The sequence below is a fragment of the Devosia oryziradicis genome (assembly GCF_016698645.1).
In the GTDB taxonomy this organism is placed as follows: domain Bacteria; phylum Pseudomonadota; class Alphaproteobacteria; order Rhizobiales; family Devosiaceae; genus Devosia; species Devosia oryziradicis.
This window is the reverse complement of record NZ_CP068047.1, coordinates 1,193,206-2,101,726: the sequence shown is the minus strand read 5'-3', so window position 1 is coordinate 2,101,726 and position 908,521 is coordinate 1,193,206. Positions and strand designations below refer to the sequence as shown.

893 protein-coding genes, 4 tRNA genes, 3 other RNA genes, 3 pseudogenes and 1 riboswitch (2 of these 904 running past the window's edge) are annotated in these 908,521 nt (G+C 63.5%); of the genes and pseudogenes, 435 read left to right on the top strand and 468 right to left on the bottom strand.

What is annotated here, in order from left to right:
- Positions 1-292, top strand: the 3' end of a protein-coding gene (locus JI749_RS10490; protein WP_201653210.1) for a mannose-1-phosphate guanylyltransferase/mannose-6-phosphate isomerase. The gene continues 1,136 nt to the left of window position 1, outside the view; 292 of the gene's 1,428 nt are visible here — the last part of the coding sequence; its start codon lies beyond the left edge, outside the window; the stop codon is at positions 290-292.
- An 11-nt stretch (positions 293-303) separates the two neighbouring features.
- On the opposite strand, the gene JI749_RS10485 is transcribed toward JI749_RS10490, so the two are convergent.
- The 4 genes from JI749_RS10485 to JI749_RS10470 all read right to left on the bottom strand — a co-directional run bounded on the left by JI749_RS10485 (position 304) and on the right by JI749_RS10470 (position 3,372).
- Entirely contained in the window at positions 304-1,506 is a 1,203-nt protein-coding gene (locus JI749_RS10485; protein ID WP_201653207.1) for a DUF2336 domain-containing protein, read from the bottom strand.
- An 83-nt stretch (positions 1,507-1,589) separates the two neighbouring features.
- Positions 1,590-1,745 (bottom strand): hypothetical protein, encoded by a 156-nt coding sequence (locus tag JI749_RS10480; RefSeq protein ID WP_201653204.1) that lies wholly within the window; start codon positions 1,743-1,745, stop codon positions 1,590-1,592.
- Positions 1,746-1,900: 155 nt separating this feature from the next.
- The gene (locus JI749_RS10475) at positions 1,901-2,704 is read right to left on the bottom strand and encodes a transglycosylase SLT domain-containing protein (protein WP_201653201.1); all 804 of its coding nucleotides are present in this window, start codon (positions 2,702-2,704) and stop codon (positions 1,901-1,903) included.
- Between the two features lie 83 nt (positions 2,705-2,787).
- Positions 2,788-3,372: a nitroreductase family protein gene (locus JI749_RS10470; protein WP_201653198.1), complete on the bottom strand. Its 585-nt coding sequence runs from the start codon at positions 3,370-3,372 to the stop codon at positions 2,788-2,790.
- A gap of 187 nt (positions 3,373-3,559) precedes the next feature.
- On the opposite strand from JI749_RS10470, the gene JI749_RS10465 reads away from it, so the two are divergent.
- The gene (locus JI749_RS10465) at positions 3,560-4,543 is read left to right on the top strand and encodes a hypothetical protein (protein ID WP_201653195.1); all 984 of its coding nucleotides are present in this window, start codon (positions 3,560-3,562) and stop codon (positions 4,541-4,543) included.
- Here the strand turns inward: JI749_RS10465 and JI749_RS10460 are convergent.
- Complete coding sequence (locus JI749_RS10460) at positions 4,537-5,265, bottom strand: LCCL domain-containing protein (RefSeq protein ID WP_201653192.1); 729 nt, start codon at positions 5,263-5,265, stop codon at positions 4,537-4,539. The genes JI749_RS10465 and JI749_RS10460 overlap by 7 nt on opposite strands.
- Positions 5,266-5,462: 197 nt before the next feature.
- On the opposite strand from JI749_RS10460, the gene JI749_RS10455 reads away from it, so the two are divergent.
- Positions 5,463-7,265 carry a hypothetical protein gene (locus JI749_RS10455; protein WP_201653189.1) on the top strand — a complete coding sequence of 601 codons (1,803 nt, stop codon included), beginning with the start codon at positions 5,463-5,465 and terminating at the stop codon, positions 7,263-7,265.
- Between the two features lie 63 nt (positions 7,266-7,328).
- Here JI749_RS10455 and JI749_RS10450 read toward each other — a convergent pair whose 3' ends face one another.
- The 7 genes from JI749_RS10450 to JI749_RS10420 form a co-directional block, all read right to left on the bottom strand.
- Positions 7,329-8,720 (bottom strand): phosphohexomutase domain-containing protein, encoded by a 1,392-nt coding sequence (locus JI749_RS10450; protein ID WP_201653186.1) that lies wholly within the window; start codon positions 8,718-8,720, stop codon positions 7,329-7,331.
- 1 nt (position 8,721) lies between these two features.
- Positions 8,722-9,723 (bottom strand): NAD-dependent epimerase/dehydratase family protein, encoded by a 1,002-nt coding sequence (locus JI749_RS10445; protein ID WP_201653183.1) that lies wholly within the window; start codon positions 9,721-9,723, stop codon positions 8,722-8,724.
- Positions 9,724-9,754: 31 nt separating this feature from the next.
- A complete protein-coding gene (arfB, locus tag JI749_RS10440; protein WP_201653180.1) occupies positions 9,755-10,186 on the bottom strand; it encodes an alternative ribosome rescue aminoacyl-tRNA hydrolase ArfB in 432 nt (143 codons plus the stop codon).
- Between the two features lie 150 nt (positions 10,187-10,336).
- The gene (locus JI749_RS10435) at positions 10,337-10,567 is read right to left on the bottom strand and encodes a hypothetical protein (RefSeq protein ID WP_092181092.1); all 231 of its coding nucleotides are present in this window, start codon (positions 10,565-10,567) and stop codon (positions 10,337-10,339) included.
- A complete protein-coding gene (gene thrS, locus JI749_RS10430) occupies positions 10,567-12,549 on the bottom strand; it encodes a threonine--tRNA ligase (RefSeq protein WP_201653176.1) in 1,983 nt (660 codons plus the stop codon). The genes JI749_RS10435 and thrS overlap by 1 nt, the downstream gene beginning before the upstream one ends.
- A 228-nt stretch (positions 12,550-12,777) precedes the next feature.
- Positions 12,778-13,077 (bottom strand): membrane protein insertion efficiency factor YidD, encoded by a 300-nt coding sequence (gene yidD, locus JI749_RS10425; RefSeq protein WP_325166736.1) that lies wholly within the window; start codon positions 13,075-13,077, stop codon positions 12,778-12,780.
- 11 nt (positions 13,078-13,088) lie between these two features.
- Positions 13,089-13,541: an iron-sulfur cluster assembly scaffold protein gene (locus JI749_RS10420; protein ID WP_201653170.1), complete on the bottom strand. Its 453-nt coding sequence runs from the start codon at positions 13,539-13,541 to the stop codon at positions 13,089-13,091.
- 144 nt (positions 13,542-13,685) lie between these two features.
- On the opposite strand from JI749_RS10420, the gene folE reads away from it, so the two are divergent.
- From folE to hisI, 3 genes are read left to right on the top strand one after another with little or no spacing between them, the layout of a single operon-like run.
- Positions 13,686-14,309: a GTP cyclohydrolase I FolE gene (folE, locus tag JI749_RS10415; RefSeq protein WP_201653167.1), complete on the top strand. Its 624-nt coding sequence runs from the start codon at positions 13,686-13,688 to the stop codon at positions 14,307-14,309.
- Positions 14,310-14,358: 49 nt separating this feature from the next.
- Positions 14,359-15,192, top strand: coding sequence for an AraC family transcriptional regulator (locus JI749_RS10410; protein WP_201653164.1), 834 nt, complete (start codon positions 14,359-14,361; stop codon positions 15,190-15,192).
- Positions 15,193-15,232: 40 nt separating this feature from the next.
- Positions 15,233-15,682, top strand: coding sequence for a phosphoribosyl-AMP cyclohydrolase (gene hisI / locus JI749_RS10405; RefSeq protein ID WP_201653160.1), 450 nt, complete (start codon positions 15,233-15,235; stop codon positions 15,680-15,682).
- A 4-nt stretch (positions 15,683-15,686) separates the two neighbouring features.
- On the opposite strand, the gene JI749_RS10400 is transcribed toward hisI, so the two are convergent.
- Positions 15,687-16,421 (bottom strand): rhomboid family intramembrane serine protease, encoded by a 735-nt coding sequence (locus JI749_RS10400; protein WP_201653157.1) that lies wholly within the window; start codon positions 16,419-16,421, stop codon positions 15,687-15,689.
- A 181-nt stretch (positions 16,422-16,602) separates the two neighbouring features.
- On the opposite strand from JI749_RS10400, the gene JI749_RS10395 reads away from it, so the two are divergent.
- The 4 genes from JI749_RS10395 (at position 16,603) to JI749_RS10380 (ending at position 19,389) form a co-directional block, all read left to right on the top strand.
- The gene (locus tag JI749_RS10395; RefSeq protein WP_201653154.1) at positions 16,603-17,256 is read left to right on the top strand and encodes a PAS domain-containing protein; all 654 of its coding nucleotides are present in this window, start codon (positions 16,603-16,605) and stop codon (positions 17,254-17,256) included.
- Between the two features lie 128 nt (positions 17,257-17,384).
- Positions 17,385-18,017: a PilZ domain-containing protein gene (locus tag JI749_RS10390; RefSeq protein ID WP_201653151.1), complete on the top strand. Its 633-nt coding sequence runs from the start codon at positions 17,385-17,387 to the stop codon at positions 18,015-18,017.
- A gap of 72 nt (positions 18,018-18,089) precedes the next feature.
- Complete coding sequence (locus JI749_RS10385; RefSeq protein ID WP_201653148.1) at positions 18,090-18,614, top strand: hypothetical protein; 525 nt, start codon at positions 18,090-18,092, stop codon at positions 18,612-18,614.
- 142 nt (positions 18,615-18,756) lie between these two features.
- Positions 18,757-19,389 carry a transglutaminase-like cysteine peptidase gene (locus JI749_RS10380; RefSeq protein ID WP_233280730.1) on the top strand — a complete coding sequence of 211 codons (633 nt, stop codon included), beginning with the start codon at positions 18,757-18,759 and terminating at the stop codon, positions 19,387-19,389.
- Between the two features lie 265 nt (positions 19,390-19,654).
- On the opposite strand, the gene JI749_RS10375 is transcribed toward JI749_RS10380, so the two are convergent.
- Positions 19,655-19,975, bottom strand: coding sequence for a DUF6949 family protein (locus tag JI749_RS10375; RefSeq protein WP_201653145.1), 321 nt, complete (start codon positions 19,973-19,975; stop codon positions 19,655-19,657).
- A gap of 112 nt (positions 19,976-20,087) precedes the next feature.
- Here JI749_RS10375 and JI749_RS10370 point away from each other — a divergent pair, with 112 nt between their 5' ends.
- Positions 20,088-20,765 (top strand): hypothetical protein, encoded by a 678-nt coding sequence (locus tag JI749_RS10370; RefSeq protein ID WP_201653142.1) that lies wholly within the window; start codon positions 20,088-20,090, stop codon positions 20,763-20,765.
- 53 nt (positions 20,766-20,818) lie between these two features.
- Here JI749_RS10370 and JI749_RS10365 read toward each other — a convergent pair whose 3' ends face one another.
- From JI749_RS10365 to JI749_RS10355, 3 genes are all read right to left on the bottom strand, one after another.
- A complete protein-coding gene (locus tag JI749_RS10365) occupies positions 20,819-21,037 on the bottom strand; it encodes a DUF3126 family protein (RefSeq protein WP_201653139.1) in 219 nt (72 codons plus the stop codon).
- Between the two features lie 131 nt (positions 21,038-21,168).
- Entirely contained in the window at positions 21,169-22,023 is an 855-nt protein-coding gene (gene cysE, locus JI749_RS10360) for a serine O-acetyltransferase (RefSeq protein WP_201653136.1), read from the bottom strand.
- Positions 22,024-22,114: 91 nt separating this feature from the next.
- Complete coding sequence (locus JI749_RS10355) at positions 22,115-22,906, bottom strand: alpha/beta fold hydrolase (protein WP_407644909.1); 792 nt, start codon at positions 22,904-22,906, stop codon at positions 22,115-22,117.
- Between the two features lie 114 nt (positions 22,907-23,020).
- Between JI749_RS10355 and JI749_RS10350 the strand changes: the two genes are divergently transcribed.
- From JI749_RS10350 to JI749_RS10330, 5 genes are all read left to right on the top strand, one after another.
- Entirely contained in the window at positions 23,021-23,266 is a 246-nt protein-coding gene (locus JI749_RS10350) for a zinc-finger domain-containing protein (RefSeq protein ID WP_201653130.1), read from the top strand.
- Positions 23,267-23,275: 9 nt separating this feature from the next.
- Entirely contained in the window at positions 23,276-24,469 is a 1,194-nt protein-coding gene (locus JI749_RS10345; protein WP_201653127.1) for an FAD-dependent monooxygenase, read from the top strand.
- Between the two features lie 114 nt (positions 24,470-24,583).
- Positions 24,584-25,927: a TCR/Tet family MFS transporter gene (locus JI749_RS10340; protein WP_201653124.1), complete on the top strand. Its 1,344-nt coding sequence runs from the start codon at positions 24,584-24,586 to the stop codon at positions 25,925-25,927.
- Entirely contained in the window at positions 25,905-26,387 is a 483-nt protein-coding gene (locus JI749_RS10335; RefSeq protein WP_201653121.1) for a GNAT family N-acetyltransferase, read from the top strand. Before JI749_RS10340 ends, JI749_RS10335 begins: the two co-directional genes overlap by 23 nt.
- Positions 26,388-26,441: 54 nt before the next feature.
- A complete protein-coding gene (locus tag JI749_RS10330) occupies positions 26,442-26,690 on the top strand; it encodes a DUF6894 family protein (RefSeq protein WP_201653118.1) in 249 nt (82 codons plus the stop codon).
- Between the two features lie 10 nt (positions 26,691-26,700).
- On the opposite strand, the gene JI749_RS10325 is transcribed toward JI749_RS10330, so the two are convergent.
- Together JI749_RS10325 and gndA are read right to left on the bottom strand one after the other, a co-directional pair.
- Positions 26,701-29,391, bottom strand: coding sequence for an autotransporter outer membrane beta-barrel domain-containing protein (locus JI749_RS10325; protein ID WP_201653115.1), 2,691 nt, complete (start codon positions 29,389-29,391; stop codon positions 26,701-26,703).
- Between the two features lie 398 nt (positions 29,392-29,789).
- Positions 29,790-31,208 (bottom strand): NADP-dependent phosphogluconate dehydrogenase, encoded by a 1,419-nt coding sequence (gndA, locus tag JI749_RS10320; protein ID WP_201653112.1) that lies wholly within the window; start codon positions 31,206-31,208, stop codon positions 29,790-29,792.
- A gap of 202 nt (positions 31,209-31,410) precedes the next feature.
- Here gndA and JI749_RS10315 point away from each other — a divergent pair, with 202 nt between their 5' ends.
- Both JI749_RS10315 and JI749_RS10310 read left to right on the top strand, forming a co-directional pair.
- Positions 31,411-32,175 (top strand): glucose 1-dehydrogenase, encoded by a 765-nt coding sequence (locus tag JI749_RS10315; RefSeq protein WP_201653109.1) that lies wholly within the window; start codon positions 31,411-31,413, stop codon positions 32,173-32,175.
- Positions 32,176-32,177: 2 nt separating this feature from the next.
- Entirely contained in the window at positions 32,178-32,720 is a 543-nt protein-coding gene (locus JI749_RS10310) for a gluconokinase (RefSeq protein WP_201653106.1), read from the top strand.
- A gap of 33 nt (positions 32,721-32,753) precedes the next feature.
- Here the strand turns inward: JI749_RS10310 and JI749_RS10305 are convergent, their stop codons facing one another.
- From JI749_RS10305 to JI749_RS10295, 3 genes are read right to left on the bottom strand one after another with little or no spacing between them, the layout of a single operon-like run.
- Positions 32,754-33,527, bottom strand: coding sequence for a MerR family transcriptional regulator (locus JI749_RS10305; protein ID WP_201653103.1), 774 nt, complete (start codon positions 33,525-33,527; stop codon positions 32,754-32,756).
- Positions 33,528-33,562: 35 nt separating this feature from the next.
- The gene (locus tag JI749_RS10300) at positions 33,563-34,066 is read right to left on the bottom strand and encodes a CYTH domain-containing protein (protein WP_201653100.1); all 504 of its coding nucleotides are present in this window, start codon (positions 34,064-34,066) and stop codon (positions 33,563-33,565) included.
- A 2-nt stretch (positions 34,067-34,068) separates the two neighbouring features.
- A complete protein-coding gene (locus JI749_RS10295) occupies positions 34,069-34,596 on the bottom strand; it encodes a methylated-DNA--[protein]-cysteine S-methyltransferase (protein WP_233280728.1) in 528 nt (175 codons plus the stop codon).
- Positions 34,597-34,718: 122 nt separating this feature from the next.
- Between JI749_RS10295 and JI749_RS10290 the strand changes: the two genes are divergently transcribed.
- Positions 34,719-35,246, top strand: coding sequence for a dihydrofolate reductase family protein (locus JI749_RS10290; protein WP_201653094.1), 528 nt, complete (start codon positions 34,719-34,721; stop codon positions 35,244-35,246).
- Positions 35,247-35,299: 53 nt separating this feature from the next.
- On the opposite strand, the gene JI749_RS10285 is transcribed toward JI749_RS10290, so the two are convergent.
- Entirely contained in the window at positions 35,300-35,482 is a 183-nt protein-coding gene (locus JI749_RS10285; RefSeq protein WP_201653091.1) for a CsbD family protein, read from the bottom strand.
- A 139-nt stretch (positions 35,483-35,621) separates the two neighbouring features.
- Between JI749_RS10285 and JI749_RS10280 the strand changes: the two genes are divergently transcribed.
- Positions 35,622-36,293 (top strand): RluA family pseudouridine synthase, encoded by a 672-nt coding sequence (locus JI749_RS10280; protein ID WP_201653088.1) that lies wholly within the window; start codon positions 35,622-35,624, stop codon positions 36,291-36,293.
- On the opposite strand, the gene JI749_RS10275 is transcribed toward JI749_RS10280, so the two are convergent.
- From JI749_RS10275 to JI749_RS10265, 3 genes are all read right to left on the bottom strand, one after another.
- Positions 36,290-36,571 carry an ASCH domain-containing protein gene (locus JI749_RS10275; RefSeq protein WP_201653085.1) on the bottom strand — a complete coding sequence of 94 codons (282 nt, stop codon included), beginning with the start codon at positions 36,569-36,571 and terminating at the stop codon, positions 36,290-36,292. The two genes, JI749_RS10280 and JI749_RS10275, sit on opposite strands and share 4 nt — an antisense overlap.
- Positions 36,571-36,951: a RidA family protein gene (locus JI749_RS10270; RefSeq protein WP_201653082.1), complete on the bottom strand. Its 381-nt coding sequence runs from the start codon at positions 36,949-36,951 to the stop codon at positions 36,571-36,573. Before JI749_RS10270 ends, JI749_RS10275 begins: the two co-directional genes overlap by 1 nt.
- Before the next feature lie 12 nt (positions 36,952-36,963).
- Positions 36,964-37,049 (bottom strand) — tRNA-Leu (locus JI749_RS10265).
- Positions 37,050-38,211: 1,162 nt separating this feature from the next.
- Between JI749_RS10265 and JI749_RS10260 the strand changes: the two genes are divergently transcribed.
- The 3 genes from JI749_RS10260 to JI749_RS10250 all read left to right on the top strand — a co-directional run bounded on the left by JI749_RS10260 (position 38,212) and on the right by JI749_RS10250 (position 40,115).
- Positions 38,212-38,673, top strand: coding sequence for a hypothetical protein (locus JI749_RS10260; RefSeq protein WP_201653079.1), 462 nt, complete (start codon positions 38,212-38,214; stop codon positions 38,671-38,673).
- Between the two features lie 23 nt (positions 38,674-38,696).
- Positions 38,697-38,912 carry a hypothetical protein gene (locus JI749_RS10255; RefSeq protein WP_201653076.1) on the top strand — a complete coding sequence of 72 codons (216 nt, stop codon included), beginning with the start codon at positions 38,697-38,699 and terminating at the stop codon, positions 38,910-38,912.
- Positions 38,913-39,074: 162 nt separating this feature from the next.
- On the top strand, positions 39,075-40,115 hold the full coding sequence (locus tag JI749_RS10250; RefSeq protein WP_201653073.1) for a zinc-dependent alcohol dehydrogenase family protein: 1,041 nt from the start codon (positions 39,075-39,077) through the stop codon (positions 40,113-40,115).
- 3 nt (positions 40,116-40,118) lie between these two features.
- Here JI749_RS10250 and gpt read toward each other — a convergent pair whose 3' ends face one another.
- On the bottom strand, positions 40,119-40,616 hold the full coding sequence (gpt, locus tag JI749_RS10245; RefSeq protein ID WP_201653070.1) for a xanthine phosphoribosyltransferase: 498 nt from the start codon (positions 40,614-40,616) through the stop codon (positions 40,119-40,121).
- Positions 40,617-40,724: 108 nt separating this feature from the next.
- Entirely contained in the window at positions 40,725-41,498 is a 774-nt protein-coding gene (locus JI749_RS10240) for a competence/damage-inducible protein A (protein WP_201653066.1), read from the bottom strand.
- A 126-nt stretch (positions 41,499-41,624) separates the two neighbouring features.
- Here JI749_RS10240 and map point away from each other — a divergent pair, with 126 nt between their 5' ends.
- Positions 41,625-42,458, top strand: a complete 834-nt coding sequence (gene map / locus JI749_RS10235; protein WP_211200656.1) for a type I methionyl aminopeptidase — start codon at positions 41,625-41,627, stop codon at positions 42,456-42,458.
- Positions 42,458-43,189, top strand: a complete 732-nt coding sequence (gene radC, locus JI749_RS10230) for a RadC family protein (protein ID WP_407644876.1) — start codon at positions 42,458-42,460, stop codon at positions 43,187-43,189. Before map ends, radC begins: the two co-directional genes overlap by 1 nt.
- Here the strand turns inward: radC and JI749_RS10225 are convergent.
- From JI749_RS10225 to JI749_RS10195, 7 genes are all read right to left on the bottom strand, one after another.
- Entirely contained in the window at positions 43,181-44,419 is a 1,239-nt protein-coding gene (locus JI749_RS10225) for a GNAT family N-acetyltransferase (RefSeq protein WP_201653059.1), read from the bottom strand. The two genes, radC and JI749_RS10225, sit on opposite strands and share 9 nt — an antisense overlap.
- A gap of 285 nt (positions 44,420-44,704) precedes the next feature.
- Positions 44,705-46,510 carry a TniQ family protein gene (locus JI749_RS10220; protein ID WP_201653056.1) on the bottom strand — a complete coding sequence of 602 codons (1,806 nt, stop codon included), beginning with the start codon at positions 46,508-46,510 and terminating at the stop codon, positions 44,705-44,707.
- Between the two features lie 47 nt (positions 46,511-46,557).
- Complete coding sequence (locus tag JI749_RS10215) at positions 46,558-47,628, bottom strand: ATP-binding protein (protein ID WP_201653053.1); 1,071 nt, start codon at positions 47,626-47,628, stop codon at positions 46,558-46,560.
- Complete coding sequence (locus JI749_RS10210) at positions 47,625-50,003, bottom strand: hypothetical protein (RefSeq protein WP_201653050.1); 2,379 nt, start codon at positions 50,001-50,003, stop codon at positions 47,625-47,627. The genes JI749_RS10215 and JI749_RS10210 overlap by 4 nt, the downstream gene beginning before the upstream one ends.
- A 1-nt stretch (position 50,004) precedes the next feature.
- Positions 50,005-50,751 (bottom strand): hypothetical protein, encoded by a 747-nt coding sequence (locus JI749_RS10205; RefSeq protein ID WP_201653047.1) that lies wholly within the window; start codon positions 50,749-50,751, stop codon positions 50,005-50,007.
- A gap of 488 nt (positions 50,752-51,239) precedes the next feature.
- Positions 51,240-51,464 carry a hypothetical protein gene (locus JI749_RS10200; protein WP_201653044.1) on the bottom strand — a complete coding sequence of 75 codons (225 nt, stop codon included), beginning with the start codon at positions 51,462-51,464 and terminating at the stop codon, positions 51,240-51,242.
- The gene (locus JI749_RS10195) at positions 51,457-53,424 is read right to left on the bottom strand and encodes an AAA family ATPase (protein ID WP_201653041.1); all 1,968 of its coding nucleotides are present in this window, start codon (positions 53,422-53,424) and stop codon (positions 51,457-51,459) included. The genes JI749_RS10200 and JI749_RS10195 overlap by 8 nt, the downstream gene beginning before the upstream one ends.
- Before the next feature lie 369 nt (positions 53,425-53,793).
- On the opposite strand from JI749_RS10195, the gene JI749_RS10190 reads away from it, so the two are divergent.
- Both JI749_RS10190 and JI749_RS10185 read left to right on the top strand, forming a co-directional pair.
- Positions 53,794-54,759 carry a hypothetical protein gene (locus JI749_RS10190; RefSeq protein WP_201653037.1) on the top strand — a complete coding sequence of 322 codons (966 nt, stop codon included), beginning with the start codon at positions 53,794-53,796 and terminating at the stop codon, positions 54,757-54,759.
- A 15-nt stretch (positions 54,760-54,774) separates the two neighbouring features.
- Positions 54,775-55,125: a hypothetical protein gene (locus JI749_RS10185; RefSeq protein WP_201653034.1), complete on the top strand. Its 351-nt coding sequence runs from the start codon at positions 54,775-54,777 to the stop codon at positions 55,123-55,125.
- A 109-nt stretch (positions 55,126-55,234) separates the two neighbouring features.
- On the opposite strand, the gene JI749_RS10180 is transcribed toward JI749_RS10185, so the two are convergent.
- Both JI749_RS10180 and JI749_RS10175 read right to left on the bottom strand, forming a co-directional pair.
- A complete protein-coding gene (locus JI749_RS10180) occupies positions 55,235-55,624 on the bottom strand; it encodes a hypothetical protein (RefSeq protein WP_201653031.1) in 390 nt (129 codons plus the stop codon).
- A complete protein-coding gene (locus JI749_RS10175) occupies positions 55,614-57,749 on the bottom strand; it encodes a DUF262 domain-containing protein (RefSeq protein WP_201653028.1) in 2,136 nt (711 codons plus the stop codon). The genes JI749_RS10180 and JI749_RS10175 overlap by 11 nt, the downstream gene beginning before the upstream one ends.
- Positions 57,750-58,005: 256 nt before the next feature.
- Between JI749_RS10175 and JI749_RS17445 the strand changes: the two genes are divergently transcribed.
- Both JI749_RS17445 and JI749_RS10165 read left to right on the top strand, forming a co-directional pair.
- Positions 58,006-58,554: a thermonuclease family protein gene (locus JI749_RS17445; RefSeq protein ID WP_233280727.1), complete on the top strand. Its 549-nt coding sequence runs from the start codon at positions 58,006-58,008 to the stop codon at positions 58,552-58,554.
- A gap of 126 nt (positions 58,555-58,680) precedes the next feature.
- Positions 58,681-58,884 carry a CsbD family protein gene (locus tag JI749_RS10165; protein ID WP_201653025.1) on the top strand — a complete coding sequence of 68 codons (204 nt, stop codon included), beginning with the start codon at positions 58,681-58,683 and terminating at the stop codon, positions 58,882-58,884.
- Positions 58,885-58,917: 33 nt separating this feature from the next.
- Here JI749_RS10165 and JI749_RS10160 read toward each other — a convergent pair whose 3' ends face one another.
- From JI749_RS10160 to JI749_RS10150, 3 genes are all read right to left on the bottom strand, one after another.
- Positions 58,918-60,183: a Y-family DNA polymerase gene (locus JI749_RS10160; protein ID WP_201653021.1), complete on the bottom strand. Its 1,266-nt coding sequence runs from the start codon at positions 60,181-60,183 to the stop codon at positions 58,918-58,920.
- Positions 60,180-60,635, bottom strand: a complete 456-nt coding sequence (locus JI749_RS10155) for a LexA family protein (protein WP_201653018.1) — start codon at positions 60,633-60,635, stop codon at positions 60,180-60,182. The genes JI749_RS10160 and JI749_RS10155 overlap by 4 nt, the downstream gene beginning before the upstream one ends.
- A gap of 101 nt (positions 60,636-60,736) precedes the next feature.
- The gene (locus tag JI749_RS10150; RefSeq protein WP_201653015.1) at positions 60,737-62,335 is read right to left on the bottom strand and encodes a hypothetical protein; all 1,599 of its coding nucleotides are present in this window, start codon (positions 62,333-62,335) and stop codon (positions 60,737-60,739) included.
- Positions 62,336-62,545: 210 nt separating this feature from the next.
- Here JI749_RS10150 and JI749_RS10145 point away from each other — a divergent pair, with 210 nt between their 5' ends.
- Complete coding sequence (locus JI749_RS10145) at positions 62,546-63,355, top strand: AbiJ-NTD4 domain-containing protein (RefSeq protein ID WP_201653012.1); 810 nt, start codon at positions 62,546-62,548, stop codon at positions 63,353-63,355.
- A 33-nt stretch (positions 63,356-63,388) separates the two neighbouring features.
- Here the strand turns inward: JI749_RS10145 and JI749_RS10140 are convergent, their stop codons facing one another.
- From JI749_RS10140 to JI749_RS10130, 3 genes are read right to left on the bottom strand one after another with little or no spacing between them, the layout of a single operon-like run.
- Positions 63,389-65,200, bottom strand: coding sequence for a response regulator receiver domain (locus tag JI749_RS10140; protein WP_201653009.1), 1,812 nt, complete (start codon positions 65,198-65,200; stop codon positions 63,389-63,391).
- Positions 65,193-68,168, bottom strand: coding sequence for an ATP-binding protein (locus JI749_RS10135; RefSeq protein ID WP_201653006.1), 2,976 nt, complete (start codon positions 68,166-68,168; stop codon positions 65,193-65,195). The genes JI749_RS10140 and JI749_RS10135 overlap by 8 nt, the downstream gene beginning before the upstream one ends.
- Complete coding sequence (locus tag JI749_RS10130) at positions 68,165-69,283, bottom strand: DNA cytosine methyltransferase (RefSeq protein ID WP_233280726.1); 1,119 nt, start codon at positions 69,281-69,283, stop codon at positions 68,165-68,167. Before JI749_RS10130 ends, JI749_RS10135 begins: the two co-directional genes overlap by 4 nt.
- A 386-nt stretch (positions 69,284-69,669) precedes the next feature.
- Here JI749_RS10130 and JI749_RS10125 point away from each other — a divergent pair, with 386 nt between their 5' ends.
- Positions 69,670-70,917, top strand: coding sequence for a hypothetical protein (locus JI749_RS10125; RefSeq protein ID WP_201653003.1), 1,248 nt, complete (start codon positions 69,670-69,672; stop codon positions 70,915-70,917).
- A 199-nt stretch (positions 70,918-71,116) separates the two neighbouring features.
- On the opposite strand, the gene JI749_RS10120 is transcribed toward JI749_RS10125, so the two are convergent.
- Complete coding sequence (locus tag JI749_RS10120; protein WP_201653000.1) at positions 71,117-71,851, bottom strand: cytochrome c biogenesis CcdA family protein; 735 nt, start codon at positions 71,849-71,851, stop codon at positions 71,117-71,119.
- Positions 71,852-71,868: 17 nt separating this feature from the next.
- On the opposite strand from JI749_RS10120, the gene JI749_RS10115 reads away from it, so the two are divergent.
- The 7 genes from JI749_RS10115 (at position 71,869) to JI749_RS10085 (ending at position 77,422) form a co-directional block, all read left to right on the top strand.
- Complete coding sequence (locus JI749_RS10115) at positions 71,869-72,441, top strand: hypothetical protein (RefSeq protein WP_201652997.1); 573 nt, start codon at positions 71,869-71,871, stop codon at positions 72,439-72,441.
- Between the two features lie 122 nt (positions 72,442-72,563).
- Positions 72,564-73,244, top strand: a complete 681-nt coding sequence (rpe, locus tag JI749_RS10110; RefSeq protein ID WP_201652994.1) for a ribulose-phosphate 3-epimerase — start codon at positions 72,564-72,566, stop codon at positions 73,242-73,244.
- A 31-nt stretch (positions 73,245-73,275) separates the two neighbouring features.
- On the top strand, positions 73,276-74,604 hold the full coding sequence (purB, locus tag JI749_RS10105; RefSeq protein ID WP_201652991.1) for an adenylosuccinate lyase: 1,329 nt from the start codon (positions 73,276-73,278) through the stop codon (positions 74,602-74,604).
- Positions 74,601-75,014 (top strand): GNAT family N-acetyltransferase, encoded by a 414-nt coding sequence (locus JI749_RS10100; RefSeq protein ID WP_201652988.1) that lies wholly within the window; start codon positions 74,601-74,603, stop codon positions 75,012-75,014. Before purB ends, JI749_RS10100 begins: the two co-directional genes overlap by 4 nt.
- Entirely contained in the window at positions 75,011-75,562 is a 552-nt protein-coding gene (locus tag JI749_RS10095; RefSeq protein ID WP_201652985.1) for an RBBP9/YdeN family alpha/beta hydrolase, read from the top strand. Before JI749_RS10100 ends, JI749_RS10095 begins: the two co-directional genes overlap by 4 nt.
- Positions 75,559-76,020 carry a GNAT family N-acetyltransferase gene (locus JI749_RS10090; protein WP_201652982.1) on the top strand — a complete coding sequence of 154 codons (462 nt, stop codon included), beginning with the start codon at positions 75,559-75,561 and terminating at the stop codon, positions 76,018-76,020. Before JI749_RS10095 ends, JI749_RS10090 begins: the two co-directional genes overlap by 4 nt.
- 85 nt (positions 76,021-76,105) lie before the next feature.
- On the top strand, positions 76,106-77,422 hold the full coding sequence (locus JI749_RS10085) for an O-acetylhomoserine aminocarboxypropyltransferase/cysteine synthase family protein (RefSeq protein WP_201652979.1): 1,317 nt from the start codon (positions 76,106-76,108) through the stop codon (positions 77,420-77,422).
- A 33-nt stretch (positions 77,423-77,455) separates the two neighbouring features.
- On the opposite strand, the gene JI749_RS10080 is transcribed toward JI749_RS10085, so the two are convergent.
- Together JI749_RS10080 and JI749_RS10075 are read right to left on the bottom strand one after the other, a co-directional pair.
- Positions 77,456-78,313, bottom strand: coding sequence for an alpha/beta hydrolase (locus tag JI749_RS10080; RefSeq protein ID WP_201652976.1), 858 nt, complete (start codon positions 78,311-78,313; stop codon positions 77,456-77,458).
- A 6-nt stretch (positions 78,314-78,319) separates the two neighbouring features.
- The gene (locus JI749_RS10075) at positions 78,320-78,643 is read right to left on the bottom strand and encodes a DUF1476 domain-containing protein (protein ID WP_201652973.1); all 324 of its coding nucleotides are present in this window, start codon (positions 78,641-78,643) and stop codon (positions 78,320-78,322) included.
- 221 nt (positions 78,644-78,864) lie between these two features.
- On the opposite strand from JI749_RS10075, the gene purC reads away from it, so the two are divergent.
- Both purC and purS read left to right on the top strand, forming a co-directional pair.
- Positions 78,865-79,629, top strand: coding sequence for a phosphoribosylaminoimidazolesuccinocarboxamide synthase (gene purC, locus JI749_RS10070; protein WP_201652970.1), 765 nt, complete (start codon positions 78,865-78,867; stop codon positions 79,627-79,629).
- 20 nt (positions 79,630-79,649) lie between these two features.
- Positions 79,650-79,892, top strand: a complete 243-nt coding sequence (gene purS, locus JI749_RS10065; protein WP_201652967.1) for a phosphoribosylformylglycinamidine synthase subunit PurS — start codon at positions 79,650-79,652, stop codon at positions 79,890-79,892.
- Positions 79,893-80,091: 199 nt separating this feature from the next.
- On the opposite strand, the gene JI749_RS10060 is transcribed toward purS, so the two are convergent.
- Positions 80,092-81,873, bottom strand: a complete 1,782-nt coding sequence (locus JI749_RS10060) for a hypothetical protein (protein ID WP_201652964.1) — start codon at positions 81,871-81,873, stop codon at positions 80,092-80,094.
- A 195-nt stretch (positions 81,874-82,068) separates the two neighbouring features.
- On the opposite strand from JI749_RS10060, the gene JI749_RS10055 reads away from it, so the two are divergent.
- From JI749_RS10055 to JI749_RS10000, 12 genes are all read left to right on the top strand, one after another.
- The gene (locus JI749_RS10055; RefSeq protein WP_233280725.1) at positions 82,069-83,127 is read left to right on the top strand and encodes an acyltransferase family protein; all 1,059 of its coding nucleotides are present in this window, start codon (positions 82,069-82,071) and stop codon (positions 83,125-83,127) included.
- Between the two features lie 137 nt (positions 83,128-83,264).
- Positions 83,265-83,933 carry a phosphoribosylformylglycinamidine synthase subunit PurQ gene (purQ, locus tag JI749_RS10050; RefSeq protein WP_201652958.1) on the top strand — a complete coding sequence of 223 codons (669 nt, stop codon included), beginning with the start codon at positions 83,265-83,267 and terminating at the stop codon, positions 83,931-83,933.
- Positions 83,933-84,571 carry a Pr6Pr family membrane protein gene (locus JI749_RS10045; protein WP_201652955.1) on the top strand — a complete coding sequence of 213 codons (639 nt, stop codon included), beginning with the start codon at positions 83,933-83,935 and terminating at the stop codon, positions 84,569-84,571. The genes purQ and JI749_RS10045 overlap by 1 nt, the downstream gene beginning before the upstream one ends.
- Positions 84,568-86,802: a phosphoribosylformylglycinamidine synthase subunit PurL gene (gene purL / locus JI749_RS10040; RefSeq protein WP_201652952.1), complete on the top strand. Its 2,235-nt coding sequence runs from the start codon at positions 84,568-84,570 to the stop codon at positions 86,800-86,802. Before JI749_RS10045 ends, purL begins: the two co-directional genes overlap by 4 nt.
- A 78-nt stretch (positions 86,803-86,880) precedes the next feature.
- Complete coding sequence (locus JI749_RS10035) at positions 86,881-87,441, top strand: hypothetical protein (protein WP_201652949.1); 561 nt, start codon at positions 86,881-86,883, stop codon at positions 87,439-87,441.
- Between the two features lie 91 nt (positions 87,442-87,532).
- Positions 87,533-87,766 (top strand): BolA/IbaG family iron-sulfur metabolism protein, encoded by a 234-nt coding sequence (locus JI749_RS10030; protein WP_137152360.1) that lies wholly within the window; start codon positions 87,533-87,535, stop codon positions 87,764-87,766.
- A gap of 3 nt (positions 87,767-87,769) precedes the next feature.
- Positions 87,770-88,090 (top strand): DUF6665 family protein, encoded by a 321-nt coding sequence (locus JI749_RS10025; RefSeq protein ID WP_201652946.1) that lies wholly within the window; start codon positions 87,770-87,772, stop codon positions 88,088-88,090.
- Complete coding sequence (locus tag JI749_RS10020) at positions 88,087-88,722, top strand: HAD family hydrolase (protein WP_201652943.1); 636 nt, start codon at positions 88,087-88,089, stop codon at positions 88,720-88,722. Before JI749_RS10025 ends, JI749_RS10020 begins: the two co-directional genes overlap by 4 nt.
- 25 nt (positions 88,723-88,747) lie before the next feature.
- Positions 88,748-89,296 (top strand): hypothetical protein, encoded by a 549-nt coding sequence (locus JI749_RS10015; protein ID WP_201652940.1) that lies wholly within the window; start codon positions 88,748-88,750, stop codon positions 89,294-89,296.
- Between the two features lie 105 nt (positions 89,297-89,401).
- On the top strand, positions 89,402-89,737 hold the full coding sequence (grxD, locus tag JI749_RS10010; protein WP_201652937.1) for a Grx4 family monothiol glutaredoxin: 336 nt from the start codon (positions 89,402-89,404) through the stop codon (positions 89,735-89,737).
- Positions 89,738-89,887: 150 nt separating this feature from the next.
- Complete coding sequence (locus tag JI749_RS10005) at positions 89,888-91,105, top strand: MFS transporter (protein WP_325166735.1); 1,218 nt, start codon at positions 89,888-89,890, stop codon at positions 91,103-91,105.
- 67 nt (positions 91,106-91,172) lie between these two features.
- Positions 91,173-92,489 carry a multidrug effflux MFS transporter gene (locus tag JI749_RS10000; protein ID WP_325166734.1) on the top strand — a complete coding sequence of 439 codons (1,317 nt, stop codon included), beginning with the start codon at positions 91,173-91,175 and terminating at the stop codon, positions 92,487-92,489.
- 63 nt (positions 92,490-92,552) lie between these two features.
- Here JI749_RS10000 and JI749_RS09995 read toward each other — a convergent pair whose 3' ends face one another.
- The 5 genes from JI749_RS09995 to ttcA form a co-directional block, all read right to left on the bottom strand.
- Positions 92,553-93,173: an ATP-dependent Clp protease proteolytic subunit gene (locus JI749_RS09995; RefSeq protein WP_201652927.1), complete on the bottom strand. Its 621-nt coding sequence runs from the start codon at positions 93,171-93,173 to the stop codon at positions 92,553-92,555.
- 160 nt (positions 93,174-93,333) lie between these two features.
- Positions 93,334-93,672 carry an SRPBCC domain-containing protein gene (locus JI749_RS09990; RefSeq protein WP_201652924.1) on the bottom strand — a complete coding sequence of 113 codons (339 nt, stop codon included), beginning with the start codon at positions 93,670-93,672 and terminating at the stop codon, positions 93,334-93,336.
- Positions 93,669-93,983 carry an ArsR/SmtB family transcription factor gene (locus tag JI749_RS09985; protein ID WP_201652922.1) on the bottom strand — a complete coding sequence of 105 codons (315 nt, stop codon included), beginning with the start codon at positions 93,981-93,983 and terminating at the stop codon, positions 93,669-93,671. The genes JI749_RS09990 and JI749_RS09985 overlap by 4 nt, the downstream gene beginning before the upstream one ends.
- 83 nt (positions 93,984-94,066) lie before the next feature.
- On the bottom strand, positions 94,067-94,870 hold the full coding sequence (locus JI749_RS09980; RefSeq protein ID WP_201662735.1) for an inositol monophosphatase family protein: 804 nt from the start codon (positions 94,868-94,870) through the stop codon (positions 94,067-94,069).
- Positions 94,871-94,881: 11 nt separating this feature from the next.
- Positions 94,882-95,742 carry a tRNA 2-thiocytidine(32) synthetase TtcA gene (gene ttcA / locus JI749_RS09975; RefSeq protein ID WP_201652919.1) on the bottom strand — a complete coding sequence of 287 codons (861 nt, stop codon included), beginning with the start codon at positions 95,740-95,742 and terminating at the stop codon, positions 94,882-94,884.
- Positions 95,743-95,909: 167 nt separating this feature from the next.
- Between ttcA and JI749_RS09970 the strand changes: the two genes are divergently transcribed.
- Complete coding sequence (locus JI749_RS09970; RefSeq protein WP_201652916.1) at positions 95,910-97,301, top strand: peptide transporter; 1,392 nt, start codon at positions 95,910-95,912, stop codon at positions 97,299-97,301.
- A gap of 141 nt (positions 97,302-97,442) precedes the next feature.
- Here JI749_RS09970 and rpsD read toward each other — a convergent pair whose 3' ends face one another.
- The 6 genes from rpsD to JI749_RS09940 form a co-directional block, all read right to left on the bottom strand.
- A complete protein-coding gene (gene rpsD / locus JI749_RS09965; RefSeq protein WP_201652913.1) occupies positions 97,443-98,060 on the bottom strand; it encodes a 30S ribosomal protein S4 in 618 nt (205 codons plus the stop codon).
- Positions 98,061-98,260: 200 nt separating this feature from the next.
- Positions 98,261-98,563 (bottom strand): YciI family protein, encoded by a 303-nt coding sequence (locus JI749_RS09960; protein ID WP_201652910.1) that lies wholly within the window; start codon positions 98,561-98,563, stop codon positions 98,261-98,263.
- Between the two features lie 33 nt (positions 98,564-98,596).
- Positions 98,597-99,835, bottom strand: coding sequence for an MFS transporter (locus JI749_RS09955; RefSeq protein ID WP_201652907.1), 1,239 nt, complete (start codon positions 99,833-99,835; stop codon positions 98,597-98,599).
- A gap of 73 nt (positions 99,836-99,908) precedes the next feature.
- Complete coding sequence (locus JI749_RS09950) at positions 99,909-100,712, bottom strand: RNA methyltransferase (protein ID WP_201652904.1); 804 nt, start codon at positions 100,710-100,712, stop codon at positions 99,909-99,911.
- A gap of 57 nt (positions 100,713-100,769) precedes the next feature.
- Positions 100,770-101,366 carry a GNAT family N-acetyltransferase gene (locus JI749_RS09945; protein WP_201652900.1) on the bottom strand — a complete coding sequence of 199 codons (597 nt, stop codon included), beginning with the start codon at positions 101,364-101,366 and terminating at the stop codon, positions 100,770-100,772.
- 114 nt (positions 101,367-101,480) lie between these two features.
- Positions 101,481-102,056, bottom strand: coding sequence for a GNAT family N-acetyltransferase (locus JI749_RS09940; protein WP_201652897.1), 576 nt, complete (start codon positions 102,054-102,056; stop codon positions 101,481-101,483).
- A 92-nt stretch (positions 102,057-102,148) separates the two neighbouring features.
- Here JI749_RS09940 and JI749_RS09935 point away from each other — a divergent pair, with 92 nt between their 5' ends.
- Positions 102,149-102,592, top strand: a complete 444-nt coding sequence (locus JI749_RS09935; protein WP_456073817.1) for a GFA family protein — start codon at positions 102,149-102,151, stop codon at positions 102,590-102,592.
- Complete coding sequence (locus JI749_RS09930) at positions 102,589-102,924, top strand: TfoX/Sxy family protein (RefSeq protein ID WP_201652889.1); 336 nt, start codon at positions 102,589-102,591, stop codon at positions 102,922-102,924. The genes JI749_RS09935 and JI749_RS09930 overlap by 4 nt, the downstream gene beginning before the upstream one ends.
- Here JI749_RS09930 and fabF read toward each other — a convergent pair whose 3' ends face one another.
- Positions 102,925-104,211, bottom strand: coding sequence for a beta-ketoacyl-ACP synthase II (gene fabF, locus JI749_RS09925; protein ID WP_201652886.1), 1,287 nt, complete (start codon positions 104,209-104,211; stop codon positions 102,925-102,927).
- 60 nt (positions 104,212-104,271) lie between these two features.
- On the bottom strand, positions 104,272-104,688 hold the full coding sequence (locus JI749_RS09920) for a MarR family winged helix-turn-helix transcriptional regulator (RefSeq protein ID WP_201652883.1): 417 nt from the start codon (positions 104,686-104,688) through the stop codon (positions 104,272-104,274).
- Positions 104,689-104,830: 142 nt separating this feature from the next.
- On the opposite strand from JI749_RS09920, the gene JI749_RS09915 reads away from it, so the two are divergent.
- Positions 104,831-106,042, top strand: a complete 1,212-nt coding sequence (locus JI749_RS09915; protein ID WP_201652880.1) for an NADP-dependent isocitrate dehydrogenase — start codon at positions 104,831-104,833, stop codon at positions 106,040-106,042.
- 218 nt (positions 106,043-106,260) lie between these two features.
- Complete coding sequence (locus JI749_RS09910) at positions 106,261-106,950, top strand: head GIN domain-containing protein (protein ID WP_201652877.1); 690 nt, start codon at positions 106,261-106,263, stop codon at positions 106,948-106,950.
- A gap of 45 nt (positions 106,951-106,995) precedes the next feature.
- Here the strand turns inward: JI749_RS09910 and JI749_RS09905 are convergent, their stop codons facing one another.
- Entirely contained in the window at positions 106,996-108,702 is a 1,707-nt protein-coding gene (locus tag JI749_RS09905) for a vWA domain-containing protein (RefSeq protein ID WP_201652874.1), read from the bottom strand.
- Positions 108,703-108,898: 196 nt separating this feature from the next.
- Between JI749_RS09905 and JI749_RS09900 the strand changes: the two genes are divergently transcribed.
- Positions 108,899-111,211: a putative bifunctional diguanylate cyclase/phosphodiesterase gene (locus JI749_RS09900; protein WP_201652871.1), complete on the top strand. Its 2,313-nt coding sequence runs from the start codon at positions 108,899-108,901 to the stop codon at positions 111,209-111,211.
- Positions 111,212-111,256: 45 nt separating this feature from the next.
- Positions 111,257-111,916: a hypothetical protein gene (locus tag JI749_RS17440; protein WP_233280724.1), complete on the top strand. Its 660-nt coding sequence runs from the start codon at positions 111,257-111,259 to the stop codon at positions 111,914-111,916.
- Between the two features lie 147 nt (positions 111,917-112,063).
- Here the strand turns inward: JI749_RS17440 and JI749_RS17645 are convergent.
- A pseudogene (locus tag JI749_RS17645) lies at positions 112,064-112,339 on the bottom strand (hypothetical protein); the annotation flags it as partial.
- 301 nt (positions 112,340-112,640) lie between these two features.
- Between JI749_RS17645 and JI749_RS09890 the strand changes: the two are divergent.
- The 3 genes from JI749_RS09890 to JI749_RS09880 all read left to right on the top strand — a co-directional run bounded on the left by JI749_RS09890 (position 112,641) and on the right by JI749_RS09880 (position 115,619).
- Positions 112,641-113,621: a glycerophosphodiester phosphodiesterase family protein gene (locus JI749_RS09890; protein ID WP_201652865.1), complete on the top strand. Its 981-nt coding sequence runs from the start codon at positions 112,641-112,643 to the stop codon at positions 113,619-113,621.
- 91 nt (positions 113,622-113,712) lie between these two features.
- Entirely contained in the window at positions 113,713-114,645 is a 933-nt protein-coding gene (locus tag JI749_RS09885; RefSeq protein ID WP_201652862.1) for a DMT family transporter, read from the top strand.
- A gap of 89 nt (positions 114,646-114,734) precedes the next feature.
- Complete coding sequence (locus tag JI749_RS09880) at positions 114,735-115,619, top strand: DMT family transporter (protein WP_201652859.1); 885 nt, start codon at positions 114,735-114,737, stop codon at positions 115,617-115,619.
- Here the strand turns inward: JI749_RS09880 and JI749_RS09875 are convergent.
- From JI749_RS09875 to recA, 3 genes are all read right to left on the bottom strand, one after another.
- On the bottom strand, positions 115,616-116,428 hold the full coding sequence (locus JI749_RS09875; protein ID WP_201652856.1) for a class I SAM-dependent methyltransferase: 813 nt from the start codon (positions 116,426-116,428) through the stop codon (positions 115,616-115,618). The genes JI749_RS09880 and JI749_RS09875 overlap by 4 nt on opposite strands.
- A 1-nt stretch (position 116,429) precedes the next feature.
- Positions 116,430-119,075 carry an alanine--tRNA ligase gene (gene alaS / locus JI749_RS09870; RefSeq protein ID WP_201652853.1) on the bottom strand — a complete coding sequence of 882 codons (2,646 nt, stop codon included), beginning with the start codon at positions 119,073-119,075 and terminating at the stop codon, positions 116,430-116,432.
- Between the two features lie 173 nt (positions 119,076-119,248).
- Positions 119,249-120,322 carry a recombinase RecA gene (gene recA / locus JI749_RS09865; RefSeq protein ID WP_201652850.1) on the bottom strand — a complete coding sequence of 358 codons (1,074 nt, stop codon included), beginning with the start codon at positions 120,320-120,322 and terminating at the stop codon, positions 119,249-119,251.
- Between the two features lie 287 nt (positions 120,323-120,609).
- Between recA and araD1 the strand changes: the two genes are divergently transcribed.
- Genes araD1 through JI749_RS09835 form a run of 6 tightly spaced genes read left to right on the top strand, consistent with a single transcriptional unit; the run spans position 120,610 to position 124,030 of the window.
- Positions 120,610-121,605, top strand: coding sequence for an AraD1 family protein (gene araD1 / locus JI749_RS09860; protein WP_201652847.1), 996 nt, complete (start codon positions 120,610-120,612; stop codon positions 121,603-121,605).
- Positions 121,606-121,661: 56 nt separating this feature from the next.
- The gene (locus JI749_RS09855; RefSeq protein WP_201652844.1) at positions 121,662-122,681 is read left to right on the top strand and encodes an aldo/keto reductase; all 1,020 of its coding nucleotides are present in this window, start codon (positions 121,662-121,664) and stop codon (positions 122,679-122,681) included.
- A 60-nt stretch (positions 122,682-122,741) separates the two neighbouring features.
- Positions 122,742-123,092 carry an ArsR/SmtB family transcription factor gene (locus tag JI749_RS09850; RefSeq protein WP_201652841.1) on the top strand — a complete coding sequence of 117 codons (351 nt, stop codon included), beginning with the start codon at positions 122,742-122,744 and terminating at the stop codon, positions 123,090-123,092.
- Between the two features lie 10 nt (positions 123,093-123,102).
- Positions 123,103-123,594, top strand: coding sequence for an SRPBCC family protein (locus tag JI749_RS09845; RefSeq protein ID WP_201652838.1), 492 nt, complete (start codon positions 123,103-123,105; stop codon positions 123,592-123,594).
- Positions 123,595-123,597: 3 nt separating this feature from the next.
- Entirely contained in the window at positions 123,598-123,783 is a 186-nt protein-coding gene (locus JI749_RS09840; RefSeq protein WP_201652834.1) for a hypothetical protein, read from the top strand.
- Positions 123,784-123,808: 25 nt separating this feature from the next.
- On the top strand, positions 123,809-124,030 hold the full coding sequence (locus JI749_RS09835; RefSeq protein ID WP_201652831.1) for a hypothetical protein: 222 nt from the start codon (positions 123,809-123,811) through the stop codon (positions 124,028-124,030).
- Here the strand turns inward: JI749_RS09835 and JI749_RS09830 are convergent.
- The 8 genes from JI749_RS09830 to flgB all read right to left on the bottom strand — a co-directional run bounded on the left by JI749_RS09830 (position 124,002) and on the right by flgB (position 130,969).
- Positions 124,002-124,397 (bottom strand): DUF2237 family protein, encoded by a 396-nt coding sequence (locus tag JI749_RS09830; protein ID WP_201652828.1) that lies wholly within the window; start codon positions 124,395-124,397, stop codon positions 124,002-124,004. The two genes, JI749_RS09835 and JI749_RS09830, sit on opposite strands and share 29 nt — an antisense overlap.
- Complete coding sequence (cckA, locus tag JI749_RS09825; RefSeq protein ID WP_201652825.1) at positions 124,394-126,967, bottom strand: cell cycle histidine kinase CckA; 2,574 nt, start codon at positions 126,965-126,967, stop codon at positions 124,394-124,396. The genes JI749_RS09830 and cckA overlap by 4 nt, the downstream gene beginning before the upstream one ends.
- A 500-nt stretch (positions 126,968-127,467) precedes the next feature.
- On the bottom strand, positions 127,468-128,550 hold the full coding sequence (gene flhB, locus JI749_RS09820) for a flagellar biosynthesis protein FlhB (protein ID WP_201652822.1): 1,083 nt from the start codon (positions 128,548-128,550) through the stop codon (positions 127,468-127,470).
- Positions 128,551-128,697: 147 nt separating this feature from the next.
- Positions 128,698-129,465, bottom strand: a complete 768-nt coding sequence (gene fliR / locus JI749_RS09815; protein ID WP_233280722.1) for a flagellar biosynthetic protein FliR — start codon at positions 129,463-129,465, stop codon at positions 128,698-128,700.
- 2 nt (positions 129,466-129,467) lie between these two features.
- Positions 129,468-129,734: a flagellar biosynthesis protein FliQ gene (gene fliQ / locus JI749_RS09810; protein ID WP_201652819.1), complete on the bottom strand. Its 267-nt coding sequence runs from the start codon at positions 129,732-129,734 to the stop codon at positions 129,468-129,470.
- Positions 129,735-129,788: 54 nt separating this feature from the next.
- Positions 129,789-130,127: a flagellar hook-basal body complex protein FliE gene (gene fliE / locus JI749_RS09805; RefSeq protein WP_233280721.1), complete on the bottom strand. Its 339-nt coding sequence runs from the start codon at positions 130,125-130,127 to the stop codon at positions 129,789-129,791.
- A gap of 11 nt (positions 130,128-130,138) precedes the next feature.
- A complete protein-coding gene (flgC, locus tag JI749_RS09800; RefSeq protein WP_201652816.1) occupies positions 130,139-130,549 on the bottom strand; it encodes a flagellar basal body rod protein FlgC in 411 nt (136 codons plus the stop codon).
- 12 nt (positions 130,550-130,561) lie between these two features.
- Positions 130,562-130,969 carry a flagellar basal body rod protein FlgB gene (flgB, locus tag JI749_RS09795; RefSeq protein WP_201652812.1) on the bottom strand — a complete coding sequence of 136 codons (408 nt, stop codon included), beginning with the start codon at positions 130,967-130,969 and terminating at the stop codon, positions 130,562-130,564.
- Between the two features lie 180 nt (positions 130,970-131,149).
- Here flgB and JI749_RS09790 point away from each other — a divergent pair, with 180 nt between their 5' ends.
- Positions 131,150-131,836 carry a flagellar biosynthetic protein FliO gene (locus JI749_RS09790; RefSeq protein ID WP_201652809.1) on the top strand — a complete coding sequence of 229 codons (687 nt, stop codon included), beginning with the start codon at positions 131,150-131,152 and terminating at the stop codon, positions 131,834-131,836.
- On the top strand, positions 131,811-132,602 hold the full coding sequence (gene fliP, locus JI749_RS09785; RefSeq protein ID WP_407644908.1) for a flagellar type III secretion system pore protein FliP: 792 nt from the start codon (positions 131,811-131,813) through the stop codon (positions 132,600-132,602). Before JI749_RS09790 ends, fliP begins: the two co-directional genes overlap by 26 nt.
- Here the strand turns inward: fliP and JI749_RS09780 are convergent, their stop codons facing one another.
- From JI749_RS09780 to JI749_RS09760, 5 genes are all read right to left on the bottom strand, one after another.
- On the bottom strand, positions 132,603-135,950 hold the full coding sequence (locus JI749_RS09780) for a tetratricopeptide repeat protein (RefSeq protein ID WP_201652806.1): 3,348 nt from the start codon (positions 135,948-135,950) through the stop codon (positions 132,603-132,605).
- A 142-nt stretch (positions 135,951-136,092) separates the two neighbouring features.
- Positions 136,093-137,196, bottom strand: a complete 1,104-nt coding sequence (locus JI749_RS09775) for a MotE family protein (RefSeq protein WP_201652803.1) — start codon at positions 137,194-137,196, stop codon at positions 136,093-136,095.
- Positions 137,193-137,621, bottom strand: a complete 429-nt coding sequence (locus JI749_RS09770; protein WP_201652800.1) for a DUF6468 domain-containing protein — start codon at positions 137,619-137,621, stop codon at positions 137,193-137,195. Before JI749_RS09770 ends, JI749_RS09775 begins: the two co-directional genes overlap by 4 nt.
- Positions 137,621-138,802, bottom strand: a complete 1,182-nt coding sequence (fliM, locus tag JI749_RS09765; RefSeq protein WP_201652797.1) for a flagellar motor switch protein FliM — start codon at positions 138,800-138,802, stop codon at positions 137,621-137,623. Before fliM ends, JI749_RS09770 begins: the two co-directional genes overlap by 1 nt.
- Positions 138,802-139,320 carry a flagellar basal body-associated FliL family protein gene (locus JI749_RS09760; RefSeq protein WP_201652794.1) on the bottom strand — a complete coding sequence of 173 codons (519 nt, stop codon included), beginning with the start codon at positions 139,318-139,320 and terminating at the stop codon, positions 138,802-138,804. Before JI749_RS09760 ends, fliM begins: the two co-directional genes overlap by 1 nt.
- A 288-nt stretch (positions 139,321-139,608) precedes the next feature.
- Here JI749_RS09760 and flgF point away from each other — a divergent pair, with 288 nt between their 5' ends.
- Genes flgF through flgH form a run of 4 tightly spaced genes read left to right on the top strand, consistent with a single transcriptional unit; the run spans position 139,609 to position 142,864 of the window.
- Positions 139,609-140,346, top strand: coding sequence for a flagellar basal-body rod protein FlgF (flgF, locus tag JI749_RS09755; RefSeq protein ID WP_201662726.1), 738 nt, complete (start codon positions 139,609-139,611; stop codon positions 140,344-140,346).
- 15 nt (positions 140,347-140,361) lie between these two features.
- Positions 140,362-141,147, top strand: coding sequence for a flagellar basal-body rod protein FlgG (flgG, locus tag JI749_RS09750; protein ID WP_201652791.1), 786 nt, complete (start codon positions 140,362-140,364; stop codon positions 141,145-141,147).
- Positions 141,148-141,160: 13 nt separating this feature from the next.
- Positions 141,161-142,105, top strand: a complete 945-nt coding sequence (gene flgA / locus JI749_RS09745) for a flagellar basal body P-ring formation chaperone FlgA (protein WP_201652788.1) — start codon at positions 141,161-141,163, stop codon at positions 142,103-142,105.
- A gap of 21 nt (positions 142,106-142,126) precedes the next feature.
- Positions 142,127-142,864: a flagellar basal body L-ring protein FlgH gene (flgH, locus tag JI749_RS09740; RefSeq protein ID WP_201652785.1), complete on the top strand. Its 738-nt coding sequence runs from the start codon at positions 142,127-142,129 to the stop codon at positions 142,862-142,864.
- A 151-nt stretch (positions 142,865-143,015) separates the two neighbouring features.
- Here the strand turns inward: flgH and JI749_RS09735 are convergent, their stop codons facing one another.
- The gene (locus tag JI749_RS09735) at positions 143,016-143,381 is read right to left on the bottom strand and encodes a hypothetical protein (protein ID WP_201652782.1); all 366 of its coding nucleotides are present in this window, start codon (positions 143,379-143,381) and stop codon (positions 143,016-143,018) included.
- An 87-nt stretch (positions 143,382-143,468) separates the two neighbouring features.
- On the opposite strand from JI749_RS09735, the gene JI749_RS09730 reads away from it, so the two are divergent.
- From JI749_RS09730 to JI749_RS09710, 5 genes are all read left to right on the top strand, one after another.
- A complete protein-coding gene (locus tag JI749_RS09730; protein ID WP_201652779.1) occupies positions 143,469-144,959 on the top strand; it encodes a carboxypeptidase M32 in 1,491 nt (496 codons plus the stop codon).
- Between the two features lie 152 nt (positions 144,960-145,111).
- Positions 145,112-146,707 (top strand): ABC-F family ATP-binding cassette domain-containing protein, encoded by a 1,596-nt coding sequence (locus JI749_RS09725; protein WP_201652776.1) that lies wholly within the window; start codon positions 145,112-145,114, stop codon positions 146,705-146,707.
- Between the two features lie 98 nt (positions 146,708-146,805).
- Complete coding sequence (locus JI749_RS09720) at positions 146,806-147,240, top strand: curlin (protein ID WP_201652773.1); 435 nt, start codon at positions 146,806-146,808, stop codon at positions 147,238-147,240.
- Between the two features lie 82 nt (positions 147,241-147,322).
- Positions 147,323-147,706: a curli-like amyloid fiber formation chaperone CsgH gene (gene csgH / locus JI749_RS09715; protein WP_201652770.1), complete on the top strand. Its 384-nt coding sequence runs from the start codon at positions 147,323-147,325 to the stop codon at positions 147,704-147,706.
- A gap of 342 nt (positions 147,707-148,048) precedes the next feature.
- Positions 148,049-148,468 (top strand): curlin, encoded by a 420-nt coding sequence (locus tag JI749_RS09710; protein ID WP_201652767.1) that lies wholly within the window; start codon positions 148,049-148,051, stop codon positions 148,466-148,468.
- A 197-nt stretch (positions 148,469-148,665) separates the two neighbouring features.
- Here JI749_RS09710 and pbpC read toward each other — a convergent pair whose 3' ends face one another.
- The 4 genes from pbpC to JI749_RS09690 form a co-directional block, all read right to left on the bottom strand.
- Positions 148,666-150,780: a penicillin-binding protein 1C gene (gene pbpC, locus JI749_RS09705; RefSeq protein ID WP_201652764.1), complete on the bottom strand. Its 2,115-nt coding sequence runs from the start codon at positions 150,778-150,780 to the stop codon at positions 148,666-148,668.
- 163 nt (positions 150,781-150,943) lie between these two features.
- Entirely contained in the window at positions 150,944-156,436 is a 5,493-nt protein-coding gene (locus JI749_RS09700) for an alpha-2-macroglobulin family protein (RefSeq protein ID WP_201652761.1), read from the bottom strand.
- A gap of 156 nt (positions 156,437-156,592) precedes the next feature.
- Entirely contained in the window at positions 156,593-157,012 is a 420-nt protein-coding gene (gene dksA / locus JI749_RS09695; RefSeq protein WP_201652758.1) for an RNA polymerase-binding protein DksA, read from the bottom strand.
- A gap of 152 nt (positions 157,013-157,164) precedes the next feature.
- Positions 157,165-157,584: a flagellar assembly protein FliX gene (locus tag JI749_RS09690; protein WP_201652755.1), complete on the bottom strand. Its 420-nt coding sequence runs from the start codon at positions 157,582-157,584 to the stop codon at positions 157,165-157,167.
- Between the two features lie 299 nt (positions 157,585-157,883).
- Between JI749_RS09690 and JI749_RS09685 the strand changes: the two genes are divergently transcribed.
- From JI749_RS09685 to flaF, 8 genes are all read left to right on the top strand, one after another.
- On the top strand, positions 157,884-158,957 hold the full coding sequence (locus JI749_RS09685; protein ID WP_233280925.1) for a flagellar basal body P-ring protein FlgI: 1,074 nt from the start codon (positions 157,884-157,886) through the stop codon (positions 158,955-158,957).
- Complete coding sequence (locus JI749_RS09680; RefSeq protein WP_201652749.1) at positions 158,957-159,277, top strand: rod-binding protein; 321 nt, start codon at positions 158,957-158,959, stop codon at positions 159,275-159,277. The genes JI749_RS09685 and JI749_RS09680 overlap by 1 nt, the downstream gene beginning before the upstream one ends.
- Positions 159,274-159,741 (top strand): hypothetical protein, encoded by a 468-nt coding sequence (locus JI749_RS09675; RefSeq protein ID WP_201652746.1) that lies wholly within the window; start codon positions 159,274-159,276, stop codon positions 159,739-159,741. The genes JI749_RS09680 and JI749_RS09675 overlap by 4 nt, the downstream gene beginning before the upstream one ends.
- A gap of 103 nt (positions 159,742-159,844) precedes the next feature.
- Positions 159,845-160,189 (top strand): hypothetical protein, encoded by a 345-nt coding sequence (locus JI749_RS09670; protein ID WP_201652743.1) that lies wholly within the window; start codon positions 159,845-159,847, stop codon positions 160,187-160,189.
- Between the two features lie 211 nt (positions 160,190-160,400).
- Positions 160,401-162,182, top strand: coding sequence for a flagellin N-terminal helical domain-containing protein (locus JI749_RS09665; RefSeq protein ID WP_201652740.1), 1,782 nt, complete (start codon positions 160,401-160,403; stop codon positions 162,180-162,182).
- A 196-nt stretch (positions 162,183-162,378) separates the two neighbouring features.
- Positions 162,379-164,157 carry a flagellin N-terminal helical domain-containing protein gene (locus JI749_RS09660; RefSeq protein WP_201652737.1) on the top strand — a complete coding sequence of 593 codons (1,779 nt, stop codon included), beginning with the start codon at positions 162,379-162,381 and terminating at the stop codon, positions 164,155-164,157.
- A gap of 114 nt (positions 164,158-164,271) precedes the next feature.
- Complete coding sequence (gene flbT / locus JI749_RS09655; protein WP_201652734.1) at positions 164,272-164,697, top strand: flagellar biosynthesis repressor FlbT; 426 nt, start codon at positions 164,272-164,274, stop codon at positions 164,695-164,697.
- A complete protein-coding gene (flaF, locus tag JI749_RS09650; RefSeq protein ID WP_201652731.1) occupies positions 164,648-165,022 on the top strand; it encodes a flagellar biosynthesis regulator FlaF in 375 nt (124 codons plus the stop codon). Before flbT ends, flaF begins: the two co-directional genes overlap by 50 nt.
- 72 nt (positions 165,023-165,094) lie before the next feature.
- Here the strand turns inward: flaF and JI749_RS09645 are convergent, their stop codons facing one another.
- From JI749_RS09645 to JI749_RS09635, 3 genes are all read right to left on the bottom strand, one after another.
- Entirely contained in the window at positions 165,095-167,167 is a 2,073-nt protein-coding gene (locus tag JI749_RS09645) for a hypothetical protein (RefSeq protein WP_201652728.1), read from the bottom strand.
- Between the two features lie 13 nt (positions 167,168-167,180).
- Positions 167,181-169,019 (bottom strand): flagellar hook-associated protein FlgK, encoded by a 1,839-nt coding sequence (gene flgK / locus JI749_RS09640; RefSeq protein ID WP_201652725.1) that lies wholly within the window; start codon positions 169,017-169,019, stop codon positions 167,181-167,183.
- 68 nt (positions 169,020-169,087) lie between these two features.
- Positions 169,088-170,863, bottom strand: coding sequence for a flagellar hook protein FlgE (locus JI749_RS09635; RefSeq protein ID WP_201652722.1), 1,776 nt, complete (start codon positions 170,861-170,863; stop codon positions 169,088-169,090).
- A 228-nt stretch (positions 170,864-171,091) separates the two neighbouring features.
- Here JI749_RS09635 and JI749_RS09630 point away from each other — a divergent pair, with 228 nt between their 5' ends.
- Positions 171,092-171,958 (top strand): ATPase, encoded by an 867-nt coding sequence (locus JI749_RS09630; RefSeq protein ID WP_201652719.1) that lies wholly within the window; start codon positions 171,092-171,094, stop codon positions 171,956-171,958.
- 68 nt (positions 171,959-172,026) lie between these two features.
- The gene (locus JI749_RS09625) at positions 172,027-172,947 is read left to right on the top strand and encodes a homoserine O-succinyltransferase (protein ID WP_201652715.1); all 921 of its coding nucleotides are present in this window, start codon (positions 172,027-172,029) and stop codon (positions 172,945-172,947) included.
- Between the two features lie 11 nt (positions 172,948-172,958).
- Here JI749_RS09625 and JI749_RS09620 read toward each other — a convergent pair whose 3' ends face one another.
- Both JI749_RS09620 and JI749_RS09615 read right to left on the bottom strand, forming a co-directional pair.
- The gene (locus tag JI749_RS09620; RefSeq protein WP_201652712.1) at positions 172,959-174,071 is read right to left on the bottom strand and encodes a hypothetical protein; all 1,113 of its coding nucleotides are present in this window, start codon (positions 174,069-174,071) and stop codon (positions 172,959-172,961) included.
- Positions 174,068-176,014, bottom strand: coding sequence for a glycosyltransferase family 2 protein (locus JI749_RS09615; RefSeq protein ID WP_201652709.1), 1,947 nt, complete (start codon positions 176,012-176,014; stop codon positions 174,068-174,070). Before JI749_RS09615 ends, JI749_RS09620 begins: the two co-directional genes overlap by 4 nt.
- A 170-nt stretch (positions 176,015-176,184) precedes the next feature.
- Here JI749_RS09615 and JI749_RS09610 point away from each other — a divergent pair, with 170 nt between their 5' ends.
- Together JI749_RS09610 and JI749_RS09605 are read left to right on the top strand one after the other, a co-directional pair.
- On the top strand, positions 176,185-177,636 hold the full coding sequence (locus JI749_RS09610) for a YcjX family GTP-binding protein (RefSeq protein ID WP_201652706.1): 1,452 nt from the start codon (positions 176,185-176,187) through the stop codon (positions 177,634-177,636).
- A complete protein-coding gene (locus JI749_RS09605; RefSeq protein WP_201652703.1) occupies positions 177,633-178,643 on the top strand; it encodes a YcjF family protein in 1,011 nt (336 codons plus the stop codon). The genes JI749_RS09610 and JI749_RS09605 overlap by 4 nt, the downstream gene beginning before the upstream one ends.
- A 4-nt stretch (positions 178,644-178,647) precedes the next feature.
- Here the strand turns inward: JI749_RS09605 and JI749_RS09600 are convergent, their stop codons facing one another.
- Positions 178,648-179,076 (bottom strand): winged helix-turn-helix transcriptional regulator, encoded by a 429-nt coding sequence (locus JI749_RS09600; RefSeq protein ID WP_201652700.1) that lies wholly within the window; start codon positions 179,074-179,076, stop codon positions 178,648-178,650.
- A 95-nt stretch (positions 179,077-179,171) separates the two neighbouring features.
- Here JI749_RS09600 and JI749_RS09595 point away from each other — a divergent pair, with 95 nt between their 5' ends.
- Positions 179,172-179,747: an NADPH-dependent FMN reductase gene (locus tag JI749_RS09595; RefSeq protein WP_201652697.1), complete on the top strand. Its 576-nt coding sequence runs from the start codon at positions 179,172-179,174 to the stop codon at positions 179,745-179,747.
- 26 nt (positions 179,748-179,773) lie between these two features.
- On the opposite strand, the gene JI749_RS09590 is transcribed toward JI749_RS09595, so the two are convergent.
- From JI749_RS09590 to cysG, 6 genes are all read right to left on the bottom strand, one after another.
- Entirely contained in the window at positions 179,774-180,094 is a 321-nt protein-coding gene (locus JI749_RS09590; RefSeq protein ID WP_201652694.1) for a 2Fe-2S iron-sulfur cluster-binding protein, read from the bottom strand.
- 77 nt (positions 180,095-180,171) lie between these two features.
- Positions 180,172-181,197 carry an NAD(P)/FAD-dependent oxidoreductase gene (locus JI749_RS09585; RefSeq protein WP_201652691.1) on the bottom strand — a complete coding sequence of 342 codons (1,026 nt, stop codon included), beginning with the start codon at positions 181,195-181,197 and terminating at the stop codon, positions 180,172-180,174.
- A gap of 70 nt (positions 181,198-181,267) precedes the next feature.
- Positions 181,268-182,545 carry a phosphoadenylyl-sulfate reductase gene (locus JI749_RS09580; RefSeq protein WP_201652688.1) on the bottom strand — a complete coding sequence of 426 codons (1,278 nt, stop codon included), beginning with the start codon at positions 182,543-182,545 and terminating at the stop codon, positions 181,268-181,270.
- Entirely contained in the window at positions 182,532-184,190 is a 1,659-nt protein-coding gene (locus tag JI749_RS09575; protein ID WP_201652685.1) for a nitrite/sulfite reductase, read from the bottom strand. Before JI749_RS09575 ends, JI749_RS09580 begins: the two co-directional genes overlap by 14 nt.
- Positions 184,177-184,500 carry a DUF2849 domain-containing protein gene (locus JI749_RS09570; RefSeq protein ID WP_201652682.1) on the bottom strand — a complete coding sequence of 108 codons (324 nt, stop codon included), beginning with the start codon at positions 184,498-184,500 and terminating at the stop codon, positions 184,177-184,179. Before JI749_RS09570 ends, JI749_RS09575 begins: the two co-directional genes overlap by 14 nt.
- Before the next feature lie 6 nt (positions 184,501-184,506).
- A complete protein-coding gene (gene cysG / locus JI749_RS09565; RefSeq protein ID WP_201652679.1) occupies positions 184,507-185,898 on the bottom strand; it encodes a siroheme synthase CysG in 1,392 nt (463 codons plus the stop codon).
- A gap of 226 nt (positions 185,899-186,124) precedes the next feature.
- On the opposite strand from cysG, the gene JI749_RS09560 reads away from it, so the two are divergent.
- Complete coding sequence (locus JI749_RS09560; RefSeq protein ID WP_201652676.1) at positions 186,125-186,583, top strand: hypothetical protein; 459 nt, start codon at positions 186,125-186,127, stop codon at positions 186,581-186,583.
- 11 nt (positions 186,584-186,594) lie between these two features.
- Here the strand turns inward: JI749_RS09560 and JI749_RS09555 are convergent, their stop codons facing one another.
- From JI749_RS09555 to JI749_RS09545, 3 genes are all read right to left on the bottom strand, one after another.
- The gene (locus JI749_RS09555; protein ID WP_201652673.1) at positions 186,595-186,915 is read right to left on the bottom strand and encodes a 2Fe-2S iron-sulfur cluster-binding protein; all 321 of its coding nucleotides are present in this window, start codon (positions 186,913-186,915) and stop codon (positions 186,595-186,597) included.
- Positions 186,916-187,101: 186 nt separating this feature from the next.
- Positions 187,102-188,277: a class I SAM-dependent methyltransferase gene (locus JI749_RS09550; RefSeq protein WP_201652670.1), complete on the bottom strand. Its 1,176-nt coding sequence runs from the start codon at positions 188,275-188,277 to the stop codon at positions 187,102-187,104.
- On the bottom strand, positions 188,274-189,875 hold the full coding sequence (locus JI749_RS09545; protein WP_201652667.1) for a peptide chain release factor 3: 1,602 nt from the start codon (positions 189,873-189,875) through the stop codon (positions 188,274-188,276). Before JI749_RS09545 ends, JI749_RS09550 begins: the two co-directional genes overlap by 4 nt.
- Positions 189,876-190,055: 180 nt before the next feature.
- Here JI749_RS09545 and JI749_RS09540 point away from each other — a divergent pair, with 180 nt between their 5' ends.
- Positions 190,056-190,745 carry a helix-turn-helix domain-containing protein gene (locus JI749_RS09540; RefSeq protein ID WP_201652665.1) on the top strand — a complete coding sequence of 230 codons (690 nt, stop codon included), beginning with the start codon at positions 190,056-190,058 and terminating at the stop codon, positions 190,743-190,745.
- Here the strand turns inward: JI749_RS09540 and JI749_RS09535 are convergent.
- Positions 190,729-191,862: an epoxide hydrolase family protein gene (locus tag JI749_RS09535; protein WP_201652661.1), complete on the bottom strand. Its 1,134-nt coding sequence runs from the start codon at positions 191,860-191,862 to the stop codon at positions 190,729-190,731. The genes JI749_RS09540 and JI749_RS09535 overlap by 17 nt on opposite strands.
- Positions 191,863-192,033: 171 nt before the next feature.
- On the opposite strand from JI749_RS09535, the gene JI749_RS09530 reads away from it, so the two are divergent.
- Both JI749_RS09530 and JI749_RS09525 read left to right on the top strand, forming a co-directional pair.
- Entirely contained in the window at positions 192,034-192,432 is a 399-nt protein-coding gene (locus JI749_RS09530) for a YbaN family protein (RefSeq protein ID WP_201652658.1), read from the top strand.
- Positions 192,433-192,509: 77 nt separating this feature from the next.
- Positions 192,510-194,624 (top strand): histidine kinase dimerization/phosphoacceptor domain -containing protein, encoded by a 2,115-nt coding sequence (locus tag JI749_RS09525; RefSeq protein ID WP_201652655.1) that lies wholly within the window; start codon positions 192,510-192,512, stop codon positions 194,622-194,624.
- A 1-nt stretch (position 194,625) separates the two neighbouring features.
- On the opposite strand, the gene JI749_RS09520 is transcribed toward JI749_RS09525, so the two are convergent.
- Positions 194,626-195,018 carry an Hpt domain-containing protein gene (locus JI749_RS09520; protein ID WP_201652652.1) on the bottom strand — a complete coding sequence of 131 codons (393 nt, stop codon included), beginning with the start codon at positions 195,016-195,018 and terminating at the stop codon, positions 194,626-194,628.
- Between the two features lie 363 nt (positions 195,019-195,381).
- Between JI749_RS09520 and JI749_RS09515 the strand changes: the two genes are divergently transcribed.
- Positions 195,382-200,646 carry an apolipoprotein A-IV repeat region-like domain-containing protein gene (locus tag JI749_RS09515; protein ID WP_201652649.1) on the top strand — a complete coding sequence of 1,755 codons (5,265 nt, stop codon included), beginning with the start codon at positions 195,382-195,384 and terminating at the stop codon, positions 200,644-200,646.
- Positions 200,647-200,652: 6 nt separating this feature from the next.
- Here the strand turns inward: JI749_RS09515 and JI749_RS09510 are convergent, their stop codons facing one another.
- The 5 genes from JI749_RS09510 to JI749_RS09490 form a co-directional block, all read right to left on the bottom strand.
- On the bottom strand, positions 200,653-201,126 hold the full coding sequence (locus JI749_RS09510) for an NlpC/P60 family protein (RefSeq protein WP_201652646.1): 474 nt from the start codon (positions 201,124-201,126) through the stop codon (positions 200,653-200,655).
- A gap of 2 nt (positions 201,127-201,128) precedes the next feature.
- Complete coding sequence (locus JI749_RS09505; protein ID WP_201652643.1) at positions 201,129-202,331, bottom strand: MFS transporter; 1,203 nt, start codon at positions 202,329-202,331, stop codon at positions 201,129-201,131.
- Positions 202,332-202,423: 92 nt separating this feature from the next.
- On the bottom strand, positions 202,424-203,620 hold the full coding sequence (locus JI749_RS09500) for an MFS transporter (RefSeq protein WP_201652640.1): 1,197 nt from the start codon (positions 203,618-203,620) through the stop codon (positions 202,424-202,426).
- A 146-nt stretch (positions 203,621-203,766) separates the two neighbouring features.
- Positions 203,767-204,564: a UDP-2,3-diacylglucosamine diphosphatase gene (locus JI749_RS09495; RefSeq protein ID WP_201652637.1), complete on the bottom strand. Its 798-nt coding sequence runs from the start codon at positions 204,562-204,564 to the stop codon at positions 203,767-203,769.
- 94 nt (positions 204,565-204,658) lie between these two features.
- Positions 204,659-205,744 (bottom strand): glycoside hydrolase family 3 N-terminal domain-containing protein, encoded by a 1,086-nt coding sequence (locus JI749_RS09490; RefSeq protein WP_201652634.1) that lies wholly within the window; start codon positions 205,742-205,744, stop codon positions 204,659-204,661.
- A gap of 436 nt (positions 205,745-206,180) precedes the next feature.
- Here JI749_RS09490 and JI749_RS09485 point away from each other — a divergent pair, with 436 nt between their 5' ends.
- On the top strand, positions 206,181-208,025 hold the full coding sequence (locus tag JI749_RS09485; protein ID WP_201652631.1) for a hypothetical protein: 1,845 nt from the start codon (positions 206,181-206,183) through the stop codon (positions 208,023-208,025).
- 39 nt (positions 208,026-208,064) lie between these two features.
- Here the strand turns inward: JI749_RS09485 and acs are convergent, their stop codons facing one another.
- Positions 208,065-210,011 carry an acetate--CoA ligase gene (gene acs, locus JI749_RS09480; protein WP_201652628.1) on the bottom strand — a complete coding sequence of 649 codons (1,947 nt, stop codon included), beginning with the start codon at positions 210,009-210,011 and terminating at the stop codon, positions 208,065-208,067.
- Positions 210,012-210,165: 154 nt separating this feature from the next.
- Here acs and JI749_RS09475 point away from each other — a divergent pair, with 154 nt between their 5' ends.
- Positions 210,166-210,732, top strand: coding sequence for a hypothetical protein (locus tag JI749_RS09475; protein WP_201652604.1), 567 nt, complete (start codon positions 210,166-210,168; stop codon positions 210,730-210,732).
- A 9-nt stretch (positions 210,733-210,741) separates the two neighbouring features.
- Here the strand turns inward: JI749_RS09475 and JI749_RS09470 are convergent, their stop codons facing one another.
- The 5 genes from JI749_RS09470 to JI749_RS09450 form a co-directional block, all read right to left on the bottom strand.
- Positions 210,742-212,067: a lipopolysaccharide biosynthesis protein gene (locus tag JI749_RS09470; RefSeq protein WP_201652599.1), complete on the bottom strand. Its 1,326-nt coding sequence runs from the start codon at positions 212,065-212,067 to the stop codon at positions 210,742-210,744.
- The gene (locus tag JI749_RS09465; RefSeq protein ID WP_201652596.1) at positions 212,064-213,248 is read right to left on the bottom strand and encodes a lipid II:glycine glycyltransferase FemX; all 1,185 of its coding nucleotides are present in this window, start codon (positions 213,246-213,248) and stop codon (positions 212,064-212,066) included. Before JI749_RS09465 ends, JI749_RS09470 begins: the two co-directional genes overlap by 4 nt.
- A 111-nt stretch (positions 213,249-213,359) precedes the next feature.
- Positions 213,360-214,064: a YjbE family putative metal transport protein gene (locus JI749_RS09460; protein ID WP_201652593.1), complete on the bottom strand. Its 705-nt coding sequence runs from the start codon at positions 214,062-214,064 to the stop codon at positions 213,360-213,362.
- A gap of 162 nt (positions 214,065-214,226) precedes the next feature.
- Entirely contained in the window at positions 214,227-214,433 is a 207-nt protein-coding gene (locus JI749_RS09455; protein ID WP_201652590.1) for a hypothetical protein, read from the bottom strand.
- Positions 214,434-214,527: 94 nt separating this feature from the next.
- Positions 214,528-214,603 (bottom strand) — tRNA-Lys (locus JI749_RS09450).
- Positions 214,604-214,736: 133 nt separating this feature from the next.
- Between JI749_RS09450 and JI749_RS09445 the strand changes: the two genes are divergently transcribed.
- Both JI749_RS09445 and JI749_RS09440 read left to right on the top strand, forming a co-directional pair.
- A complete protein-coding gene (locus JI749_RS09445) occupies positions 214,737-215,588 on the top strand; it encodes a mechanosensitive ion channel family protein (protein WP_201652587.1) in 852 nt (283 codons plus the stop codon).
- 70 nt (positions 215,589-215,658) lie between these two features.
- A complete protein-coding gene (locus JI749_RS09440; protein ID WP_201652584.1) occupies positions 215,659-216,444 on the top strand; it encodes a mechanosensitive ion channel family protein in 786 nt (261 codons plus the stop codon).
- A gap of 3 nt (positions 216,445-216,447) precedes the next feature.
- Here JI749_RS09440 and JI749_RS09435 read toward each other — a convergent pair whose 3' ends face one another.
- Positions 216,448-216,657: a hypothetical protein gene (locus tag JI749_RS09435; RefSeq protein WP_201652581.1), complete on the bottom strand. Its 210-nt coding sequence runs from the start codon at positions 216,655-216,657 to the stop codon at positions 216,448-216,450.
- Between the two features lie 273 nt (positions 216,658-216,930).
- Between JI749_RS09435 and JI749_RS09430 the strand changes: the two genes are divergently transcribed.
- Positions 216,931-218,037 (top strand): pyridoxal phosphate-dependent aminotransferase, encoded by a 1,107-nt coding sequence (locus tag JI749_RS09430; RefSeq protein WP_233280720.1) that lies wholly within the window; start codon positions 216,931-216,933, stop codon positions 218,035-218,037.
- Positions 218,034-218,354, top strand: a complete 321-nt coding sequence (locus JI749_RS09425) for a putative quinol monooxygenase (protein ID WP_201652578.1) — start codon at positions 218,034-218,036, stop codon at positions 218,352-218,354. Before JI749_RS09430 ends, JI749_RS09425 begins: the two co-directional genes overlap by 4 nt.
- A 6-nt stretch (positions 218,355-218,360) precedes the next feature.
- Here the strand turns inward: JI749_RS09425 and JI749_RS09420 are convergent, their stop codons facing one another.
- From JI749_RS09420 to betI, 14 genes are all read right to left on the bottom strand, one after another.
- Complete coding sequence (locus JI749_RS09420) at positions 218,361-218,810, bottom strand: GNAT family N-acetyltransferase (protein WP_201652575.1); 450 nt, start codon at positions 218,808-218,810, stop codon at positions 218,361-218,363.
- A gap of 50 nt (positions 218,811-218,860) precedes the next feature.
- The gene (locus JI749_RS09415) at positions 218,861-220,420 is read right to left on the bottom strand and encodes a 2-isopropylmalate synthase (RefSeq protein ID WP_201652572.1); all 1,560 of its coding nucleotides are present in this window, start codon (positions 220,418-220,420) and stop codon (positions 218,861-218,863) included.
- A gap of 110 nt (positions 220,421-220,530) precedes the next feature.
- Positions 220,531-220,656, bottom strand: coding sequence for a hypothetical protein (locus JI749_RS17535; protein ID WP_267911642.1), 126 nt, complete (start codon positions 220,654-220,656; stop codon positions 220,531-220,533).
- A 97-nt stretch (positions 220,657-220,753) separates the two neighbouring features.
- Positions 220,754-221,182, bottom strand: a complete 429-nt coding sequence (locus tag JI749_RS09410) for a hypothetical protein (RefSeq protein ID WP_201652569.1) — start codon at positions 221,180-221,182, stop codon at positions 220,754-220,756.
- A gap of 64 nt (positions 221,183-221,246) precedes the next feature.
- Positions 221,247-222,134 carry a PhzF family phenazine biosynthesis protein gene (locus JI749_RS09405; protein WP_201652566.1) on the bottom strand — a complete coding sequence of 296 codons (888 nt, stop codon included), beginning with the start codon at positions 222,132-222,134 and terminating at the stop codon, positions 221,247-221,249.
- A gap of 8 nt (positions 222,135-222,142) precedes the next feature.
- Positions 222,143-222,637, bottom strand: a complete 495-nt coding sequence (locus tag JI749_RS09400; protein ID WP_201652563.1) for a heme-degrading domain-containing protein — start codon at positions 222,635-222,637, stop codon at positions 222,143-222,145.
- 2 nt (positions 222,638-222,639) lie between these two features.
- Positions 222,640-223,110, bottom strand: coding sequence for a GFA family protein (locus JI749_RS09395; protein WP_201652559.1), 471 nt, complete (start codon positions 223,108-223,110; stop codon positions 222,640-222,642).
- A 102-nt stretch (positions 223,111-223,212) separates the two neighbouring features.
- Positions 223,213-223,932, bottom strand: a complete 720-nt coding sequence (locus tag JI749_RS09390; protein ID WP_201652556.1) for a hypothetical protein — start codon at positions 223,930-223,932, stop codon at positions 223,213-223,215.
- Positions 223,933-223,979: 47 nt separating this feature from the next.
- A complete protein-coding gene (ilvC, locus tag JI749_RS09385) occupies positions 223,980-224,999 on the bottom strand; it encodes a ketol-acid reductoisomerase (RefSeq protein WP_201652553.1) in 1,020 nt (339 codons plus the stop codon).
- A gap of 24 nt (positions 225,000-225,023) precedes the next feature.
- Positions 225,024-225,671, bottom strand: coding sequence for a TetR/AcrR family transcriptional regulator (locus tag JI749_RS09380; protein ID WP_201652550.1), 648 nt, complete (start codon positions 225,669-225,671; stop codon positions 225,024-225,026).
- Positions 225,672-225,810: 139 nt separating this feature from the next.
- Positions 225,811-227,472: a choline dehydrogenase gene (gene betA / locus JI749_RS09375; protein ID WP_201652547.1), complete on the bottom strand. Its 1,662-nt coding sequence runs from the start codon at positions 227,470-227,472 to the stop codon at positions 225,811-225,813.
- Between the two features lie 9 nt (positions 227,473-227,481).
- The gene (gene betB / locus JI749_RS09370; RefSeq protein ID WP_201652543.1) at positions 227,482-228,942 is read right to left on the bottom strand and encodes a betaine-aldehyde dehydrogenase; all 1,461 of its coding nucleotides are present in this window, start codon (positions 228,940-228,942) and stop codon (positions 227,482-227,484) included.
- The gene (gene betC, locus JI749_RS09365) at positions 228,942-230,459 is read right to left on the bottom strand and encodes a choline-sulfatase (RefSeq protein WP_201652540.1); all 1,518 of its coding nucleotides are present in this window, start codon (positions 230,457-230,459) and stop codon (positions 228,942-228,944) included. Before betC ends, betB begins: the two co-directional genes overlap by 1 nt.
- A complete protein-coding gene (gene betI, locus JI749_RS09360; RefSeq protein WP_201652537.1) occupies positions 230,452-231,045 on the bottom strand; it encodes a transcriptional regulator BetI in 594 nt (197 codons plus the stop codon). The genes betC and betI overlap by 8 nt, the downstream gene beginning before the upstream one ends.
- 113 nt (positions 231,046-231,158) lie before the next feature.
- Here betI and choX point away from each other — a divergent pair, with 113 nt between their 5' ends.
- The 9 genes from choX to JI749_RS09315 all read left to right on the top strand — a co-directional run bounded on the left by choX (position 231,159) and on the right by JI749_RS09315 (position 241,090).
- On the top strand, positions 231,159-232,085 hold the full coding sequence (gene choX, locus JI749_RS09355) for a choline ABC transporter substrate-binding protein (RefSeq protein ID WP_201652534.1): 927 nt from the start codon (positions 231,159-231,161) through the stop codon (positions 232,083-232,085).
- A gap of 91 nt (positions 232,086-232,176) precedes the next feature.
- Positions 232,177-232,980, top strand: a complete 804-nt coding sequence (gene choW / locus JI749_RS09350) for a choline ABC transporter permease subunit (RefSeq protein WP_456073814.1) — start codon at positions 232,177-232,179, stop codon at positions 232,978-232,980.
- A 4-nt stretch (positions 232,981-232,984) separates the two neighbouring features.
- Entirely contained in the window at positions 232,985-234,034 is a 1,050-nt protein-coding gene (gene choV / locus JI749_RS09345) for a choline ABC transporter ATP-binding protein (protein WP_201652528.1), read from the top strand.
- Positions 234,035-234,140: 106 nt separating this feature from the next.
- Positions 234,141-234,611, top strand: coding sequence for a formate dehydrogenase subunit gamma (locus JI749_RS09340; protein WP_201652525.1), 471 nt, complete (start codon positions 234,141-234,143; stop codon positions 234,609-234,611).
- Positions 234,608-236,164, top strand: coding sequence for a formate dehydrogenase beta subunit (locus JI749_RS09335; RefSeq protein WP_201652522.1), 1,557 nt, complete (start codon positions 234,608-234,610; stop codon positions 236,162-236,164). The genes JI749_RS09340 and JI749_RS09335 overlap by 4 nt, the downstream gene beginning before the upstream one ends.
- Before the next feature lie 12 nt (positions 236,165-236,176).
- Positions 236,177-239,056 carry a formate dehydrogenase subunit alpha gene (fdhF, locus tag JI749_RS09330; protein ID WP_201652519.1) on the top strand — a complete coding sequence of 960 codons (2,880 nt, stop codon included), beginning with the start codon at positions 236,177-236,179 and terminating at the stop codon, positions 239,054-239,056.
- Complete coding sequence (gene fdhD / locus JI749_RS09325) at positions 239,053-239,886, top strand: formate dehydrogenase accessory sulfurtransferase FdhD (protein ID WP_201652517.1); 834 nt, start codon at positions 239,053-239,055, stop codon at positions 239,884-239,886. Before fdhF ends, fdhD begins: the two co-directional genes overlap by 4 nt.
- Entirely contained in the window at positions 239,876-240,133 is a 258-nt protein-coding gene (locus JI749_RS09320; RefSeq protein WP_201652514.1) for a formate dehydrogenase subunit delta, read from the top strand. The genes fdhD and JI749_RS09320 overlap by 11 nt, the downstream gene beginning before the upstream one ends.
- 48 nt (positions 240,134-240,181) lie before the next feature.
- On the top strand, positions 240,182-241,090 hold the full coding sequence (locus JI749_RS09315) for a LysR family transcriptional regulator (RefSeq protein WP_201652511.1): 909 nt from the start codon (positions 240,182-240,184) through the stop codon (positions 241,088-241,090).
- Between the two features lie 253 nt (positions 241,091-241,343).
- Here JI749_RS09315 and JI749_RS09310 read toward each other — a convergent pair whose 3' ends face one another.
- The 4 genes from JI749_RS09310 to JI749_RS09295 are packed head-to-tail and all read right to left on the bottom strand — an operon-like array spanning position 241,344 to position 246,514.
- On the bottom strand, positions 241,344-243,905 hold the full coding sequence (locus JI749_RS09310) for a GcvT family protein (RefSeq protein ID WP_201652509.1): 2,562 nt from the start codon (positions 243,903-243,905) through the stop codon (positions 241,344-241,346).
- A 23-nt stretch (positions 243,906-243,928) separates the two neighbouring features.
- Positions 243,929-244,786 (bottom strand): formyltetrahydrofolate deformylase, encoded by an 858-nt coding sequence (gene purU, locus JI749_RS09305; RefSeq protein WP_201652506.1) that lies wholly within the window; start codon positions 244,784-244,786, stop codon positions 243,929-243,931.
- Positions 244,787-244,816: 30 nt separating this feature from the next.
- Positions 244,817-245,746 (bottom strand): electron transfer flavoprotein subunit alpha/FixB family protein, encoded by a 930-nt coding sequence (locus JI749_RS09300; protein WP_201652503.1) that lies wholly within the window; start codon positions 245,744-245,746, stop codon positions 244,817-244,819.
- Between the two features lie 18 nt (positions 245,747-245,764).
- Positions 245,765-246,514: an electron transfer flavoprotein subunit beta/FixA family protein gene (locus JI749_RS09295; protein WP_201652500.1), complete on the bottom strand. Its 750-nt coding sequence runs from the start codon at positions 246,512-246,514 to the stop codon at positions 245,765-245,767.
- Positions 246,515-246,672: 158 nt separating this feature from the next.
- On the opposite strand from JI749_RS09295, the gene JI749_RS09290 reads away from it, so the two are divergent.
- The 9 genes from JI749_RS09290 (at position 246,673) to JI749_RS09250 (ending at position 257,577) form a co-directional block, all read left to right on the top strand.
- A complete protein-coding gene (locus JI749_RS09290) occupies positions 246,673-247,728 on the top strand; it encodes a GlxA family transcriptional regulator (RefSeq protein ID WP_201652497.1) in 1,056 nt (351 codons plus the stop codon).
- A 137-nt stretch (positions 247,729-247,865) separates the two neighbouring features.
- Positions 247,866-249,119, top strand: coding sequence for a sarcosine oxidase subunit beta family protein (locus JI749_RS09285; protein WP_201652494.1), 1,254 nt, complete (start codon positions 247,866-247,868; stop codon positions 249,117-249,119).
- A 12-nt stretch (positions 249,120-249,131) separates the two neighbouring features.
- Positions 249,132-249,431 carry a sarcosine oxidase subunit delta gene (locus JI749_RS09280; protein WP_201652491.1) on the top strand — a complete coding sequence of 100 codons (300 nt, stop codon included), beginning with the start codon at positions 249,132-249,134 and terminating at the stop codon, positions 249,429-249,431.
- A complete protein-coding gene (locus JI749_RS09275; protein WP_201652488.1) occupies positions 249,431-252,424 on the top strand; it encodes a sarcosine oxidase subunit alpha in 2,994 nt (997 codons plus the stop codon). Before JI749_RS09280 ends, JI749_RS09275 begins: the two co-directional genes overlap by 1 nt.
- Before the next feature lie 10 nt (positions 252,425-252,434).
- Positions 252,435-252,989 (top strand): sarcosine oxidase subunit gamma, encoded by a 555-nt coding sequence (locus tag JI749_RS09270; RefSeq protein WP_233280719.1) that lies wholly within the window; start codon positions 252,435-252,437, stop codon positions 252,987-252,989.
- 20 nt (positions 252,990-253,009) lie between these two features.
- Positions 253,010-254,278, top strand: a complete 1,269-nt coding sequence (gene glyA, locus JI749_RS09265) for a serine hydroxymethyltransferase (protein WP_201652482.1) — start codon at positions 253,010-253,012, stop codon at positions 254,276-254,278.
- Between the two features lie 72 nt (positions 254,279-254,350).
- Positions 254,351-255,736 (top strand): L-serine ammonia-lyase, encoded by a 1,386-nt coding sequence (locus JI749_RS09260; protein ID WP_201652479.1) that lies wholly within the window; start codon positions 254,351-254,353, stop codon positions 255,734-255,736.
- A gap of 33 nt (positions 255,737-255,769) precedes the next feature.
- Positions 255,770-256,954 (top strand): formaldehyde dehydrogenase, glutathione-independent, encoded by a 1,185-nt coding sequence (fdhA, locus tag JI749_RS09255; RefSeq protein WP_201652476.1) that lies wholly within the window; start codon positions 255,770-255,772, stop codon positions 256,952-256,954.
- A 116-nt stretch (positions 256,955-257,070) separates the two neighbouring features.
- Positions 257,071-257,577, top strand: a complete 507-nt coding sequence (locus JI749_RS09250) for a prolyl-tRNA synthetase associated domain-containing protein (protein ID WP_201652473.1) — start codon at positions 257,071-257,073, stop codon at positions 257,575-257,577.
- Between the two features lie 6 nt (positions 257,578-257,583).
- Here the strand turns inward: JI749_RS09250 and JI749_RS09245 are convergent, their stop codons facing one another.
- Positions 257,584-258,540 (bottom strand): GlxA family transcriptional regulator, encoded by a 957-nt coding sequence (locus JI749_RS09245; protein ID WP_233280718.1) that lies wholly within the window; start codon positions 258,538-258,540, stop codon positions 257,584-257,586.
- 110 nt (positions 258,541-258,650) lie between these two features.
- On the opposite strand from JI749_RS09245, the gene JI749_RS09240 reads away from it, so the two are divergent.
- The 7 genes from JI749_RS09240 (at position 258,651) to JI749_RS09210 (ending at position 267,387) form a co-directional block, all read left to right on the top strand.
- Positions 258,651-259,907 (top strand): aromatic ring-hydroxylating oxygenase subunit alpha, encoded by a 1,257-nt coding sequence (locus JI749_RS09240; RefSeq protein ID WP_201652470.1) that lies wholly within the window; start codon positions 258,651-258,653, stop codon positions 259,905-259,907.
- Between the two features lie 2 nt (positions 259,908-259,909).
- Entirely contained in the window at positions 259,910-261,022 is a 1,113-nt protein-coding gene (locus JI749_RS09235) for a hybrid-cluster NAD(P)-dependent oxidoreductase (RefSeq protein ID WP_201652467.1), read from the top strand.
- A gap of 13 nt (positions 261,023-261,035) precedes the next feature.
- A complete protein-coding gene (locus tag JI749_RS09230; protein WP_201652464.1) occupies positions 261,036-262,265 on the top strand; it encodes an MFS transporter in 1,230 nt (409 codons plus the stop codon).
- Between the two features lie 428 nt (positions 262,266-262,693).
- The gene (locus JI749_RS09225; protein WP_201652461.1) at positions 262,694-263,695 is read left to right on the top strand and encodes an ABC transporter substrate-binding protein; all 1,002 of its coding nucleotides are present in this window, start codon (positions 262,694-262,696) and stop codon (positions 263,693-263,695) included.
- Positions 263,696-263,781: 86 nt separating this feature from the next.
- A complete protein-coding gene (locus JI749_RS09220; RefSeq protein WP_201652458.1) occupies positions 263,782-264,669 on the top strand; it encodes an ABC transporter permease in 888 nt (295 codons plus the stop codon).
- Entirely contained in the window at positions 264,662-265,702 is a 1,041-nt protein-coding gene (locus JI749_RS09215; RefSeq protein ID WP_201652456.1) for a quaternary amine ABC transporter ATP-binding protein, read from the top strand. Before JI749_RS09220 ends, JI749_RS09215 begins: the two co-directional genes overlap by 8 nt.
- 20 nt (positions 265,703-265,722) lie before the next feature.
- Positions 265,723-267,387 carry an electron transfer flavoprotein-ubiquinone oxidoreductase gene (locus JI749_RS09210; protein ID WP_201652453.1) on the top strand — a complete coding sequence of 555 codons (1,665 nt, stop codon included), beginning with the start codon at positions 265,723-265,725 and terminating at the stop codon, positions 267,385-267,387.
- A gap of 46 nt (positions 267,388-267,433) precedes the next feature.
- On the opposite strand, the gene JI749_RS09205 is transcribed toward JI749_RS09210, so the two are convergent.
- Together JI749_RS09205 and JI749_RS09200 are read right to left on the bottom strand one after the other, a co-directional pair.
- Positions 267,434-268,330: an alpha/beta hydrolase family protein gene (locus JI749_RS09205; RefSeq protein ID WP_201652449.1), complete on the bottom strand. Its 897-nt coding sequence runs from the start codon at positions 268,328-268,330 to the stop codon at positions 267,434-267,436.
- A gap of 3 nt (positions 268,331-268,333) precedes the next feature.
- Positions 268,334-269,260 carry a hypothetical protein gene (locus JI749_RS09200; RefSeq protein WP_201652445.1) on the bottom strand — a complete coding sequence of 309 codons (927 nt, stop codon included), beginning with the start codon at positions 269,258-269,260 and terminating at the stop codon, positions 268,334-268,336.
- A 183-nt stretch (positions 269,261-269,443) separates the two neighbouring features.
- Here JI749_RS09200 and JI749_RS09195 point away from each other — a divergent pair, with 183 nt between their 5' ends.
- Together JI749_RS09195 and JI749_RS09190 are read left to right on the top strand one after the other, a co-directional pair.
- Positions 269,444-270,574, top strand: coding sequence for an NADH:flavin oxidoreductase/NADH oxidase (locus tag JI749_RS09195; protein ID WP_201652442.1), 1,131 nt, complete (start codon positions 269,444-269,446; stop codon positions 270,572-270,574).
- Between the two features lie 116 nt (positions 270,575-270,690).
- Complete coding sequence (locus JI749_RS09190) at positions 270,691-271,125, top strand: hypothetical protein (protein ID WP_201652439.1); 435 nt, start codon at positions 270,691-270,693, stop codon at positions 271,123-271,125.
- Here JI749_RS09190 and JI749_RS09185 read toward each other — a convergent pair whose 3' ends face one another.
- The 3 genes from JI749_RS09185 to JI749_RS09175 all read right to left on the bottom strand — a co-directional run bounded on the left by JI749_RS09185 (position 271,126) and on the right by JI749_RS09175 (position 275,072).
- On the bottom strand, positions 271,126-272,367 hold the full coding sequence (locus JI749_RS09185; RefSeq protein ID WP_201652436.1) for an FAD-dependent oxidoreductase: 1,242 nt from the start codon (positions 272,365-272,367) through the stop codon (positions 271,126-271,128). It abuts the gene before it with no gap.
- Between the two features lies 1 nt (position 272,368).
- Complete coding sequence (locus tag JI749_RS09180; RefSeq protein ID WP_201652433.1) at positions 272,369-274,303, bottom strand: potassium transporter Kup; 1,935 nt, start codon at positions 274,301-274,303, stop codon at positions 272,369-272,371.
- Between the two features lie 154 nt (positions 274,304-274,457).
- Positions 274,458-275,072 carry an NADPH-dependent FMN reductase gene (locus JI749_RS09175; RefSeq protein ID WP_201652431.1) on the bottom strand — a complete coding sequence of 205 codons (615 nt, stop codon included), beginning with the start codon at positions 275,070-275,072 and terminating at the stop codon, positions 274,458-274,460.
- Positions 275,073-275,440: 368 nt separating this feature from the next.
- Here JI749_RS09175 and JI749_RS09170 point away from each other — a divergent pair, with 368 nt between their 5' ends.
- Positions 275,441-275,767, top strand: a complete 327-nt coding sequence (locus tag JI749_RS09170; protein ID WP_201652429.1) for a hypothetical protein — start codon at positions 275,441-275,443, stop codon at positions 275,765-275,767.
- 41 nt (positions 275,768-275,808) lie between these two features.
- On the opposite strand, the gene JI749_RS09165 is transcribed toward JI749_RS09170, so the two are convergent.
- Positions 275,809-276,552, bottom strand: coding sequence for a pyridoxine 5'-phosphate synthase (locus JI749_RS09165; RefSeq protein WP_201652427.1), 744 nt, complete (start codon positions 276,550-276,552; stop codon positions 275,809-275,811).
- 216 nt (positions 276,553-276,768) lie between these two features.
- Here JI749_RS09165 and JI749_RS09160 point away from each other — a divergent pair, with 216 nt between their 5' ends.
- The gene (locus JI749_RS09160) at positions 276,769-277,110 is read left to right on the top strand and encodes a YbhB/YbcL family Raf kinase inhibitor-like protein (protein WP_201652425.1); all 342 of its coding nucleotides are present in this window, start codon (positions 276,769-276,771) and stop codon (positions 277,108-277,110) included.
- A 13-nt stretch (positions 277,111-277,123) separates the two neighbouring features.
- Here the strand turns inward: JI749_RS09160 and JI749_RS09155 are convergent, their stop codons facing one another.
- Genes JI749_RS09155 through JI749_RS09145 form a run of 3 tightly spaced genes read right to left on the bottom strand, consistent with a single transcriptional unit; the run spans position 277,124 to position 280,369 of the window.
- The gene (locus JI749_RS09155) at positions 277,124-278,011 is read right to left on the bottom strand and encodes a DMT family transporter (RefSeq protein ID WP_201652423.1); all 888 of its coding nucleotides are present in this window, start codon (positions 278,009-278,011) and stop codon (positions 277,124-277,126) included.
- Between the two features lie 11 nt (positions 278,012-278,022).
- On the bottom strand, positions 278,023-278,577 hold the full coding sequence (ilvN, locus tag JI749_RS09150; RefSeq protein ID WP_201652421.1) for an acetolactate synthase small subunit: 555 nt from the start codon (positions 278,575-278,577) through the stop codon (positions 278,023-278,025).
- 22 nt (positions 278,578-278,599) lie between these two features.
- Positions 278,600-280,369, bottom strand: coding sequence for an acetolactate synthase 3 large subunit (locus JI749_RS09145; RefSeq protein ID WP_201652407.1), 1,770 nt, complete (start codon positions 280,367-280,369; stop codon positions 278,600-278,602).
- Positions 280,370-280,686: 317 nt separating this feature from the next.
- Here JI749_RS09145 and JI749_RS09140 point away from each other — a divergent pair, with 317 nt between their 5' ends.
- Positions 280,687-281,142: an SRPBCC family protein gene (locus JI749_RS09140; protein WP_201652405.1), complete on the top strand. Its 456-nt coding sequence runs from the start codon at positions 280,687-280,689 to the stop codon at positions 281,140-281,142.
- 85 nt (positions 281,143-281,227) lie between these two features.
- Positions 281,228-282,658, top strand: a complete 1,431-nt coding sequence (locus JI749_RS09135) for an inorganic phosphate transporter (protein WP_201652403.1) — start codon at positions 281,228-281,230, stop codon at positions 282,656-282,658.
- Here the strand turns inward: JI749_RS09135 and JI749_RS09130 are convergent.
- The 4 genes from JI749_RS09130 to JI749_RS09115 all read right to left on the bottom strand — a co-directional run bounded on the left by JI749_RS09130 (position 282,655) and on the right by JI749_RS09115 (position 284,477).
- Positions 282,655-283,110 carry an NUDIX hydrolase gene (locus tag JI749_RS09130; RefSeq protein WP_201652401.1) on the bottom strand — a complete coding sequence of 152 codons (456 nt, stop codon included), beginning with the start codon at positions 283,108-283,110 and terminating at the stop codon, positions 282,655-282,657. The genes JI749_RS09135 and JI749_RS09130 overlap by 4 nt on opposite strands.
- Positions 283,111-283,244: 134 nt before the next feature.
- Positions 283,245-283,460, bottom strand: a complete 216-nt coding sequence (locus JI749_RS09125; protein ID WP_201652398.1) for a cold-shock protein — start codon at positions 283,458-283,460, stop codon at positions 283,245-283,247.
- Between the two features lie 294 nt (positions 283,461-283,754).
- Positions 283,755-284,027, bottom strand: a complete 273-nt coding sequence (locus tag JI749_RS09120; RefSeq protein WP_201652397.1) for a YMGG-like glycine zipper-containing protein — start codon at positions 284,025-284,027, stop codon at positions 283,755-283,757.
- A gap of 18 nt (positions 284,028-284,045) precedes the next feature.
- Positions 284,046-284,477 carry a DUF423 domain-containing protein gene (locus tag JI749_RS09115; protein ID WP_233280717.1) on the bottom strand — a complete coding sequence of 144 codons (432 nt, stop codon included), beginning with the start codon at positions 284,475-284,477 and terminating at the stop codon, positions 284,046-284,048.
- A gap of 67 nt (positions 284,478-284,544) precedes the next feature.
- On the opposite strand from JI749_RS09115, the gene JI749_RS09110 reads away from it, so the two are divergent.
- Positions 284,545-285,954 (top strand): MATE family efflux transporter, encoded by a 1,410-nt coding sequence (locus JI749_RS09110; RefSeq protein ID WP_201652396.1) that lies wholly within the window; start codon positions 284,545-284,547, stop codon positions 285,952-285,954.
- A 1-nt stretch (position 285,955) separates the two neighbouring features.
- Here JI749_RS09110 and miaA read toward each other — a convergent pair whose 3' ends face one another.
- Positions 285,956-286,843, bottom strand: coding sequence for a tRNA (adenosine(37)-N6)-dimethylallyltransferase MiaA (miaA, locus tag JI749_RS09105; protein WP_201652394.1), 888 nt, complete (start codon positions 286,841-286,843; stop codon positions 285,956-285,958).
- A 24-nt stretch (positions 286,844-286,867) separates the two neighbouring features.
- On the opposite strand from miaA, the gene serB reads away from it, so the two are divergent.
- Positions 286,868-287,740 carry a phosphoserine phosphatase SerB gene (serB, locus tag JI749_RS09100; RefSeq protein ID WP_201652392.1) on the top strand — a complete coding sequence of 291 codons (873 nt, stop codon included), beginning with the start codon at positions 286,868-286,870 and terminating at the stop codon, positions 287,738-287,740.
- Between the two features lie 45 nt (positions 287,741-287,785).
- Here the strand turns inward: serB and hflC are convergent, their stop codons facing one another.
- The 8 genes from hflC to JI749_RS09060 all read right to left on the bottom strand — a co-directional run bounded on the left by hflC (position 287,786) and on the right by JI749_RS09060 (position 293,871).
- Positions 287,786-288,871, bottom strand: a complete 1,086-nt coding sequence (hflC, locus tag JI749_RS09095) for a protease modulator HflC (RefSeq protein ID WP_201652390.1) — start codon at positions 288,869-288,871, stop codon at positions 287,786-287,788.
- Between the two features lie 3 nt (positions 288,872-288,874).
- A complete protein-coding gene (gene hflK / locus JI749_RS09090; protein WP_201652389.1) occupies positions 288,875-289,981 on the bottom strand; it encodes an FtsH protease activity modulator HflK in 1,107 nt (368 codons plus the stop codon).
- A gap of 60 nt (positions 289,982-290,041) precedes the next feature.
- Positions 290,042-290,566: a dihydrofolate reductase gene (locus JI749_RS09085; protein WP_201652388.1), complete on the bottom strand. Its 525-nt coding sequence runs from the start codon at positions 290,564-290,566 to the stop codon at positions 290,042-290,044.
- The gene (locus JI749_RS09080; RefSeq protein WP_201652387.1) at positions 290,563-291,042 is read right to left on the bottom strand and encodes a GNAT family N-acetyltransferase; all 480 of its coding nucleotides are present in this window, start codon (positions 291,040-291,042) and stop codon (positions 290,563-290,565) included. The genes JI749_RS09085 and JI749_RS09080 overlap by 4 nt, the downstream gene beginning before the upstream one ends.
- Positions 291,042-292,049, bottom strand: coding sequence for a DUF4424 domain-containing protein (locus JI749_RS09075; protein WP_201652385.1), 1,008 nt, complete (start codon positions 292,047-292,049; stop codon positions 291,042-291,044). The genes JI749_RS09080 and JI749_RS09075 overlap by 1 nt, the downstream gene beginning before the upstream one ends.
- Positions 292,050-292,165: 116 nt before the next feature.
- Positions 292,166-292,489, bottom strand: coding sequence for a MazG nucleotide pyrophosphohydrolase domain-containing protein (locus tag JI749_RS09070; RefSeq protein ID WP_233280716.1), 324 nt, complete (start codon positions 292,487-292,489; stop codon positions 292,166-292,168).
- Complete coding sequence (locus JI749_RS09065; RefSeq protein ID WP_201652382.1) at positions 292,486-293,280, bottom strand: thymidylate synthase; 795 nt, start codon at positions 293,278-293,280, stop codon at positions 292,486-292,488. Before JI749_RS09065 ends, JI749_RS09070 begins: the two co-directional genes overlap by 4 nt.
- Positions 293,281-293,289: 9 nt before the next feature.
- The gene (locus JI749_RS09060) at positions 293,290-293,871 is read right to left on the bottom strand and encodes a DUF1003 domain-containing protein (protein WP_201652379.1); all 582 of its coding nucleotides are present in this window, start codon (positions 293,869-293,871) and stop codon (positions 293,290-293,292) included.
- A 185-nt stretch (positions 293,872-294,056) separates the two neighbouring features.
- Between JI749_RS09060 and JI749_RS09055 the strand changes: the two genes are divergently transcribed.
- Together JI749_RS09055 and JI749_RS09050 are read left to right on the top strand one after the other, a co-directional pair.
- Positions 294,057-294,455 carry a RidA family protein gene (locus JI749_RS09055; RefSeq protein WP_201652376.1) on the top strand — a complete coding sequence of 133 codons (399 nt, stop codon included), beginning with the start codon at positions 294,057-294,059 and terminating at the stop codon, positions 294,453-294,455.
- Positions 294,452-294,691 (top strand): YdeI/OmpD-associated family protein, encoded by a 240-nt coding sequence (locus tag JI749_RS09050; protein WP_233280715.1) that lies wholly within the window; start codon positions 294,452-294,454, stop codon positions 294,689-294,691. Before JI749_RS09055 ends, JI749_RS09050 begins: the two co-directional genes overlap by 4 nt.
- 1 nt (position 294,692) lies before the next feature.
- Here JI749_RS09050 and JI749_RS09045 read toward each other — a convergent pair whose 3' ends face one another.
- Positions 294,693-295,244: a hypothetical protein gene (locus JI749_RS09045; RefSeq protein WP_201652372.1), complete on the bottom strand. Its 552-nt coding sequence runs from the start codon at positions 295,242-295,244 to the stop codon at positions 294,693-294,695.
- 70 nt (positions 295,245-295,314) lie between these two features.
- Between JI749_RS09045 and ssrA the strand changes: the two genes are divergently transcribed.
- The 3 genes from ssrA (at position 295,315) to JI749_RS09030 (ending at position 296,490) form a co-directional block, all read left to right on the top strand.
- Positions 295,315-295,670: a transfer-messenger RNA gene (ssrA, locus tag JI749_RS09040) on the top strand.
- A gap of 96 nt (positions 295,671-295,766) precedes the next feature.
- A complete protein-coding gene (locus tag JI749_RS09035; RefSeq protein WP_201652369.1) occupies positions 295,767-296,255 on the top strand; it encodes an SspB family protein in 489 nt (162 codons plus the stop codon).
- A gap of 10 nt (positions 296,256-296,265) precedes the next feature.
- On the top strand, positions 296,266-296,490 hold the full coding sequence (locus tag JI749_RS09030) for a ribbon-helix-helix domain-containing protein (RefSeq protein WP_201652368.1): 225 nt from the start codon (positions 296,266-296,268) through the stop codon (positions 296,488-296,490).
- Here JI749_RS09030 and JI749_RS09025 read toward each other — a convergent pair.
- Positions 296,487-300,116: an AsmA family protein gene (locus JI749_RS09025; protein WP_201652363.1), complete on the bottom strand. Its 3,630-nt coding sequence runs from the start codon at positions 300,114-300,116 to the stop codon at positions 296,487-296,489. The genes JI749_RS09030 and JI749_RS09025 overlap by 4 nt on opposite strands.
- Positions 300,117-300,401: 285 nt before the next feature.
- Between JI749_RS09025 and JI749_RS09020 the strand changes: the two genes are divergently transcribed.
- A complete protein-coding gene (locus tag JI749_RS09020; protein ID WP_201652360.1) occupies positions 300,402-302,747 on the top strand; it encodes an ATP-dependent helicase in 2,346 nt (781 codons plus the stop codon).
- Between the two features lie 6 nt (positions 302,748-302,753).
- The gene (locus JI749_RS09015; protein ID WP_201652357.1) at positions 302,754-303,170 is read left to right on the top strand and encodes a hypothetical protein; all 417 of its coding nucleotides are present in this window, start codon (positions 302,754-302,756) and stop codon (positions 303,168-303,170) included.
- A gap of 15 nt (positions 303,171-303,185) precedes the next feature.
- On the opposite strand, the gene JI749_RS09010 is transcribed toward JI749_RS09015, so the two are convergent.
- Together JI749_RS09010 and JI749_RS09005 are read right to left on the bottom strand one after the other, a co-directional pair.
- Positions 303,186-303,608, bottom strand: a complete 423-nt coding sequence (locus tag JI749_RS09010; protein ID WP_201652354.1) for a hypothetical protein — start codon at positions 303,606-303,608, stop codon at positions 303,186-303,188.
- A 43-nt stretch (positions 303,609-303,651) separates the two neighbouring features.
- On the bottom strand, positions 303,652-304,533 hold the full coding sequence (locus JI749_RS09005) for a class I SAM-dependent methyltransferase (protein ID WP_201652351.1): 882 nt from the start codon (positions 304,531-304,533) through the stop codon (positions 303,652-303,654).
- 81 nt (positions 304,534-304,614) lie between these two features.
- On the opposite strand from JI749_RS09005, the gene JI749_RS09000 reads away from it, so the two are divergent.
- Entirely contained in the window at positions 304,615-304,932 is a 318-nt protein-coding gene (locus JI749_RS09000) for a heavy metal-binding domain-containing protein (RefSeq protein WP_201652348.1), read from the top strand.
- Position 304,933: 1 nt separating this feature from the next.
- Here the strand turns inward: JI749_RS09000 and JI749_RS08995 are convergent, their stop codons facing one another.
- Positions 304,934-305,224: a putative quinol monooxygenase gene (locus tag JI749_RS08995; RefSeq protein ID WP_201652345.1), complete on the bottom strand. Its 291-nt coding sequence runs from the start codon at positions 305,222-305,224 to the stop codon at positions 304,934-304,936.
- Between the two features lie 109 nt (positions 305,225-305,333).
- On the opposite strand from JI749_RS08995, the gene JI749_RS08990 reads away from it, so the two are divergent.
- Positions 305,334-306,206, top strand: a complete 873-nt coding sequence (locus tag JI749_RS08990) for a 50S ribosomal protein L11 methyltransferase (protein WP_201652342.1) — start codon at positions 305,334-305,336, stop codon at positions 306,204-306,206.
- Positions 306,207-306,312: 106 nt separating this feature from the next.
- Here JI749_RS08990 and JI749_RS17530 read toward each other — a convergent pair whose 3' ends face one another.
- On the bottom strand, positions 306,313-306,444 hold the full coding sequence (locus JI749_RS17530; RefSeq protein WP_263574796.1) for a hypothetical protein: 132 nt from the start codon (positions 306,442-306,444) through the stop codon (positions 306,313-306,315).
- 122 nt (positions 306,445-306,566) lie between these two features.
- Positions 306,567-306,701 (bottom strand): hypothetical protein, encoded by a 135-nt coding sequence (locus tag JI749_RS17525; protein WP_267911641.1) that lies wholly within the window; start codon positions 306,699-306,701, stop codon positions 306,567-306,569.
- Between the two features lie 114 nt (positions 306,702-306,815).
- Between JI749_RS17525 and JI749_RS08985 the strand changes: the two genes are divergently transcribed.
- A complete protein-coding gene (locus JI749_RS08985; protein ID WP_201652339.1) occupies positions 306,816-308,639 on the top strand; it encodes an aminopeptidase P family protein in 1,824 nt (607 codons plus the stop codon).
- Positions 308,640-308,643: 4 nt separating this feature from the next.
- Here the strand turns inward: JI749_RS08985 and JI749_RS08980 are convergent, their stop codons facing one another.
- The 8 genes from JI749_RS08980 to ftsZ form a co-directional block, all read right to left on the bottom strand.
- Complete coding sequence (locus JI749_RS08980) at positions 308,644-309,108, bottom strand: DUF3828 domain-containing protein (protein ID WP_201652336.1); 465 nt, start codon at positions 309,106-309,108, stop codon at positions 308,644-308,646.
- A gap of 18 nt (positions 309,109-309,126) precedes the next feature.
- Positions 309,127-309,603, bottom strand: coding sequence for a hypothetical protein (locus tag JI749_RS08975; protein WP_201652333.1), 477 nt, complete (start codon positions 309,601-309,603; stop codon positions 309,127-309,129).
- 20 nt (positions 309,604-309,623) lie between these two features.
- Positions 309,624-310,910: a hypothetical protein gene (locus JI749_RS08970; RefSeq protein WP_201652330.1), complete on the bottom strand. Its 1,287-nt coding sequence runs from the start codon at positions 310,908-310,910 to the stop codon at positions 309,624-309,626.
- Between the two features lie 49 nt (positions 310,911-310,959).
- Positions 310,960-313,161: an NAD-dependent DNA ligase LigA gene (ligA, locus tag JI749_RS08965; RefSeq protein ID WP_211200666.1), complete on the bottom strand. Its 2,202-nt coding sequence runs from the start codon at positions 313,159-313,161 to the stop codon at positions 310,960-310,962.
- Between the two features lie 201 nt (positions 313,162-313,362).
- Complete coding sequence (gene recN, locus JI749_RS08960; RefSeq protein ID WP_201652324.1) at positions 313,363-315,033, bottom strand: DNA repair protein RecN; 1,671 nt, start codon at positions 315,031-315,033, stop codon at positions 313,363-313,365.
- Positions 315,034-315,245: 212 nt separating this feature from the next.
- A complete protein-coding gene (locus tag JI749_RS08955) occupies positions 315,246-316,082 on the bottom strand; it encodes an outer membrane protein assembly factor BamD (protein WP_201652321.1) in 837 nt (278 codons plus the stop codon).
- Between the two features lie 91 nt (positions 316,083-316,173).
- Positions 316,174-317,130 carry a UDP-3-O-acyl-N-acetylglucosamine deacetylase gene (gene lpxC, locus JI749_RS08950; protein WP_201652318.1) on the bottom strand — a complete coding sequence of 319 codons (957 nt, stop codon included), beginning with the start codon at positions 317,128-317,130 and terminating at the stop codon, positions 316,174-316,176.
- A 113-nt stretch (positions 317,131-317,243) separates the two neighbouring features.
- The gene (gene ftsZ / locus JI749_RS08945; protein WP_201652315.1) at positions 317,244-318,917 is read right to left on the bottom strand and encodes a cell division protein FtsZ; all 1,674 of its coding nucleotides are present in this window, start codon (positions 318,915-318,917) and stop codon (positions 317,244-317,246) included.
- 252 nt (positions 318,918-319,169) lie between these two features.
- Between ftsZ and JI749_RS08940 the strand changes: the two genes are divergently transcribed.
- Positions 319,170-319,643: a VOC family protein gene (locus JI749_RS08940; protein ID WP_201652312.1), complete on the top strand. Its 474-nt coding sequence runs from the start codon at positions 319,170-319,172 to the stop codon at positions 319,641-319,643.
- 12 nt (positions 319,644-319,655) lie between these two features.
- On the opposite strand, the gene JI749_RS08935 is transcribed toward JI749_RS08940, so the two are convergent.
- The 20 genes from JI749_RS08935 to katG all read right to left on the bottom strand — a co-directional run bounded on the left by JI749_RS08935 (position 319,656) and on the right by katG (position 342,441).
- Positions 319,656-320,132 (bottom strand): DUF4126 domain-containing protein, encoded by a 477-nt coding sequence (locus JI749_RS08935; protein WP_201652309.1) that lies wholly within the window; start codon positions 320,130-320,132, stop codon positions 319,656-319,658.
- A 56-nt stretch (positions 320,133-320,188) separates the two neighbouring features.
- The gene (gene ftsA, locus JI749_RS08930; RefSeq protein WP_233280714.1) at positions 320,189-321,487 is read right to left on the bottom strand and encodes a cell division protein FtsA; all 1,299 of its coding nucleotides are present in this window, start codon (positions 321,485-321,487) and stop codon (positions 320,189-320,191) included.
- 11 nt (positions 321,488-321,498) lie between these two features.
- The gene (locus JI749_RS08925) at positions 321,499-322,494 is read right to left on the bottom strand and encodes a cell division protein FtsQ/DivIB (RefSeq protein WP_201652303.1); all 996 of its coding nucleotides are present in this window, start codon (positions 322,492-322,494) and stop codon (positions 321,499-321,501) included.
- Positions 322,482-323,402: a D-alanine--D-alanine ligase gene (locus JI749_RS08920; RefSeq protein ID WP_201652300.1), complete on the bottom strand. Its 921-nt coding sequence runs from the start codon at positions 323,400-323,402 to the stop codon at positions 322,482-322,484. The genes JI749_RS08925 and JI749_RS08920 overlap by 13 nt, the downstream gene beginning before the upstream one ends.
- Positions 323,399-324,817 (bottom strand): UDP-N-acetylmuramate--L-alanine ligase, encoded by a 1,419-nt coding sequence (gene murC / locus JI749_RS08915; protein ID WP_201652297.1) that lies wholly within the window; start codon positions 324,815-324,817, stop codon positions 323,399-323,401. The genes JI749_RS08920 and murC overlap by 4 nt, the downstream gene beginning before the upstream one ends.
- Positions 324,814-325,914, bottom strand: coding sequence for an undecaprenyldiphospho-muramoylpentapeptide beta-N-acetylglucosaminyltransferase (gene murG / locus JI749_RS08910; RefSeq protein ID WP_233280713.1), 1,101 nt, complete (start codon positions 325,912-325,914; stop codon positions 324,814-324,816). The genes murC and murG overlap by 4 nt, the downstream gene beginning before the upstream one ends.
- Before the next feature lie 8 nt (positions 325,915-325,922).
- A complete protein-coding gene (locus JI749_RS08905; protein WP_201662715.1) occupies positions 325,923-327,092 on the bottom strand; it encodes an FtsW/RodA/SpoVE family cell cycle protein in 1,170 nt (389 codons plus the stop codon).
- A 190-nt stretch (positions 327,093-327,282) separates the two neighbouring features.
- Positions 327,283-328,368 (bottom strand): phospho-N-acetylmuramoyl-pentapeptide-transferase, encoded by a 1,086-nt coding sequence (mraY, locus tag JI749_RS08900; RefSeq protein WP_201652291.1) that lies wholly within the window; start codon positions 328,366-328,368, stop codon positions 327,283-327,285.
- A gap of 27 nt (positions 328,369-328,395) precedes the next feature.
- Entirely contained in the window at positions 328,396-329,787 is a 1,392-nt protein-coding gene (locus JI749_RS08895) for a UDP-N-acetylmuramoyl-tripeptide--D-alanyl-D-alanine ligase (RefSeq protein WP_201652288.1), read from the bottom strand.
- 86 nt (positions 329,788-329,873) lie between these two features.
- Positions 329,874-331,316 (bottom strand): UDP-N-acetylmuramoyl-L-alanyl-D-glutamate--2,6-diaminopimelate ligase, encoded by a 1,443-nt coding sequence (locus JI749_RS08890; RefSeq protein ID WP_233280712.1) that lies wholly within the window; start codon positions 331,314-331,316, stop codon positions 329,874-329,876.
- Between the two features lie 24 nt (positions 331,317-331,340).
- On the bottom strand, positions 331,341-333,050 hold the full coding sequence (locus JI749_RS08885; RefSeq protein WP_201652285.1) for a peptidoglycan D,D-transpeptidase FtsI family protein: 1,710 nt from the start codon (positions 333,048-333,050) through the stop codon (positions 331,341-331,343).
- On the bottom strand, positions 333,050-333,433 hold the full coding sequence (gene ftsL / locus JI749_RS08880) for a cell division protein FtsL (protein WP_201652282.1): 384 nt from the start codon (positions 333,431-333,433) through the stop codon (positions 333,050-333,052). Before ftsL ends, JI749_RS08885 begins: the two co-directional genes overlap by 1 nt.
- On the bottom strand, positions 333,430-334,431 hold the full coding sequence (gene rsmH / locus JI749_RS08875) for a 16S rRNA (cytosine(1402)-N(4))-methyltransferase RsmH (RefSeq protein ID WP_201652279.1): 1,002 nt from the start codon (positions 334,429-334,431) through the stop codon (positions 333,430-333,432). The genes ftsL and rsmH overlap by 4 nt, the downstream gene beginning before the upstream one ends.
- Positions 334,432-334,649: 218 nt before the next feature.
- An RNA gene (gene rnpB, locus JI749_RS08870) (RNase P RNA component class A) lies at positions 334,650-335,041 on the bottom strand.
- A gap of 35 nt (positions 335,042-335,076) precedes the next feature.
- Positions 335,077-335,829: a J domain-containing protein gene (locus JI749_RS08865; RefSeq protein ID WP_233280711.1), complete on the bottom strand. Its 753-nt coding sequence runs from the start codon at positions 335,827-335,829 to the stop codon at positions 335,077-335,079.
- A gap of 122 nt (positions 335,830-335,951) precedes the next feature.
- Entirely contained in the window at positions 335,952-336,764 is an 813-nt protein-coding gene (locus JI749_RS08860) for a hypothetical protein (protein WP_201652275.1), read from the bottom strand.
- 210 nt (positions 336,765-336,974) lie between these two features.
- Positions 336,975-337,874 carry a methylenetetrahydrofolate reductase [NAD(P)H] gene (metF, locus tag JI749_RS08855; RefSeq protein ID WP_201652272.1) on the bottom strand — a complete coding sequence of 300 codons (900 nt, stop codon included), beginning with the start codon at positions 337,872-337,874 and terminating at the stop codon, positions 336,975-336,977.
- A 12-nt stretch (positions 337,875-337,886) separates the two neighbouring features.
- Positions 337,887-338,837, bottom strand: coding sequence for an ArsR/SmtB family transcription factor (locus JI749_RS08850; protein ID WP_201652269.1), 951 nt, complete (start codon positions 338,835-338,837; stop codon positions 337,887-337,889).
- A 126-nt stretch (positions 338,838-338,963) separates the two neighbouring features.
- Positions 338,964-340,094 (bottom strand): DUF2336 domain-containing protein, encoded by a 1,131-nt coding sequence (locus tag JI749_RS08845; RefSeq protein WP_201652266.1) that lies wholly within the window; start codon positions 340,092-340,094, stop codon positions 338,964-338,966.
- A 178-nt stretch (positions 340,095-340,272) separates the two neighbouring features.
- Entirely contained in the window at positions 340,273-342,441 is a 2,169-nt protein-coding gene (gene katG / locus JI749_RS08840) for a catalase/peroxidase HPI (RefSeq protein ID WP_201652263.1), read from the bottom strand.
- 96 nt (positions 342,442-342,537) lie between these two features.
- Between katG and JI749_RS08835 the strand changes: the two genes are divergently transcribed.
- The 3 genes from JI749_RS08835 to JI749_RS08825 all read left to right on the top strand — a co-directional run bounded on the left by JI749_RS08835 (position 342,538) and on the right by JI749_RS08825 (position 346,681).
- Positions 342,538-343,431: a hydrogen peroxide-inducible genes activator gene (locus JI749_RS08835; RefSeq protein ID WP_201652260.1), complete on the top strand. Its 894-nt coding sequence runs from the start codon at positions 342,538-342,540 to the stop codon at positions 343,429-343,431.
- A 71-nt stretch (positions 343,432-343,502) separates the two neighbouring features.
- Entirely contained in the window at positions 343,503-345,170 is a 1,668-nt protein-coding gene (locus tag JI749_RS08830) for a tetratricopeptide repeat protein (protein WP_201652257.1), read from the top strand.
- Positions 345,167-346,681 carry a tetratricopeptide repeat protein gene (locus JI749_RS08825; protein WP_201652254.1) on the top strand — a complete coding sequence of 505 codons (1,515 nt, stop codon included), beginning with the start codon at positions 345,167-345,169 and terminating at the stop codon, positions 346,679-346,681. Before JI749_RS08830 ends, JI749_RS08825 begins: the two co-directional genes overlap by 4 nt.
- Before the next feature lies 1 nt (position 346,682).
- On the opposite strand, the gene rarD is transcribed toward JI749_RS08825, so the two are convergent.
- Positions 346,683-347,633, bottom strand: a complete 951-nt coding sequence (rarD, locus tag JI749_RS08820) for an EamA family transporter RarD (RefSeq protein ID WP_201652251.1) — start codon at positions 347,631-347,633, stop codon at positions 346,683-346,685.
- Between the two features lie 193 nt (positions 347,634-347,826).
- On the opposite strand from rarD, the gene JI749_RS08815 reads away from it, so the two are divergent.
- A complete protein-coding gene (locus tag JI749_RS08815; protein ID WP_201652249.1) occupies positions 347,827-348,273 on the top strand; it encodes a host attachment protein in 447 nt (148 codons plus the stop codon).
- A gap of 144 nt (positions 348,274-348,417) precedes the next feature.
- Here JI749_RS08815 and JI749_RS08810 read toward each other — a convergent pair whose 3' ends face one another.
- The 3 genes from JI749_RS08810 to JI749_RS08800 are packed head-to-tail and all read right to left on the bottom strand — an operon-like array spanning position 348,418 to position 349,958.
- A complete protein-coding gene (locus JI749_RS08810) occupies positions 348,418-349,269 on the bottom strand; it encodes an alpha/beta fold hydrolase (protein WP_201652246.1) in 852 nt (283 codons plus the stop codon).
- Positions 349,263-349,592 (bottom strand): hypothetical protein, encoded by a 330-nt coding sequence (locus JI749_RS08805; RefSeq protein ID WP_201652243.1) that lies wholly within the window; start codon positions 349,590-349,592, stop codon positions 349,263-349,265. Before JI749_RS08805 ends, JI749_RS08810 begins: the two co-directional genes overlap by 7 nt.
- A gap of 24 nt (positions 349,593-349,616) precedes the next feature.
- Positions 349,617-349,958, bottom strand: coding sequence for a hypothetical protein (locus JI749_RS08800; RefSeq protein ID WP_201652240.1), 342 nt, complete (start codon positions 349,956-349,958; stop codon positions 349,617-349,619).
- A 989-nt stretch (positions 349,959-350,947) separates the two neighbouring features.
- On the opposite strand from JI749_RS08800, the gene JI749_RS08795 reads away from it, so the two are divergent.
- The 5 genes from JI749_RS08795 to JI749_RS08775 are packed head-to-tail and all read left to right on the top strand — an operon-like array spanning position 350,948 to position 353,463.
- On the top strand, positions 350,948-351,253 hold the full coding sequence (locus JI749_RS08795) for an ArsR/SmtB family transcription factor (RefSeq protein ID WP_233280710.1): 306 nt from the start codon (positions 350,948-350,950) through the stop codon (positions 351,251-351,253).
- The gene (locus tag JI749_RS08790; RefSeq protein WP_201652234.1) at positions 351,250-352,176 is read left to right on the top strand and encodes a PhzF family phenazine biosynthesis protein; all 927 of its coding nucleotides are present in this window, start codon (positions 351,250-351,252) and stop codon (positions 352,174-352,176) included. Before JI749_RS08795 ends, JI749_RS08790 begins: the two co-directional genes overlap by 4 nt.
- A gap of 33 nt (positions 352,177-352,209) precedes the next feature.
- The gene (locus JI749_RS08785; protein WP_201652231.1) at positions 352,210-352,587 is read left to right on the top strand and encodes a cupin domain-containing protein; all 378 of its coding nucleotides are present in this window, start codon (positions 352,210-352,212) and stop codon (positions 352,585-352,587) included.
- A gap of 23 nt (positions 352,588-352,610) precedes the next feature.
- On the top strand, positions 352,611-353,084 hold the full coding sequence (locus JI749_RS08780; protein ID WP_201652228.1) for a hypothetical protein: 474 nt from the start codon (positions 352,611-352,613) through the stop codon (positions 353,082-353,084).
- A gap of 40 nt (positions 353,085-353,124) precedes the next feature.
- The gene (locus tag JI749_RS08775) at positions 353,125-353,463 is read left to right on the top strand and encodes a YciI family protein (RefSeq protein WP_201652225.1); all 339 of its coding nucleotides are present in this window, start codon (positions 353,125-353,127) and stop codon (positions 353,461-353,463) included.
- 129 nt (positions 353,464-353,592) lie between these two features.
- Here JI749_RS08775 and ettA read toward each other — a convergent pair whose 3' ends face one another.
- Positions 353,593-355,248 carry an energy-dependent translational throttle protein EttA gene (gene ettA / locus JI749_RS08770; RefSeq protein WP_201662353.1) on the bottom strand — a complete coding sequence of 552 codons (1,656 nt, stop codon included), beginning with the start codon at positions 355,246-355,248 and terminating at the stop codon, positions 353,593-353,595.
- A 178-nt stretch (positions 355,249-355,426) separates the two neighbouring features.
- On the opposite strand from ettA, the gene JI749_RS08765 reads away from it, so the two are divergent.
- The 3 genes from JI749_RS08765 (at position 355,427) to JI749_RS08755 (ending at position 359,127) form a co-directional block, all read left to right on the top strand.
- Positions 355,427-356,779, top strand: coding sequence for a M16 family metallopeptidase (locus tag JI749_RS08765; RefSeq protein WP_201662350.1), 1,353 nt, complete (start codon positions 355,427-355,429; stop codon positions 356,777-356,779).
- Entirely contained in the window at positions 356,779-358,101 is a 1,323-nt protein-coding gene (locus JI749_RS08760) for a M16 family metallopeptidase (RefSeq protein ID WP_233280910.1), read from the top strand. Before JI749_RS08765 ends, JI749_RS08760 begins: the two co-directional genes overlap by 1 nt.
- A 132-nt stretch (positions 358,102-358,233) precedes the next feature.
- Positions 358,234-359,127: a TolB family protein gene (locus JI749_RS08755; protein WP_325166770.1), complete on the top strand. Its 894-nt coding sequence runs from the start codon at positions 358,234-358,236 to the stop codon at positions 359,125-359,127.
- Here JI749_RS08755 and JI749_RS08750 read toward each other — a convergent pair.
- The 4 genes from JI749_RS08750 to JI749_RS08735 form a co-directional block, all read right to left on the bottom strand.
- Positions 359,124-360,731: a tetratricopeptide repeat-containing diguanylate cyclase gene (locus tag JI749_RS08750; protein WP_201662344.1), complete on the bottom strand. Its 1,608-nt coding sequence runs from the start codon at positions 360,729-360,731 to the stop codon at positions 359,124-359,126. The genes JI749_RS08755 and JI749_RS08750 overlap by 4 nt on opposite strands.
- Positions 360,732-360,796: 65 nt before the next feature.
- Complete coding sequence (locus tag JI749_RS08745; RefSeq protein WP_201662341.1) at positions 360,797-361,894, bottom strand: methyl-accepting chemotaxis protein; 1,098 nt, start codon at positions 361,892-361,894, stop codon at positions 360,797-360,799.
- Between the two features lie 125 nt (positions 361,895-362,019).
- Positions 362,020-362,694 (bottom strand): DUF2461 domain-containing protein, encoded by a 675-nt coding sequence (locus JI749_RS08740; protein ID WP_201662338.1) that lies wholly within the window; start codon positions 362,692-362,694, stop codon positions 362,020-362,022.
- 85 nt (positions 362,695-362,779) lie between these two features.
- On the bottom strand, positions 362,780-363,184 hold the full coding sequence (locus JI749_RS08735) for a nuclear transport factor 2 family protein (protein WP_201662335.1): 405 nt from the start codon (positions 363,182-363,184) through the stop codon (positions 362,780-362,782).
- 78 nt (positions 363,185-363,262) lie between these two features.
- Here JI749_RS08735 and JI749_RS08730 point away from each other — a divergent pair, with 78 nt between their 5' ends.
- A complete protein-coding gene (locus JI749_RS08730; protein WP_201662332.1) occupies positions 363,263-363,835 on the top strand; it encodes a TetR/AcrR family transcriptional regulator in 573 nt (190 codons plus the stop codon).
- On the opposite strand, the gene JI749_RS08725 is transcribed toward JI749_RS08730, so the two are convergent.
- Positions 363,832-364,965: a PQQ-dependent sugar dehydrogenase gene (locus JI749_RS08725; protein WP_201662329.1), complete on the bottom strand. Its 1,134-nt coding sequence runs from the start codon at positions 364,963-364,965 to the stop codon at positions 363,832-363,834. The two genes, JI749_RS08730 and JI749_RS08725, sit on opposite strands and share 4 nt — an antisense overlap.
- Before the next feature lie 279 nt (positions 364,966-365,244).
- Here JI749_RS08725 and greA point away from each other — a divergent pair, with 279 nt between their 5' ends.
- The 6 genes from greA (at position 365,245) to JI749_RS08695 (ending at position 371,454) form a co-directional block, all read left to right on the top strand.
- Positions 365,245-365,718, top strand: a complete 474-nt coding sequence (greA, locus tag JI749_RS08720; RefSeq protein WP_201662325.1) for a transcription elongation factor GreA — start codon at positions 365,245-365,247, stop codon at positions 365,716-365,718.
- A 154-nt stretch (positions 365,719-365,872) separates the two neighbouring features.
- On the top strand, positions 365,873-366,823 hold the full coding sequence (trxB, locus tag JI749_RS08715) for a thioredoxin-disulfide reductase (protein ID WP_201662322.1): 951 nt from the start codon (positions 365,873-365,875) through the stop codon (positions 366,821-366,823).
- 28 nt (positions 366,824-366,851) lie between these two features.
- Positions 366,852-367,745, top strand: coding sequence for a LysR family transcriptional regulator (locus JI749_RS08710; protein WP_201662319.1), 894 nt, complete (start codon positions 366,852-366,854; stop codon positions 367,743-367,745).
- A 118-nt stretch (positions 367,746-367,863) separates the two neighbouring features.
- On the top strand, positions 367,864-368,568 hold the full coding sequence (locus JI749_RS08705; RefSeq protein ID WP_201662316.1) for an HAD family hydrolase: 705 nt from the start codon (positions 367,864-367,866) through the stop codon (positions 368,566-368,568).
- Between the two features lie 66 nt (positions 368,569-368,634).
- On the top strand, positions 368,635-369,153 hold the full coding sequence (locus JI749_RS08700; protein ID WP_201662313.1) for a hypothetical protein: 519 nt from the start codon (positions 368,635-368,637) through the stop codon (positions 369,151-369,153).
- 1,197 nt (positions 369,154-370,350) lie between these two features.
- The gene (locus JI749_RS08695; protein WP_201662310.1) at positions 370,351-371,454 is read left to right on the top strand and encodes a hypothetical protein; all 1,104 of its coding nucleotides are present in this window, start codon (positions 370,351-370,353) and stop codon (positions 371,452-371,454) included.
- Positions 371,455-371,592: 138 nt separating this feature from the next.
- Here the strand turns inward: JI749_RS08695 and JI749_RS08690 are convergent, their stop codons facing one another.
- Positions 371,593-372,795, bottom strand: a complete 1,203-nt coding sequence (locus tag JI749_RS08690; protein WP_201662307.1) for a pyridoxal phosphate-dependent aminotransferase — start codon at positions 372,793-372,795, stop codon at positions 371,593-371,595.
- A 68-nt stretch (positions 372,796-372,863) separates the two neighbouring features.
- Positions 372,864-373,934 (bottom strand): LacI family DNA-binding transcriptional regulator, encoded by a 1,071-nt coding sequence (locus JI749_RS08685; protein ID WP_201662304.1) that lies wholly within the window; start codon positions 373,932-373,934, stop codon positions 372,864-372,866.
- Positions 373,935-374,096: 162 nt separating this feature from the next.
- Here JI749_RS08685 and JI749_RS08680 point away from each other — a divergent pair, with 162 nt between their 5' ends.
- Entirely contained in the window at positions 374,097-374,288 is a 192-nt protein-coding gene (locus JI749_RS08680; RefSeq protein WP_201662301.1) for a hypothetical protein, read from the top strand.
- A gap of 29 nt (positions 374,289-374,317) precedes the next feature.
- On the opposite strand, the gene JI749_RS08675 is transcribed toward JI749_RS08680, so the two are convergent.
- On the bottom strand, positions 374,318-374,731 hold the full coding sequence (locus JI749_RS08675) for a DUF4864 domain-containing protein (protein ID WP_201662298.1): 414 nt from the start codon (positions 374,729-374,731) through the stop codon (positions 374,318-374,320).
- Positions 374,732-374,860: 129 nt separating this feature from the next.
- Here JI749_RS08675 and JI749_RS08670 point away from each other — a divergent pair, with 129 nt between their 5' ends.
- From JI749_RS08670 to JI749_RS08660, 3 genes are all read left to right on the top strand, one after another.
- Positions 374,861-375,160 carry a hypothetical protein gene (locus JI749_RS08670; RefSeq protein ID WP_201662295.1) on the top strand — a complete coding sequence of 100 codons (300 nt, stop codon included), beginning with the start codon at positions 374,861-374,863 and terminating at the stop codon, positions 375,158-375,160.
- A gap of 136 nt (positions 375,161-375,296) precedes the next feature.
- Positions 375,297-375,725, top strand: a complete 429-nt coding sequence (locus JI749_RS08665; RefSeq protein WP_201662292.1) for a CBS domain-containing protein — start codon at positions 375,297-375,299, stop codon at positions 375,723-375,725.
- A gap of 16 nt (positions 375,726-375,741) precedes the next feature.
- The gene (locus JI749_RS08660; protein WP_201662289.1) at positions 375,742-376,377 is read left to right on the top strand and encodes a LysE family translocator; all 636 of its coding nucleotides are present in this window, start codon (positions 375,742-375,744) and stop codon (positions 376,375-376,377) included.
- Here the strand turns inward: JI749_RS08660 and JI749_RS08655 are convergent.
- The gene (locus tag JI749_RS08655; RefSeq protein ID WP_407644903.1) at positions 376,374-376,760 is read right to left on the bottom strand and encodes a GNAT family N-acetyltransferase; all 387 of its coding nucleotides are present in this window, start codon (positions 376,758-376,760) and stop codon (positions 376,374-376,376) included. The two genes, JI749_RS08660 and JI749_RS08655, sit on opposite strands and share 4 nt — an antisense overlap.
- Positions 376,761-376,881: 121 nt before the next feature.
- Here JI749_RS08655 and JI749_RS08650 point away from each other — a divergent pair, with 121 nt between their 5' ends.
- From JI749_RS08650 to JI749_RS08640, 3 genes are all read left to right on the top strand, one after another.
- Positions 376,882-377,538, top strand: coding sequence for a Spy/CpxP family protein refolding chaperone (locus JI749_RS08650; protein WP_201662286.1), 657 nt, complete (start codon positions 376,882-376,884; stop codon positions 377,536-377,538).
- Positions 377,539-377,683: 145 nt separating this feature from the next.
- Positions 377,684-378,916 (top strand): aminotransferase class V-fold PLP-dependent enzyme, encoded by a 1,233-nt coding sequence (locus JI749_RS08645; RefSeq protein WP_201662283.1) that lies wholly within the window; start codon positions 377,684-377,686, stop codon positions 378,914-378,916.
- A gap of 65 nt (positions 378,917-378,981) precedes the next feature.
- Positions 378,982-379,887: a DMT family transporter gene (locus JI749_RS08640; protein WP_201662280.1), complete on the top strand. Its 906-nt coding sequence runs from the start codon at positions 378,982-378,984 to the stop codon at positions 379,885-379,887.
- Positions 379,888-379,893: 6 nt separating this feature from the next.
- On the opposite strand, the gene JI749_RS08635 is transcribed toward JI749_RS08640, so the two are convergent.
- A complete protein-coding gene (locus JI749_RS08635; protein WP_201662277.1) occupies positions 379,894-380,274 on the bottom strand; it encodes a DUF2147 domain-containing protein in 381 nt (126 codons plus the stop codon).
- 321 nt (positions 380,275-380,595) lie between these two features.
- On the opposite strand from JI749_RS08635, the gene JI749_RS08630 reads away from it, so the two are divergent.
- The 12 genes from JI749_RS08630 (at position 380,596) to JI749_RS08575 (ending at position 389,921) form a co-directional block, all read left to right on the top strand.
- Positions 380,596-381,189, top strand: coding sequence for a thymidine kinase (locus JI749_RS08630; protein ID WP_201662274.1), 594 nt, complete (start codon positions 380,596-380,598; stop codon positions 381,187-381,189).
- A gap of 3 nt (positions 381,190-381,192) precedes the next feature.
- Positions 381,193-381,579, top strand: coding sequence for an acyl-CoA thioesterase (locus JI749_RS08625; protein WP_201662271.1), 387 nt, complete (start codon positions 381,193-381,195; stop codon positions 381,577-381,579).
- Between the two features lie 107 nt (positions 381,580-381,686).
- The gene (locus JI749_RS08620; protein ID WP_201662269.1) at positions 381,687-382,337 is read left to right on the top strand and encodes a peptidase inhibitor family I36 protein; all 651 of its coding nucleotides are present in this window, start codon (positions 381,687-381,689) and stop codon (positions 382,335-382,337) included.
- A 134-nt stretch (positions 382,338-382,471) separates the two neighbouring features.
- Entirely contained in the window at positions 382,472-383,125 is a 654-nt protein-coding gene (locus JI749_RS08615) for an SH3 domain-containing protein (RefSeq protein ID WP_201662267.1), read from the top strand.
- Between the two features lie 119 nt (positions 383,126-383,244).
- Positions 383,245-383,811, top strand: coding sequence for an SH3 domain-containing protein (locus JI749_RS08610; protein WP_201662265.1), 567 nt, complete (start codon positions 383,245-383,247; stop codon positions 383,809-383,811).
- A 228-nt stretch (positions 383,812-384,039) separates the two neighbouring features.
- Entirely contained in the window at positions 384,040-384,675 is a 636-nt protein-coding gene (locus JI749_RS08605) for an SH3 domain-containing protein (RefSeq protein ID WP_201662263.1), read from the top strand.
- 152 nt (positions 384,676-384,827) lie between these two features.
- Positions 384,828-385,232, top strand: a complete 405-nt coding sequence (locus tag JI749_RS08600; protein ID WP_201662261.1) for a heme-copper oxidase family protein — start codon at positions 384,828-384,830, stop codon at positions 385,230-385,232.
- A gap of 115 nt (positions 385,233-385,347) precedes the next feature.
- Entirely contained in the window at positions 385,348-386,646 is a 1,299-nt protein-coding gene (locus tag JI749_RS08595; protein WP_201662259.1) for a PQQ-dependent sugar dehydrogenase, read from the top strand.
- Positions 386,647-386,790: 144 nt separating this feature from the next.
- Complete coding sequence (locus tag JI749_RS08590) at positions 386,791-387,759, top strand: ABC transporter substrate-binding protein (RefSeq protein WP_201662256.1); 969 nt, start codon at positions 386,791-386,793, stop codon at positions 387,757-387,759.
- A gap of 74 nt (positions 387,760-387,833) precedes the next feature.
- Positions 387,834-388,547 (top strand): ABC transporter permease, encoded by a 714-nt coding sequence (locus tag JI749_RS08585; RefSeq protein WP_233280909.1) that lies wholly within the window; start codon positions 387,834-387,836, stop codon positions 388,545-388,547.
- A complete protein-coding gene (locus JI749_RS08580) occupies positions 388,526-389,257 on the top strand; it encodes an ABC transporter ATP-binding protein (RefSeq protein WP_201662253.1) in 732 nt (243 codons plus the stop codon). Before JI749_RS08585 ends, JI749_RS08580 begins: the two co-directional genes overlap by 22 nt.
- A complete protein-coding gene (locus JI749_RS08575) occupies positions 389,241-389,921 on the top strand; it encodes a spermidine synthase family protein (protein WP_201662250.1) in 681 nt (226 codons plus the stop codon). Before JI749_RS08580 ends, JI749_RS08575 begins: the two co-directional genes overlap by 17 nt.
- Positions 389,922-389,927: 6 nt before the next feature.
- Here the strand turns inward: JI749_RS08575 and JI749_RS08570 are convergent, their stop codons facing one another.
- The gene (locus tag JI749_RS08570) at positions 389,928-390,467 is read right to left on the bottom strand and encodes a GFA family protein (protein WP_201662247.1); all 540 of its coding nucleotides are present in this window, start codon (positions 390,465-390,467) and stop codon (positions 389,928-389,930) included.
- Position 390,468: 1 nt separating this feature from the next.
- On the bottom strand, positions 390,469-390,843 hold the full coding sequence (locus JI749_RS08565; RefSeq protein ID WP_233280908.1) for a DoxX family protein: 375 nt from the start codon (positions 390,841-390,843) through the stop codon (positions 390,469-390,471).
- A gap of 167 nt (positions 390,844-391,010) precedes the next feature.
- Between JI749_RS08565 and JI749_RS08560 the strand changes: the two genes are divergently transcribed.
- Positions 391,011-392,345 (top strand): RsmB/NOP family class I SAM-dependent RNA methyltransferase, encoded by a 1,335-nt coding sequence (locus JI749_RS08560; RefSeq protein ID WP_233280907.1) that lies wholly within the window; start codon positions 391,011-391,013, stop codon positions 392,343-392,345.
- On the opposite strand, the gene JI749_RS08555 is transcribed toward JI749_RS08560, so the two are convergent.
- Positions 392,335-394,371 (bottom strand): YgiQ family radical SAM protein, encoded by a 2,037-nt coding sequence (locus tag JI749_RS08555; protein ID WP_201662240.1) that lies wholly within the window; start codon positions 394,369-394,371, stop codon positions 392,335-392,337. The genes JI749_RS08560 and JI749_RS08555 overlap by 11 nt on opposite strands.
- 142 nt (positions 394,372-394,513) lie before the next feature.
- Here JI749_RS08555 and JI749_RS08550 point away from each other — a divergent pair, with 142 nt between their 5' ends.
- From JI749_RS08550 to JI749_RS08535, 4 genes are all read left to right on the top strand, one after another.
- Entirely contained in the window at positions 394,514-395,290 is a 777-nt protein-coding gene (locus tag JI749_RS08550) for a type IIL restriction-modification enzyme MmeI (RefSeq protein WP_201662237.1), read from the top strand.
- 31 nt (positions 395,291-395,321) lie between these two features.
- Entirely contained in the window at positions 395,322-396,797 is a 1,476-nt protein-coding gene (locus JI749_RS08545) for an SAM-dependent DNA methyltransferase (RefSeq protein WP_201662234.1), read from the top strand.
- Positions 396,787-397,707: a hypothetical protein gene (locus tag JI749_RS08540; RefSeq protein WP_201662231.1), complete on the top strand. Its 921-nt coding sequence runs from the start codon at positions 396,787-396,789 to the stop codon at positions 397,705-397,707. The genes JI749_RS08545 and JI749_RS08540 overlap by 11 nt, the downstream gene beginning before the upstream one ends.
- Positions 397,708-397,901: 194 nt before the next feature.
- A complete protein-coding gene (locus JI749_RS08535) occupies positions 397,902-398,315 on the top strand; it encodes a hypothetical protein (protein ID WP_201662228.1) in 414 nt (137 codons plus the stop codon).
- A 2-nt stretch (positions 398,316-398,317) separates the two neighbouring features.
- Here JI749_RS08535 and JI749_RS08530 read toward each other — a convergent pair whose 3' ends face one another.
- Positions 398,318-398,557, bottom strand: coding sequence for a DUF6894 family protein (locus tag JI749_RS08530; protein ID WP_201662223.1), 240 nt, complete (start codon positions 398,555-398,557; stop codon positions 398,318-398,320).
- Positions 398,557-399,306 (bottom strand): Crp/Fnr family transcriptional regulator, encoded by a 750-nt coding sequence (locus tag JI749_RS08525; RefSeq protein WP_201662220.1) that lies wholly within the window; start codon positions 399,304-399,306, stop codon positions 398,557-398,559. The genes JI749_RS08530 and JI749_RS08525 overlap by 1 nt, the downstream gene beginning before the upstream one ends.
- Positions 399,307-399,449: 143 nt before the next feature.
- Between JI749_RS08525 and JI749_RS08520 the strand changes: the two genes are divergently transcribed.
- From JI749_RS08520 to JI749_RS08480, 9 genes and pseudogenes are all read left to right on the top strand, one after another.
- Positions 399,450-399,677, top strand: a complete 228-nt coding sequence (locus JI749_RS08520) for a hypothetical protein (RefSeq protein ID WP_201662217.1) — start codon at positions 399,450-399,452, stop codon at positions 399,675-399,677.
- A gap of 142 nt (positions 399,678-399,819) precedes the next feature.
- A pseudogene (gene uvrB, locus JI749_RS08515) lies at positions 399,820-402,387 on the top strand (excinuclease ABC subunit UvrB); the annotation flags it as partial.
- 155 nt (positions 402,388-402,542) lie between these two features.
- On the top strand, positions 402,543-403,883 hold the full coding sequence (locus tag JI749_RS08510) for a DNA cytosine methyltransferase (protein WP_267911665.1): 1,341 nt from the start codon (positions 402,543-402,545) through the stop codon (positions 403,881-403,883).
- Positions 403,884-403,888: 5 nt separating this feature from the next.
- Positions 403,889-404,974, top strand: coding sequence for a PmeII family type II restriction endonuclease (locus tag JI749_RS08505; protein ID WP_233280922.1), 1,086 nt, complete (start codon positions 403,889-403,891; stop codon positions 404,972-404,974).
- Between the two features lie 1,737 nt (positions 404,975-406,711).
- Positions 406,712-407,074, top strand: a complete 363-nt coding sequence (locus JI749_RS08500; RefSeq protein ID WP_201662208.1) for a hypothetical protein — start codon at positions 406,712-406,714, stop codon at positions 407,072-407,074.
- Positions 407,075-407,151: 77 nt separating this feature from the next.
- Positions 407,152-407,349: a hypothetical protein gene (locus JI749_RS08495; RefSeq protein WP_201662205.1), complete on the top strand. Its 198-nt coding sequence runs from the start codon at positions 407,152-407,154 to the stop codon at positions 407,347-407,349.
- A 66-nt stretch (positions 407,350-407,415) separates the two neighbouring features.
- Positions 407,416-407,922, top strand: a complete 507-nt coding sequence (locus JI749_RS08490) for a pyridoxamine 5'-phosphate oxidase family protein (RefSeq protein ID WP_201662202.1) — start codon at positions 407,416-407,418, stop codon at positions 407,920-407,922.
- A 75-nt stretch (positions 407,923-407,997) separates the two neighbouring features.
- On the top strand, positions 407,998-408,267 hold the full coding sequence (locus tag JI749_RS08485) for a hypothetical protein (RefSeq protein WP_201662200.1): 270 nt from the start codon (positions 407,998-408,000) through the stop codon (positions 408,265-408,267).
- Between the two features lie 40 nt (positions 408,268-408,307).
- Positions 408,308-408,664, top strand: a complete 357-nt coding sequence (locus JI749_RS08480) for an SH3 domain-containing protein (RefSeq protein WP_201662198.1) — start codon at positions 408,308-408,310, stop codon at positions 408,662-408,664.
- 5 nt (positions 408,665-408,669) lie between these two features.
- On the opposite strand, the gene JI749_RS08475 is transcribed toward JI749_RS08480, so the two are convergent.
- Entirely contained in the window at positions 408,670-409,146 is a 477-nt protein-coding gene (locus tag JI749_RS08475) for an Lrp/AsnC family transcriptional regulator (protein ID WP_267911664.1), read from the bottom strand.
- 112 nt (positions 409,147-409,258) lie between these two features.
- Between JI749_RS08475 and JI749_RS08470 the strand changes: the two genes are divergently transcribed.
- The 7 genes from JI749_RS08470 to JI749_RS08440 all read left to right on the top strand — a co-directional run bounded on the left by JI749_RS08470 (position 409,259) and on the right by JI749_RS08440 (position 419,094).
- Positions 409,259-411,661, top strand: a complete 2,403-nt coding sequence (locus tag JI749_RS08470) for a transketolase (protein WP_233280906.1) — start codon at positions 409,259-409,261, stop codon at positions 411,659-411,661.
- Positions 411,662-411,853: 192 nt separating this feature from the next.
- Positions 411,854-413,458 (top strand): peptide ABC transporter substrate-binding protein, encoded by a 1,605-nt coding sequence (locus JI749_RS08465; RefSeq protein ID WP_201662194.1) that lies wholly within the window; start codon positions 411,854-411,856, stop codon positions 413,456-413,458.
- Positions 413,459-413,521: 63 nt separating this feature from the next.
- A complete protein-coding gene (locus JI749_RS08460; protein ID WP_201662192.1) occupies positions 413,522-415,279 on the top strand; it encodes an ABC transporter ATP-binding protein in 1,758 nt (585 codons plus the stop codon).
- A 10-nt stretch (positions 415,280-415,289) separates the two neighbouring features.
- Positions 415,290-416,219, top strand: a complete 930-nt coding sequence (locus tag JI749_RS08455; RefSeq protein WP_201662189.1) for an ABC transporter permease — start codon at positions 415,290-415,292, stop codon at positions 416,217-416,219.
- Positions 416,216-417,100 carry an ABC transporter permease gene (locus tag JI749_RS08450; RefSeq protein WP_201662186.1) on the top strand — a complete coding sequence of 295 codons (885 nt, stop codon included), beginning with the start codon at positions 416,216-416,218 and terminating at the stop codon, positions 417,098-417,100. Before JI749_RS08455 ends, JI749_RS08450 begins: the two co-directional genes overlap by 4 nt.
- A gap of 1 nt (position 417,101) precedes the next feature.
- Entirely contained in the window at positions 417,102-418,310 is a 1,209-nt protein-coding gene (locus tag JI749_RS08445; RefSeq protein WP_201662183.1) for an aminotransferase class V-fold PLP-dependent enzyme, read from the top strand.
- Between the two features lie 61 nt (positions 418,311-418,371).
- The gene (locus tag JI749_RS08440) at positions 418,372-419,094 is read left to right on the top strand and encodes a FadR/GntR family transcriptional regulator (RefSeq protein ID WP_201662180.1); all 723 of its coding nucleotides are present in this window, start codon (positions 418,372-418,374) and stop codon (positions 419,092-419,094) included.
- Positions 419,095-419,235: 141 nt separating this feature from the next.
- Here JI749_RS08440 and hemH read toward each other — a convergent pair whose 3' ends face one another.
- The 3 genes from hemH to JI749_RS08425 form a co-directional block, all read right to left on the bottom strand.
- Positions 419,236-420,261 carry a ferrochelatase gene (hemH, locus tag JI749_RS08435; RefSeq protein ID WP_201662178.1) on the bottom strand — a complete coding sequence of 342 codons (1,026 nt, stop codon included), beginning with the start codon at positions 420,259-420,261 and terminating at the stop codon, positions 419,236-419,238.
- An 83-nt stretch (positions 420,262-420,344) separates the two neighbouring features.
- Positions 420,345-422,021 (bottom strand): HoxN/HupN/NixA family nickel/cobalt transporter, encoded by a 1,677-nt coding sequence (locus tag JI749_RS08430; protein ID WP_201662176.1) that lies wholly within the window; start codon positions 422,019-422,021, stop codon positions 420,345-420,347.
- 8 nt (positions 422,022-422,029) lie between these two features.
- Entirely contained in the window at positions 422,030-422,929 is a 900-nt protein-coding gene (locus JI749_RS08425) for a LysR family transcriptional regulator (protein ID WP_201662174.1), read from the bottom strand.
- A 146-nt stretch (positions 422,930-423,075) separates the two neighbouring features.
- Here JI749_RS08425 and JI749_RS08420 point away from each other — a divergent pair, with 146 nt between their 5' ends.
- The 3 genes from JI749_RS08420 to JI749_RS08410 all read left to right on the top strand — a co-directional run bounded on the left by JI749_RS08420 (position 423,076) and on the right by JI749_RS08410 (position 424,925).
- Positions 423,076-423,498: a MarR family transcriptional regulator gene (locus JI749_RS08420; RefSeq protein ID WP_201662172.1), complete on the top strand. Its 423-nt coding sequence runs from the start codon at positions 423,076-423,078 to the stop codon at positions 423,496-423,498.
- Positions 423,499-423,595: 97 nt separating this feature from the next.
- Complete coding sequence (locus JI749_RS08415; protein ID WP_233280905.1) at positions 423,596-424,039, top strand: SH3 domain-containing protein; 444 nt, start codon at positions 423,596-423,598, stop codon at positions 424,037-424,039.
- 397 nt (positions 424,040-424,436) lie between these two features.
- Positions 424,437-424,925 carry a pyridoxamine 5'-phosphate oxidase family protein gene (locus JI749_RS08410; protein ID WP_201662691.1) on the top strand — a complete coding sequence of 163 codons (489 nt, stop codon included), beginning with the start codon at positions 424,437-424,439 and terminating at the stop codon, positions 424,923-424,925.
- Between the two features lie 35 nt (positions 424,926-424,960).
- On the opposite strand, the gene JI749_RS08405 is transcribed toward JI749_RS08410, so the two are convergent.
- Complete coding sequence (locus JI749_RS08405; RefSeq protein ID WP_201662170.1) at positions 424,961-425,887, bottom strand: DMT family transporter; 927 nt, start codon at positions 425,885-425,887, stop codon at positions 424,961-424,963.
- Between the two features lie 328 nt (positions 425,888-426,215).
- Here JI749_RS08405 and JI749_RS08400 point away from each other — a divergent pair, with 328 nt between their 5' ends.
- The 6 genes from JI749_RS08400 (at position 426,216) to JI749_RS08375 (ending at position 431,535) form a co-directional block, all read left to right on the top strand.
- The gene (locus JI749_RS08400) at positions 426,216-426,998 is read left to right on the top strand and encodes an SDR family oxidoreductase (RefSeq protein ID WP_201662168.1); all 783 of its coding nucleotides are present in this window, start codon (positions 426,216-426,218) and stop codon (positions 426,996-426,998) included.
- Complete coding sequence (gene uvrC, locus JI749_RS08395; protein ID WP_233280904.1) at positions 426,995-428,875, top strand: excinuclease ABC subunit UvrC; 1,881 nt, start codon at positions 426,995-426,997, stop codon at positions 428,873-428,875. Before JI749_RS08400 ends, uvrC begins: the two co-directional genes overlap by 4 nt.
- A gap of 242 nt (positions 428,876-429,117) precedes the next feature.
- Positions 429,118-430,191: a 3-deoxy-7-phosphoheptulonate synthase gene (locus tag JI749_RS08390; protein WP_201662164.1), complete on the top strand. Its 1,074-nt coding sequence runs from the start codon at positions 429,118-429,120 to the stop codon at positions 430,189-430,191.
- A gap of 81 nt (positions 430,192-430,272) precedes the next feature.
- The gene (pgsA, locus tag JI749_RS08385; protein ID WP_201662162.1) at positions 430,273-430,839 is read left to right on the top strand and encodes a CDP-diacylglycerol--glycerol-3-phosphate 3-phosphatidyltransferase; all 567 of its coding nucleotides are present in this window, start codon (positions 430,273-430,275) and stop codon (positions 430,837-430,839) included.
- Positions 430,836-431,087, top strand: coding sequence for a MoaD/ThiS family protein (locus JI749_RS08380; RefSeq protein ID WP_201662160.1), 252 nt, complete (start codon positions 430,836-430,838; stop codon positions 431,085-431,087). The genes pgsA and JI749_RS08380 overlap by 4 nt, the downstream gene beginning before the upstream one ends.
- A gap of 1 nt (position 431,088) precedes the next feature.
- Entirely contained in the window at positions 431,089-431,535 is a 447-nt protein-coding gene (locus JI749_RS08375) for a molybdenum cofactor biosynthesis protein MoaE (protein ID WP_201662158.1), read from the top strand.
- 53 nt (positions 431,536-431,588) lie between these two features.
- Here JI749_RS08375 and JI749_RS08370 read toward each other — a convergent pair whose 3' ends face one another.
- The gene (locus JI749_RS08370) at positions 431,589-432,479 is read right to left on the bottom strand and encodes a branched-chain amino acid aminotransferase (RefSeq protein ID WP_201662156.1); all 891 of its coding nucleotides are present in this window, start codon (positions 432,477-432,479) and stop codon (positions 431,589-431,591) included.
- A gap of 136 nt (positions 432,480-432,615) precedes the next feature.
- On the opposite strand from JI749_RS08370, the gene JI749_RS08365 reads away from it, so the two are divergent.
- Positions 432,616-433,134 (top strand): MarR family winged helix-turn-helix transcriptional regulator, encoded by a 519-nt coding sequence (locus JI749_RS08365; RefSeq protein ID WP_201662154.1) that lies wholly within the window; start codon positions 432,616-432,618, stop codon positions 433,132-433,134.
- Here JI749_RS08365 and JI749_RS17430 read toward each other — a convergent pair.
- Entirely contained in the window at positions 433,131-433,847 is a 717-nt protein-coding gene (locus JI749_RS17430; protein WP_233280903.1) for an Lrp/AsnC family transcriptional regulator, read from the bottom strand. The genes JI749_RS08365 and JI749_RS17430 overlap by 4 nt on opposite strands.
- Before the next feature lie 466 nt (positions 433,848-434,313).
- Between JI749_RS17430 and urtA the strand changes: the two genes are divergently transcribed.
- From urtA to urtE, 5 genes are all read left to right on the top strand, one after another.
- Positions 434,314-435,564, top strand: coding sequence for an urea ABC transporter substrate-binding protein (gene urtA / locus JI749_RS08355; protein ID WP_201662685.1), 1,251 nt, complete (start codon positions 434,314-434,316; stop codon positions 435,562-435,564).
- Between the two features lie 190 nt (positions 435,565-435,754).
- Positions 435,755-437,383: an urea ABC transporter permease subunit UrtB gene (urtB, locus tag JI749_RS08350; RefSeq protein ID WP_201662151.1), complete on the top strand. Its 1,629-nt coding sequence runs from the start codon at positions 435,755-435,757 to the stop codon at positions 437,381-437,383.
- A complete protein-coding gene (gene urtC, locus JI749_RS08345; protein WP_201662148.1) occupies positions 437,380-438,546 on the top strand; it encodes an urea ABC transporter permease subunit UrtC in 1,167 nt (388 codons plus the stop codon). The genes urtB and urtC overlap by 4 nt, the downstream gene beginning before the upstream one ends.
- A gap of 5 nt (positions 438,547-438,551) precedes the next feature.
- A complete protein-coding gene (gene urtD, locus JI749_RS08340; RefSeq protein WP_201662145.1) occupies positions 438,552-439,310 on the top strand; it encodes an urea ABC transporter ATP-binding protein UrtD in 759 nt (252 codons plus the stop codon).
- Positions 439,307-440,011: an urea ABC transporter ATP-binding subunit UrtE gene (urtE, locus tag JI749_RS08335; protein WP_201662142.1), complete on the top strand. Its 705-nt coding sequence runs from the start codon at positions 439,307-439,309 to the stop codon at positions 440,009-440,011. The genes urtD and urtE overlap by 4 nt, the downstream gene beginning before the upstream one ends.
- A 51-nt stretch (positions 440,012-440,062) precedes the next feature.
- On the opposite strand, the gene JI749_RS08330 is transcribed toward urtE, so the two are convergent.
- On the bottom strand, positions 440,063-440,404 hold the full coding sequence (locus tag JI749_RS08330) for a hypothetical protein (protein WP_201662139.1): 342 nt from the start codon (positions 440,402-440,404) through the stop codon (positions 440,063-440,065).
- 62 nt (positions 440,405-440,466) lie between these two features.
- On the opposite strand from JI749_RS08330, the gene JI749_RS08325 reads away from it, so the two are divergent.
- From JI749_RS08325 to ureC, 5 genes are read left to right on the top strand one after another with little or no spacing between them, the layout of a single operon-like run.
- Positions 440,467-441,327 carry an urease accessory protein UreD gene (locus tag JI749_RS08325; RefSeq protein ID WP_233280902.1) on the top strand — a complete coding sequence of 287 codons (861 nt, stop codon included), beginning with the start codon at positions 440,467-440,469 and terminating at the stop codon, positions 441,325-441,327.
- 9 nt (positions 441,328-441,336) lie between these two features.
- Positions 441,337-441,639 carry an urease subunit gamma gene (locus tag JI749_RS08320; protein WP_140777694.1) on the top strand — a complete coding sequence of 101 codons (303 nt, stop codon included), beginning with the start codon at positions 441,337-441,339 and terminating at the stop codon, positions 441,637-441,639.
- Between the two features lie 5 nt (positions 441,640-441,644).
- Positions 441,645-441,953 (top strand): urease subunit beta, encoded by a 309-nt coding sequence (locus tag JI749_RS08315; protein WP_201662134.1) that lies wholly within the window; start codon positions 441,645-441,647, stop codon positions 441,951-441,953.
- Between the two features lie 56 nt (positions 441,954-442,009).
- Positions 442,010-442,417, top strand: coding sequence for a hypothetical protein (locus JI749_RS08310; RefSeq protein ID WP_201662127.1), 408 nt, complete (start codon positions 442,010-442,012; stop codon positions 442,415-442,417).
- Positions 442,418-442,428: 11 nt separating this feature from the next.
- The gene (ureC, locus tag JI749_RS08305) at positions 442,429-444,138 is read left to right on the top strand and encodes an urease subunit alpha (RefSeq protein ID WP_201662126.1); all 1,710 of its coding nucleotides are present in this window, start codon (positions 442,429-442,431) and stop codon (positions 444,136-444,138) included.
- Here the strand turns inward: ureC and JI749_RS08300 are convergent, their stop codons facing one another.
- Entirely contained in the window at positions 444,139-444,522 is a 384-nt protein-coding gene (locus JI749_RS08300) for a hypothetical protein (RefSeq protein WP_201662125.1), read from the bottom strand.
- A gap of 3 nt (positions 444,523-444,525) precedes the next feature.
- Positions 444,526-445,053 carry a hypothetical protein gene (locus tag JI749_RS08295; RefSeq protein WP_201662124.1) on the bottom strand — a complete coding sequence of 176 codons (528 nt, stop codon included), beginning with the start codon at positions 445,051-445,053 and terminating at the stop codon, positions 444,526-444,528.
- Between the two features lie 141 nt (positions 445,054-445,194).
- Here JI749_RS08295 and JI749_RS08290 point away from each other — a divergent pair, with 141 nt between their 5' ends.
- The 7 genes from JI749_RS08290 (at position 445,195) to ureG (ending at position 449,347) form a co-directional block, all read left to right on the top strand.
- Positions 445,195-446,031 (top strand): SDR family NAD(P)-dependent oxidoreductase, encoded by an 837-nt coding sequence (locus JI749_RS08290; RefSeq protein WP_201662122.1) that lies wholly within the window; start codon positions 445,195-445,197, stop codon positions 446,029-446,031.
- Positions 446,032-446,093: 62 nt separating this feature from the next.
- On the top strand, positions 446,094-446,567 hold the full coding sequence (locus JI749_RS08285; RefSeq protein ID WP_201662119.1) for a DUF4126 family protein: 474 nt from the start codon (positions 446,094-446,096) through the stop codon (positions 446,565-446,567).
- Positions 446,568-446,637: 70 nt separating this feature from the next.
- Positions 446,638-447,021, top strand: coding sequence for an MliC family protein (locus JI749_RS08280; RefSeq protein ID WP_201662116.1), 384 nt, complete (start codon positions 446,638-446,640; stop codon positions 447,019-447,021).
- 139 nt (positions 447,022-447,160) lie between these two features.
- The gene (locus JI749_RS08275; protein WP_201662114.1) at positions 447,161-447,631 is read left to right on the top strand and encodes an urease accessory protein UreE; all 471 of its coding nucleotides are present in this window, start codon (positions 447,161-447,163) and stop codon (positions 447,629-447,631) included.
- Complete coding sequence (locus JI749_RS08270; protein WP_201662111.1) at positions 447,628-448,290, top strand: urease accessory protein UreF; 663 nt, start codon at positions 447,628-447,630, stop codon at positions 448,288-448,290. The genes JI749_RS08275 and JI749_RS08270 overlap by 4 nt, the downstream gene beginning before the upstream one ends.
- The gene (locus tag JI749_RS08265; RefSeq protein WP_201662106.1) at positions 448,287-448,718 is read left to right on the top strand and encodes a DUF3995 domain-containing protein; all 432 of its coding nucleotides are present in this window, start codon (positions 448,287-448,289) and stop codon (positions 448,716-448,718) included. Before JI749_RS08270 ends, JI749_RS08265 begins: the two co-directional genes overlap by 4 nt.
- Complete coding sequence (gene ureG / locus JI749_RS08260; RefSeq protein ID WP_201662103.1) at positions 448,715-449,347, top strand: urease accessory protein UreG; 633 nt, start codon at positions 448,715-448,717, stop codon at positions 449,345-449,347. Before JI749_RS08265 ends, ureG begins: the two co-directional genes overlap by 4 nt.
- Before the next feature lie 123 nt (positions 449,348-449,470).
- Here ureG and JI749_RS08255 read toward each other — a convergent pair whose 3' ends face one another.
- On the bottom strand, positions 449,471-449,896 hold the full coding sequence (locus tag JI749_RS08255; RefSeq protein ID WP_201662100.1) for a hypothetical protein: 426 nt from the start codon (positions 449,894-449,896) through the stop codon (positions 449,471-449,473).
- A gap of 313 nt (positions 449,897-450,209) precedes the next feature.
- Here JI749_RS08255 and JI749_RS08250 point away from each other — a divergent pair, with 313 nt between their 5' ends.
- Positions 450,210-450,572 (top strand): GNAT family N-acetyltransferase, encoded by a 363-nt coding sequence (locus tag JI749_RS08250; protein WP_201662097.1) that lies wholly within the window; start codon positions 450,210-450,212, stop codon positions 450,570-450,572.
- Here JI749_RS08250 and JI749_RS08245 read toward each other — a convergent pair.
- From JI749_RS08245 to JI749_RS08205, 9 genes are all read right to left on the bottom strand, one after another.
- Positions 450,569-451,297, bottom strand: coding sequence for a metallophosphoesterase (locus JI749_RS08245; RefSeq protein ID WP_201662094.1), 729 nt, complete (start codon positions 451,295-451,297; stop codon positions 450,569-450,571). The genes JI749_RS08250 and JI749_RS08245 overlap by 4 nt on opposite strands.
- Positions 451,294-453,291 (bottom strand): glycogen debranching protein GlgX, encoded by a 1,998-nt coding sequence (glgX, locus tag JI749_RS08240; RefSeq protein ID WP_233280900.1) that lies wholly within the window; start codon positions 453,289-453,291, stop codon positions 451,294-451,296. The genes JI749_RS08245 and glgX overlap by 4 nt, the downstream gene beginning before the upstream one ends.
- Positions 453,292-453,304: 13 nt before the next feature.
- Positions 453,305-454,939 (bottom strand): alpha-D-glucose phosphate-specific phosphoglucomutase, encoded by a 1,635-nt coding sequence (locus JI749_RS08235; RefSeq protein ID WP_201662092.1) that lies wholly within the window; start codon positions 454,937-454,939, stop codon positions 453,305-453,307.
- Complete coding sequence (gene glgA / locus JI749_RS08230) at positions 454,920-456,380, bottom strand: glycogen synthase GlgA (RefSeq protein WP_201662681.1); 1,461 nt, start codon at positions 456,378-456,380, stop codon at positions 454,920-454,922. Before glgA ends, JI749_RS08235 begins: the two co-directional genes overlap by 20 nt.
- Positions 456,380-457,651 (bottom strand): glucose-1-phosphate adenylyltransferase, encoded by a 1,272-nt coding sequence (glgC, locus tag JI749_RS08225; protein ID WP_201662090.1) that lies wholly within the window; start codon positions 457,649-457,651, stop codon positions 456,380-456,382. Before glgC ends, glgA begins: the two co-directional genes overlap by 1 nt.
- A 53-nt stretch (positions 457,652-457,704) precedes the next feature.
- Positions 457,705-459,906 (bottom strand): 1,4-alpha-glucan branching protein GlgB, encoded by a 2,202-nt coding sequence (gene glgB, locus JI749_RS08220; protein ID WP_201662088.1) that lies wholly within the window; start codon positions 459,904-459,906, stop codon positions 457,705-457,707.
- 99 nt (positions 459,907-460,005) lie between these two features.
- Positions 460,006-462,483 (bottom strand): glycogen/starch/alpha-glucan phosphorylase, encoded by a 2,478-nt coding sequence (locus JI749_RS08215; protein WP_201662086.1) that lies wholly within the window; start codon positions 462,481-462,483, stop codon positions 460,006-460,008.
- Between the two features lie 83 nt (positions 462,484-462,566).
- The gene (locus JI749_RS08210) at positions 462,567-464,429 is read right to left on the bottom strand and encodes a monovalent cation:proton antiporter-2 (CPA2) family protein (RefSeq protein ID WP_233280898.1); all 1,863 of its coding nucleotides are present in this window, start codon (positions 464,427-464,429) and stop codon (positions 462,567-462,569) included.
- An 81-nt stretch (positions 464,430-464,510) separates the two neighbouring features.
- Positions 464,511-465,767, bottom strand: coding sequence for an AI-2E family transporter (locus tag JI749_RS08205; protein ID WP_201662084.1), 1,257 nt, complete (start codon positions 465,765-465,767; stop codon positions 464,511-464,513).
- 150 nt (positions 465,768-465,917) lie between these two features.
- Between JI749_RS08205 and JI749_RS08200 the strand changes: the two genes are divergently transcribed.
- Entirely contained in the window at positions 465,918-466,859 is a 942-nt protein-coding gene (locus JI749_RS08200) for a nucleoside hydrolase (protein WP_201662082.1), read from the top strand.
- A 422-nt stretch (positions 466,860-467,281) separates the two neighbouring features.
- Positions 467,282-467,893: a LysE family translocator gene (locus tag JI749_RS08195; RefSeq protein ID WP_201662079.1), complete on the top strand. Its 612-nt coding sequence runs from the start codon at positions 467,282-467,284 to the stop codon at positions 467,891-467,893.
- Positions 467,894-467,933: 40 nt separating this feature from the next.
- Here the strand turns inward: JI749_RS08195 and JI749_RS08190 are convergent, their stop codons facing one another.
- Complete coding sequence (locus JI749_RS08190) at positions 467,934-468,287, bottom strand: YciI family protein (protein ID WP_201662076.1); 354 nt, start codon at positions 468,285-468,287, stop codon at positions 467,934-467,936.
- A gap of 421 nt (positions 468,288-468,708) precedes the next feature.
- Between JI749_RS08190 and nirB the strand changes: the two genes are divergently transcribed.
- Genes nirB through JI749_RS08170 form a run of 4 tightly spaced genes read left to right on the top strand, consistent with a single transcriptional unit; the run spans position 468,709 to position 474,151 of the window.
- Entirely contained in the window at positions 468,709-471,153 is a 2,445-nt protein-coding gene (nirB, locus tag JI749_RS08185) for a nitrite reductase large subunit NirB (RefSeq protein WP_201662073.1), read from the top strand.
- A gap of 11 nt (positions 471,154-471,164) precedes the next feature.
- Complete coding sequence (nirD, locus tag JI749_RS08180) at positions 471,165-471,497, top strand: nitrite reductase small subunit NirD (protein WP_201662070.1); 333 nt, start codon at positions 471,165-471,167, stop codon at positions 471,495-471,497.
- 40 nt (positions 471,498-471,537) lie between these two features.
- A complete protein-coding gene (locus JI749_RS08175; RefSeq protein ID WP_201662067.1) occupies positions 471,538-472,371 on the top strand; it encodes a formate/nitrite transporter family protein in 834 nt (277 codons plus the stop codon).
- A 55-nt stretch (positions 472,372-472,426) separates the two neighbouring features.
- Positions 472,427-474,151 carry a bifunctional protein-serine/threonine kinase/phosphatase gene (locus JI749_RS08170; protein ID WP_201662064.1) on the top strand — a complete coding sequence of 575 codons (1,725 nt, stop codon included), beginning with the start codon at positions 472,427-472,429 and terminating at the stop codon, positions 474,149-474,151.
- A gap of 21 nt (positions 474,152-474,172) precedes the next feature.
- On the opposite strand, the gene JI749_RS08165 is transcribed toward JI749_RS08170, so the two are convergent.
- A complete protein-coding gene (locus tag JI749_RS08165) occupies positions 474,173-475,669 on the bottom strand; it encodes a CoA-acylating methylmalonate-semialdehyde dehydrogenase (protein ID WP_201662061.1) in 1,497 nt (498 codons plus the stop codon).
- Between the two features lie 211 nt (positions 475,670-475,880).
- On the opposite strand from JI749_RS08165, the gene JI749_RS08160 reads away from it, so the two are divergent.
- Complete coding sequence (locus JI749_RS08160) at positions 475,881-476,756, top strand: LysR family transcriptional regulator (RefSeq protein ID WP_201662058.1); 876 nt, start codon at positions 475,881-475,883, stop codon at positions 476,754-476,756.
- A 13-nt stretch (positions 476,757-476,769) separates the two neighbouring features.
- On the opposite strand, the gene JI749_RS08155 is transcribed toward JI749_RS08160, so the two are convergent.
- On the bottom strand, positions 476,770-477,894 hold the full coding sequence (locus tag JI749_RS08155; RefSeq protein ID WP_201662055.1) for a Gfo/Idh/MocA family protein: 1,125 nt from the start codon (positions 477,892-477,894) through the stop codon (positions 476,770-476,772).
- A gap of 123 nt (positions 477,895-478,017) precedes the next feature.
- Between JI749_RS08155 and JI749_RS08150 the strand changes: the two genes are divergently transcribed.
- The 6 genes from JI749_RS08150 to iolB all read left to right on the top strand — a co-directional run bounded on the left by JI749_RS08150 (position 478,018) and on the right by iolB (position 485,055).
- Positions 478,018-478,860 (top strand): MurR/RpiR family transcriptional regulator, encoded by an 843-nt coding sequence (locus JI749_RS08150; RefSeq protein ID WP_407644902.1) that lies wholly within the window; start codon positions 478,018-478,020, stop codon positions 478,858-478,860.
- Positions 478,861-479,037: 177 nt separating this feature from the next.
- Positions 479,038-480,975, top strand: a complete 1,938-nt coding sequence (locus JI749_RS08145; protein WP_233280897.1) for a bifunctional 5-dehydro-2-deoxygluconokinase/5-dehydro-2-deoxyphosphogluconate aldolase — start codon at positions 479,038-479,040, stop codon at positions 480,973-480,975.
- 113 nt (positions 480,976-481,088) lie between these two features.
- Positions 481,089-482,936: a 3D-(3,5/4)-trihydroxycyclohexane-1,2-dione acylhydrolase (decyclizing) gene (iolD, locus tag JI749_RS08140; protein WP_201662052.1), complete on the top strand. Its 1,848-nt coding sequence runs from the start codon at positions 481,089-481,091 to the stop codon at positions 482,934-482,936.
- 162 nt (positions 482,937-483,098) lie between these two features.
- Entirely contained in the window at positions 483,099-484,016 is a 918-nt protein-coding gene (gene iolE, locus JI749_RS08135) for a myo-inosose-2 dehydratase (RefSeq protein ID WP_201662049.1), read from the top strand.
- Between the two features lie 45 nt (positions 484,017-484,061).
- Positions 484,062-484,310, top strand: coding sequence for a hypothetical protein (locus JI749_RS08130; protein WP_201662046.1), 249 nt, complete (start codon positions 484,062-484,064; stop codon positions 484,308-484,310).
- On the top strand, positions 484,255-485,055 hold the full coding sequence (gene iolB, locus JI749_RS08125; RefSeq protein WP_201662043.1) for a 5-deoxy-glucuronate isomerase: 801 nt from the start codon (positions 484,255-484,257) through the stop codon (positions 485,053-485,055). The genes JI749_RS08130 and iolB overlap by 56 nt, the downstream gene beginning before the upstream one ends.
- Positions 485,056-485,259: 204 nt before the next feature.
- Here the strand turns inward: iolB and iolG are convergent, their stop codons facing one another.
- The 7 genes from iolG to JI749_RS08090 all read right to left on the bottom strand — a co-directional run bounded on the left by iolG (position 485,260) and on the right by JI749_RS08090 (position 492,540).
- Positions 485,260-486,297: an inositol 2-dehydrogenase gene (iolG, locus tag JI749_RS08120; protein WP_201662040.1), complete on the bottom strand. Its 1,038-nt coding sequence runs from the start codon at positions 486,295-486,297 to the stop codon at positions 485,260-485,262.
- Positions 486,298-486,412: 115 nt separating this feature from the next.
- Entirely contained in the window at positions 486,413-487,159 is a 747-nt protein-coding gene (locus JI749_RS08115; protein WP_201662037.1) for a phosphotransferase enzyme family protein, read from the bottom strand.
- Between the two features lie 82 nt (positions 487,160-487,241).
- On the bottom strand, positions 487,242-488,066 hold the full coding sequence (locus tag JI749_RS08110) for a carbohydrate ABC transporter permease (protein ID WP_201662034.1): 825 nt from the start codon (positions 488,064-488,066) through the stop codon (positions 487,242-487,244).
- Entirely contained in the window at positions 488,063-488,989 is a 927-nt protein-coding gene (locus tag JI749_RS08105; RefSeq protein ID WP_201662032.1) for a carbohydrate ABC transporter permease, read from the bottom strand. Before JI749_RS08105 ends, JI749_RS08110 begins: the two co-directional genes overlap by 4 nt.
- Positions 488,990-489,016: 27 nt before the next feature.
- Positions 489,017-490,318 (bottom strand): ABC transporter substrate-binding protein, encoded by a 1,302-nt coding sequence (locus JI749_RS08100; RefSeq protein WP_201662030.1) that lies wholly within the window; start codon positions 490,316-490,318, stop codon positions 489,017-489,019.
- A 108-nt stretch (positions 490,319-490,426) separates the two neighbouring features.
- Positions 490,427-491,584: a serine hydrolase domain-containing protein gene (locus tag JI749_RS08095; protein WP_201662028.1), complete on the bottom strand. Its 1,158-nt coding sequence runs from the start codon at positions 491,582-491,584 to the stop codon at positions 490,427-490,429.
- Complete coding sequence (locus tag JI749_RS08090) at positions 491,581-492,540, bottom strand: glycoside hydrolase family protein (RefSeq protein ID WP_201662026.1); 960 nt, start codon at positions 492,538-492,540, stop codon at positions 491,581-491,583. The genes JI749_RS08095 and JI749_RS08090 overlap by 4 nt, the downstream gene beginning before the upstream one ends.
- Before the next feature lie 106 nt (positions 492,541-492,646).
- Here JI749_RS08090 and JI749_RS08085 point away from each other — a divergent pair, with 106 nt between their 5' ends.
- A complete protein-coding gene (locus JI749_RS08085; RefSeq protein ID WP_201662024.1) occupies positions 492,647-493,663 on the top strand; it encodes a LacI family DNA-binding transcriptional regulator in 1,017 nt (338 codons plus the stop codon).
- Between the two features lie 38 nt (positions 493,664-493,701).
- Here JI749_RS08085 and JI749_RS08080 read toward each other — a convergent pair.
- A tRNA-Ile gene (locus JI749_RS08080) sits at positions 493,702-493,777 on the bottom strand.
- A gap of 164 nt (positions 493,778-493,941) precedes the next feature.
- Between JI749_RS08080 and JI749_RS08075 the strand changes: the two genes are divergently transcribed.
- The 7 genes from JI749_RS08075 (at position 493,942) to phoB (ending at position 501,324) form a co-directional block, all read left to right on the top strand.
- The gene (locus JI749_RS08075) at positions 493,942-494,697 is read left to right on the top strand and encodes an IclR family transcriptional regulator domain-containing protein (protein WP_201662022.1); all 756 of its coding nucleotides are present in this window, start codon (positions 493,942-493,944) and stop codon (positions 494,695-494,697) included.
- Positions 494,698-494,968: 271 nt separating this feature from the next.
- Positions 494,969-495,988 carry a substrate-binding domain-containing protein gene (locus JI749_RS08070; protein WP_201662019.1) on the top strand — a complete coding sequence of 340 codons (1,020 nt, stop codon included), beginning with the start codon at positions 494,969-494,971 and terminating at the stop codon, positions 495,986-495,988.
- Between the two features lie 59 nt (positions 495,989-496,047).
- Positions 496,048-497,424, top strand: coding sequence for a phosphate ABC transporter permease subunit PstC (pstC, locus tag JI749_RS08065; RefSeq protein WP_201662016.1), 1,377 nt, complete (start codon positions 496,048-496,050; stop codon positions 497,422-497,424).
- Positions 497,424-498,788 (top strand): phosphate ABC transporter permease PstA, encoded by a 1,365-nt coding sequence (gene pstA / locus JI749_RS08060; RefSeq protein WP_201662014.1) that lies wholly within the window; start codon positions 497,424-497,426, stop codon positions 498,786-498,788. Before pstC ends, pstA begins: the two co-directional genes overlap by 1 nt.
- Before the next feature lie 84 nt (positions 498,789-498,872).
- A complete protein-coding gene (gene pstB, locus JI749_RS08055; RefSeq protein WP_233280896.1) occupies positions 498,873-499,655 on the top strand; it encodes a phosphate ABC transporter ATP-binding protein PstB in 783 nt (260 codons plus the stop codon).
- 20 nt (positions 499,656-499,675) lie between these two features.
- A complete protein-coding gene (gene phoU / locus JI749_RS08050; protein ID WP_201662012.1) occupies positions 499,676-500,386 on the top strand; it encodes a phosphate signaling complex protein PhoU in 711 nt (236 codons plus the stop codon).
- 221 nt (positions 500,387-500,607) lie between these two features.
- A complete protein-coding gene (gene phoB / locus JI749_RS08045) occupies positions 500,608-501,324 on the top strand; it encodes a phosphate regulon transcriptional regulator PhoB (protein ID WP_201662009.1) in 717 nt (238 codons plus the stop codon).
- A 2-nt stretch (positions 501,325-501,326) separates the two neighbouring features.
- On the opposite strand, the gene JI749_RS08040 is transcribed toward phoB, so the two are convergent.
- Positions 501,327-501,983 carry a PepSY domain-containing protein gene (locus tag JI749_RS08040; RefSeq protein ID WP_201662007.1) on the bottom strand — a complete coding sequence of 219 codons (657 nt, stop codon included), beginning with the start codon at positions 501,981-501,983 and terminating at the stop codon, positions 501,327-501,329.
- 127 nt (positions 501,984-502,110) lie between these two features.
- On the opposite strand from JI749_RS08040, the gene JI749_RS08035 reads away from it, so the two are divergent.
- Both JI749_RS08035 and JI749_RS08030 read left to right on the top strand, forming a co-directional pair.
- On the top strand, positions 502,111-502,374 hold the full coding sequence (locus JI749_RS08035; RefSeq protein ID WP_201662005.1) for a hypothetical protein: 264 nt from the start codon (positions 502,111-502,113) through the stop codon (positions 502,372-502,374).
- A gap of 102 nt (positions 502,375-502,476) precedes the next feature.
- On the top strand, positions 502,477-504,702 hold the full coding sequence (locus JI749_RS08030) for a putative bifunctional diguanylate cyclase/phosphodiesterase (protein ID WP_201662002.1): 2,226 nt from the start codon (positions 502,477-502,479) through the stop codon (positions 504,700-504,702).
- Here the strand turns inward: JI749_RS08030 and JI749_RS08025 are convergent.
- Positions 504,699-506,324 carry an MFS transporter gene (locus JI749_RS08025; RefSeq protein WP_201661999.1) on the bottom strand — a complete coding sequence of 542 codons (1,626 nt, stop codon included), beginning with the start codon at positions 506,322-506,324 and terminating at the stop codon, positions 504,699-504,701. The genes JI749_RS08030 and JI749_RS08025 overlap by 4 nt on opposite strands.
- Before the next feature lie 166 nt (positions 506,325-506,490).
- On the opposite strand from JI749_RS08025, the gene JI749_RS08020 reads away from it, so the two are divergent.
- Positions 506,491-507,063, top strand: a complete 573-nt coding sequence (locus JI749_RS08020; protein ID WP_201661996.1) for a dihydrofolate reductase family protein — start codon at positions 506,491-506,493, stop codon at positions 507,061-507,063.
- On the opposite strand, the gene JI749_RS08015 is transcribed toward JI749_RS08020, so the two are convergent.
- Together JI749_RS08015 and JI749_RS08010 are read right to left on the bottom strand one after the other, a co-directional pair.
- Entirely contained in the window at positions 507,060-508,397 is a 1,338-nt protein-coding gene (locus tag JI749_RS08015; protein ID WP_201661993.1) for an aminotransferase-like domain-containing protein, read from the bottom strand. The two genes, JI749_RS08020 and JI749_RS08015, sit on opposite strands and share 4 nt — an antisense overlap.
- 88 nt (positions 508,398-508,485) lie before the next feature.
- Positions 508,486-508,905 (bottom strand): rhodanese-like domain-containing protein, encoded by a 420-nt coding sequence (locus tag JI749_RS08010; RefSeq protein ID WP_201661991.1) that lies wholly within the window; start codon positions 508,903-508,905, stop codon positions 508,486-508,488.
- A 133-nt stretch (positions 508,906-509,038) separates the two neighbouring features.
- Between JI749_RS08010 and JI749_RS08005 the strand changes: the two genes are divergently transcribed.
- The gene (locus JI749_RS08005; RefSeq protein ID WP_201661989.1) at positions 509,039-510,238 is read left to right on the top strand and encodes an aminotransferase-like domain-containing protein; all 1,200 of its coding nucleotides are present in this window, start codon (positions 509,039-509,041) and stop codon (positions 510,236-510,238) included.
- A 129-nt stretch (positions 510,239-510,367) separates the two neighbouring features.
- Here the strand turns inward: JI749_RS08005 and JI749_RS08000 are convergent, their stop codons facing one another.
- Positions 510,368-511,807, bottom strand: a complete 1,440-nt coding sequence (locus JI749_RS08000) for an aldehyde dehydrogenase family protein (protein WP_201661987.1) — start codon at positions 511,805-511,807, stop codon at positions 510,368-510,370.
- 23 nt (positions 511,808-511,830) lie between these two features.
- Positions 511,831-512,982: a fumarylacetoacetate hydrolase family protein gene (locus JI749_RS07995; RefSeq protein ID WP_201661986.1), complete on the bottom strand. Its 1,152-nt coding sequence runs from the start codon at positions 512,980-512,982 to the stop codon at positions 511,831-511,833.
- A gap of 182 nt (positions 512,983-513,164) precedes the next feature.
- Here JI749_RS07995 and JI749_RS07990 point away from each other — a divergent pair, with 182 nt between their 5' ends.
- Positions 513,165-513,881, top strand: a complete 717-nt coding sequence (locus JI749_RS07990) for an SIMPL domain-containing protein (RefSeq protein ID WP_201661985.1) — start codon at positions 513,165-513,167, stop codon at positions 513,879-513,881.
- A 118-nt stretch (positions 513,882-513,999) separates the two neighbouring features.
- Here JI749_RS07990 and JI749_RS07985 read toward each other — a convergent pair whose 3' ends face one another.
- The gene (locus tag JI749_RS07985) at positions 514,000-514,830 is read right to left on the bottom strand and encodes a sulfite exporter TauE/SafE family protein (RefSeq protein ID WP_201661984.1); all 831 of its coding nucleotides are present in this window, start codon (positions 514,828-514,830) and stop codon (positions 514,000-514,002) included.
- On the bottom strand, positions 514,831-515,253 hold the full coding sequence (locus tag JI749_RS07980; RefSeq protein ID WP_201661981.1) for a secondary thiamine-phosphate synthase enzyme YjbQ: 423 nt from the start codon (positions 515,251-515,253) through the stop codon (positions 514,831-514,833).
- Between the two features lie 256 nt (positions 515,254-515,509).
- Here JI749_RS07980 and JI749_RS07975 point away from each other — a divergent pair, with 256 nt between their 5' ends.
- From JI749_RS07975 to JI749_RS07955, 5 genes are all read left to right on the top strand, one after another.
- On the top strand, positions 515,510-517,870 hold the full coding sequence (locus JI749_RS07975; RefSeq protein ID WP_201661979.1) for an OmpA family protein: 2,361 nt from the start codon (positions 515,510-515,512) through the stop codon (positions 517,868-517,870).
- A 132-nt stretch (positions 517,871-518,002) separates the two neighbouring features.
- Complete coding sequence (locus JI749_RS07970; protein WP_201661977.1) at positions 518,003-518,518, top strand: TIGR00645 family protein; 516 nt, start codon at positions 518,003-518,005, stop codon at positions 518,516-518,518.
- Positions 518,519-518,697: 179 nt separating this feature from the next.
- On the top strand, positions 518,698-519,078 hold the full coding sequence (locus tag JI749_RS07965; RefSeq protein WP_201661974.1) for a hypothetical protein: 381 nt from the start codon (positions 518,698-518,700) through the stop codon (positions 519,076-519,078).
- A gap of 177 nt (positions 519,079-519,255) precedes the next feature.
- Complete coding sequence (locus tag JI749_RS07960; RefSeq protein ID WP_201661970.1) at positions 519,256-519,942, top strand: tellurite resistance TerB family protein; 687 nt, start codon at positions 519,256-519,258, stop codon at positions 519,940-519,942.
- Positions 519,943-520,050: 108 nt separating this feature from the next.
- Entirely contained in the window at positions 520,051-521,091 is a 1,041-nt protein-coding gene (locus JI749_RS07955) for an LLM class flavin-dependent oxidoreductase (protein ID WP_201661967.1), read from the top strand.
- A 14-nt stretch (positions 521,092-521,105) separates the two neighbouring features.
- Here JI749_RS07955 and JI749_RS07950 read toward each other — a convergent pair whose 3' ends face one another.
- The 6 genes from JI749_RS07950 to dnaG all read right to left on the bottom strand — a co-directional run bounded on the left by JI749_RS07950 (position 521,106) and on the right by dnaG (position 526,734).
- On the bottom strand, positions 521,106-521,606 hold the full coding sequence (locus JI749_RS07950; protein ID WP_201661965.1) for a hypothetical protein: 501 nt from the start codon (positions 521,604-521,606) through the stop codon (positions 521,106-521,108).
- A gap of 7 nt (positions 521,607-521,613) precedes the next feature.
- Positions 521,614-521,835: a hypothetical protein gene (locus JI749_RS07945; protein WP_201661963.1), complete on the bottom strand. Its 222-nt coding sequence runs from the start codon at positions 521,833-521,835 to the stop codon at positions 521,614-521,616.
- Between the two features lie 88 nt (positions 521,836-521,923).
- Complete coding sequence (locus tag JI749_RS07940) at positions 521,924-522,214, bottom strand: HlyU family transcriptional regulator (RefSeq protein ID WP_201661961.1); 291 nt, start codon at positions 522,212-522,214, stop codon at positions 521,924-521,926.
- An 11-nt stretch (positions 522,215-522,225) separates the two neighbouring features.
- Positions 522,226-522,531, bottom strand: coding sequence for a DUF2442 domain-containing protein (locus JI749_RS07935; protein ID WP_201661959.1), 306 nt, complete (start codon positions 522,529-522,531; stop codon positions 522,226-522,228).
- A 10-nt stretch (positions 522,532-522,541) separates the two neighbouring features.
- Positions 522,542-524,611 (bottom strand): RNA polymerase sigma factor RpoD, encoded by a 2,070-nt coding sequence (gene rpoD / locus JI749_RS07930; RefSeq protein WP_201661957.1) that lies wholly within the window; start codon positions 524,609-524,611, stop codon positions 522,542-522,544.
- A 188-nt stretch (positions 524,612-524,799) separates the two neighbouring features.
- Positions 524,800-526,734: a DNA primase gene (dnaG, locus tag JI749_RS07925; RefSeq protein WP_201661955.1), complete on the bottom strand. Its 1,935-nt coding sequence runs from the start codon at positions 526,732-526,734 to the stop codon at positions 524,800-524,802.
- Between the two features lie 77 nt (positions 526,735-526,811).
- Here dnaG and JI749_RS07920 point away from each other — a divergent pair, with 77 nt between their 5' ends.
- A complete protein-coding gene (locus JI749_RS07920; protein ID WP_201661951.1) occupies positions 526,812-527,192 on the top strand; it encodes a hypothetical protein in 381 nt (126 codons plus the stop codon).
- A gap of 7 nt (positions 527,193-527,199) precedes the next feature.
- Here JI749_RS07920 and JI749_RS07915 read toward each other — a convergent pair whose 3' ends face one another.
- A complete protein-coding gene (locus JI749_RS07915) occupies positions 527,200-527,760 on the bottom strand; it encodes a DUF308 domain-containing protein (protein ID WP_201661948.1) in 561 nt (186 codons plus the stop codon).
- 170 nt (positions 527,761-527,930) lie between these two features.
- Here JI749_RS07915 and JI749_RS07910 point away from each other — a divergent pair, with 170 nt between their 5' ends.
- The gene (locus tag JI749_RS07910; RefSeq protein ID WP_201661945.1) at positions 527,931-529,124 is read left to right on the top strand and encodes an MFS transporter; all 1,194 of its coding nucleotides are present in this window, start codon (positions 527,931-527,933) and stop codon (positions 529,122-529,124) included.
- Positions 529,125-529,222: 98 nt separating this feature from the next.
- The gene (locus JI749_RS07905; RefSeq protein WP_201661942.1) at positions 529,223-530,371 is read left to right on the top strand and encodes a GGDEF domain-containing protein; all 1,149 of its coding nucleotides are present in this window, start codon (positions 529,223-529,225) and stop codon (positions 530,369-530,371) included.
- Here JI749_RS07905 and JI749_RS07900 read toward each other — a convergent pair.
- The gene (locus tag JI749_RS07900; RefSeq protein ID WP_201661939.1) at positions 530,368-530,820 is read right to left on the bottom strand and encodes a GatB/YqeY domain-containing protein; all 453 of its coding nucleotides are present in this window, start codon (positions 530,818-530,820) and stop codon (positions 530,368-530,370) included. The two genes, JI749_RS07905 and JI749_RS07900, sit on opposite strands and share 4 nt — an antisense overlap.
- A 135-nt stretch (positions 530,821-530,955) precedes the next feature.
- On the opposite strand from JI749_RS07900, the gene carA reads away from it, so the two are divergent.
- The gene (carA, locus tag JI749_RS07895) at positions 530,956-532,161 is read left to right on the top strand and encodes a glutamine-hydrolyzing carbamoyl-phosphate synthase small subunit (protein ID WP_201661936.1); all 1,206 of its coding nucleotides are present in this window, start codon (positions 530,956-530,958) and stop codon (positions 532,159-532,161) included.
- Here the strand turns inward: carA and JI749_RS07890 are convergent.
- Genes JI749_RS07890 through ypfJ form a run of 3 tightly spaced genes read right to left on the bottom strand, consistent with a single transcriptional unit; the run spans position 532,158 to position 534,480 of the window.
- The gene (locus tag JI749_RS07890) at positions 532,158-532,670 is read right to left on the bottom strand and encodes a cupin domain-containing protein (protein WP_201661919.1); all 513 of its coding nucleotides are present in this window, start codon (positions 532,668-532,670) and stop codon (positions 532,158-532,160) included. The two genes, carA and JI749_RS07890, sit on opposite strands and share 4 nt — an antisense overlap.
- Before the next feature lie 47 nt (positions 532,671-532,717).
- On the bottom strand, positions 532,718-533,527 hold the full coding sequence (locus tag JI749_RS07885; protein WP_201661916.1) for a neutral zinc metallopeptidase: 810 nt from the start codon (positions 533,525-533,527) through the stop codon (positions 532,718-532,720).
- 23 nt (positions 533,528-533,550) lie between these two features.
- Positions 533,551-534,480 carry a KPN_02809 family neutral zinc metallopeptidase gene (gene ypfJ, locus JI749_RS07880; RefSeq protein WP_201661913.1) on the bottom strand — a complete coding sequence of 310 codons (930 nt, stop codon included), beginning with the start codon at positions 534,478-534,480 and terminating at the stop codon, positions 533,551-533,553.
- A 288-nt stretch (positions 534,481-534,768) separates the two neighbouring features.
- Here ypfJ and JI749_RS07875 point away from each other — a divergent pair, with 288 nt between their 5' ends.
- Positions 534,769-536,745: a bifunctional 2',3'-cyclic-nucleotide 2'-phosphodiesterase/3'-nucleotidase gene (locus JI749_RS07875; RefSeq protein WP_201661910.1), complete on the top strand. Its 1,977-nt coding sequence runs from the start codon at positions 534,769-534,771 to the stop codon at positions 536,743-536,745.
- A gap of 43 nt (positions 536,746-536,788) precedes the next feature.
- Complete coding sequence (locus JI749_RS07870; protein WP_201661907.1) at positions 536,789-537,505, top strand: ribonuclease T2 family protein; 717 nt, start codon at positions 536,789-536,791, stop codon at positions 537,503-537,505.
- 7 nt (positions 537,506-537,512) lie between these two features.
- Here the strand turns inward: JI749_RS07870 and JI749_RS07865 are convergent, their stop codons facing one another.
- On the bottom strand, positions 537,513-537,962 hold the full coding sequence (locus JI749_RS07865; protein ID WP_201661904.1) for a MarR family winged helix-turn-helix transcriptional regulator: 450 nt from the start codon (positions 537,960-537,962) through the stop codon (positions 537,513-537,515).
- Positions 537,963-538,078: 116 nt separating this feature from the next.
- Between JI749_RS07865 and JI749_RS07860 the strand changes: the two genes are divergently transcribed.
- From JI749_RS07860 to JI749_RS07845, 4 genes are all read left to right on the top strand, one after another.
- Positions 538,079-538,510, top strand: coding sequence for an organic hydroperoxide resistance protein (locus tag JI749_RS07860; RefSeq protein ID WP_201661901.1), 432 nt, complete (start codon positions 538,079-538,081; stop codon positions 538,508-538,510).
- A 384-nt stretch (positions 538,511-538,894) separates the two neighbouring features.
- On the top strand, positions 538,895-539,638 hold the full coding sequence (locus JI749_RS07855) for an ABC transporter ATP-binding protein (protein WP_201661898.1): 744 nt from the start codon (positions 538,895-538,897) through the stop codon (positions 539,636-539,638).
- On the top strand, positions 539,635-541,170 hold the full coding sequence (locus JI749_RS07850; protein ID WP_201661895.1) for a permease: 1,536 nt from the start codon (positions 539,635-539,637) through the stop codon (positions 541,168-541,170). The genes JI749_RS07855 and JI749_RS07850 overlap by 4 nt, the downstream gene beginning before the upstream one ends.
- Before the next feature lie 64 nt (positions 541,171-541,234).
- Complete coding sequence (locus JI749_RS07845; protein ID WP_201661893.1) at positions 541,235-541,702, top strand: GNAT family N-acetyltransferase; 468 nt, start codon at positions 541,235-541,237, stop codon at positions 541,700-541,702.
- Positions 541,703-541,710: 8 nt separating this feature from the next.
- Here JI749_RS07845 and JI749_RS07840 read toward each other — a convergent pair whose 3' ends face one another.
- Positions 541,711-541,884, bottom strand: a complete 174-nt coding sequence (locus JI749_RS07840) for a DUF1328 family protein (protein WP_201661890.1) — start codon at positions 541,882-541,884, stop codon at positions 541,711-541,713.
- A 90-nt stretch (positions 541,885-541,974) separates the two neighbouring features.
- Between JI749_RS07840 and clpS the strand changes: the two genes are divergently transcribed.
- Positions 541,975-542,280: an ATP-dependent Clp protease adapter ClpS gene (gene clpS, locus JI749_RS07835; protein WP_201661887.1), complete on the top strand. Its 306-nt coding sequence runs from the start codon at positions 541,975-541,977 to the stop codon at positions 542,278-542,280.
- A 3-nt stretch (positions 542,281-542,283) separates the two neighbouring features.
- On the opposite strand, the gene JI749_RS07830 is transcribed toward clpS, so the two are convergent.
- From JI749_RS07830 to JI749_RS07820, 3 genes are all read right to left on the bottom strand, one after another.
- Positions 542,284-542,556, bottom strand: coding sequence for a DUF2277 domain-containing protein (locus JI749_RS07830; RefSeq protein ID WP_201661884.1), 273 nt, complete (start codon positions 542,554-542,556; stop codon positions 542,284-542,286).
- Between the two features lie 62 nt (positions 542,557-542,618).
- Positions 542,619-543,230: a glutathione S-transferase family protein gene (locus tag JI749_RS07825; RefSeq protein ID WP_201661881.1), complete on the bottom strand. Its 612-nt coding sequence runs from the start codon at positions 543,228-543,230 to the stop codon at positions 542,619-542,621.
- A complete protein-coding gene (locus JI749_RS07820; protein ID WP_201661878.1) occupies positions 543,230-543,625 on the bottom strand; it encodes a YciI family protein in 396 nt (131 codons plus the stop codon). The genes JI749_RS07825 and JI749_RS07820 overlap by 1 nt, the downstream gene beginning before the upstream one ends.
- A gap of 136 nt (positions 543,626-543,761) precedes the next feature.
- Here JI749_RS07820 and JI749_RS07815 point away from each other — a divergent pair, with 136 nt between their 5' ends.
- Together JI749_RS07815 and JI749_RS07810 are read left to right on the top strand one after the other, a co-directional pair.
- Positions 543,762-544,691 (top strand): aminotransferase class IV, encoded by a 930-nt coding sequence (locus tag JI749_RS07815; protein WP_201661875.1) that lies wholly within the window; start codon positions 543,762-543,764, stop codon positions 544,689-544,691.
- Complete coding sequence (locus JI749_RS07810) at positions 544,688-545,413, top strand: sulfotransferase-like domain-containing protein (protein WP_201661872.1); 726 nt, start codon at positions 544,688-544,690, stop codon at positions 545,411-545,413. Before JI749_RS07815 ends, JI749_RS07810 begins: the two co-directional genes overlap by 4 nt.
- A 3-nt stretch (positions 545,414-545,416) precedes the next feature.
- Here the strand turns inward: JI749_RS07810 and JI749_RS07805 are convergent, their stop codons facing one another.
- Both JI749_RS07805 and JI749_RS07800 read right to left on the bottom strand, forming a co-directional pair.
- Positions 545,417-546,550, bottom strand: a complete 1,134-nt coding sequence (locus tag JI749_RS07805) for a Gfo/Idh/MocA family protein (RefSeq protein ID WP_201661866.1) — start codon at positions 546,548-546,550, stop codon at positions 545,417-545,419.
- A gap of 9 nt (positions 546,551-546,559) precedes the next feature.
- Positions 546,560-547,609: a TIM barrel protein gene (locus tag JI749_RS07800; protein ID WP_201661863.1), complete on the bottom strand. Its 1,050-nt coding sequence runs from the start codon at positions 547,607-547,609 to the stop codon at positions 546,560-546,562.
- Between the two features lie 148 nt (positions 547,610-547,757).
- Here JI749_RS07800 and JI749_RS07795 point away from each other — a divergent pair, with 148 nt between their 5' ends.
- Both JI749_RS07795 and JI749_RS07790 read left to right on the top strand, forming a co-directional pair.
- The gene (locus JI749_RS07795; RefSeq protein ID WP_201661860.1) at positions 547,758-548,855 is read left to right on the top strand and encodes a THUMP domain-containing class I SAM-dependent RNA methyltransferase; all 1,098 of its coding nucleotides are present in this window, start codon (positions 547,758-547,760) and stop codon (positions 548,853-548,855) included.
- Positions 548,856-548,866: 11 nt separating this feature from the next.
- Complete coding sequence (locus tag JI749_RS07790) at positions 548,867-549,157, top strand: DUF1905 domain-containing protein (RefSeq protein WP_201661857.1); 291 nt, start codon at positions 548,867-548,869, stop codon at positions 549,155-549,157.
- Positions 549,158-549,163: 6 nt separating this feature from the next.
- Here the strand turns inward: JI749_RS07790 and JI749_RS07785 are convergent, their stop codons facing one another.
- The 5 genes from JI749_RS07785 to JI749_RS07765 form a co-directional block, all read right to left on the bottom strand.
- Positions 549,164-549,712: a DUF1697 domain-containing protein gene (locus JI749_RS07785; protein WP_201661855.1), complete on the bottom strand. Its 549-nt coding sequence runs from the start codon at positions 549,710-549,712 to the stop codon at positions 549,164-549,166.
- Between the two features lie 14 nt (positions 549,713-549,726).
- The gene (locus tag JI749_RS07780) at positions 549,727-550,380 is read right to left on the bottom strand and encodes a glutathione S-transferase family protein (protein WP_201661853.1); all 654 of its coding nucleotides are present in this window, start codon (positions 550,378-550,380) and stop codon (positions 549,727-549,729) included.
- An 87-nt stretch (positions 550,381-550,467) separates the two neighbouring features.
- Entirely contained in the window at positions 550,468-551,817 is a 1,350-nt protein-coding gene (locus tag JI749_RS07775; protein WP_201661851.1) for an HD-GYP domain-containing protein, read from the bottom strand.
- Positions 551,818-552,459: 642 nt separating this feature from the next.
- The gene (locus JI749_RS07770; RefSeq protein ID WP_201661849.1) at positions 552,460-552,747 is read right to left on the bottom strand and encodes a GIY-YIG nuclease family protein; all 288 of its coding nucleotides are present in this window, start codon (positions 552,745-552,747) and stop codon (positions 552,460-552,462) included.
- Positions 552,748-552,910: 163 nt separating this feature from the next.
- Entirely contained in the window at positions 552,911-553,147 is a 237-nt protein-coding gene (locus tag JI749_RS07765) for a GIY-YIG nuclease family protein (RefSeq protein WP_233280920.1), read from the bottom strand.
- Positions 553,148-553,829: 682 nt separating this feature from the next.
- Here JI749_RS07765 and JI749_RS07760 point away from each other — a divergent pair.
- The 3 genes from JI749_RS07760 (at position 553,830) to JI749_RS07750 (ending at position 558,905) form a co-directional block, all read left to right on the top strand.
- Positions 553,830-554,186 (top strand): hypothetical protein, encoded by a 357-nt coding sequence (locus JI749_RS07760; RefSeq protein ID WP_201661847.1) that lies wholly within the window; start codon positions 553,830-553,832, stop codon positions 554,184-554,186.
- Between the two features lie 264 nt (positions 554,187-554,450).
- Positions 554,451-557,762 (top strand): carbamoyl-phosphate synthase large subunit, encoded by a 3,312-nt coding sequence (gene carB, locus JI749_RS07755; RefSeq protein WP_201661845.1) that lies wholly within the window; start codon positions 554,451-554,453, stop codon positions 557,760-557,762.
- Between the two features lie 348 nt (positions 557,763-558,110).
- Complete coding sequence (locus JI749_RS07750; RefSeq protein ID WP_201661827.1) at positions 558,111-558,905, top strand: phytanoyl-CoA dioxygenase family protein; 795 nt, start codon at positions 558,111-558,113, stop codon at positions 558,903-558,905.
- Positions 558,906-558,953: 48 nt separating this feature from the next.
- On the opposite strand, the gene ltaE is transcribed toward JI749_RS07750, so the two are convergent.
- Together ltaE and JI749_RS07740 are read right to left on the bottom strand one after the other, a co-directional pair.
- The gene (ltaE, locus tag JI749_RS07745) at positions 558,954-559,991 is read right to left on the bottom strand and encodes a low-specificity L-threonine aldolase (protein ID WP_201661824.1); all 1,038 of its coding nucleotides are present in this window, start codon (positions 559,989-559,991) and stop codon (positions 558,954-558,956) included.
- A 60-nt stretch (positions 559,992-560,051) separates the two neighbouring features.
- A complete protein-coding gene (locus JI749_RS07740; RefSeq protein WP_201661821.1) occupies positions 560,052-561,026 on the bottom strand; it encodes a methyltransferase in 975 nt (324 codons plus the stop codon).
- A 519-nt stretch (positions 561,027-561,545) separates the two neighbouring features.
- On the opposite strand from JI749_RS07740, the gene JI749_RS07735 reads away from it, so the two are divergent.
- Positions 561,546-561,755 (top strand): cold-shock protein, encoded by a 210-nt coding sequence (locus JI749_RS07735; RefSeq protein ID WP_046105238.1) that lies wholly within the window; start codon positions 561,546-561,548, stop codon positions 561,753-561,755.
- Between the two features lie 168 nt (positions 561,756-561,923).
- Positions 561,924-562,424, top strand: a complete 501-nt coding sequence (locus JI749_RS07730) for a hypothetical protein (RefSeq protein ID WP_201661818.1) — start codon at positions 561,924-561,926, stop codon at positions 562,422-562,424.
- Here JI749_RS07730 and proC read toward each other — a convergent pair.
- The 4 genes from proC to JI749_RS07710 form a co-directional block, all read right to left on the bottom strand.
- On the bottom strand, positions 562,421-563,212 hold the full coding sequence (proC, locus tag JI749_RS07725; protein ID WP_201662665.1) for a pyrroline-5-carboxylate reductase: 792 nt from the start codon (positions 563,210-563,212) through the stop codon (positions 562,421-562,423). The genes JI749_RS07730 and proC overlap by 4 nt on opposite strands.
- Positions 563,213-563,241: 29 nt before the next feature.
- Complete coding sequence (locus JI749_RS07720) at positions 563,242-563,742, bottom strand: type III secretion system chaperone family protein (protein ID WP_201661815.1); 501 nt, start codon at positions 563,740-563,742, stop codon at positions 563,242-563,244.
- 216 nt (positions 563,743-563,958) lie between these two features.
- Positions 563,959-564,687, bottom strand: coding sequence for a metallophosphoesterase family protein (locus JI749_RS07715; RefSeq protein ID WP_201661812.1), 729 nt, complete (start codon positions 564,685-564,687; stop codon positions 563,959-563,961).
- Positions 564,688-564,689: 2 nt separating this feature from the next.
- Positions 564,690-564,944 carry an accessory factor UbiK family protein gene (locus JI749_RS07710; RefSeq protein WP_201661809.1) on the bottom strand — a complete coding sequence of 85 codons (255 nt, stop codon included), beginning with the start codon at positions 564,942-564,944 and terminating at the stop codon, positions 564,690-564,692.
- A 110-nt stretch (positions 564,945-565,054) separates the two neighbouring features.
- Here JI749_RS07710 and lgt point away from each other — a divergent pair, with 110 nt between their 5' ends.
- The 10 genes from lgt (at position 565,055) to JI749_RS07660 (ending at position 573,217) form a co-directional block, all read left to right on the top strand.
- Complete coding sequence (lgt, locus tag JI749_RS07705) at positions 565,055-565,885, top strand: prolipoprotein diacylglyceryl transferase (RefSeq protein ID WP_233280895.1); 831 nt, start codon at positions 565,055-565,057, stop codon at positions 565,883-565,885.
- Entirely contained in the window at positions 565,878-566,963 is a 1,086-nt protein-coding gene (locus JI749_RS07700; RefSeq protein WP_233280894.1) for a class I SAM-dependent methyltransferase, read from the top strand. The genes lgt and JI749_RS07700 overlap by 8 nt, the downstream gene beginning before the upstream one ends.
- Positions 566,960-567,730 carry a peptidoglycan editing factor PgeF gene (pgeF, locus tag JI749_RS07695; RefSeq protein WP_201661802.1) on the top strand — a complete coding sequence of 257 codons (771 nt, stop codon included), beginning with the start codon at positions 566,960-566,962 and terminating at the stop codon, positions 567,728-567,730. Before JI749_RS07700 ends, pgeF begins: the two co-directional genes overlap by 4 nt.
- Before the next feature lie 133 nt (positions 567,731-567,863).
- Positions 567,864-568,796, top strand: a complete 933-nt coding sequence (locus JI749_RS07690; RefSeq protein WP_201661799.1) for a ribose-phosphate pyrophosphokinase — start codon at positions 567,864-567,866, stop codon at positions 568,794-568,796.
- 301 nt (positions 568,797-569,097) lie between these two features.
- Entirely contained in the window at positions 569,098-569,457 is a 360-nt protein-coding gene (locus tag JI749_RS07685; protein WP_201661796.1) for a YciI family protein, read from the top strand.
- Between the two features lie 91 nt (positions 569,458-569,548).
- Positions 569,549-569,899: a YciI family protein gene (locus JI749_RS07680; RefSeq protein ID WP_201661793.1), complete on the top strand. Its 351-nt coding sequence runs from the start codon at positions 569,549-569,551 to the stop codon at positions 569,897-569,899.
- Complete coding sequence (locus JI749_RS07675) at positions 569,899-571,137, top strand: RNA polymerase sigma factor (RefSeq protein WP_201661790.1); 1,239 nt, start codon at positions 569,899-569,901, stop codon at positions 571,135-571,137. Before JI749_RS07680 ends, JI749_RS07675 begins: the two co-directional genes overlap by 1 nt.
- Before the next feature lie 166 nt (positions 571,138-571,303).
- Positions 571,304-571,930, top strand: coding sequence for a 50S ribosomal protein L25/general stress protein Ctc (locus tag JI749_RS07670; protein ID WP_201661787.1), 627 nt, complete (start codon positions 571,304-571,306; stop codon positions 571,928-571,930).
- Between the two features lie 71 nt (positions 571,931-572,001).
- Positions 572,002-572,700 (top strand): aminoacyl-tRNA hydrolase, encoded by a 699-nt coding sequence (gene pth / locus JI749_RS07665; protein ID WP_201661784.1) that lies wholly within the window; start codon positions 572,002-572,004, stop codon positions 572,698-572,700.
- Position 572,701: 1 nt separating this feature from the next.
- Complete coding sequence (locus JI749_RS07660) at positions 572,702-573,217, top strand: dihydrofolate reductase family protein (RefSeq protein ID WP_201661781.1); 516 nt, start codon at positions 572,702-572,704, stop codon at positions 573,215-573,217.
- Between the two features lie 7 nt (positions 573,218-573,224).
- On the opposite strand, the gene JI749_RS07655 is transcribed toward JI749_RS07660, so the two are convergent.
- Positions 573,225-573,815, bottom strand: coding sequence for a hypothetical protein (locus JI749_RS07655; protein ID WP_201661776.1), 591 nt, complete (start codon positions 573,813-573,815; stop codon positions 573,225-573,227).
- Positions 573,816-573,960: 145 nt separating this feature from the next.
- Between JI749_RS07655 and ychF the strand changes: the two genes are divergently transcribed.
- Complete coding sequence (gene ychF / locus JI749_RS07650; protein ID WP_201661773.1) at positions 573,961-575,058, top strand: redox-regulated ATPase YchF; 1,098 nt, start codon at positions 573,961-573,963, stop codon at positions 575,056-575,058.
- 181 nt (positions 575,059-575,239) lie between these two features.
- Here ychF and JI749_RS07645 read toward each other — a convergent pair whose 3' ends face one another.
- Both JI749_RS07645 and JI749_RS07640 read right to left on the bottom strand, forming a co-directional pair.
- A complete protein-coding gene (locus tag JI749_RS07645; protein WP_201661770.1) occupies positions 575,240-576,064 on the bottom strand; it encodes a phytanoyl-CoA dioxygenase family protein in 825 nt (274 codons plus the stop codon).
- 144 nt (positions 576,065-576,208) lie between these two features.
- Entirely contained in the window at positions 576,209-577,129 is a 921-nt protein-coding gene (locus tag JI749_RS07640) for a helix-turn-helix domain-containing protein (protein ID WP_201661767.1), read from the bottom strand.
- 158 nt (positions 577,130-577,287) lie between these two features.
- Between JI749_RS07640 and JI749_RS07635 the strand changes: the two genes are divergently transcribed.
- The 5 genes from JI749_RS07635 to melA (JI749_RS07615) all read left to right on the top strand — a co-directional run bounded on the left by JI749_RS07635 (position 577,288) and on the right by melA (JI749_RS07615) (position 584,706).
- Positions 577,288-579,372: an ABC transporter substrate-binding protein gene (locus JI749_RS07635; protein ID WP_201661764.1), complete on the top strand. Its 2,085-nt coding sequence runs from the start codon at positions 577,288-577,290 to the stop codon at positions 579,370-579,372.
- A 66-nt stretch (positions 579,373-579,438) separates the two neighbouring features.
- Complete coding sequence (locus JI749_RS07630; protein WP_201661760.1) at positions 579,439-580,452, top strand: ABC transporter permease; 1,014 nt, start codon at positions 579,439-579,441, stop codon at positions 580,450-580,452.
- A 62-nt stretch (positions 580,453-580,514) separates the two neighbouring features.
- Positions 580,515-581,645 (top strand): ABC transporter permease, encoded by a 1,131-nt coding sequence (locus JI749_RS07625; RefSeq protein ID WP_201662659.1) that lies wholly within the window; start codon positions 580,515-580,517, stop codon positions 581,643-581,645.
- Between the two features lie 10 nt (positions 581,646-581,655).
- Positions 581,656-583,326, top strand: a complete 1,671-nt coding sequence (locus JI749_RS07620; protein WP_201661757.1) for an ABC transporter ATP-binding protein — start codon at positions 581,656-581,658, stop codon at positions 583,324-583,326.
- Positions 583,327-583,338: 12 nt separating this feature from the next.
- The gene (gene melA / locus JI749_RS07615) at positions 583,339-584,706 is read left to right on the top strand and encodes an alpha-glucosidase/alpha-galactosidase (protein WP_201661754.1); all 1,368 of its coding nucleotides are present in this window, start codon (positions 583,339-583,341) and stop codon (positions 584,704-584,706) included.
- Positions 584,707-584,885: 179 nt separating this feature from the next.
- Here the strand turns inward: melA (JI749_RS07615) and JI749_RS07610 are convergent, their stop codons facing one another.
- Both JI749_RS07610 and melA (JI749_RS07605) read right to left on the bottom strand, forming a co-directional pair.
- Positions 584,886-585,479 carry a LysE family translocator gene (locus JI749_RS07610; RefSeq protein WP_201661751.1) on the bottom strand — a complete coding sequence of 198 codons (594 nt, stop codon included), beginning with the start codon at positions 585,477-585,479 and terminating at the stop codon, positions 584,886-584,888.
- Between the two features lie 84 nt (positions 585,480-585,563).
- Positions 585,564-587,024 (bottom strand): alpha-glucosidase/alpha-galactosidase, encoded by a 1,461-nt coding sequence (melA, locus tag JI749_RS07605; protein ID WP_201661748.1) that lies wholly within the window; start codon positions 587,022-587,024, stop codon positions 585,564-585,566.
- A gap of 136 nt (positions 587,025-587,160) precedes the next feature.
- Here melA (JI749_RS07605) and JI749_RS07600 point away from each other — a divergent pair, with 136 nt between their 5' ends.
- From JI749_RS07600 to JI749_RS07580, 5 genes are all read left to right on the top strand, one after another.
- On the top strand, positions 587,161-588,033 hold the full coding sequence (locus JI749_RS07600; protein WP_201661745.1) for an AraC family transcriptional regulator: 873 nt from the start codon (positions 587,161-587,163) through the stop codon (positions 588,031-588,033).
- Between the two features lie 230 nt (positions 588,034-588,263).
- Positions 588,264-588,743: a MaoC family dehydratase gene (locus JI749_RS07595; protein ID WP_201661741.1), complete on the top strand. Its 480-nt coding sequence runs from the start codon at positions 588,264-588,266 to the stop codon at positions 588,741-588,743.
- Complete coding sequence (locus JI749_RS07590) at positions 588,740-589,297, top strand: MaoC family dehydratase (RefSeq protein WP_201661738.1); 558 nt, start codon at positions 588,740-588,742, stop codon at positions 589,295-589,297. Before JI749_RS07595 ends, JI749_RS07590 begins: the two co-directional genes overlap by 4 nt.
- A 32-nt stretch (positions 589,298-589,329) precedes the next feature.
- A complete protein-coding gene (locus tag JI749_RS07585) occupies positions 589,330-589,674 on the top strand; it encodes a DUF2147 domain-containing protein (RefSeq protein ID WP_201661736.1) in 345 nt (114 codons plus the stop codon).
- A 297-nt stretch (positions 589,675-589,971) separates the two neighbouring features.
- Positions 589,972-590,991 carry a TerC family protein gene (locus JI749_RS07580; protein WP_201661734.1) on the top strand — a complete coding sequence of 340 codons (1,020 nt, stop codon included), beginning with the start codon at positions 589,972-589,974 and terminating at the stop codon, positions 590,989-590,991.
- A 547-nt stretch (positions 590,992-591,538) separates the two neighbouring features.
- Here JI749_RS07580 and JI749_RS07575 read toward each other — a convergent pair.
- Positions 591,539-592,156, bottom strand: coding sequence for a TetR/AcrR family transcriptional regulator (locus tag JI749_RS07575; RefSeq protein ID WP_201661732.1), 618 nt, complete (start codon positions 592,154-592,156; stop codon positions 591,539-591,541).
- Positions 592,157-592,286: 130 nt separating this feature from the next.
- Here JI749_RS07575 and JI749_RS07570 point away from each other — a divergent pair, with 130 nt between their 5' ends.
- The 3 genes from JI749_RS07570 to JI749_RS07560 all read left to right on the top strand — a co-directional run bounded on the left by JI749_RS07570 (position 592,287) and on the right by JI749_RS07560 (position 594,471).
- Positions 592,287-593,507, top strand: a complete 1,221-nt coding sequence (locus JI749_RS07570; protein WP_201661730.1) for an MFS transporter — start codon at positions 592,287-592,289, stop codon at positions 593,505-593,507.
- 100 nt (positions 593,508-593,607) lie between these two features.
- A complete protein-coding gene (locus JI749_RS07565; RefSeq protein ID WP_201661728.1) occupies positions 593,608-594,000 on the top strand; it encodes a VOC family protein in 393 nt (130 codons plus the stop codon).
- Positions 594,001-594,069: 69 nt separating this feature from the next.
- Positions 594,070-594,471, top strand: coding sequence for a GFA family protein (locus tag JI749_RS07560; protein ID WP_201661726.1), 402 nt, complete (start codon positions 594,070-594,072; stop codon positions 594,469-594,471).
- Positions 594,472-594,646: 175 nt separating this feature from the next.
- On the opposite strand, the gene JI749_RS07555 is transcribed toward JI749_RS07560, so the two are convergent.
- The 5 genes from JI749_RS07555 to petA all read right to left on the bottom strand — a co-directional run bounded on the left by JI749_RS07555 (position 594,647) and on the right by petA (position 598,219).
- Positions 594,647-595,180, bottom strand: a complete 534-nt coding sequence (locus JI749_RS07555; RefSeq protein ID WP_201661724.1) for an adenine phosphoribosyltransferase — start codon at positions 595,178-595,180, stop codon at positions 594,647-594,649.
- Positions 595,181-595,218: 38 nt separating this feature from the next.
- A complete protein-coding gene (locus tag JI749_RS07550; protein WP_201661722.1) occupies positions 595,219-595,413 on the bottom strand; it encodes a hypothetical protein in 195 nt (64 codons plus the stop codon).
- A 156-nt stretch (positions 595,414-595,569) separates the two neighbouring features.
- Positions 595,570-596,415 (bottom strand): cytochrome c1, encoded by an 846-nt coding sequence (locus JI749_RS07545; protein WP_201661718.1) that lies wholly within the window; start codon positions 596,413-596,415, stop codon positions 595,570-595,572.
- Positions 596,416-596,432: 17 nt separating this feature from the next.
- A complete protein-coding gene (locus tag JI749_RS07540) occupies positions 596,433-597,680 on the bottom strand; it encodes a cytochrome b (protein ID WP_201661715.1) in 1,248 nt (415 codons plus the stop codon).
- Positions 597,681-597,694: 14 nt separating this feature from the next.
- Positions 597,695-598,219, bottom strand: coding sequence for a ubiquinol-cytochrome c reductase iron-sulfur subunit (petA, locus tag JI749_RS07535; protein ID WP_233280893.1), 525 nt, complete (start codon positions 598,217-598,219; stop codon positions 597,695-597,697).
- 234 nt (positions 598,220-598,453) lie between these two features.
- Here petA and JI749_RS07530 point away from each other — a divergent pair, with 234 nt between their 5' ends.
- From JI749_RS07530 to JI749_RS07515, 4 genes are all read left to right on the top strand, one after another.
- The gene (locus tag JI749_RS07530) at positions 598,454-598,924 is read left to right on the top strand and encodes a tRNA (cytidine(34)-2'-O)-methyltransferase (protein ID WP_201661713.1); all 471 of its coding nucleotides are present in this window, start codon (positions 598,454-598,456) and stop codon (positions 598,922-598,924) included.
- A gap of 34 nt (positions 598,925-598,958) precedes the next feature.
- Positions 598,959-599,831 carry an oxygen-dependent coproporphyrinogen oxidase gene (hemF, locus tag JI749_RS07525; RefSeq protein ID WP_201661711.1) on the top strand — a complete coding sequence of 291 codons (873 nt, stop codon included), beginning with the start codon at positions 598,959-598,961 and terminating at the stop codon, positions 599,829-599,831.
- A gap of 1 nt (position 599,832) precedes the next feature.
- Positions 599,833-601,008, top strand: coding sequence for an AAA family ATPase (locus JI749_RS07520; RefSeq protein ID WP_201661710.1), 1,176 nt, complete (start codon positions 599,833-599,835; stop codon positions 601,006-601,008).
- A gap of 75 nt (positions 601,009-601,083) precedes the next feature.
- Complete coding sequence (locus tag JI749_RS07515; protein WP_201661709.1) at positions 601,084-601,281, top strand: DUF1059 domain-containing protein; 198 nt, start codon at positions 601,084-601,086, stop codon at positions 601,279-601,281.
- On the opposite strand, the gene JI749_RS07510 is transcribed toward JI749_RS07515, so the two are convergent.
- The 3 genes from JI749_RS07510 to JI749_RS07500 form a co-directional block, all read right to left on the bottom strand.
- Positions 601,278-602,453, bottom strand: coding sequence for a CCA tRNA nucleotidyltransferase (locus JI749_RS07510; RefSeq protein ID WP_201661708.1), 1,176 nt, complete (start codon positions 602,451-602,453; stop codon positions 601,278-601,280). The two genes, JI749_RS07515 and JI749_RS07510, sit on opposite strands and share 4 nt — an antisense overlap.
- The gene (locus tag JI749_RS07505; protein WP_201661707.1) at positions 602,450-603,076 is read right to left on the bottom strand and encodes a CoA pyrophosphatase; all 627 of its coding nucleotides are present in this window, start codon (positions 603,074-603,076) and stop codon (positions 602,450-602,452) included. Before JI749_RS07505 ends, JI749_RS07510 begins: the two co-directional genes overlap by 4 nt.
- Before the next feature lie 200 nt (positions 603,077-603,276).
- Positions 603,277-603,837, bottom strand: coding sequence for a GNAT family N-acetyltransferase (locus tag JI749_RS07500; protein ID WP_201661705.1), 561 nt, complete (start codon positions 603,835-603,837; stop codon positions 603,277-603,279).
- A gap of 348 nt (positions 603,838-604,185) precedes the next feature.
- Here JI749_RS07500 and JI749_RS07495 point away from each other — a divergent pair, with 348 nt between their 5' ends.
- Positions 604,186-605,145, top strand: coding sequence for a glutathione S-transferase family protein (locus JI749_RS07495; RefSeq protein WP_201661703.1), 960 nt, complete (start codon positions 604,186-604,188; stop codon positions 605,143-605,145).
- A 151-nt stretch (positions 605,146-605,296) separates the two neighbouring features.
- Here the strand turns inward: JI749_RS07495 and JI749_RS07490 are convergent, their stop codons facing one another.
- Positions 605,297-605,773 (bottom strand): NUDIX domain-containing protein, encoded by a 477-nt coding sequence (locus tag JI749_RS07490; protein WP_233280892.1) that lies wholly within the window; start codon positions 605,771-605,773, stop codon positions 605,297-605,299.
- Positions 605,774-605,883: 110 nt separating this feature from the next.
- On the opposite strand from JI749_RS07490, the gene JI749_RS07485 reads away from it, so the two are divergent.
- Complete coding sequence (locus JI749_RS07485; protein ID WP_201661701.1) at positions 605,884-606,777, top strand: metallophosphoesterase family protein; 894 nt, start codon at positions 605,884-605,886, stop codon at positions 606,775-606,777.
- Positions 606,778-606,813: 36 nt separating this feature from the next.
- On the opposite strand, the gene JI749_RS07480 is transcribed toward JI749_RS07485, so the two are convergent.
- Positions 606,814-607,938: a 5-methyltetrahydropteroyltriglutamate--homocysteine S-methyltransferase gene (locus JI749_RS07480; protein WP_201661698.1), complete on the bottom strand. Its 1,125-nt coding sequence runs from the start codon at positions 607,936-607,938 to the stop codon at positions 606,814-606,816.
- 93 nt (positions 607,939-608,031) lie between these two features.
- Positions 608,032-608,454 (bottom strand): YciI family protein, encoded by a 423-nt coding sequence (locus JI749_RS07475; protein WP_201661695.1) that lies wholly within the window; start codon positions 608,452-608,454, stop codon positions 608,032-608,034.
- A gap of 143 nt (positions 608,455-608,597) precedes the next feature.
- Between JI749_RS07475 and JI749_RS07470 the strand changes: the two genes are divergently transcribed.
- The 3 genes from JI749_RS07470 to JI749_RS07460 are packed head-to-tail and all read left to right on the top strand — an operon-like array spanning position 608,598 to position 611,550.
- Positions 608,598-609,929 (top strand): hypothetical protein, encoded by a 1,332-nt coding sequence (locus JI749_RS07470; protein WP_201661693.1) that lies wholly within the window; start codon positions 608,598-608,600, stop codon positions 609,927-609,929.
- Entirely contained in the window at positions 609,919-611,208 is a 1,290-nt protein-coding gene (gene murD, locus JI749_RS07465) for a UDP-N-acetylmuramoyl-L-alanine--D-glutamate ligase (RefSeq protein WP_201661690.1), read from the top strand. Before JI749_RS07470 ends, murD begins: the two co-directional genes overlap by 11 nt.
- Before the next feature lie 9 nt (positions 611,209-611,217).
- Positions 611,218-611,550, top strand: coding sequence for a DMT family transporter (locus JI749_RS07460; RefSeq protein WP_201661688.1), 333 nt, complete (start codon positions 611,218-611,220; stop codon positions 611,548-611,550).
- On the opposite strand, the gene JI749_RS07455 is transcribed toward JI749_RS07460, so the two are convergent.
- A complete protein-coding gene (locus tag JI749_RS07455; RefSeq protein WP_201661686.1) occupies positions 611,547-613,259 on the bottom strand; it encodes a tetratricopeptide repeat protein in 1,713 nt (570 codons plus the stop codon). The two genes, JI749_RS07460 and JI749_RS07455, sit on opposite strands and share 4 nt — an antisense overlap.
- 225 nt (positions 613,260-613,484) lie before the next feature.
- Between JI749_RS07455 and JI749_RS07450 the strand changes: the two genes are divergently transcribed.
- Positions 613,485-613,982, top strand: coding sequence for an ANTAR domain-containing protein (locus JI749_RS07450; protein WP_201661683.1), 498 nt, complete (start codon positions 613,485-613,487; stop codon positions 613,980-613,982).
- A 253-nt stretch (positions 613,983-614,235) separates the two neighbouring features.
- Here JI749_RS07450 and JI749_RS07445 read toward each other — a convergent pair whose 3' ends face one another.
- Positions 614,236-614,751, bottom strand: a complete 516-nt coding sequence (locus tag JI749_RS07445; protein WP_201661682.1) for an MgtC/SapB family protein — start codon at positions 614,749-614,751, stop codon at positions 614,236-614,238.
- A gap of 42 nt (positions 614,752-614,793) precedes the next feature.
- On the opposite strand from JI749_RS07445, the gene JI749_RS07440 reads away from it, so the two are divergent.
- The gene (locus JI749_RS07440) at positions 614,794-615,345 is read left to right on the top strand and encodes a GNAT family N-acetyltransferase (RefSeq protein WP_201661681.1); all 552 of its coding nucleotides are present in this window, start codon (positions 614,794-614,796) and stop codon (positions 615,343-615,345) included.
- Here the strand turns inward: JI749_RS07440 and JI749_RS07435 are convergent.
- Positions 615,309-616,094 (bottom strand): SDR family NAD(P)-dependent oxidoreductase, encoded by a 786-nt coding sequence (locus tag JI749_RS07435; RefSeq protein ID WP_201661679.1) that lies wholly within the window; start codon positions 616,092-616,094, stop codon positions 615,309-615,311. The two genes, JI749_RS07440 and JI749_RS07435, sit on opposite strands and share 37 nt — an antisense overlap.
- A 12-nt stretch (positions 616,095-616,106) precedes the next feature.
- The gene (locus JI749_RS07430) at positions 616,107-617,153 is read right to left on the bottom strand and encodes an NAD(P)-dependent alcohol dehydrogenase (RefSeq protein WP_201661678.1); all 1,047 of its coding nucleotides are present in this window, start codon (positions 617,151-617,153) and stop codon (positions 616,107-616,109) included.
- A gap of 182 nt (positions 617,154-617,335) precedes the next feature.
- Between JI749_RS07430 and JI749_RS07425 the strand changes: the two genes are divergently transcribed.
- The 3 genes from JI749_RS07425 to JI749_RS07415 all read left to right on the top strand — a co-directional run bounded on the left by JI749_RS07425 (position 617,336) and on the right by JI749_RS07415 (position 621,136).
- Positions 617,336-619,561, top strand: coding sequence for a putative bifunctional diguanylate cyclase/phosphodiesterase (locus JI749_RS07425; protein ID WP_201661676.1), 2,226 nt, complete (start codon positions 617,336-617,338; stop codon positions 619,559-619,561).
- A 97-nt stretch (positions 619,562-619,658) separates the two neighbouring features.
- On the top strand, positions 619,659-620,516 hold the full coding sequence (locus tag JI749_RS07420; RefSeq protein ID WP_201661674.1) for a CHASE4 domain-containing protein: 858 nt from the start codon (positions 619,659-619,661) through the stop codon (positions 620,514-620,516).
- Complete coding sequence (locus tag JI749_RS07415; protein WP_201661672.1) at positions 620,471-621,136, top strand: GGDEF domain-containing protein; 666 nt, start codon at positions 620,471-620,473, stop codon at positions 621,134-621,136. Before JI749_RS07420 ends, JI749_RS07415 begins: the two co-directional genes overlap by 46 nt.
- A gap of 2 nt (positions 621,137-621,138) precedes the next feature.
- On the opposite strand, the gene JI749_RS07410 is transcribed toward JI749_RS07415, so the two are convergent.
- The gene (locus JI749_RS07410; protein WP_201661669.1) at positions 621,139-622,137 is read right to left on the bottom strand and encodes a DNA topoisomerase IB; all 999 of its coding nucleotides are present in this window, start codon (positions 622,135-622,137) and stop codon (positions 621,139-621,141) included.
- A gap of 2 nt (positions 622,138-622,139) precedes the next feature.
- Positions 622,140-622,298, bottom strand: a complete 159-nt coding sequence (locus tag JI749_RS07405; protein WP_201661666.1) for a hypothetical protein — start codon at positions 622,296-622,298, stop codon at positions 622,140-622,142.
- Between the two features lie 131 nt (positions 622,299-622,429).
- On the opposite strand from JI749_RS07405, the gene ade reads away from it, so the two are divergent.
- Together ade and JI749_RS07395 are read left to right on the top strand one after the other, a co-directional pair.
- Complete coding sequence (gene ade, locus JI749_RS07400; protein WP_201661663.1) at positions 622,430-624,139, top strand: adenine deaminase; 1,710 nt, start codon at positions 622,430-622,432, stop codon at positions 624,137-624,139.
- A 4-nt stretch (positions 624,140-624,143) separates the two neighbouring features.
- Entirely contained in the window at positions 624,144-625,763 is a 1,620-nt protein-coding gene (locus JI749_RS07395; protein WP_201661660.1) for a CocE/NonD family hydrolase, read from the top strand.
- Between the two features lie 29 nt (positions 625,764-625,792).
- Here JI749_RS07395 and JI749_RS07390 read toward each other — a convergent pair whose 3' ends face one another.
- The 11 genes from JI749_RS07390 to uraH form a co-directional block, all read right to left on the bottom strand.
- On the bottom strand, positions 625,793-627,952 hold the full coding sequence (locus JI749_RS07390) for a malate synthase G (protein WP_201661657.1): 2,160 nt from the start codon (positions 627,950-627,952) through the stop codon (positions 625,793-625,795).
- 37 nt (positions 627,953-627,989) lie between these two features.
- On the bottom strand, positions 627,990-629,300 hold the full coding sequence (gene guaD, locus JI749_RS07385; RefSeq protein ID WP_201661654.1) for a guanine deaminase: 1,311 nt from the start codon (positions 629,298-629,300) through the stop codon (positions 627,990-627,992).
- Positions 629,297-630,523, bottom strand: coding sequence for a urate hydroxylase PuuD (locus tag JI749_RS07380; RefSeq protein ID WP_201661651.1), 1,227 nt, complete (start codon positions 630,521-630,523; stop codon positions 629,297-629,299). The genes guaD and JI749_RS07380 overlap by 4 nt, the downstream gene beginning before the upstream one ends.
- 106 nt (positions 630,524-630,629) lie before the next feature.
- On the bottom strand, positions 630,630-631,715 hold the full coding sequence (locus JI749_RS07375) for a BMP family ABC transporter substrate-binding protein (protein WP_201661648.1): 1,086 nt from the start codon (positions 631,713-631,715) through the stop codon (positions 630,630-630,632).
- A gap of 55 nt (positions 631,716-631,770) precedes the next feature.
- Positions 631,771-632,694, bottom strand: coding sequence for an ABC transporter permease (locus tag JI749_RS07370; RefSeq protein ID WP_201661645.1), 924 nt, complete (start codon positions 632,692-632,694; stop codon positions 631,771-631,773).
- Positions 632,694-633,776, bottom strand: coding sequence for an ABC transporter permease (locus JI749_RS07365; RefSeq protein ID WP_201661642.1), 1,083 nt, complete (start codon positions 633,774-633,776; stop codon positions 632,694-632,696). The genes JI749_RS07370 and JI749_RS07365 overlap by 1 nt, the downstream gene beginning before the upstream one ends.
- The gene (locus JI749_RS07360) at positions 633,760-635,292 is read right to left on the bottom strand and encodes an ABC transporter ATP-binding protein (protein WP_201661639.1); all 1,533 of its coding nucleotides are present in this window, start codon (positions 635,290-635,292) and stop codon (positions 633,760-633,762) included. The genes JI749_RS07365 and JI749_RS07360 overlap by 17 nt, the downstream gene beginning before the upstream one ends.
- 1 nt (position 635,293) lies before the next feature.
- Positions 635,294-636,154, bottom strand: a complete 861-nt coding sequence (gene xdhC / locus JI749_RS07355) for a xanthine dehydrogenase accessory protein XdhC (protein ID WP_201661636.1) — start codon at positions 636,152-636,154, stop codon at positions 635,294-635,296.
- Between the two features lie 142 nt (positions 636,155-636,296).
- On the bottom strand, positions 636,297-638,627 hold the full coding sequence (gene xdhB / locus JI749_RS07350) for a xanthine dehydrogenase molybdopterin binding subunit (protein WP_201661633.1): 2,331 nt from the start codon (positions 638,625-638,627) through the stop codon (positions 636,297-636,299).
- Positions 638,624-640,090 (bottom strand): xanthine dehydrogenase small subunit, encoded by a 1,467-nt coding sequence (gene xdhA / locus JI749_RS07345; protein WP_201661630.1) that lies wholly within the window; start codon positions 640,088-640,090, stop codon positions 638,624-638,626. Before xdhA ends, xdhB begins: the two co-directional genes overlap by 4 nt.
- A 2-nt stretch (positions 640,091-640,092) precedes the next feature.
- Positions 640,093-640,449 carry a hydroxyisourate hydrolase gene (gene uraH, locus JI749_RS07340; protein WP_201661627.1) on the bottom strand — a complete coding sequence of 119 codons (357 nt, stop codon included), beginning with the start codon at positions 640,447-640,449 and terminating at the stop codon, positions 640,093-640,095.
- A gap of 150 nt (positions 640,450-640,599) precedes the next feature.
- On the opposite strand from uraH, the gene puuE reads away from it, so the two are divergent.
- Positions 640,600-642,015: an allantoinase PuuE gene (gene puuE / locus JI749_RS07335; RefSeq protein WP_201661613.1), complete on the top strand. Its 1,416-nt coding sequence runs from the start codon at positions 640,600-640,602 to the stop codon at positions 642,013-642,015.
- 4 nt (positions 642,016-642,019) lie between these two features.
- On the opposite strand, the gene JI749_RS07330 is transcribed toward puuE, so the two are convergent.
- From JI749_RS07330 to JI749_RS07320, 3 genes are all read right to left on the bottom strand, one after another.
- A complete protein-coding gene (locus JI749_RS07330; protein ID WP_201661610.1) occupies positions 642,020-642,166 on the bottom strand; it encodes a hypothetical protein in 147 nt (48 codons plus the stop codon).
- Between the two features lie 123 nt (positions 642,167-642,289).
- Positions 642,290-642,781: an SRPBCC family protein gene (locus JI749_RS07325; RefSeq protein ID WP_201661607.1), complete on the bottom strand. Its 492-nt coding sequence runs from the start codon at positions 642,779-642,781 to the stop codon at positions 642,290-642,292.
- Between the two features lie 11 nt (positions 642,782-642,792).
- Complete coding sequence (locus JI749_RS07320; RefSeq protein WP_201661604.1) at positions 642,793-643,233, bottom strand: SRPBCC family protein; 441 nt, start codon at positions 643,231-643,233, stop codon at positions 642,793-642,795.
- A 103-nt stretch (positions 643,234-643,336) separates the two neighbouring features.
- Here JI749_RS07320 and JI749_RS07315 point away from each other — a divergent pair, with 103 nt between their 5' ends.
- The 7 genes from JI749_RS07315 (at position 643,337) to JI749_RS07285 (ending at position 649,109) form a co-directional block, all read left to right on the top strand.
- Positions 643,337-643,666: an ArsR/SmtB family transcription factor gene (locus tag JI749_RS07315; RefSeq protein ID WP_201661600.1), complete on the top strand. Its 330-nt coding sequence runs from the start codon at positions 643,337-643,339 to the stop codon at positions 643,664-643,666.
- A 50-nt stretch (positions 643,667-643,716) separates the two neighbouring features.
- Positions 643,717-644,400: a glutathione S-transferase family protein gene (locus JI749_RS07310; RefSeq protein WP_201661598.1), complete on the top strand. Its 684-nt coding sequence runs from the start codon at positions 643,717-643,719 to the stop codon at positions 644,398-644,400.
- 8 nt (positions 644,401-644,408) lie between these two features.
- Positions 644,409-645,230: a bifunctional allantoicase/(S)-ureidoglycine aminohydrolase gene (locus JI749_RS07305; RefSeq protein ID WP_201661593.1), complete on the top strand. Its 822-nt coding sequence runs from the start codon at positions 644,409-644,411 to the stop codon at positions 645,228-645,230.
- 2 nt (positions 645,231-645,232) lie between these two features.
- Complete coding sequence (locus JI749_RS07300) at positions 645,233-645,721, top strand: ureidoglycolate lyase (RefSeq protein ID WP_201661589.1); 489 nt, start codon at positions 645,233-645,235, stop codon at positions 645,719-645,721.
- Between the two features lie 70 nt (positions 645,722-645,791).
- The gene (locus JI749_RS07295) at positions 645,792-646,559 is read left to right on the top strand and encodes an META domain-containing protein (RefSeq protein WP_201661586.1); all 768 of its coding nucleotides are present in this window, start codon (positions 645,792-645,794) and stop codon (positions 646,557-646,559) included.
- A 341-nt stretch (positions 646,560-646,900) separates the two neighbouring features.
- Entirely contained in the window at positions 646,901-647,674 is a 774-nt protein-coding gene (otsB, locus tag JI749_RS07290) for a trehalose-phosphatase (RefSeq protein ID WP_201661583.1), read from the top strand.
- A gap of 22 nt (positions 647,675-647,696) precedes the next feature.
- Entirely contained in the window at positions 647,697-649,109 is a 1,413-nt protein-coding gene (locus JI749_RS07285; protein ID WP_201661567.1) for an alpha,alpha-trehalose-phosphate synthase (UDP-forming), read from the top strand.
- A 10-nt stretch (positions 649,110-649,119) separates the two neighbouring features.
- Here the strand turns inward: JI749_RS07285 and JI749_RS07280 are convergent, their stop codons facing one another.
- The 5 genes from JI749_RS07280 to JI749_RS07260 all read right to left on the bottom strand — a co-directional run bounded on the left by JI749_RS07280 (position 649,120) and on the right by JI749_RS07260 (position 654,093).
- Positions 649,120-650,007, bottom strand: a complete 888-nt coding sequence (locus JI749_RS07280; RefSeq protein WP_201661564.1) for a 2-dehydropantoate 2-reductase — start codon at positions 650,005-650,007, stop codon at positions 649,120-649,122.
- A 66-nt stretch (positions 650,008-650,073) separates the two neighbouring features.
- Positions 650,074-651,594: a DEAD/DEAH box helicase gene (locus tag JI749_RS07275; RefSeq protein ID WP_233280891.1), complete on the bottom strand. Its 1,521-nt coding sequence runs from the start codon at positions 651,592-651,594 to the stop codon at positions 650,074-650,076.
- Between the two features lie 379 nt (positions 651,595-651,973).
- Positions 651,974-652,762: a molybdopterin-dependent oxidoreductase gene (locus JI749_RS07270; RefSeq protein ID WP_201661562.1), complete on the bottom strand. Its 789-nt coding sequence runs from the start codon at positions 652,760-652,762 to the stop codon at positions 651,974-651,976.
- Positions 652,759-653,610, bottom strand: coding sequence for a cytochrome b/b6 domain-containing protein (locus JI749_RS07265; RefSeq protein WP_201661557.1), 852 nt, complete (start codon positions 653,608-653,610; stop codon positions 652,759-652,761). The genes JI749_RS07270 and JI749_RS07265 overlap by 4 nt, the downstream gene beginning before the upstream one ends.
- 84 nt (positions 653,611-653,694) lie before the next feature.
- Positions 653,695-654,093: a hypothetical protein gene (locus tag JI749_RS07260; RefSeq protein ID WP_201661554.1), complete on the bottom strand. Its 399-nt coding sequence runs from the start codon at positions 654,091-654,093 to the stop codon at positions 653,695-653,697.
- A 170-nt stretch (positions 654,094-654,263) separates the two neighbouring features.
- On the opposite strand from JI749_RS07260, the gene JI749_RS07255 reads away from it, so the two are divergent.
- Both JI749_RS07255 and JI749_RS07250 read left to right on the top strand, forming a co-directional pair.
- Positions 654,264-654,815: a sigma-70 family RNA polymerase sigma factor gene (locus JI749_RS07255; RefSeq protein WP_233280890.1), complete on the top strand. Its 552-nt coding sequence runs from the start codon at positions 654,264-654,266 to the stop codon at positions 654,813-654,815.
- Positions 654,812-655,450, top strand: a complete 639-nt coding sequence (locus tag JI749_RS07250; RefSeq protein WP_201661551.1) for an NrsF family protein — start codon at positions 654,812-654,814, stop codon at positions 655,448-655,450. The genes JI749_RS07255 and JI749_RS07250 overlap by 4 nt, the downstream gene beginning before the upstream one ends.
- A 33-nt stretch (positions 655,451-655,483) precedes the next feature.
- Here the strand turns inward: JI749_RS07250 and JI749_RS07245 are convergent, their stop codons facing one another.
- Both JI749_RS07245 and JI749_RS07240 read right to left on the bottom strand, forming a co-directional pair.
- Positions 655,484-656,131, bottom strand: a complete 648-nt coding sequence (locus JI749_RS07245; RefSeq protein WP_201661548.1) for a ThuA domain-containing protein — start codon at positions 656,129-656,131, stop codon at positions 655,484-655,486.
- A gap of 66 nt (positions 656,132-656,197) precedes the next feature.
- Positions 656,198-656,656: a GtrA family protein gene (locus JI749_RS07240; protein WP_201661544.1), complete on the bottom strand. Its 459-nt coding sequence runs from the start codon at positions 656,654-656,656 to the stop codon at positions 656,198-656,200.
- Between the two features lie 304 nt (positions 656,657-656,960).
- Here JI749_RS07240 and JI749_RS07235 point away from each other — a divergent pair, with 304 nt between their 5' ends.
- The gene (locus JI749_RS07235; RefSeq protein WP_201661541.1) at positions 656,961-658,562 is read left to right on the top strand and encodes a bifunctional metallophosphatase/5'-nucleotidase; all 1,602 of its coding nucleotides are present in this window, start codon (positions 656,961-656,963) and stop codon (positions 658,560-658,562) included.
- A 66-nt stretch (positions 658,563-658,628) separates the two neighbouring features.
- On the opposite strand, the gene JI749_RS07230 is transcribed toward JI749_RS07235, so the two are convergent.
- Positions 658,629-658,877: a GlsB/YeaQ/YmgE family stress response membrane protein gene (locus tag JI749_RS07230; RefSeq protein ID WP_201661538.1), complete on the bottom strand. Its 249-nt coding sequence runs from the start codon at positions 658,875-658,877 to the stop codon at positions 658,629-658,631.
- A 209-nt stretch (positions 658,878-659,086) separates the two neighbouring features.
- Between JI749_RS07230 and JI749_RS07225 the strand changes: the two genes are divergently transcribed.
- Positions 659,087-659,596, top strand: a complete 510-nt coding sequence (locus tag JI749_RS07225) for a hypothetical protein (RefSeq protein WP_201661535.1) — start codon at positions 659,087-659,089, stop codon at positions 659,594-659,596.
- A 139-nt stretch (positions 659,597-659,735) separates the two neighbouring features.
- Here JI749_RS07225 and JI749_RS07220 read toward each other — a convergent pair whose 3' ends face one another.
- From JI749_RS07220 to JI749_RS07195, 6 genes are all read right to left on the bottom strand, one after another.
- The gene (locus JI749_RS07220; protein WP_201661532.1) at positions 659,736-660,779 is read right to left on the bottom strand and encodes a Gfo/Idh/MocA family protein; all 1,044 of its coding nucleotides are present in this window, start codon (positions 660,777-660,779) and stop codon (positions 659,736-659,738) included.
- Between the two features lie 180 nt (positions 660,780-660,959).
- Positions 660,960-661,748 (bottom strand): ThuA domain-containing protein, encoded by a 789-nt coding sequence (locus JI749_RS07215; protein WP_201661530.1) that lies wholly within the window; start codon positions 661,746-661,748, stop codon positions 660,960-660,962.
- A gap of 195 nt (positions 661,749-661,943) precedes the next feature.
- A complete protein-coding gene (locus tag JI749_RS07210) occupies positions 661,944-662,951 on the bottom strand; it encodes an ABC transporter ATP-binding protein (protein WP_201661527.1) in 1,008 nt (335 codons plus the stop codon).
- A gap of 11 nt (positions 662,952-662,962) precedes the next feature.
- Complete coding sequence (locus JI749_RS07205) at positions 662,963-663,808, bottom strand: carbohydrate ABC transporter permease (protein ID WP_201661524.1); 846 nt, start codon at positions 663,806-663,808, stop codon at positions 662,963-662,965.
- Positions 663,808-664,788, bottom strand: a complete 981-nt coding sequence (locus JI749_RS07200) for a carbohydrate ABC transporter permease (RefSeq protein WP_201661521.1) — start codon at positions 664,786-664,788, stop codon at positions 663,808-663,810. The genes JI749_RS07205 and JI749_RS07200 overlap by 1 nt, the downstream gene beginning before the upstream one ends.
- Positions 664,789-664,876: 88 nt before the next feature.
- The gene (locus JI749_RS07195; protein WP_201661518.1) at positions 664,877-666,145 is read right to left on the bottom strand and encodes an ABC transporter substrate-binding protein; all 1,269 of its coding nucleotides are present in this window, start codon (positions 666,143-666,145) and stop codon (positions 664,877-664,879) included.
- A gap of 483 nt (positions 666,146-666,628) precedes the next feature.
- Between JI749_RS07195 and JI749_RS07190 the strand changes: the two genes are divergently transcribed.
- Positions 666,629-667,645: a substrate-binding domain-containing protein gene (locus JI749_RS07190; protein ID WP_201661515.1), complete on the top strand. Its 1,017-nt coding sequence runs from the start codon at positions 666,629-666,631 to the stop codon at positions 667,643-667,645.
- A gap of 14 nt (positions 667,646-667,659) precedes the next feature.
- Here JI749_RS07190 and JI749_RS07185 read toward each other — a convergent pair whose 3' ends face one another.
- From JI749_RS07185 to JI749_RS07170, 4 genes are all read right to left on the bottom strand, one after another.
- Positions 667,660-668,751: a DUF1513 domain-containing protein gene (locus JI749_RS07185; RefSeq protein WP_201661512.1), complete on the bottom strand. Its 1,092-nt coding sequence runs from the start codon at positions 668,749-668,751 to the stop codon at positions 667,660-667,662.
- Positions 668,752-668,753: 2 nt separating this feature from the next.
- A complete protein-coding gene (locus tag JI749_RS07180) occupies positions 668,754-669,821 on the bottom strand; it encodes an imelysin family protein (RefSeq protein WP_201661509.1) in 1,068 nt (355 codons plus the stop codon).
- On the bottom strand, positions 669,821-671,332 hold the full coding sequence (locus JI749_RS07175; RefSeq protein ID WP_201661506.1) for a di-heme oxidoreductase family protein: 1,512 nt from the start codon (positions 671,330-671,332) through the stop codon (positions 669,821-669,823). The genes JI749_RS07180 and JI749_RS07175 overlap by 1 nt, the downstream gene beginning before the upstream one ends.
- A 93-nt stretch (positions 671,333-671,425) precedes the next feature.
- Positions 671,426-672,688, bottom strand: a complete 1,263-nt coding sequence (locus JI749_RS07170) for an imelysin family protein (protein ID WP_201661503.1) — start codon at positions 672,686-672,688, stop codon at positions 671,426-671,428.
- Positions 672,689-673,101: 413 nt separating this feature from the next.
- Between JI749_RS07170 and JI749_RS07165 the strand changes: the two genes are divergently transcribed.
- From JI749_RS07165 to sseA, 5 genes are all read left to right on the top strand, one after another.
- Complete coding sequence (locus JI749_RS07165) at positions 673,102-674,208, top strand: ABC transporter substrate-binding protein (protein ID WP_201661501.1); 1,107 nt, start codon at positions 673,102-673,104, stop codon at positions 674,206-674,208.
- A gap of 217 nt (positions 674,209-674,425) precedes the next feature.
- On the top strand, positions 674,426-675,298 hold the full coding sequence (locus JI749_RS07160) for an ABC transporter permease (protein ID WP_201661499.1): 873 nt from the start codon (positions 674,426-674,428) through the stop codon (positions 675,296-675,298).
- Entirely contained in the window at positions 675,295-676,086 is a 792-nt protein-coding gene (locus tag JI749_RS07155) for an ABC transporter permease (RefSeq protein WP_201661497.1), read from the top strand. Before JI749_RS07160 ends, JI749_RS07155 begins: the two co-directional genes overlap by 4 nt.
- Positions 676,087-676,096: 10 nt before the next feature.
- Complete coding sequence (locus JI749_RS07150) at positions 676,097-677,155, top strand: ABC transporter ATP-binding protein (RefSeq protein WP_201661495.1); 1,059 nt, start codon at positions 676,097-676,099, stop codon at positions 677,153-677,155.
- Between the two features lie 106 nt (positions 677,156-677,261).
- Positions 677,262-678,095, top strand: coding sequence for a 3-mercaptopyruvate sulfurtransferase (sseA, locus tag JI749_RS07145; protein ID WP_201661493.1), 834 nt, complete (start codon positions 677,262-677,264; stop codon positions 678,093-678,095).
- Between the two features lie 24 nt (positions 678,096-678,119).
- Here sseA and JI749_RS07140 read toward each other — a convergent pair whose 3' ends face one another.
- The 5 genes from JI749_RS07140 to chvE all read right to left on the bottom strand — a co-directional run bounded on the left by JI749_RS07140 (position 678,120) and on the right by chvE (position 683,977).
- A complete protein-coding gene (locus JI749_RS07140) occupies positions 678,120-679,169 on the bottom strand; it encodes an MraY family glycosyltransferase (protein ID WP_201661491.1) in 1,050 nt (349 codons plus the stop codon).
- Between the two features lie 94 nt (positions 679,170-679,263).
- Positions 679,264-679,857, bottom strand: a complete 594-nt coding sequence (locus tag JI749_RS07135; protein WP_201661486.1) for a hypothetical protein — start codon at positions 679,855-679,857, stop codon at positions 679,264-679,266.
- Positions 679,858-679,981: 124 nt separating this feature from the next.
- A complete protein-coding gene (mmsB, locus tag JI749_RS07130) occupies positions 679,982-681,265 on the bottom strand; it encodes a multiple monosaccharide ABC transporter permease (protein ID WP_201661482.1) in 1,284 nt (427 codons plus the stop codon).
- Complete coding sequence (gene mmsA / locus JI749_RS07125; RefSeq protein ID WP_201661480.1) at positions 681,262-682,794, bottom strand: multiple monosaccharide ABC transporter ATP-binding protein; 1,533 nt, start codon at positions 682,792-682,794, stop codon at positions 681,262-681,264. Before mmsA ends, mmsB begins: the two co-directional genes overlap by 4 nt.
- A gap of 106 nt (positions 682,795-682,900) precedes the next feature.
- Positions 682,901-683,977, bottom strand: coding sequence for a multiple monosaccharide ABC transporter substrate-binding protein (chvE, locus tag JI749_RS07120; protein ID WP_325166765.1), 1,077 nt, complete (start codon positions 683,975-683,977; stop codon positions 682,901-682,903).
- A gap of 423 nt (positions 683,978-684,400) precedes the next feature.
- Here chvE and JI749_RS07115 point away from each other — a divergent pair, with 423 nt between their 5' ends.
- From JI749_RS07115 to JI749_RS07045, 15 genes are all read left to right on the top strand, one after another.
- Complete coding sequence (locus JI749_RS07115; RefSeq protein ID WP_201661463.1) at positions 684,401-685,177, top strand: FadR/GntR family transcriptional regulator; 777 nt, start codon at positions 684,401-684,403, stop codon at positions 685,175-685,177.
- A 73-nt stretch (positions 685,178-685,250) separates the two neighbouring features.
- On the top strand, positions 685,251-686,210 hold the full coding sequence (locus JI749_RS07110) for a sugar-binding transcriptional regulator (protein WP_201661461.1): 960 nt from the start codon (positions 685,251-685,253) through the stop codon (positions 686,208-686,210).
- Between the two features lie 156 nt (positions 686,211-686,366).
- Complete coding sequence (locus JI749_RS07105) at positions 686,367-687,677, top strand: ABC transporter substrate-binding protein (protein WP_201661459.1); 1,311 nt, start codon at positions 686,367-686,369, stop codon at positions 687,675-687,677.
- A 131-nt stretch (positions 687,678-687,808) separates the two neighbouring features.
- The gene (locus JI749_RS07100) at positions 687,809-688,681 is read left to right on the top strand and encodes a carbohydrate ABC transporter permease (protein ID WP_201661457.1); all 873 of its coding nucleotides are present in this window, start codon (positions 687,809-687,811) and stop codon (positions 688,679-688,681) included.
- A gap of 12 nt (positions 688,682-688,693) precedes the next feature.
- A complete protein-coding gene (locus JI749_RS07095) occupies positions 688,694-689,524 on the top strand; it encodes a carbohydrate ABC transporter permease (RefSeq protein ID WP_201661455.1) in 831 nt (276 codons plus the stop codon).
- Between the two features lie 17 nt (positions 689,525-689,541).
- Positions 689,542-690,546 carry an ABC transporter ATP-binding protein gene (locus tag JI749_RS07090; RefSeq protein ID WP_201661453.1) on the top strand — a complete coding sequence of 335 codons (1,005 nt, stop codon included), beginning with the start codon at positions 689,542-689,544 and terminating at the stop codon, positions 690,544-690,546.
- 135 nt (positions 690,547-690,681) lie between these two features.
- Positions 690,682-692,154 (top strand): mannitol dehydrogenase family protein, encoded by a 1,473-nt coding sequence (locus JI749_RS07085; protein ID WP_201661451.1) that lies wholly within the window; start codon positions 690,682-690,684, stop codon positions 692,152-692,154.
- 217 nt (positions 692,155-692,371) lie between these two features.
- Positions 692,372-693,940, top strand: a complete 1,569-nt coding sequence (locus JI749_RS07080; RefSeq protein WP_407644901.1) for an FGGY-family carbohydrate kinase — start codon at positions 692,372-692,374, stop codon at positions 693,938-693,940.
- 97 nt (positions 693,941-694,037) lie between these two features.
- Positions 694,038-697,376, top strand: a complete 3,339-nt coding sequence (locus tag JI749_RS07075) for a transglutaminase family protein (protein ID WP_201661447.1) — start codon at positions 694,038-694,040, stop codon at positions 697,374-697,376.
- A 3-nt stretch (positions 697,377-697,379) separates the two neighbouring features.
- A complete protein-coding gene (locus tag JI749_RS07070) occupies positions 697,380-699,788 on the top strand; it encodes a circularly permuted type 2 ATP-grasp protein (RefSeq protein WP_201661445.1) in 2,409 nt (802 codons plus the stop codon).
- 5 nt (positions 699,789-699,793) lie between these two features.
- Entirely contained in the window at positions 699,794-700,672 is an 879-nt protein-coding gene (locus JI749_RS07065) for a transglutaminase family protein (protein WP_201661443.1), read from the top strand.
- Between the two features lie 100 nt (positions 700,673-700,772).
- Entirely contained in the window at positions 700,773-700,937 is a 165-nt protein-coding gene (locus JI749_RS07060; protein ID WP_201661441.1) for a hypothetical protein, read from the top strand.
- 45 nt (positions 700,938-700,982) lie between these two features.
- Positions 700,983-701,141: a DUF3309 family protein gene (locus JI749_RS07055; RefSeq protein ID WP_201661439.1), complete on the top strand. Its 159-nt coding sequence runs from the start codon at positions 700,983-700,985 to the stop codon at positions 701,139-701,141.
- Between the two features lie 201 nt (positions 701,142-701,342).
- A complete protein-coding gene (locus JI749_RS07050; RefSeq protein WP_201661437.1) occupies positions 701,343-701,720 on the top strand; it encodes a DUF883 family protein in 378 nt (125 codons plus the stop codon).
- 2 nt (positions 701,721-701,722) lie between these two features.
- A complete protein-coding gene (locus JI749_RS07045; RefSeq protein WP_201661435.1) occupies positions 701,723-702,160 on the top strand; it encodes a hypothetical protein in 438 nt (145 codons plus the stop codon).
- A 3-nt stretch (positions 702,161-702,163) separates the two neighbouring features.
- Here the strand turns inward: JI749_RS07045 and JI749_RS07040 are convergent, their stop codons facing one another.
- From JI749_RS07040 to JI749_RS07025, 4 genes are all read right to left on the bottom strand, one after another.
- On the bottom strand, positions 702,164-703,687 hold the full coding sequence (locus JI749_RS07040) for a sensor histidine kinase (protein WP_201661432.1): 1,524 nt from the start codon (positions 703,685-703,687) through the stop codon (positions 702,164-702,166).
- A gap of 94 nt (positions 703,688-703,781) precedes the next feature.
- Positions 703,782-704,699, bottom strand: a complete 918-nt coding sequence (locus JI749_RS07035; protein WP_201661417.1) for a diacylglycerol/lipid kinase family protein — start codon at positions 704,697-704,699, stop codon at positions 703,782-703,784.
- 1 nt (position 704,700) lies between these two features.
- Positions 704,701-706,086 (bottom strand): sensor histidine kinase, encoded by a 1,386-nt coding sequence (locus tag JI749_RS07030; RefSeq protein WP_201661414.1) that lies wholly within the window; start codon positions 706,084-706,086, stop codon positions 704,701-704,703.
- A 124-nt stretch (positions 706,087-706,210) separates the two neighbouring features.
- Positions 706,211-706,903, bottom strand: coding sequence for a Crp/Fnr family transcriptional regulator (locus tag JI749_RS07025; protein ID WP_201661411.1), 693 nt, complete (start codon positions 706,901-706,903; stop codon positions 706,211-706,213).
- A 198-nt stretch (positions 706,904-707,101) separates the two neighbouring features.
- Here JI749_RS07025 and JI749_RS07020 point away from each other — a divergent pair, with 198 nt between their 5' ends.
- The gene (locus tag JI749_RS07020; RefSeq protein WP_201661408.1) at positions 707,102-707,470 is read left to right on the top strand and encodes a response regulator; all 369 of its coding nucleotides are present in this window, start codon (positions 707,102-707,104) and stop codon (positions 707,468-707,470) included.
- On the opposite strand, the gene JI749_RS07015 is transcribed toward JI749_RS07020, so the two are convergent.
- Complete coding sequence (locus JI749_RS07015; protein WP_201661405.1) at positions 707,467-708,048, bottom strand: RNA polymerase sigma factor; 582 nt, start codon at positions 708,046-708,048, stop codon at positions 707,467-707,469. The genes JI749_RS07020 and JI749_RS07015 overlap by 4 nt on opposite strands.
- A complete protein-coding gene (locus JI749_RS07010; RefSeq protein WP_201661401.1) occupies positions 708,026-708,244 on the bottom strand; it encodes a NepR family anti-sigma factor in 219 nt (72 codons plus the stop codon). The genes JI749_RS07015 and JI749_RS07010 overlap by 23 nt, the downstream gene beginning before the upstream one ends.
- A gap of 157 nt (positions 708,245-708,401) precedes the next feature.
- Between JI749_RS07010 and JI749_RS07005 the strand changes: the two genes are divergently transcribed.
- From JI749_RS07005 to JI749_RS06995, 3 genes are all read left to right on the top strand, one after another.
- On the top strand, positions 708,402-709,196 hold the full coding sequence (locus JI749_RS07005; protein WP_201661398.1) for a response regulator: 795 nt from the start codon (positions 708,402-708,404) through the stop codon (positions 709,194-709,196).
- A 117-nt stretch (positions 709,197-709,313) separates the two neighbouring features.
- Positions 709,314-709,478 carry a DUF1328 domain-containing protein gene (locus JI749_RS07000; protein ID WP_082555065.1) on the top strand — a complete coding sequence of 55 codons (165 nt, stop codon included), beginning with the start codon at positions 709,314-709,316 and terminating at the stop codon, positions 709,476-709,478.
- Positions 709,479-709,610: 132 nt separating this feature from the next.
- Positions 709,611-710,540: a sensor histidine kinase gene (locus JI749_RS06995; RefSeq protein ID WP_201661378.1), complete on the top strand. Its 930-nt coding sequence runs from the start codon at positions 709,611-709,613 to the stop codon at positions 710,538-710,540.
- On the opposite strand, the gene JI749_RS06990 is transcribed toward JI749_RS06995, so the two are convergent.
- Positions 710,525-711,325 carry a YdcF family protein gene (locus JI749_RS06990; RefSeq protein WP_201661375.1) on the bottom strand — a complete coding sequence of 267 codons (801 nt, stop codon included), beginning with the start codon at positions 711,323-711,325 and terminating at the stop codon, positions 710,525-710,527. The two genes, JI749_RS06995 and JI749_RS06990, sit on opposite strands and share 16 nt — an antisense overlap.
- Before the next feature lie 206 nt (positions 711,326-711,531).
- Here JI749_RS06990 and JI749_RS06985 point away from each other — a divergent pair, with 206 nt between their 5' ends.
- The 6 genes from JI749_RS06985 (at position 711,532) to JI749_RS06960 (ending at position 716,293) form a co-directional block, all read left to right on the top strand.
- Entirely contained in the window at positions 711,532-712,329 is a 798-nt protein-coding gene (locus JI749_RS06985) for an ABC transporter ATP-binding protein (protein WP_201661372.1), read from the top strand.
- Between the two features lie 65 nt (positions 712,330-712,394).
- Positions 712,395-713,147 carry a transporter substrate-binding domain-containing protein gene (locus JI749_RS06980; protein WP_201661369.1) on the top strand — a complete coding sequence of 251 codons (753 nt, stop codon included), beginning with the start codon at positions 712,395-712,397 and terminating at the stop codon, positions 713,145-713,147.
- Positions 713,148-713,298: 151 nt separating this feature from the next.
- Complete coding sequence (locus JI749_RS06975; RefSeq protein WP_201661366.1) at positions 713,299-714,111, top strand: ABC transporter permease; 813 nt, start codon at positions 713,299-713,301, stop codon at positions 714,109-714,111.
- Positions 714,111-714,845 (top strand): ABC transporter permease, encoded by a 735-nt coding sequence (locus tag JI749_RS06970; RefSeq protein WP_201661363.1) that lies wholly within the window; start codon positions 714,111-714,113, stop codon positions 714,843-714,845. The genes JI749_RS06975 and JI749_RS06970 overlap by 1 nt, the downstream gene beginning before the upstream one ends.
- An 8-nt stretch (positions 714,846-714,853) precedes the next feature.
- A complete protein-coding gene (locus JI749_RS06965; RefSeq protein WP_201661360.1) occupies positions 714,854-715,141 on the top strand; it encodes an MTH1187 family thiamine-binding protein in 288 nt (95 codons plus the stop codon).
- A gap of 9 nt (positions 715,142-715,150) precedes the next feature.
- The gene (locus JI749_RS06960) at positions 715,151-716,293 is read left to right on the top strand and encodes a succinylglutamate desuccinylase/aspartoacylase family protein (protein ID WP_201661357.1); all 1,143 of its coding nucleotides are present in this window, start codon (positions 715,151-715,153) and stop codon (positions 716,291-716,293) included.
- A 7-nt stretch (positions 716,294-716,300) separates the two neighbouring features.
- Here JI749_RS06960 and JI749_RS06955 read toward each other — a convergent pair whose 3' ends face one another.
- Positions 716,301-718,721 carry a putative bifunctional diguanylate cyclase/phosphodiesterase gene (locus tag JI749_RS06955; RefSeq protein WP_201661354.1) on the bottom strand — a complete coding sequence of 807 codons (2,421 nt, stop codon included), beginning with the start codon at positions 718,719-718,721 and terminating at the stop codon, positions 716,301-716,303.
- A gap of 183 nt (positions 718,722-718,904) precedes the next feature.
- Between JI749_RS06955 and JI749_RS06950 the strand changes: the two genes are divergently transcribed.
- Positions 718,905-720,251: an aminotransferase class I/II-fold pyridoxal phosphate-dependent enzyme gene (locus tag JI749_RS06950; RefSeq protein ID WP_201661351.1), complete on the top strand. Its 1,347-nt coding sequence runs from the start codon at positions 718,905-718,907 to the stop codon at positions 720,249-720,251.
- A 59-nt stretch (positions 720,252-720,310) separates the two neighbouring features.
- Here the strand turns inward: JI749_RS06950 and JI749_RS06945 are convergent, their stop codons facing one another.
- The 5 genes from JI749_RS06945 to JI749_RS06925 all read right to left on the bottom strand — a co-directional run bounded on the left by JI749_RS06945 (position 720,311) and on the right by JI749_RS06925 (position 725,008).
- Entirely contained in the window at positions 720,311-720,706 is a 396-nt protein-coding gene (locus JI749_RS06945; protein ID WP_201661348.1) for a response regulator, read from the bottom strand.
- Between the two features lie 15 nt (positions 720,707-720,721).
- The gene (locus JI749_RS06940) at positions 720,722-722,614 is read right to left on the bottom strand and encodes an ATP-binding protein (protein ID WP_201661345.1); all 1,893 of its coding nucleotides are present in this window, start codon (positions 722,612-722,614) and stop codon (positions 720,722-720,724) included.
- A gap of 96 nt (positions 722,615-722,710) precedes the next feature.
- The gene (uxuA, locus tag JI749_RS06935) at positions 722,711-723,922 is read right to left on the bottom strand and encodes a mannonate dehydratase (protein ID WP_201661342.1); all 1,212 of its coding nucleotides are present in this window, start codon (positions 723,920-723,922) and stop codon (positions 722,711-722,713) included.
- Between the two features lie 121 nt (positions 723,923-724,043).
- A complete protein-coding gene (locus JI749_RS06930; protein ID WP_201661339.1) occupies positions 724,044-724,394 on the bottom strand; it encodes a DUF4326 domain-containing protein in 351 nt (116 codons plus the stop codon).
- Positions 724,391-725,008 (bottom strand): trimeric intracellular cation channel family protein, encoded by a 618-nt coding sequence (locus JI749_RS06925; protein ID WP_201661336.1) that lies wholly within the window; start codon positions 725,006-725,008, stop codon positions 724,391-724,393. The genes JI749_RS06930 and JI749_RS06925 overlap by 4 nt, the downstream gene beginning before the upstream one ends.
- A 72-nt stretch (positions 725,009-725,080) precedes the next feature.
- Here JI749_RS06925 and JI749_RS06920 point away from each other — a divergent pair, with 72 nt between their 5' ends.
- Positions 725,081-725,710, top strand: a complete 630-nt coding sequence (locus JI749_RS06920; protein WP_201661333.1) for a hypothetical protein — start codon at positions 725,081-725,083, stop codon at positions 725,708-725,710.
- Here JI749_RS06920 and JI749_RS06915 read toward each other — a convergent pair.
- From JI749_RS06915 to mdh, 18 genes are all read right to left on the bottom strand, one after another.
- On the bottom strand, positions 725,707-726,042 hold the full coding sequence (locus JI749_RS06915) for a cupin domain-containing protein (RefSeq protein WP_201661330.1): 336 nt from the start codon (positions 726,040-726,042) through the stop codon (positions 725,707-725,709). The genes JI749_RS06920 and JI749_RS06915 overlap by 4 nt on opposite strands.
- Before the next feature lie 4 nt (positions 726,043-726,046).
- Entirely contained in the window at positions 726,047-726,811 is a 765-nt protein-coding gene (kduD, locus tag JI749_RS06910; RefSeq protein WP_201661327.1) for a 2-dehydro-3-deoxy-D-gluconate 5-dehydrogenase KduD, read from the bottom strand.
- On the bottom strand, positions 726,808-727,638 hold the full coding sequence (kduI, locus tag JI749_RS06905; protein WP_201661324.1) for a 5-dehydro-4-deoxy-D-glucuronate isomerase: 831 nt from the start codon (positions 727,636-727,638) through the stop codon (positions 726,808-726,810). The genes kduD and kduI overlap by 4 nt, the downstream gene beginning before the upstream one ends.
- A 3-nt stretch (positions 727,639-727,641) precedes the next feature.
- The gene (locus JI749_RS06900) at positions 727,642-728,385 is read right to left on the bottom strand and encodes a FadR/GntR family transcriptional regulator (protein WP_407644906.1); all 744 of its coding nucleotides are present in this window, start codon (positions 728,383-728,385) and stop codon (positions 727,642-727,644) included.
- A gap of 8 nt (positions 728,386-728,393) precedes the next feature.
- Complete coding sequence (locus JI749_RS06895; RefSeq protein WP_201661320.1) at positions 728,394-729,677, bottom strand: TRAP transporter large permease; 1,284 nt, start codon at positions 729,675-729,677, stop codon at positions 728,394-728,396.
- Positions 729,678-729,682: 5 nt separating this feature from the next.
- Positions 729,683-730,210, bottom strand: coding sequence for a TRAP transporter small permease (locus tag JI749_RS06890; protein ID WP_201661317.1), 528 nt, complete (start codon positions 730,208-730,210; stop codon positions 729,683-729,685).
- A 56-nt stretch (positions 730,211-730,266) separates the two neighbouring features.
- Positions 730,267-731,247 carry a TRAP transporter substrate-binding protein gene (locus JI749_RS06885; RefSeq protein ID WP_201661314.1) on the bottom strand — a complete coding sequence of 327 codons (981 nt, stop codon included), beginning with the start codon at positions 731,245-731,247 and terminating at the stop codon, positions 730,267-730,269.
- A 286-nt stretch (positions 731,248-731,533) separates the two neighbouring features.
- Complete coding sequence (gene lpdA / locus JI749_RS06880) at positions 731,534-732,943, bottom strand: dihydrolipoyl dehydrogenase (protein WP_201661311.1); 1,410 nt, start codon at positions 732,941-732,943, stop codon at positions 731,534-731,536.
- Between the two features lie 14 nt (positions 732,944-732,957).
- Positions 732,958-733,590 carry a LysE family transporter gene (locus JI749_RS06875; RefSeq protein WP_201661308.1) on the bottom strand — a complete coding sequence of 211 codons (633 nt, stop codon included), beginning with the start codon at positions 733,588-733,590 and terminating at the stop codon, positions 732,958-732,960.
- A gap of 141 nt (positions 733,591-733,731) precedes the next feature.
- Positions 733,732-734,217: a hypothetical protein gene (locus tag JI749_RS06870; RefSeq protein WP_201661304.1), complete on the bottom strand. Its 486-nt coding sequence runs from the start codon at positions 734,215-734,217 to the stop codon at positions 733,732-733,734.
- Between the two features lie 71 nt (positions 734,218-734,288).
- Positions 734,289-734,735, bottom strand: a complete 447-nt coding sequence (locus JI749_RS06865; protein WP_201661301.1) for a hypothetical protein — start codon at positions 734,733-734,735, stop codon at positions 734,289-734,291.
- A gap of 148 nt (positions 734,736-734,883) precedes the next feature.
- Positions 734,884-735,642 carry an SDR family oxidoreductase gene (locus tag JI749_RS06860; RefSeq protein ID WP_201661298.1) on the bottom strand — a complete coding sequence of 253 codons (759 nt, stop codon included), beginning with the start codon at positions 735,640-735,642 and terminating at the stop codon, positions 734,884-734,886.
- Positions 735,643-735,706: 64 nt separating this feature from the next.
- On the bottom strand, positions 735,707-737,017 hold the full coding sequence (gene odhB / locus JI749_RS06855) for a 2-oxoglutarate dehydrogenase complex dihydrolipoyllysine-residue succinyltransferase (RefSeq protein WP_201661295.1): 1,311 nt from the start codon (positions 737,015-737,017) through the stop codon (positions 735,707-735,709).
- A gap of 11 nt (positions 737,018-737,028) precedes the next feature.
- Positions 737,029-740,031, bottom strand: coding sequence for a 2-oxoglutarate dehydrogenase E1 component (locus JI749_RS06850; RefSeq protein ID WP_201661291.1), 3,003 nt, complete (start codon positions 740,029-740,031; stop codon positions 737,029-737,031).
- 302 nt (positions 740,032-740,333) lie between these two features.
- Positions 740,334-741,239, bottom strand: coding sequence for a succinate--CoA ligase subunit alpha (gene sucD, locus JI749_RS06845; protein WP_201661288.1), 906 nt, complete (start codon positions 741,237-741,239; stop codon positions 740,334-740,336).
- A 68-nt stretch (positions 741,240-741,307) separates the two neighbouring features.
- A complete protein-coding gene (locus JI749_RS06840; RefSeq protein WP_201661286.1) occupies positions 741,308-741,835 on the bottom strand; it encodes a hypothetical protein in 528 nt (175 codons plus the stop codon).
- 4 nt (positions 741,836-741,839) lie between these two features.
- Complete coding sequence (sucC, locus tag JI749_RS06835; RefSeq protein WP_201661283.1) at positions 741,840-743,033, bottom strand: ADP-forming succinate--CoA ligase subunit beta; 1,194 nt, start codon at positions 743,031-743,033, stop codon at positions 741,840-741,842.
- Between the two features lie 144 nt (positions 743,034-743,177).
- A complete protein-coding gene (mdh, locus tag JI749_RS06830; RefSeq protein WP_201661280.1) occupies positions 743,178-744,140 on the bottom strand; it encodes a malate dehydrogenase in 963 nt (320 codons plus the stop codon).
- 350 nt (positions 744,141-744,490) lie between these two features.
- Between mdh and JI749_RS06825 the strand changes: the two genes are divergently transcribed.
- Positions 744,491-744,730 carry a hypothetical protein gene (locus JI749_RS06825; RefSeq protein WP_201661277.1) on the top strand — a complete coding sequence of 80 codons (240 nt, stop codon included), beginning with the start codon at positions 744,491-744,493 and terminating at the stop codon, positions 744,728-744,730.
- Here JI749_RS06825 and zapE read toward each other — a convergent pair.
- From zapE to JI749_RS06810, 3 genes are all read right to left on the bottom strand, one after another.
- Positions 744,727-745,875, bottom strand: coding sequence for a cell division protein ZapE (zapE, locus tag JI749_RS06820; protein WP_201661275.1), 1,149 nt, complete (start codon positions 745,873-745,875; stop codon positions 744,727-744,729). The two genes, JI749_RS06825 and zapE, sit on opposite strands and share 4 nt — an antisense overlap.
- 264 nt (positions 745,876-746,139) lie before the next feature.
- The gene (locus JI749_RS06815; protein WP_201661273.1) at positions 746,140-746,766 is read right to left on the bottom strand and encodes an AprI/Inh family metalloprotease inhibitor; all 627 of its coding nucleotides are present in this window, start codon (positions 746,764-746,766) and stop codon (positions 746,140-746,142) included.
- A 122-nt stretch (positions 746,767-746,888) separates the two neighbouring features.
- Entirely contained in the window at positions 746,889-747,122 is a 234-nt protein-coding gene (locus JI749_RS06810) for a hypothetical protein (protein ID WP_201661271.1), read from the bottom strand.
- A gap of 187 nt (positions 747,123-747,309) precedes the next feature.
- Between JI749_RS06810 and JI749_RS06805 the strand changes: the two genes are divergently transcribed.
- Genes JI749_RS06805 through JI749_RS06790 form a run of 4 tightly spaced genes read left to right on the top strand, consistent with a single transcriptional unit; the run spans position 747,310 to position 753,065 of the window.
- The gene (locus JI749_RS06805; protein WP_201661269.1) at positions 747,310-748,416 is read left to right on the top strand and encodes a microcin C ABC transporter permease YejB; all 1,107 of its coding nucleotides are present in this window, start codon (positions 747,310-747,312) and stop codon (positions 748,414-748,416) included.
- Complete coding sequence (locus JI749_RS06800; RefSeq protein WP_201661267.1) at positions 748,413-749,555, top strand: ABC transporter permease; 1,143 nt, start codon at positions 748,413-748,415, stop codon at positions 749,553-749,555. The genes JI749_RS06805 and JI749_RS06800 overlap by 4 nt, the downstream gene beginning before the upstream one ends.
- Entirely contained in the window at positions 749,552-751,165 is a 1,614-nt protein-coding gene (locus tag JI749_RS06795) for an ABC transporter ATP-binding protein (RefSeq protein ID WP_201661265.1), read from the top strand. The genes JI749_RS06800 and JI749_RS06795 overlap by 4 nt, the downstream gene beginning before the upstream one ends.
- A gap of 49 nt (positions 751,166-751,214) precedes the next feature.
- Entirely contained in the window at positions 751,215-753,065 is a 1,851-nt protein-coding gene (locus JI749_RS06790) for an extracellular solute-binding protein (protein ID WP_201661262.1), read from the top strand.
- A 161-nt stretch (positions 753,066-753,226) separates the two neighbouring features.
- Here the strand turns inward: JI749_RS06790 and JI749_RS06785 are convergent, their stop codons facing one another.
- The 4 genes from JI749_RS06785 to JI749_RS06770 form a co-directional block, all read right to left on the bottom strand.
- Complete coding sequence (locus JI749_RS06785) at positions 753,227-757,588, bottom strand: translocation/assembly module TamB domain-containing protein (protein WP_201661259.1); 4,362 nt, start codon at positions 757,586-757,588, stop codon at positions 753,227-753,229.
- The gene (locus JI749_RS06780; RefSeq protein WP_201661245.1) at positions 757,588-759,432 is read right to left on the bottom strand and encodes an autotransporter assembly complex protein TamA; all 1,845 of its coding nucleotides are present in this window, start codon (positions 759,430-759,432) and stop codon (positions 757,588-757,590) included. Before JI749_RS06780 ends, JI749_RS06785 begins: the two co-directional genes overlap by 1 nt.
- 429 nt (positions 759,433-759,861) lie before the next feature.
- Positions 759,862-761,811: a MacB family efflux pump subunit gene (locus JI749_RS06775; protein WP_201661242.1), complete on the bottom strand. Its 1,950-nt coding sequence runs from the start codon at positions 761,809-761,811 to the stop codon at positions 759,862-759,864.
- 4 nt (positions 761,812-761,815) lie between these two features.
- Positions 761,816-763,021 (bottom strand): efflux RND transporter periplasmic adaptor subunit, encoded by a 1,206-nt coding sequence (locus tag JI749_RS06770; protein ID WP_201661239.1) that lies wholly within the window; start codon positions 763,019-763,021, stop codon positions 761,816-761,818.
- 181 nt (positions 763,022-763,202) lie between these two features.
- Between JI749_RS06770 and JI749_RS06765 the strand changes: the two genes are divergently transcribed.
- The 5 genes from JI749_RS06765 to JI749_RS06745 all read left to right on the top strand — a co-directional run bounded on the left by JI749_RS06765 (position 763,203) and on the right by JI749_RS06745 (position 768,594).
- Complete coding sequence (locus tag JI749_RS06765) at positions 763,203-763,979, top strand: SDR family NAD(P)-dependent oxidoreductase (protein WP_201661236.1); 777 nt, start codon at positions 763,203-763,205, stop codon at positions 763,977-763,979.
- A 54-nt stretch (positions 763,980-764,033) separates the two neighbouring features.
- Positions 764,034-766,241 carry a sensor histidine kinase gene (locus JI749_RS06760; protein ID WP_201661233.1) on the top strand — a complete coding sequence of 736 codons (2,208 nt, stop codon included), beginning with the start codon at positions 764,034-764,036 and terminating at the stop codon, positions 766,239-766,241.
- A complete protein-coding gene (locus JI749_RS06755; RefSeq protein ID WP_201661230.1) occupies positions 766,238-766,894 on the top strand; it encodes a LuxR C-terminal-related transcriptional regulator in 657 nt (218 codons plus the stop codon). The genes JI749_RS06760 and JI749_RS06755 overlap by 4 nt, the downstream gene beginning before the upstream one ends.
- A 126-nt stretch (positions 766,895-767,020) precedes the next feature.
- Positions 767,021-767,728, top strand: coding sequence for a hypothetical protein (locus JI749_RS06750; RefSeq protein WP_201661227.1), 708 nt, complete (start codon positions 767,021-767,023; stop codon positions 767,726-767,728).
- On the top strand, positions 767,725-768,594 hold the full coding sequence (locus tag JI749_RS06745; RefSeq protein ID WP_201661224.1) for a hypothetical protein: 870 nt from the start codon (positions 767,725-767,727) through the stop codon (positions 768,592-768,594). The genes JI749_RS06750 and JI749_RS06745 overlap by 4 nt, the downstream gene beginning before the upstream one ends.
- Here the strand turns inward: JI749_RS06745 and JI749_RS06740 are convergent.
- Positions 768,591-769,634 carry an Ldh family oxidoreductase gene (locus JI749_RS06740; protein ID WP_201661221.1) on the bottom strand — a complete coding sequence of 348 codons (1,044 nt, stop codon included), beginning with the start codon at positions 769,632-769,634 and terminating at the stop codon, positions 768,591-768,593. The two genes, JI749_RS06745 and JI749_RS06740, sit on opposite strands and share 4 nt — an antisense overlap.
- 205 nt (positions 769,635-769,839) lie before the next feature.
- Between JI749_RS06740 and JI749_RS06735 the strand changes: the two genes are divergently transcribed.
- The 3 genes from JI749_RS06735 to JI749_RS06725 all read left to right on the top strand — a co-directional run bounded on the left by JI749_RS06735 (position 769,840) and on the right by JI749_RS06725 (position 773,361).
- Positions 769,840-770,733 carry an aromatic ring-hydroxylating oxygenase subunit alpha gene (locus JI749_RS06735; protein ID WP_201661218.1) on the top strand — a complete coding sequence of 298 codons (894 nt, stop codon included), beginning with the start codon at positions 769,840-769,842 and terminating at the stop codon, positions 770,731-770,733.
- 95 nt (positions 770,734-770,828) lie between these two features.
- On the top strand, positions 770,829-772,535 hold the full coding sequence (locus JI749_RS06730) for a Rieske 2Fe-2S domain-containing protein (RefSeq protein ID WP_201661215.1): 1,707 nt from the start codon (positions 770,829-770,831) through the stop codon (positions 772,533-772,535).
- A gap of 178 nt (positions 772,536-772,713) precedes the next feature.
- Entirely contained in the window at positions 772,714-773,361 is a 648-nt protein-coding gene (locus JI749_RS06725; RefSeq protein WP_201661197.1) for a glutathione S-transferase family protein, read from the top strand.
- Positions 773,362-773,500: 139 nt separating this feature from the next.
- Here the strand turns inward: JI749_RS06725 and JI749_RS06720 are convergent, their stop codons facing one another.
- The 4 genes from JI749_RS06720 to epmA all read right to left on the bottom strand — a co-directional run bounded on the left by JI749_RS06720 (position 773,501) and on the right by epmA (position 777,648).
- Positions 773,501-774,625 carry a hypothetical protein gene (locus tag JI749_RS06720; RefSeq protein ID WP_201661194.1) on the bottom strand — a complete coding sequence of 375 codons (1,125 nt, stop codon included), beginning with the start codon at positions 774,623-774,625 and terminating at the stop codon, positions 773,501-773,503.
- 73 nt (positions 774,626-774,698) lie between these two features.
- Positions 774,699-775,427, bottom strand: coding sequence for a phosphotransferase family protein (locus tag JI749_RS06715; RefSeq protein ID WP_201661191.1), 729 nt, complete (start codon positions 775,425-775,427; stop codon positions 774,699-774,701).
- A complete protein-coding gene (locus tag JI749_RS06710; RefSeq protein WP_201661188.1) occupies positions 775,428-776,462 on the bottom strand; it encodes a lysine-2,3-aminomutase-like protein in 1,035 nt (344 codons plus the stop codon).
- 130 nt (positions 776,463-776,592) lie between these two features.
- Entirely contained in the window at positions 776,593-777,648 is a 1,056-nt protein-coding gene (epmA, locus tag JI749_RS06705) for an EF-P lysine aminoacylase EpmA (protein WP_201661185.1), read from the bottom strand.
- 128 nt (positions 777,649-777,776) lie between these two features.
- Here epmA and efp point away from each other — a divergent pair, with 128 nt between their 5' ends.
- Positions 777,777-778,346, top strand: coding sequence for an elongation factor P (gene efp, locus JI749_RS06700; protein WP_201661182.1), 570 nt, complete (start codon positions 777,777-777,779; stop codon positions 778,344-778,346).
- A 45-nt stretch (positions 778,347-778,391) separates the two neighbouring features.
- On the opposite strand, the gene JI749_RS06695 is transcribed toward efp, so the two are convergent.
- The gene (locus tag JI749_RS06695; RefSeq protein WP_201662637.1) at positions 778,392-778,616 is read right to left on the bottom strand and encodes a DUF2934 domain-containing protein; all 225 of its coding nucleotides are present in this window, start codon (positions 778,614-778,616) and stop codon (positions 778,392-778,394) included.
- A 49-nt stretch (positions 778,617-778,665) separates the two neighbouring features.
- Positions 778,666-779,157, bottom strand: a complete 492-nt coding sequence (locus tag JI749_RS06690) for a YciE/YciF ferroxidase family protein (RefSeq protein WP_201661179.1) — start codon at positions 779,155-779,157, stop codon at positions 778,666-778,668.
- Between the two features lie 137 nt (positions 779,158-779,294).
- Between JI749_RS06690 and JI749_RS06685 the strand changes: the two genes are divergently transcribed.
- Entirely contained in the window at positions 779,295-780,017 is a 723-nt protein-coding gene (locus tag JI749_RS06685; RefSeq protein ID WP_201661176.1) for a class I SAM-dependent methyltransferase, read from the top strand.
- Positions 780,018-780,037: 20 nt separating this feature from the next.
- Here the strand turns inward: JI749_RS06685 and JI749_RS06680 are convergent, their stop codons facing one another.
- The 23 genes from JI749_RS06680 to JI749_RS06570 all read right to left on the bottom strand — a co-directional run bounded on the left by JI749_RS06680 (position 780,038) and on the right by JI749_RS06570 (position 805,951).
- Positions 780,038-780,667 (bottom strand): ThuA domain-containing protein, encoded by a 630-nt coding sequence (locus tag JI749_RS06680; RefSeq protein ID WP_201661173.1) that lies wholly within the window; start codon positions 780,665-780,667, stop codon positions 780,038-780,040.
- The gene (locus JI749_RS06675) at positions 780,664-782,310 is read right to left on the bottom strand and encodes an acyltransferase (RefSeq protein WP_201662634.1); all 1,647 of its coding nucleotides are present in this window, start codon (positions 782,308-782,310) and stop codon (positions 780,664-780,666) included. The genes JI749_RS06680 and JI749_RS06675 overlap by 4 nt, the downstream gene beginning before the upstream one ends.
- A gap of 166 nt (positions 782,311-782,476) precedes the next feature.
- Positions 782,477-783,487: a hydroxyacid dehydrogenase gene (locus tag JI749_RS06670; RefSeq protein ID WP_201662631.1), complete on the bottom strand. Its 1,011-nt coding sequence runs from the start codon at positions 783,485-783,487 to the stop codon at positions 782,477-782,479.
- Complete coding sequence (locus tag JI749_RS06665; protein WP_201661170.1) at positions 783,484-785,337, bottom strand: DUF2264 domain-containing protein; 1,854 nt, start codon at positions 785,335-785,337, stop codon at positions 783,484-783,486. The genes JI749_RS06670 and JI749_RS06665 overlap by 4 nt, the downstream gene beginning before the upstream one ends.
- A 1-nt stretch (position 785,338) precedes the next feature.
- Positions 785,339-786,373, bottom strand: a complete 1,035-nt coding sequence (locus JI749_RS06660) for an ABC transporter ATP-binding protein (protein ID WP_201661166.1) — start codon at positions 786,371-786,373, stop codon at positions 785,339-785,341.
- On the bottom strand, positions 786,370-787,389 hold the full coding sequence (locus tag JI749_RS06655) for an ABC transporter ATP-binding protein (RefSeq protein WP_201661147.1): 1,020 nt from the start codon (positions 787,387-787,389) through the stop codon (positions 786,370-786,372). Before JI749_RS06655 ends, JI749_RS06660 begins: the two co-directional genes overlap by 4 nt.
- A 36-nt stretch (positions 787,390-787,425) precedes the next feature.
- Positions 787,426-788,568 carry an ABC transporter permease gene (locus tag JI749_RS06650; protein ID WP_211200661.1) on the bottom strand — a complete coding sequence of 381 codons (1,143 nt, stop codon included), beginning with the start codon at positions 788,566-788,568 and terminating at the stop codon, positions 787,426-787,428.
- Positions 788,568-789,557, bottom strand: coding sequence for an ABC transporter permease (locus JI749_RS06645; protein WP_201661144.1), 990 nt, complete (start codon positions 789,555-789,557; stop codon positions 788,568-788,570). The genes JI749_RS06650 and JI749_RS06645 overlap by 1 nt, the downstream gene beginning before the upstream one ends.
- An 80-nt stretch (positions 789,558-789,637) precedes the next feature.
- Complete coding sequence (locus JI749_RS06640) at positions 789,638-791,545, bottom strand: ABC transporter substrate-binding protein (RefSeq protein WP_201661140.1); 1,908 nt, start codon at positions 791,543-791,545, stop codon at positions 789,638-789,640.
- A gap of 109 nt (positions 791,546-791,654) precedes the next feature.
- Positions 791,655-793,478, bottom strand: a complete 1,824-nt coding sequence (locus tag JI749_RS06635) for a heparinase II/III domain-containing protein (protein ID WP_201661137.1) — start codon at positions 793,476-793,478, stop codon at positions 791,655-791,657.
- A gap of 303 nt (positions 793,479-793,781) precedes the next feature.
- The gene (locus JI749_RS06630) at positions 793,782-794,786 is read right to left on the bottom strand and encodes a LacI family DNA-binding transcriptional regulator (RefSeq protein ID WP_201661134.1); all 1,005 of its coding nucleotides are present in this window, start codon (positions 794,784-794,786) and stop codon (positions 793,782-793,784) included.
- A gap of 73 nt (positions 794,787-794,859) precedes the next feature.
- Entirely contained in the window at positions 794,860-795,828 is a 969-nt protein-coding gene (locus JI749_RS06625; RefSeq protein WP_201661131.1) for an acetylxylan esterase, read from the bottom strand.
- 114 nt (positions 795,829-795,942) lie between these two features.
- Complete coding sequence (locus tag JI749_RS06620; RefSeq protein WP_201661128.1) at positions 795,943-796,863, bottom strand: flagellar motor protein MotB; 921 nt, start codon at positions 796,861-796,863, stop codon at positions 795,943-795,945.
- A 20-nt stretch (positions 796,864-796,883) separates the two neighbouring features.
- The gene (gene motA / locus JI749_RS06615; protein WP_201661126.1) at positions 796,884-797,747 is read right to left on the bottom strand and encodes a flagellar motor stator protein MotA; all 864 of its coding nucleotides are present in this window, start codon (positions 797,745-797,747) and stop codon (positions 796,884-796,886) included.
- A gap of 184 nt (positions 797,748-797,931) precedes the next feature.
- Complete coding sequence (locus JI749_RS06610) at positions 797,932-798,978, bottom strand: 3-carboxy-cis,cis-muconate cycloisomerase (RefSeq protein WP_201661123.1); 1,047 nt, start codon at positions 798,976-798,978, stop codon at positions 797,932-797,934.
- Positions 798,979-798,987: 9 nt separating this feature from the next.
- Positions 798,988-800,190 (bottom strand): 3-oxoadipyl-CoA thiolase, encoded by a 1,203-nt coding sequence (pcaF, locus tag JI749_RS06605; protein WP_201661120.1) that lies wholly within the window; start codon positions 800,188-800,190, stop codon positions 798,988-798,990.
- A gap of 1 nt (position 800,191) precedes the next feature.
- Positions 800,192-800,860 carry a 3-oxoacid CoA-transferase subunit B gene (locus JI749_RS06600; RefSeq protein ID WP_201661118.1) on the bottom strand — a complete coding sequence of 223 codons (669 nt, stop codon included), beginning with the start codon at positions 800,858-800,860 and terminating at the stop codon, positions 800,192-800,194.
- Complete coding sequence (locus JI749_RS06595) at positions 800,860-801,579, bottom strand: 3-oxoacid CoA-transferase subunit A (protein ID WP_201661116.1); 720 nt, start codon at positions 801,577-801,579, stop codon at positions 800,860-800,862. Before JI749_RS06595 ends, JI749_RS06600 begins: the two co-directional genes overlap by 1 nt.
- Positions 801,580-801,704: 125 nt before the next feature.
- On the bottom strand, positions 801,705-802,316 hold the full coding sequence (gene pcaG / locus JI749_RS06590; RefSeq protein ID WP_201661114.1) for a protocatechuate 3,4-dioxygenase subunit alpha: 612 nt from the start codon (positions 802,314-802,316) through the stop codon (positions 801,705-801,707).
- The gene (gene pcaH / locus JI749_RS06585) at positions 802,316-803,062 is read right to left on the bottom strand and encodes a protocatechuate 3,4-dioxygenase subunit beta (RefSeq protein ID WP_201661113.1); all 747 of its coding nucleotides are present in this window, start codon (positions 803,060-803,062) and stop codon (positions 802,316-802,318) included. Before pcaH ends, pcaG begins: the two co-directional genes overlap by 1 nt.
- Positions 803,059-803,445 (bottom strand): 4-carboxymuconolactone decarboxylase, encoded by a 387-nt coding sequence (gene pcaC / locus JI749_RS06580; protein ID WP_201661111.1) that lies wholly within the window; start codon positions 803,443-803,445, stop codon positions 803,059-803,061. Before pcaC ends, pcaH begins: the two co-directional genes overlap by 4 nt.
- On the bottom strand, positions 803,438-804,232 hold the full coding sequence (gene pcaD / locus JI749_RS06575; RefSeq protein WP_201661109.1) for a 3-oxoadipate enol-lactonase: 795 nt from the start codon (positions 804,230-804,232) through the stop codon (positions 803,438-803,440). The genes pcaC and pcaD overlap by 8 nt, the downstream gene beginning before the upstream one ends.
- A gap of 171 nt (positions 804,233-804,403) precedes the next feature.
- Entirely contained in the window at positions 804,404-805,951 is a 1,548-nt protein-coding gene (locus JI749_RS06570) for an MDR family MFS transporter (protein ID WP_201661107.1), read from the bottom strand.
- A 159-nt stretch (positions 805,952-806,110) separates the two neighbouring features.
- Here JI749_RS06570 and JI749_RS06565 point away from each other — a divergent pair, with 159 nt between their 5' ends.
- A complete protein-coding gene (locus JI749_RS06565; protein WP_201661097.1) occupies positions 806,111-806,596 on the top strand; it encodes a MarR family winged helix-turn-helix transcriptional regulator in 486 nt (161 codons plus the stop codon).
- Positions 806,597-806,729: 133 nt separating this feature from the next.
- Here JI749_RS06565 and JI749_RS06560 read toward each other — a convergent pair whose 3' ends face one another.
- Positions 806,730-807,314: a TetR/AcrR family transcriptional regulator gene (locus tag JI749_RS06560; protein ID WP_201661094.1), complete on the bottom strand. Its 585-nt coding sequence runs from the start codon at positions 807,312-807,314 to the stop codon at positions 806,730-806,732.
- Between the two features lie 96 nt (positions 807,315-807,410).
- Between JI749_RS06560 and JI749_RS06555 the strand changes: the two genes are divergently transcribed.
- Entirely contained in the window at positions 807,411-808,604 is a 1,194-nt protein-coding gene (locus JI749_RS06555) for an FAD-dependent monooxygenase (RefSeq protein WP_201661091.1), read from the top strand.
- On the opposite strand, the gene JI749_RS06550 is transcribed toward JI749_RS06555, so the two are convergent.
- Positions 808,605-809,240, bottom strand: coding sequence for a TetR/AcrR family transcriptional regulator (locus JI749_RS06550; RefSeq protein ID WP_201661088.1), 636 nt, complete (start codon positions 809,238-809,240; stop codon positions 808,605-808,607).
- Positions 809,241-809,345: 105 nt separating this feature from the next.
- Between JI749_RS06550 and JI749_RS06545 the strand changes: the two genes are divergently transcribed.
- The 5 genes from JI749_RS06545 to JI749_RS06525 are packed head-to-tail and all read left to right on the top strand — an operon-like array spanning position 809,346 to position 813,547.
- Positions 809,346-809,798 (top strand): anthrone oxygenase family protein, encoded by a 453-nt coding sequence (locus JI749_RS06545; protein WP_201661085.1) that lies wholly within the window; start codon positions 809,346-809,348, stop codon positions 809,796-809,798.
- Between the two features lie 52 nt (positions 809,799-809,850).
- Positions 809,851-810,462 carry a LysE family translocator gene (locus JI749_RS06540; RefSeq protein ID WP_201661082.1) on the top strand — a complete coding sequence of 204 codons (612 nt, stop codon included), beginning with the start codon at positions 809,851-809,853 and terminating at the stop codon, positions 810,460-810,462.
- Between the two features lie 34 nt (positions 810,463-810,496).
- Positions 810,497-811,408: a DMT family transporter gene (locus JI749_RS06535; protein WP_201661079.1), complete on the top strand. Its 912-nt coding sequence runs from the start codon at positions 810,497-810,499 to the stop codon at positions 811,406-811,408.
- A gap of 5 nt (positions 811,409-811,413) precedes the next feature.
- Positions 811,414-812,646 carry an MFS transporter gene (locus JI749_RS06530; protein ID WP_201661075.1) on the top strand — a complete coding sequence of 411 codons (1,233 nt, stop codon included), beginning with the start codon at positions 811,414-811,416 and terminating at the stop codon, positions 812,644-812,646.
- On the top strand, positions 812,636-813,547 hold the full coding sequence (locus tag JI749_RS06525; protein WP_201661072.1) for an aminoglycoside phosphotransferase family protein: 912 nt from the start codon (positions 812,636-812,638) through the stop codon (positions 813,545-813,547). Before JI749_RS06530 ends, JI749_RS06525 begins: the two co-directional genes overlap by 11 nt.
- Positions 813,548-813,610: 63 nt before the next feature.
- On the opposite strand, the gene JI749_RS06520 is transcribed toward JI749_RS06525, so the two are convergent.
- A complete protein-coding gene (locus tag JI749_RS06520; RefSeq protein WP_201661069.1) occupies positions 813,611-814,186 on the bottom strand; it encodes a dihydrofolate reductase family protein in 576 nt (191 codons plus the stop codon).
- A gap of 347 nt (positions 814,187-814,533) precedes the next feature.
- Here JI749_RS06520 and JI749_RS06515 point away from each other — a divergent pair, with 347 nt between their 5' ends.
- The 3 genes and pseudogenes from JI749_RS06515 to JI749_RS06505 form a co-directional block, all read left to right on the top strand.
- The gene (locus JI749_RS06515; protein WP_201661066.1) at positions 814,534-814,920 is read left to right on the top strand and encodes a nuclear transport factor 2 family protein; all 387 of its coding nucleotides are present in this window, start codon (positions 814,534-814,536) and stop codon (positions 814,918-814,920) included.
- Between the two features lie 210 nt (positions 814,921-815,130).
- Positions 815,131-815,520, top strand: a complete 390-nt coding sequence (locus JI749_RS06510; protein ID WP_201661064.1) for a cupin domain-containing protein — start codon at positions 815,131-815,133, stop codon at positions 815,518-815,520.
- A 38-nt stretch (positions 815,521-815,558) separates the two neighbouring features.
- A pseudogene (locus JI749_RS06505) lies at positions 815,559-815,669 on the top strand (RNA polymerase sigma factor SigJ); the annotation flags it as partial.
- A 53-nt stretch (positions 815,670-815,722) separates the two neighbouring features.
- On the opposite strand, the gene JI749_RS06500 reads toward JI749_RS06505, so the two are convergent.
- From JI749_RS06500 to JI749_RS06490, 3 genes are all read right to left on the bottom strand, one after another.
- Positions 815,723-815,799 (bottom strand) — tRNA-Met (locus tag JI749_RS06500).
- Positions 815,800-815,881: 82 nt separating this feature from the next.
- Complete coding sequence (locus tag JI749_RS06495) at positions 815,882-817,333, bottom strand: UdgX family uracil-DNA binding protein (protein WP_201661061.1); 1,452 nt, start codon at positions 817,331-817,333, stop codon at positions 815,882-815,884.
- Positions 817,333-818,568: a putative DNA modification/repair radical SAM protein gene (locus tag JI749_RS06490; RefSeq protein ID WP_201661057.1), complete on the bottom strand. Its 1,236-nt coding sequence runs from the start codon at positions 818,566-818,568 to the stop codon at positions 817,333-817,335. The genes JI749_RS06495 and JI749_RS06490 overlap by 1 nt, the downstream gene beginning before the upstream one ends.
- A 225-nt stretch (positions 818,569-818,793) precedes the next feature.
- On the opposite strand from JI749_RS06490, the gene JI749_RS06485 reads away from it, so the two are divergent.
- Together JI749_RS06485 and JI749_RS06480 are read left to right on the top strand one after the other, a co-directional pair.
- On the top strand, positions 818,794-819,123 hold the full coding sequence (locus tag JI749_RS06485; protein WP_233280888.1) for a putative quinol monooxygenase: 330 nt from the start codon (positions 818,794-818,796) through the stop codon (positions 819,121-819,123).
- A 106-nt stretch (positions 819,124-819,229) separates the two neighbouring features.
- Positions 819,230-820,180: a ring-cleaving dioxygenase gene (locus JI749_RS06480; RefSeq protein ID WP_201661054.1), complete on the top strand. Its 951-nt coding sequence runs from the start codon at positions 819,230-819,232 to the stop codon at positions 820,178-820,180.
- 237 nt (positions 820,181-820,417) lie between these two features.
- On the opposite strand, the gene JI749_RS06475 is transcribed toward JI749_RS06480, so the two are convergent.
- Complete coding sequence (locus tag JI749_RS06475; protein WP_233280887.1) at positions 820,418-822,391, bottom strand: vWA domain-containing protein; 1,974 nt, start codon at positions 822,389-822,391, stop codon at positions 820,418-820,420.
- A gap of 203 nt (positions 822,392-822,594) precedes the next feature.
- Positions 822,595-823,107: an RNA polymerase sigma factor gene (locus JI749_RS06470; protein WP_201662622.1), complete on the bottom strand. Its 513-nt coding sequence runs from the start codon at positions 823,105-823,107 to the stop codon at positions 822,595-822,597.
- Between the two features lie 149 nt (positions 823,108-823,256).
- Between JI749_RS06470 and JI749_RS06465 the strand changes: the two genes are divergently transcribed.
- Positions 823,257-823,448 (top strand): hypothetical protein, encoded by a 192-nt coding sequence (locus JI749_RS06465; protein WP_201661048.1) that lies wholly within the window; start codon positions 823,257-823,259, stop codon positions 823,446-823,448.
- Here JI749_RS06465 and JI749_RS06460 read toward each other — a convergent pair whose 3' ends face one another.
- The 3 genes from JI749_RS06460 to mnmA are packed head-to-tail and all read right to left on the bottom strand — an operon-like array spanning position 823,449 to position 826,074.
- Complete coding sequence (locus JI749_RS06460) at positions 823,449-824,147, bottom strand: ATP-binding protein (RefSeq protein ID WP_201661045.1); 699 nt, start codon at positions 824,145-824,147, stop codon at positions 823,449-823,451. It lies immediately after the preceding gene.
- A complete protein-coding gene (locus JI749_RS06455) occupies positions 824,144-824,875 on the bottom strand; it encodes a response regulator (RefSeq protein ID WP_201661042.1) in 732 nt (243 codons plus the stop codon). Before JI749_RS06455 ends, JI749_RS06460 begins: the two co-directional genes overlap by 4 nt.
- A 44-nt stretch (positions 824,876-824,919) precedes the next feature.
- Positions 824,920-826,074, bottom strand: coding sequence for a tRNA 2-thiouridine(34) synthase MnmA (gene mnmA / locus JI749_RS06450; protein WP_201661040.1), 1,155 nt, complete (start codon positions 826,072-826,074; stop codon positions 824,920-824,922).
- Positions 826,075-826,357: 283 nt separating this feature from the next.
- Between mnmA and JI749_RS06445 the strand changes: the two genes are divergently transcribed.
- The 3 genes from JI749_RS06445 (at position 826,358) to sciP (ending at position 829,104) form a co-directional block, all read left to right on the top strand.
- On the top strand, positions 826,358-827,917 hold the full coding sequence (locus JI749_RS06445; protein ID WP_201661036.1) for a flagellar hook-length control protein FliK: 1,560 nt from the start codon (positions 826,358-826,360) through the stop codon (positions 827,915-827,917).
- A gap of 12 nt (positions 827,918-827,929) precedes the next feature.
- Positions 827,930-828,616 (top strand): flagellar hook assembly protein FlgD, encoded by a 687-nt coding sequence (locus JI749_RS06440; RefSeq protein WP_201661034.1) that lies wholly within the window; start codon positions 827,930-827,932, stop codon positions 828,614-828,616.
- 209 nt (positions 828,617-828,825) lie between these two features.
- Complete coding sequence (gene sciP / locus JI749_RS06435) at positions 828,826-829,104, top strand: CtrA inhibitor SciP (RefSeq protein WP_035102845.1); 279 nt, start codon at positions 828,826-828,828, stop codon at positions 829,102-829,104.
- Positions 829,105-829,189: 85 nt separating this feature from the next.
- Here sciP and JI749_RS06430 read toward each other — a convergent pair whose 3' ends face one another.
- Positions 829,190-829,648 carry a hypothetical protein gene (locus JI749_RS06430; RefSeq protein WP_201661031.1) on the bottom strand — a complete coding sequence of 153 codons (459 nt, stop codon included), beginning with the start codon at positions 829,646-829,648 and terminating at the stop codon, positions 829,190-829,192.
- A gap of 76 nt (positions 829,649-829,724) precedes the next feature.
- Here JI749_RS06430 and JI749_RS06425 point away from each other — a divergent pair, with 76 nt between their 5' ends.
- A complete protein-coding gene (locus JI749_RS06425) occupies positions 829,725-830,294 on the top strand; it encodes a DUF2306 domain-containing protein (protein ID WP_201661028.1) in 570 nt (189 codons plus the stop codon).
- On the opposite strand, the gene JI749_RS06420 is transcribed toward JI749_RS06425, so the two are convergent.
- The 5 genes from JI749_RS06420 to JI749_RS06400 form a co-directional block, all read right to left on the bottom strand.
- Entirely contained in the window at positions 830,295-830,804 is a 510-nt protein-coding gene (locus JI749_RS06420; RefSeq protein ID WP_201661025.1) for an SRPBCC domain-containing protein, read from the bottom strand.
- Complete coding sequence (locus JI749_RS06415) at positions 830,794-831,147, bottom strand: ArsR/SmtB family transcription factor (RefSeq protein ID WP_201660998.1); 354 nt, start codon at positions 831,145-831,147, stop codon at positions 830,794-830,796. Before JI749_RS06415 ends, JI749_RS06420 begins: the two co-directional genes overlap by 11 nt.
- A gap of 70 nt (positions 831,148-831,217) precedes the next feature.
- Complete coding sequence (locus JI749_RS06410) at positions 831,218-831,760, bottom strand: hypothetical protein (RefSeq protein ID WP_201660995.1); 543 nt, start codon at positions 831,758-831,760, stop codon at positions 831,218-831,220.
- A gap of 27 nt (positions 831,761-831,787) precedes the next feature.
- Positions 831,788-832,210: an NAD(+)--rifampin ADP-ribosyltransferase gene (gene arr, locus JI749_RS06405; RefSeq protein WP_201660992.1), complete on the bottom strand. Its 423-nt coding sequence runs from the start codon at positions 832,208-832,210 to the stop codon at positions 831,788-831,790.
- Between the two features lie 20 nt (positions 832,211-832,230).
- A complete protein-coding gene (locus JI749_RS06400) occupies positions 832,231-832,848 on the bottom strand; it encodes a glutathione S-transferase family protein (RefSeq protein WP_201660988.1) in 618 nt (205 codons plus the stop codon).
- 157 nt (positions 832,849-833,005) lie between these two features.
- Here JI749_RS06400 and fliF point away from each other — a divergent pair, with 157 nt between their 5' ends.
- Genes fliF through JI749_RS06360 form a run of 8 tightly spaced genes read left to right on the top strand, consistent with a single transcriptional unit; the run spans position 833,006 to position 841,500 of the window.
- Positions 833,006-834,634, top strand: coding sequence for a flagellar basal-body MS-ring/collar protein FliF (gene fliF, locus JI749_RS06395; RefSeq protein ID WP_325166764.1), 1,629 nt, complete (start codon positions 833,006-833,008; stop codon positions 834,632-834,634).
- Positions 834,635-834,639: 5 nt separating this feature from the next.
- On the top strand, positions 834,640-835,728 hold the full coding sequence (gene fliG, locus JI749_RS06390) for a flagellar motor switch protein FliG (RefSeq protein ID WP_201660982.1): 1,089 nt from the start codon (positions 834,640-834,642) through the stop codon (positions 835,726-835,728).
- Between the two features lie 3 nt (positions 835,729-835,731).
- A complete protein-coding gene (locus JI749_RS06385; protein WP_201660979.1) occupies positions 835,732-836,388 on the top strand; it encodes a FliH/SctL family protein in 657 nt (218 codons plus the stop codon).
- A gap of 59 nt (positions 836,389-836,447) precedes the next feature.
- Positions 836,448-836,738, top strand: coding sequence for a flagellar motor switch protein FliN (fliN, locus tag JI749_RS06380; protein ID WP_233280916.1), 291 nt, complete (start codon positions 836,448-836,450; stop codon positions 836,736-836,738).
- Positions 836,739-836,748: 10 nt separating this feature from the next.
- Entirely contained in the window at positions 836,749-838,116 is a 1,368-nt protein-coding gene (gene flbD, locus JI749_RS06375) for a sigma-54-dependent transcriptional regulator FlbD (protein ID WP_201660976.1), read from the top strand.
- 7 nt (positions 838,117-838,123) lie between these two features.
- The gene (gene flhA, locus JI749_RS06370) at positions 838,124-840,268 is read left to right on the top strand and encodes a flagellar biosynthesis protein FlhA (protein ID WP_201660973.1); all 2,145 of its coding nucleotides are present in this window, start codon (positions 838,124-838,126) and stop codon (positions 840,266-840,268) included.
- A gap of 2 nt (positions 840,269-840,270) precedes the next feature.
- Positions 840,271-841,206, top strand: a complete 936-nt coding sequence (locus JI749_RS06365) for an aminoglycoside phosphotransferase family protein (protein WP_201660970.1) — start codon at positions 840,271-840,273, stop codon at positions 841,204-841,206.
- A gap of 9 nt (positions 841,207-841,215) precedes the next feature.
- Positions 841,216-841,500: a putative quinol monooxygenase gene (locus tag JI749_RS06360; protein WP_201660967.1), complete on the top strand. Its 285-nt coding sequence runs from the start codon at positions 841,216-841,218 to the stop codon at positions 841,498-841,500.
- Positions 841,501-841,506: 6 nt separating this feature from the next.
- On the opposite strand, the gene JI749_RS06355 is transcribed toward JI749_RS06360, so the two are convergent.
- The 4 genes from JI749_RS06355 to JI749_RS06340 are packed head-to-tail and all read right to left on the bottom strand — an operon-like array spanning position 841,507 to position 843,351.
- Positions 841,507-841,776 carry a hypothetical protein gene (locus tag JI749_RS06355; protein WP_201660964.1) on the bottom strand — a complete coding sequence of 90 codons (270 nt, stop codon included), beginning with the start codon at positions 841,774-841,776 and terminating at the stop codon, positions 841,507-841,509.
- Positions 841,776-841,973 carry a DUF2934 domain-containing protein gene (locus tag JI749_RS06350; RefSeq protein ID WP_201660961.1) on the bottom strand — a complete coding sequence of 66 codons (198 nt, stop codon included), beginning with the start codon at positions 841,971-841,973 and terminating at the stop codon, positions 841,776-841,778. Before JI749_RS06350 ends, JI749_RS06355 begins: the two co-directional genes overlap by 1 nt.
- 60 nt (positions 841,974-842,033) lie before the next feature.
- Positions 842,034-842,735 (bottom strand): glutathione S-transferase N-terminal domain-containing protein, encoded by a 702-nt coding sequence (locus JI749_RS06345; RefSeq protein WP_201660958.1) that lies wholly within the window; start codon positions 842,733-842,735, stop codon positions 842,034-842,036.
- A gap of 4 nt (positions 842,736-842,739) precedes the next feature.
- Positions 842,740-843,351 carry a LysE family translocator gene (locus JI749_RS06340; protein ID WP_201660955.1) on the bottom strand — a complete coding sequence of 204 codons (612 nt, stop codon included), beginning with the start codon at positions 843,349-843,351 and terminating at the stop codon, positions 842,740-842,742.
- 134 nt (positions 843,352-843,485) lie between these two features.
- Between JI749_RS06340 and JI749_RS06335 the strand changes: the two genes are divergently transcribed.
- From JI749_RS06335 to JI749_RS06320, 4 genes are all read left to right on the top strand, one after another.
- The gene (locus tag JI749_RS06335) at positions 843,486-844,544 is read left to right on the top strand and encodes a zinc-binding metallopeptidase family protein (RefSeq protein WP_201660952.1); all 1,059 of its coding nucleotides are present in this window, start codon (positions 843,486-843,488) and stop codon (positions 844,542-844,544) included.
- Between the two features lie 42 nt (positions 844,545-844,586).
- Positions 844,587-845,042 carry a GNAT family N-acetyltransferase gene (locus tag JI749_RS06330; RefSeq protein ID WP_201660948.1) on the top strand — a complete coding sequence of 152 codons (456 nt, stop codon included), beginning with the start codon at positions 844,587-844,589 and terminating at the stop codon, positions 845,040-845,042.
- A gap of 361 nt (positions 845,043-845,403) precedes the next feature.
- Entirely contained in the window at positions 845,404-846,060 is a 657-nt protein-coding gene (locus JI749_RS06325; RefSeq protein ID WP_201660945.1) for a PRC-barrel domain-containing protein, read from the top strand.
- A gap of 69 nt (positions 846,061-846,129) precedes the next feature.
- A complete protein-coding gene (locus JI749_RS06320) occupies positions 846,130-847,047 on the top strand; it encodes a PRC-barrel domain-containing protein (RefSeq protein ID WP_201660941.1) in 918 nt (305 codons plus the stop codon).
- A 20-nt stretch (positions 847,048-847,067) separates the two neighbouring features.
- Here JI749_RS06320 and JI749_RS06315 read toward each other — a convergent pair whose 3' ends face one another.
- On the bottom strand, positions 847,068-847,640 hold the full coding sequence (locus JI749_RS06315) for a TetR/AcrR family transcriptional regulator (protein ID WP_201660938.1): 573 nt from the start codon (positions 847,638-847,640) through the stop codon (positions 847,068-847,070).
- A 115-nt stretch (positions 847,641-847,755) separates the two neighbouring features.
- On the opposite strand from JI749_RS06315, the gene JI749_RS06310 reads away from it, so the two are divergent.
- Positions 847,756-848,652 carry an SDR family oxidoreductase gene (locus JI749_RS06310; protein WP_201660935.1) on the top strand — a complete coding sequence of 299 codons (897 nt, stop codon included), beginning with the start codon at positions 847,756-847,758 and terminating at the stop codon, positions 848,650-848,652.
- Here the strand turns inward: JI749_RS06310 and JI749_RS06305 are convergent.
- Complete coding sequence (locus tag JI749_RS06305) at positions 848,637-849,101, bottom strand: GNAT family N-acetyltransferase (RefSeq protein WP_201660932.1); 465 nt, start codon at positions 849,099-849,101, stop codon at positions 848,637-848,639. The two genes, JI749_RS06310 and JI749_RS06305, sit on opposite strands and share 16 nt — an antisense overlap.
- Positions 849,102-849,287: 186 nt before the next feature.
- Here JI749_RS06305 and JI749_RS06300 point away from each other — a divergent pair, with 186 nt between their 5' ends.
- Entirely contained in the window at positions 849,288-849,599 is a 312-nt protein-coding gene (locus tag JI749_RS06300; protein WP_201660929.1) for a hypothetical protein, read from the top strand.
- An 86-nt stretch (positions 849,600-849,685) separates the two neighbouring features.
- Here the strand turns inward: JI749_RS06300 and JI749_RS06295 are convergent, their stop codons facing one another.
- The gene (locus JI749_RS06295) at positions 849,686-850,204 is read right to left on the bottom strand and encodes a GNAT family N-acetyltransferase (protein ID WP_201660926.1); all 519 of its coding nucleotides are present in this window, start codon (positions 850,202-850,204) and stop codon (positions 849,686-849,688) included.
- A complete protein-coding gene (locus JI749_RS06290; RefSeq protein ID WP_201660923.1) occupies positions 850,201-850,785 on the bottom strand; it encodes a TetR/AcrR family transcriptional regulator in 585 nt (194 codons plus the stop codon). Before JI749_RS06290 ends, JI749_RS06295 begins: the two co-directional genes overlap by 4 nt.
- Before the next feature lie 85 nt (positions 850,786-850,870).
- On the opposite strand from JI749_RS06290, the gene JI749_RS06285 reads away from it, so the two are divergent.
- From JI749_RS06285 to JI749_RS06275, 3 genes are all read left to right on the top strand, one after another.
- On the top strand, positions 850,871-851,296 hold the full coding sequence (locus JI749_RS06285; RefSeq protein ID WP_201660920.1) for an LIC_13387 family protein: 426 nt from the start codon (positions 850,871-850,873) through the stop codon (positions 851,294-851,296).
- A gap of 17 nt (positions 851,297-851,313) precedes the next feature.
- Positions 851,314-851,670 carry a cupin domain-containing protein gene (locus JI749_RS06280; RefSeq protein WP_201660917.1) on the top strand — a complete coding sequence of 119 codons (357 nt, stop codon included), beginning with the start codon at positions 851,314-851,316 and terminating at the stop codon, positions 851,668-851,670.
- A gap of 389 nt (positions 851,671-852,059) precedes the next feature.
- Positions 852,060-852,881: an alpha/beta hydrolase gene (locus tag JI749_RS06275; protein WP_201660914.1), complete on the top strand. Its 822-nt coding sequence runs from the start codon at positions 852,060-852,062 to the stop codon at positions 852,879-852,881.
- 152 nt (positions 852,882-853,033) lie between these two features.
- On the opposite strand, the gene fliJ is transcribed toward JI749_RS06275, so the two are convergent.
- Positions 853,034-853,447: a flagellar export protein FliJ gene (gene fliJ / locus JI749_RS06270; protein WP_201660911.1), complete on the bottom strand. Its 414-nt coding sequence runs from the start codon at positions 853,445-853,447 to the stop codon at positions 853,034-853,036.
- 53 nt (positions 853,448-853,500) lie between these two features.
- Positions 853,501-854,829 (bottom strand): flagellar protein export ATPase FliI, encoded by a 1,329-nt coding sequence (fliI, locus tag JI749_RS06265; RefSeq protein WP_201660909.1) that lies wholly within the window; start codon positions 854,827-854,829, stop codon positions 853,501-853,503.
- Positions 854,830-855,254: 425 nt separating this feature from the next.
- Between fliI and ctrA the strand changes: the two genes are divergently transcribed.
- Positions 855,255-855,962, top strand: a complete 708-nt coding sequence (gene ctrA, locus JI749_RS06260) for a response regulator transcription factor CtrA (protein ID WP_201660906.1) — start codon at positions 855,255-855,257, stop codon at positions 855,960-855,962.
- A gap of 85 nt (positions 855,963-856,047) precedes the next feature.
- Here ctrA and JI749_RS06255 read toward each other — a convergent pair whose 3' ends face one another.
- Positions 856,048-856,674 (bottom strand): hypothetical protein, encoded by a 627-nt coding sequence (locus tag JI749_RS06255; protein WP_201660903.1) that lies wholly within the window; start codon positions 856,672-856,674, stop codon positions 856,048-856,050.
- 172 nt (positions 856,675-856,846) lie between these two features.
- On the opposite strand from JI749_RS06255, the gene JI749_RS06250 reads away from it, so the two are divergent.
- Together JI749_RS06250 and JI749_RS06245 are read left to right on the top strand one after the other, a co-directional pair.
- Positions 856,847-857,710, top strand: a complete 864-nt coding sequence (locus tag JI749_RS06250) for an alpha/beta fold hydrolase (protein ID WP_201660900.1) — start codon at positions 856,847-856,849, stop codon at positions 857,708-857,710.
- A 63-nt stretch (positions 857,711-857,773) separates the two neighbouring features.
- Complete coding sequence (locus JI749_RS06245) at positions 857,774-859,057, top strand: RNA polymerase sigma factor (RefSeq protein WP_233280886.1); 1,284 nt, start codon at positions 857,774-857,776, stop codon at positions 859,055-859,057.
- Between the two features lie 3 nt (positions 859,058-859,060).
- On the opposite strand, the gene JI749_RS06240 is transcribed toward JI749_RS06245, so the two are convergent.
- The 3 genes from JI749_RS06240 to JI749_RS06230 all read right to left on the bottom strand — a co-directional run bounded on the left by JI749_RS06240 (position 859,061) and on the right by JI749_RS06230 (position 860,737).
- Entirely contained in the window at positions 859,061-859,432 is a 372-nt protein-coding gene (locus JI749_RS06240; RefSeq protein ID WP_201660897.1) for a response regulator, read from the bottom strand.
- Between the two features lie 92 nt (positions 859,433-859,524).
- Positions 859,525-860,214 (bottom strand): histidine phosphotransferase ChpT, encoded by a 690-nt coding sequence (gene chpT, locus JI749_RS06235; RefSeq protein ID WP_201660894.1) that lies wholly within the window; start codon positions 860,212-860,214, stop codon positions 859,525-859,527.
- 85 nt (positions 860,215-860,299) lie between these two features.
- A complete protein-coding gene (locus tag JI749_RS06230; RefSeq protein WP_201660891.1) occupies positions 860,300-860,737 on the bottom strand; it encodes a YHS domain-containing (seleno)protein in 438 nt (145 codons plus the stop codon).
- A 170-nt stretch (positions 860,738-860,907) separates the two neighbouring features.
- Between JI749_RS06230 and JI749_RS06225 the strand changes: the two genes are divergently transcribed.
- The gene (locus JI749_RS06225; RefSeq protein WP_201660888.1) at positions 860,908-861,477 is read left to right on the top strand and encodes a DUF1134 domain-containing protein; all 570 of its coding nucleotides are present in this window, start codon (positions 860,908-860,910) and stop codon (positions 861,475-861,477) included.
- A 251-nt stretch (positions 861,478-861,728) separates the two neighbouring features.
- Positions 861,729-862,904: a coiled-coil domain-containing protein gene (locus JI749_RS06220; RefSeq protein ID WP_201660885.1), complete on the top strand. Its 1,176-nt coding sequence runs from the start codon at positions 861,729-861,731 to the stop codon at positions 862,902-862,904.
- 150 nt (positions 862,905-863,054) lie between these two features.
- Here JI749_RS06220 and JI749_RS06215 read toward each other — a convergent pair whose 3' ends face one another.
- Positions 863,055-863,408, bottom strand: a complete 354-nt coding sequence (locus JI749_RS06215) for a DUF6476 family protein (protein WP_201660882.1) — start codon at positions 863,406-863,408, stop codon at positions 863,055-863,057.
- Between JI749_RS06215 and JI749_RS06210 the strand changes: the two genes are divergently transcribed.
- Positions 863,407-864,435, top strand: a complete 1,029-nt coding sequence (locus JI749_RS06210; RefSeq protein ID WP_201660879.1) for an RluA family pseudouridine synthase — start codon at positions 863,407-863,409, stop codon at positions 864,433-864,435. The two genes, JI749_RS06215 and JI749_RS06210, sit on opposite strands and share 2 nt — an antisense overlap.
- 243 nt (positions 864,436-864,678) lie before the next feature.
- Positions 864,679-865,548, top strand: coding sequence for an RNA polymerase sigma factor RpoH (rpoH, locus tag JI749_RS06205; protein WP_201660877.1), 870 nt, complete (start codon positions 864,679-864,681; stop codon positions 865,546-865,548).
- 85 nt (positions 865,549-865,633) lie between these two features.
- On the opposite strand, the gene JI749_RS06200 is transcribed toward rpoH, so the two are convergent.
- Positions 865,634-866,260 carry a thiamine diphosphokinase gene (locus tag JI749_RS06200; protein ID WP_201660874.1) on the bottom strand — a complete coding sequence of 209 codons (627 nt, stop codon included), beginning with the start codon at positions 866,258-866,260 and terminating at the stop codon, positions 865,634-865,636.
- 83 nt (positions 866,261-866,343) lie between these two features.
- Positions 866,344-866,442: riboswitch (TPP riboswitch) on the top strand.
- A gap of 68 nt (positions 866,443-866,510) precedes the next feature.
- On the opposite strand from JI749_RS06200, the gene thiB reads away from it, so the two are divergent.
- The 3 genes from thiB to JI749_RS06185 all read left to right on the top strand — a co-directional run bounded on the left by thiB (position 866,511) and on the right by JI749_RS06185 (position 869,938).
- Positions 866,511-867,518 (top strand): thiamine ABC transporter substrate binding subunit, encoded by a 1,008-nt coding sequence (gene thiB / locus JI749_RS06195; protein ID WP_201660872.1) that lies wholly within the window; start codon positions 866,511-866,513, stop codon positions 867,516-867,518.
- A gap of 202 nt (positions 867,519-867,720) precedes the next feature.
- The gene (locus JI749_RS06190; RefSeq protein ID WP_201660869.1) at positions 867,721-869,310 is read left to right on the top strand and encodes an ABC transporter permease family protein; all 1,590 of its coding nucleotides are present in this window, start codon (positions 867,721-867,723) and stop codon (positions 869,308-869,310) included.
- Positions 869,297-869,938 (top strand): ATP-binding cassette domain-containing protein, encoded by a 642-nt coding sequence (locus JI749_RS06185; protein WP_201660865.1) that lies wholly within the window; start codon positions 869,297-869,299, stop codon positions 869,936-869,938. The genes JI749_RS06190 and JI749_RS06185 overlap by 14 nt, the downstream gene beginning before the upstream one ends.
- 10 nt (positions 869,939-869,948) lie before the next feature.
- Here the strand turns inward: JI749_RS06185 and JI749_RS06180 are convergent, their stop codons facing one another.
- Both JI749_RS06180 and JI749_RS06175 read right to left on the bottom strand, forming a co-directional pair.
- Positions 869,949-871,937, bottom strand: coding sequence for a hypothetical protein (locus JI749_RS06180; RefSeq protein WP_201660862.1), 1,989 nt, complete (start codon positions 871,935-871,937; stop codon positions 869,949-869,951).
- A gap of 48 nt (positions 871,938-871,985) precedes the next feature.
- Positions 871,986-873,275 (bottom strand): adenylosuccinate synthase, encoded by a 1,290-nt coding sequence (locus JI749_RS06175; protein ID WP_201660859.1) that lies wholly within the window; start codon positions 873,273-873,275, stop codon positions 871,986-871,988.
- 161 nt (positions 873,276-873,436) lie between these two features.
- On the opposite strand from JI749_RS06175, the gene JI749_RS06170 reads away from it, so the two are divergent.
- Both JI749_RS06170 and JI749_RS06165 read left to right on the top strand, forming a co-directional pair.
- Positions 873,437-874,387, top strand: a complete 951-nt coding sequence (locus tag JI749_RS06170) for a DMT family transporter (RefSeq protein ID WP_201660856.1) — start codon at positions 873,437-873,439, stop codon at positions 874,385-874,387.
- Positions 874,388-874,462: 75 nt separating this feature from the next.
- On the top strand, positions 874,463-875,842 hold the full coding sequence (locus JI749_RS06165; protein WP_201660853.1) for an FAD-binding oxidoreductase: 1,380 nt from the start codon (positions 874,463-874,465) through the stop codon (positions 875,840-875,842).
- Positions 875,843-875,889: 47 nt separating this feature from the next.
- Here the strand turns inward: JI749_RS06165 and serA are convergent, their stop codons facing one another.
- The 23 genes from serA to ruvC all read right to left on the bottom strand — a co-directional run bounded on the left by serA (position 875,890) and on the right by ruvC (position 899,183).
- Complete coding sequence (gene serA / locus JI749_RS06160; RefSeq protein WP_201660849.1) at positions 875,890-877,473, bottom strand: phosphoglycerate dehydrogenase; 1,584 nt, start codon at positions 877,471-877,473, stop codon at positions 875,890-875,892.
- Positions 877,474-877,634: 161 nt separating this feature from the next.
- Positions 877,635-878,810, bottom strand: a complete 1,176-nt coding sequence (locus JI749_RS06155) for a phosphoserine transaminase (RefSeq protein WP_201662613.1) — start codon at positions 878,808-878,810, stop codon at positions 877,635-877,637.
- Between the two features lie 93 nt (positions 878,811-878,903).
- Positions 878,904-879,956, bottom strand: a complete 1,053-nt coding sequence (locus tag JI749_RS06150; RefSeq protein WP_201660846.1) for an ATP-dependent DNA ligase — start codon at positions 879,954-879,956, stop codon at positions 878,904-878,906.
- A 48-nt stretch (positions 879,957-880,004) separates the two neighbouring features.
- On the bottom strand, positions 880,005-880,988 hold the full coding sequence (denD, locus tag JI749_RS06145) for a D-erythronate dehydrogenase (protein WP_201660843.1): 984 nt from the start codon (positions 880,986-880,988) through the stop codon (positions 880,005-880,007).
- A gap of 132 nt (positions 880,989-881,120) precedes the next feature.
- Positions 881,121-881,852, bottom strand: coding sequence for an outer membrane protein (locus JI749_RS06140; RefSeq protein WP_201660840.1), 732 nt, complete (start codon positions 881,850-881,852; stop codon positions 881,121-881,123).
- A 152-nt stretch (positions 881,853-882,004) separates the two neighbouring features.
- Positions 882,005-883,348, bottom strand: coding sequence for a phosphoglucosamine mutase (gene glmM / locus JI749_RS06135; RefSeq protein ID WP_201660838.1), 1,344 nt, complete (start codon positions 883,346-883,348; stop codon positions 882,005-882,007).
- Between the two features lie 127 nt (positions 883,349-883,475).
- Entirely contained in the window at positions 883,476-885,404 is a 1,929-nt protein-coding gene (gene ftsH, locus JI749_RS06130) for an ATP-dependent zinc metalloprotease FtsH (RefSeq protein ID WP_201660835.1), read from the bottom strand.
- A 539-nt stretch (positions 885,405-885,943) separates the two neighbouring features.
- On the bottom strand, positions 885,944-887,218 hold the full coding sequence (gene tilS / locus JI749_RS06125; protein ID WP_201660832.1) for a tRNA lysidine(34) synthetase TilS: 1,275 nt from the start codon (positions 887,216-887,218) through the stop codon (positions 885,944-885,946).
- On the bottom strand, positions 887,203-888,264 hold the full coding sequence (locus tag JI749_RS06120; RefSeq protein WP_201660819.1) for a tetratricopeptide repeat protein: 1,062 nt from the start codon (positions 888,262-888,264) through the stop codon (positions 887,203-887,205). Before JI749_RS06120 ends, tilS begins: the two co-directional genes overlap by 16 nt.
- A 170-nt stretch (positions 888,265-888,434) precedes the next feature.
- Positions 888,435-888,884, bottom strand: coding sequence for a peptidoglycan-associated lipoprotein Pal (gene pal / locus JI749_RS06115; protein WP_233280915.1), 450 nt, complete (start codon positions 888,882-888,884; stop codon positions 888,435-888,437).
- 273 nt (positions 888,885-889,157) lie between these two features.
- Positions 889,158-890,408, bottom strand: coding sequence for a glycoside hydrolase family 27 protein (locus JI749_RS06110; RefSeq protein WP_201660813.1), 1,251 nt, complete (start codon positions 890,406-890,408; stop codon positions 889,158-889,160).
- Positions 890,409-890,499: 91 nt separating this feature from the next.
- Positions 890,500-891,810, bottom strand: a complete 1,311-nt coding sequence (gene tolB / locus JI749_RS06105) for a Tol-Pal system beta propeller repeat protein TolB (protein ID WP_201660810.1) — start codon at positions 891,808-891,810, stop codon at positions 890,500-890,502.
- A gap of 53 nt (positions 891,811-891,863) precedes the next feature.
- Positions 891,864-893,063: a hypothetical protein gene (locus JI749_RS06100; RefSeq protein ID WP_201660807.1), complete on the bottom strand. Its 1,200-nt coding sequence runs from the start codon at positions 893,061-893,063 to the stop codon at positions 891,864-891,866.
- A gap of 9 nt (positions 893,064-893,072) precedes the next feature.
- On the bottom strand, positions 893,073-893,519 hold the full coding sequence (locus JI749_RS06095; RefSeq protein WP_201660804.1) for an ExbD/TolR family protein: 447 nt from the start codon (positions 893,517-893,519) through the stop codon (positions 893,073-893,075).
- Between the two features lies 1 nt (position 893,520).
- Complete coding sequence (gene tolQ / locus JI749_RS06090) at positions 893,521-894,222, bottom strand: protein TolQ (RefSeq protein ID WP_407644905.1); 702 nt, start codon at positions 894,220-894,222, stop codon at positions 893,521-893,523.
- A 332-nt stretch (positions 894,223-894,554) separates the two neighbouring features.
- Positions 894,555-894,950: a YbgC/FadM family acyl-CoA thioesterase gene (locus tag JI749_RS06085; protein WP_201660798.1), complete on the bottom strand. Its 396-nt coding sequence runs from the start codon at positions 894,948-894,950 to the stop codon at positions 894,555-894,557.
- Positions 894,947-895,756 carry a metallophosphoesterase gene (locus tag JI749_RS06080; RefSeq protein ID WP_201660795.1) on the bottom strand — a complete coding sequence of 270 codons (810 nt, stop codon included), beginning with the start codon at positions 895,754-895,756 and terminating at the stop codon, positions 894,947-894,949. Before JI749_RS06080 ends, JI749_RS06085 begins: the two co-directional genes overlap by 4 nt.
- 37 nt (positions 895,757-895,793) lie before the next feature.
- Positions 895,794-896,303, bottom strand: a complete 510-nt coding sequence (locus tag JI749_RS06075; RefSeq protein WP_201660792.1) for an NUDIX hydrolase — start codon at positions 896,301-896,303, stop codon at positions 895,794-895,796.
- Positions 896,300-897,337 (bottom strand): Holliday junction branch migration DNA helicase RuvB, encoded by a 1,038-nt coding sequence (gene ruvB / locus JI749_RS06070; RefSeq protein WP_201660789.1) that lies wholly within the window; start codon positions 897,335-897,337, stop codon positions 896,300-896,302. The genes JI749_RS06075 and ruvB overlap by 4 nt, the downstream gene beginning before the upstream one ends.
- A 3-nt stretch (positions 897,338-897,340) precedes the next feature.
- Positions 897,341-897,559, bottom strand: coding sequence for an AbrB/MazE/SpoVT family DNA-binding domain-containing protein (locus tag JI749_RS17640; protein WP_201660786.1), 219 nt, complete (start codon positions 897,557-897,559; stop codon positions 897,341-897,343).
- A gap of 12 nt (positions 897,560-897,571) precedes the next feature.
- Positions 897,572-898,066 carry a hypothetical protein gene (locus tag JI749_RS06060; RefSeq protein ID WP_201660783.1) on the bottom strand — a complete coding sequence of 165 codons (495 nt, stop codon included), beginning with the start codon at positions 898,064-898,066 and terminating at the stop codon, positions 897,572-897,574.
- The gene (gene ruvA / locus JI749_RS06055; protein WP_201660780.1) at positions 898,063-898,680 is read right to left on the bottom strand and encodes a Holliday junction branch migration protein RuvA; all 618 of its coding nucleotides are present in this window, start codon (positions 898,678-898,680) and stop codon (positions 898,063-898,065) included. The genes JI749_RS06060 and ruvA overlap by 4 nt, the downstream gene beginning before the upstream one ends.
- Positions 898,677-899,183, bottom strand: coding sequence for a crossover junction endodeoxyribonuclease RuvC (gene ruvC, locus JI749_RS06050; RefSeq protein WP_201660775.1), 507 nt, complete (start codon positions 899,181-899,183; stop codon positions 898,677-898,679). Before ruvC ends, ruvA begins: the two co-directional genes overlap by 4 nt.
- 358 nt (positions 899,184-899,541) lie before the next feature.
- On the opposite strand from ruvC, the gene JI749_RS06045 reads away from it, so the two are divergent.
- The gene (locus tag JI749_RS06045; RefSeq protein WP_201660772.1) at positions 899,542-900,321 is read left to right on the top strand and encodes a GGDEF domain-containing protein; all 780 of its coding nucleotides are present in this window, start codon (positions 899,542-899,544) and stop codon (positions 900,319-900,321) included.
- A gap of 49 nt (positions 900,322-900,370) precedes the next feature.
- Here the strand turns inward: JI749_RS06045 and JI749_RS06040 are convergent, their stop codons facing one another.
- The 4 genes from JI749_RS06040 to ssrS all read right to left on the bottom strand — a co-directional run bounded on the left by JI749_RS06040 (position 900,371) and on the right by ssrS (position 902,778).
- On the bottom strand, positions 900,371-901,117 hold the full coding sequence (locus tag JI749_RS06040; protein ID WP_201660769.1) for a YebC/PmpR family DNA-binding transcriptional regulator: 747 nt from the start codon (positions 901,115-901,117) through the stop codon (positions 900,371-900,373).
- A 76-nt stretch (positions 901,118-901,193) separates the two neighbouring features.
- Positions 901,194-902,009: a TIGR00282 family metallophosphoesterase gene (locus tag JI749_RS06035; RefSeq protein WP_201660766.1), complete on the bottom strand. Its 816-nt coding sequence runs from the start codon at positions 902,007-902,009 to the stop codon at positions 901,194-901,196.
- The gene (locus JI749_RS06030) at positions 902,006-902,593 is read right to left on the bottom strand and encodes a 5-formyltetrahydrofolate cyclo-ligase (RefSeq protein WP_201660763.1); all 588 of its coding nucleotides are present in this window, start codon (positions 902,591-902,593) and stop codon (positions 902,006-902,008) included. Before JI749_RS06030 ends, JI749_RS06035 begins: the two co-directional genes overlap by 4 nt.
- 26 nt (positions 902,594-902,619) lie before the next feature.
- Positions 902,620-902,778, bottom strand: a non-coding RNA gene (ssrS, locus tag JI749_RS06025) — 6S RNA.
- 158 nt (positions 902,779-902,936) lie between these two features.
- Between ssrS and JI749_RS06020 the strand changes: the two genes are divergently transcribed.
- Complete coding sequence (locus tag JI749_RS06020) at positions 902,937-904,919, top strand: PhoX family protein (RefSeq protein ID WP_201660760.1); 1,983 nt, start codon at positions 902,937-902,939, stop codon at positions 904,917-904,919.
- A 49-nt stretch (positions 904,920-904,968) separates the two neighbouring features.
- Here the strand turns inward: JI749_RS06020 and JI749_RS17520 are convergent, their stop codons facing one another.
- Both JI749_RS17520 and JI749_RS06010 read right to left on the bottom strand, forming a co-directional pair.
- Positions 904,969-905,346, bottom strand: coding sequence for a cell division protein ZapA (locus JI749_RS17520; RefSeq protein WP_201660757.1), 378 nt, complete (start codon positions 905,344-905,346; stop codon positions 904,969-904,971).
- Positions 905,347-905,350: 4 nt separating this feature from the next.
- Positions 905,351-905,638: a DUF4164 family protein gene (locus tag JI749_RS06010; protein WP_201660754.1), complete on the bottom strand. Its 288-nt coding sequence runs from the start codon at positions 905,636-905,638 to the stop codon at positions 905,351-905,353.
- Positions 905,639-905,844: 206 nt separating this feature from the next.
- Here JI749_RS06010 and tkt point away from each other — a divergent pair, with 206 nt between their 5' ends.
- Both tkt and gap read left to right on the top strand, forming a co-directional pair.
- On the top strand, positions 905,845-907,818 hold the full coding sequence (gene tkt, locus JI749_RS06005) for a transketolase (protein ID WP_201660751.1): 1,974 nt from the start codon (positions 905,845-905,847) through the stop codon (positions 907,816-907,818).
- Positions 907,819-907,866: 48 nt separating this feature from the next.
- A protein-coding gene (gene gap / locus JI749_RS06000; RefSeq protein ID WP_201660747.1) for a type I glyceraldehyde-3-phosphate dehydrogenase crosses the window boundary here: on the top strand, positions 907,867-908,521 show its 5' portion. Its footprint extends 353 nt past the window's final position; 655 of the gene's 1,008 nt are visible here — the first part of the coding sequence; it begins with the start codon at positions 907,867-907,869; its stop codon lies beyond the right edge, outside the window.

Sequence of the window (908,521 nt, the reverse complement as noted above, 5' to 3'; positions counted from 1 at the left end):
CGAGCGCTTCCAGGTCAAGCGCCTGTTCGTCAAGCCTGGCAAGAAGCTCAGCCTGCAAAAGCACTATCATCGCGCCGAACATTGGGTCGTGGTACGCGGCACGGCAGAAGTGACCCTCGACGGCACCATCACCGTCCTCAACGAAAACGAGTCGATCTACCTGCCGCTGGGCTGCGTCCACCGTCTCGCCAATCCCGGAAAGATCGATCTCGAACTGATCGAAGTACAGACCGGCTCCTACCTCGGCGAAGACGACATTATCCGGATCGAGGACGAGTTCGGTCGGGCCTGACCCACGTCAGCCTATGCGGCCGGCAGCGCCAGCCGCATTTCGGCCTCCGGCAGGGCCATCGGCGCCGTGGCGTCTTCCGCGAACGCCGTCATGACACCCCGTGCTGCCTTGCGCGCGAGCAGAATGTTCTGCTCGCTGAGATAGGCGAAAGCTTCCTCGAGCTCTTCGGGGATCACCCCCTCGTGCTCGGCGATCAGTTCTTCGGTGAGGGCCGTCACCACATAGTGGCGGGCGGCAGCGTCGTCAGCCAGATCCGCCGAGCGGGCATGGAGGATCAGCCGGGCCAGCAGGTTGCGCACGCCCTCGCCCAGGCCGCATCGTGCCAGCAGGGCATTGAGTGCAGGCCGGCTGCCGTTTTCGAGCAGCGCAAACACCTTGGCGCGCGGAGTTTGTGCCAGTTCGGCCAGGCATTCGGCAAAGAACATCACATGGCCGGTGACCACGCCATGCAGCAGCACGCGGGTATTGACCCGATCGGTGACGATCAGGGCCGACACGTAGTCCGCAGCGCTGGTACGCACCGCTTCCCGCTCGCCGATCGCCGACAGCGCCGTATCGCAGCTGTCGCGCAGCACGCGGTTCAGCCGGTCCTCCGCCACCGCGCCCTTGACGATCCGTGCGCCACGCAGCGCCTCGGTGGCCTTTTGCACCAGCAGCAGCCGGGCCGCCGCAGGCAGGTCCTTGCGCGCCAGCAGTGCGCCGCGCATTTCGGCATTGTCGCCCTGCCCCGCGGCCAGGTCCACCAACAGGCCAGGCTCCAGCGCCACCTCGTGACGGCTCAGCAGCCGCAGCGTCACCGCGCCGTGGCCACGGGCAATAATCGCCGCCGCCAGCCTGGGGCTCAGGCTGGCGCGCTGGCTGACCGCGACCAACATGGCGACATCGAGATTCCTGACCAGCCCGATCAGGTCCGCATCGATCAGGACGGGGGAATATTGCAAGACGGCGCGCGCGATGATGGCGCTGTCATGCAGCAGGGCGAGCATGATCGGCCGCGGCGCCTCCTTGGCATGAAGAAGTCCATACGCCAGAGCGGCGCGGACCTTGACCGAAGGATCGTCGAGAAAACCAATGAGCGCGGCATAGAGCGCCGCTTGCTCGTCGGCAGGTCCGCAATGATTGAGATAGGCTAGCGCCGAAAGATGTGCCGCACTGCCCCGTTCCTCGCTGTCAGGCGATTGGGACAGCGACACGAACTCCTGATACGCAACCATTCCACTCTCCGCACAGCGCGGATTTCACCTTAAGGCGCAAGGCTTAAGGAACGGTTCACCATGTTGGAGAGGTGTCGCGCCGATTAGATGGCGGCGATGAGCCAGGAAAACAGCGAGGCTATGGTCGCCGAAGCGCCCAGAAAAAAAGCCCAGCCAGCAAGGGCGGCGCCAAGGACGATCCAGCCGCGCGGCAGTGGCAATGGACGCTGAGCATGCAGAACGGCAGTAGTCCGACGCATATCCGCCTCCTTGGCGTGTCACGGACCCCGTGCCCGTTACGTCAGCGATTACACCTTCACTTCGTTAAGCGTTTACTCAGGTAGAAAGCGCGCATTTTAATCAAACTGCGCCGGTTCCCCTTGCTCGTGTAAGGGGATTGTCAGGAGAAACGGCATTAGGGCGCGTAAAGTTGCGTGAAGAAGGCACCACTGCCCGCTTCGCTTCCTGACGCAGTTGCATCCTCAACCTCGTTTTTGAACAGGCCGGTAAATGACATGTTGTCCGGCGAGAACCGGGACGGCACGACCGGCAGTTCCGGCACGGCGGGCTGGTTGGCCATTTGCTGCACGGCAAATGGAGCGTTGGTGTCACCCGCCTCGTGCTTGGACACCAGCACGCGATAGACTTCGCGGATCGTCCTGGCCTGTCCGCCGGAATAAAAGATCGCCCGATTCGCCGCAGCCTGCTTGGGGAACAGATCGGCGGCGATCTGGTCGGGATCCTGGAGACCGGCGGTAAACATGCGCTCGGCCCCCTGGGCGCCGAGGAAGTGGGCGATGTAGAGCTCGCCAGCGCTGGGCATGCGGCCAAACCGCTGGCTCAGATAGTCGCCATTGCTCTTGGTGAAGGCCGCCGCCAGGTCCGCCGCGATCTGCGGGTCCTCGCGCAACTTGAGGATCTCGGCCTTTTTCGCCGCGTCGCGCACGAAATAATCGCCATCCGAGGACCGTTCGATATTGCTGGCGATGTCGCCATAGCCCAGGCGCGGCCCCTCTTCCTTCATCACCTGCAGCCAGGTGCTTTCAAGGAACTGGAACAGCCCCACCGCCGACGAGGTCTGCGCCTTGGCCTGGGGATTGAGACTGCTTTCCCGCATGGCCGTCTGCAGCAGGTAGTCGAAATCCACCCCATTCCGGTCACCGGCCGCCGTCAGCACATAGGCCAGGCTTTGGGGCACTGAAATTGGCTGGACGCCCATGGACGGATCGACTCGCAGATTGGCAGACGCGCCTAGAATGCCCGCCAAACGCTAACAGTCTGTTAACCAATGCAACCAAGACGTTAAGACGGCGCCACCCAGCGGGTCACGACATCGGCAAGCGCCGGCCGCGGCCTGTCTTCCATCGTGGCTGTCGGCGTGCCGATATGCACGAAACCCACGAACCGCTCGCCGGACCGCGCGCCGAGCATTGCGGCAGCCTCGGCATCGAAGGCATACCACCGCGTCACCCACGAGGCTGCATAGCCCAGCGCATGGGCCGCGTGGAGCAGGTTGAACGCGACATTGCCCGCTGACAGCAACTGCTCGAACTCGGGCACCTTCGGATGCTGCTGGGGCGCAGAAATCACCCCGATTGTCAGCGGCGCCGGCAGAAAGCGCTGCCGCTCGATGTCGAGGCTCGCTGCGTCCATCTGAGGATTGTTGCGGGCCGCAATCTGTGCCAGCCGCTCGCCCGCCTGTTGCCGGGCCTCACCCTCGATCAGCACTAGCCGCCACGGCGTGATCTTGCCATGGTCGGGAACGCGGGTGGCAATGGTCAATATCTGCTCGAGTTCGGTAGCATCCGGCCCAGGCTCCTTCAGGAACGCGATGCCGACCGAGCGGCGGGAAAGCAGATAGTCGCGCAGGGCGGCATTGGCAGACATGGGCAGGACTCCTTGGGCGCCGACCTCTAGCGCGAAGCGAGAGATGGCGCCAGAAGGGCGAACAAATCGAAGGGGTGGCCTAGATCGGTGTTTTCATCCCGCCAGCACTGTGACACAGCTTTTCCCTAATCGCGCCATACCAAGGCGCACTGATTCAGTCCGCGGGACATGGCGGCCGGGAGACCCGATGCGTTTGCGACCAATACTTGCCCTGCTGCTTGTGCTGGCCGTGGTGGTTCCCGCATTGTCTCCAGCAGCCACTTTTGTCATGGCGCAGGAGGCTGCGGCCGAAATGCCGCCCATGCCGCGCCCGCGCCCTGATCCCGATAGCCTGCCGCCGACGCCTGCCTCGCCCGCAGTGCCCTTGCCGGCCACCCCTGCAACGGATGCCATCACCGCCCTGACCGCAGCGCCGCAACCGGTAACGCTGAGTGCGCGCATTACCCAGGAGGGCGCGCCGATCCCCGACGGCCTGGTCTGGCGCATTTTCGATACGGTACCCGATGCAAGCGGCGAACTGGCTCTGGTGGCAAAATCCGAACTGGGCACGCCCACAGTCGAGTTGCCCCCCGGCGAATATGTCGTGCACGTCGCCTATGGCCGGGCGCAGACCAGCGAACCGCTATCTGTCGTGCCCGGCCCTAATGAAAAAGCCTTCATCCTGGAAGCCGGCGCCCTCCGCCTCAATTCGGCGGTGACGGGTGATATTCCCATTCCCGTCGGCCTGCTGAAGTTCGACATCTTCACTGCGGGCGAGGAAAACGACCGCGCCATGGTTGCCGAGGGCCTGGCGCCCAACGACATCGTTACGCTCAATGCCGGCACCTACCACATCGTGTCTTATTTCGGCTCGGTGAACGCAGTGGTGCGCGCCGACCTTCGCGTCGAGGCGGGTCAGTTGACCGATGCCACGCTCTACCACCACGCCAGCCAGGTCGGCTTCAAACTGGTGTCCGAAACGGGCGGCGAGGCCATCGCCGACGTCGAATGGACCGTAAAGACCGCCGATGGCGCCACGATCTTCTCGGAGCTCGGCGCCTTCCCATCCACCGTCCTGGCCGAGGGCGAATATCTCGTCCTCGCCAAGCAGGGTGAAAAGGTGTTCAGCCGGGAGTTCCAGGTCCAACCCGGCTCACCGCGCGAAATCGAAGTGCTGACGACTGTCTACTGACCTAGGTTGGAAAGTTTGCTGGATGTCTTGAGGTCCAGCGGCAGGATACGGAAGCTTCCGCCCCAGGCGGCGTAGGAGCCGGAGACGACCCCGTTCTGCTCGCTGCCATCGTACTGCTCCCGCCCGGGCAGGATCTCGACGCGGACCAGCCCCGTCTGACCGGGCTGCAGTATCCCGGCATGAACTGCAGCGGCGGCAAGCCTGGAATCGTCGGTATAGATCTCGTCGCCCCATACGGCGCCGCTTGCGTCTCCAGTGACATCAAAAGTCAGAATGGCCCCGTCCTGACCACGATAGCCGGACAGGTCGCCCGGGTCGGCCAGTACCACACCACCACTAACCTCCGCGACTCCCGTAAAGCGATAGGCGACGTCCCACTCGCCATAACTGCGGCTGACAACGCCGTTGCGGTCGGTCCCTTCGTAGGACGCCGGTCCTTCGAGCATCTCGACCGTAACCACGCCGCTCTCGCCCGGCGCAAGCAGCCCGGCATGGACAGCGGCAACCGAAAGCACGGAGTCGCTGGTGTAAACTCCATCGCCCCAGATGGTGCCCTCTGTGCTGCCAACAATGGCAAACTGCTGGGTCTTGCCCACCGCATTGGCATAATTGAAGAGGGTGCCGGGGTCAGGCTGCGGCCGCGATGGTGCGCCGACGGCCGGTGCACCCAGCTTGGCTGCGCTCGTCGCCGCCCCCTGGGCAAAGGCACCCTGCCCAAGCATCAAGACAATGGCTAGCGACGGCAGGCACCTGGCTAGGCTGGCAAACCACACAATATCTCGGCCCTCGGCTGGAATGATCGCTCGGCAATATTGCTTGCGCCGCCCCGGCTGACAAGCGTGATCGCTTGGCGCGTTTGCCTATTGAAGCATGGCTTGCGATGCCGCAGATTGCCGCCACGTCAAAGCGGGAGAACACGATGACGCCGTTCAAAACCACGACCCGGCAGCGCCTGGGCATTATCGCCACCGCCTGCCTCATGAGCGTCGCCCTGCCGGCAGCGCCAGCCTGGGCGCAGAAGGTCAAGAACAAGGGCGCGCCAGCGGCCGAAACCACCGCACTCACCTCCGAAGTCAACGTCGACATCCCCACCATCGAGGCCGTCGACTCCAATGTCGATGACGAAACGCTGCGCTCCATCTTCAGCGGCAACGTGGTCGACAATGCCGAGGCGCTGGCCGGCCTGACCGCGACCAGCATCACCATCCCCGAAATCACGATGGCTACCAAAACCACCGTCGACGGCGAGGTCACCGAGGCGACCGTGACCTTTAACGACCTGGTCTTGACCGACGTCACCGACGGCGTTGCCGCCACTGTCACCATGGCTGGAATGACCGCCGATGCCGGCGACAACGGCAGCGCCGACTTCGGCGCTCTCTCCGCCTCCAGCCTCAATATCGGCGGTGTGCTGGGCATGTACGGCCTGGTGGACAATGGCCAGACCGAATTGCAAACCATCTACACCGACTTCAACTTCGAGGGTGGCACCTTCGAGGCGCCCGAGGTGAGCTGCACCATGGGCGCGGTGACGGCCGCCCAGTTCAAGGCGCGACCGTTCAAATACTCCTTTGCCGAGATCATGGCCCTGGCTGAGCAACTGGAAGCGGCGGAGGACGAGCAGCCCTCTCCCGAAGTGCTGGGCAAGGCGCTGCGCATGTATGTGGATCTCTTTACCGCCTTTGAGTCCTCGCCGGCCAAATTCGGCGGCTTCGACTGCTCGGGCGTCGATGACGAGGGCAGCAACGTGACATTCTCGGTGGCCGGCATGTCGATGGAAGGCATGCGGCCCGGCATCTACCCCTCCATCTCGCTTGATGGCCTCGATATCGAAGTCGACGGCGACGGCTCGGTTCAGGTGGGCAACATGACCTTCAAGGAGATGGACCTTTCGGCACCGATCGCCGCCATCGAAGGCGCTCCCGAAGCGATCGACGAAGCCTGGCTTACTGAAAATGCCCGCGCCCTCATACCGGCCTTTGCCGGCTTCTCCTTCAGCGATGTGGCTGTGGACGTGCCCGATCCGGAGGCCGAAGGAGAGCGCATCAAGGCCAGCGTCGGCTCATTTGACCTGACGCTGGGCGACTATCTCAACGGCATCCCGACCGACATCCTCACCTCTGCCAGCAACATCCTCGTCGACCTGCCGGAGAACAGCGACGATCCGCAACTTCAGCAGCTGATTGCCTTGGGCGTCACCAACATCGATGCCGGCTTCACTATCGACGCCTCCTGGAATGAGGCCGACGAGACAATTTCCGTCGACGAAGTGTCGGTCACCGGCGCGAACCTGGCGACCATCAAGCTGGCAGGCACCATTGCCAATGCGACCAAGGAAATCTTCGGCCTCGATGAGGAGGTGGCGCTGATGGCCAGCATGGGCGTAGCCATCAGCCAGCTCAAGCTCGACGTGACCGATGATGGTCTCTCGGACATCATCCTCGCCAGCGTCGCGGCCGAACAGGGCTCCGATCCCGCCACGATGCGGCCGGTCTTTGCCGGCCTCGCCGAGGGCACAATGGTCGGCCTCCTGGCTGGCGCGGCAGAAGCCCAGAAGGTCGGTGCCGCACTCAATGCCTTCGTCAGCGGCAAGGCGAAGTACCTGACCATCGAAATGACGGCCAAGGAACCGCCGGGCCTGGGCATGATGGACTTCATGGCCGCCGAGCAGGACCCCACGGTCCTCATCGGCAAGGTCAACATCGACGCCACTGCGAAGTAACAACAAAGGGCCGCTCCCCAGCGGCCCTTTCTTCGTGCCGGCTTTGTCGGCTCGGCGCCGGTGCTAGCTGACCTCTTTCGCCGCGACGTTCATGCCCCAGGCCAGCAATTCCCGGGCAATCGCGGGCGTGCTGCCCTCGACATAGCAGCGCAATTCCGGCGCGTTGCCGGATGCCCGGAAATGCACCATGTCGCCGGACGCAGTGCGAAATTGCAGACCATCGATGTCCGACAGGCTGGCAATGCCATGCGGCGCAAACAGCCGCCGCGCGTAGTCTTCGTCCTCGCGGAGCCGGTCGAGGAAATCCGCGCTCCTTTCGCTCGGCACATTCTGTAGCCGATCAGCGAGGGCGTATTGCAGCGGCAGGGACGCAACAAGCTCGTCGACAGCCTTGCCCTGCTGCGCCGCCAGACCCAGCACGCAGAGAATCGGCAGCACCGCATCCCGCGTTGCCAGCGGTGGCAGCGCCTGCCCACCAACCCGCACGCCCTCGCCGACGAATGTGCCGCCATTGGCCTCGAAGCCGACAACCGCCCCGCTGGCCCCCGCCATTGCCTCAACCACATAGGGTGAGCCGACCCTGGTCCGCACCACGTTGCGGAAAAACCCGGTCCGTTCGATCGCCGAGTTCGAGGTGACCGGCGTTACCACGCTATCCGCGCCCAGGCTCTGCGCCGCTAGCAGGCCCAGCACGTCCCCACGAACGAAATCGCCATTCCGGTCCATCAGCAGCGGGCGATCGCCATCCCCGTCGGCCGACACGATCGCATCCAGCTTGTGCTGCGTGACCCAGCCCGCCATCGGCGCAAATATGGCATCGCCGAAGGCTTCTGTGTCCACGGCCACAAAGCCATCCCGCCGGTCAAGCCCGACGACATCGGCGCCAAAATGGACAAGGATGCGCACCAGCAGGTCGCGGGCGACCGTCGAGTGCTCGAACACGCCGATGCGCCATCCCGTCAAGGCACCCGCCGGCAACAGGTCGGCGAAGCGGGCAAAATAGCGCTCCGCGGCAGCCTCCGCCTCGTTGGCAACACTGCCCCTAAGGTCGGGCACCTCATCATCCCGTAAGGCGGCCACTACGCCGGCCTCGTCGGCCTTGCTGATCTCGCCGCTCGGCAAATAGAACTTGAGCCCATTGCGATCGGCCGGAATGTGGCTTCCCGTCACCATGATGGCAGCACACCCGGCAGCCATGGCATGCAGCGCCAGCGCCGGCGTCGGAATGGTGCCGCAGTCCACCGGTTCGAGCCCCGCCGCTGCAATCGCGGCCGCACAATCGCGGGCAATGGCCGGGCTGGAATCCCGAAAATCCTGGCCCAGAAACACCCGCCCGGATCCCGCACCGGCATGGCGCAGGAAGGCCGCCGTATACCGACGTGCGGCCTGGCCCTGCAGTTCCGCCGCCAGACCACGCAGGCCGCTGGTTCCAAACTTGAGACTGCTATCCGCCATTTCACGCATACCCATAGTAGGTCTTGAACCAGGAAAAGAAGCGACCAACGCCGTCCTCTACACTGGTCCCCGGAAGCTCGCCCACCAGGGCGCGCAGGAGAGCCGTATCGGACGCCGTTTCCACGACGTCACCGGGCTGCATCGGCAGGAGGTTGATCTGCGCCGGTCTCCCGGCAGCCCGCTCGATCGCCCCGATGAAATCCATCAGCTCTGTGGGCCGGCCGCCAGCAATGTTGACGCTGCGAAATGGCGCTACTGCGGAGAGATTGTCATTTTCCACCGGGCGCCCGCGCTCAGGCGGCAGTTCCATGAGCCGCCTAATCACAGTGACCAGGTCATCCACATAGGTGAAGTCGCGACGCATTGCGCCGTGCCCGTAAACGTCGATCGGCCGTCCCTCCACAATGGCGCGAGCAAACTTGATCGCTGCCATATCCGGCCGCCCCCAGGGCCCATAGACCGTGAAGAAGCGCAGGCAGGTCGAGGCGATCCCGAACAGATGCGCATAGGAATGCACCATCGCTTCGCCCGCCTTCTTGGTCGCGGCGTAGAGGGAGATGGGCGCGTCGGTCCGGTCAGCCTCGGCGAATGGCAGCTTGCTGTTGCCGCCATAGACCGAACTGGTCGAGGCAAAGATAAGGTGGCGCGGTGGGTGGCGACGCACGGCCTCAAGCAGGTTGGCCGTGCCGACCACGTTCGACTGCACATAGCTCTGCGGATGTTCGAGGCTGTAGCGCACGCCGGGCTGCGCGGCCAGGTGCACCACGATCTCGGCTTCGCTCGCCGCCACCGCCGCGTGCAAGCGTTCGGCATCCTCCAGCATGGCCCGAACTTCGACAAAGCCGGACTCTTTCGTCAGCAGCGCCAACCGGGCCTGCTTCAACGCCGGGTCATAGTATTCGGTGACCCCGTCGTAACCCGTCACCGCATGACCTTCGGCCAGGAGGCGGCGGGCCAGGTGAAATCCGATGAAGCCGGCCGTCCCGGTAACAAAAATCTTCACGTCCTGGGCCTCCTGCTGCCGCCGCCCCAGCCTATTGGGAATCTGCCGGGCTGCTCCGCAAGCGCTTTACCTCGGAGCGGATCGATTTGCCCTCCAGCCGCCGGCGCTTGGATGCCAGCGTCGGCCGCGTCGCCACCCGTGCCTTGGGCACATGCGAACCCTCGACCAGGAGCCCGACGAGCCGCTCGAGCGCATCGGCGCGGTTCATCGGCTGGTCGCGATGCGAATTGGCGGTGATGACGATGACGCCATCCTTGGTCAACCGCTTGCCCGCGAGCACAGCCACGCGGCGCTTCATTGCCTCTGGGATGCTCGGAGAATTGGCCAGGTCGAAGCGCAATTGCACCGCGCTCGAAACCTTGTTGACATTCTGCCCGCCCGGCCCGGACGCGCGCACGAAGGTCTCCTCGATCTCTGAGGGATCGATGGCTATGGAGCGGGTTATCTGGATTGGATCAGCCATCGCGAAGAAAGAATACCCCCTCCTAACCTCCCCCTGAAAAGGGGGAGGAACCGATCCAGTTTGAGGCACAACCTCAACCCACCAGCCAGATTCCTCCCCCTATCAGGGGGAGGTTAGGAGGGGGTATCCGCCAAGTCTCTTCTTCGCCACTTAGTTTCGATACCGACCCGCGAAGATGATCTCACCCTCGTGGATCGTCAGTCCCTTGATGGTTGCCCGGTACTTGCCGGGCAACCCCTCGGCTTCGACAACCCAGCCCTTCTTCAGCATGCCGGCGAAGACCTTTTCGCCGATATCCTTGAAGTCGCCGGGCCCCAACGCATTCTCTTCGCCGAGATGCGTTAGGGCCTTGATCTCGCGGTTGGATGGCCGCTGTGGCATCAGGCTGCCTTTGCCGCCTTGAGATCGGGCGCGGTCGCTTCGGCCATCAGTGCCACCAGGGCATCCATGAACGGCTCGACCTTCTGGCCTTCGCTGCCAAGGCGACGCACCGAAACGGTGCCCTCCTCGGCCTCGCGCTTGCCCACCACGAACATCAGCGGCACCTTGCCCACCGAGTGCTCGCGCACCTTGTAGTTGATCTTCTCGTTGCGCACATCGAGTTCGGCCCGGATGCCGGCGGCCTTAAGCTGGTTCACCAGCTTGGTCGCATAGTCATCCGCTTCCGACACGATGGTGGCGACCACGACCTGGGTCGGGGCCAGCCACATTGGCATCTTGCCGGCATAATTCTCGATCATCATGCCGATGAAGCGTTCGAGCGAACCCAGGATCGCCCGATGCAGCATCACCGCGTACTGGCGCGAACCGTCCTCGGCGACATAGGTCGCATCCAGACGTTCCGGCAGCACATAGTCGAGCTGCAGCGTGCCCACCTGCCAGGAGCGCCCAATGGCGTCCTTGAGGTGGAATTCGAGCTTGGGCGCATAGAAGGCGCCCTCGCCTTCGGCGATCTCGAAGTCGTAGCCCGTCGCGCGCAGGGCATCGCCCAGCGCCTTCTCGGCTGCGTCCCAACGCTCGATGGTGCCGCCGAACTTCTCCGGCCGCGTCGCGAGCTTGATGACGACATTGTCGAAGCCCATGTGGCCATAGACCGAATAGAGCAGATGCACGAAATGTTCGGTCTCGCTCTGGATCTGGTCTTCGCGGCAGAAGATGTGGGCATCGTCCTGCGTCATCTGCCGAACGCGCATCAGCCCGTGCAGGGCACCATGCGCCTCGTTGCGGTGGCAGCAGCCGAATTCCGCCATGCGCAGAGGCAGATCGCGGTAGCTTTTGATGCCCTGGTTGAAGATCTGGATATGCGCCGGGCAGTTCATCGGCTTGAGTGCCATCAGATCACCCTTGCCTGACAGCACCGGTCCGTCTTCCTCAGTACCCGGCACTTCGTCCGGCACCACGAACATGTTTTCGCGATATTTGCCCCAGTGGCCGGAGGCCTCCCAGAACTTGCTGCTCATCAGTTGAGGCGTCTTTACTTCGACGTAGCCTGAGCCATTCAGACGGCGGCGGATATAGGCCTCCATCTGGTTGTACAACACATAGCCCTTGGGGTGCCAGAACACCGACCCCTGCGCTTCCGGCTGGAAGTGATAGAGGTCCATCTCCTGGCCGATCTTGCGATGGTCGCGCTTCTCCGCCTCTTCCATCATGTGGAGGTAGGCGTCGAGCTCTTCCTTGCTCGCAAAGGCCGTGCCGTAGATGCGGCTCAGCACCGGGTTGTTGCTGTCGCCACGCCAATAGGCGCCGGCCACCTTGGTCAGCTTGAACGCCATGCCGACATCCTTGACCGTGCGCATATGCGGGCCACGGCAGAGGTCGATCCACTGGCCCTGCTTGTACATCTTGAGCGACTGGTCAGCCGGAATGGCGTCGACCAGTTCGACCTTGAAGTTCTCGCCGCGCGCGTTGAAGAAGGCCTTGGCCTGGTCGCGCGTCCACACTTCCTTGGTGAAGGCCGCGCCGCGGTCGATGATTTCGGCCATCTTCTTCTCGATGGCCGGGAAATCCTCTTCCGAGAACGGCTCGTCCCGCTTGAAGTCGTAATAGAAGCCGTTCTCGATGACCGGACCGATCGTCACTTGCGTACCGGGCCACAGCTCCTGCACCGCCTCGGCAAGCACGTGCGCAGCATCGTGCCGGATCAGCTCCAGCACATCCTTGGACCCGCTGTCGCGCGTCACGAACTCGATCTTGCCGTCTTCTTCCAGCGGGTCAGACAGGTCCGACAACACGCCGTTCCAGCGCATCGCGACCGTCTTCTTGGCCAGGCTCTTGGAGATGCCTTCGACCACGGTGGTCCCGGTGGTGCCACGCGCATAGTCGCGAGCTGCACCGTCGGGGAACGTCACCTTGATCGTCATTTTAGGTCTCCAGGGGCCACCATGGCCCGGTTGCGCATGGCACGCGGCCACTGCGAGGCGGCCTGTCTAGCATGGTTTGCCGTCAATTCCAGCCGCAGAGCCATCCAAAAAGCGCGATGTCATCCCGGCGAAGGCCGGATCCATATCCGTGGCAATCCGCAACCAACGGATAGCGGACAACGCCGCGCCTGGATTCCGGCCTTCGCCGGAATGACATCGCGTAAGGGGCTATCGCCACCGCCCATAAGTCCACGGCACATACCAGTGCGCGCCCTCAGGCAACGCCTCTGGCACCGGGTCATAGCCATGCGTTCCGCCCGGCCGGCAGCGCTGGAACCGTGCCAGCCCCATCCAGCCGCCCGGCCAGAACCCGAATTTCCAGATCGCGTCGCGCGTATATTCCGAGCATGTCGGGAGGTGCCGGCATGTCCGCCCGACAAAGGCCGACAGGGTATAGCGATAGATGGTTATGAGCAGGACCGCCGCAAATTTGAACGGCAGGTCAACCACCCGCCAGAACACCGCCATGAATCGATCCATCAGCGTTTTGCCGCAAGCGATTCAATCGACTCGGCTTTTTCGAGCGCCTCAGCCACCGCATCAAACACCAGCAGCGTCGACATGTGGCGGGCTCGATATTCCCGCACCGGTTCGAGGAAACGCAGGTCGCTCCATTTGCCTTCGGGCGGTCGTCCATTGTCCTTGAGCATCGAGTGCATCTGGTCGCGCAACTGACGGAACTCGCTGACCGGCGTGCCCACGATCTCCCGCGCCACCACCGCAGCCGATGTCTGCCCCAGCGCGCAGGCCGAAACCTCGTGCCCGTAATCGGTGATCACCCCGCCCCGCACGACAACGTCCACCTCGATCACCGAGCCGCAGACCCGGCTGACCTTCCGCGCACTGGCATCGGGATCGATGAGACGCCCCGGCTGGCAGGCATTTCCTGCAAGGTCCAGTATCTTGTCGGAATAGAGATCGCTAAGTTCCATGAAACGCACAATTCTGTTTCTTGTGACGGGCGCCACTGGCTCCTATATAGGAGGTCCCAAGCGGGCTGTCAGGGTTGTGTCGCAATCGACGGTCCCCAAACGTCATGGTCTCGTGAGAATGGCCAGGCGGAAGGAGCCAACTGGATGGACGCGTTCACCAAGCCGATCGGCGGCACCGCCACTACTGCCGTTGCCTCGTTCACCCGCCCGACACAGGAAGAGGCCGAGGCAGCCGTCCGCACCTTGCTCGCCTGGGCCGGCGACGACCCGACCCGCGAAGGCCTGCTGGAAACACCCGGTCGCGTCACCCGCGCCTTTGGTGAGTTTTTCGCTGGCTACACGCAGAATCCAAAGGCGATCCTGTCCAAGACGTTCAAGGAAGTCGGCGGCTACGACGACATCGTCCTGGTCAAGGACATCCCATTCAGTTCGCATTGCGAGCACCACATGGTGCCATTTGTCGGCAAGGCGCATATTGCCTACCTGCCGCATGATGGCGTGGTCGGCCTCTCCAAGCTGGCGCGGCTGGTAGATGTCTTCGCCCGCCGCCTACAGACGCAGGAAAACCTGACGGCGCAGATCATCGACGCCATCAACGAGAATCTCGGGCCGCGTGGCGCCGCCGTCATGCTCGAGGCCGAGCACATGTGCATGTCCATGCGCGGCGTCCGCGCCCATGGCGCCACCACCGTCACCCACCGTTTCACCGGCGTCTTTGCCGAGGACCGGGTGGAACAGGACCGCTTCTTCGCCATGATCAAGCGCTGAGGCAAGCGCGATCAAGCGTCTCCGGCGCTAGGCTGCCATCGAGGTCGCCATGCAATTCATTGAACGCGCCATCTGGTTCATCGAGACCCGCTTCGCCGACGACATTACCCTGGACGACATAGCCAACATTGGCGGCGTGTCCCGCTTCCATCTGTCGCGCAGCTTCGGCACCATGACAGGCCAGTCTGTCATGACCTATGTGCGGGGCCGCCGGCTGACCCTGGCCGCACAAAAGCTGCTCGATGGTGCGCCCGATATTCTCTCGGTCGCCCTCGATGTCGGCTACGCCTCGCACGAAGCCTTTACCCGCGCCTTCCGTGACCATTTTGGCCAGACCCCCGAGCAGATGCGCGCCCACGGCATCGCCGATCCCGATCTGTTGGTCGCGCCGTTGCGGATCGACGAGACACTGCTGGCCGCCCTGCCCGAACCCCGCATCGTGGATGCTGCGCCGTTGCGCGTTGCCGGTTTTAGCGAGCGCTATACCTTTGCCACCAACGAGGGCATTCCCGCCCTCTGGCAGCGCTTCAGCCCCTATGTCGGCCACATGCCCGGACAGGTCGGCTCCACCACCTATGGCGTGGTCGCCGATTTCGAGGACGATTGCAGCTTCGGCTACCTTGCCGGAGTGGAGGTCTTGCCTACCGCCGACCTGGACGAAGGCATGGCCTATATCGATATTCCGGCCCAGCGCTACGCGGTCTTTGCCCATGAGGGCCACATCTCGACCATGCGCCGCACGGCCTATTCGATCTGGGCGCACTACTTCCCCACCAGCACGCTCATCCCCACCGGCGGCCCCAGTTTCGAGCGCTATGGCGCCGAGCACGATGCCCAAACCGGTCATGGCCTCGTCGAGGTCTGGGTACCCGTCGCGCGCTGAACGTCTGGATCAAGCACCTCCGGGGCGCTACAACCCTGCCATGACCCAGCTCTTCACCGATCCCGCACCGCTCACCCATGCCGAACTTGAAGAAGGCACCGCCTTCGCCCCCCGCTTCGATGCGGCAGGGCTCGTGACCGTCGTCACCATCGAGGCCGGCACCAACGAAGTGCTGATGCTGGCGCATATGAATGCCCAGGCCCTGGCGCTCACGCTGGAAACCGGCATCGCCCACTACTGGTCCCGCTCGCGCGGCAAGCTGTGGAAGAAGGGCGAAACTTCGGGCGAGCTGCAGGAAGTGGTCGAACTGCGCACCGATTGCGACCAGGACGCGATCGTCCTGGTGGTCAATCAGACCGGCCGCGGCGCCGCCTGCCATACCGGCCGCAAAAGCTGCTTCTACCGCCGCGCGGTGCTGGTCGATGGCAAGGCCAGATTGGAAGATCGCGGGCTGCCGAAGCTGTTTGATCCGGACGAAGTCTACGGCTAGTTGGCTAGCTCTTCCGCTCGAACAGGCCGACGACGAGCAGTCCAGCGAAGAACCCACCCAGATGCGATTGCCAGGCGACCGACATTTGCGTGCCGGTCACCAACGGCAGCAGCGGCACCGCCGCGTTGAGCAGGACCCAGATCAACACGAAGAACCGGGCACGGCTGTCGCGCCAGAGGTCGGCGAAGCTGGCCAGCCGGCGGCCCAGCACCATCCGCTCGCCCGTCTCGGGATGCTGCGCCACCATCACTGGCTGGAAGATGAAGCGCACCGCCGCTCCCGTCAGCCCCGCAACACCGCCCGATGCCCCGATCAGGTACGATCCCGAATAGAGCGTCGTCGCCGCGAACAGCGCGGCGCCGGCGGCGGCCGAGATGAAGAAGATCGCCATCATCGGCCCGGCCCCATAGCGCCGCGACACCGGCGTCGCGAAGATGGCGAACCAGGCGCAGTTGACCAGCACATGCTCCCAGCCTGCATGCAGCAGGGCGTGGCTGAACGGCGTCCAGATGAGCGGCACCGCCAGCGACAGGTCGTCCAGTCCCGCAATGATACGCAGCGGCTGGAACGCGAACCAGAAGACCAGTTGCATCTGGCCGTCCTGGTTAAGCACCAGGGTTGACGCCAGGTGAATGGCCACCAGGACCCCGATAATGGCCGTCACGTCGCCGGGCAACAGAAAGATCGGCTCACGCGCCTGCTGCTGCGGATTTGGGGGTGTCGGATCTTGTTCACTCATCACTTTGCTCCGACTCGCTGGCGCCCCGCCCGTTACGCTCTTCTTTTCCACATCGGGCAACGGACGTTAACCTTAACTATTCTTTAAGGGCGCTTTTGCCCCACGCTTTTGCCAATGTCCGGCCTGCGGCGGTCGCGTTCCCGGGGGAGCGCCCGATCGGACGTGGCGGGTCAGAGAAATCATGCAGAAGACGAGCACCAGGCAGCTTTACGACTACTGGAATTCCATCCGTGGCGCGCGCAGCGCTCCCGACCGCAAGGATATCGACCCCACGCGCATCCGCGACGCCCTTGCCAATACCTTCATTCTCGAACTTGATGAGAGCGAAAAGTTCTCCTTTCGCCTCGCCGGCAGTCATCTCTGCACCAGCTATTGCCGCGAACTCAAGGGCCGTTCTTTCTCCGCGCTCTGGCACGAACGCGACCATGACGCGATGGAGACCCTGCTCCGCGCCGTCACCGAAGACCATGCTGTCGCACTGGTGACGTTCCAGGGCAGCACGGCCATGCACACCAAGGTTACCTTCGAAACCATCCTGATGCCGCTGCGCCACAACGGCTCGACCCATACCCGCCTGCTCGGCGCCATGACGGCCCTGGACGAGCCGTACTGGCTGGGCGTACAGCCCATCCTCGAGCAGCGCATTACCGGCCTCCGCCTGATCTGGCCCGATGACGTGGCAATGCAGGATTCGGTGCGCGAAGTCTCGGCCAGCGTGGTCAACGATGGAGGTTTTGGCGGGGCTGCAGCCCCTGTTGCCATGCCCGCCGTTGTCTACGGCCGCACCGCCCGCCGCTACGCACATCTGGCAGTCATCGACGGCGGTCGTCAGTAAGCAATTTGCCACCGCGTGCAGCGCAATTTGTGCAGTATCCCGCTGCGCAACGCCGCCGATCAGAACACCTTGCGTTAACCAAGACGCGCTAGCTTGCCGTGGAACCATCAGCGTCCACGGTCCGGCGAATGCTCAGCGACGATCTCAACTCACCGCAGTTCATCGCCCCGTCGCGCACGCGCGCCGAGCCGAACAAGTTCCAGCGCGTGAAAGTATCCGTGCTCGGCCGCTATATGCTGGCCGACCGTCGCGAATTCCCGTGCCAGATCCTCGAAATGTCCCCCGGCGACGCACTGGTCATTGCCCCGGTTGCCGGTGAGGCGGGCGAGAAAGTCATCGCCTATGTCGATCTCGTCGGCCGCATCGAGGGCACGGTCCAGGCCTCTGTCGAGGGCGGTTTCCTCATGGACATCTCCGCTTCGCCGCGCAAGCGCGACAAGATGGCCGCGCAACTGACCTGGCTGGCCAATAAGGACGTCCTCAACCTGCCCGAGGATCGCCGGCACGAACGCGTCGTGCCCGATATCCGGCACTCCACCGTCGTGCTCGACGATGGCCGCCGCTACAACTGCAAAATCATCGATATCTCGCTCTCCGGCGCCGCCGTGGAGCTCGATGTGCGTCCAGCCATGGGCACCCCGGTCACCCTGGGTCGCATGCGCGCGCGCGTCGTCCGCCATTTCCAGAACGGGGTCGCCGTCGAATTTGCCTCGGCCCAGGAAATGTTGACGGTCATCCAGCAAAATCTCCGCATGAACTGATTGCAGTCAGGGCAAGCCCGCCCCGCGCTCTTGTGAATTCTCCTGCGCTTTCGACGGCGTTATGATGGTTTCATGACAGCAATGCTCCGTGCTTCCAGCCTGGCCACCTTGGCCGCCACCCTGCTCTCCTTTGGCTCATCGCATGGCGCCTTCGCCGATGGCCGCGGCGATTGGGATGGCTACGCCTGGCAGCAGGTGCATGTTGCCGACTGCGTTCCCACGGGCGACGTGTTGCAATGCCCGGCCTATCACCAGAAGTGGGACTGGAAGCGCAATCAGTGGGTGGACATGTCCATCCAGCTTGACCTGGCCAGGGGCGAACTCAGCCTGACACAGACTTTGACCGACCTCGATCCGCGCGACGACGACTATGTTTGTGTCACGGCACTGGCCGTCGCCGAGGATGGCCACAACATCGTTGCGCACCACCAGAACTGGCATATGTCACCGGGAACCGAGGAAACAAAGTCCTTCGTCTATTCCTCGACGGCCCTGGACCAGGTAGCCGTCATCCATATCGGCTCCAAGCAATGCCGTCAGGGTGCGGGGCAGGACGATGCTCTCTATGCCCAGGTGCTCGCCGGAATCCACTCCTGAGCCGGCGACGCCAAGACCCTGGCGCGTATGGTAAATTTTGCCGGAATCAGATCGATAAAACACGCATAAAAACTGCGTGGTAGTTTTCGGATCGGCCTAAGCCGCCCGCCTTAGCGTGGTCTCCATCAGGGAGATCACACAAATGCATGCCAACAAGAAAGGACTGGGAGCCGCGCTCATGGCCGCCATCATGGCGCTTGCCGCGACCGTCAGTCCGACCCAGGCACTCGACACCACCAACGTCGCCTTCGTGCAGACGGCCGGTGGCACGACCAGCATCCCGGTGGGCCACGCCGAGTTCTGCAAGAGCCGCCCGGACGAATGCCGCGCCTATGCTCACCCCGTCGAATTCGTGTCGCTGAACGAGGGCCTGTGGCAGCAGCTGCTGTCGATCAATGCCGGCGTGAACCTGGCCGTGACCCCGGTTACCGACCAGGACCTCTATCAGGTCGCCGAATTCTGGACCTATCCAAACGGTTTCGGCGACTGCGAGGACTATGCCCTGGCCAAGCGCCGTGAACTGATCAATGCCGGCTGGCCCGCCTCGACGCTGCTGATGGCCGTGGTCAAGCAAGCCAATGGCGAAGGCCATGCCGTCCTGATGGTGCGGACCGATCGCGGCGACCTCGTCCTCGACAACCAGGTCGGCTCGGTCGATCTGTGGAGCCAGACCCCCTACAAGTTCATCAAGCGCCAGTCGCAGGCCAATGCCGGCCAGTGGGTCGACATGATCGATACGCGCGACGTCGTCACCGCCACCGCCGCCATCAACTAGCACCAGTGAGACACGACGGAGTAGTGAGACTGAGACGAGGCTGAGCCGAAAACGGCGGGCCTCGAGAACCGGAGCGGAGCGTACTTAAGTACGTGAGCACCGGAAGCGCAGAGGCCCGCGGTTTACAGGCCAGCATCGTCTCAGTATCGCTTCTCCGAGAGTTCCGGACCCCGCCCAAAGCCTATCCCTGATAGGGGTCTGATGAATGAGGCCAGCTTCGCAACCGAAGCTGGCCTCATTGTTTTGTAACCGCGGACAAAGTCGCTCAGAAACGGGTCACCACATAGATTCCCAGGAACAGCAGGCCTGTGATGAACGCCCAGCTGAAGGCGACGACCGCTGAAACCAGCGCTGACGTCGTCGAGAGCGCGCCGCCCTCATCCTGCCGCCAGCCCATCTGCAGCATGATGTAGGGGCCGCATATGAAACTCATGGCAAGATTGCCCAGCGAATTGACGAAGGTCTTGCCGTCATAACGCAGCATGGCCTGCTGCTTGGCGAGCCACTGGTAGAGATGGGTGCCGGCCCCGGCGACGCACAGGCCCGTGGCAATACAAAACGCCGCCGTCAGCAATTCCTTGGTCATCCAGATCCGTCCCCGCCGCCAACGCCCAGGCGTCAATGTTAACCCTTCATTAAGCATATTGCCGGCCCAATGCGCTGTCACGTCCCCATGGGTAAACTGGTTAATGCTGGAGATGAGTTCGCAATCGGCTCCGGCCACCCGCCAGGCCGGCCAGTCCTCGCTGGCCTATAACCTCGCCGGTATTGCCGTTCTGGTGTTGTTGCTTGCGGTGGGAGCCGCCTACCTGATCGACGAGTTGGGACGGACCAGCCGGGTCCCTGCCCCATCGCTGGACGATTCCGAGCCGATCACGCAGACCATTTCGGGGCGGGAGCTTTCCATTCCCACCCACTGGTTCCGCTATGGCGAGCAGATCCGCAATGGCTTCACCAACCAGATCGACCTGCGCATCCTCTATGCGCCCGAGGGTGTGGAAACGCCCCTGCCCATGGACATCACCCTGCTGCCACGCAGTCGCGCCCGTGCCAGTTCTCGGCTGCTCGACGGCGTCTATCTGCATCAGTTTGCCGATCAGACGTTGAGTGGCGTGCCTGGGCTCGTTGGCAAGCCGATGCTCTCAACCAATGGCTATGCGGGCGAAAGCGTCTGGTACGACGCGCTGTCGCCCGATCCGTTCGTCGCCAAATGTGTGGACCCGGTTTCCGTCGGCGGCCAGGCCCAATGCGTCCGCACGGTCTATCTGCCAAGCGGCATCGCAGCCATCTACACGTTCGATGCCGAGGCGCTGCAGTCCTGGCGCCAGTTCGACACCGAAATGGAACGCTGGCTGAGCCATATCGGCGCCTGGTGATCGCTCAACGCAGGCTCCAAACAATAACCCCCGCTTTCGCGGGGGCAATTCATTCAACCGACTTCGTCTAGGTCGATATCCAGGATCGACATGTTGAAGATGTAGGACTTGTCCCCGTCCTCATCATCCACATGGATAAGCCCGATCGATTCATCGCCGATGAACACCTCGACGGAATCGTTGAGCTTGGCGCGTGGCCGCACGTCGATGTTCCTGTTGTTGAACTTCACTTGCAGGAACTTCTGCAGCTTGATGATTTCAGGGTGGTTCACTGTCGGTGTCCTGCTGATTTGCGTTGAGGCGGCAATCTAGTCACCGTTGCAACGCTTACAACCCCTGAACGGTGGCATTTTAGCGGTGACAAGCCTTGCTCCGACCTTGCCGGATGGCACAATCCGCCGGATCACGAAGCGCTGGAAATGGCCTCGGCCGGCGCGGAATGGTCATACACCAGCACCATCTGATCCATTACCAGCGCAGGCTGTGCACATCCGGCCGCCCCGATGACTTTGGCCGGAACGCCGGCAACGGTAACCCTTGGTGGAACTTCCTTGAGCACGACCGAACCGGCGCCGATGCGCGAGCAGTCGCCGATAATGATATTGCCCAGGACCTTCGCCCCCGCTCCGATCAGCACGCCATTGCCGATCTTGGGATGGCGGTCCTGGTCAGACTTGCCGGTGCCGCCCAGCGTCACGTTCTGCAGCATCGAGACGTTGTCGCCCACCGTGGCCGTCTCGCCGATGACCAGGCCCGTGCCATGGTCGAGCATGATGCCCTTGCCCATGGGCACGGCGGGGTTGATGTCGACCTGGAAAACCTGGCTCGAACGGCTCTGCAGGTAGAGTGCGAAATCGCGGCGTCCTGCCTTGAACAGCGCATGGGCGAACCGATGCGTCTGGATCGCCTGGTAACCCTTGAAGAACAACAAGGGCTCGACGGCCCGGTGGCAGGCGGGATCGCGCTCCAGCGTAGCGGCAAGATCCACGCGCGCATATTCGCCGATCTCGGGCGCATCGACCAGGGTTTCGGCAAAGGCCTGGCGGATCAGGTCCGCCGAAACGTCGTCATGATCCAGGCGCGCGGCGAGGCGGTGCGCCAGTGCCTGTTCAAAAGTGTCGTGGTTGAGAATCGCCGAAATAGCCATGTTCGACAGCGAAGGCTCTGCAGCCACGATCTGCCGCGCGCCGGCGCGCACGGCTTCCCATACCGGGTCCATCGACTTGATCTCCGCCGATTTTCTGACGCTGGTAGGCATGGGGTCGGCTCCGTTCCATCGAGAAATACCGATATACGCCGTTCCGTGCTCCAACACAAAGCCCGGACGCATGATTTGGTTCACAATCGGCTCACTCAGGAAATGTCCTGCTCAGGAACTCCAGCGCCGCAGTTTTGAACGCCTTGTCGCCCGTAGCCCGCATATGGTCGCGCTTGGGAATGACAAAGGCTTCACCTTCTGGCAGCAGCTCGGCCAAAGGTCCCGGCGGACCGGCCATCTCGTCCGCTTCTCCCACGGCAACCAGTACCGGGACATTGATCCGCCGCACGTCGGCCCTGGCCATGGGCTGGCGCGAGGTTTCCATGCAGGCCGCCAGAGCTTGCCGATCGGCACCCGTGTGGTCGGCAAAAATCCGGAACTGCCGCGCAGTCGGATGAGTCAGCCCCGCCAGGTCGGGCGCCAGGAGGCCTGAAATGATGTCATTGCCATCACTCAGGCCATTGATCAGGTTCATCCCCATGCCGCCGAAGATGGCGCAGGCGACGCGCTGCTCGTACTCATAGGCCATGAAGGCGCTGATCCGCGCACCCATCGAATAGCCGAGCACGGCCGCCCGCTCGATTCCCAGATGATCGAGCAGCGCCACGGCATCCCGTGCCATGTCCTGGGGATAATACCGGTCTGGGTCATAAGGCTTGTCCGAGCGTCCATGCCCGCGGTTGTCGAGTGTGATCGCGCGGTACCCGGCCCCGACCAGGGTCTCGACCCAACCGGTGTCGATCCAGTTCACCTTTCCACTCGAGGCAAATCCGTGGATGCACAGGACCGGTTTGCCGTCCCCCGCCACGTCGAAAGCGAGGGTCAAACCGTCGGACTGGAATGTGGGCACAGCGAGATCCTGTTGCTTGCAGGCAAAGGCCAAGAAATCTGCAAGAAGAGCAGCAGCATTTCCTGCGGCATGCTGCCGGGGCATGAACCCTTTTCTTCACCCCGTGCTTGGCATATGGTCCGGCCAAATCAAACAGGTTTTCTCCTCATGGCACACGGCACCACGCCCCATTTCCACAACACCGAAGGGCTTCGCCAGATCGAAGTCGGGTCCAAGGAATTCCAGTGCGTCGGCGCCCTGCCGCCTTTCGACCACCCTCATATCTACCTCGACATGGGCAAGGACAACGAGATCGTTTGCCCTTATTGTTCAACGCATTACGTGTTTAACTCCAAGCTGGCAGCCGGCACCGCCAACCCGCTCTCCGCCATTTTCCACGCCGACGCCGCCTAAGCGCGGGCCATGCCCGGCAGCGGTCGCACCTACTATGTCGCCGGCGCGGGAATCACCGGTCTGACGCTGGCTCTGGCGCTTGCCAAGTTCGGCGCCACGGTGGTGGTGCTGGAACGCAACGAGGGCATCTCGGAATTTGGCGCGGGCCTGCAGATCAGCCCTAACGCACGAAAAATCCTCAACAATCTGGGCCTGGACGAGGCACTGTCTGCCTGTAGCCTGGAGCCCGCGGGCATCGACCTCTACCCATGGCGCCGCGCCAACCCGCTGGTGACGCTCGAATTGGGTGCCGTCATGCGGCAGCGCTTCGGCGCCCCCTACGCCGTGATGCACCGCGCCGACCTCGCGGACGCGCTCTATATGGCGTGCCGGCGCTTCGCCAATATCGACATCCTGTTCGGAGTCCGCGGCTGGGACGTCGTCTCCCATGCGCGCGGGGTCACCGTCTCCATCGATGAGGCCAGTGGACAGTCGCGCACGGTCCGCGGGCATGCCTTTATCGGCGCCGACGGCGTCCACTCCCGCACACGCACCGAAATTCTCGGCGGCCCGCCGGCACGACACCAGCACCGCGTCGCATGGCGCACCCTGCTGCCCTTCGATTCGGTAGCCAGCCAGATCGCCCTCGACCGCGTCTCGGTGCTCTTCGCTCCGAATTACCACCTGGTCTGCTATCCCTTGCCGCACCGACAGCAGGTCAATCTGGCTCTGTTTGCCAAGGTTCCCAAGGGCCAGACCGAGTTTGGCGGAACACCAGCCTTGCCCAATGCGCTCCGGCCGTATCCGCGGCTCGATGTGCTGCTGGCTGCCGCCGGCGATAGCTGGACCGCTTGGCCGCTTTCGACTGTCGAGACGAAGCAATGGCATGCCGGCAATATCGGCATCGCTGGCGACGCTGCCCATGCCATGGTGCCATTCCAGGCCCAAGGTGCCGCCATGGGCATCGAGGACGCGGCCGCTCTGGCTCCACTGCTGATCGCCGAAGCCAATGCCGAAACTGCCTTCGAGAAGTACGAACTGGCACGCCGCGCGCGCGTCACGCGCGTGGCTCGAACGTCCGCTGGCAATGGCCGCATCTTCCACTTGCCATGGCCCCTGAGCGCGGCGCGCAATACCGTGATTGGCCTGCAAGGGAGCCGAGGGCACTTGCGCCGCCTCGCCTGGCTCTACGGCCACGAAATCGCCGGTTCCGATGCGCATTAACGGCGCGGTGGTGGAACTTTGCCGCGCCCTTCGGCCTTGCTTTGGCAGCCCCGCCTGTGTCAACTGCGCGGCACGACAGAGGCCGGTCCGGAATCCAGAGGTTAGCGCCCAAGCATGCAAGCAGCGACCCGCTCACGCCTGACCCTCGCCTGCATCCTGGTGACGATCCTGCTCGATATGATCGGTGTCGGCATCATCGTGCCGGTCCTGCCCGAACTGCTCGAAGACCTGACCGGCGGTAGCGTCGCCAACGCCGCTGTGATCGGCGGCTATCTGGTGTTCACCTACGCCTTCATGCAGTTCGTGTTTTCGCCGGTGCTCGGCAATCTCTCCGATCGTTTCGGCCGCCGGCCAATCCTGCTGGCATCGCTGCTGGGCCTGACCTTCGACTACCTGATGATGTCGATCGCCCCGGTGGTCTGGTATCTGTTCATCGGCCGCATTATCGCCGGCTGCGCCGGAGCGGCGGTGGCAACCGCAACGGCCTACATGGCCGACATCACGCCGCCGCATAAGCGCACCCACCGGTTCGGCCTCATCGGCGCGGCCTTCGGCCTGGGCTTCATCATCGGCCCGGTGATCGGTGGCGAGCTTGGCGAGTTCGGGCCGCGCGTGCCCTTCTATGCCGCAGCCGGTCTTGCCTTCGCCAACTTCTTGTTCGGCCTGCTCGTGCTGCCGGAAAGCCTGCCCAAGGCGTCGCGCCGCAAGTTCGATATCCGCCGGGCCAATCCATTCGGCGCGGTCCTGGCGCTCAAGCAATATCCGGTCGTGCTCTGGCTGCTGGCCGTGCTCTTCGCCTTCTCGCTCGCGGCGCAGGCCTTGCCCACCGTGTTCAGCTACTTCACCGTCGAGGTGTTCCGCTTCACCTCGTCCAATATCGGCCGCGCCCTGGGCGCCTTCGGCATTGGCTTTGCCATTTGCCAGGCCTTCCTCGTGGGCCCTCTGGTCAAGCGGCTCGGGGAACCGCCAGTGGCTATCCTGGGGCTCCTTGCCGCTATCGCGGCCTTTGCGGGTGTCGCGTTCAGCGACGATGTTTTCTACCTCTACGTCTTCATCATGATCGGAGCGGTCAGCGGTCTTGCAGCGCCCGCCATCAATGGCGTGCTGTCGCGCCAGGTGCCCGACAATGCTCAGGGTGAACTGCAGGGTGCCGTGAACGCTGCGAACTCACTGGCCACCATTATCGGCCCTCTGGCAGCCACGCAGATTTTCTCCTACTTCACAAGCGCTGCCGACTCGCCCGGCTATTTCCCCGGTGCCCCGTTTCTGGCGGCGGCCATCTGCGTCATCGCCGCCTTGCTGCTGTTCTCCTTCGCAGCCTTTCGCTTCGAATTGGGCCACCGGCCATCGATCGCCAACCGACCCCAGGTGCCAGACATGCCGCCACCCGGGCAAATCCGCGTTCCTCCTATTGATGACGACGCCGAAGATTCCGATGCAAATCCGCCGCGCCACTGACGCCGACTGGCCCTATCTCTGGACGATCATCGAACCCATCATGCGCGAAGGCGAGACCTTCGCCCTTCCCCGTGACGGCGACCAAGAGGTGGCCCGCGCCTATTTCGCGTCGCCCGAAAAGGTCAACTTCATCGCCGAGGACCAAGGCGAAATACTCGGCGCGAGCTACATCCGCGCCAACCAGCAGGGCGGCGGCAGCCATATCGCCAATTGCGGCTACATGACCGCGCCGGCCGCAAGGGGGCGCGGCATTGCCAAGGCCCTTTGCGCCCATTCGATCGACTACTGCCGCGCAGATGGCTTCCAGGGCATTCAGTTCAATTTCGTCGTTTCCACCAACGAACCGGCGGTTCATCTCTGGCAAAGCTTCGGGTTTGAGATTCTCGCCCGCCTGCCCAAGGCCTTCGACCATCCCCGACTTGGGCTGGTCGACGCGCTTCTGATGTTCAAACCGCTCTGACCGTGGAACGAACGGCTCGCCTTCCCGTTCGCTCGACAGATAGCGGAGGCCATCATGCCAAGATTCTTTTTCAACCATCTTAGTCCGGACGGACAACGCGCCCTCGACATCGACGGGCTCCCATTGGACTCGCTGAACAGCGCGCTCGATGAGGCGACCTTCGCCGCGCAGGGCGCGGTAGCCCTTGCCGACGCTCCCACGCGGGGCGAAATCGAGATCGAAGACGAGGGGCGCGTCGTGGTGGCGCGCGTCCCTTACCGCGTCAGCGCCGAGGAAGAGCCGGGCCCGTCTGACGCCGGCTAGCGCTGGCGGGTCAGAACCGTACCGTCAGGGCGCCCTCTATGCTCTGATCAAACTGAGCCGGGCCAACCAGACCGTTATAGATAGCCCTGACGCGAAGCTGATCCGACAGGTCCGCCGAGATGGTGCCGTCCAGCACCAGCGCGCTGCCGCTGACCGATGGACCGGCGATTGCAAATCCAGTGCCGCCCGCAAAGCTGTTTTGCACCTGCGGAACGCCGCCCCACCCATGACGCCATCCCGCGGACGCGCTGACCGTGACCAGCGCTGTTTCCCCCGCGACGAACTTGGCTGCGGCGCGCATGCCAAGCGTGGTGAAAGCTGCGGCATTGGTGCTGGCCTGCGTGCTGAGGGCCGCCGAACCGCCCTTCTCGCTGAAGGCACCGTTCTGCGTTCCGACCAAGGCAGCATTGGCAAATGGCTCCAACGTACTGGTGCCCAGATCTACCATATAGGCGAGTTCGCCAAACGCTTGGGCAGTTGAGGCGCCATACTGCGCGGTAAGCGTCTGCGTGCCCCCCGAAATCACCGTGCGTGTCGTGCTGATGTCGTTCCAGGCATAGGCCATGCCGGTCCGGAATGCCACGTCGCCCCAGGCGGTGCCGCCGTATAGGCCGACCTGATAGGCCTTGCTCTCGGCGCTGGACGCCACTTGCGGGACTTCGGTACGCGTCGAGCCGTAGCCCAGCAGCAGCCCGAGGCGCCAGTCGCCCACCATGCTGTCGGCGCCAACCAGCACCCCGCCAGTGCGGGTCTGCATGTCGGCGGCGTTCCCATCACCAATCGTACGTCCCCAGCTGCCAATGGCCTCCGACCAGATCTGCGTCAGTTCTGGCTGCCATGTCAGCGCCTGGCCACTGGCCGCGTAGGCAAGGGCCGGTGCCGATCCAGCCACGTCCAGGCTCGACCGCAAATGCGCCCACACGGCCTCGCGGACGAGCCGGCTTTCGCGCAGGAGCGATGACTGCACCGAGCCGTGGATCTCGCCGGACAGGTTGTCCAGCATCGCCCTCGCCTCGTCGTCCGTCATCGCGGCCAGCAAGGCGGTCACCAGGGGATCGGTCATAGCCAGGCTTTCCAGTCCCTTGCCGGTAGCAATCTGGTTGCGCGTCCGCCCCGGCGCGGAAAGCGCCTGCTTGAGGACGAGCTGGAGGTACGCGTTGTTGGCGTCGTAACTGTCGAGCAGGCCGAGATAGGCAGTGCCGCCTTCCACCCTGCCATACCGGCCAGTGAGGCCCGCTCCAGTCTCAAGGATTGCAAACGTCTGGCCGACGACGTAGCCGGATTGCAACCGAACGCGCAGCGTCGCATCCCCTAGGTCGGCTGTTCCGCCCACTGTCAGCACGTCCGGCGTCGCGCCCAGGTCGATGTCCTGAACTGCCCCGGGCATGAACACGGCATCGCCACTCATCACGAGGCGATCGTCGCCGCCGCCATCTGCAAGCGACAGCGTACCTCCACCGAAATAGGCATCGAGGTCCAGCAGGCTGGTCGTTTCAGCGACACCGGCGATATGCGCCGCGCGCAGAACCCCGCCAGCATGGTTGTTGATCTCGTCGAAGCCCTGCCCGAATGTGCTGATACCGACAACATTCCAGGTGCCCGCATTGACCAGGAGGTCATCGAATGCGCTGAGATCGACCGTGCCGCTGAGACTGTTGTTGTTGATGATCTGGGTTGCACCGGCAAAGACGGTGTCCACCGCCCTGCCCCCAACACCGAGCGTACTGCGCACCTCCCCATCGATGGTCAGTTCCACGGCCGCGCCGCTGGCGGAATTGACCCAAACGGCGGTCTGCGCCTCTACCACGCCACGGGCCGCGATCAACGTGGCCCCCAGGCCGTCATTGCTGGTCAGAATGCCGATGTCATCGCCCGTGACCGAATTGACGTCGACAACCACGTCATTGGCATTGGCCTGGTTTGAAACCACCACGCCGATCGCCGGGCCATTCAGGCCCACGACCTTCCCGGTCGACGTGACACGTGTTGCTCCCAAGCCTGCATTGGAAACGGCAATGCCGACCAGATTCCCAGTCGCATTGGCAACGTCGAGCGCCAGGCCACCAAGATTGACTACATTATCGACGCCCACCTGAAGCCCGGCACCGGTGGTTCCGGCGACAGTACCGCCAACGGCGATGTCGGTGGTCCCCATGCCCAGATTGGATATGGCGATGCCTGTCCCGCCCGTGACCGACTGAGCATTTACCCTCACGCCATCGACATTGAGTGGCGAGGCGACGCCCAAGATACCGACGACACCGCCGGTAACTGGGCCAGCGGTAGTGATGTTCAGCGCCCCGGCCCCCGACTGGATGGCGGCAATGCCGATGGTGCCGGCGTTCACCGTGCCGGTCGTGATGCTGATGGCGCCCGTCGAGCCGATATCGGAATTGCCGGCAATGATGCCACCGCCCGGTCCGGTAATCGGCCCGGAGAGCGCGACCGTGACATTTCCAAGACCGGCATTGCCGACGACCACTGCCGCGCCGGCAGCATTGGTGCTGCTGATGGCACCGTTGCTCACCACCAGGACTTCACCGGCGCCGCCGCCCAGGTTGTTGACACCCAGGGAAATGTTGTCCGACACCAGTGCCGATGCGTTGGTGTCCACGTAGCTGAGTGACCCATTGCCCTCGATGGACATGGAAGGGGCACCATTCGCCGTGGTGTCCACAGCAAAGCCCGCGGTCGTGACCACTGCCGCGTCATCCGTGAGAATGAACTGCGGAAGCGTCGTCGGGCCGCTGCAAATAAAGCTCCCTCCGCCCGCCGGTGCGCAATCGGCCCTTGCCTGGCCAACGCCAACCAGCAGGGCCAGGCCGCCCGCAATCATCATGGTCCGCAGCCTGCGCCTGCCAGACGCGCCCCGATCGGCCGATGGTCTCATATGGAAGTACGCTCCCTGCACGGAAATACTTCCGCATCCGACGAGCCTTTCGGCTTCTTGCAGCGGACGATAGCGGCAAGCTTAACGAAATACTAGCGGCCACACTTCCGCGATCCGCTGAACGTGCAAAACCGCGCCACTGCATCCACGACACCACCAAAGCAAAGGGCCCCGCTTGCGCGAGGCCCTCTGTCAAATAGGTGCCAGGGCTATTTGCCGAGTGTGCTTGGCCAGGTGCCATGCAGGTCGCTGCCGCGGCCGACAATCTCGAAGCCGTGCGCGCCGAAGAAGTCGCGCTGGCCCTGCGTCAGGTTGGCCGTGCCTTGCGCCTGGCGATAACTATCGAAATAGCTTAGTGCGGCCGAAAGGCAGATCATCGGGAATTCACCCTGCGCGGCCGCCGCCACCACCTTGCGCAGTGATGGGTGGCTGTCCTTCATCAGGGCAACAAAGTCCGGAACGACCAGCAGGTTGGCGTTGCCGCCCTTGGCATAGGCTGCCGACATCTGGTCGAGGAAGCGCGAGCGAATGATGCAGCCGGCGCGCCAGATTTTCGCGATCGTGGCCAGGGGCAGGCTCCAGCCATTCTCTTCCGACGCCTTGGCGATCACCGCAAAGCCCTGGGCGTAGGAAACGATCTTGCCGGCGAGCAGCGCCTTTTCGAGGTCGGCCAGGGTCACATCGGTATTGCCACGATTGGGCTTGCCGTAGATGGCTTCGGCCGCGACGCGCTCTTCCTTGCGGGACGAGATCGAGCGGGCCGCCACCGCGCCTTCGATGGCTGTAGCGGGAACGCCCATCTGCTGGGCAGCGATGGCGGACCAAACGCCGGTGCCCTTCTGACCGGCCTTGTCGAGGATCAGTTCGACCAGCGGCTTGCCGGTCTGGCTATCGACCGCGGCGAGCACATGGCCGGTGATTTCGATGAGGTAGGAATTGAGTGGACCCTTGTTCCATTCCTTGAACACTTCCGCGCAAGCGGTTGGATTCATGCCCAGACCATCACGCATCACGCCATACACTTCGGCGATCATCTGCATGTCGCCATATTCGATGCCGTTGTGGATGGTCTTGACGAAATGGCCGGCGCCGCCTTCGCCAAGGTAGGCGCAGCAGCTCTCGCCATTGAATTTGGCGGCGATCGCGGTCAGCACGGCCTCGGCATTGTGCCACTGCTCCTTGGAGCCGCCCACCATGATGGAGGGACCATGGCGCGCGCCTTCTTCGCCGCCCGAAACGCCGACGCCGAGATAGCCGATGCCCTTGGGCTTGAGGTAGTCGAAGCGGCGCTGCGTGTCCGTAAATAGCGAATTGCCGCACTCGATGATGGCGTCGCCCTGCTCCAGGTGCGGCAGCAGCTGCTCGATCATGTCGTCCACCGGCTTGCCGGCCTTGACCATGATGATGATCGAGCGGGGACGCTTGATGGACTGGATGAAGTCGCTGAGGTCCGCCTTCGGGATGACCTTGCCGTCCAGCCCCTGCTCCTTGGCCGTAACGACGAACTCGTCGATCTTGGATGCGGTGCGATTGTGAACAGCGATGGTGTAGCCTTTTTCGGCGATGTTGAGGGCGAGGTTGCTTCCCATCACCGCCAGGCCGATCAGGCCGATATCCGCTGTCGACATACAAACGTCCTTCCGAGGATTTTCCGTCTTATCCATGCGCGCAATGCATGCCGCGCGGCGCGACATGACCACAAACAGGCGCTAGACGGAAGTCGTAATCGCGCAATAATTGGGCGAAATCCCATCCTTGTATGGTAGATTTTCTTGCCACCATGGCTGCGCCCACCTAGGGTCGCGCGCAATTCCCGGAGAACCCCTGCAAATGCCTTCGCCCTTCGATCTGTCCGGAAAACGCGCGCTTGTAACCGGATCCAGCCGAGGCCTTGGCTACGCCATGGCCAAGGCTTTGGCCGAGGCCGGGGCAAGCGTCATTCTCAATGCCCGCGACAGCGTAGCGTTGGGCGCCGCCGCGCAGGACCTTTCGGCTTCGGGCGCCACGGTCAGCGCCGTAGCATTCGACGTCACCAGCCGCGAAAGCATCAACGACGCCGTGACCTATATCGAGGACCAAATCGGCCCCATCGACATTCTGGTCAACAATGCCGGCATGCAGTTTCGCTCAAGCCTGGAGGCTTTCCCGCCCGAAAAATTCGACCAGGTCATATCAACCAACCTGACGTCGGTGTTCAATGTCAGCCAGCCTGTCGCGCGTCACATGATCGCCCGCGGCAGCGGCAAGATCATCAACATCTGTTCGCTTCTCTCGGGCATGTCGCGGCCATCGGTAGCGCCTTATGCCGCGACCAAGGCGGCAGTAGCCAATATCACCCGCGGTATGGCCGTGGACTGGGCCAGGCACGGCCTCAACGTCAACGGCATTGCGCCCGGCTATTTCGCCACCGAACTCAACGAAGCCCTGCTCAAGGACGAAAAGTTCAACGCCTGGATCGAAACCCGAACGCCCATGGGCCGCTGGGGCCAGCCCGAAGAGCTTGGCGGCGCCGTCGTGTTCCTCGCCTCCGAAGCGGCGCGTTTCGTCAACGGCCACATCCTCTATGTGGATGGTGCTTTCACGGCGACGGTATAGCCATGGCGCTCATTGCTTCCCGCATCATCATTATCATGGGCGTCAGCTCGTCGGGCAAGTCCACGGTTGGCCAGGCCATTGCCCGCCGCCTGCATGCGCCATTCCTTGACGGCGATGGCTATCACCCGGAAGCCAACGTGGAGAAAATGCGCGCCGGCATCCCGCTGACCGATGAAGATCGCTGGCCCTGGCTCGAACGTCTGGCGCAGGCCTTGCACGAAGCGGCCGAACCAAAGGGCGTCGCCGTGGGAGCGTGCTCAGCCCTCCGCCGCGTTTATCGCGACTACCTGACTGACAAGGCCGGGGAACCCATACTTTTTGTCCATCTCGCCGGCAGCCGGGAGGTAATCGCCGAGCGCATGGCCAAACGCAAGCATGAATACATGCCAACCAGCCTGCTCGACAGCCAGTTTGCCACACTCGAGCCGCCCGATCCCGCTACGGAAAATGTGCTGGTCGTGCCGGTCACCGACAGTGTGGACAGGATCACCCAGACGGTGACGAGGTCGCTCGAGCACCTCAAGGCCTTCAAGCGCTGGCAGTAACCTGGGAGCGGCGAAACCGCTCCCAGGCCTGGCTCAATCTGCCTGGCGCCTTGCCCATGCTCGCATGGCGGTTGTCAGGTAGTTGGCGAACCCCGGCTGGATTGCCTCGTAGCGTGCCTGGAAATCCGGGTGCTCGTAAATATCGGCAAGACCCGCATAAGCCTCGGGCGGGCATTCCCTTCCCCAGGATCGTCCGACCCAGGCGCGGTGCCGCTCGATCAGCGGATCAAGGCTCGCCGCTTGGGGCGGAATGCCGCGTCGCAGGCCCTCCGCCAATCCCTGTTCCACCGCCTCGAGTTCCTTCATAGCATCAGCCATCTCGTCGGGGCTCATCTCGGCCATGGCCTTGCGGCTCTGTTCGATCCACGCTTCCATGTCGCCACCATAGCGGTCGACCAACCATTTCTCGTATTCCGCCTGCTTTTCGGGCGATACGATGCCCGAATATAAATCCGCGTCCTTCATGGCGCGATCTCCTTTCAGTCTGGCGATCGTGCGGTCGATCGTCTTGACCATGCCGGCATATCGCTGTGCCTGCTCCTCAAGCCGCTCGCGCTGCTGCTGCAGCGTCTGCACCTTGTCGAAATCAGGCGCATCGAGGATGGCCCCGATTTCCGCGAGCGGAATATCGAGCTCTCGATGAATGAGGATCTGCTGCAGACGCAGCAACTCCTCCTCGCCGTAATAGCGATAGCGATTGTCGCCGGTGAACGCGGGCTTCAGCAGACCGATTTCGTCATAGTGGTGCAGCGCCCGCACCGAGATGCCCGCAAGCTGCGCCAGTTGATTGACGGTATAGGTCTTCATTCGTCCACGTCTCCGCAAGACACGTGGATAGTCCCTCACGCCACGTCAGGGTCAACAGCCTCCGGTGCCATTGCATCCGGAATGCCGTCGGCGCGCGACAAGCTGGCATTGTTGTAGCGGTCGTCGTGGCTGACTTCGGTCCCAACCCATTCAGGCAACACGACAGCCTGCCGCTCGTCGATCAATTCGACCTCGGCAAGGATCAGGCCGGCATGCCGACCCGAAAATACATCGACTTCCCAGATCAAACCGGCATGCGGCACGCGGTAGCGCCGCTTCTCGATGACATGCGGCTCGGCCATGCCGAGCAGTTCGCGGGCATCCACGATCGGGATCTCATACTCGTACTCTGCCCGCGATATCCCCTGCGTTGCGCCCTTCAGCGTCAGCACAGCCCGCTCATCATCCTTGGTCCGCACCCTGACAGTCGCCTTGGCGTTTGACGACAGGTAGCCCTGTCGCAGCAGCGCACTGCCTGTGGCCTCGGCCCGCCAACCGTCTGAAACGACGAGAAACTTGCGCTCGATCTCCCGGCCCATCGCTAGAAACCGAACGTCATCTGGCCGGCCGGTGTGCCCACCGACACGCCTTCGAGTTCCAGCATGCGCAGCTTCGATTCGGCTCCACCCGGCGCCGAGAACCCGCCGGGTTTGCCATCGCTGGCCAGTACGCGATGGCATGGGATGATCAGCGGAATGGGGTTGGCACCCATCGCCGCGCCCACTGCTCGCGACAGCGTCACGTCGCCCATTTCCCGCGCCAGCGCGCCATAGGTTGTCGTCTCGCCCCAGCCGACACCAAGCAGCAGCGCATAGGCCCGGCGGTTGAAATCGGAAATACCAGACAGATCGAGCGGGATGTCGGCGAAGTCGACGGCCTCGCCCGCCGCATAATCCTCGATCCGGTCGATCGCCGCGTCGACCCCTCGCGTCGGCTCGCCGGCCTGCGCGCCGCCGCGATTGAGCCGCTGCAGCAGCGCGGCATGTTCCATGCCCGGCAGTTGCACCCGCGCAATGCCGGCTTCGGTCCAGCCGATCCCGAATTCGCCCAGCGCTGTATCGAACACCATGGTTTCCATGCACCAACCTTAAGGCTCGATCCCACCATATGCCAGTCGCCGCGGCGGCACTGCTGACAGATGCTGTCATCAGGCGGGGCGACACCGGCATTTTCACTGCAAGGAGCGCATGCATGGCCAGGATCGTCGGATATATCGCCACCAGTCTTGATGGCTTCATCGCCACGCCGGATGAAAATCTCGATTGGCTGACCCAGCAACCCGATCTCAACCTGGGCGAGCACGATTATCGCACCTTCATCAAATCCATTCGCACCGTGGTCATGGGACGTTCGACCTATGAGTGGATCGCGCGCTATCCAGGCGCCTGGGAGTATGACGGCAAGCGCGTCATCGTCGTCACCTCGCGGCCGATCGACAATCCCAAGGGACTGCTGGAAACCCGGGCCGATATCGAAAGCCTGATTGTCGAACTGCGCGCGCTGGACGATGGCGATGTCTGGATGCTGGGCGGCGGCAAGTTGCAGATGGCCTTCATGGAGCGCGGGGCGCTGGACGAGATCGAGATCTACGTGATGTCCGAGATTATCGGCGGCGGTATTCCGCTCTTTCCTGCCACAGGGCTTCGCGCCTCCCCCAGGCTGGTGTCAGCCAAGATGCTCCATCCGGTCTGCGCCCGCCTGCACTACCGGTTTGACTGAACGCAAAAAGGGCCGCCCAAAAGGCGGCCCTTTTCGAAATCGAGCTGAACGTGTCAGTGCTTGAGCGCGTCGCGCGCATCGTCCTTGAGCTCGCCAACCTTCTGCTGCAGCTTGCCTTCAGCCTTGTCGAGCTTGCCTTCGGCCTGCAGGCGTTCATTGCCGGTCAGGCCACCAGCGGCATCCTTGAGCGCACCCTTGACCTGCTTGCCGGCGCCTTTGACTTCATCCTTGTGCATGAAAGCCTCCTCTATGTTAGGTACCAGACAACGGCCATCGTCGCCGGGTCGTTCCGTTAAATCACCGTCACGTGAGGCAAATTTGCCTTCGGCGCCTGGAGATTGGTCAAAGTGCGTCCCGTCTGCTAAACGGGCCGCCATGCCCGGACCCATGCCCACGCTGCTCGATTACCATCCCCCGCTTGACCCCTATCTCAACATCCTTCATGTCGACGATGACATGCTGGTGGTCGACAAGCAGAGCGGCCTGCTGAGCGTGCCGGGCAAGGATCCATCGCTCTGGGACTGCGTCGAATATCGCGCGCGCCAGACCTGGCCCACCGCCGGAATGTGCCACCGCCTCGACAAGGACACTTCAGGCGTTCTGGTGCTGGCGCTCAACAAGCGCGCGCATGGCCGCATCGGCAGCCAGTTCGAGCACCGCAAGACCACCAAGGCCTACATCGCCCGCGTCGCCGGGATCATCGCGGAAGACCAAGGCCTGGTCGACCTGCCCCTCGCCACCGACTGGGACAACAAGCCCCGGCAGCGCGTCGACTACGAGAACGGCCGCCCCGCCCAGACCGAATGGGCGGTGCTCGAGCGCGAAGCCGACGCCACCCGCGTTCGCCTTCATCCGCTCACCGGCCGTACCCATCAGTTGCGGGTCCACATGAAGGCCATCGGCCATGTGATTCTGGGCGACGCGTTTTATGCCGACGCCGAAACCTTCGCCGCAGCCGACCGGCTGCAGCTCCATGCCGCCGAGCTGGGCCTCTTCCACCCGACAACGGGCGCGTTCATGACCTTCGTGGCTCCCACGCCGTTCTAGTCCGGCGGAAAACTCACCTCGATCCGCTGGAACAAATGCCCCGGCTTCATCGTATCGAGCCACCTGCGGAAGTCCGCAACGTCGCTGAAGCCGGCGCGCCGCGCATCTGCCTCGGTCACCTCGGCCGGGTCCATGTCGTCGATAGCGCCGATCTGCATCACACCCAGCTTGGTCTTGAGCGTCCCGCCAGCCTTGACGCTGGGCCGGCTCCAGCGCCTGAACACCAGGTCCACCTTCCCCGCCTTGATCGCTTCGAGCAGTTCGAGCTTGAGCAGCATCAGTCGATCACCGCCGTTCCCGTCATTTCGATGAGCAGCCCTTTTGCCAGCAGTTCCTTGACTACCACCGTCGCGCGCACCGGATAGGGCTGCACCGTGAAGAACTCGCGATAAACCGCGTTCATGCCGGCCGCATCGGCGCTGTCGACCAGGAATATCTGTACCATCACCAGGTTTGCCAGCGTTCCGCCTGCCGCCCTGACGGCAATTTCCAGGTTCTGGATGCACCGCCGTGCCTGGGCCTGGATGCCGCCATCGACGATCTCGCCTGTTGTTGGATCTTCGGCAATCGCCACTAGCCAGACATGCTTGCCCGATCGCACGGCGTCGCTGATGGGCGCCGACGATGGCGCAATACCCGTTTCGATTTTCTCGATCATTGGTCCGGTTCCTGGTGCGGGCGGCGGGACTCGAACCCGCACGGGGCTACCCCCTCCGGATTTTAAGTCCGGTGTGTCTACCATTCCACCACGCCCGCGCCGGATCGCAGGTAGCATGGGGTGACGATGATGCCAACGGCATTGGGCCGTTCGTTCAATGGACTTACGGGTCGCGCGGCCGAGCGGCGCCCGGGATGGCCAACGATCGCGCGTGCTTACCGAACGTTGGCCTGGAGACCTCAGGACCCAACTTCGAAGGGAAATGGTGACGGCTCCCAGAGATGCTCGACCTTGTGCACCCGAACCGCATTCGCCTCCCACGCGTGCAGCAATGCGGCAATAGCCGGCGCGTCCACCGCCGACAGCAGCCCGCTGAGCGTCCTGAGGCCATCTTGTGCCTCAGTTCCATGACACCCAACCGAGTAGATTCCTCTTTTCCGTAGGTTACACCGACTACTGTGGAGTCCGTCACCGGCTCCAGGTCAAGGGAGACTTCTACGACCAGGTTTGCAAGCGCAGGGTTTACGGCCTTTCGCCGCCGCTTCTCTTCTAGGCCTGGTGGTAGCCGTTCCATGTCCGCTCCAGATGAAATCCAGTTGCAGACTCTCACAGCGGCGCCATCCGGGGATAAGTGAGCCCCCAGTCCCTTGACGACGGCGGCAGGCCTGCGGTTTCGGGAGCGCAAGGGCGCCCCGGGGAGCGCAAGAGCGCGCGACCGGAGGCGCGCGAGCGGCCCCGGGGGATCACGGCATGAAGCGGCTTTCGCCCCGGACGGCTTCATGCCGCCTGATTGATTATTGAAGAGACGAAAGCCGCTTCACACGACTGGGGTTTTGGGCAGGTTCGGGCCAGGTACGCTGTGTCGCAAGCGCAGCTGCCGGGTTTCCCCTGCCTGGACCAGGCGACCCCGATCCACCCATCTCCCCGCCCGATGCTTCGTCGGCACCGCGTGAACGGCGGGAATGGATGGAGGATACGGGAGGTTTTCGGGAAGGGGATAAGTTTTCTTCCGCTGCGCACGTCTGCGACCATTTACGACCCCATTTCCGCCATTCAGCTAAATCGTCAGATCGCCCGTAAGCGGACACTCTATTGAGAGGACCCACCCCCGTTCGTCGGGGGCTGGGATGTTCTGGCCCACGTGGAATGCCTGTCCCCTCAGGCGATCGCCAGTCCCACACCGGATGACCGGTAGTTGCAGTTGCGCCGGGTAGCAGACGTCCCTACATGTTGCCTGCGGCATTTCAGCAGGAGGCATGGATGACTGCTAATACGGATATTATTCAGGGTGTCGCCCTTCTCGTCGCGGTCGTTTGGGCTGCCCAATCTGCCAACATAGCGGCTTGGAAATACATCAACGACCTTCGAGACAATGCCATGATGGGCAAGATCGGCGGCGTTGAGATCACGGCCGCTCACGCTCGTTTTATCATAAAGAGTGATTGGAGCTCGGTCTTTACCGGCGCCTTGATAACAATGTTCTCTTTTGCCGTCTTGCTGCTTGGCGGAGGTCTCGTCGCCATCTGGCCCAGCATCTCACAGGGCCAGATCTGGAACCCTAGCAGCCTGCATGTGGCGGGACTCGGATGCTTCGCGCTGGGGGCAATTTACCTTATTCGATTTCTGGCCACCGTTCGGTTCCTCTTTACCGAGCCTAAAAACATTGAGGCTGCGATAGCGACTTGGGAAAAATCCCGGCCTAGGACCAGTCCCGGCCTGTAGGTGGCGTGAGCAGGGGTAGTGATATGCCGAACATTTCGGATGCGAAGTTCTTGGACAACGCTCGCTCGAAATCGAAGCTCATTCTGAACGTATTCGAACGCGGCGGCGCGCGCGACAAGGCCGAATTTAGACCGACGCTAGCGCCTATGATTGCTTCGCTGAAGGCCGAATTGCCGAAACGGCCGGACATAGCCGGCGACATTGAAGAGATCATTAGCGCTCTGGAAATCGAGCTTTAGGCGCCCAGCGCCCTAACAACGATTGTGGGGTAGCAGACGGCCCTTTCCGGTCAGGTGAACCATAGGTGTACGGCCGAGAAAATCCTGCCCGTCTGCTTCCCACCCCGAACCGGTCGCGCTTTCCCGCGCTATACAGCGTCACCCCCCGGAGAGACCGTCGCCATGAAAGCCGTGCTCTACGAAAAATTCCAGCAGCCGCCCAAGGTCGTCACCCTGCCCGATCCGACGCCTGAGGCCGATGGCGTGGTGATCAAGGTCGAGGCGACGGGGGTTTGCCGCAGTGACTGGCATGGCTGGATGGGGCATGACAGCGATATTGCCCTGCCCCATGTGCCCGGGCACGAACTGGCCGGCGTGGTGCAGGCGGTGGGCCGGGATGTGCGCAACTGGCGCGTGGGCGATCGGGTGACCGTGCCCTTCATCTGCGGCTGTGGTGCCTGCCCGGAATGCCATGCCGGGCAGCAGCAGGTATGCCTGCATCAGGAGCAACCCGGCTTTACCCATTGGGGCTCGTTTGCCGAATATGTCGGCATCCACCGGGCCGACCTGAACCTGGTGGCGCTGCCCGAAAGCATCGATTTCGCCACGGCGGCGAGCCTGGGCTGCCGCTTCGCCACGGCCTTCCGTGCCGTGGTGGACCAGGGCAAGGTATCGGCGGGCCAGTGGGTGGCGGTGCATGGTTGCGGCGGCGTGGGGCTTTCGGCGGTAATGATCGCCAGCGCCGTGGGGGCCAATGTCGTCGCCATCGACATCGACGACGCCAAGCTCGCGCTGGCGCGCGAGCTGGGGGCTGCGCATACGATCAATGGCGCCTCGGGCACGGATGTGCCGGAGGCGGTGATCGCGCTCAGCGGGGGCGGCGCGCATGTGTCGCTGGACGCCCTGGGGCATCCGACCACCTGCTTCAACTCGATCGTCAACCTGCGCCCACGCGGCAAGCATGTGCAGGTGGGGCTGATGCTGGGCGAGCACACGGCGCCACCGGTGCCCATGGCCCGGATCATCGGCAAGGAGCTCGAAATCCTGGGCTCACACGGCATGCAGGCGCATCGCTATGGCGCGATGCTGGACATGATCACGGCGGGCAGGCTGGCGCCGTCGCGCCTCGTGGGAAGCCGGATCAGCCTTGCCCAGGCGCCGGAGGCACTGATGGGCATGGACCGGTTCCAGTCGGTCGGCGCGACGGTGATCACGACGTTCTAGTGATCAGTCGGTGCCGCCGCTGATCGGGGCGACATAGGCTACGTCCAGGTCCCACGGGAAGAAGATCCAGGTGTCCTGGCTGACCTCGGTGATGAAGGTGTCCACCAGGTCGCGCCCCTTGGGCTTGGCATAGACCGTGGCAAAATGCGCGCCGGGCAGCATTTCGCGAACGACGCGGGCGGTGGAGCCGGTATCGACCAGGTCGTCGACGATCAGGATCTTGCTGCCGTTTTTGGCCAGGTCGAGCACGGGCTGGCTGATCTGCTTGAGCACCTGGATGCCGCCCTGGTTCTGGTGATCGTAGCTCTTGACCGCCACGGTCTCGACCGTGCGGATATTGAGTTCGCGCGCCACGATGGCCGCGGGGACGAGGCCGCCACGGGCGATGGCGACCACGGCGTCGAACGTGCCCATGCCGGCCAGCCGCCAGGCCAAGGCCCGGCTGTCGCGGTGGAACTGATCCCAGGTGACGGGAAAGGATTTCTGGTTCTGGTTGCTCAAGGTCGGCTCCTTCGCCGGCGCTGCCCCGCGCCGCGGTGAAATTCGGAAGGCCCGTGCTTAGCAAACCCGCGGGGCCCCGCCAATGTCTGCGTGCGATTATGCCCAGGGCTAGTAGGCTTCCTCGTCCGGCATTTCCAGATTGGCCTTGCGATGCGCCTCGCGCACCATCTCGCGCACCTTGCCGGCCGCCTCCGCCAGGCGATCGGCATCGGACGAGCGCAGCACCAGTTCGGTCATGATGCGGTCGTGCCCCATCTGCGGATAGGAGCCCATCTTGACGTCCGGATACTGCTCCTGCAGCGCGCCCAGCGGACCGCCGATGGTCCCCTCCCCCACGGCCGCCTTGATGGTCACCGACATGACCTTCTTGCCGGCCTTGAGCGTGGGCAGGATCGCCTCGAGCATGGCGCGCATGATGATGGGCACGCCGGCCATCACATGCACATTGCCGATGCGGAACCCGGGCGCGGCGCTGACGGAGTTGACGATCAGCGACGCCCCTTCGGGGATGCGCGCCATGCGCAGGCGAGCTTCGTTCACCTCGGTGCCCGTCTGCTTCCAGCGCGCTTCCAGCATGGCCCGGGCTTCCGGATTGATCGGCAGCGCCACCCCGAACGCCTTGGCAATGGCATCGGCGGTGATGTCGTCATGCGTCGGCCCGATGCCGCCGGTGGTGAAGACATAGGTGTAGCGGGCGCGCAAGGCATTGACGGCCTCGACGATGTCGTCGGTTTCGTCGCTCACCACCCGCACTTCCTTGAGCTCGATGCCAAGGTCGGTGCAGAATTCGGCCGTGGCGCCGATATTGACGTCCTTGGTGCGGCCCGAGAGGATTTCGTCGCCAATGACCAGGAGGCCGGCTGTAACAGTATCTGCAGACATGAAAGGATTCCGTGGCTTGCTGTCTGTCAGACATGCTCCTGCGCGATATCGCCGTCAAGCAAGGCTGGCGCCCTTCCAATCGGATGATCTAGGGACTAATTTAGCCCAATTGCCTCGGAGTCCTGCATGATCACCTTCGTCGATGCCCCCGCCAAAGCCCGCCGCACGCCCGGCGTCATCCCGCTTCATGGCAGCGAAGGCTTCGAGGGCATGCGCAAGGCAGGCGCGCTGACGGCGCAGGCGCTCGATATCCTGACCGAATTCGTCGAGCCCGGCGTGCCCACCGCCAAGATCGACCAGATCGCCTATGAATTCGCCCGCGACAATGGCGCCGTGCCGGCGACGATCTTCTACAAGGGCTACCGCCATTCGCTGTGCACCTCGATCAACCATGTGGTCTGCCACGGCATCCCCGACGAGCGGCCTTTGCGCGACGGCGACATCGTCAACATCGACCTCACTCTGGTGGTCGACGGCTGGCACGGCGATTCGAGCCGCATGTATCCGGTAGGTGAGATTTCGCGGAAGGCGGAGCGGCTGATCGAGATCACCTATGCCGGGCTCGAAGCCGGCATTGCTGCGGCAAAGCCCGGCAACACCACCGGCGATATCGGTGCGGCCATCCAGGCCGTCGCCGAAGCCGAGCGCATGAGCGTGGTGCGCGACTTCGTCGGCCATGGGCTGGGCAAGCTCTTCCACGACGAGCCCAACATCATGCATTTCGGCACGCCCGGTACGGGGGTACCGCTGAAACCCGGGATGATCTTCACCATCGAACCGATGATCAACCTGGGCCGGCCGCATGTGAAGATTCTTTCCGATGGCTGGACGGCGGTGACGCGCGACCGCACGCTCTCGGCCCAGTGCGAGCACTCCATCGGCATCACCGAGACCGGCTGCGAGATCTTCACTCTCTCACCCGGTGGCATCTTCAATCCCATGGCCGCGAAAGCTGCATGATGAGCGACCGGCCCGACGAACTCGCCGAGGCCGCCTTTCCGCTCCCGCGGCCTGAAGCCGACGACCATGCCGGCCACCGCCAGCGCGTGCGCGAGCGTTTCCTCAAGGTCGGCGGTGATGCGCTGGAAGATTATGAGCTGCTCGAGCTGGCCCTGCAGCTCGTCATTCCGCGCAAGGACACCAAGGGTCTCGCCAAGACCCTGCTGCGGGAATTCGGCTCCTTCTCGGCAGTCTTCAATGCCGGTGAGGCACGCCTCGGCAAGATCAAGGGCCTGGGCGAAACCAGCATTGCCCATATCAAGGTCATCCAGGCTGTCGCCGCGCGCTTCGGCCGCGACCGCATCGACAGCGAACAGCCGATCCTCTCATCGTGGTCGCAACTGATCGACTACTGCCGCAGCCAGATGGCGTTCCAGTCCATCGAGCAGTTCCGCATCCTGTTTCTCGACAAGAAGAACCGGCTGATTGCCGACGAGGTGCAGCAGACAGGCACGGTGGACCACACGCCTGTCTATCCACGCGAGGTGATCAAGCGTTCGCTGGAACTATCGGCCACGGCGCTGATCCTGGTGCACAACCACCCGTCGGGCGACCCTGCCCCCTCGTCCGCCGACGTGCGGATGACGCGGGAGATCAGCGACATAGCCAAGCCGCTGGGCATCACCCTGCACGACCACCTCATCATCGGCAAATCGGGCCACGCATCGCTGCGTGGCCTGAAGCTACTCTGATTTTTCGGCCGGCGCAGGGGTCGCAGAGCCGGTCACCCGATCAAACAGCTGCCGCACGCTGCGGATAGCCGACTTGAGCTGCGGATTGGCCTTGATGGCGGCGCGGGCTACCTGGAAGCGGCGATGGGCCTGGACGATCAGCGCGCCTTGGGGCGTCAAGCCAATATAGTGCTGTCGCAGCGGCGCTTGCACGTTGCACCAATGGCGCTTTTCGTCGGTGAAGCCGCTGCCCATGTCGAAGATGTGGATGCCTTGGTCGAACACGGTCTGCATCACCCGAAGCAGGCACTGCTTGCCGGGCGAACCGCCCTGAATGGCCGGATCGTCGCTCATCGAGGAGATGAGGCAAAACATGCGGTCGCCGTGGACGATGTTGTAGCGCACGGCGACGATATCGCCGTTGAGCCGCAGCACATGCAGCCGCACATCGACGCCTGAACCAGCTTTGGCCATGGAATGGTAGAACGCAATAAGCCGGTCATGCACGAAGGTATCGCGGATGCCCATGGCCTTGAAGCGGGCCGAGCGTTGCGTGAACATCGTGTCGATGGCTGCAACGGTATCGTCGCCGTTGCGGATTTCCGCGAAACCCACCTCGCCCATGGCGGCCAGCCGGTCGCCCTGTTGGCGATCGTGCTTGCGGCGGGACTTGCTGCGCTGCAGGCGGTCGCATTCTTCCCAGCTGGAATAGTGCGAGCGATAAAGCGTTTCGACCGCCAGGGTGGACCCAAGCTCGTCGAACAGGCCGGCATGTCCACCCACCTCGACCGGGATGGACCGCAGATAGACCACATCGGCGCCGGAGAGCTTGCCCGTCATGGCGGACCACAGCTGGCGCCGCCCTTCAGCGCTCATGGCGGCAAGCCGATCATAGTCGGCGATCGGTGCGTAGCAGCCGGCATTGGCGCCGGGAAACCAGGTGAAAACCGGCAGGCCGTGCACGCGCTTGCGATGCAGGGGCAACAGGGCAACCGGGTGGCCATCGATCCGGCCGACGACATAGCGCTGGTCCGCCTGCTTCACCTGGCGGTCGGCCACCCAGAGGCGAATGAAATCATAGCTCTGGCCGGGGGATTCGATGCTGGCGGAAGTCAGATCGCGCCAAACCTTCTCGACGTCGTCGATGCGGTCGGCGACTTCAACGCTGATTTGGCCGCGCACCGCGGCTGGCGCCATGGCGCTGCGACTACCCGGATCGAGAACGGCATCGGCGGTGTTGGATATCAGCATGGGCCCCACTCATGTCGGCACGCACTCTGCCCCGCCGGGGTAAACCAGTGCTGAACTTTGACGGTGCAAAGCCACCGGAGGCCGGAAACTTGGCAGACGGTTAAGCCGGACTTACCGCCGCTATAGGCGAGTGAATCCTTTTATCCATTTGCAGCGCAAGACTGTTATTTTTCAGCCACTTAGCTTTAATCCATATATCTAAGAGGCATCGACCAATCCCGATTGAAACTAACGCAAACAAAAATAGACCGCGCCTGGCGCGGTCTTTAGGTCGAGTGGTTTCGCTCAGGCAACCAGCCGTCGCACATCATCCCTGCGGTAAAGGATCGTTCGCACATCCGTAAGGGGCGACTTGAGGTTGATCGCGGGGATGAGCCCCATCTTTCTGAGCTGCTGCACGCTCGGGCTTCCTGACAGGGATCCTTTCACGTGGAACCTGCCTACGAACTCGTTTGCGAAACGCTCGACCTTCATCTTCTGGAAGAAGAGCGTTCTTCCCTTCCCTTCACTCGCCTGGAAGCGTTCTGGTGTCAGCAGTTCCTCTGCCATCAGTGCTCGAAGATCTGCCGGGTGCACTCCGAGCATCCGACACACCTCGGCCGCGCCAACGATCTCGTTGCCCCCCGACATCGCCTTCAACACGTCCATCGGATGCAAGCGGATGCTTTTGAACACGGGGAGCCCTGGAACAAGAGCGACACGCTTGATGGCTCCATCCTGCAATAGGGGCCAAATCTTCGAGAGCGGTAGACGGAAATCGCTCGCCAGGTCCGACATGGAGAGCATTCCAGGCGTCGCCGGATCGACCTTCTCGAACCGGTCGAGCAAGGCTTCGGTGGCACGGGTCACATCCGGCTCCGAATAGATCGGGGGATGACTTTTCAGACCAGCATCGCCGGCCGGCTGAAGGATACCTGCGTCCGCCAGGTTCTTCAGGTTGGATCGTTTCTTGTGGTTGTTGTCGAAACCAAGTCTGGTTGCCGTGGCTGCAGATGTGAGGAATGGCGCCTTCTGCGCTACGAACCTCTCCAACGGATCTGCATGCAGCAACATCTCCTGTCGGCGCTTGGCAGGCATCGCGACCATTTCTGGGTGAGAGGTCAAAATCGACATCAGCTGGTGCTGGTCGAGACCGAGGTGGTGGAGCGCGCTGCTGTAGTCGTGGAGCCATCGTTTCCCGCATTGGCGCCCGAGAACGGTATCCCCTTTCGCATATGGAAGGCACCGGAACAGAATCCCGGTGAGCGCATCGGCGATGGCGGGCACGCCCTGCTCGGACTGGCACTCGAACAGGACGTTGACGAGACTGGGGAACAGTTTATGCGCTCCCCGTTCAATCATGCGCAGATCAGCTCGGTGTTCAATCACCACCGCCTCCAGCTTCTCCACACCACCAGCGAAGACGTTGAACCCGACCGCACGCCTTTCCACGGACGTCAGCGCCCTCGAACCATTTTGCAGCCGCCACATGTCGGTGCCCAGCGCGTGGCACAGTCGCGTCGCCATCGACAGTGACAAGGGTTCCAGGAGGGATGGTGCAGGACTCGTGTCTACGCCGATCCGTGACAACACATAGAGCTGGAAGCCGTCCGGCACCGCCGGTTGGGTCTCCTCCCCAAGGCGTTCGATGAGATTGGCGGTCTCGTAGCCCGTGTCGATCAGCTGGATGCCCACACCATGAATATCGCGCGAGATGAGCTTCACTTTGTGCCGGGCGCAGCAATCGACCGCCCCAGCCACCCATTCTGCCCTGATGTAGACGGCCTGATCCAAGGGCATTCCCGGATTGGCTCGAATATCCTCGAGGGCACAGCATGGACAAATGCTGACCCTACGTCGGGGATTTGACCGAGTGTGCAGGATCTGACCATTCAGCTCTAAGTATAGCTTGCTCAGATTGCGAGGTGTCCATTTGATCAACTCGTTGGCGTCGCAGTTAGTCAGGGCAGCCAAGGCCCCCAGGGCTTCAGGAAGGCCATGCTGGATGCCTCGCAGATCGAGGTAGTAGTCCTTGCAGAAGGCCCGCGGACTGGGTGCGCCGAAAAAAGCAGTCAGCCGACCAAGGTAGCTCTGCGCAGTTTCACGCGGCATAACAGCGGGGCACTTCCTGAAGCTGCCCAGTGTGTGAGGTGCATGCATCAGGCCGCTTCCGGCTTCGCGATGGCCTCAGAGAAACTGCGTGGGGCGATCTTGCCGATGTCGATGCGATCCCAGCCGCTCGCCAGAAATGGATTGGCGCTACGTGCAGCCGAGGTCATGTCGCCATACACATAGGCAAAGTCTTCGCGGTCCAGCTTGCCCCGTGGACGTACCTTCGCAAGTGCGACCGCCTTCTGGATCCATTCCAACGCCGATCCTGCCTGATTGAACGAGGCGTGGACGAGACGCGGAACGATATGGTCGGCCTCTGTCAGTTTGGTCTCGACTTTGGCGACCTCGCAGTACTTATGGATGGCCCCTAGAAGCATGTCCCGATCCAGTCCAGGGTCCAGTTCTGGCAATCTCACGATCCTCATCCGGCGATGCGCTTCCCGCCGAACCTTCTGAGCATCTTCCTTCTTGTCAGTAATCATGAAGCTGTCGAGTACGTGCGGTAGGCCGCTCAACGCGATGGGTGTTGGAGAGGTGCTCAAGTTGAGCAACTCGATCGCCATCGTCCACACCAGATGCGACTGCACCGCCAGTCCCTTGGTATTGTGGCGTTGGGGGTTGATGATGCGGGAAATCTCGTCGACGGCCACCATGGTAAAGCCATGCCTGCCGATTGCGGAGATCGCCTTTCCTGGTGCGTCCTGGTCCTTGGGTTCGCGGACATCGACACCATCGGCGCGGCGCACGATCTCCTTGGCCAGCATCGAGAAGGTGCCGTGCGTTGGCGTGTCGACATAAAAAGGTGAGCTCTCCATGACCCCGCCATCCAGCAAGGCAATGGCAGGCAATGTCTGCATCGCGTATCTGAGGCCGAAGCTCTTTCCAGAGCCGGATTCGCCGACGATCAGCACGCCATCGATAGGGAGGCTGTTGTCCGCGCTCCAGAAGGCACCCTCATTGAACCGGGCTGCGATCTGCTGCTGGGCACGCGCAACTTGTGAGGTGATGAGATTGAGCTGGCGGGTCGGGACGATTTTGTCCCGCAACAACGTGCGCAGGTTTTCGTATTCCGGCTTCTTGAGCATCTCCGCGTAATCGGTCTTGTTCTTATCGGTCATGAGCCGCTCTTTCTGGTAGGCTGTGGCAGGAAGGCGAAAGCCTTGACCGCTCCGGTCTTGGATGGCGGAGTTGCCTTCGGTTCGTCATCGGTTTCACCGGGGTCAACGATGTCCTCTTCCGGCTCTTCGAGCAGGTCGCCATCCTTGTCGATATCAGCGTCGTCGAGACCTAAATCTGTTTCTGCACGCTGGTCGTCGCCTGCATCGACATAGGGGTCGTCGACCATCTCGATGTCGTCGTCATCGGGGTCGGTGCCTGAGGTTTGGAAGGCCGCTTCGCGGGTTGATGAGTCGAAGGCCAGGATCTGGCCCTGGTTCGTGGCGACCTCGTCCTCCTTGATGTGGAGCTTGGTCCTGTTGACGATCTGCATCACTTCTTCGGCGTTGTAGCTCATGTCCTTGACCTGGGATCGAAGACGGGCGTTCGTGCCCATGCGCTCGAGCTTGCGCAGTGCACTGTCAACGATATGTGCATTGGCCGCAGCCTGACTGCCGTACAGCTTGCTCAGACGGCGGCGTTCGTTGATCCAGTCGGTGAAGCCGACTCCTCGCACTCGTGCCGGCCCGGCCAGAGTGTGCCAGTCATCTTCAAAATAGACGCTGATGCGCCCAAGATTGGAGAGGTCCACCTTAGCCCTCAGCTTACGTGGCCTCCCCTTCTTGAGCCTTCCCATCTCTGAGAAATAGGTCTGCAGGCGACCAGATACGTAGTGGTTGCTTGCGAAGCAGACACCCTGCCCCGTAAGGGGGAGCAGAAATTCCAGGCCGAAGGCAAGCCGGACACTTTCTTCGGTATAGACGTCCGCCGCTCCCTGGCTGAGGAACCTTTCCTGGAAACGGTCGATAGGCGGTTGACCATCATTGCCGCGATGAGGGCTCAGATTGTAGACGTCGTTGATGTACAACCAGAGCGCCCTGCCTAGGGTTTCGACATCGGCCGATGCACGATCCAATGCGTCGTAGTCCCCCTTGGCGATGACATTCCCGAATGTGGTGCCGGTGAAATAGGACAGGAGTTGATCCTTCACCGTGCGATTGAAGCGCTCGAGAAGGCCGCGCAAATGAGCGCTGTCGCCAGGGCCGACATCCGCATCATCAACCAGGGACAATGCTGGAACCATGAAGTAGGGGTGCGTGAAGGCGCCGCCAATGTCAGTGAGCAGACCATCGAGGCCGATAGGTGGGATGGGGTCAGCTTCGCAACCAGCATCCATCGATTGCAGCGTCTTTTCCGTGACAGCCATCCGCAGGGCGCGTGTGGTCAGGTCTGAGGACTCCGACAGCCCGAGTGCCAGCCCGAGAATGGCGCGCGAGCAGGCATCGATGACCCAGGCCACCCAGAGGCGTCGGCGAACACCGAACTCTTCGATCTGGGAATCTCTGACGAAGATCCAGCCGCCCTGATCGGTAATCTTCGCGACCAGGTCCATCTTCCAGCAGTCCATTAGGACGAGTTCACCGGGATAGTTGTATTGTGGCCCCTCGGTGAAAATGGTTCGGCTCTCGATCGCCACCTTCTCGCCAAAGCGAGCAGCAATGGCCTGCCCATCATGCAGGGTTCCGATGAGGCGCTCGATCGCATCGACACTTGGTGTGGTTCTGCCTGCCAGCGAGGGGATGATCCTCATCTCCGCGCGGAGTTGGCGTCTGAGGAGGGCAAGGGTCGGGCGCTCGGGGCGAAGCAGCAACTTGCGAATCTGGAGGTCGATGAAGGCGGCCATATCTGGGGCCATCTTCCTGCCGCCTCGACGCATATCGTCGGTCCTGGGGCAGAGGTCGGTGATCTTGAAATCCTTACGGGCCAACTTCTGCCGGTCCTTCTTCAAGGTGGCGTCAGATCCCAATGATCTGAGGGGGAACTGACCCAGACGCGGCTTGCTGTGCCCTTGGACCGTCTTGGGATCCAATACGTAGAAGGGTCTGCAGGCTTCATGGATTCTCGCAGCGTTTTCGGCCAACCACACATCGGCGGTGACCGCCTTGTAGTTGCGATGGCGAGGTGTCTTCTTTTCCAACCCCGGAGACCGATACAGCACCACCTTGCCAGCCTTGTAATCGCGGTTGAACAGCGAGGCCTTGGTGAACGCGATCATGGTGCGACGCAGGTCTGTAGGCGACTTGCCCGCCAGAAGATGGACATGACCGCCCGGTCTCGCTGGCGTTCCGTCCACGTCGAAGTAATGCGGTTCGACCACAAGGTCCCCCGACAGCTTGAGGTTACGAACCTTGTTCCTGTACAAGGTTCGAGGGTACTCATAGCCGTCGAGGCACTCGAGCGCGTATCGGTCGGTATACGTTTCCGAGATTCGGAAATGGTGGGCCATCCAGAACAGCCGCGCAGTCGGCGGAATATCGTCTGGATCTTCTTCCGACATGTTAGTGCTTCCTGAAGCTGGCACGGCGATACGACTTGGGCTTCGTCTTCCTCAGCAGGATCACCGGTGGCTCCGGGTTGCTTAAATCCGGGACCGGACCAAGCCGATCGGTGTCGGGCATGATAGCACCCGAAAACTTGACCAATCCCTTCTCGTCGATGGTACCGAAGCCCAAGTAGATGAGCGTGCCATAATGGATGGCGCGCAGAACCGGGCGAAATGCAACGTCGCCGCCACCCAGCCTCGCGGTCAGATCCCCAATGCGGACCGGCTTCTCGAGTTCGGGGGCGATCTCGCGGAGAAGATCGTCCACGTATCCGCGACGGTCGCGGCGAGCATTGAGCACCTTTCGGGCATTCTGATTGCCCCACTCGGGCAACTGCCGACTGGTCACCAACTGGATGCGGTCGAGCTTGCTCTGGGGTACGAACGGAGCAAGCCGTTCGACGAACCCTCGAGTATCCCGCTTGCTGGCCGATGCTTCTGGCTTGACCACATAGCCCACCTTAGATCCGTCGCGCATGGTCGCGACGATGTCGACAGTATGGTCTCGCGTAACCCCGTCTTGGTCGACGTATGTTACCAAGAGGGCCTGGTGGCGAACGCTCACTACGTTATTGTCCGCCAGAAGGGAACGGACGAGCTTCTTCTCGATCGAGCTTTCCGTCAGGATGACGACATTGCTCACCGGCTCGACGATGGCGCCCGTCTGACTCCCGTTGGTGCCGAACGCAGGAGAGCGGACCACCTCGGTATTCCTGAGCGGAACGATGGCGAGTTCGCTTCGATCTGGCTGCTGGGGACGGATGAGGTGCGTGCAGGACCGCTGCTGCGGCGGCTCAGAGGCAGCTGTGTGCGAAACCGTATCGAGGACCTCCGAACCCGCTTTGTGCCTGCGGATCCCCGAGCTTCCTGTCCTCGATCAGTTCCGAGCCGATGCGATCTAACGTTTTCCTTGATAATCATGAGTGGTCTCCATCCGGTGGTGCCGGACACGACGACGGTCGTGCCGGCGGCCCGCAGGCCTAGTGGCCAAGGGCAGGTCTTGTGCGGATGCGGGATGGAGAGGGGTGGAGCTACGCCGTGCGGGAATACGCCCGTTCGGCGTGCATTGCTGCACCGCGGTCCAGCCGCGCGCCGAGGGGCGATATGTGTCGGAGGTTGCTCATGGTGCTTCCCATAGCTGCCGGATCCTTCCCCATCGAGAAGGCAATGCCGACGATTTGAATCGAATGGTCAGGCAACGCCATCGCGCGACGGCCTGGAAGGGATGGTCGGGAACGGCAGCACACCGTCCCCGAGCTTGGGCTGTTCGATCCCGACTTTCCTGGATGCCTCGACCTGCACCGTCTGGGCGATCGTGACCAGGGCGCGGTGCGCTGCCTCCTCGAAGCAGCGCTCGCCCATTTCGTCGTGGACACGGACCAGGCGGGTCATGATCCTGATGAGGAGCTCATCCATTACCGATCTCCTTCATCTGGCGGGCACCATGGACACGGTCGACCAGTTCGAGGAACCGGCCGGGCCCGATGTGGCGACGCACCTGCAGGTCATCGGCAACCGCCTCGATCAGATCGACGTGCCGCCTGGCCAGGGCCATGGCATCGGCGTAGAGGCGCTGCAGGTCCTCCTCGACCAGCGCGGTCATGCGGGCGTCGAACGACAGGATACTGTCGACGCCCGACTCGTCCGCTCGGTAGACGAGGCTGTCGCCCATTCCGAGCCCAAGATGCATCAGGGCAACCTGGCGCGTGGCAACAGCAAGATCGCTGTCCTTGGACCCGCCGGAACCCGTCCCCACCAGACCAAGGAGGACCTCTTCGGCCGCGCGGCCTCCCAGCCTTTGCATGACCAGCTTCTCGACATCCTGCTTGGTCGGCAGGCGGCCATCGTTGTCGATGTGTGCGAACCCACCGGTATCCCCGCTCTGCACGATGGAGATGCCGAGGATGCGGCCCATGCCATTGGCATGGGCGATCACGGCATGCCCTGCCTCATGGACCGCGATGCGGCGCAGCAGATCCGTTGACCGGGTTTCATCTGGCGCAACTGCGGCCATGAGATCGGCAAGCACCATCGGCCGCTGGGCTGCCCGTGCCCGTCGCCGGGCATTCTTGACGAGCTCGACCACATCGGCGCCCGTGGCGCCCATTGCCATCGCTGCGGCCTGGCTGAGATCCTCGCCCGGCAGATCGGCTCCAAGGTGCTGTCGGAAGATGCCGGCCAGTGCATCGGCATCAGGCCGGGGAATGTTGATGATCCGAGAAAGGCGACCACTCCTTGTCAGCGCACTATCAAGGCGTTCGGGGTGGTTGGTCGCTGCGATGACCATGACGTTCTCGGTGGCCCCCGAAATGGCGCCGTCCAGCGTCGTGAGCAGATGCGTGATCACCGGCAGCCACCAATCGGCGCCTCTCGAGGAGAGGGTGGCCCGGTTCGGAACGGCGTCGATTTCATCGAGGAACAGGATGGCTGGCGCCGCATCCCGGGCTTCCGCGAAAACGGAATCGATCTGCTTGATGATGCTGTCGAGATAACCGGGTGAGTTGGCGAACCACGCACTGACCGACGTGGAGATCAGCGGCACGCCTGCCGATCTGGCCAGGCTCTTCATCAACGTGGTCTTGCCCACGCCCGGAACGCCGGCCAGCACCACGTTGGCCGAGATGGCGGTGAACGGGATCTCCCCGCGCCGCCATGCTTCGAGGTCGGCCACAAGGTCCTCGCACCATTCCTTGGCCTTGCCATAGCCGTGCAAGTCCTCGAGCCGAGGCGCATCGATGATCGACTTGTCGTGATGGACCTTCTTGGCGGCTGCGGCACGCAGCCGGTCGACGCACGCCTTTGCCGACGAGCCGGAGCGGATCGCCGACGCGATCTCATCGAAGTCCAGCGCCGCAATGGTCTGATCTTCGAGCTTTCTGGGCAAGCGACCGGTGACGGCCCTGATGACGGCGGCCACCACCTTGGCGTTGGGCGGCGGCAGCACCAGGTGCATATCGGCCGCCGACACCATGGCAGGCGGCAAATAGTTCAGCTGATGTGAGACGCCGAGGCATCGGCCTCCGGAGGTCAGCGCCCGCGTGGCCTGTTCGATGGCAAGGTCGTCCTGCGGGGAGCGGTACTTTGGGGCAGCGGACTTGCTGTGATGGAAGTCCCAGTACTTGCCCGTGGACTTCAGGTATCGGTGGAGCGGTGCAACCCAGTCGGGGGAAGGTGCCTGCACGACCAGGCAGAATGCCCTGGTCTCCTGGATGCGGGCGATGCCTTCCATGCCGATGGCGTTCTCGATCAATGCCTGTGGCAGCAACTCGCTTGCGGTTCTCGGCCCGCCGATCTTGGCAGGCCTCTTGGCAGGCGTGGGCTCTTCGTCCTGGTCAAGTTCCAGGTCCGGGAATTCGTCTTCGTCGATGCTGTCCATGATGCTCTCTTTGCCGGCGACGAGACGCAGAAGTGCGCCCGGCAGGCCGGTCCTCAATGCCCACTGCGGGCGCGATGTCGGGAATGGTGCAGGCGCTCAGGAAGCGCGTTTGCCCGATATCGATATGAGGTGGAGAGATGCACGAGCGAGACCGGCCGCGGTCGGGCGGTGGGTGTTCCGGTTAGCGATGTGCAAGAGCTGCGACATGGCGGTTTCTCGTCGTGATGCTGAACAGATAGTGAACGTCAAAACTGCGGTCAAGCCAGAATCGACCCTCCTTCGAAAAATAAATGATACGCTGCATATCACTTTCTAGCTTGTGCCCATCTCGAAATATGATATCACTCATATCACGAAAGCGAGGGTTCGATGCAGACCGCAACTTGGAACGACATAGAGAGCGACCTGAAACTGGGGGTCTTCCTGATCACCGTTGCGGCTCAAAGCCTGGTGGGCGACCGGTCGCCGACATCGGGCAATCTGGGCAAGGCGGCGTTGGGCCATGCCTATGATCCGAAGCACTCTGCGGCCGAACAGGTCGACTACCTTGAGGATCTCCAAGCCTTCGACGTGAGCGGCACCCTCTTCTGGAAGGTGGCGCGCGCCTGCTTCGACTTCGTCCACGGGGAGACGCCATTGGACAAGCTCGATACTGGCGACTTCCAATCCGACACGCTCAACATGATGACCTATTTCCTGTCGGCGATTCCACGCGACTCCTACGCCACGTCGATGGGCGTGCACGCAGACCGGTTCCAGGAGCGCCGAGACCGTGGGGACGAGTCACCATTGCCGGGCCTGCAGCTGGCGGCCGCCGCCAAGGCGAACCTTGCCGACTATCTCCAGAGCTTTCCGGGAAACCGGGAGATGGACCTGGGGTTCGCTCCATTCGAAATCGCTGCGCTGGCCGGGATGAACATCTCATCCGTCCGCAACTTCGTCGGTCCCGGCGGGACCAAACCGATTCGGTCGATGCCATCCGAGCGCAAGTTCGGCGTCTATGGCGACCCGCTCGACACCCTGGAGTGGCTTGCCGGACGCCGCAACTTCAACGCTGGCACCCTCAGTGCCGATTGGCCCGCCTGGGCAGCGGATCGCGCCAAAACCATTGAGGACGTCGGCGCCCTGCTGGGGATCTATGCGTGGACCAACCGCATCACCACCGATGCCCTGGCGGATCGAACCGGCCTGCCGAACGAGACCGTCAGGGACTGGACCCGTGGGGAGATCGTCTCGACGGATGATGCCATTGCTCTGGCCGGCGCCGCCGGTATCGACCCCGACCTCTACTCCGACTTGGTCGCCCATCACGCCGGCGCTCTAACCCGTATCTGAACAGGAATTCCAGCCATGCCTTCGATCAACGACACCATCAATGCCAGCATGCTTCGGGATCCGCGCTGGACGCCGCACCCCGAGCGCGCAGCAGGCGGGACCAAGTACATCGCCACCTTCCTCAACCGGCGCGGCGACGCGATTGCCCTGGATCTGGGTTCTGGCGGCAAGAACGCCATCTGGATCGCGGCACACCTGGCACCAGGTGCATTGGCGCCGGCCATTGACCGTGAGCTCTACCCAGCCGACAAACCACGGAATTCGAACCTGAACGTCTCTCAGCTCAAAGGGAAGGCACTGATGCGCCTGTTCCCGACATCTCTGAGCGAGGCCCGCCAGCTTATGGACCACTTCGCCGAGCTCTAGTCATCCCTGGCCGGGGTGAAGGCTGGCGGCGGGGAAGACCGCATCTTTCTGTTTGTTGCACAGGTCAATGACCCCACTTGCCCGGCTGCCTTGGTAGCCGGGCTTTTTCTTATTCGGCGCGATCGGCATAGTTTCGGCCCGCCTGCGTTAGATCGAACACCAGTTGAGCTACCATCATGCGCGGCTGGATAAGTCCCTCATCCAAGAAGACCTTGATCACGGCCTTGTCCGGGCGCATTTGGCCATCGTCCAGATCGAATACGGCAGGGAATGTTTCCGAGGGAAGCGGAATTTTGGATGATCCAGCCATATGGAGATAGAGGGTGAGAGCCGCCCTATGTCGCTCGCTCTCTGAGCTCTCCGGCTGAACATTCATGCGCCACCAATCCACATTTAACGGCTCATCTCCTGCTTTGACCTGGGAGATCGGGAGGCTGTCACCAGCGTAGAGACCCTTTGCCAAACGCCTGGCGTCTGCCATCCGCATCTCAATCTTCATCCAGGCTCTCCAAAACGGGCACATCAGCCGCTTGCTGGCGCCAGTCATCTGCCAGTATCCAGCCACCCATCTGGTCGCGGAGATACCAGTCGTTCCAGCCGTTGCGGTTCGTTCGGGTGATCGTTTTCGAAGCGCCAGAGAACGTCGCGAACGGTCGATCTACCCCGTCCACCACCAAATGACCTTCCTCGATGGTCCCAGCGTAGTCCACACCCGCATAGGTGAACTTGCACTCCGTTCCGTCTGGAGGGAGTTTGACGCCGTCGCCGGCAAGATCGTTGAGCGCGGACTGGTCCACTCCCCTGGTCGGAGCAACCCATATCTTCTTGGCAATCCCGAAGAGATCCAGCCCTCGGGCTGAAATTGTCTCCTCGTTCCAATGATCGTACTCGATCAGGTCACGGTTCAGTGCAAGGCTCGAATGGGCGCGCACCGCCGGCATTTTCGTCGAGTAAGGTCCGTTTGATACGGAGGTATTAAGTGGCCCGGTGAGCAGGGTGAGGTTACCCAGGTTGTCGATCACGCCGTCCCGCTCGACCTTTCGAGCGACATGCTCTGGATCGGTATCATCATCAAGATGGTCGAAGCCGGGAATCGGCCAATTCGTCCGCCATTTCTGAGGCATGATGTGCTCAATCGAAAGCGCCGACTTGATCTCGATGTCTTCGTTGAGCGCCGTTCTTTTGGCGAGTTCGATGGCCTCGAATATGTAGCGTAGCCGTGGTTGCCGGGCGCCCTTGTACTGGTTGCGCCCCAGCCAGGAACGCTGCCATTCAACGTCGTCTGGCCAACGATCAAGATCGGACTGCCGGCTCGACAGATAGAGAACCAGCGCGTCGATCTTGTTGCCTTCAGCCGCACGAAGCCGGTCGATGATGCCAATGAAGAAGCGGTTGTAGTTCTTCGTGGGTGAGCCACAAATATCACGTCGCAATATGTAGCTCTCGAGCACAGCAAGCGCTCTGTCGATATCGGCACCCACGGTGTCCTCGGTCGCAAGATAGAGGACCAGGGGCATAGCTGTAGAGACGTCAAATGCATCGGCAAAGCGGCCAAAGTTGCCAATAGGATCCTTGGGGTCTTGGTCGAACAGCCGTTTCTCAATCGCCGCCGTGGCGGAGATAGACTCCAGCTCGGCGGTGACATGCGGGAAGGGGCGGGAATTGAGTATCCAACGCCGGTAACTGTCGAACAGGTTCTCCACCGAGACCAGATTGCCGATATGCATCGACAGATGATCGGTCAACATCCAGTCCAATCTCTGGCGAGACTGACGGCCACGCGATGCGGGCTGGCCCCAGAAGGCACGATCAAGCGGCAGCCAGTGCTTCTCGTATAGCTTGTCGACCAGCAATGAATGGTCAGCTTGGCCGAGACCCTTTGCGCGCTGGAATATGAAATTGCGCATCAGATCGCCCGGCGTCAGATCCACGCCGCGGCTGTTCAGGGTCTCAAAGATTGTCTGGGGATCGTCACCACCTTCCAGCTCGATGGACACGATTGCGAGCCCATCCTTCAACGCTTCAAAGAGGAGCTCGAGCCGGTGCTCATCGAAGCTGCCATTATCATCGACGTGGGCAGCGATCTTTTCCTTGAAATAGGCATGCGCCGCGACCGAGCGCCTTATGATTCCCTCTTCATCAACCGGCTTGGGTCCCAGTACATGGGGGTCAACATGTGGATCGATGATGCTGATGAAGGACCGTCGGTCGTTCAGTGATGGCCAGAGCTTGAAGCGCTCGACCTCTTGGTTCTCCATTACGCCGTCGTTGAGGAGATACTTCTGCAGCTCGGCCTCGTACCTTGATCCATTCGCCTTGGCGACATCACGTATCGCGGCAAGGAGGAGCTGGAATGTCGTGAGACGCTGCTGCCCGTCGATGATCTCGTATGCCTGGACCTGCTTGCCGAAAGTCTTGACTTGGGCAATGACGATGGCGCCCATGAAGTGAGGCGTCAGCGACGAGCGATCCTGCTCTAGCCGCTGGACTGATCGATCGATGTCCTCCCAGAGCAGTTCTAGCTGAGGCTGGGCCTTCCAAGCGTATTGCCGCTGGTAGAGAGGGATAAGGAACCTCTTCTTGCCATCGAATAGCTCGATGATGGAGCGAGTGTAAGGCTTCATTGTTCCCCCAGTGCCGAAGCAGCAGACTGATGTTCGCCGATAAGCTGCTGACGAGCAAGGAAGTATCCGTTGCTGAGTCCTCTTGCGCCTTTGATGCGATCTAGGCTCTGGCCATCCCATCCTGGCCAAATGCTGACTTCCATGCCTTGGTCTGCAGTTGCAACATCGGGCATGCGGCCCCGTTGGTCGTTCTTGCCCGGCCATCTCAGTGGTCGGGCCTTTTCCGTAGGTCGCCGTGATGGCATAGACTTGGGTCATGGCAGTTCACCGTTTCAATCCCAAACGACGTCCCAGCAGACACAGTTCTTCGGCGAGAGCGCAGCGAGACATCGTCACGCCGTTATTGGCCGCCGCAGCCGTAATCGCCGTGGGCGTCTTGGGCTGGGTGGCATCCGATCAGTTCCTGCATGGGACCGACAGCGCAGGTGCAATCGTCACGACCCAGAGAGCGGACGAGGGACGGCGCGTGAACATCGGCATGTGCGGTCAGGATCGCTACACCTGTGTGGTCGACGGCGACACGGTCTGGCTCGATGGCGTGAATCTGCGTCTGCAGAGCTATGACACCCCGGAACCATACGACGACATATGCGGGGGCGCCGCTGAGGTGGCGTTGGCGAAACGTGCCAGCTCCCGGTTGCTGCAACTGCTGAACGCAAACTCATTCGTGGTCCAAAGCTCGGGGAAGGATCGCTACGATCGCACATTGGCGACCATCTTGATCGGGGGCCGGGATGTCGGCGATATCCTCATCGAAGAAGGCCTGGCACGTCGCTGGCCCGATGGGGAGGAGTTCTGGTGCTGACTGCGATCAGCACCTTCCTTCCATGCCAATGGTGCGTGGCCTGAGCAGTTACTGGATCTGCACCCAAGTGGAACGTCGCCGATTCCTGGCCGTTGTGGTTTCACGATTAATGGAAGGAGATCCATCATGGACTGGAACCGCGTTGAAGGCAGCTGGAAGCAGATGACCGGCAAGGTGAAGGAGCAGTGGGGCAAGCTCACCGACGACGACATCACCGAGATCAATGGCAACCGCGAGCAGCTCGAGGGCAAGATCCAGGAGCGCTACGGCAAGGCCAAGGATGAAGTGAAGAAGGACGTCGACGACTGGTACGGTCGTCAGAACTGGTAAATGCGAAGGGCCCCATCGGGGCCCTTTCTGTTTTCACCGACACACCGGCAGTTCGTCCCACCGTGTCGTGTACCGCGGCGACCGCATCTCGAACTTGGTGGTGAACGGCGACCGGCTGGCAATGCCAACTGCCGCAGGCACCACGGTGGCCCGTCCCCAGCGCCGGTTGGCTTCATCCATGGCGGCCATGACCTTGGCGGCCCGGTCGTGGTCGAGACCATCGAACAGCGACCGCTGCGCCAATCCGGGCGGGACCAGGTCCTGGGTGACGATGCCGGCCTTGGAGTACCGGTAGCCGGATTTCCAGAGCCCCTCGACGGCGCGCCGGGCCGCCTTGATCAGCTGCATCGTGTCGTTGGTGGCCTCGGGGATATCGACGGTCATGCTGACATTGCGCTGCGGCTCGTCGTCGTTGAACGGGCTGGTGTGCATGAACACGGTGACGTAGTCCGTGGCCAGGCCATGACGCCGGAGCTTCTCGCCCAGTCGAGTGGCATAACCGGCAACCGCCTGCTCCATCTCGATGCGTGAGGTCACGCGCTGGCCGAACGATCGGGTCACGGCGCAGCCCTGGCGCTGCGGCGCCACCGACTCGAGGTCCATGCAGGACCTGCCATTGAGCTCGTGGACGATCTTCTCCCCCACCACTGTCATGATGCCACGCGCCTTCTTGGGCTCCATGTCGCGCAGCTGGCCGGCGAACTGGATGTCCAGGGCCAGGAGTTTGGCCTGGTTGGCACGCCCGATGCCCCAGACGTCGCCGATCGGGAAGTCGGCCATCACCCGAGCCTGCTCGTCTGGATCGGTCAGGTCCAGAACACCAGTGGCCAGGGTCTTTGCGGCCTTGTTGGCCAGCTTGGCGAGGGTCTTGGTGGGGCCGATGCCCACGCAGGTCGGGATGCCGGTCCACTGGCACGTGGTGGCCCGCAGCTCGCTCGCCCAGGCGGTCCTGTCCTTGCGCGGCACATGCTCGACGTCGAGGAAGGTCTCGTCGATCGAATAGACCTCGGTTTCGGGCGAGAACCGGTTGTAGACCACGTTCATGCGCCGGCTCATGTCGCCATAAAGAGCATAGTTGCTCGACAGGGCGACGACGCCCTCCTGCCGGCACAGGTCTTTGATCTGGAAGTAGGGCTGGCCCATCTTGATGCCAAGGGCCTTGGCTTCGCTGGTGCGCGCAACGGCGCAGCCGTCGTTGTTGCTCAGCACGATGACAGGTCGCTTCTCGAGCTTGGGATCGAACACGCGTTCGCAGGAGCAATAGAAGCTGTTGCCGTCGCTCAGGGCGAACGCGGTCATTTGCTCAGGTCGCGGATGGTCGCCGTGACCACGCCCCAGATCGACACGTCCGTCCCTTCGGTCACCGTGAAGGCCGGCAGCGTGGCATTCTCGTTATGGAGCACCATGCGGCTGCCCATGCGCTTCACCCGCTTCAGGGTTGGCGCATTGTCGATGATGGCCAGCACGATCGAGCGATGGCGCGGAACCAGGGAGCGATCGACGATCACCACATCGCCTGGGAAGATCTTGCAGTCGATCATGCAGTCGCCGGCCACGCGCCACAGGAAGGTCGCGGTCGAGTTCTGGATCAGGACCTGGTTGAGGTCGACAGACGTCTCGATGAAGTCGTCGGCCGGGGACGGGAAACCAGCATGCACCTGCTGCCCGACGAATCGGATCTGAAACTCGACCAGGGAGGTGATTGGCACCGGCATGCCGCCGGGCTCCATGGCAATTTGGTCGACCAGCATTCCGTCTCCTGAGTGCTCTCGCTGAAAGCATCCCGGATCGGACTGAACAAAACAAGAACGATGTTCGTATTCTTGAAAGAAATCCCTCTTACAGACCTGCCCTATCGGCCTTTTTTCAGTGCAGCCGCCATGCGCCGTCGCTCGGCGCGGTTGAAGCCCGAATAGGCCGGTTGCGGACGTTTTCCGGTCTTCGGGTACTCGTCGACATGGTATGTGCGGCCCGTCAGTGACTGCATTATGCCGACCTCGCCGCAACGGAATTCAATTTCGGCCCTCTCCTCGTCGGACCATTCGTCCTGTTCGGCATAGATGCAGTCCTCGGAAACGCCTCGACCCTGGCCTGGTGGTTCGCGACCGATGCCGATGATCTTGGTCAGGCCCGGATTTCGCATCAGCACGGCCTTGGCGTAGAGCTCCAGATATCCTGATCGTACGATCCGATACTGCTCATAACCCTCTCGAAACATGCCCTCCTCGAACTTTATGGTCATGAAGAAGTAGGCAGTTCCTACCGGGTGCTCCATTGGAGAAACGACCACGCGAAAGAAGATTTGTCGGTTCATTCCTCTGCGGCAGGCGTCTAGAAAGGCATTGCCGAGGTTCCTGCGAGCGACGCGAGGCTCCTGGGCCATCGCCCTGAACGCCTGTTCGCTTCGGCTCAAGGAATAGTCCTGACCAGGTGGGACCAACGACGTTCCGTCCAGCAGATGCCCTGTGAACTGCTCTATCAAGGCGTCCCAGACATACGAGACCTTATCGGCTTTCTTCTTGGCGAGATATCTGGGGTCGTTGATCAAGCCCGCGTAGTGGGATCCGTCCAGTCGCAGGGGTCCATGGAAGGCCCAAGTGCCTTTGCCGGGTGGAGAAAAATGATGTTGGCCCTCGCTGTCGGCTCTGACGGAGTAGTAGGCGAGGAGATCCTCTTCGCCATGGGCCAGTGCGAGGTTGCCCGATCGTATGAAGTCGGCCCGCCTGTCCAGGTATCCTGTCAGGTCGGTGATGGTGTCCAATTCGCCCAGAACCACGCCGAGGGTGGCCTCGTCGAGAACATGGACGAAGTCCCGATCCGGATCTATGTCGCCAATGGCGAACGGCACTGTCCCGATATTGCCTTCGGCCATGTCGGTGTGATCTTGCCCCTTCAGCGCGGGCATGATCACCAGGCTACCAGTTCCACCATTGAAGAAGGATCTGCAGGCCGCTGCAGCTCCATTGGCGACAACGATGCGATGGACCCGGCGCCGTTCCAAGGGCGGAAATGGCAGAGGCAGGGGGACGGTGCAGGCCTTGTCGACGAAGATCTTCGCCGGAAAACTATCTATCCACCGTTCGGCACCACGCAGTTGCTTGGATGCATCGTCGATCGCACTTCTGTACCAGCGGGGCCATGCGATCTCTATCGGCTTGTCCTGCCACTTGATGTTCTTCTCGCTGAATATCAGGACGTGCGGATCGCAGATCACAAGCAGGTCGCACAGTTCCTTGCCGTCGCCTTTGTCGGAGCCATTGATCCGCTGTTCGCGATACGGGTTGGGGTAGGACCAGAGGTTGAGGAAGGTGTTCTCGGCCAGCGCGGCAAGGTGCCGTTCGGTATCGGTCAGGCCATTGGACTTGATGATGGGCGCGCGCAGCTGCTCGAGATGCTCGGCTATACCGTTTGGTCGCTCAACGGCTTGATGCTGGTCTGCCCGTTGGTCCATGCTGTGCCCTGCTACCATGGTTGCAGCTTATCAGAATGTTTGAGGGTGGACTGGTGCAGAAAGTTGCGCCGCAGCTAATCTTCGAGATCTTGTTTTGGATCGCAAGTGATCTTTACCTCTGCCGACAGGACCGGGGTTTCGGGCAGGCACGGACTGGGCCATAATCCTCCAACTTGGCCATCTCGGCACCAACGTTGGACTTATCGCACCATGACGACGTCGGATTCGACCTTCTCCCATCGTTTCGGCTTTCGCGCGCCGGATGCCGAGATCACGGTCCGTGAAGATGCCCCGCCTGCAATTCGGGACGCGATCTTGATGCTGGGCTATTCGTTGGGCTTCAGCCCCAAAGGCATGCGAGATATCGTCTGCGCCGTCATGCTGCGCCGGCCGGACAGCAACAATTGGTCGGAAGAACCGGTGGAACGAGAGGTTCATGGCCTGGTCGACGACGCGCCATGGTTCCGCATCTACGACCTTGCCGAACGGCTGTATCAATCCCTTCAACAGCGAGACAGCTATGGCGACAAGCCGCGTCAGTATGAGGAGCAGTTGAACGCCGCGTTCTGCGAGCACGGTATCGGCTGGAAGATGGAGAAAGGCCAGATCCTTGTCCGGGGGTCCGAGGCGTTCGAGCTGGCCACTGCCACGGCACCGGACATGATGCGGGCCGCAGGTGCGCCGACCGCATCCAACGAGATGCATCAGGCCCTGATCGATATCTCCCGGCGCCCTGAGCCAGATGTCACCGGGGCCATCCAGCACGCCATGGCCGCTCTCGAATGCGTGGCGCGGGGGTACGAAGGAACGAGCGGGACCCTCGGCTCAATCATAAGCCGGCTGCCGCTGCCCAAGCCGATGGACGAAGCCGTCCGAAAGCTCTGGGGCTTCGCGTCCGAGCAAGGCCGCCATATCCTCGAAGGACGGGACCCTGCTTTCGAGGAGGCCGAGTTAGTCGTCACGACCGCCGCGGCGGTCAGCGTCTACCTGATCCGCGTCAAGGCGCGGACCGATAAGTGATTGCGGCGCTGGCAGGCATCCCGATGCGGTGCCTCAACCGGCCGGTGCTGAAAAATCCAAACCGATCCTGGTGAATTCGACCCCCAGCTTCTGGATCAGGTTCAATGCGTACTCGTAGCGCAACTGACCGATCAATCGAGCCTCGATCTCTTCTACCTGCATCTGCTTGCCTTTGCCGGACAGGTAGCTCAACCGAAGCTTGGCCGTCAGGTCGTCCTCGATCTCGAACTTGCCGTAGTCATCGGCCATGAAGAGCCGCCAGATCGGAGAGCCGAACTCGCCGCCCCGTGGATATACCGTATACGTGTTGATAACCCCGGCCTCCTTGAGGAAGATCAGCGTGTTCGAGTTCACTTCGGAAGCCGTGTAGCTTTCGACCTTGGTAAGCTTGACCGCCATGAACGGCTTCACCGATGCCGAACTGGAATCCCTGACCGCGATTGACGTCTTCTGCATCGGCACTAGGTCGCAAGACGGCGACAAGCACACCCACTTCTCTTGACCGATCTTCATGACATGTCCGGGATGCAGGTGCCAACCCGAGAGCTGTTTGGTGGATATGTGGGCGTTGTAGTGGGACCGCGCCTTGTCGCGCTCTGCTTTCGCGATCGACCCGAGGGCGTAGTTCTTCGAGAACCCTGCAAGCTTGGCGTTGGACTCGGTGGGGTCTGCTTCCAGCACCTTGAGGCCGAATGCGACCGCCTTCTTGCCAATCAGGTCGAGCAACCTCTCGGTATGACGCGCAGCATGGCTCTCCAGCAGGGTCTTCCGCCTATTCCTGTGCGCGTCGGGCGAGGTGTCCAACGGCGTGCCGCGCAGCTCCTGATAGTATTGCCAGTAGGCATGCTTGTCGCTGAGGGCATTATCCTCGGCCCCAGCGCCCTGCTTACTGATCTCGGCGCGAATGCGGGAGGACATGAGCCTCGACGGGGAAGGACGCCAATCCTCGATCGCGGCTTGCAGGCGGTCCAGCAGATCTGTGTTCTTCTTCTTAGCGAAGGCGATGAAGCCCCCATTGGTGCGGATCCAGGGCTTGCGCCGGTTCCCAGGAATGTTCCAGCGAAGATCCCTGGGCGAAGACTTGTAGGAGGCGACCTTCTTGTCGTGCTTCGACATCCCCCATTCCATGACCTTGAGACGCTCACCAACGTCCCAACCGGCTTCGTCCGCGATTTCTCGGAATTTGGCGAACTCGGCCCCGGACTTCATGTACTCGTTCATCTTGCCGCCATTGCGGACGAAGCCTTGGAGCGCAACGTAGGCCGTCGCGCTGAGAGCGTCCTGCAGTTTCTTGAAAACATTGGAGAAGCGCGGGTCGCCAGTGTCCTCCAAGGCTTCGATCAAGGCGAAACCGGCGTCCGCGCGAGCGTCGACGATGTTCAGCGGTGTCAGAAGCGACATCAAAATGGTGTTGAAGGGATCGACGAGATCGCCGATCGCGGTATGGACCATCACCAGATTGAAGTGGTTGTTGTTCAGCAGATCGGCGATGATCTGCGCTGCCCGGGCGCCATTGGTTTCGTTCTTCTCGAGCTGATAATCGAGCACCAGCAAGTCGGACTGGTGCAGGTAGCTGCCGATCCCCTCGTTGTGCTTGCCGTCGTGGATGTCCACCGTCAGTGCCGGAGAAATATTCCGGAACTGCTTTATCACCTTGAGGATATCGCCCTTGGGCGTCCAAAGCGTCTTGTCGGTGGAATCGTAGCCCACGTCGCCAAAGATCTGCTCCCAGGTCGGATACTGGTCGTCGATGATCAGCACCGACCTGATCGGGTCGATGAAGGCCTGCTTGACCAGATCTGAAAACGTCGGCTTGGGCTCCCCTGCCACTGCCAGCTCAGTCATTGATATTCGCCCCCCGGAACTTCATCGAGAAGTTCGCGCCGGACAAGATCTTCCTGTCGTCGTCCTGCACATAACTGATCGTGTGGCCGCCAGCGGCCAGATTGGCCTGGGACAGATAGAGCCCCACGCCTCGTCCACCCTCGATTTTCCTGGTGAAGAACAAGGAGAACAATCGCTTCAAGTCCATCTCCTCGACGCCAGGACCGTTGTCGGCCACGAAGACCTCGTCTCCACGGACGTCGAACACGATCTTCGGATCCTCCACTCGCGCATTGATCAGCCAGTAGATGCTGTTGTTCACGAGGTTCACGAAGACCGGGAGCAGGCGCGATGGCTGGTCGAAGACGCTAAAGCGTCTGAATGCTGGCGTGGCCACGAGTTCGATGCCGCTGGCCGCCATGGTGCGGCCGAAGAATTCCGACACGTATTGATGGATGTAGTCGCCGCCGATGTCCCGAGGCTGCGGCCGGCCGGCCATCCGCAATGGCCCTAGAAAATCGAGGATCTGCTTAAGGCCTGCATACCCGGTGGCGAGCTGGTCGAGGTCCTTGTCCTTGCCCAGCTTCTTCTTCAGCCGCTGGATGCCGTCGTCGATGACGGCATCGTGGGAATGGAGCTCGTGGTCGAGGAATTCGACCGTGATACCCAACTGGGCGAGACCGTTCAGGCGATCAACCGTGCTGCGGAGCTCGCTGTTCTCGTCGCCGCCCAAGATGGCGATCGCCTGAATGTCGATGCTGTCCTTGAGGTTTTCGAGCGCCAGAATGTAGTTCTGGAACAGCAGCTCGTTCTCAGCATCGATCTTGCTTTTGGCCTCCACGACCGCGCGGGAAGCGGCCGTCAACGACATCCTACCACTGGCGGTCTGCTCGACGAGTGGCATGGTCTCCTCGCGCAGGAGCTTGTTACGCTCGGTCACGAGGTCGCCGATGCGAACGCGTTCAGCGTCCTGCAGCACGCGGATCTCCTTGGACCAGCGCGTCACCCGCGAGGTGAGCTGCCCCTCGTTGCGCTGGATCTGCTTGAGCACGATATCTTCGGGCGACGGTGGATGAATCCGTTCCACCGCATCGGCGATGGTGGTCGAGAAATCCGCGACCATTTGGTTCAGGTCGGTCATCGACCGGCGATAGGACCGGTAGTCCTCCTCGAGGGTGCCGAGCGGAGATGGCGCACCGGGCAGGCGCAGATCGGCCACGCTGGCCTGGGCCGCCTCGAGCCGTTCCTGGGCGACCGGAATGTCGTCTGCGACCTCGATCCGCGTTGCCGCGATATCGGCACGCAGCCGTTCCCTTACGGTGGGAATGCTGGCGGTCCGGGCTTTCAGGTTCTTCCTGAATTGCGTGCGCTGCTTCTGTCGCAGCTTGGTCTGCGCCTCCTTGGCCTTGAACTCGGCGAAGTTGCGCTCGGCCTCGGCCAGTTCCGATTTCCGGTCATCGGCGTTGGTTCCGAAGTAGTCGTAGGCCGATGACTTGAGGATGTTGATGATCAGAATCTTGAGCGACTTGGCGGCCTTGTTAACGATGAAGCCTTCTCGGCCCGCCTTGTCCTTCAGATTGGGATTGTTCTCCCTGCTGATCGCGATGCGCCCGAATATCCTTCGGGCATTCCAATACTCCCGGCCGGCATGGTTGCTGCGGCGCTTCTCAATCTCGAAGAAGTCGTTGTCCTCGCGACCATAAGGCAGCACCCGCAGGCCGTTGCGATAGATCATTAGGCCGGCATGAGGGGCCGAATTGGTCTTGAGGAATTCGAACTCCATTGGCGAATGGGTGGAACTGGCCGCGACCTGCTCGAAGGTCGCGAAGTAGACGTCGACAGGTCCAAGAGCGGAACCCGGCCCCGTGGGGAGGGTGAACTCCTTGGGCGGCCTGATCTCGTATTCGCTGCCGACCTTGCGCCACTTGCCGAACGACTTGATCTGGCCACGGAACACGCCCTTCTCGTCGATGCGGCCATCGACGATGTGCTCCATGCGGTCCGTCAGAGACCGATTGAACTCCGCAGCCGAGCCGATTACTTTGCTCGATATACCGTTCGAGGAGACGAAGACGCCGTATTGAAAATCTGGATTGGCCGCGTTGACCTCGGGTCGAGCCGCATCGAAGAGCGGATCGACGAAGCTTCCCAATGTCGTCTCGAACCGGGCCTTGTCGTCCTTCGCCGTGGCCAGCTGACTATTGGCTGGCAGCAATGCCGTGAACTCGTCGCTGGCACCGGACACCACCATGACGGTCCCTTTCTCGCTGGCCCCGGACCACACGCCCCAGGGAGCCATGTGGTCGTCGGTCAGAACGAAGGATCGGCACGCAGACACGATGGATTGCGACGGAACGGTCTTGTCGGCGCTGCCCCGTTCGGCCGCCGCAGCGAGATCGTACCTGGCCCAGGCGTCGATCATCCGGGAGGATCGCTCGTCCTCCCTGCCCGCGCCCAGAACATTCTCCAGTAGAGCCTCGGCCATCAGCGGCAGGAAATCGGCGATCTCGGAACGATCTTCGAACTCGATGACCGGTATCTCTATGTCGGTCAGGATCAGGAACGGGTTCTCGAAGAGCCGCCAATCGATAAGGGCGGCGGCCATCCTTTGCTGGCGACGTTTGGTGACCAGCAGCATCAGGGGGCCCAGGTGCGCCGACGACAGGCGCCCGATGCCCTTCTGGCCTTGGCGCGTCCTCGGCTCCAATCCATCGCGGTCGTCGTCCGAACGAGCATCGCCGAAGAGCTTGGACTCCGTGCCGACGACAAGCCAACGATCAATCAGTTCGTCGACATTCATCCCATGGCCGTCGTCGGCGATGGTCACGACCAGCGGCGCCCCATCGAAGATCGTTAGCGACACCGATCGAGCATAGGCATCGTAGGCGTTCTTCCAGAGTTCGGAAATGGCAGTAGGCACGTCCGCGATCTGTTCGCGCCCGAGATGGTCAACGGTGCGCGCCCGTGTCTTGAAGCTGACTGTCCTCATGCGTCGGCCAGCTCTACGAACTTGACCGACGAGGCCGTGCTGGCGGCAGGCTTACCTCTAACGACATCCCGGTCGAGCAGCTGCTTGATGTGCTGGATCAGGCTCTGGCCGAACGCCACCGGCACGGCGTTTCCGATTTGCTTTCCTGCCGCCATCAGGCCGCCATCGAACACGTAGTCGTCGGGGAAGGTCTGGATCCGCGCGGCCTGCCGTGCGGTAATTCCATGGTTGAGCACGGGATGAACGAAGCGCCCCTTGGAGGGATTGATGCACGCGGTGGTCATGGTCGGCGCCGGCTTGCTCGGGTCGATGCGGCCATAGACGTCGCTGTGACCGTCGTGTTCGAGGTGGCAGTCGAGCACGCGCCCGGAATCCTTGCGGCTGCCTCCGTTCGGCGGCGTTCGGGCAAATGCAGCGACGAGTTCCGGCCCGTGGTTCATGTGCACCCCGTTGATGTCGTCCTCGGGCAAATCGGCGAAGGCGCTTTCGCAGGAAACCCAAGGCTTCAAGCCGGTTCCCTGGGTCAGCTCGACGGCGGAATGGGTCGGCTTGGGCGGCCATTCGAATTCATCTATCGCGATGTCTTCGCGGACGCCCAGGATGAAGACCCGCTGGCGCCGCTGGGGAATGCCGTAGTCCCGGGCGTCGAGCTTTTGAGGCGCGTAAACGGTGTATCCGCTGTCATGCGCCTGGCGATAGAACTCGTCGAGATAGCTCTTGTGGCGTGGCCACAACATGCCGGGGACGTTCTCCATGAGGAACGCCTTTGGCTTCAAACTGCGGACGAAATCGAAGTATTCGTGGATCAGGGCGTTGCGCGGATCGTCTACGCCAGCGCCATTGATCCTGTGTGTGGAGAAGCCTTGGCAGGGCGGACCGCCGAGCAGCAGGTCGCAGTCGGCATCGGGGAAGTGCTTCCTGGCCAAGCTGGTGGCGCTCAACGACGTAATGTCCTCGTTGTAGACGACCACGTTCCTGCTACGCGCCTCGGCTCCGATGTTTTTCCTGTAGGTCGTGGCAGCGTTCTTGTCGAACTCGACGGCGAAGACGATATCGCATCCCGCCTGCACTGCAGCGAGCGAAAAACCGCCGGCGCCGGCGAACAGGTCGGCCACTTTCAGTTTCGCACCGGTCAAAATAAGTCACCGCCCCAACATCGTGGATTAGATCGCCCACGACATGCTCCCAACACGGAAAGATCATAGCTTGCTGCGACGCAAAACTGAATAGGCCGGAGCCTTTCAATCTGCGGGCCCCTATGGCTACTGCAGCGGACGACTGTTCTTCGGCATGGCTTCTTTCCAGGAGGGGTCGATGAGTTCGGGGGCGCGTTCAATGGATACGAAGAAAATCATGAGGGGTAGACATAGGGTTCAGTCGCCTAGTCGCTTACAGAACTTCCGGTTCACCGTTGGCAAGAACGACCGAAAGACTGAAGGGTATTTTCCGGCGATTGCCGGGCAAGGCTCCTTCCTCCATTATCCCGTTTAGAGGGACGCCCATGGACAAATGCATCTACTGCGACGAAGCCAAGCCTTTCACCGACGAGCATGTGGTCTCCGCTGGGCTAGGCGGTGACGACAAAAGGTGGATGCTCACGGACTGCGTCTGCGGAGATTGTAACACCAAGATCTTCTCCAAGCTCGAGGCCAAGTTTCTCCGCTCCTCGCCGGTGGCTATTGCCCGCCTGTTCCACCAGGAGAAAACACGTGGCCGCGGCGGCAAGCCAGGAGTCCCCTCCGTGACTGCTGCGCAGAGCCTTCTGGACGATCCTGCAAGCGGCGTATTCCTGAATCAGGAACTCGGACCAGGGTTCGTGGCCGCGATCCTGCCGCAACTCATCTTGCAGAATGGAGGCACGCTGACAGCCCACCTGCCCGACGTCGCGACCGGCCGATCCTTCCTCTCAGACTTCAAGGCCGTTCTATGTAGAGATCTGGTTCTTGTTCGTAAGGTCAAGGCTGGCCTGGAAGCGGCATATGAGCTGACCGAACTGAAATGGGACGCGGTGACGGAGGAATACGTCGCGTCTGGGGTGCAAACATCTGCAAAGGCGCCGAAGACAACAGACGGCATCATGTGGGTCGAGCAATTGGTAATGCCGAAGACCGCCCACTCGGCGTCTAGGCTGACGCCGCGCGTTTACCGCCGGAGTCAGGGCCAGTTGGTCTGTGCTGTGATCGAACTGGATGATGCTCCTCGCGTTCTCTCGCTTCTGCGTCGCAACCCCGACGCCATTGTTGTGCCTGACGACGCCACCCCAATCACTGTTGAAGATACGGGTGTGCACTTGAAGATCCCGATGTCGATTAAAGTGCATGACCGGGTGCTGACCAAGATATGCATTAATCTCGCCGCCCACCTGTTCGGCGCAGATTTCGTGCGTCGTCCGGAGTTCAAGACAGCGAAACGTTACGCCCGCACTGGCGAAGGGAACATCTTGAAAATCGGCGCCGAGAAGCACCCCGCCAACCAGCTAGCGGGCGCAGCAGATTTCGGTGAGGTCCATGTTTTCTGCATTGCTCCAGCCAAAGCCGAAACCGAAGACAGTAAGCTGCTGTCAGTCATGGTCCAACTTTATGGTGGCCCGTTCGAAACCTTCGGTCTGGCCAGCCTGCCCGAGAACGTGCCTGAATTGCAGGAGCCGCTCTTCGTCATCGTAGCCTACAATGAGAACCGCATCGAAAAGTACACCTTGAGCGAGCTGCGTGCAGCTGCCGAGGCCGATGGTCTTGGGCCTATCGCATAAGTTTCATTGCAGTGCCGTCGCCATGTCTGGCTGGGATCAGAAGCAAACGGCGGCCGCTCAATAAGCAATGCCTATTTGGATAACAGGAATCAACCGGGGGCCGGAACGCCCATGAAGCCCAGTGTTTCTAGGCATTCTTAGAGCTCCGAGCCCCGGTTTTAAGGACTGTTGGATAAAAGGATTCACTCGCCTACAGCCGCTAGCCGAAGCTCGCCAGAACCGGGAACGTCTCGAGGAACCAATAGGACAGCCGGGTGAAATTGCCGGTGAGGAACAGCACGCCCGTCAATACCAGCAGCCCGCCCATGACGCGCTCGACGGTGTGGAGATGCTTTTTGAAGCCCTGGAAGAAGGCCAGGAAAGGCCCGATGGCAATACCGGCAAGAAAGAACGGCACACCCAGCCCGAGCGAATAGAGCCCCAGCAACCCCGCCCCTTCCCATGCCGTGTCGCGACTGGCTGCCACCGACAGCACCGCCGCGAGCACGGGCCCGATGCACGGCGTCCAGCCGATGGCAAAGGCCAATCCAAGCAGGAACCCTCCCAGCGGACCGCTGGCGGCGCCGGGACCCTGGTGGCGCAATTGCCTGTCCAGGATGCCGATGCGATAGATGCCCAGGAAATGCAGCCCCATGGCAATGATCAGAACCCCTGCAATGGGTGTCAGGATCGGCAAAGCCTGGCGAAAGGCCTGCCCGAACGCGGTGGCCGTGGCACCGAGCGTCACGAAGACGACGGCAAAGCCGAGGATGAAGAACAGCGAAGTGATCGCCACTCGCCGCTGCAGCGCCGCGGCCCCGACATCATCGGCGCGCAACTGCTCGAAACTCGCGCCGCTCATATAAGTCAGGTAAGGTGGGACCAGCGGCAATACGCACGGGCTGAGAAAGCTCAGCACGCCCGCGCCAAACACCAAGGGCAATGAGAATTCCACGAGGTTGACGCTCCCTGTTGCGGCTCGGTTCTACCGCGTCCGCGCAGCAAAGCAATGCGCCCGGTGTCGCATCTCACGGATGTGATGGTGAGATCGGCGGCATCATGTCGCCTCGCCGAACGGGCAACTGGCACCAGTCCATCTGCCGGGACGGATCGATCAAACTTTACCGATTGGATTACGACGGCGTCATCGCCTGGGGCCGCAGTGTGGGGCTGTTTCAGCCTTCGGGGGCCAAATTGAGAACTTTTGCTGCGTGCCTGCTTCTTTCCGCCATGGCCACACCGGCCATGGCCGCTTCCTATCCGACCATCGTTGGCGAATGGTACGCCGAGCAAACCGGACCGCAGGATTGCGGCGGACCTTTCGCCTTTCACATCGGGGCGATGCATTATGTCGAAGAAGCACTGGTATGCGATTTTGACGACGTGCGCCGTGACGGCTGGCAGGTGACCTGGAACGGTTCATGCAACGACGGCTCGACCAGTTCGCCAACCCAGGTGGTTGCACGCGAAGACAATGGAAGGCTCACCATGTGGTTCAACGGTAACCCGGGCTGGACCGCATTGCGGCGGTGTAGCGCGCGGTAGGAAGCCGCCCGCGCACGTATACCGATTGAGCGCGGCCACCGGTAGCTGGACGCGCGTGGTCCTTGCCCCTCGCGCGCAGCCGCCCTATAGCAGCCTCAGTGCTCGGCCTGAGGTGCCCATCGATGCCCATCCGTCCCATCCGCATCGCCCCATCCATCCTGTCGGCCGACTTCTCTCGGCTCGGCGACGAGGTGCGGGCGATCGATGCTGGCGGAGCCGACTATATTCACGTCGACGTCATGGATGGTCACTTCGTCCCCAATATCAGCTTCGGCGCCGTGGTGATGAAGGCCATCCGCGCAGTGACGACGAAGCCATTCGACGTGCACCTGATGATCTCGCCAGCCGACGCCTATCTGGCTGATTTCGCCGCCGGCGGCGCCGACATCATCACTATTCATGCCGAAGCCGGCCCGCACCTGCATCGCTCGCTGCAAGCGATCAGGGCCCTTGGCAAGAAGGCGGGGGTGGCGCTCAATCCGGCAACGCCGGTCTCGGCCATCCAGCATGTGATCGACGATGTCGACCTCGTGCTGGTGATGAGCGTCAATCCCGGCTTTGGTGGCCAGAGCTTCATACCGGAAGCCCTGAACAAACTACGCCAGGCCAAGGCCCTCATCGGCGCCCGGCCGATCGACCTCGAAGTCGATGGCGGGGTTACCGCCGCCAATGCGCGCGCCATCGCCGATGCCGGCGCCAATGTCCTGGTCGCCGGGTCTTCGATCTTCGCCGGCAATGATGCATCCACCTATGCAGGTCGCATTGCGGCCATTCGCGAAGCAGCGACCGGCCGCGTCGCCTGACTCAATTTCTGAACCTGAAAGCCCTAAGCCCATGATTCCGCGCTATTCCCGCCCTGAAATGGTCAGCATCTGGTCGGCCGAGACCCGCTTCGCCATCTGGTTCGAGATCGAGGCGCATGCCACCACCAAGCTGGCGGAACTGGGCATTGTCCCCACCGAATCGGCGCAGAAGATCTGGGACGTGATGAACGCCCGCAAGGCGGAGCTCGGCGACTATGGCTTCGACGTCGCCCGCATCGACGAGATCGAGCGCACCACCAAGCACGACGTCATCGCCTTCCTGACCCACCTCAGCGAGATCGTCGGCCCCGACGCCCGCTTCGTGCACCAGGGCATGACCAGTTCGGACATCCTCGACACCACGCTCTCGGTGCAGCTCGCCCGGGCCGCAGACCTGCTGATATCGGACGTCGACGCCCTGCTCGCCGCGCTCAAACGCCGTGCCTATGAGCACAAGGACACCATCACCATCGGTCGCAGCCACGGCATCCATGCCGAGCCCACCACATTCGGCGTGAAGCTGGCCGAGGCCTATGCCGAGTTCACGCGCAATCGCGCCCGCCTGGTCGCGGCCCGCGCCGAAATCGCCACGGCGGCAATTTCCGGCGCCATCGGCTCCTTCGCCAATATCGACCCGCAGGTTGAGGAATACGTCGCCGAAAAGCTCGGCCTTGCCATCGAGCCGGTGTCGACCCAGGTCATCCCGCGTGATCGCCACGCGATGTTCTTCGCCACGCTGGGCGTCGTTGCCAGCTCCATCGAACGCGTCGCCATCGAAATCCGTCACCTGCAGCGCACCGAAGTGCTGGAAGCCGAGGAGTTCTTCTCCCCCGGCCAGAAGGGCTCGTCGGCCATGCCGCACAAGCGCAACCCGGTGCTGACCGAAAACCTGACCGGTCTCGCCCGTCTCGTGCGCGGCATGGTCACCCCGGCGCTGGAAAACGTGGCGCTGTGGCATGAACGGGACATCTCGCACTCCTCGGTCGAGCGCATGATCGGCCCCGACGCCACGGTGACGCTCGACTTCGCGCTGGCCCGCCTCACCGGCGTGATCGACAAGCTCGTCGTTTATCCCGAGAACATGCGCAAGAACCTCGACCTGCTCGGCGGCCTGCACAATTCCCAGCGCGTGCTGCTGGCCCTGACCCAAGCGGGTTACTCCCGCGAAGACAGCTATGCCGCAGTGCAGCGCAATGCCATGAAGGTCTGGGAAATGCGTGGCGACCGGACGGGCCAATTCGCCCGAAACCTCAAGGACGACCCGCAAGTGACTCTCAGTGATGCGCAAATCGACGACATGTTCGATGACGCCTATCACCTCAAGCATGTCGATACGATCTTCCGGCGGGTGTTCGGATGACCATCACCTGCGCCCAGGAAACCGGCCTCACCGCCGAGGAATACATTGCCTGCGTCGGCCAGTCCGCGCTGGGTCCGACCCGTCCGCTCGGCAATACCGAGCGGGTGCAGGCCTATATCGACAATTCCAACCTGGTGATCACCGCGCGTGACCAGGGCGGCCGGCTGGTTGGCCTGTTCCGCGGCATGACCGACTGGAGCTGGATCTGCTACTGCGCCGATATGGCCGTGGTGGAGTCCAGCCAGGGCCAGGGGATCGGTGCCCGCCTGATGGACAAGGCGAGCGAAATCCTCGGACCGGGCTGCACCATCACCCTGCTCGCCCTGCCCGGTGCCGAAGGCTTCTACCAGAAGATCGGGCTGACCCAGACCAGCGCCGCCTTCTATCGGGACAGGACACATCGCACGTGAAGATTTCAGAATGTGATATCCTGATCTTGCCCGGCCTTGGCAATTCGGGCCCCGGCCATTGGCAGCTGCGCTGGGCCGAGCGCATGTCCAGTGCCGCCATCGTAGAGCAGGCTGACTGGGACGAGCCCGACCTGGATGACTGGGTGCAGACCATCGACCAGGCTTGCCGCCTGACCACACGGCCGGTCGTCCTCGTCGCCCACTCCCTGTCCTGCCTGGCGGTGGCCCATGCCGCCCCGCGTCTGCCGGAGAATGTGCGCGGCGCATTCCTGGTCTCGGTGCCCGATCTCGAACTGAGCCCGGAAGCGCCGGAGGAAGCCTTGGGCTTCCGGCCCATCCCGCGCGACCCGCTGCCCTTCCCCTCCATGCTCGTCGCCTCGACCAACGATGCGCTGTGCACCATCGATCGCGCGGTGGAGTTCGCCACCTGTTGGGGCTCGGACTTCCACCAGGCGGGTGAAGCCGGCCACATCAACGTCGCCTCGGGACACGGCCCCTGGCCGGAGGGCCTGCTGATGTTCACCCGGCTGATGCAGAGGCTCAAGTGAGCTACGAACTGGTGCCGGGTACGCCCGGCGTCGATGACTTCCTGCGGCTGCGTAAAGTCTCCGGCCTCAGCGAAAAGACGCGCGAGGCGGCCGAACGCGGCCTGCCCAATACCTGGTTCGCCGTCACGGTTCGTCATGCCGGCCGCGTCGTCGGCATGGGGCGCGTCATCGGCGATGGCGGCACGGCCTTCCAGATCACCGACATGGCGGTGGAGCCCCAACATCAGGGCAAGGGACTGGGCAAGCAGATCATGAGCGCGCTCGTCGACCACATCCGCGCCAACGCCCCGGCCAGCGCCTATGTGAGCCTCATCGCCGACGGCGACGCGCAGCATCTCTACGCGAAATACGGCTTCACCCCGGTCGCACCAGCCTCCATCGCCATGGCCTTCAAGCTAGGTGACACAAGCCATCGCTTGCCGCCAAAGGGGGAACGAGCGGAATCGCTTTCCGCGTAATCTCTATTAAATTGGTAGCAAAACCCTCGCCCACCGCGCCGAGGCGTCCTAGGCTTGCATTGCGAGTAGCACATGGAGGCCGCAAATGACCGTAAATTCCAAGCATCCCGAAACCCAGGGTCTGCACGCTGGCTGGCGCGCCGATCCCGCGACCGGCTCGGTGGCGGTTCCCATCTACCAGACCACCTCGTTCCAGTTCGAAAGCAGCGAGCACGCCGCGGACCTCTTTGCGCTCAAGCAGCTGGGCAACATCTATACCCGCCTGGGCAACCCGACGACCGACGTACTGGAACAGCGCGTCGCCGCGCTTGAAGGCGGGGTCGCGGCGCTGGCGGTGGCCTCCGGTCAGGCGGCCTCGGCCTATGCCGTGCAGAACCTTGCCGTCGTCGGCGACAATATCGTGGCTTCCACCGACCTCTATGGCGGCACCTATAACCTGTTCAAGAACACCTTCCGCGAGGCCGGTATCGAAGTCCGCTTCGTCGATCCGTCCGATCCGGAAAACTTCCGCCGGGCTACCGACGACAAGACCCGCGCCTACTATGCCGAGACCCTGCCAAATCCGAAGCTGGCGGTCCTTCCGATTGCCGAAGTGGCCGCCATCGGTCGCGAATTCGGCATTCCGCTGATCGTTGACAACACCGCCGCTCCTCTGACCGCCCGCCCCTTCGAGCATGGGGCCGCGGTAGTGGTCTATTCCTCCACCAAGTATCTGGGCGGCCACGGCACCTCGATCGGCGGCATCATCGTCGATGGCGGCAATTTCGACTGGGCCGCGCATCCGCAACGCCAGCCGCTGCTCAACACACCGGACCAGGCCTATCACGGAGCGGTCTGGGTCGAGGCGGCCAAGCCTCTCGGTCCTGTGGCCTATATCCTAAAGGCGCGCACGACCCTGTTGCGCACCCACGGCGCCGCGCTGTCGCCGTTCAACGCTTTCCTCACCATCCAGGGGCTCGAAACCCTGGCGCTTCGCGTCGATCGACATTTCGAGAACGCGGCCAAGGTGGCCGAATGGCTGAGCAAGCGTCCGGAAATTACATCGGTCACGCATCCCTCGCTGCAAACGGGGCAGCAGAGGATCAATGCCGACAAGTATCTCACCCGCGGCAAGGGCGCGCTGATCGGCTTCGAACTCGCCAACGGTCGGGAAGCCGGCGCGCGGTTCATTGACTCGCTCAAGCTGCTCTACCACGCGGCCAATATCGGTGACGCGCGGTCGTTGGCCATCCATCCCGCGACCACCACACATAGCCAGCTCGAACCAGCCGAGCAGCTTTCGGCCGGTGTGACTCCGGGCTATGTGCGGCTCTCGATCGGCATCGAGCATATCGACGACATCCTGGCGGACCTCGACCAGGCACTCAATGCCGCCGGCTCACAGGCGCAGGCAGCCGAGTAGAAGTATTAGGGCCGGCCTCGCCGCCGGCCCCTCTCATCCAACGAAGGCGGCGATCTCGGCCATGGCCTGCGCCGTCTCGGGCATGTCGCCACTCATCGGCCATACGTGCCACATGTCGGGGTAGATGCTGAGACGAACGGTGCCGCCGGCCGCAGTGACGCGGTCGGCCAGCCGTACCGCATCATCGCGCCAGAGCTCATCCGAACCCGCCAGCAGCAGCATGGGCGGCAATCCGCCGATGGGTTGAAACAACGGCGACAGGATGGGGCCATCAAGGGGCGCCACCTTCTCAACCACGCTCTGCCAATGCCGCAGCGAGACATGGGAAAGCGTCGGGTCCTTCTCGGCATTGGCCTCAAAACTGTCACCGGCCAGGGTGGCATCGATGGCGGGCGACAGGAACACGACACGATCCGGCAGCGCCTCCCCGCGCCTCGCCATGTCCTGCATAGCCGCCAGCGCCAGCGCCGCGCCGCTGGAATCGGCAAAGACCGTCAGGTGTCCTGCGCTGCGGGCCGCCGCCAAAACGGCAATGCCGTCGGCGCGCACATCTTCGGGGGCCGTCTCCGGCAGGCGCCGATAGTCCGGCACGAATACCGGGCGCGCCGTCGCCTTGGCGAGCATTGCCGCCAGGCCACGATGGGTGACGCTGGCGCCCGACACCAGCCCGCCTCCATGGAAGGCGACGACAAGTCGGTCTTTTTCAAGATCTGGCGGAGAAATCAGCCGCCCGGCTACGCCGCCATAGGCGGGCGTCGTCTCGGTGACATCGGCGGGTAACGGTTGGGTCGCAGCCCATCCCTCCCAGCCTGCCCGGTCGGCAGCTATGTCGGCGGCGGGGGGAAAGCGAAACAGGCCGGCCCGAATGCGCTGTGCTTCCGGGCTGGCCATGCGCGATCAGCCTTCGGCGGCGATCTGTTCGTTGGCGACCTGCACCAGCTGCGTCATCTTCTGGCGAATCACGTCATCGCCGATGCTGATGCCCTTGGCCTTGAGGTCGGCTGAGACCTTGCGGAACACGTCCTCGTCGCCGGCTTCCTCGAAATCGGCGGCAACAACTTCGGCAGCATACGCCTTGGCATCGTCGCCCGTCAGGCTCATCAGCTCGGCGGCCCAGATGCCCACCAGCTTGTTGCGGCGCGCCTCGGCCTTGAACTTCTTTTCCGCGTCGAAGGCGAACTTGGCTTCCTGGCCCTTCTGCCGATCCTCGAACTGGCTCATGCAACTCTCCCGCTTGGCTCTGTCATCCGCCTGTTCGGCGCTTGCCAATCGACATAGGCGGTTCAGCAGGCCAAATCAACGGCTTGCCTGACGCTGCGACCTTATGCGTGGCGCGGAGGGCGGCCATCGGAGGCGCAAGTGCAAAAGAGCTTGCCTTTTTGCTGCTTTCTGGCGCATGAAGCGGCCAAATTCACCCTCCTTTCAACGGTCCCGGATTCCCAATGAACCGTCGTCGCAAAATCTACGAGGGCAAGGCCAAGATCCTTTTTGAAGGTCCTGAGCCGGGCACGCTGGTTCAGTATTTCAAGGACGATACGACTGCCGGCGACGGCGCGCGCCACGAAATCATCGATGGCAAGGGCGTGCTGAACAACCGGATTTCCGAGTTCGTGTTCACCAAGCTCAATGGCCTGGGCATTCCGACTCACTTCATTCGCCGCATCAACATGCGCGAGCAGCTGATCAAGGAAGTCGAGATCATCCCGCTCGAGATCATCGTGCGCAACTATGCGGCCGGTTCGCTGGTCAAGCGTCTGGGTCTCGAACCCGGCACGCAGCTGCCCCGCTCGATCATCGAATTCTGCTACAAGGACGATGCGCTGCATGACCCCATGGTCAGCGAAGAGCACATCACCGCGTTCGGCTGGGCTACCCCCGCCGAACTCGACGACATCATGAGCCTCGCCATCCGCGTCAACGACTTCCTGACCGGCCTCTTCATGGGTGTCGGCATCCAGCTGGTCGACTTCAAGATCGAATGCGGTCGTCTCTATGAAGGCGATCTCATGCGCATCGTGCTGGCCGACGAGATCAGCCCCGACAGCTGCCGCCTCTGGGACATCAAGACCCGCAACAAGATGGACAAGGATCGCTTCCGCGAGAACCTTGGCGGGCTGATCGAAAACTATCGTGAAGTCGCCCAGCGCCTGGGCATCCTGGTCGAAACCGACAACGCGCTGACCACCGGTCCGCGCCTGGTTCAGTAAGCATAGTCTGGAGCGACACAATGAAGGCGCGCGTCACCGTCACCCTCAAGGCCGGCGTTCTCGATCCGCAGGGCCAGGCCATCGAAGGCTCGCTCAAAAGCCTGGGATTTGCAGGTGTTGCATCTGTGCGACAGGGTAAGGTCTTTGACCTGGTACTGGACGGAACTGACGAGGCTGCCGCACGTTCAGCCCTCAACAGCATGTGTGAGAAGTTGCTGGCCAACACCGTGATCGAAAACTACGCGGTCGAAATCTCAAATTAACGCCTTTAGGCGATAACCGAAGTCGCGCCGTGTCGTGGCTCAGGACCATTTTGCTATGCTCAAAACAATCTCGCTCTCGGTCATGTTCTTCGCCACCCTCGGCCTGCTTTTCGCGGCCTACGCTTCTGTTCCGGTCTGAGCCGGCGACCTGTGGGAGCCCTTGGCTGCCTCGTCGGCTGCGGGAGTTGATCCGGCAGCGCTACCTGCGAACGGAGTAGATGGTCAGCACGCTATCGGGCGCGCTGATCGGCTCCAGCCAATCAGGCAATTCACCGCGCTTGTTCAGGCGCACGAACGAGTCTTCCGCCGCATCGGGTAGCCCGCGCATGGACGCGAGCGGCGCGCAGGTCACGACCAGCGTTACGCCGCGCGTGTCCAGGATATCCTTTGCCTCCCCGATCGGATGATTGAGGAAGTGGTAGGTGTCCAGGATCTGCTGGTTGTTGCGGTGGTAGGGCGTCCCGACGACTTCGTGGTCGGTATAGAGCAGGATGAAGGCGCCAAGGTCGAGCGGCGTCATGATCCGCGCCCTGGGCATGGCGGCGAGTTCCGCATAGGCGCCCGGGGCCAGGCAATCCTTATGTGACAGCTCCGTCTCGGGCCCGGTTTCCACGGCGGCAGCAGCCTGCGCCATGGCAACCGGATATGCGACCATCGCCCAGATAAACCCGGCAAAGCCGACCCAGCTGCCCACCAGCGCCAATACGCTGGCCAAGCTCACACGCTGAAGGTAGCGATGGCGCGCCAGCACGACCCAGAATGCGCAGGCCGGGCCTGTCAGCGCCAGGGTGATGCGGATGCTGCGCAACTGCACAAAGGCAACGGCAACCAGGATCGCCAGTACCGCCAGGACGATCAGCCAGGCGGCTCGACGGGTCCCCTCGGTCCGCATGACGGCATGCAGCGCGGCAGCCAGCGACAGGAGGGCGGGTACGGTCGTCGACAAGACGTAGATCGGCTGCTCGGCAATCACCTGAAAGACCGGCTTGGCTTCGCCGATATCCTTGAGCCAGTACTCGACAAGCCAGGGGTCGACAATGGCATAGGGACCGGCGAGACAGCCCGGAAACAGCGCGGCAAGCAACGCCAGCAAGGCGCCGCCGACAACTGTTGCAGCAAGCAGCCGCGGGAGCCAGCTTTCACCGCGGAGGGGCAGCAGCGTCAAGCCGACCAGCCCTGCCCCGGCCCCGAGGGCCGCGGTCGCATACACAATGGAAATGGCGTCGCAGGCCGGCGAGAACCACAGCTGCGGCGGCAGTGCCGCGACGAGGTGGGCGACTGTACCCAACCCGAAGGCAAGCCCGAACCAACGCACGGCCGCATGGAGTGAGGGTGCCACGACATACATCATGCCGAAGACGACCATCCCGGCTACCACCACCGGCAGCGCCTCGGTGCCTATGGCCAGGGCCGTCGCCATTGCCAGCCCAGCCCACAGCGCCGCCCGCGGCCGGGTCAGCGCATCGATCGAGAACAGCACCACCAGCTGGGTGAGGATGATCTGCACCGAGTGATGGTCCACGCGGCCGAAATCGAACTCACCAAAGGTAATGACGGAACAGGCAAGGATGAGCATGCCGGGGAGCAGGCCCTCGCGCCCCACCAACCGCAGCGTCAACCTGCCGCTGAGCCAGATGAGCAGGCCCAGCAGGATCGTGGGCCAGACAAAGCCCGCAACGATCTCCGCCGAGGCGCCGGCAAAAGGCCGCGCCATCAGCACCAGAGCAGCTATGGGCAGGTCGACCAGGCGAGACCAGTGCATCTCGCCGCCCCAGGGTGTGTTCATGCGATACTGTGCGTGATCGAACCAGCCCTGGCCCGCCAGGAAGTCGCGCACCACGACCATGCGCATGGCGTCGTCATTGTCGCCAAACAGCACCTGGTCGAAACCGCTATAGGCCATCCGCAACAGCAGCAGAGCCGTGGTCAGCAGCAGCACCGCCGCCCACAGCCAGATGGCCGACCTCTCTTGCTTGCCCATGCTTGCCCCCCTGTCCGCGCCGTTTGTAGGCCAGCCCCGTTAAGGCCGGCTAAAGCAGCGACAAAATCCGGTTGACCGTTAGAGCCGTAGTAACCAAGGCGAATGCTTTCCGGGCGCGACTGACGGGAAGGTCACCATGCGGCAACCACCACCAACTAGATTGCGCTGCAAAGCGGAGTGCAGGACATGGTTGCGATGAACAGGCGCCTCGAATGGGTGGATATGGCCAAGGGGCTATCCATCTTCCTGGTGGTGATGATGTATGCGGCCTCCAGCGTCGGCGAGGATACCGGCGGCGTGGGCGTGCTGCATTGGGCAATCGCCTTCGCCACCCCCTTCCGCATGCCCGAATTCTTCCTGATCTCCGGGCTGTTCCTGTCGCAGGTGATCGACCGTCCCTGGCGGGCATTCGCCGACCGCCGCGTCGTGCACTACCTCTATTTCTACGTGTTGTGGGCGCTGATCCACATCATCTTCAAGGTCGGCCTGCTGGCCGCCGATCCGGGCGGCGCGGTCGAGCAGATCGGCCTGGCGGTGATCCAGCCCTATGGCGTGCTCTGGTTCATCTACATGCTGGCGGTCGTCGGCGCGGTCACCAAGCTGCTGCATGGCCTGAACGCTCCGCGATGGGCCGTGTTCGGGGTGGCCGCCGTGCTGCAGATGCTGTCCATCCATACGGGCAGCTACCTTATCGACCAGTTTGCCCACTACTTCGTCTTCTTCTATGCCGGTTACGTGCTGGCGCCGGCCCTGTTCCGGCTGGCCGATTGGGCGGCCGGACATGCCGCGCTGGCGCTGCTGGGCCTTGCCGTCTGGGCCATCCTGAACGCAGCCCTTGTCTTCTCGCCGGGCTTTGCCATGCATCCCATCCATCCCGTCATGGGCTATGCCGGCCTGCCGGGCGTACACTTGCTGCTGGCGCTGATCGGCACGGCGGCGCTCTGCGTCATTGCCGCCTTGCTCACGCGCCTGCCATTCATGAACTGGTTGCGCTGGATGGGCTCGAAATCCCTGGTGATCTATGTGGCCTTCGTCCTGCCCATGGGCATCTCGCGCACACTGCTCATCAAGCTGGGGGTGGACGAACCCACCGTACTGAGCCTGGCCATCATGGCCATTTCCATCGTTTCGCCGCTGATCCTCTATTGGCTCGTCCTGCGCACCGGATTGGGCGGCTTTCTGTTCGAACGGCCGGCATGGGCGCATTTGCCCGGCACGACCCGCCGCAGGCCGGTAACCGCTCCCGCCGAGTAAGCTTGGACGGCCATTCGGGCATAACCCTCAAATTGCTCCACCGGAGCAATTTGTCCCTCCGGGCGCGGTTCGAAGCTTGCCTTTTGCGCCAAGACTCATCACAAGGGCCTCGCACCCCCCATAGCGAGGACCAGTCGATGAAATCTGCAGTCATCGTCTTCCCCGGTCTCAATCGCGACCGCGACATGATCGCGGCGCTGACCAAGATTTCCGGCACCGCCCCAGCGACGGTCTGGCATCAGGATGCGGACCTGCCAGATGTCGACCTCGTGGTCATTCCCGGCGGCTTCTCCTATGGCGACTATCTGCGCTGCGGCGCCATCGCGGCGCGTTCGCCGATCATGGACAAGGTCCGGTCGCACGCCGAACGCGGCGGCAAGGTGCTCGGGGTGTGCAATGGCTTCCAGATCCTGATCGAATCCGGCCTCCTGCCCGGTGCGCTGATGCGCAACATGAGCCTCAAATTCGTCTGCCGCGAGGTCAAGCTCGAGGTCGTCAACGCGGCGACCGACTTCACCCGGGGCTACCGGCAGGGCCAGGTCTTCCGCTGCCCCGTGGCCCATCATGACGGCAACTATTTTGCCGACAGCGCGACGCTCGATCGCCTGGAAGGCGATGGACGCGTGGCGTTCCGCTATGCCGAGGGGACCAATCCCAACGGCTCGATCAACGATATCGCCGGCATCTTCAATGAGAAGAAGAACGTGCTCGGCCTGATGCCGCACCCGGAGAACCTGATCGAGGCGGCCCATGGCGGTGACGACGGCCGAGCACTGTTCTCCGGCCTTCTCGGCAACGCCGCCTGATGAACTACGGGCGTGCCAACGCTGCCATCGGTTTCGCCGTGGGCCTTGGCGCGCTGGTCCTGCAATTCGCGCTGACCGTCCCAGCGGCGATGGAAACACGCAGCCTGCCCCTGGCGCTGGTGTTTTTCTTTTCGTTCTTCACCATCCTCAGCAACCTGAGCCTGGTGCTGGTCTATCTGTCCGAACTCGCGCCGAACCTGCCGCTGGGCGTTTTCCGCTTGCCCAGGGTCCGCGGCATGATGGTCGCCGTGATGGCGCTGGTGCTGCTGTTCTACCACTTTCTGCTGGCCGGCAGCTGGGACCCACAGGGTCCGTACCTGGTTGCCGATCGCCTGCTGCACTACGCGACCCCGCTGATCTACGCCATCTGGTGGGCTCGCTTCGTCCAGCATGGCTCTCTCAAATTCACTGACCTGCCCGCCATGCTGTTGCCGACGCTGGTATACTTCCTCCTGATCCTGCTGCGCGGGCTGTTCGTCGCCGAATATCCCTACTTCATCCTCGAGGTCGAACGCCTGGGTTATCCGGCGGTCCTGCTCAACGCGCTTATCGTCGCCGCTGGCCTGGCCGTGCTTTCGGCCATCGTCATTGCCATCGATCACCTGCTTGCCCGCCCAACCCGGACAAATCTCGCATGACCCTCCCCAACGACATCCGCATCACGCCCGAACTGGTGGCCGACCACGGCCTCAAGCCCGACGAATACCAGAAGATCCTGGACCTGATCGGGCGCGAGCCGACCTATACCGAGCTCGGCATCTTCTCGGCCATGTGGAACGAGCACTGCTCGTACAAGTCGTCCAAGAAGTGGCTCAAGACGCTGCCGACCACGGGGCCGCGCGTCATCCAGGGTCCCGGTGAGAATGCCGGCGTCGTCGATATAGGCGACGGGCAAGCCATCGTCTTCAAGATGGAATCGCACAACCACCCCAGCTACATCGAACCCTACCAGGGCGCCGCGACCGGCGTTGGCGGCATTCTGCGCGACGTCTTCACCATGGGCGCCCGCCCCGTTGCCGCGATGAATGCGCTGCGCTTCGGCTCCCCCGACCACGACAAGACCCGCCACCTCGTTTCCGGCGTGGTTGCCGGCGTGGGCGGCTATGGCAATGCCTTCGGCGTGCCGACCGTTGGGGGCGAAGTCGAGTTCGACGAGCGCTACAACGGTAATATCCTCGTCAACGCCTTTGCCGCCGGCCTCGCCGATACCGACAAGATATTCTACTCCAAGGCCGAAGGCGTCGGCCTGCCAGTGGTCTATCTGGGCGCCAAGACCGGCCGCGATGGCGTTGGCGGCGCCACCATGGCTTCGGCCGAATTCGGCGACGACATCGAGGAAAAGCGCCCCACCGTCCAGGTTGGCGACCCCTTCACCGAAAAGCGCCTGCTCGAAGCCTGCCTCGAACTGATGGCCACTGGCGCGGTCATCGCCATCCAGGACATGGGTGCAGCCGGCCTTACCTGCTCGGCCGTCGAAATGGGCGCCAAGGGCGACCTGGGCATCGAACTCGATCTCGATAAGGTGCCGGTGCGCGAGGAGCGCATGACGCCCTACGAGATGATGCTGAGCGAAAGCCAGGAGCGCATGCTCATGGTGCTGCATCCGGAAAAAGAGGCCGTCGCCCGGGCGGTGTTCCAGAAGTGGGAACTCGATTTCGCCACTGTCGGCGTCACCACCGATGACCTGCGCTTCCGCGTGAAATGGCAAGGCGAGGAAGTCGCCAACCTGCCGATCAAGGAACTCGGCGACGAGGCGCCTGAATATGATCGTCCCTGGGTCGAACCCAAGGTGCCCGCACCGCTGGATGCCGGCGACGTGCCGCAGATGGACGTGGCCGATGCCCTGCTCAAGCTGGTCGGGGGCCACCAGGCGTCCTCGCGCCGCTGGGTTTACGAGCAGTATGACACCCTCATCCAGGGCAATTCCCTGCAGCGTCCGGGCGGCGATGCCGGGGTGATCCGCGTCGAAGGCCACGCCACCAAAGGCCTCGCCTTCTCCTCCGACGTCACCCCGCGCTACTGCGAAGCCGATCCCTTCGAAGGCGGCAAGCAGGCGGTGGCCGAATGCTGGCGCAACCTGACGGCGACCGGCGCCGAGCCGCTGGCTGCCACGGACAATCTCAACTTTGGCAACCCGGAGCGCCCCGAAATCATGGGCCAGCTGGTCCACGCGATCAATGGCATCGGCGAAGCCTGCAAGGCTTTGGACTTCCCCATCGTTTCCGGCAACGTGTCGCTCTACAACGAAACCAATGGTCGCGGCATTCTGCCGACCCCGACCATTGGCGGCGTTGGCCTGCTGCCCGACTGGAACCAGATGGCCCGTATCGGATTTGCCGCCGAAAACCAGGTCATCCTGCTGGTCGGCTCACCGGCCAGCCGCGGTACGCATCTGGGCCAATCAATCTATCTGCGCGACCTGTTCGGCCGCAAGGACGGCCCGGCTCCCCATGTCGACCTCGCCCATGAGCGCCGGACCGGCGACTTCGTCCGCAAGCTGATCCGCTCGGGCATCGCCACTGCCTGCCACGATCTCAGTGATGGCGGGCTCGGCGTGGGCCTCGCCGAGATGGCCGTAGCCTCGGGCATTGGTGCCACGATCACCGATCTCGTCGATCAGGATCCAATCCTGCAGTATTTCGGCGAAGACCAGGGTCGTTACCTCGTGACCGTCAACCTCGACCCGCAGGGCGAGGCCATGGCCGCCCTCTGGCGCGAGGCCGAAGCGGCTGGCGTCTTTGCCCCCTGGATCGGCACGACCGGCGGCGCCGACCTGGTGCTCGGCGCGGCCCGTCCGGTGCCGGTTTCGGCGCTCAAGGCCGCGCATGAAGGCTGGTTCCCCAGCTACATGGACGGCAAGGCTGCATAATCGATCCATCTGCCTTATGATCGCCGCTCTTTGGAGTGTTCTGGCTCCCAGGGGCGGCGTCATTTTGTGGAGATTGGTATGAGACTTAAACCGGCTGTCGGCGCCCTTCTGGCCCTCACCCTGTGCGGGCTACCCATGGCTGCAAGCGCGCAGCAGGCCGGTGTCAGTGGCTCACCCCTCCCTGACCAGCCCTATACGCTCTTCTATCCCGACGTGATGATAACGTCCGGCGAGCCAGGTGGCCCGCTGACCATCAACCACCCCAGTCTGCCGCTGCAATGCGTACTGACGGTGGTGCCGGTCGAGGACAGCGGCTGGTCCGCCGAAGGGGCCTTGGCGGCTCTCGATCCGGCTGCGGTGTCCGCCGGCTGGAGCGAAACCTTCCCCAACTTCACCCTCGGCGAGAGCCGCGTCACCAGCTATCAGAGCAATACGGCCCTCCAGTATGAGGGCACGAGCGAGGGCCCGCAGGGTGGCCCAATCACGCTGGTTCACACCGAGACGGTCGATTCCGGCAACGGCTACACGCTGGACTGCTTCTACGCCTCCGAAATGGCTGCTGAAGCCCGACCGGTCGTCGATACGATCATCGCCAACTTCTCCACCGAGCAGGACGCCCAGCCAGTCGTAACACCCTGATCGATCTCCGGCGATATTGAAGGCTCCCTACCCCCGTGCCATATCATGGGCATGGCCGGCCACGAGCCGGCGCTCAGCAAGGAGACGCCTCATGCCCATGGATGCCAGCGAAATCGAGCGCCGGATCAAGGCGGCGCTTCCCGATGCCGATATTGAGATTCGCGACCTCGCCGGAGACGGCGACCATTGGGCCGCGACGGTAAAATCCGAGCAGTTCCGCGGCAAAACCCGCGTGCAGCAGCATAAGCTGGTCTATGAATCGCTCCAGGGCGACATGGGCGGAGCCCTGCACGCGCTGGCCCTCCAGACCGTCGTCCCGGACTGATCGATGTCGCTGCGCGACTCGCTCGACCTCATCCGGACCGTCCGGCCCGATGCCGGCACGGCGGCTATCGAGCACGAAATCCTGGCCGAGCGTGCCAGTTCGCTGGGCGCAGCCGAACAGCGCGTCATCAAGGCCATCGCCGCCTTGAAAGGTGAAAATCCAGATCGCGCGCAACGGCTCGCTGAGGCGCGACAGGTCGTTTGGGAATACTTCGTGCAGCGCGAACTGGTCGGCTTCCGCAAGCACACAGACGTGATTCAGGAACTGAACATTCCCCGCGAAGTGCTTGCCGGACTTGGGGCAATGGCCAAACCGGCTCGATGACCCGCGCGGTGCTGTTCGACGTCGATGGCGTGCTGGTGCATGGCTATCACACCAACCCCGCCCGGGTTCGAGCCTGGGACGCGACGCTGCTCGCAGACACCGGCGTCGATCCCGAACGCTTTCGCCAGGAATTCATCTTCGACATTTTCATCAAGCGGGTCATCATCGGCCAGATGTCGCTCATCGATGCTCTGGAGCGGCGACTGCCAGGTCTGGGTTACCGGGGCTCACCGATGGCCTTCGCGCAATACTGGCTGCGCAAGGACAGTGTGCTCAACGAGCCGTTGCTTGACGTGGTTCGCCAACTCAGGGCCCATGGCGAGATCAGGCTCTATATTGCCACCAACCAGGAACACCTGCGGGCCAACTGGCTGTGGAGTCATATGGGGCTGTCGGAGCTATTCGAGGACATCTTCTACGCGGCTCGCATTGGCGTTCAGAAGCCGGATCCGAAGTTCTTCGACTTCATCGAACATCGCATTGGCCCGCAATCCGAGCCTCCGCTCTTTTTCGACGACTCGCCCAAGGTCGTGGCCGGCGCGCGCAATCATGGCTGGGAGGCCATCGAGTTCGATACGGTGGAGGATTGCACCAGTCATCCCTGGATTGCGCAGCGGCTGGCAGGCGACTAAAGCTCTGCGACACGGGAGATTTTGCATGAAACGGATGATTGCGACCGGCTTCGCCATGCTTGCGCTGACTGCTACACCGGCCCTGGCGCAGGAAGCGCAGTGCTTTCAGAACGACCAGTTCTTGGTCATCGCCCAGGAACGGCTGGATGATGTGGGAGCCAACTTCATCATCCGCCCTCCGGCCAAGGGAAAAATCGCTTGTGTCTACGAGGAGCGCGATGGCGACCGGCTGCTCGGTGAACCCGGCGATCCGCTGCATTACGAGGGTTTGGCGGGTCGCTACCTGGTCCTCACCCGCTCGACCGGACCGCAGGGTGACCTGGTCATCTACGACCTCGACTCCGACCTGTTCCAACCGCTTCTGGATGTGCGCGCCCAGGACGAGGTTGTGATCGCGGACGACAGCGTTACGTTCTGGCAGCAGCAGATTCTCGGCACACCCGAAAACTGCCCCGAATATGCGGAACACCAAGGCTATGGCCTGGGCTCCATGATCTACGAAGAGCGCGTGCTCGACCTGGCTTCGGTCACTGTGTCCACCACGGGCGAAACCCGCTGCGCGGCGACGCAGTAACAATCATCGGCGCCTGGCGATGCAAACCTCGACAGCGCGCTGTTCGTGTCCTATCTAGAGGCAACCGTCACCGGGCCTTGACCCCGGCTTTCAAGAGGTTTCGCTATGACCGACATCAACGCCTTCATCGACGACAAGGTGAAGAACAACGACGTGTTCCTCTTCATGAAGGGCTCGCCGGATTTTCCGCAGTGTGGCTTTTCCGGGCAGGTCGTGCAGATCCTGAACTATCTCGGCCTCGAATATGGCAGCGCCAACGTGCTCGAGAGCGCCGAATTGCGTGAGGGCATCAAGGCCTATACCAACTGGCCGACCATCCCGCAGCTGTACGTCAAGGGTGAGTTCATCGGCGGCGCCGACATCGTGCGCGAGATGTTCCAGGCTGGTGAACTTCAGTCCCACCTGCAGAACGCCGGCATCCCGGTCAAGCAAACCGCCTGATTTCTTGCATTTTGCTTGCTTGACGCCGGGCGCTTGCCCGGCGTTTGCGTTTGAGCGCCATCACTGAATTTGATGCTGCCATCAGACAATATTGCTTTGCGTGATTGCCTTGGGGGCGTAGATAGATCATCCACCGTCCGGATGCTCCCCATGACCTCGTCCACGCTTCGCCCCGCAGTTCCCCTGCTCGTGCTGATCATCGCCGGCTGCATCATTGCCGCGATCGGCAACGGCGTACGCACCAGCTTCGGGCTGTTCACCCTGCCCATGACCGCCGATCTGGGTCTGTCGCGGGAGCAGTGGGGCATGGCCATGGCCATCCAGAACCTGGCCTGGGGTATCGCCCAGCCCTTCGCCGGCGCCTTTGCCGATCGGGTCGGCACCGGTCGCACCATCGCTGCAGGCGCGGCGCTCTACGGACTGGGTATCCTCGGCATGGCCTTTTCGCCCAATGCCGGGCTGATCACCTTGACGGCCGGCATCGTCACCGGCGTTGGTATTGCCGTCTGTTCCTTCTCGGTGGTGATGGCTGCCTTCGGCCGCTCGGTGCCGATGGAGAAGCGCTCGCTGATCTTCGGCGTCGCCACCGCTGCGTCATCCTTCGGCCAGTTCGCCTTTGCGCCGATCAGCCAGGGTTTCATCAATGCCTTCGGCTGGCAGTCGGCCCTGATCTATCTGGCCATGGCGATCCTGCTGATCATCCCGCTCAGCTACGCCTTGCGCGGACGCACCGAAAACACCACCGGCCAGGCCGACCTGCCCTTCATGCAGGCACTGGCCAAGGCATGGGGCTATGGCTCCTATCGCCTGCTGGTCATCGGCTTCTTCGTTTGCGGCTTCCACCTGGCCTTCATCAACGTCCATATGCCGGCCTACCTGGTGCAGTGTGGCCTGTCGCCGGAAGTCGGCAGCTGGACCATTGCCGTGATCGGCCTGTTCAATATCGTCGGCTCGCTGCTGGCCGGCTATCTGGGCGGCAGGCTGCCCAAGCAGATGCTGCTGGCCACCATCTATTTCTCGCGCGCCGTGGCGATCGGCCTCTTCCTGCTGATCCCGGTCAGCGAGGTGACAGCCTATGCCTTCGCTGCGGCCATGGGCCTGCTCTGGCTCTCCACCGTGCCACTGACCGCCGGCCTTGTGAGCCTGTTCTTCGGCGCCCGCTACATGGGCATGCTCTATGGCGTCGCTTTCCTCAGCCACCAGATAGGCTCGTTCACCGGGGTCTGGCTGGGTGGCTTCGTGTTTGACCAGACCGGCTCCTACAGCATCGTCTGGTATCTGGGCATCGTGCTGGGCCTGGCTTCGGCGGCGCTCCATATTCCGATCAACGAACGCGGCGCCCCGAGCTTCGCGCTCAAGCCCGCCTGACCCCACGCATCGGCAGGAAGCATCGTTTTCTGCCGATCAATGCTTGCCAAAGGCGACGTCGGGGTTCATGGTCCGCGCCATACTCCGGCGCCTGTCTCCCCTGGCGCGACTATTCCGAGATCAATTTCCAATGTCCGATCATTTCACGCGGGTTCTCTCGCGCCCCGAATTCATTGCGCTGATGGCTGCCCTGATGGCGCTCAATGCCCTTGCCATCGACGTCATGCTCCCGGCCCTGCCCTATATGGGCGAGGCCCTTGCCGTCACCAGCGAGAATGAACGTCAGTATGTCGTGTCGGCCTACATGCTCGGCATGGGCATTGCCGTGCTGGCCTTCGGCCCGCTGACCGACCGCTTCGGCCGCCGTGGCCCGCTGCTGGTGGGAATGGGCATCTATATTCTGGCCGCCATCGCCGCCATTTTTGCGCCTACGTTCGGCGTGCTTCTCGTTCTGCGCTTTATCCAGGGCGCCGGCGCGGCCAGCGTGCGCGTCATCGCCACCGCCGTGGTCCGCGACCGCTATTCGGGCCGCGAAATGGCGGAGGTCATGTCGCTCACCTTCATGGTGTTCATGGCCATCCCGATCATCGCGCCCGGCATCGGCCAGGTCATCCTCATCTTCGGCGAGTGGCACTATATCTTCCTGTTCATGGGCCTGCTTGCCGCGGCGTTCTGGGCCTGGACCTTCGTTCGCCTGCCCGAGACGCTGCCGGTCGATCAGCGCCGTCCGTTGAGCATCAAGGCGGTTCTCGATGGCTTCCGCCTGGTCTTCACCAACCGTGTCGCCATCTCCTATGGCATGGCCGGCACCTTCCTGTTCGGGGCCCTGTTCGGCTTCATCAGCTCGAGCCAGCAAATCTATGTCGACATCTACGGCCTGGGCATCTGGTTCCCGGCCGCCTTTGCCGCCATGGCCGGGTTGATGGCCATCTCGTCCTTCACCAACTCCAAGATCGTGCGTCGGCTCGGCATGCGCCGGCTGTCGCATGGCGCCATGCTGAGCTTCACCATTGTCAGCGGCATCTGGCTCGCCTTCGCGCTCAGCGGCTTCCTACCGCTCTGGCTGTTCTTCCCGCTGCTGGCGATCATCATGTTCAGCTTCGGCTGGGCCGCCTCGAACATGAACTCGCTGTCCATGGAGCCGCTTGGCGCCGTAGCCGGCACGGCCGCCGCCGTGTTCGGCTTCATCCAGACGGTCGGCGGCGCGCTGATCGGCAGCTATACCGGCCAGCATTTCAACGGCACCACGGTGCCGGCGGCAACCGGCTATGTCGTCATGGGCGTGCTGGCTCTGATCTGCATCCTCATCGCCGAAAAGGGCCGCCTGTTCGGCGTGGGCGAAAAGTATGCCCATGCCGACGCAGTGCCCGTGGGCGAACACTAAGGCTATCAGACACAAGTTTGAGCCTTCTGGGTCATTCCCGCGTCGGCGGGAATGACCCAGAGTTTATGAGGGCTCCGGCCCTATCAGCTGGGCGCGGTCACTGAAGACGTTGTCGACCAGCCCCCATGCCTGGGCCTGCTCGGCCGTCATGTAGCGGTCGCGTTCGAGGGCCGTCTCGACCTCCTCATAGGTCCGGCCGCAATGCTTGACATAGATCTCGTTGATCCGACGCTTGAGCCGAAGGCTTTCTTCGGCATGGATCAGGATATCGGTCACCTTGCCCTGGTAGCCGCCGGACGGCTGATGCACCATGATCGAGGCATTGGGCAGGGCCACGCGCTGCCCGGCTTCGCCCGCGGCAAGAATGATCGTCGCCGCCGAGGCCGCCATGCCCAGGCACAGCGTACCGACCGGCGCCCTAATGAACTGCATCGTATCGTAGATGGCCAGCGCCGACGTGACCACGCCACCGGGCGAGTTGATGTAGAGATAGATCGGCTTGCTTGGATTTTCCGCTTCGAGAAACAGCAGCTGCGCGCTCACCAGCGAGGCCATGGTGTCCTCGAACTGGCCATTGACGAAGATGATCCGCTCCCGCAGCAGGCGGGAATAAATGTCAAAACTCCGTTCGCCGCGGCTGGTCTGCTCCACGACCATAGGGACGAGCTGCATCATGTCGCGCATAGGCGACCTCCTGGTTTGAGGGTGATTTGGGTTTTCGTGCCACGTCATCCCGGCGCAGGCCGGGATCCATGTGCGCATGTTGTCCCCGGGCACCGAAGGCTGGGTAACGTCACCGTATGGATACCGGCCTATGCCGGAATGACACCGCGAATGGTAGTGTTCAGGCCGCCATCATCGTGACACCCGCCACATTGCTGTTGGCCGCCACCGGCAGCGCCACCGGCGCGTGGGTTAGCTTGAACCAGGTGCCGCCGTCAGTCGTCGGGCTCAGTTCGAACGTAAGGAGGCTATCCTCCATGCCCACGATCGCCCCCTGCCCGGCTTCGCGCCAGCGATAGGTGAGGCTCTTGTTCTCCTCCGCCGTGACCACGGACAGGTCGAGATCCTTATCGGGTTTGAGCCAGCGCTCGAGATATTCGGGGATGGTCAGCGCCCGCCAGACCTTTTCGGGCGGCGCATCGAGCGCACATTCGAATACCACCGCATCCGTATCGGTCATTGATCCATCTCCTTGAGCAAGTCCTTGAGCCCGTCGATCCGGCTCGGCCAGAACGCCCGGTAGCGCGCGAGCCATTCATGCAGCGGCGCCATGCCTTGCGCCTCGACGCGATAATTGACGAAACGGCCTTCACGCCGCTCGCTGATGAGCCCCGCGCCGCGCAACACGGCAAGATGCTGACTCATCGCCGGCTGCGAAATGGCAAAGCCCTCGCGCAACTCGGTTGCCGTCATTTCCGATGACGCCAGCCGTTCGAGCACCGCGCGGCGGGTCGGGTCGGCAAGCACTTTGAAGATATCCACGTCGTTCATGGACAACACATAAGCACAGACTTATGAGTCGTGGCAAGGGGTGGTGGAACTGTCGCCGCCGTCACTGCGAGAAATAGTATCCTCTAGAACACGAACACTTCGCGCCGCAGCTCATCCCAGGCGTCACGGTTCATCGCGACCAGCAGGCCGCCATCGACATGGCTGGGCAGGTAGGGCTGGCCATCCAGCCGCGCGGCATAGGCGCCGGCTTCCTGGGCGATCAACACCCCGGCAAGGTGGTCCCACGGCATCAGCTTGTTGTAGCAGAGGAACTGGCCATGGCCGGAAACCAGCGTGCGGTATTCGTGGCCAGCGCAGCGGAAGTTCGAGAGCAACCGAACCTTGTCGGTATTCTGCAGCACGGTTGGGCGCGACTCGCGCGGCATGTAGGCGACCGACGCCATGCCCACCATCTCGGCCAGGGGGAGCGGCGCGGCGACATGCAGGCGAACCGCTTCGCCATTGGGCCGACGCAGCCAGGCGCCGCTGCCCTTCTCGGCCATCACCCAGTCATCGCCCATTGGGTCATAGATGATGCCTGCGACCGTCTGGCCGCCCGAGACAACTGCGGCCATGCAAGCGAAGAGCGGCAGGCCGGCGGCATAGTTGGCGGTGCCGTCGATGGGATCGACGACGATGGCAAGGTCGGCGTTTGCCAGCCGGGGCAGCAGTGCCGGATCGGCCGCCATCGATTCCTCGCCGACAAAGAGCGCCTGCGGCATCCACGCGGCAACCCGGGACTTGATGACGTTTTCAGTGGCAATATCCGCCTCTGTGACGAGGTCGATGGCCTCCGTCTTCGTCTGCACCATCGAGGCATCCAGCCGGCGGAACCGTGGCAGGGATTCCTGCCGCGACGCATCGCGGAGGATATTGGCCAGAGCCATCACGTCGAAATTCAAGGTGCAGTCCTCTTGTCGAACAAGCTGGCGAAATCGAACAGCCTGGTGTCCAGCATGTGGCTGGCGTTGACGTTGCCGAGCGCGCGGATCATGACATCCTTGCGACCGGGCATACGCTTTTCGATGTCATTGAGCATCGCCTTCATGGCGTTGCGCTCGAGCCCATCCTGGCTGCCGCACAGGTCGCAGGGGATGATGGGAAAGGCCATGGCATCGGAGAAGCGCTGCAGGTCGTCCTCGGCGCAATAGATCAGCGGGCGCAGCACTTCGAGGTCGCCCTCGTCGTTGAGCAGGCGCGGCGGCATGGCGGCCAGCCGCCCGCCATGGAACATGTTCATGAAGAAGGTTTCGAGACTGTCGTCGCGATGGTGGCCGAGCACCAGAGCCGTACAGCCCTCCTCCCGCGCGATGCGGTAAAGATTGCCACGCCGTAGCCGCGAACAGAGCGAGCAATAGGTCGCCCCCACCGGCAGCTTCTGGGTCACGATCGAATAGGTGTCGCGATACTCGATCCGATGCGGAATGCCGAGGCCGGCGAGGAATTCGGGCAGGATATGCTTAGGGAAGTTGGGCTGGCCCTGGTCGAGGTTGCAGGCCACCAGTTTTACGGGCAGCATGCCGCGCCATTTGAGGTCGAGCAGCAGCGCCAGGAGGCCATAGCTGTCCTTGCCGCCGCTGAGCGCCACCAGCCACTTCTCGCCCGGCCGCACCATCGAGAACTTGTCCAGTGCCTCGCGCGTATTGCGGATCAGCCGCTTGCGGAGCTTGTTGAACTCGCCGCTGCGCGGGGCATGCGCATAGATCGGGTGCCCGCCGGTTTCGGCTTCGTCGACCGGGGTCTCCATGACCGCACTCATGGCGAAACTCTCTTTGATGTCATGGCCTAGCTGATAGCGTCCCATCGCCGGAAGGGGAAGGAAAACCGGACGACTCCAACCTTACCGAAGATTAATTTCCGTTCCTTGCTTTACTCCAAAAGCGACAGTTAGATGACCGCAGTCCCTCGGCGCCCAGGAGTCGCGCGGTGTTTCGATCCTTCTTCCCTGTTCCCAAGATATTCTTCAGCTCCGCCGTCATCTGGATGCTGCTGACGACGCTGCTGTACCAATTCGCCGGCGACCCCGTTCGCTCGGTCATCAGTATCGACCGCTTCCTCGCGCCGGCCATCTGCGCGCCGGCTGCCGTTCCGGCCGATCAGGCGACCGTGGCCGACGATGCTGTGCCTGACCCAGTCGCAGGCGCCGCCGTGACCGATCCGAACGCCCCCGCCACCACCGAAAGCGCCGCACCGCCCGCCGCCGTCGCGACCACCAACTGCGTGGCCGAAGACGCCAGCTTCCTCAATGGCGGCCGCATCTGGGAATACTGGTACATCTTCCTGTGCACCGTGGCCTTCTGCGCCTTCTGGTATGTGTACAAGCGCAACGAATGGTACTGGTGGAGTGTGGTAGGAAGCGCGGTGCTGTTCCTTGCGACATACAGCCAGGTCCAGCTTCAGGCGTTCATCAACTTCTGGCAGGGCGGCTTCTTCGACGTGCTGCAGGGCGCCTTGAGCGAGCCGGGGTCGGTGACGCCGGAGGAATACTGGCCCTATGTCATCACCCTGATGGCCGTGCTGCTGCCCAACATCATCTTCCTGGTGATGCTGGCCTTCTTCAATTCCCACTATGTGTTTCGCTGGCGTAAGGCGATGACGTCCTACTACATGCAGTATTGGGACCGCGTGCGCACCGTGGAAGGCGCTGCCCAGCGTGTGCAGGAAGACACGATGCGGTTCGCGTCCATCGTGGAAGACCTGGGCACGAGTTTTCTCGACAGCCTGCTGACACTGGTGGTGTTCCTGCCCATCCTTTGGGGGCTTTCGACCCACATCACGCAGCTTTATGGCTTCGAGGGTGTGCCTGGCAACCTAGTCTGGGTCGCGCTCGTGGTGGCTGCCTTCGGTACGGGCCTGCTGTGGCTCGTCGGCATTCGCCTTCCTGGCCTCAATTTCGAGAACCAGAAGGTCGAAGCCGCGCTCCGCAAGGAGCTCGTGTATGGCGAGGACCATGCGGACCGGGCCGATCCGCCGACCTTCCGTGAGCTCTTTGCCAATGTGCAGAAGAACTACTTCCGGCTCTATTTCCACTACACCTACTTCAACCTGGCCCGCTACGCGTATCTCCAGGTGGCCGGCTACGTGCCTCTGTTGACGCTATCGCCTTCGGTGCTGGCAGGAACGATTACCCTGGGCATCTACCAACAGGTGCAGCAGGCTTTCGGCCAGGTGGCGAGCTCGTTCCAGTTTTTCGCCCGCGCCTGGACGACGATCGTCGAGCTGCAGTCGATCTACATGCGCCTGCGGAAGTTCGAGAGCTTCATCCCGAAGGATCAGGAGCCGATCAAGGAACAGCTCGGCGACGCGGCAACGACCTAGTCGACCGCACCCATCGCATTCAAGGGGCGCTTCGGCGGCCCTTCCTTTTGCAACCGCGATCCGCGTTTCGTTGCCACCGTAGGCAAAACAAAAGGGCCGCCCAATCGGGCGGCCCTTTCCAATTCTGCGATCCGACTGCGCTTAGCGCGAGTAGAATTCGACGACCAGGTTCGGCTCCATCTGGACCGGATACGGCACATCGCTGAGGCCCGGAACGCGGACGAAGGTGGCGACCATCTTGTTGTGGTCGACTTCGACATAGTCCGGCACGTCGCGCTCACCCAGCTGGGTGGCTTCGATCAGCACGGCGAGCTGCTTGGAGCGCTCGCGCACTTCGACCTTGTCGCCAACCTTGACCTGGTAGGACGGGATGTTGACGCGCTTGCCGTTGACCAGGATGTGGCCATGCGACACGAACTGGCGCGCAGCGAACACGGTGGCGACGAACTTGGCGCGGTAGACGATGGCGTCCAGGCGCGATTCGAGCAGGCCGATCAGGTTCTCGCCGGTATCACCCTTGACGCGGGCGGCTTCGGTGTAGAGGCGCTTGAACGCCTTTTCGGTCACCGAACCATAGTAGCCCTTGAGCTTCTGCTTGGCGCGCAGCTGCAGACCGTAGTCGCTGAGCTTGCCCTTGCGGCGCTGGCCATGCTGGCCGGGGCCATAGGCACGAGCGTTGAGCGGGGACTTCGGACGGCCCCAGATGTTTTCGCCCAGGCGGCGATCGATCTTGTACTTGACTGAATGACGCTTCGACATCGCGTATCCTTCTTTGGCGCATGGCCAAGTGGCCAGCGCGGGTTGAAATGGATCGCGCCCTCCTCTGCCGCCCTTGCGGGTGGCCGACAGATCCCAATTATGTGAGGAATCCCGGGTGCGCCTATGGACCAGAGGTCCCGATAGGTAGCGGCCTCATAAAGCCATAGCCGCGCACAGTCAAGCGTGGCGGCATCGGCGCGTCACAAACCGGGCGCGCGAATGCTGGCCATCCAGGGATGGAGCCGATATTGCATGAGCCCGGAACTGACCACCGGATCGCCGGCCGCAAAGCTTTCAGCTTCGGCAACGTTGCCAGTGGTCAATATGCCCACGCCATAGACGCCATCGAGCGTCGGCCCGGCCACCATCAGGCGGCCACTCGCGGCCGCAGCCTCGAGATAGGCGCGATGCTTGCCCATGATGGCCATTTCCTCAGGGGTGGCGTCCCGCAGGAAGGTCGGGCGGGGCGGTGTCAACAAATACAGGAAGTTGGTCGGCTGCATGGCAAGGTCCGGTAAGGTCGGCGGACTATGCGGTCAGGCCATCTTTTTGTCGAGTGTCCGCTGGTCGCGCAAACCGGGGAACAGCTGGCTCCAGATAATGGCCACCGCGATCGCCCCGATGCCACCCACGGCGACGGCTGCCACCGGACCGATGAAGTGGGCAACCGTGCCGGCACGGAACTCACCCAATTCATTGGACGCGCCGATAAACACGGAATTCACGGCATTGACGCGACCGCGCACCTCCTCGGGTGTCCACAGCTGCATGATCGTCTCGCGGATGGTGACGCTGACCATGTCGGAGGCGCCTACCAGTGCCAGCGCGGGGATGGAAATCCACACGGTGGTCGAGAGCCCGAAGATGAAGGTGAACAGCCCAAACAGGCCCACGAACAGAAACAGCAGCTTGCCGGCATGGTCGCGGATCGGGAAGCGGGTCAGGAACAACGCCATGGCGATGGCGCCGATACCCGGCGCGGCGCGCAGGAGACCCAGCTCCTGCGGGCCGGCATGCAGAATGTCCTTGGTATAGACCGGCAGCAGCGCCACCGCCCCGCCCATCAACACTGCAAACATGTCGAGCGAGATGGCACCCAGCACGACCTTGTTGGAGAAAATGTAGCGGAAACCGCCGAAGATCGTCTCGAGGCTCGTCGCCTGGTGCGACTCGCGCTGCGCCGGCTTGGGGATCAGCAGGACGCAGACCACCGATATCAGGAGCAGCGCAGCCCCGGTGCCGAACGCGACCGTCGGCGAGATGCCGTAGAGCAGGCCACCGGCCGCGGGCCCCATGATCGAGGCAAACTGCCAGGCCGAGGCATTGACGGTGATGGCGTTGCTGAGCGCTTCCGGAGGCACCAGGTTGGGCGCCAGCGACTGTGCCGCGGGACCCCAGAAGGCGCGGGCCGTGCCCAGCACGATCAGGATGCCGAAAATCGGCCAGACCTCATGCGCCTGCGCATTGACCAGGGCCAGAAAACCGAGTGCACAGAGCAGTTCAACCGACAGGCAGGCCGTCATGATCATGCGGCGGTTGAAGCGGTCGGCGGTCAGCCCGGTAACCAGGATGAGCAACAGTGCCGGCAGGAACAGGCAGAGCCCCACCAGGCCCAGCAGAAACACGTTGCCCGTCACGTCATAGATCTGCCAGGCAATCGAGACCGACATGATCTGCACCGCAAAGCTGACCAGCAGGGTGGTCAGCCAGAAGAAGCGAAAACCGATATAGCTGAAGGCAAGCCGGGACGGCTCGGTGGGGGCAGCGGTGCTCATGGCTTGGTGGTGCCATGGCGCCTGCCCGCAGTCAAAGCCGAATTAGCGGCAAACCGTTCGCGCCAGCCGATTCTCAGTCGCTTTTGGCAGCTGGCTTCTGCCGGTTGGGATTGGGCCGCTCGTGGCGGCGGTCGATCGAGGAGATCACGCCCCGCAGCGTGCGGATTTCCTGGCTGGTGAATTTGCCGCGCTCAAGCATCGTGCGCAGGTTGTTGATGACGGTCGGGCGCTTGTCGGGTGCGGTGAAGAAACCCGACGCATCCAGCGTGCTTTCGAGATGACCGAATAGGCCGACAAGTTCCTCGCGCGGCGCCACCTCCGCCATCACCCCGCTGAAGGGCAGCGCCGTGCCCGAGGCGCTGTGCCGGCGCCACTCATAGGCCATCAGCAGCACCGCCTGCGCGATGTTGAGCGAGGCAAAAGCCGGTTCGACAGGCAGGGTGACGATGGTGTCGGCGAGGGCCACCTCTTCATTGAGCAGCCCCCATTTTTCGCGTCCGAACAGCAGTCCCACACACCTGCCCCCGGCAACTTGCGCGGCCATGCGTTGGGCGGCTTCGTCCGGGCCGATGACTTCCTTCTGCATGTCGCGCGGCCGCGCCGTGGTAGCGAGGACCAGCGTCAGATCTGCAATGGCATCCTCAAGTGTTTCAAACACACGGACGCGCTCGATGACATGGTCGGCGCGCGACGCAGCAGCCACGGCCTTTTCGTTCGGCCAGCCATCGCGTGGACGAACCAGCCGAAGGTCCCAGAGCCCGAAATTGGCCATGGCACGGGCCGCCGTACCAATATTTTCGCCCAACTGCGGCTCGCACAGGATCACCGCTGGCGAAGGCTGGAGCTCGATTTTGATGGAAGTGTCAGTCCCGGCCATGGCGCCCAATCCTGTACGATCAGGCGCTCATAGCCGGTTTTGCGCCCAAAGGGCAAATCAGGCGACGCGATGCCGCGGTGGCAGGTCGCGCACCTTCGCTGACCGCTGCCATTCGCGATCGAGAATGGCGAAATGCAGTTCCTCGTCCCACTCGCCCTGGAACAGGGCATGCTCGCGGTAGTGTGCTTCGAGCCGCATGCCCAACTGCTGCATCAGCTTGATCGAGTGATGGTTGCGGCCGTCGCTGCGCACAAAAAGCCGGTGGATGCGGAAATGATCGAAGGCGAGGTCGAATATGGCGCCGACTGCCTCCCGGCAAAAGCCCTGGCCCGAATAGGCCGGGTTGATGCAGAAGCGCACCTCGCCCTGTCCCGCAGTGGCGTCCGACCAGTGCAGAGAGACATGGCCGATCAGCCGCCTGTCCCCCTTGCGCACCACGGCCAAAGTCAACGTATCGCCGGGACGCTGCAGGCTGACATGGCCGCGCATGATGTTGAGCGCGCCGGCCACTTCGGCCGTGTCGCGCGTGCGGCTGAAAACGTAACGCTGCATGGAGGGAAGCACATGATAAGCCGCCAGTGCGTCCAGATCGCTCCGTTCGAACGTCCGCAAAATGAGCCGATCGGTCTCGATAGGCAGTGACAGCGATGACATGAATTGCGCTCCCTCGACCGGAACTGGTCCAGCCGCACAACGTCACCACATTGCGGAAGTTCCTGAGGCTGCTTGAAATATCGTTCCCTTCAGCCAGCCGGGAGAGGACGCGTGCTAAGCCTGTTGGGCACGCATCGCCCGCCACTCCTGCCAGAGCAGCGCATAGATGAATTCCTCATCCCACTGGCTCTTGAACAAGGCATGCTCGCGGAAGTGCGCCTCCCGCCGCATGCCAAGCCGTTCCATCAGGCGCCAGGACGCCTCATTGCGCACGTCGCAGCGCGCGGCGACGCGGTGGATGTCCCCTGGGCCGAAGGCCAGATCCAGGATGGCATTGGCGGCTTCGGTGGCATAGCCACGACCATGATATTGCGGGTCGAAAATCCAGCCCACCTCGCCTTGCCTGGCATCCACGCTGCGCCAGATCAGCGAGACCTCGCCGATCAAGGCGCTATTCTCGGCCAGTTCGACGCCCAGGATGATCTTGTCGCCCTCCGCCTCCAGCGCCACCTGGCTGGTCCGCTGCTGCACCGCCAAGGCGCATTCCTCCCGGCTGAGGGGGACGTCGAACAGATAACGCGCGACGTCCTCCCGGCGGCGATAGGCATAGACCGCGTCGACATCCCCGCGCGTGAAGGGGCGAAGCACAAGCCGTTCGGTGCGTATCGGATAGTTGGGATAAAGCGTCATGCCGCCTCCGTGAGCGCCGCACTGTCGCCAGTGTGGCGCACAAAGGCAAGCTGGCCCTTGCCGGTGTCGACATCGCGTGCCAGCCTCGCCACATGAGCAGCCCGAAGCGCCCCACTATCGCGGTCACGGCGCGATGCGCCTGCGGGCGCATCGAGATGTCCGTTCGTGGGCCGGTCATGTCGATGCTGATGTGTTCGTGCCTGGACTGCCAGCAAGCGACCGGCTCCGGACATGCCAGTGTTGCGCTGGTACCTGCCGCAGCGCTGACCCTGACAGGCCAGACCAAATCCTTCGACAGGCCAAGCGATTCGGGAGCGACCTTCACGCGACACTTCTGCCCGGATTGCGGCACACCGCTCTTTGGCCGCTCGTCGCGTGCTCCTGACATGCGCATGATCCCGGTCGGCTTTTACGCCGGGCAAAACGAGTGGTTCGCACCCAATCAATTGATCTTTGCCCGCAGCCAGCAAGCCTGGGACCTTGTGGCCGATCACCTGCCCCGGCACCAGACCTATCGGCAAGGAAACGCGCCATGAGCCTCGCATCTGAAGAACTGTCCGACCGCATTCGCGGCCTTCTGGGCGCCCGCCCGGGTATTACCGAGCAGAAAATGTTCGGCGGCCGCTGCTTCATGCTCGATGGCAACATGCTCGTGGGCCCCATGAAGGATGGCAGCCTCCTGGTTCGCGTCGGCAAGGACGGTTACGAGCACGCCCTAGCCCTGCCCGGCGCCCGGCCGATGAGCATGGGCGCCCGGACCATGTCCGGCTTCGTAGAGGTCACCGGCGACGTACTTGAGGACGACGAAGTGCTGCTCGACTGGATCGAACTGGCGCGCAGCTTCGTCGAGACCTTGCCTGCCAAATAGCTAGGCCGGAGCCTTCCCGAAGACCAGGGCCGCATTGACGCCGCCAAAGCCGAAGGAATTGGACAGCACATAATCCACGGCCTTGGCCTTGGGCTGATTGGCCACGAGATCGAAGGCGGCGGCTTCCTCCATTGGATCGACGATGTTGATCGATGCCGGCAACAGGCCCTCGCGCAGCGCCATGACGGAAATGACCGCCTCCATCGCCCCGGCGGCACCCAGCATATGGCCGGTGGCCGACTTCGTCGACGAAATGGCGAGATCCTTGCCGCGACCGGGGAAGACAGCGCCGATACCGGCCAGTTCGGCCGCGTCGCCCACCGCGGTGGAGGTGGCGTGCGCATTGACGTAGCCGATCTGATTCTGATCGATACCGGCCATCTTGATAGCGTTGCGCATGGCGACCTGGGCCCCCGCTCCATCCGGCGACCCGGCCGTCAGGTGATAGGCATCCGCGGAGGTACCATAACCGGCCAGCACGGCCAGCGGCGTCGCGCCGCGCGCCCTGGCGTGGCTGAGCTTTTCGATGACCAGCACCGCAGCGCCTTCCGACAGCACGAAGCCGTCATGGCCCTTGTCGAACGGGCGGGAAGCCTTGTCGGGAGCGTCGTTGAATGTGGTAGCGAGGGCGCGTGAAGCGCCGAACCCACCCAGCGAAATCGGATCCACCGAGCCTTCGGCGCCGCCCACCACGGCCACTTCGGCCTCCCCCGTCAGGATCAGCCGCATGCCGTCGCCGATGGCCTGGGCCGAGGCCGCGCAGGCCGTGACCGGCGTACCGATAGGACCGCGGAATTCGTGCAGGATGGACAGCCAGCCGGCGGCCAGGTTGGCGAGGAACGATGGCACGGTGAACGGCGAAAGCCGGCGCGGCCCCTTGGTCTGGATGATCTCGACCGCCTTGGCCATGACGGGCGAACCGCCGACACCCGAGCCGATGATCGTGGCGGTCGCCGCCTGATCTTCCCAAGTGGTCGGATGCCAGTTGGCCTGCGCCAATGCCTCATGCGCGGCGCCGATGGCATACTGGATGAACAGGTCCATCTTCTTTATTTCTTTCCCGTCGATGAAGTCGGCAGGATCAAAGCCTTGCGGATCGGCTGGCTTGACCGGAACGAGCCCCGCGATCGTGGCGCCAAATCCCTCGGTATCGAAGCGATCGTTCTGCACGATGCCGCTCCTGCCCGATGTCAGGCGCTCCCACATGACCGGCACCCCTACGCCAAGCGGGCTGACAACGCCCATGCCAGTGACGACGATGGGATCGGCGGGGTCGGGTTTCAGCATTCTAGCGTCCTGTGTATATGCACGGTGTGAATTGCGCTCAATTGCGGCGAGGTCATGTCGCTAGAGGCCCGACAGGTGGCGCAGGGCGGCGATGACGGTCTGAAAATCCGGATCGGCAAGGGCATCACGCAATTCGGCCTGCGAGCGCCGCCATTCGGGCACGATGGCATCGAAGGTCTTGCGCCCCTCTTCGGTAAGGGTGCCAAGTCGGCCATTGCCCCGCCCAGCCGGCGCACTGGTCACCAGTCCCTTGCGCTCGAGCAGCGCCAGGTTGCGCGACAAGGTCGTGCGGTCCATGGCCAACGCATTGGCCGTTTCGGTGATCGAGCGACCGGGATGGGCTGACAAGGCCCCCAGAATGTTGAATTGCGCCGCCGTGACGCCGAAGCCGCGCAGCCTCTGGTCGGCGCGACGGGTCACCGCGCGCGCGGCCATGCGGGTATTCAGCACCAGGCACAGGTCGAAATCGTCCGTCATGCCCTTCACCTAGTCGTGCATATGCACGGTGTCAACCGGCATGCCCCCTTGCCCTTTGCCCGCTTTGCGCTGCCGCCCGCCGATGCTATAGCCACGCCGAAGGCCAGACGGCCATTTTGCGGAATTCAGGGAGATATTTTCGATGAGCAAGATCAAAGTTGCCAACCCGGTCGTCGATCTCGACGGCGACGAGATGACCCGGATCATCTGGCAGGCGATCAAGGACAAGCTCATCCACCCCTATCTCGACCTGCCGATCGAATATTACGACCTCAGCGTGCAGAACCGCGACGCCACCAACGACCAGGTGACCGTGGATTCGGCCAATGCCATCAAGAAGCACGGCGTCGGCATCAAGTGCGCGACCATCACACCTGACGAGCAGCGCGTCGAGGAATTCGGCCTCAAGAAGATGTGGAAGTCGCCAAACGGCACCATCCGCAACATTCTGGGCGGCGTGATCTTCCGCGAGCCCATCATCTGCAAGAACGTGCCGCGCCTGGTGCCGGGCTGGACCCAGCCGATCATCGTCGGCCGCCATGCCTTCGGCGATCAGTACCGCGCCACCGATTTCACCTTCCCGGGCAAGGGCACGCTGACCATCAAGTTCACCGGCGAAGACGGCCAGGTCATCGAGCACGAAGTGTTCCAGGCCCCCGGCGCCGGCGTCGCCATGGCCATGTACAACCTGGACGACTCGATCCGCGACTTCGCCTATTCGAGCTTCAACTACGGCCTCGCCCGCGGCGTGCCGGTATATCTCAGCACCAAGAACACCATCCTCAAGGCCTATGACGGACGCTTCAAGGACATCTTCCAGGAGATCTACGAGAAGGAGTTCAAGGAACAGTTCGAGGCCAAGAAGATCTGGTACGAACACCGCCTGATCGACGACATGGTGGCCTCCGCCCTCAAGTGGTCCGGCGGCTATGTCTGGGCGTGCAAGAACTATGATGGCGACGTGCAGTCCGACATCGTCGCCCAGGGCTTCGGCTCGCTCGGCCTGATGACCTCGGTGCTGGCGACGCCCGATGGCAAGATCGTGGAAGCCGAAGCCGCGCACGGCACGGTGACCCGCCACTACCGCCAGCACCAGCAGGGCAAGGAGACCTCCACCAACTCCACCGCCTCGATCTTCGCCTGGACCCGTGGGCTCGCCCACCGCGCCAAGCTCGACAACAACGAAGCCCTGGCCAAGTTTGCCCTGACCCTCGAAAAGGTCACTGTCGACACGATCGAGGAAGGCAAGATGACCAAGGACCTCAGCCTGCTCGTCGGTCCCGACCAGCCCTGGCTCTCGACCCTGGGGTTCCTCGACGCCATCGACCAGAACCTGCAGAAGGCCATGGCATAAGCCAGCCGTTACGCATCGAACCAATCAAGGCCGGGTCGCAGCGACCCGGCCTTTTCGTTTTCGCCATGGGCACATGGATGTGACTATCAACCCCTTCGATGGCGATTTTTGCTCCAGGCGCGGGGTTGAGCCCCGTCGCGGCCTGCCCACATGCAGGGTCCAAGGGAACAACGAGGGACCATCATGCGCAGCACTCTGCGGCCGCAACTGCGGGGCTGATGATCAGCACCGCTGCCCATGCCGACAGCAAGACCTACGAGCTCACCGGCTTCGACAAGATCGACATCTCCACCGGGCTGGACGCAGTGGTGAAGCAGGGCGACAGCTTTTCGGTGACGGCGACGTCCGGGAGCGCGCAGGCGCTGGACAACCTGCAGCTCGACGTCAAGGACGGTGTCCTGGTGGCGCGGTTCGATCAGAGTTTCCTGGATTTCATAATCAGCGGCGGCCTTGTCGGCATGCTGCTCAGCAGCGGCAACGCATTGACCATCGAGGTCACCATGCCGGCGATTGCGGCGATCGACGCCAGTTCCGGCGCCGATATACGGGCCCAGGGCCTCGCCAGCGACCACTTGAGCCTCAATGCCTCCAGTGGCGCGGATATCGAGATTGGCGACGCCAGACTCGGTGCCGTGGAGATCAATGCCTCGAGCGGCGCGGATATCGATATCGCGGGTACCGCGGAATCGGTCGCAGCGGAAGCCTCCAGCGGTGCGGGTATCGACGCCGAGAGCCTGGTTGCGGCCTCTGCCACCGCCGGTGCGTCGAGCGGTGCAAGCATCTCGGTTCATGCGACAGCCAGCCTCCGGGCCGAGGCGTCCAGCGGCGGGGATGTCGATGTCAGCGGCAATCCGCCAAAGCGCGATGTCGATGCGTCAAGCGGCGGCGACGTGAACTTCGACGACTGAACAAAAAGGGCGCCCGAGGGCGCCCTTTCCAATATGCCGGCCCGGCTACTTCTTCTTGCCCGTGGGAGCCGCGGCTTCCACCGTCAACTCGAACCGCTCGCCGCCCTTGATGGTCACGGGCGTCTCGGTGACGGCGTCGCCGATCGTGGTGGCTACGATATAGTCGCCCGCCGCCAACGTGGTCTGGAACTCGGGGCCATAGCCGTAGTCGAAGGACTTGCGGTTGCCCTCAAGGTTCTTCGACACGCTCAGGATTTCGACATAGTTGTCGCCCGGGGTGGTGATGGCAATAATGCCCGCATCCATGACGATGGGCACTTCAACCCGCTCACCGGTCTTGACGGAAAACGGCACCTCGCCCTTGGCACCACCCAGCGAATAGGTCGCGACATAGTCGCCTTCCGCCAGGTCGAAGCTGACGTCGCCGCCATAGGTGTAGGCCACCGACTTGCGCTCACCTTCGAGATTGGCCTTGGCCTCCACCACTTCGATGAAGATATCCGCCTCGACAGGCGTACCGGCCACATATTCGGAAACGACATGCGCCTTGCCGGCCCCGACGATGACGTCTTCGTCGATCGTGTCACCAGCCTTGCCCTGGTAGCTGCGCGTGACCTTGGCTTCGCCAATGGACACATCGACTTCGATCGCACCGGCCGGAACGACCAGGTTCACGTCACCATAGTCGGTGGTGACGTACTCACCGGCATGGCGAATTTCTACGGTGGCATTCTCGTCGATTTCCGCACCCTCCGCCGCCTTTGGATGAAGCTTGAGGACCGTCCCGTTCAACACGAAATGCGGCTTGGCAACTTCGCCCGCGACGATCGTCACCGGTTGCTCGGCAGTGGCATAGCTGTATTCGGCGGTCATAATGTAGTCGCCGGGCTCGAGGTTGCCCTTGAAGCGGGCGTAGTAGTTCGTGTCGATCCACTCGCCCTTGCTGCCATCGGGATTGACCTTATACCACTGCCAGACCAGGTCTATTGGTCCGCCGTCTTCGATGTCCGGTCCGCCTTCCGAAAGCGACGCTGTCGGCAGGAGATTGAATTCGGGCGCGGGCGCCGGCTCAGGCTGCGGCGCAGGCTCGGGTTCGGGCGCCGGCTCCGGCTCCGGCTCCGCCTGCACTACCTGCGCCACGGTGGTCGTCAGCGCAGTGACCAGGGCAGCCCCATCATTTGCCGGTAGGTACTTACCGCCCGTATTCTCGGCGAGGCAGGCGACCTGCTGCCCCTCCTCATCGGAAAGGCCGAAGCCCAGCACGTGCGTAGTGAAATCGATGCCCTGGCTTTCCAGGTCCGATGCCAGCGCGCAGGGATCGACCTCGCAGGTCTCCAACCCGTCCGTGATCAGGATCACCGTCGCCTTCTGCTCGGTAAAGCGCAGATCTTCGGCTGCAAGGCGCACGGCATCCGATATGGGCGTCATGCCCTTGGGATTGATCTTGTCGGCGGCCTCGGCAATGGCTTGGCCAGTGCCGGTTGCCGGCTCGACCAGCATTTCGATGTCGTCGCAATTGCCCTTCTCGCGATGGCCATAGGTCATGAAGCCGAGTTCGAGGTCGTCGGGCAGTGTCGACAGCACTTCATGCAGCGTCTCGCGGGCGATCGTGATGCGTGCCTTGCCATCGATCTGGGCCCACATGGAGCCCGATCCATCCAGCACGATGATCGCGCGCTCGGCGGATACGGCCGGTAGCGCGAGGCCGAGCGCCGCGACGGCCCCCAGCACGAAATTTCGAATAATTCGCATGGTAGCCCTCCAGCAACTGCAGCCTCGTTTATCGAGGACAGCACAGCATGGTGCAATTCAAATCATGCCCACAATGACGCCCAGATGAATACTTTGTTCAGGCACACGAGTGTTTCGTCGCCAGCAATGCCGTGCCGGGAACCTGGTCTTTACCCGCCTGGGTCAATGCTATCCTCCGACCTTCGAGGGACGCTTCGTGATTCACGGCTATCGCACTGGCCTGACGGCATTGCTCATCGCAATCATGGTGGGCGTCGCTGCCATTGGCGGCTTTGCCTCGCAGGACAGGCTGTTGCAAGACGCCCGCTTCGGCCTCTCCGGCCGCACCCCGACGGGCCAGACCGCGCTGGTCGAGATCGATAGCCGCAGCCTGGCCGAAATCGGCGTCTGGCCCTGGCCCCGCCGGCTATATGCCGAGGTACTGGATCGGCTGGTCGAGATGGATGTGGCCGATGTTGCATTCGACATCGATTTTTCCAGCGCCAGCAACCCCCAGGACGATGCCCTGTTCGCAGCTGCGCTGGAGCGCGCCGGTGGTTATGCCTGGCTGGGTGCCTTCGTCCAGCGCACCACCACCGATGTGCGGGCCTCCCTGCCGCTGCTGCAGTTTCTGGCCCATGCCGAACCGGCAGCGGTCAACGTGCTGCTCGACGACCAGGGCCTCGTCCGGCAGTTTGTCGCCGGGCTGGTGCATGACGGTGGCCTGATCCCCTCGCTCGCGTCAGCGCTTTCGGGCCGGTCGGTCACGGGCACGCCGACGGTCGAAATCGACTACGGCATCGATGCCAACGCCTTTGCGCGCTTCTCCTTTAGCGACGTTCTGAACGGCAGGGTGGATCCCGCCGCGTTGCGTGACCGGAACGTGATCATCGGCGCTACGGCGGTGGAGCTGCGCGACCTGTTCCAAACGCCGCGCTTTGGCGTGATGCCAGGTCCGGTCGTACAGGCCATGGCGACCGAAACGCTGGCCCAGGACCGCGGACTGAAGAACTTTGGGCTCGTCCCGTCGGCGATCGGCCTGGCCGTGCTGGCGCTGTTCCTGGTGATGCTGCGCCGCCATCTGTCGATCTGGCCTCTGGGCGCGATGTGCCTCGCCGCGATGTTCGTTTGGGAAGGCGCGGCGATCCTTGCCTATCTCCAGTTTGCCGTCGTCATGCAGACCGCCTTGTTCCTCCTGGGCGTCCCTGCCCTCTTTGTTCTGGAACTGGCCGCGGAGGTCGGAACCGAGGTGCGCCAACGCCAGCAGGCGCAATCGCGCCTGGCCTACCTTGCCACCCACGACACGACCACCGGTACCCTGTCGCGGACCGGACTGGTCGAGTCCTTGCCGACGCTGGGCCGCAACGGCACGGTCATTCTCGTCAAGCTCCGGCGCCTCGACACCGTCCGTGGCACCCTCGGCCGCGACGTATGCGACGCCCTGCTGGCGCATGTTGGCCGACAGTTGCAGAGCATCAGTTCAGGCCTTTTGGCCTATGTGGCCCAGGATACTTTCGCAATCGGCCACCCTGGCTCCTGGGACGCCGAAGCCGTCGCGGCATTGCAGGACGACATTCTGTCCCGCGTCACCAAGCTGCAGCAGATCGGGCCCCATGTGATCATGATCGAGCTGCGACTGGCAGCCGCAACAGGGGTCAACAACCAGGAAGACCTGCTCCGGCAGGCGGAAATCGCCCTGCTTGGCGGCGACCCTATAAACCGCTTCGAAGTGGGCCAGGTCGAAGCCATCGAGCAGCGCCGGCAACTGGATATCGACCTGCGCCAGGCCATCGGTCGCGGGGAACTGCACCTCGTCTATCAACCTCAGGTTGATCTCGTCACGAGGGAAATGGTCGGGGTCGAGGCCCTCATGCGCTGGACCCACCCGACGCATGGCCCGGTGCCACCGGCCATATTCATCCCACTTGCCGAGGAAACCGGCTATATCGCGGAGCTGGGACGCTGGGCACTGGCAGCGGCCTGCCGGGACTGTGCGGCCTGGCCTTCCTCTATCCTTGTCGGTGTGAATGTGTCGCCAGCGCAGTTGCGGCTGACAGACGTCTTGGGCGATGTGGCGGAAGCGCTGAAGTCGTCCGGCCTGCCGCCCGATCGCCTGGATCTCGAGCTCACCGAGGGCACGTTTGTCGAAACGCTGGCCGAAACGCAGGACTTGATGCAGGCGCTCAGACGCATGGGCGTGCAGGTGTCGCTGGACGACTTTGGTACCGGCTATTCGGCCCTGAGCTACCTGACCACCCTGCCGCTCGACAAGATCAAGATCGACCAGAGCTTCGTCAAGCAGATCGGCACCCCGGCGGACGACGCCCTGTTGCATGGCATCATCGACCTATGCCGTCGCCTGGGCAAGAAGACCTTGGCTGAAGGCATTGAAACGGACGAGCAGGCGCGCCAGCTCGCCCAATGGGGTTGCCAGACTGGCCAGGGTTACCTCTTCGGCAAGCCCGCCGATAGTATAGTGATCACGCGCATGCTGGCGGACGACCGGCAGCCGCTGGAGAGCCGCGCCTAAGGGGCAGTTTGGGGCAAGCCTGGCAACTTGTCAGGACCCCTTGCCATGTCCCCCAGGCTTGCCATTGCCCTCGTTGCCTTGGCTGTCGGTGCCATTGCCACCACTGCCCTGACCACCATTGCCATTGTTGCCTTGGCCGCCGTTGCCATTGCCACCACTGCCCTGGCCACCGTTCCCGTTGCCGTTGTTGAGGTGGCCGCCGCTGCCGTTTCCACCGTTGCCATGGCCGCCGTTCCCGTTCCCACCGTTGCCCTGGCCACCGTTCCCGTTGCCGTTGTTGCCCTGGCCTCCGTTACCGTTTCCGCCGTTGCCCTGGCCCCCGTTGCCACCATTGCCACCGTTGCCCTGGCCCCCGTTGCCGTTGCCACCGTTGCCCTGACCACCATTGCCGTTGTTGCCGTGACCGCCATTGCCATTGCCACCGTTGCCGTTGTTGCCCTGACCACCGTTGCCATTGCCGTTGTTGCCCTGACCACCGTTGCCATTGCCGTTGTTGCCATGGCCGCCATTACCGTTGTTGCCCTGACCGTGGTTGCCGTTGTTGCCTTGACCGCCATTGCCATTGCCGCCATTGCCGTTGTTGCCTTGACCGCCGTTGCCCTGGCCATGGTTGCCATTGTCACCCGCGCCGCCTTGGCTCAAATCCGCTGGACTGACGAGTTGCCCTTCCAGCGTGACCATTGGGGCGTGCTTTCCGCCGCCTGACACGTCGAGAGCAACACTGTCGCTCACCGTTGCGCTCTGGCCGGGCGTGATGTCGGTCGCGACGCCATGGACATAATCCTGGACCTGAACAAGGCCGCGGTCGACGTCGACGCTGGACTGGGTTTCGTCCGAATGGACAGTAAATCGCGTTCCCTTGACGATCGCCGCCAAGAACGGTGTCTGGACGGAAAAGTGCTGGATCTGCAGGCGCTCGGCTTCAACCGTTACAGTGCCATAGGCCTGCATGATTGTGGTCATGCGCTCGCCCTGCTGATCGAAGATGCGAATTTCCGTCGCCCCGCTCAGCTCGATGGCTTCGGCGCCGCGGGTGAACGTCACCCGGCTGCCCTCGACGGACCGAATGCGGCTGCTGTCGCTGACGATGTCGCCGCGCTGCAGCGGCTGCCAGGAACCATCGGCCATAACGAGGACTTCGCCACGCAGCCGGTCGACCATCCAGTCGTCCGCCATCGCCAAGCCGGATAGACCGGCCCAAGTCGAAAGCACCAGTGCCACTCGTAACATTCTCAGTCGGCTCATGGCCCCCTCCATTCTGGATCAGGCACCATAGTTCGGCCGCTGTCTTGGGACGGTTAATTAGCTCTGCCACCGCGGCTTAGTTCTCCGGCGGTGGCTAACACTTTACTATTATTATGCTGAACAATCCGACGAACACGGTCATAGGCCGGGGGTGTCCCGCCTCTTGCAGAAGGAGAATCGAACGATGTCATGGCGATGGCGGACCCTGCTCCTGCTGGGGGTGGTGGCAGCCGCAGTCTACATCTTCAACGCCAGCTGGCGGGTCGCACCCCCTGCCGATCCCCAGGTTGCCCTGATCGCGCATCGGGGTGTGCATCAGACATTCTCGCGCGAGGACCTCGAAAACGACACCTGCACCGCCGAACGGATCTACCCGCCCGAGCACGCCTTCATCGAGAATACCCTTTCATCCATGCGTGCCGCCTTCGACGCCGGCGCCGATATCGTCGAGCTGGATGTTCACCCAACCACCGACGGCCAGTTTGCCGTATTGCACGATTGGACAATCGATTGTCGTACCGAGGGCACCGGAGAGACCCGCAGCCACGACATGGCCTACCTTAAGACGCTCGACATCGGTTACGGCTACACCGCCGATGGCGGCGCCACCTACCCATTGCGCGGAACGGGCGTGGGCCAGATGCCCGAGCTCAAGGAGGTGCTGTCGGCCATGCCGGACCGGCAGTTTCTGGTGAATTTCAAGAGTCGCGAGCAACGCGAAGGCGATATGCTTGCGTCATTGGTGAGCGCGCACCCCGAATGGCGCCACGCGGTGTGGGGTGCCTATGGCGGTGACGAACCAACCTATCGCGCCGCGGAGCTCATCGAGGGTCTCGCCGTGTGGTCCCGTCGCGGCCTGGTGGATTGCCTGCTGCAATATGAAGCGCTGGGCTGGAGCGGTTACATGCCCGCGGCTTGCCGCGACACCAAGGTCATGGTCCCGCTCAACGTCGCTCCCTTCCTCTGGGGCTGGCCCAACCTGTTCCTGGAACGCCTGCGCCATGCCGGCTCGGAAGTGATCCTGCTTGGACCCACCAGCGCCGGCGACCCCGGCACGGCCGGTATCGATACGCTCGAGCAACTCGCCGAAGTCCCCGAAAGCTTCGACGGCTACCTGTGGACCAACCGCATAGAGATCATCGGCCCTGCCCTGGCCGCGCGATAGCGCCGCAGGCGAACAATTGGCATCGACGGCAGCGGAGCGGCACTCTAGGGTCGATTCATTGCCGCACCCCCCGTTTCTTGCTGGATTTGCCATGCCTGTCGGCGTGATTTACGCGATTGTCGCCTATTCGGTCTATTCGTGCGGCGATGCCGTCATCAAGGGCTTTGGCCAGGATCTCTCGGTCTTCGAGATCGGCTTCTTTGTCGCCTTGTTCGGCCTGATCCCCGCTGCATTCGCCAAACCCAAGGGCGAGCGCTGGCGCGACAGCTTCCAACTCGGCAAGCCACTGCTGGTCCACCTGCGATCCTTCACGGGCGTGAGCTCGGCCATGCTGGTGACGGTGTCCTTCACCACCATTCCCTTCGCCGAGACCTATTCGCTGGTCTTCCTGATGCCGCTGTTCATTACCGTGATGTCGGTCCTAATCCTGCGCGAGCGGGTCGATGCCATCCGCTGGGCCATGCTGGCACTGGGCTTTTTGGGCGTCATGCTCGTGGTGCGGCCGGGATTCCGTGAACTCGAATTCGGCCACCTGACGGCCCTGCTCTGCGCCGTGTTCGGCGCCTCGACCACCACCATCCTGCGCGTCATCGCGCCCACCGAGAAGCGAGTCAGCCTGATCGTTTTGCCCGCGCTTTACATCATCGTCATCAACGCCGTGCTGATGGCCCCCGGCTTCGTCATGCCGACGGCCCGGCAATTTGGCCTGCTTGCCGCCTCGGGAAGCATGGTGGGCATGGGCCACATCCTGCTTATTGCCGCGACGCGCAATGCGCCGGCCAGCCAGGTGGCGCCGATCCAGTACGTGCAGATCGTCTGGGCGATCGGCCTAGGCGCCTTCTTCTATTCCGAATATCCGGACCTGCTGGCCTATATCGGCCTTGGCGTGGTTGTCCTTTCCGGGCTGGTCAACGTGTTCATCGATGGTGCCCGCACCCGCATCGCCGGACGCTTCGCCGAATATCGCGCGCGCCGGCCCAGTTCGCCGACCGATATCACCGAGGTGCAGGGCCCGGAAATCTAGCGCGCCCGCGTCGGCACGGTCGACCGCCGCGCCCGGTTCTTGTATGGTAGCCTGGTTTTTCGAATCTCTTATACTTCCGGACATTTGCGATGCCTGTCGGCGTCATCCTCGCCTTTCTGGCCTATGCCAGCTTTTCTATCGCCGATGCCCTGATCAAGGCAACGGGACCGAGCATGTCGGTCTTCGAGATCGCCTTCTTCACCACGAGCCTGTCGATCATCCCGGCCATGCTGACCAAGCGCGGCGAACGCTGGCGAGACATCTACAAGCTGCGCCATCCCCGGCTGGTACACCTGCGCTGCGCCACGGCCATCTGCGGCACGGCCTGCGTCATGTTCGCCTTTACGCACATTCCCTTTGCCGACGTCTATGCCATCGGCTTCCTCACGCCCATCATCGTTACGCTGCTGGGTGTGCTTATCCTGCGCGAGCATGTCGCGCTGCACCGCTGGCTGCTGCTGATCATCAGCTTTTTGGGCGTGGTGCTGGTGATCCGCCCCGGCGTACGCGACCTGCAGCTTGGGCATCTCGCCATTTTCTGCAGCGTCTTCTTCGGCGGCATCACCACCATCATCCTGCGCCATGTTGCGCCCAAGGAACGACGTGTCAGCCTGGTCGGCCTGCAGGTGCTCTATTCGGCGCTGTTCAACGGTCTGCTGATGATCCCGACTTTCGTCCTGCCATCGCCCGAGCAGTTGGCGGTGTTTCTGGGCATCGGCCTGCTGGGCGGCACCGGTGGGCTGCTGCTGATCGCGGCGGCCCGGCGCACGCCGGCCAATCTGGTCGCCCCGGTACAATATAGCCAGCTGATATGGGCTATCGTCTTCGGTGCTTTGTTCTTCGGCGAATATCCGGATTATGTCGCGATTGTCGGCCTGATCATCGTACTGACGGCAGGCCTCGCCAATGTCCTTACCGAAAAGCTGAAGATCGTCTGGAAACCACGCATATTCTTCTGGCGCACCGGCCTCTAGCTATTGCGCCTGGCCGTATGGATCGCGGTCACCATGTTGCGCTCGATCCGACCACCAAAGGCGGTCGCAGCTATGTTCGCCAACCCGTCGAGCAGCCGCTCGCGCTCGTCATATGGCAGGGCCGTAACATTGGAGAAGCTGGCATAGAGCCGGCGTGCGCCCTCGACGTCCAGCGTCAGCGTCCAGGAGAGATATTGCGGCGCGTCTGGGATCAGGCCTGCTGCGAGGAAGTCGTCGCGTCTCGCTTCAGAATGCAGCGAGTGCGGCACGCGCGTATCGTCGCCGGCCGCCGGACTGCTGGCCCGTCCGGCAAACAGGTGCCGCGTCGCTTCGTGAAAGGCATCGTGCCGCTGCGGATCGCCGAACTCGTTCCAGATCAGAGCGACGGCGCCGCCTGGGCGTAGCGCCTGCTCCAGCCTGACGAGCGCCGGAATGGCGTCGAGCCAATGAAAGGCGGTGGCGCTGACAACCAGATCGACGCTGTGGGTCTCGAGCGCCACCATCTCGAACGGCTGCTGGATCACCGTCAGGCGGGGATTGGCGTGGTTCGTTGCCAGAAAGGCCGCGAGACGCGCATCTGGCTCGATGGCCAGCAGGTGGGCGGGCTCATGTGCCAGCAGGGGGCCTGTCGCCAGACCTGTACCGGCGCCGATTTCGAGCACCTCGATGCCCTGCTTGAGGCCTGCCTGCTGGCCTAGCACCGTCCAAGTTGCATCGGGATAGGCTGGTCGAGCGGCGTGATAGCCAGCCGGATCAGCGCCGAACGCCTGCCGCCCGAAGCCGAGCGGAAGGTCGCCGGCGCTGACCATGTTAGAGCGCGCCGCGGACGGCCGCGATCGCCTCGGCCGATTTGGAGCCGTCGGGACCACCGCCCTGCGCCATGTCCGGCCGGCCGCCGCCGCCCTGTCCACCCAAGGCCGCTGTCGCCAGCTTAATCAGGTTGCCGGCGGCATAGCGGGCCGTCAGGTCGTCGGTGACGCCGATGGCCACCGTGCCCTTGCCGTCATCGCCCTTGAGCACGACCGTGACCACGCCCGAGCCGATGCGCTTTTTCTCGCTGTCGACCAGCCCCTTGACGTCCTTGGCAGCGATGCCCTCGACGGTGCGGCCGACATAGGTCACGCCGTTGACGGTTTCATCGGCACTTGCTGCCGCACCTGCGCCGCTGCCGCCCAGGGCCAGCTTCTTGCGCGCGTCCGTGAGTTCGCGCTCGATCTTCTTGATGTTGTCCTGCAATGCGGTGATGCGATCGAGCACTTCATGGCTGCCGGACCGCAGCAGGCCGGCCGCCGCGTCGACGATGGCCACATGCGTGTTACCGCGATGGCGTGCCGCCTTCCCGGTCAGCGCTTCGATACGGCGCACGCCCGCACCGACCGCGCTCTCGGCGACGATGGAGACGAGGCCGATATCACCCGTACGACGCACATGGGTGCCACCGCAGAGTTCGACCGACCAGCCAAGGCCATTGCTCGTCGGTTCGCCCATGGCGACGACGCGGACTTCGTCGCCATATTTTTCGCCGAACAGTGCCCGCGCGCCGGATTCCTTGGCTTCTTCGACGCCCATCAGGCGCGTTTCGACCGGCGTGTTCTGCAGCACGATGGCGTTGGCGATGTCCTCGACCTCGGCCATTTCCTGCTCGGTCATGGGCTTGGTATGGACGAAGTCGAAGCGCAGGCGCTCGGACGACACCATCGATCCCTTCTGGGCGACGTGATCGCCAAGCACGAGGCGCAGGGCTTCATGCAGCAGGTGGGTGGCCGAATGATTGGCGCGGATGGACGAGCGGCGCTCGTGGTCCACCACCAGAGTCACCGCCTGGCCGACCTTGAGGCTGCCCTGGGTGACCTTCACCTTGTGGGCAAACACTCCGTGATGCTTCTGGGTGTCGGTGACACTGGCTGCCACAGCGTCACCCTTTAGCGTACCCGTATCGCCAACCTGGCCACCGCTCTCGCCATAGAAGGGTGTCTGGTTGAGAACGGCAAAGCCCTCCTCCCCTTCGGCCAGTGCGGCAACCTCGGCGCCATCCTTGAGCAGCGCCTTGATCTCCCCTTCGGCGGTTTCGGTTTCGTAGCCGAGGAATTCGGTGGGGCCGAGCTTGTCGGCGAGGCCATACCAGACGGTGTCGGTCGCAGCTTCGCCCGAGCCGGACCAGCTCTTGCGTGCCTCGGCCTTCTGCGCCGCCATAGCAGCGTCGAAGCCGGCCTGGTCAACGGTGATGCCGCGCGTGCGCAGCGCATCCTGCGTCAGGTCCAGCGGGAAGCCATAGGTGTCATAGAGCTTGAAGGCGCTGGCACCATCAAGGACGGTGCCTTCGCCCATATCGCGCGTTTCGTCAGCCAGCAGTTGCAGGCCACGGCCAAGCGTCTTGAGGAACCGGCCTTCCTCGAGCAGCACCGTCTCGGAGATCAGGGCCTCGCCGCGGCTGAGCTCGGGATAGGCCTGGCCCATCTCGCGTACCAGGGTCGGCACAAGCTTGTGGATCACCGGCTCATTTGCCCCCAGCAGGGTCGCATGGCGCATGGCGCGGCGCATGATGCGGCGCAGCACATAGCCTCGCCCCTCGTTGGAGGGCAGCACGCCTTCGGCGATCAGGAAGCTCATCGAGCGCAGGTGATCGGCGATCACCCGTAGGCTGCGGTTACCTTCGCCATTGATGTCGGCGCCGGTTGCCTGGGCGGCCGCACCGATCAGCGCCTTGAACAGGTCGATATCGTAATTGTCATGGACGCCCTGCATCACCGCGGCGATGCGCTCGAGGCCCATGCCGGTATCGATGGATGGACGCGGCAAGCCGGTGCGCGAACCGTCGCCCTGCTGCTCATACTGCATAAACACCAGGTTCCAGATCTCGATCCAGCGATCGCCGTCTTCCTCGGGGGAACCCGGGGGGCCGCCCCAGATGTGATCGCCATGGTCGTAGAAGATTTCCGAGCACGGGCCGCAGGGACCGGTATCCCCCATCTGCCAGAAATTGGACTTGGCGCCGAGCCGCACGATGCGGTCTTCGCCGATACCGGCAATCTTCTTCCACAGCTCCATGGCCTCGTCATCGTCCTGGTAGACGGTGACCATCAGTTTCTCCCTGGGCAGGCCCCAGTCCTTGGTCAGCAGGTTCCAGGCCAGCTCGATGGCATGGTCCTTGAAGTAGTCGCCGAATGAGAAATTGCCCAGCATCTCGAAAAAGGTGTGATGCCGGGCGGTAAAGCCCACATTGTCCAGGTCGTTGTGCTTGCCCCCGGCGCGCACGCATTTCTGCGCTGTGGTGGCGCGAGAATAGGGGCGCTTTTCGACACCGGTGAAGGTGTTCTTGAACTGCACCATGCCCGAATTGGTGAACATCAGCGTCGGATCGTTGCGCGGCACCAGCGGGCTCGATGCCACAGCGTGGTGACCATTGCGGGCAAAGTAGTCGACAAAGCTCGAACGGAGGTCGTTTACGCTGGTCATCTAGAGGCTTTCATTACGGAAATTGGCGCCGGGCGCCGTAGACGAGTTCGGCTGGCTTTCTATCGTGCCGCTTGCCGCAATGTCCAGCATTGCGGCGGCAAAGCGACCGTAGCCAAAGAAAAGAGGCACCGCTTGCGCAGTGCCCCTCAAATCCCTGCATGGGAAGAATGATCTCAGTCGTCGTCGCCGGTGTCGTCGTCGCCGCCGGCTACCAGCAGCACTTCGCCAAGCAGGCCCGAGCTTTCGCGCACACCCTGCTCGATCGTGCTGGCAATCGCCGGGTTGTCCTTGAGGAACTGCCGCGAATTCTCACGGCCCTGCCCCAGGCGCTGGCTATCCCACGAGAACCAGGCGCCGGACTTCTCGATGATGCCGGATTTGACACCCAGATCGAGCAGCTCGCCGGTCTTGGAAATGCCTTCGCCATACATGATGTCGAACTCGACCTGACGGAAGGGCGGGGCCAGCTTGTTCTTGACCACCTTCACACGGGTCTGGTTGCCCACGATCTCCTCGCGATCCTTGAGCGCGCCAATGCGGCGGATGTCGAGGCGCACCGAAGCATAGAACTTGAGCGCATTGCCGCCGGTGGTAGTTTCGGGCGAGCCATACATCACGCCGATCTTCATGCGGATCTGGTTGATGAAGATGACGAGGCACTTCGACTTGGAGATGGACGAGGTGAGCTTGCGCATGGCCTGGCTCATCAGCCGGGCCTGGAGACCCGGCAAGGCATCGCCCATTTCGCCTTCGAGTTCAGCCCGCGGCGTGAGCGCCGCAACCGAATCGACCACCAGCACGTCGATGGCGCCGGAACGGACCAGCGTATCGGTGATTTCGAGGGCCTGTTCGCCGGCATCGGGCTGCGAGATCAGCAGGTCATCCACATTGACGCCGAGCTTGCGGGCATAGACCGGATCGAGCGCATGCTCTGCGTCGACAAAGGCACAGATACCGCCAGCCTTCTGGGCCTCGGCGATGACATGCAGCGCCAGCGTGGTCTTGCCCGAGCTTTCCGGCCCGAAGATTTCGACGATACGGCCCTTGGGCAGGCCGCCAATGCCCAGCGCGATATCGAGGCCCAGCGAGCCGGTCGAGATCGATTCGACCTCGATGGCCGAAGCCTCGCCAAGGCGCATGATCGAACCCTTGCCGAAATTCCGCTCGATCTGTCCTAGCGCGGCAGCAAGAGCCTTGTCCTTATCCATCGAACCACCTTCAACTACACGAAGCGGGGCATTCGCCATTTGGTCTCTCCTTATTCCACGCTCCGGGAGGCTGCGCAACGCGCCGACACCTGATGTGGCCATGCATTGAATGTGCCTCATTTGTTCTCATCTTGTTCCGTTTCTGTCAAGACAAAATGAGAACATCGAGGCATGCCGGAGAATCGCGCATCGCTACGACAGAGTGTGTCAGTAGCCCCGCCGACGGGCAGGCGTTCAATAAGTATGATTTTTGACTTGCCTCGCTGACCCCTATTGCGCTTTATGCCTGCAAACGCGCCCAACGGGCCCAGCGCAGGAGCCGCGCCATGAACCTGATCCAGTTTTTCGACCACAATGGCGCACGCGCCGTCGGCGCCGTCGACAATGGGGTAACCCGTGTCGTCAACGGTGCCACCAGCGTCTACGAGCTGGCCATGGCCGCGCTTTCCCGCCAAGGTGGCCTGGGTGCCCTGGTTGCCGATCAGGGCCTGGGCGCCACTCTTGATCGTGAGGCCATCCTCGCCGAGGGCCGCATGCTGGCGCCGATCGATCATCCCGATCCGGCCCATCTCTACCTCACCGGCACCGGCCTCACCCATCTTGGCTCGGCGGCAACGCGCGACGCCATGCACACTGCCAATAGCGGCGCAGCCGAAACCGGTCTCACGGACACCATGAAGATGTTCCGCATGGGCCTTGAAGGCGGCAAGCCCGCCGATGGCCTCAAGGGCGTGCAGCCGGAATGGTTCTACAAGGGCAACGGCTACTCGGTCGTCAACCCGGGCCACCCCATCCCGTCCCCGGGCTTTGCGCTCGACGCCGGCGAAGAACCTGAGATCGCCGGCGTCTACCTGATCGACCAGAACGGCCAGCCGCGTCGGCTCGGTTTTGCCCTGGCCAACGAGTTCTCCGATCACGTGACCGAGCGCATCAACTACCTCTACCTTGCCCACTCCAAGCTGCGCGCCTGCGCCTTCGGCCCCGAACTGCGCATCGGCGACCTGCCGGCCCATATCGAGGGCAAATCGCGCATCTGGCGCGATGGCAAGGTACTCTGGGAAAAGCCGTTCCTGTCGGGTGAGGACAATATGAGCCACACCATCGCCAATCTCGAATATCACCACTTCAAGTATGACCTGTTCCGGCGGCCGGGCGATGTGCATGTCCACATGTTCGGCACGGCCACGCTGAGCTTCGCCGACGGCATCAAGACCCAGCCGAACGACATCTTCGAGATCGAAGAAGCCCAGTTCGGCGCCCCCCTGCGCAACCCTGTCCGCACCGAAACCGAGCATCCGGTGATCGTAGGCAACCTCTATTGATCTTGCCGCAAACCACCTAACATGTCAGTTATCCCTCCGCCGTTTGGAGGGATGACATGACTGCTCGCACATTCGAAAAGCGACGGGTTGGACGCACCGACCTGCAGGTGACCACGCTGGGCCTGGGGGGCGCCTCCCTTGCTGGTATCTTCTCCGCCGTTCCCGCCGAGCAGGCCCGCGCCACGGTATCCCATGCGCTGGACGTGGGGATAAACTACGTCGATACCGCCCCGCAATATGGCCTGGGCCGCTCCGAGCACCTGATGGGTGACGTCTTGCGCGAGCGCCGCGAGGACGTGGTGCTGTCGAGCAAGGTCGGACGCCTGCTCAAGCCTGTGAGCGCCGCCGAGCAGGACAAGGGCAACTGGGTCGATCCCCTGCCCTTCAACCAGCTCTACGACTATTCGTACGATGCCGTCATGCGCTCGTTCGAGGACAGCCAGCAGCGGCTCGGGCTCGAGAAGATCGACATTCTCTATGTCCACGACATCGGCGTCGCGACCCATGGCGTCGAGGGCAACAAGCCGCTCTGGGCACAGCTGGCGGGTGGCGGCTACAAGGCGCTGCGCGAACTGCGCGACGCCGGCGTGGTCAAGGCCATCGGCCTGGGTGTCAACGAGTGGGAAGTGCTCATGGACGCTTTCCAACTGGGGGATTGGGACGTTTTCCTCCTGGCTGGTCGCTATACCCTGCTGGAACAGACTTCGCTCGATCCTTTCATGACCACCTGCGTTCAGCGCGGTTCCTCCGTGGTGGTCGGCGGGCCATTCAATTCGGGCATTCTGGTCGGTGGCGACAAGTTCAACTATGCCAAGGCGCCGGACGACGTCGTCGCCAAGGTCCGGGCCATCGAAGCCGTGTGCCGGGAATTCGGCGTGCCCCTGCCCGCAGCGGCGCTGCAATTTCCGCTGACCCATCCTGCGGTCTGCAACGTCCTGCCGGGGCCGCGTTCGCCCCAGGAGCTCGACGGCATTCTCGGCTGGTGGGACGCCAAGGTGCCCGGCGAGCTTTGGACCACGCTGGCGGCCAAGGGTCTCTTGGCACCGGGCACGCCTATACCCGGCGGCACCGCTTGACGGTCGCACCGCAAAGGCGTTACATAACTCAACGGTTCTAGAACCCGAAAGTTATTTCCTATGCCGACCTCCGAACAGCTCGATGCCACCTTCCAGGCTCTTGCGGACCCGACGCGGCGCGCGATCCTGGCGCGCCTGGCGCGAGGAGAAGCCTCGGTCATGGAACTCGCCGAACCCTTCGAAATGAGCCAGCCGGCCATTTCCAAGCACCTCAAGGTGCTCGAAAATGCCGGGCTCATTTCGCGCGGCCGGGATGCGCAACGCCGCCCCTGCAAGCTGGAGGCAGCGCCGCTGGCGGAGGCAACTGGCTGGCTCATCGAATACCGGAAGTTCTGGGAAAAGCAGTTCGGCCAGCTCGACGCCCTGCTCGACGAGTTGAAAAGCCTCGAGGCCGCGGCTGGCAAGAATTGAGGAGATCGACATGGTCTTTGGCGACCCGCTGACCGTAACGACGCCCACCGATACGCAGATCGTCATTACGCGCCACTTCGATGCGCCGCGCCACCTGGTCTTTGCCTGCTACACCCAGCCGGCACTGATCCGGCGTTGGCTCAACGGCGCCGAGGGCTGGATCATGACCGTCTGCGAATTCGACGCCAGGGTGGGCGGCAGGTACCGCTATGAATGGAAGGCCCCGGACGGCTATGTCATGGGCATGGGCGGCGTGGTGACCGCGTTCGAGCCGGTCTCGCATGTGGCCAGCGCCGAACTGTTCGATGACGACTGGACCGGCGGCGAAACGGTTTCGAAGCTGGATTTCGACGAAACCAGCGGCCGGACCACGCTGGTCAACACCATTACCTACGCGTCGAAGGATGCCCGCGACGGGGCCCTCAAGACGCCGATGGCCGAGGGCATGGAGTTTGGCTACAAGAAGCTCGATACCGTGCTTGCCGAATTGAAGCAGGAGTAGGCCATGAGCGACCCGCGCATCTCGGCATTGGTCTGCGGCCTTGTCGCCGCCTGGCTGGGCTACATGATTTTCTCGACGCCCGAAGCGCCGAGCACATTCCTGCTGGTCACCCAATGGACGTTCTTCGTCGTCGCCCTTGCCGGACTTGGCGCGGCGCTGGCGCGTATTATGCGATCTAGAAAGGACTAGGTCTGGCCAAGACCACGGAGGCAGCATGGGCAATCCGATACCGACGATCATTGCCTGCCTGGTCTTCATCGCGATCATGGTCTTCCAGCTCTATCCCTCGGGCCGCGAGCTGAAACCGGCATTTGTCGTCGGCGTCTGCCTGACAATTCTGTTCGCCCTGTTGATCATCGCTGCGACCCTGTTCATCGCCCGGGTGAAGCGACAGACGCAGCGGCAGCTCAGTTCAGATCCAGAGCATAAGCCTTGAGCACCTCAAGGGGGACAAGTCCGAGTACGGCCTGGTTGGTAGAGCGCAGAAACACGCGTGGCGCCGCGCCGGCCTCGTGCGCCTGCAGCCACCGCATCGCGACCAGGCACCAGCGGTTGCCGGCGACCAGCCCCGGGAACGCGTATTGCGGCATCGGCGTCGACAGGTCGTTGCCGACCGATTTCGAGTAGGCAAGAAATGCGGCCGTCGCCTCTATGCAAACCAGGTGCACCGCCGCACTGTCAGGGCCGGCCGCGCAGTAGCCGGTGCGGAAGAAGCCGGTCAGCGGGTCGCTGGAGCAGGCCTGCAGCGGCTCGCCCAGAACGTTGAGCTCGGCGGGTCCCTCGAAGCGCCCCTGGACGTTCAATTGGCGTCGCTCTTGCCCACCTTCTGCAGCACTTCCTTGACCTTGGTGTTGATCTGGTCGAGCGAATAGGGCTTGGGCAGGAATTCGACGCTCTGGTCGTCCTCGATGTCACGGCGGACGCTTTCCTCGGCATAGCCCGACACGAAGATGACCTTGAGATTGGGCATGGTTTCGCGGACATGCCTGAGTAGCGTCGGTCCATCCATTTCCGGCATGGCGACGTCCGAAATCATCAGGTCGATCTTGAAGTCCTCGTCTTCGAGAACCTCGAGCGCCTCTTCGCCGCCATCGGCTTCGAACACCTCGTAGCCGGTGGCGCGCAGCGCCTTGGCCGAGAAAGCGCGAACGCTTTCCTCGTCATCGACCAGGAGGATGCGCTCATGACCGGTGAGGTCGCGCACCGGCGCCGCAGCGGCCGCTACCTTCGCCGCCTGCTCGGACGCGCTGGCGACATGGCGCGGCAGGAAAATCTTGAACGTCGTTCCCACGCCAACCGTCGAGACGGGATAGATATAGCCCTCGGTCTGCTTGACGATGCCATAGACCGTGGAAAGTCCCAGGCCCGTGCCCTTGCCAAGTTCCTTGGTAGTGAAGAAGGGCTCGAAAATCTTCTGCAGGATTTCCGGGCTCATACCGGTGCCGGTGTCTTCGACATCGATCAGGACATAGTCCGCCGGAGCCAGACCCTCGAAGTTCATGCGCTCCGCCTCGGAGCGCTCGACATTGGCGGTGCGGATGGTGATGGAGCCGCCATTGGGCATCGCGTCACGGGCATTGACGACCAGGTTGATGATGACCTGTTCGAGTTGCACCACGTCGGCGCGTACCGGCCAGATATTGCGGCCATGCTCGACGGCGAGCGTGTTCTTCTCGCCGATCATGCGCTTGAGCAGCACGGTCAGGTCGTCAACGATCAACGGCAGCTCGAGCACCTGCGGGCGCAAGGTCTGGCGGCGCGAGAAGGCGAGCAACTGGCGGGTGAGGCCGGCAGCACGATTGGCATTCTGCTTGATCTGCATCAGCTCGCCGAACGAAGGGTCGCCCGGCTTGTGCTTGAGCAGCAGCAAGTCAGAGAAGCCGATAATGGCAGTCAGCAGGTTGTTGAAATCATGCGCCACGCCGCCGGCGAGCTGGCCGACCGCCTGCATCTTCTGGCTCTGCGCGAACTGCGCCTCGAGCTTGCGCTGGTCGGTCATGTCGAGGGCATAGACATTGACCTGCTCGGGCGAGCCGGCGCTCATTTCCGACGACGACAGGTAGAGCCGCACCGCATGATCGCCCTCGACGCTGAGCAGGGCATCGACCGGCTCGATCTCGGACCGATGCGCAGCGGCATCGGCCAGGGCGCGCGCGAACTTCTCGCGGCTGCCCTCGCCGATAAGCTCGCTGAGCGGCTGCTGTTCGAGGCTCTTCTCCTCGCCCGACCAGCGAAAGATGCGCCCGAACGGGGCATTGGTACGGATGATCCGCCCTTCCCCATCGAGCGTGGCAATGGCGAACGGCGTGTCGTTGAAGAAGCGCGAGAACCGCACTTCGGCGGCGCGCAGCTCTTCTTCGGTGTCGGGCGCCTTGGACTTGTCGAGCACCAGGGTGCGCGTCTCGCCCAATTCGCCATCGGCCAGGCGCGCGGCCCGATGCATCAGGCGGACCGGGAAGCTGGTGCCGTTGCGGCGGACCAGGTCGATATCGATGATCTCGGTGCGAATTTCGCCGTCGCCACGGCCGCGCATCAAGAGCGTCGCGCCATCGCCGCGCACCAGGTCGGACAGCCGCAGGTGGCCGGAATTGAACTCGGCCAGGTCGTAGCCCAGCCAGTCGGTCAGGGTGGAGTTGAGGTACTGGATGCGGCCATGGGCGTCTGCCGAGAAGAAGCCGGCCGGCGAATGATCGAGATAGTCGATGGCGCGCTGCAGGTCGCGGAAGGCGCTCTCATTATTGTCGCGGTCGCGGGTGATGTCCTCGACCGACCAGATCACCATCGGCTTGCTGGTCTCGTCCGATTCCGGCAGCGGGCGCACGCCGACGCGGTACCAGAACGGCTTGGCGCTGTCGGCTAGCGAACCGCCGAGGCCACCGACGATGCGAATGTCCTCCACTGCCGCTCGCCCGTCCTTGGCGGCGCGCGACAGCCGATAGATGGCCTCGCTGGCATCTGATTGGCCGGCAAACAGCCGCGGTACGCCCACTGGCACGCCATTGGTCACGGCGCCCGAGAAGCTGCCGTAATGGGCGTTGACATAGGAAATCTTGCCATCGCGGTCCGACACCACCGCGCCGAACGGCAGGCTGTCGACCACTGCATTGGAGATGGTGCGCCGCTCCTCGCCGCTGGCGAAGCGGAAGAGCCCTGCCGCCAGGCCGAACAGGCAGAAGACGCCAACGACGGCGAGCACGCCGATGAAGGTCATGATCACATCGGCCGGAATGCGGTCGCTGAACAGCGCGAAGACGACGGCGATGGCGACCAGCAGCAGTCCGAGAACGACTACGCGCCACAGCCCTGCACTGCCCCGACCTGCCGCAACGAGCGGATCGGGGTAATTGTCATCGCCTATTGGCGTCGATGCCATGGGTCAGGATGCTCCGTAACCGGTGAGTCGGGCCGAATCAGGCACTCAGCAATGGTCTAGCAAATGCCCCCGTCATGCGGGAGCTTGATCACGCTTTTCAACACGGGATCGCGGGGTGGGCGTGGTGTTTTAGCCGGGCGTGCGCAAGCGCCGCCTGTGATGCGGTTGTTGGGTCGTCGGGTCAGCTCGTCGCGTGAGACGCCGTGGGCGCTCAGAGAGCTATGGTGGCGAGGCGCCTGCCTCGAAGGGGTAGATGAAGGAAGTGAGGCCATTGCCCCGCCACCACGCCAGGATTTTCGCGGGTCCGGGTCAGGCACGCTGTGTCGCAAGCGTAGCTGCCGAATTCCCCCCGCCCAATGAGAGCGACCTCCCATCCCTGGCTGTCTCCACGGTCATCACTCGTCATGACCGGCTCTGCCGTGAAGATGGGAGCAGTATGCGGGAGGATTTGGGAAGGGGGATAAGTATTGGGTCTGGTGCGTGTGACTCACCTCCACCCTTTACCCCGCCTTCCAGCCTGCCCCGCGCTTGAGGCGCATGACGAAGCCGATGACTTCGGCGACGGCCTTGAAATGCTCGTTGGGGATGGAGTCGTCCACCTCCACGCTGGCGAACAGCGCGCGGGCGAGCGGCGGGTTCTCGACGATCGGGACGTCGTGTTCCCTGGCAAGTTCGCGGATGCGGAAGGCCACGGCATCGGCACCCTTGGCCACGCATTTGGGCGCACTCATCCCCTTGTCGTATTTGAGCGCGACGGCAAAGTGGGTCGGGTTGGTGATGACGACGGTCGCGTCGGGCACAGCGGCCATCATGCGCTTGCGCGAACGCTCCTGGCGCAACTGGCGGAGCTTGCCCTTGATGTGAGGGTCGCCCTCCATCTGCTTGTATTCGTCGCGGGTTTCCTGAACCGTCATCATCAGCCGCTTCCACCATTTCTGGCGGACATAGAAATAGTCCACCGCGGCAATCAGCGTCACGATCATCAGCACCGCGGTGAAGATCTTGATGCCGATTTCCTGGAAGTCGGCCAGGATGATGATCGGGTCGGCCGTCATCATGGTGTCGAGCCGGTCACGCTCGGGCCAGACCGTCATCACCACGACGGCGCCGACAATGCCGATCTTGAGCAGGCCCTTGCCGAAATTCACCAGCGAGTCGGCCGAAAACAGCCGCTTGGCCCCGGCCAATGGCGAGATCTTGGAGAATTTCGGGGTGATCGGTTCGGTCGACAGCAGCGGGCGATGCTGGATGAGATTGGCGACGATGGCGCAGCTCGACAGCACAACCAATGGCACAAGCACGGTGCCGAGCAGCGCCAGCGCGAGGTTGTTGAAGAAGGCGCCAAAGCCCGCGCCGTCCAGGTCGAACCGGTCGGCATTCATCAGCAGGATCTTGAGGGACTCGGCCAGGTTGGTGGCCATGCCGGGCGCCATCATGGAAAAGACGGCGGCCGAGCCGAGCAGCATGAACCAGGTGACCACTTCCTGGCTCTTGGCGACATCACCCTTCTTGTGGGCGTCCTCGAGCTTCTTTTGGGAAGGGTCTTCTGTTTTGGCGTCGTTCTCCGGGGCCTCGTCAGACATCAGAATGCCCCACAATCCCCGTGATGACGGCCTGCGGGCAGCGATTTGCTCCGCTTCCGGTGCTCACGTGCAAAACGCACGCTGCGCGCCGGTTCTCGCAAACCGCCGCTCTCGCCTCGTCCTGACGGGGATATTGGGACATTCTTTCTAGCCCCTCCACATCGCCAGGTGAGCCTCGAAATGGCTCAGGTACCAGCCCATCATCATGGTGAGCAGCATGGCGAACAGCCCGAGCCCGATGAAGATGTTGGCCGGCATGAGCAGGAAATAGACCTGCAAGGCCGGCATCAGGCGAGCCAGGATGCCGGCGCCCAGATTAAAGACGAGGCCGAAGACGATGAATGGCGCGGACATCTGGATGCCGATGCTGAAGGCGCTGGCCACCGTGCGGATCGCCATCTGCGCCGCATCGTCGAACATCAGCGGCGCATCGAGCGGGAAGACCATGTAGCTGTCATAGGTGGCAGCGAGCGCCACGTGATGCAGGTCCGTCGCGAAGATCAGCACCATGCCCAGAAAGCTCAGGAAACTGCCGAACACGGCACCCTGAACGCCTACCTGGGTCGGATCGGCTGCCATGGCGCTGGAAAGGCCGGTCTGGAAGGCGATGATCGCGCCGGCGACCTGTGTCGCCATCACGGTAATGCGCACGATCGCCCCCAGCATGATGCCGATCGCCAGCTCATGGAAAATGAGGCCGAAGATGGCCATGACGTTCTCCGGCATGGCCGGAAACGAGGGCGAGAGCAGCGGATAGACCACCAGGGTGAAGGCCAGCGCGAAGCTCAGCCGCATGCGCATCGGAATCATGTCCTCGCCCAGGGCGGGCATGAGCATGAGGATCGCGCCGATCCTCGTGAACATGAGGAGGTAGAGGAAGGCCGTATTGGGCAGCCAGTCGAGCCCGATGGTCACCGTCAGCCGCCCACGATGATCATATCGACCACCCGGTTCATGTAGCCGCCCATGGTGGCGCCCAGGAACGGCAGCGTCAGCAGCATGGTGATGAAGATGGCGATGATCTTGGGCACGAAGACCAGGGTCTGTTCCTGGATCTGCGTCAGCGCCTGGAACAAAGCGATGATGACGCCGACCACCAGGCCCACCAGCATCATCGGCGCCGATACGATGATCAGCGTCCAGATGCCGTCACCGGCTATGTCGAGCACTTCTGCGCCAGTCATGGTCGTTCCTGCCGGGCGAATCGCCGCCCGCTGGTCATTCTACGCCCGCCGCGGCTAGATCGGCATCCGCATGATTTCCTCATAGGCCGAGATCACGCGATCGCGCACGGTGACCATGCTCTCGATCGCCATCTCGGTCTCGCTGAGGGCGGTGACCATGTCCACGATATTGGCCTTGCCGTTGACCATGTCGACGGCCATGGCGTCGCTGGCCTTGCCGGCATCGACTACGCCCTGCACCTGCTGGGCCAGGATTTCGGCAAAGTTGTTGCCCTTGCCCGGCGGATTGGCGAGGGCGGTGAGATCGGTATTCGGCTTGGCCGCCTGGTTGATCAGCCTGCTGGCATTGCTGTAGGCCGCGGTGGCAGCGTTGAACGGGGTATTGATGGCCATCTACTGGATTCCTAGCCGCGCAGGATGTCGAGCGTGCGCCCGAGCATCTGCCGCGTGACGGTGACGACGTTGAGGTTGGCTTCGTAGGTGCGCTGAGCCTCGCGCATGTCCATCGTCTCGATCAGCGGATTGACGTTGGGATACTGCACGTAGCCGCGCGCATCGGCGGCCGGATGGCCTGGCTCGTAGCGCGAGGTGAAGGCGCTCATGTCATAGGCCAAGTTCCCCACTTCGACGATCTTGCCGCCGACATCGGGGTCGAACGCCGACTCGAAGGTGGGAATGCGCCTGCGATAGGGCTCCTCCCCCGGCGCCTTGCCGGCGGAGTCCACGTTGGCGAGGTTTTCCGCGATGACGCGCATACGCGCCGTCTGCGCGTGCAGACCGGTGGCGGCGATCCGAAGCGACGAATTGAAGTCCATGCCGCGTTACTCCTAGGCCTGCCGGCCCATTGCCGTGCGAAGGATCTTGATCGATTTCTGATAGAGGCTGGTGGCCGCCTGATAGTCCATCATGTTGGTGGTCACCTTCATCATCTCGTCTTCCAGCGTCACGCCGTTGCCTTCCGGCGTGATCTCGAAATTGGCCATGCGCTGCGCATCGAAAACGCTCCCTTCGGCGCTCGACACCGAAAAGTGCATGGGTTGCGTCGCCGAGGTGGTGATGGTGGCCGACGAAAAACCGGCCCTGCGGTCGTCGAAGTCGTATTGTGCCAGGTCGCGCCCGCGATAGCCGGGCGTTTCGGCATTGGCGACGTTTTCGGCCAGCAGCCCTTGACGCGCCTGGTGCCAGCGCATCTTGTCGGTGAGCGCCGTAAAGACCGACATGTTCATCAGGCCCATTGGCCGAAATCCCCCGCGAGTCCCTGGCGACCCGATGGGCAAATCTTGCCGGTCTATGGTTAATCAAGCGTTAACCCGGGGTCGCTACGCCGATTGTGGCCTCGCATTCTGCACATTTGCCTTATGTGATAGGCAATATATGCCGCCCGGATTCGGGCGGGCCGCGAATTGGAGACCTTCATGCAGTTCATCACCAGCCTCTTCGGCGGCTCCGGCAGCACCCTGCTCACCGCACTCTTCGCGCTGGGCGCCGTTATCGTCGCCATCCTGCTGGTCCTGTGGCTGCTCAAGCTGGTGTTCAGCGCGTCCGGAAACGCGGTGCGCGGCCGCAACCGGCGCCTGGCGGTGGTGGACTCGCTCGCGCTTGACCCCAAGCGGCAATTGCTGATCATCCGGCGGGACGATGTCGAGCACCTGATCCTGGTGGGCGGAACGCAGGACATCGTGGTGGAAGCCGGTATCGCCATAGAGGAAGCCGCCGCGGCGCAGCCGCAGCGGCGTCCGATCCCCATGGTCGCGGGCCGCAAGCCGGCGCCGGCCAAGGCACAGCCAAGCGCCGTTGTCGCTCCGGCCCCGGCCGCGCCGGCCGCTGCGACGGCCGCACCGCGAGCAGCCGCAAGCGCCGCGCCGACCACCGCCATCGAACAGTTGCGTGAGCTCGGACTGCCCACCAACAAGCGCGCCCATCTGTCGCTGCGCCATACAGGACTGCTCCGCCCGGTCAGCGAAACGGAAATGCCGGTTTCCCCCGAAAACTCTCCAGCTCCCGTCGTGGCCGCGTCCGACTCAGCTAAAGAGGAAACGGCGCGGCGTGACGTAGAAGGCACCGACCTTGTCGAGGATACCAACGAGGCAAACCGGAACTGAGGCGCCCCCGCCGCTGCGGCGGGTCGCACCCTATGTCGGCCTGATTGCCTTTGCCCTGGTTGCCCTCCTCCCCGCCGTCGCGCTGGGCCAGGACATATCGATCGACTTCGGCGACGACACCACGCTGACCGAGCGTGCTGTCCAGCTCATCGGCCTGATCACCCTGCTGTCTCTGGCGCCCTCCATCCTGGTGATGGTGACCAGCTTCACACGTATCGTGGTGGTGCTCTCGCTGTTGCGCACCGCCATCGGCCTCCAGACCGCGCCGCCCAACTCGGTCATGGTGTCGCTGGCCTTGTTCCTGACCATCTTCGTGATGCAGCCGACGCTGCAACAGAGCTACGACCAAGGCATCGCGCCGCTGCTGGCGGGGGACATCGAGATTGCCGAGGCATTCGAACTGGGCAGCGCACCGCTGCACGAGTTCATGCGCGCCAATGTGCGGGAGCAGGATCTCGGACTGTTCTACGACCTGACGGATGCACCCATTCCCGAGGACCCGGAGGCAATCCCCCTGCAGCTGCTGATCCCGGCCTTCATGATATCGGAGCTGCGCCGCGCCTTCGAGATTGGCTTCCTGCTGTTTCTGCCCTTCGTGGTCATCGACATGGTCGTCGCCTCGGTGCTGATGAGCATGGGCATGATGATGCTGCCACCGGTGGTGATCTCGCTGCCGTTCAAGCTGATTTTCTTTGTGCTCGTCGACGGCTGGTACCTGGTCGCCGGCTCGCTTGTCCGCAGCTTTGTTGGTGGCGGCGGCGGATAGCTACTGCGCGCTGGCCATTCCCGCACTGGGCTCGGTCGCCGTGAGTGGCGCCAGGGCACCTTCGCCGGCATAGGTGTCGCGGTATGAGGTCAGGAAGGCGTTGATGCCACCGACATCGGCGACCTGGTTGGCCACGGCCTTGAATTCAAGGCTGGTGACGGCAACCTGCCCGGTCACCAGGTCGAAGATCGGCCATTCGGGCGTAACCACCATGGCGTCGCCGAACTTGGACCGCAGGCGCGAGAGGCCGAAGCTGTCGCCGGCCAGGGCAAAGCCGACAGCGGCCTTGATCAATCCCATGCGCGTCGGCTGGTCGAGCGGCGCTCCGCCGGGCTGGCCGGCATAAAGGGCTTCCAGCATCTCGCTGGCCTGCTCGTAACGCTTGGCCTTCCAGTGCGCGTCGATGCGCAGCAGCGTCACATCCTGTCCATCCATGTCACGTAACAGGTCAAGCGCCAGCTGGTCGCGGCCGCCGTCGATCATGGCGCGCGCCTCCAGTACACGCCGCTGGCGCAGCAGGGTCTCCGGCAGGTCGGGCAGACGGGTGGTATTGAGCACGCGCAACGCTTCCTGCGGCTTGCGGTCGGCAAGGTAGATGATGGCAAGGTCAGCCGCGATCTGCGTACGGGCCACCCCGGTCAGGCGGTTGTCGAGCTGATATTCGAGCAGTTCGGCAGCCTGCGGCAGCAGGTCCATCCGCACCAGGCGGCGCGCCAGGTTGCGGATCATCTCGTCACCACGCGATCCAGGCGGCGTGAGCTGGCGGAAATCGTAAAACAGGCTGAGCGCATCGATTGGCCCGAGCGAGTCGGCGGCGCCGTTCAAGAACAGTTCGCTGAACATCCGCTGCGCTTCATCGCGCATCGCGTTGACCGGGGGGCTCTCAGGGTAATTGGCGACCGCCTGCCGCACCGTCTCGAAACCGCTGCGGTAGTCCCCAGCGCGGAAGTAGAAGTCGGCCAGCATGGTCTGCATGTCCGCCTCGAGCGCATTGCCACGCCACAGCAAGGCTTCGGCCGACAGCGTGTGGGCAGCCTTGGCGAGGTCCAGCTTGCCCTGCTCGTCCAGCAGGCGCAGCGTACGGTAGATGGCCTCGGCGCGGGTCGGCCGGATATCGGCGGCGATCACCTGGCCATAGGTATCGAGGGCCTCCGAAATACGGTCGTGGCCTTCATCAATCCGGCCGGACAGCAGGTGATAGAGGCTCGATTCCTCCGGATCGAGGCTGGCAAAATCGATGTCGTCGAGGAAGCGCTCCGCCCGCGGCAGGTCGTTGGTTTCCACCGCCGAGCGCAAGGCCGCGAAGTAGAATTTGTTGCGGACCCAGACTGGATAGTTCTCGACGATGCCGGTGGCCTCGTTTGCGTCGGAGCTGGCGCCCTTGAAATCGTAGGCATCGGCCCGGGCAATGGTGCGCCACAACAGCGCATCGAGTTCCTGGCCGACCGAGGAGGCGTTGAGAATGCGCAGCGCGTCGGCAGGACGCGACGCCAGCGTCTCGGCTATGGCCTTGGTGATGCGCACCTTGCGGGTGAGGTCTTCCGCCTTCAGGTCGGCCTCAAGCACCTTGAGCACGCCGAGTGCCTCGTGGGCAAAGCGATTGGCGACATAATACTGCGCCAGGTCGAGGCGGGCCACGTCACGGTCCCGACCCTCGCCACCAGCCGCCTTGGCCAGAAGGTCCTCGATATGCGCAGCGAAGGCGCCATAGTCCTTCTCTTCCAGGCTCGCCAGGTCGACATAGCTGCCGCGCAGGCTTTCGGTAATACCGTTGCCCAGCGTACGCGGCGTATCGATGGCCGACACGGTCAGGCCACCCGAAGTCGACATGACGGCCAGGTCGTTCTCGATGGCCAGATCGAGTTCGGGCGTTTCGGGCTTGATGACCAGGCCATGCACACTGCGCAGCGCCGAGAAGTCGACATAGTCCAGCGTCCGGGTAACCCCGCGTGCCGGCGGATAGGCCGTGACCACCTTGAGCAGGTCCCCGACCATCGGATCCCGGAATTCGTGCACACGGGCGGGTCGGGCAACATCGGCCACAACCTCGAAGTTCCCCTCGATGTCGCGGCGACGGCTCAGTTCGATCGGCTCGGTCGGCGTGAGCATGATGTCGCCCAGCGAGAGCACCCAGGCCATGCCTTCCGACCCCAGGGTAGCCAACCGATCCTGGGAGAGATCGACGCGCACCACCTGAGTGTCGCCCGAGGCAACGATGGAAAACTCGCTGGCAAGCGCGTCGAGCTCGTTAGAGTGCTCGGGCGGCAGGATGCCCGACACGCTGTCGAACATCATCCACAGCGTATCGCCGCGGCGAAACACGGCGGCCGGCGTATCCTGCTCGAACGGAAACACGACCCGGACTGTCGAGCCGAGAACGCTGACAAACGGCGTGATGGCGCTGGCCGTATTCTGCGGGAACAGCTTGTCGACCTGCGGGTCGGCAGGATCTTCGTGTGCCGCAGCATGCTCGTCCGGCGCGACATCGTCCACCAAGCTGGCGGCGGTGAAGCTCGGCAAGCCAACACCGGCAATGTCGACATCGAGAATGAACTGACGCGGCGAATTCTCGTAAAATCTCGGAGTGACGCCCTCGGCCAGCGCAAGCGTGACCAGCGAGCCGTCAGGGGTGACCGAATTCTCGACCGTGGCGATCTCCGGCGGCAGATCGGCCGTGAGGTCCCGCAGGTCCACGCCGACCGGCCATTCGAACGCAATGTGGCTGGTGGTTCCCTCCTGGACATATTCGGCCGTGGTCGGAACAGTCCAGTCGAACTGGAGGCGCATAAAAGTGGGATTGCGCCCCACCCGCAATGTGGCTTTCGGATCGAGGTCGACTACATCGGCGGCCTTGCGCTCGCGCTCGGCGGCAATGGCGGCCAGTCGAGCGCGCTCGGCCAGCTCGTCGATAATGTCCTGCGGCAGCGCCGGCGGCATGCCCTGCCAGGTCTGAGGCATCAGGTCGATGAACAGCTTTTCGCCAGCTTCGATGCGGTTGAAGTTGAATGCGGAACGCAGGCCCAGGCGAAGGCCCTTCCCGTCCGGATCAACGCGCGCCACCGAGAGATAGTCGGCCATCGTGGTGCCGACATCGGGAAGGATGATCGACACCTGCTCATCGAATTCGAGCGACAGCACACCATTCTCGATGCGCATCTTGTATTGGGGCAGGTCGTCGCGACCTGGAAAGCTCAGGATCAGCCGGGCGTAACCATCTTCCTGGGTGGCGAAAAGCTGCCCCTGCTCAACGGCCTGGGCAGGCGCAACCAGGCTGATCGCCGCCAGCACGGCGCCAATCAGCGCGACGCGCCATGTGCGTCGCAAACCATTGATGATCGCGGTCTTCACCGGCTTCTGCCCGCCCGACACACTTGGAGCGTCTCATGGCGCAGCCTTCGGCTCCGGGGACATAAAACGCATAGGTTACACGATAGTCCCGTGCACCCTAGCGACCCGTGCTTAACGTCGCCTTACGTCAATCGGTAAAGCCTTATTGACCAACGATTTGGGGCAGAGCGGCCAAATCCTCAGGGGTCATTTCGGAGGCAGGACGATCGGCCAGGGCCGCCATCTGCACCGTCAGTTCCTGGGCACGGGTGGCGTTCATCTGGGCCAGAATGGGCGCCATCTTGCGTGGGCTCATGGTCTTGGCGACCCGCAGCAAGACATCCATTTCCAGGTTGTTGAAGATGTTGGCGGCGTCCTTGGGCTTCATGTTCTCATACATGGCCACGATGCCGGCAAACTGACCGGTCTCCATTTCCTCGCGCTGGTCGACCAGCGCGGAAATCTGGGCCTCCAGGGCCTCCAGCGTCGCCGTGCGCTCCTCGATGCGCTTCTCGGCGGCATCGACGATGGATTCGCGCATCGCCAGATCCTGCTCATATTGCTGCAACTCGGTGCGGCGGGCGGTCAGTCGCTCCAGCAACTGCTGTTCGGTGCCCGAAACGCCATCGGCGCTGACCAGCGGAACGATCTTGCCGTCGTCGCTGATTTCCATCGGCACCACATCGCCCGAGGGCAGGCAATCGGTCGTCATCTGCGCAGCAAAGCTGTCTTCGGGAACGACGACCGGCTCTTCCTCCGGAGCGGCCTCGCTTGCGGCGGCTGGTGCGCCGTGCCCACCGGCATCGGCAGTTCCTGAAGCCGGGTTCAGCACCACCTCGCCACCGTCGGTAATCGAGGCATTGGAGACCACGCAGTTGGTGCCGGGCGCGGCGGCATGTCCGGCATCGGCCTCCCCTTCGGTCGTCGCGGCCGCGTCGGCGGCCGGGGCGCCGTGATCACCGCCGGCATCGGCTGCCTCAGCGGCTGGCGCCCCGTGGCCGCCTGCTTCGGCGGGCTCGGCGCCAAGCGTCGGCGCGGGATCGGCGATGGTGGGACTGGTATCTTCGATGGTGGGCTCGCCAGCCGGGGTGACCGTAGAATCGGTCTCCGTGGTTCCAGCGGCAGAGCCAGAACCGGTGCCGGACGCCTGAACCGTCCCAATGCCGGTCAGCACATAGCCGCCATTGGTGACAAGACCGAGGGTCTTGAGCACCAGCAAGGCGGCGATGGCCAGAACAACGACCGGCAGGAGACGGATTTGGGTCACGCGGCGGCTCCACGAGTGCGGACGCGGGCCGATAGCTGCTCCAATGCGGACTGCACCTTGTTGGGCTGCTCGACCGGCTCGATGGCCTGGCTGTGGCGCGCCACGCTGGTGATCTTGGCGATCCGCTCCATCAAAACCGTGCCGGCATTGACGTGGTTGGCCAGCTCGATGCCGAAGCGTTCGGCCTCTTCAAGGCGCGAATTGAGCGACAGGTCGGCTTCGACGGCCGTCTGCTTGAGCTCCTTGATCGCCTGATTGGCAAGGTTGGTCGCCCCCACAAGGTCGGCCACCATCTGCCGCATCACGTCCTTGTCGGCATGCAGCCGCTTTAGGCGCTGGTTGAGCACGATGCAGTATCCGATTGTCAGCGCGAGCAGAACGGCGACAGCGCCTTCCACAAGTAGGCCCAGGGGCAAACCGAACATCATCGTCCTTCCATATTCTCGTCGATGGCCTCGAAGGCCGCCATGGTGACCTTGGGCGGGTTGAGCGGGCGGGAAACCCGCACGGATACGTGGTTGCCGATATGGCCCATGATCGCCTCGGTGAGCTCGACATCGCCGCAGCGCAGCCGTACCGGATCGGTCGGGGTTCGATCGAACATCACCGTATCGCCCGGCTTGATCGACAGCATGCGCGAAAGGGGAAGGTCCTGCTCGTGCAGCACGGCCTCGACCTCTACGTCGGCGGCGTAGATTTCGGTCGCAAGGTGGCCTTCCCAGATCGGATCGCGGCCAAACTTTTCGCCCATGAACATCTGCAGCAGCTGTTCGCGGATGGGCTCGATGGTCGCGTATGGCAGGAGAATTTCGATCTTGCCGCCACGGTCGTCCATCTCGATGCGCAGCTCGATCAGGATGGCGGCATTGCCCGGGCGGGAGATCGCTGCGAAGCGCGGGTTGGTCTCCATGCGCTCGAGCTTGAAATTGACCTGGGTCACCGGCTCGAATGCGCGATGGGTGTCGTCGAGGATCACCTCGATCATCCGGCGGGCCAATGCCATTTCGATGGTGGTATAGGGGCGGCCTTCCACGCGGATATTGCCGCCAACCCGGCGCCCGCCCAGCAGCACGTCGATCATCGAATAGATCAGGCTGGAGTCGACCGTCAGCAGCCCGTAATTCTCCCATTCCTCAGCCTTGATGACGGACAGAATGGCCGGCAGCGGGATGGAATTGAGGTAATCCCCGAAGCGCACCGAGGAAATCGAGTCCATGGTGACTTCGACATTGTCGGACGTGAAATTGCGCAGCGAGGTCGTCGCCAGCCGCACCAGGCGGTCAAAGACGATTTCGAGCATCGGCAGACGCTCGTAGCTGACCAGGGCCGAATTGATCAGCGCCTGGACGCCCGTCAGTTCGACATTGCTGCCGACGCTGGCATCGAAACCGAGCAGGCTGTCGATTTCGTCCTGGTTGAGGACGCGATCGGCACCGCCATCGCCGGCGGCGTCGGTGCCCTCGATCATCGCGGCCCATTCCGCGGCGGCCGCGGCGGCCTTTTCCTCGTCGGTCATGTCCTCGTCATTGACGACGTCATCGGCACCCACGACCCCGTCGAGGCCCCATTCATCGGCAAGCTTGTCCTGTTCGGTAGGGCCAGCCATCACTGCACCAGGATTTCCTTGAACAGGATGGACTCCACGCGCGTGGGATAGATCGCGACATTGACGCGACGCAGCAGCTCTTCCTTGAGACGATAGACCCCAGCTGAGCCCTCAAGGTCGGAGCGGCGCAGCTCGCGCATGTAGACCTGGAACGCATCGACCACCTTGGCCATGCTCGGCTGGATCGCCAGCATGGTCTCCTCATTGGCGACTTCCAGGGCGACGGTCAGCTTCATGAAAGCCTCCTTCTGCCCCTCTTCGCCATTGAGGTTCACGATCATCGGCGGAAGATTGAAGATGAAGGTATGGCCGGCTGCCGCCGTACCGCCATGTCCATCGGTAGCGGCACCGTCGGCCGCATGCTCCCCTTCCGCCGGCGCGGAGCCGGATGACAGGAAAAAGAACAGGCCAGCGCCGCCCAGCAGCACGACGATGGCAGCCGCACCGATGATGATGAAGAGCTTGGGTATCCCCTTCTTGGCCGGGGCGCCTTCTTCGACTTCTGCTTCCGCGGCCATGCCAACCTGCCAAATACGAGGCTTCCCGGACGATTCCGGCTGTTGGTCCAGCTAAGCGCCCGATGGTTAATGATTGGTTACAAAGCGCCTGAAGCGGCAAAATTTGCCGGGCAGCTTTTGCCGCGCAGGGAAAGGATAGCGCGGCAAGGTTAGCGGTCGCCTTTCGCTATCCATTTGATTTTATTAAATTTTGCGACCTGGCATGGTTTCTGCAATGTAAATTGCGAGGCGGCAGGCTTGGGGAAGCCGGCAGTCTCGGGGACGTTAACATTCCGGGGATCAGCGATGATCGAGAACGCGCAACTGATCGGCCTTTCCAGGCAGATCGCGCTCCAGCGGCAGATGGATGTCGTGGCCAACAACATGGCCAACATCAACACGACCGGCTTCAAGGCAGAGAACATCCTGTTTGAAGAATATGTGATGCCGGTGGCCCGCGACCGGGACTTCCCCCGCCTCGACCAGCCTCTGTCCTATGTCCAGGACTGGGCCACCACGCATGACCTGAGCAGCGGCGCCATGGTGCAGACCGGCAATGAGCTCGATGTCGGCCTCAATGGCGACGGCTTCTTCGCGGTTCAGACACAGGCTGGCGAACGCTGGACCAAGTCGGGCGCCTTCCAGCTCAGCGCCAATGGCACGCTGGTCGATCTCAACGGCAACCCGGTGCTTGGCGAAGGCGGTCCCATCCAGTTCGCCCCGGAAGAGACCGGTATCCTCATCGCATCGGACGGCTCGATCAGCACCAGTGCAGGGCCGAAAGGCCGGTTGCGCCTGGTCGAATTCGCCAATCCGCAGGCTCTGACCCGCGAAGGCAGCAACCTGTGGGCCGGCGGCCAGCCACTGGTGGCAGCCAATAGCCGGGCGATGCAGGGTTTCACCGAAAAGTCCAACGTCTCGGGAGTGACTGAGATGGCCGAAATGATCCGCGTGCAACGCGCATATGAATCGGCCGCCAACCTCGCCCAGAAGCAGGATGAGCTGCGCCGCACCGCCATCCAGCGTCTTGGCGACGCCAACGCGTAACCTGAGGATCCTGCCATGAAAGCTCTCTACATCGCATCGACCGGCATGAGCGCCCAGGAACGCAACGTCGAAGTCATTTCCAACAATATCGCCAACATGCGGACCACTGGCTACAAGCGCCAGCGCGCCGAGTTCGAAGACCTGCTCTACCAGCAGATCACGCGGGCCGGTTCGCAGACTTCGGACCAGGGTACCCTGATCCCAGCAGGCCTCGAAATCGGTTCGGGCGTGCGCACGGTCTCCACCCCGCGCGTCATGAGCCAGGGTACAGTCAACATCACTGAGCGCGAACTCGATGTGGCCATCCGCGGCGAGGGCTTCTTCATGGTGCAACTGCCCGATGGGCGCACCGGCTACACCCGCGACGGCTCCTTCGAGCGGTCGCCGGATGGCACGATCGTCACCTCGACCGGCTATACCATCGACCCCGGCATCACCATTCCCGGCACCGCCGACGGCGTCGCCATCTCACCGGATGGCATGGTCAGCGCCTATCTCGACAATGCAACCACTCCTACCCAGCTCGGTCAGCTCCAGCTCGCCCGCTTCGTCAACAAGTCGGGCCTGGAATCGATGGGTGACAACCTGTTCCTCGAAACGGCCGCCAGCGGCCCCGCCCAGGTTGCCGTGCCCAATGCCGACGGTGCCGGCGACCTGCTGCAGGGCTACCTCGAAATGGCCAACGTCAATTCCGTCACCGAAATCGCCGACCTCATCGCTGCCCAGCGCGCCTACGAGATGAACGCCCGTGTCATCTCAGGCGCCGATCAGATGATGCAGGCCACCAGCCAGCTGCGTTGAGGGGGCTCTCGTGATGATCCTGCGTTCCGCAATCGCCACCTTCGCCGGCCTGCTGTTGTCGGGCAGTGCCTGGGCCACGCCGCTGCTCAAGGCCGAAATCGTGGTTACCGCTCCCATCGTAACCGTCGGCGACATGTTCGAGGCGGCCGGTGCCGGTGCCGAGCAGCCGCTGTTCCGCGCACCCAAGCCAGGCACCACCGGAATGGTCAGCATTTCCGACATCGGCGCGGCTCTCGCCCGCGTCGGCATCAGTGATTTCGAGAACGGCGGCCTCGACGGCGTCCGTGTGACCCGCGCCGCCGCCGTGGTCGATGAACGCGTGCTCTCCGACCTCATCGCCGCCGACCTGGCCGGACGGGGCATCATCACCGACGGCATGACGGTCGACACCCTGTTCTCGGTGCCTGTCCAGCCGGTCAATGCCGAGGCAGTCGCCGAACCGGCCACCATCATCAACCTGCGCTACCTGCCAGGCAACGGCGCCTTCACCGCCCGCTTCACCATTGCCGGCATGGAGCAGCCGCTGGACGTTTCCGGCTCGATCGAGCTGATGATCGCGGCTCCCCATATCAATGCCAGCCTTCCCGCGGGCACCCTGTTGTCGGCCGAGAACATCGAGATGCGGCCGGTGCCGCTCAAATTCGTCGAGAGCACGGGCGTGCCGCGATTGGAAGATGTCGTCGGCAAGAGCCTGGTACGCCAGAGCCGCGAAGGCATGATGCTCAAGGCTTCGGACGTCAGCGTGCCCCTGCTGATCAGCAAGAACGACCCCGTGACCATCTATTTCCGCCAGGGCCCGATGACGCTGACCGTCAAGGGCCAGGCCGTGACCGGCGCCGCCGCGGGCGGAATGGTGCAGGTCATCAACCTCATGTCCAAGCGCGTCATCAGCGCCACCGCCATTTCGGCCGGCGCCGTCCAAGTCAGCGCTGCACCCCTCGAACTTGCCGGCCTTTGATAGCCTTCAGGAGATAGACCAATGAACTTTTTCAAACTTGCCACCCTCCTGACGCTGACGGCAACCCTTGCAGGCTGCAGCACCATGGACCAGCTCGCCAGCGTCGGGCAGGCTCCGCCGCTGACCGCCATTGCCGATCCGACCACCACGGCCGGTTACCAGCCGGTACATATGCCCATGCCGGAAGCCATTGCCGACACCTACCAGCCCAATTCGCTGTACCGCACGTCGGCGCGCGGTTTCTTCAAGGATGAACGCGCCCACCGCATCGGCGATATCCTGACCGTGATGGTGACGATCGATGACAGCGCCAAGATCGCCAACACCACCCAGTCAGGCCGCAACGCTACCAATACCGCTGGCATGGGCGGCATCTTTGGCGTGGCCGTCGACAATCTCAGCGCCGGCAGCATCGATCCTTCGGCCATGATCCAGTTCGACTCCGGCCTCACCAATCGCGGCAACGGCTCGGTCAACCGCTCGGAAAGCCTCGAAACCTCGGTGGCGGCGGTCGTGACCCAGGTGCTGCCCAATGGCAACCTGGTCATCGAAGGGCGGCAGGAAGTCCGGGTGAATTTCGAAGTGCGCGACCTGATCGTCGCCGGCATCGTGCGTCCCTCCGACATCCAGGCCAACAACACCATCCTGTCGTCCAAGATTGCCGAAGCCCGCATCTCCTACGGCGGTCGCGGCCAGATCACCAACATGCAGCAGCCGCGCTACGGCCAGCAGGCGATGGACGCCATCCTGCCCTTCTAAGGCAGGCCAGTTTCCCTGCCGCGCATCCCCCAATGGCGCGGCAAGGCTCCCCGGCAGATGCCAGAAGGCCCTGCCCGGTCGGATCCAGAACAGACCCGACCTTCCCAGAGGCGCAGTCCCCCCGGCTGCGCCTCTTCCCCATTGCAGGCGCTCAGGCCTGCTCGTCCTTGCGGCGGGCCAGGATGAATTCGCGTCCACCCGCCAGCTTGTTGCTGTTGGGCTTGTCGGGATCAACCACGCGCCAGAACGGAACGGCGCGTCGACCCGCCTGATGATCGGCCACGGACTTGGCGGCGACGATCTTGATCATGCGTTGTGTGGTTACGGGGCAGGTCGCTTCCACCCCATACTGCATTGCCAGCGCCGCACGCAGGTCGGCAAGGGAGCGCGTTTCGCCCGCCGGCACCGCCTGTATCTGCCGGGCTATGGCCTCGGCACTGGGCAGCAGCATGGTCTGGTCGACCATGACGCCGTTGACGCTGTGCGGCCGGATCTTGATGGTGCTGTTATCGGTCATGGCGCCATCATAGCGCATCGGCGCCACCCGCGGCTTGATCGAAATTGCGCACTGTGAAAGACCTTGGGCAAACCCGGAGTATGCCGCATGTCCTTCCAGAAACTCGATGATCTCGGTCGCAAGCTCGAAGCGCTGGAGCATGCGCTCTCGATCCTTGGTGCCGACGAAGCCACCCATATGGCCGTGGGCGGCGGCGAGAAGCGAGCCGAAGCCATGTCGAACCTGGCAGGCATGTACCATGCGCAGGCGACCGCGCCTGATATCGCCGACTGGATCGAGGCGGCGAAACCCGAGACCGAGGACCAGAAGCTGGCTTTGGCCGAATTCAAGCGGCAGTATACCAATGCCACGTGCCTCCCGACCGAGTTCGTCGAGCGCCGTACCGCCGCCACGATGCGCTCCGAGCAGCTATGGCGCGAACTACGGGCCAAGGGCGATTGGGACAGCTTCCTGCCCGCGCTCGAGGGCGTGGTGGCGCTGGTTCGGGAGGAGTCACAGTTGCGCGCCGAGGCGTTGAAGCTGGCGCCCTATGACGCATTGATGGAGCAGTATGATCCGGGCAATCGTACCGCCGATCTCAACCTGGTCTTCGATGACCTCAAGGGCTTCCTCAAGGGTTTCGTGCCCGAGGCCCTCGACGCGCAGGAGCGCCGGCTCGCCAAGCGTCCGCGCAAGACGCTCAACGCGCCCTACCCGATCGAGAAGCAGCGCGAACTGGGTCTTGCGGCGATGCGCGCGGTTGGCTTCGACTTTACCCATGGCTCGCTTGCCGTATCGCACCACCCCTTCTGCGGCGGCGTACCCTCAGACGTGCGCATGACGACACGCTACCGCACCGACGAGTTCCTGAGTTCGCTCATGGGCGTGCTGCACGAAACCGGCCATGCGCTCTACGAGCAGGGCCTGCCGAAAGAATGGTCGCATTGGCCGCTGGGCAAGGCTCGCGGCATGGGCATCCATGAATCGCAGTCGCTATTCGTCGAAATGCAGCTCGCCCGTAGCCCCGAATTCTGGGAATTCATGCTGCCGCTGGTGCATCAGCACCTGGGTGCAGATGCCATTCCGGGCTGGGAGATCGCCGATATCCTCAACGAGGTGAACTTCGTCGAGCGGGGTTATATCCGTGTCGATGCCGACGAGGTCACGTACCCGCTCCATGTCATCCTGCGCTACGAACTGGAGCAGGACCTGATCAACGGCAAACTCGAGGCCAGCCAGATCCCCGAGGCGTGGGACGCCAAGATGACCGAGTATCTGGGCATCTCAACGATCAACGACCCCAAGGATGGCCCGATGCAAGACGTGCACTGGCCGGGCGGTGCCTTCGGCTACTTCCCCAGCTACACGCTGGGCGCCCTGATCGCGGCGCAGCAATGGGCGGCGCTGGAAAAGGCGCAGCCGGGCCTGCGCGACGACATCCGCAAGGGCGATTTCACCGGCGTCAACCAGTGGCGCAGCGAGCAGATCTGGAGCCAGGGCTCGCGCTGGTCGACGCCGGACCTGATCACCAGGGCCACGGGCGAGCCACTGAACGCGGACTTCTTCAAGGCGCATTTGAAGCGGCGGTACCTGGCATAGCACCTTCAATTCGTGCCATTGGGAGAGGGTGGAGGTTGACATCCCCTGCCCCATCCCTATCTTCGCGCCATTCGCAGCACTGACCGGACGGTAACCGATGGATTCCACCCTGAACGATCGCTTTGCCCGCATCGCTCACCTGGAGTTCGTCAATGCCTGCTTCCGTTTCCCTGCATCACCTTTCCTATTCCACGCCGGATAATCAGCCGCTCTTTACCGGCCTTGAACTGTCGTTCGGCGCCGAGCGAACCGGCCTGATCGGCCGTAATGGCACCGGCAAATCCAGCCTGCTCCGCATCATCACCGGACACCTGCAGCCGTCAGCGGGGTCTGTCACGGTGCAGGGCAGCATCGGCATGCTCACCCAGTCCGTCCAGGTCGGTCCTGACGATACCGTGGCCGACCATCTCGGCATAGCCGGTGAACTGGCCCGGCTCGACCGGCTGGAACAGGGGCTGGGCACCATCGACGATGCCGGCGAGGCCGATTGGACGCTGCCGGGCCGTATCGAAACCGCACTGGCCGAAGTCGGCCTGCCGGCCCTTGCGCCCGAACGCCTGCTGTCGACGCTGAGCGGCGGCCAGCGCACGCGGCTTGCCCTCGCCCGGCTGATCCTGGCGGCGCCCGATATCATCCTGCTCGATGAGCCCACCAACAATCTCGACGCCGACGGGCGCCAGGCGGTGGTCGATCTGCTGCATGGCTGGCGGGGCGCCGCCATCGTGGTCAGCCACGATCGCGCCCTGCTGCGGGAGATGGACGCCATCGTCGAGCTGACCACGCTCGGTGCCAGGACCTATGGCGGCAACTGGGATCACTATGCCGAGCGCAAAGCGCTGGAACTGGCCGCCGCCGAGCACGAGCTCAGCACCGCCGAGCGCCGCGTGGTGGAGATCGATCGCAAAATCCAGGCCGTTGCCGAGAAGAAGGCCCGCAAGGATGGCGCCGGCAAACGCAAGGCCGCCAGGGGCGACATTCCCAGGATCATGCTGGGCGGCATGAAGGAGAATGCCGAGAACACCAGCGGCGAAGGCGCCAGGCTGGCCAATCGCCTGCGGGCCGACGCCGCCGAGGCGGCCAGCGACGCCCGTAGCAAGGTGGAAATCCTGACCCCGCTGTCGGTAACGCTGACGCCAACAAACCTTCCCGCCGGCCGGACGGTGTTGCAGGCCGATGGACTGACCGGCGGCCCCGACGCGGCCTCGCCGATCATTCGCGAGGTCTCCCTGCAATTGACGGGACCGGAACGGGTTGCCATTGCAGGGCCTAATGGCTCGGGCAAGACCACACTGCTGCGCCTGCTCACCGGCGCCTTGCCCGCCAGCGCGGGCGTGGCGCGAATCCTGGTGCCATATGCCATGCTCGATCAGACCGTGAGCCTGCTCGATCCAGGGCTGACCATTCGCGACAATTTTCGCGCCCTCAATCCGGAGTCCGACGAAAATACCTGCCGCGCGGCCCTGGCGCGGTTCATGTTCCGGGCGGATGCGGCGCTGCAAACCGCGGGCACGCTGAGCGGCGGGGAAATGTTGCGGGCGGGCCTGGCCTGTACGATCGGCGGCGACAACCCACCGCAATTGCTCATCCTCGACGAGCCGACCAATCACCTCGATATCCACGCCATCGAGCAGGTCGAGGCCGGACTGCGCGGTTATGACGGGGCCCTGCTGGTGGTGAGCCACGACGCCGCTTTCCTGGCAGCGATCGGCATCGGCCGCACGATTGCCTTGCCGATGAACCCAGTCTGAACCCGCCACTCAGAGGCTGTTCCAAATCAGTCAGTTAATCCTCGTGTCATCGGCAAGAAGCGCTCGGAGGGAGCGCAGCCAAGACAGGAGAGACCCAAATGATCCGCAAGCTCGTCATGACCGCAGTCGCCGCCGTCGTCATCAGCGCCTCGGCTGCCCCCGCCATGTCCAACGACATCTTTGTCGACCAGTTCGGCTTCGGCAACGCCACCGGCGGCAGCCAGCTCGGCTGGAACAACAAGTTTGGCGTCAAGCAGACTGGCAACTGGAACACCGGCATTTCCCACCAGACCGGCGGCAACAACACCAGCGCCATCGGCCAGCAGGGCAACAACAACTACGGCGATGTCTGGCAGAACGGCTGGAACAATGCCGGTGGCGTCGGCCAGTTTGGCGACAACCACACCGCAGTCCTGACCCAGGACGGCAATGGCAACGTCGCCGCCGGCGTGCAGGTCGGCAATGGTTGCAACGCCAATGTCACCCAGGCCGGTTCGGGCAACGTGACGGCTTTCGTCCAGGCCTGCCCCTGATCGGCTCCCCACGTGAGCTGCCTATAGCCGGAAGGGCCATCCCTTCCGGCTCGCATGCCCCAACCGACTTCAGGAGGAAGCCATGACCATTCCATCCCGGCGCAGCAGCGCCATCGCCCTCGGCCTTTTGGTCGCTACCCTGGCGGCAGGTGCCGGTTTCGCCAATTCCGGGACAGCCACCCAGTGCGGTATCGCCAAAAGCACGCAGGGCGGCATGCTTGCCCTCGAAGGCACCATTCTGAGCCCCGTCGCTGTGAGCGGCGAGTACCGCTTCGCCATCCAAAGCTCAGGCAATGGTGGCTCGTCCAACATCAGCCAGGGCGGCTATTTCACCGCCAATGCCAACCAAGCCACCCCGCTTGGCAAGGTGCTGATCAATGCCGGCTCCAACTACAGCGTCGTCTTCGACGTCACCGCCGGCGGCAAGAAGATCGATTGCGACCAGGACATTGCGAGCCTGCGTTGAATCACATCATCAGGACTGACTGAAGGGCCCCGTGAAATCGGGGCCCTTTGCTTTCTTTACCTCTCCCTTTCGGGGAGGGTCGGCCGCAGGCCGGGTGAGGGGGCCTTCGCCCATCACCGCGTCAAGAAAAGGCCCCCTCGCCCGCCTTGCTTCGCAAGTCGACCTCTCCCCCAGAAGGAGAGGTGAAGGTTCTGCTCCCACCCAAATCACCTCTCAAACAAATTTCACCGCTGAACCCATTCTGAACATCGCGCTCCAGATCGGTTCAGTCCGGTCCACCTAGTCTCGGGTCATCGGCTGGAACACCCCAGCAAATGCCAATACCCCTAAGGGAGAGATGCCATGACCACCAAGTTCACCAAGACTTTCGCCGCCGCTGTCGCTGCCGCCGTCATTGGCGTCGCCGCCCTCGCCGCTCCTGCCATGGCCGCTGGCCAGGTGTCGATCAGCTTCACCCCCACCGACCCGGAACAGCAGCAGGCGCTCGGCACCGGCCTCCAGCTCTTCTCGCTGATGCAGGGTCTGTCGGCCTCAGGCGCCAATGCCAGCCAGCACGGCAACTTCAATGCCGCCGGCTTCAACCAGAATGGCTCGGGCAATCACGGCCTGATCGTCCAGGAAGGCAATGGCCACAACGGCACCATTTCCCAGAACGGCAACAACAACAATTGCGGCCTGTTCCAGTTCGGCGAGAACACCAATGGCCAATGCGTGCAGAACGGCAATGGCCAGTCCAGCGTCACGACGGTGTTTGGGTTCTAGGCTTAGCGCCACCATCGAGTTCAGGCGGGCCCTTCGGGGCCCGTTTTCGTTTCGCACAAAACAGCGCAACCACTCGATCGTTACCCTCGGGCCCGACCCGAAGGCCCTGTACTTGCGGCGCAATCAGTACGTGCAACGCCCTCGGGTCAAGCCCGAGGGTGACGCGCGGTGGGGCGGTGAACGCTCCCCGAAAAACCTCAATTCAAGAACACCGTCACCGTGTCGGCCCTGCCCTCGGCATCGACCACCGAAAGCGTGACATAACCCGGCCCATCCGGCGTCCACAGGCTCTGGCGGGCAAATTCGGGGCGGCCAAAGGGGGCGCCGTTGGCAAAGAAAATGAACGGCGGCACGCCGTTGCGCACCTTGACCATCAGCGGCGATGCGTCGCCGCCGGTCAGCCCGAGGTCCACATCGACGCCATTGCCGGGAAAGGCGATCTCGGGGGCAGCAACGCGGGCCACCATGTCTTCATCGGGGTGACGGAAGCGGCGGAGGGGCGTGGGCAGCTCGGTGTTGGACGCCAGCACGGCTCCCTGGGGCGCACGCGGCAGCGGCGCCTTGCGGTCGCCGAGGCGATCGAAGGCCTCGAAGAGGATAGGTGCTGCTCCGACAATGCCCGAAAGACCAGGCACGGGAGCACCATCGGGCCGGCCGACCCAGACGCCGACGACCGTCTTGCCATCAAAGCCAATGGCCCAGCCATCGCGATAACCATAGGACGTGCCGGTCTTGTAGGCGATGCGGCCCGGCGAGCCATTAAGCGGCGGCGGCACATCGGCCAGGATATCGGACACATACCAGGCCGACACAGGATCGAGCACCGGCGCCGCTATCTCAGCCGCCGGCTTGGGCCCGACCCCGTCATAAAGCCGGACGGGCGTGCCGCCATTGCCGATCGCCGCATAGACCGATACCAGGTCGCGCAGGGTGATGCCGACGCCGCCCAGGCCAACCGCCAGGCTGGGCGCGGTATCGACCGGCAGCCGCGGATCGGCATGGGCCCGGCGCAGGCGTGACACCAGCCGCGCCGGCCCGACCGCGTCGAGCACCACAACTGCGGGAATGTTCAGCGACTCGGTGAGGGCATCGTGGATGGTGACGGTGCCACGACTGAAGCCGTCGAAGTTGACGGGGACATAAGCGCCGAAGGCAGTGGGCCGATCTTCGATCAGGCTTTCGGGATGCGCCAGGCCAAGCTCGAAGGCCAGGCCATAGATCAAGGGCTTAAGGGTCGACCCGGGCGAACGGACGGCGTTGGTCATGTCGACAAAGCCAGCGCTGTCGCTGTTGAGCAAACCTGCCGACCCCACCGAGGCAAGAACCTCGCCGCTTTTTATATCGGCGGCGACGATAGCCACCGACACCCTGGGGTCGATCAACCGCGCGCGACCGGCGGCGAGGTGCTCCAGCGCGTCCTGCAATCGCTTGTCGATGGTGAGCCGTACCGCGCGCGCCGCGGGCTGCGCCTTGACCGCCTGCTCGGCCATGTGGGCGGCCAGCATGGGGAATTCGCGCCGCGCCGTTGGCACCGGCTCGCGCTTGGCGGCCGCAGCGTCCTCCGCCAGCAGTGCTCCCATCGCCACGAGGCGGTCGAGCACCATGTCGCGGCTGCGCTGCGCGGCCACCGGATCACGATCAGGCCGGCGCGCCTCGGGCGATTGGGGCAAGGCCACGAGGAGCGCCGCCTCGGCGGTGGTCAACCGCGTCGGCTCCTTGCCGAAATAGGCGAGGCTGGCCGCACGAATGCCCTCGATATTGCCGCCGTAAGGCGCCAGCGTCAGGTAGAGATGGAGGATCTGGTCCTTGCTCAGATCGTGCTCCAGCCGGTCGGCATGCACCATCTGGCGCAGCTTGCCCCAGAGGTTACGCGTCGGCTCGCCTTCGATCAGGCGGGCCACCTGCATGGTCAGCGTCGATCCGCCAGAAACGACGCGCCCGCCAGCGCCGATGAACTGCCCCGCCGCGCGAAACATCGAGCTCCAGGCAATGCCGTCATGCTCGGCAAAACCGCGATCCTCATAGGCGATCAGCATCTTGATGAAGCGCGGATCGATGGCAGCCTGCTCGACTGGCAGGCGCCAGCGGCCGTCGGCTGTGGTGAAGGGTCGGAGCAGCAAACCGTCGCGGTCGGTGACGGCGACGGAAACCGGCAGCGTCGCGACGTCGGGCGTCGGCGGCAGCGTGGCCCAGATGGTGGTTATCGCCGAGCTGAGCTGGATGGCTCCGGCGCAGGCGAGAACAAAGATGCTGAAGCCCGTGAGGGTCAGCCAGCGGGTCCAAAAGAAGGGTTTGGGCTGATCGGTGCTCATCAAGGCCAACCCAACCCACCGGTTGTCACCCTCGGGCTTGACCCGAGGGCTCTGCACTTACCGAGCGCACAGCAAGTATAGGGCCCTCGGGTCAAGCCCGAGGGTGACGGCTGGTGGGGAGGAGAGTTCTTGCCCTCCAACCCGCCAATTGTCTGCGACGACCTCATGGCCCGGTCGGCGTCACCTCGATGGCGCCGGCCGCCGTGTTCGCCCGGAATTCGGGGCGATACATGTCCTCCACGGTGGCCCCTGGCAACACGAAGGTACCCGGCGACACTGCACGCGCCATGTAGGCGGTGGTGAAGGTACTGGTGCTGTCGTAGTAGCGGAAGGCCGCCACATACTGGTCGGTGCGGGACTCCACATGGGTGGCGCTGTCGAGCGTCAGCCAGCTGAAGTCGGCCACGCCACTGCCGGCCGAGAGGTCGGGATTTTCGATCTCGAAGCCTGCGGGCAGCGGATCGGCCACCATGTACTGCCCTGATCCAAGGTTCTGTGGCCGCACCCGGATCACCACGACCAGCCGCTCGTTCTGCGCGATCGGCGCCGCCTGCGGATCAATCGGCGTGCCGTCGGGCAGATAGTATTCGCGGGTGATGGTGAAGCCGTTGCTGGATTCGGGCGGTGGCTCGACCGGGAAGCCGGTCACCGTCACCTTGGCTTCGGTGTCGATGGCACCGGTATTGGCAACCTCCACCGCTTCGAAGCCCGCCTGGTCGTAGCGGCGGTATACCTGGCCGGTCAGGGCCTCGCCGTCGAGCGTCACCGAGCCATCCGTCGCCGAGGCGCCCAGAGCCGCAGCGGCCAGCAGGGTCCAGCTGTCTTCCTGGGTAGAGGTGTACTTCGCCCGGTCGCGCAGCTTGGCCAACTGGTTGGCAAGGTCGGTCAGGTCCACACCCTCGGGCTTGAACTCGGCTGCCAGGGCCAGCACGCCCGCCAGATCACGCATGCGGGTGCCATAGTCGGCGCGATAGCGCCGGGCATTGTCCGGCTCGCTGAGCTTGGCCACCGCCGCCGCAAAGGCGGAGTTGGCTCGGGTCGGATCGCCATAGAGCGACAGGGCTGCGCCCAGTTGCGCCTGAGCCAGTGCCGAACCGAAGGCGTTGAGGCGCGCCTCGTGATAGTAGCGCAGGTCGCCCATCGACACCCGCCCGGCGCGCGCCAGATCGTAGAGCGCGTAGGCGATGTCCTCGCCGCCATTTTCGAAGTCGGCGGCATACGACAGCTGGTTGGCCAGGTTGTCGAAGGCCATGGTCATGGCCTGCTCGGGCACCTCGTAGCCGGCCGCTTTGGCGCGCAGCAGGAAGTCGGTGACGAAGCCGTCCAGCCACAGGTCGCCGCCATCGAATGGCCCCCAGAGGCCGAAGCCACCGGCCGAACTCTGCTTGGACAGGAGGTTGGCGATGGTGTCGATAACGGTCTGGTTGAGCTTGTCATCCTCCGCGATGCCGAGCAGTTTGGCCACGTCGTTGAGGTAAAGCAGCGGCAGCGCACGGCTCGAGAGCTGTTCAGCGCAACCATAGGGGTAACGGTCGAGCGCCAGCAGCAGGCCGGGCACGTCGAGACGTGCAATCGGGCCGATGGCCAGGGTCATCGCCCCGGTATTGGCCATGTAGCTGTCGAAGTAGTCCGGCCCGATGGTGACGGTTTCACCCGCCTTGATGGGCACCATGCGGCTTGTCGTAATTGGCGCACTGGTCGGCCGCACGCCGAGCAGAAGTTCCTTGGTCTGGGTACTGCCATCGGGTGCGGTAATGGTCAGCACGACCGGCCAATCGCCGATCTGCATGCCGTTAAGGTTCAGCTCGAGCGCCGTCCGGTTGCCCTTTTCGAGCTCGACCTCCGTGTCCTCGGCCGGGGTGGCAATGCCGTTTCCGGTTGCGAGCGAAACGCCGTAGGTGCCTGACTCGCCATCGATATTGTTGATCTCGACTAGGAGGCGCGATTCATCGCCGACACGCAGGAAGCGCGGCGGGCTGAGCGTGACGACGACAGGATCGCGAACGATGACGTCGGCCGAGGCATGCCCCACTGCCGTGTCCGTCCAGGCCATGGCCATGACCCGAACCGTGCCGGAGAAGTCCGGCATGTCGAAGGTGATCGTGGCCTTGCCCTCGGCATCGACCTCGACAATACCCGAATGGAGGGCAACGAGGACCGAGGTCGCGGGCGGCGTGCCGGTGCGCGAGGATTCGCCGTCGCCGCCCGAGCGCATGGCACCGGCCAGGCCCTGGGTCGGGTCGATCAGCGAACCATAAAGGTCACGCACCTCCATGCCGAGCTGGCGCTGGCCGAAATACCAGCCGTCCGGGTCGGGCGTCTTGAAGTTGGTAAGGTTGAGGATTCCAAGGTCGACCGCGGCAACGGCAACATAGGCCTTCTGCCCTGCAGCCAGGTTGCCGAGCTCAACCGTGGTGGTGAAGCTCTGCCGCGGCAGAGTGACTTCAGGCGCGTCGAGAGAGACGTCGAGCTTGCGATCGCCGGGCTCCACATCGGCAAACGCCAGGCCCAGGGCGCGTGAAGGCATGCGCTTTTCGGCCGCATCGGAGGGACGATAAAGGATCGCCGTGACATAGGCGCCCGGGCCCCATTCCTCGGTAACCTCAAGCGGCACCGTGGTGCCGCCTTCGGGGACCTCGACGGCCTCCATGGCGATGACACGGTTGTCCACCACCATCACCAGCGCAGTGCCGGCGAATTGCGGATCGAGCTTGAGTTGCGCTGTGTCGCCGACCTTGTAGGCCGACTTGTCGAGCGCGACCTGCAGCGTATCAGGCGTGTCCGAACCGGCCTCGGCATAGTAGTAGCCGGCATAGAATTCGTAGCTCGACGACGTCGGGTTATCGCCGGTGCTTTCCACCTCGACGCGGTAGAGGCCCCAATCGACATTGGCGCCGATGGTGACCGGCCCACCCTCGGGCGTATCGACCGTGCCGGTCGCGATTTCACGCGACGTCGTGATGGCTTCCCACTGCCAGGTGCTGCCGTTGCGGTACCACTGGTAGTTGGTGTCGATGCGCGAGATGGTCCAGTTGAGGCCTGTCTTGGCGATCGCCTCCCCTTCGGGCGAGACGGCCACGATATCGAAGCTGGCCTGGCTGCCCTCGGCGAGACCCGAGGCGTCATCGAAGGTCGGCTTGATGCCGATGCGATCTACAGTGGCCAGCACCGGACGGCTGATGCTGCGCTCGATAGTGCGGCCATTGCTGTCGACGAGACGCAGTAAGACCTGTGCCTCGAGTGGACGCGTGGTGGCATAGGGTTCCGGCAGCACGATTTCAGCCACGGCATTGCCGGCTTCGTCAGTGGTGCCGACTAGGCCTAGCGGTTCGCGGCTGGTTTCAGCCGTGTCGTCGACGCGGCCGAAAGTATAGCCGGGAAACGCGTCGAGCGTCGTCCGCGGACTGATGATCGCATCGGCCTCGACCGCCAGGTTCGGCGCGGTGGCGCCATAGAGGTACTTGGCAGCCACATCCACCGGGGTGACCTCGCCAATAGCCATCGGACCCTCAGGCGCGGTAACGTCGAAGGCCAGCCGTTCGGGCTCGAAGTCCTCCACCAGGAAACTGGTGCTCGACAGCGCCTCCCCCTCCGGATCGGCATAAAGCCGGGCCGTCCAGGAGCCGCGCATGGCTTCCTCGACCATGGGCAGAGCGACGAAATAGCCGCCAGCCCCCCGGTCGTTAAGCACCTGCTTGCTGGCGACGACGCCATCGGGGCGCTCGACTTCCAGCGTCAACGGCAGGCCGGTGACCGCTTCCGCGCGCTCATCGCGCAGCAGAGCCGTGAGATAGACCGTCTCGCCGGGGCGATAGACGCCGCGTTCGGTCGTGGCAAAGACGTCGAGCGGACCGGGCGAAGGGCGTCCTTCGACACCGCGATCGGTCAGGTCGAAAGCCGGGCGGCTCAGGTCGAGGAAGGCGTAGTCGCCGTCACCGGTTTCAGCGACCAGCAGCTGCGGCGCCCTGCCCCCTTCGCCGCGCGCCAGGCCCGGCGCGAAGATGGCGCGGCCATCGGCATCGGTGGTGGCTTCGCCCAGGATTTCGTTATTGCGTGCGACCAGGCGGACCGAGGCTCCTGCGATCGGCTGGGCATCGTCGAGCCCGCGCACGAAGGCATGGACGCCGTCATCGCCGGAAATGGTGGTGAGGCCAATATCGGTGACGATGAACCACTGCGTGGCGACGCTGTCCCAATATTCGGAATTCTCGTCCTTGATCTTGGCCGTGATGACATAGGCGCCCGCCTCCATCTGGCCGATGGTTTCCGCGACCGGAATGGCAGTAGTCGTCAGCTCGTTGGCCTCGCCGCGAGCGAGATCGACCTCGCCCTTCCAGACCTCCTCGCCGACGCGATCGGCAATGTCCTCCGCGTCATACTCGGTCAGGCTGCCCTGGAAGATACCGTCGCGCACGGCTGTGGCGATCGAGCGATCGCCCACGCGGTAGATCATGACCTGCGCGACATCGGCGTTGACAGAGGTGATCGGCAACCCGCCGCCCAGGCCAGCCGGCATGACATAAGCGTCGTTGGCAAAGCCGACAAAAGGCGAGCGATCGGGCACATAGACGTCGAGCACCACATCCTTGAGCAGCGCTTCGCCATCGACCGACGGCAGGCCGGCACGCAGACGGATGGAATAGCGGCTGCCATGCAGCAAACCGTCGACGCAAACCTGCTGGTCTTCGGCTTCGACAGAAGCCTGCGGCATGTCCGCCACCACGACATAGGCCGACAGGTCCGTCGTCGAATAGGGCAAGGATTCCGAGAAGACGGCGCAGATGCGCGGCGAGGCAGCATCGGCATCCACGACGTGGTCGGTCACGCGGAAGCCGTGCTGGGCGACAACCTCGTCAAGATGAGCCTCCACGGCGTCATTGGCGGCCAGCTCGAGGCTCAGGCGATAACTGGCGATCACCTCGCGCCACATCTCGCGATATTCCATGGCATTGGCCAGGGCAGCCAGCGCATCGGCCCGATCCTGCACCTCGGTGGAGCGCAGAAAGGCGTTCATCGCTGCCGAGGTGGCGAGATAAGCCAGGCTGCTGCCGCCATCGCCGTCAGACTGCCCCGCGACTGCCTCTGCCTGGGTCAAGGCGGCCTGTGCCAGCGCCTGCCAGACCGCGCGGTCATTGGCATTGATGGCGAGCGCTTGCTTGTAAGCCACGATAGCGGCAGCGAAATTGTCCGCCGCGACCGCTTCCTCGGCGGATTCGACCAGACCGGCATAGGTCACCTTGGGCGGCGGCGCATCGCTCTCGGGCAGGCCGGCGGCAAAGCTGCGGGCGGTGTCGATGATACCCTGGGCGGGAAACGGCAGTTCGGCCTGGCGCACGGCGTCGGTGACCGCGGGGGAAGGCGCGCGGCTGATCCGGCCGGAGGTAGCGCCGGCGAATTCGGTCGGCTCGCCGGCCGTGCCCTTGAGGAAACACCACTTCGCCTGGGGATTGAAGGTGAAGGCGCGGCAGATATTGTCGTCGGCGCAGGCGGCGCTGCAGCTGTCGAGATCGGTATCGCGGATGATCGAATAATCGAAGCCGGGAAGGTCGGCATCCTCGAGCAGCGTGATCTTGTGATCCGCCGCCATCGCCGGTGCGACCATGGCTAGAAGCAGCGCAAGACCAAGCGCGCGCAATTTCCCAGCGACCTGCAACATCGTTGCCCTCCCAAGCTCGACGCCACCATATGGACGAGAAGCTGCGGCGGAAACAAGGCCTAAGAATATCGCATTGCGGGATTTTGGCTGCTGCATACGCGGCAAGAAAAAAGGCCCGCAACTACTGCGGGCCTTTGATCAATCAAGTGTCGGACTTTATTCGTCCCGGTACACCTTCTCGCGGCGCTCGTGCATTTCCTGCGCCTCGAGGCTCAGCGTCGCGATCGGGCGGGCATCGAGCCGCGCGATACCAATGGGATCGCCGGTCTCCTCGCAGTAGCCATAGGTGCCGTCGTCGATGCGCTTCAGCGCAGCGTCGATCTTGGAGATGAGCTTGCGCTGCCGATCACGGGTGCGCAGTTCGAGCGAGCGGTCACTTTCCGAGCTGGCACGGTCGGCCATATCCGGATGGTTCTGGCTCTCTTCCTGCAAATTCTCGAGCGTTTCGCGGCTCTCGCGGAGGATGTCATCCTTCCATGCGTTGAGCTTGGCCCGGAAATACTCACGCTGCCGGGGATTCATGAACGGCTCGTCGTCACTGGGCCGGTATTCAACCACTTCTGCAACCGAAGACATCAGCAGACTCAACTCCAATGCACCCCTAAGGCGGCCTATATATGCGGCTCGACCCCACCGGGCAAGCGCGCAAAGCGCGGGTGCTTAACACGGGAAAGGCCCAGCCCGTCAGGCGCATAGCGCGATATTGACAACATTTTGATGACCGGCGTTCAGCCCGGTAGGTAACGGCCCGCCTTGGCCAGTTCCACCCGCACCCGCAACTCGATGTCATCGAGCAGGGCATCAAGGCCCGGCAGGGAGCGTTCGCGCACTTCAGCCAGCATGGCCGACATTCGGTCCAGCCGCTCGGGATCGACCCTGCCGATCAGCAGATCGGTGCGCATTTCTTCGAGACTGTCGAGCAACGAGGCGCCACGCCGCACGGCCTTCTTGCGTCCGGTCAGCGGACCTTCGGCAGCCTGCAAAGCCAGGATCGCGTCGATACCCGTCATTGCCTGAGCCGGAGCGCTCGCGGCCACCCGCACCGGCCCATCTTCCCCTGCCGGCACGAAGGCCACGCCCGAGCCCGAGCGTCCTGCGGCATTGCCGCGGCCCACGCCTGTCGTCCGGTTGCTGGTATCGATGCGCAAGAGCTGGACTCAAATCAGTTGGCTATCGTCCCCGGCAAAATCTGCCGCCAGCCGTTAACAAGGCCTTAATGCGCCCGGCAAGAATTGCTTACCGGCAGCATCCGCCGTGATCGACACACCGAAGCCAACCAGAAAACCGAATTCAAATCAATGCACTAGAGCCAGCGCGTGTGGCTGGCATGGTTTTCGCAATGTGAACGGCGAATGCGGCGCCATGGGGATGGTGCAGCCAGACTACGGGGATCCGGATGACGAAATCACTGCTGCACAGGCTGATCGCAGGGGCGCTGACCCTGTCCATGGTCCTGCTGCCCACGCTGGAAAGCCAGGCGGCCGCGGCGCGCATCAAGGACATTGTCGACTTCGAGGGCATCCGGGAGAACCAGCTGGTCGGCTACGGCCTGGTTGTCGGCCTCAACGGCACCGGCGACAGCCTGAACAACTCCCCCTTCACCAAGCAGTCGCTGCAATCCATGCTCGAACGGCTCGGCGTCAACACCGCCGGCGAGAATGTCCGCACCAATAACGTGGCCGCGGTCATGGTAACGGCCAACCTGCCCCCATTTGCCACCCAAGGCTCGCGCATGGACGTGTCGGTAGCGGCGCTGGGCGATTCCGACAGCCTGCAGGGCGGAACGCTGCTCGTCACGCCCTTGCTGGGCGCCGATGGCGAAGTCTATGCGATTGCCCAGGGGCCGGTAGCCATCAACGGTTTCAAGGCCGAGGGCGACGCCGCCACGATCATTTCGGGCGTGCCAACGACCGGCCGTATTTCTTCGGGAGCGCTGATCGAGCGCGAGATCGACTTCCACCTGGGCAGCCAGACTTCGCTGCGCCTCGCGCTCCGCAATCCTGACCTGACCACTGCCCGCCGCATTGCGCTGGCGGTCAACGACTTCATCGGCGCGCCGACGGCCACTCCGGAAGATCCCGCCACGGTACGGCTGACGCTGCCGCATGGCTTCAACGGCAATATCGTCGACCTGCTGACCGACATCGAGCAACTGATGGTCGAAACAGACCAGACGGCCAAAATCGTCATCGACGAAAACTCGGGCATCATCGTCATGGGTCGCGATGTTCGTGTGTCCAGCGTGGCGGTGGCCCAGTCCAACCTCACGGTGACGATTGCCGAGGACCCGACGGTGGTGCAGCCCGCCCCTTTGAGCCAGGGCGTCACCGCGTCCGAGGCCAATACCAATCTCAATGCCAACCTGTCTGAAACTGCGCTGACCATCGTCAACGAGTCGGTGACGCTGCAGGAGCTGGTCGACGGCCTCAATGCTCTGGGGATCTCGCCTCGCGACCTCATCGCCATCCTCCAGGCCATCAAGGCGACAGGGGCGCTGCAGGCCGAGATAGAGGTGCTGTGATGCTGCAGACCGTCAAGCAGCCGGGCTCGACCCTCACCGCTGCCCAGATCGCCAAGGTCCGCCAGCAGGCCGAGGACTTCGAAGGCGTGTTCCTCAACACGCTGACCAAGGAACTCTTCTCCTCCATCAAGACCGATGAAAGCGCCATGGGCGGCGGGTTCGGCGAGGAGACCTGGCGGTCGATGCAGTCCGAACAGCTGGCCTCCGAGATGGCCAAGAACGGCGGCCTCGGCATTGCCGACCAACTCCTGCCCGACCTGCTCGCCATGCAGGAAGCGGCCAACAACCAGAACACAATCTTTCCGGGAGCCTATAAATGACCGCAGCAGCACGCCTTGCCGCACTCGACAGCCTGCCGGCCGATGAATTGTGCCGCATGGCCGAAATCGCTCTGGCCGCACTGGTCGATGTCATGAACCAGGAAACCACCCTGCTCCGGGCCGGCCATATGCGCCAGGCCAGCACCCTGACCCCGGAAAAGACGCGCCTCGCCCAGGACTATGTCAGCTTCGCCCGCTCGGTGCAGCGCCAGGGGCCGCGTCTCAAGGTACAGGCGCCGGCGGCGGTGGAGCGTCTCAAAGCCGGGCATGAACGCTTGGCGACCCAAATGGCAGAGAACTTGCGCGTGCTGGCGACAGCCCGCATGGTCACCGAAGATCTGCTTACAGATGTCGCCAAGATCGTGGGCCAGCAAAACCGGGCCAAGACTTATGGCCGGGGTGGAGCCATCACAGCAGACCCGGCAGCATCGGCACGCGGCATCGCAATAAACAGAGCCCTTTGATTTAGACTCCATTTACATCAATTGCAGTCGAAATCGGTAATCAGGGAGAAATCGCGGTAGATTTAGGGTGCCCACTGGCATTCGTGGATGCAAGGACAGCGTCATGATCACCGCACTCACGGCCGATCCGCTTTCTACAGGCAGTGTCGGTCTTTCAAGCTACCGCCCAAGGCCCGTCGACGGGGAGCGCAGTGTGCTGCCCGACAGCGCCCCACCCGCGCCCAAGAGCTCCACCTCGAGCGAGAGCGGTCAGTTTCCGCGCAAGGACGCGCCGGCAGAACCGGCTCCCGAACCCGAGCGTTACGGGGCCGCCTCCATGTTCGCGGCCGCGGTGATTGCGGGCAAGATGCCGCCGGCACCGACCAATATAGAAGAGCTGATCATGCGCATCGGCTCGATCCCCCTGCCGCCTGAATCCGAGGCGCGGCTCAAGGATCTGATCGCCTAGGTTAATCGGGTCTGACCGATCCAAGTTATGCGCGAAGCAGAAGGCCCCGGGATTCCGGGGCTTTTCGTTTCTGGGTCCAGCCGCATCCAGCGCAATTTGCCCAAATATTCATCACCGGCTTAATCCTTCCTTAGAGCCTGCCGGATGAGGATCGCCCTGCCTCAGGAAGAGGCGTTTTAGTTTGCGTAATCCTAGAAAAGGACTATCCTAAATGGCATCTGATATCTCTCTCTCGAAAGCCGTCCGCTCTAACCTGCTCTCGCTCAAGGGCACTGCGGACATGATGGCTTCGACCCAGAACCGCCTCGCCACCGGTAACAAGGTGAACTCGGCCCTGGACAACCCGTCCAGCTGGTTCACTGCCCAGGGTCTCAACAACCGCGCCAGCGATCTCGGCGCCCTGCTCGACAACATGGCAAACGGCGTCCAGACCCTGGAAGCCGCGGACAATGGCCTCACCGCCATGACCAAGACCCTGGAATCGATGCAGTCGACCCTGCGTCAGGCTCGCCAGGACAAGTCCTTCCAGACCTCGTCCTTTGAATTGACCAAGGTTGATGCGAACGACCCAGAACTGGGCAAGCTCAGCTTTGCGGGTGGCTCGGTCACCAACACCGTCGGTGTTGACCTGACCAAGACCGGTTCGGGCCAGAAGGCCGCTACCGCTGCCAAGTATGAGCCCCCTGCAGCCGCAGGCGAAGCCACCCTGGTTGGCGACGTAGCCAACAACGACGCTGCTGCCGTTGCCGGCAAGACCTTCTCGGTCAGCTTTGGCGGCAAGACTGCAACCTTCACGCTTGCTGCAAACGCTGGCAACACGCTCGCCGACTGGGAAGACCAGATCGAAGAGACGCTGGCCGACTCCGACCTGGGCGGCAAGGTCACCTTCAGCTCCACCGGCGGCAAGTTCACCTTTACCGCAGCCGATGAAGTCGACGGTGAGATCACGGTTGGCGGCGCCGATGCCGACGCCGTCATGGGTACCGTTCCTGCCGATCCGACTGCTCCGGCCGCTGGCGAACGCGTTTCGACAGCTGGTTCCGATGGCAAGCATGAGTTCGCCATCAACGGCAAGAAGATCACGCTCGACACCACCACCGGTGCCGATCTGGACACTGCCATCAGCTCGATCAACACGCAGCTCGGTACGGACAAGAAGTTCGAAGCCTACAAGGAAACTGGCGGCAAGATTGGCCTCCGCGCCATTACCGACGACGCCGGTACCCTGTCTGTCACGGGCGCCAACGCTTCGATGTTTGCCGCTCCGACGACCAGCACCACGATGAAGTTCGCCCGTTCGGTTGACGAGCTGGTGACCGCCATCAATGCCGATACCAACCTGGACGGCAAGGTTCGCGCATCGAACGACAATGGCAAGCTGCGTATCGAGAACCAGTCGACCAAGGCTCTCGATGTGGAAGGCCTGACCACCGGCAAGATCACCGGCGGCGAAGGCAAGTCCGCAATTGACGGCAACTCGGTCCGTTCGGGCCTCGCCGATCAGTTCAACGAACTGCGCGACCAGCTCGACAAGCTGGCCGACGACGCTGCATTCAACGGTATCAACCTGCTGCGTGGCGACAAGCTGTCGATCACCTTCAACGAAACCGGCACGTCGTCGATCGATATCCAGACCAAGGAAAACAAGACGATCAACTCCGCCAACCTCGGCGTGTCGACCACTCTTGAAGCCAAGGACCTGGACAGCGACGCTTCGATCGACGCCCAGCTGGGCAAGCTGAAGTCTGCTCTCAACGACGTTCGTGCCCAGGCCTCGTCCTTCGGCTCGAATCTCTCGATCGTGCAGAATCGCCAGACCTTCACCAAGTCGATGATCGACACGCTCCAGAGCGGTGCCGGTAACCTGACTCTGGCCGACATGAACGAAGAAGCTGCCAACCTGCTCGCTCTGCAGACCCGTCAGTCGCTCTCGTCCAACTCGCTGTCGTTGGCCAGCCAGGCCGACCAGTCGGTCCTCCAGCTGATCCGCTAAACCGCGGTAAAACCTGGAAAAAATACCAAGGGCGGGCCGCAAGGTCCGCCCTTTCTCGTTGTCCCGAATAGGCACAAGATCTGGGTTTATGACCCGTCAATTTTCATGGTTAACGCCCCTTTAAGGAAAGGAGTCGTAAATAGTTCCTAACGAGGCCAGAACGGGCCTGAAGGACAAGGGCAAGGGATCACTGTAGATGTCCGATATTTCGCTTTCGAAAGCAGTTCGCTCCAACCTGCTCTCGCTGCAGGGCACTGCGGAACTGATGAGCAAGACCCAGGATCGCCTGGCGACCGGCAACAAGGTCAACTCGGCGCTGGATAACCCATCCAACTGGTTCACTGCCCAGGGTCTCAACAACCGCGCCAGCGATCTCGGCGCCCTGCTCGACTCGATGGCCAACGGCGTCCAGACCCTGGAAGCGGCGGACAACGGTCTCACCGCAATGACCAAGACGCTGGAGTCGATGCAGTCGACCCTGCGTCAGGCTCGCCAGGACAAGTCCTTCCAGACCACCTCGCTCGAGCTGACCAAGGTCGATGCGAACGATCCGCTTCTCGGCAAGCTGAGCTTTTCCGGCGGCGCCGTGACCAATACGGTCGGGGTCGACCTGATCAAGACCGGTTCTGGCCAGTCCTCCGTGATGGCTGCCAAGTATGAGCCCCCTGCAGCCGCTGGCGAAGCCACCCTGGTTGGCGACGTAGCCAACAACGACGCTGCTGCCGTTGCCGGCAAGACCTTCTCGGTCAGCTTTGGCGGCAAGACTGCAACCTTCACGCTTGCTGCAAACGCCGGCAACACGCTCGCCGACTGGGAAGACCAGATCGAAGAGACGCTGGCCGACTCCGACCTGGGCGGCAAGGTCACCTTCAGCTCCACCGGCGGCAAGTTCACCTTCACCGCCGTCAATGAAGTCGACGGTGAGATCACGGTTGGCGGCGCCGATGCCGACGCCGTCATGGGTACCGTTCCTGCCGATCCAACTGCTCCAGCCGCTGGCGAACGCGTTTCGACCGCTGGTTCCGATGGCAAGCATGAGTTCGCCATCAACGGCAAGAAGATCACGCTCGACACCACCACCGGTGCCGATGTGGCCACCGCCATTACCACAATCAACGCCCAGCTTGGTGCTGACCGGAAGTTCGAAGCCTACAGCGAAACCGGCGGCAAGATTGGCCTCCGTGCCATTGCCGACGACGCCGGCGCGCTGTCGGTGACGGGCGCCGATGCTGCCCTGTTCGCCGCACCGACCACCAGCACCACGATGAAGTTCGCCCGCTCCACCGACGAACTGGTGGTTGCCATCAATGCCGATCCCAACCTGATGGGCAAGATTCGGGCTTCCAATGACAATGGCAAGCTGCGCATCGAGAACCAGTCGACAAAGACGCTCGATATCGAGGGTCTTACCACCGGCAAGATCACCGGCGGCGTCGGCGTGGCCAACGTCACCGGTAACTCGGTGCGTACCGGCCTTGCGTCCCAGTTCAACGAACTGCGCGACCAGCTCGACAAGCTGGCCGACGACGCTTCGTTCAACGGCATCAACCTGCTGCGTGGCGATAAGCTGACCATCACCTTCAACGAGACCGGCACCTCGTCCATCGACATCCAGACCAAGGATGGCCTGACGGTCAATGCCGCCAACCTGGGCGTACCGACGTCCATGGATCCTGAAGACCTCGACAGCGACGTGTCCATCGACGCCCTCCTGGCGGAAATGAAGACGGCCCTCGACCAGGTGCGCTCGCAGGCATCCAGCTTCGGCTCGAACCTCTCGATCGTCGAAAATCGCCAGAAGTTCACCAAGTCGATGGTGGATACCCTCCAGACCGGCGCCGGCAACCTGACACTGGCGGACATGAACGAAGAAGCGGCCAACCTTCTCGCGCTGCAGACGCGCCAGCAGCTGTCGCAGAACTCGCTGTCGCTGGCTTCGCAGGCCGACCAGTCGATCCTGCAGCTGCTGCGCTAAACGCTCCGTTCAGGACGAGGAATACAAAAGGCGGGCCCCGGCCCGCCTTCATTGTTTTCGCCACATGGGCAAGCTAGACCAGTCACCGAGAGCACGAGTCGCGGAGGCCGCTGAATGGCGCTGAAGGTCGAATTGAAGCCAGGCGAGAAGCTGCTCGTCGGCAATTGCATCATAACCAACTCGGACCAGCGCACCCGCCTCTTCATCGAGGGTCGCGCCCCCATCTTGCGCGAAAAGGACATCCTGACGTCCGAAACCGCGAATACGCCCGCCAAGCGCATCTACCTGGCAGTGCAGCTGATGTATATCGATGAGGATCTCGAGGCGGCTAGAACATCCTACACCAATCTGTCCAGAGACTTTCTGGAAGCGGTTCCGTCAGCTGTCGACATCATTAACCAAATCAATAACGAGATATTAACTGGGGCCCTGTACAAAGCTCTGAAGGCCGCTCAACGGCTGACAGAATACGAACAGGAACTGCTTTCCCATGCACCAGCAAGGCGCTCAAGCCTACCAGCAGACGACCAAGATCGTTGAGTCGGCCCGGGAGCGTGAATCCGCGCTCCTGATGAAGGCAGCGGCAGGCCTGCAGCGGGTGAAGGACGAATGGGCGATCGGCACCGATCAGGAACTGCGAGCCGCGCTTACCTACAACCGCAAGATCTGGACCATCTTCATGGCCGCGGTGACCAAGGACGACAGCCCCCTTCCCACTGAAGTCCGCCAGAACGTGGCCAATCTGGGCATGTTTATTATGAACCAGACCCGCGAGATCCTGCTGGACCTCAATCCCCAGCCGCAGCAGCTCGATGTGCTGGTCCGTCTCAACCGTCAGATCGCAGCAGGCTTGCGCGGAAGCTGACCGGAAAGATCCCACAGCAAAACCCCCTCGACAATGTCGAGGGGGTTTTTGTTTGTACCGGTGATACGGGTCTTAGAGGAACTTGACCAGGCTCAGTTGGCTGATCATCGATGTGGCCTGGTAGCTGGCCTGCAGGCGGGTCTGAAGCGCCAGGATTTCCATGGCCACGTCTTCCTTGCTAACCGTCTCGACATCGCTGAGCAGGTTGTCCAGCTGCGCCTTGTAATTGACGTGGCGCTGGGACGCGGTGTCGAGCGAGATGTGGGCGACCGCCAGCTCCATGGTCAGAATTTCCACCGAGCCGCGCTCGGCATTGTGCGACTCCGACAACTGCGCCTGCTGCCGGATGGCCATGGCGTCGTACCGTCCATTGGCGGCACGACGATCCGCAACCACAGCGGCTTCGTAGGCGGCAAGGTCCGCGACGCGCTGCACCGGGTCGGCCACGGCCATTGCGGCGAGCCGCATGGGTTCACGCGAGGCGATAATGTTCTCCTCGGTGGGATAGGTCTCGACCGACAGGGAGGCCATCGTACGCACCAGGCGCAAGAGGCCCGATTCATTGCCCTGGATGCCGTAGGCAACGCGGGTCGCGTCGTCCACCTGCGCGGTCACGCTCTGGCGCGGGTTGCCCTCGGCCGTCATCGCGGCTTCGCTGGCCACCACGTTGAGGGCTTTGGCGAAATTGGCGGCGGTTTCCCCCACAGTGGCGCCAATCGTGAACTGGCCGGCGCCGGCCTTGCCCGTAACCGCCGTCAGTTCGAGGTCGCGCGTGGTGCCGTTGGGCTCGGTCAGGGTCATCCTCACGGTTTCCCCGGCGGCCGGATTGGCGGCAAAAGTTGCGGAAGCCGAGCTCGGATTTGCCGCGGTATAGCTTGTGGTAATGTTGGCCGTGCTGGGCGATATACTGCTGATCTGGAAGCCGTGGTTGGCAGAGACCGGTGCCGTCTCCGTCAAACGGACGCTGTTGGTGGCCGTATTGGTGCCGATGTTCAACCGGCCCAGGCCTTCGGCCGCCACCGCCGGCGACTGGCCCGTGTACCACATGATCGTATCGGTGGCGTCGGCGACGCGCAGCTGGGTCGCGTTGCCGAAGCCACCACCGCCATTCTGCACGCGCAATACTGGCTCGCCTGCCCCATTGAAGAAGTTGGCGGAGGCAGCGAAATTGGACGCCCCGGCGAGCTGCGTTTCGCCCAGCGACACCAGCTTGGCATTCAGCGCCGCCTGGAAGTTCGTGGCGGTCTCGCCGGAATCGGCGCCGATGATGAACTCGTCGCTGCCACCATGAGACTCCCCCGCCGTCGTCGCGCGCAGGGTGAGCTGTGTTTCGGTGCCATCGGGCAGCGTGAAGCCCATCGTGATGGTCTGCCCGGACTGGATCTGCTCGGCTGGAGCGGGCTGAAAGCTGACCGTGAGGGACTTGGCTGTCGGAGGCACCGTCGCCACCGGCGAGGTATACGTCACCGCCGATGGGGCCGCAGTGCTCGAAATGGTCGAGAGCTTGAAGCCGAACGGATGCAACCCGTCTTCGCCCAGCGTGACAACCGATGCGGTAGCTGGGCCGGGAACCGGCGGATCGCCCACGACCAGGCTGGAATCCAGGCGGCCCATGCCGTCATCGCCAAGATCGGCCGCCTTGCGCTCGTTTAGAACGGTCTTGAACCCGGCCTTGCCGCCCTGCCCGTCCAGCAACACATTGGTATCGGGCAGCGGCGCCCGGTCGGTGTTGGAGCCACCGAACAGGTAGCGGCCCGCCACGTCGGAATTGAGCAGCGTCACAAGCTCGTCCAGCCGCGCCCTGGACAGCCCCGGCAGCGTCGCCATGTTGATATTGTTGGTGCCGTACTGGCCCTGCACGGCCGCGCTGCGCCCTTCGGCTTCCATCGCGTCCAGTCGGGTCACGGTCTTGTCGAGAAAGCTCAAGCGCAGCTTGACCGTATCGATATTGGCCGAGAAGCCCTCGATCTTGCTCAGGCGCGAACGCACCGACAGCGACATGGGCAGGTCGCGCCCCATCTCGGACAGCTTGGATGCCTTCTCGCCAGTACCGAGCTGCATCTGCAGCGTAGCGAACCGGTCCTGCATCTTGGAGATGACGCCGAACCCGGTCTGCAGCGGGAACATGGACTTGTTGACGATCATTTTACGCTACTCCTCAAGTCGCCGCCAACAAGGCGTCGAGCAGTTCCTTGACGACGGAAACCACTCGCGCATTGGCGGCGTAGGCATTCTGCAGCTCCATCAGGCGGGCCATTTCCTCGTCGACATTGACGCCATACTCGCTCTCCATCTGGTCGACGATGGTGTCGAGCGTCAGCTGTCGGTCGTCGCGCTTGGTGATCGCCGCGTTGACCGTCGACCCCTGGAAGCCAACGATCTGCGAGATGATTTCGCTGAGATTTCCGGTGAGCTGGAAGCGGCCGGTATTGGCGGCCGGATTGCCGCCCGACACGAACTGCATCTTGCTGAGCTGATCGATGACGTAGTCGGCACGGTCCGAATCGCCGAGCGTGCCCCCAACTTCATACTGCACCAGCAGGCGGTTATCGGCGACTACGGCCGGGTTGATGGCGATGCGCGCCGCAAAACCCTGCATCTGCTGCGGGTCGGTGTCGAGGTTGTTGGTGAAGGCCTTGTTGCCCTGGTCAACGAACAGGTTGAAGCCCAGGCCGGCACCCTGCAATCCGGTTGAACTCGAGCGCGCCACCGCGGTGCGAATATCCGTCCGCCCGGCGGCGCCATCATCCAGGATGCGAAGGTTGCTGGCACCGGTGCTGGAAATGTCCAGGTTCGGCAGCTTGGCATCCAAGGCCGCCGCAGCGGCCGTTGCACCGGCGGAAAAATCGATGCCGATAACGCGCTGCCCCGTCGCGTCCACATAGTCGGAGGCTTCGGTGGTGTTGATGACGCGGACACGTTTCTCGACGCCATCTTCCGCATAGGTCAGCAGGACGTCGTTGCCAGGCGCCAGATTGGAAATATCGACATCGAGGCCGGTCGCCGCGCCACTGGTCGCGGCAACGCCGGCACTCTTGTTGGTGGAAAAGGCAAGAGCAAGACCTGCCGCGATCTGGTCGAGCTGCTCCTGGGCTTCGACGAGGGTGCGGTCGCGCAGGGTGACGAGCCCCCCAAGCTCCCCGCCCTGCAGCACACCCTGGGTCACCAGGTCGATGGTCAGGCCCGACGGCGTCGTCAGCGTCATCTTGCCGACCTTGGTCTGGGCCGGATCGGGATCGAAGATGGAATTGGGCGACAGGTTGCCGGCGCTCTCGAACTTGAAGGTCGATACGCCATTGTCGATAAGGCCGACGCCGGAGCGCGTCATCAGCGCCACGGTGCCGTCCGGCCGGTAATCGGCCCGGATGTCGATCAGTTCGGCCACCGACCCGACGAGTCGGTCGCGCTGGTCCAGCAGCGCCGCGCGGGCCGCATCGGTCATGCCCAGGTCGAGCATGCGGTTGTTCACCTCGGCCAGCGAGTTGAGCATGCCGTTGATGTTGTGGACGTTGGAAGCGATCTGCCCTTCCGTTTCCTGGCGCATGCCCTGGATGGTGCTGGACAGCCGGTTGAGGGTCTCGACCATGCTTTGCGCGGCCGAAACGGCCTGCGCGCGCGCATTGTAGTCATCGGGGCTGGTGGCGATGCCCTGGAGCGAATTCTGCAACTGGCCAAACACGGTGTCGAGCGCACCGGCGGTGCCGGGCTTGCCGAGGAAACCCTGCAGCCGGTCGAGATAGCTGGCGCTCACGCTGGAATTGGCGGTGTCCGAAACCTGGCGGTTGTAATAGGCCTGCAGGCTGGAATTGAAGGCGCGATTGGTGCCGACGGAGCGGGCGTAGCTGGCGTCCTGCGTGTTGTAGTCGACAATGTTGAGCGACTGCCGGTGGTAGCCCGGCGTGCCCGAATTGCCGATATTCCGGCTCAGGATGTCGATGGAATCCTGGTTGACCCGCAGACCGGACACAGCATTGGTGAGTGACGACGTCAGGCCCATCGAGGGAACTCCACACTGAGAAATCCGGTCCGGAACCTGGTCCCGGACCGCTACTGGTCAGCTCCGCCTTAGCGGATCATGTTGAGGGCTTCCTGCAGCATCTTGTCGGCTGCAGTGACGATGCGCGTACCGGCGGCATAGGCCTGCTGGGTCACGATCAGCTTGGTGAACTCGTCGGAAATGTCGGTATTGGAGGCCTCGAGTGCGCCGCCGATAACGCCGGAGCCGGAGAGGTCGAGAATGGCCTCGCCCGATTCGGAAGTCGTCGAGAACACACCGCCATCGAGGCGCTTGAGCTTGTTGATGGCGTTGAATTCGGCGGTCACCACCTGCGCCATGTCGATGCGCTCGCCATTGGAATAGGTCGCCACGACGCGTCCATTATCGTTGATTGCGACCGAAACGAACTCGCCGGCACCGTAGCCATTCTGGTTCAGCGTCGAAACGTTGACCGTGCCGTTTACGTCCGCGAACTGCGAGACGCCGTTGGTGTCGTGCTTGAGTTCCACATTGCCCAGGGCCACGCCGTTGACCGTCAAGTTGTTGATGGTGGCCGTCGGCACGCCGGGCGGCAACAGCGAGCCGTCGCCGGCAAAGGCATAGGTCTGCCCGACATTGGTCCACATCGGCGAGGTACCGGTCGCCTCGCTGTTGGACATGTAGAAGAGGTTCCAGGTGTCCACGCCGCCCGCAGCAGCGCTGTCCACCTTGGCCCAACGCAGCTGGACGTTGGCCGGTGCGCCGTTTTCGGCATAGACCGTGATGGCACCGCCAGCCACCGAGTTGGCCTTGAACTCTGCGTCCAGGTCCGCAGGGACCGTGGCGACCAAGGGGCGCGTCGGGGGGCTGGAAGCGCCAGGCGTCATGCCAAGCGCGGCCATGGTGCCGGCCGAACCAGCGACCGAGAAGGAGCCGTGGTAGTCCGAACCCAGGGTGATGCGCAGGTTGTTCGAGCCATCCAGGGCCACGGTGGCCGAACTGGCCGCAGGACCGCCGGCGGAGCGCAAGCCCGCCTGCATCGCCGCCAGGGCCTGGTTGATGGTAATGGCCGGGGCACTGTCCTTGATGTTGATGCCAATGTCGGAACCCGTATAGGCGCCGGCGTCACCATCGTAGAAGTCGAACTTCACGGCCGTGCCGTTCACCGTCACGGTGATCGATTCACCGGCCGTCATGACCGTATCGGCCTCGTTGCCGCCGGCCAGCACGACGGTACCGGTCTTGGCTGCGGTCGTCGAGCCGGGCGCATAGTCGTCGGCTTCCATCAGCTCGCTGTTGTAGATGGTGGGGTTGTAGCCGGTATTCTTGGGCAGCTGGGGCAGGTTGGCCTGGTAATTGACGCGCGTCGTAGCCTGGGCGGGCAGGAAGTTGTTGGAGAGCTTGATCACCTCGGGGACCGAGCCCGAGATATTGCCGGTCAGCGTGTCGATCGGCAGGCCCTTGAGGTAGTAGCCCGCGCCATTGACCAGCAGACCGTCCTTGTCGATCTCGAAATCGCCGCGGCGGGTGTAGAAGTTGGTGCCGGCAAACACAGCGTTGCCGTCCGACTGCCCGATCTTGGGCTCCACGACGAAGAAGCCATTCGAGTTGAGCGCGATGAACGTCTCGTCCGACACCGTCTTGATGTCGCCCTGCACGTTGTTGGTGCCGCGGGACTGGGCCAGCACGGCGCCCGGGACCTGGCGCGAGATCGGGGCATCGGGGATCAGGTCGAGAAAGTCGGTCTCGATACGCTTGTAACCCGTGGTCTGCGAGTTCGCGATATTGCCCGAAATGTTTTCCAAGGCATGCGCCTGGGCCCGCAGCCCGGTCACCGCACTGGAAAGAGCGCCGTAGATACCCATCTGATACTCCGTAAAACCCGTTTGCGCCGTCCGACGCTTTCGGCAGAAACAATGCAAGCAAGGTGCCAACTCGCCTTTCCCTTGATTCTGCTGGGTAATTTCTCGCCCATGGCGTCAAATTTGGCAGGCTCCCGGCAATTGAGTCCGAGCCGTCGGCAGAAATTGCCGCCTGCTTGTGAAGGCCGGGCGCTTGCAGTAATGCAGGGGCCTGAAATCCCGGGGCATTCCATGCTGTTCAGTAGTGCCGATGAGTTCGTGAAAGCGCCGCGCCGCGCCGTGACGGTGTTCGGCATGGCCGGCGTGGGCAAGACGCGCCTGAGCAACATGCTGCGTGCCAGCAAGTGGTTTCACTACTCGGCCGACTACCGCATCGGCACGCGCTACATGGGCGAGGCTATCGTCGACAATTTCAAGCGCGAAGCCATGAAGGTGCCGTTTCTGGCGCAGCTGTTGCGCTCGGACTCGATCTATATCTCGTCCAACATCACCTTCGACAATCTCGATCCGCTCTCGACCTATCTCGGCACGCCGGGCAACCCTGATAAGGGCGGCCTGCCGCTGGCCGAATACCAGCGCCGACAGGAGCAGCACCGTGTCGCCGAAGTCGCCGCCCTCCAGGACGTGCCGCACTTCATCGAGCGGGCCAAGGCGCTTTATGGCTATGACGATTTCATTGCCGATACCGGCGGTTCGTTGATCGAAGTCATCGACCCGCACAATCCTGACGATCCGGTGGTGAGGACGCTCGCAGCCTCGACTGCCCTGCTCTACATCCGCGGCACCGACAAGGATGCCACCGAACTGGTCCGCCGCTTCAAGCAGTCGCCCAAGCCGATGTATTACCGCCCACCTTTCCTGGTCGAGAAGTGGGCCGAGTACAAGCATATCAACGGCATCGTGGAGGATTGCGACGTCGATCCGCTGGGCTTTGGCGCCTGGGGCTTCGAGGCGTTGCTGCATGATCGCCTGCCCCGCTACCAGGCCCTGGCCGACAATTTCGGCTATGTCGTGGAAGCGTCGGACCTGGCGACCGTCCGCGACGGCGACGAATTCATCGATCTCATGGCGGCCGCCATCGAGCAGCGAATGCGCTAGCGCGCTTCCTTCGGGGAGACGCGCATCGCCTGAATCGCTTTTCGATCAAACTCGCTCAAGAGGCTGATATGCCTATCCGAATTCCCGACAACCTGCCCGCCCGCAAGACCCTGGAGGACGAGGGCGTTTATGTGATGGATTCCACGCGCGCCGCGCGGCAGGACATCCGTCCGCTCTCCATCGGCCTGCTCAATCTTATGCCCAACAAGGAGCGCACCGAGACGCAGTTCACCCGGCTGATCGGGGCAACGCCGCTGCAGGTGGAACTGACTCTGGTGCGCGTCACCGACCATCAGTCAAAAAACACGTCCGAGGACTATCTCAAGACCTTCTATCGCACCTGGGAAGAGATCCGCGGCGACAAGTTCGACGGTTTCATCGTCACCGGCGCTCCCATTGCCAACATGCCGTTCGAAGAGGTCCGGTACTGGAAGGAGATGGTGGAGATCATGGATTGGACGCAAACCAACGTCCACCACACCATGTTCATCTGCTGGGGCGCGCAGGCCGCCCTGCACCATTTCCACGGCGCACGGCGCTATCGCATGCCCACCAAGGCATTTGGCGTGTTCCGCCACCAGGTCGTCAACCCGCGCTCGCCCTTCCTGCGCGGGTTTTCGGACAGCCCGATGATCCCCGTATCGCGCTACAACGATATCGATCGGACGACTCTGGGCGCGGATCTGGAAGTGCTGATTGACAATCCCGAGATCGGCGTCTCGATGCTGGGCGATGAAAAGCACCGCGCCGTGCATTTTCTCAACCACCTCGAATATGACAATCGGTCGCTGGCCGACGAGTATGAGCGCGACGTCAAGGCCGGGCTCGACACCCCACCACCGGCCAATCTGTTCCCCAATGGCGACACCTCGGCGACGCCGGAAAACCGCTGGCGCAGCCACGCGCATTTGTTGTTCCAGAACTGGATCAACGAGATCTACCAGACTACGCCATACGACATCGCCCGGATCGGCACGGGCCAGGCCTGAGCGGGGACGGCTCAGCCGGGGCTGGTCAGGCCATAGAGCTGGATGGGCATCAGCCCCTCCAGCCATGCCGGATCGGCCCACAGGCCTGCCACGACCCAGCTCGCCAGGGCACTGACGAGCAGCATGGCCAAGGTAAGCCAGCGCATCCAGGGCCGGACACGCGTCGAACAAAGCCATCCCATGGCCGTGGCCATCATCGCGGCGGCGGGCGCCCAGGGCGCCAGCTGCCAATCAAAGAAGCTGTTGCCGATTGCCAGGTAAAGCGGCAGGGCCAGCGCGACAAAGGTCGTCAGCGGCTTGCGCCGCCGGTCGGGAATGGCGCCGTGAATGACCAGGATCGCGGCCACCGGCGCGGAGATTGCCGACAGAACGATCATTGCCGCGACTGGCCGCCGGATGGGGACGAAGTCCTCCGCGAAAGGCTGCAGGAGCAGGTCCGCGCTCAGCCCTGCCCGCGCCGCCATCGCCCATACGCCAGCAATGATGATCAACGTAGGCACGACCGCCACGAGCAACATTGCGGCAAACACCTGCGGCTTGCGCCGGGCCTCGGCCTCCCGCAGCGGCACGGCCAACACAAGAAGTGGCACCAGGACCATCAGGGGCGGCCCCGCCACCAGCAAAAGGGTAAGCGTGAGGCTGTAGTTGATGACGGCCTGCACATCCCCAACAGCCTCCAGCCTTCGCTGGGCCGGGATGAGCGCGGCCACCGCCAGCAGGAGCAGGAATTCTGCACTGGTCGTCGTGGTGGCGTAGATCAGGAAGGCATTGGCCGCGATCAGCGCCAAGGCCAGCGTCGCCTGGAGAGCCGGCCAGCCACTGACCAGCAGGAACCGATAGGTAAGAAGCGCACCAATGCAGGCCATCAGCACGTAAACCAGCAACAGCGCCGTCCCGGCGTCGACAAAGCCGAACCAACTGGCCACCCAGACGGCCAGTACACGCAGCAGGCTGCCGTGCTCCCAACCCGGCAACACCGTGGCGGCAGGATCGAGGTGACCGATCACCCCGTTGCCTGCCAGGTTACCGCCCAGGAACAGCAGGAACGCCGCAACCAGCAGCCCCGCGGGCAGCGCCAGGTCGCGGCGGGCCGGTACGGCGTGTGTCGCCCCGGCCTGGCTCATGCCGCATCCTCCATATCCGCCTTGGCAGCGGCCAGATTGGCCTGCGTCATGGCGGAGGTGCCATGCTCGGTCTTCTCCCAGTAGTGCGGATTGCTGATGAGTTGCTTCAGCGCCTTGTAGCCGGCGATCGAATGCAGCACCCAGTAGAACGGAAGGGTGGCCCCGACCAGGACCAGGTCGAAGTAGCGCCGCTTCAATGCTGCGACGATCCCGAAATAGATCAGGAACAGGTTGCCTACGACCAAGTTGAACACGGCCATCGTCCCGAATGGCTCGGGGAAGAGCCAACCGAATGGTTGCGTCTGAGTGACGAACACCATGAGCGTGATGGCCCAGAGGATCGGATTGAGCAGCACCGTGAAGGCGGGGGCGCCAATAAAGAAGTGAAAGGCAAAAAAGCCCACCGGACCAATGGATTTGTAGAGCTGCATCGGGTGCCGCATATGCACCAGCCAGGTCTGCATATAGCCCTTGATCCAGCGGCTGCGCTGCTTGATCCAGCTGGGCAGCACGCCATTGGCTTCTTCATAGGTGGTCGAGTTGATGACGCCAACCGTGTAGCCCTCCTGCGCCAGGCGAACACCCAGATCGGCGTCCTCCGTCACATTGTAGGGATCCCACCCGTTGACGCGGCGCAGGGCGGCGAGCTTGAAATGGTTGGACGTGCCGCCCAGCGGAATGGGCACCTTGAGCCTGTCCAGGCCAGGCAGCATGAAGTCGAACCACTGCGAGTATTCGAGCGTGAACATCTTGGTGAGCCAGTTCTCACCGCGATTGAAGTAGTTCAGCCGCCCCTGGACGCAGGCCAGGTTCGGCTCGGCCGTGCGGAAGGCCAGCACGGCCTTCTTGAGCTGGTCGGGCTCGGGCTGATCCTCGGCATCATAGATCGTCAGGAATTCGCCGCGACAGAACTGGAGGGCATAGTTGCACGCCTTGGGCTTGGTCTTGGGCTGGCTGGCCGGGACGCGGATAATTTCGAAATTGCCCGGCAGGTTGAGCGCCTTGGCCGCGTCGATGGTCTCAGCGTCGTCCTCTTCGAGCACCAGCTTCACTTCGACCTTGGATGCCGGATAGTCGAGGCCCTTCAGTGCCTTGGCGAGCAGCGGCAGCACGCGCGCTTCGCGATACATGGGCACCAGAACGGTATAGACCGGCAGGTCACGATCAACCAGGCTGGCAACCGCCTCGTCGGAAATGACCATGTCGGCGCTTCTGCTCGAACCGACCCAGGTGAGGAGGAACTTGAAGGCAAAGGTAAGCGTATAGAGCGCCGTCGCCGCTCCCATCAGCACGACCAGGGTTGGGATGGGCGCAAAGCCCAATGCCAGGACCAGCACGGCCAGGCCAAGGTAGATCGTCGTCTTTTGCGGGTCTGTGATGGTATATTTGGCGGAGTGCTCGGGCTTCCACTCGTAGAGCCCCTCGCGCGCCATGTGGCTATCGCGCTCACGGAACATCGCCTGCGTCTGCCACAGGATGTCGTAGGGCGAAGTGATGGCAAAGCCATGCGAGCGTCCGTAGCGATCCTCTGCCCAGCGCCGCACATCCTCGGAAATGTTGGTGACGGCGATGATCACCTTGCCGCCTTCGACCCGCCACGGCGTCAGGTTCTTCGCCGTATAGTCCGTGCGGTCATCGGGATCGACCAGCAGCGGATCGCTCGGTTCTTCGCGCAGGTTGACGAAGGGCAGGCCATAGACCGCGGCCAGCGCCTGGTAGTATTGCATGCGCCGCACATAGCCCTGGGCGATCAGCACATGGGCCAGCTCATGCCCCCATTCGGCGCTTGCACGGGTGGCATTGGCAAGGTCGACGAGGGAAAGGTTTCCCCTCTGCACCAGCAATTCGGCAACGGCAAGCTGCAGGGCATCGCCTGTCAGCGGCTCGTCCGCGGGTAGGGAGCCGTCGGCGGGATCATCTATGGCTAACGCGGTCTTCAGCATCAGCCGAGGTTAGCCGCGGGCTCATGAAGCTTTCCTCAACCGGAATGGAAAAAGCCGGAAGGCCGTGCTCACTCTGCGTTAATGATCGCTTCGGAGTACACGCCGTTCGGTGCATGCTTGAATGGCCTCGGCAAATCCCTATCTTGCGCGGGGAAAAGTGAGACCAGCGCGTGCCCCAGAATCCCACGACCATTGTCGACGAACTGGGCATTGCCCTCTCCAACTTCGCCGACGCCGCGACAGGCGCGTTCACCCCGACTTTGCGCCTGGGCGTGACCGGGCTCAGCCGGGCCGGCAAGACGATCTTCATCACGGCGCTGGTGCATAACCTGCTCGCCGGTGGCCGCCTGCCTGGTTTTGCGCCGCTGGCTGAGGGCCGGTTCATCGGCGCCCGGCTGGCCGAATATCCGGACGCCACCATTCCGCGTTTTGCCTATGAACAGCATCTGGAGGCGCTCTCCGGGAAGACGCCAACCTGGCCCGAGAGTACAAGGCGGGTCTCGCAGCTTCGCATCGTGCTGAAGTACCAATCGAAGAACTGGTATTCCGGGCTGCGTGGCCCTACCACGCTCAACCTCGACATCGTCGACTATCCTGGCGAATGGCTGCTGGACCTGCCCCTTCTCGGGCTCAGCTTTGCCGAGTGGAGCGCTGAAGCGCTGGAGCGGGCCAGACGGCCCGGATCGGGCAAGGAGGCGGGACCGTTCCTCAAGCTGCTCGATGACATTGATCCGAACAAGGACGCCAACGACCCAGACGCGGAACGGCTTGCAGCCGCCTTCACCGAATACCTGCGGAGGAGCCGCGAACACGGAGCGCTGTCGACACTGCCGCCGGGCCGTTTCCTGCTGCCGGGTGACCTGGAGGGGTCACCAGCACTGACTTTCGCACCCTTGCCACCCTCCCCCCGGGGTATGCGACATGGCAGCCTCCATGCCATGCTCGAAAATCGCTACGAAGCCTATAAGGACCGGGTGGTTCGGCCATTCTTCCGGGACCACTTTGCCCGGCTGGACCGGCAGATCGTGCTGGTGGACACGCTCCGCGCTCTCAATGCCGGGCCAGCCGCCGTGGCCGATCTTGAAACGGCGCTGACTGCCGTGCTTGGCTGCTTCCGCCAGGGTGAGACCAATCCCCTGCTCCGGCCATTCGTGCGCAAGATCGATCGCATCCTGTTCGCTGCCACCAAGGCCGACCACGTCCATCACACCAGCCACGACCGGCTCGAGGCCATTCTCAACCGCCTGGTCGCCAATGCAGGCAAGCGGGCGCGCTTTGCGGGTGCGGATGTCAAACCCATCGCGCTCGCCGGCATCCGCGCCACCCGCGAGGGCAGCATTGTCGAGGACGGCGAAACCCTGCCCACAATCATTGGAACGCCCATCGCGGGCGAACAACTCGATGGTGTCACCTACGACGGGAAGACCGAAATCGCCTTGTTTCCCGGTGACTTGCCGGAACGGCCGGATTCATTGTTCGAGGACGGCGCGCCCGTAAGCCTCAATTTCCTGCGCTTCACGCCGCCGCAAAAGCTCGACCGCAATGCCAATGGCGATGTGGTCCTGCCCCATATTCGCTTCGACCGGGCCCTGGACTACCTGCTGGGAGACTGGCTCGCATGAAACGCCCCGTTGCCCGCCCCACGGCGCCTGCCGCCGCCGAGCCCGATACCATCCGTGTGCCTCGCGCCTTCGCCCCTGCCAAGGTGGACATCGCCGAGCCCGAATTCGACATAGAAAACGACGAAACCCTGGTGGCGCCGCCTCCACGGCGCATGGGCTGGGTCGGGCGGCTGGCCTGGACCGCGGGCAGCATTCTGGTGTCCGCGGGGCTGGGCCTTGCGGCCGACCGGCTCATCCGCGATCTGTTCGCCGCCAATGAATGGCTGGGCTGGCTGGGGCTCGGCGTGCTGGCGGTCTTTGTCATGGCCATAGCCGGCCTGGCTGCCCGGGAAATTTTCGCCCTCCGCCGCCTCCGGGCGCTCGACGCGCTCAAGCGCGCAGCGGCCATGGCCACTGCCGACAACGACGCTGCCGAGGCTCGACGCGTGGTCGATGACCTGCTGGCCATCTATGCTGGCCGGCCCGATCTGGCCCGAGCCCGCCAGGCCGTGGCCGACAACCTGCCCCATCTGTTCGATGGCGATGCGACGGTCGAACTGGCCGAGCGCAGCCTCATGGCCCCGCTGGACGCCCGGGCCAAAGCCCTGACTGCCGCCTCCGCCCGACGCGTCGCTCTGGTGACGGCCGTGTCGCCGCGGGCATTGGTCGACGTGGCCTTCGTGATCTACGAGAGCATCCGCCTCGCGGGGGCTATTGCGGCCCTCTACGGCGCCCGCCCAGGCTTTTTCGGCTTCTGGCGCCTTGCCGGTGCGGTCCTGGCCCATCTCGCCGTCACTGGCGGGCTGGTGCTGACCGACGGCATCGTCGAGCAACTGGTTGGCCAGGGCCTGGCCGCCAAGCTCTCGGCGCGGCTCGGCGAAGGCGTCGTCAATGGCCTGATGACGGTGCGCGTAGGTATTGCCGCCATGCGGGTCGTCCGGCCCCTGCCCTTCGAGGCGCAGCCGCAGCCCATGGTCCGGGACTTCATCCCTGAACTCACCAAGGTAACCGGGGACGCCGTCCGCTAGCTGGTTATTCGGCTGCCCACATCTGCTGCTTTGGCGCAACCCGTCCCTTGCGGGCCGGTAGAGCTTCCGGATTGCTCGCGAAATAGCGAGCGCGCGCTTCGAGCACCTTGGGCCTGTTGTCGACGGCCCACTTGCCGAGCAGATCGAGCGGCTTCTGCAGGTCATAGCCGAGTTCGGTCAACTCATAATCCACCCGCGGCGGGATCGACGGCGTAACCGACCGGGTGACGAAACCATCCATTTCCAGATCCCGCAGCGTCGCGGTCAGCACCTTCTGGCTGATGCCGCCGACCATGCGCTTGATCTCGGAGAACCGCATCGGACCGTTGCTGAGCATGTTGATGATCAGCACCGTCCACTTGCCCCCGATCTGGTTCAAAATCTCCCCTACGGGCCGGCAGTCGTGGTGCAATTCAAGATCGACAGGTTTCATTTTTGTGCCTCGCGTATCGAAAAAGTGCTGTCTTGCGGCGCTTTTTGCAGTCACTCATATAGCGTCAGTTACCAACAGAAACCATAGGTTCTGACATGAAAAACGTACTCGTCCTGGTCGGCAGCTTGAGCCAGGCATCGATCAACCGGAGCCTTGCCAAGGCCATCGAAAACCTCGCCGACACGCAGTTGCATTTCAACTACTTCGATCTCGCCGGCCTGCCCCACTACAACAATGACCTCTGGGACAACCCGCCCGGCGCCGTGACGGATCTCAAGCATCGCGTCGAAGCGGCCGATGCCGTCTTGATCGTCACGCCCGAGATCAATCGCTCCTATCCCGCCATCATCAAGAACGCGCTGGATTGGGCGTCTCGCCCCTACGGCCAGAATTCCTGGGCAGGCAAGCCGCTCGCCATTGCCGGCGCCAGCCCTGGTGCAATCGGCACAGCCGCGGGCCAGAACCATCTGCGGACAACGCTGCCAGTCTATGGCTTCGTGGTTATGGGGCAGCCGGAGGTCTACTTCCAGTTCAAGGCCGGACTGATCGATGAGCGGTTCGAGGTGACCGACGAGCAGTCGCGTGGCTTCCTGCAGAACTTCGTCGACAAATTTGTCGAGTGGATCGACCACCACGGCGAGGATCGCGCGCTGCGTGTCGCGGCCGAGTAGGCCGCGAGCAGGGACTGAGCGCCGGCTCAGTCCTTGGCGGCGCTTGGCGCCAGTGTCAGCTTGAGACCATCGAGCGCATCGCTGCACAGGATCTGGCAGCTCAGCCGGGAGTTGGAGCGGACGTCGCCGACACTGTCGAGCATGTCCTCTTCCTCGTCGCTGGGCGCGCCGACCGCGTCCAGCCAATCCGGGTCTACATACACATGGCAAGTGGCGCAGCTCAATGCGCCGCCGCACTCAGCCTTGATGTTGAGGCCCCAGTCCCGGATGACCTCCATCACGCGCCAGCCCTCGAGCCCTTCGAGCTCGTGCTTTTCGCCGGCCTGGTCGGTGACATGGATGATCATGGGCGCGTCCTCAACAACGGGGCGTCCATACCCCGCACGAGCCCTTCTCGCAAGGGAAGAGCCCTCGAACCTTCGACTTAGGCGACGCCCAGCTTTTTCTGCAGCTTGGTCGAGCTGGTCGTGTACTGGAACACCACGCGCTCGCCCGGCGAGACGATGGCCTTGGCAGCCTGCGCCATAAGGGCGGCTTCGTGGAAGCCGCTAAGGATCAGCTTGAGCTTGCCGGGATACCAATTGATGTCGCCGATGGCGAAGATGCCGGGAACGGAAGTCTCGAACTTCTCGGTATCGACCACGATTGTGTTGTCGTTGAGCTCCAGCCCCCAGTCGGCCACGGGACCGAGCTTCATGGTGAGGCCGAAGAACGGTAGCAGGCGCGTTGCGGGGATCGACAGGTCACCGGCATCGGTGGTCAGGTGAACGTGGTCGATCTGCCCGTCCTTGCCATCGAGCTTGGCCACCTGGCCGAGCTGGAAGTTGACCTTACCCTCTGCCACCAGTTCCTTCATCTTGTTGACCGAGGCCGGGGCCGCCTTGAATGCGTCGCGCCGGTGCACCAGCGTCAGGGTGCGGACGATGGGCTGCAGGTTCAGCGTCCAGTCGAGCGCGGAGTCACCGCCGCCGACAATGACCACGTCCTGGCCACGGAAATCATCCATCTTCCGAACGGAATAGAAGACCGACTTGTTCTCGAACGCTTCGATGCCATCGACAGGTGGGCGCTTGGGCTGGAACGAGCCGCCACCAGCCGCGATGACCACGACCTTGGTGTGGAAAATCTCGTCGGCATCGGTCGCCAGCTTGAATGTGCCGTCTTCCTGCTTCTCGATCGTATTGATCATGCGGTTGAAGTGGAATTCCGGCGAGAACGGCGCGATCTGGGCCATCAGGTTGTCGGTCAGCTGCTGGCCGGTCACGACCGGAAAGCCGGGAATGTCGTAGATCGGCTTTTCCGGGTAGAGCTCGGCGCACTGACCGCCGGGGCGATCCAGGATATCGATGAAATGGCATTTGATATCGAGCAGCCCCAGTTCGAAGGCTGCAAACAGCCCGCAGGGACCCGCGCCGATGACGACGACATCGGTGGTGATTTCAGTGCTCATTTCGTCTCAAGTCCGTTTTCGCCGGGGTTTCGGGACCCCGGGTTAATATGATTGACGCGATCCGCTTATCTCAGGAGACGCGGCGAAGGAAGGGGCGCGTACCGACCGGCACTTCGGTCAGGCCGACCGGCTGGTAGAACAGCGCCACTTCCGGCAGGCGATTTTCGATCAACGCCTGGCGGGTGGGCTCGTGCGTCACCACCAGAGCATTGAACCCGCAGCGGCGCATATGCGGAATCTGATCCTGCAGAACGTCGCCTACAGCCCTGATTTCACCGGCATATTTGTAGCGCTCGGCCAGCAGGCGCGCCGTCGAGTAGCCACGGCCGTCGCTGAAGGCCGGGAAGTTGATGGCGATCGAAGCAAAGCGGCCGAGGTCAGCTTCCACGTCTTCGACACGGTCGCCCGGCACGATCAGCAGCCCGAGGGGATGCTGCGTCGCCAGGAACGCGTCGCGATTGGCAAGAAACACCGGCAGCGGTACATGCTTGTAGCTGGCCGTCGCCGGGGTACTCTCTTCGGTCCATTCGTGGAACGGATCGGCTATGAAAGCCCCATCCTTCCACAGCGTATGGCGGGTTGCGGCGGTCATCGGCGAGGCGATCGCTCCGTTGAAATCGAAATGGATGCCGCACTCTTTCTTGTTGAGACCGCGCCACCGTCCGGCGCGCGGGTCCTCGCCTTCGGCAACCACCGAGGTGCAGGGCGCGCAGCCGATCGACTTGTAGCCTTTGGCATAGAGCGGATGCTCGGGCAAGTTGTGCTTCTGTCGATATTCGATGACGTCCGCGTCCGAGAAATAGGCCAGCGGATTGACCTTGATGCGATCGTCGCTGGTCAGCTCGAAATGCGGCAGCACGCCGCGCTCCTTGGTCTGGTAGCGCTTGCGGCCGGTGACCCAGCCACCATACTGCTCGGTAATGGGCTCTAGGGGCTCTGTCTTGCGGATGTGGCAGCAGGAATCGGGGTCGGTCTCCCAAAGGTCGCCATTGGGATCGAAGCGTTTCACGTCATCCGGATTGGGGTGGATGGCGTGGACATTGATCAGGCCCAGCGTCTTCTTGAGCGTCTCGACATAAGCCAGCGTCTCGGGGAAATGCTTGCCCGTTTCGAGGAAATAGACCGGCATGCTGGGATCGACCTGCGCCACCAGATGCAGCAATACGGACGAGTCGGCGCCGAACGACGAGACGATGGCCAGGTCACCCGGCAGAACATCGCTGACCGCGTAGCGCAGCACGCTGAGGGCGTCCATTTCGTCGAACATGCCGTTGAGGGCCAGGATGCCCAGCGCACGCAGCTTGTCGTGAGCGACGGGCGCCTGCGGCGCCAGCTTAGGCATTGCCATAGAGGGCCTCCTTGAACGGCGCCTCGCCCAGGCGGCGATAGGCGTCGATGAATGTCTCGTCGGCGCTGGTGCGCCGCGCAATATAGGTATCGACCAGCGTCTCGATGGCGCCGGGAACCTGCTCGGCCTCAAAGCCTGGCCCAATGATCTTGCCCACCGAAGCCTGCTCGGTGGCGTCGCCACCCAGCGTGATCTGATAGAGTTCGCCACCCTTCTTCTCGACGCCCAGAATGCCGATATGGCCGACATGGTGGTGGCCGCAGGCATTGATGCAGCCCGAAATCTTGATCTTGAGATCGCCGATCTCGGCCTGGCGCTTGGGCTCGGCGAACTTGCGCGAAATCTCCTGCGCGATCGGGATCGAGCGGGCATTGGCCAGGGCGCAGAAATCGAGGCCCGGGCAGCAGATCATGTCGGTGATCAGCCCCGTATTGCCCTCGGCGACGCCGGTGGCGACCAAGGCGTCGTAGACGGCGCGCAGATCGGCAATGGCGACATGGGGCAGCACGATGTTCTGCTCATGGGTCACGCGTAATTCGTCGAAGGCATAGCGCTCGGCAATATCGGCGATGTCGTCCATCTGCTTGTCGGTCGCGTCGCCGGGGGCGCCGCCAACGGGCTTGAGCGAAATGGTAACCGATGCATAGCCGGGTTCGCGGTGCGAATTGATGTTGTTGTCGAGCCAGCGGCCATAGGCAGGGTCGACGATGGATTCGTAGGCCACGTCGATCTTGGTCGCGGGCTGCACCTTGAACTGCGGCGGCGCGAAATAGGCGGTGATGCGGTCTACCTCTTCGGCCGGCAGGGTCAGCACGCCCCCGCGGACTTCGGCGAACTCGGCCTCGACCTGGCCCTTGATGGTCTCAAGCCCCTCTTCGTGCACCAGAATCTTGATGCGCGCCTTGTACTTGTTGTCCCGGCGGCCATAGCGGTTGTACACGCGCATGATCGACTCGAGGTAGGCCAGCAGATGCTCATTGGGCACGAAGCTGTTGATTAGCTTGCCAATCATCGGCGTACGGCCAAGGCCACCGCCGACCCAGACTTCCCAGCCGATTTCACCCGCGGCATTGGTCGCTGCCTGCAAACCGATATCGTGGAAGCGGATGGCGGCGCGGTCGTTCGGCGCGCCGGTAATGGCGATCTTGAACTTGCGCGGCAGGTACGAGAATTCCGGATGCAAGCTTGACCATTGCCGCAAGATTTCTGCGATCGGGCGCGGGTCGATGATCTCGTCGGCTGCGGCGCCGGCAAAATGGTCGGCGGTGACATTGCGGATGCAGTTGCCCGAGGTCTGGATGGCATGCATCTCGACCGAAGCCAGCTCTTCGAGGATCTTGGGGATGTCCTTGAGCTTGGGCCAGTTGAACTGAATGTTCTGCCGCGTCGTGAAGTGGCCATAGCCCCGGTCATAGGTCCGGGCGATGTGGGCAAACATGCGCATCTGCTTGGACGACAGCGTGCCGTAAGGCACTGCAATCCTGAGCATATAGGCATGCAGCTGCAGGTAGAGGCCGTTCATCAGCCGAAGCGGGCGGAACTGGTCCTCCGTCAGCTCGCCCGAAAGGCGGCGCTTGACCTGGTCGGAAAACTGCGCGGTGCGGCCCGCCACGAAAGCCGCGTCGAATTCGTCATATCGATACATGACCGTCCTCACCCAGGTGCTGGCGGTCGTAGATCTCGCCGTTCAAAGTCAGTGGCGCGGTAGGACCCGCCGCCCGAATACGTTCGCGCAGGCGCTTGGGGGTGATGACCCCCTGCTCAAGCGTCACTTCCTCGATCTCGAGGCTGATGACCCGTCCACCGGCCTTGGTCGCGGCAAGGGCCGCGTCACGCTCGGCAACCTCTTCCTTGGCGAAGAGGCGCGCGGCCTGCAGGTGCTCGACCCAGTTGTTGGCCTTGTCGAGGTACACAGTGGCCCCCGATGTCAGCTCGTTGCCCGTCAGAATTTCCATTTGCTGCTACGCTACCTTGAAGCTCATGCCGGCAAGTTGGGCGGCCTCCGCCCAATCGCCGGCCTCAACGGCTTCGCCTACAAAGATGATTGCCGGGCCGTCGCTGAACGAGACCTGACCGGCGGCGAGGGCAGAAAGCGTGCCCGAATAGGTAGACCTGTCGGCACGACCAGCATTGACCACGATGCCGACCGGCAAGGTCGGCGCGGCGCCGTGGCCAATCAGCCTTGTGGCCACCTCGGCCGAGACGGACTTGCCCATGTAAAGGGCCAGCGTCAGGCCGGATTGGGCCAGCGATGCCCAGTGGCGCAGGTCGCTGTCGTCAGCGCCATGCGCGGTCGCCATGATGAAGCCGCTCGACACGCCACGAAGTGTGACGGGCGTCGCCGTATCTGCGGCGGCAGCCAGCGCCGCGCTGATGCCGGGAACGATGCTGTAGTCGATCCCCGCCTTGCGCAGCGCCGAGATTTCTTCGCCGGCGCGGCCGAAAACCATCGGGTCACCGGACTTCAGGCGGGCTACGCGCTTGCCCTCATGGGCCAGCCGGACGATCAACGTGTTGATCTGGGCCTGCGAAAAGCTGTGGTGGCCCTTGGCCTTGCCGACATCGATCCGCTCGGCATCGCGGCGGCCCATGTCGACGACCACCGATGGCACGAGCTGGTCATGCACGATGACATCGGCTTCCTGCAGCAGCCGCTGGGCACGAAGGGTCAGCAGGTCTTCCGTGCCGGGGCCAGCGCCGATCAGCCACACGACACCCCTTGCCCCGGCCGATACGTGCTGGCTCAGCAGGGCATCCGCTGCTGCAGCGCCCTCGCCCTTGATCTCGGCAGCCTCTATCTCGGGGGAGGTCACGAGTGCCTCGTAGAAGCGGCGGCGGGCGGCGTTGTCGTGAATCAGGCTCTCAACCCGCTTGCGCAAGCCACCGGCAAGGCTCGCAATTTTGCCGATACGCGGCGATAGCATGGCCTCGATGCGAGCCCGCACCAGGCGCGCCAGCACGGGAGCATCGCCTTCGGTCGAGATGGCGACCGTCAGCGGGGCGCGGTCGACGATGGAGGGTGTGTAGAAGTCGCATTCCGCTGGCACATCGACGACGTTCAGGGGAATGCCTCGGGCCCGCGCTTCCGCCTTGGCCAACTCGGCATCAGCGCCCTCTTCCGCTATGAAGACCAGGGCGGCGCCATCAAGGTCCGCCGGCGAGAAGGCGCGCTCACGCACATCAACTTGGAAACCCTCGAACGAGGTTTCAATCTGACGGGAAATAATCACGACTTGTGCGGTCGTCTTAGTAACCAACCGGACCTTGTTGAGGGCTTCTTGTCCACCGCCGACGATGACGATGCGCTGACCCTGAACTTTGTAGCTCAACGGAAATGTGTTGAGTTGGCCCATTGGAATCCTAGTGGTGAGTGGCGAGAAAATAATCCAAACCAGCCCATTGCAACAAGGCGTTGAAATTCAATCGCTTTTATATTTCCCTGCGAGGGGTCCGCTTGGAATGTCCGGCGCAGCTTGCTGCCCGAGCCGCCAAATGAATCTTTCGCGGCCGCACTGATAGAATATTTTGCTTGCCAAGATGCGAATGGCCGGGCAGCCGGTGTGAAAGAGGGTCAATAAAGTGCTTCCAACGCTTGCCCGCCTCCTGGTCGCCCCCATCAGCCTGCTGGTGTGCCCTGGCGCCGCCTTCGCCCTGATGCCCCTGGCGCAGCCGGAACCATTCGCCGGCATCGACCCTGGCCGCTCCGAGACGTTTGTCGGGGCGTGGACGATCCGTATTCCCACCAGGGAGATGGGTATACCCGACACGGTCCTCGCGACATGCGAACGACCAGTGCGCATCAAAGCGGCGGACGAAACCCACATTTTCTATCTCGGCCCACGCGAGACCGAAGCCGACGCCGCGATGGAACTGCAAAGGCTCAACGAGGGCGCGATGTGGGAGCCTATCGCAGGCGGCCCAAGCTTCTTTGCCTTCTGGGTCGGCCAGGATCTGTTCTATCTCTACGACGAGGTCCCGCAGGTGGAGGCGGACTGGGGCTATCCTTACATCTATACCCGTTGCGCCAACGAAGACTGACCGTCTACGGGTCAGCCCTGGCGGCTTGGGACGTGCACGACGAGACCGTCCAGCGCGTCCTTGACCTTGATCTGGCAGCTCAGGCGGCTCTGCGCCTTCACGTCGAAGGCGAAGTCGAGCATGTCCTCTTCCATGTTCGAGGGTCCGCCAACCGTCTCGGTCCAGGCGTCATCGACGTAGACATGGCATGTCGCGCATGTGCAGGCGCCGCCGCATTCGGCGATGATGCCCGGAATGCCGTTCATGATGGCGGTTTCCATAACGGTCGCGCCGTTCTGGGCCTCTGTTTCAATACGCTGGCCGTCCTGCTGGACGAAGGTGATCTTGGTCATGGTGTCGATATAGGGGATGGGCGCCGGGTTTGGAAGGCAGGCTCTTACCTCGCCCCTCCGGGGAGAGGTCGACCCGCTAGGGTCGGGTGAGGGTTGTCTCCGCCAACATCGCGCCAAGAAAAGACCCCTCACCCGGCGGCGTTGCCCCTTACCTCTCCCCAGAGGGGCGAGGTAAGGGAGCCCCCTCTACAGCCCCAGCAACCCTTCGAGATAGTGCTTCTCGATGCCGAACATCGCCTTTACCTCGGCGATCTGCTTGAGCACGGCTTCGCGGTCGCGCCCGGCCCTTCCGTCCTTCTCGGCGACGATCAGGTTGTTCTTGGGCGTGTGCGCGTCCGATACGAATTCGAACACCTTGGTACGATAGCCGCTGAGTTCAAGCAGCAAGGCACGGAGCGTGTCCGTGACCATTTCGGCCTGCCGCTCAAGGAAGATGCCGTGCCGCAGCAGCACCTCGAGCTCGCTGGCCGGCTTGCCTGCTTCCATCTGGCGGCGGATCTGCTTGTGGCAGCAAGGGGCGACGGCGATCAGCGAAGCTCCGGCGCTAATGCCTTTAAAAATGGCGTCGTCGGTGGCGGTGTCGCAGGCGTGTAGCGCGATCACCGCATCGCTGCCGGATGCGTCATAGTCGAGAATGGTGCCCGATACGAACTTGAGGCCCGCAAACCCCGACGCCGCAGCGGTCGCATTTCCATCCGCTACAAGCTTGGCGCGCATCTCGACGCCGATCATTTCGGCCGGCCGCTTGGCAGCGTTCGCTAGGTAGTCGTAGAGCGCGAAATCGAGATAGCCCTTGCCGGCGCCCATATCGACGATGCGGGGCTTATCGGCCTTGATCGCTTGAATCAAAGGCGCGAAAATTTCGACCATCTTGTTGATTTGTCGAAACTTATCCTGCGCATCATTGCGCACCACGCCATCCTTGCCCGTGATCCCCAGGGCATGCAGATAGGGCTTGCCGGTTTCGGTCAGCGGGCGGTTCTTGGCGCGATCATGGTCGGTGGAGGGCGCGGCGCGGCCGGCCACTTCGGTGCGCTTCAGCCGCACCTTGTCGCCATTGCGCTCGAAGCTCAGGTCGAATTCCGACGTAGCGAGCTGGGCGCTGCGGAAGTCGTCCTTGAGCGCATTGCGCAGCTGGCCTAGTGCCTCGGGCTGAATGAAATTCTTGATGATGTCGCGCGTCTTGTAGTGGACGGTGAAGCTGAACTTCTCCACCCCCTTGGCCACGATCTTCTTGACGTCCACCGATTTGAGGTCCGGCTCGCCGCCATGATAGCCGCCCAGCTTGAGCTTGATCAGCGTGTTGCCGGCAAAGGCCGACTTCACTGCGGAGAGGAACTCCTCGATGCGTTCCGCGCTCAATGCCGTTCCTTCGTCGTGAGGAAGCGGATCTTGGGGAAATCCTGCTTGGCGCGGTCGGCCCACCAGGCGTTCTGCGCGAGAAATACGGGCGCGCCGGTCCGGTCCTCGGCCATGTTCATCTTCTGCGCGGTGATAAACCGGTCGAGCTCCTTGGGGTCGTCGCTCTCGACCCAGCGCGCGACTTCATAATTGAGGCTCTCGAAGGTGATCGGCACGCCATATTCCTTGGCGACGCGCGCGGAGAGCACTTCGAGCTGCAACTGCCCCACCACGCCCACGATCCAGTCGGCGCCGACCATGCGGCGGAACACCTGGGTGACCCCCTCCTCCGAAAGATCGCTCAGTGCCTTGGCCATCTGCTTGGTTTTCATCGCATCGGTCAGCCGTACGCGGCGGATGATTTCCGGAGCGAAATTCGGAATGCCGGTGACATTGACGGTGGCTCCTTCGGTCAGCGTATCGCCCACCGACAGCGTGCCGTGATTGGGAATGCCGACGATGTCGCCTGCCACCGCCTGCTCGGCCAGCTCGCGGTCATTGCCGAAGAAGAACATCGGGTTCGATACAGCCATGTCCTTGCCCGAGCGGACATTCTTGAGGCGCATGCCGCGGGTGAAAGTACCCGAGCAGAGACGGACAAAGGCGATACGGTCGCGGTGGTTGGCGTCCATATTCGCCTGCACCTTGAAGACGAACCCGGTGACCTTCTTGTCATTGGGCGCGATCGGCGCGGGGATTGCCGGTTGCGGACGCGGCTCAGGTCCCCATTCACCCAGCGTGCGCAACAATTCGGCTACGCCGATGCCCTTGAGCGCCGAGCCGAACAGCACCGGGCTCAGATGCCCGGCATGAAACGTTTCGAGATCGAACGGCGGCAGCATGGCGGTCGCCATTTCAAGCGTTTCCAGCGCCGTCATGAAAACCGGGTCCTCGACCAGGGTCTCGTTGTCCAGCAGGTCTTCAATCGCATCATAGTCGGCGACCGGCTTGCCTTGCGGGGAGAGCACGCGCTTCTCGAGCAGGTCGAGATAGCCGTGGAAGTCGACGCCCTGCCCGATCGGCCAGAGCACCGGCGTCAGGTCGAGCGCCAGCTTGCCCTGGATTTCGTCGATCAGGTCGAGGGGAGACAAACCCTCGCGGTCGACCTTATTGATAAACGTGATGATCGGGATATCCCGCAGCCGGCAGACTTCGAACAGCTTGAGCGTCTGCGATTCGATGCCCTTGGCGGCGTCGATCACCATGATGGCGGCGTCCACGGCAGTGAGCGTGCGATAGGTATCCTCGGAGAAGTCCGAGTGGCCGGGCGTATCGAGGAGGTTTAGCGTCAACCCGTCATAATCGAAGGTCATCACCGACGAGGTGATGGAAATGCCGCGCTGCTGCTCCATCTCCATCCAGTCCGAACGGGTTGAGCGCACGCCGGCTTTACCGCGCACGGCGCCGGCCTGCTGGATGGCGCCCGCAGCCGCCAGCAGGCGCTCGGTCAGCGTGGTCTTGCCGGCGTCCGGGTGCGAAATGATCGCAAAGGTACGACGGGTACGAAACGGCTCGGCGGTGGACCGGGGCGCAGCCTCGGCGGCGGTAGCTAGGGACATCGGAAACTGCTGGACTGTTGGGGCTGCGGCCTCCGAAAACCCAGGGCGCAGCACGTCAATATTGGGCGCTCTATAGGCTTTGACAACCGTGCGGTCAAACCGCCCGCCCCGCAATGCCCGCAACGTTGCGCCACAGGACCAGCCGGGCTAACCTCACGACGCAATCCGGCGGGGTCAATCTTGCATCAGCTCGAGCGGCGCGACGACGTCCACCCCCTGGTGGAGACCGTGACCCATAGCGTCTTTACCTCGACCGGTTCGGTGGAATTCCTGCCCGACCAGTGCTGGGACATCACCTTCATTCGCAATCGCCAGGGAACGTTCGTCCTGCGCACCGGGCTGACCACGCGCCCCATCCAGTTCGACGTGGAGCCGGGCGACGAGAACTTCACCATCGCCTTCAAGCCCTTCGCCTATATGCCGCTGATGCCGGGCGACGTCATGCGAGACGAGGGCGTGATGCTCGACATGGCGGGCCCCGACCGCTTCATGCTGGGCACGCAAAGCTTTGAAATCCCGCGCCTCGACAGCGTCGAGGATTTCGTGCGTCGCCTCGCTTCGACCGAGGCGGTGGGAGCCAACCGGCTGGTGGCCTCGGTAGTCTCGGGCCATCCCGACGCAGCAACCGAGCGCACGCTGCAACGGCACTTTCTCAAGACCACAGGACTGACGCTCAAGACCTATGGTCAGATCGCCCGCGCCCGCCGCGCCCTTACAATGCTGGGCGCCGGAACGCCGGCAGCCGAGGTCGCGTACGCCCTCGGCTATTCCGACCAACCCCACCTGATCCGCTCGCTGCGCACCTTCATGGGCACGACGCCCGGGCAGGTCGCCCGGGCGCCGAAGGGCAGCCTCAGCGCACCTGGCTGAAGAAGCTCCTGATATCGCCGATCAGCCCGTCGGTGGCGTCGATGGTGGCGAAGTGCCCGCCGCTCTCCATTTCGCTCCACTGCACGATATTGCTGAACGAGCGTTCGACGAAGGTGCGGACCGACCGGAAATCGTTGGGGAACGAGGCCACTGCCGTCGGCACCGCCGTCGGGATCTCACGATAGCCACCGCCGGTCTGGGTAGTCTCGAGGAAGAAGTTGCCCTGTTCGCTGCCGGTGTTGGTGAACCAGTAGATCGAGGCATTGGTCAGGAACAGTTCGCGATCCATGGTTGCGACCGCCTCGCCCTCGAAGCCGAAGAACAGCTCGGCATTCCAGGCCAACTGGGCGACCGGGGAATCCACCAGGCCATAGGCATGGGTGCCGGGGCGCTTGGACTGGATGTCGGCATAGCCGTTGTATTTCTGGAACTTCTCCAGATTGGCAAAGCCGGCCAGTTCGAACGGGCTGAGCTTGTCCATTTCGCCCGGGGCGCCGGACGGGAAGGCGAAGACCTGCTGCATGTGCACGCCGATCAAGCCTTCGGGAGCGAGGATCGCCAGTTCGCGCGTCACCAGTGCGCCGCCGTCGCCACCCTGGGCGCCATAGCGCTGGTAGCCCAGCCGCTTCATAAGCACATCCCAGGCCTTGGCAGTACGCACGGCTTCCCAGCCCGGTCCGGCGAGCGGCCGCGAGAACCCGTAGCCAGGCAACGAGGGGATCACCAGGTGAAAGGCCTGCGCACCGGGTTTGCCATGGGCGCTCGGATTGGTCAGCTGGTCGATGATGGGCAGAAATTCAACCACGCTCGACGGCCAGCCATGGGTCAGCACGAGCGGCACGGCATCGGCCTCGGGCGAGCGGACATGGAGGAAATGGATGGTCTGGCCATCGATCTCGGTCAGGAACTGCGGATAGGCGTTTAGCTTAGCCTCCCAGGCGCGCCAGTCATAGGAATTGAGCCACTGGCCCGCTAGCTCGCGGATGAGGGAAACGGGCTGGCCGCGGCTCCAATCGCCCGAGAAGGTCTCGGGAAACCGCGCCATGCGCAGGCGCAGGTGCAGGTCTTCGATGGCGGCGTCGTCGATAGCGATCTTGAAGGGGGTGATTGCGGTCATTTGTCGGTCCTCGCGGTTGCTGGCTTCGACCTCCGAAGCCTTGCCCCTGTTCTAGGGAAAGGCCTGATTTCGAGATTGAAGATTTCCGACAAAGAAGCCGGCGCGCGAACGCTGGCGTTCCGTTTCCTGGAGGGCTACTAACGTGATCCTCCAAGCCCTTCGGATGCCTCCATGCTCAGACCAGTCTATTTCGTCCTCGGCGTCCTGATGGTGGCCCTGGGGATTATCGGGATATTCGTCCCGCTGATGCCGACAACCACCTTCCTGATCCTGGCTGCATGGTGCTTCGCCCGCTCCTCCCGCCGCGCCGAGGCGTGGATATTGAACCATCCCAAATTCGGCCCACCCATTGTTGCCTGGCGGGAGCACCGGGCGATCGCGCGGCGTTATAAGTTTATGTCGATCGGCGGAATGGCTTTGGGGATGGCGCTGTTTGTATTGACCGCACATCCGGCGTGGTGGGTCGCCGGACTTGTGGCGCTGGTGCTGATCGGCCTGGCGGCCTATGTCGGCACCCGCCCCGAACCCGGACCAGCCCTTCTCGATGACGACAAGAGCGCACTGAGTTAATATAGTTTAACGCGCCCGCCGGCGAACTTCGCTAGGGTCCCAACTCGCGGCCAAGGCCGGCACCCACGAAAGTTGCCATGAACGAGCCTTTCTCTGCCCATTTGTCTGCCTGCGACCTGGAACCGATCCACATTCCCGGTTCCATCCAGCCCTATGGCGTGATGCTGATCGTCAACGATCAGGGTGTGATCGTTGGCTATGCGGGCGATGCGGGCAACGTATTGGACCAGTCACTGGAAAGCGTCTTCGGCCAGAGCGCTGCACAGGTGGCGGCCGGCTTGACGGACGGCGCGGTTGGCGTCGTGATCGGTGCAAGCCTCCACGGCCAGAAGCGGGATGCGATTGCTTATCGCAGTGGCGAACACCTGGTCGTCGAGCTGACCGAACAGAAAGACGGAACAAATCTCGACGCCGCCTTCCTGTGGCAGATGGAGGAACTCGGCGCTACCCTGGAGCGGTCGACGTCACTGGCGGACCTTTCGGCACAGGCCGCCCGGATATTCCAGACGCTTACCGGATATAGCCGGGTCTTGATCTATCAGTTCGTCGATGACGAAGCTGGAGTCGTATTGGGCGAAGCGATCGCGGACGGCACCGCAAGCTTCATGAACCATCATTTTCCCGCCTCCGACATTCCGCGCCAGGCCCGCGCGCTCTACATCCGAAACAAGGTCCGTGTGATCGCCGACGTGCATTACACTCCCGCACCGGTCGTCAGCGCCAGCAGCGACCTGCAAACGATCGACATGAGCGACTCCATGCTGCGCAGCGTGTCGCCGGTCCACATCCAGTATCTCAAGAACATGGGGGTTGCAGCGTCCGCCTCGATGTCGATCGTCAAGGACGGCATTCTCTGGGGCCTGGTCGCTTGTCACCACCACGAGCCGCGCAACCTGTCTCTCACCACCCGCCTCGCCTGCCAGGCCACTGCGACGGTGCTGGCCCGCCAGGTCAAGGCACGGGAGGACAGCGACCTCTATCGCGAGCGCATCCGGCTGCGGTCACAGGAAGATGTCGTGCTCAGCAAGCTGGGGGCGGATGACAGTCTGGAGGATTTTTTCGCGCGCTCCGGCGACTCGATTGCCGCACTGCTGCAGGCCGATGGATTTGCCGCAGTTCAGGGTGACGACCTGTTCTGTTCGGGCAATTGTCCCGACCCCATCGACGTTCGTGCCATAGCGGAGCATGTGCGGCGGCCTGCCGCCATCAAGCCCTTTGTGACGAGCAGCCTGCAAAGCCAGATGCCGGCGGCCTCAGAATTCACGAACATTGCCAGCGGTCTGTTGGCGGTGACCATGTCTACCGAAGTGCCGACCATCCTGATGTGGTTCCGCGCCGAACAGTTGCAGACGGTCAAATGGGCGGGCAATCCACACAAGGATGTCGCGCACAACGCCGAGGAACAACTCACCCCGCGCGCCTCGTTCGAAGCATGGTCGGAAAGTGTCAGCGGCACATCGCGCGACTGGTCGATTGCCGAAGCAGAGTCGGCCAGCCGGATCGTGCGCCTGATGCTGGAGTCGCGGAACAATCGCCGCATGCGTCAGCTCAACAAGGAACTGACCACGACGCTCAAGGAAAACGACATCCTGATCCAGCAGAAGGACTTCCTGCTCAAGGAGGTCAATCACCGCGTGCAGAACAGCCTGTCCCTGGTTTCCGCCTTCCTTCGCATGCAGGCGCGTGACGCCGACGAACAGGTGAAGTCACAGCTGGAGCAGGCCGAGCATCGGCTTATGGCTGTCGGCCTGGTACACCGCCGGCTTTATCAGGACGACAGTGTGGAGATCATCGACCTGTCGCGCTACCTGGGGGAACTGGTCTCCGAGTTACAGAGCTCGATCGATGCAAGGTGGGCCTCCCAGATGCAGCTCGATCTGGCACCCATCCTGATTACCACCGATCGCGCTGTCAGCCTGGGACTGGTCCTCAACGAGGTGATCATCAACGCCACCAAATATGCCTATGGCGACGGAACGGGCCCGATCCAGGTGCTGCTCGAACAGCATCGCGCCAGCCTGCGCCTGGTGGTAGCCGATCGCGGCAAGGGGCATGGCGGCAAGACCGAGGGCACCGGCTTTGGCTCTCGCATGCTAACCGCACTGATCCAGAGACTGGGTGGCACGATCGACATGGAAGACAACAGGCCCGGAATGCGCGTTGTCGTCACGGCGCCGATCGAGGCGGACTAGGCTAGGCCGGTTCGTTGCTCAGCAGGCGGGTTATGAAGCTGCGGACTTCCTCGATGGCCATCCCCAGGTCGGCAAGGCGTTCGGTGGTCAGGGGCCGGCCGGCCTGCATCTCGGCTTCGCAGCCCTTGGCAAGATCGGCGATGGTCCAGGCTCCCACGCCGCTGGCGGCACCCTTGATGGAATGAAGGTTGAGGGCCAGGTCATCGTAGCTGGCTGCCAGTTGGAGGCGTCCCAGATAGGTTTTGACCGTGGTGTCAAAGAGCCGAAGGATCTCGTATTCGAGATTTTCGTCACCAAGGCATTGCTTGGCCAGGTGCACGAGATCAATGGGGCGCATCGCCCTGGCATAGGCTACCTGGTCGACCTTTCCGGCCGCTGCTGCTCGCTGCGCCATTCTGGCGGCTCCTTCACTGCTGCGGCGACGCGTCCAAACACGAGGGACAATGCCACGGAAAGAAGCCTAGAACGGCCGGGTGAATAGCTGATTAAGCCACATCTTCGCCGTTCTTTGGCGCTTGTGATGCGCGCCATCTCCCCAGGAAATTAACCTTTGGGTAAGATTGCGCTCGGTTTAGCTCAAATTGAATGTATTAATGTGGTTTAAGCCAGCGCGCGGCGGCGAGGGTGGAGGAACGATGCGAGGCATTTGCATCGAATTGTTTCCATATGACCACAGGCCCGGAAACGGGTGCGGAGTCATACCAACTCCCGAAGTCCGCCTTGTTGCTGTGAAGCCGACGCGAGAGTTGTAAAGAGTATGGCGAAGAACCCGACCCCCCAAAACGATCCCGCCGCGCTGGCCTTCTCAGCCGTCGAAGACGCCCTCAAGGAATCGGTGTTCAGCCTGGACAGTACGCCGCAGCAGGCGCCGGAACGCCGGCCGCTGGAGAATGCACGTTCCGAGCGCCTGCGCGCCGCCGACAAAATCGCCCAGCAGGCGGGCAGCGTCGCCAATGACGACCGCTTCCCCACGTCCAAGATTCTCTACAATCTTCAGAACCGTTCCTCGGCTGCGCCGACCTGGATCGCCCTGGTGCTGTCCGTGGTGTGGATTGCCGTGGCCGGCGCTGTCGCGTGGCTGCGCTATGGCGCCCAGCTGGGCAATTTCGGCAGCTTCGTCGGCACCATCGATTTCATCGGCCTCGTCGCCATCCTGTTCCTGCCGGTGCTCGGCTTCTTCGCCGTCGCCACTCTGTTCCGTCGCGCGCAGGACCTGCGCAATGCGGCATCCTCGATCACCCAGGCCGCGATTCGGCTCGCCGAGCCCGAAGTCACCGCCGCCGACAAGGTCGCCTCGGTTGGCCAGGCCGTGCGCCGCGAGGTCAATGCGCTGGGCGATGGCCTGGAGCGGGCCCTCTCGCGCGCGGGCGAACTCGAAGTGATGATTCATAACGAGGTCACCGCTCTCGAACGTACCTATTCGGACAACGAGTCGCGCATGCGTGCGCTCATCGCTGAATTGGCCAGCCAGCGCGAAAGCGTGCTCACCAATACCGAGCGCGTGCGTGAAGCAATCACCGAGAGTCATACGGGCCTGGTATTCGACCTCGATATGATCAGCCAGCGCATTGCCGGCACGATCGTGGAAAGCGGCGGCAACCTGACCCGCGCCCTTGAGACCGCCGGTAACACGCTGACCAATACCTTTGGCGAGCGTACCGAGAATTTTGTCTCGCTGGTCGACAACCGAACCACGGACTTTATTTCTTCGCTGGATGAAAGCGCCAACCGCCTCGCCCTCACTTTCGAGGACCAGACCGGCGCCATGGCCCGCACGCTCGATGCGCGCGCTGCCGAGCTCAATGCTGGCGTCGAAAGCCGCATCGCAACCCTGACCGATGCGCTCGACGCGCATTCGTTGTCCATCGGCAATGCCATCGACTCGCGCACACACCTGATCGAAGAGCGCACGGCGGCCCTTACAGGTTCGTTCGAAGAGCGCACCGGCGCCATTACCGGCCTGCTGGAGTCGCGCACCAGTGAACTGACCGCCGCGCTCGACGAGCGCACCGCCAACCTCTCGACTTTGCTGACCGAGGGCGGGGCATCCCTGCTCGAGCAGCTGCGCGAACGCGGTCACCAGGTGACCGGTGGCCTCGACATGATCGGCCAGCGGATTGCCGATGACATTTCCGCCCGCTCGCGTGAAGCCGAAGTCCTGCTCAATGCGCTGACGCGCCAGCTCGACGAGTCGGTTTCCATCCAGCTCAACGCCATGGACAGCCGCCTGCAATCGGCGGTGATCGAAATCAACGGCGCGCTCGACGACACCTCCGAACGGGCCCGCATCACGCTGGCCACGGCCGGCCAGGATTCCCTGAGCCAGTTCGATGCCCGCCTCAACGAAATCGCCGCCATCCTCGACACCCGCCTGCACACGCTGGACAATGTCATCGGCGACAAGGGCGACAGCCTGATCGAGCGGCTCGACGCCCAGAGCACCAGCTTTGCCGCCCGCGCCAATGTGCTGGAAATGGCGCTCAACGAGGAGTCCGGCCGCTTCAACGACGTGGTGGCCGAACGCACCCGCGAGATGGGTGAAGTGCTCGGCGCCCGCACGAAGGCCATCACCGAGAGCCTCACCAACCGTACCAGGGAAATTTCGGACTCGCTGGAAGGCCATGCCGGCATCATTGCCGAGGCGCTCGATGGCCGTACCAAGGCGATCGACGAAATCCTCGCCGCCCGCACCAGCGAACTGGGCAGCACCATCGAGACGCGCGCGCTGGAGCTCGATGAAACCCTCGCCAGCCGCAGCCGCGACATGGGCGAAGCCATCCGCGTGCGGAGCCAGGAACTGGGCGAGACCCTGACCAGCAGCACCGGCGCCTTCGACCAGGCCATTGCCGGCCGTACCCAACGCCTTGCCGACACCCTGTCGGAAAAGACGACCGCGCTGTCGCTCGAACTCGACACCCGCACCGGAACCCTCGCCACCCAGCTGGACGAACGCACCGACGCGCTGGTCTCCCAGCTCAGTGAACGCACCACTATCTTGACCGGCGAGCTGGACAGCCGCGGCAGCGAACTGCGCGCCGCGCTCGATAGCGGTACCCAGCAGCTTGCACAGGCTGTCGGCACCCGCACCCAGCAGCTTTCCGACGCCCTTGGCAGCCGCACCCAGGCCCTCAGCGACACGCTGGCCACCCACACCACTTCCATCGGGGAAACCATTGGCCTGCGCACGGCCGAGCTGGCCGAGACGATCTCCCAGCAGGGCGAGGAAGCCCGTGCCAAGATCGACGGCTCGCTGCGCCTGGCGACCGACACGATGGGCGAGCGTGTGGGCAGCATGTCGGCGCTGATCGCCGACAAGGTGAACGAACTTAACAACAACCTGGGCACCGGCCTCGACAATGCCATCGCGCGTATTTCCGACGCCGAGCACGGGGTCACCGCTCGCATCGACCAGGCCAGTGCAACCGTCGGCGAGAGTGCTCGCCGGGCCGCCGAGCTCATCGAGACCGGCGTCAATTCGGCCCGCCAGGCCATCAGCGACATGGTCGACCAGCGCCTGGGCACCCTGCCCGAGGCCATCACCGCCCGCGCCGATATCACGGCCGAGCGCCTCGCCGCGCTCAATGCCACCATCAATACCTCGATCACCCAGTCGATGGCCGACCTCGAGGCCGGCGCCGACCGGATCGAGGAAACCATTGCCACCCGCATCACCGCGGCGACGCAGAATATTTCCTCGGACATCACCAACACCGCCAACCGCATGGACAGCGCCGTGCGCACCGCGCTCGAACAGATCCGCGTCGCGGCCTCCGATATCGACCAGTTGCTCACGGTCAAGGCCGTGGACGCGGTGGACACCATCGAGAACCGCCTCAGCGGCATCAATCGTTCGGTGGAGCAGCACACCAATGCCTTTGCGGCTTTGGTGACCGAGAAGTCCGAGCAGTTGCAGGGCGCCCTGGCCAGCCATGGCAACCTGCTGCGCGACGCGCTGGGCGAGAATGCCCGCGAAGCCGAAGCCATCATGGCCGTCTCGACCTCGCGCATCCTCACCGACGTCACCGCTGCCCTGGGCAAGCTGAACGACAGCAACCTGCTGCTGCAGCGCGTGCTTGATGCCTCGACGGCAAACCTCGCCAATCTCGAGACCTCGGTTGCCCAGCAGACCCAGACCTATTCGACCACGGTACGCGATGCCATCGGCCAGACCGAGCAGGCCGGCGCCATGGTCAGCCAGCACGTGGCGGCCCTGCAGGCCACCATTCGCGGCATGGTGGACGAGTTCTCGAGCGTGCTCGGCCGGCTTGATGCCGAGGCCGCGAACATGACACAGGCCTCCACTGCCCTGGCCCTTACCAGCGACGACGCACTCCAGACGCTCGAGGATCGCCGCAGCGCCATGGATGCGCTGGCCCAGAGCTTCGCCTCCCGCGCCGACGACATCGACGGTCGCATGCGCCTCTTCGCGCAGTCGATCGCCGACACGGTCAACGACACGGAACGCCGCCTGATCGGCGCCCGCCGCGCCATGGACGAGGCCCTCACGGCCACGACAGGCACCGTCGTGCAGACCCTGGAACAGACCACCGGCACCATCACCGAGGCGATCAAGTCGTCGACCAATGATGTCAGCGACGCGCTCTATGCCACCAATGAGCGCTTCACCTCGACCCTGGCCTCCAATGCCGGACAGGTCGACAATGCGGTACAGCGCGCTGCCGAAGCCGCCGCTGCTGCCCTCAACCAGACCGCATCCTCCGTGCGGCTTGCGCTTAGCGACCAGGCCGCCCAGGTCAACAATGCGCTCGAAGACAATGCCAATAAGGTCAGCGACGTACTGGCTGCCACCGCCGGCAACGTCACCGACGTGCTCAACACCACCACCTCGACCCTGGCTGACACCATCGCCGACAGCTCGGTTTCGGTGCGCAATGCCATCGCCGCCAATACCGGCCAGTTGCGCAACGCCATCGACCAGACCACCGGGACCTTCCGGCAGGCCCTGGACGAAACGTCGGGCGAAGTGACCAACCGCCTGGGCGAATTCCGGGGTGCCGCCGACGCGGAGGGCCGCCGTGCCAATGCGGCGCTCCAGCAGGCGCAGCAGATGATGGTCGCCGAGATGCAGCGCGCCATCGAGGAAGCCACCAAGCGCTTCAACGACACGGCCCAGGCCATGCGCGAAACGGCCCGCGAAGTGGGCAGCGAACTCGAAGCCACCCGTGCCGAACTGGCCCGCGGCGTCAACGAACTGCCTGAGGAAACCCGCGCTAGCGCCGCTGCAATGCGCCGCGTGGTGGCCGAACAGATCGAGGCTCTCAGCGAGCTCAACGCCATCGTGCGCAGCCAGCCGGCCACGCATGACCTCAACGATCGCCGTCCCCCGCGCCCTGCCCTGCGCGCCGAGCCCCGCAACGAGCCGCCGGCCTACCAGCCGCCGCGCCAGCCGGAACCCGTCCGCGAGACCTATCGCGAGGCCCCGGCACGCCAGGCATCGACGCTGGTCGACCCGATCCGTGCCACCGAGCCGGTGCGCCGCCCTGAACCGGTGCGCCAGCAGGAGCCGGTTCGCCAGCCTGAACCACAGCCAGTGCGCCAGCCGGAACCTCAGCCGGTCGCCCAGGCTGAGCCCGAGGCACCCGCGCCGACGGAGAATGGGGGCTGGCTGCGCGATGTGCTGCGCAACGCCACGGCAAAGCAGCAGAGTGCCCAGCCGCAGCAGCAGACAGGCCTGTCGGGCCTGACCGAAGAGATCGCCCACGCCATCGACGACGGTGCGCTCGCTGACGCCTGGGCCCGTTACCAGGCCGGCGAATCCAACGTGTTCTCGCGCCGGATCTACACCCTGGCCGGCCAGGGAACCTATGACGACGTCCGCAAGAAACTGCAGCGCGAGCCGGAATTTGCTCGTACCGCTCAGGCCTATATGAGCGAGTTCGAGCAGCTGCTGAAGCGCGCCGCCGCGGGCCCCCACCCGGCCGCCGAGACCCGCGAATACCTGCTGAGCGATCGCGGCAAGGTCTACACAACCCTCGCCCATGCCAGCGGGCGGTTGAGTTAAGGTTCGCTACCATGAACTGATACGGCCCCGGGACACCGGGGCCGTTCTGTTTTGTGTACACACCTCGTGACAATACGATCGAAGCACTCGCTTGCCGCCGATGAGTACACGGTATTCGTCGCGGGCCGCGAACTCGGCCAGAGACCAAATGGCCGGCCGCCCCACCGACTTGGAAAGGTGGAGGGCCTCGCCTGCCCCGGCGGACAGGGCGACATGGGCGCCGAACGGGTCTTCGGTACGATTGAAAAGGAGCAGGTCAAGCGGTTCGAATGCCGTCACTTTCTCCGTCAAAGTAGCATCAGCCCACAACTCGCTCGACCGCCAGGGTGGCAGGTCGATGCCGAAATGTGCCAATACGGCGTAGACGTAGGACTGGCAATTGCCGCCATGAGACAGGTCGTGGCTGCGATCGGGGATCTTCGCACTATCATACCGGACCGTTCGTAACCCAGCCGGCAGCGCACACAGCAGATCCTTCATAGTCACCCCACGGTGATGGCATCCTCCTTGGGCTGCATCAATTTGAGCGACAGCCAGATGCACAGGGCGCCGATGGCAGCGGCCAGGGCAGCGAACAGGAATGCGTATGCGCCATGGAGCGCCACGAGCCAGCCGAAGCCCACCAGCGCCACGACCGAGGCCACCTGTTGCAACACCGTGAACAGGCTCTGCGTTTCGGCGGCAATGTCTTCGCTGGTCCAGTTGGCGATGAAGTGCACGCAGCCGAGATAGCCCAGGGCATAGGTGACGCCATGCGTCAGTTGCAGGAACAGCAGGACCCAGACCGGGGGCGAAAACGCCATCGCCGCCCAGCGAGCTACTGACGCCAGCGCCGAGATCAGGATCATGTGACGTGCTGGGACGCGGCCGCCGAAGCGCTTCCAGACAAACATCATACCGGCCTCGGCCGCGGCGCCCAGCGCGATCAGCGGCCCGATGATGTCCTCGGATATGCCCTGCTCCTTCCACAGCAGCGAAGCAAAGGCATTGAGGATGATGTGCGTACCGAAGATGATGGCGAAGCCCACCAGCGGCAGGAAAAACCAAGGCTTGGTGATGATCTCCATCAGCTTGCCGGCGGTCGGCCTGATCGCGGCCACCGTCACCTGGTCCGGCGGTGCGCGGAAGGCCGGCAGTTGCAGCGATAGCGCAGCGCGCAGCAGCGTCAGCCCGACAAACAGCGGCACGAAGATGACGGAGCCGAACCACACCACCAGGAACCCGGTAATGCCATTAAACAGCATGTAGCCTACAGTGCCCCAGGCCCGGATGGTGCCGAAATCACTGCCGTTGCGGCGGGTCATGCGCATCGTGGCCGCGTCGAGCACCGGACCGATGGCGCCAGCCGGCATCGCCGCCAGCGTCCAGAACAAGAGGATGCCCCAGAATGTGTTGACGAAAAACAGTCCTATGGGGACGATACCCGCGATCAACGCACCGATGACAATGACTTGCCGCCAGTCGCTGGCGCGGTCGGCCAGCCGCCCTACGATCAGGTTCAGCGCCAGGATGACGAAGACCGGAACGGCATTGATGATGCCGATCTGCTCGGTGGTTATGCCCTTTTCGCTCAGCCAGATGGGCAGGAACATCGTGGCCGCTCCGGGCCCCATGTAGAAGGTGAAATAGAACGCGGTGGTGCGGAATTCCGGCGTCAGGCGCGAGCGCGCCGCAGGGAGCGACATGGAGAATGAACTCGGAGGGCGCGACCGGCAGGGCCGCATCAAATCAGGGTAGCGTTAATACGCACCAGTCCATATCGATTTCATCGGCCCCGTCAATGCGCCTCCTTCGGCGGCCGGATGCGGAGCGAAACGACCACGCACACAATGGCCGCGAGTGCCGTGACGGTAGAGTAGAAGAAGGCATGCGTGCCGAAATGCTCCACCAGGACGCCAAAGAAGATCAGGGCCAGCATCGACGCGCCCATGTTGAGCATGTTGGCAAAACCCTGGGCCTCGGCGGCATTGGCCTCGTTGGTCCAGTTGGCGATGAAATGCACGACGCCGAAATAGCCCATGCCGAAGCTGAAAGCATGCAGCACCTGGGTGAAGAACAGGACCTCCACCGGCGGATTGAAGGCCATGATGGTGAAGCGCACCAGGCCGGCGAGGGCACAGACCATGATCATGTTTCGCGCCGTGACACGGCCGCCGAAGCGCCGCCAGGCAAACATCAGGATCGCCTCGCCGGTCGCGGCAATGCCGAGCAGGGGCCCGAGGAAATAGCTCGGTATGCCGTTTTCGTGCCAGAGGAGCGCAGCAAACCCTCCGATCAGGGCGTTGCTGGAATTGACGAGCGCAAAGGCTACCAGCGGGAGCACGAACCAGAGTTGCAGCGAGTCCCGAAGCCGGCTCGGCGCTGCAGCCTGGCCGGCCGGTATGTTGGCCAGCGTCGCCTGAGGGGCCGGGGCCCGGAAGCGCGGCAGGATGAAGGCGATCGCGGCGCGGAGCACAACGGTGGCCACGTAGAGGCCCACGAACACGCCCGATCCCAGCACATTGAGCAACAGGCCCAGCCCCGCCGCGGCAAAGATGTAGCCCACGGTTGCCCAGGCGCGGACGACGCCGAAATCGGTGCCGTTGCGACGGGTCATGCGAACCGATGCCGCATCGATGATTGGCGCCACCAACCCATTGCTGGTCGCGGTAAGCGCCCAGACCGCCAGGATCCCCCAGAATTCGGAGACGAAAAACAGCGGCAATGGCGCCAGGGCCGAGAGCCATGAAATCACGATCAACGCGGTACGCCAGTCGTCGGCCTTGTCGGCGATGCGGCCGACGATGATGTTGAGCAGCAGCAGGCACAGGGTCGGGAGCGCATTGATGATGCCGATCTGGTCGGCGGGAAGCCCATGCTCGCTGAGCCAGATGCCGAGGAAGACCGAGGAGACGCCGCCCGGGACATAAACCATGAACTGATAGATGGAAGCGCGCAGCTCGGGCGTATCCAAGCGCGAAAAAACCGGCGACATGAAAGGCAACTCCGGGCCAATGCAGCCCGGTGTCTTCGTGAATCGAATCGGCGGCCAATACAAGGGCCGATTTGCAACGTTACTGTTAAGCGATTGCGGCCAAAGCGCTCACCAGGGGCCAGCTAAGCCTCCCCAGTGGGAGCAGGTCAGCCCGCAGCCCGGCGCAGCCGGAATTTGCGGGGTTCGCCGGCGACCATTTCCGTCCACTTGATCAACTCGAACGCGCCGTCGGCGTTCTCGACGATGGCGGTGCAGCTCTCCACCCAGTCACCGGTATTGATGTAGTGGATGCCGTAGCGATCGTGCATGTCGGCAAAATGGATGTGCCCACAGATGACGCCGTCGACGCCCGATTCCTTGGCCTCGTGCACCAGCGCTTCCTCGAAGCGACCGATCACGGACACGGCATTCTTGACCTTCTGCTTGGCCCAGGCGCTCAGCGACCAGTATTGCAGACCAAGTCGGCGGCGCACCCAGTTGATGGCAATATTGACGCGCAGCGCTGCATTGTAGGCCCAGTCGCCCACATGGGCGAGCCACTTGGCATTCATCACCACCACGTCGAATTGGTCGCCGTGGATAACGAGGTAGGTCTTGCCCGAGGCCGAGGTATGCACGGTCCGGTCGACGAACTCGACCTCACCGAAATACGTCCCCAGATACTCGCGCAGGAATTCGTCGTGGTTTCCCGGCAGGTACACTACGCGCGTACCCGCATTGGCCTTGTCGAGCAGGATCTGTACCAGCACGTTGTATTCCGTTGGCCAATGCCAGGATTTGGCAAGCCGCCAGCCATCGAGAATATCGCCGACCAGGTAGATCGTCTCGGCGTCGTGGGAACGCAGGAACTCGATGAGTTGCCCGACGCGAATGGGCTTCATGCCCAGATGCACATCCGAAATGAATATGGCGCGGACCTGTCGGACTTCGCGGTCATCCGTCATCAAGCAGCGACTCCCAGCCGTATGGAGGCGCACTTTATATGGCGCGCAGACGCGAGGAAACCTGTGAGCGCGAGAAGGTGGGGAAATGCCGCGCCTAGCGGATGCGCGCTTTCAGTTCCACGATGCGTTCGTAGCTCTCCTCGATCCGCTCGGCAAATGCCGGATCGGCCGCCGCTTCGGCCAACAGGATATCGAGGATCTCCTGGCCGAGGCTGGCGCGATACTTGGCCGTATTGGAGAACAGCAACACGTCCGTGCCGGCGCGCACCGCCTGGGTCACCGTTTCTTCCAGCGTAAAATGATCGCGGATGGCGCCCATTTCGAGGTCGTCGCTGATGACCACGCCCTGGTAGCCCAGTTCGTCCCGAAGCACGCCGGTGATCCATTGCGGGGAGAGCGAGGACGGCGTCTGCGCCCCGGCATCGGAATAGTCAGCATGGTAGAGATGGCCCACCATGACCATGTCGACCATGTTCTCGCCGATCAGCGCCCGGTAGGGGTCGAGTTCGCTGGGCTGCCAGGTCTGGGTGATGTCGACGAAGCCCTCGTGGCTGTCCGCAGTGGATGAACCATGGCCCGGGAAATGCTTGAGCGCGGTCAGCAGGCCGGCCGCATGATGCGCCTTGATGAAGGCAGCGTCATACTCGGCGACCACTGCGGGATCGTTGCTGAAGGCGCGGCCAAACTTGGCGATCACCTGGTTGTCGGGATTGAGATTGACGTCTGCCACGGGGCCAAAATTGACCGTAAAACCTAGTTCGGCAATCGAAGCGGCCATCTGCGCGTAAATCGCCTCCGCTTCGTCCGGTGAATTGGCCGCAGCGATGGCCGCGGCATTGGGAATTTCCTTGAAGCCCACCGCCTCGGTGAGCCGTTCGACGGCACCGCCCTCCTGGTCGAGGGTGATGAACGGGAGCGGATCGGGCGATGCCGCGCGGAAAGCCGCATTCATCTTGGCGACCGCATCCAGGCTCTTGACGTTGAGCTTGAGCAGCATGACGCCGCCCAGCCGGCCCGCTGCCAGGTCTTCCTGGAGACTTTTGACCGCAGCATCACTGGCGTCATCGCCCTGAAAACCGACGACGATCATCTGTCCCGCCATTTCCTCAAGTGTGGCGGCATGGGTTGCGATCGGCAGGGAGAACAGAGCCAGGACGACGGCAAGGCGACGAAGAAGCATGGTTGCGGGCATCCGGGGTCAGAATCAGGACATGACGATGGGTGGTCAATGTAGCCGAAACAATGGCCGCACGCCGCATTCACCCCCATTTGGGGGATGTGCGGCGCATGTCCGCATGCCATTTTTGCTGCCGGCGACTTGGAGCATCGGCCGTTTTTCAACCTTTCGGCCGGTGAAGCCGTTGCCTTAAAGCGGGCGGGGATCTTGGGGTTCCCGCCCGCGACCCTGCTCCCCACCTCAGTATTTGCCGCAACTAAGAAAACGCGGCAGCGTCGCTATAACCAGATGAAGGCAATCGACGCCAAATCTGGGGGCAGCAATGGCGGATACAGGAACAGCCGGACCCGCGCCCAAGGACGCACCGCCACCGCGGCGTCCCCCGGCGCCCCCTACCCCGCCAGACCAGCCCTCGTCGTCGCCGCCCGCGGGATGGCAGGTGCTTTGGACGCTGCAGAATGCGGCCTTGGTCGTGTTCATGGGCCTTGCCCTAGCCGTCACGATCGTCGGCATGTACACCGTTATCTTCCCGCCACAGGAGGGTGCGCATGTCGCGATCGCTTTCCGCGTTCTTGATGTGCTGCTGATCGCCATTCTCGTCAGCGTAACGGTTGCCTGGTTCAGTTCCGCCAATGCCCAGATGCTCGGACGGGGAATTCAGCATCTGCTGTCGATCCACAGGGCCGCGCTCACATCGTTCATCGTCTCCGGCACGGCGACAGTGGCCATCTTGATCTATGTGGCCGTGGCAGCCATGTCCTCTGCCGAGGTCGAGCACGGCCTTTACCTGCTGGCAGCGATCGAGCTTTTGCTCAAGCTGACGGCGGTCAGCGCCATTATCGTACTCATCACGCTGCGACGCTCGGCACCCACGATCATAGCGCCTGCACCAGCGGGCTCGGAACCTAATGCGCCGGTCGTGGTGGAGTCGTCCGATGAAAGAGGACGCCTCGAATTCGGTAGCCTGGCTTTTGCTTTCGGCCTCATCGTCATAGCCGGCTTAGTCGTGCCCACCGATGACCTCATGCGCCTCAGCAACATGCTGTTCGGCGGGGACAAGAAGATCGAGGACTACCTGCCCCAGCAACCCCTGGTCCGGGTGGAAGACGACATGTCGGCCCAGATAGCCATTGCGGTGCAGAATGCCCCTGCTATGCGAGAGTTGACGGACGAAATGCCCAGCGCCGAACAGCAGGAGCTCTACAACGCGATCAATGCCCAGGTCGAACGGGTGATCTACAGTGTCGTTGCCGATCGCATCAAACGGATCGGGGCATGGTCGCTGTTCGAGGACATTTGCGAGGACGCCGAGGACGCAATCATCTTCATAAACTCCAACAACAAGCTGGTCTCGGAGCATATCGTGTACCTGGCCAGCGAGGGACTGGTGGAATTTCCCTATGGAGACCTTACCTCCCTCGAAATGACGCCGTATGGGAGCCAGGTGATCGCCAAGGAGCTGGGACAAACCTGCGCCGTGGCTGGTACCATGCAGAGCCCGACTACAACGATCGATCCCGCCTTCCCGCCGGTCGCCAGCGACACGATCGATGTCGATAGCAGCGAGCGCACCGTCGATGTGGCGCCAATCGGGATACCGCTCGAATTGTCGCGCGAAGGCAGGATCATCAAGCTGCAATTGCCACAGGGAGACTATGTGGCGACCCTGGTTGCCATAGACAGGATTGATCCCATGCTGCAGCTGTATGATGAGGAAGGAAACCTTCAGGACCAGAATGACGATGGCGGGCCGGGCGCCTTCGACTCGGCGATACCGTTCAACGTCAGCCCCGGCGAGGTGCTATATGTCCGGGCGCTGAGCTTTGATGCCCGGGCCGGCAATGCCAGGCTGGAAATTGCCCTGGCGCGAGAAGAGATGAGCGCAGCCCAACTGGCCGAACAGCAACAGGCCCTTGCCCTTGCGGAGGTCGTCGAGGTGCCGCTGGATGGGGCCGTCTATGCCTTCACGGCCCTCGAGGCCGGCGAGCACATAATCCACACCTCGGTACCGCCCGACGGGGATCCAACGGCGGATATCACTGCAACGCTGCTCCGCAAGGGGCGCAACGGATACGAGGTAATCGCCGAAGACGACGACAGCGGCACCGACACATTTCCGATCGTTACGGCATCGTTGGCTGCAGGTGAAACATACTACCTTGTGCTGCGCCACTATTCCCGGGAAGAGGCACTTCCCGCCCAGGTACGCATCAGGGTCTATCCCGAAGTTGGCGCGGCGCAGATGCCGGAAGACACCGTCATCGGCACGGAAGCGATGCCTTAAGTCGACCGGGCGGAAGCCAAGGCCTCCGCCCCGTCCACCTCAGCGGTTCTGTCGGTTCTCGATCAGATCGGCAACCACGGCCGGATCGGCCAGGGTCGACGTATCGCCCAGCGAGCCGAAGTCGTTTTCGGCGACCTTGCGGAGGATGCGGCGCATGATCTTGCCCGAGCGCGTCTTGGGCAGGCCGGGGGCCCACTGAATCAAGTCCGGCGTAGCGATCGGCCCGATTTCCTTGCGCACCCAGTTCTTGAGCTCGGTCTTGAGCGCATCGTCACTGGTTTCGCCGGCCATCAGGGTCACATAGCAGTAGATGCCCTGCCCCTTGAGCTGGTGCGGATAGCCGACGACAGCGGCCTCGGATACCTTGGGATGGGCCACCAGGGCGCTTTCCACTTCGGCCGTTCCCAGGCGATGGCCGGAAACGTTAAGAACGTCATCGACGCGTCCGGTGATCCAGTAGTAGCCGTCCTCGTCGCGCCGGGCGCCGTCACCGGTAAAATAGTAGCCCTTGTAGGTCTCGAAATAGGTCGACACGAAACGTCCGTGATCGCCCCAAATGGTTCGCGCCTGGCCCGGCCAGCTATCCTTGATTGCCAGCACACCCTCGGCCTTGGTCTGTTCCTGCAGGCGCCCCTCGGGCGACAGCATGACCGGCTGTACACCGAAGAACGGCTTGGTGGCCGAACCTGGCTTGGTCGGGATGGCCCCCGGGAATGGCGCAATCATGTGGCCGCCCGTTTCGGTCTGCCACCAGGCATCGACGATGCCGCAGCGTTCCTTGCCCACATGCTTGTGGTACCACATCCAGGCTTCCGGATTAATTGGCTCGCCTACGGTGCCGAGCAGGCGCAGGCTCGGCATGTCGTATTTGTCGGCATATTCGCTGCCGGCGCCCATCAACGAACGGATGGCCGTAGGCGCGGTGTGGAAGATGTTGACCTTGTGCTTTTCCACCACCTGCCAGAACCGGCTGGGATCGGGATAGGTGGGTATGCCTTCGAACATCACCGTGGTGGCGCCGTTCGCGAGCGGGCCATAGACGATGTAGCTGTGGCCGGTGACCCAGCCGACGTCGGCAGTGCACCAGAATATCTCGCCGCGTCTGTAGTCGAAGCTGAGTTCCTGGGTCATGGCGGCATAGGTGAGATACCCACCCGTAGTGTGCAGCACGCCCTTGGGCTTGCCGGTCGAACCCGATGTATAGAGGATGAACAGCGGGTCTTCCGCACCCATGGGCTCGGGCTCGTTGAACGGCTCGACGCCTGCGGCTGCCTCATGCCACCACACGTCGCGGCTGCCCTTCATCGGTACGTCGGCACCAGTGTTATGCACGACCAGGACCTTCGACACGCCGGGGCAGTCATCCAGCGCCTTATCGACATTCGCCTTGAGCGGGATGGTCTTGCCGCCGCGGCGACCCTCATCCGCCGTGATCACCAGGGCGGAGTCGCAATCATTGATGCGCCCGGCCAGTGCGTCGGGGGAAAAGCCGCCAAACACCACCGAATGCACGGCGCCGATGCGGGCGCAGGCCAGCATGGCATAGGCCGCCTGCGGGATCATGGGCAGGTAGATCGTGACGCGGTCGCCCTTGCGCACGCCCAGCGATTTCAGAACATTGGCGCAGCGGCAGACCTTTTCGTGCAGCGTCCGGTAACTGATGTGCTCGGCCGGTGCATTCGGATCATCCGGCTCCCAGATGATGGCAATGTCGTCGCCATGCTCGGCCAGGTGGCGGTCGATGCAGTTGGCGGCCACGTTGAGCACGCCATCCTCGAACCATTTGATCGACACATCGGGATAGGCGAAGCTGGTATTCTTGATCTTGGTGGGAAACTTCACCCAATCGAGGCGTCTGGCCTGTTCGGCCCAGAAGCCGTCCGGATCGCTCACCGAATGCGCATACATCGCGTCGTACTGATCCCCGCTAACATGGGTGCGTGCGATCGCAGCCGCACTTGGCTGAAATACGAGCTGCTCGCTCATACTATCCTCCCTTATCTCTCCCGGCATTTGTTCTACTGACCCACCCCCGCCCCGGCAAGGCCTTGACTCTGCGACTTATTGGGGGCGCAGCGGCACGGCCCATTAACTGCCATGCGCTAGGGTGCACAGAGCTATTCCGGCAGAGGAATTCATCATGGCCGAAATGACCATCCGCGCCGCCACGCCAGGCGATATCGACCTGATCCATCGCGAACTGATGGACGTGATTGCCACGTCCGAGCACTACAACGATCGTTTCAAGGCGCATGAGATGGCCCGCCTCAACAAGACCTTCCTGCGTATCCTGCTCGCGCTCGATCCCTGGCATATCATGATCATGTGTGCCGATGGCGTGCCGGGCGGCGCAATGGTGTCCGGGCCTGAATGCGGCGCCATCTTCCGTTACTGGAGCTGGGTGTTCCCCAGCCATCGCGCCACCAAGCTCGGCATGTTCGGCATGCGCGAATTCGACGCGCATTGGGACAATACCCGTTTCCACAAGGCCTATACCTTCGTGCGACCGGAAAACGAGGTCGCTCGCATGCTGCTGCGCCGCTACGGCTACAAGGAGACCTGCCTGATGGAGCAGCACATCTTCGGGCAGGACTACATGCTGATTGAAAAGCCGTACACCAAGGTGTCGGAGGACTACGACAACGGCGTCAATATCGGGCGGCTCGGGCTGCTGAAGCGGCGGCTCAAGGGCCTGGTCGGCGCATAAAGGCAGCGACTACTCTGCGGGGACGGCAGCGGCGCGACGGCTGCGGAACCACTGCAGGATCGACACGTCCATATCGGCGGTTCGCAACACCATCCACCACAGGCTGACCGACCAGATGGTGATGGCAATGATGGCCGACAGCGCCGCCCCCATCAGGCCCAATGCTGGCACCAGCACCCAGTTGCAGACCACCAGCGAACCGATGCCGGCAGCCACGAAGGGCAGGCTGGCATAGGGCCGGTCATGGATGGACAGCACCAGCGCCGCCGGGCCCATGACGGAACGCACGACCAGGGCGAGACAGAGTACGGCCAGCGGCGCGGCGCCGGCAGCAAAACTCGGCCCGAACAGCGTCAGCAGCAGCGGCGCGACGGCCGCCATGCCGGCAAACAGCACCACCGAGATGATGCTGGCAACGAAGTTGGCGTCCCCCACCTTGCGCTTGAATGCCACCCGATCGGCATTGGCTTCGCTCTCGAACATGTCGGGCATGGTCACCGCATAAACGGCGGCAACGCCAAACGAGATCAGGGAAAAGAGGCGCGTACAGACGCCGAAGATCGCCAGCTCCTCGCGGGTCAGCGCGTGGCTGAGCAGCAGGAGGTCGATATCGAAGAAGAAGTCGGTTGCCAGCGAGATCAATACCCATGGCAGTGCAAAACGCCACCACCTGGCTGCCTCGTTTGGCCTGGGCTGCACCGTCTCGGGAATGCGGCCCAGCGAGCGGAGCACGAAGCTGAACTGCAGCAGGGCGATGCCGACATAGCCGAGCGCGACGACCCACAACATGACCGAAAAGGCCTCGGCGTGAACCGAAAAGCTCATCGTGCCAAGAAACGCCGCGATGACGATCAGCGGCCGGAACATGGTATCGGCAAAGAAGCCGGCAAAGGGGCGCTTGAGGCCAACAAGCAGGGCGCTGTTGACATAGACCATGGCGGTAGCGAAGGCGAACAGGATGACAGGAACGAAGTGTTGCGCAAGAACACTGTCCCCCTGCCCCAGCAGTTGCAGCAGCAGCGGTCCGCCCAGCAATACGACAACGAGGCTGGCAAGGACGTGGCCGTAGCAACGCGTCATGAAGAGGATGAACTGATGCCGGTCGCCCCTGGCACGATATTCCGCGGCGAAATAAGTCCCTACGGTGTGGAAGCCCAGCGGCATGACCACCGCGACCAGGTTCACCGTCGCGATGACGATCAGATACTCACCCAGCAGCTCCGGCCCCCACAGGCGGGCGATCAGCGCCTGGACGAGGAAGATCAGGCCCGCGCCCGCGAGGCGGGCCCCGAAAATGACGCTGGATTGCGACGCGAGGCGCCGGTGCAGGCTCATTCTGCGGCCTCTTCGGCCCCTTGCTTGACCTGATTGGCCTTGGTCTTTGGGTTGCGCCAGCCATTGATGGTGCGACGCAGGGCATGCAGCGCGTCGCGGGCAGCGAATGCGCCGGTGCCTAGCAGCAACGCGAGCCGATGCTCGGCATAATTGGCCACCGGCGGCACGGGACGAATGACCCCCGCATCGCCGACCATGCCCTTCTTGAACTGATGCAAGCCCTGGAAACCGTCGGTGCCGCCGAGGTCGTACCAGGTCGCCCTGGTGTTGTCGCGCAGCCAGCGGATGATGTGCCAGTGCATGAAATAACCGGCACGCAGCGGCAGCGCCTTGTCGTTGGTGGCGCCATAGAGATAGACGGCGCGGTCTCCTGCCTTGAAGATCAATGCGCCGGCCACCAGATCGCCCTCGTGCCGCACGAAGAACAGTTCGGGTCGCAGCGCCGGTACCTCGATGGCCATCAGCGCAGGCACTGTTTCGTACGCCGAATGGTCGGTGAACTGCTTGCGGTCATACATGGCCGCATAAAGGGTATCGAAGTCCCCAATACGCTCCGGACCTGCATGTTCGAAGGTCAGTCCGGCCTTTTCCGACTTGTTGAGTTGTCGCCGCCACGTCTGGTGAAAGCTCTTGCGCTGCGCCGCATCGTCGAGCCGCAGGTTGACGATATAGCGGTCGGGGAATCCGAGTTCGGAACCGCGCTGGAACCCGCGGGTGACCAGATAGCCGTATTCGCCGTTGACCGGGCCGATCGAGGCACGCGGCAGGATCGACAGCATCTGCCGGGGGCTCGCGCCATAAGCCGAGACCATGGCTTCGACGATGCCTTGACGAATGCGGTCGGCATCGGGGCGGCCCGCGTCCTTGAGCATCGGCGCCCATTTGGATACTGCGATCCGCGCCAGGCCCAGCGGCAGCGACTGCAGCATGACCAGCGCGCCGCCGACGACCTCGCCATCCTCCAGAAACAGCATGGGTTCCTGCGTCACCGAGGGCCAGCGCTTGAGCGCAAAGGCGTGCATCTGCTCCTGGCAGACCTCATCGAAGCCGGCAATGGTGCGGTCCCACTCCACACCGTCGACGATGCGGGTCTGCAGGCGAATTGCAGCATTGCTGGCGGGGCGCGTGTCCTGCCCGCCGAATGCATGCGCCTCGACCAGTCGATCGGCGATTAGGGACATATGGGGTGTTCCCGCTCGAATAGGTTGAGCGGGAAGCTAGACCGGCGAAGTGAGCAAATCCCTATTGCAGCAGGACAAATGCCGCAAACTTCGCCCGGTGGTTACCAAAGGCTAATGAGCCGCCGCTGCCGCTTCGCCCACGGCATGGGGAGTGTAGACGAACGGAATTTCCGGGATGGCCACAAAGGCGCCCAGGCCTTCGAGGGTCATGCGAACAGCCACGAACAGGATGATGAGCAGGCCCAGCCAGGCGATCCAGCGATGCTTGTGCAGAAGGCCGGCGATGAAAGTCGCCGCCACGCCCATCATGACCACGGACAGGCCCAGACCGATGATCAGCGCTTCGAAGTGATGCGCTGCCGCGCCGGCCACGGCCAGCACGTTGTCCAGCGACATCGATACGTCGGCAATGATGATCTGGACCACCGCCTGGCCCAGCGTCTTGCGCGGGGCCTTGCCGGCAACGGTTCCGTCGGCGTTCGTGTCCTGGTTTTCGAGAGCTTCCTGCGCCTCGTGCTCATCGGCGTGGGAGGTCGTGAGCTCGCGGTACATCTTCCAGCACACATAGAGCAGCAGCACGCCGCCCGCGATCAGCAGTCCGCCGCCCAGCGCCAGCAATTGCGTCGTGATCAGCGCGAAGAAGATGCGCAGAAGGGTCGCCGCGATGATGCCGATCAGAATGGCCTTGCGCCGAACGTCCGAGGCGAGGCCCGCGGCGGCCAACCCGATGACCACCGCATTGTCGCCCGCCAGGACGAGGTCGATCATGATGACCTGGAGAAGCGAACTGAGGAAACTCGGGTCGATGCCAAACATGCGCAGGGTCCTTATCCGGGTCGGATGTGAGTGTGGCCTATAGCGATCAAGCGAGAGGCTGGAAAGGCGAAGTCGGCGAAAATCAACGAAAGTCTGAGGATTTCTGGGCGTTTGACGGTCAATCTGACAGCTTGGTGACAGACTCCGCCGCTTTCGGCCATCTCACCGCCCCGAAGCACTGGGTCGCTTGAAAATCTCCGTCAGGGCAACGAGCGCGACGAGGTGGGCATTTTGCGGCGTAACCGGGTCCTTGAGGCATCTTATGTGGCTGGCGACCGTAAAGCGCATGCCGTTGCGATGGCCGCTGGCAGTGAAATGAAATCGCTGGGCGGCGGCATCGTAGCTGTAGGCCGTGACTTCGAATTCCATGATGGACAAACGCCGATGCCGACAGACGGTTTCCCGCCAAGCATCTACGCAGAAGCGCCGCCGTCAAGTCGTACCCGTTATGGCTTGGAGACTTTGGTGGGCGAGCACGGGCTCGAACCGTGGACCCGATGATTAAGAGTCATCTGCTCTACCAACTGAGCTACTCGCCCGTCGCCGGGGCTTCCAAAGTGGCGCCTTCATAGCGAAGGGATTCCGTGCTGTCTAGCACCTGATGACACTTTCCTCACATAGGAGCTTTGCTAGAGTGTCGCAGGTGCAAATGGCGCCAACAGCAAGGCCGGTATGACAATTCCCGATTTCCTGATGATCCCCCTCGCCTGGCTCTGGGCCAATGCGCTGACGCTTCTGGCCGCCATTGCCGTTCTGGCGATCGGCTGGCAGCTGGCAAGGCTGGCCTCCCGTGCCATCAAACGTCTCCTGCCATTGGCCTATGGCATCGACCGGAACTTCGCCCCGCTGCTTTCGCAGGTGGCGCGCTATGGAATCATTATCCTGTCGGTGGTCACGGCGCTCAACCTCCTGGGTGTCTCCAACGCCTCCATACTCACCGTACTTGGCGCAGCTGGCCTGGCGGTGGCGCTGGCGCTGCAGGGCACGCTGGCCAATATCGCCGCCGGCATCATGCTGATCTGGCTGCGCCCGATTTCCATCGGCGAGTTCATCCAAGGGGATGGCGTTGCCGGCGTGGTAGTCGAGATTGGGCTGTTCGGTACCCGCCTGCGCTCCTCGAGCGGCCTTTACATCTTCACGCCCAACCAGAAGCTTTGGGCTTCCGCGATCACCAATCACAGCCGCGAGCCGCGCCGGCGCATCGACGTCAATGTCAGCCTTCCCGACACCATCGACATCGCCAAATCGCGCAAGGTCCTGCTACGCATCGCGGGCGACGACAAGCGCGTGCTGGCCGACCCGGCGCCCAATGTGCATGTGGAAAGCTTCTCCGGGGCTGCGGTGAACCTTCAGTTGCGCGCCTGGGTGGCGACCCCGGACTATCTCGAAACGCTCTATGCCCTGACCGAAGAGGCCAAGGTTTCGCTTAATCGGGAACTTGCCGGCAGCAAGGCGGACAAGGCCGGCATCACCGTTGCTCCCGATCCCGCCAACCCAAGCCCGGAAACCCAGGCGGGTAGCTGACCTGCGGCCAGAGCAGGCAACCTTTTGAGGAACCTCGGATTTTTCCGGTACCACGAAAGGAGCCAGCCGTATGAACGACACCGTGTTCGGGATTTCACTTGCCTGGATCATTGCCAATGCCTGGTCGGTGCTGCTGGCACTGGTTGTGCTCGTTGCGGGCTGGTTCATCGCCGGCATCGTGTCGAAATACGTGTCGTCGCTGCTGTCCCAGCGGCTGCGGCATGACGTGACGATCGGCCCCCTGGTCGGCCAGGTGGCGCGCTATGCAATCCTGTTCGTGACGATCGTCATCGTATTGGGGCAGTTCGGCGTCGAGACGGCATCGATCCTGGCCGTGCTGGGCGCTGCTGGCCTTGCCGTAGCCCTCGCCCTGCAGGGCACGCTGTCCAATATCGCGGCAGGCATCATGCTGCTGTTCCTGCGCCCGTTCAATGTCGGCGATTCCATCGATGCGGATGGCATTGTCGGCACCGTGGTCGAGGTCGGACTGTTTGCCACGCACCTCCGGACGCAGGAGGGCGTGTTTCTCTTTGCCCCCAATTCCAAGCTCTCGAACGCCAAGATCGTCAATTACAGCCGCGAGCCGTCGCGCATTATCGAACTGAAATTCGATGTGCCGCGCAACGCGGACCTGGCCGAGATCCGGCGTCAGCTAGCGGAGGGACTGGGCACATCACACGCGGTGCCAGCCAATCCGCCTGAAGTCCTGGTGGACAGCCTGGGCGCCAGCGCCATGACGCTGATGGCGCGGATTCCGGTAAAAAGTGCAGACTGGCGGCAGGCCCGCTCCGATTTGCAGGAGCGCCTCCGCACGCTGCTCGACAACGCCGGCGGCTTCGCACCGCCAGCGCCATGAGGTTCAGTCCAGACTGCCGACGCGATTCTCGCGGAAGGCAGCGAAGTCGAGCACATTGGTCGCTCGGGGAAGCGGCTCCTGCCGCGTCTCGTCCATCAAACTGATGGTCCGCTCGATGATGTACCGCAATTGGCGGGAGCGGCTGTCCACGCCCTGCAGGATCGTTGCAGCCCGTTGCAGGTGATCCCGAGCGAGAACATAGGTAGGCGGCATGGGCGAAGCTCCTTGAAAGAATCATGGGGAGCGCCAGGGAGGTGACGCGAGCCAGAGGGTGCGCGCGCATGCCTTCCACCATCTTGCCGATCTGCGAAGGCTTTGATGCAAATGCGACCGTTTGCGCTCCTGCCCGGAGAGCCCCGGTTTCCGTGGCACAGCGGTCGGCTTGGCTGTGCAAAACGCCGTTGTAACGTGAATGTAAGATCACTGGCCGCAGAGCCGCACCCGACATTAGGATGGCGGCCAACAGCCGAACAGCGAGTCGCAGCCTTGTCCCGTCCAGCTTTGTCGCCCATTACCGCCGGTCTCGACGAAACGGTTCCCTTCGTGGGGCCCGAAGCCATCATGCGTCGCACCGGGGTGCCTCTGCGCGCCCGCATCGGGGCCAATGAGAGCCCGTTCGGCCCGGCGCCTTCAGTGCTTGCTGCCATGCGGGCGGCGGCGGCGGACAGCTGGCACTATGGCGATCCCGAAAACCATGACCTGCGCGCCGCCATCGCCGCGCATCTGGGCGTCGACTTCGCCAATGTCATGCCCGGCGAGGGAGTGGACGCCATTCTGGGGATGGCAGTACGGCTCTATGCGGCGCCGGGAAGCACGGTGGTCACGTCGCTGGGCGGCTATCCGACGTTCAACTACCATATCTTCGGCTACGGCGCGCAGATGCACACCGTGCCCTATATCGGGGACCGCGAGGACATCGATGCCCTGGCGCGCGCCGCACACGAAACGAATGCGTCCATGGTCTACCTGGCCAATCCGGACAATCCGATGGGCAGCTGGTGGGACGCGGCATCGGTTGAGCGGTTCATCGCCGCTGTGCCGGAAACCACGATGATCATCCTCGACGAGGCCTATGGCGAATTCGCGCCCACCGGCACCCTGCCCCCACTCGACATGAACCGCCCCAACCTGCTGCGCATGCGCACCTTTTCGAAAGCCTACGGGCTGGCCGGGGCACGAGTCGGCTATGTGTTCGGTGAGGCGCGCAGTATTTCGGCCTTCAATCGCATCCGCAACCATTTCGGCATCAGCAATGTGGCCCAGGCAGCAGGGATCGCCGCGCTGGCGGACAGTGCGGCGCTGGAACAGGCGATAGCAGCCGTCCGGGAATCGCTGGCGGACACGGCCGCCATTGCTCGGCGCCATGGACTGGCGCCCCTGCCCACCGCGACCAATTTCGTGGCGGTCGATTGCGGCCGCGACGGCCCCTATGCGCAGGCCATCCTCGACGGCCTGGCCCAGCGGGGCGTCTTCGTGCGCAAGCCTTCCGTCACTGGCCTCAACCGCTGCATCCGCATCAGTGCCGGTACGGCGCAGGATCGCGCTTTGCTCGATCAGGCTCTGGGCGGTGTCCTGGCGGAGCTCGGTCGTTGACGGACCAGCCGATCACCCGCATTGCGCGGCTTGAGATCGACCCGGCCCAGTTGGACAAATACCTGGCCTATCTCACCGAAGAGATCGAGGCCTCGATACGACTGGAGCCGGGCGTGCTGATGCTCCACGCGACGGCGCGCAAGGACGCGCCGCACTCTATCGAGCTGCTCGAACAATATGCCTCAGCGGCAGCCTACCAGGCGCATATCGGCTCGCCGCACTTCCTCAAATACAAGCGCGGCACGGCCGACATGGTCCGCCGGCTCGAGCTGATCGAGGTCGAGCCAATCCTGCTTGCCGCCAAGCCGACCGCTTAGCGTCCGTCAGAGCGCCTTGCGCATCTGGATGCAATCGCTGGCAATGCTGACCAGCTCCGCCTCATCCCAGACGTGGCGCTGCCAGCCCGTGGCTTCATAGTATCCTAGGGCATTCGGCGCAGCGTTCACATAAGCCGTATGAGAACCGTGCTCCCGCGCCATCTGCTCCACCATCCGGCCCAGCACGCGACCATGCCCCTTGCCCTGCTCGGAAGCGGTGATCGCCACCAGGCGGAAGATGCAGGTGCCATCGTCCCGAATATCGAGGCGCGTCGTGCCAACCGGTTGGCCATCGGCCTTGAGCAGGTAGGGATGCATCCCCGGCAGCCGCTCGTCCGGCCGATTGGGATCGTAGATGCCATGCCGGCCCTTGGCTTCGAACAGTTCCTGGCGGCGGATCGCGTGATAGGCCGACCAGTCGTCCGCCTCGCTGACCTCTATCAATAGGTAGTCCATTCAGTCCTCCCTGCCCCTGCCACCGCTGGCCGGGGCATGGAGCTGCAGTCTTAGCCCGCCATTGCCCCTTGGGCCGAAGCCCCGCGTTCGATCAGCAGGCGGTTATAGGCATTGAGATAGGCGCGAGCCGAGGCCACCAGGGTATCGGGCTCGGCAGCATTGCCCGAGACAATGCGCCCGTTCATTTCGAGACGCACATGAGCCGAAGCCTGCGCGTCGGTGCCCCCGGTCACGCCATCGACGGCGTAGAGCACCAGATGTGGCTGCTGGCCAACGCCCTGTTTGATGGCGTTGAAAATCGCGTCCACCGAGCCGGTACCTTCATAGGTGACCGAGGATTCCTCGCCGTCGATGGAAAGGGTAATGCTGCATTTGTGGGTGCCACCGGTCTTGCTGACCACTTCCATGTCGACCAGCTTGATGCGGTCGCCCACCGACCCGACCTCATCATCGACAAGCGCGATGATGTCGGCGTCGTAGACATGCTTCTTGCGGTCGGCCAGGTCCTTGAAGCGGACGAAAGCCTCCTGGAAGGCGTTGTCGCCCAGCTCGTAGCCCAGCTCGCGCAGCTTGTCCTTGAAGGCAGCGCGGCCCGAATGCTTGCCCATCACTAGGGTCGTTTCCTTGATGCCCACGCTGGCCGGGGTCATGATCTCGTAGGTCTCGGCATTCTTGAGCATGCCGTCCTGATGGATGCCGCTCTCGTGCGCGAAGGCGTTCTTGCCCACGATGGCCTTGTTGTATTGCACCGGGAAGTTGGCGGCAGCGGACACGACCTTGCTGGCGCGGGCCAGATGGGTTGTCTCGATCTGGGTATGATACGGCATGGCATCCGCGCGGGTGCGCAGCGCCATGACGATTTCTTCCAGCGCAGCGTTGCCAGCGCGCTCGCCCAACCCATTGATGGTGCATTCCACCTGGCGCGCGCCGCCACGGACGGCGGCCAGCGAATTGGCTACCGCCAGGCCGAGATCGTTATGGCAATGCGCGGAAAAGATCGCCTTATCGGCGCCAGGCACCTGGGTGATGATGTCGCGGAACATCTTCTCGTGCTCGTCCGGCACAGCGTAGCCGACAGTATCGGGCAGGTTGATCGTCGTGGCGCCGGCCTTGATGGCGGTCTCGACACAGCGCTTCAGGAATTCCAGCGGCGTGCGGGTCGCATCCATTGCCGACCATTCGACATCGTCGATCAGGTTGCGGGCCTGCGCCACGGTACGGGCGATGATTTCGATCACCTCGTCCTCGGTCTTCTTCATCTGATGCGCCAGATGGATTGGCGAGGTCGAAACGAAGGTGTGGATGCGGCCGCGTTGAGCATGGCGCACGGCCTCGCCGGCCCGGTCGATATCGGCGGTGATGGCCCGGGCGAGACCCGCCACCGTCGAGCGCTTGACGGCCTTGGCCACGGCAACGACGGCCTCGAAGTCGCCGTTGGAGGCGATGGGGAAGCCGGCCTCGATAATGTCGACGCCCATCTCATCGAGCGTTTCGGCGACCTGCAGCTTTTCTTCCAGCGTCATGGTCGCGCCGGGCGATTGCTCGCCATCACGCAGCGTGGTGTCGAAGATGAAGACGCGGTCTTTGTTGGTGTCGGTTGCGGCGGACATGTCTCGTATTCCTATCGGGCGGCCCAGAGTCAAAGCTCTGCAGGCCGGACAATCTCTGTTCGGCTGATGGCGTTATCCCCTGACGACCCGCTCGTTCGAGCTGCCGGTGATCAGGGGCTGATAAGAAGGAGAAGGAGCGCAACGGGAAGCAGCAGCAGCCCAGCAGCCAGCATCAGGGCGCGGTTGCGGTCCTGAGTCTTGGCAATTGCTATGGCTTTGGCGCGATTGCGCTGCATGGCTGTGGTCTCGATTTGGCGCAAGAATGCGCGAATCTGCCGATCCGCGCAAGCCCGAGCAGAAGTCCAGGTTGTTTTTTTGCTTTAGGCTTTTCGTCTAGTTAAAGGCGAATACCGCCGAAATCACGACGCCCAGGAAGGCCAAGCCGGTGATCCTGTGGGCAAGGTCTGCCCGCTTTCCGGCCGCCACATCGCCCGCCTGCAGCTTTTTCACGTTGATGCCGCCGACGACGATGGAAGCAAACATGACGACGACTAGCGCCATCTTGATCCAGAACCAGATGCTGGCGCCGCCGAGCCCACCATACTTGAGCCAGAGTATGGCTGGGCCGGACACCAGCAGCACAACCATCGCCGCGCGACCGACCTTGGAAAGTGTTTCCATCACGGCAAAATAGCCTGCCCGCATGTCCGGCGTCGCCGCGGCCATCCTTGCCCCGATCACCGGCCCGACGACGGAATTCGATCCGCCGGCGACGAATGCCAGAATATGCGCTGCGATGAGCAGATTGATAACGATGTCCATGAGAGGCCCCTCTCCCCTATTAAACTAGCACCGGCAGCGGGAAACTGTCAGCGCTGAAATGCTTCTAGGGCTCGAGATCGAGCACGCCTTCCCCAACGATCACTGCATGCCCGCCAATGCCGCCATGGATCAGCACGTCATTGTCCTTGCGCAGCTGGATGGTAATGCGGCAGGGCCGCCCCATTTCGTGGCCCTGCCGCAGGGTGAAGTCGGCCTGCCCGCTTGCCAGATCGGCATGTTCGGCAAGCAGTCCGATCAGCGCTGCCGCTGCCGACCCCGTCCCTGGGTCCTCCCCCACATCCATGCCGAACATGCGCGCCGCCAGGTCGTTTTCCGGCTCTTCGGGCGTCAGGGTGAACACGTAGGCTGAATTGTGGTCATGCGAGAAGACGCTGTTCCAGATGCCGGTATTGACCTTGATCCTGCGCAGCACCTCGGCATTGCGCACAGGAACCAGATGGAACGTCACCCCCGCCGAGAATACGGCCGGCTCATAGAGATCGCAGCCGATATCCTCGACTTCGATGCCCAGGGCCTGGGCCATGCCCAGCCGATCGGTCAGCGACGCGACGCGCGATGGCAGCCGCGGCAGGGCAAAACGGGCTTCGCCGGAGCGCCTGTCGGCTTTTTCGAACAGCGCGGTGATAAGACCGACCTGTTCTTCCAGCCGCACGGCGCTGACCTTGTTCTGCAGCCCCAGCACCACCGCGGCGCCCACCGTGGGGTGCCCGGCAAAGGGCAACTCGGCATAAGGCGTGAAAATGCGGATCGAGGCCGTGTTGCGCTCGATATGCGGCTTGAGGATGAACACGGTTTCGCTGAGGTTGAACTCGCGGGCTATAGCCTGCATCTCGCCATCGAGCAGTCCGTCGGCCCTGCAGACCACCGCCAGCTGATTGCCCTGCAGGCGCTCGCGCGTGAACACATCCAGCAGCAGATAATTGAGCTTCATCTTGGCCCCTATTGCTTGGGCAACGCATATGCAGCGCGATCGAGACCCAGATGGTCGCACAGTGCCGCAACGGCGACGCCATGGTCGTCACGGCCGGGCAGCCCCGAAATGGCCAGGCAGCCCACGATGCCCGCACCCCTGACCCTGATCGGGAAGCCCCCGCCGGCGATAACATAGTCGGTCGCGCCGGCATTGAGAATTTCGGGAAAAACCCCATCCCCGCCGCGCTCCAGCGAAATGCGGTAGCTCGCTTTGTGGAAGCGCCGCACCGTGTTGATCTTGCGACGAACCCACTCAGCATTGTCGGCAGTGGTGCCCGGGGTGGCGGCAAAGAACATCTGCCGATCCCAGGTCCGGATGTCGACCACCAGCGAGAGGCCTTCGGCCGCTGCCCGGTCCCGGATCGCCTGCCCCAGCGTGAAGGCCACGCCTTCGTCGAACGCGTCGAGGACCAGGTCCTGCTCCTGCTTTTTGACCAGGGCAATGTCTTCGGCGGCTGCCATATTCAGGTGTCCTTATGCGTAGAACGTGTCCAGGCATCGTAGAGCGGCTGCCGGTCCGCGATGCCCTTAGGGAAATTGGTGAGGGCCGGATTGATCTCCGCCCAGGCCGCCTTGCTGTCGGTCCAGATATTGCCCACCGGCGCGGCCCAGTCGATATCGTCAAGCGTTCCCGCCCGCACCACCTTGATGCCGGGCGCGGGTGGGTCGTTCCAGACCCAGCCGTGACAATGGGCACAGAAGTTCATGACGATGACATTGCCGCTGTCCGCGGTGCGCCGGTACTGCTCGAGCCGCCCGCTGCGCAGCTCGAAATCCTCGTCGCGGACGATCATGGACATGGACCAGCCGGCGCCGGAGAAGCGCTGGCAATCCTTGCAATGGCAATTATAAACCGCCAGCGGGCTCGCCTTGAGCCGATATCGCACGGCACCACATTGGCAGCCGCCTTCGACCGGGAAATTTGGCAGGTCCATCACGCCCCTCTCGACTCGAAAATTGGCCTGTCAGGTTCTAGACCAAGTTGCAGGCGGGCAGAAGCCACCCGGAACAACCGGGCGGTGCGGGCAATGCCCCCTTCAACCCACTTGCCCCGCGAAGTAAGCCTCGGCCACGGCAACGGCATAGGGCACGGCGCCAAGCGCCTTGGCTTGGGCCAGTGAGGCAATGACGACCACATCGTCAAGCTCACGATGAACCTGCCGGTCGAGATTGGCACGGATGCGCTTCGCCAATGTCGCGGCCGTCTCGCGATAGCGGTAAATACGGCCGAAGGAGATGCGCGGGCCATCGGTGACGGCGACCATGGCGCCCAATGAGGCGTCTTCGGCCCGCAATCCAGTCTCCTCCTCGAGCTCGAGCGCGATGCAGCGATCGACGTCCACCCTCCCGTCGGCCAACACATCGCGTGGTTCCAGCGAACCGCCCGGCGGATAGATCCGCCCCGCATTGGCGGTGCTGCTGCCCATGACGCCATAAATGATGGCACCATCGCTGCCCACGACCAAAGCCCAGCCGAAGGCGTGGCACATGCCGATGTCGGGAAAGCCCAGTTGGCGCCAGAGCATGAAGGCGGAATAGGCATCTTCGCGCGCCTCGGCGCGGAATACGCCCCCTTCGACCCGCGGCATGCCCCCGCCCGGCGCGGATAGACCGAGGATGCGTCCGTCCCACAGATGCGGATTGGCGGCTAGCGCATCCCGCCAATGCGTCTCGACCGCCGCGCGCTGCTCCTCGCTGAGCGGCCAGGAACCGGGCACACGGACAATATCGATATGCGCGACGGGGACTATCTGCATGGCCCAAACACAACGGCCGGGGTCTCCCCCGGCCGCTTGCTGTTCGCTTAGTTCTTGGCCTTGTCGACCAGTGCGCCGGCCTTGATCCAGGGCATCATGTCGCGCAACTTGGCACCGACTTCCTCGATCGGATGCTCGTCGGCCAGGCGACGGGTCGCCTTGAAGCGCGAACCACCGGCCTTGTGCTCCTGCATCCACTCGCTGGTGAATTTGCCCGACTGGATATCGTGCAGCACCTTCTTCATCTCGGCCTTGGTTTCCGAGGTGATGATGCGCGGACCGGTGACGTATTCGCCCCACTCGGCAGTGTTGGAAATCGAGTAGTTCATGTTGGCGATGCCGCCCTGGTAGATCAGGTCGACGATCAGCTTCACTTCGTGCAGGCACTCGAAATAGGCCATTTCAGGAGCGTAGCCGGCTTCCACCAGCGTTTCGAAGCCGGCGCGGATCAGCTCGACCAGGCCACCGCAGAGCACGGCCTGTTCGCCGAAGAGGTCGGTTTCGCATTCTTCGCGGAAGTTGGTCTCGATAACGCCCGAACGGCCGCCGCCAACGCCCGATGCATAGGCGAGCGCAATGTCATGCGCATTGCCCGAGGCGTCCTGGTGCACGGCGATCAGGCACGGCACGCCGCCACCCTTCTGGTATTCGCCGCGCACGGTGTGGCCCGGGCCCTTCGGCGCGATCATGATCACGTCGACGGTCGACTTGGGCTCGATCAGGTTGAAGTGCACGTTGAGACCGTGGGCGAAAGCCAGCGCCGCGCCGTCACGGATATTGGGTTCGATATGCTGCTTGTAGATGTCGGCCTGCAACTCATCGGGGGTCAGCATCATGATGACGTCGGCCCACTTGGCGGCGTCGGCGACCGACATCACCTTGAGGCCTTCGCCCTCGGCCTTCTTGGCCGAGGCGGAGCCGGGACGCAGCGCGACAACAACGTCCTTCACGCCCGAGTCGCGCAGGTTCAGCGTATGGGCATGGCCCTGCGAGCCGTAGCCGACAATGGCCACCTTCTTGGACTTGATGATGTTCAGATCGGCATCACGATCATAATAGACGCGCATGGGTTTCTCCCTTGGAATACGGTGTTAGAGGGTGGCTTTCGCCCCATAGAGGGCAAAGAACTGGTCGGTCGCGGCCTTCACGTCGGCCTCGATATTGGCTTCCACGTTGGACTGGGTGAGGCTCTTGTCACCCAGCAGCAGGCGGATCTGCACATCGCGGACAACGAGGCCGAAAAAGCTGCGGTAGGCGTCCTCGCTGGAATCGAACCGCAACAGCCGCGCATCGCGTCCAGCCTCGAGAATGGGCTTGAGCCGGCGACGAATGGCCAACGGACCATTTTCGAGCACGATCAGCCCCAGGCTATCCTTTTCCTGCGCCGCGTGGGTAACGGCCGTGCGGTTGAGCGTCACCGACACCTCGCCCACGATGACGGTCAGCAGGTCACGCGCGAATTGCTCGATGGACAGGCGCAGCGCCTTGGCATTGAGGTGGCTGCGATCGACCACCGGCATGCGCACCTTGGCCGCCTGCCACTGCACGGTGGCGGTCAGCAGCCCGTCGCGGTCGCCAAACCACTTGTAGAGCGTTTCCTTCGAGCACGAGGCACGACGCGCCACGGCCGTCATCGTCAGGCCATCGCCATTCTCGACGAGCAGGTCCAGTGCCGCCGTCAGCACAGCCTGCTGGCGCGGGGTAAACGTCTCTTCGTTGACCTTAATGGTCACTGGCACGGTAGCCCTCGACTGGCGGACCGAACGGTATCGGCCAATTTCGTCCGCAGGCGTACCGTACGGTACGGTTCCAGGCAAGCTCTATTTCAACGTCAGCTATGAAATGCTGCTGATGATGCTACGCCACCCGACAGGCTCGCTAGCGATCCGAGGTTTCCCAGCGCGGATTGATCCATGGCACGCCATTGTCCGCCGGCAGCATGCCCTTGCCCAGGATGTGGTCCGATGCCTTTTCGCCCACCATGATCGAGGGGCCATTGAGGTTGCCATTGGTAATGCGCGGGAAGATCGAGCTATCGGCCACCCGCAACCCGTCCACGCCAATCACCCGCAATTCCGGATCGACCACGGCCATCGGGTCACTCGACCGGCCCATCTTGCAGGTACCGCACGGATGGTAGGCGCTTTCAGCGTGGCGGCGGATGTGGTCGTCCAGTTCGTCGTCGGTCTGATATTTTTCCCCCGGCAGGATTTCCTTGCCGCGATAGGGGTCGAACGCCTTCTGCCCGAAAATCTCGCGCGTCACCCGGATGCAGTGGCGGAAATCGGCCCAGTCCTGGGGATCGGACATGTAGTTGAACTGGATGCGCGGCGGCGCCTTGGGGTCGGATGACCGCAGCGTCACCGCCCCGCGCGAAGCCGAGCGCATGGGTCCGACATGCGCCTGGAAGCCGTGGCCCTCGGCCGCCGCCTGCCCATCATAGCGCACCGCAATCGGGATGAAGTGGAACTGGATATCGGGATACCTCACCCCGGCCTTGGAGCGAATGAAGGCGGCGCTTTCGAACTGGTTGGAGGCGCCCAGCCCGTTCTTGAAGAACAGCCATTGTGCCCCGATCAGCGCCTTGCCGAACAGATTCCAGTATTTGTAGAGGGTGATCGGCTGTATCGACGCCTGCTGGATGTAGAGCTCCATATGATCCTGCAGGTTGGCCCCGACGCCAGGCCGGTCGGCGACCACGGGAATGCCATGCTCGGCCAGCTGTGCTGCCGGGCCGATGCCTGACAGCAGCAGGATTTTGGGCGAGTTGATCGATGACGCTGCGACGATCACCTCGCGCCTGGCCTTGACCACTTCCACCTGGCCGCCGCGCTCGATCTCGACTCCGATGGCGCGGCCGTTTTGGATAACCACCCTGCGGGCAAAGCATTTGACCAGGGTGAGGTTCGGTCGCTTCAAGGCAGGCTTCAAATAGGCATTGGCGACCGACCAGCGCCGGCCGTTCCACACCGTCTGCTCCATCGGCCCGAAGCCTTCTTGCTTCTCGCCGTTGTAGTCGTCGGTCAGCTCGAACCCGGCCTGCCTGCCGGCTTCCACGAAGGCCTTGAACAGCGGATTGTCGCGCTTGCCGCGCGTCACATGCAGCGGGCCCGACTTACCGCGCCAATCCGGGTCCCCACCATGCGGGCCGGGATGCCAGTTTTCCATCCGCTTGAAGTAGGGGACGACGTCGGCATAGCCCCAGCCCGAGGCGCCGCTCTCCTCCCAATGATCATAGTCCCCGGCGTGGCCGCGCACATAGACCATGCCGTTGATCGAGGACGAGCCGCCGATCACCTTGCCGCGCGGCACGCCCAGCGTGCGCCCGCCCAGATGCGGCTCGGGCTCGGAGCGAAAGCCCCAGTCATAACGCGGCATGTTCATCGGATAGCTGAGCGCCGCCGGCATCTGGATCAGCGGGCCGATATCGGAACCGCCGAATTCGAGCACGATCACCGAATGCTGGCCGTCCTCGCTGAGCCGCGCGGCCATGGTGCCGCCGGCCGAACCCGAACCGATGATGACGAAATCCGCTTCCATGCCGGGCTCCTAATAGGCTGCGGCCACCGGGCCCGATGCGACATAAACCGATTTGATCTGGCTGTAGTGATCAAGTGCCGCCCGCGAATTCTCGCGGCCGACGCCGGATTGCTTGACCCCGCCGAAAGGGGCCTCGACCGGCGTCACATTGTAGGTGTTGATCCAGCAGGTGCCCGCCTCCAGTTGGCCGATAACCCGATGCGCCCGCGCCAGGTTGGCGGTGAACACGCCGGCCGCTAGGCCGAACTCGGTGGCATTGGCGCGGGCAATCACGTCGGCTTCGTCGGCAAAGCCCAGCACGGCCATCACCGGCCCGAATATCTCCTCGCGGGCAATGGTCATCTCATCGGTCACGTCGGCAAACACCGTCGGCTCGACGTAAAAACCGCTATTCTGGCTGGGCGGCACCCTGCCCCCGATCAGGAGCCTGGCTCCTTCGGTCTTGCCGGTCTCGATATAGCCGAGCACCTTGTTGCGCTGCGCTTCCGATACCAGCGGCCCCACCTGCGTTGCCTCCTCCAGCGGCTCGCCGATCACGGCATTGGCAGTGCGCGACACCAGCCGATCAAGGAAGGTGGGGCGGATCTTGTCCTGCACGAACACCCGTGTGCCGTTGGAACAGACCTGCCCGGACGAATAGAAGTTGGCGTTGATGGCCGCGCTGACGGCGCTATCGAGGTCAGCGTCGTCGAAGATGATCAGCGGCGACTTGCCGCCCAGTTCCATGGTGACATGCTTCATGCCCGAAGCGGCGGCGGCATAGACCTTCTTGCCCGTCGGCACCGACCCGGTCAGCGACACCTTGGCGACGCGCGGATCACTCACCAGGGCCGCGCCGACATCGCCATAGCCCTGCACGACATTGAACAGCCCGGCCGGCGCCCCGGCCTCGATCAGGATTTCGGCCAGCCTTAGCGCGCCAAGCGGGGTGACCTCCGACGGCTTGAAGATCATCGCATTGCCGGCGGCCAGGGCCGGCGCGGCCTTCCAGCAGGCAATCTGCGTCGGATAATTCCACGCACCGATGCCCACGACCACGCCCAGCGGCTCGCGGATGGTGTAGACGAAGTCGCCACCCAGCGGGATGGTCTCGCCGGTCATCGTGGCGGCGAGCCCGGCGAAGTATTCCAGTGCGTCAGCGCCCGAGGCGGCATCGGCCACCAGCGTTTCCTGGATCGGCTTGCCGGTATCGATGGTTTCAATCTCGGAGAGTTCCCGGTTGCGCTCGCGGATGATGTCGGCAGCCCGGCGCAGCACCCGGCCCCGCACGACCGGCTTGAGCGCCCCCCACTCCCTTTGGGCCCGAACGGCCGAGGCCAGCGCCTGTTCTACAATATCCGCTGTTGCTGAATGCAACCTGGCCACAACCGCGCCGCTCGCCGGATAGACGCATTCGATCGATCGTCCCGCCACGTCCTCGACGTAGCGGCCATCGACAAAGTGGCTCGCGGCCGGCTGTACGTCGCGCATTATTCGCCCCTTGGGAAACGCTTGCTCTCTTCGAGCACATTGAGGTCCATATGGTTGCGCATGTAGCGCTCCGACGCCTGCTGCAGCGGCTGGAAATCCCACGGATAATAGGCGCCGTTCCGCAACGCGGCGTAGACGACATGGCGGCGCGCCTGGCTGGCCCGCACCTCGGCATCATAGGCCAGCAGGTCCCAGTAGGCGGCTGCCTGGGCGGCGAACCGCGCCAGGTCAGCGGCATGAGCGGGGTCGTCGGCCAGGTTTTTCAACTCATGCGGATCGCTGGCCAGGTTGAAAAGCTGCGCAGGATCGGCACCGCACTCGATATATTTCCAGTCGCCCTCGCGAAGGCAGACCATCGGCGTCACAGAGCCTTCGGCGGCATATTCCATCCGGACCGGGGTGGTGCGCACGACGCCATTGGCCAGCGGCACCAGCGTTTCGCCGTCCGTCCAGGGCCTGATGCGATCCAGCGAGATACCCGCCAGCTCGCAGAGCGTAGGGGTCAGGTCCATGGTGCTGACGGGGGTGTATATCCGCCCGGCAGGCAAGCCTGGCGCCGCGATCATCAGCGGCACGCGGGCCGAGCCCTCGAAGAAGTTCATCTTGAACCACAATCCGCGCTCACCCAGCATGTCTCCATGATCGGAGGCAAAGACGATGATCGTGTCCTCGTCCTGCCGCGTGCCGCGCAGCGCTTCGAGCACCTCGCCGATCTTGTCGTCGACATAGGAAATGTTGGCGAAATAGGCGCGGCGCGACCGCCGGACATCGTCCGTCGTGATATCGAGGGCCCGGAAATCGCAGGCATCCATCAGGCGCTGTGAATGTGGATCCTGAGCCTCGTAGGGGATCGGAGCGGTTTCCGGATCGAGATGTTTGCAGTCCTCGTAGAGGTCCCAGTACTTTCGGCGCGCTACATAGGGGTCGTGCGGGTGGGTGAAGCTCACCGTCAGCATCCAGGGATGCGGTCGCAGGCGCCGACCGAGATCATAGACCTTGCGCACCGCGTTGAAGGCGACCTCGTCGTCATATTCGAGCTGGTTGGTGATCTCGGCCACCCCTGCCCCCTTGACCGAGCCGAGGTTGTGATACCACCAGTCGATGCGCTCACCGGGCTTGTCATAGTCGGGAGTCCAGCCGAAATCGGCCGGGTAGATATCGGTGGTCAGCCGTTCCTCGAAGCCATGGAGCTGGTCGGGACCGACAAAGTGCATCTTGCCCGAAAGCGTCGTCGCATAGCCCCCGGCACGCAGATGATGCGCATAGGTCGGGATATCGGAGGCGAACTCGGCCGCGTTGTCATAGACCCGGGTGCGGCGCGGTAATTGCCCCGACATGAAGCTGGCGCGACCGGGGGCGCAAAGGGGCGATCCGGTATAGGCATTGGCAAAGCGTGTGGACCGTGCTGCCAGCGCCTTGAGATTGGGCGCATGCAGCCACTCGGTAGGACCATCCGGAAAGAAGGTGCCGTTGAGCTGGTCGACCATGAAAATTAGGATATTGGGCCGATCAGCCACGGGCAGCACTCCGGCTCACGCACAGGTCGAGATAGTCGATCACCATGGCGCGCACCACGTCACGCGAAGGCGCGAAATCCTGCAGGGCGTGGCGAATATAGAAACCATCGATCATGGCGGCCAGGCCCTGGGCGATGGCCTGAGCCTGCTCGCCGTCGACCAGCTGTCGAAGGTTGAACACCAGGTTTGAATGGAGGCGCCGGGCATAGAGCTGCAGCAACCGGCTCGCCGGCTCCGATTGCAAGGCACGGACATAGAAAGTCAGCCACGCCGCCACGATTTCCCGGGCAAACTGGTCGGGTGCGAAACTGACATCGATGATGGCGTGGAGACGTTCGATCGGGCTGGACGCACCCGCCATGCCCTGGCGCACGCTTTCGCCATAGACCTTCAGAATGTACCGCATGGTGGCAAGGAACATCTGGTCCTTGCTGCCGAAATAATGATGCGCCAAAGCCGGGGACATGCCGGCACGGCGCGCTATCTGGCTGACGGTGACGTCAAGGCTGCCGGCTTCGCCGATTTCCACAATGGCGGCTTCCACCATTGCCTTTCGGCGAACGGCCTCTGCACCGATTTTCGGCATTGTTGGCGCCTGCACATATTTCGAGTTTACATTTCCGATTGTGTCGTTTTTGATTGAGCAGTCAATCAAGAAAAAACTTGCCGCAACTACCCGCAATCAGGAGACGACAGATTATGAGACTGACCACCCTCACTCTGACCGGCGCTCTGGCGCTGTCGCTGCTGGCGGGCACCGCCTACGCAGCCGAATGCGATACCGTCACCTTTTCCGACGTCGGCTGGACGGACATCACCACGACGACGGCAACGACCAAGCACATCCTCGAAGCCCTGGGCTACAAGGTCGATGTGAAAGTTCTCTCCGTACCGGTGACATTCGCCTCGCTGGAAAGCGACGACGTGGACGTCTTCCTGGGCAACTGGCTGCCCGCCCAGCAGGCCGCGATCGGCCCCTATCTGGAAAGCGGCGAAGTCGAGAAGGTCGCCACCAACCTCGAAGGCACCAAGTACACACTCGCCGTGCCGGCCTATACCTATGACAAGGGCCTGACCGACTACTCCAAGATCCATGAGTTCGCCGAGGAACTGGACAACACGATCTACGGCATCGAGCCGGGCAATGAGGGTAACGGCTACCTGATCAGCCTGGTCGACGCCAACAAATGGGACCTGGGCGGCTTCAAGGTGGTCGAAAGCTCCGAGCAGGGCATGTTGGCCGAGGTCGATCGCGCGGTGTCGGACAACAAGGACGTGGTGTTCCTGGGCTGGGAGCCGCATCCGATGAATGCCAAGTTCCCGCTGAAATATCTGCCGGGTGGCGAAGACTTCTTCGGGGGTGAAGGCGTCGTTGATACGGTCACCCGCAAGGGCTACGCTGCCGAATGTCCTAATGTCGGCAAGCTGCTGACCAACCTGAAGTTCTCCCTGCCGATGGAAAACGAGATCATGGGCAAGATCCTCAATGACGGCGCCGATCCGGCTGACGCCACGCTGGAATGGCTCAAGGCAAATCCCGACGTGGCAACGGGTTGGGTCGATGGTGTGACGACGCTCGATGGGGGCGATGGCGTCGCGGCAGTCAAGGCGCTGCTCGACAGCTGACAAATCCAAACGGCCCGGTCGGTAGCGACCGGGCCGTTCTGCTTTCCGGGGGACGAGACCAGTGGATTGGCTGACCGACTACAAAATTCCGGTGGGGCGCTGGGCGAGCGACTTCTTCATCCTGCTGCGGGACAATTTTCGCAGCGTTTTCGACGCCATGTCGGATGCGGCCGAAGCTCTGATCGAGGCGATGCTTTGGCTGCTGCAGACGCCGCATCCGCTCATCATCGTCGCCATCTTCGTCGGCATTACCTGGTGGTTGCAGCGCAGCTGGGCCACCTGCCTGCTGACGCTGCTGGGCATGCTGTTCATTCTCAACCAGGGTTATTGGGAAGAGACCACCGAAAGCCTGACCCTGGTTATCGCCGCTTGCGTGGTCTGCATGGCCATCGGCGTGCCGATCGGCATCGCCGCGGCGCATCGCCCGCGGCTTTATCGCTTCCTGCAGCCGATCCTCGACCTCATGCAGACCTTGCCGACATTCGTCTATCTGATTCCGGCCATTGTGTTTTTCGGCATCGGCATGGTCCCCGGCTTGATCGCGACGGTGATCTTCGTGCTGCCGGCTCCGATCCGCATGACGCAATTGGGCATTTCCTCAACCCCACCGGCCCTTCTGGAGGCCGTGGAGGCATTCGGCGGCACCGCGCGCCAGAAGCTGTGGAAGGTGGAGCTGCCTTATGCCCTGCCGCAGGTCATGGCGGGGCTCAACCAGACCATTATGCTCTCGCTGTCGATGGTGGTGGTCGCGGCGCTGGTCGGCGCCGACGGATTGGGCGTCCCCGTCGTCCGCGCTCTCAATTCGGTCAACACCGCGCTCGGCTTTGAAAGCGGGCTGATTATCGTGGTCGTGGCTATCGTGCTCGACCGCATGCTGCGCATCAGACAGGACTAGAGCCATGGAAGACGCCGTCATCTTCGACAAGGTCAATATCGTCTTCGGTGCCAATCCTGGCTTGGCGCTGCCATTGATGGATCAGGGAAAATCCCGACAGGAGATTCAGAAGGAGACCCGCCAGGTCCTGGGCGTGCACAACTGTTCATTGACCGTCAAAACGGGCGAAATCCTCGTCCTCATGGGCCTTTCCGGATCGGGCAAATCAACATTGCTGCGGGCCGTCAATGGCCTCAATCCGGTGGTTCGGGGGGCGGTCACGGTCATCGATCAGGGCAAGTCGGTCAATCCGGCCGCCTGCACCCGGCAGGAACTGCTGCAACTGCGCCGCAAGTCCGTGGCCATGGTCTTCCAGCAGTTTGGCCTCCTGCCCTGGCGCACTGTGCTCGACAATGTCGGGCTCGGGCTCGAGCTCGATGGTCTCTCCAAGGCAGAACGTCATGCAAAGGTGCGGACGCAGCTGGAACTGGTGGGGCTGACCGATTGGGCGGATCGCAATGTGGGCCAACTGTCCGGCGGCATGCAGCAGCGCGTCGGGCTTGCCCGTGCCTTCGCTACGGAAGCCCCGATCCTGCTCATGGATGAGCCGTTCTCTGCCCTCGATCCGCTGATCCGCTCCCGGCTCCAGGACGAGTTGCTCGAACTGCAGGCCAAGCTCAAGCGCACCATCATCTTCGTGAGCCACGATCTCGACGAGGCCTTCAAGCTCGGTGACCGCATCGCCCTGATGGAGGGTGGACGGATCGTGCAGTGCGGCACGCCGCAGGAGATCATTGCCAATCCGGTCAACGGCTACGTCGAGGATTTTGTCGCCCATATGAACCCGCTCAACGTGCTGCGCGCCATGGATGTCATGACCACCCATATCGGAAGCGGCGCAAATGCCGTCCCGTCCGACAGTCCGCTGGCTGCGGTCATCGAGCAATTGTCCGCCGGAGCCCCCTCGGTTTGTGTCCGGGGCGCGGATGGCCAGCTGGTCGGCAGCATTTTCAGCCAAGACATCGTCACCGCCCTGCGCGCCAAGCCACCCCGCCCCGGTGCCGGCGTCCACTAGCCGTCGAGCGCCACGATAGACATTATCTATCGTTCAACGGTGCCTCTGTATTGATCTCTGGCGGGGCTTGCGTGTTAAAATCGTTCTAAATTGAGCGAGGTCGTAAATGCGGGAGACGGAGGTCCTATCGACGCGGATCAGGGAGGTGATCGCTCGCTCGAGCGCCCTTGAAGGCCCTCTTCTCCCCATCCTGCACGACATGCAGGAGCATTTTGGCCATATACCCTCTGAAGCACTGCCGCTGATTGCCGATGCGCTCAACATTTCCAATGCCGAGGTGCATGGCGTGGTCAGCTTCTACCATGACTTCCGGCGGCAGCCGGCCGGACGCCATGTCCTCAAGCTTTGCCGCGCCGAATCCTGCCAATCGATGGGGTCGGACGCCATAGCGGCGTCGCTCCAGGCCCTGCTTGGCGCCGAGCTGGGCGAGACAAGTTCCGACGGGGCGGTGACGCTAGAGGCCGTGTATTGCCTGGGCCTGTGTTCATGCGCCCCGGCCGCCATGCTGGACGGCATGCCGATTGGCCGCCTCAATGACGAGAAAATCATCGATATCATCAGCCAGGTGCGCGGATGACCGTCACCATCTACATTCCCCGCGACGCGGCGGCCTTGGCGCTCGGCGCCGACGACGTGGCCCGTGCTATGGCTGAACAGCTCGGCGCGCGCGGGCTATCGGCGAAAATTGTCCGCAACGGGTCGCGCGGCCTGCACTGGCTCGAGCCGCTCGTCGAGGTGGACGTCGGCGGGGCGCGTCTTGCCTACGGCCCGGTCGCGGCATCGGATGTGCCGTCGCTGCTCGATGCCGGCTTGCTGGAGGGCGCAACCCATCCGTTGAGTCTCGGCGCCACCGAGGCCATACCGTTTTTGGCCAGGCAGACGCGCCTCACCTTTGCCCGCTGCGGCGTCATCGATCCCCTGTCGCTGGACGACTATCGCAACCATGGCGGCCTACGCGGGCTGGAAAATGCCGTGGCCATGTCGCCCGCCGCTGTTGTGGCCCAGGTGACGGAGTCGGGCCTGCGCGGACGCGGCGGCGCCGGCTTTCCCACCGGGATCAAGTGGAACACCGTGGCCGGCGCAGCGGCGGATCGCAAATACATCGTCTGCAATGCCGACGAGGGTGACTCTGCAACCTTCGCCGACCGCATGATCATGGAAGGCGACCCCTTCGTGCTGATCGAGGGCATGACGATTGCCGGGCTCGCGGTCGGTGCGACCAAGGGCCATATCTATACCCGTTCCGAATATCCGCACGCAGTCGCCACGATGCGCGCCGCGGTCGAGCTGGCGCGTCGCGCAGGCATACTCGGTCCATCCGTGCTTGGCTCCGGCCGGGCCTTCGACATCGAAGTGCGCATGGGTGCTGGTGCGTATGTGTGCGGGGAGGAAACATCCTTGCTCAACAGCCTCGAAGGCAAGCGCGGCGTCGTCCGCGCCAAGCCGCCACTGCCGGCGCTTCATGGCCTCTTCGGCAAGCCTACCGTCGTCAACAACGTGATCTCGCTGGCCTCGGTGCCTGTCATCCTCGACAGGGGCGCGGCCCACTACAAGAATTTCGGCATGGGCCGTTCGCGCGGCACCATTCCGATCCAGATCGCCGGCAACGCCCGCTATACCGGGCTGTTCGAGGTCGGTTTCGGGCTGACGCTGGGCGAGATCGTCGAAGACATTGCCGGCGGCACGGCATCCGGCAGACCGGTCAAGGCGGTGCAGGTCGGCGGTCCGCTCGGCGCCTATTTCCCCCCAGCGCTGTTCGATACGCCCTTCGACTACGAAGCCTTCGCGGCCAAGGGCGGCTTGATCGGACATGCGGGCATCACCGTCTTCGACGACAGCGCCGACATGCTCAAGATGGCCCGCTTCGCCATGGAATTCTGCGCCATCGAAAGCTGCGGCAAGTGCACGCCCTGCCGCATCGGTTCCACGCGCGGGGTCGAAACGCTGGACAAGGTCGCCCGCGGTATCGATCGCGAGAAGAACCTCGAGCTGGTAGCGGACCTCTGCAACACCATGAAATTCGGCTCCCTCTGTGCGCTGGGCGGATTCACCCCCTACCCCGTCATGAGCGCCATCAGCCACTTTCAGGACGACTTCGCGCCGCGCCCGGCAGCGATCGCGGCCGAATAGGAGAACGCCACCATGGGTCTCATCCACGAAATCGACTACGGGACGCCGGCCTCCAAGTCCGAAAAGACCGTCTCGGTCTCCATCGACGGTTTCACCGTCAGCGTTCCCGAGGGGACGTCGGTGATGCGGGCTGCCATGGATGCGGGCATCTCCGTACCCAAGCTGTGCGCCACCGACATGGTCGATGCCTTCGGTTCGTGCCGGCTGTGCCTTGTCGAAATCGAGGGTCGCGCGGGCACGCCCGCCTCCTGCACCACGCTGGTCGCCGAGGGCATGGTGGTCCGGACGCAGACCGACCGGCTCAAGACCCTGCGCAAGGGGGTGATGGAGCTCTACATCTCCGACCACCCGCTTGACTGCCTGACCTGTGCAGCCAACGGCGATTGCGAGCTGCAGACCCAGGCCGGTGCCGTGGGGCTGCGCGATGTGCGCTATGGGTACGAAGGCGACAACCACGTCTTCGCAACGCGCGGCGGCGAAAGCAATTTCCGCCACATGCCCAAGGACGAATCCAACCCCTATTTCACCTACGATCCGTCCAAATGCATCGTCTGCTCCCGTTGCGTACGGGCCTGCGAGGAAGTCCAGGGCACGTTCGCGCTGACCATCGAAGGCCGGGGCTTCGACAGCCGGGTCTCGCCGGGCATGCACCAGTCTTTCCTCGACAGCGACTGCGTCTCCTGCGGCGCCTGCGTGCAGGCCTGCCCGACTGCGACGCTCACCGAAAAGTCGGTGATCGAGATCGGCCAGCCGGAGCATTCGGTTATCACCACCTGCGCCTATTGCGGCGTCGGTTGCTCTTTCAAAGCCGAAATGCGCGGCGACGAACTCGTCCGCATGGTGCCGTGGAAGGATGGCAAGGCCAATCGCGGCCATTCCTGCGTCAAGGGGCGGTTCGCGTGGGGCTATGCCACCCACCAGGACCGCATCCTCAACCCCATGGTGCGCGAGAAGATTTCGGACCCCTGGCGCGAAGTGAGCTGGGAGGAGGCCTTTGGCCATATTTCCAGCGAGTTCCGCCGTATCCAGCAAACCTATGGCAAGGGATCGGTGGGCGGCATCACGTCGTCGCGCTGCACCAATGAAGAGACCTATTTGGTGCAGAAGCTGGTCCGCCAGGGCTTCGGCAACAACAATGTCGATACCTGCGCTCGCGTCTGCCACTCGCCGACGGGATATGGGCTCGGCCAGGCTTTCGGGACGTCGGCCGGTACGCAGGATTTCGACTCGGTCGAGGAGACCGATGTGGTCCTGGTGATCGGTGCCAACCCTGCTGCGGCGCACCCGGTCTTTGCCTCCCGGCTCAAGAAGCGCCTGCGTGCCGGGGCCAAGCTTATCGTCATCGACCCACGCCGCACCGAGACCGTGCGCTCCGCCCATGTCGAGGCCGAGTATCACCTGGCGCTGACGCCGGGCACCAACGTCGCCGTGATGACCGCGATTGCCCACGTGATCGTCACCGAAGGGCTGTTCGACGAGTCATTCATTCGCGAGCGCTGCGATTGGTCCGAATTCGAGGACTATGCCGAATTCGTCGCCGACGCGCGCCACAGCCCGGAACAGACCGAGCAATATACCGGCGTCCCGGCCGAGATGGTGCGCCAGGCGGCCCGCCTCTTCGCCACCGGCGGCAATGGCTCGATCTACTATGGCCTGGGCGTCACCGAGCACAGCCAGGGATCGACGACGGTGATGGCCATCGCCAATCTCGCCATGCTGACCGGCAATATCGGCCGGCCCGGCGTCGGCGTGAACCCGCTACGCGGGCAGAACAATGTCCAGGGCTCGTGCGACATGGGCTCGTTCCCGCACGAACTGCCGGGCTATCGCCACGTCTCCGGCGATGCAGCCCGCGAAACCTTCGAAATGCTCTGGGGCGTCAAGCTCGACCGCGAGCCCGGCCTGCGCATTCCCAACATGCTCGATGCCGCCGTCGACGGCACCTTCAAGGCGCTCTACATCCAGGGCGAGGACATCCTTCAGTCAGATCCGGATACCAAGCATGTCTCGGCGGGCCTGGCGGCGATGGAATGCGTCGTGGTCCACGACCTCTTCCTCAACGAAACCGCCAACTACGCGCATGTCTTCCTGCCCGGCTCGACCTTCCTTGAAAAGGACGGCACCTTCACCAATGCCGAGCGCCGCATCAACCGGGTGCGCAAGGTCATGGCGCCGCGCAACGGGCTGGCGGACTGGGAAGTGACGCAGCGGATGGCCCAGGCAATGGGCCTCGAATGGGCCTATACCCACCCCTCCCAGATCATGGACGAAATCGCCAGGACGACACCGAGCTTCTCCGGCGTCTCCTACTCGCGCCTCGAGGAGCTGGGGTCGGTCCAGTGGCCGTGCAACGAGGCAGCGCCCGAAGGCACGCCGATCATGCATATGAACGGCTTCGTCCGCGGTCGCGGCAAGTTCCTGCGCACCGAATATGTGCCGACCGACGAGCGCACCGGACCGCGCTTCCCGCTGCTGCTCACCACGGGCCGAATTCTGTCGCAGTACAATGTGGGCGCTCAAACCCGCCGCACCGCCAACGTGGTCTGGCACGACGAGGACGTTCTGGAGATCCATCCGCACGATGCCGAACAGCGCGGCGTGCGCGAAGGCAATTGGGTGCGCCTGGCCAGCCGCGCTGGCGAAACCACTCTGCGCGCGCATGTTACCGACAAGGTGGCGCCGGGCGTCGTCTACACGACGTTCCACCATCCCGAGACGCAGGCGAATGTCATCACCACCGACTTCTCGGATTGGGCGACCAACTGCCCCGAATACAAGGTGACGGCGGTGCAGGTGAAGCCATCCAATGGCCCTTCGGACTGGCAGACGGAATACGAGGCGCTTTCGCTCCGCTCGCGCCGCATCGCCATGCCGGCGGAGCCTGCCGAATGAGCGTTGCCGGGCGGCCATCCATTACCCGGTTCTCCAGGCTGGCCCGGCGCATGACGGGGTCGGCATGGGCGGACCGCAATGTGCCCGAAGAGGTGCCGGTCGCCCTGTCATTTGCCGGGACAACCCATGCGGTAATGATGGCAAGCCCATCCGATCTGGAGGATTTCGCCCTCGGTTTCTCGCTGACCGAAGGGATCATCGGCGCTGCCGAAGAGATCGAGCGCATGCATGTCGAGCACCTGGAGTCTGGGATCGACATCCAGATGTGGCTGCGCGATGCCGCCAATACGCGCTTCACGGCGCGACGGCGGCGGTTGGCCGGGCCCGTCGGCTGTGGCCTCTGCGGCATTGAATCGATCGAGGAAGCCGTTCGGCCCGTCGCGAAAGTCAGCCAGGACAAGCTGACCCTGTCGGCGGAAGATATCGCGCAGGCAATGCGCCTGTTGGCCAAGGACCAGCCTTTCCACGCCCAGACCGGCGCGGTGCACGCTGCCGGCTTTTTCCGGCCGGGCCGGGGCATTGCGCTGATCCGGGAGGATGTCGGGCGTCACAATGCGCTCGACAAGCTGGCCGGGGCTTTGGCGAAAGCCGGAATTGCCGGGGCGACCGGAGCGATCGCGGTGACGTCGCGGCTGTCCGTCGAGATGGTGCAGAAGGCCGCGGCCATCGGCGCCCCGGCCATCCTGGCGGTTTCCGCCCCCACTGCCCTAGCCATCCGCACCGCTGAGGAGGCGGGAATGACCTTGATTGCCCTGGTGCGAGGGGAAGAGTTCGACGTGTTCACGCATTCTGAACGAGTCACTGCCGGAGGTGACAAGCATGTCGCATGACGACCAGACGGCACGGAAGCTGGTGCGCATGGCCAACCAGATCGGCAGCTTCTTCAGCACGCAATCGGGGCATGATAGGGCGGCTAGCGTGGCCGACCACATCAACAAATTCTGGGAGCCGCGCATGCGCCGGCAGTTCCTCCACCTTTTCGATGCGGGGGCGGAGGGCTTCAGCCCCATTGTGCGTGAGGCGGCCGCGGCAGTGCGACGCCCCGACCCCGGTGACGCGAACGGCCCGTCGGCTTGACGGTCCCCCTCAAAGCGTGGTGAACCCAAGGCCGGGGAAAAAGTCGCCATGCTTCTCGAACGACTGGAACTTTTCATCGCCCTCGCGCGGGAGCGTCATTTTGGTCGCGCGGCCGAGGCCTGCGGCATTACCCAGCCCACCCTGTCATCTGCCATCAAGCAGCTGGAGTCCTCGCTGGGCATCATGCTGGTCAAGCGCGGCTCGCGCTTCGGCGGGCTGACCCCAGAAGGCGAATTGGTGCTCGGCTGGGCGCAGCGCATCGTCGGCGATGCCGTGGCCATGCGCGAGGAGGTCAAGGCATCCCGGCGCGGACTATCGGGACGCATTCGCATCGCCGTCATCCCCACCGCCTTGGCAATGGTCGCCGAGCTGACGACGCCGTTTCGGGAGAAGCATCCCGGCGTCACCTTCTCCATCCTGTCGCGGACCTCGGTGGAAATCCTGTCGCTCGTCGGCAATTTCGACGCCGATATCGGCATTACCTACCTGGACAATGAGCCCCTCGGCCGCGTCATCTCGGTGCCGCTCTACCTGGAGCAATATCACCTCGTTACATCGGAAGGCGGCCCTTTCGCCGATGCCGAGCAGGTCAGCTGGTCCGAGGTCGCCAACCTGCCGCTATGCCTGCTCACGCCCGATATGCAGAACCGGCGCATCATCGACCAGCATCTGGCCGAGGCCGGTGCGACGGTGCGGCCGACGCTGGAATCCAATTCGATGATCGTGCTGTTTTCGCACATCGTGACAGGCAAATGGTCGTCGATCATGCCCGGCCATCTCGTCCGAGCTTTCGATCTATCCAGGACCATCCGCACCATACCCATCGTCGAGCCGGTCGCGAACCACATCGTGGGCGTGGTCGCAGCCCATCGCGATCCGCACACGCCGCTGGTCGCCGCATTTCTCAGCGAGACACTCAAGCTGAACAACCTTCGTCGGACAGCCGAGCAGCCTTAGCTCAGCGTCTTGCTTTTGATCAAGGCGACGGGCTTAGCTCTCTTCACCTCTCCCTTTGGGGGAGAGGTCGACCCTCTTGGGTCGGGTGAGGGGGCCTTTAGGAACTCGGTGCCAAACGAAGGCCCCCTCACCCGGCGCTGCGCGCCGACCTCTCCCCCGAAGGGAGAGGTGAAGGGCGTGCCGCACGCCAAGACATCGCAGAAGCAAATCGAGGGCACAAAAGGCCCTCGATCCTCGCAACAGCTTGGCAGCCTCAGGTTCGTGGCTTGAGGTTTTCCGGGTCGTAGAGTGGCTTGTAGCCCACGCCGGCGACCTCGGCCGGATAGGTCTCGCCGAAATATTCCAGCGTCACCTGGCGGCCGACCTGGCAATGGCTCCAGGGCAGATAGGCCAGCGCGATATTCTTGCCGATGGTGGGGCCATACGCCACCGAGGTGGTGTAGGACCGGCGTCCCAATTCATCGACCAGCGTCTCGCCGGTCGCGGGGTCCATCACCGGCATGATGCCGACGGGGTAGCGGGCAACGCCCTTGCTGTCGACATTGTCGGTCATGATCAAGGTGCACAGCATGGCGGGCTGGTGCTCACGCTCACGGTATTCGACATGCTTGGCCTTGCCGCAGAAGTCGGCTTCCTTGACCTTCGGACGGGCCAGGTCGGCTTCGAGCAGGTTGTACTCGGTCAACAGGTCCGCATTCTGCAGGCGCAGGCTCTTTTCCATGCGGCGGGTATTGGCATAGGTCTCGACGCCCACGGCGATCACGCCGGTCGAACGCAGGGCATCCCAGACCGCCAGCCCGTCTTCATAAGCCATGTGCAGTTCCCAGCCCTGCTCGCCGACATAGGAGATGCGGAAGGCCGTAACGGACTTGCCGGCAATGGTCAGCGGCTTGATGGCGGCGAAGGGGAAGTTCTCAGGCAGCAACACCGAGGGATCTTCCACGAGCTTACTGAGGTTTTCCCGTGCATTGGGGCCCCAGATGCCGATGGTGATGTTCTTTTCGGTCACGTCGGTAATGGTGGCGTTGAAGCCACGATCCTGAGCGACGCGGCGCATATATTGCAGATCGCGGGGACCGGCATCGGCGCCGTTGATCATGCGGATGCGGTCGGCCATGCGGATGACGGTGAAGTCGGCCCGCACCATGCCCTGCTCATCGAGGAAGTGGGTGTAGATGCCCTTGCCGATATTGGCATCGCCGCCAATCTTGGCCGCGCAGAGCCACTCCATCAGCTCGACATGGTCTGGCCCCTCGATGTCGCAGATGTAGAAGTGCGACAGGTTGATGATGCCGCAATTCTCGGTCATTTCGAGATGCTCGGCATTGGACACGCGCCAGAAATGGCGATTGTCCCATTCATTGGCACGGACCGGCACCCGATCGCCGAACTTCTCCAGCAAATGCTCGTTGGCGGCGTAGCCATGGGCGCGCTCCCAGCCGCCCAGCTCCATGAAGTAGCCGCCCAACTCCTTTTCGCGCTCGTAAAACGGCGAACGGCGGATATTGCGGCCACCCGAGAACGGCTCGCGTGGATGCACCGGCGGATTGTAGATCTTCATCGCCGTTTCGGTGCAGCGTTCCTCGATGAACTTCTCGGTCAGCTGGAACGGCGCGAAGCGGGCATAGTCGATCTTGTTGTGGTCGATCGAGGTCCGGCCATCGGTCATCCAGTCCGCAATGAGCTTGCCCATGCCGGGGCCATCCTTGACCCAGATGCCCACGGCGTACCAGAGGCCACGCACCTTCTGGCTCTCACCCATGGATGGGCCGCCATCGGTGGTGGTCTGCAACAGGCCATTGAAGGAATGGCCTTCGTTATAGCCCAACTCGCCCAGGATCGGGGTCAGCTCCATGGCGCGTTCGAGCGGCTCCATGACCTGTTCGAGATCGAGGTCGCGCTGCGATGGCGACAGGCGAGCCTGTTCCTTTTCAAGCAGGTCGCGCGGATGCACGAGGCGGGGATTGTGCTCCTCGTAATAGCCCCACTCGATCTGGCCGCCCTCGGCGGTTGTCGGATCGCCCGTATCGCGCAGGTAGGCCGAGTTGCCCTGGTCGCGCAGGAGGGGATAGCCGATTTCCTTGCCGGTATTGGCGAACCCGTCGTACGGGCCGAAAAAGGTCAGCGGGTGATCGACCGGCATGACCGGCAGGTCCTCGCCCGCCATCTCGGCAATCAGGCGACCCCAGAGGCCGGCGCAGACCACCACGTGGTCGGCCATGATGGTCCCGCGATCGGTGACCACGCCCTTGATGCGACCGTCCTCGATGACCAGCGACTTGGCCGAGGTATTGGCGAAAGCCTGCAGCTTTCCGGCCGTAACGGCCTGGTCGACCAGCTTGCCGGCCACCGTCTGCGAGCGCGGAATGACGAGGCCCGCATCGGGGTCCCACAACCCGCCCTGGATCATGCTCTCCTCGACCACGGGCATCTTTGCCTTGATCTCGGCGGGGTCGATCAGCCGCGCGCGGGTGCCGAAGGCCTTGCCCGATGCAACCTTGCGCTTGATCTCGTCCATGCGCACGTCGTCGCCGACGCGCGCCACTTCGAGGCCGCCCACGCGGGCGTAGTGGCCCATCTTGTCGAAGAAATCGATGGAATAGAGGGTCGTCCAGCAGCTCAGAAAATCATGGCTGGTGGTGTAGCAGAAGTCCGAGGCATGGGCGGTGGAACCGATATCGGTGGGAATACCCGACTTGTCGATGCCCACGATGTCGTCCCAGCCGCGTTCGACCAGGTGATGCGCGATCGAGGCGCCGACGATACCGCCCAATCCGACGATGACGACCCGCGCCTTTTCGGGAAACGCTGCCATTCTCTAGATACTCCCTGGGCGGACTAGTTTGTGAAGACGACCGTGCGATGATGGTTCAGCATCACGCGGCCCTCAAGGTGATACTTGACCGCGCGTGCCAGCACCCTGGACTCGATATCGCGGCCGGTGGCGACGAAGTCTTCCGAAGTCATGGCGTGGCTGACGCGCTCGGTTTCCTGCTCGATGATCGGCCCTTCGTCGAGGTCCGCGGTCACATAGTGGCCGGTTGCGCCGATCAGCTTCACACCACGCTCATGCGCCTGGTGGTATGGCTTGGCGCCCTTGAAGCTGGGCAGGAACGAGTGGTGGATGTTGATGACCATGCCATAGAGGCGGTTGGACAGCTCGTTGGACAGCACCTGCATGTAGCGGGCCAGCACCACGAGTTCCGAGCCGGTCTCCTTGACCAGTTCGATCAACTGCTCTTCGCGCTCGGCCTTGTTGTCCTTGTTCACCGGCCAATAGTAGAACGGGATGCCTTCCTGCTCCGCCGTCCGCCGCGAATCCTCATGGTTTGAGACGATCGCGGCGACCTCCGCATTCAGCCAGCCGACCTTGATCTGGTAGAGCAGATGCAAGAGCCCATGGTCGAACTTGGACACCATGATGATGATCTTGGGCCGGCGCGACAGATCCTCGATCTTGAGCTTCATGTCGAAGCGGTCGACCGACGGCTTGAGGGCCAGCTCGAGCACCTCCCGGCTTGTCGTCTCCGGTACCGCAAAGGCGATGCGGATGAAGAGCTGGTTGGTCTGCCGGTCGCAGAACTGGTTGGATTCAAGGATATTTGCGCCCCGTGAAGCCAGCGCCGTGGTGAGCGCCGCGACAATGCCGGGCTGGTCGAGGCAGCTCAGCTTGAGGATGAACTTGTTCTCGGTCATCTTGGTGTCTCGATTGCGTTGGAGGTCGCCTCAGAGCTGCCGTTCCAGTTCCGGGATCAATTCGAACAGGTCGCCCACCAGGCCATAGTCGGCGATCTGGAAGATCGGCGCGTCCTCGTCCTTGTTGATCGCGACGATGACCTTGGCTTCCTTCATGCCCGCCAGGTGCTGGATGGCGCCGGATATGCCGATGGCGATATAGAGGTCGGGCGCGACGATCTTGCCCGTCTGGCCAACCTGCCAGTCGTTTGGAGCGTAGCCGGCGTCCACCGCGGCACGCGATGCGCCCACTGCGGCGCCGAGCTTGTCGGCGACCGGCAGGATGATTTCGCGGAATTTCTCCAGCGACCCCAGGGCCCGCCCACCCGAAATCACCACGCGCGCCGATCCAAGCTCCGGACGCTCGTTCTTGGCCATCCGGTTTTCAAGGAACACCGATAGCCCCTGGTCAGCGGTGGCGGCAACGGCCTCGATCGGCGCCCCCGCCCCGGCCCCCGCCGGCGCGAAGCCTGCGGTGCGCACGGTGATGACCTTCTTGGCGTCGGTGGACTGCACGGTCTGGATGGCATTGCCGGCGTAGATCGGGCGCTTGAACGTGTCTGATGAGACCACCTCGACGATCTCGGAAACCTGCATCACGTCGAGCAAAGCGGCGACACGCGGAAAGACGTTCTTGCCCGTCGTGGTCGCCGCGGCAACGAAAACCTCATAGCCTGCCGCGATGGAAACGATGAGGTCGGCCAGCGGCTCGGCCAGCTGGTTGGCCAGGGCGTCGCTTTCCGCCAGCAGCACCTTGCGCACCCCGGCAAGCCCGGCGGCCGCAGCAGCGGCGCCCTCCGCCCCCTTGCCGGCGACTAAAATGTCGATGTCACCCCCGATCTTGGCGGCGGCGGTCAGGGCACGCGCAGTCAGCTCGGACAGGGTCGCGTTGTCATGTTCGGCGAGAAGAAGAATTGCCATTTGTGTGTCCTCGCTTGATCAGATGACGCGGGCTTCGTTGCGCAGCTTGTCGACCAGTTCGGCGACGCTGGCGACCTTGATGCCGGCCTTGCGGGTGCCCGGCTCTTCGGTCCTGAGTAACTTGAGGCGCGGCTCGACCGACACGCCGTAGTCGGCGGCAGTCTTTTCCTCGAGCGGCTTCTTCTTGGCCTTCATGATGTTGGGTAGCGAGGCGAAGCGCGGCTCGTTGAGCCGCAGGTCGGCGGTGACGATGGTCGGCAGCTTGACCTCGATCGACTGCAGGCCGCCGTCGACCTCGCGCAGCACCACCGCCTTGTCGTCGCCGAGCTCGACCTTGGAGGCGAACGTGGCCTGCGACCAGCCCAGCAATGCCGAAAGCATCTGCCCGGTCTGGTTGGCGTCATCGTCGATCGCCTGCTTGCCCAGGATCACCAGTCGCGGCGCTTCGGCCTCGACCACGCCCTTGAGAAGTTTTGCGACAGTCAGCGGCTCGACCACGCCATCCACGTTGATCAGGATGCCGCGATCGGCGCCCATGGCCAGGGCGGTGCGCAGGGTGTCCTGCGCCTGTGCCGGCCCGATGGACACCACTATGATCTCGGTCACCTTCCCGGCTTCCTTGAGCCTAATGGCCTCCTCGACGGCGATCTCATCAAAGGGGTTCATCGACATCTTGACGTTGGCCAGGTCGACACCTGAACCGTCGGCTTTAACACGGATTTTGACGTTGAAGTCGACCACGCGTTTTACAGGCACCAGAACTTTCATCTTCAATCCATTCCAAACCGGACCGACGGGCTATTGAGCCAGCCCCTGCATCTTGCACGGAGCATTGCGACACAATCAGCCACTTGCACAGAACGTTTGCGTCAAATTTGGATTAGCGATACGACATCGGCCGGGGAGAACGTCAGCGAGGGGATGCGATGGACGCCAAGGTACGGGGCAACCGGACGAGCGCGGCGGCATCGCGGGTCTATAGACCGCGCGCCGAGGGACCCAGGCTTTCGGTGGGTTTCATCCTCGCCAAGCGCTTCACTCTTTGCGCTTTTGCCAACTTCGTCGACGTGCTTCGCCTGGCCGCGGACGAAGGTGACCGCAGCCGCCCGATCATGTGCGGCTGGACCGTGCTGTCCGACACCATGAGCGCTGTCCCATCCAGCAGCGGCATCACCGTCCACCCCAATGAGCGCCTCGGCGATCCTACCAAATTCGACTACATCGTCGTCATCGGTGGCGTGATGGACGATATGTCCGGCCTGGGCCCGGAATATACCGCCTATCTGGAAAAGGCCGCGGCGGCCGGCGTTCCGTTGGTCGGCGTCTGCACTGGCGGCTTCCTGCTGCACAAGGCCGGCCTGATGGATGGCTACCGCTGCTGCGTCAGCTGGTTCCACCATGCCGATTTCCTCGAGCAGTTCGACGGACTGGACCCGGTTTCGGACCAGATCTTCATCGACGACGGCGACCGGCTGACCTGCTCGGGCGGCGCAAGCTCCGCGCATCTGGCCGCGTATCTCGTGGAAAAGCATGTGGGTCGCGCCCAGGCCAGCAAGAGCCTCCATATCATGATCATCGACGACGCCATGCGGCCGGAAAAGCCGCAGCCGGGCGTATCGATGGACATTTCCACCCGCGATCCGATGGTGATGCGCGCCCTGCTGCTGATGCAGCAGAACATCGACAATCCGCTATCGGTTTCGGAACTGGCGCGCCGCATGGGCCATAGCAAGCGCCAACTGGAGCGGCACTTCCGCACCGCCCTGGGCGCGTCCCCCCAGGCGGCATTCCTCCAGATCCGTCTCACCTTCGCCCATCATCTGATTGAAACCACGGACAAATCCGTCGCGGCAATCGCGGTTGAATGCGGCTTTTGTGACTCGTCGCATCTGAGCCGCATGTTCCGGCAGCGCTTCAATCATACGCCGCACGAATTGCGCAAACGCGCGCCGGTTGCCGATCGCGTGGTGGAAGCCGCCTGACTGTCGCATTTGTCGGGTCGGTACGGAGGCACTTCCGCCGCCTTGGCGTTTTTGTGCGATCCGTTTGACGCAAATATCCTGTGCCGCGCCCTCCAATGTCGCAATGATACCTCAACACTAGTCGTTCGAGGTAGGCGATGACCCGCTTTTCGTTCCCGTCACTGCTCGGCAATGCCCTGACGGGTCACAAGAACTGGCAGCCGCAATGGCCGGACGCGCAGCCCAAGGCTGAGTATGACGTCGTCATCGTCGGCGCTGGCGGCCACGGGCTTGGCGCGGCCTACTACCTCGCCAAGGAACACGGCATCACCAATGTCGCCATCATCGACAAGGGTTGGCTGGGCGGCGGCAATACCGGTCGCAACACCACCATCATCCGCTCCAACTACCTCTATGACGAAAGCGCGATGCTCTACGAGCATTCGATGAAGCTGTGGGAAGGGCTGACGCAGGAACTCAACTACAACGTCATGTTCTCGCAGCGCGGCGTGATGATGCTGGCGCATAATGTGCACGACGTGCAGAGCTTCAAGCGCCACGTGCATTCCAACCGTCTCAATGGCATCGACAACGAGTGGCTGACGCCCGAGCAGGCCAAGGAATTCTGCCCGCCGCTCGATATCTCGACCACCGCCCGCTATCCCGTCATGGGCGCCGCGCTGCAGCGCCGCGGCGGCGTGGCTCGCCATGACGCGGTCGCCTGGGGCTATGCGCGCGGCGCGGCGGCCCGGGGCGTCGACATCATCCAGAACTGCCCCGTCACGGCCATCCGGCGCGACGCTTCGGGCAAGGCGATCGGCGTCGAAACCGCCCGTGGCTTCATCAAGGCCAAGAAGGTCGCCGTCTCCGCCGCTGGTCATACTTCGGTGGTGATGGAGTCGGCGGGCGTGCGGCTGCCGCTCGAGAGCTTTCCGCTGCAGGCGCTGGTATCCGAGCCGGTCAAGCCGATCTTCCCCTGCGTGGTCATGTCCAACTCGGTGCATGCCTACATTTCGCAGTCGGACAAGGGCGAGCTGGTCATCGGCTCGGGCACCGACCAATACGTGTCCTACAGCCAGCGCGGCGGCCTGCCGCTCATCGAGCACACGGTTGCCGCCATCTGCGAAATCTTCCCGATCTTCACCCGCATGCGCATGCTGCGCAAATGGGGCGGCATCGTCGACGTGACCCCGGATCGCTCGCCGATCCTCGGCAAGACCCCGGTTCCCGGACTCTACGTCAACTGCGGTTGGGGCACCGGTGGCTTCAAGGCCACGCCCGGCTCGGCCAACGTTTTCGCCCACACGATCGCGCGCGACGAGCCGCATCCGATCAACGCACCATTCACGCTGGAGCGGTTCACCACCGGCCGGCTCATCGACGAAGCTGCCGCCGCAGCCGTCGCGCACTGAGGGGCTACACCCATGCTGCTCATCCACTGCCCCTATTGCGACGCCGAGCGCCCCGAGGTCGAATTCACCTATGGCGGCCAGGCTCATATCGCCCGCCCGCAGGACCCCTCGACCTTCACCGACGAGCAATGGCGTGACCACCTGTTCATCCGCACCAACCCACGCGGCATCCATGCCGAACGCTGGCGCCACATTCACGGCTGCGGCCGCTTCTTCAATGCGGTCCGCGACACCGTCACCGACAAGTTCGTCTTCACCTACAAGGCGGGCCAGCCACGCCCCGACCTGACCGGCAACGAGGGGGCTCGCTGATGGGCAACTTCCGCATCCCCGGCGCTGGCCGCGTCAATCACAACAAGTCGGTGCAGTTCACCTTCAACGGCAGAACCATTATGGGTCTCGAGGGCGACACCGTCGCTTCAGCCCTGCTGGCCAGCGGCCAGCACCTGGTCGGTCGCTCGTTCAAGTATCACCGCCCGCGCGGCATCCTGTCGGCCGGCTCGGAAGAGCCTAACGCGCTGCTCGGCATCGACCACGGCCCTGCCCGCGTCGAGCCGAACACCCGCGCCACGGTCATCGAGGTTTCCCAGGGCCTCAAGACCATCAGCCAGAACCACTGGCCATCGCTGGAGCGCGACGTCGGCGCCATCAACGACGTGCTCTACATGCTGTTCTCGGCCGGCTTCTACTACAAGACCTTCATGTGGCCGAAGAGCTTCTGGAACAAGGTCTACGAGCCGATCATCCGCAGCACCGCGGGCCTGGGCAAGTCGCCCGTCGAACCCGATCCGGACACCTATTCCAGCCGCTTCTTCCATTGCGACGTTCTGGTTGTGGGCGCCGGCCCAGCCGGTCTTGCCGCTGCCCTCGCCGCCGGTCGCACTGGCGCCAAGGTCATGCTGGCCGACGAGCAGGCTGAACTCGGCGGCTCGCTATTGTCGGAAACCGATGCCGGCATCGACGGCAAGACCGGCTGGGAATGGCTCAAGGCCAGCGTCGACGAACTGGCCGGCATGGCCAATGTCACCCTCCTGCCCCGCACCACGGCGATTGGCTATTATCACCAGAACTTCGTCGGCCTCTGCCAGCGCATCACCGACCACCTCGCTTCGGCGCCGCAAGGCACGCCGCGCGAACGCATGTGGAAGGTCCGCGCCAAGCAGGTCGTGCTGGCCCAGGGTTCGATCGAAAAGCCGCTGGTGTTCGACGGCAATGATCGCCCCGGCGTCATGCTGGCCAGCGCCGCCCGCACCTATCTCAACCGCTACGGCGTCAAGGTCGGCAACAATCCCGTCGTCGTGACCTCGCATGACAGCGCCTGGCTGGCGGCCTTCGACCTGGCCCGAGCCGGGGTCAAGGTCGGCGCCATCATCGACATCCGCAGCGACGTGCCGACCGAGCTCAAGGCCACGGCAACCGCCTTGGGCATCGAGGTGCTGGCCGGCTGGACCGTGACCGGCACCAAGGGCCGCCTGCGCGTCTCCTCGGTTCGCGCCAAGCCAATCAATGGCAGCTCGGGCCAGGCACGTGAATTTGCCTGCGACGCCCTGCTGATGAGCGGCGGCTGGAACCCCAGCCTGCACCTGTTCTCCCACACCCAGGGCAAGCTCGAATGGCGCGAGGATGGCCAGGTCTTCCTGCCGTCCAAGCATGTCGAGCAGAGCCGCTGCGCCGGTGCGGGCAATGGTGACTTCGGCCTCGCCACCGCGCTCGCCGAAGGTACGGCCGCTGGCCTCGCCGCAGCAGCCGATGCCGGCTTCACCGGCACTGCTCCGACCTATGCCGTCACCGGCGAGTTCGCTCTCACCGGCACGTCGAGCCGCGAGCTGCCGACCGACAAGAACACCTCCACCGCCAAGGCCTTCGTCGATTTCCAGAACGACGTCACCGCCAAGGATATCCGCCTTGCCGTGCGCGAAGGCTTCCGCTCCATCGAGCACGTCAAGCGCTACACCACCAACGGCATGGCGACCGACCAGGGCAAGACGTCCAACATCAACGGCCTGATCATCGCGGCCGACGCCGTGCAGAAGCCGGCGCCCCAGGTTGGCCTGACAACGTTCCGCCCGCCCTACACGCCAACCACCTTCGGCGCCTTTGCCGGCTACAACCGCGGCCGCCTGTTCGACGTGACGCGCAAGACCTCCATCGACAGCTGGGCCGAGGAACAGGGCGCGGTGTTCGAGCCGGTCGCGCTGTGGCGCCGTGCCTGGTATTTCCCCAAGCCGGGCGAGGACATGCATGCCGCGGTGGCCCGCGAATGCAAGGCGACGCGTGACTCGCTGGGCATTTTCGACGCTTCGACGCTGGGCAAGATCGAGATTGTAGGCCCCGACGCCGCCGAATTCCTCAATCGCATGTACACCAACCCCTGGAGCAAGCTGCAGCCCGGCCGCACCCGCTATGGCGTGCTGCTCGGCGAGGACGGCTTCATACGTGACGACGGTGTCATCGGCCGCCTGACAACGGACCGCTTCCACGTCACTACCACCACCGGCGGCGCTGCCCGCGTGCTCAACATGATGGAGGACTACCTCCAGACCGAGTTCCCCGAACTCAAGGTCTGGCTGACCTCTACCACCGAGCAGTGGTCGGTCATCGCCGTCAACGGCCCCAATGCCCGAAACCTCCTGGCGCCGCTGATCGAAGGCATCGACCTCTCGGAAGAAGCCTTCCCCCATATGTCGATCGCCGAAGGCAAGATCGCGGGCGTACCAACCCGCCTGTTCCGCATGAGCTTTACCGGTGAGCGCGGCTACGAGGTCAATGTCCCCTCCCGCTACGGCCGTGCCATCTGGGAAAGGCTGATCGCCGAGGGCCAGAAATACGGCATTACACCTTACGGCACCGAGACCATGCACGTGCTGCGCGCCGAAAAGGGCTACATCATCGTCGGCCAGGATACCGACGGCACGCTGACGCCTGACGATGCCGGCCTCGGCTGGGCCATCGGCAAGGCCAAGCCCGACTTCGTCGGCAAGCGCTCGCTGAGCCGCCCCGACATGCTCAAGGCAGATCGCAAGCAACTTGTCGGCTTGCTGACAGAAAACCCCAAGACGTTGCTGGAAGAAGGCGCGCAGATCGTGCTCGATCCGAACCAGCCGGTCCCCATGAAAATGGTCGGCCACGTCACTTCGTCGTACTGGAGCGTGGCGCTGAACCGGTCGATCGCCTTGGCAGTGATCGAAGGCGGCAACAGCCGCATGGGCGAGACCGTCCACATCCCTATGCCATCAGGAACCCTGCGCGCCCAGATCACGGGCACGGTGTTCTTCGACCCCGAAAACAAGCGTTTGAGCGCGTAAGGACCACATGATGCAGGAACATCATCCTCTGGTTGGCCGCCAGCTGGCCGCCGCGAATGCTCCAGTCACCATCCGCCCGGTGGAGAACTGCGCCCGCTTCAACCTGCGTATCGATCCGGCCAACCTGGCTGCCGCGTCGGCCGTGTGGGGCACCGCCCTGCCCGCGACGATCGGCGGACTGGTGTGGTCCGGCGAGCGCCTCGCCGCCTGCATTGGTCCCGACGAATGGTTCCTGATCGCCCCGCTGGCTGATCGTGACGCCATCGAAACGGCATTCGCCGAGCTCTATGCCACGACGATCCATAGCCTCGTCGATGTCGGACATCGCGAAGTCGGCATCGCCGTGGAGGGCCCCGCCGCGGCCGACGCGCTGCAATCGAGCATCGCCTTCGAAGTCGGCGCCATGGTTGTGGGCGAAGCCCGCCGCACCATTATCGACCGGGTCCAGATCATCCTGTTGCGCGAAGCCGAAACCCGCTTCCGCGTCGAGGTCTGGCACTCGTTCTCCGACCACGTCTGGCACCTGCTTGCCGGCATCTGTCGCGAATACGAATTGGGCGTCTGACGCCCCTGAGGGAGGATAGAATGCTTCACACCAAGACGCCGGGCGGCCTGACCGACCTTGCCGTTGCCGCTTCGATCGACCGCGAGCTGGGCCGCCAGCAGAACCAGATCGAGCTCATCGCTTCGGAAAACATCGTGTCCCGTAATGTGCTGCTGGCACAGGGTTCGGTGCTGACCAACAAGTATGCCGAGGGTTATCCCGGCAAGCGCTACTATGGCGGCTGCGAGTTCGTCGACGAGGTCGAAACTATCGCCATCGAACGGGCCAAGGAGCTGTTCGGGGCGGCCTATGCCAATGTCCAGCCCCATTCGGGCGCTCAGGCTAACCAGGCCGTCTACTTCGCCCTGCTCCAGCCGGGCGACCGGATCATGGGCATGTCGCTGGCCCATGGCGGCCACCTGACCCATGGCTCGCCTGTCACCATGTCGGGCAAGTGGTTCGAGGTGTCGAGCTACCAGGTGCGCGAAGACAACCAGCTGATCGACTACGATCAGGTCCGTGCGGTGGCGCTCGAAACACAGCCTAAGCTGATCGTCGCCGGAGCTTCGGCCTATCCGCGCGCCATCGACTTCGCCTTCTTCCGCAAGGTGGCGGACGAAGTGGGTGCCTATCTCATGGTCGACATGGCCCACTATGCGGGCCTCGTCGCTGCAGGCGTCTATCCCGACCCGATGCCGCATGCTCATGTCGTCACGACCACGACGCACAAGACCCTGCGCGGTCCGCGTGGCGGCATGATCCTCACCAATGGCGAGGCCCTGGCCAAGAAGTTCAACTCGGCCGTGTTCCCGGGCAACCAGGGTGGCCCGCTGATGCATGTCATCGCCGCCAAGGCGGTGGCGTTCGGCGAAGCGCTCGACCCAAGCTTCAAAATCTACGCCCAGGACGTCGTCGCCAATGCGCGGGCTCTCGCCGAGACGCTGATCGCTGGCGGGCTCAATATCGTCTCTGGCGGCACTGACAGCCACATGGTTCTCGTCGACCTCCGCCCCAAGGGCGTCAAGGGCCGCGATGCCGAACATGCGCTCGAACGCGCCGGGCTGACCTGCAACAAGAACGCCATTCCGTTCGATCCGGAAAAGCCGGCGGTCACCTCGGGTGTGCGCCTGGGCACCTCGGCCGGCACGACGCGCGGCTTCGGCCAGGAGGAATTCAAGCGCGTGGGCGAACTGATCCTCCAGGTCGTCGATGCACTGGCCTTAGCCGGCCCCGAAGGTGACGCTGCGGTTGAAAAGGCTGTCCTGGCCGAAGTCCAGGACATCTGCGTCCGCTTTCCCATCTACCAGTAACGACGGCCTGAACCCCGTCGGGCGCTTTCCGGGCGCCCGACCGCGCTCCCCTGCAAGGCGAGACCCGGTACCGTGTTCCTAAGCGTTTTTGACGTCTTCAAAATCGGTATCGGACCATCCTCATCGCATACGATGGGGCCCATGACGGCTGCCGTCAGCTTCCTTCAGCTGCTCCAGCATGCCCCTTTGCGCCAACAGGCGACCGGCGTCCGCGTCAGCCTCCATGGCTCCCTTGCCTTCACCGGAAAGGGCCATGCCACCGATCGCGCCGTGGCCTTGGGTTTGCTGGGCTGGCTTCCCGCCAAGCTCGACATCGACAAGGCCGAGCAGCAATTGCTCGACCTCCAGGTCAGCCATCGGCTCGAACACGCCGGCCTGCCGCCCCTCGTCTTCGACCCGGCCAGCGACATCGTTTTCGACTATGGCCCGCCTTTGCCCGGCCACGCCAACGGCCTCATCTTCACCGCTTATGATGCCGCGGGCGAAACGCTGCTGAGCGAGACCTACTATTCCATCGGCGGTGGCTTCGTGGTGACGGCGGCCGAGCGCGAACAGCCCAAAGCCAGCGCAACCAATGGCGACATCAGCTGGCCCTATCCGTTCAAGAATGCCGTCAGCATGCTCGCGATGGCCCAGGACAGCGGCCGCTCCATCGCCAGCATGAAGCGCGAGAACGAAGCCCAGTTGCGCACCCATGCCGATGTGGAAGCCGACGTCGCCAATATCTGGTCGGTCATGAATGGCTGCATCGAGCGCGGGCTGTCGCTCGATGGCGAACTGCCTGGGGGCCTCAAGGTCAAGCGCCGCGCGCGCCGCATTCATCAGCAATTGCAGGCCGAAAAGCTCACCAATTCGGGCCAGCCGCATGCCGCATCGGACTGGCTCAGCGTCTATGCCATGGCCGTCAACGAGGAAAACGCGGCCGGCGGACAGGTCGTCACCTCGCCCACCAATGGGGCGGCCGGCGTGGTGCCTTCGGTGCTGCGCTACTATCTCGACCATTGCCATGGCGCCGATCCGGCCAAGGTCTCCGACTTCCTGCTGACCGCCGCCGCTATCGGCGGCCTCATCAAGCACAACGCTTCCATTTCCGGCGCTGAAGCCGGCTGCCAAGGCGAAGTGGGTTCGGCTGCCGCAATGGCCGCGGCCGGCCTCTGCGCCGTGCTGGGCGGGACGCCCGAGCAGGTGGAGAACGCCGCCGAGATCGCCCTCGAACATCACCTGGGCATGACCTGCGACCCGGTCGCCGGCCTGGTCCAGGTCCCCTGCATCGAGCGCAATGGCATCGGCGCCACCAAGGCCGTAGCCGCCGCGTCACTGGCGCTTCGGGGCGACGGATCACATTTCATGCCGCTCGACAACTGCATCGAGGCAATGCGCCAGACCGGCGAAGAGATGAACACCAAATTCAAGGAAACCAGTCTGGGAGGACTGGCGGTCAACCTGCCCGAATGCTGAGGCAGCCCATAACCAGAAGCGAGGAGAACGGATATGAGCAAGAATCGTGGCGTGGTCTATGTCGGACCCGGCAAGGTCGAGGTGCGCGACATCGAGGATGCCAAGCTGATGGCGCCAGACGGTCGTCGCATCGAACATGGCGTCATCCTCAAGGTGATCTCGACCAATATCTGCGGGTCCGACCAGCACATGGTGCGCGGTCGAACCACCGCCGAGCCCGGTCTCGTGCTGGGCCATGAAATCACCGGCCGGATCATCGAAAAGGGCCGCGACGTCGAGATGCTCGACGTCGGCGACATCGTGTCGGTGCCGTTCAACGTGGCCTGCGGCCGCTGCGCCTGCTGCAAGTCGCAGGACACCGGCGTCTGCCTCACCGTCAATCCATCGCGCGCCGGCGGCGCCTATGGCTATGTCGACATGGGCGGCTGGATCGGCGGCCAGGCCCGCTACGTGACCGTGCCCTATGCCGATTTCAACCTGCTGAAATTCCCCGACCGCGATCGCGCCATGAGCAAGATCCGCGATCTCACCATGCTGTCCGACATCCTGCCGACCGGCTTCCACGGCGCGGTCAAGGCCGGTGTCGGCGTCGGCTCGACGGTCTATGTTGCCGGTGCCGGCCCGGTGGGCTTGGCTGCGGCAGCCTCTGCCCGCATCCTGGGCGCTGCCGTCGTCATGATCGGCGATTTCAACAAGGACCGTCTCGCCCACGCGTCCAAGATGGGCTTCGAGGCGATCGACCTGTCCAAGAGCGATCGCCTCGGCGACATGATCGCCCAGGTCACAGGTTCGGATGAAGTCGATAGCGCCATCGACGCGGTCGGCTTCGAGGCACGCGGCCATTCCGGCGGCGAGCAGCCGGCCATCGTCCTCAACCAGATGATGGAAATCACCCGCCCTGCCGGATCGATCGGCATTCCTGGCCTTTACGTCACCGAAGATCCGGGCGCAGTGGACGCCGCCGCCAAGCATGGCAGCCTGTCGCTGCGCTTCGGCCTGGGCTGGGCCAAGGCACAATCCTTCCACACCGGCCAGACCCCGGTGCTGAAATACAACCGCCAGCTGATGCAGGCCATCCTGCATGATCGCCTGCCCATCGCCGATATCGTCAATGCGCGCATCATCTCGCTGGACGATGCTGCCCAGGGCTACGAGACGTTCGACCAGGGCGCAGCCGTCAAGTTCGTACTCGATCCGCACGGCGAACTGGCTGCCTAGCAGCAAGCCAGCGGCCTCCGGTCAAGTGCCGGGGGCCGCAGCGCGGATTGGAGCCCTATTGTCTGCCTGCTATTTTGCGGCTCTACCTTGCCGGACTGACTCAACTGGGGCCTTCCATGACTGACACCCGCGCCGCTCTCGATGCCATGCTTGCCGAGCTGGAGATCACCCCGATCACCATCGAGCATCCCCCAGTCCACACGGTCGAAGAAGCCCTGCCTTACTGGAGCGCGCTTGAAGGCGTCCACACCAAGAACCTGCTGCTCAAGGGCGCCAAGGGCGGGCTTTGGCTGGTCTGTGTCCCGACCGATCGCCGGCTGGATCTCAAGGCTCTGGCCGCCCATGTCGGCGCCAAGAAGTTCTCCTTTGCCAGCGGCGAGACCCTGCTCGAAGCGCTGAATGTGGTTCAGGGTTCGGTCAGTCCGCTGGCCCTCATCAACGACAAGGCGAATGCCGTGCAGCTGGTGCTGGCCGCCGACATGATGAGCAAGCCGCGCATCACGGTACATCCGCTCGTCAATACCGCCACCGTTTCGGTGACCAGCGCGGAACTGCTGAGGTTTGTAGAAGCCACAGGCCATCGCGCCGAGATCGTCGACTTTGACCGCCTGCCTGCCAGCTGACCGCGGCTAGACAGCAGCCTTTCGCTCGTTGCTGGGCGTATGGCCAAAATGGTCGAGATAACTCTGCGAAAAATACGACGCCGAGCTGAAGCCGCTCGCCATGGCGATATCCAGGATCGGCATGCGCGTTTGCCGCAACAACTGGCAAGCGTGGTCCAGCCGGATCTTGATGTAATGCCGGTTTGGTGACGTGCCCAGATGCTTGAGGAACAGCCGTTCGAGCTGCCGTGGTGATACGCCCACCCCGCGGGCGAATTCCTCCATGGTTTGAGGCCGATCGATCGCCCGCTCCATCAACGCGATGACGCGCAACAGCTTGGGGTCGGCGACTCCGAGGCGCGTGCGCATGTCCATGCGCTGGCGCTCGCTGGCCTCGCGCACCCGATGCAGGATGAGCTGGTCGGTGACTGCCGTTGCGACGACCTCGCCATGGTCCCGCTTGATCAGCGACAGCATCATGTCGGCCGCCGCGACGCCGCCCGCGCAGGTGAAGCGGTCGCCATCTATTTCGAACAGGTCCTCGCCCACATCCAGGTCGGGAAAATCGGCCTGCAGCCCGGGGCGGTTCTCCCAGTGGATCGTACACCGGCGTCCGTCGAGAAGCCCCGCTTTTGCCAGCACATAGGCGCCGGTGCAGACGGCGCCTGGCGCCGCGCCAAACTTCACCAGCTTGCGCACTACCGCGATCAGGCTGCGATGATCCAGCTGCTGCACGTCCACGCCTGAACACACCACCACTGCATCGAGGCTCTCTGCCTCGCGAAAGCCGTGATCAACGCCGACCCGGACACCGTTTGATGCCTCTGCGGTCTTGCCGTCTTCGGAAAACAGCAACCAGTCATAGAGCTTGCGCCCAGTGGCCCGATTGGCAAGCCGCAACGGCTCGAGCGCGGCAGTGAACGCGATCATCGAGAACTGCTCGGTCAGCATGAAGCCGAACATCTGAGGATCTGAACGCTGCATGCGGCCACCCATGAGATAATGTCGCAAAATCTAAAGCAGCTGTCGCCCCGCATCAAGACAGGGCGGCAAAAACCGGCAACTCTGACCTATCTCGGTTGAGGAGAGACCCAATGCTCACGAAGGCCCACACGCTTGAAGCGCTCGTCCATGGCCGCAAGCCGGGCCACAGTCTCGATGCGCCCTTCTACACTTCGCCGGAGGTGTTCGAGGCCGATATGGAAGCTATCTTCTATCGCCACTGGATCTATGTTGGCATTGAACCCGACGTTCCGGAACCGGGCGACGTGGCCACCGTCAACATCGGCAAGGCTTCGGTTCTGATCATCCGCGACGACGATAACCAAGTCCGTGCTTTCCATAATGTGTGCCGCCATCGCGGCGCCCGCCTGATCGACGAAGAAAAGGCCACGGTCGGCAACCTGGTCTGCCGCTACCATTCGTGGACCTATGGGCTCGACGGTCGTCTGATGCATGCGCCCCATATGGGTGCCGACTTCGACGCCTCCTGCAAGGGTCTCAAGCCGGTGCACCTGCGCTCGCTCGAGGGCCTGCTCTTCATCTGCCTCGCCGACAATCCGCCCGAGGATTTCGACGACGTGGCCGCCCGCATGGCGCCCTATATCGCCCCCCACAAGGTGCGCGAAACCAAGATTGCCTATCAAAGCGACCTGATCGAAAAGGGTAACTGGAAGCTCACCATCGAGAACAATCGCGAATGCTACCACTGCGAGGCCAACCACCCCGAGCTGACGGTCCCGCTGTTCGCCTATGGCTTTGGCTTCGCGCCCGAGGAGATGGATCCGCTCGACCTCGAAAATGCGCAGCGCTACGACGCCTTGCGCAAGACCAGCCATGCCGAGTGGGAAAGCATGGGCCTGCCCTCGCGTGAAATCGAGGAACTCGACAGCCGCGTGACCGGCTTCCGCACCGAACGCCTGCCACTGGACGGCGACGGCGAGAGCCACACCATGGATACTCGAGCGGCATGCCGGATTCCCTTGGGCGCCTTCACCAATGCGAAGCTGGGCGGCCTCAGCTTCTGGACCCAACCCAATTCATGGCACCACTTCCTTGGCGACCACATCGTCACCTTCTCTGCCCTGCCTTTGGATGAGGGGCACACCCTTGTCCGCACAAAGTGGCTGGTAAACAAGGACGCCGTGGAAGGCGTCGACTACGATATCGCCAACCTCATCGAAGTCTGGACGGCCACGAACCAGCAGGATGCGGCCCTGGTGGAAATGTGCCAGCGCGGCGCCGAAAACCCCGCCTACGAGCCCGGCCCATACTCCCCCAACACCGAGATGCTGGTGGAGAAATTCCAGCGCTGGTACATCGGCCGGATGGCCGCCTATCTGGGTAGCTGAGCATGACTTCGTCACTAGGCGACGCCAACCGGCTCGAGCTGGCCGCAACCCTGTGGGACAGCGAGGCCGATGACACGCTGGTCTGCCGCGCCGTGCGGCAGGAGACGCATGACGTCAAGACCTTTGTCCTGACGCCGGCGACGCCGGGCCGCTTCGCCTACCAGCCCGGTCAGTTCATGACCTATGCCTTTGAGATCGACGGCGAGACCATCCATCGCTGCTACACCATCTCGGCCGCTCCTACTCGACCAAACGCGATTTCGCTCACGGTCAAGCGCGTACCCAATGGCCCGGTTTCCAACTGGCTGCATGACAATCTCAAGCCGGGCATTTCGGTGAAAGCCCTGGGGCCGATGGGCAGCTTCACCTGCTTCGCCCACCCGGCATCGCGCTACCTCTTCCTGTCTGGCGGCAGCGGCATTACTCCGCTGATGTCGATGGCGCGGACCTATCATGACCTGGCTGAGCCCAAGGATATCGTATTCGTGCATTCAGCGCGGACGGTGACCGACATCATCTTCCGCGAGGAACTGGAATTGATGGCGCGGCTGTCGCCCAGCTTCAAGTTTGTCCCGATCTGCGAGGCAGCCAACCCACTTGCGGCCTTTAGCGGATTGACGGGCCGGCTGTCGCTGGACCAGCTCAAGCTCATCGCGCCCGATTTCATGAGCCGCGAAATCTTCGTCTGCGGCCCGCCACCCTACATGGCAGCGGTGCGCAAGATGCTCGAAGAGACGGGCTTCGACATGAAGCACCACCACGAAGAAAGCTTCAACTTCGAGACCCTGTCCGCCGCCGAACAGGCTGAGGCGATCGAGGGCGAGATCGCGCTCGACGCGCCGGATGCGGTCCGGACGTTCAAGGTCGAGTTCACCAAGACGCGCCGCAGCATCGATGTCCCTGATAACATGACGGTGCTCGAGGCGGCAAAACGCGCCGGCATGCGGTTGCCCTCTTCCTGTACGCAGGGACTGTGTGGCACATGCAAGTCCAAGAAGATTTCGGGTACGATCGAGATGCACCATCAGGGCGGCATCCGGCAGCGCGAAATCGACGCCGGCATGATGCTGCTGTGCTGTTCCAAGCCGACCAGCGACCTGGTGATCGAACGCTAGAACGGAAATCGCCTTGTCCTCTCCGTCCGACTCGAAGTCGCCCTATCTGCTTCTGTCGGCACTGTTGATCAGCGAAGTCCTGTTCGTTGCCGGCTATGGCTTGCAACTCATGCTGCTTCCCATCCGCGGCGGCATGGAAGGCTTCTCGGCTCTCGACCTGGGCCTGTTGGGCTCAGGCTATTACCTCGGCTTCGTCGCCGGCTGCCTGCTGACGCCACTCCTGCTGAGCCGCGTTGGCCACACGCGCACCTTTGCGGCCCTGGTATCGATCACCGCAGCCGTGTCGCTCTGCTATCCCATGCTGGCCCAGCCGCAGTTCTGGGCCCTGCTGCGCTTCATCACCGGCATATGCCTGGCCGGCCTCTATCTTATCATCGAAAGCTGGATCAACGACCGGGCAACCTCCTCCACGCGCGGGACGATGATTTCGATCTATGTCGCGCTGAACTATGTGGCGACTGCTGTCGGGCAGATGATGGTGACCCTCTATGACACCTCATCCTTCATGCTGTTTTCGGTCGCCGCGATCGTGATCTCCAGCGCCACGGTACCGCTGGCCCTGTCACGTTCGCCAGCGCCGCAGCCGCCCAAGCTGGTTCGACTTCGCCCGCTGCATCTGTTCAGGCTGTCCCCGGCAGGCACGACGGCTATTTTCCTGCTCGGTCTGGCCACGAGCGCCCTTTGGGCGCTTGGACCGGTTTTCGCGCTCGCCAAGACCGGTGACCTGACGTCAGCGGCGCAGTTCATGAGCGCCGTAGTGGTCGGCGGTGCGCTGGCGCAATGGCCGCTGGGCAAGCTATCGGACCGGTTCGATCGCCGGCATGTGCTGATCGGCATTACGCTGGCGGCGTCGATCGCCGGCCTCGGCATCTCAGTCCTCCCACTCCTGGCCGGACTCGGTCTGGTCTTCGCGGCCCTGTTTGGCGCTACTGTCCTGCCAAGCTACGCCGTCGCCTCCGCCCATGTTTTCGATGTCGCGGACCGCAGCGAATATGTTCAGGTCTCCGGCGGACTGCTGCTGCTCTATGGCGTGGGTTCCACACTTGGACCGTCAGCGGCCGCAATGATCATGGAGTGGTTTGGTCCCTCCTCTCTCGCCGTGTTCATTGCTCTCGCCCAGTTGGGCATTGTCGCCTTCGTTGCCGCCCGGATGTGGCTCAACAAGGCGCAGGTCGTCGGAGCCAAACGCACATTCGATGCGACGGCCGCGACCCCCGTGGGCCTTTTCAACCGCAAGCCCTGAGCGCTTCAGCCGATCTCCGGCGCGTCGACCGAGACCGCCATGCCTTCCGCGAGGCAGGGGCGGGCCATGTCTCGAAACGACAGTGCAGGTGTCGCATCGATCCTATTTCGCGCGCTTCCCACCGCTAAGCTCGACAGGAGCAGCGAGTATGGCCCGGGAGAGGACTTCCAAAATTCTCAGCGCACTGACCAGGACTTCTGGCCTTTCGAACCGATCAGGGCTTGCTCTCGACTGCCGCCATGATGGCGACCGCAAGGGAACGTCTCGGGGCTTGCTGCCTCGACGAAGCGCCGCCTCCAACGAGTCCGGAGCCAATTCGGCCAGTTTCAAAACCTGAACAGCTGGCCGGGATGCGATCCCCACCCGGCAAGTGCACATCGCGGGATCTCGTGAGGCAGCGATTGCCCGGCACGTGGGAGAATAAGCAAATGAAGCATTCCATCAAACTGACATGTCTTGCCCTGGGTCTGGCGACCATCGGTTCGACTGCCGCCTATGCCGACTGCAATGACGTGACCATAGCGTCGATGAACTGGCAGAGCGCGGAAGTGCTTGCGAGCCTGGACAAGTTCATCCTCGAAAACGGCTATGATTGCACGGTTTCCATCATCTCCGGCGACACCGTCCCTACCCTCACCTCGATGGCGGAACGCGGCCAGCCGGACATTGCGCCGGAAGCCTGGGTTGACCTTGTCCCAGAAGTCATCGGCCGCGGCCTGGAAGAAGGCAAGCTGGTCGCGACCGGGGCGGCGCTGTCCGATGGCGCGGTGCAGGGCTGGTTCATCCCGCAATATATCGTCGATGCGCACCCCGATATCGTCACCATCGGCGACGCCCTCAAGCATCCCGAACTGTTCCCGGCCCCCGAAGATCCAAGCAAGGGCGCGGTATTCAACGGCCCGCAGGGCTGGGGCGGCACGGTCGTCACCACCCAGCTGTTCAAGGCTTATGGCGCCGAAGCTGCCGGCTTCGAGCTGATCGACACCGGTTCGGCGGCGGGCCTCGATGGCTCCATCGCCCGTGCCTATGAAAACCAAGAAGGCTGGCTAGGCTACTATTGGGCGCCGACTGCCATTCTCGGCCGCTATCCGATGGTCAAGCTCAACTTCGACGCCCCACACGATGCCGACGAATGGAAGCGCTGCAATTCCAACGCCGATTGCCCTGATCCCAAGATCAACGAATGGGTCTCCGACAAGGTCCTGACGGTCACGACCACCACCTTTGCCGAACGCGCCGGAGAGCCGGTCATGGCCTATCTGGGCACTCGGTCCTGGTCCAACAAGATCGTCAACAACCTGCTGTCGTGGATGACCGACAACCAGGCCACCGGCGAAGACGGTGCAAAGTACTTCCTTGAGAACAACAAGGACATCTGGAGCACCTGGGTGTCTCCGGAGGCGGCAGCAAAGATCGAAGCGGCCCTGTAAGGCGTATCGCTGATCCGAACCTTGAGTGTCCCGGCGTTCTTCGGATCGCCGGGACAACATAGGCAGACAACTGAGCGGGGATCAGAATGGATTGGTTCTGGGCATTTCCACACCTGGACGACGACATCCTGCGAACAATTCGCATGACGATCGATGACAGCTTTCGCAACTTCACCCGCGCCTGGGGCGATCCCATCCAACAGCTGTTCGAACCCTTGCGTCTGCTGCTCGTGTTTGCCGAATGGGTCATGCTGAACGCGCCATGGCCAATCATCATCCTGGCGGTCGGTATTGTGGCCTGGCTGGCAAGCCGCCGTTGGCAGATCGTCGTGGGATCCATCGCCACCCTCCTGCTCATCGGCTATTTCGATATGTGGGAAGACACGATGCGGACCATTTCGATGATCCTCGTCTGCACCCTTATTTCTATCGTCATCGGCATACCGATCGGCATCGGCATGGCCCGCTCGAACCGCGCCCAGCGCGTCATCAGTCCGATCCTGGACGTCATGCAAACGCTACCGAGCTTCGTCTATCTCATTCCCGTGGTGATGCTGCTGGGCATTGGCCGCGTTCCGGGCCTGTTGGCGGTGGTAATCTACGCCGTTCCACCAATGATCCGACTTACCGACCTGGGCATACGCCTGGTCAACAAGGAGGTCCTGGAGGCCGCCGACGCCTTCGGATCATCGTCGTGGCAGAAGCTGATCAACGTGCAACTACCGCTGGCCATGCCTACGATCATGACCGGTATCAACCAAACCATCATGATGGCGCTGGCCATGGTGGTGATTGCCTCCATGATCGGCGTGCAGGGCCTCGGCCAGCCCGTGCTGCGTGCGATCAACAACCAGTATTTCACGATGGGCATCTTCAACGGACTGGCCATCGTGGGCATCGCCATCATCTTCGATCGCATCAGCCAGGCTTTCGGGCAGCGCATGCAGAAGCACCGGGAGCAGGCGCATGGCTAGCGCGTCGACACAAAGTTACGGCATCGAAATCAAAGGCCTGTCCAAGATATTCGGCGCCAACCCTGAACGCATCGTGCCGCTGCTCGAACGCGGCCTCGGCAAGAAGGAAATCCTCGAAGAGCACAAGCACGTCCTTGGCCTCAACGATATCAATATCGCCATGCCGGCCGGCTGCATCCAGGTCATCATGGGTCTGTCCGGCTCCGGTAAGTCCACCCTGATCCGGCACATCAATCGCCTGGTCGATCCCAGCGTCGGCGAGGTGCTCGTCGATGGCGTGGACGTCTGCAAGATGTCGCACAAGCAATTGCGCGAGTTCCGCCGGCACAAGACGGCGATGGTATTCCAGCAGTTTGGCCTTTTGCCGCATCGCAATGTGCTGGAAAATACCGTCTATGGTCTCGAGCTGCAGGGCGTGCCGCGCAACAGGCAGGTGGAAGCCGCGATGCACTGGCTCGACCGCGTCGGCCTCAGGGGCTTCGAGGAGCGCTACCCCAATCAGTTGTCCGGCGGCATGCAACAGCGCGTCGGCCTCGCGCGCGCCTTGGCCAATGACGCCCCGATCCTGCTGATGGACGAAGCGTTTTCCGCGCTCGATCCGCTCATCCGCGTCGACATGCAGTCGATCCTGCTCGACCTGCAAAAGGAGATCAAGAAGACCATCGTCTTCATCACGCATGATCTCGATGAGGCCCTGCGACTGGGCGACCGCATCGCCATATTGCGCGATGGCGAGGTGATCCAACAGGGAACCGGCCAGGAAATCGTGCTTCGGCCTGCGGATGACTATATCGTCGAATTCGTCCGTCACGTGAACCGTGGCAAGGTCGTCCAGATTCGCACCATCGTCGATCCGGCCCATGCGGCCGACGCCCACTCTGCCGTCGAGTTGCCCGCAGCCACCGTGCTGGAAAAAGCCGTGTCGGCGCTGCTATCTTCGGGTAAGCAGTGCGCGGTCGTCGTCGACGACAGTGGCACCAGGCTGGGGACACTCACCCTCGAGCAGCTGGCTGCCGCCATGGTTGCGAACTGAACGCGTTAGGACGAGGTTGAATGGTTGAACTGGCGGATTTGCCCGAACGCGAGAGCATGGAGTTTGACGTCGTCATCGTCGGCGCCGGTCCGGCCGGGCTGTCTGCGGCGATCAGGCTCAAGCAGGTCAATCCCGACTTGTCCGTGGTGGTCCTGGAAAAAGGCGCCGAGGTCGGTGCCCACATCGTCTCCGGCGCCGTGGTCGATCCGTCGGGCATCGATCGCCTGCTGCCCGGATGGCGCGACGAGGCAGATCATCCCTTCAAGACCCCGGTGAAGGATGACCGCTTCCTCGTCCTTGGCCGCAAGGGCGCGCTGCGCATCCCCAATTTCCTGATGCCGCCGCTGATGAACAATCACGGCAACTATGTCGTGTCGCTCGGCAATGTCTGCCGTTGGCTCGCCGCCAAGGCGGAGGCGCTGGGCGTCGATATCTATCCCGGCTTCGCCGCTGCCGAGGTGCTCTACGATGAGAGCGGCGCGGTCGCGGGTGTTGCCACCGGGGACATGGGCATCGAGAAGAATGGCGAGCCCGGTCCCAACTATACCCGCGGCATGGCGCTCCTGGGCAAGTACACCCTGATCGGCGAAGGGGTGCGCGGGTCACTGGCCAAGCAGCTCATCTCCCGCTTCTTCCTCGACCAGGATCGCGAGCCGGCCAAGTTCGGGATTGGGCTCAAGGAACTTTGGGAAGTCGCTCCCGAGAACCACAAGCCGGGTCTGGTCCAGCACTCGTTCGGCTGGCCGCTGGACATGAAGACTGGAGGCGGATCGTTCCTCTATCACCTGGAGAATAACCAGGTCGCCGTGGGCTTCGTCATCCACCTCAACTACAAGAATCCCTATCTCTATCCCTTCGAGGAATTCCAGCGCTTCAAGACGCATCCGGCGATTGCCGGAACGTTCAAGGGCGCCACCCGACTGTCGTACGGTGCCCGGGCCATCACCGAAGGTGGCTATCAGTCCGTGCCCAAGCTCTCCTTCCCGGGTGGCGCGCTGATCGGTTGTTCGGCCGGGCTGGTCAATGTTCCACGCATCAAGGGCAGCCACAATGCCGTGCATTCCGGCATGTTGGCCGCAGAGCATATCGCCGCCGCGATTGCCGAAGGCCGGGCCAATGACGATGTCACCAGCATCGAGGAGGGCTGGCGTTCAGGCCCCATCGGCAAGGACCTCCATCAGGTTCGGAACGTCAAACCTTTGTGGTCGAGATTTGGCACCATCCTCGGCGTCGGCCTGGGCGGGTTCGACATGTGGTTCAACCAGTTGTTCGGATTGTCGCTCTTCGGCACGCTCAAGCATGGCAAGACCGACGCGCAGTCGCTGGAACCAGCGGCGATGCACAGCAAGATCGACTATCCCAAGCCCGATGGCGTGCTGACTTTCGATCGGCTGTCGTCCGTGTTTCTGTCCAACACGAACCACGACGAGAACCAACCCAGCCACCTCCAGCTTCGGGATCCCGCCCTGCAGAAGAGTTCCGAACTCGATGTGTTCGGCGGTCCCTCTATCCGCTACTGCCCGGCCGGCGTCTATGAGTGGACCGAGCGTGAGGGCGTGCAGACCTACGTGATCAACGCCCAGAACTGCGTCCACTGCAAAACCTGCGACATTAAGGACCCCAATCAGAACATCAACTGGGTGCCACCGCAGGGCGGAGAAGGTCCTGTCTACGCCAACATGTAGACGTGCGCGTGGAACGACGAGCGCGCGTCAATAGCACCGGCGTTCGCTAGCCCATCGGCGGCGCCAGGTGAGTGGCAAAGAACGCCATAGCGGCCGCGCGCATTGCTGGCGTTTCCCGGTGTCCCACGCCAGGCTCGCTGACCAGTTCCAACCGGTCTCGCACATCGGCATAGGCTGGTTCCAGCTCTGCCCATGCCCGCTCGACGGCAAGAGGCGGCGTGAGCGCGTCTGCTTCGCCGATGCAGACCAGTTGCGGACGCGGGGCAATGAGCGCAGCGATGCTCCCGCCGTCGGCCTCCCGCAGCAGGCCCGGTACGGTCAGATAGATTCCATGCCCATCATGGGCGCCGAGATCGATCATGGTGCGTAAATCGGCAAAGCAGCACAGATGCGCCACTGCCGCGATCCGCTCATCCGCTGCGGCCAGCCAATAGCTGAGCACGCAGCCCATCGAAATGCCGAACGCGCCGATACGGGCGGGGTCCACGTCTTCTCGGCTGGCGAGGTAGGTCAAGGCAGCCGAATGGTCAGACAGCATTTGCCCGAACAGCGATTTTCCATGCCATAGCAAGGCCTTGGCCGCGTAGCCTTCGCTAAGCGATGCCCGCTCTCCAAAGACGGGCATGTCGATAGAGAGCGTCACATAGCCGGCCCGCGCAAAAGCAGGCCCCAATGGGTCCAGCAAATACTCCCGTCCCTCCAGCAATTCACTGGCCCCGATGCCATAGCCCCCACCATGCGAATGACCGTATAGGATCGCCGGGAGCCGCCGCGTATCGTCTTCCGGACGCGTGAGGAGACCGCGGACTTCGGTGTCGCCTAGCCGCAACCGGAGATGCTCGACGACATAGCCATCCTGCATCTCGATCCTGCGCGCGATCAATGCGACCTCGGGCTCATCGAGGCCCACGAGTTCGCGGAAACGGCTGCGGGCAATTGCCATGATCTATTCCTTTTGGGGTAAGCGATCGGACGATGTCGAATCGGTTTTGCGTGCCCCTACCCATCGGTTGAAGCGCGCCAGCCCAAGTCCGAACCCGATCAACAACAAGCCGCCGCCAAGAATGGAAAACGGCTGGGCGCCCAAAGCCATGAACCACTGGGTAAAGAAGTGGATCGCTCCGAACACAGCCACCGTGTTGACCACCCAGCGGCGGTTGGCAAATACCGCCCAACTGCCAAATGCCAGGAGCGCCACGGCCCAGGCTATGGAGAAGTAGCGCCCCGGCAGCCCCAACAGGTCGTCCCCGAAGATCGAGCCGATGAGAAATGCGCAGTTGACGAGCAGGATTGCGGTGCGCATGGCGATGATCGCGAGCCGCTCATAAGCCGGCGCGAGTCGCAGCGACAGCAGGTAAAGCCCGAGCACCAACGCGGAAAGCGCGATAATCGCTACCGATAGGTAGTGGGTTGGCGTCCAGATATCGACATCGAGGGTGATGGTGGCAGCGAACGCCAGCACCGCCAGCGAGGCTAGCAGTCCTGACGTGGCCAACACGGCCGCCACGGCTGTCGCGGCGGTGAGCGCGATCCGAACCCACAGGTGTTCGCCAAACAAGCCGCCCAGCCCGCCCAGCAGCGCCAGCGCGCCGATGACCATGATGATCTGCGCGAACACACTCCACCGCGCGACACGGCCAACGCGAAGCCAGAACCCGACGCCAAACAGCACCGCGCCCAGCGCAATCGCCGTCTCCACGGTGGGCACCAGCACCCCCACCCCGGTGGCTACCGCCGCCGCGCCGAGCGCGAACAGGACATTGCTGCCCAGTTCCCCCGTATCCTTGGCAGCAAAGCCCTTGAGCCTCTCGGCTTCGGCGACGGACAGCTTGCCCTCGGCCACCAGTGAATCGAGATCGAGTGTGATCTTCATGTCGGTCTCCAATGCGCCCGGGACCCTAGCCGGTGCCGTTCCGATGGAAAAGGTTGCCGGAGAAGAACATTGCTTTGCATACGAGCTTGGCAACAGTCCGTTCTTCCATCGGCACTTGCCGATGATCGAGGAAGAATGCATATGGTCAGCGCCATATTCCGGCACTCCAACGACGAGCTTTTCATGTCCAAGCTGTTTTCGCCCGCCAAACTGGCAGGCCTCACGTTGCGCAATCGCACTGTTGTCGCTCCCATGTGCCAGTATTCCTCGCAGGACGGATTTGCCAGCGACTGGCACTTGGTGCATCTCGGGCGCTTTGCCCTTGGCGGCTTCGGCCTGGTGATGCTGGAGGCAACGGCGGTAACCCCTGAGGGGCGCATCAGCTACGCCGACCTGGGCCTGTGGAAGGATGAGCACATCGCACCGCTGTCGCGCATCGTGGACTTCCTGCACGGCCAGGGGGCGGCCGCCGGCATCCAGCTTGCCCATGCCGGCCGCAAGGCCTCTACGCCGGTGCACTGGCGCAACGGATTTGACGAGACCGAAGAAGAAAAGGTCAAGTTTCACTTCGAAAGCTGGACACCCGTCGCCCCCAGCGCAGTCATTCATGCGGAAGGCAAGAACTTCACCAAACCCGAAGCGCTGGACGACACCGGCATCCAACATGTCATCGATTCCTTTGTCGCCGCTGCGCGTCGTGCCGATCGGGCCGGGTTCGACACAGTCGAAATCCATGCTGCCCACGGCTACCTTCTGAACCAGTTCCTGTCGCCGCTGGCCAACAAGCGCACTGACCGCTACGGCGGCAGCCGCGAAAACCGCATGCGGCTCGTGCTGGAAGTCACCGAGGCTGTTCGCGCAGTCTGGCCAGCCGAGAAGCCCCTGCTGGCGCGGCTATCGGTCACCGACTGGCATCCGGATGGTTGGCAGGTCGAAGACAGCATCGCCCTGACACGCGAACTCAAGGCCCGCGGCGTCGACGCCATAGATGCCTCGAGCGGGGGGTTCGACGGCGCTGTTATCCCCACTGGCGCCGCCTATCAGGTACCGCTAGCCAGCGCCGTGCGCAACCAGGGCGGGATGCCCACCATGGCGGTGGGCCTGCTCGGCGACGCCCAGCGTGCCGAGGAGATCATCGCCAATGGCGAGGCCGATTTCATCGCCCTGGCTCGCGGCGCTCTCGATGATCCCAATTGGCCAGTGCACATCCGTCACGAACTCGGCTTGCACGACTATGATCTCTGGCCGCGGCCGCTCAATCGTGTCCGCGAGCGTGACCGTTCGCTGCATCAACGCGGCTTCGCCAAGAGCTGACGGCAAAGCTTTCGCCAAACGGCCTCAGGGGCAACGCAAATTCGCCGCGATTGAACCGCTTCTCTTGTTAATCGGCATGATTGTCACCAGATCATCGGGTAACAGGGAGCAGTTCAATGGATACCAAGGCCGCCATTCTCGCCCTCATGAGCGTCTGGGGCGTCGGGACCCTAGGCGTCCTGCCCGCCTGCGCGCAGGACGCCGACACACAGGAAGACGCCGAAGAAGCAGGCGATAGCGAAAATCCGCTGCTCAACAAGGTCTGGGTGCGGGCGGACGCCGACGCGTCCCTGCCCGGCCCGATGCAGATTTTCCTCGGCGACGGCACGATGGTCAGCGATAGCTGCTGGGAGACCTATCGCTTGTCGAAGTGGCAACAGGTTTCCGATGGGGCCATCAGCTGGGACGAAGACGGCATGACCATCAATGCCGACATTGCCAGCGTCAGCGCCACCGAGCTGGTATTGAACCTCAAGCTGGGCAGCGAGGTTCAGGAACAGCGCTTCGTCACCGCCGCAGTGCCCTATGTCTGCCCGGACATGGAAAAATAGTCAGACGCGAGGCGGCTTCCTCAGCTCCAACCGCCGCAGCGGCCACAACAATGATCCCGACACCATTGCCGCCAGGAATTGTGGCGCCGGCGGGATCCGCGCCAATAGGGACACCAGCAGATCGCGGATTATCGGCAATACGCGGCTGTCCGACTGGTAGAACGGCGTGAACATCGCACTCAGCGCCTGGTAGAGCCGCACATGCCAGCGCCGCAGCGCGGCGTAGTGCCCGAGCGCCAGCCCGATGTCACCCGGATGCTCGCGCAGCCCCAGATAGAGCGCGCGCGCGTCGAGCAGCGCCATATTGGCGCCCTGACCCAGCTGGGGGCTGGTCGAGTGGGCGCTGTCCCCAACAAAAACCAACCGATCGCCGGCCGGATTTGCCATGGTGTAGTGGGCATAGCGCGCCAATGTCATATCGGCAAAATCTCTGACTTCATCGAGATGGGGTGACACCTCCAGCCAGTGGCCCAGCACCGAGGCCTTCCAGGCTGCGAGGCCCTGGCGCGTCATGGCTTCGTACTCCGCCGGCTTGAGGCTCCAGAAAAACGCTGCCTGCTCGAGCCCACCAGGCGCAGTCCGCCCAATGGGCAGCACACCGATCATCACGCTGGCGCGGTGGTAGCGCTGGCTGAGCGCCGCTTCCTCGAACCCCGCACCCTGCCACGGCAGCGTAGCCCAGATCGCGCCAAACGGCAGTGTCCGCGGCACGCCTGGTGTGCGCGAATACCGGCGCAAAGGCGTGTTGGCGCCCAAGCAGTCGACGATCAGGTCGAAGGGCTCACTTGTCCGGTCGCCATCCAGCACCAGGACGCGACGCCCCTCGTGACTATCCTGCACGTCCCGCACTTCGGCCGCGTTGCGGATAGGTATGCCGGCCTCCATCACGGCATCATGCAGCACGCCAAACAACGCGGCACGATGGATGCCGAGCCCCCTGCCACTGTTGGGCAGGCTGGCATAGCGCACATCGAGCACAACCCGTCCGCTGCGCGCATCCGCGCCATGCAGCCGATCCAGGGGAGTGCCAAGTTCGCGGATGCGGTCAAGCAGCCCAAGGTCCTGCAACACTGCCTGGCCTGTGGGTTGCAGGACGAGCCCGGAGCCGAGCGGCTTGGGCGCGTCGAAGCGCTCGAACAAAGTGGGCCGATGGCCAAGCCGGTGCATGTAAAGGGCTGTAGCCAGTCCAGCCGGGCCCGCGCCGCAGATGGCTATGTCCAGGCGAGCAGCCGGGGACGCCAAGCTAGAGGACTACCTGCGTGCCGATCTCCACGACGCGGCCGGTCGGAATATGGAAATATTCCGTCGCGTCGCTGGCATTCTTGGCCAGCCGCGTAAACATCCGGTCCTGCCAGAATCGCAGCGGGTTGCCGGGCTTGGGACCCGGCTTCAACGACCGCCTCGACAGGAAGAACGAGGTCGACATGATATCGAACTTCCAACCCAGCTTGCGGCCTAGGGCCAGTGCCTTGGGCAGGTTGGGGCTTTCCATATAGCCGAACGTCACGACCACGCGGCTGAAGAGCTCGTTATAGGCGTCGATCGTGACCTTCTCGTCATCGGGCACGCGCGGGGATGCCGAGGTACGGACGGTGAGGATGACGTTCTGCTCATGCAGCACCTTATAGTGCTTGAGGCTATGCAGCAGGGCCGTGGGCGCACCCTCGATGTCGCTGGTAAGGAAAACCGCAGTGCCGGGCACCAGCGTCGGCTTTTTCTTCGACAGATTGTCGACCAGGAATTGCAGTGGCACCTCGTCGCGGCGCGTCTTTTCGGTGAGGCGACGACGCCCCGCCATCCAGCTCCACATGATGACCGCTACCGCAAGAGCGACCGCAGCCGGAACCCAGCCACCCTGGAACAGCTTGGCTGCGTTTGCAGCGAAGAACCCACCATCGATGACGGCGAAGATGGCGCCGAAGACGATGACTGCCGCCGGATGCCACTTCCAGTTGCGCCACATGACCACCACCAGCAGCGCCAGAGTGACAATCATCACACCGGAAACGGCGATGCCATACGCGGCCGAGAGGGCGCTCGAGCTGCGGAACATCAACACCAGCGCCAGCACGCCCAACATCAGCATCGTGTTGATCTGCGGCATGTAGATCTGGCCGCTCTGCGTCTCGGACGTATGCGTCACCACCATGCGCGGCATCATGTTGAGCGCGATGGCCTGTTGCGTGAGGCTGTAGGTACCCGAGATCACCGCCTGGCTGGCGATGATGGTGGCAAGCGTCGCCAGACCAACGAATGGCAGCAGCGCCCACTCAGGCTGCATTTCAAAGAACGGGCTTTCGACATTCTCGACGCCGACATCGAGCACGAAGGCGCCCTGCCCGAAATAATTGAGCAGCAGGCAGGGGAAAACGAGGCCAAACCACGCCAGCACGATCGGCTTGCGGCCGAAATGGCCAAGGTCGACATAGAGCGCCTCAGCGCCCGTAACCGCCAGGAAGATCGCGCCGATGACCACGAAGGCAATGCCGACGTGGGTTGCAAGAAACTGCGCCCCAAGCAGCGGGTTGAGCGCCCACAAAACATCGGGATTGCCCACGATGTGGACCAGCCCCGAAATGCCCAGTGTCAGGAACCAGATCGCCGTGACCGGGCCGAAAACGATCGACACTTTGGCCGTGCCGAACTTCTGGACGAAGAAGATGCCAGCGATGATCACCAGGGTGATCGGCACAACCCACCGGGTGAGGTCGGGGGCGACAAGTTCCAGGCCCTCAACGGCCGACAACACCGACACAGCCGGCGTGATGATGGCGTCGCCGAAAAACAGCGCTGCCCCGAGGACACCAAGGGCGGTGATCCAGACCGGTGGATTGGTGAAGGTCTTTCGCGCCAGGGCGACCAGCGACAGCGTACCGCCCTCGCCGTTATTGTCGGCGCGCGTAACGAAGAACACGTATTTGAGCGACACCGTAAGCGTCAGCGCCCAGACGATCAGCGACAGCAGCCCGAGAATTTCCACACTGCTCGATGCCGCTCCCGGCCGGACATGCATGGCCTCACGGAAAGCATAGATCGGGCTCGTTCCGATATCGCCGTAGACGACGCCGAGCGCGCCAAGCACGAGTACCGGGAGATCTTTATTGGAATGTGAGTGGCTGGTGAGGTCGCTCGCATCGACACCGGCGCGTGGGCCGCCGGTAGTGCTCGTCTGCGTCATGAACCTGATGCTCTCTTGGTCAAGGCGGGCGCCGCTATACACCCGCCCACAGTCACACACAACACCGGCTCGCCACAATGGTTCAAAACCAGCAGGGGCCGCCCGATGTGAGCGACCCCTGCCGGTAAACGAAGAGCTGGAGGTCTTCGTAAGGTTATTCGGCGGCCTTGGCAGTCGCAGCGTCTTCTTCGCGAGCGGTCTTGGCAGCGGCGGCCCACCAGGTTAGCTGGTCGAGCATGTCCTTGGCCGAATTGCCGATCGAACCTTCGATCTCATTGAGCGACTTGGTGCCGCCGAAGCCGGGATGGACAGCCATGAAGTCGGCGCCGCCGATATGGACGGCCGACCGTGTCGAGACCATCTGCAGCTCGACGCCGATGCCGCGCAGGTGCTCGATGGCGCGGGCGCCACCGACGGTGCCGTAACCGACCGCCCCGAATGCCTTCTTGTTCCAGTTCACATAGGCCTGGTCGATAGCGTTCTTGAGGGCGCCGGTGATGGAGCGGTTATATTCGGCAACGACGAAGATGTAGCCGTCGAATTCGCTGATCTTGTTCTGCCACTTGACCGCATTCGGGTTGGCCGAGGGCATCCAGGCGTTGGAAGCCATCTCGTCGAAGAACGGCAGGTCGAAATCGCGCAGGTCGAGGATTTCAGCCTCGAGTTCCGGGCGCTCATTGGCCTTGGCGGCAATCCACTGCGCCGGCAGTTCGCCAAAACGGGTCGGACGGGTGGAAGAGATGATGACGGCGATCTTAAGTTTGGACACGTGTGCCTCCTAGGTAACAAATCGTAACTGAGGCGATATAAGTGCCCGTTTGCACCAGCCGCAAGGAGGCACGTTGGTGTGTCGCGGAGACATGGAATTGCCCTAGGCACATTCATGTAATCATCTGTGATTGCTGGTTTTTCGCTGTCGCATGGCGCTTTTGCATCGAACGATGAAGCTGTGCACCGCGCGTTCGAACGGACTGTTCAGGAATACGGATCAGTTGCCGATGCCGGCACAGGTGGCTTCGCCAACACGCCTGCGCACCCACGCATTGCTTGCCCTTCCGCGCTTACGATTCCAGTTGCGAAGTCCTCGCCGGCAGCGTTATTTCTCGGGTGGGGCACTTAATGCAATGAGGGACTAAAATGAAGGCGTTTTCTGCCGGGCTTGCCCTGGCAATACTGGCTATTGGCGTCGTGGATGCCGCGGCGCTCGATCGTCGCGTACGGATCAACAACAGATCGTCGTACGACATCGTCGAATTCTATGCCTCCAATACGGGCACGCGCTCGTGGGAAGAGGACATTCTGGGTCGCAACATCCTGCCATCGGGCAGCAGTGTGGTCATCAACATCGATGATGGCAGTGGCTATTGCAAATACGACTTCCTCGCCGTGTTCGAGGATGGCGACGAGGTTGTGTCGAACGACAACAATGTCTGCGAACTCAGCGACTTCAACTTTACGGACTGAACCAACAGAGGCGCTGGACTCCAGCGCCTCCCACCGGCTGCTCAGCCGCCCAGCGCCGCCCGATATTGCCGCACAGCTTCGGCGAATCCCAGGATCAGCGCATCGGCCGTGATACCATGGCCAATGGATGCCTCGTCGACAAGGGGCACTGCAGCGTGGAACGCGGGCAGATTGGCCAGCGTCAGGTCATGCCCGGCATTCACCCCCATGCCGACCGCATGGGCCGCCTGTGCCGTATGGGCCAGCGCTGCCAGCTCGCGCACCGCGCGCTCGGGGTCGTCATAGCACCCGCCATATGGTCCCGTGTAAAGTTCGATCCGGTCCGCCCCCGTAGCCTTTGCGGCGGCCACGCCATCCGCCCCTGCATCGGGGTCGCAGAACAGCGAAATCCGGCGGTTGGGTGCCTTCAGCCGTTGCACCACCGAGGTCAGGAAATTGCCTTTGCCGCGAAAATCCCAGCCGTGGTCCGACGTCGCCTGGGCAGGATCGTCGGGCACCAGCGTCACCTGCTGTGGGTTGATCTGGTCGATGAGCTGGAAGAAATCCTCGCTCGGATAGCCCTCGATATTGAATTCTGCCCCCGGATACTCGCCCGCCAACAGCTCAGCGAGTTCGAACACGTCAGTGCGACGAATATGCCGTTCGTCGGGCCGCGGATGGACCGTGACGCCACTCGCCCCCGCATCCAGCACGACGCGCGCCAGCCCGACCACGCTTGGCCAGGGCAGGTTGCGTCGATTCCGCAACTGGGCGACGGCATTGAGATTGACGGAAAGAAGGGTCATGGGCAGCCTGCTGAAACTCTCGCACTGCCATACACCAAGACTTGCTGGCGGCCCAATCGAACCTTGTGATGACTGCCATCACCCCTGTTATGCCAATCTTGTTCCCCGACCCATCGCCGCGATAGCATTTCCCAGGATCAGTACCAGCCGAGGCAGGGACGAAAAATGAGAGTTGTGTGCCTGACACTTCTACTGGCTGCAGTCGCCACACCCACCATGGCCTTTGAAGCCGATTTCAGCTTCACCGGGGTTCGCCCCTGCGCCGGCGGTGCCCAGCGTATTACCCCGAGCCCGGAGTTCCGCCTTACGAACGTTCCTGGGGGCACTGCCGCGCTTGACTTCTTCCTGCTCGATCTGACAGCCAACTTCGAGCACGGCGGTCGCAAACTGGACTATGCCGGCGAACCGATCATTGCTGCCGATACCTTTAAATATATCGGCCCCTGCCCGCCCCTGCATGCCACGCACACCTACCAGTGGACCATTCGCGCGCTGGACGACGCCGGTTTGGAACTGGGCAAGACCACGGTGAAGGGTACATTCACGGGCCATCGCTGACCGTGTCGGCGGCTCAGGGCGAAACCACGGTCTTGCGTGGCCAGCGCTCCAGCGCCACCACGGCAACGCCACTGACGACGATCAGGGCAATGCCGCCTAGAGCCAGCGGGTTGGGGGCGGTGCCGAAGATCAACAGGCCGGTAACCAGAGCCCAGATGGTCGACATGTAGAGGAACGGCGCCACACTACCGACGCTGGCGACGCGATAGGCGTGCAGCAGTAACCATTGGCCGACCAGCAGCAGCGCACTTGACCCCGTCACGAAGAGCAAGGTCACAACGCCGGGCCACACCCAGGTTTCGAATAGCAGCGTGGCAATGCCGGCGCCGACGACGCCGACTATGCCGACACCGACAACAATGACGATGCCGGGGATTTCCGCATTGATACGCCGGCCGATCAGGTCGCGGATGGCCACGGCCCCCGCACTCCACAGGCCGAACAGCGTAAAGGGTGAGAATCCGCCGCCGCCCGGCTGCGCCACCAGCAGCGCGCCGACAAAGGCCAGCAGCACCAAGCCGATCTGCAGCCGGGTCAGCCTTTCGCCAAGGAACAGCGTCGCTCCGGCGAGCAGCAGCAAGGGCGAGGTCTGGCCGAGCGCGGTGAGGTCGGCGATGGGTGCTTGGGCGAGACCGATGACGAAGCCGAGCGCGGCGATAACTTCGAACAGGTTGCGCAATTGCACCCGCCATTCAAAGGCGCGGGGCAGGAAGCGGAGCTGGCCCATGATGCCCAGCAGCGGCACACCAAGCAGGACAACGGCAACGGCGCGGATCAACAGGGCCTCGAACGATGGAATCTCCGCCATAGCCAGCTTGAGGAGAGCATCGTTGATCGCAAAACATGCGGTCGAGATCGTCATCATGACGATCCCGACCGTATTGCCGGAAAGTCCGCGCATATGTGGGAAGCCTACATGCCCTGCGGGCCGCGCGAAATTGCCGCGAGCCCTGTCCGCACGACTTCTACCAGCCCCAATGGCTGCATCAAGGCGATGAAGCTGTCTATTTTTGCAGGCTTGCCGGTCACTTCGAAGACAAAGCTCTCAACCGTTGCGTCGACGATCTGGGCGCGGAACGCGTCGGCCAGGCGCAACGTCTCCGCCCGGTGATCCCCCGAGCCGGCTACCTTGATCAGCGCCAGCTCGCGCTCTAGCGACGCGCCCTCAGCTGTCAGATCATGCACCTTGTGCACTGGCACCAGGCGTTCGAGCTGGAGCTTGATCTGGGTCAGAACCTTGGGCGTGGCGGTAACGACAACCGTGATGCGACTAAGTCGGCGCCCATGTTCGGTCTCGCTGACAGTCAGGCTCTCGATATTGTAGCCGCGCGCCGAAAAGAGGCCAACGACGCGCGCCAGAATACCCGGCTCGTTATCGACCAGCACCGACAGCGTGTGGCGCTCGATCTCCTGGGTTTCCTTGGTGAGGAAATAGGCAGAGCCCGTAGGCTGCAGATGTGCGTTCATTTGCTTTCTCCTCTGCAGCGCCCTAGACGAGCTGCCGTCCCTTTTCGTCGATGATGTCGCCGATATTGGCCGTATCGGGCAGGATGATCTCGTTGTGCGGCTTGCCCGATGGGATCATGGGCAGGCAGTTCTCGTCCTTCTCGACGATGACGTCGAACAGCACCGGACCATCGTAGTCGAGCATCTCCTGGATCGCAGCGTCGAGCTCGGTCGGGTTTTCGCAACGGATGCCCTTTCCGCCGTAAGCCTCTGCCAGCTTGACGAAATCGGGTAGCGATTCCGAATAGGAATGCGCGTAGCGCGAGCCATGCAGCAGGTCCTGCCACTGGCGGACCATGCCCATGCGCTCATTGTTCAGGATGAAGATCTTGATCGGCAGCCGATATTGCACCGCCGTCGAGATTTCCTGCATCGTCATCTGCACGGATGCCTCGCCGGCAATGTCGATCACCAGGGCATCCGGATGCGCCACCTGCACACCGACCGCGGCCGGCAAGCCATAACCCATTGTGCCCAGGCCGCCCGAGGTCATCCAGCGATTGGGCTTGTCGAAGTGGAAGTGTTGGGCGGCCCACATCTGGTGCTGGCCGACTTCAGTGGTGATGTAGACTTCCTTGCCTTGCTTCTGCGTCGCCTCATAGAGGCGCTGGATCGCATATTGCGGCTTGATGGTCGTCTCGGAATTCTTGAAGCCGAGCGAGTTCACTGCCCGCCACTTCTCGATCTGCTTCCACCACGGCGCGATGGCCTCGGTGCGCGGCTGGTTGGTCTTGGAACGCCAGACCCGGACCATCTCGCTGAGCACCCGCTCGCAGTCGCCGATAATGGGCACGTCGACCCGCACGACCTTGTTGATCGAGCTGGGGTCGATATCGACATGGATCTTGCGGCTGTTCGGCGAGAAGGCGTCGATGCGGCCCGTGATGCGGTCGTCGAAACGGGCGCCGATGTTGATCATGACGTCGCAGTCATGCATGGCGAGGTTGGCTTCGTAGGTGCCGTGCATGCCCAGCATGCCCATCCACTGCGGATTGGATGCCGGGAAGGCGCCCAGACCCATCAGGGTCGAGGTCACCGGGAAGCCGGTCAACTCGGCCAGCTCGCGCAGATGCTCGGAAGCCTGCGGGCCGGCATTGATGACGCCGCCGCCGGTATAGAAGATCGGCCGTTCGGCACGCAGCATCAGGTCGACCGCAGCCTCGATGGCGGCGGCATCGCCGTCCAGCTGCGGTCGGTAGCTCTGGTGGCGCAGCGTTTCCAGGTCCGGCTTGTAGTAGTCGCCCAGCGCGAACTGCACATCCTTGGGAATGTCGATCACGACGGGCCCTGGTCGACCGGTCGTGGCGATCAGGAAGGCCTCATGCATGATGCGCGGCAAGTCCTCCACGCGCTTGACCAGGTAATTATACTTGGTGCAGCTGCGCGTAATGCCGACGGTGTCGCATTCCTGGAACGCGTCCGAGCCGATCAGCGTGGTCGGGACCTGCGCCGTAATGCAGACCATGGGGATAGAATCCATCAGCGCATCGGTGAGGCCGGTCACCGCGTTGGTCGCGCCCGGGCCCGAGGTGACGAGCACGACACCCGGCTTGCCGGTGGAACGGGCATAGCCCTCGGCCATGTGGGTGGCACCCTGCTCGTGCCGCACCAGGATATGCTGCACGAAATCCTGCTGGAACATCGCATCGTAGATCGGCAGGGCCGCACCGCCCGGATAACCGAAGATGTGCTCGACACCCTGGTCGGTCAGCGCCTGGATCACCATTTCCGCGCCGGTCATTCTTTCGGCCATCGTCTCGTCCTTCCTCAGTCCATTGTCTGGCCCAGTCTCGTAGCGGCGAAAACCGGGCAATAAAAAAGGCCCCGTTCGGGACCTGTTTTCGGCGCACCAGCTATCGCGCGGGATATCTATCCCACGTTGCCGATGCGCCTGCCTACTACGAGAATGAGTGCCCGCACGGGACCTCTCCATAAATTACGGGCGTAGTGATAGGTGCAATGCTGCGGCAGTGTCAAGAGCTCCGGATATCACTTAATTTCTTTCTTAAGCATTGACCACGTCTCTGTCCTCACTTAATTGTTTGCTTAACAATATCTGGAGAACCAGCAATGGCTGAACGATCAATCGCCCACGGCACCTTTGTCCTCGAACGCATATATGCCGCGTCCCCGTCCCGTGTCTTTCGGGCCTGGGCCGACCCCGCCATCAAGCAGCGCTGGTTCGGCGGTGGAGCAGCGCCAAAGATTTTCGAGTTCCGCGAGGGTGGCCGTGAACTGGTGGAAAGCGGTGAAGGGGAATTCCAGTTCGGCTTTGACGTTCGCTACGAGGACATCGTCGAAAACAACCGTATCATCTACACGTACTACATGACTATGGGCGGCCAACGCATCTCGGTTTCGGTGGCAGCGATAGAGCTCTTCGCCGAAGGTGACGGCACGCGCATGACGGTCACCGAGCACGGGTGTTTTCTCGACGGACTGGACAAGATGGAGCAGCGTCGGCGCGGCACCGAGCAATTGCTCGCCGCATTGGGTGATGAACTGGCCAGGCAGGGCGCGAACTAGGGGCGTCGCGGCATTTGTGGTCGACAAAGCCGGCGAACCATAGTCCATAGTCAGCAGACACCTTTCTGGGACTGCCGCGCGACCAATGCCTCGGACACTTCTGCCACTGGGCATCGCGCTGACCTTCCTGCTGGGCACGGCGATCTATGCCGGCCTGGCGCTGCCCAACGGTCCCCAGTCGCATCTCCTTTTGCTGGGTTGCGTGGCCGCCGCCTACATGGCGCTCAACATCGGCGCCAATGATGTTGCCAACAATGTCGGGCCGGCGGTTGGTGCCAAGGCGCTGACCATGGGCGCGGCGCTGGCGATTGCCGCTGTCTTCGACGCGGCCGGTGCCTTTCTGGCCGGCGGTAACGTGGTTCACACGGTCGCCAACGAACTCCTGGTGCCTGGTGTCGGTCTTGACTCGGCACCCCTCATACTCGTCATGATCGCGTCCCTCGTCGCGGCAGCGCTGTGGATCAACGCGTCCACCTTTGTCGGCGCCCCTGTTTCGACGACCCACGCCATCATCGGGGGCATTGTCGGGGCCGCCATCGCAGCCATGGGCATAGGCGCGGTTGCCTGGCCTGTCATTGGCATGATTGCCGTCAGTTGGACGCTCTCGCCCGCCCTGGGCGCCTTGTTTGCCGCCGGTCTGCACGCTGTGATCCGCCGCGCCATGACCCGCCGGGAAGACAAGGTGGCCGCGGCACGCATCTGGGTGCCGATTCTCGTGGCCATCATGGCAGGCGTATTCGCAGTCTATCTGGCGATCAATGCGCTCTCGCAGTGGTGGCAACCGGGCTTGCCCGGAGCATTGACGGTCGGCGCTGCCGCTGCTGCCATCGGCTGGTTCCTCGCCATGCCCTGGGTCCGCATGCAGTCGCTCGGCATGACCAACCGCAAGAAGCAGGTCGCCACCCTGTTTCGACCGCCACTCATCGTTGCCGCCGCCTTGCTGTCCTTCGCCCATGGTGCCAACGATGTCGCCAACGCGCTGGGCCCTTTGGCGGTGATCATTCGCGAGACGCAGGTCATGCCCGCCGCGGAGCTGTTGGTCCCGTCCTGGTCACTGGTTCTCGGAGCTGCCGGTATTGCGCTGGGCATCGCCCTGTTCGGCCCGCGTGTCATTCATACCGTGGGCGAGCAGATCACCAAGCTCAACGAGATCCGGGCCTTCTGTGTTGCCTCGTCCGCGGCCCTGACAGTTCTGGCCGCCTCCGCTTTTGGTCTGCCGGTGTCCTCGACGCACGTTGCGGTGGGCGCCGTATTCGGCGTCGGCTTCTTCCGAGAATTCCTCGCCATCCGGAACATGACCGGCGCTGCCGTACCGCTGCGCGCCAACCTGGTGGACGCAGCGATGCTCAACGATCGGCCTGAAGATGCCCTCGCGCGCGAGCGACGCAACGAGCGGCGCTATCTCGTGCGTCGGCTGAAGCTCGCCCAGATTGGCGCGGCATGGCTGGTCACGCTGCCCGCCTCTGCCTTGCTGGCCGCCCTGCTCTATCGGGTGCTCGTCGCGTTCAGCGGCTAGCGCCGGCTCGTCAGCTGCCGGTGCAGCGCCTCCGTGATACGGACAAGGGAGCGATCGGCCAGCAGGCGCCTGGCTTCGCTCAACAATACCCAGTGCCGCAGCCGCTGATCCATCTCGTCCCAGCTCTCGAACTGTTCGCCGACCTTGAGAGGGTAGAGATCGATATCGACCAGGAGGCCCTTGTCGGTGTTTCGGTAAGTTCCCGCGGGTTCCGTGCCGATCTCACCGGTAACGCCCGCTTCCTCAAGCGCTTCCTTGGCAGCGCTGTCCCAGGCGGTCATGCCTGTGCTGATCGAGCCCTTTGGATAAATCCAGCGGCCCGTACGGCGCGAGGTCACCAGCAGGAACACCACGCGCCCGTCGATGATCGAATAGGGGATGGCGCCAGACTGGCGCGGTCCGTGCGCGGACTCGACGACGGGATTCCAGTGGCGCAGAAATTCGCGCAACATTGGCGCCTCCGAAGTCTCCTGCGCCACACTGCCACGACGAATCGCCAGAGGTCGATGCTCGTCAATCTGTACGGGAGGCCTGATACCAACAAAAAAGGGCCCCATGGGGCCCTTCAAAAGCCGTTCGTTGCCGCTTACGGCAGCAGGGTCAGGTTCACGGCCGACTGCTTGCCGTCGCGGCCGGTTTCGAGCTCGTAGGTCACCTTGTCGTTCTCATAAAGGCCCTGCAGGCCCGAGCGCTGAACAGCCGAGATATGAACGAACGCGTCCTTGCCACCGTCTTCCGGCGAAATGAAGCCGAAGCCCTTGGTCGTGTTAAAGAATTTTACGGTGCCAGTGATGACAGCCATGTCAGTCAGTCCTCTTCGTGGACGCCGCCGCAGAGGCGGCTAAGGGTTGAAAACGGGCCGCAACAGCCCGGCCTAAACGATTCACAGATCAGGACGTAGCCAAGTTTCCGGCCTTCTGCCGGTCGATCAGATAGCGCAAGACAGTGTCGTCATTGAAAAATATGTCGGCTGCGCGTCTGAAATTCAAGGCGATTTCGCTGGTCAATGAGAAGCCCCCGATCCAGGAGGGACTCCGGATCGAGGGCTCGGGCGCCCGGAAGGGCGCAAGCAGCATGGGGCAATGCTGCAACTGTATTAGCCGCGCGGGCAGGTGTCGCGATAACGGCTGCCGTCGGCACGCTGGTAGATGCAGATGTCGTCGGTGCCGGAAACGCGACCGAGCACATTACCTGCAGCAGCACCAACAACCGCGCCGACGCCGGCACCAACTGCCGTGCTCAGCACCGTGCCGCCTGCCGCAGCGCCAATGACACCGCCGCCAACAGCGCCAACCGCGGCGCCCTGCTGAGTGGTGGTGCAGGCCGCGAGCGAGAGCGTCGTTGCGGCGATGATCAGGAATTTGTGCATGGGATACCCTCCAAAGAACTATCGAGGGCCAGAATGCGGCATGCCCGCTTTTGGTTCCGCCGACACTTTAACTAAATTTTGCAATCTGCCTGCCCGCCCGGTCACGGCGGCCAACACGATCGTCAGCCATCCACCGATCATCGCCACGCCGCCCAGCGGAGCGGCACCGGGAAAGAGCCCCTGCCCCAGCCATTCGCGCATTGCCAGGTCACCGATGAACACAGCCGTGCCGATGGCCAGAATGGTCGCAGCGACGCTGAGCACTCTCCCACGCCCCGCCAGCGCCAGCGCCAGCAACGCCGGCCCGTTCGAGAGGGCAATAGCGGCTATAGCCGCAAGGTTTCGAGCATTTTCCCCATGCGAGGCCGCCGCCGCCGCGGCTACCCCCACGGCGCCATGCACGCCCGCGGCTGCCAACATTGCCCGCCAAGCCCAAACCCGTTCGCTCATCGCCTGCCGCCCCTTTCACTGTCTAGCTCTTTGCTCTAGACCATTGCCCCGCGAGTAGGAAATTCACATGAATGAGCCCATTGCGGTGGCACCCGCTGCCGCCGACAGCATTGCTGCCGACAAGGGTTGGAGCGCCGAACTGCGGGCGACCTTTGCCTTGGCCTGGCCGCTGGTTGTCGCACAATTGGCCCAGAACGCGCTGACGACCACCGACGTGATCATGCTGGGCTGGCTGGGACCGACCTACCTTGCCGCCGGCACGCTGGCGACGACCTTCCTGATGCCCTTCTTTCTGTTTGGCGTAGGCATTGTCGGCGCCGTTGCACCGCTGGTCGCGCAAGCTCGCGGCGCTCGGGACATCAAGGCCGTCCGTCGTGTCGTGCGCCAGGGGCTGTGGGCCGCGATCATGCTGGCCGTGCTGATGATACCCCTGCTCCTGCAGATCCGCCCCATCTTCGGTCTGCTTGGACAAGATCCCGCCGTAACGGTGATGGCTGAGCAATTCATCCAGCTCGCGGTCTGGATGCTGTTTCCAGCCCTCGCAATCATTGCCTTGCGGTCGATGCTTTCGGCCTTCGACGCCACCCGCGTCATCCTGGTCATCACCGTGGGCGGCGTGCTGTTCAACGCTGCGGCCAACTACGTCCTGATCTTTGGCCACTATGGCTTCCCACGGCTCGAACTGCGCGGCTCTGCCATTGCCACGGTGCTGACCAACCTGCTGATGTTCGGCATGATGCTGGCCTATGTACTGCGCCAGCGACGCTTCAAACGGTTCTACGTGCTGATGCGGTTCTGGACGCCGGACTGGCCGCGCTTCCGCGAAATCTTCCGTATCGGCATTCCCATCGGCCTCACGGTCCTTGCCGAAGTCGGGCTCTTTACCGCCGCCGCCCTGTTCATGGGTCGCCTGGGTACCAACGAGGTCGCCGCCCACGCCATCGCCATGCAATGCGCCTCCATGGCCTTCATGGTCCCGCTCGGCCTGGGTATCGCCGCCACCGTCCGCGTCGGCCGGGCCTATGGCAGCGGCGATCTCGAGGGCATCCGCAAGGCCGGCTGGACCGCGTTTATGCTCGGCACGGGCTTCATGGCCCTTTCCTGCACCCTGTTCCTCACGATCGGGCCCCTGATTGTCTCCTGGTTCCTCGATCCACGAGCTCCGGAAAATGCCAATGCCCTGGCGCTGGCCGCCAGTTTCCTGGTGATTGCCGGCATCTTCCAACTGGTCGACGGCGCACAGGTCGTCGCCGCCCACGCCCTGCGCGGACTGAGCGACACCAAGGTGCCCATGCTGTTCGCCATTCTGGGTTACTGGGTCGTTGGGCTGCCTATCGCCTACGCGCTCGGCTTCGTGGTTGGCTGGCGTGGCGTGGGAATCTGGATCGGGCTTGCCTCTGGCCTCGCCTTCGTTGCCGTCGTGCTCGTCGCCCGCTTCGCCATGCGCCAGCGACTGGGGCTATTGCGCCCCCGTTAGGTCAGGCGCCGCCAATACCGCGTCGCGGCCAGTCGCCGAACCGGTTGCGGAACCAGGTGCGCTGCCGCTTGGCGTACTGCTGCGTTGCAATAGTTGCCAGTGTGGTGGCCTCGTCACGGCCCACCACGCCATCGAGCCAGTCGCCGATTTCCCGGACGCCTATCGCCTTCATGATCGGCAGCGAGGGATCAAGGTCGAGTGCCCGCAAGGCCTGCACCTCGTCTACCGCCCCACCGGCAAACATCGCCTCGAAGCGCCGCGCGATCCTGTCCCGCAATACTTGCCGATCAGGGTCCAGCACCATTCGCTCGATGTCGAAACCCTCGAGGAGCCCTGATTGTGGGGCATCCTGGAAGCTGGACAGCATCCGACCGGTTGCCCGCTTCACCGCCAAGGCGCGAATGAGACGTTGCGGGTCGACCACCTTGAGCCGCGCGGCCGCGGCGGGATCCTCGCGCTGCAACCTGGCCAGGCGCTGCGCCCCATCCAGTGCTTGAATCTCTTGTTGAACTTGAAGCGTGATGTCGGCCGGAACCTCCGGAATATCGGCGAATCCATTTAGCAGGGCATCGAAGTAAAGCCCTGTTCCGCCTACGAAAATCAGCGGCTGATCCAAGTCGGCAAGGTCCAGGACGGCCCGCACAGCCGCAAGCCACTGTCCGGTTGAGAACCGGGTCGCCGCCGGCACAACGCCATAGAGCCGATGTTCGGCCAGGGCTATTTCGGTATCGCTGGGGCGCGCCGTTACCACCTGGAGCGTGTCATAGACCTGCATGGCGTCGGCGTTGACGATCACGCCACCCTGCTGTTGCGCCATGCCGAGCGCCAGCGCCGACTTGCCGCTGGCAGTCGGACCCGCTATCAGGACGGCGCGCCGACTGCCTGTCACGCGCTTCTCCGAAAAGTAGACGTCATGCCGGTTCTCTGCCTCATCGCTGACCCCGCCGATTCCCAACTCACCCCGGCCTTGGCTGCCGCGGTGGTGCACGAGACGGGCGGCGAACTCAACTGGCTCAATCACGCCATTGCCTGCGAGATCATCGAGCCGAAGTCAACCGACGCGCTCGCCGCGGCCCGTGACATCATCGGCACCCGGCGCGTCGATGCGGCGCTGGTACCCACCGAGAACCGCCGCAAGCAGGTCCTCGTCGCCGACATGGATTCCACCATGATCAACGAGGAATGCATCGATGAGCTGGCGGCTGCCCTGGGCATCAAGGCCCAGGTGGCCGAGATCACCGACCGCGCGATGCGCGGCGAGCTCGATTTTGGTCAGGCGCTCGATACGCGCGTTGCCCTGCTCAAGGGTCTGGAACGCAAGGTGATCGAGGAAATCCGCCGGGAGCAGATTACGCTGGCGCCTGGCGGCCGCGCCCTCATCCAGACCATGAAGGAATATGGCGCCTACACTTCGCTGGTCTCGGGAGGCTTCACGTTCTTTGCCGACTATTTCGGCAAGCGCATCGGCTTTCACGAAGCCATCGCGAATGTACTCGAATTCGATGGCGACCAACTGACCGGCACAGTCACCAAACCCATCGTCGACAAGAACACCAAGCGCGAACGGCTCATCGCCCTGGCGGCCGAGCGCAACCTGCCGCTCAGTCAGACCATCGCTGTCGGCGACGGTGCCAACGATCTAGACATGATCCGGATCGCGGGTTTCGGGGTGGCGCTTCACGCCAAGCCAGCCGTAGCGGCCGAGGCGGGCATCCGCATCGATCACGGTGACCTGACGGCCCTGCTCTATCTCCAGGGCTACAGCGACGAAGAAATCGTCCGGTAAGCAAAAGGGCCGGCATTTGGAGCCGGCCCTTTCCTATGTCTCAGCTTATTGGGCCGGAGTCGGCGGAGGTGCCTCTACCGGAGCCGGCACTTCCGTACCGACCGTCGGCTCGAGCTGCGATCCATCCTCAAGCGTCAGGCTGGGCGTGACCGCTTCCTCGATGCCAAGGCCGTCCAGGGCTGGCCCGGTGCTTGCGGGGGCGGTGATCGGAGCCGCGCTCGGCTGGATCGGGGCCGCAAGGTTCGGGTTGCCCTCGGGCAATTGACCATTGGAGCCGAAGTAGCGGAAGAACTCGCTATCGGGCGACAGAACCATGGTCGTGCCGGTACCCTTCAGGGCGTTCCTGTAGGCTTCCATCGAGCGGTAGAATTCGAAGAACTCCCGGTCCTGGCCATAGGCGGCCGCAAACAGGCGGTTGCGCTCGGCGTCACCGGTACCGCGGATGATTTCCGCATCACGCGTCGCCGATGCCACCACCTCTACGGCCTGGCGGTCGGCGATAGCGCGCAGGCTCTGTGCCTGCTCCTCGCCGCGGGCGCGTAGGAGCGCGGCCTCGGCAAGACGCTCGGCGCGCATCCGCTCGAAGGTCGTCGCCGAAACTTCTTCGTCGAGGTCGGTCCGCAGGATACGGACGTCGACCACGTCGATGCCGATCTCGGCCAGTTCAGGACGGATCAGCGTCCGCGTTTCCTGCATCATCTGCGGGCGCTGGTCAGACAAAGCCGCATTGAACTCGCGCAGCGCATAGACCTGGCGCAGCGCCGAATCCAGGCTGGCTCCGATGCGCTGCTCGGCAACTTCGAGCTGCCCGGTGGCACGCTGGCGGAACAGGCGGGCATCGGAGATGCGATAGGTCAGGAAGGCGTCGACCTGGTAGAAGGCATTGCCCGAAACCTGCACGCGCATATTGGCGATGTCATAGCGCAGCAGGCGATCCTCGATGATCTGCACGCTGTCCACGATGTCGGTCGGGATCTTGAAGTAGATGCCCGGTTCGGTGCGGACGTTGGTGATCTCGCCAAAGCGCAGCACGATAGCCTGCTCGCGCTCGTTGACCACGTAGATCGACGAAAAGAAGATGTAGAGCGCCGTCAGGACTACAACGCCAATGATGATCAGACGATTGTTCATGGCTTAGTTCCCCGTCGTCGTGGTGGTCGTGGCGCCGGGGCGCAGTTCGGGCAGCGGCAGATAGGGCACGACGCCCTGGCCATTGGCACCATTCTCGATCAGCACTTTTTCGGAGCCGCCAAGCACTTCTTCCATCGTCTCGAGGAACAGGCGCTTGCGGGTCACTTCGGGGGCATTGACGTATTCGGCATAGATGGCGTTGAAGCGCTCGGCCTCACCGGTTGCTTCCTGCACCACGCGATTGGTGTAGGCCGCAGCATCTTCGCGCAGCGCCGCTGCCCGGCCGCGGGCATCGCCCAGCAGCGTATTGGCGTAGGAGCGCGCTTCTTCCTGGAGGCGGGTCTCATCCTGCCGCGCGCGCTGCACTTCATTGAACGCGTCGATGACCTCGGTTGGAGGTCCGGCATTTTCGATCAGGATTTCGCTGACCTGGACACCCAGGCCATAGCTGGTCAGCACGCCGCGAACGATCTCCAGCACTTCGGCCTGAATGCCGGCACGGTCGTCGCTATAAACGTCCTGCGCCGGGCGGCGGCCCACCACCTCGCGCATGGCGCTTTCCGCGGTGAAACGCAGCATGGAGTCCGGGTCTCTGACATTGAACAGGTAGGCGATCGGGTCATCGATGACCCAGCGTACCGAGAACTGCACGTTGACGATGTTCTGGTCGCCCGAAAGCATCAGGCCATCACCTGCGGCGGACCGGGTTCCAGCGGAGTTGGCGGCGCCGATCTGGGTCTGGTTGAGCGTCAGCGGAGCCCGCTCGACGGTCTCGATCGGCCAGAGGTGGAAATGCAGTCCGGCCTGCGACAGCACGGGCTTGGGCGCGCCGAAGCGCAGTTCGACGCCCACTTCGCCCGAATTGATGGTGTAGAACGAATTGACGGCCCAGAACGCTACCAGGGCCAGCACGCCACCGATGATCGCCCAGCGACCGCCAGGCACGCCGCCACGGAACTGGTCACGGCCACGGTTGAGAATATCTTCGAGGCTGGGCGTATTGCCGCCACCGGGACGCCGCGGGCCATTGCCACCGCCACCAGGTGTCTGGCCCCAGGGGCCGCCATTGTTACCGCGGCCACCCCCGCCTCCGTTATTCTCCCACGGCATCGCGTCCCTTTCGAATAATTCGTTTCGTTGAGGACTTATATAGGCAAGGACTTGACCCGATCAATGCGCCGGGCCCGGCCTGCGGTCGTACACTTTGACGCGGTAGGTCGCTTCGTCCTTGGGCGACGGCGTGACTTCGGGCAGGTCGACTATGGCCCAGTCCTCGTGACGGATGACGGGAAACAGCACATCCCCGGCCGGGTTGAGGTCGATATGGGTGATGTAGAGCCTGTCCGCCCTGTCGATCAGTTGGGCGTAAAGTTCTCCGCCGCCGATGATCATGATTTCGTCGACACCGTCGGCCTGCGCGATTTCGCGCGCCTTGTCCAAGGCGGCGTCAATGCTCGAAAACACCAGGACGCCCTCCGGCTGGTAACCTACCTGCCGCGTCACCACGATATTGGTACGCCCGGGCAACGGCCTGCCCACCGTCTCATACTGCTTGCGCCCCATGACGATCGGCTTGCCCATCGTCGTCTTTTTGAAGAAAGCCATGTCCGACGGCACGCGCCACGGGATGGTCTGGTCGCTGCCGATCACCCCATTCTCGGCGACACCGGCAATCATGGCGATGCGCACCGTCATGCCGCACCCAGCTTCAGCAATGCCTCGCCATCGACGCGCACCTTGGTCCACTCGTCCTGCATCACGCCGCCCTGGCTCTTGTAGAATTCGATGCTCGGCTCGTTCCAGTCGAGCACCCACCATTCGAACCGACCCAGGCCCTCGGCTACGCAGCGTCGCGCCAGGTTCACCAGCAGCGCCTTGCCGATACCCTTGCCGCGCATCGCAGGGTCGACGAACAGATCCTCCAGCCAGATGCCGTGGCGCCCCTGGAATGTGGAATAGGTATAGAACCACAGCGTGAAGCCGACCGGCTTGCCGTCCCATTCCGCGATCTCGCAGAACACCTTTGGATCGGTCCCGAACAGGTCGCGCACGATATCGGCTTCACTGGCTTTTGCCTCGTGGCTCAGCCTTTCGTAAGCCGCAAGCGCCTCGATGAAATGGACGATGAGCGCGGCATCCGCGCGCATCGCCGGCCGGATCACAAGGCTCATTACTCGCCTTCGCGCCGCTGCAGGATCAGGATATCGAGTTCCTTCTCGGGCCAGTAGTCGGTCTTGACCATCTCGAAGGTGGTGGGTCCGATCTTCTTAACGTCGTCACCGCAGAACGACACGAAATTGTCCTCGCTGCCCTTGTCGACCACCAGGCGGAACTTCTTGATGGCGCCGCCGCCCCAGTTCCCGCCCGTCGTCAGGATGTAGGAAATCCACTCCTCCGTGAACGGGGCCGAATAGGTGTCGTCCGGGCTGGTCTGGGTTGCGGCCACCGCCGCGCGGAAGTCGTCGTCGGTGCAATATTTGGCGCGGTATTCCGATGCCGGATCGTAGTCCTCGTAGGGCTCGCTCAGGAAGCTCACAGCCACCGTGCCGCCCACGCTGGGTTTATAGGTATGGACGACCTCCACAGTCTCCCCGGCGGGGAAGGTACCTTCCCAGGTGTAGGTCGACTTGTAGGTCCAACCCGGCCAATAGTGCTTCTCCCAGCCATTACCCTGGTCGAATTCATCGGGTGTCACCATGCCCAGGTGCAGAAGCTCGGCAATGGTGTCCTCGTCCAGCGCGTCGACCATCTGGGCCGCTCGATCTGTGAACGGCACGACCGGCAAGCCGAGTTGCTTGACGAGTTTGGTGCGATCGACGCCAAACGCATAGGCATATTCATGGAGCGTCGCCTGGACGGGTTCGCCGTTGAAGGTGGTTTCGAACTCGAACAGGTTGTCGTCCGGCCCCGTTGGGAAAGCCACCGGCGACCACCAGTTCGGTACGATGTCCGGCATCGGAAACGCGACGAGAATGTTCTGGTCGACATCGCCGGTATTGTGGAACTCGTACACCACCTTGATCTGGTCGCGGGAGATGAACAGCTCCTCGCTTTCCATCACGATATTCTCGTTGGTGATGAATTCGAGCCCGCCGGTCGTCAGCTGGGCCGAAGTGTCGTTGGCGAGGGCCGGAACGCTGGCGGCCAGCAGCAGGCCGAGAGCCGAAAGGGTCTTCATGCATCATCCTCCAAGATGTTGTGCATCTTTATCACCCGGGCGGGCGCGCGAAAGCGCTAATCGATGCTGCCGCTCCGATGCTTGTTCGTGCTTGAACGGCTGATGAACGAAGTACGCTAGCCTGCGCTCCGTCCCAGATACTTGAACCACTTCCGCTCCAGCGCGGCGTCAAGATCGATGCCGTTGTTTCGCGCGAACAGCAGCAGCATGGCGAGAACATCAGCCGCCTCGTCTTCCAGTGCGGTACGGATCGTGGCTGGATCGGCGCCCTTCAGGCGACCCCGACCAGTCGACTTGAGGTACTCTGCTGCCAGTTCGCCAAGCTCTTCCTGCAGCTTGAGCAGATACCAGTCGTCGTCGCGCGGGATATGATTGCGCGATGCATAGGTATCGGAAACCTCCGCGACCAGCGGCGCCAATTCGTTCAGCGTGCGGCTCAAACTGCCACATCCGCCTTGATATGCGGGTGTGGATCATACCCCTCGAACGAAAAGTCCTCGAACACGAAATCCTCGAGGCGCTTCACATCCGGGTTGATCTTGAGCACCGGCAGTGGCCGCGGTTCGCGCGTCAGTTGCAGCCGCGCCTGCTCGAAATGGTTGGAATAAAGATGCACGTCGCCAAACGTGTGGACGAAGTCGCCGACCTCGAGCCCCGTCACCTGCGCCACCATATGGGTCAGCAGCGCATAGGACGCGATATTGAACGGCACGCCCAGGAACGTATCGGCCGAGCGCTGGTAGAGCTGGCAGCTGAGCTTTCCGTTGGCGACATAGAACTGGAACAGGCAATGGCACGGCGGCAGCGCCATCTCGTCCACCTCCGCCGGGTTCCAGGCCGAGACGATGTGCCGCCGCGAATCCGGCTTGGTGCGAATGGATTGGATCACCTGGGCGATCTGGTCGATCTTGCGTCCGTCGGGCGCCGGCCAGCTCCGCCACTGCGAGCCATAGACCGGACCGAGATCGCCATTCTCGTCAGCCCATTCGTCCCAGATCCTGACACCCCGTTCCTGCAGCCAGCGCACGTTGGTCTCGCCGCGAATGAACCACAACAGTTCATAGACAATGGACTTGATATGCAGCTTCTTGGTGGTCAGGAGCGGAAAGCCCTGCGCCAGGTCGAACCGCATCTGGTAGCCGAACAGGCTCCGCGTGCCTGTGCCGGTCCGGTCGGACTTGTCGGCACCATGTTCAAGGATGTCGGAGAGAAGTTTGAGATAGGGCTGCATGCCCCTATCCTACTTCGATTCGCCCGTTCCTGCCTTTGCGACATGCGTTTCCACCAGCTTGGTCAGCAGTTCGATCTGCTCCTGCTGTTTGGCGATGAGGTGCTTGAGGTCGTCGTTGCGCAGCTGGTCCACCTTGTCGTGCAAGGCCATGATTTCGATCTCGGCCTTGAGATTGCATTCATAGTCGTGGCTCGTAACCAAGCGATCCTTTGCGGCCTGGCGGTTCTGGCTCATCATGATGATGGGCGCCTGAACGGCTGCCAGCATCGACAGCAGCAGGTTGAGGAAAATGAACGGATAGGGATCGGGTGCCGACTGCGCCAGCACCAGGTTACCACCCACCCAGGCCGCCAGCACGGCGCCAAAGCCGATCAGAAAGCTCCATGAACCTCCGAACGAGGCAACCGCGTCGGCCAGCCGCTGCCCGAAGGTCGACTTCTCGTCGAACACGGCGCTGGTATCGAGCGCCAGGGCCTTCTTGCCGATCGCCTGTTCGAGCACCTCCCGTTCCAGGTCCGTCAGTGCCCGTTCTCCCTTGCCGAGAAACCGCTCGGCGGCGCGGATAAGTTTGTCGCTTGAAGTATCTGTCATGATGAGTCTCTGGGTCCGTTGGCCGCGAGCTTACACCCTCCGACCTGCATGGAACTGCCTGTCGATCATTCCGGTTAGTCAACATGCGCCCCACGGCGATGGTAATAGAATACCTCAGGATATGCTGACATCTGGAGTCAGCACACGCGTTCTAGCTTGGGCGAACCAACCAAGGAGCAACAGTGATGGCGATTGAACATCTCAATCCACAGGGCATGTACCAGAGCCCCATTTTTTCCCAGGGCATAGTCCTGCCAGCCAATTCCCGCATCCTCCTGATCGGCGGCCAGAACGGCGTCAATGCCAAAGGCGCGGTCGTTGCCAAGGGTGATGTGGCCAAGCAGACCGAGCAGGCCCTGTCCAATCTTCAGCAAGTGCTGAAAGCCGCCGGCGCCGGACTCGAAGACCTGGTAAAGGTCACCATTGTCATGCAGCAGGACATCGATCTCAATGCCGCTTTCGGTGCATGGATGGCAGTCTGGGGCAAGCGCACCAACCCGCCGACGGTGTCCGCCTTCCGCGTCCCCAACCTGTCCAATCCCGACTTCCTGATCGAGATCGAAGCCATGGCGGCCCTCGCATGAGTCCCCGCCTGCGCCCCCTGCGCAAACGCGAGGACATGCCCGATTTCGTCAGGGACGCCTTGGAAGCGCGCGGACTGCGCGACAAATACGATGCCCGCCCGCCCTATCAGCGCAACGATTACCTGCTCTGGATCAACAAGGTGAAGCGAGACGATACCAAGCAGAAGCACCTCGAGCAGATGCTCGATGAACTGGAGGCGGGCGGAGTCTATATGGGGATGGCCTGGAAAGGGTGAATCAACCCAGTTCGCTGCTGAGCACCGTCGGATCCGGCTCCCAAACATGGCTGCGGTCGATATGAGCCAGCGACCAGGCGAAAACCTTGTGCATCGCGCGCAGGTCGCGCGCGGCGACAGCTTCTTCCAGCAGTTCGTTCATCCTCATCTTGGCCGGCAGGTGGCCCGGCGGCCCGACCCGCTCGAATTCCACGCCCACGCCCTCTGCCACCCAACCGCCCACCATCGCGGCAAACTCTTCCGATACCAGGAATGGCGAGAGACGCAGCACTAGAAGGGTGACGACATCCTCGTCGAAATGCTCGGACCGGATCACCACGCCGCTATTGTTCGGATGCCATTCAGGCCCCAGTTCCTCGATGAAGAAATACCCGCAGTAAAAACCGCGGCAAACGGTCGGACGCGTGTCATAGACCGTGCAACCCTGCCCATCGGCGCAATGCGGGCAGAGCAGGTTGGCGGGCTTCTGCAGCTCCTGTGTGCGGATGGGCGGAAAGGAGCAGCAGGCGGTGCAGCCCTCGCAACTCCTGCCCTCCAAAACTTCAAGCGCCACGCCACGCCTCCACCCTATCCACCGGCAAGCTAAGCTAATATGCCAGGTTGGTGCCAGCGCATTGCCGACATCATTTGCAACCGGCGGCGGGGTCACCTATATTGGTGTTGCTCGCAAGAGCTATGGCGATAAACGGTCATCGTAATAAACCTTTCGGACCCGGGGGCAGTACCCGGCGCCTCCACCATCTCCCCTCGCGGGGGAGCCAATGGGGGCGAAACAGGATCGACGAGGGCGTAAAGGGTGTGCTTTTGCTCGGTGAGGTACCACCGTTATCGGTCCAAAACTTATAGTTGCAAATGACAACCATAAGGCTCCGGTCGCTCTCGCCGCTTAATGCGGTGCTAGCACTGGGAATTTAAGTCCTCCGCCCCTAGCCGGGCGACAGGCGGGGTTCGCAGGCACCTGGCAACAGAAGCCTGCACCTTACCCTCCGGTCGTGCCTTTCTCCTTGAAATCTTTCGGCACGTCGGGCTGATATGGCCCATCAGGGATTCTATCCCTCAAGACTGGAAGGTTCCGATGGCCGAAGATCACATGCGTTACGACATCCTGACCCAGGAGGCCCTGCGCGGCGTCGTGCGCAAGGTGCTTGCCGAGGTTGCCAAGACGGGTCTGCCAGGGGAACATCACTTCTTCATTTCCTTTGTCACGCGCGCTCCTGGCGTGCGTCTCAGCGAAAAGCTGCTCGGTCAGTACGACAAGGAAATGACCATCGTCATCCAGAACCAGTATTGGGACCTCAAAGTGTCCGAGACTGGTTTCGAGGTCGGTCTGTCCTTCGACGGCATTCCCGAAACGCTGGTCATCCCCTTCTCGGCCGTGAAGGGGTTCTTCGATCCTTCCGTGCAGTTCGGCATGCAATTCGATCCGGCAACCGCACCCAGCGCAGCGGTTACGGAAGCCAAGGCGGACGCGGGCATTGAATCGACGGCGTCCAGCAGTGCCGACGATGGCGACAAGCCGGGCGAAAAGGTCGTGAGCCTCGACTCCTTCCGCAAGAAGCCCTGACAGCCGCCAAGTGGACAAGCGCTCCCTGTCCATCGCCGGCCACCGCACGTCCATAGCGCTTGAGCCCGAATTCTGGGCCGCGCTCGAAGCCATGGCCGCGGAGAAATCACAGACCATGGCTGGCTTGATCCGGGAAATCGATGAAAGCCGCGAGACCGCGAACCTCTCCTCGGCGACCCGGCTGGCCGTTTTGCGCTGGTACCAGCAACGCGATGCTGGCCGCACCAGCGCCTAGAACATCGGCTGGTTCACGCCCGGCCCGATCGGCTGGTTGACCTGCGGCTGCAACCCCAGATTGAGCGGCGTCTGCGGCGGGGTGGTCGGCAATGTCTGGATGGACGGACTATTCTGCTGCTGCAGCCGCCGCGCTTCTTCCTCGGCGGCCAGCCTTGCCTGCTCTTCGGCCGCAAGGCGCGCTGCTTCCTCCGCGGCGGCCTTGCGCCGCTGTTCCTCGATCAGCCGGTTCCGTTCCTCGGCCGCCGCGCGCTGCCGCTCCGCATCCTCCGCCCGCAGCACTTCCAGCCGGTCCACTTCCAATTCGTTCGCCCGCACCAGGACGGCCGCGATCATCTCCTCGAGGTCCAGCGTCACGACCGGCGCGAGCACGGTCCCAGCTAGCCGGGTGAGGATACGCGCCGTGTCGGCGGCGACCAGACCGCCGGCATCAACAAAGTCCCGCGGCGTCATCGCAAAGCTTCCGCCGAGCCCCAGGTCGGCAAGCGTCACACTGATATCGCCCTCGACACGTGCCCCGGTTCCATCGACGATGAAATTCGCCAGGCGGATGACGCCGCCTGCCATGGTGAATGCGCCTGTGGCGCTGGGGGCCGTGAACGTCCCCTGATCCAGCGCTAACCCCATGATGGCGCCCATCGCATCGGGCTCCATGGTGAGAATGTCGTCCAGCCCCGCAATCGTTGGATAGACCTCAGGTGACAACTGCTCCACCGAAAGGCCACTCACGGTGAAATTGCCTTCTCCAGCGAGCGTGGCCATCACCTCGGCAATACTGGCTCCGGTGCCCTCGAACTGCACGCCGCCGTCGACGAGACCATCGATCATTTTCGCGACGGCTGGCGGCGCGATCAGCGCCATCGGCGTGGCGGCGACGCTGAGGCGCCCGCTCACGGTCTTGTCGCTAAGGGGGCCCGCGCAGCAGACAGTGACGTCCAGGCCGATCGTACCCAGGTCGGCCACCGCGGCAAACCGTGTCAGACGGGTCCGCGTTTCGTCCCAGTTCAGCTCGAAGCTGGTCTTTCCCAGTTGTTCGACCTCGCCCGCAGCGACCGCTGCCGCGCTCACCGCAACGCTGCCCCGTGTCTGTCGTTCGCCTGGCGCCATGTTGATCGGGCCATCGGGCCACAACCCGCCGCCATCGACCATCGCCGTCGGGCCAAACAGCGCGGCGGCAAGGCCTTCGACCGAAACCAGGTCTACCGCAACATCACCAGCCACCACGGCCATGCCCCCGGCGCGCGACAGGGACAGATTTCCGGTAAAGCCGACGTCGCCGGAGGTTCCGGTAATCTCTGTTAACCTGGCCAGGTCGCTGCCCTCGAAATGCAGCTGCGCACTGCCCTTGACCATCGGCAGCGCCATTCCGCTCGTCCCCACAATCGAGGCCAGTCCATCCGCGTGCGACAGCGCCACGTCCAGTGTGCCCGTTCCCTGGATTGCGCCACCCTCGACTGTCAGCAGGTTGCCGGCATAGCTGATGTTTTCATCGCCCATGCTCGCAGTGATATTGGCCTCAAGGCTGTTGCTGGGCGTACCCTGCAGGCTGGCGCTGACCAGCATCGAGCCTTCCCCCGCAAAGATCGGCGCGTCCCCCAGGCCCAATTGCTCCGTCAGCCCGGCAATGTCGGTCGATTCCAGTCCCGCCGACACGCGAAGCGGCGCCGTGGCAAGCGCCGTGATCCCGCCGTCCAACTCGGCGCGCAGGTTCAAGGAACCAGCCCCCAGCGAGCCGGCCAGCGTCACGCTCTGGCCTCCGTCGAGCGGCGCGCCCAGGTCGATCAGCAGATTGGCCGGCGTCGAGCGGGCCAGGAAGTCCCGCCAGCTCTGTGGCGCGTCGAGCAGGTCGTAGAGCGCCACCAGCGCCGGCGCGTCGCCTTCGTCGACACGAACCATGCCCGACCCTGAAATGTCCGGCTCAGCCGCAGTTCCCCCGGCGGTGAGTGTCGCGTCGAGGCCGACGCCGCCCCAGTCCTCGGCCGAAAGGCGGGAAAAGCTGACTTCACCTTCGCTCCACTGCCCTTCGGCAACAAGGCCGGTGCCGTCCAGTCCGAGCACCCGCGCACCTTTGCCCGTCAGGGAGAAACTGCCTTGCGGAAAACTGACGCCAAACGCCGGATCGGCTGAGATCCTGGGCAAAAGCGCGCTAACCAGCGCACTGCCCCGCTCGCCCAGTTCGTCGAAGTGAGCAATCAGGTCGAGGCGCTTTTCCTCGCCGAAGCCCAGCCGCAGTTCAAGCGCATGCGGACGCCCGTCGAGCGTCAGCACGCCCCCAACCAGGCCCAGGGCATCCGCGCCGAGCATAACCTGGCCCGTCAGCGTGCCCGGTTCGTTGAACAGCAGGTTGTTCTCGTCCGGCTTCCGCCACAGCGCCGCCAGCCCGTCGAGCCGCGCGCTGTTGAGCGAAACCTCGCCCCGGAACGAGGGCCGACCGTTGTCGCCGCTCAGCTCCCCGCTGCCTCGCAATTCGGTTTCGCCCGGCAATTGCCCGACAAACTGTTCGACCTGCCAGGTCGTGCCGTCGGTACGGGCGTCGACCCGTACGTTGCGCAGGGCAAAGCCGCGCAACCCCACCTCGGCGAGGTCGATGCCAACACGGCCCGCCATGCCTGGAATGAACGGCGCCGGCAGTTCGGTCAGGAGGCGCATGGCCTCATAGGGCAAGGTGCTGGTATCCTCCTTAGCGTCGCGCGGGGGCAGCGAGAACACGCCTCCGGAAACGACTGCATCAAAGCTCCGCGCATCGCCCAGCTGGATGCTCGCAGCTCCCGTAAGCCGCGTGCCGGCCCGATTTTCATCTGGGCGCAGGGTGTAGCCCGAGAGCACGATGCGATCCGTCGAGCCGGTGACTTTGCTTTCGAGCACCAGGTTGCCGCGAATGTCGGTCGCCGCGTCGGCTGCCGGCGGCATCTGCTTGTAGACCATGTCGCCGTCGAATTTGGGCGCCATGCCGGGCTCGAGCAGTCCCTCCAGCGTCAGCGAAAACGCGCTCGACTGCGGCGCCAAATAGAGCGAAACACGCGATTTTCCGGCCGCATCGAGCGCGCTCGAATTGAAGCGAACCGAGTATGCCGCCTCCCTGTATCGCCCGCTTCCCTGGAACGAGAACGGGCCGCTGAAATCGGCTAGCCGGAGTTCCCCGCTGACATCCTCAGCCACCACGGTCTCGCCCGACCGGCGATCCATCAACCGGATGGTCGCACCCTCGATGGTGGTCCGCCCCAGCCCCACCCCGCCAGAACCCTTTGCGAGGCTCACGCCACTGCCGAAGAACCCGCTTTCATCGATGCTGAAATCAACCACCGGCTGGCGCAGCACCAGTTGCGTGACATTGTAGTTGTCGCGCAGGAAATCCATCAGCGAGAACTCGGCCTCGACACTGTCCACCGTCGCGGCCGGTTCCTCGGCCGAGCCCACCAGCACGTCGGAAAAGCGCAGGCGCGGTTGTGGCAGGAGCGTGAAATCGATCTCGCCGCGCACGGTCACCGGCGTGCCGAGCATCTCGGTCGCCAGTTCCTCCATCCGCCCGCGATAATCGCTCCAGCGCACGAAATTTGGCGCAATGAACGCACCGGCGAGCACGATGATCGCCAGCATGCCGACGATGATGTAGATGCGGTTGAGCACTGCGCTAAGTTACCCGGTTTCTCGCGGCAGAGTGTAGGCAAGCGCGCGGCCTGCGCAACCCCGCCATTGCCTTGAATTGACAAATGGATTTGGCCAGAACCGGCCCGAAGCAATCAGGTCTCGGTCAGATCGAGGCAACGAAGCCGACATGACGCATCGGTGACAGGCGCCCGTTCTATACACCGGCCCTGCCAAACCCTATATTGCAGACGAGAACAAAATAAGATTCGTCAATCCCCGCGCTGCCCCGAGTACCCTGGCCGGCAGCGATGGAAAGGCCCGTGAATGCCCGGCAATGCCCACAACATCGACCGCCCGTCAGCCGGCGCGATCACCGGTCAATTCGGCCGCAACCAGCAGACGCCCGATTACCTGCGCGGGCTCAATGAAGAACAGCGCGAAGCCGTGCTGAGTACCGACGGCCCGCTGCTGGTGCTGGCCGGCGCTGGCACAGGCAAGACCCGCGTTCTCACTACGCGGATCGCCCACATCCTCACCACCAAGCGCGCCTGGCCATCCGAAATCCTGTCGGTGACCTTCACCAACAAGGCCGCGCGCGAAATGAAAGAGCGTATCGGCCATCTGGTCGGGGCCGGCGTCGAGGGCATGCCTTGGCTGGGCACCTTCCACTCCATCGGCGCACGCATCCTGCGTCGCCATGCCGAGCTGGTCGACCTCAAGTCCGATTTCACCATTCTGGATACCGACGACCAGATCCGTCTCATCAAGCAGTTGCTCGACGCTGAGAACATCGACGAAAAGCGCTGGCCGGCCCGCCAGTTAGCCGGGATGATGGACACCTGGAAAAATCGCGGCCTCGGCCCCGAGGATGTTTCGCCCGCCGACAGTGGCTCCTATGCCAACGGTCGCGGCGCGCGGCTCTACGCCGCCTACCAGAACCGGCTCAAGGTGCTGAACGCTGCCGATTTCGGCGACCTGCTGCTGCTCAACATCAAGATATTCAAGGAATATCCGGACGTTCTGGCCTACTACCACGGCAAATTCAAATACATGCTGGTTGACGAATATCAGGACAGCAACGTCGCCCAGTATCTCTGGCTGCGTCTGCTAGCCCAGGGCAAGCCGGCCAGCCAAGCCAACATCTGCGTGGTCGGCGACGACGACCAGTCCATCTATGGCTGGCGCGGCGCCGAGGTCGACAACATCCTGCGCTTCGAAAAGGACTTTCCGGGCGCCAAGGTGATCAAGCTCGAGCGCAATTATCGCTCGACCTCGAACATCCTCAAGGCGGCATCGACGCTGATCGCCTTCAACGAGGGTCGTCTCGGCAAGACGCTGCAGACCGACGTCGGCGAAACTGGCGAGCCGGTTTCCGTCACTTCGGTGTGGGACAGCGAGGAAGAAGCCCGCACCGTCGGCGACGAGATCGAAAACTACCAGCGCCAGGGCGAAACCCTCAATTCCATGGCCATCCTGGTCCGCGCCTCGTTCCAGATGCGCGAATTCGAAGAGCGCTTCATCACGCTAGGTCTCAACTATCGCGTCATCGGCGGTCCGCGCTTCTACGAGCGCAAGGAAATCCGCGACGCCATCGCCTATCTGCGCGTGGTCGCCAATCCGTCCGACGGCCTCTCCTTCGAGCGCATCGTCAACACGCCCAAGCGCGGCTTGGGCGACAGCACGGTCCAGATGCTGCACAACACGTCGCGTTCGGCCAACGTGTCGCTACTCGCTGCAACACGCATGCTGCTCGAAACCGAAGAGCTCAAGCCCAAGCAGCGCAGCACATTGCGTGAGCTGGTTAGTCAGTTCGACAACTGGTCGAGCCGCCTCCAGTCCCTGCCCCACTATGAGCTGGCCGAGCAGATCCTCGACGAGAGCGGCTATACCGCCATGTGGCAGGCCGACAAATCTCCCGACTCGCCCGGGCGGCTGGAAAATCTCAAGGAACTCGTTCGCTCCATGGAAGAGTTCGAGACGCTCGGCGGCTTCCTCGAACACATCTCGCTGGTCATGGACCGCGACACTGCCGAAGCCGAAGACGCCGTCTCCATCATGACGCTGCACTCGGCCAAGGGCCTGGAATTCGACACCGTCTTCCTCCCCGGTTGGGAAGAGGGTCTGTTCCCGAGCCAGCGCACCATGGACGAGAGTGGCCGCGCCGGGCTCGAGGAGGAGCGGCGGCTGGCTTATGTCGGCATCACCCGCGCCCGCAAGCGTGCACGTCTCTCGGTAGCGCAGAACCGCCGCATCCATGGCCTCTGGCAATCGGCTATCCCGTCGCGCTTCCTCGACGAGCTCCCGCCCGAGGCGGTCGACGTCAAGGACACCGGGTCGTCCTATGGGGGCTACGGCTATGGCGGCGGTGCCACCTCCCGCTTCAACAAGGCTGACCCGTTCGAAAGCGTCTATGAAACCCCGGGCTGGCAGCGCGCCCGCGCCCAGCAGTCGAACCGAAAGGGCGGTGGCCCGTTGACGATCGAAGGTGACCTGGTGGCGCGCTCGGTCGATCTGGGCGGCGATCGCTCGGCCTTCGGCATCGGCGAGCGCGTCTTCCATCTCAAGTTCGGCTACGGCGCCATATCGGATATCGAAGGCAACAAACTGACCATCGATTTCGAGAAAGCCGGCCGCAAGAAGGTGCTGGAGAGCTTTATCAAGAAGGGGTAAGTCCGCGTGAAGGCTCTGTTTTGGATCGGCGGCATCGCCCTTGTCATTGCGGCCCTCGTCTTTGGCGGCATGCGCCTCTTCTCCGACCTGTCGGCCCGCAGTGACAAGGCGGCAATGTTCGCCGACACTGTCGCGGCGACGGTGACCGACGCGTGGGACCTCAAGACGCTTGCGCCTTTTGCCGACGAAGCCTTCTACAGCTCCATCGCCGCCGAACCGGCCGCCTGGCAGACCTATGCCTTGCTGGGCCCCGCAATCAACGATCCCAAATGCCGTGTCACCAATATCGAAGTGGTCAATGGCCGGGCCAACGCGCTGGCCCACTGCCCTGGTAAGTTCGAAAAAGGATCGGGCACGTTGCGAATCTCGGTTTCCGACTACTCCGGAGAGTGGCGCGTCACGGCCTTCAAGCTTGAGTTGTAGGCGGCGAGAACGCACTTAAGGAAACCGCTTTCCGATTTCGGCGACGTAAGCCTTGGCGAGCTTCTCGAAGCGCTCGGCGTCGAGCGCAATCGTCTCCCCCACCTCGATCCCCGCGATCGTCTTCTCCGCCCTGTACTTGATGGTCTTGTTCTCCTTGAGTACCCCGTCATGCTCCATGATGGAATCGCTCAGCATGCGCACCTCGTTGAGCGGATTGCCGTCCTTGCCTTCGGCGCCGCGCATGCGGTGCATGAAGTGGTGGTCCAAAGCCAACAGCATGGAATTGAAATAGTCGGGGGCGAACGCCGCCAGCGCGGCTTCTGCCTTGGCATTGCCCTTTACCGCGTCGGCAAGCGCGCCATAGGCCGCGATCTGCTCATCGAGCTTGGCGGCGGTGAGCTGAACATAGACCTCGGGATAGCTGGTCATCGCAAGCATCTCAATCTCCTCATTGCAGCGCCGGTCGATCCGGCGCTCGCAGTCATGTCGCCTGAGACCTTGGGTCTTCGACATCTGTCACGGAATTCTTGCTCGCGGCCTGGCGCGAGGCGCGTACCATGCCCTGTACCTTCGGCATGACGATGGTTCCACCGCCCTGCTCGAGTGCCGCTTCCACCAGGTCAACCAGCCGCTCCACGGCAGCATCGTCGGCGCTGTCGCCCGGCGGAAACGAGGTCAGCGCGAGCACGATATCGGGGGCACTGGTCACCGCCAGTTCACCCGGATATTCGAACATCTCAACCGGATTGAACTGCTCGCTGATCAACGACTCGGCCTTCCGCAGCCCGAAGATATCGGCTCCCGGATCGCTTGCGTTGCCGCCAAAGGCCGCCGCACCCAGTTCGTAGAACGGCGCCATATTGCCTTCGAGATTGGTCGTTACCGCCAGGATGCCGCCCGGTCTAAGCACGCGCTTGAACTCGCTCAGAGCCACGCGCGCGTCGGGCACGTGGTAAAGCATGTGGCAAGCCAGCACGGCATCAAAGCTCTCGTCGGCGAATGGCAACTTGCTGGCATCGGCGACGACCCCCTCGACCCTGGCATAGTGCCCTGCCCCCTGCGCCGCCCTGACGGCATCCGTGACCATGCCCGGAGACAGGTCCGCAAGTGTGAGAGACAACCCGAAGGGAAAGCCGTCCTTGCCCTGCTCCCACAGCCAGCCCGGTCCGCAGCCGATGTCGAGCACCTGCGAACCCGCAGGCAGGGCCGCATGCCGGGCGATCCATTCGAACCAGTTGCCCTGCCCGCCGCGGCCGTAGCGCCGGTGCAGGTGGGCTCGTGCCTCAAGCTTCTTGCTGTCGCGATATTGGCGGGACAGCAGATAGCTCCTATCTACGTCAGCGCCGACCGACGGATTGTTCATGATCACTCCATGGGCTCTGGCATCGGCCCCGAACGTGCAGCAAACTGCAGCCCGTCTCAAGCCTCAGGCAAGGATAGCGCCATGATCATTTCGACGACGCCGACCCTCGAAGGCCGCCCGATCCGCGAGTATCTGGGCATCGTGACCGGCGAGGTGATCGTTGGCGCCAATATCTTCAAGGATCTGTTCGCCGGCATCCGCGACATCGTTGGCGGTCGCGCCGGCGCCTATGAGGGCGCCCTGCGCGACGCCCGTCGCCAGGCCTATGATGAACTGGCCTACGAAGCAGAGCGCCTGGGCGCAGACGCCGTGGTTGGGGTCGATCTCGACTATGAAGTCGTAGGCACCAACGGCTCGATGCTGATGGTCTCGATCTCGGGCACCGCGGTTCGGCTCTAGGCTAGAGCCCAACCCCACCCAGCGGCTCGGTCTCGAACCGCTCGCCAAAGCCGGCGATCATCGGGCGTGCTCGGGCGATCATCGCCTGCACATGCGGCAGCTGCAGCGAGCCCCTGTGCTCTTCCTGGCTATCCCAAACTTCGGTGATCCAGATGCCATCCTCGCTTGCCGGGTCCCGCGCCACGACATAGCTGCGGCACCCCGGCATCGTCTGGTGGTTGTCGAGCAGGATAGCAAGAAGCTCCTCGCGCTTCCCTGGTGTCGCCAGCATCTTGCCGATCAGCCCATACATTGCTCTGCCTCCCCGCTGAATCTATGCCCCCGCTTCACGGGCGGGGATAAGTCACATTGACCTCGCGCTCCACTTGGCGCAACTAGGCGCCGAACAAGGGATCTCTGCCATGGCCGTCGACCAGCTCTCCTCCATTCCGCTCACCAAGGACCAGGCCTATGCCTTGGTCGATGCCGTGATGGAACGGGACGACCTGGCCCTCACAGCCTCGGCGCACGAAAACGAAGAGACCGGCGAATGGGTTTTCGAAGCGACCTGTGACAGCCCGCCCGACGTTGAATCGTTTGTTGAACTGGCACGACAAACCCTTGGCGGCGCTGTCGAATTCTCAGTGGCTCCGATCGACCCTGATATCAACTGGGTGGCGAAGTCGCTCGAAGGCCTCGCCCCTGTTATCGCCGGCGGCTTCTATGTCTATGGCAGCCACGAGACCGGCCCGATTCCCGGCGGTCTGACGCCGATGAAGATCGATGCCGCCCAGGCCTTTGGCACCGGCCATCACGAAACCACTACCGGATGCCTGGAAGCGATCAGCCTCGTCCTCAAGCGCAAGAGGCCACGCTGCATGATTGATGTCGGCACGGGCACTGGCGTCCTAGCCATCGCCCTCGCCAAGCGCACGCGGACGACAGTCATCGCCAGCGACATCGACCCGATCTCGGTCAAAACCACCATCGACAATGCCGAACAGAATGGGGTTGGCCGCCACATCATCGCGCTTGAGGCAACAGGCGTAAATCACCCCACCATCGCGCAAAATTCGCCCTACGACCTGATCGTCGCCAACATCCTGGCCGGTCCGCTGATGGCATTGGCCCCCTTGATCGGCCGCATCGCCGCCAAGGGTGCCACCGTGATCCTGTCTGGAATTCTCGAACACCAGGCGCGTGGCGTCATCAACGCCTATGCGCGTCAGGGCATGATCTTGAACCAGAAATTGCAGCGCAAGGACTGGACCACGCTTATTCTCGAAATGCCGTGAGGCATGCTGCAAGAAATCTGCGGGCTTTCTTGCTGCTTGCACAAAGCAAAATCCCCGAAGCTTGCTCCGGGGATCACTCAGATCGTCAGCAGTAACTGCAGCGGCCTTACGGTCGCTTGGTGAACGCGCCGATCAGCTGGTGCTGCATGCGGTAGCTGACCTGGCGGCTCGATTCACGACCGCGGGCGTCGATGACGCTACCCAGGGCCTTGCGGAAATCGTTCTTGCTCTCAGTCATTCTAGTCTCCATGCACGTATGACGACAGTCTGTTGCCCCCGTCACGATCCTATTTAGTCCGCTGTTGAGGTTTTGGTTAGGCCCCCGCGGTCAAGGCAGCCCTGCAGGACTCGCAAGTCCCGTTACTGCTTCGTTAATTTGTCATTCAGCTTGCCGTATTCGCGGTCGAAACGCTCGACCAGCTGACGTGCCCGGCGTTCCCGGCCGGCCACCAGCGCATCAAAGGCCCGCACGAGGAAATTCTTGTCCTGACCCATCTTCGCTCTCCTTGGTTGTGCAACTAAGGTAAGTCCCGGCCGGCGATTTGCCATGGGTCGATCCATCACGTCAGCCATGTCCGAAACGCATCCAGGACCGAGGACCAGCAACCAATGACTGCTCAGAGCTTTCCCCCTGCCATCTTCCAGAGCTTTGAGGAAAAGTCGGACAAGAAAACGGTAGCACCGCGTGTCGCGGCGCTAAGGTCGGCTATGGCCACTGCCGGCATCGACGCCTTTCTCATCCCTCGTGCCGATGCCCATCGCGGCGAGTCGGTGCCTGCGAGCGAAGCGCGGCTGGCATATGTCACCGGCTTCACGGGTTCAGCCGGGTTGGCCGTGGTCGGAGCCAGGAAGGCGGCGCTGTTCGTCGACAGCCGCTACACGTTGCAAGCCCCCGCCCAAACCGATACGCGCCAGATCCAGGTGCACGAATGGCTCGCGGGCGGCATCTCGCCGCAAGTAGCCGATTATGTGCCTAAGGGCGGCTCCATCGGCTACGACCCTTGGCTGCATACGCCCGGCGAAATCCGCGACCTTGTCGCCAAACTGGATGGCCGGGCCAAACTTGTCCCCGGGCCCAACCTGGTCGATGCCATTTGGGCCGACCGCCCCGCCCCGCCGGTTTCCGCCATCGAGTTCCTCGGCCATAACCGAGCCGGGCAAACCGCGACCGAAAAGATTGCGGAAATCCAGAAGTCGATCGCCGCGGACCACGCCGATGCTGCGGTACTCACCCTGCCGGAGTCGATCTGCTGGCTGCTCAATATGCGTGGCCGCGATGTGCCCAACACCCCGTTCGTGCTCGGCTTCGCCATCGTTCCCAGGAGTGGGCAACCCACGCTCTATCTCGATCCGACCAAGATCACAGGCGAACTGAAGGCCGCACTGGCCGGTGTTGCAAAAGTTGCCCCGCGCAAAACCCTGACCCCGGCACTGACCCGGCTGGGCAAGGCCGGCAAGGCGGTGCTGGTTGATCCCGCCACCGCACCACAAGCCATCGTCACGGCGCTGACGGAGGCCGGAGCGAAGCTTGTCGAGAAGCGCGACCCGGTTCTGCTACCCAAGTCGCGGAAAAATGCTGCCGAACTCTCTGGCATGCGCGAAGCCCACAGTCTGGATGGCGTTGCGCTGGCCAAGTTCCTGGCGTGGTTCGACGACGCCGCCCCCAAGGGCGGCCTGACAGAGATCGCCATCGTCACGGCACTCGAGGCATTCCGCCGTGAGGAGGAGACCTGCGTCGATGCCAGTTTCGACACCATTTCCGGCGCCGGTCCGAATGGCGCCATCGTCCACTACCGGGTAACCGACAAGACTGACCGCATGCTCAATCCTGGCGAAATCATGCTGGTCGATAGTGGGGCGCAATATCTCTCCGGCACCACCGACATCACTCGCACCCTCTCATCAGGCAAGCCCAGCGACGAGGAGCGAGACCGCTACACCCGCGTGCTCAAGGGCATGATCGCCATTTCCATGGCCCGCTTCCCCAAGGGCACGACTGGCGCGCAAATCGACGTCCTGGCGCGCCAGTTCCTGTGGCAGGCCGGCGTGACCTACAACCACGGCACTGGCCACGGCGTTGGCGCCTATCTGGGCGTGCATGAGGGGCCCGTGGGCATCTCCTCGCGCTACACCACGCCCTTCGAGGTGGGCAATGTCATTTCCAACGAACCGGGCTATTACAAGACCGGCGCCTATGGCATCCGCATCGAGAACCTGATCACGGTGGTCGAGAGCCCCGACTTCCCCGGTTACCTGGAATTCGAAACCCTGACGCTGGCTCCGATCGACAAGCGGCTGATCCGCAAGTCGCTGCTATCGGACGCGGAACGCGCCTGGCTGGACGCCTACCACCAGCGCGTGTGGAAAGAGATCGGGCCGCGGGTCAAAGGCAAGGTCAAGGACTGGCTTAAGGACGCAACAGCGGCGCTTTAGGGCCTCAATACGCCGCGGCGGCTTCGGCAAAGATCTCGCTCAGCCGATACGGATTATCCGGGTTGGTCGAAACGACATCATCGATCTTCCACCCCCCGTCTTCCATCACGAGGTCATAAGTCAGTGACCGCGGTTCGCCAAAGTTGCTGAAGGTGACGTCGGCTGTAGCCGTTTCGCCTTCGATGGCGACCGCGCCGATCTCGAAATCGGTGATGTCGTAGTCCTGGCCATCGATATAGGGGTCAAAGCTTATCGCCCCCATTTCACCCTCCGGCGTAATCTGGGCGTCATTGTCATAGAGCGCCTGCAGGGCCGCGGACCGGAACTGGCTCTCATCTTCCGGGAAGGTGTCGGTGAAATAGGATTGGTAGAACGCATCGAGCAGCGCCTCGGGCGTTTCGTATGGCTGGGCCACGGCAAAGCCGGTCAAGGCCAGGACGAAGCCAGCGGCGAGGGTAGCAAGGCGCATAGTAGTCTCCGAAGGTGTTCAGAACGGATTGGCAAAATAGTCCGAGAGCCGCTCGGGTCCGGACCCGTCATAGCCAGGCAGGATGATATCCTCGATCTTCCAACCCTTCTCGCCTTCGTCGATCAACTCGAAGGTAATCTGCTTGGGTTGGTAGCCGGTGATATTGACGGCGATTATCGCCCGGCCACGCTTGATCTTGGGCTCGCCAACGGCAAAGTCCATGCCTGCCGAGTCCTGCCCGTTGATGAAGGGAGAAAAGTCGAGCACGCCGATGTCCTGCCCATCGGCCTTGAGCGCCTCGTCTGCCGCGACAAAACTGGCATGAAGCGTGGTCGAGAAGGCGTCCAGCTCATTGAAAGCCGCATCACTGTCGAAGTTTTCCCAGTCTTCGGACGCCTCTATCTGATCGTATATGGCCACAAGCAGCGCACGGGGATCGTCGAATTTGGGGATCGGGGCAGCGAATGCCGGCGCTGACAGGAGCGTGAGGAGCAAGCCCAGATATATCGTTCGCATCAGTTGAACCAGAAGGCGTAGTTGATCCAGTCGGTACCGAAGACCCGGTTGGCCTCGGCGAAGCTGTTGGCGTCGGCAATCGGACCGGCCTTGATATAGGGCAAGGCGCCCTGCCCGGTCAGCAGCATCACGAGGTCGGTCTCGGTTGCGGTCTTGAAGTAAGCGTTGAGATCGAAGCCCTTCTTGAATCGCCAATGCGGGACCAGCAGTTCGCCAGCCAGTATCTTGTCGACCGTATCGAGCGTGGCCATCCAGGCGTCCACCGTCTCCTGTGTTACCGGGGTATCCGGCACCAGGGACGTCTGGCGCGGCGAAGGCACCAGCTCGCGATCATCGTCTGTCTCGGCCAGAATGAGCTCCCAGTTCTTGCGCGACAGTGCCGTGATCGATTGCAGCCGCTCCAGCACACCTGCCAGACGCTCGCGATCTGTCACCGGAAACTCGGCAGTGTGGAAGGCGGCCACAATATCGGCAATGAAGGCATCGCTATCGGGGTCCATGAACAGCGTGCTGCCCATGGAATAGTCCTGCATAGGCAGGCCAGATTTGGGGAAGACCCGGTGCAGATAGGCGTCGAAGAAGTCGGAAAAGTCGTGCGCCAGCACCAGGTCGACCGGCGCGGCGGTGACCTGCATATAGCCTGCGAACCAGATCGCATCGGCCCGATCGAAGCCGATTGTCGTGTCAGGTTCCGGTGTCGGCGCTCCGGATTTTTTCTTGCCGCCCGGCGGTGGACCATCCGGCGTCGGAATGTCGGCAAACTCACCGACCGAACCGAGCAGGACGCCAAGCGTCTCGTTTTCGGTTGCCTCGCCATTGCCGTCAAAATCGATGCGCACCTTGAGCGGATCGATCTTGATGACATAGTCACCATTCATGCCGGCAGTCTCAAAGCCGATGCGGGCCATGTCGACATCGGCCAGGAAATCCACCAACACGGTGCGCAACGCGGTGTAGGTCAGCTGTTCCGGATTTGGATTGGCTGGTGCCGTTTCCAGTCCCGAGCCGATGCCCAGCAGCATGGCCGCAGCGGGCGTGCCAGGCGTGGTCGCGCCATAGCGATAGAGGTCTTGTGCCAGGCCTTCATAGGCAATGACCATTTGCAGCATGCCTTGGGCAAAGCAGGCCTCTTCGTCCAGCGTGTAGCAGGCTTCGATGGCGCCCGGCAGGCCTTCGGCAGCGGTGCCGGCATAGAGATGTTGCACCAGGGCGTCCGCGGACTCCCCGGCCATTGCCGCAGCTGGCAGCATCAGGGTGGCCGTAGCCACCGCAGTCAAAACCTTCATCGCGTTCTCCCTCGTGACGCTGCGCGATATCCGTTGTTTCGTCTGACCGTTACTTCCCGACCCGCTCGAACCACTCTGCCTCGGTGATAACCTCGACGCCCAGCGCTTCGGCCGACTTGAGCTTGGACCCTGCCCCTGGTCCGGCGACCAGGATATCGGTCTTGGCCGATACCGATCCCGCCACCTTGGCGCCCAACCTTTCGGCCATAGCCTTGGCTTCCGATCGTGACATTTTTTCGAGTGAGCCAGTGAAGACCACGGTCTTGCCGGCAACGACGCTGTCGGCAGATACATTCACGATATAGGGCTTGGGATGAACCTGAGATAACAGGGCGTTCAGGGCAGCGTCATTGCGCTCGTTGCCAAAGAAATCGACCAGCGCCTCAATCACCGTGCCGCCGATGCCGTCCACCGAGGGGAAGACGCTATGGGGGTCTTCGGCTGAGGCGATTTCCTTGCCGATGCGGATGAGTTCCTCCACCGTGCCAAAGGTGCGGGCCAGGACGGCGCCGGTGGTCTCGCCGATATGGCGGATGCCAAGGGCAAAGATGAAGCGATCGAGCTCCGGCTCGCGCCGTGCTTCGATGGCCGCCAGAAGCTTGTCGAGCCCCTCATAGTTTCGATCCTCGACGCTGCGGACATTCTTGCGCGTCCTGCCTGAAGCCGCTTCGCGAATCCTGGCCTGCTCCTCGCGTTTTTCGGCCAGGGCCTGCTGCACGGCGGGGCGCCGCTCATGCAGCGTGAAGATGTCGGCCGCGGTCTTGACCAGCCCCTTGCTGAAAAACAGCTCGATGTTCTCGGCCCCGAACCCTTCGATGTCGAGCGCCCCACGCGAGACGAAATGCTTGAGCGTCTCCACCGCCTGGGCCGGGCAGATCAACTCACCCGTGCAGCGACGGCGCGAATCTTCCTTGCCGGTCTTCTCGTTGATCTCGCGCGTCGCCGGCGAGCCACAAACCGGGCAGGTATCGGGCATGCGGTAGGGCTGCGCCCCGGCGGGCCGCTTGTCGATGACTACGTCGACGATCTGGGGAATGACGTCCCCTGCCCGCTGGATGATTACCGTATCGCCAATGCGAATATCCTTACCCTCGCGGATGGGTAGGCCATTGCTGTCCTTGCCGGCGATATAGTCCTCGTTGTGCAGGGTAACATTGACGACGGTGACCCCACCCACGCTGACCGGATCGAGGCGTGCAACAGGCGCGAGCGTACCGGTGCGTCCCACCTGGATATCGATGCCGCGCACCACCGTGGTCGCCTGTTCAGCAGGGAACTTATGGGCGATGGCCCAGCGCGGCTCACCCGTGACAAAGCCCCACCGGCGCTGCAGCTCGAGCTGGTCGACCTTGTAGACGACGCCATCGATGTCATAACCGAGTGACGAGCGCTGTTCCTCTATCAGTTTGTAGTGGGCGATAAGCTCGTCCACCGACTTGGCGCGCACCATCAATGGGCTGATCTTGAACCCCCATTCGGCGAATTTCTGCACGGCTTCGAATTGGGTCGGCGCCGGATCCTGGGTGGTGGCGCCCCAGGCATAGGCAAAGAACTTGAGGTTTCGGCTGGCAGTGACGGCAGCGTCCTTCTGGCGCAGCGAGCCAGCGGCGGTATTGCGCGGGTTCACATAATCCTGCCCGCCAGAGGCGGCAGACCGGGCCTTCAGCGCCTGGAATTCGGCATAGGTCATGTAGACCTCGCCGCGGATTTCGATGCTGGACGGCCAGCCGGACCCCGCCAGCTTTTCGGGAATGTCCTTGATGGTGCGGAGGTTGGCGGTGATGTCCTCGCCCACGGCCCCATCGCCGCGCGTAGCCCCGCGTACGAAGACGCCGTTCTCGTAGAGCAGTGAGGCCGACAGTCCGTCGATCTTGGGCTCGGCGGTGAAAGCCAGCTCCAGATCCTCGTCCTTCTGGAAGAAGCGTTTGCCGCGTTCCAGGAAGTCGACCACATCCTCGTCGGTATAAGCCTTGGCCAGGCTTAGCATCGGCACGGCATGGCGCACCTTCGCAAATCCCTCCGCCGGGGGTGCGCCCACTGAAAGGCCCGGACTGTCGGCACGGACGAGATCAGGGAAGGCCAGCTCAATGGCATCATTGCGACGGCGCAGCGCATCGTACTCCGCGTCGGTAATCTCGGGCGCGTCCTTCTGGTGGTAGGCGATGTCGGCAGCAGCAATGGCCTTCGCCAGCCGCGCCAGCTCGGCCTCGGCTTCATCGGAGGTAAGATCGTCGACGGGCTTTTGGGACAGGTCGGTCATCACTTCACTCGCGCAGCCGACCCTCGAGACCTCATGGCGGGCTTGTCCAACCACGAGATCGGGCGAGTGAAGGCATGGTACCACGACCTCGTGGCTCGACAGGCTCACCATGAGGTCTACTGAAAATGCAGCGTCACCTTAGGGGATTCCCGCCTGGGCGGGAATGACGCCGAGGTCGATGTGGAATGAGGCCTACCCCACTTCGCTCAGCAGTTTGCTCGCAGCGGCCCGAGCTTCGTCGGTCACCTTGGCGCCGGCCAGCATGCGCGCCACCTCCTCCTGCCGCGCACTGACATCGAGCGGCTTGACGTGGGTGCGCATGAACGCGCCTTCCTTGACCGCCTGCTTCTCGATCAGCAGATGCCGCTGCGCCCGCGCCGCCACCTGCGGTGCATGGGTGACGGCGAGCACCTGCACCTTCCCGGCCAGCCGGGCCAGCCGGCGGCCAATGGCGTCCGCCACCGCGCCGCCCACGCCGGTGTCGATTTCGTCGAAGATCAGCACGGGCGCCGAGCCGCGATCGGCCAGCACGACCTTGAGTGCAAGGAGGAAGCGGCTGAGTTCGCCGCCCGAGGCGACCTTGAGCAGCGGCCCGGCCGCCGTGCCCGGATTGGTCTGCACATGAAAGGCGACCTGGTCGAAGCCCGATGCCGCAATCCGCGTCTTGTCGACCTGCTGGTCGACGATGAACTTGGCCGAACCCAGCTTGAGATCGGGAAGCTCCGCCCCGACGGCCTTGCCGAGAGCCGCCGCCGCCTTGGCGCGGCTAGCACTCAGCGTTTCGGCCGCCTTGCGGTAAGTCTCCATGGCCTTGGCCTCGGCGGCCTCTAGCGCCACCAGCCGTGTCTCCCCGCTCTGCAGGGTTTCGAGATCGGCACTGTACTTGGCCAGCACCTCCGCCAGGCCGTCGCAACTGGTCTGGTGCTTGCGCGCGGCGGCGCGCAGGGCAAACAGGCGCTCCTCGACACTTTCAAGCTCGCGCGGATCGTAGGCCATTTCGCGCTTCAGGTCTTCGAGCGCCTCCCCCGTCCGGTCCAGTGCAACCAGCGCACCATCGAGCGTATCCACCAGTGGCTGGAACAGGGTCTGGCCGCCATCAACCTTGCGCATCAGCCGCCGCATCAGGCTGGCAAGCGCCGGGGCCGGCGCCGAAGGCCCATTGAGCATATCGTCGATTTCGACCACGTCGGAAGCGGCGCGCTCCACCTGCTGCAGGTGCTGCCGGCGCTCGGCGAGCTCTTCTTCCTCGCCCGCTAGCGGCTTGAGCTTACCCAACTCCTCCACCGTATGCCGCGCATAGTCTTCCGCTGCCAGAGCCTGGGCCACCAGGGCCTTCTGTGCCACCACGGCCTCCTGCGCTTCGCTAACCGCCTGGAAGGCATCGGCCACGCGTGCGGCCGCGGCTTCAAGTTCGCCGAACGCGTCGAGCGCCGCACGATGGGTGGCGACATCGACCAGCGCCCGGTCATCGTGCTGACCATGAATTTCGACGATCTGTCCGCCCACGCGCTGCAGCAATGCCGCAGAAACCGGCTGGTCATTGATGAAGGCGCGGGTGCGGCCATCGGCAAACTGCACGCGCCGCAGAATGACATCTTCATCATCAGGGATGGCATTGTCGCGCAAGGCGGCGCGCGCGGGATGGTCGGCCGCCAGTTGCAGCACCGCCACGACCTGCCCACTTTCCTGTCCGGCTCGCACCAGCGAGGCGTCCCCGCGCCCGCCCAATGCCAGCGTGAGCGCATCCAGCAGAATCGACTTGCCCGCGCCCGTCTCACCCGTCAGCACGGTCATGCCGCCATCAAGCGCCAGGTCGAGCTGGTCGATGAGAACGATGTTGCGAACCGAAAGCGCGTTCAGCATGCGCGGACTATTCCCGAACTTCGATCAAACACGGAAGGCGACATTCATTTACCACCACAGCGTCGATCTCGCGAAGGCATGAATTCAGCTTATCCGCGGGAACAACAGCCACCGGCGCCGGCCTGAGCCTCGAAAATTGCAGCCTTCCAAAAACGAACCGGGGCGCATATTAGCGCCCCGGAACAAACTAGCAACAAATTACTTCCGAGCGGTTAGTTCCGCAGGCCGGCCATCCAGCTGCCGCCGTTGACAACAGGCGACAGGCCCTGCTTGCCCAGAAGATCGAAAGCTTCCTTATACCAGGTGCTCGACGGATAATTGTGGCCCAGCACCGCGGCGGCAGTCGAGGCCTCGTTGGTCAGGCCCAGCAGCAGGTAGGCCTCGGTGAGCCGGAACAGGGCTTCCTCGACATGGGTAGAAGTCTGCCAGGTTTCGACTACAACCCGGAAGCGGTTGATGGCGGCGGTATACTGGCCATTGCCAAGGTAGTAGCGCCCGACCGACATTTCCTTGCCGGCCAGCTGGTCATACGCCACCAGCAGCTTTTCCTTGGCATCCTCGGCATATTCCGACTTGGGATAGTTCGCGATGACCAGGTTATAGGTCTCGATCGCATCGGCCGAGAGCTGCTGGTCGCGCGTGATGTCCTTGATCTGGGCGAAATACGCATTCGCTTTCAGATACAGCACATAGGCCGCGTCGGGCTTGTTGGCATAAAGCGCCATGTAGCGATCGGCAGCCAGGATGGCTTCATTGAGCTTGCCGCCACGATAGTTCGCGTAGACCTGCATGAGCTTGGATTTTTCCAGCAGCGGATCGCGCGGATGCTGGCGGTCGAGCTGCTCCAACGACTTCACGGCAGTTGCGTAATACTGGCGATCCATGTCGTCCAGCGCCTTCTGATACAGCGTGGCGGCCGGAATGATGGGCTCTTCCTTGAGCTTTGGCGGGCCGAACATGCTGCAGCCAGCAAGCACCGCAGCGACAAGAGCAACCGTGAGGAACCGGGCGGCCCGGCTGGTGAGACCACCAATAGAGTCAACTGTCACGAACTGCCCCGTCCTTATAACGAATACCGCTTGGCTGCGGCGTAGAAAGAAATTTGATCAAAACTGTGGCGCCGCGCGTCGCCCTTAGGCCTCAGCGCACGGACCGCAGATAGTGATTGACTGCCAGACCTTCAGGCTGATCGTCGAAAGCCTCGAATTCGAGCGGCAAATCTTCTGCGCCAACTATTTCATAATTGGCTTCGCTGGAGAAGAGCCCGCTCAGGACATGCGCATTGAGGGCATGCCCACCCTTATAGGACCGGAAGCGCCCCCAGATCGGAAGGCCGCCCAGTGACAGGTCGCCAATCGCGTCAAGCAGCTTATGGCGCACGAACTCGTCCTCGTAGCGCAACCCGCCGGGGTTGAGGATGCGGTCTTCGTGCACGGTTATGGAATTGTCCAGGCTCGAGCCCAGCGCGTAACCCGCCTGGCGCAGGATCTTGGCATCGCGCACAAAGCCGAAGGTCCGGGCCTGCGACACGTCTTCATAGTAGCGGCGCGGCGTCCAGTCGAAGATCATGCGCTGGCGGCCGATGACCTTGCTGTCAAAATCGATCTCGAGATCGAGCGCGCGGCCGTTATAGGGTTCCAGCGCCGCGAAGGCATCGTTGTTGCGCACGGTGACGGCCCGCATCACCTTGAGGAACTTGCGCTGGGCGGGCTGTATTTCGAGGCCGACCTCAAGAATCGCCTCGGCGAATGGGCGTGCGCTGCCATCGAGAATGGGGCACTCGCCGCCATCCAGCGTGATGACGGCGTTATCGACACCCATGCCAGAGAGGGCGGACATTACGTGCTCGACAGTGGCCACGCTGATGCTGTCGCCCAGGTCGAGCGTCGTGCAGAGCGTCGTGCGGGTAACGCGCGAAAAATGCACGGAAACAGGAGTGGTCGTGGTGCCGTCGCCCTTGAGGCGGCAGATGGTGATGCCTGAGTCGACCGGGCCAGGGGACAGGGTCAGCGTGACAGGCTGGGCGCTGTGAACGCCGTAGCCGGCGAAGCTGATCGCAGCAGCGATGGTACGCTGGCGCGTGGACAGTTTTTGCATACTCGAAATAACTCCGACCCCAGGGCCCCGGACGTCCACGACTCTGTTAGCCAAAAAAAACTCGGCGCGAAAGCCGCGCCGAGCAATCTTCTCGTGAATTTACCCGCAGCTTATTAACCGTGCTTCCGCAGGAAAGCCGGGATTTCGAGGCTATCCTTTTGCGGCGCCGGAGCGGGCTGGCGGCCGTGCGGATCAAGGTTGCCGCGTGCACCCTCCACCGGCGGCGCGACGCGCGAAGTCCTTGCGCCACCGGCCTCAATCGCGCTGCGTGCGGCAGCGTCATCGGCCGCCGAATAGGTCGGCTCGTCCTTGGCCGGGCTCTGGGGCTGACCCAGGTTGAGCCCCACATTGGAGGCCAGCTTCTTGAACAGGGCGCGCGCGTTGCGCGGCTCTGCGTCATGACGTTCCTGCGGCTCCTGTGGCCGCCTCGCAACAATCGGCAACTCCTCCGTGCGGGGCATGCGGCGCTGTCCTTCCGGACGAGCGGCATGGGACGGCACATAGACGCTAGGCACCGGCTCGTCGGCGATCACTGGCTCGTCGGCCTCGTGGATCGACTCGGCAGCGGGAATGTATGGCTCGACGAAGACGCCATCATCTTCCATGTCGTGGCGCGCCGGGGCCGAAGCGGCCATGCTGAAGGCTTCCGCCACAGCTGCCTCGACCTGATGCTCGATGGCCTGCTGCTGGGGAGCGACCGGGGCGGCGGCGACCGCAGCGCGCTCCATCTGCACGCGCGTTGGCTCGACCGGAACATGGCGACGGACTTCCAGTGGCGTGCGCGAGGCATGCGGCTTGGCTGGCTCCAGCGCCTGCACCATGGTGGCGTCGGTGCCGGTGGCGACGACAGCCACGCGGATCGTGCCGGTCAGGCTCGGATCGAAGGTGGCGCCCAGGATAATGTTGCAATCCACGTCAACTTCCTCGCGGACGCGGCTGGCCGCTTCGTCGACTTCATAGAGGGTCAGGTCCGGACCACCGGTGATTGAGATCAGCAGGCCGCGGGCACCGTGCATGGAGACATCATCGAGCAGCGGGTTGGCAATGGCTGCTTCGGCGGCATGGCGGGCACGATCTTCACCCGAAGCTTCGCCGGTACCCATCATCGCCTTGCCCATGCCACGCATCACGGCGCGCACGTCAGCGAAATCGAGGTTGATCAGGCCTTCCTTGACCATCAGGTCAGTGATGCAGGCAACGCCGGAGAACAGCACCTGGTCGGCCATCGCGAAGGCGTCGGCAAAGGTGGTCTTTTCGTTGGCGACGCGGAACAGGTTCTGGTTGGGAATGACGATCAGCGTATCGACATGGCGATGCAGCTCGTCGATGCCATCCTCGGCCAGGCGCGCCCGGCGATTGCCTTCGAAATTGAATGGCTTGGTAACAACGCCAACGGTCAGAATACCCTGCTCACGGGCCGCGCGGGCCACCACCGGCGCCGCACCGGTGCCGGTGCCGCCACCCATTCCCGCGGTGATGAACACCATATGCGAACCGCTGAGGTGGTCGTTGATCTCGTCCCAGCTTTCTTCGGCGGCCGCACGGCCGACCTCAGGGTGCGATCCGGCGCCAAGGCCTTCGGTAACGCCAACGCCGAGCTGGATGATGCGCTGCGCCTTGCTCAGGGCCAGTGCCTGCGCATCGGTATTGGCGACGACGAAGTCCACGCCATCAAGACCGGACTCGATCATGTTGTTGACGGCGTTTCCGCCGGCACCACCGCAACCGAATACGGTGATGCGAGGCTTGAGTTCCTGAATGTCCGGGATGGTGAGGTTGATAGTCATGGAGGGCCTCATAGTGGCGGTGTTGGTAAAGATTTACCCTCCCAAACGTTAACCGGCCCCTAACAATTGTCTCACCGGTGTTAACGTGACCGCAATTTGCGACACCGGGCGGTTACCCGTTGACCAGCCGTTAACCACGCGACGTCGTCCGAAAGCCGAAGAGACCCCGTTGACATGCATTATATAACCATTTAGCAATATAACACATTGGTTCTTTACGTGGCACCAGACACCGCATCGAGGAGATATGAAATGACCAAAATCACCCCCTGCCTGTGGTTCAACAACCGCATCGACGAGGCTATCGAATTTTACACTGGCACGTTCAAGGACGGCAAAGTGATCGAGCTACAGCGCCAGGATCCCAATGGCGCCGCATTCACCGCCACGATCGAGCTGGCTGGCCACCGCCTGTTCCTGCTCAATGGCAGCGGTCACGACAAGAGCCAATTCCCCTTCAGCGAGGCCGTCAGCTTCATGATCGAATGCGACGGCCAGGAGGAAGTCGACTATTTCTGGAACACCTTCGTCGATAACGGCGGGGAGGAGAGCATGTGTGGCTGGTGCAAGGACAAATTCGGGCTTAGCTGGCAGGTCATCCCCAAGCAACTGTACGAAACCATGGGCGGGCCGGACCGATCAGGCGCCAACCGCGCCATGCAGGCCATGCTGGGCATGCGCAAGATTATTGTGGCGGACCTGCAGAAGGCTTATGCAGGGACCTGATCGAGGTCGGGGTTAGCGCCGCCGCGTGCGTTTACCTGCCACCAGTTTCGGGTTGGCGATGGCCAACCCGGCGGCCCCGACGATGGCATCTTCAATGAGACCGGTCGCAGTCTGGCCATATCGTTGCATGGCCGCGACGCGCAATCGCCACCCCACATAGGACGACAGCAGTGCCGCGCCAACCGCGATGGCTGCCGCCGCCGTCCGCTCGTTTCGGGGCGCCAACGCGGCCCCTGCATATGCCGAGGTGATACTGCGCACGATCAGCCCAAGCGGGCGGATGCGGTCAGGCGCCGATTTCATCTTGTCGCCCGCCATTTCGGCGCCTGCCAGGGCAATGGCGCCCTCGGCGATCACCGGATTGAGCAGCAGCTTCTGCAACGGCAATTCCGGGCGAACCTCACGACGTTGCGTGGCAATCGCGATGGCCGCCAGCGGCGTCAGGCCGCGTTGTCCGGCCACCAGGCCAATCAGAAGCGAGCGAAGCATCGGCATCTCCCGGGCAATCCAATGTGGACCTTAACGGGCTGCCTTGGAAAACGATCCTAGAAGCTGTGCCGCAGCCAGCTTCCGACGCGGGAGAAATATCCGTCGGTGCCGGTGAGTTTCCTTGAGCCCCGGGGTTCCTGATATTCCTGCGCACAGACCTGCGGGTAAATCAGCATGCCCGCGACCGAAGCAAAGGCGGCGCCCTTGGCCATTTCCGGCAGACCGGCAATGCCCATCGGGCGACCATTGCGCACATTGCGCGCCAGCGTGCGGCGGGCGACTTCGGGCAGGCCGGTCATTTCACTTGCGCCCCCGGTCAGCACGAACCGGCGCCCGCAAATATCCATCATGCCGGTGGCCTGCATGCGATCCCGGATAGCGGTGAGAATTTCCTCGATGCGCGGGCGCATGATGCGGGTGAGGACAGAGCGCGCGACCTGCCCCGGCGCTTCGTCATGCGACGCACCAACCGGCTGGATGGGGATCAGGTCGCGTTCATCCGCCTGTCCCGGCAGAACCGAACCGAAGAACGTCTTGAGACGCTCGGCATCGGCGACGCTGACCGACAACTGTCGCGCAATATCGAGCGTCAGGTGATGGCCGCCAATGGCAATGGCATCGGCGTAGACCAGGTGTCCGTCGTTGAACACCGAAACAGTCGTCGTCGCGCCGCCGAAGTCGATGCAGGCCACGCCCAGCTGGGCTTCATCATCGACCAGGGTGGCCAGGCCGGATGCATAGGGCGTCGCAATCAGCGCTTCGATCTGCAGGTGGCAGCGATGCAGCACCAGTTCAAGATTGCGCATGGCCAGCGTTTCCGAGCTGACCACGGCAACATCCACGCCGAGCTTGTCACCGACCATGCCCTTCGGATCGCGAATGCCCTTCTGGCCATCGATCGCGTAACCGATGGGTAACGCATGGATGATCGACCGTTCCGGGCGCACCGAGCGCTCGTTGACCGCACGGAGAACCCGGTGAATGTCGGATTTTTCCACTTCCTGCCCATCAAGCGAGACGGCGGCCGAAAATGTCTCCGAACCAAGCCGGCCCGCGGTCACGTTGACAATGACCGATTCAAGCGTCAGCCCGGCTGAGCGCTCGGCCATGCCGACGACCGAGCGAATAGCCTGCTCTGCCTTTTCTATATCGGTGACGACGCCGCTCTTGACCCCCGAAGAAGGGCCGTAGCCGAAGCCGATCACCTCGGCCTGGTGCGTGCGACCCTTGAGCGCCCTGCCCTCGGTACGTGGCGTCAGCCGGGCGATGACACAGCAGATCTTGGTCGAGCCGATGTCGAGCACGGCGACCAAGGTGGTCTTGCCGGGTTGGACAGGGCGGAGCCGGGACGTCATGGCATCGGTCATCATTGCGGGGCGGTCGTCGGTTGGGGGAACGTGGTGGAAGGCAGGTTGCGCGGGGGCATGGGATAGGGCTGGGCGGACCGGGCGCGCTCGGCAATGGCAGCCTTGCGCTCCGCTTCGTCCGCTGCCAATTCTTCTTCGGTCTTGGTCGGACGAACAGCGACCAGGGTATCGACCCGCAAGTCGATCACCGTCACGTCGCGGTCGAGCAACTGGTAGTCGGCCTGATAGCCATCCAGGTTGCGCAGCGCCCGCGCGACGCCCAGTTCGGGCAGTTGCACGCGCAGACCCGTATCATAAATGAGATCCCAGCGACGATCGGCAATGCGTGACAGCGCGACCAGCCCTTCCTTCAGTTGGGGAAACTGGTCGAGCGCGCGGATCATCACCATCGCGTCGTCATTGGCCCCGTCGCCGACGACCAGCGGCAGGTCAGCATAGGCGCCACGATCCTCGCCGATCTGCTCGCCCGACGCGTCCACCACGAAGGTGATCCCGTCGACGCGCCAGCGTGCCACCGGCACCTTTTCGGTGATGGTAACAACCACGTCGCCAGGATAGGTCTTGCGCACGCTGACGCTTTCCACCGCCGGCAGTTCGGCAATGCGCTGGCGAGCCGCCTCGACATCAAAACTAAGAGTCGACGTATGCGGCTCGATGCCCAGAGCGTCGAAGATGGCCTGTTCGCTGGTCAGCGTCTGGCCCGATATGGAGATCTCGCCGATGGCCAGGCCGGCTGCTGCAAAGCGCCCCTGCGCCACTTCGACCAAAGCACCGGCACCGATACCGATCGGCTCCCGCAGCTCGTAGACGACGGCAGTGCCCGCCAGCAGTGCCGCAAGGGCAACGCCGCGCATGATGCCGGTTCGATGCAGCACCCAGGCGCGGCTGAGATTGTTGGCGAGTTTGCGCCGCGGAGAACGGACAGGAACAGGCAATGCGCGGGGATCGACGATCCTTGCGCCGGCGAGAAAAGCCTCGCTCTTTACCTGTTGCAACTCGCGTCCTCCACCATCCAGGCGACCAGTTCTTCGTAGCTATGGCCCGCATGGGCCGCCTGCTCGGGCGCGAGCGAGGTTGGTGTCATGCCTGGCTGGGTGTTGATTTCCAGGCAGACCAGCTCGCCATCCTCGCCTGCCGCCTCGTTGTAACGGAAGTCCGTCCGCGTCACGCCGCGACAGCCGAGCGCCGCATGAGCGGCAAGGCTTAGCTTTTGCACTTTGTCGTAAATTTTAGGTTTCAGGTCGGCAGGAATGATGTGGCGAGAACCATTTGCGGCATATTTGGCTTCGTAATTGTAGAAGCTGAGGTCGGTGACGATCTCGGTCACGCCAAGCGCTACATCGCCCATCACGGCGCAGGTCAGTTCGCGGCCGGGAATGAAGCGCTCCACCATGACTTCTTCGCCGCAGTTCCAGTCTTCGCGCAGAATTTCCTGCGGCGGATGGCTGGTTCCCGCCTTGACGATGAATACGCCAAAGCTCGAGCCTTCGGCGATCGGCTTGATGACATAGGGCGGGGCCATTACATGCTCGCGCGCTGCGTCGGGCCGGGACACGACGACGTGATCGGTCACCGGAATGCCAGCGGCCTTCAGCATGATCTTGGCCTGGTGCTTGTCCATGGCCAGCGCCGACGCGAGCACACCGGAATGGGTATAGGGGATCTGCAACAGCTCGAGCAGGCCCTGGATCATGCCGCTTTCGCCGAACGGCCCATGCAGCGCATTGAAGGCCACATCGGGTTTCAGGTCGAGCAGCACATTGGCGATGTTGCGGTCAACGTCGATCTCGCTCACCTGATAGCCGGCCCGCCGCAGCGCGGCGGCGCACTGCGCCCCGCTGACAAGAGAAACCGGCCGCTCGTTGGACCACCCGCCCATGAGGACGGCGACATGTTTGCTCATTCCGGTTCTTTCCCGATCAGGGCACCAAGTTCGGCCGGCAAAGCGGCGGCCCACTGAGTGATGTTGCCGGCCCCCAGGCACACGACGTAGTCACCTTTCTCGGCGCGACTGGCGATGAGTGGCGCCAAGGCCTCGGGCCGGTCGATGACACGGGCGTCGCGGTGGCCGCGGGCGCGTATCCGCGCCACCAGTTCTTCATGCGTTACGCCGGGAATAGGCTGCTCGCCCGCCGCGTAAACAGGCGCGACAATGACCGTATCGGCGTCGTTGAAGCAGGCTGAAAAATCGTCGAACAGGTCGTTGAGGCGCGTATAGCGATGCGGTTGCACGACGGCGATCACGTCTCGCTTGGTCGACGAGCGCGCTGCCTTGAGGACGGCTGCGATTTCGACCGGATGGTGCCCATAGTCGTCGATGACGGTGATGCCGCCGACCACACCGGTCTTGGTGAAACGGCGCTTCACCCCGGTAAAGCCCCTCAGCCCCTTGCGGATGGCTTCGGCTGGCACATGCAGTTGGTCGGCCACAGCGATGGCCGCAGTGGCGTTGAGCGCGTTGTGGACGCCGGGCATCGGCAGTTCGAGTCCATCGATGCGCAGCTGCGTCTGCCGTATGCGGTCGCGTATCTCGACGGAGAACTTGGAAACGCCGTCCACGGTCTCCAGGTCCACCAGGCGCACGTCGGCCTGCGGGTTGCGGCCATAGGTGATGACGCGGCGATCCTTGATCTCACCGACCAGCGCTTGCACTTCGGGGTGGTCCAGGCACATCACTGCAAAGCCGTAGAACGGCACATTCTCGACGAACTGGTGGAAGGCCTTCTTGACCCCCTCGAAGTCGCCATAGTGATCGAGATGTTCGGGGTCGATATTGGTGACGATCGCAACGTCGGCCGGCAACTTCACGAAAGTGCCATCGCTCTCATCGGCCTCCACCACCATCCACTCGCCGCCGCCCAGGCGAGCATTGGTGCCGTAGGCGTTGATGATGCCACCGTTGATGACGGTCGGGTCCAGGTTGCCGGCGTCGAGCAGGGTCGCCACCAGCGTGGTCGTGGTTGTCTTGCCATGGGTGCCACCGATGGCGATGGCCGTCTTGAACCGCATGATCTCGGCCAGCATTTCGGCGCGCCGCACGATGGGCAAGGCCTTTGCACGTGCGGCGATCAGCTCCGGATTGTCCTTTTTGATGGCCGACGAGACGACGACAACCTCGGCCTTGCCCAGATTGTCACCGCTCTGGCCGATCTCGACCTTGATTCCCATGTCGCGCAGGCGCTGCACATTGGGATTGAGCGCAGCATCCGAGCCCTGCACGGTATAGCCCTGGTTGTGCAGGATTTCGGCAATGCCGCTCATGCCGATGCCGCCAATCCCGATAAAATGGACAGGCCCGATATTGCGCGGCATTTTCATGAACGATGATCCACTTCGACATTCTTGCCCGAGAGCATTTCGGCGAGGTCCGCCAGCTTCTCGACGGCCCGCGGCTGCCCGAGCGAACGGGCCGCATCTGCGGCTTTGGTGAGGGTTATGGGGTCCGATAACAGCGTCGTCAGGCGGCTGGCAAGCGTTTGCGCCGTCAAGGTCGATTGCTCGGCAATCCAGCCCCCACCCGCCCGGTCCACAACCAGCGCGTTGTTTTTCTGATCAGCATCGATCGCGCCGGGCAGCGGCACCAGGATTGCCGGCCGCCCCAGCACGGTCAGTTCGGCAATCGTCGAGGCGCCTGATCGACCGATCACCAGATGGCTCTTCGCGATGCGCTCGGGCAGGTCGGTGAAGAACGCCGCCAGTTCGACATTCACCTTGGCCTGGCGATAGATTTCCGCCACCCGGTCCAGGTCTTCGGCGCGGCACTGTTGCACGACGCGCAAGCGATGGCGCAGCGGCTCTTCGATGCCGGCGATGGCAGAAGGCACGATGTCCGACAGCGCCTTGGCGCCCTGGCTGCCACCGAAGACTACGATGCCGATAGGACTGACATCGTCCAGCGCCGGATAGGGCGTGGCCGACACGGCGCGAACTCGGTCGCGCACCGGATTGCCCGTAACCACCTTTTCAAGGTTCTGCCCATCGGCGAATTTGGTCTGGGCAAAGCTCATCGCCAGGACATCGGCGAAACGAGCCAGGGCCCGGTTGGCCCGCCCCATGACCGCGTTCTGCTCATGCAAGATACCTGGGATACCCTGCAGGCTTGCCGCGACGAAGGGTGGGAACGTGGGGTAACCGCCGAACCCGATGACGCAATCGGGCCGCGAGCCTCGCAGCTTGCCGAAGGCCACCGCGATCCCGCGCAGGATGCGCAAGCCGCCACCCACGAACTTGATCGGATTGGTCAGCGAGGGCGTCGCCGAGGGAACGATGTGGATCGCGCTGGCCGGGAAATCCGCGCCATAGCTCTCGACACGATGATCGGTCATCAGCTCGACCACATGGCCGCGCCGCGCCAGTTCCTGCGCCAGCGCCATGGCCGGAAAGAGGTGTCCTCCCGTGCCGCCCGCCATAAGCATGAATTTCTTCATTCGGCCGGTGCCAACGGTGCCACCGCGCTCTTGTAGCTGGGCAGGCCGGTGGCCATGCGTTCTTCAGGCTTGGTGCGCGTAAAGGCCAGCATCAGACCCATGCCGAACGCAATGGCGATCATGGAAGTACCGCCATAGGACACGAAGGGCAGCGTCATACCCTTGGGCGGGATGAGGTTGAGATTCACGGCCAGGTTGATCCCCGATTGCATGGCGAACTGGATCGCCAGCGTCGAAGCGGCAAGGCGAGCGAACAAGCTCGACTGCCTTTGTGCTCCCATCATGGCGCGAATGACGAGAAAGGCGATCAACGCCACCAGGACCAGGCAGAACAGGATGCCGAATTCGCCAGCAGCGGCCGAGAACACGTAGTCGGCATGCGCGTCGGGGATGAGCTTCTTGGCGATGGACTCGCCCGGCCCGCGGCCAAACCAGCCGCCCTCGAGCAGCGACTGCAGCGCGCGGTCGATCTGGTAGGTATTCCCGCCGCCTTCGGGATTGAGGAAGGTATCGATGCGGCGCGACACGTGCGGGAAGAACATGTAGGCCCCAAACAGCAGCGCCACGGCGGCGCCCGCCAGCCCGAAGATGACGAACCAGGAAATCCCGGACAGGAACAGCAGCGCCGCATAGGTGCCCAGCACCAGCGCCGTCTGCCCGATATCAGGTTGCAGCAGCAGGGCCGCGACGATAGCGCCCATCATCAGCGTGGCGATGATCCGGCCCGGCACGTTGCGATGGATCATGGATTCCGAGAACAGCCACGCGCCCAGCACGGCGAAGGCCGGCTTGACGAACTCGGATGGCTGGATCGACTGCCCGGCAAACGAAATCCAGCGCCGCGCACCTTTGACCTCGGTGCCGAAGCGCAGCGTCGCCCACAGCAGGGCAAGACTGATGACCAGCGTCACCAGCGCACCGATCCGCGCCTGTCGATGGCTTAGGAAGGAGGTCGCGATCATCACCGGCAGGGCAACCGCACAGAACATGGCGTGGCGGATGATGAAGAACCACGGCGACAGGCCGATGCGCTCGGCCACCGGCGGGCTGGCGGCAAAGCTCAGCACCATACCGCAGGTCAGCAGCAGGATCAGCGCCCCCAGCAATTCCCGGTCGATCGACCACCACCACTCCGCCAGAGGCGTCTTTTCGGCACGTGAGAACATCATGGGGAAAGCCGGGCTACTGGATACAACTCGAAGCGAATTGTAGCAGCCGGTCGGTTACCGATTTCCCAATGATCGTTGCGTTTTGCAAAAGAGCACTATGTGCCGCGGGTCGATATTGGGCATACCCCTACCATCCCATCCTGCAGGAATGAGTACGAGGTTGACGCCGCCTACGCCGGCGGACGTCCTAGCGCAGCTTGAGGCTCGAAAGCCCGATCAGCGCCAGCACGAACGAAATGATCCAGAAGCGGATCACCACCTGGCTTTCGGTCCAGCCCAGATGCTCGAAATGGTGGTGGATCGGCGCCATGCGGAACACGCGCTTGCCGGTTAGCTTGAACGATGTGACCTGGACGATGACCGAGACGGTTTCGAGCACGAACAGCCCGCCGATAATGGCCAGGACGATCTCGTGCTTGGTCGCCACCGCGATGGTACCGAGCGCGCCGCCCAGAGCCAGCGAGCCGGTATCGCCCATGAAGATCTGCGCCGGGGGCGCATTAAACCAGAGGAAACCGAGACCCGCGCCGATCAGCGCGCCGCAGACCACCGATAGTTCGGCGGTGCCAGGCGTATAGTTGAGCAGCAGGTAGTCCGAGAATGTCACGCTACCCACGAGATAGGCGATAAGCGCAAAGCAGGCCGCGGCCACCATCACGGGCACGATGGCCAGGCCGTCGAGACCGTCGGTGAGGTTCACCGAATTGCCGGCTGCCACCACCACGAAGCCGCCGAAGAGGATGTAGAAATAGCCCAGATTGAAGGCCAGGTCCTTGACGAAGGGGAATAGCACCGAGGTGTTGTAGGAGCCCTGCGCCAGCTGGGAAATCGCAAAGGCCGCTATGCCGCCGATGAGCGCTTCGAGCAGCAACCGCTGCCGCGAGCCGAAGCCGGCATGGGTCATGCGCTTGACCTTGAGATAGTCGTCGTAAAAGCCGATGGCGCCAAAGCCCACGGTCACGAACAGCACAACCCAGACATAGCCATTGCTGAGATTGGCCCAGAGCAGCGTCGAAATCACTGCGCCCGAGAGGATCATCAGCCCGCCCATGGTCGGCGTGCCCTTCTTGGTCAGCAGGTGCGTCTGCGGCCCGTCTTCGCGGATCGGCTGTCCCTTGCCCTGCTTGAGGCGCAGCAGCGAAATCATGCCGGGGCCAAACAGGAAAACGAAGAACAGCGCCGTGATCACCGCGCCCGCCGTGCGGAAGGTGATGTAGCGGAAGACGTTGAAAGCCGCGAGCGCGTCACCCAGCTGGCCGAGAAAATACAACATGAAACGAAGAGTCCTCGTTGGGTGGGGTCAGTTGCCTTCGAACCGTTTACGGATCTTGTCGACTATGCCAGCCAGCCCCACGCCGTTGGACCCTTTGATCATAACTGCGTCGCCATAGGCAAGATCATCAAGCACAATGTCCGCCATGTCCGCCGCACCCTGTGTATGGCCGGCAACACGGGTTGGGCCCAAAGCGGCCGCCAGCGCAGCCATCTCCTTACCGACCAGGTAGATGCGCTCGGCGCCGGACGCCACCACTGCCGACGCCAGGCTGGCGTGCAGGCTGCCCGATTGCGGTCCAAGCTCCAGCATGTCGCCCAGGATGACCATCTTGCGCCCCCCCGGTGCGGCCTGGGCGGCAAACACGTCCAGCGCCGCCGTCATCGAGGCGGTATTGGCATTGTAGCTCTCATCGATCAGCAGCAAGGGCTTGTCGGCCGGCCCAAGCAGGGTCCGCTGGCCGCGTCCCGGCTGGGCGCCGAAGCCGGCCAGCGCTCGCAACGCCACCGCCGCTTCGATGCCCGCCAGATGGGCCACTGCGAGTGCCGCCGTCGCATTGGCGATCATGTGCCGACCCGGCACGTTCAGCACCAGCGCATGGCGGACCCCGTCATGCTCGATCGTGGCAAAGCTGCGATCGGCGAGCAGTTCGACGTCCGTGATCTGCCAATCGACACCGCGCCCTTCGCCATAGGTGACGATATTGGCGACGCCAGCGGCACGCGCCTCGTCGAGCAGCACGGCCAGTTGCGGATGGTCGGCATTGAGCACTGCGGTACCGCCGGCTTCGAGCCCGGCGAAGATTTCCGCCTTTGCCCGGGCGATACCGTCGAGCGAGCCGAACGCCTCCAGATGGGCAGGCGCGATGGTAGTGATGACGGCGATATGCGGCCGCACCAGCCGGGCCAGCGGCCGTATTTCGTCCGGACCGCTCATGCCCATTTCGAATACGCCGAACTGCGCCGCTTCGGGGAAGCGCGCCAGCATCAGTGGTACGCCCCAGTGATTGTTGAAGCTCTTGATCGAGGCGTGCGTCTGCCCTGCCGCCTCGAATACCACGCGAATGGCTTCCTTGGTGGTGGTCTTGCCGACGCTTCCGGTGACACCAACAACGATAGCGCGGCTGCGCTCTCGCGCGGCCCGGGCGATATCGCGCATTCCCTCCAGCGCGTCCGGCACGACGATCCGCTGCGCCCCTTCCCCCCGGCTCACCAGCGCAGCGACCGCGCCATTGGTCAGTGCGGTCTCGACAAAGTCATGACCATCGAAGCGGTCGCCCTTGATGGCGACAAACAGGGCATTGGGACCCAATTCGCGGGAATCGATGGAGACCGAGTCGATGCGCGTAGCCGGATCGAGCCTGGTTGTCCCGCCAGTTGCCGCAAGGATATCTGCGATGGAATAGAGCGGAGCCGTCACGCCTCTACTCTCCCCTTGGGGACCGGCCGGCGCGCAACCGTCCGTCAGGAGAGGAGGTGAAGAGTGCCTGTCCGGTATCCAAGTCCCTACCCCTTGATCGCCTCCGCCACCGCTTCATGGTCGGAGAAATGATGCTTCGTCGTTCCCACGATCTGGTATTCCTCGTGGCCCTTGCCTGCAACCAGCAAAACGTCGCCCGGCTGCAGTGACTTCACCGCCTGGGTGATCGCCGCCTTCCGGTCGCCGATTTCCTTGGCGCCCTTTGCCGCCGCCAGGATTTCCGCCCGGATCGTCTTGGGTTCCTCGGTGCGCGGATTGTCGTCGGTAACGATGACGTCGTCGGCCATGCGCTGCGCCACTTCGCCCATCATCGGCCGCTTGCCCTTGTCACGATCGCCGCCCGCGCCGAACACCAGCCGCAGCTTGCTTTTGGCATAGGGCCGCAGCGAGGCAAGCGCCGATTCGAGCGCCACCGGCTTATGCGAATAGTCCACGAAGATCGCCGCCCCATTATGCTCGGCCACCAGCTCCAGCCGGCCCTTGGCGCCCTTGAGCTCGCTGAGCGCCGGAAAGGCCTGCGATTTGTCGACGCCCGTCGACATGGCCAGCGCCGCCGCGATCAGGGCATTGCTGACCTGGAATTCGCCGGTCAGCGGCAGGTGAAAGCTGAGCTTTTCGCCGACATGGCGCACTTCGACGCGCTGGCCGAAACCTTCCGGCTTGATGGAGAGTATCTCGATATAGGCCCCTTCCCGGCCCACGGTGAGCAGCGTCGCGCTGGCGCTGAGCGCTGCGAACATGAAGGGCTCGTATTCGGGATCGTCGACATTGACCACTGCCGGGCCGCTGTCGACCAGCAGGTCGGTGAACAGCCGCAGCTTGGCATTGCGATACTCTTCCATGTCGGCGTGGTAGTCGAGGTGATCGCGGCTGAGATTGGTGAAAGCCACCGCCTCGAAATGGATGCCGTCCAACCGGCGCTGGTCCAGCCCATGGCTCGAGGCTTCCAGCGCAACGTGGTTGATCCCCTGCGCCTTCAGCGCCCGCATGGACTGGTGCAACGTGCGGGAATCCGGCGTGGTGAGGCTGCCTTCGATCAGCCGGTTGGCCGTCTCTACCCCCAATGTCCCGATGCTCGCGCCGGGAATACCGGCATGCGACCAGATCTGCCGCACGAAGGACGCTACCGACGTCTTGCCGTTGGTACCCGTCACCGCCACGGTGATCTCCGGCTGCGGCTCGAAAATGCGCGACGCGGCCCGCGCATACGCGGCGCGCACATCCTTGACGATGATCACCGGCACGCCCGGGTCGCCCACCGGCTGTACGTCGCTGATGATGGCCAGCGCGCCACGCCTTACGGCATCGGCCACGAACTGGTTGCCATGCACATTGATGCCCGGGAGGGCAAAGAAGATATCGCCCGGCTCGATTCGGCGGCTATCGGAGTTGAGGCCGAACACGGCGCCCAGGCCCTTCTTGGGACGGGCGCCTGAGCCTTCGAGCAGTTGTGTTACACTGAGTGACAAGGCGATAAACCCTTCTGGATCAATCTATCTGAGTTGTGGCGGCACGAGGTTCTGGTCGAGAACCTCGGAGAAATCCGGGGCGATGCCCAGCATCGGCGCGACGCGCTGCACGATGCGGCCGGTAACGGCGCCGGCATTCCAGCCGGCCGTCGTGCCCGATTGCGGGTTTTCCGCCTTGGGCTCGTCGACCATGATGACCATGGCATAGCGGGGATTGTCGAGCGGGAAAGCCGAACCGAAGAAGTTGGTCACCTTGCTCGACGAATAGCGTCCTTCCACGACCTTTTCGGCCGTCCCGGTCTTGCCGCCAACACGGTAGCCCAGGGCTTCCTTGTTCATCTGCGAGCCCGACCCCTCCAGCGCATTGAGGCGCATCAGGTAGCGGATGGCCTCGCTCGTGGACGGCTGCAGAACACGCCGGTAGAGGGCCTCCGCCTCGGCCACATCGCGCCGGTAGAGCGTGGGCGCAATATAGTTGCCGCCGTTGACGAAGGCCGCATAGGCCGCAACCATGTGCAGCGGAGACACGGAAAGTCCGTGCCCGAACGACGCCGTGGCTGCCCCGACCTCGGAGAATTCCTTGGGCACCGTCGGCAGGCGCATTTCCGGCAATTCGAACGGCACGCGCGCATCAAAGCCCATCGTGGACAGGAAGGCCCGGTAGGCATCCTTGCCCATGGCCTGCATGACGCGGATGGTGCCGATATTGGATGAGTACTTGTAGACTTCGGGCAGGCTCAGGATGCGATGCTTGCCGTGGAAATCGTCAATGGTGAAGCGGCCGAAACGGATGCCGAAGCGCGCATCGAACTGGTCGGTAATGGAGACCGCGCCGCTGTCCAGCGCCCCCGCCATCGTCACCGTTTTGAAGATCGAGCCCGGCTCGAAAATGCCCGCCGTGACGCGGTTGAAGCTATCCTTGACCAGCGCCGAGGCCGGATCGTTGGGATCAAAGTCGGGCACGGAAGCAAGGGCGATGATCTCGCCGGTATGGATATCCATCATCACGCCGGCAGCCGCGATGGCCTTGTAGCGTGTCATCGCGTCGACCAGTTGCTCGTGCATCACATGTTGCACGCGCATGTCGACCGACAGTTCCACCGGCGCCAGCGCATTGCCGCGCGCCAGGCCCAGTTCCTGCAGCAAGGCCACGTCCTCGCCGTCCATGTGCCTTTCGATGCCGGCGATGCCCTGGTTGTCGATATTGGTGGAGCCAAGGATATGGCTCGCCTCGGTCATGCCAGGATAGAAGCGCTTGGATTCGGTGATGAAGTCGATGCCGGGGATGCCCAGCCGCATGACCTTTTCCTGGATGGCCGGCGAAAGTTCGCGCTGGACCCAGACAAAGCCCTTGTCGCCGGTAAGGCGGTTGCGCAGCCAGGTCTCGTCGAGGTCCGGCAACACTGTGCGGAGCTTGCGAACGGCCTCTTCCACGTCGATGATCCGGCGCGGCTCGGCAAACAGCGATGGCACGCGGATATCCACGGCCATTTCGAGCCCGTTCCGATCCAGGATCGGCGGGCGGGTCGCCGTGATCACGTCGCGCGCCTGGCCCTCGATGGTGGAGTCGGGAACCACCATGCCCAGTTGCACCAGCCTGCCGCCGACCAGGCCAAAACCCAGCACCAGTGCCAGCACCATCCAGCGAATGCGCGCTTGCGTCAGGTTGCCCCGCTGCTTGCGCGCGCCATCAAGTGAAATGGTGGGGCCGAAATCCTCCGCGGTGACAGCCATTACTCGATGCCCTCCAACTCAAGGATCGCGTCGATGGGGTCGATGCCGGCCTCCAGCGACTCGAACAGGGAGTCCATGGCCGACGTGTTGGGTTTGGCCGGCCGCATCGGCAGGTCGGCAAACGCGCCGAACTGTTCCTGCTTGACCGGCGCAATGGCCAGCGCCAGTTCATGCCGGCGCACGATGGGTTCGATGTGGCCCGGCTGGTTCAACACGGCCTCGTCGGCCTTGAGCAGCGACAGCTGCCCCTCCTGGCTGTCGATTTCGGCGATCAGCGCCGTGCGCTCGCCGGCCGTATTCTCAATGGAGAACTTGAGCGCATAAACGCCCGACAGCATGAGCACGCTGGTGAAGATCAAGAAGATGTTGAGGTTGCGGATCATGCAGCGCCTCGCACCTGGGGAACCCCAAGACCCTCGAAACGCACCGGCCGCGCCGCGGCATCCGAACGCGTTGCCGCGCGCAGGATGGACGAGCGCGCCCGCGGATTGCGGTCGAGCTCAGCCTGGCCTGGCTTGATTGCCTTGGCGACATCGACCCAGCGCCGCGCTTCGGTCGTCACTTGCGGCAGATGGCGGGATTGGGCCGGCCCACCCTTTTCCGGATCGAAGAACCGCTTGACGATACGGTCTTCCAGCGAATGGAAGGTCACGACGGCCAGCCGCCCACCCTCGGCCAGCAAGCGCTCGGCAGCGAACAGCGCCTCGACCAACTGGTCGAACTCGCCGTTGACGGCGATGCGGAGCGCCTGGAACGAGCGCGTCGCCGGATGCGGATCGCCCGGCTTGCGGCCAATGGCCTTTTCGATGATCCGCGCCAGCTCCAGCGTGGTGGTGATCGGCGCGGTCTCGCGCGCCGCCACGATGAACTGAGCGATCCGGCGCGACTTACGTTCCTCACCAAAGGCGTAAAGCAGGTTGGCAAGCGGCTCGGCGTCGAGCCCGTTGACGAGATCGGCGGCGCTCTCGCCCTCGGCGCTCATGCGCATGTCGAGCGGCCCCTCGCGCATGAAGGAAAAGCCACGCTCGGCCTGGTCGAGCTGCATCGAGGAAACGCCGATATCGAGCACGACGCCGTCGATCGGGCCGTGCTCGGCGGCCAGGGTGTCCAACTCGGAGAAAGTGCCCGGCACGAAGATCAGGCGGCCTTCGAACTCGGCCATCAGGGCGTCCGCAAATGGCTTTACGCTGGGGTCGCGGTCGATGGCGACCACGATGGCGCCGGCTTCAAGCAAGGCCCGCGAGTAGCCGCCCGCTCCAAACGTGCCATCCACCACCCGCTTGCCCGCAAGCGGCGACAGGGCCGCAAGAACCTCGTCCAACAGGACAGGAACGTGCGGGCCAGCATTTGGACTGGTTTCGGGCACGGAACGCTTGCCCATAAAGGCCACTACTCCACTCCCGGCCAAAAAGCCGGTTCGTAAACTCCCCCGCAGTTTGCGTCATGACGCTTAAGATTCTGTTTCCCATTAGCGATTTGGCGACCAATTCCGCGGGGTGGTTACCCGCATTGGAGCGCCGGTCCGCGCTACGCCAAATGGCCCGCCGCGCCTGCCTTTGGTGGCCTGCCCCTGTCAGTCGACATGTGCTGGAAAGATCAACAGCCAGTTGACCTGTAAGCCGGGTTCTGTAGGGCCCGCCCCTTGCGGCGCGGACGTGGCGGCCATTCATCTGCGACACCTGTTGCCAGGCGCCTCGTGCAACCAACCCGGATGATCTGGCCTCAAAACCGGCTGGGGCCGAAGCCCCGCGTCATCCCTATTTGGTCTTGCTCCCGGTGGGGTTTACCGTGCGGCCTCCATTGCTGGACACCCGGTGCGCTCTTACCGCACCCTTTCACCCTTACTCTGCCAAGGCAAAGCGGTTTGCTTTCTGTGGCACTTTCCCTGGGGTCGCCCCCGCCGGGCGTTACCCGGCACCGTGTTTCGATGGAGCCCGGACTTTCCTCCAGCAGCAGGTTACCCCACTGCCAGCGGCCACCCGGTCAACTGGCTGGAGCGTGGTGTAGAGAGTTACGCGCCATTGCGTCAAGCGCTGGTCGGGTCCGCCGTCAGCAAAGGCGTCTGCCTGGGCTTGGTCAGCGCCTGATAGGCCAGGTTGATCGACTTCATCCTGGCCGTCGCCACGTCGATCAGGTCCTCGGGCACGCCCTTGGCGATAAGGCGGTCGGGGTGGTGTTCGGCAACCAGCAACCGGTACACCCGGCGGATTTCCTCGACCGGCGCATTAGGCGCCAAACCCAGCACCGCATAGGGGTCGATCCCGGCCTCGAGCTGCACATGCTGGCTCGCCAGCTGCTCGAACCGCGCATCGTCGAAGCCGAAAATGTCGCTGACCGACTTGAGGTAGTCGAGCTCGGCTTCGTGCACCAGACCATCCGCCGTGGCGATGAAGAACAGGCTGTCGAGCACATGCTCGAGCGTATCGGGGCTATCGGCAAAAAACCGGGTCACCTTGCGCGCATAGGCATCGAAACCGGCCACGTCCTGCTTGGCCAGGTTGAAGACGCGCGCCACCTGTGCCTCGTGGCCAGCGGCAATTTCCACCGTAGCACGGAAAGCCCGCTCTTCGGATGCCGTCACGGCCCCATCGGCAACGGCCATCTTCGCCGCCAGGGCGATCAATGCCAGTGTGAAAGCGGCGTCACGGCCACCGGGTAGCCAGTTGTCGGGGTCGAGCGCATTGACCAGCGATCCCGCCAGGCCCGTGCGCTGGCTGAACGAGCCGACGAAGTCGCCTAGTCTCTGCCACATGTCGATTTTCTCTTCGGACTCGCGCATGCAAATGCTAGCCGCCGCGCCTCATGAGGGAATCGAGCAGGAGCCTGCCCGATGTCAGGACCGCGGACAATAACGAGTGCCGAACCAGTGGTCTACCGTCAGCGGCGCATGGCCGCCTTCCCTCAATCGCCGAAGAAGAAGAACGGCTCGACCTCGCGCGCAATGATCCGGTCGCGGCGAGGACGCTGTGGGGCTTCGTCGAGGAAGAAGCCATCGGCATCGACCGCCTGGCCGGCCTGGCGCTGGGCCAGGAAATCCGACAGCGGTCCGGTTTCCCAATCCTGAAGATCGGCGGAAGTGACATTGGCTGGCGGCCGGACGGCGCCGGTCGATGGGGCCGGCGTCAGCGCCGGAGGGATCACCACCGGATCACGCACCAGGGCAACCGGAACGGGCTTCGGCCGCATCGACAGCGGCATCGGCGTTGGTGCTACCTTTTGCGGGGCAATGGATGCGACCTCGATCGGATCGACCGCGGGTGGCTGCGTCACCGGTGCCGGGGTCGTGCTGATGACGGGTCGCGTGGGCGTAGTCGCCGCCACCGTGGTGGGCGCGGCTGGTGATGCCGGCACGTCGGCCCCCGTTATGTAGCTTGGCAGTTGCCGGCCCGACTGGAGGAAGGCATCGACGGCGTCGGCGGTCTGGGTAGCCGGCGCGACGACCGGCTTTGTGGATGCAACCGCCGGCTTGGCCGGCTCGGCGACCGGCTTGGCGGGCGCGACGGCTGCCACCTGCTCGGCCACCGGGGCGGCTGGGCGCTGGCTGAGTGGCGCCGGAACCGGGGCCACCGGGCGAACAATGGCGATCTGCTCGGGTGCCGGCGCGGCGGGCTTGCCCATGAACTGTGCCGACAGCAGGTCTGCAGTCGGTACGCCAACAACGAGAAGAACCCCGGCCCAGGCCAGGCCATTGGTGATGCGACGGTCGATGTTCATAATTCCTGCGTCCCGATTTGCTCCACCCGCAATGGGCGAAAGACCCGGATTTCATGGCCATTTTGTGAAAACGGCGCACGTTACCAGCTTTGCCGACCGCCATATGAACGGAAGCTGAATGACGCTCGGTCAGCTTTCCGCGGTGTCGGCCGCGTGCTGATGGCACCAGATCATGGTGAATGCAAGGTTAAGATCGGGCTGTCCCCGCCCTCATTGCTCCGGGCGTTTTCCCAGTATGCGGGCAAGCGCCAGCGCCAGGGGCGAGCGGTTGTGGGTATAGATGTGGAACTCGGTGACGCCTTCGTCCAGCAATTCGGTTACCTGCTCGGCGGCGACCGCTGAGGCAACTAGGGCGTGGGTTTCGGGCTCCTCGTCCAATCCCTCGAACCGCTCGGCCAGCCAGGCCGGGATGGAGGCGCCGCACCGCGAGGCGAAGCTGGCTATCTGCTTGAAGCTGTGGATGGGCTGGATACCCGGCACGATCGGCGCCGTGATGCCGGCGGCACGGGCACGCTCCACGTAGCGGAGGTAGTCGGCATTGGAGAAGAACATCTGCGTGAGGGCGCGGTTCGCGCCGGCGTCGAGCTTGCGCTTGAGGTTGTCGATCTCGACATCCCAGCTCGCACTCTGCGGGTGCTTCTCCGGATAGGCCGCCACGGAAATGTCGAAGTCCCCGATGCGCCGGAGGCCCGCGACCAGGTCCGCGGCATTCTGGTATCCCTCCGGATGCGGCGTGAAGGGCTGGCCCACACCCTCCGGCGGATCACCGCGCAGCGCCACGATGCGGTTGATCCCTGCCTCCCGATATCCCCGCACCACCGCATCGACCTCGTCCCGCGTCGCGCCGACGCAGGTGAGGTGCGCGGCGGCGTCGACGCCGGTATCGGCCTTGATGCGGCTGACCATGCGCAGCGTCCGCTCGCGCGTCGAACCGCCCGCTCCATAGGTGACCGAGACGAAGCGCGGCTTGAGCGGCGCCAGCTTGTGCACCGTATCCCAGAACTTCTCCTCCATGACATCGGTCTTGGGCGGAAAGAATTCAAAGGAAATCTGCAGGTCGGGACGGCGCTGCGCCGGCTGGCGACTGGCGCGGAGATTGTCGTCGATCATGGGTCTATCCGTTCAGGTCTTGTCGCTGAGGCGCCAGAGGCAAACCGTCAGGCCACGTTCTTTGCTTTGGCTGGGGAATTCGCGGACCGCCGAGACCGTAAGGCCCGCGGTCGCGGCCCAGCCGCTCATCTGGCTCTGCGACAGGCCGAGCCGGCGATGGGCATGCTCGCTGCGCAGGAATTCGAGGTCATGCGGGGCGAAATCGACGATGATCATTTCGCCACCGGGCTTGAGCAGGCGTCTCGCCTGCGCCAGCATGCGTCCCGGATCGTCGAAATAGTGCAGCACCTGGTGAATGACGATCACGTCGGCCGGCCCAGCCGCCAGGTCTACGTCACCGATGTCACCCAGGCGCACCTGGGCGTGCGCGATACCTGACGTCGCCAGTCGTGAACGCGCCACCGCCAGCATCTCGCGGCTCGAATCGATGCCGATGCCCCGCTTGTATGCGCCAGCAAGCACTTCGAGCATACGACCGGTGCCTGTGCCCAGGTCGATCAGCGTTTCCACCCGCCGCCCGTCGAGAGCCGCAATGACTGCTGCCTCCACCGCTTCCTCGGGTACATGCAAGGTCCTGAGCAGATCCCAGCTGCCAGCGACCTTGGCGAAATACTCGGTCGCTCGCGCCTGCTGGCTGGCACGAACGGCCGCCTGGCGCTCGATATCGCGCCGGCGCTCAGGGTCGCCGTCATCGATCCTCTCGATCAGCCAATGCGCCAGCGCGGCGCCGTCGCCCTCCTGTGCCGGGCCATAATAGGCCCAGGCCCCCTCGGCATTGCGCTCGATCAGACCGGCATCGGCTAGGAGCTTGAGATGGCGAGAAACGCGGGGCTGGCTCTGCTTGAGAATCTCAGTCAGGTCCTTGACCGAGTGATCGCCGTCCGCCAGCAGGGCCAGCAGCCGCAGCCGCGTGCTTTCGCCCGCCGCCTTGAGCACCCCCACCAGTCTATCCAACTCCGCCATGCGACCCTCGCGAGATATAAAGATATCTTTATATCGAGAGCGTAGGCAGGTCTAGGGGGTTCGGCGGCGATAAGGCAGAAGTGCATATCTCGGAAAGACTGATCCCCGCTTTCGCGGGGATCAAAATCAAGCGCTCATCGCAGTGCGTTCTTCGCTGACTGCACGTTTGCGAAAGGAGTGGGCCCGCCACAGCTCGAAAATGCCGATGGCCTCGTCCTTGTCTATGGCCTCGAAGCGGCTGACCACCATCTTCTTGTCGGCCTCGGTCGGCAGGTCGCGCCAGGGCAGCGTTGCCACGATGGCCTCGAACAGGTCCGGCGAGAGGCCGGCGGCCTTCAGGGCCACCGTGATCGCCACATAATCCTGGCTGGCCAACCATTTGACGAACACTTCGGGCGCGACACGCAGCATGACCGTCAGCGCGGCGGCGGCATGGTGCCCATAACCGAAGCGGGCAAACCGGCTCAGCGCTCGGTCGTCCAGCTGCTTGCGGTCGCTCAGTGCCTTCACCTGGTTATAGGCGACCTTCCATTCGGTCGCCGAGAAACCGGCGCGATTGCGCAGGCGATTGTAGACCACGGCATTGACCTTGCCGGCCGCCACCGGGTCGAAACGCTTGTCGACCTCGCCCAGTGTCTCCAACACCTTGGATGCCACGGAGTCGATTTCGCTGCGCAGCGATTTCCAGTCGATTTCTGGCCGGTTGCGCAGGTCGGCAGCCAGTTCGAGGTCGCGCGCCGCGCGCTCCACCAGCTTTTCCAGTGTGGCCTTGTCGAACTCGGCGTTGGCATTGCGCACCAGGCGCACAACCGAGGGGGTACCGCCATGTTCGACGATTGCCTCGCCGACCCGCTCGGGTACGTTGGCCCGGCCCGCAATGGCCACGCGATGTTCTTCGCTCTGCCGGCCGATGATGTCGATCAGGTCGTCGTCGCTGAGGACATTGGAGAATTCAAGCAGCGGCTTGGCGACCTCGATGTCGTCATTGGCCAACTTGACCACGACCGTTCCCGGCGCGCGCTCCAGCGGGGCCAGCAGCTTGGCGACATGCGCCCGCGCCTCCACCTCGACCAATTCGGCAAGCTGGCACAGCACTTCGTCATACTGGGCCACCTGCTCGTCGTCGCAGCGATCCGACACGTAGCTGAAGAGCTGCGCCATGTTGCGGAACAGTTGTTCGCGTTCGGAGTGATTGTCGTCCCCATTCAGCACGCGGAAACTGGAAAACGCCCGCTGGCCATCGTCTAGCTCGTTCATTTCGCATGCTCTCCCGGCTTCTGCCGTAAATCTGGAGCCCGACGATGCGCAGCCACCTTCTTGCGGCCCCTGAAAGCGGGACCGGGCAATTGATTCAAATTTTAGCGAATGCCGCCGCCGCCAAATGCAAAAGCCCCGGACCTGCGTCCGGGGCTTTCATTCATTGCCACCGCTCGTGTCAGCGCAGGTCGAAACGGTCCGCGTTCATCACCTTGACCCAGGCAGCCACGAAATCGCGGGCGAACCTGTCGCCGGAATCGGACTGGCCATAAACCTCCGCAATGGCCCGCAATTGGGAATGCGAACCGAAGATCAGGTCGACGCGCGTGCCGGTCCACCGGAGCGCTCCGCTCTTACGGTCATAGCCCTCGTAGACACCCTTCTCGTCCGCCTTTGGCTTCCACTCGGTCGCCATATCGAGCAGGTTGACGAAGAAGTCGTTGCTCAGCGTTTCCGGTCGGTCCGTGAAGATACCGTGCTGGTTGACCCCGATGCCGAGCACGCGCAGGCCACCGACAAGCACTGTCATCTCCGGACCGGTCAGCCGCAGCAGTTGCGCGCGATCCACCAGGCCTTCTTCAGGCTCCATGAAGCGGCGATCGCTGACATAGTTGCGGAACCCATCGGTGCGCGGCTCCAGCGCGGCGAAGGAGGCGGCATCGGTCTGTTCCGCCGACGCATCCATGCGACCGGGGGTGAACGGCACCACGACATCCTGCCCTGCCGCCTTGGCGGCCAGCTCAATGCCAAAGCCGCCGGCGAGCACGATCAGGTCTGCCAGGGACACGCGCTTGCCGCTTGCCTGGAAGTCGGCCTGTACGCCCTCCAGCGCCGCTAGCACCTTGGCGAGCTGGGTGGGCTTGTTGACTTCCCAGTCCTTCTGCGGCGCCAGGCGAATGCGCGCGCCATTGGCCCCGCCACGCTTGTCCGAGCCGCGGAAGGTCGAGGCCGAGGCCCAGGCCGTGCCAACCAGCTCGGCAACCGACAGTCCCGTCGCCGCAATCTTGCCCTTGAGCACGGAAATGTCGGCTTCGTTGACCAGTTCGTGGTCCACGGCAGGAATGACATCCTGCCAGATCAGGTCTTCTGCCGGCACTTCGGGACCGAGATAGCGGGCCTTCGGCCCCATGTCGCGATGGGTGAGCTTGAACCAGGCGCGGGCGAAAGCGTCGGCGAACTGATCCGGGTTCGCGAGGAACCGGCGCGAGATCTTCTCGTATTCCGGATCGAAGCGCAGCGACAGGTCGGTGGTCAGCATGGTCGGCCGGTGCTTGCGCGCCGGGTCAAACGCATTGGGAATGACTTCGTCGCTGGTCTTGGCCACCCACTGCTTGGCGCCCGAGGGGCTGGCCGACAACTCCCACTCGTAGTTGAATAGGTTCTCGAAAAAGAAGTTGCTCCAGCGGGTCGGAGTCTGCGTCCAGGTCACTTCCAGGCCCGAGGTGATGGCATGGGTTCCATGACCGCTCTCATACTTGCTCTTCCAGCCCAGGCCCTGGTCCTCGAGATCGGCGCCTTCGGGTTCGGCAGCGATCAGCGACGGGTCGCCTGCGCCATGTGTCTTGCCGAAGGTGTGGCCGCCGGCGATCAGCGCCACCGTTTCCTCGTCATTCATTGCCATGCGGGCAAAGGTCTGGCGGATATCGCGGGCCGCAGCAACCGGATCGGGATTGCCGTTCGGGCCTTCCGGATTGACATAGATCAGGCCCATCTGCACCGCGCCCAGCGGCTCGCTGAGCTGGCGCTCGCCACTATAGCGCTCATCGCCCAGCCAGGTGCCCTCGGGACCCCAGAACAGTTCCTCTGGCTCCCACACGTCGGCGCGGCCACCGGCGAAACCGAAAGTCTTGAAGCCCATCGACTCCAGCGCAACGTTGCCGGTGAGGATCATCAGGTCGGCCCACGAGATCGCGTTGCCGTATTTCTGCTTGATCGGCCAGATCAGGCGGCGCGCCTTGTCGAGATTGGCATTGTCCGGCCACGAATTGAGCGGCGCGAACCGCTGCTGGCCCATGCCGGCGCCACCGCGTCCGTCGGTGATGCGATAGGTGCCGGCACTGTGCCAGGCCATGCGGATAAAGAGGCCGCCATAGTGCCCGAAGTCGGCGGGCCACCAGTCCTGCGACTGGGTCATCAGCGCGCGGAGGTCCGCCTTCACGGCGGCAAGGTCAAGTTTCCCAAACGCTTCGGCATAGTCGAAATCGGCGCCTAGCGGGTTGGACAGAGCCGAATTGGCGTGCAGCATCTGCACGTCGAGCCCTTTTGGCCACCAATCCCTGTTGCGGTGGCCGCGCTTCCCATGATCGACCGGGCACTGGCCCGCGCTGGTTGTGGTTTTGTCGTCCATGGGTAACGCTCCTGTCGCTGTTTGCGGTCGTTATAGGGGGCTGACTTTCATTGGGCCAATCGATAATTCTTCCGCCTCCGATAGGGAGAAGTTATCGTGGCAGTGTCCCTCAAGCAGATGCAATATGCCCTCGCGGTGGCCCGCAACGGCCATTTCGGCCGCGCCGCCGAAGCTTGTGCCATCTCGCAGCCTGCCCTTTCCCAGCAAATACTCGCGCTCGAAGACCTGTGCGGCACGCCGCTGTTCGATCGACTGCGCAGCGGCATCCGTCTCACGCCATTTGGCCGCGAATTCGTCGCCATGGCGCAGGAAGTAGTCAAGCGCGCCGAGGCGCTCGATGCCTTCGTGCTGGGACATAGTGGACGACCCGACCGGCCCATCCGTTTCGGCCTTATACCGACCGTGGCGCCCTACCTGTTGCCGGACATTTTTCCGGCTTTGACCAGCGGCCTTCCAGGTCTCGACTTCACCATCAGCGAAAGCCGTACCGAGGCACTGATCGCGGGGCTGATCGACGGCAGCCTCGATGTGGCACTGATCGGCACCGCGCCGCCAGATAGCGGCCCCACCCTGGTCAGTCGGCCGCTGTTCGAGGATCCTTTCGTGCTGGCGACGTCAAGCAGCGACGGCACTAAAGAGCCCGTATCGCTCGCCAGCCTGGCCCCGGAACGCATCCTGCTGCTCGACGAGGGCCACTGCTTCCGGGACCAGACCATTGCCGCCTGTCGCCTGGGCAACGATCCTGCCCGAACCTTTGCTGCCACCTCGCTGTCCACCATCGTCGAATTCGTGGCCAATGGTCAGGGCGTGACCCTGCTTCCGCGCATTGCCCTCCGCAAGGAGGCCAATGACCCTCGCATCGCCATCCACGACCTCCTCTCGCCCGGCGCCGGTCGGCTGCTGTCGCTCGTCTGGCGCGAAGCGACCCCGTTCGGCAGCACATTCGAGGCGATGGCCGAGGTGATCCGCGCCACGCGGCCAAACGGCTGACCGGCCGTCCCACCACCACTGTTCACCGGCAATTTTCCCCATTAGAACAAGCACATTGGGGAGTTCAAACGATGGCGCGTGCGCCTGCAAAACCTGCCGCTTCCAGCAGCAAGCCGCGCCGGCGCACGCCCAAGGCGCCGGCTGCCACTGCGGCGGAGGTCAGCCCACCCCCTGCCAAGCCACTCCCCCGCAAGCCGAGGCTCCGGGTCTCCCTGCCATCGCTCGAAAGCGGGTCGACCCGCCTGCGCAAGGTTATCCTCAACGTGGTTTTCGTGCTGGCCGTCATCCTCTTCATTCCCATCCTGGCCAGTCAGTTTCTGCGCAACCCGGTGCTGATCGAGCCGATTTCCGTGCCCAAGGCCCTCCTGCAGCGCGGACTTTCCCCCGAGGTCATGGCCAGCCGCCTATGGGACGGACTGCGCGATGCCAACACGCTGGCCCGAACGTCCAAGGCGAGCGTCGACGCCATCCCGGACAGCCAGCGCGTGCAGTTCTCGCTCCCCGATGTGGGTCTGTCGATGGACTCTGTCGTTCGCCAGGTGCGGCAGTTCTTCAATGTGTACCAGACGCGCATCGCCGGCGAGTTCATCTGTGCGGACGCCGACTGCGCACCAGAAGGGATGCGACTGCGCCTGCGCGTGCTGCGGGGGAACAGCGAGGTCATCGACCTCCCGCCCATCGGCGATCAGGACACGCGCAGCTATTTCACTGCTGCGGGAACCGAAGTCCTGCAGCGGCTCGACCCTTTCGTCGCCATCGCCGCCGTCTCCGCCGCCGAGCCGGTACGCGCGATAACCCTCGCGCGCCGCCTGATCCGCCAGCATCACCCCGATGCCAAATGGGCCCACCTGCTGATCGGCAACATTCGCTCCGAGAGCGGTGATGACCGCGCCGCCTGGCCGGAATACCAGGCCGCCATCGCGCTCGACCCCAAGTTCAACGTTGCCCGCGCCAATCTCGCGGGAGCCTTGCGGCGGCTGGGCGATCCCGCCGCCGCCCGCGTCATCTATGACGAACTCGCGGCCGAACAGCCACACAATCCCAAGCCCTATGAGGGTTACGCCGAACTGGCGGCAGCATCGGGCGACGTCGACGGCGCCCTTGCCCTGTTCGAGAAGGCCGCGGCGCTCGATCCCACCAGTCCGCACTATTTTTCGCGCATGGGCATGCTGGAGCAAGCCAGGGGTAATGTCGACGCGGCCCGCCAATGGTTCGACCGGGCATTGGCCCTTGACCCATCCTATATCCTGGCGACGACCGCGCTGCTCGAAGACTACCTGTCGCGGGGCGATTTCGCGGGTGCGCTCCCGATGCTGCGGGCAGCCTCGCAACACGCGCCGGGCGATGCGGTCGCCCACGCCACCTATGCCTTCGTCCTGATGCTTCTCAACCAGCCCGAGCAGGCATTGGACGCCTTCGAGCGCGCCCTGGCGGTGACCCCGGACGACCCGGACATACTGTTCGAAACCGGCAAGTTGCTGCTGGCGCTGGAACGGGTTCCGGAGGCCCTGGCACGGCTCGACCGCGCTATTGAGCTGGATGCCTATAACCCCGGCCCACTCATGTCCCGCGGCACGGCCCTGGCAGTGACCGGCCAGAACGAGGCGGCCAGGCACGATTTCGAGCGTATCATCGAAGTCGACCAGACTGGCCTTTATGCGCCCCAGGCGGTGAGCTTCATCGGAATCCTGGACGGACTGGACGCGGCCGCAGCGCAACCAGAACAGGCCGAGCCATGAGCCACACCGAACCCACCGGCGCCTTGCCACGGATCGAGGCCTTCTCCTCGACCCTGCGCACCATGTTCATCAACATCGGTTTTTTCGCTGCCATGCTGCTGCTGATCCCAGCCATCGGCAGCCAGTTTTCGGCCAGTGCGGTCGTCATCGAGCCCATCGCCGTGCCCCAGTTGCTGGCCGACCGCGGCATGACTTCGGAAGTGGCTGCCAATCGCCTTTGGGACGGCCTGCAGGAGTTTGCCCAGAGCGCCAGTGTCGCCCGCGCCACCATCGTGGCAATTCCAGACAGCCAGCGCGTCGAATTCTCCCTGCCTGACAGCGGCATCTCACTGGACTCGATTTCCCAGCAGGTCAGGCAGTTCTTCGGCATTCACGAGACTCACATCGTGGGCGAGATCGTCTGCGACAGCGCCGATTGCGCCCCCGCCGGACAGCGCCTGCGTCTGCGCGTGATCCGCAACTCGAGCGAGATCATCGACCTGCCGGCCATGGGTGACCAGCCGGCGCCCGAATACTTTCGCGAAGCGGCTGCTGCCGTCTTCGACGTCCTCGACCCCTTCGTATCCATCGCCGCCCATGCCCTGACCGATCCAGAAGGCGCAGCCGCACGCGCCCGCCGCCTGACGGTTGCCAATCACCCCGACGCAAAGTGGGCGCACAACCTGCTCGGCGACATTGCGCGCAAGTCGGGGGACAGCGCCGCCGCCATAACGGAATATCGCGCCGCACTGGCCATCGATGGCGGCTTTGACCTTGCCCGAATAAACCTGGCTCGCGCGCTGGCGGACAGTGGTGACTTCGCGGGGGCCGACAGTGCGCTGGCGGAAGCGGCAAGCCGCGATCCGCAGGCTGCCACGCTGGCCACTGCGCGAGCGGAGATTGCCTTGGCCAAGGGCGACCGCGAGGCCGCCATTGCCGCCTTCCTGACCGCCGCCGAACGCACCCCCGTCGATCCGACACCGCTGGTGCGCGCCGGCGAAATCGAGCTCTTGGTCGGCAAGGACGAGGCGGGCATGGCGCACCTTGAAGAAGCGCTTGATCTCGATCCAGGCCACGCCGATGCGCTGCGGCTGCTGGGCGAAGCCTATCGGACCGATGGCGACCTGGCGGCGGCCGAGCGCCTGTTCAAGGATTGGGCCGACTACGCACCCAACAGTCCCGAGGCGCATCTTGCCCTGGCCGAACTGCTGCTCGAGCGCGACGACCCGAAGGGCGCCGCCGAGCATTACGACCGCGTCGTCGCCCTCGTTGCCGATAATTTCGACTATGCCAGGGCCCGGACCAAGGTCTTGCTCGACCTTGGCCGCTTCCCCCAGGCTGCCGATGGCCTGATCCCGTTCGCCGACGCCGAGCCGCCGAACCCGGCAGCCGTGCTGCTGCTGGCGCAGGTGCAGCAGACGGCTGGACGCAACGAGCGTGCCGCCGAGCGTTATCGCCAATACCTGGAGCTGGCGCCGGAAGCGGCAGACGCCGCCGAGGTCCGGGCAATCCTCGCCGAACTGGCTCCTTAGTCTATGCCCCTGCCCGCCCACGCCGACGGAAACTGTCGTAGCTGAACACCAGCAGCGACAGCCAGATCAGCGCAAAGCTGAGCAGGCGCACGCCGTTGAGGTGCTCGCCGAAGAGCGTGATGGCCAGGATGAACTGGATCGACGGCGCGATATACTGAAACATGCCTATGGTGGTCAGCCGCAGCCGGCGGACCGCAAATGCAAACAGGAGCAGCGGTATCGTCGTCGCCGGCCCCGTCAGCACCATCAGGGTGAAGTGGTACGGGTCGGCATGGATGCCCGGCCCCCAGGTCATGATGTTGAACGCCACATAGCCCAGCGCAAACGGCACCAGCATGGCCGTCTCGGCGAACAGGCCGCTGGCCGGCCCAAGCTGCGCGGTCTTGCGGAAATAGCCATAGAAGCCGAACGACAGCGCCAGCCCCAGCGCGACGAAAGGGATATTGCCAAGGCCCAGCGCCTGGATGCCGATGGCGACCACGGCGATGAGGATCGAAATGGTCTGCAGCCGGTTCTGGCGCTCGCCGAGAAGCACCATGCCCATCACGATATTGACCAGCGGGTTGATGAAGTAGCCAAAGCTCGCCTCGAGCACCTGCCCCGTCTCCACCGCCCACACATAGAGTAGCCAGTTGCCGGCCAGCAGCACGGCCGACAGCAGCGTCATCAGCAGCCGCCGGCGATCCGAGAACAGCGCCTGGACCTCGCGAAATCCGCCGCTGAAGGCCAGTATGGCGGCCAGCAGCAGCAGCGACCAGACGATGCGTTCGGAAACGATCATCACCGAGCCGGCGCCCTCGACCTCGCGGAACAGCAGCGGCAGGAAGCCCCAGAGCGTGTAGGCGGCCAGCGCCGCCAGGACGCCGTTTCGACCGTCGCTCGACGCGGGACGCGACGGGGCGGCGACCTCGGCCGGTGCAATGGCTTCGGGCGCGGATTCGGGAAGCGACATCTAGAAAAACTCCGCATCCCCAACGGGATGCCTTGGCCTTGATAGCAGCGCCGCCGACGACCCGCCAATCAGAGTTTGTGATCTTGCGACCTTGCAAAGCTGATGGCAGGGGCCAACCTTTTTGAGGGTAAGGCGTTGGTTCAGTGGCGCCAGTTCGGCGCCTTGCAACGACCAGACCAGCAGGAGCTCAAGCATGAAAAAGACCGTCACCTGGGTTTTGATCGCCGACGGCGCGCAGGCGCGTGTCCTCGAAAACACCGGTCCGGGCAAGGGGCTCAAGCAGGTCGACGGGCTCGACTGGGCCATCGATCCGCTGCAGGCCCAGGACATCGTCACCGACCGCCCGGGCAGCAAGAGCGGCGGCGGGGCGTTCGGCGGTGGCATGGAGCCGCGGACCGATCCGGTCGAGCACCGCGAAACTCAATTCGTCAAGTCGGTCGCGGCGACGCTTGATCGCAAGCAGCAGCAGGGCGCCTTCGATCGCCTCGTCATCGCCGCCGCGCCAATCGCATTGGGTGACCTGCGCAAGGCCATTTCGCCGGCCGTCAAGAAGGCCGTGGTGGCCGAATTGAACAAGGACCTGACCAACGTGCCCACGGCCCAGCTCAATCAGCACCTCGATGGCATTCTGGCCGCCTGAAACCGATTCAGTTTCAAGGCCTTGGGCAGCAAAGCCGATTCAACTTCCCAGCAAGTTGAATCGGCTTCTCAATGCCTTGAATCAGTCTGTTAACGCGTTGATTCAGGCCACGAGGCACTGCCCTGCCGGCCCGAGCCCCGCAGCCTAGTCGCCTGATTCGTCGTCACTTTCCTCCTCATCGCCGCCTTCGATGGCGTCGAGGAATTCCAGCAGCATCGAGTTGACCAGTTCCGGCCGCTCGATGCTCGGAATATGCGCCACGCCCTCCAGCACGGCGGCAAAGGCGTTGGGCATTTCTTCGGACAGGTGCTCGTGCCGGTCGATCAGCGCGGTGAAATCCTCGTCACCCACCAGCAGCAGGGTCGGCGCACCCACCTCGCTGACGCGTGGCCAGGCCGCCGGCCGCTGCTCTTCCAGCGTCAGCTGCGGCTTGCCCAGCGCGATGGCATTCATGTCGAGGAACAGGTCGCGCGCTGCCCCGCCGACCCGCCCGTTCGGGGCGCGCGGCCCATCGAGCCACTGATGCGCCTGCACCCGGTTGAGCATGTCGCGATCGCCACGCTCCCAGGCATCCTCCTCGGCCATTTCCAGCTGCTGCTCGGCCTGCGTCGCGCTCCATGGGGCGCCCGTGATCGAGGTGCCGATCAGCACCAGCCCGATTACCCGCCCCGGATGGCGCAGCGCGAAATCCACCGCGAGTCCACCGCCCATCGAACAGCCGACGAAGACGGCGGCGTGGATGCCGAGCGCGCCCAGTACCGCTTCGAGATCGTCGACATGGTTGAACGCTTCGTCCGGGCTTTCGGTCTCGCCATAGCCGCGCCGGTCATAGGCGATGGCATGCCAGCCTTCCTCGGCCACCATGACCATCTGCTCGGACCACATCCGCTTGTCGCAGACCCCGGCATGGAGGAACACCACCGGCAGCCCCTCACCGAGCTGCCGGCCGGCAAGCTTCGCCCGCCCGGCCTCGACGACGAAGGCTTCACCTACCACGCACAGATTTCCGTATCGGTGGCGTCGCTGACCCAGCAGGCGCCATCATCTTCGGAGCGGTAATAGGTTCCAGGCAGCGCCACCGAGCGGCCGCCGGCTTCATAGGTCGCACCGACCGAGGCCACGCCGGGGCTGTCGATCCAGACCTGGAATGTCGGTTTGCCCGGCGCGGAAATCTCGAAGCTCCCCGCATCGTCGAGCGCGGTGAAGGCGCAGTCATATTCGCCATCATCCGATGTGTAGCAGGTTGCGTCCTTGGCCATGACGGGCCCGGCAAGCGCCAATGCCAACGCCGCTGCGCCGGCCAGAATGGAAAGTCTCATAAACATCCTCCCAGTGCCGCTGGCTTACTGCTGCACCAACACGCAAAATTGGTAATCCTCGTCGCGGGCCCAGCAGCCTGGCTTACCCTCGACGGCGCGAAATTCGCGCAGCTCATCGGGCCGCTGGCCCGGCGCCGCATCGGGGTCGATGAGATAGGCCGTGCCCACCCCGTCCTCGATCAGCGTGAAGGCGAAGACCTGCCCATCGGGCAGCGTGAAGGTCAGACCGCCGCCGTCCAGCGCCACGTCGCAATCGAAGGGCTCGAAGCCGGTTATACTGCACTGCCCCGGTGCGGCCGCCGCCAGCGATACGGTCATTCCACCAGCGGCCAACCCCAACGCAGCCGCCAAAATCAGTCGTTTCAAGTCTTGCCCCCCGGAGCAACCAGCCAACGCATTGCCGCAGCGACACTCATAGCGCGGGAATTGGGGGGTGTCGTGTGGATTTGTGGGAATGGTGCATGCCTTTCGCGGTGTGCGCCAATAGGCGTGCGCAAGCGCCGCCTGTGATGCGGTTGTCGGGTCGTCGGGTCAGTTCGTCGCGTGAGACGCCAAGGGGCGCTCAGAGAGCTATGGTGGCGAGGCGCCTGCCTCGGAGGGGTAGATGAAGGAAGTGAGGCCATTGCCTCGCCACCACGCCAGGATTTTCGCGGGTCCGGGTCAGGCACGCTGTGTCGCAAGCGTAGCTGCCGAATTCCCCCCGCCCAATGGAAGCGACCTTCCATCCCTGGCTGTCTTCACGGTCATCACTCGTCATGACCGGCTCTGCCGTGAAGATGGGAAGAGTATGCGGGAGGATTTGAGAAGGGGGATAAGTTGGCTGTGAGTTCCCGGCAGACCAGAGTCCTCACGGGCGGAGAGGAGGTTCGACAGACCGAACAACCGCGATGTCATCCCGGCGCAGGTCGGGATCGTTCCTGAGGTCTTTCCGCATTCTGAGCGCGCTTTGCCATCTCAGGATGGATTCCGGCCTGCGCCGGAATGACACAGAGATGGTGAAGGCATGGTGCCGTGTTGCTTGCGCTACCGGACGAAGCGCGCCAAGCTCAACCATCGCCTCGGATGACCGTTACGTTGAAATCCACATTCGAAGAATTCTCGTCCCCCTACACCAGCGGCTCGCAAAGCGCACGTGTTGCGGATTTCCTCTGTCCGAAATTGCCAGGAACGATGCGCAAACTACTGGCAGCTAACGACCCCATTGCGACCGTTAGCTCTTCGTTTCGGTGACGACCGCTTTTAGCCCTAAGCGGACCCTCATTTTCGCGACGAAGATAGCTCACAACTTGGGGATTGGAATATTAGGCGGGTCGTGCTATTTTGCATTTATGCGAAATAGCGAAATGCCGAACTCCTTGGACGACGAGCTTCCCAGCCTCAAAGCAATCGCGAGCCCTGTCAGGCTGATAGTGCTGAATCTACTCAAAGACCCCGTGGGCAACTTTCCCCCGCAGGTCGATGGAGATTTGGTGCTGGATGGCGTGTGTGCGGATTTCATACGCGATAGACTCGGGATTGCACCGGCAACCGCATCGCGACATCTCACCCTGTTGGCCGATTGTGGTTTGTTGATCGCCACGCGCAAGAAGGGCTGGACCTTCTATCGCCGCAACGAGGCGGCAATCGCTTCGCTCGCATCGAGATTGGCAGCGGGGCTATGACCGCCTCGCAGACACCACTTCGTTATGAGTGCCTGGACGTCTTCGCGCCCCATGCATATCGCGGCAGCAGTCTCCCTGTGTTTACTAACGCTTCCAACTTGGATGGGGAGCAGATGCTAGCCGTGGCTCAGGAGCTTAGACAGTTCGAAACGATCTTCCTCGTGCCCTCCAGCGCCAAGAACCGCTTCCGGGCACGCATATTCGACCTCTTAGAAGAATTGCCGTTCGCCGGCCATCCTCTATTGGGCGCGGCAGCGGCCCTTCATCATATTGCAGCACCCCCGAAAGCTACCTGCCAATGGACATTCGAGTTGGCAAATCGGTGCGTTGACGTGTCGACGTACCGAACCGGGCACGGGTTCGCAGCGACCGTCGATCAGGGCGCGGCGTCGGTGGTCGGCGAATGCGCCAGACGCAGCGAGCTAGCAGCAGCATTCGGCTTGCGCGAGAGCGACCTCGATCCCGCATTGCCACTGGAAGTTATCAGCACAGGTCTTGCCTACCTTATCGTTCCGGTTCGTTCAGACGCGCTGGGCCGCGCGCGCATCGACGCCGATATCACCGAGCTACTCACTCCGTTGGGAGCCAACTTTGCGGTGCTGCTCGACGAAGAGGGACGGGAAGCCCGTCACTGGAACAATGATGGCAGGCTGGAGGATGTTGCCACCGGAAGCGCTGCGGGGACGATTGGCGCATACCGACTTCGGCACTGCGGTTCAAAGTCCGGCGAAACGTTCATCCTCAACCAAGGCAGGTTTGTCGGTCGGCCTAGTCGAATGGAAGTAGTGGCACACGGCGCTGCGGACGCCATCCATTCTGTGCAGGTAGGCGGTCCGGTTTCGGTCGTCGGCTGGGGGATGCTTGAGGTTCTGCCGCAGGCCCGCATGAGCTCCCAGAGAAAACTAAATCACGCGGCGTCTTGAGGCTTAGGCGGCGTCAACTGAAGGAGTGAGCACATGGTACCGGAAAAGATCAACATCGTTGCGGCGGCAGATAGGCAGATCTCAGAGGTTTTCGATCCCCATGTCGTGGGCGACGTGAACGACTCGCAAGTGAAGGTTGCCAAGTTTGGCGCGGAATTCGACTGGCATTCCCACGCCCGCGAAGACGAAGCATTCTTGGTGCTGCGCGGACGTATCGCCATCGACTTTCGCGACGGTGTGGTTGAACTTCGCGAAGGAGAGTTCGTGGTGGTGCCACGCGGCGTCGAACACCGCCCGCGGTCGCTGACCGTAGAGCCTGTGGTGTTGATGTTCGAACCAACGACCACACTGAATACAGGCGACAGCGTTAGCGCGCGCACCGTGTCGGACCTAAAACGCCTTTGGGCTTAGATGCAAGCAGAGTGGGAACGAACATGAACAGTCTTATCTCGGACGAGTTTCCACTGCGTGCGACACAAAGCCTGCGGCACGAACTCTTGGATCTTCTCACCGATGCCGACCTCAAGTTTCGGCTCCCGGGCGACACCTTGTCCCTGGGTGAACTCTGCGAAGAGCAAGGCAACATCCAACACACCTATATCCAATCGTTCGTATCGCTAGAGACAGACTGGTCGTTGCGCCGAACCAGAACGGAAAGCGCTCTCACCGTCACTGACCTTCGGCACTGGTGGACCGAACTCGACGAAGAATTTGAGCGGGTGATCAGCGGCTACTCTGAGCAGGAGTTGAACACCCGCACGATCGATCGCGGTCACTGGGCGCCGACCCCTTTCGTGCAGTTTCATATCTATCGCGAGGCCGTGCTGATCTTTCTTGGCAAGGCGTCGATTTACCTGAAAGCGATGCAGAAGCCGCTTTCCATGCAGTGGCAGGCACAGATCGCCTGACGCATCAGCATCTTGTGGAATTCAAACCGGAGGAGAAACTATGACACGATACTTGGCACTTTACATGGGATCGGCAGAGAACGTGGACAGCACGCCGCCGGACGCAGAAACGCAGCAGAAGGGCATGGCCGCCTGGGGGGAATGGGCTGCCTCGCACACTGCCGCCATCGTCGAACAGGGCGCCCCGCTCGGGAAGACGAAGCGCATGGACAAGAACGGCCTTTCGAATACATCGAACCTGATCACCGGATACGTGTTAGTCGAAGCCGCGAGCCACGAAGAGGCCGCTCGGATTTTCGAGAGACATCCACACTTCGCGGTGTTCTCAGACAAAAATTCGGTCGAGATCATCGAGTGTCTCGAGATGCCATCTGCTTAGCCGCCCTCCGGCTGTCTGCTACTGGCGCGAAGCAGACGTCGGCGGCCGGGTGCCTGACTGTCGGCTCGCCACCCCAATGCAGTAGGTCAACGGGTGGGCGGAATGACTACCCACTCCGCCCAGAAGCCCTCACCGCGTCAGCGGCTTATAAGTCGCCCGCTTCGGGTTCACAGCGTCTGCGCCCAATCTCCGGATCTTGTCCGCTTCATAGTCCGCGAAATTCCCCTCAAACCACTCCACATGGCTATCGCCCTCGAACGCCAGCATGTGCGTGGCCAACCGGTCGAGGAACATGCGGTCGTGGCTGATGATCACGGCGCAGCCGGCGAATTCTTCCAGGGCTTCCTCGAGCGCCGCCAGGGTTTCGGTGTCGAGGTCGTTGGTCGGTTCGTCGAGCAGCAGGACATTGGCGCCGCTCTTGAGCATCTTGGCCAGGTGCACGCGGTTGCGCTGGCCGCCCGAGAGGTTGCCCACCTTCTGCTGCTGGTCGCCGCCCTTGAAGTTGAAGCTCGACGTATAGGCGCGCGAATTCACCTCGCGCTTGCCCAGCAGCAGCACTTCGTCGCCTTCCGAGATTTCTTCCCAGACGGTCTTGTTGGGGTTGAGGCTGTCGCGGCTCTGGTCCACATAGCCGAGGTGCACGTTCTCGGCGACGGTGACCGTGCCGGCATCGGGCTTTTCCTGGCCGGTCAGCATGCGGAACAGCGTCGTCTTGCCGGCGCCGTTGGGACCGATGACGCCGACGATGCCACCCGGGGGTAGCTTGAAGGTGAGGTTGTCGATCAGGAGGCGATCGCCATAGGACTTGGAGAGCCCCTCGATGTCGATAACATTGTGGCCCAGCCGTTCGCCGGGCGGAATGATGATCTGCGCCGTGGAAGACTGGGTGCGGGCCTCGTTGATCTTGACCAGCTCGTCATAGGCCTTGATACGGGCCTTTGACTTGGACTGGCGCGCCTGGGGGGATTGACCCATCCATTCGCGCTCGCGTTCCAGCACCTTGGCGCGTGCGGCGTCCTCGCTCTTTTCCTGGGCAAAGCGCTTGGCCTTGGCCTCGAGATAGGCCGAGTAGTTGCCTTCGTAAGGCACGCCGCGACCGCGATCGAGTTCAAGGATCCAGCCGGTGACATTGTCGAGGAAGTAGCGGTCGTGGGTGATGATCAGCACCGCGCCTTCGAATTCGCGCAGGTGGCGTTCGAGCCAGGCCGTGGTTTCCGCGTCCAGGTGGTTGGTCGGTTCGTCGAGCAGCAGCAGGTCGGGCTTGCTCAGCAGCAGGGCGCAGAGCGCCACGCGACGGCGCTCGCCACCCGACAGCTTGGTGACGTCGGCATCGCCAGGCGGGCAGCCGAGGGCTTCCATCGCCACTTCGACCTGCGATTCGAGATCCCACAGGTTCTGGCTGTCGATGATGTCCTGGAGCTTGGCCGCCTCGTCGGCGGTCTCGTCGGAATATTCCATCATCAGCTCGTTGTAGCGATCGACGATGGCCTTCTTTTCCTTGACGCCGGTCATCACGTTGCCGAGAACGTTGAGCGCCGGATCGAGCTCGGGCTCCTGCGCCAGGTAGCCGATCTTGGCGCCATCGGCCGCCCAGGCTTCGCCGGTGAACTCGGTGTCGATGCCGGCCATGATCTTGAGCAGGGTCGACTTACCCGAGCCGTTGGGGCCCAGAATGCCGATCTTGGCATCGGGGTAGAAGCTGAGATGGATATTATCCAGCACCTTCTTGCCGCCGGCATAGGCTTTGGACATTCCGTGCATGTGGTAGATGAACTGGCGAGCCATAGGCTTGCTGACCTCTTGGAGACTTCCGGGAATTGGCCGTCTATGTAGGCCAAGCCCGCGCAGGGGGCAACCGGTCCGCGCAGCGGTCCGATTTGGGCCGCAATGACCGGCAATGACTTGCGCCGCCCGTGCCAATCCTGCCTATGGGCCTCACCCGCCTGCCATTTTTGGAGCTCCGATGATTCTTCGATCCGCGCTGGCCCTGACAATGGGCGCGATGATGTGCGCCGGTGCCTGGGCGCAGGCCGCCCCGTCGGAAGCCGAGGTGGTCAGTTTCACCCTCGAAAACGGGCTCGAAGTGGTTGTCATCCCCGATCGGCGTGCGCCCATCGTCACCCACATGGTCTGGTACAAGGTGGGCAGCGCCGACGAGCAGCCCGGCAAGTCGGGCATCGCCCACTTCCTCGAACACCTGATGTTCAAGGGCACGGCGCGCCATCCTGCCGGCGAGATGGACCGGGTCATCGCCGAGATCGGTGGCTATACCAATGCCTTCACCACCAAGGACGTCACGGTCTATCACCAGACCGTGCCGCCCGATTATCTCGACGAAATGATGGATTTCGAGGCCGATCGGATGCGCGGCCTGGTCCTCACCGAAGACGTGATCGGCGCCGAGCGCGACGTGGTGATCGAGGAGCGCAACCAGCGCGTCGATGTCAGTCCGCAGGCGCTGCTGGCCGAGGAAACCGCGGCCACCGCCTACCAGAACCACCCCTATCGCCTGCCCACCATCGGCTGGCTGCACGAGATGGAGCAGCTCAATCGGGCCGACGCGGTGGCCTTCTACGATCGCTACTACGCACCCAACAATGCCGTGCTGGTCGTGGCCGGCGATGTAGAGCCCGATGATGTCCGCACCCTTGCCCAGGCCACCTATGGCCAGGTGCCGCGCGGCCCCGACCTGCCGCCGCGTATCCGCCCGGCCGAGCCGCATTACGACACTGCCCGCAGGGTGACGCTGCGCGACCCGCGCGTCAGCGTCCCCAGCTTCGCCAAGGGCTGGATCACGCCCACCTACCGGATGGCCGAGCCCGGCGAAGCCGAGGCGCTCGACCTGCTGTCGGAAATCCTCGGCGGTGGTCTGCGCAGCCGGCTCTACCAGGAACTGGTGGTGAAATCCGGCATCGCCTCGGGCGCCGGCGCCAGCTATGACGGTGGAGCTTATGACCCGAGCAGTTTCACCCTTTTTGGCGTGCCCCAGGGCGAGCACAGCCTCGAAGAGGTCGAGGCCGCCATCGATGCCGAGGTGGCTCGACTGGTAAGAGATGGCGTGACGGCGGAGGAACTGGACGCCGCCAAGATGCGCTATGTGCGCAGCCTGATCTTCGCCCGCGACGAGCAGTCCAGCATGGCCGACATCTATGGCAGCCGTCTCGCCAATGACGGCACCATTGCCGACGTCGCCGAATGGCCCGACCGTATCCGCGCCGTTACATCAGAGCAGGTGCAGGCCGTGGCCGCCAAGTATCTCGATCCCAGCGTGTCGGTCACCGGCTACCTGCTGCCCAGCGACAACGGAGCCCAATGATGTCGATACTGTCAGCGCTCCGCCGTCTCGCCATCGTCGCCATTCCGGCGCTGCTCCTCGCCACCCTGCCCGTCCGGGCGGAAGTCCAGTTCCAGCAGATCACCTCGCCTCAGGGCATCAAGGCCTGGCTGGTGGAAGACTATGCCGTCCCCATCGTCACCATCCGCTTCGCCTTCGAGGGCGGGACCACGCAGGACCCCGCAGGCAAGGAAGGCGTGACCAATCTGCTCACCTACCTTTTCGACGAAGGCGCCGGCGATTTCGACAGCGACGCCTTCCAGATCGCGCTCGACGCAGCGGGGGCGGAGATGAGCTTCGCCGCCGATCTCGATGCAGTCTATGGCTCGATGCGCATGCTGGCCGACAACAAGGACGAAGCGCTCGACCTGCTCAAGCTCGCCATCGAGGCGCCGCGCTTCGACCAGAACCCGGTCGACCGCATGCGCGCCCAGGTGCTGAGCGCCATCGCCATGTCGGCGCAGAACCCGGCTACCGCTGCCGAGAAGCTGTGGACCGAAACCCTCTTCGGCGACCACCCCTATGCCCGCCCGGTGGACGGCACGGCCGAAACCCTGCCCGGCATCACGCCAGCCGACCTGCGGGCACAGCACAAGGCCCTGTTCGCGCGCGACAATCTCCATGTCGCCATTGTCGGCGCCATTGACGCCGAGGCGGCTGCCGCCACGCTCGACCTGCTGTTCGGTGCCCTGCCTGCCGAAGCCAGCCTGGTGCCGGTCGCCGATATTGCGCCCGTGCTCGGACAGGATCTGCAGGTGGAATATCCCCTGCCCCAGACCAGCATCTACATGGCCTATCCGGGCATCACCCACACCGATCCGCAATATTTTGCCGCCGCGCTGATGAACGAAATCCTCGGCGGCGGCAGCGTGCTGTCGCGGCTTACCGACGAGGTGCGCGAGAAGCGGGGCCTGACCTATGGCGTCAGCTCGTCGCTGCTCAACCAGCAGCACGCCAATGCCCTGGTGGTGGGTACAGCCACCCGCGCCGACCGCGCCGCCGAAACGCTCGAGGTCATCAAGTCCGTCATTGCCCGGCTGGCCGCGGAGGGCCCCACGGAGGCCGAACTCGCGTCCGCCAAGAAGTACACCATCGGTTCGGCGGCCCTGCAGGAAATGAGCTCGTCCCAGGCCATCGCCGGTACGCTGATCGGTCTGCAATTGTGGGATCTCGACATCGATTACCTGCCGCGCCGCGAAGAGCTGATCAACGCGGTAACGGTCGAGGATGTCAAAGCGGTCGCCGCTCGCCTGCTGGGCGTCAAGCCCACCATCATGCTGCTCGGGCCCAAGGCGGCACCGTGATTATTGGCTGGGTGGCGCCTGTCACCCAGCCTCGATCTCTCCTCATCGAGGGAGGGATCAAGCGTAGGGGTGGTTTGGGCGAGAATCCTCGGCTAGGCTTCCCCTGTTCTCCCCAAAAGCGCAGGTGCCACCGTGACCATCGCCTTTCCTCGCCGCGGCCGTTCACTCGCCCAGGGGCAGCGTTCGGACCTTGTCGTCATCGACCTCGACGGCAACAAGCAGGTGATCCTGACCACCGACGAGGTCATCGAGGCACCGAACTGGTCGCCCGATGGTCAATGGCTGGTCTTCAATGCCGGCGGCCTATTGTTCCGCATCCCGACAACGGGCGGGCGGCCCGAACAGATCGACACCGGCCATTTGGCCGACCTCAACAACGACCACGTGCTCGCCCCCGATGGCTCGACCATCTATGTGAGCTCGGACGACGGCCACCTCTATGCCGTTCCCTTCACGGGCGGTACGCCGCGCCGCGTGTCCAACCTGCACCCATCACCATTCCACTACTATCTGCACGGCATCTCGCCCGATGGCGCCACGCTGGCCTATGTCGCGATCGAACAGCGCAATGGCGAGCGCCAGGTCAACGTCTTCACCATTCCCTCGGCCGGTGGTCCCGATACGCGGCTGACCGACCTCACCGTCCCCAATGACGGCCCGGAATACTCGCCTGACGGCCGCTGGATCTACTTCAACTCCGAACTCGCGGCGAGCCGCCCGGGCCATGCCCAGGTCTTCCGCATGAATGCCGTCGATGGCAGCGGTCTCGAACAGCTGACGTTCGACAGCTATGTGAACTGGTTCCCCCACCTGTCGCCAGATGGCACGAAGGTGGCCTTCCTGAGTTATCCGCCGGGGACAACTGGCCATCCGCCCGACAAGGCCGTGATGCTGCGGCTCATGGGCCCGACGGGCGAAAGCCAGCGTGTCCTCGCCGAGTTCCTGGGCGGCCAGGGTACCATCAACGTCAATTCCTGGTCGCCCGACAGCCGGCGTCTGGCTTACGTGGCCTACCCGCGCGACTAGGCCGACATGCTGATGTCGTCGGCGAGATCGTTGCTGACGACGCGATTGCGGCCCAGCGCCTTGGCCCGATAGAGTCGCCGGTCAGCCACCGTCATCAACTCGGTCGCGGGTCCGCCGGCGGAAGAGGCCACCCCGATACTGGCGGTGAGCTTCAGGCGCGGGGCAAGGTCGGTCAGGTCGGCTCGCTCGAGCTCGCCGCGTACCGCCTCGGCCACTGCCGCCGCGGCGTTGAGCTCAAGCCCGGGAAACAGCAGGGCGAATTCCTCGCCGCCAAGGCGGAATGCGCGCATCTGCCGGCCGAGCCCGGTCAGGATGATCGCCACCCGCTGCAAGACTGCGTCCCCGACAACATGAGAATACTGGTCGTTGATCGCCTTGAAATGATCGAGGTCGGCAATGGCGAGGCAGAAGCGGCTGCCCTGCAACTGCGCAAACGCCGCGTCGAAACTGCGCCGGTTGGGCAGGCCGGTCAACGGGTCCTGGCCGACCTGCTCTTCCAGCGCAGCCGCCCGAACCCGCAGCTTGCTGGTTTCGAGCTGCATTTCGAGCAACTGGGCGCGCCGGCGAATAACCTCGCCCATCTGCCGCTGATAGGCCGTGTGGAATCGCTTGTAGAGTTGCAGGGCCTCCGCATGATTGCCCAGGGCCTCGTGTACGTCGGATAGTCGGCGCAACGTATTGACCTGATGATCGACATGCGAGCTGGCCTCTGCCAGTTCGACCGCCAGCTCGCAGAATTCCAGCGCCTCGCCCAGCCGCCCCATCCGGGTCAGCAGCTCCCCGCGCGTATAGAGGTAGTGGACGTGCTCGCGCAGGCCGACGGTGCCGATCACCTCTTCCCAGCGCGCAAGATAGCTCAGCGCCACGTCTTCGCGACCCAGCAGGGCATAGTATTCGGCCCCGTTGCACAGCGCCGTGCGCAAGGCCCACTTGTCGCCGCAGGTTTCCGCGACCTTGATCGCCAGGTCATTGTTGACCAGGGCCTGTTCACGCCATGTGCGCCCTTCCTCGAGGCGTCCTTCGTTTTCCGCGGCCTCGGCCAGCGACACCTGCGAAAACGCCAGGTTGGTCGCGTAAAGCGCCTGCGCCGAAAGATCGTCCGTGCCAGCGACCAGCGCCAGGCTGCGACGCAACAGCGGGCCCACGAGCTGGTCCTGCCGGCCATACATGAGGGCGACTGCCTTGGCATTGAGGGCAAAAGCTAGGATGGCCGGATTGTCGACGATTTCGGCCAGCCCGACCGCAGTGCTCGCCTCAGCGAACCCTTCGTCCACCAGGCTGAGTTCGACCAGCAGCCAGGCGTAGATGGCGCCGGCATGGGCCTCGCCCCCCGGCTTCCGCAGCCTGGCCCACATGTCCCGCGCAGCCTTGGCAGAGTCGATCCCCTGCTCGGCATGTCCAAGCTGCAGGCAGAACCAGCCGATCTGGGTGAGGCATCCGGCGATGCCCCGATCATCCCCGGCGGCACGCGCCTGCTCGAGCAGTTGGTGGACCTGCTCCAGGGCTTCCGCGGAACGGCCGGTGCGCCCCATATGCCAGGTGTGGTTCAGGGCATGGGCGAAGTTTGGGACATCCGGTCTTTGCACGGCTACGCCCGGGCTCACGATTACGCCCCCGATCTTGGGCTCTCTACGTAAAGAAACCGAAAAGGTGTTCGCCGCAAGGCGAGCTACCGTCCCATGCCCAGGGCCTGACGAATGCTGTCATCGTGTTCGGTGCGCTGTAGGATAACGCCCCACCACCCCAACCCGTCATATTCCTGGTAACCCAGGGTGCGGGCAAAGGCGATGATGTTGCCTTGCCCGTCATAATAGCTGCCACGCTGCCTGTCCTCGTGCCGCAGGGCGAACTGGGTGAACCGGCTTTCCGGCCGCGTCGACGCGATCACCCGGCCATTGCCGTCGAGCAGCATGACTTCCGTTCGCTCGGCGATCTTGGGTGGCAAGGCCGCCTCGGTCTGGACGATGGAGCGGCCCTGCTCCTGCCAGTCGAAATAAACGCCCAGCGTCCCTAGCACCGGCCCATCGGCGCGGCCGTTGCTGCGTACGGCCGTGCTGTAGACGAGCACTTCCCGTCCGCCGTGATGCGCGCTTTCCATCACCTCGCCAACGGCATAGTCATCGCCCGTCGCCGTGTTGCGCGCCGCCCGGAACCAGGCCTCCCGGGAGAAGTCGGCGCCCAGAATGTTCCGCTCGTAGCTGGCATTGGCGCTGGCCACCACCCGGCCCTGCGCGTTGGTGAGCACCAGGTCATGATAGACGCTGTAGAATTTGTTGATGGTGGCGAGCCGATTGGCCGCGAAGGCCATGGCCTCGGGCGCGGCGCGCTCCTCCAGCGCCTGCCAGAAGGCGGTGTCCGTCGCCCACCAGCGCACGTCGGCGGTGCGCTCATAGAGATTGCGCACGATCAGTTGCACGAGCGACTGCGCCAGGTCGATCAGGCGCACGCCTTCCATTTCGTCGACCAGCGTTTCGCTCATGGTCCGGCTGAGCGAAATGCGCCCGACCAAAACCTCCTGAAAGCGCGTGGCAATATCGGCTGCCCGATCGGCCAGCCGCTGCACTTCGTCGGCAACCACGGCGAAGCCCTTGCCGGCATCCCCCGCCCGCGCTGCCTCGATGATGGCGTTGATAGCCAGCAGCTTGGTCTGCTTGACGATCTGCAGATTGCTGCTCGAGTAGCTCTGCAATTCGCCGCTGATGCCATCCATCACCACGCGCATGGCGCGCGGCGAGGCGGCAACAGCCGTATTTTCCTTCGAATTCATACCTGCGCCCCAATGCACCTTGGGTGCCCGGCCGATCGAAATATTGCAGATCAATCAGCACAGGCCGAAGTATTTCCCGGCTCGACAATGTATCGATATGGTAAGGGAAGCGTTAAGTGTGCCGCTCAGCTGCCCAGTTCTGCCAATAACCAGCGCCCGATCGGCCACATTGCTGCGAAATGGGCCACGCAGCGCTCTGAGAAGCCTGGCTCGAGGGCGTACTCGGCCGGCAGGCGAATGCTGGCGGTGAGCCCTTCGTAGAGCAGGAACTCCGCCCGATCCGGCGGCGCCTCGAAGCCGCGCGGCATCAACTTGCGCGTCTTCTCGCCGATCGCATAGGCGCCAGCCGCGCGCACCTGCTCCACCGCGTCCACCAGCGCCCTGCCCGGCCGGTTGAGCACGATGGCACTGCGAAACGTCTCCAGCGCCTCCTTGTCCAGGCCATACATGCCGGTGGCGATAAACACTTCTTCGGCGCTGACATGGAAGTAGAAGCCCGGCGCGCTCCAGCTCTTCCTGTCGCCATGCCAGAACCACAGGCCCAGATGGGTCTTGTAGGGGCGCTTGTCCTTGGAGAAGCGGATATCCCGGTTGATGCGCGATACCGATCCGTTGACCTTGGGCGCGAACTGCACCTCCGGCGATATCGCCCTGAGCTGCGGCCCCACCGCCTCGACGAAGGCCCGCCCGGGCTCGACATAGCCCGCTTCATAAAGGGCCCTGTTGTCGTCGAACCAGGCCTTCTCGTTATGCTCGGCGATGCCGCGGAGAAACCGGAGCGTATCCTGCGGGAAGTGCATTGGGCGTGTTCCAGGAAGGGCAGATTTGCCCGCCGATTATTAAGCCCAGCGCATGTCGCGCCGCAATCCGGGCAGACCTGTCCGATTATGCGGCCGTGAAATCCTCGTAGCAGTCGTAGTTGCGCTGCTCGATGATCAGACCGCCTTCCAGCCGAACCACCATGCAGAGATGCGCCACCAGCTGGTCGCCGGGCTGCAGCTTGCCGACCGGGACGACCAGGTCCCCCTCCCACCGGGCCTCGACTACCACGCGATCGCCGGCATCGATGACCTCGCCCAGGATATAGCGCTGGGCTCGCAATACCGTGCCTTCGGCAGCACGCCGAAACCCGGCGCGCATCGCCTCGAGGTCGTCGACGCCGCCTTTCGGCCTTATCCGGTTGGGCAGTTCGTGAAACCGCATTTGCGGATGCAGCAGCGCGAAGGCCGCCGCTTCGTCAAAGGTTTCCACCGCTGCGATATAGGCGCGGACGGTCTCGATCGAGGTCATCTCATTCTCCCAATTAGAACGACGTTCTAGTCGCAGCAACATCTAGAACATCGTTCTAGTCTCGTCTAGTGTCCTTGCATGACAAGTGACCGTCGGCGCCAGATTCTCGATGCAGCCCTGGAGGCGTTCCTGGAGCGCGGCTATGCCGCGACGTCCATTGCCGACATTCGCGCCCGCAGCGGCGCCAGCACGGGCAGCATCTATCACTTCTTCTCCGGCAAAGGTGCATTGGCCGAGGCGCTGCTGCGCGAGGCGGTCTCCGGCTGGGCCACCCAGTCGATGGCAGCCCTGGATCCGAAAGCGACACCGGAGCAGGCGCTCAAGTCCTCGGTGCGCGGGCTGGTGCGCTGGGCGTTCGAGCATCCCGCCCAGTTCCGATTCATGGACGAAATCCGCAGCCTGGCCCCTGCCGACCCTGATTTCGCCGCCGTACGGAGCCTGTTCGAGGAGGGCCGGACATTGGGCGCCGCGCAATATGCACGCATGGCCGCCGAGGGCGCGGTACGCACCCTGCCCTTTTCGATCGCCCATGCGTTGATGCTGGGTCCGGCCTATGCCTATCTGCGGACGGCCGAAGCTCTGCCTGCCGATCAGGCCAGCCGCATTGCCGACCTCTTTGCCGAAGCCGCCTGGCAGGCGGTCAAGGCCTAGAGCCCCTCTGGCGCCACCCGGATCAGCCGGCCATTGTCCTCGTCGGTGAGCAGGTAAATCGCGCCATCCGGCCCCACCCGCACGTCGCGGATACGCCCGAGCTGTCGCGAGAACAGGCGCTCTTCGCCCACGACGGTGTCTCCCTCCATGTCGAGGCGCACCAGTAGTTCCCCGCTGAGCCCACCAGCCAGGAGATCGCCCTGCCAGGCCGGCAGCAGGTCGCCATCGTAGAAGTCGAGGCCGGAGGGCGAGATGGACGGATCCCAATAGTGAAGCGGCTGCTCCAGCCCGTCCTTCTGGGTGCCTTCGCCGATGGTGACCCCGGAATAGTCGACGCCATAGCTGATGACCGGCCAGCCGTAGTTGGCGCCCGCTTTCGGCATGTTCACCTCGTCACCACCCCGCGCACCATGTTCCACCGTAAACAGCACGCCATCGTCCCGCAGCGTGGCGCCCTGGGGATTGCGGTGGCCCTTGCTCCACAATTCAGGCGCCCAGCCCTCGGGCTTGGGATTGTCCGGCGGCACCGAGCCGTCCGGTGCGATGCGCACGATGGCCCCGGCCAGATCCGTCACATCCTGCGCCCGGTCCTGCTCACCGCGCTCGCCCAGCGTGACGAACAGGTTGCCATCCTGCCCGATCACCACGCGCGAGCCGAAATGGCGGTTGGTGGTGGTGAACTTGTTCATGCGGAAAATGACCTTGCCATCCTCCAGCCGGCCGCTATCGCCATCAAGCACCAGCCTTGCCGACAGCACCGCGGTACCCTGCCCGCGCTGCAAACCGGCCTCCTGGGCCGGTTCGGCAAAGGTGAGGTAAATCCGCCCGTTCGTCGCGAAATCCGGTGAGAGCGCCAGGTCGAGCAGACCGCCCTGACCCTGGTTGTAAACCGCGGGGACACCCGCGATCGGCTCTCCCACGACGCCCTCGCTGATCACCCGCAACTGCCCGCTGCGCTCGGTCACCAGCATGCGGCCGTCGGGCAGGAAGCCCAGCGCCCAGGGATGGTCGAGCCCCTCCGCGACAACCGTTGCCGTCAGATTGCCGGCGCTGGATTCCACCGTTTGCGCAACGGCGGGCGCGGCAAGCACGGCGACGAGCGTTACGAGGGACTTGGCAAGAACGGACATCGACCGGACCTTTCGCGTGGTGGAAACTTGAAGGGGCGTGTGGACATGACCATGTTCATGCCGACACCCGCTTGACCGCAACGCAGCAGGCGGGCAATTTGGGCCATCTCCCCTCAAAACTAATCGTGAAGCGCACGCCGAACGGATTTGGCTGGGGAAGAAGCTATTGGGCGTGCCGCGGAAAGTGGTTTTCCGCAAACGCGAGGCGACAAAATACGGAGGGCCGGTGATCCGACTTCGGATCGCATAAGGCCCTCTCGTGCCGAATGGAGGCGACGAATGGACAAGATCCCGATGACGGTGGGCGGTCACAAGGCCCTCACCGCCGAATTTGAGCACCGCACTGCAACCGAGCGCCGTCGGATCATCGACGCGATCGCCGAAGCGCGGGCCCACGGGGACCTGTCCGAAAACGCCGAATATTCGGCCGCCAAGGAGCAGCAGAGCCTCAATGAAGGCCGTATCAAGGAACTCGAGACCATCCTGGCCCTTGCCGACATCATCGATGTCAGCAAGCTGAGCGGCGACACGGTCAAGTTCGGCGCCACCGTCACCTATCTGGACGAGGACACCGAAGAGGAGAAGACCTACCAGGTCGTCGGCGATCCGGAAGCCGACGCTTCGAGCGGCCGCATCTCGATTTCCTCCCCCATCGCGCGCGCCATGATCGGCAAGTCCGAGGGCGATTCGTTCGAGGTTTCTGCTCCCGGTGGTGCCCGCAGCTACGAAATCATCAAGATCAGGTATGTCTGACGCCCAAACTTTGGGCAATTGCCTGCACCAAGTGTGACATTTGCATCTGTTCCACAGGGCGTAGCTCCGGATGGAACGGTTTGCCTTGAAAGAGTGCACCTTCGGCCTTTAACTAGGGGCCGAGGGATACTCGTTATTGTCGGAGAGCGTCGCGATGCACGCGAAAGTCATCATCATCGGTTCCGGCCCGGCCGGCTATACCGCTGCGATCTACGCGGCGCGCGCCATGCTGGAACCCGTGATGATCCAGGGCCTCCAGCCCGGCGGTCAGTTGACCATCACCACCGATGTCGAGAACTACCCCGGCTTTGCCGATGTCATCCAGGGCCCCTGGCTGATGGACCAGATGAAGGCGCAGGCCGAGCATGTGGGCACCCGCATCGTCAACGACATCGTCACCCATGTCGATTTCGACCGGCGCCCCTTCACGCTCACCACCGATAGCGGCGACGTCTACACGGCCGACAGCGTCATCATCGCCACGGGCGCCCAGGCCAAGTGGCTGGGTCTGCCCTCCGAGCAGAAATTCCAGGGATTCGGCGTTTCCGCCTGCGCCACCTGCGATGGCTTTTTCTATCGCAACAAGGAAGTGCTGGTCGTCGGCGGCGGCAATACCGCGGTCGAGGAAGCCCTGTTCCTCACCAACTTCGCCTCCAAGGTCATCCTGGTCCATCGCCGCAACGAGTTCCGCGCCGAGCGCATCCTGCAGGAGCGTCTGTTCAAGAACCCCAAGATCGAAGTGCGCTGGAATACCGAGATTGCGGAAATCGGCGGCTCGGCCATGCCCCCGTCGGTCAACACGGTGACGCTGCGCGATATCGCCAGCAATCGAACCTACGAACAGCCCATCGACGGCATTTTTGTCGCCATCGGCCATGCTCCCGCCACATCCATCTTCGCAGGAAAGCTGGACATGAAGCCGGGCGGCTACCTGCAGGTGAAGCCGGGCACGACAGAAACCAACATTCCCGGCGTCTTTGCCGCCGGCGACGTGACCGACGACGTTTACCGCCAGGCAATCACGGCTGCCGGAATGGGTTGCATGGCGGCGCTGGAAGCCGAACGATATCTCGCTGAACACGAACTCGCCGAAGCGGCGGAGTAGACTGCCCCCCAACTAGAAAGCGTCAAACATGCTCGACTGGGACAAACTCCGGATTTTCCACACCGCCGCCGAGTCGGGCAGTTTCACCCATGCCGCCGAAAAGTTGGGCATGAGCCAGTCGGCCGTGTCGCGGCAGATATCCGCACTCGAAGACGACCTGGGCCTGAAACTCTTCATCCGCCATGCCCGTGGCCTGGTGCTGACCGAAGTCGGCGAGCAGCTCTTCCGCACCGCGCACCGGATGCATTGGGAGCTCCAGCAGGTCGAAACCCAGATGTCCGAATCGCAGGACGTCCCCACCGGTCCGCTGATCGTCACCACCACCGTGGGTATCGGCTCGACCTGGCTATCCTCGCGGCTCGACGAATTTTTGAAGCTCTATCCGCTGATCCAGCTCGAAATCCGCCTCAACGACGCCGAGCTCGACCTTGCCATGCGCGAGGCCGACGTCGCTATCCGCCTGCACCGCCCCAACCAGTCCGAAATGATCCAGCGCAAGCTGTTCACGGTGCACAACCACTTCTACGCCTCCAACGCCTATATCGACGAATTCGGCATGCCCTCGAGCGCCGAACAGCTCGACGAGCATCGCGTCATCAGCTTCGGCGAGCCGGTACCGTCCTATCTGGGCGACATCAACTTCCTCGAGCGCATGGGCCGCACCGATTCGAGCCCGCGCCGCGCCGTGCTCAAGGTCAACGCCATCTATGGCATGATGCAGGCCTGCCGCGCCGGCATCGGCATCGCCATGCTGCCCGACTACGTCACCGAAAAGGAAGACGGCCTGGTCCAGGTGCTGCCCGAAATCGAGCTGCCCGCCTACGAAGCCTATTTCGTGTATCCGCCGGCGCTAAAAAACTCCAAGCGCGTCGGCGTGTTCCGCGACTTCCTGGTGGGCAAGGCGCGAGAGTGGAGCTTCTGATCGGCTGCCTTGAGACCTCATGGTGAGCTTGTCGAACCACGAGGTCGGGTACTTCGATCTCGCCACGACCTCGTCCTTCGACAGGCTCAGGATGAGGTCTACTGAACCAGGGGCGCCCATGCCCATCACCACCATTGCCTTCGACGCGGACGACACGCTTTGGCAGAACGAGCAGTTCTTCCGCATCACCGAACAGCGCTTCGCCGATCTCCTGGCGCCCTACACCGACGCACCCGATCTCAACGATCGCCTCATCGCCTCGGTCACCAAAAACCTCAGCTTCTATGGCTTCGGGATGAAGGGCTTTGCCCTCTCCATGGTCGAGACGGCCCTCGATGTCACCGACCACCGCGTGCCCGGCACGGTCATCGCCGAAATCCTTGCGGCCGGCCGTGAGCTCTTGAGCTACCCTATCGAGACCCTGCCCTATGTCGACCAGGCGCTCGGCCGGTTGCAGGAGACCCACCGGCTTATCCTGGTTACCAAGGGTGACGTATTCGACCAGGAGCGCAAACTGGCAGCCTCGGGCCTGGCTGACTATTTCGCCGCCATCGAGATCGTCGCCGACAAGAACCCTGCCACCTATGCGCGTATCTTTGCGCGGCATACAGATGGTCCTGACCGCACGGTGATGGTCGGCAATTCCCTGCGATCCGACATCCTGCCGCCGTTGGCCGCCGGCAGCTATGCCATCTACGTTCCGCATGACCTTACCTGGTCCTACGAACATGCCGAGGAGCCCGTGAACGAGCCCCGCTATGCCAGAATTTCCCATCTCGGCGAGCTGGCAGACGCCATCGCGCGGCTCGAGGCGGTACGCTAGGCGTCGTTCATCGTCAATTCAGCCGGTCGCCGCTAGAGCAGCGCCACATCAATCTGGGGCAAACAAATGCGTCACGCCATTACGCTCACCACCCTGCCGCTGCTTCTGCTGTCCGCCTTGCCTGGCCATGCGCAGGAGGAGATGGTCACCATCACGCCCGAACAGGTCGGCGAGATTTTCTGCATCAGCAGCCTGGGCAACGACATGACACCCGCCGGCGCCATGCTGACCGATGACCTGAAATTCGTCATCGACAAAGCGTTTGAACGCAGTAACGCGTACCTGGACACCCATCCCGGCGACAAACCGCCCCTGGGCGATGGCGTGCCGTGGCGCACCTGGCCGGATTATGCAGATGGCTGCACGGTCGGCGAAGCCACGGTCAAGGATTTGGTCGCGACAGTGCCGATCAACTACACCTTCTCCGAATATCCCGAAGCGAACTACTCGAACAACCTGATCCTGCTGCCCTCCTATCCCGAGAACGGCCCGCCCTATATCTGGCGCATCAATGATGTCGATCTCGGCGACGGCAACACCCTGCGCGGGTTCATCGCCGCCACGTTCGAGGCATTCGAGCAATAGGGTCGGTGGCCAAGACCAGCCGCTCGGAACGATCCACCGCCCATTGATTCGAAACGCTTATTCCAAATCGCATGCGGCTCGCGCATGGCTTCCATGTCACTTGCCCGGTTGTTGGGCAGAAGCGCCGGGCCTATATCGGCGCTCAGCACAGCGGGCGCTTCTCCTCCTCCCTTGCTCCTGCTGCGTTCCCTCCTTGCGGGAACTCGTTCCTGCAACTGATGTGGCTCCGCTCTCCCCTCGAGCGGGGCCACATTCTTTTTTCAGCATCTGCATCGATTGCATGGCTGACATGTCCGACATTACATTGTCGACCGGGCCGATAGAGTTCATATTAACACCGTCGCTGAGGCGTGCTCCGTATCCTCCTCCCTCGGACCATGTATCGCGACACCGAACTTGCGATCGTATCCTCCTCCCTCGATCCTGGTTCACCGGCAGAGCGCATACCCTCCTCCCTTGCTCTCTGCCCCACTTTCGATTTGGCTTTGGCCCAGTCATCAGGCCCTGTCTCCGGACAGGGCCTTTTTTCTTGCCTGTTGCTGGCCATCAGCGACCGCCGCTTGCTGGCCCGCTGAATGGAAACAGCGGCGCACCGAATGACAACTTGTCGCTGTGCAAACCGCATGGCTGACATGTCAGCAGGCGCATTGCTGACCATCCGGTCAAAATCTATATGTGGGTCGTCGCTGTTGAAGCCGCTCCGTATCCTCCTCCCTCGGACCCGCTTCTTGCGACACCGGATCAAGGCCGTATCCTCCTCCCTCGGCCTGGGTCCATCGGTTCGGCGCCTCTCCTCCTCCCTGGCGCAGAACCCTTACTTTCGATTTGGCTTCGGCCCTATCATCAGGCTCCAACTTCGGTTGGAGCCTCTTTTTTTGCCCATCACCACCGAATATGCATGGCAGCTTTTCCAATTGCGCGTTTGTGTCCGCTCGCAGCGCGTCCGATAGTCATTGCGACCAGTTCAGCGGCGTTCGTGGCGCCGCTCCTCCAAGGTCATCGCTTCGGCACATGACCCTTTGGCCCTGCCCATCCCCTCGGGCGGGGCCATTTTGTTTGCGCGGGTCATTCCTTCCCGATCAGCGGCAAGTTTTGCCGAGCGCGATGGCGCCAATGGCCGAAAACTCCCGGCTTTCCTGGGGTCCGGCGCGGCACGCCGATTGCATGGTGGTTCCTGATCGATTGCAGGAGCGCGCCATGGTTGCCGTCGTCAGCACTGCCTATTCCGCCAATCCCTATTACCGGGCTGCCGCCTCTGCGCATGCTGCCACTGGTACGGCCACTGGCGTGGCGGCCGGCGGCTCTACCGAACAGGCGGCCACGTCGGTTACCCTCTCCGACGAGGCGATGGCAGCTCTCGCCGTGACCGACTTCGCTACGGTGGTTGCCGAAACTCGCGCCAAGCTGACTGCCTTGCTCAAGGAGGCCGATCGGACCTCCCCGCTGCAGGATGGCAAGCTGGCGGTCGACCTCGGCAGCCTCGATGCCCGCCAACTCTTCGCCATGGCCAGCGACGACAGCTTCAGCGATGACGAGCGGGAGGCGGCGGGCCTCGAAATGCAACGCCGCTTCGAGGCCGCCCTGGCCGGTCCCGCCGCCGTGGCCAGGGTCACCGGCAACTTCACCGCGCTCTACAAGGCCGCCGCCGAGTACCTTGATAGCCTCGGGCCGGAGGAAAAGGACGGCGCCGACTGGATCGCCGGCCGCGCAGCGGTCACCGAAGCGCAGAAGCAGCTGCAGGCGGCACCCAAGACCATGCCCGATGCCGGGCCGGACGATCCCGTCGCGCTCTACCTGGCGCTCGTCGAGGCAGGCCAGGCGGCCCAGCCGCAGGACATTGCCGACGTGGCCAAGGGGGCGCGCAAGACGCTGGACGCCCTCTATGCCGATGCCATCAAGGCCGGCAAGGCGCCCACCTACAACAGGGCGACCACAGTGGGCACCTATATCGACCTGTCCAAGCTGCCCAGCCGCACGCTGTCATCCATCGTGGTGGATGGCACCAGCCAGTTCAGTACCGAGGAAGTCAATGCGGCCAGGACTGCGTTGCGCGACAAGAGCGGCGCCGCCCTGCTCGCCGGCTTCCAGAGTGCTGCCAAGTCGAGCGACCCCACCGCCTTCAGCCAGAACATCATGTCCATCTTCGCCTCGATGAGCACCGAAGAGCGGCAGGCGGCCGGCTGGAGCGAGCAATTCTACCAGGCCGCCGTCGACAGCTATACGTCCACCAGCAAGCTGACCCAGATGTTCGCCGAAGCCGGCGGCAGCGCCACGGGATTTTTGAGCTGGATGGGGAAGTAGGATCCTACCTCGCCCCTCTGGGGAGAGGTCGACCCGCAGTGTCGGGTGAGGGGTCTCTCCCACGCACCTCACCCATTAAGGGCCCCTCACCCGGCGGCTTTGCCGCCGACCTCTCCCCAGAGGGGCGAGGTAAGAGCCTCAGCTAATCCCCGCGCAGAACCCCTGGATCCGCTTCACCGCGTCTTCCAGTTCGGCGTTGCTGGCGGCATAGCTGAGCCGGAAATGTCCGGGCAAACCAAACGCTGCGCCATGCACCAGCGCCACCCCGGTTTCCTCGAGCAGCGCCATGACGAAATCCTCGTCGGTCGCGAGCAGCTTGCCGCCGGCGCTGGTCTTGCCCAAGAGCCGCTTGCACGAGGGGAACACGTAGAAGGCCCCCTCCGGCGTCAGGCAATCGAGCCCGGTATTGGCATTGAGCCCCCTGACCACGAGGTCGCGGCGGTCCTGGAACACCTGCCGCCACTCGGCGAGGAATTCCTGCGGGCCGTTGAGCGCTTCCACCGCCGCCCATTGCGCAATCGAGCTTGGGTTGGTGGTCGACTGGCTTTGCAGCTTCAGCATCGCCGCCAGCAGCGGCCGCGGACCGGTGCAGTAGCCGATGCGCCAACCGGTCATGGCATGCGACTTCGATACGCCATTCATGGTCAGCGTGCGCGGTTGGAGGCGCGGCTCTACCTGCGCGATCGTGGCGAACTTGCCGCCGTCATAGACCAGCACTTCATAGATATCGTCGGTGAGGATATGCACATGCGGATGCCGCATCAGCACCTCGGCCAGGCCCTTGAGCTCGTCGGCGGTATAGGCCGCGCCCGTCGGATTGGACGGCGTATTGAGGATCAACCACTTGGTCCTGGGCGTGATCGCCGCTTCCAGCACATCCGGCTTGAGCTTGAACCCGGTCGTGTCATCGGCCACCGCAAAGACGGGTTCGGCTCCGCAGAGCCGCACGATTTCCGGATAGCTCACCCAATAGGGCACCGGCACAACCACTTCGTCACCCGGATTGAGCGTCGCCATCAGCGCGTTGAAGATGATCTGCTTGCCGCCCGAGGCGACGAAGCAATCCGCCGCCGTCACGTCCAATCCGTTGTCACGCTTGAACTTGGCCGCCACCGCCGCCTTGAGTTCGGGAATGCCATCGACATTGGTATAGCGCGTCTTGCCCTCGGACATCGCCTTGATGGCGGCCTCACGCACATTGAGCGGGGTATCGAAATCAGGTTCGCCGGCCGAAAGCGCGATGATGTCGCGGCCTTCCTGCGCCATTGTACGCGCCTTCTGGCTGATCGCCACCGTTGCCGACGGCGCCACGCGCTCCAATGCTTCGGACAGAAAACCCATGCCAACCTCCCGGAAATCCGGGCAGACTGATACGGCTTCGGTCGCGGCGCGGCAACTGGCTTGAAGTCTTATTTCACCCGTGGCGGTGCGGTGGTTTCGCGGACCAGCAGCTTGGTTTGCAGCACCTGGCGGCCCTCGACCTGCTTGCCGCCCAATGCCGCCTCCACCGCGCGGCGGGCAATCTCCTCGATCGGCTGCTCGACGGTGGTCAGCTTGGGCGTCGACACCGCCGATTCAGGCACGCCGTCGAAACCCACCACCGAGACATCGCCGGGCACGCTGTGGCCGTTGCGGAACAGCCAGTCCACCGCCCACATGGCGATCTTGTCCGACATGGCAAGGATCGCGGTCGGCTTTTTGTCGCCGGCAAACATCTGTTCCATCATCGCCTGGGTACTGGCCTGGCTTTCCCGTGTCTCGAACAACGGCACGCTGTCTCGGCTGATGCCGCCGCCCTCCAGGGCCTGCCAATAGCCGATGGCGCGGTCGCGAGAGGTCGAATAGAGCGCCGCCTGCACCTCGGCTGGCGTGCGTCGCCCTTCGCCCTGTTCCCCGATCGAGGTGGAGAGGATTGCAAAGCGGTTGTGCCCCAACGCCACCAGGTGCTCGCCCGCCAGCCGCGCGCCGCCGACATTGTCCACGCCGATGGCCGGTACGGTCTGGTCAGCGGCGCCGATGGCCAGCGCCACATAGGGGAGTTGACGCTGCCGGGTGATCTCCACCAGCTTCTCGCCGCCCTCGACGCAAAGCAGGATGAAACCGTCCACCAGCGCCGACTGTATGTTCCAGGAGAGTCGCTCGTCGTTGAGCGCCGACACCAGCGCCACCCCCGCCCCGCGCGCGTCGCAGATCTCGGAAATCTTGCTCATGAGCTGGCGCGCCCACAGGTCTTCGAAGAAGTAGCTGATCGGCTCGATCGCCGCGACGCCCACCGCATTCACCTTGCCCTGGCGCAGCAGTCGGCCGGTTATGCTCGGCCCGGCATAGCCAAGCTCCTTTGCCACCGCCAAGACATGCTCGCGGACTTCCTCGCGCACGACCTCCGGTTTGCTGAAAACGTTGGATGCCGTGCCCTGCGACACGCCTGCCGCCTTTGCTACATCCTTCAGCTTGATGGTTGTTTCACCGCGCTGGGCCACCGCTTTGTCGAACTCCCTTGTCGTGGACACACGTTGTAGCAAAATTTTTGTATCGGTTCAAATTTTTGCTTGACGCCAGCGGGCGACAGTCATACATTTGAACCGGTTCAACGACCCAATGCTACGTATTGTTTGAATCGATTCAAGAATAGGAGACTGAAGATGATCCCCGCAAGCTATTTGTTCAAGGATGTCTATCGCCAGTCCTGGGAAGAACCCGAAGCGCCTGTGGTCCTGCGCCGCCAGCGCTTTTTCGATGGTCTCACCACGCCGCTGGCCGGGGCGATCAGCGCCATCCTGGCTCAGCGTCCAACCATTCGCGCCCACCGTCTCGGCGGCCATGCGTATGAATGAGCCAGCGCGCAGCCATGCCGGTGTTCGGCTCAGATGCCGACGCCGGCCTCGCGCCGCAGCACGACGCCCAGGACACGCCAACCCTCTCCCGGCTCGTCGCCGAGCTCATAAAGGGCCTGGTACAGGCCTTGGTCGGGCCCGACGAATTCGACCACCTGCAATACTCGCGCCGCACTCATGGCTTTGAATTCGCCAAAGCTGTGCGATCGAGACCGCACGATGGGCTCATAGCCAGACGCAATGATCGCTGCGTAAAACGCCTCGGGCTGCCCGTCGAACTGCACCCGGAACGCCTCCCCGGCGAATTGGAGCGCCGCGGCACCGTCCTGCGCCCTGAACGCTTCGATCTGTCCCGTCACCGTCGCCTGCCAGGGCGCGTCGTCCTGCGCCACGGCCGGGCTCAATAGCACCATCAGCCCCACGATTATCGCCCAGATCCGCATTGTTCGCCTCCCGGCCTGCCACAGTTTCGCCACTAAATGGTACGCCGAGCACCGCATTCGACCCAAACTCGAACCGCATTCGCATGGCCTATTGCAGCCATTGCCAAAGCCGAGGACGACGTCGATCCCATGCACAAATCTACGTCCACCAAGCGGAAAAGTTTCAGGCTCTACGCCATTGCATCGACGGTCCTGGTGGCCGGCGGTTCGGTGGCTGCCTTGATGGCTGGCGTGTCGCCAGTAGCCGCTGCCAATCTTGCGACCCAGCCGGACACCCAGATCGCGGTGTTCATGGTGCCGCTCACCATCCTCGTCATGGCGATGCTGTTCGAAGCTGCGCGCATTGTCTTCCGCGGTACGCTTCCAGTCGAAGCCCCAGTTCGCCGCCCGGTCCGCCGCCATTGGTCGCCCGGCAAGGACGAAGGCTGACCTCCAGTTTCCCCGACCACGATCCCCCTGGGCTGGCCTCGCGCCGGCCCTTTTTTTGTCCGGCGCGCACCCACCATTGACCTATTGCCGTATGCTTGGACGAGGTCCAAAGTCAGCGGGTAAGGAGGACTTCAACATGCTTGTCGACACCATCCTGCAAACCAAGGGCGTGGTCGTCCACACCCTGCCTGAGACCGCCACGCTGACCGATGCGGTGGCTACCCTCAATGCCCACAATATCGGGGCCGTAGTCGTCACCAACGCTGGCGGCACCATCATCGGCATCCTGTCCGAGCGCGATATCGTCCGCCAGTTGGGCAGGAACCCGTCCGCCGCCCTGGGGCTACCGGTCGGTCAATGCATGACCCGCGGCGTCGTCACCTGCAGCCGCGATACCGGTATCGCCGAGGTCATGGAGCGCATGACGCGGCTACGCATCCGCCATATGCCCGTGGCCGAAGACAACCGCCTGGTCGGCATCGTCTCGATCGGCGACGTGGTCAAGCACAAGATCGAGGAAGCCGAGCACGAAGCCGAGGTGCTCCGGGAATACATCGCCTCCTGACCTGGCCGGATCGCCCATGCTGCAAACATTCCTCATCGTGCTGGCCGGTGTCGTGGCGGCGCAGGCCTCACCGGGCCCCAACATGTTCGCCGTCATCGAAACCGCGCTGGGCCGCGGCCGCCGTGCCGCATTGCTGGTGGTAGCAGGCATAGCTTCGGGCACACTGGTCTGGGCTGCCCTGGCATCGCTTGGCCTTGGCGCCGTATTTGCCAGTGTCCCCGCCCTGCTGACCGTGCTCAAGTTCGTCGGTGGCGGCTACCTTTGCTACATGGGCTTTCGTGGTCTGCGCGCTGCCCTGCGCGGCGGCGAGGCCGCGCTGCGTGCTGAAACCCGGGCGATCTCCGACGGCGCCGCGTGGCGGCGCGGCTTCTTTGTGGTCATGACCAATCCCAAGGCGCTGCTGATGTGGATGGCCATTGCCACTTTCCTGTTCGGTGCCGGACTTGGGGCTGTCCAGGTCTTCTCCTTCGGGCCCGTCGTCGCCGTCTCGGCCACGCTGATCTATGGCTTTTACGGCATCATGTTCTCGACCGGCCTCGCCAGTCGCGGCTATGCGCGCTTCTGGCGGTGGATCGAAACCGCTTTCGGCCTCGCCTTCGGCGGACTGGGGGCCACCCTCATCCTCTCCGGCGCTCGCGACCTCCGCCCCTAGACCAACCGCATCAATCCCGCGGCGGTCGGCCGGAAACCGCATTGGCGGTAGAACGCCTCCAGATGCGGCTCGAAATCTACATGCAGCCATTCCGCCCCGCGCTGCCGCGCCAGCTCGGCCGCACGCTCGACGAGCTGCAGCGCAATGCCCCGGCGGCGATAGCCGGGATCGACACAGGTATCGAGGATGAAGGCATGCACGCCGCCATCCCAGGCGACATTGACGAAGCCGACCAGCGCCGTTCCGTCATAGGCAGCCGCGTGGCCCAGGCTCCGCTGCAGGATCGGCTGGAAGCTCTGCGGCCCCTCCCCGTCCCATGCCACGCGCCACAAACGGCGCATCGCCTCGTCCCCCGGAAACGGGTCGCTCACGATCTCGATCAAATCAACCTCCGCTTCCTTACCAACCTGACCAAGTGTTCACCCGCTCGCAAGGTCGTGAACAGGCGGCACGCACTATGGTCGTCTCTGCCGGATCGACCGGCTCCCATGCAAAGGACCTACCATGAAGACGATCACGACGACCGCCATTGTGGCACTGATGACTGCGACCACCGGGCTCTCCGCCATTTCCCCCACCTTCGCCCAGGAGGCTGCACCGATGCAGGTCCATGCCGACAACGGCCCCGGCTTCCACCTGCGCCGCGATAACCAGGGCCCCGGCCCGATGGGTGGCCAGCGCGGGGGCGATTTCCTCAACTTCGCGCGTGGTGCCGAAGCCATCGAGGTCGCCCTCGTTCATCTCAGCCACCGCATCGAGCTGACGTCGGAGCAGCAGGCCCTGTTCGACACGCTCAAGACGACGGCCCTGTCTGCCGCCGCCGACTTCGAAACGGCTACCGAGGGTCTCCGTCCGCAGCGGCCGGTTGAAGGTGAAGTGGCGGCGGTGACCCCGCCTGATATGTCCGAGCGGCTCGAGAACCGGATCGCCATCGAAAAGGCCCACCTTGCCGCCCTCGAGGCCGTGCAGCCGGCAGCCACCGCCTTCTTCGACAGCCTCACCGACGAACAGAAGGCTCAACTGACCCCGCAGCGGCCCGACCGCGACGGCATGCCCGGCTTCGGCAAAGGCGGCCCGCGCCATCACCAGGGTGGCCTCCCCACTCCCGAGGGCGGCCCCGCTGCTCCCGAGGGCGGTCCTGCCGCCCCGGCCAACGGCTGATTCACCGGCGCTGCCACCCTTCGGGCAGCGCAACTTAGCGGCAGCGCTTCAATCTGCTGTCGCACAGGCCCCGGCTCTCAACGGCCGGGGTTTGCTTTTGCTGCGCTATCCCCTACCAATCGGCCACGAACCGACTGGATAGATCATGACCGACCTGCCCCTCGATCCGGCCCGCCTGCGCGCCGAATTTCCCGCCTTTGCCGAGCCATCCCTCCAGGGCCAGGCCTTCTTCGAAAATGCCGGCGGCTCCTACACCTCGCGTGCCGTGCTGGCCAAGCTCGACCATTACTACCGCGCCACCAAGGTGCAGCCCTATGGCGTCTATCCAGCCTCCCAGGCCGCAGGCGAGGCGATGAACCTCAGCTTCGAGCGTATTGCCCAGGCGCTCAACGTTTCCCCCGACTGGATCCATTTCGGCCCCTCGTCGTCGGCCAATACCTATGTCCTGGGCAAGGCATTCGGCGAATGGCTCAAGCCGGGCGACGCCGTCATCGTCACCAACCAGGATCACGAAGCCAATACCGGCGCCTGGCGCAAGCTCGCCAGGATGGGCGCCGAAATCCGCGAGTGGAAAGTCGATCCGCAGACAGGCCGCCTTTCGCTGACCGATCTTGACCGGCTGCTCGACAGCAAGGTCAAGCTGATCGCCGCCCCGCACTGCTCCAACATATCCGGCGAGATCAATGCTGTTGCCGAGATTGCGGTGCGTGCCAGGTCGGTGGGTGCGGTGACCGCCATCGACGGCGTCAGCTACGCGCCACACGGCCTGCCGGACCTGGCCGCACTGGGCGCCGACATCTATTTCTTCTCCGCCTACAAGGTCTATGGGCCTCATCAGGGCATCATGGCCGTACGGCCCGAGCTGGCCATGGCCCTGCCCAACCAGGGCCACTTCTTCAACGACGAGAAGCCCCGCTATCGCCTGACCCCCGCCGGCCCGGACCACGCCCAGATCGCCGCGGCATCCGGCATTGCCGACTACCTGGAAACCGTGGCGGCGATCGCCGGCGACGGCGTCGAGGGCGCCGATCCCTTCCGCCGCGCCCACGCCGCCATGCGCGCGCAGGAAATCGCGCTCGCGACCCCGTTGCTCGATTATCTCAGCCGCAAGAACTCCGTCCGCCTCATCGGCCCCGCCGATCCAGCCACGCGCGCCCCGACCATTGCCGTGGGTCTTGCCGAGCCCGCCGCCGCAGTGGCCACGCGCCTCGCCAGGCACGGCATCATGGCCGGCGGCGGCCACTTCTACGCCTACCGGCTGCTCGAGGCCGTCGGAATCGCGCCAACCCACGGCGTCCTGCGCCTCAGTTTCGTGCACTACACGACACCAGAGGAGATCCAGCGGCTGATCGCTGCGCTGGATGCTGAACTGCCCTAAGCGCGGCGCTCTCCACCTCGTCGCCAACGGAAGAGGTGACACACCTCTGACACGCTGAGAAACCCATGTCCCGCCCCGTCGCCACCCTGCTCCTCCTGATCTGCACCATGCTCTGGGGCTTTGCCTTCATCGCGCAGAAATCGGGCATGGGCACGATGGGACCGCTGACCTTTGCCGGCGTTCGCTACCTGCTTGGCGGCCTGCTCATCCTGCCCCTGGCACTGTGGGAAAAGCGCCGCCGCCCGGAGCCGCTCAAATCGGGCCACTGGGCCATGGTGGGCGGCGTGACACTGGTTTTCTTTATCGGATCGTGGCTGCAACAGGCGGGCCTGGGCACCACCACCGCCACCAATGCCGGCTTCCTCACCAGCCTCTACGTGTTCTTCGTCCCGCTGCTGGGCTTTGTTTTGTTCCGCACCCGCCCGCACCCGATCATCTTCGTCTGCGTACCGCTGGCGCTGGTCGGAACGTATTATCTCAATGGCGGCGGCCTGGGCAGTTTCAACCAGGGCGACTGGCTGGTCGCTACCTGCGCCGTCTTCTGGGCGCTGCATGTGATCCTGCTCGGCCAGATCGCGCGCGCCACGGGCCTGCCCATCTTTGTTTCAGCCATCAGCTTCCTGGTGGCGGGCGCTGCTGCTTTGGCGCTGGCCTTCGTGATCGAAAACCCGACCGTGGCAGGTATCTCGGCCGGCTGGATGCAGATCGCCTATGCCGGCATCTTCTCCACCGCCATTGCCTTTACCTTCCAGGCCATTGGCCAGCAGCATGTGCCGCCGGCCAATACGGCCATCATTCTGTCGGCCGAAAGCCTCTTCGCCGCACTCGGCGGCGCCGTGCTGCTGGGCGAACGCCTGCCGCCCATTGGCTATGCAGGCGCCGCGCTGATCTTTGTTGCCATCATCGCCGTCGAGGCCTTGCCCCCGCTCTGGGCCAGGCGGCAGACGCACATCGCCCGAACCACCAACTAGGCGGTCTTAGTCGCCATACCGGTACATCTGGTAGGTCTTGCAGATGATGTAGGCGACGCAGCCCTGGAGGGTGATCTGGTCCTCGCCCACCTGGGTGATCGTCCCGCTGGCGCGCTGCCCGTAGATGTTGAGGTCACCCTTCCACTGGTTGGGTGCCGTCTGCTGCGCGTGGTCGATCAGCAGCGTATTGAGGTAGGGCAGGTTTTCCGCATTGTCGGCGCCGTTGCCCAGCCAGATCAACGTGCCGCACAACTGCGTGCCATCACCGCAGAGCTCCACGCTGTAGCGCGAGTCGCGCATCTCGATTTCCCAGGTGCCTTCGGGGGAGGCCAGTGCCGGCTGCGCCAGCATGGCCAGGGTACCCAGCGCGAGAACGGTTTTCCGCATTTTCGATCACTCCAAACTGTGGATATCCACGCTGCCAGAGCCAGTCTGAACTGCATCTGAACGTCACGTGACCGAGCGCGTCACGCCTCCGTCATACAAGCTCGATAATCCTTGGATCGTTCCGGCGCATCCCCCATGTGGCCCGAACCTGCCGCGCCCACGTCCCCAACGTCGCGCCCGGCCCCTGGAGAGTGCGGCCGCCAACCCCCGCTCTCCCCGCCGATCCGATCGGCATTTCGGCCGCCCCCGTGGCGGCCTCTTTTTTGTGGAGCAGCCGTCTTTGCACTCGCGCACCGCCGGCCGCTCCGGCACAACGGGGCCATGGCCAAGCTCTACTTTTCCTACGCGGCGATGAATGCCGGCAAGTCCACCTTGCTGCTGCAGGCCGCCTACAATTACCGTGAGCGCGGCATGCGGCCGCTGCTCTACACATCGGCGCTCTACGCCCAGAACGGCGTCGGCCTCATCTCCTCGCGCATCGGCATTTCCGAACAGGCCGCGCTCTATTCTGCCGACGACGACCTTTACCAGTCCGTGCGCGAGGAAACCGAAACCGGCAAGATCGACTGCGTCTTCGTCGACGAGGCACAGTTCCTCACGGCCCAGCAGGTCTGGCAGCTGGCCCGCGTCAGCGATCGGCTGCGCATCCCCGTCATGTGCTTCGGCCTCAGGACCGATTTCCAGGGCAAGCTCTTCCCCGGCTCATCCGAATTGCTGGCTGTCGCCGACGTCCTGCGCGAGATACGCACGATCTGCGCCTGCGGCGCCAAGGCCACCATGGTGGTGCGACAGGATGCCGAGGGTCGGGTGATTACCGACGGCGAGCAGGTCGCGATCGAGAAATCGGTCTATGTCTCGCTCTGCCGCAGGCATTGGGAAGAAGCGGTCGGCCGCTGGCCGGTAAAGGGACCTTGAAACATGCAGTCTGACGCCACCGAGCCGACCGGCGCACTTACCATTCGCACCCTGGCCATGCCTGCCGATACCAATCCCGCTGGCGACATCTTCGGTGGCTGGGTGATGAGCCAGATGGATATTGCCGGCGCCATCGCCGCCGTCGAGCGCAGCGGCGGCCGCGTCGTCACCGTGGCCGTCGAGGCCATGACCTTCATCGCTCCGGTAAAGGTCGGCGATATCCTGTGCGTCTACACCACCGTCGAGCGGGTCGGCACCACCTCGGTCACGATCAGCATGGAGGCCTGGGCGCGACGCAATCGCATCGCCGATCGCGTCAAGGTCACCGATGGTCGCTTCGTCTATGTTGCGCTGGGTGAAGACGGCACCAAGCGCCGCATCAACCCTTGACCTTGCCCGATCCTGGCTGAACCGAACCGTTCAGACAGCGTTCAGCTACACTATGGTCAAACCGGGTCACAAGCCGAAGTCGGCCCATCTTTCCGGAGTTTCCGCCTATGAAACCCTTTCGCCTCGGCCTCCTGTCGGCCGCCATTTTCCTCGCGACCTCGGTCGTTGCCATGGCTCAGGCGGTGACATCGGCCGACGTCAGCGCCTATAACGGCCCGAGCGTGGATTCCGGTTATGTGACCACCGTTCCCGTCAACACCCCAGTCACGGTCGAGCGCTGCGAGAACAGCTTCTGCATGGTCTATTACGGCCGTTCGCCCGTATGGATCGGTCAGCAGTACATCGTCGAAATGGCGCCGCCGCCGCGGCCTCCCCAGCCCCAGCCGCAGCCGCAACCGCAACCGCAGCCCCAGCCGCCTCTTCCCCAGCCGCCGGTCAATCCGGGCTGGCCGTGGCCCCAGCCGCATCCGCAGCCCCCGCGCCCGCCACTGCCCCCTGTCATCGACGACGAGGCCGGCGCCTGCTTCTACACCGAACGCAACTTCCGCGGTTCGAGCCTGTGTGTTGAAGAGGGTGACAGCTATAGCCGCCTGCGCAACTGGGACAACAAGATCCGGTCGGTAGAGGTATTCGGTGGCGCCCGCGTCGACCTGTGCACCGACTCCAACTATCGGGGCAGCTGCGTCACCTTGCGCCGCGACGCGTCGCGCCTGCCGCCAGAGATCGATCGCAAGGCGTCGTCCATCGACGTTTACTAACACATAGCCAATTTCCCTTGGGGGGCCGGAACTCTTCGCTCCGTCCCCCCGTTTCCCACGCAAATAAAAACTACTGGCCGCCGCGAGCGTCGTCCACCCGGACCGGTCGGGCCAGACACAGGAGCGCCAAGAACATGAACCGTCATACCCGCAGGATGCTGCTCAATATCGCCACCGGCGTAGCCGTTGCCGCAACGGCAGTCGTGGTCTTCCTCCCCGCCGCTAATGCAGCGCCGGGTACCATCACCAGCAACGTCAATGTGCGCTCCGGCCCAGGCACCAACTACGCCGTGGTCGACACCGTCCGCCGCGGCACGCAGGTCGATGTGCAGCAGTGCCAGGGCTCGTGGTGCTACATTGCCAAGCCCGGTCGCGACGGCTGGGTTTCGTCCACCTACCTGACTGCGGCCGGTGGCGCCCCGGTCAATCCGCAGCAGCCTGGCATTTCGTTCGGCTTCTCGACCGGTCCGAATGGCCCCTCGTTCAACATCGGTGTCGGCCAGCCGCAGCCGCCGGTTGTCGTGCGCCCCGTCCCCGAGCCGTCTTACGCCGAAGTCTGCTTCTACGACCGCACCCGCTTCCGTGGCGATAGCTTCTGCATGGAGCCGGGCGACAGCGTCCGCAACCTCAGCGACTGGGCTGACCGGATCTCGTCGATCGACAATGCCGATGGCCTGTCTGTTCAGGTCTGCTCGGAAAGCAATTACCGCAACTGCCGCACCTATACGACCAGCGCCTCCTCGCTGGGTGATTTCGACGACTACATCGTCTCGATCCGCGTGCGTTAAGCGCGGCACGCAACCACAAGCAGGGCGCAGCGTCGAGCTGCGCCCTTTGCATTTTGTGCCCTTGGAGCGCGGCCCCTGCCGCGCTAGTGTGCCGCCGTATTCAGAGCCAGGGATTCCCAATGCGTCAGTTCAGCCGCCTTCTCGCCACCCTCGCTGCGTTGATCGTCCTGTCCACGGCAGTTGCCCAAGCCGCCTCCGAGAGCGGCACGCACGCCTGGAGCGCCGATCATCTGACGCTGCGCACCGGTCCGGGGCTGGCCTACGACGTCACCGGCGAGATCGCCGCTGACCTTGCCATCAAGGTCCTGCGCTGCGAGGAGCTCTGGTGCCTCGTCGACGGCCCCGGGGGTCGCGGCTGGACCACCAAGCAGTATGTCGTGTTCGGCCTCACCTCGACCGACTGGCCCGGCGGCGTCAATCCCAACTATCCGGAAGGCGGCAGCATCTGCTTCTACTCGGGCACCAATTACACCGGTTCGGAACTGTGCATGAGCACCGGCCGCGTGATCAAGGACCTGGCCCTGCTCGGCATCGACAACGGCTTCGCCTCGGTCAGGGTGCTGGGTGCTTCTGCCGCCGCCTGCCGTGATCGAGACTTCCAGAGCTACTGCGAGCGCATCATTGCCGACCAGCCAGCCCTGCACCCCTACCTGCGCCGCGCCCTGTCATCGATCCGGGTTTACTGACCAACAGTCCTGGCCTTCGGGCGCAAGTCGTCCTCTGGGCGCTGCATCGACGGAATCTCCCCGAGCAGATAGCGGGCGACCGTCGCCGTTCATCTTGCCGCGCAGCAAAGGTGGCTTCTCCGCGCCTTCCAATAAACACGCCATTCAGCGGCAGTTCAGCGGCAACATTGTCTATTAGCCCTCAACAACAGGCGAGCGCTGTGCTCCCTGCATTGAGGGAACATCAAAATGAACGTCAAGCAGATCACCGTCTTGTCTTCCGCCGCCCCACTCATCTTGCTGTCGACCGCTTCCGCTTTCGCCCAGCCGGGTGTTGCCACCGGCGCCGTCAATGTTCGCACCGGTCCCGGCACCGGTTATGCCAAGGTCGGCACGCTGAGCGCCGGCGAACTGGTCGACGTCAAGCAGTGCCAGGGCTCCTGGTGCTTCGTCGACCGCAATGGCGGCACCGACGGGTGGGCTTCGGCTAACTACCTGCAGCCGGTCAACAACCAGCCGGCCCCGTCCGAGCCGGACATCCCGTTCAACTTCGGCGTCACCGTCGGCCCGGGCGGCCCGTCCTTCTCCTTCGGCATCGGCGATGCGCCCCCGCCCGCCCCGGTGCCGGTACCCGTGGCTCCCGAGGTCTGCTTCTATAAGAACATGGGCTATTCGGGCGCCGAATTCTGCGTCCCGGCCGGCACGGTCGATAACCAGCTGATGGGCTCGTGGAACGACCGCATTTCCTCGATCAAGCTGATCGGTGGTGCCCAGGTCCAGGTCTGCGAAGATTGGTGGAGCGGCGGCTCGTGCGGTGTCATCACCTCCAGCAAGCCCAATCTGGGTGTCTACGACAACGTCATCTCGAGCTTCCAGACCTGGTAAGCCATCCGTTCGTGAGCGCAGCGCCGCCCTTCGGGGCGGCGCTTTGCCATGCCCCCGACATGGCTGGATTTCGCCCCGGCGGCAGCCTAACGTTTCCCCGCCGAGCCGAGTCCGTGAGGGGGCGCATTAGGCCGGCCAAGGGGGAAACCATCATGCCACGCATATCCGAATACTTCTTCCGCTCCGCGATCCTGTTCCTGCTCGCGGGCATTTCCATCGGCATTCACATGTCGATCAGCCAGAACCACAACGTCATCGGCGCCCACGCCCATATCAACCTGCTCGGCTGGGTCACGTCGGCCCTGTTCGGCGGCTACTATGCGCTCAACCCGGCCAAGGCCGCCGGTCGCCTGCCCATGGTGCAGTACGTCGTCTATACGGTGGGCGTCGTCATCATGGGCGTGTCGCTCTACCTCCTCTTGGCGGGCAATGCCGGCATGGAGCCCATCGTCGCCGTGAGCTCGCTCATCACCTTTGCCGGCGTGCTGCTCTTCGCCTGGATCGTGTGGATGCCGGCCGGCGCCGGCTCCCGCGCCATGCCGCAGGCCGCCGAATAGGCTTTGCCCCTGGACCCGGCCTGCCGGGTCCAGGATCGCATCACTCGGGCATGGTAATTTTGCCGTCCAGATGCCATTAGCTTGGCAACGCCTCACTATTCGTCGAGCAGCCCCAATGTCCGATTCCATCTTCGCCAGCATCGTCGCCGCCGTCGGCGCGGCGGCCGTCGCCATCCGCCATCGCAACGATGGCCCCCGCCCCGCCGTCTACGGCAAGGCGCCTGTTATTCCGGCTGCCAAGGCACAGGGCAGCATCCCGACCCTGAAGATGCCCAGCGCCCGTGGGTGGGAAGGTGACCACAAGCCCACCCCTGCTGCAGGACTCCAGGTCAACGCCTTCGCCAGGGGACTGGACCATCCCCGCCACATGCATGTCCTGCCCAATGGCGATGTACTGGTAGCCGAATCCATGGGCGAGGACGGCAAGCCGCGAGACCTGTTCGGTCACGCCATGTCCGCCACCATGAAGCGCGCCCGCGCCTCGGGCAACAGCCCCAACCGCATCACCCTGCTGCGCGATGCCGACGGCGATGGGATCGCCGAGATCCGCCACGCCTTCATCGAAGGCGTCCGCCAGCCCTTCGGCATGGTCCTGCTGGGCAACACGCTCTATGTCGGCGCCAGCGACGCCCTCCTCGCCTACCCGTACGAAGCTGGCGCAACCAGGATTACCGCGCCCGGCAAGAAGCTGATGGACCTCAAGCCCGGCGGCCACTGGACGCGCAACCTCATCGCCAGCAAGGACGGCAGCAAGCTCTATGTCGCCGTCGGTTCGCTGAGCAACATCGAGGATGCCGGCCCGGAGGCCGAAATCGACCGAGCCTGCATCCACGAATTCGACATCGCTACGGGCACCTCGCGCATCTTTGCCGGCGGGCTGCGCAATCCGGTCGGCATGGCCTGGGAGCCGACCACGGGCGCCCTCTGGACCGTGGTCAACGAGCGCGATGGCCTGGGCGACGAAACCCCGCCCGATTACCTGACCTCGGTACGCGACGGCGGCTTCTATGGCTGGCCTTATTCCTATTGGGGCGTCGTGGATGACCGCGTCACCCAGAACCCGGCACGCCCCGCCAGCAAGCAGGACCATCCCGACTACGCCCTGGGCGGGCACACCGCCTCACTCGGCCTCTGCCACCTGCCCGCAGGCACCCTGCCCGGCTTCCCCGCAGGCATGGCCATCGGCCAGCACGGCTCCTGGAACCGCAGCAAGCTGAGCGGGTACAAGATGACCTTTGTCGCCTTCGAAAACGGCAAGCCCGTTGGCCTGCCGCGCGACATCCTCACCGACTTCCTGTCGCCCGACGAGAAATACGCCTATGGCCGCCCGGTCGGCGTCGCCCTCGCCGCCGACAATGCCGTGCTCATGGCCGACGACGTCGGCGACGTCATCTGGCGCGTCACCGGCGCTTGAGCGGCGGAACTCCGTGGCGGCATCACCCCACCCTCAATCCTTCCCCCTTGTGGGGAGAGAATGAGGGTGGGTGGGCTTCCAACACCGAGCGCGCGGCCCAGCCCATCTCGCCAATACCCTGACCACCCGCTAAAACGAGCCCCCATGCACCCCCTCGTCTTTGCACTGGCCACCACCTTCCTCATCACCCCCACGCTCGCCGCCGAAACCCTGGTGGTCGGCGTGCAGGAAAGTGGCACGGTGCAGTGGGAAATCCAGACCATCAAGAATCTCGGCCTCGATACCAAGCATGGTCTCGACCTGCAGATCAGGCCGCTGGCCGACAGCCGCGCTGGGCAGATCGCCCTCCAGGCCGGCGCCGTCGATGTCATCCTCTCCGACTTCGTCTGGGTTTCCATCCAGCGCAGCGAGGGCAACATGGTGACCATGGTGCCACACTCGCTCGCCGTCGGCGGGTTGATGGTCCCGGCCGATAGTCCGATCGCATCGGTAGCCGACCTTGCCGGCAAGACCATCGCCGTATCGGGCAGCCCGGTCGACAAGAGCTGGATCATCCTCCAGGCCTTCTACAACCAGGCGACGTCAGGCACGCTGTCGACCGATGCCAGCGCCCGCTTCGGCGCCCCGCCGCTGGTCAATGAATTGCTGACCACCGGCGGCGTCGATGCCGCGCTCAATTTCTGGCAGTGGAATGCCCGCGCCAAGGTCGCCGGCATGACCGAGCTGCTGTCGGTCGCCGACATGCTCGAAACCCTCGGCGTCGCCGAGCAACCACCCTTGCTCGGTTGGACCTTCTCCGACCAGATCGCCGCGACCAAAACCGCCGCCATCACCGCCTTCCTCGATGCCTCCTTCGAGGCCAAGGCGGTGCTGCGGACCGACGACACCGCCTGGGACAAGCTCACCGAACTTATGGGCGCATCGGGCGATCCGGCCCTCTTCACCCAGCTGCGCGACGACTATCGCGCTGGCATCGTCTCAGGCTACGATCCCGCCGACACCGCTGCCGCCGAAGCAACCTTCGCCTTGCTCGCCCAGTATGGCGGCGCCGAACTGGTTGGCGATCAGACCGAACTCGCACCAGGCACCTTCTGGGAAGGGTATCGCAAATAAGCTCCCCGGCGCCCGACCGACCGCAGCCCCGCCGCCAAAGCCGGCACTCGGCGCTCGAATATCTGTCGCTGCCCTTGCTGCTGCTGATCTGGCAGGCCCTCGCCATGGCCTTCGCCCATCGCCTGTTTCCAACGCCGATAGCCGTCGCCGCTGAACTCTGGACCTTGGCTGTCAGCGGCCCGCTGCTGACCGACCTCGGCAAGACCCTGCTGCGCGCCACCAGCGCCTTCGCCATCGCCATGCTGCTGGGCACCGTCCTGGGCATCGTGCTCGGCCGCCGGCGCTGGCTCGATCGGCTGTTTTCCGGCTGGCTGCTGGTCGGGCTCAACCTGCCCGCCATCGTCGTCGCCATCGTCCTCTATATCTGGCTGGGTCTCACCCAGCTGGCGCTGGTCACCGCCGTGGTCATCAACAAGGTCCCCCTCGTCATCACCACCGTCAGGGAAGGCGTCCGCAGTTTTTCGGTCGACTATGACGAGCTCGCCGCCGCCTTGCGCCTGTCGCCGCTGCGCCGGCTTCGCCTCATCACCCTCCCGCAACTGATGCCCTTCATCCTCGCCGCCGCGCGCACCGGCCTCTCGCTGATTTGGAAGATCGTCCTCGTCTTCGAAGTGCTGGGCAGCGATGGCGGCGTCGGCTATCGCGTCAGCATCCAGTTCCAGTTCTTCGACATCACGGGCATCCTGGCCTATACCACCGCCTTCATCCTGGTCGTCCTCGCCTTCGAATACGGCCTGCTGCGCCCCCTCGAACGAAAAGTGTTGCAATGGCGCCCGGCCCCGGCCTGAGCATCGACATCGCCGACAAGCGCTTTGCCGGCGCCGCGCCGCTTTTAGCCGATTTTCGCCTGGACATCGTGCCGGGCAGCGTCGTGGCCCTGTTCAGTCCCTCCGGCATCGGCAAGTCCACGCTTTTGCGCCTCATCGCCGGTATCGACCGCGATTTCATCGGCAGCATCACCATCGATGGCGCCCCCGCGCACCAGGCACCGCCTCCAGGTTACGTCTTCCAGGACCCACGCCTGCTGCCCTGGCTCACCGCCCGCGACAATGTCCGCGCCGCCTCGCCTGCCATATCTGCCCAAACCGCCGACGCCGCCCTGGCCCGTGTCGGTCTCGCCGACGACGCCACCGCCTGGCCCCACGCCCTGTCCGGCGGCATGCAGCGCCGCGTCGCCCTGGCGCGAGCCATCGCCACCAATCCCCGCCTGCTCCTTCTGGACGAGCCCTTCGTTTCGCTCGACCGGGCCTTGGTCGATGACATGCACCGGCTCATCGCTAACCTCGCCGCCACGTCAGGCGCTACCGTCATCTTCGCCTCGCACCAGCCCGAAGACGCCTCCCGCCTCGCCACTCGCGTCATCACCCTGGCCGCTCGCCCGGCCACCATCGCTCACGACTTGACTTTCGAGCATGCGCCGGGCCGACGCGATGACGCCACGATAGCGGCCTATGCAAGCCAACTCGCCACAGGAGTTCCCCATGCTGCCCTGGATTAAGCTCGGCGAAGCGGTGATGCCCGGGGGCGGCGCCATGACGCTGATGCAGCGCGGTACCGAATTCTCCATCATGTCCGGCGTCATCACCCTGATGAACAGCCGTCTCAGCAATTCCGAAGTCCAGCTGGCCAACCTGTCTGCCGCCCGCATCGGCACCCGGCCCAAGGCCCGCATCCTGATCGGCGGCCTGGGCATGGGCTTCACCCTCCGCGCCGCCCTCGCATGCTTCGCCACCGATAGCGAGATCGTGGTTGCCGAACTGGTGCCCGAAGTCGTGACCTGGGCCCGCGGCCCGCTGGCCGTACTCCACGGCACCAGCCTCGATGATCCGCGCGTGCGCATCCACCAGGGCGACGTCGCCACCGCGATCAGCGGCGGCCAACCCTTCGACGCCATCCTGCTCGATGTCGACAACGGGCCAGATGGTCTGTTCCGCCCGGCGAATGACCGCCTCTATAATGCCGCCGGCCTCGCCGCCGCCCGGGCAGCCCTGACACCCGGCGGGCACCTCGCCGTCTGGTCCTCCGCCCCCGATGCCAGATTCACCAAGCGCCTCAAGCAGGCCAACCTGCAGGTTGAAGAAGTCACCGTCCGCGCCCGCAGCAATGGCAAGGGTGAGCGCCATACCATCTGGATCGGGACCCGGCCCGGCAAGCCAGCGTGATCGTGGCTAGATTGCCAGTTCCGGCCCGTCCACTTTCACCTCGGGTACCTTGAAGCCCATGGCGATCCACGCGGCCAGCAGCCGACCATAGAACTTGGTTGTCGGCCAGCCGCCAGATGGCACGCTGTCATCTGGCTGCAACTGGGCCGGCAGGTCCCCGGTCTGCGTCCGCACATCCATTGCCGGCGCGGTCCCATCGGGCCAGAGATCCGCATAAAGGCTCAGCCAGTGCCCGCCCTTGAACTCGGTGAAAACCGGCGTGTTGCAGCAGGTGGCGATCACCCGCCGCGTCGACGAAGCCGGCTTGAGCCGGAAGGCGCGCAGCTTGTCCTGCCCCGCGACGATGCTCACCCGGTCCTTGCGATAGAGCACATAGGGCGTCCCGCCGACGCCATTGGTCACGTCAGGCGCGCCAGGCAGGGTCGCCATCCGAGCCGCGCCTTCGCGGCAGCTGTTGCAATAGCATTCGGCGCTGATCAGGGGTGCCGCCCGAACCTCGAGACGAACCTGCCCGCAGCTGCAGCGCAATTGGGTCTTCTCGGTCATGTCAGCCTCGCACCAGCGGAAACACCGCGCGTACCTTCTCTTCGCGCAACCAAAGCGCCACCCAGACCGCCACGCCCAGATAGATCGAGAACAGAGTGTGGCTCCACAGCGGATTATCCACCCGCAGGTTGGCCGCCAGCGAACCACCCAGCAGTCCCGTGGTCAGCACTGCCCCCAGCAGCGCCGTGCGCGGGATCAGGAACAGGATCATGCATCCGGCTTCTATGCAGCCGATCAGCACCAGATACTTCATCGGCCAGCCTACCACGGTCATCGCATCGGTCGCTGCCGCGATGCCCATGAACTTCGGTGCCGCCGAAGCTCCTGCGAGGAACAGCGCAATTAGCGCACTCAATATCCAACCTGCTATCTTCATTTTCATCTCCGAGCCCGTGGCTGTGCGCCGCTCATGCCCTTACGACGAAAGGGTGCACGCCGTTTCGACAGCGCCAATGCAGATTTTTTGCGGACCAATCAAGCCAGTGCCAAATCGGTCCGCCTGCGCTAAGACGTCGGCAACAGCCCCGTGCCACCTAGATTGCCGTGACCCCTGCCGCCCGCCTGCAAGCCACCATTGAACTGATGCAGGAAGTCGCGGACGTCGCCCGCCCTGCCGACGCGGTCATCTCCGCCTGGTTCCGCGCGCGCCGCCAGATCGGCGACGCCGATCGCGGCCAGATCATCGAACTGCTCTATACCCTGCTGCGCCATCATGCCCGCCTGGGCTGGTGGCTCGAACGGATCGGCCGCAAGGACATCCCGCGCCACCGGCTCATCGCCTGGCTGGCGTTATCGGGGCAGTCGCCCGATCAGTTGCGCAGCCTGTTTAACGGCGATCGCTCGTCGCCATCAGCCCTTACCGAACCCGAGCGCGCCATGCTGGCCAAACTGCAGGGCGGCAGCGTCGACCACCCGGACATGCCCGATGCGGTGCGCCTCGAATGTCCGGACTGGGCCCTCGAACCCCTGCAGCGCCGCTTCGGGCCGACCTTTGCCGCCGAAATGGCCGGCATGCTGACGCCGGCGCCGCTCGACCTGCGCGTCAATCCGATCAAGTCGACGCGCGACGACATGCTCGCCGCGCTGCGCGACCTTGGCCTCAAGCCAGCGCCAACCACTATGGCGCCGCTGGGCATCCGCATGCCCGAGCGCCTGTCGCTGGCCAACCTGCCCATGCTCAAGAGTGGTGCGGTGGAAATCCAGGATGAAGGCAGCCAACTGGTCGCCATGCTGGTCGACGCGCGCCCCGGCGACCGCGTGGTCGATTTCTGTGCCGGAGCCGGCGGCAAGACCCTGGCTATCGCGGCGCAGATGGCCAACAAAGGCCATGTCGTCGCATGCGACATCAATGAGGGCCGCCTGGAGCGCGCCGCCGAACGCTTCCGCCGCGCCGGACTGCACAATATCCAGACAAGGCTCCTCAGCAGCGAAACCGACAAATGGGTCAAGCGCCACAAGCTGGGCTTCGATCGTGTCCTGGTTGACGCCCCCTGCAGCGGCACCGGCACCTGGCGCCGCAATCCCGACGCCCGCTGGCGCCCCGAGGACGAGCAGGGCGTAGGCCACCTGGTGGCGCTACAAGCCAAAATCCTCGCCAGCGCCGCCCGGCTGGTGAAACCAGGCGGCCGCCTGGTCTACGCCACCTGTTCGCTGCTCTCGGAAGAAAACGAAGAGCAGGTAACGATCTTCCTCGCCTCGCATCCCGATTTCAAGCTGGTGCCCCTGGGCGAAGCCGCGCCAGGCCTGCCCTCGGCCCAGCCCTACTATCTGTCGCTGACCCCGGCCCAGCACGACACCGATGGCTTCTTCGCGGCCGTGATGGTGCGGCAGTCTTCACCCCTCTCCCCCAAGGGAGAGGTGAAGCCCGCTATTTCTTGAACATCGGCACGCCTTTGGTGGTGAACTTCAGCGCGCGGCTGTTGCTCCGCACCGGACGCTTGTTGCCGGCAGCCTTGCCCGTCCCCGGCGGCTGGTAGTTGGGCACCAACTGGTCAGGCCGCTGGCCGATCAGGTCGGCGCGACCCATTTCCTTGAGCGCTTCGCGCAGGATCGGCCAGTTGTCCGGATCGTGGTAGCGCAGGAACGCCTTGTGCAGGCGGCGCTGCTTGGCACCACGGATCGTATCGACCTGGTCGCTGCCGCCGCGCTTGACGCCTTTGAGCGGGTTGACCCCGGTGTGATACATCGCCGTTGCCGTTGCCATCGGCGAGGGCAGGAAGGTCTGCACCTGGTCGGCGCGATAGCGGTTCTTCTTGAGCCAGAGCGCGAGGTTCATCATGTCCTCGTCGGTGGTGCCCGGATGCGCCGCGATGAAATAGGGGATCAGGTAATACTTCTTGCCCGCCTCTGCCGCCGCCGCGTCGAACATCTCCTTGAACTTGTCATAGGTGCCGATGCCCGGCTTCATCATCTTGTCGAGCGGCCCGCGCTCGGTATGCTCCGGCGCGATCTTGAGATAGCCGCCCACATGGTGGGTCACCAGTTCCTTGACATATTCGGGGCTGGTCACCGCCAGGTCGTAGCGCACGCCGGACGCGACCATCACCTTCTTGATGCCCTTGGTCTCGCGCACCTTGCGATAAAGGCTGATCAGCTCGTCATGCGAGGTGTTGAGGTTCGGGCAGATATTGGGGAACACGCAGGACGGCAGCCGGCACGCCGCCTCGATCTTGGGGTTGTTGCAGGCCATGCGATACATATTGGCCGTCGGCCCGCCAATATCCGAGATCACGCCCGTGAATCCCGGCGTCTTGTCGCGGATCTTCTCGACCTCGCGCAAAATCGAGGCTTCCGAGCGGTTCTGGATGATGCGGCCCTCATGTTCGGTGATCGAGCAGAAGGTGCAGCCGCCAAAGCAGCCGCGCATGATGGTGACCGAATTCTTGATCATGTCCCAGGCGGGGATCTTGGCGTCGCCATAGGACGGATGCGGCACCCGCGCATAAGGCAGGTCATAGACCGCGTCCATTTCCTCGGACTTGAGCGGAATGGGCGGCGGATTGAGCCAAAGGTCGCGGTCGCCATGGCGCTGCACCAGCGGCCGCGCATTGCCCGGATTGGCCTCGCGATGCAGCACGCGCGAGGCGCGGGCATAGGCCTCCTTGTCGTGCTCCACCTGCTCGAACGAGGGCAGCCGGATCACCGTATCGCCCCGGGTACGCGTCGCGCCCTCGTCGTCCGAATCCAGGTCGTCGGCATGGAGCTCGGTATAATGCTCGGGCACCTTGCGGAACATCGCCACCCCCCGCACGTCGTCCAGGTCGCGCACACTCTCGCCCTCGGCCATCCGCGTGGCCACTTCCACCACGGCGCGCTCGGCATTGCCGTAGATCAGCAGGTCCGCCTTGGCGTCGGCCAGGATCGAGCGGCGCACCTTGTCGGACCAGTAGTCATAGTGGGCGATGCGGCGCAGCGAGGCCTCGATGCCGCCCAGCACGATCGGCACGTCCTTGTATGCCTCGCGGCAGCGCTGGGTATAGACGATGGTCGAGCGATCCGGCCGCTTGCCGCCCTCGCCGCCGGGCGAATAGGCATCGTCATGGCGCAGCTTGTGGTCCGACGTATAGCGGTTGACCATGGAATCCATGTTGCCGCCGGTGACGCCAAAGAACAGCCGCGGCCGGCCCAGCGCCTTGAACGCCTCGGCCGACTGCCAGTCCGGCTGCGAGATGATGCCCACGCGCAGCCCCTGCGCCTCGAGCAGGCGCCCGATAATGGCCATGCCGAAGCTGGGGTGATCCACATAGGCATCGCCCGTCACCACGATGACGTCGCACTGGTCCCAGCCCAGCGCCTCCATCTCGGCGCGGCTCATCGGCAGGAACGGCGCGGCCGCCTGTCCAACATGCATCGGGGGCCGCGACAGCGACGTCACGGTGCTCTGGGCAATGGCAATGGTTTCCATGGCGCAAGCCTATAGTCTCAAAGCGCCAAAAACTCAACCAGACCGCCCAGTCCACCGCGAACACAGGCACGCGAGCGGCATCCCCCTTCCCTCCCCCGCCAACCTGCGGCAATAGTGTCGCCCGTGGGGAGGCCGCCGGCGATTGACGACACTTGATGACCTGATCGCCGAAGCCACCGCCTCGGGCGGCTCCGAACGCGCCAATTACCAGCTCTTTGTCACCGGCCTTTGTGACGTGTTGGGCGTACCCCGCCCCGCCATGAGCCAGGAAGCCAACGCCCGCAACGACTACGTCTTCGAGCGCAGCCTCGATTATCGCCATCCCGACGGCTCCACCACCAAGCTCTATGTCGATTGCTACAAGCGCGGCAGCTTCGTGCTCGAAGCCAAGCAATCCGCCCGCCGCCAGGCCGAGGACGAGCGCCAGGCCAGCCTCTTCGGCTCCGAGGCCCAGTCCCGCAAGCTCGGCCACGCCCGCCGTGGCTCGCGCGGCTGGGACCGCGTCATGCGCGCCGCCTATACCCAGGCCGTCGACTACACCCGCCACCTGCCGGTAGAACACGGCTACCCGCCCTTCGTCATCCTGGTCGATGTCGGCCACGTCATCGAGCTCTATGCCGACTTTTCCGGCCAGGGCAAGAACTACGCCCAGTTCCCCGATGCGCAGGGCTTCCGCATCGAGATGGACCACCTGCGCGACCCCGCCATCCAGGCCCGCCTCAAGGCCGTCTGGACCTTTCCGCACAGCCTCGACCCAGCCAAGAAATCCGCCGAAGTCACCCGCGACATTGCCGGCCGCCTGTCCATCATCAGCGCCTGGAGGGCAGGAAGCTCGCGATCTCAAGCAAGCCAAGTACCCAGTTTACACAACCGACGTTCCTGGTATGTTCTGACTAAGGAGCGTGTGGAGCACGGTTAGAACTACTACACGCTTGAGCTAGGGGGACGTGATGCTAGACGATGAGCCGCCGATTTCTGATCAAAAACAATCGGGTGCCTATTTCACTCCTCACGACGTCGCCCAATCGCTAGTTTCGTGGGCGCTCCGAAAGCCTACAGACAGGCTACTTGATCCGTCTTGTGGTGATGGGCAGTTTCTTTCAGCTCACCCCAATTCTGTGGGCATTGAGCAGAATCCCGTTTCTGCACAAGCTGCAATTAGTGTTGCGCCGTCTGCCCTTGTTCACAAGGGCGACTTTTTTGCATGGGCCGGCGAAACGAACGAGCGCTTTGAATGTGCAGCAGGAAACCCACCGTTCATTCGCTACCAGAGTTTCAAAGGTGAGGTTCGGCGCCGCGCTCTGAATCTATGCGCTCGTCATGGCGCACCGTTCTCGGGTTTAGCATCATCGTGGGCACCTTTCCTCGTCGCGACGGCCGCTTTACTGAAACCGGGCGGCCGCATGGCGTTTGTGGTGCCAGCCGAAATTGGGCATGCTCCATATGCGGCGCCACTGTTGGAATACCTGGTGAGTTCGTTTTCTGGGGTGCAGATCATTGCGATCCGGAACAAGCTGTTTCCCCAACTTTCCGAGGATTGCTGGTTGCTCTATGCGGAGGGGCAGGGCGGCTCCACGACGCATATCGATTTTACTGTCTGTGACGAATTTAAGCCTAGCAGGCATCGGCCAAGACCCACGGTCCAAATCGATGTTCATGAATGGCGCGCCGTGTGGGCGCGGCGGCTGCGTGCATACCTGTTGCCACGAGAAATTCGCGATATCTATGCGGCCGCATCTAAGGATTCTGCGAGCAGGCGGCTTGGCGATTTTGCTACCGTAGGCATTGGCTACGTTAGCGGCGACAACGACTTTTTTCACCTCCGCCCCTCCGAAGTGAATCGTTGGAAAATTCCAACTGAACTCCTCCATCCTAGCCTGCGTAGTGGCCGGGTTATGCCTGCCAGCCAGATAACAGCGGCGACTGTGGAATCTTGGACGAAGGCTGACGAGAAAGTTCTGTTGCTTCGCCTAAATCGCGGGCAGGATCTTCCGACCAGTGTGCAAGCGTATCTCGACAGCGGCGCCGGGCGTGAAGCCAGACTCGGTTATAAGTGTCGAAATCGCACCCCTTGGTATGCCGTTCCCGACGTGCAGATTCCCGACTTCATGCTGAGCTACATGTCCGGCCGAGCGGCAAACTTGGTGCAGAATTTGGCTGGCGTAACTTGCACAAACAGCGTTCATTCAGTTCGCGTGCGTGACAAAGCTCTGGCAAGGAAATTGTTCCCACAGTGGTCAACACCTTTCCTCCGACTAAGTTGTGAGCTCGAAGGTCACGCTCTCGGTGGTGGCATGTTGAAACTTGAGCCAGGGGAAGCGAGCCGCATTCTCTTTCCTTCGGACAATGCGACTGGGGAGGCGAATAAAGAGGCATTGGAAGACGCGGTCAAGACTCTCCACCGCTGGAGGCACTATGGCGACTGACGTAGACACAAAGAGCTGCCAGTGGACTAGCCAGTCTGAGGCCTTGGCGGCGTTTGCTGAGTTCACCGGCAAAACCCAGAGTGCCAACCATATTAAGCCGCTGCATTGGCATGTCGCATGTAGGCTCGTGCTCGAAGGCGGCTTTGATCCAGACGATATCGTTCCGCGCCCGCCGTTCCGCGTAGAACGCCGGTCAGGCCGCGCACCGGTACTTCACTACGACCCTTCCATGGCGGGCGGGGGCGAGCGCACAGTTCTCGGCGGTTTGAAAACCAAGAACGTTGACGTCGTCGTGACCAAGGATGGGATTGGGCCCGTACTTGCGGTCTCCTGCAAGGGCGTAACTGGAGCATTTCGCAACCTCACCAACCGCATGGAGGAAACGATAGGTGAGTGCACCAATTTGCACATCACCTATCCGGCCCTCGTGCTAGGCTACCTCGTGCTCCTCCGCGCAAATCGCCTCGTTGAAACCGCGTTCAACGACGCGGCTGAAGCTTCGCCTGGAATGGACGACGCTTCAGAAGGCACCAAAACTTTGGCCGCCAATGATATCGCCATGACCGAAGGCGGCGAGCCGGTAGCCGGTATTGTGCGTTTTCATAACGCCCTTCGTGAACTGGTTGGCCGCCGTGGCATACGTAACGATGTCAGCCGATATGAGGCAATTGGCTTTGGTCTGGTCGAGATGCATGGGTCACAGCGCAGTACCTTGCTTGATAGTTTCCCCTTCCCCGACAGCCCCCTCGTATTGGGTGGGTTCTTCGACACGCTCTTTGCCCGCTACGACGAACGATTCGTCGTGAGTGCACCTGATCTCTCCCGTGTGACACGTCGGTTGGAATGGGACGCGGCGTCGCCCGCGTTCATGCTCCCAAACCTAGACTACGCACCCCGAAGGAGCGACTGATACGTCATTAGATCGAACCGCTTTCCGACAAGGAACGCGACATCTACGACGCCGGTCACATCGCCATCCTGAGGGATATCTACGACGAGATCGACACGCTCGTCTTTGCCGCCTATGGCTGGTCCGACCTCGCCCCGCGCCTCGTCGGCCGCCCCGGTGCCACCACGCCCAGCCCCTACAAGACCGACGACCAAATGGCCGCCGAGGACGAGCTGCTGACCCGCCTCGTCGCCCTCAACCAGGAACGCGCAGCCGAGGAAGCCCGCGGCCTCGTCCGCTGGCTCCGCCCCGATTACCAGATCCCCAAGCTGGGCCACAAAGTCGCCCGCCCCGACGGCGTGCAGCAGGAAGCCGATCTCGCCATCGTCCCATCAAGCGACAAGCCCAAATGGCCCACGAGCGATACCGAGCAGATCAACATCCTCGTCGACCTCCTCCGCAAGGCCCCCGCCCCGGTCCCGACGGAATCCCTCTCCGCCACCTTCGATGGCCGCAACACGCCCAAGCGCCGCGACCGCATCGAAACCCTGCTGCAAACCCTCACCACCATCGGCCTCGCGCGCTCCGGTCAGCTTGACGGCCAAACCCGCTACTTCATTCCGCGCTGAGCCTATCCCCCGTTTGGCCGGTCGGTGGTCAGCGATACCGAGAGCATGACAGGTCCGTCGGCGCCGTCGCGGATGCAGATCAGCACCTTGGCGCCGTCCTGGTCGCGCAGCGCGTCGCGGACCATGTCGGCCAGGGCGCGCCGGGCCTCGCGGATCGCCGTATCCATGTCGGGCAGGTCCATGCCCACCTCGTCGGTAAATACGCCCTCGCCGTCGTGGATATCGAAGAAATAGTGCGGCATCAGCGGGGCTCTTCCACAAGATGAAGGTAGAGGTTGTCGAACTGGGCCTCACGCGCCAGCGTGTTCCAGTCGCGGATTTCCATCATGCCCTTGTCCCAGCCGATCAGGCCGCGCTGCCGCAGATCCTGCAGCACACGATTGACATGCACCGGCGTGATGCCCACCGCATCGGCCAGCGCCGCCTGGGTAATGGGGAAGACGAAGCGGTGGTTCTCCGCCAGTCCCAGGGCGTTGAGCCTGGTATAGGTTTCGCAAATGCGGTGCGCCGTCCGCTGCGGTGCCGACAGGCGCCCCATGCCCAGCAGCCATTCGCGGTGGATCGCCCCGTCCAAGAGGGTCATCAGCCACAGGAGGCGCGTCAGGTGCGGAAAGCGCTCGGTTACCCGCACCAGGTTCTCGTGCGGGAAAGTGATGACCTTGCAGTCGGTGAGCGCACCGACCGAATGGTCCATTTCCTTGAGCAGGAAACTGTGCAGGTCGACGAAATCACCGGGCAGGTGGATGGCGGTGATCTGCCGGTCGCCGCCGGGCGCCACGCCGTAGCGGCAGGTGAAGCCATTGGTCACCAGCATGCTCCGCGTCGGGCGGTCGCCCTCCTTCACCAGGTCCTGCCCCTGGGTGAAGTCGAGACGTTGGTCCGCAGCGGCGGCCAGCGCCTGCTGCTCCTCGATCCCCAGCTTGTCGCGGATCTGCATCTTGCGGAAAAACGGCTGGAGGAGCATTTCCACGGAAGTGCGCTCTATCGACATGACCTCATCCGGAAAGACTATCGTCGTCGCCGGGGAAACAGCCGGGGCGCAACTTGGTTGCCCGCAATCGTTACACTTCTCTCTTCCCCGGAGCTTAACCCAGGTTAATTTGCGCGGCTTCGTCGCATGCTAATGGCGGAATCATGAGCGCCAGATTTCGCATCGTCGATTTGCGGACCGACCCGGAAAATCCCCAGGAACTGTTTGTTGCCAGCGCCCGGTCGCCAGAGGAGGCCGCGCGGCTTGCTATCGGCGAAGTGCTGGTGCGCAGCGGCCAGCGCAAGGACCTGCGCTGCCGGGTCTATTTCCAGCAGGAGGGGCAGCCCACCACCATGGTCAGGCTCTATCGCCGGGTCGAGGATCGGCCGTGAGCCGGCCGGGCGATCGCTGCTGACTCGGGCTGTCAGCAGCCCCCGTTCCCTCTCCGTTCATTCCCCGATAAGCTCAGGGGAACATTGAACATCCGCGCCTCGTTCCCCATGTGAGTCGCACCCCCAGAGCATTGGTAGTCCCATGGCCGACAAGTCCGCACGTCCCGGCAAAGCCGACTTTTCCATCGACGACTTCCTTGGCGAGATCGAGAAGGCCGAGGACCTCGCCGCCAACAAGCCGCTCTATGCGGAGCGCATGCGCAACAAGCGCGCGCTCGACCGCGCCGAGGCCGCCGAGAAGGCTGCCGCCGAACCCAAGACGCCGCTCGAGAAGCGCCGCACCCGCAAGGCCACCAACGACACCGCCACCGGCATGTCGGCGCGCGTGAACAAGACCAAGATCAACTCCGTCGACCGTATCGACTTTGGCTTCGGCGAAACCGAGCAGGCCGGCTTCAACCACAAGCCCTCCGCCCGCGAAATCTCGCGCGCCGCCGCCGCCGATCCGGAGGCGCAGGCCCGCCTGCGCGAGGCGCTCGACGCTTCGGTCAAGAAGAACAAGGCCCGCAACAACGAGGATGTCTCCAACGCCACCACCGTCGGCGTCACCGCCACGGTCAAGGCGCTCGAACAGATCATCCTGCATGGCCGCAAGGAGGTGGAAGGCTCCTCCCCCTGGGTGCCGCACAAGGCGCACAATCGCCTCGAAAAGCGCGCGCCCTCCCGCCCCTTCCGCATGATGACCGACAAGACCCCGGCCGGTGACCAGCCCACCGCCATCGCCGAGCTCGTCGAAGGCATCAACAATGGCGAGACCGACCAGGTGCTGCTCGGCGTCACCGGCTCGGGCAAGACCTTCACCGCCGCGCAGGTCATCGCTGCGACCAACCGCCCCGCGCTGATCCTTGCCCCCAACAAGACCCTCGCCGCCCAGCTCTATGGCGAGTTCAAGAGTTTCTTCCCCGACAATGCGGTGGAATACTTCGTCTCCTACTACGACTACTACCAGCCCGAAGCCTACGTCCCGCGCACCGACACCTATATCGAGAAGGAATCCACCATCAACGAGCAGATCGACCGCATGCGCCACTCGGCGACGCGGGCGATCCTCGAGCGCGACGACGTCATCATCGTCGCTTCCGTCTCCTGCATCTACGGCATCGGCTCGGTCGAAGACTACACCGCCATGACCATCGACGTGCAGAAGGGCCAGAAGATCGACCAGCGCGAGCTGCTCGCCAAGCTGGTGGCCCTGCAATACAAGCGCGGCGACACCGGCTTCGTCCGCGGCACCTTCCGCGTGCGCGGCGATACCGTCGAAATCTTCCCCGCCCACTATGAAGCCGCCGCCTGGCGCGTTTCGCTCTTCGGCAACGAGATCGAGTCCATCGTCGAGTTCGATCCGCTCACCGGCAAGAAGTCGGCCGACCTCACCTTCATCCGCATCTTCGCCAACTCGCACCACGTGACGCCGCGCACCACGATGAACCAGGCCATCAAGGCCATCCGCTCCGAGCTCGCCGCGCGCCTCCAGGAGCTCAACGGCGCCGGCCGATTCCTCGAAGCCCAGCGCCTCGAACAGCGCACGCTCTTCGACCTCGAAATGATGGAAGCCACCGGCTCCTGCGCCGGCATCGAGAACTACAGCCGCTACTTCTCCGGCCGCAAGCCCGGCGAGCCCCCGCCGACCCTGTTCGAATACCTCCCTGACAATGCCCTGGTCTTCGTCGATGAATCGCACGTCACCATCGGCCAGCTCGGCGCCATGTATCGCGGCGACCTCCGGCGCAAGGCGACCCTGGCCGAATACGGCTTCCGCCTGCCCTCCTGCATGGACAACCGCCCCCTCCGCTTCGAGGAGTGGAACGCCATGCGCCCGCAATCGGTCTACGTGTCGGCCACGCCCGGCTCATGGGAAATGGACCAGACCGGCGGCGTCTTCGCCGAACAGGTCATCCGCCCCACCGGACTCATCGATCCCCCGGTCGAAATCCGCCCGGCCAAGGCCCAGGTCGACGACGTCATCGACGAAATCCGCAACACCATCAAGGCCGGCTACCGGACGCTCTGCACCGTGCTGACCAAGAAGATGGCCGAAGACCTCACCGAATACATGCACGAACAGGGCATCCGCGTGCGCTACATGCATTCGGACGTCGACACCATTGAGCGCATCGAAATCATCCGCGACCTCCGCCTGGGCGCCTTCGACGTGCTGGTGGGCATCAACCTGCTGCGCGAAGGCCTCGACATTCCCGAATGCGGCCTCGTCGCCATCCTCGACGCCGACAAGGAAGGCTTCCTGCGCAGCGAAACCTCCCTGATCCAGACCATCGGCCGCGCCGCCCGTAACGTCGACGGCCGCGTCATCCTCTATGCCGACACCATCACCGGCTCCATGGAACGCGCCCTCGCCGAAACCAACCGCCGCCGCGAAAAGCAGATGGCCTACAACGAAGCCAACGGCATCACCCCCGCCTCCGTCCGCTCCAACATCCACGACATCGTCGACAGCGTCTACGAACAGGACCACGTCACGATCAGCATTGGCAAAGGCAAGGACGGCAAGGAACAGGTCGCGGTTGGAGCGAACCTCGCCGCCGTCATCAAGGATTTGGAAGCCCAGATGCGAGAGGCGGCGACGAATTTGGAATTCGAAAAAGCGGCAAGGTTGCGCGACGAGGTCAAACGCCTGCGGGAGATGGAGTTGGATACGTTGGAGGGGGAGGTCTCATAGGCGGGCAGCCACGTGCCGCTCTTTTGCGGACCTACCTCCACGTCGTCCCGGCATGAAATGACCGGTGTGAAAACGACTATCTCGCTGGCCAAAAGCAAGCAGATTGTTGAACGTACTCGTAATAATCCGTGAGTCGCGCCTTGCCCCAAAAATATACCGTTCTGTCTCTGTTTTCAGGCGCGATGGGCCTCGATCTTGGGTTGGAGAGCACCGGCCGGTTTGAGCTAATTGCATGTGTCGAAAAGGAACGCGCCTTCTGCGACACGATACGTCTCAATCAAACGAAGGGCAGGCTAAGCAAGAACCTACAGGTGTTCGAGGCGGACATGTCATCACTAGATCCTCAACTAGTGATGAAGCGCTGTGGCATCAAGCCGGGAGAAATTGACCTCATTGTCGGCGGCCCCCCGTGCCAGTCATTCAGCACAGCTGGGCGACGAGGAACGGTACAAGATCCCAGGGGAACGCTGCTCTGGGATTTTCTACGGTTCGTGGAGGCCTTGCAGCCCAAATTCTTCATTATCGAGAACGTGAGAGGCCTGCTGTCCGCCGCGTTGCGGCATCGACCCATCGCTAATCGGAAGGATTCTGAACTTGCGCCGGATGAACTACCTGGCTCGGTGGTCAGACTGTTTGCTGATGACCTGCGTAAACTACAGACGCCATATCATATGGACTGCTTCGAAGTAAACGCCGTGAACTATGGCGCCCCTCAATTGCGCGAGAGAGTGATATTCATCGGCAATAGGTATGGTGAAGTAACCGAATTTCCTGACCCCACCCACGGACCAGAGCGGATAGAAGAGTCAACTCTTTTTGACGACGATACGTCGCTACTTCCCTGGAGAACGCTCAGGGACGCTATAGGCGGCCTGACCGACGTTGGTGACGTTATTATGGATTTCAGCGATCGCAAGAAGTCTTTCTTGAAGGAAGTTCCGCCGGGATCGAACTGGAGAAGTCTCCCTGAAGAACTGCAGAGACTCTCTATGGGCAAAGCGTGGCACGCAAAAGGAGGGCGATCAGGTTGGTGGCGGCGGCTTAATTTCGATTTGCCCAGCCCCACGCTGGTAACTATGCCCAACCACGCTAGCACGTCTCTCTGCCATCCAACGGAGCTAAGGGCGCTTACGCTCCGAGAATACGCCGCCATTCAGGAGTTCCCACAAGATTGGGAGTTTTCAGGCACTGCGGCGCAACAGTACGCTCAGGTCGGAAACGCAGTTCCAGTAAGACTTGGGAGAGTCGCTGGCAATGTTGTCGCCGGCGCTTTCGACCGTCTAGCTACAAAAAATTGGAAAGTGGAGGCTCCGCCAAAGGAGTTTCGGATAGTCTACGTCCAATCTCACGTACGAACTAGGCAGTGGTATAAGGCCGGCAAAACAATGGTTTGGGAAGATGGGGGCGTCAATAATGGGGTTTCGTACGAGCCACCTCAAACGGTACGCCGTGTGTCAGCGATAGGTTGAAAGATATGGCGAGAGGAGCTTTACCTTTTTCCAATGCACTAAGGTCGAGACGACACGTCTTTGACACTGCCGAGATCGTCGCACTTTTCAAGTTGGTGGACGAAGGCCGGGTGGATGCTCTCAGTAACTCGCTTCGAGGATACATAAGCACCAATCTACCCGCGGCCTTCGAAAAGCGCGAGGGTTTGTCCGACTACAGAACAAATCCATACGTTTTGATGACGTCCGCGAGCGTGATGGGTTTGTCGGACCCAGCAAAGTTCGGCGACTTTCTCTTTAATAGCAAGCTCTACATGGCATTGGAGACTTCGTTCGGTAAACAGATCGAAGCTGCTTTTGTAGGCCAGTACCCTTTGATTGCCGACCATAGGTGGACCGATGCACCGGAAAAGGTAGCAGAGTTCGCCGCACTTGCAGGGTTGGATCGCGAAGCGCGGGCTCAAAAGCGCGTCGGGTCAGTGTGGCGCGAAATCGACCGATCATGCGTGGTTGGCAGCCGCCGCTTTATTACTTCAATCAAGAGTGGCCCGAACACAATCAACGACACGCAAGTCGCCGGGATGACCACAGCTATAGTGACGAACCACAAAACATGGATGACCGAGACAAAAAATACTTATCCAAATGTTACCAGTCTTGACATAGTATTAGGACTTACGTACGGAACCGACAAAACCACAAATAATAAAGAAAATCAAATACTTATAAAACTTCTTGACCAGGGATTCGTTGAAGAGGATCCGGGGAACAAGCCCGGAATTCTCATAGACAGCGCGACTAGGTCTATCCGCGTCTATCGATGCATCGGCCGCGAATTCTGGTCATTCATTGGACAGCCGAATGCTGTCGAAACTGCCAAGCATGTCTTTCTAGAAATATTACTTGCTCTGTCAAAGGCCCTAAGTGGCGGTATAGAAGAGGCCGGTATCGAAGCGCGCATCAATGCGCGCCTTCTGAGGCTTTCAGCATCGTTGGCCAAGCTGCAGTTTCCCAGGAACAGCCTTCCCGACTGGGTTCGCGATGATTTCTCCGAAGACCAGCTGTTTTGGTTTGCGACGGCCATGACAGCGTTTTACGACGAGGGAATTTAGGGCAAACAAAAAGCAGGGACTCGCCCTGCCTAGTAGTCGACAAACCATCGGTCTTACACAGCGCTAGGCTCTTGCCGACGTCCTCCCTAGACGTTGTCGTTTGCGGCGGCTTTAGGGCCACCTGCTGTTCTTATCCCGTTTTGTAACTGTCGGCTCGCTGATTGTCATGCGGTATTTTCTACACACTCCTAATGCGCTCTACCCTCGCCAACCGCGACGCGCGAGCTGCCGCTCACACGGGCCGAAGCCAGCCAGATGGCCGAGGCCGAGCTCGAATTTGCCGAATTCGCCCCCGAATATGGCCGCTACCGCCTGAGCATGCCCTATGAGCAGGTGATCATCCGCGACACCAACACCCTGACCATCCGCCAGTAGCTGCCGCCCGTCCAGCCCGCCGCCCCGTTCCGCCTATCCCCTCTCTCCCAGCAACCCGCGCCACCCTTGTTGCAAATAGGTCCGAATTGCACAACTCCTTGATGTCATTCCGGCGAAGGCCGGTATCCAGGTCCGTGGCGACACGCCACAACCAGATTGTGGATAGCTCACCGCATGGATTCCGGCCTTCGCCGGAATGACACCGCGCTGGAGGCGATACTCGTCACCAAGACAGGCACCCGTCAGCAGCACGCATCCCACTCACCTTGTGATTACCACCCTCCCGACTCCGCCCCCGACACACACACCAGAACTTATCCTGTCGGGGTCGCCATGCCCACCTTCACCCAACCACCCTCGCCAACCGCACGACGCGCGCGCTGCCGCTCACCCTGGCCGAACCCAGCCAGTCACGCCCTAACTCCCCCTAAATCCTGCCTCCATCCCACAGTCCAAACACCACCCACGTCCACCCAAGTTGCAAATAGGTCCTGATTGCAATGCGGAGGCGGGCGCAGCTTATCCGCGTAAACTTCTCCCCGCGCACCGGAGCGGGACTATGCTGCGCGCCGGAACAAGGATTAGCATGACAACACCTCCCGGCCGTCCCCACCCTTGCTCCTACCTCCGCCGCCTACCACTCTCTCCCGCCTCCCTTTGCTCGCACCCTCCCCACTTCACGGCCTCCGTGTTGCAAATAGGTCCTAATTGCACTTGGTGCATCACCCCAGGCGTCGCATTTGGAATGCAATGGCAGGTAGGTCCCAGTTGCATCAGATTTGCTGTTTCTGAATTGTCGCCACCTTGCATCACCCCACCGCGCGTCACCCTCGGGCTTGACCCGAGGGCCCTGTACTTTTCGATGTCAGAGTGCGTGCAGCACCCTCGGATCAAGCCCGAGGGTGACGCTCTGGTTAGGGAGATTTCGCGCTACCCAAAAAAACTTATCCCCGCCCCCTACACCTCCCCCATACTGCACCCATCCCCGCCAACACGCGGCCCCGACGCAGGGTTCGGGTGGGGAGGCTGGAGACGGGGGCGCCCGTTTGGCTGGGCAGAAAGTCGGCAACCGGGCTTGCAACAATAGTCCCGCTCGATACCGGACCCAGTGAGGAAGCTCCAGATCCGTGATGGGCGGCCCTTGGCTCCCTGAGTTAGTAACTGGATCGAGTCAAAGGCCGCCCATTACCCGTCCTCGGGCGCATCTTGCGCCCGACGGGTGCCCGCACTCCGTATAAGCGCGACGCCGCATTCTTGGCCGGGCGCCATTTCGGCACGTCCCCAACCTCGCTCATTCGCCCCACTTATCCCCGCCCGCTTCGGCCGCCCTATCATGCTCCGCCTCATCGCAAGGAGGCGACCGTGACCCTACCCCAACTCGGCAATCGCGGCATTGCCAGCTACAACCGGCTCAACCGCGACCTCGCCGCCTTCAACTACGTGCTGCGCGTCGCCAAACCGTCCGGCGTCTGCAATGCGCATACGCTGTTCACGCTCAATGGCCTGTTCAATCGCGCCAACCGGCTGTTCCGCCGCCATGCCGACCTGCCGCACTTCGTCCAGGTCAGCCTCGAAACCACCATGAGCCAGGCCGATCTCGCCATCCTCGTCGCGCAGCTGACTGCCGCCTGCCTCGCCTTCGAGGAGCGCTATGCGCACCTGACCGAAGAGGGCCGCAAGCAAGCCAAGGCCCTGCGCATCCTCGACACCACCACCGAACGATGATCGGCAACCTGTCGACCCTCGACTCTTCCGCCCACCTGCGCTAGAACATAACAGGAACACAACCTGTCGAGGTCGCCATGCCCACCTTTACCACCGAGCTCGCCAATCGCACCACGCGCGAACTGCCGCTCACTTTGGCGGAGGCCAGCCAGATGGCCGAAGCCGGCTTCCGCTTCGCCGAATTCGACCCCGAATATGGCCGCTTCCGCCTGAGCAAGCCCTATGAGCTGGTGATCATCCGCGACAGCAACATGCTCACCATCCGCCAGTCGTGATCGGGCCGGCGGCAACCGGTGCCCGCCCTGGCCGTTGCCCTCCACCCAACAGTGGAGCGCCAACAAATGTCCAAGGACGACAACAGCACCGACAAGACGCCGGCCGAAATCCAGGATCGCATCTGGGAGCTGGCCGAGAAGATCGATTTCTGCATGTTCACCACCTGGGATGGCGAGCGCCAGCGCTCCCGCCCCCTCAGCGCCCGGGTGAAGCGCGACGAGCACGCCATCTATTTCCTGGTCGATGAATCGGGCCAGAAAAACGGCCAGGTCGAGCGCTTCCCCTTCGTCTCGCTGGCCTGGAGCGATACCAAGTCCAACAAGTATGTCGTGGTGTCGGGCAAGGCCGAGGTCAGCAATGACCGCGCCAAGATCCACGAGCTGTGGACCGATTTCGACAAGGCCTGGTGGGAGAGCGAACGCGATCCGGCCATTCGGCTGATGACGGTGACCCCCGAAGATGGCGAGCTGTGGGACAGCCCCAACCGCCTCGTCACCACCGCCATCATGCTGGCCTCCGCCGTCACCGGCAAGGGCGCCGACGTGGGCGAAAACGCCCAGGTCCCGCTATAAGCGATAAGCCGGCCCGATGCGTACGATCGAAAACATTGGTTGGACGATCGGGCCGGCGCCCCGCATGATCGGGGCATGCTGTCCAACAACGGCCCACCGCTCGATGACGATGCCCCACCCTGGGGCCGCAACGGCATCGGCCACTGGTTCGAATGGGGCGCCGCCATCAAGGCGGCCTACGACACCCCCTATGCCATCGCCGTCATGCGCGCCCGCCGCGCCCAGGCCCTGGGCCTCACCTATGAAGAATACACGCTCGAAATCCTCGAGCGTGGCCGCCATCTCAATGAGGGCGACGCCGAGCGCATCGCGGCCATCAAGCGTCGCCGTCCGCTGCGCTACTGACCGCCTTGAAACCAGCGCCCGGACGGTGCATCTGAGGGGCATGCGCCCCCTCCTGCTCGCCGCCCTCGTCACCCTCATCGCCGCGCTGCCCGCGCAGGCCATGACGATCACCGCCCGCGTCTCCGGCGGCAACATCGCCATCCACACCGGCCCACATCACAGCTATCCCGTGGTCGGCCGCCTCGCCGACGGCACCGAAATCCCGATTGACGAGTGTACCCAGGTCGACGGCGACTCGCGCCGCGGCACGCTGGGCGATGCGGGTTATCCGCTCTGGGGCAATGGTTCGGCGCAATGGTGCCACATCCCGGATACTGGCTGGGTCGAGCGCAGCTGGATCGTCGGCCGCGGCCTGGTCAATGTCACCCCGCCCGATTTCGCCGGCCCTGGTTGGTAGCAAAATCACAGCGGTAGCACCCGCGACGCCTTGACCTGGCCCAGCGAGAAACTGCTCTCGATCGAGGCCACACCCTCCACCTGCGTCAGCTTCTCGCGCAGGAAATGCTCATAGGCTTCGAGATCGGCGCAAACGACGCGCAACAGGAAGTCGAACTGCCCGGTCATCAGGTAACATTCCATCACTTCGGGCCAGCCGCCGATCGCTGCCGCGAAGGCATCGAGTTCCCGCGCCCGCTGCCGCTCCAGCTTGATCGAGATGAAAACCGAAACCGGCAGGCCGACCGCCTTCTGGTCCACCGTCGCGCTGTAGCCGGCAATTATGCCCGCCTTCTCCATCTGGCGTATCCTGCGCAGGCAGGGCGAAGCCGATAGCCCTACCCGGTCCGCCAAGGCCTGGATGGTCATCCGCCCATCCTCCTGCAGAGCACGCAGGATCTTGCGGTCGAGGGTACTGAGGTCAATCTTGGAGCTTTCCGCCACTTTCATCCTCCGAACTTGCAAAATCCTGCGCAGGGCGGCGCCAACACGGTCAAAATAGACGAGAACTGCCACCCCGCAAGGCGCAAAGTCATGGCAATGACAAGGAGGTCACATGGATCAGGGCGGCATGAGCGGATCGACGGACACGCGCATCGCCCCGATCGAGGCGCTGACGCGCAAGTCGCTGTGGCTGTCCAACTGGATGATCCACCACGCCAACCACATCCGCCCCAATGTCGATGGCGTAAAGGTCGGCGGCCACCAGGCGAGCTCCGCCTCCATGGCCGCCATAATGGCGACACTCTATTTCGGCGTGCTGAAACCTGAGGATCGCGTCGCTGTCAAACCCCATGCCGCGCCGGTCTTCCACGCCATCCAGTATCTGTTCGGCAAGCAGACCCTCGAAAAGCTGCAAAACTTCCGCGCCTTCGGCGGCGCCCAGTCCTATCCCAGCCGCACCAAGGACACCGATGACGTCGATATCTCCACCGGCTCGGTGGGCCTCGGCGTCGCCTTCACCGCCTTTGCCAGCCTGATCCAGGATTATGTCCGCGCCAAACCCTGGGCCGACAAGTCGCGGCCCGAAGGCCGCATGGTTGCTCTCGTGGGCGATGCCGAACTCGACGAGGGCAATGTCTATGAATGCCTGCTCGAGGGCTGGAAACACGGCCTGCGCAACACCTGGTGGGTCATCGACTACAACCGCCAGAGCCTCGACGGGGTGGTCCGCGAGGGGCTCTATGATCGTATCGAAGCCATCTTCCGCGCCTTCGACTGGAATGTGGTCACGCTGAAATACGGCGCATTGCAACGGGCTGCCTTCGCCGAGCCGGGCGGCGACAGGCTCAAGAAGTGGATCGATGCCGCTCCCAACGCGGTTTACTCGGCGCTGATGTTCCGCGGCGGTGCGGCCTGGCGCGAGCGTCTCAATGACGAGATCGGCGACCAGGGGGACGTCACCGCCCTCATCGCGCGCCGCAGCGATGCCGAGCTCGCCGAGCTCATGGCCAATCTGGGCGGTCATTGCACGCAAAGCCTGCTTGAGCAGTTCGAGGCGGCCGGCAGCGACAAGCCAACGGTCTTCATCGCTTATACCGTCAAGGGCTGGGCCACCCCCTTGGCTGGCCACAAGGACAATCATGCTGGCCAGATGACCGGGGCGCAGATCGATACCCTGCGCCAGTCGATGCGCGTCCGCGAGGGCCACGAATGGGACAAGTTCGAAGGCCTGGCTGATCCCGCCGCTATCGAGCGTTTCCTCGCCGAGGTGCCGTTCAACACCACAGCCCCCCGCCGCCTGACTTCGCCCGCCGTCGCCACCATCGGCCCGCAACTTGTCGGCATTGGCGCGACCTCGACCCAGACCGCTTTCGGCAAGATCCTCGACGCCATCGCCAAGACCGACAGCGACCTCGCGCGTCGCATCATAACCACCTCGCCCGACGTTACGGTCTCGACCAACCTGGGCACCTGGGTCAATCGCCGCAATCTCTACGCCGCTAGGGAAATGGTCGACGTCTTCCAGAAGGAGGCCATTCCCAGCGCCCAGAAATGGCGCTTCACGCCCGAGGGCCAGCATCTCGAACTCGGCATTGCCGAGATGAACCTGTTTCTCGCGCTCGGCGCCGCCGGGCTCAGCCATGAGCTGTTCGGCGAACGCCTGCTGCCCATTGGCACGCTCTATGATCCCTTCATCTCGCGCGGCCTCGATGCCCTCAACTATGCCTGCTACCAGGATGCGCGCTTCCTGCTCGTCGCCACGCCATCGGGCGTTTCACTGGCCGGCGAAGGCGGCGCACACCAATCCATTGCAAGCCCGCTGGTCGGCATGGCGCAGGATGGCCTCGCCAGCTTCGAACCCGCCTTTGCCGACGAACTCTCTGTCATCATGGATTGGGCCTTCGACTACATGCAGCGCTCGGGCGATGCCCGCCCCGACCTGGCCGACTGGCCACGCGATGTCACCGGCGGCTCTGTCTATCTGCGATTGTCGACCCGCAGCATCGAGCAACCGTCACGCAGCGTGGACAAAGCCCTCAGCGATGGCATCATCCGCGGTGCCTATTGGCTGAAACCGCCAACCCCGCAATGCGAGGTGGTCATCGCCTATCAGGGCGTCCTCGCCAGCGAAGCCATCGCGGCAGCGGCCGCCATCGGGGGCGACCGGCGCAATGTGGCCATCCTCGCCGTCACCTCGGCCGACCGCCTCAATGCCGGCTGGCATGCCGCCCAGCGCGCTCGTCTGCACGGCGACCACAGTGCCACCAGCCATATCGAGACCCTGCTGGCCGAAATCCCTCATCGCGCCGGCCTCGTTACCGCCATCGATGCCCATCCCGCAACGCTGGGCTGGCTCGGAAGCGTCCTGGGCCACCGCACGATCACGCTGGGCGTCGAGCATTTCGGCCAGACCGGCACGGTCAATGACCTCTACGCCCATTTCGGTATCGATGCGGCCGCCATCGAAAACGCGGCGAGGAGCATCATCGCCCCCCACTCTCGACACGGCCATTGAGAAAGTGAGCACCTATCCACAGACCGCCTTGCCAACCCCAGATGTATTTGTCAGACATATGTCATTAGGCAGCTGCCGAGGGAAAGGGCGCCGCCAAAGCGACGCAAGTCGACACGAAAAATGATCGGCGCCTGCCAGCGCCGGCATGAGGGAAACGTCCAGAAACTGGCTCTGCAACAAGGAGGGAGCTTAATGAACGCATTGCTCAAGATCGCCGGGGGGCTCGCCGTCGCCACGGCATTGTCGGCCCCGGCACTCGCCCAGACCACTGTGGTGGCCCCGAGCGGCAGCACCGCCGGCACCTACATGGACTACATGAAGACCGTGTATGATCGAGGCACCGGCTCCGAGCTGCTGCAGATCCCGATCGCGACCTTCGACAAGGAGTTCGAGCTGACCCCGATGGCAGCCGAAAGCTGGTCGCAGTCCGAGGATGGCCTGACCTGGACCTTCAAGCTCCGCTCGGGCCTTGTCTGGTCCGATGGCGAACCACTGACGGCCGAAGACTTCGTCTTCGCGCTGCAGCGCGCCGCCACCTCGGGCTATGATTTCGCCTGGTACTGGGACTTTGCCGGCGGCATCAAGGGTTGGAAGGAAGTCACCGAGGGGACCGCCGACGTTTCCACCCTTGGTCTCAAGGCCGTCGATGACCTCACCATTGAAGTCACCACCGTCGCGCCCAAGCCCTACTTCCCGTCGGTCACGAGCCTCTGGTACCCGGTTCCCAAGCACAAGGTCGACGAACTCGGCGATGACTGGGCCCTCGACGTGGCCAACATCGTTTCGTCCGGCCCGTTCGAAATCGAGAGCTGGGAAAAGTCGAACAACTCGGTCGTCTTCACCAAGTCCGATACTTATACCGGCCCCTGGGCGCCGCAGATCGATCGCCTCGAACTCGATCCGACGCTCAATGCACCTGAAGTCGGCCTACCGGCTTTCCTCGCCGGTGACGCCGATTATTCGTTCCTCAATACCGGCCAAGTGCCGGTAGCGACCCAGCGTTATCCCGACGGCATCCGCAAGAACGCCGTCTTTGCGACCTCGTACATCTCCTATGACCTCGATGCTGCGCCGTTCAACGATGTCAATGTCCGCCGCGCCTTCTACTACGCCGTCAACCGCGAGGAACTGACGACCACTGTCCTCAAGGACATTGCCATTCCGGCAGGCTCGATCCTGCCGCCCGGCTATCCTGGCTACAATCCCGATGTCGTTGCCCAAGCCACTTTCGACCCCGAAAAGGCCAAGCAGTTCCTCGCCGATGCCGGCTTCCCCAATGGCGAAGGCTTCCCGGAGGTGGAAATCTGGTACCGCGAGGAGGGCGGCTATAATGGCGCCATCATCCCGGCCATGGCGCAGTATCTCCAGGCAGAATTCAAGGAAGTCCTGGGCATCAGCCTCAACATCCGCGCCTTGCCCGGCCCGGAATGGATGGATGGCCTGCGCGGCAAGAAGAACAACATCTTCATCGCGCCCTATGAGTACGACTATCTCGATCCGTCGAACTTCTACGGCATCTTCTACAATGGCGGCCGCCACGGCTACTTCATTCCGGAATATGACGAGATCGTCGCCAAGGCCGACTCCGAGAGCGACTGGGATACCCGCTACAAGCTGTACGCTGAAGCCGAGCAGGTCATGATCGACCAGGGCCTCATCGTCCCGCTCGTACACCCCGTCACCATCGCCGTGGTCTCCGATCAGATCACAGGTGATGGCGTCCAGCCCAACTCGCTCGGCTTCACCCAGCTCGACCGCCTCGGCCACTACTTCTTCACGCACATTACCAAGCAGTAGTCGCGATCGATCAATGCGCTCCCCGGCTTATGTCGGGGAGTGCCCTCCACCAAGGGCCGCTTCATGCCTCTCGTCGAAATCGAAGGCCTCCGGGTCAGCTTCAGCCAGTATGATGGCCAGATCGATGCCGTCCGTGGCGTGAGCTTTACGGTCAACGAGGGCGAAAGCCTGGGCATCGTCGGCGAAAGCGGCTCAGGCAAGTCGGTCAGTTGCGGTGCCCTGCTCCGCCTGTTGCCGACGACCGCCAAGGTCACAGCGGCCAAGATGACACTCGACGGCATCGATGTGCTGAAAGCGGACAAGGAAGACCTCAAGCGCATACGCGGTCGCTCCGCTGCCATGATCTTCCAGGATCCGATGACCGCTTTCGATCCGGTCTTCACCATCGGCCACCAGATCGCCGAAACCATCCAGGCCCACCGCGACATAGGCAAGCGCGAGGCCCTGGCCGAGGCCGAGCAACTCCTGCTCCGCGTCGAGATCAAGAACGCCGCCGACGTCGTCAAATACTATCCGCACCAGCTGTCCGGCGGCATGCTGCAACGCGCCATGATCGCCATGGCCCTTTCCTGCCGACCCAAGGTGCTTATCGCCGACGAGCCGACCACCGCGCTCGACGTCACCATCCAGGCGCAAATCCTCCAGCTCATCAAGAAAGTGCAGGCCGAATTCGGCATGGCACTGATCATGATCACGCACGACCTGGGCGTCATTGCCGAAACGGTGGATCGCGTGCTGGTCATGTATGGCGGCGAGGTGATGGAAGAAGGTTCGGTCGCCCAGATTTTCGAGGCGCCGCGCCACGACTACACCAAGACCCTGCTGGCCAGCCTCCATTCCCGCTTCGAGCCCTCCAAGGGTGACCCCGAGGCCATCGCGCCTGCGCTAGAACTGCGCGGCCTCGCCAAGGCCTACCCGATCCGCCGCCGCAATGGCTTCCGGATCACCCACGGCGAATTCCAGGCGGTCCAGGCTGTCGATGTCGTGCTGCCACGTAATCGCATCGTCGCTATCGTCGGCGAATCCGGTTCCGGCAAAACCACGACCGGCCTCATGGCCATGCGTCTCACCGAACCATCCAGGGGCCAGATTTTGGTCGATGGCACCGACATTTCGGGGCTTGATCCAGCAGCGCTCATCCCCTTCCGCAAGCGCATGCAGATCGTGTTCCAGGACAGCTATTCGGCCCTCGATCCCATGCTGACGCTGACCCAGATCATCGCCGAGCCCCTGCATATCCATGGGCTGGGCACATCGCGCGAGCAGACGGAAAAAGCCCTCGGCTGGCTTGAACGCGTCGGCCTGCCCCGCAGCTTCGGCAGCCGCTATCCGCACGAACTCTCCGGCGGCCAGCGCCAGCGCGTCGCCATCGCCCGGGCGCTGATCCTCGAACCCTCAGTCCTCGTCGCCGACGAACCGACCTCCGCGCTCGACGTCACGGTCAAGGCGCAGATCATCAACCTGCTCAAGAAGCTGCAGGCCGAACTGGGCCTTTCCATCCTCTTCATCAGCCACGACCTCTCGACCGTCAAGTCGCTGACCGACAGCGTCGTCGTCATGTATCGCGGCCGCGTCGTCGAGGAAGGCCCAACCGAGCGCCTGTTCGCCGAGCCGCAGCACCCCTATACGCGCGCCTTGCTCGACGCTATTCCAGCCACCGATCCCCGGGAGCGGGGCGTGCGCACCTTTCTCTCGGCCGACGAGATCAAGGCCCAGACCCCGCGCTTCACCGTCATCCAGACCGGCGCGGCTCCCAATGCCACCCCGCAACTGGTCACCATCGCCCCGGGCCACCGGGTCGAGGCCATCGTGACGACGTGAGGAGCCAGCCATGATCGCCCACATCATCCGCCGCATCCTCTCGGTCGCGTTCACCTTCATCGTGGTCTCCATCATCATCTTCCTGATGATGCACTCCGTCCCCGGCGGTCCGTTCGATGCCAATGACATGCCGGTTTCCGAGGCCGTGCGCGCCAAGATGATGGCGCAGTGGGGACTCGATCAGCCACTGCATGTCCAGTATCTCAACTACATGTGGGGCGTGCTCCACCTCGATTTCGGCGTGCCTTTCCAGAGCCCCGGCGAAACCGTGGTCGAACTGATCTCCCGGGCCTGGGTCCCGAGCCTCATCCTGGGCGGCTCCGGCGTACTGATCGGCGCGCCCCTAGGCATCCTCCTCGGCATGGCTGCCGCCCTCAACCGCAATTCGTGGATCGACTACCTCGCTTCCACCGTAGCAACACTGGGCCTCACCATCCCAGTCTTCGTCACCTCCATGCTGCTGATCCTGATCTTTGCGGTCTGGCTCAACTGGCTGCCGGCCAGCGGCTGGCCCCAGCCCAACCGCTGGATCCTGCCGATCATCTGCTACGCCCTGATCCCGCTGGCGACCTATGCGCGCTACACGCGCTCGGCCATGCTCGACACGCTGAACCGGCCCTTCGTCACCGTGTTGCGCGCCAAGGGACTGAGCGAGCGTCGCATCATCTTCCAGCACGTCATGCGCAACTCGGCCATCCCGCTGGTGACAGTATTTCTGCCCATGTTCATCGGCACCGCCACCGGCTCGATCTTCGTCGAGGCCATGTTCCGCGTGCCCGGCCTTGGCGCCTACTTCGTCTCCTCCATCGAGGTGCGCGACTATACGCTGCAGATGGCGCTGATGCTGCTGATCACGTTCATGTACTGCCTGGCCTATCTGCTGTCCGACCTTGCCTATGCTCTGCTCAATCCGCGCATCCGCACGGGAGGCACGGAATGACCGACACCACAGCGCCCGTCTCCGCCTCCGGCCAGCGCAGCCCGCTCTGGTTCGCCTGGCGCCGCTTCCTCTCCAACAAGGCCGCCGTCATCGGCGGCACGGTGCTCGGCATTCTGATCCTGATGGCGATCTTCGCGCCGCTCATCACGCCCTATGACCCCGAAGCGCAGAGCTTCCTCACCGAAGCGCTAGCCTTTCCGTCGGCAACGCACTGGTTCGGCATCGACAATCTGGGGCGCGATTTCTATTCGCGTATCGTCTACGGCGCCCGTGTCTCGCTCACCATCGGCTTCACCGCCGCCCTGTTCAGCGTTCTCGTGGGCATCCCGCTCGGCGCCCTCGCCGGCTATTTCGGCGGCCGCATTGACTGGGTGATCATGCGCATCATCGAAGTCTTCTCGGTCGTCCCGCCGCTGCTCGCCGCCCTGCTGCTCGGCGCCATCACCCGGGGCGGCTACGGCACCATCGTCTTCATCGCCGCGCTCTTCGGCTGGGTACAGGTCTGCCTCCTCGTCCGCGCCCAGGTCAAATCCTTCCGCGAGAAGGAATTCGTCCGCGCCGCCCAGGCGCTCGGCGCCTCGCCCTGGTACATCATCCGCCGCCACCTCATCCCCAATTCCATCAGCCCGATCATCATCGGCTTCGTCCTCTCCATCCCGCTCGCCATGATGCTCGAAGCCTCGCTGAGCTTCCTCGGCGTGGGTGTTCCCCCGCCGACGCCAACCTGGGGCCAGATGATCAACGAGGGCATCGACTTCATGTTCTTCTATTGGCACCTGGCGGTCTTCCCCACGGCCGCGCTCGCCATCACCGTCCTCGCGACCTCGCTGTTCGGCGACGGCTTGCGCGATGCGCTCGACCCGACTTTGAAAGGCCGCTGAATTGTCTGAAAATCTCGCCCGGCAGTTCCTCATCCGTGAGGATGTCGTCTTTCTCAACCACGGCTCGTTCGGTGCTTGTCCGCGCCCAGTCTTTGCCAAATACCAGGAGTGGCAGCTCGAACTCGAGCGCCAGCCCGTCGAGTTCCTCGGCCGCAACCTGACCGAGACCATGCGCCAGCCCCGCATCGCCCTGGCCACCGAACTGGGCACGACGCAGGACAATATCGTCGGCCTGACCAATGCCACGCTCGGCCTCAACATCGTCGCCCAGTCGCTCGATCTTAAGCCGGGCGACCAGATCCTCACCACCGACCACGAATACTCCGCACTGGAAAAGACCTGGGCCTACGTCTGCCGCAAGACCGGCGCCGAAGTGGTCGTGGTCAAGGTGCCCATGCCGCTCATGACCGAGGCGCAGTTCACCGATACCATCATTGCCGGCATGACCGACCGCACGCGCGTGCTGTTCCTTAGCCACATCACTTCGCCGACGGCCCTGCTCTTCCCCATCGAGCGCTCGATCGCCGAAGCCCGCAAGCGCGGCATCTGGAGCGTCATCGACGGCGCCCACACGCCGGGCCACATCAAGCTCGAACTCGACAAGCTCGGTGCCGATTTCTACTCCGGCAATTGCCACAAGTGGATGATGGCGCCCAAGGGCTCGGCCTTCCTCCATGCGCGCCCCGAAGTGCAGGGCCTGATCGATCCGCTGGTGATCAGCCACGGCTGGACCGATAAATCCAAGGAACCCGGCGCCAAGGGCGCCTTCGGCAATTCGCCCTTCATCGACGAACTCGAAATGCAGGGCACCCGCGACCCCGCGCCGTGGCTCACCGTCCCCGCCGCGCTTGACTATCGCCGCGACAACGACTGGGAAGCCGTGCAGGCTCATTGCCATGCCCTGGCGCTCGATACGGCCCAGCGCCTCGGCGAACGCACTGGCCTGCCCCCGCTCAGCGCCCCCCAGTTCAGCGCTCCGCAGATGATCGCCATGCCGATCCCGGAATGCGACACCGACAAGCTCAAGGTTGATCTCTACGATAGGTACCGCATCGAAATTCCGGTCTTCAAATGGCAGGACACCTGCATCGTCCGCCTGTCGGTGCAGGGCTACAATTCCAAGCCGCAGATGGATTTGCTCATCGACGCGCTGACCGACCTGCTCGATCTCAAATCCGGCTCGGCACCGCGCCTGTCATCGCGAGGCTGACAAAAGCCGCGAACTGTGGTGTGTGTGCTGCCGAACGCACACGCCGGGAGGATTTGGCGCAGTGAGACCAGAGGCGTTGAGCTATCTCGAGCCGCTCGAAACCCGCACGCGTGGCGTTGCGGTGCTCGACGCGCTGGCCGACATGGTCGAGCGCTCCGGCCTCAAGATCGGCGATCGCCTGCCCCCTGAAGTCTCCCTTGCCGCCACGCTCGGCGTCGGTCGCTCCACCATCCGCGAAGCCCTCAACCGATGGGAGGGCCTCGGCATCATCCGCCGCCGCCGCGGCGACGGCACGTACCTGTCCGCTCGCGTCCAGACCTCGCGCGGCCTGGTGCCGACGATGGTGCGCCTCGAGGGCGAAGCCCTGCTCCGCCTGATGGAAATCCGCCGTACGCTCGAAAACGACGTCGTCCGTAAGGCGACGGAGAAAGCTACCCCGGCCCAGCGCCGGCAGATCAGCGAGCTCTGCGATGTCCTGCTGATCGAGGTCAATGCCGGCCGCCCATGGCGCAAGGCCGACCACGCCTTCCACGGCGCCATCTACGACGCCACCGGCAACCCGATGTATGGCCAGCTGCTGATGAACCTCGACCACGCGCTGGAACGCGGCGGCTCATCCCCCTTCACGGCCGACGCCTTCGGTCTGGATTCCTTCCCCATCCACCGCGAACTGGCCGACGCCATCCTCGCCGCGGACGTGGACCAGGCCCTGGACGCAATCAACCGCCTGCTCGATACGGTCGAACGCGAGGTCAAGGCGATCATCGAGGGACGGAAGGGCTAGCGCCCCTTCCTTACCTCGCCCCTCCGGGGAGAGGTCGACCCGCAGGGTCGGGTGAGGGGTGCTTCGGCATATACCTCACCCAGTAAAGTCCCCTCACCCGGCGGCTCGCCGCCGACCTCTCCCCAGAGGGGAGAGGTAAGATCAAACCCACCCGCTCAACTCGCGCCGGACCATCGCCTCGATCATGTCCATGCCGCCGGGGCTGTCGTTCAGGCACGGGATATAGGCGAACTTCTCGCCCCCCGCTTCCATGAACGTTTCCTTGCCCTGCATGGCGATCTCTTCCAGCGTTTCGATACAGTCCGCCGAAAAGGCCGGCGCCAGGATCGCCACCGTCTTGACGCCCTTGCCCGGAAGCGCCTCGAGCGTCACGTCGGTATAAGGCTCCAGCCACTTGGTTGGGCCAAAACGGCTCTGGAAGGTGACCATCAGCTTGGATTTGTCCCAGCCCAGATATTCGCGCACCAGCCGCGTCGTCTTGAAACACTGGCAATGGTAGGGGTCGCCCCGCTCCAGATATTCGACGGGCATGCCGTGATAGCTGGTGATCACCAGGTCCGGCTCGAAATCCAATGCCGCGACGCCATCGCGGATCGAGTTGCCCAGCGTCTCGATATATTTCGGGTCCTCGAAATAGGCCGGCGCGGTGCGCACGGCCGGTTGCCAACGCATCTTGCTCAACGCTTCGAACGCCTTGTCATTGGCGGTCGCCGTCGTCGTGGCGGAATATTGCGGGTAGAGCGGCACCAGCAGGATCTTCTGGCATCCCGCCGCCTGCATCTTTTCCAGAACACTCTTTGTCGAGGGGTTGCCATAGCGCATGGCGAAGTCGACCACGATTTCGCCGTGTCCGGCCAGACGTTGCGCCAGCGCCTCAGTCTGGTTGCGCGTGATCACCCGCAACGGGCTCTCGTTCTTCTCCTTGTCCCAGATCTGCCCATAGGCATGGCCGCTCTTCTGCGGCCGGAAGCTCAGGATCACCAAGTTGAGGATCGGCCACCACAACCACTTCGGCGTCTCGATGACGCGCGGGTCGCTGAGGAATTCCTTGAGGTAGCGCCGCACGCTCCAGTAGTCGGTGGCGTCGGGTGTACCCAGGTTGAGCAGGACCACGCCGATCTTCGGCTTTTGGACAGGTGGATGATTGGCAGGGCGATGATCGGACATGGAGCGCCAGTTTGGAGGAGTTCTAGGCTGGCGCACCATAACCCCTCCCTCGTCATCCGCAAGGCGGCGATGGGTCGCGTCGGCTAGAGACTGGCAATCACCAGCAGCACGCCAAACGCCAGCACGGCGGCCGCTCCCAATAGTTCCACCCACCAGACGACGGCACCGGTCACCGGGTTGTCCACGCCGCCGATCCGCCGCGCCAGACCCTTGGCCGTCACGGCCAGCGTCGCCAACAGCGCCACGGTGATCGCCGTGCCAGCCCCCATGAGGAAGACCGCGGCGATGCCAGCAGGCAGCAGGCCTTGCGACAATGCGAACACCAATACCACCAGCGCTCCCGAGCATGGCCTCAGCCCCACGGCTAGCACCACGCTCAACTGCTCGCGCAAACTGCCCGTCGTGGCTTCGGGCCCCACGATGTGCGCATGCCCGGCATGGTCATCGTGATCGTGGTCATGGTGATGGTGGTCATCATGATGGCGATGATCGTGCGCGTGGTGCCCGTGATCGTGCCCACCGTGGTCGTGCAGGTGTCCGTGCGCCTTGCTGGCCATATCCTCATGCTGGTGGCTATGTCCCCAGCCGAACACTTTGCGCAGCACCAGCCACAGTCCCAGCAAGGCGACCATCGCGTAGGAGGCGATGCCGATCCAGTTGGCCGCGTCGCCCATGGCGATGCTGGTCATGCCAAGCAGTCCCGCCGCGATCAGCACGAACACCACTGCCACCGCCGATTGCAGCAGCGCCGACAACACGCTGAGCAGAACCCCGCGCCGCAACTGCGTTTCGTTGGCCAGCACATAGGACGAGATCACTACCTTGCCATGGCCCGGCCCGGCAGCGTGGAAGATGCCATAGAGAAAACTCAGCCCACCCAGCACCCAGAATGCCGTCCAGTCCGTGCGCAACGCGTCCAGCGAGCTGGTCATCGCCGCATAGAAATCGCGCTGCTGCGTCTGCAGCCAGCCGAAAAACCCTGTCCGGGGCAGATTGAGACCCGGCTCAGGCGGCGGCCCGCCAAACGGCATGGCCGGCTTGGCCTCGGCAACCTCCGTCACCGCGTCCAATGCCGTTGCCGGCGCTGCGGCAGGCGCGCCGTCGCAGCTCACCACGATCAGCCCCTGCGTGCCGCGCATGGCGGCAGCCAGGTCCGGCGGCAATTCGGTGACATCGGGCCCCAGCGCGTACAGCCGCTGCTCGACGTCAGGAGCCATCTCCTTGGGCGGCTCCAGCGTCACGGCGCAGCCATCCGGCGCATTTTCCAGCGTGACATCACTGGCATCGGCAAAGGTGATCGCCACGTAGTATTCGGGGTCGTACACCCCAAGCTCGAACCGCTCCCCCAGCGGATGCGGCTGCACCGTCGCCAGCGAGTAACTGAGCGTCGTGCGTCCATCTGCATAGACCATGCGCTGGTCACCCACTGGCTCGAATTGCAGCGGTTCGGCGGTGTCGCCCGCGATGGTGTAGAAGCCATATTCGGCCAGGCCGGTCATGTTCTCGTCGGCAAGCCCCTGCAGTTCCTCGGGGCTCGTCTCACGATCGCCGTTGGTATCGAGGCCCTGGATCACCCAGGCCGAGAACGCAGTATCGAACGTCCATTCGTGGTGCAGCCCGACCACGGCGCCGCTGGCGTCGAAGGTGATGCGGACCTTGGCGTCGATGAGGATATGCGGATGCGCGACGGCCGGCAGCGTCAGCGCGCACAGACCGATCGCCGCGCCGGCAAGCCGGCGTCCAACATCGCGAAACTTCATGCCCGCCTCTAGCTCACTGGGTGGTTCTGGAACCACTCGACGAGGTGATCGATCAGCGCCCTCACCTTGCCGGCAAGGTGCCGCCGATGCGGGTAGACTGCCTGCAACGTCTGGCCCGTCGGCAGGTAGTGAGCCAGCACAGGCACCAGTTCGCCGCCGGCGACCATCGGGTCGGCGAGGTAGGAGGGCAATACGACAAATCCAAGGCCCATCACCGCCGCCTGTCGTGCCGCGAGTGGCGAGTTCACGCGCAGGGGCCCGTTGACCGGCACCGAGATGGTCTTGCCATCCTCTACGAAGCGCCAGTTCGACTGGCCCTGCAGATTGACATCGACGATGCATGGCAGGTGGCGGAGGTCTTCGGGGTGCTTGGGCGTACCATGCTGCTTGAGCAGTGCTGGTGACGCACCGACCACAACATGCATATCGGCAATCTTGCGCGCAATCAGCGAGGAATCCGCGAGCGTCGATATGCGCAGGGCCACATCGATCCCCTCGTCGACCAGGTCGACGTAACGATCCTCAAGCCGCAGGTCCAGCGACACCTTGGGGTGTTTCTTGAGGTATTCGTAGATTGCCGGGGCCAGCGTCGACTCGCCGAAATTTCGCGGGGCCGAAACGCGCAACAGTCCGCGCGGCTCCGCCGTCTGGTCAGTGATGGTGGCGTCGAGGTCGTCCAGCTGCTGCAGCAGCGCGCTGGCTTCGCGATAATAGGCCTCGCCAGCCTCGGTCAGGCTCAGCTTGCGGGTGGTGCGGTTCATCAACCGCACCCCGAGATAGTCCTCGAGGTCGGTGACATATTTGCTGAGCAGGGCCTTGGAGCGTCCGTGCTGGCGGGCAGCGGAAGAAAACCCGCCGGAATCAAATACCTGAACGAAAGCGCGGATGCGGGCGAGATCCTGCGTCATGGTACTTCCGTTCACGCTAGCGACGTAATGAACGCATAACTCATCTGCATGGAGCGAACAATAAGCGGCCTTGGTCGTTCCACGATTAACGATAGGATGGAAACGCCAATCGACGCGCCCGAGGAGTTCGGACTATTTTCCCGCCCATGTCCAGACCTTCATCCCGATCCACGCTTTACCGGCTCATCGAGGCCGGGCAGCTTGCGCACAAGGCTTTGCTTTTGCCGCTGATGGAACGTGGTCTGGAGCCTGGCGATGATGCCGTGCTGTTCGAGCTGGGTCGGGCCGGCACGACGGAGGCTGATCTGGCGGCCGAACTTGGCATCAGTGAGGTCGCCCTGAGCACGCGCCTGTCCAGGCTGCTCGACCGCGAACTAGTGACCCGCCAAGCGGTTGGTCCCGAACTCGCGCCGGGCGTGGCCCTCAGCGAGCGCGGCGTTCGTATCCGCAATGGGTTGGTCGACCACTGGACGCAGCTGGAGGAAGCCCTGATGGGCGAGCTCAAGCCCAAGCAGCGCAAAAAACTTGGCGAACGCCTGAAGCGCTTCGTCGAGCTGTTGCGACTCTAGGCTTACCTGAAGGTTTCATTCAGGTTCGGTTCAGGCTCAATGGCGTTCTTTAGGGTTCACAGGCATTTACGTGCCACTTGAACCAAGGAGATCGACAATGGCTCTGAGCAAGAAACTCATGGCTGGAGGCATAGCGGCGCTGGCGCTTTTGGCGACGACCGCATCCGCCTTTGCAGCGCAGGCTTACGCCACCGGCAACGTCAATGTGCGTTCGGGTCCCGGCACCGGCTACAGCCGTGTGGACACGCTGCGCGCCGGCCAGCAGGTCGACGTCATCGAATGCCGCGGCAGCTGGTGCTACATCGAAAAGCGCGGTCCCGACGGCTGGGTTTCCGCCAACTACCTCAGCCGCAGCGGCGGCTGGCAGGATGACGACGATTGGGGTTGGGATCGTCCGCCCCACTGGAACCCGCGTCCCCCGCGTCCGCCGCACTGGAATCCGCGCCCGTGGCCGCAGCCTCAGCCCTGGCCGACCCGTCCGGGTAACAATGGCAGTGTCTGCTTCAACGGACCAAACGGATACTTCTGCATCGGCAACTAGCCAACGCAACGCCGCCCTTCGGGGCGGCGTTTTACTGTCCAAGCAACCCGCTGGCACCTGGCTCGTTATCAAGCCAACCAGAGGAGATTGCACAATGGCAACTGCCGCAACCACCCAAGACAAGTCTGCCCGCACCGCGACCCCTGCCGCAGTTGCGGCAAGACCAACCTCCACGGCCAAGAACGCCGCCGCGGCAAAGCCCGCCACCGCTTCAGTCAAGTCGGCCGGTAAGCCCAAGTCGGACAGCAAGCCGGCCGGCAATTCCGACGCCGCCCGCACGCTCAAGGCAAAGGCCGCTGCCAAGCCCACCAGCGCCAAGCCCGCCAAGAAGGCCACGGCCACCAAGGTCGCCGAACGCGCTACCGCGCCCGCGAACCGGCAGTCACGCGACTCCAGCATGACCGCCAAGGAACATGACGATCACGTCGAACGCATCTGGGAACTCGCCAAGCGGATCGGCATCGCCATGTTCGTGACCTGGGACGGCAAGGAGCAGCGTGCGCGCCCGCTCGCCGCGACGGTCGAAAAGGACGAAGGCGCCATCTACTTCCTGACCGACGTGAACGGCGAAAAGGACGATCAGGTCGCCGAATTCCCCCATGTCAGCGTGAGCTTCGCCGACCACAAGCATTCCAAGTTTGTGGCGCTGTCGGGCAAGGCCACTGTTTCGAACGATCGCGCCAAGATCAAGGAACTGTGGAGCCCATTCGCGAAGGCCTGGTGGGATAGCCCGGAAGACCCGGCGATCCGGGTGATCAAGGTCACCCCGCAGGATGCCGAACTCTGGGACAGCCCCGGCCGCATCGTCACCACCATCTCGATGCTCGCGGCAGCTGTGACCGGTCGTACCCCCAAGATCGGTGAGAACGCCAAGGTTGTACTGTAGGAACCTTCCGGGAGACGCATCGCGTCTCCCGCCCCTCATTCCCGCCCGGGCATAGCGGGATCGGCGACGACAGCAACGCGCTTGACGCGTTCGCGCGCCATCACGACCAGTCCTGCCGCCACGATGATTGCTGCGCCGATCATGGAGATCGGATCGATCCAGTGCCCGAAAACTACGGCGCTGAGGGCGATCGCCCAAGGCAGCGAGAAATAGTTGAACGGCTGCACGACACTGGCCGGCGCCATGCTCAGCGCATAGACCATTAGCCCATGCCCCGCACATGTCGTTGCCATCACGGTGACGACGAGGGCGAAGTCGCCCCATCCCATCGGCTGCCAGAAAAACACGCCGACCATGGCCGACATCACCAGACCGATAAGCGCCGTATAGGTCATGCTGGTCGCGGCGCTGTCATGCTGGCCAACCTTGCGGGTGATGACGATGTAGATGGAATAAAGCGTCGCCGAAATCAGCGCAAAACCAACGCCCCAATCGAGCGGCAGTCCGCCTGGCCTGACGATCACCAGGGCCCCCGCGAAGCCTGCACCCACCGCCACGAAGCGGAAGATGCCGACCTTCTCCCCAAGGATAGGGATGGCAAAAAGCGTCACCAGCAGGGGATAAACCACAGTGATGGCCTGCAGTTCGCCCAGCGGAACCGTACGCAACGCCAGGGCAAAGAACCAGATATCGGCCATCAGCAATACGCCGCGCAGCACCTGCCACAGCGGCACCTTCGAGTTGAGGGCTTGCCGCAAGGGCGCTTGGCGCATCACCAGCAACAGCGAAAAAACCGCAAAGCCCCAGTAGCGCATCATGGTGATCTGGAACGGCGAATAGGTCTGCACCAGTATCTTGGAAATCGCGTCCTGCACGCCAAACACGCCGATGGTAATAAGCGTCAGGACAATGGCGCGGCCGACGTTGTCGGCACGGGCGTCAGCTGCAATGGGCGAAGACATGGGAGCACAATCAAAATGCAGAATGAAACGCCCCGGACGGACGCAGCCGGAGCATTCGAAGCGCTATCGCAAAGCTCATGCCTTGGCCATAGCCGAGTTAATGATGCCGGCAATTGCGGTGCTGTCGCCCCAGTGCCGGCAGCACCGCAACGCTCCCGGAAAGCCCACAGGATCCAGTGTATGGATACGGCGCTTGAAGCGGCTTGAACCAGAGGACAATGCTCCTGTCCGAACCTGTCAGCAGCTCCGAATAAATCGGTGCTGGGCCAAACGTTGAACTAAGTCGCCAAAGCGGCCTATGGTCCGCCCAAAGGTGCCAAAGCCCATCATGTCGAATCGCCCATCTTCCCCGCCCCGCGCCGTTGCGCTTGTCACCGGCGCAGCCGACCGCATCGGCGCCGCCATCGCGCGCCGTCTCGCCCGCGACGGTTGGGCGGTGCTCGTTCACTACCGCAGTTCGGCTGACAAGGCCGATGCAGTCGTGTCCGATATCCGGGCCGCCGGGGGGCTGGCCATGACCATCCAGGCCGATCTGGCTGATCGTGCGCAACGCAATGGACTGATCGGGACTGCCCGCGCTGTCTTCGGTCCGCTGACCTTGCTGGTCAACAACGCGTCCCTGTTCGAGCGCGACTCCGTGGCCGATCTTGACGAAGCGCTTTGGGACGCCCATTTCGCCGTTCATGCCGAAGCGCCTGCATTTCTCGCGCGCGACTTCGCTGCCCAGCTTCCTGAAACGGAAACGGGCAACATCATCAACATCATCGACGAGCGCGTACTGGACCTGTCGCCTGCCTTTTTCAGCTATACCCTCAGCAAGGCCGTGCTCTGGACCATGACTCGCACCCTGGCCCAGTCGCTGGCCCCGCGCATCCGCGTCAATGCCATTGCCCCCGGCCCGACCGTACCGCCGCCCGGCGTGTCGCTGGACGTCCATGCCAAGCGCGTCAGCGAATTGCCGCTGGGCCGCAGCGCCGACCCCGATGGCATTGCTGACGGGGTTGTCGCGGTGCTGACGCTTGGCGCCATGACGGGGCAGATGATCACCCTCGATGGCGGCCAGCATCTTGAATGGCCGGCGCGCCGCAAGCCCACGCCGAGACGGAAATGAGCGACAGCCCTCCGCCTGCATCCGGCCACGAGGTCATCCGCGCCTTTGTTCGCACGCTTCCCGCAGCCCCGGGCGTCTACCGCATGCTCGATGCCGAAGGCGAAGTGATGTATGTGGGCAAGGCCCGCAACCTCAAGGCGCGAGTCACCAATTATACCCGCCCCGATGGGCTTGAGGTCCGCCTCCAGCGGATGATCGCCGCCACGGTGAGCATGGAATTCGTGCGCACCGAGACTGAGTCTGAAGCGCTGCTGCTCGAAGCCAACATGATCAAGCGGCTCAAGCCCCGCTTCAACGTGCTGCTGCGCGACGACAAGAGCTTCCCCTACATCCTGATCGCCACCGATCACGAGGCACCCGAGCTCACCAAGCATCGGGGAACCCGGCGCAGGCAAGGCCACTATTTCGGCCCCTTTGCCTCGGCAACTGCTGTGGGCCGCACCATTGCATCCCTACAGAAGGCGTTCCTGCTGCGCAATTGCTCGGACAGCTTTTACGCCGCGCGCACTCGGCCTTGTTTGCAACACCAGATCAAGCGCTGCGCCGGCCCTTGTACGCGCGAGGTCTCGCTCGAGGCCTATGGCGAGTTGGTCGAGGACGCCCGCCAGTTCCTGTCGGGCAAGTCGCAGGGTGTGCGCGACCATCTGCAGCGCGACATGAACCAGGCCGCCGAGCAGCTCGACTTCGAACGGGCCGCGCTGCTCCGCGATCGTCTGTCGGCTCTGGCGCTTATCCAGTCGCAGGGGGGCGCTACTGCCAAAACGGTCGAGGAAGCGGACGTCTTTGCCATCCACCATGAGGGTGGCCAGTTCTGCGTGCAGGTCTTCTTCTTCCGTGCCTTCCAGAACTGGGGCAACTATCCCTATCGCCCACGCGCCGATGCCAGCCTGTCCGATGCAGAGGTACTCGAAGCCTTTATCGGCCAGTTTTATGAGAACAGAACACCCGCCCGCCTCGTCCTTGTCAGCCACGAACTGTCCGAACCGGCGCTGATGGAAGAGGCACTGTCAACGCGCGCCGGCCGCAGGGTCTATATCGAGCAGCCCAGGCGCGGTGAGAAACGCGACCTGGTCAATCACGCCCTCAACAATGCCCGGGAGGCACTCGGCCGCCAGCTTGCCGAGGGTGCCACCAACCGCGCCTTGCTTGAAGGCGTCGCCGAGACCTTCGGCCTCGATGATGTGCCACGGCGTATCGAAACCTACGACAACTCGCATATCTCGGGCACCAACATGGTCGGCGCAATGGTGGTGGCCGGAGAGGAAGGCTTCTCCAAGAAGCACTATCGCACGTTCAACATAAAATCCGACATCGTCGCCGGCGACGACTTCGGCATGATGCGTGAAGTGCTGACCCGGCGTTTCACGCGCCTCGCCAACGAGAGCGAAAACGACGCCGAGGATGAAAACACCGGCATGCCCGATTGGCCCGACGTTGTGTTCATCGACGGCGGCGCCGGTCAGCTGAACGCCGTCCGCGAGGTAATTGCCGGCCTGAACCTGCCTAAGGAAGTGACCTTCATCGGCATCGCCAAGGGCGAGGAGCGCGATGCCGGACGCGAGAAATTTCACATGGAGGGCCGGGAGCCCTTCATGCTGCCGCATCGTGACCCCGTGCTTTACTACGTGCAGCGCCTCCGCGACGAAGCCCACCGCTTCGCCATTGGCACCCACCGCGCCAAGCGCAACAAGGCCGCCATCAAGAACCCGCTGGATGAGATCGAGGGCATCGGCCCCACCCGCAAGCGCGCGCTGCTGAACCACTTCGGTTCCGCCAAGGCCGTCGGCCGCGCCAGCCTGGCCGATCTTGAAGCCGTACCGACCATCTCCAAGGCCATGGCGCAGCTGATCTACGATCACTTCAATCGGGTGGAGTAGCTCGGTCTAACGCTGGCCCGAAAAGTCGGACTCGACAAACCGCGAAATCCCGCGCTACAAACCGTGCCATGATCCGTTCCGCCGCCGCGTATTCGTTTTGGTTTAGCTATCCGCTCCCGGCGGAGGCTACCGCGCGCTTGATCTGATCTCACAAAGATACGACCAAACCCGAAGCCAGCCGCCCCCGATCCGAGGCGGCTTTTTTGTTGGCCGCCTCCCAGAATTCCCGAGGAGACCACCAAGTGCTCAAGTCCACCGACGACCTTCGCATCACCGAAATAAAACCGCTCACCACGCCGATCGAGGTCATGCGCCAGCATCCGCGTACGGACCCTGCCACGCGCACAGTACTCAGCGCCCGCCACGCCTTCCACAAAATCCTGGGAGGCGCCGACGACCGTCTGGCCGTCATCGTCGGTCCCTGCTCCATCCATGATTCTGCTGCGGCGCTGGACTATGCCAGGCGCCTCGTGGCACTGCGCGAGTCTCTGGGCGACCGGCTGGAAATCATCATGCGGGTGTATTTCGAGAAGCCCCGCACCACCGTCGGCTGGAAGGGCCTGATCAACGACCCCAACCTCGATGGCAGCTTCGACATCGACACGGGACTTCATACCGCGCGAGCGCTGCTGCTCGATATCGCCAATCTCGGCCTGCCCGCCGCCTGCGAATTCCTCGACATGACCACCCCGCAATACATTGCCGACTTGGTCAGCTGGGCCGCCATCGGTGCCCGCACCACCGAGAGCCAGATCCATCGCGAGCTCGCCTCGGGTCTTTCCTGCCCGGTCGGCTTCAAGAACGGCACCGACGGCAACGTCAAGATCGCCCTCGACGCGGTGAGCTCAGCCAGCCAGCCGCACCATTTCCTGGCGGTGACCAAGGACGGCCGTTCCGCCATTGCGGCCACCACGGGCAATGACGACTGCCACATCATCCTGCGCGGCGGCAAAACCCCGAACTATGACGCAGCGAGCGTCGATGCTGCCGCAACCGCCGCCGAAAAGGCGGGCTTGCAGCCCACCGTCATGATCGATGCCAGTCACGCCAATTCGTCCAAGAACCCGGAAAACCAGCCACTGGTACTGGCAGACATCGGCGCCCAGCTGGCTGCCGGCGACCGTCGTATCATCGGCGTCATGATCGAATCCAATCTCGTTGCAGGCCGCCAGGACCTCGTCGAGGGTCGCGAGCTGGTCTATGGCCAGTCCATCACCGATGGCTGCATCGATTGGGATACGACCGTGACGGCACTGGAGGCCCTGGCCGAAGCCGTGACGCAGCGCCGGGCCGCGACGAACCAGCAGGTCGCATAGTTCGACAAGCTCTTCCCCTCTCACCTCACGGGAGCGGGGAAGAGCCTTGACCCTCCTCACCCATTCCTGTTCTGTCCGTCCATGGCCAGAAACCCGCTCACGCTTGTTCCCAACCTCATCACCATCGCCCGCATTTTGGCGATCATTCCGATCGTCGCGCTGGTGATGCAGGGCGACGTCGTGTTGCGCCTGGTGGCTCTCATCATCTATGTCGTCGCCGCCGCCAGCGACTGGCTCGACGGCTACCTCGCGCGCGCCTGGAATCAATATTCCCCGCTCGGCCGCATGCTCGACCCCATTGCCGACAAGCTGCTGGTGGGCATTCTGATCGCGGCCCTCGCCTGGGACGGTAGCTTCTCCGGCTGGGACATGATCCCCGCCTGCGCGATCCTGTTCCGCGAGTTTTTCATCCCCGGCCTTCGCGAATTCCTCGGCAACATCACTGTTGTGCTGCCTGTCACCTGGCTGGCCAAATGGAAGACCACCATCCAGTTAGTCGCCCTGGCCGTGGTGCTGTTCGAGCGCATCGTGCCGGGTTTCGGCCTGGTCAGCGACATCCTCCTTTGGATCGCCGGCGCTCTGACGCTGTGGACGGGGTTCCAATATCTCCGCGCCAGCTGGCCGCACCTCGTCGAGGAGCAGAAATGAAGATCCTCTACTTCGCCTGGCTGCGCGAACGCCTCAATCGCGGCGAAGAGGAGGTATCGCCGCCGCCCGCGGTGGTGACCGTCGCCGACTTGATCGACTGGCTAGCCGGTCGCGACGAAGCCTTCGCCCATGCGGTCGAAAAGCGTGCCCTTATCAAGGCAGCCATTGACGCCAAGTTGGTTACGCAGGCCGCGCCCATTGCCGGCGCCGGCGTCGTTGCCCTGTTCCCGCCGATGACCGGCGGCTGACATGGACGTCCGTGTTCAGACCGAACGTTTCGACCCCGGGGCGGAGCTCAACGCCTTCCTCTCGGCCAGTAACGGCGCCGGTGCTGCCGCCACCTTCACTGGGGTGGTGCGGAGCAAGCCGGACGACCCGATCACCGCCCTGACGCTTGAGTGCTATCCCGAGCTCGCCATCAATCAGCTCAAAGCCATCGTCACCGAGGCCACTGGCCGCTTCGACCTGCTCCGAGCGACCGTCATCCATCGCTACGGCACACTCGCCCCCGGCGAACCTATCGTCCAGGTCATGACCCTCTCGCCTCACCGCGACGCCGCGTTCAAGGGCGCCGAGTTCCTTATGGACTATCTCAAAACGGACGCACCATTCTGGAAGCAGGAAACCGGTCCGAACGGGACACACTGGGTGGAGGCCAAAGCCGAAGACGACGCGGCCAAGGCGCGGTGGGCGTGACAACAACAAAAAAACCGGGCACTTGGCCCGGCTTTTTCACAAATTGATTCCGCTTATTCCGCAGCGACCCGCTTGGGCTGCACTTCGGCCGAATAGGCATCGATCAGCGTGCGGCAACCTTCACCCGGCGTGAACTTGTATTGCCCGATCTCACTGACCGGCGTCACTTCAGCGGCCGTGCCGGTGAGGAAGCACTCGTCAAAATTCACCAGTTCCTCGGGCATGATATGCCGCTCGGTCACGGTGTAGCCATTGCGCTTGGCCAGTTCGATCAGCGTCTGCCGGGTGATGCCGTTGAGGAAGCAGTCCGGCTTGGGCGTGGTGATGTCCTTGCCCTTGATGAAGAACACGTTGGCACCCGTGGCTTCCGCCACATAACCGCGATAGTCCAGCATCATGGAATCGGCATAGCCATTGGCCATCGCCGCGTCCTTGGAGAGCGTGCAGATCATATAGAGACCGGCGGCCTTGGCCGAGGACGGGATGGTTTCCGGCGACGGGCGCTTCCACTTGCTCCATTCGAGCCGGATGCCCTTGAGCTTTTCCTCGACCGAGAAATAGCTCGGCCAGACCCATGCAGCGATCGCCAGATGCACGGTATTGTTGCGGGCGGGCACGCTCAGCTCTTCCGAGCCGCGCCACGCGACCGGGCGGATATAGGCGTCGACCAGACCATTCTTGGCCAGTACTTCGCGCTTGGCTTCTTCGATCTGCTCGACCGACCACGGAATGGTGAAATCCAGCGTCTTGCCGGAACGGATCAGCCGCTCGGTATGTTCGCGCGACTTGAAGATCTCGCCGCCATAGGCCCTCTCGCCCTCGAACACCGAGCTGGCATAGTGCAGCCCGTGCGTCAGCACGTGAATCTTCGCGTCTTTCCAGGGTTTGAATTCGCCATCAAACCAGATCCAGCCTTCGCGCTGGTCCATGGGCACGCCTGCCATGATCCCTCTCCCGAGTATTTCTGTGCGCCGCTGCTGCTGCGGTCGCGGTTTGGCGCCGATCATGCCTCAGGCCCAAGGCCTTGGCAAACCACAAAGGCTGGAGGATAAGACGTGACGGCGTCCTGATGGAAAGACAATGGCAGTTACCCAAAAAAATGTCAACATAGCTGACATAAATTCCGCCCCGCCCGGCGGTGAGGCGCTGCCCCTCGACATCATGGGCCTGTTCTTCTTCGCCTATCGCGATTTCACCGGCGATGCCGATGCGCTGCTCGAGCGCCAGGGCTTCGGCCGGGCGCATCACCGCGTGCTTTATTTCGTCAACCTCCGCCCCGGCATGCCAGTGGCCGACCTCCTCGATATCCTCAAGATCACCAAGCAGAGCCTGGCTCGCGTCCTGCGCCAGTTGATCGACAATGGCTATATCGAACAGAAGACCGGCCACGCAGACCGCCGACAGCGTCTGTTGTATGCGACCGACAAGGGCCGGCAGTTTTTTGCCACCTTGTCAGCCACGCAATCAAGCCGCATCCAGGCGGCAATTGCTGCCCTTCCCCCCGATTCACGCCGTGTGGTCACCCGCTTCCTGGTTGGCATGGTCGAGCCCGCCGATCACGCCGTGCTGGATCGCCTGAACCTGACGGTCGGCCTCTAGATCGGAAGCCCCGTCCGCACCTTCACGGTCCGGATGCTCATATTGGAATGGATGCGCGCCACGCCCGGCAGCCGCGCGCTCAGCCGGCGATGCAGACGCTCGAAGTCGTCATGATCCTGACATACCACGCGCAGGATGTAGTCCGATTGTCCTGCCATGAGATGGCATTCGAGGACCTCGGGAATATCCTGGACGGCAGCCTCGAAGGCTTCCAGCGCCGTCTCGCTCTGGCTGGTCAGCCCCACCTCGATGAAAAACTGCATCGAGTAGCCTAGTCGCTCGGCACTGAGAATTGCCCTGTACCCTTCGATGAGGCCACGCTCTTCAAGCGCCTTCAGCCGCCGATGACATGCAGAAGCGGATAGCCCTACCAGGTCTCCGAGTTCCTGAACGCTCTTGCGACTGTCTGTCTGGAGCAAGCGCAAGAGCTTGCGGTCGATCGGGTCCACTTGCAATGTCATTGCCCCGAAACACTCCGTCACCGAACTCTGTTCGGTAGTGCGGCATGGACACAGGCTAGCGCAAGCATTTTCAATGACGCCTTTGCTCGAAGTAAAAAGGGCGCGAAACCGAAGTTTCGCGCCCCCACCGGAGACACCACAGAGGAGCGTCAGCCTCTGCGGCAGTCCGCCGATCGCTGGTGCCAATACTCCGGCACCAAACTTTCCCGGGCCCTTGGGCTGCCGGCTTGCTCCATCAACGACGTCGGGCATCAAGGGTTCCCACGAATACGATCTGTGATCGACAACCTGAAAAGTGGCGGGACGGCCTCTGGGTAAGCCCCACGCCCGGAGGCGCGGGGCCGAGGTTGTTGGTGCAAACGACCTCTGCCGAAGTCGAACTTCGGTGGAGCAAGATTACCCGATAGCAGCGTGCAGGTCACCCCGCCGCCCGATTTTCGAGCAGTTCATTTGACGCCAGCAGCGCACTGCCTACAAATTGACCATACGTAAAATGCGACGCCTAGAAAACAGGCACTTAATGCAAGGTTAACGTCGTCCGCTTCCGTGGCCGGATCGCGCCGAACAAGTGATGTCCAGCTGAATCAATATGTTAGCGCAGCCCGCCAAGGCGTGGCACGGCCTTTGCAATTATTCCGGCGGTGCAAACAAACATCTGTCGGAGGTAAACATGACAGTAGTAAACCGCGCATTTGCGGGGCTGGGGCTGGGCGTGGCTATGACTATGAGCGCGGTTGCTATTCCGGCAGTCGCCCAGGACGAGACCATCAAGGTCGGCGTCCTGCATTCGCTGTCGGGCACGATGGCTATTTCCGAAACGACGCTCAAGGACACGATGCTGTTCCTGATCGACGAGCAGAACAAGAAGGGCGGCCTCCTCGGCAAGCAGCTTGAAGCCGTCGTCGTCGACCCGGCCTCCGACTGGCCGCTCTTTGCCGAAAAGGCGCGCGAACTGATTGAAGTGAACGGTGTCGCCGCTGTCTTCGGCTGCTGGACGTCGTCCTCGCGCAAGTCGGTTCTGCCGGTCTTTGAGGAACTGAATTCCATCCTCTTCTACCCCGTGCAGTACGAAGGCGAAGAGTCCCAGCGCAACGTGTTCTACACCGGTGCGGCTCCCAACCAGCAGGCCATCCCCGCCGTCGACTACCTGATGAACGAAGAAGGCGTCGAGCGCTGGGTCCTGGCCGGCACCGACTACGTCTATCCGCAGACCACCAACAAGATCCTTGAGCAATACCTCATGGACAAGGGCGTGGCCAAAGAAGACATCATGATCAACTACACGCCGTTCGGTCACTCCGATTGGCAGACCATCGTCTCCGACATCAAAACCTTCGGCTCGACCGGCAAGAAGACTGCCGTGGTCTCGACCATCAACGGCGACGCCAACGTGCCGTTCTATAAGGAGCTCGCCAACCAGGGCATCAAGGCCGAGGACATCCCGGTCGTCGCCTTCTCGGTCGGTGAAGAAGAACTCGCCGGCTTCGATACCACCCCGCTCGTCGGCCACCTGGCCGCCTGGAACTACTTCCAGTCCGTCGATGTCCCCGCCAACGAGGAATTCATCTCTGCCTGGCAGACCTTCATGAACAACCCGGAAAAGGTCACCAACGACCCGATGGAAGCCACCGTCATCGGCTTCAACCTCTGGGTCCAGGCCGTTGAGAAGGCCGGCACCACCGATACCGATGCCGTGCTCGACGCCATCATCGGCCTCGAAACCCCCAACCTGACCGGCGGCGTCGCCAAGATGCTCCCGAACCATCACATCACCAAGCCGGTGCTGATCGGTGAAATCCAGGCTGACGGCCAGTTCGACGTCGTGTGGGAAACCGAAGAAGAAGTGCCCGGCGACGCCTGGACCGACTTCCTGCCCGAATCCAAGATGCTCGAGGCCGATTGGACCGCCCCGATCAATTGCGGCAACTACAATACCGAAACCAAGACCTGCGGCGGCTCGGGTACCTGACGCCCCGCGATGAATTCGACGAGGGCGGCGCATTCCGCCCTCGTCACTCGCGCAACCCACGATGTCATCCCGGCGAAGGCCGGGATCCATGCGGAGAATGACCTTCACGCTGGGTGTTGCGACGAGCTGCGGACCTGGATTCCGGCCTTCGCCGGAATGACACTGAGTTTACGATCCGATCGGGGCCACCATGAAATTTCTCCGCCAAGTCGCTGCGCTGATGATGTTTCTTGGGCTTTCTGTGGCCGCCCTGCCCGCCTACGCCCAAATCGCCGATGCTGAATTGACGCAGCTTGTCGATGCCCTTGCCCCCGGCAACTACAAGGATCGCGAAACCGCTATCGGTGCGCTTGTCGCGACGGGCGACCAGCGCGTCGTGCCGATCCTCGAAGTCCTGCTCGAAGGCGAGCTTTATGTCGACGAAGCCACCGGCAAGGTCATTTTCACGTCGGCTTCCAGTGGTAAAGGCGCCGCGACAGATCCGGTGACGGCTGCCGAACTCCCCGAGCTTGCCGATGGCGACCGCGACAAGGTCAAGGTCAACAACGGCCTGCGTCGCGTCCTCCGCACCGCTATCGGTCAGATGACCCTGCTCAGCGACGATGGACGCGTGCGCCTGGCGGCCGCCCAATCGGTGCTCCGCGATGCCGATCCTGCGCAGCTCGAGCTACTAGACAGCGCTATATCGGCCGAGACGGACGCCACCATCAAGCGCGTGATGGAACAGGCGCGCGCCGTCATCATGCTCAAGTCGCCCGACGCTTCGATCGAGGACAAGACGGCCGCCGTGCCAGTTGTCCAGGCGATCGGCGGTCGTGACGCGCTCAACACGCTCACCACCGCGCTTGCTTCGGCTCCCGAAGACCTCAAGCCGACCATCCAGTCCGCCATCGACGGCCTCGCTCGCGACCGCGCCGTCTGGGACATCGCGCAGAATGTCTGGTTCGGCGTCTCGCTGGGCTCGGTTCTGCTGCTGGCAGCAATTGGCCTTGCCATCACCTTCGGCGTGATGGGCGTCATCAACATGGCGCATGGCGAGATGGTCATGCTCGGCGCCTACACAACCTTCGTGGTCCAGGAGATCATCCGCCAGAACGCGCCCGAACTGTTCGACTGGTCGCTGGCCATCGCCCTTCCCTTGGCCTTTCTCTTCACTGGCATGGTCGGCGTGATCATCGAACGCGGTATCATCCGCTTCCTCTACGGGCGCCCGCTGGAGACCCTGCTTGCCACCTGGGGCCTCTCGCTCATCATCCAGCAGGCGATCCAGCGCATCTTCACCGCCAATATCCGCGAGGTCGGCAACCCATCCTGGATGTCGGGTTCCTTCGATCTCGGCGGCCTGGCCATCACCTGGAACCGCTTCTACATCGTCATCTTTGCCCTGGTCGTCTTCGTCGCATTGCTGGCTGTGCTCAAGTACACGGCCATTGGCCTGCATATGCGCGCCGTCACGCAGAACCGCCGAATGGCATCGGCCATGGGCATCCGCACTCCACTGGTCGACGCCATGACTTTCGGCCTGGGCTCCGGCATCGCTGGCCTGGCTGGCGTGGCGCTCAGCCAGATCGGCAATGTTTCGCCCAATCTCGGCCAGGGCTACATCATCGATAGCTTCATGGTCGTTGTGTTTGGCGGTGTCGGCAATCTCTGGGGCACCCTGGTCGGCGCCATGTCCCTGGGCATCGCCAACAAGTTCATCGAACCCTATGCCGGTGCCGTGCTGGGCAAGATCATCATTCTCGTCCTTATCATCCTCTTCATCCAGCGCCGCCCGCGCGGCCTCTTCGCGCTCAAGGGACGCTCGATCGAAGCATGATTACGCAAGCCCTGTTCCGCGCCCTCGACCGCAAGGCCATCTGGATCGTCGCCATCCTGTTGGCCGTCGCCATCCTCGTGCCGGCATCGAACCTGTTGCTGCCCGAAGGCAATCCGGTCCGCCTGCCGAACTACGCCGTGCCCCTCTTCGGCAAATACCTGACCTACGCCATGCTCGCGCTGGCGCTCGACCTGGTCTGGGGCTATTGCGGCATTCTCTCGCTCGGCCATGGTGCATTCTTCGCCATCGGCGGCTACGCGATGGGCATGTACCTCATGCGCCAGATCGGTACGCGCGGGGTCTACGCCAATCCGATCCTACCCGACTTCATGGTGTTCCTGAACTGGAAGGAACTGCCTTGGTACTGGTACGGCATGGACAATTTCTGGATCGCCATGATCGCCGTGGTGGTCGTCCCGGGTCTCCTTGCCTTCGTCTTCGGCTTCCTCGCGTTCCGAAGCCGCGTCACTGGCGTTTACCTCTCCATCATCACCCAGGCCATGACCTACGCCCTGCTGCTGGCTTTCTTCCGCAACGACATGGGCTTTGGTGGCAATAACGGCCTGACTGACTTCAAGGACATTCTGGGCCAGTCGATCTCGGCGCCGAGCACCCGCGCCACACTCTTCGCCGCCTCGGCGATCGCCTTGGCCTTGGCGGTGCTCGCCTGCTCGATGATCGTCAATTCCAAGCTCGGCAAGGTTATGGTTGCCGTCCGCGATGCCGAAAGCCGCACGCGCTTCATCGGCTACCGCGTCGAATATGTGAAGCTCTTTGCTTTCGTCGTCTCAGCCATCATCGCGGGCATTGCCGGGGCCCTCTACGTGCCTCAGGTCGGTATCATCAACCCGTCGGAATTCGATCCGGCCAATTCCATCGAAGTGGTCATCTGGACTGCCGTCGGCGGCCGCGGCACGATCATCGGCCCGATCATCGGCGGCATCCTCGTGAACGTTGGCAAATCCTACTTCACCGGTGCCTTCCCCGAATACTGGCTCTTCGCCCTCGGCGCGCTGTTCGTGGTCACAACCCTCTTCCTGCCCAAGGGCATTGTCGGCCTTATCGGCCAATACCGCGCGGCAACGACCAAGCGGGAGCAGCTTTCCCCCTCGGCCCAGGAAATCGAGGCCGGCGTCGATCCTCAACCCAAGCCGGCGGAGTAAGACGCATGTCCGAAGCCAAGGAAAAGCTGGGCACGATGCTCTACCTCGATGGCGTCTCCGTCGCCTTCGACGGTTTCAAAGCCATCAACAACCTCTCCATCATTGTCCATCCGGCCGAAATGCTGGCCATCATCGGCCCCAACGGCGCCGGCAAAACCACCATGATGGACATCATTACCGGCAAGACCCGCCCCGATGATGGACAGGTACTGTTCGACGGCCGTACCGATCTCACCAGGCTGGACGAAGCCGCAATCGCCAATCTGGGCATCGGCCGCAAGTTCCAGAAGCCCACGGTGTTTGAGTCCCACACCGTGTGGAACAATATCGAAATGGCGCTGAAAAAGCCGCGCGGCGTCTTTGCTGCGCTGTTCTACACCGCCAGTGACGAAGACATCGCCCGCATCACCGAAATCCTCGAAACCGTGCGTCTGCTCGATCGCAAGGACGATTTCGCCGCCAACCTGAGCCATGGCCAGAAGCAATGGCTTGAGATTGGCATGCTCCTGGCGCAGGACCCCAAACTTCTTCTGGTCGACGAGCCCGTCGCCGGCATGACAGATGCCGAAACCGTCGAAACAGCCAAGCTGCTCAAGGACATTGCCAGGACTCGCTCCGTAGTGGTGGTCGAGCACGACATGAGCTTTGTCCGTGAACTGGGCTCCCGCGTCACCTGCCTCGCCGAGGGTTCAGTGCTCGCCGAGGGCTCGCTGGATCAGGTCAGCGCCAATCCGGTCGTCATCGAAAGGTATCTGGGACGATGAGCACCGCCCTTTCCATCAACGCTATCGACCTGCATTACGGCGCCGCCCAGGCGCTCAAGTCCATCTCGATCACGTGCCAGCCGGGACGCATCACCGCCGTGCTCGGTCGCAACGGTGTCGGCAAGTCCTCTACCCTGCGCGCCATAACCGGGATCAACAATATCACCGCTGGCGATATTACCTTTGGCGACGAGGTTCTGCGAAAGTCGCCGCCTTATAAGCGTGCGCGAATGGGTATTGGCTATGTGCCGCAAGGCCGGGAAATCTTTCCGCTGCTGACGGTCAAGGAGAATCTCGAAACCGGGTATGCCGGCCTGGCGCGTGCGGAAAAGAACATTCCGCCCTACATCTTCGAGCTATTCCCCGTGCTCAAGTCCATGCTGGGCCGGCGCGGTGGTGACCTCTCGGGTGGCCAGCAGCAACAGCTCGCCATTGGGCGTGCCCTGGTCACCCGACCCAAGGTTTTGGTGCTCGATGAGCCCACCGAGGGCATTCAGCCTTCCATCATCAAGGACATCGGCCGCGCGCTGCAGTTCCTGCGGGACGAGAAGGGTATGACTATCCTGCTGGTCGAACAGTTCCTCGACTTCTGCCGAGAAATTGCGGACGACATTTATGTGATGGATCGAGGGGAAATCCGCCATTCGGGTCCGGCGAGCGACCTCGACCTGCCGGAAGTCAGGCGTCATCTTATGGTCTAAACGCAAAACGCCCGGCAAATGCCGGGCGTTCACTGATACCGAAATATCCGATTAAGGAGCCGTGATGAAGCCAGCTTCCGTGCAAGCCTCGACGGTGATCAGATCCATGTCGACCGAGCCGGCTGCGGCGGCATCGCCTTCCTCGCCTTCGGACTCCTCACTGGTCATGGCAGTGTTGGCGTCGCTGTCGGCGTCAGAGGCAGCGGCATCTGCGGCCTGGGTGTCGGCCTTCTGCAGGTCTTCGCAATAGGTCTTGACGCGCTGGGCGTCGGCGGCGGTGAGCTGCTGCTCGCCGATCATAGTGGGAAGGGCGGCGTCCTGGGCATAAGCCACGCCACCAAAGGTCACGGCAGCAGAAAGGGCGACAGCAGAAACAATGGTTTTGATGTGCATTTTAACAGCCTTCTATAATGTCTCAATGAATGAGCGCCTGCTCGCATAGGAAACGCCGAGCCTTGACAATCGTTGCCGAAAATCTCGCGAAAACAGCAAGTCATGCTCCAATGCAGGACTTGCAGCGCGCACGCGGCCATGGACGTATCGGCACACAGCAACGCGACGGCGTCACGCGCCTGGCTACCCTTTATCAGGACGGCTGCTCCAAGATCCGCTTGCCCAATACCCACAGCCGCGCGCTTGAAGCCGTCCTCATCAACACCGCGGGCGGACTGACCGGCGGCGACCACATGCAGTGGTCAGCCGAGCTGGCTGCCGGAGGCCGCATGGTCCTGACCACGCAGGCATGCGAGCGCATCTATCGCTCCATTGGCGGACCGGCACGCGTCGAAACCCGCCTCAGCGTCGGTGCAGGCGCACATCTGGATTGGCTGCCCCAGGAAACAATTCTCTTCGCCGCCAGCCAACTCGATCGCCGCATCGAGATAGATTTGGCTGAGGCAGCCAGCCTCACCGCGATCGAAGCTGTTCTCTTGGGACGGGACGCCATGGGCGAGATGGCACTGGATGCTCGCCTGCGCGACAACTGGCGCATCCGCCGCAACGGCCGCTTGATCCATGCCGAAGCCACACGACTGGACGGCACGCTCGCCGAGCGCAATGGCCTTTCCCTGCTGGCCGGCCGTCGTGCCTTCGCCTCGGTGCTGCATGTCGCGCCATCTGCCGATCAATGCGCAGCCACCCTCGCCCGGCTGCGCGCCGTCCTCCCCGGCGACAGCCGTATTGCGGCCAGTGCCAACGGCGAGCGCCTGGTGGTCCGCGTCCTGGCCCAGAGCGGACTTGCCTTGCGGCGGCTGATCGTCCCAATTCTATCCGAACTTTCTGGGGCCGGTTCGCTGCCCCGCCTCTGGCATCTCTAGGACCCGACCATGAATCTCACCCCGCGTGAAAAAGACAAACTGCTTATCGCCATGGCTGCCATTGTCGCCCGCAAGCGCCTTGAGCGCGGGGTCAAGCTGAACCATCCCGAGGCCATCGCCCTGATCACCGATTTCGTGGTGGAAGGCGCCCGCGACGGCCGGCCGGTGGCCGAATTGATGGAGGCCGGAGCCCATGTGGTGAGCCGTGCCCAGGTGATGGAGGGTATCGCCGAGATGATCCACGACGTGCAGGTCGAGGCAACGTTCCCGGACGGCACCAAACTCGTCACCGTCCACCAACCCATCCGGTAGTTCTCATGATCCCAGGCGAAATCATCCCCAAATCCGGTGAAATCGAGCTCAATGTCGGCGCGCCGCAAATCGTGCTGGAGGTCGCCAATACCGGGGACCGCCCCATCCAGGTCGGATCGCATTACCACTTCTTCGAGACCAATGCCGGGCTGAGCTTCGACCGCGAAAAGGCTCGGGGCATGCGGCTCGATATTGCTGCCGGCACGGCGGTTCGCTTCGAGCCCGGCCAGGCGCGCGAAGTTCGTTTGATCCCGCTTGGTGGCGACCGGGTCGTCTACGGCTTCCGGCAACAGGTCATGGGCGCTCTGGACTAGACACAGGCAGACAGTGCAAACGGTGCGCAACCGAAACTCTGCACATTGGAACAACCATGAATTCCCAGGCTGAAGCCGCCCTGCTCAACAATCTCACCGAGGTCCTGCGCGATTTGCATGAACGCGGCACCCAGGATGGCGAAGCGATGTTCTATCTCGGCGCCGGAGCAGACTGGATCTGCAAGACCGGCCAGGAGACCGAATGGCCGGCCCTGAAACCGAAGCTGAGCACCGTCGAAACCGTAGGCCTGCTCGCCCAGATCGATGCCGAAGGGCGGACCGCCGTGGCCAAGGGGCAGGACAAGCAAGGCTACGCCCTGCAGGCCCTGGGTCTGTCCATCGCCGCCATCGGCGCTGAAGACCCGAAGATCCAAGCCGCCCGGGACCTGTTGGACGACCTTATCGTCACGGCCCTCGCCAATTATCGCAAGCATGCCCCGAATGGGCCTGCGCCAGTCAACTAACCGGAGGCCCCATGCCCGCTCGCATTTCCCGCGCCACCTATGCCGACATGTATGGGCCCACCACCGGCGATCGTGTCCGGCTGGCCGATACGGAGCTCTTCATCGAGGTCGAGAAGGACTTCACCATCTATGGCGAAGAGGTGAAGTTCGGCGGTGGCAAGGTCATCCGCGACGGCATGGGACAGTCGCAGCGTACCCGGGCCGAGGGTGCCGTAGATACGGTCATCACCAACGCGCTCGTGGTGGACGTATCGGGCATCTACAAGGCCGATGTGGGCCTCAAGGATGGCCGCATCCATTCGATCGGCAAGGCCGGCAATCCCGACACGCAGCCGGGCGTAACCATCATCATCGGCCCCTCTACCGAAGTCATTGCGGGCGAAGGCCGTATCCTTACCGCCGGCGCCATGGATGCACATATCCATTTCATCGCGCCCCAGCAGATCGAGGAGGCTCTGATGAGCGGCGTCACCACCATGCTCGGTGGCGGCACGGGTCCGGCGCATGGCACCCTCGCCACCACCTGCACCGGCGCCTGGCACATCCAGCGCATGATCGAGAGCTTCGACGGATTCCCGATGAACCTGGCGCTGGCCGGCAAGGGCAATGCCAGCCGTCCCGCGCCGCTGGCCGAAATGATCCTGGCCGGCGCATCCTGCCTCAAGCTGCACGAGGACTGGGGGACCACACCCGCCACTATCGACAACTGTCTGTCGGTTGCCGATGACTACGACGTCCAGGTGATGATCCACACCGACACGCTCAATGAGTCCGGCTTCGTCGAGGACACCATCGGCGCGTTCAAGGGCCGCACTATCCATGCGTTCCACACCGAAGGCGCCGGCGGCGGCCATGCCCCCGATATCCTCATGGTCGCGGGTCTCCCCAATGTAATTCCCTCCTCGACCAACCCGACGCGTCCATACACGGTGAACACCATTGCCGAGCATCTCGACATGCTCATGGTGTGCCACCACCTGTCGCCGTCCATCCCCGAAGATGTCGCATTCGCGGAGTCGCGCATCCGCAAGGAGACCATTGCTGCCGAAGACATTCTGCATGACATGGGCGCGCTCTCGGTCATCTCGTCCGACAGCCAGGCCATGGGCCGTGTCGGCGAAGTGCTGATCCGGTGCTGGCAGACCGCAGACAAGATGAAGCGCCAGCGCGGCAAGCTCGCCGAAGAGACCGGCGACAACGACAATTTCCGCGTCAAGCGCTACATCGCCAAATACACCATCAATCCGGCCATCGCGCACGGCATGAGCCAGCACATTGGCTCCATAGCGGTCGGCAAGCGCGCCGACCTGGTGCTGTGGAACCCCGCCTTCTTCGGCGTGAAGCCCGAACTGGTGCTACTGGGCGGCTCTATTGCCGCCGCACCGATGGGCGATCCCAATGCGTCGATCCCCACCCCGCAGCCGATGCATTATCGGCCCATGTTTGCCAGCTTCGGCAAGCTGCTCACCAATTCCTCGGTGACGTTCGTCTCGCAGGCCGCCTATGACGATGGCCTGCGCGACAAGCTGGGCGTTGCCAAGCAGTTGCTCCCCGTCACCAATACCCGTGGCGGTATCGGTAAACATGCGATGGTCCACAATTCGGCGACACCGGACATTTCGGTCGACCCCGAAACCTACGAGGTCCATGCCGACGGCGAATTGCTCACTTGCGAACCCGCCACCGTCCTGCCCATGGCCCAGCGCTACTTCCTGTTCTAGCTAGTTGGCAGGGCTGGCAAACGCCACGTCGGCAGGGCTCGACGTCGTTCCGGCGTCCGGCCACTGGCCTGCCACCAGGCATGCGATGGCGGCGACAAAGGCCAGCAGTGCACCCCCGCCCAGCACCCGCACCGAAGGCCGGTAAGCAATGCCGTCCGCCTCGCGATGCAGCATGCCCACCACGACCAGGAAGAGCCACGCCGACAGGAATGACGAGGCCAGCGCGCATATCAAGCCGACATTGAAAAGGTCCGGGTTGGTTGGCCTCAGCAAGCCCTGTGTGTGCAGGCTGAAGAACAGCACGAAAAACGAGATGGATGTCGCGACCAGCAGCCGAAACGTCGCCATCAGCTCCTTGGCCGCTTCCTTGTGACCATCCTGCATCGGCTAGGCTGCCCTGTGTCGGCCAGTGGGAGGATCATCGTCATGCGGGAAAAACAGGTCGATCAGCCATGGCGCCCAGTCGCGGCTATGCCACCTTCGCACGTATTTTGGCGACGAAGGCGGTACCGCATGCCCCTCTTTCCATTGCGCCACGGCCTCCTGAAAAACCTGAGATAGGGCGTAGGCATGCGAATGCGCGATGACGCAATCGACGCGATGCTGACCCGCATTGAGGTTTTCGTGGTGGCAGATGCGGTGGTAGAAGTTCTGAAAGGCAATCGACTGCAGATTCCGCATTTCCGCAACCACCCACGAGATCAGGTCCGTCTCGGTGTGACGCGTGACCGCCTGCTGCAGCAGCCTATCGATCTCCGGCTGGTATTGCCGCGCGATACTGTTGAGAAATTTACGCAGGATAGCGTGGAATTCCGAGCAGAGCGGCCCGGTACCGAGGTCGATATTGCTTGCCCGCATGGTGGAGAAAAGTCCGCGCTCCAGCAGCTCTTCCAGTTTTTCGACGCCAACCGCCATTTGCACCCCCGTGAGTGCTGCCGATGTCGCTTTATTTCGTGTGGGAAATGAACTTAGTACGAATACGCAACGCGGCGCGCAGTGGCTCGTGTTCAATCGCAGTGTTCATGCTATGTTCCATCCGAGTCGGGAGGACTGGCAATGGGCAATACCAACAACGCGGTCTGTCTGGTCACGGGCGCCAGTCGCGGGATCGGGCGGGGCATTGCGCTGACCCTGCTGGCGGAAGGAGCCCGGGTGCATGTCACCGGGCGCACCGTCACCGACAGCCAGGCCGCAGTCCATCCCCAGCTCGAGGGCTCCCTCGATGGCCTTCAGGTTGAAGCAGCGTCCCTACCTGGCACGCTGACCATCCATGTCTGCGATCATGCCGACGATGCGCAAACTGAGCGCGCGGTTGCCGATACCGTCGCTACTGATGGTCCCATTGACATTCTGGTCAACAACGCCTGGCCTGGCTACGAGAACATGGTTGAGGGTGAGGACTTCACCTGGATCCGACCGTTCTGGGAGCAGCCCATGTGGCGCTGGCGGAGCATGATGGACGTCGCTCTACGAGCGGCCTTTGTCTCTGCACGCGCCGTGGCTCCCGGCATGGTGGCACGCCGGTCGGGCCTTGTCGTCAACATCTCCTTCTGGGCCGCCCAACGCTATGACGGCAACGCCATCTACGGCATCGCCAAGGCCGCCGCCGACAAGATGGCCGCCGACTTCGCACACGATCTTCGCCCACACGGCGTGGCCGCGATTTCGCTCTACCCCGGCCTCGTCCGCACCGAGGCGGTCATGCGCAACGCCGAGTATTTCGACATGAGCAATTCGGAATCCCCGCAGTTCATCGGCCATGTCATCGCCGGCCTCTGGCGTGACGCAGCGCTCATGGACAAGTCCGGTGGCGTCCATGTCGCCGCTGCCCTGGCGCAGGAATACGACATTGCCGACATCGACGGGAAACGACCTGTCCCGTTGACGCTTTAGCCTCTCGACAGGCGCGCGCGGCTGACGCAGGCTGAGTCCCAGCGTCAACCGGGGCACCGCAAATGATCTACGTTCTGGCAATTCTTATTGGTATCGTCGCCGGCCTTCGTGCCGTCACGCCAATCGCGGCGCTTGCCATTGGCGGGGCCCTTGGCTGGATCTATCTGGAAGGCACGACATTCGCCTTTCTGCTCGCGCCAATCGCGCTCTGGCTTTTCATTGCCTTTGCTGCAGCCGAGATCGTCAACGACAAGCTGCCGCGCACTCCTAGCCGCAAGACGCCACCGCAATTCGGCGTCCGCATCCTAGCGGGTCTATTCGCGGGCGCTTGCCTGGCCGTCGTACCCAATGGGGAGAGCCTGACCTACCTCATCGCCGGCGGCATTGCCGGGGCGGTCGGCGCAGTTATCGGCACGCTGGGTGGCGCCAGCCTGCGCGCTACCCTGGCGCGCGCTTTCGGGCGCGACTTGCCAGCTGCGCTCACCGAAGACGTGGTTGCCATCATCGGCGCCTTGCTCATTGTCTACCTCGCCTGATCCGAAACGGTCTGACCCAATTCCGCCGCGGGTCGCCGGCAGCATGGTCCGAACTGCAATGGAGATCGTGATGATCAAGTCCACCCTCGTCGCCCTGCTCACCGCCAGCATGCTCGCGCCCACCGCCGCACTCGCCACCCAGGCTTCACTGCAGATCGAGTTGAATCCGCAATCCGATTTCGAGCGCCGGGTGATGCAGTACGACTGCTCGGCCGGCGAACCCTTCAGCGTCACCTACATCAACGCCGCGCCGAATTTCCTCGCCCTGGTCCCTATAGAGGGGGAACCGGAGCCTCTCGTCTTTGCATCCGTCGTCGCGGCCTCGGGCGCCCGATACGCCGCCGGCCAATGGGTTTGGTGGACTAAGGGCGCCGACGCTAGCCTTTATGACGCGACATTGGGCGATGACGCAGAACCAGTACTCACCTGTTCGGAGATGACCAATACGCCCTAGCGGCCGCCATCGAACTTGGCTCGGTCGACAGGCCCCAACCATCTCATCGCCGTATAGCTGCACATCGTCCATCGCACCTGTTGGACAGGCAGGTTTTTCTATACGGTAAGGTGACTTCGATCACGGACTGCCCGAGCCAATGCTGCGCGTCGTTTCCCTCCTGCCGCCCGATCATGGACGCGGCCTTCCTTATGATACGGTGATCCTGGACCACAGCGAACGCCGCCTGCGCCGCAAGCTGCTGCGCCTTACGCGTGGCGACGAAGTGATGGTCGACTTCCCCCAGACCATCACGCTGGAGCCCAACAGCGCGCTCGAGCTCGAAGACGGGCGGCTTGCGGGCGTTGTTGCCGCCGAGGAACTGCTCTACGAAGTGCGCGGTCGCGACGCTGCCCATCTGGTGCGCCTTGCCTGGCATATCGGCAATCGTCACACCTCGGCCCAACTCGAAGCGGACCGCATCCTGATCAAGCGCGACCACGTGCTTAAGGCCATGCTGATAGGCCTGGGCGCCGCCGTGAGCGATGTCACCGAACCGTTCTTCGCCGAACACGGCGCCTATCACAGCCATGGCGACCAGGGCCACGGCCACGCCCTGCTGGCGCGATGAGCCAAACCAGCGATCTGCAGAAACTGCTGACTTGGCTCTCTCCAGCCTTTCCAGTCGGCGCATTCGCCTGGTCTGCGGGCCTCGAATCCGCCATTGCGTCAGGCACGGTACACGACCGGTCAACCACGCAAGCCTGGGTCCGGGGCATGCTCTCCCACGGGAGCCTTCGCACCGATGCCATCCTGTTCGCTCATGCCCACCGTGCTGCCCACGATGCAACGGAGCTCCGCGACCTGGCCGATCTCTGCCTGGCCCTGACCCCGGCGCGCGAACGCCACGAGGAGACGACGACTACCGGGTCCGCCTTTGCCACGGCGGCGCGCGCCTGGCCCACACCGGTCCTCGCCAATATGCCGACTCCCTGCCCCTATCCCATCGCCGTCGGCGCAATTACTGGCGGCCATGGCATTGCCGTAAACGCGGCACTGCTCGCCTGGCTTACGGCGAGCGTCCACGGTCAGGTATCGGTCGCGGTTCGCCTGGTGCCGATCGGCCAGTCCGATGGGCTCGCCATCATGGCCGATCTCGAGCCGGAAATAGCCTCGGTAGCAGAGATGTGCCAGCATGCCGCACTCGACGATATTGGCTCGGTAGCCTACGCCGCGGATATTGCCCAGATGTCCCATGAAACCCTGACCACGAGAATTTTCCGCTCATGAGCATGCTGATCGCCGCCTTCATGTTCATCGTCCTGCTGGCGGTCTCCACGGCCCACTTCCTCTGGTCCATCGGCCGCACATGGCCCATCCGCAGCGAGAAGTTGCTGGCCCAGACCGTGGTGGGCTTCGAGGGCATCGAGCGCATGCCGCCGCGCCTTGCCTCATTCGCGGTGGCGGTGGCCACCCTCGCCGCTGGGATCATGGCCCTGGCCCTCGCCGATCATGACAGCGGCGGTCTTCCTTTGAGCCTGCTCGGCCTGCCGCTCGCAGCCGTGTTCCTCGCTCGCGGCGTCATTGGCTACACCGCCTGGTGGGCGCACAAGACGCCTGAACCAAACTTCCGGCTCAATGACACCAGGGTCTATTCCCCGCTCTGCCTGTTCCTGGGCCTGGGCTTTGTCGCACTCGTCATCCTGAGGCTGCTATGAAATCTCTCAACGGTCCCCTGCGCATCGGCATTGGCGGCCCCGTCGGCTCGGGCAAGACGACGCTGTGCGAAATGCTGCTCAAGGCAATGCGCGATCGCTACTCGATGGCCGTCGTCACCAACGACATCTACACTCGCGAGGACGCGATGATCCTGGCGCGTGTCCAGGCTATCTCGGAAGACCGCATCGTCGGCGTCGAAACGGGCGGCTGTCCCCATACCGCCATCCGCGAGGACGCCTCGCTGAACCTGGCGGCCATCGACGATCTCAATCGCAAGTTCCCCGACCTCGACATCATCCTGATCGAGAGTGGCGGGGATAATCTCGCGGCCACTTTCTCGCCCGACCTTGCCGACATCACCATCTATGTGATCTCGGTCGCCCAGGGCGAAAAGGTGCCGCGCAAGGGCGGCCCGGCCATCTCGCGCTCCGACCTGCTGGTCATTACCCATACCGACCTGGCTCCCTATGTCGGCGCAAGTCTCGAAGTGATGGAAAGCGACACCCGGAAGGTCCGCGACGGACGCCCCTATGTCTTCACCGACCTGCTGCGCCGCGAAAGCCTGGACCAGATCATCGACTGGATCGAAAAAACCGGCGGTTTCGTGGATAGCCAGGCGGCCGAATAAGTTCTGCGCAACGGCTCAGCGTAACACAAAAGCGCCGGACCCTTCAGGATCCGGCGCGTTGGCCTGGCTCGGGGACGCACCAGGCTCAGGGCGCGGGCTGGCAAGGCCCGGGGTACAGGCGCCCTAGTACAGGAAAATCTCGGGATTGCCGTGCGGATCGGCCACGGCGATCACCCGGTTGACGTCGATGTGGTTGGCGGCAAACCAGCCATTGAGTGCGGCATCGGACCGGATGGCCTCACGGAACTTGCCCAGCTGGCTCGCCTTGGCAGTTTCCGCGCTCGCGATCTTGGCCTGCTCGGCCGCCGGGTAGAGTGCCTTGGTATCGTAGGTCTTGATGCTGGTCGCCTTGTCGAGGAAGGCCAGGTCGCCGGCCGTCCAGCTGCCGATCATGTCCACCAGGTTACCCACGGGGACAAGGTCGGTCTTGGCGCCAACGGTCAGCTTGGCGGTATCCGCCGGCATCGTGGCAGCGAAGGCGGCGGTGCCGGGAACAGCAACAATGGCAGCGAGCAGCACTGCCGCCGATACGGAACGCATCGGGTTCATTTGAAAGCTCCATACGATTACGAGATTAGGCCGCAGGTTCTGCGAGCGGTCATCGGCGTGACATCGCGTCGACGGGTGCTATATCGCTGCCGCGCCACGGCGGATTTTGGATCGATCTTGGGAATTGTCGGGGCATGATTTCGGCTTTCCGGTGGATTATGGAAGCACTCCAAATGTGGACCATCGGTAACCTTGGTAAGGATTGTCCGTGAGCCCTATTCTCCGCATGCGCAAGGACCTGGTGCCTCCCCTGTCACCCCCCACATGGCCTGAAGGCATACGCCCGGCGAGGGTGAACCAAAACCGCCCGCACTTGGTCCATGCCATTCTTGCCGACGCCTATCGGAACGGCTTCGGCACTGTCCCACCCGCCTTCGGGGACTGGTGGACATTGCTCACCGCGGACAGCGAATATGATCCGGCGCTGGTGTTTGTTGCGCTCGACGCAGCAGGAAATCCCGTCGGCCTCGCGCAGTGCTGGACATCGGGGTTCATCAAGGACCTCGCCGTGGTGCCACCCTGGCGCGGCCGAGGCATTGGTGACGCCCTGCTGGCTGAAGCCTTCGCGGAGTTTCGAAACAGGGGCCTGTCGCATGTCGATCTCAAGGTCGGCGCGGCCAACGCCCCTGCCCTCAGCCTATACCGGCGCGCCGGCATGGTCGAAGTGCCGCTTTAGTGCACCGCCACCGCATGGCTGACCAGGCGGCCCTCAGACCAGTGGTGGACCAGCAAGCCGGGGGGGTCGCTGATATTGCTCTCCCGACCGTCAAGTCGCAGCCGGTTCGCGCGTGCCACGGACGGGGCCATAGTGGCTGGGCGTTCAGCGAAGCGTGTAAACATGGGCCGGTGCACGTGACCACAAGTCAGCGCAATGACGGGACTGCGGGCATTCTCGATCACCCTGGCAAGTTCGTCGCCGCCAAAGCAGATATTGCGGTCCTTGCCGTCGATGCCGGTTTTGAAAGGGTGCTGATGCTGAAAGATCAGTGCTGGGGGGTCGTCCGAATTGAGTTCCCGTGACAGCCAATCCAGCACGGGGCGCGCATCGCCATGGTGCGCACCGGACACGGTCACGTCGAGCCCGATGAGGCGCAGGTCACGCAGCGAACCAACGACATTGAGTGGCCGCGGGCTGGACCAACCGTAAAGATCGCCGAATGCCTCCATCATGAGGCCGTGGTCGTCCATATTGCCGGGCACCACGAAGAACGGTGCGCCGAGGTTCTCCAGCCGTTGGCGCACCGCGCGATAGCTGCGCTGATGATCGGACTCCGCCAGGTCGCCACTGACAATGACTGCGTCGGGTCGCAGCGGTCCCAGCCAGCCCAGCACCACATCCAGCCGTTGCAGCGCTTCGGCGCTGCCATCGGCGTGGATGTCACTGAGCTGTCCGACGATCATGCCCGCACGAGGGCAATGACCGAGCGAGGCGACAGTGTCGCAGTGCCATCCGCGACGGGGACACTGGCGGTGGCTTCGGACAGGATTCCGACCTGCCAGCCGCCTTCGGGCAACCTTGCCACCACCGGCTCGACCCGCCGGTTGAACCAGACCAGGACCTCGTCATCCTTGTGCCGGAGGTGCATGCCAAGCACCGAGGCGCCGGAATCGTTCCAGTCACCTTCGTTCATCTCGCGACCGTCAGGGTGCAGCCAGACCACGTCCCGGATACCGGCCTTGTCCTGGCCGGACAGGAAGTGGTCATGTGTCAATGCCACGTGGGCCTTGCGGAACTTGGACATCGCCGCCACGAAGTCGACGAGGTCTCCATCGGCACCTTCCCAGTCGACCCAGGTGATTTCATTGTCCTGGGCATAGGCATTGTTGTTGCCGTGCTGGGTCCGATACATCTCGTCGCCCTGCTGCAGCAGCGGCACGCCCCGGGACAGCAGCAGCGTCGCCAGCATGGCACGAACGTCGCGCTTTCGCGCCGCGATAATGCCGGGGTCGTCGGTCTCGCCCTCGACACCGCAATTCCACGACGCGTTGTGATTGTGGCCGTCCCGGTTCCCTTCGCCGTTGGCGTCGTTGTGCTTGTCCTGGTAGCTCACCAGGTCGCGCAGCGTGAAACCATCATGCACGGCCAGCAGATTGACACCGTGGCTCGGCTTGCGGCCTGCGAAATTGAAGATTTCGGCCGACCCTGCAACCTTGCCGGCCAGCGCGCCGATCTTGCCGTTCTCGCCGCGCCAGAACTCGCGAATTTCGTCGCGATAGGTGTCGTTGTGCTCCTTAAACTCCTTGCCGAACTGGCCCAGTCCATAGCCACCCGGACCCGGATCCCAGGGTTCGGCGACCAGGATGCACTGCTTGAGCACCGGGTCCGCCTTGATCTTCTGCAGCATTTCGGCATTCGGGTTGAAGCCCGGGTCACGGCCGAGCACTGTCGCCAGGTCGAAGCGGAAGCCGGAGACGCCCATTTCCTCGACCCAGTAGCGCAAGGAATCGATGACCAGCCGCTGCGTGGCCGGGTGATCGCAGCGCAGCGTATTGCCCGTGCCCGTATCGTTGACCAGGTGCTGCTTGCCGTCGACTTCGACGAACCGGTAATAGGTCTTGGCGTCGAGCCCCATCAGGCTGAGCATCGGGCCATTGGCGTCGCTTTCGCCGGTGTGGTTGTACACCACGTCCAGGATCACCGAGATGCCGTTCTTGCGATAGAGATCGGTCATGTTCCGCAGTTCCTGCGGTCCGCGCGGCGCCAGGCGTGGGTCGACCGCCGAGTAGGCCACCGGATTGTATCCCCAGGCATTGGTCAGGCCCAGTACGGGGAGGTGGCCCTCGTCGATCCAGGCGGCAGTCGGCATCAGTTGCAGGGTGTCGACGCCGATATATTTCAGGTGGTCGATCACCCGCTGCGTCGTCAGCGCCGCAATGGTGCCGCGCAACGGCCCCTGCACGCCGGGATGACGCATGGTGTAGCCACGCACGTTCATCTCGTAGAACATCCCAGGCGCCTTCTTGCGCGGCAGGATGTTCTCGTTTCCAAGGCCGACGACGATGGCCTTGGGGATCAGCGGCGCGGTATCCACCGCCTCCGAGCGATCCAGCCGCAAACGGGGCGAGCGCACGAAGACACGGTCGAGCCGCTTGGCATAGGGATCGACCAGCAGCTTCATCGGATCAAAGAAATAGCCCTGGTCCGGATCATACGGACCATCGGCGCGCAGCCCATAGCGCGTGCCCACGCCCAGGCCGGAAACCAGGCCGGCGAAGATATTGTCCTGGCGGACGTCCAGCTCGAACCGATCTGTTTCCTGGTCGGTCTCGTCGAAGATCGACACCCAGATGTTGGTGGCACTTTCCGAATAGACGGCAAAGTTGACACCCACCTCGGTCACCGTGGCGCCGAGATGGGTGATACTGCCCCCGTTGGGGACCAACATGGGTTTCATTGGTTTTCCGATGTTAGGTAATGACGCTGGGCTCTTGGCGTCCGGTGCGTTGCTTGATCCCGATGAGTTGGTCTGCCAGTCCGATGAGCGGTTCAAGGGCAAGTTGGGTGTCGAGATCATGTCGTCCATCGGCGGCCTCATATCGCTCAAGATAGAGACGCAACGTGGCGCCGACCGTGCCGGTTCCGCTCAGCCTCACAACGATGCGCGACCCATCCGAAAAGCCGATCCGGACACCCTGCCTGGCACTGGTCGAGCCGTCGACAGGATCGTGGTAGGTGAAGTCATCGGCATAGGCGACCTGCAGGTCGTCGCCGAACGTCTTGCCCGGCAAGCCCGGCAATTGCGCCCGCAGATCGTCCATCAGTTTGTTGGCGATGGCCGCGTCGACTTCTTCATAATCGTGCCGGGTATAATAGTTGCGGCCATAGGTCGCCCAGTGCTCGCGCACGATCTGATCGACACCCTGCTTGCGGACGGCAAGGATGTTGAGCCACAGCAGCACGGCCCAGAGACCATCCTTCTCGCGCACATGGTTGCTGCCCGTGCCGGCGCTTTCTTCACCGCATATCGTGACGCGACCGGCATCGAGCAGGTTGCCGAAGAACTTCCAGCCCGTCGGCGTCTCATGCATTTCGATGCCGAGCTTCTCGGCGACCCGGTCGGCCGCGGCGCTGGTCGGCATCGAGCGGGCGATACCGGCGATGCCACCCTTGTAGCCCGGCGCCAGATGCGCATTGGCCGCCAGCAGGGCCAACGAATCCGACGGCGTCACGAACCGGTTCTTGCCGATGATGAGATTGCGGTCCCCGTCACCGTCCGATGCCGCCCCGAAATCCGGACCCGCAGGGGTCATCAGCAGGTCATGCATGTCCTTGCAATAGACCAGGTTCGGATCGGGGTGGCCGTCATTGAACGACGGTGACGGCGTGCCATTGACCACCGTGCCCTTGGGTGCCCCGAGCATGTCCTCGAGGATCTTGTGCGCATAGGGCCCGGTCACCGCCGACATGGCGTCGAAGGTCATGCGGAAGCCGGAGGCGAACAATGCTCTGATGGCACCGAAGTCAAACAGCGTTTCCATCAGTGCTGCATAGTCCGCCACCGGATCGATGACTTCCACCACCATGTCGCCGACCCGCTGCGTCCCGATCTGTCCCAGCGCGATGTCGGGCGCGTCCACGGTCTTGTAACTGTCGATCACCTTGCTGCGGGCATAGACGGCGTCGGTAATCTTCTCGGGCGCAGGTCCGCCATTGCCGATGTTGTACTTGATGCCGAAGTCGCCTTCCGGCCCGCCTGGGTTATGGCTGGCCGAGAGTACGAGGCCACCAAAAGCCTTATAGTGGCGGATCACATGGCTGGCGGCCGGCGTCGAGAGGATACCGCCCTGCCCCACGAGCACCTTGCCGAAACCGTTGGCCGCGGCGATGCGGATCGCCTTCTGGATGGCCACGTCGTTGTAGAAGCGCCCGTCCCCGCCGATGACCAGCGTCTTGCCCTCGAACCCTTCGAGACTATCGAAGATCGCCTGAATGTAGTTCTCGACATAATTCGGCTGCTGATAGACGGTCACCCGCTTGCGCAGGCCCGATGTGCCGGGCTTCTGATCGCCATAAGGCGTGGTCTTAATGGTCTGGATCGTCATTGGTCATCAGCCCGGTAAGGTTGGCGTAGAGATCGGCATAGCGCGCGGCACTGGCGTCCCAGGACACGTCCGATTTCATTCCCCGCCGTTGGATTTTCTTCCAGAGTTTGTCGTCACGATAGAGCCGCACCGTCTTGCGGATCGCTTCATAAAGCGCGTGGGCGCTGTTGGGGTCGAACACGACGCCGGTAGCCACCTCGGCCGCAATGGCTGCCGGATTAGCGTCGATAACCGTATCGGCCAAGCCGCCAATGCGGCTCACCACCGGCACGCAGCCATAGCGCAGACCATAGAGCTGCGTCAGGCCACAAGGCTCGAACCGCGAGGGAATGACAATGGCGTCGCAACCGCCCTGCATGAGGTGGCTGAGGGCCTCGTTATAGCCGGTGGTCATGGCGACCTTCCCGGGATGTCGAGCCGTCATGTGGCGGAACCCGTCCTCCAAATAGGCCTCACCCGAGCCGAGCACGACCAATCGCCCACCCAAATCCACCAGGCCGTCCGTAGCCTGCAGCAGCAGGTCCATGCCCTTCTGGTCGGTCAGCCGGCTGATCACGCAAAACAGCGGCCCGTCTGATCCGTCGAGCCCGAATTTCTCCACCAGCGCCTGCTTGTTGGCCTGCCGCATATGGATCGTGTTTGCCGAATAGGTCTGCGCCAGGGCCGTGTCCTTGGTCGGATCCCAGGCATCGGTGTCGATACCGTTGAGGATGCCAACCACTGTGTCGGCTCGGCCGTTGAGCAGCCCTTCCAGCCCCAGTCCGAACTGCGGCGTCCGGATTTCGTCGGCATAGTTCGGACTCACCGTCGTGACGAAGTTGGCGCATTCCATGCCCGACTTGAGGTAGGAAATGCCGCCGTAATACTCTACGCCCCCCACCCCGAAGGCATGGGGCGGCAGGCGCAGCTGGCCGAAAATCTCGGGACCGAAGAACCCCTTGAACGCCATATTGTGGATGGTCATCACGGTTTTGACCGTGTCAGTCGGCCCATATTTGATATAGGCCGGGGCCAGTCCCGCCTGCCAATCGTGGCAATGCAGCACCTGGGGGCGGTAGCCATCGACCATCCCCATGCCCAGTTCTGCAGCTACCCAGCTCAGCGCAGCGAAGCGCTTCCAGTTGTCGGGCCAATCCCATCCATCCGGGCTGACATAAGGGTTGCCCGGCCGGTCGTAGAGCGTCGGCGCATCGATAACGATGACATCGAGGCCGGAAACCCGCGCGGCGATCAGCTTGGCGCTGACCCCGAACAGGTCATCCAGTTCCTTGACCACGCGCCCGCCATTGAGCTTTTCCATCACCGAAGGATAGCCTGGTACCAGCGTGCGCATGGTCACGCCACGGCTGCCGAGCGCCCCCGGCAAGGCACCCGCCACGTCGGCGAGCCCCCCGGTCTTGATCAGCGGATAGACCTCGGAAGCAACCGAGAGAACTTCGATCATCGGCCAGCCAGATACTTGTTGATCATTGACTGAGTGATGAGCGTCACCCCGTCATCGCTGCGGCGGAACCACTTGGCGTCGAATTCCGGATCTTCGCCCACCACCAGTCCCTCCGGGATGTTGACGCCGCGGTCGATCACCACCTTGCGCAACCGTGCATTGCGGCCGATGTCGCAATAGGGCAGCACCACGGCTTCATCGAGCTCGGAATAGGAGTGCACCCGGGAGCCGGTGGAAAGCAGCGTCTTTTGCAGGTGTCCGCCCGAAACAATGCAGTCGCCGGAAACCAACGAATTGACCGCCGAGCCGCGCCGCCCGTCGAAGTCATGCACGAACTTGGCCGGGGGCGTGATCTCGGCATAGGTCCAGATGGGCCAATCGCGATCGTAGAGATCGAGCTGCGGCTTGATGTCGGTCAGGTCGATCGAGGCCTTCCAATAGGCGTCGATCGTGCCGACGTCGCGCCAGTAGCTGACTTCCTCGTTGCTGGAGCGGACGCAGGAGCGCGGAAAACGATGCGCCCAGGCGGTGCCGTTCTTGACGATATAGGGGATGATGTCCTTGCCGAAGTCGCGGCTGGAGCCTTCGGTGGCTGCATCGCGACGCAACTGCTCCATCAGGAAGCGTGTCTCGAACACGTAGATACCCATCGAGGCCAGCGCCATGTCGGGTCGGTCGGGGATGCCCGGCGGATCCTTGGGCTTCTCGACGAAGTCGACCACGCGGTCGCGCCCGTCCACATGCATCACGCCAAAGCCCGTAGCCTCCATGCGCGGCACTTCCAGGCACCCGATGGTCACGTCGGCACCGGTGTCCACATGCTGGCGCAGCATGATTTCGTAGTCCATCTTGTAGATGTGGTCGCCCGCCAGGATGACGATGTAGCGCGCGCCGGAATCCTCGATGATGTCCATGTTCTGGTACACGGCGTCGGCCGTGCCGGCATACCACATGTCCTCGCGCACCCGCTGGGACGCGGGCAGCACGTCGAAGCTTTCGTTACGCTCCTGCCTCAGGAAGTTCCAGCCACGCGACAGATGGCGGATCAAGCTGTGCGCCTGGTATTGCGTCGCCACCGAAATGCGGCGGATGCCCGAATTGATGGCATTGCTGAGCGCAAAGTCGATGATGCGCGACTTGCCGCCGAAATAGACCGCCGGCTTGGCGCGTCGGTCGGTCAGTTCCATCAGGCGCGTGCCCCGGCCACCGGCGAGCACATAGGCCATGGCCTCGCGGGCCAGCGGCGATGGTGTCCTGTAATCTGCCATTCTTCTACCCTCCACTATGCCCGTTTGCCGGGACGTATCGCGCTGTTGCCGGATCAGGCCGGCTCGAATTTCAGGAACAATGTCGACAGGGGAGGCAGATAGAGCTCTGCTTCCGCAGGCCAATGCTGGCCCTCGACGGCATAGGCTTTCACCGCACCCTGGTTGCCGGTGTTGGATCCGGAATACCAACCGGCATCGGTGTTGATGCGCTCCACCCATTTGCCGGCCAGCGGCATGGGTATCTTGTACCCGCTACGTGGCACTGGCGTGAAATTGCTCACGACCAGGACCGGGTCGCTCCCCGGTGCCTTGCGCAGCCAGGCAAACACCGAATTGGCGTGATCGTTGCCGATCACCCATTCAAAGCCATCCGGCTCGCAATCGCGCTCATGCAAAGCCGGCAATTGCCGATAGGCCAGGTTGAGATCGGCGATGAGCCGCCGCATCCCCTCATGCATGCCCGCTTCGAGCAGGTACCAGTCGAGCGACTTTGCCTCGGCCCACTCGTCGCGCTGGGCAAATTCCTGGCCCATGAACAGCAGTTTCTTGCCTGGGAAACCCCACATGAACGCATAATAGGCGCGCAGGTTGGCAAATTGCTGCCAGTCGTCACCCGGCATCTTTTCGAGCAGCGACCCCTTGCCATGCACCACTTCGTCGTGGCTCAGCGGCAGCACGAAGTTCTCACTGAACGCGTAGACCGTGCCAAAGGTCATGTCGTTATGGTGGTACTTCCGATGCACCGCCTCGCGGCTCATATACCGCAGCGTGTCGTTCATGAAGCCCATGTTCCACTTGAAGCCGAAGCCCAGCCCACCTGAATAAGCAGGATGGCTCACCCCCGGCCATGACGTCGATTCCTCGGCGATCATGAAGGTTCCCGGGTGCAGGCGATAGGCCTCCGAATTCACCCGGCGAAGGAATTCCACGGCTTCCAGGTTCTGGTTGCCGCCGAACTTGTTGGGCACCCACTGACCCTGCTGGCGCGAGTAGTCGAGGTAGAGCATCGAGGCCACGGCATCGACACGCAGTCCGTCGAGATGGAATTTCTCCAGCCAGTAAAGGGCATTGTTGACGAGGAAGCTCACCACCTCGCGGCGGCCGAAATTGTAGATCGCCGTGTTCCAGTCCGGGTGGTAGCCCTGGCGCGGATCGGCATGCTCATAGAGCGCCGTGCCGTCGAAATGGGCCAGGCCATGGGCGTCCGTCGGGAAATGCGCCGGGACCCAATCCAGGATAACCCCGAGGCCCGCCTCGTGGGCCGCATTGACGAAACGGGCAAACGCCGCGGGATCGCCGAAACGTGCGGTTGGCGCATAGAGGCCGGTCGGCTGGTAGCCCCAGCTTGGATCGAACGGATGCTCGGTGATCGGCAACAGCTCGATATGGGTGTAACCCATGTCCGCCGCATAGGGCACGAGCTGCTCGGCTAGTTGGTCATAGGTCAGGAAACCACCATCCGGCCGCCGCCGCCAGCTGCCCAGATGCACCTCGTAGATCGACATGGGCGTACGCCGCCAGTCGCGGGTCGCCCGCTCCTCGATGTACTTGCTGTCCGTCCAGACGAACTCTGTCGGGTCAGGCACCACCGATGCCGTGCGCGGCCGCAATTCCGATTGCCGTGCAAACGGATCGGCCTTGAGCGGCTGCACCGTACCGTCCGGGCCGACGATCTCGTATTTGTAGAGCGTGCCTGTTCCAAGTACCGGGATGAATACTTCCCAGATGCCGGTCTCGAACCGATTACGCATGGGGTGACGCCGGCCGTCCCACTCATTGAACGGACCCACCACGCTCACGCGCTGTGCATTGGGGGCCCAGACGGCAAAATGTGTGCCGTGAATGCCCTCGAATTCCATCTCGTGGGCGCCAAGCTTGTCGAACAGGCGCAGGTGATTGCCTTCGCCGATATAGTAGTCGTCGAGAGGCCCGAGCACCGGCCCGAACGAATAGGGGTCGTACACGTCCCACTCGCCGCCGGCATTTTTCGCGCGGTAACGGACGGGCTGGCGCTTGTCGATGCTGACCTTGCCCTCGAAGAATCCACCAGCGTGACGCGGGATCAGATGGCCGAGCGCCGTTCCTTCGAGTGAATAGGCCGACACCATTTCGGCATGGGGAATGAAAGTCCGCAGCACCCACTGGCCGTTGACGTCGTGCAGCCCCAGAAATGCAAACGGGTTATGGTGGCGACCGGCGACGATCGCGTCCACTTCCCGTGCATCGGCTTGCCAGTCTTCCTTATTCACACGCACGCTCCCCCGACGAAAACGCCCGCACTACTGCGGCGTTCTCTCAACGATAAATCAGCGTTCGGCCGATCTTGCCTGCCGGTGCCCGATCGGCGTCCACTTTCATGACGACGCCACCGGAACACCCCAGATTTCCTGCGCATACTGCCGTATCGTCCGATCGGACGAGAAGAACCCCACATGGGCGGTATTGCGAATTGCCATGGCGTTCCAGCGCCGTTTGTCCAGCCAGATGGCATCCACCTGCGCCTGCGCAGCCACGTAGGCGTCGAAGTCACGTGCGACCATGAACCAATCGTGGTCGTATAGGCCGCCGATGAGGTCGCGATAGCGGTGCGGATCATCCGGGGAAAAAACTCCCGAAGCGATCGACTCCAGCACTTCCTTGAGACGCGGCGAGGCGTCGATGGCCGCGCGCGGCACCTCGCTCTTGGCCCGCTTCTCGTTCACCTCTTCGGTCGTGAGGCCGAAAATCACAATATTTTCCGCCCCCACTTCCTTGTGCATTTCAACATTGGCCCCGTCCATCGTGCCGATGGTGATGGCGCCGTTGGCCATGAACTTCATGTTGCCGGTGCCAGATGCTTCCATGCCGGCCGTCGAAATCTGTTCAGACAGGTCGGCGGCAGGAACGATCACTTCGGCCAGGCTCACATTGTAATTTGGCAGGAACACCACCTTGAGCAGGCCACGCACCGCCGGATCGTTGTTGATCACCTTGGCGACATCGTTGATCAGCTTGATGATAAGCTTGGCGTTCCAGTAGCCGGGAGCCGCCTTGCCCGCGAAGATCTTAACGCGCGGCACCCAGTCCCGTTCCGGATGGGCGCGAATTTCATCATACAGCGCAACAGCTTGGATAATGTTGAGCAGCTGCCGCTTGTATTCGTGGATGCGCTTGATCTGCACGTCGAACAGCGCGTTGGGTGATACGACGATCCCCATGCGGTCCTTGATCAGCTTGGCCAGCCGCTCCTTGTTGCCCTGCTTGACCGCTGCGAACTGCGACTGGAACGACGGATCGTCGGCATGGGCATCCAGCCCCTTAAGCAGGTCGATATCGTCGAGAAAGTCCGGGCCGATCCGCTCGCTGATCAGCTTGGTGAGATCGGGGTTGCACTGCATCAGCCAACGCCGCGGCGTGATGCCGTTGGTCTTGTTATTGATGCGGTCGGGATAGAGCTTGTGGAGGTCCGAGAACACCGTCTGCTTCATCAGCTCGGTGTGCAGTGCCGAGACGCCATTGATCGAGTGCGATCCTACGAAGGCGAGCTGACCCATGCGCACTCGCCGTCCGCCGGACTCATCGATCAGCGAGACATTGGCAATCTGTGCATCGGTGAACTTTGCCCGCACCCTGGCATCGGTCAGCACTTCGGCATTGATCTGGTAGATGATCTGCATGTGCCGCGGCAGCAGTCGTTCCAGCAGCGCCACCGGCCAGCTCTCAAGCGCCTCCGGCAGCAGCGTGTGGTTGGTATAGCCGAACACGCCGCGGCTCAGCTTCCAGGCATCGGCCCATTTCAGCCCGTTATCATCCACCAGGATGCGCATCAGTTCGGCGATCGAGATGGCCGGGTGGGTATCGTTGAGATGGATGGCCACCTTGTCGGGCAGCGAGCCCAGGTCGCCATACTGCTGCAGGTGCCGGCGCACGATGTCTTGGAGCGAAGCCGACGAGAAGAAGAACTCCTGCCGCAGCCGCAACTCCTGCCCGGCGGCCGTGGAATCCGCAGGATAGAGGACGCGGGTGATGGCCTCGGCGCGTGCGCTTTCCTCCAGTGCGCCGATGTGGTCGCCCGAGTTGAACTTGTCGAGCAGGATCGGATCGATCGGCTGGGCGCTCCAGAGGCGCAGCGTATTCACCCGCGCTCCGCGCCAGCCGACGATCGGCGTGTCGTAGGCCACCGCCAGGAGGTGATCATTGGGGCGCCATTCCTGCCGCACCGTGCCATCGGGGTCGGTCACTGGCTCGACATGGCCGCCGAAGCCGATCTCGTAGGCGCTCTCGCGCCGCTCGAATTCCCACGGATTGCCGTGCGCAAGCCATTCTTCCGGCAGTTCGACCTGCCAGCCTTCGCTCATTTCCTGGCGGAACAGGCCATGCACGTAGCGAATGCCGTAGCCATAAGCGGGGATTTTTACCGACGACATGGATTCAAGGAAGCAGGCCGCCAGGCGCCCCAGGCCGCCATTACCCAGGGCCGCGTCAGGCTCGAGGTTGATCAGGTCGCCCAGATCGACATTGAGATTCTTGAGAGCATCCCGCACGGGCTCGATGAGCCCGACATTGCTCATCGCGTCGCGCATCAACCGGCCGATGAGGAATTCGAGGCTGAGGTAATAGACCCGCTTGTGCGAGGTGCGCCACGTCTCGCGGGACGATTCCATCCAGCGGTCCATGACCCTGTCGCGCACCGCCAGGATCGTCGCGGCCAGCCAGTCATGTGGCCGCGCGACAATGGGGTCCTTACCGACTGAATAGATCAGCCTTTCTAGTATTTCCGCCTGGATGGCCTCAACGGTGCGGGCACGTGGTTCCGGCGTAGGGGCGTCGTAAACGATCGGCTGTTGCGGCATATCGCAATCCAGGTTTCATAACGATGTATTCCCCTCTAGAGACTTTAGTCTTGCACTTAATTTGGGCAGGCGGAAGCCCCCTCCTATGCGGGCTGCGCTGGCTGGGTGCTCTTGGCGACGGCATCCTCCGCCTGGGCATGGGGAACCGTGACACCGCTTTCCCGTGCCTGTTCCTGTGCATTGCTGATCAGCAGCGTACCGAGGTTACGCCAGTCCTCACCTGCCAGTTGCAGGTCGAAGCGCTGACGGTCCCGCATCCGAACCCCTTCGACAATCTCCTGAGCCTCCTCGGCATCGGCGCCAAGCGAGCGGATTGCCTCGCCGCCGAATTCGAGCGCGGATTCAAACAGCTCGCGTAGCTGATACTCGACACCCGCCTTGACCAGTTCGATCGCGTGGGCGCGATCGAAGGCGCGGGCCATGACGCGCACCAGCGGAAACTCGTCACGCACGAGTTCCGCGATCCGCGTGGTCTGCTCCTTCTTGTCGGTGCAGACCAGGATCAGGTCGGCCGTGCTCGCACCGGCGGCGCGCAGGATGTCCAGGCGCGTGCCGTCGCCATAATAGACCTTGAAGCCAATGCTGGCCGCGGCGCGGATCATCTCGGTGTCATTGTCGATGATGGAAACCGAGTGGCGCATGGCCAGGAGCGGCTGGCTGGCTATCTGTCCGAACCGCCCGAAGCCGATGATGAGGATCCGCGCGGACAGGCCCGATACTTCCTCCACGCCCTCCATCGACTGGGTCTGCCTTGGCACCAGGAACCGCAGTCCGATGATGAAAAATGGCGTCAGGACCATCGAGACGATCACCGTGGCGGTGAAGATGGCATTGGTCGGTCCGTCGATGATCCCGGCGGTGACGGCGGTCGTGTAGAGGACAAAGGCGAACTCGCCGCCCTGCCCCATCAGGACCGCCCGTTCCACCGCTTCGGCATGTGGGGCTTTGAGGAGCCTGGCGATGCCATAGATGGCGCTGGCCTTGACCAGCATGAAGGCGACCACGCTGACCGTGATGATCTGCCAGCTTGCGGCAACGATATCGAGATCCAGCGACATGCCGACCGCCAGGAAGAACAGGCCCAGGAGGATCCCGCGGAACGGCTCGACGTCGGCTTCGAGCTGGTGGCGGAAGGTCGAGGTCGACAGCAGCACACCGGCGAGGAATGCGCCCATGGCCATGGAGAGGCCGCTCGCCTGGAACAGCAGGGCCGCGCCCAGGACCACCAGCAGCGCAGCGGCCGTCATCACCTCGCGCAACTTGCTCGAGGCGAGCAGGCCGAAAAGCGGGTTCATGATGCGGCGGCCGACAAAAATCAGCAGCAGCACCGCCCCGATGGGCGCAGCGATCCCCAGCAGACGCGTGGCCAGTTCCACCTGTTGCTCACCCGTGCCGGGCGCAAGGAACGCCACGATGGCCAGCAGCGGCACGATGGCCAGGTCTTCCAGCAGCAGGATCGAAACGATGCGTTGACCGCTATCGGTCGACAACTCGCCCCGCTCGCCCAGGATCTGCATGACGATAGCGGTGGAGGTGAGCACGAAACCCATGCCGAATATGAAGGCGACCACCGGGGCGAAGCCCAGGATCACGCCGACGCCCGTCAGCAGCATGCCGCAGGCAGCCACCTGCACCAGTCCCAGGCCGAAGATCTGCTTGCGCAGCGCCCACAGCTTGGCGGGCTCCATTTCCAGGCCGATGATGAAGAGGAACATCACGACCCCCAACTCGGCCGTGGTGAGCACCGATTCGGGATCGGTAATGAGACCGATGCCCGACGGTCCCAACAGCAGCCCGGCGGCCAGATAGCCGAGCACGGACCCCAACCCGATACGCTTGAACAGCGGCACCGCGACCACCGCCGCCCCCAGCAGCGCCACCACCGGTATCAGGTCGACGCCATGCGCTGCCGCCTCGACCGCATGTCCAGCTACTTCACCCGCCACGAAATTCTCCCGCCCAATTCAGAGGCGGAGTCTTTGTTGACCTGACGCGCCGCGTCAAGCGCGCTGGCGGCATGCGGGGGTCTACGCGACCTTTTCCGCGCCGGTCGGTGCGGTGCCCTCGGGAGGTTCGAACCGCTCTTCCTTGCGCTTTTCGGACGGACTCTTTTCGTCTTCGGTCTGCTCGCGAATAGCCCGCGCCGTGTTGGCGAGCAGCTCTTCGCGGTCGGTCATATTGCGCGTCCGGCGCACGGGCCGGCTCGGCACCAGCGGCTTGCTGGGCAGCATGTGCGCCAGCATGGAGGTGGCGATCAGCAGCGTCGGCACGGCCACCAGGCCGCCCATCGGCCCCCAGGCCCAAAGCCAGAAGGTGATCGAAAGAAAGATCAGGAAGGGGTTGAGGGTCATCGTGCGCCCGATGAAATGGGGCGTGACGATCTGGCCCTCGACAAAGTTGATCGCCAGGTAACACCCTGCCGGCAAAAGCACATGCTGGAGGCCGGTCTGCGTCCCAAGGCCCACGGCGAGCAACACCAGGATCATAACACCCTGCCCCACATAGGGGATATAATTGAGCACCGCAGCCATGGCGCCCCACAGCAGCGGCGACGGCATGCCGATGGCCCACATGGCCAGCGATACGGCGCAGCCAACGCAGAAATTGATGATGGTAATCGACAACAGGAAGCGGCTGACCTTGGTCTCCACGTCGCGGAACACATGCGCCGTGCGCCAGCGCATGCGCCGGCTGACGCAGAGCGACAGCACCGAAATCCGGATATGGTCGCGGGTTGCCACGAAGAAATAGAGGCTGGCGAGAAAAATCAGCACTTGCGCGAGAATGGCCGGCGCCAGCATGGCCATGCTGATGACCTGACCGCCATCCTCGACGGTGACGGACATTGCATTGTCCTTGCCGAAAATCGAGGTCACCTGCTCCTGAAACGCGGTGACGGCTTCAAGGGGGCCTTCCAGGGTCGCAAGCTGCTGCTGCAACTTGGTCCAGATCAGCGGGGCACGAGCGACCCACTCCGACAGCGGCACTGCGAACAACACCACGCCGCCTGCAATCACGCCGATCAGCATCAGCACCACGATGCCAGCCGACAGCGCCGGGGGGATACCGAAACGCTCGACGCGGTCAGCGACCGGGCCGAACATCAGGCCGATGACGATTGCCAGGGTCACGGGGGCGAGGAAGACCTGGCCGACCTGCAGGGCGACCAGGAGGGCGAGGAAGCCGACGAAAATCATGGCGATACGAGACGCATTGGCTGCAACCCGCTCGAACTGGCTTTCGCTCATGTCTGTGGGTGCCGCTAGCTTTGCTGCGCGTGCCATGTGATTTCCAGTGTTCGAGACCCCTCGCGGTTCGGTAACGTTGGCCGGGTGCAAACGTTCCGTTGAGCAAGCCCGCGTCGCCCTGTCGACCGCGCGCCCGTCACTGGGTACTGTGCCGCCTCGATTCCCCTGCCTGCCCAAGGTCCTTTCATGCCACGCAAAATCATCATCGACACCGATCCCGGCCAGGACGATGCGGTCGCCATCCTGCTCGCGCTCGCATCGCCGGAAGAGCTTGACGTCCTTGGTGTCGTGGCGGTGGCCGGCAATGTGGGCCTTCATCACAACGCCACCAATGCCCGCAAGGTGGTCGAGCTCTCCGGCCGCCGTGACATCCCCGTTTACGCCGGATGCGCGCGACCGATGCGACGGCACCTGGTGACCGCCGAACATGTCCACGGCGAGACCGGGCTTAACGGCCCCGACCTGCCCGATCCCACGATCCCGCTTCAGGAACAGCACGGCGTCGACTACATCATCGATACGCTCATGTCTGCCGAACCGGGCAGCATAACGCTCTGCACATTGGGACCGCTGACCAATATCGGCATGGCGCTGGTCAAGCAGCCTGCCATTGCCGAGCGCATCGCCGAAATCGTGATGATGGGCGGCGCCTATTTCGAGGTGGGCAACATCACGCCTGCTGCCGAATTCAATATCTATGTCGATCCGGAAGCGGCAGATGTGGTGCTGCGCTCGGGCGTGCCGATCACCATGCTGCCGCTCGACGTCACCCACCAGATCCAGTCGACCCCCGAACGCCTTGCCGCCATTTTTGGTCTGGGAAACAAATCGGGGAAGGCAATCTATGAGATGCTGACCTTTTCGGAAGCTTTTGACCTGCAAAAATACGGCTGGGCCGGCGCACCGCTGCATGACCCCACTGTCATCGCCTACCTGCTGCAGCCTGACCTGTTTGAGGGCCGGCATTGCAATGTGACTGTCGAAACCGCCAGCGAACTGACGGTGGGCATGACCGTCGCGGACTTCTGGCATGTCACCGGCAAGATCCGGAACGTCAACTATCTCCGCAACGGCAATGCCGAAGGCTTCTTTGCCCTCCTGCTGGAACGCTTGGCACGGCTGCCCTAGGGACGTGCCAAGGTGCCGCCTGGCTGCGGTTATCGCGTCGTCGCTTCGCTCTGGGAAACGCCAAGGGGCGCTCCGAGAGCTATGGTGGCGAGGCGCCTGCCTCGAAGGGGTAGATGAAGGAAGTGAGGCCATTGCCTCGCCACCACGCCAGGATTTTCGCAGGTCCGGGCCAGGCACGCTGTGTCGCAAGCGTAGCTGCCGAGTTCCCCCCGCCCAATGGAAGCGACCTCCCATCCCTGGCTGTCTCCACGGTCATCACTCGTCATGACCGGCTCTGCCGTGAAGATGGAAGGAGTATGCAGGAGGTTTGGGAAGGGTGGATAAGTTCGCGCGCCTGGGGACCGAGCCGACGAGAGATCGGGCCCGTCTTGCCGATCTCCCAACCCCGGCGTAGTGTCCGCCTCCCAACCGAGACCCTTGCCATGGACCTGTTCACCCTCGCGACCTTCACCATTGCCTATGCCATCGCCGTGCTGGTGCCCGGCCCGGGCGTGGCGGCAGTTGTCGCGCGCGCCCTGGGTGGCGGCTTCAGGGGCGCCTTCCCCATGGTGCTGGGCATCCTTGCCGGCGATCTCGTCTATTTCGTCTTTGCCGTGTTCGGCCTCGCCGCAATCGCCACCTGGTTCGGCCCGGTCTTTGTGGTCATCCGCTGGGCCGGCGCGGCCTACCTGCTCTATATCGCCTACAGGTTCTGGACCGCGCGTCCGGGCAGCGAGCAGATGAAGCCAAAGAACGAAGATGGCTGGAAGACCTTTCTGGCCGGCTTCTCATTGACCATGGGCAACCCCAAGACCATCGTCTTCTATCTCGCCATTCTCCCCACGGTGATCCCGCTCGACCAGATGAACCCCGTCGCGTTCACCGAGCTCACCTTCATCGTGATCGTCGTTCTGCTGATCATCGGTTGTGGCTATGCCTGGCTGGCCTCCGCCGCCCGCGAGATGTTCCGCAGCCCGCGCGCCCTGGGCCGCCTCAACAAGACCGCCGGCGCCATGATGGCCACCGCCGCCGGACTTGTCGTCTGGCAGCATTGAGCTTCCTCACCCTCCCCTTGGGGAGAGTGAGGAAACGCCCCTACCCCATGATCGGCCGGACCTCTATGTCTCCCTCCCAGCCCGGCCAGTGCTCGGTGTGGAGGTTCGCAAAGCGCGTCGCCCATTCGATAGCCTCTGCTTTGGTCGGGACGTCATACACCGCATAGCCGCCGACCAGTTCCTTGCTCTCGGCAAACGGACCATCTGTCACCATTACCTTGCGCTGCCGGATAGCGATGAATGTGCTTTCGTCCTTGCCCATCAGTCCGCCCTGAGCAACCAGTACGCCCGCGGCGGTAGCTTCGGCGCCCATCTGACCGATGGCCTGCATCAATGCCATGGGCGGCGCACCTGTGCCCGGCTTCGTCGTTTTCACCAATGTCATGAACTTCATCTTCATCTCCTCTTGCCGCTCCACGGCCATGCCAACGACGAATGAGCCGCACGGACTTCGACAACCTCACGCATGATCAAGCCTTGGGCAGTTTCCTGAAGAACTGCCTATTGCACAGTTTTTGCGCAGTTTGACCTTCGATTGGGCGGCGCTGCTGGCTGGGATGGTGTTTTGGCAAAAGCGACCAGTTAGGTCAAATACTTGATTTCGTTGGCATAACGTCAACCGCGAGGGTTTGGCACGCTTCCTGCATTGTTGTTGCTGCGGCACCCCATGGTGTCACCAGTTTCGGCGTCCAGTGCTGGGCGTCACTTCAGGCAAAGCTGCCAACTGACACTGCTCGACCCACGTCGGGCCGGAGGTCGGTTGGCAGCTTTTTTGTTTTCGCGCCGCGCTAGCGGCGGCAGGTGGAGAGACACGGATGGCAGAACGGTTAGTCATCATCGGCAACGGCATGGCCCCCGGGCGCATGCTCGAGCATCTGTTCGAGGCTGCACCCGGCCAGTTCGACGTCACGATTTTCAACGCCGAACCGCGCGTGAACTACAACCGCCTCATGCTTTCCCCGGTGCTGTCCGGCGAAAAAACCTATGAGGACATCATCACCCATGGCGACGATTGGTATTCGGCCAACAACGTCACCCTGCACAAATCCTCGCCGGTCACCCTGATCGACCGCGAGAACCGGCGCGTGGTCTCCACCAACGGCATCGTCGCAGACTACGACAAGCTCGTCATCGCCACGGGCTCCAGCCCATTCATCCCACCCGTGCCCGGCCACCAGTTGCCGGGTGTCGTGACCTATCGCGACCTCGACGACGTCGACAAGATGCTGGCATCAGGTGTCGGCTGCAAGGTGGTGGTCATTGGCGGCGGCCTGCTCGGCCTCGAAGCCGCCGCCGGCCTCAAGATGCAGGGCATGGACGTCACCGTGCTGCATCTGCAGCCAACCCTGATGGAGCGCCAGCTCGATCCCGCCGCCGGCTATCTGCTCGAAAAGGCCTTCAGGGATCGCGGCATTGCCGTGATGACCAAGGCCAATACCAAGCAGGTGCTGGGCACTGACCGCGTCACCGGCGTTGAACTCAGCGACGGCACCGTCATCGACTGCTCGATGGTCGTGATGGCCGTGGGCATCCGCCCAGCTTCCGGCCTTGCCAAGTCTGCCGGGCTCGCCGTCAATCGCGGTATCGTTGTCGACGACCAGCTGCGCACCGACGACCCGCATATTTACGCCCTGGGCGAATGCGCCGAACATCGCGGCACCTGCTATGGGCTGGTCGCGCCGCTCTATGAGATGGGTGAGGTGCTGGCCAAGACCCTGGCCGGCCAGGCGGCTGCCTACCAGGGCTCGGTCACCTCGACCAAGCTCAAGGTCACCGGCATCGATCTGTTCTCCGCCGGCGATTTCGGCGAGGCCGAAGACCGCGAAGAGGTGGTGCTGCGTGACGCCAGCGCCGGCGTCTACAAGCGCCTGGTGCTCAAGGACGACCGCATCATCGGCGCCGTGCTCTATGGCGAGACCAGCGACGGCCCATGGTTCTTCGACCTGCTCAAGCGCGGCGTCGATACACGCGAAATGCGCGACACGCTTATTTTCGGCCAGGCATACCAGGGCGGTGCCGCCCTGGACCCTATGGCGGCCGTTGCAGCCTTGCCGGATGAGGCAGAGATCTGCGGCTGCAACGGCGTGTGCAAGGGCAAGATCACCGGCGCAATCACCGGCAAGGGCCTGACGACCCTGGACGGCGTGCGCGCCCATACCAAGGCCTCCGCATCCTGCGGTTCGTGCACACATCTGGTCGAGCAACTGCTTCACGTCACGCTGGGCGACGCCTATAACCCCGCCGCCGTCCAGCCCATGTGCCCCTGCACCGAATATGGCCATGACGACGTCCGCCGCCTGATCATCGCCAAGGGTCTCAAGTCAATTCCCGCCGTCATGCAGGAGCTGGAGTGGAAGACCTCTTGCGGCTGCGCCAAGTGCCGCCCGGCGCTGAACTACTACCTGGTCTCCGATTGGCCGGGTGAATACGAGGATGATGGCCAGTCGCGCTTCATCAACGAGCGCGTCCACGCCAACATCCAGAAGGACGGCACCTATTCGGTCGTGCCGCGCATGTGGGGCGGCATGACCAACCCCAAGGAACTGCGCGCCATCGCCGATGTCGCCGACAAGTTCGCCATCCCGGCCGTCAAGGTCACCGGCGGACAGCGCATCGACCTGCTGGGCGTCAAGAAGGAAGACCTGCCGGCTGTCTGGGCCGATCTCAATGCCGCCGGCATGGTCTCGGGCGCCGCCTATGCCAAGGGTCTGCGCACGGTCAAGACCTGTGTAGGCTCGGACTGGTGCCGCTTCGGCACCCAGGATTCGACGGGCCTGGGCATCCGGCTTGAAAAATTCATGTGGGGCAGTTGGACGCCGGCCAAGGTCAAGCTCGCCGTCTCGGGCTGCCCGCGCAACTGCGCCGAGGCCACCTGCAAGGATATCGGCGTCATCTGCGTGGATAGTGGCTACGACATCCACTTTGCCGGGGCAGCGGGGCTCGACATCAAGGGCACCGAACTGCTCTGCCATGCCGATACCGAGGACGAGGCGCTCGAAATCATCGTCGCCCTGACCCAGCTCTACCGCGAACAGGGCCGCTATCTCGAACGCATCTACAAGTGGGCCAAGCGCGTCGGCACGCCCTCGATCAAGGCCAACATCGTCGACGACCTGGCCAAGCGCCGCCACTACTTCGAGCGCTTCGTCTATTCGCAGACCTTTGCCCAGGTCGACCCGTGGGAAGAGCGCGTCAACGGCAAGGACGCGCACGAATTCGCCGCCATGGCCGAGTTCGGCATGCCCGTAGCTGCGGAATAAGGAGAGCATCAATGAGCGACTGGATCGAGATCGGCACCATCGACGCCATTCCCCGCCGCGGCTCGCGCTGCGTCAACACGCCAGCCGGCAAGATCGCGGTGTTCCGCACGCAGGAAGACCAGGTCTTCGCCATCGAGAACCGCTGCCCGCACAGGCACGGGCCGCTCAGCGAAGGCATCGTCCACGGCGCCTCCGTCACCTGCCCGCTGCACAACTGGGTTTTCGACCTTGCCACCGGCCAGGCGCTTGGCGCCGACGAGGGCCAGGTCAGGACCTATCCCATCGACCTGGTCGATGGCCGCATTTTCATGGCGTTCACGGCCGATCTGGTCGCCGCCGAATAGTCCACCACCAACCGAGCCGCATTGGCGGCAGGGAGAACCAATGGCCTACGTCATACCAACCGAATTCGTGACCAAGATGATCGACGCCGGCGAGGCCAAGGTCTTCATGTCCACGCGCGACACGCTGATCCGCGCCTACATGGCCGGCGCCATCCTGGCGCTGGCTGCCGCCTTTGCCATCACCATCAACGTCAATACGGGCCAGCCCCTGGCCGGCGCCATCCTGTTCCCGGTGGGCTTCTGCCTGCTCTATCTGATGGGCTTTGACCTGCTGACCGGCGTCATGACCCTGGTCCCGCTGGCGCTGATCGACAAGCGGCCCGGTGTGACGCTCAACGGCGTCCTGCGCAACTGGGGGCTCGTCTTCACGGGCAACTTCGCCGGTGCCTTCACGGTCGCCGTGATGATGGCGATCATCTTCACCTTTGGGTTCAGCCAGGCTCCCGACGCCATCGGCGAAAAGATCGGCCATATCGGCGAGGGCCGCACCGTCGGCTATGCCGCCCACGGCGCCGCCGGGATGCTCACCCTGTTCATCCGCGGCGTGCTCTGCAACTGGATGGTGTCGACCGGCGTCGTCGCCGCCATGATGTCCACCTCGGTCTCGGGCAAGGTCATCGGCATGTGGATGCCCATCATGCTGTTCTTCTACATGGGCTTCGAGCATTCCATCGTGAACATGTACCTGTTCCCCTCGGGCATCATGCTCGGCGGCCAGTTCTCGATCATGGATTACCTGATCTGGAACGAGATCCCCACCGTCATTGGCAACATGGTCGGCGGCCTCGCCTTCGTCGGCCTGACGCTCTATGCCACCCACAGCAGCCGTGCTACCCAGCGCGCCGCGGCCGCCCGGTTCGCACCGGCCGAATAAGTCAACTGCCGGGCGCTTCGCAAAAGCGGAGCGCCCGCCGCCATCCGGGAGAGCCATGAGCGCCAGCCTCGCCATCTCGCTCGGACAGCATTCCGACAAGGGCCGCAAGCCGGCTAACCAGGACTTCTATGGCGCGCTGATCCCGGCCCAGCCGGCGCTCGATCTCAAGGGCATCGCCATCGCCCTGGCCGACGGCATTTCCTCGAGCGAAGTCAGCTCCATCGCCGCCCAGACGGCCATCAAGAGCTTCCTTACCGACTACTACGACACGCCCGATCCCTGGCCGGTCAAAACGGCCGCCCACCGTGTCATCGCGGCCACCAATGCCTGGCTGCATTCCCAGACTCGCGCCCGCCAAGCCGACGATGTCGATAGCGGTTATGTGTGCACCCTCAGCATACTGGTGCTGAAATCGCGCGCCGCGCACATCTTCCATATCGGCGATTCACGCATCTATCGCCTGGCCGGCCGCTCGCTGGAGCAACTAACCGTGGACCACCGCGTCCCCGCCAGCGGCAACCATTTCTATCTGGGTCGCGCCCTGGGCATCGGCGGCAATGTCGAGGTCGACTATCGCAGCGTCCCCATTGGCGTCGGCGATATCTTCGTGCTCACTACCGATGGCGTACATGAACATGTCGATGGCGCGATTATCGCCGAAGCCATCGCGGCGCACCCTGACGATCTCGATGCCGCCGCCCGACATGTGGTGGCCAGCGCTATGGACAATGGCAGCAGCGACAATCTCACCATCCAGATTGTCCGCATCGATGCCCTGCCCGGGGGCGAGGCTGCCGATTTCCTGGGCCAGTCCGCCGACCTGCCCTTGCCGACCCCGATCGAGCCGGGAACAGATTTCGACGGCTACCGCATCATCCGCCCGCTGCACGCCAATGCGCGCAGCCAGGTCTTCCTCGCCCAGGACAAGACCGACGAACGCCTCGCCGTGATCAAGGTGCCCGGAGCAGACATGCGCGACGATCCGGCATTCCTCCGCCGCTTCATGATGGAAGAGTGGATCGCGCGGCGCCTCAACACGCCGCATGCCCTGCGCATCCATCAGCAGGATCGCAAGCGCCACTACCTCTATCTTGTGACCGAATATGTCGATGGCCAGACCCTGACGCAGTGGATGATCGACAATCCGCGGCCAGATCTCAACACGGTGCGCGACCTGATCGAGCAGATCGCCCGCGGGCTCAACGCCTTCCATCGCCAGGAAATGGTGCATCAGGATCTGCGCCCCGACAACATCATGATCGACAAGACCGGGACGGTTAAGATCATCGACTTCGGCTCCACCAAGGTGGCCGGCGTCGTCGAGGCGCAGCCGGTGGAAGACGAAGCCCTGCTCGGCACCCTGCAATATGCGGCGCCCGAATACCGCATCGGCGATGCCGGCACCGACCGTTCCGACCAGTTCTCGCTCGGCGTCATCGCCTATCAGATGCTGACGGGACAACTACCCTATGGCGCCAGCGCCGCCATGCTGCGCAATCGCGGCGACCTGGCCCGCCTGCACTATCAGCCGGTGTCCACTGACCGAGGTATCCCGGAATGGGTCGACCGCGCGCTCGAAAGAGCCGTCCATCCCGATCCAGCGCAGCGCTACGAGGCGCTGTCGGAATTCACCTACGATCTCCGCCATCCAAATCCGGATTTCGCCACCCTGCCGCCCCGGTCGCTGCTGGTGCGCAACCCGGTGCTCTTTTGGCAATTGCTATCACTGGTGCTGGCGGGCGCGGTGGTCGTATTGCTGGCCATGGTATTGGGGCGCTAGGCGCGCCCCAACCTTTGTCTCTTACTTCATCGTCGGCATCTGGAATTCGGCACCGTCCTTGATGCCCGATGGCCAGCGCGCCGTGACCGTCTTGGTCCGGGTCCAGAACTTGATCGAATCCGTACCGTGCTGGTTGAGGTCGCCGAAGGCGCTCGCCTTCCAGCCACCGAAGCTATGATAGGCAAGCGGCACCGGCACCGGCACGTTGATGCCCACCATGCCGACATTGACTCGCGCCGCGAAATCGCGCGCCGCATCGCCGTCGCGGGTGAAGATGGCGGTACCGTTGCCATAGGGATTGTCCATGGTCAGCTTCAGCGCTTCCTCGTAAGTCCGGGTTCGCACCACCGACAGCACCGGCCCGAAAATCTCTTCCTTGTAGATATCCATTTCCGCTGTGACGTTGTCGAACAGGGTCGGCCCGACAAAGTAGCCATTTTCATAGCCCTGCAGCGAGAAGCCGCGGCCATCGACCGCCAGCGTCGCGCCCTGAGCGATACCGGATTCGACCAGCGAGGCGATCCGATCCTTGGAGGCCTTGGTGATGACCGGCCCCATTTCGCTCGACTTGTCGGTGGCCGGGCCAACCTTGAGCTTTTCGATGCGCGGCTTAAGCGCTGCGACGATCCTGTCGGCGGTCTCGTTGCCTACGGGCACAGCCACCGACACCGCCATGCAGCGTTCGCCGGCCGAACCATAGCCGGCGCCCATCAGCGCATCGGCGGCCTTTTCCATGTCCGCGTCGGGCATGATGATCATGTGGTTCTTGGCACCGCCAAAGGCCTGCACGCGCTTACCCTCGGAGGCGGCGGTTGCATAGACGTAGCGGGCGATCGGAGTGGAGCCGACAAAGCTCACCGCGCCGATCTGGTCGTGATGCAGGATACCGTCGACCACCGCCTTGCCGCCATGCACGACATTGAGGATGCCCTTGGGCAGCCCGGCTTCGATCGCCAGCTGCGCCAGCTTGACCGGCACGGACGGGTCGCGCTCGGATGGCTTGAGGATGAAGGCATTGCCGGCGGCGATGGCCGGCGACAGCATCCAGAGCGGGATCATGGCCGGGAAGTTGAACGGGGTGATGCCGGCGCCGATGCCAACCGGCTGGCGCAGCGAATACATGTCGATCCCCGGCCCTGCCCCGTCGGTGAACTCGCCCTTGAGCAGATGCGGCGCACCGGCCACGAACTCGGCGACCTCGAGACCGCGCAGGATATCGCCCTTGGCGTCGTCGACCGTCTTGCCATGCTCGGCGCTCAGCAGTTCGGCGAGTGCGTCCATGTCGCGATTGATCAGCGCGACGAAGTTGAAGAACACACGCGCCCGGCGCTGCGGATTGGTCGCCGCCCATTTGGGCTGCGCCGCGGCAGCCGACGCCACGGCGGCATCGAGATCGGCCTTCGTTGCCAGCGCCACGCGGGCCTGTACCTCGCCGGTCGCGGGATTGAACACGTCCTGGAATTCGGCGCTGTTGCCCGAAGTTTCGACGCCGTCGATGAAATGGCCGATAGTGCGCATGAGGCTCTCCCTTGTTGGCGAGCATTCTTGGCGCTACACTCCACGCATCGCAACACCATAGATTTTGCATCCGTTGTGCGAAAATTGACTAACGTTCATCACCGCGTCATTCCCGCGAAGGCGGGAATCCACTCTGCCGGCGCGGTGTCCAAGAGTGGATTCCCGCCTTCGCGGGAATGACGCGGGGGAATAACTGGTTTGGAGGGCCACCATGAACTGGGATGACGTTCGCATCTTCCTCGCCGTCGCCCGCAGCGGCCAGATACTCGGCGCCGCCAAGACGCTGGGCCTCAACCACGCCACCGTGGCCCGGCGCCTGACCGCGCTTGAAGCGGCGCTGGGCAGCAAGCTCTTCACCCGCAAGACCAACGGTTCGGACCTGTCCGGCGATGGCGAGCGCTTTCTTGTCCATGCCGAGCGTATGGAAAGCGCCATGCTGGCTGCCCGAGAGGCCGCTGGCGCCGATAGCCTCATCGAAGGCACCGTGCGCGTCGGCGCCCCTGACGGCTTCGGCGTCGCCTTCCTCGCCCCGCGCCTGGGCGAGCTCACCGAGCGCCACAAGGGCCTGCGCATCGAACTGGTCCCGGTCCCCCGCGCCTTCTCCCTGTCGCGTCGCGAGGCCGATATCGCCGTCACCCTGGAACGTCCGCGCGAAGGCCGGCTCGTCGCGCGCAAGCTCACCGATTACTGCCTAGGCCTCTACGCGGCACGTTCCTATCTCGCCGCCCACGGCACGCCGCAGACGCTCGACGACCTCGCCGACCACCGCCTCGTCGGCTATGTCGAAGACCTGCTCTATACCGCCACGCTCGACTACACTGCCGAGTTCCTCAAGGGCTGGCGCTCGAGCGTCGCGGTATCCTCCGCCATGGGCCAAACCGAGGCCGTGCGCTCCGGCACCGGCATCGGCATCCTCCACGCCTTCATGGCCCGGTCAGACGCCGGTCTCGTCCCCATCCTGCCGCAGCACACGCTGACCCGCAGCTACTGGACCGTGGTGCACGAAGACCTGCGCAGCATCCGCCGCGTCAGCACCGTCGCCGAATTCCTCACCGACATCGTGCGGCGCGATCACGCCATCTTCTAGTTGCGCGCCACATCTACGCGTGCGCCACGTCAACCCAGCGCTGTTCGCGATGGCTCTGTGCCATGGCATGCACGGTCCGCTCGATCCGCAGGCCCGCATCGAAGTCGATGACCCGGGCCGGCGCGCCGGCAATCGCCCGCAGCAGTTCGTGGCATTCGATGATCTTGAGATCGTTGAAGCCGAGCCCGTGCCCCGGCGCAGGAATGAACCGGTCATAGGGCGCGTGCTGCGGCGCCGCCAGGATGGTGCGGAAGCCCTGCTCGGTCGGCCTGTCCGAGGTCACATAAAGCTGCAGCTCGTTGAACCGCTCCTGGTCGAACACAATGCTACCCTTGCTGCCGAAGATCTGCAACGCGATGCGGCCCTTGCGGCCCCAGGCGGACCGATCGAGCGCCATCATGCCGCTGATGCCGCCAGCCATTTCGAACAGCACGCTGGCAATGTCGAACGTCTCCACTGCCCGCCGCGCCCCGTCCCTGGTTGGCCGGTCGGCATAGGGCTTGCTCAGATGCGCAAAGACCTTGGTCACGCCACCGAACAGCACGTGCAACAGGCTCAGCGGATGCACCCCGAAATCGTCCAGCGCGCCATAGCCGGAGCTGGCCTCGCTCTTCCAGTAGAACAGCGCGTCCGGATCGGCCATGAAGTCCTCGTCCATCTCGAGGCGGACATGGTTCACCGCACCAATGGTGCCGTCTGCAAGGATGGCCCCGATCTGCCGCACCAGCGGGTTCTGAATGTAATTGTAGCCAAGAACGGCCACCCTGCCAGACGCGCGGGCCGCTGCCGCCATGCGCTCGGCGTCGGAGAGCGCCACGGCCATCGGCTTTTCGCACCACACATGCTTGCCGGCCTCGAGCGCCGCGACGGCCATCTCGGCATGGAAGGCATTGGGGGTGGTGACCGAGACCACCTCGACATCCGGGTCGGCAACCAGCGCCCGCCAGTCGCCCGTCGACCGTTCGAAACCGAACTCGTCCGCCTTCTCACGGGCAAGCGCGGCATTGACCTCGGCCAGGTGCACCAATACCGGTCGCGGTCCGTCGCCGAATACCGCCTTGACTCCGTTCCAGGCCAAGGCATGGCATTTGCCCATGTAGCCGGTGCCGATGAGGCCAACGCCGATGGTCGTTTTCATTCCACCCTCCACTGCTGGCGAAATGAGTAATTCAAGCGTTCCATTTCCGGAATAGGCTTTCTAGCGTGACTTGATTGCCGCTCGATATTGGAGATTATGTGCGCCGATAGCGAGAATATGCCCATGTCCGACTCGTCAGCCAAGCCGCAGCCCCCGCACGACTTCGACAGCCTTCGCGCGACCATTCTGGAGCGCAAGGGTGACCTACCCAAGCGGCTGACCCAGGTGGCGATTTATGCGCTCGACCACCCGGACGAAATCGCCTTCGGCACGGCCGCAAGCATAGCGCTGTCGGCTGACGTGCAGCCCTCGACGCTGGTGCGCTTCGCGCAGCATTTCGGCTTCGATGGCTTCTCGGGCCTGCAGCTTCTGTTTCGTGCCCGCCTGCGCGAACGCACATCCTCCTACGAGGAGCGCCTGCGCATCCTGGAACAGGACGGCACCGCACTGGCCGAGAGCACGACCATCTTCAACGGCTTCATTGCCGCCGCGCATCGCTCCATCGATGCAGTGGCAGCGGCGGTGGAGCCCGAGGCCTTCGAGCGTGCCGTAACCTTGCTGGCCGGGGCGGAAACCATCTACCTCATCGCCAAGCGCCGCTCCTACCCCATCAGCAGCTACATGGCCTATGCCTTCGGCAAGCTCAAAGTACGGTGCCAGCTGGTCGGCACATCGGCCGGCATAGACGACGACATGCTGGCCATGGCCAGCACCCGGGATGCGGCCTTTGCGGTCAGCTTTTCGCCCTATGCCTCCGAAAGCGCCGCCCAGGCGCGCCAGATGGCGGCGCGCGGCATCCCGGTCGTGTCGCTGACCGATTCGGCTTTCTCGCCGCTCGCGGAATGCTCGGCGGAATGGTTCGAAGTGGTCGAGGCCGACCATGCCGGCTTCCGCTCGCTGTCGGCCAGCATGGCCTTTGCCATGGCGCTGACGGTTTCCATCGCCGAAAAGCGCCGCCGCGGCTGACCCCACCGACTGTCGCACTGCTCGGCGAATGATGTACGCCCGTCAGTCAAACAAGCAAATTCCATCAGTGGAACGTACATTCCAGGTTGACGAATTGCCGGAACTAATGTTTCGCTGCGCAACCGGACGCTGACCGGGTATTTGCATATCGGCCAAGAGCCGGCTCGGAGAATTGCCGTGAGTAACGCGCACCCCGATGACGGGACGAAAACCCTCGACGTCGTGACGATCGGCCGTGCGTCGGTCGACCTTTATGGCCAGCAGATCGGCACGCGCCTCGAAGATATCGGCAGCTTTGCCAAATCGGTTGGCGGCTGCCCTGCCAATATCGCCGTCGGGACGGCCCGGCTGGGGCTCAAGTCGGCGCTGATCACCCGCGTCGGCCACGAGCAGATGGGCCGGTTCATCCGCGAGCAGCTCGACCGCGAAGGCGTCGACACCTCGGGCGTCGCCACCGATCCCAACCGGCTGACCGCGCTGGTGCTGCTGTCGGTGGAGGCCGAGGGCGTTTCGCCCATGATCTTCTATCGCACCGACTGCGCCGACATGGCGCTCGACGAAAGCAACATCGACGAAGCCCAGATCGCCAGCGCCCGGGCCATCGTCGTCACCGGCACCCATTTCTCGCGCCCCAACAGCGAAGCCGCGCAAAAGAAGGCCATACGTTTGGCCAAGGCCCATGGAGCGCGCGTCGCCTTCGACATCGACTACCGCCCCAATCTGTGGGGCCTGGCCGGCCACGAGGCGGGCTTTTCGCGCTACGTCGCCTCCGATGTCGTTTCGGAGAAATACAAGTCCATCCTGCCCGATTGCGATCTCATCGTCGGCACGGAAGAGGAGGTGCTGATCGCCTCCGGCCAGGCCGACCTGCTCTCCGCGCTCAGGACGATCCGCAGCCTGTCCTCCGCCACGATCGTCCTGAAGCGCGGCCCCATGGGCTGCATCGTCTACGATGGGGCCATTCCGGATGACCTTGAACATGGTATTGTCGGCAAGGGCTTCCCCATCGAGGTCTATAACGTGCTCGGCGCCGGCGACGCCTTCATGAGCGGCTGGCTACGCGGCTGGCTGCGCGGCGAACCCCACGCCACCAGTGCCACCTGGGCCAATGCCTGCGGCGCCTTCGCCGTCTCGCGCCTGCTCTGCGCCCCGGAATATCCGAGCTGGGAAGAATTGAGCCATTTCCTGGCCCATGGCAGCAGGGAGCGCGCCTTGCGCAAGGATGCCGAGCTCAACCACATTCATTGGGCCACCAATCGTCGCCGCGAAATCCCCAGCCTCACCGCTTTGGCCATCGATCACCGCAGCCAGCTCGAAGACCTGGCCAATGGCGACGAAAAGCTGCTGGCGCGCATCCCGGCCTTCAAGGCGCTTGCCGTCACGGCCGCCGCGCGCGTGGCCAATGGCCGGCCCGGCTTCGGCATGCTGCTCGATGACAAATATGGCCGCGACGCGTTGTTTGCCGCCGGCGCGCTCAAGGATTTCTGGATCGGCAAGCCGATCGAGCTGCCCGGCTCGCGCCCGCTGCAATTCGAGTTCAGCCAGGACCTGGGCTCGCGGCTGATCGACTGGCCGGTCGACCACTGCATCAAGGTGCTGTGCTTCTATCATCCGGACGATGCTGCCGACCTCAAACGCGTGCAGATCGACAAGCTGCGCTCGGCCTATGAGGCGGCCCGCAAGGTGGGCCGGGACCTGCTGGTCGAGATCATCGCCGGCAAGCACGGCACGCTCGATGACAACACCATCAGTCGCGCCCTGACCGAACTCTATGACGCGGGCATCAAGCCCGACTGGTGGAAGCTCGAACCCCAGGCCAGTCCAGCCGCCTGGGCTGCCGTGGACCGGGTCATCGAAACCAACGACCCCTATTGCCGCGGCGTGGTCCTGCTCGGCCTCGAAGCGCCGCAGGACGTGCTTGAGGCCGGCTTTGCCGCCGCGCGCACCGCGCGCACGGTCAAGGGCTTTGCCGTGGGTCGCACCATTTTCGCCGATGCCGCCAAGAGATGGCTGGCCGGCACGATCAGCGACGATGCGGCCATCGACGACATGGCGCGTCGGTTCGGCGCCCTGGTAGAAATCTGGGAACGGCTTGGCAAGAGCCAGGCGGCTTAGACTACTGCAGTTGCAACGGACTTGGCTCTCGCTAAGTCCTATCTCGCTTCCCTCCCACAAGGGGGAGGGGAAAGATGGAGCCGATGGCTCAACGACTTTGAGGAAACGACGCCATGAGCCAATCCACCATCCGCCTCACCATGGCCCAGGCCGTGGCCCGGTTCCTGACCATGCAGAAGACTGAAATCGACGGCGAGATCGTGCCGATCTTTGGCGGCGTCTTCGCCATTTTCGGCCATGGCAATGTCGCCGGTGTCGGCGAGGCGCTCTACGGCGTGCGCGACACGCTGCCGACCTATCGCGGCCAGAATGAGCAGGGCATGGCCCATGCCGCCATCGCCTATGCCAAGGCCAGTTTCCGCCGCCGCTTCATGGCCTGCACCACCTCCATTGGCCCGGGCGCACTCAACATGGTCACTGCGGCGGGCCTGGCCCATGTGAACCGCTTGCCGGTGTTGTTCCTGCCCGGCGACGTGTTTGCCAACCGCCTCCCCGACCCAGTGCTGCAACAGGCCGAGGATTTTGGCGACGGCACCACCACGGTCAACGATGCCTTCAAGCCCGTCAGCCGTTATTTCGACCGCATCACCCGTCCCGAGCAGATCATCCCGGCCTTGCGCCGCGCCATGGCCGTGCTGACCGACCCCGCCGAATGCGGTCCGGTCACCCTCAGCCTCTGCCAGGACGTACAGGCCGAAGCCTACGATTATCCGGAGAGCTTCTTTGCCGAGAAGGTCTGGAACTTCCGCCGCGTCATGCCCGATGGCGACGAATTCGCCACGGCTGCCGCGGCTCTGCTGCAGGCCAGCAAGCCCGTCATCATCGCGGGCGGCGGCGTGCTCTATTCGCAGGCCACCAGCGCCCTGCGTAACTTCGCCGAGCGCTATGGCATCCCGGTCATGGAGACCCAGGCCGGCAAATCCAGCCTGCCGCATGACCATCCGCTCAATATGGGCTCGGTCGGCGTCACCGGGTCGTCGGCGTCCAACGTGCTGGCCGAGGAAGCCGACGTGGTCCTCGCCGTTGGCAGCCGCCTGCAGGATTTCACCACGGGCTCCTGGGCGCTGTTCAAGAACGACGACCTCAAAATCATCGGCCTTAATACACAGCCGTTCGATGCGCACAAGCATCAGGCCCTGCCCCTGGTCGCCGACGCCAAGGTGGGCCTCGATGCCCTCAACCAGGCGCTTACCGGATGGCAGGCCGACCCCGCCTGGACGGAGAAGGCGAAGGCGGACAAGGACGAGTGGCTCGTCGCGGCTGACAAGGTGACCGCCTCAACCAATGCCGAATTGCCGTCTGATGCTCAAGTGATCGGCGCCGTGCAGCGCGCGCGGGAAAATGCCACGCTGGTCTGCGCCTCGGGCGGCCTGCCGGGCGAGTTGCACAAGCTGTGGAAGGCCGGCGGCCCCGGCAGCTACCACATGGAATACGGCTTCTCGACCATGGGTTACGAGATCGCTGGCGGCCTTGGCGTCAAGCTGGCACGCCCCGATGACGATGTCGTCGTCATGGTCGGCGACGGCAGCTACATGATGATGAATTCGGAAATCGTCAGTTCGATCATGCTGGGCGCCAAGCTCACCATCGTGCTGCTTGACAATTCCGGCTTCGGCTGCATCAACCGGCTGCAAATGGCCACCGGCGGCGCCAACTTCAACAACCTGTTGAAGGACACCCACCATGTCACTCTTCCGGGAATCGATTTTGCCGCCCACGCCGCCTCGATGGGCGCCGTTGCGCGCAAGGTGAGTTCGATCGCAGAGCTCGAAACCGCTTTGCACGAAACCGAAAGCGCCGACCGCACGACGGTGATCGTCATCGACACCGACCCCCTCATTGCCACCGATGCTGGTGGCCATTGGTGGGATGTCGCGGTGCCGGAGGTTTCGGATCGCCCGCAAGTCAACGCCGCCCGCGAGGCCTATGTAAAGGCCTTGAAGGCACAGCGGGCGGGGTAAGTCGCCCCAACCACGGGTCATTCCGCCGAAGGCCGGCTTCCATGTCCGGACTTGGCCGCACACGCCGCCGCAGTGACCTAGATACGGACTTGGATCCCGGCCTTTGCCGGGATGACATCGCGAAATAAACTGGCCCTCGGGGCAAAGACCTGGAGTACCCAATTGAAAGCCAAACTCGGCATGTCCCCCATCGCATGGTGGAACGATGACCTCGTGGAACTCAGCGACGACGTGTCCCTCGAAGAGTGCCTGCGCCAGTCGCGTTCCGCTGGTTTCACCGGCATGGAAAAGGGCCGCCGCTTTCCAGACGATCCCGATGTCATGCTGCCCATTCTCAAGGCCGCCGATGTGACGCTGTGCGGCGGCTGGTTCTCCGGCACGCTGGTCGACGAGGACCTCGCCACCAACCAGGCCCGCATCCAGCCGATGATCGAGCTGTTCAAGGCTGTCAACGCACCATGCATCGTCTATGGCGAAGTCGGCCGCTCCATCCAGGGCAAACGGGATATCCCGCTGGCGCATAAGCCGAAACTCTCCGGCGAAGAGATGAAGGCCTATGCCCGCAAGGTCACCCAGTTCGGCGAATGGTGCGCCGAGCAGGGCATGCCGCTGAGCTACCACCACCATATGGCCGCGGTGGTCGAGACCGAGGCCGAACTGGATGCCTTCATGGCGAACTCCGGCGAAGGTATTCCACTGCTGCTCGATGCCGGCCACCTGGCCTTTGCCGGCGGCAATGTGCTGCGCGCCATCGACAACCACCACGCCCGCATCAACCATGTCCACGTCAAGGATGTGCGCATGGACGTCATCAACAAGCTCGATCGGACCAGGCAGAGCTTCCTCGATGCCGTGGCGCTGGGCGCCTTCACCGTCCCCGGCGACGGCTCGCTCGATTTCGGCGCCATCGTGCAGAAATTCGCCGATTACGGCTATGAGGGCTGGTTCGTCGTCGAGGCCGAGCAGGACCCCAAGCCCAATCCGCCGCTGCGCATGGCCCAGGTCGGCCACGCCGAGCTCATGCGCGTCATGACCGCTGCCGGCTACACCGTCGAAACGCAGGGCTTTCCCAACCGCTAGGCTTTCCCGTAGAAGCCTCGGAACGACAATTCGGAGGATAGCGGTTTGGCCCTCAAGAGCAGTGACCTCAATTGGTTTCGACCCCTGTGGCGGCGCGTCGCCGTCACGGGCTTCCTCGCTGTGTGGTGCGCCTGGGAATGGCTGTGGAACCGTGAGCCCTTCTGGGGCGTGCTGGTCGGCGCAGCGCTGGCCTATTCGCTCTACAATTTCTTCTATGCCTTCCCCAAGGAAACGCCCGATGAGCAAATCCCCCCTACTCCGCCGCCCGCAGGCGAAGACGGGCCTCGTCCATGAGATAACCCCGGCCTCGGCCGGCTGGACCTATGTCGGCTTCGCGCTGCACAAGCTCGAGGCGGGCACCGTCACTGGCGGCAATTCGGGCAGCCAGGAGCTGTGCCTGGTGCTGGTCAGCGGCAAGGCCCGCATCGCCGTCGACGGCGTCGATTTCGGCGAACTCGGCGAGCGCATGAGCCCGTTCGAGGGCGCGCCTTGGGCCGTCTATGTGCCTGCAGGCAGTGAATGGGTAGTGGATGCCACAACCGCGCTCGAGCTGGCCGTCTGCGCTGCCCCCGGCGGCGGCAATTACCCCGCCAAGGTCATTCCTCCCGGCACCCATCCGCGCATCAGCCGCGGCAGGGGCACCAATGTCCGCCACGTCTACAACATCATGCCCGAGGACGATGGCGCGGCCCATTCGCTGCTCGTGGTCGAGGTCATCACGCCTCAGGGCAACACCTCGTCCTATCCGCCGCACAGGCACGACCAGGACAACCTGCCGCACGAGAGCTTTCTCGAAGAGACCTATTATCACCGCATGAACCCGCCGCAGGGCTTCGCCTTCCAGCGCGTCTATACCGATGACCGGAGCCTCGACGAGGCGATGGCGGTGGAGGACGGCGACGTGACGCTGGTGCCCAAGGGCTATCACCCGGTGGCGACGACGGCAGGGTATGACCTCTATTATCTCAACGTCATGGCTGGGCCGAAGCGGGTGTGGAAGTTCCACAATGCGCCCGAGCATGAGTGGCTGCTGAAGTAGTTTTCACCGTCGACATCCCCAACCACGATGTCATCCCGGCCTTGAGCCGGGATCCATCCTGAGGTCATCCCGCGTCCATGGCAGGTTCGGCCATCTCGGGATGGACCCGGCCTTCGCCGGGGTGACACCGCTTTTGTGGAAGCGCCAGTAAGTGAAGAGCCCTCGGGTCAAGCCCGAGGGTGACGGCCGGTGAGTTGAACGGGCTCAGCGCCCCTGGAACACGCTTTTATCCGCCAGCGCGCCGGTGACTTCGCTCAGCTTCACCGCCCGGCCTTCCTTCACCGATTTCAGCGCCGCGTCGGCCATGGCCAGCGCAATCAGCCCGTCCAGGCCGCTCGGGGATGCCGGAGATTTCGATTCAACAGCGTCGATGAAGCTGCTGATTTCGCGCGCATAAGCCTCGGTATAGCGGGTCATGAAGAAGTCATGCAGCGGCGGACGCGTATAGCCGGCGGCATTGGCGACTTCGATCGAGACCGGGCGCTGGTTCTCGGCCGCCACGGCGCCCTTGGAGCCGTGCACCTCGATGCGCTGGTCATAGCCATAGGTGGCGCGGCGCGAGTTCGAGATCGTCGCATGCTTGCCAGATGCCGTCGACAGCATCACCGAAACGCTGTCGAAGTCCCCTGCCTCCCCGATTGCCTTGTCGACCAGCACCGAGGCCTGGGCCGTGACGGTGTCGATCTCTTCACCGAGCAGGAACCGGGCCATGTCGAAGTCGTGGATGGTCATGTCGCGGAAAATGCCGCCCGAGCGCTTGATGTAATCCACCGGCGGCGCGCCGGGGTCGCGCGAAACGATTGTCACCATCTCCACCGTGCCGATCTCGCCCCTGGCGATCACGTCTCGCACGGCCATGAAATGCGGGTCGAAGCGCCGGTTGAAGCCCACCATCAGCGTCGCGTCTTCGGCATCCACCACCTTGAGGCAAGCCTTGACGCGCTCGACGTCGAGATCAACAGGCTTCTCGCAGAAGATCGCCTTGCCGGCGCGCGAAAACTGCTCGATCAGGTCGGCATGCGTATCGGTCGGCGTGCAGATGACGACGGCGTCTATATCGTCCGATGCGAGGATCTGCTCGATCGTGCGGATGTCACAGCCATATTGGCCGGCCAGATCGCTGGCTGCCTTCTCGACGGCGTCGGCCACCGCTACCAGCTTGGCCTTGGGGCTCGACGTGATGGCCTTGGCATGCACCTTGCCGATGCGGCCGGCGCCGAGCAGGCCGAAGCGAACAGTCATAGCAATTCTCCGAAAGTGGCGGCAGACAACTAGTCTGGCATGGTGAAACACAGGTTCCGTGAACTGTCAACGCGGAATACACGTTCCAAATTTCGCCAGTATTTTGTTGCCGGCTCTAGGTGATTTTGTCCTCGACCGGCCTCACCAAGGCGAGTTGCTGGATGGAGTGATCGTCGTTCCAGCATACGGCAGCTTCCCATGCGGCGGAGGCCTGCGAAACCACGTCCTGAGTGATGGGATCGTAGCCGGCAGCATTGTGCGGCAGATTGAGGTCGAGATCGGAAACATCGACATGGGACTCGTCCCAATCGATCAGACCGACCCGCTCGTCGGTGACGCGAATATTACGCGGATTGGGGTCGCCGTGAACGACTGACACCGTCCGCCCGACGAGGCGGGACCAAGCGGCCCGGCATCGGGCAACCGCCTCCTCGGGCATGGCATCCAGGTTGATGCGCGTGCCGGTTCTGGCCTGCAGCAAGTCGATCGAGGATTGCCAGCCCGGCCGTTGGGGCCAGCCGGCGGTCAGGCGGTGCAACTGGCGCAGCGTCTCGGCGACCCGTCGCCAATCCGCCTCCGTCTGGGGCGCGGTGCCCTTGACATAGGTCATCACCACCAAGCCATCGGCGAAGAGCCGGCCATCCAGCGTCGGTATCGGCACGGGTACGGCCATGCCGGCACGGTCCAGATGCTGCATAAGCCCGGTTTCCCAGGCAAGATCGGCATCGCTCCGGGTGCCCAGACGTCCGACGGCGATCCGGCCGCCGACCCGCAGGCGCCACACATCATTGGCGACGCCGCCGGACAGCGGCTCGATCCGAACCGCGTCCTCACCCCATTGCGCGAGAGCTTCCCAAGCCACTGACGGCTCCAATGTTTGTTGGCCGGCGCGAGAAAGCACGTGCGGAACAGACAAGCAAGACCGCGAGGTCTGGCGGGAAGGGCTACCCTTTGACCGCACCCTGCATGAGGGCAGCGACGAACTGGCGCTGGAAGGCAAGAAAGAGCACGACAGTCGGCGTCAGGATCAGCAACGAACCCGCACAGAGCAGTGGGATATCCGTTCCCCACTGCCCCTGGAAGGCTCCCAGCGCACCGGCCATGGTGCGCTGCATCGGGTCCTGCACCAGCACCACCGGCAGCAGGAACTGGTTCCAGGTCCACAGGAACAGAAGGATGGTCAGCGACATGATGGCCGGCCGCGCCAGCGGCACCTGAACGAACAGGAATTCCTGCCACCGGCTCGCCCCGTCCAGCTGCGCCGCTTCGCTGAGGTCTTGTGGCACGTTGAGGAAATGGGCCCGCATCCAATAGACGCCGAAGGGCATGTAGAGCCCGATCAGCGGCAGGATGATGGCGAAGCGGGTGTTGAGTAGGCCCAGGGCCCGCACTTCGTAGTAGAGGGGTGTGATGACCGCTTCGAAAGGCAGCGTCAGGCCGAAAACGAAGACGAGGTAGAGCCACTTGTATTTCTGGGTCGTGAGCTTGGCGAGCCCATAGCCGGCCATGGTGGCGATGAGCACCGCCACCGGCACGACACCCAGCACGATCAATGTACTGGACAGCAGCAGTTGATCCATCCTGGCCACTTCAAACGCCTTGGCGAAGTTGCCCCATTGTGGATCGGACGGCCATTGCAGGCCATTGGGATAGCTGCCCTGCGGCGCCAGCGCCGCCGAAAGCATGCTGAGGAATGGCAACAGCGTCATTAGCATCAACAGCACGATGAGGCCGCGGGCGACCACCGTATTGGGTGCCGTGGTCGTCATTTCTTGTCTCGCGTGAACCACTGCACCGGGGCGATCGTGATCAACACCAGCACCATCAGGACGATCGCCAGCGCCGAGGCGAGCCCCACCTGCCGATGCGCAAAGGCGAGGCGATAGATTTCGAGCCCCGGCACGGTGGTGGTGATGCCCGGTCCGCCCTGCGTGGAGATATAGACGATATCGAAGCTGGCCAGCGCCGCGATGACCGTGACCGTGATGCAAACGCCGATCTCTTGGCGGAGGCCTGGCAGGGTGACATGGCGGAATTCCTGCCATGGGTTTGCGCCATCGAGGCGCGCGGCTTCGTAAAGCGTGGGGTCGATCTTGGTGATGCCGGTCACCAGCAGCATGGTGCAGAGGCCCAGCAACACCCAGGCGCCGATGATGCCAACCGCCGGGAGTGCCCAGACGAAGTCGCCCAGCCAGCCGCGCGTCCAGCTCGACAGGCCGATCGCCTTGAGGGTCTGGTTTACCAGGCCGGTGGACGCGAACATCCAGCTCCAGGCTATGCCGGCCGCGACGAGCGGGATCACCTGGGGCAGGAACAGGATCGTACGGGTCGCCGTGCCGAACCGCCCAGCCATCTGGCCGCGGATGACGGAGGCGACGGCGAGGCCCAGTCCCACGGGAATCACGGTGAAGTAGAGCACGAGCTGAAAGGCATTGCCGATGATCTGCAGCAGATCGGCATCGGTCAGCACGGTGATGTAGTTGGTGAGGCCATGAAACCGGGCCTTGCCGATGCCATCCCAGCGCAGGAAGGAATAGTAGAGGCTCATCCCCAGCGGGACGAGCACGAAGGCCGAATAGGCCAGCGCTGCGGGGGCGATGAACAGCCAGGCCGTGAGGCGGCTCCCCTGTAACAGGGGGAGCCGCCTGGTCGTGTCGGAGACGCGGGGGGCGGATGAAGAGATTTCAGTCATGGTTCATTCCGCCCCGGGGATAGAAGGCTATCGCGCCAGCTGGGTCTCGTATTCCTTCTGCACGGCTTCGAGAAGACCTGCAGCCGTCTGCTGGCCACCGATCATCTTCTGCAGTTCGGGCGTCCATCCCGCGGCGAAGATGGCTCCTGTCGCATTGGCAATGAAGTCCATCGCGCCATTGTCCTGGGCCAGCGTCGCACCCGCCGCGAGCGAAGCTTCGGTGACCGAGCCGGGCGTCACGGCTGGCATGGGCAGATCGGTCGGGCCGCCGGGGTTGGAACCACCCACCGCAACGTTGATCTTGCGGGCTTCCTCGTTGGTCGCAACCCAGTCGAGGAAGAAGGCGGCGCAGTCGGCATGGGCAGCATTGGCGGCGATGCCGAAGGTCAGTGGAGCCGACATGGTCGCATGGCGTCCACCGGCTTCCTCGCTCGGCATGATGAAGAAGCCGAACTTGCCGGCGGCATTGGTGTCCAGATTGCCCGACTCCCAGTCGCCATTGAACATGAACAGGCCCTCGCCACCGATGAAGCGGCTCATCATCTGGGCATAGTCGATGGCATTGGCATCGGATGGGAAGTAGCCCGCCTTGATCCAGCCATCCAGATGTTCGGCAGCTTCAAGGTTTTCCGGCGTGTTGATGGTGGCGCCGTCCTTCTGGAAAATCCAGTCGTTGATCGGCTCGGGCGGGCCATAGGCGCCCATCAGGTTTTGCAGCGGGAAGGCGAGTCCGGCAGTGCCCTTGTTCCACTGCATGATCGGCTGGATCCCGGCTTCCTTCGCCTTGGCCAGCAGCGCATCGAGCTCGGCGAGGGACTGCGGCGGCTCGGTCATGCCCAGCTGCTCGCCCAGAGCCTTGTTGTAGAACACGCCGGTCATCGAATAGTTGAGCCCCAGCGCATAGAGTGAGCCGGTGCCGCGCGGACGCCCGCCGGGTTCGACACGCAGCTGCACAAGTTGGCCAGCCGGGAACTTGTCCCAGCCGAATTCGGTGAAGTAATTGTCCAGGTTGAGCAGCAGGTCATTGGCGACGAGGTCGGTCAGCGATGGCAGGCGGATGAGATCAGGCCCATTCCCTTCCGACAGGATACGCGGCGAGTTCTCCATCATGTTGGCAAACTGGTCTTCCTTGATGTCGAAGGTGACATTGGGGAATTGCCGGGTGAACTCTTCGGCAAGCTTTGTCGGCAGCGGGAAGCCGGTCTCGAAATAGGAGTTCAGCACCACCGGATCGGTGCCGCAGCTGGGCGCGGCCAGCGCAGTGCCGGCCGTGGCCGCCGCGGACAGGGCTAGGGCGATGCGAAATGCATGGCGAGAATGGGCTCTCAAGACAACCTCCTCCAGGTCAAATCTGCTGCGGATGTTTCCGCTTGCTAAAAGGATTTAGCACATGCGCGCCTGAGGATGTCAATAACCCCTTCGACGCGCTCGCGGGCGCTACATCAGTGACCGCAGCGCGTCGATGATCTGCGTCGCGCGCTGATCTTCCGGCCCCATCATCCAGTTGGTGACAAAACCGAACCCGATGCGGCGCTGCGGGTCGGCGAAGCCCACCTGCCCGCCTGCCCCATCATGTCCGAAATTCCCATCGGCCAGGTATCGCCGGGCCTCGGAATCAAGCTGGAAGCCGTAACCCCAGCGCGAGAATGGCGGCTCGCCGCCGAACACGGGAGCGCCTTGGCTCTGTGGACGTGTCGCAGTCGCGATAGTGGTATCATCGATGAGCCGGATGCCGTGCGTCGGCACCACCGTGGCAGACCAGATGGTCGCCAGCGCCTGTGCCGTGGCAATGCCGCCCGCGCCAGGGATCTCGGCGGCCCGGATGCGTGGCTTGTTGAAACCACCATCTTCGGAGACGAGATCGGCCGGCAGCGCCGCACCCAGCGTCATGGCCTTATAGGGCCAGTTGGGGCCGGGCCGCGCAGCCTCCTCGGCCCACAGCGCGGAGAGCGGTTCGCTGACCTGCAGATGGGCAACGTCATCCTGCCGCACTTCCGGCAAGCCGATATAGGCCGCCACGCCCAACGGGTGGGCGACAAGATCACGGAAATAGCTGCCGACCGATTGGCCCGCGACCCGGCGGATGATTTCGCCAGCGAGCCAGCCGTGCGTCAGGGCATGATAGGCATAGCCGCTGCCCAGTGGCCATAGCGGCTCCTGGCCAGCAAGCATGGCGACGACGCGGTCCCAATCGACGATGTCGTCCTCGACCAGGTCCGCCCGCGGTGCCGATAGCCCGGCCTGATGCGCCAGGGCATGCCCGACTGTCACCCCGTCCTTCCCGGCAGCGGCGAATTCGGGCCAGTAGTGGCAAACTGGCGTCTGGTAGTCGAGCCGCCTCTCCTGGACCAGCCGCGCCGCCAGGATCGAGACGAGGCCCTTGGTGCAGGAGAAAATCACCGAGGGCGTTTGTTCCTGCCACTGTCGCCCGGTGCGCGCATCGGCAACCCCGCCCCAGAGGTTGATGACGCTCTCGCCCTCAAGCATCACATGCAGGCCGGCGCCCATGGCGGGCCGGCCGGCGAATGCCGCGGCAAACGCCTCGGCTACAAGCTCGAAGCCTGGGGCGACAGTTCCTGATATGGCAGCTGTCATGGCGTGGCCTCCACGGCCAGGTAGCCATCGTCATCGGTGACAAGGCGGATCGGATCACAGACGCCACCGACGAAGTTTTCGCCAGCCCCCACATTATTGAAGGCGAGCAGCCAGGGGACGCCCTGCCTGTCGACGGCGACGCGCCCCGCATAGAGCCGCTCGTCGACCAGCAGCCGCGCCTGCCTGAAATCGACACGGCCCGGCATGTCGCGCACCGGCAGGCTCCAGATGCCGCCAGCCTGGCCCGACCGCGCTCCGGCCAGCTTTGCCGCATCGCAGCAGAAGACCAGATGGTTCTGTCCATCAATCGCGACGACCTGGAAGACTTCGAGATGGGCGAACCCGCTGCCCGCTTCACTCAGTGGCGGCTGCACGGTCCACGATGCGAGATCGGGTGAGGTAGCGTGCGCCATGACACCGCGATCGGGCTCCGTGCCCTCCTTGCCGCGTGCAGTGAGCAGCATGTGCCAGCTCTGGTCTGCCTCCCGCCAGAAAACCCAAGGGTCGCGCCAGGCTTCTTCCGGCCAGCTCGATGTGCCCAGCGTCTCGTACCAGCGCGGGTCGGCGACACAGACTGGACCCGCCTGCTTGGTCCATTCGAACAGGTCCTGGGAAGTCGCAAGTCCGACCGTCTCGATATTGGCGTTGCTGTCGGGCGCCAGGAACCGGGAGCCGGTATAGAACATGCGCCACAGCCCGTCGGCACCGCGTACGACGCTGCCCGTCCAGGTGGCGCTGCCGTCGAAACTGCCTGCCGCACCCGCATCGAACACCTGGCCGTGGTCGGTCCATTCCCGCAGATCGGTTGAACTGGCATGTCCGATGCGCGCATTGCGATGCCGCAGATTGGGGTCACCCAGCGACTTGGGCGCATGCAAGTAAAACAGATGATGGCGCGCACCGTCATCGGCCAGCCAGAAATCCCAGACCCAATGATCGGGTAGGTTGAAAGCCATCTGAATCCCCTGCTAAAACCATTTAGCAATGACCGTGGTTGGAAGTGGTTGTCAAGCGGAAGCCACGTGGCTATCCAGATGGCCGATGGGACAGGGGCGACAACGCTTGCAGAAGAAGCGCGTTACACTGGCAGATGTCGCCCGCCTGGCCGGCCTTTCCACCGCCGCCGCGTCCATGATCCTGACGGGGCGCCCCGACACGCGTCTATCCGCCGATGCCCATGCCAAGGTGCATGCCGCCGCCGCCAGCCTTGGCTATCGGCCCAATGCTGCCGCGCGTGCCCTGCGGACCGACAAGTCGCGCACCATCGCCTTCATTTCGGACTATGTCGCGACGACCCGTTTCGCCAGCGGCCTCATCCGCGGCGCTCTGGCGGCAGCCGAGCAGGCCAAGCATGTCATGCTGGTGCTCGAAACAGGCGGCGAACCCGCACGGGAAATCGAAGCGGTGGAGGCGGCCCTCGATCGCCAGGTCGATGGGTTGATCTTCGCCGCCATGCGTGCGCGCGAGGTCTTCGTGCCGGACCTTGCCGTCAATGTGCCCGTCGTAATGCTCAACGGCACCAGCGCCCGCTTCCCTGCCTCGGTATTGCCTGACGAGTATGAAGGCGGCCGCGCCGCAGTCCGCCTGCTGGCCGGTACGGGCGTACGCAGCGACATCGTCCTGCTCGGCCACAATGCCGAAGAGGAGCGCGGCCTCTTCCGTTCCGAATCCATCTCTCGCCGGCTTTCCGGCATTCGCGACGAGATGCGTGCCCAGGGCCTGGCCTTTGATCTTGAACTGAGCACCTGGAACTGGGAGCCGGCACCCGGCTACGACCTGGTCCAGGCCATGCTCGGACATGGCAAGCCTCAGGCAATCCTCTGCCTCAACGATCGCCTCGCCTTCGGCGCCTACCAGGCCCTGAGCGAGGTCGGCCTAGTCATTCCGCGCGATGTCTCGCTGGTGTCGTTCGACAATGACGAACTGGCCTCATACCTCCGGCCCGGCCTGACGACCATCGGCCTGCCCCACGAAGCCATGGGTCGCCGCGCCGTCGAGATGCTGCTCGGACCGCACCCGGCAGGCGAAGCCTTGATCGAAATGCCAGCCATCCTTCGCGGATCACTGAAGCCCCGCTGACTCGGGTTATCCGCGCGAGGCAACAACTGGAGAAGGATTGGTGGGCCCACCAGGACTCGAACCTGGAACCAGACCGTTATGAGCGGTCGGCTCTAACCATTGAGCTATAGGCCCCCGCTCGCGTCTTAGCAGGGTATCGCCCGCTGGCAAGAGGGAAGTGGGCTAACCTGCGACCAGATCGCTATCAGCGGCCCGGTCGGGTCTGACCGTGCGTATATCGCTGTTTGTTCGCCAAACGCCCGTGTTATCACGACGGACCACGAGAGCAAGGAGCACCGATGCGCGAAGGCGATATCATCAATGGCCTGGTCAAGGGCCTCTCGGTCATCGAATGCTTCGACGAAGAGCATGCCAGCCAGTCAATCACCGATGTTGCCAATCGCACCGGTCTGGAGCGTGCCACTGCGCGGCGGTGCCTGCTGACTTTGGTCCACCTGGGCTATGCCAGCTATGACGGAAAGTTCTTCCGCCTGACGCCGCGCGTTCTCAACCTGGGCCACTCCTACCTGGCGGCGACGCCGCTGCCGCGCCTGATCCAGCCGTTTCTCGAGGAGTTGTCAGGTCAGATCAACGAAAGCTCTTCGGCCGCCGTTCTCGACAATACCGAGATCCTCTATATCGCCCGTGCCTCTTATCGCCGAGTGATGTCGATCAACCTGGGCGCTGGCGCGCGCCTGCCGGCCTATTGCACGTCGATGGGTCGCATCCTGCTGGCCGCCCTACCCCCGCCGGCGGCCCGGGAAGTGCTCAACCGCTCCGAACTGATTGCCTATACGGCCAAGACCAAGGCCGATCTGCCCTCGATCACCACCGAACTCGCGGTGGTGGCGGCACAGGGCTTTGCGGTGATCGACGAGGAGCTTGAACTGGGCCTCTGCTCCATCGCCGTGCCGCTGTTCAATGCCCAGGGGCACACGGTGGCGGCGCTCAATATCGGCGCGCAGTCGGCCAGAGCCTCGACCTCGCACATGATCGCCAATTTCCTGCCCCTGATGCGCAAGGTGCAGGCGGAAGTGCGCCCGCTGCTGCGCTAAGCGTGCCTTCCAGGGTGGTGATCGACACCAACACCGCCTCAAACAAGATGCCGCTGCCTATCACGATTCATTCGACAAAGCGTCCGCTGTCGCGTGGTACTACGTAAATTTCACTTTGAAATCAGAGCGTTGGATCGTCATAAACGCGTCACGCGACCGCAATAAAACTGTCGCCGAGCCCACATATGGTCCCCACGTCAAAGGGCGGCGCCGGGGAATGAACTGCCGGATCGGCCAGCCAGGTTTGAACTGAATTCCGAAGGGAAATCCCATGAAGTCTGCACTTTTCGCCAGTGCTGCCGTGCTCGCGCTCGTCGCGTTCGGCGCCCCCGCTTTCGCCCAATCGCGCGACACCATCCAGGTCGCGGGCTCGTCGACCGTTCTGCCCTTCGCCTCGATCGTGGCCGAAGAATTCGGCGCCGCTTTCCCCGAGTTCAAGACTCCGGTCGTCGGCTCGGGCGGTACCGGCGGTGGCCTCAAGCAGTTCTGTGAAGGCGTCGGCGACAACACCATCGACATCGCCAATGCATCGCGCAAGATCAAGGACAGCGAGCTCGAAGCCTGCACCGCCGCAGGCGTCACCGACATCCGTGAAATCCAGTTCGGCTATGACGGCATCGTGTTCGCTTCGTCCGCTTCGGGTCCGGACTTCGCCCTGACCCCGCTCCAGGTTTACAAGGCCATCGCCGCCAAGGTCCCGGTGGACGGCGCGCTGGTGGACAACCCCTACACCAAGTGGTCCGAAATCGACCCGTCGCTCCCAGACCAGGCCATCTCGCTGGCCATCCCGGGCACCAACCACGGCACCCGTGAAGTGTTCCAGCTCGAAGTTGTCGACGCCGGCGCCGAAGAAGCCGGCCTCCCCGAAGGCCTGAGCGACGAGGAAAAGGACGCTGCCCTGACCACCTTCCGTCAGGACGTCGTCATCGAAATCTCGGGCGACTACACCGAAACCCTGGCTCGCCTGTCGTCCAATCCCGACACTGTGGGCGTCTTCGGCCTGTCGTTCTACGAACAGAACACCGACACCCTTAAGGTCGCGACCATCAACGGCGTCGTTCCCTCGCCCGAGTCGGTTGCCGCAGGCGAATACCCGGTGTCCCGTCCGCTGTTCTTCTACGTCAAGGGCCAGCATATCGGCGTGATCCCGGGCATCGAAGAATACGTCCAGTTCTTCCTGTCCGAGCAGATGTCGGGTGCAGGTGGCGCGCTGGAAGCCGCTGGCCTCATCCCGCAGCCTGCCGAAAAGACCGCTGAAGTCCTGGCTGCCTTCGAAGCCGGCGCTCAATAAGACCAAGGGGCCGCGCCGCCAGGCGCGGCCCACTTCATTCCTCCGCGGGGGCGCGAACAATGAATTCCCTGGTGATTGCCGGCCTTTTGCTGGTTCTGCTCGGCGTAGCGTATCAGTCCGGCTGGTCGCGCAGCCGAGCTTTGGCGACTACGAACGGCGTCAAGGTTCACTCACGCCCGCAATACCACGGCTCCTACGTCGCCATCTGGGCGCTGGTGCCGGCTCTGCTGGTTGTCGGCCTCTGGGCATGGCTCGGCGACGGCATCACGCACAATTTCATCGTCTCGCAAATCCCGGTCGAAACGCTCCAGTCGCTCGACCAAACAGGTCTCAATGCCACCATCGGCCGGATCAACGCGCTAGCCTCCGGCTACGGTGTTGCCGGTGAGGTCCTGCCCTACGAGCAGACGGCCGGCGACGCGTTGCGCTCGTTCCAGTTCATTACCTTCCTCGTGGTCATCGGCGCTGCCGCCGTGGCCGGTGTCGCGGCGCTGCTCTACGCTCGCAGCCGCATCACTGCCCGCCACCGCGCCCGCAATGCGGTCGAGCGCGTTATCAACATCGCGCTGCTCGCCTGTTCGGCCGTCGCCATCCTCACCACGGTGGGCATCGTGGCCTCGCTGGTCACCGAGGCGATCCGCTTTTTCAGCTTCATCAGCCCGCTCGACTTCTTCTTCGGTACCGTGTGGAACCCCAACAATGCCGGTTCGGCAGGAAATTGGGGCAGCTACGGCCTTTTGCCGCTGCTGGTCGGCACGCTGATGATCACCGCCATCGCCATGCTGGTCGCCGTACCGGTCGGCCTGATGGCGGCGATCTATCTCAGCCAGTACGCACACCGCAATCTGCGCGCCGTCGCCAAGCCCATCATCGAAATCCTGGCCGGCATTCCCACCATCGTCTTCGGCTTCTTCGCTCTGGTGACGGTCGGCCCCTTCCTGCGCGATGCCGGTAACCTCGTGGGCCTCGACATCAACGCCACCTCGGCGCTGACGGCCGGTGTCGTCATGGGCATCATGATCATTCCCTTCGTGTCCTCGCTGTCGGATGACATTCTCAACCAGGTGCCGCGTACCCTGCGCGACGGCGCCTATGGCCTGGGCGCCACCAAATCCGAAACCATCCGCAACGTGCTGCTGCCCGCCGCCCTGCCCGGGATTGTCGGCGCCTTCCTCCTCGCCGTCAGCCGCGCCGTGGGTGAAACCATGATCGTGGTGCTCGCGGCCGGCAATGCGCCGGTGCTCCGCGGCAATCCCTTCGAGCCGGTGGCGACCATCACCGTCTCCATCGTCAACCAGCTCACCGGCGATACCGATTTCGCCGGGCCGCAGTCCCTGGTGGGCTTCGCGCTGGGCCTGACGCTGTTCGTCATCACCCTCTGCCTCAACATCTTCGCGCTCTACATCGTGCGCCGCTTCCGGGAGCAGTACGAATAATGGCAACCGATACGCTCTCCACCAGCCAGGCATCCGTCGAGCGCACCAGGCTCATTCGCGCCAGCCTGCGCAAGCGCCATCTCAGCGAGGCCATCTTCAGGGTCCTTGGGCTTGCGGCGATCATCCTGGCGCTCGGCTTTGTCGCCCTGCTGTTTGTCGATATCGTCCGCAAGGGTGCGCCCGCCTTCACGCAGTCGAACCTGCATCTGGCGGTGACCTTCGATCCCGCGCTGATCAAGGCCGATCCGGCCCCGGTCCGCGCCGAGGGCCAGTCCGACGCCGATTTCCAGGCTGCCAACCTCAAATGGCAGCGCGACCTGGCACTGCTCAACTGGAACAAGGTCATCGAGGCCTCGCTCCGTGCCGCGGCGCCCGCCGGCTATGACATCGACACCAAGGAAATCCTTTCCATCGCAGAGACCGACGCCCGACACGAAGTGCGCGAAATGTTCGTTGCCGACCCGACCCTGCTCGGCAAGACGGTGGACGTCGACGTGCTGGCCTCGGCCAATGCCGTCAACTGGATCCGCGGCAATATCGACCGCTCGCTCGGCGATGCGCAGCAACAGCTTTCGGCGCCTGCCCGTGCGCTGATCGACGAATTCGTTGCCAATGGCACCATCACCAACGGCTTTGCCTGGTCGATCTTCACCAATGTCGACAGCCGCGCCGCGCCTGCCTCCGCCGGCCTGCTGGGCGCCTTTGTCGGCACGCTGTGGATGATGCTGATCGTCATCTTCCTCGCGGTGCCGATCGGGGTTGCCTCCGCCATCTACCTCGAGGAATTCGCGCCCAAGTCGCGGCTGACCGATTTCATCGAGGTCAACATCAACAACCTGGCGGCCGTGCCTTCCATTGTCTTCGGCCTGCTCGGCGCCGCAGTCTTCATCAACTACATGCACCTGCCGATCTCGGCGCCCATCGTCGGCGGCCTGGTGCTGACCCTGATGACCCTGCCCACCATCATCATCGCCACCCGCGGTGCCCTGCTCGGCGTGTCCCCCGCTCTGCGCCAAGCCGCGCTGGGCATGGGCGCCAGCAAGACGCAGATGGTGTTCCACCATGTGCTACCGGTCACCTTCCCCTCGATCCTGACCGCCACCATCCTGGGTGTCGCCCATGCTCTGGGCGAAACCGCCCCGCTCCTGCTGATCGGCATGAAAGCCTTCGTGGCCGCCGTACCCGCCACCCCGCTCGACCAGGCCACTGCCTTGCCCGTGCAGATCTACCTCTGGCAGGGCAATGAAAACCGCAACTTCTTCGAACCCCGCACGGCCGCCGCAATCATGGTGCTTCTCCTGGTCATGATCTGCCTCAACGGCGTCGCCATTTACCTGCGCTCGCGCCTCGAAAAGCGCGCCTGATCGCAACGTCTGGATACAAGGATGTCTCAAATGGATATGCTGGCCGGCAAGGTTAAGATGACCCAACAATCGGTGAATTCAGCCATGAACCCCACGGACGCCCTCGAGCGACCCATCCGCCTGACCGCTCGCGACGTGACGGTTCACTATGGTGCCAAGCAGGCCCTGCACGGCATTTCCATCGACATTCCCGACCGCGCCGTGACCTCCTTCATCGGACCGTCGGGCTGTGGCAAGTCGACCTTCCTGCGCTGCATCAACCGCATGAACGACACGATCGAAGGCGCCAAGGTGGGCGGCACGATCAAGCTCGATGGCGAGGACATCTACGACCCCAGCCTCGACGTGGTCGAACTGCGGGCCCGCATCGGCATGGTGTTCCAGAAGCCCAATCCCTTCCCCAAGTCGATCTATGACAACGTCGCCTATGGACCCAAGATTCATGGCCTCGCCAAGTCTAAGACCGACATGGACGAGATCGTGGTATCCTCGCTGCGCAAGGCCGGCCTGTTCGAAGAGGTCAAGGATCGCCTCAACGAACCCGGCACCGGCCTCTCCGGCGGCCAGCAACAGCGCCTGTGCATTGCCCGCGCCATTGCCGTGGGGCCTGAGGTCATCCTGATGGACGAGCCCTGCTCGGCCCTCGACCCGATCGCCACCGCCATCATCGAAGAGCTGATTGACGAACTGCGTGAAAACTACACCATCGTCATCGTCACCCACTCGATGCAGCAGGCCGCTCGCGTTTCGCAGCGCACGGCCTTCTTTCACCTGGGCAACCTGATCGAAGAAGGCGTGACCGAAGATATCTTCACCAATCCGGTCAACAAGCAGACCCAGGACTACATAATGGGCCGTATCGGCTGACGGGACCGGAGGAGCAAAACATGGCCAATATCGGCAAAGACCACATCGTCTCGTCCTACAATGACGAACTCGTTGCCCTCGCCCAGACCATCGCCGAGATGGGTGGCCAGGTCGAAGTCGCCATTGAAAACGGCACCAAGGCCCTGCTCAAGCTCGACCGCGAGCTGGCCGACCTCACCATCATCGCCGACCAGCGCATCGACGAAATGCAGCGTAGGATCGACGACATGGCGGTTTCCATGATCGCACGCCGCCAGCCCATGGCCAGCGACCTGCGGTCGATCGTCACCGCCATCCACGTCGCCTCCGATCTCGAACGGGTCGGCGATATGGCCAAGCAACTGGCCCGTCGCTCGCTCAAGCTCGAGGGCCTCAGCCTGCAGCCGACGTTCTATAACGGCGTCAAGAACATGACGGCCCTGGTCCTGCGCCAGATCAAGGGCGCGCTCGACGCCTACGCCAGCCGCGATTCCGCCGCCGCCATCGACGTCTGCAACCGCGATGACGAGGTCGATGCCATGCACACCTCGCTGTTCCGCGAACTCCTCACCTACATGATGGAAGATCCGCGCAACATCACCCCGTGCACGCATCTGCTGTTCTGCGCCAAGAGCCTGGAGCGCATCGGCGACCACGCCACCAACATTGCCGAGCGGGCTTACTACCTCCAGACCGGCAAGCAGCTGACATCGGACGTGCAGCAACTGCAGCGGACGCAAATCAAGGCGTAACGTCTCGAAGGCTTGCCCTCGGGCTTGACCCGAGGGTCGGCGCCCGGCGCCGGGTGAGGATCTTTCCTTACTCGGCGCTCTCAGTAGACCTCATCCTGAGCCTGTCGAAGGACGAGGTCGTGGCACTCAAGCCTGCACTCGCTCGACCTCGTGGTTCGACAAGCTCACCATGAGGTCTCTAAACCCGGCGGCAACAAAGGCCGCCCAGACGGGAGCCACCCATGCCCGCCACCATTCTCGTCGTTGAAGACGAAGGCGATATCGCCATCCTGTTGCGCTACAACCTCGAGTCGGAGGGCTTCCGCGTCGTCACCGCGGAAACGGGCGAAGAGGCACAGCGGGCGCTGCAGGAAAAGCTGCCCGACCTGATCCTGCTCGACTGGATGCTGCCGGAAATATCGGGCATCGAACTGTGCCGCCGCTGGCGTGCGCGTGAGGAAACCGCCCGGATCCCGATCATCATGCTCACTGCGCGCGGCGAGGAAGAAGAACGGGTCCGGGGCCTTGCCACCGGGGCAGACGATTATGTCGTCAAACCCTTCTCGGTGCCCGAGTTGACAGCCCGCATCCATGCCCTGTTGCGTCGCGCCAATCCCAACCTGGTCACGGCGGCCCTCAAGGTCGGCGACCTCGAACTGGACCGCACCACCCATCGTGTCCGGCGCGCGACCAGGGACGTGCATCTGGGGCCGACTGAATACCGCCTTCTCGAATATCTCATGCGTCACCCGGGTCGGGTCTACTCGCGTGAGCAGTTGCTCGATGGCGTCTGGGGCAACGACGTTTATGTCGACGAACGCACCGTGGACGTCCATATCGGCCGGCTCCGTCGGGCGATCAATCGCGGGCGGGATACCGATCCCATCCGCACGGTTCGCGGCGCCGGTTATGCATTTGACGAGCGCTTCGCCGCCAACCAGCCGGTGGCGGTCAAATAGACCTATCGGCCCACATGCGCGCCCGTGCGCGCATAGTAATGTTCCGTGATCACCTCGCCTGAGGGTGTTAGCACCGTCACGGCGTAGAGCAGGAAGCTCCCAACCTGCTGCAACTGGGCGTTGATGACTTCGCCCCCCGTCCTCGCGCGCAGGTCAGGCAGAATAGCCGAAAGCTCCACGGCCCGCCCCGCCGCTACTGCGGCCAGCGCATCGTTCTCTGACAGTTCCTGCGGCGCATTGGATGCCGGTTGGTTGCCAGCGGCATCCGAACCACTCGGAGCAACGGGCCCCTGGCCCTTGCCGCCGCCGCTGGAACCTGGAGTCCCCCCCGGCCCTTGGCCACCGCCATTTCCAGGCCCATTGCCGTTGTTGTCGCCGGGACCCTTGCCATTGTTGTCGCCGGGACCCTTGCCATTGTTGTCGCCGGGGCCTTTGCCGTTGTTGTCGCCCGGTCCTTTGCCGTTGTTGTCGCCCGGCCCCTTGCCATTGTTATCGCCGGGGCCCTTGCCATCATTGTCGGCATGACCCGGGTTGTCACCACCGGGTCCTTTGTCGTCGCCCGGGCCATGGCCGTTCCCCTGCGCCCATGCGGGCTGCGCCAGGGCCACCAGAATGGCCAGCATTGTAACAAGCGATGTGCGTGTCATGGTGGAATTCATTTACCTTCTCCAGGCTGACAAAACACTGACAACCCGGGTCACGGTTCCAACATCGAGCATGTCCTAATCTGCCGCGCATCGACACCAGTTCGATGCCACCACCTCGATTCGGGAACAACATCAGGCCATGACCAGCCAGGAAGCCGAAGTCCATCTCAGCAAGTACCGCGCCCTGCTCAAGGCCTGGACGATGGCCGTGGGAGGCTTCAGCAAGGACGACAGTGACGCCCTCTATGTGCAACTGGAACAGGGCCAGGACCTGTTGGCGCAAATTGCCCTGGAATGCCCGGAAAAGAGCTATTCGGTCGATATGCTGATCAATTCCCGCAGCCGCACCTGGCCGGGCTTCGCCGATCAGCGGATCCCCCGTCCGGCGAGCCGCCAAACCTGATGTAAACCAAGTCGGCACGAAGCGGCCACCAATTGCAATCTGACCGCGCCTTTTGATGTGTCGTTAGGTTTAGCGCGCTAGCTTTGGGGCATCGAGGCCCAAGTGAAACCGCGCCAGTCCACCCTTTCCCGTCAGATCACCAACCTGTCGATCATCTTTGCCCTGGCACTGATCGTGGCCGTCGGTTGCTTTGGCTGGTGGGCGGCGTCGCGGATTGACGATCGTTCGATCGCCCGCCAGGCCAGATCGATCCAGACCGGGCTTGCCGAAATCGAGAAGCGCATCCCCGTCGAGCAGAATGCGTCCGCCGTCTGGGATGACGCGGTGCTCAATCTCCGGGCAGGCAACGCGTCCTGGATCGAGGAAAACCTCACCGCCTGGATGAGCGAGTATTTCGGGCACGACCAGATCTACATTCTCGACAACGCGGACAGGCCGGTTCATGCAGCCCGCAATGGCGCCGCCGTCGACCCGCAGGACTATGATGCCATCCGCAGCGCCGCTGCGCCGCTGCTAGCCGCATTGCGCGAAACGATGGCCGTGGCGTCGGCGGGCCAGAGCGATTCCACTGCTGCGGTCACCGGCCTGGGGATCGAGGATGTCGTAGCCTTGGCTGGCAACAAGCCCGCCGTGATCAGCATGCGCCCGGTCGTGCCGGGAACGGACGCCGTTCAGCAATCGCCAGGTTCCGAATTCATCCACATATCCGTGCGCGAGATCGACGCGGAAGTAGCGCGGGAGATTTCGGAGAAATTTGCCATCGAGGACCTGGGCTATTCCGGTTTCGAACCGCAGGACGGCGAAAAAGTTGCCTCGCCCATCCTCAACGACAGCGGGCGTATCATCGGCTTCTTCACCTGGGTGCCCGATGAGCCTGCCTATACGCTGATCCGGGACACCGCCCCCGCGCTTGCCACGGCCCTGGCCCTGGCTGGCCTGACGGCGGCCTTGCTGCTGCGGCGACTCAAGCGCACCAGCACCATGCTCGAGGACAGCCGGGCGGAGGCATCCTACCTAGCCTTCCATGATGCACTGACCGGCGTGGCGAACCGCGCCCTGTTCGAAGACCGTCTGGCCCAGGCGCTGGGAGATATGCGGCGCACCGGCTCGTCCCTGGCGCTGCACTACCTCGATCTTGACCGCTTCAAGCATGTTAACGACACCCTGGGCCACCCGATCGGCGATGAGCTCATCAAGGCGGCCGCGCAGCGCCTCTCCGCCTGCGTGAGCGAACTGGACACCGTCGCGCGCATCGGCGGCGATGAATTTGCCATCATCCAGGTCGGCCTCGCCGACAATGCCCTGGCCCTGTCGCTGGCGCGCACCGTGGTTGAAGTAATCGGTGCGCCCTTCGAGCTTTCTGGTCATGAGGTACGCGTTGGCGCCAGCGTTGGCGTCGTGGTCACGTCCGACCCCGCTGCGTCTGGAGAAGAACTGATGCGGCAGGCCGATATCGCGCTCTACAGCGCCAAGGGCGACGGTCGTGGCCGATACCACCTGTTCGTCGACGAGATGGATGAGAATGTCCGCGACCAGCGCGTTCTAGAGATGGACCTGCGTTTCGCTCTCACCAGCGAGACCGGCCTGGGACTGGTCTATCAGCCCATCTATGACACCCATTCGGGCCGGATGGCCGGTGCCGAGACGCTGGTGCGCTGGGATCACCCGACGCGCGGCAAGCTTTCGCCGGCCCTCTTCATCGGCTTGGCAGAGGATCGCGGGCTGATCGACCAGCTGGGCATGTGGGTGTTGACCGCGGCCTGCCGCTTCGCCCAGGGCTCGAACCTGCCCTGGGTGGCCGTCAATGTGTCGCCCCTTCAGTTCCGCGACGAGAAGTTCGCCGACCGGGTCTTCGGAGTCCTCGAACAGACCGGGCTGGCGGCGCGGCGGCTCGAACTGGAAATCACCGAAGGCCTGTTGCTGCAGAACTCACCCCTGGTTCAGGCCACACTGAACCGCCTGCGCGCCCGCGGCATCAGGGTCGCCCTCGACGATTTCGGCACGGGCTATTCCTCGATCAGCTACCTGCGGACCTATGGCGTGGACAAGCTCAAGATCGACCAATCCTTCACCGCTGCTCTGGCCACGGATCAGGAAATCCAGGGCATCGTCCGCTCCATCATCGAACTGGGCCGAGCCATGCACATGCAGGTGACGGCCGAGGGGGTCGAAACGGCGGAGCAGCAGCGCATCCTGGCCGCCATGGGCTGCGACCAGTTGCAGGGCTACCTGCTGTCGAAGCCGGTGTCCGCAGAACAGCTGGTCCGGAGCTTGGCGGGCAAGGCAGCACCAGCGCCGGCGGACGATATCCGCCGCGCCACGGCTTAAACCTCCGGCGTCTCCCGCAGCGGCGTGTCATCGCGCAGCGGTACCGTCTGCCGTTCGATCATCCGCCGGACCACTGGCATGCCCTCACCACGATGCAGGGCGCGGATCAGCTCGATATTTTCGGCGTCCGCCTTGGTCCGCCGCAGGTTGTGCCGCAGGTAGTCGATCCATGTCGGCACGTGGTAGGACTCGGTCCAGATTTCAGGACGCTCGAGGTCACGCAACAGGGCCCATTGGCGGGCGCCGTCGCGAATGCGTATCTGCCGCCGATCGGCCATCAACGCCAGGAAACGGGGGATATCGTCCTGCGCGATCGCGTAGTCGATCATTACCATGATGGGGCCACTGCGCGGGCGCAGGTCCAGCTTGAGGATCGGCTCGTTGAAGGTGTTCAGCGGATTGAGATCGCGCGCATTGAACTGCGGCAGCGGCAGCCGGAACCCAACCAGAGCACAGAGCAACATGCTCGCTCCGGCAAGCCCGAGCGCGGAATCGGGGCCAAGCGCATCGGCACTAAGCCCCCAGATCCAGGCGCCAACGGCCATGCCGCCAAACGTGGCCGTCTGATAGAGCGACAGTGCCCGTCCCACCACCCAGCGGGGCGAAGACAGCTGGATCGACACATTGAAGAGCGACAATGCCAGCACCCAACATGCCCCGGCAGGCAGCAGGGCCATGTGGCTCAGCAGCGGATCGCGGCTATAGCCCAGTGCGACGCTGCTGGCGGCAAAGCCGATGCAGGCCAGGCGCACGATCACCTCATTGCTGTAGCGCTCGCGGATGCGGCCGTTGAGGAATGCCCCACCAATGGCGCCCAGGCCGAAGCAGCCCAGCAAAGTGCCATAAGCCAGCGCACCGCCACCGACATATTCGGCGGCCACCGAGGGAAGCAGCGCCAGGATCGCAGTCGCCGAAAAGCCGAACAGGAAGCCGCGGAACAGCACCGTCGTCAGGTTCGGGGAGAGCGATACGTAGCGGATGCCGGCCCACATGGCGCTGCCGAAATTCTCCCGCGGCAGTCGGCTGGGTGTCCGTTCCGGCCGCCAGCGGCCCAGAGCCAGGATAAGCGGCAGGTAGGAGATCGCATTGAGGGCAAAGGCCGCCGCCGCCCCGGCCAAGGCAACGATCAGGCCACCCACCGCCGGGCCGACGCTGCGCATCATGTTGAAGCCGATGGAATTGAGCGTCACGGCGCCCGGTAGGTCGGCGCGCGGCACGATATCGCCCATCGAAGCCTGCCAGGAGGGGTTGAACAAGGCTGTGCCGCAGCCGATCAGAAAGGTGCAGGTCAGTAGCAGCCAGGGATTGAGCAGGCCAAGAAAGGCCAGGACTGCCAGCGCTAGGGACACCAGCATCATGCCACCCTGGGCAATGAGCATGACGGTGCGCCGGTCGAAATTGTCGGCCAAGGCACCAGCTGCGACCGAAAACACCATTATGGGGAGTGTCGTCGAGGCCTGCACCAGGGCGATCATGTTGTGGGAGGAGGTCAGGGTGGTCATCATCCACCCCGCGCCCACCGACTGCACCAAGCCGCCCAGATTGGACACCAGCGTGGCCAGCCACAACAAGCGAAACGTCTCGTGGCGAAACGGCGCCAATACGGAGGGTCGATCAGTCATCGAGCGTCCTTTCCCAGCCGCCTGTCGTGGTCTACCGGACCGCTCCTGACAACCATGCAACCTGCGAGGCACCAGATCGCTGCACCACCAACAAAGCATTTTGTATGCAGTCGAAAACCTCAGGCCCGGCTCGTCGTTAGCTCGGTAGCAACCAACGGAGCCCGCCATGTCAGCGACAGTCCTCTACATGTCCATGTCCCTCGACGGCTTCATTGCCGGTCCGAACATTCGCCCGGATAACGGTTTGGGTGACAACGGCCAGCGGCTGCATGACTGGATCATTCCCACGGCCGAAGGTGTCGTCAACCGGCAGATCGTCGACGAACTGATGGCGACTGGAGCCGTCGTTGCCGGACGGCGAACCTTCGAGCCGGCGGGTGGCTGGAACGGCGATCACCATGGCGAGGTGCCGATCTACATCCTCAGCCGCCACCCTGCCCCGCAATGGGCGGCAAACTGGCCACTCGTGCATTACGTAAGCAACCTCGATCACGCCATGCGCAGCGCGCGGGAGGCGGCGGGGGACCGGGATGTGCTGGTACATGGGTCAAGCATCGCCCAGCGGGCAATCGCGGGCGGTCTGCTGGACGAAATCGAAATCCATCTCATGCCCGTCCTGCTGGGTGAAGGTTTGCGGTTGTTCGAGCATCTGGGTGTCCGTCAGCGCGAACTTGAACGCGTTCGCGTCCTCGAGGGCCACGGCGGCGTCACCCACCTGCGCTACCGGATCAGGCGCTAGACCACGACGTCTTCGTCGCTACCCAGAATTCCGGCCAGGATGGTGAGGGCACGTTCGAGCACCACACGGCTTTGTGGGGCCATGATGCACAGGCGGACGCCGGCTACCGGGGCGTCTCCCACCTGCGCCGCCGCAGGCGGGGTGATCCGCACCCCTGCCTCGCTGGCGCGGCGGGCAAACTGCTCCGCCTTGACCGGGCTCATGTCCAGCCACAAGTGGGGTGCGCCATGCGGCATGGGCACCGCGTGAAGGCCCAGCCTGTTCCGTGCAATGTCTAGCCGCGCCAGGGCCTCGCCGCGCAGCGTGACGGCTGCCTCGTCACCCATGCCGATCTCCAGCATGGCGGTGGCGAGTTCCGCCACATAGGGTGGCAGACCCCAGCTTTCCGCCCGCAGCCGCTTGCGCACCGCGGCGTGCAGTGCCGGTGGCGGCGCAATCACGCCTAGCCGCACCAGCGGCGTCAGGCTCTTGGAGAGGCTGGTGACATAGATGACCTGGCCGGGCAGCAGCTCCCGGTAGGTCAATTTCCCCTTGGTTGCGTAGATGCCGTAGATGTCGTCTTCGACGATGACAGCGCCATGCCGTTGCGCGATCCTGGCGATCGCCCGCCGCCGCTCCGGCCCCGTTTCGAACCCTAGCGGATTCTGGCAGACCGGCGTGGTGTAGATGATGCGCGCGCCGGTGCTGACCAGCGCCATGTCGAGCGCCTCGGGAAGCATACCCTCCCCATCGTGGCCGACCGGAGACATGGTCATCCCCAGATTGGCCGCAGCCGCGAGCGCGCCGGGAAACGTCGCGCTCTCTGTCAGAACGACGGCCGATGTTTCGCGCAATGTGGCAAAGGCCAGGTGCAGCGCCTGCTGCGCGCCGTTGCATAACAGGATATCGTCGGCCTCAAGCGGTGTACGCATTGCCGTCAGCCAGGCTGCCACCGTGGTTCGCTGCCGTGGCGTTCCGCTCAGGTCGCCATAGCCCCCATGGGCCAGCGCAAGCGCATGCCGACTGGCGAGCGCGGTCGCCTCGGCCATGCGCTGTGCCGAAAGGATCGGCGGCGGCGCATTGATCGTCAGGTCGATGACGCCACCGGGTTCTGCCGCTGCCTCTTCGCGCCCGAGCACAAATGTACCCCGGCCAATCTCGCCCCGGACGACGCCACGGGCGCTTAGGGAGTCGATGGCACGGGTCACGCTGCCAATGGACACGGAGAACTGCTGCGCCAGCTGCCGATGGGTTGGCAGCCGTTCCCCGGGACGATAGCGCCCTTCGGCTATGGCAGCTTCTACCGCACCGGCCAGCCGCTCATGCACCGGCTGGCCGTTATCGGGCAAAGACATTGCGGCTGCGCCGGAAGAAATTGTATCACTCATTCAGACGACAATATCGCTTCCGCGTGCTGCGGTCCATGCCGGCGCGCCGTCATGCTCAGGCAAATTGCCGCGCTGGATCAAGGCCTGTTGCGAAGGCCAGCCCCTCGTCAGCCCAGCCCGTAATGCCGCCGATCATCAGCTTTACCTTGCGGCCCAGGCGAGCCAGTTTCAGAGCTGCCTGGTCTGCACCGTTGCAATGCGGCCCAGCGCAGTAGACGACAAATAGCGTATCGTCAGGCCACTCCGCCATCCGCTCCTCGGTGATCTCCCGATGCGGCAGGTGCTTGGCACTCGGAATGTGGCGCCTGGCAAATGCCTCGGGTGACCCCACGACATGCAGGAGCACGAAGTCAACGTCGCCTGACTTCAGGCAAGCCGCAACATCTGCGCAGTCTGTTTCCAGCGCAAGCCGCCGCGAGAAGTGCTCCACCGCCTCGTCCGGTGCTGCAACGGGGTATTCACTGACAAAACTCATCGCTTGCTCCTTTCACAGGCTGCCGGAGCCAGACCCCCGCAGCAAATCAAAACCATTTCCCATAATGGTCAGCACTATTGACATAACAATCTAGATATGATTGTATCGTTCGTATCGATACAAGGTGATACAAATGTCGTCAACCGAATTTCGCCTGTCGTTCCGCGCCCAGTCCATCAAGGCTTCCGAAATCCGCGAGTTGCTGAAGCTTGTCGGCAAGCCGACCATGATCTCCTTTGCTGGAGGTATCCCCGACCCTGCCCTGTTCAACGTCGGCCTGTTTCAGGAGGCGTGGCGCGAGGTGTTCGCCGGCCCGTCGATCGCACGCGAGGCTCTGCAATATTCGACCACCGAGGGCTACCTGCCGCTGCGCCAGTGGATCGCCGAGCAGATGGCGGCGCGTGGCGTGCCGGCCGGGCCGGACAACATCCTGGTGACGACGGGATCGCAGCAAGCGCTGGATTTGATCGGCAAGCTGCTGCTCGATCCAGGCAGCGGTGTCATCGCGGCGAAGCCGACCTATCTTGGCGCACTGCAGTCATTCTCGGCCTACCAGCCGCAGTTTTCAGGACTTGATGCGCCCCAACCCACCGGCCCGGGGGCGCCGCGGCTCATTTATCTTGTGCCCGATTTTGCCAATCCCGATGGCACAACGCTCAGCCGCGCCGCGCGTCACAAGGCGCTCGACCAGGCACGTACGCTCGATGCGGTAATAGTCGAGGACGGTGCTTATACAGCGCTGCGCTATGACGGCGAGGACCTTCCGCCAATTGCAGCTCTCGATGCGGCTACGGGAGGCGTGGAACGGTCGCGCACGCTTTATTGCGGTTCATTTTCCAAGACGCTGTCGCCAGGGCTGCGCGTCGGTTGGGTGTGTGGCCCCACGGCCCTGATCCGCAAGCTGACACTGCTAAAGCAGGGTAGCGACCTCCACACCGCCACCACCAACCAGATGGTCATCCATCGCGTGGCAGTGGCCGGCTATGAGGCGCAGGTCGCCCGGGCCCGCGCAGTTTACCGCGCTCGTCGCGATGCCATGCTCAGCGCCCTGGAGCGCCATGCTCCGCCGGGCCTGCGCTGGAAGAAGCCGGATGGTGGCATGTTCATCTGGCTGGAACTGCCCGAGCACCTCGATGCCGCCGCCCTCCTGCCGCAGGCGCTGCGCCAGGACGTGGCCTTCGTGCCCGGCGCCGCCTTCCATGCCGATGGCTCAGGCCACCACACGATGCGCCTCAGCTTCTCGCTGTGTGACGAAGCCCAGATCGAGGTGGGGATATTCAAGCTGTGCCAGTTGATCGGCCAGCAAGGCATGGCGAAGGTCGTCAGCGCTTAGCGAGCCGCCTGACCCACCACGTCACCCTCGGGCTTGACCGAGGGAACTTCACTTGCCTGCCGCTCCGTAAGCACAGAACACTCGGGTCTAGCCCGAGGGTGACGATTGAGCGTGTGGCCGAGGGCGCTATCAGCCGGCGGCGGTATAAGCCGTCTTCACCACGGTGAAGAACTCGGCTGCATACTTGCCCTGTTCGCGCGGCCCGTAGCTGGAGCCCTTGCGCCCACCAAACGGCACGTGGAAGTCGACGCCTGCGGTCGGCACATTGACCATCACCATGCCGGCTTCCGCATTGCGCTTGAAGTGCGTGGCATACTTGAGCGAGGTCGTGACGATGCCGGCGCTGAGGCCGAACTCGGTGTCGTTGGCCGTGGCCAGGGCTTCCTCGTAATCCTTGACCCGGATGACAGAGGCCACCGGCCCGAAGATTTCCTCGCGGCTGATGCGCATGGAATTGGTGGCTTCGGTGAACAGCGTCGGCTGCAGGAAGTAACCTTCGGTAGCCGCCTTCACCATTTCGCCGCCCGCTGCCAGCTTGGCGCCTTCGGCCTTGCCGATGGCGATATAGTCGGTGTCCTGCTTGAGCTGGCTGGGATCGACCACCGGGCCGATTTCGGTATTCTTGTCGAGCGCATCGCCGACCCGCAGGTTGCGCGTCCGCTCGGCCAGGGCCTCAACGAACTTGTCGTGGATGCCCTCGGTGACAATGACGCGGCTCGACGCCGTGCAGCGCTGACCGGTCGAGAAGAAGGCCGACTGCGCCACCGTTTCGACGGCGACCTTGAGGTCGGCGTCGTCGAGCACGACGGTCGGGTTCTTGCCACCCATTTCCAGCTGGAACTTGCGATTGTGTTCGATCGAGGCGGCCGCAACGCGCTTGCCGGTGCCCACCGAGCCGGTGAAGCTGATGGCGGTAACGTCCTTGCTGTCGAGCATCGTCTGGCCGACCACAGAGCCCTTGCCCATGACAAGGTTCAGCACGCCCTTGGGCAGGCCGTTGCGATTGAGGATATCGACGATGGCCCAGGTCGAGCCCGGCACCAGGTCCGCCGGCTTGATGACGACCGTGTTGCCATACGCGAGTGCCGGCGCGATCTTCCAGGTCGGGATGGCGATCGGGAAGTTCCACGGCGTGATGATGCCGATGACGCCGATCGGTTCGCGGGTGATCTCGACACCCACGCCGGGGCGTACGGACGGCAGCACTTCGCCGGCCAGCCGCAGCACCTCACCAGCGAAGAAATCGAAGATCTGCGCCGCGCGGGTAACCTCGCCAATGCCCTCGGCCAGCGTCTTGCCTTCCTCGCGGCTCAGCAGTTCACCCAGTTCCTGCTTGCGCGCCAGGATTTCCTGGCTGGTCTTGCTGAGGATCGCATGGCGCTCGAGGATGCCGGAACGCGACCATGCCGGGAATGCGGCCTTGGCGGCGGCAATGGCCTGCTTGGTTTCCTCCGCAGTGGCGCGGGCATAGACGCCGACGACTTCGGCCGTGTTGGACGGGTTGATGTTCTCCACACCATCCGAGCCTACCCACTCCCCGTTGATGAGGTTCTTGTGTAGTTCAGCCATTTTAGGATGCCTTTCGGGTACGCTTAGAGGAGGTCGGCCTTCGCCAGGTCGCGCAGCAGGTGGCTGGCGCCATAGGTCCAGGGCGGACAGATCGTGGAGAGGTTCACCCTGTTAGATAGGGTGCCCAATTCAGATGTCGAGATGGAAACCACATCGCCCAGCTTATGGGTGAAGCCCTTGCCGGCGCCGTCGCGGTCCTTCACCGGCGCGAACATGGTGCCCAGATAGAGCACCAGGCCATCGGGGTATTGATGGTGCCCACCGATCGTCGCGGCCACCAGCGATTCAGGCGTGCGCGAAATCTGGTTCATCGAGGAATGGCCCTCGAGCACGAAGCCGTCCTCGCCCTCGACGCGCAGCGAGATTTCCGACTGCTTGACGGTTTCGAGCGTGAACTCTCCGTCGAAAAGGCGGATGAACGGGCCCAGCGATGCCGAGGCGTTGTTGTCCTTGGCCTTGCCCAGCAGCAGCGCCGATCGGCCTTCCACGTCGCGGAGATTGACATCATTGCCCAGTGTCGCGCCGATGATCTGGCCGCTGCTGGTGACCACCAATGCCACTTCCGGCTCGGGATTGTTCCAGCTCGATACCGGATGAAGGCCCACTTCGGCGCCATAGCCGACCGAACTCATCGGCTGTCCCTTCGTGAAGATTTCCGCATCCGGGCCGATGCCGACTTCCAGATACTGGCTCCACACGCCGCGCTCGATCAGCGCTGCCTTGACCTTCATCGCCGTTTCCGAGCCGGGAACCAGCTCGCTGAGATCGGTGCCGATGAGGCCGGTAATGTCGCCCCGCAGCGCATCCGCACGGGCCTTGTCGCCGCGGGCCTGTTCTTCGATCACCCGCTCCAGCAGCGACACCACGAAGGTCACGCCCGATGCCTTGATCGCCTGGAGGTCGATTGGCGAGAGCAGGCTGGGCTTGGAGACATCCGTGTTGGCAGCGACCGAATTGGCGAGGGCGCTGTCGACGCTGCCCAGGCTGACACCCGCGGCGTCGCGCACGTGTTGGGCGGCATTGCCGCTCTCGGCAATATCCCGCACGGTGGCAAGACCCCTGGTGGTGATATCGACCAGTTCGCCGTTGCGAACGGTCACGATGCGCGGATGATCGTGTCCCGGAACGCGGGCGCGGCCCAGCAGGATGCCGTCGGGATAGTGCTTGTCGCCCATGGTCCGCCCCCTGAAATGTCAGTGCAGTGACTACCCCACCCGCCCCCACAAGTGCAAGCCGGAAAAGTCATACTTTTGGCGGTAGGGCGATCTCCACAGCTCGTTCAACTCCGGTTCATCTGCGCCCCAATACTGACGCAATGGATGAGGAGTAGTCCCTCACGTTACTATTGGAGTGTCTCATGCGTCGCCTTGTTGCCCTTGCTCCCTTCGCCCTGCTCGCCAGCGTTTCCCTGCCAGCCTATGCCGGAACCATCACCATCGAGGGTCACGGTGAAGTCATGGCGGCCCCCGACATGGCGCAGATCAATTCGGGCGTAACCACGCAGGGCGCCACCGCCCGCGAAGCGCTCGACGCCAACACCGCTGCCATGGCCGACCTGATTGCCGAACTCAAGGCGGCCGGCATCGAAGCTCGTGACATCCAGACCTCGGGCTTTTCGGTCAACCCGAACTACGTCTATACCGACGAACGCGATGCCAACGGCTATTCGCTGCCGCCCAAGATCAACGGATACCAGGTGGCCAATACGGTGACCGTCACCGTGCGCAACCTCGATTCGCTGGGCGCCATTCTCGACAAGTCGGTCACTGTTGGCGCCAACACCGTCAACGGCGTCACCTTTGCGGTCGCCGATCCGTCCGAGCTCTATAACGAAGCACGCAAGGCGGCCTTCGAGGATGCCCGCACCAAGGCCGAGCTCTATGCCGCTGCGGCCGGTGCAACACTGGAAGAAATTCAGTCGATTTCTGAAACGCAGGGCTTCAACAACCCGCAGCCCTATCCCATGTACGCCAGGGCCGAAGCCGCCGACAGCAGCGTTCCCGTCGAGGCTGGCGAGATGGCCTTCGCCATCAACGTCAACGTCCAGTGGGAAATGGGCACCGGCGCCGAGTAATCAATTCCCATACCCCTCTTGAGGGGGCTTGGGCGGTGGGGACGATCGGATATTACCGTAGTCACCCGTCCCCACCAACCTGATCTGGCAAGGCCCCGCTTCCGCGGGGCCTTTGCTTTCAGCCGGCAAGCACCTTCCACAGCATGTTGAGGCCCACCGCTACCAGAAACGCCGCAAAGACGTATTTGAGCGTCTTCTGGTCGAGGCGGTGAGCCAGGGCCGCACCCAGGGGAGCAAAGGCCGCGGCCAGCACGGCGATCAGCACCAGCGCCAGCAGGTTGATGTAACCAAGGCTGAGTGGCGGCAGCCCCGAAGCGCCCCACCCCGAAATGATGAAGCCAAGCGTGCCGGATATCGCGATCGCCACGCCGATCGCGGCTGACGTCCCCACGGCGGCATGCATCGTCGCGCCAAAGGCGACGAGCGTCGGGACGGTCAGCGAGCCGCCGCCAATGCCCATCAATGACGAGATGTAGCCGACCACGAGCGCCGAAATCCGGTGCGTCGCCGCCGATCCATGCAGATGCCCCATCAACCGGGTCTGGAACGCGAAGATGATGTTGGCCGCAATGACGAAAGCCATCACAGCAAAGACGACCCGCAGCACGTCGCCCGAAAACAAGCCTGCCATCAGGCCGCCGACAAAGGTGCCGACGACAATGAACGGCGCCCAGAGCCGGAGCACAGCAAGGTCGAGCGCCCCGCGCTTGTAGTGTGATCGGGCGCTCATGATGCCGGTGGGAATGATGATGGCCAGCGAAGTGCCCACGGCAACATGCTGGACCACCTCGGCATCGTAGCCAAGCAGCAGCAACGCATTGCCCAAGGCCGGCACGATGATTGCCCCACCGCCGATGCCGAGCAAGCCAGCGGCAATTCCCGAAACCACCCCCGTCGCCATCAGCCCCAGCACGAACGGCCAATACGCGGCCAGCGTCGCCCAATCCATTCAGCGTTCCCCGATAAGATGCAGCACGACCTGTCGGCGATGCGGCCGGCGGCGATGCTCGAAAAGGTAGATGCCCTGCCAGGTACCCAGGACCGGCTGGCCGTCAATGATCGGGATGCCGATCGACGTCTGCGTCAGCGCTGCCTTGATGTGCGCCGGCATATCGTCAGGACCCTCGGTGGTGTGCACCAGCCAATCCATGCCCTCCGGCACCAGGCGACGGAAGAAGCCATTGAGATCGGTCTTCACGTCGTCGTCGGCATTTTCCTGGATCAGCAGCGAGCAGGACGTGTGGCGCACGAAAGCGGTAAGCAGGCCAGTCGTTGTTTCGGCATTGGCCACGAACCGGCGCAGCGCCGGGGTAAATTCGTAGAGCCCCTGCCCCTGCGTGGAAATGGTCAGTGTGTCGGCGGCCTGCTGCATGATTTGGGCCTATCATGTTCCGAGCAGGCGGGCCAAGCCATCGAGCGCACTATCCGCTCACTTGCCCAACTCGCGCCATGATCGGGCTGCTCCGTCACTCCGTTCGCACGGCCGGGAACTATCGCTGAACCCAGGCGTTGCGGGCATTGCGGGAAACTAGCGTCGTCAAATCGGACCATCGATTCCATTCAGTTTGCGTTCAGACTGGCCTCGCGATGCTTGGCAGGAATGTCTATCGACATAAGGAAAAAGAACAATGCGCCTTAGAAACTGGCTCTTGACCGGCACCAGTATCGGTCTGATGGCTTTGCTGCCGCTTACCGTGCGTGCGCAGGACGGCGATCTCGTCGCCGCCTACCAGGCCTATGCAGCCGCCCAGGCATCCGGAGATTCCGCAGCCTTGGATGCAGCGCAGGCGACACTCACAGAACTCTGCATCGTCGCCGGCTATGCAAGCCTGGACGAATGCATCGCGGCCATATCCGCCCCTGCAGAAGCCCCACCGCCGGCCGCCGACCCGCAGGCTGACGCGGACGCCGCCGCCGCTGCCGAGGCACAGGCCGCCGCCGAAGCACAGGCTGCTGCTGATGCACAGGCCGCCGCCGACGCCGAGGCTCAGGCTGCTGCAGAAGCGCAGGCTGCCGCAGAGGCACAGGCCGCTGCTGACGCAGAAGCCCAGGCCGCTGCGGAAGCGCAGGCTGCTGCCGACGCTCAGGCTGCTGCCGACGCTCAGGCCGCTGCTGATGCACAGGCTGCTGCTGACGCCCAGGCTGCTGCTGATGCACAGGCCGCCGCTGATGCACAGGCTGCGGCTGATGCACAGGCCGCCGCTGATGCACAGGCTGAGGCTGATGCCCAGGCTGAGGCTGATGCCCAAGCCGCCGCTGACGCCCAGGCTGCTGCCGATGCGCAGGCCGCTGCCGATGCTCAGGCCGCTGCGGAAGCCGAAGCGGCTGCCGCTGCCGCTGCCGCCCAGGCTCCTGCCGAGCAGCCAGCCGATACACGCAGCTCGGTGGACATTTCTGCAGACCTCCAGGCCCAGGTGGATGCGTATAATGCTGCTGTCGCCGATTTGATGTCCGGCGGCGATGCGGCAACGGCGCAGGCCCAGATTGCCGATGCCCAGGCCCAGATCGCGGCACTGTGCGCCAGTGCGGGCTTCACCGACCTTGACTCTTGCCTGGCCCAGTATGGCCTGTCGCTGCCTGAAGTGCCCGGCCTGCCGGTACCTGCCGAGCCCCCGCTGGAGGAGCAGCCTGCTGTTCAGCCGCCTGCAGAAGGCTCGGTACCTGCAGTGGACCCGGCTGTCGATCCGACCGCCATGCCGACTGAACCTGTGCCTGAGGGTTCCAGCGGCGAGGCCGCGCCCCTGACCGACTCCGGCAAGGAAGAGACCGTTGCGGTCGATCCTGCAGTTGCCCCAACGGCCGACCCGGCCGCTCCGACACGCACCGATGTGGAGCCGACCGTCGTGACGCTCGAAACTCTGCCGGAGAGCGATGCGGCTGCCCAGTCGGAAGACCTTCGCGTCTTTGCTGCTGAGCCGGTTGAATCCGCCGTCGCCGAGCAGGGCACCGAGGTGACCGCCACTAACAACACTACGGTCAACCAGACGGTGATCAACAACTACGTCAACAACATCACCAACGTCACTAACAACGTGACCAACACGACTATCAATGGCGATGTGACCAACAACACGCAGACCAATATCGGCCAGCAGAACAATGTCACCGTTGTCGAGCAGGCCCCGGTTGCGACCGCTACCAGTGGCGACCTGATCACCCAGGTGATCCTGCAGGTTGGTACCCAGCTGATCGTCAATTCGATCGGCCAGGACACGGACCGCTTCTACAATCCCGACCAGGACGAGATCTTCTACGAGAACCTCAGCGATGGTCGCGTGCGTGAAGTGATCACCCGGCCGGACGGCTCGCAGATCGTGACGGTTCGCAACCGCTACGGCGACGTACTGCGTCGCTCGCGCTTCACACCGGATGGCCGCGAATACGTTCTGGCCTATTTCGATGATCGCTACGACCAAGACCTGGTCGTGTGGCGTGACCCGGGTGACGACCTGCCGCCGCTGCGCCTCAACATCCCGGTGCAGGACTATATTCTGGACGCCCGCTATGCCGACGAGGAACAGGTCGAGGACTTCTTCGCCCAGCCGCCGGTTGAGCAGGTCGCCCGGCTGTACTCGATCGACGAAGTGAAGCGCTCGGCCCGTATCCGGGACAGCGTGCGTCGCCTCGAAGTCGGTGGACTGACCTTCGATACCGGTGCCGCCACCATTGGCCGGGACCAGGTCGGAGCCCTCTCCGCTACGGCAAACGCCATGCTGGCCTTGTTGGAGCGGAACCCGGGCGAAACCTTCCTGATCGAAGGTCACACCGATGCCGTGGGTTCGGAGATTTCCAACCTGCGCCTGTCGGACCAGCGCGCCGCGACCGTGGCCCGCATCCTGACCGACTTCTACGGCGTCCCGCCCGAGAACCTGGCTACCCAGGGCTATGGCGAGCGCTATCTCAAGATCCGCACCGAGACCGCGGAACGCGAGAATCGTCGCGTCACCATCCGCCGCATCACCCCGCTGATCACCGTCGCCAACAACTGACGGTACCGCAGCTCAGACAGGAGGCCGGGCCTTGTGCCCGGCCTTTTTGCATTCGCCTCGCTGCGCCAGCACGCCGCCTTGCCAGGCGCACAGAACTTGCTATTGCACCAGCGTCCAAAGCTGGAGCGTCCCATGAAGCGTCTGGAAGTCTTCGTCGAAAGCGTCATCTTGGCATCGCGCTGGTTGCTGGTCGCCTTCTATATCGGCCTGGGCATTGCGCTGGCGCTCTATGCTGTCACCTTCGGTTTCAAGCTTTGGGATTTTGCCAGCCACATGATGGGCATGGATGAGACCGAGACTATCCTCAAGGTTCTCGGACTGATCGACGCCGCGCTGATTGCCAGCCTCGTGGTGATGGTCATCATCTCCGGCTACGAGAACTTCGTATCCCGCTTCGACAACAAGGATGACGTGCACTGGCGGGGCCAGATCGATGCGGGCTCACTCAAGATCAAGGTCGCCTCCACCATCGTGGCGATTTCCTCAATTCATCTGCTGCAGATTTTCCTCAACGTGCCGCGATACCCTGACAATCAGATCATGTGGTTTACCCTGCTGCATCTGACCTTCATCGTCTCGGCGCTGTTTCTGGCCGTGATCGACCGGATTTCCAAGAAGCCGGGGAAGGCTAAAGAGCCGGATTTGTGAAATTTTCGGCGAAAATTTCACAAGCCTGATGATTTGTGCGCGGCGAACGGATCTGCAATCTCTTGAATCAAAAGCGTAATTAAACTCTGATCTGTCAGGACAGCTGTGATCACACGTTCGGGAACGAAAACAAAAAGCCCGCGTTTCTTTGCCATACGGTGAAACAAAGGAGCGAAATCATGGCTATCCCTGAACGCGATACCGTTTACAACAACGACACCAACCGCACGGTTTATACCCGCGAAAGCAGCGGTACCGGCTGGTTCGTCGGCATCATCGTCGCCCTCGCCCTGCTGGCCATCGGCTACCTGGTATTCTCGGCCAATTCGGGCCCGTCGACCACGGTTGACGTCAATGGCGCCCCAGTGACCACTGAGGCTCCGGCTGACCCGGCAGTGGCTCCGGCCCCGATGACCGAGGCAGCTCCGGCGACCGAAGCGGCCCCGATGACTGAGGCCCCGGCCGTTGACGCGGCTCCGGCTACCGAAGCCCCGGCCGTTGACGCCCCGGCTACTGAGGCAGCTCCCGCTGCCGAGCCTGCTACGACGCCCGCTACCTAATCGGCGCGTAGATACTTCCCGGAAGTCATCAGCCCTCCCTCTGATCGCTTCCAAAGGAGACCCCGGCCGCCCCGCCGGGGTCTTGCCTTTTCGGCGCGACATTTCGACGTCCCTCGTGTGCCTTGCGGCGTCTGCTTCGCATCCCCATGTGCGATGTCGAAAGAAAAGGGAGCCCACATGTTCAACATCGACCAGATCGTCAAGGCCCTCCAGACGGACCCCAATACCCAGCGCACCGCCATGACGGGCGCGGCCGGGCTTGCCGCCGGCATGCTGCTCAGCGGGGGCGGCTTGGGAAAACTTGCAGGCAACGCCGTCAAGATTGGCGCTGTCGCTGCCGTTGGCGGGCTGGCCTATAACGCATGGCAAAACTACCAGCGCAACCAGCAGGGTACTGTCCCCACGACCGGCGAAGACGCGTTCATTCCGGCCGCCAGCGATAGCCGCGGCCAGGAAGAGCTCGGCAAGTCGCTGGTGCGCGCCATGATCGCGGCGGCAAAGGCAGATGGTCGGATCGATGCCGATGAGAAGGAAGCCATTTTCGGCAAGCTCGAAACGATGAACCTGTCGTCCGAGGAAAAGGCCTGGGTGTTCGACGAGCTTTCAAGTCCGCTCGACATCAATGCCGTCGCTGCACGCGCCGACACCCCCGAGCACGCGACCGAAATCTACGCGGCTTCGCTGGTTGCCATCACGGCCGATACCGCATCGGAACGAGCCTATCTCGACGCCCTTGCCGGAAAGCTCCGTCTCGCACCCGCACTGGTTGCTGAGATCCACAAGGCCGCCGGCGAACGTGCTCCCGAACCGGCTCCGGCCCCTGCCGCACCCTTCGCCTATACGCCGTCGGGAAACAACGTCTGACCAACTCTCGCCCGCCGTCCACCGGTGGGCGTCTTGGTTACACTCGTGTGCGTTCTTGATCGCGCCCGGCATGCCCGCCATCAGTGAGCCAAACATGAGGTCACCACGATGGAACTCGGACTTTATTCCTTTGCCGAAAACACGGCCGACCCGCTGAACGGCGACCGGCTGCAAAGCCCGTCGGAACGTCTAAAGGATCTGCTCGAGGAGATCGAATTGGCCGATCAGCTCGGCCTGGCCTTTTATGGCCTGGGTGAGCATCACCGTCCCGATTTCGTCGCCTCGGCACCCGTCACCATTCTTGCCGCAGCCGCGGCGCGGACCAGGAACATCCGCCTTTCCACAGCGGTGACGGTGCTGAGTTCTGACGATCCCATCCGCGTCTGGCAGCAGTTTGCCACGCTCGACCTGCTGAGCAATGGCCGGGCCGAGATCATGGCCGGGCGCGGTTCGTTCATTGAAAGCTTCCCCCTCTTCGGGCTTGATCTCAACGACTACGCCACCCTGTTCGAGGAAAAGCTCGAACTGCTGCTCAAAATCCGCGATGGCGGCAAGGTGAGTTGGGCCGGCGGTGCCCACACCAAGCCCATTCCCGGCATCGAGATCTATCCCAAGCCGGCGCAGGATCCCCTGCCCATATGGATCGCCGTGGGTGGCACGCCCAATTCGGTGGCCCGCGCTGCCTATTATGGCCTGCCGCTGATGATCGCCATCATCGGGGGGCAGCCCAGGCAATTCGCCCCGCTGGTGCAGTTCTACCGCGAGACCGCCGACAAGGTCGGTCGCGATCCCAAGTCGTTGCCCGTCGGCATCAGCTCGCACGGTTTTATCGCCGCCGACAGCCAGGATGCCCGCGACATCGCCTTCCCTGCCCATAGCGCGGCCATGAGCCGCATCGGCAAGGAGCGCGGCTGGCCGCCGACTACCCGCGCCCAGTTCGACGCCGGCGCCACTCCACAGGGTGCCTATTTCATGGGGTCGCCGCAGGAGGTCATCGACAAGATCCTGATGCAGCACGAATGGTTCAAACACGACCGCTTCGGCCTGCAGCTCAGCGTCGGTACCTTGCCGCATGACAAGGTGATGAAGGCCATCGAGCTCTACGGGACCGTCGTGAAGCCGGCAGTGGACAAGGCGCTGGGCGCCTAAAAGGGGCCGCAAGGCTAGCGCCGCGCGCTCCTTGCCAGTTCCTCGACCAAGGCCCTGGTGCTGGCCTCAGCCACGAACGAGCACCGCAGGATCGCCATCTGGTCATCCTCCGGCCACATGACCAGGCTGCCTTGAAAATCAACGCCGCGCGCCGCGGGTAGGTCATACTCCGCCCATACCCAATCGGCCCCGCCAAAGGAAACAACAGTCGGACCGTCGACGCGTACGCCATCGACGATCCCGCCTTCCGGGCGGTCCGCCATGGCTCCGATCATGAACCAGTAGTCGATCTGTCCCAAGGGCAACCGTGCTGCAATGTCCTGCGCCGTCAGTCCCGCCGGCGCGTCCGGCTGCCTATCGCGCACGCAGACCAGTTTGGTGTCCGGACACCGCTTGCCGCAGGCATAGCGCGGCTCGCCGTCCGCAAAAGCTGGAGGCGCCGACGATGCCCCCGATGCCGTCGCCAAAACCAGCATCGCTGCCAAAAGGCTCGACGGGATACGGGATCGCCGCAATTGGCTTCTACTTGCCCGAGCGCTTGATGGTCTTGATTGCCAGTGGTGGCAGGCCGGACTTTTCGGCAATGGCGCGATCCTGCTCCATGATCGCTTCGCGGGCCGGCTCGTCACCATCGAGGCTGCCCAGCAGGCTGGCATCCACCTTGCGGTTGGAGCGCTGGCTGCCGTCCTCATAGACGACGTCGAACATCACGAATTCGCTGCGTGCAGTGGGTTTCTTGGCCATTTGGTATTCTCCTGTGCGGCAGGCCGGCCCCGCGGAACCCCAGCGGTTCGCGAGCCCGGCGCGTGCCAGAAATTGAATCAGTCGAGCCTTAGCGGAAGATGCTTTCGCCCTGCTCGTCGATGATCTGCCGGCCCTTAGAGAGGGCCAGTACGATCAGATCGTCACGCGAACTCATGCGGTCGGCGCGCACGAACCGGTAGGTCTTGAGCTCGCCGCCAATATCCTTCTCGATCGTGCCGGCCAGTTGCAATTCGCTGCCGGCCTTCATCTCGATCGCCTTGATCAGGAAGCCCTTGTAGCTTTCCTCGCCCAGCACCTTGTCGCCAGCAGGCTCGGTGCTGGACGAACCGCCACCGAACAAATTCTTCCAGAACGACATGGATCCGTCTCCTAGTTTTGTGTCGATCCGCGCAAGCGCCGGACCGGCAGCGGCAATTGCAGTTCGCCGCGTTTTTCCATTTCCTCACGCAACCAGTCCGGCGAGATGTCGAAGTGGTTCGGCCAGGTCGGCACGCCGTTCTTGAGCTCGACCGTGCCAAAGAAGCGCCGATCCCGCAACGGCTCGGTCCCCTCGCCCCGCTCCCCGATCATCGGTCCGGCATCGAAGGTGCCGGACGATCCATCGGAAAACGTCACCACCAGCTTGAACGGCACGACAGCGCGGATGCTGGTGAGCTTGAGGCGCGGAGCGGCCATCACGCCGCTCCTAGTTATCCAGGAAGCTCCGCAGCTTCCGCGAGCGGCTCGGGTGCTTGAGCTTGCGCAGGGCCTTGGCTTCGATCTGGCGGATGCGTTCGCGGGTGACTGAGAACTGCTGGCCGACTTCTTCCAGCGTGTGGTCCGTGTTCATGCCGATGCCGAAGCGCATGCGCAGCACGCGTTCCTCGCGCGGCGTCAGCGACGCCAGCACGCGGGTCGTGGTTTCGCGCAGATTGCTCTGGATCGCCGCGTCGATCGGCTGGATCGCGTTCACGTCCTGGATGAAATCGCCCAGGTTGGAATCTTCCTCGTCGCCGATCGGGGTTTCGAGCGAGATGGGTTCCTTGGCGATCTTGAGCACCTTGCGGACCTTGTCCAAGGGCATCTGCAGCTTTTCGCTGAGTTCCTCGGGGGTCGGTTCGCGGCCGATTTCATGCAGCATCTGGCGGCTGGTGCGGACGATCTTGTTGATCGTCTCGATCATGTGCACCGGAATGCGGATGGTGCGGGCCTGGTCGGCGATCGAGCGGGTGATCGCCTGGCGGATCCACCAGGTGGCATAGGTCGAGAACTTGTAGCCGCGGCGATATTCGAACTTATCGACGGCCTTCATCAGGCCGATATTGCCTTCCTGGATCAGGTCGAGGAACTGCAGGCCGCGATTGGTGTACTTCTTGGCAATGGAAATCACGAGGCGCAGGTTGGCCTCGACCATCTCCTTCTTGGCGATGGCGGCTTCGCGCTCGCCCTTCTGCACCTTGTGCACGATACGGCGGTATTCGGCGATGTTGAGGCCGGTTTCGGTGGCCAGCGTCGCCACGTCGCCACGGATTTCGCGGATGGTATCGGCTTCGCGCTTGGCAAATTCGCCCCAGCCCTTGCCCTCGAAATCGGCAAGGTTGGCTTCCCAGGCCGGGTTCACTTCTTGGCCGTAATAGCTCTCGAGGAACTTCTCGCGCTTGACGCCATAGCTTTCGGCGAGGCGCAGGAGGCGCCCTTCCAGCTTCACCAGGCGCTTGTTGATGTCGTAGAGCTGCTCGACCAGGCTCTCGATACGGCTGGCATTGAGCGACAGCGACTTGACGTCGGCAATGACCTCGCTGCGCAGTACGTCGAGCTTCTTGTTATCGGCATCCGACACTGAGGCCGAACGGTCTTCGGCATGCTTGTCCTGCATTTCGCGCATCTGCCCATAGGCATTGGCGATGCGGTCGAAGGTCTCGACCACCTGCGGTTTGAGCTCGGCTTCCATGGCCGACAGCGACAAAGCGTTCTCGAACTCGTCGTCGTCTTCCTCGACAGGATCCTGCGGCGCCTGCGGCTCCTCGGGAACGTAGTCGTCATCCTCGTCGCCCGACGAGGCGCGCTTGGGCGCCGGGGCCGGCTTGGGCTTTTCGACGACGGTTTCCATCTTCGGGGCAGCGTTGAGGCTGACCATGTCCGGCGCAGGAGCCGCCTGCTTGGCATCGGGACCGGCATAGGTGGCTTCGAGGTCGATGATGTCGCGCAGCAGGATTTCGCCCTGGGCGAGCTGTTCGCGCCAGATGATGATGGCCTGGAAGGTCAGCGGCGACTCGCAGAGGCCTTCGATCATGGTCTCGCGACCGGCCTCGATGCGCTTGGCGATGGCGATTTCGCCTTCGCGGCTCAACAGTTCGACCGAACCCATCTCGCGCAGATACATGCGCACCGGGTCGTCCGTGCGATCGGAGCCGGCCTTGGTATTGGAGGTCGTGGAAACGGCGGTGCTGCCGGACTGGGCCACTTCCTGACCCTGGTCTTCATCGTCCTTCTCGACTTCGGTCTCTTCGACCTCGTCCTCGTCGACGACGTTGATGCCCATGTCGGAGAACATGGACATGAAATCCTCGATCTGTTCGGACGACACCTCGTCCGACGGCATCACCGCGTTCAGCTCTTCATAGGTCACATAGCCGCGCTTCTTGGCGACCTTGATGAGCTTCTTTACGGCGGCGTCGGAAAGGTCGAGCAGCGGGCTGTCATTCGTCGCCTCTGGGGCGCCGGCTTCCGGCTTCTCGGTTTCCTTGGTGGTCTTCGGTGCTGCCTTGGTGGCCATGTGGTACTCCGTCGGAACCCGCAAGCGCCCGGGTCCGGGTAAGGCTTAAGTGGTGACACCTCAAGGCAAGGTAAAGGTTTGGTCACTCAGGCGTTAACGCCTCAGATGCAACCCGGGTTCGCCTCGGATGACTTCACATATCGCCATATGCAAAATCGCGCGTACCCGCCGACCTTCAGAGTCATCCCCTAAAAGCTGCGTGTCGCGCGTCCCGATAACGAACCAAATCCTTCGATCAATGCCTCTGTGCCATCGACAGTGGTAATCTGGTTCTTGATGTCCCGCAGCCTTTCAAAGGTTTCTTCGCTTGGGTCTTCGCCCAGCGCCGCTTCGGCTGCCTTGAGTTCCCTATTTAGCTGAACTTTCTTGTTATGCAAGGCCAGCGCATGACTCAATCCGGTCTCGGCATCGACAAGGGCGATCTCCGAGGCGATCTGCCACACGCCCTGCCGGTTGAGCACGTCGCTCATCCTGTCGAGCGCGGGGCCATGCCCACGCACCCCAAGCGCCGCTTTGAGATCATCGGCTGAAATGTCGTGATGCCGGACGACCAGGCTGAGGATTTCGCTCATCACCTTCTGGGCGACCGGCGTATCGAAATCGAGTGCCGCCAGGATCTCGAACTTGTCTTCGACCAGGGCCGGATGGTTGACCAGGCTGAGGATGATCGCTGCCTCGCGCGGCGTCGCCTCGGCAACTGAACCGGGCTTGAGAAGCCGCGAATTGCGCAGCGTATCGCTGACCACCAGGCGCGGCGTACCGCGGCTTGGATAGCCATAGGCCCCGCTCTGTCCGTAGCGCGGCTGCCCGCCACGCGGCTCGAAGCGGTTCTGCCGCACCGGCGCTAGGAAGGCGCGCAGTTTCTCGTCGAAGGCCTGGGCGTAGTGGAACCGCACCGAACTGTCGCCAATGCCATTGGCTCGCTCGCGCAGGCGAGCCTGTAGCGCGGCCCGGGCCTCCGGCGTCTCGGGCACCAGCCCGCCGGTTTCCATGCTCCAGATTACATCCGAAAGGCTGCGCGCCCGGTCGATCACATCGGCAAACGCCCCCCTGCCCTGCGCCTTGATCAGGTCATCGGGATCCAGGCCCTCGGGCAGCGTCGCGATGCGCACCGTGTAGCCGGGCTTCAGATGGGGCATGACCAGGTCGGCAGCACGCTCCGCGGCCTTGAGGCCCGCCTTGTCGCCGTCGAAGCAGAGCACCGGATCGGGCGTCATCTGCCAAAGCATCTGCAGATGCTCCTCGGTCATCGCCGTACCCAGCGGCGCAACAGCGCCCTCGAAACCGGCCGCTACCGCGGCGATCACATCGAGATAGCCTTCGACCACGATGATCGTGCTGCCGTCGCGGGCGGCCTGCCGCGCCGTCTGGCCGTTATAGAGCGTCCGCCGCTTGCTGAAGAGCTCGGTCTCGGGCGAATTGAGATACTTGGCCGGCACGTCGGCCGACATGGCCCGGCCGCCGAAGGCGATGACGCGGCCACGGAAATCGGTAATCGGAAACATCACGCGGTTGCGGAACCGGTCATAGGTCAGCGGATCGTCCTCGCGGCTGGCCACCAGCCCGGTATCGATCATGTCCTGCGCCGAGACGCCGTTTGCCGCCAGGTGCTCCTTGAGCCCGTTGCGGCTGTCGGGGGCAAAGCCGATGCGGAATCGCGTCTGGCTCTGTGCCGACACCCCGCGCTCCAGCAGGTAGCCACGGGCTCGCGCCCCGATATTGTGGCTCAGGGCGGCTTCGAAATACTTCGTCGCCAGTTCCATGACGTCGAGGAGGCTGCGTCGCTCGGCTTCGCGCTTTTCCTGCCGTTCGTCGCGCGCCGGCATTGGCACGCCGGCCATCCCGGCCAGCTTTTCCACCGCTTCGGGGAAGCTCATGCCGGCCTTTTCGGTGAGGAACCGGAAGTGGTCGCCCGAAACGCCACAGCCAAAGCAGTGATAGATGCCGCGCCGGTCATCGGCATGAAAGCTCGGGCTCTTCTCGCCATGGAACGGACAGCAGGCCCACATGTCGCCCTTGCCGGGCTGGCTCTTGCGCTTGTCCCAGATGACATGCTCGCCCACCACCTGCGTAATGGGCAGGCGCTGGCGGATTTCGTCGAGGAATTGATCGGAAAAGCGCATGGGGTGTTAAGTAAGCGTTCGAGGGGCCCGAGTCACGGGCAGCGAACTTATCCACAGCACGCCCAGGCATCACGATCTTGAACAAACGCACCCGCAGCTTGGTCGCCATCGCCATCATACCCGCGGCACTGGTTGGGGGCATGCTATGGTGGCTAACGGGCCTCGTGCCCGAATGCAGCAACAGTCCGGTGAGCCAGCTGGAGTCGCCGGACAAGACCAGGTCCCTGATCGTGTTCACTCGCGATTGCGGCCATGCGGGCCTTAACACCCAAGCTGCAATCCTGCCGGCGGGCGGCACCCTGGACGCAGACGCGTCCGGTTTTCTTGCGCTCGAAGGCAGGCGGGCTCCCAGCGTTCGCTGGGACGCCTATGGCAACCTCGAAGTCACCATCCCGGAAGGGGCCGTCGTGGTAAAGCAGCAGCCCGAGGCCGGCGGCATTTCCATAATCTATAAGTAGCCGTCCGCTATGCCTTGCTGCGTTGGTAGAGCCGCCAGGCCCAACCGAACAGGCTCAGCGCAAAGATCACCAAAAGCACGCCACCGAAAATAACCGCCGTGGCGCTGGCAATCAGCGGGAAGAACAGGAACACAAGGCCAAGCAGAATATAGGATATGCCCGACAGCACCACCGGCCAGATCCGCGCGTAGTGCTCGCGTTCGCGCGTGACCACGACGATCTGCATGACACCCACCACGAGCGCGGCAATGCCAACCAGCGAGGCCAGCAGGGTGACGGTGAGGATTGTCGCCAGCAGCGGACTGATGAGAATTAGGACGCCAAGGATCAGCGATAGGGCGTTCGAAACGACGTCGAACCAGTAATTGCCGCTCTTGCCACCACCAAAGGTCAGGCTCCACAGTCCCAGCCCGCCGTCGACCAGGAGCAGAATGCCGCCGGCCAGTACGAGCACGGTCAGGGCCTCGGAGGGCCAGATAATGGCATAGAGCCCTGCCAGCAGCATCAATACGCCCCGCAGCGCCGTCGCCAGCGCAAACCGCCTCTTCGTCTCAGCCGAAACCGTCATCTTGCCCTCCATGCGGACTCGCCGTCCTGCTGAATTGTAGCGCACTCGGCGGCCGATCCAAGAGAGCCCGGATGGTTCTAGATAATCTAAAGGGCCCCGATCATTTTGTGGATTGCTTCCCCGGCGCCCCTCATGGTCCAGATCGTGGCCCGCTGCCCGGTATGTCGCTCATGTCGCTCCCTCTGATTGCCCTGTTCCTCGCCGCCTTCGCCTTCGGCACAACCGAATTCGTGATTGCCGGCATATTGCCGGAGGTCGCTTCGGGCCTCGATGTGACTATACCGGTCGCGGGCTATTTGGTCTCCGGCTACGCCATCGGCATCGCCCTGGGTGGACCATTGCTCACGCTCGCGACAACCAGGTTATCCCGTCGCACCTTGCTGCTGGGGCTGATTGCAGTCTTCACCATCGGCCAGATTGCCTGCGCCCTTGCGCCCGGCTTTGCTTCCATGCTGATCCTGCGCGTCCTGATCGCCATCGCCCATGGCTGCTTCTTCGGGATCGCCATGGTTGTTGCGACGAGCCTGGTGGCACCAGAGCGCAGAGGGTTCGCGGTGGCGCTGATCCTTTCCGGGCTCACCGTTTCCAATGTTATCGGCGTGCCGCTGGGCGCCGCGATCGGCAACTACCTGGGTTGGCGGATGACGTTCTGGGCCATGGGCACGCTGGGAGTGCTGGCAAGTCTGGCGGTTGCCTTGTGGGTGCCCGGCACCCAGGGATCGGCGGAGGCCGGCCTTGCCCTCGGTCGCCAAATCAAGGTTCTGGGCCGCCAGCAAGCCTGGACGTCGTTGTTCCTCATGCTGATGCTGATGATCGGCCAGTTCGTGCCCTTCACCTATATCGCCCCACTGCTGCAGGAGGTCACGCGCCTCGATGCTGCATGGATCCCGTGGGTGCTGCTGCTCAATGGCGTTGGATCGACCCTCGGGGTGTTCCTCGGCGGGCGGCTGGCCGACTGGAAGCTCATGCCCGCGCTGATCGGACTGCTCGCAGCCCAGGTGGTGGTGCTGCTGGCCTTCTATCTTGCCAGCCCTTATCCCCTGCCCATGGTGGTCGCGGTGTTCGTGTGGGGCGCGTTGAACTTTGCCATCGGCACCCCGATCCAGGCCCGCATCCTTGGTTGGACCGCCGATGCGCCAGGCCTGGCCTCCTCGCTCATCCCCGCCGGGTTCAACGTCGGCATCGCGCTGGCGGCCTTCATGGGCGCCAGCATGCTCAATGCAGGCTTGGGCTATCGCAGCCTGCCGCTTGCCGGTGCCGTGGCGCTGTTGCTGGCTGTCGGTGTCGCCACATTGTCCTATGTCTGGGAACGCCGCCGGGGCGAGACGCCGCCGGCATCGGCCGGAATTGTCGCCGGGCAGTAAGCAATTGCACACCAAGTTCGGACACGTGATCGGCGGGGCTCCGGGAACGGAGTAGGATAGCAATCACCAGAGCCGTGCGCGGCTCGTCCGGACCGACAATGCCACTCGACCAACTATCGCTGCTGACCGCCATCGCCTTTTCATCGGCGGCCCTCACCATTACCCTCTTCGTGGGTTGGCTTGGCGCGCGCCGCGACACCTATCTCCTGAATTGGTCGATCGGCCTCATGCTCGTTGTGGCGGGCGTGGTCATGTTCGGCTTGCTGGCTGAGGGCTACGATCCCACATTGAATTTCGCCTCCTTCGCCCTGACACAGGGAGGCTTTGCCTTCATCTATGCCGGTGCCATCCAGTTCCGCGCCAAGCCGGTGCCCATGGCAGCAGTCGCCATTATCGGGCTGGGCCTGATCGGCCTGACAGGCGTGGCCTTTCTCGCCGGGCTGTCAGGCCTGGGCACCATCTTTGCCAACCTGAGCATGGCGCTGCTGATGGCGCTGTGCGCACGCGAATATTGGTGCGGCAGAAGCGAGTCGCCGATGCCCATGACGGCCAATGCGGCCCTCTATGCCGTTTCCGCAATCTCGTTCGTGCTCTGCGCCGCAGTGCTGCTCTCCGAGCAACGGTGGGTAATGACGGCTCAGCCGCGAAACTGGGCCGAGGACATCAATTCCATCGTTCTGATCGTGGGCATCACCGGCATCGGCGCCATCTCGTTGACGCTCAACCAATCGCGCTGGGCTCGCCATCACCGCAGCGAGGCCATGACCGATTCGCTGACCGGGCTGCTTAACAGACGCGCCCTGTTCGACAGCATGAAGACAACACTGCCTCCGGGCGCGGCCGTCATCATGTTCGATCTCGATCACTTCAAGTCGATCAACGACCAGTTGGGCCATGCCGCTGGCGACGCGGTGCTCGAAGGCTTCGCCGCGTTGGTCAAGGCCGACCTGCGCCGCGATGACATTGCCGCCAGGCTTGGCGGAGAGGAATTCTGCCTGGTGCTGCCAGACCTTACCAAGCGCTCGGCATCCGGGGTCGCCGAGCGCATCCGCGCCGGCTTCGAGGCTGCCCATTTTGCGACCGACCGTGGGATTGCCGAAACAACGCTGAGCGCCGGCGTAGCCATCAGCAGCATCGATGGCGAGCCGTTCGAGGCCGTTTTGAAACGCGCCGACGATGCGCTCTACGCCGCCAAGGCCGCTGGGCGCAATCGCGTGCACGCGCCCGCGCCCCGTCTCGTCGCCTAGGTGCTGAGCGCCGCTCGCACCTTGCCGCTCGCCTTGCCGAAGTCGATCCGGCCCGGATAGTCCACCTTGAGCTGGGCGATCACCTTGCCCATGTCCTTGGCGCCCTCCGCACCGGTGGCGACGATGGCTGCGCGGATGGCGGCTTCGACTTCTTCCTCGCTCAGCCCCTTGGGCAGGAACTCGTTGAGGATGTCGATCTCCTCCTTCTCGACGGTGGCAAGGTCGGCCCGACCCGCCTGCGCGTAGATAGCGAAGCTCTCTTCGCGCTGCTTGACCATCTTCTGGACGATGGCGAGAATTTCCTCATTGGTCGCCGGCCCGCGGTTCTCTTGGCGGATGGCGATATCCTTGTCCTTGATGGCCGCGGTGATGGCCCGGAGCGTTGCGGTGCGCCGGCTATCGCGCGCCTTGAGCGCCTGCTTGAGGCCTTCGCTGAACTCTTCGCGCATGGGTCTTGCTCCTCTTGCTATGCGTTTTGTTGGCCCCATATAGGCACAATAAGCCGTGTGCGCCACTTGCGCTGCGCCGCCCGGGCTTCTAAGGAGAAGCCTCAATCGACATCCCCTGACCCTTGGAGGCCCACCGTGACCGGCTGGCAGCAATCCCCCGCGACCGCCCTTCTGATCCTCGCAGACGGTACGCGCCTGGAAGGCCGCGGCATCGGCGCCGTGGGTCACGCCGCCGGCGAAGTGTGCTTCAACACCGCCATGACCGGCTACCAGGAAGTGCTGACCGACCCGTCCTATGCCGGCCAGATCATCACCTTCACCTTCCCCCATATCGGCAATGTCGGCACCAACGATGAGGACATTGAGACAGTCAATATGGCTGCGCTTTCCGGCGTCCGGGGTGTCGTGCTCAAGGCCGACATCACCAATCCGTCCAACTATCGCGCCGCCGAAAAGCTCGATGCCTGGCTCAAGAAGCGCAATATCGTGGGCATTGCCGGCATCGACACGCGCGCTTTGACGGCAAAGATTCGCGAGCATGGCATGCCCAACGGGGTAATCGCCCATGAGCCGTCGGGCATGTTCGACGAAGCTTCGATCAAGGCCGAGCTCAATGCCTTCCCTGGCCTTGAGGGTCTCGACCTCGCCAAGGAGGTCACGACGGCCCAGACCTACCACTGGGACCAGACCGGCTGGGCCTGGGACAAGGGTTACGGCAAGGTCGAGAATGCCGACTTCCACATCGTGGCCATCGACTACGGCGCCAAGCGCAATATCCTGCGCTGCCTGGCCGACCAGGGCGCCAAGGTCACGGTCGTGCCCGCCACCGCCACGGCTGCGGACGTGCTAGCGCACAATCCCGATGGCATCTTCCTCTCCAATGGCCCTGGCGATCCGGCGGCGACCGGCAAATATGCCGTGCCCACGATCCAGAAGCTCATGGAGTCAGGCAAGCCGGTTTTCGGCATCTGCCTTGGCCATCAATTGCTTGGCCTGGCCCTGGGCGGCACGACCTCCAAGATGCACCAGGGCCACCACGGGGCCAATCATCCGGTCAAGGACCTGACCACGGGCAAGGTCGAGATCACCTCGATGAACCATGGATTTGCCGTAGACAAGTCGAGCCTGCCGGCCGGCGTGACCGAGACCCATATCTCGCTGTTCGACCAGTCCAATGCCGGGCTTTCGGTCGATGGCAAGCCCATCTTCTCGGTGCAGTACCACCCCGAAGCCAGTCCCGGGCCGCGCGACAGCCACTACCTGTTCACGCGCTTCCTCAATCACGTCCGCGCCCAGAAAGGCATGGACCCATTGCCTGAGCACGCCGCCCCGGCGGCCTAGCGCCACTTCTCGAGGACCGGTCCGCCCTGCCCGCCAACCGGATCGGTCTGGGGCAGCGCGACCCTGGCAATGCGCTGGTCGGCCTCGGGCCGATCAGCCGGATCGCCCCGTAGAATATCCCAGCTCTGGCCGGGCGGATAAGCGCCGACCATCAGGAAAGCCGCATCCGCGCTGAGGCGCCGGTGGGCAGTGCCGGCCGGCAGCAGCACCACATCGCCTGGGCTTACGGTAAACTCCCGCCCCCCGGGGCCACCCAGCTGCAGCGTCGCCGAGCCGCTCGCGACACCCAGACATTCATGGGCCGTCGAATGGTAGTGGTGGTAATCATAAACCCCGGCGCGCCACTGGCTCGGCCAACCATTGCCGTCGAACAGGGCTTCCAGCGCCTCGGCGGAAGCTTGGTCGGGCGCTACCGCCTGCCGGTAAATCACCACCGGCAGCGCCGAATTGGGGAAGCGCCCGTCATCGGCAAAATACTCAAAACTCGTGCCGCTCAAATTCCCGATCATGGCATGCTCCCGTGCTGGCTAAGACAACGCGGGAGCCCGGCAGGCGTTCAGATCGGGGCGCCGATCTTTTCGTCACGGCAGCTACCCGCTGCGGGAATGGCGTAGCCAAGGTCGAAGCCATGCTGCCGATAGGCGGGGCTGGGTGGGGTCATGGCCCGGGGAATCGTAGCGCGCGAGGGCATCTGCGCGACATCGCTGCCTGTATCGGTGGAATCGATGGCTCGAACCACTTGCGGATCGTCCAGCAGTTCCTCGAGCCCCGCCCACTTGGTCCAGGCCCCCGCATAACAGGCGGCACGGGCACCAAGTTGCTGTTCGCGGCTGGCGCGGTCGGCGCCCGTAAGCCCGTCCAGCGTCGCAAACTGGTCCAGCGCCGCCAATACGTGGTGGCCATAGGCCAGCCCGATCAGGTAGCCCTCGGCCTTGTGGCCCTGCTCGGGAAAGGCCGCGACAAGGTCGCCATAGGCCGCCATGTCGACATAGACTGTCTTGTCTTGCGGGCAATAGAACGTCCCCACCGCAGACCCGGCCATGCCACAGCCGAGTTCGGTGCTGGAGGGAACCATCTTGAGGGTTACGGGCGGGTAGTAGACCGCCGCGCTGCGGAAAGCACGCTCCCAGAAGCCGTTGGCCTCGCGCTCTACCGCGCCCACCAGATCCTCCGGCTTGCCCTCGCCCTTGGCGATCGCGTCGAGCGCCGTCAGCGTGGTGTGCGGCAATGGCTCGGCAACCTGCCCGGTGAGCACCGTCACCGGGTTGATGCCGAAGATCATCACCACCACCACGCCAAGCGCGATGACACCGGAAAAGCCGAACCGCCGCACATGCGGCATCACGCTCTCAGGGATACCCAACACTATGCTTTCCGCCGATTGTATCGTTACACGTTACCCGAGAACGTATCACAATCGGATGGATTGCCAGAGCGATAACCGCGTTCGAACCAGGTTTTCCGCTGCGCCGACGTGCCGTGGTTGAACGTCTTTGGCACGGCAAAGCCCTGCATCCGCTTCTGCAGCGTATCATCGCCGATCTGGTTGGCCGCGTTCAGCGCTTCTTCCACGTCGCCATTGTCGAGCAGGTCTTCCTGGCCAGCATAGTTGGCCCAGACCCCGGCATAGCAATCGGCCTGCAGCTCGACGCGCACCGAATAGGCGTTGGCCTCTTCCTGGCTCATCGCCTGGCGGCGCTGGTTGAATTCGGGCAGGACGCCGGTGATGTTCTGGATGTGGTGGCCGATCTCGTGGGCCAGCACATAGGCCTGCGCAAAATCGCCCGGCGCGCCGAACCGTTCGCGCAGCTCGTCATAGAAAGCGAGGTCGATATAGACCTTCTGGTCGCCGGGGCAATAGAACGGACCCGTGCTCGAATCGGCTGCGCCGCAGGCGGTGTTGACCTGGTTGCTGAACAGCACCACCGTCGGTTCCGGATAATCTTCGCCCGAAGCCTGGAACACGCCGGTCCACAGGTCCTCGGTCTCCTTGACCACCACGCCGACGAAATCGCGCAATTCGGCCTGTTCGCCCGTTGTCGGCACCTGGCTGGATGAAGTGGCAGAGCTGCCACCGCTGCTCGAACCGCCCGTCAAAATATCGATGGGGTTGGTGCCGGTCACAGCCCAGATGATGCCCAGCACCACCACGATACCGATGATGCTGCCGATGCCGCCGCGTGATCCGCCGCCGCCCGTGGGCAGGCGGATGCCGCCACCGCCGCGCCCGAATGGGCTGCCGCCAAAGCCACCACCAAAACCGCCTTGGCTGCGTCGGTCCTCAATGTTCGAACTCTGCTGCCTGCCGCGCCATTTCATGGTCTGTGTTCTCCGAATTGTCCCCAGCGTAGCAACAAGCCGGATCGATGCAATCGGTTCCTGCGTCGATGCGAAAGTGGCACCCGCCAGTCAGCGCCCGAGGTCACAATTTGACCGCCCGGTCAAAATTCCCTAGCCTCGCTCCACTGCCGTCATCCCAGCGTCACCTATGGGCGGCATGAGCATGCGCGCTCCAGCGGAGCGACACGCCGGACCCGCGGGTCCACCGTTCGGGAGCGCGGCGCCCCCGGACCTGTTCAGCACATGAACGCTTCAGGGAGACACCACATGAATTTCCTGCCCAAGATTTCTCGACGCACCTTCCTTGCCGGCTCTGCAAGTATCGGGGCCATGGCCGCCATGCACCCGTTTGCTGCATTGGCGCAGGCCAACCAGGCGCATCTGCGCATCATGGAAACCACCGACCTGCATGTCGCCGTGTTCCCCTATGACTACTATGCCGACGCCCCCAACGAGACCATGGGCCTGGCGCGCACCGCATCGCTGATCGAGGCCATTCGGGCCGAAGCCGGCAACTCCATGCTGGTCGACAATGGCGATATCATCCAGGGCAACCCGATGGGCGACTACATCGCCTACGAGAAGGGGCTCGAAGACAACGTCCACCCCATCATCGCGGCAATGAACACGCTTGGCTACGAAGCCGCCACGCTGGGCAATCACGAATTCAACTATGGCCTGGACTATCTCGACACGGCTTTGTCGGGCGCCAACTTCCCCTTTGTCTCGGCCAACCTGGTGCGCGGCGAACTGGCTGCCGATCCGCTCAGCGACGAGACCTATATCCAGCCCTACCTGATCGTCGAAAAGGAACTGACCGACGGTTCGGGTGCCACCAAGACCATCAAGATCGGCCTCATCGGCTTCCTGCCGCCGCAGATCATGACTTGGGACGCCAGCCATCTCGCCGGCAAGGTGAATACCCGCGACATCGTCGAGACGGCCAAGGCCTATGTGCCCAAGATGAAGGAAGAAGGCGCCGATATCATCGTCGCCCTGTCCCATTCCGGCATTGCGGCCGATCAGGTGGCCGGCGCCGAGAACGCCTCCCTGCAGCTGGCCGCCGTCGATGGCATCGACGTGGTCCTGACCGGTCACCAGCATCTGGTCTTCCCGGGCCCGGACTATGAAGGCGTCGAAGGCGCCGACATCGAAGCCGGCACGCTGAGCGGCAAGCCTGCCGTGATGGCTGGCTTCTGGGGCTCGCATATGGGCCTCATCGACCTGCTGCTCGAACAGGACGCCGATGGCAAGTGGACGGTGGTGTCGCACACGTCCGAGGCACGGCCGATCTCCGAGCGTGTCGACGGCAAGGTCAATGCCCTGGTTGAAAGCGAGCCCGAAGTGGAGGCTGCCGCCCAGACCGAGCATGACGAAACGCTCGAATATGTGCGCCGTGCCGTTGGCGAAACCTCGGCACCGCTCCATTCCTACTTCGCGCTGGTGGCCGACGATCCGTCCGTGCAGATCGTCAGCCAGGCCCAGACCTGGTACGTCGCCCAGATGATGAAGGGCACCGAATGGGAAAGCCTGCCGATCCTGTCGGCCGCGGCTCCCTTCAAGGCCGGCGGCCGTGGCGGCCCGGAATATTATACCGACGTGCCGGTCGGTCCCGTGGCGATCAAGAACGTCGCCGACCTCTACCTCTATCCCAACACCATCCAGGCGCTGGTCGTGACGGGCGCCGAGGTCAAGGACTGGTTGGAGCGTTCCGCCGGCATCTTCAACCAGGTCGAAAAAGGCGCCAAGGATGCCGAGCTGATCAACCCGGATTTCCCGTCCTACAATTTCGACGTCATCGACGGCATTACCTACAAGATCGACCTGACCCAGCCCTCCAAATATTCGAGCGACGGCAAGGAAGTGACCAACCCGGACGCCAACCGCATCGTCGACCTCCAGTTCGAGGGCGCACCGATCGATCCGGAGGCCAAGTTCGTCATCGCGTCCAACAACTACCGCGCTGGCGGCGGCGGCTCGTTCCCAGGCACGGGGGCGGATCACATCGTCTTCAAGGGTCCTGACACCAACCGCGACCTGATTGTCCGCTTCATCGTCGAAAACGGCACGATCAACCCCAAGGCCGACAGCAACTGGTCCCTCGCCCCCATCGGCGACACCACAGTGCTCTTTGCCACCGGGCCGAAGGCGGCCGAGCACCTGGCCGACGTGACGGCGGTCAAGATCGAGGCGACAGGAGAGACAAACGCCGACGGCTTTGGTCTTTATCGCATCACGCTCTAAACTACCGGGGCGGCCATGGCCGCCCCTTTCTCCGAGGTACCCCATGCGCCTGGCTGCCGCTGCCGCTCTGTTCGCTTTGCTCGCTTCGCCCACGCAGGCGCAGGAGCGCACGCAATTCGTGCTTGCCATCAGCTGGCAGCCGGCCTTCTGCGAGACCCGGCCTAACAAGCCCGAATGCGAAAGCCAGACGGAAGACCGGTTCGATGCTGGCCATTTCGCCCTGCACGGCTTGTGGCCCCAGCCCCGCTCACGCGACTATTGCGGGGTGGATGAAGCGACTGTGCGCATCGACGAAGATGGCGATTGGGACCGACTGCCGGCACCCGAACTCTCTCGTGAACTTTGGGCCGAGTTGCAAGTCGCCATGCCCGGCACGCAATCGGGCCTGGAACGTCACGAATGGATCAAGCACGGCACCTGCTACGACGGCGACGCGGAGGGGTATTTCGCTGATTCACTGGCGATGCTGGATGCAATCAACAACAGCGCGGTGGCCGGGCTTTTCGCCGGCTCGATCGGCCAGCGCCTGACGCAGACCGAGATTCGCGCCGCTTTTGACGCCGCTTTCGGTCCGGGAGCAGGCGAGCGCGTGCGCGTCAGTTGCGTCGAGGATGGCAGCAGGCGGCTGATCAGCGAACTGACGATCGGCCTGACCGGTGACATTGACGGACCCGCCAGTATCGCCGACCGCCTGCAGGACGCCCGCCCGACTGACGGTGGCTGCGACGCCGGCGAGGTAGATGCGGTGGGCCTTCAATAGCCCGGGCTTACACGTTCAGAGCCGCGTCCAGTCGCTGGCGCAGCTGATGGAGGCTCTGACGCAGGGCGTCACCGGCGGCGGGATCCCCCCCTAACGCTTCGCCTACGGCCAGCGGCACTGCCATGGCTTTCGCCCGCAGCGCCCGACCTTCGGGGGTTAGATAGATGCGAACTTGGCGCTCGTCTTCCTCATCGCGCTGGCGCCGCAACAGGCCGCGGCCTTCGAGCCGCTTAAGCAAGGGCGTAATCGTGCCGGAATCGAGGAACAGTCTGTCGCCCAACGCCTTGACGGTCAGGCCATCACTTTCCCACAGCACCAGGAACACCAGGTATTGCGGGTAGGTTAGGCCAAGCGCATCCAGCCTGGGCTTATAGAAGCGGGTAAAGGCATGCTCGGCAGCATAGACCGCAAAGCACAGCATCGAATCGAGTTTGAGCGGATCAGCCTGCTCGGTCATGTGCTCACCTTCCGTTTCCAACTGCAAATTAGCATGCATTTTTCTATTGCACACAATTCAATTGTGCGCTAGGTAATTTTCACGCCGATGATTTCAACCCGCCAAAGGAGCTTTCCATGACCATCAAATCCGCCGTCTACACCGCCCATGCCCACACCACCGGTGGCCGCACCGGCACCAGTGCAACCGATGACGGCCGCTTGTCGGTGACGCTGGACACACCCAAGGAAATGGGTGGCAATGGCGGCGCCGGCACCAATCCGGAACAGCTCTTCGCCATCGGCTATTCGGCCTGCTTCCTTGGCGCCCTCAAGGCCGTGGCGCGCGGCGAAAAGGTGAAGATCCCCGATGAAGCCACCATCGACGCCGACGTTTCGTTCGGCGAAAACGCCAAGGGCCCGGGCTTTGCCATCGCCGCCGAACTCAAGATCAAGGTGCCCGGCTTCGAGCGCGCGCAGGTCGAAGATCTTGTGGCCAAGGCTCACCAGATCTGCCCCTATTCCAACGCCACCCGTGGCAATGTGGACGTGACGCTGACCGTTCTCTAAACCATCTGTGAACCATGAATTGTCGCGGCCGCCCGGACCTCCAGGCGGCCGTAACCTTGTCTGCGGCTCTTTCGAATAGACTGCACAACAGTCCAGCGAGTTCGCATGGCCATCAGCACCGACTATCCACGTCCGATCACGGTCAACGGCTCTCGGCGGCCAAGAGGAACATTGACCCGGCCGAGGCCAGGGGCGAAGTGCCTGCGGTCGCATTCGGCGGCGCGCTGGCTGATCGCGAGCGTCCGAGTAGGGTTTCTGTCGCCGACCCCGCGTTTCGTCTGCTCGATCGGTATGCCTGAATACGGGAAACTTAACGCTGGCGATTCATCGCCGGGAAAGGCAGCCAGCATAGGCTGACTCTTGCCCTTCCGCCGGAGCGACGCCTTGACCGTCCCTGCCCTCGCCATTTCACGCCTGACCAAGAGCTTCGACCGGCCGGTGGTCGTCGATCTCGACCTCACAATCCGTGCCGGCGAGTTCTATGCCCTGCTCGGTCCCAATGGCGCGGGCAAGACCACCATCCTGCGCATGGTCGCCGGTTTGTTGCGACCCGACGCTGGTGACATCGCCATCTTCGGCATCGATGCGCAGCGCGATCCCGTCGCCGCCAAGCGCGTCGTGGCGTGGGTGTCCGACGAGCCGATGGTCTATGACCGGCTGACGCCAATGGAGTATCTCGAATTCGTCGCCGGCCTCTGGCAGATCGACGGTCGCGCGGCCCAGGCCAAGGCCAATGAACTGATTGACTGGCTCGGCCTGCGCCCGCATGCCAATGACCTGTGCGGAGGCTTCTCCAAGGGCATGCTCCAGAAGGTAGCCCTGGCCGGCGCCCTGGTGCATGACCCGCAACTGATCATCCTCGACGAACCGCTGACCGGCCTCGACGCCGGTTCTGCCCGCCAGGTCAAGGATGTGCTGCTGGACAAGGTGCGCTCGGGCGTTACCGTCATCATGACCACCCATATTCTGGAAGTCGCGGAACGCATGGCCGAGCGCATTGGCGTCATCAGCCAGGGCCGGTTGATCGCCGAGGGCACGCTGGCGGACCTGCGGGCACGCATCGGCCGCGAATCGAGCCTTGAGGACATCTTTCTCGACCTCGTGGCAGCGGGCGCGGAAGTCGCATGAGCCTTGCCCCGGCCTCGCTGCCCTGGTTTGCCCGCCACGAACTGACATTGGCCTGGCGCGAGCTTGTGGCCATGATGACAGGCGGCAGCCGCAAGCGCGGCTTCGGCCTCGTGGTTTTTCTGGGCATCGTCGCCGTCGTGCTGCATCTGTTGGCCTATGGCCTGGTGGCGCGCTGGGCCAGGGGCGGCATTGGCTCTGACGCGCAGAGCCTCGTCATGCTGACCGGCACGGGCCTGCTGTTCTGGACGGTGATGCTGTCGCAGGCGCTGGAAGCCGTGACCCGCATCTATTACGGCCGTTCCGACCTTGACCTGATCCTATCCTCGCCAGCCTCGTCGCAACGCCTGTTCGCGGTGCGGACAGGGGCGGTGGCGCTGAGCAGCGTCGCCCTGACCGCCCTACTGGCCAGCCCGCTGATCAACATGCTGGCTTTGTTCGACGGACAGCGCTGGCTGGCCGCCTATGGCGTGGTGATCGCCATGGCGGCGATCTCGACGGCCCTGTCCGTGGGCATCACCATGGCCCTGTTCAAGCTGGTCGGGCCGCGCCAGACCCGCTTCATCTCGCAGATCGTCGCCGCCGTCATCGGCGCCGGCTTCGTCATCGGCGTACAGGGCGCCGCCATCCTCTACTATGGCGACTATTCGCGTTTGGCGGTGTTCCAGTCGGATGCCGTCATCAATGCTGCGCCCGGGCTCGATAGTCCGATCTGGCTACCCGCCAAGGCAGCCATGGGGGATATGACCGCGCTTCTGGTCATGCTCGGGATCGCATTGGGCGCATTGGTCCTGGCCATTGCCATATCGGCGTCGAGCTATGCGCGGCTTGCCATCTCTGCTGCCGGACTCAATCATATTGCCAGCCAGCGCAAACCGTCCGCCCGCGCATTCCGGTCGGCCTCGCAGCGGCACGTTCTGCGCCTCAAGGAATGGCGGCTGCTGCAGCGCGATCCGTGGCTGCTGTCGCAGACGCTGATGCAGATTCTCTACCTCGCGCCGCCGGCCCTGTTGCTATGGCTCAATTTCGGCAGCGATGCCGGCGCCTTTGTCGTTGTCGTTCCGGTGCTGGTCATGGCTGCCGGGCAACTCGCCGGCGGGCTGGCCTGGCTCGCCATATCGGGCGAAGACGCCCATGACCTGGTGGTCACCGCGCCGGTCGCGCCACGCACCGTGCTGATCGCCAAGATCGAGGCCGTGCTTACGGTCATTGCCGTCGTGCTGACGCCGCTGTTGCTGTTGATGGCTCTCTCCTCACCCGGCATGGCGCTGGTGACGGCCATCTTCGCCACACTCTCGGCCGGATCGGCGACCGCAATCCAGCTCTGGTTCCGCGTCGTCGCCAAGCGCTCCATGTTCCGTCGGCGCCAGGTCGCATCGCGAGCCGCCACCTTGAGCGAAGCCTTTGCCTCGATCATGTGGGCCGGCACCGGTGCGCTGGTGGCAGGCGGTGGCGGCTGGCTGGCACTCGCCCCCGCCACGATTGCCCTGCTGGTGCTGGTAGTGGCCAAGCTGATCAGCCCGCGCCGCGCCTAGTTCGCCGATTGGTTGACAGGTGCCGCCATCAATTGCACCAAGGCGGCATCTGAAGGAGGATGCAGTGTCCCAGTTGAGCTTCCGCGATGCCGAGCCGGCCGATATCGCCACCATCGTCACCCTGAGCCACGCTGGCGATGCCCGCGGCAACGACACGCCGCCGCTCGACCCAGCGACGCTCGATGATCCGCGCTACCGTGCCGCCTTCGATGAAATCAGCGCCGATCCCAAACACCGGCTTGTCGTGGCCGAGAAGGATGGCGAAGTGGTCGGCACCATCCAGATCACCATCATTCCCGGCATGCCCCGGTTTGGCATGAAGCGCGGCCTGCTGGAAAACGTCCATATCCGCTCCGACCAGCGCGGCTCGGGGCTGGGCACCCAGATGGTGACCTGGGCGATTGAACACTGTCGCGAGGCTGGGTGCGGGCTGATCCAGCTCACCTCCAACAAGGTGCGCGTGGACGCTCATCGGTTCTACGAGAAGCTCGGCTTTAGCAAAAGCCATGAAGGCTTCAAGCTGATGCTCTAGGCAGACGGCTAAAACAGGATGGCGATGCCCATGAAGGCCAGTATGATCAGCAGGACGATGCCGATCAGCATGATGGCGAAGATGATCTTGGCCAGCGTTGCGGCGCCAGCCGACAGGCGGGTAAAGCCAAGCGCGCCCGAAACGACGGCGACGATGACGAGAATGATCAACAGTTGCAGCATGACTTGACCCCTGGTGGTCCGCTTTGCTTCCCTAACGCCAGGGCATCGCGGCCGTTCCGTGATGCTGCGCCATTCGCCCCGGAGGCCAGCATGGCCGACACCGATACCAAGAAACGCACCGATACAGTCCTGAAGCCGGCCAAGCCGCCGCTGCACAAGGTGATCCTGCTCAACGACGACTATACCCCACGCGAATTCGTGGTGAGGCTGCTCAAGGCGGAATTTCGGGTGCCCGAGGCCCAGGCCAGCGTGATCATGCTGACCGCGCATACCAAGGGCGCCTGCGTGGTCGCGGTCTTCACCAAGGAAATTGCCGAGGAGAAGGCGACACGAGCCACCGACTTTGCCCGCCAGCACGGCTTTCCACTGCTGTTCAGCACGGAGCCTGAGGAGTAGCCCTCACGCCGTGCCGAAGCGCAGGCGGGATTTCTCACGCCGTTTCTCCGCCTCGACCTCGCGATCCCTAGGTGGGGCATTGGTTTCGAGCGACTTGAGCAGCTTGCGCACCACCTTCTCGATATCCTCCACCGCCTCGTGGAACGCCGCTTCATTGGCATGGGACGGTACGCTGTAGCCCGAGATTTTGCGCACGAACTGCAGCGCGGCATCATGCATTTCGTTGCGGGTGGCTGGTGGCTCGAAATTGAACAGCGGCTTGATGTTACGGCACATGGGCGGAACTCCGGTCTCTGGCGGGAAACGCTACACCGCAGCGATGTTTCCCGCCAAGCCAATCAGGCGAGGCCAGCAAACGGGTCCCGCCAGGCGTCAATCGCGTTGAGCCGGTCATGCCAGGCCAAGATATAGCGATAGCCGCCCACTGGGATTTTTGCGCGCTGCGCATAGGGCAGCGCCGATGCGACCCGGAAATCGGCATATGTCAGACGGTCGCCCACCAGCCACTGACGATCCGCCAGGGCAGCATCGAGAATGGTGGCGAAGCGGTGGAAGTCGGCTTCGATGCCCTCAACCACGGCGGGATCTGGCGGCCCCATCCAGGCCACTGCCGTATGATTGTGCCAGACGAGGCCCGCACCTGCGACGGTGAAGTGATGAGCGCTCCAGCTCACCCATTGCATGATGTCGACAGCGTGATCGTCGGGCCAGAATTCGCCGCCGGCGAGGCGCGCGAGGCGCAGCGCGATGGCGTCGGCCTCCCACAACGGCTTGCCATCCTCCACCAGCAGGGGCGCCAACGAATTGGGATTGAGCGACAGGAAGGCGTCGCGGTCCTTGCCCATGGGCTCGTAGCGAATGAGCTCGACCGGCGACTTGAGATGGCGAGCCACCGCAACGGCGACCCGGGGGTTGATGTTGTGGGTGTAGTAGAGTTGCCGCTCGACCATCACGACCTCCGCGTGAAGAAAGCGGAACGGTCCTGCCCGGTCACGCTATGCGTCTCGTCCCGCAGCGGCCGGATTTCCATGCTGACCAGCCCATCGAGTGGACCCGGTGCGGCAATGGCGACGGCCTCATCCAGGTTGGCGGCCTCGATGACCATGAAGCCGGCGACCAGTTCCTTGGTCTCGGCATAGGGTCCGTCGATGCGGACTGTCTTGCCGTTGACCTGACGCAGGTGCGCGCCGTTTGCCGGCCCTTCCAGCGGGCTTGCCATATAGAGCTTGCCGGCTTCGAACAGCGCGTTGTCGCCCTCGATGCAGGCATCCTTGATGGCGGTTCCTTCCGCCTCGCTCAGGCTCGCGGCGCCAGTGCCGGCATAGACGATGCAGAGATATTTCATGGGCATTCCTCCATCTGATGCATCTAGTCGACGCCATCAGGGTCGGATCGACATGATGCGCAGAATTTTTCTGCCTGTCTTGCCCATTGGCCGGCGAACGCCGACAGTGGCGCATCGAACTTGTAGTGGTGCTGGAATGGCTTACGGCGTGCATGCCTATGCGGATGACCTCCGCAACGCGGATATCCTGATTGCGGTCAATGATACGCTGGTGCCGCGCAACCAGGCCGTCGTCTCGGTCTTTGATTCCGGCTTCGTGCTCGGCGATGGCGTCTGGGAAGGACTGAGGCTGCACCAAGGCGGGATACCCTTCCTGTGGGCGCATCTCGAGCGGCTCTATGAAGGGGCCAAGGCTCTGGATTTTTCGGTCGGCCTGACGCCCGATGCCCTGGTCACGCGCATCTTCGACTGCCTTGCGGCCAATGGCATGACCGATGGCGTCCACATCCGCCTCATGGTCACGCGCGGCATCAAGGCGACGCCGTACCAGGACCCGCGGGTCACCATCGGTGACGCGACCATCGTCATCATCCCCGAATACAAGGCGCCCTCACCCAAGCCGGATGGGATTTCGCTCTTCACCTCCACCATCAGGCGCACGGCGCCTGATATGCAGGACCAGAAGCTCAATTCGCACAGCAAGCTCAACTGCATCCAGGCCTGCATCCAGGCGGCCAAGGCCGGGGCCGACGAAGCGCTGATGCTCGATCCGCAGGGGTTTGTTGCGACCTGCAATTCCACGCATTTCTTTATCGTGCGCCGCGGCGAGGTCTGGACTTCGACCGGCGACTACTGCCTGGGCGGCATTACCCGCGGCAACATCATCCGCGTGGCCGAGCGCGCCGGCATCACCGTGCGGCAGAAGAACTTCTCACTGACCGACGTCTATGGCGCCGACGAAGCCTTCGTCACCGGCACCTTTGCCGGTTTGACCGCGGTGCGCGAGGTCGATGGCCGCCGCATGGGCCATCCGCTGACCGACCCAGGCCCGATCCCAGGCAAGATGACACTGCGGCTGCAGGAGCTGTATCGAGAACTGATCGAAGAGGAGATCTATCGGCCATGACCATCCGCCGTATTGCCATGTGGTCGGGGCCGCGCAACCTGTCGACCGCGATGATGCGGGCCTTTTCGTCCCGAGGTGACTGTGCCGTCAGCGACGAGCCGTTTTACGCGGCCTATCTTGCGGCGACCGGCATCGTCCATCCGATGAATGCCGAAGTGCTTGCCAGCCAGCCACAGGACCCGCACGAGGTCGCAGCCGACATGCTTGGCCCCGTGCCGTCTGGCAAGACGGTCTGGTACCAGAAGCACATGGCGCATCACATGATCGAGGGCTTTCCGCTCGACTGGATGGACCACGTGACCAACGTCTTCCTGCTGCGCAGCCCTGAACGGGTGCTTGCCTCCTATGCGCAGAAGCGCGAAGAGGTCGCCCTGCGCGATATCGGCTTTGCTGAGCAGGCCAGGCTGTTCGACCGTGTCGCCCAACGAACAGGCAAGCCGCCGGTCGTCGTCGACTCCGAGGATGTACGCCGCGATCCGCACCGCGCCCTGTCGGCACTCTGCGCGGCGATCGACCTGCCGTTTTCCAAGGCCATGCTCAGTTGGCCGAAGGGACAGCATCCCGACGACGGAGTCTGGGCGCCGCACTGGTATGGGGCCATCTTCGAGAGCACCGGCTTCGCGCCACCCGACGACAAGGCCATCACCCTGCCCGACCGTCTGCGTGTTATCGCCGACCAGGCGCGGCCATTTTACGAGGCGATGGCCGCGCACAAGGCGTGAGCGTCAGAGATTGACCCACTGCCCGGATTTGCCCGAGGCCAGGATGGCATCGCAGACCCGGTTGGTTTCCAGCGCCTCGCGGAAGGTCGGAGCAGCAGGCTTGCTGGTTCGCACCCCGTCGAGGAAATCGGCAACCTGATGAGTGAAGGAATGCTCGTAGCCGATGATGAGGCCAGGTACCCACCATTTGCCCAGATAAGGGTGGTCGCCATCGGTGACCAGGATATTGGTCCAGCCCCGCTGGGCCCCGGCGACCGAATGATCGAAAAACTGCACGCGGTTCAGATCATGCAGGTCCCAGGCGAGCGAGCCTTTCTCGCCATTGATTTCGAGCGTGTAGCCGGCCTTGTGGCCGCGCGCGTAGCGCGTGGATTCGAACGTACCCAACGAGCCATTGGCGAAGCGGGTCAGCACGGCCGCAGCATCGTCGATGCCGACAGGTTTGTTCTCTCCGGTGGCCGCGTCCTTGCGCTCCTTGATGAAGGTTTCGGTCATCGCCGTCAGCGAGGAAATGCCGCCATTGATCCAGATCGCCGTGTCGAGGCAGTGGGCCAACAGATCGCCCGTGACACCCGAGCCGGCGGCGTCGACATCGAGGCGCCACGTGGCCTGGCCGCCTTGCGGCACGTCGGGGGAAATCGTCCAATCCTGCAGGAACTTGGCGCGATAGTGAAAGATCGTGCCGAGGCGGCCCGACTCCACCATCTGCTTGATCAGCATAACTGCCGGAACACGCCGGTAATTGTACCAGACCATGTTGGCGACGCCGGCCTTCTCCACCGCGTCTACCATCGGCTTGCCCTCCGCCTCGGTGCGGGCGAGAGGCTTTTCGCTCAGCACCATCTTGCCGGCCTGCGCAGCAGCAATGGCGATTTCGGCATGCAGGTCATTGGGCACGCAGATATCGATGGCGTCGATATCGGCGCGCTCGACCATGTGGCGCCAGTCGCTCTCCTGGCTCTCATAGCCCCAGGCCTCGGCGAAGTGGCGGACCTTGCTGACGTTTCGGGCCGCCACCGCCTTGAGCACAGGCCGATAGCCGGTGTCGAAGAAGTGGGAGACATTGGTCCAGGCATTGGAATGGGCGCGGGCCATGAAGCCATAGCCAATCATGCCGATATTGAGTTGCTTGGTCATGTCGGCCTCCTATTCGCGCCAGCCATGGGCGTCGCGCACCGCGACCATGGCACCGAGCACCTTGTTCCAGGTGTCCTGCCGCTCCATCACCGCATTGGGGAACATGCAACCGTCCCAGCAGATGTGGCGCATCTTTTTGGTGAGATTGCCCGAGCTGTCGCGCAGCCAGTAGCCCGCATGCTTGGTGACATCGAGCCGTCCATTAGGGTCGTCGATCTGGCAATGCCGACCGGTCTTTTCATGATCGCCCGAGCCGAAGGTCGTGCCATCGTTCTGCGCGACGTGGAAGTCCATCGTCCAGGGCCGCAGCGCATCCGCCACCTTTTTATAAGCCGCGTCGAGCGCCGCCTTGTCGGACCAGTCGAAGTCGGCGGGGAGCAGCCTGTCCTTCTCGGCATTGGCGCCGAGCACGAACAGCATCGAATGCGCCATATCGGCCTGGTAGCCAACGACGCCGGGCATGCCCACCATTTCGAGCAGCTTCACATTCTCGCGCCAGGAATGCATGCCGCCCCAGCAGATCTCGCCTTCCGCCACCAGGAACTCACCATGATCCTGGGCGATCTTGCCGGCAGCCCGAAAGGTCTCGGCAATGCGTCTGGTATTGCCTTCAGGGTCGGCGTCCCATGGACCGACGCCAACGGAGGAGTCGATGCGTACGCCGCCGCTGGGCCGGATGCCGATATCGCGCATCCACCGGCCGATGCGGCACGCCTTCTCGACCTGGCTGAGGAAGCGGGCCACCTCGGCATCGTCGCCCATCGCCGAACCGCCACCGGCGCCGCCCCAGATCGGTGCCACAAACGACCCGACGGTCAGCCCATAGCTGGCAATGTGGTCCGAGACGCGCTTGATGTCGTCCTGGCTGGAATCGATGGAGATATGCGGGTCGGCCAGCCAGAGGTCGATGCCATCGAACTTTTGCCCCTCATGCTCGGCGCCGGCGGTCAATTCCAGCAGCGTGTCGAGCCCAATGATGGGCTCGCTGTCGGGCGCGCCCTTTCCCACGACGCCTGGCCACGCCGCATTGTGCAGTCGCGGGTAGTTGTTGCGTTCCATCCCATCCTCCCTAAACCGCGCGGTGGGCTTATGCCCACTCGTTGCGATACGCTGGTGTCAATATGATACGCGCGTCTCAAATTGGTCAATGACCTCCGCGCCGCGCCGGACCATTGCCGCCCGCCGGCCGACGGGCTAGTGCTGACCCATGACCACGCAGCCGTTCGAAATCTACCTCGTCGCTACGCCGGGGCTCGAAACACCGCTTTGCGATGAGGCGCGTGCTGCCGGCTTCGACGCCACGGTGGTCGAGGGCGGCGTCGCCTTCACCGGCCTCTGGCCGGACGTGTGGCGGGCCAACCTCGAACTGCGCGGAGCCACCCGCGTGCTGGCGCGCATGGCCAGCTTCCGCGCCATGCACCTGGCCCAGCTCGACAAGCGCGCCCGCAAACTCGATTGGGCCGGCATGCTGCGCCCCGATGTGTCGGTAAAGGTGGAGGCCAGCTGCCAGCGCTCCCGCATCTACCATGCCGGCGCCGCCAGCCAGCGCGTCGCCAAGGCGATAGCCGAAGAACTGGGCGCCCCCATTGCCGACGATGCCCAGGTCCGCGTCATGGTGCGGATCGAGGACGACCTAGTGACCATCAGCGTCGACACCACAGGCGAGTCGCTGCACAAGCGCGGCTTCAAGGAAGGCGTGGCCAAGGCGCCGATGCGCGAAACCATGGCAGCCATGTTCCTGCGCCAATGCGGCTTCGACGGCAGCCAGACCGTGCTCGACCCGATGTGCGGTTCGGGCACCTTTGTCATCGAGGCCGCGGAAATCGCCCTGGGCCTGAAGCCCGGTCGCGAACGCAGCTTTGCTTTCGAGCACCTCGTTGGCTTTGATGCGAAGACGTGGGACAAGCTGCGGTCCGCAGCCGCAGCGAAAACACCGGGCGCCCGCTTTTATGGTTCGGATCGCGATGCCGGCGCCATCCGCCTGGCCAACGAGAATGCCGAACGCGCCGGCGTAAGCGATTGGGTGCGCTTCGAGCAGCGTACGATCGAGACGCTGGAGCCGCCCCCGGGGCCCCCGGGGATCTTCGTCGTCAACCCACCCTATGGCACCCGCATCGGCAACAAGGCGCCGCTCATGGGCCTCTATAGGACCCTTGGCAATGTCATCCGCGCCAGGTTTCCCGGCTGGCGGGTGGGGATCATCACCACCGACAAGGACCTGGCCAGGGCCACCGGCCTGGGGTTGAAACTGACCGAACCCACCGTTCTCCATGGCGGGCTGCGCGTGGGATTATGGCAGCTGTGAGCGATCCGGGGATGGAATTCGCTTTCGAAACCGAGATCATCGAATGGCGCGGCCCATCCCCGTTCTTCTTTGCCCCTGTTCCCGCCACCCACGTCGCTGACATCTCCAGCGCGGCCCGGCGGGTGAGTTACGGCTGGGGTATGATCCCGGTGACGGCGGCAATCGGCGACATCACCTTCACCACCTCGCTGTTTCCCAAGGACGACGGCTACCTGCTGCCGCTCAAAGACGCGGTGCGCCGCCAGGCCGGCCTTACCGCTGGCGACTCCGTCACCGTGACCATAAATATCCGGCCGCGATAAACATCGTCACAGCATGTCCAGCAACTTGGTGACCGTGCCCCAGGTGCGGACGGTCATGGACTTGTAGAGCGGCGAGGCCATCATCCGGTTCAGCCGGCTCTTGGTGCGCTTGGCGCTGAGGCGCTGGGAATAGATGACGCCCTTGCCCGGCCACAGCGTATCGACACCCTCGAGCGGCGAGAATGCGGTCAGCGCTTCCTTCGGGCTGAGACCCATCAAGAAGATCGCGTCCGAGTGATATTTGTCCGGCTCGTCGCCGAAACCCCTGGGCCGGTCATCGACGACGGCCTTGAGCTGGCTGCGGCCTAGCACGAGGACCTTGACGAGGTCGCTATCCAGTTCGAAGGCGCTGACCAGTTCCTTCTCGATCTTGCTGGCGATGCTGGCCGCTCCAAGGTCGGACTGCACGATGGCATTGCCGCTCTGGATATAGGTGCTGACATTTTCGAAGCCGAGGTCTTCCAGAAACGACCTCAGCGCCGCCATCGGCAGCTTGTTCTTGCCGCCGACATTGATGCCGCGCAGCAGGACCAGATAGCTGTTCCCGGCGGTCATGACAGAACTCCTTTTCAGCCCACGGGCTGGCTATCGGTGAATACCGCATACTGCGCCGCGAAGGCGCGCTTGAAGGCGGGCCGCGCCTTGCCGCGGGCGACATAGGCGAGGAGGTTGGGATAGTCATCCAGCAGGCTCGTCGTCTCGAGGCGCCGCAGCAGCCCCACCATCATGATGTCGGCGGCGCTGAAATCGCCATCGAGCCAATCGGCCTCGCCTAGCCGGACGGACAATTCGCCCAGCCGTTTGCGCACATTGCCGTCGAGCATGATCTGCCGCTCGGCAAACCAGCTTTTGTCGCGTTCGATCAGCCAGGCGGCTTCGCGCTCGATGATCGGCGCCTTGAGCGTGTCGACGGCGGCGAACATCCACATGATGGCCCGTGCCCTGGCATTGGGCTCCTCGGGCAGGAGGCCGAGATGGCGCTCGGCGATATGCAGCACGATGGCGCCCGATTCAAAGAGGGATAACTCGCCGTCCTCGTAGGTCGGGATCTGCCCGAAGGGGTGCACCGCCCGGTGCGCCGGGGCCTTCATGGCCTGGAACGACACCAGCCGGACATCATAGGGCTGGCCGACTTCCTCCAGTGCCCAGCGCACCTGCATGTCGCGGGCCAGGCCCCGGCCGCGGTCGGGGGAGGTCGCGAAGGCGGTGATGGTGGCGGTCATGACGAGGCTCCGGTGGGTGGACTTCATCCAGACAACGAACGAGACGAGCACGCCTCGACAGCCGAGCCAAGTTTTCTTTGCACCCGGTCAGGCGGCGACGCCCTCCATGCGGACAAAGCCGCGCCGGAGGGCGGCAAGGCAATCCGGATCGATGGCCGTTCCCAGGTCGGCTTCCATGATGACGAAGGCCTGGCTGACGGGCATGGCCTTGCGATAGGGGCGGTCGGCGGTGAGGGCATCGAAAATGTCGGCGGTGGTGACGATGCGCGTATCGCGATCGATCTCGTCGGACCTGATGCCTTTGGGATAGCCCTTGCCGTCGAGGCGCTCATGATGGTCGCCGGCGACCCGCGCCAGGTCGCGCAGGGCCGATATCTTGGAGAGGATGATGCGGCCCAGTTCGGGGTGCCGCTTGATGGCGGCCCATTCGGCCTCGTCGGGCTTGCCCGGCTTGTCGAGCACCGCATTGGACACGCCCAGCTTGCCGATATCGTGCAGCAGCGCGGCGCGACGGATCCAGCGGCGGCGGTCGGGCGCATAGCCGAGTTCCTCGGCGATGAGGTCGGCGAACAGGGCGACGCGGTCGCTATGGCCCGCCGTGAACGGGCTCTTGGCATCGACCACGCGGGCAAAGCCGGCGGCGATGTCATCGAGATAATCCTCGTCGACCGCGCGCATCAGCGCATGCGGTTCGAGATCGACGACCCTGACATCGAGGTCATTGCCGAGGAGCGGCGCCCAGAACTGGGGATCGCGGCCGATCGCGGCCAGTATCGCGGCGAGATCGGGATCGAACCAGCGGCCGGCGCGCGACGTGACTTCGGCTATCGCCGCCTCGGGGCCCCCGCGCATGAAGAACACATCGGCCACCTGCGCCATGAGCGCGATGCGCCCGAACAGCGAAATCCGCGTCCCCGTCAGTCCCAGCGGCTGGCCGCTGCCGTCCCAGTGCTCGTCGAGATCGAGAATGCCCTGCGCCACGTCTTCGGAAAACCGCATGCTGCGGGCGATATCGGCGCCGCGCTGGCAGCGGGTTTCGATCAGCTCGCGCGAGATTTCGCCGCCATTGCGGGCAATGTTGACCATGGCCTGCAGCCGCTCGACCAGACCCGAATTGCGCCCGGTATGGGCGAGGAGAAAGCGCAGGATATCAGGCAGGCTGCTGTCGACGGTCTTGTAACCCGCCTTGAAGCTCAGATCGTCGGCCAGGTAGAGCTGGCAGATGCGCGCCGCATTGGAACTGCAGCCGATATCCTTGAGCAGCAGCGTATAATAGAGCTCCGAGAGCTGGGCGGGTTCGAGGCCCAGTTCCATGCCCACATGCATGCCGATCCAGCAACAGCGCAGGCTATGGCCGACCGGCTGGCCCTCGGTGATGTCGAGCGCATAGCTGAGCGCGCCGACGACTTCGGAGAGGTGGATGGTGGCTGTGGTCATGGGACACTCCCGATGCTGCGGGGAGGATAGCGCGCAATGCTTAAGGGGAGTTGTGGACGCATGGTCAATTCTGGGAGTTGCCCACGTCCCGGTCACCCCCTCCCAACCTCCCCCATCAAGGGGGAGGTGCCGTTCCGTGCCTGGTGCGAGATGGCGCCAAAGAGTGGAGGGAAACCTCCCCCTTGATGGGGGAGGTAGGGAGGGGGTGAAGCTGCGAGTGGCGTCAAGATAAACTCCTGAAAGGCGGGCTGCGCCGCCCAGCATGATATGCCGCCCGGCTTTCGCTTACGGTTACGGAGCGCAAGAGCGCCCTAGATCACGGCATGAAGCGGCTTTCGCCCCGACGGCTTGCGCCGCCTGATTGATTATTGAAGAGGCGAAAGCCGCTTCACACGACTGGGGTTTTGGGCAGGTTCGGGCCAGGTACGCTGTGTCGCAAGCGCAGCTGCCGGGTTTCCCCTGCCTGGACCAGGCGACCCCGATCCACCCATCTCCCCGCCCGATGCTTCGTCGGCACCGCGTGAGCGGCGGGAATGGGCGGAGTATGGCGCGTGATTTTGGGGGGCGGGGATAAGTTTTTGTTGGGCACAAAGGTTTACCCCACCCACCGGCCGTCACCCTCGGGCTTGACCCGAGGGCACTTCACTTGACGACGTCATCCCAGAGATCACGCCATTCCGGGTTGTGCTCTTCGATCAGCGCATGCTTCCAGTGGCTGTACCATCGCTTCAGCGACGTTTCGCGCTGAATGGCCATGGTGATGTCCGCATGCTGCTCGAAATACACGAGGCGCTTGATGTCGCGGGACTTCGTGTATCCCTCGACCATACCCTCCCGATGCTCATAGACCCGGCGAACCAGGTCGTTGGTCACACCGATATAGGTGCGCCCGCGTCGCATATTGGCAAGGATGTACACAAAGCCGCCCATTGCCGACATCTTGAAGTACAGAGCCCTCTGGTCAAGCCCGAGAGTGACGCGCGGTGGGGGGGTGGAAATCGGGGCGACCTGGTGTGGGCGCGTGCCGCTTCCGGTACCCATCACCGGCCGCCACCCCACCTGCCGTCACCCTCGGGCTTGACCCGAGGGCTCTTCACTTGACGATGTCGTCCCAAAGGTCGCGCCATTCGGGGTTGCTCTCCTCGATCAGCGCATGCTTCCAGCGGGCGTACCATCGCTTGAGCGACGTTTCGCGCTGAATGGCCGTGGTGATGTCGTCATGCTGCTCGAAATACACGAGACGCTTGATGTCGCGGGACTTCGTATATCCTTCGACCAGCCCTTCACGGTGCTCATAAACCCGACGAACGAGATCGTTGGTCACACCGATATAGGTGCGCCCGGGTCACATATTGGCCAGGATGTATGCAAAGCCGCCCATTGCCGGCATCGTGAAGTACAGAGCCCTCGGGTCAAGCCCGAGGGTGACGCGCGGTGAGTGGGTGGAATTGGGGATCGACCCTAATGCGGGCACGATGCCCACCCCCACCCACCGTGTCATCCCGGCGAAGCCGGGATCCGTCCTAACAGGCTAGTCAAGCCGCGGATAGCCAGCGCTGCTGGCGGCTGAGGTCGCACCTCGGGATGGATTCCGGCCCTCACCGGAATGACATCAACGCAGTGCGACTGATCCCGACTCCTAGAGAAGTGTGACATCGGTCCGCGAGCTTCTTGAAGAGGCTCGGCCTTATCCTACACGCTTGCCCGTACAGAAGCAGAAGAAAGCTCGTTTGGGGGCCCATTAGCCTGCGACACAACATCACGAGTGCATGAATCACGCATTGTTCGCCTTGACACCAGGCACGAACAGAACCAAAACACTTCTGGCTGTGATATCCACACGCTCTGAGCTTGTGGTGATAAAAGCGCCAGGATAAGAGGGGAATGTCCATATCGGACAAACCCCTCTTCTGATTCGTGCCAAGCTGCACGACGCAGGGCGGCACGCGACCAGGTTCTAACACTGCAGGGTTTAGCGCCGCGGGGTCCACGAAGCAAGGAGTTCCCGCTTCATGACTACCCTACCGTCCGTGGTCGATTGGACCACCTACTTCCAGCCTCCTCCGCCGGCGCATCCCCACATCTTGGCGGTTGCTTACGACTTGTACCGTGAAGGCCAGAACTACCGCGGTCTCATCGAGAAACTTGAGGCGCTCGGGGCCATACGCATTCAGCAGTCCCTCTGGTGGACGGCGGTCACAATGGAGCCGCTCCAATTCCGGCAGTTGTTGCTCCCGTTCGCTGACTACAACGACAGCCTGATGGTAATGAAGGTGACTTCGTTCGCCGGCCATGAGATGCGGCCTGATATCCATGCTTGGATTCAGCGGCACGCTATTGCGGCTGGCATGACGCTGACGGCGGCCTGACCGCCAACCTAGTAAGTCGCCAATTGGCGACTTACACCCTACCAAGGACCTTGCCCACGCAACTCGTCGAGCTGGCGCCTTCGACGGCCCCCTTCCCTTCCCCCCTCACTTCGGTTACACCGCCCACCTAACCACCCGGTCCAAGCCTTCCCCGAGCGCCGCAACGCCCTGTTGCCGTGCGCATGTGGTGCGGGTGGTCACGAGCCGGGTGATTCTCTCGCCCGACCCAGCGTCAATGACGCGCACTAAAGTCGAGCGAGCACCATGCCAAAACGTACCGATATCAAGTCGATCCTCATCATCGGTGCGGGTCCGATCATTATCGGGCAGGCCTGTGAGTTCGACTATTCCGGCACCCAGGCGTGCAAGGCGCTCAAGGAAGAGGGCTACCGGATCATCCTGGTGAATTCGAACCCGGCGACGATCATGACCGATCCGGACCTGGCCGACGCCACCTATATGGAGCCGATCACCCCCGAAGTGGTCGCCAAGATCATCGAGAAGGAGCGCCCCGATGCGCTGCTGCCGACCATGGGCGGCCAGACGGCGCTGAACTGCGCGCTGTCGCTGCGCAAGATGGGCGTGCTGGACAAGTTCGGCGTCGAAATGATCGGCGCTACGGCCGAGGCCATCGACAAGGCGGAAGATCGCGAACTGTTCCGCGACGCCATGAAAAAGATCGGGCTCGAAACCCCGCGCTCGATGCTGGCGCATAACACCATCGAGGCGCTGCAGGCGCTCGAAGTAATCGGCCTCCCCTGCATCATCCGCCCCAGCTTCACGCTGGGCGGCACCGGCGGCGGCATTGCCTATAACCGCGAGGAATACCTCAATATCTGCGAGAGCGGCATCGACGCCTCGCCGACCAATGAGGTGCTGGTCGAGGAAAGCGTGCTCGGCTGGAAAGAGTATGAAATGGAAGTTGTACGCGACAAGAAGGACAACTGCATCATCGTCTGCTCGATCGAAAATATCGACCCGATGGGCGTCCATACCGGCGACTCCATCACCGTCGCCCCGGCGCTGACGCTGACCGACAAGGAATACCAGATCATGCGCGACGCCTCGCTGGCGGTGCTGCGCGAGATCGGCGTCGAGACCGGCGGCTCCAACGTGCAGTTCGGCATCAATCCGGCCGACGGGCGCATGGTGGTGATCGAGATGAACCCGCGCGTGTCGCGCTCGTCGGCGCTGGCGTCCAAGGCCACCGGCTTCCCCATCGCCAAGGTCGCGGCGCGGCTGGCGGTCGGCTACACGCTCGATGAACTCGACAACGACATTACCGGCGGCATGACGCCCGCCTCGTTCGAGCCGACCATCGACTACGTGGTGACCAAGATCCCGCGCTTCGCCTTCGAGAAGTTCCCCGGCTCCGACCCGCGCCTCACCACCTCGATGAAGTCGGTGGGCGAGGCCATGGCCATCGGCCGCACCTTCCAGGAATCGCTGCAGAAGGCTTTGCGCTCGCTGGAAACCGGCCTCACCGGCCTCAATGAGATCGGCATTCCCGGCATCGGCGAAGGCGAAGACAAGAACGCCATCAAGGCCGCCTTGGGTACGCCCACCCCGCAGCGCCTGCTGCACGTGGCCGAAGCGATGCGACTGGGGCTGAGCCTCGAGGACATTTTCGAGGCCTGCAAGATCGACCCGTGGTTCCTCGAGCAGATGCAGGGGATCGTCGACACGGAGAACAAGGTCAAGCAGTTCGGCCTGCCCCAGGATGCGCAGAACCTGCGCGCGCTCAAGGCCATGGGCTTCTCCGACGCGCGGCTGGCCCAGCTGGCCAATGTGAAGCCCTCGGATGTGCGCAAGCTGCGCCATTCGCTGGAGGTTCGCCCCGCCTATAAGCGCATCGACACCTCGGCTGCCGAATTCGCCTCGCCGACCGCCTATATGTATTCGACCTACGAGACCCCGTTTGCCGGCAAGGTGGACGACGAAGCGCGTCCGTCCGATCGCAAGAAGGTGGTGATCCTGGGTGGCGGGCCGAACCGCATCGGCCAGGGCATCGAGTTCGACTATTGCTGCTGCCATGCCGCCTTCGCCCTGGCCGACGCCGGCTACGAGACCATCATGGTCAACTGCAACCCGGAAACCGTGTCGACCGACTACGACACATCGGATCGCCTCTATTTCGAGCCGCTGACCGAGGAAGACGTCATCGAAATCCTCTTGACCGAGAAGCAGAACGGCACGCTGCACGGCGTCATCGTGCAGTTCGGCGGACAAACGCCGCTGAACCTGGCCGAAGCCGTGCAGAAGGCCGGCGTGCCGATCCTGGGCACGCAGCCCGATGCCATCGACCTGGCCGAAGACCGGGATTTGTTCTCCAAGCTCCTCAACAAGCTCGAACTCACCCAGCCCAAGAACGGCATCGCCTATTCGCTGGAGCAGGCCCGCCTCGTCGCCGAGCGCCTGGGTTACCCGCTGGTGATCCGCCCCAGCTACGTGCTGGGCGGCCGCGCCATGGCCATCGTCCATTCGGCCAACGAATTCGAGCGCTATGTGCAGGACACGCTGACGGGCCTGGTGCCGCCCGATATCCTGCAGCGCTACCCCAACGACAAGACCGGCCAGATCAATTCGGTGCTGTCGGACAATCCGCTGCTGTTCGATGCGTATCTGTCGGGCGCCACCGAAATCGACGTCGATGCGCTCTGCGACGGCAAGGACGTGTTCGTCGCCGGTATCATGGAGCATATCGAGGAGGCCGGCATCCATTCGGGTGACAGCGCCTGCTCGCTGCCGCCACGCAATCTGAGCCCGGAAATCCTCGCCGAGCTCAAGCGCCAGACGGCCGAACTCGCCTTCGCGCTCAAGGTCGGCGGGCTGATGAATGTGCAGTATGCGCTCAAGGACGGCGTGATCTACCTGCTCGAGGTCAATCCGCGTGCCTCGCGCACGGTGCCCTTCGTCGCCAAGGTGATCGGCCAGCCGATCGCCAAGATCGCCTCGCGCATCATGGCCGGCGAGAGCCTCGCCAGCTTTGGTCTCGTCGAAAAGACCTTCAAGCATATCGCCGTCAAGGAAGCCGTGTTCCCGTTCAACCGCTTCCCCGGCGTTGACACGGTGCTTGGCCCGGAGATGAAGTCGACCGGCGAGGTCATCGGCCTCGACACCGATTTCGCCATGGCCTTCGCCAAGTCGCAGATGGGCGCCGGCCAGAAGGTGCCGACGGCGGGCAAGGCCTTCGTCTCGGTGCGCGATGCCGACAAGCAGTATATCGTCGACATGGCGCGGCATCTGGTCGAGGCCGGCTTTGAAATTCTCGCCACCGGCGGGACCCAGAAGTATCTCAGCGAAAACGGCGTGCCGGCCACCAAGATCAACAAGGTGCTCGAGGGCCGTCCGCATATCGTGGATTCGATGAAGAATGGCGGCGTGCAGCTGGTGATCAACACCACCGACGGCATGAAGTCGATCAGCGACTCGCGCGACATCCGCCGCACGGCGCTGCTGGCCAAGATTCCCTATTACACCACCATCGACGGCGCGCTGGCAGCGGTGGAAGGGATCGTGGCGCTGCAGAAGGGAAGCCTGGTGGTTCGCCCGCTGCAGGATTACTTCGCGGCTTGATTCGTTAGCGACCCGGCCGGTGACGGCCAGGACGTAGCCCCAAAGCTCAATCGTCACCCTCGGGCTTGACCCGAGGGCCCTGCACTCGCGGAGCGGTCGGCAAGTATAGAGCCCTCGGGTCAAGCCCGAGGGTGACGTTCGGCGCGCGAAGAGACATTCGCGCTCGCTCGGCATGCAAAAGTTGACACCCAGGCTTTCCTGGCTATGCTTTCACGCACCATGATGATGATCCAGTCATACAAGTTCGCAGTGTTCCTTGGCGCCTGATGGCGCCCTTTCCGGGCACTCGTTGAGCGGTTTCCGCTCGATCCGGCCGCATCGCGGCCCTGCGAACTCATGGATTTTCCAATGCCTGGCACTTTGCCCGCGCTTTCGACAGCGCAAATCGACGCATTCATCACCGACGGCTTCGTCCGCATCGACAATGCCTTTCCCGCCGAACTGGCCGACCAGGGTCGCGCTATCCTGTGGAAAGCCACCGGCTGCGACCCCGACAATCCCGCCACCTGGACCAGGCCGGTCATCCGCCTGGGTGGCTATTCCGACCTGCCATTCAGGCAGGCCGCCAATACGCCGCGCCTGGTCTCGGCCTATGACCAGCTTGTCGGCGAAAATCACTGGGTGCCACCACAGGGGCTGGGCACCTTTCCAGTGCGCTTTCCCTCGCCGGACGAGCCGGGCGACGACGGCTGGCACATCGATGGCAGCTTCACCGGCGACGACTTCCAGGACTTCCTCGATGTCCGCGCCAACGTGGTTTCCCGCGGCCGCGCCCTGCTGATGCTGTTCCTGTTCTCAGATGTGGGGGAGGACGATGCGCCCACCCGCATCCGCGTCGGCTCGCATCTGGAGGTCGCACGCTATCTCGCGCCGGCGGGTGATGCCGGGCGATCCCTGCGGAACATGATTGCCGACCGGCCCGACTGGTTCGATACCGGCAAGGAGGCATTGGCGACGGGCCCCGCGGGGACCGTCTATCTCTGCCATCCCTTCCTTGTGCATGCCGCGCAGAAGCACCGGGGCAAGGTGGTCAAGTTCATGGCCCAGCCGCCACTGATGCCGCGGGGTGAGCTGGTGCTGGAGCGGGCCGATGGGACGTATTCGCCGGTGGAACTGGCGGTCAGGGTGGCCCTGGACAAGTAGCAGAATGGTGGGCGGGTACTGCCCCGCCCACCCATCAGTCCTCTTGAGTTACCGGAAAGCTGCTTCCGCGCCTTGCCGGAAGAAAGCTGCTACTTGGTCCAGGGCGCCGTCGACATCGTCGTCGGTGACGTCAAGATGGGTCACCCAGCGCTGGCGGGCATAGCCGAACATGCCGACGCCCCGGCTCTGGAGGAAATCGGTGAGCCGGCTACCCAGGCGCTCCTCGACATCCACGAAGACAATGTTGGTGTCGGGCATCACCACCTTGAGTGAGGGGAAAGCCGCCAGCCCCTCGGCCAGCCGGCGCGCCCGACGGTGGTCCTCGGCCAGCCGATCAATATTGTTGTCGAGCGCATAGAGCCCGGCCGCGGCGAGAATGCCGGCCTGCCGCATGCCGCCGCCCAGCATCTTGCGATGCCGGCGCGCCTTGTCGATCAGGTCCTGCCGCCCGCTGAGCACCGAGCCAACCGGCGCCCCGAGCCCCTTGGAAAGGCAGATCGAGACGCTGTCGAATGGCGCAGTGAACGTCTTGATGTCGGTGCCGAGCGCCACGCAGGCGTTGAAGGCGCGGGCCCCGTCGAGATGGAGGCCCAGACCATGGCGCCGGGCAATGTCGGCCACCTGCCCCATATAGTCGATCGGCAGGATCCTGCCGCCAAAGGTGTTCTCGAGCGCGATCACGCGGGTGCGGGCATAGTGATGATCGTCGGGCTTGATGGCCTTTTCGATATCGCCAAGATCCATCGTGCCGTCGGCCTGGTGCGCGATGGGCTGCGGCTGGATCGAGCCCAGCACTGCCGCCCCGCCGGCCTCGTGGCTGTAGAGATGGGCATCCTGGCCGGCGATGTATTCGTCGCCACGGCCACAATGGCTCATCAGGGCAAGCAGGTTCGACTGCGTCCCCGATGGCACGAAGATGGCTGCATCCTTGCCCAGCATCGCCGCCATGCGCTGCTCCAGCCGGTTGACCGTCGGGTCATCGCCGAACACGTCATCGCCGACCTCAGCCTCGGCCATGGCAGCACGCATGCCGGCGGAGGGACGGGTCACCGTATCGGAGCGGAAATCGTAGCGGATGGTGTTCATGGCAAACTCGGCACCTGGAGGAACGCCTTTGTGCCAAGCTGCGGGCGGTTTGCCTAGCTGTCAGGCAGCCACGTTGCCGCCCTGACCGTCATTGGCGGCCGTCAGTTCGACAGGTGGGCGGCGCGCCACGATGAGCATGCCGGTTATGGGAGCCCCGCGGTCCTGGCGCAGCACTGCGGTCTCGAAGCGCAGGATCTCAAGGCCCGCGACCACCAAGGTATCGCGCGTTGCCGCAATGCCATGGGCGTAGCGCAGCGATGGGCGAAGGAACAGCGGCTCGGGACCATCATGGGCTTCGAGCGAAAACGCCAGCAGCCCGCCCGGTTGCAAGGCCGGCACCAGCGCCGCGAGCACCGGTGGCAATGCGCCGCAATAGATGAAGACATCGGCGGCGGTCACCAGGTCGGCCTCCGCACGGCGCGCGGACAACGCGGCCACCAGCTCAGCCTTCTGCAGGCTGTCATAGATGCCCTTGCGGGCGGTTTCGGCGATCATGGCGGCCGATACGTCGATGCCCTCGAGGAAGGCAACCTTTTCGCGCAACTGCTCGCCCATCAGGCCAGTGCCGCAGCCAAGGTCCAGCGCCCGGGCGAAGCCGCCAATGCCCAGTCGTGCCATCTCCTGGTTGACCAGTGCATCGAGCATCTGCGGTACGCGGTAGCCCAGCCGCTCAACCAGGGACTGCTCGAACTTTGGCGCATACTGGTCGAACAGCGCCTCGACATAACTGACGGCCGTGCCATCGGCGGCCCTGCCCGCCCCGTGTGCCGCAAGCTTGAGCCCGGCGCCGAACACGCCCGCATCGTCGAGGGCCTCCAGATGCCGCCAGGCTGAAATCGCGCCGGCCAGGTCACCCGCCTTTTCGGCGTAGCTGCCCAGCATGTCCCAGCCTGCAGCCCAGCCGGGGACAATATCCAGCGCCTGTGTCATGAGGTCCGCAGCCGCGGCGTGGTCGCCGCTCTCGGCCAGCATCTTCGCGTAGCCGGCACGGCGGTCGGGGATGACGTCGCCGGAGGAATGAAACGCCTTGGTCAAGACGATGTGATCTCTGGGGGCAAGCGGGCCTGATCGCCCGGCGGGCGGCGGTTTGCCGCAAATCGGGACGGAAAGCAAGCGCCTCGCGACGCGCCAATCGCAGGTGCGACCATTGAGACGGTTTGCAGGACACCATTTTGCGGTATTGTGGCTTGTCCGGTTCGATGCATTGGCATCGTGCTGCGACAGGACGACCCGGCACAGGACCAAGTCCCGCCCCGCCGGTTCCGAATGAGCGCCAGGTTGTGACAGCCTGGAGCAAATACTGGACGACCCTAGGCTTCACCCTGGCCGGAACGCTGTTCTCGCAGGGCGATTTGTCATGTGTAAACACATATTGAACACGGAATTTATTCGGGCTACGCTCCGCGGATCGAATATTGCGGCCGACCGATCTGATCCTGCGAATTCCATTCGCGCCTGCTGACGTCACTTTCCGATATTTCGATATCACTCTGTCCCTGGCCAATCCTGGCCCTGGACTGCCTACAGCAGCGACTGCACGAGGGAACGCGCATCATGGCAACTGGCACCGTAAAGTGGTTCAACGGCCAAAAAGGCTATGGCTTCATTCAGCCCGACGAAGGCGGGGCGGACGTGTTCGTCCACATCTCCGCCGTCCAGCGCTCGGGCCTGAATGGCCTGGATGAAGGCCAGAAGGTCACCTACGAAATCGTCAAGGACAAGCGGACCGGCAAATCTGCCGCCGACAATCTGACAGCCGCCTGATCTTCAGGCCGGAATTGACGGCAAGGGGCGCATCCACGTGGAGGGGATGCGCCCCTTTTCGTTTGCAGTGCATGGCGCATGCAATTGCTTGTTGTTGAACCTGTCCAGGTTTATTAAAAAGCCTCCCGCCCGCGGCCGGCGGACGAAAGGCGTCTCTTAGTGAATGCAATGATCGAACCGCGACCCGCGGATGATGGCGTATCGGCTATCCTGAACCATGCCCGGGCCCTCGCCGAGGCCCGCGACTTCGAATCGGCAATAGTGCAGTATAAGCAACTGCTTGATCGAGACCTCGACACACCGTTGCGGGGCGAGGTGCTGACCAACCTGGGCGCGGCGCTGTGCCTGTCGGTGCAGGGGCAACGCGATGAGGTAGCCGTTGCCAAACTCGTGCAGGCCCGTGGACTGCTGGCCGACGCCGTCCCCTGCCGTCCGCGCAACCTCGTGCCCGCGGCCTGGGCCACCACCCGGGCCAACCTCGCCGTGGTCTGCCTGGCGCTCTACGAGGCCATCGGCAACCGGGACGACCTGATGGCGGCCCATCTGGCACTGGATGGCGTGGAACAGGCCATGCAGGGCGCCGGCGATACCGCAATGCACGATTGGGTGCTGGCCATCCGGGACCAGCTCGCCGACCTGGGTGACAGAAGGTCGACCCGCCGCCGCTAACCGCGGCCGAGCTCTTCGCTGCGCCGCCGTGCGGCGTCCACCGTCCGATCGATGAGATCTGTGAGCCCGCCTTCGCCCATCAGGACCTCGAGGCCAGCCTGGGTCGTGCCATTGGGCGAGGTCACATTCTGTCGCAACACGGCGGGCGGGGCCGGATCGACCTCCAGCAGCGCCGCCGAGCCGATCACCGTCTGGCGGGCCAGCTGGTCGGCGATGGCATCGGGGAGGCCCTGGCGCCGTCCGGCCGCGGCCAGCGCCTCGACCAGGTGGAACACATAGGCGGGACCCGAACCGGACACGGCCGTGACCGCATCGAGCTGCCCCTCGTCCTCGAACCAGACGACTGGACCAGCCGCGCGGAGCAGCGCCTCCGCCACGTCGCGCCCCTCGGGCCCGACATCCGGGCCGGCAACGGCGCCGGTAATGCCCTTGCCGATCTGTGCGGGCGTATTGGGCATGGTTCGGACGACGCGGCCCATGTCGAGGCCGCGCGACAGCCTAGCAATGTCGATGCCGGCAGCGATGGAAATGGCGAGCGTCTGCGGGCCGACGACCGGGCGCAGCGCCTCCATGACCGGGTCGATGACCTGCGGCTTGACCGCCAGCACCAGCACATTGGGCTGGAGGCCACTCGCCTCGGTGTTGAGGGTGAGGCCATAATCCTCGGCCAGTTCGCGCGCCGCATCGCCTGGATTGGGATCGACGAGTACCAGGTTGGACGGCGGCAGGTCGGCATCGAGCCAGCCGCGTGCCAGCGCCAGGCCCATCTTGCCGGCGCCGACCAGCATGACCGGTCCGATATTGCGGAGCGACACGCTCACGCCTCGCCGACCGTTTCGAACATCACATGGCTCAGCGCGTCGGCGGCGGTCTTGCCCGCCCAGACCACGAACTGGAATGCCTGGTAATAAAGGTCGCAGCTATCGGTCGCCGAGCGCAGCAGTGCCTCGCATTGCTGCGGAGAGACGTCGGCACCACCGGTCAGCAGGTGCGAATTGCGGAACAGCACCACGCCTTCCTTGTTCCAGATGTCGAAGTGGCCGATCCAGAGCTGCTCGTTGATCAGCGAAATCAGCTGCTTGATCTCGGCCCGGCGGCCTTCGGGAACCTTTAGGTCGAAGGCGCAGGCGATGTGCAGGCTCTCGAGGTCTTCCATCCAGTTGAAGGAGACGTGGTAGTCGGACCACCCGCCGCGCACCGAGATCGATATCTCGTCGGCATCCTGACGCTCGAACGTCCAGTCGTTGATCGAAGCGATGTGCTCGATAATGTCCACCGGGTGGACATTGCGATCGGGCTCGACTTGCAGAAGTGACATCGACGGTTCCGTCCGTTAACCGGCAGTTTTGGGTACTCAGGGAACTGTACGCACGCACGAGGGGCTTACGAATCGTCCTGATGATCGACCCTACACCGCCCCACTGATTCAGGGGACGCAACGCGGGTTGCGGACGGTAATCTCTTGTGGATGACGATGGGCGCGGCAGGGTTAACGGACTGTTAACGCAGGGACCTTTGCACAGGCAAAGCCGTCTCAGAACAAGCCATGTGGATCGGCCCAGCCGGTGCTCAGCGCTTCCTTCCAGGGCAGGAAGCCGTTGTCGGCCGCCTGCTGCCCGGCGCCATGGTGGTCATATTCCACCACCCGGAGGCTGGTGAGCCATTTGCCGTTACGCCGCTCGACCAGCGCGTAACGCGCATCGGGCGAGCCGTGGACGAGCTGAAGCCCAACGCTGCCCGGGTTGATGATCTGGCGGCCGTCGCGCAGGCGGACCGAGCGGGCCATGTGGGTATGGCCGCACAGGATGACAGGGTAGTCGAGCCCCGCGGCGAGCTTGGTCACGGCCGCCTCATCGGGCAGCGTGGTGCGACGATCATAGTACCAGCCATCGAGCCAGGGATCCTCGTCGCTGGTCGGCGTGCCGTGGCAGAGGAAGACTTCGCCGTTGAACACGGACGTTGCGGGCATGGCCGCGAGCCAGGCAAGCTGATCGGGCCGCAGCCGGTCGAGGGCAAAACGGTCGGTGGCATCGAGGTCGCGATCGTCCCGCTGGCCCTGGGCCAGCCAGCGATCGTGATTGCCACCGATCACCGGACCATCGAGCCCCATCAGGCGGTCAGCCGATCCGGCGGGATCAAGCGGGCCACTGACGTGATCGCCCAGGCACATGGTCGCGTCGACGCCCTGCAGGGCAATATCGGCCAGCACGGCGTCCAGCGCCATGGCATTGCCATGCACGTCGGAAATGACGGCGAAGCGCAATTCTAGTTGGTCTTGGTCGTGGTGCCCTTGAGGGCGGCCAGTTCCTTGCGCAGGGCGTCGATCTCTTCGCCCTGCACCTGCACCAGTTCGCGGAGCGCGTCGAAATCCTCGCGCTTGACCAGGTCCATGTCGGCCACGAAGCGCTGGGCCTGGCCCTTGACGACGGTCTCGACCTCACGGCGCACGCCGTCGGCGACGCCCGCTGCCTCGTTCATCAATCGGCCCAGATCGTCGAAGATCCTGCTGTTCTGGCTCATCGCACACCCATTCTGTTCGGCCCCTTGTCCCTATACTTAGGATACACCCGCCGACTTGACCAGAGCGGCCGAAGCGGTGATGGTCCGGCCGATTGCCGCAGGAGCTGGTTTTGCCCTTCCCCGATATCAATCCGATCGCCTTCGCCATCGGTCCGTTCGCGGTGCGCTGGTATGCGCTTGGCTACCTGTTCGGGGTGGGCCTGGGGGCCGCCTACGGCTATCTGCTGCTGGCCAACAGCCGGCTCTGGCACAAGGGCGAGCCGCCCTTCGCGGCCAAGGATATCTGGGATTTTGCCTTCTGGACCATGCTGGCCATCGTGATCGGCGGCCGCGTCGGCTATGTGCTGTTCTACAACCTGCCCTATTACCTCGCGAACCCGGCCGAGATCATCAACACGCTTGATGGCGGCATGAGCTACCACGGCGGCATGCTGGGGCTGATGCTGGCGGTGGTGCTGTTCACCTGGCGAAAGGGAAGCGGCAACTGGTTGAGCGGGCTCGATCTCATCGCTTCGGTCTCGACCATCGGCATCTTCCTGGTGCGCATCGCCAATTTCATCAATGCCGAGCTTTATGGCGCGCCCACCAGCCTGCCCTGGGGCGTGGTGTTTCCTACCGATCCCGAGCAGTTGCCCCGCCACCCCAGCCAGCTCTATGAGGCGGCGCTGGAGGGCCTGCTGCTGTTCCTGGTCATCCGGCTCGTCACCCACGTCTTCTACGGCCTACGCCGACCCGGCCTCGTCGCCGGCACCTTCGGGATCGGTTATGGCCTGTCCCGCATAGCGGTGGAATTCGTCCGCCTGCCCGATAGCCAGATCGGCTATCTCTACGGCACCGGCTGGGTGACCATGGGGATGATGCTCAGCCTGCCGCTGGTGATCGGCGGGTTGGGGCTGGTGATCTGGGCAGCGACACGGCGGGAGAGTCTGGTTCGTGGTTGATACGCCCGCCCCCACCCTGCCCGAACTGATCGACATGCAGATCCGCACAAGCGGACCGATGTCGGTCGCGTCCTACATGGCGCTCTGCCTCACGCACCCGACCAAGGGCTACTACAAGGCCGACGATCCGCTCGGCGCCGCGGGCGATTTCGTCACGGCGCCCGAAATCAGCCAGATGTTCGGCGAGCTTATCGGCTTCTTCTTCGTCAATCTCTGGCAGCAGATGGGTAGCCCCAAGGCCGTGACCCTGCTCGAACTCGGCCCCGGCCGCGGCACGCTGATGGCCGACATGTTGCGCGTCGCCTGCCGTGCCGAGGGCTTTCGCGATGCGCTGGACCTGCGCCTGTTCGAGACCAATCCGGCCCTGATCGCGGAGCAGAATGCGCGTCTGGAGCCGTATGGACCAAAATGGATCGACAGCTTCGAGAAGGTGGGTGACTGGCCGCTGCTTGTCGTGGCCAACGAATTCTTCGACGCCCTGCCGATCCGCCAATATGTGTTGCAGCCCGATGGCTGGCATGAGCGCATGATCGGGCTGACCGAGGGCAAGCGAAGCTTCGGACTGGACCCTACCCCCATCCCGGTCACAACCATGCCGCTGGCGGCATGGGAGGCCGAACTCAACAGTGTCTACGAGGTCGGCTTTGCCCAGGCCGAAGTCATGAAGCGGCTTGCCGGCATCGTCTCCACCCAGGGCGGCGCGATCCTCGCCATCGACTATGGTTATGCCCGCAGCCAGACCGGCGAGACCCTGCAGGGGGTAAGGCAGCATCGCTATGCCGATGTCCTCGAATCCCCCGGTGACACCGACCTGTCGGCGCATGTGGACTTCCAGGCGCTCGATGGCGTGGCTGCCAATCGCGGCCTGGTGGTCCATCCATTGGCGACGCAGGGCGAGTTCCTCACGCGCCTGGGGATCAACGAACGCGCCAGGGCGCTGAGCGCAGCCAATCCCGCCTCGGCGGCCGATATCGAGACCGCCCGGCACCGCCTGGTGGACAGGGGGCAAATGGGCGACCTGTTCAAGGTCTTCTGCGCCGCCAGCCCGGGACTACAGCCGCAGGGATTTGCCTCATGACCCAGCATTTCGAGGAAAGCACAGCGCTCGGAACTCTGGGCGGCGTGCGCCACGGCTTTTTTGGCCGCAAGGGCGGCAGCTCGCTGGGCGAATTTGCCGAAAACAATATGTCGGTCGCGGTGGGCGATACGCCGCGCCTGGTCGAAATCAACCGCACCGGGGCCGCCGAAGCGCTCGGCTTCCGCCGCAACCAGCTGTTCCTGCTCAAGCAGGTGCATTCCAACCGTGTGCATCGGCTGGCCGAACTGCCACAAGGCGACGCGCCCGTCGAAGCCGACGCCGTGGTCACGCACCGGCCTGGACTGGCAATGGGCATCCTCACCGCCGACTGCACTCCGATCCTGTTCGCCGATGCGCAGGCCAGTGTCATCGGGGCAGCCCATGCCGGCTGGCGCGGCGCGGTCGACGGGATCGTGGGCAATACGGTTGCGGCGATGGTCGAGCTGGGCGCCGACCCCGCCAATATCGTCGCCGCCATCGGTCCGACTATTTCGGGCGAGAACTACGAAGTCGGCCCACACTTCATGGACGATTTCGTCAAGCTGCGGCCCGATGGCTGGCGGCATTTCTCGTCGCATCATGGCGGGCGGGCCCATTTCGACCTGCCCGGCTTCGTCATGGCAGAGCTCGAGCGCGCGGGCGTGACCAGGGTGGAGCGCGTCGGTGGCTGTACCTATGGCCATCCGGACCGCTACTTCTCCCACCGTTACGCGACCCACCAGAAGGGCACGACCGGCCGCCAGATCGCCATTATCGGCCTGGCATAGCGCCCACCGCTTCGTTTACCCAAAATGCGGCGTCATCCATTTGTTGCGTTGCACGGCCGGAACGGACTCGATAAAGGTGCCCGCGAAACTGGATGGCCTACCCCCCAGGGCCAGTTGAGACAGGATCGCGCCCATGAAGCTGGTGACCGGTAACTCGAACCGCGCCCTCGCCCAGGCAGTTGCCAGCTATCTCGAACTTCCCCTGACCGACTGCACCGTCAAGCGCTTCGCGGACAAGGAAGTCTTCGTCGAGATTCATGAGAATGTGCGCGGCGAAGACGTGTTCATCCTGCAATCGACGAGCTACCCGGCCAACGACAACCTGATGGAACTGCTGATCCTGACGGATGCGCTGCGCCGGTCGTCGGCCCGCCGCATCACGGCCGTGCTGCCCTATTTCGGCTATGCCCGCCAGGATCGTCGGGCCACCGGTCGCACCCCGATCTCGGCCAAACTGGTGTCGAACCTCATCACCGAGGCCGGCGTCAACCGCGTCATCACGCTTGACCTGCATGCTGCCCAGATCCAGGGCTTCTTCGATATCCCCACCGACAACCTCTATGCCGCGCCGATCATCACGCGCGACATCCTGGACAACTACAAACTCGACAACACCACGATCGTATCGCCTGACGTCGGCGGCGTGGCCCGTGCCCGCGCCGTGGCACAGCGTATCGGCACCGATCTCGCCATCGTCGACAAGCGCCGCCCCCGTGCCGGCGTCAGTGAAGTGATGAACATCATCGGCGACGTTTCGGGCCGCTCCTGCATCCTGATCGACGACATCGTCGATTCCGGCGGCACGCTGGTGAACGCGGCCGAGGCGCTGCTCAAGGCTGGCGCCAAGGAAGTCTCCGCCTTCATCACCCATGGCGTGCTGTCGGAGGGCGCTGCCGAGCGTATCGCCGCCAGCAAGCTCAAGGAGCTGGTGGTAACGGACTCGATCGAGGAGACCCCGGCAATTGCCGCGGCCGGCAATATCCGCCGCATGCCCATCGCCCCGCTGATCGGCGAAGCCATCGCCCGCACCGCGAGCGAGCAGAGCGTTTCGAGCCTGTTCGACTGAGGCAGCGGCCGAAGGCAAAATCGCTCCAGTGGAGCGATTTTAGCTGACTAGGCCATGAGAGCTACGCTCGAATGGCACGAACGTGCCGCCACCAGCGGCCGTCACCTCGGTCTTGACCCGAGGGCTCTAAAGTTACCGAGCCATCGACAAGTACAGTGCCCTCGGGTCAAGCCCGAGGGTGACGCGCGGTGGGCGAGGCGCCCCAGTGCCTCTATGCCACTATCTCATAGCACCTGTCGAAATCGCCTCCCCTCGCGCGACACTAGCCTGAAGGGCTATGGTGCCCGCAAGGAGAGACGCGATGAAATTCCTGCTGATGCTGATGGCCGACGAGAAAGCCGGCGCCGCCATTCCACCCGACCAAATGGCCGGCTTCATGGGCCAGTTGGCGGCCTATCAGGAAACCCTGAGCAAGGCCGGCGCCTTTGTCGCGACGGCGGCGCTGCAACCCACCGATACGGCCCGGACAATCTCGACCGCCGATGGCGAACTCAAGGTCCATGACGGCCCCTATGCCGATACGCGCGAGCAGTTCGGGGGTTACTACATCATCGAGGCCAGTGACATGGACGAGGCCGTCCGCATGGCGGCTTTGTGCCCGGCCGCGAGCTGGGGCAAGATCGAGATCCGGCCCTATCACCCCGGTTTTTCGCCGGGTTGAAGAAATCTCGTCGTCAAAAGTAAAAAACGGTCGTGGTCCAGCGACACTGTTGCATCGGGGCATGTCGCACCGACCAGCATGAGGACATCGAATGCGTTACATGATGATCATCCACCACGACGACGAAGCCATGGCCAAGGCACCGCAGCGCGAGCTCTGGGCCGAATACGCCGCCTTCAACGAAGCGCTGAACAAGGCTGGCGAAGGTTTTTCCGGCGGACTGCGCCTCAGCCCGGGCAAGGAAGGGACCGTGGTCCGCAGCCGCGCCGGCAAGACCGACGTGCTCGACGGCCCCTACGCCGATACGCGCGAGCAACTGGCAGGCTACTTCTTCATCGACGTTGATGATATCGAGCAGGCCGTGGCCTGGGCCAACCGCTGCCCGAGCTCGAAATATGGGGCGATCGAAATCCGTCCCATCGTCGAGCAGAACCCGCGCTGATGGGAGACGCGGCGCGCCTTGCCGCCGAGCGGGTCGCTCGCGACAGCTACGGCCGCCTCGTGGCCTTTCTGGCCGCACGCACCCGCGACGTGGCGGGCGCCGAGGACGCGCTGGCGGAAGCCTTTGCCAGCGCGCTCAAATCCTGGCCCACCGATGGCGTGCCTGACAATCCCGATGCGTGGCTGCTGACCGTCGCTCGCCGCCGCCAGACCGACGCGGTGCGGCGGCGCCAGACCCGCACAGCCGGGGAGGTTCACATCCAGCTCATGACCGAGGAAATCGAAGACGCCGCCAGCAACCCGCAGGCCATTCCCGACCGGCGCCTGGCGCTGATGTTCGCCTGTGCCCATGCCGATATCGAGGCCGGCATGCGGGCGCCGCTGATCCTGCAGACCATATTGGGGCTGACGGCCATCGACATCGCCGCCGCCTTTCTCATCCCGCCGGCGACCATGGGCCAGCGCCTCGTGCGCGCCAAGGCCCGCATCAAGGAGGCCGGCATTCCCTTTGCCGTACCCGAACGCGAGGACCTGGCCGAACGGCTCGACGCCGTGCTCGAGGCCATCTATGCGGCCTATGCCAAGGGCTGGACAGAAATCGGCGATACGGCCGCCGACCGTCTCGCCGACGAGGCAATCTGGCTGGGCCGGCTGGTGGTGAGCCTCCTGCCCGACGAGGCCGAGGCCAAGGGCATGCTGGCCCTCATGCTCTATGCCGAGGCGAGGCGCCCGGCGCGCCGAAATGCCGAAGGCGCCTATGTGCCGCTCGAAGCTCAGGATGTGGAACTCTGGGACGAGCCGCAGATCCTGTCTGCCGAAGCGCTGCTACGCAGCGCCAATGCGGCGCCCGGACCGACCGGGCGTTACCAGATCGAGGCGGCGATCCAGTCCGCTCACGTGGCGCGTCGCGTCACCGGGCGGCCGAACTGGGAGGCCGTGGTGGCGCTCTATGACGTGCTGCTCAAGCTCACCCATTCGCCCGTGGCCTTGCTCAATCGCGCCGCCGCATTGGCCGAGACGGAAGGCGCGGAGGCGGCATTGGCCAGCCTCGATGCCATTGCCACCGACAGACGCATTGCAGACTACCAGCCCTATTGGGCAACGCGCGGCCATCTATGTGTCCGTGCCGGCCGCAAGGCCGAAGCGCATGAGGCGCTGACGCTGGCCATCGGTTTGTCGACGGACGAGGCGGTGCGCCACTATCTGGTTGGCCAACGAACGAGATTGCAAGACGGTTAGGCCAGACCTTCCCAACCGCGGCGTTGGATACCCGCAAGCCCCCTTCTAGCTTGCTCCACCCGGACCTTTGAGCTATAGCCCGCGCCATGAAGCGCTCGTCACCCCTGGAGGACGGGCGCGTATGCCGTTGTAGTGACGCATACACCAACCCAGAATGGATTTTTCCATGGCTGCAACTACCAAGGTGCTCAAGGCACAGGCGCGTGAAGGGGTGGGCAAGGGGGCCGCTCGTGAGCTGCGTCGTCAGGGTCTCGTCCCTGCTGTTATCTACGGTGACAAGAAGGCCCCCGTCACTGTCGCCATCCCCTACAAGGACGTCCACAAGGCGATCTATGCCGGCGGTTTCCTGTCGCACACCATCGACCTGGACGTCGACGGCACCACGCACAAGGTGATTCCGCGCGATTACCAGCTCGACCCGGTGAAGGATTTCCCGATCCACGTCGACTTCCTGCGTATCGGCAAGGGCGCCAAGATCAACGTCCAGGTGCATGTCAACTTCATCAATGAAGAAGCCAGCCCCGGCCTCAAGCGCGGCGGCACGCTGAACATCGTGCACCACACCCTCGACCTGACGGTTTCGGCGGACAACATCCCCGAGGAAGTCACCGTCGACCTGAGCGGCCTTGATATCGGCGACACCATCCACATCTCTTCTGTCAAGCTGCCGGCCGGCGCCGTCGACCACAGCCACGAAGAAGACGTGACCATCGCCACCATCGTTGCCCCGTCGGCGCTCAAGTCGGCTGGTGACGAAGAAGCTGCTGCCGAAGAAGAGCCCAAGGCCGAGTAATCGCCCGAGCTCGATTTCTGCTATGAGTTTGAGGCGGCCCCCGGGTCGCCTCTTTCGTTTCGGAGCATGTGATGAAGCTGCTAGTCGGCCTGGGCAATCCGGGCAGCCAGTATGAGGGCAACCGCCACAATATCGGCTTCATGGCGCTCGACGCCATTGCGCGCGCCCATGGCATCACCCAGTTCCGCAGCAAGCACAATGGCCTCCTGGCCGAGGGCACGGTCGGCGGCGAGAAGGTGATCCTGCTCAAGCCGCAGACCTTCATGAACAACTCGGGCAACAGCGTCCAGCAGGTGGCCCAGTTCTACAAGATCCCGCCGGCCGACATCATCGTGCTCTACGACGAGCTGGACCTGGCGGCGGGCAAGGTGCGGGTCAAGGTCGGCGGCGGCAATGGCGGCCACAATGGCCTGCGCTCGATCGATCCGCAGATCGGGCTCGACTACAAGCGGGTGCGCCTGGGCATCGGCCATCCCGGCAAGGAATTCGTCACCCACCACGTGCTGGGCGACTTCGCCAAAGCCGATCGCGACTGGCTCGAGCCGCTGCTCGATGCCGTCGGCAGGCATATCGACATGCTGATCAAGGGCGACGACAATGGCTTCATGAACAAGCTGGCGCTGGCCCTCAAGCCCGCCGCCGAGGCGGAAGCCAAGCCGGCACCGAAAGCACAGAGCCATATCCGGCAGGCCCGGCCGAGCAAGCCGCAGGTCGAACTGCCCAAGACCGGCCCCATGGCCGAAATGCTGCGGAAACTGCGGGGAGAGTAAAATGGGCGACGTCGTTTTCTTCCAGGCGCTGAGCCAGGACGGTTTCGTCACCGACGCCCAGGGCTCCTCCGCCTGGCAAGGGCCCTACTTCATCCCGGAGCTTGGCTTCCACGACTTCATCGCCGGGGTTACGGCCGTAGTCATCGCCAGGCCAACCTATGACAAGGTTGCCGCCGGCGGCAAATGGCCCTACGGCGCCATTCCGGGCATCGTTCCGTCCGCGACGCCATTGCCCGATATCGGCGCGCCGGTGACGGCCACCGCCCAGGACCCGGCGGCAATCGTGGCCGCCGCCCGCGCCAAGGGCGATGGCACTGTGTGGATCCAGGGCGATACCGACCTCGCCCTGAACCTGGTGGCGGCAGGCCTGGTTGACCGGCTTGAATTGTTCGTCATGCCCCAGACTCTTGGCCATGGCACCGAGCATATCGACCGGGACCACCTGCCCGGCTTCGCGCTGGCCGGCAGCACCAGTTACGCCAATGGCGTCACGCGGGAAGTGTACCTGCGAGGCTAGTGCCCTGTCAGGGCGGCGCCGTGACGGTGATGGCGGCGTCATAGGTGTAGGTGCTGACGATCGTGCCCACCATGCCCGAGATCGTGGTCCGGGTCTCGGTTCGGATCGGCAGGCCGGTCTGGGCATCGACCAGCACATCACTGTGGCCCACCGCCTCGCTGGTGCGCATGTCATAGCCATAGCGCAGCACGTCGCGCCCATCCACGACACTGGCGCCCAGGCAGGTTTCGCCGCTGATGACGCCCAGGGTATCGGGGTCGGCAGCGGCGGACTTCAGTCCGGCGACTGCCGCGGCAGCCATCTCGGCGGACATTTCCTGCCACGACCCATCGGTGTTCATCCAGGCGCGCTGGCCGATGACAATGGTCTGGTGGTGCAGGTCGCCGCTGGTGCTGACCGCATGCATGGCCTTGCCCGGCACGATATCGACCCGGCTTTCGGAAACCGCCTCCGGCATGGTGACCGTGGATTCCACCCGATAGGGCCCGGAATTGATCGCGCGCTTCATGGCCAGGCGAAGCTCCTCGCCGCAGTCGGCAAGGGCCGGCGCGGTGAAGACCGGCAGGGCGAGAAGGGCGAGTAAAAGCGGCTGACGCATGGCGGGCTCCCGAGGTTGGCGCCTGATGCGCCAGCCCGGTTGAACCGCCGATGAACGCGCATGGCTGCCCGGCGGACCGCCGCGCGCATTGACATCCGCGCCGATCCGAACCAAGTGGAGGCCAACAGTTTCCGGAGCTTCCCCCATGGGTTTCAAGATGGGTATTGTCGGCCTGCCCAATGTCGGCAAGTCGACCCTCTTCAACGCGCTGACGCGCACCGCCGCGGCAGCCGCCGCCAACTTCCCGTTCTGCACGATCGAGCCCAATGTGGGCGACGTGCCTGTGCCCGATGCGCGCCTGCAGAAGCTGGCGACGATCGGCAAATCGGCCCAGATCCTGCCCGCACGTATGAGCTTCGTGGACATTGCGGGCCTCGTGAAGGGTGCCTCCAAGGGCGAAGGCCTGGGTAACCAGTTCCTCGCCAATATCCGCGAATGCGACGCCATCGCCTATGTGCTGCGCTGCTTCGAGGACGGCAACATTATTCACGTCGCCAACAAGGTCGACCCGCTCGCCGACGCCGAGGTGGTCGAGACCGAGCTGATGCTGGCCGATCTCGAAAGCCTCGAGAAGCGCCGCGCCGGCGTCGAGAAGAAGGCCAAGGGCAACGACAAGGACGCCAAGCTGACCTTGGACCTGATCGACCGCGCGCTCGTACTGCTGCGCGACGGCAAGTCTGCCCGCTTCGTGGAACGGACCGCCGAGGAAGAAAAGGCGTTCCAGGAACTCCAGCTGCTCACCAGCAAGCCCGTTCTCTATGTCTGCAATGTCGACGAGGCCTCGGCCGAAAACGGCAACGCCATGAGCAAGGCCGTCGAGGAATACGCCCACAAGAACGGCGCCGGCGTCGTCATCATCTCGGCCGAAATCGAAAGCCAGCTCGCCCAGTTGCCCGACGAGGAGCAGAGCGAATATCTCGAATCCCTGGGCCTGCACGAGCCCGGCCTCAACCGCCTGATCCGCGAGGCCTATGACCTGCTGGGGCTCCAGACCTATTTCACCGTCGGCCCCAAGGAAACCCGCGCCTGGACCATTCACAAGGGCGACAAGGCCCCCGCGGCGGCCGGCGTCATCCACTCCGATTTCGAACGCGGCTTCATCCGCGCCCAGACCATCGGCTTTGATGATTTCGTGACGCTGGGCGGCGAAGTGGCGGCAAAGGAAGCCGGCAAGGCCCGCGACGAAGGCAAGGAATACGTGGTCAAGGACGGCGACGTGATGCTGTTCAAGTTTAATACTTGAGGCCGGCGGCCAAAGGCCGCGAATTCGCGCCAGTGGCGCGAATTCAGACCTCAAGGCCCGGAGAGCTACGCTCGCAGGGCCCTGGTGACCCACATATGCGGGATATCGAGCCATCGCAGGTGTGACTCGATCCCAAGATGGATCCCGGCTCAAGGCCGGGATGACATCGTGGGCGTGGCAATCAATGCGGCCCGGCTGGCATCCCCTGCACTGTCCCGCACGGCCCGCCATCCATGTTGACCGCAATATCCTGCCGCGCGCCGGCAAAGCTCAGGGCTTCGTAGAAGTGGCTCATCTCGACCGTGCTTTCGGGCACGTAGTGGAAGATCAGCGAGCGGCGGAAGCGGTCGGTGCTGGTATTGGGCGTCGAACCGTGGATGACGCTGCCGTTGAAGAACAGCACGTCCCCCGCCCTAAGCTCCATCATCTGCGGCACCAAGCCCGGGGGTGGCGCGACATGCTCGGTGGTGAATGACAGTGTCGGATCGGACGGCTCCGGACAGGCAATGTCCAGCATGGCCGTCTGGGGCACGCACATCATGCCGCCATTGCCGGCATCGGCGTCGTCCACCGCGATCCAGGCGGCCATGCAGGTGCCGGGCTTGACCCGCAGGTAGAAATTGTCCTGATGCAGGTCCTGCCCGCGCGCGCCCGGCGGCTTGAAATAGAACATCGACTGCACCGCAAAGGGCGTCTCGCCGAACAGCTCGGCCAGGATCGGCTCGAGCCGCGGGTCGAGCATGTAGCGCATGGCCAGTTGTCCAACAGCTTTGTCGCCATGCTTGTGCGGATGCATCATTCGCGGATATCGGCTGAGCGGATCATTGCCCGCCAGAGTGCCGCGCGGCAGGTCCGACAGTCCCTGCACGGGACCATCCGCCGCCTGCGCCATGAAACGTTCTCGAATATCGGCAATCTCGTCTGCGGCGATCAGGCCGCGAATGGCCAGAAAGCCGTCGCGATCGAACTGCGCCCGTTGCGCCTGCGATAGGTGTGACTGCGTCATCTCGAACCTCCTGCTTTCTGCAGATTTATCTGTTTTGATCCCGAATGCATAAGACATGCTAACATGATCAACCGGTCTAACCGGCACGTGCCGCCATTCGACCGCAAATCGCGCAACTGGATCGGATTGCCTGCCGGTCCGCGCCTAGCCCTCGATCGTATCCTTGCGCATCTGGCTGGGGGTCATGCCATAAGCCTTGCGGAAGTGCTCGTAGAACTGGGTTTGGCTGACGAAGCCGGCCTGGAAGGCCACGTTGGCGATCGAAAGGCTGCCATCGAACAGCAACGAGCGGGCACGGATCAGCCGCATGCGGATGACGAATTTCTGCACCGAGATATGCATCACCTTGGTGAAGAGGTTGGTGGCATAGTTCGGGTGCAGACCAACGACCTTGGCAATGTCCTCGGCGCTGAGCGGATCGGTGATGTTTTCCACGATGTGCCGCACCATGCGCACTACATAGCGCACCGGCGACCCGGTGCGGGTGCGGGTACCGGTGCGTTCGAGCCAGGCCGGCAGCAGCGTGTCCCAGCCAGTGATGGCGGCCCGGCGGAACATGGTGCCGATCTCGGCGCGCACGATGTCGGTGCGCAGCGCATTGCCGCTGCGATAGTCCTGGTGCCAGCGATCGAGCGTCTCGAGCCCGATACAGTCCGGATTGAGCTGGATGACCCCGCCGCCCATCAGGGTTTCGGTGAGGCGGCCCAGCTGCGGCATTTCGAGGAAGGCGTCCATGGGCAGGTAGATATTGAGCTGGCGGCCATCGCCGGTATCCTGCAGGCCAACCGTCTGGTGCGGAATGCCGGCCCAGAAGGCCACCAGCCGTCCGGCGCCCACCGAAAGCGGCCCGCCATCGAACATGTAGTCCATGGTGCCCTGGGTCAGCCAGTTGAACTCGATATGGCCATGGCTGTGCGGACGGGGCATGATCTGCGGCGGAAACGAGCGCATGCCGAAGCGCCCGAAGGCCTTGCCGGATGAGTAGAAGCTGCGGTCGGGCCGGGGCGTCGGACGCGGCGCTTTTTCGCGCGCCGGACGCGCGATCGCCGGGCCGTTCTCGATCATACTTATCGGTCGATTCCTTAGAAACCCGAAATAAGTCTCTATCATTCCGGATTGTTTCGGGCATGGCAAGGCGTACCATTTTGGCCTGAGCACGGGATGACGCCGGAAGCAACGTCCGGCTGGGCAATCAATGCCGGCCCGCTGCCATGGGAGGTTTTATGAGAAGACACGCGTTTGCCCTTGGCGGGGCAGGACTGATGCTGGGCGTCTCGACACTCGTCGTTTTCGCCCAGAACGAATGGACCGCGCCGCCCGAACCACCGGAATTCGCCGCGCAGAGCGAGCCGATTTTCGTGAGCGTCTCGGACATCCAGGAATACAAGGCGCTGCCCGAATACCACGAGCCGGACTTCGTCAAGGCCTTCGTCGATGCCGGCAAGCTGCCGCCGGTCGCCGAGCGCCTGCCCAAGGAGCCGCTGGTGTTCAAGACCGGCAACATGCCCGACGGCGTCGGCATCTATGGCGACACCATGCGCCACGTCATCGGCGGCCGTCCGGATGGCTGGAATTATATCGGCGGCGCCCAGCAGGGCTGGGGCGGCATCGATATCGGCATGTATGAATGCCTGACCCGCACCGGTCCCCTGTTCCAGGTCAAGGCCGACGAGCTCGAACCGCTCCCCAACCTGGCCAAGAGCTGGGAATGGTCCGAGGACGGTCATGAGCTGACCATGCACCTGATCGAAGGCGCCAAGTGGTCCGACGGCGACCCCTTCGACGCCGAAGACGTGATGTTCTATTGGGAAGACAACATTCTCGACAGCAACGTGACGCCGACCGGCGGCGGTACGCCCGAAAGCTTCGGCGAGGGCACCACGCTCGAGCAGATCGACGCCTACACCGTCAAGTGGACCTTCAAGGAAGTCCGCCCGACGCAGTATCTCTACGCGATGGCCTATGGCTCGTTCTGCCCCGGCCCGTCGCACCTGCTCAAGCCCGAGCATCCCAAGTACAACGCCGACAACACCTACGAAGAGTACAAGGACGCCTTCCCGCCCGAATACCTGAACTTCCCGGTCATGGGCGCCTGGGTGCCGGTCGAATATCGTCCGGACGACGTCATCGTGCTGCGTCGCAACCCCTATTACTGGAAGGTCGACGAGGAAGGTAACCAGCTGCCCTACCTCAACGAAGTCAGCTATCGCCTCTCCACCTGGTCGGATCGCGACGTCCAGACGGTGGCCGGCACGGCCGACTTCTCCAACCTGGAACAGCCGGAAAACTTCGTGGAATCGCTCCGTCGTTCCGCCGAGGACGGCGCTCCGGCCCGCCTGCAGTTCGGTGCTCGCACCATCGGCTATTCGCTCTATCCGAACCTGAGCGGCAATGGCTGGGGTGAGCCAAACGAGCTGAGCCAGGCGATCCGCGAACTCAACCGCAACCTGGACTTCCGCAAGGCCATCACCTTTGCGATCGATCGCCAGAGCCTGGGTGAATCGCTGGTCAAGGGTCCGTTCACCACGCCCTATCCGGGCGGCCTCTACGCCGGCACGAGCTTCTACGACAAGGACTCGACCGCCTTCTATCCTTACTCGCTCGACACGGCCAAGGAATACCTGGCCAAGGCCGGCCTCGAGGATACCGACGGCAACGGCGTCGTAAACTTCCCGGCTGGTACTGCCGGCGGGCAGGACGTCCAGATCACGCTGCTCGTCAATGCCGACTACACCACCGACAAGAGCCTCGCCGAAGGCGTGCTCGCGATGATGGAAAAGCTCGGCATCCGCGTCGTGCTCAACACCGTCAGCGGCAACTCGCTGGCCGAGTTCCAGCAGGGCGGCAAGTATGACTGGGCGATGCTCCGCAACGGTTCTGACCTGGTCTCGGTCGTGCAGGGTACTGCAGGCCTGGCTCCGGTTGGTCCCCGCACCGCGTTCTCGCACCGCGCCGGCACCGACGGTTCTCTCGACCTGATGCCGTTCGAGCAGGAGATGGTCGATACCATCAACAAGTTCATCGCCAGTGCAGACAATGCCGAGCGCGCTGAGCTGATGAAGACCTACCAGCAGCTCTATACGCAGAACCTCTACGCCATCGGCCTGACCCAGTATCCGGGTGCCCTGCTGATCAACAAGCGCTTCGTCAATATCCCGGCCGGCGCCCCGATCTTCCAGTTCAACTGGGCCGAAGACAACATCATCCGCGAACGCGTCTACGTTCCGGCCGATGCACAGTCGACCAACGAACTGCACCCCAACACCCTGCCCGACGTTCCCGGCGGCGGCGGTCCGGTTTCGAACTAACACCTCCCGTCCGGCGGCGGCTCGCTGCCGCCGGACAGCCTTCTGACAATAATCGTAGAGTTCATGATGCTGCGCTTCCTTGCATTCCGAATACTGGGAGCGATCCCCATCCTCATCCTGCTCAGCATCGTCACGTTCATCATCATCCAGGCGCCGCCCGGCGACTATGGTGACTATATCCGGACCATGGCCATCAACCGCACCGGCGCCACCGCCGAGCAGGCCCAGGCTATGGCTGAAGCCTACCGCGCCGCCAACGGCCTCAACGATCCGCTGATCGTCCAATATTTCCGCTGGGTCACCGGCATCGTCACCCGGTTCGATTTCGGCCAGTCCCTGTTCTACAACAAGCCTGTCGGTGACGTGGTCGTCGAGCGCCTGCCGCGCACGATCCTCTTGGCCCTCACCTGCCACCTGCTCGCTTCCGCCATCGGCATCAGCCTGGGCATCCTTGCCGCCACCCGCCAGTACAGCTGGGTCGACACCATCCTGGGCTTCATCTCCTTCATGGGCATGACCATCCCGCGCTTCCTGCTGGCGATCATCATCCTCTACATCCTGGTGTTCCGTCTGGGCGTGAACGAAATCGGCAGCTTCAACTCGCCCTATTGGGGCGGCCAGCCCTGGGGCTGGGGGCGCTTCGTGGACTTGGTGGCCCATGTGTGGCCGGTCATCCTCGTCGCTGCCATTGGTGGCCTCGCCTACAATATGCGCGTGATGCGCGCCAACCTGCTGGACGTGCTCAATTCGCAGTATGTGGAAACCGCGCGGGCCAAGGGCCTCCCCGAGGGTGCAGTCATCATGCGCCACGCCGTGCCCAATGCGCTGCACCCCATCGTCGCCTACCAGGGCGTCGTGCTGCCCTACATGCTGACCGGCGAGATCGAAGTCGCCATCGTGTTCGGCCTGGCGACGGTCGGGCCGGCCATCGTTGGCTCGATGAGTGTGGGCGACGTCTGGGTCACCGCGACCTTTGTGATGGTGCTCGCCGTCACGCTCATCATCGGCAACATCATTTCCGACGTGCTGCTGGCCCTGCTCGACCCGCGCATTCGCCTTGGCGGGGAGAAGAACAATTGACCAATCACCCAGACGTCGGCACGCACTCGTCCATCCCCCTGCCCGCCGATCCGGCCGGTCCCATGCCGACCCCCGCCGAGGAGGCAAGGACCACGCCGGTCCAGACCCGCTGGGGCCATGGCAGCGAGGGCTATTTCACCCTGGTCTGGCGGCGCTTCCGCCGCTCCACCATGGGCATGCTGGGCCTGGCCCTTGTTGTGCTGCTGATGGTCGTCACCATCTTCGCCGATTTTTTCGCGCCGCTCGATCCCAAGGCGACCGATATCGGCTTCGCGCCACCCGATTCAGTGAGCTTCTTCCGTGGCGACGGCAGCTTCACCCCAATGCCCGTCGTGTTCCCCATTGCCGAAGGCGATGAACTCGATCCGATCACGTTCCAGCCCCTGGTCGGCCCGGACTACGACAACCCCACCGAACTGGGCTTCTTCGTCCGCGGCTACGAATACAAGCTGCTGTGGCTGATCCCGGCCAACATCCACTTCTTCGGGCCGGTCGACCCCGAGCGGACCGCCCACTTCCTGGGCACCGACAAGTTCGGTCGCGACATCCTCTCGCGCGGCTTCGTGGGCTCGCGCATCACCCTGACCATCGCGCTGGTGGTGGTGGCCATCACCACCGTTGTGGGTACGCTGGTCGGCATCGTCTCCGGCTATCTCGGCGGCCGCTTCGACGCCTGGACGCAGCGTTTCGTCGAATTCATCCTGATGTTCCCGCAACTGCCGCTCTACCTGGCGCTGACCACGCTGATCCCGGCAACCGCTCCGTCCAATGTGTTCATCGCCTTCGTCATCGGGGTGATCGCCGCCCTGGGCTGGGCGCAGCTGAGCCGCGAGGTCCGTTCCAAGACCCTGTCGCTGGCCCGCATCGACTACGTCCGCGCCGCGATCGCCGTGGGCTCGTCAGACGCCCGCATCGTCACCCGCCACATCCTGCCCAACGTGCTCAGCCACATCATCGTGGCGGTCACCCTGGCAATCCCCAGCGTGGTGCTGCTGGAGAGCTTCCTGGGCTTCCTCGGCTTTGCCGTGAAGCCGCCGCTAATCTCCTGGGGGCTGATGTTGCAGGACACCTCGTCCTACTCGGTCATCGGCTCCTATCCCTGGATCCTGTCACCCGTCATCTTCGTGCTGATCACCGTTTTCGCCTTCAACGCGCTCGGCGACGGACTGCGCGATGCCATCGATCCGTATTGAGAGACCGGCCATGACCGATAGCCAACACATGCCGGTTTCCGACACCCGCCACGACCTGGGCAGCCACGGCCGCGAACTGATCCTCGATGCCCGCCATATCGGCGTCGATTTCAAGGTCGAGGGCGGCATCGTCAACGCCGTGCGGGATGTCTCCTTCCAGTTGCACAAGGGCGAGACCATTGCCCTGGTGGGCGAATCCGGCTCGGGCAAGTCCGTGACGGCCCGCACGCTGATGAAGCTGCTGACGAAGCGGGCGACCATCCTGCCCGACACGCGGATCACGCTATCGGGTCAGGATATCGTCAAGATGAGCGACCGCGACATGCGCAAGCTGCGCGGCAACGACATCGCCATGATCTTCCAGGAGCCCATGAGCTCGCTGAACCCGGTCTATACCATCGGCCAGCAGCTCTGCGAGGTGCTGCACCTGCACAACAAGATGAGCCGGGCCGAGGCCATGACCAAGGCCGAGGAACTGCTGACCGAAGTGCAGATTCCCGAGCCCCGCGCGCGCCTCAACAACTACCCGCACCAGCTCTCGGGCGGCCAGCGCCAGCGCGTGATGATCGCCATGGCCCTGGCCAACCGGCCAGACGTGCTCATAGCCGACGAGCCGACCACCGCGCTCGACGTCACCGTGCAGGCGCAGATCCTCAACCTGATCAAGGATCTCAAGGACAAGTACGGCATGGCGGTGATCCTGATCACCCATGACCTGACCATCGTTCGCCAGTTCAGCGAATATGTCTATGTGATGCAGAACGGGCGGGTGCAGGAGCACAACGCCACCGAGGCGCTTTTCGCCAATCCGCAGCATCCCTATACGCGGCACCTGCTGGCATCCGAACCCACCGGCGTCGCGGTGCCGCTCGAAGAGGGCGCGCACGCCACCATGCTCGAAGGCAAGGACGTCAAGGTCAGCTTCACGCTCAAGCGCGGCGGCTTCTTCAAGCCCGATTACTTCGAGCTCAAGGCCGTCGACAGTCTCGACATCAAGCTCATGCGCCACGAAACGCTGGGGATCGTCGGTGAATCGGGCTCGGGCAAGACCACGTTCGGGCAAGCGCTGATCCGGCTGATCAGCAACCAGGGCGGGCAGATCTTCTTTGACGGCCAGCCCATCCACGACAAGGACCGCCAGGCCATGCGGCCGCTGCGAAGCCGCATGCAGATCGTGTTCCAGGACCCGTTTGCGAGCCTCAATCCGCGCATGTCGATCCGGCAGATCATCGAGGAGGGCCTGATCGTCAACCAAATCGGCGCCACCGGCCGCGAGCGCGTCGATCGCGTTCGCCAGGCTCTGCGCGATGCCGGCATGCCCGACACCATCCTCAACCGCTTCCCGCACGAATTTTCGGGCGGCCAGCGGCAGCGTATCGCCATCGCGCGGGCCATCGCGCTCGAGCCGGAATTCATCCTGCTCGACGAGCCCACCTCGGCGCTCGATCTGTCCGTCCAGGCCCAGATCATCGACCTGCTGCGCAAGCTGCAGGACGAAAAGGGGCTCAGCTACCTCTTCATCAGCCACGACCTCAAAGTCGTTCGCGCCCTCTGCCACCGCGTGATGGTGATGCAGCATGGCAAGATCGTCGAGCAGGGACCCGTCGCCGAAGTCCTCACCAACCCTCAAACCGACTACACGCGCCGCCTCGTCCGCGCCGCGTTCGAAATAGCCGCCTAGGAGCATACTTATATGGCCAATCCCAAAATCACTTTCATTGGCGCCGGATCGTCGGTGTTCATGAAGAACATCGTCGGCGATATCCTGCAGCGCCCCGCCCTTTCGGGCGCCACCATCCGGCTGATGGACATCAATCCGACGCGGCTGGAAGAGAGCGAGATCATCGCCAAGAAGCTGATCGCCACTCTGGGTGTATCGGCCACGGTCGAGACCTATGCCAACCAGCGCCAGGCGCTCGACGGCACCAATTTCGTCGTCGTCTGCTTCCAGATCGGCGGTTACGAGCCGTCCACGGTCATCGATTTCGACGTGCCCAAGAAGTACAACCTGCGCCAGACCATCGCCGATACGCTGGGCGTTGGCGGCATCATGCGCGGCCTGCGGACCGTGCCGCATCTGTGGAGCATCTGCGAGGACATGCTGCAGGTGGCGCCCGACGCCATCATGCTGCAATACGTCAACCCGATGGCCATCAACACCTGGGCGATCTCGGAGAAATATCCGACCATAAAGCAGGTCGGCCTCTGCCACTCGGTGCAGGGCACCGCCATGGAACTGGCGCACGATCTGGGCATCGACTACGACGACATCCGCTACAAGTCGGCCGGCATCAATCACATGGCCTTCTATCTCAAGTTCGAGCAGCGCCTGCCGGATGGCTCGTATAAGGATCTCTATCCCGAGCTCTTCAAGGCCTATGCCGAGGGCCGCGCGCCCAAACCGACCTGGAATCCGCGCTGCCCCAACAAGGTGCGCTACGAGATGATGACGCGCCTGGGCTATTTCGTCACCGAAAGCTCCGAGCACTTCGCCGAATACACCCCCTACTTCATCAAGGAAGGGCGCGAGGACATCATCGAGAAGTTCGGCATTCCGCTGGATGAATATCCGAAGCGCTGCGTCGAGCAGATCGCCAACTGGAAGAAGACCTCGGAAGACTACAAGAAGGCCGACCGCATCGAGGTCAAGCAGTCCAAGGAATATGCGTCCTCGATCGTCAACTCGGTATGGACCGGAGAGCCCTCGGTGATCTACGGCAATCTGCGCAACAATGGCGTCATCACCAACCTGCCCTACAATGCAGCGGTGGAAGTCCCGGTTCTCGTCGATGATAGCGGCCTGCAGCCGACCTTTATCGGCGACCTGCCGCCGCAGCTGACCGCACTGATCCGCACCAACATCAACGTGCAGGAACTGACCGTCGCCGCGCTGATGACGGAAAATCGCGAGCACATCTATCATGCCGCGATGATGGACCCGCACACCGCTGCCGAACTGGATCTCGAGCAGATCTGGAACCTCGTCGACGACCTCACCGAAGCCCATGGCAGCATGCTGCCCGAATGGGCCCGTGGTTCCCGGAAGCAACGCGTGGCGTAACTCGCGGCGCAAAGTCCTCCCCTGCTTCCAAGGACGGCCCCGATGCGTGAAGCGTCGGGGCCGTTTGGGCTTTGTTGCGTCGTGCTGCCCCACTTCCGCAGCCTGCAGCATCCCTGTACCGTAGGCGTCGCCCCACCCACCGGCCGTCACCCTCGATCGAGTGCGTGGTGCGACCGATGCTAGCCCACCACCATCCCCGGCACGGTCTGCACCGCCAGCAGCGTTGCGAACACGGCCAGCGCCACGGCAGTAATCCGCTCGACGCGCGGCCCGGTGAAAAGGCCCGCCGACGACCTCGCCGCGACTGCGCCCAAGATCATCCAACCGATAGCGGTCGCCACCACCATTCCGACGAAAAGACCGAGATAGGGCAGTCGCGCCACAAAACCGACCTGCGGAAAGATGGCGAAGGCGAAGACCAGCGCCTTGGGGTTGATCATGGTCGTGGCAAACACCCGGCCGAGCGTGATGCCGCGCCGCTCGAGGTCAGCATGGCCGGCATTGACCCAAAGCTTCCAGGCCGACCACGTCAGGAAGGCGGCAGCGATGAACTTGGCAATGACCGGAACCAGTGGCTGCGCTGCGGCCGCTCTGCCCACAAGCTCGATCCACACGGTGATCGCAATCGCATAGCCGCCCAGCTCTCCGGCCAGAAGCGGCAGCGAGCGGGCCAGCCCACGCTGCGCACCGGCCGCGGCCATGAGCGTGTTCGTCGGGCCCGGCGTGGCCAGCAATGCCAGAACGGCCAGAATGAACGGTACCAGATCAGTCATGGTCTGCGACTAACGCGCCGCGAGCTCGGCGTCGAGGCCCTGAAGCATTCGGGCGCCCCGAAGGGCGCCCGGACCACAGAACGATCAGGCGTGAGCGGCAGCGCCGGTGAGCTTGCGCAGTTCCTCGACCGGGCGGACGCGCTTGCGGGCGGCGCCTTCCCAGTCTCGGGTCTTGACGGTGGACTTGGCCATCCGCTCCCTGGCAGCCGGCACGGCGTCGGCGAACTGGGGCAGCCACTGGGCCTGCGCCACCACCATCTCGTCGACCATCGCCCACACCTCGTCCGGCGTGCAGATGGCGCCAACCAGCGGATCGTGCAGCACGGCCAGCTTGAGCGTATCGATATTGCCGGTCATCGCCGCTTCGACCGAGAGGCGCTGCACCGAGACCGAAACCGAGCAGGTCGCGGCGCAAGCGGTCGGCAGGGTGACGCCTTCGATCATGTTGATGCCGAAGCGATCGACATAGCCGGGGCTCTCGATGATCGCATCATCGGGCAGGTTGGTGATGATGCCGTTGTTGCGGCGGTTGAAGTGACCGCGATAAACGCGACCGGTTTCCATCGCCTCGATAATGTAGCTGGCATGCTCGCTGGTGCGCTTGTACTCGCTCAGCGGCCTGGCGGCCTCTTCCTTGAACACGGGGAAGTCCGTCTCGAACCAGTTGCGGCGCTCGGTGGAGTAGCGCAGGTAGCCGCCGGTTTCGCCGTGGATCCAGTGGCTCATGTCGATCCAGCGGTTGATCTCGTCGGGGCGCTTGCGATACCAGGGGAGGTATTCGGAAAGGTGGCCATTGCTCTCGGTGGAGTAGACGCCGAAGCGCTTGAGCACGTCGATGCGCACCTTTTCGGTCTTGGAATAAACCGGGTGAGCCTCGAAGCCGGCGATCAGCTCCTCCTTCTCGATCTTCCGCCCCTTGGCACGAATGTCGATATACCAGGTCTGGTGGTTGATGCCCGAGCAGACATAGTCGAGCTCGTCATCGGTCACGCCGAGCACTTCGGCGATCTGATGCGCACCGTGCTGCACGCCATGGCAGAGGCCAACCACGTTGACGCCGCCATACATCTCGGCCGCCCAGGTGTTCATCGCCATGGGGTTGGCATAGTTGAGGAACAGGGCGCCAGGCTCGGCGACCTCGCGGATATCCTTGCAGAAGTCGAGGATGACCGGGATGTTGCGCTGGCCATAGAGAATGCCGCCGGCGCAGATCGTGTCGCCGACGCACTGGTCGACGCCATATTTGAGCGGAATGGAAATGTCGGTCGAGAAGGCCTCGAGGCCGCCGACGCGAACGCAGCTCATGATGTAGCGCGCGCCCGTGATGGCGGCGCGGCGGTCAGTGGTCGCGGTGACCTTGGCCGGCAGCTTGTTGACCGAAACGATGGTCTCGATCACCTGCTTCACCATGTCCAGGTTGTGCGGGTTGATATCGGTCAGCGCGAATTCGCAACCGACGAATTCCGGCACCTTGAGCAGGTCGGAAATAAGGGTCTTGGTGAAGCCGATCGAGCCTGCACCGATAACCGTGACTTTGAACGACATGGGTATCCTCCAACCGGCACTCGCCGCCGGCATGCCTGCGCCATGCCTGGCTTTCGCTGCCAGCGCGCTTGGTTATTGCCTAGCCTTTTGTCGCCCGAGGGTGCTAGAGAAAGGTTGTGCGATATAGGGTAATTTTATGCTCACCCAGCTCGTCGACCACGGCCACAATGTTCGCCGGCTCGCGCTGCCCCGCAGCGCCGCGCCGCTCCATTGCATGGCCATCAGCGCCGGATATGAGCAACGCCGGAACGAGGTCTATTCCTGGGATGGGCTGCAGCGCGGCACGGCCCCTTTTCTTGTCATCCAGCACACCCTGGTCGGCGAGGGCCGGCTCGACTTCGCTGGGACGCAGTTTCGCCTGACGCCGGGCCAGACCATGGTGCTGAGCCTGCCTCATGCGCATCGCTACTGGCTGGAGCGGGGCGGGCACTGGGAATATTTCTGGATGGTCCTCAACGGCCGCGAGGCTTTGCGGCTGGCGCGCGAGATCATCGATGCTGCCGGGCCCGTGGTCACCCTTCCCGCTCCGATCATCGACCGCATGGCCGGCGCCTGCCATACGCTCATCCAGCGGCCCGACATCACGCCAGGCGAAGCCTCGACCGCCGCCTATGCGGCCATGGCTGCCCTGCATGATGGCGTGTTCAGCGCGGCCGCCCTTCCCGAGCGCACCCTGCCACCCGCCATTACCCGGGTCATGGCCCATGTGGAGGCCAATCTGGGCGGACCGCTGCAGGTGGAGCGCCTGGCCGGGATCGCCGAGATGAGCCGCGGCCACTTCGTCCGCCAGTTCGCCGCCACTACGGGCATTCCGCCGTCCGACTTCGTGCTCGCGCGGCGTATCGAGCGCATCGAGCGCCTGCTGCTGGCAACCGACATGAGCGTGGTGGCGATCGCCCGGGCGACCGGCTTTGCCGACGCAAATTACCTGGCCAAGGCCTTCCGTCGTAAACGCGGCGTAGCGCCACTGGAATTTCGCGAGCGCGGCAGGTTGGCCGCGGGGACTTAGGCAAGGTGATGTCGGCTTCGTCGTCGACCCACCGTGCGTCACCCTCGGGCTTGACCCGAGGGCCGTATACTTGCCGTGGGCTCCGTAAGTGAAGAGCCCTCGGGTCAAGCCCGAGGGTGACGACCGCGTCTGGGGCGCGCTCACTGTGCTTCCAGGCGACAGCCAAATCCGGGTTGCCATACCCCGGCAAAAGGCGCAGAAACGGCGCCGTTGACGTATAGGGCAAGCGAATGACCAATCCTGTCACAGCCGGACGGCGCCATTTCGAGGATTTGCGCGTCGGCGAAGTCATCGACCTGGGGCATACCACAGTGAGCAAGGAGATGATCATCACCTTTGCCCGGGAATTCGATCCCTTTCCCTTTCACCTCGATGAAGCGGCGGCCAAGGCGAGCCTCTTGGGTGGCCTCGCGTCGAGCGGCTGGCAGACCGGGGCGCTGAGCCTGCGCATGCTCGTGGACAGCTTCCTCAACACCGTCGCCTCGGCTGGCGGGCTCGGCTTCACCGACCTCAAATGGAAGAACCCGGTCATGGTCGGCGACACGATTGGCGGCACGGTGACCATTGCCGAGCTGCGCCGCTCGGGCAGCCACCCGCAATGGGGCATCGTGACCCTCGATTTCGACGTGCGAAACCAGCGGAAGCAGCCGGTCCTGACCATGCGGCTGGCAAACCTGGTCGAGGCGAGCGAGCCCGGAGTTGCCGCATGACCCGCTGGTTCGAGGATATCATCGTCGACGAAGTGTTTCCGCTGGGCAGCCACACCTTCGGCGCCGAGGAAATCATTCGCTTCGCCACGCTCTACGACCCGCAATACTTCCATCTCGACGCCGAGGCGGCAAAGCACAGCCATTTCGGCGGCCTGGTTGCCAGCGGCTGGCATACGGTGAGCGTGGGCCATCGCAAGATGGTCGATGCGCTGTTTGCCGAAGAAGAGCGGCTGCGCGGCCTCGGGCAGGAGCCCGGCCTGTCGGGCCCATCGCCCGGCGTCAATTCGATGGAGTTCAAGGTGCCGGTCCGCCCGGGGGACACGGTGACCTATGAATTGACGGTCACCGGCAAGCGCGCTTCGAACTCCATTCCCGGCTGGGGCTTGCTGTTCAACAAGCTCACTGCGGTCAACCAGCGCGGCGAACTGGTTTATCGCGCCGACCTGGTCGGCTTCTCCAAGCTGCGCGACTACCGCATGCCGCTCAGGCTCCGACTGTTGCTCGCGCTCACCAAAGTGCCGCTCATCGGGCCCTTGCTCAAGCGCGGCTCTTGAAAGCAGGAGGGCGCCCCGGCACTCTCTGTTCCATGCGCCGAATCGCCCTCATTGCCGCCCTTACCGCCCTGTCAGCCGCGCCTGCCTTTGCCCAGAATTTCACGGGCAACTGGGCCTGCCGCGACGCCACCACCTCCAAGGCCGGCATCCTCACCATCTATGGCGAAGTCTATGGCTTCGCCTCGACCGTGGTGGGCGATCCCAGCTCCGGCACCGGCACCATCACCGGTTACCAGGACGGCGTCAGCTTCAATGACGGCAACCTGCGCGCCAACAAGGCGATCCAGGCCGGCCGGCTGATACCCGACTCCACCTATGGCAACGCCATGCAGCTGGAGACGGCCGAGGCCATCGTGATGCTGTGTACGCCGCGGTAGGGCGGCGAGACACAGAGGCTCCCAAACCACAGATCGTCACCCTCGGGCTTGACCCGAGGGGTCTTCATTTGCTGCGCCCTCAGTAAGTACAGAGCCCTCGGGTCAGGCCCGAGGGTGACGATCGAGTTGGTGGAAACGTGTGTGGTAAGCACGCCCAAGCGACATTCCGCCGCTCCCCGCTTGAACTTTTTCGCCGATGCTGCATTTTGTCTGTGCGGCGCCGGGCCCCTCTGGCGAGGATGACTTATGTCCTCGTGATGTCGGAGCTGCTCCAACTTCATGGAGAAAGGTCCGGCGATGGAATCGCTTCTTGGCGCCCTTATGGGCGAATTTCTCGGTACCCCTGTTTATTTTTGGGTCGCGTTCGTCGCGATCGTCATTGCTCTTCTGGTCTTCGACCTCGGCATCCTGCACAAGGATGAGCACGAGATCGGCGCCAAGGAGAGCCTTACGCTCTATGGCTTCTATGTCGCCATCGCCATGGCCTTCGGCGCCTGGGTCTGGTGGCAGCGCGGCAGCGAGGCCGGGCTCGAATTCTATACCGGCTACCTGATCGAACAGTCCCTGGCGATGGACAACATGTTCGTCATCGCCACCATCTTCGGCTTCCTCGGCATTCCCCGGCTCTACCAGCATCGCGTGCTGTTCTGGGGCATCCTGGGCGTGATCGCCTTCCGCGCGATCCTGATCGGCCTTGGCGCGGCGCTGGTCTACCAGTTCAGCTGGATCCTGTTCGGCTTCGGCGCTTTCCTGGTCTTTACCGGCTTCCGCATGTTCAAGCACCAGGACGAAGAACCCGATATCGAGCACAACCCGGTCTATAGTTTGCTGACCAAACGCTTCCGCGTGACCAAGGAGCTCGATGGCCGCAACTTCACGGTCAAGCGCCCCGACCCCAAGACCGGCAAGCTCGTCACCTGGCTGACGCCGCTGGCGGTGGCGCTGATCATGGTCGAGACGGTCGACCTGATCTTTGCCGTGGACTCGGTGCCGGCGGTCTTCGCGGTGACGCAGGACACGTTCATTGTCTATACGTCCAACATCTTCGCCATCCTGGGCCTGCGCGCGCTTTACTTCGCCCTGGCTGCCGCGATGAACCGCTTCCGTTATCTCCAGACGTCGCTGGCGATCATCCTGGTGCTGGTCGGCATCAAGATTTTCCTCGTGCCCATGGGCATCAAGATCGATACGCTCCTGAGCCTACTGGTTACGCTGGCGATACTGGCCGGCGGCGTGGTCTTCTCGCTGTGGAAGACGCGCAACGAACCCGATGTCGGCGCCGAAACCGTGCCGGAAAGCGGCCAGCTCAAGCCCTGACGCGGCAAATTGCGGGCCGGCGGTTGACGCCGGCCCGCGCCTTTTTGTATCTTCCGCCTCGTTTCCAAGATGAGGTCCTCGCACAAATGAACTGAGAACTTGCCCCGGACGCCCGTCATTTCGCCGTTCCGCGCCTGCGCGTGACCGGAGAACCACGGATGCCGTTCAGAGCGAGACACGGTTCATGTGCATGCCTGCCCTAGCGGCAAGCCGGCTCATCCCCTCCCCTTAGCGACATTCCGGGCGTCCGACCAAAACCACGCTTCACCGCGCGGCGCCTTGCGCTGCGCCTGTTTCAAAGCCCCGCCGCTGCGTTGAAAGCGTCGGACGGGGACAGCGAAAGCTTTTGCTCATGCCCAAGAACCAGTTCCAGCGTCCGCAAGCTGTTGCCCGCAACCACAACGTGCCGCGCCATGGCGCCCCAATACCGGCGCCCAAGGCCAATGCGAGAAAGCCAGTCCAAGCCAAGCCGGAATCGACGATGTCCCTGCCGGCGTTGGAAGCTTTGCTAAGGTCGGCGCGTCACTAGCCGCCAAGGACCACCAAGCTACGCCCGGCGCTGCGGTGCCGGGCGATTGTACAGCAGGCCCTCGACCAGTTGGCGATAGGCATCCGACGCCCGCTGCACCGCGGCCTGGGGGGCATCGGTGCTGGCGATCCATTGTGCGGCAGCAGTGGAAGCTCCCGAAACCAGGCGGGCAATGGCCTCGAAATCGGTATCGGGCGCGATCTCGCCGGCCGCGGCCAGTTCACTGAGGCTGGCCTTGAGGGCCTCGATGCAGCCATTGGCCGTGGGCCAGGCGGCCGGATCGCCGAGCACGGCGGGCGCGTCACGAAACATGATGCGCCGCACCTCCGGCTCGAGCGCCATTTCGATATAGCCGATCCCTTCCTGCACGAAGCCCTCCCAGCGGGTCGCCGCCTGCGCCGAGCGAATGCGCAGCCGCTCAGCCATTTCCGCATCCATCTGGACGATGACGGCTTCGAGCAGCCCCTTCTTGTCGCCGAAGTGGTGATAGAGCGCGCCGCGGGTGAGGCCCACATCGGCGGTGAAACTGTCCATGGATGCGTCGGCAAAACCAACCTCGCCAAACGCCTTGCGTCCTGCTGCGATCAGCTTGGCGCGGGTTTCGGCGATCATGTCTTTGCGCGGTTTGTGAGCCATGCGGAAAACTTTCTCATACGCTCCGTATGTGAATTGACATACGGAGCGTATGTTATTACCTCATTTGCATACGCCACGTATGCGAACCGATGTAGGTGGCGCTTCCCCTATTGTCGAGGCGTTTTCCCAAATGTCCAATCCCTATGCTGCCATCTTCCGGCCCGCCGGCGCCAAAGGCTTCGCCCTGGCCGGCTTTTTTGCCCGCATGCCTATTGCCATGGCGCCCATAGGCATCGTCGCGATGCTGAGCCAGACGCATGGCGAATATTGGCTGGCGGGCGCTGTCTCCGCCACCTTCGCCCTGACCAGCGCCTTGGTCGCCCCACAGATTTCCCGGCTGGTCGACCGCTTTGGCCAGGCGCGCATCCTCACACCCACCACCCTTGTGTCCGTGGTCGCCTTCGGCGCGCTGATCCTGGCGGCCAACCAGCATTGGCCGATCTGGACCCTGTTCGCCTTTGCGCTGCTCGCGGCCGCCATGCCCAGCATTCCGGCCATGCTGCGCGCCCGCTGGAGCGAGCTGTTCAGCGGCCGACCCGAACTCAACACCGCCTTCGCCTTTGAATCGGCGATGGACGAACTGGTCTACATTGCCGGTGCATCGCTGTCCGTCGGCCTCAGCGTCACCCTCTTCCCGGAGGCGGGCCTGGTGACAAGCACGCTGCTGCTGGCGCTGGGCTCGGCGGCCTTCATCGTGCAGCGCGCGACCGAGCCCGCTATCCGCCCGGCGGGGGAACGCTCACGGCAGTCCGCCTTCCGGCTGCGGTCGGTCCAGATCCTGACCCTGGCCATGATCTTCATCGGCTCGATCTTCGCCACGGCCGAAGTCAGCGCCGTCGCCATCACCGAGGCGCTGGGCCAGCCCGAGGCGGCCACATTCGTGGTCGGCGTCTATGCCATCGGCTCGTTCGTGCTGGGCCTGGTCATCGGGGCGCTCAACCTCAAGCTGGCTCTTGAGAAGCAGTTGGCGATCGCGGTCGGCGTCATCGCGGTAACCACCCTGCCCCTGCTGGGGGTCAACACCGTGCCGCTGCTGGCCCTGGCGGTGTTCGCGAGCGGGGTGGCCATCTCGCCCACCTTCATTACGACCTTTGGCCTCATCGAGCGCCGCGTCCCGGCCGCCATGCTCACCGAAGGCGTCACCTGGGTGATGACCGGCATCGGCATCGGGGTGGCGCTGGGCTCCTTCGCCTCGGGCTGGGTGGTCGACACCTTTGGCGCCAACCGCGGCTTCTGGGTTTCGGTCACGGCGGGGACGCTGGCGCTGCTGACCGTCCTGCTCGGCCAGAAGACGCTATCGGGCCAGCCTGCCGCGCCGGTCCCCCCGCTGCGTCCTGCTGCCGCCGAATAACCAGACCCGCGCCGGCTGGGCATTCCCGCCCTGCGGGGAGTGCCCAGTCTTGCCGCAATTGGCCGTTAACCGTCCGATTGTGACATCAAGGAGACGACCCATGGGCAAGATCCACGAGATCGTATTCGACTGCGACAAACCCAGCAAACTGGCCGCTTTCTGGGTGGCCCTGCTCGATGGCTACGCCATTCGCCCCTATGACGAGGCCGAGATCGCGCGCCTGGCGGCACTGGGCCTCACACCCGAAACCGACCCCACCGTGATGGTCGACGGCCCCGGTCCCTCCATCTGCTTCCAGAATGTCGAAGGTCGTCGCTACGACAACAACCGCGTGCATTTCGACATCGAGGTGGGCGACCGCGCCGGCACGGTCGAACAGCTGCGCGAGCAGGGCGCCGAGACCGTGCGGGTGTTGCCCACCTATACCGTCATGCGCGACCCCGAAGGCAACCAGTTCTGCCTAGTCGACATCCGCGAAGCGATGGCCGCCTGATCGGCCGCTGCTGACAGAGCCTGTCAGCGTGTTGCGTAGGATGGTTCACACCAGAACCGGAGCCATCCCATGTCCCTCATCGCCTCGTGCCATTGTGGCGCCACCAGGATCGAACTGCCGCACGCGCCTGTCCACGTCAAGGAATGCAACTGCAGCTATTGCGGGCGCACCGGCGCCGTCTGGGGCTATTACGGACCGGGCGAGATGCGCTTCCTCGCCCAGGCCGATGAGATGACCTACTCGGCCAGCGACGGCATGAACCTGCACCATTTCTGCGGCCGCTGCGGCATGCAGACCTGGGGCGACAGCCCGGACTGGGCCTCGATGTACAACAATGACGGCACGCCCAAGAACGGCGATGCCAGCTCCTTCCCCACCACGCGGACCTACGCGGTCAACCTGCGGCTGGTAGACGATCTGGACTGGGCGGCACTCGCTATCGAGAAGGTCGACGGGCGCAAGAGCTGGTGAGTCTGCCAGACCCAACCACGGCGCGTGTGGCCCCACCCCCTCCTAGCCTCCCCCATCAAGGGGGGAGGTATCTCTCCACTCGTTGAGCGCGATCGAGCCACAACCAAGGCGCGGCACCTCCCCCTTGATGGGGGAGGCTGGGAGGGGGTGGGGTCGAGAGTGCCAGACCGGGGGCTCAATGCCCCTCAAACGCAATCAGCGCTGTCACGCCCACATTCTCCGCCTTGAGCTTGGCTGCCCCGCCCAGGTCCGGCAGGTCGATGACGAAAGCCGCGTCGTTGACGGTCGCGCCGGTGCGGCGCAGGAGGCCAATGGCCGCGATCGCCGTGCCGCCGGTGGCGATCAGGTCATCGACCAGCAGCACCTTGTCGCTGCCGTCGAGCACATCGGCATGGATTTCGATCGTGTCCACGCCATATTCGAGCGCGTAGTTCTGCCCGATCGTTTCGCCGGGCAGCTTGCCCTTCTTGCGCACCGGGATGAAGCCGACACCCAGGGCGATGGCCACGCCCGCCCCGAAGATGAAGCCACGGGCTTCGATGCCGGCGACATGGGTGATGCCCTGTCCGCGATACTGGCTGGCAATGCGCTCGATGCTTTCCTTGAAGCCCTCGGGATGCTCGATCAGCGTGGTGATGTCCCGGAACAGGATGCCCTTCTTGGGGTAGTCCGGAATCGTGCGCACGAGGGCCTTGAGGTCGAGCGACATGGCAAGCCTTGGAAAAACGAGAGGAATGGAAAGAGGGGTCAGCCCTGGCGGCGGCCGATGAGATGGCGCGCAATCACGCCGGCATTATAGGCGGCGGTGCGCGTGACGCTGATGGCGGTTTCGCGCGCCTTGGGATTGGCCGCCACCGCATTGATGCCGGCGCGCACCACGGGGTGCCGGCTCATGGTGATGGCGGCGCCGACGACAGTCACTGCAATGCGAATGGCGGACATGTCGGCTCCCTCAGCTGATTTGCGCTTGCTGGAATATTGCGGTCCGACGCGCGAATGGCAAGGGGGTGAGGCGGTTGTGATCACCACCCAGGTGCCCCTCCGCACAAACAAAGGGCCCCGTCAGGGGCCCTTCATATCCGTCTCGATGACCGAGCCCTAGTGCTCGATGCCCTGCCAGATGCGGCGCTTGGTCAGGTACATCAGGCCGGCAAAGCCGATGAGGAACAGCAGCACGACGAAGCCGGTCTGCTTGCGGCCAGCCAGGTGCGGCTCGCCCATCCACATCATGAAGGCGGCAACGTCGGTCGAATACTGCTGCAGCGTCAGCGGTACCTCGGTCTCGCCCTCGGCGACCTCATAGGTGATCTGGCCATCCTGCAGCGGCGGCGCCATGCCGATGGCGTGGCCCGGGAAGTAGTCGTTGTAATACTTGCCCTCGGGCAGCTCGAAGCCCTCGGGGGCTTCTTCGTGATAGCCGTTGAGCAGCGCATGGATATAGTCCGGGCCGCCTTCCGAATAGCCGGTGAAGTAGTTCAGCACCCACCAGAGGCCTTCTTCCTTGACGCCGCGCGCTTTGGCCAGCACCGAGAAATCGGGCGGGAGCGCGCCGCCATTGGCGTCACGAGCGTCCTGCTCGGTAGCGAAAGGCGACGGCCAGCGGTCGGCCGGTACGCCTTTGCGCACACCGCCATCGGCGGTGGGGTCGGCGACTTCGTACTCGGCGGCGAGCGCCTTGACCTGCTCTTCCGAGAAGGACGGGCCGCCCTCTTCCGCCAGGTTGCGGAAAGCGATCAGCCGCGCGCTGTGGCAGCTTGAGCAGACTTCGCGGAACACCTGGAAGCCGCGCTGCAGCTGGTTCTGGTCATAGGTGCCGAAGATACCGGCGAACGACCAGCTCTGCTTTTCGATAGGCGGGGTCGAATGCCCTTCCTGCGCCATGGCAGGAAGTGCGAAGCCGGCAACCAGGGCCACTGCGGCAAGGATAGTCTTGGTGTTGAACATGGTTCCTGCCCCTACCCTCAATGTGCCTTGGCCAGGACGCTCTCGGAGATGCTAGTCGGCAGGGGCCGGGGCGTCTCGATGCGGCCAAGGACTGGCAGGATGACGAGGAAGTGGATGAAGTAATAGGCGGTGCAGATCTTGGCCAGGACAACGTAGATGCCTTCAGCCGGCGCCGCACCCAGATAGGTCAGGCCGATAAAGTTGATCACGAAGAGCCAGTAGAACCACTTGAACATCGGACGGAAATTGCCCGAGCGAACCTTGGACGTATCCAGCCACGGCAGGAAGAACAGGATCAGGATCGAGCCACCGAAGAAGATGACGCCGCCCAGCTTGGAGTCGATGAACAGAATGTTGAAGTCGATGGCGCGCAGGATCGCGTAGAACGGCAGGAAGTACCATTCGGGCACGATATGGGCCGGCGTAACCTGCGAGTTGAACTGGATGTAGTTGTCCGGGTGACCCAGGATGTCCGGCGCGAAGAAGGCAAACCAGACGAACGGGATCAGGAACAAAACCATGCCGAACGCGTCCTTCATCGTGTAGTACGGATGGAAGGGCACGGTATCGCGGCTGTCCTTGACGTCGACGCCGATGGGGTTGTTGTTGCCGGGCACGTGCAGCGCCCACACATGCAGCGCCACCACGGCGGCGATCACGAACGGCAACAGGTAGTGCAGCGAGAAGAAGCGGTTGAGCGTGGGATTGCCCACCGAGAACCCGCCGCGCAGCAGCTCGAGCAGCGGATTGCCGATGACCGGTATCGCCGCGAAGATGTTGGTGATCACGGTCGCGGCCCAGCCCGACATCTGGCCCCAGGGCAGCACATAGCCCATGAAGGCGGTCGCCATCATCAGCAGGAAGATCAGCACGCCCAGGATCCACAGGATCTCGCGCGGCGCCTTGTAGGAGCCGAAATACATGCCGCGGAAGATGTGGATGTAGACGGCGGCAAAAAACATCGAGGCGCCCACGGCGTGGAACGACTGGATCATGCGGCCGCCATTGACGTCGCGACGGATATGCTCGACCGAGTCGAACGCCATGGCGACGTTGGGGGTGTAGTGCATGGCCAGGATCACGCCGGTGACGATCTGGATACCCAGGCACATCACCAGGATCGCGCCGAAGGTCCACCAGTAGTTGAGGTTCTTCGGCGTGGGGAAATCCATCAGGTGCTCTTTGGAGAACCGGATGATCGGCAGGCGTTCATCGAGCCACTTCTCGATGCCGGTGCCGGGCGTGTAAGTCGAATGTTCGGACATCGGAAAAGCCCCCACTAACCGATCTGGACCAGCGTATCGCTGAGGAATTCATAAGGCGGCAGCACCAGGTTTTTCGGTGCGGGGCCTTTGCGGATACGGCCGGCGCTGTCGTAGTGCGAGCCATGGCAGGGGCAGAACCAGCCGTCGAAATCACCGGAATCGCCCACCGGCACGCAACCAAGATGGGTGCAGTTGGCGATCATGATGAGCCACTGCTCGTGGCCTTCCTTGGTGCGCTGCTCGTCGGTCTCGGGGTCCTTGAGCTCGCTCAGCGGAACCGCCTTGGCCTCGTCGATCTCGGCCTGGGTGCGGTGACGCACGAACACCGGCAGACCGCGCCACATGATGGTGACGGACTGGCCTTCGGGGATGGCGGAAATGTCGAATTCGATGCTGGCCAGCGCCAGGGTCGAGGCATCGGGGTTCATCTGGTTGATCAGCGGCCAGACCGTGGCAGCGGCGCCAACGCCCGCCACGGCGCCGGTTGCGACAAAGATGAAATCCCGCCGTGTCGTTGAATGATGAGCTTGCGTGGCCAAGGTCCGTATCCCCGTACAATCACTTCAGACGCGGCCGGCGCGGCAAACCATTTCGCGCATACGCGGAATCAGCAGCCGTCCGCCCTCAAGCGGCCCGTCAGTCGGGGTTCTTTTTGCACTGTCACAGGCGCTTGTCCAGTGCGCCCAAGGATGACACCCAAGAACTGCGACACTATACCCGACCCGGCCCGCAGATGGGCCGCTCGAGCCGCCTCAAAATCGAAGGAAACCGCCATGCCGGTCGATCTCGCCCTCTACCAGCCCGACATTGCCAACAATACCGGTACGCTGATCCGGCTGGGCGCTTGCCTGGGCACCACGATCCACCTCATCCACCCTACCGGCTTCCCGTTTTCGGCAAAGGCACTGGCCCGCGCCGGGCTCGACTATGTCGACCACGCCGCCGTGCAGGAACACGTCAGCTGGAGCGCCTTCGATGCGTGGCGGCACGAACAGGGGCGGCGCCTCGTGCTGCTGACCACAAAGGCCGAGACGTCGGCCTACGCCGTGGATTATGGCGCCGATGACATCCTGATGGTTGGACGCGAAAGCGCCGGCGTGCCCGACACGGTGGCTGAGGCTTGTGACCTGCGTATCCGCATTCCGATGCGACCAGGTTTGCGCTCGATCAATGTGGCGCTGGCGGCAACGCTTATCCTGGGCGAAGCAAAAAGGCAGACCGACGGGTTTACAGGGCTGGCGTGACGGTTCATTTCACACACAAACGATCTTGGACATAATGACACTTCCAGACGACATCACCAGCAAGCAGGCCACGGCGCAGGCTTGGTTCCGCACCCTGCGGGACCGGATATTCGCCGCCTTCGAACAGATCGAAGCCGATGTAGCGGGCCCCAATGCCGATATGCCCCCGGGCAAGTTCGAGATCAGTCCATGGGACCGCGCGGCCGGAGGCGGCGGTGAAATGGGCATGCTGCATGGCCGGGTCTTCGAGAAGGCCGGCGTGCATATCTCGACGGTGCATGGCGAATTCTCGGCCGATTTCGCCAAGCAGATGCCCGGCACCGAGGAAGGCGCCAAGTTCTGGAGCTCGGGCATTTCGCTGATCGTGCATCCGTGGAATCCGCATGTGCCGGCGGTGCACATGAACACGCGCATGATCGTCACCGGTAAGCACTGGTTCGGCGGCGGCGCCGACCTGACGCCGGTGCTGGATCGCCGGCGGACGCAGGATGATCCCGATACCGTGGATTTCCACGCCGCCATGCGCGCCGCCTGTCAGAACCGTCCGGGCGTCGACTACGACCGCTACAAGGCGTGGTGCGACGAGTATTTCTTTCTGCCCCATCGCAACGAGCCGCGCGGCATCGGCGGCATCTTCTACGACCACCACAATTCGGGCGACTGGGATGCCGACTTCGCCTTCACCAAGGCGGTCGGCGAGGCGTTCCTGGGCATCTATCCCGAATTGGTGCGGCGCAATTTCGAAACGGCCTGGATCGAGGCCGACCGGCACGAGCAGCTGGTGCGCCGCGGCCGCTATGTCGAGTTCAACCTGCTCTATGACCGGGGCACCACCTTCGGGCTCAAGACCGGCGGCAATGTGAACTCGATCTTGTCATCCATGCCGCCCGAGGTACGCTGGCCGTGACATGACCCTCACCGCCGTCGACATCACCGGCTATCGCTCGATCCGCAAGATCCGGTTTCCGGTGCGGCAATTGACGGTGCTGGTCGGCGGCAATGGCGTGGGCAAGACCAACCTTTATCGCTCGCTCGAACTGCTGCAGGCTGCCGCTCGCGGCACGCTGGCGGACGAGATTGCCCGCGAAGGCGGCCTCGGCTCGATCTTCTGGGCCGGCGGCAAGAACCTGTCGCCCGATGGCAGCTTCGACCCGATGTATCGCACCGATGGCTATCGCAAAGGCGAAGCCAACAAGCTCAAGCTGGAGGCCAGTTTCGCCGACCTGGGCGACGGCAGCTTCGACCCGACCTATCGGCTCGAGGTGAGCTTCCCGCCCAAGGAAGCGGTCGCCGCCTTTCCCGGCGAAGCCCAGATCACCACGGAAAGCCTCGACTGGCACCAGCGCGGCAAGGCGGTGAACCTGATGGACCGCAGGAACGCCATGGCCTGGGCCCGCGACGCCGCGGGACGCCGCGAACAGGCCCATGACGACCTGCTTGCCAGCGACACCGCGCTCTCGGCGCTGTCGGGCCGCTCGGAAATCGCCCTGGTGCGGGATTCGCTGGTCGCGTGGCGGTTCTTCCACGGTTTTCGCACCGACGTGGAATCGCCGCTGCGCCGGCCATCGAGGGCGGTCACCGCGCCATCCCTGGCCGCCGATGGCAGCAACCTGGCCGCTGTGCTGGCCACGCTGCACCATATCCGCGGCGACCGCATCGACCTTGATCGCGCGGTCGAGGACGCCTTTCCCGGCGCCGAGCTGGTCATTCCCGAGGTCGGCGAATATGCCAGCTTCGGCATGCGCTATCCCGAAATGCCCAAGCGGGTGTTCCAGCCGCATGAACTGTCCGACGGTACGCTGCAATTCCTTGCGCTGGCCGGTGCCCTGCTGTCCTACCGTTTGCCGCCGTTCATTGCCCTCAATGAACCGGAAAACAGCCTCCACCCCAACCTGCTGCCCATGCTGGCCCGGCTGATCGTCAAGGCCGCCGAGCGCAGCCAGGTCTGGGTAGTTACCCATGCCCGCGATCTGGCCGACGCGATCGCGGCCGAAAGCGGCGTGCTGCCGCGCGAGGTGGTGCGGACGGACGATGGCACCTGGCTGGAGGGACTTGGGAATTTGGGCGAGTTCGTGGACGACTGAGGTCGGCGCCACGATCCGGGAACCCCTCCGCGCCGCGGGCGTTGTGCCCTGGCACACCGATGAAAGGGCAACGACATGAAACGATTTGAATCAGGCTCGCTGATCCCTGGCGCCACCTGGCATGCCGAAGCGGAAAGCGAAGCTGAAGTGGTTCGCCGTGCGGTCGAAAATCTTCGGACCTATCACGGCGAAACCGAGGTGCGGCCCGACATGATCGAGCGCATCAAGGAGCGCATCGTCGATACCGACGATGGGCAGAAGACCAAGCACTAGCGCCCCACGAGCGCCAGTAGCTCGGCTTTCCTGAGAGCAAAGCCGCTCTCGAGCCAGGCCCGCTCAAGACGGGCCAATTCCTGACCAAGGGCCGGTCCCGGTATCAAGCCGAGGCCGGCAAGGTCGTGTCCGCTGATCGGAAAGTCGGGAACCACCGTGGCCGCCAGCATACGCGCCACCTCGGCCAGCCGCGCCCGGCTCCAGCCGCCGCGAGACGCGGCGACGGCCAGGCCCTCGATGGCCAGTTCGCCATGGCGATACGCCGCCTCGCCGATGCGTTCGTCGGCCAGGATTTCCGCCGCCGCTGCGATGCCCGTTGCTTCCTTGACCAAAGCGTTGCCGAGGCGCCACTCGTCCTGCACCTGCTCGAACCGCCCGTCTGCCAATAGCGCCAGCCGTGCGGCAACCGACTGGCCACCAATGGCCTCGTAGGCACCCAGGGCCGCCAAGGCGTCATCATCGGCTTTGAAGAGGCCGATATCGGCCATTTCAGTCAACGTCCCGGCAACCTTGGGCAGCGCCAGCATGCGCGTCATTTCGGCGCCGACGCGCTCGCGTGACAGATGCTCCAGCCGCCCCGCCGCATCGGCGCAGGCGGCGAGCCCTCCAACGTCAAACTGCTGGCCGCCGTGGCTCGCGGAAAAGCGGAAGAATCGATAAACCCGCAGCCCGTCCTCGGCGATCCGTTGACTGGCGTCGCCGATGAAGCGCACCACACCCGATAGAGCATCGCCGACCCCGTCGAGCGGATCGAACAGGGTGCCATCGGCATCGCAATAGAGCGCGTTGAGGGTGAAATCCCGGCGGCTGGCATCCTCAACCCAGTCGGTACCGAAGGCCACGACGGCGTGGCGGCCATCGGTTTCCACATCCCGCCGTAGCGTCGTGACCTCGGCAATGGTCTCGCCCAGTTTAAGCGTCACCGTGCCATGCTCGATGCCGGTGGGATAACTCGCCATTCCCGCTGCCTTGGCGCGGGCCATCACTTCGTCGGGCAGCAACTCGGTCGCCATGTCGATATCGGCGCTGGCCCGCTTCACGTCCATGATCGTATCGCGAATGACCCCACCCACGATCCGGGTGCGCCGTTCCGCGCCATCGAGCGCCGCCAGAATCGCCTGCGTCTCTGGATTTTTGAGCCAGTCGGCCTCGAGGATCGGATCGTCGCTCACGAGACGGCCTCGCTCATCGCCAGGTCGCGGAACCGGCGGGTCAGGTTGGCGGTGATGCCCCAGATGCGGTGGCCATCGTGGTCGATCTGCCAGGTGCGATGTTCCTCGCCGTTCCGCTTGATACGGAACTGGCCATAGGTTTCATGCGCAAGGATGCGCCGGAGCGGCACCTCGAAGACCGAATGGACCTCGCCCGGATTGGGCACGAAGGGACCACTGGGCTCGACCGTCGCGACCACGGGGGTAATCAGATAGTTGGTGCCGGTGAAATAGGTCGGCATGTAGCCGATGACCGTCGCGTCCGTACGCTCCATCCCCACCTCCTCGAAGGCTTCGCGCAGCGCGGCCGCCGCCACGTCGGCATCATCGGCGTCGACCTTGCCGCCCGGAAAGGCCACCTGGCCGGAATGGGCCCGCAAATCGGGCGATCGCTCGGTATAGAGCACGGTATGGCCCTCGGGCCGTCGTACCAGGGCGATCAGCACTGCCGCCGGTGTTGGGGGCCGGTTGAACGGGGTCTCGGGCATCCAGTCGGGCACAAGCGCATCCGGCGCCGGCAAGGGTGGTGGCGCGTTCAGCAGGCGGGCGGCCAGACGGTCGATGATGATGTCGTCGGACGACACAGGTGCACCGAGGGGTGGGTTTCGGGAGCGGGAGGATAGTGCAGTTCGGGACGATGGGCATCCCTTACCTCTCCCTTTGGGGGAGAGGTCGACCGTCTTCGGTCGGGTGAGGGGGCCTTCCCCACGCACCCAGCGAAGAAGGCCCCCTCACCCGGCGCTGCGCGCCGACCTCTCCCCCAAAGGGAGAGGTGAAGGGTGCCTTACCCCTGCTGCCAGGCGGCGATCGGGCCGGAAATGGTGGTGGCCATGCTCTTGTCCTCGGCGAACAGAAGCACACGGGTCGGGTCGACCGGTCCGGGGAATTCGATATTGCCCAGCGTGGTCGGTTCCCAGCCCAGCGGGCAATAGTAGTCGCGATCGCCCACCAGCATGACGAACTGGCCGTCGCCGCGCGCCAGGGCCCGCCTGGTCACTTCGCGCGCCAGGAGCTTGCCGGCGCCCAGCTTGCGGAAATTGGGGTGCGTAGCGAGCGGGCCGAGCATCCAGCCATTGATGCCGCCGATGGAAATCGGGGTCATCCACACCGAACCGCAGGCCGTGCCGTCGACTTCGGCGACCAGGCTCAGGCTGGGATCGATCTTGAAGCGCTCGCGAATGCGATAGGCCGTCTTGGCAAAGCGGCCCGGACCAAAGGCGATCGCCTGAAGCTCGTCGATGAAGGCATCATCGGCGGGTGTTGCCGGGCGGACGGTGGGAACGCGGACGGGAGCGGCGGCGGAGACAGCTGCAGGTGCGGCCGAGGGCGCAGACGAAAGGGCCATGACAATGATCCAGAATGGGGATGCGTAGGACAAACCCGGCGCCACAAGGCACCGCTTCGAAAGACCGCTTACGGTCGTCGTGTCACCAGCAAAACCTTCACCATCCTGGGCGCCTCCACGCCTGAAATTCGCATTAGCACCATGGGGGCCTCGCGTAAAACGAAAATCATGGATCGCCTGGCAAAATACAAGATGCGCAGGCCTTCTGTGTTCAAAATGCACAACGCTTCGTTGCGCCATTGGTGCCTTATCGCGCCCGCCGGCCCACTCTATGTGTCAGGCAACGCAATCGGCGGTGGGGACTTGATCCCCACAACGAGTCGGCAACATGACGGAAAGGGTTCGATCGTGGGACAATTGATCGACGGAAAATGGTCCACCCAGTGGTACGACACCAAAAAGACCGGTGGCGAATTCAAGCGCAGCCAGGCCGGCTTCCGCAACTGGGTTACCCGCGACGGCAGTCCAGGGCCTTCGGGCGAGGGCGGTTTCAAGGCCGAGGCCGGCCGCTACCACCTTTATGTGTCGCTGGCCTGCCCCTGGGCCCATCGCACGCTGATCTTCCGCAAGCTCAAGGAACTCGAAGACCTGATCTCGGTCTCGGTCGTCTCGCCCCGCATGCCGGACGAAACCGGCTGGAGCTTCGACAAGGCCACCGGGTCCACCGGTGATGCGCTGTTCGGCAAGGATACTCTCTGGCAGGTCTATACGCAGGCCGTCCCCGACTATACCGGCCGCGTCACCGTGCCCGTGTTGTGGGACAAGCAGAGCGGCACCATCGTCTCCAACGAAAGCTCGGAAATCATCCGCATGTTCAACTCGGCCTTCGACGAGCTGACCGGCAACACCGAGGATTTCTACCCCGAGCACCTGCGCACCCGGATCGATGAGGTCAATGCGCGGGTCTATGACGACATCAACAACGGTGTCTACAAGGCGGGCTTCGCCACCACGCAGGAGGCTTATGAGGGCGCCTTCGGCAAGCTGTTCGCTGCCCTGGACTGGGTCGAGGGCCTGCTGGGCGAGACGGCCTATCTCACCGGCGACACCATCACCGAGGCCGACTGGCGCCTGCTCACGACGCTGGTGCGTTTCGACGCGGTCTATTTCGGCCACTTCAAGTGCAACCTGCGACGCATCGCCGACTACAAGAACATCTCGCACTACCTCAAGGCGCTCTACGAGGTGCCCGGCGTCAAGGAAACGGTCGATCTCGACCACATCAAGACGCACTATTACTGGAGCCACATCACCATCAACCCGACGCGGATCGTGCCGGTTGGGCCGGAGCTGGGGTTTTTGAGGTAGGGCACCTCTCACCTCGCCCCTCTGGGGAGAGGTCGACCCGAAGGGTCGGGTGAGGGGCCTTTACTGGGTGAGGAGTTCGCGGAGACGCCCCCCTCACCCGGTGCTGCGCGCCGACCTCTCCCCGGAGGGGCGAGGTAAGGGAGTATTCTTGCTAGTACCCCCACACATCCCGCCTGGGCACATCGTCGAAATATTCATCGATCCGCTGGCTGGTTGCCGGTGTCACCTTTTCCGGCAGAGCGCGGCGGTCGAACCAGCCCACTTCGGCGATCTCGTGATCGGGCTTGCGCTCGAAGGCCCGTTCAAACTTGGTCGCCACATAGAAGGCGACATGGTCGCGGTCGGTGACCGGGCTCGAATTGTGATAGATGCCGAACAGGTGCATCGGCCCCACGACGCGATATCCGGTTTCTTCCAGCGTCTCGCGCGCCCCGGCATGTTCGAGCGTCTCGCCCGGGCTGACGCCGCCGCCGGGAAACTGCCAGCCTGGCACATAGGTGTGCCGGATCAGCAGCACCTTGTCGCCGTCGACCACCATGACGCGGGCGCCCAAGGTCATGCGATGCCACAGGCCCTTGAGGGTCAGGAACACCTTGGCGGTCAGCCGCTGCCTGCTATTCATCTGCATCGAAACACTCCTTGCGACGTTACCGGTAGCAGAGACTTGATGACGACAAAATTGACCCTGCGCCCGATTGACCGTTTTCTTGCCCGCCCGCATCTGGCATTAGGCGGACAATGACAATCCTTGCCCATATCTCCGATATCCACCTGTCGCCCATGCCCGACATCGGCTGGCGTGACCTGCTCGGCAAGCGCATCACCGGTTATCTCAACTGGAAGCTCAAGCGCCACGGCGAGCTCAACAGCGAAACCCTGTCGAACCTGGTTGCCCACATGCAGTCGCAGAATGCCGATTTTACGGCAGTGACCGGTGACCTGGTGAACCTGGCGCTGCCCCCCGAAATCGACCGGGCCGGCGAATGGCTGCGCGCGCTCGGCGCTGCCGATAAAGTCGCCACCTGCCCCGGCAACCACGACGCCTATGTCTCGGGCGCGCTGGAATCAGCGCAGACCTGCTGGGGCGAATACATGCAGGGCGAGACCCTGGACGACGCAGCATTCCCCTTCCTGCGGCGGGTGGGCGAACTGGCCATCATCTCGTGTTCCAGCGCGGTTCCGACGCGCCCCTTCCTTGCAGTGGGCCGGTTCGACGAGAAACAGGCCGACCGGCTGGGCCGCATGCTCAGGCTCATGGGCGACGCCGACCTGTTTCGCGTCGTTCTGATCCATCATCCGCCCAATCCGGAATTGCAGCACCCCTCCTTCGGTCTGAAGGGGCACAAGCTGTTTCGCCAGGTTATTGCCGAAAACGGTGCCGAGCTGGTCCTGCACGGCCACACGCATCGCTCCTCGATCCATTCCATCCCCGGCAAGGGCAAGGAAGTGCCGGTGGTGGGCGTCGCCGCCGCCAGCGCTGCCCAGGGCGGCACGCTGGACGACCCGGCGCGCTACAACCTGTTCCGCATCGACCGCAACGGCGATGGCGGCTGGAGCTGCACCATGCGCGAATTCGGCTTTCAGCGCCTGGGCAATGAGATCGTGATGCGCCTGCAGATGCGCATCTGCTGAGGCGCGAGCCGGTGACCGGCTCGCACAGGATGGTGGTCAGGCGTCCACGCCACCCCAGATCGCCTCGGCTGTACGGACAACCAGCTCAAGCTTTCGCTTCTGGTCGTCCTCGGTGATGGAATTGCCCTCCTCGGTGGAAGCAAAACCACATTGGGGCGCGATGCCGAGCTGATCGATATCGGCGTATTTGCTGGCCAGCTCGAACTTGCGCTTGAGGTCGTCGAGGTTCTCGAGCGCCGCCGTCTTGGTGGTGATGAAGCCGGGCAGGACGCGCTTTTTGCCCTTGGGCAGGAGCCGCAGTGGCTCCAGCCCGCCCGCCCGATCCGTGTCGTATTCCATGAAGTAGATGTCGACGCCCGTCTGGTTGAACACGGCATCGGCCGCCGGATCGTAGGCACCCTCGGCCACCCAGGTGGATTTGAAATTGCCACGGCACATATGCATGCCGATAAGCATGTCGTCCGGCCGATCCACGATGGCGTCATGCATCATCCTGGCATAGCGGCCGATCAGCCAATCGGGGTCTTCGCCCCTTGCCTTTCGCTCGGCGCGTATCTTGGGATCGCAGAGATAGGCAAAGAAGATGTCGTCGATCTGCAGGTAGCGGCAACCCGCGGCATAGAAGGCACCGACTGCCTTCTTGTAGGTACGGGTGATGGCTTCGAAATAAGCCTCGGCGTCATGCTTGTATTCGTTGACGTCGATATCGTCCTCGGCCACGCGGAAATGGATGGCGCTCGGCCCCGGGATCGAGATCTTCGGCGTGACCGTGGTGTGCTGCTGCACGAACTTGAAGTGCTCGAGCATCGGATGATTGTCCGGGAAGTCGAGCCGGCCGGTGATGATGGGAACATCCGCCTTGGTCTTGACCCCATGGAACTGGATGGCGCCGCTGTCGCGCCGCACGATTTCGAGGCCATCCAGCATCCCCATGAAATCGAAATGCCACCACGCCCGGCGAAACTCGCCGTCGGTAACCGCCTTGAGGCCGGCCGCCTCCTGCATGCGGATAACGTCGATGATGGCCGCATCCTCAACCGCCTTGAGTTCCTCGGCCGAAAGCGACTTGTCCTCGAAACGTGCCTTGCGCGCCGCCTTGAGGGCGGCGGGCCGCAGGAAACTGCCGACGATGTCGGCGCGATAGGGGGGCTTGGATGGCATGGCGTCCTCCTCAGGATTTTGACGCCATCTGATCGGCCTTTTGGCATCGAGGCAAGCCCGGAGGTCAGCCCGCCCCGATGGGCGCCATACGCCCTATTGGCCTTCGATCTTGTCACGGACCCGGTCGTGGACTTCCTCGGCTGCAGGCGTCATGATCTCCGCGAAGTCGCTCATTTCGTAGACCGGGCGAATTTCGATTTCGCTGTAGCCGAACATCGGGTTGGGGCAGCGCTTCACCCAGGCAACCGCTTCGTCCATGTCGCGGACCTCCCAGATCCAGTAGCCGGCAACCAGCTCCTTGGTCTCGGCAAATGGGCCGTCCATGACGATGCGCTTGGCCCCGTCGAAACCGATGCGCTTGCCCAGGCTCGAGGGCTTGAGGCCGTCGCCGCCCAGCATGATCCCGGCATCCACCAGTTCTTCATTGTAGCGGCCCATGGCCTCGAGCAATTCGCTCGACCCCATCTTGCCGGCTTCGCTTTCCTCTGTCGCCTTGACGAAAACCACAACGCGCATGACAGCTTCTCCGTGTTTGGGGCCCCATGACCCTCATGCCGAGACGACGAACGAGGCCGCCGGGTTTCGACAGGGAAGGCCCCACTCCCGCCACGCCCGCAAATCACCTATATGGTGAGCCAACCCCGCGAGTGATCCAAGTCTTGACCGAACAATTTCTCATCGAACGCCCGACCTTCGACCCGGCGACGGGCAAGGCCAGTTTCGGCTATGGCCTGGACGGCCTGCATTTCGTCGAAACCCTGGGCCTTCCCGTGGGGGCCGATGCGGCCAGTGCCCAGAGCCCGGCTTTCCGCAAGTTGCTGGACCTGACTGCCGTCGTGCTGGGCGTGAGCTATTTCAAGCTCCGGGCGCCTTTCGAAATCGTGGCGCCCAATATTGCCCTCACAGAGGCGGAGCGCGCCTTCGCCATAGACGTCTACGAAAACGGGCTGGGCGAATTCTATGCCCGAAACAACCTCATGCGCTTCGGCAAGCTGGAGCTGCACGCGCCCCATGACGTCGAGGCGAGCAAGCCGGCCCCGGCCTTGCCTGATCGCACGCTGCTGCCAATCGGCGGCGGCAAGGATTCGCTGGTCAGCGTTGATCTCCTGACCCATGCCGGCGTTGCGTTCACGCCCTTTGCCGTCAACCCCAAGGGGCCGATCCTGACTTCGGTCGACAAGATCGGTACGCCGCCGGTCTATGTGACTCGGACCCTCGACCCGGAAATGATCCGGCTGGGCAAGGAACCGGGCTACTACAACGGCCACGTCCCCTCCACCGCCATCAATTCGATGATCGCGGCGCTTTGTGCCCTCCTCTATGGCTACAACCAGATCGTGCTCAGCAATGAGCGTTCGGCCAGCGAAGGCAATGTCACCTTCGACGGGCGCGAGACCAATCACCAATATTCCAAGTCGCTCGGCTTCGAGCTGCTGATCGCCTCCATCCTGAGCGATGCCACCGGCGGCGCGCTGAAATACTTCTCGCTGCTGCGCCCCTATTCGGAGGCGCGCATCGCTTCGCTCTTCACCCATGAGAGCAAGTTCGATCATGTGTTTTCGAGCTGCAACCGCAATTTCCGGCTGACGGGCAATGACGGGCCGCTCTGGTGCGGCGAATGCCCCAAATGTCACTTCGTCTTCCTGATCTTTGCGCCCTTCATGGCCAAGGATCGCCTGCTGTCCATCTTCGGCAAGAACCTGCTCGATATCGAGGCCAACGAAGGCTCGTTCCGCGAACTGGCCGGGCTGGCCGGGCAGAAGCCTTGGGAATGCGTGGGGGAAATCCTGGAGGCGGCGGCCTGCCTCTATACTCTCACCCGCCATGCCGACTGGCATGACGCCGCCGTGGTCAAGGCCGTCAAGGCCGACCTCTTCGCCCAATACGGCGAACCCAAGCTGCAACTGGCCATGGCCGAATGCCTCACCGACAGCCACGATCACCACATTCCGCCGGCTTTGGCCGCCAAGGTGGCTGCCTATGCGGTTTGAGGAGCCGGTCCTGCTCTATGGCGCCGGGCGCGAGGCAAGCTCGACCCGCGCCTTCCTCAAGGCGCGTCAGCCCGACCTCAAGGTCTTCGTCACCGTCGACAGCGGCACCGCCGATATCCCCGAAACCGAGGCCATCGCCCCGGCCGACCTGCCGGACGCCATTCGTTCCCATCGCTTCGGGCTCATCGTAAAAAGCCCCGGCGTGTCGCGCTACAAGGACGTATTCGACATCGCCCGCGACGCCGGTATCCCGGTAACGTCCAACCTCAATTTATGGGGCTCGGCCTATCGGGCCGGTCGCACGGTCATTGCCATTTCGGGCACCAAGGGCAAATCAACCACCGCGACACTGGTCCACCTGATGCTGAGCAAGTCCGGTATCGATGCGGGCCTGGCCGGCAATGTCGGCGTGGCACCGCTGGAAATCGCCGACCGTCATGCGGTCGTGGTGTTCGAGCTGTCCAGTTACCAGACTTCGGATATGGCCTTCCTGCCCGACATCGCGGCCATCACCAATCTCTATCCCGAGCATGTCGACTGGCACGGCTCGATCGACCGCTATTTCAAGGACAAGCTGCACCTGATCGATCGCGATGGCGGGTTTCCGGTGGCGCTGGGCGCGGCGGCCAAGGGCAACGCCATGGTGGCTGCGGCGGTGCGCGACCATCGCCGGCTGCTCGGCGAACTGACGCCCGAGCAATCGGCCGCCATCGACAAGGCGGTGCTGGGCTCGCGCCTCAAGGGTGCGCATAACTTGGACAATGCTCGGTTGGCCGCACAGATCGCGCTGGCCGCCGGGGCCAGGCTGGACGGCATCGTGCGGGGCATCGCCGCCTTCCAGCCCCTGCCGCACCGGCTCGAAGAACATCAGTTCGGCGGCACCATCTTTGTCAACGACTCGATCTCCACCACGCCCGAAGCCACCAAGGCGGCCCTCGCCGCCTACCGGGGCTACCGCCTGGCACTGATTGCCGGTGGCCATGAACGCGAGCAGGATTACGGCGAGCTGAGCACGCTATTGGCGGGGTATGGGGTGACAACGCTGGTCTGCCTGCCGGTTACCGGCGCCCGGCTGGCGACGGCGACCCGCGCCGCTGCCCCCCATATCGTCGTCTTCGCCGAGCCCGATCTCGAGGCGGCAATGCAGATCCTGCATGCGCGGCGCTGCGATTTTGACGCGGTCATTCTGTCGCCCGGCGCACCGTCCTACAATCAGTTCAAGAATTTCGAGGAGCGCGGTCAGCGCTTCATTGCCCTGGCGCAAGCCATTTTCGGCTGAGGAGCCATCATGCCCGGCTTGCTCTATCTCGCCATCGCGATTGTCGGGGAAGTGGTCGCCACCTCATTCCTGCGCGCCTCGGCCGGCTTCTCCCAACTCGTTCCCACCCTCGTGGTGGTCGTTGGCTATGGCATCACCTTCTATTTTTTCTCGCTGGCTCTGCAGACCATCCCGGTGGGGATCGGCTACGCCATCTGGTCGGGTGCGGGCATCGTCCTCATCTCGGTGATCGCCTATTTCGTCCATGGACAGTCGCTGGACCTGCCTGCGCTGATCGGCATGGGCCTGATCCTGGCCGGTGTGCTGGTGATCAACCTCTTCTCGCAATCCTCGGCCCACTAGAAAGCGCGGATCATCGCAGCGGCCGGCACGCCGGCCCTGACCAGCGCCTCGCGGATCGAACCGATCAACACCTCGTCCTCGATGCGCTCGCGCAGCCGTGGCAGGATGCCCTGGGCGCGGAAGGCTGGCACGCCCAACACTTCGGGCAGGTAGCGGCCAACGACCGCGCTGTCGCCCGAGCCCTGCCCCGCCATGATAGCCAGGATCGGCCCTAGCTCCGGATCGGCTATCGCATAGAGCTCCGCACTGGCCGTCGCCGCAACGAAATCGCCGTCGCGCAGGGCCAGCAGGGTTGGCACGCCTTGATACCAGGCCGGTGGATTGGGCGACCCCTGGACCGCGTCGATCGACAGGGGTTCGGCTTCATCCAGCTTGCCCGCAAGAGACAGCAGCCGGGCATAGGCCGCCAGCGCATCGACGCTCGCCGGATTGAGTTGCAACGAGGAACTATATTCGGCTCTGGCCCGCGCCAGGTCGCCCACGGCCTCATGCAGGTGGGCCTGCTGCTCCCAGACGAAGCTGCTGAGCGGATCGAGCTGCATGGCGCGCTCGAGGTCGGATGTTGCCGCGCGCTGCCGATCGATGGCCGACCCGGTGCCGTCCACCGCGCCTGGTTGTTCCGCGAGCAGGATGCCCGTGGCGGCCAAGGCGCCCGCGCTGCCCCGATCGGCCTCGGGCAACGCCGCGAAGCACTGGCTGGCCCGCTCGGCCGCACCAGCGCCGCCGCTCTCGCGGTAGAGGTCGAACAAGACACGGCACAGGTAAGGATTGATTCCCCTGTCGCCACCAGCAGCCGAGGCGAGGTATTGACGTGCCGCCATGTGCAAGGGGCCGCGCGGACTGCCCAGCAGCAGGCTGAGCGACCTGGAAACCCGATCGAGCACGTCGGAGCCCAATGCTTCGCCTGCTCCAAGCGCCACGGTGTGGTTCCAGATCACGGCCCCGGTTCGGCCCTCCGTCAGGATGGCGCTATAGCGAAGCACGTCCCCGTCCGGCCGGGCAATGCCGGTCAGCACATAGTCGCTGGCCGGCAGGCCAGCCGATTCGCCCTGCGCGCCATAGCGGGGCTCAATATTGCCGAACTGCTCCAAGTCGGTCACCAGTTCGATCGCCAGACCGGACACGCGGGGAGACGGGGTATCCGGGGACGACAGGTCCTGAAACTCGACGATAGCAACCGTCGGTCGCTTGATGGCGCCACCGGCACCAGGCGCATTGCGCCACCAGGCACTCAAGCCATAGCCCGCCACTGCCAGCCCGAGCAGCACCGCGCCCAGAACGAGCCACCTCCCCCCAAGGCGCGGGCCGCGGCGCGGCGGCGCGTGATTCTCCACATTTTCAGCCGCGGCCGGGGCAACATGCGGTTCCGGTGCAGCCACGAATTCGGGCACGTAGCGACCAACCGGCAGGTGAATCTGCACGGTCTCGTCGTTGCCAGGGCCGTTATAGTAATCCTCGAGCAGCGCGCGCAGTCGCCGGGCCTGAACCCGGACGATCGGATCGGCCTGCGGATCGAAATCCGACGGTCGCCCGAAGACGTCGACCGCGATGGAATAAGCCTTTATGGTTTGCTCATTGCCTTCAAGTGTTCGCTCGACGATATAGGCGAGGAAACGGCTGAGCTGCGGGGAGCGCGCAATATCGGGCCACGCGAGCAGGCGCTCGAGTGCCAGGTGGATTGCCTTGTTCTGCGGCGCAGCATCGGTCAATCTCGCCTCCCGGTGATCCGGGATTGTGACGATTTACATGTAAAACACAAGACTGTGTTACGTCGACTTTACCTAAGTTGCCTTTTTTGTTGGCGGTGATTGCATCATACGGCCGCTGTCGGCGTTCAATACCCGACGTCGCTTCGCGCCGGTTAGGCCCCGGTCCGAAGCCAATTGACCACCTAGTGTAGAACCGTGTCGCCGGTCGTCCTTCGGGATGCTGGCGTGAGTTTCCTTATCATTGCCGTGCCGGCGGGCATGGCAACGAGGTGTGCTTTGAGCGAGTACCTGGACGGCGTGCCTTTTTTGGCGCTGGTGGATGATGACCAGCATTCCGCACTGCTCTTGACGCGGATGCTGCTGGCGCATGGTTCGCCGGACGTGCAGTGGCTCGGCGGCGCCATGGATGGCCGGCTGGCGCTGGCCAGGATCCTCAGCGATCCGGCAGCCGACTGGCCCGGACTTCTGATCGTGGACCTAAAGGCCCACAGCAATGCCAGCCTGGAATTCGTCTCCTCGATCCAGGCGCTGGCCCGCCAGAAGGGTGTGCCGGTGGTGGTGATGGCACCGCCACTGGATCGCCAAGGCCGAGAGGCCCTGCACGAGGCCGGCGCCTCGGGCGTGTTCTTTCGCCATGCTGACCGCGACGCCTACCGGCGCGAAGCAGCAGGCATAGTCAGTTTCTGGGCGCGCAATCAGCGCCTGGATGCGGTTGGCATGTAACGCCTGCGTCCACAGGTTGCATGCCTCGGCCGGCAGGAACGCTGCATGACGGTTTTCGGACCGCTCCTGCATTCCCAAGCGTCCCTCCGGCCACTCCATTCCTCTTTGGTCCGTTGCAGAGCGGCTGAGGAGGGCGTCGGTCCTACTCCAAGGGGGCTGGCGCGTGGGCGCGGTCGCGACACCTCCCGGTCGTGCCCGCACGGGGGGAGAAGCATTTGGCAGCGCGCTCGTCCCTCAGCGCCGATGCCGAGGACTAACGCTTCTCCCCGCGGCCCGCTGCAACTGCGTCCGCATCATGGCCGATGATCTTGTGGGCGAGCGCCCGGAGGGATGCGAGCACGATGACGGCCAGCAATGCGACCCCCAAGGCAATGACGTAGTAGCCCAGGGCCGTTGCGACCCCGACTGCTCCGGCCAACCACATGCCCGCTCCGGTCGTCAGCCCTTGTACGCTGCCGCGATCTCGAAAGATCGCGCCCGCGCCCAGGAACGCAATGCCCGCCGTTACCGCCTCGACCGCGCGGATCGGGTCCGCCCGGGAGCCATCGGCACCGGTATCGATCGTGTGATAGATCTCGAAGGCCAGGACGGTGAACAAGGCTGCCGCCATGGCGACCAGGATATGCGTGCGCAATCCGGCCTCGGCAGTATTCCACTCCCGCTCGAAGCCGATCATCGCGCCCAGCGCGGCGGCAATGAGCAGGCGAATGGCAATGATATGTTGGGGTAGATAGGTCTGAACGAAACCGAATTCGTTGCCGACATCCATGGCAGACTTCCGGGATTTGTGACGCTAACGGGAAAACCCGCAATGACGGCCTTGGTTCCGGATGATGACACCATGCTGAAGACTGTTGTCTACGGACTCACGCTCCGCGCGCTCTTGCCGCAAGATGCAGCATCGCTCCACACGGTGGTGCAAGCCAATCGTGCCCATCTAACAGCACATGGCGACTATCTCGACCTGGTGAGGGCGCCGGTCGACACATTGGCAGACGAACTTGGAGCTCCCGGTCAGCATCGGTTCGGCATTTTCCTGTCCGGTCAGCTGATCGGCCGGGCCGATCTCAACCCCGTGGCCCCGCCCCGATACGGGCTAGGCTATTGGCTGGCCCAGCAAGCCACCGGCTCCGGCTATGCCACACACGTACTGGCGGCATTGCTGCGATTTGCGCGAGAGGACCTGCACGCCTCGGAAGTCTATGCGGGCGTGACCGGAGGAAATGTTCGGAGCGAGCGCCTGCTGCAACGACTGGGCTTTGCTCAAGTCGCCGTGTTCGACACCTATACCCGCTTTCGACTTAAACTGGACAAGTCGGCGCCAGGTTACACCGTCTTGAGCCAGCCGCCGTCGACGAAATAGGTGCTGCCGGTGGAGTAGCTGGCTTTGTCCGAGCACATGAAGACGAAGAAGTTGGCTAACTCCTCCGGCGTGGCAAAGCGCTTCATCCCACCGGCCTCGTCTGCTACGCCCTGGAGGTGGGCTTCCCAGCCATCCTCGCCGGCAATCTGCTTGGCCGTCTTGATCCAGTCGGGCGTCAGGACAAGGCCCGGATTGACCGTGTTGACCCGGATGTTGTCGCCGACCACCTCGTTGGCGAGGGTCTTGGAAAACATCATCAACGCGGCCTTGGTGGTGTCGTAGATCGGCTCGTACCAAAGCGGCTGCACGGCGCAGATGGAGGCATTGTGGAGCACGACGCCCCCACCGCGCCGCTTCATCGACGGCACCAGCCCGCGCGCCAGCCGCACGGCGGCCATCACATGCAGGTCCCAGTAATACTGCCATTTGGCATCGTCGGCCTCGGCAATGGTCTCATTGGAGCCGGTGCCGGCATTGTTGATGAGGATGTCGGCGCCGCCAAAGGCCTTGCTTGTGCCCTTGATGACCGCATCACACCCCACGGCCGTCGCGACATCTGCGGCGACGGCCGTGGCAATGATGCCGAATTTCTGGGCTACCGCCACGGCAGCGTCCTCGGTCCGCTCCTTGTTCCGGCCGACCAGCACCAGGTTTGCCCCTTCAGCCGCCAGCCCCTCGGCGATTGCCAGGCCGATACCGACAGTGCCACCCGTGATGACGGCCACCTTGTCGCGCAGGTTCAAGTCCATATCCGCCTCCTCCTAGCCCGCGACCTTGATCTGCAGCTTGACGTCCGTTGGTCGTGACTCCACCGCGCGGTCGAACGCTGCCTTGGCATCCTCGAAAGTGAAAGTCTCCGAGATCAGCGGCTTGAGGTCCACCTTGCCGGACGCGATCAGCGCAATGGCCCGATCATATTGGTGAGCATAGCGGAACACGTTCTCGATGCGCAGTTCCTTGACTGAGGCCCCGGCAATATCCACCGCCACGGGCTCGACCGGCAGACCCACCACGACGATGGCGCCACCCGGCCGGGGCAGGTCCATGATGGTTTTCCACGCATGCGGCGAGCCCGAGCATTCGAACACGACATCCGCGCCCCATCCATCGGTGAGGCCAGCGACCGCCTCCACTACGTTCTTCTCGCGAATATTGACCGGGATAATGCCCTGATATTGCGCAGCAATGTCCAGCTTGGGCCGGGCCAGGTCGGCCACGATCACCCGCGCACAGCCACCGGCCAGCGCCGCCAGCGCGACCATGGTGCCGATCGGACCGGCGCCCAGCACCACGGCCGTATCACCGGGTGCGATCCTGGCCTTGCTGGCAGCCTGCATGCCCACGGCGAACGGCTCGACCATGGCGCCTTCGGCAAAGCTGACATGATCGGGCAGTTTGAACGTGTAATTGGCGGGATGCACCACCTCCGGCGTCAGGACGCCGTGCACGGGCGGCGTGGCCCAGAACGACACGGCCGGATCGACATTGTACATGCCCAGGCGGCTGGCGCGTGAATTGGCGTCCGGGATGCCCGGTTCCATGCAGACGCGGTCGCCGACCTTGAGATGAGTGACACCGGCGCCAACCTCGGTCACCGTTCCGGCCGCCTCATGCCCCAGCACCATCGGGGCATTGACCACAAACGGCCCGATGCGGCCATGGGTGTAGTAGTGCACGTCAGAGCCGCACACGCCGACGGTGTGGATGGCGATCTTGACCGTGCCGGGTCCGGTTTCCAGCGGCAGGTCGATATCGCGCAGGGCCAACTCGTGCTGGCGTTCGAGGACAAGCGCACGAACTTTGGTCATCTCTAGGGTCCGGGATGGGGAAGGAATGGTGCCGTTCTAAACCACAACCTGGCCGCCGCGAAGGCAGGAACCGACAAAAGGCGTTCGCGATAAATCGTTTTACCAGCCCCCGCTCCGGTAACCAGTCCGCAAGGCCATCCGGGCTATGTTCGCTTTCCACGAGGCACGAAACCGGACAATTGATGCAGTCCCAGAGCTCGACAATCGAACGTTGGCAGTTCTCTGCCGCTGTCCTGCTGCCCGTCGTCCTGGCCCTGGTGATCACCGCAGCCGCCGTGCTGGGTTTCGTTTTCTGGTCCACCGCCAACATCGACGCGAGAGCCCTCGAGCGGCAGAGCACCATGTTCGAGCATGTCATCGAGGCGCGCCGGATTGGGCTCGAACACGAGCTGGCCAGCGTAGCTGCGCGCGACGACACGGTGGTCAACACCAAGTTGATGTTCAGCCAGAACTGGGTCGACCGCAATGTCGGTCGCTGGATGTACCAGTTCTTTGGCCATAACCGGATCGTCGTTCTCGATGACATCGCCCAGCCCCTCTACATGATGGAGGACGGCGTCTCGGTCGAGTCGCAGAACTATCGGCGCATTGCCAGCCCCGTCCAGCAATTGGTCAACCGCGTGCGCGAACGGAGCCCGGCCTTTGCCGTCCCCGATGGCCCGCCTGCTCCCGTTTCGGTCTCCGATTTCGCCGTGGTGGAAGGCCTGCCCGCCATTGTGAGCGTGATGACGATCGTCTCGGACACGGGCGCCATCGTCCAGCAGCCGGGCACGGAGCCGCTGCTGGCGGCCGTCGAGTTTCTCGATGGCAGCACCGCGACCGAATTCAACAGCGAATATCTGTTCGAGGACGGCAATTTCAGTCTCGTGCGCGTCGACAACCCCGATCGTGCCACCCGCTCCATCCTGAACAATGCCGGACGCTTCGTTGCCTTCTTCGATTGGGAACGCGACCGCCCTGGCCTGACCATGCTGCGCCAGACAGGCCCTGCCCTGGCCGTGGCCTTTGCCGTCGCCGCGATCCTGGTCTTCCTGCTGCTCCGCCAGTTGCGCCGGTCGTCCACCGCGCTCGAAGTTGGACGGCGCAATGCCGAACACCAAGCGGCCCACGATCGGCTGACGGGCCTGCCCAACCGCATGGGCTTCGATGTCCACCTGGCCAAGGTCCTCGCCGATAGCCAGGGCGCGGGGACGCAACTCTCCCTGCTGATGCTGGATCTCGACCGCTTCAAGCAGGTCAACGATACGCTGGGCCATCAGGCCGGCGACGAACTGATCTGCGCCGTCGGCCAGCGCATCCGCGACGTGGTCGGCGAAGGCATCATGATCGCGCGGCTCGGCGGCGACGAATTCGGGATCCTGCTGGTTTCGCCGGACGGGTCGGCCGACCTGGGCGGACTGGCCTCCGGCATCATCGAGTCCATCGGCCAGGCGTTCGACCTTAACCACTACAAGGCCCATGTCGGCGTCAGCATCGGCATCGTCAACGCCACCGGCGGCAGCGCCGAGCCGCGCGAACTGGTGCGCAAGGCCGACATCGCGCTCTACGAGGCCAAGGCGGGCGGGCGCAATCGCGCCGTGGTCTACGAAGAGCACATGAACGAGCTGCTGCAGCTGCAGCACACCATCGAGGGCGAGCTGCGCGAAGCCCTGCAGCGCGACGACCAGCTCTCTGTGGCCTTCCAGCCCCTGATCGACCAGCATACGCGCAAGGTGATCGGCGCCGAGGCCCTGGCGCGATGGAACCATCCCAAATACGGCAACATCTCGCCGGCCCGCTTCATCCCAGTCGCCGAAAATACCGGCCTCATCGAAGCCCTGGGCGAATTCGTGCTGCGCCGTGCCTGTGCGCTCGGCGCCAAGGCCCCGGGCCGGACCATCGCCGTCAACATCTCGCCCACCCAGCTGCGCAATCCACGGTTCTCCATTCAGGTCTTCGACATCCTGCGCGAAACCGGCATGCGGCCGCTCGACCTTGAACTGGAAATCACCGAGTCCATCCTGCTCGATGACGAGCATACATCGGCGCAGAACCTGCGGACCTTCCGCGCCGCCGGCATCCACATCGCACTCGACGATTTCGGCACCGGCTACTCCTCGCTGAGCTACCTCAAGCGCTACCCGGTGGACCGCATCAAGATCGACCGCTCCTTCGTCATGCAGCTGGCCGATGGCCACGTCTCGGTCGCCATCACCCAGGCCATCGTCACCCTGGCCCATGCCATGGATATCGAGGTGACCGCCGAAGGCGTCGAGACCGAGCCCCAGGCCACCATCTTGGGACGCCTCGGCTGCAACACACTGCAAGGCTTCCTGTTTTCCGGCGGCGTCGCCGAGGATCGCATCACCGCCATCTTCGCCGACAAGGCCAACGCGCCGGAGCGCCGCCGGCGCATTAAGGCCGCGTGAAAGCTCCATTAACTGCGATTCGCGGCACCGCTGGTGGATTCACCAGCCGCTAAGCGAGCGGGCCGACACTCCCGGCCACGGTCGGGGGACAGGCGTCATGTCGCAATCGAACACGTCAAACTGGCAGTTTTCGCGCAAGGTGATGCTGCCCATCGTCGTTGCCATCCTGGTAACGATAGGCACGGTGGCCAGCTTCGTCGCCTGGTCGGTCGGTCGCGCCGACGATCAGGCACTGGCCCGGCAGACGCGGCTGCTTGAACAGGCGATCGCAGACCAGATGGCCGCGGTTCCGGCAGGCCAGGAGGAGCTCGCCGTCTGGGACGAAGCCGTGGAGGCCGTGGCCGGGCGCGATGTCGACTGGCTCAACGAGAATATCGGCGCCACAGCCTTCAACATCCATGGCCAGAGCCGACTCTACCTGCTCGACGCAGGCGGCAAGCCGGTCTACGCCATGCGCGACGGCGGACAGGTGCCGGGCAAGTCGGTCGAACTGGTGCGCGAAACCCTCGCTCCGCTGATCGAGGAACTGCACTCCATCGACAACCAGGCTGCAATCGACGCCTATAACAACTTCATCGGCGAAGCCCCGCCATCGGCCATGGACGTCGCCCTGGTCGAGGGCCGACCCGCCATTGTCAGCGTCATGCCCATGCTGCTCGATGTCAGCACCGATTTTGCCCCTGTCGGGGAGGAGCCGATCCTCGTCTCCGTCGTACTGCTCGACGATGTCCTGGCGGGTGAACTGGAAGCCCAATACCTGTTTGAAAACGCCCGCTTCGAGACCGGTCCGGACGCGATCGACACACAGGCTAGCTTCGCCGTGCGCAACAAGGCCGGCGAGCCTGTCACCTGGTCAAATGGCAGCCCGACCGCCCCGGCGCCCGTATTCTCAATGACACCCTCCCGGCTTTGCTGGGCGCCCTCGTCGTCACCGGCGCGATCATCCTCGTTTTGATGCGCAACCTGCAGCGCGCTTCGACCCAGTTGCAGTCGGAGCGGGCCGAGGCCCAGCATCGCGCCCTGCATGATCCGCTGACCGGGCTGGGCAACCGTTCCCTGTTCCGCGACCGGCTGGATACCGCGATGCGCAACCTGCCGCGCGGCGAGCCACGCCTGGCCCTGCTGGCACTCGATCTTGATCGCTTCAAGCAGGTCAACGACACGCTGGGCCATGAGGCCGGCGACGAATTGCTGCGCCAGGCTTCCGCACGCATCACCACGACGTTGCAGCCGGCCGACACGCTAGCCCGGCTCGGGGGCGACGAATTTGCAATCATCCAGCCTGGAATCACGACCCATGACGATGCGGCGCGGTTGGCTCAACGCGTCATCGATGCTTTGCAGCCACCCTTCCACATTTCGGGACAGACCATCCAGATCGGCGTCAGCGTCGGCATCGCCACTGCCCCGGATCTGGCGCGGACCGATGCGGACCTGGTGGCGCGCGCCGACGACGCCCTCTACCAGGCCAAGGCCGGCGGCAGGAACCGCTATTGCTTGTCTGTGGCCGCCATGGCTGAAGGCCATCCGGTTCTGCTGGACGCACGGGTGCGGCAGGCCTTCGGGACGGCCTGAACCTAGCCCACAGCCGCCAGCACGGCGCCCAGCCGCTTTTCCCGCTGCAACAGCCCGGGTGCGCCGCCCCTCCCCGCCGCTTCCCACATGGGCTTGAGCTTGCCGGTATCGAACAGCTTGAACAGGCATGGCGCGATGTAGGACTTGCGCGAAATGGCGGGCGTGTTGCGCAGGACTTCAGCAACATGCCGCGCCACCTCGCCCATCTGGCGACGGCGCGCGGTCTCGGACTTGCCCACCTCCATGCCGGCCAAAGCCTCGGCCGCCAGCGCGCTGGCATGCAGCGTGCGGAAATCCTTTGCGGAAATCTCGGTGCCGGCGAGTTCCCTCAGATAGGCGTTGATCGCCTCGGTCTTGATCGGCCGCACGGTACCGGTCTCGTCGCGCCACACCAGCAGGCGCTTGCCCGGAAGCGCCTGAATGCGTCGGATGGCATCGGCGAGCCTGGCATCGGTAAGGCAATACTGGGCCCGCTTGCCACCCTTTGCGTCGAAGGTGAAGCAGACTTCATCGCCATTGACCCGCGCATCACGCGAATAGAGCGTGCCGGCGCCGCGCGTACCACTGGTTTCGAGATATTTTTCGCGACCGACGCGCATGGCCGTGCGGTCGATCAAGGCCACGGCGATGTTGAGCGCCAGCGCCCGGCTGCCCGCCTCGGCGGCCAGTCCCGCCTCGATCCTGCGGCGCAGGCGCGGCAGAGCCGCGGTCAGCGCCGCCAACCGCTTCTGCTTCTTGCTGTCGCGGCGCACTTCCCAATCCGGATGATAGATATACTGGTCGCGGCCGGCTTCATCGACACCGAGTACCTGGATATGCGCCCGCGGATGGGCGGCAATCCGCACTTCGCGCCAGGCCGGGGGAATACCCAGAGCCTTGATGCGTGCGCGCGTCGGTTCGTCCGACACCAGGGCGCCGTCCGCGTCGCGGTAGCAGAATCCCTTGCCACTGCGCTGGCGCACGAGGGTCAGGTCCTTCCGGCCGATCTTGATGAGACGCATGGTCAGGTCGGATTGGATTGGGTGAGCGTATAGATCGTGTAGATGATGGCGAAGAGCACGACGACGCCGATCAGCGAGGTCACCAAGACGCGGGCATTCATCTTGCGCGGGCTGGCCTGGCGAACTTCGGTCGTGCTCTTGTTGGGGTCATAGGTTTCCATGACGCTCTCCTTGCTTGTGCCGTTGCAACGGTGCGCGCGCCAAGCCGGTTCCGCGACATCGCGCCGCCGGGCCTTGACGCCGCCCGCGCCGAGGCTGACCTTCGAACATGACCACCACGCAGGATAGCCCCATGACCAGTGCCGCCACCCTTACCCGCATGATCATGGCTGGACAGGGCAAGGAACCGGCGGACCTCGTCATCAAGAATGTGCGACTGCTCGACGTCATCACAGGCGCGGTGACCCAAACCGACATCGCCATTGTCGGCGACCGTATCGTGGGCACCCATGCACGCTATGAGGGCAAGACCGTAATCGATGGCAATGGCCGCTTCGCCGTCCCCGGCTTCATCGATACCCACCTGCACATCGAATCTTCGCTCGTCACCCCATATGAGTTCGACCGCTGCGTGTTGCCTCATGGCGTCACGACGGTGATCTGCGACCCCCATGAAATCGCCAATGTGCTGGGCGCGGAGGGTATCCGCTACTTCCTCGACTGCGCCGAGCAGACGGTGATGGACATACGTGTCAATCTCTCGTCCTGCGTGCCGGCCACCGGCTTTGAAACCTCGGGGGCGGCGCTTGAAATCGCTGACCTCGAGCCGTTCCGCACCCATCCCAAGGTGATTGGCCTCGCGGAAATGATGAACTTTCCCGGCGTGCTCAATGCCGATCCCGGTATCCTCGCCAAGCTCGTCGCCTTCCAGGGTGGCCATATCGACGGCCACGCCCCGCTGTTGCGCGGCACTGCGCTTAATGGCTATCTCGCGGCCGCCATTCGTACCGACCACGAGGCCACCTCGGCCGCCGAAGCGCGCGAGAAGCTCAGCAAGGGCATGGCCATCCTCATCCGCGAGGGTTCGGTCTCCAAGGACCTCAAGGCGCTGGCCGAAGTGCTCGACGAAAACACCTCGAGTTTCGTGGCGCTCTGTACCGACGATCGCAACCCGCTCGATATTGCCGAGGAAGGGCACCTGGACAGCTCCATCCGCCGGCTGATCGCCATGGGCCGGCCGCTGCACCATGTTTATCGCGCCGCCAGCCACTCGGCCGCCCGCATCTTCGGCTTGCGCGATCGCGGCCTGGTGGCGCCCGGCTGGCGCGCCGATATCGCCCTGCTCGACAGCCTAGAGGATTGCCGCGTGTCCGACGTCGTTACCGGCGGTCGGCTGGTTGGCCCCGATCTCTTCACCGCGCGCCAGCCCGTCGCCGCCGTTGGCCTCTCCTCGATGAAGGCCAAGCCGGTCTCACCAGACGATTTCATCGCCCAGCCCAAGCCCGGCCGGAACAGCACGCCGGTCATCGGCGTCAAGCCGGGCCTGATCCTGACCTTCCGCGACGAAGCCACGCTGGCCACGACCGAAAAGGGCCTGCAGCCCGATCTCGAGGCCGACGTGCTCAAGGTTGCCGTCATCGAGCGGCACGGCAGGAACGGCAATATCGGCCGCGGCTTCGTACGCGGCTTCGGCCTCAAGCGCGGCGCCATCGCCTCCTCGGTTGGCCATGACAGCCACAACATTACCGTCATCGGTGCGACCGACGAGGACATGGCCGTGGCGGTCAATCGCCTGATCGAACTGCATGGCGGCTTCGTGGTCGCCGATGGTGGCAAGGTCACGGCTGAACTGGCGCTGCCCATTGCCGGCCTGATGAGCGACAAGCCGTTCGAGGAGGTGACGCATGACCTGCACGCGCTGCGCGAGGCAGCCTATGCGCTCGATTGCGTGCTCCCCGAACCGTTCCTCCAGGTCGCGTTCCTCGCGCTGCCGGTCATCCCCCACCTCAAGATGACCGATCGCGGCCTGTTCGACGTCGACAAATTCGACTTCGTGGATTGAGGCGATGAGCTTAAGCAGCCTCGTACTAGCTAAGCTCTACGGTCTGCCACCCCGGCTCTATGGCACCACACGCCAACGGAACATCGCTCTGCCGATGGACGATGGCGTGACGCTGATGACCGACGTCTATTCTCCGCGCGTCGAGGGACCGCACCCCACCATCCTCATGCGCTTGCCCTATGGGCGGCATGGCTTCGACACGGTCGCTGAATGCTACGCCGAACGCGGCTTTCACGTCGTGCTGCAGGCCTGTCGCGGCACCGAAAAGTCCGGCGGGGACTTCGATCCGCTGGTCAACGAACGCGCCGACGGGCTTGCCACCCTGCGCTGGATCAAGGCGCAGGACTGGTATGACGGTCGTCTTGGCCTCTCCGGTCCATCCTATCTGGGCTATGCGCAATGGGCCATCTGCGACGAGCTGCCCGCAACCTCGGCCATGGCCACCAAGGTGACCTCAGCCGAGTTCCAGTCGGTGGTCTTCCCCTCCGGCGCCTTCCACCTGGGCCTGTGGCTGAGCTGGCTGCAGGTCGTCGAAGGCCTGCGCGGTAATCCACTCAAGATGAGCGGCACCATGTTTTCCGGCGGTGTCGAGAAGCGTACGGCCAGGGCGGCGATGACCCTGCCGCTGCTCCACGCGGACAAGGCCGCCGTTGGCCACGACGTGCCGTTCTGGCAAAGCTGGTTCGAAAGCGCCATCGGCAATGACGACTTCTGGAAAGCCATCGACCACCGTCATCGACTGGGGCCACAGACGCCGCCCAACCACTTCATTTCCGGCTGGCACGATTTCATGCTCGACCAGCTACTGCGCGACTACCAGACGCTGGTGTCCTTCGGCCACCAGCCCTATCTGACGGTCGGCCCCTGGACGCATATCGCCAATGACCTCCAGGCCGAAAGCATGCGCGAGACGCTGACCTGGATGCGCGCCAAGCTGTTGGGCGACGGCTCCGGCCTGCGCGAAAAGCCCGTGCGCATCTTCGTCACCGGCCTGGGCGAATGGCGCGACTATGACAGCTATCCGCCCGGTCCGCCGGCCATGCAAACCTGGTATATCCAGCCCGCCCGTGGCCTGGGGCAGACACCTTCGGGCACGACGCAGCCCGACCGCTATCGCTATGACCCCGCCAACCCCACCCCCAATGTCGGCGGCAATATGTTTGCCTTTACCGGGGCCGGCCCGGTGGACAATGCACCGCGTGAAAACCGCGGCGACGTGCTGAGTTACACCTCCGAGCCACTAGCGGAAAACCTGACCATCATAGGCCAGACCAGCGTGACGCTGCATGCCCGCGCCAGTGTCCCCCATGCCGACTTTTTCCTGCGCCTCTGCGATGTCGGGCCAGATGGCATTTCGCTCAACATCTGCGACGGCCTCATCCGCGTGACACCGGAAACGCCGGTGGAGCCGGATGGCAGTTGGTGGCTCGACTTCACCTTGCACGCCGCCGCCCACAGCTTCCGTGCCGGCCACCGCCTGCGGCTGCAGGTGTCTTCAGGCGCGCATCCGAGATATGCGCGCAATCTGGGGACCGACGAGCCGGTGGGGACGGCAACGCGGATGGTGGCCAATGACGTGGAGATCATCGGCGCAGAACTCGGACTCGCGACTTATGAGGTGTAGGCTCTCTCCCACTTTGTAGGGGTAACTCCCTACTTCCCGTCGCGCGCCTTCACCTTGCGCCGGGCGGCATGGAGCAGCGGCTCGGTATAGCCGCTCGGCTGGTCCGCCCCATGCAAGGCCAGGTCAAGCGCGGCGTTGAAAGCCACCGACTGGAAATTCTCCGCCATCGGCCGATACAGCGGATCGCCTGCGTTCTGCTCGTCCACCACCGCGGCCATGCGTTCGAAGACCGCAGCCACCTCGTCGCGCGACACCAGTCCATGCCGCAGCCAGTTGGCCACCGCCTGGCTGGAAATCCGGCAGGTCGCCCGATCCTCCATCAGGCCGACATTGTTGATATCAGGCACCTTCGAACAGCCCACGCCCTGCTGCACCCAGCGCACGACATAGCCGAGAATCCCCTGGGCGTTGTTTTCCAGCTCGCGGGTGATTTCCTCGCGGCTGAGGGAGAACGGCACCTGGATCGGCATCGAGAACAGCTCGCTCAAGGCGGGCACCGCCTGGTTGTGACGGCGCCGCTGCGCCTCGAACACATCGACCCGGTGGTAATGCAGCGCATGCAATGTCGCGGCGGTTGGGCTGGGCACCCAGGCCGTATTGGCGCCGGCATTTGGGTGGGCAGCCTTGGCGGCCATCATCGCCGCCATGTCGTCCGGTCGGGCCCACATGCCCTTGCCGATCTGCGCCCGGCCAGAAAGCCCGCAGGCCAGGCCAATCAGCACGTTGCGATCCTCGTAAGCCTGTAGCCACTTCTCGGAGCGGACCTCGTCCTTGCGCAAGACGGCGCCCGCTTCCATCGACGTGTGGATTTCGTCGCCAGTTCGATCGAGGAAGCCCGTATTGATGAAAAACACCCGCTGGCGGGCTTCGTAGATCGCGGCCTTGAGGTTGGCCGAGGTGCGACGCTCCTCGTCCATGATGCCGATCTTGATGGTGAGCGGCTCGAGCCCCAGCATCTTCTCGACCGACGCAAAGATCGCGCAGGCGAAGGCCACTTCCTCGGGCCCATGCATCTTGGGTTTGACGACATAGATGGCGCCGGTGGTGCTGTTGACCTTGTCCTGCATGGCGCAGAGCGCGGTTACGGCTGCGTCCATCAGCCCCTCGCCGATGGGCTTGCCGTCCAGCAACACCGCGTCCGTGGTCATCAGGTGTCCGACATTGCGCACCAGCAGCAGCGACCGCCCCTTGAGCACCAGCGGCTGGCCGTTGACGTCCTTGTAGGTCCGGTCGGCATTGAGTTTGCGGGTCACGGTGCGCCCGCCCTTCTGGAACGTGTCCTCCAGCGTGCCGTTCATCAGGCCCAGCCAATTGCGATAAACCCCAACCTTGTCCTCGGCATCGACCGCCGCGACCGAATCCTCGCAATCCTGGATGGTGGTCAGCGCCGCCTCGACGACGATATCGCTCAGGCCTGCCCTATGCGTCCCGCCGATCACGCTGCCGGGATCGATGACCAGGATCACATGGAGACCATGGTGGCGCAGCACGATTTCGCCGCTGGCTTCCGTACCGCCATAGCCGACAAACGCGGCCGGATCGCGCAGGCCCGTGCGCCCATTTGTGGTGTCGACTTCGAGATGGCGCGTCTCGCCGTCCTTGACGATGTGATAACCCGTGACGTCCCGGTGGCTGCCCGAAGCCAGAGGCAGGACATCATCGAGAAATCCTGCGGCATGCTCGACCACGGCGGCACCACGCGCGGCATTGTAGCCCTTGCCGGGCGCCAGTTCGCCGTCCCGGCTAATGACATCGGTGCCATAAAGCGCGTCGTACAAGCTACCCCAGCGGGCATTGGCAGCATTGAGCGCGTAGCGTGCGTTTGAGACCGGCACGACCAGCTGCGGCCCGCAGAGCGTGGTAATCTCGGGATCCAGCCCACTCGTCTCGATGGTGAAATCGTCAGGCTCGGGAACCAGATAGCCTATGTCGCGCAGAAAAAATTCATAGCCCTGGGCATTGTTGGCTACCGGCCCGTACCTGCGGTGCCAGTCGTCGATCTTGGCCTGCAACTCGTCGCGCCGCGCCAGCAGTCGCGCATTGGTCGGCGCATGTTCCGCCACCAGGGCCGCAAATCCGCTCCAGAATTGCTCGGCTGATACCGCAGTCCCGGGAAGCGCTTCCTTCTCCACGAAATCGACCAGCAGAGGGTGAACCGAAAGGCCGGACTTTGTGAGATGCGCGCTCATCATTGCTTCCTTTTCGTGCAGACTGACGAGACTTAAGTCATGCACCCTGACCTGCCAACCCGCCTAATCTGGACTTCGCCCTTGCACCAGCGACATAGACTTCGGCGATCGCCCGATCGTCCCCCAGCGTCTGCAGCAGGAACAGTTCTTCCGCGAGCGTGGTGACTGTGGCCATGCGCAGCGCCATCGCCGGCGTGGCCGCTGCATTGAGCACCACCAGGTCCGCCGCATTGCCAGGCGAAATGGCGCCGATCGTTCCCTCCAGCGACAGCGCCCGGGCATTGCCCAGGGTCATCATGTAGAAGGAGTTGAACGGGGTCAGCCGCTGCCCGCGCAGTTGCAAGACTTTATAGCCTTCGGCCATGGTTTCCAGCATCCCATAGCTGGTGCCGCCGCCGATATCGGTGGCGACGCCAATGCGCACGCCATGCTTGGTGAGGCGCTCGCGGTCGAACAGGCCCGAGCCCAGGAACAGGTTCGAGGTGGGGCAGAACACGGCCACCGAGCCGGTTTCTGCCAGCACAGCGGTTTCACGGTGGTTGAGGTGGATACTGTGCCCAAGCAGGGTCCTGGGCCCCAACAGGCCATAATCCTCGTAGATGCCGGTATAGTCCGGCGAGTCCGGATAGAGCTCCATCGACTTGGTGATCTCGTCGGCATTCTCGCTCAGATGCGTCTGCACGTAGCATCCGGGGTGCTCGGCCACCAGCGCGCGCGAGGCTTCGAGCTGCGCCGGTGTCGAGGTGATGGCGAAACGCGGCGAGATGGCGTAGAGCCCGCGAGCTCGTCCGTGCCAGCGTTCGATCAGCATCTTGCTGTCGTCGTAGCCCGATTGCGCGGTGTCGCAGAGCGCCTCGGGGGCATTGCGATCCATCATCACCTTGCCGCCGATCATGAGCATGTTGCGCTTTTCGGCCTCGCCGAAATAGGCGTCCACCGAGCGCGGATGGCTTGAACAATAGGCCACGGCGGTGGTGGTGCCGTTGCGGATCAGCTCATCGTAGAAAGCCGCGGCGACGGCGCCGGCATGGCCCTGCTGGCTGAATTTCTGTTCTTCGACGAAGGTGTAGGTATTGAGCCATTCGAGCAGCGAGCCGGCATAGGAGGCAACGATCTGGCTCTGCACATAATGCAGGTGCGTGTCGATGAAGCCGGGCAGGATCAAGTGCGGGCGATGGTCGATGACCTCGGCATCGCCATCCGCGACATAGTCGCCAACGGCGATGATCTTGCCGGCATCGATAGTGACGGCGCCGTCCTCGATATAGCGATAGCTCGCGGCGTCATCGAGCCCCTGCGGCTCGCTGAGGAAGGTCAGCACCCGGCCCCGCAGAACAGTCCTGGTCATTGACCCGAACCTTCGCGGAACCACTCCACGATTAGCGCCCGTTCCTCCTGGGTCATTCCGCTCGCATTGCCCGGTGGCATGGCATGGGCATAACCGGCTTGCATGGCGATGTCCTTGGCGTGGTTGGCGACGGCGATGTCATTGTCGAGGATGACATTCTTCGGCGGCTCGAACACACCGGGCCAGGCAGGCTCGGCCGTGTGGCACATGGCGCAGCGCGTCTGCACGGCTAGGCTCGCAGCAGCGAAGTGCTCAGCATGGAGAAAGCTCTCGGCCGCACGAGACGCCACCTCCTCTCCTGCCGACCCCGGCAATTTCGGCGCCGTCGACAGCCAGGCGATGATGATGAACAGCACCACGGCCACCAGCCAGGTCCAGTGCGGGTTGCCTTTCCGCGCATGTCGGGTGTTGAAATAGTGGCGGATGACCACCCCGACCAGGAAGATCAGCGAAGCGATGATCCAGTTCCACTGCGTGGCGAAGGCCAGCGGATAGTGGCTGGACAGCATGAAGAAGATGACGGGCAGCGTCAGGTAGTTGTTGTGGAGGCTCCGCTGCTTGGCGATCTTGCCATACTTGGCGTCGGGCACCCGGCCGGCCTTGAGGTCGCCCACCACGATCTTCTGGTTGGGGATGATGATCATGGCGACATTGGCCGCCATGATTGTCGCGGTGAAGGCGCCCATATGCAGCATGGCGGCCCGGCCCGTGAACAGCAGCGTGTAGCCGTAGCTGGCTGCGACCAGAATGGCGAACAGCACCAGCATCAGGCCGGTCGTGGAATTCCCGATCGGCGACTTGCAGAGCGCATCGTAGAGCACCCAGCCAAGCACGATAGATCCGATGGAAAGTCCGATGGCCTGCCATTGCACGAGATCGAGCACATTGCGGTCGATGAGGTAGATGTCGGCGCCGACATAATAGACCAGGGCCAGCAGCATGAAGCCGGACAACCAGGTCCAGTAGCTTTCCCATTTGAACCAGGTCAGGTGTTCGGGCAGGAATTCCGGCGCCACCAGGTATTTCTGGATGTGATAGAAGCCGCCGCCATGTACCTGCCACTCCTCACCATGCGCCAGGGGCGGCAGGCTGGGGGTCTTGCGCAGGCCAAGGTCGAGCGCGATGAAGTAGAAGGACGAGCCGATCCAGGCGATCGCCGTGACTACATGCAGCCAGCGCACGGCAAACATCAGCCATTCGTAGGCAATCGCGTAATCGGGCATCGTTTCGTCCTCAACCTACCTGCCTTGGGGACCAAGGCATTAAACCTGCCCCGCGGCAAAGAAGGGCGGGCCGAAACCCGCCCCTCTCTAATCATTCGATAGCCGATCAAGCCGGCTGTTCGACGCCCTCGACATACCAGTCCATGCTGAGCAGTTCGGCATCGGTCATAGTCTGGCCGGCCGGAACGCGCTCCACGCCGGTATTGTCCTTGATCGGACCGGTGAAGATGTGGAACGAGCCGTCGATCTGGCCGGTGCGAACGGCCTCGGCCGCAGCCTTGACCTCGTCGGTGACCTTGGGACCATAGGGCCCGATCTGGACCACGTCTTCCTTGAGGCCTTCCCAGGTATCGCCGGCCGTCCAGGTGCCGTCGATGACAGCCTGGGCAGAGGCGGCATAGTGCGGACCCCAATGGTCGATGATCGAGGTCAGCTGGGTTTCCGGTGCGAACTCGCTCATGTCGGCACCCTGGCCGAAGCCACCGACAATGCCGCGTTCCTGGGCAACCTGGAGGGCAGCCGGGCCGTCGGTATGCTGGGCGATCACGTCGATGCCCTGGTCGATCATGGCGCGGGCGGTGTCAGCTTCCTTGGCCGGGTCGTTCCAGGTGGAGATGTAGACCGGGCGAATGGTGAAGTCAGGGTTGACCTTGCGCGCTGCCAGCACGAACGAGTTGATGCCCATCACCACTTCGGGGATCGGGAACGAGCCGATATAGCCCGCCTTGCCGGTCTTGGAGAGGTGGCCGGCAATGGTGCCGCAGACGGCACGACCTTCGTAGAACCGGGCATTGTAGAGGCCGACATTGTCCGCCTTCATGTAGCCGGTGGCATGCTCGAACTTCACGTCCGGGAACTGCTGGGCAACCTTGATCACCGAGTCGCCGAAGCCGAAGCTGGTGGCAAAGATCAGCTTGTTGCCCTGCTGGGCCAACTCGCGCAGCACGCGCTCGCAGTCCGGGCCTTCCGGCACGTTTTCGACATAGGTGGTTTCCACCGCGTCGCCGAGCTTCTCCTCGAGATAGAGACGGCCCTGGTTATGGGCGTAGTTGTAGCCGTTGTCGTTGATGGTGCCGACATAGATGAAGCCCACCTTGAGCGGTTCACCCTGGGCAAAGGCCCGGCTGCCGAGCAGCGGCAGCGCGGCGGCAGCAGCGCCTGCCTTCAGAATGGAGCGGCGATTCAGAGTCATGTGTTTCTCCTGGACGTGATTTTGGTTGTGGATCGAGGCGGTCATTGGCGCCGCCTCAACTGGTTGGCAAGAACGGCTTGCCGAGGCAGGCCGGTGCGTTGGTGAATGCGTCGCGCCGGATCGAGATCAGTACCAGCACGACGATGGTCGCCAGATAGGGCAAGGCGGCCCACAGCTCGGACGGAATGGATGACAGCGGTCCGCTGCCGGCCTTGGCGTAGAGTTCCATGGTCATGACCAGGCCGAAGAAATAGGCGCCCGCCAGCAGTCGGAATGGCCGCCATGACGCGAACACGACCAGCGCCACCGCGATCCAGCCACGACCGGCGGTCATGCGCTCGGCCCATTGCGGCGTCAGCAGCAGCGGGAAACAGGCTCCGGCAACACCTGCCATGGCTCCGCCAAAGGCGACCGCGGCATAGCGCACGGCATTGACCGGATAACCGATCGAATGAGCCGAATGATCGTTTTCGCCGACGGCCCGCAGGATCAGGCCCGCGCGGGTCCGTTGCAGGAAATACCAGATGGCAAAGACCATGATCACCGAGAAGTAGACCGGTGCGGCATAGCCGAACACCACCCGCAGCAGCGGATGGCTAGCCAGTTCGGCCGGAAACAACGGCCCCATCAGCGATACCGGCCGGGCCGAGAACGGCGCGCCCGCGAGGGCCGAAAGGCCAGTACCAAAAATGGTCAGCGCCAGCCCGGTTGCCGTCTGGTTGGCTGACAGGCTCAGCGTCAGGAAAGCAAAGATCTGCGATACGGCCAGCCCTGCGAAAGCCCCGCAAAGCAGCGCAAAATAAGGATTGCCGGTGTAGAACTGCCCGGCGAATCCGGCAATGGCGCCGACCAGCATCATGCCCTCGACGCCCAGGTTGAGGACGCCGCTCTTTTCCACCACTAGTTCACCGAGGGCAGCGATCAGGATGGGCGTGGCCGCACCGACCAGCGTCACGAAAATGGCGAGCACCAGGTCCATCAGGCAACTCCTCGCGCTGGCGCCTTGCTGACGCGACGCAGGCGATAGCGGACCAGGAGGTCACCCGCCAGGAGGAAGAACAGTACCATGGCCTGGAAGATGCCCGTTGCGGCATTAGGCAGGCCGATCGTGGTCTGGGCCACCTCACCCCCGACAAAGGTGATGGCCAGCACGATGCCGGCAAAGATCACGCCCAGCGGATTGAGCCGACCGAGAAACGCCACGATGATGGCGGTAAAGCCATAATTGGTCGGGAAGCCCGGCACCATGCGCTGGAACGGCCCCGCCACCTCAAGGGCACCTGCAAGCCCGGCCAGGGCACCGGAAACCAGCATGGCCAGCCAGATCGTACGATTTTCGGAGAAGCCGCCATAGCGGGCGGCATGCGGCGCCGTGCCCACCACCCGCATCTGATAGCCGAACACCGAGCGGGTCATGACGAACCAGGCGACCAGCGCCACCACGATGGCGATCGGCACACCCAGATGGACAATGGTCCCCGGGATGATCGTGGGCAGCCGGGCGGCGTCGGCAAACAGCCGCGTTTGCGGAAAGCCCATGCCCATCGGATCCTTCCACGGGGCGCGGATCAGGAAATAGACCAGCTGCACCGACGCGTAGGTCAGCATCAGCGACGTCAGGATCTCATTCACGCCGAGCCGCGTCCGGAGCAAGGCCGGGATGGCGGCATAGGCCGCCGCACCGGCCATGCCGGCGAGCACCATGGCCGGCAGGATCCACCAGCCGGTGAGACTATAGGTGCTCAGGGCCACCCAGGTTGCAGCCAGGCCGCCTACCACATACTGACCTTCGGCGCCGATGTTCCATACATTGGCGCGATAGGCGATCGAGAGCCCCGTACCGATGATGATCAGCGGGGCGGCCTTCACGCCCAGGTCCTGCCACTTGTAGGCATTGGTGAGGGGCGTCAGGAATATTTCGCGCACGGCGCCGACGCCGTCATAGCCGATCAGCGAGAAGATGATGGCGCCCAGCACCATCGTCAGTACGACAGCCGCCACGGGGGTCGCATAGACCATGAGCTGGGAGGGCTCGGGGCGCTTCTCAAGCCGGAATTGCATCCTGCACCTCCGTCGTTCCGTGTACGCCACCCATCAACAGGCCGATCTCCTCGACACTCATCTCGCCGGTCGGTCGCGCGGGCGACAGCCGCCCCATATTGATGACCGCCAGCGTGTCGGACAGTGCTCTCAGTTCATCGAGGTCCTGGCTGATCACCACGATGGCCGAGCCGGCCGCGGCAAGGTCCGCCAGCGCCTGGTGAATTGCCGCGGCGGCACCGGCATCGACGCCCCAGGTGGGTTGGCTTACCACCAGTACGCTGGGCTTCTGGAGGATTTCGCGGCCCATGATGTATTTCTGCAGATTGCCGCCCGACAGCGAGCCGGCTGTCGAGGCCGGGCCCAGCGCCTTGACGGCGAAGTCGGCGATGACTTTACCCGTATAGGTCTTGGCGGCGCCCGAATTGATCAGCCCCATCACCACCATGCCCAGGCGGTCACGCGCCGTGAGCACCGAATTGTCGCTCAGGGTGAACTCGCCCACCGCGGCATGGCCGTTTCGCTCCTCGGGAACCGCGCATAGCCCGCGCTTGCGCCGGCCCGTGGTGTCGAGCAGGCCCAGCGATACGCCATCGAGGGTGATGGCATCCTTGTCCTGGCTGCGAATCTCCCCGCTCAGCGCGTCGAGCAGGGCGTTCTGGCCATTGCCGGCCACCCCGGCGATCCCCAGGATTTCCCCTGCCCGTACAGTGAAGCTGACGGCATCGACCGGGACGTCGAAATGCCCGGTCCTGGCTGTCGACAGGCGCGACACCACCAGCTTGGGCTGGCCCATGCTGCGCCCTTCGGCGCGCACGATATCCTTGAGCCCGGTGCCGATCATCTTCTCGGCCATCGAGCGACTGGTTTCCTGCCTGGGGTCGCAGGTATCGACCAGCTTGCCGCCGCGCAGGATCGTGGCCGTGTCGCACAGCGCTTTGATCTCGTGCAGCTTGTGCGAGATATAGAGGATCGAGCAGCCCTCGCTTGCCAGCTTGCGCAGCACGTCGAACAGCTGCTCGACCTCCTGCGGTGTCAGCACCGAGGTCGGCTCGTCCATGATCAGCAGCTTGGGCTCGAGCAGCAGCGCGCGCACGATCTCGATGCGCTGGCGCTCGCCCACCGACAGCGTTGCGACCGTACGATGCGGATCGAGCGCCAGGCCATACTGCGTCATCACCGCCCGGATCCGCGTCTCGAGCTCCCGCGACGGAATTTTGCTGTCCATGCCCAGCGCGATGTTTTCGAGCACCGTCAGCGCTTCGAACAGCGAGAAGTGCTGGAACACCATGCCGATGCCCAATTTGCGGGCCGCGTTGGGATTGGGAACCACAACGGGCGCGCCATCCCAGCGGATCTCGCCGGCATCGGGCTGCATGATCCCGTAGATCATCTTGACCAGGGTGGACTTGCCCGCTCCGTTTTCGCCGAGCAAGGCATGGATTTCGCCTGGCTTGACGGCAAAGGTGACATTGTCGTTGGCGAGCACGCCGGGAAAGCGTTTGGTGATACCGGTCAATTCCAGCCGATACGGCATACTAGCGTCCAATCACCACCCCCAATGGCTTGGGGGCGCGTGCCTGCGCAACTTCAGCTTCCCGTTGCCCAATGTGGACCATAATTTCAGCTGCCGCCAGTGCCGCTATGACTTCGGGACGCTTATCCCCAAGGCCTTGCTGTCCGATAGGCAGCACCAGCCTGTCCAGCGCCGCCCCGTCACCGCCCTCGGCCTTGAACCAGCTCGCAAATCTCGCCCGCTTGGTCCGGCTGCCGACCATGCCGACATAGGGCGCATCGCGCCGCGCCAGCGCTTCCCGTGCAATCATGAAATCGAGCGCGTGGTCATGCGTGAGGATGACGTAGGAACTGCCCTCGGGCGCCGACCGCACCACGGCCTCGGGCATGGCGACAACCCGCGATTTGATGCCGTGGGGGAGTTCGGCCAGCTCTTCGCGGCGCGTATCGATGACTTCCAGCTGCACCGGCAGCAGCGACAATATCTGCGCCAGCGCCCGACCCACATGGCCGGCGCCAAAGACATAGACATGCGGCAGCGCGGCATCCTCCTCGGCCACGACGGCTGCCAGATGTTCGCGCATCGCCGCATCGGCATAGGCGAGCTTCACCTCGACCCGGCCGCCACAGCATTGGCCGATCTCTGGGCCGAGCGGCACGTCCATAGCCTCGGTGGCTTGGCCGTTGGCCAATAGCCGCCGCGCATGCTCAATCACCATATATTCGAGCGCCCCGCCGCCGATCGTGCCGAAGATCGCCTGCGGCCCAACCAGCATGAACGTGCCCTGTTCGCGTGGACTGGAGCCGCGCACGGAGGTCAGCGTGCAGACGATGGCGTCTGGGTTGGCGGCGAGGAACGTGGTGAGGTCGGAAGCTCTTTTCATGAAGAGGGTACCCCCTCCCAACCTCCCCCTGATAGGGGGAGGAGCGGATCGAGTTTGCTGGAACAGCAGTTCATACGCGGAACGGTCCCTCCCCCTATCAGGGGGAGGTTAGGAGGGGGTACTGCGATGCCTGTGCGATCGCTCACCCCCGCGCCTCCCGCTTCAATCGCTCCACCCCCATCAGCACCCGCTCGGGCGTCACCGGGGTGTCCAGCCGCGGCGCGATGCGGTAGTCGGCCACCGAGGCCACCGCCATGCTCAGTGCTTCGACCACGCTCATCGCCAGCATCAGCGGCGGCTCGCCGACGGCCTTGGAGCGGCCGATCGTCGGTTCCCTGTTTTCGGACCACTCGGCCAGTTTGACATTGAAAACCGGCGGAACGTCCGAGGCCAACGGGATCTTGTAGGTCGAGGGCGCCTTGGTGCGCAGCTGGCCCTTGTCGTCCCACACGAGTTCTTCGGTGGTCAGCCACCCCATGCCCTGGATGAAACCGCCTTCGACCTGTCCGATATCGATGGCCGGATTGAGCGACCTGCCCATGTCATGGAGAATGTCGACGCGATCCACCGTGTATTCGCCGGTCAGCGTATCGATGGTCACCTCGCTGACCGAAGCGCCATAGGCGAAGTAGTAGAACGGATGGCCCCGGCCCGTGGCCCGGTCCCAGTGAATCTTGGGCGTTTGGTAGAATCCGGCCGCCGAGAGCTGCACGCGGTTGAGATAGGCCGATGCGGCCAGTTCGGCGAAGGGCACAAAGGTCGTCCCTGCCTGGATGCCACCTTGCACCCAGGTGACCTCGCCTTCGCTGACCTGATGCAGCCTCGCCGCGTGGGTGGTCAGGCGCTCCTTGATCTGCCGGGCGGCGTCGAAGGCGGCCATGCCGTTGAGGTCGGAACCCGACGAGGCGGCGGTGGCGGAGGTATTGGGCACCTTGCCTGTCGTCGTCGCCATGATCTTGACCGTGTCGAGCCCGACGCCGAAGGCATCGGCCAGTACCTGCGCTACCTTGATATAGAGGCCCTGCCCCATCTCGGTGCCGCCATGGCTGAGATGGATCGAGCCATCCTTGTAGACATGTACCAGCGCCCCGGCCTGGTTGTACCAGGTGGCCGTGAACGATATGCCGAACTTGACCGGCGTGAGGGCAATGCCCTTCTTGAGGACGGAACTGCCCTGGTTGTAAGCGAGCACCGCCGCTCGCCGCGCCTGGTAGTCCGCACTGGCTTCGAGTTCATCCACCACGCGGTGGATGACATTGTCCTCCACCTTCTGGTGGTAGGGCGTCACATTATTGGTGTCGAGGCCGTAGAAATTGGCCTTCCTGACGTCGAGTGGGTCCTTGCCCAGGGCATAGGCGATATCTTCGATCCAGCGCTCGGCCGCCATCATGCCCTGCGGACCACCAAAGCCGCGAAAAGCGGTGTTGGAGACTGTATTGGTATAGAGCGGCTCGCTGCGCACCCGCACGGCCGGATACCAGTAGGCGTTGTCGGCATGGAACAGGGCGCGGTCGGTCACCGGGCCGCTAAGGTCGGACGAAAATCCGGCACGGGCACCATAGACGGCGTCGACGGCGTGGATCTTGCCGCTGTCATCATAGCCGACGTCGTAATCGACCACGAAATCGTGCCGCTTGCCGGTGGCCGTCATGTCGTCGTCGCGGTCCGGCCGGATCTTGCAGGTGCGGTTCCACTTCTTGGCCGCCAGGGCCACCACGGCCGCGAACAGGTTGCCCTGCGTTTCCTTGCCGCCAAAGCCGCCGCCCATCCGCCGCACGTTGACGGTCACGGCATGGTGGCGGATGCCGAGCACCTGGGCGACCATCAGTTGCACTTCGCTGGGATGCTGCGTCGAGGAATAGACCGTGACGTCTTCGTCCTCGCCCGGCACCGCCATGGCGATATGGCCTTCGAGATAGAAATGGTCCTGCCCGCCAATGGCAATGCTGCCCTTGATGCGATGCTGCGCGTCCGCCATGCCGGCAGCGACGTCGCCACGCTCCAGCTTGAGCGGCTCGGTCACCAGCTTGCCACCGGCGGCCTGCGCCGCCCGTACATTGGTATGATACGGCAGGTCGCGATATTCGACCTTGGCCAGATGCGCGGCCCGCCGCGCCTGGTCGCGCGTCTCGGCAACCACGGCGAACAGCGGCTGCCCCCAGAAATGCACCTTGCCGATCGCAAAGATCGGCTCGTCGTGCTTGTGGCTGGGCGAAACATCGTTCTCGCCGGGAATGTCGTCGGCGGTCAGAATGCCGATGACCCCCGGGGCTGCCCTCGTCGCGGCCAGGTCGATCGAGACGATCTCGGCATGCGCATTGGTGGATAGCGCCAGATAGGCATGCACCGTGCCCTCAGGCTCCACCATGTCGTCGATATATTCGGCCGAACCGGCAACATGCTTGGGTCCGCTGTCGTGGCGGGTCGCGGTATGGAGGCTGGCCAGCGCGATGGGGGCGTCGTGCTTGTTCATGCCACCTCCCGGCGGAGCCGCTGGCCCTGCCCGGTGGTTTCAAGGAAGAAGCGCTGCAACAGGTTCCGCGCGGTCAGCAGCCGGTATTCGGCACTGGCGCGCATGTCGGAGATTGGCTGGTAGTCACTGGCAAAGGCAGCAACTGCCGCGTCTACGGTTGCCTGGGTCCACGGCTTGCCCACCAGCGCCGCCTCGACCGCCCTGGCGCGCTTGGGGGTGGCTGCCATGCCACCGAAGGCGATGCGGGCCATGCCGACCGTGCCCCCGTCGTTGACGAATATCCGGAAGGCACCGCACAACGCCGAAATGTCTTCCTCGCGTCGCTTTGAGACCTTGTACACGGCGAATTTCTCGCCTTCGGGCAGGAGCGGGATGGTGACGCTCTCGACGAACTCGCCAGGCTGCCGGTCCTGCTTGCCATAGGCGAGGAAGTAATCCTCGAGCTTGATCTCGCGGCGGTGCTCACCCCGGCGCAGGCTGAGCTTCGCGCCCAGCGCGATGAACGGCGGCGGCGTGTCACCGATCGGCGAACCGTTGGCGATATTGCCGCCTATGGTCCCCATGTTGCGGATCTGCTCGCCGGCGATGCGGTTCCAGAGTTCGCCCATATCGGGGAAATTGGCCGCAACGACAGGCAGCGCCTCCGAATAGCTCACCCCCGCATAGAACCGCACTTCGCTGTCGTTCTCGGCGATGCGCTTGAGCTCCTGAAGGTGATTGATGAAGATCACCGGCCCGATGGGCCGCATGAACTTGGTGACCCACAAGCCGACATCGGTCGAGCCGTTCACGATGGTCGCGGCAGGATTGGCCTCGTAGATCGCGGCAAAATCATCCAGGTTCGCCGGCACGATAATGCGGTCGGTGCCCTCGCCGATTTCGACCCGCGTGCCATCATTGATCGCCTTGATCCTGCCCTTGAGCGCGATGCGCTCGGCCCAGAGCGGATCGGCCTCGGGCCGGCCGTAGCTCGAAATCGCCTTGCCGGCGCGAATGATCGGTGCATAGCCGGTGCAGCGGCAGAGATTACCCTGCAACGCCTTCTCGATGGCGGCCTGGCTGGGTTCGGGATCGCGCATCCACAGGCCATAGAGGCTCATCACGAAGCCCGGTGTGCAGAAACCGCACTGGCTGCCATGGTAGTCGACCATCGCCTGCTGCACCGGATGCAGCACGCCATCCTTGCCGCGCAGATGCTCGATCGTCACCACATGGGTGCCATGGAGACTCCCCACGAACCGGATGCAGGCCGTGACCGAGTCATAGATGATTTCGTCCCCGGCCAGCCGCCCGACCAGCACGGTGCAGGCGCCGCAATCGCCCTCGGCGCAGCCTTCCTTGGAGCCGCGAAGGCGCCGCTCCAGCCGCAGCCAATCGAGCAGGGTCGTATCGGGCTTCAGGTCGCTGAGGCTGATTTCCTCGTCATTGAGGATGAAGCGGATGGCGCCGGAGACCTCGACCATTGCTAGCTCCCCCGATAGGTGGAATAGGCGAAGGGGCTGACCAGCAGCGGCACGTGATAGTGCTTGTCTTCCGAAATCGTGAAGCGGATAGGCACTACGTCGAGGAATGGTGCTTCGAGTTCGACGCCCAGCCGTTCGAAATACTGCCCGACATGGAAGTGAATCTCGAACTCGCCATGCTGGAACTGGTCCTCGTCCAGCAGCGGCTGATCCACCCGTCCATCGGCATTGGTGTAGCTGTCGGCGATATGGTGATTGTGGTCACCATGCACGAACAGCAATTCGAGACGCATGCCCCGCGCCGGCTTGCCGTGCATGGTATCCAGGACATGAGTCGTAAGGCGTCCACTACCCGCCATCTGCTGCTCCGTATATCGTCCCCGAAGCACGAGACTATCGCATCGCGACCGATGCGCAATGCTCATTTTTTACCATCTGGTCCATTTTTGAGCATCTGCTTGCGCTCTGCCCAATTCATACTGCCGGTATCACCAGACAAGAGCTTACCGATGCGCTACCCCCGCGACATGCACGGCTACGGCCCCAACCCGCCCCATGCCAACTGGCCTGGCGGCGCCCATGTTGCGGTGCAGTTCGTGCTCAACTACGAAGAGGGCGGCGAGAACAATATCCTGCATGGCGATGCGGGTTCGGAGGCCTTCCTGGCCGACGTGGTCGGGGCAGTACCCTGGCCGGGGCTGCGGCACTGGAACATCGAATCCATGTACGAATACGGTGCGCGCGCCGGCTTCTGGCGGCTGCACAAGCTTTTCACCGAGGCGCAGCTGCCCGTCACCATCTATGGAGTCGCCACCGCGCTGATGCGTGCCCCGGCGCAGCTTGCGGCGATGCAGGCGGCCGGCTGGGAGATTGCCAGCCACGGCTACAAGTGGGTCGAACACAAGGACATGCCCCCCGATATCGAGCGGCAACAGATCGCCGAAGCCATCCGGCTACACACCATCGCAACGGGGGAGCGGCCGCGTGGCTGGTATACCGGGCGCTGCTCGCTCAACACGGTCGACCTCGTTTCCGAGGAGGGCGGCTTTGCCTATATCTCGGATACCTATGATGATGATCTGCCCTATTGGCGAGTACATCTGGGCCGGCCCCAGCTGATCATCCCCTACACGCTCAGCGCCAACGACATGCGCTTCGTCACCGCTTCGGGCTTCGGCAATGGCGAGGAATACTTCCAGTTTCTCAAGGACAGCTTCGATTGCCTCTATGCCGAGGGCAAGGCAGGTTCGCCCAAGATGATGTCCATCGGCCTCCACTGCCGGCTGGTGGGTCAGCCCGGCCGCTACCAGGCCCTCAAGAAATTCGTCGACTACATCAAGGGTTTCGACAAGGTGTGGATCCCGACCCGCCTGGCAATTGCCGAACACTGGGCGAGGGAACATCCCTATGTCGCGCCGGAGGTGGTTCCGTCTGATCTCGACCAAGCCGAGTTCGTTGCTCGCTATGGCTCCATATTCGAGCATTCTCCCTGGATCGCGGAGCGTGCCTGGGCCGGTGAACTCGCCCCGGCCAACGATACCGCCATTGGCCTCCATTTCGCTTTGCGCACGCAGTTCCGCATGGCGACGCCGGAAGAACGGCTCGCCGTGCTGCGCGCCCACCCCGACCTCGCCGGCAAGCTGGCCGCCGCCAGACGACTGACCGAGGCGTCGACAGCCGAACAGGCGTCGGCCGGGCTCGACGCGCTTACGGACGGCGAGCGCGCGCGCTTCACCGAACTCAACGAACACTATGTCGAGAAATTCGGCTTCCCCTTCATCATCGCCGTGCGCGACAACACCAAGGCCTCGATCCTCGCCGCCTTCGAGCAGCGCATCAACAACAGCGCGGAGACAGAATTTGCCACGGCCTGCGCGCAAGTGGAGCGGATCGCGCTGCTGAGGTTACAGGCGGCTTTGCCGTGAGGCCCTAGCCGTTCATCGCATCCGGGTCGAAGCCGATTGCGGTACCATCCCGGAACAGGCCCAGCATCAGGGCGAACAGGCTCAGCCACGGCAAGTGGTGCTGTAGCCAGGCCTGGGGCGCGACGCCATTATGGGTATTGGACTGATCCATACCCCCAGCATCGCGCCAAAGTTTGAAGAAAGAGTAACCCTAACAAGGTGTTACCATGCAGTAGCTCCCAGGGAGCCTGGTGGGGTCAACGCCGGTGAAGCTCTGTCCGGCGCGCGCAGTGCCCTACTTGTAGAATCCCTCGCGCAGGTTGATGCCGTGCTCGATATAGACCTTGAGCGCGCAGAGCATGCCGGTCCAGCCCTCGCAATTGCCGAAGGCGGCTTTCCGCGCGGCCTGGGTGTCGCGCCAGCCGGTCTCGGCGATGGTCACCAAGGTGCGGCCATCTTCGAGAGCCTCGAAGGTCATGGTGACCGTGGTGTCATAAGCGCCACCCTGGTCGGGCGTACCGTCGGCGGCGCCCCAATGCAGCACGACCTTTCGGTCCGGCACCACCTCGATGACATGCACCGGAAACGCGCCGGGGAAATCATGGAAATCCCAGGTCACGGTCGCCCCAGTCTCCAGCCGACCCTTCGCCCCGCCGGTGGTGAAATAGCCACTAAGCTGCTTGGGATCGACCACGGCCTCGAAGACCTCGTGCACCGGCTTGCTGATCCGGCCCGACACCCGAAACTCCGGTGCCTGCCGGGCACCGCGGCTTTCTACTGCTCGCATTCTGTCCTCCTTCAACTCGCCTGCTTGACCGCGCTCGTCTCAATGAACGACTTGAGACTGCCGCCGAAATAGTAGTTCCAGCCCTGCGAACAGTCCTCGAAGCATTCCTTCTGCGGCACAAGGCCGACATGGGTAATGCGCACTTCCGTCCCGCCGGCAACCGGCGTGATGTCGAAGACGATGTCGGTGCCGGTCCATTCTGAAGGGTCGGCCACGAAGTTGATCGCCCCATCCACCACGTGCCAGGCAACCTTGCGGCCTGGCATCAGTTCGGTCACCCGCTGACGCGAGGCATGCAGGTCCTTGAAACGGTACGTAAACTCTCCACCGATCCGATCGGCGTCGCCCTCGATTTCGCCACCCCACCAATCGCGCACCGCGACGATGGCGGCATAGACCGCTGCCGGATCGGACTTCACCACGAAATGCGACGTGTAATCATTCTGATTCATTTGCTCTGCCGGCCCGCGCCGTTCCCTCGAAAATCACCAAAAAATCCGCAGGGAGACCCACCTCCCGCTTGACCTGGGGCAACATATGTTATAAAAATATAACATGTCAACCGAAGACGAAAACGACCTGATTTTCAAGGCTCTGGGCCACCGCTCGCGGCGGCGGATCGTCGATCTGCTGAAGCTCGAGCCGCGCACCACCGGCATGCTGTGCGACCTGATGCCGGAGTTGGACCGCTGCACGGTGATGCAGCATCTGGGCGTGCTCGAAGAGGCTGGTCTGGTCGTGGCCGAGCGGCGCGGTCGCGAGCGCTGGAATTACCTCGACGCCCTGCCCATCCATGCCATCCACGAGCGCTGGATCGGCCCTTACGCCGCCTATGCGACGTCGATGCTGAGCAAGCTCAAGAGCCAGGTCGAAACGCCCGCCTGACTTGCGGCCCGCGTGCCGAGGCGCTATGCGCGATGTCATCGGGAGGGCCCATGTACACACTCTATGTCGCCAACAAGAACTACTCGTCCTGGTCGCTGCGCCCCTGGGTGCTGATGCGCGAACTGACCATCCCCTTCGACGAGCAGGTCCGCCCCTTCACCGACGGCCCTGCGCTCGCCTTTGGCGATGTCTCCCCGAGCGGTCGCTTCCCCTGCCTGGTCGATGGCGACACGGTGGTCTGGGACTCACTCGCCATCACCGAATATCTCGCCGAGTCCCATCCGACGGTCTGGCCGGCCGACAAGGTTGCCCGCGCCTTCGCCCGCTCGGCAGCAGCCGAGATGCATTCAGGCTTCGGCAGCCTGCGCAATGTCTGCGGCATGAATGTCGGCATTCGCGTGGAACTGGCATCCATCCCCGACGGGCTCGCTAGCGACCTTGCCCGCCTTGACGCACTCTGGACCGAGGGCCTGACCCGCTTCGGTGGCCCGTTCCTCGCCGGCAGCCGCTTCAGCGCCGTCGACGCCTTCTTCACCGCCGTCGCCTTCCGCATCCAGAGCTACGACCTCAAGCTCAGCGCCCCGGCCCGCGCCTATGCCCAGCGCCTGCTCGACCTGCCGTCCATGCAGGATTGGTACCAGGCCGCCGTCAAGGAAACCTGGCGCAAGCAGGCCTATGAGCGCGAAGCCCTTGCCGCCGGCCGCATCGTCGCCGATTATCGTGCGACCGCCTGAGGAATCCCATGGCCGATACCACCTACGCCTCGCCAGCAGCGGGCCTGCCCCCACAAGCCGCTCTCCACACCGGACGTGCCGTCTTCACCGAGGCTTATGCCCTCATCCCGCACGGGGTTATGCGCGACATCGTTACCAGCTACCTGCCGCACTGGGACCAGACCCGGGCCTGGGTGATCGCCCGACCGCTCACAGGATTCTCCGAGACGTTCTCGCAATACATCATGGAAGTGATGCCCGGTGGCGGCAGCACCCGGCCCGAGCCCAATCCGCAGGCCGAAGGGGTGCTGTTTGTCGTCGATGGCCAAGCCAGCCTGACGGTCGAAGGCAAGACCCACCTGCTCAAGCCTGGCGGCTACGCCTTCCTGCCGGCCGGCTGCGCCTGGAGCCTGGCCAACAAGGGCAGCTTCCCCGTCCGCTTCCACTGGGTGCGCAAGCGCTACGAAGCGGTCGATGGCATCGAGGCACCGACCGCCTTCGTGGCCAACGAGCAGGATGAACCCATCATCTGGATGCCCGGCACCAACAATACCTGGGGCACGACCCGCTTCGTCGATCCCACCGATTTGCGCCACGACATGCATGTGAACATCGTCACGCTCGAACCCGGTGCGGTCATTCCCTTCGAGGAAACCCATGTCATGGAGCACGGCCTCTACGTCCTCGAAGGCAAGGCCGTCTATCGCCTCAATCGGGATTGGGTCGAAGTCGAGGCCGGCGACTTCATGTGGCTGCGCGCCTACTGTCCCCAGGCCTGCTACGCCGGCCCGAGCCGGTTCCGCTACCTCCTGTACAAGGACGTTAACCGCCACATGAAGCTGGACCTCTAGTCATGGGCACGATCGTGGTCGAGCCGCTGACATCGGCGGCCTTCGCGCCGTTCGGCCAGGTCATCGAGACTGCGGGCGCGCACCACTATCCCATCAACAATGGCATGACCGAGCGCTACCACGACCTGGCGCGGGTCGAACTGGGTGGTGTCCATGCCCGCCCACTGATTTCCATCTTCCGGGGCGAACCCTATGCTTTGCCGCTGAGCCTCAGGCTGGTCGAACGCCATCCGCTCGGCAGCCAGGCGTTCTACCCGCTGTCTGCCAATCCCTGGCTGGTCATCACTGCCGAAGACGAGGCCGGCACGCCGGTTCGGCTCCGCGCCTTCCAGCCCGCCCCGGGTCAGGGCGTCAACATCGCCATGAACACCTGGCATGGCGTGCTGACCCCGCTCGATGTTGCAAGCGAATATCTCGTCGTCGACCGCGGTGGCGAGGGCAACAACCTCCAGGAGCATCACTTCGCCGAACCCTGGACGATAACCCGCTAGTCACTGCGTCCCGGCCACGGCCTCGCAACTGTCACCCCGCTGCGCTATGCTCGGCAAAACGGAGGTCGCCATGAGGCTGGTCCGCATTCTCGTCGCCCTGCTTGCATTTGCTCTGGCCGCGCCGGCCATGGCCGAGGACGTCACCTTTTCCGGCCTGGTGACCTTTCGCGAGCGCATGGTGCTGCCATCGGACGCGGCCCTAACGGTCACCCTGGTGGGCCTGCCCGCCCAGCAGCATATTGCCTCCGCTCATGCCGATCTGGGCAACAAGGCCGGATCGCCGATCCAGTTCACGCTCAACGTCCGCAGCGACGTGATCGATGCCGATGGCCAGTATGGCCTCGTCGCCGAAATCTGGAGCGCTGGGTATGTCATCTTCCGCAGTGCGCAGCCGGCGGTTGTCGACCGCGACGAGCCGGCAGGCAACGTGATCGAGGTGCAGTTTTCCCCACCTCCGCCGCACGACCCACCCGAGCAGATTCTGCCCCCCGTGGACACGCCCAATCCGCTGCTCGATGTCCTCTGGACCGTCACCAGCATCGGCGGTGAACCCGTGCTGCCACAGACCAACGTGACCCTGTCGATTGCGGCCGATCACCGGGCCGGTGGCAATGGGGGCTGCAACAACTACTTCACCGAAGCCAGCTTCGAGACGCCGCCGCTGACCTTCGGTCCGATCGCCGGCACGCGCATGGCCTGCGATCCCGCCGTCATGGCACAGGAGGCGCGTTTCTTTGCCGCCCTGGACGCTACGGTCGGTTACGAATTGATGGGCGACGCCCTCAAGCTGTTCGATGCGGCCGGCATCCCCCTTGCAGGGCTCGTTCGCACGCCCTGAGTCTGGTCTATTCGTGGGTCTGGATCGTCAGCACTTCGCTGCGCGGCACATCGGCGAACGAGGCGGCGAAGGTCAGGAAGCTGATTGCCAGGGCAAACAGGGCGGTGAGCAGAAGCTGGGTCATCTTGGATATTCCGGACATGGCGTTGACGCTTGGGCTGGCTTGGCCGTCATGGCTTCGTCAGCGATGCGCTCCTCTAATCAACCCGCTTTGAACCGCAGACCAATGCCCCATTAATCTGCCGTTCAGAATGTCGGTTGCCGCATGCCTGCCATGTTTCGGCGAACCAAAATCCGCACCGCGCGTTGCCCATCTGGATCATCTCGCGGAAGGCTCAGTGATGTCGATCGATGCGGTTACCCCCCATGCAATTCCCCAACTGGCGATCTTCACCGATTTCGATGGCACGCTTGTCGAGATCGCCGAAACGCCCGACGCCGTTGAGGTGCCCGACACCTTGGCTCAGCAGCTCGAGCGCGCGGTGCGCGAACTCGACAGTGCCTTTGCCGTTCTGACGGGCAGGGAAATCGCCGATATCGACCGCTATCTGGCGCCCCTCCACCTGCCTATTGCCGGTGCCCACGGTACCCAACGCCGCCGTGCCGACGGCGTCGTCGAAACCGTCGATCCGGCTATCGTCCTTGCCGCCGAGGAAATTGCTCACGCTGTTTCGCCACTTGTTCAGGCAAACCCCTCCCTTCTTCTCGAAAACAAGGAAGGCGCGGTAGCGCTGCATTTCCGCCAGGCGCCCGAGCTGGAAACCGCTGTTCGCATCGCCATGGAAGAAGCGGTTCACGCCGTCACTGACTTCACCCTGGTCCCTGGCAAGATGGTCCTCGAGGCCCGGCCACGTGCCGCCAGCAAGGGTGAGGCGCTGCGCGCTTTCATGCGCGAGGAGCCCTTCCTAGGCCGTACCCCCATTTTCATCGGCGACGACACGACCGATGAAGACGCCTTCATCGCCGCCCAGGACCTGGGTGGCGTCGGCATCAAGCTGGGCGAAGGCGACACGGCCGCGCGCATGCGCATCGCTAATGTCGCCTCAGTGCATGCGCTGATTCAGGGGCTGGGCGATATCGCCGCGCGTGATCGCGAAGTGGCGCTAATGCACTGACTGGACTGAACTGGGGCATTTCATGAGCCGTATTATCGTCGTTTCCAACCGAACGCCGGGCAAGGGTCCGGCGGCCGGTGGCCTTGCGGTCGCGCTCCGCAAAACCCTGGCCGAGCGGGAAGGCTTCTGGTTCGGCTGGTCCGGCAAGCTGGTCGACACCCCAGCGACAGACGTCCGCTTCGAGGACATCGACGGGCTTTCTGTGGCTCAGATCGACCTGACGCGCGATGACCACCACGCCTATTATGCCGGCTTCTCCAACTCCATTCTATGGCCCAGCTTCCACCTGCGGCTCGACCTCGCCACCATCGAGGCGCATTGGTACGAGGGCTATCGCCGGGTCAACCAGCAGTTCGCCCATGCCTTGCTGCCGCTGTTGAAAGCGGACGACATCATCTGGGTTCATGACTATCACCTGATCCCGCTCGCCAGCGAACTGCGCAACCTGGGCGCACGGAACCGCATCGGCTTCTACCTGCATATTCCGTTCCCCACCTCCGATGCCCTCTACGCCATTCCGCACCACCAAGAGCTCATGCGCGACCTCTCGCGCTACGACCTGGTCGGCATGCAGGCCCTGAGGGACGTCGCTGCATTCACCGAATTTGCCGAGCATCAGGCGCCCGCGACCTTATCAGGCTCGCCGCTCCAGGCGATCGACTTCGGCCGCACCGAGGTCGACGCTTTCCCCATCGGCTCGGACCCCGATGCCTTCGCGCGGCTGGCGACCAGCCCAGCGGCCAACAAGATGGTCAAGCGCATGGAGCTCGCGCTCCATGGCCAGCAACTCATCCTTGGAGTGGACCGGCTCGACTATTCCAAGGGCCTGCCGCAGCGTGTGGAAGCCTACGAGAAGCTCCTGGCCAACGACCCGCGCTTCCGCCGCCAGGTCCACATGCTGCAGGTCGCGCCACCCTCCCGCGACACGATCAAGGAATACCAGGCCACCAGCGACGCGCTCGACGCCATCTGCGGCCGGGTGATGGGACGGTTCGCCGAGCCCGACTGGCAGCCTCTGACCTATGTGAAGCGCGCCTATGGCCAGCCAAGCCTCGCTGGCCTCTATCGCCTGGCCCGGGTCGGCCTGGTGACGCCGCTGCGCGACGGCATGAACCTCGTCGCCCACGAGTATGTGGGCGCGCAGGACCCGGAGGATCCGGGCGTGTTGGTCCTCTCCCGTTTCGCCGGTGCGGCGGAGATCTTTGAAGATGCCATCCTGGTCAATCCCTTCGACACCGACGAAACCGCCGAAGCCCTGCGCATGGCTCTCGACATGCCGCGCGACGAACGCATCGCCCGCTGGCAGGGCCTGATGGCCGCCGCCCGCAACCACAATGTGGAGGATTGGTCGAAGAGCTTCCTCGAACGCCTCGCTCCGGCCTCGGCTAGAGGAACGGCTACGCGAGACATCCTGTATCTGGCGTCGGTGGCGTAACGCGCTTCCCTCACTGCAGCCACGGACTTCCCGACGCTGCCAGCAACGTCACCAGCATGCGATTGACCGGCGTAGGTATCCCATGCTTTTCGCCCAGCCGCACGATGACGCCATTGCGCGCATCGACCTCCATCGGGTGGCCGGCAAGCCGGTCGGCATGCAGCGAACCGGCCACCGAGCCTTCGGGCGAGGTCCGGGCATTGTCGACCACGCCATCGATAACCGATTGCGGGATGGTGGCACCCTCCGCACGGCCCACGGCGGCGCATTCCTCGGCTAGTGCACGCACAATGGCCTCGAGCTCCGCGCTCCAGACCGGCCCCGTTGCCCGCAATGTCAGCGACGGAACGATGGCCCCGCAATTGCCGCATAGCTTGATCCAGGCACGCGAGATGAAATCGGGATCGGCCACCGCCTCGATCCCGGTATGCGCGAAAAGCGCCACCAGCGCGTCGCCATTGTCTCCCGCCGGAACCCAGATGAACCCCTGCCGGCTCTGCACGATCCGGCCCGGCGCGCTGCGCACCGCTGGCAGGTTGATGATGACCGGCACAAGCCGCTCGGGCGGCACCAGGTGCTGGAACAGCCGCACCTGCTCGACGCCGTTCTGGATAATGCCGACCCGCGTCCCCTGCACCACCAGCCGATCGAGCCAGGGCCTGGTTGACTCCACATCATAGGCCTTGGTCGCCACCAGCACCCAGTCGACCGGCTCGGCACCGGCCGGATCGGTCAATACCTTCGGCTTTGCGGTGAGAACCCGGCCGGGCGTTTCCACCCTCAGATCCTCCAGCGGCGTGCGAGCGCAGAGCGTGATCGCAAAATCGGAGTCCTGCGCCAGCCAGGCCGCGACCGTGCCGCCGATCGCGCCGGGTCCGATGATGGCGATAGAGGTCATGGCAGCTCCAAACAAAAGGGCGGCCACCGGGGCCGCCCTCTTCATATATCGATTCCTCGCGGACAGTTATGCACGGCCGCGCTGGCGATCGGCATTGGACCGGCCGCCGCTGCGCACCGCATCCTTCTGCGCCTTGCCCCAGCGTTGCTTGCCGGCAGCGGGCTTGGCAGCCACAGGCTTGCCCTCGACCGGACGGGTGCGCGGCGCATCGGGCCGGCCACGAACGCCCTCCGCAGCCGGGCGGCTGCGCGGCGTATCGGACGGCTGGTGATGCGGCTGGCTCTTGCTCCCGACTTCCTTGGCGAATTCGGCGAACGGTCGACGCTCGGCCGGCGAGCGGCGGTCGGTCTGGTCCTTGCGCGGGTTCTTGGCCGAGCGCGGGCCCGGACGACCGCCCGAAGGCTTCTTGTAGGCCGAACGCGGCGCCTCGACGACGCCGGTGTCGTTGCCGGTATGGAGGTCACCAGAGACCGGCAACGTACGGCGGATCAGGCGTTCCACGTCGCGCAGCTTGCCGCGCTCGGTGCCATCGCACAGGGTAATCGCCGTGCCGGATGCGCCGTTGCGGCCGGTGCGGCCGATGCGGTGGACATAGTTCTCCGGATCGTCGGGCAGTTCATAGTTCACCACATGGGTGATGCCCGGCACGTCGATGCCACGCGCCGCGATATCGGTGGCGACGAGGATCCGCACGTCGCCGGTGGCAAAGCCCTTGAGGGCCGCCTGGCGCGCATTCTGGCTCTTGTTGCCATGGATGGCAGCAGCCTTGTGGCCGTCGATCTCCAGATTCTTGGCGACACGGTCGGCACCATGCTTGGTACGCGAGAAGATGATCACGCGTTCCATATTCTCTTCGGTGCTGGCCAGCAGTTCGTTGAGCACGCCGCGCTTGGCCTTGGCGCCCGAGAGGATGACGCGCTGGTCGATCTTGACCACGGTGGAACCGGCAACCGAAGCATCCACGCGCACCGGATCCTGCAGCAGGCTCTTGGCGAGGTCGGCGACATCAGGGGCCATGGTGGCCGAGAACATCATCGTATGGCGCTTGATGCCGATCGCCTTGACGATGTGGCGCACCGGGGCAATGAAGCCCATGTCGAGCATCCGGTCAGCTTCGTCCAGGACCAGCCAGCGGGTTTCGTTGAGGCGGATCTTGCCGTCGTCCATCAGGTCCTTCAGGCGACCCGGGGTAGCGACGGTGATGTCGACGCCGCGCTCGAGGCGCTTGACCTGGTGGTAGCGCGACACGCCGCCCAGCAGCAGCACGGTATCGAGTTTCATCTTGGAGCCGGCAAACTTGCGCAGGTTCTCGTCGATCTGCACCGCCAGCTCGCGGGTCGGCGCCAGGATCAGCGCACGGGTGGTCAGCGGCCGCGGGCGGCCATTGAGGGTCAGGATGCCGGCAAGGATCGGCAAGCCGAAGGCAGCCGTCTTGCCCGAACCCGTCTGGGCGATGCCCATCATGTCCCGGCCCTCGAGGAGCTTGGGAATGGCCTGGGCCTGGATCTTGGTGGGCTCGGTGAAGCCGCCGGCAGTCAGGCTGTCGGTGAGAATGGTCGGCAGGCCGAGGGAAATAAAGTCGTTCAAGTGTACACGTCTTTCTGCGCCGATAGGGCGCTTGCGAGCGCGCAGAACAGTGCAGCGCGCAAATCGCCATTCCCTGGGGAACGGCGGATCAACAGGTGCAATCGGGCGATAAGGGAGATATCGCGCGGGTGCTGGCTCGAACCCGGACATCCTGCCGAACAGGGTAGTTTCCGGGCTGACTTCGCCGCTCACCGCAGGGGATAAGAAGAGAAGTCCGTCACCAAATTTCTAGCGCCAGCGGATCCAACAAAGGTCCATGCGCCGGTGACGATGGGGCTGATATGGGTGATGGCGCCTGAAATAGCAAGGAAATTCGGGGCGGCGCGCTGCATGGCCGGGTTGCGCGCTACCTCTCCCTCACGGGGAGAAGGTCGAATGCTCAAATCCCCCCATACCAATCATACCCCTGGTCCGGCCAATAGCCGCCCTTGCCCTTGCCGAACGGCGTCAGGTCGTCGACCAGCTCGATCGTGTGGAGATATTTCGGCTGCTTGTAGCCCAGCGCCCGCTCGATCCGCAGGCGGATCGGGGCGCCATTGCTGACCGGCAGCACCTGGTCGTTGAGCCCGTAGCTGAGGATCGTCTGCGGATGGTAGGCATCCACCAGGTCGCTGCTCTCGTAGTAGAGAATGTCGCCCGACAGCGTCCGCTGGATATTGTCGTAGCAGTGATAGACGCAGAACCTGGCCTGCGGCTTTACGCCCGCCATATCGAGCACCGGTCCCAGTGGCGTGCCGGTCCACTTGGCGATGCAGCTCCAGCCCTCGACGCAGTCGTGCCGGGTGATCTGGCTGCGCATGGGCATATTGCGCAGCTCGGCCAGCGAGAAGCTCACTTCGCGCTCGACCATCCCCTTGATGGTCAGGCGATACGGCTCGAAATTCTGCATCTTGAGGAACATGTATTCCGGCGTCGATGGGTCGGTGGACCCGTTCGGCCGTTGCCCCTGGCGGATTTCGCTGGCCGAATACTCGCGGGCCAGCACCTGGTCGCCGATCAGCGTGCGCTGCACGTTGTAGGTCAGCACATTGGCCTGTTCCATCACGTGGCGGACCGAGTTGGTCTTGTCGCCCAGGAAGTTGAACTGGTCGCAACCGGCCAGGATCAGCCCCGAACCGGCCACTGCGGAACTGCGCAGGAAATTGCGGCGGGTGATGAGCCGGCTCATGGTCTGTCTCCTTCGGCGGTGGGCGTGCCGGGGCTGGCGCGATACCAGCCCGTGATCATCGAGCGCAGTTCGTTGATCGGCCCTGCGGCCAACACCATGATGATGTGAATGAGGAAAAAGCCCAACAGTAGCGCCATGGTGATGAAATGAATGGTCCGCGCCGTCTGCCGCCCGCCGAAAAGGTCGAGCAGCCACGGCCAGGCCGCGTCCATGCCAGGGCTCATGGTCAGCCCCGTCAGCACGATCAGCGGGAAGAGAATGAAGAACACCCCGAAATAGGCCAGCTTCTGCAGCGGACCATAGCTCCGGCCATGGTGGAAGCGTAGCGTGGCGTGGTCGGCGATGTCCCTGGGCACGCCGGCAATGTCCGACGGCCGGGGCACGATGTCCCGGCGGATGTGCCCGTTGATGAAGCTGGCGACAAACCAGATCATGATCGTGGCCACGAATATCCAGCCGAAGAAGAAATGCACCACCCGGCCGGTGCCGAGGTCGCGGTAGCCGGGGATGGTCACCGATCCGGGGAAGGCGGTAAAGGTCGGCCGCTCCGGCGTACCGCTGAGCCCCAGCCCAAGCGCCGTGCTGTCGAAACTGTTGCCGAATATGGTGGTCTGACCGCGCGGACCGGCATCGGTATTAACAGCGCCGATCTCGAGGATGGCGTTCTCGAATTCGAAGCCGGATTGCTGCCCAATGTAAAGGGCCGGGTGGGCATTGAAGATTTGCAGACCCGTCAGCAGCAGGAAAAACAGGCAGATCGCCCAGGTCCAGTGGGTCACGCGCGTCCAGATCGACTGGCGATAGATCAGCGGGCCCTTGCCGGGCGGCAGTTCATTGGCTTCGCTCATTCCATCCCCTTGAGCATCGAGGCCACCTGCCCCGCGCTGGCAGTAACGGAGCTGCGCGGGACAAATGATGCATAGCACGGAAATTTATTTGGTGGCGGGTGCCATCGCGTCGGCAGGAGCCATGGCATCGGCGGGAGCCATTGCGTCCGGCGCCATCGCATCGGCTGGGGCCATGGCATCGGCGGGCGCCATTGCATCGGCGGGCGCCATCGCCCGGTCGATCGCCCCCATCACATCCATGCCCGCATGGAGGCCATGACAGGCCGAAGTGGCTGCATACTGCGCTGCCGGAAAGGTGATGGCGCCGGCCTGCTCCATGCAGAGCTTGAACTCATCGTCAGTGAGCGGCGTCATCGCCGGCGCCATCGCATCGGTGGCCATCGCATCGGTTGCCATGGCGTCCTCGGCGAATGCTGCGGGAACGGTCGAGAAGGCGAGCGCAAGGGTGGCGGCCAGCGACAGGCCGCGAAGGGTACTGAACATGAAGGGTCTCCCTGGATCGATCCCGCCCCAGTGGCAGGCGATCATGCCACCCCATTCGACCAGGCAGCCAACTCGGTTACCTGTTCACGACGACGTGATCGTCACTTCGTCATTCCCTCTCTCGGTGGCAGCGTGTAACCATCCTGATGGCTGCCACGAATGGATGGATAATGCAGACTGATCCGACCGAGATGCGATTGCGGGATTTGATGCTCGCCTCGCTCGACGGCGATGCTGCGGCCTATCGCACGCTGCTGTCAGAACTCGGCCGTCACCTGCGTCCGTATTTTACCCGGCGGCTCACCCCTGCCTTTGCATCGCACGCGGAGGATCTCGTGCAGGAGACCCTGCTGGCAGTTCACACAAGGCGCATGACCTATGACCGCAACCGGCCATTCACGGCCTGGCTGCACGCGGTCGCGCACCATAAGTTCGTCGACCACGTGCGCCGCCAGTCCATCCGCCTCACCGTCCCGCTTGAGGACGATGCCCCCATCTTCGCCCATGACGACAACGCCGACGCCTTGGCGCGCCGCGATCTCGACGTCGTGCTTGACGCCGTTCCCGCCCGCACCGGCGATCTAATCCGCCGCACCAAGGTCGATGGCGCTTCCGTCGCCGAGGCCGCCGCAGCCCACGGCATCTCCGAAACAGCCGCGAAGGTCTCCATTCACCGCGGCCTCAAGGCGCTCGCCGCGCGTTTCGCGGGGGGCTCGAAATGACCGACGACCTCATCGCCCGCCTTTCGACCGATCTCAAGCCGGTGCGCCGCATGGCCATGGCACGGCTGCTGGTGGGTGCCACCCTGCTCAGCACGGTCGTCGCCATCGTCGCCATGAACATGTGGCTGGGCATGCGTCCGGACATGGACAGCGCCATGGCCACCATGAACTTCTGGACCAAGTTCACCTATACGCTGTCGGTGGCCCTGCTCGGTGGCGTCGCCACGCTGGCCCTGGCTCGTCCCGATGGCCGCACACGCTGGCCCTGGTATATCGCTTCGGCGCTGCTCGCCTTGCTGGTGATCCTGGCGTTCTACCAGCTGGTCCGCGCCGAACCGGACGACGTGATGCCGCTCATTGTCGGCGGCACCTCGATGGTCTGCCCCTGGCGCATCGTGGTGCTGGGCCTGCCCATCCTGTTCGGTGCCATCCTTGCCCTGCGCCGTCTCGCCCCGCGCAGCCCAACCCTTGCCGGCTTCGCCGCCGGTATCATGGCCGGCGGCGCCGGCGCCTGGGTCTATTCCTTCGCCTGCGCAGAAACGGGCATGATGTTCCTGGCGCTGTGGTACACGCTGGGGATCGTCATCGTCGGCGTGATCGGAGCGGTGCTGGGCCGGTTTTTGCTGCGCTGGTAAGCGCTAACACGTTACCCACCCAGCCCTCGCCGCCTACTCCTCCCGCGCCGCCCAGTTTATCCCCCGCCGCATGATCGTCGCCATCTCCAGCACGTCAAATTCCTTGGCCTGGTGGCCCAGCGTCGAGTGGAACACCCGGCCCTTGCCGTGCATGCGCTTCCACGCCACCGGCATCTTCACGCCCGAGATCCAAGGCGCGTGATCGCCCGTGAAGGTCGTGGTCGCCAGCACGTGGTTGGAGGGGTCCACATGCATGTAATATTGCTCGGACGTGTAGGGGAATGACTTGATCCCGGCCATGATGGGGTCCAGCGGGTCGGCCACGTCCACCGTGTAGTCGATGATATTGCCGGGATGGGCCACCCACTGCCCGCCCACCATGAACTGGTAGTCCACCGCCTCGCGGAAGGCATCGCTCATGCCGCCATGGTGACCGGCCAGCCCTACCCCGCCTTCGACCGCCTTGGTGAGGTTCTCGACCTCTTCCTTCTCGATCTTGCTCATCGTGAAGATGGGGATGATCAGGCTCAGCTCATGAATGGACGGATCGGCAAACGCGCTGGTTTCCGTCGCCATGCGCACGGAAAACCCGTCCTCGTGCAGCCATCGCCGATAGATGGCGGCGCATTCCTCCGGATCATGCCCGGACCACCCGCCATAAACGATTAGAGCGCTCTTCATGCCGCCAACTCCGCAAATCAACGGCGCGGAGAATACCTGACGAAACTGCTAAAGAAACCCCGGCAATCACGCCGGTACGGCAACGCCCCAATGTGCGCGGGCAAAGGCCCAGCTGCGTAGCACCATGAAATTGACCCCCGAGGTCAAGGCGATGACCACGATAGAGGCAAATACCGTGGGCAGGGCCAGCACGCCATGCACGATGAAGGAAAACAGCGCCGCCAGCACGAGCGCCATGAACTGAACCGCCATGTAGCGCGGCAGCGCCTGGCTATGCGGAGCGTCCGAATTGAACGAATAGCGTCGGTGCAGCACGTAAACCGGCACGATCAGTGCGGCATAGCAGGCTGCGTTGGTGAGCCATTCGGCAATGCCGGTATTGAGCCAGATCACCGCTGTCGACAACACCACGAAGGCGCCCGCGCCCGCAGCGCCGATCGCCAGGAAGCCGATCAGCCCGTCCAATAGCGGCGCGCGCGACTGCGAAGGCATGTCGCGCATCAGGCTCTGCAAGGCTGCACTCATCGGCTGGTCCTTCTGGTCTTTCGAGTCCGGCACCAGACTAGCGTCCCTGCCTTTCCCGCCGGTTTATCTGTCCCGCCGCACGCTGATGTTCTTGCGGCATGGTTGACCGATATTGAAGCCCCATTCCTGCATACGCGTCATGAACGCCACATGACCGCGAGAGATTTGACCAACAGGTCCACTTTTCACTGTCACAAAAGACTGGTTAACTCGTCCCATTGCCTGGCCGATGCGCGGGACCGCACATGTCGAGCCCAATGTCCGCAAAAGCCCGGACTGCCAAAGCAAACAAAGGGATACAGGGATGAAACGATTGCTCCTCGGCGCCACGGCGCTCACCCTCTGCGCCGGTTTTTCTGGCGTGGCTTACGCGGATTTCACGCTCAACATCCTGCACATCAACGATTTCCACTCCCGCTTCGACCCCATCACGGGCAGCAATTCCGATTGCGATGCGGAGACGGACGCTGCGGGGGAGTGCTTTGGCGGCATAGCCCGCCTCAAGACCATCATCGACGATACCCGCGCCAAGTATGACGGGCAGAACTCCCTGCTCCTGTCGGCTGGCGACAACTTCCAGGGTTCGCTCTACTACACCACTTACAAGTCCAAGGTCGTTTCGGACTTCTTCAACCAGATGGGCTTCGACGTGGTCGCGACCGGCAACCACGAATTCGACGATGGCCCGGAAGAATTCCTCAAATTCATCGAAGCCGCCGAATTCCCAATCATTGGTGGCAATTTCGACGTCTCCAAGGATCCCAGCCTCGCCGGCAAGATCGAAGGCTCGATCGTGCTCGATATCGGCGGCGAGAAGGTCGGCATCATCGGCGCGACCACGGAGGACACGCCCGATATCGCCTCGCCCGGCCCTAATATCGAGTTCAACGACGTCTTTGAATATGTGCGGTCCACCGCGGCGGCGCTGGACGCGGCAGGGGTCAAGAAGATCATCCTGCTCAGCCACATCGGCTACACGGTCGATCTGCAGCTTGCCGCGGATGTGCCTCTGGTCGACGTGATTGTCGGCGGCCACAGCCACTCCCTGCTCGGATCGATGGAAGGCGCCGTCGGCCCCTACCCCACCATGGTCAAGAATCCCGATGGCGTGGAAGTGCCGGTGGTGCAGGCCAACCAGTACGGCAAGTATCTGGGCGATATCGCCATCACCTGGGACGACAATGGCGTCGTGACCAAGGCCGAAGGCGAACCCTTCCTGATCGACGCGTCAGTGACCGGCGACGAGGACTTCAAAGGTCAGCTCGCGGCCCTCGCGGCGCCGATCAAGGAAGCCATGAACGTGGTGATCGGTACCACAACCGGACCGATCGACGGCGCGCGCGAATCCTGCCGGGCCGTCGAATGCCAGATGGGCAATCTGGTGACCGATGCCATGCTCGACAGCGTCGCCGAGCAGGGCATCACCATCGCCTATATCAGCGGTGGCGGGCTGCGCGCATCCATCGATGCCGGTGAGATCACCAAGGGCGATATCATCACGGTACTGCCCTTCTCCAACACCCTGGCCACCGTCGATCTGTCTGGCGCGGACATCATCGATGCCCTGGAAAACGGAGTGAGCGATATCGAGAACGGCGCCGGCCGCTTCCCGCAGGTTGCCGGGCTGAAATTCTCGTTCGACATCAGCAAGCCGGTGGGCGAGCGCGTCAGCGACGTGCTGGTCAAAAAGGGCGAGGAGTTCGTGCCGATCGACGAGGCCGCCACCTATACCATCGTTACCCATGACTATCTGCGCACCGGTGGCGACGGTTACGGCACCTTCGCCGAGGGCGATAATGCCTATGACTTCGGACCGCCGCTCGACCAGGTCGTGGAGCAGTACATCGCCAAGCTGGGCGGTGAATACACGCCCTATACCGACGGCCGCATCACCGCGATCAAGTGATCGCCGGTTGCCGAAAATACGAAGGGCGCCCATTGGGCGCCCTTTTTCTTTTGTGTCGAGCGCGGATCACCCGCGCGCCAGCTGACGCCACGCCAGCAGGATGATGACCGCGCCAACGATGGCGCCGATGAAGTTGGCCCCGTCGCCCGGGCCGTACCAGCCGATGGCCTGGCCCAGCCATGTCGCCAGGACTGAGCCGACGATGCCCAGCACTGTGGTGAGGATGAAGCCGGCAGGCTTCTTGTCGCCTGGCGTAATCCACTTGGCGATGAGGCCGGCGAGGAAGCCGATGATGATGGCCCAGATAATACCCATTTGACGCTCCTTGTCAGCCTTGCAGCAATAAGTCGGAACCGCGAGCCCCGGTTGCAAGACCCCGAGGTCCAGGCCCCGTGACCAGCAAACGCTACGCGCGACCCGGAGGAAGTTGCACCGATTGTGATCAGTTTTTGTGCAACGGATGACCGGTCGGTCCGTTGAGGCGCTGTTCAAGTGGGGGGCATAATCCCACTGAGGAGTTCCAAATGAAGAAGACCATCATCGCGACCACCATCGCCGCACTGCTGAGCGCCAGCGCCCTGCCGGTCCTGGCGCAGGATGCTGGCGTGCAGGTCGATACCGGTGCGGGCGTTACGGTTGACACCCCCGCTGTCGACGCCGCGGCGGGTGTCGATGCCAACGCCAAGGCAAATGCCAACGCCAATGCAGGTGGCATGTCCGACAACACCTATGGCTCGGTCGTTTCGTCCATCAAGGGCTCGGCCGACGTCGATCTGACCACCGTCACCGAAGAGGCCAACATCACCATCGTGCTGCTGTCCTCGCTCCAGGGCAATGCCGCAAACGAGGCCGCTGCGCTGGATGAGGCGCTAACCGCCAATGCCGATGGCATGACGACGCTGCACACCAACATCGACGGCAACGCCGCCATCAAGGCCAAGCTGGAGGCCGAAGGCCACACAAGCGCCGACGTGGTGGCGGTCAAGAGCAATGCCGATGGCTCTGTCATCGTCTATGTGGACGATCGCGCCTAACCATCGCTCAGGCGAAGATGACCCCGGCCGCCCGGCCGGGGTTTTCATTTGATCGCCCCAAGGCCATGGCCCGCCATGTCCAGGGCCGGCGCAAACAAAAAGGCCCGCTTCACCGCGGGCCTTTCATCGTCTGACCGGATCAGACCCTGTGCTCGGTCCGATCGCGATCGGTAACCGTCGCTAGGTCCAGCACCTTCTGGATGTTGGTGGCATGGCGGAAGCTGGGTTCCAGATTCTTGCCAGCGCGGAAAGCCTCGACGAACCGCATGTAGTTCGTCGGCACCGGATCGACCGCCACTTCGGTCCAGGTCCCGGTTTCGGCATCGGGCCCCAGGCAGGTGAACAGCTTACTCCAGTCGTGCCGATGCTGGATTTCGACCGAACCGAGTTCCCCATAGATGCGGAGCCGAAGTTCGTTGAAGTGGCCCGTGGCCCAGCGCGTGGCATGAATCACCCCCAGCGCGCCGTTTTCGAGCTGCGCCGTCATGGCGAAGCTGTCATTGGCGTCCAGGTCATACTCGCCGATCTGGTTGTTCTCGGCCTTGTCGAACGTCTCCAACCGGCAAAAGACCTTGGAGAAGTCGCTGCCGGCACCATAGGCGGCGAAGTCCAGGATATGGACACCGATATCGCCAAGCACGCCGTTGGAGCCATGCTTCTTGCTCAGCCGCCACAACCACTGTGACTCGGTGCGCCAGTCGCCCCAGGCCTTGGAAACCAGCCAGCTCTGCAGGTAGCTTGCCTCGAAGTGCTTGACCTTGCCGACCTGGCCGGACCGCACGATATCGCGCGCCTTCTGCAGTTGGCTGACATTGCGATAGGTGAGGTTGACCATGTTGATCAGCCCGAGGCTCTCGGCCAGTTCCGTCATCTCCATGGCCTTGGCATGGTCTGTCGCCAGCGGCTTCTCGCAGAACACATGCTTGCCGGCCTTGAGCGCGGCAATCGTGGTCGGATGGTGGATCGAGTCGGGGGTCACATTGGCGACCGCGTCGAACTCGCCCCAGGCCAGCGCGGCATCCAGCGAACCGAAGCCGCGCTCGATATTGTGCGTGGTGTTGAATGCCTCGACGCGCGCAGGATCGACGTCCACGCCACCCGCCAGGGTCACGCCCTCGATTGCCGCGAAATGCTTGGCATGCTGGTTGGCCATGCCGCCGGTACCCAGGATGAGGATACGCATCTGATAGAATCCTTGGCCACGCCGTGGCCGATAGCAGTTTCACCGAACACCGCGACCAAAACCGGCCCGCGATACCTGTCCTATCGTCATCGCCGGGCTTGTCCCGGCGATCCACCACCGTGTTACCGGCCCCCTGGATTGCCGGGACAAGCCCGGCAATGACGAGGAGGGGCTAGGGGTTTACTTCTTCACTTCACCGGCATGGTCGCTGGCGCTGAGCTTGGCGCCCCGCTCCTCGATCTTTTCGATCGCCTCGCCCACCGGCGTGTTCGGCGCCTTCATCAGGTGCGCATGGCGGTTGCCGTCATAGGCCCAGTTGACCGCGTTGCGCAGCACCTGGCCCACATTGGCATCGTGATAGGTCGGATAGGTTTCGTGGCCCGGACGGAAGTAAAAGATGTTGCCGGCGCCGCGACGATAGGTCAGGCCCGACCGGAACACTTCACCGCCCTGGAACCATGAGACGAACACGGTTTCCAGCGGCTCCGGCACGCTGAAGGGCTCGCCATACATTTCTTCGTATTCGAGCTCGAAATAGGGTGGCAGGCCGCGGGCGATCGGGTGGCCGGGATTGACGACCCACAGACGTTCGCGCTCGCCGGCTTCACGCCAGTGCAGGTTTGCCGGGGTGCCCATCAGGCCCTTGAACACCTTGGAATGGTGACCCGAATGGAGCACGATCAGGCCCATGCCCTGCCAGACATGTTCCATGACGCGCTTGACGACGGCGTCGTCAACCTTGTCATGGGCGGCGTGGCCCCACCAGACCAGTACGTCCGTATTGGCCAGGGCTTCCTGGGTGCAGCCGTGCTCGGGCTCCTGCAGCGTCGTCGTTTTCACCGAGATATTGCTGTCTTCCGACAGCAGCTTGGCGATCTGGTTGTGCATGCCGTTGGGGTAGTTCTCGGCCACGACCTTGTTCTTCTGTTCGTGAACGTTTTCGCCCCAGACCAGGGTACGGATAGGCATTGGAAGTCTCCTGCGATATAGGCGGCGGTGGGGAGGCACCGTCCGCCTTGTTGTCTCCGCGGCATTTCCGCCCAAGCGAAAAGCCATCGTTCTGGCCGCTCATGCAGCCAAAGAGTGGTTTTCCCGCTTTCGCGTTGATGACGCTGTGGTTGAACTTGGTGACGGCTATGTGGCCGCCACCAAAAGTGTGATCGCCTAGCGGATCGGTTTTCCGGCCGCGTCGAAGCGATGAATCCTGTCCTGCATCGGCGAGACATGCACTGTGTCGCCGCTCTTGTATGAATTAGCGCCATCCAGGCGCACCACCACCGGCTCCTCGGTGCCCATCTCCAGATAGACATAGGAATCGGCGCCCAGGTTCTCGGTATGGATGACCGTGCCCGTCCAGGTACCGTTGTCGGGCACGATGGTGATGTGCTCGCCACGGATGCCCAGCGTATGGGCGTTGTAGGCCTTGGCCTTGTCGCCGGAAATGAAATTCATCTTGGGCGAACCGATGAAGCCGGCCACGAAGACCGAATTGGGGTTCTCGTAGAGCTCCATGGGCGTGCCCACCTGCTCCACCAGCCCGTCGCGCAGCACGCAGATGCGGTCGGCCAGGGTCATGGCCTCCACCTGGTCATGCGTCACATAGATCATGGTGACGTTGTTCATGCTCTCATGCAGCTTGGCGATCTCGATGCGGGTCGCCACGCGCAGGGCCGCGTCCAGGTTCGACAGCGGCTCGTCGAACAGGAACACCTTGGGATCCCGCGTAATGGCCCGGCCAATTGCCACGCGCTGGCGCTGGCCGCCGGAAAGCTGCTTGGGCAGGCGATCCAGATACTGGCGGATCTGCAGCATGTCGGCCGCCTTTTCCACGCGCTGCCGGATTTCGTCCTTGCTGTGGCCCTTCTCCAGGGTCAGCCCGAACGCCATGTTGTCGTAAACCGTCATGTGCGGGTAGAGCGCATAGGACTGGAACACCATGGCGATGCCGCGCTTGGACGGAGCCAGGGCGTTGACCACCTTGCCGTCGAACAGCATCTCGCCCGAGGTAATATCCTCAAGGCCCGAGATCAGCCGCAAGAGGGTGGACTTGCCGCAGCCCGACGGGCCGACGAACACCATGAACTCGCCCTTGCGGACTTCCAGGTCCACGCCCTTGATCACCTCGACCGCGCCGAAGGCCTTGCGAATGTTGCGAAGCTCGATGCTTGCCATTTGTCTCTCCCTTAGCCCTTGACGCCGCCGGCGGTAAGACCGCTGACGATCTTGCGCTGGAACACCAGCACCAGCACCACCAGCGGCACTGTCACGATGACAGAGGCCGCCATGATGATGCCCCATGGAATTTCATACTGCGAACCGCCCGACAGCAGCGCGATGGCTACCGGCACGGTGCGGGTGTCGTTCGACGACGTGAAGGTCAGGGCGAACAGGAACTCGTTCCACGCCCCGATGAAAGCCAGCAGCCCCGTCGTCACCAGCGCGGGCCACATCAGCGGCATGAAGACCCGCGTGATGATGATCCAGGGCGTCGCGCCGTCGACGATGGCCGCTTCCTCGATCTCGACCGGCAGGTCACGCATGAAGGTGGTGAGCACCCATACGGTGAACGGCAGGGTGAAGATCGTGTAGCTGAAGATGAGCGCCCAGGGCGTGTTGTAGATGCCCAGCGCCCGGATCAGCTCGAACAGCCCCGACAGCACGGCGATCTGCGGGAACATCGACACCGCCAGGATCACCATGAGCAGAAAGCCGCGGCCGCGGAACCGAACGCGGCTGAGCGCGAAAGCCGCTGTCACGGCCAGGAACAGCGCTAGGATCACCGTGATCGAGGCCACGAAGATCGAGTTCAGCAGGTTGCGCGGAAAGCTGCCCTGGCTGAACACAGCCTGGTAGTTTTCCAGGCTGAGCGATACCGGCCAGTAGGTCACGCGGAAGATGTCGGTGCCCGATTTGAGGCTGGTCAGGATCGCGTAGTAGAACGGAAACACGCTGACCACGACGATGAAGACCACCGCAGCGTAGAACAGTATGGTCTTGACCAGTTTCCAGAGATCGAATGTCGCGGTCATCAGCGGTCTCCCCCGTCGAACCGCACCTTGCCCAGCCAGATATAGAGGATGGTCAGGATGGCGATGATCATGAACAGCAAGGTCGACATGGCCGAGCCGTAAGCGAACTTGTCGAAGTCGAACAGGTTCTCGCGCGCCAGCACGCTCATGGTCTTGGTTGCCGCGCTGTTGGGCGTCAGCACATAGATCAGGTCGAAGATGCGCAGGGCATCGAGCAGGCGGAAGATGATCGCCACCATCAGCGCCGGACGAACCAGCGGCAGCGTGATGCGGAAGAACTGCTTGACCGGATGCACGCCGTCGATCTCGGCGGCTTCGTAGATATCCTTGGGCACCATCTGCAGGCCCGCCAGGATCAGCAGGGCCATGAACGGTGTCGTCTTCCAGATATCGACGATCAGCACCGCCTGCATCGCTGTCTCGGCTGTGGCGGTCCAGGCGACCTTCTGGCTCAGCAGGCCCAGGCGCAGGCCCAGGTCATTGAGGATGCCGAACTGGTCGTTCAGCATCCAGGCCCACATCTTGGCCGAAACGATGGTCGGGATCGCCCATGGAATGAGAATGGCGGCGCGAACGATGCCACGCCCCTTGAACTCGGCATTGAGGACCAGCGCGACCAGCATGCCGAGCACGGCCTCCAGGCTCACCGATACGACGGCAAAGCGCAGCGTATTCCACACCGCATTCCACCAGGCCGGATCAGCCAGCAGCCCGCGATAGCGAACCGCGCCGCTGTCGAGCACCTGTACGCGCAGGTAATTACCGAAGCCGATCCACTCGGCGCCGCCCAGGTTGTTCAGGGACGCGTCGGTGAACGAGAAATAGATCGATCGGAGGAGCGGCCAGCCGGCCACGATGGCCAGCGCAATAAGCATGGGCAGCAGGAACCATCGGGCGGCGCGCACGCGCTGCTGCATCAGTTCCGATTTGATCTTGCCGCCGGTCGCCGCGACGGGCGCAGCCATCACATCCGTGGCCATTTTGGCCTCCTCCCCGTTTTGTCCATCATTGCGCAAAGCGGGCGACGGGGCTAGCCGTCGCCCGCTCTGGATTGGGCGCTGGGAGGACTTACCAGGCGTCGCCCTTCAGGTCGGTCAGGTCGGCTTCCAGGCCTTCCAGGTTTTCTGCCGCAGTGCCGTTACCCGAGAGGGTGTTGTGCACGGCGCTCCAGAACAGCGAAGACACTTCGTTGTACTTGATCTTGGTCGGAGCGGACGGACGCGGCACGGCCTGTTCGAAGATGGCCTTCCAGTTCGCCATGAAGGGCGACGCAGCCAGCACATCGGCATCTTCGTAGAGCGACGGGATGGTGGGCAGGTTGGACTGGTTGATCGCGCGTTCCTTCTGCACTTCCGGCGAGCTCAGGAACAGGGCGAGCTTGATCGCTTCTTCCGGATCGGGCGAGTACTTGGAAACGGCTACGTTCCAGCCACCCAGCGTTGCCGCCGAGCCGGCGCCTTCGCCGTCACCGGCAGGGAGCGGAGCCACGTCGAACTTGCCCTTGACGGCGGAGTCGTCGCCGTTGCCCAGCGCGTAGGCATAAGGCCAGTTGCGCATGAACACCGAGTTGCCCAGCTGCCAGACGCCACGGCTTTCTTCTTCCTGGTAAGCCAGGTTGCCTTCCGGCGAGATCGTGCCGATCCAGGTGGCGGCGCGATCGATAGCAGCGGCGGCCTGCGGGTTGTTGATCGAGATGGTGCCGTCGGCCTCGACGATCTGCCCGCCGCCATTCGACTTGACCCATTCGAGGGCATCGCAGGTCAGGCCTTCATAGGCGTTGCCCTGGAACACGAAGCCCCACATCTCGGCATTGCCGGCGGCGCGCTCGCCATCCATGATTTCCTTGGCCGTGGCGGCCATTTCATCCCAGGTGGTCGGAACAGGCTTGCCGTACTTCTCCAGGAGATCCTTGCGGTAGAACAGGGCGGGAGCGTCGGTGAAGGCCGGCAGCGCGACGAGCTTGCCGTCAACCGTCTGCGACTCGATGATCGAGGGGAAGTGGTTGCCCACGACATCCTTGGCTGCGTCGGTCAGGTCCAGGAACTGGTCCGCCAGCTGGGGAGCCCAGATCACGTCGGTCTGGTAGACGTCGATGTCGGTGTTGCCGGCTGCCAGCCACAGCTTGTACTGGCCGAATTGGTCCGACGTCGACGACGGCATCGGCACAACGGTGACCGTATTGCCGGTTTCGGCTTCGAACTTGTCCAGCTGGCTGCGCAGGAATGCGAGGCCGTTGCCGGTATCACCCGAAACGATCGACAGCTCAGCGGCCTGGGCAGCGCCGGCCACCAGCGTCACGCTCGTCAGCAGACCAACGAGCAGCTTGTTGATTTTCATTAGATTTCCTCCCGAATGAACCAACTGTCAGGGAGGCACACCAATCTGGCCCTGCGCATCTGGCGCCGGCCCGTCGGTTCTCCTCCCACAAAAGCGCCCGTTTCAGCGGCTGTTCCGCCAACGTTTTCAAAGCGCTTTGAATGAAAAAGAACCAGAGCGCTGAATTTCTGTCAAGCGCCGCGATCACGAAATTTTAAGGAATTTTGCTTCAGTACATATTTTATCGTTACACTTCAAGTACTTATACGTGGATTGGTCCGTCAATCGCGCATGACGCTGCCATTTCCGCTGATGTACGCACCTCATTTTCCCAACCTCAAACTCAGCCCTTGCGTGAAAATTTGAAATCGCTTTGAATGATGTCGGGAGGAGGAAGCAGGAACCGCTGTTCAAGGCGGCCTGCCTGCCCTAAAGGCATGGAAGACCAGGCTATCCAAGAAAGGATGCCAGCGTCGTGCCGTGCCGTGGGGGCCAGTTGCAGCAATGAGACTGAAGGATCTGGCTGAGCATCTCGGCCTGTCGCAAACCACTGTCAGTCGCGCCCTCAATGGCTATCCCGAAGTCAATGAGGCCACGCGGCTGCGCGTTGCTGAGACCGCGGCGCGCCTGGGCTACCGTCCCAATGCCAGCGCCCTGCGCCTCGCCACGGGGCGCTCCGGCGCCGTTGGGCTGGTCCTGCGCGGCGCCGACGAACTGGGGCCGCATATGAGTGAGTTCCTCGCCGGCATGGGCGGACAGGTCGGTGCTCAGGAGATCGACATCCTGGTTGTCACCGTCAACAGCCTCGAGGACGAGTTGGCGGCCTACCGCCGCATCGCCGCGAGCCAGAAGGTAGATGCGGTGGTGCTGCATTCGCCGACCTTGCGGGACCAGCGTGCCGAATTGCTGCTCGACCTCAAGGTCCCCTTCGTGCTGCATGGCCGCACCAATATCGGCGAACCGGTCGCCTGGATGGACATCGACAATACCGGGGCCGTCGAGCGCGCCACCGGCCACCTGCTCGATCTCGGCCATCGCCGCATCGCCCTGCTCAACGGCCTCAAGGGCCGCACCTTCGCCGAGCACCGCGAACTGGGTTACCTCGCAGCCCTATCCGCGCGCGGCGTCGCTTTCGATCCGGCATTGATGGGGAACTCCATCTTCACCGACGAAATCGCCTTCCGCCAGGCCCAGGCTATGCTCGAACTGCGGCCGCGTCCCACCGCATTTCTCGCCGGCTCCATGATGACCGCGCTGGGCGTGTTTCGCGCCATACGCCAAGCCGGGCTCGAGTTGGGCAAGGACGTCTCCATGATCGCTCATGACGACGTCTTCCCCTATCTCAATGCCGACAACATGTACCCCACCATGTCCACGACCCGCTCGTCGATCCGCCAGGCGGGGATGCGCATTGCCGAGCTGATCCTGCAGATCCTCGGCGGCAAGCCGGTGCAGGACGTGCATGAGCTCTGGCCCGTGGAGCTGGTCCTGCGCCAAAGCTCGGGGCCGCTGCAGCAATAGCGCGCGCCGTGCGCCTAACCCACGCGAAGGATGTGGTTGTCGAAGAGGAAGTCGAACTTCTGCGCTGCGCGGTCTGCGCCCGCCATGCCGATCATCTCGCCATTGCCACTTGTAGCGACGAACCCCATGCCATCGGCCGCCAGGCCACAGCCATTGCGTAGCGTTTCGGCCAGAACAGGCCGCTTGCCCTCGGCGTCGATGGCCACCAACAGATCGCCTTCGGGCGACGACACCGCGACAGTCACCCCATCGGCCGACACCGCCACCGAGCCGACATAATTGCGCAGGTCGGCCAGCGTGCCCGGCGGCAGTTCGATCAGCCTGATCTCGCCATCCATGGTCGCATAGCCCACCAGTTGGGGCTTGTCCGCGGGCGCCCCCTTGTACTGGCAGCCGAACCACACCCGCCCGCGTCCATCGATGGCCATATGGCGGATCGACAGCTGGTGCAGGCCCGCATCGAGCCGCAACTGCCCGATCAGCCGGCCGTCCCTCCGGTCGATGAACACCACCGAAGGGTCCATCGTTTCGAGGTTGAGTTCGGTCCGCCCGAAATCGGGATGCGTTTCGATCCCGCCATTGGCAACCACGAAGGTGACGCCATCGGGCATCAGCAGCATTTCGTGCGGGCCGGTGCCGAAGGTGGGGAATTCCCCGATCCGCCGGTAGCCGTCCGTCGCATCGTAGATGCCGACGACACCCCGGGCCGCCTCGAAATCGCTCTCGGTCGCATAGAGCAGCCGGCCATCGGGCGAGAACACGCCATGCCCATAGAAGTGCCGGCCCTCGACGCTGGTGAGCGTCACCGGCGCTGCGCGTCCCTGGGGATCGAACACCACCGCAAACGTTCCGGGCTGGCGCGCGAATACCACGCCCCGCCCTGCTTCTCGGCTGATGGTGATATCATGTCCGCGATCCGGCAGGTCGATCGAGGCAATAACGTCGCCGCGCTCGCCCAGCAGCACCGCGCCATAGCTGCCGGCGGCCGTCTGCACCGAGCTGGCAAAGACCAGGTCGCTGCGCTCCAGCGCCTCGACCTGCCGTGGCAGCAGGCCCGCGGCAAAGCCCGCCCCGGCCGCCTTGAGGAAAGCCCGTCGCTGCCACATGGTCAGTCGCCATCCAGCGACGAAAAGCCCACGGACAGTTCCAGCGCCGCCGACAGCTGTTCGCCGATCATTGTCTGCAACGATTGGGTCACGATAATCAGGTAGTCGAGCGCATGGGCCTGCTTCTCGTCCACCACGGCTTGCTCGACCGGCAGCGTCACCAACCCGATGGCCCGATGGGCGTTGCGGAATTCGAATGCGATGGAATTGTCGAGGCCCGCATCGTCGGGTCCGACGGCCCGCGCCATCCCCGATCCGGCTACCAATGCCTCCATGCCCTCGATATCGGCAGCGATCATCGCCATCGTCAGGCCGGAGCGCCAGAACAGCGCCTGCTTGGGCTTGGCCGGCTCGCCGCCCTGGGCGACAAATGGGTTGATCCGCGTGTCGCGCAAGCCCTCGATGCCATGGGCCACCAGCCCCACCAGGGCTTCCAGCGCCTCGGTCTCGGTACGGTAGTCGGCATTGTCGGGGACGGGCCGCGTCAGGTGCGACGCAACGCCGTCATAGCGATACCAGCCCATCGCCACCTGGTCGGCGATCCCACTGATATTGGCGGCGATTGCCTGGCCGTACCGGCAACGGAATTCCGCGCCAGCCGCTGCGAGCCCCTCTGCATCGGTGCCAAACAGCACATATTCCAATGCCCCGAACCCCTGCACGGCCACGCTCTTCTGGCGCAGCAGCGTCACCTCGCTGGCGCCGCTATCCTGTTCGGCGATGATGGCCTGGACCTGCCGCAACCCGATGCCGCGACGGTCGGGCCAGAACAGCAGCCGATCGGCACGGTTGTCCTCCATCAACGGCCCGATGCGCAGGAATTCGATCCGGCCATAAGCCTGTGCCGCCAGGCCGAATTGCTGCCTGGCAATGGCCAGCGCGCCCTCCGAGGGCGCTGCGCACAGCCCGCCCATGGCGCTTTCCAGGCCACTGGCCCGCGTCTTGAAGGCGGCCACCGCCGGGCGGATGACCTTGTTCACCGCCGCGTCGAGCACCTGCGACGGCGTCGCCGTCTGAGCCAGCGCCGGGCCGGCAAAGACCATCATCAGAACAAGAAGCAGCAGGCGCATCACAGCGATTCCAGGAAGGCGACGACATCATCGCGCTGGGCTTGGGACATTTGCGCGAATGCGTCGCGCGCCGCCTGTGCCTCTCCCCCATGCCATAGAATGGCCTCGACGAGATTGCGGGCCCGCCCATCATGAAGGAAAAACGTGTGGCCCGATACAGTCTCGGTGAGGCCGATACCCCACAGCGGCGGCGTGCGCCATTCCTGCCCGTCCGCCTGCCCCTCCGGCCGATTGTCGGCCAGGCCGGTTCCCATGTCGTGCAGCAGGAAATCCGAATAGGGCCAGATCAGCTGGAACCGGTGCGCCGGGTTCTCGGCATCGCGACTGGTGACGAACTTGGGCACATGGCAACTGGCGCAGCCGGCGCCATAGAAGGCCGCCTTGCCCCGCAGCACAGCCGCATCGCCCACATTGCGCCGCTCCGGCACGCCCAGGGTCTGGGCATAGAAGGTCACGAGGTCCAGCACCGGGTCGGGCGCCTCGCTCGGCCCCAGCCGGTCCTGCACACCTGTTGGCATGGCGAGGCACTCGGTCTGCCGTTCCGTGCAATCGCCATGCGGCAGGTTCACCAGGGGCGTCGCAATGCCGATATCGCCAGCAAATGCGCCGGCAGACTGGCTGCGGATGCTGGCCATCCCCGCCTTCCAGCCGAACCGGCCGAGCATGACGCTCTGGCTTACCGGCTCGATCGTCCAGTTCGGGCGGCCTGAAATGCCGTCGCCATCGCGATCATCAGGGTCGGCCAGTGCCAGGATATCCTCGGTCGGAATCTGTTCCACCAGCCCCAGCCCGATCATCGGGTTGGCCAGTCGCGGCGACAGCATGACATTGTGGGCCAACGGCCCATAGGCCAGGTCCGCCACCGAATAGTGCGGCTCGCGCAGTGTCACCGTAGTGCCATCGCCAAGCGTTACTGGCAGGTCGACATAGTCGATCACCATCCGCCCCTCGGCCTGGAGCCCCGGCACCGCAAAATCCTGCAGCTGCGTGCCATAGGTCGGGTCGCCCACCTCGCCGGCAAACACGCCATCGAGCGCCACGCGCTTGTCGTCCGCCTCGGGTGGCACCGACAGGCGCAGGAACATCGACACATTCTCCGCCTGCCCCTCGAACGGGGGATGGCCGCGCCCGTCCTTGAGGTGGCAGCTCTGGCAGCCGCGCGCATTGAACAGCGGTCCGAGCCCATCCGAGGCCTGGGTCGAGCTGGGCGACGAAACCCAGATCTTGCGGAACAGGGCATTGCCCAGCTTAAACTGTTCTTCCTGCTCGAAGCTCAGATTGTCGAGGAAGTGACTGAAGGAATCGGCATTGGGGGCAAACGTCGTCGTTCCCGCCCCCGCCGGCTTGGCTTCGAAGTTCTCCGGCTTGGAAAAATCGGTCGTGGGTGCAGTCACCCTGGCAACGCGCGCCAGGTCCTCGGGCGTCAGGTCGCTGCGCACCGCCTGATCCTGCGCAAGGGCAAGCCCGCCGGCAAGCAGCGCGATCAGGGCAAGGGTGAGAGCAGTTTTCATGCGGACGATCTACCAACTTGGCCCGGAATTTCCAACAAACCCGGTGTCACCCCGTGCTCGGGATGACACTGCCGCGTTGGGAGCGGCGTGCTCCTACTGGAAAACCGCGTCCGGATTGCTGAGGCTGTCGCTGTCCTCGATCGTCACGGCATCTTCAAGCTCCAGCAGGGCCACGGCCCGCTCGATGCCGCGCGTCTGCGCGATCAGCCCGTCGATCGCCGCCTGCACCACGGCATTCCCCTCGGCATTGCCTTCGCCGATCTGCTGGTCATAGGCTTCGCCGGCCTCGGCGCGATCGGCCATCACGTTCATCTTGGCGACCGTGTCCCCGAGCAGCGCCTTGATCTCGCTGTCGAGCGCCGCATCCTTGGCGGCAATCACGTCCGACAGCGATGGCCCTTCCACCACCGATCCGTCGATCCGGGTGTACTTGCCCAGATAGACATTCTGGACGCCGATGGCATCGTTGAGATGGGACACATGCGTATTGTCCGAGAAGCAGTCGTGCTCCTCCTCCGGATCGTGCAGCAGCAGACCCAGCTTCATGCGTTCGCCGGCCACTTCGCCAAAGCTCAGCGAACCCATGCCGGTCAGGATTGCCGAAATCCCCAGTTCCGGCAGCGCCGCGCGGGCAGCGCCATCGGCGGTCCAGTTGCCAACCATTTCCCCGAGATCGCTTACCAGCAGGCTCGATGCCGCCTTGAGATAGGCTGCGCGGCGATCGGCATGCTCGGCAGTCGAATAGTCCGTAGACGGCCGTGCCCCTGCACCCGGCCCCGTCCCGTTGAGGTCCTGGCCCCAAAGGAGGAACTCGATGGCATGATAGCCGGTGGCGACATTGGACTCCACGCCGGCCGCTTCCTGCAGTTGGTCCTGCAGCACGGCCGGGGTGATCTGGTCGAATACCATCTCCTCGCCGTCGATGGTGATCTTCGGGTTGGCGATGACATTGGCGACGTAAAGCGCGTTGCTGTCGCTCTCGGTGCCATAGCTGGCATCGACATAGTCGATCAGGCCCTCGTCGAGCGGCCAGGCATTCACCCGGCCTTCCCATTCGTCGACGATGGGGTTGCCGAAGCGGAAGGCCTCGGTCTGCTGGTAGGGAATGCGGGCCGCCTTCCAGGCATCCTTGGCCGCCTGCAAGGTCGCCTCGCTGGGATTGGCGATCAGCGCGTCGACGGCCGCGTCCAGTGCCTTTGCCGTCGTCAGCGCATCCTCGTAACCGGCCAGCGCCAGGTCGGCATAGTGGGTCAGCACGTCGAGATCGGCCGGCGCCTGCGCGAACGCGGCCATCGGCGCAACCGATATTGTCAGGGCAAGGGCGAGGCTGCGCAGGGTGCGCTTGACCGAGATCATCGACGATCCTCCAGATAAATTTGTAAGCGGAGTACGCCGGTCAGCTTCAGAAAGCAATTAAATTTCAATAGTTTAGAAAAAGTCTAAACTACTGGCAGGCCCCGATTTCCTTCCACCGGCCAATAGGCCAATGCTTTCCGTTGCTTGCCCTTTTCCACCGCGGTCGAAAATTTTTGACCATCTGGACGAAACTGTCACAAACGGGCACTGTCACAATTGCAGCTGGGAGGCTCGGGCTTGGACGGGGATTTCACGCAAACGGTTGAATAGCGGCGTTATCGGCCGCGGGTCGGCCGTCATCTACGCCTCCTGAACCCGTCATCGCGCTGTCATACCACCACACTACAGGCCTCCCGAGTTCGCCGGATCGTCCCCCAACGGGCGATCACGAACGACCTTCAGGGAGACTGAACATGTCCATCAAGAAAACCCTCGGCGCATCCGTCTCGGTGCTTGCCGTCCTCGCCGTTTCTGCCCCCGCTTTCGCCCAGACCGACATTGACGCGCTCTACGAAGCCGCCAAGGCCGAAGGCCAGCTCACCACCATCGCCCTGCCCCACTCCTGGTGCGGCTATGGCGACGTGATCGAAGGCTTCAAGGCCAAGTATCCGGGCATCACCGTCAACGAACTCAACCCCGATGCCGGCTCGGCCGACGAGATCGAAGCCATCAAGGCCAACAAGGGCAATACCGGCCCGCAGGCCCCCGACGTGATCGACGTCGGCCTCAGCTTCGGCCCTTCGGCCAAGGCCGAAGGCCTGATCCAGCCCTACAAGGTCGCGACCTGGGACTCCATCCCCGCCGAGGCCAAGGATGAAGAGGGCTACTGGTACGGCGACTACTACGGCGTGATGGCCATGCTGGTGAACAAGGATCTGGTATCCACCGTTCCCGCCGACTGGGCTGACCTGCTCAAGCCAGAATATAGCGCCAGCGTCGGCCTCGCCGGTGATCCGCGCGCCTCCAACCAGGCCATCCAGGCCGTCTATGCCGCCGGTCTCTCCTCGACCGGTGCCGACGAAGGCGCTGCCGATGCCGGCCTCAAGTTCTTCGCCGACCTCAATGCTGCCGGTAACTTCGTCCCGGTCATCGGCAAGGCTGCCTCGGTCGCCCAGGGCACGACGCCGATCCTGCTCGCCTGGGACTACAATCTGCTCTCCTTCCGTGATGGCTTCGCCGGCAACCCGGAAACCGAGATCGTGGTCCCCGCCACCGGCGTTGTCGCCGGCGTCTACATCCAGGCCATCTCGGCCTACGCACCCCACCCCAACGCTGCCAAGCTTTGGATGGAATATCTCTATTCCGACGAAGGTCAGCTTGGTTGGCTGAAGGGCTATTGCCACCCGATCCGCTTCAACGACCTGGCTGCCAACGGCAAGATCCCGCAGGAACTGCTCGACGCTCTCCCGCCGGCCGCCGCCTATGAGGCTGCCGTCTTCCCGAGCATCGACCAGCAGAACGCTGCCAAGGCCACCATCACCGGCCAGTGGGACGCCGTCGTCGGCGCCAACGTCGAGTAAGACCTCTCTCGATTGGACCCAACCACCGGGTCCACCCTCCCCCTTGAGGGGAGGGAAGCGAGATAGGACTTAGCGCCAGCTAAGTCCGTATATCGAGCAGGGTGGGGGTATGGGTCCGCATACTCAATGCTTGCGACTCCACCCCCTCCATCCTCCCCATCAAGGGGGAGGTGCTGCATCGAGCAAGCGGCAAAATATGGGGCTCCACGGGTTCACGATGGCCGACGTAACCGCATCACCTTCACGCCGCCGCCTCTCGTTCGAGTGGCTGGGCGTAGCGCCTTTCCTCATCTTCGCGGTGATGTTCCTCATCCTGCCCACGCTCTACCTGATCGGCGCGGCCTTTGTCGGCCGTGACGGCCAGTTCACCTTCGACAACATCACGGCGCTGTTCACCGACAGCATCATGGCCGCTTACTGGATTTCGATCCGCATCTCCGGGGCGTCCGCCATCCTGGGCGCCCTGATCGGCCTGGCCATCGCGCTGGCCATCATCCGCGGCCGCCTTCCCGCCGGGCTGCGTTCGGCCGTGATGACCTTTTCCGGCGTCGCCTCCAACTTCGCCGGCGTACCGCTGGCCTTCGCCTTCATCGCCACATTGGGCCGCCTGGGCCTGGTCACCATCGTCCTCAAGACCATTGGCATCGACCTCTACAAGTCCGGCTTCAACCTCCTCAGCTTCTGGGGCCTGACGATCACCTATCTCTATTTCCAGATTCCGCTGATGATCCTGATCATCGCGCCGGCCATTGATGGGCTGAAGAAGGAATGGAGCGAGGCCGCCCAAATCCTGGGCGCCAGTCCGTGGCAGTTCTGGCGCTATGTCGGCATGCCCATCCTGTGGCCGAGCTTCCTGGGCACGCTGAGCCTGCTCTTCGCCAATGCCTTCGGCGCCATCGCCACCGCCTATGCGCTGACGGGCTCCTCGCTCAACATCGTCCCCATCCTCCTCTACGCGCAGATCCGCGGCGACGCCCTGCAAAATCCGGGCTTGGGCGCTGCGCTCGCGCTGGGCATGATCCTCATCACCGCCTGCGCCAACATCATCTATCTGGTCATTTCCGCGCGTGCCGAGAGGTGGATGAAATGAAGCAGTCGCGCTTCTGGGCCTGGCTCGTCTTCCTTGTCGGCCTCGCTTATTTCCTGGTCCCGCTGGTCGCCACCTTCGAGTTCTCGCTCAAGATGCGTCGCGGCTACTACAGCTTCGACAGCTATGCGTCGGTCTTCTCCGATCCCAATTTCCAGCGCACGTTCAGCTACTCGGCCGTCATCGGCATCTTCGCCATCATCGTCGGCATCCTGGTCGTGGTTCCAGCCGTCTATTTCGTCCGCCTGCGCCTGCCCAAGCTGCGCCCCTTCGTCGAATTCGTCACCCTGCTGCCGCTGATCATCCCGGCCATCATCCTGGTCTATGGCTATATCCGGCTCTACAACTCGTCCTCGATCGTGCCCTTCACCGGCAGCGCCATCGGCACCGATATCCTGCTGGTCTGCGGTTATGTCACCCTGGCGCTGCCCTACATGTACCGTGCCGTCGATACCGGCATGCGCACCATCGACGTGCAGACCCTGACCGAGGCGGCCCAGATCGCCGGTGCCAACACCGCGCAAATCATCGCTCGCATCATTCTGCCCAACATTCTGGTGGCGGTCCTCTCGGGCGCCTTCCTCACCTTCGCCATCGTCATCGGCGAGTTCACCATTGCCAGCCTGCTCAACCGGCCTGCCTTCGGCCCATATCTGCAGAATATCGGCGCCAACCGCGCCTACGAGCCGGCCGCCCTGGCCGTCATTTCCTTCATCATCACCTGGGGTGCCATGGGCATGATCAACGTGCTTGGCCGCTTCGCTCCCCGCACCTCCGCCAGAACCGACTGAGCCCTCACCCATGGCAGCCTTTCTCGACGTCCAGAACCTCACCAAGACTTTCGGCACCACGACGGTGGTCAAGGGCGTCAGCTTCGCCTTCGACAAGGGTGAGTTCATCTCGCTGCTGGGCCCTTCGGGCTGCGGCAAGACCACGATCCTGCGCATGATCGCCGGCTTCGAGAACCCCACCTCGGGCTCCATCAAGGTCGACGGCCAGGACATAACGGGCCTCAAGCCCAACCGGCGCCAGCTCGGCATGGTATTCCAGGCCTATGCGCTGTTCCCCAATCTCAATGTCGGCGACAATATCGGCTTCGGCCTCAAGATCGCGGGTATGGGGGCCGAGGAGCGCCGCGCCCGCGTCGACGAAATGCTCAAGCTGATCGGCCTGCCCGGCTACGAAAAGCGCTACCCTTACGAAATGTCCGGCGGCCAGCAGCAGCGCGTCGCTCTGGCCCGTGCCATCGCCCCGCGCCCGCGAATGCTGCTGCTCGACGAGCCGCTCTCGGCCCTCGACGCCAAGATCCGCGTCAGCTTGCGCGAGGAAATCCGCGCCATCCAGCTCGACCTGAGCATCACCACCGTCTTCGTCACCCACGATCAGGAGGAGGCGCTCTCGATCTCCGACCGCATCGTGGTGATGCATGCGGGCAATATCGAGCAGCTGGGCGCCCCTTACGAGATCTACAACAAGCCCGCCACCCGCTTCGTCGCCACCTTCGTCGGCCACCTCAACACCATCGAGGCGACGATCGTCGATCCCGCCACTGGCCGCGTCGACATCGATGGCCAGACCGTCGCCGTACCCACCCTGCCCCCGACGGCGGCCGCGGGCGCACCCATCTCGCTCACGCTGCGCCCCGAAGTGCTCTCCGTCGGCGCGCGCGAGGGCAACGACATCACGCTCACTGGCACCATTGCCGATGTAACCTTCCTAGGCTCGGTGATCCGCCTGCGCGTCAATCTGGGACGGAACATCCTCAGTCTCGACACGTTCAACGACCAGCGCACCGCCCCGCCCAGTCGCGGGGAACCCGTCACCGTCAGCCTCGCCAGCAAGGACCTCCTGGTGCTCTAGCGATACCCGTGCCGGCGGCGCCATCGCTGGACCCGTGCCTTTCGCTCTTGCGGTTGGGGTTGGGAGGGCGGTACCACTGGTCGGTATCGAAGGAGTCGACACCAGAATGGAATCCCCCTTCGTCTCGACCGACTGGCTGGCCACCCATCTGAGCGACCCGAACCTCGTCGTGCTCGATGGCAGCTGGCACATGCCCAACGCAGCCCGCAACGCCCAGGCCGAATATCTTGCGGGCCATATCCCCGGCGCCGTTTTCTTCGACATCGATGGCGTCGCCGATACGTCCACCGACCTGCCGCATATGCTGCCCGCCCCCAACGACTTCGCCCGCATGGTCGGTGCCCTGGGGATTTCGGAGCGCATGACCATCGTCGTCTATGACGAACTCGGCCTCTTCTCCGCCCCCCGCGTCTGGTGGACGTTCCGCACCATGGGTGCGCACGACGTTCGCATTCTCGCCGGCGGCGGGCCCAAGTGGCGCGCCGAACGCCGCGCCACGGAAACCGGTCTGGTCACCCGGCCACGCCAGGTTTTTCACACCAGCTTCGATCCAAATCGCGTTGCCAGTTTCGAGCAGGTGCGGGATCGCAGTCGTGACGGCGTCGCCCAGATCGCCGATGCCCGTCCGGCTCCGCGTTTCCACGCCGAGGTTCCCGAACCCCGCCCCGGCCTGCGCGGCGGTCACATCCCCAACAGTGCCAGCCTTCCGGTAAGCCTGCTCACCGACAACGGACAGATGCGCTCGCCGGCCGAGCTCGCCCAGCTGTTCGCCGATCGCGGCATCGATCTGGGCAAACCCCTCATCACCTCCTGCGGCTCCGGCATCACCGCTGCCACCCTCGCGCTCGCCGCCGAACTGGCCGGGGCTGGCAAGGTGGCGGTCTATGATGGATCGTGGGCCGAATGGGGCGCCCGCAAGGATGCCGACGTCGAGACCTGACGGTCCCCCACGGGTCGCCCTTAGCTACCGGACCTTGATCAGCAGGATCACCAGCACCCAGATGCTTGCCACGTGAATAAGCAGGAAGCGCAGGAGCACCTGGGAGTTCGACCAGTTGAGGTTCTTGCGCACATGGTCGTGGAACGGAAAGCGGATCGAACTGAGAATGCGCCAGCCGAACAGCCGCATCAGGGCAACCTTGGCCAGGCCCGTCGCGCCATTGAAGAGCAGCAGCGCGCCGACAAAGAAGACCATGGTCGGATTGCCGGTAACCACCACGCACATGCCCACGAACAGCCCGATCGGGCGAGATCCGGCATCCCCCATCAGCGCCGCGCTGGGTGGAGCATTGTGCCAGAGATAGCCCAGGATGGCGCCGCAGAACACCGCCGCCGCCAGCGCCCAGCTCACCGCGTCGGGATTGTAGGGGATCAGCAGGTATCGTGCATTGGCGACATCGCCGACAACGAAATAGAGGATCAGGCCCAGCACGCAGATGGTGAACGATGACAGCGTACCCGACACGCCATCGACGCCGTCGTTGCAGTTGACCGCATTGATGCACAGCCACATGACCGGCGTGTAGAGCAGCACGCCGCCCCACCAGGGCAGCGTCAGTTGCGCGGAGGTGAAAGGCAGCCAGACGTGGGTGTTTTCACCATTCATCAACACCACGCAGACGAACAGCGAGATCGCCAGGTCCGTAAGGCCTAGCGTCAGCTCGCTGAGCCCGCCCGGCTTGCTGTCGTCCAGATAGCCGACACAGGACGCGATCAGCATCGCGCCGAGGCAGAAATAGAGGCGGGGATCATAGGGCAGGCAGATCAGCAGCACGCCCACCGTGATCAGCACGATGAAGATGCCGACGCCCACCGGCTTGCCCACGCTTTCTTCTGCCTTGACGGCATGCGCCCGGCCCTTGTCGGTCGTCAGCACATGCCAAACCCGGGGCAGCACCAGCAGCGACAGCAGGGCCGACAGCAGCGCGCCAACGGTTGCCAGCACCGGATAGAAGGCAAAAAGCCGCGCCGGCCCCCAATAGGGCGAAATCAAATCGGACAGGAAAGTTAGCATCGCTCGCCAATCGCCAGGTGACCGCCCCTTAGACTTCAGTGAGTCGCGACTGCCGCGCCAGCCTTACCTTTGCCGAGCCAGCCCATCGTCGATGTCAGTGGATCGTTACCTGCTCATAGGCCACCGCATCCACGACGCCATCTTCCAGGTGATAGGTCACCGTCTTGACCAGTTCCCAGCTATCCGCGCCATCGCCAAGCACGTCATGGCTGCGGAAGGCGACAAGCCCCGCTTCGCTCAATTCCAGCGGCCCGAAGCGCGCTTCGATGTCGGCTTGCGGTGCCCCGATGCCAGGCAGTTGCGTATCGGCTGGCACGTCCTCGATCCCGGCCGTGGCCTGGCAGGTGTCGCTGGCCGGCGGGATGGCGGAAACCACGATGGCCGTCAGGTAAGGCTCGCCCTCGTAGCTGGACGCATCGCTGAGAAACCAGACGGTTCGATGGCCGTCGCTAACGCACGAAGATCTGAAGTCCCCCTTGCCCTCGTTGCGCACCATCCCGCCTGCCGAGGCGGCCTGATCCGCCAGGGCAATCTCGGGCAGGCCGAACAGGTAGTCGCTGCCGACATCGACCGGTGCGCTCTCGCCGCGCACGAGCAGCTCGACGATCGGCTCCTGCGGCAGCTCCCCCGCCTGTGCGGCCAGGGCGAAAAGAACAGGCACTGTTATGAAGGCAAAACTGTTTCGCATCTGCGCGCTGGCTCCGTTTGCCGGGGCACTAGCGCGGCGCTGCTGAATGCAACCTGAACTGCGCCTGTCCCAAGGCAAAGGCCGCCGGGTCACCCCGGCGGCCTCGTCATTCATCCCGGCCGGCTTAGGCCGAACGGTTCTTGTTGTAGAGGTCGAAGAACACGGCGGCCAGCAGCACGACGCCCTTGATCATCTGCTGCCAGTCGATGTTGACGCCCATGATGGACATGCCGTTGTTCATCACGCCCATGATGAAGGCGCCGATCACGGCGCCGGCCACCTGGCCCACGCCACCCAGCGCCGAGGCGCCGCCGATGAACACGGCCGCGATCACGTCGAGCTCGAGGCCCTGCCCGGCCTTAGGCGTCGCCGAGTTGAGGCGGGCCGCATAGATCATGCCGGCCAGCGCCGCCAGCACGCCCATGATGGCGAAGACGTAGAAGGTCAGCCGTTCGGTCTTGATACCCGACAGCGCCGCGGCCTTGAGGTTGCCGCCCAGTGCATAGATGCGGCGGCCGAAGGTCATCCGCTTGGTGATGAATACGAAAAGCGCAATCAGGATGCCCATCACCACCAGCACGTTGGGCAGGCCGCGATAAGAGGCAAGCATATAGGCAAAGAACAGCACCAGGGCCGCAATGACCAGGTTCTTGACCACGAACAGGCCGAACGGTTCGCTCTCATAGCCGCGCGCCTTGCGGCGGGCACGGCCACGCAGGGCGAAGAAGATCATGGCGACAATGGCCACGATGGCAATGACCATGGTCGTGGTGTGCAGCACTACGGGCTGCACACCTTCGCTGGCTGCCACCAGGGTGGTCGGCCCGACCACGTCGGGAATGAAGCCTGCCGAGAGCAGCTGGAATTCGGCAGGGAACGGGCCCACAGACTTTCCGGCCAGGATCGCCAGGGACAAGCCCTTGAAGATCAGCATGCCCGCCAGGGTCACGATGAAGCTGGGGATCTTGTGATAGGCGATCAGATAGCCTTGCGCCGCGCCGATCACCCCGCCTACGACCAGGCAGATCGCACCGGCGACGAAGGGGTTGGCCAGGAATTCAAGGCTGGGCGGCAGGTTCCAGCCCACCATCAGCATGGCCGCCAGGGCGCCCACGAAGCCGGAGACCGAGCCCACCGAAAGGTCGATATGGCCTGCCACGATGATCAGCAGCATGCCCAGCGCCATCACGATGATGTAGCTGTTCTGCAGGATGATGTTGGTCAGGTTCACCGGCTTGAACAGCACGCCGGCCGTGAAATACTGGAAGAACAGCATGATCAGGATCAGCGCGAGCAACAGGCCGTAATCGCGCAGATTGGCCTGGAGCGCGCTCCAGACGGAAAGTTCCTGGACCTTGACCGGCTCGCCGGCAGGAGTGGTGCCCGGCTGGGCGGTTTCGGTGGTCATGATGCCTTCCCTTCGGCGCGGACGATCGCGCGCATGATCTTTTCCTGGCTGGCATCGCTGGTCGGCATTTCGCCAACGATACGGCCTTCGTTCATTACATAGAGGCGGTCGGTAATGCCAAGCAGTTCGGGCATCTCCGAGGAGATGACCAGGATTGCCTTACCCTGCGCCGCCAGTTGGTTGATGATGGTGTAGATTTCGTATTTCGCACCCACGTCGATGCCGCGGGTGGGCTCGTCCAGGATCAGGACGTCCGGATTAGCGAACAGCCACTTGCTGAGCACGACCTTCTGCTGGTTGCCGCCGCTGAGATTGCCGGTGACCTGGTAGACGCTCGAGGAGCGAATATTGGTTCTCTTGCGGTAGTCGTTGGCCGCATCGAGTTCGGCCAGGTCGTCGATGACACCCAGGCGCGAAACCCCGGGCAGGTTCGCCAGCGTGGTGTTGTGCTTGATGTGGTCGATCAGGTTGAGGCCATAGGTCTTGCGGTCCTCGGTGGCGTAGGCGATGCCGTGCTGGACCGCCTTGCCCACCGTGGACGGGTCGATCTGCTTACCGTTGAGGAACACCTGGCCGCTGATCTTCTGGCCATAGGATTTGCCGAACAGGCTCATGGCAAATTCGGTGCGGCCCGACCCCATCAGGCCAGCAATGCCAACCACCTCACCCTTGCGGATATGGAGGCTGATATTCTTGATCACCTGCCGTTCGCGATGCTGCGGGTGATAGACCGACCAGTCCTTCACCTCCAGGATCACCTCGCCGATGTTCGGGACGCGACTGGGATAGCGGTCCTCGAGCGAGCGGCCCACCATCGAGGTGATGATCCGGTCCTCGGTAATGTCCTGCTTGTTCATCGTCTCGATGGTCCGGCCGTCGCGGATCACGGTGATGCGGTCGGCCACCTTGCTGACTTCGTTGAGCTTGTGACTGATCAGGATCGAGGTAATGCCCTGCTTGCGAAATTCCATGAGCAGGTCGAGCAGGGCCGCGCTGTCCTTTTCCGACAGCGACGCGGTCGGTTCGTCCAGGATCAGCAGCCGCACTTCCTTGCTCAGCGCCTTGGCGATTTCCACCAGCTGCTGCTTGCCCACGCCGATATTGGTGATCAGCGTGTCGGGATCTTCATTGAGGCCGACCATGCCGAGCAGCTTGCGCGCGCCGTCACGGGTCTCGTCCCAGTCGATCACGCCGGCCGCAGCCTGTTCGTTGCCCAGGAAGATATTCTCGGCGATCGACAGCAGCGGCACCAGCGCCAGCTCCTGGTGGATGATGACGATGCCCTTGTGTTCGCTGTCGCGAATGGATTTGAAGTGCTGCTCTTCGCCCTTGTAGATGATCTGGCCGTCATAGCTGCCGGCGGGATAAACCCCGCTGAGCACCTTCATCAGGGTGGATTTGCCCGCGCCGTTCTCACCCACGATGGCGTGGATTTCGGCCTCCCGGACGTCGAGGTTGACGTCCTGCAGCGCCTTGACGCCGGGGAAGGTCTTGGTGATGCCGCGCATCTCCAGAATGGTATTGCTCATTCGTCGCTTTCTCGTGTGCACGCGGGCGTCGCATTCTAGCGCCTGGGCCCGGTGACGGGAAAGGGCCCCGCGTCGCCGCGGGGCCCCATTGGCTTGAAGCCGATGCTTACTGCAGGTCTTCCGGCTTGATGTAGCCCGAGTCAACGACCAGAGCCTGGTAGTTGGTCAGGTCAACGTCATGCGGGGTCAGCAGGATCGACGGCACGACCTTGACGCCATTGTCATAGGTGGTGGTGTCGAGGCCTTCCGGCGTACCGCCCGAGACAACGGTGTCGACCAGGTCAGCGGTGACCTTGGCCAGTTCACGGGTGTCCTTGTAGACGGTGGAGTACTGCTCGCCGGCGATGATCGCCTTGACCGACGGAGCTTCCGCGTCCTGGCCGGTGATCACGGGCCACTGCAGGTCGCCCGAGCCGTAGCCCACGCCGCGCAGCGACGAGATGATGCCGCGAGACAGGCCGTCATAGGGAGCCAGAACGCCATTGACGATCGAGCCGTCCGAGTAGTTGGCCGACAGGATGTTGTCCATGCGAGCCTGGGCAACCGCGCCGTCCCAACGGAGGGTACCAACGGTTTCCATGCCCTGCTGGCCCGACTTCACGACGATGTCGCCCGAGTCGATCATCGGCTGCAGGACGGACATGGCGCCATCATAGAAGAAGAAGGCGTTGTTGTCGTCCGGCGAACCGCCGAACAGTTCAACGTTCCACGGCTTGGTGTCGGGGAAGCGTTCCTTGAGGCCCTTGACCAGCGAGTTGGCCTGGAGCACGCCCACCTGGAAGTTGTCGAAGGTGGTGTAGTAGTCGACATTGGCGCTGTCGCGGATCAGGCGGTCATAAGCGATGACCTTGATGCCGGCATCGGCAGCCTGCTGCAGCACGGCGCTCAGCGTGGTGCCGTCGATCGAAGCGATCACGAGAGCCTTGACGCCCTTGGTGACCATGTTTTCGATCTGGGCCAGCTGGTTCGGGATGTCGTCTTCTGCGTACTGCAGGTCGACGGAATAGCCCTTGGCTTCCAGTGCGGTCTTGAGTTCGTTGCCGTCCGAGATCCAGCGCAGCGAGGACTGGGTCGGCATGGCAATGCCGATGGCGCCCTTGTCCTGTGCGAAGACCGCGGTGGAAGCGGTCAGCGCCATGGCGCCGACGGCCAGCACGGTGGCAAGCGTCTTGATAATCTTCACGTCTCGACTCCCTTTTGTATTTCGAGTTCAGAAGCTTTTTGGATGGTCGTCAGGGGAAAGGCCTTGGACGATGCATGCGTCACATCGAGATGGGAATCGCGAGCGACCGAAAACTGAGGCGACACCCGCGGGCGTGCTGCCAGTCTATCGTGCATGAAGGTCCTCCTGCGTGGCGGCGGTTGCCGCCCGGGCCCTCCCAAGCCCACGGGCCGGAAACTAGGATAATCAGATACCAGTGTAAAGCCGGATTCCCGCGCCTCACGAATTTTTTCGATCACCGAATATTAACGGTAACCCATGTTTTACGGTGGTTGCGGCGTGCCATTCGCACCGTTAAGATGTCATGACCTGTTCAGGTACGTACCCGGAAAGAGCGCAAAGCGTCGCGGGAACGACAAAGGTATCTGATACCTTGGAGGATTCGTGACCCTATCCGACGAGCGCTTTCGCCCGGATCATGCGACGGCCGCCCAGACGGTGGCAGATGCCTTGGCGCAGCTCATCCTGAGCGAACTGGCGCCCGGCTCCACCCTGCCGAGCGAGGCGGAACTGGCGGCGCGCTACGACGTCAGCCGCCTGACCATCCGCGAGGCCGTCAAGCTGCTCGAGGGCCGCGGCCTCCTGGTCATCGCCCGCGGCCGCAAGGCCGTGGTGCGCGAGCCCGATGGCGCCGCTTTCGGCGACTTCCTCACCTCCATCATCCGCTACGACCCCAAAGGCCTGTTCGATCTGGTGGACGTCCGCCTTTCGCTTGAAGTGCAGTCCGCCACCCTAGCCGCCAAGCGGGCGACGCGTGCCGGCATTGCGGCCATCGAGAGCGAGCTGCAGGGTATGCGCGATACGGTTGGACCCGGCGGCATCAACATGAGCCCCGAGCAGGAGCTGGAATTTCACACCCACGACGTCGGCTTCCACGAAGCCGTGGCGCTGGCCAGCGGTAACCGGGTGCTGGGCTTTCTCTTCGAAGCCATGGCGCAGCCGTTGCGCGAGGGCTTCTTCATCAGCCGCCGCGGTCACGAGCAACGCGGCCATACCATGCTGGACACCATTGCCGCGCACCAGCGCATCGTCGACTGCATCAAGGCCGGCAATGGCCGCGCCGCCGCGGAGGCGATGCGGGTCCACCTCAAGGATACCGAGCGCGACATCCGCGTGGCCCTCAGCCAGCTCGCGCGCAACCCGGCCCCACCTGCCGCATAGCACCGAATCGAGAAAACGCCTTGCGACCGCGCCCGGCATGGCGGAATAATCCGCCCAACCGCAGGGACGGCGCATGGCGCAGAGAATCGATGGTTCGATGAACAGGTTGGATGACGCCGCCCGCGCCGGCTGGCTCTACTATGTGGCCGGCAACACCCAGGAAGAGATCGCCGCCAAGCTTGGCATTTCGCGCCAGTCCGCCCAGCGACTGGTGTCGCTGTCGGTTAGCGAGGGCCTGATCAAGGTCAGGCTCGATCACCCCATCGGGCGCTGCATGGATCTGGCCAGCCGCCTGCGGTCGCGCTTCGCCCTGGATCTTGTGGAGGTCGTGCCCTCCGATCCTGCCAGCGAGTCCACGACGATCGGGGTCGCCGAAGCGACGGCCGCCGAAATCGAACGCTGGCTCAAGCGTACCGACCCCATCGTGATGGCCGTCGGTACGGGCCGCACGCTCAAGGCCGCCGTGGAGCAGCTCACGCCCATGACCTGTCCGCACCACAAGGTCGTGTCCCTGACCGGCAATATCGCGCCCGACGGGTCGGCCGCGTATTACAACGTGATCTTCAACATCGCCGATACGGTGAAGGCGCGCAGCTTCCCCATGCCGCTCCCGGTCATCGCTTCCTCCGCCAGGGAGCGCGAGCTGCTGCATGCCCAGCCGATGATCCGCGAGACGTTGACGCTCACCGCGCAGGCCGACGTCACCTTCGTCGGGGTCGGCGATATCGGGCCCGATGCTCCCCTCTATTTGGACGGCTTCATCACCGACGCCGAGCTCAAGGCCCTGCAGAAAGCCGGCGCCGTTGGCGAAATCTGCGGTTGGAGCTTCGATGCCGAGGGCAAGATGATCGAGGGCCTGACCAACGAACGCGTCGCCTCCGCGCCGATTCCATCGCGCGAGAGCGCGCTCGTCGTGGCAATCGCCATGGGCAAGAGAAAATTGCCCGGCATTCGAGCCACGCTCAACCGCCGCTTGGTCAACGGCCTCATCACTGACGAACGTACCGCAGAAGGTTTGCTGCAGGTCGCCTAGTCCATTGATTTAACTACATAATCGACACATCGAAATCGTTTTCCCTGCGCCGGACGTCCTGCGGTGAGCGCATAGCACGCTTGACTCTGCCGCGCGAATTGTGAGTATTTGCCCATCGCCGGAACAAATGCCCGTTTCGGCTACTGGGAGGAATATATGAAACTGACACCCATTCTCGTGGGCGCGTTCACCCTTGCGCTGGCGGCATCCGCTTCGGCGCAGACGCTCACCATCGCCACCGTCAACAATGGCGACATGATCCGCATGCAGGGCCTGTCCTCGGCATTCACCGAAGCGACCGGCATCGAGCTCAACTGGGTCGTGCTGGAAGAAAATACCCTGCGCCAGAACGTCACCACCGACATAGCCACCAATGGCGGCCAGTATGACGTGATGACAATCGGCACTTACGAAGTTCCGATTTGGGCCAAGCAGGGCTGGCTGGTGCCGCTCGATGCGCTTACCAACGACGCCGACTACGCCGTCGACGACCTGCTGCCGCCGATCCGTGATGGTCTCAGCGTCGATGGCAAACTCTATGCAGCGCCCTTCTACGGCGAGAGCTCCTTCATCATGTACCGCACGGACCTGATGGAAAAAGCGGGCCTCGAAATGCCGGAGGCCCCGACCTGGGAGTTCATCGGTCAGGCTGCCCGCGCCATGACTGATCGCGCCAACGACATCAACGGCATCTGCCTGCGCGGCAAGGCCGGCTGGGGCGAGAACATGGCCTTCCTCACCGCCATGTCCAATTCCTTCGGTGCCCGCTGGTTCGATGAGAACTGGAAGCCCCAGTTCGACAGCGAGCAGTGGAAGTCGACGCTCCACACCTACCTGTCACTGATGGCCGATGCCGGTCCCGCCGGTGCCTCGTCCAACGGCTTCAACGAAAACCTGACCCTGTTCCAGCAGGGCAAGTGCGGCATGTGGATCGACGCCACCGTCGCCGCTTCCTTCGTCACCAATCCCGATGACTCCACCGTCGCCGACAAGGTCGGCTTTGCTCTGGCGCCCGACAACGGCCTGGGCAAGCGCGGCAACTGGCTCTGGGCGTGGTCGCTGGCCATCCCTAAGGGTTCCCAGCAGCAGGACGCGGCTGCCCAGTTCATCAAGTGGGCTACCGACAAGGCCTATCTTGAAATGGTCGCTGCACAGGATGGCTGGGCCAACGTTCCCCCCGGCACCCGCATCTCGCTCTATGAGAATGCCGAATACAAGGCCGCCGCGCCCTTCGCCGACATGACCCTGGGCTCCATCTACGCCGCCGACCCGACCCATCCGACCGTCGATCCGGTGCCCTATGTCGGCGTCCAGTTCGTCGCCATCCCCGAATTTGCCGGCATCGCCACCAATGTGGGCCAGCTTTTCTCGGCGGCTCTGGCCGGCCAGATGTCGGCCGACGACGCCCTGGCCCAGGCCCAGGAAGCCACCCTGCGCGACATGACCCGCGCCGGCTATATCAAGTAGTCTCCTCCCGACGACGACCCCGCCCGGTCAACGGTCCCCTCTGGCGACCGGGCGGCTCCAAGCCAGACCAGCCATGAGACCTCATGGCGAGCCTGCTGGTAGATTGCCGCCCCCGCCCGGTTGAGGACACTATGGCCACCGCACAGACCCGCACCCTCGCCCGCATCATGATGGCGCCATCGGTGATCGTCCTGCTGATCTGGATGATCGTGCCCCTGGTCATGACCCTGTGGTTCTCGTTCCAGAACTACAGCCTGATCAACCCGATGATGACCGGCTTTGCCGGCTGGGCGAACTACCTCTACGTCATCGGCGATCCCAGCTTCACCCAGTCACTGGTCAACACCCTGATCCTGGTCGGCGGCGTCCTGCTCATCACCGTCATCGGCGGCACGTTCCTGGCCCTGCTGCTCGATCAGCCCATCTGGGGCCAGGGGATCCTCCGCATCATCGTCATCTCGCCCTTCTTTGTCATGCCGCCCGTCGCGGCGCTGATCTGGAAGAACGGCTTCATGCATCCCGGCTATGGCATGCTCGGGCATCTGTGGAAATTCTTCGGCCTGCAGCCGGTCGACTGGTTCAACCAGTATCCGCTGTTTTCCGTCATCGTCATCGTCGCCTGGCAGTGGCTGCCCTTTGCGACGCTGATCCTGCTCACCGCCTTGCAGTCGCTCTCCGAAGAGCAGCGCGAGGCCGCCGAGATGGATGGCGCCAACGCCATCAACCGCTTCCGCTACATCATCCTGCCGCACATGGCCCGCTCGATCACCATCGTGATCCTGATCCAGACCATCTTCCTGCTCGGCATCTTCGCCGAGATCCGCGTCACCACAGGCGGCGGCCCGGGCTATGCGTCCACCAACATCGCCTTCCTGGTCTTCCGCACCGGCATCCTGTCCAACGACATCGGCGCGGGGTCAGCCGGGGGCGTGGTGGCTGTCATCCTCGCCAACATCGTCGCCTTCTTCCTGATGCGCGCCGTCGGCAAGAACCTGGACGCGTGAGGGAGAACCACCATGGCCCGCAATGTCCCCGTTGAAACCCGCATCGGCTTCACCATCCTCGCCTGGGCCGTCGCCCTGCTGCTGTTCTCACCCATCCTCTGGGTGCTGCTGACCGCCTTCAAGACCGAGGCGGAAGCCATCGCCGCGACCCCCACCTTCTTTCCGCAGAACTTCACGCTGGAAAACTTCGCCGCCGTTCAGGATCGCTCGGACTACTTCAAGCACGCCACCAATTCGATCCTGGTCTCGGTCGGCTCGACCCTGCTGGGCCTGGTCATCGGCATCCCGGCGGCCTGGTCCATGGCCTTCGCGCCGTCCAAGAAGACCAAGGACATCCTGATGTGGATGCTCTCCACCAAGATGATGCCCGCCGTCGGCGTCCTGATCCCGATCTACCTGATCTTCCGCGACCTGCGCCTGCTCGATACCGTGCATGGCCTGACGCTGATCATGACCCTGATCAACCTGCCGATCATCATCTGGATGCTCTACACCTACTTCAAGGAAATACCCGTCGATATCCTCGAAGCCGCGCGCATGGATGGCGCCGAGCTCTGGAACGAGATCACCCACGTCCTCGTGCCCATGGCGGTGCCCGGTATCGCCTCGACGCTGCTGCTCAACGTGATCCTGGCCTGGAACGAAGCCTTCTGGACCATCACGCTGACCTCGGGCCGCGCCGGCACGCTCACTGCCTTCATCTCCAGCTTCTCAAGCCCGCAGGGCCTGTTCCTCGCCAAGCTCTCGGCCGCATCCTTGCTCGCCATCGCGCCGATCCTGCTCATGGGCTGGTTCAGCCAGAAACAACTCGTCCGCGGCCTCACCTTCGGCGCTGTGAAGTAACAAGGGACTACTGAAAAATGGGCTGCATTACCCTCTCCCACGTCAAGAAGTCCTTTGGCGAAGTCCAGATCATCCCGGACATCAGCCTCGATATCAAAGACGGCGAGTTCGTCGTCTTTGTCGGCCCCTCCGGCTGCGGCAAGTCCACCCTGCTGCGCCTGATCGCCGGCCTCGAAGACACCACCTCGGGCCAGATCCTGCTCGATGGCGAGGACATGACCAAGGCGCCGCCGGCCCGGCGCGGCCTCGCCATGGTGTTCCAAAGCTACGCGCTCTATCCGCATATGAGCGTGCGCGACAACATCGCCTTCCCGCTCAAGATGGCCAAAGCGCCCAAGGAGGTGATCGACCAGAAGGTCGAGTACGCCGCCCGCACGCTGAACCTCAGCTCCTATCTCGATCGCCGCCCCCGCGCCTTGTCCGGCGGACAGCGGCAGCGCGTCGCCATCGGCCGTGCCATCGTGCGCGAGCCCAAGGCCTTCCTGTTCGACGAGCCCCTGTCAAACCTCGACGCCGCGCTGCGCGTCAATATGCGGCTCGAAATCACCGAACTGCACCAGCAGCTCAAGACCACCATGATCTACGTCACCCACGACCAGGTCGAAGCCATGACCATGGCCGATCGCATCGTCGTGCTCAATGCCGGCAATGTGGAGCAGTTCGGCTCGCCGCTCGATCTCTACAAGAAACCCGCCAATCGCTTCGTCGCCGGCTTCATCGGCTCGCCCAAGATGAACTTCATCGATGGCCCGGAGGCGGGCAAACACAATGCCCACTCGATCGGCGTTCGCCCCGAGCATTTCAAACTCGCCGCCACGCCGACACCGGGTGCGTGGAAAGGCAAGGTCGGCGTAGCCGAGCAGCTCGGCTCGGATACCTTCCTCCACGTCCATGTCGACGGCCTCGGCCTCATGACCGTTCGCACCGATGGCGACCAGATGTTCAGCCATGGCGATGACGTATACCTCACGCCGGACCCGACCCGAATCTATCGATTCGATGCAGCGGGTGTGGCGATCTAGGGAGGCGGTGTCCGTAGACCTCATTCTGAGCCTGTCGAAGGACGAGGTCGTGGCACACAGTTTCAGCGGACCCGACCTCGTGGTTCGACAAGCTCACCATGAGGTCTCATGGGAGCGCGTGAAGGACTATATCCAATGACCAAACTCTCCGCCGCCACCCTGCCCCGGATCACCACCGCCGCCCTCCCAGCCTATGACCGAGCCTCCCTCACGGCCGGCATCGTCCATTTCGGCGTCGGCAACTTCCATCGCGCTCACCAGGCCGTCTATCTCGACGACCTGTTCGCGCTGGGTTCCAGCCATGATTGGGCCCTGGTCGGTGCTGGCGTTCGCGATGCCGACGAGGCCATGCGGCAGAAACTGAAATCACAGGATTGGCTGACCACCGTCGTCGAGCAGGAAGCCGATAGCAGCAGTGCTCGCATCACCGGCGCCATGATCGACTATATCAAGCCGGGCGACAGCGCCGCCGTCATTGCCCGCCTCGCCGATCCGGCCATTCGCATCGTGTCGCTGACGATCACCGAGGGCGGCTACTATATCGACCCGGCCAGCCAGAAGTTCGATCCCAACCATCCCGACATCGCCTTCGACGCCGCCAGCATGGCAGAACCCAGGACCGCCTTCGGCCTCATCCTCGCCGGTCTGATCCGCCGTCGCAATGCCGGCATTCAGCCCTTCACTGTAATGAGCTGCGACAACATTCCCGGCAACGGTCATGTCACCCAGAATGCCGTGGTCGGGCTGGCCAAGTTGGTCGATCCGGCGCTCGCCCAGTGGGTGCGCGACAACGTCGCCTTCCCCAATGGCATGGTCGACCGCATCACCCCCGCCACCTCTCCGCGCGAGGTCGCGCTGCTGTCCGACAACTTCGGCATAGACGATAACTGGCCCGTCTTCTGCGAGAGCTTCAAGCAATGGGTGCTCGAGGACAACTTCCCCGCCGGCCGGCCAGCGCTGGAAAGGGTCGGCGTGCAGTTCGTCAGCGACGTCGCGCCCTATGAGCACATGAAGATCCGCATCCTCAATGGCGGCCACGCCACCATTGCCTACCCCGCGGGCCTGCTCGATATCCACTTTGTCCACGAGGCAATGGAACACCCTCTGATCGCGGCGTTCCTCGCCAAGGTCGAGAACGACGAGATCATCCCCGTCGTCCCGCCCGTGCCCGATACGGACCTTCACGACTATTTCGCGCTCTGCCAGCGCCGTTTCGCCAATCCAAAGATCGGCGATACCGTGCGCCGCCTGGCGCTTGACGGCTCGAACCGGCAACCGAAATTCATTGTTCCGTCGGCAGTCGACCGGGTTGCTGCCGGACAGTCCGTCATTGGTCTGGCGCTCGTTTCCGCACTCTGGTGTCGCTACTGCTATGGCACATCGGATTCAGGTGCCGTCATCGAACCCAACGACCCAAGCTGGAACCGCCTGACCCGCCAGGCACGGCTGGCCAAGGATGATCCGAAGGCCTGGCTTGCCATGACCGACATCTACGGCGATCTCGGCCGCAGCCAGTCCTTCGTCGCTGCCTTCGGTCACGCCCTGACCACGCTCTGGAGCGTCGGCACCAAGGCGACATTGGAGCGATACCTGGCAGATCGGCTTTAGGCCTTCTTCACTTTATCGGGCCATTGAGCCCTGTCATGCGCGGTGTCATCCCGGCGAAGGCCGGAATCCGTGTCCGAATTTCTCCAATGACTTGGAGCATGGAATGACACCGCGCTTCGTGCCACGCCGGTCGCCCCCCTAGCCTCCCCCCGATCCTTCCGCTACTTTCGCGCCCTAACCGAGAAGAAGGCGCCGATCCTTGACGCAAAGCCTCCTGGTGGCAGTTGACGTTGGCACGGGGAGTGCCCGGGCCGGCGTGCTGACCGCGCAGGGCGCGCTGGCCGGCCGCGCCGAACATCCCATCGCCATGAACCGCACCGACGCCAATCATGCCGAGCATGACAGCGAGCAGATCTGGTATGCCGTCTGCGCTGCCGTGCGCGAAGCGATGACCAAGGCCGGTGCCGACCCAAGCCATGTGGTCGGCCTCAGTTTCGACGCTACCTGCTCCCTTGTCGTTCGCGACGGCAACGGCAGGCCGGTCACGGTCTCGACCAATGGCGCGGACAATTGGGATACCGTAGTCTGGCTGGACCACCGCGCGCTCGATGAAGCTGAAGAATGCACCGCCACCGGGCACCTCGTGCTCGACTATGCCGGCGGTGTCATGTCACCGGAAATGGAAGTGCCCAAGCTCATGTGGCTCAAGCGCCATATGCCGGCGAGCTGGCAGCGCGCCGGCATGATGTTCGACCTGGCCGATTTCCTGTCCTGGAAAGCCACGGGCTCGCTCGCTCGCAGCCAGTCGACCCTCACCTGCAAATGGACTTATCTCGCCCACACCGAAGCGGGCTGGCAGCCTGATTTCCTGGCCAGTGTGGGTCTGGACGACCTGCTCGACAAGGCATCCCTTCCCGAACAGGCCAGCCCGGTGGGCACCGATCTCGGCCCCCTTACCCCGGCCGCAGCCGCCGATCTGGGCCTCACCACCGCCTGCCGCGTCGGCGCCGGTCTTATCGATGCCCATGCCGGCGCACTGGGGGTGCTCGGCGCATTCACGCACGATGTCGATACCATCGACCGGCACCTGGCGCTGATCGCCGGCACCTCGAGCTGCGTCATGGCGCTGTCGGCCGAGGCCCGCCCGACATCAGGCGTCTGGGGACCCTACTTCGGCGCCGTCCTGCCCGGCGTCTGGCTCAACGAAGGCGGCCAGTCCGCCACTGGTGCCCTGCTCGACCACATCATCCGCTGGCACGGCGCGGGCGGCGAGCCGACGCCCGAACGCCACCACGCCATCGCCGCCCGCATCATGGAACTGCGCGCTCAGGAGGGGCTGGCCCTGGCCGAGCGCCTGCACGTCCTGCCCGACTTCCACGGCAACCGCTCGCCCCTTGGCGACCCCTTCGCCCTCGGCGTCATCTCCGGCCTCACACTCGACAGTGATTTCGACTCGCTCTGCCGCCTTTATTGGCGCACCGCCGTTTCCATCGCCCTGGGCGTCCGCCACATCCTCGAAACCCTCAACACCCGCGGCTACGCCATCGACACGCTCCACGTGACCGGTGGCCACACCAAGAACGCCGTGCTGATGGAGCTTTATGCCGATGCCACGGGCTGCACCGTGGTGGAGTCCTCGGCCCGCGACGCAACGCTGCTGGGCATGGCCATGGTCGCGGCCACCGCCGCCGGCCTCTATCCTGGCCTCGATGCGGCCTGCATCGCCATGCAGCAAGGCGGCCGCGAGCGCGCCCCCGATCCGGCCGCCCGCCCGCAGTTCGACAGGGACTACCGCATCTTCCTCGAAATGCTCCGCCAGCGGCAGGCCATCGACGCGATGGCATAGGTGCCAGGGCACCATCCGCCTAGCCCCACCAGGCAATCCCCGCTAAGCTCCTTGCCGGGAAGTCAAATTCGTGGCCTGAAGCGAGCGACCTGAACGCATGTCGATCAAAGCCGCCGTCTATCACCTGACGCACTATAAGTATGACCGCCCGGTCATCCTCCAGCCGCAGATCATCCGTTTGCAGCCGGCACCGCACTCCAAGACCAAGGTGCTGAGCTATTCGCTCAAGGTCTCTCCGGAGCTGCACTTCGTCAATGTGCAGCAGGATCCCTACGGCAACTTCCTCACCCGTTTCGTCTTCCCCGAGCCGGTGACCGAGCTCAAGATCGAAGTCGACCTCGTCGCCGACATGACGGTCTACAACCCGTTCGACTTCTTCGTCGAAGAGAGCGCCGAGATCTGGCCGTTCCAGTATCCAGAGGATATCCGCGACGATCTATCGATCTACATGCAGCCCGAACCGGCCGGTCCCCTGCTGCAGCAGTTCCTGGCGGGCATCGATAAGTCGCCGCAGAACACGGTGAACTTCGTCACCGGCCTCAACGCCTCCATCCAAAAGCACATCGCCTATATCGTGCGCATGGAAACCGGCGTCTGGACGCCCGAGGAAACGCTGGGCAACGCCAGGGGCAGCTGCCGCGATTCCAGTTGGTTGCTGGTGCAGGCACTGCGCAACCTCGGTTTTGCCGCCCGCTTCGTTTCCGGCTACCTCATCCAGCTCAAGCCCGATCTGGTTTCGCTCGACGGCCCCGCCGGCACCGACCACGATTTCACAGACCTCCATGCCTGGTGCGAAGTCTATCTCCCCGGCGCCGGCTGGGTAGGGCTCGACCCCACATCGGGTCTGCTGACCGGCGAGAGCCACGTTCCCCTGGCCGCGACGCCACATTACCGCAACGCCGCGCCGATTTCGGGCTTCGCTTCCTATGCCGAGGTCGATTTCGCCTTCGACATGCGCGTCACCCGCGTCGCCGAGCACCCGCGCATCACCAAGCCCTTCTCGGACGAGAGCTGGAACGAGCTCGATGCCCTTGGCAAGCAGGTCGACAAGATATTGGCGGACAACGACGTCCGCCTGACCATGGGCGGCGAGCCGACCTTCGTTTCCATCGATGATTTTGAATCCGACGAGTGGAATACCGGCGCCGTGGGCCCGACCAAGCGCAGGCTGGCCGACGACCTGATCCGCCGGTTGCGCGACCGTTTTGCGCCCAATGGCATGCTGCATTATGGCCAGGGCAAGTGGTATCCGGGGGAAACCCTGCCACGCTGGACCTTCTCGCTCTATTGGCGTCTCGACGGCAAGCCGGTCTGGACCGACGAAAGCCTCATCGCCCGCGAGGGCATCAAAACATCAGCAACGCACGAGCATGCTGCAAGATTTCTGGCAGCTTTTGCGCACAATCTCGGTCTCACCGGCGAGACCATTGCCGAGGCCTATGAAGACCCCGGCGAGTGGCTGCTCAAGGAAGCCAGGCTGCCCGATAACGTCGATCCGGCCAATTCCGAACTCGCCGATCCCGAGGCCCGCTCGCGCATCGCCAGGGTATTCGAGCGCGGCCTCAACAATCCCACCGGCTATGTGCTGCCGGTGCAGCGCTGGAACGCCGTGGCCTCGAGCCCATGGCTCACCGAAAAGTGGAAGACACGCCGCGGCAAGCTCTTCCTCGCCCCCGGCGACAGCCCGGCCGGCTACCGCCTGCCCCTGGCCTCCCTCAAGCATCTGAGCCCCACCAGCTATCCCCATGTCGTGCCGCAGGACCCCGGCGCGCCGCGCGGCGACCTCCCCGATCCGGCCGAAATCCTGGCGCGCCCCAAGGCCGATCCGCGCGCTCAGCTCGCAGCCGATTTCACTGCCGCCACCGAACAGCAGGAGCGGGTCGAGCAGCAGATCAGCGAGATCGAGGGCCAGGTGCGGACCGCAGTCACCGCCGAAATCCGCGATCACAGGCTTTGCGTCTTCCTGCCGCCGGTTGAAAAGCTCGAGGACTATCTGGAACTCGTCGCCGCCACCGAGGCCGCGGCCCGGGAGATCGGCCAGCCGGTGCATCTGGAAGGCTATGCGCCGCCGCACGATCCGCGCCTCAACGTCATCCGCGTCGCGCCCGATCCTGGTGTCATCGAGGTCAATATTCATCCGGCGTCGAGCTGGGATGATTGCGTCGCCACCACCTCGGCCATCTACGAAGAGGCCCGCCAGTCGCGCCTGGGCGCCGACAAGTTCATGATCGATGGCCGCCATACTGGCACCGGCGGCGGCAATCATGTGGTCGTCGGCGGCGCCACCCCGCATGACAGCCCATTCCTGCGCCGGCCTGACCTGCTCAAGTCGCTGGTGCTGCATTGGCAGCGGCACCCGGCGATGAGCTACCTGTTCTCGGGGCTGTTCATCGGCCCGACCAGCCAGGCGCCGCGCTTCGACGAGGCCCGCCACGACAGCCTATACGAACTCGAAATCGCCATGGCACAGGTGCCCCACCCTGCATCGGGTGAGCCGGCGCCGCCGCCTTGGCTGGTCGATCGACTGTTCCGCAACCTCCTTGTCGACGTCACGGGCAACACGCATCGCTCGGAAATCTGCATCGACAAACTCTATTCCCCCGACGGCCCCACCGGCCGCCTGGGTCTGGTTGAATTCCGCGGCTTCGAGATGCCGCCCAATGCCCGCATGTCGCTGGCTCAGCAGGTGCTGATCCGCGCGCTGATCGCCCGCTACTGGACCGACCCGGCCGATGGCAGCTTTGCCCGTTGGGGCACCACGCTGCATGATCGGCTCATGCTCCCCCACTACGTGTGGCAGGACTTCCTCGACGTCCTCGCCGATCTCGATCGGCACGGTTTCAGGCTTGACCCGGCCTGGTTCGCCGCCCAGCTCGAATTCCGCTTCCCCTTCTGCGGCGAGGTCGAATATGAAGGCGTTCATCTCGAACTGCGGCAAGCCCTCGAACCCTGGCATGTCATGGGCGAACAGGGCGCCATCGGCGGCACGGTGCGCTTCGTCGACAGCTCGGTCGAACGCCTGCAGGTCAAGCTCGAAGGGCTCAACCCCGAGCGCTATGCCGTTACCTGCAACCAGCGCCCGGTGCCATTGCGGCCGACCGATACCAAGGGCACTTCCGTCGCCGGCGTTCGCTACAAGGCCTGGCAGCCCGCCTCGGGTCTCCACCCCGTGCTGCCGGTCAACACCCCCCTGGTCTTCGACATCTATGACACTTGGACCCAGCGCCCGGTAGGTGGCTGCGTCTACCATGTCGCCCATCCGGGTGGCCGCAGCTACGACACCTTCCCCGTCAACGGCAACGAGGCCGAAGCCCGCCGCCTCGCGCGCTTCATCCCGCAAAACTACACGGCTGGCGGCTACGAACTGCGCTCGGAAAAGCCTGCGGACGAATTCCCGCTGACGCTTGACCTGCGCCGGCCCCCGCGCTTCTGGTAGCCGATGACACGGAATCAAAAGACGCGGGACACGCCTCCGGCCGGACCGAGCATCGTCGCCGACTATCGCCTGCAACCAGGCGTGCCCGACGAGATGATCGATGCCCACGGCAATGTCCGGCCCGGTTGGGCCCAGCTGATGTCGGCCTTCGACAAGCTCGGGCCGACCGAGCTGGCCGCCCGTTTCGAGCGCGCGGACCAGTATCTTCGCGACGCCGGCGTCTTCTATCGCAAGTATGATGGCGCCGAGGGCAAGGAGCGTGATTGGCCGCTGGCCCATGTCCCCCTGCTGATCGACGAGGCCGACTGGTCACGCATCAGCGCCGGCCTGATCCAGCGCGCCGAATTGCTCGAAACCGTCATCGCCGACGTCTATGGCGATAATACCCTGGTGCAGCAGGGCCTGCTGCCGCCGGAACTGGTGGCCCGCAATGGCGAGTTCCTGCGCCCGCTGGTCGGGGTCAAGCCGGCAAGCAATCACCACCTGCATTTCTGCGCATTCGAACTGGGCCGCGGGCCTGATGGCGCATGGTGGGTGCTGGGTGACCGCGCGCAGGCACCATCAGGTGCCGGCTTTGCCCTGGAAAACCGCGTCGCCACCACCCGCGCCCTCTCCGACATCTATGCGGACATGAATGTGCACCGGCTGGCCGGTTTCTTCCGCGGCTTTCGCGATACGCTGTTCGCGGGCGCCGAGCGCGACGGCGGCCCGGTGGGTATCCTGACGCCGGGCCAGCTCAACGAAACCTATTTCGAACACGCCTATATCGCCCGCTACCTGGGCCTGATGCTGCTCGAAGGCGATGACCTGATCGTCGAGGACGGCAAGGTCATGGTGCGCACCGTGGCCGGCCTCAAGCCGGTCAGCGCGCTGTGGCGCCGTGTCGACGCCAGCTTCGTCGATCCGCTCGAGCTGCGCTACGACAGCCGTATCGGCACGCCGGGCATGGTGGAGGCCCTGCGCAACGGCTCTATCTCCATGATCAACGCGCTTGGCACCGGTTTCCTCGAAACCCGTGCCCTTGCCGCCTTCGTCCCGCGCCTGGCGCAGAAGCTGCTGGGTGAGGACCTCCTGCTGCCCGAGATTGCCACCTGGTGGTGCGGCCAGCCGCGCGAACAGCAGCACGTCCTCGACAATTTTGATGACATGCTGATCGGTCCCGCCTTTGCGACCACCCTGCCCTTCGATGACCTGCGCGGCACCGCACTGGGCTCGACAATACCGCCGGAACAGAAGGCGATGTTGATCGAGCGCATCCGCGCCGGTGGCGCCGACTATGTGGGCCAGGAGCCGGTGCAGCTCTCGACCGCGCCGGTTTATGTCGATGGCAAGCTGCAGCCGCGGCCCATCACGCTGCGCGTCTATGCGGCGCGCACGGCGCAGGGCTGGACCATCATGCCCGGCGGCTTCGCCCGCGTCGGCTCGACCAACGATGCCTCGGCCATCTCGATGCAGCGCGGCGGCCAGGCGGCCGACGTCTGGGTATTGTCATCCAAGCCGGTTGAGCGGGTTTCGCTGCTGCCGCAGGATGGACAGAAGCTGGTCCGCAATGCCCCCGGCAGCCTGCCGAGCCGCGCCGCCGACAATCTGATCTGGCTGGGTCGCTATGCCGAGCGCTGCGAGGCCCAGGTCCGCATCCTGCGCGCATACAACGCCCGCCTCGCCGAGTTGAGCAAGGCCGACCTGCCCATCCTCACGCATTGCGCCGATTTCCTCGAAACGATCGATGTCGATGCCAGCGAAGCCATGCCCCAGGGCCTGCTCGCCTCGATCGACAGCGCGGTGCACAGCGCCGGACAGATCCGGGATCGCTTCTCGCCCGACGGCTGGCTGGCGCTAAACGATCTGCAGAAGACAGCCCAGCGCTTTGCCACCCGCATCAAGCCGGGTGACGACGCCACGCGTGCCATGACCGTGCTGCTGCGCAAGCTGGCCGGTTTCTCGGGTCTCGTGCACGAAAACATGTACCGCTTCGCCGGCTGGCGCTTCCTCGAACTCGGCCGCCGGCTCGAACGCGCCATACAGACCGCGCGCATCGTCAGCCACCTGACCGACAAGGACGCACCTGACGGCTCACTGGAAATGCTGCTCGAAATCGGCGACAGCGTGATGTCACACCGCCGCCGCTATTCGGTGACCGCCGGCACGCAGAGCGCCACGGACCTCCTGGTCCTGGACCCGCTCAATCCGCGCTCGGTACAGTTCCAGGTCACCGAGCTCCGCACGCAGATCGAAATGCTGCCGGGCGGGATTGACGACGGCATCATGTCCCCTGTCGCGAAGGCCGCGCTGCAGATCGAAACCGACCTCCGCATCGCGGTTGCCGCCGACATGACTCCAAAGCGCCTGGACAAGCTGGCCGCCGATACCGGCATGCTGGCTGGCCTCGTAGCCGCGGCCTATTTCGTGTAGCCGTCATGCTCTACGATGTCCGCCTCGAACTGCACTACGACTACGACGCCATCGTCCACGGCGGTCGCCATCTTATCCGTGTGGCGCCGGCCACGGTCCCCGGCGTCCAGCGTGTCGTCGCCGCCGGGCTATCCTTTGAACCGCGGCCCCAGCGCGAAAGCAGCTTCACCGATTTCTTCGGCAATTCGGTCACGCGGCTCACCTATCTGGCACCGCATGACCACCTGTCCATCCGGTTGACCGCGCGCGTCCAGGTCGAAGATCTTCATCCGCCCGCGGACCTGTCGCCATCGCGCGCCGGCCTGCAGCAGGAGATCGCCCGGTACTGGTCGGTTCAGCCCGACAGCCCGCACCATTTCCTGGCCGCCTCGCCGCGCGTACAACTGGTGCCCGCCATTACCGAATATGCCGAGCAGGTTACGGCCGAAATGCCCTCGGTGATGACCGCGGCGCTCGCACTGTGCATGGCCATCCACCGCAACTTTGCCTACGACCCCAAGGCGACGGACGTTGAAACCAAGCCCGCCGAGGCCTTTGCCCTGCGCAAGGGGGTGTGCCAGGATTTCGCCCATGTGATGATTGCCGGCCTGCGCGGCCTGGGCATCCCAGCCGGCTACGTATCTGGTTTTCTCCGCACCAATCCCCCGCCTGGAAAGCCGCGACTGGAGGGCGCCGACGCCATGCATGCCTGGGTGCGCGCCTGGTGCGGTCAGCATGTTGGCTGGATGGAATTCGACCCCACCAATGCCATGATCGCCGGACCCGATCATATCTCGATCGGCCATGGCCGGGACTATGCCGACATCTCGCCTATCGTTGGCGTGCTCAAGACCCATGGCTCGCACGAGACCAGGCAGTCGGTGGACGTGGTTCGGGTCGAATAACCCCATTCAATTGTTTCAATTGCCGGCACGGAACCAAAGCCGACCCCGCTCCGTTCATGGGGCAGCGCAACACTGCGTGGCGATCAATGGGGAGGCAGGCGTGACTCACATGGAAATCAAGGCGCTCGAGAACGCCAGCCGCACCGCGACGGTATGGGCCGAAGGCTATGACGGGGAAACCCATTATGCCGACGTGTTCAAAGCTCTCGCACCGGCAATGTTTATCCTGATCACCGCCGCCGCCCTGATGCTGGCCATACTCTAGCCCGGCACCAAAGCGTCACAAGAATAATAACCAAGGAGACCGACCATGGGTCTGGGAACAATCCTCATCATTATCCTCATTCTGCTGCTGATCGGCGCGCTTCCCAACTGGGGCTACTCGCGCGGCTTCGGCTACTTCCCGTCCGGCATCCTGGGTGTTGTCCTGGTTGTCGTCCTCATCCTGGTTCTGATGGGACGCATCTAGCACTCCCAAAACGATAACAGGCGCAGCCGGTTTCCGGTTCTCACACAGTGAGAGGCGCCCGCGGGCTGAAAGCTGCCCCCCTTTCGCCCGCCCCTTAGCCACCCCGATGCACCCAGCGTGCCTCGGGGTGTCTTCTTTGTACCGCGCTGGAACCGCAGGGTTTTCCGCACGTTGAACCACAAACTACGACAGGAGCGTCAAATGGCGAACACCCCCGACATGGCCCCCGGCCGCACCACGCGATCGGCTCGAACCACCGGCAACCGTGCCGGGGCAGCCACGACCAGCGCGCGCGAAGCGCGGCTCGAGGATCAGGTTGCCCAGCTGCAGGATGACATCAAGGCCATTGCATCCACGCTTGCCCGCCTGAGCAATGAAAAGGTCAACGAAGTCCGCGATGTCGCCAAGAGCGAAGCGCGCCATCTCCAGCGCCAGGGCCAGCACGTCGTTGAGGACGTCCAGGAGCAGGCCAGCGCCCTTGAGCAGCAGATCAAGGACACCATCCGCGAAAAACCTTTGACCGCCGTCGCCAGCGCCCTGGGCATCGGCTTCATTCTCGCCCTGCTGTCCCGGCACTAACCATGCATCTGCTCGTTCCGCTTGCCGCCTTGCTCGGCATAGAGGTCGAATCCATCACCGCCCGGGTCCGCAACACCATCATCGTCAATGTGGTGATGTTCGGCCTTGCGCTGGTTGGTGTGGTGTTCCTGATCGTCGCGGGATTTCTGGCCCTTGCCGACCGCTATGGCGGTATCTATGCGGCGCTGATCCTGGCCGGTGCTTTTATCGTGCTGGCCCTTGCCGTGTATCTGGGCACGCGCATCGGGGAAAACCGAAATCGGCGCCAGGCAGCGGAAAAGCGCAAGTCCACCGAGACCAGCGCCTTCGTCACCACGGCGGCGCTGACCGCCCTGCCTGTTGTGCTGAAGTCGCCCATGGGTCGGGCCATCGCCCTGCCCGCAGCCGCGATCGGCGCGTATTTCCTGATGCGCAAGCAGAACGAGCCGAAGGGGGACTAGCCGTCAGGCGGCGTCCTCCGCCGGCAGCGGCATCCAGACCCGGGCAACTACGCCCGATGGTTCAAAACTCAGCGCCACCTCGCTGTCGAGTACCTTGGCGAGGCTACGCTCGATCAACTTGGCACCAAGGCCATATTCAGCAGGGGCCGATACTGTCGGCCCCCCGCTTTCCCGCCACGTCAGCGCTAGGCCGCGCGTTGGCTCAGGCTTGATCTGCCAATCTATGTTGACGGTACCCGTCGGGCCCGACCAGGCGCCGTGACGGTGCGCATTGGTCGTCAACTCGTGCAGGATCAGTCCGAGGCCCAGGGCATGATCGGCCGGCAGGGTAACATCATCACCGCGCACCTCTGCCCTGTCGGGATTGGTCTTGAACTTGGGACCCAGCTGGGAAGCAATGACTTCGTAGAGCTGCACACCGGACCAGTCTCGGTCGGCGAGCAGCACATGGGCATCCGAAATGGTTCGCAGGCGACCGGAAAACGCCTCGATGAAGTCCTTTGGATCGGGGTTCTGGCGAATGGTCTGCCGTGCCACCGACTGGATCATGGCCAGGGTGTTCTTCACCCGGTGATTGAGCTCGCGCAGCAGCAGCCGGGTATGGTCGGCGCTCTGCTTGCTGTCCGTGATGTCGATACTGACGCCCATCATAACCAGCGGTTTGCCATTGGCGTCGCGCTGGTACACCCGGCCGCGCATGGTCAGCCAGCGTCCCGTGGCCGCGATGCGCGCTTCGGCACTGTAATCCAGGCCATCCTCGAAACTGGCTTCGATACTGGCTTCGACCATTGCCCGGTCGAGGGGGTGCGTGGCGGCCAGAACATCGCCGACCAGCACCGGACCCTCGGCCAGGCCATACATGCGGTGGAACATTTCGTTGCACACCACGTCGCCGGTGCGCACATCCCAGACCCAGCTTCCCACCTTGCCCGCCTCGAGCGTGAGTGCGTGGCGCCACTCCTCCCGCACCAATGCCGCAGCCGTGCGCGCGCGCACACGAGCCTCGTCCTTGAGTGAGAACAGGGTCGAGGTCAGGCTCGCCAGGTTGACCAGCTGCTCGACTTGGCTGGGGGCAAACGCCGCACGTGGCTTGGTGTCGATGACGCAGAGGGCACCGACCTTCTGGCCGCCGACGATAATGGCGGCGCCCGCATAGAAACGGATACCAGGCCAGCCGGTGACCAGGGGATTGTCCTTGAAGCGCTCATCCTGCGTCGCGTCGAGGACGACCAGCGTATCGTCATCCTGTGGTAGCGCGATGGTGTAGGCACAGAACGAGCTTCCGGTCTCGGTCTCGCTCACGCCCTCGATGCCGAAACAGGCGCGGAACCACTGCCGCCCTTTATCGACAAGTGTCACCAAGGCGATTTCGGCATCCAACGCGAAAGCAGCAGTCCGGCTCAGCCGTTCGAAATCGGTGTCGGGATGGCTATCGAGCACATCCATCGCCGCCAGCGCTTGCAACCGCACTGGATCATCAACGACCCGCCGTACATCGCCGGGCAGGTCGGCCCCATCATTAATCAATTTCCGTCCTGACGCTAACGCAACGTGCCCTGCAATACCCAAGCCCTACGGCTAATGATCCCGAACGCGGAAGGCATGATTTGGTTGCAAAGAATTATGAACCGGCTGCGGGTTGTTCCGATTTCGGCAAGATTACCTTCAATGCACCAGGGTGTATCTTGAGTGTTACGGATCGGTCCAGCTTGATCAGCTCGCCGTCGATCACCGCATGGGCACCGCGCTTCCGCTTTGGGAAATGCAGGGTCACCTCGTCAACCTCTTGCTCGGTGACGGCAGGGCTGGCACGCCAGGTGCCCATGAACACGTCCGCTGCCAGCTTGAGCAAGGCTGACGTGGATAGCGGCGCCGCTATATAGACCCCGAGCACGCCGCCATCGAGGCGATTGGCGTGGATCTGGCCATCCCCGAGCGGATTGTTGGAGACCGCTATGCCCGAGACGCGCCGCGTCTCGCTGTGGGCGCCAGTATGGAACTCGGCATCGAATTGGGGTGGGTTCAGCGCCGCGGCACCGATAGCGCGCAAACTTGCCAGCATCTTGCCGTAGCGGCTTCCATAGCTGAGATTTTCGCGGATACGCACCAGCCGGGCATGCACGCCCACCCCGAACTGATGGACGAAGGGGCGGTCATTGGCCGTGCCGATGTCTATCGCACCCACCTCGCCCCCCGCGATGGCCTCCAGCGCCTGTTCGAGCACCAGCGGTACGCCAAGCGCCCGGGCAAAAAGGTTCATCGTCCCCACCGGCAAGACCGCGAGCGTCATGCCCGTCTCATAGGCAATGCCGGCGGCCGTCGAAATCGTGCCGTCGCCGCCACCGGCCAGGATGGCATCGACACCCTGACTTCCCGCCGCCTGGCGAAGTGTCGGCTCCACGTCGCTGCCCGGGACGACCCTGCATTCGAGTGCATGTCCGTGTCGGGCGAAGACCTCCTCGGCACTGGCGCAGAAGGCCGCCAGGTCCATTGTACGCAGCGTCCCGCCATCGCGATTGAGAACGGCAATGATGCGCAAGTCATGCTCCTGGTGAGAGGCCTTGGGGCGGCGAGGTGCCGGTTATGCCGGGTAAGGACACGCTGACGCTGAGCCCCCCACCAGGGCGCGCCTCATAAAACGGGTCACCGCCAAACTGTGCTGCCAATTGCTTGATGATGACCGAACCGAGCCCGCCGTCTGCGGGTAGCTGCCCGCCCGCGATGCCGACACCATCATCGATAACCCGCAGCATCGGTACACCCGACTGGTCCCGCTTCAGCGTAACGCTGATGGTGCCGCTTCGGCCTGCGGGAAAGGCGTGCTTGACCGCATTGGTCACGAGTTCCCCCACCAGGATACCCAGCGTCGTTGCATCGCGTGCGCCCACGACAATCGAGTCGAACTCGCCCTGCAGCTGGACATTTTTTGTGTCGCTGCCCGCCGTGGTGGCAATGTCTTCAAGCACGGCACCCAGGAATTCATCGGCACTGGCGGTCTCGAAATCCTCGCCCAATCGCAACCTGCGGTGCGCCGACGCGATTGCATGCACCCGCGATCGGGCTGACTCCAAGGCCGCACGCACTTCGTCCGACTTGCCGCGCAGCAATTGCAGCCCCAGCAGCGAGGAGACCGTTGCCAGGGAGTTCCCGATGCGGTGGTTGGCATCCTGCAACAGGGCTTCCACGCGCTGCCGTTCCCGCTCGGCATGCCCGCGCGCCTCTTCCAGGGCCTGCGTACGCTCCCGCACACGCGCCTCAAGGACCTCGTTTTCGGTGACGAGCCGCTCCTTGCTTTGTGCCAGGGCGCTGACCTCCCGTTGCGTCCGCGACAACAGCGTATAGGCGAGCAGCACCGCACCCGCCAAAGCCGCGATCAGTGCCCCGACAAGGAGCTTGCGCGATTGATCGATGTCGCGGTTTCGGTCGAGCAGCTTCTGGTTTTCTTCACCGATGAAGCGCTCCAGAGCGAGCTGGATGCTGTCCATGAGCCGTTCGCCCAAGCCCGTCTGGATCAGCGTTCGCGCCTCGAAGCCCCGGTCCTGCTGGACCAATGCCACGGCCCGCGCCATTTCCGCGGCCTTGGTCACGACCTCGCTCGCAATAGCCTTCACCCTTTCAGCCTGCCTCGGATCGCCATTGGTGAGGGCGCTGAGCGACAATAATCGGGCGTCGATTGAAGCGGCGGCGCCATGGTAAGGCTCGAGATAACTTGGGTCGCGCGTGAGCAGATAACCTCGCTGGCTGCTCTCGGCCTCACTGAGCGCACTGGTGAGTTCACGAGCCTGGTTGCGCACCTCATAGGTGCGGTTCACGTCGTCGATCTGCCGATCAATGCCCTGCACCATCACCAGTGCCGCCCCGGCGGCTAGCATCACGAGGGCCAGGGACAGCAAGACGATCAGTCGCTGGCCAAAATGACGGCGCACTCCCATCTCCTGATGACCGATCAGTGTGCTCGCAAGGCTCATTGTATCTGTCGTCCGCGGCGGCCGATTGACGACCGCCTCTCCTTCGCCCAGCCCAATGGCGGATTTGAGGCTGGGCAGCTGCTCATATCAATGGCCGCCGACGCTCTGGCAGGCCGTCCCATCCGGCAAGATCCATCAACCCGTCCACATCGAGAACCTCGCAGGACCGGTCGAGCCAGCGGATCAGTGATCTGTCGGCCAGCTTGCGGAGGGTCTTGTTGGTATGAACAATCGAAAGTCCGAGCGTATCGGCGACATGCATCTGGGTAATGGGCACATAGAGCGTGCTCGAGGCGGCCAGGCCCACCGACGCGGCCCGCTGGTAGAGGAAGGCGATCAGATAGGCCGCGCGCTCGAGCGCCGTGCGCCGGCCCAGGCTGAGCAGGTGATCGTCGAGCATGCGCTCTTCCTGCGCGGCCAGCCAGGTTATGTCAAAGCCTAGACCCGGATGGTTGCGGAACAGCTCGCTCAGTCGATCTCGCTGGAACACACAGAGCACCAGCGGCGACAGCGCTTCGACCGAATGCTGCAGTTCCCCGATGATCGAACCCTGCAGCCCGATGAGGTCGCCTGGAAGAAGGTAATTCAGGATTTGCCGCCGCCCGTCCTGCAGGGTCTTGTAGCGGAAGGCCCAGCCTGACAGCAGCGTGTAGAGGTGGGCACTGTGGTTTCCTTCAGACAGGAGGGTGGTGCCAACCTCGGCAACCAGTTCGCCCGCCTTGAACGACGACACAAACCTCAGCTCCTGCGGCTCGAACTCCCGAAAATTGGGCATAGCCCTGAGCGGGCACTGCTCGCAGGGAACCCTGCGGCCAGAACTGGGGAGTACGAGACTCAAGTGGCACCATTGACGCTGGATGGATGTCGACAGGCCAACGCCGGCAACGATACCCCGTTCCCGCACATGTCAAAGTTAAATGACAGAATCCACGTCCGCGGCCACTGAAAGGGCCCAAGGCAAGCGGAACCCGACATGCTCAATGGCCGGACGGCCCTCGTCGTCGAGGAAGAATTCCTGATCGCACTCGACATCCAGCGCATGCTTGAAACTCTCGATGTCGGGCAGACCCTGTTCGCACGCACCGCCTCCGAGGCCGAACAGCTGCGCGCCCATTGGCCGGACCTCGGCCTGGCGGTCGTCGAAGTGCGCGACCACCACACGCCCGCCCACGATCTGGTTGAGCAGCTGCGGAATACAGGCGTCCCGCTGGTGTTGACCACGAGCGACGTTACGCTTGGCAGGACTTCGCGGGCCTTTCCAGATCTGCCGGTCATCCTCAAACCACTGCCCGAGGATGAGATGACGAGCGCCATCCGGGAGGCGCTCGCCCCTCGAGTTTAGAACGAGTGGTTGCTGGTGGTGACCTGCGCCGACACCGCATCCGGACCATAATCGGCTTCACCTGATATCTTGAGGATATCCTGCAGCCGTGTGCGAGCCCGGCTCACCCGGCTCTTCATCGTGCCGACGGCGCAATCGCAGATCTCTGCCGCTTCCTCGTATGAAAAGCCGGACGCGCCGATCAGGATCACGGCTTCGCGCTGATCATCGGGCAACTGCGCCAGCGCCTTGCGGAAGTCCTGCATGTCCATCGACCCATACTGGGCAGGGTGGACCGAGAGACGTTCGGTGAATGCGCCATCGCTGTCCTGCACCTCGCGGCCCCGCTTGCGCATCTGGCTGTAGAACTCATTGCGCAGGATCGTAAACAGCCAGGCCTTGATATTGGTACCCATCTCGAAGCTGGACTGCTTGGCCCAAGCCTTCATGACGGTGTCCTGTACCAAGTCGTCGGCCTTGTCGTGCTTGCCGGTCAGCGACACCGCAAAGGCTCGCAGGCTGGGCAGCGTCGCAAGCATCTCGCGCTTGAATGAAGTCGGTTCGGCCGCCACCGCGTTATTCTCCGTCACGAGCAGCATTCTTGGCTTTGTGTGCTTGCTCGGCGCTGTCGAGTCGCTCAAGCAGATCGAGGAGTTGATCCGGAACACCCTCCTCCTGCACCGCACCATAGAGCGCGCGCAGCCGTGCGCCGATGTCCGTATTTGGACCCAGCCCATCCTCTGCCCGCCCCGTCTGCGTTCGCATACGTTGCTGGGTCACCAGTTTTTCCTTCATCATGCGTGTCTTGACCGCCAGATATGTTGAATTGCCCGCGTTCGCTCAACAATGCACCATTTCAAAAAAAGTTCCCAACGCTTCGGAACTTTGTTCCTTGCATGACGTTTTGTGGTTTCGTGTCAGCACGAGCTTGAGCGTCACTGGGAGTTCACTAATGACTTTGTCCACGCGGATTGCTCCGCACCTGCCGTATCTACGGCGGTTTTCCCGCGCAGTAACCGGGTCTCAAACTTCAGGCGACGCCTACGTTGCCGCCACCCTCGAAGCGCTTATCGCCGATATTTCGCTGTTCCCCGAGGCATCGAACGACCGCATCGCGCTCTATAAGCTTTTCTCGGCACTCTTTTCATCTTCAGCCGTCAAGGTACCGCAACCGACTTCCACCTATGCGTGGGAAAAGCGCGCCGCGGCCAACCTGGCCAACCTGGCGCCGCGGCCACGGCAGGCTTTCCTGCTGGTCGCCGTCGAAGGCTTCACGCACGGACAAGCCGCCGAAATTCTTTCGGTTTCGGAGGAGGAGTTTGCCTCCCTTCTCGACGAGGCCTCGATCGAGATTTCCCGCCAGGTCGCGACCGAGATCATGATCATCGAGGACGAACCGCTGATCGCCATGGACATCGAGCAGCTCGTCGAAAGTCTTGGCCACAAGGTGGTGAGCGTCGCGCGCACCCATAAGGAAGCGGTCAATCTGTTCGCACAGACCCAGCCGCGCATGATCCTGGCCGATATCCAGCTTGCCGATGGCAGCTCGGGGATCGACGCGGTCAACGACATCCTCAATAGCCATTCCGTGCCAGTGATCTTCATTACGGCCTTCCCGGAGCGCCTGCTTACCGGCGAGCGGCCTGAGCCGACTTTCCTGGTCACCAAGCCATTCAACCCCGACATGGTGAAGGCCCTGATCAGCCAGGCGCTGTTCTTTGACGAAGGCTCGCGCGCAGCGGCCTGAGCGCTAGCGTTCACACGAAAAAGGCCGGGCGTTGTCCCGGCCTTTTTTATTGCGCATCAGGAACCGGCCCACACCAGAAAACGTTCTTAGAACAACATCTTCCAATAGGAGAGTGAGATGCTTTACTACGCACTTGTCTTCCTGGTTATCGCGCTTATTGCTGGTGTTCTTGGCTTCGGCGGTATTGCTGGGGCGTCGGCGGGTATAGCGCAAATCCTGTTCTTCCTTTTCCTGGCCTTTCTGGTCATCTCGCTGGTCATCGGTTTCTTCCGGCGCGCCTAACCCATAATCTAGCCCGGCCAGGTAGTTGATGCGGCCTCGCCCCATGGCGAGGCCGTTTTTGTCACCGATCGTTGAAGGGGCTTCTTTATGCCGTCACCCCCAGCCCTGGATCCACATATCAGGCTTAGTGCCTTGGCCGCGGGCCTACGCTCGCAAGGCATCTGCATTCTGCATCAGGATGCAGATCATCGTTTCGACCTCGCCGAAAACCTGCCACAGGATTGGCCCCAGCACGAAATCCTTGGTGGGCGTGAAGCCGACGTTCTACCCCCCGAAGCCGCCGGCGCCTTTGCGCTCGCATTCAATCATGTACGTCGCACGGGCGAAGAACAGACTATCGAATTTGAATTGGGCGAGAGCCTGCGCCGCCGCCATTTCCGGGCGAAGTTGGTGGCCGATCAGGCGGGCGTAACCACTGTTGTCGTCGATATCACCGATGAGCGTGCCCGAGAGCTGGCTGTGGCATCCCTGCTCCGGGAAGTGAGCCACCGTTCAAAGAACCTTTTGGCCATCGTCCAGTCGGTCGCCATGCAGACCGCTCACCACAGCGGCAGCATTGGGGATTTCCTTGATCGATTCCGCGGACGCCTCCATGCCCTGTCCGGTACGCAGGATCTGGTGACCGAAAGCAACTGGCGTGGTACCTACCTTCAATCGTTGATCGCTTCGCAACTCGCGCGCGTCGGCCAGGCCATCCTCGCTAACGTTAGGGTCACCGGCGAAAATCCGCGCCTGGGACCCAATGCGTCGCTCCATGTTGGCCTCGCTCTGCACGAACTGGCTGCCAACGCCGTGACGCATGGCGCAATGTCAAAGGACAAGCCTGGCAACATCCAGATCGATGCCCGCATCGTCGACACGCCAGACCGGGGGCCCATGCTGGCCATCGAGTGGCAGGAAACTGGGGTCAGGATCGATCTGCGCCCCCTTGAACCCCATTTCGGCACGATGGTGCTCGAACGGATTGTCCCTCTTTCCGTTGGTGGCACAGCGGACTTCCGGATCGAGCATGACAGCGTACACTACAGACTATCGGTACCCGCAGATCAGTTCGAACGCTGAGCCGGCAACAGGTCATCGATACGACCGGTCCAGTGATAGACGGCCAGCCCGATCCATTCCTTCATCGCAGTGCCGCTTGTGGTGAGGTTGAGGGCAGGGCTTACGATGTCGAACCCCAACCCTTCACTGCCGGCGCTCCGATAATCGGTGGGCCATGCGACCACCTCGATGCCCACCTTGCGAAACAGCCCCACTGATCGGGGCATGTGGAAGGCCGACGTCACCAGCACGACCACGCCGGGATTGTCACCGAGCATGACCTTGGTCAGTTCGGCATTCTCGTCGGTATTGCGCGACTCCGATTCCAGCACCAGCCGCTCGCGGGTGATTCCAAGGCTTTGGAAAAACCGCGCCGCCGTATCGGCTTCCGGCTCCCCGTCGTTGACCAGCAACCCCGAACCACCGCTGAGCACGATACGCGCCTGTGGGTAGAGCTGGGCCAGTCGCAGCGTTTCGGCCAACCGGTCACCGGCTTCGGTCAGTTCGGCGACCTGCCGCGCCGTGCTGATACGACCAGACGTGGCTCCACCCAGCATCACGATCGTGTCGACGACAGGCGGCATGGTTTGGGGTCGCGCAAAGCGATCCTCCAGGGGCTGGATGAGCAAGGCGCCCAGGGTGGTGAAAGCGCAGAGGACAAACAACATGAGGCCAAACACGCCGAGCCACAGCCCTAGCCTGCGCCTCCCGCGCAGCAACAATATCCAACTGGCCAGCAGCAGCAGGAAGATCAGGCTGACCGGCTGCGCAACGCCCCAGAAAACCTTCGAGATCACGAAAAACATGCAGATATCCCAATCATGGTTGCCTCAGGATAGGGGACAGGTCGCAGCGAAGCGAGGCTTCCGTCCCCAGGCAAGGTCGGCGGAACCATCATTTCCCTTGCCATCTGCCCCGCTTTTGCTTTTCTTGACGGCGGTAAGGATTGCCAGCCTCAAAAACGAGCAATCCGGTTCAGGAAGGCGCCCGTCACGGCGGGCAAAGGGTGAATATGGCGCAAGCTGCTGCCGCCACCGCGGAAAAGTGGCCTGTCGTGGCTATCCGCGACTTGCACAAATCGTTCGGCGAACTGGAAGTGCTCAAGGGCATTTCCTTCGCGGCTCGAGAAGGCGAGGTCGTATCTCTGATCGGCTCCTCCGGCTCGGGCAAGTCCACCCTGCTGCGCTGCATCAACATGCTTGAAGTGCCCGATAGCGGGACCGTCGCCATCGATGGCGAAGACATCAAGCTGCGCGGGACGGCGCCGCATCGCCAGATCGGTGATGAGAACCAGATCCGGCGCATCCGCTCCGAGCTGGGCATGGTGTTCCAGAGCTTCAATCTCTGGGCCCACCTGACCATTCTGGAAAACGTCATGGAGGCCCCGCTGGTCGTGCAGAAGCGCGATCGAGGCGAGGTGCAGGAAGAGGCCCTGGCGATGCTGGCCAAGGTGGGTATCCGGGAAAAGGCGGGCGCCTACCCGGCCCAGCTGTCAGGCGGGCAGCAGCAGCGCGCCGCCATTGCCCGCGCCCTCTGCATCAATCCGCGGGTCATGCTGTTCGACGAACCCACCTCGGCGCTCGATCCCGAGCTCGAAGTCGAAGTGCTGCGCGTCATCAAGATACTCGCCGACGAGGGACGGACCATGATCCTGGTGACCCACGACATGGATTTCGCCCGCTCCGTCAGCGATCGCGTTATCTTCCTCCATCAGGGTATGATCGAGGAAGAAGGCCCGCCCGAACAGGTGTTCGGGGCCACCAAATCGGCCCGCCTCAAGCAATTCCTCAACGCCGCCAGCCACCAATAGGCCACCGGCGTTGGCGGCAAGTCCCGGCCAACGCGCCACGATAGCAAAAACGAACGGAGAAACAGATGAAGAAGCTCTTCCTCGCCGCAGTCGCCACCCTGGCGCTGGGCGCTGCCACCCAGGCACAGGAAACCGTGCGCATCGCCACCGAAGGGGCCTATGCGCCCTGGAACTTCCTCAATGACGCCGGCGAGCCCGCTGGTTTCGAAATCGACCTGGGCAATGCCATCTGCGCCCAGGCCGGCCTCACCTGCGAATTCATCATCAACGACTGGGATTCAATCATCCCCAACCTGCTGGCCGGCAACTACGACGTGATCATGGCTGGCATGTCGATCACCGACGAGCGCCTCGAGACCATCGACTTCACCCAGAACTACTTCCCGCCCGATCCGTCCAAGTATGTCGCCGCTGCAGGTTCGGGCCTCGACGTGGCGGCCCTTGAAGGCAAGCGCGTTGGCGTCCAGGGCGGCACCATCCAGGCCGCCTATGCCGAGGAAAACCTTGGTGGCAAGAACACCGTGGTTTCATTCGGCACCGCCGATCAGGCCATGGCCGACCTGGCCGGCGGCAATCTCGACCTGATCCTCGCTGATGGCGCCTATCTTGAGCCCGTGGTCGCCGCCTCCAGCGGCTCGCTTGAATTCGTCGGCGACGACGTGATGATCGGCAATGGCGTCGGTGCCGGCCTGCGCAAGGACGAAGCCGTGCTCAAGACCAAGTTCGACGACGCTCTGACTGCCCTCAAGAAGGATGGCACCGTCGACAAGCTGATCGCTCAGTGGTTCGAGGGCCGCGGGCCATACTTCGCCGAGTAACCAACTTTCCGCCCTTGGTCCGTATCCTGCGGGAAAGACCAGGGCCTCATGATGGGAGTGGAGGTCTTGACACCCCCACCCCAGCCCTTCCCACCAGCGGGAGGGAGCCTTATCCAGGATAGCCGATGACCTTGCGCCGGACGACCAGCCCATGAGCGACGACCTCGCCTTCTGGCTGAGCTACATCACCAACGGCAAGCATCTCACCTGGTATGCCAGCTTCCAGTTCACGATTTTTGCAGCCGTCTTCGGCGGGCTGCTGGCCGTCGTTTTCGGACTGATCGGCGCCACGCTCAAGAATTCGCGGCTGTTGCCGCTCCGGCTGATTGGCACGATCTATTCCTCGATCGTGCGCGGTGTGCCCGATGTGCTGTTCTTCCTGTTCTTCCCCCTGGCCTTCGAGCAGGCGGTGGAATGGGTCATCGCCAGCCAGGTCTGCACGCCCGACATGCTGGCGGCCCAGACCGCTGCCTGGCCGCCCTGCAAGGAGGCCAACTGGTTCCTCGGCACGCCCGAATACCTGATCCTGGCCTCGGTTTCGCTTGGCCTGGTCTATGGCGCCTTTGCCACCAACGTCATCCACGGCGCGCTGCGCTCCGTGCCCAAGGGGCAGCTCGAAGCGGCCCGCGCCTATGGGATGTCGGCCAGCCAGGTGCTGTGGCGCGTCCACATCCGCCAGATGTGGGTCTATGCCCTGCCCGGCCTGTCCAATGTGTGGATGCTGATCATCAAGGCGACCTCGCTGCTATCCCTGCTGCAGATCGCCGATATCGTGCTTTGGGCAGACCGCCTGGGCGCGCCAAATTTCCTGCCCTCGGTCGGCCTTGTGCATGACGACTGGCGCTGGCGCTATTACCTGGTGCTCTTCGTGTTCTACATCCTGGTCACGATGATTTCCGAGCGGGCCTTCGACGCCGTCATGCGTCGTGCGGGTCGTGGCATCCTCAACGAGGCGCACCACTGATGGACCGCCTGCTCCAGGAAATTGCCGTGTTTGCACCAGCCGTGGTGTTCAACATCTACTTCGCCGCGGCTTCCATTCCGCTGGGCTTTGTGTTTGCCGTCTTTCTGGCCCTGGGCAAAGCCTCCTCCAATCCGCTCATCTCCCGCCTCAGCCGCGGCTATATCTACGCCTTTCGCGGCTCGCCGCTCTTCATCCAGTTCTTCATGCTCTATTCGCTGGCCTTGTCGTTCAACGTCGGCCTATGGAAACCGTGGGGCATTTCCTGGTTCGTGCTGCATCCGCTGTTCATCGGCCCGTTGGTGCTGACGCTCAACACGGGGGCCTACACCGCCGAAATCTTTTATGGGGCCTTGCGCGCCGTGCCCCGCGGCGAGGTCGAAGCCGCCCGCGCCTATGGCATGAGCCGGTCCCAGCAGTTCCGTCACGTCGTCTGGCCCAATCTCATTCGCCTTGCCTGGCCGGCCTACACCAACGAGGTCGTGTTCCTGTTCCACGCCACGGCCATCGTCTATTTCGCCCTGCCCGTCATCGGCAACCAGCGCGACCTGATGATCACGGCCAAGGATCTATTCGAGCGCGACTACAATGCGTTCCTGCATTTCTCGGTCGCCGCCCTGTGGTTCCTCGCAGTCTCGCTGGTGGTGTTCTTTCTTTTCGGCCTGGTCTATCGCCGGCTGATGCGCCATATGCCGGCCGCGCCGGGCCTGCGCTTTGCGCCCAAATGGCTGCGCTGAGGAACATCATGAAGATCATTGCCGATCTGTGCATCGTCCCAATGGGCGTCGGCCCATCCGTTTCCCGTTACATAAGGGAGGTGGCGGCTATCATCGACGCCTCGGGCCTGAGCCACCAATTGCACGCCAATGGCACCAATATCGAGGGCGAGATGTCCGCTGTCACCGCCTGTGTCGAAGCCTGCTGCGCGCGGCTGCACGACATGGGCGTGGAACGCATCTTCTGCACCATGTCGTTCTCCACCCGGAACGACAAAGCCCAGACCATGGCCGACAAGCTGGCCGCCCTCGCCTGAGGAATAAGCATGACCTTCCAGTTGCATCATACCAATCTCGCAGGCGATACGCCGGGAGTATCCACCAAGCTCTACTGGTACACCGCCGGCCCCGAGGACGCCGACACCCGCGTCCACCTGCAGGCGGCCCTCCATGCCGACGAACAGCCGGGGACCATGGCGCTGCACCACCTGCTGCCTCGGCTGCGCGATGCCGATGCCGCAGGCCAGCTCCGGGCACACTTCACCATCTTCCCCTCGGTGAACCCGCTCGGCCTTGCCAACTATTCGCTGCGGCATCATATCGGCCGCTACGACATCGAGACCGGCGTCAACTACAACCGCCGTTGGCCCGACCTTTACCCGCTGGTCGCCGACGCCATTGCCGGTAGGCTGACCGGCGATGGTCGAGCCAACATCGCCACCATCCGCGCCGCGGTCGCTGCGTGGATCGACAGCCAGGAACCGCGCACGGCGATCCAGCACCTGCGCCTGCTTGTTCTCAAGTCAGCCGCCGCGGCCGATATCGTCCTCGACCTTCACTGCGACGACGACAGCCTCAAGCACATTTTCACCTCGCCCGAACTGATGCCTGGCCTGCAGGACCTGGCCGACTGGATGGGGTTGGCGGCAACGCTCACCGCCGAGGACAGTGGCGGCGGTTCCTTCGACGAAGTGCTGCCCACGCTCTACCGAAAGGCGCGTATCGCCCACCCCGGTCATCCCATTCCGGCAGGCGCCGAAACGGCGACGCTCGAATATCGCGGTCGGGCCGATAGTTTCGACGCCATCGGCGAGGAGGACGCCAAGGGGCTCTTCGGTTTCTTCGCCGGTCGGGGACTGATAGCGACCGACCCCGGGCCGCGCCCCGCCCCAGCGCCTGCGCCGACGCCTTTCGAGGCCACCGAGGTCCTCCGCGTCGACGCCCCGGGGCTGCTGGCCTATCGCGTCGAGTTAGGCGAGCGCGTCAGCAAGGGCCAGCCCATTGCCGACCTGATCGCGATGGACGGCCCCGAGGCCTTCATGGCGCGCCGGCCGATCCTGGCGGGGACGAACGGCTTCGTGCTGTCCCGCGTCATGGGCAAATACGTCGTGCGCGGCGCTGGCATCGCCAAGATCGTGGGGACCGATATCCTGCCGGCGCGTGCAGGCGCCTATCTGCTGGAAGACTGAGAGCGCATTACCCCGCCAGCGCCGCCAGCCTGGCTTCGGCTTCCGCCTTGAGGACCGGCGCCTGTGGCGCAACACGGGTCAGCAGATAGTCGGCGAGCGCGACATGGTCGAGCGGCCGGGAGAAGTAGAAGCCCTGTAGCTGATGGCAGGCGATCTCGGCGAGGAACTCCGCCTCCGCCCGCGTCTCCACACCCACCGCGGTGATCGTCAGTCCCAGTGTCTTGCCCAGGGCTGCAATGGCCTTGAGGAAATCGCGTGCCACGTCGTCGCCCTCGGATGCGTCAGCGAACGACCGGTCGACCTTGATCTTGTCGAAGGGGAATTTCAGCAGGTAGCTGAGGCTGGAATAGCCGCTGCCGAAATCATCCATGACCACGGTCACACCCAGAGCCCGAATTTCGTGGAGCCTGCCGATTACCTCGGCTGTATTCTCCATCAGCAGCCCTTCGGTGATCTCGATCTCGAGCCGGTTGGCCGACAGTCCTGAAATGGCCAGCGCCCGCTTGATAACCAGCGAAATGTCCGACCGGCGGAAATGCTTGGCCGACAGGTTGACGGCCACCGTGAGGTGCTCGGGCCACCCTGCCGCCGTCATGCAGGCCTGAACGATAGTCCAGTCGCCGATATCGACGATGAGATTTGACTGTTCGGCAACCGGAATGAACTCAGCCGGCAGCACGACACCGCGAGCGGGATGGTTCCAGCGGATCAGGGCCTCGAAGCCCGTTGGCGTCGCACTGTCCGCAGTCACCTGCGGCTGGTAGTAGAGCACGAGCTGCTCTTGCTTGATCGCATCCTGCAGCTCGGCCTCGAGCGCGCGCCGGTCACGGGCCTCCGCATCCATCTGACTTTCGAAGAAGCGGAACGCCGAGCGGCCGTCGGCCTTGGCACGATAAAGCGCGATGTCCGCATTGCGCAGGATTTCGTCGGCATGCGCGCCGTTCATCGGCGCGATCGCTATGCCCACGCTGGCCCCGACGGTCACCTGCTCATCCTCCAACGCGATGGGGCGCTTGATTTCCTCGATCAGGCGCATGGCCAGGCGACCAAGGCCATCCATGCTGCTGTCGTTGGGGAGGATGATGGCGAATTCGTCGCCGCCCAACCGGGCCACGAAGTCGGTCTGCCGCACCGCGGAATGGATGCGGTGCGCCACCTGCGTCAGCACCTTGTCGCCAGCCAGGTGGCCCCGGCTGTCGTTGACCGACTTGAACTGGTCGAGGTCGAGGAACATCACCGCAAATGGCGTTCCGTAACGCTCGAGCCGCGCGACGCAGCTATTGAGCTGTTCGGTGAACTTGGTGCGGTTAAGCAGACCCGTCATCGGGTCGTGATGGGCGAGCATGGTGATGCGGCGCTCGGCGATCTTGCGCTCGGTCACATCGGACCCGGTCCCGAGATATCCAAGGTAGTTGCCTGCTTCGTCGAAGGCCGGCTTGCCGGTCAGGTTCCACCACCGCTCCACGCCATCCGCCGTAACCCGCAGCTCGACATCCTGAAATGTGCGTCGCTTCTGTATGTCTCGTTCGACATGCCCCATCAGTGGGTCGTCGGGCGGCGTGATGCAGCGCAGGAAGTGCACGAAGTCGGCCCCCAGCAGGGCCTCTTCGGCCACGCCAGTTGCAGCGGTGAACCCTGTCGACATGCGGTTGATCGCGCCATCCGCGTCGAAGCCCCAGACCCAGTCGGAAGCACTCTGTTCGAACTCGCGCAACAACAGGCCGATAATCTCCCCTTTTTCCTTGACCAGCGTCTCCGACGCCCGATGCGCAGCAAAAGCGGCGGCATGTTTGAGCGTCACCACGACCATGATGAAGGTAAAGCCCATCAACAGCGTGGACTGCACCCAGATATCAGGCGCGCTGTCCAGGTTCAGCACCGTGCTCAATGCCCCGACAACCAGGGGAATGCAGAATGCGGCCAGTGCCTGCGGATAGTGCACCAGGACCATCATTGCCACGCAGAACAGCCCGCCTACCCCGATCGTCGCGGCGGCCCTGATGGTGGGACTCTGATCCACCGGCAGCACGTTGACCACGAATCCCCAGAGGCATCCCAGCAGGGCTGCGTAGGCTGTGGTGCGAAACACGGCGACCTGGGTACTTCCCGTAGCCTTGTTCGGCGCCCAGGCTGCCAGGTAGCTGCCATGGAGGCCGATCAGCGTAATGGGCAACGCCGCGGCAAGCACCGGCCAAAAATAGGCCGTGCCCCAGGTCAGGGTCAGAAAGACCGCAAGCACCACGAGCGATGCCGCAAGCATGGCCGGCGCCATGCGCGCCATCGAGGCCAATTGCTGGCGCAGCAGTTTGTCGCGCACGCGCGGCGTCAGGCCGTCCGCCCCGATGGCGCGGTCGACGAAACCGTTGATCAGGGAAATCAGGCCCAAACCCGGAATGACGCTCATGGCGCCAAGTATCTCGCGCAGCATTTAATTTTGCGTGAGACTCTGCATCCGAACCGGGCGCAAACTGCTACAATTAACCTTTCCTTAGTTTCGAATTGTACAGCGGCGGGGCTAACCATAATAAACTGCGGTCCTTAGTCGAGTTTGAGTGCCACCGCCGGTTTCAGCCACTGGAGCAGGCCGGGGCCCTTTTTGCGGAGAACGTGCATGACAACCAAGAGCAACCCGGTTCCGGAGCGTGCACTAACTGGCAGTCTGCGCGATTATCGCTCCCCCCACGGCTCCGATCTGATCGGCCGCGTGGCCGGCTTCTATGAGTGGCAGAACCTGCGTCGTGAGCACGATCTCTGGCCCTATGCGCGGTCGACCTCAACCGCTCCGCAGGCCCGCTGCGAGGCTCGAAGCGACACCGGCGCTGCGTTTTCCGGCATCAACTTCGCCAGCCAGGATTACCTGAGCCTCTCGTCCCACCCCGCCATCAAGGCCACAGCGATCGAGGCGATCGAGGCGTTCGGCGTCCATAGCGCTGGCTCGGCCGCGCTGCTGGGCAATACCGCCAACTCCCTCCTGCTCGAGCAGGGCCTGTCGGAGTTTCTCGGCGGTCGCGAGATCGTGCTTTACCCGACGGGTTGGGCAGCCGGCTATGGTTCAGTCCAGGGCTTTGTGCGGGCCAACGACCATATCGTCATGGATATCCTGGCCCATTCCTGCCTGCAGGAAGGTGCCAAGGCGGCCACCACCAACATCCACTACCACAGCCACCTCAATCTTGATGCCATGACGCGCAAGCTTGAGCGCATCCGCGCCACCGACCATGAAAATGGCATTCTCGTCGTCACTGAAAGCCTCTTCTCGATGCATGCGGACACGCCCGACCTGATGGCGATGCGGGCGCTGTGCGACACCTATGGCGCGACTTTACTGGTCGACTGCGCCCATGATCTGGGTTCGATGGGAGACGATGGCCTGGGCCACCTGGGTAAGCAGAATGCCCTCGCCGCGGCCGACATCATCATCGGCAGCTTTTCCAAGACCTTCGCGTCCAATGGCGGCTTCATTGCCGTTCGCGACCGCGCCACCGCCGAATATCTTAAGTACTACAGCGCCACCCACACCTTTTCGAACGCGCTGTCGCCCGTGCAGGCTGCCACTGTATTGTGTGCCCTCAACATCGTACGTTCCGAGGAGGGACGGCTGCTGCGCCGCAAACTGATGGACAACATCGTCTATCTGCGCGAGCAGATGACAAAGGCGGGTCTCGAAGTGCTCGGCGATCCGTCGCCTATCGTTCCCGTCAGCCTGGGACTCGAAGGCGTCGGGCGCTTTGCCAGCCGCCAGTTAATGGCCATGGGCGGCATTGCCAACCTGGTGGAATATCCCGCCGTGCCCCAAGGCGCCGCGCGCTTCCGCTTCCAGGTGATGGCCAGCCATACCAGGGATGACATCGACCAGGTTGTTTCCATCCTGGCCAAGGCCATGCGTGACGCCGATGTGGAATACCGCGCCGGCCACCAGGGTCAGGTCGCTACCGGCCGCCACCCGGCCAACGTCTGACCGCATAACCCAACGCGGCCGTCGAACGCACCTGTCGGCCAGTCGCAGGCGGTTACGGCCTAGCCGAAGTTCATGGCTGCAGGAGGCGTCTTGGGCCCCAGTACGACCTGCATTTTGCCCAGCAAGCGCGGCAGGTCCACTGGCTTGGTCTCAAAGTCGATGCAGCCTGCCGCCAGAGCATTGGCGCGATCACTTTCGAAAGCGCTGGCAGTCAGTGCGATGATCGGCAGCTTGGCCATTTCGGGGTCGGCAAGAATGCGGCGCGTCGCTTCGCAGCCATCCATCTCGCCGAGGCCGATATCCATCAGGATCACATCCGGCATCAATGCCTTGGCAGCCGCGATGCCGCTCGGTCCGTCCTCGGCAAAGCGGATGGAAAATCCACGTCGCTCCAGCCGCCGGCCAAGCACGTCGCGATTGATCGGATTGTCCTCGACGATCAGAACCAGGGCCATTGTCGATACTCCGTCCTATCCGTTGGCGGCTTTGGCACGCGCGCGTCCGCGCGTGGCCTTGAGCCCGGCCAAGGCCGCCTTGACCTTGCTGCCGTCGAACGGCTTCATCACGATCCCGTCCGCTCCTGCTGCCAGGGCCTTCGAGCGCTCGCTCAGGATCGAGATCATGAAAACCGGGATATCGGCGGTGATCGGATCGGCCTTGAGCGCCGCCAGCACATCCCAGCCATCGAAGCCGGGCATCAGTATATCAAGAAAAATCGCCGTTGGCTTGGCCGTACGGGCGATTTGCAGCGCCGATTGGGGAGCATCGGTGCAGATGGGCGTGTAGCCCTCGCGCACGAAAAGACGTTCCGCCAGTTCCAGGAAATTCCGGTCATCATCCACCACCAGCAGGCGAGCACGCTGGTCGGGGTCGGCCGGCTGCGGACTGGCCTCCGCCAGCGTGGCTTCGGCAGTATCTGGCCGGTCCTCGGCGTGAATGGAAACTTCCGTTGATTGACGTGGCCGCAGACGCAGCGGCGATGCCAATGGCTCGGCGGGGTCGTGTTCCGACTGTGCTGGCAACCGGATGATGAAGCGGCTGCCTTTGCCCAACTCGCTCTCCAGTTCGATCCTGCCGCCCATCAAACGGCACAGGTTCTGGCTGAGTGACAAGCCAAGCCCGGTGCCACCATAGACCGCCGCAATCTTGGAGTTTGCCTGGCTGAAATTGGTGAACAGCGCCTTCTGCTGCTCGGGCGAAATGCCGATTCCGGTATCGCGGACGGCAATTTCCATCCAATCCCCGTCCCGCTTGACCGAGAGGGTTATCTGGCCGTTATGCGTGAATTTGGCCGCATTGGAGAGCAGGTTGAAGATTGCTTGCCGCAGCTTGGTGATGTCGGCGCGCATTGTCCCCAGATTGTGCCCACGCTCGACGGCAAAGCTGTTGGAATTCTTGGCAACCAGCGGGCGGGCCGTCGCCTCCACGTCATCGATCAACTGGTCGAGGTCTACATTCTCCACGTGCAGGACCATCTTGCCTGCTTCGATCTTGGAGATATCCAGAATATCGTTGACCATCGCCAGCAAGTGCTTGCCTGCGGCGCTGATCTTCTGGAGGTCGGCAATCTGCTCGCTTCGCCCCTCCAGCTCTGCATCCTCGAGCATGAGTTCGGAATAGCCCAGCACGGCATTGAGCGGCGTGCGCAGTTCATGGCTCATCTTGGCCAGGAATTCCGACTTCGCCCTGTTGGCGCGCTCCGCCTCGTCCTTGGCGCGCGTCAGCGCCTTGAGCGTTGCCTGATGCCGGTCGATCTCCTTGATCAGCTCCGACTGGCTGTCCACCACGCTGGAATAGTAAGCTGCCATCATGAAGACGTAGATGTTCGAGCCAAGGGCGGACAGCACCCCCGCCACCACCATGTTCTCCACGGGAATATGGTTGGGGAAGTTGCCATAGAGGTAGATGCCGTAGAGCCCGGCAATGCCCAGTATAATCTGGCCAAAGACGAAAATTCGCGCCGTCCAGGTCGAGCCCAGATACATGAAGGCCAGCAGTGGCACCAGCACCAGCCAGACCAGGAACGGGGAACTGGTGCCGCCGTAATTGTAGGTGCCCCACAGGATACAGAACGTCAGGTTCAGCACCGATGCCATGGCCAGTGGCGTGTAGGCCCGCGGAAACAGTTTGACCAGCGCCAGGAATGGCCAAAAGCCATAGATCGACGCCGCCAGGATCGTCACCTGCGGCCAGGGCTGCGGATCGGCGAACCACAGAAACACCGGGATCGGCGTGGCAATGATCGGACCGAACACATGGCTGATGATGAACATCTGCACACGCTTGCGCGTATGCAGGTCACCGCTGAGGTGCTCGGGGACGAACCAGTTCATCACCCGCTGCAGAAAGGTCAGGAAAGCCACGGGGATCGCCTCGCGCGAAAACGTCGCTTCGACTCTGGCCCCAACCTTTTGACAACTCGTAAACTAGTATTCTCGTCGTGAAGCTAATGGGGCGATTCAGAGCCCCAGTTCGGCATGCTCCAATGCGGTCATCACGCCGCGCAATTCGGCGAGACCCTTCATCCGGCCGATGGTCGGGTAGCCCGGCTGCGACCGACGTCCCAGGTCGTCCAGAATATCCTGGCCGTGGTCCGGGCGCATGGGGATGATGGCATCCTTCCGCCCCGCTGCCCGGCGTCGACGTTCCTCGCGCACAACCGCGGCGATCACAGCGACCATATCCGTGTCGCCTGCAAGGTGCTCTGCCTCATAGAACGAGCCAACAATGTCGGTCGTGTCGCGCTTGACGTTGCGCAGATGCAGGAAATGTACCTTGTCGGCGAAGCGCTCGAACATGGCGGGCAGGTCATTGTCCGGCCGCGCGCCCAAGGATCCCGTGCAGAAGGTCATGCCGTTGGACGGGCTGTCCACGGCGTCGAGAATGTGCTGGTAGTCCTCCGCGGTCGACATCACGCGCGGCAGGCCAAGCAGGGCGAACGGCGGATCGTCGGGGTGGCAGCACAGCCGCATCCCCAGGTCCTCCGCGGTGGGTATCACCGCATCCAGGAAATCCACGAAATTGGCACGCAGCCGCTCGCGCGTGATGGCGCCATATTCGTCCAGATGCGCCTGCACGTCGTCGAGCGACATTGACTCGGTCGAGCCCGGCAGGCCCATGGTGACGTTGCGCGCGAGTTGCTTGCGCGCCGCGTCATCCATGCCGGCAAAGCGCCGCTCCGCCTCATCGGCAATGGCATTGGTGTAGTCGGTCGCCGCACCCTGCCGCTTGAGCACATGGATGTCGAAGGCGGCGAAATCGTTGATGTCGAAGCGCATGCACGAGCCGCCATTGGGCACCGCCCAACGCAGGTCGGTGCGCGTCCAATCAAGCACCGGCATGAAATTGTAGCAGATCACCTCGATGCCGCTGTCGGCGAGGTGCTTCATCGAAATCTTGTAGTTCTCGATATGCTCGCGCCAGGCGTTCTTCTGCTTCTTGATATCCTCGGATACCGGCAGGCTTTCGACCACGTCCCAGGTGAGGCCGGAAGGCGTGCCGTCCTTGCGGGTCCGGATTTCCTGGTGACGCTTGGCGATCTCCTCGGGCGTCCACACCACCCCATTGGGGATGTGGTGCAGGGCACTGACGACGCCTTCGGCACCGACCTGGGTGATGTCGTCGATGCTGCACAGGTCCTTGGGTCCGAACCACCGCCACGTCTGTCGCAAATCAGGCACTCCACTCTTGTATGGTAGTCCTTGCCACAGGACTCGCTTGCGGGGAAGGCCCCAAGCAGCCGAGTCCATTGATGATTACAAGGCGGACGCGGCGAGATATCGGCTTCGTCACCTAGGCGGCATTCGCGAGTTTCAGCAGCGTATCCACGTGGCACGGCGAGCCCGCCCGGCACCAGCAGGCGAGGTTCTTGCCTGCAAGCGCGGCACGGATTTTCTCGCGCGCGGGCGGCGGCTTGGGTCCCTCGATCTCGCCACGCATCCAGCGTCCAAATCGCGCCACGGCTTCAGCTTGCGCGGCGTCCTTGTCGAGGCCGGTCTCCGTCATTACGTCATCGATAGTGAAGGGATTGCCCCAAGGCCCTGGTCGCGCCACGGATTGCGCCGGCAGCCCGTTCAGTGCCCGCGAAATCGCCTGCAAGTCAAAACCGGCGCGTCGCGACAGGACGATACGCTGGGGCCTCATTTGCGCATCTCGCGATCATAGACGAACTTGGGCATTTCCCATTTGAAAGCCAATGCCAGTACGCGCAACGTAAACCCCGCCGCGATGGCGACAAGCGCCATGAGGTCGACCGGCATGCCGCCGATCAGGCCCAGATAGTAGATGATGCCGGCCACCATGGAGACCGTGGCATACAGTTCGCCCTGAAAGATGAGCGGCACGTCGTTGCACAGCACGTCGCGCAGGATACCGCCTGCCGTCCCCGTCACCATGCCGGCCACGATGACGATGATCGGGTGTACCCCAGCCTCGATGCCGATATTGCAGCCGATCACCGTGAACACCACCAGGCCCAGCGCATCGAGCAGCAGAAATGGCCAACGCAGCCGCTCGACCAGCCGGGCCAATGGAATTGTTGCCAGCGCCGAACCGCACACCAGCAACAGCAGGTAGGGGTTTTGCACCCAGACCAGCGGATAGTGATCCAGCAAAATGTCGCGCATCGTGCCCCCACCCAGGGCAGTGACGCAGGCGATGAGGCAAACGCCGAACCAATCCATGTTCCGTCGTCCGGCCGCCAGCGCGGCGGTCATCGCTTCTGCGGCAACAGCAATGTAGAAGGCGGTCAGCAGCATAGTGGAAACCGGGTTGCGGGACGCTCGTCAGGACATACCATGTGACCAGACACCATCCTGGAAGCAAGCCCAATGCGCCAACCCAAATCCGTCAACGCCCTCGAAGACCTCGGTCGCGTCAGGCTCAGTGAAAACTTCTTCCTGCGCGATTTCCTCCATTCCGAGATTGCCATCATCCACGGCTTCCGGAACATCCCCGATGATCCAGACCTTGCGATCGCCGTAGGCAAGGTCCTCTGCGAAACGCTGCTCGAGCCGCTGCAGGCCCGCTTCGGCAAGATCTCCATCCGCTCCGCCTATCGCTCGACCGAAGTTAACCACTTCGGCAACGTCAACAAGCTCAATTGCGGCCGCAACGAAACCAACTATGCCGGCCATATCTGGGATCGCCGCGATGCCGAGGGCCGCATGGGCGCCACCGCCTGCATCGTGGTCAACCGCTTCGTGCCTTACTACGAACGCACCGGCGACTGGGAAGCCATGGCCTGGTGGGTACACGATCACCTGCCCTATTCGGACATGGAGTTCTTCCCCAAGCTCGCCGCCTTCAACCTGCAATGGCGTGAAGAGCCAATCCGCGGAATCTACAGCTTCATCCCGCCCAGACGCGGCAGGCTGACGGAGCCGGGCAAGGCCAATTGGGCGGGAAGGCATGACGCTGCCTATGCTGCGATGCTGTCGGAGATCGGAGGGATCGGCTAAACGAAATCCGCCCGCATCGGCGTAAATACATCCACCAACCGGCCGCGCGTCAGCGCCACCACGCCATGCTCGAGCCCGGACGGCACGATGAAGCTGCCACCCTGTTCCACCACCTGGGTTTGCCCATCGATGGTCACTTCGAACCGGCCTTCTGCGACGTAGCTCACCTGGATATGCGGATGGCTGTGCAGCGCGCCGATTGCACCCTGCTCGAATCCGAACTCGACCTGCATCAGCTCCGGCGTATGGATGAGCACCCGGCGGGTATTGCCCGGCGCCAGCTCGGTCCACTCGGTTTCGTTGGGTTGGGCAAAGAATTTCTGGTCGCTCATTTGACTACCTCGCGAGCCAGCCGCCATCCACCGGGATGGCGGCGCCATGCATGTAATTGGACGCCTGCGACAGCAGGAAAACTGCTGCATCGCCGATATCGGAGGGAACTCCCCAGCGCCCGGCGGGAATGCGTGCCAGGATGGACGCCGAGCGATCCGGATCGGCCCGCAGGGCCTCGGTGTTGTTGGTCTCAATATAGCCCGGGGCGATCGAATTGACGTTGATGCCCTTGGCCGCCCACTCATTGGCCAGCAGCCGGGTGATCCCCAGCACACCGCTTTTCGACGCCGTATAACTGGCTACGCGAATCCCGCCCTGGAAGCTGAGCATCGAGGAGATGTTGACGATCTTGGCCGGCCGTCCACCTGCGATGGCCTTCCTGCCCAGCGCCTGCGACAGGAAGAACATCGTCTTGAGGTTGATGTCCATCACCTGGTCCCAATCGGTCTCGGTGAAATCCACCGCATCGACGCGCTTGATTATGCCGGCATTGTTGACCAGCCCATCGATGGGGCCATGGGTTTCCCAAGCCTTCTCGAACATGGCCTGCGCCGCAGACGTCGACCCCAGGTCAGCCCGAACTTCGATGAAATCGGCCCCCTGCCCCGCCATCAGCGCTGCGGTCTCGTCCATGCTGGACCGTCCGACACCGATGACCCGGCCGCCGGCCCGCCCGATGCCCAGCGCAATGCCCTGCCCGATGCCGGTATTGGCGCCGGTGACCAGGATGGTCTTGCCGCTGAGGCTGAACGCGGAAAGGTCGGTCACAGCAGCTCGTCCATGCCGATCTTGTCGACATCGGTATAGTCGACATTGTCGCCGGCCATGGCCCAGATGAAGGTGTAAGCGCCGGTACCCGCACCCGAATGGATCGACCAGGGCGGCGAAATCACTGCTTCCTCGTTGCGCACGATCAGGTGCCGTGTTTCGTCAGGCTCGCCCATCAGGTGAACCACGAAAGCATCCGGTTTGAGGTCGAAATAAAGGTAAGCCTCCATGCGCCGGTCGTGGATATGCGCCGGCATGGTGTTCCACACCGAGCCCGGCGCAAAGCTCGTCAGCCCCACCACCAGCTGGCAGGTCTTGACGCTGTCGGCGTTGACGAACTGGAAGATCGAGCGCTCGTTGGCCGTTTCCTGGCTGCCCAGGTCGAGCCGCTTCGCGTCGCTCTGCTTGATCAGCGTCGTCGGGTAGCTCGCATGGGCCGGTGCACTGAGGAGGTAGTACTTAGCGCCATCGCCGGCAAACTGCACGTCCTTGGCGCCCATGCCGACATAGAGCATGTCACGGGAACCTACGGCATAGTCAGTGCCATCGACCGTGATGGTGCCTGCTTCGCCGATATTGGCGGCAATCAGTTCGCGGCGATCGAGAAAGTTCTCGGTGCCAGTCGGCTTGATGGTTTCGAGCTTCAGCGGTTTGCCATTCGGCGCCGCACTACCGACAGCCATGCGGTCATAGTGGGTATAGGTCCAGTTGACCGCGCCCGGGACGAAGAGGTCATTGATCAGGAAGTGGTCGCGCAGTTCCTCGGTATTCATGGTCGAGGCGCTCACCGGATCGATGGCGAAACGGATGTCGAAGTCGGTGGTCATGGTTTATTCCTGTTTGGCGGTCGTCTGTTCGCGCAGGCGGTTGCGATAGCGCTCCTGGCTGAGCGAGAGATGCTGGCGCATGGCTTCGCGGGCGCCCTCGGCATCCTGCGCCGAAATGGCCCGCAGGATAGCCAAGTGCTCGCGCTGCAAGCCGGCCTGATATTCATAGGTCAGGACGCTCTCGGTGCCCCAGGGTGAGGCGACGTCGCAGGGAATGGTCCTGCTCCCCAGCCCATCCAGCACTTCGATATAGAACGGATTGTTGGTTGCTGCGGCGATGGCCCGGTGGAAGGCGAAGTCGGTTTTCCCGGTCGGCGTGCCCACCTTGAGCAACCGCTCGAACTCATTCCAGGCCTCTTGGATCGCCGCGTCCTGGCTGGCACTGCGCCGGATGGCGGCCAGTCCTGCAGACTCGATTTCGATGCCCATGCGCACTTCGAGCACATTGAGCGCCACCGAGATCTTGTTGGACGAGTCCGCCCCGATCGCGTTGAAAGGGCTCGCCGCACTGCCGACGACAAACACCCCCGCTCCCTGGCGTGACTGCACCAGCCCATCCGCCGACAAAGCCGCTATCGCCTCGCGCACCACGGTCCGGCTGACGCCGAATATCGTCGTCATCTGGCTCTCGGTGGGCAGCTTGGCACCGGCGCGGTACTCGCCCGCGCTGATGCGCTTGCGCAGTGTGCCGATCACCAGGTCGGCCAGCTTCGGCTTGCGCCCCGGAATGGCTATATCGTCACTCAGGCTCACCACTACCCCCGGAATACCGCTGGCAGCCAGAGCGAAAGTGCCGGGATGTAGGTCACCAGGCCCAGCACGATGATGCCCGCCAGGTAGAACGGCCAGATGCTCTTCATCGCTTCCATGACCGTGATCTTGCCCACTGCGGCAGCCACGAATTGTACCGGCCCCAGGGGTGGCGTGTTGAGCCCGATGCCCAGGTTGAGGATCATGATCACCCCGAAATGCACCGGATCGACACCGAAGGCCTTGACCATGGGCAGGAAGATTGGGGTCGTGATGATGATCAGCGGGCCCATATCCATGAAGGTGCCCAGCAGCAGCAGGATCACATTGATCATCAGCAGGACGATCAGCGGATCCGACGAAATATTGGCCATGCCCTGCGTGAGGATGACCGCCACCTTGAGATAGGCCATCAGCCACGCGAAGGATGCTGCCGCACCGATGATGAACAGCACCATGGCCGTCGTCCGCACGGCGCCGAGCACCGCATGCACGAACTCGCTCCAGTTCAGCGACCGGTAGATGAGCAGCGTCACCAGCAGCGCATAGATCACCGCGATGCAGGATGATTCCGTCGCCGTAAAGATGCCCGAACGCACGCCGCCGAAGATGATGGCGATCAGCATCAGTCCGGGGATGGAAACGAGGAAATAGTAGCCCGCCCGCTTGAATCCGGGAAACGGCTCGGTCGGATAGCCGCGTTTGACCGCCACGAGATAGGCCGTGACGCTGAGCACCGCCGCCAGCAGCAGGCCGGGAATGATGCCGGCCGTGAACAGGTCGGCAATCGAGATGTTGCCGCCACCCGAGAGCGAATAGATGATCATGTTGTGGCTGGGCGGCAGCAGCAATGCGATCAGCGCTGCCATCGAGGTGACGTTGACCGCATAGTCGGCGCCATAGCCGCGCTGCTTCATCTGCGGGATCATGATGCCGCCAACCGCAGCGGCTTCGGCGACGGCCGAGCCGGAAATGCCGCCGAACAGGGTCGAGGCCGCGATATTGACCTGCCCCAGCCCGCCACGCACATGGCCGATGATCGAGCCGGCGAACGAGATGATCCGCGCTGCGATCCCGCCGCGCATCATCAGGTCGCCGGCAAAGATAAAGAACGGAATGGCCAGGAGAGAGAATGCCGACACGCCTGAATTGAGCTGCTGGAACACCACGATGGCCGGCCGGCCCAGGTAGACAATGGTGGCGAAGCTGGCGATGCCCAGGCAGTAAGCAATAGGCGTGCCGATCATCATCAGCACGGTGAAGACGCCGAACAGGATCCAGTATTCCATAGTCTTTAGGCCTCGGTAATCGTGGGGTCGGCGGCGACGTCGTCGATCGGCTCGCCTGCGGCGCGCAAGAGGATGCGCTCTAGCGAGAACAGGCAGATCAGCACGCCCGACACCACGATCGGGAAATAGGTGAAGGAAGTCGGCAGCCCGAGCACCGGAATGCGCGTCGACCAGTAGCGGATGACGAGTTCGCCGCCGTAGAACACCATGCCGAAGCCAAAGGCGAAAGCGCAGGCGTCACTGATGGCGCGCAGCCAGGGCTTGGCACCCGGCGGCAGCACGTAGAGCAGCACGTCGAACCCCATATGGAAGTTCTCGCGTACGCCCACGGCCGCGCCCAGGAAGATGAACCAGGTCATGATCATGATCGATCCCGCCTCGGTCCAGGACGGAGAGGCATTGATCACGAAGCGCATAAACACCTGATAGGCGACGATGACGGTCATCGCCACAAGGCCGACGCCGGCCAGATACAGAATGGCATTGGAGAGTTTGCCCAGCACGCGGCTGGTCGGCATGAGCCAGGTCTTCATCATAGCCTCCCGGTCGGCAGGAATTGGGCCGGTGCGTGGCACCGGCCCGGGTTTGACTAGCCTTCGGTGGCCTGGATGCGGGCCACCAGGTCCTTGAGGGCCGGATCGGTAACATACTTGTCGTAGACCGGCTTCATGGCTTCGATGAAGGGAGCCTTGTCGACTTCGTTGATGGTCGCACCCAGGGCTTCTACGGCAGCCTTGGATTCAACTTCCTTGGCGGCCCAGAGCTCGCGCTGCTTGGCAACCGATTCCTTGGCAGCTTCGCGGAACAGCGCCTGGTCCTCGGGGGTGAGGCCATCCCAGACGATCTTGGAGATGACCAGCACTTCGGGCACCATCAGGTGCTCGTCCAGCGAGTAGAACTTGGCGACTTCGGCGTGGCCGGCAGTGTCGTAGCTCGGATAGTTGTTTTCGGCGCCGTCGATGACGCCGGTCTGGATACCCGAATAGACTTCGCCATAAGGCATCGGCGTGGCGTTGCCGCCCAGGGCGCCAACCATGTCCACGAAGATGTCCGACTGCATGACGCGGAACTTCATGCCGGCCATGTCGGCTGGCGAGGTGATGGGTTTCTCGCTGTTGTAGAAGGAGCGGGCGCCGCCGTCGTAGAAGGCCAGGGCCACCACGTCGACCTTGTCGAAGGCCGCCAGGATTTCCTCGCCGATCGGGCCATCGAGCACGGCATGGAAATGGTCGGCCGAGCGGAAGATATAGGGCAACTGGGTCACGGTCGCTTCTGGCACCTGCGTACCGAAGGCGCCGATCGAGATGCGGTTGAGGTCGATCACGCCGAACTGGGTCTGTTCGATCGTGTCCTTCTCTTCGCCCAACTGTGCCGAGTGGAACACTTCCACCGAATAGCGGCCGTCGGTCTTCTCTTTCAGCAGCTCGCCGAAATACTTGACCGCTTCCACGGTCGGATAACCGTCCGGATGGGTATCGGACGAGCGCAGCACCGTCTGGGCGCTGGCGGTCGATACCATCAGGGTCGCAGCGACGAGCGCCGTCGCTGCCAGTTTAGGCAGATGAAACATGGATGTCCTCCCAAAGTGCAACGGTCCGGCCCGTCCTCCGCGCCGTTTGCCGATGCCGTTTCACGCGACAGGTTTTGCCCATCGCTCAAGCCCGCCCGTGCCCTCTGGACTCCGTACCGGCTTGGTGCTCAAACTGGTATGGAAGACAAAATGGTAAGTCAACATACAAAACTGATTATGTTGTATGATGACTTGGGGCGATTTTCGCCTTTGGTCCTTCCTTCCCGGCAAAACAAAAGGCCCCGCTTGCACGGGGCCTTTCGAGTTCGGTGAACGACCAGTTGCGTCAGATGTGGATTGCACCGTCGCCGAGCGAAAGTGCCGCCTCGCGCACCGCTTCCGACAGCGTCGGGTGAGCATGGGTTGACCGCGCCAGGTCTTCCGACGAGCCCGAGAATTCCATCAGCACGACCAGTTCGTGGATCATCTCGCCGGCATTCTTGCCCACGATATGGGCGCCGAGAACCCGGTCCGTCGCCACATCGCTCAGAATCTTCACGAAGCCCTGCGTCGCCAGCATAGCCTTGGCGCGACCATTGGCGGTGAAGGGGAACTTACCGATCTTGTAGTCGATGCCTTCAGCCTTGAGCTCGTCCTCGGTCTTGCCCACCGAGGCGATTTCCGGATTGGTATAAACCACCGCCGGGATTGCCGCATAGTTCACATGTCCGGCCTGCCCGCTCAGGATCTCGGCTACCGCAATGCCTTCGTCCTCGGCCTTGTGCGCCAGCATCGGACCGGCAATGACGTCGCCGATGGCATAGATGCCGTCGACCGACGTCTTGTAATGCGCATCGACGCGCACGCGGCCGCGCTCATCCAGCGCCACCCCGACGATATCGAGCCCCAGGCCCTCGGTGAACGGCTTCCGGCCGATCGCCACCAGCGCGACATCGGCATCGAGGATCTCCATGTCGCCGCCCTTGGCCGGCTCGACCCGCACCTTGAGCGAGCCGTCATCCTGCTTGTCGATGCCGGCGACCTTGCTCGACAGCTTGAATTCCATGCCCTGCTTCTGCAGCATGCGCTGGAACTGTCGCGCCACCTCGCTATCCATTCCGGGCAGGATGCGGTCGAGATATTCGACCACGGTCACCTGTGCCCCCAGACGTGCCCAGACCGAACCCAGCTCGAGCCCGATCACACCGGCGCCGATGACCAGGAGTTTGCCCGGCACTTTGTCCAGCGTCAGTGCCCCGGTCGAGGTCACGATGCGCTTCTCGTCGATCTCGATGCCCGGCAGGCCAGCCGACACCGAGCCGGTGGCAATGACGATGTTCTTGGTCTCGATCTCGCTGGCGTCGCCGGTTTGGGGCGTCACCAGCACCTTGCCCGGCGACACGATGGTCCCGATGCCGCGCAGGGTCGTGATCTTGTTCTTCTTGAACAGGTAGTCCACGCCGCCGACATTGGCCGCGACCGTTTCGGTCTTGTGGTTCATCATGGTGGGCAGGTTCAGCACCGGCTTGGGAATATCGATGCCCAGCGCCTTGAAGCCATGCCCGGCCTCTTCGAACAGCTCGGAGGCATGCAGCAGTGCCTTGGACGGGATGCAGCCGATATTGAGGCAGGTACCGCCCAACGTCGCCCATTTCTCGACGACCGCAACCTTCATCCCCAGCTGCGCCGCGCGGATCGCCGCGACATAGCCGCCCGGACCCGAACCGATGATGGTGAGATCGAACGCGTCTGCCATTTAGTGCCCCAAAGCTAGTGCTGCTGGGCCAGTGCCACGCGCACTGCCAGCAAGATGAATGTAATGCCGGTAACCCGATTAAACCACCGGCCGAAGCGGAAAAAGCCCTGCCTTACCGAGGCTGTCGTAAAGAAAACCGAGACCAATGCGAACCAGGCAAAAAGCATGAGGCTCATGCACAGCACATAGATCACCTTGATGTCGCCGGCGGTATGGGCCGAGACCAGCGTGGAGAACAGCGCAAGGAAGAACAGTACGGCCTTGGGGTTCAGCAGGTTCGTCAGGAAACCCAGGGCGAAGGCCGCAAAGTCGCCGCGACGCGCCGATGCCAGGTCTTCCTCGGCCGGTGGCTTGGGCGCCGGGCTGCGCAGGGCCGAAATGGCCAGCCAGACCAGGTAAGCCGCGCCAACCCACTTGATGATGTTGAACAACAGCAGCGACTGCCCGACAATCACGCCGATGCCCAGCAGGGTATAGCTGCCATGGACCAGGATCGAGGTGGCGATACCCGCCGAGGTGAACAATGCCGCGCGGCGGCCATGCGCGATCGATTGGCGCAGCACCATGGCGAAGTCGGCGCCGGGGATCACGGCATTAATGCCGAAGGCCAGCATCAATGCTGCAAATTCGAACCAGGGGAAGGTCATAGGGTCCACCGCCACGCAGTCATCCCGCACCCGGTGTCACATCGCGCGGCACCCAAGAAGAGGTCGGGAATCTTTCTTTACCGAAGTCGGCATCAATCCGAAACGGCGATTCCCTTCTTCTCGGGCGGGACGTGCGGATGATCACTCGCAACCGACAAGCGTGAACACATCGCCTTCATTGGCGTCGGGCATGAACTCGGCCTCACGATAGGACGAATACCACAGGCTCACCGCCAGCTGCGGCAGGATAAGCTGCTCGGGCGCCTTGGCGCCGGCGGCGTCGTCGAACCAGCCGACCTTGCCGGCATAATTGCCATAGGCCGCCGGGTTGCCTTCAACGAATGTGCAAAGACCCGCGCTGCCCTCCGAGCATAGACCCGAGATCGACCACAACGGCGAGCCGAAGCCGTTGGGCCGGTGCACCGCCCCTTCCAGCGTGATGCCGGAATTGGGCAGTTCGATAATGAAGGCGGCGGTCTGGTTGGGCGCCACGAATTTGGGTACCGGCTTGAAGCTCAGATACCAGGCTGCCTGATCGTGCTCATAGCGTGCATTGCTGATTGTGCATTCGGCACCCTGGGCGACGCCGCCCAGCAATGTCATGGCCAGAATTGTTGATCGCAGCATCGCTTGTCCCCCTTGGTTCAGCGGGCAACATTAGCTGACCTCAAGCCAGGGCCAACCCGCGAGCAGGGGTATTATTGCGCCGCGATGTCCTGCGCCTTGGCCAATGCGTCGGGCAATTGCTTGTCGATGTCGAGCGTCCCGCTCTCGACCTGTTCGAGGAAGGCCCGGCAGAATACTTCTTTGTCCCCGGCCTGGTTATAGGCGCTCATGATCTGGCTACCGCCGTAGGTCTCGGCGGCCTCCCGTTCCCCTGCAGCACCACCCCCCAATCGAGCGATGACCCGATCCGCGAGGTCCAGGAAGCCGATATTGCGCAGGTACCAGTTGTCATTGGCCGTTTGGTAGGCGGGATCGAGCCCCGTCGTCTCGTAGCAATGCGTGGTCATTGCCGAAACAATGGCATGCGATCCATGAAATGCCATCAGTTCGCCGATCAGTTCGGCATTGGATGCCTCCTGTGCCGTAACCGGGGCAAGGGCAGAAAGCCAGATGACGGCCGGAAAGATCAGTGGTCGCAAGGGGCCGGGTACTCCGAGACATCGTATGGGCAGCCCACCGCGTCTGGACCAATGACGTTAATAGACTGTTAGCACGAACCGGCAGGACGCATAACAAGCCGGTGAACCGCAGGCTTTGCCCGGTCTTCACATTGCAATGCGGCGATTTCTAGGGGCGAATGCCCCGCCCGCCCGTCACGTCGATCACCGACCCCGTTGTATAGCTGGCCTCTTCCGACATGAGCCACATCACGGCCCGCGCGACCTCCTCGGCCGTGCCGACCCGCGGCATTGGCAGGCTGCTCGCAAGCCGCGCCGCCCGGTCCGGATCGCCGCCCGAGGCATGGAATTCGGTGTCGATGATCCCCGGGCGCACGCCGTTGACCCGAATACCCTCTCCGGCAACTTCCAATGCCAGACCGACTGTGAAGCTGTCCACCGCACCCTTGGCCGCGGCGTAGTCGACATATGTGGCCGGGGCTCCCAGCTTGGCGGCGGCTGATGTGATGTTCACGATCGCGCCACCCTTGCCGCCATGCCGCGTCGACATGCGCCGCACGGCCCGACCGGAGCAGAGAATGGTCCCCAGCGTATTGACCGCAAAGATGCGGCTGATCCGCGCCAGATCCATCCCATCCACCCGGGCCGCGACGTCTATGGCGCCGGCATTGTTGACCAACCCTGCCAGCGGTCCCAACCGGTCGGCCGCCGCAAAGATGAGGTCTATGTCGGCTTCATTGGAAACATCGCCCCGCACGGCCGCGCCAACGCCGCCGGCAGCATGGATATCGGCGCAGACGACCTGAGCCGCATCCGCATTGGCCGCATAGTTGACGACCACGGCATAGCCCTGCGCCGCAGCGAGCCGCGCCGTAGCCGCTCCGATGCCGCGCGACCCGCCGGTGACCACGAGAACGCCTTTGTTCATTCGCTCCCCCAAACAAAAGGGCCGGCGCGTGGCACCGGCCCTTTCCAAACTAGACTGTCGGACCCTAGAGGTCCAGAACCAGGCGTTCCGGCGCTTCCAGGCTCTCCTTGACGCGGACCAGGAAGGTCACCGCTTCCTTGCCGTCCACGATGCGGTGATCGTAGCTGAGCGCGAGATACATCATCGGGCGGATGACGATCTGCCCGCCAACCACCACCGGGCGCTCCTGGATCTTGTGCATGCCCAGGATGCCCGACTGTGGCGCGTTGAGGATCGGGGTCGACATCAGCGAGCCATAGACGCCGCCGTTGGAGATGGTGAAGGTGCCACCCTGCATGTCGGCCATCGACAGCTGACCGTCGCGCGCCTTCTTGCCCAGGTTGCCGATTTCCTTTTCGATCTCGGCAATGCTCATCTGGTCGGCATTGCGCACCACCGGCACCACCAGGCCCTTTTCCGTGCCGACGGCCACGCCGATATGGGCGTACTGCTTGTAGATCAGGTCATCGCCGTCGATCTCGGCATTGACGGCCGGGATTTCCTTGAGCGCGTGCACCACGGCCTTGGTAAAGAAGCCCATGAAGCCCAGCTTGACGCCATGTTTCTTCTCGAACAGCTCCTTGTAGGAATTGCGCAGGTCCATCACCGGCTTCATGTCCACCTCGTTGAAGGTGGTGAGCATGGCGGCGGTGTTCTGCGCATCCTTGAGGCGGCGCGCAATGGTCTGGCGAAGGCGAGTCATCTTGACCCGCTCTTCGCGGCCGGCATCGTCAGCAGCAACCGGGGCACGCGGCGCGGCCGGTGCCTTGGGGGCTTCGGCTGGCTTGGCCGCGGGGGCCGAAGCCGGCGCAGCCTGGGCCACGGCGGGGGCCTCCGCAACGGCCGGCGCAGCGGGAGCCGCAGGCTTGGCGAGAGCCGCCAGCACGTCTTCCTTGAGCACCTGCCCGCGCTTGCCCGACCCATCGATATCGGCGCCGTTGACGCCGTTCTCGTTGATCAGCTTCTGGGCCGAGGGGGCCGGCGGCATGGACGTGCCGCTGGGCTTGATGGGCTCGGGGCCGGCTGCGTTGGCGGCGGGCACTTCCGCCTTGGCCGGAGCCGGGGCGGCGGCAGGCACGGCAGTGCCCGAAGCGGCACCGGCACCACCAATAGCGCCCAGCAGGGCACCGACATCGACAGTGGCACCGGCTTCTGCGGCAATTGCCTCGAGCACGCCGGCGGCAGGCGCCGGCACTTCGATGGTGACCTTGTCGGTTTCCAATTCGACGATTGGTTCGTCGGCGGCGACGGTGTCACCGACCTTCTTGAACCACTGGCCGATCGTGGCTTCGGTAACGCTTTCGCCCAGCGTCGGGACGCGGATTTCAGTCGACATTGTCTTGTCCTTTAGTTGGCGAAGGCTTCGTCGAGGAAGGCTTGCAATTGGGCCAGGTGAGTCCGCATCAGGCCGGTAGCGGTGGAAGCCGATGCCGGGCGGCCGATATAGCGCACGCGCTGACCGTTCCGGCCCATCTGGTCGAATACCCACTCAACATAGGGCTGAATAAAGGCCCAGGCACCCATATTCTTGGGCTCCTCCTGGCACCAGATGATCTCGGCATTCTGGAAGCGGCTGAGCTCGTCGAGCAAGGCCTTGGCCGGGAACGGATAGAGTTGTTCGATGCGCAACAGGTACACGTCGTTGATGCCGCGCTTCTCGCGATCTTCCAGCAGGTCGTAATAGACCTTGCCCGTGCACAGCACGACGCGACGGATCTTGTCGTCTGCGGCCAGCTTGATCGTGGTCTTGGGTGCGCCAGGGGCCTCGGCATCGTCCCACAACAGGCGATGGAAGCACGAATCCGGACCCATCTCGACCAGCCCGGACACGGCGCGCTTGTGGCGCAGCAGGCTCTTGGGCGTCATCAGGATCAGCGGCTTGCGGAAGTCGCGGTTCACCTGGCGGCGCAGGGCATGGAAGTAGTTGGCCGGCGTCGTGCAGTTGGCGACCTGCATATTGTCTTCGGCGCACAGCTGCAGGAAGCGCTCGGGACGCGCGGAGGAGTGCTCCGGGCCCTGCCCTTCATAGCCATGCGGCAAGAGCATCACGAGGCCCGACATGCGGAACCACTTACGTTCGCCGGAGCTGATGAACTGGTCGATCACCACCTGCGCGCCGTTCACGAAGTCACCGAACTGGGCTTCCCAGATGGTCAGCGCCTTCGGTTCCGCCAGCGAGTAGCCGTATTCGAAGCCGAGCACGGCTTCTTCGGACAGCATGGAGTTGATGACCTCGTAGCGGCTCTGCTGCGGATCGAGGTTGTTGAGCGGCGTATAGCTCTTGTTGTCGACCAGTTGGTCATTCAATACCGAATGACGCTGGCTGAACGTGCCGCGTTCGACGTCCTGACCGCTGAGGCGCACCGGATGACCATCGGTCACCAGCGTACCGAAAGCCAGCGCTTCGGCCGTAGCCCAATCGATATTCTCGCCGGACTCGATGGCCGCGAGCCGGTTGTCGAGGAAGCGCTTGACCGTCTTGTGGACGTTGAAATCATCAGGAATGCGCGTCAGCGCCGTGCCGATCTTGGCCAGGCGTTCGATCTCGACGCCGGTCTCGCCGCGGCGCGGGCCTTCCTGCTCAGCTGGCTTGAGGTCCTTCCAGGCGCCATCGAGCCAGTCCGCCTTGTTCGGGCGGTAGTCCTGCCCGGCCTCGAACTCGCTTTCCAGCTTGCTGCGCCAGTCGGCCTTGAGCTTCTCCACTTCCTCGGCCGTCACATGACCCTGGGCGATCAGCTTTTCCGCATAGAGCTCCAGCGTCGACTTGTGCGCGCGGATCTTGGAATACATCAGCGGCTGGGTGAAGCTGGGCTCGTCGCCTTCGTTGTGGCCGAAGCGGCGATAGCAGAACATGTCGATGACGACGGGCTTGCCGAACTTCTGGCGATACTCGACCGCGACCTTGGCCGCGAACACCACCGCTTCCGGATCGTCGCCGTTCACGTGGAAAACCGGCGCCTCGATCATCTTGGCGACGTCGGTCGGGTATGGAGACGAGCGCGAATACATCGGGCTCGTGGTGAAGCCGATCTGGTTGTTGATCACGAAGTGGATCGAACCGCCTGTACGGTGACCCTTGAGGCCCGAAAGCCCCAGGCATTCGGCAATCACGCCCTGCCCGGCAAAGGCCGCATCGCCATGGATCAGCAGCGGCAGCACCATCGAGCGGTCCGGCTTGCCGTCCACCGCGATATTGACCAGCTTGCCATCGGGCGAAATGTGCTGGTCCTGCTTGGCGCGCGACTTGCCTAGCACCACCGGATCGACGATCTCGAGGTGCGAGGGATTGGCCGTCAGAGACAGATGCACCTTGTTGCCGTCGAACTCACGGTCGCTGGAAGCACCCAGGTGGTACTTCACGTCGCCCGAACCCTCGACGTCGTCGGGGTAGAAGGCGCCACCCTTGAATTCATGGAACAGGGCGCGGTGCGGCTTGGCCATCACCTGCGTCAGCACGTTGAGACGGCCGCGATGGGCCATGCCCAGCACGATGTCCTTAATGCCAAGGGCGCCGCCGCGCTTGATGATCTGCTCGAGCGCCGGAATGGTGGATTCACCGCCATCAAGGCCGAAGCGCTTGGTCCCGGTATACTTGACGTCGATGAACTTCTCGAAGCCTTCGGCCTCGACCAGCTTGGCAAGAATGGCCTTCTTGCCTTCCTTGGTGAAGGTGATTTCCTTGTCCGGACCTTCAATGCGTTCCTGGATCCACTGCTTGGCTTCGGGATCCGAGATATGCATGAACTCGATGCCCACAGTGCCGCAATAGGTGCGCTGCAGGATGGCCAGCATCTCCGGGATCGTCGCGTATTCGAGGCCCAGATAGTTGTCGATGAAGATCTTGCGGCCATAGTCGGCTTCGGTGAAGCCGTAGCTCTTGGGATCGAGTTCGGGCGCAGGCTCTTCGGCCTTCATCTTGAGCGGATCGAGATCGGCATGCAGGTGGCCGCGCATGCGATAGGCACGGATCATCATGATGGCGCGGATGGAGTCGCGCGTGGCCTGCAGCACGTCGGCGACGGATGACTTGGCGACGCCCAGGGCCTCGGCCTTCTTGGCGACGGCCTTCTCGGTCTTTACGGCGATTTCGCCCCAGTTGCCGTCGAGCGCGCTGACGAGTTCGCCATTGGCGCTCTGCGGCCAGTCCTTGCGGCCCCAGCTGGGACCTTCGGCATTTTGCTGGGCGACACCTTCGCCGTCATCGAGCTTGGAAAAGAAGCTCTTCCACGTCTCATCGACGCTCTGTGGATCAGTCTTGTAGCGGGAATAAAGCTGTTCGATGTAGTCGGCGTTCCCACCATAGAGGAACGAAGTCAGCAAGAACGTGTCGTTCTTTTCCTGTCGTGTCATCGCTTTTCATGCGAGGCCCACGCCCCGCCATCCTTCTCAACGAACCGGCCGTAACCGGTCTCATGCGGTCCCTGATTTTGTGCGGATACTGACCGCTTTTTCTTAGTATCCTGTTAAGTTATGCGTCCCCTGAGCAGGTTCGCGGCTCATTTAGTCATACTTATCGTCACAGACCGCGAACAACTAGCACCGATCTGTGTCCGAACCGCGACCGACCTTAGTCGCATCTTGGTGCCCGCGTTCATCCGGCCACCTCAATTCATTGTCATTGCCGGCTGCGGAAATCCGATACCCGGTGGGCTTCAGCCCTTGAGCACCTCGGCCAGCGTCCGGCCGATACGCGCCGGGGACTTGGACACGCGGATACCGGCCGCTTCCATCGCCGCGATCTTGTCTTCCGCGCCGCCCTTGCCGCCCGAAATAACCGCACCGGCATGGCCCATCGTGCGGCCCTTCGGAGCGGTCAGGCCCGCAATGAAACCGGCCATCGGCTTCTTGCGGCCGCGCTTGGCTTCGTCAATCAGGAACTGCGCCGCATCCTCCTCGGCCGAACCGCCGATTTCGCCGATCATGATGATCGACTTGGTGGCTTCGTCGGCGAGGAACATCTCGAGCATGTCGATGAACTCCGTTCCCTTGACCGGGTCGCCGCCGATACCGACAGCGGTGGTCTGGCCGAGGCCTTCATTGGTGGTCTGGAACACTGCTTCATAGGTAAGCGTGCCCGAGCGCGAAACAATGCCCACCGAGCCCTTCGAGAAGATCGAGCCCGGCATGATGCCGATCTTGCATTCTTCCGGCGTCAGCACGCCCGGGCAGTTCGGGCCAATCAGCCGCGACTTGGACTTTTCGAGCTTGGCCTTGACCCGCACCATGTCGAGCACCGGCACGCCTTCGGTGATGCAGACGATGAGCGGGATTTCCGCATCGATCGCTTCTTCGATGGCAGCAGCCGCGCCCGGAGGCGGCACATAGATAACCGAGGCATTGGCGCCGGTGCGCTCCTTGCCTTCGGCCACCGAGGCGAAGACCGGCAGCTCGGTGCCATCGACGCCCGAAGACCAGGTCTCGCCGGCCTTTTTGGGGTTCACGCCGCCCACCATCTTGGTACCGTAATAGGCCAGCGCCTGCTCGGTATGGAACGTGCCGGTCTTGCCGGTCAGGCCCTGTACGAGAACGCGGGTATCTTTGTTGACGAGGATCGACATCTATTTCTCTTCCGTCGTTTGGGCGCTCGGCGCCGTCTTCCGCCTGCCAGGGGCCAGGCGCCGTTGAATCAATCGGCCGTATCGGCCTTGGGCGTAATGTTGGATAGCTGGATGACGAACTTGCCATCGGCCAGATGCGCCAGCAGCATCCTGTTCTTGTCATCGGTACCGGCCAGGCTGGCAAAGGTACCATCGCCGTTCTGGATCGCCTGGCCTTCGTAGCGATCCAGGTTCTGGATCGACTGCACGGCCACCTGCGCATCGCCGGTCACCTCGGTCACATCGACCCGGCAGTAGCCGAACGTGTTCTGCGGATAATCCTCGACCAGCGCGAACATGGTGGCGTAGCCGATGCCGGGCAGCTCCTTGCTCCCGGAATAGGACTTTACGAACGGCGTTTCTGCCGTTTCCTCATAGGCGTCCCAGCCCTTTTCGATGGCCGCTTCCACCGCCAGCACGTCGCCCTTGGCAAAGGTTTCGCACATTTCCAGCGCCTGCACGCTTTGCGGCACGGCGCCCGCCTTGGTCTTGCCTTGCGCGACGGCAGGCGTCGCGCAGAGGGCAAGGGCAGCGATGAGGGCGAGGCCGGCGCGCATGGCGCTAGCCCTGCACCGCCTTGACGATCTTCTGGGCGGCGTCGTCCAGGTCGTCGGCCGAAATCACGTTGAGGCCGGACTGGTCGAGGATGGCCTTGCCTTCCTTGACATTGGTGCCTTCCAGGCGAACCACCAGCGGCACCTTGAGGCCCACTTCCTTGACTGCGGCGATCACGCCTTCGGCAATGACGTCGCAGCGCATGATGCCGCCGAAGATGTTGACCAGGATGCCCTTCACCGCCGGATCGGCGGTGATGATCTTGAACGCAGCCGTCACCTTTTCCTTGGAGGCACCGCCGCCAACGTCGAGGAAGTTGGCCGGCTCGGCGCCATAGAGCTTGATGATGTCCATGGTCGACATGGCCAGGCCCGCGCCATTGACCATGCAGCCGATATTGCCGTCGAGCGCCACATAGGCGAGGTCGAACTTGGACGCCTCGATCTCCTTGGCGTCTTCTTCGGTCAGGTCGCGCAGCGCCTTGAGCTCTTCGTGGCGGAACGCGGCGTTGTTATCGAAGCTGACCTTGGCATCGAGCACACGCAGGTGGCCGTCGGTCATGACGATCAGCGGGTTCACTTCCAACAGGCTCATGTCGGTTTCGGTGAACGCCTTGTAGAGGATCGGGAAGAGCTTGGCCGCATCGGCCTTGGCATCGCCCTCGAGCTTGAGCGCGGTGACGATCTCGGCAACGTTCGCCTCGGTCACGCCAGCAGTCGGATCGATATCGACGGCGATGATCTTCTCGGGCGTGTCATGCGCGACAGCCTCGATGTCCATGCCGCCTTCGGTCGAGATCACGAACGAAACGCGGCCGGTCCCACGATCGACCAGCAGAGAGCAGTAGAGCTCGCGCGCGATATCGGCACCGTCTTCGATATAGAGGCGGTTGACCTGCTTGCCGGCCTCGCCGGTCTGCTTGGTCACCAGCGTATTGCCCAGCATCTCCTTGGCATTGGCCACCACGTCGGCGACCGACTTGGCGAGGCGCACGCCACCCTTGGCGTCGGGCCCGAGTTCCTTGAACTTGCCCTTGCCACGCCCGCCGGCATGGATCTGGCTCTTGACCACATAGAGCGGACCCGGCAGCGACTTGGCGGCCGCCTCGGCTTCGTCCGCCGAGAAAATCGCCACGCCCGCCGCAACCGGCGCACCGTAGGATTTCAGCAGCTCTTTGGCCTGATGTTCATGGATGTTCATTTGTCAGTCCCCTTGGATGGGTGTTCGACCTGAGCCGAGGTAAACAGTAGCCCTCATGGTGAGCTTGTCGAACCACGAGGGCGTACCGCTATGTTGCCACGACCTCATCCTTCGACACGCTCAGGATGAGGTCTACTGATAGTCTTAAGCGAGCTTGGGAGCGATCTTCTTGCATGCCTCGATCAGCCCCTCGACGGCGCCGACCGACTTGTCGAACGCCTTCTGCTCGGCCGAGTTCAGCGAAATCTCGATGACCTTTTCAGCACCACCGGCACCGATGACAACGGGCACGCCGACATAGGTGCCCTTGACGCCATATTCGCCGTTGAGGAAGGCAGCTGAAGGCAGCACGCGCTTCTTGTCCTTGAGGAAGCTCTCGGCCATGGCGATCGCCGAAGCCGCCGGGGCGTAGAAGGCCGAACCGGTCTTGAGCAGGCCCACGATTTCGGCGCCGCCGTCACGGGTGCGCTGCACGATGGCGTCGAGCTTTTCCTTGCTCATCCAGCCCATCTTGACCACGTCGGTCAGCGGGATGCCGGCAACGGTCGAGTAGCGGGTTAGCGGCACCATGGTGTCGCCATGGCCGCCCAGCACGAATGCGGTGACGTCTTCAGTCGAAACGTTGAGTTCTTCGGCGATGAAGTGGATGAAGCGCGAGCTGTCGAGCACGCCGGCCATGCCGATCACCTTGTTGGCGGGCAGGCCCGAAAACTTCTGCAGTGCCCAGACCATGGCATCGAGCGGGTTGGTGATACAGATGACGAAGGCGTCCTTGGCATACTTGGCAATGCCCGCGCCCACCTGCTCCATCACCTTGAGGTTGATCTCGAGCAGGTCGTCGCGGCTCATGCCGGGCTTGCGCGGCACGCCGGCGGTGACGATGACCACGTCCGCTCCGGCAATGTCCTTGTATTCCGAGGTTCCCTTGAGGGAAGCGGCCAGGCCCTGGGCCGGTGCCGACTGCGCGATATCGAGCGCCTTGCCGGGGCCGACACCTTCGACGACGTCGAACATGACGATGTCGCCGAGTTCCTTCTGCGCTGCCAGCAGGGCAAGCGTCCCGCCGATCTGACCCGAGCCGATAAGAGCGATCTTCTTGCGCGCCATAAGTCCTCATCCCAGACTGCGTTGAATTGGCGCACCTCTTAACCCTGTCGGTCCGGAGGGGCAAGTGAACCCTTCGTCGTAAAGCCGTTTTCGCCCTTGCTGATGAGCGAAGGGGTCGTGCCGGATGGGCAAGGAAGCGCGTACAGGAAAGCGCGCACCTGTGCCGACGTTCGCAGGTCGTGACATTCCACGCGCCCGCGGGCCGATTGCACTAGCTTGTCGTCCCTCGGCCCGAACACGAAGTCGTATCGCCAGGCCCAGCGCAACAGGGACCACGATGCGCCGCCACGTCGAACCACTCGCCACAGCCTGATCAATCTGGAAGGCTTCAACCGTATGAGGCAATCGGCATGCTCGAGGCGGGCCCCATAGGTCCTGGTGTTACCGCCCTCAATGACCCAACGGTCCGCAGATGCGGCAGCAATTGCGTCAGCGTCGATTTCGGCATCCGAACGCTGCTCGCCGCCCTGGCCATGCACAAGGTCATCGATCGCGACCACCGGCAGATCAAGGCAATCAGCAACGTGCCGGGCCAGCCAACTTTTGCCGGCACCCGGACCGCCGATGATCATGACGCGTTGCATGCCTAGCCCGCGAGCTCGCTCGGCCTGTCGCGCAGCGCCTTGTCCAGATACTCCTCCGACTGCATCTCATCGAGCCGGGAAATCGTGCGCTGGAACTCGAACGCCGTCTTGTCGTCCTTGCCCAATTGCTCCAGCGGCACGGCGAAACTGGCCCCCAGCTTTACGCCCCGATCGTAGAGATTGTCGATCAGGAGGATGAAGCGCTTGGCGGCATCGGACTTGGTCCGGTCCATCTGCGGCACGTCGTCGATGATCATGGAATCGAACTGGTGGGAAATACGCACGAAGTCGCGCGACCCGAGCGGCTTCTCGCAGAGATCGGAAAAGCCGAAGCGCGCCGCCCCCATTGCCGCCAACGGCACGTGAATTTTCCGGCCGATGCTCTCGACCACATCGGGGTGGCCTGGCTCCCCACCGGTGATCCGCAACCACAGCCTGTCCATCTCGGCCCGCACATCCGGGCCGGTGCCAAAGGCGTAGACGTGCTGGCCGGCGAATTTCATCCGCCGATAGTCCCTCTCGGCCTCCAGACTCGCCACCACGCAATGCTCCTTCAGCAAGTCGATGAATGGCAGGAACAGCTGGCGGTTGAGCCCATCCTTGTAGAGCTGGTCCGGCACGACATTGGACGTTGCCACCAGCGTCACGCCCTGCGCGAACAGCTTGTCGAACAACCGATAGAGCAGCATGGCATTGGTGATGTCATGCACATGGAATTCGTCCAGGCACAGCAGGCGCAAGCCCGATTTGACGATCGGCTTGACCACCGCCTCTACCGGATCGGCATCCTTGCCCTTGTCACTCTTGCGAAACGCCGCCATGCCGGCATGCATCTCGTCCATGAATTCATGGAAATGCACCCGCCGCTTCTGCTTGATCGGCACGGCCGCGAAGAAGAGGTCCATCAGCATGGTCTTGCCGCGCCCCACCTCGCCATGGAGATAGAGGCCCTTCGCCGCCGGCGCGGATTTGTCGAACAGCTTGCCTAGGAAACCCTTTGGCTGCTCAGCCACAAGAGCCGCCACCACGGCATCCAGCAGCCCCGCCGCCTCGCGCTGCGCCGGGTCCGCGGTTAGAGCGCCACGCCCCGCCAGCTCCGCATAGGCAGAGGTGACAGGGCCAGAGGATGATGCCGAAGACTTGGATGACATGACTAGAGTGGCGTTCCCTCGGGCTCGACCCGAGGGCCTGCTGCAGCATCCAGTGCGTGAAGATTGACCCTCGGGTCAAGCCCGAGGCAACGCGGTGGTTGGGTAAGGCCGGGGCGGGAGCACAAGCGAGCAACGAGCTCGATGCGTTTTCGGTCAAGCCGAGTCGAAAATGGTCGTCTTCGCGAACCGGAGCGGAGCGTACTTCAGTACGTGAGCACCGGAAGCGCAGAAGCCGGCCATTTGCAGACCGGCTTCACCGAAAACTCAGCGCGACATGGAGATGGCCTGGCCACCACCCATCGTGCCGATATAACGGCCGCCCGAAGGGGCCAGGAAAGCGGCGATGTTGCCGTTCTCATCATAAAGCTGCAGCTGGCTGCCCACCTGCTGCCAGCCGGTCACGCCGGCAATCTGCGGCACGGTGCAGCCCGGTGCAGAGGCTCGGAAATAGCTGGTGCCGGTCTTGGCGGTCTTGGGCAGGTTGATGCGGCAGGTCGCAGCGCCCGCCACGACATTCCAGGCCCCTTCGGGCCCGGTGCTCATGCCACCCGCCACCGGCTGGGCCAGCGGATCGAGCGAAACGATCGACGGCGAGGCACCGGGTGTCGTGGTGGCCGGCAATGTACCGGGGGTCGCCATGGCCGTCTGATTGGCGGGAACGCCACCCAGAACCGGCTGGCCGCTCAAGCCGGGAGCCGGGGTGCCGGTCGCGCCGATTGCCGGCAGCGTGCCCTGTTGCACTGTCGAATTGGGCACGGCCTGTACCTGCGCGGGGGCGCCTATGGTATTGAGATTGGCCGTGTTGGACCCAGTGGACTGACATGCCGCCAGCACAACGGCCATTGCCGCTACGCCTACCGCGGACAACGATCCGCGCATCCAAACCGTCATGGGGTCTCGCTCCTGCCCTAGGGCTTAATAAAGGTTAACAGCTTGGCTGGCTTATAGCCAAAGGCCACGCCACGTTCAACCGCCCGTCCCGCCTATGCACTAACGCTTGCCAATGTGGCCTTTTAGGGGTCGGACGCCGCCATTTCCTTTAACAGGTCCCGAGCCAGAACGGTTGCATCGCCCGCCTCGTCCTCGGGCACCTGTACCGGCACCCCCTCTGGCCCGAACAGATTCGGCACGCCCGGCAGTCCGCCATCACCCTGCTCAAGTGGATGGAAGCCATAGGCCCGCAAGGCGACGACCAATGCCCGCGCCTGCGAGGCATTCTTCACTTGCGCGATGATCTGATAGGCCATGGTCCGCTCCATAGGGATCGCTTCGATGTTGAACGGCACGGCCTTCGTGAGCAACCCCCAAAGCCCGTCATCTTGCCAAGCCGTCGTCAAAGTGTAGCATTTGCGATAAGCCGTTTCACTGCATGGTGATTTGCCGGCCCCGATGGCCAGCGCTTAGCTCCACGGACCAAGCCTGCGCGGAGACCCGATGGGCGCCTATATCCTTCGCCGCCTGCTGCTGATGATCCCGACCGTGTTCGGCATCATGGCTATCTCTTTCGTCATTACCCAATTTGCCCCGGGCGGCCCGGTCGAACAGGCGCTGGCGAACCTGTCCGGGCAGAATGTCTCGCTGACCGAGCGGATCAGTGGGGGTGGCAGTGGTGATCTCGCGGGCCAGGCTCCGAACAATCCTGTTGGCGGCAAGAGCACCGGCTATCGCGGCAGCCAGGGTCTGCCTCCCGAGCTGGTCGCCCGCATCGAAAAGCAGTTCGGCTTCGACAAGCCGCCGCTCGAACGCTTCGGCATGATGCTGTGGAACTATCTCCGCTTCGATTTCGGTGACAGCTACTATCGCGACGCATCGGTCGTCGAACTGATCGTCGAGAAAATGCCCGTCTCGATTTCCCTTGGCCTATGGATGATGCTGATCGCCTATGGCGTCTCCATTCCCCTGGGCATCAGGAAGGCCATTTCCGACGGCTCGCGCTTCGACATCGCCACCTCCACCATTGTAATCATCGGCTATGCCATTCCCGGTTTTCTCGTCGCTATCGCGCTGATCATCCTGTTTGCCGGCGGCTCCTTCTGGTCGATCTTCCCACTGCGCGGGATCACCTCGCCCGGCTTCGACACCTTTCCCTGGTGGCGACAGGTGCTCGACTATTTCTGGCACCTGGTTTTGCCCATCACCGCCATGGGCCTAGGCGCCTTCGCCACCACCACCCTGCTGACCAAGAACTCGTTTATCGACGAGATCGGCAAGCAATATGTCACCACCGCGCGCGCCAAGGGGCTGACGGAAAACCAGGTTCTCTACCGCCACGTCTTCCGCAACGCCATGATGCTCATCATCGCCAGCTTCCCGGGCGCCTTCGTCGGGGCCTTCTTCGGTGGCTCCCTGCTGATCGAGACCATCTTCTCGCTCGATGGCCTTGGCCTGCTCGGCTTCCAGTCCGTCGCCAACCGCGACTACCCTGTGGTCTTCGCCACGCTCTACATCTTCAGCCTGCTCGGCCTGATCATCGCGCTGATTTCGGACCTGACCTATATGTGGGTCGATCCGCGGCTGGATTTTGAAAGCCGCGAAGTATGAGCGAGATGGCAGAACAGGCCGCGGCCATCGAGGCGCCGCGCAATCGCTGGCTGAGCCCGCTCAACCAGCGCCGGCTCGACAATTTCCGCAAGAACCGGCGCGGTTACTGGTCGCTGTGGATTTTCCTGGCGCTCTTCGTCGCCACCCTCGGCTCCGAATTCATCGCCAACGACAAGCCCATCATCGCGCTCTACAAGGGCGAGCTGCTGTTTCCCGCCTTTGTGGACTATCCCGAATCCAAGTTCGGCGGCTTCCTTGCCGTCACCAATTATCGCGACGAGTTCAACGCTGCCGAGATCGCCGCCAATGGCTGGATGATCTGGCCCCCGGTGCGCTTCAACTACCAGACCGTCGATACCTTCCTGCCCTATTCGGGCGCTGTCGCTCCCAGCTGGACCATGGACCGGGCGCAGAACTGCGCCGGCTATCCCCTACAGGCCGAAGACCCCAACTGCCACTGGGGCAACTTCCACTGGCTGGGCACCGACGATAGCGGCCGCGATGTCCTGGCGCGCCTGCTCTACGGCTTCCGCATTTCCATTCTGTTCGGACTGACCCTGACCGTGATCTCCTCGGTCATCGGCGTCTTCGCCGGCGCCGTGCAGGGCTATTTCGGTGGCTGGCTCGATCTGATCTTCCAGCGCGTGATCGAGATCTGGACCTCGATTCCCGCTCTCTACCTGCTGCTGATTATCTCGTCGGTGATCACGCCCAGCTTCTGGGTGCTGCTGGGCATATTGCTGCTGTTTTCCTGGGTATCGCTGGTGGGCATCGTCCGCGCCGAGTTCCTGCGCGGCCGCAATTTCGAATATATCGCCGCCGCCCGGGCGCTGGGCGTCTCCAACCTCACCATCATGTTCAGGCACCTGCTGCCCAATGCCATGGTCGCAACGCTTACCTTCATGCCCTTTATCCTCTCGGGCTCGGTGGTGACGCTGACCTCGCTGGACCTGCTCGGCTTCGGCCTGCCGCCGGGCTCGCCGTCGCTGGGCGAATTGCTGGCCCAGGGCAAGAACAACCTCCAGGCGCCATGGCTCGGCGTCACCGGATTCTTCACCATCGCCATCATGATGACGCTGCTGGTTTTCATCGGCGAAGCGGTGCGCGACGCGTTCGATCCACGAAAGTCGCTGGCATGACCGCGCCCCTGCTCTCCATCCGCGACCTGACCGTCGCCTTTGGCGCGAACCAGGCGGCGCGCTCGGTTTCCTTCGATATTGCGCCTGGCGAAACCGTGGCCCTCGTCGGCGAGTCCGGTTCGGGCAAGTCCGTCACTGCCCTCTCCGTGCTCAAGCTCCTGCCCCCATCGGGGCACCTCTCCGGCCAGGTACTGTTCCGCGGCAAGGACCTGCTCTCCGTTGCGCCGGCCGAACTGCGCGCCGTGCGCGGCAACGACATTTCGATGATCTTCCAGGAACCGATGAGCTCGCTCAATCCGGTCCACACCATCGAGCGGCAGATCGGCGAAGTTCTTGCCATCCATCGCGGCCTGCGCGCCACAGCCGCCCGCAAGCGCACCCTGGAACTGCTCGATGCGGTCGGCATTCCCGATCCGGCCAGTCGCCTCGCCGCCTATCCCCACCAGCTCTCCGGAGGACAGCGCCAGCGCGTGATGATTGCCATGGCGCTGGCCAACGAACCTGACCTGTTGATCGCCGACGAGCCCACCACCGCGCTCGATGTAACGGTGCAGGCCCAGATCCTGACCTTGCTCAAGGAATTGCAGAGCCGCCTCGGCATGGCCATGCTGTTCATCACCCACGACCTGGGCATCGTCAAAAAGGTCGCCGACCGCGTCTGCGTCATGACTGCAGGCGAGATTGTCGAAACCGGCGCCGTCGAAACCGTCTTCGCCGCCCCGCAGCACGCCTATACCAAACACCTGCTGGCCGCCGAACCACGCGGCACTCCACCGGTGTCCGACCCACAGGCACCCAGCATCGTCGACGTGGCCGATCTCAAGGTCTGGTTCCCGGTCAAGCGTGGCCTGCTGCGCCGCACTGTCGGTCATATCAAGGCCGTCGATGGCGTCGATCTCTCCATCCGCCGCGGCGAAACGCTGGGCGTCGTCGGTGAAAGCGGCTCGGGGAAGTCCACCTTGGGCTATGCCGTGCTGCGCCTGCTGCCGTCCGACGGCCGGATCATCGTGCTCGGCAATGCCGTGCAGGCGCGTTCATGGAAGGCCATGCGCCCGTTGCGCGCCAGCATGCAGATCGTGTTCCAGGATCCCTATGGCTCGCTGAGCCCCCGCCTCTCGGTCGACCAGATCATCGGCGAAGGTCTGGCAGTGCACGCCCCCCATCTGACTGCCCGGGAGCGCAACGATCGGGTGGTCCGGGCGCTTGAGGAAGTCGGCCTGCCGCCAGCCAGCCGCTTCCGCTACCCGCATGAATTTTCCGGCGGCCAGCGCCAGCGCATCGCCATTGCCCGAGCCATGGTGCTGCAGCCCAAATTCGTCGTGCTGGACGAACCGACCTCGGCTCTCGACGTGTCGATCCAGGCCCAGGTGGTGGACCTGCTGCGCGATCTCCAGCAGCGCCATGGCCTGACCTACATGTTCATCTCGCACGATCTCAAGGTGATCAGGGCGCTGGCCAACCGGCTGGTCGTCATGCGCAACGGCAGGATCGTCGAGCAGGGAGACGCGGCCGACATCTTCGCCGCCCCGCAGTCCGACTATACCAAAGCGTTGATGGCAGCGGCCTTCAACACCGACCGCATCACCCCCGTGCCCCCTGTTGCGCCATGACGTTTACGCCTAGTCTTTGCAATTCAACGCACCGTCCCGGAGCCATCCGATGAAGCTTGTCCCGTTCTTGGCTACCATTCTGCTGTTGGGCCTCATTGCCCCGGCATGGGCGCAGACGCAGACCGGCCAATGGGTCCACGCCTTCGCCATGGAAGGCGAGCCGAAATACGGCCCCGACTTCACCCATTTCGATTATGTCAACGCCGATGCGCCCAAGGGTGGCGTCGTGCGCATCGGCACGATGGGCGGCTTCGACACCTTCAACCCCATTTTGCCCAAGGGTGATCCTGTCTCCGGCCTCGGGCTGGTCTATGAAACGCTGATGACCCCGTCCCTGGATGAGCAGAGCGTCTATTACGGCTTGCTGGCGGAGGCGCTCAAGATTGGGGACGACTATGGTTCGGTGACGTTCCGCATGGACCCCGATGCCCGCTGGCATGACGGCGAACCGGTGACTGCCGAGGACGTAGTCTGGAGCTTCAACAAGGCCATCGAGGTCAATCCGGACCAGCAGCAATACTATGCCAGTATCGAAAAAGCCGAAGTGACGGCCCCTGGCGAAGTCACCTTCACCTTTAACCAGACCGGCAATCGAGAGTTACCCCTGATCCTGGGCCAGTTGCTGGTCCTGCCGCAGCACTGGTGGGAGGGCAAGGACGCCAGCGGCAAGCAGCGCAGCATAAACGAATCCACGCTCGAGCCGCCCATGGGTTCTGGACCCTATGAGCTGTCCAGCTTCGATGCAGGCCGCACGGTCACCTATCGGCGCGCAGAGGATTACTGGGGTAACGACCACCCGACCCATGTCGGCACCAACAATTTCGACGAATACCGCGTCGAATTCTTCTTGGACGAAACGGTCTGGTTCGAGGCTTTCAAGGGCGACCAGTTCGACTTCTGGAGTGAATACACCGCCCGCCGCTGGGCCACCGGCTTCGACTTCCCGGCGGTCAAGGAAGGTCGCGTGGTGCAGGAACTGTTCGCCGAGGATTACAACGGCAGCGGGTTGATGGTGGGCTTCATTCCCAACCTGCGCCGCGAGAAGTTCCAGGACGAACGGGTGCGCGAAGCGCTCAACTACGCCTTCGACTTCGAGTCGCTGAACAAGACCCTGTTTTATGGTCAGTATGAGCGCGTCGATAGCCACTTCTTCGGCCTGCCCTTCAAGTCCACGGGCCTGCCCGAGGGCGAGGAACTGGACATCCTCAATTCGGTCAAGGACCTGATCCCTCCAAGCGTCTTTACCGAGCCTTACGTCAATCCTGTCAACGGCGATGCCGGGAAGCTTCGCGGCAACCTGCGCCAGGCGCTAAGCCTGCTCAATGAAGCCGGATACACCCTCAACGGCACCCAGCTCGTCGACGCCGCCGGCCAGCAGCTGACCATCGAGATTCTGACAAATCAGCCCTCGCTGGAGCCGATGTTCCAGAACCTGGTCACCAATCTCGGGACGATCGGCGTGCTGGCCACCATCCGCAATGTCGACAGCCCGCAATATATCAACCGCCTGCGCAGCTTTGACTATGACATGGTCTATACGCAGTGGCCCCAGTCCTGGTCTCCCGGCAACGAGCAGCGCTTCTTCTTTGGTTCGCAAAGCGCGACTGAAGAGGGGTCGCGCAACTATGCGGGCATTGCCGATCCGGGCATCGACGCGCTGATCGACAAGTTGATCGTTGCCGACGACCGCGCCAGCCAGGAAGCCGCCGTGAAGGCGCTAGACCGTGTCCTGCTGCACCACCATTACGTCGTGCCGGGCTATACCCTACGCAACTCCCGCACCGCCCGTTGGGACCGCTTCAGCCGCCCGGAAAACCTCCCAGAGTTTTCGAGCGGCTTCCCGACAATCTGGTGGTGGGACGCCGAGAAGGCCGCAAAGACGGGTGGAGCAGGGCAGTAAGACGACACAAATTGCCACCTCACGGCACATCGCAGCCCACCCACCGATCGTCACCCTCGGGCTTGACCCGAGGGCTTTTCACTTACCGAGCTCAGTAAGTTCAACGCCCTCGGGTCAAGCCCGAGGGTGACGGGCATTGGGGAGCTAAGAGGAGGAGCCCCTCAATAGTCCTTCTCGTAGAACACGCCCAGGCTCGAATTGCCGTCCTGCCCGGCAGCGCCCGTGACCTTGAGGTCATTGGTGACGTCTAGATTGATTGTCACCTTGCTCTGCCCCCCGGCCCCGGCCTGCACGCCCAGATAGACATTGTCCTGGATGTAGGTGCCCGCCTGCACCGCGACATTGCCCTTGTCGTCGGTGACGATGTCGAGATCGGCCAACCCCGCCGCGCCACGCAGGCTGTCGACCAGTCCATTGCCGCCGCCTCCGACCAGCTCGGCTGCCGCGCCCGCCAGTTTGGCCAGCTGCAGAGGCGACAATTCACCCATCGAGCGGTTGAAGATCAACCGGCTCAGCACTTCGTCCTGGGGCAGCATCGGGTTCGAGGTGAAGCTCACATCGATATCGGAGGCGCGGCCCGAAACCGTGACGAACACCGTGATCCCGTCACCCTCGGTGCGCGCCACCAGGTTGAGGAACGGGTCGAGGTCGCCCACCAGCGTTACCGTGCCGCTTTCGAAGGTGACGCGCTGCCCCAGGATCGCCAGCCGCCCGCGATTGAGCGAAAAGCCACCCACCGGCTGGATATTGTTGATCGGCCCCGTCAGCCGCACCGACCCGCCCACTTCCGCATCGAGCCCGCGGCCGCGAATGAAGATCTGGTTGGGCGCGTTCACATTGACGTCGAGCAGCAACCCTGCCGGCCGCGTCTGCGGAATCGGTGCGCCGGTCCGGTCATCGATCTTGGCCCGCTGAAGCGTCTGTTCCACTGCCGGCGGCGTGTTGATGTGGTCGACATCGATCAGCTGGGCTCCGCCGCCGAAATTCTCCGGCACCGTGATATTGGCCTCTTCGACGAACACGTCGCCCGCCAGCAAGGGCGAGCCGGTGAGATTGCCGGTCAGCGCCAGATTGCCCGAAAGCGTCGCCACGAACAGGTTGCCATCGGCATAGCGCGCCGAATTGAGTGCGACCCGTACATTCGCCGGAACGCCCCCGCTGAGCCCCACCGAGCCCGAAGCACTGACCGAGCCGCCCGTCGCCAGGTTGCCCGAGAGGCTGTCGATAACGAGATTGCTGCCCTCAAGGCTCGCCGAGCCGCTGATGCCCTGCAGCCGCAAGTTGAGTTCCGGGTCGATATAGCCGGCCCCATTGGTGGACACCCGCCCGCCGAATTGCGGGCTAACAAGGCTGCCGCTCACCCGCGCATCCAGCGCCACCACGCCGCTCAACTGCCCGCCGCGATCGGCCACGAAACGATTGGCCAGCGCCAGCGGTGCCGAACCAGTCACAGCCAGGTTCAGCCCACCCCCATCGAGCGGCACTGTGCCCGAACCGCGCAACGTCAGCCCGCCATTGCCATTGGCCGACACTGCCGCCAGTGTCACCGTGCCATTGCGGAACGTGCCACTGGCTGTCGCGTCGAGAGGGGCTATGCCGAAATCGCGAATGGCCGCTGCGTTGATGCCCGCAGCCCGTGCTTCAAAGTTCACCTGTGGATCGCTGCCCGTGCCGGTAATGCTGGCCCGACCATTGATGGTTCCGGCAAGGCCCAGATCCGGTGCCACCGCATTGGCGATCGACAGCGGCAGTGCGTTGATCTCAAGGTCGATGCCCAGCGTCTCGCCGGCCGACCCCGTGGCCGTGATCGAGCCCGACCCGACATCGAACCTCACCGCATCCAGCGCCACGCTCGAACCGCTGACCTGCACCACTGTCGGCCGGGCGAGCCGTGCCGACAACTGCCCCTGCTGCAATTGCGCCCGGTCCACCGCAAGCCGGTAGCCCTGTTCAACCGGCGTGAGCGACCCAGCAATATCGACATCCGTGCCTGTTGCCAGCGAGGCCTGTGCATCGAAGGCCGTCGTGTCGCCGGTTTGTGTCGCCGTCGCCGATAGCCGTTCGATGTCGACGCCTGCCGCCGAAACGTCGCTGGCGCTGGCGCCACCATCCACCACCGGCACACCGAACAGGTCCACCACGCTGGCATTGATATCGGCGGCGCCGACCCTGATGTCGTTGGCAACGAGATCGCGCATATCGGCCCGCAGCGTCACGCCTTGCTTGCCATCGACAGGCGCCAGCGTCACGTCGGCATTGACCGAGCCAGACGCATCGATCAGCGCCAGCGCCGCCGGTACCGATACGTCGGGGGAAACCACCGTCAGCCCCCCATCGAGCAGCCCAGTCAAGGTCACCCGCGTGACGCCGCCAGTGATCCGCGTCCCGGCCGCCTGAAAGTCGATATTGCCCAGTGCCTGCTCGCTGGGCGTCACCATTAGATTGGCCGCCAGCGTCGTGCGATACCCATCCAGCGCCGCCGACCCGCCAATGGTGCCATCGAGCCGGTCGACATTGTAGCGCCCGTCAAAGCGCAACGCGCCGTCGCGCAGCACCCGCCCGGCCAAGGTGCCATCGGCCACACCAGCATCGAGGGCCAGGTCGATGACACTGTCCTGCCCCTTGGCCGTCCCCACCACACTGAGCGCGCCCGACGCCTGATCCGACAACAGCGCCAGGTCGCTGAGATCGAGGTTGAAGGTGAAATCGGCCAAGGCATTGGAATATGTGCCATCGGCCAGCAACTGAACTTGCTGGTTCGCGATCCGGAAGTCGTCCGCCGTCAGCCCTGCCTCGGTGCGCGCCACGCGACCGGAAAGCGCCACGTTTCCTGCAAGCAAACCGTCAGCAAGCTTGTCGCCAATGGCAAGGTTGCTGCCTGTGCCATCGAGCGTCAGGTCGAACCCGCCGGTCAACGGCATGATCGACCCGCTCGCCTGCAGGGTCAGCGCGCCGGCCAGGTCACGCCCCGCCAGCCCTGAAAAGGGCGCTATGCTGGAAGTCTCCAGCGCCACATCGCCGGTGAAATCGAGCCCATCCAACCGCCCGTTCAGCGCCGCCGTCAGCGCCTGCCCGGCCACCCGGAACTCCGCCAGCTGCACCGGCTCGCCCGCATTCCACAGCCCGGCAATGCCGATGCCGATGCCGTCCCCCAGCGCCGCCTCGATTTCCTCGGAGCCGGAAATGCCCGCCAGCGTCCCATCGCCATTGAAAGTCAGCCGCCGCGCCGTTGGATCGCTGAGATTGGCGGCGACGCCACCCAGCGTGAGCGCCAGCGTCTCGGCGGCAAAGCCGGTCGTCTCGAAACCAGCCATGTCGAGCGTCGCGGTCCAGTTCTCCTCGGCCTCTCCGCCGAAGCCGACCGCCAGTTGCGCCGAGCCGACGCGCGTCGCGCTGCCCGGCACCGGAAGCGTCACCTGCCCGCCATTGGGGTCGGCGATGACGGCATCGAGATCAAGCGACTTGAGGAAGTTGTCCGGCGTCGTTTCCGCCGCCGCTTCCAACGACAGCTGACCACCGGTCAGCCGCAGACCCGTAACGGAAATGCCGCCCTCGGACCGGATCAGCGCATTGGCCGTCAATGCCGTCTCCGCGCCGAAAAACGGCCGGTACGGCTCTGCGATCAGCGTTGCCAGCGGTCCGCGCAGGTCGGCTACCACGGCTATACCCTCGGCCTGCTGGTTGACGGTGGCCACGCCCGAAAGCGCCGTCTGGCCATTGGCCTGAAGGGTGAGGTCGGTGCGCAACTCGGTTACCGGCCCGCTGCCCTTGAGCGCAAGCGTCACCGCGGGGCGGTTCTCGATATTGAGCAGGTTGGCGATCACGCCGTTTTCCGGCTCGACCAGTGACAGGCCCAGATCGACGCTGTTATCCGCCTTGCGATAGGCCACGTCGAGGTCGAGGGTGCCGCCCGGTCCGTCGAGCCTGACGATGTCGAGATTGGCGTCGAGATTGCCGCCATCGAGCGTCATGGCGCCAGCCAGGGAGATCTCCGAGCCCAGCCCGAACACGCCCTCGCCGAACGTGACCTTGGGCACGCTGAGTTGCTCGAGGATCACGGCCACTGGCAGTTGGGGCACCTGGAAACCGCCACTCGCCTCGGGTGCCGGAAGGTCTACCGCCCCTTCGACAGGCACGGCATTGCGGATATATTCGATGGAGTCGGCCGCCAGCGTGCGCACTTCCAGCCGGCCGCCAAACAGCGCCGCCTGGTTCCAGTTCAGCCGTGCATTGTTGACGCGCAGCCAGACGCCATTGGCGTCGGAAATGGTGATCTCCCGGATCGACACATCCGATCCCAGCGCGCCATCGATATTGCTGAGCCTGATCTGCCGCTCGGGCGTGGACAGCCGGTCCTGGACAAAGTTGGTCAGCCAGTCCTTCTGCTCTTCATTGCCCATCGCCAGCACTTCAACGCCAGGATCGGGTAGGGCCGCGTCCTGCGCCACTGCAGGCGCGGCGACGCCGGCAAGACACAGCCCAACCAGCGCGAAACGCCGCAAAGTGGAGGACAGCGCGACCATCAGAACGCCTGCCCTATGCCGACATAGATCGCATAGTCCGGGTCGCCCGCCCGCTTGTTGAGGGGCACCGCGAAGTCGAGCCGCAACGGGCCGAGCCCGGTATAGTAGCGCACACCGACGCCGGCCCCGAGGCGCAGGTCGGTCAGCGCCGGAAAAACGTCCGCCGCCACATAGCCGCCATCGAGGAAGCCGACCACGCCGATATCGTCGGTGACCTTGGCCCGTGCCTCGATCGAGCCCTCCAGCAGGTAGCGCCCGCCGGTAACCAGCCCCGCGCCGTTGTTCACGCCGATCGACTTGAAGGCATAGCCGCGCACCGAGCCGCCGCCGCCGGCAAAGAACAGCTTGTCGGGCGGAATTTCGGCGAGGCTCGGGCCCAGTACCAGACCGGCCTTCAGCCGCCCGGCCAAGACGAAGCGATCGTCTTCGCCAAAGCCGAAGTAGGTGCGGCCCTCCGCCGTCAGCTTGGCGGCGGCATTGCCGTAGTTGAGCTCATAGAACGGCTCGAGGTTGACCTGGCCGAACCAGCCACCGGTAGGATCGACGCTGTCATCGCGGAAATCCAGCGTCGCGCCGCCATAGAGCCCGATAGTCTTGAAATCGCGCGTACCGAAAACATCGTCAAAGCGGTTGATTTCGAACTGGGCCCCACCCTCAAGCGTGATCTGGTCCGACAGGATATGGGTCAGCCCCACCCGCCCGCTGGCCGAGGTTTCGGTGAAGGTCGGGTAGATCGTCCGCTCCGCCGAAACGGCCGCAACCAGGTCCGTGTCCGGAGTGAAAATACCCGGCTTGGTGAAGGTGCCGCCGAAGAAATAGTCGAACTGCGCCGTGTCGATGGGAAAGCCTATGCTGGCGACGCGCGCATCGAGCCGCAGTCGCTCGGCCTGGCCGAACAGGTTCCGCCAAAGGTGAAACGCCTCCAGCCCCAGCCCGTCGATGGTGGAATAGGTGGCGCCAACGCCAAAGCGCCGGCCAGGCAGCTCCTGCACGATCAGGTTATAGGGCAGGAGGCCATCGGCGCCCACCGCCTGCGCCGCTTCCAGCCGCGCCGCCCGGAACACTTCAAGCCGGTCGAGACGCTTCTGCGCCAATGCCAGCTCGTCGGGGTCGTATTCCTCGCCCGGCGTCAGCCCGGTCTGCCGCGCCAGAAACCCCGGATCGAGCGTTTCCGCGCCGGTGACCGTCACCTCGCCAAACGCTGCCTTGGGCCCCGGATTGACAGTGAGCGTCACATCCACCGACGTCGTCGCATGGTCTGCGACCACGTCGCGCGTTGCGATTTCGGCCTTGGGGTATCCCTGCTGGCGCCAGGCCTCCAGCGCCAGCTGCTCGGCCTTGAGGATCACCGACGATTTGGCGATCTCGCCGGCGCCGAAGCCCTGGCTCGATGGCAGGTCGACCTGGTCATACGGATCGGTGGTCGGCAGCGCCTGGTTGACGATATTGACGCTGTTGAAGCGGAATTGCGGACCGGGATCCACCACGATGGCGACATCCACCGGGTCGGGCAGGTTCACATCGGGCGCAAGCTGGGAGGCTTCAACGCCGCCAACGCGGATGGACGCCACGCCGCCGTAATAGCCCTCGTTGTAGAGCGCCGCCACGATGCGCCGGTAGTCGCCACGCGCCTTGGCCAGCAGACCCGCCGCGCCCGAAGCCGGCTCATCCTGGTCCGCCACCAGGGCCGACGCGTTGCGCACCGCACTCTCGACGTCGCCGGTGGCGTTGATGGTGACGACGACGCTATAGGGCTGCGGATCGGCGATGACCGCCTCGGCATCCTGCTCGCTTTGATCCTCGAACAGCTTGAGACCGAACAGGTCGAACGCGGCAACGGGCATCGCGCTCGCGCCCAAAAGGGTCGCGGCCACGCACAAGGCGCAAAGACTAATTCCCAGACGTGCGTTTTGCAGTGACCCGTTCCCGCCCGTTACGCTTCAACCACTTGAGGCAGAAGCCTATATTGCCCTCCGGCCCGGAAAGATTCCGTTAAGCCTCTTTCGGCCGCCGCGTCGACGCTGCACGCCCGTCAAACAGGCGTTCATTTCATGGCGAGTTTAGGGCTGGCAGGAGATGGGAACAACCTGCCAACAGCTTCGTACGCATAGGAGGCGCCAGATCGTGGCGGATGGGGCACAGGTGCCGCCACCAAAGTCGATCGTCACCCTCGGGCCTGACCCGAGGGCTCTGCACTGATCAAATTCCCAGCAAGTATAGCGCCCTCGGGTCAAGCCCGAGGGTGACGGGCGGTGAATGAGGACACTTTAGCCCTACTCCCGCGCCAGCGCCTCGACCGGGTCCATTCGTGCCGCCGAGCGCGCCGGCATGAAGCCGAAGATCACGCCGATCAGGCTCGCCGATGCGATGGCCAACATGATCGACTCCGCCGAATAGGTGACCCGCGCCCCTGCGACCAGGCTCGTCAGCAGGCTCCCCAGCCCAAAGCTCAAAGCCACGCCCGCCGCGCCGCCGACAAAGCAGACGAGCACCGCTTCGATCAGGAACTGCCTGAGAATATCGCCGCGTCGCGCTCCTACCGCCATGCGGATGCCGATCTCCTTGGTGCGCTCGGACACGCTTACCAGCATGATGTTCATCACCCCGATGCCACCCACCACCAGCGAGATGACGGCGATGGTCGATATCAGCAGCGTCAGGGTCGCAGCCGTCGATTCGATCGTGTCGCGGATGGTGGCCGTGTTCTGGAGAAAGAAATCCGTCTTGCCGTCGTGTAGCCGGGTCAGCAGGTCGGTTATCTCGGCCTCGGCCTCGTCCATGTCGGCATCGTCGCTCACCCGCACGGCGATCGAATTGAGAAAGGACTGTCCCAGGATGCGGTCCATCGCCGTCGTATAGGGCACATAGACATTGGCGCTGTTGCCGCCTGGCCCGAAGCCGGTGACATTCTCCACCACCCCGATCACGCGCACCGGTACCCGCCCGAGCAGGATGACCTGCCCGATCGGGTCTTCGCCATTGATGAAGAAGGCATCCCGCGCATTGGCGTCGATCACCGCCTCCTGCGTCCGCTGGGTGATGCTCGCCTGGTTGAAGCCGACGCCGGCCGCAAAGGTACGGCCATTGACCTGGAAATACGCCTCGCCCACCCCGGTCACCGAGGCGTTGGACGAAGTATTGCGGAACAGCACCGTGGCGTTGGAGCTGACCTGTGGCGACACGCTGTCGGCATAGGGCTGGCTGGCAATGGCCTCGGCGTCGGAGGGCAGCAGCGTCTGGATTCGATTGCTGCGCCGGTCGCCAAAGCCGCTGCCTGGATAGACGTTGATCGTATTGGTGCCGATCGAGGCGATATTTTCCAGCACCGTTTCCTGGCTGCCTTGGCCCAGCGCCACCACTGATACCACCGAGGCGATGCCGATGATGATGCCCAGCATGGTGAGGAAGGTGCGCAGCTTGTGCGCCACCATGGCCCGCAGCGCCATGCGCAGGGCTTCCATGCCCCGATCAAGCCCTTCACGCCAGCGGGCAATGCGGCGAATGGGCTCCTTGCGCTGGTCGACCCGCGTATCCTCGCCCGTCCGCCGGTCGCCGATGATCACGCCGTCGGAAATCTCGATCACCCGCTCCGCCTGTGCAGCGATGAGGGGGTCATGCGTCACGATGATGATGGTGTGTCCGTCGCGATGCAGCTCGCCCAACAGGCCCATCAGGTCCTTGCCGCTCTTGCTGTCCAACGCCCCGGTCGGCTCGTCGGCCAGGATCACCTCGCCGCCATTCATCAGCGCCCGCGCCACGCTGACGCGCTGCTGCTGGCCGCCGGACAGCGCATTGGGCCGATGGCTGAGCCGCTCGCCCAATCCGAGCCGGGTCAGCAGGTCGATCGCCCGCCGCCGGCGTGCGCCGCCATCGACGCCGGCATAGATAGCCGGCATTTCCACATTCTCGACCGCGTCGAGATCGGGCAGCAACTGGTAGCGCTGGAAGATGAAGCCGAAATGCTCGCGCCGCAATTCCGCCAGCGCGTCGGGCCCCAGCTTGCCGATATCGCGGCCGGCAAACTTGTAGCTGCCCGCACTCGCCCGATCCAGGCACCCCAGGATATTCATCAGCGTCGACTTGCCCGAACCGGACTGGCCGATAATGGCCACCAACTCGCCGCGATGAATATCCAGATCGACATCGCGGAGCACGGTTACGGCCTCCGCGCCGGTCTGGAAGCGCCGCGTCAGCCCACGCAGCGAAATGATGGGATCACTCATGGTGTCAGCCGCCACCGCGCGGCCCGCCCATCATCATCATGCCGCCGCCGGGTGTACGGAAACCGCCGCCCTGCTGGGCACCAGCCGGACGGACAATAGCCGTGCCGCCGCTGACCACCTGTTCGCCTTCGTTGAGGCCACTCTTGATCTCGGCCATGACATTGTTGTTGAGCCCCACCTCGATCCGGCGCGGCGCGATAGTCTCGGTGGCCGGATCATAGACCGGAACCACGACATTGCCCTGCGGATCCTTGCGCGACACCAGGCCCGACGACAGCACCAGCGCGTCCTTGACCTCATCGAGCACGATGGTCACCTGCGCCGTCATGGAAATGCGCAGCTTGTGGTCGGGATTGGGCACGTCGAACAGCCCGTTGTAGTAAACCGCCGTGTCGCTGGAGGCCGTATCCGCGCTGATCGAAGTCGGCGCCGGCTCCACCTCGCGCAACGTTGCGTCGATCTTGACGTCAGGCTCGCCCAGAATGGTGAAATAGACCCGCTGGCCCGCCTGCACGCGCACCACGTCGGCCTCCGATATCTCGGCCTTGATCACCATCGTATCGAGGTCGGCGATCTTGACGATCGTCGGGATGGTCGAGTTGGCGTTGACCGTCTGCCCCTCGTCGACCAAGAGCGCAACGATGGTGCCGTCATTGGGCGCCACGATCTTGGTGCGCGCCAGGTTGAGCTCCGCCGATTCCACGCTGAGTTCGGACTGGGCAATCTGCGCATCGAGCTGGTCGATCTGTGCCTGCGCCGAATCCACCGCCGCTTGCGCCGTTTCGAGATCGGTCTGCGACACCAGGCTATTGGCACTCAGCTGCTGGTTGCGCGCCAGCGCAGCTTCGGCCTTGGCGAGCGTGGCCTCCTGGCTGCGCTTTTGCGCCTCGATCCCCGCCAGCACAGCCTGCGCCGTCTTGACCGCGTTTTCCTGGTCGAGGCTATCAAGCTCGACGATCAGGTCGCCCTTCCTGACGTCCTGACCCAGGACGACATGCACCGCCTCGATCCGCCCGCTGACCTCGGCACCCACGCTCACCAGCGAATTCGCCTCCAGCACGCCGGATGCCAGGACGGTGCGCTCGATGTCGGCCCGACCGACTACGACGGTATTGGGCACGGTTGCAGCCTGTGGCGCGGCCAGGAAATACCACCACGCCCCAAAGCCGGCGCCCCCGAGCACCAACAAGACCACCAACCACTTAGCCAAGCTCTTCAAACAGCCGATTCCCGCAAAAAATCATTTCGCCGCAGGATAATACGTCTGGCCGCCAAGTTCACGTTAGCACTTGGTAAGGTTGGAAACGTCCCAGCGAGATCCGACCCCGTTGACCGCGCCACCCCGTCCGGGCCACTTTGCCGGCCTCCCCTTCCGACTTCAGGACGTTCCCATGTACCAGCTGCTCGACCCCAGCCGCTTCGTCGTTTTCATCACCGGCGCCACGTCCGGCTTCGGCGCCGCCGCTGCCCGGCGCTATGTCGCCGCCGGCGGCAAGGTGATCGCGACCGGCCGCCGCCGGGATCGGCTGGTCGAACTGCAGGCCGAGCTGGGCGCGGAAAACTGCCACATCATCGAACTCGACGTGCGTGACCGTGCCGCCATGGAAAAGGCCATCGCCGCCATTCCCGCGCCCTTTGACCAGATCAACATCGTCCTCGCCAATGCCGGTCTCGCCCTCGGGCTGCAGCCGGCGGCAGAGACCGATCTGGACGACTGGCAGACCATGATCGACACCAATGTCTCGGGCCTGGTCTATACCGTCCGCCTGCTGCTGCCCGGGCTCATCGCCCGCGGCGGCGGTCACGTCGTCACCCTGGGGTCGGTGGCGGGTGAATATGCCTATCCCGGCGGCTCGGTCTATGCCGCCACCAAGGCCTTCGTGAAGCATTTCGCCCTGGCGATCCGCTCGGACCTGCAAGGCAAGAACGTCCGCGTCACCGATATCGAGCCGGGCCTCACCGAGACCGAATTCTCGCTGGTGCGCTTCAAGGGCGACGATGCCAAGGCAGCCAAGCCCTACCAGGGCACCAAGGCGATGACGGCCGACGACATTGCGGAGTCAATTTACTGGGCAACGACTTTGCCCGCCCATGTCAACATCAACAAGATCCAGTTGATGGCGACCACGCAAGCCATCGGTGCCTTCGATATCCACCGGGAACATTAAGACTATATTCACTATAGTCTTGCGCCACAGGGCTTTACGCCGTTTCATGCGGTCATGAAGCCCAGTTCCGCCACACCCAATCTGCTTCTCGCGACGGTCACGCTGCTCTGCGTGGTTGTCGTGGTGGTGGTGATTGCGGTGGCGACCGTCATGCCCCGCCTGGGCCTCACCCTGGTTTCCGGCATCGATGGGCAGGGCGTCTATGTCCTGCGCACCGATCCATCGTCGCGCCTGCATGCGCCCGTCGAGCGCTTTTCGGAACTGCTGGCGGTCGGCGACATCGAGGTGACGCCGCAGGACCTCATTCCCGAGCCCGACAGCCTCGAGACCTACGCGCAGTATGAAGTCTTCCTCGCGCGACAGACGGCGCTCTTCGAGCAGCTGGCTCAGGACAATGTCACCCTGCGATTGCGCGGTCCGCTCAACACCTTCACCACGGTTGTCGCCCACCCCGAGGGCTCGCCCCTGTGGCGCCTGCCCGACGGCTTCTGGGTGCAGTTGCTGACCGGCGTCGCCGGCACGTTGATAGCGGGCTGGGTATGGGCCTTGCGACCGCGCAGTCCGGGGCCCATCATGTTCATGCTGACGGCCATTGGCCTGCTCATGGCCACCGCAACTTCCGCGCTCTATGCCAATCGCGAACTGGCTATCGACGGCACGGCCTTTGCCGTCATGGTTGCCATAAACCACGTCGGCGTATTGCTGTTCGGCCTGGCCATGGTCGCCCTGCTGCTGAGCTATCCCCGCCAATTGGTGCATCCGCGCTGGTTCCTGGCCATTCCCCTCGCCATCGTCCTCTACATGGCCCTCGATCTAGCCCATGGCGGCCTGGGACCGTCGCAGCTCTATATCTTCGTCGCCCTTGCCATGCTGGGCATCATCGGCTGTGTCGGCCTGCAATGGTGGCGCACCCGCCGCAGCCCTTCGGACCGCGCCGCATTGGGCTGGCTGGGACTTTCCATCCTGGCAGGCTGCGGGGCCTTCACCTTACTCGGCGCCGCGCCGGTGCTGTTCGATACCCCCGCAGGCATTCCGCAAAGCCACGTCACCGGCGTCCTCGTCATCGTCTATGTCGGCCTGGCCCTGGGCGTCAGCCGTTATCGGCTGTTCGAGCTGGGCGACTGGTCCTACCGTATCCTGTTCTACACGCTAGGCGCCTTGCTGCTGTTGGCCGTCGATGCCGGGCTCATCTACCTCCTCAACGTTGAAGCCGCACCGGCTTTCGGGGTCTCGCTGCTGTTTGTCGGCTTCGTCTACCTCCCCGCGCGCGACTGGGTCTGGGATCGTGTCACGGCCCGTCGTCGTGTCGGCCAGGATGAGCTTTTCGGGTCTGCGCTCGACATTGCCTTTGCGCCGTCCCGCATTGCTGGCGCGCAGCAATGGCGCGCCTTGCTGGCTCGGTTGTTCGACCCGCTGGAAGTCGAGGATGTCGCTGACGCCGGCCCCCGGCCAACCGTCTCCGATGACGGCATATCCATGCTGCTTCCGGCCGTCGCTGGCGCTCCCCCATTGCGCCTGGCCTACCCCTTTGCCGGCCGCGGCCTGTTCTCGCCGGCCCATGTGAAGCTCGCGGAAAACCTCGTCTCGCTCACCATCCGTGCCGAAGAAGGTCGCGAGGCCTACATGCGCGGCGTAGGCGAGGAGCGCCGTCGCATGGCGCGCGACCTGCACGACGATGTCGGCGCCCGCCTGCTGACGGGCCTGCACACCGCCGACGAAACCACTCGTCCCACCCTACAGGCCGCGCTCAGCGATATCAGGGCCATTGTCAGCGGACTGGCGGGTGACGAAGCGAGCCTTGATCGTGTGCTCGCCGAAACCCGCCACGAGGCAGCCCGGCGGCTAGAAGCGGCCGGCATCGCGCTCAACTGGCCGCTTCCTGATACCGAAATCGATGCGATCCAACTCGATTATCGCCTGCATAAGGCGTTGACCTCGGCCGTGCGCGAAATCGTCTCCAACGCCATCCGGCATTCCGGCGCCAGCCATTTCACGGTGACGCCCACCCTGTCGCCCGGCCACCTGGCATTGCGCTTCGCCGACGATGGCCGCGGCATGCCGGCAGAAGCCCTGGCTGGCGAGACTGCCGGCTTTGGCCTGCGCAACCTGCGCCACCGCATCGAGGATATCGGTGGCCGCCTGACCCTGGCCTCTGAACCGGCGGGCACCAGCATCACGCTTCATATTCCGCTGGTTCTCACCGCCCGCACCCCGGAACCGGGGGTGCCTGATAACGCGCTTCCGCTTAACTCACCGGCATGACCGCTGATGCAATGCCGCCCCGTCTCTGCCTGCTGATCGAGGATCAGCCTCGCACCCGTGACTGGATGCTGGGCGTCCTGGCCGCCGCTTTTCCCGATTTGCGCATCGAAACCGTGGGCACGCTGAAGGCCGCCCATGCGTGGCTGGATCGGCACGGCGCAGGGCTGTGGCTCGCCATTGTCGATATCGGCCTGCCCGATGGTTCGGGGGTCGATATCGTTCGACGCCTGCAACGGGAGAATCCCGATGTACTTCCGGTCGTCGCCACCATCTACGATGACGATGCGCACCTGTTCGAAGCGATCGCCGCAGGTGCACGCGGTTACGTGCTCAAGGACGAGGAGGCCGATCTTCTCGTCAGCTATCTGCGCCGGATCGAGCGCGGCGAGCCGCCGCTGTCGCCATCCATCGCGCACCGTATGCTGAGCCACTTCCGCGCCCCGACCGTGGTCAAGGACGAAGCGGGCCTCAGCCCGCGCGAGACCGAAGTGCTGACCCTGCTCGCCCGCGGCCTCACTGTCTCGGAAACCGCGACGCGCCTGGGCCTGCAGCCGCAGACCGTCGCGTCCTACGTCAAGGTCATCTATCAGAAGCTCTGCATCACCAGCCGGGCCGAAGCCACGCGAGAAGCCGTCAGGCGCGGTCTGGCCTGACCACTTTGCTCGGCCGCCGGCAAGTGCCGTCCAAGGTCGTTCAGTGGCCTTGTCTTCAAATACACCCTCAAACCGGGGCTGACTGGCCGCACGTCCCGGTCTATCTCGGGCGCCATGGAGACTCCGATGAAGCTGACCCCTGCCCTTCCCATCCTGACTGCCCTCGGCATCGCCGTTCTCCTGCTCCTGCCGGCCGATCTCAGGGCTGCCCAGTCAGTTGATCTCTCCGACATGGCCACCTCATGCCTGGAAACGCCCCTGGATGACTGCAAGGTCTTCAGCGCCGGCTACCTCAACACGGCCAATTTCGACGACCGGGACGGCGCCCCGTTCCTCGCCTGGCAGACCCAACTGGGCTCGACGCCTACCGACGGCATCATCGGCGGCTTCGTGCTGTTCCAGCACGACGGCACCGGCTGGTCTGTCCTCGATTCCGGCTTTGACGGCTTCTTCGATGTGCCTCGCCTCAACCAGGAGAGCCTTCTTCATGTACCCGGCTATAGCCAGGGCACGGGCTCGTTCAATACCGATCGCCTCTACCAGTGGGGTGACCTCGGGGCGGCGGCGCCGCGGGAAGGCTGGAGCAAGATCGAAATGGATCAGTGGCTCAATGAGGTCGGCTCCCTGCTTCCGGCGGGGCTCGAAATCTGGAAGGGCGTCGAATACGATTTCTCCCACCCCTACTCCGGATTGGTCGCCCGGACCCCGCTCTGGCGCTCCGATGACGCAAACTGCTGCGGAACCGGCGGCAGCGCCGTCATCAGCCTCGACATCGTCGATGGCGGCCTGGTCGCGACAGGTGTCGCCTACACGCCTCCCGGCAAGACGAAATGATTGCCGTCGAGATCGCCCTGCGCACGATCGGGGCTTTCTACGTCTTCGCCGGACTGCTTGGCATGCGCTCCATGGTCATGGATTACGTCATGGACCAGATGCTTGCCGGCATAAGCCTCAAGCCCATCCCATTAAAGGATCGTCAGCGGCGCTGGCTGCTGGGCAGCAGCGTTCTCGCTATCGGCATGGGCGGTATGGCCCTGATGGTGCTCAGCCTGTGGGCCGTGCCACTCTTCATCTTTGCCGCGGCGACGCAGGCATTCTACCTGCTTTGGGCCCAAACCGCCTTCGCTCCCGAGGACAATGACGAGCGCAAGGGCCGCCGCCAGACGACAAACGCGGCCTGGCTCTTTGGAGCGGCCACCCTCCTGGTCTGCCTTGCCGGCGCCTATGGCCTGCTCCACCCGTGGCACGACCCCTGGGCACTCGCCATTCCGGCCACCGGCTTTGTGCTTCTCGGCACCATCGGTCGGCACCTGCTGTGGCAGGGCCGCGGCAGGAATGGATCGTCCTGGAACGACGACGAACCCGCCCCGCGTGAAATCCCACCACCGCCGGCCAGGGTGCGCCTCGCCCCTTCCTGGGGTGGCTACCCGTTGCGGGATGCGGACACCGGCGAAGGGGTCATCTATGATGACTACCTGCCCCTCGAATTGGCGGATCGGCTCTACGATTGGAGCCGCGCCTTCCACGCCGGCGAAGACTACGAAGTCCAAGAATTCTGGGCCGAGTTCGAAGATCCGGCAGCCGAAGCTGTGCACCGAGCCGAGGGCGACTCCATCGTCTCGGGCCTGCGCGCCATCTTCACTGCGGCCGAGGGCCCGATCTATCCTGCCGATATCCGCTATACCGGCTCCGCCGGCTAGAGCCCCAGGAAGCGCGCGGTATCTGGATCGACCGGCACTCCATCCTGCTGCCGCCGGGCCATCTCTTCCCATTCCCGATCGCCCGGCGCCATCACCCGCTCTGCGCCCTCGCGCACCGGCGCGCCGCGCAGGCTGGCGAGGTATCGCGTGACCATAGCGCCGAACAGGTCGCGTCCGGCGAACTTGTCCGGATCGATGACCAGCACGAAATGCCCCATGTTGCGCGGCGTTGAGATGTCGCCTCCGGGTCCGCCATACATAGGGATGAAGTCGGCATCGAGCGTCGTACCCGTCAGCAGGGCCGAAAACAGCGTCGCCACTCCTGCCAGCGCTGCACCCTTATAGCCGTATTCAGCGCCGCCCAGCGGCAGCAGCATTTCGGCCGCTTGCGGATCGGTGGTCGCCCGACCGTCCTTGTCTGCCGCCACCCCGGCAGGAAGCTCCAGCCCCAGCGAGCGATGCAGCAACACCCGGTTCATCGGGATCGACGATGTCGCCATATCGAGCAGCCACGGCTTGCTGCCGGGCACCGGCGCGGCGAAGGCCAGCGGGTTGGTGCCATGAAAGCGCGCGGCACCATCGAACAGCGCCACCATGGAGTCGGTGTTGGTCGTCGCAAAGGTGACAAAGCCCCGCTCTGCCCCGGCTAGCGCATAGGCGCCTGCCGCCCCCAGATGCGAGGAATGTTCGATGCCGACGGCACCCACCCCAGCCTCCAGCGCCAGTTCGATCGCGACGTCCACGGCCTTGTAGGCGGCGTAGTGGCCCAGTCCGTCATCGCCATTGACCATGGCGCTGCCAGGGCCCCGAACATCGACCTTCAGCTGCGGATTCTTGTTGAGCCGCCCGCCGCCAAGCATGGTGCAATAGTGCTCTGTCAACCGCACGCCGTGGCTGTCCACCCCCACCAGAGAAGCATGCAGCATCGCCCGCACCGCGGCCGCCAGCGACGCCTCGCTGGCACCTGCCCCTCTCAGCGCCGCCGCGACCTTCTGCTCCAGAACTGCTACCGGAAACCGCTGTGCCTGGTTACCCTGCATAACTCAAAGACCTCGCCCAAACGCGGCGTCACTCCCGCGGAGGCGGGAATCCACTCTTTCTGCTCACCGACGATGACTCGGTGCTGTGCGGACCTTACAGGCCACCACGGCATTCGTCATTCCCGCGCAAACCAGATTCCCGCTTGGCGGGAATGACACCGCCGATCGCGCGCACTATGCTCGACCCAACAGTTGAGACCGTTCCATGCCCTCCATCGATCCCACAACCCGCGACCTCTGGCAGGTCATCGCAGCCACCGACGAGATCGCGCCGGGCATTGTTGAGACCACCCTGCTGCTCGACACTCCCATCGCCCTGACCCGCGACAACGCTGGCAATCCCGTCGTGTGGCGCCGTACCGACGAGGAACAGGGCGACGAGGTCGATGCCGAGGCCATCCTCGACCGTCTCCCCGCCACGACCGGCTATGGCTATATCTGGACCAGCCTTGGCAATCCGCCCGCCGATCTCTTCCCCATCCCCGAATATGCCGAGGCCGATCGCAAGAACATGAGCTGCGGCTCCATCGGCATCCATGTCTCGGCTCCGCGCGCCGTCGAGAACTTCCTCGACATGGGCCACTTCCCCTATGTCCACACCGATATCCTCGGCGCCGAGCCCCATACCGAGGTCAAGGAATACGACGTCGAAGTGTCCGAGGAGCGCGACGAGGTGCTCGCCACCCGCTGCCGTTTCATCCAGCCGCGCGCCGCCAAGTCGGCTACTACGGCGATGGAAGTCGAATACGTCTACCGCGTGCCCCATCCCTTCTGTTCGGTGCTCTACAAGTCCTGCCCCGAAGACGAGTCGCGCCGCGACGTCATCGCCATTTTCCTCCAGCCCATGACCGAGGAGCGCTGCCGCGCTCACCTGCTGCAGTCGATGATCGACTCGACCTCGACCATCACCGACCTGCGCCGCTTCCAGCAGACCATTTTCGGCCAGGACAAGCCCATCCTCGAAAACCAGTATCCCAAGCGCCTCCCCCTCGACCCGCGCTCGGAAACCCCCATCCGCGCCGACAAGTCCGCCATCGCCTACCGCCGTTGGCTCAGCCAGAAGGGCATCACCTACGGCGTCATCCCGATGGCGTCGTAGTTGAGAGCAGGATCGGGTCGCCCCGTACGCCAGGGCGGCAGGACAACGACCTCATCCGATCGTGGCGCGATCCCTGACGAACCTCGGATGACTGCATGACCCTCTCCGTTTCCGACCCCACCTGGTACCCCATCGCTTCCAGCGAGGACCTGCCCTTCCGCCACGTCTATGCCGGTCAGCTCCTGGGTCGCGAGCTTGCCGTCTGGCGGGCCGATGATGGCAATGTCAACGTCTGGGAAAACCGGTGCCTCCACCGTGGCGTTCGGCTCTCCATCGGCATCAATGAGGGCGGCGAACTCAAGTGCCAGTATCACGGCTGGCGCTATGCCAACCGCTCCGCCGGCTGCACCTACATTCCCGCCCACCCCGCCGACGCGCCGGCCCGCCGCATCCAGAACCGCACCTATCCGGTGCGCGAGGCCTATGGCCTCATCTGGTCAGCGGCCAATGACGAGCAGGCCTTTCGTCCTTTCCCCGGCGCCGAAGGCCATGATTGGTTCGCCCTGCGCCCCATGCCCGTCAACGCCGCGCCCGAGGACGTGCTGGCCGCTCTCGCGGGCCTGGCGCCCGACGACCAGCCCGCCGATCTCCTGCCCGGCCTCGCCGTCCGTTTCGGCGGCACCTATTATTTCGTCCAGCCGGTCGATGCGTGCCGCGCCGTGATCCGCGGCCTGCTCGCTGAACCACCCGCCGAGCCGGTAGCAACGCTCCGCCACTACAACGAAACCCTGACTAAGCTGCGCGACCGCCTCGAGCGCGCCGCCCGCAAGAAGCCGGCGCCAGAGCCCCTGCAGCCGGCTTTCGACAAGGTCTCGGCCGACCTGGCGACCATGCCCGACATTGCCATCCCCAAGGGCAACACCATCACTGTTGTGGTCAAGCGCAAATGGACCAGCGCCGACGGCGTCATCGGCTTCGAGCTCGCCGCCCGCACCGGCCACCTGCCCACCTTCCAGCCCGGCGCCCATATCGACATCCACCTGCCCAACGGCATGACGCGGCAATATTCCATCACCAATGGCCCGGGCGAGCTGATGAGCTACATCATCGGCGTCAAGGCCGAGAGCGCCAGCAAGGGCGGCTCCAAGGTCCTGGTCGAAACCGTCCGCGAGGGCGACCTGCTCTCCATTTCCGAGCCGCGCAACAATTTCCCGCTGCGCCGCGACGCGACCCGCACCGTGCTCATCGCCGGCGGCATCGGCATCACGCCGCTGTTGTCGATGGCTCGCTTCCTCGACAAGTCGAGCCTGCCCTATGAGCTGCACTACTTCACCCGCGCCGGCGAAACCGTGGCCTTCCGCGCCGACCTCGAAGCGCTCCACGGCAAGGTGACCTTCCACACCGGCGTGCCGCGCGACGAAATCGGCGCCACGATCGCTTCGGCCCTCGGCCAGTGGAGCATGGCGCAGCACGTCTATGTCTGCGGCCCCGGCCCCATGCTCGAAACCGTCCGCGAAACCGCCGCCGCCCAGGGCTGGCCCGAAGAGGCGATCCACTTCGAATATTTCAAGAACGACAAGGTCATCGACAATTCGTCGGCCTTCGATGTCGAGCTGGCCCGCTCGGCCATGACGCTCCATGTTCCATCAGGCAAGACCATCATGGAAGTCATGCGCGACGCCGGCCTCACCGTCCCCAGCTCCTGCGAACAAGGCGCCTGCGGCACCTGCCTCACCACGGTCATCGAAGGCGACGTCGATCACCAGGACGTCTATCTCAACAATTCCGAAAAGGCCTCCAACCGCTGCATGATGACCTGTGTCAGCCGGGCGAAGTCCGCGCGGCTGGTGCTGGATATTTGATGATGATGTTCACCGGATCAGCAGTCGACACCCTCCCCCTTGCGGGGAGGTATCAAGGGTGGGGGATGTTTGACCCGGATATCGGGGCCAAACCCCACCCCCTCGCAACCTCCCCCGTCGAGGGGGAAGTGCCGCGCGGTAGACGTGGCCAGCCCGACGCCAGAGCCGAGGCCAACCTATGATCACCCTCTACGACTTCGAACTCTCGGGCAACTGCTACAAGCTGCGGCTGCTGATGAGCATCCTCAAGCTGCGCTACGACATCGTGCCGGTCGATTTCTATCCCGGCCGCCAGCACAAGGCCGACTGGTTCCTGCGCCTCAATCCCTTCGGCCAGCTCCCGGTGCTCAAGGACGACGATCTGGTCCTGTCCGATTCCGGCGCCATCCTGGCCTACCTGGCCCGGAAATACGACGAGACCGGCCTGTGGTTCCCCGACGATCCGGCCGTCACTGCCGAGGTGCTGCGCTGGCACGCGGTGGCCGACGACATCACCTCGACGGCGTCAGCGGCCCGCTTGGCGCTGGGCTTCTTCTACGATTTCGACGTGCCCAAAGCCCAGGCCGGCGCGCACCGCATCTTCCGGCTGATGGACGAGCATCTGTGGTTTGGCGAGCGCGAGGGCCGCGACTGGCTCTGCTCCCCGGCCCACCCCACCACGGCCGATATCGCCTGCTTCCCCTATGTGATGCTGAGCGAAGAAGGCGGCATCGGGCGCCAGGACTATCCCGCCCTGCGCCGCTGGACCGACCGCGTCCGCCGCATCCCTGGCTTCACCGTCATGTCCGGCATCTTCCCGGCGGGACAAGCTCTGGAGATCGCGTAGTCCCTCCCGGTCCCGACGTCATTCCTGCGCAGGCGGGAATCCATTCTTGCCTTGGGGCGATGCCAAAGAGTGGGTTCCCGCCTCCGCGGAATGCCGTCGGCACTAGCCCTCATGGTGAGGTGCGAGCCCGTACCCCGATCTAGGACTTGGTCTTGGTGGTCGCCGTCTTCCAGCTCGTATAGTCGTCGGCCGTGCAACCAAAGGGTGCCCTTCCGCCGCCAAACCGCGCCTCGAGCTGCTCGCAACCCCACAGGTTGAGCGGCTCGGGCATCATGTTGTTGATCTCCATGCCCAGCGATTCAAACGCATCGCCACCGCTGGTAACATAGTAGACCCAATAGCCCACCAGGCCCCCGATCAGCAGCACCAGCACGCCCAGGCCGGCCAATAGACCGCGCAGGGCCCGGCGTCCGGCCGAGGGCTTGGCTGGAACATTGGCGGCGAGGCCACCACGCCCTTCCTGCTCCACGTCGAACGTCGAGAGCGCCAGCTGTCGTTCCGCATCATCAAGTTCAAGCCGCTCCAATCCGCTATCGAGCAGCACCGGCAAACCCACATGCTCGGATTTGACCGCCACGCCAAACATCTTGCCCCTGGCATCGAGCGCCATCAGCGGCGCCTGCCCGGCAGCAAAGCGCGTGCGCACGACGTGGCCCTTGCGCTTGCCATTCTCGGTCGCAAAATAGCTGACGAAACCGGCGCCGCGCTTGTTGTCGATCCCGGCCACTTCGACCGGAACGACAACAAGCCGCCCTGGCGTCGCGGCTGCCCGGTTAGCCCGCCCGGCCTGCCACGCGCCCCAGAGCATGGCCACCACACCACCGACAAACACCAGCATGAACACCGCGAACACCGCCAGCCGGTTCCACAGCATCTCCAGCCCCAGGCTCAGCGTTGCCAACTCCGGCTTGCCGCGCGAAATCACCACATCGACTTCATAGTCGCCGCTCGAAAAATCGAGGAAGGCGAGCGAGACGTGGGTGTCATAGCTCTTGCCGTCATAGTCATAGACCAGTTGCGCCTCGCAATCGGTCAGCCCGCGGCGGGTACTGCATTCGCCATCCAGTACCTGGCCATTGGGCAGGGTCATCGGGTTTTGGCTGATCTGCAGATCGCGCCACAAGCCGGGCCCCTGCCATATGCCCAGGCCGATCGCCAGGCCAGCCAACATGACGATCGTAAACAGCATGGCTGCCGGTGCCGCTACCGGGCGCCCGGTGAGTGCGATCGACCGGTTGGGAAGGGGGAGGTCCACAAAACTCATAAGACAGACTCGCGAGGATCAATGGTGCCGGCCTTTTACGTGAGGCCTCCCGATCACGCAAACGCGAGGTAGCCTATCGCCGCGCCAGTTCCAGCAGCCTTTCCACCTCGTCCGGTACCCCCTCATCGAGCCGGGCGGCGGCCTGCACGGACAACCAGTCCAGCACCTCCGCACGTTCGAAAGTCGCGCTCTCGGTGTAGGCGTTGAGATAGAGCTCCGCCAGCTCAGGCACATGGTGCAGCATCAGCAGGTAGCTGCGGCAGACATCCGCGGCCGGCGACCCGCTCGTCGCATCGAGCCAGTCGATAATGGCGAGACCGTCACCATCGGCCATGATGTTGAACGGGTGAAAATCCCCGTGGCATAGCCGGTCACCATCGGGCAGGCGATCCAGGCGGTCGAGCAGCCGCACGCGGCTGGCGTCGTCGAGCTCTCCCGCCCGCCCGATCCGCACCGCCAACCGCTGCTTGAGCGGCATCAAACCGGCGCCGGACTGCTGGTGGATTTGGCGATGCAGCGCAGCAAAACGTGCAACGCCCGCCGGAAGTCCGTTACCGCCCAGCAGTTCGGCCAGCGGACGCCCAGGCATGCGGCTCATCACCAGGCCCCAGCGGCCATCAAGCTCGAAGACACCGAGCGATCGCGGCACCACCAGCGGGCCATCACGCAGCCCATCCAGCGTTGCCGCCTCGCGCTGCGCCTGCTCTGGACCGATCCCGGCCGCATAGAGCTTGACCACGTCGGGGCCCCACTCGAACACCTCGGCAACCCGCCCTGCCCCCAGCCGTCGCCCCAGTGCCATCTATCGGTCCTGCGGCGGGTAGCGATGCTCCTCGCCCTGCCAGTCCCGGACGGTGAAGCAGCCGTCGCCACCCGATATCGAGGCGGCCCCGATATCGGCCTTGCCATGCCCGCCGGGTATGTCGAGCACATAGGTTGGCTGAGCCAGCCCCGAGATGCGGCCGCGCAGAGCCGTCACCAGCGCCTGCCCCTCGTCGATGCCGATGCGGAAGTGGCTGGTGCCCGGGGCGAGGTCGGGGTGATGCAGGTAGTAAGGCTTCACCCGGTTTTCGACGAAGGCCCTCATCAGCTCGACCAGCGTCTCGACATTGTCATTGATGCCCCGGAGCAGCACGGATTGGCTGATCAGCGCCACCCCGCCATCCGCAAGCCGGGCTATTGCCCTGCGCGCCCCCGCCGTGAACTCGCGCGGATGGTTGGCATGCACGGCAAGGTAGGTGGTCTTGCCACTGGCCTTGAGCGCCTCGACCATGTCCTGGTCGATCCGCTCCGGCTCCACCACCGGCACCCGCGTGTGGAAGCGGACGATCTTGACGTGATCGATACCGGCCAGCCGCGCCATGATCTCGCGTAGCCGCCGTGGCGACAGCACCAGCGGATCGCCCCCCGTGAGGATGACTTCCCAGATTTCCCGATGATCGGCGATATATCCAACGGCCGCGTCCAGCTCCGGCGCGGTGAGCGTGCCGAGCCCCTGTGGTCCCACCATTTCGCGGCGAAAGCAGAAGCGGCAATAGACCGGGCAGACATGCACCGCCTTGAGCAGCACGCGATCGGGATAACGATGGACAATGCCCTCCACCGGCGAATGAGCGAGATCGCCAATCGGGTCCGCCCGCTCATCTGGCGTCGTCGCCAGTTCGGCCACATCGGGAACGAACTGCCGCGCGATCGGATCGTTGGGATCGTCACGGTCGATCAGAGCCGCCACGGCCGGCGTGATGCCGATGGCATATCGAGCCGCGACGGCGTCGAGATCGGCGTTTTTGTTGGTGAGGCCGGCCTCGATCAGCTGCTGTGTGGTTCTGATAAGCATTAGGCAGCCCCGACACGGATCGTCACCCTGGGGCTTGACCCGAGGGCTCTGCACTTACCAACGCCGCCCCAATTAAAGACCCCTCGGGTCAGGCCCGAGGGTGACGGCCGGTAGAGGGGCGGCAAGAATCTCATTCGGCCACCGGTGCCCACAGCACCGCCTCAATCCTCGGCGCACCGGTTGCCAGCATCACCAAGCGGTCGAAACCCAGCGCCACTCCGCTCGCCGCGGGCATCATCGCCAGCGCTGCCAGGAAGTCCTCATCGAGGGGATAGCGCTCCCCGTAAATCCGTTGTTTCTCGTTCATCTCGGCCGCAAACCTGCGCCGCTGCTCATCAGCGTCGGTCAATTCGCCGAAGCCATTGGCCATTTCCACCCCGCAGGCATAGAGCTCGAACCGCTCAGCCAGCCGCCGGTCATCCGCCGTCCGCCGCGCCAGCGCCGCCTCTGCCGCCGGGTAACGATCGAGCACCGTGATCCGCCCCATGCCCAGGTTGGGCTCCACCTTGTCGGTCAGCACCAGGCTGAAGAGGTAACTCCAGCTCCGATCCTCAGGCACCGCCATATCGAGCGCCAGCATCTGTTCTGCCAGCTTTTCTCCATCCGGCACGCCCTCCTCATCCATGCTCGCCAGCAGGTCGATGCCCGCATGGCGCATGAAGGCCTCCACGACGCCGATCCGCTCCGGCTCGATAAAGGGATCGCATTCCCGGTCCCTGAATCGCAGCGCTTTAACGCCCGTCGTCTCCGCTGCGACGCGCAGCAGCGCCACGCAGTCGGCAATGACGGCATCATAGGGCTCGCCCACCCGATACCATTCGAGCATGGTGAATTCGGGGTGATGTAGTGCGCTGCGCTCCCGATTGCGCCACACATGCTGCAGGCTTGCGATCCGCCGCTCCCCCGCGGCCAGCAGCTTCTTCATGGTGAATTCGGGCGAGGTGTGCAGGTACATCGCCTGCCCTTCACCGTCGTTGCCGATCATGACGGTGCCAAAGGCATGCAGATGTGTCTCGTTGCCGGGCGAGCGCTGCAGGCCGGGCGGGTCGACCATCAGGAAATCATTCTCGCCAAGGTAATCCCGCATGCGCGCTTCGATCCGCCCGCGCGCCAGCAGGATAGGCCGGCGGTCCAGGTGAACCTCTGGCGCCCACCAGGGCGATGGCTTGGTTTCAAACGAGCTCATGTGACCTTTGTGACGGCCGGGCTGGCGAATTTTGTCCAGATAGGGTAGTTGGCGCACCGAATAGCTCTTTCGGCGCCCGCGACGGCCCTGCCTCTACGACGCGCCACTCGATTGAACAAGGAAGAATAATGGTCAAGGTCATCGCCTCTTCGCTGCGCAAGGGCAACGTCGTCGAGCAGGACGGCAACCTGCACGTCATCCTGACGGCCGAAAACGTCCACCCCGGCAAGGGCAACTCGGTCACCAACGTCAACATGCGTCGCATTTCCGACGGCGTGAAGGTCATCGGCCGCTGGCGCACGGTCGAAATGGTCGAGAAGGCCGATGTCGACGAGCGCGAATACGACTACCTCTATTCCGATGGCGAGGGCCACCACTTCATGGAACCGGTCAGCTATGAGCAGCTTGTTGTGTCCGACGACGTCGTCGGCGACCAGAAGGCCTATCTGACCGACGGCATGAAGGTGTATCTCAAGACCTTCGAAGGCAATGCCATCGCCATGGAGCTGCCGCAGCGCCTCACCTTCGAGATCGTGGAAACCGAGCCGGTCGTGAAGGGCCAGACGGCCTCCTCGTCCTACAAGCCTGCCGTGCTCAACAATGGCCTCAAGGTCATGGTACCCCCCCATATCGGCGTCGGCACCCGCATCGTCATCCTCACCGAGGACAACTCCTACGTCGAGCGCGCCAAGGACTGATCGTGGCTTGCTCCAACAATAAAACGGGCCCCGCGGGGCCCGTCTTCATTTCTCGGCCTCGAGTTCCTGCGCAGCCTCGCGCCAGATTTCCTCGGCGCGGTCGACCGGCGTACCCTCGGCCAGCCATTTGTCATAGGCCAGCTCGCGCAGCAGCATTTCCTTGGCCGTGACCCAGTAGTGGAAGGCGCGCCCCTCTGGGCGGCCATCCTGCTCCCACAGGAAATAGGCTGTCTGCCGAATGCGGTCGGCCACCTGAGAATTTTTCCGCATGGCACGCGCTTCGAGGTTGGGCGCGGGTCACCCCCGCGCCCTGAGGGAACTAGGCGGCCTTCTGGTTCACGTTGGCCGTGGCGACCTGGCTCAGCTTCTTGTCGGTTGCCACCTCTTCCTGGAGGGTGGCGTCGAACAGGGCGACGGCATCCTTCATGCCAAGCTGGTTGGCCCAGGTCTTGAGGGTGCCATAGCGCGCGATTTCATAGTGCTCCACGGCCTGCGCCGCCGAGACCAGGCCGGCATCGAGGGCGACGGTGCCCTTGAATTCTTCCATGATCTCCTTGCCTTCCTCGAGAATGCCGAGGATGGCATCGCAGGTCTTGCCGCGAGCCGGCTTGCCGATCAACTCGAACACCTGCTCAAGGCGCTCGATCTGGCCCTGGGTTTCTTCCTGGTGCTGTTCGAAGCCGGCCTTGAGTTCCGGAGAGCTCGCGGCCTTCGCCATTTTCGGAAGGGCCTTGAGGATCTGCTTTTCAGCGTAATAGATGTCCTTGAGCGTATCGAGGAACAGGTCGTCGAGGGTCTTTTCGCTAGCCATGGTTCTGTCTCCGGTGAGGGGTAGGACGCTGCCCCATGAACGGCTATCCCCCCGCGAGGTTCCGGCCCGGAAAGAATCTATGCTGGCCACGGGCCGGGTGCCCGCATAGACTCCCCGCCGACCCTTCCGAGCCCGCCATGACCGCCTCGCTCTACCCTGCCGATTTCTACCAGCACCGTCGCGCCCACACCGCCCACGCCGCGCGGCGCATTCTCGATACCCTGCCCGCGGCCCTGCCCCGGCGCACCATCGCCGATATCGGTTGCGGCACCGGCACCTGGCTGGCCGCGGCGCTCGAACTGGGCGCCACTGCGGCCTTTGGCATCGAGGGAACCTGGGTCACCCCCGACATGCTCGACGATGCCAGGATTGCCTTCGCCCCGCAGGATCTGGAACAGAGATTCACCGGCCCGCGCGTCGACCTGGCCATCTCGCTCGAAGTGGCCGAACATCTTTCGCCGGCCCGTGCCGAGAGCTTCGTCGCCGATCTCGTCGCCCTCGCCCCGGCGATCCTCTTCAGCGCCGCCATTCCCGGACAGGGCGGCGTCGGCCATCTCAACGAGCAGTGGCACAGCTGGTGGGCCCAGCACTTCGCCACCCATGGCTACGCGGCTCATGACGTGATCCGCCCGGCCATCTGGACCGACGACGCCATCCCGGCCTGGTACCGCCAGAACGTGGTGCTCTACCTCGACGGCCCCACGGCGCAGTCCCTGTCGCTCACCCCGACCGAGCCCGCTTTGCTCGACCGGGCCCATCCCGCCTTCTGGGCCCGCGCTATCAGAGAACTGGGCTACGCCAACGCCCTGCCGGAATCCGAAGTCCTGCGACGGCAGGCCGAAGCGGCGCAGCAGCAGTAGCGAAGGATGGCCGCCTAGGGCTACCGCGCCGCCCAGACCAGCCCGCGCCGCAGGATTTCCCGCACCGGCCCGACCAGCTCATCTGCCGTATGCCCCAGCGACGAGTAGAATACCCGCCCCCGATCATGCGTCGTGGTGAACACGACGGGCATCACCACGTCTTTCCGCCACGGGTGGAACTCGCCCGAAAACACCGTCGTCGCATGCACGTCCACGGCCGGGTCGAAGTTGAGGTAATACTGCTCGCTACGGTGCTCGAAACTGCCGATCCCGGCCAGCAGCTCGCTCTCGCGGACATCCACCCCGTAGCTGATGATATTGCCCGGATGCTGCACCCAATAGACCCCCGCCATGTAGCGGAACGGCACGCAGGCGCGGAACGTCGTCGCCAGGCCCATATGGAACCCCGCCAGCCCGGTCCCAGCCCGCACGGCATCGACCAGGTTGCCAATGCCATCGGGCGCCACGCCATCGGTAATAACGGGCACGACAAGGTCGTAACGGCCGACATCTTCCGCGCCCAGAGCCTCGTAGCCGTTAGTCACCGTGACCGCAAAGCCCTCCGGCTCGAGCAGCTCACGCACCACATGGGCGCTCCGCTCGGGCGTATGCAGCTCCATGCCGCCCCAGACCACGAGTGCCTGCTTCATAGTCCTAGCCCTACCGCCTGGGTTCGGTGCACCCCCTTGGGCACGAACGCAAACTCGCCGGCGATCCCCAGCAGCTCGGCCGCCAGGTGCACCACCGAGAGCCACATTTCGGTCCCCTGCAAGCTCGGCTCCTGCCCATCGGCAAAAGCAAAGCCCTGCCCCGGCACCCAGCGTTCTTCCGCCCGCGCGATCACCGCCCGAGCAATCGCCTCGGCTTCCGCCCGCCGATAATCAGTCTGCCGCAGGCAGAGCAGCAGGGGATGGATGGTGTCGAGCAGGTTGCAGGCCGTGTAGGTGGGACCCGAAAACCCGCCATAATTGCGATAGTTCAGCAGCACCGAGTCGATCGCCCGCTCGGCATTGGGCACCGGCAGCCCGAACTGCGCATAGGTCCCGCGGGTCAAGCGATAAAAGCCGTTGACCGGCTGCAGCAGCCCCTCGTCGGCAGTGGGCGAACCCCAGAGCCCAGTCGCCCGATCCTGTTTCAGTGCCAGCCACCCGAACAGCGTCTCCCGCGCTCGACCGGTCGTAAAATACCGCGCGTTGTAGTAGAGCGCGGTGCCGATGGCATCCACCGCCGCGCCTGCGCTCCAGGCCCGCTCGCGCCAGGTCAGGCCCTCAAGCCAGTCGCATAGCGCGGTCGCCTCAAGCTCCACCGCGGCAACTGGGTGCCGCGGCTGTCCGCCCAGCACCTCGATGGCATAGCCGACCGACAGCACGTTGTAGAGCGCCAGGCCATCGTCGCGCATGGCCTGTCTGGCGGCCGGCGGCCGATGTGGATCGGGGAAAAGGCCGGTCACCGGATCCTGCATCGCCCGCAGTTCTGCCAGCGTCGCCTCCACATCCAAGCCTTCGGGCACTGCGCCGAACCCGGCCGCAATCTCGATCGCGTCGTTGCGATGCCGCGCACTGCGGCGCACTGTTCCATCAGCCTCACGCGATACATAGGCGTCGCCGTCCCGATGCCGCGCCAGCACCTCCGGCCATTGCGCCGCCGCGGCCCCGCCCAGGCGCCCCAGCGAACTTACAGCGTCGCCGCGAGCCGATTGCCCCCGATAACGCACCACCTTCGCGGGCACGCCGCCGACAATGGCCAGGGGCGGCACGTCCTTGCTGACCACCGCCCCCGCGGCAATCACCGCGCCCTTGCCCACCGTCACCCCATCGAGCACCACCGCATTGGCGCCGATCCACACATCGTCCTCGATGGTGATGCCCAGCGTCTCGTGCTTCTGCTTGTGTATAGGCATGTTGGGGTCGTCGAACCCGTGGTTGAACCCGACGATCGACACATGGCTGGCGATCCGCACGCCATCGCCGCAGCGCACCTTACCCGAAATCATCGCATACGGGTTGACCGTGCAATGCGCCCCGAATTCCACATCGCCGCGCACCAGCGCATGCCCGGCAATCCAGCTCGCCTCACCCAGCACCAGATGCGTGGTGAAGATCGCCGCCTCCGCGGCCACATAGGCAGTCGGATGAAAACGCGCCCCGGCAACCTCGGTCCAGTGCGCCTGCCGGGCCCGATGCTCTGGCGCATCGATGTCGGCCTGCGTCCGATCCCAGGTCAGGAATTGCAAGCGGGCTTCGTGTTCGGCATCGACGGTGACCTGCGGGTTTTCAGCGATATGCGGTTTCATCTTCACCAGCGCAAATGCCTCAGTCGACACCCTCCCCCTTGTGAGGAGGGATCAAGGGTGGGGGCGTTTGGCCCCGATATCAGGGCTCTCAACACCCCCTCCCAACCTCCCCCCTTGAGGGGGAGGTGCCGGCCGGTGGATGAGGCCGGATCAAGGCCATCATCCTTCAAGCCAATCTCTCCAACAACGCCGGTTCGATCTCGAATTCCATCGGTACCCCCGCGACGAAGCGTTCGATCTCCTCGATGGCCATCTCGCCCAACCGCAGCCGCTCGGTGCCCACCGCTCCGGCAACATGGGGCGTCAGGAACACGTTGGGCAGAGTATAGAGCGGCGACCCCGCCGCGGGAATCTCGGGGTCCGTCACGTCGATGACCGCGTGGATGCGGCCGGTCTGCAGTTCGGCCACCAGCGCCGCTTCATCGACCAGCGCGCCGCGCGCCGTGTTGATGAAGGCAGCGCCGTCGCGCATGAGGCCCAGCTGGCTCGCCCCGATCATCGCCCGCGTCGAGGGCAGCGATGGCGCGTGGATTGAAACCACATCGGAGCGTGCCATCAGGCTGTCGAGGTCAACCAGTTCGGCACGCTCGAGCACGGGATCGCCCGGGCGCACGAACGGGTCGCAGATCAGCACGGTGAAGTCGAACCCCCGCAGCAGCCGGGCGACCTTGCGGCCGATGCGCGACGCACCCACCAGGCCGATGGTCCGGTGATAGTTGCCGATCGGCTCATCCATCAATGCGTAGCTGCTGCGCCGCCCCGGATCGGTCCGATAGCGGTCGCGCAGCTCGAATACCCGCTTGTTGGCAAAGATGATCGACGCCAGGGTGAATTCGGCCACCGGCACCGCATTGGCGTCGGCCGCATGCGTAACGCGAATGCCTGCATCATAGACCGCATGGTCCAGCGTGAACTTCACCGTGCCGGCCGCATGGGCGATGAGCTTGAGCCTGGGCGCCGATTGCACGACCTGCGCCGTCACCACCGGGCAACCCCAGCCGGTCACCAGGATGTCGATCTCGCCGAGCACGGCACGAGCCTCCGGACTCGAGAGGTCTTCCAGTGGCTCGGCTCGCACGATGTCGCAGCTGTGCCCCAGGCGCGCCAGGGCTTGCGCATCGAATACGTGCCGGGTCTTGTCCGCCGCCATGGCGAAGGCGAGTTTGGGTCGCATCAGAACCGCTCCGGCACCAGGATGGCGCTGACATCCACGCCCTCGCGGGCAAACAGGGCTTCGAGATCGGCAATATCGGGCGCCTGCGGCACCCTGCCCAGGGCCGCTTCGGCCGAAGGGCCAGCCGGCAGCGCCATGGCGGCAGTGACCAACACGGTCGTTCCCGCGGCAATCTCCCCGCGCAATTGCGGCACGATGGTCTTGGAGACAATCAGGTTGGTGTTCGGCAAGGCCCGGTGCGCCCGGCCCTCGCGCAGCCCGCCAAGATCGATGATGGCGCTGACATCGGTCTTGCTCTTGGCCACAGCCCGCCCGATCTCGTCGATATAGGTGTCGGCATTCATATCGGCCCGCCCGATCGCAAAGCCGCCCTCGGTTGCATGCAGCGCCCTTGGCGTGGTGATCCGATGCACCCTGATATGCCAGGGATTGGCCGGGATCAGCCAGGTCTCGACGTCGACATCGCTCCACGGCTTCCAGCGGCCGAACAGCGTGTTTCCAGCGATCCGGGCGACTTCATTGGTTTCGCGCACGCGGTAGTGTCGTCCGTCATCCGAGAAGGCCAGCGCCCCGTCGAAGGCGCCCTGGTGATAGGCCCGCTCGTCGGCTTCGACTGAAAAACCATAGCGGCTGGCATAGACGAACTTGGCGTATTTCTCCGTGCCGTGGCGCATCTGCCAGTTCTGCTGGCCGCTGGCGAGCGCGACCACATTGCGGTCGGTGTGCATCATCACCATGCCGGGATGCCTCAGCGGCACCGGCTCATGGCTGGTGACTGCCGGGGCTTCCTCGGCCGTCCAGAACGGGTGATCATCCGGCAGCGCCAGCGGCAGGAAGGCCTTAAGCGCCCAATAGGGCGAACCCGCCGAGTTATAGCTCTCCGACATGAAGAGATTGGGGTAGCCATAGCCGATGGACAGGATGCCGTCGCGGTTGGCCATGGGCTTGTCCGCCCACCAGCGCAGGTGCCGCATGAACTGGCCCTTGATCTCGCCCCAGGGCAGCGCTTCGACGTCGGCAAAGGCCAGCGCGCCCCAGAAGCCACCGCAGGCGAAGCGATAGGTGAGGCTCCGCCCGAAGGCCAGCGTACCGCCATCCTCGTCGAACCAGTGCCGGATGTCCTTGGCAAAAAGCCGGGCCCGTTCCTTGTAGGCCGCGACCCGCTTGTCGTCGCCGCGCGCCAGCTTGGCGTAGATCAGCCCATAGAAATGCATGGCGAAGGGGATGTAGTGGTCGATCCGCCTTATGTTGCCGTCGCGATACCAGCCATCGCCCAGATAGAAGCCGTCGAGCTCCCCGAGATACTTTTCGGTCAGCGACCGGTCGAACTCGACGCCGCATTCCTGCAGTCCCAGATCGACCAGGATGCGGAAGAATTTCCAGTTATTGTCGGCGAAGTCGAACTGGCGCGCATGTTTGAGATAGGCCGCCAGATTATCCTTGGCCCTCTGCTCAAGCGGCTCCCACACCAGATGCGGCAGGAGGCGCATGGTAAAGCCGATGGCAGCCAGTTCGACCATGCGCTGGTCGGTCGAATTCACCTGTCCCCAATATTCGGGGTGATCGGGGTCGGTGCCATTGGCCAGCCCGCGCCGGTAGAGCTCCCAGTGGTCGAACGCGCCGCCCCCCGCCGCCAGCGGCGTCACGCCCCAGAGTGGTCGGGCAAAGCCTTCGAGGTCCGCTGCCGCCCGGTCGAAATGCGCCGCGGCACCGTCGAGCCGCACGCGCGCACCGCCCTCCGAGAAGAATGGCAGCAGCGGGTTGAACAGATCATGCAGCGCCTTCTCCACGTCGGCGCGTGTCCTCAGCGGATTGCCATGCAGCGGATTGGCCGTCACGGGATCATAGGTCATCTCAGGCAAATTCCTTTGCAGGCGCATCTTCATAGGCGCCCTTCAGATCGAGTGTTTCGGCGAAATGGCAGGCTGCCTCTTGCGCCGTCCCGTTCACGGGGCGAAGCGCGGGCTTCTGGCTGCGGCAGATGTCTTGCGCATACCGGCAGCGCGTATGAAACGGGCAGCCGACCGGGCGATTGCCGAGATAGGGAATCTCGCCCCGCACTTCGGTCCTGCGACCCTTGCGCCGCAGCGGATCGGCGATCGGCAGCGCTTCGAGCAGCAACTCGGTATAGGGATGGCGCGGCCGCTCGAACAGCATCTCGGTGGGCGCGTTCTCCACCACATGTCCCAGATACATCACCACCACGCGGTCGGCGATGTAGTTGACCACCCCCAGGTCGTGGCTGATGAAAATGTAGGTCAGCCCAAATTCAGCCTTGAGGTCTTCGAGCAGGTTCAGCACCTGCGCCTGGATCGAAACGTCCAGCGCCGAAACCGCTTCGTCGGCAATCACCAGCTTGGGGTCGAGCACCAGCGCCCGGGCAATGCCGATGCGCTGCCGTTGTCCGCCGGAAAAGGCATGCGGATAGCGCCCCACCGCCTCGGCTGGAATGCCGACCTTTTCCAGCGTCGAGATCACCCGCTCTTCCAGTTCGCGACCCTTGCAGATCTTGTGGATGCGCAGTGGCTCGGCGACGATATCGAACACCCGCATATTGGGGTTCAGCGAACTCATCGGATCCTGGAAGATCATGCGGATATCCTGCCGCCACGGCTTGATCTCGCGCTTGCTCAGCGCCGTCAGCTCGACATCGCCACCCGATTTGGGGTGATAAACGACCCTGCCCGCGCTGGCCGGCTGCGCCTTGATGATGCAGCGCCCCAGCGTGGTCTTGCCGCAGCCGCTCTCGCCGACAATGGCCAGCGTTTCGCCGGCCTCGACGGTGAGGTTGATGTCGGTCAGCGCATCCAGCCGCCGCTCCGGCCCGAACCAGCCATTGCCCAAAGTATAGTGCTTGGAGAGGTTCTCCACGGTCAGCAGCCTGCTCATGCCACGGCCTCCACGGGTTGCCGCGTCAGCAGATGGCACCGCGCATGGTGCCCTCCACCTACCTCTGTCCGTTCCGGCCTGATCGTAGCGCAGGGCTCGAACGCATAGGGGCAGCGGCTGGTGAAAGCGCAGCCCACCGGCCTGTCCTTGGGCGCCGGCACCGTGCCCTTGATCGGCGACAGCCGCACCCGCTCCGCCTTACGCGCCATCTTGGGGATGGAGCTCATCAGCGCCTGCGTATAGGGGTGGCTCGGCCGGGCGAAGACGTCATAGACGCTGCCCTGCTCCACCACATCGCCCAGATACATCACCGCCACCTCGTCGGCGATTTCGGCCACCACCCCCAGGTCATGGGTGATGAACAGCATGGCCATGCCGAAATCGGACTGCAATTGCCGCAAGAGGTCCAGGATCTGCGCTTGCGTGGTGACATCCAGCGCCGTCGTCGGCTCATCCGCGATCAGCAATTGCGGCGTACAGGCCAGCGCCATGGCGATCATCGCCCGCTGCCGCAACCCGCCGCTGAGCTCGAACGGATAGGCATCCGCCCGCTGCCGCGCCCCGGGAATGCCGACCTGGTCGAGCAAAGCCACCGTGCGCTCGCGCGCCTGCTTGGGCCTCAGCCCCTCATGCAGGATCATCATCTCGTCGATCTGGTCGCCGATCGTGTGCACCGGCGAGAGCGAGCTCATCGGCTCCTGGAAGATCATCGAGATCTGGTTGCCGCGGATCGCCCGCAGCGGCAGGCTGTCCTGCTTGAGCCTGGCAATATCGGTCGCCGCCTCGCCTTCGGGCTGGAACAGGATCGAGCCGCGCGGAATATTGGCATTGCGATCGAGCAGCCGCAGCACGGCGCGCGCCGTCACCGACTTGCCGCAACCGCTCTCGCCCACCAGCGCCAGCGTCTTGCCCGGCGTCAGGGTGAGATCGACCTGCCGCACCGCTTCGATATCGGCTTCATCGGGGGAGGAGAACACGATCGACATGTCCTTGATAACAAGGATGGGCTGGGTCATGTGCAGACCTCTGAAATCGGGAAACGGAACATCGAACTACCGCCCATGTGGATCGGCCGCGTCGCGCAGCCCGTCGCCGAAGAAGTTCATGGATAGGATGACCACCACCACGCATACGCCCGGCAGCAGCAACCAGGGGGCAGTGGCCAGCGTGCGGATATTCTGCGCGTCCTGCAGCAGCGTGCCCCAGCTGACGATCGGCGCCTGCAGGCCAAGCCCCAGGAAGCTCAGCGCCGTCTCCGCCAGGATCATCCCGGGAATGGCCAGCGTCGCCGCGGCGATGATGTGGCTCATGAAGCTGGGCACCATGTGCCGCGTTATGATGCGCCAGTCGCTGGCCCCATCGAGCTGCGCCGCAGTGACGAAATCCTCGGTTCTGAGGCTGAGGAACCGTCCCCGCACCACGCGCGCCAGTTCGGTCCAGCCGATGAGGCTGAGGATCAGCGTGATCGCAAAATAGGTTTGGAGCGCGCTCCAGTCCTTGGGCATGGCCGCGGCCAGGCCCAGCCACAGCGGAATGGTCGGCATCGAGCGGATGAATTCGACCACGCGCATCACGCCTGTATCGAACCAGCCGCCGTAATAGCCGGCAAAGCCGCCGATAATGATGCCGAAGAACAGGCTCAGCGTTACGCCGGCCAAGCCGATGGAGAGCGAAATGCGCGTGCCATGGATCAACCGGCTCAGCAGGTCGCGACCCAGCCGGTCGGCGCCCAGGATGTAGAAGGGGTCGCGCGGGTTTTCGACGCCCATCAGCTTGATCGACATGGGGATGATGCCGGCCAGCATGTAGGGCTCGCTCTCGGCAAAGAACTGCACCGGCAGTCTTACGGTCTCGTCGATCACGAATGTCCGCCGCAACGCCACCGGGTCGATTTCGGTTTTGTAGCCATAGACGAAGGGCCCGAACTCCCAGCCGCCATCCTCGTTCTGGGCCAGGAAATGCAGGCCCTGCGGCGGCGCATAGGTATAGCGCGCGCTGTAGTCCGATGGGTCGACCGGCGCGATGAATTCGGCCAGCAGCGCCACGAGGTAAAACAGCCCGACGATCCACAAGCTCACCAGCGCCAGCCGGTGCCGCTTGAACCGTCGCCACATCAGGCCGAACTGGCTCTCGCGGCTGCGCTTGGTCTGTGCGGGGGAAACCATCGTGGGCGTGCTCATCGTATCCACGGCCATCACCTGCTCCCGTAGCGGATGCGCGGATCAATGAGCGCGAGGAGAATGTCCGAGATCAGCGTACCGATGACGGTGAGCACACTCAGCAGCAGGATGATCGCGCCGGCCAGGTACATGTCCTGCGTGGTCAGCGAGCGCAGCAGCATCGGACCCGCGGTCGGCAGGTTCATCACCACCGAGACGATCACCGAGCCCGAGACCAGCGCAGGCAGAAGCCAGCCGATGGTCGACACCAGCGGATTGAGCGCCAGCCGCACGGGATATTTCAGCACCACCTTCCACTCCGGCAGGCCCTTGGCGCGCGCGGTGACCACATAGGGTTTCTTGAGCTCGTCGAGCAGGTTGGCGCGCAGGATGCGAATGAGTTCGGCCGTGCCCGCCGTCGCCAGCACCAATACCGGCGCCCAGGCATGGCCCAGGAAATCCCAGATGCGCGGCAGGCTCCAGGTGGCGTTTTCGAACTGCGGCGAGAACAGCCCGCCCATCGTGGTGCCGAACCAGGTATAGGCCAGGTACATCAGGATGAGCGCAAAGAAGAAATTGGGGATGGCAAGGCCAATGAAGCCGCCGACCGTGGCGAGGTAATCGCCGAGCGAATATTTGCGAACCGCCGCATAGATGCCGATGGGCAGCGCGATGAACCACATCACGATCACGGCCATGCCCTCGATCAGGATGGAGTATCCGAGCCGGCCCCAGATCAGCTCCCACACGGGGCGCTTCCACTCGAAGCTGTGGCCGAAATTGCCCTGCACAATGCCGGTGATCCATTTCCAGTATTGCACGAGGAAGGGCTCGCCCAGCCCATACTGGTTGCGCAGGTTCTCGATAACCCGCGGGTCGACCTGGTCGCCCGTGGCGGAAAGCGCTGCGATATAGCTCGTCAGGTAGTCGCCGGGCGGCAGCTGGATGATGGCGAAGGCCACGATGGACACGGCCACCAGCGTCAGCAGCATGGCGATGAAACGATTGATGATGAAGCCGACCATGATGCCAGTTCCCCGGGGTTAGGGTTCCCCCCGCGGCCAAAGGGCGCCGCGAGGGGACGGAACGGGTGGGAGGAACCCGTTTATTCGAAGTACCAGACCGGCGGATCCATCGATGCCGGGGTCGGGAACAGCCAGGCGTTGAACATGGATTCCGGCGCGTTCTTGAGGTTGTTCCGGATGATCGAATAGGAGTTCGGCATCAGGCTCACCCCGATCACCGGGAACTCTTCCTTGGTGATGGCAAGGATCTGGTTGAACAGGTCGGCGCGCTCTTCCGGCGTGCCCGCGGCACGGACCTGGTTGTAGAGGTCCATCTGCTGCTTGGCCCAGTCCACCGGCTCCTCGGCAATCTCGGGCCGGGTGCCGTTGAACCACTGTGCCCAGCGATAGGCCCAGACCGATTCATCGCTGAACGGGAAGTAGTAGCGTGGCTCCTGCAGCGCCTCGATGCCACCGTCACCGGCCCAGACCTGCGCGTCGAACTCACCGGCCGGACGCTTCTCGTAGAACAGCGTGCGGTCGATATTGTTGAGCTCGATCTCGACGCCTGCCGCTGCCAGCTGCAGCTGCATGATTTCGAGCATGTCGATCCATTCCGGACGGAGTGCCGAGATCACGTCCACCGTGATCTTGGCGGGGTTGCCATCACTCATCAGGTAGATGCCGTCGCCGTTCTTCTCGGTCAGGCCCGCCGCAGCAAAGTGCTCGGCCGCCGCATCGGGGTCGAACTCAGTGTACTGCTTGGCCAGCTCTTCGTCATAGAACTGCGATTCCGGGCGCGGCGCGACCTGGAAGGGCTCGCCCTGTCCGGTGAACACCACGTCGATGATTTCCTGCCGGTCGATGGCGTGGGAAATGCCGATGCGGAAGTCCTTGTTGTTGTAGAGCTCGCGCTTGACCGGATCGAGGTGGTTGAGGTTGAGCTGCAGTACCAGCGTATTGGAGGCCGAAGGGATCACCTCGCCCAGATGGTAGCCGCCTGCCTCCTGTCCGTCGAAGAACAGCGGCTTGTTGGTGGTGGTGGCGATATGGCGTTCCTGGAAGTCGATTTCGCCGTTGAGCGCGGCAAGGGTCAGCTCTTCGACGCCGCCCTGGCTCACGCGCATGTCCAGATTGTCGATATAGGGCAGCTGGTTACCCTCGGCGTCGGTCTTCCAGTAGTAGGGATTGCGCTTCCAGGTGACGCGCTGGGCATTGGCCGTCAGCGGCGTCTCGATCACCCAGGCATAGATGGAGGGCAGGTCCGGATTGGCGAAGCGGATGGTTTCCCAACCCCAGGCGCAGCGATCCTGCAGGTAGAGCGCCCAGCTGTCGAAGCCGGCGGCCTTGGCATCTGCCTCGGCATTCTCGTTGTAGGTGGGGTGGAACTGGCTGCAGTAGTTCTTTTGCAGCGATGTCGCGTGGATGCCATCCACGCCGGCAATGGTCTCGAGGAACATGCCGTTCGGCTTTTCGAAGATGAACGTGAAGTTGAAGTCATCGATGACCTTGATGGTCATCGGGTTGTTCTTGTTGTCCATCCAGCTGCCGGCTGCATAGTCGGGATCCTGGTACATCTCGACGGCAAAGGCGATATCGGCGGTGGTGAACGGGGTACCGTCAGACCACTTCACGCCCTCGCGGAGCTTGAACGTATATTCCTTGGCATCCGGGCTGACTTCCCAGCTCTCGGCCAGGTTGGGGAGCACGGTCTTCCATTCATGGTCGTAACGGACCAGGCCCTCATAGGCCACGGTCTTGACGATCAGGCCGTTGTCGCCGCCGCCATTGAGGCCCATGCGCCAGGTGCCGCCATACTTGCCGACGCTCTCGCCCTCGAGCACCAGCGGATTGCTCGGCAGGCGTTCAGCGACCGGCGGCAAGGCGCCGCTGCTTACCAGTTCATCGAGCGACGGCGCCTGCTGCTGCGCCAGCGCCGGCCCGGCGGCAGCCATCATGGCCGCCATGGCCACCGCTGCTGTCAGACCGAAGAAATTGTCTTTCCTCATTCTAGTCCTCCCTGTGCCGAAGCGAGTGCATCGGCGGTTTGCATCTGGCGCCCGGCTGTTCCTCCTGGCCGGTGCCGCGATAGTCCTGCTCAGCGAGCAGCACCCGCGCTCATGCGAGCGGCGAGATGGCAAGGGCGAGGCGTCCTTCCCGGCTGGCCTGCCGAGGGGTGAACACCACGCGCGTTAGGTCGACGGCGGGCTGGTACTGCTTTTCCGCCTGCCGGTGATGGTCGAGCGACACGTCGAGCCCGGCGGCGTCGAAGTCGACGCGCACGCCAGAACCGGCGTCTCCGATCAGCACCGCATCGGCTTGGTTCGTGACCGCCAGCGGCGTTACCAGCACGGATTGAAACTGCCCCTCGCCCGCCGCGAAGGCGTAGCTGTCCTCGACCAGCACACGGCCCGCCCCGCTCCGCTCCAGCGTCACGCAGCGCTTGAGGGTCTCAAGTCCCGCCACAGCCGGGTAGGCCGCGGTCATGTCCAGTTCCAGCAGGTCCTGCGATCCATCATGGATATGCCGCAACACGCGTGCCGCCTTGTCCCCGCCCGCCGCCTGCTCATGGCCGTTGACGACCGGCACCGAATGGCCACGCGACGAGGCAAACAGGTTGCTGTAGCGCTCCGGCCCGAAATAGGCCTTCGAATAGCGCCCGCGCCCCGGATCGGTCAGCACCACGGTGCCGCCGCTGACCACGATCAGCGAGCCAACATCGTTCTGGTTGTGCATCTCGTCATTGTGCCCGCCCTTGACGGCAAGGCGCAGCGAGCCAGGCTCTGCCGGGTCGAGCCGGGAGATCATCCAGGCCATGTCCTGGTACCAATCGTGCCGCGAGCCCGCGAAGGCCGCATTGGTCTCGGGTAGCGGCCAGGCGAACTGGCGCAGGGGCCAGGCGAACTGGTTGAAGTGATCGACCATGAAGTCGTTTCGCGTGCCCAGCCCCGTCAATTCCGGCAGGTCGAGGCGCTCGGCCAGGTAAGTCAGAAGGCCGGCATGAAAGCTCGGATTGCTGTCGGAATCCGAAAAGCTCGCCCACAGGCCGGGCGCCAGCATGGTGCGCAGCGGAAACTGGGCGATATCGCGGACAAGCTCACCCTCCAGCAGGTCGATCGCCCCACCCGTGCGGGCATGGAGCAGATGTGCCAGCACCACGTAGTTGCCAAAGCCATAGGACCAGTAATCCGGCCCCTCGGACGAGCCGCCCTGGCTATCGAAGGTTTCGAGGTAGTCGGCCAGGCTATGGAGGCCACGTGTCACGATCGCCGCCAGCCGATCGAGATCGGTTTCGAGATAGAGCGCTGCCCCAACCACGCCGGCGACGCAGACCGCCGTCCAGTTGTTGACCTGCCTGTCGGGTGTCGTACCGAGCCACCAGATGTCGTTGCGTTCGAGAAACGGCCTGATGGCGCGGCGATCGATCTCGCTGCCGATCCGCGCGCGCAGCGCCGGCGAGAGCTCTTGCCCCAACAGGTAGCCCAGTTCCGCCAGGTCGAGCGCCGTCATTGCGGCCGCCAGGTCCAGCGTGGGGCGATCCGGCGTATCGAGGTTGCGCGCATGGGCAGGCCAGGCCCAGTTTGTTTCCTCGAGCCGAGCCCAGGCAATATTCTCGGTGGCAGCCGTGAAGCGCCCCTTGCCTTCGAGCCATTCGGCGAGCGTCAGCCGATAGAGCATGTTGCGGCGCTGTCGCTGGGCATCCTCATAACCTTCGCGACGGCCGGTGCGCATGAAGTCGAGATAGAGGTCGGCCGGCAGCGCGGGGATGGCTTCGGCCAGGTCGGTTTCCGCACGCTTCAGCAGCGCGGCGAGAGCCGCCTCGCCCACCTTGGCACGAAGCGCCGCGACGGCGGCTGTGCCGCGCGGAGGGAAGGGCGCAAACGCCGGTGCTGCTTCCAGCACCTGGCGAACGTGCCTGACGTTCCACCGCCGCAAATCCATCCGATCCTCCCGAAGCCGCCTTTCGGCGTCCGTAAGTTTCGGGCCGTCTTTGCGGCCCTTGGGGATGACCAGCACGGCTGACCATCGATCCGGGTTTAAGGCTAGGGTAGATTTTGCGCATTCGCAAGCTTTTTGCGCAAATCACGCAATTAACGCAAATTTGCAACTTTTGCATCGGCGTTGCAAAGACATAGGTGATGGAAAACCACAGCAATCGTCGCCAGAATTGCAGCATCCCACGAGAAATCTTGCAGCACGCTTGCGGCACATGCTGGCAATTTCCACCGCCTGGGGTCGTGCGTGTCAGGCCGGAAAAACGGTCTCGCCCTCGACCGAGCTGACGCCGATTTCGAGCTGCTGCACCGCCCGCTCCCCGTCCATGTGCTCGGCCAGAAGCCGCACTGCGCCTCGCCCGATCGCTTCTCGATCGACCCGCGTCGTGCTCAGCCGCGGCGTTGCCATGCCCGCCAGCGGCAGATCGTCAAAGCCGATGATCGAGAAGTTCGGAGGCAGCGGACTTTCCGGCCCATAGATGCCCTCCAGCATCTCCACCGCGGCGATGTCGTTCCAGATAAAGGCGGCGGTAACGTCATGCTTGCCGGCAAGCAGGTCGGCCAGCAATTCCTTGGTATTCCGCTGGTCAGTATTGACGATCGTCCCGACTGCCCCCGGCGTCATTGCAATAGCCTGCTCGAAGCCGCGCTGCCGCTGACGGATGGTCGGGCGATGGCTATGTGTATAGTGCAGGATCCGCCGATGCCCCGCGCTCAACAGGCGCTGCGTCGCCATGAAGGCACCATAGTAGTTGGCCGGCGCCACCGAGCTGACCTGCATCTTGGGATCGCTGCCATTGACCAACACGGCCGGCACATCGGCTTCCGCAGTCCACGCCGCCAATTCGTCCCAGGCGTCGATCCCTGCCAGCAGCAGCCCACCGGCATCGGCCTGCGCCACCTGCTTGCGGATCAGGTCCAGCGTCACCGATGCCTCGTTGACCAGCCGGACGTCCAGCGCCATCCCCATTGCCGCAGCCTGCATGCGCATGCCCTCGACAATACCGACATAGAAGCCAGACAGTCCGCTCGTCGCGCTCCCCAGTGGCACCAGCGCCACCGCACGCTTGTCGCCGCCCGCCAGCGTCGTCCCATGCTTGGATTTATAGCCCAGCGTGCGCGCCATGCGCTGCACATCGCGCCGCACCGCATCACTGATGCCAATCTCATTGGCCAACGCCCGCGACACCGTGCTGACGGAAACGCCAAGACGCTCCGCAATGTCAGCCTGATTTGCTCGCTTCTGGGTCGCCACGGCAGCCTCACTCTTCCTCTACGCAATATTTGCGTTTTTTGAGGAGCGCAAGAGCTCGTCTCGACTTATCCTCTCAACTGAACCGACGTGCGAGCCACAGCATCTGCGCCCGGTCCTGGAAGGCCTGGCCGCCTTCGTGGTTGTTGAACTCATATTCTTCGATGCTCTTGTCGGCCCCGGCATAGGCATTGAAGGCGCCATAGACGGTCGAGGGTGGACAGACATCGTCCATCACCGCCACCGAGAACAGCGCTGCAGCCTTGGCCTGCCGCGCAAAATTGACGCCATCGAAATAGCCCAGCGTTTCGAACACCTTGGCTTTCTTGTCCCGGTGCTGAGCGAGGAACCGCACGATCTCGAGGTAGGGATCGCGGCCGGCCTTCTGCACGGCGCGTGGATAGTCGCACAGGAACGGCACGTCAGGCATTACCGCCCTGATCCGGCCATCGATACCGGCCGCCGCCAGCGCAATGCCGCCCCCCTGGCTGCCGCCGCAGACGGCAATCCGCTCCGCATCGACGAATTCCTGCGCCACCAGCATGTCGATGGCCCGGACGGCATCGGTGAACACCCGGCGATAATAGTAGTCCTGCTTGTCGAGGATGCCCTTGGTCATCACGCCGGGAATGGAGGGTGTGGTCCCCACCGGATCTGCGGTAGCGCCTGTCGACCAGCCGCTCCCCTGCCCGCGCGTATCCATGCGGAAATAGGCATAGCCCGACGCGGCCCAATGCAATTGCTCGTGTGGAAATCCCCTTCCACCGCCATAGCCGACATACTGTACCAAGAGCGGCAGTCGACCGCTCCGAACCGCCGGCAGGACGAGCCAGCCCTTTATCGGATGTCCCCCGAAACCGGGGAATGTGACATCGAAGGCTTCGACAGCCTTCAGCGTGGTATCCGCCGGCACGATGCTCACAGCCCCGCCGATCGCGCGCGCTTCGGCGATCGTAGCCTCCCAGAACGCTGCAAAATCGGCGGGCATCTCGACCGCACTGCGATAGGCACCAAGTTCAGGCTGGATCAGGTCGGGAAAGGGCACGGCACGACTCCTCGTTGTCGCGCGAACAATGCACCGCCACCCGCCTGCGTGCCAGACGATGCTACCGATTGGCCACAGCAAATGGCCCGTCGGCGGGGCGCTTGCGTATGGATATTAGGGCTTGAGCCCGGCCGGCACCGGCGGCGTTTCGTAGAGCAGCGTGATCTCGATCCGCTCGTTGGCCGCCATATAGGGATCGTTGGGGAAGAACGGGTCCGCCGAAGAACGGCCAACCACCGAGTCGACATGACTATCGGCCAGTCCGAACTCGCCGAGGATCTGTCGAACGGTGTTGGCGCGGTCGGCCGACAGCTCCCACGAACCATAGCGTGGATTGGCATAGACGCCGCCCGCCGCCGTATGTCCCGAGATACGCACCGGGCTCGCCAGCTTCTGCAGGATAGGGGCGATGGCGGCAATGGCCTGCCGCGTCGCCTCGTTGGGATATTTGGAGCCCTCGGGAAACATCGGCCGGCCTTCCTGGTCGATGATGCGGATGTTGAGCCCCTCGTCGGTCTCCTCGACAATCAGGTTGTCGGCAATCTGGGTAATGTCGGGCATGGACTGCCAGGCCTGGCGAATGCTGGCCGCAGCGCTGTGGAAGCCCTGGTCGTCATCGGCCTTGAGGTCATACTGCGAGGCGTTGGCCGCCTCGAACTCGTTGCCCTGTTGCTGGTCGCGGCCGCTCATTGAACCCTCGACGGTGCCGAACTGCTCGCCCTTGGGCGTCACCGAGGCATCCACGGTCACGTCGGGCGCCGAGCCCTGCATCAGGGCGTCCGAATTGTCGAGCGCCGTGCCCCCCATCAATCCACCTGAACCCGATGTGGTCGGGCTGATATTGGGCGGCGCAAAATACGAGGCGAGGCCTTCCTTCTGTTCAGGCGTGGTCATGCTGATCAGCCAGAGCAACAGGAAGAAGGCCATCATGGCGGTCACGAAGTCGGCATAGGCGATCTTCCAGGCGCCGCCGTGATGGGCGTGCTTGTTCTTCTTGACCTTCTTGATGATGATCGGCTGGTCGTAATTCGCCATTCTGGCTTCCTGACCCCAGGCTACGTCGCGGCCGTCAGATTGGCCGTCGCTTCGTCAATCTCGGCAAAGCTCGGACGGTCCTCGGACAGCAGGGCCTTGCGCGCGAACTCGATGGCCATCACGGGCACCTGCCCGGAAATGTGCGCCAGCAAGCCCACCTTCAGCGAAAGAAAATACTTCGATTCCGCTTCGTAGATATTGTTCAGCGACTGAGCGAAGGGCGCAAAGAAGCCGTAGGCGACAAATACGCCGAAGAAGGTACCCACCAACGCGCCGCCGATCATGTGGCCGAGCACTTCGGGTGGCTCGCTGATGGCCCCCATCGTGTGAATAACACCCAGAACCGCGGCCACGATGCCCAGCGCCGGCGTACCGTCGGCGAGCGCCTGCACGGCGGCCACGATGCGATGCTGTTCCTGGTGATGCGTTTCGAGTTCCTCGTCCATCAGCGCTTCCATCTCGTGGACATTGTTTGACCCGAGCGTCACCATGCGCAGGTAATCGCAGACGAACTCCACCGCATGGTGATTGTTGGCGAAGGTCGGGAAGCGCGAGAACAGCGACGATTCATGAGGATTTTCGATATGCTGCTCAAGCGCCAGGATGCCCTTGGACTGCACCAGCTTGAACAGGGTGAACTGCATGCCCAGCAGTTCGACATAGGCTGCCTTGTTGTATTTCGGTCCCTTGAACAGCGTGCCGAATGCACCCAGCGTACCTTTGATCACCGGGCCGGTATTGCCGATGACGAAGGCGCCGATCGCCGCACCCAGAATGATCAGGAATTCAAAGGGCTGCCACAGCACATAGAGATGGCCGCCCACGCCGAGATAGCCACCAATGACGCAACCGATAACAACGACGATGCCGATGATTAGACGCATATGACCTGAAACTCACTGAATAGACGACATCGTTCGCAGGTCTTCATTATCGGTGGATTTACCTTAACAGCCCGTTTCCGTGGGGTTCTTCCCCGCCGAACCTTTGGCAGGGCGTAGTGCCACAAGCCTTAAGATGGCCGGACACACTTGAATTGAATCATGTCGCAGCGAGCCGCGCGGGCGTTCAGGAGTTGGGGAAGCTCAACTGACCCAGCAGCTGGTTTGCGAGGCGCAGGCTGGCCCCAGTGGAAACAACGGTGGGCGGCAGGGCCAGCCATTCCAGCGTCCAGGCCGCGCCCGAGCGTTCGTTCTCATGCACCATCGACTGTTGCAGCACGCCGACCAGGCCAGCGTTGTAACGCGCCAGCGCCACCAGCACCTCTGCGGCCACGGGATTGGATTTGTGCGCCATCGACGACGAACCGCCACCGCCCGCCAGCGCGACGGCGCCGATTTCATTCTGGGCCAACAGGGCTACGTCGGCCCCGATCTTGCCCAGCGTACCGGTCAGGAGGGCCAGCAGCCCGCCAAAGCCGATCAGCGGATCGCGCGCCGATTGCCAGGGCTCGGCCAGACCCAGGTCGAGCTGCCGTGCCAGGGCGCGCGCAACCGCGTCACCCTGTCCGCCAAAACTGCTGCGGTCGCCAATGGGCCCGCCAAGCTGCACCACCAGCAGGCTCCGCCGCACGGCCTGCAGGGCGGACAGGTGCCGCCGGAGTGGTGCAGACCAGCTCGCGAGCTTGGCCCCGACCGTATGGGGCAAGGCCACCTGCATGCGCGTATGAGCCATCAGCGGCTGGGTGCCTTGCCGGTCGGCAAGACGGTCCAGCCCATCGAGCAGGGCCGTTAGCCGCGCGATCAGGATCGCAATCACCGCAGCCAGTTGCAGGACCAGCGCGGTGTCGACCGCATCCTGGCTGGTCGCGCCCCTGTGCAGGGCCTCGGCATGCGGTGCGGCGATGCGGCGGCGCATCTGGCCCAGCAGGGCCGGGACCACCACGCCATCGCGTGCCATGCCGGCCGCCAGGTCATCCCAATCAGGTTCAAAGCCAGCCAGACCGCTAGCGATCGCGGCCGCGGCGGCGGCGCTGATCAACCCCACTTCGGCTTCGGCTTGGGCCAGGGCGAGTTCGAATTGTACCATGGCCGCGACTTGCGCCGCGTCGCCAAGCAGCGCTTCGATCTCTTGGTCGCCCGCTAGGGCCGCAAGCAGGGGGCGTCGTGGGGTCATGGTGCCAATCTAGACGCGCTCGAGCGCAATGGCGATGCCCTGCCCGACCCCGATGCACATGGTCGCCAATGCCCGCCGCTTGCCGCTTAGGGCAAGCTCCAGTGCTGCCGTGCCGGCAATGCGCGCGCCACTCATGCCGAGCGGATGGCCCAGGGCGATCGCGCCGCCATTGGGATTCACATGATCGGCATCCTCGGCAACGCCCAGCTGGCGCAGCACCGCAATACCCTGGCTGGCAAAGGCCTCGTTGAGTTCCACGACGTCGAAGTCTCCTGGCGACAGTTCGAGCCGGGCACAGAGCCTTTCGGTTGCCGGGGCGGGACCCATGCCCATGATGCGCGGCGGCACGCCGGCCGTAGCACCGCCGAGAATGCGGGCAATCGGCGTGAGGCCATGTCGACGCGCTGCCGCTTCACTGGCAATGACCAGCGCCGCCGCCCCATCGTTGACCCCCGACGCATTGCCGGCAGTGACGGTACCCTCGGTAAAGAGCGGACGGAGTTTGCTCAGTGTCTCCACCGTCGTGCCCGCCCGCGGATGCTCGTCCCTGTCGACGACCACCGCCTCGCCCTTCTTCTGCGGCACCGAGACCGGCACGATCTCGCGCCCCAGTCGTCCACTGGCCTGCGCCGCGACAGCCCGGTCCTGGCTTCGCACGGCAAAAGAATCCTGGTCTTCGCGGCTGACGGAAAACTCGCGCGCTACGTTCTCACCGGTCTCGGGCATGGCATCCACGCCATACTGTGCCTGCATTTTCGGGTTGACGAAGCGCCAGCCAATGGTCGTGTCATAAATCTCGGCCTGGCGCGAAAACGCCGTGTCTGCCTTCGGCATCACGAACGGCGCGCGGGACATCGACTCCACGCCGCCGGCAATCAGCAGCTCCGCCTCCCCCGATTTGACCGCGCGCGCCGCCGTGATCACCGCATCCATCCCCGAGCCGCAAAGCCGATTGATGGTCGTCCCCGGGACAGAGAGGGGAAGGCCAGCCAGCAGCAGGCTCATGCGCGCCACGTTGCGATTATCCTCGCCGGCCTGGTTGGCACAGCCGAAGACGACGTCATCGACCGCGCCCCAGTCTACGCCGTCATGGGCCGCCATCAGTGCCCGAAGCGGCACCGCTCCCAGATCGTCGGTGCGAACCGAAGACAACGCACCGCCAAAGCGGCCTATGGGAGTGCGCAGATAGGCGCAGATGAATGCTTCCGCCATCTCAAACCTCCGGCACGACGAGTTCGGCAATCTCGCCATCGACCACGAGCTCGGCGCCGGTCACCGCCTGCAGGTCATCCAGACTGATTGCCGGAAGCTTTTCCCGCAACACGAAGCGCCGGTCCACGATGTCGATGACAGCCAGGCTCGTATAGACGCGGGTGACGCAGCCGACGCCGGTCAGCGGCAGGCTGCATGTCTTGACCAGCTTGGGCTTGCCATCCTTGGTCACATGGTCGGTGATGACGGCGACACGCTTGGCGCCATGTACCAGATCCATCGCCCCGCCGACCGCCGGGACGCCCTTGGGCCCGGTGCTCCAATTGGCCAGGTCGCCGGTTTCGGCGACCTCATAGGCTCCCAAAATGGCCACATCCAGGTGCCCGCCGCGCACCATGGCGAAGCTGTCGGCGTGGTGGAAGAAGGCCGCGCCGGGCTTCAGCGTCACCGCTTTCTTGCCGGCATTGATCAGGTCCCAATCTTCCTCCCCCGCAGGCGGGGATTCCCCGAAATTGAGAATGCCATTTTCGGTGTGGAAGATCGCCTCCCGCCCCAGTGGCTGGAACTTGGCCACCATTTCCGGAAAGCCGATCCCCAGATTGACATAGGCGCCGTCGGCAATGTCCTGCGCGGCGCGCCAGGCGATCTGCGCGTTGCTGAGCTTGTCCATCAATAGGCCACCTCGGCGCGCATCAGCGCCTCCTCTTGCTGGGCATCGGCAATTTCGACAATGCGATTGACGAAGAGGCCCGGAGTGATCACCTGCTCGGGATCGATCGTGCCCGGTTCGACAATACGCGTCGCCTGCACAATGGTCAGGCTGGCAGCCGCTGCCATGAGCGGGGAAAAGTTTCGCGCGGCCTTGCGATAGGTGAGGTTCCCCTGCCGGTCGGCCAGTTCGGCCTTGATGATGGCGACATCGGCCCTGAGCCAGCGCTCCTGCACATACATCCGGCCGTCGAACTCGGCGACGGGCTTGCCTTTCGCCAGTTCCGTTCCGTAGCTGGTGGGCGTGTAAAAGGCCGGGATCCCCGCGCCCCCCGCGCGGATGCGCTCGGCCAGCGTTCCCTGGGGCACCAGTTCCAGCCCGATATCGCCAACCAGGTACTTCTCGGTAAAGGCGCGGGGGTCGGCCGAGCGCGGAAACGAGCAGATCATCTTGGCCACCATGCCCGCATCGATCATGGCGGCGATGCCGATCCGTCCATTACCGGCATTGTTGTTGATGATGGTGAGTTTCCCGGGACTACCCGTGGCGCGAAATCGGTCGATCAGCGCGTGGATGAGCTCGATGGGGGCACCTGATCCGCCGAAGCCGCCGACCATGATGGTCATGCCATCCTCTATGTCGGCAACGGCCGCGGCCCGATCAGCGACGGACTTGTCCATGTCTGCTCCTCTGCATTTCTAAGAAATAGACACCGGAACGCGGACCTCGCAACACCGTTGTGCGCCCAACGCTATTTGTTCGATTATCGCCCAGAATCTTCTAGTGTAGCGAAGATGACCGATACCTACACGTCGAAGAATACCGTCTCCCGTTCGCCCTGCAGGTGGATGTCGAGCACGTATCGCGGCACGACGCTTTCCTCCCTGCGGGCGATGAGCGTCGCGCGCCGCAACGGATCGGCGATCTTCGTCAGGACCCAATCGGTGGCATTGGCATCGGCCTCGTCGGCAAAATAGAGCCGGGTCTGCAGCCCGATATTGACGCCGCGCGCCACGATCCAAAGCGCCACATGTGGCGCCATCGGCCGCCCATCAGGGCCGGGCACTGCGCCAGGCTTGATGGTCTCGAAGGTGAATACGCCATCGGCATCTGTCGGCTGCCGGCCCCAGCCCAGGAAAGCCGGCTCACCGCGGGCGGCCGGCCCGGCATAGGCGCCACTGGCATCGGCCTGCCAAAGCTCGACCACGGCGTCCCCGACCGGCGCGCCGGCGCCATCAACAACCCGCCCACTGATGACGATGCGCTCGCCCACCGTGTCCGGAGTCAGCATGCTGGCGCCCAGGTCGCTGGCATAGACCCCCCTGATGTCGGCAAAATTGGGCGTCATCCCGATATGCACATAGGGGCCGGCGGTCTGTGATGGCGTTTCCTTGAGCCTGGGTACCGGGTGCAGCATCAGTTTCCCTCGAGCTTGTTTTCGAACATGGTCGAACGCCGCCCACGCAGGACGATATCGAAACGATAGGCCAACGCATCCATGGGCGTCGTGTTGTGCCGGTCGAGGCGCGCGATCAACTGGTCGATTGCCGCCTTGTCCGGAATGGTGCCAACGATGGGGCACTGCCAGATCATCGGATCGCCCTCGAAATACATCTGGGTTATCAGCCGCTGCGCGAAGGCATGGCCGAAGACCGAGAAATGGATATGGGCCGGGCGCCAGTCATTGCCGCCATTGGGCCAGGGATAGGCCCCCGGCTTGACCGTACGGAACGAGTAGAATCCCTGCGCGTCGGTGATGGCGCGGCCGCAACCGCCAAAATTCGGATCGAGCGCGGCCAGGTACCCCTCTTTCTTGTGCCGATATCGACCGCCGGCATTGGCCTGCCAGAATTCGACCAGGGTGTTGGGCACGGCCCGCGCATTCTCGTCCAGCACCTGGCCATAGACGATCAGCCGCTGTCCGATGGCCTCCGTACCGTCCTGGCTGTAATTGCGGATAAGGTCGTTATCGAGCGGGTTGGGCCGCGAATGCCCGAAGGTCGGGCCGGTATTTTCCGAGGTGGTCCCGGCCAGTGCCAGCAGGGGTTGGCGCGGCGCCCTGAAAGTCGAACTCTTGTAGCCCGGCGTGTTGGCTGGCGGATGCCAGGCCCGGTCGCGCGGATAGAGCAAGCCATCCGCCCCCGGCAGGACGAGGTCGCTCATGGCGCTTCTCCCCGATTGCCCAATTCCTCCTTGGCGATCTTGAACGCACGATTGGCCGCCGGCACCCCGGCATAGACGGCCACGTGCAGCAGCGCTTCCTTGATATCCTCGGGCGAGCAGCCGGTATTGATGGTAGCGCGCACATGCATGGCCAGTTCCTCGTCATGCCCCAGCGCCGCCAGCAGCGCGATGGTCACCAGTGAGCGCTCCCGCTTGTCCAGGCCTGGCCGCGACCAGACCGAACCCCAGGCGCCTTCGGTGATGAAGCTCTGGAAATCGGCGTCGAATGGAGTCTGCCGTGCGGTGGCGCCGTTGACATGGGTGTCGCCAAGCACCGAGCGCCGCGTGGCCATGCCCCGCTCGTATAGACTTGCCTCAGTCATAGCCCACCTCGTTGAGAAATTGCGTCATCGCCGCAGCCAATGCCTGCGGTTGTTCAATGGAAGGAATATGCCCGCAATTGGGGATGATGGCGAACCGCGCGCCCACGATCGCCTCGGCCATGCTGCGCACCAAGTCTACGGGCGTGGAAAGATCCTGCTCCCCGACGATGACCAGGGTCGGCGTTGCAATGGCTCCGATCGCGTCCCGCAGGTCAGCATCGCGCAGTGCCGCACACGTGCCCGCATAGCCATCGACGGGCATGCGCAAAAACATGTTGCGCCACCCCGCCAGTTCCACGGACCGTCCGCTGCGGAAGCCCTCGCTGAACCAGCGGGCCATCACCGGCTCGACAATTGCATCGAGCCCGTTGTCCCGTACGGCAGAAATGCGCTGGCTCCACATCGCAGCGTCGCCGACCTTGGGCGCGGTGTCGCAGAGCACGAGCGCCGCCAATCTGTGTGGATGGCGTAGCGCGTAAGCCTGGGCGATCAGACCGCCGACGGAGACCCCGGCCAAGGCAAGCCGCTCGATGCCCAGATGCTGCAGCAGCCCCTCGAGATCGTCGACATGGTCGTCCAGCCGGTAATCGCCGGGTGGCGCGTCGCTCAACCCATGGCCGCGCTTGTCATAGGAAACAACGCGATATCGCGGCGTGAACTGCGTGATGACCCGATCCCAGATGCGGGCATCGGTGCCCAGCGAATTGGCCAGCACCAGCGACGGGGCGTCCGCACGGCCCTCGACTCTGAAATGCAGCACGACGCCATTGATCGAGGCAAAAGCCATTCTTCCTCCGCCCGCCAATTATGCTGGCTGACGGCTCCGAGTAAAATGACTAGTTCAGTCGGAGAGATAACCCGCCAATTATGCTGGGCCTTCCACCTATCAGATTTTAGCCCTGAGGGCCGCAATTGCATAACCGCAGCCCTCCGATTGCCAGCAATGCGTCGAGCCGAACTACTCCGCCAGCACGGCCTGTCGCTCCGGCGCCCGGCTCGGTGCCTTGCCATGCGACTGCAACTTCACATTCTTGATGAAGAGGGCACAGATCAGCCCAACGGCGAAGAGCGCGGCGCCGCTGTAGAACACCATCGAGAAGGCGGCGGCGAAGACCGATACCACCTCCTGCCCGGCCGCGGCCGGCAGCGTCGCGATCACGCTGGGGGTCATCTCGGTCATCTTCCCCGGCATGGCTGCCAGCGTCTCCGGGCTGATCCCGGCCTGGCCACGCAGGAGGCCCGCAGTCAGGATGCCGCCATTGGCGGCCAGACCCAGCGAGGCCCCGATCATGCGGGCCAATGTCAGCGTTCCTGTCGCGGCACCGACATCCTGCCGCGGTGCCGTAGACTGCACGGCCACCATCAGCGTCTGCATCTGCAACCCGATCGAGACCGAGAAGAAGAACATGAGCACGCCGATCAGCCAGATCGGTGTCGCAGCGTTGACCGTCGAGAAGGCCAGCATCACCGCAATGCCCAGTGCCATCGACGCCACCGGGTAAGGCTTGTAGCGCCCGGTGCGCGACACCAGGAAGCCGGTGCCCACCGAGGCAACCAACGATCCGACGGAGGACGGCAGGAACAGCAGCCCCGCGAAGGCCGGCGGCAGCCCGGTCACCGTTTGCAGGAACAGCGCGAAATAGTTGAGCATACCCAGCGTCGCCACCCCTGAAATTACCGAGATGATAAGCGAGAGCGCGATGGTGGAATTGCTGAGGAGATGCAGCGGCACGATCGGCTCTGCGGCACGCCGCTCGACCAGCACGAATGCCGCAGCGGCCGCAATGACGACGAGCGGCAGCAGGTAGACCATTACCCCACCATAGCCGCCGCCAAGGGCTTCCTCCGCCCAGAACACCAGCGCGGTAACCGCGCCGGCGAGCAGGAGGCCGCCCGAGTAGTCGATCTTGGGCTGCCGTCCGGTGGCAAAATTCGGCATGACCATGGCCAGCAAGGCGATAAGGCCCAGCCCGATCGGCAGGTTGATCAGGAAAATGTATTCCCAGCCGATGGCCTGGGCGATGAACCCGCCCGCCACCGGGCCGATCAGCCCCGAAACGGTGAACACTGCCGAACTATAACCCTGATACTTGGCGCGCTCCCTCGGCTCGAAGAGGTCGGCCAGAATGCCGAAGGCCGAGGTCATCAGCCCGCCACCGCCCAGTCCTTGCAGCACTCGCGCCGCGATCAGACTTTCCATCGACCACGCCAGCCCGCAAGCGAGCGAGCCGACGACGAACAGCCCGATCGCCACCATGAACACCCGCTTGCGTCCGAACAGGTCGCCCAGCTTGCCGTAGAAAGGCGTGACCGCCGCTGTGGCCAGCAGGTAGGACGCGCCGACCCAGCCGAACAATTCAAGTTTGCCCAGGTCGGCCGCAATTGTGGGCAAGGCCGTGGCTACGATCTGCATGTCGAGCACGGCCATGAACATCCCGACCAGCACAGCGCCATAGATGGCCATCTTGCGGCGGTGAGAGATCGGCATCGTGGTGGATTGAGTCATATCAGCGTCCTCAAAAAAGCGGCGCCAAAATGTGCCTAGGTCACATATGTGTCAAGGTCATATATTGGACTTGGTCCAATAATTTGCTATCGAGGCCCGATGACCGATACTGAGCCAGACCCATACGCCATCCATCGCGCGCACTTGCTTGAACTGGGAATGTCCCCAACTGCCGCCCAGGCGACCATCGACATTGACGGCGTGATGGCGCAGATCCGTCGCTCGATGGCCAAGCGAGAAATGGGTCGCCTGGCCCTGCGCGATCTCGAACTGCCCATCGACGTGGCCGATCTCGATATCCTTGCCGCACTCGAAGGTTGCTCGGCGCATTCAGGCGAGGCCACGGTCGGCTTCATTGCCGAGCGGCTCAACGTCGATCCTTCGCGCGCCAGCCGCATCGTGGCCGATGCAGTCGACAAGGGCATTGTCCGCCGGGCCGCCTCGCAATCGGATTCCCGTCGCATCGTGCTCGAATTAACCGAAGCCGGGCGCGCGCATGCGCTGGCCATCCGCCGCTACAAATGGCGAGTCTTCGCCGACGCGCTGGGTCACTGGCCGGAAGATGATCTTGTCACCTTTGCCAGGCTGTTCCAGCGCTTCAGCAACTGGATGGCGGAAGCCAAAGAAAACGCCGGAGCGCGCTAGCGTCGCGGGCCGGCGCGCAGCTGAAGAACGCCCGCCTCGCTGAGGGCGACCTATGAGGTTCAGACGAAAAGCCCGATGCCGCTACCCGGTAACTCATCGCAGGGCACCCCAAGGGCTCTGGCCCAGCTGATACTCAACCCTTGCTGTTATTGCCAAGCAGGCGCCCGAGCAGCGTCAGGCCGACCAGCAGCTGATTGGCATCGGGCGCCGTCTTGGGATCGACCATGTATTGGGTAAGCACGCCACTGATCAGCGCCAGCAGAACTTTCCCCAGCGCGGCGCGCGCCGATGGCTCAAGCGTTTCCTCGACAGTCAGAAACTGCTCGGGCAGGTCTTCGCTGGAGGCGGGATAGGCCTGGACGAGAATCTGCTTGAGGATCGGATTGTGCTCGGCCTCTATCAGGGCCTCGAAGCTTGCGACCATGAGCGGCCGATCGCGATGGAAGCTCTCGATGATCTGCGTCCACACGGCGACGAATTTTTCGTCCGGGCGGTCATATTCGATGCCCTGCGGGGCCGTGGCAACCACGTTGCCCCAATCCTCCATGGCGCTGGTGATGGCCTCCAGCATCAAGGCGTCCTTCGAGCCGAAATGATAGCCGATCGAAGCAAGATTGGTTCCTGACCGCGCGACGATGTCGCGCGCCGTCGTTCGGGCAAACCCCAGCTCCAGCAGGCTTTTCTTGGCACCCTCGAGCAACTCTTCCTTGTGTCCCATGCCGGCCGGCCCCTTTTTTATACAAACGTATGAATTGATCTATACAAAAGTATTATACATGTGTATAGATTGGTTATCGATAGCGAGGATATCATCATGTCTCAAGTCAAATCCGTATTGATCGCCGGCGCCGGTATTGCCGGTCCAGCCCTCGCCTTCTGGCTGGGCAAGCTGGGCTTGAATGCCACCATCGTCGAGCGCGCGCCGGCGCTACGCACTGGCGGATATGCGGTTGATTTCCGCGGCACCGCCATCGACGTACTCAACCGCATGGGCCTGCTGGAGCAGGTTCGTGCCTGCGACACGCATATGGGCGACATGATCTATGTTGACCGCAATGATCGCCAGATGGCCGTTCTGCCCGCTGCGGCAATGAGTGGGGAGATCGAGATCATCCGTGGCGATCTGGTTGGCATTCTGCACGACGCCACCAAGGCTGGCACGGAATACATCTTTGGTGACGCCATTGCCTTTATCGAGAACAAGCCGGACGGGGTCGAGGTCATCTTCGAGAGTGGCATCAAGCGGCATTTTGACCTTGTCGTCGGAGCAGATGGCCTGCGCTCCAGCCTGCGCCGGATGGCCTTTGGTCCCGAAGCGGCGCAGGTTCAGGACCTGGGCCTCTACGCCTCGATCTTCAGCGTCCCCAACACGCTCGGCCTCGACTATTCCGGCCGCCTCTTCAGCGCACCCGGTTCACTTGCAGGTGTCTATAGCGCGCGCCAGAACCGCGAGGCTCGGACGATGTTCTTCTTCAACAGCCCAGAGCCCCTCGGCAACCTGCGGGATGTGGCAGCGCAGAAGGGCGCAATCCGCCATCGCTACCAGGGCCAGGGCTGGCACGTGCCGCAACTGCTCAAGCACATGGACAATGCAGCTGACTTCTACTTCGACTCCGTGAGCCTGGTCAGCCTGCCGAAGTGGTCCAAAGGCCGGATCGGTCTGCTGGGCGATGCCGCATGCTGCGCCTCCCCGCTGTCGGGCATGGGGACGGGGCTTGCTGTCGTGGGCGCCTATATCCTGGCGCACGAACTGGCTGCATGTGGCAGCGACTTTGTCTCGGCCTTTGCCAACTACCAGGCTCGCATGCAGCCGTTCGCCACCGCGAGCCAGAAACTGGCCATGTCCGCGCGCGGCGGTTTCGTGCCGAATTCGTCATTCGGCATCGCGGTGCGCAATCTCATGCTCAAGGTGCTGCCGTTGATGCCGGGCAACGTCATCATGAAGCCGGTGCAGGATGCCGCCGAGACGGTGACCTTGTCACCCGATGGCTGGGCGGAAGCCGCCTGATCAAGTCGCGCGTGGTTCTTGGGTCACGAGCCTTTCCAGTTCGCCTAGAGCCATGCGCGTATAGCTCTGCACCACGGATTCGGCGTCAGGCCCCGGCAGACCTATCGCCAGCCGCATGGCCGACTCGCCAAGTGCCATCACCGCATATGCCGTAACACGCGCAACCTCGGCATCCAACGATGGCGACGCCCGGTTCATGGCCGCCGCCAGCAGCGCGCCATTGCGGGTATTGGCCTCCATCTCGATTCCATGCAGCGACTTGTCGGACTGAATGGCCAGCCAGACGTCACGCATAGCCGGACTTTGTTTCAGGAGGTCGAAATAGATCGCCATCAGTCGAATAAATGCGTCCCTGAGGGTCGCGGCGCTATCGACCGCGGCAAATTCCTGCTCGATGCAGGCGGAGCTTTCCGCATGGAAGAGGAGCCCCAACGCGCCGATCACCGCCGACTTGTCCCGGTAATACTGGTAGAGCGAGCCGATCGAAATTCCGGCACGCACCGCGATCTCATTCATGCTCATCGCATCGCTGCCTTTTTCGGCAATGAGCTCCTCGGCCACGCGAAGGATCAGCTCCTGCCGCGCTTTTGCGCGCGGCTGAACGGGCACCTTCCGCACGGACTGCAGTTCAAACATGAGCAATCCTCACTTTCACCTTGACGCATTCGCGACCTGACCATAAACATGAGCATAACTCACATTCTGGAAACTTCCTATGCCTAACCGATTGGACCTCTCCCAATGACCTTGAAGGACGGACTGATCCTTTCGTCGGCAATTGGCTGCGAGATCACCGGCGGTGTCTACTTCGCCTTTTCAGGCTTCGTCATGCCCGCTCTCGCGCAACAGGGGGGAGCCGGTGCTGCCGCCATGACGGACATCAACGAAGTTATCCTCGGCTCCGGCTTCATGCCCCTGTTTTTTGGCACCACCCTCGCTGCCGTGGCGCTCGGCATCATGGGCGGGTTCGATCTCCAGGCAAAACCGGGTCGACTGCTCCTCGCTGGCGGCATCCTTTACCTCGCCGGCATGTTTGGCTGCACGGTTGCGTTCAACGTCCCACTCAACGATGGGCTCGCAGCGGGGACGATATCTCGGAGCGATTATGTCGACCGGTGGACTCTATGGAACTCCGTGCGTGCAACGGCGTCAATCGGGGCGGCGGGGTTGTTCGCCTGGGTGCTCATCCAATGATGATCAACATAAGACGCGACATTGCTCGTGCATCCGAAGCGAGGCGAATGGCATGACATACGAATTTATCCTGACGACGCTCATCGTCGTTGCCTCGCCCGGGACTGGGGCCCTCTATACTATTGCCGCCGGCCTGGGACGGGGTAGGCGCGCGAGCCTCTGGGCTGCCTTTGGCTGCACGCTCGGGACATTGCCGCACATGCTTGCGGCCATCACCGGATTGGCGGCCATACTGCATGCAAGCGCCCTTGCTTTCGACATCATCAAATATGCCGGCGTCGCTTATCTTCTCTACATGGCTTGGTCGACGCTTCGCGAAACCGGTGTGCTTGCGGTCGAGCGGGAGGCTAGCAGCAAGTCGGCGCTGCAGGTGATCAACGAGTCCATCCTGATCAACATCCTCAATCCAAAGCTGTCGATCTTCTTTTTTGCCTTCCTGCCCCAGTTCGTGCCCACGTCGACGCCTGACGGACTGCCGTTGATGCTCCAGATGAGCGGCGTATTCGTCGCCATGACCTTCGTGGTCTTTTCGATCTATGGCCTCTTCGCCGCGGCGATGCGCGGACAAGTCCTTTCGCGGCCCTCGGTCATGCTCTGGATGCGGCGCACCTTCGCCGGCGCCTTCGTCCTGCTCGGCGCCAAGCTCGCCCTGACGCAGAGATAGCCGCGTGCGCGCCTCTGAAGGACAAGCGCCAGCCATGAAGCCCCAGGACTGGCTGCTCATTGTCGGACTGTCCCTGCTGTTCGGCAGTTCGTTCTTTTTTACCGAAATTGCCGGGGAGAGCCTCGGGCCGTTGACCATTGCGGCGTCCCGTCTGGTCATTGCCGGAGTGGTGCTGGCGGTGATCGCCCTGGTTCAATCGCGACGCACCGGGGCCAGGACACCGCACGGAACCCTGGTCCTGATGGGGCTGCTCAACAGCTTCCTTCCCATCAGCCTGATCGCCTGGGCACAGCAGAGCCTGCCCAGTGGCATCTCGGCCATTCTGGCCGCCACGTCACCGGTATTCGGCATCTTTTTCGCGCATGCCTTGCTGCGGCAGGAAAAGCTGACAACGATGCGGGTGGCAGCAACTATTGGTGCCTTTGTCGCGGTGGTCCTGGTCCTGGATCCGACCGGTACGGTGGGCCTGTCCGCCGGCCTGCCGCCATGGGCGGTTCTGGCCGCAGCCGCGAGTTCTGCCCTTGCCGGCGTCTTGGGCCGCAGGCTGATCGTTCCGGGCACAAGACCGCTCGATGTAGCAAGAGGACAGGTGATTTCCGCGGCGGTGATGGCAACGCTTGGTGCCGCGGTCTTCGAGCAGCCCTGGGCTCAACCTGCCCCCTCGGTGCAGGCATTGGCGTCGCTGGTGACAATGGGCCTGGTCTCCACGGCCCTCGCCTATGTACTCTTCTTCCGCCTGCTCGAGCGCGTCGGAGCCGCCAATACGCTGCTCGTCGGATTTCTCGTACCGGCTTCGGCAACACTGCTTGGCGCCACCTTTCTGGGTGAACGGCTTTCGTGGCTCCAGTGTGCAGGATACCTGGTGCTGGGATTGGCCCTGCTGGTCATCGGCCGGGCAAAGCCCGTACCGGCTGACACCCCCCTCCCTTCCGAGCAAGCCCGGTAGCATCCATGGTTCTGTCCAAACCCGAACTGCGCGTCGGACTGCTGCTTGCCGTGGCAATGTTCCTTTCCGGTGTAACGGCAGCAAGCACCTATCCCTATAGTTCGGTGGTCGCCATCGAGTTTCTCGGCATGTCTGGACCGCTGTATTCGGTCGTAATCGCCGTTAGTTCGATTGTCGGCGCCACGCTGTCGGGCATTTTCGGCTACTTCTCCGACCGTCTGCGAGACCGCCGCCTCATGGCCTTGTTTTCAGCATTTGCCGGGTGCGTGGGCTATGGGATGATTTATGTATTCCGCAACACCACGGCGTTCACTGTGGCCACCTGCCTCATCACGCCTGCCGCAATGTCGCTCTTTTCGCAAAACTTCGCCTATGCGAGGGCCTATTATCAGATGTCGGGCTCGGAGCGTGCCGACTTGGCCGTCTCTATGCTGCGCAGCGTTTTTGCGACGGCGTGGATCGTCGTCCCGCCGCTGGCCGGCTACCTGGCGGCCGTGGCTTCCCCGTTCGACGTCTACCTGATGACGGCCGTAGCCTATGTCGCCTGCGGCGCCGTGATCGTCTTCATGATGCGCGATCGCGCAACCGCCGTGCGGCCACCCAAGGCCTCGGCACAGCAGGCGGCGGAACAGCGGACCGCTCCAATCCCGGTGGTCTTCGGGCTTTTTGGCATTTTGCTCATGACGGTCGCCATGCGCCTGGTCGGCACAGCAATGCCGCTGGTCATTGTTGCGGAGATGGGCGGCTCGGTGGGTGATGTCGGCCTCTATGCTGGGCTGGCGGCAGCCTGCGAAGTGCCCTTCATGATTCTCTGGGCCTATCTGGGCCTGCGCATACCGCGAACCATCATCATTTTCGCCAATGGCCTGCTGCTTTGTCTCTACCTCGTCGTAGCCAGCGGACTGACCAGCGTGCAGGCCCTCCTTTGGTTGCAGCCACTCAATGGCCTGGCAATGGCAGCCCTTCTCACCACGACCATCAGTTACACCCAGGATGCCATCAAGGGCCGGGTCGGGCTCTCGTCGTCGCTGATCGATATACTGGGCGTCGCAGCATCGCTGCTTGGTGCGGTGATCTTCGGCGTCGTGAGCGCCATTGCCCAATATCGCGTCGCAATCACCATAAGCGGTGCCGTTGCGGCGCTGGGCGGATTGGCGGTCCTGCTCACTGAATACGGACCGGCGCTCCTCCGTCGCCCCCCAGACGTTCCAGACCCGAGGCACGCAGATGAACGATGACATTCCCACCGGGGAGCGGATCGATGTGACCGCGGAGACTGTCGCGGCGCTGGTCGCGGAGCAGTTTCCGCAATTCGCCGATCTGGAGGTTCGGCGGGTCCGCCAGAGCGGTTGGGACAATCATACCTTCCACCTCGGCGATCGGCATAAGGTGAGATTGCCGGCATCGGCCGTCTACCTTTCGCAGATAGACAAGGAAACGGTCTGGATTCCCAGGCTGGCACCCCAACTGCCTTGCCTCGTCCCACACCCGGTCGCGGTCGGCAGGCCCGGCCCCGGCTACCCCTTTCCTTGGTCGATCTGGGAGTGGATCGACGGCGTTCCCGCCGAACGCAGTGCGATTTCCGATCTTGGGCAATTTGCCGAAGACCTGGCGGGCTTCCTGCTGGCGCTGGCGCAAAGAGAAACGGCGGGCGCCCCGCTGGCCGGCCCCGACAACTTCTTCCGGGGCGGCGATCTTGGCGTTTATGACCAGCAGGCGCGCCAATGTCTGCTCCAACTGAATGGGATCGTCGACACCGCGCGACTGACCAAGGTATGGCACGAGGCAATTGCGAGCCGGTGGCAAGCTGCGCCGGTATGGGTGCATGGCGATATTGCCTGGGGCAACCTTCTGGTGCGTGACGGCAAGCTGCATGCCGTCATCGACTTCGGCTCCTCAGCCGTCGGCGACCCGGCGTGTGACTTGGTCATCAACTGGACGCTGTTTGACGCCGGAGCCCGCAGCCGCTTCCGGGCAGCCTACGACATCGACCACCAGACCTGGCAGCGTGCGCGCGGCTGGTGCATCTGGAAGGCAATGCTGATTATTGCAGACAACCTCCAGGATGCCGCCGTGGTCGAGCGCGAACGAGCGGTCCTCCAGCAGGTCATGGACGACCTGGATGAAAGCCGCTCCTGAAAGCCGGGACCGGCGACGACGCCGGAGAAACGACCTGCTTCCGTGCTCAATCCAAGGCATTGCCTAGCGGACAACATCGTAGACCAGCTTCTGGACGCCGTTGGCATAGGTCTGTGCCTCGACCACCTTGAGCATCTGCTTGTCCTTGTCGCTCTGGCTGAAAAGGCGCTTTCCAGCGCCCAGCAAGACCGGGAACACCAGCAGATTGTACCGATCGACCAGGCCGGCATCGGCGAGATTGCGGTTCAACGTGGCGCTGCCATGGACGATGATGGTCCCATCATAGCCGTCCTTGAGCGCGGCCACTTCGTCGAGGGAACGGAGGATTGTCTGCTCACCCCAATTGTGAACCAGGCTGGCCTGCTCGAGCGAAGAAGAGACGATGAATTTGGGTAGGGCGTTGTAGCGCGCGAAGTCATCGGTCATGCTCGGCCACACCGGGCTGAAAGCTTCGTAGCTCGCGCGCCCCATCATCATGGCCGTTGCTTCGTCCTGCTCCTTGGCCTTGAGGTCGTACACCTCGGGGAGAAACTCGATGTCCTGGAACGTCCAACCGCTATTGCGATAGCCCGGCTCGCCGCCTGGCGCTTCCATGACGCCGTCGAGAGACACAAAAGCAGTAGTAATAAGCTTGCCCATTTCCTGTTCCTCTTCGTGCTGGTCCGTGCCAGCCAATGTTGCACCGGGGCAGCGAATGTGTTGCCCGTTACACTGACAACGATCGAGCACTCCCCGTTTCGACGAGGGCCGGCGATCTTTCGCTGCCAAGACCGGGGTGCCGCGCATAGGGTGGTGGGCATACTCGGGTCGACCCGATGGGGGCTGGGGGCTGCCAGCGACGGATTACTGTGCTGTTGGCGCCGGTAGTCACCGGCATGATCAAGCTGCGCGGCCGACTGGAGCAGCCTTCTTTGACCTGAACTGAGGGGCAGCAACCCTCGCATGCCAGCAACAGCAATAAATCGTCAAAAAAATCGGAGACTGTCGTGAACCTGCTCGCCTACGCCGATAACTGGTGCGCCGCCTGGAACGCGCACGACCTGGAGCGGCTGCTGCAGGACTTCGACCAGGCGGTGGTCTTCAAATCGCCGGCGGCAGCAAAGCTCGTCCCGGGTTCCGGTGGGACGATCATCGGGAAGCCCGCCCTGCGCGCCTATTGGAGCGAAGGTCTGAGGGTCATACCCAACCTGCGGTTCCAGGTGCTGGCCGTTTACGAAGGCGTGGACTGTGTGACCATCAATTATGTCAACCAGGATGGTCGCGAGGCAAACGAGGTTTTGATCTTTCGGGGCGACAGGATCATTTCAGGCTTTGGAACCTACCGCATCGGCACGCCGGCGACCTCGGACGAAAACCATGCGCAGATCCGTTAGTCACGGACGACTATACTAGCCTGGCTGTGGTGGCTCCATTCGGCTAGGCCTCTGGCCGCTTGAACGGAGCGAGAATGACCCCGCCCTTGCCAGACAGAGCGTGCCGCAATTTGACACGGCCTTGCGACGCAGCCGAAATCGTCCAGCTGGTTTCCGAGACCATGGAATTGTCATTTGCCCAACCAAGCGCGCGCAACGACGGAGTGACCGATGAAGTTCGAGCCATTTGATCCCGCTACCGCCCAGCCAGACGGCCGACGCCCAACCAAGCTCAAGCTGTTCGACGCCACGAACGGGGAGGTCTGGCGCGGGCATCTTCTGGGCGACGCGCTGGGGACCAGCGTCACCGTTCTGGCCTATGGCAACGAGACCATCGGCGAGGGACCCAAATTGCATGTGCATCCCTACGACGAAGTCTTCATCGTTATCGCAGGACGCGGCCGCTTCTATGTCGGCGATGAGATCATCGATGCCGAGATCGGGGACGTCGTCCTTGGCCCCAAGGGCATACCGCACCGGTTCGAGAATCTGGGCCCGGGCCGGCTGCAAACCCTGGACCTCCATTTGGGCCCGCGTTGGTACCAGCACAACCTGGGGTGACGCGGCAGAAACCGCCAATCCGTCTAGTCAACGCTGCGCTGTCGCTGGAGGCCGACGGCGAATTGCAGACAACTGTCTTGCTGATCGAAGACGACAAGGTGGCGGCCATCTACGTCGTCCGCAACCCGGATAAGCTCAAACACCTGCACGAGCGTCAGCTTCCGCCGGAAACAAAAAACCCCAGCAATGGCTGGGGTCGTGATGGTAGCGGAGGAGGGATTTGAACCCCCGACACACGGATTATGATTCCGCTGCTCTAACCAACTGAGCTACTCCGCCCCAAAGGGCGGCCCGGCTTGCCGGGCGACGCGCCCTAACTAAGTTTAGCCCGTTCCCCTGTCAAGCGGCCAGATAGCGGTGATCAATGCGTCTTGCGCAGGCCTGCGATGGCTTCACGCACCAAGAGCAGGTCGGCCTCGAACTTCGCCTGTTCCCGCGCCTTGCCTTCCACATCTGGAATGCGCAGCAGGTAGGATGGGTGGTTGGTGACGAACAGCGTGGTGCCGTCCGCCAGAGCGATCGGCGTGCCGCGCAGCTTGCTGATGGTCACCGATTTTCCGAGCAAGCTCTGCGCCGCAGTGGCACCAAGCGCCACGATCACCTTGGGTTTGACCAAGCCGATCTCGAGGTTGAGCCAGAACTTGCAGGCCTGGATCTCGCCACCATCGGGCCGCTGGTGGATGCGGCGCTTGCCGCGCGGCTCGAATTTGAAGTGCTTGACGGCATTGGTGACATAGACCCGGGACCTGTCGATGCCCAGCTTTTCCACCGCCCGGTCAAGCACCTGCCCCGCGGGACCGACAAAAGGCTTGCCCGCCAGATCTTCCTGGTCGCCCGGCTGCTCGCCGACGAACATCACCTCGGCATGTTCGGGTCCCTCGCCAAACACGGCCTGGGTTGCGTGCTCGTAGAGCGGGCAGCGCCGGCAGCCCTGCACTGCGGCGCGAGCATCGGCCAGGCTGGCAATTTCGCCGACGTCTTCAGCACCTTCTACCTCCCGCGCCTGCTGGCGAAGGTGGCGTGATGGTGGTTGGCTGGCGGTGCGTTCGATCATCTCGGCCTCCATCTGCCTGGCCCCGCGGATCAGGGGAGCAATGAGTTCGGCCTCGGGCAGGTTGCGCCAATATTTGACCGGCATCTCTGATTTCATCATCGAAACCTTGAGCCGGGCCGGGTTGAAGATCGAGGAAAAGTAGGTTTTCCAGTCGCCTTCCACGGCATCGTCCTGCGGAACATCTGCCCGCTTGCCACCCGGTCCAAAGGCGAGGCTTTCTCCGTCCCAGTAGGCGCTGCGATAGGGGGTCACGATCGCCCAGACCATGCCGTCGAAGCGCCGGGCGAAGAACGGGGCCGTGCGCTCGAGTGTGTAATGCTCCGGCTCAAACCAGGCGGCATAGCGCTCGAGGCCGCTGTCGTCGACAATCGATTTGAAGCGCACGAAGGCCTTCATCTTGTGGCTGTCACGGCGCACGGCCGATGTCCACTTCGTCAGCAGACTGTTGTCCGGATCAGCAGAATTCTGCAGCAGTTGCCCGTCAGCTTGCAGCCGCCACAGCAGGCGATAAAGCACCGCAAACCGCGCCGGATCGGCGTGGCAGATAGCTTGTTCGGCCAGATCGAGGAATTGGCGGGGAACCGAGCCGACCGGATGATCGGCCAACGGCAATGGCGTCGGCTGATCGAGGAGACCGCCTACATCGCCCAGCATACGCCACTCCACCTGGTCGGGGGATAAACCGGCGGCCAAAACCTGCCGCGCCTTGCCGCGCCACTCGGCGAAATCGTTGAGCCCCTCCATGCGCACGATATGCATCAGAAGAGGCTCAACTGTTCCGGCTGCGGCGTCAGCCTGGCCCGCAGGCGAGTATCATCAGTCAGTCCGCCGGGGGTCCAGTCCGCGCATTCGATGAACGGCCGCACCTTGTCGATCGAGCCGGCAATGCGCGCCACGTCGTCCAGCCGCAGCCGGTGATGCCGGCGGGTAGCGATGATGCGGTCGACGCCCCGCGTGCCCAAACCCGGCACGCGCAGCAGCATTTCCCGATCAGATCGGTTCACGTCCACCGGAAACAGCTGTCGGCTCTTGAGCGCCCACGCTAGCTTGGGATCGATGTCAAGATCGAGCAAACCACCCTCCCCGCCCGCGACGATTTCGGGCACGTCGAAGCCATAAAAGCGGATAAGCCAGTCGGCTTGGTACAGCCGATGCTCGCGCATCAGTGGCGGCGGCTTGAGCGGCAGGCGCGAACTGGCATCGGGAATGGGCGAGAAGGCAGAATAGTAGACGCGCTTGAGCCGATATCCAGAATAAAGGCCAGCCGCCCGGTGAAGGATGGCCCCGTCATCTGCGGCATCGGCCCCGACGATCATCTGCGTCGATTGTCCCGCCGGCGCGAATTTGGGTTTCGCGGCCTTGGCCTTCTTGTCGGGATCGGCTTCGTCGAGCTTGCCCCGCACGCGGGCCATGGCGGTGCGGATCTCACTGGGCTTTTTTTCCGGCGCCAGCGTTTCGAGGCCGATGTCGGTGGGCATTTCGATATTGGTCGAGAGCCGATCGGCCCAACGCCCGGCTTCGGCCAGCAGGTCCGGAGCGGCATTGGGGATGACCTTGAGATGGATGTAGCCGGCGAACTGGTGCTCCTCCCGCAGCGACCGCGCCACCCGCACCAGTTCCTCCATCGTATAGTCGGGTGAGCGGATGATGCCCGAGGACAGGAACAGCCCCTCGATATAGTTTCGCTTGTAGAAATCGAGCGTGAGCCTGACCACCTCCTCGACGCTGAACCGTGCGCGGGCGACGTTGGAGGACGAGCGGTTGACGCAATAAATGCAGTCATAGACGCAGAAATTGGTCAGCAGGATCTTGAGCAGGCTGATGCAGCGGCCATCCGGCGCATAGGAATGGCAGATGCCGCTGCCCTCGGTCGAACCGATTCCCCCCGTCCCGACGCTGTTGCGCTTTTCCGACCCGGACGAAGCGCAGGATGCGTCGTATTTCGCAGCATCGGAGAGGATTGCCAGCTTGCGGCGCAAGGTCAGCGCGGCCATGTTCGTTCCCTTTATGTTCACATCAAGGGATAGCGCGGATTGCGGAGCCGATGCATGTCAAAAAGACATGAGTCGGGGATTTGTGATCGGAGCCCGAACGCGCTCGATCGTCACCCGAGGGCACGGCACTTGCAGAGCGCAGCAAAATGTAAAGCCCTCGGGTCAAGCCCGAAGGTGACGGCCGGTGGTTGGACGTGGTGTAGTTGCGCCAAACTGGAGTCGCCCATGGACATGCTCAACGACCTGCCGACCACCGGGCCCATTACCCTGATCGCCGAATTCACGGCCCGACCCGGCCAGGGCGATACGGTGGCCGCCTTGCTTGCCGGCCTCGCCGCCGACGTGCGGCAGGAGCAGGGCAATATCGCCTTCGAGTGTTTCCGCCGGTTGGACGACGCCTCAAAGTTCGTGGTCTATGAAATCTATCGCGACAAGGCGGCTTTCTCGGCGCACATCACCGCTCCCTATGGCGCCGTCTTCAATGCCCGGCTGCGCGAGCTGATCGTCGAGCCGAATTCAGTGCTGACGTTCCTCACACCATCGTCCGTTCAATAATCGACACCAGTCCGTCGCTATTGTCCTTCTCCACAAGCCGAGCGCAGTCCTCTACATCTGTCTGCAACACGGCGCGCAACAACCCCGCCGCTTCAGGAGACACCAGATGACGCTCGAACTCGGAGGCATCCATCACCTCACGGCGGTAACCGCCGAGGCCAAGAAGAACCTCGCCTTCTATACCCAGACCCTGGGCATGCGGCTGATCAAGAAGACGGTCAACCAGGACGACACCACGGCCTATCACCTGTTCTATGGTGACGGCGTGGCTTCGCCCGGCGCCGACCTCACCTTCTTCGACTTCCCCGCCGCCCGCGAACAGCGCGGTAATCACACCGTCAGCCGCACCGGCCTGCGCGTCGACAGCGAGGACAGCCTCAACTGGTGGAAGAACCATCTGCAGGCCAACAATGTTGGCACGTCCGCCATGAAGGAACGCAATGGCCGCCTGTCGCTCGATTTCGAGGACTTCGAGGGCCAGCGCTTCCGTATGGTGATCGACGAGGCCAATAAGGTCGTGCCCTGGGCCAAGTCGCCGGTGCCGGCCGAACGGCAGATCATTGGCTTGGGCCCGATCTCCTTGGCCGTGCCGCGGCTGGACCGGACAGAAGCCGTGCTGACGCAGGTGATGAACATGCGCAAGGTTCGCTCCTACCCCGCCGCCAATGGCGTTGCCGAAACCCATGTCTTCGAAATGGGTCCTGGCGGTCCGGGTGCCGAACTCAATGTCGTGGTCGATCCGAGCCTTTCGCCGGCCCGTCCCGGTGCCGGTGGTGTCCACCACGTCGCCTTCCGCACGCCCGACCAGGACAGCCTGCGCCAGTGGATCCGGCGGGTGAATGACGTCGGCATTCGCTCCAGCGGCGAAGTCGAGCGCTTCTATTTCACCTCGCTTTACTTCCGCGAGCCCAATGGCATCCTGTTCGAGATCGCCACCGACGTCCCCGGCTTTGCCGCAGACGAGCCGATAGAGACCCTCGGCGAAAGCCTGGCCCTGCCGCCCTTCCTGGAAGGCAAGCGGGCCAGCATCGAAGCGGGATTGAAGCCGCTGGTTTAACGGCTGGGCGCCTCTTCACCTCTCCCTTTGGGGGAGAGGTCGACCCGTCTTCGGGTCGGGTGAGGGGGCCTTTACAGAGCGCTGCGTGAGGGGAAGGCCCCCTCACCCGGCCTACGGCCGACCTCTCCCCCAAAGGGAGAGGTGAAGGACTTTCATCCGCCCTACGAAGCCAAATGAAAACACCCTCGGGCCTGGCCCGAGGGTGACGATCGCGTCTTGCGGATTACCCAGCGCAAACTACTGCTGCGGGGCGCATTCCCCGGTCGTGCCCATGATGCAGCCCGGGTCGGGCCGGGTCGTGTCCACGTCAACCGTATCCGGCTGCAGAAGTGCCGTCGTCTTGATCAGTTGGATGAATTCGGCGCGGTAGCCGCTTTCGTCCTCGCCCTTGCCAGAACGAGCCAGCGCGGCGATGTCGCTCCAGCTCATTTCCCCGCCATAGTTCGAGCCCTTGAGCTTCTGCCCATAGGCGGCCACGGCTGCGGCAAAGCGCATGTCGTCGCTGACTTCGCCGATATCGCCATAGACCACCGACGGTGTCACCGGCTGCTCGATGAGCTGGCTTACATCGCTCTCGGGCAGCTTGTAGCGCATCTTGAGGAAGGCAATTTCCTGCCCGGTCGACATCACCGGCTCCTCGGCGCCATAGCGCAGCGGATCGACCAATCCGGCACCCGACCCGACGGGGGTAATCTCGTAGATCGCCGTCACGGTATGCCCAGCGCCGATATCGCCGGCATCGACCTTGTCGTTGTTGAAATCCTCGCGATTGAGCGCGCGGGTCTCGTAGCCGATCAGCCGATACTCGGCGACCATGGCCGGGTTGAACTCGATCTGGATCTTGACGTCCTTGGCGATCATTTCGAGCGTGCCGCCCATTTCTTCCACCAGCACCTTTTGGGCCTCGCGGAAGCTCGAAATATAGCTGGCATTCCCGTTGCCGTTTTGCGCCAGCGCCTGCATCGTCGCGTCGTCGAGATTGCCCTGGCCAAAGCCGAGCACCGACAGCGTCACGCCGCTGTCGCGCTTGGCCTTGATGAAATTCTCCAGGTCTTCCGGATTGTCGATGCCGACATTGAAATCGCCGTCGGTGGCGAGGATCACCCGGTTGGTGCCGCCTTCCACCTTGGCCTGCTCGGCCAGCCTATAGGCCAGTTCGATCCCCTCTGCACCAGCTGTGCTGCCGCCGGCCGAGAGATTATCCAGCGCAGCCAGGATCTTGGCCTGCTCGGTCGCCGGGGTCGGCTCTAGCACCACGCCGGCCGAGCCGGCATAGACCACGATGGACACCGTATCATTGGCGGACAGTTGGTCGACCAGGAGCGCAAAGGCGCGCTTGAGCAATGGCAGCTTGTCGGGCTCGTCCATCGAGCCTGACGTGTCGATCAGGAATACCAGGTTGCTGGCCTTGTCTTCAGTCACCGGGGGGACATAACCCTTGATGCCGATATGGAGCAGCTGTGTCTTGGGGTTCCAGGGCGTGGGGTAGACCGCCATGGTCGGCTTGAACGGCACCGAGGCACTATCGGCCGGAGCGTAGTCGTAGGGGAAATAGTTGATCATCTCCTCGATGCGCACCGCATCAGGCTCGGGCAGGTAGCCGTCCTCGATCATCCGCCGCACATAGGAATAGCTGGCGGTGTCGACATCGATCGAGAAAGTCGAGACCGGTTCTTCGGCCACGGCCCTGAGCCGCTGTTCCTCGAAGCCGGTGAATTCGTCGCCACTGGGCTGCGTCGGCTGCGCGACAGTTGGGGGCATGGGGGCGGGCGCGGCCATGAATGTGCCGCTTTCCGCCATGGCCGCCCCGGCAGGCGCCTGCTGCGGCGCCACCGTGCCGCCAACCATGGGCGCTTGCTGGCGGGCAACTTCGGTATCCATCAGCCCGCTATCGAGATCGGGCGCCATCTCCTCCATCGGCACCGGCTCGGGGGCAACGACACTTTCGTCGCGACCCGCGGCCGCCGCTTCCGTGCCTGGCGAGACCGGGGTTACCGTCATCGGGCTGGCGGTGCTGTTGGCCACCGCATCGACCGCCTGCTCGGCCTGGGTTTCGACACCCTGTTCGACCGGCGGCGGTTCGACCGAAGTGACCGGGCGCGGCGGCACGGCGTCAGCCGGCGTCATCGAGGTTGTCGAATAGAGCTGGTAGCCGAGTGGCAGGATGAGCAGGGCGATAGCGGCAGTGCCGATGGGGAGACGCATGTCCATGATCGATTTCCCTTTCCAGGAAGTGATGATGGACGTGAGACGCTGGCCCCAGGACGATCCTTGGGCTGCCGGCGAAGTTTTTTTGTTCGCAGCCTCGAACGCCGCCATGCCCGCCGCCATGGCACGCTTTCTGGCCTCGGCGCGCGGGTCGGGCGCCTGGGCGCCTTTCAGCTGTTCAAACGGATCGTGCATGTCGTCATTGCTCATAGCAGCCCCCTCAGGGTCTTGCGGGCCTCGTGGACATGGAACGACACCGTCGCTTCCTTGATGCCCATGATCTCGGCCGCCGCCGCGTGGCTCAATTCCTCCGCATAAACCAGCAGCACCGCGTCGCGCTGCTTCTCGGGCAGGGTGCGCACCGCCGCCCAGAGCTGGCGATTGGTCGCTGCCTCTTCCTGCTCCGCCGGCTGGTCCTCCGGCGTTACCTCGGCATAAGCATCGGCATATTTGCCGCGTCTTTTGCCCGCCCGCTGCATGTCGCGCACCGCGTTGAGCGTGATGCGATAGACCCAGCTCGAAAAGGCGCTGCGCCCGTCGAAGCCGGCAATGGCGCTACCCAGCTTCACACAGACATCCTGCGCGATGTCCTCGGCATCGGCGCGATTGCCGCACCATTTCCAGGCCGTGCGATAGATGAGGTCATAGTGATCCTCAATCAGCTCGCCAAAGGCTTCGGGATCGCCGTGCTGCGCGCGCACGACCAGCGCCCGCGTCATCGCGTTCGCAGCATCGACGGGGGATGCGGCAGTCAGTCCCATCACCAGGCCATGCACCCGAGCCTACCTCTGACATCATTGTAGTGGTAAGACGCCCCTGCCCGCCCGACCCTTGGGGTGGTTATGCAGATTTATTTCGCGAGGCCCCGATGGACGATCCAAAGCCGAGCCCCTTTGCGCTCAACCGCGGGCGCATCATGCTGCTGGTGCTGGGCGCCATCCTGGTGCTGATCGCCATCTCCACCTGGCTGGGCGGCATCAACGCCTATCAGCAGCTGCGCGAAGCCAATGCCGCGGCGACCCAAGCGGCGCCGGCGGCAGCCGACGCGCCGGCGCCATGACTATTGGCGATTGAGGACAATTGTGAAGCGGCAATAACCGAACTTGCGCCCGCTCAGATCCATCGGCGGGCTGCTCCGCTCGAACAGAATGTCCCCGAAAAACTCTTCGCGCATAGCCCGCCGGGCGTTGTAGAGCCCCAAACCGCTTCCTTTGTCCATTGTCCTGGCTTCCCGCCCCCGGTAGCCGCTTTCAAAAATCTTCTCGACCTCGTCATCATGGACATAGGGGCCCAAGGACGTCACCGACCCAGCAATGCGCGTTTCGCCGTCATTCACCTCACAATTAATGATGCTGCCGCTCGCACAATACTTCACTGCATTTTGCAGAAGCGTCCATGGCACCATGTTGAAGTAGTTGGGTCCGCGCACGCAGGCATGGGACTTGCCCGTCAGCTGTATCCTGACCTTGCGGTTGCAGTAGCTAGCCCAGGCCCGAGCAGCACGGATCGTCGCGTCCATGCTCTTGTAAAGGTAAAGGTCCATCTGCGTGGCAGTGAAGCCTTCGAGATAGTTCACAGCCTGGCGCTGCGCCATGATCAGATTGAGGAGATCATTCACGTTCTGTAGCTTTTGGCGCAGCCCAGCCGCGTCGTTCGCTCCGCCCTGCGGGACCAAAGACTGTTGCCTGAGCGCCTCGAGCAGCCCTTCGATATCATGGTGGTGCTGGACGAGCCAGTTCAGTTCCTCGGGTGTGTTCATGGTCCCGACAGCGTCCGCGCTAGTTTGACGACTGCGGAAAATGCGGAAACGGAACCTGCCAAAACCTCGGAATAATCGACATTTGTTCGCAGCTTGCCGAGACCCTTGGAGAAGATGTCCGGCTGGTTCTTGATAAACGATTGAGTGTAGTAGTGCTCCGCCAACAAGAGCTGCTTGGAATTGAGCCCCTTCTTACGCAGGAAGTTGCGCATCCTGGTCCATTGGCTTGTGGGTGACAGAATGTCTGCGAGCAGCCGATCAAGCACCGGGACCATGTCTTCGAGCGCCGTCTGCTTGGACAGCACGATATCGCTGCTCTGCTCGGCTCGCCGAATGAGATTGGAGTTCCTTTGGGCGCCAGTGAGCACGACGACGCGCAGCAGCGGGTATTCGTTGAAGTACTCCTCGATGGCTGGCAGGCCATGCTGATTGGTGTTCTGGGGCATTACGCCCATGATGTCCGATATGACGATGGCAAATTGCCCCAACTCGGTTCCGGGCGGGGAGGTGGTGCGGGTGGTCAGGGTAAAGCCGTAGCTTTCCAGCCCTTCGCGATACGGGAAGCCTTCGTCATCGATGGCGATGATCCTCAGCTTGGACCTTATTTCCCGCTTGACCGTAAGAAGGCCGCTATCAAAGGTAACAGCCTCTTCGCACGTTCGCAGTCGCCAGATATTAGGCAGAACAGAAAAAAGCATATCCAGTAATCGCTCGACGCCGACAGACATCTACCGTAGTGGATTTCCGGAACCGCACAATTACTTTGTATGCCTCAAGCAGCCGCAAACACTTGCGGCACGGCTTCGGCGATGAAGCCGCCGCCCCAGACTTCCGAGGTCGGTGTGTCGTCGGCATAGAAGACGCATGCCTGGCCCGGCGAGATGCCGTATTCGCCTGACACCAGCGTCACGAACACGTCGTCGCCGCGCATCTGCACCACGGCCGGCTGCGGGCCACGGGTTGAGCGGACCTTGACCTCGACCGGGGCCCCATTGCCGGCGCTGAGTTCGGCCAGCGGCCGGGCGCCCAGCCAGTTGACGTCGCGCAGCCGCACCGTATGGGTCTTGAGCGCCTCGCGCGGGCCGACGATGACGCGACCCGTCTTGTGCTCGAGCTTGATCACATAGAGGGGCTCGGCCGCTGCGACGCCCAGGCCCTTGCGCTGGCCGATCGTGTAGTTGACGATGCCCTCATGGGTGCCGAGTACCCGGCCATCGAGATGGACGATCTCGCCCTGCGCAGCAGCCTCGGGATGCATCTTGCGGATGATGTCGGCATACTTGCCCTGCGGCACGAAGCAGATGTCCTGGCTGTCGTGCTTTTCGGCGATCTCGAGCCCCATGTCGCGGGCCAGTTCGCGCACTTCGGCCTTAGGCATGCCGCCCAGCGGGAAGCGCAGGAAATCGAGCTGGCTCTGCGTGGTGGCGAACAGGAAGTAGGTCTGGTCGCGCTCGGCATCGACCGGGCGGAACAGCTGCCGTCGGCCGTCTTCGCCCAGCCGGCTCTGCACATAATGACCGGTGGCCAGGACGTCCGCACCCAGGTCCCGGGCCACTTCCATCAGGTCGACGAACTTGACCGACTGGTTGCAGGCAATGCACGGCACCGGCGTTTCGCCCTGCTGATAGGCATTGGCGAAGGGCGCAATCACCGAGCGCTTGAAGCGCTCCTCATAGTCCAGCACGTAATGGGGAATGCCCAAGGTCGCCGCCACCCGGCGCGCATCGTGGATATCCTGCCCGGCGCAGCATGCGCCCTTGCGATGGGTGGCCTCGCCATGATCGTAGAGCTGGAGGGTGACGCCGACGACGTCATAGCCCTGCCGGGCAAGCAGGCCGGCAACGACCGAGGAATCCACGCCCCCCGACATCGCGACGACGACGCGCGTGTCTTCGGGACGCTTGGCGATATCAAGCGAGTTCAACATGTCCTGTATCCGGTTGGGTTCAAGGGCCAGCGGACGAATTTGGTGGCGCTCAATACGCCTTCTGCACGGCGCTAGCAACCGTGGAGGCTCACCCCGAGCCATCCCGCCAACTGGGCAAGAAATGCCGCCCGGCAGTATTTCTTGCCGCCAGAAGGCAAGTTCGGATTGTCCTGCCTCTGCTCAACCCATTGTCGAATAAACACCTTTTAGCTGAAGTCCCACTTGGCACCACCCTTGCACCGTCACCAGCGGATTAGTCGCATTAGTACATGGGTTCGCATTCGTGGCATCACATCTGACGGTTACCACCACCACTGCAGGCGTCAGCAGCAGCAAGGCTCTCAACGCATCCGCAGATGCGACCGAGGGCCCGGTCGATGTGTTCGCAGCACTGTTGGGCGCCGCAAACGCGCCGGCCAATACGGAAACCAGCAAGAGTTCGACCGCCAGCCTGGACGTGAACCTGGGGAACCTGGTGAACATGTCGTTGGGCTTTGGCGAAGAGGGAACGCCTGAACAGGACGACCCCGACGCCATCGCTGCTGTGATCGATGCCGTGGTACCGATCCAGGATCGACTGGACGCCACACCCGTGCTGTCCGACATTGTCGATACCCTCGCCGACCTCAAGGCCAAGCTTGAAGCCGGAGAGCCGCTTGATCCCGAGACGCTCAAGAAACTGGACGCTGCGCTGGCCGATCTGGCCGCGGCACTCGACATCGACCTCTCCGCCCTGCCCTCGCTCGACGACCTCACGGCGTTGGTGAACAACATCCAGCCCGACGATGCCAGCCTTGCCGCCCGCCTGACCGCTGCCTTTGGCCCCGTCGCCGAAAACCTGTTCAGTGGCTCGGCCTCGGCCGAAGCCAGCGCCGAGCTCTCGGCCCAGATCAAATCGGTTGGCGACAAGCTGGCCGCATTGCTGGCCGCGCTCAACAAGGGTGAAGCCGACGCCGACCAGTTGGCCCAGCTCGAACTCGATGCCAAGGCCGACCTCGACCTCGATGCAGCGCTGGCCAAGCTCGCCCAGGCCACCAAGCCCGCCGTTGACACCGACATCGCGACGATGCCGCTCGCCGCGCCCGAACTTCAGCTGACTGAAAAGGCGCTGACCGGGAAAGCAGGCCCGACCGCGCCAGCGACCGATGCGCCCGCTGCCGATGCCGCGGGGGAAACCACCGAAACGTCGGACGCGCCAGCACCGGTGCAGGCCAGCGCCCGAGCCTCCGATGATGCCACGGATCGCGACAGCGACCGGCAGGACAAACTCGACACCCAGCGCTCGCCCGTTGCCGCTGCCGCGATCGACAAACAGCCTGAGCCGCAGAACAATACCCTGCCGCCCCAGGCCGCGGCGCGCGCCGAGGTCGTCGCGGCACCGCGTGTTGTTCAGGCCGGCTACCAGACCAGCCAGCAGCAGCTCAACCTGCCCCAGCTCGCCTTCGAGATGGTCCGCCAGGTCAACGAGGGCAATTCCCGCTTCCAGATTCGCCTCGATCCACCCGAACTCGGCCGCATCGATGTTCGACTCGACATCGACAAGGCCGGCCAGGTTCATGCCCGACTGGTTGTCGAGAAGTCGGAAACGCTCGATCTCATGCAGCGCGACCAGCGCGCTCTGGAGCGCGCGCTGCAGCAGGCCGGCCTCGATAGCGGCAAGACCAACCTGGAATTCTCGCTCAAGCAGAACCCGTTCAGCGGCCAGCAGCGCCAGGACGGCGGCCAGGGCCGCGGCCCCATTTTCGGCGGCGACATCGTGTCCGGCACCGACGACACGCCGCCGCCCACAGTCAATCTTTACCGCGGCAGCCTGACTGCCAGCGGCGTCAACATCATCGCGTAAGGAGTAGGTGTCATGGCAATCGATAGCGTTTCAGGCAATTCCAAAACCAGTCAGATGGCGAGCTCGCGCTCAACCATCGCCGACAATTTCGACACCTTCCTGAGCATCCTGACCACCCAGCTCAAGAACCAGAATCCGATGGATCCGCTGGATACCAACCAGTTCACCCAGCAGCTGGTACAGTTCACCGGCGTCGAGCAGCAGCTCAAGACCAATGAATTCCTCGAGACACTGATGCTCTCGAGCCAGAATACGGCCAAGTCGGATGCCGTGTCCTATATCGGCAAAGAAGTGACGTCTTCGGGCAAGACCGGCGAATTGACCGATGCCAACGCGGTCTTCTGGGCCTATAGCGCCGACGCCAATGCAGCCAACGCCACCGTGACCATCAAGGACAAGAACGGTCAGGTCGTCTATTCCGAAACGGGTCCGCTCAAGTCCGGCCCCGGCACCTTCCGCTGGGATGGCAAGGGCAGCGATGGCAACATGAAGCCCAACGGCGTCTATACCATCGACATCAAGGGCAAGGACGCCAACGGCAAGGACGTCAAGATCAGCACCGCCTCGATCGGCGTCGTTACCGCCGTCGACTTCACCGGCGATGTGCCAGTCCTCACGGTCGGCAGCCGCCGCGTCTCCATCACCGACGTCACCGACGTCCGCATCCCCGATGTCACCGCCTCCGGAGACGACGCCTGACAGGAGCGCGCGACCCGAATACACTCGGTTCAAGGTATTGCCCGGCTTTTGCCGGGCAATTCGTTTCAACGCTCAGACCCCGCGAAATCTTGATTCAGTGCGTTGAAATCCCACGCCATTCTTAACCTGTTGTAAGTTTTCCCTTAGTCGAAATTTAAGGCTGGTACCCTACTCTCTTCCTCATATGGTCAGGTTGAGTAGAGAGTAAAATGACCGTACAAATGCGTCCTCGCGTTAAGTACGTTATCGGTCCGGACGGAAGTCCGCTCACGATCGCAGATCTTCCCCCCGCCAATACGCGGAGGTGGGTCATCCGCCGCAAAGCCGAAGTCGTCGCAGCCGTGCGCGGCGGACTGCTCAGCCTCGAAGAGGCGTGCGACCGCTACACCCTGAGCGTCGATGAATTTCTCAACTGGCAGGCCGCCATCGACAAGCATGGCCTGGCCGGTCTCCGCACCACCTGGATTCAGCACTACCGCGAGGGGTGAAGATCGAAGGTCTGACGGATGACCAAACATCGCAAAGCCCGCCGAGGAAACTCGGCGGGCTTTGCGCTATGCCATTCCGGCTGGGTCAGTCCGTGGTGCAGGCAACCTCGCCTTGCCGCTCATAGCTGGCCTGGAAGGTCGGAATGCTGCCCTCGCGCCCGCTCAAGTCCATATCGTCGGACCCCAGCGCAACGAACATGTAGGGCGCCTCGCTGTCATCGCCGTAGTACATTTCCAGCTTCTTCTTGGCGTTTCCCCACCGGCCGTGCCCGACCAGCAGTTCATCGGCGGCGTGGGTTGTCAGGAACCGGAACAGCACCTCGCCGCACGAATTGTCCTCGCCCACCGATATGCCGCAGAAATCTTCGCCGCAGGGCGCAACATCAATCGTTTTATAGCGTATGCCTTTAGACGAATAAGCGGGCTCTTCATCACTTACCGTCCAGCGGCCATAATACTGTTCGGTTGCGGCCTGTGCCGCATTTCCGCACAAACCGAGGGCCAGGCCCAGGGCCAGGGTTGCAACAACGTGGTTACGAGCCATCATGAACTCCCATTCGCATAAGGCTAGCCCGCCGATCATGGCCGTTTGGCGCTGGCTTATGCTAGCGCCTCCGCTGTTGTTTGTAATCTACGTTGCGCTGCGCGGAATATCGGAAAGTTTTGACAATGACGGCTTTCCAGAACCTCTTGCGGTCAAGCTGGAATTGCTGCCGGTCATCTTTCCCGTTCACATGGTATCGGGTGGCCTGGCCCTGCTGCTGGTGCCCCTGGTCCTCTATATGCGTGGCACCCGGTGGCATCGCCTCGTTGGACGCGTCACCGCGGCCATTGTTCTCGTCGCGGGCCTGACGGCCATTCCGGTTGCTGTCGTGATGCCGGTCACGGAGATCTCCGCCGCCGGCTTCGTGGCCCAGGGCGTTGCGTGGATCGTGCTGCTGGCCCTGGGCATCTGGCATATTCGGCGGGGGCAAGTTGCTCCCCACCGCGCCTGCATGCTGATGATGGCCGCGGTGACGTCGGGCGCGCTGTTCTTTCGCATTTACCTAGGCCTATGGAAGGCAGTCGGCGGTTCCAGGCACTTCGAGGCGTTCTACGCACTCGATGCCTGGATCGCCTGGGGCCTGCCTCTTGTCGCCATGGCGATATGGCTTCGCCTCAGCGGGCCGCGCCACCTGGGCCAGGCCTGATCAGGCGCCGCCGGCGCTGAGGCTGGCGAGCACGGCATCGAGCTGGTCGAACTGCTCGGGTGTGCCTTCCATCCCGCCCAGCGAGGCCTCGAGCGCCTCCTTGTTGGGGTGGAGTTCGCTGAAGGTCAGCAGCGTCCTGCCGTCCTTTTCCACCAGCGTCACCGTGGAAATGGCGCTGCTGTCGCCCTCGTCATTGGTCCAGACGATCCGCGTGGGCGGCACCACATCGGTATAGGTGCCGAAAAAGGCCCATGTCGTCTCGCCATCCTTGCCGAATTCGAGGCGATAGCTGCCGCCGGTGCGTACATCCAACTGGCAGGAGCGCAGCGGCACCCCCAGCGACTTGGGCACCCACCACTGCGCGAACAACTCCGGCCTGGTCCAGGCTTCGAACACGATCCTGGCCGGCGCGTCGAATGTCCGGGTGACCGTGATTTCGCAGTCCGACGTCCGCTTAATCGACGTGCGGTTGCCCGTGGCGGCCGAGCCGCCATCCTGCCTATCGTTCATCATTGTTCTCCTTGCGTTTGAGTTCTTCGACAACTTTGTCCAGCTTGTCGAACCGCGCGTCCCAGAGCTGCCGGTAGCGCTCGATCCATTCCGCTTCATGCTCGAGGCGGCTGGTGCCCAGCCGGCAGACCCGAACACGTCCAACCTTTTCCGAAGTGACCAATCCGGCCTGTTCGAGAACGCTGACGTGCTTTTTCATGCCCGTCAGCGTCATGCTGAAGGTCTCGGCCAGATCGGTGATCGAGGCATCGGACCGCCCAAGACGCTCAAGCACACCACGCCGGGTGGCATCCGAAAGCGCGGCGAACGAGGTGTCGAAACGGCTTTGCTGAAACTGAACCATGTAGTTCAGTATAGCGAATGACGAGAGAGATGCAAGGGGCCGCTCTGGTCGCATGTGAACCGGGAAGTGCCTAACGGAGCACTGCCTGTCTCCGCTTGCTCAATATTTGCTCGTCCTCCTCGAATTCGCCCAGATAGAGTCCGTCATCACCCCAGTCGATGATGCGACCATCCTTGACGACGACAGCCACGAGGTTGTTGGCACCCGTAACGAGCTTTAGCTCGGCGAAGCGGCTGTCGAACTGGTCGTGTATCTGTACTTCCTCGAGCACGCTCCGGGCGAAGGCGTCCTCTGGCCCCGCGATGCCAAACTCGCGCAGATGCGCCTCGAGGCTCGTCTCTCCAGGCCGGGATTCAACGCCATAGTCGGCGACCTGGAAGGCGAAGTTGGCCTCCTCCCACATCATGGCCTTGACGCGATCGAGTTGGGCCGGGTCGAGCGCTAGAACGTCGGCAATGGTGGCCGCCATTTTGTCCGTTAGTTCTGGCCCCGCCCCATCGACCGGGAAGAGCGTGAAGGGCAGTTCGACGCCGAACAACGGGACATGCAGTCTCAAGTGGCCCATGTCGTAGTAGTCCCACTGGCATTGCGCCGCTATTTCAGCCTTGTTCATTGCAGTCCTCGCAAAATCCGCAGCCTCTTAGTTGATGATCCTCGCATCGGGATTGGCACTGAGCGCAGACAGCCGCTCCCGCCACATCTGCAGCGCCTCAGGCGTCAGTCTCGTCCAATCAGCGATCTCGCGCACCACCCTGAGTGGGGCCACGCTGCGATAGGACCGCGTCGGGTTGCCCGGAAATTTCTTGTCGGTCACGTTCGGATCGTTCTCGAAAGGCCCGGTCGGCTCGACTTCGTAGACATGTGGCTCGGCGACACCCTTGACCAGTTCCGCAGCAAGCTCCGCGGCCAGCCCTGCCCCGTCCACCAGCGCGGTGAAGTAGATATGGTTCATGACGATGTCGGGCCGATAGTTCGACCGGTATCCTGCCGTGAGCAGGTCGCCAGCCTGCAGTGCCGCAACCGTGCCGTGAAAGAACGGCCCGGCATCGAGGACACTAGCCATGATCGTAACCCTCTCGGTGCTTAAGGCGTCTCGGGTCCCATCCAGCGGGCACCGGCCTCGCGGCTCAGGAGACGCTCGTAATAGTCAGCGACGGCAGGGAATTCCTTCTTGTCCGCCGGTATGCTCATCCAGCGGTGTACGGAAAGGCCGAGCGCGATATCGGCGATGGAAAAGCCGGCGCCGATATAGCCGGTATTTGCCCCGGCCAGCGCCGCTTCGAGAATCTCCATCTTGCTGGTCCAGCGCGACATCGAGTCCGCCACCTTGGCTGGATCGTCATAGCCGGGCGTCTTGCGCAGCAGTGCATTGACCGCGTAGCCCCAGGGCGGATTGAGTTCTGCCGCTTGCCAGCCCAGCCACTGCAAGGCCATGGCGCGCAATTCGAGCTGCTCGGGCAACAGCGCACCCTCGCGCTCGGCCAGGTAGATCAGGATGGCATTGCTTTCCCACAACACGAAGCCGTTCTCGACCAGAACGGGCACCTGTCCGTTGGGATTGAGCGCCAGGAATTCGGGCACCTTGGGGTCGCGGAAGGGCAGGCCCCAGTCCTCGCGTTCATAGCCGAGCGCCAGTTCGTCCAGCGCCCACACCACCTTGCGCACATTGATCGAAGTGACCCGTCCCAAAACCCTCAGCATCGCTTCATCCTTCCTTTACCGCGCTCGGCATTTTCTGCCCGAATTCGCAAACTGCGACCAGCAGTTAAGACAATCTTTACCATCCGGTAGGTAATTTTTGCCCAGCGGCCTCTGCGCGCGTTGCGTAGGCATGGCCACCTTTCAATCGAGTGCCGGCGTGGACAATTTTACCCAGCTGATCAACCGCATAGGCCTGCCTCGGCTGGCTGCCATGGCGGTCGTGGCCGTCCTGTTGCTCGGCTTTTTCGGCTTCCTGATCATGCGGGCGCAGACGCCGAATCTGTCCCCGCTCTATACCGGCCTCAGCCTAGAAGACTCCTCGGCAATTGTGACCGAACTGCAGTCGCTCAACATTCCCTACGAGTTGCGCGGCGATGGCGACACCATTCTCATTCCGCGCGACCAGATCACCACCACCCGAATGACGCTGGCCGGTTCGGGCCTGCCCCAGCGCGGCCAGGTCGGCTACGAGATCTTCGACCAGCAGTCGACCCTGGGCGCCACCAGCTTCGTGCAGAATCTGAACAATGTACGCGCCCTCGAAGGGGAACTGGCCCGCACTATCGGCTCGTTGACCCGCATCAAGTCGGCCCGGGTGCACCTGGTCCTGCCCGAGCGCGAGCTGTTCCGCCGTGAGCGCACCGACCCTTCCGCTTCCATCGTTTTGTCGGTGCGCGGAGAACTGTCCGCCGGCGAAATCCGCGCCATCCAGCACCTGGTTGCCTCGGCAATCGAGGGCCTGACCCCCACGCGCGTCTCCATCGTCGACGACCAGGGTAACCTCCTGGCCTCGGGATCGGGCGACGACGAGCAGGGCGCCCTGGCCGGCGAAGCCGCCGAGCGCACCCTGGGCTTCGAGAACCGCCTCCGCACCCGCGTCGAGGACATGCTGGCCAATGTCGTCGGCGCCGGCCGCGCCCGCGTCGAAGTCAGCGCCGAGATCGACTACAACCGCTCCACCACTACGCAGGAAACCTTCGATCCGGAATCGCAGGTCGTCCGCTCCAGCCAGGTGCGCGAGACGGAAAACCTGACCAATGGCGCTAACGGCCAGGTGACCGTGGCCAACGAACTGCCCGGCGCCTCGCAGAACGCTGGCGGCACCGGCGCCACCGAACAGGGCACTTCCACCGAAGAGGTCACCAACTACGAAATCTCCAAGACCACCCAGACGGCCGTTACCGAAGCCGGCGCGATCAAGCGCCTGTCGGTGGCCGTCGTTGTCGATGGCGTCTATTCCGCCGCCACCAATGGCGACCCGGTCTATACCCCGCGCAGCGCCGACGAAATCGCCCAGATCCTCACCCTGGTCCGCTCGGCCGTCGGCTATTCCGAGGCCCGCGGCGACAGTGTCGAAGTGGTCAACATGCAGTTCGCCGAACGGCCCGAACTGGCCGTGCCGGGCACCGACGCAACGGGCGGCCTGCTCGACTTCACCCGCGACGACCTGATGAATGGCGCGGAAATGGCGGTTACCCTGCTCATCGCATTGGCGCTGATCTTCTTCGTCATGCGCCCATTGCTCAAGAAGGTCCTGACGCCCGAAAGCCAGCCGCTCGCCTTGCCTTCGGCCGCTGAACTGGGCCACCACGGCGTGCTCAGCGCTGATGGCCAGGTGATTTCGGAGCCCGAGGAGCCCAAGGACAAGACACCAGCCTGGGTCGCGAACGCCAAGTCGATGGGCGAGACCCAGCTCCAAACCCTCAAGACCGTCGGCAATCTTGTTGAAGAAAATCCCAAGCAGGCCGCGCTGATCGTGCGCGACTGGCTGGGTAACGCAGCGTAACCGCCATGTCCATCGTACCCCAATCCCTTGATATCCCGGATGCCACCGGCGCAGGCGGCGGCAAGCAACTGGTCGTCGGCAACGATGCCGCTCACCAGCGCGTGCTCAAGGGCGACGAAAAGGCGGCGGCCCTTTTGCTGGCGCTGGGGCCCGACTATGGCAAGCCCATCTTCGATGAGCTGGACGAACTCGAGGTCAAGCAGCTCAGCCGTGCCATGGTGCGCCTGGGCCCGATCACCCAGGAAATGCTCGACGACCTGATGATCGAATTCGTCACCACCATTTCCTCCAACGGCTCGCTGTCGGGCAATACCGACTCCACCGAACGTCTGCTGCTGAGCTTCCTCAGCCAGGACAAGGTCGACGCCATCATGGAGGAAATCCGCGGCCCGGCCGGCCGCAACATGTGGGAGAAGCTCTCCAACGTGCAGGCCGACGTCCTGGCCGCCTATCTCAAGAACGAATACCCCCAGACCATCGCCGTGGTGCTCTCCAAGATCGCCACCGACCACGCCTCCAAGGTCCTGGCCGTGCTGCCCGAAGAACTGGCCATGGACGTGGTGCAGCGCATGCTGGGCCTCGATCCCGTGCAGAAGGAAATTCTCGAAAAGATCGAGACCACCCTTCGCACAGAATTTATGTCGACGCTCAATCACAGCAAGCGTCGCGACAGCCACGAGCAGATGGCCGAGATCTTCAACAGCTTCGATCGACAGACCGAAGCGCGCTTCATCACCACGCTTGAAGAGCAGAGCCGCGACGACGCCGAGCGCATCAAGGCGCTGATGTTCACCTTCGAGGACCTGGCCAAGCTCGAATCCTCGGCCATCCAGACCTTGCTCACCAAGATGGACAAGAAGGAACTGGCCATGGCGCTCAAGGGCGCCAACGAGTCGGTCAAGGAAACCTTCTTCAAGAACATGTCGGGCCGCACCGCCAAGCTGCTCAAGGACGACATGGAAGCCATGGGTCCTGTGCGCCTGAAGGATGTCGACGAGGCCCAGGGCCGCATGGTCTCCACGGCCAAGGATCTCGCAGCCAAGGGCGAAATCCTGATCATGAAGTCCAAAGCCGACGACCAGATGGTGGCGTAATCCATGTCCCCCGCCCCCGCCCGCTTCACTTTCGACCTCGACCTCGGCAAGCGCACGACGCCATCGGCGCCGCCCGAACCGACCATGCCCGAACGCCTGGTCGCCCAGCTCATCGCGCAGGCGCGCGAGGAAGCCTATGCCGAGGGATTGGCTGCCGGCGAGCGCAACGCGACGGCCGTTGCCGCGCAGACCCTGGCGGCTGCCGCCGGTACCCTGGCAACCCAGAGCGCCGAAATGACCGCCGCGCTCGATGATGCCACCGCGCAGATCCGGCGCGAGGCCGTCGAGCTGGCAGCGAGCATCGGCCGCAAGCTGGCGCTGCACTTGCTGGCCCGCTACCCCACAGTCGAACTCGACGCGCTGATCGCCGAATGCATGCAGAGCCTGAGCGGCGTGCCCCACCTCGTCGTGCGCTGCCACCCCTCGATTGCCGACGGTATCCGTGACGTCGCCACCGCCCACATGCAGACCTCGGGCTTTGCCGGTCGCCTCGTGGTCATGGGCGACCCCGACCTGCGGCTGGGCGATGGGCGCCTCGAATGGGTCGATGGCGGCCTGGTTCGCGATATCGGCGCCGTCGCTAAAGACATTGATCACAAGATTTCAGCCTATCTCGCCGCCCGCGGTGGACAGGCCAAGCAGCAGGAGAGCGATCATTGAGCGCTTCCGAATCCGGCGATGACGACATCACCATGCAGGAAGGCATCTCGTTTGAAGAGATGCTGCCGCCAGAGCGTGCCGACGGCCCCCAGGCCCATGTCGAGCGCAGCGCCGCCGACCTCGAGGCGGTGTTCGACGTTCCCGTTCGCATTTCGGTCGTCCTCGGCCGTACCAAGATGCCGGTGAGCGACCTGCTCCGCCTTGATACCGGCACCGTCATCGAGCTCGATCGCCAGGTCGGCGAAGCCGTCGAAATCTTCGTCAACGATCGTCTCGTCGCCCGTGGTGAAATCGTGCTGGTGGAAAACAAGCTCGGCGTCACCATGACCGAAATCATTAAACCGCAGTAGGGAGTAGAGGATGCGTCTGCTCATCATCGGAGCCCTCGAGGGCCAGCTCAGCGAAGCCACCAAGATGGCCATGAATGGCGGAGCCAAGGTGGCCCATGCCCCCTCGGTCGAGATCGCCCTGGCCGCGCTGCGGGCCGGCCGCGGTGCCGACCTGCTGCTGGTCGACGTCGTCATGGACATCGGCGGGCTCATTGCCGGGCTCGAGGCCGAACGCATCGCCATTCCGGTGGTCGCCTGCGGCGTCGAGGCCAACGCGGCCGCCGCCGTCAACGCCATCCGCGCCGGCGCCAAGGAATATATCCCCCTGCCACCCGATGCCGAGCTGATCGCCGCGGTCATCGCCGCGGTCGCTCGCGACGCCTCCGAGTTCCTCTTCCGCGACCCGGCTATGGAGCGCGTGGTCAAGATGGCCGACCAAATAGCCGGCTCCGACGCCTCGATCCTGATCACCGGCGAGAGCGGCACCGGCAAGGAGGTCATCGCCAAATACGTGCATTCGCGCTCCAAGCGGGCCAACAAGCCCTTTATCTCGGTCAACTGCGCCGCCATTCCCGAAGCCCTGCTCGAATCCGAGCTGTTCGGCCACGAAAAGGGTGCCTTCACCGGCGCCGTCGCGCGCCGCATCGGCAAGTTCGAGGAGGCTTCGGGCGGCACCCTGCTGCTCGACGAAATCAGCGAGATGGATATCCGCCTGCAAGCCAAGCTGCTGCGCGCCATCCAGGAGCGCGTCATCGACCGTGTTGGCGGTGGCAAGCCGGTGCCGGTCGATATCCGCATTCTCGCCACCTCCAATCGAAACCTCAGTGAGGCGGTGCGCGAAGGCACTTTCCGCGAAGACCTCCTGTTCCGCCTCAACGTGGTCAATCTCAAGCTGCCGGCCTTGCGCGATCGCCCCGGCGACATTGCCGCGCTGTCCGAGCACTTCGTCGCCAAATACGCCAAGGCCAACGGCCTGCCCCCGCGCGAACTCTCCGCCGAAGCCCGCGCTGCCTTGCTCAAGGCGCCCTGGCCGGGCAACGTCCGCGAGCTGGAAAACACCCTCCATCGCGCCGTGCTGTTGTCGTCGGGCGATGTCATTGGCCCGGAGGCCATCGTGCTGCCCGATGGCATGGGCCTCGCCGAAGCGGCCGCCGGCAACTCGCTGTCCGCCCAGCTCGCCCAGACCGCGCAAACCATGTCCGCTGCCTTGGTGGGACGTACCGTGGCCGATGTCGAGCGCGACCTGATCCTCGACACTCTTGACCACACCCTGGGTAACCGCACCCACGCGGCCAATATCCTGGGGATCTCGATCCGGACCCTGCGCAACAAGCTCAACCAATATGCCGATGAAGGCACGCATGTGCCCGAACCCGGCGAACGCCGCTCCGTGGCTTAGGACTTAGATGGTCGATCTGCCAACCGGCAACGCCCGCCCTGCCTTCAAGGTGCCGTCCGTCGGCACCGTGCTGGACACCCTGCGCTCGGGCGATATCGCCCTGGCCGCGGGCGTCATGGGCCTCATCGTCATCCTGATCGTGCCGATGCCGGCACTGCTGGTCGACGGCCTTCTTGCCATCTCGATCGTCTTCTCCGTGATGATCCTGATGACGGCTCTGTTCATTCAGAAGCCGCTCGAATTCTCGTCCTTCCCGACGGTGCTGCTGATCGCCACCATGCTGCGGCTTGGCCTTAACCTGGCCACCACCCGCCTGATCCTGAGCGAAGGTCACACCGGTCACAGTGCTGCCGGCCACGTGATCGAGGCCTTCGGCAACTTCATCACGCGCGGCAATTTCATCATCGGTACGGTGATTTTCATCATCCTGGTGATCGTCAATTTCATCGTCATCACCAAGGGTTCCGGCCGTATCGCCGAAGTGGCCGCCCGCTTCAGCCTGGACGCCATGCCCGGCAAGCAGATGGCCATCGACGCCGATCTCAGCGCCGGCCTGATCGACGAGGACACGGCCAAGAAGCGGCGCGCGGAACTCGAAGGCGAAAGCGCCTTCTTCGGTAACATGGACGGTGCCAGCAAATTCGTGCGCGGCGATGCCATTGCCGGCCTGATCATCACCTTCATCAACATTTCTGCCGGCATGCTGATCGGCATCATGCAGCAGGGGCTGTCGTTCCAGGAGGCCGGCAACGTCTATACCCTGCTCACCATCGGCGATGGCCTGGTCTCGCAGATCCCGGCCCTGATCGTCTCGACCGCCGCGGGTATCCTGGTGTCCAAGTCCGGCGTGCAGGGCAGCGCCGACAAGGCCCTGTCGGCCCAGTTCACCGGCTATCCGCGCGCCCTGGGGATGTCTTCGGCAGTCATGGGTGCCCTGGCCTTCCTGCCCGGCATGCCAATGATCCCCTTCCTCGCACTGGCCGGCGGCGTCGGCTATGTCGCCTGGCGCGCCGCCGGCACCAAGCAGGTGAGGGACGCCAAGGCCACGCTGGACCAGATCGCGAAATCGCCGGCGCAGCCCGGCGCTCCAGGCGCGCCCGGCCCGGCCGCCGAGGCCCCCATAACCGACAGTCTCAAGATCGACGAGCTCAAGCTCGAACTCGGCTATGGTCTGCTCGGTCTCGTCAAGGAAGACGAAAACGGCAGCGACCGTCTCACTGAGCAGATCAAGGCCCTGCGCCGCCAGCTTGCCATCGAGCTCGGCTTCGTCATGCCGCCTGTCCGCATCCTGGACAACATGCAGCTCGAGCCCAACGTCTACAAGGTCCGCATCAAGGAGGTCGAGGCCGGCATCGGCGAGGTCTATGCCAACCAGCTCATGGTCATGGACCCCTATGGCAACCAGATCGACCTGCCCGGTACGCACACGACTGAGCCGACCTTCGGCCTGCCGGCCACCTGGATCGAGCCCGCTCTGCGCGACGAGGCCGAACTGCGCGGCCTTTCCATCATCGATCCCTCGACCGTCATCTCGACGCACCTGACCGAGGTGCTCAAGGCCAACGTCGCGGACCTCCTGAGCTACGCTAATGTCCAGTCGCTGCTCTCGGGCCTGCCCAAGGAGCAGCAAAAGCTGGTGGAAGACATTGTCCCGGGCCTGATCACCGTGTCTGGCGTGCAGCGCGTGCTGCAGGCGCTGCTCAACGAGCGCATTTCCATCCGCGACCTCTCCACCATCCTCGAGGGCATTGCCGAGGTTGCGGGTCCGGGCCGCTCGGTACAGACCATTGCCGAACACGTCCGCAGCCGCCTGGCGCGCCAGCTCTGTGCCGCCAATCTCGGACCCGATGGCAACCTGCCGCTGCTGACGCTGGGCCCGCAATGGGAGCGGGACTTCGCCGAAGCCATGGTGGGCGATGGCGAGAACCGCCACCTGGCCATGGCGCCCAGCCGCCTGCAGCAGTTCATCGGCGCCATCCAGTCCGCCTATGAGCGTGCGGCCCAACTGGGCGAGTTGCCGGTGCTCATCACCTCGCCCGCGATCCGCCCGCATGTTCGCTCGATCATCGAGCGCTTCCGCCCCCAGACCGTGGTCATGAGTCAGAACGAGGTCCATCCCCGCATCCGCCTCAAGACCGTGGGCAGCGTCTGATCATGTCGGATTCTGCCAGGTTCTCCCTCCCCGAGATCGTCCGGCGCCGGGCCGAGGGCGAAGGGCCCGACGGAGAGGCCTGGCTGGCCCAACTCGACACCACCCTGGCCGGACTCGAAGACGAATGGGGTCTCACTATTGGCGAGGCCCTGCCCGGCGGCAGCGCGGCCTTTGTCGCCGAGGCAACCGATGCAACCGGCGCCAGCTTCATCATCAAGCTGCCGACGCCGGGAAGCCGGATCGGGCGGGAGGAGGTCACGGTGCTCGCCATCGCTCGGGGCAAGGGCTATGTGCGGCTGATCCGGCAGGATGCCGATCGCCATGCCATGCTGCTGGAACGCCTTGGCGACCGGCTCGACGACCGTGAGCTGCCCTATATGGGCAAGATCGACATCATGTGCGCGACCCTGCTCGAGGCCTGGATGCCCGTGCCGCCCGGCTTCGCCTGGGTCACGGGCGCGGAAAAGGCCAATAGTCTCGCCGGCATGATCCTGCGGCTGAACCAGCAACTGGGCCAGCCATGCTCGCCCGCGGTGCGCGACACCGCCTTGATGTACTGCAGGGACCGGGCGGCCGCCTGGCGGCCGGAAAGTGCCGTGCTGGCGCATGGCGATCCGCATCCGGCCAATATCCTCGAAGTGCCCGAAACCGACGGGCACCAGTGGAAGTTCATCGATCCCGATGGCCTGGCCATCGAGCCCGCCTACGATCTGGGTGTCCTGCTGCGGGCCTGGCATGAAGGCGTCAGCGGTCGACATGCCCACGACATCGCCCGAAGCCACGCCCGCCACCTGACCTCCCGTACGCAGGTGCCGGCCGAAGCCATCTGGCAATGGGGCTATATCGAACGCGTCTCCACCGGCCTGCACCTGATGGAACTGGGCGAAACCGAGCAGGGTCGCGAATTCCTGACTGTGGCCGAAGCCTTGACCCTCTAGGGAGCCACCATGGCCGGCAAGGTGTTTCTCGATGGCTATCTGGAAGTGCCTCCCGATCGAGCGGAGGCAGTCACCCGGGCCTTGCCCGATCACATCGCCCTGACCCGCGCCGAACCGGGCTGCCTGGCTTTCGATGTGGTGGTCGATCCCAGCGACCCGAGCCGCTTTCTTGTCTCCGAAACCTTCACGGATCGCGCCGCCTTCGACGCACACCAGGCCCGCGCGAAGGCATCGCCCTGGGCGGAAGTCACCGCCGGGCTCCCGCGCCATTACAACATCCGCGAAGAGTCCTAGCGCCGCTTACTCGCCGAATTCCCTGTCATGAACCGGGGCATCGGGGCGCTGGCTGTCGAGGCTTTCGCGATACTTGACGCAGCCGCGCAGGAATTTGGGCCATGGCGGCACCGCGATCTGAGGATCGACTTTGTCGGGCAACAGCGCCCACATATCGGGGTGATGCCAGCACAGCCCATGGCCGGTCTGGTCGCGATGCGCGCGGATGGCCTGCCGCAGCTGGCGGGCTACGCCCAGCAGCTCGTCCCGCGTCAGCCCGTCGAGATCCTCGTCCATCAATGCGCCGGAAAGCCGGCTGGCGGCCGCGGCTGAGTCACCTCGGCCGCCTCTTCGGACAGGTCGAGGTTCATCTCTTCGCTCAGCTCGCGTTCGGCGCGGTGCCAGTAGTCGTCCGCGCGGCCTTCTGGAGACCCATCGCTTTCCCACAGGGCATAGGCGCGAGCGCGAATTTCAGACTCATGTGGCGTATGCATGCTGGTATCCTCCGCAACCCGCGCTTAACGAGCCAAAGCCCGCCCGGGTTGCGAGATCGTCTAGCCGCGCCCCGGAATTTCGAGCCCGCGCTGCACAGCAGGGCGCGCCAGTCCCCGGTCGAGCCACGCCGGCACGTGCCTGAGGCTGCCATAGTCGACCAGTTCGCCCGCTCCGTAGAAGCCGACAAGGTTGCGCACCCAGCCCAGCGTCGCAATGTCGGCAATGGAATAGTCGTCCATGATCCAGTCGCGGTCCGCCAGGCGCTGCTCCAGCACGCCCAGCAGGCGCTTGGACTCGGAGGCGTAACGGTCGCGCGGACGCTTGTCCTCGAAATCCTTGCCGGCAAATTTGTGGAAGAAGCCGACCTGCCCGAACATCGGCCCGATGGCCGCCATCTGGAACATCACCCACTGGATGGTCTGGTAGCGCCGCGCCGGGTCGGCGGACAGGAACTTGCCCGCCTTGTCGGCAAGATAGATCAGGATGGCGCCGGATTCGAACAGCGCCAGCGGCGCGCCGCCGGGCCCGTTCGGGTCGATGATGGCAGGGATCTTGCCATTGGGATTGAGCGACAGGAACTCGGTAGTCCAGCTCTCGTTCTGGGTGATGTTGACCGGATGCGCCTCATAGGGGAGCCCGGTTTCCTCCAGCATGATCGATACCTTCACACCGTTCGGCGTTGGGAAGGAATAAAGCTGGATCACGTCAGGATTGGCTGCCGGCCAGCGTTTGGTGATGGGAAAGCCCGAAAGGTCGGCCATGGGTCTAACGCTCCGTCAATGCGAGTTTGGCGCCGAGCAGCACGAAGGCGCCGGCAAATGTGCGGCGCATCCATAGCATGATCGCGGGCCTGGAAATGACATGTCTGCGGATGGCCGCGGCGAACAGTCCGTATGCTGCGAAGACCACAAAGGTCATGGCCATGAAGACCCCGCTCAGCTCCAGCATGCGCGTCAGAGCGTTGGGGGTGGAGGCCGGCACGAACTGCGGCAGGAAGGCGAAGAAGAAGATCGAAAGCTTGGGGTTGAGAATGTTGATCAGGATGGATTCAACGATCACCTTGCCCGCCGACTTGGGCTGCCGATCCGCCTCGACGTTCAGGGCGCTGGTTTCCCTCAACGTTGCCCAGGCCATGTAGAGCAGGTAGGCGACGCCCAGATACTTGATGATCTCGAAGGCCAATGCGCTGGTGTGGAGGATCGCGGCGAGGCCCGTGATCGCCGCCAGCATATGCGGCACGATGCCCACCGTGCAGCCCAGCGCCGCCCACAGGCTCGCCTTGCTGCCGCGGCTGAGCCCAGCGGCAATGGTGTAAAGCGCACCCGTGCCGGGCGAGACGACCACGATCAGCGTGGTGACGAGAAATTCGATGCTCATGGCTTTCTCCAGGTTGGCGGCAATCTGCCAGCCCTGGACCCGCCCCCGCAAGCCCTGCTGCGCCTATCTCCCCCTCGGTGCGGGAACCAGCATCCCCGATCCCCATTGTTCCACCGCGTCAACCGGGGCCATCAATGAAACTCTTTGTCTGCGACCATTGCGGCAACACCATCTATTTCGAGAATGCGCTTTGCGAGCGCTGCGGCCACCAGCTCGGGTACCTGCCCGAGCACAATGCGCTGGTGTCGCTGGTCGAGGACGGAGGCCAGTGGTCGACGCCCGCTTTTCTTGGGAACGCCTATGTGTTCTGCGAAAACGCCCGCCATGGCGCGTGCAACTGGCTGATCCGCGCCGAACCGGGTGGCGACATCTACTGCGCTGCCTGCCGTCACAATGAAACCATCCCCGATATCACCGACCCGCGCAACCTGATGCGCTGGCAAGTGATCGAGCGCGCCAAGAAGCGGCTGATCTATTCGCTGCTGCGGCTGGAGCTGCCGCTCGAGACGCGGAACGAGAACCCGGTCCACGGGCTGTCCTTCCGCTTCTTGGCCGATCTCCCGGTCGCCCCCGGCCCCGTGCTGACTGGCCATGAAAATGGCATCATAACCATTGCCCTGGCCGAAGCCGACGACGCCGAACGCGAGGCACGGCGAACCAGCATGGGCGAGCCATACCGCACACTGCTGGGCCATTTTCGCCACGAAATCGGCCACCACTACTGGGATCTGCTGGTCGATCGGCAGCCCGCCCAGGATCGCTTCCGCGCCTTGTTTGGCGACGAGCGCGCTGACTACAACGCGGCCCTCCAGTCCCATTACGCCAATGGCGCCCCGCCAGGCTGGCCGCAGACCCATATCAGCGCCTATGCCACCGCCCATCCATGGGAGGATTTCGCCGAGACCTTCGCGCACTACCTCCACATCACCGACACGGTGGAGATGGCCGCCGCCTTCGGCGTTCGCGCCCGCCCGCGAACGGAGGACGTCAACCTGGCCGTCCGCGTCGATTTCGATCCTTATGTCGAGGGCGATGTACACACCATCATAGACAATTGGGTGCCGCTGGCCTCCATGCTCAACAACCTCAATCGCGCCATGGGCCACCCCGACGCCTATCCGTTCATCCTGACCCCCCAGGTGATCGAAAAGCTGGGCTTCGTGCATGCGCTGGTACACCGACGTCCAGGCTAGCGCCGGCTTCGCAGCACGGGCTTCCTGCGGTACCCTGTTCGGATGACCACCATCCTCATCGTTCCGCCCTTCTCCACACTCTGCAATGCCGCCTTCGCCTTGCGGCGGGAGGTCTTCGTCTGGGAACAGAAGGTTCCCGAGGAGGAGGAACATGATGCCGATGATCTGACCGCAACCCACTTCGTTGCGGTTATGGCTGGCGAAGTGGTCGGCACGCTACGGCTCATCGACAAGCCCGAACACGTCAAGATCGGGCGCGTGGCGGTGCGCATGGCTTTCCGCGGCCGGGGTATCGCGAGGCAGCTGATAACGACCGCGATGGCTCACGCCCGCGCCAGCGGCCGCGATCGCTTCTACCTCACCGCACAATCGGACAAGCTTGGCTTCTACGAGCGACTTGGATTTTCCGCCTTTGGCCCGGAATTTCTCGACGGCGGCATGCCGCATCGCGCCATGCGCGACTATGATCTGCCCGGTAACCAATTAGCCCACTCTTAAGCCTCTTTGGCGACAGCCCCTTCCCCGCCCCGCCTTCTGCGCTATTGTCGGCGATGTCGGGAGGCCTGCGCAGCGCGCGGCGCCCAGAACAAAAACCGCCAGGGAGGCGGAAAGGGCCGGCCTCGATTTCGAGAGCCGGCCTTTTCAATGTCCACAATTGTGCGGATTTTCGGGTGCCGGCCTCGGTAGGGCGGCCTTTTCATTTCAAGCAGGATAGCGATCACCGGCTGTGACAAACAGGTCGCGGAACGTCTGGCGCGCTCGCGACGTTGTCGAGACATCATGGGCCGTGCGGCGCTCCACCGGCAAGTTTTGCACCGCACGGCCCGTTCACCTCAACGATGAACCTACGGAGCCTACTATGATCCGCACCCTTCTGGCCACCACGGCCCTCGCTGCGCTGCTCGCTACCGGCGCCATTGCCCAGGACGCTGCACCGGCTGCCGATCCGGCCGCTCCCGCGACCACCGAGGCCCCGGCTGATCCTGCAGCCGCTCCGGCAACCGATGCGGCTGCCACCGCCACTCCGGTTGAATCGGGCGCGATGGAAGAAACCGACGTCAACGAACCCTGGGACATGTCGGCCGGCTATGTCGCTGCTGACACTGACAACCTCGGCAGCCGCCTGATTGGTCAGCCGGTCTATTCCAGCGCCGGCGATGATGCCGAGGAAATCGGCAATATTGATGATCTCGTCTTCGACGAGAGCGGCCAGATCAAGGCCGTGGTGATCGGCGTTGGCGGCTTCCTGGGCATCGGCGAAAAGGCCGTTGCCGTGGACTTCCAGTCGCTCGAATTCACCCTGGCTGCCGACAACACCGAACGTTGGGTGCTGCCGACCACTGCTGACGCGCTGACCGCTGCCCCCGACTTCGTGTGGGAAGAAGACGAACCGGTCGACGGCGATGACGCGGCGGCTCCGGCTGACGCAATGGCCCCGGCCGATCCGGCAGCGCCAGCCGCTCCGGCTGATCCGGCCGCAGCCCCTGCCGAACCGGCCGCTCCGGCAACCAACTAATCCCTCGCGGATTACCCCTTTGATGGGCCGGCCCTCGGGCCGGCCCATTTGCGTCACAGGAGACCCAGAATGTTCCGCTCGCTCATCGCCGCCGGCGCCACCGCGCTGTTGCTTGCACCCGCATTCGGCCAGGCCGCCGCGCCCACCAGCACCCAACTCGAGCAGAGCGGGCTTACTCCTCCGACCGTCCTGTCTCAGGGCTATGCCGCGAGTGGCCAGGATGTGCTGGTCACGCGCCTTCTGGGCGAAACCGTCTTTTCCTCGATCGAGGATTCTGCCGAGGAAGTCGGCACCATCACCGACATGGTGGTCACCTCGGGAGTCGGCATTTCGGCCGTCGTGCTTAGCGTCGGGGGCTTCCTGGGCGTGGGCGAAAAGGACGTTGCTGTCGATTTTGCACAGCTCGAATGGGCCGAGCGCCAGGACGGGTCGCGCCGCTGGGTTCTGGCGACCACCGCAGAGGCGCTCGCCGCAGCGCCGCCCTTCGCCTGGGCCGATAGCGAGGCCTTAACCGGAGAGGCGCCGTTGACGCCGCAAGAAGAGGAAGAGCAGCTGGTCGATGGCGATCCCAATGCCACCGATATCGATCCGGCCCTCACCACCGACCAGGCCGAACGCCCGGCCATCACAACGCCCGTCGATCGCACCGGCTTTTCCGACTTTGACGAAACTGGCCTCTCCGCCGACGATCTGCGGGGCATCGGCGTCTATGGCATCAATGATGAACAGATCGGCACGATCGGCGACATCGTCACCAATCCCGACGGCAGCTTCGACGCCATCATAGTCGATGTCGGCGGCTTCCTGGGCTTGGGCGCCAAGCCGGTTGCCGTAGGCTTCGACAACCTGGCCTTTTCGGCGGACACCTTCGGTAATCGCTACCTGTTCCTCAACACCACGCGCGAGCAGCTCGAAACCCAGCCGGCCTATGACCCGGCCACCTATGCGAACGAACGAAACAGCCAGCGCATGGTAATCACGCCCTAGACCGCCCTGGTCGGGTCCCACTAGCTCAACGCCGCCAGGAACTCTCTGGCCAGCCGTTTGGTGGACAGCGCTGCTGGATCCCTTCCGCTTAATATCCAATAGAAGACCGGAGCAACCAGGCGCGTGATGGCCAGATCGGCCGCCTGATCGCGGGATGATCCTACCTTGTGTCCCGCCACGACAGCCCTGGCGCTATCGCCGAGCAAGTCTGCGGTCTTGAGCAGATCGGCGATTTCCGCGCTGTGCTGCGCCTCTCCGATCAGCGCCCGATAGGCCAGGCCCGCCGGAGAGGCGGTGAGGAAGACGACAAGAGCCTCGAGGTAGTTGGAGACGTCGGTACGGAGGTCTCCGCTGGGCGATATGGTCAATTCGTCTTTCGCGTCGATCGCACAGGCCTCGAAGAGTATTTGCCCTTTGGTGGACCACCAGCGGTAGACCGTTTGCCGGGATACTCCCGCCCTTTCGGCGATGTTCTTCATCGTCATGGCGGCATAGCCGATCTCGACAAGCAGGTCGTCGACCGCGTTCAGCACGGCGTCACGGGCCTCCTCGCTTCGCGGGCGGCCCACCGGGTTTGGCTGCTTCTTGTCCATCCACTCAAATCCTCACCGAACGCACCATCATGCTTAGCACAAGTTTTTCTGGACACGATGTCTCGTTAGTGTATTACGAGACACCGTGTAGCGAAATATGTGTTGGAGAGAAGAAGTGAGAGTTTTCATAACGGGGGCGTCCGGCTGGATCGGGTCCGGCGTGGTAAGGGAACTGCGGGCCAACGGCCACAAGCCTGTCGGGCTTGCGCGTTCCGACAAGGCTGCGGCCTCGATCGCGGAAAACGGCGGCGAGGTCATGCGCGGCGATCTGGATGATCTTGCTTCGCTTCAGAAGGGCGCCCGCGAAGCCGATGCCGTGCTGCATCTGGCAAACAAGCATGACTGGGGCAATCCGACCGAATCGGATCGGGCCGAGCGGGCTGCCGTGCAGGCAATGGCTGAAGCATTGGCCAATACCGGCAAACCTTTCATGGTGACCAATGCCATGTCAGGCCTGGTCGAAGGACGGCCGGTGCTTGAAACGGATGCCTCGCCGGCCCACGGCCCCCGATCGGATCGCGGCGGGTCAGAGAACCTGGCGCTGGAATACCTCCATCGAGGGGTGCGCACGAACATCATTCGCTTTCCTCCCACGGTGCACGGCGAAGGTGATTGGGGCTTCATCACTTTTCTGGTGCATGCCGCCCGGCGGACTGGCGTCTCGGCCTATGTCGGCGATGGCTCGTCAGTCTGGTCTGCAGTTCATCGATCCGATGCCGCCAGATTGATCCGGCTCGGTCTTGAACGAGCAGCCCCTGGCATCCGCCTGCATGCCGTTGCCGAACAGGCTATACCCACCCGCGCGATTGCCGACGCCTTGGGACAGTCACTGGGATTGCCGGTGGCGTCGGTTCCCCTGGAGAAGGCCGATGCGCACTTCGGCATCGTGGGAAGTTTCTTCTCCACCAGCCTCACCGGATCCAGCGAACTGACGCGCCGGATGGTCGACTGGGTACCCACGGGGCCTTCGCTGCTCGAAGACATCCTGTCAGGCAGTTACGCGGCCCCCTGAGCCGCCGACCCGGCACCGCGCGGTTTCTCGAACCGCGTGTCGCCGCCCTCCATCACGTAGCGCCGTTGCCAGCCAAGCCGTTCATAAAAGCCGGCGGCACGTGTGGTGGCATCGGTCTGAAGCCAGATGGTCTGGTGGTGCAAAAACAGGAAGGCTTCCGCCCGATCCATCAGCAGGCGCCCTATGCCGTTCCCCTCCCATTCGGGGCGGACGAACAGCGCGAACAGGCATCCATCCGCCGCATCACCCATGGAAAAGCCGACAATCTGGCCGTCCTGCTCGGCAACCCAGATACATGGCTCGTCCCGCAAGGCTTGCCCGATCGTTTCCGGGGTGATGCCCATGGTGGCCATCTGCTCGACCGAGATGTGGTTCTCCCGGACGCTCGTGCGAACGTCGAATATCGCGGGAATGTCCGCCGCACGGGCATCCCGAATGATGGTAGGCATCTTGGTTTCCGCCTGGATGCGAGGAGCCGCGTTCGACATCGAGATTACGCCGGAACTTCGCTCCGCACACCCCGATAACCCCTTGAAATCGATGCGGCCCGAAACCAGATCGACTTTGCCCGGCCGCAGCCGGGTGAGGGCTGAAGCTTCTCCCTGTATCTATGTTGCTCAATTGAGGATGTAGCTATGAGGACTGACCTCGATCTCATTACCAACCCGTTCGACGTCGCCGAAATCACGCGCGCTGACTTCGTGGGCTTCTACCATCCGCGCGAAATCGTTGCCGACCCGCTGCTGACGATTGCCCGCAAGCGGGCCCTCCTCGCGCGCTGGCTCTCGGACGCCAATGCGCTGCCCAACGCGCCCGCCCTCCGACGTTCTCCGGCGGGCGTAACCGCCGCTGTCGATGACATCCGGCTGGCCCTCGACAAGCTCGACGAGATGGTCGAGGCCATCATGCTGGCCAACGGCCCGCACACGGGCAACGTCGCCGCCTGACGATGCGCCCCGGACCACCGGGGCGCAAGCACCTCCGAACACCTCAGGCTGCTTCCCACCCATATTCGAGCCAAGGAAATCACGGCTCATCCCCGCAGCAGGATCAGCGTCGGCACATCTTGAACCGGCGCTTCACCGATGACTCGATAGCCCAGTTTTTTCGACAACTTCAAAGAAGCCTGGTTTTGCGGCGCGATCAAACAGGCGGTCAACCGGGACTTCATGACGCTCTCGCTCCACCCAAGGACTGCCGTCATGGCTTCGGTAGCATAGCCTAAGCCATGAAAGCGGGGATCAAAGACCCATCCGGCCTCTGGGTAGACATCAAACACCGGGCCTATTGCTCTCAAGTTATCCTGGAAACCAACGTCCCCGATATATTCGCCCGACGCCTTTTCGCGCACGGCCCAATAGCCATAGTTATTCAGTGACCAATGCCCTGCGTACCGGAGCACGCGCCACCAGCATTGCTGCAGCGTCGAAGGCGTTCCGGAGATATGCTTGACCACCTGAGGATTGCTCCAGATCGCAAAATTGCGAAGAACGTCCTCCGCGGTGTGGGCGTTCAGGATCAACCTGGCGGTCTCTAGAGTTGGGACGTTCATGTGTCAGCTCTCCCCGTGTCGATCGCCGTCAGCCGCACCCTTTGCATGAGGTTGGTGTAGGCTGCGTTGGCCATGGAGCGTGCGGAACGCTCACGCATGAGCCGATGCGCCTGATTGAAAGCCAGGACTATGCCGCGCAGCTCAAAGGCATTCAGCTTGGCGTCCGGCGAGCCTGCGGCCTTGAACTCCAGGCTCAACTGCCGGGCCCACAGCTTCTGTTGGGCCCGCAGATGCTTTTGGACTTCGCCGGGCTGATCGTCGAACTCGATCTGCGCCTGAATGATACCGCATCCCGCTTCCACCCAATCCAGCCAGCCGGAAAAGATGGCCTTCAACCGACGCTCTCCGCTCGCCTCACGCGATGCGGGCAGCCAAACCTGCGCATAAAAGCGGTCGCAGAGGGTTTGAATGGTCGCCAGTTCCAACCCTTCCTTCGATCCGAAATGCTTGAACACCGCACTCTTGGAGAGCCCTGTTGAGCGTGCGAGATCGGCAAGGCTCACCGCTTGGAAACCGCGGATGGCGCCTTGGCTCAGCGACTCGTCAAGAATGGTGGCCCGGGTTTGATCGACCTTCTTCAAAACGCCTCCTTGACAAAGCGAACGATCGTGCACCTATTAAATGCACGGTCGTTCACTTTTGCAAGCGCATATGTCGAGGTTTGATTTGAGCAAGACGCTGATGACGAGCGGTGGCCTGCTGTTCCTGCTGCTCGGGCTGCTCCACGCCGGTCTTACCGTCGTGGATATGTTCACGCCGCGCTTGCTCACGCCGGAAAATGATCGGCTGCGCTCCTTGATGGAAACAACGCCACTTCGGCTTCATCCGGATTTGCGTCTTTGGGACGCCTGGATGGGGTTCAACCTCAGCCACAGCCTGGGGCTCGTGGTTTTTGGCGCTGGGGTTGTCGCTGTGGCGATCCGCGTCGACCCTTCAGCCGGAGGGGCGTCGGTCTATCCGTTGGCAGCGGCCGCGGTCGGCCTGGTCTATGTCTTGATGTGCCTGCGCTTCTGGTTCTGGGTTCCGGCTGTCGCCACTTCGGCCGCTACGGCGCTGCTTGGCCTGGCCTTCATAACCGCCGTTCAACGCTGACCCTGGTGAGACCAACCATGCACATTCATTCCGTCAATCTCGCAGATAAGCTCGAAACCTTTGACGAGATTTGGTCTCCAAAGATCGTCTCGCGCTACAATGACAGCGACATCATGGTCGTGAGGGTACTGGGCGAGTTCAACTGGCACTCTCATCCTGACAGCGATGACTTCTTCCTCGTTTTGAAAGGTCGGCTCACCATGCGTCTCCGCGACCGGGAGGTGCATATTGGCCCCGGCGAGCTTTTTGTTGTCCCGGCTGGCGTCGAGCACTGTCCCGTTGCTGACGAGGAAACTCATCTCCTCCTTATCGAACCGAAGGGTACGCCGAATACCGGGGACGTGCTCACCGCAGCCCGAAAAGTGGAAATCTAGCGGGTTGGGGCAAGGGCTTGCCATCGTTCCCGATGGTCACCCCTGCTCGACGACGCAATGCCGCGCTGGCAACACCGGGAATAATCACAGCGCCCCTGAGTCTTAGACAACGCGAGGCTGCTCCGGCCTCATTGAGGTCATTGGATGCTGGTCCCACCACGGCTAAGCGCTGCCATGCAGCAGGCATGATGTCGTCCTGTTGAGGATTGCTTACTTCCGGAAAAGCCGGATATATAGCTGTGTCGAAGCCCCGTAGGCATCGACGAACCAGACCTCTGGTCCCTGGTAAGGACAGTCGTCAACCACATAGGCCGCAGTCGTTGCAGCGCTCTCAACCGAGCGCCGGCCTTGCAGTTGCCGCACTCACGCACAAACCAGGGACTTCTCAAATGCCGACTTCCGTCGCCGATTTGCATTTCCGCACCTTTTACTCCGCAGCCACCCGATCCGACGTCGAGTACGCCGTTCTTGCGCCGACTGCATTTTCGGGGCATCGATCCTTACCATTGGTCATGCATCTGCACGGCGCCATGTCATCCGCCAAGTCATTGGAGATGGCACGTGGCGCATATGAGGACGCTTGGGCCGCGGGCGATCTGCCTTTGTCGATTGTTGTCTGCGCGTCGACACCCACGTTGAGCGGCTTCTATATCGACCATCCCGGAGGGCCGAGCTGGGAAACCCTGGTGGCAGAGGAACTACCTGCCTACCTTGCAACAAAGTATCCGCTATCCGGACTTAGGGCGGCCACGGGCTTCTCTATGGGGGGCTACGGGGCCCTGAAAATAACACTAAGGAGACCTGACGCCTTCTGCGCCGTCTCGGCTCTCTGCCCGACGATCTTTTCCGAGGAAAGGGCGGCCGATGTGCCCGAGCGGAACCGACGTTCGGTGCTGAACGACCTCAACGAGGCAATGGCCAATGCCGGCTATGAGGTGAACAGCGTTCCCTGCCTGTTGCGAGCCGGGGCCGAGGCACTGAAGAAGACGAAGACCCAGCTCTTCATCGACTGCGGCGAAAACGATGAGTTCATGTTGCACGACGGCGCTGTCTCTCTGCACAGGCTTATGCGCGAACTGGGCGTCAGCCACAGCTTCCGTTCAGTTCCCGAAGCCGCACATGCAACGCATATCGACCATCGGCAGCGCGCTGCCGTTAGCTTCATCGCCGAGGCGCTAAGAGAACGGGAACGGTCGGCTTCGCCAGCTTAGAAAATCCGGCGGCGCCGGTTAGCGGTGCCGGACGCTGCCGTTGGCGGCTGCTAATCCGACGGGCCAGCTAATTCTGCCTTGCCTCAACTGCAGCACAACAAATGCAAAGGGCCCGCTCGTCGCGGGCCCTCCGGATTCTCGGCTGTCGAAGCCTACTGACGCGAGAAGCGCAGGCGGCCGATTTCGTCGAACTGGTCCTGCTCGATCTTGAGTTGCTCGGCTGCTTCGCGCTGGTGCTCGCGCTGGTCGAGCAATTCGACCTTCTTTAGGTCCTCGAGTGCTTCCGCCAGGGCATCCTGGGCCGCTTCGAGCTTGCCCTTCATGTCGTTGGCCGAATTGAGCAGGTTGTCGCGCCGAGTCAGCGCGGCCTTGGCAAAGGTCGAATAGGCGAAATGGGCGACATCGGAAATGCCGGTCTTGGTGTGCTCGATTTCGATCTGCTGGTCGAGTTCGGCCGCCATGCGCTCGAAATCGGCAATCATCATCTCGATCTGCGCAACCTGACGGCGCTTCTCGTCCACCTGGAATTTCTTGAGCCGGATGAGGCTCTCGCTGCGCGATTTCAAGACCTGTACTCCTTACACACCAAGTCAGTTCCGGGACAAAAACACATATCCCGTCAGTCCCCCGCGCCCGCTTCGGCCACGATCGCTTCGAGCATCTTGTAGCCCTCGGCGATTGTCGTCGTCTCCTCCCGCGTCTGCCCGAGAAACGCCTCGAGCGCGGGATTGATGGCGATCGCGCGGTCCACTTTCGGATCTGACCCTTTCCGGTAAGCCCCCAGCCGGATCAGTTCCTCCATGTCCGAAAAGATGGACATGAGTTCTCGCGCCTTCTGCAGGACGGGCCGCACGTCGAGCGGCACGCATCCTGGCATGGTACGCGAGATGGACCGGAGCACGTTGACCGCCGGGTAGCGTCCCCGCTCGGCAATCCCGCGCTCCATCACGATGTGCCCATCGAGAATGCCGCGCACGGCGTCCGCAATGGGCTCATTGTGATCATCACCTTCAACTAAAACGGTAAACAGTCCGGTAACAGAACCCGTCGTGGGTGTGCCCGGACCTGCGCGTTCCAGCAATCGTGGCAATTCGGTGAACACAGTCGGGGGATAACCCTTGGCCGTGGGCGGCTCCCCGATGGCGAGGCCAATCTCGCGCTGCGCCATGGCAAAGCGGGTGAGGCTGTCCATCATGCACAGCACGCGCTGGCCCTGGTCGCGAAAATATTCGCTGAGCGCCAGGCTCATATAGGCCGCCTGCCGGCGCATCAGCGCCGCTTCGTCGGACGTGGCGACGACCACAACGGCATGCGCCAGGCCTTCCTCGCCCAGATATTCCTGGATGAATTCATGCACCTCGCGGCCGCGCTCGCCGATCAGCCCGATAATGGCGACATCCACATTGGCATTGCGCGCCAGCATTGACATCAGCACCGACTTGCCGACGCCCGAGCCGGCGAAAATGCCCATGCGCTGGCCTTCGCACAGCGTGGTGAAGGTGTTGAGACAGCGGACACCCAGTTCCAGCGGATCGCCCACCCGCACCCGGTCATGTGCCAAGAGCGGATTTTGCCGCAACGGATAGGGCGTGGCGCCGCGCGGCAGCGGTCCCTTGCCGTCGATCGGCTCGCCATCGGCATTGATCACCCGGCCCAGCCAGCCCTGGCTCGGGAACGCCGCGCCGTCGTGGCGCTGGAACACCGCCTTGCATCCTAGCCGCACGCCTGACAGCTGCCCGAACGGCAGGCAGAGCGCATGACCATCCTTGAAGCCGATAATCTCGGCCGCCAGGCGCTCGCCATTGACGGTCTCGATCTGCACCCGGCCCCCGACGCGCAATTCGCGCACCGGCCCGACGATTTCCACCAAGAGGCCCTGCACGGATTTGACCCGTCCGAATACCTCGACATCGTCGATCGCATCGATGGCTGAGATAAGGGCTTTCATGTCGCGCTCAGTATCCGTTCATCGGGTCCGGAAATCTATGGTTTCCCGGTCGCTCGAATCGTCTCGAATGACGAATCACACAGTAACCGATCGTTAAGCAAAAGGCGCTATTTGAGGGTTTGGGCCCGTCTGTCCGCTGCTTTGCACCGACCGCCCGCCAACCCCCTGACATAGCCACAATTGCTTGAGTCGAAAGAGTCGGTTGCAACCTCTTCTTAAACCATTTTCTTAAGAAAATTCGATAAGATTAACCCTTAACTTTCAAAGACTTAGACATAATTTGTACTAACGTCGTTTGCGTATTGCCGAACCGAATTAAACTTTGTTAACTATTTGGGCTTAGGGTTCAGTCATATCCAGTAGGGTTGGCGTGGGGCAGTCGAGGTCCCATGGTTCCAGCAGGAACGAATGACAAGGGGAATATAATGCGGGTACTCCTTATTGAGGACGACAGCGCGACAGCGCAGAGCATCGAACTGATGCTGAAGTCCGAAAGTTTCAACGTCTATACCACCGACCTCGGTGAAGAAGGCGTCGATCTTGGTAAGCTTTACGACTACGACATCATTCTTCTCGACCTGAACCTGCCCGATATGAGCGGCTACGAGGTGCTCCGCACCCTGCGCGTCGCCAAGGTGCAGACGCCGATCCTGATCCTTTCGGGTCTGGCAGGCATCGAGGACAAGGTTCGCGGTCTCGGCTTCGGTGCCGACGACTACATGACCAAGCCCTTCCACAAGGACGAACTCGTGGCCCGCATCCACGCCATCGTCCGCCGCTCCAAGGGCCACGCCCAGTCGGTCATCCAGACGGGCGACCTCACGGTCAACCTCGATACCAAGACGGTGGAAGTGCAGACCCAGCGGGTGCACCTCACCGGCAAGGAATACCAGATGCTCGAGCTGCTCTCCCTCCGCAAGGGGACCACGCTCACCAAGGAAATGTTCCTCAACCACCTCTATGGTGGCATGGACGAGCCCGAACTCAAGATCATCGACGTGTTCATCTGCAAGCTCCGCAAGAAGCTCAGCGTGGCCACTGGTGGCAAGAATTACATCGAGACCGTCTGGGGTCGCGGCTATGTGCTGCGCGAGCCCGATGCCGATGAAGGCTACAGCGAAAACGTCGCCTGATCCCTCCCAGGCTCCGGGCGTCGATCAAAAAGCCCCGTGCGATCCCTCGCACGGGGCTTTTGCTTGCCCAAAACAACCTGGACTCTCAGTCGCCCGTCATCTGCATCACGGCAACAGCGTTGACGATGCCTTCGTCATTGGCCCGGAACGTCAGCTCCTGCCAGATCTCGAACGGCGCGGTGGCGGCTGGCGTGAGGTTGATGCTGCCGAACCAGCCGTATTCGTCAGGCTGGCCGGTGAGGTAGTTGCCCACGATGACATCAGCTGGCATGCCGATGCCCATCAGGCCGAGATCGGCATTCATGTCGGCCGGCCAGGTGCCACACCGGGCCGAGGCCGGGGCGGCATCGCGCACGTCGATACCGACGCCGGTCACCTTGCCGTCCCCCATTTCGCCATCGGAATAGAGCCACAGCGTTTCCGCATTGCGGCTGAGGCAGGCCCAGGTCACGGCTTCGCCGGCCTCGCCCCAATTGTGCGCCTCGGCACCCAGCTTGGCCGCCAGGTCGGCAATGGCAGTCTCCTCCAGCACCACCGATTCCGCGCCGATGGTGATGGTGTAGACCTGCTTGACATTGCCCCATGGCTCGGGGGCCGCTGCGCCGGTACGGGCGACCTGGTCGATCCAGGTATTGGCGATCGGTGACTCCTCGGCAAGGGCAGGCAGGGCGGCGCCTGCGAGCAGCAGGCAGATGATGGCGGTGTGACGCATTTGGTTTTGTCCTTCGATTGGTGGGCGCCGCTATAGCCATGCCCAAATGAACGCAGTCTGACCGCCCCTTTCCCGCGCAACTATTTTTGCCGACCTGTCGAAAGCGCGTCCGACCACTCGTCGTCCTGGCAGAAGCGCGGTCGGAGGCCGCGAGCAACAGAGGAAACAAACCATGATCCGTTCTGCCATCACCCTGGCCGCCATGCTGCTGACGTCAGCCGCCTTTGCCCAATCCGAACCCGCCGGTCAGACCATCGAGGTCAACGGCATGCAGATGTATTACGAGGTCAGCGGTGAGGGGGATCCGCTGGTTGTCCTGCACGGCGCCTACATGAACATCCCCACCATGGGCGAAATCATTCCCAGGCTGGCCGAGACGCATAAGGTCTATGCCATCGAGTTCCAGGGCCATGGCCGCACCGAGGACATCGACCGGCCGATCACCTATCCTAACCTGGCCGATGACGTCGCTGGATTCATGGATGCCGTCGGCATCGAGAAGGCGGACGTGTTCGGCTATTCCATGGGTGCTGCGGCGGGGCTGAAGCTGGCGATCGACCATCCTGAAAAGGTCGACCAGCTTGTCGCCGCTTCGGTCGGCTACGACATGTCCGGCTCGCAGCCCGAATTCCTCGCCATGATCCCGACCATGAGCCCGGACATGTTCGTGGGCACGCCCATGGAGGACGCGTGGAAGCAGTTCGCGCCCAATCCCGACGGCTTCCGCCCATTCGTCGAACGCATGATCGCCCTCGAGCACGAGCCGATGGCCTGGGAGGAGGATGTCCGCAAGCTCAAGACGCCGATGCTGATCATTGCCGGCGACGCCGACATGATCACCCTGGATCACATTGTCAGCCTGTTCCACCTGGTGGGCGGCGGCGCCCCCGGCGATATGGGCAAGCCGCTTGCCCCGTCGCGCCTGGCCATCCTGCCCGCGACCTCCCATACCGCTGTCATCGGCCAGGCCGACCTGCTCCTTGGCTTCATCGAACCCTTCCTCCAGGGCGAAACGCCAAAGGGCATGTTCGACTAGACCAGCAACCGCCTGCAGCATGCTTGCCACTTGCTGCAGGCAATGCCTTGCAGGCTTGGGCCGATGCTGGTTTCATTCGCCGTTATGACGACCCAATCCGAAACCCATCGCACCATCAACAGCGTCTGGAAAATCGAGCAGCCCCGCCTCATCGCGGGGCTGACGCGCATGGTGCGCGATATCTCGCTGGCCGAGGAACTCGCACAGGACGCGCTGATCATCGCGCTGAAGAAATGGCCGGAAACCGGGGTTCCCACCAATCCCGGCGCCTGGCTGATGCAGACGGCCAAGCGCCGCGCCATCGACTATTTTCGCCATCGCAAAATGGCCGCCACCAAGCTCGAGGAAGTCGGCCGCAGCATCGAGGACGATGCGCCCGACCATGAAGCCGAGATCATCGAGAGCCTGGATGACGATGTCGGCGACGATCTGCTGCGCCTGATCTTCACCTCCTGCCACCCGATTTTGCCAGCGGAATCAAGGGTCGCGCTCACCCTGCGCCTGCTGGGGGGCCTCACGACGGAGGAAATTGCCCGCGCCTTCCTGGCGGCGGAGCCGACGATTGGCCAGCGTATCGTGCGGGCCAAGAAGGCCATTGCGGATGCCGGGATACCCTTCGAAGTGCCGCGCGGTCCCGAACGCGAGGAGCGTTTGGGCTCGGTCCTGGGCGTGCTCTACCTCATCTTCAACGAAGGCTATTCGGCGACCTCGGGCGACGACCTGATCCGGCCCCAGCTTTGCGACGAGGCCATGCGCCTCGGCCGCATCCTGGCCCGCTTGTCACCCGACGATTCCGAAGTCCACGCCCTCGTCGCGCTCATGGAGATCCAGGCTTCGCGCACCGCCGCCCGCACCGACAGGAACGGCCAGCCGGTATTGCTGCTCGACCAGGATCGCTCGCGCTGGGACCAGTTGCTGATCCGCCGCGGCCTGGCGGCACTCGACCGCGCCATCGCGCTGGGCGGTGAGAACGCACCCTACGCCTTGCAGGCCGCCATCGCTGCCTGCCACGCCCGGGCGCGCAAGGCTGCCGATACCGATTGGGCGCGGATCGCGGCCCTCTATGGCACGCTGTCCCAGGTCACACCCTCGCCGGTGATCGAGCTCAACCGCGCCGTAGCCGTATCCATGGCCGATGGGCCGGCCGCGGCACTGGTGCTGATAGACGCCATCAAGGACGATCCGACACTACGCAACTATCACCTGCTCTACGGCGTGCGCGGCGATCTGCTGGGTAAGCTTGGCCGGCATACCGAGGCCATGCTCGAATTCCGCCGCGCCGCGGAACTGACGCGCAACGAACGCGAGAAATCCTATCTGCTTGGCAGGGCCGAACAATCGGCCTGAGCGTCAGGCGGCCAGAGTTGAGCTGGCTTCGAACTTGGCTTCGAGGATGGCCCGGTCGAAGGGCTTCATCATGTAGTCGTTCGCCCCCGCCTTGAGCGCCAGCGCAATGGCGCCGATGTCATTCTCGACCGTGCAATAGACGATATGCGGCTTGTCGCCACCCACATAGGCCCGCAGCAGCTTGAGGAATTCCAGCCCGCTCATGATGGGCATGTTCCAGTCGAGCAGGATCGCGTCCGGCATTTCCTGGCGGCACTTGTCGAAGGCGTCCTGCCCGTCTTCGGCTTCCTCGACGATATAGTCCATGTTCTCGAGGATACGGCGCGCCACTTTGCGCACCACGCTCGAGTCATCGACGATCAGGCAGGATTTCATTCCCGAGGGACTCCGCAGAGGCTAACGCTCCCCTCGATTATGGGCAGCACATCCTAGGAATTGGTTAGCGGATTGCTGACGTTTGAGCCCCGCTATGCCGTGGGCTGCTCCACTGCCGCGGCGGCCGGCTTTGGCGTCGCAGTCAGGAAGAACATGTCGTTCTCCAGCCCGATATTGATCTCCATGTCGGTCATGCGGGCCAACAAGCCCGTATAGAACGGCTGGATCCCGCGGGCATCGACCGATCCTTCCTCGGGCATGCCCGACAGCAGGCCCGCTGCACCCGAAGGCACCAGCGTCTTCTGGCGCTTTTCAGGATCGCTCTTGGAGGTGAATTCAAACTTCTCGTTGCCGGCATCGCCGATGATGGAAGCCGTGACCTGGCCGCCGCGCGGCACCGACATGGCCGCGATCAGCAGCATGTTCATGAACAGCTTGGCCTTGTGCTTGGGCAGCAGGATCAGCGGCACCTGCCACTCGAGGTCGGCCTTCTCGATCTCGAACAGGATGCGCGCAACGCGCTCGCATTCCCGCGTGTCGATATCGGTGCCCGACGTCGAGGAGGCGCCATAGGCCAGGCGTGCGAATTCGAGCTTGGCGCGGCTCTGTTTGGCCGCACTGGCAATGAGGTCGCGCGCACCCTCGGCCATATCGGCCTGGTTGGGATCGCCCAGCACTTCGAGCCCGTTACCGATCGCCCCGATGGGGTTGATCAGGTCATGGCAGACCCTGGAGCACAGCATGGCCGCCAGATCGGTTGCCTTGAGCTCGATGATGTCCATCCGGGCAGTCTCCATAAGAATCAGTTTCCCCGACATTAGAGGGTGATGGGCAGAAGTGGACAGATCAAATGCGCCCGCAGGACCGCTAGTTGATCGAAAGGTCCTTGGACAGCACGGCCCAATTGGCCTCGGCCGCAATCGCTGCGGCGTCCGGTGCCAGCAGGAACGCTTCGCGGTTCGCTGCCGAATAGAACAGGTAGAGCCGTTGCTTGAACACCGCATAGATGGCCGGATTGCTGTCCGATACGTAGCCGCGCGCCATGCCCATCGTCCCGTGCCCGCCGAATTGGGGGGCATAGATTTCCGGCGATCCCTTGAAGATGTCGCGATTGGCCGCGCTGGCAAAATGCCAGGGCACGTTCTGCCAGATATATTCGAAATCCGCCCGACCGAGCAGCGGTTCGGGCTCGGTGAAATAGCTCACCGGATCCATGCCGTAGATGGCCACGCCCGTCAGCGGATTGGTGACGATCAGCGTCACGACCGACTGCGCCCGCGCCGGCAACACGACGAGCCAGGCCATGCTCAATAACGGCAAAACAAAGGCGAGCATGGTTAAGATTTGTTTAGAGGTTTGCTTCATCATCGACCTAATGATCGGCATGTCGGCGAACAAAGTCCGACCCCAAAACTACGGTCCAAGGCTTAACTATTCCGTAACCGCCAGCCCTGCCCTTCACCTGGGAGATTTCGATGTTCAAGCGTCTAGCCCTCTTCGTCGCCATCTTGGCTGCCCTGGCGTCCCCCGTACCGTCGGCCTTCGCGCAGGGTTCGCTGAGCGACACCTATGCCGGCGAGGACCTGGTCGACAGCGGTAAGGCCTTCTTCGGGTCGGCGAGCCAAGGCCTTGCTTCGCTGGTCGAGCGCGCCGTGAGCCAGTTCGGCCTGCCCAATGGCTACATCCTTGGCGAGGATGCCGGCGGCGCCCTGTTTGCCGGTGCCCGTTACGGCGAGGGCGTGCTCTACACCCGCAATGCCGGCGAGTATAACGTCTATTGGCAGGGCCCCTCGGTCGGGTTTGACGTGGGCGGCGATGGCTCCAAGGTCATGATGCTGGTCTATAACCTCAACCAGATCCAGGACGTGCTGGGCCGCTTCGTCGGCGTCGACGGCTCTGCCTATGTCGTGGGCGGCTTCGGCATGACGGTCATCAAGCGCTCCAATATCGTGGTCGTGCCCATCCGCTCCGGCGTCGGCGCGCGCCTCGGCATCAATATCGGCTATCTCAAATTCACCAACGAGCCGACCTGGAACCCCTTCTGACCCGCCTGGCAAGCGTGATGTTTGCCGGCGCGGCGACTGTCGCGCCGGGAAGGTCGATACGACACGCGTGGTCGCAGGGTTTCACCTCCTCCTCACCCGATCAAAACCGCAGGCGCGTCCTGGCAGGGCCGTGACGCAGCGGCCCGGACGCGTTAGGGTTAATCGCTGGCAAAGATGGCGGCGCCTTCTCGGAGCTGCCAGATAGTGGTTTGCCCCGTATTGCAGGCCAATACGGTTGCGGAGTTTGGCCGATGGTCATCGAGAACATCATGTATTTCGCCCTGGGCCTGCTGGTAGCGGGACTGGTGTCGCTGATCATCCTGCCGGCGGTATGGAAACGCGCCGTGCGCCTGACCAAGCGCCGCATCGAGGCCGCCACGCCGATCACCATGGCGGAATTCCGCGCCGACAAGGATCAGCTGCGCGCCGAGTTCGCCCTGTCGACCCGCCGGCTCGAAATGAATGTCGAAACGCTGCGCAAGCGGCTGGCCGAGCAACTGGGCGACGTCAACCAGAAGCGCAGCGATCTCGGCCAGCTCAAGGCCGAGCGCGACCAGCACCTGGCCGTAGTGAGGGAACTCGAAGCCCGGGAAGCCGAGTTGCGCGCCCGCGTTGCCGAGCTCGAGCGCGAAGGCACCGACCTGGCGCAGCGCCTGCGCATGCGGGACCGGGAACTCGATACGCGCAGCGAAGAACTGGCCAAGCTGCGCGAAGCGGTACGCGGCGGCGTTCCCCGCTCCGCCGAAATCGACGGCAAGCCGCTGAGCGGCGACTACGACGAGGACGTCGATCGGCTGACCACTACGCTCGCCATCGAGCGCAAGCGCGCCAGCTTCCTTGAAGACCAGGCGCGCAGCCTCCTCAGCCGGCTGGAGAATTCCGACCGGCGCAGCGCCGAGGCTACCGCCGCGATCGCCCAGATGCGCGACGCGCTGACGGCCCGGGATGACAAGCAGGCGGCCCAGGCCGATAGCCTGGTGGCCGCCGAGGCGCGCATTGCCAGCGCCGAAAATCGCCTCAACGCCCTCCTTGCCGAAACCAGCCAGGTGGTCGAGCAATCCGAGGGCCGCGCCGAACTGCTGCTGGCCGACAAGCTCAGCCTCGAAGCCGAGGTCGAAAAACTGCGCAAGCAGGTGAGCGGCGTGGAATCCACCCTTCTCGCCGATTGGGACACCGAGCGGCTCGAGGAAGCCTATCTGCGCGAGAAGCTCAACGACATCGCCGCCAGCGTCAGCCGGCTGGTCTATGCCGTCGACACCGAAACCGCGGTGCCAAGCACCGAAGAAAGCCTGTTCGACCGTGTCCAGCGCTTTGCTGACGATGGCGAGGGCAACGACGCCCTGCCGGTCAAGCCCGCCAAGGGCGATCGTAAGGGCGGCTCGGTGACGGACCGCATGGCGGCGCTCCGCGAGATCCAGGGGCGGTAGCTCTTTACCTCTCCCTTTGGGGGAGAGGTCGACTTGCGAAGCAAGGCGGGTGAGGGGGCCTTCCCCAACATTACACCCGCGTAAAGGCCCCCTGACCCGATCCTTCGGATCGACTTCTCCCCCAAAGGGAGAGGTGGGGGTACTCTTCCCCTACTCCGACCCGATCACCACACTGCGGGTCAGCTCGCCCGTCGTCTGGTCGAACAGCGCCAGCGTCGTCACGCCACCCACGCTATAGGTCACGTTGATCGCGCCCTCGTTGACGACGGCGGACACGACTTGGGCACCGGCCGGCAGCACCACATTTTCGGCCACCGCCGGCGGGGGCGCGTCGCGCATCACGCGATAGACAAGGGCGATGCCAATCGCCATAAAGCCCAGCAACAGGATGCCGATCGAAATACCGAACGAGCGGCGCGCTTTTCCCAGCATGGCAATGGCTTCCGGCGTCAGTGGCGCGTCTGCCTTTTGCGTGTCTGCACCAGTCTGATTAGGATCGCTCATGGCTGAAAATACCGCTGAAGAGTTCGAGGGCGAGGAAGTCGAGGTCGTCGTCGATGCCGCAATGGCCGGCGAGCGGCTCGATGGCGGCCTGGCCAAGGCCCACACCGTCTTGAGCCGCAGCCGCATCAAGGACCTGATCCTCAATGGCGCCGTCAGCATCAACGGCGCTGTCGTCAACGAGCCCAAATACCGGCTTACGGAGGGCGAGACAATCGTCCTTCTTGCCCCACCCCCGGAAGAGGCCGAACCGCATCCCGAGGATATCCCGCTCGATATCCTCTACGAGGACGACCAGCTCATCGTCGTCAACAAACCGGTCGGCATGGTGGTGCATCCCGCCCCGGGCTCGCCCGATGGCACGCTGGTCAATGCCCTGCTCTTCCATTGCGGCGACAGCCTAGTCGGCATTGGCGGGGTCAAGCGTCCCGGTATCGTGCACCGGCTTGATCGCGATACCTCGGGCGTCATGGTCGCCGCCAAGACCGAGGCGGCGCACAAGCACCTGAGCGAGCAATTCGCCGACCACGGCCGCACCGGTCCGCTGCACCGGGCCTATATCGCCTTCGTCTGGGGCATGACCGAAACCGGCAAGGGCACCGTCAATGCCCCGCTCGGCCGCGACCAGAACAATCGGCTCAAGCAGGCCGTGCGCAAGGATGGGCGCGAGGCCATCACGCACTATTTCGTCGAGGCCCGCTTCGGCGACGCCGGTTGGGACATCACCCGCGTGCAATGCCATCTCGAAACCGGCCGCACGCACCAGATCCGCGTGCACATGGCCCACATCGGCCATCCGCTGGTGGCCGATGCGGTCTATGCCGCCGGCTATGCCACCAAGATCAACAAGCTGCCATCAGATGTCGCCGGTCCCATCCAGGCGCTCGGCCGGCAGGCGCTGCATGCGGCCGAACTGGGCTTCGAACATCCGATGACGGGCGAGGAAATGTTCTTCGAGGCGCCCCTGCCGGACGATCTGCAGGCGCTGGAAGACGCGCTGGAGGGCTACGACAAAGCGTTTGCGCGGTAGGTCCGGGGCGCGGATTCACCGACAGGTGATTGAACCTCGGCCCGCCTCGCGCGTAATACCCCTGTCGCTGCATACAAGGGCGGAACCAAAATCAGCGTTCTCACGTTTTCGCGGGTTCGTGCTCTTACAATCGCCCAATTGCGTCCTATATAGTTCATCGTTGTTTGCCGATGGGCCGGTTTCGGCCATCGCGAAACACGCTTCCGCCCGTGCCATACGGGGGAACCAGAAAGGGGTGCGTCCATGGCCCAGACCAATTTGCCGGTCCTCTCCTCCGAAGGGGGCTTGAGCCGTTATCTTCAGGAAATCCGCAAGTTCCCCATGCTGGAACCGGATGAAGAATACATGCTCGCCAAGCGCTACAAGGAACATCAGGATCCCGGCGCGGCACAGAAACTCATCACCAGCCATCTCCGCCTCGTGGCCAAGATCGCCATGGGCTATCGCGGTTATGGCCTGCCCATCTCCGAAGTGATCTCGGAAGGCAATGTCGGCCTCATGCATGCGGTCAAGCGCTTCGAGCCCGAAAAGGGCTTCCGCTTGGCCACCTATGCCATGTGGTGGATCCGCGCCGCCATCCAGGAATATGTGCTGCGCAGCTGGAGCCTGGTCAAGATCGGTACCACCGCTGCCCAGAAGCGCCTGTTCTTCAACCTGCGCAAGGTGAAGGGCCAGATCGCCGCCCTGGACGATGGTTCGCTACACCCTGACCAGATCAAGCAGATTGCCACCACGCTCAACGTGACCGAAGACGATGTGGTGTCGATGAATGCCCGCCTCTCGGGTGATGCGTCGCTCAACTCGCCGATGCGCGCCGATGAAGGTTCGTCCGAATGGCAGGACTGGCTGGTCGACGACACCCCCAGCGCCGAGACGAGCCTGGGCGAGTCGCAGGAATTTTCCGAGCGCATGGGTCTTCTGACCAGTGCCATGGATGTGCTGAACGAGCGCGAGCGCGCCATCTTCCAGGCTCGCCGCCTGCAGGACAATCCGGCAACGCTCGAGGAACTGGCCCAGCAGTACGATGTTAGCCGCGAGCGCATCCGGCAGATCGAGGTCCGCGCCTTCGAAAAGGTGCAGGACGCGGTCAAGGAAGCCGCTGCCGCCCACTGAGTGGCAACTACGGAATGATAAAGGCGGGCCCCGATGCCCGCCTTTTTTGTTGTGAGATGCAAAATTTCAGCCACTGGGGAAGGCACTATGACCCCATCAAATCCCACAATCGCTCCTTGCCCAGGATCAGCAGCCACGGTGTTTCGTCCGCTGGCACGATCTCGACCAGCCCGCCCGTTCCCTCGTTGGAGGTCCCGATCAGTCCGCCCGGCTCCAGCAACAATCCATCCATGGGATAATAGAGCCCGGTGGACTGCAGGAAGCGGATGGGCAGCAGCGGGTGGATCGACACCCGTTCGCGCATCGCCGCCTCGAAGCGGATCGGCCCCACCACGGCCAGGGCCACGTCCACCTCATCCACCAGCAGCAGCTTGCGGGTGGGGGCGTACTGCAGCACGGCACTGAGGGCAGCCAGGGTATGGTCGAGCCGCTTGCCGGTCATTCCCAGCGCCAGCGTCACCGGCGCCTGCGTCGAATAGATCGCCTTCTGGAAATCGGTGGTGATCTGCTCGGGAATGTGGATGACGCGGGTGCGGCGCTCCCATGCTGCCCGATCGCCCACTGAATCGAGGTCACCGATGATGGCCGCGGGCACCAGGCCTGCCTCGCCGATCGCATCGGCGCCGCCATCGGCCCCGACCAGCGCCACCCCGCGCCCTGCCAGTTCCACCAACAGCGCCGGATCGACTGCGCCCCCACCGACTATGGCCATCGGCCCCTCGCATACGACCATTGGCGCATCCGCCGCGGGCACGGAAGTGTCTTGCACTGTCACAAAGCTCTCATTAAGTGTGGGGCGTCTCGCTGGGGTGTTCCGGAGTCTTCCGGAGCTGAGAGTTACCCATTGAACCTGAACCAGGTCATGCTGGCGGAGGAAGTTCGAGATGGCAAGGGCGTCTCGACGCCCTCTCCATTGACCCACCCTTCACTCATGGCCGTGACACCATTGAAGGGAATGACCCATGGTCAAATTCACCCGTCTGGCGCTTGCGGTCCTTTCCGGATTGTTCGCTGCACCCGTCGTTGCCGAAGAAGTGCCGATCCTCAAGATCTATACCTATGACGGCTTTGCCGCCGAGTGGGGTCCGGGCCCCGCGCTCAAGGCGGGCTTCGAGGCGATTTGCGGTGGCTGCATCGTCGAATGGATTGCCGCCGACAGCTCCATCGGTACGCTGCGCCGCGTGCAGCTCGAAGGCGACACGACCGAAGCCGACATCATCGTGGGCCTCGATACCGCCATTGCCGGGGAAGCCCGTGCCACGGGCCTCTTTGCCGAGCATGGGCTCGACCTGGCTGGCCTCAACCTGCCGCAGGCCTGGACCGACACTCAGTTCGTGCCCTTCGACTATGCTCATTTCGCCTTCGTCTATGACGAGGACAGTGTCTCGGCACCACCCAAATCCTTCCAAGAGCTGATCGCCCTGCCCGAGGACTTCAAGATCGCCATCCAGGACCCCCGCTCTGCCACGCCGGGCCTGGGACTTGTGCTGTGGATCGCCGCCGCTTACGGCGACCGCGCGCCGGAAATCTGGGCCGGCCTCAAGCCCCATATCCTGACCGTCACCCGCGAATGGAGCGAGAGCTACAGCCTCTTCCTCGAAGGTGAAGCCGACATGGCGCTGAGCTATTCAAGCTCCCCGGCCTATCACATCATCGCCGACAAGGATGACACCATCCACGCCGCCCTGTTCTCGGAAGGGCATCTGGCCCAAACCGAAGTGGCAGGCATCCTCAAATCCTCCGACCACCAGGAACTGGCCAAGAAGTTCCTCGCCTACCTCACCTCGGTGGATGGCCAGAAAATCATCCCCACCACCAACTGGATGTTCCCGGTCATCGACCTTGGCGCCGGTCTCGACCCCACCTATGCCACGCTGCCCCAGCCTGAAAAGACGCTTGTCCTGACCGATGAGGAAATTGCCGCCAACAGCCAGCGTTGGATCGACGAGATGCTGGCGGCGGTGCAGTAGGAGCGGGTGGGGAGGTTGCCCCGGTGTGCGGTAGATTGAGCGCAGCGTCACCTCTCCCTTTGGGGGAGAGGTCGACCGTCTTCGGTCGGGTGAGGGGGCCTTCCCCACGCACTGAGCCAAGGAAAGGCCCCCTCACCCGGCGCTATCGCGCCGACCTCTCCCCCAAAGGGAGAGGTGTGGCCTGGTTCGCGGGGCAACAGCAATGCTGACCCTGCCCCATCGCCCCATCCGCATCATGGCCGCCAGCATCCTTGCGCTGGCCATCACCACGCTCATCGCGCTTGTGCTCTGGGCCATCCTGGCGGCTGCCAGTGGCAGCGACAGCGGCTCGCGCATCGATATTCCGCACCTGTTGCGCATGACCTCGATCCAGGCCGGGCTCACCACCATCCTCTCCATCTCCGTCGGTGCAGCCCTTGCCTGGGCGCTCAATCGCCTGCGCTTCCCCGGCCGCGATCTCCTGGTTGGCCTCTTCGCCTCGGCCATCGTCACGCCGGGCATGGTGGTCGCCTTCGGCCTGCTGTCGATCTGGGGCCGCAATGGCTGGATCAACCAGGCCAGCCAATCCCTGTTCGGCTTCTCCCTCGGCAATCCGGCCTTCGGTCTTTCCGGCATCCTGTTTGCCCATGTGGTGCTCGACGGCGCCTTCGCCGCGCGCATCATGCTGGCCCGGCTCGATGCCATTCCCACCAGCCGGCTCAAGACCGGTCAGTCGCTGGGGCTTTCGCCATGGCAGCGCTTCGCCATCCTCGACTGGCCCGCGCTGCGCAGCACCGTGCCCGGCCTTGCCGCCATCATCTTCCTTCTCGCCTTCACCAGCTTCCCCATCGTGCTGCTGCTGGGCGGTGGCCCCGCCAACCAGACGCTCGAGGTCGCTATCTATGCCGCCGTGCGGCAGGATTTCGACCTCGTGGGAGCCGTGCTGCTTGCGGCAACGCAGATTGCCGTCTGTTCGCTGGTCATCCTGGCGGCGTCGGCATTGGCACCAATCCCCACCAGCTTTGGCCCCTCGACGCCGCCACGCTGGCGTGACCGGGGCGCGGCACGGCTGCTGCAGGGGCTGGTGCTGCTCATTTGCACGGTCGGCTTCCTCTTGCCCTTGCTCTCCGTGCTCATCGACGGCATCGGCGCCGGCATGGTGCGGGTGGCTGCCCAGCCCGCTTTCTGGTGGGCCACGGGCAGCAGCCTCGTCATCGGTTCGACCTCGGCCTTGCTGACCTTGCTGCTTGCCTTGCTGCTGGCGCTTGGTCGGGGCGCCACGGGTAGCGGCGTGCTGCGTACTCTCCTGGGCATGCCCGCTTTCGCCTACCTGGCCGTCCCCGCCGTCGTGCTGTCATTGGGCTTCTTCCTGCTGGTGCGCCATCTCGGTCTGGCGCCAGCAACAGCCGCACCCTTCGTCGTCATTCTCGGCAACAGCCTCCTGGCCCTGCCCTTCGCCATGGCCACCCTGGGCCCACCCCTCGAGGCAATTGCCCGCACCCGCGGCAAGCTTATCCGCTCGCTCGGCCTCTCCGGCTGGCGGCAATTCGTTCTGGTCGAATATCCCCTGCTTGGCCGCGACATCGGCGTCATGCTCGCTCTGGCATTCTGCTTCTCGCTGGGCGACCTGGGCGTCATCGCCCTGTTCGGGACCCAGGATTTCCAGACGTTGCCGCTGCTGATGTTCCGGGCCCTCGGCTCCTATCGCAACAATGACGCGGCCGCGATCGCCGCTATCCTCCTGATCGGCACCATCGCGGCCTTTGTCGGCCTGCCCAAACTGTTCGAGAGGATCGCCAATGCTGCGCGTTGAGAACCTGGCCTATGCCCATCCCGGCCAGGCGGAGCCGTATCTGTTCTCGTTCACCGCAGAAGCCGGCCAGGTCACCGCTGTCTCGGGGCCGAGCGGCTCGGGCAAATCGACCCTGCTGGACCTGCTCGCCGGCTTCCTTACCCCGAGCGCCGGCCGTATCGAACTTGACCAGCAGAACCTGGTGCCCCTGCCCCCCGAGGCGCGTCCCGTATCGCTGCTGCTGCAATCCGAGAGCCTGTTCGATCACCTGACTGCGGCGCGCAATGTCGGCCTGGGCCTGCCTGCTGGCACCGGCCGCATGGAGGCCGCCAAACAGATCGATGCGGCACTGGCAGAAGTGGGCCTCGAGGGCATTGGCCATCAGGTCGCCAGCACCCTCAGCGGTGGCCAGAAGCAACGCGTCGCACTGGCGCGGACCCTGCTGCGGGCTCGGCCCGTGCTGCTGCTGGACGAACCGTTTTCGGCGCTCGATGACGAAACCCGAATGGCCGTGCGGGAACTGGTCGGCGCGCTTACCACCCGGCATGCCTGGCACACGATCCTGGTCAGCCACCATGCCGATGATGTCGAGGCGCTGGCCAGCCGCCGCTATGTGTTGAACCAGAGGCGGCTGGTCGCTGGCCAGTGACGGCCCCGGGCTACTGCGCCCAGGTCGTGAAGACCTTTTCGAACAGCGCCTGCGCCACATCATCCTTTTCGAGGGTGATGATGGCGTTGCGGCCCGTGCCATAGACGACGGCCAGATCCATCCAGCGGCGGTTCTCCAGCAACTCGGTATTGGTCGTGGCGTCGGCCGGCGTGGCGCTCAGTGCGAACAGGAACGAATTGCCCACCACGCGCGCCGAGGCACCGACGAGCGCCGTACCCGGCACCAGCTCCTGATCCTTGAGCAGCACGCCCGGCAGCGTCGCGATGGTGCCGCCGATAAAGCTGTCGCTCACCTTGAAGTCCACCTCCATCAGGTGGCTTGCCGGCAGGCTTGGGTCCGAATTCTTGCGGATGGTGATGTCGACACCAAGGTTGCGCGCCGGGATGCTGGCGGTGCCGACCAGGGTGGGCAGGCCGAGTTCATCCACGCCCTCGCTCCATTCGACCGTTCCCGAGAACGGCACGGCGCCGGTCGTGCCATCGGTGCTGGCCTCGAGCAGCAGCGACTGGCTACCCGCCAGCACGGCCGGATCGACCGAAGCCGCGGGGTCGGCAGCGGCCAGCGGCGTCGTCTCGTCACCAGTCAGGCGCTCCTCGGACTTGACCTCGCCCGAATTGACGTCCGGCAGCACCGTCTCGTTGCCGGTAGGCTGCACGGCCTCCGGCGTCGGCTCCAGCCGATCCTCGATCTGAAGGCCGCTGAGTTCGGCATTGCCGTCGGTCGTTGTGACAGGGGCCGTATTCCCCGGCCCGACCACGGGATCATCGGAGGTCTCGACCGGTTGGACCGGGTCAAGAGTTGGGGTAGCCACAGGCGTATCGGCTGTTTCCACAACCGGTGCAGGGGCCTGCCCGAACATTTGGTCGAGATCGACATAGCCTTCGCGCCAGGCCCAAAAGCCCGCGCCGCCGACGCCCGCCAGCAGGATCGCAAAGACCACGAGGAAAATCGTCAGCCCCGCGCCACCACGCTGGGCGGGGGCATCCGCAAACCCGGCATCATCGCTGTCGGTGTCCACGGGAGGCTTGGCAAAGGATGCAGCAGCCGTCTCCGCCAACGCCGGCGCCTGTTCGCCACGGGCCTCGCGGTCGAGCACTTCGATGGCGCGCTCGATGACGCCCTGCGCCTCGGTGGCGTCGGGCTCGACATCGACCTCGCGCACGCTCGACAGCGCAGTCTCGACGGGCGCCGGCTCGAGCACGGTGACCGGCGCGACCACCTGCTGGCGTGCCACGGCCTGGTTGCCCATGGCCGGCTCGATCCGCGCCGTAGCGCGGGGGGCTTCGGTCGACGAATTGGCTGCCAGCGGAATGGCATCGCGATGGGGTTCGAAGCTGGGTCCCTTGAGCGGGGCTTCAAGTGGCCGCACGTTGCTGGACGACGGCACGGGGGAGGTCGGCCCGGTGCGGTTTGCCTGCACGCGGGCGACAATTGTCGGCGTGACCTTGATCTCGGGCTTGGGCTCGGGTTCGGCTGGCTGCTCGCTGGCCGGTTCCGGATTTTCATCGGCGACGGCAGAAGCCTGGCTGATGATATCCTCGATCGAGGTCGGCGCCGGCTTGGCCGGCGTGGCGGCCGGCTTGCTGTTCACGGGGACAGGGGCGATCGTCGGCCCGGCCGGCTTGGGGGTCTCCACCACGACAGGCTTGGATGCCTCGACCGGCTTGGGCCGCTCTGTCGCCATCGGCGGCGGGGTGGGTACAGCTTCGACGACCGGCGCCGCCGCGCGAGGCGAAGCGGCGCTTTCGCGACCCAGAGTGATGACGGCCTCGCTGGCTTCCTGCTCAACCTGGCGGATGCAGTCTTCAAGCTGCAGGCGGTGCTGGGTGATGTCGCGCGCCGGCAATGGTGGCGAAATGGCGCGCAGCTGTCCCACGAGGGCAGAGCGCGCCTTCTCGTAGACCGCCCGGCGGGCTGCCCCATTGTTCTCCGGCAGCGCCGTTATGGCGCGGCGCAACAGCTCCTTGTAGTCCGCCATTGGTTACTTGGTACTCACAATTGCAGCTCTGTGTTGTAACAAAAAATATCAGTCTTGGAATGGGTCAACGACAAGGATGGTATCGAGCCGTTCCGGACTCGTCGACAGCATGGCGACCGGTGTGCCGATCTGCTCCTCGATATAGCGGACATACTTGATCGCCTGCGCGGGAAGATCGGCCCAGCTCCGCGCCCCGGCAGTGGTTTCCGACCAGCCTTCGAGGGTCTCGTAGATGGGCTTAACGCGCGCTTGTGCTCCCATTGAGGCAGGCAAATAATCTATCCGTGATCCATCGAGCTCGTAGCCGACGCAGACCTTGATCTCCTTGAGACCATCGAGCACGTCCAGTTTGGTCAGCGCAATCCCCGATATGCCAGAGGTCTTGACCGTCTGGCGGACCAGCACCGCGTCGAACCAGCCGCAGCGGCGCGGGCGGCCGGTATTGACGCCGACTTCCTTGCCCACATTGGCCAGGTGGCGGCCGATATCGTCATCGAGCTCGCAGGGGAACGGCCCTTCGCCGACGCGAGTCGTATAGGCCTTGGTGATGCCGAGCACATAGCCGATCGCCGTAGGCCCCAGGCCCGACCCGGCAGCGGCCTGGCCGGCCACGGTGTTGGAAGACGTCACGAACGGATAGGTACCGTGGTCATTGTCCAGCAGCGCGCCCTGGGCACCCTCGAACAGGATGCGCGCGCCGGCCCTGCGCTTGTCGTCGAGCACCTGCCACACCTGGTCCATGAAGGGCAGGATCTGCGCGGCGACCGAGGTCAGCTCGTCGTAGATTTTCTGTGCGTCGATCTCGACCAGGCCCATGCCGCGGCGCAGCGCATTGTGGTGGCCGAGCAGGCGCTCGATCTTGACCATGAGCGTATCGGGCTCGCTGAGGTCGATCAGGCGGATGGCGCGGCGGCCGACCTTGTCTTCATAGGCCGGGCCGATGCCGCGCTTGGTCGTACCGATCTTGAGGCCGGAATTGGAATCCTCGCGGATGGCATCGAGCTCGCGGTGCAGCGACAGGATCAGCGGCGCATTGTCGGCGATGCGCAGGATTTCCGGCGTGATCTTGACGCCCTGCCCGCGCAGCTTTTCCATTTCCTGCACGAAGTGGTGCGGGTCCACGACCACGCCATTGCCGATGACCGAGAGCTTGCCCTGCACCAGACCCGAAGGCAGCAGCGCCAGCTTGTAGCTCACGCCATCGATGACCAGTGTGTGTCCGGCATTGTGGCCGCCGTGATAGCGCACCACCACATCGGCGCGCTCCGAGAGCCAATCGACGATCTTGCCCTTGCCCTCGTCGCCCCACTGCGAGCCGACGACAACCACATTAGCCATTGAATTACCTTCTCCAGGATAGGCGCGACATGAAGGGCACGGCCGCCACGGCCGCACCCCTATCCACTTGGACGTCTGTCCCCCCGGCCACCTTGGGTAGAAATTTTGCCGATGGCCGAATAACTGCTAAGTCCGGTTGTCCATACATCACCAGGACGACGATGACAAAGCCGCTCCACCACCAAAATCGCGGCATTTCCGCCCGACTGCTCGACCAACCCTACCTGCTCCTGCTGCTGGCGCCCCTGTTCTGGGGCGGCAACGTGGTCGCCGCAAAGCTGGTGGTGGGCGAAATCGACCCCTTCCTGCTGCTGGGGGCCCGCTGCGTGGGCGCAACGCTGTTCATCCTCCCCTTTTCGTGGCGCTTTCTCAGGGCCGACTGGCCGGTAATCCGACGCACCTGGCCACTGCTCATGGCCTACGGCGCGGTCGGCTACGCGCTTTATAATGTCCTGCTCTATGTCGGCCTCACCACCACCACGGCCGTCAACTCGTCGATCGAGACGGGCGCCCTGCCCATGATGATTCTGGCGGCCAACTTCATCGTCTTCCGCGTGCGGGCTACCTGGCTGCAGATCCTGGGCGTGCTGATCGCCATCACCGGCGTGATGCTGACAGCCACGCATGGCGACCTCGGCCGGTTGCTGAAACTGGACATCAATATCGGCGACGGCTTCGTGCTGCTCGCCTGCCTCACCTACACCGCCTATACGCTGGCTTTGCGCTTCCGTCCGGACATCCACATGATGAGCTTCATGGCCGTCGCCTTCTCCGGGGCCGCCATTACCGGCGTGGTCATGCTGCAACTGTTCGGGCCCGGCATCGGCAGTTTTGCGACCATCCCCTCCATGTCGGCCACCGTATGGGCCGTGCTGGCCTATGTGATGATCTTTCCATCCATGTTCAGCCAGGTTGCCTATGCACGCGGGGTCGAACTGGTCGGCGCCAACCGTGCGGCGCCGAGCCACAATCTTATTCCCGTTTTCGGCGCGCTGGGCTCGGTCCTCATTCTGGGCGAGCGGCTGGAACCGTACCATTACCTGGCAGCGGCCATCATCATCGGCGGCATCGTGCTGGCCGAATGGGCCGCACGGCGAAAAATTCTTGCCTGAGGCCTAGGCAGGGCACATCGGTGTAACCATGTTGGGCCTTCCGGTCACGGCTACGTGATCGGCAAGGAGGGCTCCATGATTCTTCGTCTTCACACCCGCCCGGAGATCGGCCGCTTGGTTGAGGACTTGCCTGGCAAGGTCACCCTGCCCGGCGACCCTGTCTTTGAGCAGAACCGACGGGTGCTGTTCGACCCGGACGGATGTGTCCCCGCTGCCCTCGTGCGCGGCGCCTCGCCCGCCGACATCAGCCGGGTGATAGGCTTTGCCCGCCAACATGGCTTCGACCTGGCCATCCGCGGCGGCGGGCACAGCAGCGCCGGACACGGCACCGTCGATGGCGGGATCGTCATCGATCTGCGTGATCTTGATGACGTCGCGGTCGACGAACCGACCAGCACGGTCTGGGTCGGTGGCGGCGCAACGGTCCGCGCGGTGCTCAAGGCACTGGAGCCGCACGGTCTGGTGGTCGGCTTTGGCGATTCCGGCGATGTGGGCGTGGGCGGGATCGTCTCCGGCGGTGGCATCGGCTACCTGTCGCGCCTCCACGGCGCCACGATAGACTCGGTGCTCGCAGCAGAAGTCGTGCTGGCCGATGGCCGCTTCGTCATGGCCGGCCCGGACAGCGAACCCGATCTATTCTGGGCAATCCGCGGCGGCGGTGGCAATTTCGGCGTCATCACGCGCATCCAGTTCCAGGCGCGCCCGCTACCGGCCTTTACCGGCGGCATGCTGGTATTGCCGGGCACGGCCGAAACCATCGCCGCCTTCGTCGCGGCAGCGCAGACGGCGCCCGAGGCACTCTCCGCCATCGCCATGGTCATGCCGGCGCCGCCGGCGCCCTTTATCCCCGAGGCCTACAAGGACAAGCTCGTGCTGTTCGCGATGATGGCCTTTGCCGGACCGGACGACGCGGCCGCCGCCGCATTGGCCCCGTTCCGTGCCCTCGGCCCTGTCTTCGATGCGGTAAAGCCGGGACCGTTGCTCAGCCTCTATGACGGACCGGGCGGCGAACCGCCGGGCATGCCCGAAACGCGGACATTCTTTGTCGATCGCATCAGCAAGGATGCGGCACGCACCATCGTGGGCTTCCTGACCGAATCGGATTCCGCCATGCGCATGGTGCAGATTCGGGTGCTGGGCGGCGCTGTGAACCGCGTACCCTCAGGCGACACGGCCTATGCTCATCGCGACGCGCAGATCATGATGTTCCTCGCCAATTTCTACAGCGATCCGGCAGACCGGTCCAAGCGCAGCAAGTGGGTGGACGACCTGATGTCCGCGCTGCGCCAGGAGCACGAAGGCGCCTATGTCAATTTCCTCGGCGACGAGGGCCCGGCCCGCACGCGGAGCGCCTATCCCGGCCCGACCTGGGACCGGTTGCGCCGCATCAAGCGGCAATACGATCCGGAGAACGTGTTCCGGCGCAACCAGAACATCCCGCCGGCATCTGCATGAACAAAGGCCGGCCCCTGGGGGCCGGCCTTTTCGCATGAGCTGTGCGCCTAGAACCGCAGGGCTTTGGCCTGCTTGACGCCTTCCAGGGCGGCGATCTCGGCCAGCTGCGGTTCGGTCAGGGTGCCGTCAATCGAGACCAGCGCGATAGCGTCTGAACCGACATCGACGCGGCCAAGGTTGAAGTTGGCGATGTTGATGCCAAGCTTGCCCAGCAGCGTACCGAGGCGGCCGATATGGCCGGGCTTGTCCTCATTGGTCACGTAGAGCATGGACGGCGTCAGTTCGGCCTCCATGTTGATGTCCTTGACCTGGATGACGCGCGGCTTGCCATTGGCGAAGATAGTGCCGGCGACGCCGCGCACCTGCCGTTCCGTGGTCACCGTGAGGCGGATATAGCCCTCATACGCGCCCTGGCGATCGCGGGTCGTGGTCTCGACGGTGATACCGCGATCCTTGGCGATCTGGGGCGCCGAGACCATGTTGATGTCGCCCAGCGACGGCTTGAGCACGCCATTGATCGCCGCCGCGATCATCGGCTTGATATTGAGCTGGGCCACATTGCCCTCGAACTCGATCTTGATGCCCTTGATCGCCGTCTCGGTAAGCTGGCCGGCAAACGAACCCAGCGTCTCGGCGAGCTTGACCCAGGGGGTCAGGATCGGGGCTTCCTCGGCCGAGATGGACGGGAAGTTGAGCGCATTGGTGATCTCGCCGCTCATCAGGTATGCCGAAATCTGCTCGGCCACCTGCAGCGCCACGTTCTCCTGCGCTTCGGTGGTTGCAGCGCCCAGATGCGGCGTGCAGATGACATTGGGCAGCTCGAACAGCGGATTGTTCTGGGCGGGCTCCTCAAGGAACACGTCGAGCGCAGCGCCGGCGACGTGGCCGGACTTGAGCGCGTCATAGAGCGCGGCCTCATCGATCAGCCCGCCACGGGCGCAGTTGATGATGCGAACACCCTTCTTGGTCTTGGCCAGGGCCTCGGCATTGAGGATGTTGCGCGTCGCGTCGATCAGCGGCGTGTGCAGGGTGATGAAGTCGGCGCGAGCGAGGAGTTCGTCCAGCTCGACCTTTTCGACGCCCAGCGTCTGGGCGCGCTCGGGCGTCAGGAACGGGTCGAAGGCAATGACCTTCATGCGCAGGCCAATCGCACGGTCTGCGACGATCGAGCCGATATTGCCGGCACCGATCAGGCCCAGCGTCTTGTTGGTCACTTCGACGCCCATGAAGCGGTTCTTTTCCCACTTCGAAGCGCGGGTCGAGGCGTCGGCTTCCGGCAGCTGGCGGGCCAGGGCCATCATCATGGCAATGGCGTGTTCCGCCGTGGTGATCGAGTTGCCGAAGGGCGTGTTCATCACGATGATGCCCTTCTTGGTCGCAGCCGGAATGTCGACATTGTCGACACCGATACCGGCGCGGCCGATGACCTTGAGATTGTCGGCGGCGGCAATGATCTTCTCGGTAATCTTGCTGGCCGAGCGGATGGCCAGGCCATCATACTGGCCGATCACCTCGAGCAGCTTTTCCTTGTCCTTGCCCAGATCGGGCAGGTAGTCGACCTCCACGCCATTGTCCTTGAATATCTGGACGGCGGTGGGGCTCAGCTTGTCGGAAACGAGAACCTTGGGCATTTGGGGAAGTCCCTGGAATGAGAAGAGTTTTTTGTTTGGGTACCCCCACCTAGCCTCCCCCTGATAGGGGGAGGGACAGCTCCGAGCGTTTGGCGAGATAGTGCCACCAACTCGATCAGCTCCTCCCCCATCAGGGGGAGGTTGGGAGGGGGTATCCGGCGTTAAGCGGCAGCCTTGTTCAGCGCCGCGAGTTCTTCGGCAAAGGCATAGTCCAGCCACGGCACCAGGGCCGCGAGGTCGGATGCCTCGACAGTCGAGCCGGCCCAGATACGCAGGCCCGAAGGAGCGTCCTTGTAGGCGCCGATGTCATAGGCGACGCCGGCCTTGTCCAGCCGTGAGACGATTGCCTTGGCAAAGGCCGCCTGCTTGTCGGCATCGAGGGCGGTAACGGCCGGATCGACGATCGAGAAGCACACCGAGGTGTTGGAGCGGTTGGCCGGGTTCTTGGCCAGGAACTCGACCCAGTCGGTCTTGGCTACCCAATCTGCCAGGACCTTGAAGTTGGCATCGGCGCGGGCCTGCATGCCCTTGAGACCGCCAACGGTCTTGCCCCATTCCATGGCGTCGATCGCATCCTCGATGCAGATCATCGACGGCGTATTGATGGTCGCGGCCTCGAAGACTTCCTCGAGCAGCTTACCGCCCTTGGTGAGGCGGAAGATCTTGGGGAGCGGGCGGTCCGGCTTGAAGGTCTCGAGCCGTTCGACGGCGCGCGGCGACAGGATCAGCACGCCATGAGCAGCTTCACCCCCGAGGGCCTTCTGCCAGGAGAAGGTGATGACATCGAGCTTGGCGAAATCGAGATCCTGCGCGAAGGCAGCCGAGGTGGCATCGCAGATGGTGAGGCCCTTGCGGTCGGCGGCGATCCAGTCGCCATTCTCGACGCGAACGCCCGAGGTCGTGCCGTTCCAGGTGAAGACCACATCGCGGTCGAAATCGACCTGGCCCAGCTCCGGCAGTTCGCCATAGGGCGCCTTGAGGACGCGCACGTCGTCGAGCTTGAGCTGCTTCTGCACGTCGGTGACCCAGCCCTCGCCGAAGCTTTCCCAGGCCAGCATGTCGACGCCGCGGGCGCCCAGCATGCTCCAAAGCACCATCTCGACGGCGCCGGTATCGGAGGCGGGTACGATGCCGATGCGATAGTCTGCCGGCACTTCGAGCAGTTCGCGCGTCAGGTCGATGGCGCGCTGGATGCGGGCCTTGCCCGGCTTGCTGCGGTGCGAGCGGCCGACCAGCGCATTGCTCAGCGCTTCAACCGTCCATCCGGGACGCTTGGCACATGGGCCCGACGAAAAATTGGGGTTTGCCGGTTTTACCGCCGGTGCGGTCAGGGGCATTGCAGCCATATCAAGCGACCCTCCCAGGTCTATGCGTCTCGCGTTAGGGCGAGATGTCCTGAGGCGGGAAATACTCCCGAGGCGGGGATGACGTCAATGAGTCTTTTGGCGGCGACCAGCGGCCTTGGTTAGCACGGCACCAATAACCTGGTCGGGCGCGGCAGGTTGTGCCATCTGGTCAAAGGTGCACTGGGAGGGCGCCTTGTCGGGACGCCAGCGATGCAGTCGCGTGCCATGGCGAAAACGGCGGCTGGTTACCTGGTCGTAGAGCACTTCCACCACCAGTTCCGGCCTGAGCGGCACCCATTCCGCCGAGCGCTCGGTGGACCAGCGGCTTGGGCCGCCGGGAGCCTTGCCCGTAAAGCCGGGGCCACCCTTGAGGGCTTCGAGCCGGCGGGTCAGATCCGGCTTGTCCTTCGCCGCTATGGCCGAGGTGAAGCCGACATGGTCCAGTTTGCCCTGTTCGTCGTAAAGGCCGAGCAGCAGCGAGCCGACCTGGTCGCTGTCGGTGCCATAGCGGAATCCGCCTACCACGCAGTCGGCCGAGCGGATGCGCTTGATCTTGCGCATGGCGCGCTCGCTGCTGGCATAGGGGTCGTCGCTGCGTTTGGCGATGACGCCATCGAGCTCGGTACTGAGACCCTCCAGCCAGTGCCGTGCCTGCGCGGCATCGGCGGTTATCGGCGACAGCCGCAATCGGTCGCTGCCGACGTCCTTCACATAGCGCTCCAGCGCGGCCCGCCGCGCGCGGAGGGGCTTGTCCAGCCAGGATTCGCCATCCAGGTCCAGCAGGTCGAAGACCACCAAGAGTGCGGGAGTTTCACCAGCCAGCTTCTTCACGCGACTGGCAGCCGGGTGCAGCCGCGCCTGCAATGCGTCGAAGGATGCGACGCCATCGATCGGCACGATCAGTTCGCCATCGAGCATCACCGTGTCGCCGGGCAGTGCTCCGACCAGCTCCACCATTTCCGGGAAGTAGCGGCCCAGCGGCTTGCCCGACTTGGCCCACAGGTCAACCTGCCCTGCCTGCTTGCAGGCCAAGCAACGGAAGCCGTCCCACTTGGGCTCGAACTGCCAGCCCTCGTCCTTGGGCAAGTCAGCAACCGACTTGGCTTCCATCGGCGGCACGAAGGTAAGCTTGGGCATGGCGTGGTCTCCGGAGCGATCAACGCCGGAAGCCGAGGGTCGTTGCCCTCAGCCGATCGTGCCGCCCAGTTCATCCTCGATATGGATGCGGATGATCTCGTCGAAACTGGCGTCGCCGCGGAAGCCGAGCGCCTGCGCCCGGCTTGCCTCGAAGGCCTTGGGCCAGCCGGCGACGATGTCGATGATGGTCTGGTCGGGTTCGCGCTTGATCAGCGCCGTGGCAGATGTGCCGGCAACGCGTTCGAGCGCAGCGATCTCCTCGCTGACAGTGGCGGCAAGGCCGGGCATGGTGAGGTTGCGCTGGTGGCCCAGGAGCGCCGTATCGATGTTGGCCGCATGGACCAGGTATCCCACGGCCGCCCTCGGACTGGCGAACCAATGGCGCACACTGTCAGCCACCGGCAGCACGGCTTCCTGCCCTGCCAGCGGCTCGCGCAGAATGCCTGAGAAAAAGCCGGACGCAGCCTTGTTGGGCTTACCCGGCCGCACGACGATCGTGGGGAGGCGAATGCCCACGCCATCGACAAAGCCGCGCCGCGAATAGTCGGACAGCAGCAGCTCGCAGATCGCCTTCTGCGTTCCGTAGCTTGTCAGCGGCGTGTGGTGGTGGGTATCGCCGATTACCTCCGGCAGCGGCTCGCCGAACACGGCGATCGACGAGGTAAAAACCAGGCGCGGACGATAGGACCCGCCCTGACCGGCAAGGCGAATGGCCTCCAGCAGATGGCGGGTGCCGTCCAGATTGATGCGATAACCCTTTTCGAAATCGGCTTCCGCCTCACCCGACACGATGGCCGCCAGATGAAAGATCAAGTCTGGCCGGTCGGCGATCAGTTGCGCCGATACCTCCGGTCGCGAAAGGTCCACGGCGGCAGTGGTAATCGGAATGGTGGCCTGCGGCGGTTGCGGATCGACGACATCGGCCAGGGCAAGGCCCGTAATGGCCCGGCCGCCGACATTGCCTGATGCAAGCAAAGCCGAAACCAGCTTGCGCCCGACCATTCCCGCCGCGCCGATGACCAGAACCTTCATTTCGCCCCCCAAATCGCCATGGAACCGATCCTAGCCTGCCTCGGCATGGGGAGCACAAACAAAATCGGCGCCCTTCTGGACGCCGATTGCTTGGAGATCAGCGGGCCGTGGCTATCCCGCCACGCTCCGTTTTTAGTTGAAGCGGTAGCGGATCGTACCGCGCACTTCATGCGCCCAGTTGTTGGCAATGGTGTAGGGGAACGGGGCTGTCGTATTGGCAATGCTGGAAATGTAGAGGGCGCGATAGCCCACATCGGCGACCACCTGACCGAAGTCATAGCCGACACCGACCATACCGGCAGCGGCCAGGCTGGTATTGTTGTCGCTGGTCGTTGCGCCGAGCGGATCGGTCACGGTCGAGCGGTTGAAGGCAACACCGGCACCCGCGCCGACATAGCCGAACGTCCCGCCGCCGGCGCCATAGCCGCCGCCACCCAGGCCGAAGTCATAATAGGCGTTGGCGAGCACAACCGTCGAGCGCAGCGCAAGGGTGTGGACGCCATTCTGAAGCGGTGGATTGTAGGCAGCCGGAACAGTGGCTCGCATGCCGTCATTGGACAGGTAGTCGGCTGTCACGTCGAAGCGCAGACCGGTTCCCGTTTCGTAACCGAAGCCGGCGCCCACCGAGTAGCCATAGCCGAAACCGTCGATCTCGAAGGTCGCCGGGACGCTCGGATGATTGACATGGGGTGCCCACAGCGCATTCAGTGCAGCGCTGCCGCGCAGGTAGAAGGAGCCCGAAACGCCGTAGTCTACATCTGGGATTTCGATTATCGGCGGGTAGTAAGGCATATCGGCGGCGATTGCCTGTCCACCAACGACGGCGGCTCCTGCCACCATCATCGTAGCGATGAACTTACGCATGGAAAAACGTCCTCTGGGTTGCCACGACACGAGTCGATTGACACCCAATATCCGCCAATTTCCTTAAAGCGCGCTTAACCTAAAAACTTAACCCTAACGAGTTCACAACGGCGCTGGCATAGTTAACCGACAGTAAATATTGCCGACAACTCCTAGGCGACTTGCAGTATTGCCTGCTCGATCTGCGACACCACTGTGTTGACCAGCGAAGCGTCGTCGGCTTCGCCCATCACACGGATGACCGGCTCGGTTCCCGACGCACGCACGACCAGGCGCCCGCCTGCCCCGAGCATGGCCTGCCCGTCGGCAATGGCTGCGATGACCTGCTTGTGCTCAAGCGGCTTTCCCGACTTGAACTTCACGCTGCGCAGCAACTGCGGCACCTTGGTAAAGCGCGCGCAGATTTCCGACACGCTCCGCTCTTGCTGCTTGAGCACGGCCAGCAGTTGGAGCGCCGCGACCAGCCCGTCGCCTGTCGTGGTGAAATCGGAAAGGATGATATGGCCCGATTGCTCGCCACCCACGTTGAAGCCCTTGCTGCGCATGGCTTCCAGCACATAGCGATCGCCGACCTGGGTGCGTTCCAGGGTCAGGCCAAGCGAGGTCAGGTAGCGCTCAAGCCCCAGGTTGGACATGACGGTGGCCACGATGCCGCCACCGAGCAGCATCTCGCGCTGCAGCCAGCTCTGGGCGATGACGGCCATGAACTGGTCGCCGTCGACGACCTCGCCCTTTTCGTCGATGATGATGACCCGGTCCGCATCGCCATCGAGCGCAATGCCGATATCCGCGCGCACTTCCTTGACCTTGGCGGCGACTGCCTCGGGTGCGGTGGAGCCGACCTTGTCGTTGATGTTGAAACCGTCAGGCTTGTCGCCGATGGTGAAGACCTCCGCGCCCAGTTCCCAAAGGGCCACCGGGGCGACCTTGTAGGCGGCCCCATTGGCGCAATCGAGCACCACACGCAGCCCCGCCAGGTCGGTGCCGCGCGGCAGGGTGCGCTTGGCATATTCGATGTAGCGGGTACGCGCTTCCTCGTCGCGATGGGCGCGACCGATGCCGCGGCCATGGGCCAGCAGGTTCGACATGTCCCCATCGATCATGCGCTCGATTTCGAGCTCGATCTCGTCGCTGAGCTTGTAGCCGTCGGGGCGGAACAGCTTGATGCCGTTGTCTTCGTAAGGATTGTGCGAGGCCGAGATCATGACCCCGAGATCGGCCCGCAACGAGCGGGTCAGCATGGCGACGGCCGGGGTCGGCATGGGCCCGAGGAAATAGACATCCATTCCAACGGCGGTGAACCCGGCGCCCAGCGCACTTTCGATCATGTAGCCCGAGCGGCGGGTATCCTTGCCAATGACCACGCGATTACGGTGGTCGCCACGCACGAACTTGTGCCCCGCCGCCATGCCCACGCGCAAGGCCAGCTCCGGCGTCAGCTTGCTGCCATTGGCCAGGCCACGAATACCGTCGGTACCAAAATACTTGCGTGCCATAACGTCCTGTCCCCTCAGCCCGTCGATTCCGGTCGCGCGGGATAATACCACTTTTGGGCGAAATAGCGGAGAATCCCGCCAAGCAAAAGGGCCGCCTTTCGGCGACCCCTGCCAAACTGTTGCTGCCTCAGCTGTTGGGCTGCGGCTCGAGACCCGGCTCGGGCGGCGCATCCGGACGCTTCTTGCCCGCCTTGCCGGCCGACGGCACGCCACTGGCCTTGGCCGTCGGGCCGTTGTCGTCGGGCCGCGTCGGCTGCACGCCATCCATCAGGGCGCGCAACTCGTCGCCGGTCAGCGTCTCGTATTCGAGCAGCGCCTGGGCGATGGCCTCCCACTGGTCGTGGTAGGTGGTGAGGATTTCCTTGGCCGAGGCCTCGCCATCCTCGATCAGCTTGCGCACTTCCTGATCGATGATGCGCGCCGTGTCGTCCGACATGTGCTGGCTCTGCGTCACCGAATGACCGAGGAACACTTCCTGGTCGTTGCTCTTGTAGCGGACGCGGCCGAGCTTCTCGCTCATGCCCCATTCCATCACCATCGAGCGCGCCAGGTTGGTCGCCATCTGGATATCGCCGGACGCGCCGGAAGTGACCTTTTCGGGGCCGAACTTGATGATCTCGGCCTCGCGGCCACCGAACAGCATGGTGAGGCGGGCCAGGGCCTTTTCCCGTGAGAACGAATAGCTGTCGCTTTCGGGCAGGGTCATCACCATGCCCAGCGCACGACCGCGCGGGATGATGGTCGCCTTGTGGATCGGGTCGATGCCGGCAACCTTGAGCGCGATGATAGCATGCCCGGCCTCATGATAGGCCGTCAGCTTCTTCTCGTCCTCGGACATGGCCATGGTGCGGCGCTCGGCGCCCATCATGATCTTGTCCTTGGCGTCTTCGAATTCCTGGTGGGTGACGAAGCGCTTGTTGCGCCGCGCCGCCATCAGGGCTGCTTCGTTGACGAGGTTCATCAGGTCCGCGCCGGAGAAGCCGGGCGTACCACGGGCCAGCACCTTGAGGTCGACATCGGGCGCCAGCGGCACCTTGCGGACGTGGACTTTGAGCACCTTTTCGCGGCCCGAGACATCAGGATTGGGCACGACGACCTGCCGGTCGAAGCGACCCGGACGCAGCAGCGCCGGATCGAGCACGTCAGGACGGTTGGTGGCGGCAATCAGGATGATGCCCTCATTGGCCTCGAAACCATCCATCTCGACCAGCAGCTGGTTGAGGGTCTGCTCGCGTTCGTCGTTACCGCCGCCCAGGCCGGCGCCACGCTGGCGGCCGACGGCGTCGATTTCGTCGATGAAGATGATGCAGGGCGCATTCTTCTTGGCCTGTTCGAACATGTCGCGGACGCGCGAAGCGCCCACGCCGACGAACATTTCCACGAAGTCCGAGCCCGAGATGGTGAAGAAGGGCACATTGGCTTCGCCGGCGACCGAACGGGCCAGCAGCGTCTTGCCGGTACCCGGAGGGCCGACCAGCAGCACACCGCGGGGGATGCGGCCACCCAGGCGCTGGAACTTGCCCGGATCGCGCAGGAATTCGACGATTTCCTCGAGGTCCTGCTTTGCTTCATCAACACCGGCGACGTCCTCGAACGTCACCTTGCCATGCGTTTCGGTGAGCAGTTTGGCGCGCGACTTGCCAAAGCCCATGGCGCCGCCACGGCCACCGCCCTGCATCTGGCGTATGAAGAAGAACCACACGCCGATGATGACGATGAAGGGCAGCCAGGACGACAGCAGCATCTGCCAGAACGGGCTCGTTTCGAGCGGGCGCGCAGTGATGGACACGCCCTTGTCCTCAAGACGGTTGATGATCTCGGCGCCTTCGGGCAGCACGGTTTCAAACCGCGTACCGTCGCGCAACGCGCCGGAGACGACATTTTCGGTGATAGTAACGCTGCTCACGCTGCCGGCTTCGACATCGGAGACGAACTGGCTGTAGCTCTTGTCGGAAACCGACGTCGAGCGGGTCGACGATTGGAAGACCTGGAACAGCCCCATCAGCATGAAGAGAATGACCAGCCAGATGGCGAAGTTGCGGAAGTTTCCGTTCATCAATCCTGTCCCGGAGAAGCCGACGCAAGCGGGCGCGGCGGTGTGCCGAATGTATGTCCGGCATTAGGGCGTTACAAGGGCAAGACCTGCGGCGGTTTGCATGCCTCGTCCAGTCATAATGTCGCGATTGGGTTAATACGCGGTGGGGATTCGGAAGGTTCCATCTGGCGTGCACAAGCCCCGCCTGCACCGCGGTTGTCGTATCGATCCGGGTTGCTCAGCGGTGAGACGCCAAGGGGCGTTCGGCGAGCTATGGTGGCGAGGCGCTTGCCTCGAAAAGGGATAGATAAAGGAAGTGAGGCCGTTGCCCCGCCACCACGCCAGGATTTTCGCGGGTCCGGGCCAGGTACGCTGTGTCGCAAGCGCAGCTGCCGAATTCCCCCCGCCCAATGGAAGCGACCTTCCATCCCTGGCTGCCTTCACGGTCATCACTCGTCATGACCGGCTCTGCCGTGAAGATGAGGAGGAGTATGCCGGATGTCCTAAGGGGCGGGGATAAGTTCGTTGTGGAGTGGTTCGAAGAGCGCCGAACAGCAATCTCAATCGATCAGCAGCTGCACTTTGATGCGCTCGTCGAAGCTCCAGCCGCCCAGCGACAGCACGCCGCCACTGGCATCGCGCACGATCGGCGCCGTGCGGATGGCTTCGGCGGGGGCCGTGATCTTGAAGCCCAGGAATTCCTCGAGCCGGTGGCGTGGCAGGTATTCGGCGACGCTGGCCGTGAGGTCCGCTTCGGGCGACGCATTGACGATGCGGAAGCGCTCGTCCCACACCAGCTCGCCATGCGGCATCAGCACGGCATCCGACGGCAGGGCCCGACCGGGCTCGCGCGCGACGGCCACCGCCCCGTCCTTGACCCGGATGACACAACCCAGCACGGTGGTGGCCTTGGCCAGCCCCTGTTCGGCAATGGTGCGGCGCAACCGCTCCACCTGCCCCAGGGCCCGCGGCTTCTGCCGGCCGCCGACGATGTTGAGCACCCGCCCGAGCAGTCGCGTCGAAATGGCCGGGCTGAGCCCGACAAACGGCGCAAGCTCGATCCGCGCCGCACCGAAGCCATCCAGTCGCACGATCTCGGCAAAGCATCCATCGGCCATCTGGCTGATCGCCGCATCGGCCTCGGCCATGCGATCGGCAAACAAGCTCAGCGCTGCGGCATCGAGGCCAAGGTCGGCCAGTTGTGGCATGGCCTGGCGCCAACGCACCCGCTCGTAGTGTCGATCGGCATTGGAGGGGTCTTTGGCAGGCACCAGGCCCGCCGCCTCCACCACCGCGCGCAGCGCTGCCGGATCGATGGACAGCAGCGGCCGATAGACGCGGATACCCTCGACCTCGGCCATCGCGGCCATGCCCCTCAGCCCCTCGATGCCGCTGCCATGCGCTAGGCGCATCAGCACGGTCTCGGCCTGGTCCTGCTGGTGGTGGGCCGTCAGCAGCACCGTGGCGCCGTCCTCGGCCATGGCAGCGCCCATGAGCTGGTAGCGGGCACTGCGCGCCGCTTCCTGGACGCCGGTTTGCGGTTTTTCCCCCAGCCAGGCCAGGCCGCGGGCGGCGAGACCCAGCCCATGCGCAGCCTCGACCACCATGGCAACCTCGGCCGCTGCCTCGGGGCGCAGGCCGTGATCGACGGAATAAACCACCAGCCTCGGCGCCGCCTCGCGTTGCGCCGCCCAGCGCTGCGCCAGCAGCATCAGGGCAAGGCTGTCCGCCCCACCCGATACGGCCAGCGCGACGACCGGCTCGCCGGCTACCGCCGCGAACAGGGCATCAAGCCCAGCCGGGCCTTCGATATCAGGGGTCACGCGGGTGGGCATTCAGCCCGGGTCTTTTCCTCGCCGAGCCGGGTCACGAAGGCCGGCTCGAGCGCCGTATAGCGCTTGTCGATTTCCGCAAAGGTGCGACAGGCGGTTTCCCGCTCGCCGGCACCGGAAAGCGACATTCCCAGCTTGAGCAGCAGATCTGGCGCCTGCTTGCTGTCGGGCGCCTTCTGGAAGGCGTTGAGCAACACCTCCGCGGCCTCGTCATACGCAGCGCGCGCGATCAGCACGTCACCCAGAAAGCTCGCGGCATCGGTGGCCTGCGCGCTGTCGGGATAAAGCTCGATATATTGGCTGAACTGATCCTCGGCGAAGGCATAGTCGCCCTTGGTCAGGGCGTCATAGCCCGCTGCGAACTGGGCATCGGCATCGGGATTCCCCGAATTTGCGGCTGCCGGATCATAGCTCAGGTCCAGCGGCTGACCCGTGGTAAGATCGACGCCGCCCTGGGCACCGGTGCCGACCAGCGGATCGGCGGATTCACCGACCGTTGCCGAGCCATCGTTGAATGTCGGGTCGAACTCGGCCTCGCCAGGCAGAGGCTGCACGCCCTGCTCGGGGATCTCGGTCAGCGGAATGCCGTTGGCGTCTACGGGGACGGCATTGGGATCGGCCGGGGAGGTGGCGGCGCCGGGGCTCTGCGGCAACGTCCCGGGCTGCGCAGCGCCGCCCGCCGACGTTGCCGCGTCAGGTTTTGGGCCGGCACCGCCTTCGATCGCCTGGAAGCGGGACTCGTTGTCCTGCTGCATGCGATTGAGCAGTTCCTGCAACTGGGTCAGCTGGAAGGTAAGGCCGTCGATCTGGCCGCTCTGCAGCCGCAGCTGCTCTTCGAGCTGCTGGATGCGCACCAGCAACTGCGCCGTGTCCTGAGCCTGGGCGACATGGATGCGGGCAGGCGCGGCATTGGTCAGCGTAAGGCCGCTGAGCTCACCGGGAGGCATGGGTGTGGTCTGCGCCGCCATGCCCGGAAGGGTGATGCCAAGGGCGACTGCGACGGTGCAAAGCGCCGTTCGTCCCCTTCTCAGTAGTGCCGTGAGCTGCAAGCGACGCCTCCAATGCGCTGGGTCCGATGCACAACATGGTGCCGATGCAGCTGCCGATAAAGGGCAATTTTGGTCAAAAGAAAGCGCCCGGGCCAAATACGCGGCTCCGGGCGCTCTTGCCTCCAGTTTGCACTGGATATCAAGCTCCCCCAAGGGGAGAGCGTTATGCCTTACTGGACGACGGTGACCGCGCGGCGGTTCTGCGACCAGCAGGAAATGTCGTTACAGATCGCCACCGGGCGTTCCTTGCCGAAGGACTGGGTAGTGATGCGCTGCGAATTGACGCCCTTGGAAACAAGGTAGTTCACGACCACCGAACCACGGCGCGCACCCAGTGCGATATTGTATTCGCGGGTCCCGCGCTCGTCGGCATGGCCTTCGATCAGGATGCGGTAGTTCTGGTACTGGTTGAGCCAGGCTGCCTGCTTGTCCAGCGTCGCCATGGCTTCCGAGGTCAGCGAGGACGAGTCGGTTTCAAAGAACACGCGGTCGCCCACCGAGACCAGGAATTCCTGCTGGCTGCCCGGGGCACCACCGCCCGGCCCGAGATTGCCAACGCCTGTGGGCATGGCATTGGGCGTGCGCGAACAGGCCGCGATGACCACGACGAAAAGCAGCATCGCGGCAGCGCGCAACGCGGTGTTGATGGGTGCGGTAATGACCACGGGGAAGCTCCTGAAAGGCAACAATCTTAAGCACGGCATTTACCGCGCTTAATCTTAAGGCCGGGTTTGCCGGAGTGGTTAATCTTGTCCTATTCGGGCGCGAATGTGGCGGGAATCCGGGCTTTTTCGTGATGGTGCCGGATTACCACAGCGACAGCGGACGATCACGTTAAGGTTAAGTGACGTGCATCGCGGCCTTCGCCGGGATGACATCGCGTCTGGGTTGGATCAGCCAGCTGACAGCCGATAGAGCGCCGCGCCATGACTGGGCAGGGTGGCGGAAATCTCGCCGCTGGCGGTGCCTATCTCCCGCTGCGTCCACAGATCGCGAACCAGAACCGCGCCGGCAACACCCAGCCGCGACAACTTGAACGGCACGAGCTTCTCGGCCTTGGACGTGTTGAACAGCGCGAGGTAGTGATCGCCATTCTCCGCCCGGGCCGACCAGATGCGGGTGCCATCCAGTTCGAAATGCGGCTGGTTATCGCTCGAGCGCTGGTTGACCGCGATCACCTCGGGGTTGGTAAGGAGCCTAAGCGTCGCTTCGTCGAGGTGGCGCAGGTCGCCGCCCATGATCAGCGGCGAGCGGGCGATGGACCACAGGGTCATCAGCGTCTGCTGCTCGTCCGGCGTGAAGCGGGTGTCGCGGTCGCCCAAAGCGAGGCGGCCCAGCGGCAGCATGTCGGCATCTGGCCAGGCTCCTGGCTTGCGCCAGGGGTTCCAGTTCTCCAGCCTGACAAACTGGGCATCCAGCATGGACCAATCGTCCCAGAAGTCGTCGCTGATCCGCCACATCTGGGCGTGCTGCTGCACATGTGCGCCGCGCAGCAGCGGCGTTTCGCCCGGCGACAGCGACAGGATCATCGGCCGCCCGGACCTTTGGATCGCCAGCGCCGCCGCCTCGATCTCGGGCGCGTGGGCATCATAGGGCCGGCTCATGTCGTCCATCTTGATGAAGTCGACGTCCCATGCGGCATAGAGGGCGAATATGGAGTCGTAGTAGGCCTGCGCACCAGGCTTGCCCATGTCGACGCCGAACATGTCCGGATTCCATGAACAAATGCTGGTCGTGTCGGCAATGTCGGCGGCGTGGAGGTCGGTGCCCCACACCGGCAGGTTTTGCTCGACTGCCAGCCGGGGAATGCCGCGCATGATGTGGATGGCGAATTTCAGCCCCAGCGCATGCACCTGGTCGGCAATTGCCTTGAAGCCCACGCCATTGGCAGCCGAAGGGAAGCGATTGAGCGCCGGTGTCACCCGGCCGAAGCCGTCCATCGTCGGTACCGGCCTGGCATTATAGGTATAGCTCTGCGCGGCCGGCTCGTACCACTGGATGTCGATGGTGAAGACGTCGTAGCCCGCCGGCAGGAGCTTGTCGGCCATGATGGCCGCCGTCTCCAGCGCCTGTGCCTCGTTGATCGTGGTGGCAAAGCTGTTCCAGCTGTTCCAGCCCATCGGCGGGGTGGGAGCGAGGGTCATGGTAGGGCCTTTCAGAACACGGTGAGGAGGATAGCCCCCTCACCCGGCGTTGCGCGCCGACCTCTACCCCGAAGGGAGAGGTGATGCCGGCTTAGGTCCGCAATGCCGACCAGGCTGGGTCCGACGCATAGCTTTCGGTCGGGATGGTCAGCAGGTTGCGGCCCCAGATGTCGATGCTCATCAGACGCGGGCCATCATTGCCGCCCGGATCCTGGAAGAACATGATGACGCGGCCATTGGGTGCCCAGGTCGGACCCTCTGCGTGGAAGCCCGAATAGAGCAGCCGTTCACCAGACCCGTCGGGGTTCATCACCCCGATGGAGAACTGCCCCCCACCCTGCCGGGTGAACGCGATCAAGTCGCCCTTGGGCGACCAGACCGGCGTCGAATAGCTGCCCTGGCCGAAGCTGATGCGCTGAGGGTTACCGCCGCCCGAGCCCATCATGTAGATCTGCGGCGAACCGCCCCGATCGGACTCGAAGGCGATGCGGCTGCCATCGGGCGAGTAGGACGGGCCGGTGTCGATGGCTGCACCGGACGTAAGCTGCATGGGCTGTCCGCCGCCGGTGCCCACCGCATAGATATTGGTCGCGCCGGCCTGTTCCACCGAAAAGGCGACCGTGCCGCCATCCGGGGAGAAGCGAGGCGCGAAAGTCATCGCGCCCACATTGGCGAGCCGCTGCTGCCGTCCGGACGACAATTGCAGCAGGTAGACCTGCGGATTGCCCTCGGCGAAGTTCATGTAGGTGACCATATCGCCATTGGGCGAGAAGCGCGGGGTCAACGCCATGGATGAACCGTCGGTCAGGTACTGCGCATTGGCGCCGTCCTGATCCATGATCGCAAGGCGGCGGACGCGATTGGCCTTTGGCCCGCTCTCGGCCACGTAGATCACCCTTGTATCGAAATAGCCGCCGCCGCCCGTCAGCGACTCGTAGATGGCGTCGGACATCTGATGAGCGACCCGGCGCGCCGAGTTAGGGTCGGTATTGTAGCTCTTGCCCGTCACATTGGTGCCACCGCGCACGTCCCAGACGCGCATCGAGCCCGAAACGGTGCCGCCGCGCTCGACGGCACCCATGACCACGGCGTCGACATTGACGGTCAGCCAGGTGTTGAAGTCGGGCGTCGCATTGACGTCGCCCACCTGCACCGGCAATGCGGCCGGATCGAGCGGCAGGAACAGGCCCGAGCGCTGCAGGTTGGCACGCACGATATTGGCGATTTCGGCGCCGAAGGCGGGATCCGACGATGCGAAATTAGGAATGGCGATCGGCAATGGACGGAAATTCGCGCCCTCGACGGTAACATTGAGCTGGGCGAAGGCTCGCGGCGCCATGGCCATTGCCAAGCCACCGGCGAGGCCGAGCTGAAGCGCATTGCGCCGGGTGATCAGGGTCATTTCAGTCTCCATTTCCTGGCCATGCCTCTAGAAGGCAAAGGCGGCGATTTTGGTCACGGACGCAAGGTGACGTTGATATTTTGCCATTGGTCGTAGCTGGCGGCGGACAGCATGTCATAGGGCCCGCAATTGTTGACGGCCGCGACGGCCTTCTGGGCGATGGTAATTGCTTCCGGCTGCTGGCTCATCGAGACGATCTGCGCCAGGCTGGCGAGCGATCCGTTTTGGTTGAGCCGCACGTTGACCACGATTTCGACGCCGCTCGCCTGCTCGTTGGGCAGCAGGTTCCAGCATTGCTTGATCTTGGCGACGAAGGCGCCGATCTCGGTCTGGCTCAAGGTTGCAGATGTGCCCGTCGTGTCGCCGAGCGTGGGCGACCCGCCCTGCCCCGTGGTGGCGCCGGTGGTGTTGTCGCGGTTGATGATGGCCGAGATGTCGTCGGCAAGTGCGGCATCGAGTGGCGCCGGATCTGGTCGCGTCGTCGGGGCCGGTGTCGGGGTCGGCTGCTCGGCCGCTGCCGCGCGCTTGCGCTCCTCTTCCTCACGCTTCTTGCGCTCCGCCTCGGCGGCCGCAAACTTTTCGCGCAACTGGGTCAGATTGCTCGGGCGCGATGCGGGCACCGGCGCAGCAACGGCCGGCGTTGCCGGCTCGGGCTCGGGCTCGGGCGCCGGCTCGGGGGTAGGCTCCGGAGTCGGTTCCGGCGTGGGCTCGGGGGTAGGCTCCGGCACCGGCTCGGGGGTAGGCTCCGGCACCGGCTCGGGCGTCGGCTCGGGACGTGTCGCGGGCACCGGCGGCACGACCGGTTCGGGTTCCGGTACAGGCTCGGGCGCCGGTGCGGGCTCTGGTGCTGGCTCGGGTTCTGGTGCCGGCTCCGGCGCGGGTTCCGGTTCGGGCTCGGGTTCCTGCACGGGATCTGGTTCCGGGGTGGGCTGCGGCGCAGGCGCCGCATTGGTGACCGGAGTGGGAGTGGGTATGTCGGCCGGCGACGGGGTCGGTTGATCCTGCTCGGTATTGCCGGTCGGCTCGGCGATCTCCGCCGGCTGGTCGTCCTCGACGATGGATGGCGTGTCGGTCTCGACGACCTGGCTGTCGAGCTGGCCAGCACGGAGGCTGGCATATTCCTCGATCGGCACCAGATCGACCGCGATGGATTCCACCACCGGCGTCAACGGCTCCGCAAAGCCCAGGTTGATGAGGCCGATGGCCAGCACCGCAACGTGGGCAACGATGGAGACGGTTACGCCGGTACGCATCGGACTGGACTATTCTTCCGGCTGCGTGATGAGGCCGATCTTGGAGAAACCTCCAGCCGACAACAGGCCCATGACGCGCATCACCGCACCATAATTGGCGCTGGTATCGCCGCGCAGGAAGATGCGGTCCTCCGCACCATTGACACCCAGCGCATTGAGCTGTGCCACCAGGTCTGCCTCGGCCACCGGCGTCTCGTCGATGAACACGGCGCCTTCAGGGGTCACGCCCACGGTGATCGGGTCGGCCTGGTTCGGCATGGCCGCTGCGGCTGAACTGGGCAGGTCGATCGGCACGCCGGCCGTCATCATCGGCGCCGCCACCATGAAGATGATCAGGAGCACCAGCATCACGTCGACCATCGGCGTGATGTTGATCTCACTCATCACCGCTCTCTTGCGGCCGCGACGACGGCGCCCGCCGCCTCCACCGCCCGCCGATACGCCACCCATGCCCATGTCAGCGGCTCCGCGCTTCGAGCTGGCGGCTCAGGATGGTCGAGAATTCGTCGGCAAAGCCTTCGAGCCGGGCGATCATCTTGCCGGCATCGGAGCTGAGCTTGTTGTAGGCGATGACCGCCGGGATAGCGGCGACCAGGCCGATAGCCGTGGCAAACAGCGCCTCGGCGATCGGGCCGGCGACGACGGCCAGGCTGGTATTGGACGAGGCTGCAATGGCGGTAAAGGCATTCATGATGCCCCAGACCGTGCCGAACAGGCCGATGAACGGGCCGGCCGAACCGATGGTGGCAAGGAACCCGAGGCGCTTTTCCAGATGCTCGCTCTCCCGCGCTATGGCGACGTCGAGCACCTTGTCGAGGCGCTGCTGCATGCCCACGAAGCTGGCCGCGTTCTGCTCGTGGCTGCGCTTCCATTCTTTCATGGCGGCAACGAACACCGCGCCCAGCCCGCCGGTCGGCTTCTCGGCCTGCTGCTGATACAGCTCTTCCAGCGACTGGCCGGACCAGAACGTGCGCTCGAACTTGTTCATCTCGCTATTGGTGCGGCGATAAGTGATGGTCTTGTCCACGATGATGGCCCAGCACCAGATCGAGGCACCCAACAGGCCCAGCATCACCGATTTCACGATCCAGTCCGCGGCCCAGAACAGGCCCCAGATGGACAAATCAGCGTGCGGAGCAACGGCCCCCACAGCGTCCACGGCTTCCATGTAGTGATCCTTTTCGGCCCGGTTCCTGCACCCGACCCTCAAGCATCAGGCGATGGGGTCGAAATCTGTCAAAATTAAGAGAAATGCCCGGAGAACGGGACCCTTGGGCCCCCGCAACCGAACACCTGTTCGCTTTGCCGCAATTATGGTCAAGGAGAGGTTAACAAAGAGAGTCGGGGTACTCACCCCCCGTTAGGGGAGAGGTGGACTTGCGGGGGCAGGCGGCCTTCCCCCAGCGCCTCACCCAGTACAGGCCCCCTCACCCGGCGCTACGCGCCGACCTCTCCCCCGAAGGGAGAGGTCAAGAGGTGCGAGCGCAAGACCTATCGCCCGGCAAAGCGCTCCAGTATCGCCCTTGGCATCCGCGCCGGTCCGCCCGACGTCTTGATGGCAACCACCACCACAGTGGCCCGCGTCAGCGCCACGCCATCACGCAAAATTGCCTGCCTGAGGGTCAGCCTTGCGCCGCTTATGGCCGCCACCTCGGTGGTGACGTCGAGCAGGTCATCGATATGGGCAGCAGCGTCGAAGGCGATCTCCATGGATCGGACCGCAAAGGCGATGCCCTGCCCGGCCAGTTCGGAATGATGGATGCCCTCGCCGCGCAGGAACTCGGTGCGGCCGCGCTCGAAGAACTTGAGATAGGCCGCGTGGTAGACATTGCCCGAAAAATCGGTGTCCTCGTAATAGATGCGAACCGGGAAGTGATACTCGCTCATCGGCGCGTGCCTCCCAACTCGATCAGCACGATTTCCGGCCTTGTCCCGATGCGCAGCGGCACGCCCGAATAGCCGAGCCCGGCGCTGACGATCAACTGCTTGCGGCCCTCGGTATAGTGACCATGGGCATAGCGGCTGCCATGGCGCGACGGCACCACCGGCGTCCGTCCGAAAAGCCTGATCTGCCCGGCATGAGTATGCCCGGACAGTGTCAGCGCCACACGGTCCGGCGTGTCGGGAAACAGGTCCGGCTCATGCGCCATCAGGATGATCGGCTCGTCGGTATCCACCTGCGCCAGCGTCGCATCGAGGTCGTCCACACCAAGGCCTCGCCCAAAGCCGCGCACGCCCTGGGCAAAGGCGAACTGGTCGCCAAGCCCCGCCAGCCAGAATCCCTGGCCGGCATGGGCCAGGCGGACGGCCCGGTTGGTATAGACCGGGATGCCCGCGGCCTCGAGGGCCCGCTCGGCCGCCACCGGTCCTCGCTTGAGATCTTCGCGCACATAGCCGTCATAGTCGTGGTTGCCCAGCACGGCATGCACGCCCAGCGGGGCCCTCAAGGCGCCCAGTTCCGCCGCCCAGTGTTCTGGCGCGAGTGGCCAGCTCAACCGGGGACCGGACGCATAGTCGCCGAGCAACACGATGAGGTCGGGTGCCAGATGGGCAACCTCGCGGCCGATATTGCGCAGCCGGATCGCATCCATATAGGGCGCACAGGCATGGAAATCGCTGAGCGCCACGACCCGCAATGCCAGGGCATCGGTCCAGCCGTGGAGGCGGGGGGCATAGGGCGCAACATGGGTCATGCCAGCCAACTCCCCGCTTGGTTGGTGCGCGCCGGGATCACCAGGTCGCCCCCGCTTCGTGGAAGATCACATGCTCCGGCATGCCCGACAGCGTCCGCAACCGGACCGGCAGCCAGGGTGGCATCAACCGCGCCTGGCTCAGTGCGGGTCCGTCCAATGGCAGCCAGGAGAACTGCAGCAGCTTGCCTTCGTCTTCACGAACCAGGAAGCGCTGCGGCCCACCCGGGCGGATGTCGGGGGGCAATTGGATCGCGTAGATGAAGCTGAGTTCATGGTAGCGCTCGCCCTCGCGACCATAGAAGCTCTCATAGGTGAACAGCAGGGGACCGATCGTGGCTGGCATGGCCAGTTCTTCCTCGATCTCCCGCGCCAGCGCTACGTTGCTGGCTTCGCCCATTTCGACGCGGCCGCCCGGCAGCATGCAATAATCGTCGTCGTTCTCACGGTCGACCAGCACATGGCCGTCACGGATTGCGGCGCCGGCGACGCGATAGTTGAACCGCGTGCCATCCGCCGCAAAACTGAGCATGGTGCGCGGGCCGGTCACTCCTCCTCCGGTTCTTCGAACAGGCTCGCCTGGAGCCCGACAAAACCCTGCGGCACCACTTTGCCCAGATGCTGGAAAGCAATGCCGGTAAGCATGCGACCCCGCGGGGTGCGCTGGATGAAGCCCTGCTGGATCAGGTAAGGCTCGACGATTTCCTCTATGGCGTCGCGCGGCTCGCTGAGCGCGGCGGCAATCGTCTCGATGCCGACCGGCCCGCCATTGTAGAAGTCGGCAATGGTGGTGAGGTACCGCCGGTCGAGCTGGTCGAGACCGCGCGCATCGACGTCGAGGCGCAACAGCGCCTTGTCGGCGAGCTTACGGTCGATTTCACTGGCGCCCTCGACCAGGGCGAAATCGGTGACGCGGCGCAGCAGTCGCCCGGCAATACGCGGCGTGCCCCGCGAACGACGGGCGATTTCCATCGCGCCGTCGGGCGCCATCGGCATGCCCAACAGCCTCGCCCCGCGCTGCACGATCTGCACCAGTTCCTCGGGCGTATAGAAATTGAGCCGCACCGGAATGCCGAAGCGGTCGCGCAACGGCGTGGTGAGGAGGCCGGCGCGGGTGGTGGCGCCGACCAGGGTGAACTTGGCGAGATCAATGCGCACCGAGCGCGCCGCCGGGCCCTCGCCGATGATCAGATCGAGCTGGAAGTCCTCCATCGCCGGATAGAGCACTTCCTCGATCGCCGGATTGAGCCGGTGGATCTCGTCGATAAAGAGCACATCGCGCTCTTCGAGATTGGTGAGCAAAGCCGCCAGGTCCCCCGCCTTGGCGATGACGGGGCCGGACGTGGCGCGAAAGCCGACGCCGAGTTCACGCGAAATGATCTGCGCCAGCGTGGTCTTACCGAGGCCAGGCGGCCCGACGAACAGCACATGGTCGAGCGCCGAACCGCGCTGCTTGGCGGCCTGGATGAAGACTTCGAGATTGGCCCGCGCCGCCGCCTGGCCGACAAAATCGGCAAAGCCGGACGGGCGCAGGGAGACGTCGAGCGGATCGTCACGACCGGCGGCGGGAGAAGTGAGGGTCACGAACTACGATACCAATTCAACAACGTATGACCCGTCGTCTTGGGCCAAATACCTAAGCTTGTCGCCACCCTTCAGGCCCAACTCGTGTCGGATAGCAGCTGGTATTGTAATTCGACCGCGGGTCGAAACACATAGGGTGGTTATGGTCAGGGCACCCTCAGCATTCGAAAGATGGCTGGGCAGGAGCCTGAATAGCTCTACTGGCCTTCTTTGTTCTGCCACTCTTGCCTCCAGTTAGTCATGGGAAAACAGCGGCTCCAGACCAAGCGGTCGGCAGTGCCGATAGAACGCCACAGCGAGCGCTGGCAACGTCAGGACCCACGCCGCAGGGACCGCCAACATCAGTCCGAGATAACCTTGGCCGACTCCGTCAGTGCTCCGACCAGCGACCAGGACCAGAACCACACTTGCCCCCAACAGGATCAAGGCAGCAGTCGCAGCAGTCAATACGTGTCGCCACAGCGTGGCTTTGTTGGCTGGGCGTATCAGAATTCGAATTGCAACGAACCAGATTGACGCAACAATGGCGGCAACCACCAGTAAGGCCAGCAACACTATCGCGGCAACGGATGCATAGATGGCAAAGTCAAACCCCGGACGATTAGCCGGTGGGGTTACCAGCCAGTGCAGAAGGGCGGAGACCCCAGCCAAGATGGCACTGCCGATCCAAAGGTAGCTGGCGAGCAAAATGAACGCCAAAAATATGCTGCGCCGACCGTTTCCGCTCAACTGCTCAGCTCCCGCAGTCCCATGCGGATCAGCGTCTCGGTCTTCACCCCGTCGCCCTCACGCGCCACGATCTTCGCCAGCGCCGCCGAAGCCTGCGCGCTGGAATAACCGAGATTGGTGAGCGCCGAGACGGCATCGGTGATCGCCGACGACGCCACGCCCTCACCCAGGGCCGCCTGCAGCCCCAGCGTGCCGGCGTCAATGCCGGGTCCGACCGGCGTCTTGCCCTTGAGCTCGGTAACCAGGCGCACGGCGAGCTTGGGACCGACCCCGTTGGCGCGGCCGATCATCGCCTTGTCCTGTAATGCCACGGCGCTCGAGAGTTCGGAGGGCGACAGCACCGAGAGGATAGAGAGGGCAACGCGTGCGCCGACGCCCTGCACGGTCATCAGCAGGTTGAACCAGCCCTTTTCCGCCTCGCTCGAAAAGCCGTAGAGGCGGATCATGTCCTCGCGCACGATAGTTTCGATGAACACCACTGCCGCTTCCCCGACCCGCGGCAAAGCCTGTAATGTCCGGCTGGAGCAGAAGGCCTCGTAACACACGCCGCCGCAATCGATCAGCACGTGGTCATCGCCAAAGCTGTCCACCAGCCCCTTGAGCTTGCCGATCATGCCAGAGCCCTCAGCCGCTGGTTGGAAACGCGGTGGTGGGCATGACATATGGCGATCGCCAGCGCGTCGGCGGCGTCGGCACCCTTGAAATCGGCCGCCGGCAGCAATGTCTTGACCATGAGCTGAATCTGTCCCTTGTCGGCATGGCCGGTGCCGACCACCGATTTCTTGACGAGGTTGGCGGCATATTCAGCGACCAGCAAGCCGCGCGCCGCCGGCGCCAGCAGCGCCACGCCGCGCGCCTGGCCCAGGATCAGCGCAGAGCGCGCTCCGGCATTGACGAAGGTTTCCTCCACCGCCGCCTCCTCGGGCGCAAATCGATCGAAGACCTCGCCCAAGCCGGCAAAAAGGATGGCCAGTCGTTCACCCAGCGAACCGTCCACCGGCGGCGTCACCGTGCCGGCAGCCACAAAGGTCAGCCGGTTGCCCAGAGTTTCGATGACACCCCAGCCGCAGCGGCGCAGGCCTGGATCGATGCCGATGATTCGGGTGGCGGAGTTCATGCACCTATCCTTAAGCACGCGCTGCCAACCTACCAAGCACGATGTGAACAAAATGGCAACGATGGCTGGGGAAACTCCAGATAGATAAAATCGCGCGCATCACGCAAACACCATCTTCAAGTCGTCGCCCTTACGGTCCAGGCGGGAATGCAGAGGCGAGTCATGATGGACCTTTATCTGGACCTTCCGGAGCCAGCCGGGCTGGGCAGCCGTCCACCCATCTCAGGTGCGGGCGCGGGCACGGCCGGCATTTCACCCGAACCGACGTCCTCGGCTGCGGCCGCATGGCCATGATCTGCGGACGCCGGGAGACCCGCGCCGCCTGACTGCTCCATTCAAAGCCCAGAGAATTGCAATGATGCCCTCCAAGACTTTGACTGCCCTGCAAAGCTGGTCCAGCGTTGGCCGTTGGACCCTGTTCGGTACCGGGGCCTGTGTCCTGGTCTCGGTGACATTCAACGCGCTGATGTTCGGCGATCTGGGTTCGGCGGCATTGCAGCGCTCCATCATCAGTGCAGTCACGCTCCCCGTGCTGCTGGGCCTGCCATTGTTCTTCTATATGAGCCTGCGTGTACGCGGCCTGGCGATCACCAATCTGCGGCTGGGACTGGTCGCGCGAACCGACAGCCTGACCGCCTGCCTCAACCGGGGCGCCTTCACCAACAGGGTGAGCACCCTGCTGGCGCAACGACCGCATGGCACCAATGGCGCGCTGTTGATGATCGATGCGGACAATTTCAAGTCGATCAATGACCTCTTCGGCCACGATGCCGGCGATGAAGCCCTGACCATCATCGCCCGCTCCATTCGCACCATTCTTCGGTCGGGCGACCTTGTTGGCCGCATGGGCGGCGAGGAATTCGGGGTCTATCTGCCCGATGTCGACCAGCGCAGTGCCGAAGCGATCGCCGAGCGCATCCGCCGCTCGGTAAACCTGGCGGTCTTTGCGCCCGACGGACAACAGCGTACGCTGTCGGTCAGCATTGGCGGAGTCGCCTTCGAAGGTCCCGCCGGCTTTTCCGAACTGTTCCGGATCGCCGACCAGCGCCTCTATGGCGCCAAGCAGACCGGGCGTAATCGCGTGACCGTCGTCCATGTCAACGACCATCCGGTGATCGACCTCCGCCGCAGCGCATGAAAAAGGGCGGCGCCTGGTGGCACCGCCCGCGTGTCAGGCCGTCACGGCATCAGGCTTCGAGCTTGGCCGCGTCCTCGTCACTCATCTCGAAGTTCGAATAGACGTTCTGCACGTCGTCGTCTTCCTCGAGCGTCGCGATAAGCTTCATCAGCGTGGCGCCCTTTTCGGCGTCGATCGGCGTATTGGTCTGCGGCTTCCACACGGCCTTGACCGACTCGGCCTCGCCCAGCACCTTTTCTAGCGCCGCGGCCACTTCAACCATCGCTTCGAAGCTGGTGGTGATGTAGTGGCCCTCTTCGTCGCTCTCGACGTCGTCGGCACCGGCCTCGATGGCGGCTTCCATCACCTTGTCTTCCGAGCCGGCGCTCAGCGGGTAGGTAATTTCGCCCACCTTGTCGAACATGAAGCCGACCGAGTTGGTTTCGCCCATGGCGCCGCCATTCTTGGAGAAATACGAGCGGACGTTGGAGGCGGTGCGGTTGCGGTTGTCGGTCAGCGTTTCGACGATGATAGCGACGCCGCCCGGGCCATAACCCTCATAGCGGATCTCGTCATAGTTCTCGCCGTCGCCGCCCGATGCCTTCTTGATGGCGCGGTCGATATTGTCCTTGGGCATGGACTGCGCGCGCGCATTGGCCACCGCAAGGCGCAGGCGGGCGTTGAAGGCAGGGTCCGGCATGCCCAGCTTGGCGGCGACGGTGATTTCTCGCGCCAGCTTGGAAAAGACCTTGGAGCGCGCCGCGTCGGACTTGCCTTTGCGGTGCATGATGTTTTTGGCGTGTGAATGGCCGGCCATCGGTCACTCCCCTCGAATAAGAATGCTGGATTGTGGTGGCGCGTTATAGGCAAGCCGGGGCCACTTGTGAAGCGGGCTAGAACTCGGGCAATGCCTGCGCCAGCGTGCCGCCGATACGCACCGGCAGCACCTTGGCGGCGAGCCCGGTGCGCGGGTCGGTCTCGACCGCCACCCCGCATAAGGTCGCCTCGCCCTCGGCAGGCGTGAAGCGGCCGTTGGCAATGCCGGTCAGGAACCGGTTGAGCGGCTCCTCGGGATCGACCCCGATGATGGAATCGAAATCGCCGCACATGCCGGCATCGGCCATCAGCGCCGTGCCACCCTTGAGGATGCGCTGGTCCGAGGTGGGGATGTGAGTGTGGGTGCCGACCACCAGGCTCACCCGTCCATCCATGTAAAAGCCCATGCCCTGGATTTCCGAAGTCGCCTCGGTATGGAAATCGACAATGATGGCATCGGCCTGCTCGCCCAGCGGACAGGCAGCCACCGCCGCTTCCACGGCGCGGAATGGATCATCGACCGGGCCCATGAACACCCGCCCCAGGGCATTGATGACCAGCACGCGATGCCCGTTGCGGCCCTCGACGAACATGGCGCCGCGCCCGGGGGTTCCCTGGGGCATGTTGATCGGGCGGATCAGCGAATTTTCGCGCTCGATATAGCTCAGCGTGTCGCGCTGGTCGAAGGCGTGGTCGCCCAGTGTAACGATGTCGGCGCCGGCATCGCGCAGGCCATGGAAATGCGGCTCGGTCAGCCCGCGCCCATGGCTGGCATTCTCGCCATTGATGACCACGAAGTCGAACTTGTAGCGCTCGATGATACCAGGCAGACGTTCGGCCACGCCATCGCGGCCGGAGCGGCCCACCACATCGCCCAGAAACAGGAGCCTCATGCCGCAGCGCCGAAATGGCGGACACCGGCCTCGGTGACGATCATGTCGAGGGGCACGTCATGCGGCTCGCGCGGAATCCGGTCGAGCTCCTGCGCCGCAAAGGCCAGGCCAACCAGCCTGGGCTTCTTGCTCAGGCGCGCCAGCGTGCGATCGTAATAGCCGCCACCATAACCCAGGCGCGTGCCTCGGGCGTCAAAGCCCAGCAGCGGCATGAGGACGATATCCGGCTCCGCCCGCGGCGCCAGGTCGGAGGGCGCCAATGTGCCGAAGCCGGATTCATAGAGCGAGGCCCCGGGCTCCCAGACCCGCAGGTCAAGCGGCTGCTCCGGCCCCACCACCACCGGCAGCACGACCTTCTGGTTGCTGTCCATCAGCTTGACCAGAATGGGCTGGCAATCGAGTTCATCGCGAATGCGCCAATAGGCGGCTACCACGTCGCCCGCCTGCAGCGGGACGGCATTGAAGAAGTGCTGCGCCGCCGCAACCGCGGCATCGGCGCGCTCGCCGTGATCGAGCGAGGCGCGCGCCGCGCGAGCCCGGTTTCGCAGCGCTGCCTTGGCTTCTTCGATCAACGCGTCAACCATGGGCGTGCTGCAACCTGCTCAGTCAATAAGGTGCCACCCTGGCCGTGGGATATACGATCCCGGGAACCTACTCACGTAGGTGGGCGCCGTATGTCCGAGCCCACGGGCCCGGTCAGGGACAGCTCCCTTAAGGATCGATAAGGCCCCGGGGATATTGGTATCCATCACGCACCGGGCAGCGCGCTAGATATAGGCGCTTTGGCCGGTTGTGCAAAGGCCCTGCACCCGCCAACGAAGCGCTGTCGATGTGTCATCGCCCTGTCACGTGAGCGTCATCCGCCCTTTCTAGGCTGGAACAGTTCCAAAACGAACGTCCATCCTTGCTGTTGAAGGGGCAATCCCGATGAACGACCAGACGATCTTCAAGACATCGCAGCTGGAAGCGGCCGATGCCGCGCCGCGCAACCACACCGCCAATCCCACCATGGGCGAACTGATTTCCGCGCGCTTCTCGCGCCGCGGTTTCCTCCAGGGTTCGCTGGCCGTTTCGGCCATTGCCGCCACTGTGAGCCCCCTGGCGCTGCTGACCGCCCAGGATGCACGCGCCGAGGAGAGTGGTTCGGCTTTTTCGTTTACCGAAGTTGAAGCGGGCATCGACGAGGCCCACCACGTCGCCGAAGGCTATGATGCCGATATCCTGCTGCGCTGGGGCGATGCCATCTTTGCCGATGCGCCGGAATTCGACCCTACCGCACAGACCGCCGCGGCCCAGGCCCGTCAGTTCGGCTACAACAACGACTATGTCGGCTACATCCCGCTCGAAGGTTCATCCGAGCATGGCCTGCTGGTGGTCAACCACGAATACACCAACCCCCACCTGATGTTCCCGGGCCTGGTGACGCTGGTGGAAGGCGAGATGACGCTCAATCCGCTGACCAAGGAACAGGTCGATGTCGAGCTGATGGCCCATGGCGGCACCATTGTTGAGATCAGGAAGGTCGACGGCAAGTGGCAGGTGGTCAAGGACGGCCAGTACAACCGCCGCATCACCGCCGAGACTGAGATGCAGCTGACCGGCCCCGCCGCCGGCCACGATCGGCTCAAGACCAATGCCGATGCCACCGGGACCAAGGTGTTCGGCACGGTCAACAATTGCGCCGGTGGCGTCACGCCCTGGGGCACCTATGTGATGGCCGAGGAAAATATCCACGGCTACTTCGCCGGTGAACTGCCGGCCGACCATCCCGAAGCCGCCAATTACGACCGTCTCGGCATCCCGGAAGGGTCCTATGAATGGGCCAACTTCTATGATCGCTTCGATGTGTCCAAGGAGCCCAACGAGCCCAATCGCTTCGGCTACATCGTCGAAGTGGACGTGATGGACCCCAACTCGGTTCCCAAGAAGCGCACCGCCCTTGGCCGCTTCAAGCATGAAGGCGCCGAATCCATCGTCAACAAGGACGGTCGGGTGGTGTTCTATCTGGGAGACGATGAGCGCTTCGACTATGTCTACAAGTTCGTGACCGCGGGCAAGTTCAACCCCGACGACCGCGCCGCCAACATGGACCTGCTCGACCAGGGTACGCTCCATGTCGCCAAATTCGCCGACGACGGTACTATCCAGTGGTTGCCGCTGGTGCATGGCGAAGGTACGCTGACAGCCGAAAACGGCTTTGCGAGCCAGGCAGACGTGATCATCGAGACCCGCCGTGCCGCCGACCTTCTCGGCGCCACCAAGATGGACCGCCCCGAAGACATCCAGCCCAACGGCGTCAACGGCAAGGTCTATGTGATGCTGACCAACAATACCCGCCGCGAGCCGGGCCAGGAAGACGCGGCCAACCCCCGCGCCGAAAACGCCTTTGGCCACATCATCGAAATCACCGAAGCCGACGGCGACTTTGCCGCCGCCGATGGCACCTGGGAAATCCTGCTCAAATGCGGCGATCCCTCGATCGCCGATGTGGGCGCGACCTTCTCTACCGACACCACCGTCAACGGCTGGTTCGGCATGCCCGACAACTGCGCGGTGGACTCCCTTGGGCGCCTGTGGGTTTCGACTGACGGCAACAGCCCCTCCGGCACCGGCCGGACCGATGGCCTCTGGGCCGTCGACACCGAGGGACCGGCGCGTGCGACCTCCAAGCTGTTCTTCCGCGTGCCGGTGGGCGCCGAAATGTGCGGCCCGCTCTTCACACCCGATGACGAGACCGCTTTCGTGGCGGTGCAGCATCCGGGCGACGGTGGCGACGATTGGGAAGGTTTCGGCCGTGTGTCCTACTACGAGGACCTCTCCACCCGCTGGCCCGATTTCGACGACGCCATGCCGGTGCGGCCGTCGGTCGTCGCCATCACCAAGCAGGGCGGCGGCAAGATCGCGGTCTGACGACATTCCCGGCGAGGCTCGGCAACTGCCGGGCCTCGGCCATCATCGCTCAGCCCAGCGGCAGCGGCGCCGCCTCGTCCAGCACGCCGGCGACGCCTTCGAGCACCTTGGCGGCATCGGTCAGTCTCGCGGCGAACTTAACTTCCAGTGCCTCGATCTCGGCGGCGACTTCCTGGCCCGCGCGGGTCAGCACCAGCACTTCGGTTTCGAGCGCCTTGATGCGCTTCTCGGCCTCCGCCAGTTCGTCCACCACGGCGATGCCGGCCATCACGGTAAGCCGGTTATCGCCGATTTCGCCGACCGCGCCCTTGAGCGCTTCGACATGCGTATTGAACCGCTCGGCCAGCCCGATCAGGTGCTGCTGCTGGCCCTCTTCGCAGGCCATGCGATATTTGCGGCCGTTGATCTCGACATTGACTTCGGGCACCGCACTACTCCGCCTTGGCCAGGACTTCGCGAACCGTTTCCATCGCCTCGACCAGGCGGCGCGACACGTCATGGGCGCTGTCATCGAGCCGCTTCGCGCGTGCCGCCGTCTTGTCGAGTTCGGTGGCGAGGCGCGCCCGCTCATGCACCAGGCGCTGCGTGTCGACTTCGATGCGGTTATGCTGCCGAAGGCGCGTCGACAGGTTGCGCACCGATTGGTCCAGGCTGGCCATGGCGCGGTCGAAACGCGCATTGGCCGCAGTCAGCCCGTCTTCAAGTTCCGTCTCACTCATTGCTACTACGGTCCTCTGCCCACGGCGATTCAAGCCGGTCCAGCCTGCCCCAGCGCTGCCGGCAATGCAACCTTATGGGCAGAGCGCAAGGCGGCACTGTCATTGACAGGATAGGCGAACCTGTTATGCCCTAGGCCCGCCTTTGGGAGGAGGCTTTCCGCGCCTCTTCTCCCCAGAAATCCAGCCCTGATGAAAGCGCGAGCCCGATGACGAACACCGCCCAGCAGAACGACTTGGCCAATGCGATCCGCTCCCTCTCCATGGACGCGGTCGAGAAAGCCAATTCCGGCCATCCCGGCCTGCCCATGGGCTGCGCCGATATCGCCACGGTGCTGTTCACCAAGGTGATGAAGTTCGATCCCGCCGACAGCAAGTGGGCTGACCGCGACCGCTTCATCCTGTCGGCCGGCCACGGCTCGATGCTGCTCTATTCCTCGCTCTACCTCCTGGGCTACGAGGACATGACCATCGACCAGGTCAAGAACTTCCGCCAGCTTGGCTCCAAGACCGCCGGCCACCCCGAATATCATTTCGCCCAGGGCATCGAGACCACCACCGGCCCGCTCGGCCAAGGCCTGGCCAATTCGGTCGGCTTCGCCGTCGCCGAAGCCAAGCTCGCCGCCGAATTCGGTTCCGACCTCGTCGACCACTATACTTGGGTGCTGGCCGGTGACGGTTGCCTCATGGAAGGTATCAGCCAGGAAGCCATCGCGCTGGCCGGCCACCTCAAGCTCAACAAGCTCGTCGTGATCTGGGACAACAACTCGATCACCATCGACGGCGCCGTCTCCAACTCGGATTCGACCGACCAGATCGCCCGCTTCAAGGCCGTGCACTGGAACACCATCGAGATCGACGGCCATGACCAGGACGCCATCGAAAAGGCCCTGAACGACGCCAAGAAGTCGGACAAGCCGACCCTGATCGCCGCCAAGACGACCATCGGCTTCGGCGCGCCCAAGAAGTCGGGCACCGAAAAGGTGCATGGCTCCCCGCTCGGCGCCGAGGAACTGGCCGGCGCCAAGGCTGCGCTGGGCATCACCTATCCCGCCTTCGAAATTCCCACCGAAGTACTCAACACCTGGCGCGCCGCCGGCAAGCGCTCGCAGAACATCCGCGGCGAATGGCAGTCGCGCCTGGCCGCCTCGGCCCACAAGGCCGAGTTCGAGCGCCGCATGAAGGGTGACCTGCCCGCCGAGTTCAAGTCGGCCATGGACGCCTACAAGCGCAAGCTGGTCGAGGACAAGCCGAAGGTCGCGACCCGCAAGTCCAGCCAGATGGCGCTCGACGTCATCAATGCCGCGCTGCCCGAAACGCTGGGCGGCTCGGCCGACCTGACGCATTCGAACCTGACCAACACCAAGGAAATGATCCCCTTCCAGGCCGACAATCGCCTGGGCCGCTACATGATGTACGGCATCCGCGAGCATGAAATGGCCGCGGCGATGAACGGCGTTGCCCTGCATGGCGGCCTCATCCCCTATGGCGGCACCTTCATGGTCTTCACCGACTATGCCCGCCCCTCGATCCGCCTAGCCGCGCTCATGGAACAGCGCGCCATCTATGTCATGACCCATGACTCGATCGGCCTGGGTGAAGACGGCCCGACCCACCAGCCGGTGGAACACCTGACCGCCCTGCGTGCCATTCCGAATCTCCTGGTCTTCCGCCCGGCTGATGCCATGGAGGCCGCCGAGTGCTGGGAACTGGCGCTTGAGTCGACCACCGCACCGTCGATCCTGGCCCTCAGCCGTCAGAACCTGCCGGCTCTGCGCACCGAATATGTCAGTGAAAACCTGTCGGCCAAGGGCGCTTACGTGATCGCCGGCGACAAGAATGCCGATGTGGTCATCTTCGCCACCGGCTCGGAAGTCGCCATTGCCGTCGCCGCCCTGGCCTCGCTCAGCGAGAAGGGCATTGCTGCCAAGGTCGTGTCGGTTCCCTCGATGGAGCTGCTGGCCAAGCAGTCCGACGGCTACAAGGCCGAGCTCTATGGCAATGCCAAGGCCCGCGTTGCCATCGAGGCCGGTATCGAGATGAGCTGGAGCAAGCTGCTCGGCGAAAAGGGCAAGTTCGTCGGCATGCACGGCTTTGGTGCTTCCGGCCCGATCGAGAAGCTCTATGACCACTTTGGTATTACGGCGAATGCCGTTGTTGAAGCCGTCACCGCACAGTTGTAAGAGGGCGCTGCTCTCCCTTCCCTACTCCCTCCCTAGGAGCGTCTAAACATGGCAATCCGCGTCGCCATCAACGGTTTTGGCCGCATCGGCCGCAACGTCCTGCGCGCCATCATCGAATCCGGTCGCACCGATATCGAAGTGGTGGCCATCAACGATCTTGGCCCGGTCGAAACCAATGCGCACCTGCTGCGCTTCGACAGCGTGCATGGCCGCTTCCCGCATACCGTGACCGTCGCCGGCGACACCATCGACGTGGGCCGCGGCCCGATCAAGGTGACGGCCGTGCGCGACCCGGCCGAGCTGCCGCATGCCGCCATGAATGTCGACATCGCCCTCGAATGCACCGGCATCTTCACCTCCAAGGAAAAGGCCAGTGCCCACCTCAAGGCCGGCGCCAAGAAGGTGATCATCTCGGCCCCCGGCGACGGCGCCGACAAGACCATCGTCTATGGCATCAACCACGCTTCGCTGACCAAGGACGACGTGGTCATCTCGAACGCCTCGTGCACCACCAACTGCCTGGCCCCGCTAGCTTATGTGCTGCACAAGGAATTCGGCATCGAGAAGGGGATGATGACCACCATCCACTCCTATACCGGTGACCAGCCCACGCTCGACACCATGCATAAGGATCTCTATCGCGGCCGCGCGGCTGCCCTGAGCCAGATCCCGACCTCGACCGGCGCCGCCAAGGCCATTGGCC

Bases quoted from the DNA above. Each gene is read 5' to 3' on its own strand.
- JI749_RS09145 (WP_201652407.1), bottom strand. From the start codon at position 280,369: ATGGCCGAAAGAATGACCGGCGCGGAAATGGTGATCCAGGCGCTGACC.
- JI749_RS08400 (WP_201662168.1), top strand. From the start codon at position 426,216: ATGTCGAATCGCCCATCTTCCCCGCCCCGCGCCGTTGCGCTTGTCACC.
- JI749_RS06810 (WP_201661271.1), bottom strand. From the start codon at position 747,122: ATGGCCTATCAGATCATCGCGCAAGTGAAGAATGCCTCGCAGGCGCGG.
- JI749_RS06550 (WP_201661088.1), bottom strand. From the start codon at position 809,240: ATGTTTGAACTGCAGTCCGTGCGGAAGGTGCCCGTTCAGCCGCGCGCA.
- JI749_RS08370 (WP_201662156.1), bottom strand. From the start codon at position 432,479: ATGGCAGGCGTGCCCATGGACCAGCGCGAAGGCTGGATCTGGTTTGAT.
- JI749_RS10030 (WP_137152360.1), top strand. From the start codon at position 87,533: ATGCCCATGGATGCCAGCGAAATCGAGCGCCGGATCAAGGCGGCGCTT.
- JI749_RS09890 (WP_201652865.1), top strand. From the start codon at position 112,641: ATGTCATGGCGATGGCGGACCCTGCTCCTGCTGGGGGTGGTGGCAGCC.
- JI749_RS06930 (WP_201661339.1), bottom strand. From the start codon at position 724,394: ATGAGGCCCCAGCGTATCGTCCTGTCGCGACGCGCCGGTTTTGACTTG.
- JI749_RS09435 (WP_201652581.1), bottom strand. From the start codon at position 216,657: ATGCCGCCTACCTATGTTCTCGCTCGGGATCACCTGCAACGGGCTGCA.
- JI749_RS07170 (WP_201661503.1), bottom strand. From the start codon at position 672,688: ATGATCTCGGTCAAGCGCACCCTGCGCAGCCTCGCCCTTGCCCTGACA.
- JI749_RS10240 (WP_201653066.1), bottom strand. From the start codon at position 41,498: ATGTCTGCAGATACTGTTACAGCCGGCCTCCTGGTCATTGGCGACGAA.
- JI749_RS08670 (WP_201662295.1), top strand. From the start codon at position 374,861: ATGCACAAATCTACGTCCACCAAGCGGAAAAGTTTCAGGCTCTACGCC.
- JI749_RS06320 (WP_201660941.1), top strand. From the start codon at position 846,130: ATGTTCCGCTCGCTCATCGCCGCCGGCGCCACCGCGCTGTTGCTTGCA.
- JI749_RS07225 (WP_201661535.1), top strand. From the start codon at position 659,087: ATGAAGAAGACCATCATCGCGACCACCATCGCCGCACTGCTGAGCGCC.
- JI749_RS08040 (WP_201662007.1), bottom strand. From the start codon at position 501,983: ATGAATTCCACCATGACACGCACATCGCTTGTTACAATGCTGGCCATT.
- JI749_RS07020 (WP_201661408.1), top strand. From the start codon at position 707,102: ATGCTCAATGGCCGGACGGCCCTCGTCGTCGAGGAAGAATTCCTGATC.
- JI749_RS07435 (WP_201661679.1), bottom strand. From the start codon at position 616,094: ATGGACTTGAACCTGCGCGACAAGGTGGCCGTCATCACGGGTGGCACT.
- JI749_RS07440 (WP_201661681.1), top strand. From the start codon at position 614,794: ATGACGGCCTTGGTTCCGGATGATGACACCATGCTGAAGACTGTTGTC.
- araD1 (WP_201652847.1), top strand. From the start codon at position 120,610: ATGAACCTGATCCAGTTTTTCGACCACAATGGCGCACGCGCCGTCGGC.
- mraY (WP_201652291.1), bottom strand. From the start codon at position 328,368: ATGTTGTATTTTCTCGGCCAGCTGGGTGACGCGCTCGCGGCTTTCAAC.
- ureC (WP_201662126.1), top strand. From the start codon at position 442,429: ATGCCCGCTCGCATTTCCCGCGCCACCTATGCCGACATGTATGGGCCC.
- JI749_RS09215 (WP_201652456.1), top strand. From the start codon at position 264,662: ATGGCTAGCGCGTCGACACAAAGTTACGGCATCGAAATCAAAGGCCTG.
- JI749_RS09985 (WP_201652922.1), bottom strand. From the start codon at position 93,983: ATGAACGACGTGGATATCTTCAAAGTGCTTGCCGACCCGACCCGCCGC.
- JI749_RS10290 (WP_201653094.1), top strand. From the start codon at position 34,719: ATGGCCAGGATCGTCGGATATATCGCCACCAGTCTTGATGGCTTCATC.
- JI749_RS08600 (WP_201662261.1), top strand. From the start codon at position 384,828: ATGCCACGCATATCCGAATACTTCTTCCGCTCCGCGATCCTGTTCCTG.
- glyA (WP_201652482.1), top strand. From the start codon at position 253,010: ATGCTTCACACCAAGACGCCGGGCGGCCTGACCGACCTTGCCGTTGCC.
- JI749_RS09595 (WP_201652697.1), top strand. From the start codon at position 179,172: ATGAAAAACGTACTCGTCCTGGTCGGCAGCTTGAGCCAGGCATCGATC.
- JI749_RS08605 (WP_201662263.1), top strand. From the start codon at position 384,040: ATGAACGTCAAGCAGATCACCGTCTTGTCTTCCGCCGCCCCACTCATC.
- JI749_RS09600 (WP_201652700.1), bottom strand. From the start codon at position 179,076: ATGAAACCTGTCGATCTTGAATTGCACCACGACTGCCGGCCCGTAGGG.
- JI749_RS06775 (WP_201661242.1), bottom strand. From the start codon at position 761,811: ATGAGTGATCCCATCATTTCGCTGCGTGGGCTGACGCGGCGCTTCCAG.
- JI749_RS09110 (WP_201652396.1), top strand. From the start codon at position 284,545: ATGAATGAGCCCATTGCGGTGGCACCCGCTGCCGCCGACAGCATTGCT.
- JI749_RS09875 (WP_201652856.1), bottom strand. From the start codon at position 116,428: ATGGTCAGCGCCGGCGACCTTCCGCTCGGCTTCGGGCGGCAGGCGTTC.
- JI749_RS10020 (WP_201652943.1), top strand. From the start codon at position 88,087: ATGACCCGCGCGGTGCTGTTCGACGTCGATGGCGTGCTGGTGCATGGC.
- JI749_RS09125 (WP_201652398.1), bottom strand. From the start codon at position 283,460: ATGGCTGTCATCACTGGCACCGTAAAATTCTTTAACACGACCAAGGGC.
- JI749_RS09190 (WP_201652439.1), top strand. From the start codon at position 270,691: ATGGATACCAAGGCCGCCATTCTCGCCCTCATGAGCGTCTGGGGCGTC.
- JI749_RS06155 (WP_201662613.1), bottom strand. From the start codon at position 878,810: ATGCCCCTGACCGCACCGGCGGTAAAACCGGCAAACCCCAATTTTTCG.
- JI749_RS09210 (WP_201652453.1), top strand. From the start codon at position 265,723: ATGGTTGAACTGGCGGATTTGCCCGAACGCGAGAGCATGGAGTTTGAC.
- JI749_RS08660 (WP_201662289.1), top strand. From the start codon at position 375,742: ATGCTGCAAACATTCCTCATCGTGCTGGCCGGTGTCGTGGCGGCGCAG.
- JI749_RS08425 (WP_201662174.1), bottom strand. From the start codon at position 422,929: ATGACGCAGGATCTCGCCCGCATCCGCGCTTTCGTTCAGGTATTTGAT.
- JI749_RS08745 (WP_201662341.1), bottom strand. From the start codon at position 361,894: ATGAATTCGAAGGAAAATACGGCTGTTGCCGCCTCGCCGCGCGCCATG.
- JI749_RS07825 (WP_201661881.1), bottom strand. From the start codon at position 543,230: ATGGTCGAGCGGCAACTCTACTACACCCACAACATCAACCCCCGGGTC.
- urtC (WP_201662148.1), top strand. From the start codon at position 437,380: ATGATTACGCAAGCCCTGTTCCGCGCCCTCGACCGCAAGGCCATCTGG.
- JI749_RS06675 (WP_201662634.1), bottom strand. From the start codon at position 782,310: ATGAAACCGCATATCGCTGAAAACCCGCAGGTCACCGTCGATGCCGAA.
- JI749_RS07630 (WP_201661760.1), top strand. From the start codon at position 579,439: ATGCTGCGCTTCCTTGCATTCCGAATACTGGGAGCGATCCCCATCCTC.
- JI749_RS08575 (WP_201662250.1), top strand. From the start codon at position 389,241: ATGCTGCCCTGGATTAAGCTCGGCGAAGCGGTGATGCCCGGGGGCGGC.
- JI749_RS08025 (WP_201661999.1), bottom strand. From the start codon at position 506,324: ATGACTGATCGACCCTCCGTATTGGCGCCGTTTCGCCACGAGACGTTT.
- betI (WP_201652537.1), bottom strand. From the start codon at position 231,045: ATGCCGAAAATCGGTGCAGAGGCCGTTCGCCGAAAGGCAATGGTGGAA.
- JI749_RS10275 (WP_201653085.1), bottom strand. From the start codon at position 36,571: ATGCTGCTCAAGCTCGAACTGCTCGAAGCGATCAAGGCGGGGAAGGTG.
- JI749_RS10305 (WP_201653103.1), bottom strand. From the start codon at position 33,527: ATGAAGACCTATACCGTCAATCAACTGGCGCAGCTTGCGGGCATCTCG.
- kduI (WP_201661324.1), bottom strand. From the start codon at position 727,638: ATGACCACCGACTTCGACATCCGTTTCGCCATCGATCCGGTGAGCGCC.
- fabF (WP_201652886.1), bottom strand. From the start codon at position 104,211: ATGCTGAAACCCGACCCCGCCGATCCCATCGTCGTCACTGGCATGGGC.
- yidD (WP_325166736.1), bottom strand. From the start codon at position 13,077: ATGGCGGTGTTCTGGCGGGTGGTTGACCTGCCGTTCAAATTTGCGGCG.
- JI749_RS08245 (WP_201662094.1), bottom strand. From the start codon at position 451,297: ATGATCGTCGGACAGCTCAGTGACATCCACGCCGATGGCAGCGCCGAA.
- JI749_RS09010 (WP_201652354.1), bottom strand. From the start codon at position 303,608: ATGCTTGCGATGACCAGCTATCCCGAGGTCTATGTTCAGCTCACCGCC.
- JI749_RS06610 (WP_201661123.1), bottom strand. From the start codon at position 798,978: ATGACCCCACGACGCCCCCTGCTTGCGGCCCTAGCGGGCGACCAAGAG.
- radC (WP_407644876.1), top strand. From the start codon at position 42,458: ATGAGCGACCGGCCCGACGAACTCGCCGAGGCCGCCTTTCCGCTCCCG.
- JI749_RS08315 (WP_201662134.1), top strand. From the start codon at position 441,645: ATGATCCCAGGCGAAATCATCCCCAAATCCGGTGAAATCGAGCTCAAT.
- JI749_RS06785 (WP_201661259.1), bottom strand. From the start codon at position 757,588: ATGGTCGCGCTGTCCTCCACTTTGCGGCGTTTCGCGCTGGTTGGGCTG.
- JI749_RS07810 (WP_201661872.1), top strand. From the start codon at position 544,688: ATGACCATCCGCCGTATTGCCATGTGGTCGGGGCCGCGCAACCTGTCG.
- JI749_RS06765 (WP_201661236.1), top strand. From the start codon at position 763,203: ATGTACCAGCTGCTCGACCCCAGCCGCTTCGTCGTTTTCATCACCGGC.
- JI749_RS08235 (WP_201662092.1), bottom strand. From the start codon at position 454,939: ATGACGATCCAGACCATTAAGACCACGCCTTATGGCGATCAGAAGCCC.
- JI749_RS10465 (WP_201653195.1), top strand. From the start codon at position 3,560: ATGCGTTTGCGACCAATACTTGCCCTGCTGCTTGTGCTGGCCGTGGTG.
- JI749_RS09020 (WP_201652360.1), top strand. From the start codon at position 300,402: ATGCCCGGCAATGCCCACAACATCGACCGCCCGTCAGCCGGCGCGATC.
- purU (WP_201652506.1), bottom strand. From the start codon at position 244,786: ATGACCGAGAACAAGTTCATCCTCAAGCTGAGCTGCCTCGACCAGCCC.
- JI749_RS10285 (WP_201653091.1), bottom strand. From the start codon at position 35,482: ATGCACAAGGATGAAGTCAAAGGCGCCGGCAAGCAGGTCAAGGGTGCG.
- zapE (WP_201661275.1), bottom strand. From the start codon at position 745,875: ATGTCATCCAAGTCTTCGGCATCATCCTCTGGCCCTGTCACCTCTGCC.
- JI749_RS08805 (WP_201652243.1), bottom strand. From the start codon at position 349,592: ATGAGACTTTCCATTCTGGCCGGCGCAGCGGCGTTGGCATTGGCGCTT.
- JI749_RS10330 (WP_201653118.1), top strand. From the start codon at position 26,442: ATGCCAAGATTCTTTTTCAACCATCTTAGTCCGGACGGACAACGCGCC.
- JI749_RS10385 (WP_201653148.1), top strand. From the start codon at position 18,090: ATGACAGCAATGCTCCGTGCTTCCAGCCTGGCCACCTTGGCCGCCACC.
- JI749_RS06315 (WP_201660938.1), bottom strand. From the start codon at position 847,640: ATGGACAAGAAGCAGCCAAACCCGGTGGGCCGCCCGCGAAGCGAGGAG.
- JI749_RS08420 (WP_201662172.1), top strand. From the start codon at position 423,076: ATGTCCAGACCTTCATCCCGATCCACGCTTTACCGGCTCATCGAGGCC.
- JI749_RS06980 (WP_201661369.1), top strand. From the start codon at position 712,395: ATGAAGAAGCTCTTCCTCGCCGCAGTCGCCACCCTGGCGCTGGGCGCT.
- JI749_RS07095 (WP_201661455.1), top strand. From the start codon at position 688,694: ATGGCCCGCAATGTCCCCGTTGAAACCCGCATCGGCTTCACCATCCTC.
- JI749_RS09665 (WP_201652740.1), top strand. From the start codon at position 160,401: ATGGCATCTGATATCTCTCTCTCGAAAGCCGTCCGCTCTAACCTGCTC.
- JI749_RS06255 (WP_201660903.1), bottom strand. From the start codon at position 856,674: ATGCGTCACACCGCCATCATCTGCCTGCTGCTCGCAGGCGCCGCCCTG.
- JI749_RS07015 (WP_201661405.1), bottom strand. From the start codon at position 708,048: ATGCTGCTCGTGACGGAGAATAACGCGGTGGCGGCCGAACCGACTTCA.
- JI749_RS08320 (WP_140777694.1), top strand. From the start codon at position 441,337: ATGAATCTCACCCCGCGTGAAAAAGACAAACTGCTTATCGCCATGGCT.
- JI749_RS06790 (WP_201661262.1), top strand. From the start codon at position 751,215: ATGAAGCTTGTCCCGTTCTTGGCTACCATTCTGCTGTTGGGCCTCATT.
- JI749_RS08980 (WP_201652336.1), bottom strand. From the start codon at position 309,108: ATGCGCCTTGCTACCCTCGCCGCTGGCTTCGTCCTGGCCTTGACCGGC.
- JI749_RS07680 (WP_201661793.1), top strand. From the start codon at position 569,549: ATGCGTTACATGATGATCATCCACCACGACGACGAAGCCATGGCCAAG.
- JI749_RS06140 (WP_201660840.1), bottom strand. From the start codon at position 881,852: ATGCGTAAGTTCATCGCTACGATGATGGTGGCAGGAGCCGCCGTCGTT.
- JI749_RS06920 (WP_201661333.1), top strand. From the start codon at position 725,081: ATGCGCCAACCCAAATCCGTCAACGCCCTCGAAGACCTCGGTCGCGTC.
- JI749_RS06165 (WP_201660853.1), top strand. From the start codon at position 874,463: ATGATTCTTCGTCTTCACACCCGCCCGGAGATCGGCCGCTTGGTTGAG.
- JI749_RS06780 (WP_201661245.1), bottom strand. From the start codon at position 759,432: ATGCCCGTTGCCGCGTTCGACCTGTTCGGTCTCAAGCTGTTCGAGGAT.
- flhA (WP_201660973.1), top strand. From the start codon at position 838,124: ATGGTCGATCTGCCAACCGGCAACGCCCGCCCTGCCTTCAAGGTGCCG.
- JI749_RS09225 (WP_201652461.1), top strand. From the start codon at position 262,694: ATGAAGCATTCCATCAAACTGACATGTCTTGCCCTGGGTCTGGCGACC.
- JI749_RS07570 (WP_201661730.1), top strand. From the start codon at position 592,287: ATGTCCAATCCCTATGCTGCCATCTTCCGGCCCGCCGGCGCCAAAGGC.
- JI749_RS08160 (WP_201662058.1), top strand. From the start codon at position 475,881: ATGAACTGGGATGACGTTCGCATCTTCCTCGCCGTCGCCCGCAGCGGC.
- JI749_RS06805 (WP_201661269.1), top strand. From the start codon at position 747,310: ATGGGCGCCTATATCCTTCGCCGCCTGCTGCTGATGATCCCGACCGTG.
- JI749_RS06850 (WP_201661291.1), bottom strand. From the start codon at position 740,031: ATGACACGACAGGAAAAGAACGACACGTTCTTGCTGACTTCGTTCCTC.
- JI749_RS06530 (WP_201661075.1), top strand. From the start codon at position 811,414: ATGGTTCTGTCCAAACCCGAACTGCGCGTCGGACTGCTGCTTGCCGTG.
- JI749_RS07735 (WP_046105238.1), top strand. From the start codon at position 561,546: ATGGCAACTGGCACCGTAAAGTGGTTCAACGGCCAAAAAGGCTATGGC.
- sciP (WP_035102845.1), top strand. From the start codon at position 828,826: ATGACCGTACAAATGCGTCCTCGCGTTAAGTACGTTATCGGTCCGGAC.
- JI749_RS09660 (WP_201652737.1), top strand. From the start codon at position 162,379: ATGTCCGATATTTCGCTTTCGAAAGCAGTTCGCTCCAACCTGCTCTCG.
- purS (WP_201652967.1), top strand. From the start codon at position 79,650: ATGAAGGCGCGCGTCACCGTCACCCTCAAGGCCGGCGTTCTCGATCCG.
- JI749_RS06885 (WP_201661314.1), bottom strand. From the start codon at position 731,247: ATGTTTCATCTGCCTAAACTGGCAGCGACGGCGCTCGTCGCTGCGACC.
- JI749_RS07545 (WP_201661718.1), bottom strand. From the start codon at position 596,415: ATGTTCAACACCAAGACTATCCTTGCCGCAGTGGCCCTGGTTGCCGGC.
- JI749_RS09935 (WP_456073817.1), top strand. From the start codon at position 102,149: ATGAGCAGCCCGAAGCGCCCCACTATCGCGGTCACGGCGCGATGCGCC.
- JI749_RS07110 (WP_201661461.1), top strand. From the start codon at position 685,251: ATGGCGCAGAGAATCGATGGTTCGATGAACAGGTTGGATGACGCCGCC.
- fliN (WP_233280916.1), top strand. From the start codon at position 836,448: ATGCTGCCGCCAGAGCGTGCCGACGGCCCCCAGGCCCATGTCGAGCGC.
- JI749_RS06365 (WP_201660970.1), top strand. From the start codon at position 840,271: ATGTCGGATTCTGCCAGGTTCTCCCTCCCCGAGATCGTCCGGCGCCGG.
- JI749_RS06715 (WP_201661191.1), bottom strand. From the start codon at position 775,427: ATGGCACTGGGGCGACGGCTGGGGGCAGGGCGGGTTGCCGAGGTGTTC.
- JI749_RS07720 (WP_201661815.1), bottom strand. From the start codon at position 563,742: ATGTCACTTCTGCAAGTCGAGCCCGATCGCAATGTCCACCCGGTGGAC.
- JI749_RS08330 (WP_201662139.1), bottom strand. From the start codon at position 440,404: ATGCACATCAAAACCATTGTTTCTGCTGTCGCCCTTTCTGCTGCCGTG.
- JI749_RS06200 (WP_201660874.1), bottom strand. From the start codon at position 866,260: ATGGCCATAGTCGGTGGGGGCGCAGTCGATCCGGCGCTGTTGGTGGAA.
- recN (WP_201652324.1), bottom strand. From the start codon at position 315,033: ATGCTGAACGCGCTTTCGGTTCGCAACATCGTTCTCATCGACCAGCTC.
- JI749_RS06915 (WP_201661330.1), bottom strand. From the start codon at position 726,042: ATGAGCGACCAGAAATTCTTTGCCCAACCCAACGAAACCGAGTGGACC.
- choX (WP_201652534.1), top strand. From the start codon at position 231,159: ATGAGACTGACCACCCTCACTCTGACCGGCGCTCTGGCGCTGTCGCTG.
- JI749_RS07320 (WP_201661604.1), bottom strand. From the start codon at position 643,233: ATGAATCAGAATGATTACACGTCGCATTTCGTGGTGAAGTCCGATCCG.
- arfB (WP_201653180.1), bottom strand. From the start codon at position 10,186: ATGGCTGATCCAATCCAGATAACCCGCTCCATAGCCATCGATCCCTCA.
- JI749_RS09570 (WP_201652682.1), bottom strand. From the start codon at position 184,500: ATGGAAATTCTGACGGGCAACGAGCTGACATCGGGGGCCACTGTGTAC.
- JI749_RS06470 (WP_201662622.1), bottom strand. From the start codon at position 823,107: ATGACGCGGGCGCTGGTCGTGCGCGCGCAGCACGGCGATCCCGAAGCC.
- JI749_RS09625 (WP_201652715.1), top strand. From the start codon at position 172,027: ATGCCTATCCGAATTCCCGACAACCTGCCCGCCCGCAAGACCCTGGAG.
- JI749_RS07980 (WP_201661981.1), bottom strand. From the start codon at position 515,253: ATGCAGCAGGCCGCCGACACACTGACCATTTCCACGCAGGGGCAGGGG.
- JI749_RS06020 (WP_201660760.1), top strand. From the start codon at position 902,937: ATGAACGACCAGACGATCTTCAAGACATCGCAGCTGGAAGCGGCCGAT.
- JI749_RS06010 (WP_201660754.1), bottom strand. From the start codon at position 905,638: ATGAGTGAGACGGAACTTGAAGACGGGCTGACTGCGGCCAATGCGCGT.
- JI749_RS08625 (WP_201662271.1), top strand. From the start codon at position 381,193: ATGCAGTCTGACGCCACCGAGCCGACCGGCGCACTTACCATTCGCACC.
- alaS (WP_201652853.1), bottom strand. From the start codon at position 119,075: ATGACCAGCGTAAACGACCTCCGTTCGAGCTTTGTCGACTACTTTGCC.
- JI749_RS09475 (WP_201652604.1), top strand. From the start codon at position 210,166: ATGGCCGAAATGACCATCCGCGCCGCCACGCCAGGCGATATCGACCTG.
- JI749_RS06525 (WP_201661072.1), top strand. From the start codon at position 812,636: ATGAACGATGACATTCCCACCGGGGAGCGGATCGATGTGACCGCGGAG.
- JI749_RS06640 (WP_201661140.1), bottom strand. From the start codon at position 791,545: ATGAGGAAAGACAATTTCTTCGGTCTGACAGCAGCGGTGGCCATGGCG.
- JI749_RS06985 (WP_201661372.1), top strand. From the start codon at position 711,532: ATGGCGCAAGCTGCTGCCGCCACCGCGGAAAAGTGGCCTGTCGTGGCT.
- JI749_RS06875 (WP_201661308.1), bottom strand. From the start codon at position 733,590: ATGACCTTCCCCTGGTTCGAATTTGCAGCATTGATGCTGGCCTTCGGC.
- JI749_RS07970 (WP_201661977.1), top strand. From the start codon at position 518,003: ATGAAGCGTCTGGAAGTCTTCGTCGAAAGCGTCATCTTGGCATCGCGC.
- thrS (WP_201653176.1), bottom strand. From the start codon at position 12,549: ATGACGATCAAGGTGACGTTCCCCGACGGTGCAGCTCGCGACTATGCG.
- melA (WP_201661748.1), bottom strand. From the start codon at position 587,024: ATGTCGTTCAAAGTCACGGTTATCGGTGCAGGCTCGATCGGCTTCACC.
- epmA (WP_201661185.1), bottom strand. From the start codon at position 777,648: ATGAGCTCGTTTGAAACCAAGCCATCGCCCTGGTGGGCGCCAGAGGTT.
- JI749_RS07935 (WP_201661959.1), bottom strand. From the start codon at position 522,531: ATGGCCGCTCCGCGCCTCAAGCTCACCAGCATCCGCGCTGTCGTGCCG.
- JI749_RS08430 (WP_201662176.1), bottom strand. From the start codon at position 422,021: ATGAAGTTTCGCGATGTTGGACGCCGGCTTGCCGGCGCGGCGATCGGT.
- JI749_RS08885 (WP_201652285.1), bottom strand. From the start codon at position 333,050: ATGGCTGTCACCGCGGAGGATTTCGGCCCCACCATTTCACTTGATGGC.
- JI749_RS07180 (WP_201661509.1), bottom strand. From the start codon at position 669,821: ATGCGCCTGCTGCTTCTTGTTCTGATGATGGTCTTTGCCGGCCCGGCG.
- JI749_RS06660 (WP_201661166.1), bottom strand. From the start codon at position 786,373: ATGAGCAGGCTGCTGACCGTGGAGAACCTCTCCAAGCACTATACTTTG.
- JI749_RS09725 (WP_201652776.1), top strand. From the start codon at position 145,112: ATGCCTGCTTCCGTTTCCCTGCATCACCTTTCCTATTCCACGCCGGAT.
- JI749_RS09615 (WP_201652709.1), bottom strand. From the start codon at position 176,014: ATGCTGAAGACCGCGTTAGCCATAGATGATCCCGCCGACGGCTCCCTA.
- pcaC (WP_201661111.1), bottom strand. From the start codon at position 803,445: ATGACTGAGGCAAGTCTATACGAGCGGGGCATGGCCACGCGGCGCTCG.
- JI749_RS07090 (WP_201661453.1), top strand. From the start codon at position 689,542: ATGGGCTGCATTACCCTCTCCCACGTCAAGAAGTCCTTTGGCGAAGTC.
- JI749_RS07140 (WP_201661491.1), bottom strand. From the start codon at position 679,169: ATGCTAACTTTCCTGTCCGATTTGATTTCGCCCTATTGGGGGCCGGCG.
- fliG (WP_201660982.1), top strand. From the start codon at position 834,640: ATGTCCATCGTACCCCAATCCCTTGATATCCCGGATGCCACCGGCGCA.
- JI749_RS10180 (WP_201653031.1), bottom strand. From the start codon at position 55,624: ATGAAGATTGAGATGCGGATGGCAGACGCCAGGCGTTTGGCAAAGGGT.
- JI749_RS07395 (WP_201661660.1), top strand. From the start codon at position 624,144: ATGAGCTTAAGCAGCCTCGTACTAGCTAAGCTCTACGGTCTGCCACCC.
- JI749_RS08020 (WP_201661996.1), top strand. From the start codon at position 506,491: ATGTCAGCGACAGTCCTCTACATGTCCATGTCCCTCGACGGCTTCATT.
- JI749_RS07915 (WP_201661948.1), bottom strand. From the start codon at position 527,760: ATGACGGTTTCGGCTGAGACGAAGAGGCGGTTTGCGCTGGCGACGGCG.
- JI749_RS10005 (WP_325166735.1), top strand. From the start codon at position 89,888: ATGACCTCGTCCACGCTTCGCCCCGCAGTTCCCCTGCTCGTGCTGATC.
- JI749_RS10260 (WP_201653079.1), top strand. From the start codon at position 38,212: ATGACTGCTAATACGGATATTATTCAGGGTGTCGCCCTTCTCGTCGCG.
- choV (WP_201652528.1), top strand. From the start codon at position 232,985: ATGGAAGACGCCGTCATCTTCGACAAGGTCAATATCGTCTTCGGTGCC.
- JI749_RS09515 (WP_201652649.1), top strand. From the start codon at position 195,382: ATGGCGAAGAACCCGACCCCCCAAAACGATCCCGCCGCGCTGGCCTTC.
- JI749_RS10410 (WP_201653164.1), top strand. From the start codon at position 14,359: ATGCAATTCATTGAACGCGCCATCTGGTTCATCGAGACCCGCTTCGCC.
- rpoH (WP_201660877.1), top strand. From the start codon at position 864,679: ATGGCCCAGACCAATTTGCCGGTCCTCTCCTCCGAAGGGGGCTTGAGC.
- JI749_RS09620 (WP_201652712.1), bottom strand. From the start codon at position 174,071: ATGAGCCAGGCCGGGGCGACACACGCCGTACCGGCCCGCCGCGACCTG.
- JI749_RS10075 (WP_201652973.1), bottom strand. From the start codon at position 78,643: ATGAGCCAGTTCGAGGATCGGCAGAAGGGCCAGGAAGCCAAGTTCGCC.
- hisI (WP_201653160.1), top strand. From the start codon at position 15,233: ATGACCCAGCTCTTCACCGATCCCGCACCGCTCACCCATGCCGAACTT.
- JI749_RS09845 (WP_201652838.1), top strand. From the start codon at position 123,103: ATGGTCTTTGGCGACCCGCTGACCGTAACGACGCCCACCGATACGCAG.
- nirD (WP_201662070.1), top strand. From the start codon at position 471,165: ATGAGCGACTGGATCGAGATCGGCACCATCGACGCCATTCCCCGCCGC.
- JI749_RS06970 (WP_201661363.1), top strand. From the start codon at position 714,111: ATGGACCGCCTGCTCCAGGAAATTGCCGTGTTTGCACCAGCCGTGGTG.
- JI749_RS10280 (WP_201653088.1), top strand. From the start codon at position 35,622: ATGCCCGGACCCATGCCCACGCTGCTCGATTACCATCCCCCGCTTGAC.
- JI749_RS08970 (WP_201652330.1), bottom strand. From the start codon at position 310,910: ATGAAGGTTTTGACTGCGGTGGCTACGGCCACCCTGATGCTGCCAGCT.
- JI749_RS09505 (WP_201652643.1), bottom strand. From the start codon at position 202,331: ATGTCGCTCCCTGCGGCGCGCTCGCGCCTGACGCCGGAATTCCGCACC.
- JI749_RS09685 (WP_233280925.1), top strand. From the start codon at position 157,884: ATGGTCCTGCTGCCCACGCTGGAAAGCCAGGCGGCCGCGGCGCGCATC.
- rpsD (WP_201652913.1), bottom strand. From the start codon at position 98,060: ATGTCGAAGCGTCATTCAGTCAAGTACAAGATCGATCGCCGCCTGGGC.
- JI749_RS08410 (WP_201662691.1), top strand. From the start codon at position 424,437: ATGACCGCCAAGGAACATGACGATCACGTCGAACGCATCTGGGAACTC.
- JI749_RS09500 (WP_201652640.1), bottom strand. From the start codon at position 203,620: ATGTCGCCGGTTTTTTCGCGCTTGGATACGCCCGAGCTGCGCGCTTCC.
- JI749_RS07660 (WP_201661781.1), top strand. From the start codon at position 572,702: ATGGGCGACGTCGTTTTCTTCCAGGCGCTGAGCCAGGACGGTTTCGTC.
- JI749_RS07370 (WP_201661645.1), bottom strand. From the start codon at position 632,694: ATGGACCTGGTGCTCGCCATTTTCGTGACGCTGGTCGGTGCGGCCACG.
- map (WP_211200656.1), top strand. From the start codon at position 41,625: ATGATCACCTTCGTCGATGCCCCCGCCAAAGCCCGCCGCACGCCCGGC.
- JI749_RS06100 (WP_201660807.1), bottom strand. From the start codon at position 893,063: ATGCGTACCGGCGTAACCGTCTCCATCGTTGCCCACGTTGCGGTGCTG.
- JI749_RS07580 (WP_201661734.1), top strand. From the start codon at position 589,972: ATGGAATCGCTTCTTGGCGCCCTTATGGGCGAATTTCTCGGTACCCCT.
- JI749_RS09280 (WP_201652491.1), top strand. From the start codon at position 249,132: ATGCTGCTCATCCACTGCCCCTATTGCGACGCCGAGCGCCCCGAGGTC.
- melA (WP_201661754.1), top strand. From the start codon at position 583,339: ATGGCCAATCCCAAAATCACTTTCATTGGCGCCGGATCGTCGGTGTTC.
- JI749_RS06085 (WP_201660798.1), bottom strand. From the start codon at position 894,950: ATGAGCGAGTATCACTTCCCGGTTCGCATCTATTACGAGGACACCGAT.
- JI749_RS07160 (WP_201661499.1), top strand. From the start codon at position 674,426: ATGGCCGACGTAACCGCATCACCTTCACGCCGCCGCCTCTCGTTCGAG.
- ettA (WP_201662353.1), bottom strand. From the start codon at position 355,248: ATGGCTCGCCAGTTCATCTACCACATGCACGGAATGTCCAAAGCCTAT.
- rsmH (WP_201652279.1), bottom strand. From the start codon at position 334,431: ATGGGCAAGCGTTCCGTGCCCGAAACCAGTCCAAATGCTGGCCCGCAC.
- flbT (WP_201652734.1), top strand. From the start codon at position 164,272: ATGGCGCTGAAGGTCGAATTGAAGCCAGGCGAGAAGCTGCTCGTCGGC.
- JI749_RS07445 (WP_201661682.1), bottom strand. From the start codon at position 614,751: ATGGATGTCGGCAACGAATTCGGTTTCGTTCAGACCTATCTACCCCAA.
- JI749_RS07360 (WP_201661639.1), bottom strand. From the start codon at position 635,292: ATGCCGTATCGGCTGGAATTGACCGGTATCACCAAACGCTTTCCCGGC.
- ureG (WP_201662103.1), top strand. From the start codon at position 448,715: ATGAAATCTCTCAACGGTCCCCTGCGCATCGGCATTGGCGGCCCCGTC.
- JI749_RS09120 (WP_201652397.1), bottom strand. From the start codon at position 284,027: ATGCACAAATTCCTGATCATCGCCGCAACGACGCTCTCGCTCGCGGCC.
- urtD (WP_201662145.1), top strand. From the start codon at position 438,552: ATGTCCGAAGCCAAGGAAAAGCTGGGCACGATGCTCTACCTCGATGGC.
- JI749_RS06480 (WP_201661054.1), top strand. From the start codon at position 819,230: ATGACGCTCGAACTCGGAGGCATCCATCACCTCACGGCGGTAACCGCC.
- JI749_RS09285 (WP_201652494.1), top strand. From the start codon at position 247,866: ATGACCCGCTTTTCGTTCCCGTCACTGCTCGGCAATGCCCTGACGGGT.
- JI749_RS07960 (WP_201661970.1), top strand. From the start codon at position 519,256: ATGTTCAACATCGACCAGATCGTCAAGGCCCTCCAGACGGACCCCAAT.
- JI749_RS07985 (WP_201661984.1), bottom strand. From the start codon at position 514,830: ATGGATTGGGCGACGCTGGCCGCGTATTGGCCGTTCGTGCTGGGGCTG.
- JI749_RS08465 (WP_201662194.1), top strand. From the start codon at position 411,854: ATGAACGCATTGCTCAAGATCGCCGGGGGGCTCGCCGTCGCCACGGCA.
- JI749_RS08380 (WP_201662160.1), top strand. From the start codon at position 430,836: ATGAAGATCCTCTACTTCGCCTGGCTGCGCGAACGCCTCAATCGCGGC.
- JI749_RS06645 (WP_201661144.1), bottom strand. From the start codon at position 789,557: ATGGTCGGCTTCATCATCAATCGTTTCATCGCCATGCTGCTGACGCTG.
- JI749_RS07645 (WP_201661770.1), bottom strand. From the start codon at position 576,064: ATGACGCAGTCACACCTATCGCAGGCGCAACGGGCGCAGTTCGATCGC.
- JI749_RS07575 (WP_201661732.1), bottom strand. From the start codon at position 592,156: ATGGCTCACAAACCGCGCAAAGACATGATCGCCGAAACCCGCGCCAAG.
- ftsZ (WP_201652315.1), bottom strand. From the start codon at position 318,917: ATGACTATCAACCTCACCATCCCGGACATTCAGGAACTCAAGCCTCGC.
- JI749_RS07295 (WP_201661586.1), top strand. From the start codon at position 645,792: ATGAGGCTGGTCCGCATTCTCGTCGCCCTGCTTGCATTTGCTCTGGCC.
- JI749_RS07255 (WP_233280890.1), top strand. From the start codon at position 654,264: ATGCAGACTGATCCGACCGAGATGCGATTGCGGGATTTGATGCTCGCC.
- dnaG (WP_201661955.1), bottom strand. From the start codon at position 526,734: ATGCGCTTTTCCGATCAATTCCTCGACGAAATCCGCCAGCGCCTGCCC.
- JI749_RS09495 (WP_201652637.1), bottom strand. From the start codon at position 204,564: ATGACGGATGACCGCGAAGTCCGACAGGTCCGCGCCATATTCATTTCG.
- JI749_RS06595 (WP_201661116.1), bottom strand. From the start codon at position 801,579: ATGGACAAGTCCGTCGCTGATCGGGCCGCGGCCGTTGCCGACATAGAG.
- JI749_RS08525 (WP_201662220.1), bottom strand. From the start codon at position 399,306: ATGTCGATAGAGCGCACTTCCGTGGAAATGCTCCTCCAGCCGTTTTTC.
- JI749_RS09910 (WP_201652877.1), top strand. From the start codon at position 106,261: ATGATCAGCACCGCTGCCCATGCCGACAGCAAGACCTACGAGCTCACC.
- JI749_RS10310 (WP_201653106.1), top strand. From the start codon at position 32,178: ATGGCGCTCATTGCTTCCCGCATCATCATTATCATGGGCGTCAGCTCG.
- metF (WP_201652272.1), bottom strand. From the start codon at position 337,874: ATGATCGACGACAATCTCCGCGCCAGTCGCCAGCCGGCGCAGCGCCGT.
- ltaE (WP_201661824.1), bottom strand. From the start codon at position 559,991: ATGAACACCATCCGCTACGATTTCCGCTCCGATACGGTGACCCGTCCC.
- JI749_RS10270 (WP_201653082.1), bottom strand. From the start codon at position 36,951: ATGATCGAGAAAATCGAAACGGGTATTGCGCCATCGTCGGCGCCCATC.
- urtE (WP_201662142.1), top strand. From the start codon at position 439,307: ATGAGCACCGCCCTTTCCATCAACGCTATCGACCTGCATTACGGCGCC.
- phoU (WP_201662012.1), top strand. From the start codon at position 499,676: ATGGCCAATATCGGCAAAGACCACATCGTCTCGTCCTACAATGACGAA.
- JI749_RS07560 (WP_201661726.1), top strand. From the start codon at position 594,070: ATGTCCCTCATCGCCTCGTGCCATTGTGGCGCCACCAGGATCGAACTG.
- JI749_RS09165 (WP_201652427.1), bottom strand. From the start codon at position 276,552: ATGACCCTTCTTTCCGTCAATCTCAATGCCGTCGCCCAGTTGCGGAAT.
- JI749_RS07685 (WP_201661796.1), top strand. From the start codon at position 569,098: ATGAAATTCCTGCTGATGCTGATGGCCGACGAGAAAGCCGGCGCCGCC.
- JI749_RS07240 (WP_201661544.1), bottom strand. From the start codon at position 656,656: ATGAGTGCAGCCTTGCAGAGCCTGATGCGCGACATGCCTTCGCAGTCG.
- JI749_RS09960 (WP_201652910.1), bottom strand. From the start codon at position 98,563: ATGCAGCCGACCAACTTCCTGTATTTGTTGACACCGCCCCGCCCGACC.
- JI749_RS08675 (WP_201662298.1), bottom strand. From the start codon at position 374,731: ATGCGGATCTGGGCGATAATCGTGGGGCTGATGGTGCTATTGAGCCCG.
- flgK (WP_201652725.1), bottom strand. From the start codon at position 169,019: ATGGGCCTGACGTCGTCACTCACCAATGCTGTGTCCGGTCTGCGGGTC.
- JI749_RS08310 (WP_201662127.1), top strand. From the start codon at position 442,010: ATGAATTCCCAGGCTGAAGCCGCCCTGCTCAACAATCTCACCGAGGTC.
- JI749_RS07785 (WP_201661855.1), bottom strand. From the start codon at position 549,712: ATGACCGCCGGGAACAGCTATCTGGTCCTGCTGCGCGGCATCAATGTC.
- JI749_RS09840 (WP_201652834.1), top strand. From the start codon at position 123,598: ATGAGCGACCCGCGCATCTCGGCATTGGTCTGCGGCCTTGTCGCCGCC.
- JI749_RS09455 (WP_201652590.1), bottom strand. From the start codon at position 214,433: ATGGAATTCGAAGTCACGGCCTACAGCTACGATGCCGCCGCCCAGCGA.
- JI749_RS07330 (WP_201661610.1), bottom strand. From the start codon at position 642,166: ATGGATCAGTCCAATACCCATAATGGCGTCGCGCCCCAGGCCTGGCTA.
- purQ (WP_201652958.1), top strand. From the start codon at position 83,265: ATGAAATCTGCAGTCATCGTCTTCCCCGGTCTCAATCGCGACCGCGAC.
- JI749_RS06650 (WP_211200661.1), bottom strand. From the start codon at position 788,568: ATGGCCGTGGATACGATGAGCACGCCCACGATGGTTTCCCCCGCACAG.
- JI749_RS07460 (WP_201661688.1), top strand. From the start codon at position 611,218: ATGCCCGGCTTGCTCTATCTCGCCATCGCGATTGTCGGGGAAGTGGTC.
- JI749_RS07860 (WP_201661901.1), top strand. From the start codon at position 538,079: ATGACCATCAAATCCGCCGTCTACACCGCCCATGCCCACACCACCGGT.
- JI749_RS09140 (WP_201652405.1), top strand. From the start codon at position 280,687: ATGGCTGAACGATCAATCGCCCACGGCACCTTTGTCCTCGAACGCATA.
- uraH (WP_201661627.1), bottom strand. From the start codon at position 640,449: ATGGCGGGTAGTGGACGCCTTACGACTCATGTCCTGGATACCATGCAC.
- JI749_RS08940 (WP_201652312.1), top strand. From the start codon at position 319,170: ATGACCAAAATCACCCCCTGCCTGTGGTTCAACAACCGCATCGACGAG.
- JI749_RS09635 (WP_201652722.1), bottom strand. From the start codon at position 170,863: ATGGGTATCTACGGCGCTCTTTCCAGTGCGGTGACCGGGCTGCGGGCC.
- JI749_RS09245 (WP_233280718.1), bottom strand. From the start codon at position 258,540: ATGCAGCGTTCAGATCCTCAGATGTTCGGCTTCATGCTGACCGAGCAG.
- JI749_RS09555 (WP_201652673.1), bottom strand. From the start codon at position 186,915: ATGACCAAGATCACCTTCGTCCAGCAGGACGGCCAGCGTATTGAAACA.
- JI749_RS06745 (WP_201661224.1), top strand. From the start codon at position 767,725: ATGATTGCCGTCGAGATCGCCCTGCGCACGATCGGGGCTTTCTACGTC.
- JI749_RS10155 (WP_201653018.1), bottom strand. From the start codon at position 60,635: ATGCTGGTCGACCAAATTGCCATGGAGCCCGGCGGCATGCCGGTGCCA.
- murG (WP_233280713.1), bottom strand. From the start codon at position 325,914: ATGCTTATGGCGGGCGGCACGGGAGGACACCTCTTTCCGGCCATGGCG.
- JI749_RS07865 (WP_201661904.1), bottom strand. From the start codon at position 537,962: ATGACCGAGCAGGCTGATCCGCTCAAACTCGATTCGATGCTGTGCTTT.
- JI749_RS06335 (WP_201660952.1), top strand. From the start codon at position 843,486: ATGAAACTCTTTGTCTGCGACCATTGCGGCAACACCATCTATTTCGAG.
- JI749_RS06720 (WP_201661194.1), bottom strand. From the start codon at position 774,625: ATGAGTTTTGTGGACCTCCCCCTTCCCAACCGGTCGATCGCACTCACC.
- JI749_RS07250 (WP_201661551.1), top strand. From the start codon at position 654,812: ATGACCGACGACCTCATCGCCCGCCTTTCGACCGATCTCAAGCCGGTG.
- JI749_RS09630 (WP_201652719.1), top strand. From the start codon at position 171,092: ATGCTGTTCAGTAGTGCCGATGAGTTCGTGAAAGCGCCGCGCCGCGCC.
- JI749_RS09400 (WP_201652563.1), bottom strand. From the start codon at position 222,637: ATGGCAGCCGCCGAAGACATTGCCCTGGTCAAAAAGCAGGAGCAGGAC.
- JI749_RS10455 (WP_201653189.1), top strand. From the start codon at position 5,463: ATGACGCCGTTCAAAACCACGACCCGGCAGCGCCTGGGCATTATCGCC.
- JI749_RS07025 (WP_201661411.1), bottom strand. From the start codon at position 706,903: ATGCCCAATTTTCGGGAGTTCGAGCCGCAGGAGCTGAGGTTTGTGTCG.
- JI749_RS07730 (WP_201661818.1), top strand. From the start codon at position 561,924: ATGATCGAACCGCGACCCGCGGATGATGGCGTATCGGCTATCCTGAAC.
- guaD (WP_201661654.1), bottom strand. From the start codon at position 629,300: ATGACCAGGACTGTTCTGCGGGGCCGGGTGCTGACCTTCCTCAGCGAG.
- JI749_RS09605 (WP_201652703.1), top strand. From the start codon at position 177,633: ATGAAACGCCCCGTTGCCCGCCCCACGGCGCCTGCCGCCGCCGAGCCC.
- JI749_RS10175 (WP_201653028.1), bottom strand. From the start codon at position 57,749: ATGAAGCCTTACACTCGCTCCATCATCGAGCTATTCGATGGCAAGAAG.
- JI749_RS08905 (WP_201662715.1), bottom strand. From the start codon at position 327,092: ATGTTCTCACGTGCCGAAAAGACGCCTCTGGCGGAGTGGTGGTGGTCG.
- JI749_RS06045 (WP_201660772.1), top strand. From the start codon at position 899,542: ATGCCCTCCAAGACTTTGACTGCCCTGCAAAGCTGGTCCAGCGTTGGC.
- JI749_RS10485 (WP_201653207.1), bottom strand. From the start codon at position 1,506: ATGGTTGCGTATCAGGAGTTCGTGTCGCTGTCCCAATCGCCTGACAGC.
- JI749_RS10450 (WP_201653186.1), bottom strand. From the start codon at position 8,720: ATGGCGGATAGCAGTCTCAAGTTTGGAACCAGCGGCCTGCGTGGTCTG.
- motA (WP_201661126.1), bottom strand. From the start codon at position 797,747: ATGCGTCTAATCATCGGCATCGTCGTTGTTATCGGTTGCGTCATTGGT.
- JI749_RS08555 (WP_201662240.1), bottom strand. From the start codon at position 394,371: ATGGAAACCATTGCCATTGCCCAGAGCACCGTGACGTCGCTGTCGCGG.
- JI749_RS09235 (WP_201652467.1), top strand. From the start codon at position 259,910: ATGACTTCGTCACTAGGCGACGCCAACCGGCTCGAGCTGGCCGCAACC.
- JI749_RS09885 (WP_201652862.1), top strand. From the start codon at position 113,713: ATGCCTGTCGGCGTGATTTACGCGATTGTCGCCTATTCGGTCTATTCG.
- JI749_RS09085 (WP_201652388.1), bottom strand. From the start codon at position 290,566: ATGACGGTGCGCATCGCCATGATTGCCGGTGTCGCCGAGAATGGGGTG.
- JI749_RS07955 (WP_201661967.1), top strand. From the start codon at position 520,051: ATGGAACTCGGACTTTATTCCTTTGCCGAAAACACGGCCGACCCGCTG.
- JI749_RS07965 (WP_201661974.1), top strand. From the start codon at position 518,698: ATGGCTATCCCTGAACGCGATACCGTTTACAACAACGACACCAACCGC.
- JI749_RS06560 (WP_201661094.1), bottom strand. From the start codon at position 807,314: ATGGGACACAAGGAAGAGTTGCTCGAGGGTGCCAAGAAAAGCCTGCTG.
- JI749_RS07780 (WP_201661853.1), bottom strand. From the start codon at position 550,380: ATGACCGCCACCATCACCGCCTTCGCGACCTCCCCCGACCGCGGCCGG.
- JI749_RS06690 (WP_201661179.1), bottom strand. From the start codon at position 779,157: ATGGCTAGCGAAAAGACCCTCGACGACCTGTTCCTCGATACGCTCAAG.
- JI749_RS10390 (WP_201653151.1), top strand. From the start codon at position 17,385: ATGCTCAGCGACGATCTCAACTCACCGCAGTTCATCGCCCCGTCGCGC.
- JI749_RS07675 (WP_201661790.1), top strand. From the start codon at position 569,899: ATGGGAGACGCGGCGCGCCTTGCCGCCGAGCGGGTCGCTCGCGACAGC.
- JI749_RS07585 (WP_201661736.1), top strand. From the start codon at position 589,330: ATGCGCCGAATCGCCCTCATTGCCGCCCTTACCGCCCTGTCAGCCGCG.
- JI749_RS07870 (WP_201661907.1), top strand. From the start codon at position 536,789: ATGCGCCTGGCTGCCGCTGCCGCTCTGTTCGCTTTGCTCGCTTCGCCC.
- JI749_RS09270 (WP_233280719.1), top strand. From the start codon at position 252,435: ATGCAGGAACATCATCCTCTGGTTGGCCGCCAGCTGGCCGCCGCGAAT.
- JI749_RS09130 (WP_201652401.1), bottom strand. From the start codon at position 283,110: ATGTTGCGCGAATTTCTGCGCCACTGGAATCCCGTCGTCGAGTCCGCG.
- JI749_RS07285 (WP_201661567.1), top strand. From the start codon at position 647,697: ATGAGCCGTATTATCGTCGTTTCCAACCGAACGCCGGGCAAGGGTCCG.
- JI749_RS06540 (WP_201661082.1), top strand. From the start codon at position 809,851: ATGACATACGAATTTATCCTGACGACGCTCATCGTCGTTGCCTCGCCC.
- JI749_RS06990 (WP_201661375.1), bottom strand. From the start codon at position 711,325: ATGTTTTTCGTGATCTCGAAGGTTTTCTGGGGCGTTGCGCAGCCGGTC.
- JI749_RS06430 (WP_201661031.1), bottom strand. From the start codon at position 829,648: ATGGCTCGTAACCACGTTGTTGCAACCCTGGCCCTGGGCCTGGCCCTC.
- lpxC (WP_201652318.1), bottom strand. From the start codon at position 317,130: ATGCAAAAACTGTCCACGCGCCAGCGTACCATCGCTGCTGCGATCAGC.
- JI749_RS10375 (WP_201653145.1), bottom strand. From the start codon at position 19,975: ATGACCAAGGAATTGCTGACGGCGGCGTTTTGTATTGCCACGGGCCTG.
- JI749_RS07175 (WP_201661506.1), bottom strand. From the start codon at position 671,332: ATGAAAACTGCTCTCACCCTTGCCCTGATCGCGCTGCTTGCCGGCGGG.
- JI749_RS08265 (WP_201662106.1), top strand. From the start codon at position 448,287: ATGAGCATGCTGATCGCCGCCTTCATGTTCATCGTCCTGCTGGCGGTC.
- JI749_RS07380 (WP_201661651.1), bottom strand. From the start codon at position 630,523: ATGCCCGATTACGCGATTGCCTACGAATGGCTGATGTTTGCCGTGCGC.
- JI749_RS08415 (WP_233280905.1), top strand. From the start codon at position 423,596: ATGGCTCTGAGCAAGAAACTCATGGCTGGAGGCATAGCGGCGCTGGCG.
- hemH (WP_201662178.1), bottom strand. From the start codon at position 420,261: ATGTCCGATCATCGCCCTGCCAATCATCCACCTGTCCAAAAGCCGAAG.
- JI749_RS10460 (WP_201653192.1), bottom strand. From the start codon at position 5,265: ATGCTTGGGCAGGGTGCCTTTGCCCAGGGGGCGGCGACGAGCGCAGCC.
- JI749_RS06570 (WP_201661107.1), bottom strand. From the start codon at position 805,951: ATGACTCAATCCACCACGATGCCGATCTCTCACCGCCGCAAGATGGCC.
- puuE (WP_201661613.1), top strand. From the start codon at position 640,600: ATGCGCTACCCCCGCGACATGCACGGCTACGGCCCCAACCCGCCCCAT.
- JI749_RS09055 (WP_201652376.1), top strand. From the start codon at position 294,057: ATGGCGATTGAACATCTCAATCCACAGGGCATGTACCAGAGCCCCATT.
- JI749_RS09520 (WP_201652652.1), bottom strand. From the start codon at position 195,018: ATGGCGCAGCGAGCAGCAGCGGCCGGAAAGGTCGACCAGGTAGCCTAT.
- JI749_RS07760 (WP_201661847.1), top strand. From the start codon at position 553,830: ATGACTACCCTACCGTCCGTGGTCGATTGGACCACCTACTTCCAGCCT.
- JI749_RS07210 (WP_201661527.1), bottom strand. From the start codon at position 662,951: ATGGCAAGCATCGAGCTTCGCAACATTCGCAAGGCCTTCGGCGCGGTC.
- JI749_RS10165 (WP_201653025.1), top strand. From the start codon at position 58,681: ATGGACTGGAACCGCGTTGAAGGCAGCTGGAAGCAGATGACCGGCAAG.
- JI749_RS07010 (WP_201661401.1), bottom strand. From the start codon at position 708,244: ATGAAGGAAAAACTGGTGACCCAGCAACGTATGCGAACGCAGACGGGG.
- JI749_RS10080 (WP_201652976.1), bottom strand. From the start codon at position 78,313: ATGGCCAGCCCGGAAGCACAGCGCATTCGGGCCGGCCTGTTTCGCTTT.
- chpT (WP_201660894.1), bottom strand. From the start codon at position 860,214: ATGGACATCATCGAGCTCAAGGCAACCGATCTGGCGGCCATGCTGTGC.
- JI749_RS07055 (WP_201661439.1), top strand. From the start codon at position 700,983: ATGGGTCTGGGAACAATCCTCATCATTATCCTCATTCTGCTGCTGATC.
- tolB (WP_201660810.1), bottom strand. From the start codon at position 891,810: ATGACCCTGATCACCCGGCGCAATGCGCTTCAGCTCGGCCTCGCCGGT.
- serA (WP_201660849.1), bottom strand. From the start codon at position 877,473: ATGCCCAAGGTTCTCGTTTCCGACAAGCTGAGCCCCACCGCCGTCCAG.
- JI749_RS06755 (WP_201661230.1), top strand. From the start codon at position 766,238: ATGACCGCTGATGCAATGCCGCCCCGTCTCTGCCTGCTGATCGAGGAT.
- JI749_RS08480 (WP_201662198.1), top strand. From the start codon at position 408,308: ATGCGCCCCCTCCTGCTCGCCGCCCTCGTCACCCTCATCGCCGCGCTG.
- JI749_RS06635 (WP_201661137.1), bottom strand. From the start codon at position 793,478: ATGGATTTGCGGCGGTGGAACGTCAGGCACGTTCGCCAGGTGCTGGAA.
- JI749_RS07260 (WP_201661554.1), bottom strand. From the start codon at position 654,093: ATGTTCAGTACCCTTCGCGGCCTGTCGCTGGCCGCCACCCTTGCGCTC.
- uvrC (WP_233280904.1), top strand. From the start codon at position 426,995: ATGAGCGACAGCCCTCCGCCTGCATCCGGCCACGAGGTCATCCGCGCC.
- recA (WP_201652850.1), bottom strand. From the start codon at position 120,322: ATGGCGAATGCCCCGCTTCGTGTAGTTGAAGGTGGTTCGATGGATAAG.
- JI749_RS08195 (WP_201662079.1), top strand. From the start codon at position 467,282: ATGGACCTGTTCACCCTCGCGACCTTCACCATTGCCTATGCCATCGCC.
- JI749_RS07975 (WP_201661979.1), top strand. From the start codon at position 515,510: ATGCGCCTTAGAAACTGGCTCTTGACCGGCACCAGTATCGGTCTGATG.
- JI749_RS08455 (WP_201662189.1), top strand. From the start codon at position 415,290: ATGATCGCCCACATCATCCGCCGCATCCTCTCGGTCGCGTTCACCTTC.
- JI749_RS07940 (WP_201661961.1), bottom strand. From the start codon at position 522,214: ATGTCGTTCTGGAAGAATTTGTTCGGTGGCGGTTCGTCCAGCACCGAG.
- JI749_RS09035 (WP_201652369.1), top strand. From the start codon at position 295,767: ATGGCCGAAGATCACATGCGTTACGACATCCTGACCCAGGAGGCCCTG.
- JI749_RS07610 (WP_201661751.1), bottom strand. From the start codon at position 585,479: ATGACTGATCTGGTACCGTTCATTCTGGCCGTTCTGGCATTGCTGGCC.
- JI749_RS09585 (WP_201652691.1), bottom strand. From the start codon at position 181,197: ATGAGCACTGAAATCACCACCGATGTCGTCGTCATCGGCGCGGGTCCC.
- JI749_RS09180 (WP_201652433.1), bottom strand. From the start codon at position 274,303: ATGACGCAGACGAGCACTACCGGCGGCCCACGCGCCGGTGTCGATGCG.
- JI749_RS08825 (WP_201652254.1), top strand. From the start codon at position 345,167: ATGAGCCACACCGAACCCACCGGCGCCTTGCCACGGATCGAGGCCTTC.
- JI749_RS08565 (WP_233280908.1), bottom strand. From the start codon at position 390,843: ATGAAGATAGCAGGTTGGATATTGAGTGCGCTAATTGCGCTGTTCCTC.
- flgA (WP_201652788.1), top strand. From the start codon at position 141,161: ATGATCCTGCGTTCCGCAATCGCCACCTTCGCCGGCCTGCTGTTGTCG.
- arr (WP_201660992.1), bottom strand. From the start codon at position 832,210: ATGGCTAGTGTCCTCGATGCCGGGCCGTTCTTTCACGGCACGGTTGCG.
- JI749_RS06695 (WP_201662637.1), bottom strand. From the start codon at position 778,616: ATGCGGAAAAATTCTCAGGTGGCCGACCGCATTCGGCAGACAGCCTAT.
- JI749_RS10435 (WP_092181092.1), bottom strand. From the start codon at position 10,567: ATGCCACAGCGGCCATCCAACCGCGAGATCAAGGCCCTAACGCATCTC.
- JI749_RS06840 (WP_201661286.1), bottom strand. From the start codon at position 741,835: ATGCGCGCCGGCCTCGCCCTCATCGCTGCCCTTGCCCTCTGCGCGACG.
- JI749_RS07430 (WP_201661678.1), bottom strand. From the start codon at position 617,153: ATGACCAAAGTTCGTGCGCTTGTCCTCGAACGCCAGCACGAGTTGGCC.
- glmM (WP_201660838.1), bottom strand. From the start codon at position 883,348: ATGGCACGCAAGTATTTTGGTACCGACGGTATTCGTGGCCTGGCCAAT.
- JI749_RS06305 (WP_201660932.1), bottom strand. From the start codon at position 849,101: ATGCCTACCATCATTCGGGATGCCCGTGCGGCGGACATTCCCGCGATA.
- JI749_RS07325 (WP_201661607.1), bottom strand. From the start codon at position 642,781: ATGCGAGCAGTAGAAAGCCGCGGTGCCCGGCAGGCACCGGAGTTTCGG.
- JI749_RS07280 (WP_201661564.1), bottom strand. From the start codon at position 650,007: ATGACCTCTATCGCCATCATCGGACCCGGCGCGATCGGCGGCACGGTC.
- JI749_RS06555 (WP_201661091.1), top strand. From the start codon at position 807,411: ATGTCTCAAGTCAAATCCGTATTGATCGCCGGCGCCGGTATTGCCGGT.
- JI749_RS10470 (WP_201653198.1), bottom strand. From the start codon at position 3,372: ATGTCTGCCAATGCCGCCCTGCGCGACTATCTGCTTTCCCGCCGCTCG.
- cysG (WP_201652679.1), bottom strand. From the start codon at position 185,898: ATGGGCCAACTCAACACATTTCCGTTGAGCTACAAAGTTCAGGGTCAG.
- flgH (WP_201652785.1), top strand. From the start codon at position 142,127: ATGAACTTTTTCAAACTTGCCACCCTCCTGACGCTGACGGCAACCCTT.
- JI749_RS07230 (WP_201661538.1), bottom strand. From the start codon at position 658,877: ATGGGTATTATCTGGGCCATCATCATCGGCTTCCTCGCCGGCCTCATC.
- JI749_RS09075 (WP_201652385.1), bottom strand. From the start codon at position 292,049: ATGAAGACCCTTTCGGCTCTCGGCCTGCTGCTGGCCGCCAGCGTTCCG.
- JI749_RS07065 (WP_201661443.1), top strand. From the start codon at position 699,794: ATGCTCTACGATGTCCGCCTCGAACTGCACTACGACTACGACGCCATC.
- JI749_RS06330 (WP_201660948.1), top strand. From the start codon at position 844,587: ATGACCACCATCCTCATCGTTCCGCCCTTCTCCACACTCTGCAATGCC.
- xdhA (WP_201661630.1), bottom strand. From the start codon at position 640,090: ATGGTCGAGGTCTCCGGCGCCATCCGCTTCATCCTCAATGACGAGGAA.
- JI749_RS06300 (WP_201660929.1), top strand. From the start codon at position 849,288: ATGAGGACTGACCTCGATCTCATTACCAACCCGTTCGACGTCGCCGAA.
- JI749_RS08450 (WP_201662186.1), top strand. From the start codon at position 416,216: ATGACCGACACCACAGCGCCCGTCTCCGCCTCCGGCCAGCGCAGCCCG.
- JI749_RS06465 (WP_201661048.1), top strand. From the start codon at position 823,257: ATGGACGATCCAAAGCCGAGCCCCTTTGCGCTCAACCGCGGGCGCATC.
- JI749_RS07995 (WP_201661986.1), bottom strand. From the start codon at position 512,982: ATGGGCGACAAGCACTATCCCGACGGCATCCTGCTGGGCCGCGCCCGC.
- JI749_RS08920 (WP_201652300.1), bottom strand. From the start codon at position 323,402: ATGAGCAAACATGTCGCCGTCCTCATGGGCGGGTGGTCCAACGAGCGG.
- JI749_RS09675 (WP_201652746.1), top strand. From the start codon at position 159,274: ATGACCGCAGCAGCACGCCTTGCCGCACTCGACAGCCTGCCGGCCGAT.
- JI749_RS07365 (WP_201661642.1), bottom strand. From the start codon at position 633,776: ATGCAATTCCGGCTTGAGAAGCGCCCCGAGCCCTCCCAGCTCATGGTC.
- glgX (WP_233280900.1), bottom strand. From the start codon at position 453,291: ATGAAACCCATGTTGGTCCCCAACGGGGGCAGTATCACCCATCTCGGC.
- JI749_RS06475 (WP_233280887.1), bottom strand. From the start codon at position 822,391: ATGGACATGCGTCTCCCCATCGGCACTGCCGCTATCGCCCTGCTCATC.
- JI749_RS06175 (WP_201660859.1), bottom strand. From the start codon at position 873,275: ATGGCTAATGTGGTTGTCGTCGGCTCGCAGTGGGGCGACGAGGGCAAG.
- urtA (WP_201662685.1), top strand. From the start codon at position 434,314: ATGACTATGAGCGCGGTTGCTATTCCGGCAGTCGCCCAGGACGAGACC.
- JI749_RS09135 (WP_201652403.1), top strand. From the start codon at position 281,228: ATGCCTCGGACACTTCTGCCACTGGGCATCGCGCTGACCTTCCTGCTG.
- ypfJ (WP_201661913.1), bottom strand. From the start codon at position 534,480: ATGAAATGGCGCGGCAGGCAGCAGAGTTCGAACATTGAGGACCGACGC.
- JI749_RS09250 (WP_201652473.1), top strand. From the start codon at position 257,071: ATGACTGACACCCGCGCCGCTCTCGATGCCATGCTTGCCGAGCTGGAG.
- JI749_RS08990 (WP_201652342.1), top strand. From the start codon at position 305,334: ATGGCCGTCGACCAGCTCTCCTCCATTCCGCTCACCAAGGACCAGGCC.
- JI749_RS07750 (WP_201661827.1), top strand. From the start codon at position 558,111: ATGCCTGGCACTTTGCCCGCGCTTTCGACAGCGCAAATCGACGCATTC.
- JI749_RS08775 (WP_201652225.1), top strand. From the start codon at position 353,125: ATGACACGATACTTGGCACTTTACATGGGATCGGCAGAGAACGTGGAC.
- JI749_RS09920 (WP_201652883.1), bottom strand. From the start codon at position 104,688: ATGACGGACGATTTCGACCTGTGCCTGGTGCTGAATACCCGCATGGCC.
- JI749_RS06410 (WP_201660995.1), bottom strand. From the start codon at position 831,760: ATGAACAAGGCTGAAATAGCGGCGCAATGCCAGTGGGACTACTACGAC.
- JI749_RS08690 (WP_201662307.1), bottom strand. From the start codon at position 372,795: ATGGGTTTTCTGTCCGAAGCATTGGAGCGCGTGGCGCCGTCGGCAACG.
- fdhF (WP_201652519.1), top strand. From the start codon at position 236,177: ATGGGTCTCATCCACGAAATCGACTACGGGACGCCGGCCTCCAAGTCC.
- JI749_RS08470 (WP_233280906.1), top strand. From the start codon at position 409,259: ATGGATCAGGGCGGCATGAGCGGATCGACGGACACGCGCATCGCCCCG.
- JI749_RS06095 (WP_201660804.1), bottom strand. From the start codon at position 893,519: ATGGGCATGGGTGGCGTATCGGCGGGCGGTGGAGGCGGCGGGCGCCGT.
- ilvC (WP_201652553.1), bottom strand. From the start codon at position 224,999: ATGCGCGTCTATTATGATCGTGATGCCGATCTGAACATCATCAAGTCC.
- JI749_RS09060 (WP_201652379.1), bottom strand. From the start codon at position 293,871: ATGACAGATACTTCAAGCGACAAACTTATCCGCGCCGCCGAGCGGTTT.
- JI749_RS06215 (WP_201660882.1), bottom strand. From the start codon at position 863,408: ATGAGCGATCCTAATCAGACTGGTGCAGACACGCAAAAGGCAGACGCG.
- JI749_RS06035 (WP_201660766.1), bottom strand. From the start codon at position 902,009: ATGAGGCTCCTGTTTCTGGGCGATGTGGTGGGCCGCTCCGGCCGCGAT.
- JI749_RS07420 (WP_201661674.1), top strand. From the start codon at position 619,659: ATGTCGCAATCGAACACGTCAAACTGGCAGTTTTCGCGCAAGGTGATG.
- JI749_RS17440 (WP_233280724.1), top strand. From the start codon at position 111,257: ATGTCCCCCAGGCTTGCCATTGCCCTCGTTGCCTTGGCTGTCGGTGCC.
- JI749_RS09420 (WP_201652575.1), bottom strand. From the start codon at position 218,810: ATGGACTACCTATTGATAGAGGTCAGCGAGGCGGACGACTGGTCGGCC.
- ftsH (WP_201660835.1), bottom strand. From the start codon at position 885,404: ATGAACGGAAACTTCCGCAACTTCGCCATCTGGCTGGTCATTCTCTTC.
- JI749_RS07105 (WP_201661459.1), top strand. From the start codon at position 686,367: ATGAAACTGACACCCATTCTCGTGGGCGCGTTCACCCTTGCGCTGGCG.
- JI749_RS07600 (WP_201661745.1), top strand. From the start codon at position 587,161: ATGCTCACCCAGCTCGTCGACCACGGCCACAATGTTCGCCGGCTCGCG.
- JI749_RS07490 (WP_233280892.1), bottom strand. From the start codon at position 605,773: ATGCAGATGAATAGCAGGCAGCGGCTGACCGCCAAGGTGTTCCTGACC.
- JI749_RS09470 (WP_201652599.1), bottom strand. From the start codon at position 212,067: ATGAGCCTGCACCGGCGCCTCGCGTCGCAATCCAGCGTCATTTTCGGG.
- JI749_RS06210 (WP_201660879.1), top strand. From the start codon at position 863,407: ATGGCTGAAAATACCGCTGAAGAGTTCGAGGGCGAGGAAGTCGAGGTC.
- JI749_RS10190 (WP_201653037.1), top strand. From the start codon at position 53,794: ATGCAGACCGCAACTTGGAACGACATAGAGAGCGACCTGAAACTGGGG.
- JI749_RS08255 (WP_201662100.1), bottom strand. From the start codon at position 449,896: ATGAACCCGATGCGTTCCGTATCGGCGGCAGTGCTGCTCGCTGCCATT.
- JI749_RS10025 (WP_201652946.1), top strand. From the start codon at position 87,770: ATGTCGCTGCGCGACTCGCTCGACCTCATCCGGACCGTCCGGCCCGAT.
- JI749_RS09645 (WP_201652728.1), bottom strand. From the start codon at position 167,167: ATGATCGTCAACAAGTCCATGTTCCCGCTGCAGACCGGGTTCGGCGTC.
- JI749_RS08785 (WP_201652231.1), top strand. From the start codon at position 352,210: ATGGTACCGGAAAAGATCAACATCGTTGCGGCGGCAGATAGGCAGATC.
- JI749_RS09115 (WP_233280717.1), bottom strand. From the start codon at position 284,477: ATGAGCGAACGGGTTTGGGCTTGGCGGGCAATGTTGGCAGCCGCGGGC.
- hemF (WP_201661711.1), top strand. From the start codon at position 598,959: ATGACACTTCCAGACGACATCACCAGCAAGCAGGCCACGGCGCAGGCT.
- JI749_RS06355 (WP_201660964.1), bottom strand. From the start codon at position 841,776: ATGGACGAGGATCTCGACGGGCTGACGCGGGACGAGCTGCTGGGCGTA.
- cysE (WP_201653136.1), bottom strand. From the start codon at position 22,023: ATGCCTACCAGCGTCAGAAAATCGGCGGAGATCAAGTCGATGGACCCG.
- JI749_RS10140 (WP_201653009.1), bottom strand. From the start codon at position 65,200: ATGACTGAGCTGGCAGTGGCAGGGGAGCCCAAGCCGACGTTTTCAGAT.
- JI749_RS09220 (WP_201652458.1), top strand. From the start codon at position 263,782: ATGGATTGGTTCTGGGCATTTCCACACCTGGACGACGACATCCTGCGA.
- JI749_RS06860 (WP_201661298.1), bottom strand. From the start codon at position 735,642: ATGAACAAAGGCGTTCTCGTGGTCACCGGCGGGTCGCGCGGCATCGGA.
- ruvA (WP_201660780.1), bottom strand. From the start codon at position 898,680: ATGATCGGCAAGCTCAAGGGGCTGGTGGACAGCTTTGGCGATGACCAC.
- JI749_RS07520 (WP_201661710.1), top strand. From the start codon at position 599,833: ATGACCCTCACCGCCGTCGACATCACCGGCTATCGCTCGATCCGCAAG.
- JI749_RS09940 (WP_201652897.1), bottom strand. From the start codon at position 102,056: ATGACGCTTTATCCCAACTATCCGATACGCACCGAACGGCTTGTGCTT.
- JI749_RS09240 (WP_201652470.1), top strand. From the start codon at position 258,651: ATGCTCACGAAGGCCCACACGCTTGAAGCGCTCGTCCATGGCCGCAAG.
- JI749_RS08540 (WP_201662231.1), top strand. From the start codon at position 396,787: ATGGCGACTGACGTAGACACAAAGAGCTGCCAGTGGACTAGCCAGTCT.
- fliI (WP_201660909.1), bottom strand. From the start codon at position 854,829: ATGAAAGCCCTTATCTCAGCCATCGATGCGATCGACGATGTCGAGGTA.
- JI749_RS10015 (WP_201652940.1), top strand. From the start codon at position 88,748: ATGAAACGGATGATTGCGACCGGCTTCGCCATGCTTGCGCTGACTGCT.
- JI749_RS06495 (WP_201661061.1), bottom strand. From the start codon at position 817,333: ATGCATATCGTGCGCATGGAGGGGCTCAACGATTTCGCCGAGTGGCGC.
- JI749_RS06680 (WP_201661173.1), bottom strand. From the start codon at position 780,667: ATGAAGCAGGCACTCGTGGTCTGGGGCGGCATGGAGCTGCATACGCCC.
- JI749_RS06960 (WP_201661357.1), top strand. From the start codon at position 715,151: ATGACCTTCCAGTTGCATCATACCAATCTCGCAGGCGATACGCCGGGA.
- JI749_RS09850 (WP_201652841.1), top strand. From the start codon at position 122,742: ATGCCGACCTCCGAACAGCTCGATGCCACCTTCCAGGCTCTTGCGGAC.
- xdhC (WP_201661636.1), bottom strand. From the start codon at position 636,154: ATGAAAAGAGCTTCCGACCTCACCACGTTCCTCGCCGCCAACCCAGAC.
- dksA (WP_201652758.1), bottom strand. From the start codon at position 157,012: ATGTCTTCGGTTGCAGAAGTGGTTGAATACCGGCCCAGTGACGACGAG.
- fdhD (WP_201652517.1), top strand. From the start codon at position 239,053: ATGAGCGTTGCCGGGCGGCCATCCATTACCCGGTTCTCCAGGCTGGCC.
- JI749_RS10200 (WP_201653044.1), bottom strand. From the start codon at position 51,464: ATGGATGAGCTCCTCATCAGGATCATGACCCGCCTGGTCCGTGTCCAC.
- JI749_RS06455 (WP_201661042.1), bottom strand. From the start codon at position 824,875: ATGTCTGTCGGCGTCGAGCGATTACTGGATATGCTTTTTTCTGTTCTG.
- pstC (WP_201662016.1), top strand. From the start codon at position 496,048: ATGAATTCCCTGGTGATTGCCGGCCTTTTGCTGGTTCTGCTCGGCGTA.
- pbpC (WP_201652764.1), bottom strand. From the start codon at position 150,780: ATGAGCACCGATCAGCCCAAACCCTTCTTTTGGACCCGCTGGCTGACC.
- carB (WP_201661845.1), top strand. From the start codon at position 554,451: ATGCCAAAACGTACCGATATCAAGTCGATCCTCATCATCGGTGCGGGT.
- JI749_RS09200 (WP_201652445.1), bottom strand. From the start codon at position 269,260: ATGAAGATCACACTCGATCTCGATTCACTGGTGGCCGAGGGCAAGCTG.
- JI749_RS07220 (WP_201661532.1), bottom strand. From the start codon at position 660,779: ATGCGTATCCTCATCCTGGGTACCGGCGGCATGGCCAACCAGCATGCC.
- JI749_RS07790 (WP_201661857.1), top strand. From the start codon at position 548,867: ATGGAATTCGCTTTCGAAACCGAGATCATCGAATGGCGCGGCCCATCC.
- JI749_RS07840 (WP_201661890.1), bottom strand. From the start codon at position 541,884: ATGCTGCAACTGTTGATCATTCTCGTCATCGTCGCCGTCGTTTCGGGC.
- JI749_RS06385 (WP_201660979.1), top strand. From the start codon at position 835,732: ATGTCCCCCGCCCCCGCCCGCTTCACTTTCGACCTCGACCTCGGCAAG.
- purL (WP_201652952.1), top strand. From the start codon at position 84,568: ATGACCCTCCCCAACGACATCCGCATCACGCCCGAACTGGTGGCCGAC.
- JI749_RS08590 (WP_201662256.1), top strand. From the start codon at position 386,791: ATGCACCCCCTCGTCTTTGCACTGGCCACCACCTTCCTCATCACCCCC.
- JI749_RS08985 (WP_201652339.1), top strand. From the start codon at position 306,816: ATGACTGCTCAGAGCTTTCCCCCTGCCATCTTCCAGAGCTTTGAGGAA.
- JI749_RS06170 (WP_201660856.1), top strand. From the start codon at position 873,437: ATGACAAAGCCGCTCCACCACCAAAATCGCGGCATTTCCGCCCGACTG.
- JI749_RS08650 (WP_201662286.1), top strand. From the start codon at position 376,882: ATGAAGACGATCACGACGACCGCCATTGTGGCACTGATGACTGCGACC.
- JI749_RS09160 (WP_201652425.1), top strand. From the start codon at position 276,769: ATGGCCTTTGAAGCCGATTTCAGCTTCACCGGGGTTCGCCCCTGCGCC.
- flhB (WP_201652822.1), bottom strand. From the start codon at position 128,550: ATGTCTGACGAGGCCCCGGAGAACGACGCCAAAACAGAAGACCCTTCC.
- JI749_RS07485 (WP_201661701.1), top strand. From the start codon at position 605,884: ATGACAATCCTTGCCCATATCTCCGATATCCACCTGTCGCCCATGCCC.
- JI749_RS09315 (WP_201652511.1), top strand. From the start codon at position 240,182: ATGCTTCTCGAACGACTGGAACTTTTCATCGCCCTCGCGCGGGAGCGT.
- JI749_RS08830 (WP_201652257.1), top strand. From the start codon at position 343,503: ATGGCGCGTGCGCCTGCAAAACCTGCCGCTTCCAGCAGCAAGCCGCGC.
- JI749_RS08075 (WP_201662022.1), top strand. From the start codon at position 493,942: ATGCGCGAAGGCGATATCATCAATGGCCTGGTCAAGGGCCTCTCGGTC.
- JI749_RS07710 (WP_201661809.1), bottom strand. From the start codon at position 564,944: ATGAGCCAGAACAGCAGGATCTTCGACGATCTGGGCCGATTGATGAAC.
- JI749_RS09575 (WP_201652685.1), bottom strand. From the start codon at position 184,190: ATGTATCGATATGACGAATTCGACGCGGCTTTCGTGGCGGGCCGCACC.
- mmsA (WP_201661480.1), bottom strand. From the start codon at position 682,794: ATGAGCAATACCATTCTGGAGATGCGCGGCATCACCAAGACCTTCCCC.
- acs (WP_201652628.1), bottom strand. From the start codon at position 210,011: ATGAGCGAGCAGCTCGTATTTCAGCCAAGTGCGGCTGCGATCGCACGC.
- JI749_RS06815 (WP_201661273.1), bottom strand. From the start codon at position 746,766: ATGACGGTTTGGATGCGCGGATCGTTGTCCGCGGTAGGCGTAGCGGCA.
- JI749_RS10420 (WP_201653170.1), bottom strand. From the start codon at position 13,541: ATGGAACTTAGCGATCTCTATTCCGACAAGATACTGGACCTTGCAGGA.
- JI749_RS07480 (WP_201661698.1), bottom strand. From the start codon at position 607,938: ATGCCATCCAAGCCCCCCTATCGCGCCGACATCGTCGGCAGTTTCCTG.
- JI749_RS07200 (WP_201661521.1), bottom strand. From the start codon at position 664,788: ATGGCCACGGATGTGATGGCTGCGCCCGTCGCGGCGACCGGCGGCAAG.
- JI749_RS09930 (WP_201652889.1), top strand. From the start codon at position 102,589: ATGAGCCTCGCATCTGAAGAACTGTCCGACCGCATTCGCGGCCTTCTG.
- JI749_RS09945 (WP_201652900.1), bottom strand. From the start codon at position 101,366: ATGTCATCGCTGTCACTGCCTATCGAGACCGATCGGCTCATTTTGCGG.
- JI749_RS08505 (WP_233280922.1), top strand. From the start codon at position 403,889: ATGGCGAGAGGAGCTTTACCTTTTTCCAATGCACTAAGGTCGAGACGA.
- JI749_RS06535 (WP_201661079.1), top strand. From the start codon at position 810,497: ATGAAGCCCCAGGACTGGCTGCTCATTGTCGGACTGTCCCTGCTGTTC.
- JI749_RS07215 (WP_201661530.1), bottom strand. From the start codon at position 661,748: ATGCCTATCCGTACCCTGGTCTGGGGCGAAAACGTTCACGAACAGAAG.
- pal (WP_233280915.1), bottom strand. From the start codon at position 888,884: ATGCTGCTTTTCGTCGTGGTCATCGCGGCCTGTTCGCGCACGCCCAAT.
- flgC (WP_201652816.1), bottom strand. From the start codon at position 130,549: ATGGACTTCAATTCGTCGCTTCGGATCGCCGCCACCGGTCTGCACGCG.
- pth (WP_201661784.1), top strand. From the start codon at position 572,002: ATGAAGCTGCTAGTCGGCCTGGGCAATCCGGGCAGCCAGTATGAGGGC.
- fdhA (WP_201652476.1), top strand. From the start codon at position 255,770: ATGAGCAAGAATCGTGGCGTGGTCTATGTCGGACCCGGCAAGGTCGAG.
- JI749_RS09170 (WP_201652429.1), top strand. From the start codon at position 275,441: ATGAAGGCGTTTTCTGCCGGGCTTGCCCTGGCAATACTGGCTATTGGC.
- JI749_RS10210 (WP_201653050.1), bottom strand. From the start codon at position 50,003: ATGTCGGAAGAAGATCCAGACGATATTCCGCCGACTGCGCGGCTGTTC.
- JI749_RS08280 (WP_201662116.1), top strand. From the start codon at position 446,638: ATGATCAAGTCCACCCTCGTCGCCCTGCTCACCGCCAGCATGCTCGCG.
- JI749_RS07850 (WP_201661895.1), top strand. From the start codon at position 539,635: ATGAGCCTTGCCCCGGCCTCGCTGCCCTGGTTTGCCCGCCACGAACTG.
- JI749_RS07205 (WP_201661524.1), bottom strand. From the start codon at position 663,808: ATGACCGCGACATTCGATCTCTGGAAACTGGTCAAGACCATACTGTTC.
- JI749_RS06950 (WP_201661351.1), top strand. From the start codon at position 718,905: ATGACAACCAAGAGCAACCCGGTTCCGGAGCGTGCACTAACTGGCAGT.
- gndA (WP_201653112.1), bottom strand. From the start codon at position 31,208: ATGTCGACAGCGGATATCGGCCTGATCGGCCTGGCGGTGATGGGAAGC.
- pcaH (WP_201661113.1), bottom strand. From the start codon at position 803,062: ATGAGCGACCTCGTCCTGCCGGGGGCGGATGGCTTGCTCTATCCGCGC.
- murC (WP_201652297.1), bottom strand. From the start codon at position 324,817: ATGAAAATGCCGCGCAATATCGGGCCTGTCCATTTTATCGGGATTGGC.
- JI749_RS09950 (WP_201652904.1), bottom strand. From the start codon at position 100,712: ATGGCCGGGACTGACACTTCCATCAAAATCGAGCTCCAGCCTTCGCCA.
- JI749_RS07265 (WP_201661557.1), bottom strand. From the start codon at position 653,610: ATGAGCGAAGCCAATGAACTGCCGCCCGGCAAGGGCCCGCTGATCTAT.
- grxD (WP_201652937.1), top strand. From the start codon at position 89,402: ATGACCGACATCAACGCCTTCATCGACGACAAGGTGAAGAACAACGAC.
- JI749_RS07775 (WP_201661851.1), bottom strand. From the start codon at position 551,817: ATGACCACAGCCACCATCCACCTCTCCGAAGTCGTCGGCGCGCTCAGC.
- JI749_RS06545 (WP_201661085.1), top strand. From the start codon at position 809,346: ATGACCTTGAAGGACGGACTGATCCTTTCGTCGGCAATTGGCTGCGAG.
- JI749_RS07270 (WP_201661562.1), bottom strand. From the start codon at position 652,762: ATGAGCCGGCTCATCACCCGCCGCAATTTCCTGCGCAGTTCCGCAGTG.
- JI749_RS08620 (WP_201662269.1), top strand. From the start codon at position 381,687: ATGAAACCCTTTCGCCTCGGCCTCCTGTCGGCCGCCATTTTCCTCGCG.
- JI749_RS06620 (WP_201661128.1), bottom strand. From the start codon at position 796,863: ATGGCGAATTACGACCAGCCGATCATCATCAAGAAGGTCAAGAAGAAC.
- JI749_RS10060 (WP_201652964.1), bottom strand. From the start codon at position 81,873: ATGGGCAAGCAAGAGAGGTCGGCCATCTGGCTGTGGGCGGCGGTGCTG.
- JI749_RS06245 (WP_233280886.1), top strand. From the start codon at position 857,774: ATGCTGGTTTCATTCGCCGTTATGACGACCCAATCCGAAACCCATCGC.
- JI749_RS08790 (WP_201652234.1), top strand. From the start codon at position 351,250: ATGACCGCCTCGCAGACACCACTTCGTTATGAGTGCCTGGACGTCTTC.
- JI749_RS06345 (WP_201660958.1), bottom strand. From the start codon at position 842,735: ATGGCCGACCTTTCGGGCTTTCCCATCACCAAACGCTGGCCGGCAGCC.
- JI749_RS08190 (WP_201662076.1), bottom strand. From the start codon at position 468,287: ATGAAGTTCATGACATTGGTGAAAACGACGAAGCCGGGCACAGGTGCG.
- JI749_RS07805 (WP_201661866.1), bottom strand. From the start codon at position 546,550: ATGACCAAGCAACTCAATATCGGCATGATTGGCTATGGCTTCATGGCC.
- JI749_RS08495 (WP_201662205.1), top strand. From the start codon at position 407,152: ATGCCCACCTTTACCACCGAGCTCGCCAATCGCACCACGCGCGAACTG.
- JI749_RS08015 (WP_201661993.1), bottom strand. From the start codon at position 508,397: ATGTCTTTGCCCGATAACGGCCAGCCGGTGCATGAGCGGCTGGCCGGT.
- purC (WP_201652970.1), top strand. From the start codon at position 78,865: ATGAACCGTCGTCGCAAAATCTACGAGGGCAAGGCCAAGATCCTTTTT.
- JI749_RS09275 (WP_201652488.1), top strand. From the start codon at position 249,431: ATGGGCAACTTCCGCATCCCCGGCGCTGGCCGCGTCAATCACAACAAG.
- JI749_RS10255 (WP_201653076.1), top strand. From the start codon at position 38,697: ATGCCGAACATTTCGGATGCGAAGTTCTTGGACAACGCTCGCTCGAAA.
- JI749_RS07100 (WP_201661457.1), top strand. From the start codon at position 687,809: ATGGCCACCGCACAGACCCGCACCCTCGCCCGCATCATGATGGCGCCA.
- JI749_RS09460 (WP_201652593.1), bottom strand. From the start codon at position 214,064: ATGTTTGGCATCGACCCGAGTTTCCTCAGTTCGCTTCTCCAGGTCATC.
- JI749_RS07595 (WP_201661741.1), top strand. From the start codon at position 588,264: ATGACCAATCCTGTCACAGCCGGACGGCGCCATTTCGAGGATTTGCGC.
- JI749_RS06240 (WP_201660897.1), bottom strand. From the start codon at position 859,432: ATGAAATCCTGCCTGATCGTCGATGACTCGAGCGTGGTGCGCAAAGTG.
- JI749_RS07235 (WP_201661541.1), top strand. From the start codon at position 656,961: ATGAAACGATTGCTCCTCGGCGCCACGGCGCTCACCCTCTGCGCCGGT.
- lpdA (WP_201661311.1), bottom strand. From the start codon at position 732,943: ATGGCAGACGCGTTCGATCTCACCATCATCGGTTCGGGTCCGGGCGGC.
- JI749_RS08570 (WP_201662247.1), bottom strand. From the start codon at position 390,467: ATGACCGAGAAGACCCAATTGCGCTGCAGCTGCGGGCAGGTTCGTCTC.
- csgH (WP_201652770.1), top strand. From the start codon at position 147,323: ATGACCATTCCATCCCGGCGCAGCAGCGCCATCGCCCTCGGCCTTTTG.
- JI749_RS08205 (WP_201662084.1), bottom strand. From the start codon at position 465,767: ATGGCACGCGCAGCAAAGCTAGCGGCACCCACAGACATGAGCGAAAGC.
- serB (WP_201652392.1), top strand. From the start codon at position 286,868: ATGCCGGTTCTCTGCCTCATCGCTGACCCCGCCGATTCCCAACTCACC.
- glgC (WP_201662090.1), bottom strand. From the start codon at position 457,651: ATGGCAGATTACAGGACACCATCGCCGCTGGCCCGCGAGGCCATGGCC.
- JI749_RS06350 (WP_201660961.1), bottom strand. From the start codon at position 841,973: ATGCATACGCCACATGAGTCTGAAATTCGCGCTCGCGCCTATGCCCTG.
- JI749_RS09295 (WP_201652500.1), bottom strand. From the start codon at position 246,514: ATGAAAGTTCTGGTGCCTGTAAAACGCGTGGTCGACTTCAACGTCAAA.
- JI749_RS09670 (WP_201652743.1), top strand. From the start codon at position 159,845: ATGATCACCGCACTCACGGCCGATCCGCTTTCTACAGGCAGTGTCGGT.
- JI749_RS07405 (WP_201661666.1), bottom strand. From the start codon at position 622,298: ATGGAAACCTATGACCCCAACAAGAGCACGACCGAAGTTCGCCAGGCC.
- JI749_RS10145 (WP_201653012.1), top strand. From the start codon at position 62,546: ATGACGACGTCGGATTCGACCTTCTCCCATCGTTTCGGCTTTCGCGCG.
- JI749_RS10315 (WP_201653109.1), top strand. From the start codon at position 31,411: ATGCCTTCGCCCTTCGATCTGTCCGGAAAACGCGCGCTTGTAACCGGA.
- JI749_RS10300 (WP_201653100.1), bottom strand. From the start codon at position 34,066: ATGGGCCGGGAGATCGAGCGCAAGTTTCTCGTCGTTTCAGACGGTTGG.
- JI749_RS09310 (WP_201652509.1), bottom strand. From the start codon at position 243,905: ATGGCAGCGTTTCCCGAAAAGGCGCGGGTCGTCATCGTCGGATTGGGC.
- JI749_RS07890 (WP_201661919.1), bottom strand. From the start codon at position 532,670: ATGATCGGGAATTTGAGCGGCACGAGTTTTGAGTATTTTGCCGATGAC.
- JI749_RS08405 (WP_201662170.1), bottom strand. From the start codon at position 425,887: ATGTCTTCGCCCATTGCAGCTGACGCCCGTGCCGACAACGTCGGCCGC.
- JI749_RS07690 (WP_201661799.1), top strand. From the start codon at position 567,864: ATGAAGCTGGTGACCGGTAACTCGAACCGCGCCCTCGCCCAGGCAGTT.
- JI749_RS07190 (WP_201661515.1), top strand. From the start codon at position 666,629: ATGAGACTGAAGGATCTGGCTGAGCATCTCGGCCTGTCGCAAACCACT.
- JI749_RS08175 (WP_201662067.1), top strand. From the start codon at position 471,538: ATGGCCTACGTCATACCAACCGAATTCGTGACCAAGATGATCGACGCC.
- JI749_RS09980 (WP_201662735.1), bottom strand. From the start codon at position 94,870: ATGGCTCTGGCCAATATCCTCCGCGATGCGTCGCGGCAGGAATCCCTG.
- JI749_RS06275 (WP_201660914.1), top strand. From the start codon at position 852,060: ATGCCGACTTCCGTCGCCGATTTGCATTTCCGCACCTTTTACTCCGCA.
- JI749_RS09790 (WP_201652809.1), top strand. From the start codon at position 131,150: ATGCAGTTCATCACCAGCCTCTTCGGCGGCTCCGGCAGCACCCTGCTC.
- JI749_RS06760 (WP_201661233.1), top strand. From the start codon at position 764,034: ATGAAGCCCAGTTCCGCCACACCCAATCTGCTTCTCGCGACGGTCACG.
- JI749_RS09530 (WP_201652658.1), top strand. From the start codon at position 192,034: ATGCTCAGACCAGTCTATTTCGTCCTCGGCGTCCTGATGGTGGCCCTG.
- JI749_RS06975 (WP_201661366.1), top strand. From the start codon at position 713,299: ATGAGCGACGACCTCGCCTTCTGGCTGAGCTACATCACCAACGGCAAG.
- JI749_RS07795 (WP_201661860.1), top strand. From the start codon at position 547,758: ATGACCACGCAGCCGTTCGAAATCTACCTCGTCGCTACGCCGGGGCTC.
- greA (WP_201662325.1), top strand. From the start codon at position 365,245: ATGGACAAGATCCCGATGACGGTGGGCGGTCACAAGGCCCTCACCGCC.
- fliM (WP_201652797.1), bottom strand. From the start codon at position 138,802: ATGGCTGGCCCTACCGAACAGGACAAGCTTGCCGATGAATGGGGCCTC.
- JI749_RS10225 (WP_201653059.1), bottom strand. From the start codon at position 44,419: ATGCTGATATCCAACACCGCCGATGCCGTTCTCGATCCGGGTAGTCGC.
- JI749_RS08105 (WP_201662032.1), bottom strand. From the start codon at position 488,989: ATGACTGAAATCTCTTCATCCGCCCCCCGCGTCTCCGACACGACCAGG.
- JI749_RS08295 (WP_201662124.1), bottom strand. From the start codon at position 445,053: ATGGCGGTTGGCGTCGAAAAACTGGAAGAGCTGCTGGAGCGCGGACTT.
- proC (WP_201662665.1), bottom strand. From the start codon at position 563,212: ATGCTGGTCGGCGCCGGCAAGATGGGCCTGGCGCTGGCACGCGGCTGG.
- JI749_RS10215 (WP_201653053.1), bottom strand. From the start codon at position 47,628: ATGACCGATAAGAACAAGACCGATTACGCGGAGATGCTCAAGAAGCCG.
- JI749_RS06040 (WP_201660769.1), bottom strand. From the start codon at position 901,117: ATGGCCGGCCATTCACACGCCAAAAACATCATGCACCGCAAAGGCAAG.
- JI749_RS07000 (WP_082555065.1), top strand. From the start codon at position 709,314: ATGCTTTACTACGCACTTGTCTTCCTGGTTATCGCGCTTATTGCTGGT.
- JI749_RS07945 (WP_201661963.1), bottom strand. From the start codon at position 521,835: ATGGCCAAGAAACCCACTGCACGCAGCGAATTCGTGATGTTCGACGTC.
- JI749_RS08165 (WP_201662061.1), bottom strand. From the start codon at position 475,669: ATGCGCACTATCGGCCATTTCATCGACGGCGTCGAAACTTCGGGCAAC.
- hflK (WP_201652389.1), bottom strand. From the start codon at position 289,981: ATGCCGTGGGAGAATAACGGAGGCGGGGGTGGCCGCGGTAACAATGGC.
- JI749_RS07005 (WP_201661398.1), top strand. From the start codon at position 708,402: ATGACTTTGTCCACGCGGATTGCTCCGCACCTGCCGTATCTACGGCGG.
- JI749_RS09580 (WP_201652688.1), bottom strand. From the start codon at position 182,545: ATGGCAATGCCTAAGCTGGCGCCGCAGGCGCCCGTCGCTCACGACAAG.
- sucC (WP_201661283.1), bottom strand. From the start codon at position 743,033: ATGAACATCCATGAACATCAGGCCAAAGAGCTGCTGAAATCCTACGGT.
- JI749_RS08490 (WP_201662202.1), top strand. From the start codon at position 407,416: ATGTCCAAGGACGACAACAGCACCGACAAGACGCCGGCCGAAATCCAG.
- JI749_RS08365 (WP_201662154.1), top strand. From the start codon at position 432,616: ATGGCAGTTACCCAAAAAAATGTCAACATAGCTGACATAAATTCCGCC.
- JI749_RS06420 (WP_201661025.1), bottom strand. From the start codon at position 830,804: ATGAACGATAGGCAGGATGGCGGCTCGGCCGCCACGGGCAACCGCACG.
- ctrA (WP_201660906.1), top strand. From the start codon at position 855,255: ATGCGGGTACTCCTTATTGAGGACGACAGCGCGACAGCGCAGAGCATC.
- JI749_RS17530 (WP_263574796.1), bottom strand. From the start codon at position 306,444: ATGACTGAGAGCAAGAACGATTTCCGCAAGGCCCTGGGTAGCGTCATC.
- JI749_RS07245 (WP_201661548.1), bottom strand. From the start codon at position 656,131: ATGAAGAGCGCTCTAATCGTTTATGGCGGGTGGTCCGGGCATGATCCG.
- odhB (WP_201661295.1), bottom strand. From the start codon at position 737,017: ATGTCGACTGAAATCCGCGTCCCGACGCTGGGCGAAAGCGTTACCGAA.
- JI749_RS08530 (WP_201662223.1), bottom strand. From the start codon at position 398,557: ATGCCGCACTATTTCTTCGATATCCACGACGGCGAGGGCGTATTTACC.
- JI749_RS17535 (WP_267911642.1), bottom strand. From the start codon at position 220,656: ATGCAGCGCAATCGCGCCAAAGCCATAGCAATTGCCAAGACTCAGGAC.
- JI749_RS09720 (WP_201652773.1), top strand. From the start codon at position 146,806: ATGATCCGCAAGCTCGTCATGACCGCAGTCGCCGCCGTCGTCATCAGC.
- JI749_RS09440 (WP_201652584.1), top strand. From the start codon at position 215,659: ATGAACGACACCGTGTTCGGGATTTCACTTGCCTGGATCATTGCCAAT.
- JI749_RS07655 (WP_201661776.1), bottom strand. From the start codon at position 573,815: ATGCGTCAGCCGCTTTTACTCGCCCTTCTCGCCCTGCCGGTCTTCACC.
- JI749_RS09760 (WP_201652794.1), bottom strand. From the start codon at position 139,320: ATGGCCGCGGAAGCAGAAGTCGAAGAAGGCGCCCCGGCCAAGAAGGGG.
- JI749_RS10160 (WP_201653021.1), bottom strand. From the start codon at position 60,183: ATGACCGCGTTCGCCCTGAGCGACGGCAACAGCTTCTATTGCTCCTGC.
- JI749_RS09335 (WP_201652522.1), top strand. From the start codon at position 234,608: ATGACCGTCACCATCTACATTCCCCGCGACGCGGCGGCCTTGGCGCTC.
- JI749_RS10185 (WP_201653034.1), top strand. From the start codon at position 54,775: ATGCCTTCGATCAACGACACCATCAATGCCAGCATGCTTCGGGATCCG.
- JI749_RS07300 (WP_201661589.1), top strand. From the start codon at position 645,233: ATGGGCACGATCGTGGTCGAGCCGCTGACATCGGCGGCCTTCGCGCCG.
- JI749_RS10135 (WP_201653006.1), bottom strand. From the start codon at position 68,168: ATGAGGACAGTCAGCTTCAAGACACGGGCGCGCACCGTTGACCATCTC.
- JI749_RS08700 (WP_201662313.1), top strand. From the start codon at position 368,635: ATGCGTCACGCCATTACGCTCACCACCCTGCCGCTGCTTCTGCTGTCC.
- iolG (WP_201662040.1), bottom strand. From the start codon at position 486,297: ATGACTGTTCGCTTCGGCCTGCTCGGCGCCGGCCGCATCGGCAAGGTG.
- phoB (WP_201662009.1), top strand. From the start codon at position 500,608: ATGCCCGCCACCATTCTCGTCGTTGAAGACGAAGGCGATATCGCCATC.
- JI749_RS09730 (WP_201652779.1), top strand. From the start codon at position 143,469: ATGTCCTTCCAGAAACTCGATGATCTCGGTCGCAAGCTCGAAGCGCTG.
- JI749_RS09410 (WP_201652569.1), bottom strand. From the start codon at position 221,182: ATGGACATCGTTATCAATCTGCTCATCGCAGCGCATATTCTGGCATTC.
- JI749_RS08765 (WP_201662350.1), top strand. From the start codon at position 355,427: ATGATTCTTCGATCCGCGCTGGCCCTGACAATGGGCGCGATGATGTGC.
- JI749_RS09415 (WP_201652572.1), bottom strand. From the start codon at position 220,420: ATGTCCGCCGCAACCGACACCAACAAAGACCGCGTCTTCATCTTCGAC.
- JI749_RS07830 (WP_201661884.1), bottom strand. From the start codon at position 542,556: ATGTGCCGTAACATCAAGCCGCTGTTCAATTTCGAGCCACCAGCCACC.
- xdhB (WP_201661633.1), bottom strand. From the start codon at position 638,627: ATGAACAAGCACGACGCCCCCATCGCGCTGGCCAGCCTCCATACCGCG.
- JI749_RS08535 (WP_201662228.1), top strand. From the start codon at position 397,902: ATGGCCGCCGAGGACGAGCTGCTGACCCGCCTCGTCGCCCTCAACCAG.
- JI749_RS09320 (WP_201652514.1), top strand. From the start codon at position 239,876: ATGTCGCATGACGACCAGACGGCACGGAAGCTGGTGCGCATGGCCAAC.
- JI749_RS08665 (WP_201662292.1), top strand. From the start codon at position 375,297: ATGCTTGTCGACACCATCCTGCAAACCAAGGGCGTGGTCGTCCACACC.
- JI749_RS08300 (WP_201662125.1), bottom strand. From the start codon at position 444,522: ATGCAGGATGGTCACAAGGAAGCGGCCAAGGAGCTGATGGCGACGTTT.
- JI749_RS07165 (WP_201661501.1), top strand. From the start codon at position 673,102: ATGTCCATCAAGAAAACCCTCGGCGCATCCGTCTCGGTGCTTGCCGTC.
- JI749_RS07135 (WP_201661486.1), bottom strand. From the start codon at position 679,857: ATGCGAAACAGTTTTGCCTTCATAACAGTGCCTGTTCTTTTCGCCCTG.
- JI749_RS06945 (WP_201661348.1), bottom strand. From the start codon at position 720,706: ATGGCCCTGGTTCTGATCGTCGAGGACAATCCGATCAATCGCGACGTG.
- JI749_RS06925 (WP_201661336.1), bottom strand. From the start codon at position 725,008: ATGCTGCTGACCGCCTTCTACATTGCTGTTGCCGCAGAAGCGATGACC.
- JI749_RS07425 (WP_201661676.1), top strand. From the start codon at position 617,336: ATGCAGTCCCAGAGCTCGACAATCGAACGTTGGCAGTTCTCTGCCGCT.
- JI749_RS09535 (WP_201652661.1), bottom strand. From the start codon at position 191,862: ATGACCGCAATCACCCCCTTCAAGATCGCTATCGACGACGCCGCCATC.
- mdh (WP_201661280.1), bottom strand. From the start codon at position 744,140: ATGGCGCGCAAGAAGATCGCTCTTATCGGCTCGGGTCAGATCGGCGGG.
- JI749_RS07305 (WP_201661593.1), top strand. From the start codon at position 644,409: ATGGCCGATACCACCTACGCCTCGCCAGCAGCGGGCCTGCCCCCACAA.
- JI749_RS09735 (WP_201652782.1), bottom strand. From the start codon at position 143,381: ATGACCGATAACAGCACCATCAAGATCCGGCCGCACAGCGTCAACGGC.
- ftsA (WP_233280714.1), bottom strand. From the start codon at position 321,487: ATGACGTCCCGGCTCCGCCCTGTCCAACCCGGCAAGACCACCTTGGTC.
- JI749_RS07990 (WP_201661985.1), top strand. From the start codon at position 513,165: ATGCGTCGCCTTGTTGCCCTTGCTCCCTTCGCCCTGCTCGCCAGCGTT.
- JI749_RS10380 (WP_233280730.1), top strand. From the start codon at position 18,757: ATGCATGCCAACAAGAAAGGACTGGGAGCCGCGCTCATGGCCGCCATC.
- JI749_RS09065 (WP_201652382.1), bottom strand. From the start codon at position 293,280: ATGCAGCCCTATCTCAAACTTCTCTCCGACATCCTTGAACATGGTGCC.
- JI749_RS17430 (WP_233280903.1), bottom strand. From the start codon at position 433,847: ATGCCCGACGTCGTTGATGGAGCAAGCCGGCAGCCCAAGGGCCCGGGA.
- JI749_RS07050 (WP_201661437.1), top strand. From the start codon at position 701,343: ATGGCGAACACCCCCGACATGGCCCCCGGCCGCACCACGCGATCGGCT.
- JI749_RS10340 (WP_201653124.1), top strand. From the start codon at position 24,584: ATGCAAGCAGCGACCCGCTCACGCCTGACCCTCGCCTGCATCCTGGTG.
- ftsL (WP_201652282.1), bottom strand. From the start codon at position 333,433: ATGATCCGCAACCTCAACATCTTCTTGATCTTCACCAGCGTGCTCATG.
- JI749_RS09000 (WP_201652348.1), top strand. From the start codon at position 304,615: ATGATCATTTCGACGACGCCGACCCTCGAAGGCCGCCCGATCCGCGAG.
- ilvN (WP_201652421.1), bottom strand. From the start codon at position 278,577: ATGAACGCACATCTGCAGCCTACGGGCTCTGCCTATTTCCTCACCAAG.
- JI749_RS09390 (WP_201652556.1), bottom strand. From the start codon at position 223,932: ATGCAGATAGTCCCCGTCGCGCATATCGATATTGTCCGTGTGCCCGGT.
- JI749_RS06295 (WP_201660926.1), bottom strand. From the start codon at position 850,204: ATGAACGTCCCAACTCTAGAGACCGCCAGGTTGATCCTGAACGCCCAC.
- pcaD (WP_201661109.1), bottom strand. From the start codon at position 804,232: ATGGCTTTTGCCTCGATCAATGGCGTCGTGCTGCATTTCAGAGTCGAG.
- JI749_RS06600 (WP_201661118.1), bottom strand. From the start codon at position 800,860: ATGGACAAGCTCAGCAACGCGCAGATCGCCTGGCGCGCCGCGCAGGAC.
- JI749_RS09300 (WP_201652503.1), bottom strand. From the start codon at position 245,746: ATGGCAATTCTTCTTCTCGCCGAACATGACAACGCGACCCTGTCCGAG.
- ychF (WP_201661773.1), top strand. From the start codon at position 573,961: ATGGGTTTCAAGATGGGTATTGTCGGCCTGCCCAATGTCGGCAAGTCG.
- JI749_RS06685 (WP_201661176.1), top strand. From the start codon at position 779,295: ATGACCGCCTCGCTCTACCCTGCCGATTTCTACCAGCACCGTCGCGCC.
- JI749_RS07820 (WP_201661878.1), bottom strand. From the start codon at position 543,625: ATGAAATATCTCTGCATCGTCTATGCCGGCACTGGCGCCGCGAGCCTG.
- JI749_RS08000 (WP_201661987.1), bottom strand. From the start codon at position 511,807: ATGGCTGAACTACACAAGAACCTCATCAACGGGGAGTGGGTAGGCTCG.
- JI749_RS08735 (WP_201662335.1), bottom strand. From the start codon at position 363,184: ATGACCTCGATCGAGACCGTCCGCGCCTATATCGCAGCGGTGGAAACC.
- JI749_RS06280 (WP_201660917.1), top strand. From the start codon at position 851,314: ATGCACATTCATTCCGTCAATCTCGCAGATAAGCTCGAAACCTTTGAC.
- JI749_RS08865 (WP_233280711.1), bottom strand. From the start codon at position 335,829: ATGCGCGAGTCCGAAGAGAAAATCGACATGTGGCAGAGACTAGGCGAC.
- tkt (WP_201660751.1), top strand. From the start codon at position 905,845: ATGACGAACACCGCCCAGCAGAACGACTTGGCCAATGCGATCCGCTCC.
- JI749_RS07565 (WP_201661728.1), top strand. From the start codon at position 593,608: ATGGGCAAGATCCACGAGATCGTATTCGACTGCGACAAACCCAGCAAA.
- JI749_RS06190 (WP_201660869.1), top strand. From the start codon at position 867,721: ATGCTGACCCTGCCCCATCGCCCCATCCGCATCATGGCCGCCAGCATC.
- JI749_RS06655 (WP_201661147.1), bottom strand. From the start codon at position 787,389: ATGACCCAGCCCATCCTTGTTATCAAGGACATGTCGATCGTGTTCTCC.
- JI749_RS07620 (WP_201661757.1), top strand. From the start codon at position 581,656: ATGACCGATAGCCAACACATGCCGGTTTCCGACACCCGCCACGACCTG.
- JI749_RS09710 (WP_201652767.1), top strand. From the start codon at position 148,049: ATGACCACCAAGTTCACCAAGACTTTCGCCGCCGCTGTCGCTGCCGCC.
- murD (WP_201661690.1), top strand. From the start codon at position 609,919: ATGCGGTTTGAGGAGCCGGTCCTGCTCTATGGCGCCGGGCGCGAGGCA.
- betA (WP_201652547.1), bottom strand. From the start codon at position 227,472: ATGGAAGCGGATTTCGTCATCATCGGTTCGGGTTCGGCCGGCGGCACC.
- JI749_RS10035 (WP_201652949.1), top strand. From the start codon at position 86,881: ATGAGACTTAAACCGGCTGTCGGCGCCCTTCTGGCCCTCACCCTGTGC.
- JI749_RS08780 (WP_201652228.1), top strand. From the start codon at position 352,611: ATGAACAGTCTTATCTCGGACGAGTTTCCACTGCGTGCGACACAAAGC.
- JI749_RS06870 (WP_201661304.1), bottom strand. From the start codon at position 734,217: ATGCTGCGATCAACAATTCTGGCCATGACATTGCTGGGCGGCGTCGCC.
- JI749_RS07515 (WP_201661709.1), top strand. From the start codon at position 601,084: ATGAAACGATTTGAATCAGGCTCGCTGATCCCTGGCGCCACCTGGCAT.
- JI749_RS17525 (WP_267911641.1), bottom strand. From the start codon at position 306,701: ATGGGTCAGGACAAGAATTTCCTCGTGCGGGCCTTTGATGCGCTGGTG.
- JI749_RS07150 (WP_201661495.1), top strand. From the start codon at position 676,097: ATGGCAGCCTTTCTCGACGTCCAGAACCTCACCAAGACTTTCGGCACC.
- JI749_RS09915 (WP_201652880.1), top strand. From the start codon at position 104,831: ATGAGCAAGATCAAAGTTGCCAACCCGGTCGTCGATCTCGACGGCGAC.
- JI749_RS07800 (WP_201661863.1), bottom strand. From the start codon at position 547,609: ATGGAACGCAACAACTACCCGCGACTGCACAATGCGGCGTGGCCAGGC.
- JI749_RS10055 (WP_233280725.1), top strand. From the start codon at position 82,069: ATGAACAGGCGCCTCGAATGGGTGGATATGGCCAAGGGGCTATCCATC.
- JI749_RS09195 (WP_201652442.1), top strand. From the start codon at position 269,444: ATGTCCAAGCTGTTTTCGCCCGCCAAACTGGCAGGCCTCACGTTGCGC.
- JI749_RS10150 (WP_201653015.1), bottom strand. From the start codon at position 62,335: ATGGACCAACGGGCAGACCAGCATCAAGCCGTTGAGCGACCAAACGGT.
- JI749_RS07815 (WP_201661875.1), top strand. From the start codon at position 543,762: ATGGCTTACGGCGTGCATGCCTATGCGGATGACCTCCGCAACGCGGAT.
- mmsB (WP_201661482.1), bottom strand. From the start codon at position 681,265: ATGACCACCGAAACCGCCCAGCCGGGCACCACTCCTGCCGGCGAGCCG.
- JI749_RS07540 (WP_201661715.1), bottom strand. From the start codon at position 597,680: ATGTCCGAACATTCGACTTACACGCCCGGCACCGGCATCGAGAAGTGG.
- JI749_RS10370 (WP_201653142.1), top strand. From the start codon at position 20,088: ATGAGTTCGCAATCGGCTCCGGCCACCCGCCAGGCCGGCCAGTCCTCG.
- JI749_RS09445 (WP_201652587.1), top strand. From the start codon at position 214,737: ATGACAATTCCCGATTTCCTGATGATCCCCCTCGCCTGGCTCTGGGCC.
- JI749_RS08110 (WP_201662034.1), bottom strand. From the start codon at position 488,066: ATGACGACCACGGCACCCAATACGGTGGTCGCCCGCGGCCTCATCGTG.
- fliE (WP_233280721.1), bottom strand. From the start codon at position 130,127: ATGGCCATCAATACCCCGTTCAACGCTGCCACCGCGGCCTACAGCAAT.
- JI749_RS06400 (WP_201660988.1), bottom strand. From the start codon at position 832,848: ATGCTGAGGGTTTTGGGACGGGTCACTTCGATCAATGTGCGCAAGGTG.
- JI749_RS08580 (WP_201662253.1), top strand. From the start codon at position 388,526: ATGGCGCCCGGCCCCGGCCTGAGCATCGACATCGCCGACAAGCGCTTT.
- iolD (WP_201662052.1), top strand. From the start codon at position 481,089: ATGAGCCAATCCACCATCCGCCTCACCATGGCCCAGGCCGTGGCCCGG.
- JI749_RS07555 (WP_201661724.1), bottom strand. From the start codon at position 595,180: ATGTCGCTCGACCTCAAGGCCCTCGTGCGCACGATTCCGGACTACCCC.
- pstB (WP_233280896.1), top strand. From the start codon at position 498,873: ATGAACCCCACGGACGCCCTCGAGCGACCCATCCGCCTGACCGCTCGC.
- JI749_RS08850 (WP_201652269.1), bottom strand. From the start codon at position 338,837: ATGGCGGAGTTGGATAGACTGGTGGGGGTGCTCAAGGCGGCGGGCGAA.
- JI749_RS08760 (WP_233280910.1), top strand. From the start codon at position 356,779: ATGTCGATACTGTCAGCGCTCCGCCGTCTCGCCATCGTCGCCATTCCG.
- hflC (WP_201652390.1), bottom strand. From the start codon at position 288,871: ATGAACAATCGTCTGATCATCATTGGCGTTGTAGTCCTGACGGCGCTC.
- JI749_RS07375 (WP_201661648.1), bottom strand. From the start codon at position 631,715: ATGACTCTGAATCGCCGCTCCATTCTGAAGGCAGGCGCTGCTGCCGCC.
- JI749_RS10395 (WP_201653154.1), top strand. From the start codon at position 16,603: ATGCAGAAGACGAGCACCAGGCAGCTTTACGACTACTGGAATTCCATC.
- JI749_RS10480 (WP_201653204.1), bottom strand. From the start codon at position 1,745: ATGCGTCGGACTACTGCCGTTCTGCATGCTCAGCGTCCATTGCCACTG.
- JI749_RS08615 (WP_201662267.1), top strand. From the start codon at position 382,472: ATGAACCGTCATACCCGCAGGATGCTGCTCAATATCGCCACCGGCGTA.
- JI749_RS07770 (WP_201661849.1), bottom strand. From the start codon at position 552,747: ATGGGCGGCTTTGTGTACATCCTTGCCAATATGCGACGCGGGCGCACC.
- JI749_RS08860 (WP_201652275.1), bottom strand. From the start codon at position 336,764: ATGAACATCGACCGTCGCATCACCAATGGCCTGGCCTGGGCCGGGGTT.
- JI749_RS07310 (WP_201661598.1), top strand. From the start codon at position 643,717: ATGTACACACTCTATGTCGCCAACAAGAACTACTCGTCCTGGTCGCTG.
- JI749_RS06080 (WP_201660795.1), bottom strand. From the start codon at position 895,756: ATGACCCATGTTGCGCCCTATGCCCCCCGCCTCCACGGCTGGACCGAT.
- sucD (WP_201661288.1), bottom strand. From the start codon at position 741,239: ATGTCGATCCTCGTCAACAAAGATACCCGCGTTCTCGTACAGGGCCTG.
- JI749_RS08090 (WP_201662026.1), bottom strand. From the start codon at position 492,540: ATGGCTTTCAACCTACCCGATCATTGGGTCTGGGATTTCTGGCTGGCC.
- JI749_RS09590 (WP_201652694.1), bottom strand. From the start codon at position 180,094: ATGATCATCCATGTCACCGACCAGGCCGGCGAAAAGCACGAGCTCGAA.
- JI749_RS08695 (WP_201662310.1), top strand. From the start codon at position 370,351: ATGGTTGCCGTCGTCAGCACTGCCTATTCCGCCAATCCCTATTACCGG.
- JI749_RS07045 (WP_201661435.1), top strand. From the start codon at position 701,723: ATGCATCTGCTCGTTCCGCTTGCCGCCTTGCTCGGCATAGAGGTCGAA.
- JI749_RS10195 (WP_201653041.1), bottom strand. From the start codon at position 53,424: ATGGACAGCATCGACGAAGACGAATTCCCGGACCTGGAACTTGACCAG.
- JI749_RS08640 (WP_201662280.1), top strand. From the start codon at position 378,982: ATGTCCCGCCCCGTCGCCACCCTGCTCCTCCTGATCTGCACCATGCTC.
- JI749_RS10350 (WP_201653130.1), top strand. From the start codon at position 23,021: ATGGCACACGGCACCACGCCCCATTTCCACAACACCGAAGGGCTTCGC.
- pstA (WP_201662014.1), top strand. From the start codon at position 497,424: ATGGCAACCGATACGCTCTCCACCAGCCAGGCATCCGTCGAGCGCACC.
- pcaG (WP_201661114.1), bottom strand. From the start codon at position 802,316: ATGCTGCACCCGGTACCCAGGCTCAAGGAAACGCCATCACAGACCGCC.
- JI749_RS06735 (WP_201661218.1), top strand. From the start codon at position 769,840: ATGCCCTCCATCGATCCCACAACCCGCGACCTCTGGCAGGTCATCGCA.
- JI749_RS06230 (WP_201660891.1), bottom strand. From the start codon at position 860,737: ATGGCCTGGCTCGTCGTGTTGCCGGCGCGGGCGCAGTCGGTCGTGACG.
- JI749_RS10000 (WP_325166734.1), top strand. From the start codon at position 91,173: ATGGTCCGCGCCATACTCCGGCGCCTGTCTCCCCTGGCGCGACTATTC.
- JI749_RS06150 (WP_201660846.1), bottom strand. From the start codon at position 879,956: ATGCCCAAGCTTACCTTCGTGCCGCCGATGGAAGCCAAGTCGGTTGCT.
- iolB (WP_201662043.1), top strand. From the start codon at position 484,255: ATGAGCAAATCCCCCCTACTCCGCCGCCCGCAGGCGAAGACGGGCCTC.
- JI749_RS08680 (WP_201662301.1), top strand. From the start codon at position 374,097: ATGATCCCCGCAAGCTATTTGTTCAAGGATGTCTATCGCCAGTCCTGG.
- JI749_RS08635 (WP_201662277.1), bottom strand. From the start codon at position 380,274: ATGCGGAAAACCGTTCTCGCGCTGGGTACCCTGGCCATGCTGGCGCAG.
- JI749_RS06485 (WP_233280888.1), top strand. From the start codon at position 818,794: ATGGACATGCTCAACGACCTGCCGACCACCGGGCCCATTACCCTGATC.
- JI749_RS08485 (WP_201662200.1), top strand. From the start codon at position 407,998: ATGCTGTCCAACAACGGCCCACCGCTCGATGACGATGCCCCACCCTGG.
- JI749_RS08275 (WP_201662114.1), top strand. From the start codon at position 447,161: ATGCTGCGCGTCGTTTCCCTCCTGCCGCCCGATCATGGACGCGGCCTT.
- JI749_RS09490 (WP_201652634.1), bottom strand. From the start codon at position 205,744: ATGCTTCTTCGTCGCCTTGCCGTCGTCCTGGCTCTGTTCTCCCTGCCG.
- JI749_RS09205 (WP_201652449.1), bottom strand. From the start codon at position 268,330: ATGGCAATTGCCCGCAGCCGTTTCCGCGAACTCGTGGGCCTCGATGAG.
- thiB (WP_201660872.1), top strand. From the start codon at position 866,511: ATGGTCAAATTCACCCGTCTGGCGCTTGCGGTCCTTTCCGGATTGTTC.
- JI749_RS10295 (WP_233280728.1), bottom strand. From the start codon at position 34,596: ATGGTGTTCGATACAGCGCTGGGCGAATTCGGGATCGGCTGGACCGAA.
- JI749_RS09770 (WP_201652800.1), bottom strand. From the start codon at position 137,621: ATGTTCGGTTTGCCCCTGGGCCTACTTGTGGAAGGCGCTGTCGCCGTT.
- pcaF (WP_201661120.1), bottom strand. From the start codon at position 800,190: ATGGCGGAAGCATTCATCTGCGCCTATCTGCGCACTCCCATAGGCCGC.
- clpS (WP_201661887.1), top strand. From the start codon at position 541,975: ATGGCCGACACCGATACCAAGAAACGCACCGATACAGTCCTGAAGCCG.
- tilS (WP_201660832.1), bottom strand. From the start codon at position 887,218: ATGCCCACCCGCGTGACCCCTGATATCGAAGGCCCGGCTGGGCTTGAT.
- JI749_RS10250 (WP_201653073.1), top strand. From the start codon at position 39,075: ATGAAAGCCGTGCTCTACGAAAAATTCCAGCAGCCGCCCAAGGTCGTC.
- JI749_RS06225 (WP_201660888.1), top strand. From the start codon at position 860,908: ATGTTCAAGCGTCTAGCCCTCTTCGTCGCCATCTTGGCTGCCCTGGCG.
- JI749_RS08270 (WP_201662111.1), top strand. From the start codon at position 447,628: ATGAGCCAAACCAGCGATCTGCAGAAACTGCTGACTTGGCTCTCTCCA.
- JI749_RS09395 (WP_201652559.1), bottom strand. From the start codon at position 223,110: ATGGACCTGCCAAATTTCCCGGTCGAAGGCGGCTGCCAATGTGGTGCC.
- JI749_RS09835 (WP_201652831.1), top strand. From the start codon at position 123,809: ATGGGCAATCCGATACCGACGATCATTGCCTGCCTGGTCTTCATCGCG.
- JI749_RS08730 (WP_201662332.1), top strand. From the start codon at position 363,263: ATGACAAGTGACCGTCGGCGCCAGATTCTCGATGCAGCCCTGGAGGCG.
- JI749_RS06340 (WP_201660955.1), bottom strand. From the start codon at position 843,351: ATGAGCATCGAATTTCTCGTCACCACGCTGATCGTGGTCGTCTCGCCC.
- JI749_RS06955 (WP_201661354.1), bottom strand. From the start codon at position 718,721: ATGCTGCGCGAGATACTTGGCGCCATGAGCGTCATTCCGGGTTTGGGC.
- JI749_RS08610 (WP_201662265.1), top strand. From the start codon at position 383,245: ATGCGTCAGTTCAGCCGCCTTCTCGCCACCCTCGCTGCGTTGATCGTC.
- JI749_RS09155 (WP_201652423.1), bottom strand. From the start codon at position 278,011: ATGCGCGGACTTTCCGGCAATACGGTCGGGATCGTCATGATGACGATC.
- pgsA (WP_201662162.1), top strand. From the start codon at position 430,273: ATGGCCAGAAACCCGCTCACGCTTGTTCCCAACCTCATCACCATCGCC.
- katG (WP_201652263.1), bottom strand. From the start codon at position 342,441: ATGGACGACAAAACCACAACCAGCGCGGGCCAGTGCCCGGTCGATCAT.
- JI749_RS06825 (WP_201661277.1), top strand. From the start codon at position 744,491: ATGCTCGAGGCGGGCCCCATAGGTCCTGGTGTTACCGCCCTCAATGAC.
- ttcA (WP_201652919.1), bottom strand. From the start codon at position 95,742: ATGAGTGCGGTCATGGAGACCCCGGTCGACGAAGCCGAAACCGGCGGG.
- JI749_RS08005 (WP_201661989.1), top strand. From the start codon at position 509,039: ATGTCGTCAACCGAATTTCGCCTGTCGTTCCGCGCCCAGTCCATCAAG.
- JI749_RS08155 (WP_201662055.1), bottom strand. From the start codon at position 477,894: ATGAAAACGACCATCGGCGTTGGCCTCATCGGCACCGGCTACATGGGC.
- JI749_RS07155 (WP_201661497.1), top strand. From the start codon at position 675,295: ATGAAGCAGTCGCGCTTCTGGGCCTGGCTCGTCTTCCTTGTCGGCCTC.
- JI749_RS06110 (WP_201660813.1), bottom strand. From the start codon at position 890,408: ATGACCCTCGCTCCCACCCCGCCGATGGGCTGGAACAGCTGGAACAGC.
- JI749_RS07530 (WP_201661713.1), top strand. From the start codon at position 598,454: ATGCCGGTCGATCTCGCCCTCTACCAGCCCGACATTGCCAACAATACC.
- JI749_RS07625 (WP_201662659.1), top strand. From the start codon at position 580,515: ATGCCGACCCCCGCCGAGGAGGCAAGGACCACGCCGGTCCAGACCCGC.
- JI749_RS06490 (WP_201661057.1), bottom strand. From the start codon at position 818,568: ATGGCCGCGCTGACCTTGCGCCGCAAGCTGGCAATCCTCTCCGATGCT.
- JI749_RS10085 (WP_201652979.1), top strand. From the start codon at position 76,106: ATGACCGTAAATTCCAAGCATCCCGAAACCCAGGGTCTGCACGCTGGC.
- JI749_RS08215 (WP_201662086.1), bottom strand. From the start codon at position 462,483: ATGCCGCAACAGCCGATCGTTTACGACGCCCCTACGCCGGAACCACGT.
- JI749_RS09680 (WP_201652749.1), top strand. From the start codon at position 158,957: ATGCTGCAGACCGTCAAGCAGCCGGGCTCGACCCTCACCGCTGCCCAG.
- ruvC (WP_201660775.1), bottom strand. From the start codon at position 899,183: ATGAACTCCGCCACCCGAATCATCGGCATCGATCCAGGCCTGCGCCGC.
- JI749_RS06220 (WP_201660885.1), top strand. From the start codon at position 861,729: ATGGTCATCGAGAACATCATGTATTTCGCCCTGGGCCTGCTGGTAGCG.
- JI749_RS07640 (WP_201661767.1), bottom strand. From the start codon at position 577,129: ATGATCGAGAACGGCCCGGCGATCGCGCGTCCGGCGCGCGAAAAAGCG.
- JI749_RS06360 (WP_201660967.1), top strand. From the start codon at position 841,216: ATGGCCGGCAAGGTGTTTCTCGATGGCTATCTGGAAGTGCCTCCCGAT.
- JI749_RS10045 (WP_201652955.1), top strand. From the start codon at position 83,933: ATGAACTACGGGCGTGCCAACGCTGCCATCGGTTTCGCCGTGGGCCTT.
- JI749_RS08845 (WP_201652266.1), bottom strand. From the start codon at position 340,094: ATGAACGAGCTAGACGATGGCCAGCGGGCGTTTTCCAGTTTCCGCGTG.
- flgB (WP_201652812.1), bottom strand. From the start codon at position 130,969: ATGGGCCTGATGAACATGTCGGTCTTTACGGCGCTCACCGACAAGATG.
- JI749_RS09465 (WP_201652596.1), bottom strand. From the start codon at position 213,248: ATGTCCCTAATCGCCGATCGACTGGTCGAGGCGCATGCATTCGGCGGG.
- JI749_RS08200 (WP_201662082.1), top strand. From the start codon at position 465,918: ATGCCACGCAAAATCATCATCGACACCGATCCCGGCCAGGACGATGCG.
- JI749_RS08035 (WP_201662005.1), top strand. From the start codon at position 502,111: ATGACCAGCCAGGAAGCCGAAGTCCATCTCAGCAAGTACCGCGCCCTG.
- JI749_RS08375 (WP_201662158.1), top strand. From the start codon at position 431,089: ATGGACGTCCGTGTTCAGACCGAACGTTTCGACCCCGGGGCGGAGCTC.
- JI749_RS08010 (WP_201661991.1), bottom strand. From the start codon at position 508,905: ATGAGTTTTGTCAGTGAATACCCCGTTGCAGCACCGGACGAGGCGGTG.
- JI749_RS06750 (WP_201661227.1), top strand. From the start codon at position 767,021: ATGAAGCTGACCCCTGCCCTTCCCATCCTGACTGCCCTCGGCATCGCC.
- JI749_RS09510 (WP_201652646.1), bottom strand. From the start codon at position 201,126: ATGAAGGATCTGCTGTGTGCGCTGCCGGCTGGGTTACGAACGGTCCGG.
- JI749_RS07635 (WP_201661764.1), top strand. From the start codon at position 577,288: ATGAGAAGACACGCGTTTGCCCTTGGCGGGGCAGGACTGATGCTGGGC.
- JI749_RS07410 (WP_201661669.1), bottom strand. From the start codon at position 622,137: ATGCGTCTCATCAAGATCGGCCGGAAGGACCTGACCCTCGTGCGCCAG.
- JI749_RS10125 (WP_201653003.1), top strand. From the start codon at position 69,670: ATGGACAAATGCATCTACTGCGACGAAGCCAAGCCTTTCACCGACGAG.
- JI749_RS06460 (WP_201661045.1), bottom strand. From the start codon at position 824,147: ATGAACACACCCGAGGAACTGAACTGGCTCGTCCAGCACCACCATGAT.
- JI749_RS07195 (WP_201661518.1), bottom strand. From the start codon at position 666,145: ATGAAAATCAACAAGCTGCTCGTTGGTCTGCTGACGAGCGTGACGCTG.
- JI749_RS08630 (WP_201662274.1), top strand. From the start codon at position 380,596: ATGGCCAAGCTCTACTTTTCCTACGCGGCGATGAATGCCGGCAAGTCC.
- JI749_RS08285 (WP_201662119.1), top strand. From the start codon at position 446,094: ATGATCTACGTTCTGGCAATTCTTATTGGTATCGTCGCCGGCCTTCGT.
- pgeF (WP_201661802.1), top strand. From the start codon at position 566,960: ATGACCCAGCATTTCGAGGAAAGCACAGCGCTCGGAACTCTGGGCGGC.
- JI749_RS10335 (WP_201653121.1), top strand. From the start codon at position 25,905: ATGCAAATCCGCCGCGCCACTGACGCCGACTGGCCCTATCTCTGGACG.
- JI749_RS10400 (WP_201653157.1), bottom strand. From the start codon at position 16,421: ATGAGTGAACAAGATCCGACACCCCCAAATCCGCAGCAGCAGGCGCGT.
- JI749_RS06565 (WP_201661097.1), top strand. From the start codon at position 806,111: ATGTCCCCAACTGCCGCCCAGGCGACCATCGACATTGACGGCGTGATG.
- JI749_RS09340 (WP_201652525.1), top strand. From the start codon at position 234,141: ATGCGGGAGACGGAGGTCCTATCGACGCGGATCAGGGAGGTGATCGCT.
- JI749_RS08935 (WP_201652309.1), bottom strand. From the start codon at position 320,132: ATGCTTCGCTCGCTTCTGATTGGCCTGGTGGCCGGACAACGCGGCCTG.
- purB (WP_201652991.1), top strand. From the start codon at position 73,276: ATGATTCCGCGCTATTCCCGCCCTGAAATGGTCAGCATCTGGTCGGCC.
- JI749_RS08740 (WP_201662338.1), bottom strand. From the start codon at position 362,694: ATGCACTTCCCGCAGGATACGCTCCGGTTTCTCCGCGGCATCGCCGAG.
- JI749_RS07590 (WP_201661738.1), top strand. From the start codon at position 588,740: ATGACCCGCTGGTTCGAGGATATCATCGTCGACGAAGTGTTTCCGCTG.
- efp (WP_201661182.1), top strand. From the start codon at position 777,777: ATGGTCAAGGTCATCGCCTCTTCGCTGCGCAAGGGCAACGTCGTCGAG.
- JI749_RS09990 (WP_201652924.1), bottom strand. From the start codon at position 93,672: ATGACCGATACGGATGCGGTGGTATTCGAATGTGCGCTCGATGCGCCG.
- JI749_RS06415 (WP_201660998.1), bottom strand. From the start codon at position 831,147: ATGGTTCAGTTTCAGCAAAGCCGTTTCGACACCTCGTTCGCCGCGCTT.
- JI749_RS06185 (WP_201660865.1), top strand. From the start codon at position 869,297: ATGCTGCGCGTTGAGAACCTGGCCTATGCCCATCCCGGCCAGGCGGAG.
- JI749_RS17445 (WP_233280727.1), top strand. From the start codon at position 58,006: ATGGCAGTTCACCGTTTCAATCCCAAACGACGTCCCAGCAGACACAGT.
- urtB (WP_201662151.1), top strand. From the start codon at position 435,755: ATGAAATTTCTCCGCCAAGTCGCTGCGCTGATGATGTTTCTTGGGCTT.
- JI749_RS06030 (WP_201660763.1), bottom strand. From the start codon at position 902,593: ATGGTTGACGCGTTGATCGAAGAAGCCAAGGCAGCGCTGCGAAACCGG.
- JI749_RS06730 (WP_201661215.1), top strand. From the start codon at position 770,829: ATGACCCTCTCCGTTTCCGACCCCACCTGGTACCCCATCGCTTCCAGC.
- JI749_RS06890 (WP_201661317.1), bottom strand. From the start codon at position 730,210: ATGAAGACCTGGCTCATGCCGACCAGCCGCGTGCTGGGCAAACTCTCC.
- JI749_RS06740 (WP_201661221.1), bottom strand. From the start codon at position 769,634: ATGCAGGGTAACCAGGCACAGCGGTTTCCGGTAGCAGTTCTGGAGCAG.
- JI749_RS07910 (WP_201661945.1), top strand. From the start codon at position 527,931: ATGTCGCTCCCTCTGATTGCCCTGTTCCTCGCCGCCTTCGCCTTCGGC.
- JI749_RS06665 (WP_201661170.1), bottom strand. From the start codon at position 785,337: ATGACCTATGATCCCGTGACGGCCAATCCGCTGCATGGCAATCCGCTG.
- JI749_RS09700 (WP_201652761.1), bottom strand. From the start codon at position 156,436: ATGTTGCAGGTCGCTGGGAAATTGCGCGCGCTTGGTCTTGCGCTGCTT.
- JI749_RS08095 (WP_201662028.1), bottom strand. From the start codon at position 491,584: ATGACAGCTGCCATATCAGGAACTGTCGCCCCAGGCTTCGAGCTTGTA.
- JI749_RS06440 (WP_201661034.1), top strand. From the start codon at position 827,930: ATGGCAATCGATAGCGTTTCAGGCAATTCCAAAACCAGTCAGATGGCG.
- JI749_RS09905 (WP_201652874.1), bottom strand. From the start codon at position 108,702: ATGCGAATTATTCGAAATTTCGTGCTGGGGGCCGTCGCGGCGCTCGGC.
- cckA (WP_201652825.1), bottom strand. From the start codon at position 126,967: ATGGCATCGACGCCAATAGGCGATGACAATTACCCCGATCCGCTCGTT.
- JI749_RS07550 (WP_201661722.1), bottom strand. From the start codon at position 595,413: ATGTCCGCCATTCGCATTGCAGTGACTGTCGTCGGCGCCGCCATCACC.
- JI749_RS08710 (WP_201662319.1), top strand. From the start codon at position 366,852: ATGCTCGACTGGGACAAACTCCGGATTTTCCACACCGCCGCCGAGTCG.
- JI749_RS08725 (WP_201662329.1), bottom strand. From the start codon at position 364,965: ATGTCCGTTCTTGCCAAGTCCCTCGTAACGCTCGTCGCCGTGCTTGCC.
- JI749_RS09955 (WP_201652907.1), bottom strand. From the start codon at position 99,835: ATGAGCACCGCTGCCCCCACCGAGCCGTCCCGGCTTGCCTTCAGCTAT.
- JI749_RS06510 (WP_201661064.1), top strand. From the start codon at position 815,131: ATGAAGTTCGAGCCATTTGATCCCGCTACCGCCCAGCCAGACGGCCGA.
- JI749_RS07905 (WP_201661942.1), top strand. From the start codon at position 529,223: ATGCCACTCGACCAACTATCGCTGCTGACCGCCATCGCCTTTTCATCG.
- rarD (WP_201652251.1), bottom strand. From the start codon at position 347,633: ATGTCGCTTCCCGAATCCGCGCCCGAAGCCATTGCACCGGCCGAGGTC.
- JI749_RS06800 (WP_201661267.1), top strand. From the start codon at position 748,413: ATGAGCGAGATGGCAGAACAGGCCGCGGCCATCGAGGCGCCGCGCAAT.
- JI749_RS07875 (WP_201661910.1), top strand. From the start codon at position 534,769: ATGAATTTCCTGCCCAAGATTTCTCGACGCACCTTCCTTGCCGGCTCT.
- JI749_RS06325 (WP_201660945.1), top strand. From the start codon at position 845,404: ATGATCCGCACCCTTCTGGCCACCACGGCCCTCGCTGCGCTGCTCGCT.
- JI749_RS07070 (WP_201661445.1), top strand. From the start codon at position 697,380: ATGACACGGAATCAAAAGACGCGGGACACGCCTCCGGCCGGACCGAGC.
- JI749_RS06250 (WP_201660900.1), top strand. From the start codon at position 856,847: ATGATCCGTTCTGCCATCACCCTGGCCGCCATGCTGCTGACGTCAGCC.
- otsB (WP_201661583.1), top strand. From the start codon at position 646,901: ATGTCGATCGATGCGGTTACCCCCCATGCAATTCCCCAACTGGCGATC.
- JI749_RS08150 (WP_407644902.1), top strand. From the start codon at position 478,018: ATGTCCGACTCGTCAGCCAAGCCGCAGCCCCCGCACGACTTCGACAGC.
- JI749_RS08070 (WP_201662019.1), top strand. From the start codon at position 494,969: ATGAAGTCTGCACTTTTCGCCAGTGCTGCCGTGCTCGCGCTCGTCGCG.
- JI749_RS07500 (WP_201661705.1), bottom strand. From the start codon at position 603,837: ATGGCCCTTTCGTCTGCGCCCTCGGCCGCACCTGCAGCTGTCTCCGCC.
- JI749_RS09290 (WP_201652497.1), top strand. From the start codon at position 246,673: ATGGACGCCAAGGTACGGGGCAACCGGACGAGCGCGGCGGCATCGCGG.
- JI749_RS07900 (WP_201661939.1), bottom strand. From the start codon at position 530,820: ATGCGCGAAGAGTTCAGCGAAGGCCTCAAGCAGGCGCTCAAGGCGCGC.
- JI749_RS07315 (WP_201661600.1), top strand. From the start codon at position 643,337: ATGTCAACCGAAGACGAAAACGACCTGATTTTCAAGGCTCTGGGCCAC.
- JI749_RS07085 (WP_201661451.1), top strand. From the start codon at position 690,682: ATGACCAAACTCTCCGCCGCCACCCTGCCCCGGATCACCACCGCCGCC.
- JI749_RS06725 (WP_201661197.1), top strand. From the start codon at position 772,714: ATGATCACCCTCTACGACTTCGAACTCTCGGGCAACTGCTACAAGCTG.
- JI749_RS08815 (WP_201652249.1), top strand. From the start codon at position 347,827: ATGAAAAAGACCGTCACCTGGGTTTTGATCGCCGACGGCGCGCAGGCG.
- JI749_RS08520 (WP_201662217.1), top strand. From the start codon at position 399,450: ATGAGCGCCAGATTTCGCATCGTCGATTTGCGGACCGACCCGGAAAAT.
- JI749_RS09995 (WP_201652927.1), bottom strand. From the start codon at position 93,173: ATGCGCGACATGATGCAGCTCGTCCCTATGGTCGTGGAGCAGACCAGC.
- JI749_RS08170 (WP_201662064.1), top strand. From the start codon at position 472,427: ATGAGCGCCAGCCTCGCCATCTCGCTCGGACAGCATTCCGACAAGGGC.
- JI749_RS09405 (WP_201652566.1), bottom strand. From the start codon at position 222,134: ATGAAGCTCAATTATCTGCTGCTGGATGTGTTCACGCGCGAGCGCCTG.
- flgG (WP_201652791.1), top strand. From the start codon at position 140,362: ATGAAAGCTCTCTACATCGCATCGACCGGCATGAGCGCCCAGGAACGC.
- JI749_RS07670 (WP_201661787.1), top strand. From the start codon at position 571,304: ATGGCTGCAACTACCAAGGTGCTCAAGGCACAGGCGCGTGAAGGGGTG.
- JI749_RS06795 (WP_201661265.1), top strand. From the start codon at position 749,552: ATGACCGCGCCCCTGCTCTCCATCCGCGACCTGACCGTCGCCTTTGGC.
- JI749_RS06180 (WP_201660862.1), bottom strand. From the start codon at position 871,937: ATGGCGGACTACAAGGAGCTGTTGCGCCGCGCCATAACGGCGCTGCCG.
- ade (WP_201661663.1), top strand. From the start codon at position 622,430: ATGACCAGTGCCGCCACCCTTACCCGCATGATCATGGCTGGACAGGGC.
- JI749_RS09880 (WP_201652859.1), top strand. From the start codon at position 114,735: ATGCCTGTCGGCGTCATCCTCGCCTTTCTGGCCTATGCCAGCTTTTCT.
- sseA (WP_201661493.1), top strand. From the start codon at position 677,262: ATGGAATCCCCCTTCGTCTCGACCGACTGGCTGGCCACCCATCTGAGC.
- trxB (WP_201662322.1), top strand. From the start codon at position 365,873: ATGCACGCGAAAGTCATCATCATCGGTTCCGGCCCGGCCGGCTATACC.
- mnmA (WP_201661040.1), bottom strand. From the start codon at position 826,074: ATGTTGAACTCGCTTGATATCGCCAAGCGTCCCGAAGACACGCGCGTC.
- JI749_RS08705 (WP_201662316.1), top strand. From the start codon at position 367,864: ATGCCCATCACCACCATTGCCTTCGACGCGGACGACACGCTTTGGCAG.
- denD (WP_201660843.1), bottom strand. From the start codon at position 880,988: ATGAAGGTTCTGGTCATCGGCGCGGCGGGAATGGTCGGGCGCAAGCTG.
- JI749_RS09525 (WP_201652655.1), top strand. From the start codon at position 192,510: ATGAACGAGCCTTTCTCTGCCCATTTGTCTGCCTGCGACCTGGAACCG.
- JI749_RS07475 (WP_201661695.1), bottom strand. From the start codon at position 608,454: ATGCGCGTTGTGGTTTTCGTCAAGGCGACAGAGGAAAGCGAAGCCGGC.
- JI749_RS06520 (WP_201661069.1), bottom strand. From the start codon at position 814,186: ATGGGCAAGCTTATTACTACTGCTTTTGTGTCTCTCGACGGCGTCATG.
- rpe (WP_201652994.1), top strand. From the start codon at position 72,564: ATGCCCATCCGTCCCATCCGCATCGCCCCATCCATCCTGTCGGCCGAC.
- JI749_RS08645 (WP_201662283.1), top strand. From the start codon at position 377,684: ATGACCGACCTGCCCCTCGATCCGGCCCGCCTGCGCGCCGAATTTCCC.
- JI749_RS07075 (WP_201661447.1), top strand. From the start codon at position 694,038: ATGTCGATCAAAGCCGCCGTCTATCACCTGACGCACTATAAGTATGAC.
- JI749_RS07390 (WP_201661657.1), bottom strand. From the start codon at position 627,952: ATGAGCGCGCATCTCACAAAGTCCGGCCTTTCGGTTCACCCTCTGCTG.
- fliQ (WP_201652819.1), bottom strand. From the start codon at position 129,734: ATGACTGGCGCAGAAGTGCTCGACATAGCCGGTGACGGCATCTGGACG.
- JI749_RS09080 (WP_201652387.1), bottom strand. From the start codon at position 291,042: ATGAGCCTTGTGATCCGGCCGGCGATGCGCGCGGATGCCGCGCTCATC.
- JI749_RS09005 (WP_201652351.1), bottom strand. From the start codon at position 304,533: ATGAACAATCCGTCGGTCGGCGCTGACGTAGATAGGAGCTATCTGCTG.
- JI749_RS09050 (WP_233280715.1), top strand. From the start codon at position 294,452: ATGAGTCCCCGCCTGCGCCCCCTGCGCAAACGCGAGGACATGCCCGAT.
- rpoD (WP_201661957.1), bottom strand. From the start codon at position 524,611: ATGGCCACCAAGGCAGCACCGAAGACCACCAAGGAAACCGAGAAGCCG.
- JI749_RS10345 (WP_201653127.1), top strand. From the start codon at position 23,276: ATGCCCGGCAGCGGTCGCACCTACTATGTCGCCGGCGCGGGAATCACC.
- JI749_RS08460 (WP_201662192.1), top strand. From the start codon at position 413,522: ATGCCTCTCGTCGAAATCGAAGGCCTCCGGGTCAGCTTCAGCCAGTAT.
- JI749_RS10220 (WP_201653056.1), bottom strand. From the start codon at position 46,510: ATGCCGCGTGAAACTGCGCAGAGCTACCTTGGTCGGCTGACTGCTTTT.
- nirB (WP_201662073.1), top strand. From the start codon at position 468,709: ATGGCAGAACGGTTAGTCATCATCGGCAACGGCATGGCCCCCGGGCGC.
- flbD (WP_201660976.1), top strand. From the start codon at position 836,749: ATGCGTCTGCTCATCATCGGAGCCCTCGAGGGCCAGCTCAGCGAAGCC.
- JI749_RS08595 (WP_201662259.1), top strand. From the start codon at position 385,348: ATGTCCGATTCCATCTTCGCCAGCATCGTCGCCGCCGTCGGCGCGGCG.
- JI749_RS06965 (WP_201661360.1), top strand. From the start codon at position 714,854: ATGAAGATCATTGCCGATCTGTGCATCGTCCCAATGGGCGTCGGCCCA.
- JI749_RS09545 (WP_201652667.1), bottom strand. From the start codon at position 189,875: ATGTCCCTAGCTACCGCCGCCGAGGCTGCGCCCCGGTCCACCGCCGAG.
- JI749_RS10100 (WP_201652988.1), top strand. From the start codon at position 74,601: ATGACCATCACCTGCGCCCAGGAAACCGGCCTCACCGCCGAGGAATAC.
- JI749_RS08290 (WP_201662122.1), top strand. From the start codon at position 445,195: ATGGGCAATACCAACAACGCGGTCTGTCTGGTCACGGGCGCCAGTCGC.
- JI749_RS06710 (WP_201661188.1), bottom strand. From the start codon at position 776,462: ATGCTTATCAGAACCACACAGCAGCTGATCGAGGCCGGCCTCACCAAC.
- flaF (WP_201652731.1), top strand. From the start codon at position 164,648: ATGCACCAGCAAGGCGCTCAAGCCTACCAGCAGACGACCAAGATCGTT.
- JI749_RS10475 (WP_201653201.1), bottom strand. From the start codon at position 2,704: ATGGGCGTCCAGCCAATTTCAGTGCCCCAAAGCCTGGCCTATGTGCTG.
- JI749_RS09855 (WP_201652844.1), top strand. From the start codon at position 121,662: ATGACTGCTCGCACATTCGAAAAGCGACGGGTTGGACGCACCGACCTG.
- JI749_RS06895 (WP_201661320.1), bottom strand. From the start codon at position 729,677: ATGGAATACTGGATCCTGTTCGGCGTCTTCACCGTGCTGATGATGATC.
- JI749_RS07185 (WP_201661512.1), bottom strand. From the start codon at position 668,751: ATGTGGCAGCGACGGGCTTTCCTCAAGGCGGCCGGGGCGGGCTTTGCC.
- folE (WP_201653167.1), top strand. From the start codon at position 13,686: ATGGACGCGTTCACCAAGCCGATCGGCGGCACCGCCACTACTGCCGTT.
- betB (WP_201652543.1), bottom strand. From the start codon at position 228,942: ATGCGCGACGTACAGCCGGCCGCGAGCCACTTTGTCGATGGCCGCTAC.
- JI749_RS08545 (WP_201662234.1), top strand. From the start codon at position 395,322: ATGCTAGACGATGAGCCGCCGATTTCTGATCAAAAACAATCGGGTGCC.
- JI749_RS08995 (WP_201652345.1), bottom strand. From the start codon at position 305,224: ATGTATGGGCTGATCGGCAAGATGCTGGCGACACCAGGGAAGCGCGAG.